This window comes from Sinorhizobium fredii, assembly GCF_002944405.1.
In the GTDB taxonomy this organism is placed as follows: domain Bacteria; phylum Pseudomonadota; class Alphaproteobacteria; order Rhizobiales; family Rhizobiaceae; genus Sinorhizobium; species Sinorhizobium fredii_C.
This window is the reverse complement of the sequence record NZ_CP024310.1, coordinates 1-909,691: the sequence shown is the minus strand read 5'-3', so window position 1 is coordinate 909,691 and position 909,691 is coordinate 1. Positions and strand designations below refer to the sequence as shown.

The 909,691-nt window shown below is 62.2% G+C and carries 818 protein-coding genes, 49 pseudogenes and 4 riboswitches (1 of these 871 cut by a window edge); of the genes and pseudogenes, 401 read left to right on the top strand and 466 right to left on the bottom strand.

The genetic code is table 11. From position 1 onward, the window contains the following. From NXT3_RS28030 to NXT3_RS28005, 6 genes are all read right to left on the bottom strand, one after another. Window positions 1-556 carry the 5' end (the start) of an ABC transporter ATP-binding protein gene (locus NXT3_RS28030; protein ID WP_104841106.1) on the bottom strand. Its footprint begins 596 nt before the window's first position, so the window shows 556 of its 1,152 coding nt (coding positions 1-556); its start codon is at window positions 554-556; the stop codon falls past the left edge of the window. Then, window positions 553-1,380 carry a carbohydrate ABC transporter permease gene (locus tag NXT3_RS28025; RefSeq protein ID WP_097524687.1) on the bottom strand — a complete coding sequence of 276 codons (828 nt, stop codon included), beginning with the start codon at window positions 1,378-1,380 and terminating at the stop codon, window positions 553-555. Before NXT3_RS28025 ends, NXT3_RS28030 begins: the two co-directional genes overlap by 4 nt. After that, window positions 1,377-2,279, bottom strand: coding sequence for a carbohydrate ABC transporter permease (locus tag NXT3_RS28020; protein WP_104841105.1), 903 nt, complete (start codon window positions 2,277-2,279; stop codon window positions 1,377-1,379). Before NXT3_RS28020 ends, NXT3_RS28025 begins: the two co-directional genes overlap by 4 nt. 126 nt (window positions 2,280-2,405) lie before the next feature. After that, window positions 2,406-3,641, bottom strand: coding sequence for an ABC transporter substrate-binding protein (locus tag NXT3_RS28015; protein WP_104841104.1), 1,236 nt, complete (start codon window positions 3,639-3,641; stop codon window positions 2,406-2,408). A gap of 63 nt (window positions 3,642-3,704) precedes the next feature. Then, the gene (locus NXT3_RS28010; protein ID WP_037425613.1) at window positions 3,705-4,607 is read right to left on the bottom strand and encodes a sugar phosphate isomerase/epimerase family protein; all 903 of its coding nucleotides are present in this window, start codon (window positions 4,605-4,607) and stop codon (window positions 3,705-3,707) included. 12 nt (window positions 4,608-4,619) lie between these two features. Next, entirely contained in the window at window positions 4,620-5,648 is a 1,029-nt protein-coding gene (locus NXT3_RS28005; protein WP_097538920.1) for a Gfo/Idh/MocA family protein, read from the bottom strand. Window positions 5,649-5,782: 134 nt separating this feature from the next. Between NXT3_RS28005 and NXT3_RS28000 the strand changes: the two genes are divergently transcribed. The 4 genes from NXT3_RS28000 to NXT3_RS27985 all read left to right on the top strand — a co-directional run bounded on the left by NXT3_RS28000 (window position 5,783) and on the right by NXT3_RS27985 (window position 10,144). After that, window positions 5,783-6,820: a LacI family DNA-binding transcriptional regulator gene (locus tag NXT3_RS28000; protein ID WP_097524691.1), complete on the top strand. Its 1,038-nt coding sequence runs from the start codon at window positions 5,783-5,785 to the stop codon at window positions 6,818-6,820. Between the two features lie 320 nt (window positions 6,821-7,140). Beyond that, window positions 7,141-7,443, top strand: coding sequence for a hypothetical protein (locus NXT3_RS27995; protein WP_037380159.1), 303 nt, complete (start codon window positions 7,141-7,143; stop codon window positions 7,441-7,443). Window positions 7,444-7,655: 212 nt separating this feature from the next. Further along, window positions 7,656-8,783 carry a site-2 protease family protein gene (locus NXT3_RS27990; RefSeq protein WP_037425621.1) on the top strand — a complete coding sequence of 376 codons (1,128 nt, stop codon included), beginning with the start codon at window positions 7,656-7,658 and terminating at the stop codon, window positions 8,781-8,783. 113 nt (window positions 8,784-8,896) lie between these two features. After that, window positions 8,897-10,144 (top strand): S41 family peptidase, encoded by a 1,248-nt coding sequence (locus tag NXT3_RS27985; RefSeq protein ID WP_104841103.1) that lies wholly within the window; start codon window positions 8,897-8,899, stop codon window positions 10,142-10,144. A gap of 15 nt (window positions 10,145-10,159) precedes the next feature. Here the strand turns inward: NXT3_RS27985 and NXT3_RS27980 are convergent, their stop codons facing one another. After that, window positions 10,160-11,158 (bottom strand): ABC transporter permease, encoded by a 999-nt coding sequence (locus tag NXT3_RS27980; protein ID WP_037425626.1) that lies wholly within the window; start codon window positions 11,156-11,158, stop codon window positions 10,160-10,162. Window positions 11,159-11,186: 28 nt separating this feature from the next. Then, a complete protein-coding gene (locus NXT3_RS27975) occupies window positions 11,187-11,963 on the bottom strand; it encodes an ATP-binding cassette domain-containing protein (RefSeq protein WP_050988372.1) in 777 nt (258 codons plus the stop codon). Window positions 11,964-12,170: 207 nt separating this feature from the next. On the opposite strand from NXT3_RS27975, the gene NXT3_RS27970 reads away from it, so the two are divergent. Together NXT3_RS27970 and NXT3_RS27965 are read left to right on the top strand one after the other, a co-directional pair. After that, entirely contained in the window at window positions 12,171-13,151 is a 981-nt protein-coding gene (locus NXT3_RS27970) for an NAD-dependent epimerase/dehydratase family protein (RefSeq protein WP_037425631.1), read from the top strand. A 47-nt stretch (window positions 13,152-13,198) separates the two neighbouring features. Continuing rightward, window positions 13,199-14,188, top strand: a complete 990-nt coding sequence (locus NXT3_RS27965; RefSeq protein ID WP_097524693.1) for a sugar-binding protein — start codon at window positions 13,199-13,201, stop codon at window positions 14,186-14,188. Window positions 14,189-14,239: 51 nt separating this feature from the next. Here NXT3_RS27965 and NXT3_RS27960 read toward each other — a convergent pair whose 3' ends face one another. Next, on the bottom strand, window positions 14,240-15,637 hold the full coding sequence (locus tag NXT3_RS27960; RefSeq protein ID WP_104841102.1) for an endo-1,3-1,4-beta-glycanase EglC: 1,398 nt from the start codon (window positions 15,635-15,637) through the stop codon (window positions 14,240-14,242). A 177-nt stretch (window positions 15,638-15,814) separates the two neighbouring features. Here NXT3_RS27960 and NXT3_RS27955 point away from each other — a divergent pair, with 177 nt between their 5' ends. Both NXT3_RS27955 and NXT3_RS27950 read left to right on the top strand, forming a co-directional pair. After that, window positions 15,815-18,556, top strand: coding sequence for a PAS domain S-box protein (locus tag NXT3_RS27955; RefSeq protein ID WP_104841101.1), 2,742 nt, complete (start codon window positions 15,815-15,817; stop codon window positions 18,554-18,556). After that, window positions 18,553-18,918, top strand: coding sequence for a response regulator (locus NXT3_RS27950; RefSeq protein WP_037425643.1), 366 nt, complete (start codon window positions 18,553-18,555; stop codon window positions 18,916-18,918). Before NXT3_RS27955 ends, NXT3_RS27950 begins: the two co-directional genes overlap by 4 nt. Here NXT3_RS27950 and NXT3_RS27945 read toward each other — a convergent pair. The 5 genes and pseudogenes from NXT3_RS27945 to NXT3_RS27925 form a co-directional block, all read right to left on the bottom strand. Next, window positions 18,893-19,648, bottom strand: a complete 756-nt coding sequence (locus NXT3_RS27945) for an ABC transporter ATP-binding protein (RefSeq protein WP_104841100.1) — start codon at window positions 19,646-19,648, stop codon at window positions 18,893-18,895. The two genes, NXT3_RS27950 and NXT3_RS27945, sit on opposite strands and share 26 nt — an antisense overlap. After that, window positions 19,645-20,496, bottom strand: coding sequence for an ABC transporter ATP-binding protein (locus tag NXT3_RS27940; RefSeq protein ID WP_104841099.1), 852 nt, complete (start codon window positions 20,494-20,496; stop codon window positions 19,645-19,647). The genes NXT3_RS27945 and NXT3_RS27940 overlap by 4 nt, the downstream gene beginning before the upstream one ends. Beyond that, entirely contained in the window at window positions 20,483-21,358 is an 876-nt protein-coding gene (locus NXT3_RS27935) for an ABC transporter permease (protein WP_423827908.1), read from the bottom strand. Before NXT3_RS27935 ends, NXT3_RS27940 begins: the two co-directional genes overlap by 14 nt. A 29-nt stretch (window positions 21,359-21,387) precedes the next feature. Next, complete coding sequence (locus NXT3_RS27930; RefSeq protein WP_104841098.1) at window positions 21,388-22,413, bottom strand: ABC transporter permease; 1,026 nt, start codon at window positions 22,411-22,413, stop codon at window positions 21,388-21,390. Window positions 22,414-22,434: 21 nt separating this feature from the next. Beyond that, window positions 22,435-24,023, bottom strand: a pseudogene (locus NXT3_RS27925) (ABC transporter substrate-binding protein). 137 nt (window positions 24,024-24,160) lie between these two features. Between NXT3_RS27925 and NXT3_RS27920 the strand changes: the two are divergent. The 5 genes from NXT3_RS27920 to NXT3_RS33040 all read left to right on the top strand — a co-directional run bounded on the left by NXT3_RS27920 (window position 24,161) and on the right by NXT3_RS33040 (window position 27,275). Beyond that, complete coding sequence (locus NXT3_RS27920; protein ID WP_037425660.1) at window positions 24,161-24,859, top strand: FadR/GntR family transcriptional regulator; 699 nt, start codon at window positions 24,161-24,163, stop codon at window positions 24,857-24,859. Between the two features lie 70 nt (window positions 24,860-24,929). Then, on the top strand, window positions 24,930-25,916 hold the full coding sequence (locus NXT3_RS27915; protein WP_104841097.1) for a mannonate dehydratase: 987 nt from the start codon (window positions 24,930-24,932) through the stop codon (window positions 25,914-25,916). A gap of 195 nt (window positions 25,917-26,111) precedes the next feature. Next, on the top strand, window positions 26,112-26,807 hold the full coding sequence (locus tag NXT3_RS27910) for a GntR family transcriptional regulator (protein ID WP_104841096.1): 696 nt from the start codon (window positions 26,112-26,114) through the stop codon (window positions 26,805-26,807). Window positions 26,808-26,940: 133 nt separating this feature from the next. After that, window positions 26,941-27,078, top strand: coding sequence for a hypothetical protein (locus tag NXT3_RS27905; RefSeq protein WP_086022811.1), 138 nt, complete (start codon window positions 26,941-26,943; stop codon window positions 27,076-27,078). Between the two features lie 74 nt (window positions 27,079-27,152). Next, on the top strand, window positions 27,153-27,275 hold the full coding sequence (locus NXT3_RS33040; protein ID WP_272938880.1) for a hypothetical protein: 123 nt from the start codon (window positions 27,153-27,155) through the stop codon (window positions 27,273-27,275). 54 nt (window positions 27,276-27,329) lie between these two features. Here NXT3_RS33040 and NXT3_RS27900 read toward each other — a convergent pair whose 3' ends face one another. From NXT3_RS27900 to NXT3_RS27830, 15 genes and pseudogenes are all read right to left on the bottom strand, one after another. Next, window positions 27,330-28,412: an ABC transporter ATP-binding protein gene (locus NXT3_RS27900; RefSeq protein WP_104841095.1), complete on the bottom strand. Its 1,083-nt coding sequence runs from the start codon at window positions 28,410-28,412 to the stop codon at window positions 27,330-27,332. Next, complete coding sequence (locus NXT3_RS27895) at window positions 28,409-29,209, bottom strand: ABC transporter permease (protein ID WP_104841094.1); 801 nt, start codon at window positions 29,207-29,209, stop codon at window positions 28,409-28,411. Before NXT3_RS27895 ends, NXT3_RS27900 begins: the two co-directional genes overlap by 4 nt. 1 nt (window position 29,210) lies before the next feature. Beyond that, window positions 29,211-30,086 (bottom strand): ABC transporter permease, encoded by an 876-nt coding sequence (locus NXT3_RS27890; protein WP_104841093.1) that lies wholly within the window; start codon window positions 30,084-30,086, stop codon window positions 29,211-29,213. 96 nt (window positions 30,087-30,182) lie between these two features. Then, window positions 30,183-31,193 (bottom strand): ABC transporter substrate-binding protein, encoded by a 1,011-nt coding sequence (locus NXT3_RS27885; RefSeq protein ID WP_104841092.1) that lies wholly within the window; start codon window positions 31,191-31,193, stop codon window positions 30,183-30,185. 37 nt (window positions 31,194-31,230) lie between these two features. Next, window positions 31,231-31,558, bottom strand: a pseudogene (locus tag NXT3_RS27880) (NIPSNAP family protein). A 5-nt stretch (window positions 31,559-31,563) separates the two neighbouring features. Beyond that, window positions 31,564-33,027, bottom strand: a complete 1,464-nt coding sequence (locus NXT3_RS27875) for an aldehyde dehydrogenase (protein ID WP_104841091.1) — start codon at window positions 33,025-33,027, stop codon at window positions 31,564-31,566. Window positions 33,028-33,032: 5 nt separating this feature from the next. Then, entirely contained in the window at window positions 33,033-34,073 is a 1,041-nt protein-coding gene (locus tag NXT3_RS27870; protein WP_097524707.1) for an LLM class flavin-dependent oxidoreductase, read from the bottom strand. Between the two features lie 3 nt (window positions 34,074-34,076). Beyond that, window positions 34,077-35,009, bottom strand: a complete 933-nt coding sequence (locus NXT3_RS27865; RefSeq protein ID WP_097524708.1) for a flavin reductase — start codon at window positions 35,007-35,009, stop codon at window positions 34,077-34,079. Continuing rightward, a complete protein-coding gene (locus tag NXT3_RS27860; RefSeq protein ID WP_097524737.1) occupies window positions 35,006-35,833 on the bottom strand; it encodes an alpha/beta fold hydrolase in 828 nt (275 codons plus the stop codon). The genes NXT3_RS27865 and NXT3_RS27860 overlap by 4 nt, the downstream gene beginning before the upstream one ends. 23 nt (window positions 35,834-35,856) lie before the next feature. Continuing rightward, entirely contained in the window at window positions 35,857-36,459 is a 603-nt protein-coding gene (locus NXT3_RS27855; RefSeq protein ID WP_037425688.1) for an amino acid synthesis family protein, read from the bottom strand. A gap of 168 nt (window positions 36,460-36,627) precedes the next feature. Continuing rightward, the gene (gene purU, locus NXT3_RS27850) at window positions 36,628-37,512 is read right to left on the bottom strand and encodes a formyltetrahydrofolate deformylase (protein WP_104841090.1); all 885 of its coding nucleotides are present in this window, start codon (window positions 37,510-37,512) and stop codon (window positions 36,628-36,630) included. 244 nt (window positions 37,513-37,756) lie between these two features. After that, window positions 37,757-38,578, bottom strand: a complete 822-nt coding sequence (locus NXT3_RS27845) for a 3-methyl-2-oxobutanoate hydroxymethyltransferase (RefSeq protein WP_104841089.1) — start codon at window positions 38,576-38,578, stop codon at window positions 37,757-37,759. A 46-nt stretch (window positions 38,579-38,624) separates the two neighbouring features. Further along, entirely contained in the window at window positions 38,625-39,851 is a 1,227-nt protein-coding gene (locus NXT3_RS27840; protein ID WP_104841088.1) for an NAD(P)/FAD-dependent oxidoreductase, read from the bottom strand. Between the two features lie 26 nt (window positions 39,852-39,877). Further along, the gene (locus tag NXT3_RS27835) at window positions 39,878-40,195 is read right to left on the bottom strand and encodes a MocE family 2Fe-2S type ferredoxin (protein WP_037419724.1); all 318 of its coding nucleotides are present in this window, start codon (window positions 40,193-40,195) and stop codon (window positions 39,878-39,880) included. A 50-nt stretch (window positions 40,196-40,245) separates the two neighbouring features. Beyond that, entirely contained in the window at window positions 40,246-41,337 is a 1,092-nt protein-coding gene (locus tag NXT3_RS27830; protein ID WP_104841087.1) for a fatty acid desaturase family protein, read from the bottom strand. A 156-nt stretch (window positions 41,338-41,493) separates the two neighbouring features. Here NXT3_RS27830 and NXT3_RS27825 point away from each other — a divergent pair, with 156 nt between their 5' ends. From NXT3_RS27825 to NXT3_RS27810, 4 genes are all read left to right on the top strand, one after another. Beyond that, window positions 41,494-42,525 (top strand): LacI family DNA-binding transcriptional regulator, encoded by a 1,032-nt coding sequence (locus NXT3_RS27825; RefSeq protein WP_104841086.1) that lies wholly within the window; start codon window positions 41,494-41,496, stop codon window positions 42,523-42,525. Window positions 42,526-42,674: 149 nt separating this feature from the next. Then, on the top strand, window positions 42,675-43,757 hold the full coding sequence (locus NXT3_RS27820; protein ID WP_104841085.1) for an ROK family protein: 1,083 nt from the start codon (window positions 42,675-42,677) through the stop codon (window positions 43,755-43,757). 96 nt (window positions 43,758-43,853) lie between these two features. Further along, window positions 43,854-43,997, top strand: coding sequence for a hypothetical protein (locus NXT3_RS27815; RefSeq protein WP_037419718.1), 144 nt, complete (start codon window positions 43,854-43,856; stop codon window positions 43,995-43,997). Window positions 43,998-44,211: 214 nt separating this feature from the next. Continuing rightward, window positions 44,212-45,504 carry an amidohydrolase family protein gene (locus NXT3_RS27810; RefSeq protein WP_104841084.1) on the top strand — a complete coding sequence of 431 codons (1,293 nt, stop codon included), beginning with the start codon at window positions 44,212-44,214 and terminating at the stop codon, window positions 45,502-45,504. 18 nt (window positions 45,505-45,522) lie between these two features. Here NXT3_RS27810 and pdxA read toward each other — a convergent pair whose 3' ends face one another. From pdxA to NXT3_RS27790, 4 genes are all read right to left on the bottom strand, one after another. Further along, window positions 45,523-46,509 carry a 4-hydroxythreonine-4-phosphate dehydrogenase PdxA gene (pdxA, locus tag NXT3_RS27805; RefSeq protein ID WP_097525954.1) on the bottom strand — a complete coding sequence of 329 codons (987 nt, stop codon included), beginning with the start codon at window positions 46,507-46,509 and terminating at the stop codon, window positions 45,523-45,525. 21 nt (window positions 46,510-46,530) lie between these two features. Next, window positions 46,531-47,664: an iron-containing alcohol dehydrogenase gene (locus NXT3_RS27800; protein WP_097525953.1), complete on the bottom strand. Its 1,134-nt coding sequence runs from the start codon at window positions 47,662-47,664 to the stop codon at window positions 46,531-46,533. 302 nt (window positions 47,665-47,966) lie between these two features. Further along, window positions 47,967-49,160, bottom strand: a complete 1,194-nt coding sequence (locus tag NXT3_RS27795) for a sialidase family protein (RefSeq protein ID WP_176536571.1) — start codon at window positions 49,158-49,160, stop codon at window positions 47,967-47,969. A 10-nt stretch (window positions 49,161-49,170) separates the two neighbouring features. Next, window positions 49,171-50,079, bottom strand: a complete 909-nt coding sequence (locus NXT3_RS27790) for a dihydrodipicolinate synthase family protein (protein WP_097525952.1) — start codon at window positions 50,077-50,079, stop codon at window positions 49,171-49,173. 325 nt (window positions 50,080-50,404) lie between these two features. Between NXT3_RS27790 and NXT3_RS27785 the strand changes: the two genes are divergently transcribed. The 7 genes from NXT3_RS27785 to NXT3_RS27755 all read left to right on the top strand — a co-directional run bounded on the left by NXT3_RS27785 (window position 50,405) and on the right by NXT3_RS27755 (window position 58,041). Continuing rightward, complete coding sequence (locus NXT3_RS27785) at window positions 50,405-52,054, top strand: ABC transporter substrate-binding protein (RefSeq protein WP_104841083.1); 1,650 nt, start codon at window positions 50,405-50,407, stop codon at window positions 52,052-52,054. 229 nt (window positions 52,055-52,283) lie between these two features. After that, window positions 52,284-53,240: an ABC transporter permease gene (locus NXT3_RS27780; RefSeq protein ID WP_104841417.1), complete on the top strand. Its 957-nt coding sequence runs from the start codon at window positions 52,284-52,286 to the stop codon at window positions 53,238-53,240. A 1-nt stretch (window position 53,241) separates the two neighbouring features. After that, entirely contained in the window at window positions 53,242-54,201 is a 960-nt protein-coding gene (locus tag NXT3_RS27775; protein ID WP_037419700.1) for an ABC transporter permease, read from the top strand. After that, window positions 54,198-55,205 (top strand): ABC transporter ATP-binding protein, encoded by a 1,008-nt coding sequence (locus NXT3_RS27770; protein WP_199773408.1) that lies wholly within the window; start codon window positions 54,198-54,200, stop codon window positions 55,203-55,205. The genes NXT3_RS27775 and NXT3_RS27770 overlap by 4 nt, the downstream gene beginning before the upstream one ends. Beyond that, window positions 55,205-56,188 (top strand): ABC transporter ATP-binding protein, encoded by a 984-nt coding sequence (locus tag NXT3_RS27765; RefSeq protein ID WP_104841082.1) that lies wholly within the window; start codon window positions 55,205-55,207, stop codon window positions 56,186-56,188. The genes NXT3_RS27770 and NXT3_RS27765 overlap by 1 nt, the downstream gene beginning before the upstream one ends. A gap of 1 nt (window position 56,189) precedes the next feature. After that, on the top strand, window positions 56,190-57,278 hold the full coding sequence (locus NXT3_RS27760; protein WP_104841081.1) for a four-carbon acid sugar kinase family protein: 1,089 nt from the start codon (window positions 56,190-56,192) through the stop codon (window positions 57,276-57,278). A 4-nt stretch (window positions 57,279-57,282) separates the two neighbouring features. After that, window positions 57,283-58,041 carry a FadR/GntR family transcriptional regulator gene (locus NXT3_RS27755; RefSeq protein WP_097538949.1) on the top strand — a complete coding sequence of 253 codons (759 nt, stop codon included), beginning with the start codon at window positions 57,283-57,285 and terminating at the stop codon, window positions 58,039-58,041. A gap of 149 nt (window positions 58,042-58,190) precedes the next feature. Here the strand turns inward: NXT3_RS27755 and NXT3_RS27750 are convergent, their stop codons facing one another. After that, entirely contained in the window at window positions 58,191-59,450 is a 1,260-nt protein-coding gene (locus NXT3_RS27750; protein ID WP_104841080.1) for an MFS transporter, read from the bottom strand. A 741-nt stretch (window positions 59,451-60,191) separates the two neighbouring features. Here NXT3_RS27750 and NXT3_RS27745 point away from each other — a divergent pair. Together NXT3_RS27745 and NXT3_RS27730 are read left to right on the top strand one after the other, a co-directional pair. Further along, a complete protein-coding gene (locus NXT3_RS27745) occupies window positions 60,192-62,189 on the top strand; it encodes a HAMP domain-containing methyl-accepting chemotaxis protein (RefSeq protein ID WP_104841079.1) in 1,998 nt (665 codons plus the stop codon). Window positions 62,190-63,434: 1,245 nt separating this feature from the next. Next, window positions 63,435-63,680, top strand: coding sequence for a DUF982 domain-containing protein (locus NXT3_RS27730; RefSeq protein WP_037419759.1), 246 nt, complete (start codon window positions 63,435-63,437; stop codon window positions 63,678-63,680). Window positions 63,681-63,831: 151 nt separating this feature from the next. Here NXT3_RS27730 and NXT3_RS27725 read toward each other — a convergent pair whose 3' ends face one another. Further along, window positions 63,832-64,089, bottom strand: a complete 258-nt coding sequence (locus tag NXT3_RS27725; protein WP_037419682.1) for a hypothetical protein — start codon at window positions 64,087-64,089, stop codon at window positions 63,832-63,834. A gap of 147 nt (window positions 64,090-64,236) precedes the next feature. Here NXT3_RS27725 and NXT3_RS27720 point away from each other — a divergent pair, with 147 nt between their 5' ends. After that, window positions 64,237-65,337, top strand: a complete 1,101-nt coding sequence (locus NXT3_RS27720) for an AI-2E family transporter (RefSeq protein WP_104841078.1) — start codon at window positions 64,237-64,239, stop codon at window positions 65,335-65,337. 5 nt (window positions 65,338-65,342) lie between these two features. Here NXT3_RS27720 and NXT3_RS27715 read toward each other — a convergent pair whose 3' ends face one another. Beyond that, complete coding sequence (locus NXT3_RS27715; RefSeq protein WP_104841415.1) at window positions 65,343-66,128, bottom strand: endonuclease/exonuclease/phosphatase family protein; 786 nt, start codon at window positions 66,126-66,128, stop codon at window positions 65,343-65,345. 139 nt (window positions 66,129-66,267) lie between these two features. Between NXT3_RS27715 and NXT3_RS27710 the strand changes: the two genes are divergently transcribed. After that, window positions 66,268-67,206, top strand: coding sequence for a lysylphosphatidylglycerol synthase domain-containing protein (locus NXT3_RS27710; protein ID WP_104841077.1), 939 nt, complete (start codon window positions 66,268-66,270; stop codon window positions 67,204-67,206). Here the strand turns inward: NXT3_RS27710 and NXT3_RS27705 are convergent. Then, window positions 67,104-68,723, bottom strand: coding sequence for a phospholipase D-like domain-containing protein (locus tag NXT3_RS27705; RefSeq protein WP_234828249.1), 1,620 nt, complete (start codon window positions 68,721-68,723; stop codon window positions 67,104-67,106). The two genes, NXT3_RS27710 and NXT3_RS27705, sit on opposite strands and share 103 nt — an antisense overlap. An 86-nt stretch (window positions 68,724-68,809) precedes the next feature. Between NXT3_RS27705 and NXT3_RS27700 the strand changes: the two genes are divergently transcribed. Beyond that, a complete protein-coding gene (locus NXT3_RS27700; protein WP_199773452.1) occupies window positions 68,810-71,425 on the top strand; it encodes a malto-oligosyltrehalose synthase in 2,616 nt (871 codons plus the stop codon). 15 nt (window positions 71,426-71,440) lie between these two features. On the opposite strand, the gene NXT3_RS33195 is transcribed toward NXT3_RS27700, so the two are convergent. The 3 genes from NXT3_RS33195 to NXT3_RS27690 form a co-directional block, all read right to left on the bottom strand. Continuing rightward, window positions 71,441-71,923 carry a carbon-nitrogen hydrolase family protein gene (locus NXT3_RS33195; RefSeq protein WP_337442189.1) on the bottom strand — a complete coding sequence of 161 codons (483 nt, stop codon included), beginning with the start codon at window positions 71,921-71,923 and terminating at the stop codon, window positions 71,441-71,443. Beyond that, window positions 71,923-72,225 (bottom strand): nitrilase-related carbon-nitrogen hydrolase, encoded by a 303-nt coding sequence (locus tag NXT3_RS33190; protein ID WP_337442188.1) that lies wholly within the window; start codon window positions 72,223-72,225, stop codon window positions 71,923-71,925. Before NXT3_RS33190 ends, NXT3_RS33195 begins: the two co-directional genes overlap by 1 nt. 65 nt (window positions 72,226-72,290) lie before the next feature. Beyond that, on the bottom strand, window positions 72,291-73,499 hold the full coding sequence (locus tag NXT3_RS27690; RefSeq protein WP_104841074.1) for an MFS transporter: 1,209 nt from the start codon (window positions 73,497-73,499) through the stop codon (window positions 72,291-72,293). 77 nt (window positions 73,500-73,576) lie between these two features. On the opposite strand from NXT3_RS27690, the gene NXT3_RS27685 reads away from it, so the two are divergent. Further along, window positions 73,577-74,557 carry an AraC family transcriptional regulator gene (locus tag NXT3_RS27685; RefSeq protein ID WP_104841073.1) on the top strand — a complete coding sequence of 327 codons (981 nt, stop codon included), beginning with the start codon at window positions 73,577-73,579 and terminating at the stop codon, window positions 74,555-74,557. A gap of 88 nt (window positions 74,558-74,645) precedes the next feature. Here the strand turns inward: NXT3_RS27685 and NXT3_RS27680 are convergent, their stop codons facing one another. From NXT3_RS27680 to NXT3_RS27590, 19 genes are all read right to left on the bottom strand, one after another. Then, the gene (locus NXT3_RS27680) at window positions 74,646-75,083 is read right to left on the bottom strand and encodes a D-erythrulose-4-phosphate isomerase (RefSeq protein ID WP_097525942.1); all 438 of its coding nucleotides are present in this window, start codon (window positions 75,081-75,083) and stop codon (window positions 74,646-74,648) included. Between the two features lie 38 nt (window positions 75,084-75,121). Continuing rightward, window positions 75,122-75,889 carry a triose-phosphate isomerase gene (locus NXT3_RS27675; RefSeq protein WP_104841072.1) on the bottom strand — a complete coding sequence of 256 codons (768 nt, stop codon included), beginning with the start codon at window positions 75,887-75,889 and terminating at the stop codon, window positions 75,122-75,124. Then, window positions 75,886-76,671: a DeoR/GlpR family DNA-binding transcription regulator gene (locus NXT3_RS27670; protein WP_097525986.1), complete on the bottom strand. Its 786-nt coding sequence runs from the start codon at window positions 76,669-76,671 to the stop codon at window positions 75,886-75,888. Before NXT3_RS27670 ends, NXT3_RS27675 begins: the two co-directional genes overlap by 4 nt. A 95-nt stretch (window positions 76,672-76,766) precedes the next feature. Continuing rightward, entirely contained in the window at window positions 76,767-77,711 is a 945-nt protein-coding gene (locus tag NXT3_RS27665) for a sugar phosphate isomerase/epimerase family protein (RefSeq protein WP_104841071.1), read from the bottom strand. 14 nt (window positions 77,712-77,725) lie between these two features. Next, window positions 77,726-78,571 (bottom strand): TIGR01459 family HAD-type hydrolase, encoded by an 846-nt coding sequence (locus NXT3_RS27660; RefSeq protein ID WP_097525939.1) that lies wholly within the window; start codon window positions 78,569-78,571, stop codon window positions 77,726-77,728. Continuing rightward, window positions 78,568-79,851, bottom strand: coding sequence for an FGGY-family carbohydrate kinase (locus NXT3_RS27655; RefSeq protein ID WP_104841070.1), 1,284 nt, complete (start codon window positions 79,849-79,851; stop codon window positions 78,568-78,570). Before NXT3_RS27655 ends, NXT3_RS27660 begins: the two co-directional genes overlap by 4 nt. Beyond that, window positions 79,848-80,903, bottom strand: coding sequence for a class II aldolase/adducin family protein (locus tag NXT3_RS27650; RefSeq protein ID WP_104841069.1), 1,056 nt, complete (start codon window positions 80,901-80,903; stop codon window positions 79,848-79,850). The genes NXT3_RS27655 and NXT3_RS27650 overlap by 4 nt, the downstream gene beginning before the upstream one ends. Before the next feature lie 14 nt (window positions 80,904-80,917). Then, window positions 80,918-82,429, bottom strand: a complete 1,512-nt coding sequence (locus NXT3_RS27645) for a glycerol-3-phosphate dehydrogenase (RefSeq protein ID WP_104841068.1) — start codon at window positions 82,427-82,429, stop codon at window positions 80,918-80,920. A 10-nt stretch (window positions 82,430-82,439) separates the two neighbouring features. Then, a complete protein-coding gene (locus NXT3_RS27640) occupies window positions 82,440-83,477 on the bottom strand; it encodes a 2-hydroxyacid dehydrogenase (protein ID WP_104841067.1) in 1,038 nt (345 codons plus the stop codon). Then, on the bottom strand, window positions 83,474-85,051 hold the full coding sequence (locus NXT3_RS27635) for an FGGY-family carbohydrate kinase (protein WP_104841066.1): 1,578 nt from the start codon (window positions 85,049-85,051) through the stop codon (window positions 83,474-83,476). Before NXT3_RS27635 ends, NXT3_RS27640 begins: the two co-directional genes overlap by 4 nt. Then, complete coding sequence (locus NXT3_RS27630) at window positions 85,051-86,175, bottom strand: ABC transporter ATP-binding protein (RefSeq protein WP_104841065.1); 1,125 nt, start codon at window positions 86,173-86,175, stop codon at window positions 85,051-85,053. The genes NXT3_RS27635 and NXT3_RS27630 overlap by 1 nt, the downstream gene beginning before the upstream one ends. After that, a complete protein-coding gene (locus NXT3_RS27625; RefSeq protein WP_104841064.1) occupies window positions 86,172-87,290 on the bottom strand; it encodes an ABC transporter ATP-binding protein in 1,119 nt (372 codons plus the stop codon). Before NXT3_RS27625 ends, NXT3_RS27630 begins: the two co-directional genes overlap by 4 nt. A 6-nt stretch (window positions 87,291-87,296) precedes the next feature. Then, on the bottom strand, window positions 87,297-88,154 hold the full coding sequence (locus NXT3_RS27620) for a carbohydrate ABC transporter permease (protein WP_097525931.1): 858 nt from the start codon (window positions 88,152-88,154) through the stop codon (window positions 87,297-87,299). Between the two features lie 10 nt (window positions 88,155-88,164). Further along, the gene (locus NXT3_RS27615; RefSeq protein WP_037419630.1) at window positions 88,165-89,088 is read right to left on the bottom strand and encodes a carbohydrate ABC transporter permease; all 924 of its coding nucleotides are present in this window, start codon (window positions 89,086-89,088) and stop codon (window positions 88,165-88,167) included. 134 nt (window positions 89,089-89,222) lie between these two features. Beyond that, entirely contained in the window at window positions 89,223-90,668 is a 1,446-nt protein-coding gene (locus NXT3_RS27610; protein ID WP_037419627.1) for an ABC transporter substrate-binding protein, read from the bottom strand. Between the two features lie 217 nt (window positions 90,669-90,885). Next, the gene (locus NXT3_RS27605) at window positions 90,886-91,845 is read right to left on the bottom strand and encodes a sugar-binding transcriptional regulator (RefSeq protein WP_037419752.1); all 960 of its coding nucleotides are present in this window, start codon (window positions 91,843-91,845) and stop codon (window positions 90,886-90,888) included. Between the two features lie 350 nt (window positions 91,846-92,195). Continuing rightward, window positions 92,196-93,164, bottom strand: a complete 969-nt coding sequence (locus NXT3_RS27600; RefSeq protein ID WP_104841063.1) for a DUF3618 domain-containing protein — start codon at window positions 93,162-93,164, stop codon at window positions 92,196-92,198. Next, the gene (locus tag NXT3_RS27595; protein WP_037380277.1) at window positions 93,161-93,580 is read right to left on the bottom strand and encodes a phage holin family protein; all 420 of its coding nucleotides are present in this window, start codon (window positions 93,578-93,580) and stop codon (window positions 93,161-93,163) included. The genes NXT3_RS27600 and NXT3_RS27595 overlap by 4 nt, the downstream gene beginning before the upstream one ends. Further along, window positions 93,573-94,181 carry a nutrient deprivation-induced protein gene (locus NXT3_RS27590; RefSeq protein WP_104841062.1) on the bottom strand — a complete coding sequence of 203 codons (609 nt, stop codon included), beginning with the start codon at window positions 94,179-94,181 and terminating at the stop codon, window positions 93,573-93,575. The genes NXT3_RS27595 and NXT3_RS27590 overlap by 8 nt, the downstream gene beginning before the upstream one ends. Before the next feature lie 236 nt (window positions 94,182-94,417). Between NXT3_RS27590 and NXT3_RS27585 the strand changes: the two genes are divergently transcribed. After that, entirely contained in the window at window positions 94,418-96,604 is a 2,187-nt protein-coding gene (locus NXT3_RS27585) for an amylo-alpha-1,6-glucosidase (RefSeq protein WP_097525929.1), read from the top strand. Window positions 96,605-96,675: 71 nt separating this feature from the next. Here the strand turns inward: NXT3_RS27585 and rpsU are convergent, their stop codons facing one another. The 8 genes and pseudogenes from rpsU to NXT3_RS27545 all read right to left on the bottom strand — a co-directional run bounded on the left by rpsU (window position 96,676) and on the right by NXT3_RS27545 (window position 102,263). Continuing rightward, window positions 96,676-96,912, bottom strand: coding sequence for a 30S ribosomal protein S21 (rpsU, locus tag NXT3_RS27580; RefSeq protein WP_014331582.1), 237 nt, complete (start codon window positions 96,910-96,912; stop codon window positions 96,676-96,678). A 120-nt stretch (window positions 96,913-97,032) separates the two neighbouring features. Further along, window positions 97,033-97,320, bottom strand: coding sequence for a hypothetical protein (locus NXT3_RS27575; protein ID WP_037419605.1), 288 nt, complete (start codon window positions 97,318-97,320; stop codon window positions 97,033-97,035). Window positions 97,321-97,485: 165 nt separating this feature from the next. Next, window positions 97,486-97,695 (bottom strand): cold-shock protein, encoded by a 210-nt coding sequence (locus NXT3_RS27570; protein ID WP_037419601.1) that lies wholly within the window; start codon window positions 97,693-97,695, stop codon window positions 97,486-97,488. Between the two features lie 262 nt (window positions 97,696-97,957). Further along, a complete protein-coding gene (locus NXT3_RS27560) occupies window positions 97,958-99,391 on the bottom strand; it encodes an FAD/NAD(P)-binding protein (RefSeq protein WP_104841414.1) in 1,434 nt (477 codons plus the stop codon). Window positions 99,392-99,637: 246 nt separating this feature from the next. Beyond that, a pseudogene (locus tag NXT3_RS33035) lies at window positions 99,638-99,697 on the bottom strand (hypothetical protein); the annotation flags it as partial. A gap of 8 nt (window positions 99,698-99,705) precedes the next feature. Beyond that, entirely contained in the window at window positions 99,706-99,963 is a 258-nt protein-coding gene (locus tag NXT3_RS27555) for an SDR family NAD(P)-dependent oxidoreductase (RefSeq protein WP_272939874.1), read from the bottom strand. 81 nt (window positions 99,964-100,044) lie between these two features. Then, window positions 100,045-100,893, bottom strand: a complete 849-nt coding sequence (kduI, locus tag NXT3_RS27550; RefSeq protein ID WP_104841061.1) for a 5-dehydro-4-deoxy-D-glucuronate isomerase — start codon at window positions 100,891-100,893, stop codon at window positions 100,045-100,047. Window positions 100,894-100,985: 92 nt separating this feature from the next. Continuing rightward, window positions 100,986-102,263 (bottom strand): ABC transporter substrate-binding protein, encoded by a 1,278-nt coding sequence (locus NXT3_RS27545; RefSeq protein WP_104841060.1) that lies wholly within the window; start codon window positions 102,261-102,263, stop codon window positions 100,986-100,988. Window positions 102,264-102,455: 192 nt separating this feature from the next. Here NXT3_RS27545 and NXT3_RS27540 point away from each other — a divergent pair, with 192 nt between their 5' ends. From NXT3_RS27540 to NXT3_RS27515, 6 genes are all read left to right on the top strand, one after another. Continuing rightward, on the top strand, window positions 102,456-104,978 hold the full coding sequence (locus tag NXT3_RS27540; protein WP_104841059.1) for a hypothetical protein: 2,523 nt from the start codon (window positions 102,456-102,458) through the stop codon (window positions 104,976-104,978). A 7-nt stretch (window positions 104,979-104,985) separates the two neighbouring features. Beyond that, on the top strand, window positions 104,986-106,086 hold the full coding sequence (locus NXT3_RS27535; RefSeq protein WP_104841058.1) for a beta-galactosidase BglB: 1,101 nt from the start codon (window positions 104,986-104,988) through the stop codon (window positions 106,084-106,086). Next, window positions 106,080-107,414, top strand: coding sequence for a polygalacturonase PglB (locus NXT3_RS27530; protein WP_104841057.1), 1,335 nt, complete (start codon window positions 106,080-106,082; stop codon window positions 107,412-107,414). The genes NXT3_RS27535 and NXT3_RS27530 overlap by 7 nt, the downstream gene beginning before the upstream one ends. A 103-nt stretch (window positions 107,415-107,517) precedes the next feature. Continuing rightward, entirely contained in the window at window positions 107,518-108,618 is a 1,101-nt protein-coding gene (locus NXT3_RS27525; protein ID WP_199773461.1) for an ABC transporter ATP-binding protein, read from the top strand. Window positions 108,619-108,620: 2 nt separating this feature from the next. Beyond that, complete coding sequence (locus NXT3_RS27520) at window positions 108,621-109,610, top strand: carbohydrate ABC transporter permease (protein WP_104841055.1); 990 nt, start codon at window positions 108,621-108,623, stop codon at window positions 109,608-109,610. Window positions 109,611-109,612: 2 nt separating this feature from the next. Beyond that, on the top strand, window positions 109,613-110,671 hold the full coding sequence (locus tag NXT3_RS27515; protein WP_037419584.1) for a carbohydrate ABC transporter permease: 1,059 nt from the start codon (window positions 109,613-109,615) through the stop codon (window positions 110,669-110,671). A 3-nt stretch (window positions 110,672-110,674) separates the two neighbouring features. Here NXT3_RS27515 and NXT3_RS27510 read toward each other — a convergent pair whose 3' ends face one another. Further along, a complete protein-coding gene (locus NXT3_RS27510; RefSeq protein ID WP_104841054.1) occupies window positions 110,675-111,724 on the bottom strand; it encodes a LacI family DNA-binding transcriptional regulator in 1,050 nt (349 codons plus the stop codon). Window positions 111,725-111,991: 267 nt separating this feature from the next. On the opposite strand from NXT3_RS27510, the gene NXT3_RS27505 reads away from it, so the two are divergent. Next, complete coding sequence (locus NXT3_RS27505) at window positions 111,992-112,198, top strand: hypothetical protein (RefSeq protein WP_104841413.1); 207 nt, start codon at window positions 111,992-111,994, stop codon at window positions 112,196-112,198. 9 nt (window positions 112,199-112,207) lie between these two features. On the opposite strand, the gene NXT3_RS27500 is transcribed toward NXT3_RS27505, so the two are convergent. The 3 genes from NXT3_RS27500 to NXT3_RS31860 form a co-directional block, all read right to left on the bottom strand. After that, a complete protein-coding gene (locus NXT3_RS27500) occupies window positions 112,208-114,202 on the bottom strand; it encodes a glycosyltransferase (protein ID WP_104841053.1) in 1,995 nt (664 codons plus the stop codon). Continuing rightward, window positions 114,184-115,416, bottom strand: a complete 1,233-nt coding sequence (locus NXT3_RS27495; protein WP_037419575.1) for an HlyD family secretion protein — start codon at window positions 115,414-115,416, stop codon at window positions 114,184-114,186. Before NXT3_RS27495 ends, NXT3_RS27500 begins: the two co-directional genes overlap by 19 nt. A 140-nt stretch (window positions 115,417-115,556) precedes the next feature. Next, a complete protein-coding gene (locus NXT3_RS31860) occupies window positions 115,557-115,778 on the bottom strand; it encodes a hypothetical protein (RefSeq protein ID WP_144353215.1) in 222 nt (73 codons plus the stop codon). A 50-nt stretch (window positions 115,779-115,828) separates the two neighbouring features. On the opposite strand from NXT3_RS31860, the gene NXT3_RS27490 reads away from it, so the two are divergent. From NXT3_RS27490 to NXT3_RS27465, 6 genes are all read left to right on the top strand, one after another. Next, complete coding sequence (locus tag NXT3_RS27490; RefSeq protein WP_037419571.1) at window positions 115,829-117,523, top strand: putative bifunctional diguanylate cyclase/phosphodiesterase; 1,695 nt, start codon at window positions 115,829-115,831, stop codon at window positions 117,521-117,523. 105 nt (window positions 117,524-117,628) lie between these two features. Further along, window positions 117,629-118,147 carry a hypothetical protein gene (locus NXT3_RS27485; protein ID WP_037419567.1) on the top strand — a complete coding sequence of 173 codons (519 nt, stop codon included), beginning with the start codon at window positions 117,629-117,631 and terminating at the stop codon, window positions 118,145-118,147. Continuing rightward, the gene (locus NXT3_RS27480) at window positions 118,144-119,322 is read left to right on the top strand and encodes a class I SAM-dependent methyltransferase (protein WP_097525917.1); all 1,179 of its coding nucleotides are present in this window, start codon (window positions 118,144-118,146) and stop codon (window positions 119,320-119,322) included. Before NXT3_RS27485 ends, NXT3_RS27480 begins: the two co-directional genes overlap by 4 nt. Beyond that, complete coding sequence (locus tag NXT3_RS27475) at window positions 119,319-121,673, top strand: SpoIIE family protein phosphatase (protein WP_104841052.1); 2,355 nt, start codon at window positions 119,319-119,321, stop codon at window positions 121,671-121,673. The genes NXT3_RS27480 and NXT3_RS27475 overlap by 4 nt, the downstream gene beginning before the upstream one ends. 4 nt (window positions 121,674-121,677) lie before the next feature. Continuing rightward, window positions 121,678-122,238, top strand: coding sequence for a slr1658 superfamily regulator (locus tag NXT3_RS27470; RefSeq protein ID WP_037419562.1), 561 nt, complete (start codon window positions 121,678-121,680; stop codon window positions 122,236-122,238). Between the two features lie 15 nt (window positions 122,239-122,253). Continuing rightward, window positions 122,254-122,592, top strand: a complete 339-nt coding sequence (locus NXT3_RS27465) for a slr1659 superfamily regulator (RefSeq protein WP_037419559.1) — start codon at window positions 122,254-122,256, stop codon at window positions 122,590-122,592. 55 nt (window positions 122,593-122,647) lie between these two features. Here NXT3_RS27465 and NXT3_RS27460 read toward each other — a convergent pair whose 3' ends face one another. Then, the gene (locus NXT3_RS27460) at window positions 122,648-123,805 is read right to left on the bottom strand and encodes a helix-turn-helix transcriptional regulator (RefSeq protein ID WP_037419556.1); all 1,158 of its coding nucleotides are present in this window, start codon (window positions 123,803-123,805) and stop codon (window positions 122,648-122,650) included. A gap of 335 nt (window positions 123,806-124,140) precedes the next feature. Between NXT3_RS27460 and NXT3_RS27455 the strand changes: the two genes are divergently transcribed. The 4 genes from NXT3_RS27455 (at window position 124,141) to NXT3_RS27440 (ending at window position 129,056) form a co-directional block, all read left to right on the top strand. Next, window positions 124,141-125,184 carry a UDP-glucuronic acid decarboxylase family protein gene (locus tag NXT3_RS27455; RefSeq protein ID WP_097525915.1) on the top strand — a complete coding sequence of 348 codons (1,044 nt, stop codon included), beginning with the start codon at window positions 124,141-124,143 and terminating at the stop codon, window positions 125,182-125,184. Next, the gene (gene galE, locus NXT3_RS27450) at window positions 125,184-126,170 is read left to right on the top strand and encodes a UDP-glucose 4-epimerase GalE (protein ID WP_037419550.1); all 987 of its coding nucleotides are present in this window, start codon (window positions 125,184-125,186) and stop codon (window positions 126,168-126,170) included. Before NXT3_RS27455 ends, galE (NXT3_RS27450) begins: the two co-directional genes overlap by 1 nt. Next, window positions 126,167-128,023 (top strand): glycosyltransferase family 2 protein, encoded by a 1,857-nt coding sequence (locus NXT3_RS27445; RefSeq protein WP_104841051.1) that lies wholly within the window; start codon window positions 126,167-126,169, stop codon window positions 128,021-128,023. Before galE (NXT3_RS27450) ends, NXT3_RS27445 begins: the two co-directional genes overlap by 4 nt. A gap of 91 nt (window positions 128,024-128,114) precedes the next feature. Next, window positions 128,115-129,056 carry a glycoside hydrolase family 26 protein gene (locus NXT3_RS27440; protein ID WP_097525983.1) on the top strand — a complete coding sequence of 314 codons (942 nt, stop codon included), beginning with the start codon at window positions 128,115-128,117 and terminating at the stop codon, window positions 129,054-129,056. A gap of 116 nt (window positions 129,057-129,172) precedes the next feature. Here NXT3_RS27440 and NXT3_RS27435 read toward each other — a convergent pair whose 3' ends face one another. The 9 genes from NXT3_RS27435 to NXT3_RS27395 form a co-directional block, all read right to left on the bottom strand. Continuing rightward, a complete protein-coding gene (locus NXT3_RS27435; RefSeq protein WP_037419544.1) occupies window positions 129,173-129,478 on the bottom strand; it encodes a hypothetical protein in 306 nt (101 codons plus the stop codon). 133 nt (window positions 129,479-129,611) lie between these two features. Then, window positions 129,612-130,049, bottom strand: a complete 438-nt coding sequence (arsC, locus tag NXT3_RS27430; protein WP_104841050.1) for an arsenate reductase (glutaredoxin) — start codon at window positions 130,047-130,049, stop codon at window positions 129,612-129,614. 141 nt (window positions 130,050-130,190) lie between these two features. Then, window positions 130,191-130,964, bottom strand: coding sequence for an intradiol ring-cleavage dioxygenase (locus tag NXT3_RS27425; protein ID WP_199773459.1), 774 nt, complete (start codon window positions 130,962-130,964; stop codon window positions 130,191-130,193). 121 nt (window positions 130,965-131,085) lie between these two features. Further along, the gene (locus NXT3_RS27420) at window positions 131,086-132,390 is read right to left on the bottom strand and encodes a Gfo/Idh/MocA family protein (RefSeq protein WP_104841048.1); all 1,305 of its coding nucleotides are present in this window, start codon (window positions 132,388-132,390) and stop codon (window positions 131,086-131,088) included. Between the two features lie 160 nt (window positions 132,391-132,550). Then, entirely contained in the window at window positions 132,551-133,375 is an 825-nt protein-coding gene (locus NXT3_RS27415; RefSeq protein ID WP_104841047.1) for a sugar phosphate isomerase/epimerase family protein, read from the bottom strand. 20 nt (window positions 133,376-133,395) lie between these two features. After that, a complete protein-coding gene (locus NXT3_RS27410; RefSeq protein ID WP_104841046.1) occupies window positions 133,396-134,811 on the bottom strand; it encodes an enolase C-terminal domain-like protein in 1,416 nt (471 codons plus the stop codon). Between the two features lie 7 nt (window positions 134,812-134,818). Beyond that, window positions 134,819-135,982, bottom strand: coding sequence for a dihydrodipicolinate synthase family protein (locus NXT3_RS27405; protein WP_097538989.1), 1,164 nt, complete (start codon window positions 135,980-135,982; stop codon window positions 134,819-134,821). Between the two features lie 3 nt (window positions 135,983-135,985). Further along, window positions 135,986-137,134 (bottom strand): Gfo/Idh/MocA family protein, encoded by a 1,149-nt coding sequence (locus NXT3_RS27400; protein ID WP_104841045.1) that lies wholly within the window; start codon window positions 137,132-137,134, stop codon window positions 135,986-135,988. A 124-nt stretch (window positions 137,135-137,258) separates the two neighbouring features. Continuing rightward, window positions 137,259-137,939, bottom strand: coding sequence for a TetR/AcrR family transcriptional regulator (locus NXT3_RS27395; protein WP_097525907.1), 681 nt, complete (start codon window positions 137,937-137,939; stop codon window positions 137,259-137,261). Between the two features lie 212 nt (window positions 137,940-138,151). On the opposite strand from NXT3_RS27395, the gene NXT3_RS27390 reads away from it, so the two are divergent. The 7 genes from NXT3_RS27390 to NXT3_RS27360 all read left to right on the top strand — a co-directional run bounded on the left by NXT3_RS27390 (window position 138,152) and on the right by NXT3_RS27360 (window position 146,392). Next, on the top strand, window positions 138,152-139,438 hold the full coding sequence (locus tag NXT3_RS27390) for an ABC transporter substrate-binding protein (protein ID WP_104841044.1): 1,287 nt from the start codon (window positions 138,152-138,154) through the stop codon (window positions 139,436-139,438). A 5-nt stretch (window positions 139,439-139,443) separates the two neighbouring features. Continuing rightward, window positions 139,444-140,400, top strand: a complete 957-nt coding sequence (locus NXT3_RS27385; protein ID WP_037419468.1) for a carbohydrate ABC transporter permease — start codon at window positions 139,444-139,446, stop codon at window positions 140,398-140,400. Then, window positions 140,393-141,280: a carbohydrate ABC transporter permease gene (locus NXT3_RS27380; RefSeq protein WP_037419463.1), complete on the top strand. Its 888-nt coding sequence runs from the start codon at window positions 140,393-140,395 to the stop codon at window positions 141,278-141,280. The genes NXT3_RS27385 and NXT3_RS27380 overlap by 8 nt, the downstream gene beginning before the upstream one ends. A 22-nt stretch (window positions 141,281-141,302) precedes the next feature. Further along, entirely contained in the window at window positions 141,303-142,319 is a 1,017-nt protein-coding gene (locus tag NXT3_RS27375; RefSeq protein WP_104841043.1) for a Gfo/Idh/MocA family protein, read from the top strand. A gap of 1 nt (window position 142,320) precedes the next feature. Then, on the top strand, window positions 142,321-143,394 hold the full coding sequence (locus NXT3_RS27370; RefSeq protein ID WP_037419457.1) for a Gfo/Idh/MocA family protein: 1,074 nt from the start codon (window positions 142,321-142,323) through the stop codon (window positions 143,392-143,394). A gap of 20 nt (window positions 143,395-143,414) precedes the next feature. Next, on the top strand, window positions 143,415-144,494 hold the full coding sequence (locus NXT3_RS27365; protein WP_104841042.1) for an ABC transporter ATP-binding protein: 1,080 nt from the start codon (window positions 143,415-143,417) through the stop codon (window positions 144,492-144,494). A gap of 125 nt (window positions 144,495-144,619) precedes the next feature. Next, window positions 144,620-146,392, top strand: coding sequence for an adenylate/guanylate cyclase domain-containing protein (locus NXT3_RS27360; RefSeq protein WP_097538997.1), 1,773 nt, complete (start codon window positions 144,620-144,622; stop codon window positions 146,390-146,392). A 133-nt stretch (window positions 146,393-146,525) separates the two neighbouring features. On the opposite strand, the gene NXT3_RS27355 is transcribed toward NXT3_RS27360, so the two are convergent. Further along, the gene (locus NXT3_RS27355) at window positions 146,526-147,425 is read right to left on the bottom strand and encodes a LysR family transcriptional regulator (RefSeq protein WP_104841041.1); all 900 of its coding nucleotides are present in this window, start codon (window positions 147,423-147,425) and stop codon (window positions 146,526-146,528) included. Between the two features lie 128 nt (window positions 147,426-147,553). Here NXT3_RS27355 and NXT3_RS27350 point away from each other — a divergent pair, with 128 nt between their 5' ends. From NXT3_RS27350 to NXT3_RS27335, 4 genes are all read left to right on the top strand, one after another. Further along, window positions 147,554-148,033 carry a carboxymuconolactone decarboxylase family protein gene (locus NXT3_RS27350; RefSeq protein WP_097525901.1) on the top strand — a complete coding sequence of 160 codons (480 nt, stop codon included), beginning with the start codon at window positions 147,554-147,556 and terminating at the stop codon, window positions 148,031-148,033. Window positions 148,034-148,098: 65 nt separating this feature from the next. Continuing rightward, a complete protein-coding gene (locus tag NXT3_RS27345; RefSeq protein WP_037419443.1) occupies window positions 148,099-148,851 on the top strand; it encodes an SDR family oxidoreductase in 753 nt (250 codons plus the stop codon). A 62-nt stretch (window positions 148,852-148,913) separates the two neighbouring features. Beyond that, on the top strand, window positions 148,914-149,336 hold the full coding sequence (locus NXT3_RS27340; protein ID WP_097525900.1) for a cupin domain-containing protein: 423 nt from the start codon (window positions 148,914-148,916) through the stop codon (window positions 149,334-149,336). A gap of 70 nt (window positions 149,337-149,406) precedes the next feature. Next, window positions 149,407-150,432, top strand: a complete 1,026-nt coding sequence (locus tag NXT3_RS27335) for a mechanosensitive ion channel family protein (RefSeq protein ID WP_037419437.1) — start codon at window positions 149,407-149,409, stop codon at window positions 150,430-150,432. On the opposite strand, the gene NXT3_RS27330 is transcribed toward NXT3_RS27335, so the two are convergent. Next, entirely contained in the window at window positions 150,415-150,903 is a 489-nt protein-coding gene (locus NXT3_RS27330) for an RrF2 family transcriptional regulator (RefSeq protein ID WP_037380395.1), read from the bottom strand. The two genes, NXT3_RS27335 and NXT3_RS27330, sit on opposite strands and share 18 nt — an antisense overlap. A 241-nt stretch (window positions 150,904-151,144) precedes the next feature. On the opposite strand from NXT3_RS27330, the gene NXT3_RS27325 reads away from it, so the two are divergent. From NXT3_RS27325 to NXT3_RS27310, 4 genes are all read left to right on the top strand, one after another. Continuing rightward, window positions 151,145-151,615, top strand: a complete 471-nt coding sequence (locus tag NXT3_RS27325; protein WP_037419431.1) for a cupin domain-containing protein — start codon at window positions 151,145-151,147, stop codon at window positions 151,613-151,615. A gap of 262 nt (window positions 151,616-151,877) precedes the next feature. Beyond that, window positions 151,878-153,827 (top strand): methyl-accepting chemotaxis protein, encoded by a 1,950-nt coding sequence (locus NXT3_RS27320; RefSeq protein ID WP_104841040.1) that lies wholly within the window; start codon window positions 151,878-151,880, stop codon window positions 153,825-153,827. Window positions 153,828-154,025: 198 nt separating this feature from the next. Further along, window positions 154,026-154,496 (top strand): carboxymuconolactone decarboxylase family protein, encoded by a 471-nt coding sequence (locus NXT3_RS27315; protein ID WP_097525899.1) that lies wholly within the window; start codon window positions 154,026-154,028, stop codon window positions 154,494-154,496. Then, on the top strand, window positions 154,496-155,353 hold the full coding sequence (locus NXT3_RS27310; protein ID WP_104841039.1) for a sigma-70 family RNA polymerase sigma factor: 858 nt from the start codon (window positions 154,496-154,498) through the stop codon (window positions 155,351-155,353). The genes NXT3_RS27315 and NXT3_RS27310 overlap by 1 nt, the downstream gene beginning before the upstream one ends. Window positions 155,354-155,433: 80 nt before the next feature. Here NXT3_RS27310 and NXT3_RS27305 read toward each other — a convergent pair whose 3' ends face one another. Beyond that, entirely contained in the window at window positions 155,434-155,685 is a 252-nt protein-coding gene (locus tag NXT3_RS27305; protein ID WP_037419419.1) for a helix-turn-helix domain-containing protein, read from the bottom strand. Window positions 155,686-156,253: 568 nt separating this feature from the next. Here NXT3_RS27305 and NXT3_RS27300 point away from each other — a divergent pair. Then, window positions 156,254-158,074 (top strand): ABC transporter ATP-binding protein/permease, encoded by a 1,821-nt coding sequence (locus NXT3_RS27300; protein ID WP_037419417.1) that lies wholly within the window; start codon window positions 156,254-156,256, stop codon window positions 158,072-158,074. Between the two features lie 12 nt (window positions 158,075-158,086). Here NXT3_RS27300 and queE read toward each other — a convergent pair whose 3' ends face one another. Genes queE through queC form a run of 3 tightly spaced genes read right to left on the bottom strand, consistent with a single transcriptional unit; the run spans window position 158,087 to window position 159,887 of the window. Next, entirely contained in the window at window positions 158,087-158,824 is a 738-nt protein-coding gene (gene queE, locus NXT3_RS27295) for a 7-carboxy-7-deazaguanine synthase QueE (protein WP_097525898.1), read from the bottom strand. After that, window positions 158,821-159,177 (bottom strand): 6-carboxytetrahydropterin synthase QueD, encoded by a 357-nt coding sequence (gene queD / locus NXT3_RS27290; protein WP_097525897.1) that lies wholly within the window; start codon window positions 159,175-159,177, stop codon window positions 158,821-158,823. Before queD ends, queE begins: the two co-directional genes overlap by 4 nt. After that, window positions 159,177-159,887, bottom strand: a complete 711-nt coding sequence (gene queC, locus NXT3_RS27285) for a 7-cyano-7-deazaguanine synthase QueC (RefSeq protein WP_097525896.1) — start codon at window positions 159,885-159,887, stop codon at window positions 159,177-159,179. Before queC ends, queD begins: the two co-directional genes overlap by 1 nt. A gap of 337 nt (window positions 159,888-160,224) precedes the next feature. Here queC and NXT3_RS27280 point away from each other — a divergent pair, with 337 nt between their 5' ends. Next, window positions 160,225-161,811 (top strand): ArnT family glycosyltransferase, encoded by a 1,587-nt coding sequence (locus NXT3_RS27280; RefSeq protein WP_104841038.1) that lies wholly within the window; start codon window positions 160,225-160,227, stop codon window positions 161,809-161,811. A 98-nt stretch (window positions 161,812-161,909) separates the two neighbouring features. Here the strand turns inward: NXT3_RS27280 and NXT3_RS27275 are convergent, their stop codons facing one another. After that, window positions 161,910-163,724: an ABC transporter ATP-binding protein gene (locus NXT3_RS27275; protein WP_104841037.1), complete on the bottom strand. Its 1,815-nt coding sequence runs from the start codon at window positions 163,722-163,724 to the stop codon at window positions 161,910-161,912. A gap of 501 nt (window positions 163,725-164,225) precedes the next feature. Here NXT3_RS27275 and galE (NXT3_RS27265) point away from each other — a divergent pair. Further along, on the top strand, window positions 164,226-165,206 hold the full coding sequence (gene galE, locus NXT3_RS27265) for a UDP-glucose 4-epimerase GalE (RefSeq protein WP_097525982.1): 981 nt from the start codon (window positions 164,226-164,228) through the stop codon (window positions 165,204-165,206). Window positions 165,207-165,228: 22 nt separating this feature from the next. Here the strand turns inward: galE (NXT3_RS27265) and NXT3_RS27260 are convergent, their stop codons facing one another. The 4 genes from NXT3_RS27260 to exoY are packed head-to-tail and all read right to left on the bottom strand — an operon-like array spanning window position 165,229 to window position 169,542. Further along, window positions 165,229-166,236 carry an acyltransferase family protein gene (locus NXT3_RS27260; protein ID WP_104841036.1) on the bottom strand — a complete coding sequence of 336 codons (1,008 nt, stop codon included), beginning with the start codon at window positions 166,234-166,236 and terminating at the stop codon, window positions 165,229-165,231. A gap of 20 nt (window positions 166,237-166,256) precedes the next feature. Continuing rightward, on the bottom strand, window positions 166,257-167,537 hold the full coding sequence (locus tag NXT3_RS27255) for an O-antigen ligase family protein (protein ID WP_104841412.1): 1,281 nt from the start codon (window positions 167,535-167,537) through the stop codon (window positions 166,257-166,259). A gap of 4 nt (window positions 167,538-167,541) precedes the next feature. After that, complete coding sequence (locus NXT3_RS27250) at window positions 167,542-168,807, bottom strand: polysaccharide biosynthesis/export family protein (protein WP_097525892.1); 1,266 nt, start codon at window positions 168,805-168,807, stop codon at window positions 167,542-167,544. A 54-nt stretch (window positions 168,808-168,861) separates the two neighbouring features. After that, window positions 168,862-169,542 (bottom strand): exopolysaccharide production protein ExoY, encoded by a 681-nt coding sequence (exoY, locus tag NXT3_RS27245; RefSeq protein WP_097525891.1) that lies wholly within the window; start codon window positions 169,540-169,542, stop codon window positions 168,862-168,864. 779 nt (window positions 169,543-170,321) lie between these two features. Here exoY and NXT3_RS27240 point away from each other — a divergent pair. From NXT3_RS27240 to NXT3_RS27185, 11 genes are all read left to right on the top strand, one after another. Continuing rightward, window positions 170,322-170,612, top strand: coding sequence for an exopolysaccharide production repressor ExoX (locus NXT3_RS27240; protein WP_097525890.1), 291 nt, complete (start codon window positions 170,322-170,324; stop codon window positions 170,610-170,612). A 217-nt stretch (window positions 170,613-170,829) separates the two neighbouring features. After that, entirely contained in the window at window positions 170,830-171,855 is a 1,026-nt protein-coding gene (locus tag NXT3_RS27235) for a glycosyltransferase family 2 protein (protein ID WP_097525889.1), read from the top strand. Between the two features lie 365 nt (window positions 171,856-172,220). Next, window positions 172,221-172,778: a thermonuclease family protein gene (locus NXT3_RS27230; protein ID WP_104841035.1), complete on the top strand. Its 558-nt coding sequence runs from the start codon at window positions 172,221-172,223 to the stop codon at window positions 172,776-172,778. A gap of 38 nt (window positions 172,779-172,816) precedes the next feature. Next, window positions 172,817-173,074 (top strand): hypothetical protein, encoded by a 258-nt coding sequence (locus NXT3_RS27225; RefSeq protein WP_104841034.1) that lies wholly within the window; start codon window positions 172,817-172,819, stop codon window positions 173,072-173,074. Window positions 173,075-173,860: 786 nt separating this feature from the next. Continuing rightward, window positions 173,861-174,655 (top strand): endo-1,3-1,4-beta-glycanase ExoK, encoded by a 795-nt coding sequence (locus NXT3_RS27215; RefSeq protein WP_104841033.1) that lies wholly within the window; start codon window positions 173,861-173,863, stop codon window positions 174,653-174,655. Window positions 174,656-174,764: 109 nt separating this feature from the next. Then, complete coding sequence (locus NXT3_RS27210; protein ID WP_097525887.1) at window positions 174,765-175,976, top strand: glycosyltransferase family protein; 1,212 nt, start codon at window positions 174,765-174,767, stop codon at window positions 175,974-175,976. Next, a complete protein-coding gene (locus NXT3_RS27205; RefSeq protein WP_097525886.1) occupies window positions 175,973-176,968 on the top strand; it encodes a glycosyltransferase family 2 protein in 996 nt (331 codons plus the stop codon). The genes NXT3_RS27210 and NXT3_RS27205 overlap by 4 nt, the downstream gene beginning before the upstream one ends. Continuing rightward, a complete protein-coding gene (locus NXT3_RS27200; protein ID WP_037419377.1) occupies window positions 176,965-177,891 on the top strand; it encodes a glycosyltransferase family 2 protein in 927 nt (308 codons plus the stop codon). Before NXT3_RS27205 ends, NXT3_RS27200 begins: the two co-directional genes overlap by 4 nt. Next, on the top strand, window positions 177,888-178,934 hold the full coding sequence (locus tag NXT3_RS27195) for a glycosyltransferase family 2 protein (protein WP_104841032.1): 1,047 nt from the start codon (window positions 177,888-177,890) through the stop codon (window positions 178,932-178,934). The genes NXT3_RS27200 and NXT3_RS27195 overlap by 4 nt, the downstream gene beginning before the upstream one ends. A 4-nt stretch (window positions 178,935-178,938) precedes the next feature. Further along, a complete protein-coding gene (locus NXT3_RS27190; RefSeq protein WP_097525884.1) occupies window positions 178,939-179,844 on the top strand; it encodes a UTP--glucose-1-phosphate uridylyltransferase in 906 nt (301 codons plus the stop codon). Between the two features lie 136 nt (window positions 179,845-179,980). Beyond that, window positions 179,981-182,344 (top strand): succinoglycan biosynthesis protein ExoP, encoded by a 2,364-nt coding sequence (locus NXT3_RS27185; protein WP_104841031.1) that lies wholly within the window; start codon window positions 179,981-179,983, stop codon window positions 182,342-182,344. 105 nt (window positions 182,345-182,449) lie between these two features. Here NXT3_RS27185 and thiD read toward each other — a convergent pair whose 3' ends face one another. Then, window positions 182,450-183,268 (bottom strand): bifunctional hydroxymethylpyrimidine kinase/phosphomethylpyrimidine kinase, encoded by an 819-nt coding sequence (gene thiD, locus NXT3_RS27180; RefSeq protein ID WP_423827867.1) that lies wholly within the window; start codon window positions 183,266-183,268, stop codon window positions 182,450-182,452. Window positions 183,269-183,325: 57 nt separating this feature from the next. After that, window positions 183,326-183,428: riboswitch (TPP riboswitch) on the bottom strand. 217 nt (window positions 183,429-183,645) lie between these two features. Here thiD and NXT3_RS27175 point away from each other — a divergent pair. After that, window positions 183,646-184,305 (top strand): peroxiredoxin, encoded by a 660-nt coding sequence (locus NXT3_RS27175; RefSeq protein WP_037419364.1) that lies wholly within the window; start codon window positions 183,646-183,648, stop codon window positions 184,303-184,305. 78 nt (window positions 184,306-184,383) lie between these two features. Here NXT3_RS27175 and NXT3_RS27170 read toward each other — a convergent pair whose 3' ends face one another. After that, window positions 184,384-185,391: a serine hydrolase domain-containing protein gene (locus NXT3_RS27170; RefSeq protein WP_097525882.1), complete on the bottom strand. Its 1,008-nt coding sequence runs from the start codon at window positions 185,389-185,391 to the stop codon at window positions 184,384-184,386. Between the two features lie 853 nt (window positions 185,392-186,244). Between NXT3_RS27170 and NXT3_RS27165 the strand changes: the two genes are divergently transcribed. Beyond that, on the top strand, window positions 186,245-187,222 hold the full coding sequence (locus tag NXT3_RS27165) for a helix-turn-helix transcriptional regulator (RefSeq protein ID WP_234819755.1): 978 nt from the start codon (window positions 186,245-186,247) through the stop codon (window positions 187,220-187,222). A 254-nt stretch (window positions 187,223-187,476) separates the two neighbouring features. On the opposite strand, the gene NXT3_RS27160 is transcribed toward NXT3_RS27165, so the two are convergent. Then, window positions 187,477-188,253, bottom strand: coding sequence for a response regulator transcription factor (locus NXT3_RS27160; RefSeq protein WP_037419359.1), 777 nt, complete (start codon window positions 188,251-188,253; stop codon window positions 187,477-187,479). A gap of 637 nt (window positions 188,254-188,890) precedes the next feature. Next, the gene (locus NXT3_RS27155; protein ID WP_097525879.1) at window positions 188,891-189,670 is read right to left on the bottom strand and encodes a response regulator transcription factor; all 780 of its coding nucleotides are present in this window, start codon (window positions 189,668-189,670) and stop codon (window positions 188,891-188,893) included. 809 nt (window positions 189,671-190,479) lie between these two features. Between NXT3_RS27155 and NXT3_RS27150 the strand changes: the two genes are divergently transcribed. The 3 genes from NXT3_RS27150 to NXT3_RS27140 all read left to right on the top strand — a co-directional run bounded on the left by NXT3_RS27150 (window position 190,480) and on the right by NXT3_RS27140 (window position 193,097). Next, window positions 190,480-191,322, top strand: coding sequence for a response regulator transcription factor (locus NXT3_RS27150; protein ID WP_097525878.1), 843 nt, complete (start codon window positions 190,480-190,482; stop codon window positions 191,320-191,322). A 415-nt stretch (window positions 191,323-191,737) separates the two neighbouring features. After that, window positions 191,738-192,706, top strand: coding sequence for an AraC family transcriptional regulator (locus tag NXT3_RS27145; protein WP_097525877.1), 969 nt, complete (start codon window positions 191,738-191,740; stop codon window positions 192,704-192,706). Window positions 192,707-192,797: 91 nt separating this feature from the next. Then, window positions 192,798-193,097, top strand: coding sequence for a hypothetical protein (locus NXT3_RS27140; protein WP_423828015.1), 300 nt, complete (start codon window positions 192,798-192,800; stop codon window positions 193,095-193,097). Window positions 193,098-193,132: 35 nt separating this feature from the next. On the opposite strand, the gene NXT3_RS27135 is transcribed toward NXT3_RS27140, so the two are convergent. From NXT3_RS27135 to NXT3_RS27110, 6 genes are all read right to left on the bottom strand, one after another. Beyond that, complete coding sequence (locus tag NXT3_RS27135) at window positions 193,133-194,209, bottom strand: ABC transporter ATP-binding protein (RefSeq protein WP_104841030.1); 1,077 nt, start codon at window positions 194,207-194,209, stop codon at window positions 193,133-193,135. Then, window positions 194,210-196,132: a glycoside hydrolase family 127 protein gene (locus NXT3_RS27130; RefSeq protein ID WP_097525874.1), complete on the bottom strand. Its 1,923-nt coding sequence runs from the start codon at window positions 196,130-196,132 to the stop codon at window positions 194,210-194,212. A 17-nt stretch (window positions 196,133-196,149) separates the two neighbouring features. Beyond that, on the bottom strand, window positions 196,150-197,013 hold the full coding sequence (locus tag NXT3_RS27125) for a carbohydrate ABC transporter permease (protein WP_037419342.1): 864 nt from the start codon (window positions 197,011-197,013) through the stop codon (window positions 196,150-196,152). After that, window positions 197,010-197,927, bottom strand: coding sequence for a carbohydrate ABC transporter permease (locus tag NXT3_RS27120; RefSeq protein ID WP_097525873.1), 918 nt, complete (start codon window positions 197,925-197,927; stop codon window positions 197,010-197,012). The genes NXT3_RS27125 and NXT3_RS27120 overlap by 4 nt, the downstream gene beginning before the upstream one ends. A gap of 65 nt (window positions 197,928-197,992) precedes the next feature. Next, on the bottom strand, window positions 197,993-199,228 hold the full coding sequence (locus NXT3_RS27115; RefSeq protein ID WP_097525872.1) for an ABC transporter substrate-binding protein: 1,236 nt from the start codon (window positions 199,226-199,228) through the stop codon (window positions 197,993-197,995). A gap of 97 nt (window positions 199,229-199,325) precedes the next feature. Further along, entirely contained in the window at window positions 199,326-200,345 is a 1,020-nt protein-coding gene (locus NXT3_RS27110; RefSeq protein WP_037419336.1) for a LacI family DNA-binding transcriptional regulator, read from the bottom strand. A 315-nt stretch (window positions 200,346-200,660) separates the two neighbouring features. Here NXT3_RS27110 and NXT3_RS27105 point away from each other — a divergent pair, with 315 nt between their 5' ends. Then, window positions 200,661-200,822: a Thivi_2564 family membrane protein gene (locus NXT3_RS27105; RefSeq protein ID WP_018237148.1), complete on the top strand. Its 162-nt coding sequence runs from the start codon at window positions 200,661-200,663 to the stop codon at window positions 200,820-200,822. A 550-nt stretch (window positions 200,823-201,372) separates the two neighbouring features. Here the strand turns inward: NXT3_RS27105 and NXT3_RS27095 are convergent. Together NXT3_RS27095 and NXT3_RS27090 are read right to left on the bottom strand one after the other, a co-directional pair. Then, window positions 201,373-201,717, bottom strand: a complete 345-nt coding sequence (locus tag NXT3_RS27095) for a hypothetical protein (RefSeq protein WP_037419330.1) — start codon at window positions 201,715-201,717, stop codon at window positions 201,373-201,375. A gap of 334 nt (window positions 201,718-202,051) precedes the next feature. Next, complete coding sequence (locus NXT3_RS27090) at window positions 202,052-203,149, bottom strand: DUF475 domain-containing protein (RefSeq protein WP_097525871.1); 1,098 nt, start codon at window positions 203,147-203,149, stop codon at window positions 202,052-202,054. A gap of 413 nt (window positions 203,150-203,562) precedes the next feature. Here NXT3_RS27090 and NXT3_RS27085 point away from each other — a divergent pair, with 413 nt between their 5' ends. The 6 genes from NXT3_RS27085 (at window position 203,563) to NXT3_RS27060 (ending at window position 206,676) form a co-directional block, all read left to right on the top strand. Then, window positions 203,563-203,814 carry a DUF982 domain-containing protein gene (locus NXT3_RS27085; protein ID WP_037419326.1) on the top strand — a complete coding sequence of 84 codons (252 nt, stop codon included), beginning with the start codon at window positions 203,563-203,565 and terminating at the stop codon, window positions 203,812-203,814. Window positions 203,815-203,889: 75 nt separating this feature from the next. After that, the gene (locus NXT3_RS27080) at window positions 203,890-204,180 is read left to right on the top strand and encodes a DUF982 domain-containing protein (RefSeq protein WP_037419324.1); all 291 of its coding nucleotides are present in this window, start codon (window positions 203,890-203,892) and stop codon (window positions 204,178-204,180) included. A gap of 187 nt (window positions 204,181-204,367) precedes the next feature. Next, entirely contained in the window at window positions 204,368-204,790 is a 423-nt protein-coding gene (locus NXT3_RS27075; protein WP_037419503.1) for a low affinity iron permease family protein, read from the top strand. A 141-nt stretch (window positions 204,791-204,931) separates the two neighbouring features. Continuing rightward, window positions 204,932-205,306 carry a hypothetical protein gene (locus tag NXT3_RS27070; protein ID WP_037419321.1) on the top strand — a complete coding sequence of 125 codons (375 nt, stop codon included), beginning with the start codon at window positions 204,932-204,934 and terminating at the stop codon, window positions 205,304-205,306. 2 nt (window positions 205,307-205,308) lie between these two features. After that, window positions 205,309-206,091: an SDR family oxidoreductase gene (locus NXT3_RS27065; protein WP_037419318.1), complete on the top strand. Its 783-nt coding sequence runs from the start codon at window positions 205,309-205,311 to the stop codon at window positions 206,089-206,091. A 276-nt stretch (window positions 206,092-206,367) separates the two neighbouring features. Continuing rightward, complete coding sequence (locus NXT3_RS27060; protein ID WP_097525870.1) at window positions 206,368-206,676, top strand: DUF6074 family protein; 309 nt, start codon at window positions 206,368-206,370, stop codon at window positions 206,674-206,676. Between the two features lie 21 nt (window positions 206,677-206,697). Here the strand turns inward: NXT3_RS27060 and NXT3_RS27055 are convergent, their stop codons facing one another. The 4 genes from NXT3_RS27055 to NXT3_RS27035 all read right to left on the bottom strand — a co-directional run bounded on the left by NXT3_RS27055 (window position 206,698) and on the right by NXT3_RS27035 (window position 208,358). Then, a complete protein-coding gene (locus NXT3_RS27055; RefSeq protein WP_037419312.1) occupies window positions 206,698-206,967 on the bottom strand; it encodes a DUF982 domain-containing protein in 270 nt (89 codons plus the stop codon). Next, a complete protein-coding gene (locus tag NXT3_RS27050; RefSeq protein ID WP_097525869.1) occupies window positions 206,955-207,452 on the bottom strand; it encodes a CBS domain-containing protein in 498 nt (165 codons plus the stop codon). Before NXT3_RS27050 ends, NXT3_RS27055 begins: the two co-directional genes overlap by 13 nt. 299 nt (window positions 207,453-207,751) lie before the next feature. Beyond that, on the bottom strand, window positions 207,752-208,018 hold the full coding sequence (locus tag NXT3_RS27040) for a hypothetical protein (protein ID WP_097525979.1): 267 nt from the start codon (window positions 208,016-208,018) through the stop codon (window positions 207,752-207,754). A 61-nt stretch (window positions 208,019-208,079) separates the two neighbouring features. Next, complete coding sequence (locus tag NXT3_RS27035; RefSeq protein ID WP_097525868.1) at window positions 208,080-208,358, bottom strand: DUF1236 domain-containing protein; 279 nt, start codon at window positions 208,356-208,358, stop codon at window positions 208,080-208,082. Window positions 208,359-208,651: 293 nt separating this feature from the next. Here NXT3_RS27035 and NXT3_RS27030 point away from each other — a divergent pair, with 293 nt between their 5' ends. After that, on the top strand, window positions 208,652-209,173 hold the full coding sequence (locus NXT3_RS27030) for a sigma-70 family RNA polymerase sigma factor (RefSeq protein WP_097525867.1): 522 nt from the start codon (window positions 208,652-208,654) through the stop codon (window positions 209,171-209,173). Between the two features lie 19 nt (window positions 209,174-209,192). On the opposite strand, the gene NXT3_RS27025 is transcribed toward NXT3_RS27030, so the two are convergent. From NXT3_RS27025 to NXT3_RS27010, 4 genes are all read right to left on the bottom strand, one after another. Continuing rightward, window positions 209,193-209,351, bottom strand: a complete 159-nt coding sequence (locus NXT3_RS27025) for a hypothetical protein (protein WP_097525866.1) — start codon at window positions 209,349-209,351, stop codon at window positions 209,193-209,195. Between the two features lie 201 nt (window positions 209,352-209,552). Further along, on the bottom strand, window positions 209,553-209,741 hold the full coding sequence (locus tag NXT3_RS27020) for a DUF3008 family protein (protein WP_037419299.1): 189 nt from the start codon (window positions 209,739-209,741) through the stop codon (window positions 209,553-209,555). A gap of 144 nt (window positions 209,742-209,885) precedes the next feature. Then, window positions 209,886-211,214, bottom strand: coding sequence for a hemolysin family protein (locus NXT3_RS27015; protein WP_037419297.1), 1,329 nt, complete (start codon window positions 211,212-211,214; stop codon window positions 209,886-209,888). 125 nt (window positions 211,215-211,339) lie between these two features. Continuing rightward, on the bottom strand, window positions 211,340-212,680 hold the full coding sequence (locus NXT3_RS27010; RefSeq protein WP_097525978.1) for an MFS transporter: 1,341 nt from the start codon (window positions 212,678-212,680) through the stop codon (window positions 211,340-211,342). 272 nt (window positions 212,681-212,952) lie between these two features. On the opposite strand from NXT3_RS27010, the gene cyoA reads away from it, so the two are divergent. The 5 genes from cyoA (at window position 212,953) to NXT3_RS26985 (ending at window position 218,156) form a co-directional block, all read left to right on the top strand. Then, window positions 212,953-214,113, top strand: coding sequence for a ubiquinol oxidase subunit II (gene cyoA, locus NXT3_RS27005; RefSeq protein ID WP_097525865.1), 1,161 nt, complete (start codon window positions 212,953-212,955; stop codon window positions 214,111-214,113). Between the two features lie 36 nt (window positions 214,114-214,149). Further along, window positions 214,150-216,153, top strand: a complete 2,004-nt coding sequence (gene cyoB / locus NXT3_RS27000) for a cytochrome o ubiquinol oxidase subunit I (RefSeq protein WP_104841029.1) — start codon at window positions 214,150-214,152, stop codon at window positions 216,151-216,153. Window positions 216,154-216,157: 4 nt separating this feature from the next. Then, window positions 216,158-216,787, top strand: coding sequence for a cytochrome o ubiquinol oxidase subunit III (gene cyoC, locus NXT3_RS26995; RefSeq protein WP_037419289.1), 630 nt, complete (start codon window positions 216,158-216,160; stop codon window positions 216,785-216,787). Further along, complete coding sequence (gene cyoD / locus NXT3_RS26990; protein WP_097539025.1) at window positions 216,784-217,185, top strand: cytochrome o ubiquinol oxidase subunit IV; 402 nt, start codon at window positions 216,784-216,786, stop codon at window positions 217,183-217,185. Before cyoC ends, cyoD begins: the two co-directional genes overlap by 4 nt. 209 nt (window positions 217,186-217,394) lie before the next feature. Beyond that, a complete protein-coding gene (locus NXT3_RS26985) occupies window positions 217,395-218,156 on the top strand; it encodes an SURF1 family protein (protein ID WP_104841028.1) in 762 nt (253 codons plus the stop codon). Between the two features lie 15 nt (window positions 218,157-218,171). Here NXT3_RS26985 and NXT3_RS26980 read toward each other — a convergent pair whose 3' ends face one another. The 4 genes from NXT3_RS26980 to NXT3_RS26965 form a co-directional block, all read right to left on the bottom strand. Next, window positions 218,172-218,870, bottom strand: a complete 699-nt coding sequence (locus NXT3_RS26980) for a class I SAM-dependent methyltransferase (RefSeq protein ID WP_104841027.1) — start codon at window positions 218,868-218,870, stop codon at window positions 218,172-218,174. Between the two features lie 150 nt (window positions 218,871-219,020). Then, window positions 219,021-219,551: a DUF992 domain-containing protein gene (locus NXT3_RS26975; protein WP_104841026.1), complete on the bottom strand. Its 531-nt coding sequence runs from the start codon at window positions 219,549-219,551 to the stop codon at window positions 219,021-219,023. 221 nt (window positions 219,552-219,772) lie between these two features. Beyond that, a complete protein-coding gene (locus NXT3_RS26970) occupies window positions 219,773-220,369 on the bottom strand; it encodes a DUF922 domain-containing Zn-dependent protease (RefSeq protein WP_097525860.1) in 597 nt (198 codons plus the stop codon). A 92-nt stretch (window positions 220,370-220,461) separates the two neighbouring features. After that, window positions 220,462-220,914 carry an Lrp/AsnC family transcriptional regulator gene (locus tag NXT3_RS26965; protein WP_097525859.1) on the bottom strand — a complete coding sequence of 151 codons (453 nt, stop codon included), beginning with the start codon at window positions 220,912-220,914 and terminating at the stop codon, window positions 220,462-220,464. A gap of 131 nt (window positions 220,915-221,045) precedes the next feature. Between NXT3_RS26965 and NXT3_RS26960 the strand changes: the two genes are divergently transcribed. Beyond that, the gene (locus NXT3_RS26960; RefSeq protein ID WP_104841025.1) at window positions 221,046-222,095 is read left to right on the top strand and encodes an ornithine cyclodeaminase; all 1,050 of its coding nucleotides are present in this window, start codon (window positions 221,046-221,048) and stop codon (window positions 222,093-222,095) included. Between the two features lie 41 nt (window positions 222,096-222,136). On the opposite strand, the gene NXT3_RS26955 is transcribed toward NXT3_RS26960, so the two are convergent. Continuing rightward, on the bottom strand, window positions 222,137-222,298 hold the full coding sequence (locus tag NXT3_RS26955) for a hypothetical protein (RefSeq protein ID WP_104841024.1): 162 nt from the start codon (window positions 222,296-222,298) through the stop codon (window positions 222,137-222,139). A gap of 228 nt (window positions 222,299-222,526) precedes the next feature. Between NXT3_RS26955 and NXT3_RS26950 the strand changes: the two genes are divergently transcribed. The 4 genes from NXT3_RS26950 (at window position 222,527) to NXT3_RS26935 (ending at window position 229,380) form a co-directional block, all read left to right on the top strand. Beyond that, complete coding sequence (locus NXT3_RS26950; protein WP_104841023.1) at window positions 222,527-224,065, top strand: M10 family metallopeptidase C-terminal domain-containing protein; 1,539 nt, start codon at window positions 222,527-222,529, stop codon at window positions 224,063-224,065. A gap of 344 nt (window positions 224,066-224,409) precedes the next feature. Continuing rightward, entirely contained in the window at window positions 224,410-225,018 is a 609-nt protein-coding gene (locus NXT3_RS26945) for a TetR/AcrR family transcriptional regulator (protein ID WP_104841022.1), read from the top strand. A 40-nt stretch (window positions 225,019-225,058) separates the two neighbouring features. After that, on the top strand, window positions 225,059-226,198 hold the full coding sequence (locus NXT3_RS26940) for an efflux RND transporter periplasmic adaptor subunit (protein WP_097525854.1): 1,140 nt from the start codon (window positions 225,059-225,061) through the stop codon (window positions 226,196-226,198). A gap of 29 nt (window positions 226,199-226,227) precedes the next feature. Continuing rightward, window positions 226,228-229,380, top strand: coding sequence for an efflux RND transporter permease subunit (locus NXT3_RS26935; RefSeq protein WP_104841021.1), 3,153 nt, complete (start codon window positions 226,228-226,230; stop codon window positions 229,378-229,380). A 137-nt stretch (window positions 229,381-229,517) separates the two neighbouring features. Here NXT3_RS26935 and NXT3_RS26930 read toward each other — a convergent pair whose 3' ends face one another. Next, window positions 229,518-229,958, bottom strand: a complete 441-nt coding sequence (locus NXT3_RS26930) for a helix-turn-helix domain-containing protein (RefSeq protein ID WP_097525853.1) — start codon at window positions 229,956-229,958, stop codon at window positions 229,518-229,520. 691 nt (window positions 229,959-230,649) lie between these two features. On the opposite strand from NXT3_RS26930, the gene NXT3_RS26925 reads away from it, so the two are divergent. The 4 genes from NXT3_RS26925 (at window position 230,650) to NXT3_RS26910 (ending at window position 234,324) form a co-directional block, all read left to right on the top strand. Further along, entirely contained in the window at window positions 230,650-231,669 is a 1,020-nt protein-coding gene (locus tag NXT3_RS26925) for a helix-turn-helix transcriptional regulator (protein WP_104841020.1), read from the top strand. Between the two features lie 192 nt (window positions 231,670-231,861). Next, a complete protein-coding gene (locus NXT3_RS26920; RefSeq protein ID WP_104841019.1) occupies window positions 231,862-233,217 on the top strand; it encodes a TadE/TadG family type IV pilus assembly protein in 1,356 nt (451 codons plus the stop codon). Next, window positions 233,214-233,744: a TadE/TadG family type IV pilus assembly protein gene (locus NXT3_RS26915; RefSeq protein ID WP_104841018.1), complete on the top strand. Its 531-nt coding sequence runs from the start codon at window positions 233,214-233,216 to the stop codon at window positions 233,742-233,744. The genes NXT3_RS26920 and NXT3_RS26915 overlap by 4 nt, the downstream gene beginning before the upstream one ends. Window positions 233,745-233,754: 10 nt before the next feature. Further along, window positions 233,755-234,324 (top strand): TadE/TadG family type IV pilus assembly protein, encoded by a 570-nt coding sequence (locus NXT3_RS26910; RefSeq protein ID WP_104841017.1) that lies wholly within the window; start codon window positions 233,755-233,757, stop codon window positions 234,322-234,324. A gap of 526 nt (window positions 234,325-234,850) precedes the next feature. Here NXT3_RS26910 and NXT3_RS26905 read toward each other — a convergent pair. From NXT3_RS26905 to NXT3_RS26850, 12 genes are all read right to left on the bottom strand, one after another. Beyond that, the gene (locus NXT3_RS26905; protein ID WP_104841016.1) at window positions 234,851-236,662 is read right to left on the bottom strand and encodes a methyl-accepting chemotaxis protein; all 1,812 of its coding nucleotides are present in this window, start codon (window positions 236,660-236,662) and stop codon (window positions 234,851-234,853) included. A gap of 312 nt (window positions 236,663-236,974) precedes the next feature. Then, entirely contained in the window at window positions 236,975-238,012 is a 1,038-nt protein-coding gene (locus NXT3_RS26900) for a capsular polysaccharide export protein, LipB/KpsS family (RefSeq protein WP_097525976.1), read from the bottom strand. A 117-nt stretch (window positions 238,013-238,129) separates the two neighbouring features. Further along, a complete protein-coding gene (locus NXT3_RS26895) occupies window positions 238,130-240,298 on the bottom strand; it encodes a glycoside hydrolase (protein ID WP_104841015.1) in 2,169 nt (722 codons plus the stop codon). Window positions 240,299-240,300: 2 nt separating this feature from the next. Further along, on the bottom strand, window positions 240,301-241,299 hold the full coding sequence (locus NXT3_RS26890) for a glycosyltransferase family 2 protein (protein ID WP_104841014.1): 999 nt from the start codon (window positions 241,297-241,299) through the stop codon (window positions 240,301-240,303). A 61-nt stretch (window positions 241,300-241,360) separates the two neighbouring features. Further along, complete coding sequence (locus NXT3_RS26885) at window positions 241,361-241,759, bottom strand: VanZ family protein (RefSeq protein ID WP_104841411.1); 399 nt, start codon at window positions 241,757-241,759, stop codon at window positions 241,361-241,363. A gap of 38 nt (window positions 241,760-241,797) precedes the next feature. Continuing rightward, entirely contained in the window at window positions 241,798-243,144 is a 1,347-nt protein-coding gene (locus NXT3_RS26880; protein WP_104841013.1) for a glycosyltransferase family 4 protein, read from the bottom strand. A gap of 124 nt (window positions 243,145-243,268) precedes the next feature. Next, window positions 243,269-244,498, bottom strand: coding sequence for a glycosyltransferase family 4 protein (locus NXT3_RS26875; RefSeq protein WP_104841410.1), 1,230 nt, complete (start codon window positions 244,496-244,498; stop codon window positions 243,269-243,271). A 24-nt stretch (window positions 244,499-244,522) separates the two neighbouring features. After that, a complete protein-coding gene (locus NXT3_RS26870) occupies window positions 244,523-245,278 on the bottom strand; it encodes a polysaccharide deacetylase family protein (protein WP_104841012.1) in 756 nt (251 codons plus the stop codon). Continuing rightward, window positions 245,271-246,602, bottom strand: a complete 1,332-nt coding sequence (locus tag NXT3_RS26865) for an O-antigen ligase family protein (RefSeq protein ID WP_097525845.1) — start codon at window positions 246,600-246,602, stop codon at window positions 245,271-245,273. The genes NXT3_RS26870 and NXT3_RS26865 overlap by 8 nt, the downstream gene beginning before the upstream one ends. An 11-nt stretch (window positions 246,603-246,613) precedes the next feature. Beyond that, a complete protein-coding gene (locus NXT3_RS26860) occupies window positions 246,614-248,209 on the bottom strand; it encodes a GumC family protein (RefSeq protein WP_104841011.1) in 1,596 nt (531 codons plus the stop codon). A 133-nt stretch (window positions 248,210-248,342) separates the two neighbouring features. After that, on the bottom strand, window positions 248,343-249,488 hold the full coding sequence (locus NXT3_RS26855; protein WP_095678066.1) for a GNAT family N-acetyltransferase: 1,146 nt from the start codon (window positions 249,486-249,488) through the stop codon (window positions 248,343-248,345). Further along, window positions 249,478-250,797 (bottom strand): lipopolysaccharide biosynthesis protein, encoded by a 1,320-nt coding sequence (locus NXT3_RS26850; protein WP_104841409.1) that lies wholly within the window; start codon window positions 250,795-250,797, stop codon window positions 249,478-249,480. The genes NXT3_RS26855 and NXT3_RS26850 overlap by 11 nt, the downstream gene beginning before the upstream one ends. 274 nt (window positions 250,798-251,071) lie before the next feature. Here NXT3_RS26850 and NXT3_RS26845 point away from each other — a divergent pair, with 274 nt between their 5' ends. Together NXT3_RS26845 and NXT3_RS26840 are read left to right on the top strand one after the other, a co-directional pair. Continuing rightward, window positions 251,072-251,716 (top strand): N5-glutamine methyltransferase family protein, encoded by a 645-nt coding sequence (locus NXT3_RS26845; protein WP_234819757.1) that lies wholly within the window; start codon window positions 251,072-251,074, stop codon window positions 251,714-251,716. Next, on the top strand, window positions 251,713-252,834 hold the full coding sequence (locus NXT3_RS26840; RefSeq protein ID WP_097539046.1) for a hypothetical protein: 1,122 nt from the start codon (window positions 251,713-251,715) through the stop codon (window positions 252,832-252,834). Before NXT3_RS26845 ends, NXT3_RS26840 begins: the two co-directional genes overlap by 4 nt. Before the next feature lie 16 nt (window positions 252,835-252,850). Here the strand turns inward: NXT3_RS26840 and minE are convergent, their stop codons facing one another. The 7 genes from minE to asnB form a co-directional block, all read right to left on the bottom strand. After that, window positions 252,851-253,111 (bottom strand): cell division topological specificity factor MinE, encoded by a 261-nt coding sequence (minE, locus tag NXT3_RS26835; protein ID WP_037419207.1) that lies wholly within the window; start codon window positions 253,109-253,111, stop codon window positions 252,851-252,853. Continuing rightward, window positions 253,108-253,923, bottom strand: a complete 816-nt coding sequence (gene minD, locus NXT3_RS26830) for a septum site-determining protein MinD (RefSeq protein WP_037419204.1) — start codon at window positions 253,921-253,923, stop codon at window positions 253,108-253,110. The genes minE and minD overlap by 4 nt, the downstream gene beginning before the upstream one ends. Before the next feature lie 33 nt (window positions 253,924-253,956). Further along, window positions 253,957-254,706: a septum site-determining protein MinC gene (minC, locus tag NXT3_RS26825; RefSeq protein WP_097539047.1), complete on the bottom strand. Its 750-nt coding sequence runs from the start codon at window positions 254,704-254,706 to the stop codon at window positions 253,957-253,959. Between the two features lie 281 nt (window positions 254,707-254,987). Next, window positions 254,988-255,995 (bottom strand): NAD(+) synthase, encoded by a 1,008-nt coding sequence (gene nadE, locus NXT3_RS26820; protein WP_037419198.1) that lies wholly within the window; start codon window positions 255,993-255,995, stop codon window positions 254,988-254,990. Continuing rightward, window positions 255,992-257,539: a class I adenylate-forming enzyme family protein gene (locus tag NXT3_RS26815; protein ID WP_037419195.1), complete on the bottom strand. Its 1,548-nt coding sequence runs from the start codon at window positions 257,537-257,539 to the stop codon at window positions 255,992-255,994. The genes nadE and NXT3_RS26815 overlap by 4 nt, the downstream gene beginning before the upstream one ends. Before the next feature lie 28 nt (window positions 257,540-257,567). Next, window positions 257,568-257,831, bottom strand: a complete 264-nt coding sequence (locus NXT3_RS26810; protein ID WP_097525837.1) for an acyl carrier protein — start codon at window positions 257,829-257,831, stop codon at window positions 257,568-257,570. Window positions 257,832-257,856: 25 nt separating this feature from the next. Continuing rightward, the gene (gene asnB / locus NXT3_RS26805) at window positions 257,857-259,794 is read right to left on the bottom strand and encodes an asparagine synthase (glutamine-hydrolyzing) (RefSeq protein ID WP_097525836.1); all 1,938 of its coding nucleotides are present in this window, start codon (window positions 259,792-259,794) and stop codon (window positions 257,857-257,859) included. A gap of 351 nt (window positions 259,795-260,145) precedes the next feature. Here asnB and NXT3_RS33030 point away from each other — a divergent pair, with 351 nt between their 5' ends. From NXT3_RS33030 to NXT3_RS26785, 4 genes are all read left to right on the top strand, one after another. Further along, window positions 260,146-260,268 carry a hypothetical protein gene (locus NXT3_RS33030; protein ID WP_083854035.1) on the top strand — a complete coding sequence of 41 codons (123 nt, stop codon included), beginning with the start codon at window positions 260,146-260,148 and terminating at the stop codon, window positions 260,266-260,268. Between the two features lie 381 nt (window positions 260,269-260,649). Then, window positions 260,650-260,829, top strand: coding sequence for a hypothetical protein (locus NXT3_RS26795; RefSeq protein ID WP_037419186.1), 180 nt, complete (start codon window positions 260,650-260,652; stop codon window positions 260,827-260,829). A gap of 102 nt (window positions 260,830-260,931) precedes the next feature. Further along, window positions 260,932-262,113 carry an efflux RND transporter periplasmic adaptor subunit gene (locus tag NXT3_RS26790; RefSeq protein ID WP_037419183.1) on the top strand — a complete coding sequence of 394 codons (1,182 nt, stop codon included), beginning with the start codon at window positions 260,932-260,934 and terminating at the stop codon, window positions 262,111-262,113. A gap of 116 nt (window positions 262,114-262,229) precedes the next feature. After that, window positions 262,230-265,343 (top strand): efflux RND transporter permease subunit, encoded by a 3,114-nt coding sequence (locus NXT3_RS26785; protein ID WP_104841010.1) that lies wholly within the window; start codon window positions 262,230-262,232, stop codon window positions 265,341-265,343. On the opposite strand, the gene uxuA is transcribed toward NXT3_RS26785, so the two are convergent. From uxuA to NXT3_RS26755, 6 genes are all read right to left on the bottom strand, one after another. Next, window positions 265,344-266,540, bottom strand: coding sequence for a mannonate dehydratase (gene uxuA, locus NXT3_RS26780; protein WP_037419177.1), 1,197 nt, complete (start codon window positions 266,538-266,540; stop codon window positions 265,344-265,346). 46 nt (window positions 266,541-266,586) lie between these two features. Next, on the bottom strand, window positions 266,587-267,678 hold the full coding sequence (locus NXT3_RS26775) for an L-idonate 5-dehydrogenase (RefSeq protein WP_423828014.1): 1,092 nt from the start codon (window positions 267,676-267,678) through the stop codon (window positions 266,587-266,589). Beyond that, window positions 267,645-269,051, bottom strand: coding sequence for a TRAP transporter large permease (locus NXT3_RS26770; protein ID WP_097525832.1), 1,407 nt, complete (start codon window positions 269,049-269,051; stop codon window positions 267,645-267,647). Before NXT3_RS26770 ends, NXT3_RS26775 begins: the two co-directional genes overlap by 34 nt. A gap of 3 nt (window positions 269,052-269,054) precedes the next feature. Then, on the bottom strand, window positions 269,055-269,627 hold the full coding sequence (locus NXT3_RS26765; protein WP_037419220.1) for a TRAP transporter small permease: 573 nt from the start codon (window positions 269,625-269,627) through the stop codon (window positions 269,055-269,057). A 65-nt stretch (window positions 269,628-269,692) separates the two neighbouring features. Further along, window positions 269,693-270,667: a sialic acid TRAP transporter substrate-binding protein SiaP gene (locus NXT3_RS26760; protein WP_097525831.1), complete on the bottom strand. Its 975-nt coding sequence runs from the start codon at window positions 270,665-270,667 to the stop codon at window positions 269,693-269,695. A gap of 36 nt (window positions 270,668-270,703) precedes the next feature. Continuing rightward, the gene (locus NXT3_RS26755; RefSeq protein WP_097525830.1) at window positions 270,704-271,447 is read right to left on the bottom strand and encodes a FadR/GntR family transcriptional regulator; all 744 of its coding nucleotides are present in this window, start codon (window positions 271,445-271,447) and stop codon (window positions 270,704-270,706) included. Between the two features lie 282 nt (window positions 271,448-271,729). Between NXT3_RS26755 and NXT3_RS26750 the strand changes: the two genes are divergently transcribed. From NXT3_RS26750 to NXT3_RS26735, 4 genes are all read left to right on the top strand, one after another. Continuing rightward, the gene (locus NXT3_RS26750; RefSeq protein ID WP_104841009.1) at window positions 271,730-272,140 is read left to right on the top strand and encodes a hypothetical protein; all 411 of its coding nucleotides are present in this window, start codon (window positions 271,730-271,732) and stop codon (window positions 272,138-272,140) included. Between the two features lie 147 nt (window positions 272,141-272,287). After that, on the top strand, window positions 272,288-272,755 hold the full coding sequence (locus NXT3_RS26745; RefSeq protein ID WP_104841008.1) for a VOC family protein: 468 nt from the start codon (window positions 272,288-272,290) through the stop codon (window positions 272,753-272,755). A 184-nt stretch (window positions 272,756-272,939) separates the two neighbouring features. Further along, the gene (locus tag NXT3_RS26740) at window positions 272,940-273,857 is read left to right on the top strand and encodes an aldo/keto reductase (protein WP_097525828.1); all 918 of its coding nucleotides are present in this window, start codon (window positions 272,940-272,942) and stop codon (window positions 273,855-273,857) included. Between the two features lie 34 nt (window positions 273,858-273,891). Then, on the top strand, window positions 273,892-274,548 hold the full coding sequence (locus NXT3_RS26735) for a DUF6064 family protein (RefSeq protein ID WP_097525827.1): 657 nt from the start codon (window positions 273,892-273,894) through the stop codon (window positions 274,546-274,548). 12 nt (window positions 274,549-274,560) lie between these two features. Here NXT3_RS26735 and NXT3_RS26730 read toward each other — a convergent pair whose 3' ends face one another. The 7 genes from NXT3_RS26730 to NXT3_RS26700 all read right to left on the bottom strand — a co-directional run bounded on the left by NXT3_RS26730 (window position 274,561) and on the right by NXT3_RS26700 (window position 281,676). Continuing rightward, window positions 274,561-275,460: a carbohydrate ABC transporter permease gene (locus NXT3_RS26730; protein ID WP_037419151.1), complete on the bottom strand. Its 900-nt coding sequence runs from the start codon at window positions 275,458-275,460 to the stop codon at window positions 274,561-274,563. Between the two features lie 10 nt (window positions 275,461-275,470). After that, on the bottom strand, window positions 275,471-276,403 hold the full coding sequence (locus tag NXT3_RS26725) for a carbohydrate ABC transporter permease (RefSeq protein ID WP_037419148.1): 933 nt from the start codon (window positions 276,401-276,403) through the stop codon (window positions 275,471-275,473). A gap of 98 nt (window positions 276,404-276,501) precedes the next feature. Beyond that, a complete protein-coding gene (locus NXT3_RS26720; RefSeq protein WP_097525974.1) occupies window positions 276,502-277,818 on the bottom strand; it encodes an ABC transporter substrate-binding protein in 1,317 nt (438 codons plus the stop codon). Between the two features lie 148 nt (window positions 277,819-277,966). Further along, window positions 277,967-279,034, bottom strand: a complete 1,068-nt coding sequence (locus tag NXT3_RS26715) for an ABC transporter ATP-binding protein (RefSeq protein WP_097525826.1) — start codon at window positions 279,032-279,034, stop codon at window positions 277,967-277,969. A 70-nt stretch (window positions 279,035-279,104) separates the two neighbouring features. Further along, the gene (locus tag NXT3_RS26710) at window positions 279,105-279,881 is read right to left on the bottom strand and encodes an SDR family oxidoreductase (RefSeq protein ID WP_097539063.1); all 777 of its coding nucleotides are present in this window, start codon (window positions 279,879-279,881) and stop codon (window positions 279,105-279,107) included. Window position 279,882: 1 nt separating this feature from the next. Further along, window positions 279,883-280,866, bottom strand: coding sequence for a D-erythronate dehydrogenase (gene denD / locus NXT3_RS26705; protein ID WP_037419141.1), 984 nt, complete (start codon window positions 280,864-280,866; stop codon window positions 279,883-279,885). Between the two features lie 33 nt (window positions 280,867-280,899). Then, the gene (locus tag NXT3_RS26700) at window positions 280,900-281,676 is read right to left on the bottom strand and encodes a FadR/GntR family transcriptional regulator (RefSeq protein WP_104841007.1); all 777 of its coding nucleotides are present in this window, start codon (window positions 281,674-281,676) and stop codon (window positions 280,900-280,902) included. 263 nt (window positions 281,677-281,939) lie between these two features. On the opposite strand from NXT3_RS26700, the gene NXT3_RS26695 reads away from it, so the two are divergent. Beyond that, the gene (locus tag NXT3_RS26695) at window positions 281,940-282,875 is read left to right on the top strand and encodes a DUF817 domain-containing protein (protein WP_234819751.1); all 936 of its coding nucleotides are present in this window, start codon (window positions 281,940-281,942) and stop codon (window positions 282,873-282,875) included. Between the two features lie 102 nt (window positions 282,876-282,977). Here the strand turns inward: NXT3_RS26695 and NXT3_RS26690 are convergent, their stop codons facing one another. Both NXT3_RS26690 and NXT3_RS26685 read right to left on the bottom strand, forming a co-directional pair. After that, entirely contained in the window at window positions 282,978-283,655 is a 678-nt protein-coding gene (locus NXT3_RS26690; RefSeq protein WP_097525824.1) for a 3-oxo-tetronate 4-phosphate decarboxylase, read from the bottom strand. A gap of 18 nt (window positions 283,656-283,673) precedes the next feature. Further along, on the bottom strand, window positions 283,674-284,675 hold the full coding sequence (locus NXT3_RS26685) for a LacI family DNA-binding transcriptional regulator (RefSeq protein WP_097525823.1): 1,002 nt from the start codon (window positions 284,673-284,675) through the stop codon (window positions 283,674-283,676). A gap of 223 nt (window positions 284,676-284,898) precedes the next feature. On the opposite strand from NXT3_RS26685, the gene NXT3_RS26680 reads away from it, so the two are divergent. From NXT3_RS26680 to otnK (NXT3_RS26665), 4 genes are all read left to right on the top strand, one after another. After that, complete coding sequence (locus NXT3_RS26680; protein WP_097539065.1) at window positions 284,899-286,215, top strand: MFS transporter; 1,317 nt, start codon at window positions 284,899-284,901, stop codon at window positions 286,213-286,215. A 69-nt stretch (window positions 286,216-286,284) separates the two neighbouring features. After that, window positions 286,285-287,214: an L-threonate dehydrogenase gene (ltnD, locus tag NXT3_RS26675; protein ID WP_097525821.1), complete on the top strand. Its 930-nt coding sequence runs from the start codon at window positions 286,285-286,287 to the stop codon at window positions 287,212-287,214. Between the two features lie 12 nt (window positions 287,215-287,226). Beyond that, a complete protein-coding gene (otnI, locus tag NXT3_RS26670; RefSeq protein WP_097539066.1) occupies window positions 287,227-288,003 on the top strand; it encodes a 2-oxo-tetronate isomerase in 777 nt (258 codons plus the stop codon). 3 nt (window positions 288,004-288,006) lie between these two features. After that, on the top strand, window positions 288,007-289,287 hold the full coding sequence (gene otnK / locus NXT3_RS26665) for a 3-oxo-tetronate kinase (protein ID WP_097525819.1): 1,281 nt from the start codon (window positions 288,007-288,009) through the stop codon (window positions 289,285-289,287). Between the two features lie 147 nt (window positions 289,288-289,434). Here otnK (NXT3_RS26665) and NXT3_RS26660 read toward each other — a convergent pair whose 3' ends face one another. The 6 genes from NXT3_RS26660 to gcl all read right to left on the bottom strand — a co-directional run bounded on the left by NXT3_RS26660 (window position 289,435) and on the right by gcl (window position 296,060). Next, complete coding sequence (locus tag NXT3_RS26660) at window positions 289,435-290,373, bottom strand: DUF930 domain-containing protein (RefSeq protein WP_097525818.1); 939 nt, start codon at window positions 290,371-290,373, stop codon at window positions 289,435-289,437. Between the two features lie 80 nt (window positions 290,374-290,453). After that, on the bottom strand, window positions 290,454-290,945 hold the full coding sequence (locus NXT3_RS26655) for an ureidoglycolate lyase (RefSeq protein ID WP_097525817.1): 492 nt from the start codon (window positions 290,943-290,945) through the stop codon (window positions 290,454-290,456). 41 nt (window positions 290,946-290,986) lie between these two features. Continuing rightward, window positions 290,987-292,255, bottom strand: a complete 1,269-nt coding sequence (locus tag NXT3_RS26650; protein ID WP_097525816.1) for a glycerate kinase type-2 family protein — start codon at window positions 292,253-292,255, stop codon at window positions 290,987-290,989. A 244-nt stretch (window positions 292,256-292,499) separates the two neighbouring features. Next, window positions 292,500-293,384, bottom strand: a complete 885-nt coding sequence (locus NXT3_RS26645) for a 2-hydroxy-3-oxopropionate reductase (protein ID WP_037419094.1) — start codon at window positions 293,382-293,384, stop codon at window positions 292,500-292,502. A gap of 6 nt (window positions 293,385-293,390) precedes the next feature. Continuing rightward, window positions 293,391-294,206 carry a hydroxypyruvate isomerase gene (gene hyi, locus NXT3_RS26640; RefSeq protein WP_097539069.1) on the bottom strand — a complete coding sequence of 272 codons (816 nt, stop codon included), beginning with the start codon at window positions 294,204-294,206 and terminating at the stop codon, window positions 293,391-293,393. 69 nt (window positions 294,207-294,275) lie between these two features. Next, window positions 294,276-296,060 carry a glyoxylate carboligase gene (gene gcl / locus NXT3_RS26635; RefSeq protein WP_104841006.1) on the bottom strand — a complete coding sequence of 595 codons (1,785 nt, stop codon included), beginning with the start codon at window positions 296,058-296,060 and terminating at the stop codon, window positions 294,276-294,278. Window positions 296,061-296,226: 166 nt separating this feature from the next. Here gcl and NXT3_RS26630 point away from each other — a divergent pair, with 166 nt between their 5' ends. The 13 genes from NXT3_RS26630 (at window position 296,227) to NXT3_RS32195 (ending at window position 310,316) form a co-directional block, all read left to right on the top strand. Further along, window positions 296,227-297,048: an IclR family transcriptional regulator gene (locus tag NXT3_RS26630; protein WP_097525814.1), complete on the top strand. Its 822-nt coding sequence runs from the start codon at window positions 296,227-296,229 to the stop codon at window positions 297,046-297,048. A 98-nt stretch (window positions 297,049-297,146) separates the two neighbouring features. Continuing rightward, window positions 297,147-297,983: a bifunctional allantoicase/(S)-ureidoglycine aminohydrolase gene (locus NXT3_RS26625; RefSeq protein WP_097525813.1), complete on the top strand. Its 837-nt coding sequence runs from the start codon at window positions 297,147-297,149 to the stop codon at window positions 297,981-297,983. Between the two features lie 85 nt (window positions 297,984-298,068). Further along, complete coding sequence (gene ligD, locus NXT3_RS26620) at window positions 298,069-300,531, top strand: DNA ligase D (protein ID WP_097539071.1); 2,463 nt, start codon at window positions 298,069-298,071, stop codon at window positions 300,529-300,531. Between the two features lie 25 nt (window positions 300,532-300,556). Beyond that, window positions 300,557-301,441 carry a non-homologous end joining protein Ku gene (locus tag NXT3_RS26615; RefSeq protein ID WP_097539072.1) on the top strand — a complete coding sequence of 295 codons (885 nt, stop codon included), beginning with the start codon at window positions 300,557-300,559 and terminating at the stop codon, window positions 301,439-301,441. Beyond that, window positions 301,441-302,529, top strand: a complete 1,089-nt coding sequence (locus tag NXT3_RS26610) for a tetratricopeptide repeat protein (protein ID WP_104841005.1) — start codon at window positions 301,441-301,443, stop codon at window positions 302,527-302,529. The genes NXT3_RS26615 and NXT3_RS26610 overlap by 1 nt, the downstream gene beginning before the upstream one ends. A 90-nt stretch (window positions 302,530-302,619) precedes the next feature. Next, window positions 302,620-303,258, top strand: a complete 639-nt coding sequence (locus NXT3_RS26605) for an alpha/beta hydrolase family protein (protein ID WP_104841004.1) — start codon at window positions 302,620-302,622, stop codon at window positions 303,256-303,258. 6 nt (window positions 303,259-303,264) lie between these two features. After that, window positions 303,265-304,038: an exodeoxyribonuclease III gene (xth, locus tag NXT3_RS26600; RefSeq protein WP_104841003.1), complete on the top strand. Its 774-nt coding sequence runs from the start codon at window positions 303,265-303,267 to the stop codon at window positions 304,036-304,038. Window positions 304,039-304,116: 78 nt separating this feature from the next. Then, entirely contained in the window at window positions 304,117-305,004 is an 888-nt protein-coding gene (locus tag NXT3_RS26595; RefSeq protein WP_097525808.1) for an NAD(P)-dependent oxidoreductase, read from the top strand. A gap of 252 nt (window positions 305,005-305,256) precedes the next feature. Next, complete coding sequence (locus tag NXT3_RS26590; RefSeq protein ID WP_104841002.1) at window positions 305,257-306,066, top strand: TIM barrel protein; 810 nt, start codon at window positions 305,257-305,259, stop codon at window positions 306,064-306,066. Between the two features lie 236 nt (window positions 306,067-306,302). Beyond that, window positions 306,303-307,232, top strand: coding sequence for a sugar ABC transporter substrate-binding protein (locus NXT3_RS26585; RefSeq protein ID WP_104841001.1), 930 nt, complete (start codon window positions 306,303-306,305; stop codon window positions 307,230-307,232). Between the two features lie 142 nt (window positions 307,233-307,374). After that, window positions 307,375-308,916 carry a sugar ABC transporter ATP-binding protein gene (locus NXT3_RS26580; RefSeq protein ID WP_104841407.1) on the top strand — a complete coding sequence of 514 codons (1,542 nt, stop codon included), beginning with the start codon at window positions 307,375-307,377 and terminating at the stop codon, window positions 308,914-308,916. A gap of 30 nt (window positions 308,917-308,946) precedes the next feature. Beyond that, complete coding sequence (locus NXT3_RS26575) at window positions 308,947-309,972, top strand: ABC transporter permease (RefSeq protein ID WP_104841000.1); 1,026 nt, start codon at window positions 308,947-308,949, stop codon at window positions 309,970-309,972. Window positions 309,973-310,172: 200 nt separating this feature from the next. Further along, a complete protein-coding gene (locus tag NXT3_RS32195) occupies window positions 310,173-310,316 on the top strand; it encodes a hypothetical protein (RefSeq protein ID WP_162843166.1) in 144 nt (47 codons plus the stop codon). 21 nt (window positions 310,317-310,337) lie between these two features. Here the strand turns inward: NXT3_RS32195 and NXT3_RS26570 are convergent, their stop codons facing one another. Both NXT3_RS26570 and NXT3_RS26565 read right to left on the bottom strand, forming a co-directional pair. Next, window positions 310,338-311,717, bottom strand: a complete 1,380-nt coding sequence (locus tag NXT3_RS26570; protein ID WP_097525804.1) for a sensor histidine kinase — start codon at window positions 311,715-311,717, stop codon at window positions 310,338-310,340. Then, the gene (locus tag NXT3_RS26565; RefSeq protein WP_097525803.1) at window positions 311,714-312,391 is read right to left on the bottom strand and encodes a response regulator transcription factor; all 678 of its coding nucleotides are present in this window, start codon (window positions 312,389-312,391) and stop codon (window positions 311,714-311,716) included. The genes NXT3_RS26570 and NXT3_RS26565 overlap by 4 nt, the downstream gene beginning before the upstream one ends. 78 nt (window positions 312,392-312,469) lie before the next feature. On the opposite strand from NXT3_RS26565, the gene NXT3_RS26560 reads away from it, so the two are divergent. The 5 genes from NXT3_RS26560 to NXT3_RS26540 all read left to right on the top strand — a co-directional run bounded on the left by NXT3_RS26560 (window position 312,470) and on the right by NXT3_RS26540 (window position 317,082). Beyond that, window positions 312,470-313,537, top strand: a complete 1,068-nt coding sequence (locus NXT3_RS26560; protein ID WP_097525802.1) for an ABC transporter substrate-binding protein — start codon at window positions 312,470-312,472, stop codon at window positions 313,535-313,537. 253 nt (window positions 313,538-313,790) lie between these two features. After that, a complete protein-coding gene (locus tag NXT3_RS26555; protein ID WP_037419110.1) occupies window positions 313,791-314,735 on the top strand; it encodes a Bug family tripartite tricarboxylate transporter substrate binding protein in 945 nt (314 codons plus the stop codon). Beyond that, window positions 314,732-315,223: a tripartite tricarboxylate transporter TctB family protein gene (locus tag NXT3_RS26550; protein WP_037383908.1), complete on the top strand. Its 492-nt coding sequence runs from the start codon at window positions 314,732-314,734 to the stop codon at window positions 315,221-315,223. Before NXT3_RS26555 ends, NXT3_RS26550 begins: the two co-directional genes overlap by 4 nt. Window positions 315,224-315,237: 14 nt before the next feature. After that, complete coding sequence (locus NXT3_RS26545) at window positions 315,238-316,755, top strand: tripartite tricarboxylate transporter permease (RefSeq protein WP_037383905.1); 1,518 nt, start codon at window positions 315,238-315,240, stop codon at window positions 316,753-316,755. Between the two features lie 162 nt (window positions 316,756-316,917). After that, a complete protein-coding gene (locus NXT3_RS26540; RefSeq protein WP_097525801.1) occupies window positions 316,918-317,082 on the top strand; it encodes a hypothetical protein in 165 nt (54 codons plus the stop codon). An 85-nt stretch (window positions 317,083-317,167) separates the two neighbouring features. Here the strand turns inward: NXT3_RS26540 and NXT3_RS26535 are convergent, their stop codons facing one another. Continuing rightward, window positions 317,168-320,776 (bottom strand): FecR domain-containing protein, encoded by a 3,609-nt coding sequence (locus NXT3_RS26535; protein WP_104840999.1) that lies wholly within the window; start codon window positions 320,774-320,776, stop codon window positions 317,168-317,170. 213 nt (window positions 320,777-320,989) lie between these two features. On the opposite strand from NXT3_RS26535, the gene NXT3_RS26530 reads away from it, so the two are divergent. Further along, window positions 320,990-321,769, top strand: coding sequence for a TIGR01458 family HAD-type hydrolase (locus NXT3_RS26530; RefSeq protein ID WP_104840998.1), 780 nt, complete (start codon window positions 320,990-320,992; stop codon window positions 321,767-321,769). A gap of 68 nt (window positions 321,770-321,837) precedes the next feature. Here the strand turns inward: NXT3_RS26530 and NXT3_RS26525 are convergent, their stop codons facing one another. Next, a complete protein-coding gene (locus tag NXT3_RS26525) occupies window positions 321,838-322,872 on the bottom strand; it encodes a glutamine synthetase beta-grasp domain-containing protein (RefSeq protein ID WP_037383900.1) in 1,035 nt (344 codons plus the stop codon). 508 nt (window positions 322,873-323,380) lie between these two features. Here NXT3_RS26525 and NXT3_RS26520 point away from each other — a divergent pair. Next, window positions 323,381-323,575 (top strand): DUF2735 domain-containing protein, encoded by a 195-nt coding sequence (locus NXT3_RS26520; RefSeq protein WP_104840997.1) that lies wholly within the window; start codon window positions 323,381-323,383, stop codon window positions 323,573-323,575. 14 nt (window positions 323,576-323,589) lie between these two features. Here the strand turns inward: NXT3_RS26520 and NXT3_RS26515 are convergent, their stop codons facing one another. The 9 genes from NXT3_RS26515 to NXT3_RS26475 form a co-directional block, all read right to left on the bottom strand. After that, complete coding sequence (locus tag NXT3_RS26515) at window positions 323,590-324,264, bottom strand: HAD family hydrolase (RefSeq protein WP_104840996.1); 675 nt, start codon at window positions 324,262-324,264, stop codon at window positions 323,590-323,592. Window positions 324,265-324,340: 76 nt separating this feature from the next. Continuing rightward, on the bottom strand, window positions 324,341-325,336 hold the full coding sequence (locus tag NXT3_RS26510; protein WP_104840995.1) for a ScyD/ScyE family protein: 996 nt from the start codon (window positions 325,334-325,336) through the stop codon (window positions 324,341-324,343). Beyond that, on the bottom strand, window positions 325,315-326,052 hold the full coding sequence (locus NXT3_RS26505) for a formylglycine-generating enzyme family protein (RefSeq protein ID WP_234828254.1): 738 nt from the start codon (window positions 326,050-326,052) through the stop codon (window positions 325,315-325,317). Before NXT3_RS26505 ends, NXT3_RS26510 begins: the two co-directional genes overlap by 22 nt. Before the next feature lie 64 nt (window positions 326,053-326,116). Further along, entirely contained in the window at window positions 326,117-327,178 is a 1,062-nt protein-coding gene (locus tag NXT3_RS26500) for an ABC transporter ATP-binding protein (protein WP_104840993.1), read from the bottom strand. A gap of 5 nt (window positions 327,179-327,183) precedes the next feature. After that, on the bottom strand, window positions 327,184-328,044 hold the full coding sequence (locus NXT3_RS26495) for a carbohydrate ABC transporter permease (protein WP_097525795.1): 861 nt from the start codon (window positions 328,042-328,044) through the stop codon (window positions 327,184-327,186). Between the two features lie 4 nt (window positions 328,045-328,048). Further along, window positions 328,049-328,963 (bottom strand): carbohydrate ABC transporter permease, encoded by a 915-nt coding sequence (locus NXT3_RS26490; RefSeq protein WP_097525794.1) that lies wholly within the window; start codon window positions 328,961-328,963, stop codon window positions 328,049-328,051. Between the two features lie 115 nt (window positions 328,964-329,078). Further along, entirely contained in the window at window positions 329,079-330,338 is a 1,260-nt protein-coding gene (locus NXT3_RS26485) for an ABC transporter substrate-binding protein (protein WP_097525793.1), read from the bottom strand. A 237-nt stretch (window positions 330,339-330,575) separates the two neighbouring features. Further along, a complete protein-coding gene (locus NXT3_RS26480; protein WP_104840992.1) occupies window positions 330,576-331,640 on the bottom strand; it encodes a glycosyltransferase family 2 protein in 1,065 nt (354 codons plus the stop codon). 340 nt (window positions 331,641-331,980) lie between these two features. Then, window positions 331,981-332,679: a GntR family transcriptional regulator gene (locus NXT3_RS26475; RefSeq protein WP_104840991.1), complete on the bottom strand. Its 699-nt coding sequence runs from the start codon at window positions 332,677-332,679 to the stop codon at window positions 331,981-331,983. 83 nt (window positions 332,680-332,762) lie between these two features. Between NXT3_RS26475 and NXT3_RS26470 the strand changes: the two genes are divergently transcribed. The 4 genes from NXT3_RS26470 to NXT3_RS26455 all read left to right on the top strand — a co-directional run bounded on the left by NXT3_RS26470 (window position 332,763) and on the right by NXT3_RS26455 (window position 337,577). Beyond that, entirely contained in the window at window positions 332,763-334,223 is a 1,461-nt protein-coding gene (locus NXT3_RS26470) for a mannitol dehydrogenase family protein (RefSeq protein WP_104840990.1), read from the top strand. Window positions 334,224-334,616: 393 nt separating this feature from the next. Continuing rightward, window positions 334,617-335,294, top strand: coding sequence for a L,D-transpeptidase (locus NXT3_RS26465; protein ID WP_104840989.1), 678 nt, complete (start codon window positions 334,617-334,619; stop codon window positions 335,292-335,294). Beyond that, window positions 335,291-335,845 carry an OmpA family protein gene (locus tag NXT3_RS26460; protein WP_097525790.1) on the top strand — a complete coding sequence of 185 codons (555 nt, stop codon included), beginning with the start codon at window positions 335,291-335,293 and terminating at the stop codon, window positions 335,843-335,845. The genes NXT3_RS26465 and NXT3_RS26460 overlap by 4 nt, the downstream gene beginning before the upstream one ends. Window positions 335,846-336,182: 337 nt before the next feature. Continuing rightward, window positions 336,183-337,577, top strand: a complete 1,395-nt coding sequence (locus NXT3_RS26455; protein ID WP_199773450.1) for a sulfite oxidase — start codon at window positions 336,183-336,185, stop codon at window positions 337,575-337,577. Window positions 337,578-337,607: 30 nt separating this feature from the next. Here the strand turns inward: NXT3_RS26455 and NXT3_RS26450 are convergent, their stop codons facing one another. From NXT3_RS26450 to NXT3_RS26440, 3 genes are all read right to left on the bottom strand, one after another. Continuing rightward, on the bottom strand, window positions 337,608-338,396 hold the full coding sequence (locus NXT3_RS26450) for an ATP-binding cassette domain-containing protein (RefSeq protein ID WP_037419001.1): 789 nt from the start codon (window positions 338,394-338,396) through the stop codon (window positions 337,608-337,610). Next, entirely contained in the window at window positions 338,389-340,644 is a 2,256-nt protein-coding gene (locus tag NXT3_RS26445) for an ABC transporter permease (RefSeq protein WP_104840988.1), read from the bottom strand. Before NXT3_RS26445 ends, NXT3_RS26450 begins: the two co-directional genes overlap by 8 nt. 243 nt (window positions 340,645-340,887) lie before the next feature. Continuing rightward, entirely contained in the window at window positions 340,888-341,970 is a 1,083-nt protein-coding gene (locus NXT3_RS26440; RefSeq protein WP_104840987.1) for a substrate-binding domain-containing protein, read from the bottom strand. Window positions 341,971-342,402: 432 nt separating this feature from the next. On the opposite strand from NXT3_RS26440, the gene NXT3_RS26435 reads away from it, so the two are divergent. Next, window positions 342,403-343,152 (top strand): carbonic anhydrase, encoded by a 750-nt coding sequence (locus tag NXT3_RS26435; protein ID WP_104840986.1) that lies wholly within the window; start codon window positions 342,403-342,405, stop codon window positions 343,150-343,152. 187 nt (window positions 343,153-343,339) lie between these two features. Next, window positions 343,340-344,089, top strand: a complete 750-nt coding sequence (locus tag NXT3_RS26430; RefSeq protein WP_104840985.1) for an SDR family oxidoreductase — start codon at window positions 343,340-343,342, stop codon at window positions 344,087-344,089. Window positions 344,090-344,350: 261 nt separating this feature from the next. On the opposite strand, the gene mmsB is transcribed toward NXT3_RS26430, so the two are convergent. The 4 genes from mmsB to NXT3_RS26410 all read right to left on the bottom strand — a co-directional run bounded on the left by mmsB (window position 344,351) and on the right by NXT3_RS26410 (window position 349,073). Further along, complete coding sequence (gene mmsB, locus NXT3_RS26425) at window positions 344,351-345,247, bottom strand: 3-hydroxyisobutyrate dehydrogenase (protein ID WP_037418965.1); 897 nt, start codon at window positions 345,245-345,247, stop codon at window positions 344,351-344,353. Window positions 345,248-345,304: 57 nt separating this feature from the next. After that, window positions 345,305-346,372: an enoyl-CoA hydratase/isomerase family protein gene (locus NXT3_RS26420; protein ID WP_104840984.1), complete on the bottom strand. Its 1,068-nt coding sequence runs from the start codon at window positions 346,370-346,372 to the stop codon at window positions 345,305-345,307. 12 nt (window positions 346,373-346,384) lie between these two features. Further along, on the bottom strand, window positions 346,385-347,527 hold the full coding sequence (locus NXT3_RS26415; RefSeq protein WP_179864747.1) for an isobutyryl-CoA dehydrogenase: 1,143 nt from the start codon (window positions 347,525-347,527) through the stop codon (window positions 346,385-346,387). 127 nt (window positions 347,528-347,654) lie between these two features. Continuing rightward, the gene (locus NXT3_RS26410; protein WP_097525783.1) at window positions 347,655-349,073 is read right to left on the bottom strand and encodes a helix-turn-helix domain-containing protein; all 1,419 of its coding nucleotides are present in this window, start codon (window positions 349,071-349,073) and stop codon (window positions 347,655-347,657) included. Window positions 349,074-349,313: 240 nt separating this feature from the next. On the opposite strand from NXT3_RS26410, the gene NXT3_RS26405 reads away from it, so the two are divergent. From NXT3_RS26405 to NXT3_RS26370, 8 genes are all read left to right on the top strand, one after another. Continuing rightward, the gene (locus NXT3_RS26405; RefSeq protein ID WP_097525782.1) at window positions 349,314-350,846 is read left to right on the top strand and encodes an acyl-CoA carboxylase subunit beta; all 1,533 of its coding nucleotides are present in this window, start codon (window positions 349,314-349,316) and stop codon (window positions 350,844-350,846) included. 8 nt (window positions 350,847-350,854) lie between these two features. After that, window positions 350,855-351,139: a hypothetical protein gene (locus tag NXT3_RS26400; RefSeq protein ID WP_037418984.1), complete on the top strand. Its 285-nt coding sequence runs from the start codon at window positions 350,855-350,857 to the stop codon at window positions 351,137-351,139. A 29-nt stretch (window positions 351,140-351,168) separates the two neighbouring features. Next, window positions 351,169-353,172, top strand: coding sequence for an acetyl-CoA carboxylase biotin carboxylase subunit (locus tag NXT3_RS26395; protein WP_179864746.1), 2,004 nt, complete (start codon window positions 351,169-351,171; stop codon window positions 353,170-353,172). 251 nt (window positions 353,173-353,423) lie between these two features. Beyond that, window positions 353,424-355,562 carry a methylmalonyl-CoA mutase gene (scpA, locus tag NXT3_RS26390; RefSeq protein WP_097525968.1) on the top strand — a complete coding sequence of 713 codons (2,139 nt, stop codon included), beginning with the start codon at window positions 353,424-353,426 and terminating at the stop codon, window positions 355,560-355,562. Window positions 355,563-355,733: 171 nt separating this feature from the next. Next, entirely contained in the window at window positions 355,734-356,525 is a 792-nt protein-coding gene (locus tag NXT3_RS26385; protein ID WP_097525780.1) for a citryl-CoA lyase, read from the top strand. A gap of 2 nt (window positions 356,526-356,527) precedes the next feature. Beyond that, window positions 356,528-357,835: a phenylacetate--CoA ligase family protein gene (locus tag NXT3_RS26380; protein WP_179864745.1), complete on the top strand. Its 1,308-nt coding sequence runs from the start codon at window positions 356,528-356,530 to the stop codon at window positions 357,833-357,835. Window positions 357,836-357,886: 51 nt separating this feature from the next. After that, complete coding sequence (locus NXT3_RS26375; protein ID WP_037418943.1) at window positions 357,887-358,477, top strand: VOC family protein; 591 nt, start codon at window positions 357,887-357,889, stop codon at window positions 358,475-358,477. Between the two features lie 22 nt (window positions 358,478-358,499). Then, the gene (locus NXT3_RS26370; protein WP_037418940.1) at window positions 358,500-359,186 is read left to right on the top strand and encodes a glutathione S-transferase family protein; all 687 of its coding nucleotides are present in this window, start codon (window positions 358,500-358,502) and stop codon (window positions 359,184-359,186) included. Between the two features lie 12 nt (window positions 359,187-359,198). On the opposite strand, the gene NXT3_RS26365 is transcribed toward NXT3_RS26370, so the two are convergent. Beyond that, window positions 359,199-359,825 (bottom strand): hypothetical protein, encoded by a 627-nt coding sequence (locus NXT3_RS26365; RefSeq protein ID WP_097525778.1) that lies wholly within the window; start codon window positions 359,823-359,825, stop codon window positions 359,199-359,201. Window positions 359,826-359,854: 29 nt separating this feature from the next. Beyond that, a complete protein-coding gene (locus NXT3_RS26360) occupies window positions 359,855-361,249 on the bottom strand; it encodes a selenium-binding family protein (RefSeq protein WP_097525777.1) in 1,395 nt (464 codons plus the stop codon). A 132-nt stretch (window positions 361,250-361,381) separates the two neighbouring features. Between NXT3_RS26360 and NXT3_RS26355 the strand changes: the two genes are divergently transcribed. Continuing rightward, window positions 361,382-361,693 carry a DUF1905 domain-containing protein gene (locus tag NXT3_RS26355; RefSeq protein ID WP_097525776.1) on the top strand — a complete coding sequence of 104 codons (312 nt, stop codon included), beginning with the start codon at window positions 361,382-361,384 and terminating at the stop codon, window positions 361,691-361,693. On the opposite strand, the gene phnF is transcribed toward NXT3_RS26355, so the two are convergent. After that, window positions 361,677-362,408, bottom strand: coding sequence for a phosphonate metabolism transcriptional regulator PhnF (gene phnF / locus NXT3_RS26350; RefSeq protein WP_179864744.1), 732 nt, complete (start codon window positions 362,406-362,408; stop codon window positions 361,677-361,679). The two genes, NXT3_RS26355 and phnF, sit on opposite strands and share 17 nt — an antisense overlap. Before the next feature lie 100 nt (window positions 362,409-362,508). Between phnF and phnG the strand changes: the two genes are divergently transcribed. From phnG to NXT3_RS26315, 7 genes are read left to right on the top strand one after another with little or no spacing between them, the layout of a single operon-like run. Then, complete coding sequence (gene phnG / locus NXT3_RS26345; RefSeq protein WP_104840983.1) at window positions 362,509-362,976, top strand: phosphonate C-P lyase system protein PhnG; 468 nt, start codon at window positions 362,509-362,511, stop codon at window positions 362,974-362,976. Then, window positions 362,976-363,584, top strand: coding sequence for a phosphonate C-P lyase system protein PhnH (gene phnH, locus NXT3_RS26340; RefSeq protein WP_104840982.1), 609 nt, complete (start codon window positions 362,976-362,978; stop codon window positions 363,582-363,584). The genes phnG and phnH overlap by 1 nt, the downstream gene beginning before the upstream one ends. Before the next feature lie 3 nt (window positions 363,585-363,587). Next, window positions 363,588-364,694, top strand: a complete 1,107-nt coding sequence (locus NXT3_RS26335) for a carbon-phosphorus lyase complex subunit (RefSeq protein WP_037418922.1) — start codon at window positions 363,588-363,590, stop codon at window positions 364,692-364,694. Then, window positions 364,691-365,584, top strand: coding sequence for an alpha-D-ribose 1-methylphosphonate 5-phosphate C-P-lyase PhnJ (locus NXT3_RS26330; RefSeq protein WP_097525772.1), 894 nt, complete (start codon window positions 364,691-364,693; stop codon window positions 365,582-365,584). The genes NXT3_RS26335 and NXT3_RS26330 overlap by 4 nt, the downstream gene beginning before the upstream one ends. Further along, complete coding sequence (gene phnK, locus NXT3_RS26325; RefSeq protein WP_104840981.1) at window positions 365,581-366,357, top strand: phosphonate C-P lyase system protein PhnK; 777 nt, start codon at window positions 365,581-365,583, stop codon at window positions 366,355-366,357. The genes NXT3_RS26330 and phnK overlap by 4 nt, the downstream gene beginning before the upstream one ends. Before the next feature lie 3 nt (window positions 366,358-366,360). Next, window positions 366,361-367,068 (top strand): phosphonate C-P lyase system protein PhnL, encoded by a 708-nt coding sequence (gene phnL, locus NXT3_RS26320; protein ID WP_097525771.1) that lies wholly within the window; start codon window positions 366,361-366,363, stop codon window positions 367,066-367,068. Next, window positions 367,065-367,679, top strand: coding sequence for a DapH/DapD/GlmU-related protein (locus NXT3_RS26315; RefSeq protein ID WP_104840980.1), 615 nt, complete (start codon window positions 367,065-367,067; stop codon window positions 367,677-367,679). The genes phnL and NXT3_RS26315 overlap by 4 nt, the downstream gene beginning before the upstream one ends. 156 nt (window positions 367,680-367,835) lie before the next feature. Here the strand turns inward: NXT3_RS26315 and NXT3_RS26310 are convergent, their stop codons facing one another. From NXT3_RS26310 to NXT3_RS26285, 6 genes are all read right to left on the bottom strand, one after another. Next, entirely contained in the window at window positions 367,836-369,554 is a 1,719-nt protein-coding gene (locus NXT3_RS26310; protein ID WP_104840979.1) for a dihydroxyacetone kinase family protein, read from the bottom strand. Window positions 369,555-369,558: 4 nt separating this feature from the next. Then, window positions 369,559-370,500: a sugar phosphate isomerase/epimerase family protein gene (locus NXT3_RS26305; RefSeq protein WP_104840978.1), complete on the bottom strand. Its 942-nt coding sequence runs from the start codon at window positions 370,498-370,500 to the stop codon at window positions 369,559-369,561. A 54-nt stretch (window positions 370,501-370,554) separates the two neighbouring features. Beyond that, window positions 370,555-372,090, bottom strand: a complete 1,536-nt coding sequence (locus NXT3_RS26300) for a tripartite tricarboxylate transporter permease (protein ID WP_104840977.1) — start codon at window positions 372,088-372,090, stop codon at window positions 370,555-370,557. A gap of 34 nt (window positions 372,091-372,124) precedes the next feature. Continuing rightward, entirely contained in the window at window positions 372,125-372,625 is a 501-nt protein-coding gene (locus NXT3_RS26295; RefSeq protein WP_037418912.1) for a tripartite tricarboxylate transporter TctB family protein, read from the bottom strand. A gap of 77 nt (window positions 372,626-372,702) precedes the next feature. Continuing rightward, complete coding sequence (locus NXT3_RS26290; RefSeq protein WP_037418894.1) at window positions 372,703-373,689, bottom strand: tripartite tricarboxylate transporter substrate binding protein; 987 nt, start codon at window positions 373,687-373,689, stop codon at window positions 372,703-372,705. A 74-nt stretch (window positions 373,690-373,763) separates the two neighbouring features. Beyond that, window positions 373,764-374,810 carry a 4-hydroxythreonine-4-phosphate dehydrogenase PdxA gene (locus tag NXT3_RS26285; RefSeq protein WP_097539213.1) on the bottom strand — a complete coding sequence of 349 codons (1,047 nt, stop codon included), beginning with the start codon at window positions 374,808-374,810 and terminating at the stop codon, window positions 373,764-373,766. 201 nt (window positions 374,811-375,011) lie between these two features. Here NXT3_RS26285 and NXT3_RS26280 point away from each other — a divergent pair, with 201 nt between their 5' ends. Further along, entirely contained in the window at window positions 375,012-375,698 is a 687-nt protein-coding gene (locus tag NXT3_RS26280) for a GntR family transcriptional regulator (RefSeq protein ID WP_097525765.1), read from the top strand. A gap of 62 nt (window positions 375,699-375,760) precedes the next feature. On the opposite strand, the gene NXT3_RS26275 is transcribed toward NXT3_RS26280, so the two are convergent. Further along, the gene (locus tag NXT3_RS26275; protein ID WP_097525764.1) at window positions 375,761-376,306 is read right to left on the bottom strand and encodes a Pycsar system effector family protein; all 546 of its coding nucleotides are present in this window, start codon (window positions 376,304-376,306) and stop codon (window positions 375,761-375,763) included. Window positions 376,307-376,436: 130 nt separating this feature from the next. Here NXT3_RS26275 and NXT3_RS26270 point away from each other — a divergent pair, with 130 nt between their 5' ends. The 3 genes from NXT3_RS26270 (at window position 376,437) to NXT3_RS26260 (ending at window position 383,222) form a co-directional block, all read left to right on the top strand. Beyond that, window positions 376,437-380,054 carry a FecR domain-containing protein gene (locus NXT3_RS26270; protein WP_104840976.1) on the top strand — a complete coding sequence of 1,206 codons (3,618 nt, stop codon included), beginning with the start codon at window positions 376,437-376,439 and terminating at the stop codon, window positions 380,052-380,054. Then, a complete protein-coding gene (locus NXT3_RS26265) occupies window positions 380,054-382,045 on the top strand; it encodes a CHASE2 domain-containing protein (RefSeq protein ID WP_104840975.1) in 1,992 nt (663 codons plus the stop codon). The genes NXT3_RS26270 and NXT3_RS26265 overlap by 1 nt, the downstream gene beginning before the upstream one ends. 730 nt (window positions 382,046-382,775) lie before the next feature. Beyond that, window positions 382,776-383,222, top strand: coding sequence for a hypothetical protein (locus NXT3_RS26260; protein WP_097525761.1), 447 nt, complete (start codon window positions 382,776-382,778; stop codon window positions 383,220-383,222). 75 nt (window positions 383,223-383,297) lie between these two features. Here NXT3_RS26260 and NXT3_RS26255 read toward each other — a convergent pair whose 3' ends face one another. The 5 genes from NXT3_RS26255 to pcaD all read right to left on the bottom strand — a co-directional run bounded on the left by NXT3_RS26255 (window position 383,298) and on the right by pcaD (window position 387,033). Then, window positions 383,298-384,353 (bottom strand): 3-carboxy-cis,cis-muconate cycloisomerase, encoded by a 1,056-nt coding sequence (locus NXT3_RS26255; RefSeq protein ID WP_104840974.1) that lies wholly within the window; start codon window positions 384,351-384,353, stop codon window positions 383,298-383,300. Between the two features lie 79 nt (window positions 384,354-384,432). Continuing rightward, window positions 384,433-385,047 carry a protocatechuate 3,4-dioxygenase subunit alpha gene (gene pcaG / locus NXT3_RS26250; protein ID WP_097525759.1) on the bottom strand — a complete coding sequence of 205 codons (615 nt, stop codon included), beginning with the start codon at window positions 385,045-385,047 and terminating at the stop codon, window positions 384,433-384,435. Window positions 385,048-385,058: 11 nt separating this feature from the next. After that, window positions 385,059-385,808 (bottom strand): protocatechuate 3,4-dioxygenase subunit beta, encoded by a 750-nt coding sequence (gene pcaH / locus NXT3_RS26245; protein WP_097525758.1) that lies wholly within the window; start codon window positions 385,806-385,808, stop codon window positions 385,059-385,061. Between the two features lie 2 nt (window positions 385,809-385,810). Continuing rightward, on the bottom strand, window positions 385,811-386,218 hold the full coding sequence (gene pcaC, locus NXT3_RS26240; RefSeq protein ID WP_097525757.1) for a 4-carboxymuconolactone decarboxylase: 408 nt from the start codon (window positions 386,216-386,218) through the stop codon (window positions 385,811-385,813). After that, on the bottom strand, window positions 386,215-387,033 hold the full coding sequence (pcaD, locus tag NXT3_RS26235) for a 3-oxoadipate enol-lactonase (RefSeq protein WP_097525756.1): 819 nt from the start codon (window positions 387,031-387,033) through the stop codon (window positions 386,215-386,217). The genes pcaC and pcaD overlap by 4 nt, the downstream gene beginning before the upstream one ends. Window positions 387,034-387,125: 92 nt before the next feature. Between pcaD and pcaQ the strand changes: the two genes are divergently transcribed. After that, entirely contained in the window at window positions 387,126-388,052 is a 927-nt protein-coding gene (pcaQ, locus tag NXT3_RS26230; protein ID WP_097525755.1) for a pca operon transcription factor PcaQ, read from the top strand. A 147-nt stretch (window positions 388,053-388,199) separates the two neighbouring features. Here pcaQ and NXT3_RS31855 read toward each other — a convergent pair whose 3' ends face one another. From NXT3_RS31855 to NXT3_RS26220, 3 genes are all read right to left on the bottom strand, one after another. Then, window positions 388,200-388,382, bottom strand: coding sequence for a hypothetical protein (locus NXT3_RS31855; protein ID WP_144353214.1), 183 nt, complete (start codon window positions 388,380-388,382; stop codon window positions 388,200-388,202). A 111-nt stretch (window positions 388,383-388,493) separates the two neighbouring features. After that, window positions 388,494-390,236, bottom strand: a complete 1,743-nt coding sequence (ggt, locus tag NXT3_RS26225; RefSeq protein ID WP_104840973.1) for a gamma-glutamyltransferase — start codon at window positions 390,234-390,236, stop codon at window positions 388,494-388,496. 82 nt (window positions 390,237-390,318) lie between these two features. Further along, complete coding sequence (locus NXT3_RS26220; RefSeq protein ID WP_037418822.1) at window positions 390,319-390,981, bottom strand: sulfite oxidase-like oxidoreductase; 663 nt, start codon at window positions 390,979-390,981, stop codon at window positions 390,319-390,321. Between the two features lie 432 nt (window positions 390,982-391,413). Here NXT3_RS26220 and NXT3_RS26215 point away from each other — a divergent pair, with 432 nt between their 5' ends. From NXT3_RS26215 to NXT3_RS26205, 3 genes are read left to right on the top strand one after another with little or no spacing between them, the layout of a single operon-like run. Next, complete coding sequence (locus NXT3_RS26215; RefSeq protein WP_037418819.1) at window positions 391,414-392,499, top strand: glycosyltransferase; 1,086 nt, start codon at window positions 391,414-391,416, stop codon at window positions 392,497-392,499. An 11-nt stretch (window positions 392,500-392,510) separates the two neighbouring features. Further along, window positions 392,511-393,692: a glycosyltransferase gene (locus tag NXT3_RS26210; RefSeq protein WP_104840972.1), complete on the top strand. Its 1,182-nt coding sequence runs from the start codon at window positions 392,511-392,513 to the stop codon at window positions 393,690-393,692. Beyond that, window positions 393,689-395,152, top strand: a complete 1,464-nt coding sequence (locus tag NXT3_RS26205; protein ID WP_104840971.1) for a lipopolysaccharide biosynthesis protein — start codon at window positions 393,689-393,691, stop codon at window positions 395,150-395,152. The genes NXT3_RS26210 and NXT3_RS26205 overlap by 4 nt, the downstream gene beginning before the upstream one ends. Here the strand turns inward: NXT3_RS26205 and NXT3_RS26200 are convergent. Continuing rightward, the gene (locus tag NXT3_RS26200; protein ID WP_104840970.1) at window positions 395,087-396,430 is read right to left on the bottom strand and encodes a polysaccharide pyruvyl transferase family protein; all 1,344 of its coding nucleotides are present in this window, start codon (window positions 396,428-396,430) and stop codon (window positions 395,087-395,089) included. The two genes, NXT3_RS26205 and NXT3_RS26200, sit on opposite strands and share 66 nt — an antisense overlap. Before the next feature lie 346 nt (window positions 396,431-396,776). On the opposite strand from NXT3_RS26200, the gene NXT3_RS26195 reads away from it, so the two are divergent. After that, entirely contained in the window at window positions 396,777-397,010 is a 234-nt protein-coding gene (locus tag NXT3_RS26195; RefSeq protein WP_141471713.1) for a hypothetical protein, read from the top strand. Between the two features lie 67 nt (window positions 397,011-397,077). On the opposite strand, the gene NXT3_RS26190 is transcribed toward NXT3_RS26195, so the two are convergent. After that, on the bottom strand, window positions 397,078-397,833 hold the full coding sequence (locus tag NXT3_RS26190; RefSeq protein ID WP_104840969.1) for an IclR family transcriptional regulator: 756 nt from the start codon (window positions 397,831-397,833) through the stop codon (window positions 397,078-397,080). Window positions 397,834-398,013: 180 nt separating this feature from the next. Here NXT3_RS26190 and NXT3_RS26185 point away from each other — a divergent pair, with 180 nt between their 5' ends. Genes NXT3_RS26185 through pcaF form a run of 3 tightly spaced genes read left to right on the top strand, consistent with a single transcriptional unit; the run spans window position 398,014 to window position 400,878 of the window. Beyond that, the gene (locus tag NXT3_RS26185; protein WP_037418804.1) at window positions 398,014-398,874 is read left to right on the top strand and encodes a CoA transferase subunit A; all 861 of its coding nucleotides are present in this window, start codon (window positions 398,014-398,016) and stop codon (window positions 398,872-398,874) included. 10 nt (window positions 398,875-398,884) lie between these two features. Then, window positions 398,885-399,676 carry a CoA-transferase subunit beta gene (locus NXT3_RS26180; protein ID WP_104840968.1) on the top strand — a complete coding sequence of 264 codons (792 nt, stop codon included), beginning with the start codon at window positions 398,885-398,887 and terminating at the stop codon, window positions 399,674-399,676. Continuing rightward, complete coding sequence (pcaF, locus tag NXT3_RS26175; RefSeq protein WP_037418798.1) at window positions 399,676-400,878, top strand: 3-oxoadipyl-CoA thiolase; 1,203 nt, start codon at window positions 399,676-399,678, stop codon at window positions 400,876-400,878. Before NXT3_RS26180 ends, pcaF begins: the two co-directional genes overlap by 1 nt. A gap of 237 nt (window positions 400,879-401,115) precedes the next feature. Here the strand turns inward: pcaF and NXT3_RS26170 are convergent, their stop codons facing one another. Then, window positions 401,116-401,400: an acylphosphatase gene (locus NXT3_RS26170; RefSeq protein ID WP_037418795.1), complete on the bottom strand. Its 285-nt coding sequence runs from the start codon at window positions 401,398-401,400 to the stop codon at window positions 401,116-401,118. A 455-nt stretch (window positions 401,401-401,855) separates the two neighbouring features. Here NXT3_RS26170 and NXT3_RS26160 point away from each other — a divergent pair, with 455 nt between their 5' ends. The 3 genes from NXT3_RS26160 to NXT3_RS26150 all read left to right on the top strand — a co-directional run bounded on the left by NXT3_RS26160 (window position 401,856) and on the right by NXT3_RS26150 (window position 403,454). Continuing rightward, window positions 401,856-402,536 carry an RNA polymerase sigma factor gene (locus tag NXT3_RS26160; RefSeq protein WP_104840966.1) on the top strand — a complete coding sequence of 227 codons (681 nt, stop codon included), beginning with the start codon at window positions 401,856-401,858 and terminating at the stop codon, window positions 402,534-402,536. 79 nt (window positions 402,537-402,615) lie between these two features. Next, window positions 402,616-403,140: a DUF4142 domain-containing protein gene (locus NXT3_RS26155; protein ID WP_097525746.1), complete on the top strand. Its 525-nt coding sequence runs from the start codon at window positions 402,616-402,618 to the stop codon at window positions 403,138-403,140. Beyond that, entirely contained in the window at window positions 403,137-403,454 is a 318-nt protein-coding gene (locus NXT3_RS26150) for a cupredoxin domain-containing protein (RefSeq protein WP_037418789.1), read from the top strand. Before NXT3_RS26155 ends, NXT3_RS26150 begins: the two co-directional genes overlap by 4 nt. Before the next feature lie 14 nt (window positions 403,455-403,468). Here the strand turns inward: NXT3_RS26150 and NXT3_RS26145 are convergent, their stop codons facing one another. From NXT3_RS26145 to NXT3_RS26125, 5 genes are all read right to left on the bottom strand, one after another. Continuing rightward, window positions 403,469-404,194: an amino acid ABC transporter ATP-binding protein gene (locus NXT3_RS26145; RefSeq protein WP_104840965.1), complete on the bottom strand. Its 726-nt coding sequence runs from the start codon at window positions 404,192-404,194 to the stop codon at window positions 403,469-403,471. Further along, the gene (locus tag NXT3_RS26140; RefSeq protein ID WP_037418782.1) at window positions 404,172-404,831 is read right to left on the bottom strand and encodes an amino acid ABC transporter permease; all 660 of its coding nucleotides are present in this window, start codon (window positions 404,829-404,831) and stop codon (window positions 404,172-404,174) included. The genes NXT3_RS26145 and NXT3_RS26140 overlap by 23 nt, the downstream gene beginning before the upstream one ends. Next, window positions 404,828-405,499: an amino acid ABC transporter permease gene (locus NXT3_RS26135; RefSeq protein ID WP_104840964.1), complete on the bottom strand. Its 672-nt coding sequence runs from the start codon at window positions 405,497-405,499 to the stop codon at window positions 404,828-404,830. Before NXT3_RS26135 ends, NXT3_RS26140 begins: the two co-directional genes overlap by 4 nt. A gap of 64 nt (window positions 405,500-405,563) precedes the next feature. Next, window positions 405,564-406,349, bottom strand: coding sequence for a transporter substrate-binding domain-containing protein (locus tag NXT3_RS26130; RefSeq protein ID WP_097539124.1), 786 nt, complete (start codon window positions 406,347-406,349; stop codon window positions 405,564-405,566). A gap of 4 nt (window positions 406,350-406,353) precedes the next feature. Further along, a complete protein-coding gene (locus tag NXT3_RS26125) occupies window positions 406,354-407,109 on the bottom strand; it encodes a GntR family transcriptional regulator (RefSeq protein WP_037418773.1) in 756 nt (251 codons plus the stop codon). 510 nt (window positions 407,110-407,619) lie between these two features. On the opposite strand from NXT3_RS26125, the gene NXT3_RS26120 reads away from it, so the two are divergent. The 10 genes and pseudogenes from NXT3_RS26120 (at window position 407,620) to NXT3_RS26075 (ending at window position 416,674) form a co-directional block, all read left to right on the top strand. Then, window positions 407,620-409,116: an NAD-dependent succinate-semialdehyde dehydrogenase gene (locus NXT3_RS26120; protein ID WP_104840963.1), complete on the top strand. Its 1,497-nt coding sequence runs from the start codon at window positions 407,620-407,622 to the stop codon at window positions 409,114-409,116. Between the two features lie 23 nt (window positions 409,117-409,139). After that, window positions 409,140-410,516, top strand: coding sequence for an aspartate aminotransferase family protein (locus NXT3_RS26115; RefSeq protein ID WP_104840962.1), 1,377 nt, complete (start codon window positions 409,140-409,142; stop codon window positions 410,514-410,516). A gap of 12 nt (window positions 410,517-410,528) precedes the next feature. After that, a complete protein-coding gene (locus tag NXT3_RS26110; protein ID WP_104840961.1) occupies window positions 410,529-411,602 on the top strand; it encodes an alcohol dehydrogenase family protein in 1,074 nt (357 codons plus the stop codon). A 132-nt stretch (window positions 411,603-411,734) separates the two neighbouring features. Next, window positions 411,735-413,294 carry a S8 family peptidase gene (locus NXT3_RS26105; protein ID WP_104840960.1) on the top strand — a complete coding sequence of 520 codons (1,560 nt, stop codon included), beginning with the start codon at window positions 411,735-411,737 and terminating at the stop codon, window positions 413,292-413,294. Continuing rightward, window positions 413,291-413,554 carry a hypothetical protein gene (locus tag NXT3_RS26100; protein WP_104840959.1) on the top strand — a complete coding sequence of 88 codons (264 nt, stop codon included), beginning with the start codon at window positions 413,291-413,293 and terminating at the stop codon, window positions 413,552-413,554. The genes NXT3_RS26105 and NXT3_RS26100 overlap by 4 nt, the downstream gene beginning before the upstream one ends. 102 nt (window positions 413,555-413,656) lie before the next feature. Then, window positions 413,657-414,964: a hypothetical protein gene (locus NXT3_RS26095; RefSeq protein ID WP_104840958.1), complete on the top strand. Its 1,308-nt coding sequence runs from the start codon at window positions 413,657-413,659 to the stop codon at window positions 414,962-414,964. Further along, entirely contained in the window at window positions 414,951-415,742 is a 792-nt protein-coding gene (locus NXT3_RS26090) for a COG3904 family protein (RefSeq protein WP_104840957.1), read from the top strand. Before NXT3_RS26095 ends, NXT3_RS26090 begins: the two co-directional genes overlap by 14 nt. 79 nt (window positions 415,743-415,821) lie before the next feature. Then, window positions 415,822-416,078 (top strand): annotated as a pseudogene (locus NXT3_RS26085) (type II toxin-antitoxin system ParD family antitoxin). Window positions 416,079-416,180: 102 nt separating this feature from the next. Further along, entirely contained in the window at window positions 416,181-416,363 is a 183-nt protein-coding gene (locus tag NXT3_RS26080; RefSeq protein WP_037418750.1) for a hypothetical protein, read from the top strand. Window positions 416,364-416,422: 59 nt separating this feature from the next. Further along, on the top strand, window positions 416,423-416,674 hold the full coding sequence (locus tag NXT3_RS26075) for a hypothetical protein (protein ID WP_104840956.1): 252 nt from the start codon (window positions 416,423-416,425) through the stop codon (window positions 416,672-416,674). A gap of 90 nt (window positions 416,675-416,764) precedes the next feature. Here NXT3_RS26075 and NXT3_RS26070 read toward each other — a convergent pair whose 3' ends face one another. The 3 genes from NXT3_RS26070 to NXT3_RS26060 form a co-directional block, all read right to left on the bottom strand. Continuing rightward, on the bottom strand, window positions 416,765-418,246 hold the full coding sequence (locus tag NXT3_RS26070) for a Do family serine endopeptidase (RefSeq protein ID WP_097525732.1): 1,482 nt from the start codon (window positions 418,244-418,246) through the stop codon (window positions 416,765-416,767). A 333-nt stretch (window positions 418,247-418,579) separates the two neighbouring features. Then, the gene (locus NXT3_RS26065) at window positions 418,580-419,014 is read right to left on the bottom strand and encodes an OsmC family protein (RefSeq protein WP_097525731.1); all 435 of its coding nucleotides are present in this window, start codon (window positions 419,012-419,014) and stop codon (window positions 418,580-418,582) included. Between the two features lie 151 nt (window positions 419,015-419,165). Continuing rightward, complete coding sequence (locus tag NXT3_RS26060; protein WP_104840955.1) at window positions 419,166-420,389, bottom strand: MFS transporter; 1,224 nt, start codon at window positions 420,387-420,389, stop codon at window positions 419,166-419,168. Between the two features lie 117 nt (window positions 420,390-420,506). Here NXT3_RS26060 and NXT3_RS26055 point away from each other — a divergent pair, with 117 nt between their 5' ends. After that, window positions 420,507-421,100, top strand: a complete 594-nt coding sequence (locus tag NXT3_RS26055; RefSeq protein ID WP_097525729.1) for a TetR/AcrR family transcriptional regulator — start codon at window positions 420,507-420,509, stop codon at window positions 421,098-421,100. 63 nt (window positions 421,101-421,163) lie between these two features. On the opposite strand, the gene NXT3_RS26050 is transcribed toward NXT3_RS26055, so the two are convergent. Then, complete coding sequence (locus NXT3_RS26050) at window positions 421,164-421,472, bottom strand: PilZ domain-containing protein (RefSeq protein ID WP_037418722.1); 309 nt, start codon at window positions 421,470-421,472, stop codon at window positions 421,164-421,166. Window positions 421,473-421,704: 232 nt separating this feature from the next. Next, window positions 421,705-422,778 (bottom strand): diguanylate cyclase domain-containing protein, encoded by a 1,074-nt coding sequence (locus NXT3_RS26045; protein ID WP_097525728.1) that lies wholly within the window; start codon window positions 422,776-422,778, stop codon window positions 421,705-421,707. Window positions 422,779-423,008: 230 nt separating this feature from the next. Between NXT3_RS26045 and NXT3_RS32190 the strand changes: the two genes are divergently transcribed. Next, window positions 423,009-423,296 (top strand): hypothetical protein, encoded by a 288-nt coding sequence (locus NXT3_RS32190; protein ID WP_162109105.1) that lies wholly within the window; start codon window positions 423,009-423,011, stop codon window positions 423,294-423,296. A gap of 99 nt (window positions 423,297-423,395) precedes the next feature. Here the strand turns inward: NXT3_RS32190 and NXT3_RS26035 are convergent, their stop codons facing one another. Then, window positions 423,396-423,752: a hypothetical protein gene (locus tag NXT3_RS26035; protein ID WP_083854014.1), complete on the bottom strand. Its 357-nt coding sequence runs from the start codon at window positions 423,750-423,752 to the stop codon at window positions 423,396-423,398. Window positions 423,753-423,985: 233 nt separating this feature from the next. Beyond that, complete coding sequence (locus NXT3_RS26030; protein WP_199773449.1) at window positions 423,986-426,106, bottom strand: aq_1923 C-terminal domain; 2,121 nt, start codon at window positions 426,104-426,106, stop codon at window positions 423,986-423,988. Window positions 426,107-426,431: 325 nt separating this feature from the next. Between NXT3_RS26030 and kdgD the strand changes: the two genes are divergently transcribed. Beyond that, window positions 426,432-427,337 carry a 5-dehydro-4-deoxyglucarate dehydratase gene (kdgD, locus tag NXT3_RS26025; protein ID WP_097525726.1) on the top strand — a complete coding sequence of 302 codons (906 nt, stop codon included), beginning with the start codon at window positions 426,432-426,434 and terminating at the stop codon, window positions 427,335-427,337. Window positions 427,338-427,412: 75 nt separating this feature from the next. On the opposite strand, the pseudogene NXT3_RS33415 reads toward kdgD, so the two are convergent. Next, window positions 427,413-427,893, bottom strand: a pseudogene (locus NXT3_RS33415) (hypothetical protein); the annotation flags it as partial. Between NXT3_RS33415 and NXT3_RS32185 the strand changes: the two are divergent. Beyond that, a complete protein-coding gene (locus NXT3_RS32185; RefSeq protein ID WP_199773467.1) occupies window positions 427,781-428,086 on the top strand; it encodes a hypothetical protein in 306 nt (101 codons plus the stop codon). The pseudogene NXT3_RS33415 and the gene NXT3_RS32185 overlap by 113 nt on opposite strands. Before the next feature lie 273 nt (window positions 428,087-428,359). Here NXT3_RS32185 and NXT3_RS32805 read toward each other — a convergent pair. After that, window positions 428,360-428,500 (bottom strand): annotated as a pseudogene (locus tag NXT3_RS32805) (recombinase family protein); the annotation flags it as partial. Window positions 428,501-428,568: 68 nt separating this feature from the next. Between NXT3_RS32805 and otsB the strand changes: the two are divergent. From otsB to NXT3_RS32800, 3 genes are all read left to right on the top strand, one after another. After that, entirely contained in the window at window positions 428,569-429,357 is a 789-nt protein-coding gene (otsB, locus tag NXT3_RS26010) for a trehalose-phosphatase (protein ID WP_104840954.1), read from the top strand. A 46-nt stretch (window positions 429,358-429,403) separates the two neighbouring features. Beyond that, the gene (otsA, locus tag NXT3_RS26005; RefSeq protein WP_104840953.1) at window positions 429,404-430,792 is read left to right on the top strand and encodes an alpha,alpha-trehalose-phosphate synthase (UDP-forming); all 1,389 of its coding nucleotides are present in this window, start codon (window positions 429,404-429,406) and stop codon (window positions 430,790-430,792) included. A 178-nt stretch (window positions 430,793-430,970) separates the two neighbouring features. Further along, a complete protein-coding gene (locus tag NXT3_RS32800; RefSeq protein ID WP_234828248.1) occupies window positions 430,971-431,432 on the top strand; it encodes a DUF2267 domain-containing protein in 462 nt (153 codons plus the stop codon). Here the strand turns inward: NXT3_RS32800 and NXT3_RS33410 are convergent. Beyond that, window positions 431,427-431,666 (bottom strand): annotated as a pseudogene (locus NXT3_RS33410) (PrpF domain-containing protein); the annotation flags it as partial. The gene NXT3_RS32800 and the pseudogene NXT3_RS33410 sit on opposite strands and share 6 nt — an antisense overlap. Window positions 431,667-431,692: 26 nt before the next feature. Here NXT3_RS33410 and NXT3_RS33405 point away from each other — a divergent pair. Next, a pseudogene (locus tag NXT3_RS33405) lies at window positions 431,693-431,920 on the top strand (nucleotidyl transferase AbiEii/AbiGii toxin family protein); the annotation flags it as partial. A 31-nt stretch (window positions 431,921-431,951) separates the two neighbouring features. Here the strand turns inward: NXT3_RS33405 and NXT3_RS25985 are convergent. Further along, window positions 431,952-432,128 carry a hypothetical protein gene (locus tag NXT3_RS25985; RefSeq protein WP_104840952.1) on the bottom strand — a complete coding sequence of 59 codons (177 nt, stop codon included), beginning with the start codon at window positions 432,126-432,128 and terminating at the stop codon, window positions 431,952-431,954. 429 nt (window positions 432,129-432,557) lie between these two features. Between NXT3_RS25985 and ligD (NXT3_RS25975) the strand changes: the two genes are divergently transcribed. Next, complete coding sequence (ligD, locus tag NXT3_RS25975; RefSeq protein ID WP_104840951.1) at window positions 432,558-433,601, top strand: non-homologous end-joining DNA ligase; 1,044 nt, start codon at window positions 432,558-432,560, stop codon at window positions 433,599-433,601. 36 nt (window positions 433,602-433,637) lie between these two features. Here the strand turns inward: ligD (NXT3_RS25975) and NXT3_RS25970 are convergent, their stop codons facing one another. The 4 genes and pseudogenes from NXT3_RS25970 to ligD (NXT3_RS25955) all read right to left on the bottom strand — a co-directional run bounded on the left by NXT3_RS25970 (window position 433,638) and on the right by ligD (NXT3_RS25955) (window position 438,116). Next, entirely contained in the window at window positions 433,638-433,850 is a 213-nt protein-coding gene (locus NXT3_RS25970; protein WP_037418696.1) for a DUF768 domain-containing protein, read from the bottom strand. A 208-nt stretch (window positions 433,851-434,058) separates the two neighbouring features. Beyond that, on the bottom strand, window positions 434,059-434,577 hold the full coding sequence (locus NXT3_RS25965; RefSeq protein ID WP_104840950.1) for a DUF4334 domain-containing protein: 519 nt from the start codon (window positions 434,575-434,577) through the stop codon (window positions 434,059-434,061). Further along, window positions 434,565-435,458 (bottom strand): hypothetical protein, encoded by an 894-nt coding sequence (locus tag NXT3_RS25960; protein WP_097525721.1) that lies wholly within the window; start codon window positions 435,456-435,458, stop codon window positions 434,565-434,567. Before NXT3_RS25960 ends, NXT3_RS25965 begins: the two co-directional genes overlap by 13 nt. 28 nt (window positions 435,459-435,486) lie before the next feature. Continuing rightward, window positions 435,487-438,116 (bottom strand): annotated as a pseudogene (gene ligD / locus NXT3_RS25955) (DNA ligase D). Between the two features lie 228 nt (window positions 438,117-438,344). Here ligD (NXT3_RS25955) and dinB (NXT3_RS25950) point away from each other — a divergent pair. After that, the gene (dinB, locus tag NXT3_RS25950) at window positions 438,345-439,442 is read left to right on the top strand and encodes a DNA polymerase IV (protein WP_104840949.1); all 1,098 of its coding nucleotides are present in this window, start codon (window positions 438,345-438,347) and stop codon (window positions 439,440-439,442) included. 290 nt (window positions 439,443-439,732) lie between these two features. Here dinB (NXT3_RS25950) and NXT3_RS25945 read toward each other — a convergent pair. Then, a pseudogene (locus tag NXT3_RS25945) lies at window positions 439,733-440,693 on the bottom strand (3'-5' exonuclease); the annotation flags it as partial. A 269-nt stretch (window positions 440,694-440,962) separates the two neighbouring features. Between NXT3_RS25945 and NXT3_RS25940 the strand changes: the two are divergent. After that, complete coding sequence (locus NXT3_RS25940; protein WP_097525718.1) at window positions 440,963-441,559, top strand: DJ-1/PfpI family protein; 597 nt, start codon at window positions 440,963-440,965, stop codon at window positions 441,557-441,559. A 62-nt stretch (window positions 441,560-441,621) separates the two neighbouring features. On the opposite strand, the gene NXT3_RS25935 is transcribed toward NXT3_RS25940, so the two are convergent. Genes NXT3_RS25935 through NXT3_RS25920 form a run of 4 tightly spaced genes read right to left on the bottom strand, consistent with a single transcriptional unit; the run spans window position 441,622 to window position 445,335 of the window. Continuing rightward, window positions 441,622-442,809, bottom strand: coding sequence for a M24 family metallopeptidase (locus NXT3_RS25935; RefSeq protein ID WP_104840948.1), 1,188 nt, complete (start codon window positions 442,807-442,809; stop codon window positions 441,622-441,624). 31 nt (window positions 442,810-442,840) lie between these two features. Then, window positions 442,841-443,254 (bottom strand): cupin domain-containing protein, encoded by a 414-nt coding sequence (locus NXT3_RS25930; protein WP_037418676.1) that lies wholly within the window; start codon window positions 443,252-443,254, stop codon window positions 442,841-442,843. A 30-nt stretch (window positions 443,255-443,284) separates the two neighbouring features. Then, the gene (locus NXT3_RS25925; protein WP_037418672.1) at window positions 443,285-444,127 is read right to left on the bottom strand and encodes a phosphoenolpyruvate hydrolase family protein; all 843 of its coding nucleotides are present in this window, start codon (window positions 444,125-444,127) and stop codon (window positions 443,285-443,287) included. 11 nt (window positions 444,128-444,138) lie between these two features. After that, window positions 444,139-445,335 carry a Tm-1-like ATP-binding domain-containing protein gene (locus NXT3_RS25920; RefSeq protein ID WP_104840947.1) on the bottom strand — a complete coding sequence of 399 codons (1,197 nt, stop codon included), beginning with the start codon at window positions 445,333-445,335 and terminating at the stop codon, window positions 444,139-444,141. A 101-nt stretch (window positions 445,336-445,436) separates the two neighbouring features. Between NXT3_RS25920 and NXT3_RS25915 the strand changes: the two genes are divergently transcribed. From NXT3_RS25915 to NXT3_RS25885, 7 genes are all read left to right on the top strand, one after another. Next, window positions 445,437-446,078 (top strand): TetR/AcrR family transcriptional regulator, encoded by a 642-nt coding sequence (locus tag NXT3_RS25915; RefSeq protein ID WP_037418667.1) that lies wholly within the window; start codon window positions 445,437-445,439, stop codon window positions 446,076-446,078. Window positions 446,079-446,402: 324 nt separating this feature from the next. Continuing rightward, window positions 446,403-447,710 (top strand): ABC transporter substrate-binding protein, encoded by a 1,308-nt coding sequence (locus NXT3_RS25910; RefSeq protein ID WP_104840946.1) that lies wholly within the window; start codon window positions 446,403-446,405, stop codon window positions 447,708-447,710. Between the two features lie 151 nt (window positions 447,711-447,861). Then, window positions 447,862-448,767 carry a carbohydrate ABC transporter permease gene (locus NXT3_RS25905; protein WP_104840945.1) on the top strand — a complete coding sequence of 302 codons (906 nt, stop codon included), beginning with the start codon at window positions 447,862-447,864 and terminating at the stop codon, window positions 448,765-448,767. Window position 448,768: 1 nt separating this feature from the next. Then, window positions 448,769-449,728, top strand: a complete 960-nt coding sequence (locus NXT3_RS25900) for a carbohydrate ABC transporter permease (protein ID WP_097539149.1) — start codon at window positions 448,769-448,771, stop codon at window positions 449,726-449,728. Continuing rightward, entirely contained in the window at window positions 449,725-449,928 is a 204-nt protein-coding gene (locus tag NXT3_RS25895; RefSeq protein WP_037418656.1) for a hypothetical protein, read from the top strand. The genes NXT3_RS25900 and NXT3_RS25895 overlap by 4 nt, the downstream gene beginning before the upstream one ends. Further along, on the top strand, window positions 449,925-451,034 hold the full coding sequence (locus NXT3_RS25890) for an ABC transporter ATP-binding protein (protein WP_097525708.1): 1,110 nt from the start codon (window positions 449,925-449,927) through the stop codon (window positions 451,032-451,034). The genes NXT3_RS25895 and NXT3_RS25890 overlap by 4 nt, the downstream gene beginning before the upstream one ends. Further along, window positions 451,034-452,110, top strand: a complete 1,077-nt coding sequence (locus NXT3_RS25885; protein ID WP_037418651.1) for an ABC transporter ATP-binding protein — start codon at window positions 451,034-451,036, stop codon at window positions 452,108-452,110. The genes NXT3_RS25890 and NXT3_RS25885 overlap by 1 nt, the downstream gene beginning before the upstream one ends. Window positions 452,111-452,228: 118 nt before the next feature. On the opposite strand, the gene NXT3_RS25880 is transcribed toward NXT3_RS25885, so the two are convergent. The 4 genes from NXT3_RS25880 to NXT3_RS25865 are packed head-to-tail and all read right to left on the bottom strand — an operon-like array spanning window position 452,229 to window position 456,036. Continuing rightward, window positions 452,229-453,203: an NAD(P)-dependent oxidoreductase gene (locus tag NXT3_RS25880; protein WP_104840944.1), complete on the bottom strand. Its 975-nt coding sequence runs from the start codon at window positions 453,201-453,203 to the stop codon at window positions 452,229-452,231. 25 nt (window positions 453,204-453,228) lie between these two features. Next, window positions 453,229-453,921, bottom strand: a complete 693-nt coding sequence (locus NXT3_RS25875; protein ID WP_037418645.1) for a FadR/GntR family transcriptional regulator — start codon at window positions 453,919-453,921, stop codon at window positions 453,229-453,231. A 2-nt stretch (window positions 453,922-453,923) separates the two neighbouring features. Then, a complete protein-coding gene (locus tag NXT3_RS25870; RefSeq protein ID WP_104840943.1) occupies window positions 453,924-455,093 on the bottom strand; it encodes a mandelate racemase/muconate lactonizing enzyme family protein in 1,170 nt (389 codons plus the stop codon). 55 nt (window positions 455,094-455,148) lie between these two features. Next, the gene (locus tag NXT3_RS25865; protein WP_037418639.1) at window positions 455,149-456,036 is read right to left on the bottom strand and encodes a sugar phosphate isomerase/epimerase family protein; all 888 of its coding nucleotides are present in this window, start codon (window positions 456,034-456,036) and stop codon (window positions 455,149-455,151) included. Between the two features lie 299 nt (window positions 456,037-456,335). Between NXT3_RS25865 and NXT3_RS25860 the strand changes: the two genes are divergently transcribed. After that, entirely contained in the window at window positions 456,336-457,187 is an 852-nt protein-coding gene (locus NXT3_RS25860) for a sugar phosphate isomerase/epimerase family protein (RefSeq protein ID WP_104840942.1), read from the top strand. A gap of 462 nt (window positions 457,188-457,649) precedes the next feature. Here NXT3_RS25860 and NXT3_RS25855 read toward each other — a convergent pair. After that, a pseudogene (locus NXT3_RS25855) lies at window positions 457,650-457,958 on the bottom strand (transposase zinc-binding domain-containing protein); the annotation flags it as partial. Between the two features lie 538 nt (window positions 457,959-458,496). On the opposite strand from NXT3_RS25855, the gene NXT3_RS25850 reads away from it, so the two are divergent. Continuing rightward, on the top strand, window positions 458,497-459,387 hold the full coding sequence (locus NXT3_RS25850; protein ID WP_104840941.1) for a transglutaminase domain-containing protein: 891 nt from the start codon (window positions 458,497-458,499) through the stop codon (window positions 459,385-459,387). Between the two features lie 964 nt (window positions 459,388-460,351). Next, window positions 460,352-460,837, top strand: coding sequence for a GNAT family N-acetyltransferase (locus tag NXT3_RS25845; protein WP_104840940.1), 486 nt, complete (start codon window positions 460,352-460,354; stop codon window positions 460,835-460,837). Window positions 460,838-461,003: 166 nt separating this feature from the next. On the opposite strand, the pseudogene NXT3_RS25840 reads toward NXT3_RS25845, so the two are convergent. After that, a pseudogene (locus NXT3_RS25840) lies at window positions 461,004-461,444 on the bottom strand (transposase); the annotation flags it as partial. A 359-nt stretch (window positions 461,445-461,803) separates the two neighbouring features. Between NXT3_RS25840 and NXT3_RS25835 the strand changes: the two are divergent. Genes NXT3_RS25835 through NXT3_RS25825 form a run of 3 tightly spaced genes read left to right on the top strand, consistent with a single transcriptional unit; the run spans window position 461,804 to window position 464,657 of the window. Further along, window positions 461,804-462,862, top strand: a complete 1,059-nt coding sequence (locus NXT3_RS25835; RefSeq protein ID WP_097525963.1) for an ABC transporter substrate-binding protein — start codon at window positions 461,804-461,806, stop codon at window positions 462,860-462,862. Continuing rightward, a complete protein-coding gene (locus tag NXT3_RS25830; RefSeq protein WP_097525700.1) occupies window positions 462,862-463,899 on the top strand; it encodes a FecCD family ABC transporter permease in 1,038 nt (345 codons plus the stop codon). The genes NXT3_RS25835 and NXT3_RS25830 overlap by 1 nt, the downstream gene beginning before the upstream one ends. After that, complete coding sequence (locus NXT3_RS25825; protein ID WP_097525699.1) at window positions 463,896-464,657, top strand: ABC transporter ATP-binding protein; 762 nt, start codon at window positions 463,896-463,898, stop codon at window positions 464,655-464,657. The genes NXT3_RS25830 and NXT3_RS25825 overlap by 4 nt, the downstream gene beginning before the upstream one ends. Window positions 464,658-465,213: 556 nt before the next feature. On the opposite strand, the gene NXT3_RS25815 is transcribed toward NXT3_RS25825, so the two are convergent. Then, the gene (locus NXT3_RS25815; RefSeq protein ID WP_097525698.1) at window positions 465,214-465,648 is read right to left on the bottom strand and encodes a VOC family protein; all 435 of its coding nucleotides are present in this window, start codon (window positions 465,646-465,648) and stop codon (window positions 465,214-465,216) included. A 338-nt stretch (window positions 465,649-465,986) separates the two neighbouring features. Here NXT3_RS25815 and NXT3_RS25810 point away from each other — a divergent pair, with 338 nt between their 5' ends. The 6 genes from NXT3_RS25810 to NXT3_RS25780 all read left to right on the top strand — a co-directional run bounded on the left by NXT3_RS25810 (window position 465,987) and on the right by NXT3_RS25780 (window position 471,409). Further along, window positions 465,987-466,733, top strand: coding sequence for an ABC transporter substrate-binding protein (locus NXT3_RS25810; protein WP_104840939.1), 747 nt, complete (start codon window positions 465,987-465,989; stop codon window positions 466,731-466,733). Window positions 466,734-466,754: 21 nt separating this feature from the next. Then, window positions 466,755-467,411, top strand: coding sequence for an amino acid ABC transporter permease (locus NXT3_RS25805; protein ID WP_097525962.1), 657 nt, complete (start codon window positions 466,755-466,757; stop codon window positions 467,409-467,411). 2 nt (window positions 467,412-467,413) lie between these two features. Then, window positions 467,414-468,136 (top strand): amino acid ABC transporter ATP-binding protein, encoded by a 723-nt coding sequence (locus tag NXT3_RS25800; protein ID WP_097525961.1) that lies wholly within the window; start codon window positions 467,414-467,416, stop codon window positions 468,134-468,136. Between the two features lie 16 nt (window positions 468,137-468,152). Continuing rightward, window positions 468,153-469,463, top strand: coding sequence for an NAD(P)/FAD-dependent oxidoreductase (locus NXT3_RS25795; protein ID WP_097525696.1), 1,311 nt, complete (start codon window positions 468,153-468,155; stop codon window positions 469,461-469,463). 286 nt (window positions 469,464-469,749) lie between these two features. Further along, the gene (locus NXT3_RS25785; RefSeq protein ID WP_104840938.1) at window positions 469,750-470,226 is read left to right on the top strand and encodes an Lrp/AsnC family transcriptional regulator; all 477 of its coding nucleotides are present in this window, start codon (window positions 469,750-469,752) and stop codon (window positions 470,224-470,226) included. A 277-nt stretch (window positions 470,227-470,503) separates the two neighbouring features. After that, entirely contained in the window at window positions 470,504-471,409 is a 906-nt protein-coding gene (locus NXT3_RS25780; protein WP_097525694.1) for a LysR family transcriptional regulator, read from the top strand. A gap of 27 nt (window positions 471,410-471,436) precedes the next feature. Here NXT3_RS25780 and NXT3_RS25775 read toward each other — a convergent pair whose 3' ends face one another. Genes NXT3_RS25775 through NXT3_RS25760 form a run of 4 tightly spaced genes read right to left on the bottom strand, consistent with a single transcriptional unit; the run spans window position 471,437 to window position 477,191 of the window. After that, window positions 471,437-472,810 carry an FAD/NAD(P)-dependent oxidoreductase gene (locus NXT3_RS25775; RefSeq protein ID WP_104840937.1) on the bottom strand — a complete coding sequence of 458 codons (1,374 nt, stop codon included), beginning with the start codon at window positions 472,808-472,810 and terminating at the stop codon, window positions 471,437-471,439. After that, on the bottom strand, window positions 472,798-473,115 hold the full coding sequence (locus NXT3_RS25770) for a (2Fe-2S)-binding protein (RefSeq protein ID WP_097525692.1): 318 nt from the start codon (window positions 473,113-473,115) through the stop codon (window positions 472,798-472,800). Before NXT3_RS25770 ends, NXT3_RS25775 begins: the two co-directional genes overlap by 13 nt. Next, complete coding sequence (locus tag NXT3_RS25765) at window positions 473,112-475,100, bottom strand: hydantoinase B/oxoprolinase family protein (protein ID WP_097525691.1); 1,989 nt, start codon at window positions 475,098-475,100, stop codon at window positions 473,112-473,114. Before NXT3_RS25765 ends, NXT3_RS25770 begins: the two co-directional genes overlap by 4 nt. A gap of 6 nt (window positions 475,101-475,106) precedes the next feature. Then, window positions 475,107-477,191: a hydantoinase/oxoprolinase family protein gene (locus NXT3_RS25760; protein WP_097525690.1), complete on the bottom strand. Its 2,085-nt coding sequence runs from the start codon at window positions 477,189-477,191 to the stop codon at window positions 475,107-475,109. Between the two features lie 214 nt (window positions 477,192-477,405). On the opposite strand from NXT3_RS25760, the gene NXT3_RS25755 reads away from it, so the two are divergent. The 7 genes from NXT3_RS25755 to NXT3_RS33400 all read left to right on the top strand — a co-directional run bounded on the left by NXT3_RS25755 (window position 477,406) and on the right by NXT3_RS33400 (window position 485,161). Then, a complete protein-coding gene (locus tag NXT3_RS25755; protein ID WP_097525689.1) occupies window positions 477,406-478,557 on the top strand; it encodes an NAD(P)/FAD-dependent oxidoreductase in 1,152 nt (383 codons plus the stop codon). Window positions 478,558-478,704: 147 nt separating this feature from the next. Then, a complete protein-coding gene (locus tag NXT3_RS25750) occupies window positions 478,705-480,315 on the top strand; it encodes an ABC transporter substrate-binding protein (RefSeq protein WP_104840936.1) in 1,611 nt (536 codons plus the stop codon). Window positions 480,316-480,398: 83 nt separating this feature from the next. Further along, on the top strand, window positions 480,399-480,617 hold the full coding sequence (locus NXT3_RS32795) for a hypothetical protein (RefSeq protein ID WP_202862282.1): 219 nt from the start codon (window positions 480,399-480,401) through the stop codon (window positions 480,615-480,617). 475 nt (window positions 480,618-481,092) lie between these two features. Beyond that, window positions 481,093-481,719, top strand: coding sequence for a LysE family translocator (locus NXT3_RS25740; protein ID WP_097525687.1), 627 nt, complete (start codon window positions 481,093-481,095; stop codon window positions 481,717-481,719). A 425-nt stretch (window positions 481,720-482,144) separates the two neighbouring features. Then, a complete protein-coding gene (locus NXT3_RS25735; RefSeq protein WP_097525686.1) occupies window positions 482,145-482,603 on the top strand; it encodes a (2Fe-2S)-binding protein in 459 nt (152 codons plus the stop codon). A gap of 14 nt (window positions 482,604-482,617) precedes the next feature. Next, complete coding sequence (locus NXT3_RS25730) at window positions 482,618-484,780, top strand: xanthine dehydrogenase family protein molybdopterin-binding subunit (protein ID WP_104840935.1); 2,163 nt, start codon at window positions 482,618-482,620, stop codon at window positions 484,778-484,780. Between the two features lie 6 nt (window positions 484,781-484,786). Then, complete coding sequence (locus tag NXT3_RS33400; protein WP_104840934.1) at window positions 484,787-485,161, top strand: c-type cytochrome; 375 nt, start codon at window positions 484,787-484,789, stop codon at window positions 485,159-485,161. A 26-nt stretch (window positions 485,162-485,187) separates the two neighbouring features. Here NXT3_RS33400 and NXT3_RS25720 read toward each other — a convergent pair whose 3' ends face one another. The 8 genes and pseudogenes from NXT3_RS25720 to NXT3_RS32790 form a co-directional block, all read right to left on the bottom strand. After that, window positions 485,188-486,132, bottom strand: coding sequence for a LysR family transcriptional regulator (locus tag NXT3_RS25720; protein WP_104840933.1), 945 nt, complete (start codon window positions 486,130-486,132; stop codon window positions 485,188-485,190). 262 nt (window positions 486,133-486,394) lie between these two features. Next, window positions 486,395-486,529: a hypothetical protein gene (locus NXT3_RS33025; RefSeq protein ID WP_272938895.1), complete on the bottom strand. Its 135-nt coding sequence runs from the start codon at window positions 486,527-486,529 to the stop codon at window positions 486,395-486,397. 44 nt (window positions 486,530-486,573) lie between these two features. Then, window positions 486,574-487,686, bottom strand: a complete 1,113-nt coding sequence (locus tag NXT3_RS25715) for a gluconeogenesis factor YvcK family protein (protein ID WP_097525682.1) — start codon at window positions 487,684-487,686, stop codon at window positions 486,574-486,576. A gap of 330 nt (window positions 487,687-488,016) precedes the next feature. After that, the gene (locus NXT3_RS25710) at window positions 488,017-488,811 is read right to left on the bottom strand and encodes an inositol monophosphatase family protein (protein WP_104840932.1); all 795 of its coding nucleotides are present in this window, start codon (window positions 488,809-488,811) and stop codon (window positions 488,017-488,019) included. Window positions 488,812-488,839: 28 nt separating this feature from the next. Continuing rightward, window positions 488,840-489,901, bottom strand: a pseudogene (locus NXT3_RS25705) (ABC transporter ATP-binding protein). Next, window positions 489,898-490,188 (bottom strand): annotated as a pseudogene (locus NXT3_RS25700) (iron ABC transporter permease); the annotation flags it as partial. The pseudogenes NXT3_RS25700 and NXT3_RS25705, both read right to left, overlap by 4 nt. Before the next feature lie 282 nt (window positions 490,189-490,470). After that, complete coding sequence (locus NXT3_RS25695) at window positions 490,471-491,352, bottom strand: AraC family transcriptional regulator (protein WP_104840931.1); 882 nt, start codon at window positions 491,350-491,352, stop codon at window positions 490,471-490,473. A 313-nt stretch (window positions 491,353-491,665) separates the two neighbouring features. Then, window positions 491,666-491,788 (bottom strand): annotated as a pseudogene (locus NXT3_RS32790) (oxidoreductase); the annotation flags it as partial. A gap of 842 nt (window positions 491,789-492,630) precedes the next feature. Here NXT3_RS32790 and NXT3_RS25680 point away from each other — a divergent pair. The 3 genes from NXT3_RS25680 (at window position 492,631) to NXT3_RS25670 (ending at window position 494,273) form a co-directional block, all read left to right on the top strand. Beyond that, window positions 492,631-492,903: a hypothetical protein gene (locus NXT3_RS25680; protein ID WP_037418625.1), complete on the top strand. Its 273-nt coding sequence runs from the start codon at window positions 492,631-492,633 to the stop codon at window positions 492,901-492,903. A 413-nt stretch (window positions 492,904-493,316) separates the two neighbouring features. Continuing rightward, window positions 493,317-493,631, top strand: coding sequence for a PepSY domain-containing protein (locus tag NXT3_RS25675; protein WP_104838772.1), 315 nt, complete (start codon window positions 493,317-493,319; stop codon window positions 493,629-493,631). A gap of 36 nt (window positions 493,632-493,667) precedes the next feature. Then, complete coding sequence (locus NXT3_RS25670) at window positions 493,668-494,273, top strand: general stress protein (RefSeq protein WP_104840930.1); 606 nt, start codon at window positions 493,668-493,670, stop codon at window positions 494,271-494,273. Window positions 494,274-494,983: 710 nt separating this feature from the next. Here the strand turns inward: NXT3_RS25670 and NXT3_RS32230 are convergent. From NXT3_RS32230 to NXT3_RS25655, 3 genes and pseudogenes are all read right to left on the bottom strand, one after another. Continuing rightward, window positions 494,984-495,119, bottom strand: a pseudogene (locus tag NXT3_RS32230) (hydrolase); the annotation flags it as partial. 156 nt (window positions 495,120-495,275) lie between these two features. Further along, window positions 495,276-496,001, bottom strand: coding sequence for a response regulator transcription factor (locus NXT3_RS25660; RefSeq protein WP_037424695.1), 726 nt, complete (start codon window positions 495,999-496,001; stop codon window positions 495,276-495,278). After that, window positions 495,998-497,266, bottom strand: coding sequence for a GAF domain-containing sensor histidine kinase (locus NXT3_RS25655; RefSeq protein WP_097527535.1), 1,269 nt, complete (start codon window positions 497,264-497,266; stop codon window positions 495,998-496,000). The genes NXT3_RS25660 and NXT3_RS25655 overlap by 4 nt, the downstream gene beginning before the upstream one ends. A 281-nt stretch (window positions 497,267-497,547) precedes the next feature. Here NXT3_RS25655 and NXT3_RS25650 point away from each other — a divergent pair, with 281 nt between their 5' ends. The 5 genes from NXT3_RS25650 (at window position 497,548) to NXT3_RS25630 (ending at window position 502,923) form a co-directional block, all read left to right on the top strand. Further along, the gene (locus NXT3_RS25650) at window positions 497,548-498,564 is read left to right on the top strand and encodes an ABC transporter substrate-binding protein (RefSeq protein WP_037424693.1); all 1,017 of its coding nucleotides are present in this window, start codon (window positions 497,548-497,550) and stop codon (window positions 498,562-498,564) included. Window positions 498,565-498,661: 97 nt separating this feature from the next. Beyond that, the gene (locus tag NXT3_RS25645) at window positions 498,662-500,104 is read left to right on the top strand and encodes an ATP-binding cassette domain-containing protein (protein ID WP_234819597.1); all 1,443 of its coding nucleotides are present in this window, start codon (window positions 498,662-498,664) and stop codon (window positions 500,102-500,104) included. Next, the gene (locus tag NXT3_RS25640; protein ID WP_037424689.1) at window positions 500,101-501,048 is read left to right on the top strand and encodes an ABC transporter permease; all 948 of its coding nucleotides are present in this window, start codon (window positions 500,101-500,103) and stop codon (window positions 501,046-501,048) included. Before NXT3_RS25645 ends, NXT3_RS25640 begins: the two co-directional genes overlap by 4 nt. Then, entirely contained in the window at window positions 501,045-501,995 is a 951-nt protein-coding gene (locus NXT3_RS25635) for an ABC transporter permease (RefSeq protein WP_037424687.1), read from the top strand. The genes NXT3_RS25640 and NXT3_RS25635 overlap by 4 nt, the downstream gene beginning before the upstream one ends. Before the next feature lie 16 nt (window positions 501,996-502,011). Then, window positions 502,012-502,923, top strand: coding sequence for an SMP-30/gluconolactonase/LRE family protein (locus NXT3_RS25630; protein WP_037424685.1), 912 nt, complete (start codon window positions 502,012-502,014; stop codon window positions 502,921-502,923). A gap of 151 nt (window positions 502,924-503,074) precedes the next feature. On the opposite strand, the gene NXT3_RS25625 is transcribed toward NXT3_RS25630, so the two are convergent. The 5 genes and pseudogenes from NXT3_RS25625 to NXT3_RS25600 form a co-directional block, all read right to left on the bottom strand. Continuing rightward, on the bottom strand, window positions 503,075-503,278 hold the full coding sequence (locus tag NXT3_RS25625) for a type 1 glutamine amidotransferase family protein (RefSeq protein WP_234828247.1): 204 nt from the start codon (window positions 503,276-503,278) through the stop codon (window positions 503,075-503,077). Beyond that, window positions 503,275-503,508, bottom strand: a pseudogene (locus tag NXT3_RS25620) (cysteine hydrolase); the annotation flags it as partial. The pseudogene NXT3_RS25620 and the gene NXT3_RS25625, both read right to left, overlap by 4 nt. A gap of 11 nt (window positions 503,509-503,519) precedes the next feature. Next, window positions 503,520-503,718 (bottom strand): annotated as a pseudogene (locus NXT3_RS32785) (DUF4334 domain-containing protein); the annotation flags it as partial. Window positions 503,719-504,143: 425 nt separating this feature from the next. After that, window positions 504,144-504,404, bottom strand: coding sequence for a hypothetical protein (locus tag NXT3_RS25605; protein WP_037424681.1), 261 nt, complete (start codon window positions 504,402-504,404; stop codon window positions 504,144-504,146). A 53-nt stretch (window positions 504,405-504,457) separates the two neighbouring features. Continuing rightward, window positions 504,458-505,032 (bottom strand): annotated as a pseudogene (locus NXT3_RS25600) (aconitase family protein); the annotation flags it as partial. Between the two features lie 9 nt (window positions 505,033-505,041). Between NXT3_RS25600 and NXT3_RS25595 the strand changes: the two are divergent. Continuing rightward, window positions 505,042-505,449: pseudogene (locus tag NXT3_RS25595) on the top strand (aconitase family protein); the annotation flags it as partial. Between the two features lie 651 nt (window positions 505,450-506,100). On the opposite strand, the gene NXT3_RS25590 reads toward NXT3_RS25595, so the two are convergent. The 3 genes from NXT3_RS25590 to NXT3_RS25570 all read right to left on the bottom strand — a co-directional run bounded on the left by NXT3_RS25590 (window position 506,101) and on the right by NXT3_RS25570 (window position 508,804). Continuing rightward, complete coding sequence (locus NXT3_RS25590) at window positions 506,101-506,985, bottom strand: GntR family transcriptional regulator (protein WP_104840929.1); 885 nt, start codon at window positions 506,983-506,985, stop codon at window positions 506,101-506,103. Window positions 506,986-507,544: 559 nt separating this feature from the next. Next, the gene (locus NXT3_RS25580; RefSeq protein WP_104840928.1) at window positions 507,545-508,048 is read right to left on the bottom strand and encodes a metallophosphoesterase family protein; all 504 of its coding nucleotides are present in this window, start codon (window positions 508,046-508,048) and stop codon (window positions 507,545-507,547) included. A 282-nt stretch (window positions 508,049-508,330) separates the two neighbouring features. Then, entirely contained in the window at window positions 508,331-508,804 is a 474-nt protein-coding gene (locus tag NXT3_RS25570) for an Lrp/AsnC family transcriptional regulator (protein ID WP_104840927.1), read from the bottom strand. 261 nt (window positions 508,805-509,065) lie between these two features. Here NXT3_RS25570 and NXT3_RS25565 point away from each other — a divergent pair, with 261 nt between their 5' ends. The 6 genes from NXT3_RS25565 to NXT3_RS25540 all read left to right on the top strand — a co-directional run bounded on the left by NXT3_RS25565 (window position 509,066) and on the right by NXT3_RS25540 (window position 514,574). Further along, window positions 509,066-509,842: an ABC transporter ATP-binding protein gene (locus tag NXT3_RS25565; RefSeq protein ID WP_104840926.1), complete on the top strand. Its 777-nt coding sequence runs from the start codon at window positions 509,066-509,068 to the stop codon at window positions 509,840-509,842. A gap of 38 nt (window positions 509,843-509,880) precedes the next feature. Beyond that, complete coding sequence (locus NXT3_RS25560; RefSeq protein WP_097527520.1) at window positions 509,881-510,648, top strand: transporter substrate-binding domain-containing protein; 768 nt, start codon at window positions 509,881-509,883, stop codon at window positions 510,646-510,648. Between the two features lie 70 nt (window positions 510,649-510,718). Further along, on the top strand, window positions 510,719-511,441 hold the full coding sequence (locus tag NXT3_RS25555; RefSeq protein WP_097527519.1) for an ABC transporter permease: 723 nt from the start codon (window positions 510,719-510,721) through the stop codon (window positions 511,439-511,441). Window positions 511,442-511,450: 9 nt separating this feature from the next. Next, window positions 511,451-512,140 carry an ABC transporter permease gene (locus tag NXT3_RS25550; protein WP_104840925.1) on the top strand — a complete coding sequence of 230 codons (690 nt, stop codon included), beginning with the start codon at window positions 511,451-511,453 and terminating at the stop codon, window positions 512,138-512,140. Window positions 512,141-512,278: 138 nt separating this feature from the next. Beyond that, window positions 512,279-513,553: a trans-sulfuration enzyme family protein gene (locus NXT3_RS25545; protein WP_097539936.1), complete on the top strand. Its 1,275-nt coding sequence runs from the start codon at window positions 512,279-512,281 to the stop codon at window positions 513,551-513,553. A 112-nt stretch (window positions 513,554-513,665) separates the two neighbouring features. Next, the gene (locus NXT3_RS25540) at window positions 513,666-514,574 is read left to right on the top strand and encodes a homocysteine S-methyltransferase family protein (RefSeq protein WP_097539937.1); all 909 of its coding nucleotides are present in this window, start codon (window positions 513,666-513,668) and stop codon (window positions 514,572-514,574) included. Between the two features lie 34 nt (window positions 514,575-514,608). Here the strand turns inward: NXT3_RS25540 and NXT3_RS25535 are convergent, their stop codons facing one another. After that, a complete protein-coding gene (locus NXT3_RS25535) occupies window positions 514,609-516,039 on the bottom strand; it encodes an MFS transporter (protein ID WP_097539938.1) in 1,431 nt (476 codons plus the stop codon). A gap of 122 nt (window positions 516,040-516,161) precedes the next feature. Between NXT3_RS25535 and NXT3_RS25530 the strand changes: the two genes are divergently transcribed. Next, the gene (locus NXT3_RS25530; protein WP_097527534.1) at window positions 516,162-517,109 is read left to right on the top strand and encodes a LysR family transcriptional regulator; all 948 of its coding nucleotides are present in this window, start codon (window positions 516,162-516,164) and stop codon (window positions 517,107-517,109) included. Between the two features lie 27 nt (window positions 517,110-517,136). Here the strand turns inward: NXT3_RS25530 and NXT3_RS25525 are convergent, their stop codons facing one another. Continuing rightward, entirely contained in the window at window positions 517,137-517,928 is a 792-nt protein-coding gene (locus NXT3_RS25525; RefSeq protein WP_097527515.1) for an EAL domain-containing protein, read from the bottom strand. A 67-nt stretch (window positions 517,929-517,995) separates the two neighbouring features. Next, window positions 517,996-518,331 (bottom strand): annotated as a pseudogene (locus tag NXT3_RS33180) (hypothetical protein); the annotation flags it as partial. A 989-nt stretch (window positions 518,332-519,320) separates the two neighbouring features. Between NXT3_RS33180 and NXT3_RS25515 the strand changes: the two are divergent. Together NXT3_RS25515 and NXT3_RS25510 are read left to right on the top strand one after the other, a co-directional pair. Then, window positions 519,321-520,763, top strand: coding sequence for a sensor histidine kinase (locus tag NXT3_RS25515; protein ID WP_097527513.1), 1,443 nt, complete (start codon window positions 519,321-519,323; stop codon window positions 520,761-520,763). Further along, on the top strand, window positions 520,760-521,413 hold the full coding sequence (locus NXT3_RS25510; protein ID WP_037424659.1) for a response regulator: 654 nt from the start codon (window positions 520,760-520,762) through the stop codon (window positions 521,411-521,413). Before NXT3_RS25515 ends, NXT3_RS25510 begins: the two co-directional genes overlap by 4 nt. Here the strand turns inward: NXT3_RS25510 and NXT3_RS25505 are convergent. Continuing rightward, complete coding sequence (locus tag NXT3_RS25505; protein ID WP_097527512.1) at window positions 521,403-521,867, bottom strand: hypothetical protein; 465 nt, start codon at window positions 521,865-521,867, stop codon at window positions 521,403-521,405. The two genes, NXT3_RS25510 and NXT3_RS25505, sit on opposite strands and share 11 nt — an antisense overlap. A gap of 1,105 nt (window positions 521,868-522,972) precedes the next feature. Between NXT3_RS25505 and NXT3_RS25495 the strand changes: the two genes are divergently transcribed. Next, entirely contained in the window at window positions 522,973-524,064 is a 1,092-nt protein-coding gene (locus NXT3_RS25495; protein WP_104840923.1) for an extracellular catalytic domain type 1 short-chain-length polyhydroxyalkanoate depolymerase, read from the top strand. A gap of 36 nt (window positions 524,065-524,100) precedes the next feature. On the opposite strand, the gene NXT3_RS25490 is transcribed toward NXT3_RS25495, so the two are convergent. After that, window positions 524,101-524,556, bottom strand: a complete 456-nt coding sequence (locus NXT3_RS25490) for an SRPBCC family protein (protein ID WP_037424655.1) — start codon at window positions 524,554-524,556, stop codon at window positions 524,101-524,103. 237 nt (window positions 524,557-524,793) lie between these two features. On the opposite strand from NXT3_RS25490, the gene NXT3_RS25485 reads away from it, so the two are divergent. After that, window positions 524,794-525,852, top strand: a complete 1,059-nt coding sequence (locus NXT3_RS25485) for an adenylate/guanylate cyclase domain-containing protein (RefSeq protein ID WP_104841403.1) — start codon at window positions 524,794-524,796, stop codon at window positions 525,850-525,852. A 108-nt stretch (window positions 525,853-525,960) separates the two neighbouring features. Here NXT3_RS25485 and NXT3_RS25480 read toward each other — a convergent pair whose 3' ends face one another. From NXT3_RS25480 to NXT3_RS25450, 7 genes are all read right to left on the bottom strand, one after another. Next, window positions 525,961-526,464 carry a cupin gene (locus tag NXT3_RS25480; RefSeq protein ID WP_104840922.1) on the bottom strand — a complete coding sequence of 168 codons (504 nt, stop codon included), beginning with the start codon at window positions 526,462-526,464 and terminating at the stop codon, window positions 525,961-525,963. Window positions 526,465-526,576: 112 nt separating this feature from the next. After that, entirely contained in the window at window positions 526,577-527,551 is a 975-nt protein-coding gene (locus NXT3_RS25475) for an AraC family transcriptional regulator (RefSeq protein ID WP_097527509.1), read from the bottom strand. Window positions 527,552-527,743: 192 nt separating this feature from the next. Next, the gene (locus tag NXT3_RS25470; protein WP_097539945.1) at window positions 527,744-528,769 is read right to left on the bottom strand and encodes a helix-turn-helix domain-containing protein; all 1,026 of its coding nucleotides are present in this window, start codon (window positions 528,767-528,769) and stop codon (window positions 527,744-527,746) included. 197 nt (window positions 528,770-528,966) lie between these two features. Continuing rightward, the gene (locus tag NXT3_RS25465; protein WP_104840921.1) at window positions 528,967-530,571 is read right to left on the bottom strand and encodes a DHA2 family efflux MFS transporter permease subunit; all 1,605 of its coding nucleotides are present in this window, start codon (window positions 530,569-530,571) and stop codon (window positions 528,967-528,969) included. Beyond that, entirely contained in the window at window positions 530,568-531,665 is a 1,098-nt protein-coding gene (locus NXT3_RS25460) for an HlyD family secretion protein (protein ID WP_104840920.1), read from the bottom strand. The genes NXT3_RS25465 and NXT3_RS25460 overlap by 4 nt, the downstream gene beginning before the upstream one ends. 88 nt (window positions 531,666-531,753) lie before the next feature. Then, window positions 531,754-532,167: a cupin domain-containing protein gene (locus NXT3_RS25455; RefSeq protein ID WP_104840919.1), complete on the bottom strand. Its 414-nt coding sequence runs from the start codon at window positions 532,165-532,167 to the stop codon at window positions 531,754-531,756. A 78-nt stretch (window positions 532,168-532,245) separates the two neighbouring features. Then, a complete protein-coding gene (locus NXT3_RS25450) occupies window positions 532,246-532,998 on the bottom strand; it encodes an SDR family oxidoreductase (RefSeq protein ID WP_104840918.1) in 753 nt (250 codons plus the stop codon). A 250-nt stretch (window positions 532,999-533,248) separates the two neighbouring features. On the opposite strand from NXT3_RS25450, the gene NXT3_RS25445 reads away from it, so the two are divergent. Further along, on the top strand, window positions 533,249-534,844 hold the full coding sequence (locus NXT3_RS25445) for a winged helix-turn-helix domain-containing tetratricopeptide repeat protein (protein WP_097540023.1): 1,596 nt from the start codon (window positions 533,249-533,251) through the stop codon (window positions 534,842-534,844). Window positions 534,845-534,895: 51 nt separating this feature from the next. On the opposite strand, the gene ribB is transcribed toward NXT3_RS25445, so the two are convergent. The 5 genes from ribB to NXT3_RS25420 all read right to left on the bottom strand — a co-directional run bounded on the left by ribB (window position 534,896) and on the right by NXT3_RS25420 (window position 540,207). Further along, window positions 534,896-535,525, bottom strand: coding sequence for a 3,4-dihydroxy-2-butanone-4-phosphate synthase (gene ribB / locus NXT3_RS25440; protein WP_104840917.1), 630 nt, complete (start codon window positions 535,523-535,525; stop codon window positions 534,896-534,898). Window positions 535,526-535,636: 111 nt separating this feature from the next. Next, window positions 535,637-535,783, bottom strand: a riboswitch (FMN riboswitch). A 60-nt stretch (window positions 535,784-535,843) separates the two neighbouring features. Further along, window positions 535,844-536,632: an SDR family oxidoreductase gene (locus NXT3_RS25435; RefSeq protein WP_104840916.1), complete on the bottom strand. Its 789-nt coding sequence runs from the start codon at window positions 536,630-536,632 to the stop codon at window positions 535,844-535,846. A 15-nt stretch (window positions 536,633-536,647) separates the two neighbouring features. Then, complete coding sequence (locus tag NXT3_RS25430) at window positions 536,648-538,135, bottom strand: sugar ABC transporter ATP-binding protein (protein WP_097539951.1); 1,488 nt, start codon at window positions 538,133-538,135, stop codon at window positions 536,648-536,650. A 28-nt stretch (window positions 538,136-538,163) separates the two neighbouring features. After that, window positions 538,164-539,102 carry a substrate-binding domain-containing protein gene (locus NXT3_RS25425; RefSeq protein WP_104840915.1) on the bottom strand — a complete coding sequence of 313 codons (939 nt, stop codon included), beginning with the start codon at window positions 539,100-539,102 and terminating at the stop codon, window positions 538,164-538,166. Window positions 539,103-539,232: 130 nt separating this feature from the next. Further along, window positions 539,233-540,207 (bottom strand): ABC transporter permease, encoded by a 975-nt coding sequence (locus tag NXT3_RS25420; protein ID WP_097527500.1) that lies wholly within the window; start codon window positions 540,205-540,207, stop codon window positions 539,233-539,235. Between the two features lie 197 nt (window positions 540,208-540,404). Between NXT3_RS25420 and NXT3_RS25415 the strand changes: the two genes are divergently transcribed. The 5 genes from NXT3_RS25415 (at window position 540,405) to NXT3_RS25395 (ending at window position 545,542) form a co-directional block, all read left to right on the top strand. Further along, window positions 540,405-541,214, top strand: coding sequence for a transketolase (locus tag NXT3_RS25415; RefSeq protein WP_104840914.1), 810 nt, complete (start codon window positions 540,405-540,407; stop codon window positions 541,212-541,214). After that, the gene (locus tag NXT3_RS25410) at window positions 541,214-542,182 is read left to right on the top strand and encodes a transketolase family protein (RefSeq protein WP_104840913.1); all 969 of its coding nucleotides are present in this window, start codon (window positions 541,214-541,216) and stop codon (window positions 542,180-542,182) included. Before NXT3_RS25415 ends, NXT3_RS25410 begins: the two co-directional genes overlap by 1 nt. A gap of 81 nt (window positions 542,183-542,263) precedes the next feature. After that, complete coding sequence (locus NXT3_RS25405; protein WP_104840912.1) at window positions 542,264-543,733, top strand: FGGY family carbohydrate kinase; 1,470 nt, start codon at window positions 542,264-542,266, stop codon at window positions 543,731-543,733. Between the two features lie 22 nt (window positions 543,734-543,755). Beyond that, complete coding sequence (locus tag NXT3_RS25400; protein WP_095678056.1) at window positions 543,756-544,706, top strand: sugar-binding transcriptional regulator; 951 nt, start codon at window positions 543,756-543,758, stop codon at window positions 544,704-544,706. A 50-nt stretch (window positions 544,707-544,756) separates the two neighbouring features. Next, window positions 544,757-545,542, top strand: a complete 786-nt coding sequence (locus tag NXT3_RS25395) for an SDR family oxidoreductase (protein ID WP_097539958.1) — start codon at window positions 544,757-544,759, stop codon at window positions 545,540-545,542. 120 nt (window positions 545,543-545,662) lie between these two features. Here the strand turns inward: NXT3_RS25395 and NXT3_RS25390 are convergent, their stop codons facing one another. The 5 genes and pseudogenes from NXT3_RS25390 to NXT3_RS25370 all read right to left on the bottom strand — a co-directional run. Continuing rightward, a complete protein-coding gene (locus tag NXT3_RS25390) occupies window positions 545,663-546,418 on the bottom strand; it encodes an SDR family NAD(P)-dependent oxidoreductase (RefSeq protein ID WP_234828246.1) in 756 nt (251 codons plus the stop codon). Between the two features lie 17 nt (window positions 546,419-546,435). Beyond that, a pseudogene (locus tag NXT3_RS25385) lies at window positions 546,436-547,184 on the bottom strand (SDR family NAD(P)-dependent oxidoreductase). A gap of 10 nt (window positions 547,185-547,194) precedes the next feature. Further along, window positions 547,195-548,229, bottom strand: a complete 1,035-nt coding sequence (locus NXT3_RS25380; protein WP_104841402.1) for a proline racemase family protein — start codon at window positions 548,227-548,229, stop codon at window positions 547,195-547,197. After that, a pseudogene (locus NXT3_RS25375) lies at window positions 548,229-549,690 on the bottom strand (aldehyde dehydrogenase family protein). The gene NXT3_RS25380 and the pseudogene NXT3_RS25375 overlap by 1 nt, the downstream one beginning before the upstream one ends. A 30-nt stretch (window positions 549,691-549,720) precedes the next feature. Beyond that, window positions 549,721-550,429 (bottom strand): annotated as a pseudogene (locus NXT3_RS25370) (NAD(P)/FAD-dependent oxidoreductase); the annotation flags it as partial. Here NXT3_RS25370 and NXT3_RS25365 point away from each other — a divergent pair. Further along, window positions 550,426-550,674 (top strand): annotated as a pseudogene (locus tag NXT3_RS25365) (LacI family transcriptional regulator); the annotation flags it as partial. The pseudogenes NXT3_RS25370 and NXT3_RS25365 overlap by 4 nt on opposite strands. Window positions 550,675-550,743: 69 nt before the next feature. On the opposite strand, the gene NXT3_RS25360 reads toward NXT3_RS25365, so the two are convergent. Next, window positions 550,744-551,538, bottom strand: a complete 795-nt coding sequence (locus tag NXT3_RS25360; RefSeq protein WP_097527478.1) for a TIM barrel protein — start codon at window positions 551,536-551,538, stop codon at window positions 550,744-550,746. Window positions 551,539-551,894: 356 nt separating this feature from the next. Here NXT3_RS25360 and NXT3_RS25350 point away from each other — a divergent pair, with 356 nt between their 5' ends. Beyond that, window positions 551,895-552,878, top strand: a complete 984-nt coding sequence (locus NXT3_RS25350; RefSeq protein ID WP_037424561.1) for a L,D-transpeptidase family protein — start codon at window positions 551,895-551,897, stop codon at window positions 552,876-552,878. Window positions 552,879-552,882: 4 nt separating this feature from the next. Here the strand turns inward: NXT3_RS25350 and NXT3_RS32780 are convergent. Together NXT3_RS32780 and NXT3_RS25340 are read right to left on the bottom strand one after the other, a co-directional pair. Continuing rightward, window positions 552,883-553,395: pseudogene (locus NXT3_RS32780) on the bottom strand (hypothetical protein); the annotation flags it as partial. A gap of 4 nt (window positions 553,396-553,399) precedes the next feature. Further along, window positions 553,400-554,497, bottom strand: coding sequence for a zinc-binding metallopeptidase family protein (locus NXT3_RS25340; protein ID WP_104840911.1), 1,098 nt, complete (start codon window positions 554,495-554,497; stop codon window positions 553,400-553,402). A gap of 653 nt (window positions 554,498-555,150) precedes the next feature. Between NXT3_RS25340 and NXT3_RS25330 the strand changes: the two are divergent. The 4 genes and pseudogenes from NXT3_RS25330 (at window position 555,151) to NXT3_RS25320 (ending at window position 557,571) form a co-directional block, all read left to right on the top strand. Then, window positions 555,151-555,973, top strand: a pseudogene (locus NXT3_RS25330) (ATP-binding protein). Between the two features lie 149 nt (window positions 555,974-556,122). Continuing rightward, window positions 556,123-556,380: a hypothetical protein gene (locus tag NXT3_RS32775; protein WP_202859980.1), complete on the top strand. Its 258-nt coding sequence runs from the start codon at window positions 556,123-556,125 to the stop codon at window positions 556,378-556,380. Window positions 556,381-556,513: 133 nt separating this feature from the next. Then, window positions 556,514-556,951 carry a hypothetical protein gene (locus tag NXT3_RS32770; RefSeq protein ID WP_202862274.1) on the top strand — a complete coding sequence of 146 codons (438 nt, stop codon included), beginning with the start codon at window positions 556,514-556,516 and terminating at the stop codon, window positions 556,949-556,951. A gap of 302 nt (window positions 556,952-557,253) precedes the next feature. Next, window positions 557,254-557,571: a DUF1476 domain-containing protein gene (locus tag NXT3_RS25320; RefSeq protein ID WP_037424553.1), complete on the top strand. Its 318-nt coding sequence runs from the start codon at window positions 557,254-557,256 to the stop codon at window positions 557,569-557,571. Between the two features lie 737 nt (window positions 557,572-558,308). Here NXT3_RS25320 and NXT3_RS25315 read toward each other — a convergent pair. The 3 genes from NXT3_RS25315 to NXT3_RS25300 all read right to left on the bottom strand — a co-directional run bounded on the left by NXT3_RS25315 (window position 558,309) and on the right by NXT3_RS25300 (window position 560,163). Further along, complete coding sequence (locus NXT3_RS25315; protein ID WP_037424549.1) at window positions 558,309-558,839, bottom strand: c-type cytochrome; 531 nt, start codon at window positions 558,837-558,839, stop codon at window positions 558,309-558,311. A 575-nt stretch (window positions 558,840-559,414) separates the two neighbouring features. Continuing rightward, entirely contained in the window at window positions 559,415-559,531 is a 117-nt protein-coding gene (locus tag NXT3_RS33020) for a DUF3606 domain-containing protein (RefSeq protein WP_083854275.1), read from the bottom strand. Between the two features lie 428 nt (window positions 559,532-559,959). Continuing rightward, the gene (locus NXT3_RS25300) at window positions 559,960-560,163 is read right to left on the bottom strand and encodes a DUF3606 domain-containing protein (protein ID WP_097527529.1); all 204 of its coding nucleotides are present in this window, start codon (window positions 560,161-560,163) and stop codon (window positions 559,960-559,962) included. Window positions 560,164-560,635: 472 nt separating this feature from the next. On the opposite strand from NXT3_RS25300, the gene NXT3_RS25295 reads away from it, so the two are divergent. Then, entirely contained in the window at window positions 560,636-561,010 is a 375-nt protein-coding gene (locus tag NXT3_RS25295) for a substrate-binding domain-containing protein (protein ID WP_234828245.1), read from the top strand. A gap of 83 nt (window positions 561,011-561,093) precedes the next feature. On the opposite strand, the gene NXT3_RS25290 is transcribed toward NXT3_RS25295, so the two are convergent. From NXT3_RS25290 to NXT3_RS25275, 4 genes are all read right to left on the bottom strand, one after another. Then, the gene (locus NXT3_RS25290) at window positions 561,094-561,705 is read right to left on the bottom strand and encodes a hypothetical protein (RefSeq protein WP_199773455.1); all 612 of its coding nucleotides are present in this window, start codon (window positions 561,703-561,705) and stop codon (window positions 561,094-561,096) included. 250 nt (window positions 561,706-561,955) lie between these two features. Further along, on the bottom strand, window positions 561,956-562,417 hold the full coding sequence (locus tag NXT3_RS25285) for a transposase (protein ID WP_104840910.1): 462 nt from the start codon (window positions 562,415-562,417) through the stop codon (window positions 561,956-561,958). Window positions 562,418-562,769: 352 nt separating this feature from the next. Next, window positions 562,770-563,372, bottom strand: coding sequence for a hypothetical protein (locus NXT3_RS25280; protein WP_083854269.1), 603 nt, complete (start codon window positions 563,370-563,372; stop codon window positions 562,770-562,772). Window positions 563,373-563,480: 108 nt separating this feature from the next. Beyond that, the gene (locus tag NXT3_RS25275) at window positions 563,481-564,458 is read right to left on the bottom strand and encodes a 3'-5' exonuclease (RefSeq protein ID WP_037424541.1); all 978 of its coding nucleotides are present in this window, start codon (window positions 564,456-564,458) and stop codon (window positions 563,481-563,483) included. Between the two features lie 232 nt (window positions 564,459-564,690). Here NXT3_RS25275 and NXT3_RS25270 point away from each other — a divergent pair. From NXT3_RS25270 to NXT3_RS25255, 3 genes and pseudogenes are all read left to right on the top strand, one after another. Beyond that, window positions 564,691-565,017, top strand: a pseudogene (locus tag NXT3_RS25270) (MucR family transcriptional regulator); the annotation flags it as partial. Window positions 565,018-565,266: 249 nt separating this feature from the next. Continuing rightward, window positions 565,267-565,473 (top strand): annotated as a pseudogene (locus NXT3_RS25265) (hypothetical protein); the annotation flags it as partial. A 643-nt stretch (window positions 565,474-566,116) separates the two neighbouring features. Continuing rightward, window positions 566,117-567,262, top strand: a complete 1,146-nt coding sequence (locus tag NXT3_RS25255) for an extracellular catalytic domain type 1 short-chain-length polyhydroxyalkanoate depolymerase (RefSeq protein ID WP_423828017.1) — start codon at window positions 566,117-566,119, stop codon at window positions 567,260-567,262. A gap of 723 nt (window positions 567,263-567,985) precedes the next feature. Here NXT3_RS25255 and NXT3_RS25250 read toward each other — a convergent pair. From NXT3_RS25250 to NXT3_RS33015, 3 genes and pseudogenes are all read right to left on the bottom strand, one after another. Then, window positions 567,986-568,621, bottom strand: a complete 636-nt coding sequence (locus tag NXT3_RS25250) for a DUF1326 domain-containing protein (protein ID WP_037424536.1) — start codon at window positions 568,619-568,621, stop codon at window positions 567,986-567,988. A gap of 185 nt (window positions 568,622-568,806) precedes the next feature. Beyond that, a pseudogene (locus NXT3_RS32755) lies at window positions 568,807-568,926 on the bottom strand (hypothetical protein); the annotation flags it as partial. 137 nt (window positions 568,927-569,063) lie between these two features. Continuing rightward, window positions 569,064-569,186 carry a hypothetical protein gene (locus NXT3_RS33015; RefSeq protein ID WP_104840909.1) on the bottom strand — a complete coding sequence of 41 codons (123 nt, stop codon included), beginning with the start codon at window positions 569,184-569,186 and terminating at the stop codon, window positions 569,064-569,066. Window positions 569,187-571,750: 2,564 nt separating this feature from the next. Here NXT3_RS33015 and NXT3_RS32750 point away from each other — a divergent pair. The 9 genes and pseudogenes from NXT3_RS32750 to NXT3_RS25195 form a co-directional block, all read left to right on the top strand. Then, window positions 571,751-572,113, top strand: a pseudogene (locus NXT3_RS32750) (IS3 family transposase); the annotation flags it as partial. 384 nt (window positions 572,114-572,497) lie between these two features. After that, window positions 572,498-574,267 carry an adenylate/guanylate cyclase domain-containing protein gene (locus NXT3_RS25230; protein WP_037424532.1) on the top strand — a complete coding sequence of 590 codons (1,770 nt, stop codon included), beginning with the start codon at window positions 572,498-572,500 and terminating at the stop codon, window positions 574,265-574,267. A gap of 558 nt (window positions 574,268-574,825) precedes the next feature. Further along, the gene (locus NXT3_RS25225) at window positions 574,826-575,257 is read left to right on the top strand and encodes a ParB N-terminal domain-containing protein (protein ID WP_104841399.1); all 432 of its coding nucleotides are present in this window, start codon (window positions 574,826-574,828) and stop codon (window positions 575,255-575,257) included. Further along, window positions 575,254-576,627, top strand: coding sequence for a Y4yA family PLP-dependent enzyme (locus tag NXT3_RS25220; RefSeq protein ID WP_097539967.1), 1,374 nt, complete (start codon window positions 575,254-575,256; stop codon window positions 576,625-576,627). The genes NXT3_RS25225 and NXT3_RS25220 overlap by 4 nt, the downstream gene beginning before the upstream one ends. After that, complete coding sequence (locus NXT3_RS25215; protein WP_104840908.1) at window positions 576,628-577,638, top strand: PLP-dependent cysteine synthase family protein; 1,011 nt, start codon at window positions 576,628-576,630, stop codon at window positions 577,636-577,638. After that, window positions 577,635-578,774 (top strand): NAD/NADP octopine/nopaline dehydrogenase family protein, encoded by a 1,140-nt coding sequence (locus NXT3_RS25210; RefSeq protein ID WP_097527307.1) that lies wholly within the window; start codon window positions 577,635-577,637, stop codon window positions 578,772-578,774. Before NXT3_RS25215 ends, NXT3_RS25210 begins: the two co-directional genes overlap by 4 nt. Next, window positions 578,774-580,660, top strand: coding sequence for an IucA/IucC family protein (locus NXT3_RS25205; protein ID WP_199773448.1), 1,887 nt, complete (start codon window positions 578,774-578,776; stop codon window positions 580,658-580,660). Before NXT3_RS25210 ends, NXT3_RS25205 begins: the two co-directional genes overlap by 1 nt. After that, complete coding sequence (locus tag NXT3_RS25200) at window positions 580,657-581,886, top strand: MFS transporter (RefSeq protein WP_104840906.1); 1,230 nt, start codon at window positions 580,657-580,659, stop codon at window positions 581,884-581,886. Before NXT3_RS25205 ends, NXT3_RS25200 begins: the two co-directional genes overlap by 4 nt. Continuing rightward, on the top strand, window positions 581,883-583,049 hold the full coding sequence (locus NXT3_RS25195; protein ID WP_104840905.1) for an ABC transporter substrate-binding protein: 1,167 nt from the start codon (window positions 581,883-581,885) through the stop codon (window positions 583,047-583,049). Before NXT3_RS25200 ends, NXT3_RS25195 begins: the two co-directional genes overlap by 4 nt. Window positions 583,050-583,538: 489 nt before the next feature. Here the strand turns inward: NXT3_RS25195 and NXT3_RS25190 are convergent, their stop codons facing one another. The 3 genes from NXT3_RS25190 to NXT3_RS25180 form a co-directional block, all read right to left on the bottom strand. Continuing rightward, on the bottom strand, window positions 583,539-585,668 hold the full coding sequence (locus NXT3_RS25190) for a TonB-dependent receptor (RefSeq protein WP_104840904.1): 2,130 nt from the start codon (window positions 585,666-585,668) through the stop codon (window positions 583,539-583,541). A 475-nt stretch (window positions 585,669-586,143) separates the two neighbouring features. Further along, window positions 586,144-586,464 (bottom strand): hypothetical protein, encoded by a 321-nt coding sequence (locus NXT3_RS25185; protein ID WP_104840903.1) that lies wholly within the window; start codon window positions 586,462-586,464, stop codon window positions 586,144-586,146. Between the two features lie 13 nt (window positions 586,465-586,477). Then, the gene (locus NXT3_RS25180; protein ID WP_158665424.1) at window positions 586,478-586,666 is read right to left on the bottom strand and encodes a hypothetical protein; all 189 of its coding nucleotides are present in this window, start codon (window positions 586,664-586,666) and stop codon (window positions 586,478-586,480) included. Between the two features lie 672 nt (window positions 586,667-587,338). Here NXT3_RS25180 and NXT3_RS32745 point away from each other — a divergent pair. Beyond that, complete coding sequence (locus NXT3_RS32745; protein ID WP_037424507.1) at window positions 587,339-587,554, top strand: hypothetical protein; 216 nt, start codon at window positions 587,339-587,341, stop codon at window positions 587,552-587,554. Here NXT3_RS32745 and NXT3_RS33175 read toward each other — a convergent pair. From NXT3_RS33175 to NXT3_RS25155, 3 genes and pseudogenes are all read right to left on the bottom strand, one after another. Beyond that, window positions 587,521-587,704, bottom strand: a pseudogene (locus NXT3_RS33175) (YciI family protein); the annotation flags it as partial. The gene NXT3_RS32745 and the pseudogene NXT3_RS33175 sit on opposite strands and share 34 nt — an antisense overlap. A gap of 17 nt (window positions 587,705-587,721) precedes the next feature. Continuing rightward, the gene (locus NXT3_RS25160) at window positions 587,722-588,015 is read right to left on the bottom strand and encodes a hypothetical protein (protein ID WP_234828243.1); all 294 of its coding nucleotides are present in this window, start codon (window positions 588,013-588,015) and stop codon (window positions 587,722-587,724) included. Window positions 588,016-588,059: 44 nt separating this feature from the next. Then, window positions 588,060-588,431: a DUF2188 domain-containing protein gene (locus NXT3_RS25155; RefSeq protein WP_097527312.1), complete on the bottom strand. Its 372-nt coding sequence runs from the start codon at window positions 588,429-588,431 to the stop codon at window positions 588,060-588,062. An 89-nt stretch (window positions 588,432-588,520) separates the two neighbouring features. On the opposite strand from NXT3_RS25155, the pseudogene NXT3_RS25150 reads away from it, so the two are divergent. Further along, window positions 588,521-588,769: pseudogene (locus NXT3_RS25150) on the top strand (hypothetical protein); the annotation flags it as partial. Window positions 588,770-589,094: 325 nt separating this feature from the next. Here NXT3_RS25150 and NXT3_RS25145 read toward each other — a convergent pair. Beyond that, complete coding sequence (locus NXT3_RS25145) at window positions 589,095-589,736, bottom strand: peroxiredoxin-like family protein (RefSeq protein ID WP_104840901.1); 642 nt, start codon at window positions 589,734-589,736, stop codon at window positions 589,095-589,097. Window positions 589,737-590,043: 307 nt separating this feature from the next. Here NXT3_RS25145 and NXT3_RS25140 point away from each other — a divergent pair, with 307 nt between their 5' ends. Then, entirely contained in the window at window positions 590,044-591,243 is a 1,200-nt protein-coding gene (locus NXT3_RS25140; protein WP_104839657.1) for an IS256 family transposase, read from the top strand. 93 nt (window positions 591,244-591,336) lie between these two features. On the opposite strand, the gene NXT3_RS25135 is transcribed toward NXT3_RS25140, so the two are convergent. Further along, on the bottom strand, window positions 591,337-591,549 hold the full coding sequence (locus NXT3_RS25135) for a hypothetical protein (protein WP_158665423.1): 213 nt from the start codon (window positions 591,547-591,549) through the stop codon (window positions 591,337-591,339). A 225-nt stretch (window positions 591,550-591,774) separates the two neighbouring features. Between NXT3_RS25135 and NXT3_RS25130 the strand changes: the two genes are divergently transcribed. After that, window positions 591,775-592,065, top strand: a complete 291-nt coding sequence (locus tag NXT3_RS25130) for a hypothetical protein (protein WP_104840899.1) — start codon at window positions 591,775-591,777, stop codon at window positions 592,063-592,065. 364 nt (window positions 592,066-592,429) lie between these two features. Here NXT3_RS25130 and NXT3_RS25125 read toward each other — a convergent pair whose 3' ends face one another. From NXT3_RS25125 to NXT3_RS25105, 5 genes and pseudogenes are all read right to left on the bottom strand, one after another. After that, window positions 592,430-593,026 (bottom strand): hypothetical protein, encoded by a 597-nt coding sequence (locus NXT3_RS25125; protein ID WP_104840898.1) that lies wholly within the window; start codon window positions 593,024-593,026, stop codon window positions 592,430-592,432. A 243-nt stretch (window positions 593,027-593,269) separates the two neighbouring features. Next, window positions 593,270-593,734 (bottom strand): transposase, encoded by a 465-nt coding sequence (locus NXT3_RS25120; protein ID WP_104840897.1) that lies wholly within the window; start codon window positions 593,732-593,734, stop codon window positions 593,270-593,272. Window positions 593,735-593,800: 66 nt separating this feature from the next. Beyond that, window positions 593,801-594,081: pseudogene (locus NXT3_RS32740) on the bottom strand (conjugal transfer protein TrbH); the annotation flags it as partial. Then, window positions 594,081-594,901: pseudogene (trbG, locus tag NXT3_RS25110) on the bottom strand (P-type conjugative transfer protein TrbG). The pseudogenes trbG and NXT3_RS32740, both read right to left, overlap by 1 nt. 16 nt (window positions 594,902-594,917) lie before the next feature. Beyond that, a pseudogene (locus NXT3_RS25105) lies at window positions 594,918-594,995 on the bottom strand (conjugal transfer protein TrbF); the annotation flags it as partial. Between the two features lie 190 nt (window positions 594,996-595,185). Here NXT3_RS25105 and NXT3_RS25100 point away from each other — a divergent pair. Both NXT3_RS25100 and NXT3_RS25095 read left to right on the top strand, forming a co-directional pair. Beyond that, entirely contained in the window at window positions 595,186-596,292 is a 1,107-nt protein-coding gene (locus NXT3_RS25100; RefSeq protein ID WP_234828242.1) for a DNA adenine methylase, read from the top strand. Further along, window positions 596,292-597,128 carry a DpnII family type II restriction endonuclease gene (locus NXT3_RS25095; RefSeq protein WP_104840896.1) on the top strand — a complete coding sequence of 279 codons (837 nt, stop codon included), beginning with the start codon at window positions 596,292-596,294 and terminating at the stop codon, window positions 597,126-597,128. The genes NXT3_RS25100 and NXT3_RS25095 overlap by 1 nt, the downstream gene beginning before the upstream one ends. A gap of 282 nt (window positions 597,129-597,410) precedes the next feature. Here NXT3_RS25095 and NXT3_RS33010 read toward each other — a convergent pair whose 3' ends face one another. Further along, on the bottom strand, window positions 597,411-597,545 hold the full coding sequence (locus NXT3_RS33010; protein WP_272939873.1) for a hypothetical protein: 135 nt from the start codon (window positions 597,543-597,545) through the stop codon (window positions 597,411-597,413). A gap of 216 nt (window positions 597,546-597,761) precedes the next feature. On the opposite strand from NXT3_RS33010, the pseudogene NXT3_RS25090 reads away from it, so the two are divergent. Beyond that, window positions 597,762-597,932: pseudogene (locus tag NXT3_RS25090) on the top strand (ISNCY family transposase); the annotation flags it as partial. A 213-nt stretch (window positions 597,933-598,145) separates the two neighbouring features. Here NXT3_RS25090 and NXT3_RS25085 read toward each other — a convergent pair. From NXT3_RS25085 to NXT3_RS25075, 3 genes are all read right to left on the bottom strand, one after another. Continuing rightward, complete coding sequence (locus tag NXT3_RS25085) at window positions 598,146-599,144, bottom strand: MBL fold metallo-hydrolase (RefSeq protein ID WP_104840895.1); 999 nt, start codon at window positions 599,142-599,144, stop codon at window positions 598,146-598,148. 280 nt (window positions 599,145-599,424) lie between these two features. Beyond that, on the bottom strand, window positions 599,425-601,290 hold the full coding sequence (locus NXT3_RS25080) for a TRAP transporter large permease (RefSeq protein ID WP_104840894.1): 1,866 nt from the start codon (window positions 601,288-601,290) through the stop codon (window positions 599,425-599,427). A gap of 9 nt (window positions 601,291-601,299) precedes the next feature. Continuing rightward, window positions 601,300-602,316, bottom strand: coding sequence for a TRAP transporter substrate-binding protein (locus NXT3_RS25075; protein ID WP_104840893.1), 1,017 nt, complete (start codon window positions 602,314-602,316; stop codon window positions 601,300-601,302). A gap of 397 nt (window positions 602,317-602,713) precedes the next feature. Here NXT3_RS25075 and NXT3_RS25070 point away from each other — a divergent pair, with 397 nt between their 5' ends. Together NXT3_RS25070 and NXT3_RS25065 are read left to right on the top strand one after the other, a co-directional pair. Continuing rightward, window positions 602,714-603,682 carry an NAD(P)-dependent oxidoreductase gene (locus NXT3_RS25070; RefSeq protein ID WP_104841397.1) on the top strand — a complete coding sequence of 323 codons (969 nt, stop codon included), beginning with the start codon at window positions 602,714-602,716 and terminating at the stop codon, window positions 603,680-603,682. After that, window positions 603,679-604,527, top strand: a complete 849-nt coding sequence (locus NXT3_RS25065; protein ID WP_104840892.1) for an alpha/beta fold hydrolase — start codon at window positions 603,679-603,681, stop codon at window positions 604,525-604,527. Before NXT3_RS25070 ends, NXT3_RS25065 begins: the two co-directional genes overlap by 4 nt. 71 nt (window positions 604,528-604,598) lie before the next feature. Here the strand turns inward: NXT3_RS25065 and NXT3_RS25060 are convergent, their stop codons facing one another. Next, a complete protein-coding gene (locus tag NXT3_RS25060) occupies window positions 604,599-605,528 on the bottom strand; it encodes a LysR substrate-binding domain-containing protein (protein WP_004130046.1) in 930 nt (309 codons plus the stop codon). Window positions 605,529-605,740: 212 nt separating this feature from the next. On the opposite strand from NXT3_RS25060, the gene NXT3_RS25055 reads away from it, so the two are divergent. The 5 genes from NXT3_RS25055 to NXT3_RS32175 all read left to right on the top strand — a co-directional run bounded on the left by NXT3_RS25055 (window position 605,741) and on the right by NXT3_RS32175 (window position 609,810). Then, window positions 605,741-606,592: a sugar phosphate isomerase/epimerase family protein gene (locus tag NXT3_RS25055; RefSeq protein ID WP_104840891.1), complete on the top strand. Its 852-nt coding sequence runs from the start codon at window positions 605,741-605,743 to the stop codon at window positions 606,590-606,592. 21 nt (window positions 606,593-606,613) lie between these two features. Next, window positions 606,614-607,606 carry a dihydroxyacetone kinase subunit DhaK gene (locus NXT3_RS25050; RefSeq protein WP_104840890.1) on the top strand — a complete coding sequence of 331 codons (993 nt, stop codon included), beginning with the start codon at window positions 606,614-606,616 and terminating at the stop codon, window positions 607,604-607,606. A 10-nt stretch (window positions 607,607-607,616) separates the two neighbouring features. Continuing rightward, on the top strand, window positions 607,617-608,258 hold the full coding sequence (gene dhaL, locus NXT3_RS25045; RefSeq protein ID WP_104840889.1) for a dihydroxyacetone kinase subunit DhaL: 642 nt from the start codon (window positions 607,617-607,619) through the stop codon (window positions 608,256-608,258). A gap of 157 nt (window positions 608,259-608,415) precedes the next feature. Further along, window positions 608,416-609,243, top strand: coding sequence for a phosphogluconate dehydrogenase C-terminal domain-containing protein (locus tag NXT3_RS25040; protein WP_104840888.1), 828 nt, complete (start codon window positions 608,416-608,418; stop codon window positions 609,241-609,243). 39 nt (window positions 609,244-609,282) lie between these two features. Next, window positions 609,283-609,810 carry a 3-keto-5-aminohexanoate cleavage protein gene (locus tag NXT3_RS32175; RefSeq protein ID WP_199773447.1) on the top strand — a complete coding sequence of 176 codons (528 nt, stop codon included), beginning with the start codon at window positions 609,283-609,285 and terminating at the stop codon, window positions 609,808-609,810. A 196-nt stretch (window positions 609,811-610,006) separates the two neighbouring features. Here NXT3_RS32175 and NXT3_RS25030 read toward each other — a convergent pair whose 3' ends face one another. The 9 genes and pseudogenes from NXT3_RS25030 to tkt form a co-directional block, all read right to left on the bottom strand. Beyond that, entirely contained in the window at window positions 610,007-612,451 is a 2,445-nt protein-coding gene (locus tag NXT3_RS25030) for a beta-glucosidase (protein ID WP_104840887.1), read from the bottom strand. A gap of 489 nt (window positions 612,452-612,940) precedes the next feature. After that, window positions 612,941-614,866: a methyl-accepting chemotaxis protein gene (locus NXT3_RS25025; RefSeq protein WP_234828241.1), complete on the bottom strand. Its 1,926-nt coding sequence runs from the start codon at window positions 614,864-614,866 to the stop codon at window positions 612,941-612,943. A gap of 374 nt (window positions 614,867-615,240) precedes the next feature. Next, window positions 615,241-615,369: pseudogene (locus tag NXT3_RS25020) on the bottom strand (NAD(P)(+) transhydrogenase (Re/Si-specific) subunit beta); the annotation flags it as partial. A 175-nt stretch (window positions 615,370-615,544) separates the two neighbouring features. Further along, a complete protein-coding gene (locus NXT3_RS25015; RefSeq protein WP_104840886.1) occupies window positions 615,545-616,018 on the bottom strand; it encodes a D-erythrulose-4-phosphate isomerase in 474 nt (157 codons plus the stop codon). A gap of 10 nt (window positions 616,019-616,028) precedes the next feature. Further along, a complete protein-coding gene (locus tag NXT3_RS25010; protein ID WP_104840885.1) occupies window positions 616,029-616,799 on the bottom strand; it encodes a triose-phosphate isomerase in 771 nt (256 codons plus the stop codon). Next, complete coding sequence (locus NXT3_RS25005) at window positions 616,796-617,569, bottom strand: DeoR/GlpR family DNA-binding transcription regulator (RefSeq protein ID WP_104840884.1); 774 nt, start codon at window positions 617,567-617,569, stop codon at window positions 616,796-616,798. Before NXT3_RS25005 ends, NXT3_RS25010 begins: the two co-directional genes overlap by 4 nt. A 28-nt stretch (window positions 617,570-617,597) precedes the next feature. Next, window positions 617,598-618,647, bottom strand: coding sequence for a class II fructose-bisphosphate aldolase (fba, locus tag NXT3_RS25000; protein WP_104840883.1), 1,050 nt, complete (start codon window positions 618,645-618,647; stop codon window positions 617,598-617,600). Between the two features lie 6 nt (window positions 618,648-618,653). Beyond that, the gene (locus NXT3_RS24995) at window positions 618,654-619,676 is read right to left on the bottom strand and encodes a class 1 fructose-bisphosphatase (RefSeq protein ID WP_104840882.1); all 1,023 of its coding nucleotides are present in this window, start codon (window positions 619,674-619,676) and stop codon (window positions 618,654-618,656) included. Beyond that, window positions 619,673-621,664, bottom strand: a complete 1,992-nt coding sequence (gene tkt, locus NXT3_RS24990) for a transketolase (RefSeq protein ID WP_104840881.1) — start codon at window positions 621,662-621,664, stop codon at window positions 619,673-619,675. Before tkt ends, NXT3_RS24995 begins: the two co-directional genes overlap by 4 nt. Window positions 621,665-621,850: 186 nt before the next feature. On the opposite strand from tkt, the gene NXT3_RS24985 reads away from it, so the two are divergent. Further along, window positions 621,851-622,831, top strand: a complete 981-nt coding sequence (locus tag NXT3_RS24985; protein ID WP_104840880.1) for an aldo/keto reductase — start codon at window positions 621,851-621,853, stop codon at window positions 622,829-622,831. A 178-nt stretch (window positions 622,832-623,009) separates the two neighbouring features. Here the strand turns inward: NXT3_RS24985 and NXT3_RS24980 are convergent, their stop codons facing one another. Then, window positions 623,010-624,023: an L-threonylcarbamoyladenylate synthase gene (locus NXT3_RS24980; RefSeq protein ID WP_104840879.1), complete on the bottom strand. Its 1,014-nt coding sequence runs from the start codon at window positions 624,021-624,023 to the stop codon at window positions 623,010-623,012. 115 nt (window positions 624,024-624,138) lie between these two features. On the opposite strand from NXT3_RS24980, the gene NXT3_RS24975 reads away from it, so the two are divergent. From NXT3_RS24975 to NXT3_RS24935, 8 genes and pseudogenes are all read left to right on the top strand, one after another. Then, the gene (locus NXT3_RS24975; protein WP_104840878.1) at window positions 624,139-625,668 is read left to right on the top strand and encodes a sugar ABC transporter ATP-binding protein; all 1,530 of its coding nucleotides are present in this window, start codon (window positions 624,139-624,141) and stop codon (window positions 625,666-625,668) included. A gap of 73 nt (window positions 625,669-625,741) precedes the next feature. After that, a complete protein-coding gene (locus NXT3_RS24970; protein WP_104840877.1) occupies window positions 625,742-626,728 on the top strand; it encodes an ABC transporter permease in 987 nt (328 codons plus the stop codon). Window positions 626,729-626,765: 37 nt separating this feature from the next. Beyond that, entirely contained in the window at window positions 626,766-627,749 is a 984-nt protein-coding gene (locus NXT3_RS24965; protein WP_104840876.1) for a substrate-binding domain-containing protein, read from the top strand. Then, a complete protein-coding gene (locus NXT3_RS24960; protein WP_234828240.1) occupies window positions 627,707-628,855 on the top strand; it encodes an aldo/keto reductase in 1,149 nt (382 codons plus the stop codon). Before NXT3_RS24965 ends, NXT3_RS24960 begins: the two co-directional genes overlap by 43 nt. 30 nt (window positions 628,856-628,885) lie before the next feature. Then, entirely contained in the window at window positions 628,886-629,926 is a 1,041-nt protein-coding gene (locus NXT3_RS24955) for an aldo/keto reductase (RefSeq protein WP_199773446.1), read from the top strand. Window positions 629,927-630,358: 432 nt separating this feature from the next. Continuing rightward, window positions 630,359-631,270 carry an N-acyl homoserine lactonase family protein gene (locus NXT3_RS24945; RefSeq protein WP_234828239.1) on the top strand — a complete coding sequence of 304 codons (912 nt, stop codon included), beginning with the start codon at window positions 630,359-630,361 and terminating at the stop codon, window positions 631,268-631,270. Window positions 631,271-631,303: 33 nt separating this feature from the next. Then, window positions 631,304-632,566 carry a 3-oxo-isoapionate-4-phosphate decarboxylase OiaX gene (gene oiaX, locus NXT3_RS24940; RefSeq protein WP_104840872.1) on the top strand — a complete coding sequence of 421 codons (1,263 nt, stop codon included), beginning with the start codon at window positions 631,304-631,306 and terminating at the stop codon, window positions 632,564-632,566. A 55-nt stretch (window positions 632,567-632,621) separates the two neighbouring features. Further along, a pseudogene (locus NXT3_RS24935) lies at window positions 632,622-633,580 on the top strand (glucose-6-phosphate isomerase); the annotation flags it as partial. Window positions 633,581-633,716: 136 nt separating this feature from the next. On the opposite strand, the gene NXT3_RS24930 reads toward NXT3_RS24935, so the two are convergent. Next, window positions 633,717-634,598: a beta-keto acid cleavage family enzyme gene (locus tag NXT3_RS24930; RefSeq protein WP_104840871.1), complete on the bottom strand. Its 882-nt coding sequence runs from the start codon at window positions 634,596-634,598 to the stop codon at window positions 633,717-633,719. After that, window positions 634,595-635,947: a four-carbon acid sugar kinase family protein gene (locus NXT3_RS24925; protein ID WP_104840870.1), complete on the bottom strand. Its 1,353-nt coding sequence runs from the start codon at window positions 635,945-635,947 to the stop codon at window positions 634,595-634,597. The genes NXT3_RS24930 and NXT3_RS24925 overlap by 4 nt, the downstream gene beginning before the upstream one ends. A 137-nt stretch (window positions 635,948-636,084) precedes the next feature. Here NXT3_RS24925 and NXT3_RS24920 point away from each other — a divergent pair, with 137 nt between their 5' ends. Beyond that, window positions 636,085-636,876, top strand: coding sequence for an SDR family NAD(P)-dependent oxidoreductase (locus NXT3_RS24920; protein WP_104840869.1), 792 nt, complete (start codon window positions 636,085-636,087; stop codon window positions 636,874-636,876). A 149-nt stretch (window positions 636,877-637,025) separates the two neighbouring features. Next, window positions 637,026-637,727, top strand: a complete 702-nt coding sequence (locus NXT3_RS24915) for a FadR/GntR family transcriptional regulator (RefSeq protein ID WP_104840868.1) — start codon at window positions 637,026-637,028, stop codon at window positions 637,725-637,727. A 116-nt stretch (window positions 637,728-637,843) separates the two neighbouring features. On the opposite strand, the gene NXT3_RS24910 is transcribed toward NXT3_RS24915, so the two are convergent. The 18 genes and pseudogenes from NXT3_RS24910 to NXT3_RS24820 all read right to left on the bottom strand — a co-directional run bounded on the left by NXT3_RS24910 (window position 637,844) and on the right by NXT3_RS24820 (window position 656,922). Beyond that, window positions 637,844-638,725: a beta-keto acid cleavage family enzyme gene (locus tag NXT3_RS24910; protein ID WP_104840867.1), complete on the bottom strand. Its 882-nt coding sequence runs from the start codon at window positions 638,723-638,725 to the stop codon at window positions 637,844-637,846. A gap of 173 nt (window positions 638,726-638,898) precedes the next feature. After that, window positions 638,899-639,813: a FadR/GntR family transcriptional regulator gene (locus NXT3_RS24905; RefSeq protein WP_234828238.1), complete on the bottom strand. Its 915-nt coding sequence runs from the start codon at window positions 639,811-639,813 to the stop codon at window positions 638,899-638,901. Between the two features lie 199 nt (window positions 639,814-640,012). Further along, window positions 640,013-641,020: an AraC family transcriptional regulator gene (locus NXT3_RS24900; RefSeq protein WP_104840866.1), complete on the bottom strand. Its 1,008-nt coding sequence runs from the start codon at window positions 641,018-641,020 to the stop codon at window positions 640,013-640,015. A 334-nt stretch (window positions 641,021-641,354) separates the two neighbouring features. Continuing rightward, window positions 641,355-641,668 (bottom strand): annotated as a pseudogene (locus tag NXT3_RS33395) (hydrolase); the annotation flags it as partial. Between the two features lie 178 nt (window positions 641,669-641,846). Continuing rightward, on the bottom strand, window positions 641,847-643,184 hold the full coding sequence (locus NXT3_RS24895; RefSeq protein ID WP_104840865.1) for a TRAP transporter large permease: 1,338 nt from the start codon (window positions 643,182-643,184) through the stop codon (window positions 641,847-641,849). Window positions 643,185-643,196: 12 nt separating this feature from the next. Then, a complete protein-coding gene (locus tag NXT3_RS24890; protein WP_104840864.1) occupies window positions 643,197-643,760 on the bottom strand; it encodes a TRAP transporter small permease subunit in 564 nt (187 codons plus the stop codon). A gap of 55 nt (window positions 643,761-643,815) precedes the next feature. Then, window positions 643,816-644,874 (bottom strand): TRAP transporter substrate-binding protein, encoded by a 1,059-nt coding sequence (locus NXT3_RS24885; RefSeq protein ID WP_199773445.1) that lies wholly within the window; start codon window positions 644,872-644,874, stop codon window positions 643,816-643,818. Between the two features lie 416 nt (window positions 644,875-645,290). Then, window positions 645,291-646,244 carry a LysR substrate-binding domain-containing protein gene (locus tag NXT3_RS24875; RefSeq protein ID WP_104840862.1) on the bottom strand — a complete coding sequence of 318 codons (954 nt, stop codon included), beginning with the start codon at window positions 646,242-646,244 and terminating at the stop codon, window positions 645,291-645,293. 46 nt (window positions 646,245-646,290) lie between these two features. Further along, window positions 646,291-647,907, bottom strand: a complete 1,617-nt coding sequence (locus NXT3_RS24870; protein ID WP_104841393.1) for a ribulokinase — start codon at window positions 647,905-647,907, stop codon at window positions 646,291-646,293. A 2-nt stretch (window positions 647,908-647,909) separates the two neighbouring features. Continuing rightward, entirely contained in the window at window positions 647,910-648,620 is a 711-nt protein-coding gene (gene araD, locus NXT3_RS24865; RefSeq protein ID WP_104840861.1) for an L-ribulose-5-phosphate 4-epimerase AraD, read from the bottom strand. A gap of 10 nt (window positions 648,621-648,630) precedes the next feature. Next, complete coding sequence (locus tag NXT3_RS24860; protein WP_104840860.1) at window positions 648,631-649,605, bottom strand: ABC transporter permease; 975 nt, start codon at window positions 649,603-649,605, stop codon at window positions 648,631-648,633. Further along, a complete protein-coding gene (locus NXT3_RS24855; protein WP_234828237.1) occupies window positions 649,598-651,139 on the bottom strand; it encodes a sugar ABC transporter ATP-binding protein in 1,542 nt (513 codons plus the stop codon). Before NXT3_RS24855 ends, NXT3_RS24860 begins: the two co-directional genes overlap by 8 nt. 42 nt (window positions 651,140-651,181) lie before the next feature. Further along, the gene (locus NXT3_RS24850) at window positions 651,182-652,258 is read right to left on the bottom strand and encodes a sugar ABC transporter substrate-binding protein (protein ID WP_199773444.1); all 1,077 of its coding nucleotides are present in this window, start codon (window positions 652,256-652,258) and stop codon (window positions 651,182-651,184) included. Between the two features lie 85 nt (window positions 652,259-652,343). Then, window positions 652,344-652,748, bottom strand: coding sequence for a cupin domain-containing protein (locus NXT3_RS24845; protein ID WP_104840858.1), 405 nt, complete (start codon window positions 652,746-652,748; stop codon window positions 652,344-652,346). Next, window positions 652,745-653,215 carry a cupin domain-containing protein gene (locus NXT3_RS24840; RefSeq protein ID WP_104840857.1) on the bottom strand — a complete coding sequence of 157 codons (471 nt, stop codon included), beginning with the start codon at window positions 653,213-653,215 and terminating at the stop codon, window positions 652,745-652,747. The genes NXT3_RS24845 and NXT3_RS24840 overlap by 4 nt, the downstream gene beginning before the upstream one ends. Before the next feature lie 10 nt (window positions 653,216-653,225). Next, a complete protein-coding gene (locus tag NXT3_RS24835) occupies window positions 653,226-654,728 on the bottom strand; it encodes an aminoacyl-histidine dipeptidase (protein ID WP_104840856.1) in 1,503 nt (500 codons plus the stop codon). A 586-nt stretch (window positions 654,729-655,314) separates the two neighbouring features. Next, window positions 655,315-656,166 carry an SDR family NAD(P)-dependent oxidoreductase gene (locus NXT3_RS24825; RefSeq protein WP_104840854.1) on the bottom strand — a complete coding sequence of 284 codons (852 nt, stop codon included), beginning with the start codon at window positions 656,164-656,166 and terminating at the stop codon, window positions 655,315-655,317. A 30-nt stretch (window positions 656,167-656,196) separates the two neighbouring features. Next, window positions 656,197-656,922 carry a haloacid dehalogenase type II gene (locus NXT3_RS24820; RefSeq protein WP_104840853.1) on the bottom strand — a complete coding sequence of 242 codons (726 nt, stop codon included), beginning with the start codon at window positions 656,920-656,922 and terminating at the stop codon, window positions 656,197-656,199. Between the two features lie 184 nt (window positions 656,923-657,106). Between NXT3_RS24820 and NXT3_RS24815 the strand changes: the two genes are divergently transcribed. From NXT3_RS24815 to otnC, 11 genes are all read left to right on the top strand, one after another. Beyond that, complete coding sequence (locus NXT3_RS24815; protein WP_104840852.1) at window positions 657,107-658,237, top strand: substrate-binding domain-containing protein; 1,131 nt, start codon at window positions 657,107-657,109, stop codon at window positions 658,235-658,237. A 74-nt stretch (window positions 658,238-658,311) separates the two neighbouring features. After that, window positions 658,312-659,910 carry a sugar ABC transporter ATP-binding protein gene (locus NXT3_RS24810; RefSeq protein ID WP_104840851.1) on the top strand — a complete coding sequence of 533 codons (1,599 nt, stop codon included), beginning with the start codon at window positions 658,312-658,314 and terminating at the stop codon, window positions 659,908-659,910. A 28-nt stretch (window positions 659,911-659,938) separates the two neighbouring features. Beyond that, window positions 659,939-660,880 carry an ABC transporter permease gene (locus NXT3_RS24805; RefSeq protein ID WP_199773443.1) on the top strand — a complete coding sequence of 314 codons (942 nt, stop codon included), beginning with the start codon at window positions 659,939-659,941 and terminating at the stop codon, window positions 660,878-660,880. A 31-nt stretch (window positions 660,881-660,911) separates the two neighbouring features. Continuing rightward, window positions 660,912-661,781 (top strand): NAD-dependent epimerase/dehydratase family protein, encoded by an 870-nt coding sequence (locus NXT3_RS24800; RefSeq protein ID WP_104840849.1) that lies wholly within the window; start codon window positions 660,912-660,914, stop codon window positions 661,779-661,781. Window positions 661,782-661,792: 11 nt separating this feature from the next. Then, complete coding sequence (locus tag NXT3_RS24795) at window positions 661,793-662,503, top strand: GntR family transcriptional regulator (protein WP_085026216.1); 711 nt, start codon at window positions 661,793-661,795, stop codon at window positions 662,501-662,503. Window positions 662,504-662,515: 12 nt separating this feature from the next. Next, on the top strand, window positions 662,516-663,631 hold the full coding sequence (locus NXT3_RS24790) for an isocitrate/isopropylmalate dehydrogenase family protein (protein ID WP_104840848.1): 1,116 nt from the start codon (window positions 662,516-662,518) through the stop codon (window positions 663,629-663,631). Beyond that, window positions 663,628-663,954 carry a putative quinol monooxygenase gene (locus NXT3_RS24785; protein ID WP_104840847.1) on the top strand — a complete coding sequence of 109 codons (327 nt, stop codon included), beginning with the start codon at window positions 663,628-663,630 and terminating at the stop codon, window positions 663,952-663,954. Before NXT3_RS24790 ends, NXT3_RS24785 begins: the two co-directional genes overlap by 4 nt. Further along, window positions 663,954-664,664 (top strand): haloacid dehalogenase type II, encoded by a 711-nt coding sequence (locus tag NXT3_RS24780; protein ID WP_104840846.1) that lies wholly within the window; start codon window positions 663,954-663,956, stop codon window positions 664,662-664,664. The genes NXT3_RS24785 and NXT3_RS24780 overlap by 1 nt, the downstream gene beginning before the upstream one ends. A gap of 13 nt (window positions 664,665-664,677) precedes the next feature. Beyond that, window positions 664,678-666,156: an aldehyde dehydrogenase gene (locus tag NXT3_RS24775; RefSeq protein WP_104840845.1), complete on the top strand. Its 1,479-nt coding sequence runs from the start codon at window positions 664,678-664,680 to the stop codon at window positions 666,154-666,156. A gap of 4 nt (window positions 666,157-666,160) precedes the next feature. Beyond that, window positions 666,161-667,435: a 3-oxo-tetronate kinase gene (gene otnK / locus NXT3_RS24770; protein ID WP_104840844.1), complete on the top strand. Its 1,275-nt coding sequence runs from the start codon at window positions 666,161-666,163 to the stop codon at window positions 667,433-667,435. Next, on the top strand, window positions 667,435-668,076 hold the full coding sequence (gene otnC, locus NXT3_RS24765; RefSeq protein ID WP_104840843.1) for a 3-oxo-tetronate 4-phosphate decarboxylase: 642 nt from the start codon (window positions 667,435-667,437) through the stop codon (window positions 668,074-668,076). The genes otnK (NXT3_RS24770) and otnC overlap by 1 nt, the downstream gene beginning before the upstream one ends. Before the next feature lie 793 nt (window positions 668,077-668,869). On the opposite strand, the gene NXT3_RS33005 is transcribed toward otnC, so the two are convergent. From NXT3_RS33005 to NXT3_RS24705, 11 genes are all read right to left on the bottom strand, one after another. Further along, complete coding sequence (locus NXT3_RS33005) at window positions 668,870-669,784, bottom strand: AraC family transcriptional regulator (RefSeq protein WP_272939872.1); 915 nt, start codon at window positions 669,782-669,784, stop codon at window positions 668,870-668,872. Window positions 669,785-670,029: 245 nt separating this feature from the next. Next, window positions 670,030-670,362, bottom strand: a complete 333-nt coding sequence (locus NXT3_RS33390) for a hypothetical protein (protein WP_423828013.1) — start codon at window positions 670,360-670,362, stop codon at window positions 670,030-670,032. A gap of 148 nt (window positions 670,363-670,510) precedes the next feature. Next, window positions 670,511-671,710 carry an IS256 family transposase gene (locus tag NXT3_RS24745; RefSeq protein ID WP_104839657.1) on the bottom strand — a complete coding sequence of 400 codons (1,200 nt, stop codon included), beginning with the start codon at window positions 671,708-671,710 and terminating at the stop codon, window positions 670,511-670,513. Window positions 671,711-672,274: 564 nt separating this feature from the next. Next, a complete protein-coding gene (locus NXT3_RS24740) occupies window positions 672,275-674,155 on the bottom strand; it encodes a methyl-accepting chemotaxis protein (RefSeq protein WP_104840841.1) in 1,881 nt (626 codons plus the stop codon). A 64-nt stretch (window positions 674,156-674,219) separates the two neighbouring features. Beyond that, the gene (locus NXT3_RS24735) at window positions 674,220-675,485 is read right to left on the bottom strand and encodes an NAD(P)/FAD-dependent oxidoreductase (protein WP_104840840.1); all 1,266 of its coding nucleotides are present in this window, start codon (window positions 675,483-675,485) and stop codon (window positions 674,220-674,222) included. 73 nt (window positions 675,486-675,558) lie between these two features. Then, window positions 675,559-675,870: a putative quinol monooxygenase gene (locus NXT3_RS24730; RefSeq protein ID WP_104840839.1), complete on the bottom strand. Its 312-nt coding sequence runs from the start codon at window positions 675,868-675,870 to the stop codon at window positions 675,559-675,561. A 10-nt stretch (window positions 675,871-675,880) separates the two neighbouring features. Beyond that, the gene (locus NXT3_RS24725) at window positions 675,881-676,978 is read right to left on the bottom strand and encodes an NAD(P)-dependent alcohol dehydrogenase (protein ID WP_104840838.1); all 1,098 of its coding nucleotides are present in this window, start codon (window positions 676,976-676,978) and stop codon (window positions 675,881-675,883) included. 67 nt (window positions 676,979-677,045) lie between these two features. Further along, entirely contained in the window at window positions 677,046-678,032 is a 987-nt protein-coding gene (locus NXT3_RS24720; protein WP_104840837.1) for an ABC transporter permease, read from the bottom strand. A gap of 17 nt (window positions 678,033-678,049) precedes the next feature. Further along, a complete protein-coding gene (locus NXT3_RS24715; RefSeq protein WP_104840836.1) occupies window positions 678,050-678,991 on the bottom strand; it encodes an ABC transporter permease in 942 nt (313 codons plus the stop codon). Window positions 678,992-679,002: 11 nt separating this feature from the next. Next, entirely contained in the window at window positions 679,003-680,532 is a 1,530-nt protein-coding gene (locus tag NXT3_RS24710; RefSeq protein ID WP_104840835.1) for a sugar ABC transporter ATP-binding protein, read from the bottom strand. 56 nt (window positions 680,533-680,588) lie between these two features. Beyond that, window positions 680,589-681,677 (bottom strand): substrate-binding domain-containing protein, encoded by a 1,089-nt coding sequence (locus NXT3_RS24705; RefSeq protein WP_104840834.1) that lies wholly within the window; start codon window positions 681,675-681,677, stop codon window positions 680,589-680,591. 267 nt (window positions 681,678-681,944) lie between these two features. On the opposite strand from NXT3_RS24705, the gene NXT3_RS24700 reads away from it, so the two are divergent. Beyond that, window positions 681,945-682,403 (top strand): histidine phosphatase family protein, encoded by a 459-nt coding sequence (locus tag NXT3_RS24700; RefSeq protein ID WP_234828235.1) that lies wholly within the window; start codon window positions 681,945-681,947, stop codon window positions 682,401-682,403. 68 nt (window positions 682,404-682,471) lie between these two features. Here the strand turns inward: NXT3_RS24700 and NXT3_RS24695 are convergent, their stop codons facing one another. Next, entirely contained in the window at window positions 682,472-683,581 is a 1,110-nt protein-coding gene (locus NXT3_RS24695) for an alcohol dehydrogenase catalytic domain-containing protein (protein WP_234828234.1), read from the bottom strand. Between the two features lie 293 nt (window positions 683,582-683,874). On the opposite strand from NXT3_RS24695, the gene NXT3_RS24690 reads away from it, so the two are divergent. The 4 genes from NXT3_RS24690 (at window position 683,875) to NXT3_RS24675 (ending at window position 688,103) form a co-directional block, all read left to right on the top strand. Continuing rightward, window positions 683,875-684,990, top strand: a complete 1,116-nt coding sequence (locus NXT3_RS24690; RefSeq protein ID WP_104840833.1) for an NAD(P)-dependent alcohol dehydrogenase — start codon at window positions 683,875-683,877, stop codon at window positions 684,988-684,990. 73 nt (window positions 684,991-685,063) lie between these two features. Next, entirely contained in the window at window positions 685,064-686,728 is a 1,665-nt protein-coding gene (locus tag NXT3_RS24685; RefSeq protein ID WP_104840832.1) for a GMC family oxidoreductase, read from the top strand. Between the two features lie 29 nt (window positions 686,729-686,757). Further along, on the top strand, window positions 686,758-687,207 hold the full coding sequence (locus tag NXT3_RS24680; RefSeq protein ID WP_158665422.1) for a hypothetical protein: 450 nt from the start codon (window positions 686,758-686,760) through the stop codon (window positions 687,205-687,207). Between the two features lie 20 nt (window positions 687,208-687,227). Beyond that, entirely contained in the window at window positions 687,228-688,103 is an 876-nt protein-coding gene (locus tag NXT3_RS24675) for an N-acyl homoserine lactonase family protein (protein WP_234828233.1), read from the top strand. 176 nt (window positions 688,104-688,279) lie between these two features. On the opposite strand, the gene NXT3_RS24670 is transcribed toward NXT3_RS24675, so the two are convergent. From NXT3_RS24670 to NXT3_RS24580, 19 genes are all read right to left on the bottom strand, one after another. Next, window positions 688,280-688,477 carry a hypothetical protein gene (locus NXT3_RS24670; RefSeq protein ID WP_104840829.1) on the bottom strand — a complete coding sequence of 66 codons (198 nt, stop codon included), beginning with the start codon at window positions 688,475-688,477 and terminating at the stop codon, window positions 688,280-688,282. 152 nt (window positions 688,478-688,629) lie between these two features. Next, window positions 688,630-690,117 carry an NAD-dependent succinate-semialdehyde dehydrogenase gene (locus tag NXT3_RS24665; RefSeq protein WP_104840828.1) on the bottom strand — a complete coding sequence of 496 codons (1,488 nt, stop codon included), beginning with the start codon at window positions 690,115-690,117 and terminating at the stop codon, window positions 688,630-688,632. 31 nt (window positions 690,118-690,148) lie between these two features. Beyond that, window positions 690,149-691,168 (bottom strand): ABC transporter permease, encoded by a 1,020-nt coding sequence (locus NXT3_RS24660; protein ID WP_104840827.1) that lies wholly within the window; start codon window positions 691,166-691,168, stop codon window positions 690,149-690,151. A gap of 12 nt (window positions 691,169-691,180) precedes the next feature. After that, a complete protein-coding gene (locus NXT3_RS24655; protein ID WP_199773442.1) occupies window positions 691,181-692,152 on the bottom strand; it encodes an ABC transporter permease in 972 nt (323 codons plus the stop codon). Next, complete coding sequence (locus NXT3_RS24650) at window positions 692,152-693,708, bottom strand: sugar ABC transporter ATP-binding protein (protein WP_104840825.1); 1,557 nt, start codon at window positions 693,706-693,708, stop codon at window positions 692,152-692,154. The genes NXT3_RS24655 and NXT3_RS24650 overlap by 1 nt, the downstream gene beginning before the upstream one ends. 89 nt (window positions 693,709-693,797) lie before the next feature. Further along, entirely contained in the window at window positions 693,798-694,964 is a 1,167-nt protein-coding gene (locus NXT3_RS24645) for an ABC transporter substrate-binding protein (protein ID WP_104840824.1), read from the bottom strand. 25 nt (window positions 694,965-694,989) lie between these two features. Continuing rightward, a complete protein-coding gene (locus NXT3_RS24640; protein WP_104840823.1) occupies window positions 694,990-695,886 on the bottom strand; it encodes an alpha/beta fold hydrolase in 897 nt (298 codons plus the stop codon). Further along, complete coding sequence (locus tag NXT3_RS24635) at window positions 695,883-696,266, bottom strand: hypothetical protein (RefSeq protein ID WP_104840822.1); 384 nt, start codon at window positions 696,264-696,266, stop codon at window positions 695,883-695,885. The genes NXT3_RS24640 and NXT3_RS24635 overlap by 4 nt, the downstream gene beginning before the upstream one ends. Window positions 696,267-696,342: 76 nt before the next feature. After that, window positions 696,343-696,771: a carboxymuconolactone decarboxylase family protein gene (locus NXT3_RS24630; RefSeq protein ID WP_199773441.1), complete on the bottom strand. Its 429-nt coding sequence runs from the start codon at window positions 696,769-696,771 to the stop codon at window positions 696,343-696,345. 94 nt (window positions 696,772-696,865) lie between these two features. Beyond that, on the bottom strand, window positions 696,866-697,753 hold the full coding sequence (locus NXT3_RS24625; RefSeq protein WP_234828232.1) for an NAD(P)-dependent oxidoreductase: 888 nt from the start codon (window positions 697,751-697,753) through the stop codon (window positions 696,866-696,868). Window positions 697,754-697,844: 91 nt separating this feature from the next. Beyond that, window positions 697,845-698,528: a GntR family transcriptional regulator gene (locus NXT3_RS24620; protein ID WP_375341864.1), complete on the bottom strand. Its 684-nt coding sequence runs from the start codon at window positions 698,526-698,528 to the stop codon at window positions 697,845-697,847. A gap of 293 nt (window positions 698,529-698,821) precedes the next feature. Next, window positions 698,822-700,102, bottom strand: coding sequence for a bifunctional 3,4-dihydroxy-2-butanone-4-phosphate synthase/GTP cyclohydrolase II (locus NXT3_RS24615; RefSeq protein WP_104840820.1), 1,281 nt, complete (start codon window positions 700,100-700,102; stop codon window positions 698,822-698,824). Continuing rightward, on the bottom strand, window positions 700,084-700,638 hold the full coding sequence (locus tag NXT3_RS24610; RefSeq protein WP_104840819.1) for an NADPH-dependent FMN reductase: 555 nt from the start codon (window positions 700,636-700,638) through the stop codon (window positions 700,084-700,086). The genes NXT3_RS24615 and NXT3_RS24610 overlap by 19 nt, the downstream gene beginning before the upstream one ends. Before the next feature lie 402 nt (window positions 700,639-701,040). Next, the gene (locus tag NXT3_RS24605; protein ID WP_234828251.1) at window positions 701,041-701,373 is read right to left on the bottom strand and encodes a GFA family protein; all 333 of its coding nucleotides are present in this window, start codon (window positions 701,371-701,373) and stop codon (window positions 701,041-701,043) included. Between the two features lie 22 nt (window positions 701,374-701,395). Further along, window positions 701,396-702,673, bottom strand: coding sequence for an LL-diaminopimelate aminotransferase (locus NXT3_RS24600; RefSeq protein ID WP_104840817.1), 1,278 nt, complete (start codon window positions 702,671-702,673; stop codon window positions 701,396-701,398). A gap of 73 nt (window positions 702,674-702,746) precedes the next feature. Further along, window positions 702,747-703,916, bottom strand: coding sequence for an ABC transporter substrate-binding protein (locus tag NXT3_RS24595; RefSeq protein ID WP_104840816.1), 1,170 nt, complete (start codon window positions 703,914-703,916; stop codon window positions 702,747-702,749). A gap of 127 nt (window positions 703,917-704,043) precedes the next feature. Beyond that, a complete protein-coding gene (locus tag NXT3_RS24590; protein WP_104840815.1) occupies window positions 704,044-705,165 on the bottom strand; it encodes an LLM class flavin-dependent oxidoreductase in 1,122 nt (373 codons plus the stop codon). Between the two features lie 60 nt (window positions 705,166-705,225). Beyond that, on the bottom strand, window positions 705,226-705,639 hold the full coding sequence (locus tag NXT3_RS24585) for a carboxymuconolactone decarboxylase family protein (protein ID WP_199773440.1): 414 nt from the start codon (window positions 705,637-705,639) through the stop codon (window positions 705,226-705,228). Between the two features lie 65 nt (window positions 705,640-705,704). Then, window positions 705,705-706,214 (bottom strand): flavin reductase family protein, encoded by a 510-nt coding sequence (locus tag NXT3_RS24580; protein WP_104840813.1) that lies wholly within the window; start codon window positions 706,212-706,214, stop codon window positions 705,705-705,707. Window positions 706,215-706,348: 134 nt separating this feature from the next. Between NXT3_RS24580 and NXT3_RS24575 the strand changes: the two genes are divergently transcribed. Then, window positions 706,349-707,116 (top strand): SDR family oxidoreductase, encoded by a 768-nt coding sequence (locus NXT3_RS24575; RefSeq protein WP_104840812.1) that lies wholly within the window; start codon window positions 706,349-706,351, stop codon window positions 707,114-707,116. A 33-nt stretch (window positions 707,117-707,149) separates the two neighbouring features. Here NXT3_RS24575 and NXT3_RS24570 read toward each other — a convergent pair whose 3' ends face one another. The 5 genes from NXT3_RS24570 to NXT3_RS24550 form a co-directional block, all read right to left on the bottom strand. Continuing rightward, window positions 707,150-708,379 carry an alpha/beta fold hydrolase gene (locus NXT3_RS24570; RefSeq protein WP_104840811.1) on the bottom strand — a complete coding sequence of 410 codons (1,230 nt, stop codon included), beginning with the start codon at window positions 708,377-708,379 and terminating at the stop codon, window positions 707,150-707,152. Window positions 708,380-708,509: 130 nt separating this feature from the next. Beyond that, entirely contained in the window at window positions 708,510-709,199 is a 690-nt protein-coding gene (locus NXT3_RS24565; protein WP_104840810.1) for a GntR family transcriptional regulator, read from the bottom strand. Between the two features lie 111 nt (window positions 709,200-709,310). Further along, window positions 709,311-710,087, bottom strand: coding sequence for an N-acyl homoserine lactonase family protein (locus NXT3_RS24560; RefSeq protein WP_104840809.1), 777 nt, complete (start codon window positions 710,085-710,087; stop codon window positions 709,311-709,313). Window positions 710,088-710,105: 18 nt separating this feature from the next. Further along, complete coding sequence (locus NXT3_RS24555) at window positions 710,106-711,233, bottom strand: zinc-dependent alcohol dehydrogenase family protein (RefSeq protein WP_104840808.1); 1,128 nt, start codon at window positions 711,231-711,233, stop codon at window positions 710,106-710,108. A 12-nt stretch (window positions 711,234-711,245) separates the two neighbouring features. After that, on the bottom strand, window positions 711,246-712,154 hold the full coding sequence (locus tag NXT3_RS24550) for an MBL fold metallo-hydrolase (protein ID WP_104840807.1): 909 nt from the start codon (window positions 712,152-712,154) through the stop codon (window positions 711,246-711,248). 153 nt (window positions 712,155-712,307) lie between these two features. Here NXT3_RS24550 and NXT3_RS31850 point away from each other — a divergent pair, with 153 nt between their 5' ends. After that, a complete protein-coding gene (locus NXT3_RS31850; RefSeq protein WP_210207164.1) occupies window positions 712,308-712,469 on the top strand; it encodes a hypothetical protein in 162 nt (53 codons plus the stop codon). Window positions 712,470-712,709: 240 nt separating this feature from the next. Further along, window positions 712,710-712,877 carry a hypothetical protein gene (locus tag NXT3_RS33385; protein ID WP_199773439.1) on the top strand — a complete coding sequence of 56 codons (168 nt, stop codon included), beginning with the start codon at window positions 712,710-712,712 and terminating at the stop codon, window positions 712,875-712,877. A 337-nt stretch (window positions 712,878-713,214) separates the two neighbouring features. On the opposite strand, the gene NXT3_RS24540 is transcribed toward NXT3_RS33385, so the two are convergent. Both NXT3_RS24540 and NXT3_RS32720 read right to left on the bottom strand, forming a co-directional pair. Further along, a complete protein-coding gene (locus NXT3_RS24540) occupies window positions 713,215-713,577 on the bottom strand; it encodes an adenylate kinase family protein (protein ID WP_234828230.1) in 363 nt (120 codons plus the stop codon). 459 nt (window positions 713,578-714,036) lie between these two features. Beyond that, window positions 714,037-714,711, bottom strand: a pseudogene (locus NXT3_RS32720) (MFS transporter); the annotation flags it as partial. Between the two features lie 360 nt (window positions 714,712-715,071). On the opposite strand from NXT3_RS32720, the gene NXT3_RS24515 reads away from it, so the two are divergent. The 7 genes from NXT3_RS24515 (at window position 715,072) to NXT3_RS24485 (ending at window position 722,197) form a co-directional block, all read left to right on the top strand. Further along, the gene (locus tag NXT3_RS24515) at window positions 715,072-715,809 is read left to right on the top strand and encodes a DeoR/GlpR family DNA-binding transcription regulator (RefSeq protein ID WP_234828229.1); all 738 of its coding nucleotides are present in this window, start codon (window positions 715,072-715,074) and stop codon (window positions 715,807-715,809) included. 421 nt (window positions 715,810-716,230) lie between these two features. Next, window positions 716,231-717,286, top strand: a complete 1,056-nt coding sequence (locus NXT3_RS24510; protein ID WP_104840801.1) for a Gfo/Idh/MocA family protein — start codon at window positions 716,231-716,233, stop codon at window positions 717,284-717,286. 5 nt (window positions 717,287-717,291) lie between these two features. Then, complete coding sequence (locus NXT3_RS24505; RefSeq protein WP_104840800.1) at window positions 717,292-718,287, top strand: carbohydrate kinase family protein; 996 nt, start codon at window positions 717,292-717,294, stop codon at window positions 718,285-718,287. Between the two features lie 141 nt (window positions 718,288-718,428). Next, window positions 718,429-719,259 carry a carbohydrate ABC transporter permease gene (locus tag NXT3_RS24500; protein WP_423828016.1) on the top strand — a complete coding sequence of 277 codons (831 nt, stop codon included), beginning with the start codon at window positions 718,429-718,431 and terminating at the stop codon, window positions 719,257-719,259. Then, on the top strand, window positions 719,259-720,101 hold the full coding sequence (locus NXT3_RS24495; protein WP_104840798.1) for a carbohydrate ABC transporter permease: 843 nt from the start codon (window positions 719,259-719,261) through the stop codon (window positions 720,099-720,101). Before NXT3_RS24500 ends, NXT3_RS24495 begins: the two co-directional genes overlap by 1 nt. 40 nt (window positions 720,102-720,141) lie before the next feature. Beyond that, window positions 720,142-721,206: an ABC transporter ATP-binding protein gene (locus tag NXT3_RS24490; protein WP_104840797.1), complete on the top strand. Its 1,065-nt coding sequence runs from the start codon at window positions 720,142-720,144 to the stop codon at window positions 721,204-721,206. A gap of 64 nt (window positions 721,207-721,270) precedes the next feature. Further along, window positions 721,271-722,197, top strand: coding sequence for a carbohydrate kinase family protein (locus NXT3_RS24485; RefSeq protein ID WP_104840796.1), 927 nt, complete (start codon window positions 721,271-721,273; stop codon window positions 722,195-722,197). Between the two features lie 20 nt (window positions 722,198-722,217). On the opposite strand, the gene NXT3_RS24480 is transcribed toward NXT3_RS24485, so the two are convergent. The 8 genes from NXT3_RS24480 to NXT3_RS24445 all read right to left on the bottom strand — a co-directional run bounded on the left by NXT3_RS24480 (window position 722,218) and on the right by NXT3_RS24445 (window position 730,752). Further along, window positions 722,218-722,775 carry a glucose-6-phosphate isomerase family protein gene (locus NXT3_RS24480; RefSeq protein WP_104840795.1) on the bottom strand — a complete coding sequence of 186 codons (558 nt, stop codon included), beginning with the start codon at window positions 722,773-722,775 and terminating at the stop codon, window positions 722,218-722,220. Window positions 722,776-722,936: 161 nt separating this feature from the next. Further along, window positions 722,937-723,941 (bottom strand): SIS domain-containing protein, encoded by a 1,005-nt coding sequence (locus NXT3_RS24475; RefSeq protein ID WP_104841388.1) that lies wholly within the window; start codon window positions 723,939-723,941, stop codon window positions 722,937-722,939. Window positions 723,942-724,128: 187 nt separating this feature from the next. Further along, window positions 724,129-725,334 (bottom strand): extracellular solute-binding protein, encoded by a 1,206-nt coding sequence (locus NXT3_RS24470; protein WP_104841387.1) that lies wholly within the window; start codon window positions 725,332-725,334, stop codon window positions 724,129-724,131. A 320-nt stretch (window positions 725,335-725,654) separates the two neighbouring features. Then, window positions 725,655-726,668, bottom strand: coding sequence for an ABC transporter ATP-binding protein (locus tag NXT3_RS24465; protein WP_104840794.1), 1,014 nt, complete (start codon window positions 726,666-726,668; stop codon window positions 725,655-725,657). 17 nt (window positions 726,669-726,685) lie between these two features. Then, window positions 726,686-727,525, bottom strand: coding sequence for a carbohydrate ABC transporter permease (locus tag NXT3_RS24460; RefSeq protein WP_104841386.1), 840 nt, complete (start codon window positions 727,523-727,525; stop codon window positions 726,686-726,688). Next, window positions 727,525-728,457 carry a carbohydrate ABC transporter permease gene (locus tag NXT3_RS24455; RefSeq protein ID WP_104840793.1) on the bottom strand — a complete coding sequence of 311 codons (933 nt, stop codon included), beginning with the start codon at window positions 728,455-728,457 and terminating at the stop codon, window positions 727,525-727,527. The genes NXT3_RS24460 and NXT3_RS24455 overlap by 1 nt, the downstream gene beginning before the upstream one ends. Window positions 728,458-728,550: 93 nt before the next feature. Continuing rightward, window positions 728,551-729,807: an ABC transporter substrate-binding protein gene (locus NXT3_RS24450; RefSeq protein ID WP_104841385.1), complete on the bottom strand. Its 1,257-nt coding sequence runs from the start codon at window positions 729,805-729,807 to the stop codon at window positions 728,551-728,553. A gap of 78 nt (window positions 729,808-729,885) precedes the next feature. Beyond that, window positions 729,886-730,752, bottom strand: coding sequence for a DeoR/GlpR family DNA-binding transcription regulator (locus NXT3_RS24445; protein WP_104840792.1), 867 nt, complete (start codon window positions 730,750-730,752; stop codon window positions 729,886-729,888). Window positions 730,753-730,924: 172 nt separating this feature from the next. On the opposite strand from NXT3_RS24445, the gene NXT3_RS24440 reads away from it, so the two are divergent. The 6 genes from NXT3_RS24440 (at window position 730,925) to traR (ending at window position 736,694) form a co-directional block, all read left to right on the top strand. Beyond that, complete coding sequence (locus tag NXT3_RS24440) at window positions 730,925-731,779, top strand: sugar phosphate isomerase/epimerase family protein (RefSeq protein WP_104840791.1); 855 nt, start codon at window positions 730,925-730,927, stop codon at window positions 731,777-731,779. Beyond that, complete coding sequence (locus NXT3_RS24435) at window positions 731,779-732,582, top strand: PIG-L deacetylase family protein (protein WP_104840790.1); 804 nt, start codon at window positions 731,779-731,781, stop codon at window positions 732,580-732,582. The genes NXT3_RS24440 and NXT3_RS24435 overlap by 1 nt, the downstream gene beginning before the upstream one ends. Window positions 732,583-732,593: 11 nt before the next feature. Then, window positions 732,594-733,706 (top strand): Gfo/Idh/MocA family protein, encoded by a 1,113-nt coding sequence (locus tag NXT3_RS24430; RefSeq protein ID WP_104841384.1) that lies wholly within the window; start codon window positions 732,594-732,596, stop codon window positions 733,704-733,706. 106 nt (window positions 733,707-733,812) lie between these two features. Then, window positions 733,813-734,613, top strand: a complete 801-nt coding sequence (locus NXT3_RS24425) for an alpha/beta fold hydrolase (protein ID WP_234828227.1) — start codon at window positions 733,813-733,815, stop codon at window positions 734,611-734,613. A 103-nt stretch (window positions 734,614-734,716) separates the two neighbouring features. Further along, a complete protein-coding gene (locus NXT3_RS24420) occupies window positions 734,717-735,538 on the top strand; it encodes a BtpA/SgcQ family protein (protein ID WP_104840789.1) in 822 nt (273 codons plus the stop codon). 451 nt (window positions 735,539-735,989) lie between these two features. Then, window positions 735,990-736,694, top strand: a complete 705-nt coding sequence (gene traR / locus NXT3_RS24410; RefSeq protein ID WP_104840787.1) for an autoinducer-binding transcriptional regulator TraR — start codon at window positions 735,990-735,992, stop codon at window positions 736,692-736,694. Window positions 736,695-736,696: 2 nt separating this feature from the next. Here traR and NXT3_RS24405 read toward each other — a convergent pair whose 3' ends face one another. From NXT3_RS24405 to traA, 5 genes are all read right to left on the bottom strand, one after another. Continuing rightward, window positions 736,697-737,005, bottom strand: a complete 309-nt coding sequence (locus NXT3_RS24405; RefSeq protein WP_104840786.1) for a transcriptional repressor TraM — start codon at window positions 737,003-737,005, stop codon at window positions 736,697-736,699. 318 nt (window positions 737,006-737,323) lie between these two features. Beyond that, window positions 737,324-737,959 carry a TraH family protein gene (locus tag NXT3_RS24400; RefSeq protein WP_104841382.1) on the bottom strand — a complete coding sequence of 212 codons (636 nt, stop codon included), beginning with the start codon at window positions 737,957-737,959 and terminating at the stop codon, window positions 737,324-737,326. A gap of 19 nt (window positions 737,960-737,978) precedes the next feature. After that, entirely contained in the window at window positions 737,979-739,253 is a 1,275-nt protein-coding gene (locus NXT3_RS24395) for a conjugal transfer protein TraB (RefSeq protein WP_234828226.1), read from the bottom strand. Next, window positions 739,222-739,752: a conjugative transfer signal peptidase TraF gene (gene traF, locus NXT3_RS24390; protein WP_104840784.1), complete on the bottom strand. Its 531-nt coding sequence runs from the start codon at window positions 739,750-739,752 to the stop codon at window positions 739,222-739,224. The genes NXT3_RS24395 and traF overlap by 32 nt, the downstream gene beginning before the upstream one ends. Continuing rightward, window positions 739,749-743,051, bottom strand: coding sequence for a Ti-type conjugative transfer relaxase TraA (traA, locus tag NXT3_RS24385; protein WP_104840783.1), 3,303 nt, complete (start codon window positions 743,049-743,051; stop codon window positions 739,749-739,751). The genes traF and traA overlap by 4 nt, the downstream gene beginning before the upstream one ends. Window positions 743,052-743,296: 245 nt before the next feature. Between traA and traC the strand changes: the two genes are divergently transcribed. From traC to traG, 3 genes are read left to right on the top strand one after another with little or no spacing between them, the layout of a single operon-like run. Next, window positions 743,297-743,596, top strand: a complete 300-nt coding sequence (gene traC / locus NXT3_RS24380; RefSeq protein ID WP_104840782.1) for a conjugal transfer protein TraC — start codon at window positions 743,297-743,299, stop codon at window positions 743,594-743,596. A 4-nt stretch (window positions 743,597-743,600) separates the two neighbouring features. After that, window positions 743,601-743,816 (top strand): type IV conjugative transfer system coupling protein TraD, encoded by a 216-nt coding sequence (gene traD, locus NXT3_RS24375; protein WP_199773438.1) that lies wholly within the window; start codon window positions 743,601-743,603, stop codon window positions 743,814-743,816. Then, on the top strand, window positions 743,803-745,731 hold the full coding sequence (gene traG / locus NXT3_RS24370) for a Ti-type conjugative transfer system protein TraG (protein ID WP_104840780.1): 1,929 nt from the start codon (window positions 743,803-743,805) through the stop codon (window positions 745,729-745,731). Before traD ends, traG begins: the two co-directional genes overlap by 14 nt. A gap of 9 nt (window positions 745,732-745,740) precedes the next feature. On the opposite strand, the gene NXT3_RS24365 is transcribed toward traG, so the two are convergent. After that, window positions 745,741-745,968, bottom strand: a complete 228-nt coding sequence (locus NXT3_RS24365) for a hypothetical protein (protein WP_104840779.1) — start codon at window positions 745,966-745,968, stop codon at window positions 745,741-745,743. Window positions 745,969-746,211: 243 nt separating this feature from the next. Between NXT3_RS24365 and NXT3_RS24360 the strand changes: the two genes are divergently transcribed. Further along, window positions 746,212-746,490 (top strand): HU family DNA-binding protein, encoded by a 279-nt coding sequence (locus tag NXT3_RS24360; RefSeq protein WP_104841381.1) that lies wholly within the window; start codon window positions 746,212-746,214, stop codon window positions 746,488-746,490. A 224-nt stretch (window positions 746,491-746,714) separates the two neighbouring features. Next, complete coding sequence (locus tag NXT3_RS24355; protein ID WP_104841380.1) at window positions 746,715-746,963, top strand: WGR domain-containing protein; 249 nt, start codon at window positions 746,715-746,717, stop codon at window positions 746,961-746,963. 473 nt (window positions 746,964-747,436) lie between these two features. Here NXT3_RS24355 and NXT3_RS32165 read toward each other — a convergent pair whose 3' ends face one another. The 3 genes from NXT3_RS32165 to NXT3_RS24340 all read right to left on the bottom strand — a co-directional run bounded on the left by NXT3_RS32165 (window position 747,437) and on the right by NXT3_RS24340 (window position 749,994). Beyond that, window positions 747,437-747,601 carry a hypothetical protein gene (locus tag NXT3_RS32165; RefSeq protein ID WP_199773437.1) on the bottom strand — a complete coding sequence of 55 codons (165 nt, stop codon included), beginning with the start codon at window positions 747,599-747,601 and terminating at the stop codon, window positions 747,437-747,439. A gap of 325 nt (window positions 747,602-747,926) precedes the next feature. Next, a complete protein-coding gene (locus NXT3_RS24350; protein WP_104841379.1) occupies window positions 747,927-748,238 on the bottom strand; it encodes a DUF736 domain-containing protein in 312 nt (103 codons plus the stop codon). A gap of 748 nt (window positions 748,239-748,986) precedes the next feature. After that, on the bottom strand, window positions 748,987-749,994 hold the full coding sequence (locus NXT3_RS24340) for a LacI family DNA-binding transcriptional regulator (RefSeq protein ID WP_158665419.1): 1,008 nt from the start codon (window positions 749,992-749,994) through the stop codon (window positions 748,987-748,989). 114 nt (window positions 749,995-750,108) lie between these two features. Between NXT3_RS24340 and NXT3_RS24335 the strand changes: the two genes are divergently transcribed. The 4 genes from NXT3_RS24335 (at window position 750,109) to NXT3_RS24320 (ending at window position 754,519) form a co-directional block, all read left to right on the top strand. Continuing rightward, window positions 750,109-751,113 carry a substrate-binding domain-containing protein gene (locus tag NXT3_RS24335; RefSeq protein WP_104840777.1) on the top strand — a complete coding sequence of 335 codons (1,005 nt, stop codon included), beginning with the start codon at window positions 750,109-750,111 and terminating at the stop codon, window positions 751,111-751,113. Between the two features lie 65 nt (window positions 751,114-751,178). Next, window positions 751,179-752,324: an ABC transporter permease gene (locus NXT3_RS24330; RefSeq protein WP_104840776.1), complete on the top strand. Its 1,146-nt coding sequence runs from the start codon at window positions 751,179-751,181 to the stop codon at window positions 752,322-752,324. Then, window positions 752,321-753,109, top strand: coding sequence for an ATP-binding cassette domain-containing protein (locus tag NXT3_RS24325; RefSeq protein WP_104840775.1), 789 nt, complete (start codon window positions 752,321-752,323; stop codon window positions 753,107-753,109). The genes NXT3_RS24330 and NXT3_RS24325 overlap by 4 nt, the downstream gene beginning before the upstream one ends. Window positions 753,110-753,151: 42 nt before the next feature. Continuing rightward, window positions 753,152-754,519 carry an amidohydrolase family protein gene (locus NXT3_RS24320; RefSeq protein WP_104840774.1) on the top strand — a complete coding sequence of 456 codons (1,368 nt, stop codon included), beginning with the start codon at window positions 753,152-753,154 and terminating at the stop codon, window positions 754,517-754,519. Between the two features lie 211 nt (window positions 754,520-754,730). On the opposite strand, the gene NXT3_RS24315 is transcribed toward NXT3_RS24320, so the two are convergent. The 11 genes and pseudogenes from NXT3_RS24315 to NXT3_RS24265 form a co-directional block, all read right to left on the bottom strand. Beyond that, window positions 754,731-755,519: a carbon-nitrogen hydrolase family protein gene (locus tag NXT3_RS24315; protein ID WP_104840773.1), complete on the bottom strand. Its 789-nt coding sequence runs from the start codon at window positions 755,517-755,519 to the stop codon at window positions 754,731-754,733. A 163-nt stretch (window positions 755,520-755,682) separates the two neighbouring features. After that, window positions 755,683-756,732, bottom strand: a complete 1,050-nt coding sequence (locus NXT3_RS24310) for a carbon-nitrogen hydrolase family protein (RefSeq protein WP_158665418.1) — start codon at window positions 756,730-756,732, stop codon at window positions 755,683-755,685. Between the two features lie 32 nt (window positions 756,733-756,764). Then, window positions 756,765-756,860, bottom strand: a pseudogene (locus tag NXT3_RS33170) (type II toxin-antitoxin system VapC family toxin); the annotation flags it as partial. Window positions 756,861-757,166: 306 nt separating this feature from the next. Beyond that, a pseudogene (locus NXT3_RS24300) lies at window positions 757,167-757,435 on the bottom strand (type II toxin-antitoxin system VapB family antitoxin). A gap of 101 nt (window positions 757,436-757,536) precedes the next feature. Beyond that, entirely contained in the window at window positions 757,537-758,463 is a 927-nt protein-coding gene (locus NXT3_RS24295; protein WP_104840771.1) for an ArdC family protein, read from the bottom strand. A gap of 315 nt (window positions 758,464-758,778) precedes the next feature. Beyond that, on the bottom strand, window positions 758,779-759,366 hold the full coding sequence (locus NXT3_RS24290; protein ID WP_104840770.1) for a hypothetical protein: 588 nt from the start codon (window positions 759,364-759,366) through the stop codon (window positions 758,779-758,781). Between the two features lie 380 nt (window positions 759,367-759,746). After that, entirely contained in the window at window positions 759,747-760,196 is a 450-nt protein-coding gene (locus NXT3_RS24285) for a hypothetical protein (RefSeq protein ID WP_104840769.1), read from the bottom strand. Continuing rightward, a complete protein-coding gene (locus tag NXT3_RS24280) occupies window positions 760,193-760,561 on the bottom strand; it encodes a hypothetical protein (protein WP_234828225.1) in 369 nt (122 codons plus the stop codon). The genes NXT3_RS24285 and NXT3_RS24280 overlap by 4 nt, the downstream gene beginning before the upstream one ends. Beyond that, complete coding sequence (locus tag NXT3_RS24275) at window positions 760,558-761,439, bottom strand: DUF7007 domain-containing protein (protein WP_104840768.1); 882 nt, start codon at window positions 761,437-761,439, stop codon at window positions 760,558-760,560. Before NXT3_RS24275 ends, NXT3_RS24280 begins: the two co-directional genes overlap by 4 nt. Beyond that, window positions 761,436-761,912: a UCP036055 family protein gene (locus NXT3_RS24270; RefSeq protein ID WP_104840767.1), complete on the bottom strand. Its 477-nt coding sequence runs from the start codon at window positions 761,910-761,912 to the stop codon at window positions 761,436-761,438. Before NXT3_RS24270 ends, NXT3_RS24275 begins: the two co-directional genes overlap by 4 nt. Window positions 761,913-762,005: 93 nt before the next feature. Then, complete coding sequence (locus NXT3_RS24265) at window positions 762,006-763,799, bottom strand: ParB N-terminal domain-containing protein (protein ID WP_104840766.1); 1,794 nt, start codon at window positions 763,797-763,799, stop codon at window positions 762,006-762,008. Window positions 763,800-764,303: 504 nt separating this feature from the next. On the opposite strand from NXT3_RS24265, the gene NXT3_RS24260 reads away from it, so the two are divergent. The 4 genes from NXT3_RS24260 to NXT3_RS24245 all read left to right on the top strand — a co-directional run bounded on the left by NXT3_RS24260 (window position 764,304) and on the right by NXT3_RS24245 (window position 767,247). Then, window positions 764,304-764,621, top strand: coding sequence for a hypothetical protein (locus tag NXT3_RS24260; protein ID WP_234828224.1), 318 nt, complete (start codon window positions 764,304-764,306; stop codon window positions 764,619-764,621). Next, window positions 764,611-764,922 carry a hypothetical protein gene (locus tag NXT3_RS24255; RefSeq protein WP_337442187.1) on the top strand — a complete coding sequence of 104 codons (312 nt, stop codon included), beginning with the start codon at window positions 764,611-764,613 and terminating at the stop codon, window positions 764,920-764,922. The genes NXT3_RS24260 and NXT3_RS24255 overlap by 11 nt, the downstream gene beginning before the upstream one ends. 374 nt (window positions 764,923-765,296) lie before the next feature. Further along, window positions 765,297-765,887 carry a helix-turn-helix transcriptional regulator gene (locus tag NXT3_RS32715; RefSeq protein ID WP_234828223.1) on the top strand — a complete coding sequence of 197 codons (591 nt, stop codon included), beginning with the start codon at window positions 765,297-765,299 and terminating at the stop codon, window positions 765,885-765,887. Further along, on the top strand, window positions 765,844-767,247 hold the full coding sequence (locus NXT3_RS24245) for a HipA domain-containing protein (protein ID WP_158665417.1): 1,404 nt from the start codon (window positions 765,844-765,846) through the stop codon (window positions 767,245-767,247). The genes NXT3_RS32715 and NXT3_RS24245 overlap by 44 nt, the downstream gene beginning before the upstream one ends. A 262-nt stretch (window positions 767,248-767,509) precedes the next feature. Here the strand turns inward: NXT3_RS24245 and NXT3_RS33000 are convergent, their stop codons facing one another. The 9 genes and pseudogenes from NXT3_RS33000 to NXT3_RS32995 form a co-directional block, all read right to left on the bottom strand. Beyond that, a complete protein-coding gene (locus tag NXT3_RS33000) occupies window positions 767,510-767,641 on the bottom strand; it encodes a hypothetical protein (protein ID WP_272939871.1) in 132 nt (43 codons plus the stop codon). A 26-nt stretch (window positions 767,642-767,667) separates the two neighbouring features. Then, a complete protein-coding gene (locus NXT3_RS32710) occupies window positions 767,668-767,925 on the bottom strand; it encodes a DUF5615 family PIN-like protein (protein WP_234828222.1) in 258 nt (85 codons plus the stop codon). Beyond that, a complete protein-coding gene (locus NXT3_RS24235) occupies window positions 767,922-768,572 on the bottom strand; it encodes a DUF433 domain-containing protein (RefSeq protein ID WP_104840764.1) in 651 nt (216 codons plus the stop codon). The genes NXT3_RS32710 and NXT3_RS24235 overlap by 4 nt, the downstream gene beginning before the upstream one ends. Window positions 768,573-768,705: 133 nt before the next feature. Then, window positions 768,706-773,813: pseudogene (locus tag NXT3_RS24230) on the bottom strand (Eco57I restriction-modification methylase domain-containing protein). 104 nt (window positions 773,814-773,917) lie between these two features. Beyond that, on the bottom strand, window positions 773,918-774,316 hold the full coding sequence (locus NXT3_RS24225) for a DUF3085 domain-containing protein (RefSeq protein WP_104840763.1): 399 nt from the start codon (window positions 774,314-774,316) through the stop codon (window positions 773,918-773,920). 10 nt (window positions 774,317-774,326) lie between these two features. Continuing rightward, entirely contained in the window at window positions 774,327-774,929 is a 603-nt protein-coding gene (locus NXT3_RS24220; protein WP_104840762.1) for a DUF1419 domain-containing protein, read from the bottom strand. 145 nt (window positions 774,930-775,074) lie between these two features. Then, window positions 775,075-776,034 carry a DUF3991 and toprim domain-containing protein gene (locus NXT3_RS24215; protein WP_104840761.1) on the bottom strand — a complete coding sequence of 320 codons (960 nt, stop codon included), beginning with the start codon at window positions 776,032-776,034 and terminating at the stop codon, window positions 775,075-775,077. Window positions 776,035-776,257: 223 nt separating this feature from the next. Further along, on the bottom strand, window positions 776,258-776,437 hold the full coding sequence (locus tag NXT3_RS24210) for a hypothetical protein (protein ID WP_104840760.1): 180 nt from the start codon (window positions 776,435-776,437) through the stop codon (window positions 776,258-776,260). Between the two features lie 280 nt (window positions 776,438-776,717). After that, window positions 776,718-776,849, bottom strand: a complete 132-nt coding sequence (locus tag NXT3_RS32995; protein ID WP_272939870.1) for a hypothetical protein — start codon at window positions 776,847-776,849, stop codon at window positions 776,718-776,720. Window positions 776,850-777,045: 196 nt separating this feature from the next. Between NXT3_RS32995 and NXT3_RS24205 the strand changes: the two genes are divergently transcribed. Both NXT3_RS24205 and NXT3_RS24200 read left to right on the top strand, forming a co-directional pair. After that, a complete protein-coding gene (locus NXT3_RS24205; protein ID WP_104840759.1) occupies window positions 777,046-777,516 on the top strand; it encodes a transposase in 471 nt (156 codons plus the stop codon). A gap of 69 nt (window positions 777,517-777,585) precedes the next feature. Continuing rightward, window positions 777,586-778,212 (top strand): hypothetical protein, encoded by a 627-nt coding sequence (locus NXT3_RS24200; RefSeq protein WP_104840758.1) that lies wholly within the window; start codon window positions 777,586-777,588, stop codon window positions 778,210-778,212. A gap of 183 nt (window positions 778,213-778,395) precedes the next feature. Here NXT3_RS24200 and NXT3_RS24195 read toward each other — a convergent pair whose 3' ends face one another. Then, complete coding sequence (locus NXT3_RS24195; RefSeq protein WP_104840757.1) at window positions 778,396-779,415, bottom strand: tetratricopeptide repeat protein; 1,020 nt, start codon at window positions 779,413-779,415, stop codon at window positions 778,396-778,398. Between the two features lie 449 nt (window positions 779,416-779,864). Between NXT3_RS24195 and NXT3_RS24190 the strand changes: the two genes are divergently transcribed. Continuing rightward, complete coding sequence (locus NXT3_RS24190) at window positions 779,865-782,348, top strand: sensor domain-containing protein (protein ID WP_104840756.1); 2,484 nt, start codon at window positions 779,865-779,867, stop codon at window positions 782,346-782,348. Window positions 782,349-782,739: 391 nt separating this feature from the next. Beyond that, on the top strand, window positions 782,740-782,898 hold the full coding sequence (locus tag NXT3_RS31845; RefSeq protein WP_158665416.1) for a hypothetical protein: 159 nt from the start codon (window positions 782,740-782,742) through the stop codon (window positions 782,896-782,898). A 63-nt stretch (window positions 782,899-782,961) separates the two neighbouring features. Here NXT3_RS31845 and NXT3_RS24180 read toward each other — a convergent pair whose 3' ends face one another. Both NXT3_RS24180 and NXT3_RS24175 read right to left on the bottom strand, forming a co-directional pair. Then, entirely contained in the window at window positions 782,962-783,651 is a 690-nt protein-coding gene (locus NXT3_RS24180) for a hypothetical protein (RefSeq protein ID WP_234828221.1), read from the bottom strand. A gap of 524 nt (window positions 783,652-784,175) precedes the next feature. Then, window positions 784,176-786,173 (bottom strand): DNA/RNA non-specific endonuclease, encoded by a 1,998-nt coding sequence (locus tag NXT3_RS24175; protein ID WP_104840753.1) that lies wholly within the window; start codon window positions 786,171-786,173, stop codon window positions 784,176-784,178. A gap of 408 nt (window positions 786,174-786,581) precedes the next feature. Between NXT3_RS24175 and NXT3_RS24170 the strand changes: the two are divergent. After that, window positions 786,582-788,250: pseudogene (locus tag NXT3_RS24170) on the top strand (ATP-binding protein). A gap of 505 nt (window positions 788,251-788,755) precedes the next feature. Here NXT3_RS24170 and NXT3_RS24165 read toward each other — a convergent pair. After that, window positions 788,756-788,971, bottom strand: a complete 216-nt coding sequence (locus NXT3_RS24165) for a hypothetical protein (protein ID WP_104840752.1) — start codon at window positions 788,969-788,971, stop codon at window positions 788,756-788,758. A 493-nt stretch (window positions 788,972-789,464) separates the two neighbouring features. On the opposite strand from NXT3_RS24165, the gene NXT3_RS24155 reads away from it, so the two are divergent. The 7 genes and pseudogenes from NXT3_RS24155 to dinB (NXT3_RS24130) all read left to right on the top strand — a co-directional run bounded on the left by NXT3_RS24155 (window position 789,465) and on the right by dinB (NXT3_RS24130) (window position 796,079). Further along, window positions 789,465-790,142 carry a hypothetical protein gene (locus NXT3_RS24155; RefSeq protein ID WP_104840750.1) on the top strand — a complete coding sequence of 226 codons (678 nt, stop codon included), beginning with the start codon at window positions 789,465-789,467 and terminating at the stop codon, window positions 790,140-790,142. Window positions 790,143-790,540: 398 nt separating this feature from the next. Continuing rightward, on the top strand, window positions 790,541-791,386 hold the full coding sequence (locus tag NXT3_RS24150) for a type IV toxin-antitoxin system AbiEi family antitoxin domain-containing protein (protein WP_104840749.1): 846 nt from the start codon (window positions 790,541-790,543) through the stop codon (window positions 791,384-791,386). Further along, window positions 791,376-792,326 (top strand): nucleotidyl transferase AbiEii/AbiGii toxin family protein, encoded by a 951-nt coding sequence (locus NXT3_RS24145; RefSeq protein ID WP_104840748.1) that lies wholly within the window; start codon window positions 791,376-791,378, stop codon window positions 792,324-792,326. The genes NXT3_RS24150 and NXT3_RS24145 overlap by 11 nt, the downstream gene beginning before the upstream one ends. Window positions 792,327-792,329: 3 nt before the next feature. Then, window positions 792,330-793,625 (top strand): HEPN/Toprim-associated domain-containing protein, encoded by a 1,296-nt coding sequence (locus tag NXT3_RS24140; RefSeq protein ID WP_104840747.1) that lies wholly within the window; start codon window positions 792,330-792,332, stop codon window positions 793,623-793,625. A gap of 212 nt (window positions 793,626-793,837) precedes the next feature. Next, complete coding sequence (locus NXT3_RS24135; protein WP_104840746.1) at window positions 793,838-794,224, top strand: hypothetical protein; 387 nt, start codon at window positions 793,838-793,840, stop codon at window positions 794,222-794,224. Further along, window positions 794,221-794,364, top strand: coding sequence for a hypothetical protein (locus NXT3_RS31840; protein ID WP_158665415.1), 144 nt, complete (start codon window positions 794,221-794,223; stop codon window positions 794,362-794,364). The genes NXT3_RS24135 and NXT3_RS31840 overlap by 4 nt, the downstream gene beginning before the upstream one ends. A 600-nt stretch (window positions 794,365-794,964) precedes the next feature. Continuing rightward, a pseudogene (gene dinB, locus NXT3_RS24130) lies at window positions 794,965-796,079 on the top strand (DNA polymerase IV). A gap of 9 nt (window positions 796,080-796,088) precedes the next feature. Here the strand turns inward: dinB (NXT3_RS24130) and NXT3_RS24125 are convergent. Genes NXT3_RS24125 through NXT3_RS24110 form a run of 4 tightly spaced genes read right to left on the bottom strand, consistent with a single transcriptional unit; the run spans window position 796,089 to window position 799,522 of the window. Continuing rightward, the gene (locus NXT3_RS24125; protein WP_104840745.1) at window positions 796,089-796,706 is read right to left on the bottom strand and encodes a PIN domain-containing protein; all 618 of its coding nucleotides are present in this window, start codon (window positions 796,704-796,706) and stop codon (window positions 796,089-796,091) included. Next, window positions 796,681-797,862: an ImmA/IrrE family metallo-endopeptidase gene (locus tag NXT3_RS24120; RefSeq protein ID WP_104840744.1), complete on the bottom strand. Its 1,182-nt coding sequence runs from the start codon at window positions 797,860-797,862 to the stop codon at window positions 796,681-796,683. The genes NXT3_RS24125 and NXT3_RS24120 overlap by 26 nt, the downstream gene beginning before the upstream one ends. Then, the gene (locus NXT3_RS24115) at window positions 797,859-799,244 is read right to left on the bottom strand and encodes a 7-cyano-7-deazaguanine synthase (protein WP_104840743.1); all 1,386 of its coding nucleotides are present in this window, start codon (window positions 799,242-799,244) and stop codon (window positions 797,859-797,861) included. The genes NXT3_RS24120 and NXT3_RS24115 overlap by 4 nt, the downstream gene beginning before the upstream one ends. Then, window positions 799,241-799,522 carry a hypothetical protein gene (locus NXT3_RS24110; protein ID WP_210207163.1) on the bottom strand — a complete coding sequence of 94 codons (282 nt, stop codon included), beginning with the start codon at window positions 799,520-799,522 and terminating at the stop codon, window positions 799,241-799,243. Before NXT3_RS24110 ends, NXT3_RS24115 begins: the two co-directional genes overlap by 4 nt. A gap of 364 nt (window positions 799,523-799,886) precedes the next feature. Here NXT3_RS24110 and NXT3_RS24105 point away from each other — a divergent pair, with 364 nt between their 5' ends. Continuing rightward, entirely contained in the window at window positions 799,887-800,501 is a 615-nt protein-coding gene (locus tag NXT3_RS24105) for a poly-gamma-glutamate hydrolase family protein (RefSeq protein WP_104840741.1), read from the top strand. Between the two features lie 40 nt (window positions 800,502-800,541). Here the strand turns inward: NXT3_RS24105 and NXT3_RS24100 are convergent, their stop codons facing one another. From NXT3_RS24100 to NXT3_RS24070, 7 genes are all read right to left on the bottom strand, one after another. Beyond that, the gene (locus NXT3_RS24100; protein WP_104840740.1) at window positions 800,542-802,167 is read right to left on the bottom strand and encodes a coiled-coil domain-containing protein; all 1,626 of its coding nucleotides are present in this window, start codon (window positions 802,165-802,167) and stop codon (window positions 800,542-800,544) included. 249 nt (window positions 802,168-802,416) lie between these two features. Then, window positions 802,417-805,677 carry a DEAD/DEAH box helicase gene (locus NXT3_RS24095; protein WP_104840739.1) on the bottom strand — a complete coding sequence of 1,087 codons (3,261 nt, stop codon included), beginning with the start codon at window positions 805,675-805,677 and terminating at the stop codon, window positions 802,417-802,419. Next, window positions 805,670-806,464: a hypothetical protein gene (locus tag NXT3_RS24090; protein ID WP_158665413.1), complete on the bottom strand. Its 795-nt coding sequence runs from the start codon at window positions 806,462-806,464 to the stop codon at window positions 805,670-805,672. Before NXT3_RS24090 ends, NXT3_RS24095 begins: the two co-directional genes overlap by 8 nt. 20 nt (window positions 806,465-806,484) lie before the next feature. After that, window positions 806,485-808,293: a DUF2326 domain-containing protein gene (locus NXT3_RS24085; protein ID WP_104840737.1), complete on the bottom strand. Its 1,809-nt coding sequence runs from the start codon at window positions 808,291-808,293 to the stop codon at window positions 806,485-806,487. A gap of 2 nt (window positions 808,294-808,295) precedes the next feature. Beyond that, window positions 808,296-808,544, bottom strand: coding sequence for an ABC-three component system middle component 8 (locus NXT3_RS24080; RefSeq protein WP_158665412.1), 249 nt, complete (start codon window positions 808,542-808,544; stop codon window positions 808,296-808,298). Then, on the bottom strand, window positions 808,522-809,646 hold the full coding sequence (locus tag NXT3_RS24075) for an ABC-three component system protein (protein ID WP_158665411.1): 1,125 nt from the start codon (window positions 809,644-809,646) through the stop codon (window positions 808,522-808,524). Before NXT3_RS24075 ends, NXT3_RS24080 begins: the two co-directional genes overlap by 23 nt. Continuing rightward, window positions 809,631-810,761 (bottom strand): RHE_PE00001 family protein, encoded by a 1,131-nt coding sequence (locus NXT3_RS24070; RefSeq protein WP_104840734.1) that lies wholly within the window; start codon window positions 810,759-810,761, stop codon window positions 809,631-809,633. Before NXT3_RS24070 ends, NXT3_RS24075 begins: the two co-directional genes overlap by 16 nt. A 199-nt stretch (window positions 810,762-810,960) precedes the next feature. Then, window positions 810,961-811,072: riboswitch (TPP riboswitch) on the top strand. A gap of 97 nt (window positions 811,073-811,169) precedes the next feature. Here NXT3_RS24070 and thiC point away from each other — a divergent pair. The 5 genes from thiC to NXT3_RS24045 are packed head-to-tail and all read left to right on the top strand — an operon-like array spanning window position 811,170 to window position 815,553. Further along, the gene (gene thiC, locus NXT3_RS24065; RefSeq protein WP_104841376.1) at window positions 811,170-813,002 is read left to right on the top strand and encodes a phosphomethylpyrimidine synthase ThiC; all 1,833 of its coding nucleotides are present in this window, start codon (window positions 811,170-811,172) and stop codon (window positions 813,000-813,002) included. A gap of 1 nt (window position 813,003) precedes the next feature. Beyond that, window positions 813,004-813,981 (top strand): glycine oxidase ThiO, encoded by a 978-nt coding sequence (gene thiO / locus NXT3_RS24060; RefSeq protein WP_104840733.1) that lies wholly within the window; start codon window positions 813,004-813,006, stop codon window positions 813,979-813,981. Continuing rightward, window positions 813,978-814,175 carry a sulfur carrier protein ThiS gene (gene thiS, locus NXT3_RS24055; RefSeq protein WP_037421613.1) on the top strand — a complete coding sequence of 66 codons (198 nt, stop codon included), beginning with the start codon at window positions 813,978-813,980 and terminating at the stop codon, window positions 814,173-814,175. The genes thiO and thiS overlap by 4 nt, the downstream gene beginning before the upstream one ends. A 2-nt stretch (window positions 814,176-814,177) precedes the next feature. Further along, entirely contained in the window at window positions 814,178-814,951 is a 774-nt protein-coding gene (locus NXT3_RS24050; protein ID WP_095678053.1) for a thiazole synthase, read from the top strand. Then, entirely contained in the window at window positions 814,948-815,553 is a 606-nt protein-coding gene (locus tag NXT3_RS24045) for a thiamine phosphate synthase (RefSeq protein WP_037421596.1), read from the top strand. The genes NXT3_RS24050 and NXT3_RS24045 overlap by 4 nt, the downstream gene beginning before the upstream one ends. A 41-nt stretch (window positions 815,554-815,594) precedes the next feature. Here the strand turns inward: NXT3_RS24045 and NXT3_RS24040 are convergent, their stop codons facing one another. From NXT3_RS24040 to NXT3_RS24030, 3 genes are all read right to left on the bottom strand, one after another. Then, window positions 815,595-816,077: a type II toxin-antitoxin system VapC family toxin gene (locus tag NXT3_RS24040; protein ID WP_097527007.1), complete on the bottom strand. Its 483-nt coding sequence runs from the start codon at window positions 816,075-816,077 to the stop codon at window positions 815,595-815,597. Continuing rightward, window positions 816,074-816,376 carry a type II toxin-antitoxin system Phd/YefM family antitoxin gene (locus NXT3_RS24035; RefSeq protein ID WP_037421593.1) on the bottom strand — a complete coding sequence of 101 codons (303 nt, stop codon included), beginning with the start codon at window positions 816,374-816,376 and terminating at the stop codon, window positions 816,074-816,076. The genes NXT3_RS24040 and NXT3_RS24035 overlap by 4 nt, the downstream gene beginning before the upstream one ends. Before the next feature lie 298 nt (window positions 816,377-816,674). Then, a complete protein-coding gene (locus NXT3_RS24030; RefSeq protein ID WP_037421591.1) occupies window positions 816,675-817,325 on the bottom strand; it encodes a GntR family transcriptional regulator in 651 nt (216 codons plus the stop codon). A 164-nt stretch (window positions 817,326-817,489) separates the two neighbouring features. Between NXT3_RS24030 and NXT3_RS24025 the strand changes: the two genes are divergently transcribed. The 5 genes from NXT3_RS24025 (at window position 817,490) to NXT3_RS24005 (ending at window position 823,090) form a co-directional block, all read left to right on the top strand. Then, complete coding sequence (locus NXT3_RS24025; RefSeq protein WP_097527006.1) at window positions 817,490-818,908, top strand: malonyl-CoA decarboxylase; 1,419 nt, start codon at window positions 817,490-817,492, stop codon at window positions 818,906-818,908. Further along, complete coding sequence (locus NXT3_RS24020) at window positions 818,905-820,419, top strand: malonate--CoA ligase (RefSeq protein ID WP_104840732.1); 1,515 nt, start codon at window positions 818,905-818,907, stop codon at window positions 820,417-820,419. The genes NXT3_RS24025 and NXT3_RS24020 overlap by 4 nt, the downstream gene beginning before the upstream one ends. Window positions 820,420-820,508: 89 nt before the next feature. Next, window positions 820,509-821,855 carry an SLC13 family permease gene (locus tag NXT3_RS24015; RefSeq protein ID WP_104840731.1) on the top strand — a complete coding sequence of 449 codons (1,347 nt, stop codon included), beginning with the start codon at window positions 820,509-820,511 and terminating at the stop codon, window positions 821,853-821,855. An 87-nt stretch (window positions 821,856-821,942) separates the two neighbouring features. Beyond that, complete coding sequence (locus NXT3_RS24010) at window positions 821,943-822,674, top strand: hypothetical protein (RefSeq protein ID WP_104840730.1); 732 nt, start codon at window positions 821,943-821,945, stop codon at window positions 822,672-822,674. A gap of 11 nt (window positions 822,675-822,685) precedes the next feature. After that, window positions 822,686-823,090, top strand: coding sequence for a GFA family protein (locus NXT3_RS24005; RefSeq protein WP_104840729.1), 405 nt, complete (start codon window positions 822,686-822,688; stop codon window positions 823,088-823,090). Window positions 823,091-823,388: 298 nt separating this feature from the next. Here the strand turns inward: NXT3_RS24005 and NXT3_RS24000 are convergent, their stop codons facing one another. The 7 genes from NXT3_RS24000 to NXT3_RS23970 all read right to left on the bottom strand — a co-directional run bounded on the left by NXT3_RS24000 (window position 823,389) and on the right by NXT3_RS23970 (window position 832,912). After that, on the bottom strand, window positions 823,389-823,574 hold the full coding sequence (locus NXT3_RS24000; RefSeq protein ID WP_097527002.1) for a hypothetical protein: 186 nt from the start codon (window positions 823,572-823,574) through the stop codon (window positions 823,389-823,391). A 149-nt stretch (window positions 823,575-823,723) separates the two neighbouring features. Beyond that, window positions 823,724-825,097 carry an alpha-glucosidase/alpha-galactosidase gene (locus NXT3_RS23995; protein WP_104840728.1) on the bottom strand — a complete coding sequence of 458 codons (1,374 nt, stop codon included), beginning with the start codon at window positions 825,095-825,097 and terminating at the stop codon, window positions 823,724-823,726. A gap of 22 nt (window positions 825,098-825,119) precedes the next feature. After that, entirely contained in the window at window positions 825,120-826,790 is a 1,671-nt protein-coding gene (locus NXT3_RS23990; protein WP_097527000.1) for an ABC transporter ATP-binding protein, read from the bottom strand. An 11-nt stretch (window positions 826,791-826,801) separates the two neighbouring features. Continuing rightward, window positions 826,802-827,929: an ABC transporter permease gene (locus NXT3_RS23985; protein ID WP_097526999.1), complete on the bottom strand. Its 1,128-nt coding sequence runs from the start codon at window positions 827,927-827,929 to the stop codon at window positions 826,802-826,804. Then, a complete protein-coding gene (locus NXT3_RS23980; protein ID WP_037421567.1) occupies window positions 827,926-828,939 on the bottom strand; it encodes an ABC transporter permease in 1,014 nt (337 codons plus the stop codon). The genes NXT3_RS23985 and NXT3_RS23980 overlap by 4 nt, the downstream gene beginning before the upstream one ends. Before the next feature lie 114 nt (window positions 828,940-829,053). Further along, window positions 829,054-831,135, bottom strand: a complete 2,082-nt coding sequence (locus tag NXT3_RS23975) for an ABC transporter substrate-binding protein (RefSeq protein ID WP_104840727.1) — start codon at window positions 831,133-831,135, stop codon at window positions 829,054-829,056. 304 nt (window positions 831,136-831,439) lie between these two features. Beyond that, complete coding sequence (locus NXT3_RS23970; RefSeq protein WP_104840726.1) at window positions 831,440-832,912, bottom strand: alpha-glucosidase/alpha-galactosidase; 1,473 nt, start codon at window positions 832,910-832,912, stop codon at window positions 831,440-831,442. Between the two features lie 196 nt (window positions 832,913-833,108). On the opposite strand from NXT3_RS23970, the gene NXT3_RS23965 reads away from it, so the two are divergent. Next, window positions 833,109-834,044 carry an AraC family transcriptional regulator gene (locus tag NXT3_RS23965; protein WP_104840725.1) on the top strand — a complete coding sequence of 312 codons (936 nt, stop codon included), beginning with the start codon at window positions 833,109-833,111 and terminating at the stop codon, window positions 834,042-834,044. A gap of 68 nt (window positions 834,045-834,112) precedes the next feature. Then, window positions 834,113-835,159 carry a LacI family DNA-binding transcriptional regulator gene (locus NXT3_RS23960; protein ID WP_097540326.1) on the top strand — a complete coding sequence of 349 codons (1,047 nt, stop codon included), beginning with the start codon at window positions 834,113-834,115 and terminating at the stop codon, window positions 835,157-835,159. On the opposite strand, the gene NXT3_RS23955 is transcribed toward NXT3_RS23960, so the two are convergent. Continuing rightward, entirely contained in the window at window positions 835,156-835,569 is a 414-nt protein-coding gene (locus NXT3_RS23955) for a type II toxin-antitoxin system VapC family toxin (RefSeq protein WP_104840724.1), read from the bottom strand. The two genes, NXT3_RS23960 and NXT3_RS23955, sit on opposite strands and share 4 nt — an antisense overlap. Further along, complete coding sequence (locus NXT3_RS23950; RefSeq protein ID WP_097540324.1) at window positions 835,566-835,814, bottom strand: plasmid stabilization protein; 249 nt, start codon at window positions 835,812-835,814, stop codon at window positions 835,566-835,568. Before NXT3_RS23950 ends, NXT3_RS23955 begins: the two co-directional genes overlap by 4 nt. Before the next feature lie 183 nt (window positions 835,815-835,997). On the opposite strand from NXT3_RS23950, the gene NXT3_RS23945 reads away from it, so the two are divergent. The 6 genes from NXT3_RS23945 to NXT3_RS23920 all read left to right on the top strand — a co-directional run bounded on the left by NXT3_RS23945 (window position 835,998) and on the right by NXT3_RS23920 (window position 843,842). Beyond that, entirely contained in the window at window positions 835,998-837,272 is a 1,275-nt protein-coding gene (locus tag NXT3_RS23945) for an ABC transporter substrate-binding protein (protein ID WP_104840723.1), read from the top strand. A gap of 197 nt (window positions 837,273-837,469) precedes the next feature. Continuing rightward, the gene (locus NXT3_RS23940) at window positions 837,470-838,369 is read left to right on the top strand and encodes a carbohydrate ABC transporter permease (RefSeq protein WP_037421549.1); all 900 of its coding nucleotides are present in this window, start codon (window positions 837,470-837,472) and stop codon (window positions 838,367-838,369) included. Next, on the top strand, window positions 838,366-839,187 hold the full coding sequence (locus NXT3_RS23935) for a carbohydrate ABC transporter permease (protein WP_037421546.1): 822 nt from the start codon (window positions 838,366-838,368) through the stop codon (window positions 839,185-839,187). Before NXT3_RS23940 ends, NXT3_RS23935 begins: the two co-directional genes overlap by 4 nt. Window positions 839,188-839,195: 8 nt before the next feature. Further along, on the top strand, window positions 839,196-841,460 hold the full coding sequence (locus NXT3_RS23930; RefSeq protein WP_104841375.1) for a glycoside hydrolase family 2 protein: 2,265 nt from the start codon (window positions 839,196-839,198) through the stop codon (window positions 841,458-841,460). After that, complete coding sequence (locus tag NXT3_RS23925; RefSeq protein WP_104840722.1) at window positions 841,457-842,530, top strand: ABC transporter ATP-binding protein; 1,074 nt, start codon at window positions 841,457-841,459, stop codon at window positions 842,528-842,530. The genes NXT3_RS23930 and NXT3_RS23925 overlap by 4 nt, the downstream gene beginning before the upstream one ends. Before the next feature lie 724 nt (window positions 842,531-843,254). Continuing rightward, window positions 843,255-843,842, top strand: coding sequence for a cysteine hydrolase family protein (locus NXT3_RS23920; RefSeq protein ID WP_104840721.1), 588 nt, complete (start codon window positions 843,255-843,257; stop codon window positions 843,840-843,842). Between the two features lie 288 nt (window positions 843,843-844,130). Here the strand turns inward: NXT3_RS23920 and NXT3_RS23910 are convergent, their stop codons facing one another. The 7 genes from NXT3_RS23910 to NXT3_RS23880 form a co-directional block, all read right to left on the bottom strand. Then, complete coding sequence (locus tag NXT3_RS23910; RefSeq protein WP_037421537.1) at window positions 844,131-844,898, bottom strand: 3-hydroxyacyl-CoA dehydrogenase; 768 nt, start codon at window positions 844,896-844,898, stop codon at window positions 844,131-844,133. Window positions 844,899-845,047: 149 nt separating this feature from the next. Next, window positions 845,048-846,292, bottom strand: a complete 1,245-nt coding sequence (locus tag NXT3_RS23905; protein ID WP_097526989.1) for a Gfo/Idh/MocA family protein — start codon at window positions 846,290-846,292, stop codon at window positions 845,048-845,050. 18 nt (window positions 846,293-846,310) lie between these two features. Further along, window positions 846,311-847,330 carry a LacI family DNA-binding transcriptional regulator gene (locus tag NXT3_RS23900; RefSeq protein ID WP_097526988.1) on the bottom strand — a complete coding sequence of 340 codons (1,020 nt, stop codon included), beginning with the start codon at window positions 847,328-847,330 and terminating at the stop codon, window positions 846,311-846,313. Beyond that, window positions 847,327-848,283 carry an ABC transporter permease gene (locus NXT3_RS23895; protein WP_097526987.1) on the bottom strand — a complete coding sequence of 319 codons (957 nt, stop codon included), beginning with the start codon at window positions 848,281-848,283 and terminating at the stop codon, window positions 847,327-847,329. The genes NXT3_RS23900 and NXT3_RS23895 overlap by 4 nt, the downstream gene beginning before the upstream one ends. Next, window positions 848,280-849,272, bottom strand: a complete 993-nt coding sequence (locus tag NXT3_RS23890; RefSeq protein ID WP_097526986.1) for an ABC transporter permease — start codon at window positions 849,270-849,272, stop codon at window positions 848,280-848,282. The genes NXT3_RS23895 and NXT3_RS23890 overlap by 4 nt, the downstream gene beginning before the upstream one ends. Beyond that, window positions 849,272-850,777 carry a sugar ABC transporter ATP-binding protein gene (locus tag NXT3_RS23885; RefSeq protein ID WP_097526985.1) on the bottom strand — a complete coding sequence of 502 codons (1,506 nt, stop codon included), beginning with the start codon at window positions 850,775-850,777 and terminating at the stop codon, window positions 849,272-849,274. The genes NXT3_RS23890 and NXT3_RS23885 overlap by 1 nt, the downstream gene beginning before the upstream one ends. A gap of 68 nt (window positions 850,778-850,845) precedes the next feature. Next, entirely contained in the window at window positions 850,846-851,871 is a 1,026-nt protein-coding gene (locus NXT3_RS23880) for an ABC transporter substrate-binding protein (protein ID WP_104840720.1), read from the bottom strand. Between the two features lie 27 nt (window positions 851,872-851,898). On the opposite strand from NXT3_RS23880, the gene NXT3_RS23875 reads away from it, so the two are divergent. Further along, on the top strand, window positions 851,899-852,198 hold the full coding sequence (locus NXT3_RS23875; RefSeq protein WP_097526983.1) for a hypothetical protein: 300 nt from the start codon (window positions 851,899-851,901) through the stop codon (window positions 852,196-852,198). A gap of 280 nt (window positions 852,199-852,478) precedes the next feature. Here NXT3_RS23875 and NXT3_RS23865 read toward each other — a convergent pair whose 3' ends face one another. From NXT3_RS23865 to NXT3_RS32160, 4 genes are read right to left on the bottom strand one after another with little or no spacing between them, the layout of a single operon-like run. Then, a complete protein-coding gene (locus tag NXT3_RS23865; protein ID WP_097526982.1) occupies window positions 852,479-852,934 on the bottom strand; it encodes a pseudoazurin in 456 nt (151 codons plus the stop codon). Further along, the gene (locus NXT3_RS23860) at window positions 852,931-853,734 is read right to left on the bottom strand and encodes an ABC transporter ATP-binding protein (protein WP_097526981.1); all 804 of its coding nucleotides are present in this window, start codon (window positions 853,732-853,734) and stop codon (window positions 852,931-852,933) included. The genes NXT3_RS23865 and NXT3_RS23860 overlap by 4 nt, the downstream gene beginning before the upstream one ends. After that, entirely contained in the window at window positions 853,731-854,759 is a 1,029-nt protein-coding gene (locus NXT3_RS23855) for a FecCD family ABC transporter permease (RefSeq protein WP_199773435.1), read from the bottom strand. The genes NXT3_RS23860 and NXT3_RS23855 overlap by 4 nt, the downstream gene beginning before the upstream one ends. Then, the gene (locus tag NXT3_RS32160) at window positions 854,756-855,730 is read right to left on the bottom strand and encodes an ABC transporter substrate-binding protein (RefSeq protein ID WP_234828250.1); all 975 of its coding nucleotides are present in this window, start codon (window positions 855,728-855,730) and stop codon (window positions 854,756-854,758) included. The genes NXT3_RS23855 and NXT3_RS32160 overlap by 4 nt, the downstream gene beginning before the upstream one ends. A gap of 243 nt (window positions 855,731-855,973) precedes the next feature. Next, window positions 855,974-856,205, bottom strand: a riboswitch (cobalamin riboswitch). Window positions 856,206-856,355: 150 nt separating this feature from the next. On the opposite strand from NXT3_RS32160, the gene NXT3_RS23845 reads away from it, so the two are divergent. Next, window positions 856,356-856,610 (top strand): hypothetical protein, encoded by a 255-nt coding sequence (locus NXT3_RS23845; RefSeq protein WP_037421504.1) that lies wholly within the window; start codon window positions 856,356-856,358, stop codon window positions 856,608-856,610. Between the two features lie 98 nt (window positions 856,611-856,708). On the opposite strand, the gene NXT3_RS31835 is transcribed toward NXT3_RS23845, so the two are convergent. Further along, complete coding sequence (locus NXT3_RS31835; protein WP_158255690.1) at window positions 856,709-856,846, bottom strand: hypothetical protein; 138 nt, start codon at window positions 856,844-856,846, stop codon at window positions 856,709-856,711. Window positions 856,847-857,120: 274 nt separating this feature from the next. Between NXT3_RS31835 and NXT3_RS23840 the strand changes: the two genes are divergently transcribed. Further along, window positions 857,121-857,993, top strand: coding sequence for an MBL fold metallo-hydrolase (locus NXT3_RS23840; RefSeq protein ID WP_104840717.1), 873 nt, complete (start codon window positions 857,121-857,123; stop codon window positions 857,991-857,993). A 54-nt stretch (window positions 857,994-858,047) separates the two neighbouring features. On the opposite strand, the gene NXT3_RS23835 is transcribed toward NXT3_RS23840, so the two are convergent. Both NXT3_RS23835 and NXT3_RS23830 read right to left on the bottom strand, forming a co-directional pair. Continuing rightward, window positions 858,048-859,121 (bottom strand): flavodoxin family protein, encoded by a 1,074-nt coding sequence (locus NXT3_RS23835; RefSeq protein WP_234828260.1) that lies wholly within the window; start codon window positions 859,119-859,121, stop codon window positions 858,048-858,050. Window positions 859,122-859,277: 156 nt separating this feature from the next. Further along, entirely contained in the window at window positions 859,278-860,354 is a 1,077-nt protein-coding gene (locus NXT3_RS23830; RefSeq protein WP_037421498.1) for a class I SAM-dependent methyltransferase, read from the bottom strand. A gap of 156 nt (window positions 860,355-860,510) precedes the next feature. Between NXT3_RS23830 and NXT3_RS23825 the strand changes: the two genes are divergently transcribed. The 3 genes from NXT3_RS23825 to NXT3_RS23815 all read left to right on the top strand — a co-directional run bounded on the left by NXT3_RS23825 (window position 860,511) and on the right by NXT3_RS23815 (window position 862,861). Further along, window positions 860,511-861,560 carry a GlxA family transcriptional regulator gene (locus NXT3_RS23825; protein WP_097526977.1) on the top strand — a complete coding sequence of 350 codons (1,050 nt, stop codon included), beginning with the start codon at window positions 860,511-860,513 and terminating at the stop codon, window positions 861,558-861,560. A 107-nt stretch (window positions 861,561-861,667) separates the two neighbouring features. Beyond that, window positions 861,668-862,240, top strand: a complete 573-nt coding sequence (locus NXT3_RS23820; protein ID WP_097527036.1) for a DinB family protein — start codon at window positions 861,668-861,670, stop codon at window positions 862,238-862,240. A 27-nt stretch (window positions 862,241-862,267) separates the two neighbouring features. Continuing rightward, window positions 862,268-862,861, top strand: coding sequence for a dienelactone hydrolase family protein (locus tag NXT3_RS23815; RefSeq protein WP_272939083.1), 594 nt, complete (start codon window positions 862,268-862,270; stop codon window positions 862,859-862,861). 185 nt (window positions 862,862-863,046) lie between these two features. Here the strand turns inward: NXT3_RS23815 and NXT3_RS23810 are convergent, their stop codons facing one another. The 3 genes from NXT3_RS23810 to NXT3_RS23800 all read right to left on the bottom strand — a co-directional run bounded on the left by NXT3_RS23810 (window position 863,047) and on the right by NXT3_RS23800 (window position 869,174). Continuing rightward, on the bottom strand, window positions 863,047-864,021 hold the full coding sequence (locus tag NXT3_RS23810) for an NAD-dependent epimerase/dehydratase family protein (protein ID WP_097526975.1): 975 nt from the start codon (window positions 864,019-864,021) through the stop codon (window positions 863,047-863,049). A gap of 7 nt (window positions 864,022-864,028) precedes the next feature. Continuing rightward, entirely contained in the window at window positions 864,029-865,240 is a 1,212-nt protein-coding gene (locus tag NXT3_RS23805; RefSeq protein ID WP_097526974.1) for a glycosyltransferase family 4 protein, read from the bottom strand. Between the two features lie 325 nt (window positions 865,241-865,565). After that, on the bottom strand, window positions 865,566-869,174 hold the full coding sequence (locus NXT3_RS23800) for a hydantoinase B/oxoprolinase family protein (RefSeq protein ID WP_104840715.1): 3,609 nt from the start codon (window positions 869,172-869,174) through the stop codon (window positions 865,566-865,568). A gap of 107 nt (window positions 869,175-869,281) precedes the next feature. On the opposite strand from NXT3_RS23800, the gene NXT3_RS23795 reads away from it, so the two are divergent. From NXT3_RS23795 to NXT3_RS23770, 6 genes are all read left to right on the top strand, one after another. Further along, window positions 869,282-869,854 (top strand): winged helix DNA-binding protein, encoded by a 573-nt coding sequence (locus NXT3_RS23795; protein WP_104840714.1) that lies wholly within the window; start codon window positions 869,282-869,284, stop codon window positions 869,852-869,854. A gap of 225 nt (window positions 869,855-870,079) precedes the next feature. Continuing rightward, the gene (locus tag NXT3_RS23790; protein ID WP_037421470.1) at window positions 870,080-870,502 is read left to right on the top strand and encodes a potassium channel family protein; all 423 of its coding nucleotides are present in this window, start codon (window positions 870,080-870,082) and stop codon (window positions 870,500-870,502) included. A gap of 151 nt (window positions 870,503-870,653) precedes the next feature. After that, window positions 870,654-871,445, top strand: coding sequence for a pseudouridine synthase (locus NXT3_RS23785; RefSeq protein ID WP_037421468.1), 792 nt, complete (start codon window positions 870,654-870,656; stop codon window positions 871,443-871,445). Window positions 871,446-871,650: 205 nt separating this feature from the next. Further along, window positions 871,651-872,628 (top strand): tripartite tricarboxylate transporter substrate-binding protein, encoded by a 978-nt coding sequence (locus NXT3_RS23780; RefSeq protein WP_097526970.1) that lies wholly within the window; start codon window positions 871,651-871,653, stop codon window positions 872,626-872,628. 235 nt (window positions 872,629-872,863) lie between these two features. Beyond that, window positions 872,864-873,325 (top strand): tripartite tricarboxylate transporter TctB family protein, encoded by a 462-nt coding sequence (locus NXT3_RS23775; protein WP_037381923.1) that lies wholly within the window; start codon window positions 872,864-872,866, stop codon window positions 873,323-873,325. Window positions 873,326-873,334: 9 nt separating this feature from the next. After that, window positions 873,335-874,840 (top strand): tripartite tricarboxylate transporter permease, encoded by a 1,506-nt coding sequence (locus tag NXT3_RS23770; RefSeq protein WP_037421464.1) that lies wholly within the window; start codon window positions 873,335-873,337, stop codon window positions 874,838-874,840. 118 nt (window positions 874,841-874,958) lie between these two features. Here the strand turns inward: NXT3_RS23770 and NXT3_RS23765 are convergent, their stop codons facing one another. The 3 genes from NXT3_RS23765 to NXT3_RS23755 all read right to left on the bottom strand — a co-directional run bounded on the left by NXT3_RS23765 (window position 874,959) and on the right by NXT3_RS23755 (window position 877,122). Beyond that, the gene (locus NXT3_RS23765) at window positions 874,959-875,432 is read right to left on the bottom strand and encodes a VOC family protein (RefSeq protein WP_037421463.1); all 474 of its coding nucleotides are present in this window, start codon (window positions 875,430-875,432) and stop codon (window positions 874,959-874,961) included. A gap of 122 nt (window positions 875,433-875,554) precedes the next feature. Continuing rightward, window positions 875,555-875,770 carry a hypothetical protein gene (locus NXT3_RS23760; RefSeq protein WP_097527035.1) on the bottom strand — a complete coding sequence of 72 codons (216 nt, stop codon included), beginning with the start codon at window positions 875,768-875,770 and terminating at the stop codon, window positions 875,555-875,557. 329 nt (window positions 875,771-876,099) lie between these two features. After that, window positions 876,100-877,122, bottom strand: coding sequence for a LacI family DNA-binding transcriptional regulator (locus tag NXT3_RS23755; protein WP_037421461.1), 1,023 nt, complete (start codon window positions 877,120-877,122; stop codon window positions 876,100-876,102). A gap of 165 nt (window positions 877,123-877,287) precedes the next feature. Between NXT3_RS23755 and NXT3_RS23750 the strand changes: the two genes are divergently transcribed. From NXT3_RS23750 to NXT3_RS23740, 3 genes are all read left to right on the top strand, one after another. Continuing rightward, window positions 877,288-878,814 carry a sugar ABC transporter ATP-binding protein gene (locus tag NXT3_RS23750; protein WP_037421458.1) on the top strand — a complete coding sequence of 509 codons (1,527 nt, stop codon included), beginning with the start codon at window positions 877,288-877,290 and terminating at the stop codon, window positions 878,812-878,814. Between the two features lie 69 nt (window positions 878,815-878,883). Continuing rightward, window positions 878,884-879,894 (top strand): ABC transporter permease, encoded by a 1,011-nt coding sequence (locus NXT3_RS23745; RefSeq protein WP_037421456.1) that lies wholly within the window; start codon window positions 878,884-878,886, stop codon window positions 879,892-879,894. Window positions 879,895-879,956: 62 nt separating this feature from the next. Then, entirely contained in the window at window positions 879,957-880,910 is a 954-nt protein-coding gene (locus NXT3_RS23740; protein WP_037421453.1) for a substrate-binding domain-containing protein, read from the top strand. Window positions 880,911-881,028: 118 nt separating this feature from the next. Here the strand turns inward: NXT3_RS23740 and NXT3_RS23735 are convergent, their stop codons facing one another. Beyond that, window positions 881,029-881,553, bottom strand: coding sequence for an Lrp/AsnC family transcriptional regulator (locus tag NXT3_RS23735; RefSeq protein WP_037421450.1), 525 nt, complete (start codon window positions 881,551-881,553; stop codon window positions 881,029-881,031). Window positions 881,554-881,601: 48 nt separating this feature from the next. On the opposite strand from NXT3_RS23735, the gene NXT3_RS23730 reads away from it, so the two are divergent. Further along, window positions 881,602-882,786 carry an MFS transporter gene (locus tag NXT3_RS23730; RefSeq protein ID WP_097539804.1) on the top strand — a complete coding sequence of 395 codons (1,185 nt, stop codon included), beginning with the start codon at window positions 881,602-881,604 and terminating at the stop codon, window positions 882,784-882,786. Here NXT3_RS23730 and NXT3_RS23725 read toward each other — a convergent pair. Continuing rightward, window positions 882,775-883,674 carry a LysR family transcriptional regulator ArgP gene (locus NXT3_RS23725; RefSeq protein ID WP_097526968.1) on the bottom strand — a complete coding sequence of 300 codons (900 nt, stop codon included), beginning with the start codon at window positions 883,672-883,674 and terminating at the stop codon, window positions 882,775-882,777. The two genes, NXT3_RS23730 and NXT3_RS23725, sit on opposite strands and share 12 nt — an antisense overlap. 101 nt (window positions 883,675-883,775) lie before the next feature. Between NXT3_RS23725 and NXT3_RS23720 the strand changes: the two genes are divergently transcribed. The 6 genes from NXT3_RS23720 (at window position 883,776) to NXT3_RS23695 (ending at window position 891,179) form a co-directional block, all read left to right on the top strand. Beyond that, on the top strand, window positions 883,776-884,384 hold the full coding sequence (locus NXT3_RS23720) for a LysE/ArgO family amino acid transporter (RefSeq protein ID WP_104840713.1): 609 nt from the start codon (window positions 883,776-883,778) through the stop codon (window positions 884,382-884,384). Between the two features lie 47 nt (window positions 884,385-884,431). Further along, window positions 884,432-885,064, top strand: coding sequence for a LysE family translocator (locus NXT3_RS23715; protein WP_097539806.1), 633 nt, complete (start codon window positions 884,432-884,434; stop codon window positions 885,062-885,064). A 14-nt stretch (window positions 885,065-885,078) separates the two neighbouring features. After that, window positions 885,079-885,969, top strand: a complete 891-nt coding sequence (locus NXT3_RS23710) for a dihydrodipicolinate synthase family protein (RefSeq protein ID WP_104840712.1) — start codon at window positions 885,079-885,081, stop codon at window positions 885,967-885,969. Window positions 885,970-886,151: 182 nt separating this feature from the next. Continuing rightward, complete coding sequence (locus NXT3_RS23705; RefSeq protein ID WP_097526964.1) at window positions 886,152-886,970, top strand: isocitrate lyase/PEP mutase family protein; 819 nt, start codon at window positions 886,152-886,154, stop codon at window positions 886,968-886,970. Between the two features lie 394 nt (window positions 886,971-887,364). Continuing rightward, window positions 887,365-890,769 (top strand): adenylate/guanylate cyclase domain-containing protein, encoded by a 3,405-nt coding sequence (locus tag NXT3_RS23700; protein WP_104840711.1) that lies wholly within the window; start codon window positions 887,365-887,367, stop codon window positions 890,767-890,769. Between the two features lie 23 nt (window positions 890,770-890,792). Continuing rightward, window positions 890,793-891,179, top strand: coding sequence for a YybH family protein (locus NXT3_RS23695; protein ID WP_104840710.1), 387 nt, complete (start codon window positions 890,793-890,795; stop codon window positions 891,177-891,179). Window positions 891,180-891,254: 75 nt separating this feature from the next. Here NXT3_RS23695 and NXT3_RS23690 read toward each other — a convergent pair whose 3' ends face one another. Beyond that, on the bottom strand, window positions 891,255-891,920 hold the full coding sequence (locus NXT3_RS23690; protein WP_104840709.1) for a TetR/AcrR family transcriptional regulator: 666 nt from the start codon (window positions 891,918-891,920) through the stop codon (window positions 891,255-891,257). 293 nt (window positions 891,921-892,213) lie between these two features. Between NXT3_RS23690 and NXT3_RS23685 the strand changes: the two are divergent. The 5 genes and pseudogenes from NXT3_RS23685 to NXT3_RS23660 all read left to right on the top strand — a co-directional run bounded on the left by NXT3_RS23685 (window position 892,214) and on the right by NXT3_RS23660 (window position 898,262). Continuing rightward, window positions 892,214-892,776 (top strand): annotated as a pseudogene (locus NXT3_RS23685) (TRAP transporter small permease). A gap of 10 nt (window positions 892,777-892,786) precedes the next feature. Beyond that, window positions 892,787-894,067, top strand: a complete 1,281-nt coding sequence (locus NXT3_RS23680) for a TRAP transporter large permease subunit (RefSeq protein WP_037421395.1) — start codon at window positions 892,787-892,789, stop codon at window positions 894,065-894,067. A 62-nt stretch (window positions 894,068-894,129) separates the two neighbouring features. Next, window positions 894,130-895,146, top strand: coding sequence for a TRAP transporter substrate-binding protein (locus tag NXT3_RS23675; RefSeq protein ID WP_104840708.1), 1,017 nt, complete (start codon window positions 894,130-894,132; stop codon window positions 895,144-895,146). 87 nt (window positions 895,147-895,233) lie between these two features. Continuing rightward, complete coding sequence (locus tag NXT3_RS23670; protein WP_097526957.1) at window positions 895,234-896,094, top strand: shikimate dehydrogenase; 861 nt, start codon at window positions 895,234-895,236, stop codon at window positions 896,092-896,094. Window positions 896,095-896,372: 278 nt separating this feature from the next. Then, window positions 896,373-898,262, top strand: a complete 1,890-nt coding sequence (locus tag NXT3_RS23660) for a bifunctional sugar phosphate isomerase/epimerase/4-hydroxyphenylpyruvate dioxygenase family protein (RefSeq protein WP_104840707.1) — start codon at window positions 896,373-896,375, stop codon at window positions 898,260-898,262. Window positions 898,263-898,387: 125 nt separating this feature from the next. Here the strand turns inward: NXT3_RS23660 and NXT3_RS23655 are convergent. Together NXT3_RS23655 and NXT3_RS23650 are read right to left on the bottom strand one after the other, a co-directional pair. Then, window positions 898,388-900,156: pseudogene (locus NXT3_RS23655) on the bottom strand (adenylate/guanylate cyclase domain-containing protein). Between the two features lie 391 nt (window positions 900,157-900,547). Continuing rightward, complete coding sequence (locus NXT3_RS23650) at window positions 900,548-901,705, bottom strand: ceramide glucosyltransferase (protein WP_199773433.1); 1,158 nt, start codon at window positions 901,703-901,705, stop codon at window positions 900,548-900,550. A 452-nt stretch (window positions 901,706-902,157) separates the two neighbouring features. Between NXT3_RS23650 and NXT3_RS23640 the strand changes: the two genes are divergently transcribed. Further along, a complete protein-coding gene (locus NXT3_RS23640; protein ID WP_104840705.1) occupies window positions 902,158-903,495 on the top strand; it encodes a mechanosensitive ion channel family protein in 1,338 nt (445 codons plus the stop codon). Here NXT3_RS23640 and NXT3_RS23635 read toward each other — a convergent pair. Further along, window positions 903,431-904,852 (bottom strand): aminotransferase-like domain-containing protein, encoded by a 1,422-nt coding sequence (locus tag NXT3_RS23635; protein WP_104840704.1) that lies wholly within the window; start codon window positions 904,850-904,852, stop codon window positions 903,431-903,433. The two genes, NXT3_RS23640 and NXT3_RS23635, sit on opposite strands and share 65 nt — an antisense overlap. Before the next feature lie 93 nt (window positions 904,853-904,945). Here NXT3_RS23635 and NXT3_RS23630 point away from each other — a divergent pair, with 93 nt between their 5' ends. Together NXT3_RS23630 and NXT3_RS23625 are read left to right on the top strand one after the other, a co-directional pair. Then, entirely contained in the window at window positions 904,946-905,809 is an 864-nt protein-coding gene (locus NXT3_RS23630; protein ID WP_097526953.1) for a DMT family transporter, read from the top strand. A 164-nt stretch (window positions 905,810-905,973) separates the two neighbouring features. Beyond that, complete coding sequence (locus NXT3_RS23625) at window positions 905,974-906,474, top strand: hypothetical protein (protein WP_097526952.1); 501 nt, start codon at window positions 905,974-905,976, stop codon at window positions 906,472-906,474. Between the two features lie 20 nt (window positions 906,475-906,494). Here NXT3_RS23625 and NXT3_RS23620 read toward each other — a convergent pair whose 3' ends face one another. Continuing rightward, window positions 906,495-907,637 carry an RHE_PE00001 family protein gene (locus tag NXT3_RS23620; protein ID WP_097526951.1) on the bottom strand — a complete coding sequence of 381 codons (1,143 nt, stop codon included), beginning with the start codon at window positions 907,635-907,637 and terminating at the stop codon, window positions 906,495-906,497. 468 nt (window positions 907,638-908,105) lie between these two features. Here NXT3_RS23620 and NXT3_RS23615 point away from each other — a divergent pair, with 468 nt between their 5' ends. Then, complete coding sequence (locus tag NXT3_RS23615) at window positions 908,106-908,942, top strand: hypothetical protein (RefSeq protein WP_037421364.1); 837 nt, start codon at window positions 908,106-908,108, stop codon at window positions 908,940-908,942. A gap of 76 nt (window positions 908,943-909,018) precedes the next feature. Then, window positions 909,019-909,427: pseudogene (locus NXT3_RS23610) on the top strand (VOC family protein). Window positions 909,428-909,691: the final 264 nt, after the last annotated feature.

Genomic DNA, 909,691 nt, shown 5'->3' with positions numbered 1-909,691 from the left:
CATGCAGCCGATCGTGCAGCGCCCGGATCTCCTTGCGCATGTGGACGCGAAGGGCTGCGTCGAGGTTCGAGAGCGGCTCGTCGAACAGGAAGGCCTTTGGATGGCGGATGATGGCGCGGCTCATCGCAACGCGCTGCCGCTGACCACCCGACAGCTCCCGCGGATAGCGCTTCATCAGGTGCGAAAGGCCCGTCGTCGCCGCCACCTCTTCAGCTGCCTTGCGGGCCTCCGCCTTTTTTACGCCGCGAATGCGCAGGCTATAGGTGAGGTTCTCCTCTACGGTCATGTGCGGGTAGAGCGCATAGGACTGGAAGACCATCGCGACGTCGCGCTTGCGCGGCGGAACGTCGTTCATCCGCTGGCCGGCGATCTTCATCTCGCCGGTCGAGATCTTCTCGAGGCCGGCGAGCGATCGCAGCAGGGTGGACTTGCCGCAGCCCGACGGGCCGACGAGGGCGACGAAGGTACCCTCCTCTATCGCAAGTTTGATGTCCTTCAGCGCATGAAAGGCACCATAATATTTGTTGACGCCGTTGAGCTCGATCTGGAGGGTCATTTGAGGGCTCCCGAAGTGAGGCCGGAAACGATGCGGCGCTGCAAGAGGACGAAGACGGCGAGGACAGGCGTCACATAGATCGTGGCATAAGCCATGATGTTGTTCCATTCATTGGTGTTCGGCCCCATGAACGAGTTGAGACCGACGCTCGCCGGCTGCAGTTCGACCGCCTGGATCATCGATTTCGAATAGACGAACTCGCCGAAGGCCTGCATGAAGATCAGAATGGCGCTAACAAGGATGCCGTTTCTTGCAAGCGGCAGCACGATGTTGAAGAACGCGCCGATGCGTGAATTGCCGTCGACCAGCGCCGCCTCCTCGAGTTCCATCGGCACACTCATGAAGGTAGCCCGTACGAGCACGACGAAGAACGGCATGCTCTTTGCGGCGATCGCCAGAATGACGGCAAGCCGCGGCGTGTCGAGCAGGCCGAATTGCGAGAAGCCAACGAAGATCGGCGTCACCATCAGCGAGGCCGGCAGCACCTGAAGCATCAGGATCAGGAACAGTCCGATGTCCACCCAGACATTGCGGTAGCGCGCCAGCACATAGGCGCAGCCGACGCCGAGCACCGCGATCAGCGAAACGGCGCCGAAGGCGATGACCAGCGAGTTCCACAGGTAGCGTCCCATATTGCGGCTTTGCCAGACGAACTCGTAGATGTTCCATTGGGGATCGCTCGGCAGGAATTTCGGCGGCGTTGCGAACATCGCCGAACCGGTTTTCAGCGCAGTGATATACATCCAATAGAGCGGGAAAAGGTAGATGGCCGCCAGAACGAGCGCGACGGCAAACATCAGCCGATTGCGGAAATCGTCGGTCATCCTCGGACCTCGTGGCGGGTGGAGCGCACATAAACAATGGAAGCGAGCATCACGAAGACGATCATGATCACCGAGATCGTCGCCCCCTTGGCAAAGTCGTATTGCCGGAATGAAAGGTCCCAAGCCCAATACTGCGTCACGTTGGACGAGTTGTTCGGCCCGCCCGAGGTAATGCCGGCGAAGAGGTCGAACTGCTGCAGAGTGAAGATCAGGCCGAGCGCGATGATTGCGCCGATCGTCGAACGCATCATCGGCAGGGTGATCGTGAAGAAGCGCTGCAATGCGTTCGCTCCATCGAGCTCGGCCGCCTCGAAAAGGTCCTTCGGTATGCCCGACAAACCGACCGAAAGAAGGATCATGTTGAAGGAGGTGCCGAGCCAGATATTGGCGATGATCACCGCCCAGAGCGAATAGTGCGGATCGGAGCGCCAGAAGATATTGCCTTCGATGATGCCTATCTCCCGCAGGAAGAAGTTGAGCACGCCGAAATCGCCGGAAAGGATCCAGTTCCAGATGGCGCCGACGACCAGACCGGGCATCACCCAGGAGACGAGAAAGAGGCCGCGCATCCAGGACGCTCCTGGAAAGTTCATCCAGAAGAACAGGGCGAGGGCGAAGCCGATGAGGAACTGGCCGGCGATCGAAGCGCTGACGAAAAGCGCGGTATTGACGAGGATGGGCCGGGTTTCGGGTTGCGAGAACAGGTCGACGTAATTCTTGAAGCCGACGAAAGGCCGGGCGAAGGTGCCCAGGCTAAACATGTCCACTTCCTGGAAGCTCATCAAGACGTTGTAGACGAGCGGCAGCCCGGACATGACGAACAGGAAGGCGAGCGGTAGCAGAACGAGGCCGATGTCGAAGCCTTTTCCGTCCGTGACGCTGGCTAGTATTTTCTTCATTGGCTATCCCCCATCCCCGGAGGCGATCTCGGCCGAAGCCGCAGATCGCCTCTCTCGGGAGGAAACTCGAGGCGGATGCAATGACCCGCCGACGAATGCGCCGCCCGCGGGAGCGGCGGACGCTAGTCAGCCCAGAACCGACTTAATCTTTTCGGCAGCCTGATCGAGCGCGTCCTTGGAACTCATCTGGCCGGTCAAGGCCGCCTGGATAGCGTCCTGGATAGCCTTGGAGATCTTCGGCCACTCCGGATGCGGACCGCGCGGCTTGGCGTATTTCAACTGTTCGAGGAATACCTTGAGCGCCGCGTCCTTGAGCGGTTCGCCGCCGGTCGGCGGAATAGCGATATCGGAGCGGGCCGGCAACTGCCCAAAATCCTTGAACATCCTATCATCCTGCGAAACGAAGTATTCCAACACCTTGAAAGCTTCTTCCGGATGCTTGGTGCTCGAGAAGATCGCCCAGTTGAAGTCACCCATGGCAGAGGAGCGCTCGGCGCCCACTTGCGGCACCGGCAGCAGTGCGACGCCCCAGTCGAACTTCGCCTCCTTGATCATGCGGTCAAGTTCCCATGGGCCGGAAATCGCCATCGCCGCATTGCCCGAGTTGAATGTGCCGGTCGAATCCCATTGGCCGCGCGTAAGCGTATCGGGAGAAGCGAGCTTCTCGTCGAGAATGGTCTTCCAGATCTCGAGCGCCTTCACCGCACCCTCGGAGTTGATGTTGTCGTAGCTGGTGCCGGCCATCTGCGCCCAGGGCAGAAACTGGAAGGTTCCCTCCTCGTTTGCCTTGGCGGAGAAGGCAAGGCCGTATACGTTCGCGGCCGGGTCGTTCAGCTTGCGCGCCGCCTCCACCAGTTCGTCCCAGGTCTGCGGCGGCTTGTTCGGATCAAGGCCTTTCGCCTTGAACATGTCCTTGTTGTAGTAAAGCGCGATCGTGTTGGTCGCCTTCGGAATGCCGTAATACTTGCCGTCCCAAGTCACCGAGGCGAGCGGTCCTGGAAAATAGTTCTCCGGCTTGACCACCGAGGATTTCGCGATCATGTCGGTGAGATCGAGAAAGGCGCCGCGCGAGGAGAAGAGCGCGTGTTCGGGATTATCGACCGCGATGATATCCGGCGCCTGTCCGGTTGAATAGGCGCGCATTGCCTCGCTGACCACGTCATCAAACTGGATCTGCCGATATTCGACTTTAATTCCCGTGTTGAGTTTGTTGAAATCTTTTATCAAGTTCGGCGCCGGCTGGATGTCCCTGTCGAGCGACCAGACGCTAATGGTCACATCTTCCGCACTTGCGGACAAGGCCGGCAAGGAAAGGCTGGCAAGGGCGAATGCGCCCAGCATTGCATATCTGCTGATACCCATGGTCTCCTCCTCTCAATCGTTGACCCGCGGCCGGCATCCTCCACGCCGGCCGTCGGGCATGCCTCAGGCAGGATCGGCGACGAAGTCACCTCCCCGGCAGGTCTTCAGGTAATTGAGCGCGTGCACCTGGCCGGTCATTTCCAACGCGTCGCGATAGACCGGATCGTGCCAGCCTTCGATATCGATCGAGCCGGACCAGCCGGCGAGCCTCAACTCGGAAATGATGTCGGTCCAGTTGCTGTCACCGAAGCCAGGCGTGCGCATGAAGACGAACTTCTCCTTGCCGAATATCCCGTGCTCGCGGATGACGTCCCAGCGGATCGTCGCGTCCTTGCCGTGCACGTGAAAAATCTTGTGTGCCCATTTGCGGATCTGCGGCAATGGCTCGATCAAGTAGACCATCTGGTGGCAGGGCTCCCATTCGAGCCCGATGTGGTCGTCCGGCGTCTCGTTGAAGATCAGTTCCCAGGCGTCGGGATTGTGTGCGATGTTCCAGTCGCCCGTCGCCCAGTTGCCGTCCATAGCGCAGTTCTCGAAGGCAATCTTGACGCCCCTGTCGGCGGCACGCGCTGCAAGCTCCCGCCAAACCTTCCGGTAACGCGGCAGGCTGTCGGTGAGCGGCCGGTTGCGAATGCGGCCGGTGAATCCGGCGACGCAGGTCGCCCCGAAATGGTGGGCATTGTCGATGCAGGCCTTCCAGCCTTGAAGCGTCTGCAGGTCGATGTCGGTCTCCTCGAGAGGATTGCCGAACATGCCAAGCGTCGAGATGGTGATGTCGCGATCGCCGATCGCCTCGCGGCAACGTTTGCCCAACTCGGCGAGATCCTGCCCGTTGGTCGTCTGCCAGAAGAACGGCTCGAAACTCTCGAAGCCGAGGTCAGCGATCTCGGCGATGCGCTTCGCCGCCTCGCCCTTGGTGGCGCTGACCATTGTGCCGATGCGAATGGACTTGGCTGGATTGCTCATCAAATGCCTCGCTCAGATTGTCACGCGCTGCCGGGTGCGGGCGCTCTCGATCGCCGCGAACACCATGGCAAGGCTGTTGATATTGTCGTCGCTCGCCGTTTCCGGCTTCTGCCCACTGCGGATAGATGCGACGAAATCGGCAATCACGCTGACATGCCCGTGCGTCTGCCGCGGGTCGGAGGGTTCCGGGATTTCGAGCGGCAGCGGTTCGCGTAGCAGGCCTTCGCCGCCCGCGACCGTATGGGCATGGAAGCTCTCGGCGCCATCCCAAAGCAGGGTGCCCCGCGTCCCGGTGATCCGCCAGGCGCTCTCCCAGCTCGTATTGGCGCCTTCGGCGCACCAGGAGCCGCGGTAGGTAAAGGTCACGTCATCCGAAAGTTCGAAGATCGCCGTCGCGGCCGCGCCGTGACGATACCAGGAGCCGCGCGGGTTCTCCTCATAGCAATAAACGGCAAGCGGCTTCTTGTCTGCGATGAAGCGGGCGGCGTCGAACGTGTGGATTGCCATGTCCAGAAGCAGCACGTGCTCCATTTCTTCCCGGAATCCGCCGAAATGGGCACCGATGAAGAAGTCGCAGTGGATGCCGGTGAGTTCTCCGAGTGCACCCTCGTCGACGAAACGGCGGATCCGGCGCACACCCGAGATGAAGCGGCGGTTCTGCACGACCGCATGCAGCTTCCCCGCCTCATCGGCGAGACGGATTAACTCCCGGCCGTCCGCCAGCGAAGCGGCCATCGGCTTCTCGCTCAGAACGTGGCAGCCATGCCGGAATCCGGCCGCGACCACGTCGCGACGCGCAGCCGGTACGACGATATCGAAGAGGATGTCCGGCTTCGTTTCAGCCAGCACCGCGTCGAGATCGGGTCCGATGACGACGTCCTGAAGATCGAACTCGGCGGCAAGCGCGGTGGCGACCTCCAGCTTGACGTCGACAAGCCCGACGAACCGGATCTCCGACCGGAGATCGGGGTTGGCGGCGATCGCCCTCACCCAGCCTCTGGCCATGGCTCCGCACCCGCATAGAACTGCGCGCAAGATCACGCTTCTCCTCCCGAACGATGACGATTTCGCCTTGTATCGGCCTCCGTAAACGTTTACGGAACTATGCGGAGTTTCCGAAACATGTCAATAGGGAATCGGGAACGGCAAGCGGCAGAGGAGGAAACACTCCGGCAATGAAGGGCATTCGGCGGCTTGCGCAGCATCTCGACATCTCGATTGGAACGGTTTCCCGAGCACTGAACGGTCGCCCGGATGTCAACGAGGAGACGCGCCGGCGGGTGCTGGCGGCGGCCAAGGAACTCGGCTATGTGCCGAACCAGTCGGGGCGAAGCCTGCGCCAGGGCACGACCAACATCATCGGTTTCATGATGCAGACCGGTACGGAGATCACCGGTCAAGGCGACACGTTCTTCATGAGCGTCTTCGACGGGGTGCAGGCGGTCTTCGCCAGGCACAAGCTCGATCTCGTCGCGCTGCTCTGCTCGTCGCAGGAGGACCCGGCGGATTATCTGCGCCGCGTGGTGACCCGCGGCTTTGCCGACGGGATGATCCTCTCGGCGACGCAACGGCACGATGCCCGTGTCGAGCTTCTGTCCGAGCGCAACATTCCCTTTGTCACCCTTGGCCGGACCCTGACGGATGCCGGCCAGCCCTGGCTCGATCTCGATTTCGAGGGCATGGCGCAGGCGTCCATCGACCGGCTGGTGGCGCGCGGCCATCGCCGCATCGCCGTCACGCGCCCGCATGACGACGTCAATCTCGGCTATGTCTTCGTCGAACGCTGCCGCGAGGCGCTGGCCGCCCACGGACTAACGCTTGACGAGGAATTGATCTTCCGGTCCACGCCCAATGAAGCGGGCGGATATGAGATCGGCCGCGAACTTCTCTCACTCGACGAGCGCCCGACCGCCATCGTGCTGATCAACGAGACGATCTCGATCGGTTTTTACCGGGCGCTTTCGGAGGCAGGCGTGAAGCCCGGACGCGATATCGCGGTCATCGGACGCTACAGCCCGCATGCGCAGTTCCTCTCACCCTCGCTCACCTGCTTTCGGCTATCGCTGCGCGATCTCGGCGTAGCCCTGGCCGAAACGCTGCTCTCGACCATGCCGGCCTTCCGCGAGCATTATCCGCATGGGACGGCGAGCAAGCTCTGGCCGATGGAGCTTGTCGAAGGCGCCAGCGACGCCCTCCATATCCAGCAGTCCTGAGTGGGCCGCAACCTGCCTCGTCACAATCAAGAGGTGGCTGCTGGCACCAATTGCAGCGCCAAGACGTGAATTCGCCGAATTTGAAATGTACGGCGCTGATGTGGATCAATTTGGATGATCCCACCGTTTGTAAGCACCAGCGAACGCCGTCGGGTCCGAACCAGTGGCTCTCGTTGGGGAATTGGCGACTGTCCTTGCCGATCGCAGTGTTTTTGCGGGGGCTCGATCCCGAGCCCATAAAAGCTATTCGATTCCAATGGTTAAAGCGGATTTCGAATGTAACGCGTTCTCTCGACATCCTGCTGGAGAAGGAGATCGCAATGCGCGGAATTTTCTTTTTGCTCGTCGGATTGTCTACGACCACCTTTGCTTACGCCCATGACGCGCCAAGCGGCTGGAAATATCCGAACTCCTGCTGTTCGAACTTCGACTGCCGTCACGTCAACCAGACGGCCGTAAGCGAACGACCCCAAGGCTACATCATCAACGCTACCGGCGAGGTCCTGCCCTATTCCGACAGAAGGGTCCGCATATCGCCGGACGGCGAATATCACTGGTGCTCGGCGGCGGGCGAAGACCGCGGAAGGACGATCTGTCTTTTTGTCCCGGCAAGAGCCTATTAGGGGCGTTCACGCGTCCGGGCGATGTCAGACGCAGATCGATCGCGATCAATCCCGATGACGCTTCGGCAGCCGCAGGGAACGAACCTGCCGGCCATTGATTGTACATTCGAGTTTGCGCCGCCGCCCGGTAGACGATCGAGGCGATGTCCAAGCCGCCGCCGGCAGCGTACACTCGGTCACGGTCTTACCCGTACGGCAGGAGCGCATCGCGCATGGCTTGGTCATTCAGGATTGGGACGATTGCCGGCACCGCGCTCCGCGTGCATGTGACCTTTGCGCTGCTGCTCGTCTGGATCTGGCTGATGCACTACCGGATCGGCGGTACACCGGCCGCGCTGGAAGGGATCGCCTTTGTCCTGGCTGTATTCGGCTGCGTCGTGCTGCACGAATTCGGGCACATTGCCGCGGCTCGCCATTTCGGCATCAAGACGCCGGATATTACCCTGCTTCCGATCGGCGGTGTCGCCCGGCTCGAGCGCATGCCGGAGGAGCCGGGGGCGGAATTCGTGATCGCGATCGCCGGCCCGCTCGTCAACGTGGCGATCGCCGGCGTCCTCATTCTTGTGCTCAGGACCTCGATCGGCCTGGAGCAGATCGCCGGGATCGAGGACCCGCATATGAGCTTTCTGGCGCGGCTCGCCGGGGTGAATGTGTTTCTGGTACTTTTCAACATGATCCCGGCCTTTCCGATGGATGGCGGCCGCGTCCTGCGCGCCGCGCTTGCCTCGCGCTTGAGCTGGCCGCGCGCCACCCAGATCGCCGCAATGATCGGCCAGGGCCTCGCCTTCGTCTTCGGTTTCGTCGGCCTGTTCTACAATCCGCTGCTGATCTTCATCGCAATCTTCGTCTATCTGGCAGCGACCGCGGAAGCGCAGAACGCCCAGATCCGCGAAGTTTCCGGCAGCGTTCTGGTGAGCGACGTAATGATTACCGAATTCGCGAAGCTTGACCGCACGGCGAGCATCGACGAGGCCATCGAAGCGCTGCTTGCGACGACGCAGCGCGAGTTCCCCGTGGTCGACGCCTCCGGGCATTTCGAGGGCCTGCTCACCCGGGACGATATGATCCGTACATTGAAGGAAAAGGGCGCGACAACGCCCGTCGTCCTGGCGATGCGCCGTGACGTGCCGAGAATCCACCATCGCAAGCGCCTCGACGAAAGCCTCCGCCTCATGCAGGAGGCGAGCTCCCCTGCCGTCGCGGTCGTGGACAGCATGGACCGCCTCGTCGGCCTGATGACCCACGAAACCATCGGCGAGATGATGATGGTACGCGCGGCCGCCGCCGGACGCTTTCGTTTCGGGCATTTGCGGCATCGCAATCCCGAGAGCCGAAGCTGAATTTCGCGGCGGCTACGGCCATTGGCTTCACGGAATGTTGTTGAGGGGAGTCTCGATCCGGCCGCGGCTTTGCGGATAGTGTTGGGCATCATGGGAAACATGGTTCCGCAACGATGAAGACCAGTCGCTCCCTGCCATTCGCGCTCCTGCTCTTGCTCGTGCCCTGCCACGGGTTCGCGCTGGATCTGCCCCGTTCCGGCCATGCGGTCTTCGATCGCGCCGTCGAGTTAGTCGTCGACAATTTTTATGACACATCCGCGCTTGATCGCTTCAGTGCCGCGGTCCGCCGCCAGGTCTCGGATGAGCGCGGCAGGCTGACCGCGAAGAGCTCGGAGGATCGCGTCGATGCGGCAGTCGACACCGTGCTTGCCAGCCTCGGCGTGTCGCATACCGGCCGCTTCACCGACGACACGATCGACTATTACGAACTGGCCGACATATTCCGCTTCGCCATCCGCAACGACATCAAACGCTTGTTTCCGCCGGACGGCGAAGTTCGTTATGCCGGAATCGGCATGGTTACGCGGGTGGAAGGCCGTCAGCGCTTCGTCAGCGATGTCTATGACGGGGCCCCCGCCGCCCGGGCAGGCATCAGGCTCGGCGACGAGATCCTCTCCGTGGACGGTCTGCCCTACCGCGAGATCGCTTCCTTCCGCGACAAAATCGGCCGAACCGTCGACGTCCGGCTGCGCCGGCACCGCGACGCACTGCCGATCACCGTCACGGTCGCCGTCGAGCGGCTGCAGCCGCTGCGCACGTTCGAAAAGGCGATCGAGAACAGCATAGCGGTGACCGAACGGGAGGGGCGGCGCATCGGCTATCTGCGGCTCTGGACGCTGTCGACCCGCGACGGCCTCGACATCGTCGCCCGTGAACTCGCCGGCGGTCGCCTCAAGAACGCCGACGGGGTTATTGTCGACCTGCGCGGTCGATGGGGCGGCGGCCCGCCGGACGCGGCGGACCTTTTCGTCGGCGGGGTGCCGACGTTCCGGCTGATTTCGCGGGACGGCAAGGACATGTTCGGAACCGTTCGCTGGCAGCGGCCGGTAGTGGCGATTATCGATCAGGGATCGAGAAGCGGCCTCGAACTCTTCGCGCATGCCCTGAAGGTGAATGGCATACCGCTCGTCGGCTCACGGACGGCCGGCGCCCTGCTCGCCGGACGCGCCTTTCTTCTTCCCGATGACAGCCTTCTGGAAGTGGCGGTCTCCGATGCGGTCATCGACGACACTCTTCGTTTGGAAGGCCGCGGCGTCGAACCGGACATAGCCGTGCCCTTCAGCCTGCCCTACGCGGCCGGGCGCGACCCGCAACACGACGCAGCCATAATGGAAATGCAGCGCATCCTCACCAAGGGCTGAGCGGCTCGACCGCCCTTACTCGCTCTGGCGGAAACTGCGAATGCGATCGAACAGAACGGCGAGCACCGTCGCGCCGCCGATGAAGGTTCCCTGCCAGAAGGCATTGATCCCAAGCAGGCCGAGGCTGTTGCGGATCACTTCGATCAGCGCCGCACCGATCAGCGCGCCTGAAGCGGTACCGACGCCGCCGGCCAGGTTGGCACCGCCGATGACCGCCGCGGCGATCACCTGGAGCTCCATGCCGGCGCCAATGTTGGTGGTGACGGCGCCGAGCCAGCCGGTCTGGATGATGCCGGCGACGCCCGCCGCGAGTGCCGAAATCATGTAGACGGCAACCTTGATGCGACGGACCGGGACGCCCGTCAGCGTCGCGGCGTGCTCGTTGCCGCCGATCGCGAAGACGTAGCGGCCGAACTTCGTCCAGCGCAGCACGAAGCCGGTGAGCAGCGCCAGTACGATCATGTAGATCACCGGATTGGCGATGCCAAAGAACCAGGCGCCGCCGCCAAGCGCCAGCAGAGTGTCGTGATCCGGACCGAACTGGAAGACGACGGTGTTGTTGGAGGCGACCATCGCCAGGCTGCGCGCGATCGACAACATGCCGAGCGTGATGACGAAGGGCGGAAAGCCGAGATAGGCGATCATCACGCCGTTGAAACCTCCGATCAACAGGGCCGTGCCGACCGAGGCGGCAATCCCCACTTCGATGCTATAGCCAGCATTCATGACCACCGCGAGCACCATGCTGCAGAGACAAAGGACAGATCCGACCGACAGGTCGATACCGCCAGTGATGATCACTAGCGTCATGCCCAGCGCAATGATCGCCACGAAGGTGAAATTGCGGGTGATGTTGTAGAGGTTCTTCGGGGTCGCGAAGGTATCCGTCGCGACCGACAGGAAAAGGCAGGCCAGAATGACGGCGATCAGCACCCAGAATGTCTGGCTGGACAGAACCGAGGTGATCCAGCCCTGCTGCCTCTGCCCAATCGCTCGATCCAAGGTAATTGCCATGACCGACCTTCGCTTTTCCTGAGCCCCACTATACCTGTTCGATCGCCCCGGTGATCAGGCCCGTGACCTCTTCGGGCGAGCTCGCCGCAATCGCCTTGTCGGCAACCTTCCGGCCGCGCCGCATGACGATGACGCGATCGGCGACGTCGAAGACGTCCGGCATGCGGTGGCTGATCAGCACCACGGCGATGCCGCGGTCGCGCAAATGGCGGATGAGATTCAGCACTTCCGCGACCTGGCGAACGGAGATCGCCGCCGTCGGTTCGTCCATCAGCACGATCTTGGCCTCCGATAGCATGGTGCGGGCGATCGCGACTGCCTGCCGCTGACCACCGGACATCTGCTTGACGAGATCGCGCGGGCGGGTTTCCGATTTGAGCTCCCTGAAGATCTCGCCGGCACGCCGGTACATGGATTTGTAATCGAGAATGCGCAACGGTCCGATACCGCGCCGCAACTCCCGACCGAGGAACACGTTCGCCGCCGCCGTGAGGTTATCGCAGAGCGCCAGGTCCTGGTGGACAATCTCGATACCATGCTTGCGCGCTTCGACGGGGCGATGCATGACGAGATCAGCCCCATTCATGCGCATAGTGCCATGGCTTGGCCGGAAATTTCCGGCGATCATTTTGACGAGCGTCGATTTGCCGGCGCCGTTATCGCCCATGAGGCCGACGACCTCGCCCGCCTGAAGCGCGAAGGAAACGTCGTTGACCGCCTGGATGGCGCCGAAATGCTTGGAAACATTGGCGAGTTCGAGAACCGCCACGTTAGCCTCCCGATAGCTGGCAGAAGCCGTGCTCACGCATACCTCGTCGGGACGAAGCCTGTATGACGCCGCTGCCGGGTCTCCTCCCCTGGGTGATGCGATCTCCATTTACGCAAATGCGCGGAACAGCGTCAATCAATCATCCTACAAATAAAGACGTATATGCGCGCGAACTCATATTGTATTACAAATATTCGTTGACGCGCGAGGCGCGCCGATATTAGCTATCAGCAGGAGGAGAGCATGCTGATCCTTGTCACCGGGGCAACGGGCAAGGTCGGACAGCACCTCATTGCTAGGCTGCTTGACGATCCGCGTTTTTCCAAGGCGCGCATCCGTGCGCTTTGTCACAACCGCCTGCATGCCGAGACTGACCGTGTCGAAGTGGTTCGCGGAACGATCGCCGAGCGCGATTTCGTCGCCCGCGCCCTTGCCGGGATAACGCATGTCATCCATCTCGCCACCTGCAAGGAGACCCCCGACAGCGTCATGGACGTGACGGTCAAGGGACTGTTCTGGCTGCTCGAGGAATTCCGCGCCAGGGACACCGCCCGGCAGTTCATCCTGATCGGCGGCGATGCAGGCGTCGGCCATTTCCATTACCGGCACAACGGCCCCATCACCGAGGCGACGCCGCATCGGGCCTATCCGGGCTGCTACGCCCTGTCGAAAGTCCTCGAGGAGGTGATGCTGGAGCAATACGGCATCCAATATGGCTTGAACGGCTGCTGCCTGCGCGCGCCCTGGATCATGGAGAAGGATGACTTCAAATACTCCCTCTCCTTCGGCGACGATGTTTTCGGCGGGCCGGTGTGGAAGGACCTCGTTCCCGAGGCCGATGCGAAGCGCTATGAAAAGGACGGCACGGTGCCGTTGCTGCTGGACGCCGACGGGCGACCGCTAAAGCGCAACTTCGTTCATGTCGATGATCTCGTCTCGGCGATACTGGCGGCGATCGATCATCCTTGCGCGGTCCGGCAGCTCTTCAACATCTCGATGGATCGACCGGTCGATTACGGCGAAGTTGCAACTTATCTCGCCCGCACGCGCGCTCTTGGCTTCGTCAATATCCGCAGCCGCTTCCATTCCAACTGGATGGACAACAGCAAGGCCAAATACCTGCTGGGCTGGCAACCCGCCTATGATCTCGAGAAGCTTATAGACTCTGCCTGGCAGTACGAACGCTCGGAGGAGGATCCGCGCGTCGTCTGGTATCCCGGCTGACTGGTGTCGCGGACACGAGGTGTCCGCGCGTTTCAAGGGAGGAAAGCATGAGGAAGGCATTATTGCTTGCCGCAGCCGTGCTGGCGCTCAGCGCCGGAACCGCTCTGGCCCAGAAGAAGCAGCTTGTCATTGTCGTGAAAGGCCTCGACAACCCGTTTTTCGAGGCGATCAACCAGGGCTGTCAGAAGTGGAACAAGGAAAATCCGGATTCGGAATATGAGTGCTTCTACACCGGCCCTGCCTCGACATCCGACGAGGCCGGAGAGGCGCAGATCGTCCAGGACATGCTGGGCAAGGCGGATACCGCGGCAATCGCCATCTCGCCCTCGAACGCCAAGCTCATTGCCCAGACGCTCAAGACCGCAAATCCGACAGTTCCGGTCATGACACTCGACGCGGATCTCGCGGCCGAGGATTCGGCCCTTCGCAAGACCTATCTCGGCACGGACAATTACCTGATGGGCTACCGTATCGGCGAGTACATCAAGAAGGGCAAGCCGAATGGCGGCAAGATCTGCACCATCGAAGGCAACCCCGGCGCAGACAATATCCTGCGCCGCGCCCAGGGCATGCGCGACGCGCTGACCGGCCAAAAAGGGCTGGCGGAGCTTAAGGGCGAAGGCGGCTGGACCGAAGTTGCCGGCTGCCCGGTCTTCACCAATGACGATGGCGCAAAGGGTGTGCAGGCGATGACGGATATCCTGGCCGCCAATCCCGACCTCGACGCCTTCGGCATCATGGGCGGGTGGCCGCTGTTCGGCGCGCCGCAGCCTTACCGCGACCTGTTCAAGCCTATGGCCGACAAGATCGCCAAGAACGAGTTCGTGATCGGCGCTGCCGACACGATTGGCGAGGAAGTGGCTATCGCGAAAGAAGGTCTGGTGACCGCCCTTGTCGGGCAGCGGCCCTTCGAGATGGGCTACAAGGCGCCGTCGGTGATGCTCGATCTCATCGCCGGCAAGCCGGTCGAGGATCCGGTCTTTACCGGTCTCGACGAATGCACCAAGGACACGGCGGATACCTGCATCCAGAAGTAACATCTGCAAGGGAGACCGGCCGCTTGCTGTCGGCCTCCCAAGCCTCCGTCGTTAGATCTGCCAGTCGGCGTCCAACTGATAGGCCCTGATATAGTCGATCTTCATCTGCGACCCATCGACGAGCCCATCGCTCGGCGCGCCGGCGATGCCCCCGACCGCCAGGTTGACGAGCATATACATCGGGTCGTGCATGTCCGACGGCGTGTCGGCGCGCGCGATCGCCGCATCATCGAAGTACCAGACGATCTCGTCCTCGGTCCAAAGCACCCCGTATTTGTGAAAGCCGCTGGCGTCAGCGACCTTCACTGCACTCGCTATGCTGGTCTGCGAGCCGGTCTCGTTCGAATGAACGGTGGCGATAACGGTATTCGGATCCTGGCCACGCATTTCGACGACGTCGAGTTCCGGTGGCCAGGAGCCATCGGCGGGCAGCAGCCAGAAGGCCGGCCAGACGCCCTGGTCGTCCGGCATATCGGCGCGGATTTCGAAATAGCCGTAGGTCTGGGCGAAGGACGAGTGTGTCGTGAGGATTCCGGACGTGTAATCATAGGCGTTGATTTCGGCTTGGAGAGCCTCCGACGCGGGCTTGGCAGTAATCGTCAGAATGCCGTTGTTGACAGAAAACGGATTGGCCGAAGCCGTCGGCTGATAGCTTGGGTTGATATACCATTGCAGTTCGCCGTTTCCGGTAAGCGTGCTGCCTTTCTCAGGCGCCCACCAGAATTTCGGATCCCAGACGCCGCTCGTGCCGCTTCGGAGCTGGAGCGTGGTGAACTCGTCCGAAAATGTCTGTGTCAGCACGGAGCGATCGAGGCTGAGCCTGAATTGATGCGCCTGCAACTGGTCGGCAGTGGTATTGGCGAACACCAGGCTCTCGCCATCTGCCAAAGCAATCCGCAGATTGGCCCCTTCCTGGCTCGCATTGGCGAGGACCTGCTGGAAGGAAGTAAACCCGTAGCCGTCCAAGCGAACAGTGTCGTCATAATTGAAGTCGGTGATGAGGTCGCTTCCGTTGCCTCGCGCAAACACGAAGGTGTCGGCCCCGCCCGCGCCGATCAGGACATCGTTGCCACCGTCGCCGTCGAGCGTCTGGCTTCCGGAGCCGCCCTTGATGATGTTGTCCGTATCGTTGCCGAAGGCGAACCGGCCGCTTCCGGTAACGGTCAGGTTCTCGAAATTTGCCGGCAGCGTATAGCTCATCCAGGTATTGATGGTATCGACACCCTCGCCTGCGGCCTCATAGGCCCGGTTGATCCCCGAATAGAGATAATAGATGTCGTCGCCCTTCCCGCCGATCATGGTGACGTTGACGGAACTGTCGCCCCACATGGAATCATTGCCGGCGGTGCCATAGAGTGTTGGCCCTGATCCGGTGGCGGAAAACCAGGCCGTCGAGCTTCCGCTGTAATAGAGCGGCTTGCCGACGGCATTTAGCACAGTTCTGCTCATCGTATATCTCCAGTTTTGAGTGACCTCCTCCTCCGCGAAAGCCCGAGGGGCTACACCCTCTCCGACGAACCTACCATCTGAGATGCGGTCGAGCACCCCTACCTCTTTTGGGGCGCCTCGGAACAAAGCTCCGATCAGCGGCGTTGTGCAGCGTTATGCGGCGTGCGGAGGGAACAGATGTGCAGTGCGGAGACTCTGCCCAAATTCGATTTGGGCGATCTGAGTGTGTTGGGGTCACCAGATTTTCGAGCGGCACTCGATGCGCTTGCCGTTGCCGTTTACATCACGGATGCAGACGGCTTCATCACCTATTGCAACCCGGCCGCAGCCAGCCTCGCGGGGCGCCAGCCGGTGCTCGGCCAGGACCGCTGGTGCATCAGTTGGAAGCTTCGTCACCCAGACGGCACGCCCTTGCCGCACGACGAATGCCCAATGGCGATGGCGCTGAAAGGGCGCCAGCCGATCCGCGGGCAGGAACTGGTGGCGGTTCGACCGGACGGTTCGACCGCATTGCTCCTCCCGCATCCCACGCCGATCTTCGACAAGTCCGGTGAACTTGCCGGCGCCGTCAATCTGCTCGTCGACATTACCGAACGCAAAAGCGCGGAGAAGGATTCGCGCTATCTGGCGGCGATTGTCGAATCCTCAGACGACGCCATTGTCGCCAAGGATTTGAACGGCATCATCACGAGTTGGAACAAGGGCGCCGAGCGGCTGTTCGGGTACCTGGCCGACGAGGTGGTGGGCAAGTCGATCACCATTCTCATGCCGCCCGGCTATGAAAACGAGGAGCCCAACATCCTCAGACGCATCCGTAGCGGCGAGCGGATCGATCACTACCAGACGATCCGTCGCCGCAAGGACGGCAGGCTGATCGATATATCGCTGACCGTCTCGCCGGTCCGAGACGCGTACGGCCGCATTATCGGTGCGTCCAAGATCGCCCGCGACATCACCGAACAAAGGCGGAGCGCCGCGGCGCTGGCCGCTCGCCTGCGCGAACAGGGCGCGCTTTACCGCCTGACCGAGCGGCTGCACCGGGCCCAGGACATCTCGGAGGTCTACGAGGCCGCGCTCGATGCCATCCAGGGCGCGCTCTGCTGCCATCGGGCCTCGATTCTGATTTTCGACAGTTCAGCAACCGACAGTTCCGCAAAGATGCACTTCGTCGCCTGGCGCGGGCTCTCGCCAGAATATCGGACCGCGGTGGACGGTCATTCTCCCTGGACCGGCGATGAGCGGGATCCGCAGCCAATCTTCCTCGAGGATGTTGCGCAAGCCGAGGCGGTTGCGACCCTTCGGCCGGTCATCGAGGCGGAAGGTATCCATGCGCTCGGCTTCATACCGCTCGTCGCCGACGGCAGGCTCGTCGGCAAGTTCATGACCTATTATGACCAGCCGCATGCTTTCACCGACAATGAGGTCGACGTCGCATTGACGATCGCCCGCCAGCTCGGCTTCAGCATCCAGCGCATGCGCGCCGACGAGGCGCGGCGTCTCGCCGAGGAGCAGCTGCGACGCAACGAGGCAAGTGAGAGGGCACGCGCAGCCGAGTTGATGGCCATCATGGAGGCGGTGCCGGCTTCGATCTGGATCGCGCGTGCGCCCGATTGCCGTGTCATCAGCGGCAACCGAGCCGCCTATGAGCTTCTCCGTCAAGCACCCGACAGCAACCTGTCGCTCTCGGCCCCGACGAGTGAGCGACCTGACAACTTCCGCGTCTTCTCGCTGGGAAAGATGCTGTCGCCCGAGGAGCTCCCGGTGCAGCGTGCGGCGCGCGGCGAGGTGGTGCCGAACTTCGAGGAAGAAATCCGCTTCGAGGACGGGACGTCCCGTTACCTCTTTGGCAACGCCACGCCGCTGCGCGACACCGTCGGCGAGGTGGTCGGCGCCGTGGCCGCATCGGTGGACATCACCGCGCGCAAGCAGGCCGAAGAAGCGCTGCAGGAGAGCGAACGACGGCTGCAGATCGCTCTCGGCGCCGGACGGATGGGCGCCTGGGAATGGAATATCGCCACCGGCAAGGTCATATGGTCGCCGGGCCTCGAGGCGCTACATCAGCTCGAACCGGGAACATTCGGCGGCACGTTTGAGGATTTCAAGCGCGACATCCATCCCGACGATCTCCTCCTTGTCGAGCTGGAAATCGCCAGGGCGATGGAGACGCGCGAGGATTATCACGTCGTCTACCGGATCAGGCTCCCCGACGGGAGGATCCGCTGGATGGAGGCGTTCGGGCAGTTCTCGCCTCAAGGTGCCGCAAAGCCAGGCAAGCTCGCCGGCGTTTGCATGGACATCACCGAGCGCAAGGAAGCCGAAGCCCAACGCAACCTTCTCGTCGCCGAGCTCAGCCACCGGGTCAAGAACACGCTTGCAATCGTAAGCTCGATCGCGCGCCAGTCCTTTTCGGTCAGCCCGGAGATGCACGAGGCGCATCGCTCGTTCGATGCCCGCATCAGGGCGCTCGCTCAAACCCATACGCGTCTGGCCGAAGCAAGCTGGTCGGGGGTCTCGCTGGAAACCGTGCTGTTGGACGAACTGGCCCCCTATCACGACGATGGCAGGAACAACGTGACGCTCTCCGGACCGCCGATGATGCTGCCGCCTAAGTACGCCCTGACGCTCGGCATGGCGGCCCACGAACTTGCCACCAACGCCGCGAAACATGGGGCGCTTTCGGTTAAAACCGGCGGCGTCGGCATCGAATGGTCCGCAGACCGGGAAACCGATCGGCTCCATATTCGCTGGAGCGAATCGGGCGGCCCGGCCGTCCTCGCCCCCAAGCGCAACGGTTTCGGCCGCTTGCTGCTGGAACGCGTCTTGGCCTCCGACCTCGGCGGCGAAGTCAAGCTCCAATTCGCGCCGCAAGGCCTGGTCTGCATGATCGACATTCCCTACCCTCGCGAACCCTCCCCATGACCGCCACGCAGCCATATCGGGTCTTCGTTGTCGAAGATGAATTTCTGGTGGCATTACAAATCGAGGACGATCTTATTGCGGCCGGCTATCTGGTGGTTGGGCCTTTCACCAGCCTCAGCACGTCGATCGCGGCCTCGCGCGCCGAGAGTTTCGACGTAGCGACGCTGGACCTGAACTTGCGCGGCGAGCTCGTCTACCCGCTCGTCGACGAACTGCTTGAACGCCAGGTGCCGGTCCTGCTGCTGACCGGCTATGCGCCATCGGATCTGCCGGAGCGGTTCCGTGCGCTGCCGCGCCTCAGCAAGCCATTCGACGGGACCGAGCTCGTTACCAGCATCAGGAGCCTTGTTCCGGCTGCATGAAGCTCGCGTCGAACAGCTCGCGCGCATAGGCATCATGGGCGACGCCGCGCTGCAGGTCGTTTTTCGTCAACTGGTCGACGAACGTTCCGTTCTTCATCACCAGAACCCGATCGCACATATGGGCAACGACGGCGAGATCATGGCTGACCAGCACGAATGTCAGGTTCCGCTCGTCGCGCTGGTCCGCCAAGAGGTTGAGGACCTCGGCCTGGATCGACACGTCAAGCGCCGATGTCGGCTCGTCGAGCAGCAGGATCGGCGGAGACAGGATCAGGGCGCGGGCGATCGCCACGCGCTGCCGCTGGCCGCCCGAGAGCTCATGCGGGAAACGGTTGGCGAAATCGGCGGGGAGGCCCACCTGCCGCAGAGCCCGCAGCACCCGCTCCCGATCGTCGCGATGGCCCATCGCTTTCACGGGTTCGGCCAGCGCCGTGCCGATCCGGTGGCGCGGGTGGAGCGAACCATACGGGTCCTGGAACACCATTTGCGCCAGCTTGAGCTCCTCGCGCCCTCGAAGCTTTCCGACTTCGCGCCCGTCGAACCAGATGCGCCCCGTCCAGCCGCCCTCGAGGCCCGCCAGCGAGCGTAACAGCGTGGACTTGCCGCAGCCGGACTCGCCGACGATGCCGAGCGTCTCGCCCCGCTCCACAGAAAAACTGACGTCGCGCACGACGTGGTGGCGGCTCTGGCCATGGCCGAAGGCCACATCGAGTTTCTCGACCCTGATCACGCCACCCTCCCGCCGATGTTTTCGAGCGCCTGACGGTCCATGACGGCAAGCCGCCGTACCGGATGGCGCGCGTCCGGCATCGCGGCGATGAGGGCCCGCGTATAGGGATGCTGCGCCTCGTCGAGGCTGGTCAGTTCCTCGACGATCCGACCGCGATACATGATGATGATCCTGTCGCAGAAGCTCGCCACCATCCGGATGTCGTGGCTGATGAGGATGAGACCGGAATTGTTCTCGCGCACCAGCTCGTCGAGCAGCAGCAGGACGTCCTTGCGGACGCTAACATCCAGGGCCGAGGTCGGTTCGTCGGCGATCACGAGTTTCGGCCGGGCGATCAGCATCATGGCGATCATCACGCGCTGTCCCATGCCGCCTGAGACCTGGTGTGGATATTGCCCCACCACGCGGTCCGGATCGCTGATCCGCACCCGGACCAGCATGTCGCGCGCGGCCTTGAGAGCGTCCTTGCCCTTGAGACCGAGATGCAGCCGGGCGGATTCGGCGATCTGCTTGCCGATCGACAGGACGGGGTTCAGCGAATAGCGCGGGTCCTGGATGATCAGCGCCATCTCCTGTCCCCGCAAGCGGTCCATCTGCCGCTCCGTCTTGCCAAGCAGCTCCTCGCCGCAGAAGGTCATGGTCTTCGCGGTGACACCGGCCTTCGGCGGCAGCAGCCGCATGATCGCCCGGCCGGTCGTCGACTTGCCGGAGCCGGATTCGCCGACGATACCGACGCGCTCGCGGCCGATGTCGAAGCTGATTTCGGTGACAGCGGCGACCGCGTCTCGGCCGAAGCGGACGTTCAGGTCGCGTATGGAGAGGATTGGCGAAGCGTCACGACCGGGCATGGCGTGGGTCCATGATGTCGCGGAGCGTATCTCCAACGATGTTGAAGGCGAGGCTGGTCAGGAGGATGGCAATCCCCGGCATCACCGCCACCCACCAGAAATCGAGCATGAACTTGCGGCCGCTCGAGATCATCGCGCCCCATTCCGGCGCCGGCGGCTGGGCGCCGAGGCCGAGGAAGCCGAGCGACGCGGCCGTCAGGATGATGCCGGCCATGTTGAGCGTCAGGCGGACGATGACCGAGGGGATGCACATCGGGGCGATGTAGAGGAAGAGGACGCGAAGCCGGCTCGCCCCGTAGAGCCGTGCGGCCGCCACATAGTCGGCATTGCGAACCACCAGCGCCTCAGCCCGGGCGAGCCGGGCGATCGGCGGCCAAGCAGTCAGTGAAATCGCGATGATCGCGGTCGACAGGCTGGCACCGAGCGCCGCCGCGAAGGCGAGCGCCAGGATCAGCGACGGGAAGGAAAGCACGATGTCGGTGGCGCGCATCAGGATCGCGTCGGTACGCCCGCCGAAGAAGCCGGAGACGACGCCGATGACGAGCCCGATAGGGCCGACGATGATCGAAACGAAGAAGATCGTCTGGATGGTGATGCGCGAACCATAGAGGAGTCGGCTGAAGATATCGCGCCCGAACTCGTCGGTCCCGGCGAGATGCGCAAGGCTTGGCGGCTGCAGCGCGTTCGACAGCGATTGGGCGGTGGGGTCATATGGGGCGATCAGCGGCGCGAAGGCGGCCACCAGCAGGAGCAGGCCGATGATCGCGAAGCCAGCCAGACCGAGCGGCTCCTCGGCAAGCTTGCCGGCCGCGCGGCGGAGCGCCGAAAGCATGCGCTCCGTGAGACCTGGCGACTGCAGCATTTCTGAAGCGGTCCGGATCGCGTCACTCATCATACCGCCTCCCGGGTCCGCGGATCGAGGATCGCATAGGCAATGTCCGCAACGAAGTTGAGCAGCATGAACACGAAGCCGACGATGATGGTTGCCGCGAGCACCGCATTCATGTCGCCGATCATCAGGGCGTTCGTCATGTATTGTCCGATGCCCGGCCAGGAAAAGACGATCTCGGTCACCACCGCTCCTTCGAGCAGATTGCCGTAGGAAATCGCAAGCACCGTGATCAACTGCACGGCGATGTTCGGCAGGACGTGATGGGTGACCGTGCGGGCCGGCCCCGCACCCTTGGCACGGGCCGCAATCACGTAGTCCTGGCTCAACTGTTCCAGGGTGAAGCTGCGCGTCATGCGGGTGATATAGGCCATGGCCATATAGGCGAGGATGGCGGCCGGCAGGATGATGTGCGACAGCGCGTTCCAGAAAATCTCGGTTTCTCCGGCAAGGAGGCTGTCGACGAGCAGCATGCCGGTCACCGGCTCGACCATGCCCTCATAGAAGACGTCGATCCGCCCCGGTCCGCCGACCCAGTCGAGCGCCGCATAGAAGATCACCAGCCCGACGATGCCAAACCAGAAGACCGGGATGGAGTGGCCGACCAGAGCCACGACGCGGGCGAACTTGTCGATGAAGCTGTCGCGGAACAGTGCGGCCGCGAGGCCCAGCGGAACGCCGACGACGGCCGATATGATGATCGCCAGCGTCGCCAGCTCGAAGGTTGCCGGGAAGGCCTGCAGCATGTCGCTGGCGACCGAGTTGCCGGTGAGGATGGCTTGGCCTAAATCGCCCCGGAACAGGCCCTGCAGATAGATGAAGAACTGCTGGTAGATCGGCAGGTCGAGGCCGAGCCGCGCCCGCATCGCCTCGTAGGCGGCCGGATCCGCCAGCTCGCCGACAATGGCGCCGACCGGATCGGCCGGCAGGACACGGCCGATGACGAAGGTGACCGAGAGCAGGATGAACAGGCTGATGACGAGATGGAGGACGCGCCGTGCCAGCTCGATTGCGGTGAGTTCCTTCATGGCCGTGTCCCGACGCCGCCCTTAGTCGGACGCCTTGGTGACGCCTTCGAGCCGCGTCAGCTGATTGGGATGACCGACATAGTCCTTGACGCGCGCATTGACGACGATCGGCTCGAAGCGTTCGAAAAGCGGCAGCACGGCGGGCTTCTGCTCGACGAATTCTTCCTGCATCTCGACATAGATCTCGCCCCGCTTCTTCGCGTCCGGCTCGAGCGAAGCCTTGGCGGTCAGCGCCGTCAGTTCCGGAATGTCCCAGGCCGAGCGCCAGACGAAGTTGCCAGCATTGTTCGCCTCCTTGGAATTGTCAGGATTGCTGGAGAACTGTTCCATGGAGCCGAGGACGTCGGCATGTAGGCGCCGGTCTGGGGGATGAGCAGGTCGAAATTGCGCGCCCGGTGATCGGCAATGATGTCCGAGCCGTTGCCCTGCTGGATGTCGACCTTGATCCCGACCTGGCCGAGCGAACCCTGGATGGCAGTCGCCAGGTCGATGCGCGGCGTCTGCGCGATGGTCTTCAGCGTCAGCGAAAAGCCGTTGGGATACCCCGCTTCCGCCAGCAGCGCCTTGGCCTTCGCCGCGTCGAAGTGCCAGTCCGGATTGGCAATGGCATACTCGTAATCCTCCGGCACCGGCACGTTGCGGACCCGGCCATAGGGGCCCATGATCGTCTGCTCGATGCCCTTGTAGTCGATGCTGTAGGCGATCGCCTCGCGCACCTTGGGATTGGCGAGATATTGGTTGCCGGCATTCATCGACAGAACATAGAAGCCGCCGGTCGGCACCCGCTGGACCTCGAAACCTTGCTGGTCCCCGAAGGTCTTCAGGTCCGCTGCGCTCAGCGCGCTGGCGATATCGATGTCGTTGCGCTCGAGCATCAGGCGCGCCACCTGGCTTTCCGGCACGTGCCGCACGATGACACGACGCATGTGCGGAGCGCCGCCGGCATACGCGTCGTTCGCCTCGATGATGACCATCTCGTTGGGCGTCCAGCGCTTCAGCGTGAAGGGGCCGGAGCCTGCCGAATTGGTGCGCAGCCAGGCATTGCCGTAGTCATTGTCCTGCACGTGCTTCTTGACCTCGACGCTGTCGACGACGCTCGCGACGCACATTGCCAGCCGGTAGAGCAGCAGCTCCGCCGTGGTTTCGCCGGAAAGGTCGACGCGCACCGTTTTCGGATCCACTGCCCTGACAAGCTTGTCGACATTGTCGGCCATATAACCGATGCGCTTGAAATTGGCAGCCGAGGCCTGATCGAGCTTGAGCAGCCGACCGAGCGAATAGACGACGTCGTCGGCGGTGACCGGATTGCCGGAGGCGAAGGTCGCTTCGCGCAGATGGAAGGTGATGCCCTTGTCATCGATCTCCCAGCTTTCGGCGAGCTGCGGCGCGATCTTGCGGTTTTCCGTCTTCACCAGCCGGTCGTAAAGATTGGACATGATCTCGATCGCCTTCGCCTCGGTCGCCTGTTGCGGATCGAGCGACAGAACCTGGGCGAGAGAGGTGCCAATGACCAATTGGTCGTCGGGAGTAGCGGCGTGTGCGCCGGGCGCAGAAAAGCTCAGAACGATTGCCGCGGCCCCTGCGATGAGGCCCTTCGAAAAATGCTTCATTGAAACTCCTCCCTGACCTATTATAGGAGACATATTACGTCGTCCGTATGTCATAGTATGAATTAGCGACATTCGGCGGCGTTGGCAAGAGCTTTCCGGGCGAGACCGTGAAAGCAACGGACTCTGATGAGGGATAAATGACGGGCGGACGACAGAGACTGGCGCAACAGGTAATCGACGAACTGCGCCGGCAGATCGAGGCCGGCAGGCTGAAGGAGGGTGACCAATTGCCGACCGAGCCGCAATTGGAGGCGAGCTTCGGCGTGAGCCGCACGGTGGTCCGCGAGGCGATCGCCGACCTGCGCGCCGCAGGCTACGTCCGCCCCATTCAGGGCAAGGGCGTCTTTGTCAGCGACCCGAAGGCAAGCCGGCGCTTCGCGCTCACTCCGGTCGAAATCAGGAGCATCCCGGAAACGCTCGAGCTCCTCGAGTTCCGGCTGGCCTGCGAGAGCGAAGCCGCGGCGATTGCCGCATATCGCAGGACCGCCGAGCAGGAAGCGGCGATTAGCGTCGCCAACAGAAAGATGGCGCAGCTGATCGAGGAGGGGAAGCCGACGGTCGAGGCCGATTTCGAGTTCCACATGGCCATCGCCGCGGCGACCAACAACCGCTTTTACCTCGATGTGATGCGCCAGTTCGGGCCGCGTGCCATTCCCCGCAGCCAGTTCACGACGTTGCCCGAGGCGGCCGACAAGGCCTATCTGCTCGGCGTCCAGGCGGAACATGCCGACATCCTCGCAGCCATTGCCGACCAGGATCCGGAACGCGCCAGGCAGGCGATGCGCAAGCACATCATCGCCAGCCAGCGCCGCTATCGCCGGCTCGCCGAGCAATAATCGCTCGACATCTCCGAATAATTCATATTATGTCATACGACATTGGATAAGTTCGGGAAGGAGCCTCTCCGTGTATGTAGGAACGCAGGTCGCGGCGCGCGACGACGAGGATTACCGGGTCTACGCCCAGCTTGGCGTCAAAAACATCTCCGCCGATCCGCCGGGCGATCCGGCAGGCTGGACGCTCGAGGATCTGGAACGGCATCGCGACCATGTCGAGAGTTTCGGCCTCGTACTCGACATGATCCAGCTTCCCCTGCCCTCGAAGCCGATCGAGAAAGCTTCCTTTCCGGATATCCTGCTGGCCGGCCCGGAACGCGATCGGCAGATCGATGCTGTCTGCCGGATGATCGAGAACTGCGCCCGCGCCGGCATTCCGGCGGCCAAGTACAATCTGAACCTGATCGGCATTCCCCGCAGCGAAATGGAACGCGGCCGCGGCGGTTCGATGAACGAGGCGTTTCGCTGGGATCGGATCGACCAGAACGCCGCGCCGGGCTTGGCCGGCGTTCTGTCGGAGGACGAGAACTGGGAGCGCATCGACTATTTCCTGGAACGCGTCGTGCCGGTTGCGACCAGCAATCGGGTACGCATCGCCTGCCATCCGCACGATCCCTATGCGCCGCCCGGCTATCGCGGCGCCACGCGCGTGTTGGGCACGGTCGAGGGGCTCAAGAAATTCGTGCAGATGCATGAGAGCCCCTATCACGGCCTGAACTTCTGCCAGGGCTCGATCGGCGAGATGCTCGACAATCCGCGCGAGGAGATCGACGAGATCATCCGCTGGTTCGGCACGCGCGGCAAGATCTTCAATCTGCACTTCCGCAACATCCGCGGCGGCAAGCTTTCCTTCATGGAAACCTTCCCCGACGAGGGCGACATGGACATGGTGCGCTCGCTGAAGATCTATCACGAGGTGGGATACCAATACATGGTGATGCCCGACCACGTGCCGACGATCAGCGGCCGCGACCCGACCGGCGTTGCCTTCGCCTTCTGCTATGGCTACATCACCGCGCTCATCGAGTCGCTTTCCACCGGGGCCGCCCAGGGTTAACTGCGGCATTTTCGTGACTATCCCTTCCGGCCGGCAGACAACTTTAGACGCAGCGCATGTCGACGCGTATCCTGCTGACAGACGCTTTCTCCAGTGATATTATGGTATCCCATAATATGCGGCTCGGACGTAACCGCCAGGACCGGATCGAGATCGCGCATTTGCCACAGGTGCTGGCGGAAAGGGAACGGCCCCATGAGCGCGTCTGAACAGCCGATGCGAGTGCTCCGTCCGGAGAAGACCCTTCGCGAGCTTGCCCTGGAAAAGATGCGCGACGCTATCGTCAATATGCACTTCAGGGCCGGCGAACGGCTTGTCGAACGCGATCTCTGCGACCAGCTCGGCGTCAGCCGGACGATCGTCCGCGAGGTGCTGCGGCACCTGGAATCCGAGGGCCTCGTCGCCATCCAACCGAACCGCGGCCCGATCGTCGCCGAGACAACCCCGGAGGAGGCCCGGCAGATCTACGAGATCCGCGGCGTGCTCGAAGGCATCGCCGCCAAGGCCTGCGCCACACAAAAGGACCCCGCGGTCGTGGCCGAGCTCGAGCGCATCCTTGCCCGCATCCGGGCCGCCTATGCCGCCAACGAGCTCGCGGCGGTTCTCAGCGCCACGACGGATTTCTACCGCACCCTGTTTGAGAATTCCGGCCGCCATGTCGCCTGGGGAATCGTCAATTCGATCACCGCGAGGATCAATCACCTGCGCTCCATGACGATCAAGACGCCCGACCGCGACACGCAGGGTCCGGCCCAGATGCAGAAGATCATCGACGCGATCAAGGCCGGCGACGGCGCGGCGGCCTATGAGGCGGCAAATGTGCATGTCAAGAATGCGGCGGCAATCGCCGAGGCGCTGCTCGCGGAACAGCAAGGCGCGAGGGCGGGGTAACAGTGCCGCCCGGAGCTGGCGCGAAAGTAAAAAAAGCCCCTCTCTTCAGACGAAATTAACCATGATGCGCACTGGTGGAATTCTTGGCCGCCGGCGCCCCGTTTTGCTCGCATTCCCGCGATCATGATGGGGGATGGATAAGGCAGGCATCGCATTCATGGCGCTGATACTCGTCCTCGTCTCTCTCGTGATGAGCATCCTTGCTGTCGACCGAGCGGAGTTGGAGACGCCGCCGGCCAGGGCGGCACTGGTTCCCACCAACTACCGGTGAGGCATCCTTCGCGCTGGAACAACGAGGTCTCCGGGTGAGTTGCTAGCCAATGCAACGATCCCCGGGAAACCTTCATGCGTCTCGTCCTGTTCGTAATCATCGCCTCGGTCATCAGCATACTTGCTTTCAAATATGCGGATAATTCCTTGGGCAATGCACCTGTCGCAGCAACAGCGGAAGAACTCTCTGAAGATTAGCAAAGCAGGCGCCAACCTAGGATTTATCACCGCTTTTCCGAACCTTACGCCGCTTCAGCAGAAGACGTGCGCCGTCGCCGGGTCGAAGCCGAGCCAGACGCTGTCGCCGCGGCTGAGGCTGGAAATCGCCTCGTGACCGAAGGGAAGGCGAACGGCCAGCGCGTCGCCCCTGGCGGTCTCGGTCGCGACATGGATGTTGTTGCCGAGAAAGGTGATGTCGCTGACCCTGACGGGCAGAGCCGTCGCGCCGCCCGGCGCCGATCGCATCAGGCGCAAGCGTTCCGGCCGCAGCATAAGCGCCGCCTTGCCGCCGGCAACCGGCTTGCCATGCACCGGTACGTTCGGGATAACTGTCGTGCCGGCGAGCGCGATCTCCGCTTTGCCGTTTGCCGCCGTCACCAGATCGCAGGGTAGGAAATCGCTGTCGCCGATGAACTCGGCGACGAAGCGGGTTGCCGGATTGGCGTAGAGTTCCGGTCCCGTGCCGATCTGGTCGATCACCCCCTTTGAAAACACGGCGATCCGATCGGAGAGCCTGAGCGCCTCTTCCTGGTCATGGGTGACATAGAGGATCGTCACTTCCGTCTGCTGGTGGATGCGGCGGATCTCGTGCTGGATCTCCTCGCGCAGTTTCTTATCGAGCGCCGAAAGCGGCTCGTCCATCAAGAGCAGCGGTGGGTCATAGGCGAGCGCCCGCGCCAGCGCGACGCGCTGCTGCTGGCCGCCGGACATCTGTGCCGGCTTGCGGTCCTCGAAGCCTTCGAGCCGCACGAGCTTCAGCATGTCGCGCACCTTGGCATCGATCTCGGCCTTCGGCAGCCGCCTGACCTTCAGCGGGAAGGCGATGTTCTCGCCGACGGTGAGATGCGGAAACAGCGTGTAGCGCTGGAACACCATGCCGATATTGCGCTTGTGCGACGGCGTCGACAGCAGCGTTTCCCCGTTCAGCACGATGTCGCCGCGGGTCGGATCCTCGAAGCCAGCAAGAATATAGAGCGTCGTGCTCTTTCCCGAGCCGGAGGGCCCGAGGAATGTCAGGAACTCCCCCTGCGCTACGTCGAGATTGACGTCCTGAACGGCGGTGACGGGTCCATATTCCTTGCGGATGCCGCGGATTTGCAGGAAGGGTTTGCTCATGACTTCAATCCTTTGCGAACGATGGCGACGAGCACCATCAACAGCACGGTGAGCAGGATGAGGAGGGTGGAGGCGGCGGCGACGACCGGCGTCAGATCCTGCCGCAACGTCGCCCAGACCTTGACGGGAAGCGTCTGCAGCGTGGGGCTCGCCATGAAGATCGCCACCACGACTTCGTCCCAGGAGGTGAGGAAGGAGAAGATCGCCGCCGAGAAGATGCCGTGGCTGATCGCCGGTAGCGTCACGCGGATCTTCGCCTCGAAGGGGGACGCGCCGCACAGCACGGCGGCGTCTTCGATCGACTTGTCGAAACCCTCGAGTGCACTGGTGATCGACAGAATCGAGAAGGGCAGCGCCAGCACCAGATGGGAAATGACGAAGCCGGTCAGCGTTCCATTGAGGCCGATCTGCAGGAAGAACGCGTAGAGCGCCACGGCGAGAACGACGACCGGCAGGATCATCGGCGTCAGGAATAGGGCTTTCAGCGCTTCGCGAAACATGAAGCGGCCGCGCGTCAGACCGAAAGAGGTGACGAGACCGAGCAGGACCGAAAGGACCGTGACGATGATGGCGATCTGGAAGCTCGTCCAGGCGGACTCCAGCCAGCGGGGATCGGCAAACAGTTCCTGATACCATTTCAGCGTCCAGCCGGGCGGCGGAAAGATCAGCCATTGCGACGAGCCGAAGGAGAGCGCCGCGATGAACAGGATGGGCAGGAGCAGGAAGGCGGCCGTCAGCAATGTGATGCCGAGGAGAACCAGCTTCCACCGGCCGAGTCGGTCGAAATTCAGGAGCATGTCAACGCCCTCCCATCCGGTCGGTGCCGAAGAAGCGTAGCTGAACGGCATAGAGCGCGAGCGTGACGACCAGCAGCACCAGGGCCGCTGCACCGCCCATGCCCCAATTGACCAGAGACTGAACGAACTGCGCGATGAGTTCGGCGAGCATCATGTTCGCCGTCCCGCCGAGCAGCGCCGGCGTGACGAAGTAGCCGAGCGACATCACGAAGGCCATCAGAGCGCCGGCCGCCATGCCGGGAATGGCGAGCGGCAGGAGAACCCGGACGAGGGCCTGCCAGCGATTGGCGCCGCAAAGCGCCGCCGCCTGCAAAACGGCCGGATCGATTTTCCGGATGACGCCATAGAGCGGCAGGATGATGAAGGGCAGCATGATATAGGTCATGCCGATCGTCACCCCCGTCAGGTTGTTGACGAGCGGCAGAGGCTTGTCGATCAGGCCCAGGCCGATCAGCAGCTTGTTGATGACGCCGGTGCGCTGCAGCAGCACCATCCAGGCATAGGTGCGTGCGAGGAGATTGGTCCACATCGACAAGAGCAGGATGGCGAAGACGACAGAAGCGAGGCGGCTCGGCATGATGGCCAGCGCCCAGGCGACGGGAAAGCCGATCAGCAGCGATACGAGCGTGACCAGGCCGGAAACGATGAAGGTATTTGCGAATATCCTGAGATAGGTGGAGGAGCCCAAGAGTTCGGCATAGTTACCGAGGCCCGGCACGGGCTCCGAGACGCTGCGCGCCAACAGGATGGCGACCGGCACGACGAAGAACAGGACCAGCAGGCCGAGCGCCGGCAAGGTCAGGTCGAAGTCGGTGAAGCGCAGGCGGTGTGCAGGGATCTTCGATCCTTCCGCCCTCGCGTCGGTACGCGACAACATGGCTGTGTCTCCCATTTCAGCTGCGCGAGGGACCTCCTCCTGCCCCTGCGCCGGATCGGCGGGGAGTACGGGCTGCGCACTCCCCGCCTCCTACATTTACTCTGCCTGCCAGGCGTACCAGCGCTCGCCGATTGCGTCGCGGTTCTCTGCCCAGTAGCTCATGTCGGCATTGACCTGGCTTGCCGTCTGCGCATCCGGCAATGTCTTCGCCAATTCCGGGTCCATCACCTTGGGAGAATCCAAGTTGATGGGCGCATAGCCGGTGGCCTTGGCGAGATCGGCTTGCGCCTGAGGCGAGGTAGCGAGCGCGATGAACTGCATCGCGGCTTCCTTGTTCTTTGCGCCCTTAGGCACGACGAGCGAGTCGGCGGCGGTAATGTTCTGCTCCCACGAGGTCTCGACATTGATGCCGCTCTGGGCGAGCGCCGTCATCCGGCCGTTCCAGAGACTGCCGAAGGGGGCCTCGGCGGAGGCGAGGAGCTGCTGCGACTGCGCACCGCCGGTCCACCAGATGATTTCCGGCTTGATCGTGTCGAGCTTCTTGAAGGCGCGGTCGAGATCGAGCGGATAGAGCTTGTCGGCCGGGACGCCGTCGGCGAGCAGCGCAGCCTCGATGACACCCGGGGCCGACCACTTGTAGAAGGCGCGCTTGCCGGGGAACTTCTCGATGTCGAAGAGATCGGCCCAGGTCTTCGGGCAGGCCTCGACCGCATCCTTGTTGCAGCCGATGACGAAGGAATAATAGAAGCTGCCGACCGAATAGTCGGTGACGAAGCGCGGGTCGAGCTTCGTCTTGTCGATCACCGAAAAGTCGAGCTTCTCGAGCAGCCCGTTCTTGCCGGCCTGCGCCGCATAGTCGCCCTCGACGTCGACGACATCCCAGGTCACCGAGCCTGCCTCGACCATCGCCTTCAGCTTGCCATAGTCCGTCGGCCCGTCCTGCAGGACGTTGATGCCGGTCTTTTCCGTGAATTTCTCTGCCCAGGCGATTTTCTGCGCGTCTTGCGTCGTGCCGCCCCAGCTGGAAATGACGAGATCGGCGGCCGTTGCCGGCATGGCCGTTGCGATGGTTGCGGCTGCAGCCGCCAAAGCGAGTATCTTCTTCATGTTCCCTTGCTCCGTGATCCGGTTTTGCTTGCTTGTTCTATGACACGCTGCCGCCCGTCGGCGAAAAGCGCGCCGCCTTCATGATCTTGTTCTCCGCGACTTCTATGAGGTCGCGTATCTTGGGGAGGAAAGCCCGCCAGGCCGGGTCTTCCATGAGTGCGCCCCGGCGCCTCTCGCGATCGTCGAGGCTCCGATAGGCCCAGATGTGCACGATCTCGTTGATCGGCCCGATCTCGGAGAAGAAATAGGCGACGATCTCGCCGAGATGCTTCTTCTGGATCGCGGATGCCCTCTTCCTCGACCACCTTCAGGTAGGCGGGGATGGCGCCGTTCTTCAGCCGATAGGTGCGGATTTCGTAGAACATCGCCGTCACCGCATCACGAAAGGATCGGGGATCGGCTCGTCCGAGGTCCTCAGCCACACCGTCTTCGTCCTCGTAAAGTCGAGCGCGGCCGCCATGCCGCCCTCGCGGCCGTGGCCGGAAAGCCCGAAACCGCCGAAGGGCGCGATCGGCGAAACCGCCCTGTAGGTATTGACCCAGACGATCCCGGCGCGGATCCCCTTCATCAGGCGGTGTGCACGGGTGAGGTCGCGGGTGAAGAGGCCGGCCGCGAGGCCGTAGCGGGTATTGTTGGCGAGTTCGAGCGCCTCCGCTTCCGTTTCGAAGGAAAGCACGGAAAGGACGGGACCGAAAAACTCCTCATCAAGTGACGGCGAAGCACTGCCGTCGCAATCGAGAATGGTCGGCCGGTAATAGTAGCCGGTGCCTTCGGGGGCCGTGCCGCCCGTGACCAGCTTGGCGCCGGCGGCAAGCGAGCGCTCGACCAGCGCCTCGATATGATCGCGCTGACGGCGGGTCGCGAGTGGCCCGACCTCGGTCGCCATGTCGAGAGGGCTGCCGATCCGGACCGCCTCGGCCTTTGCCTTGAGGATGTCGAGGAAGCGGTCCTTGACGCTTGTCTCGACGATCAATCGCGATCCGGCGACGCAGCTCTGGCCGGTCGCCGCGAAGATGCCGGCGACCTGGGCATTGGCCGCACTCTCAAGATCAGCATCGGCAAAGACGATGAAGGGCGACTTGCCGCCGAGCTCAAGCGAGGTCGAGGCGAGGTTCTCCGCCGAATTGCGTACCACATGACGCGCCGTCTCCGGCCCGCCGGTAAAGGCGATATGATCGACCTTCGGATGGCGGCTGAGCGCCGCACCGCAGGCGGGGCCGAAGCCGGTGATGATGTTGACGACGCCGGCCGGGAAGCCCGCCTCGTGGATGAGCCGGGCAAATTCAAGGACCGGCGCCGGCCCGTCTTCCGAGGCCTTCACTACCATGGTGCAGCCGGCCGCCAGCGCCGGGCCGATCTTCACCGCCGACAGGAACAGCTGGCTGTTCCACGGCACGACCATAGCGACGACGCCGATCGGTTCTCGGCGCAGCCAGACATCCATGTCCGGCTTGTCGATCGGCAGATAGGAACCCTCGATCTTGTCGGCGATCCCGGCGTAATAGCGATAATATTCCGCGACATAGGCAATCTGCGCCGAGGTCTCGTGGATGATCTTGCCCGTGTCCCGCGTCTCCAGTTCGGCCAGTTTCTGGGCATTCTCGGCGACGAGGTCGGCAAGCTTGTAAAGAAGCTTGCCTCGCTGGGTGGCGGTCAGCTTGGACCACGGTCCCGCGGAAAGGGCCCTATGGGCCGCCTCGACAGCGCGATTGACATCGGCTTCGCGCGCTTCCGGCATCTCCGCCCAGGCGGCACCCGTCGCCGGGTCGATGCTTTCGAAGCGGGCTTCGCCGTCTGCAAATTCGCCATCGATATAGCACTGGAAGCGCTGCATGTGCCCTACTCCGCAAATGCCGGCATGACATCGGCGATGAAGCGCTCAAGCGAGCCCTTCTTGCGCTCGAAGCTCATGCCGGTATCGATCCAGAAGGAATATTCGTCGTAACCCATCGCCTGATAGGTCTTCAGGCGGGCGATGACTTGATCGGCCGTGCCGACCGCGAGGTTCTTGCGCATCACCTCGGGCGAGATCAGCGCATTCTCAGCCATTTCCTCTTCGGAAATCGTCTTGATCAGCCCCTGCCGGATAGGCTTTTCGTTTTTGAACCAGGCGAAGAAATAGTTGTAGTAGACGCTCATCTCCCTGGCGGCCTGTTCGAGATCAGCCTCGTCCGTGCCGACATAGGCGTGCTGCAGCAGCATGATCTTCGGGCGCTTGATCTCCGGGTTCTGGGCGCAGGCCGCCTCGAAACGCTCCATCAGGCTGGCGATCTCGCCGTCGCCGTTCCAAAGCGGTGTGACCTGTACGTTGCAGCCATTGGCGACCGCGAATTCATGGCTGTTGGGATCGCGCGCCGCCACCCAGATCGGCGGATGCGGCGCCTGCATCGGCTTCGGCGCCGAGGTCGTCGACGGAAAGGTCCAGAATTCGCTCTCATGCGCGTAGTCGCCTTCCCACAGGCCCTTGATGGCGGGGATGAGCTCGCGCATCCGCTGGCCGGCGCCCCAGGCGTCCAATCCGGGGGCGAGCCGCTCGTATTCGAAACTATAGGCGCCGCGGGCAATGCCGATGTCGAGCCGACCGTCGCTGATGATGTCGGTCATCGCCGCTTCGCCGGCGAGCTTGATCGGGTGCCAGAACGGCGCGATCACAGTGCCGGTGCCGAGCCGGACATTTTTCGTGCGGCGGGCGAGATCGGCGAGGCTGAGGAAGGGATTGGGCGCGATCGTGAAGCTCATGCCATGGTGCTCACCGGTCCAGATCGCATGCATGCCGCCCTTGTCGGCGATTTCACAAAGCTGGATGAACTCGCGATAGAGGCTCTCGTCCGACTGTCCGGGATTGAGCCGCTCGAGATGCACGAAAAGCGAGAATTTCATGGATCAGGCCTTTCTGGCATAGGGGTGAACCTTGCCCTGTTTCTCATCCCCGACGTAAACGCCGAAGTTGCCGAGCGCGCTCTCGGCGGCAAAGCGCCTCAGGAGATCGGCCGTGGCGGAGTTGTCCATCGCGTCGAGCGGCAGGTCCGCAATCGGGACGAACCGCCCCGCCTTGGTGTCGCCGGGCTCGGCGGCGGCCCGATAGACGATGTGCTGGTGGCCGGTCGTCTTGTTGTCGTAGACCGAATAGAGAAATCCGACCTCGATCGCCAATTCCGTCGTGTTCGTCAGATGATCTTGCAGCGCCGCCAGCGGCTCACCGCCCTTGAGCTCCATCTGTGGCAGGCGCCAGTGGCCACCCGCCTCCGGGATCAAGAGGACGGCGCCGGCGCGCTCGACGACGGCGGCAATCAGCGGCACGCCCTCCGCGGCGGCCGACACCGCCTTGCCGGACAGACCCGGCGTGATGTAACTGCCGCGTGCGAAGCCGAGCCCGGCCATGACACCGTTCTCGAAGGCCTCGACGCGGCCGATCAGTATGGCGTGGTCGCCGGCGTCGACGATCTCGTTCGTCGAGCAGTCGAACCAGGCACTGACGCCGGCGAGAATCGGAGCGCCGTATGGCCCATGCCGCCATTCGACCGTCGCGAAACGATCCTCCACCGGTTTGGCGAAGGTGTTGGAAACGGTCATCTGCTTTTCCGACAGGACGTTGACGGCAAAGCCCTTGGCGCCCGTCATCGTCGCGAAATTGCGGGAGGTCTTGGCGATGCAGACGAGCAGCAGCGGCGGATCGATCGACACGGAAGCGAAGGAGTTGGCGGTAAAGCCGATGGGATTTCCAGAGGCGTCCTTCGCCGTGACCACCGTCACGCCGGTCATGAACGAACCGAAGGCGTCGCGCAGCGCGCGGGGGTCCAAAGAAGCTGTGTTCATGACCTCTCCCCTTCCCTTGAAAGCCAGTCTTCGAGGATTGCATTGACCGTGTCGGGCGCCGTCAGATTGACCATGTGGCGGTGCCCTTCAATAATTCGCGCCCAGCCGCACGGCGCAGCGGCGGCCATGGCGTGCGCCATTTCCGGCGTCGAGTTCGGATCCTCCGAGCCGGTCAGGAACAGGGCCGGGCAACGAACCTCGGGCCAGCGTGGGGCATAGACGGCATCGCCATGCGCGAAGGCGCTATAGGCCGTCGCATAGCCTTCAGGATCAACGGCCTGCAGCCAGCCTCGCGTCAGTTCGTAGACCGACGCGGTTCCACTATCCTCGCCGAACCAGCGTTTCAGCGGCCCGTCGACGTCGACGGCGCCCTTGCCGATCATCTGGGCCCGGGCGACGACTGCCGCCTTCGCATCGGCATCACGCAAGTATACGCCATTCAGAAGCGCCGCGCGGCGGATGCGCGTGCCAAAGGTTACGGCCGCGCCACCGGCGATCAGGGCGCCCATCGAATGGCCGGCGAGATTGACACACGCGAGTTTCAGGTCATCAAGAAAGACGCCCAGCCAGGCGACGAAATCCTCGAGCTTGGCGCCCGGAGCCAGCCTGTCGCTCTTGCCATGGCCCGGCATGTCGACGGCGATGACCCGGCACCGGCCAGACAAGGCGGCAACCTGCGGCGCCCAGGCCTCGAGCCGCATGCCTACCCCGTGGACGAGGACAAGCGGTTCGCCATGGCCGGTCTCCACATAGGCGGCGCCATGTGCGGTTCGCTCTCGCCCGGCACCCAGGCCAGCAAATTCCGTTCGCTCTGACTGAAGCATCGCCGCGGTCCAATAGAGAGGCGTCAAACGCCGGCCGGGTTGGCGACGTCCTGCCCGAGATCCTTCAGATCCTGATAGCGGTCGCCGATCCGGTGATGCGGACGTCCGCCGACCGAGGCGCCGAGCGCAACGACGATCTCGTTTGCCGCCGGGGCGTCGGCGATAGAAGTCTGGATGGTGAGATAATGGGAGCGGCGTCCTTCGTCGTTCTTGTCCATGAGGGGGATCATCAAGGGTGCGTTTGCCGGTCCGCGCGTATTGCAGAAGGCCAGATAGGATTTGGCCCCGACAGCCTGGCGGTAGTGATTGCCGAAGCGCAGCGTGTGGATCAGTGCCGAGGCATGCTCGACCTCGCCGTCGAGACCGACGATGGCCGACTTACCATAGGCCTCGACCGCCTCGCCCGAGCCGACGGCGTCGATGATCATCTTCGTCAGCAGCTCGCCGAGAACCGGGGCAGCGGCGTGGATCTCCGGCTTCAGGTTCTCGACGTAGCCCACACCCGCCCAGGGGTTCTTCACGACGGCGATGGCCGAATAGAGCTTCAGCGGCGCCGGCGCAGCCTTGCCGCCTTCGATCAGCGTCGTCTCCACCTGCAGCAGGGTCTTGCGGATTTCGATGGGCATCGCCGCCTCCTTGATATCTCTATTACATACTATGGTATGCCATAATACCGCGGAGTCAAGCGGCGTTTTCGGAAATGCGCAAAGCCGAAGCCATTCAGCAGCCTGGAACGAAAAACCCCGCTCGTTGCCGAGCGGGGTTGAGTCGGTTGGCGATACGTTTCCTTGCCGTCAGCCCATTCGCTCGGACGCATAGCTCCCAGGGCTCGGCGGAAACACCACGACGCGGTTGCCGTTGATGAAGGTGCGGTGATGGATATGGGCGTGCACGGCGCGCGCCAGCACCTGGCTCTCGACGTCACGGCCGATCGACACATAGTCCTCGGCCGACTGCGCATGGGTGATGCGGGCGATGTCCTGCTCGATGATCGGGCCCTCGTCGAGATCGGCGGTGACGTAGTGCGCCGTCGCGCCGATCAGCTTGACGCCGCGCTCATAGGCCTGCTTGTAGGGATTGGCGCCCTTGAAGGACGGCAGGAAGGAGTGGTGGATGTTGATAATCTTCCCCGACATCTTCTTGCAGAGCGCGTCGGACAGAACCTGCATGTAGCGGGCCAAAACGATCAGCTCGGCGCCGGTCTGCTCGACGATCTCCAGAAGCTGGGCTTCGGCCTTTGGCTTGTTCTCCTTCGTCACTTTGATGCAGTGGAAGGGAATATCGTGGTTGACGACCACCTTCTGGTAATCGAAGTGGTTGGAGACGACGCCGACGATGTCGATCGGCAGCGCGCCGATCTTCCAGCGGTAGAGCAGGTCGTTCAGGCAATGGCCGAAACGCGACACCATCAGCAGCACCTTGGTGCGTTCCGCCTGGTCATAGAGCGCCGTTTCCATGGCGAACTTTTCGGCGATTGGCTTCAACCCCTCCTCGAGTGCGGCACGGCCGACGCCCTCTTCCGAAATGAAGGAAATGCGCATGAAGAACAGGCCGGTTTCAAGATCGTCGAATTGCGAGCTGTCGATGATGTTGCAGCCCTGCTCGGCGAGATAGGCGGAAAGCGCCGCGACGATGCCGCGGGTGGATTTGCAGGTTACCGTCAAGACATAGCTGTTCATCATTTGTCCTTAGCTGTCGCATCATTGGGCGTTGCGCCCATTTGCTTCCCTACTGCATGTTCCTTAAATCGATCTCGATTCAAGGACAAAGACATGCAGCAAACTCAAGGTGCTAGCGACCTTTGCGCGTCTGATAACACGCGCGGTGCTGTAAACCGGAGCCAATTAAAGGATAATTCCTGCAGCAATTGAAAGTGCTGCAGCGACCTTTTGCGTCTGAAACGACGCAACGGCGCTGTCACGATCATCTTACGCGGAACGCCGCGTGCTCCTGCTTATCGATCTTGCCGAGGAATTCCTTCAACTCCGCCGGCTCGATACCGACCAGATGTGCCTTCTCCGGGTAGGCGCCGGAGCGGACATCCTCGGCATATTCTCGGAAGGCGGCGATACGCTCCCGCTGCAGCCGCTCGAATTCGGCGGCAAAGTTGCGATAGACCTTGGCATGGCGGGGATAATGGCCGCGGTTCTGCCCGAGCACGTCTTCGGCAAAGAGATACTGGGCATCGCATCCGGTGCCCGCTCCCATCGAAAGCATCAGCAGCGAGGTGCGCTCAGAAATCGCGGCCGCCACTTCTCCCGGCACAACCTCCATCTCGGCCGAAAAGGCGCCCGCCTCTTCGAGCGCCTTCACCTGGCGCCAGATCTCGAGCGCGCTCGCCGCCGTCTTGCCGACAGCGCGGAAGCCGCCGGTCCAGGTGGCCTTTGACGCGATCAGCCCGACATGGCCGCAGACCGGGATGCCTTCCTCGCGCAGCCGCTTGACCGTCGAAAGGCCGGCCGCACAATAAACGGCATCGCCGCCCGCCCGCATCGCCTGGAACGCGCCGCGCAGATAGTCTTCGGCGGTGACAAAGTCGCCATATTCGAGGCCGGGAAAGGCAAAGACCGTCGGCGCCGCCTCGCGGAATTCCGGTCCCAGCAGCGCCGGCGGAACGGATACGAGGTCGATGCCGGCCTTCTCGGCGGCTTCGGCCTCCTCCAGCGTCACGACGCGCAGCATGGTGAGTTGTCGCTTGCCCTTGATCGACAAGAGATCGGCAACGGTCGGGCGACGGTGTTTCATGGAAATCTCCGGTGAATGCTTGGAAGGGGGCGAACTGCAGCGGCCGTCAGGCCGCCAGCAGCGTCTTCAGCTTGGTTTCGGGCGAGGAAAGCGCCGCCGGGTCGGGCCTGCTGCCGGCGGCGATCAGCATTTCGGCGAGGCGAATGTCGCGGGCGACCGCGTTGCCTGGCCCGATGCCGCTTGCGGCAATCAGCCGGCCTTCGCCATCGAGATGAAAGAGAACGAAGCCGCCGTCCGTCAGATCGCGCCGTACTGTCGTCGCGGCGCCGTCGGCAAGGCCGGCGATCTGCAGGGTCAGCTCGTATTGATCCGACCAGAACCACGGCACGCTCGCGACAGGCTCGGCCAAACCCATGAGATTGGCCGCAGCGAGCGTCCCCTGATCCTGCGCGTTTCGCCAGGCTTCGAGGCGCACCCGCCGCCCGTCATAGTGCGACAGGGGAAAGGAACAGCAATCGCCGGCCGCATAGATGTCGGGGTCCGATGTCCGCAGCGTCTCATCGACCGCGATGCCGTTTTCGATCAGAATGCCGGCGGCTTCCGCAAGCTCGGTATTCGGGACCGCGCCAATGCCGACGACGATCAGGTCCGCGAGCCTGCTGGTGCCGTCGGCGAAGAGCACCCTTGCGCCGCCGTCATCCGCCTCGAGCGCGGCGATGCGCCCGCCGCATACGATCTCGACACCTTCCTGCCGATGTCGCTCGGCAACGACATCCGCGATTTCCTGCGGCACGCCGCGCGATAGGACGCGCGGCAGGCCCTCGATGAGCACGACGTCGGCGCCGAGCTTGCGGGCCGTCGCGGCAAGCTCGAGGCCTATGAAGCCGCCGCCGATGATGGCGAGCTTTCGGCCGGGTACCAGCGCCCTGCGGATCGCCAGAGCGTCGGCGTGCGTCCGGAGCATCCGGATGCGCTCGGCGTTTCCGCTCATGCCCGGAAGGGCGCGTGGCCGGGCGCCGGTCGCGAGCAGCAGCCGATCATAGTCGATCGCACGGCCGCCTTCGAGCCGCACAGCCTTTCGCCGTCGGTCGATCGCCTCGACCGCGACGCCCGTCACCACGGTGATGCGCGCCTCTTCGTAACGCTCGAGGCCGGCCACATATTTCGGCGGCTCGGCCCCGGCGAGCCCGTCCTTGGAAAGCGGCGGACGCTCATAGGGGAGATGCGGCTCGGCGCCGATCAGCGTGATTTCGCCTTCGAAACCCTTTTCCCTGAGAGCAAAGGCCGCCCTTGCCCCGCATTCGCCGGCGCCGACGATAACGATATGGCTCATGTTCTCCTCCCCTCGCCCCTGAAGCGTCAGGAAATCGCGATAAAGACGCTGCCGGCCTCGACCTTGACCGGATAGGTCGTGAGATTGACGCAGACGGGCGCGCCCTTGGCCTGGCCGGTCTTGTAGTTGAAGCGGCCGTTGTGCTTCGGACATTCGATGATGTCCTCCATCACCAGCCCGTCGGCGAGGTGGATCTGCTCATGCGTGCAGAGCCCATCGGTGGCAAAATATTCGTCATCGGGGCTGCGGTAGACGGCAAAGGTGCGCCCTTCATGGTCGAAACGAATGACGTCTTCCTCGTCGATTTCGTCGGCGGCACAGACCTCGACCCAGTTCGAGCTCATGGGGTTCCTCCATTCAGTCGTTTGTTCTGATTTGCGGGATCGCCTGCCGCTCACTCGGCGGCCTGGGCTTCCCGGTCGTTGTGGAATTCTTCGCGATAGGGCTTTGCCGTCGGCGGCAGTTCGCGCTTCAGGAAATAATCCTCGTTACGCAGCTGCCGGAGGAAGGCCGGGATCATTTCGCGATAGCCGTCGAAGATCGATGGGTTGGCCGCCGGCAGGTCGTGCTTGATCATCGCGTGCAGCCTCGGCAGCGCGTGATAGGGCACCATGGGGAACATGTGATGCTCCACATGGTAGTTCATGTTCCAGTAGATGAAGCGGCTCACCGGATTCATGTAGACGGTGCGGCTGTTCAGCCGGTGGTCGATGACATTGTCGGCAAGGCCGCCATGCTGCAGCAGGCCGGTCAGCACGTGGTGCCAGGCGCCGTAAAGCCGCGGCAGGCCGATCAGCATCAAGGGCAGTATCGAGCCGAGATAGACCGAGAGACCGGTGGTCGCCAGATAGATGGCAAGCCAGATGCGGGCGACGAGAATCGCCTTCGACCGTTCCATTTCCGGAATGAAGGTCTTTTCCGCTGCGCTGATCACGCCGAAAGCGTTGCGCAGCATGTCGATGACCGCATACCAGACATCGATGATGCCGAAGAAATTGAGGACGAGACGAATGAGATCCGGCGGCCGCATGACGGCGATTTCCGGGTCGCGGCCGACGATGACCGTGTCGGTGTGGTGGCGCGTGTGGCTCCATCGCCAGGTCACCGGATTGCGCATGATCATGAAGCAGGCGATCAAGTAGACGGCGTCGTTCATCCACATCGTCTTGAAGGCGGTGCCGTGGCCGCATTCGTGCCAGCGGCTGTCGGAGGCCGAGCCGTAAAGGACGCCATAGGCAAGGAAGAACGGCACGGCGAACCAGGTGCCCCAGAAATAGGTGCCGAGCCCACCGAGGACAGCCATGCTGCCGAGCCAGATCGCTGTGTCGCGAATGGCCGGACCATCCTCGCGCTTCATCAGCTCCTTCATCTGCTTGCGCGGAATTTCCGTATGGTACCACTCGGCCGCGGCGAGGCCGTTCGCCACCGCGGCTTGGGCATCGCGGCCCAGCAGGCTGTAATCTCGTTTCGTCGGACCTGTCGTCATCCCTGCCTCCCGAAGAGCGCTCCGGATTGCGCCTTCATCTGATGCGAGGAGAATAAGTTGACTTTTGACAGCTCTCAATGCAGCTATGATATATTCTATCAAAACACATCATAACTGTGGCCTCATTCATGAGGTAATGCTGTCAGGGAGGCGGAGATGAGCAGCAGGCCGACGATAGCGGATCTGGCGCGGGCCGCGGGGGTGAGTGTTGCGACGGTGGACCGGGTGCTGAACGGACGCCACCCGGTGCGCGAGGAGACGGCGCGGCGCGTCTACGACGCGGCAAAGGAAATCGGCTACCATGCGGTCGGGCTGCTGCGGCAGCGGGTTTTCGAGGACCTGCCGCAGTACCGTCTGGGTTTTCTCCTGCAGAAGCCGCAGCAAGCCTTCTATCAGGCGGTCGCTCGGGAAATGGAGAATGCGGCGCTGTCACTGACCAATGTCCGGGTCATCCCGCAGATCGACTTCGTCGCCAATTCGACGCCGGCGGGGATTACCGAGAAACTTAAGACAATGGCGGCACGCAATCAGGCAATCGCCTTCGTCGCCCCCGACTACCCGGCCGTCACTGCCGCGGTCGAGGAACTGAGAGAGCGCGGCATTCCGACCTTCTCACTGCTTTCCGATTTCGCGTCCGGCGTGCGCGAGGGCTATATCGGCCTGAACAACCAAAAGGTCGGGCGAACGGCCGCCTGGATGATCGCCAAGGCGGCCAAGCGACCTGGCAAGGTCGCCGCATTCATCGGCAGCCATCGCTTTCTCGGCCATGAACTGCGCGAGATCGCCTTCCGCTCCTATTTTCGCGAAAAGGCGCCGGAGTTCGAGGTGCTGGACACGATGGTCAACCTCGATACCGCCGAGATCACCCATGAGGCGACCCTCGACCTCCTGAAACGCCACCCGGACCTTCTCGGTTTCTACGTCTGCGGCGGCGGCATGGAGGGGGCGATCTCGGCGATCCGCGAGGAGAAGTTGGTCGGCAAGCTGCTCATCGTCGTCAACGAGCTGACACCGGAATCGCGCGGCGCCCTTGCCGACGAGGCGGTCATCATGGCGGTCGCCACACCGGTCCCGACGCTGGCGCGAGAGACGGTCAACCTGATGATCGGTGCGATCGACCGGGGTACCGCCGGCGTTCCAGGGCAGACCATCCTGCCCTTCGACATCTACACGCCGGAGAATATCTGACCGCTAGGTCTAGTTCTGCGCCGAGAGCCGAATTGCGTGCGGGCGCATCCGGAAACAGGTGAAGCAACGCGGGAACATCGCCCTGCCCCTCACGTTGTAAGTGACGCCGCCAGCGCACAACTGCAGGCGAGGCTTCATGAGGAGGTTGCGTGGGCAGATCCGTGAACGAAAAACGAAATGGGGCCCCGCTCATCCATGGTGCCGGCGATCTGCCGTCGGTCACGGTCGACGATTACAATCTGGGGCTTCGTTCCGGCGACGGTTTCTTAGGGGACAGGGCCAACAAATTTGCCTTTCAGGAAAAGCTCGATGCCTGGCGCAAGCGCGTGCGCAAGGGCGGTGAAGACCCGCTCGGCAACACCCCGACCGACGGCCTGTCGAAAAAGCAGATCGACGCATTCCTGCTCGGAGACGACAAGGAGGCGGCCGCCCTCGTCATGGGAGCGGTCGACGAATTTGCCGGCGAACTCTCCGGCGTGCTCGGGAAATTCCTGCAGCAGAAGAGCTGGAAGAATACCGAGCGCGTGGTGATCGGCGGCGGCTTCCGAGGGAGCGCCGTCGGTGAACTCACCATTGCCCGGGCAATGGTGCTGTTGAAGGCAGAAGGTCTGAAGATCGAGCTCGCGCCCATTGTCCACCATCCGGATGACGCGGGGCTCATCGGTGCCGCTCATCTCATGCCCGGCTGGATGCTCAAGGGCCACAGGGCCATACTTGCCATCGACATCGGCGGCACCAATGTGCGCGTGGGCATCGTCGAACTGCGCTTGAAGGAAGAGACCGACCTCTCGAAGGCCAGAGTCTGGAAATCGGACATCTGGCGGCATGCGAAGGACAAGCCCACCAGGAGCGCCACGATCGAACGCCTCATAGCGATGATCGACAAGCTCGTCGCTAAGGCGGACAAGGCCGGCCTCGCGCCGGCACCGGTGATCGGCGTCGCCTGCCCCGGCGCCATCAATGCCGATGGCTCGATCCTGCGCGGCGGTCAGAACCTGCCGGGCGGCAACTGGGAGAGCGAGCACTTCAACCTGCCCGTCGCGCTCAAGCGAGCCATTCCGCAAATCGGCGAGGAGGAAACCTTCGTCATCATGCACAACGACGCCGTTGTTCAGGGTCTCTCGCAGATACCCTTCATGCAGGACGTTTCCGACTGGGGAATTCTGACGATCGGCACCGGCCTCGGCAACGCCCACTTCAGCAACAAGGCTGATAACTGCGACCCGTCCTGAACCGCGCCAGCTCTGACGCCACAGCACGCAGCGGTTGCCTTTCCCGCCAGGTTTCCTAGCTACGGACATGTCAACGCTTTGAAGGAAACGCACTGAATGAGCCGGAATGGCCTCTATCTCATCATCACTCTTCTCGCCGTGGTCGCTGTCGGACTGGGCATCTACGTCTACCGCGAAGAAAACCAGCCAGGCATCGAGATCAAGATTGGCGAGCAGGGTATTTCGGTCGAGGAGAATTGACCTACCTGTGCCTCAAGCGGAGGTCTGGCGACCCCGTCCCCGCACGCAAGACATCGACCGTCCGATGCAGGCCAGCCTCGCTAAGCGCGACTTCGCAGCACCTCATCGCGCGTGGCCCCCTCGCCTACAATGATAGTGTAGTGCAAGCTATGATGCTGCCGCCGACTCGCCGCAGCTGGCGCTGGTGTTTCTCATCTTATCCGCTGGAGCCGCCATGTTCGACCTGATCATTCGTAACGCCAATCTGCCGGACGGGCGCTGCGGCATCGATATCGGCATCCAAGGCGAAAGGATCGCCGAGGTGGCGGCGAAGATCGAAGCGTCGGGCAAGGAGGAGATCGACGCGACCGGCCGGCTCGCCACGCCGCCCTTCGTCGATCCGCACTTTCACATGGACGCGACGCTGTCGCTCGGGCTGCCGCGGATGAACCGCTCCGGCACGCTGCTCGAGGGCATCGCGCTCTGGGGCGAACTGCGCCCCACTCTGACGCGCGAGGCACTGATCGAAAGGGCCCTGCGCTATTGCGACCTGGCGGTCTCGCAAGGGCTCCTCGCCATTCGCAGCCACGTGGACATCAGCGATCCGCGGCTGGTTACCGTCGAGGCGCTGCTCGAAGTCCGCGAAAGGATCGCGCCCTATATCGACCTGCAGCTCGTCGCCTTCCCGCAGGACGGCTACTACCGCTCGCCCGGCGCCGTCGACGCGTTGAACCGGGCGCTCGACATGGGCGTCGACATCGTCGGCGGCATTCCGCATTTCGAGCGCACCATGAGCGACGGGACGGCGTCGGTGGAAGCGCTGTGCCGGCTCGCCGCCGAGCGCGGAATGCCCGTCGACATGCATTGCGACGAGACCGATGATCCGATGTCGCGTCATATCGAAACGCTGGCAGCGCAGACGATCCGCTTCGGCCTGAAGGGCCGGGTGGCGGGATCGCACCTCACCTCGATGCATTCGATGGACAACTACTACGTTTCGAAACTCGTCCCGCTGATGGCGGAGGCCGAGATCAACGTCATTCCCAATCCGCTGATCAACATCATGCTGCAGGGCCGGCACGACACCTATCCGAAGCGTCGCGGCCTGACGCGCGTGCGCGAGCTGATGGAGGCCGGCCTCAACGTCTCCTTTGGCCACGATTGCGTCATGGACCCCTGGTACTCGATGGGCTCCGGCGACATGCTGGAGGTCGGGCATATGGCGATCCACGTCGCCCAGATGGCCGGGATTGACGACAAGCGGAAGATCTTCGACGCGCTGACCGTCAATTCGGCGAAGACGATGGGCCTCGAAGGCTATGGTCTCGACAAGGGCTGCAACGCCGACCTCGTCATTCTCCAGGCACGCGATACGCTGGAGGCCCTGCGGCTGAGGCCGAACCGGCTCGCCGTGATCCGTCGCGGCAAGGTCATCGCCCGCACGCCGCCACGGCTAAGTGAGCTGCATATCGAGGGACGACCTTCGGCCGTCGATGCCGCCAATTATGCGCCATGGTCCGGGGACTGACGTCTCCTGCGAGTGCCGCTACTGCGCGACCGCTCGCCTCGGCGAACTTGCCATCAGCCGCGCATAGGCGATCGCCGAAAGCATGTTGACGTGGTTCGCCTTGCCGGTGCCGGCGATGTCGAAAGCAGTTCCGTGATCGACGGAGACGCGGTCGATCGGCAACCCGAGCGAGACGTTCACCGCCGTATCGAAGGCGACGAGCTTGATCGGGATGTGTCCCTGGTCGTGATATTGCGCGATGACGAGGTCGAAGGCGCCGTTATAGGCGCGCGCGAAGACGGTATCGGCCGAGATCGGACCGGAAACGTCGATGCCCCTGGCCCTGGCCAGTTCGACGGCGGGCGCCAGGAAGCGGGTGTCCTCGTCGCCGAAGAGACCATTCTCGCCGCAGTGCGGGTTAAGGCCGGCGACGGCGATGCGCGGCTTCATACCAAGTCGCAGGAAATGATTGTGGCCGGCCTCGATCGTCGCCAGCACCCGCTCGACCGTCGCGCGCGCGATGGCGCCGCGCAGCGACACGTGAGTCGACACGTGGATGGTGTTGAGCCGCTCGGAAGCAAGCAGCATGAAGGAGCTTTTCGAGCCGGTGAGGTGCGCCAGAAGACCGGTGTGGCCGTCGAAATGATGGCCCGCGAGATTCATCGCCTCCTTGTTGATCGGCGCCGTCACGATGCAATCGGCCTCGCCCGCCGTCGCCATTTCAACGGCGCGGCGGATATAGCGCACCGAGGCCTCGCCGGCCGTGGCGTTCACCTTGCCGATCTCCGGCAAGGGCGCGTCGATCGGCACCTCCTCGACCAAAACGGCGCCGTCCGTCGGGTGCGACGCGAAGTCGACAGCCGCGGATGTGGCGCGATTCGCCCGTTCCAGCGCCTCGATATTGCCGACGACGATAAAGCTCGCGAGCTCCTTGCGTGGCAGCGAGGCGAGCGCCTTGACGATCACCTCCGGCCCCACGCCGGCCGGATCGCCGAGCGTGATTGCGACGCGGGTGTCCTTGCCCATGGTTTTCTCCCTGTGCCCCGCCTAGAAGGCCGCTTCATAGATTGTGAGAATGTCGGCGCGCGACAGGTCGCGCGGATTGTTGTCGAGCAGCCGCCGGATGGCGAAGGCATCGTCGGCCATCGTGCCGAGGTCGTTGGCAAGCACGCCGAGCTGCCTGAGCTTCATTTCGATGCCGAGCGCGGCGCAGAACCCATGCGCGGCATCGAAGACCGAGTCGACGCGCTCCGAGGCAGGCAGGCCGAGCGCCTCGAGCACCGCCCTCGTCTTGTCCGGCACGGCCGGCGTGTTGAAGGCGAGCACATGCGGGAAGATCAGCGCATTGGCGGCGCCATGGGCGACGTGCCAGCGCGTGCCGAGCGGATAGGCAAGCGCATGCCCGCCGGCCGTATTCACCGGGCCGAGGCAATAGCCGCCGTAAAGCGAGGCGAGCGACAGCCCGGCGCGGGCCTCCGCATCATTGCCGTCGCGGACGGCGCGGGCGAGATAGCGGCCGACAAGCCGCACGCCTTCGATCGCATAGATGTCGATGGCGGCATGGGCCTTGCGGTTGGTGAAGGCCTCGACGCAATGGGCGAGCGCATCCACGCCTGTTGCCGCGGTCACCTTCGGCGGCACTGTGAAGGTGAGCACCGGGTCGATGACGGCGATATCGGCGAGCATATGGATGCTTTCGACGGCGAGCTTGGCTGTCGTCTCCGGGTCGGTGACGAGAGCGCGAATTCCCGCCTCGCTGCCGGTTCCGGATGTGGTCGGCACCTGGGCAAGCGCGGCTTTGCGCGGGCCCGCGACCTTGCCGGCTCCGACGACTTCGGCAAGCCGCTGCGGCGAGCCGGCAAGAACCGCCGCAAGCTTGGCGAGGTCCATGGCGCTGCCGCCGCCGAAGCCGACGATCAGATCGGCCCTGGCATCCTCCGCTGCCGAGAGCACACGCTCGAGATCGCTCGTATCCGGCTCGGCCTTGACCTCGCCATAGACGGTCACCTCGCCAGCGAGCCCGAGAACTTCAGTCCGCGTTGCGTTGAAGGCATCGGAAATCACGAGGACACGGCGGTATCCCTTGCTGGCGGCCCATGTGCCGAGCCTTGCCGCCACACCGGTGCCGAATTCGATCAGGTCTGGTCTCACCATGGAAATGGGCGTTTCCAGATTGCTCATCCGCTCGATCCTCCCTGAACCCGGCGCCGCAAGTACGACAAGATGTAAAGTTGTTATCCTTTATGTCGCCCTATGGCAAGAGCCGTGACCGCTCTTTTGTCCGTGACATGTTCTTTGCTGCTTCACCGTGGCCGATGACGACGCCGGACGGTTACCACTATCGCTTTGTAACCAAACGCAATTCCTGTTCGCGCGCTGCGGCGTCCGCCAGCGCACAGCGATTGACCCTGGCAAGCCGGCGATGCGATGGCAGCAGCTCCACTTGTCAATTCTGGGCCGCGGCCGGTCAGCCGGACGCCAGTTCACCCGGCATTTTCGAGGAAGCCCGGCTCCAACCGGACGTATTTGATCGCCCGACGAAAGTAGGTGTAGGCGACGTGCAGCCGGCCCTCGGCGTCCTCAACGATCGACGGATAGGAGAATTCGCGATTGAGCGAATCCTTCGAGTTGTTGCTGAGGCAATAGCCATCGCCCGTGTCGAGATCGATGCGGCGCGGGAAGGTTCGGCCGCCGTCCGTCGAAAAAGCCAGGCTTAACGGCGCGCGCGGCACGCCCCAGACGGCCGGACGGGCGGAGACGACCTCATTGGCGGAAGCGCCCTCCTCGCCGCCGTCGATCTCGTCATAAAGCGAGTGCCGGCGCGCATCCGACATGGACGCATTGCTATGGTTGTAAACCATTGTAATGGCGCCGTTTTTTGTGCGAATGGCCTGGATCGACGAATTGTTGTTCGGCAGGTCGACCGCTTCCGGCGCCGTCCAGTTGAGCCCCGCATCGTCCGACTGGCTTCTGAGCACATGGGTCGCAAAACGGTTGCGATAGAAGGCGATCATCGTGGCACCGTCGGCCGGAACGATGTTCATGTGAACCGCGCCGATGCTGTCGGGCACGTCGGACATCGTCCAGCTCCTGCCCTCGTCGCGCGAAATCAGCACGGCGGCGCGATCGACGTCGCCGGTCCAGCGCCGGCCCGCTTTCCCGATGCAGCGAAACACCGGCAGAAGCCAGGCGCCGGCGTCATTGACGATGATCGGCTGGCGCACGAAGGTGCCGGGAATGTCGCAAAGCACTTCCGTCGGACCGAAAGACTTGCCGCGGTCATCGGAAATGCGCCGTTTGACCACCGCTCCATCCTGGTTGCCGGAGGTCTGCGAGGTAAAGAGCAGCCAGACGCGGCCGTCCGGCGCCGTGAAGATCAATGGATTCTGCTCGGACTTCGCCGGGTCGTCCGACATCTTTTCCGGATTGGACCAGCGGCGCTGGCCGGGCTCCAGCCGCGACATGTAAACCGAGATATCGCCCATGCCCTCCATCGTTCCGCCGAACCAGACGCAAGTCAGGGTGCCATCCGGCAGAAAGGCAAGATTGGCCGCGTGGTTCTGCACGCAAGGGGATGGAAGATAGGCGTCGCAGCGGCCGGGCTCGGCCGGGGTCGGCACGAGCTCGCCCGTCATCCGGGACGGAACCTCGTGCGGCTCCAGGGCGGAATAGGTCATCCGATCCTCCTCAGTCCAAAGCCGCGAATTTTTCGGCGAGATCGGCGCGCTCGCTGTCGTTCAGCGGCACGAGCGGCGCGCGCGTCTGGCGCCAGGCATCCTCCCCGCGCCTCAGGGCGACCATCGCCTTGATCGTCGGGATCTGCACATAGGAATTCGACAGAGTCCGATAGGCGTTGATGCGCGCCTGCGCCGCCTGGACCTCGGCCGCCTTTGCCGGATCCGAAACATGGTCGAAAATCAGCCGCAGGGAATCGGCGACGAGATTGGACGTAGCGGTGATGCAGCCCGCGCCTCCGACCTGCAGGAGCGGCAGAAGCAAGGGATCGGCGCCGGCCAGCACGGAAAAGCCCGGCAGCTCCGCCACCAGCGCCTGCATGTTGGCAAAGTCGCCGGCGGAATCCTTGATGCCGACGATGGTCTCGGGAAAGGCCGCCGCGAGCCGCTTGACCAGCGGGATCGAGAGCGGAATCCCGGAGACCTGCGGAATATGATAGAGGATCACCTTCAGCCGGTTGTCGGCGATCTTTTCAACGATTTGCGAATAGGCTGCGTAGAGCCCCTCGTCGCTGACGCCTTTGTAGTAGAAGGGCGGAAGCATCACGACCTTCGTCACCCCGAGCGAGAGCGCATGCTTCGTCAGCGCAACCGTTTCCGGTATGGCGGCAACCCCGGTGCCGGGCATCAGCCGGTCGGCGGCAATGCCGGTTCCGAGGGCGCTCTCCAGGATTGCCCTGCGCTCGTCCTGCGAAAACGAATTGGCCTCGCCGGTCGTGCCGAGGAGGGCGATTCCATGGCACCCCTCCGCCAGCAGCCTGCCGCAATGATCGGAAAAGAGCGCGAGGTCGGGATCGCCGCTGGCCTTAAGCGGCGTCGCAGCGGCGCAATAAACGCCGGTCACCACATGTCGTCCGTTCATCTGCGCCTCCTCCGCGGTCCCGCAAACGGTTGACGAACTTGTCAGATGCGGCCTTCCGGACCGCTTTTCGCCGCTTCCCGATGCGCTTCATCGCTCCTGTTTGGTTCAACATGACCCATGTTGTCAATATGAAAAACGGAGCGCCAATTTTCGCGCATCTGCAACCAATTGATTATACGTGATTTTTTCAACAACGCCGACCTCGCTGTTGAACGGACGTGCAATTTTAGTTGACATATTTACAATATGGTCCAGTGTAGGGCCAATCAGAGCACCATGATCCGGGGAGAGCGGAGGCGCTCGATTTCACGCACGGGAGGAAGAAATGACCAGACGGAATGACCTCGACTCCGCAACGGCGGGCATCTCGCGGCGGGAGGCGCTGAAGCTCGGTCTCGGCGCCACGGTGGCGCTGACGATCGCCGGCATGAACGCGCGCATCGTGATGGCCCAGGAAGGCCAGGTGCTGAAGGTGGCCAATCCGGCCTTCAACCAGGACTGGTCGCCGCTGCGCGGCGGCGGCGTCCCCTATCGCTGGAACTCCATCTGGTGGGCCTCGCCGATGTTCTTCGACAGCGAAGGCAAGATCAATCCTTATGTCTTCACGAGCTGGGAGTCCTCCGAGGGCGATAAGGTCTGGACCTTCAAGATTGATCCGAAGGCCACTTTCTCCGATGGCAGCAAGATCACCGCCGAGGACGTCAAGGGATCGTGGAACGTCTCGGCGATGCCGAACACCAAGAACCAGCGCGCCGACCAAGTGTTGAGCAAGGTCGCCGGCTATGCGGAGTTAAGCGGCGGCAGCGCCAAAGAGATTTCCGGCATCGCCACGCCGGACGAAGGCACCGTCGTCGTGACGCTGAGCGAGGCCGACCCGATCTTCTTCATGCGCCTTGCCAACCATATCGCGCCGATCACCAAGGCCGAGCAGTCGCGCGGTGAAGACGGCGAGGAGATCGCCGATTGGTACACACCGGACAGCGGCGCCGTCTATTCCGGTCCGTTCAAGTTGACGGCGATCGACATCGATGCCGGCACGCTCACCTTCGAGCCCAACGAGAATTTCTTCGGCCCGAAGCCGAAGCTGGCGCGAATCGAGATCGGCTCGATCGAGGACAACGTCACCGCGACGTCACTGTTGAAATCCGGCGAATTCAACGCCCATACGGAACTTGTCACCTCGACGATCATCCAGGACCTCGGAGCGGACTTCGCCTCCGGCCCAATCATCCCGACCAGCCAGCATTTCTGGTTCAACACGGCGCGCAAGCCGATGGACGATCCGAAGGTGCGCGAGGCGTTGATCCGCGCCGTCGATCGCGAAGGGCTGATGAAGGCCTCCTTCCCCGACGGTCCGCACAAGAAGACGGACCAGATCCTGAACTCCGTGCCGGGCGCCGACAATTCCGGCTTCGAGCCCTACCCTTACGATCCGGAAGGCGCCAAGAAGCTGCTTGCCGGGTCGAGCTATGGCGGACCGGAGAAGCTGCCGAAGCTTCTCTTCGTCGGTGTATCCGGCCCGGCGATTGAGGCGGCTGCGCAGTTCATCGCCGAACAATGGCGCCAGAATCTCGGTATTTCCGCCGTCGACATGAAGCCGCAGCAGGACGCCTATGCCGGCCCCGACCAGAATGCCGTACAGATCTTCCGCGACGACGTCGGCACCCGCGTGCCGGATGCCGTCTCCTACCTGCAGGGTTCCATCGCTTCGACCTCCTCGAATGCCCAGAACAAGCTCGGCGGCTATAAGAACGACAAGGTCGACAGCCTGCTGAAGGAAGCCTCAACGAAGGCGGCCGACGATCCGCAGCGCGTGGCGCTCGCCCAGGAGGCGCAAAAGGCCTTCCGCGACGACTGGACCTTCATCCCCTGGTATGCTCAGGCGATGTCGCGCTGGGCGACCGCCGAGGTCAAGGGCATCGACAAGAACCTCGACTGGCAGGTTGCCAAGCCCTGGGAGATTTCGGTCGGCTGATACGGCCGGCTGCTGTCGACCTTAAACAGGACGAGTCGCGCGAAGGCTTCCGGGCCTTCGCGCTCAAATAGGCGCATGGAACGCAAGCTTCGGCTTCCGTGGCGGTCCTGGCGCCCATAACGGCCGGCACGCCAGCGCCCTTTACGGACCCAGGGCGGCTCAGGCAAAGCATGACGCCCGGAGATCGCCATGGCGGGTTGGCCGGCACCATGCGGGAGGAATGAGCGACATGCTGCGTTACGTCGCGACACGATTTGCCATCTGGATACCATCGGTTCTCTTGGTGATGATGGCTGTCTATGCCCTCGCCTTTTACGGCGCCGGCGACCCGATCAAGCTGATCTTCCTGCGTGCGCCGGGAGACGTCGCCTATAATCCGGAACGCATCGAGGCGATCCGCGAAGGCGCCGGGCTCAACAAGCCCTTCATCGAGCAGTTCGGCTACTATGTTTGGAACCTGCTCCAGGGCGATTTCGGCAACTCGCTGAACTCCGGGCGCTCCGTCTGGGCGATGGTCAAGGCGGCCGCACCCGTCTCCTTCAAGCTGGCGCTCTGCTCGATCATTCTCACCGCGCTCATTGCCATTCCGCTCGGGATGATCGCGGCGCTCAACCAGAACCGCCGCCTCGACTACATCATCCTCGGCTCGGCGCTCTTCCTCTGGGCGATCCCGGCCTATGTCGCGGGGCCGCTCTTGATGGTCGCCCTTATCGTTCTTCTGCCGGGCGTCAACGTGCCCTACGGCTGGGGCGGTGTCTTCGACATCCGCATCCTCCTGCCGCTGGTCGTGCTGTCCTTCCAGCCGATCGCCCTCATCATTCGCCAGACGCGCGCCGCGGTGATCGAGGTGCTTTCCGAGGATTTCATCCGGACCGCCCGGGCGAAGGGCGTGCCCGAGATCGTCGTGGCGCTCAAGCATATCCTGCGGCCGGTGCTGACCCCGGTCGTCACCCAACTCGGCCTCATCATGATCACCATCGTCAATGGCGCGATCTTCGTGGAACTCGTCTTCGGCCTGCCGGGCCTCGGCCGGCTGACCGTCAAGGCGCTGACCAATTCCGACTATCCGGTGATCCTGGCGATCACCCTTATCGGCTCGTTCCTGGTGATGATCTCGAACCTCCTGGTCGACATCCTCTATCCGTTCCTCGATCCGCGCGCCGTCGATGCCAAGAGGAGCCGCTGACATGTCTAGCGTTCAAGCCCAGCCCGCCCCTCTTATGGATGAAGCGCCGGTCAGCCTGTGGCGCGATGCCTGGTACCGACTGAAGCGAAACCGCCTGGCGATCTTCGGCCTCGGCATCATCATCCTGCTCGCCTTCGTCGCGCTGTTCGGCCCCTATCTGACGCCTTACGACTTCCTCAGCCAGGATCTCGAGGCCCGCAACCAGGCGCCGTCCCTCGCCCACCTCTTCGGTACCGACGATCTCGGCCGCGACGTCTTCAGCCGCGTCGTTTACGGCACGCGGACCGCCTTTGTCGTCGCCGTCGTGGTGACGGCAATCGCGCTTGTCATCGGTACGGTTCTCGGCGCGGTCGCCGGCTTCTTCGGCAACCCCTTCGACCGGGTGATCATGTGGCTGACCGACATCACCATGTCGGTGCCGAACCTGCTTCTCGTCGTCGTCATCAACGCATCGCTGAAGACGCCGATCGCGCAATGGATGGAGGCGCGCTATCTCGAAACGCTGAATCCGTTCTACCGCGAGACGGTCTGGATCGATTTCCTGCTCGTCTTCGGCTCCATGGCGCTGATTTCCTGGCCCCCCTATGCGCGTCTGGTGCGAGCCCAGGTGCTATCCATCCGCAGCCGGCCCTATATCACCGCCGCCCAGGCGCTCGGCCTGTCGAACCGCATCATCCTAATGCGCTATGTGATACCGAACGCGCTCGGGCCGCTGATCGTTGCCGTCAGTGCCGGCCTCGGCACCGCGATGGTGCTCGAGAGCGCCTTCTCCTTCCTCGGCGTCGGCGTCAATCCGCCGACGCCCAGCTGGGGCAACATGATCTCGGACGGACTGCGCGTCTGGCAACACTACCCGCATCTGCTCGCCGCACCGGCGGCCGTCCTCGGCCTCGCATCCGTCGCCTTCTCCTTCCTCGGCGACGGCCTCAACGATGCCCTGAACCCGCGAGGTAGCAAATGATGAGCGCGAACACGGAATATCGCCTGCTCGACGTCAAGGGACTGACGGTCGAAATCGAAACGCGTAGCGGCCCCGCGGTCATCGTCGACGGCATCGACCTGCATGTCGACAAGGGCGAGACGCTCGGCGTCGTCGGCGAATCCGGCTGCGGCAAGAGCCTCACCATGCTGAGCCTGATGCGGCTTTTGCCCAACAAGATCCGCGTCGCCAAGGGCGAGGCGCATTTCGACGGCCACGACCTGCAGAAGATGTCGAATCGGGAGCTGAGAAAGGTGCGCGGCGGCGACATCGGCTTCGTCTTCCAGGATCCGATGACCTCGCTCAACCCGGTAATGCGGATCGGCGACCAGCTCGCCGAGCCGTTGATCTACCATCGCGGCATGAACAGGAAACAAGCCCGCGAACGTGCCATCGAGCTACTCCGCCTCGTCGGCATTCCGGGGCCCGAGGACCGCATTCAGGCTTATCCGCACGAACTCTCCGGCGGCATGCGCCAGCGCGTCATGATCGCCATCGGGCTTGCCTGCGAGCCGAAGCTGTTGATCGCCGACGAGCCGACAACGGCGCTCGACGTGACGATCCAGGCGCAGATCGTCGACCTGGTGAAGGGCTTGCGCGAAAAGCTCGGCATGTCGGTGGTCTGGATCACCCATGACCTGGCGCTGATCGCCGGCCTCGTCGACCGCGTTGTGGTGCTTTACGCCGGCACCGTCGTCGAGGATGCCCCGGTCGACGCGCTCTACGCCAATCCGCGCCACCCCTATACGCGCGGGCTGCTCGCCTCGATTCCGAAACTCTCCGATGCTCCGGCCTCGCGGCTGAACTCGATCGGCGGCACGCCGCCGGAACCGGGCCGCAGGCCTGAGGGCTGTCCCTTCGCGCCGCGCTGTCCGCTGGCGATGGACATCTGTCGCTCGCATGTGCCGAAGCTCGAGCCCGTTTCCGCTGCAGGAAGCCACCGCGCCGCCTGCTTCGCCGTCGAAAAAGCGCTGGAGGCCGCCTGATGGGTGCAGAACCGCTGCTGAAGATCGAAAACCTCATCAAGCACTTCCATGTGCGGCTCGGCGCCTTCGGCGAACGGGCGGCGACAGTGCACGCGCTCGACGATGTCAGCCTCGATATCGTCGAAGGCGAGACGCTCAGCCTCGTCGGCGAGTCCGGTTGCGGCAAGTCGACGACCGGCTTCACCATCCTGAACCTCCATCGGGCGACCTCCGGCAAGGTTCTCTACAAGGGCCAGAACCTGACGGCGCTTGACGAGAAGCGGATGCGGCCCTTCCGGCGCGACCTGCAGATCGTCTTCCAGGATCCCTATTCGACGCTCCACCCGCGTATGACCGTCGGCGAGGCGATCGGCGAACCCATCCTGTTCCACAAGCTCGCCAGCAAGGCGGAACTCGAAGCAAAGGTTGCGGCACTGCTCACCGATGTCGGCCTGCCGCCGCGCTTCGCCTCACGCTATCCGCACGAGCTTTCCGGCGGCCAACGCCAGCGTGTGGCAATTGCCCGGGCGCTCGCCTGCCAGCCGAAGTTCATCGTCTGCGACGAAGCGATCTCGGCTCTTGATGTCTCGATCCAGGCGCAGATCATCAATCTGCTGCTCGATCTGCAGGAGAAGTACCGCCTCACCTACCTGTTCATCGCCCACGACCTGGCGGTCGTACGCCACATCTCGACCCGCGTCGGCGTCATGTATCTCGGTCGGCTCGCCGAGCTTGCCAGCCGCGACGCGCTCTTCGAGACGCCATTGCATCCCTATACCAAGGCGCTGCTCTCGGCGGTGCCTGAAACCGATCCCGAACATGAGCGCAGCCGCAAGCGGCAGATCCTCGAAGGCGACGTGCCGAGCCCGCTTGCCCCGCCCTCCGGCTGCCGCTTCCACACCCGCTGCCCGATCGCCATGGAGGTCTGCCGCCGGGTGGTTCCGAAGTGGAAGGAGGCGCGGCCGGGGCATCTCGTCGCCTGCCACGCCGTAAACGGCGAATAGCATGACCCTCAAAGTCGCCATCATCGCCGATGATCTGACGGGCGCCCTCGATACCGGAACGCCCTTCGTCGATGCAGGCCTGAGCGTCGCCGTGGCGCTCGACGTCGAGGCAGTCGAGGCCACGATTGCGACGGGCGCGGAGGTCGTCGTGGTCAATACGGTGTCGCGCGCGCTCGATTCCCTCCGGGCTGCGGATCGCGTCAGGCGGGCCGCCGCCGCCCTGTGCCGAACCTCGCCCGTATTCGTGCTGAAGAAGATCGACTCGCGCCTCAAGGGCAATGTCGGGGCGGAGAGCGAAGCGCTGGCCTTTGCCGTCGGCCGCCGGCGCTTGGCTGTCGCTCCTGCCGTGCCCGACCAGGGACGCTACACCCGCGAAGCCCGTGTCGCCGGTTTCGGCGTCGGCGAACCGCTGCCGATCGAGCCGCTCTTTTCCGGCAGCGCCATCGACGTTCGGATCGCCGACGCGGCCTCAGACGAGGATCTCGACGCGCTAGTCGAAAGCCTCGACTGGTCGACCAGCATCGGCGTTGGAGCGCGCGGCCTCGGGCGTGCGCTTGCCCGGCGGCTCGCCCGGCCTTCGTCGCCGGCACCTTTCGCGCCGTCGCCGTGCACGCTCTTTGCTTTCGGTTCGCGTGATCCGATCACCGAGACGCAGATGGCGGTGCTGCTCGAAAGCGGTCACATCGCCAGTCACGTCGATGCACCGGCCGGCGAAGTGCCTGGTGAGCGCGGACCGGCGCGGCTGCCGGCACTGTTGAGATGCACCGGGACGTTGGCCGAGGCACCGGAGATTGTGGCGGAACGCTTCGCCGCAGGCGTTGCCCGTCTCGTCGCCGCCATGGCGCCCGACATGCTGATGATGGGCGGCGGTGATACGGCCTATGCTATCCTGCATACGCTGGGGGCTCGCGTGCTGTTGCCGAGGGGCGAGATTGAGGCGGGAATCCCCTGGTTCGAGACGGAGCGCCGGGGCGGCGGGAGGATGCGGTCAGCGATGAAGTCGGGGGGCTTCGGCAATGCGCAATCTCTGCTAAAGGTTCTGCGAGACGCGCCAGAATTACGGCATGCGGCCGATGAACAGGATGGGTAAGCGAATGGCGGAGAATGGCGGCCTTGGCCATGAGGCGGCAGCCGAAGCGAAAAGCGAACGCGGCAAATCGGTAAAGCTCGTCGATCGGGTCTTCAACCAGTTGCACGAGCGGATCCGCACCGGCAACTACGCACCGGATTCGAGGCTTCCGGGCGAGCATGAGCTCGCCTCGATGCTGGGCGTCTCCCGCCCCGTCGTGCGCGATGCGCTCGGGAGGCTGCGCGAGCAGGGCCTGATCTATTCGCGCCAGGGTGCGGGCACCTTCGTCAGCGCCCAGGTCTCGGCCGCCGCGCAGCTCGCCTATTCGCCGGTCAAGTCGATCGCCGACATTCAGCGCTGCTATGAATTCCGCCTGACGATCGAGCCCGCCGCCGCCTATTACGCCGCCCAGCGACGCGACGAGGCGGCGATCGCTCGGATCGCCGCGGCGCTTGCCGAACTGCGCGAAGCGACAAGCCATCAGTTGCACCGCACCGATGCCGATTTTCTCTTCCACAAGGCGGTCGCCGAAGCGGCCAACAACCACTACTACACCGCCTCGCTCGAGGCCCTGCGCGCCCATATCGCCGTCGGTATGCACCTTCATGGCCTTTCGCTGATGGGCCCGCGACCGGGCCTGGAACAGGTCTATGAAGAACATCGGCAGATCTACCGCGCCGTTCAGGAGGGCCACGCCGAAGAGGCCCGCGACCTGATGCGCAAGCACCTCGAAGGTTCGCGCGACCGGCTCTTCGAGGGCAAGGTCCTCGACCTTTCCTTCTAAATTCAGGGCTCCCAAAAGGGAACGAAAAAGCCCGGCACAGGAGTGCCGGGCAGGAAGCAGGGTTTTGGCAATCCCTGCGGGGAAGCGAGTGTATGGAGGCGGATGCCGTTCGGCGCGGTCAGTTCCTGCGATCGCGCCACCGTCGAAGCCTATCGCCCGTAGGCACCGACCGGCGCGCCCTCGTCGGCACGCCGCTTGAACTGGCGGATCGAGGCGTTCATCCAGACCATCGAGACGGCGACGATCACGAAGAGCAGCATGAAACAGCTTGACCAGAGGCCGGTCCAGTCCTTGAGGAAACCGAAGGCGACGGGCAGGATGAAGCCGCCAAGGCCGCCCATCATGCCGACGACGCCGCCGACAGCGCCGACATGCTCAGGATAATAGGCGGGAATGTGCTTGTAGACGGCCGCCTTGCCGAGGCTCATCACGAAGCCGAGCACGAAGGTAACGGCGACGAACACGACCGGGGTAATCTGGAACGCGCCGCCCTCGGGCACGGAGAGGATGAGCGTTGCGACGGCCGACACGGCGAACATCGCATACATGATCTTGCGCGCGCCGATCCTGTCGGAAAGAGCGCCGCCATACGCACGGAAAATGCTGCCGGGAATGGAGTAGGCCGCGGCGATCATGCCCGCCGTCTCGAGATTGAAACCGTAGACGCCGACGAGGTAACGCGGCAGCCACAGCGCTAGCGCGACGAAGCCGCCGAAGGCGAAGAAATAGTAGAGCGAGAAGCGCCAGACCTGAACGTTCCTGAGGGGCGCGAATTCGGCGAGGAAGCTCTTGCGCGGCTGGCTCACCTCGCGGCGGGCACGGAACTTCGGATCGTCGTCAGTCGTGAACCAGAAGACGATGGCCGTCAGCAACAACCCGGCCGCCCAGACCTGCGCGACCGTCTGCCAGCCATAGGCGACGAGAACGAACGGCGCCAGGAACTTGGTAACCGCCGCGCCGACATTGCCGGCACCGAAGATGCCAAGCGCCGTCCCCTGCTTTTCCGGCGGGAAGAAGGGGGAGACATAGGCGACACCGACGGCGAAGGAGCCGCCGGCAATGCCGACGCCGAGGCCGGCGAGCAGCATTTCAGGGAAGGTGGTGGCGTAGGCGAGGAGAAAGGTCGAAAGCGCGGCCGCCAGCATGGTGACCGTATAGACGAGCCGGCCGCCGTAGCGGTTGGTCCAGATGCCGAGCACGATGCGGATCAGCGAGCCTGTGAGGATCGGCATGCCGATCAGCAGGCCGAACTGCGCTTCGCTTAGTCCCAGTTCCTGCTTGATGCGCACGCCGATGATCGAAAAGATCGTCCACACGGCAAAACAGATGGTGAAAGCGGTCGTCGAGATCCACAGGGCGCGGCCCTGCTCCCCGGCAGTGATCTTCTGTGACTGGTGAACAGCGGACATAGCTTCTCCCGGCGCAAAGGCGCCATTCGATCGTTGATCCTGGAAATGCCCCGAACAACGCGCGTCGCTTCTCAGCGATCGCCGCTTCCATCCTGCTTAAGCAACCTTGCTCCTGGTGCGCGACATTGGGCACCGCCGGCGGTCAGCTCGGGCTCACCAGATGAAAAGCAAGAGACATGCCAACTGCAAACATTTGATATAAGCGCTGCAAAAGCAGTGGCTTGCTCGAAGAAGCTCTACCGTCTCGCTGGGCAGGTGACCAAAAATTAGCCTGCTGGGACGGGCCTGATGAAACAGTGGGCATATCCGATACGGCTAGATCTGCAACGAATACTTCCACGGGTAGACGACCACTTCTACGGAGAGGCCCGAGAGGCTCGCGCCGGAGATATTGAGCGGATGGATGCAGCCGGCGACGCTCGTTTCGTTCACGACTAAATGTAAAGAGTTGCTTTGTGGCGCGGCAGATGCATCTCCGATAGGAATCGGCTGACGGGCTACTCGTGAAACTAGCACAAACGGGGCGTTGAATATCCACAATGCGCAGCAATGGCGGCCGCTCGCCCACTGAATCAGCAATATAGTAACCTTTATAAGAGATTGTTCACTTCCGCTTCTGCATGCCATGGTTGTAGCACCCGGAGTATGTCGAAGAACACTGCCGTGCGAATGACTCGATCGGCTTTTCTCTACCGACAGGAACCATGACGACTTCCTAGATCTCATTTGACCGGAGGATCGATGAATCGGATTTCACTCAAAACCTCACTCGTCGGCGCTTTTGCCGTCTTGCTGTTGCTACTTGTCGGGCAAGGTCTGTTTGCCCTTTCCCTAGCTCGCAGCATTTACGGCGACGTGGAGACCCTCGCGACGCGCTGGGTGCCGAGCGTCGACATCACCAACAAGATCAACACTGCGATTTCCAACCTCCGCGGCTCGGAAAATCGGCATATCGTCAACCGCACCGAAGCCGGCATGAAGCGTGCCGACGACGCAATCGCCGCCGATCTCAAGAAACTGGAAGAGCGGATGAGAACCTATGACGGGCTGGTGTACGACCAGAAGGAGCGCGAGCTTTACACCGAGTTCAAGGATGTACTCGCCACCTATCTGAAGCAACATGACGAGCTGATCGCGATGTCGCGCGCCGGTAAGAAGGACGAGGCGGGGGATTTCCTGACAAGCGCCATGCGTCAAAGCTACAACGAACTGGACAAGCTGGCTGACGGGTTCCGCGACATCAACCTTGCGGGGGCGAAGCAGAGCTACGCGGACAGCTCGACCGACTTCACCAGCGCCCGCATCACGACTTTCATGCTGCTGGCGATCGCCTGTCTGGGCGCTCTCGGCGCCATGGCCTTAGCGATTGTCGGTATCTCGCGCCCGATCAATCGGACCACCGCGGTCATGCGCACCCTCGCGGGTGGCGATCTGTCGCTCGAAATCCCCTTTACCGACAGGGCGAACGAAATCGGCGCGATGGCGCGCGCCGTCGAGGTGTTCAAGCAGAACGGCCTCAAGGTGCGCGAATTGAACGCGCAAGAAGCCGCGCTGCAGGCGAAAAGCGCGGACCTTCAGTCGAGCATCGGAGAGGTGGTGACCGCGGCGGTTGCCGGCGATTTCACCCGGCGCATCACCAAGACCTATGACAATGCCGATCTCGACCGCTTCGCCACCCAGGTGAACGAACTGGTTACTTCCGTCGACCGCGGCGTTGCCGAGACCCGCCGGGTGATCTCGGCATTGGCGGAGGGTAACCTTACGGAAACCATGCGCGGCGAGTTCCAGGGCGCCTTCGGCGAGCTTCAGTCCAATGTCAATCAGACGATGGCGAACCTGCGCTCCGTGCTCGGCGAGGTCCGCGGGGCGATCGACACGATCAACGGCGGCGCCGGCGAGATGCGGATTGCCTCGGGCGACCTCTCGAAGCGCACCGAGCAGCAGGCCGCCTCGCTCGAAGAGACCTCCTCGGCGCTGGAGGAAATCACCGCCGCGGTGAAGAGCTCGACGGAGCGGGCGACGGAGGCCAGCCACATGGTCGACGAGGCCCGCAAGAGCACCGAGCAGTCGAGCGCTGTCGTCAAGGATGCGGTCTCGGCCATGGGCAGGATCGAAGCGGCCTCCGGCGAGATCGGCCAGATCATCAACGTCATCGACGAGATCGCCTTCCAGACGAACCTCTTGGCGCTCAATGCCGGCGTCGAGGCGGCACGGGCCGGCGAGGCCGGCAAGGGCTTCGCCGTCGTGGCGCAAGAGGTGCGCGAGCTGGCGCAGCGCTCCGCCAATGCGGCCAAGGACATCAAGGCGCTGATCTCGCGCTCGGGCAACGAGGTCGAGGCCGGGGTGAAGCTGGTGACCGCGACCGGCGCGGCACTCACCCTGATCGAGGGGCATGTGATCAAGGTCAACGAGCACGTCCATTCGATCGCGACCGCCGCCCGCGAGCAGTCGACCGGCCTGTCGGAGGTCTCGACCGCGGTCAACCAGATGGACCAGGTGACGCAGCAGAACGCGGCGATGGTCGAGGAATCGACGGCGGCGACGAACCGGCTCGCCGACGAGGCGGCAAACCTCGCCCGGCTGATCGCCCGCTTCCGGCTTGAGCCGGGCGCGGCACCGCGCCTCGCCGCAGCCGACAGCATGCCGGCGACGTCCCCCGCCCGGGCGCTCGGCCGCAAGCTCGCCGGCGCCTTCGGTGGACAAACCGCCGCTGCGACGGCCGATTGGCAGGAGTTCTGATCGCAAGCAGCCTCGACTTGTCGCAACATTCAGCTCCGCATCGTGGTAATGCCGCATGCGCAAAGGCCGCGTTTCGAGGTTGCGCAGCACCAGCCACGCCTCGAACGGCGACAGCTTGGCGCCGGTATAGGGAGAGATCTCGCGATTGATCGTGGCGTTACGATCAGCGGCGTTTTGATCTTACTGGCACCGGAACTGCTCTTCGCCGTGACCGTCTCGCCGTCCTTTTTCTCTTCTGTCCCCTGCCGCCGAGATCGTCAGCGGCTGCAGCGCCGTGGCGCCGAAACGCCTAAGGTCGGTGCCATGATCGTAAAGCGCGCCGTGGCGCCCCCTGCCGCAATGCAGCAAGATTGATATATTGTTCAATCAAACTGAGTTGCATGGCCCTATCACCGGCGTGTGCTTCTCCGGTTCGGACGCGCCGAGGTCGGTCTCGGTGGTCATGCGCAAGGAAATGGACGAGCGTGGGGCGCAGGACCGTCAATATTTCCTTGAGTGAAGAGTCAGTTTTTCCGAGAGTGACTTTCAAACCTCGAATGATAGCCGGCCGCTAGCGCCGCATCCAGGCGTGTCAGGGAACCCCGGCGACGCGATTTCGTTCTCCTATGATCAAGGGAGTAATGGATATGTTCGCCCGAAGAAATGAGCGCCTGGCGCCCGAGAAGCAGGCCTCAGCCACCTTCCCGGTCGCGGTCCTGCTGTTGCGCCATTTTCGTCTACCTGACGATCGGCGGCGGCTTTTTGGAGGACGGAGCAGACACGGTCGTCTATACGCCGCAGGTCGCCGACTCGGCGGGGCAGCGCTGATCGGCCTGACGCCCGCATTCGCGACTTGTGAGGAGGCGAGCGGTCCGCAGTCTTAATGTTGCCTCAGCCTCGTCAGCAGGAACAATCGTCACACCAGTGGACTGTCCGGACGTATCAAGGGAGTTCCGCCATGAAACCCGACCCCACCGGCCCCGGTCCCGGACCGGGCATCATCCCGCCAAATCCCGTCCCTCCGCTCGGCATCCCCGACCCGCCCACCAAAGAACCGCAACCCAAAAAGCTCCCCGAGGAAGAACCCGGCACTCCCGGACGCGAAACGGAAGAGCCTCCTCGTGCGACCGGGGGCCGAGCCGCCCACAGCAACAAGTGATCCATCATTGCCGCGTTCCCGCATCAATGATGCAAGCCAAGATGGAAAGCACGGGAACGAAAGGGTTCAGAGGCAGTTAGGTGGGCCAGAAGCCAAGGGACGCCGACATGTTCAAGTCATGGAACGAATGCGTCATCGTGGACTTGCCCGATCTCGACGGTGTCCAGATCGTCTGGAGCCCGGCCGAAGCGGCAAGGTTGCTTAGCGAACATTGGCCAGTCTCCCATGGCAACGCCTACAACGCCGCCCTCAATGCCTGCACCGACGCCATGCTCGGAACGGCCCCAGAGGATCAAGCGCGCCAAGCTTTTGTCGCTGCGGTCAAGGAAGCGAAAATCAAGATGATGCGGTGACGGTGTGTCACCAGCGTGTACTCTTCTCCCTCATTCCTGTGACGAGCACAAGAGATGAGGAGGGAGAAGCATCCCCGAGACCAAAGGTGCGCACGGTCACGTGCAGTGTCCGACGAAGGAATGCCGCGAATATCAATCCCTCCTCAGCACATCAGAGCTCGTCGTCCGTCACCTTCGGCGGAACGCGGCCCGTATGATGGACCGGATTGTCCTTTCCGGCTGCTTCGGTCGGCTTCTCGCGCCGCTCCGACGTTCCGCTCCTTGCCGGCGGTTCGTCGGCCTCCTCGCCGGCTGGGCGAGCTTGATCCGGCAAGGGCTTCGGATCCATATTCATCTCCTTCGGATCGGGCTTCCAGGTAGGAGACGGCATGGGTTGATTCTTGAGGGCTTCGTCCTTGGGATTGCTCATCGTCACGATCCTTTTCCAGCTCCAAGGATCGAACCCTCGGCTCGTCCGAAGGTTCCTTGACGTGGCCGGGCGTATCGGAGGTGGAACCTATCTTGTGACAAGTCTGTTCGGGTGGCTCCAGATTGTTCGCAAAGGAGCGATTTTCACGTGGCGAGGAACGTTTCGGCCGAGGCAGAACAGGAAGCTCCAGATCGATTGCTGACCGCGCGACGTTCGCGGTCATTGGTGATCCTGATCGCAATCGCAGCTGGAATCGTCGTTTGCTACCTGCTGGCCGTGCCTTTTCTGCCGGCGCTGACCTGGGCGCTGGTCCTCGCGATCATGTTCCACCCGCTCCACCGCCGGATCGCAAAGGACCTCCGCTACCCGGAAATCGCCGCTGCGGCGACGGTGGCGATTGCCGCCTTCATCGTCGCCGTGCCGCTCATGCTGATTGCCGAGCGGCTGGTCAACGAGGCAGCCAAGGGCGCCCAGATCATCGCGGAAGGGCTGAGGACGGGAAGCTGGCGCGACGCCATTGCCAGCTATCCGCGTATCGGGCTGGTTCTGCTGTGGATCGAGACCCAGCTCGACCTCGCTGGGCTTGCAGGCAACGCCGCGACCTTGCTCACCAATTTCAGCGCAATCCTGGTCCGCCGATCGGTGGTGCAGATTATCGACCTCGTGCTAACCTTCTATTTCCTTTTCTATTTCCTGCGCGACGGCCGCGAAGCCCTGGCCATGCTCAAGAACTTCTCTCCGCTGACATCCCCAGAGATGAACAGGCTGTTCCTGCGCGTCAGCGAAACGGTGCACGCGATCGTCTTCGGGACCTTCGCTGTCGCGCTGGTGCAGGGCACCTTGGGCGGCCTGATGTTCTGGCTGCTTGGTCTGCCGTCGCCGCTCCTCTGGGGTCTTGCAATGGGCCTGCTGGCGATGGTGCCGGTTCTCGGCGCCTTCATCATCTGGATTCCGGCCGCTCTGTCGCTTGCGCTGACCGGCGAATGGGGCAAGGCGCTGATCCTGACTGTCTGGGGCGCCGGCGTGGTGGCAACCGTCGACAACCTGCTCTATCCGATGTTCGTCGGGGAACGGCTGAAGCTGCACACTGTCGTGGCATTCATGAGCATGATCGGCGGCGTCATCGTCTTCGGACCGGCAGGGCTGGTGATCGGACCGGTGACTTTCACGGTGACTTTGCTGCTGCTCGATACATGGCGTGCCCACAACCGGGAACGCGACAGTTCATCGCCGCCTCCCCCACTCTAGATCCGTCACCGGCGTTGCGTCCCTTCCAGGCGATCGTCCGCCTCGGTCAGGCACCCTTTGGCAGTCGGCTCGATGTCTAATTCGACCAGGACCGGCAGATGATCGGAAGCAACCCGCGCAAGGACGCTGCTATGCACCTTGCAATCGCGGACACTTATCCCGTCGCCGACGAAGACATGGTCGATCCGCAGCAGCGGCAAGCGGGAGGGAAAGGTCGGGCGCGGCTTGCCATTCGATTGGACCTGTACGTCCTTGAGATGTGTCGCCAGCAGCCTGTAAGCGGCCGAGCGGGCGATGGCGTTGAGGTCGCCCGCAAGGATCACACGCGCGTCTCCCTGCCCTATGCCGCCGAGCCAGCCGGGACCGAGCAAAGCCGTCGCCTGGCGGACCCGCTCCGAACCGCGCAGCCCGAGATGGGTGACGATGACTTGAAGCTTGGCATGAGCGAGATCGATCTCCACCCAGAGCGCTCCGCGCGGCTCCCCGGTCGACGGCAGCACATCCGCCTTCACGAGCCGCATCGGCAGCGCCGTCAGCACCGCGTCGCCGTACCGCTCGTCCTTCAGGTGCAGAGCCGGATGAAAATGCGCGGCCATGTTGAGGTGGGTGGCGATCATATGCGCCTGGTCTGTGCCGCCGCTGCGGGCACGTCCGACGTCCACCTCCTGCAGGGCGATGATGTCGGGCCGGCATTCGCCGATCACCGCGGCTATGCGCGCCGGGTCGAGCCTTCGGTCGGTCCCGAAGCAGGCATGGACATTGTAGGTGAGGAAGCGAAGCGGTCGAGGCATGGTGCTTTTTCGGGCAGAGATCAAAGTGCTGCAGCGACCTTTGCGCGTTCGATAGGGCGGCGCGTCGCTGCAGGTCCTGCGTTCGGGAACACACGGGACCTGCATTTCGTTCCGGTGGACGCGCAAAGGAACGAGGCCGATGCCGAAGAAAATCATTGCCAGACTATTCATATTCGCCGCTATCGGCGTCGCCGCCTGGCTGATCTACCGAACGCTTCGTCAATACACGTTCGAGGAGATCGTCGGCTCCATCCTGCAGATCCCATTTGCACATCTGCTGGCGGGGATCGGCTTCGTCGTCCTCTCCTATCTCTGCCTGACGCTGTTCGACACGCTCGCGGTGCGCTATGTCGGCCACAAGCTTCCCTATCGTCAGGTGGCGCTTGCCTCCTTCACCAGCCTGTCGATCGGCCACAATGTCGGCGTGGCGGCCTTGAGCAGCGGCGCGGTCCGGTATCGGTTCTATTCGCGCTGGGGATTGAGTGTCGAGCAGATCGCCAAAATCATCCTCTTCTGCGGCGTCACCGTCGGCGTCGGCCTCCTGACCCTTGCCGGCCTTTGTTGTCTGATCATGCCGGAGAGCGCCGCGCCGATCATCGGCCTGTCGGAAGGCGGCGCCCGTCTTCTCGGCATCACCTGCCTTGCCGCCTCGGCTGGTTATATCGTGCTCGCCGGGTTCTTGCGCGGTTCGCTTCGCCTATTCCGATGGTCGTTCGAAATGCCGCCGCTGCGGATCGCCGCCGGCCAGGTCCTGGTCGGCACGGCCAACTTCCTCTGCGTCAGCGCCTGCCTGCATCAATTGGTGTTGGCGTTCGGAACTCCTGGCTTCTTCGAAACCGCGACGGCCTATGTCGGCGCCAACCTGACCGCTCTCGTCAGCCACGTTCCGGGCGGCATCGGTGTGCTCGAGGCAACGATCGCCTTCCTGCTCGGGCAGTCGGCGAGCATCGGCGCCCTCATCGCCTTCAGGGCGATCTATTTCTTCCTGCCGCTGCCGCTCGGCTTGATTTCGCTGTCGATCGCGGAAGTCCGCCGCTGGGATAATGCGAGAAGCCTGGAAAGCAAGGCGAAAAGCTGACCGATCCATCGCCGCAGCAGAGCGCCTGTGCGGCGGAAGGGCCTGAACGGCCGGCGCGGATCGACGATGTCGGTTGCCCAGACCAGCGCGGTCGCGCCGTGGCCTTCGATCCCGTCGAAGGTCCGCAGACCACGCCGGCGCGTGTTCAACCGATCGACGACGGCGACGAGGGAGCCTGTTTCCTGCAGCATGCTCTCGATCTTCGCCGGCTCGACGTCCAGATGCTCCGCCAGAAGCGCGTTGCGAAAGCCTGCGATCGCGGCGCTTTGCTCCTCGTTCGCCGCCTCCACCGCAACGTCGCACTCGGTATCGAACCCTTCCGAACGGTGGTTGAAATTCGACGACCCGACCCGAAGAAACCGCTCGTCGATAGCGACCACCTTGGAATGGATGATCACCTCCTGTTCGGAGCCGTCCGCCGCAGGGACGACGGGATAGGCGACCCGCAGCCTGCCGTAGCGATCCGTCCGCTTCAGCCGCCGGATAAGGCGGTCGCGATTGCCCCCCATCACCACCCTTTCGAGAAACCCGTGCGAACTGCGCGTCGTGATGACCACGATCTCGGGTCCGTCGGGCTCCTGCAGCCGCTCGCACAGAACCTTGCCGATCCGATGCGAGGCGAAATACTGGTTCTCGATATAGATGTGGCGCCGGGCACTGCGCAGAGCGTCGAGGGTGAGCCGCAGCGCTTCCTGCCGCCCACGCCTCTTGCCGAAGCCCGGCTCGGTGCGGGCGATCCCGATCCGGCAATTGGTCAGGAGAGGTTCGATGCCGGGCGGCCAGGCGACCGCCGACGAGCCTGGAGCGCCGATACCTTCGCCGACCGAAGACTTCCAGCGGGAGCGGCAGAGATCGCCGATCGCCCGGCTCGCCTCGCCCTCCAGCACCACCTGGATGTCATGGACCGGATCATAAGGATTTCCGTCCGGATCGCGGCGCAGGTCATTCTCGGCCAGGTGGTCCGGCGTGTCCCAGCGCCGGGCGGTCAGATCGATGCCGCCGACGAAAGCGATCCGGTCGTCGATGGAGACGAGTTTCTGGTGATGAGAACCGCGCAACGCGTGGTGGCTGGCGAAACGGAGCTCGACCTGCGGATGGGAAGCCCATTGCTGGCCGCGAAACAGTCGCAACGACTTTCCCGAATAGATCGGCCCCATCGCCCAGATCAAAATGCGGATCCTGAGATTCGGCTTTTGCGCGACCAGCGCCTCGAGCTTGGTGCCGAGCGCCTTTGCGTCCGGATCGTCCGGCCGCAGCTTGATGCGCGGATCGAAATCCCATCCGGTGATCCAGACCTGCTCTTCGGCCTGTTCGAGCACCCGATCGAGGCAGGCATAATAGGCCGCCCCGTCCACGAGGAAGGACACCCGCTCGGCCGGCGCGCTGCGCCAGATATTCTCGGCTTCTTTGATGATCGGTCGGCGTGCCCGGCGCAATCGGCTGGGCGGGGTGCCAGTGAAAACGGTCTTCCAGGCCAAGCTTCTTTTCCCGTGGGTGGCGACTGCAAAAAAATCCATTTCAACCGAGATTGTTCCCGCTACGCCCGCGGAACAAAGCTCGGCCGCAGCGTGTTGTGCCCGCATAGATGTCAAACCGACCTGCCATGCCCCTGCCCAAAGCGACTTACCGACTGCAATTTCGAAACGGCATGGACTTCGAAAAAGCCGCGGAGTTGATCCCGCATCTCGTCGATCTCGGCATTTCACACCTTTATGCCTCGCCGATTTTTTCCGCGGTCGGCGGCTCGACGCATGGCTATGACATAGTCGACTTCAACGAGATCGACCCGGCCTTGGGCGGTATCGACGGGTTACGCCGGCTCGTCGGAGAACTGAGAGCGCATGGACTCGGGATCATCCTCGATATCGTGCCGAACCACATGGCCGCGCATCTCGAGAACCGTTGGTGGCACAGCGTCGTCGAATGGGGACAGGCGAGTGCGTTCGCCGGCCATTTCGACATCGACTGGCGTGCGCCGCTCACACTTCCGTTTCTTGGCCGGCAGTTCGAAGAGGAACTGGCGGACGGCAGCATACGGCTGACATTCGATCATGACCGAAACTGCCTGGCCTTTGCCTATTACGACGCCCTCTACCCTCTCAACCCCGCCTCCTACCCGGCGGCCCTTGAAGGTTGCAACCTCGCTCTCGACAGGCTGATCGGCGTCGCCAAGAAAGCGGAAGCGAACAATGCCGTAGGCTTTCACTCCGAAGTGGCTTCTCTCCTTAAGACGCCCCCTGTTGCCGCCGCTCTCGACGCGCATCTTCAGCGGGTCTCCGCCGACAAGCCGTTGCTGCAGCGACTTCACGACATGCAAAGCTGGCGGCTGATGAGCTGGAAAGCGGCGCGGGACCACCTCAGCTATCGGAGGTTCTTCGAGATCGCCGGCCTCGTCGGCCTTCGCGTCGAAGATCCAGCGGTCTTCGAGGCCACCCACAGGCTTGTCCTCGGCCTTGTCGAGGAAGGATTGGTCGACGGACTGCGCGTCGATCACATTGACGGCCTTGCCGATCCGGAGGTTTATCTTCACAGGCTGCGGGAACGCGCCGGCGAGCACACCTATATCATCGTCGAGAAAATACTCGAGGCGAACGAGGTGCTGCCGGAGGAATGGCCGGTCGACGGCACCACGGGCTACGAGTTCATCTCGACACTTGCCGATCTGCTCTCCGACGAATCTTCCGGGCTTTGGAGAGAAGATCACCGATCCGCGACGGAGAGGGCCGTTACCGAAAGCAAGCTGCAGGTGCTGAGCCACAATTTCAACGCTGAAGTCCGAAGGCTCGCCGCATTGGCTGGGCGGGCGCGGGGCTATGACAACGCACCGGCCGGAAGCGAGCAAATCGCCGAGGCCATTCGCCATCTGATCGCAGCAATGCCGGTTTACCGCACCTATCTCAGCGACCGTGGCGCAAGCGAGCACGATCGGCGGATGCTCGACGGGATCGAGTCCCGGTCACGCGCTGCCGCACCGGAGGTCGGCGCCGAGATCGCGACGATCACGGCTTGCCTGAGGTCGAACGATGCCGAAACGGATCGACAGGCGGCGACCGAATTGCGGGCGCGCTTTCAGCAATTGAGCGGCGCGGTCATGGCCAAGGCGGTCGAAGATACGTTTTTCTACCGCCGCGGCGATTATCTCGCCGCCAATGAGGTGGGTGCTGCGCCCTCCTGGGCGCCGTGTGGCGTCCTCCGGTTCCACGAGGGGATGCGGGAACGGGGAAGCAGAAGCCCGGCCGGCCTGTCGACAACCGCGACCCACGACACGAAACGGGGCGAGGACGCTCGCGCCCGCCTCTACGTGATCAGCGAGGCACTGGAGCTCTGGGCGGCGGCAGTCCACCGCTGGCGCGACATGAACCGGGCTGGCCTCCAGCCTGGCGCCTTTGCCCCGGAAACCTCCGTCGAGCAGTTTCTCTATCAGAGCCTGCTCGGCGCCTGGCCGATCAAACCCCACGCTGACGAGAAGGATCTGCTTTCCCTGCGCGAGCGTATGGAAGACTTCGCCGTGAAGGCGCTGCGCGAGGCGAAGCTCCGGACGAGCTGGGATGCCCCGGACGAGCCCTATGAAGCGGCGGTCACCGGATTTCTTCGCGGCATCCTCGACTGGCAGAATCGAGCCTTTCTCGACGACTTCGAGAATACGACCGCGCCCTTCATCCGCGCCGGCCTGATCAACAGCCTCTCGCAAACGCTGGTGAAACTCACCGCGCCGGGCATTCCGGACATCTATCAGGGCAGCGAGCGCCTCGACCTCTCGCTGGTGGATCCGGACAACCGCCGCGGCTTCTCACCGCGGCCCTCGCTGCGCGACCTGCGGCGTCAGCCGACAGCCGGCGACTTCGAAGACTGCAAACAGTGGCTGATCAGGCTCTGCCTGAACCATCGCCAAGGCCGAGGCGCGGCGCTGCTGGCGGGCGGCGAATACCTCCCCTTGGATATCCAAGGCCCTGCCTCCCGACACGCCGCCGCATTCATGCGCCGCAGGGAGGATCAGCTTTCGGTCACCCTCGTCCCACGGCTCGTCTTCAGGCATCTTGGAGAGGGGCTGTCCGTTCGTTCCGACCTTTGGCGTGACACCTACCTGTTGTGGCCGGAGGAGTGCGAACCGAGGCGATTGCGAAACCTCGCAACGGGCGCGACCGTCGACTCGCAGCGACGCATTGTGATCTCGGAGGTTTTCCACGGTTTCCCGGTCGCGTTCCTTGTTCCGGAATGACCCGGGTGCTGCTCCTCAACGGACCCGCCGGAACCAGTCCTCTGTTTGCAAAACTCTGATCCGGTCCGGATCAAAATCCGCGAACACGAGTTCCGGCTGCGGTCCGCCCATGGAGAGGATCCTCCCCAGAGCATCGACCGCAAAGGACCGCCCGTCGTCCTTCGGCGCCGGATAGTTCGCTACCGCCACGCCGAGGACAGATTGAAACGCCAGCGCCCGCACGCCTGCGATCCGGACGTCCCCGACCGCGGGATCATCAACCAAGGGACAGCTGTTCGGAACGAGAATGACTTCGGCGCCGTCCCGCACGAGGTCTGACGTGACGTCGGGAAATTCTCGGTCCATGCAGATCATGATGCCGATCGTGACCTCTCCCGCCTCAGTCCTGAGCCGCGCCACGCTGGAAGTCTCGCCGGCGGCGCAGGCTTCTTCCGGAGCGTCGAAGAAGCAGACGTGCCGCTTGCGCTGGTGGAGGACAACCTCGCCTCGACTGTCGATCAGGACTGCGGCATTGAAAGGGGGCTGCCGCCCTCGAGAAAGGTCGCCACCATCGCCAGTCCGTGCCTGCGCGCCGCCTCCCGAAAGCCTTTCACAAAGGCGCCGTCGATCGGCACCGCCGCATCGATCCAGGCCTGCCGGGCGACCGGATCTTCAGGATCGAAGCGGCTGTAACCGTTCGAAAACCTCTCCGGGAAGACGATGATGTCGGCGCCTTCTGCGGCTGCCGACGCTGCGATCGCGTCGACATCCGCATCGTTCATTACCTGCGCCATTGCCGCGCGAAAGGACCTACCAGCCACGCAATACTCCCAAGGACCTTTGAAACTTAGGGGGCATCTAGGAATTGCTCCGGCGGAGTCAATGTTCACACCCCTATGCTGCGCCCGGAGGCCAGAACGAAGAGCGCGCTAGCGAGCGTTGCGGCGGCGCAATAACTGATGGCGCCGAGCGGTCCAAAGCCGTCGACGAAGAGGCCGCCTAGAACCGCGCCGCCGGCAATCGCCAACTGGAACGTGGCGACGATCAGTCCGCCGGTGCTTTCCGCGTGGTCCGGTGCCGCCCGGACCATCCATGTCTGGACCGCAACCGGCAGGGCTCCGAAGGCGAAGCCCCAGAGGGTGACGGTGCCCGCCGAAACAAGATCGTTCGCACCGAAGGCCACCAGCGCCAGCGCCGTCGCGGCGATGAGAAGCGTGCCGAGACTGACGGCGGCCGTGATGCTGCGCTCGATGACGAAGCCGCCGGCCAGATTGCCGAAGAAGCCGCCGACGCCGTAGGCGAGCAGGGTCAGCGAGATCGCTTCGCTGCCAAAGGCGGGTATCTTTTCCAAGAACGGCCGGACATAGGTGAAGCCGGCGAAATGACCCGAGACAGAGAGCAGGACGGTGATGATGCCGATGCTGATGCTCGGGCGGCGTAATAGATCGAACAGCAGCCTGATGCTCGGCACCGATTGCGGCGGCAGGCGCGGCACGCTTGTCATCTGCACCGCGAGCGTGACGACGCCGAGCACGGCAGCCACCAGGAAAGTGACGCGCCAGCCCCAAAGATCGCCAATATAGGCGCCGACGGGCGCTGCGCAGACGGTCGCGAGCGAGACGCCGGTGAAGATGATCAACATGGCGCGCGGCACGAGACGCGTCGGAACGAGGCGCAGCGCAATCGCCGCCATCATCGACCAGAAGCCGCCGAGCCCGATCCCGAGGATGACGCGGGCTGCAAGCAGCATGGTGAGGTTGGTGGCCATGGCGGCGAGCAAGCTGGAGAGGATCAGAGCAAGGGTAAAACCCCAGAGCACAAGCCGGCGGTCAAATCCGCGGGTGACGATCGCGATCGTCGGCGCGGCGATGGCGCCGACCACGGCGGTCGCCGTGACCGCCTGCCCTGCGGTACCGTCGCTGATAGCGAGATCGGCCGCCATCGGAGTCAGCACGCTTGCGGGAAGGAACTCCGCGGTGACGAGGCCGAACACGCCGAGCGCTAGCGAGATGACGCCGGCCCAGGCCGGCTCGCTGCGTTCTTCGATCTCAGTGGCCACAAGGGGAGCATCCATGCTTGTCGCTATGTCTGTCATCAAAGCAATCTCCAACGATCCGAGTTCTCGTTAGATAAGCCGTGACCTGCTGGATATTCCATGTTAGTAATTCCGGAATGCTTGATCGTTCGTCCAAATTTCCGACTGCAACCACCGATGACTCCCTAACCGAAATGCTCCGGGGCCTGCGCCTCGACGGCGTCGATTACGGGCGCTGCGAACTGGCGGCGCCCTGGGGAATTCGCTTCCTGGCCCAGGAGGCGGCGCGCTTTCACTTCATCTGCGGCACCTGCTGGCTGCGCGCTCCGGATGGCGAGTGGATCGAATTGAAACGCGGCGACGCCGTGCTGCTGCCACGCGGCATCGAGCATGCGCTGGCGAGCGCGCCGGGCGAGCCGCTGTCGCCGCTCGAGACCTATTCCGTCCGCGAGGTGTGCCACTGCGTCTACGACGTCTGGGGCGGGGGCAGGGGCGAGACGACGATCCTGTTCTGCGGCAGCCTGAAATTCAACCTCGACGCCATGCACCCCCTGTTGCGTCTGATGCCCGACGTGATGCGCATCGACGCGCTCACCGCCAGCGAGCCGGCGATCCCGCATCTGCTCGAGGCGATGGCGCGCGAGGTCGGCGCAAGCCGCGTCGGCTCGGGCGGCGTGCTGGCGCGCCTCGCCGACGTGCTCGCCGCTTTGATCATCCGGTCCTGGGTGGAGCACGGGTGCGGCGACACCAGCGGCTGGATGGCCGCGGTTCGGCATCCGGCGATCGGCCGGGTGATCGCCGCCATCCATCTCGATCCCGAAAAGAACTGGACGGTGGATACGCTCGCCCGCGTCATGGGCGCCTCGCGATCCGGCTTCGCCCAGCAGTTTCATTCCGTCGTTGGCGAGACGCCGGCGCGCTACCTGACGCAGGTGCGCATGCATCAGGCGCGCCAGTGGCTCAGCCGCGACCGCATGCGCATCTCCATCGTGGCTCGACGGCTGGGGTATGATTCGGAGGCGGCGTTCAGCCGCGCCTTCAAGCGCGTCATCGGCGCTCCGCCGAGCCACTACCGCGGCGCCGAGGAGCCCGGGATAGGTATTCGCAGCGAAAAGTAACTCCGCAACGAAAACACCCGGCATTGCTGCCGGGCGTCAACGCCGCACTTCCCGAGGGAGGATCACGGGGCGATGCGGAAACGGAGCTTTATTTGCCTGCATCCAGACGATCGATCGCCTGGACATTGCCGGCCGACGGACCTTGCGGATCGAACTCGGAGGCGAGCCAGGTATCGACGATCGATTTCGCGAGTTCCGGACCGATGACCCGCGCGCCCATGGTGATGATCTGGGCGTTGTTGGATTTCGCCGCTCGCTCGGCCGAATAGGTGTCGTGGGTGAGCGCCGCGCGGATACCGGGCACCTTGTTGGCCGAGATGCAGACGCCGATGCCGGTGCCGCAGATCAGGATGCCGCGATCGTTCTCGCCGGCCGTGATCGTCTTTGCCAGATGCTCCGAGAGTTCGGCGTAGAAGCCTGCCTGGCTCAGATCCTTGACCTCGACGTCGCTCCGGCCGGCGAGATGAGCGGCAATGACATCGAGCAACGGTTTGCCTGCACTATCTGCACCGATTGCGATTTTCATGGGGCTTCCTTTCCGCACTTGTTCCAAACCTTTGCCGGTCAGATCGCGCCGGCGACACGCTTCAGAATGTCGAGATAGCCGCCGACCTCCCAGGCGGAGCGGCCGATGAAGAGGCCGTCGATATGCGGTTGGGCGACCAGCTCCTTACAGTTTTCGGGATTGACGCTGCCGCCGTAGAGCACCGGCACCGCGGCGCCGAGCGCCGCCGCGGCCGCCTCAGCAATCCGGCGGTGGCGGGCGTCGGCATAGTCGGCGGTCGCCGGTATGCCGTTCACGCCGATCGCCCAGACGGGCTCGTAGGCGAGCAGGACCGGCGCCCTTCTGGCGTCGCCTTCGAGAAGCGCGAACGCCCCTTCCACCTGACGCTTCAAAACGGCATCGGCCTCGCCCGCCTCCCGTTCGGCAAGCGTTTCGCCGATGCAGATCAGCGGGACGAGACCATGGCTGACGGCCGCTGCCGTCTTCAGCCCGACGGTGCGATCGGTCTCGCCGAAATGTTCGCGGCGTTCGCTATGGCCGAGCTCGACGAGATCGAGCCCGCAATCCTTCAGCATCAAGGGAGAAATCTCGCCGGTCCAGGCGCCGGCATCGTCCCAATGCATGTTCTGGGCGCCGACCTTGACGCTCGTCTCCTTCAGCCTCTCCTTCACCTCGCGGACCGCCGTAAACGGTGGTATGACGAAGCGCTGGATGCGCGGGTCGCGCTCCGCATCGGCAGCCGCCAGGGCCTCGGCGAAGGCCGTCGCCTGCGACAGCGTCTTGTTCATCTTCCAGCTGGTGCCGACCCAGACCTGCGACTTGCTCATGCCTTCTCCGCTATTTTCTGATCACTGACAGCGATGAGCTTGATGCCGGCCTCGCCGAGGGTGGCGGCATGGTCCTTCGAAACCTCGCTGCCGGTCAGAACCGCATCGAAAACGTCGAGCCCGGTCAGGAAATGCAGGGCGGAGCGGCCGAACTTGCCGTGATCGACGAGCAGGTATTTGCGCGTCGCCGATTTCACCATCTGCCGCTTTGTCTGCACGACCTCCTGGTCCTGGTGGAACGCCGTGGCGCCCTCGATTGCCGAACTCGACAGGAAGGCGACGTCGGCTCTGAGCGATCGCAGTGCTTCCTCCGTGACGATGCCGAAGAAGCCGTTGAATTTCTTGCTGTACTGGCCACCGAGCGCGATCAGGTTGATGCCCGGTGCGCCCGATAGCTCGGCAATGACGCCGAGATTGTTGGTGATGACGGTGAGCGGACGAATGTCCTTGAGGCATGCGGCAATTGCACCGGCGGTGGAACTGTCGTCAATGATGATGCTCTGGCCCGGCTCGATCAGCGTCGCGGCATGTTCGGCAATCCGTCGCTTTTCCGCCGTGGCGATCTTTTCGCGATAGCGGAAGTCGCTCTCGAATTGCGGGCTCGACTGGATCGACGCGCCGCCGTGGACCTTGCGCAAGAGGCCGGCCTGCTCCAGGTCGTCGAGATCGCGATGCACGGTCATCTTGCTGACGCCGAAGCGAATGGAAAGGTCCTCGACCCAGGCCGTGCCCGCCTCCATCAGGACGTCCATGATCGCCTGTCGCCTGTCTTCCGGTTTCACTGCCATCATCCTCTCGGCGCCGCGGTCTTTCGCTACGCATCTCAACAGAGAGATAACATGATTATGTGATTTTTCAACTTGTTTGCGATATTTTGTTATGTTGATGTGTGATCTTTCTCATCATTCAGCCCGGTCTCGATATGAGGCTCCCAGTATTCCACGGACTCGCGGATCATCTGGACCACCTGGTGATCGGTGGGCTCGCGCTCGCGGAACGACAGTTCGAGGCAGATCTCGTTGTCCGTTCCCCCGCCCCTCCTCACCGCATCGAGCAGGCGCTCGGGCGTAATGCGGCCATCCTTGTTGTAAGCGGCGGTAAAGGGCCAATGGCCTCCCTTGTTCATCGACGACTGCTTGACGTGAATGATCGGCGATCGCCGCGGAAAGGCTTTCGCCCAGGCGTAGGGATCGATGTCGGCCGGGTTGTCGGACGTCACGTCGCCATGATCGATATCGACCATCATCTTCAACGGGATCGGCAACTCGGCCCGCGCGAGGCGACCGTCCAGTTCCCGGCACGCCGCGATCGTGTGGCCAAATTCGCGGCCGACCGACATCGGCTCCCAGAAGAGATAGGAGAGCCCCGCCGCCTTAGCGTGCTCGGCCACTTCGCGCCAGCAGTCGATGGCGACCACCATCAGCTCCTCGCGCCGCACCGGGTCGTCATAGTCCTTCAGCGTGAAGATCGCGAATTGCGTGCCGATGGCGGAGGCGCCGAGTTCCGCCGAGATATCGGCGAAGGTCTTGAACCAGTCGACATAATAGCGGCGCACATCCGGGTCGGGATGGCCGAAATGGTTGAGCCGCCCATAGGGTCCGGTCATGCCGGAGGTGATCTTCACGCCGGTGCGGGCAAGCGCCGCCTGGAACCGCCGGGTCACCTTGCTGATGGTCGCCGCCGGCCAGCTCGGATTGACGAATTCGTGGGTGAGCTGCACGTGGCCGATCCGGATCCGCTCGGCGATCGCGTCGATCAGATCGTCCGGCTCGGCAAAGCGGTTGACCAGGGGATTGGTGTTGAGCGACAGGGTGAAGGGCATGGCCGGGCTCCTGGCTACCAGAGAAATTTCGGCAGGAGGAAATCGGGCGTGGCGCCGTGTGCCGCGAACAGGCTGTGGCGCCCCTCCTCCGACTGCCGTTCGAGAATGCCGGTCGTGACCAGCACAGAGCCGAGCCCGGCGTTTGCGGCACCGGCAATGTCATGCTCGACGCTGTCACCGACCGCGCAGACCCGCGTGGGATCGGGCTTGCCGAGGAAATCGAGCGCGAAATCGTAGATGTCGCGGAACGGCTTGCCGATCCAGCGCACCCTACCGCCGAGTTCCTCATAGAGCTCAGCAATACGTCCGGCGCCGAAGGCATGCCCGGTCCGCGTCAGCATCACCTTATCCGGATTGGTGCAGAGGCAGGGGACACCGCGCTGCGCCGCGGGCCGAAGCAGATCCTCGTAATAGCCAAGCGGATGGACGTCGCCCTCGCTTGCCGCGAGCAGCACGATGTCGGCCTCCTCGCCGCTCTCCGTCCGAAGGAGATCCAGGCCATTCAGCGGCGACAGATCGCCGTCGCGGCTGATCAGCAGGCATTTGCGCATCCCTCCCGCTGGGGCTGCCTCTTCCCGCTTCAGCAGCTGCCAGGCAACCTCGCCCGAGGTCAGGAACCAGTCCCAGCTGCCCGGCTCGAAGCCGAGCGCTGCCAACCGGCGGTCGTTTTCCGCCGAGCGCTTGCCGGAATTCGAAAGGATGATGATGCGTTTGCCGGCCTGCCTGAGGCGGACAAGCGCCTCGGCGGAACCCGGATATGGCCCGCGCCCGTCTCTTAAGACGCCGAACTGGTCGATGAGGAAGGCATCATAGGCCTCGGCGATCACCGAGAGGCCGGGGATTGTCCGGACGGCACTCATAGCACCCCCGCTTGTTTTGCACCGGACAGTGCCAACCGCGCCGTGCCGGCGGCCGCTTCCTGGGAGCGCGGCGGCAGAAAGGGCACGCGGAGTTTGCGGGCGCGGATGGCCGTCCAGGCCCTGTTCCCGGCGCCGCCACCGACGCTGCGGACCGTCCGAAGCGGTGGGCTGCCGAGTGAGGCGAGCCGCTGATAGGCGAGGCTCTCGACGGCCGCGATCCCCTCGAAGATCGCCTTCAGGAACTCCGCGTCATCTGCCGGGCGCGGCGTCATGCGCGGCATCAGCGCGGGATCGGCGATCGGAAAGCGTTCGCCCGGTCTCGTCAACGGATAGAAATCCAGACCCGTCGCGGTTGCCGGATCGATCTCCGCCGAAAGTTCGCCGACCCGCTCGGCGCTGAAATGCGCGGCAAGCACCGCACCGCCGGTGTTGGAGGCACCGCCGGCAAGCCACATGTCGCCGATCCGGTGGCTGTAGAGTCCGAATTCCGGAGCGAACAGCGGGCGATCCGACAGCATCTTCACCGTCAGGGTCGTGCCCAGCGCGCTGACCCCATCGCCCGGCCCGTCGGCGCCGGTGGCGAGGAACGAGGCGCAGCCGTCCGTCGTGCCGGCGACGACGACCGTATCGCGCGGCAGGCCGAAGACGTCCGCCGCCGCCGGTGAAATCGTCGCGATGGGCGCTCCGGCCGGCTGGACGTCCGGCAGCAGCTCGACCCGCGCACCGGTCCGCGCCAACCAGTCCGGCCAGCACCGTTGGACGGGATCGTAGCCGGTCTTCAGCGCGTTGTTCTCGTCGGTGACGTCGTAGAGGCCGGTCAAATGCCCTGCGAGCCAGTCGGCCTGGTGGACCACGCGGAAGACACCGGGATACAATTGAAACGCCAGCAGCCTGGCGAGACCGGAGGTCGCGCCGTGCGCGGCGCTTTCCAGCGGCGCATGTGCGGCGATGCGGTCGACAATGGCCGGGTCGCCGACCGGATCATTGTACATCAGCGGCGCCGCAAGCGGCTCTCCGTCGGCCGCAACCGGCAACATCGTCCCGGACGTGCCGTCGATGCTGATTGCACGCACGCGCACCGGATCGATTGCCACAAGCGCCTCCAGAAGTGCGGCCTGTACCGCCTTCCACCAGCCGATCGGATCGCGATGGTCCTCGGAAAAGGCGCCGAGCTTGGCGGCGCCCGAGGAGGCGACGTTCCCGGCTTCGTCCATTGCCACGGCGCGGGCACCGGACGTGCCCATATCGATGCCGAGGACGAGCCCGTCTCCACCGCTCATTGCAGCACCTGGCCGGCGCGGTTCAGCTGCTGACGGTATTTTTCCGCATCCCAGCCGAGAAGCTCGGCATTCTCGGCATCCGTCAGGTAGCGCAGCCGCGCGCTCGCCGGAATGCGCGCCGCCACGTCGGAAAGGCAGCGGGCCATCGCAAGCGCCCCGGCGGTTATATCCTTGAGGACCAGCACCCCCTTGCCCGGAAAAAGGAGAACCGGCGGTAAAGGCTCTCGCGCTTCAAGAAAGCGCGCCTCGATCGCAAGAGCCGTATCCTCCGGCGCGGCGATCACCGAACCCTTGCCGAGAAAGATCACATGGTCGGGATAGAGGCTGCCGCCGGCGGCGATCCTGCAGCTTTCGAGATCAGTTGCGGCGTCATGCAGTCTTTCTTCCTCCGGAAGACGATAGGCGCTGTTGACGGCGAGGCGCGACAGCGCCGACAGGTCCGCGGGCGGAGCCTGGCGCACGAGGCCGGCAAACCGCTCGGAGACGTCGACGAGGAGAAGCGCCGCATCTTCGATCGTATCGCCGGCGACCGCCAGCCCGTGATTGCCGAACACCAGCACGGCCGTATCGGCATCGATCCGTTCGCCGATCGCTCTGGCGAGCGGCAGGCCGGGGCGGGCATAGGGAACGAAAGCATGGGGAATGCCGGCAAGCCTTTCGGCCGCGATGGCCGCCGCATTGGTCTGCACGGCGGCTGCGATCGTCGCCACGCAATGCACATGGATGACCACCTTCTGCGGCATCAGCGCGTGCACCGTGGTTTCGATCGACGGCCGGAGGCCGGATGGGTTGAGCTCCTCGATGACGAAGTCCTGGGCCCTCTCCGCCGCCGGATCGTCGCGCTCCAGTGCGTCGATCAGCGGATCGAGCGCGACCGGCACCATGATATCGCGCGCCCGGGCCTCGGCGAGCCAAAGTCCTGAAGCCTTGATCCAGAGGGTATCGCCCTCCTTGATCGAGGTATTGCCGCCGGCGCCCTGGACGAGCTCCGGATCGGCGCCGATCCGCGCCGACAGATCTAGAAGCGCTTCGAATTCGGAGCTTCGCAACATCGCCTGCCCCTTTCTCATGCGGCCGCCTGCTGACCCTTGAGCCAGCCGCCGAAGGCCCGCTTCTCGGCTTCGCTCATATGCAGGCCATGCTTGGTGCGACGCTCGAGCAGATCCTCCGCCGTCCGTGCCCATTCGGTTTCGATCAGGAAGCGGGCTTCGCGTTCGCGGAAGAGCCGGCTGAAGCCGGTGCCGAGCTCGTCGAGCGACGTTGCCCCGTCGATCAGTGCGTGGGTCCGCGTACCGTAAAGCCTGGCATAATGCTTCAAGAGATCGGCCGGCAGCCAGCGATAGCAGGCGCGCAGCTCTCCAAGGAATTGGTCGAAATCCGCATTCGCCATATCGCCGCCCGGCAGGTGGGCACCCGCGGTCCAGGCCGGACCGATTTTCGGAAAGAAAGATTTCAACCGCTCCAGCGCATGTTCGGAAAGCTTGCGGAAGGTGGTGATCTTGCCGCCGAAGACGGAAAGCAGCGGCGCCTCGCCGTTCGCCGCATCCAACTCGAAAATATAGTCGCGCGTCACCGCAGAAGGATTCTCGGCATTGTCGTCATAGAGCGGCCGGACCCCGGAGAAGCTCTGGATGATGTCTGCCTCGCTGAGCTGCTGCTTGAAATAGCGGTTCACCGATCTCATCAGATAGACGATTTCGTCGGCATCGGCGGCAACGTCCTCCGGCCGTCCCTCGTAGGGAATGTCGGTGGTACCGATCAGCGCCAGATCGTTCTGATAGGGATTGATGAAGATGACCCGTTTGTCGGGATTCTGGACGAGATAGGCCTGCCTCCCCTCCCAGAACTTCGGCACAACGATATGGCTGCCCTTGACGAGCCGGACGCTGCGGCGGGAGCTGAGCCCGGCGACCCGGCCGATCATGTCGTTGACCCAGGGGCCGGCGGTGTTGACGACGCAGCGCGCCCGCGCCTCCGTCCTCGCACCGGTCCCGGCATCAGTCATCTCGACCTGCCAGAGCTCGCCGCGGCGGCGGATGCTCGTGCAGGCGGTGCGGGTGAGGACTCGGGCGCCTCGCTGCTCCGCATCAAGGGCGCTCAGGACGACCAGCCGGGCGTCGTCCACCCAACAGTCGGAATATTCGAACGCCTTGCGATAGGACGTTTTGATCGGCGCGCCTTCCGGCGCCGTCCTGAGGTCGAGCGTCCGCGTGCCCGGCAGGCGCTCGCGGCCGCCGAGATGGTCGTAGAGAAACAGGCCGAGGCGGACAAGCCAAGCCGGTCGGTCGGCCGGGTTGTGCGGCAGCACGAAGCGCATCGGCCAGATGATGTGCGGCGCCGATCGGAGCAGCACCTCGCGCTCGATCAGTGCCTCGCGGACCAGCCGGAACTCGTAATATTCGAGATAGCGCAAGCCCCCATGAATGAGCTTTCCGGACCGCGAACTCGTGCCCTGGGCAAGATCGTCCTTCTCGCAGAGCAGCACGGAAAGGCCGCGGCCGGCTGCATCGCGGGCAATGCCCGCGCCGTTGATGCCGCCACCGATAACGAATAGGTCGTATGTCCCGGGCTCGCTCATCGCCCTCCCCTCAGCACGGATTGACCGGCGGCAGGCCGACGATGTAGCGGCGCACCTCCTCCGCCGCCATTTCGGCTGCATAGGTAACGGTCCGGACCGAGGCGCCGGCGATATGGGGCGTCAGAGTCACGTTCGGCAACTTCAAGAGCGGCCAGTCTTCCGGCACCGGCTCGACCGCGAATGTCTCCAGCATGGCGCTCGACAGGTGACCGCTGACGAGGTTTTCGTAAAGCGCCTCATAATCGCAGAGCGGGCCGCGCGCGGTGTTCACGAAGATCGCCGCCGGCTTCATCTTCGCGAAGGCCTCCGCATTCATCATGTTTCGCGTTTCGGCAGTGACGCGTGGATGCAGCGTCACCACGTCCGATTGCGCCAGCAGGTCGTCGAGGGAGACGTGCTCGACACCGGCGTTGCGGTCTTCGGCGCTGAGCTGCACATAGGGGTCGTGGACGATCACCTTGGTGCCGAAGGCGCGCAGCAGCCGGACGACCTTGGCACCGATATTGCCGTAGCCGACGACGCCGACGGTCAATTCCGAAAGCTCGCGGCCGGTGCGGTCGGCGCGGTAGAGATCGCCGCGCCATTCGCCCTTGCGCAACGCCTCGTGGCCCACCCGGATCAGCCGCGTCTCGGCGAGAATGGCGCCGATCGTGAACTCCGCGACGGCGCTCGCATTTCGTCCCGGCGTGTTGACGACCCGCACACCGGCATCGCGGGCGGCACTCATGTCGATATTGACCGGCCCGCCGCGGGAGACGGCGACGAGCTTCAGGTTCGGCAGCTCCGCAAGCATCGCCCGCGACAAGGGCGCAAGCTGCGTCACCAGGATTTCGGCGTCACCGACGAAACGGATGATCTCGGCGGGCTTGCCGAGATATTCCTTGAGCCCGTCCATGCCCTCGACCGCGTAGCCGTGCTCCATGGGCACATCCGGCCAAGGTTGTTCAACCGTGCGGATCTCATGCCCGTCGCCGCAGGCCTCCACGATCTTGTCGCGGAACACCTCCGGCAGCATGAACCGGTCGCCGATGATGGCAATCTTCTTCATTTCGGTTTGTCCTGTTGATCTCCCGAGCCGGCCGCGTGGGAGAGCGCGTGCCAGACGGGCCTGAGCGCAAGGCGCGATTGCCGGTAGGCGGGGAAAAGCGCGTCGTAGCGCCGGACCAGTTCGCCGTCGGCCGGCTCGGCGGGGCGCTGGTGCGGCCGCACCCAATCGGCCACGCAATCGGCCATCGAGGCGTAGATGCCGAGCGAAACGGCAGCGATCATCGCGACGCCCGCGGCGCCCGCCTCCTCGCGTTCGCTGGTCTGGATGCTGGCGCCGAGCGCACCGCCGAGGATGCGGCGCAAAGAGGCGCTGCGCGCCGCACCGCCGGTCAGCCGAATGCGTTCCGGCAGCGGCCCCATTTCGGCATAACAATCTCGGGCGGCAAGGGCGAGGCCGTCGAAGACGGCCCGCACCATGTCGCCGAAGCCATGGGTGCTCGACAGCCCGACGAAGGACGCCCGCGCCGAGGCGTCGACGAAGGGCCCGCGCTCGCCGGCCTCGGAAATATAGGGCTCGAAGAGAAGCGGCGTGCCCCTTGCCTCCTCAAGCCAGCCATCCACGTGGGCGAGCAACTCGCCCTTGGACTTTTCGACCCCCATACCCTTCAGCACACCCCCGGCGATCGAAAGGATCCAGTCGATGTTGAGCGTCGCCGCCATGTTCGACTGCATCTGCGTATAGGTGTTCGGGATCGGCATGCACATGGTGTAGCCGGTCAGGTCGCGGTTGAGCCGAACGTCGTCGGCGCTCTTCGCCAGCCGCATGTGCATGCCGGTCGAGCCGATGATCGAACAGCCTGCATCGGTTCCCGGATCATAAAGCCCTGCCCCGAGCGCCGTGCAGACCACGTCGACATAGCCGAGTACGACGGGCGTCCCGACCGGAAGGCCGGTGGCCGAGGCGGCAGCCTTAGAGAGCGGATGATGCGACGCCGCCCCGTCAACGATTTCCGGCAGCAGATGCGTAAGCCTCTCGAGACCGAGGAAGGAAATCACCGCGTCGCAATATTGCCGGGTACGGAAGTCCCCGTAGGTGAAGTTCGCCTCCGATGGATCGGTGGCGCGCCTTTTCGTGAGGTTGAAATAGAGCCAATCCTTGCAATGGAAGGCCGTGGCGGCTCCCTCCAGCATCTCCGGCGCGTTTTCCAGCATCCAGCGCAGTTGCGGCCCCTGCTGGCAGGCGGCAAGTCCCGAACCGGTATGCGCGAAACGCTCGACATCGCCGCTGTCGCCGCGCAGCCGCTCGACCGTTTCGCTGGCCCGCGCATCGAGCCAGAGCCAGCCCTTGCCGACCGGCTCACCGTCGCTGTCGATCAACCACGTGCCGTCTCCCTGACCGGTCACCGCGATCGCGGCAACGCGGCCAGGGAGGTTCTCGATCCTGGCCGAGAGCTCGACCAGGGTTTTCACGGTGTCCGCCCAAGTGCGGCGCAGGTCCTGCACGCTGCCGGTTCGCCCCACCGCCTCGTAGCTGTTCGGAACGGCCGCCATGGCGAGCTGCCGGCCGCCGAGGTCAAAGGCGACCGACTTGATGACCGACGTCCCCGCATCGATGCCGATCAGGATGTCGCGCATCAGGCGAGCTCCTCCCCATGCGAGATCGCCGCGCCGCTCTCGACGTCGAAGACATGCAGGCTCGCCGGCTCGAGGCGAATGCCGATCGGCTGGCCCACCTCGAGCCTTGCCCGATCGTGCTCCACCAGCACCAGCGTCCCGCCGGCCAAATCCGCGGCGATATGCGTCTGGTCGCCGAGCCACTGGTTGACGGCGACGCGGCCGGTGACGCCGTCGGCGCTGCGTTTCACCGCATAGGGCCTGACGCCGAGAACCACCCGCTGGCGCTTTCTCAGCGCATCGCGCACCGCATGGGAAAAATCGGAAGCGGCATATTCCAGCCGGATGCCGTCCTTGAGGCCGAAGGCCAGGCGGCTTTCGGAGGCGGTGACGCTCGCCTCGAAGACGTTCATCGGCGGCTCGCCGACGAAGGTGCCGGTAAAGAGATTGGCCGGCCGCTCCTTGATCCGCTGCGGCGTGTCGAACTGCTGCAGCACGCCGCCCTCCATGACGGCGATGCGGTCGGCAAGTGCATTTGCTTCGGTCTGGTCGTGGGTGACGAGAATGGCGGTCAGCCCGCGTTCCTTGATGTAGTGCTTGATGCGGCCGCGCAGCACGGCGCGCAATTGCGGCTCGAGCTGCCCCATCGGCTCGTCGAGCAGATGCAGGCTGGCGTCGCGGATCAGCGCCCGGCCGAGCGAGGCGCGCTGCTGCTGGCCGCCGGAGATCGAGCTTGGATAGCGGCCGAGTATGTCCTCGATCTCGAGCAGCCTGGCGATGCTGGCCACCTTCTCGTCGACGGTGCTCTGCGACAGCTTCGAGGCCTTGAGCGCGAAGGCAATGTTCTCCCGCACCGTCAGCGGCGGATAAAGCGAATAGCCTTCGAAGGCCATGGCCACGTTGCGGCGAACCGGCGGGAATGTCTGGATTTCGCGGCCGCCAAGCGAGATCTTGCCGCGAGACACCGCCTCGAAGCCGGCGATCATCCTGAGCGTCGAGGTCTTGCCGCAACCAGACGAGCCAAGGAGCGCGATGATCTCGCCCTTCCTGACATCCATGCTGAGTTTCTTCACGGCATGGACGCCGTAGTCGATCGGCCCGTAGAACTTGTCGACATCCTTCAGCAGGAGCGCAATGTCGGTCATGCCGCTTCTCCATTCCGCTTGGAGGCAGGCTCCGACGGCCGCATCAGCCGGCCGCTGCCTTTGTCGAACAGCAGGGTCGTCCGGCTGTTGACCGCAAGGTGCGCCGGCCCGGCCTGCGGGCCTGGTGTGCCCGCCGGGCGCGAAACGAGGATTTCCCGGCGGCGCGCCGTTAGCGTCAGGGTAACGGTTTTCTCGTTGAGCGGCGTTTCGGCCTCGACCGTGACGGGGATTGCCCCGGGCGCGGACGCCTCGGTGAAGGTGATGTTTTCCGGCCGGATGCCGAGAACGCAGGCCTTCCCGACGATTTCGGGCCCGAACCCCGGCAGCCTAAGGCGAACGCCGGACAGTTCGGCAAAGGCGCCGTCCGGCCCGCGCTGCGGCACGACGTCGAGCAGGTTGATCGTCGGGTCGCCGAACAGCCGGGCGATCTCGAGTTCCGCTGGCGTGTCGTAGATGTCGACCGGCGTGCCGATCTGGCGAAGCTGTCCCTCGAACATTACGGCGATCCGGTCGCCGAGCGCCATCGCCTCCTTATAGTCCTGGGTGACGTAGACGACGGTCGCACCCTGGGCGGCGAGAAGACGCGGCAGTTCCAGACGCATCTCGAAGCGCAGCTTGGCATCGACGTTGCGCAAGGGGTCGTCGAGCAGGAGCAGCGGCGGCGAGCCGACCAGCGCCCGGGCAAGCGCCGTGCGCTGCTTCTGCCCATTGGAAAGCGCCTTCGGATGGTGGCTGAGCACATGGTCGATCTTCAGGAGCTTTGCCACCTTCTCGACCCCGGCGGCGATCGCCTCCTTCGAGAACCTGCGGGCTGTCAGCGCGCTGGCGATATTGTCGAAGGCGCTCATATGCGGGAACAGGGCGAAATTCTGGAAGGCCATGCCGACGCCGCGATGCTCCGCATCGACGTCGGTCAGGTCGTCGCCACCGATCAGCACGCGGCCCTCGTCCGGATCGATCACGCCGGCAACGAGCCTCAGCAGCACCGTCTTGCCGGCGCCCGACGGGCCGAAGAGCACCAGCCGTTCGCCATCGGACACATCGAGCGACAGATCATCAAGGACTGTCTGGCCCTTGTACCTTTTGACGATGTTCTTCAACTGCAGTGTCGTCATCAGCGATTATCCCTTCACCGCACCGAGCGACAGGCCTTCGACGAGGTAGCGCTGGGCGTAGAGTGCGAGAGCGAGCGTCGGCGTGATTGACAGCACGATCGCCGCGGCGATCTGGCCGTATTGGATGCCTGAGGCCGTGACGAAGGCAAGCGCGCCGACCGTCACCGGCTGCTTGTCGGCCGAGGCCAGCACCAGCGCGAAGACGAAGTTGTTCCAGGCGAAGATGAAGGCGAGCAGGCCGGCCGCCGCAATGCCCGGCCCTGCCAGCGGCAGGGCGATCTTGCGGAAGGTCGAGAACCAGGAATGGCCGGCAATGCGATAGGCATATTCGACATCGGCCGAGATGTCCTCGAAATAGCCGCGCACGATCCACAGGATGAGCGGCAGGCAGATCAGCTGATACACCCAGATGAGGCCGAAATAGGTGTTCGCAAGGCCGAGCCACTGGAAATATTGGGTCAGCGGCAGCAGCACCAGCAGGGGCGGCGCGAAGCGGAAGGAGAGCAGCGTGAAGGCGATATCCTCCGAACCCCGGAACTTGTGCCGCGCGAAGGCGTAGGCGGCGGGGACGCCGAGGGCGAGCGCCACGGCGACGGATACGACCGACAAGAACACCGAGTTCCCAAGATTGCGCATGAAGGCGATGTCGAGCGTGCCGGCGGCGGTCTGCAGCTTTCCGGTGATCAGCGCCGCATAGTTGTCCAATGTCGGCGTGAAGACCACCGATGGCGGTATCCTGAGGATCGTCTCGTTTGTCTGGAAGGACATCAGGAAAATCCAGACGATCGGGAACATGAAGAAGACGACGACCAGCGTCAGGGCAACGCCGCGCAGGAGCCGTTCGAGCGGAGACATGGCTTCCATCTTGACCTCTCTACGCCTCGCCGCGGGCGCGCTCGCGCAGCCGGAGCCAGTTCTTGATGAAGACGTTCGACAGAATGTAGGTGATCGCCCACAGGATGATCAGCAGCGCGGCGGAACGGCCGACATTGGTCGACTGGAAGAAATTGAGATAGGCCTCGACCTGGAAGACGGTCAGCGTATCGCCCGGGCCGCCCTGCGTCATCGCATAGATGATGTCGAATTGCTGGATCGAGTCGAGCAGCCGGAAGAGTGTCGCCGTCAGGATGTAGGGCGTCAGCATCGGTAGGGTGATGCGGAAGAACACGAAGCTGCGCGGCACGCCGTCGAGGGCCGCCGCCTCGAAGGGCTGGGTCGGCAGGGAACGCAAGCCTGCAAGCAGCAAGATCATGATGAAGGGCGTGTAGACCCAGATGTCGACGAGCACGACCGTCAGGAGCGCCGTGTCTGGCGAGGAGGCCCAGCGGAAATTCTCGAGGCCGATCAGGCTGGCGAAGTAGCTGAGGATGCCGAAGCCCGGATTGGTCATCAGCTTCCACATCAGAGCCGCCAGCGCCGGCGCCGTCATCAGCGGCAAGAGCAGCATGATCGAGATGAAATTGTTGACGGTCGAGCGTCGCTGCAAAAGCAGGGCAATGCCGAGGCCAAGCAGCAGTTCGAGGACCACCGTGGTGCCGGCATAGACGAGCGAGACCCTGAGCGTATTCCAGAAGCCGGAATCGGTGAAGAAATTCAGGTAGTTCTCGCCCCAGTTGAACTGGCGCGCCCAGGGCTGGCTCAGCCGGTAGCGCTGGAAGGAATAGACCACCGCCGAGAAAAACGGGATCAGGATGCCGATGCAGACGAGAAGCGCCGGCAGGGAAAGCACATAGGGCAGAACCTTCTTGCTGATCCTGAAACCGCGGGGCGTTGCCCCGGATTGCGTCACTGAAGCCATGGCCAGCTCCGTTCAAATGCCATTTCGAAAGGCGATGAAGGGGCCGGCCGCGGCCGGCGCAGCCAGACCCCCTCCTCGTATGCGCATTCGTTGCGGTGTGCCGGGCCCGGCGTGCGGGCCGGCGCCGCCGGCGATCAGCCGAGTCCTGCTTCCGCGAGCTGGCGATTGATGCTCTCGGCGAGCTTGTCGAGCCCCTCGTCGACCGGCACTTCCTTCGCCACCATCTTCTGGAGCGTTGCCGCCCATTCGGTGGTGAGGTCGAAGAACAGGGGCTGGGCGGTGAAGTGGATCTTGGCGCCCGGCGCGGAAATGTCGTGCATCTCCACATAGCCCGGATAGCTCTTCTTCAGCCGCTCGCGGAAGATTTCGTCCTTCCAGACGGTCGCCCGCACCGGGTTGACGAAATCCATCTTCGTCGCGCCGAAGATCGCGTGCTCAAGTCCCGTCGCCCATTGCAGGAAGTACCAGGTCGCGTCCTTGTCCTTGGAGAAGTTGGACATCGACAGCGACCAGATCCAGATGTTCGGCGTCGGTGCGGAGGCGGCCGGATTGGCGGCAAACGGCGCATAGGCAAGCTTGCCAGCCATCTTGTTATCGCCGCCGTTCATGAAGTAGCCGAGGATGTCGGCGTCGTAGATCATCGCCGAGGCGCCGGCGCCGAGGTCGGTGCCGACCTGGTACCAGGTATAGGTCGACCAGTCCTTCGGGCCGCTCTCCTGGATCATCTGCACCCACTTGGCGTGGAAGGCCTTCGATTCCGGCGTGTTCATAGCGGCCGAAAGCTTGCCGTCGGCCGAGACGTTCAAATCCTTTTGGCCGAAGTTCGCATAGCCCGAAAGGAAGCCCGGATGGATCGTCGCCCAGGAGCGCGAGCCGCGTACGCCGATGCCGTAGACCCCGCCGCCGACGTCCTTGGTGAGCTTTGCGGCCGTCGTCAGTAGTTCATCGAGGTTCTTCGGAACGCCGACCCCGACCTTGTCGAACATCTCCTTGTTGTAGGAGAGGTTGTTCTGCTCGTAGCCCCAGGGAATGCACCATTGCTTGGCGTCTTCCGAACCGAGCGCGCCACCCGGCTGGCCGTTCCAGGCGCAGGACGCCTTGACGCCCGGCAGGAAATCATCCCAGCCATATTGGGGGTTGGTCTTCGTCGTATCCTTGATCCATTCGTTGAGATCGGTGATCCAGCCGGCCGGGCCGTAGGTCCAGGTCATGTAGGCGCCGGTCATGAAGGCGTCGTATTCCGACGAACTCGAGGACAGCGCCGCCGTCACCTTGTCGAAATAGACGTCCTCCGGGAAGACGTCGTAGGTGACTTCCATGCCCGTCAGATCCTTGAAGGTCTGCAGGTTGGCGATCATCGCATCGGCATAGGGATGCTTGTTCAAGAGCAGCTTCACCGACTTGCCGGAATGCGCCTTCCAGTCGAAATCGGCGGCAAGCGCCCGGGTCGACATCATGTTGAACAACGTGCCGGCGGTGCCTGCCGTCAGACCTGCCGCACCGAGGCCCTTCAGCATCCCGCGGCGGTCCACCTCGCCGCGCAGGAATGCGCTTATGAGGTCTTTCTCCTTCTCATACATCTGTTTTCTCCTCCGTTGCGGGTAAGAATGCTCCAACGAGCTGACCGGCTACCCGACCGGTACTGCCTCCCCGGCCGCGGTGGTTTCCTCCCCCTGCCGCGGCCTCGAATGTTTCTCCAGCGCCGTGCGTCCTTCTGGACGCTCAGAGGACGCTATAAGTCTTTGAACCTACGCATCGTGCTTTCCGAAAATCGGGTCCGATTTTCGGGCCGATGCGCTAGGCAGCGAGCGCCTGCGCCGTGCGCTCGTCGGTGATCAACCCATTCAAGAGCCCGCTTTCGAGCACCGCACGGATCGCGCGTGTCTTGATCCTGCCGCCGGCGACCGCCACGGTGCGGCGGTCCCGCAGGTCCTTGCGGCCGAGCGTGAAGGTGCGGTTGGAAAGCGTCGTCTCGATCGGCCGGCCCTTTGCGTCGAAGAAGTGGCCGAGCAGCTCGCCCGTGGCACCGCTTTTCTGAATGGCCTCGATTTCGCTCATCTCGATCATGCCGGTGGCAACCAGGGATGCCTCGCGCTCGGCCGTGCCGATGCCGACCATCAGGAGATCGGCCGATTTCGCCAGCTCGAAGACCTCGCGAACGCCGCGCTGGCTGAACAGCACGTCACGGTCCTCGACCGTGTTGGCGAAGAACGGCACCGGCATCACAAAGGCTTCGGCACCGGTACGCTCCGCCAGCCGATGGATCACGTCGTGCGGATTGGCTGAGAACTTGCGCGTCAGGCCGCCGAGCAGCGAGACGAAGCGCGTGTTGTTGCTGGGCGTGCGCGGCAGGTATTCGACGCACGCCGCAAGCGTTCGCCCGTGGCCGACGCCGATCAGCGCCGTCTCGCCCCGCTCGATCTCGCGCCTCAGGAACTGCGCGCCCGAAATGCCGAGCGCCTTCAGCGGCAGATCGTCGCTGTCGAAATCCGGAACGACCTCGCAATAGTCGAGGCCGTAGCGGCCGGAAAGCTTCTGTTCGAGCTCGACGCATTCGGAGACGTCGCCGTCGATATAGACCTTCACCAGGCCTTCCTGGTTGGCCCTCATGATCAGCCGGTGCGCCTTCAACGAGGTGAGGCCGAGGCGCTTGGCGACTTCCGCCTGGGTCAAGCCGCCGGCGTAGTGCAGCCAGGCCGCCCGCGTCGCCATGCTGGCTTCATCATCCCGAACCGCCAATCCCCCGATGATCGCCATCGCTTCCCGTCCGATGCTGCGCCGCGTGACTTTTTGCATTGCATGATATTTTTATCGCCTACTGAAAGAAATTTCACGTTCTGCAAAAAATGTCAACAACGGGGTGGTTGCAGCGGCTCTGTTATGACGATGACTGGAAGTGGACCGGCGTCCGAAGCGCAGTCGAAGGGCAAATGCGGCCCGCCGCCGGCCCCCGTGTGGCTGGGAGGATCAGACTATGAGGGGTGGGGTGGCGAGAACTTCGATGCCGGCGAGGCGAGCATGGTCAACGGGCGACAGCGGAAACTGTCGCCCGTCGATTGGAGCGGCTTATCGCGGCACTCGTCGATCGGGCCACCGCAGGCGAGCCGTCACTCCCGAAGCGTTTCGCGGACACGGTCCCTGGCGGCGTCGTGGGCTTCCAAGGCGGCATTGCTCGTTTTGTCCAACACCTCCTGTGCCGTGCCGATCGCCTCGCCAACTGCGGCATTTGCCTTCGCGGCGAGGTTGCTGCGCATTTCGTCCGCCGCCTCGCCCATGGCCTCGTCTTCGGCCTCCGTGTGCGGGAGCGTCGCGCCGATTGCCGCACCGACCGCAAAGGCGAGCGCGCCGCCGACCAGCGGCTGATCGCGGAAATGCTGGAGGATCGCGGCATTCAATCGCGCGCCCTGGTCTTCCAGCGACCTTCCCGCCGACTGCACGCTTCCCGCGAGCGACCGGCCGGTGTCCGCAAGGCTCTCGGACATGCGGCTCGCCGAAGCGCTCACCTGCCGCCAGGTTCTCGACGCCCAACCGGAGGCCTCGTCGAACAGGGCACCGGTCTCGTCCCTTATATCCTCGATCTGCTGGCCGGCTGCGTCGGCAAAACCGCGATAGATCTTGCCGCTCTGGTCGATGAAGTGGCCGGCGCGGCGCCCGGCGGCATCCGTCATCGCCCGGAAGCGATTGCCGCTTTCGTCCGCGAAGTGGCTGTAGCGCTCGCCGAAGCTCTCCTCGATCGGGCCGGTGCGTTTCACCGGGCCGGCCACGGTGGCGAGCGGATACTCGTCCGCGGTGTTATCCGGGTATTTCGGCGCGCGTGAGCCCGGATTGGCGAGGAGCCAGGCGAGGCTTACTCCCATCAATGCGACCGGAATGGGATTCGCCTTGAGCGCGGCGCCGAGATTGCCCATATATTCGGCGCCGCCGCTCGATTTGGCATATTCAAGCATCTCGTCCATCAGTTGGCCCGGCGACATCCGTTCCTGGATGGCGTGGAGCTTTTCCTCGATCCGCTGGCGATCGGCCTCGATCTCGCGCTGCAGTTCGGCAGCCGAGTGCGTGTGGGAATAGTCGTTCATTGCACTCTCTCCTTCACGACGTCCAGGTCGCGCTGCAGGGAGCTGGCCGTCTTATCGAACTTGAGGCTGTTGCCGCGCAAGTTCGAGAGACTGCGCGAAATCATCGCCCATGCGAGAAGCGCGACTACGACGCCTATGATGACGGCCGACAGGGCGTCGGCGTTCGGCTCGATCATGCCCCGCGCGATGAGAAAGGCGGCCAGTCCCTGGACGGCCGCGCTCAACAGCACGCCAATGGCACCGATGGCGAAGATCAGGCCGATTAGTAGCGTCTCCAGGCTGCCTATCGCCCGGTTGACATTCTCCGACGCCTCCGCCTTGGCGAGATCGATTTCCTTGCGGAAAAGTCCCGATATATCCGCCACCAGCCCGGTCATCAGTTCCGATAGGGGGCGGTCGTCCCGATGGTTAAGCATTGCGCCGATCCTCCGTAAAATTCCACCCGCCTTCACTTGGTCGGCTGCTTCCCGATGGCGTTGGCGAGGACGGTTGGGAAACGCTCCGCCTGCTGCGGCGATGAGCCGAGGCCGTCAGGAAACGGCTGGCGGCCAACCCGGCAATGGCCGCCATGCCCAGGAAGGCCAGCGGCTGCTTCCGGCCGAAATCCTCCGCCATGGCGGCAATTTCGCCGAGCTCGCGGCCCTCGATGTCGCGTGCCAAGTCTTGCAGCGAACTGCCCATCTGCTTGGCATAGCGGCCGAGCGCGCGTTGATCCGACTGTTCGAGTTCGCCGCCGACTTTCTCAAGCGCCGTCGCGATGCCGCCAAGCTGGCGCGCGGCCACATTCTTCTCGTCCTCCGCAGCGCGGCTGACGGCTTCCTTGGCTTCTTCCGTCCGCTCATCGGCAAATTGCCGAAGTTCGTCGAGGTCCTCGCGGACGGCTTGCTGCAGGGAACGGTCCATGCCGCCTTCGCCTTCCCTTGTTCCGGCTTCCGGCTGGTTGCCCGCACGGTCCGGCGTCGTTGCGGGGGAACCGGGCTGTTCCCCGAGGTTGCGTCCGCTCGTGTCATTGCTCATCTTGGCTCCTCCCGTCGTGGAACGCGACTGGTTATGTGATTCAAACGAGCCACTTGCAGCCTTGTTCCATGGAGGCGGGTGAGGTTGCCAAGCCGTGCCTCGTCAACGCCGGTTGGCTCCTGCGCAATTGTCCATCCGCTGCCCACTTATTTCCTCAAACTGGGAACAAAATCAGCAGGGTGTTGTTAACGGACATCTTCGCGGGGCGCCCCGCGGTGCGTGCCAAGGGAAGCGCCATGTCCCCTGAGAACGTCGACTCTCCGGTCACCGAGCCGCCCGAATATGCGGTTGCTGCAGCCACCTCCCTGCAGGAACGACGTCCGAACACCTTGAAGCACGGCGATACCTTCGCCGTCTTCGACCACAACGGCGACGCCTATTCGGGTTCCGGCAGCCCCGAAGGGTTGTTCCACCGCGACACACGGCATCTCTCCCATCTCGCCGTGACCATCAACGGCGCTCGACCCTTGCTCCTCTCCTCCACCTTGAGAGACGACAACGCGACGCTGACCTGCGACCTGACCAATCCTGACTTCCTGGACGAGAGCGGCGCACTGGCGCTTCCCCATGATTCGATCCATCTCAGGCGGTCCCGCTTTCTCTGGAACGGCACCTGCTATGAACGGATCCTGGTGCGCAATTTTCATGAGAGGCCGCATCAGATAGAAATCAGGCTGGCCTTTGCAGCCGATTTCGCGGATTTGTTCGAGGTGCGCGGCAAGCAGCGCAAAAAGCGCGGCCAGATGCATCCGCCGACGGCAAAGGCCAGCGAGGTGCATCTTTCCTATACCGGACTGGACGCTCAGAAGCGGACGACCCGGCTTGGCTTCGATCCGCCGCCCTCGCGCCTTTCTGCAACCGAAGCCGTTTTCGAGATCGGTCTTGCACCCGGTCAAAGCCGAACGCTTTTCCTTGAGGTCAATTGCCAGCGGGAGCCGGCGATCACCATCGGTCACAGGTCGTTCTTCTTTGCGCTCCGGGATGCGCGTCGTGCGTTGCGCACCTCTTCGGGGCGGGCGGCGGCGATCGTCAGTTCGAACGAGGTCTTCAACGAGGTCGTGCGCCGCAGCATATCCGACCTCTACATGCTCATCACCGAGACCAATGAAGGACCTTACCCCTATGCGGGGATCCCCTGGTTCAGCACGGTTTTCGGCCGCGACGCGATCATTGCCGCGATCGAAACCCTGTGGCTCGATCCGGAGATCGCCCGCGGCGTGCTTGCGCATCTCGCCGCCAACCAGGCGACCGATTTCGATCCCCTGTCGGATGCCGAACCCGGCAAGATCCTGCACGAGGTGCGCTTCGGCGAGATGGCCGAATTGCGGGAAGTTCCATTCCGCCGCTATTACGGCAGCGTCGACTCGACGCCGCTTTTCGTGATGCTGGCCGGGCAGTACTTGCAACGCACCGGCGACGTTTCGACGATCCGGACGATCTGGCCGAATATCGAGGCCGCGTTGAAATGGATCAGTGTCCACGGCGATCGCGACGGCGACGGCTTCGTCGAATACGGTCGCCGGACCGAGGAAGGGCTCGCCAACCAGGGCTGGAAGGACAGCCACGACTCCGTCTTCCACGCCGACGGTACGCTCGCCAGGGGGCCGATCGCCATCGCGGAAGTGCAGGCCTATGTCTATGGCGCCTGGGAGGCGGCATCGAGGATGCTCAGGGTTCTCGGCCACGAGGACCGGGCGGTCGAGTTCTCGCGCCGCGCCGATGACTTGCGGCATCGCTTCGACGCGATCTTCTTCGATGCGGAACTCGGCACCTATGTGCTGGCGCTTGACGGCGACAAGCAGCCCTGCCGGGTCCGCTCCTCAAATGCAGGGCATGCCCTGCTCACCGGACTTGCGATTCCCGAGCGAGCCGAAGTTGTCGCAAAGACGCTGATGTCGGGCGCCTCGTTTTCGGGCTGGGGGATACGAACCATCCCGGTCACCGAAAGCCGCTACAACCCGATGAGTTACCACAACGGTTCGGTATGGCCGCACGACAATGCCTTGATCGCGCTCGGTCTGGCGCGCTACGGCTTTCGTCTGCAGGCGGCGCGGATCTTCGAGGGACTGTTTGCAGCCTCGACCTATATCGATCTGCGGCGTCTACCGGAGCTCTTTTGCGGTTTTCCGCGCCAGCGCGCCCAGGGCCCGACCTTCTACCCGGTCGCCTGCATTCCCCAGGCCTGGGCGGCGGCAGCGCCGCTATCGCTGCTTCAGTCGTGCCTCGGAATAGAATTCTTTACGAAGCAGATGCAGATCACCTTCGATACGCCCTATTTGCCCGGCTTCATCGAGGAGCTCGAGATCCGGAACCTGCAAATCGGCTCCGGCTCCGTCGACGTGGCGGCAAACCACTCCGGCACCAGCGTCGTCATCGACGTGCTAGAGCGCCGCGGACATGTACGCGTCGTGACAGTCGCCTGACGGAAGGGCTGCGCGGGAGGGCAAATAGAGCGGACGCTCTCGCCCCTGCCCCGCACAGACATGAGACATGCTCAGCGCGTGCGCGCCACTCTTTTCGGCGAGGGCAGAAGGCCTTCGCGCTGCAGTTTCTTGCGCGCAAGCTTGCGGGTGCGGCGAACGGCCTCGGCCTTTTCGCGAGCACGTTTTTCGGAGGGCTTTTCATAGGCGCTGCGCATCTTCATTTCGCGGAAGACGCCTTCGCGTTGCATCTTCTTCTTGAGAACGCGGAGAGCCTGGTCGACGTTATTGTCTCTGACAAGTACCTGCAAAATACATCCTTTCCGTTTGATGAGTTGCTACATGGTTCCTTCGATCAGAACCAGAGCGCGGGAAATTCCGAGTGCTTCCTTGCGGGGGAATAAGAGGCGCGTGCGCGCTCCAGCCCTTATTCACTTGGCGGTCCTGATGCTCAACGGCTTAAGCCAAGGACTGCCACTGACCGTTGCCGCCGGGACGCGTTCACTGACCGGCAGGGCGCTTTCCGCAGGATCGATATCGTGTTCGAAAATTCGACGTTCAAAGGTCTCGGTCCCGAGCCGGACGCGATACTGTGCTTCTCCGTGTTCGGCGGCAGGCAGGATGCCGACGATACGGCAGGTCCTGTCGGCCGCCAACATCCGCATCAGGTCGGACTTCAGCACGACCGTATCGCCAACATTGTAGGTGTTCCGGCTCATGGCCATCTCCTTCGTCTGTGCCCTTTAGGTGGCACAAGCAAAAAAGGCCGGGCATTACCCCGACCTCCTCTTGAACGCCGCGCATCTTTTCAGACGCGCAACGGCGCCCTGTCATTCAAACGCTCCCTGCCAGTACATCCGTGGTCAGCGGAGGCGAATGACAATTTAAGCAGCTCGCAGATTGTCTGCCGAGCTCTTGCCGGACCTGTTGTCGCGGACGATGTCGTAGGTCACCTTCTGGCCCTCGGCCAGCGAGCGTAGCCCGGCCCGCTCGACGGCGGAGATATGGACGAACACGTCCGTGGAGCCGTCGTCGGGCTGGATGAAGCCAAAGCCCTTGGTGCTGTTAAACCACTTTACGGTGCCTGAACTCATAACGATTTCCTTTCATGGTAGAGATTACGGGCGAGTATTCACCCGATTTGATCGATATTTGAAAGGAAATCTGGCGAAGCGCATCAGCGCGTAGACAAAGGTCACAAGCAATGTTCGACGGGGTATATATAGATGCTGCTTCGAGATATGCAATGGCAAAACCAAATTTCACCGTGAAAGGCGTCTGCGCACGCCCGAAATTACGATCAAGCCGCTGTTTTTTAATCAAAATAATATTTTCTCCGAGTCGGTGGGAGAATTCTCATGCCGGAGACGGGGTGAAGCCGTTCGCTTCGTTCATCGTGAGCAGCGCCTGGATTTCTCGGGCGACGAAAACCGCATGCTCCGTCACCTGGGGAAGACCCATCAATTCGCCGAAGGTGCCGCGCGCCAGCGGTCCGGCGATGAAGAGGTTCGGCTGCACCCGGCCGTCCGCGCCAACGGCGCGAGAACGAAGATCGCATGCAATCCCGAGACCGGTTTCGCAAGGAGCGAGCACGCCGTCCCTCTCAAGTCCCGCCAGAAAGGGCTGAGACTTCAGGATCTCGCCATGGGCGGGGCCGGTGGTTACCACGATCGCATCGACGACGATCCGCCGCGGCGCGTCGCGGCCGCGCTGCCGGAGATTGACCCGGATCTCCCCGTCCTCGATCGCCGCCGATGCGATGGAGGCAGCAACAATTTCCAGTCGGCCTTCCTCGATCGCCTTGTCCAGAACGGTTTCGACCTGCGGCGCTATGCGAAACCGATGCACGTCCCAATAGGATCGCGCCAGCCGCGCAATGCGGCGGCGCTCGACGAGCGGCAAGGCCTGCCAGATCTGCTGGCCCTGCGCCCGCACCGCGTCGATGACCGGGTGCCAGCTCAGGCCCTGTTGCCGGGCGTCCCGCAGCGTTCGGCGAATACGGCGAAGAAGCTCCGATGCGCGGCTGGCCGGATCGGAGACGAAGTCGCCAAACGGTTCTTGCGCGATCGCCGGGTGGCCGCGAGACCGCAGGCCGCGCCGCGAAATGGAAACGATCGACCCGCCGTGGCCTCTCTCGGCAAGCGCGGCGACCACATCCGCCGCTGTCAGACCATTGCCGACGATCAGCACGCGATCTGCCGGCGCGATGCCGTCCAGCGCATCGGCGCGCGTTGAATCCGCAACCAGCTTGGGGGAAGACGAAAGCGGCAGCAGAGCCTTTGGCAGCGCCGGCGTCGGATGCGTGACGGCAAGAACGGCAATGCCGGCGACGAGTGCCTCCCCATCCTCCGCAAGGATCGTCCACTGGCCTGCAGATCGCTTCATTTCAAGTACGCGCTTGCGCCTGTGCTCGATCGCCCCGCTGGCGAGACAAGGGGCGAGTTCGGCCGCGACATAGTCGCCGAACACTGACCGCCGCGGATAGGCTATGCCGTCGGGACTATTGAAGCCCGGATCGGTCGCGACCGTATCGGCTCGGACAACATAGTCAGCGAAGCTTTCCGGCTCGTCCGGATAAAGGCTCATCTTGAAGGCCGGCACATTGATGCGATGCGCGGGCTCTGCCGTGTCATAGGCAAGGCCGGAGCCGAGCCTGGCGCGGCGTTCGAAGACGACGATCCGCGCCGCTCGCTCCACGCCCAGAGAGCGCGTGAGATGCAGCGCAACGGCGGCACCGCTGAAACCGCCTCCGATGATCGCGACGACCGGCAAAGGCTCGAGTGTCCGCATGCTGCACTCCCGCAAATAACGCCCGAGGGGCGGTCGGGGAACGGGTGGAACCGGCCGCAACGGAAATTGCACCGCCCGCGGCAATCCCAGCCGAAGCCTCGCATGGGACGCGATCGAAAGGAAGATGGGGCAGGCGGTCGCCGAAGAGGGGCAACTGGTGCCTTCCGAGCTAGCGGGCGAGCCAGCCGCCGTCGACGGCAAGCACTGGAAGGACAAGAGGGAGGCGATGTTGACGATGCGCCCCTTGACGCCGCGTTCGAGCATATGCCGGACGACCGCCTGGGAGAGCACGAAGCCACTCTTCAGATTGATGTTCAGAACGTCGTCCCAGTCCTCTTCGGTGAATTCGGTGAAGTCGGACCGCGAATCTGCCCGGCATTGTTGATCAGGATATCGACCGTTCGTCCGCCTTCGACAAGACTGGCAAACATCTCCGATATACCGCGCGGATTGCGCAGATCGTAGACGACCTCCTCAAACCGCAGACCCAGCGCCTCCACCTTACTCCGGGTCTCGGGCATCTCCTGCGATCCCAGCCCGATGACGTCGGTGCCGGCGGAAGCGAGCGCCACAGCGAGGCCCTGCCCCCAGGCAGTGTGCTCCGGTGACCAGTGCCCGCTTTCCGATGAGGTCGAAAGGGCCGGCGGCGGCGGTCATCGGATCTCCCCCATCGGCACGAAATCCATGTCCTTGAACGACTTGTTGTCGCCCGCCATGCTCCAGATGAAGGCGTAGGCCGAGGTGCCGGCGCCGCAGTGGACAGACCAGGGCGGCGAGACGACCACCTGTTCGTTTCTGACGATCAGGTGGCCGGTCGCTTCCGGCCGTCCCATGAGATGAATCACGAAGGCGTCCTGCGGCACCTCGAAATAGAGATAGGCCTCCATGCGCCGGTCATGCGTATGCGCCGGCATGGTGTTCCAGACGCTGCCCGGCTCGAGCCGCGTCATGCCCATCAGCAATTGGCAGCTCGGCACGACATCCGGATGAATATATTGGAAGAGCGTTCGCTTATTCGAGGTCTTGCCGTCGCCGAGATTGAGCTCAATCGCTTCCGACTTGCGGATAGGCCGGGCCGGAAAGGCGGCATGGGCGGGGGCGCTGTTGATATAGAACTTGGCGGGCGCCGAAGGATCGGCGCTTTCGAAAGAGACGTCTTGGGTCCCCATGCCGAGATAGAGCGCGTCCTGGAAGCCGATCTCGAAGACCGCTCCGTCCGCCCGGACGATCCCCGGACCGCCGATATTGATCAGCCCCAACTCGCGCCGCTCAAGCAGGAATTCGCCGCCGACGACGCGTGCCAAGTCCTCGCCGAAGCCGATCGCTTGCCTGTCCGGCATCACGCCGATGAGGAGCAGCCGGTCGTAATGGGTGTAGACCGCGGTCGCGCGCCCGGGCGTAAACAGTTCCTCGATCATGAAGTTCTGCCGCAACTCGCTCCCGGTCATGGCTTCCGACTGCGAGTAGTGAACCGCGTGGCGAACAGTTATCGACGACTGCATGAGGTTCCCCTTCGTTTTGCTTCGAGCGCGAGAGACGACGCGCCCACGGAGCGGGCACGCCGTCCAGCCTGGGAGGCTTATGGGAGTGGCGCTTACTGGGTGGCGCGCGCTTCGTTTATTTTGCGCACGTCGTCCTCCAGCACCTTGTAGGTCTCATCGAGCGACAATTCGCCGACGATCAGCTGGCTCATGCGTTGCACGATCTGCTGGTAGAGCGCCGATCCGCCCTTCTGGCGCTCGAAGTCGCGCGCCGCCTGCGGTACGTTCTTCTTGTTGTCGAGGAACACCGCCATGGCGGATTTGGCGTTCTCGCTCGAAAGCTTGTACTGCGGGTCCTTGATGTCGGCGCCGGTGAGGATCACGTAATTTTCGGCGATTTCCCGCTGGATCTTCTCGGAGCCGAGGAACTCGATGAACTCGGCCACCGCTTCCGGGTGCTTGGTGCGCTTGAAGCCGACGATCGCGGTGGCGCCGGGCATGGCGTAGCATCCGGCCTCGCCGCAAGGCGCATTGATCGCCGTCCAATCGAAGGCGTCGCCGATCTTGGTCTGGAACGGATTGACCATCCAGTTGCCGGCGAGATAGGTCACCACGTTGCCGTTGACGAACTCGTCACCCATGTTCTTGTACTGCGATCCGCCGGCCGCGCCCCACATTTCCTTGGGAAAGCTGCCGTTCTCGGTCCAGGAATAGACGTCGGCGATATATTTCTTGGCTGCTTCGTCCGGGAAGTTGAACTTGCCGTCCTTCACGTAGGTCGAACCGTAGGAGAAGGCGGCACCCGAGAAGCGGTGGCCGGAGCGGTCCATGGTGAAGGGAACCTGCACGCCCGTTGCCTTCGCGACCCGCGCCGAGGCTTCGACGATCTCCTTGAGCGTTGCCTTCGGCCCCGGCAGGGGCTCGCCGGCCTGCTCGAACAGCGTCTTGTTGACGAAGGGCAGGTTGAGCGTCTGCGACGCCACGTAGCCGTTGATGGAATTCGGCTCGTTGATGTTCGGCAGGCGCAGTTGTTCGAGGCTTGCGCCGTGAAGCTTGGCGTAAGCTTCCGGATCCTTCATGTAGGGGCGCATGTCCAGGTAATAGGGAGCGAGCTGCCAATCGGTGATCTTGGCGAGATCGGGGCCCTCACCGACCGCAAGCTGCACCGGCAACTGCTTGGCCACGGCGTCGTAGCCGGACGAGACGAAATTGACCTTCACATCCGGATGGGTGCTCTCGAATTCCCTGCTGAGCTCGGCCATGCGCTGGACGTAGCCCTGATCGTCATCGGTAAACAGGAATGTGATCGTCTTGGTTTCGGCCTGAGCCGAAGCCACGCCGACGAAGCCGGCGATTACAAAGGCGCTGACGCCCGATAAGAGTTTCGACATGCTCATCCTCCCTATGAAAATATTTTCATAATCGAACCGGAACTCCTCTGCCAAATTCGATTTTCACCTTTTTGCGACTTGACAGCGCAAAGGTCAAGCTGTTTCTTTGCCGGCATATCGCAGGCGGGACGTCCTAACTGGTCAGAACGCCACTGGTGAAAAAATTTTCATATGATCGACGGGAGGCGATCTATGAAGGAGAATTCCGCAACGCAAGCGCCGTCTCTCGACCCGACCTATGAGGTCCGAAAGGGCGAGACGATCACCGCCTGGATCGTCTCCGAGCTGATCAGCGATGGCTTCCCCGGGACCGCGGCGCCGGCGGAGGATCGCGTCAATTACCGCTTCATCAACGGTTTCGTCGATGTCGGCGACCTGCCCTGCCGCAAGGCTTTCTGGGCCGAGATGGTCGGCCGGACGATCGAACCGGAACGCGACTGGCCGGCAGCGCATCTGAACCTGCCGGGCTCGAACCGCCGCGTCGAATTCACCGGCTTCTGGCATGTGCCGACCCATGTCCGCCGGTGGCTGAAGGGCACGTTGCGGACCGATGCCCCGCGCCGGCTCCATCTGAGGCTCCGCACCTGCGGCGGCCTGCGCATCTGGGTGAACGGCGCGGAGCAGGTGCGCTTCGAACCGTTCCGGCGCAATGTCGAGAGCACGACCGACGTAACGCTCGACCTTCATCCGGGCGACAACGAAATCCTGCTTCACGCGGAGGATCTCGCCGAACGGGACACGATCTGGTTCTTCGAGCTCGAGCTTCTGGATGAGGCGCCGCTGACGGTCGTCCTGCCGGTTCCTCTCGACAGCGATGAGGTCAACCGCCTCGCCGCCCTTGTGCGCGACGTCCGGCCCAGCCGCGACGTCTTCGTCGGGTCGGCGCTCGAACTCGTCTTCGACGCCCCGTCCGGAACCGACCTTCCCCTCCTCGTCGAAGTCGTGAGCCATGGCCACGATCGAGCGATCCTGACGCGCGCTGCCACGACGCTCGGCGCAGCCGAGACGCGGCTCTCCATTCCCGAGACGCTCGGCATTCCCGATGGCTATCACAGCGTGCGGCTGACGATCGGATCCGGCGCCGGCACCGTCACCCGGGTCATCGATGCCGCCTTCCTCGGCCGGCTTTCGCCAGCCACACGGGCGGGCAGCATCACCGAGCGAAAGCGGGCGGCACTCGATTTCAGTGCCCGCCACGGGGCGGAACGCATCAGCCGGGCGCTTGCCATGGTCGCCTCCGGCAGCGACGACAGGACAACGATCGACCGCCTCATCGCGGTGACGCTGCAGTCGATCGACCGACGCGAGGATTGTTCCGACTTCGTCCTGGTGCCGCTGCTCTGGCTGGTCCGCGCCTACGGGGGGCACCTTGGACCTCAGACCGTCGAGAGAATCCGGGCATCGGTCCTCGCCTACCGCTACTGGGTGGACGAGCCCGGCAATGACGTGATGTGGTTCTGGAGCGAGAACCATGTGCTGTGCTTCCATACGAGCCAGTTGCTCGCCGGAGACTTCCTGCCGGACGCCGTCTTCGCGGCCTCGGGGCGGAGCGGACGTGAGCAGGCGGCGCTCGCCAAGGCACGCCTTCATCGCTGGTTCGACAGCGTCGAGGCGCATGGGCTCGCGGAATGGAACTCGGCGGCCTATTACCCGATCGACTTCATCGGCCTTTTGGCGCTCGAACATTGGGCCGAGCCGGAACTCGCCGGCCGCGCCCGGCGCCAGCTCGACCTGATCTTCGAGATGATCGCGCTGCATACTCTTGCCGGCGTGCCGGCGGGCTCGCAGGGCCGCGCCTACGACAAGGAACTGCGGGCCGGACCGCTGACCGAGCTCGCGCCTTTCGCCGCGGTCGCCTTCGGCGAGGGATGGCTGAACGGCGGCGTCGCGTCGCTGCCGATGTTCTGCTCATCCGCCTATGTCCCGCCGACCCGTCTCGACCGGCTGGCGCGGCTGGAGCCCGGCCGAGCCATCGAGGCCCGCTACGCGCAGGGGCTCGATGCCGGCAAGCTCGTTCTCTTCAAGAACGAGGCGGCGCAGCTATCGACGGTCGTCGACCACAAGACCGGCCAAAAGGGACACCAGCAGCACGTGATGGACATCCGCCTGGCGGGCCACCCGATGGCGCGGCTCTGGGTGAACCACCCGGGCGAGGACGATCCCTGGGGCACGCAGCGGCCCTCCTACTGGGCAGGCAGCGGTATTCTTCCGCGCGTCGCCCAGCACCGCGACCTGGCGCTGATGATCTTCGACACGGAGGATCATCGCAACGGCTGGACGCACGCCTATCTCGGACGGGACGGTTTCGATGAGATCCTCATCGAGGACAACTGGCTGATCGTCCGCTCGGGCGCCGGCTTCGCCGCTCTTTACGCCACCAACGGCCTCACCATGCTTACCAAGGGCGCCACGGCCGGGCGCGAGCTCCGCTCCGAGGGACGCCTCTGCGGCTGGATCGCCGCCATCGGCTGCGGCAGCGGCACTGATCTCGAGCGATTTCGCAAGCGCATTCACTTGACCGAGGTGAGCTTCGACGCCGATCGGCGCCTGCTTTCGGTCGCGCCTCCGGATCGGCCGGCGTTGCGGCTTTCCCATGACGGCGCCTTCTCGCTCGGCGGGAAGCCCCTGACCTTCGGCCACGCGCAGCCGCAGCCCGAGATCACCTTCGACAGTGCGGGTCCCGCCGGTCGGGCGGACCGTCTCTTCTATTCATGAGTGGACCATGCAGATGAAAAAGATCAACATCGAGCGATCGATGCTCAAGACGAAGATCGACAAGGTCGCCTCCGCCTTCAGCCGCCTGAAGGGCATCAAGGAAGGCCTCGTCGGCGCGGATCATGTCGGCGGCATCCAGTTCGACGAGTGGGACTGGGAGGTCGGCGTCGGTCTCTACGGCTTTCTGCGCCGCGCAATCGCCACCGATGATCGCAAGGCGATCGACGATCTCGTCGGCTGGTATGCCTGGCAGATCGAACGCGGCCTGCCGCCGCGCCAGATCAACAGTTCGGCGCCGATGCTGCCGCTGGTCATCCTGACCGAGCATGTCGATCGGCCAGATTTCCGCGCCCTCGTGGAGGACTGGGCCGACTGGCTGGTGCACAAGCTGCCCAAGACCGAGGACGGCGGTTTTCAGCACGTCGTCAAGGAACGGCTGAACGACGGCGAACTCTGGGACGACACGCTGTTCATGGCCTGCCTGTTCCTCGCCCGCGCCGGGGTGATCTGCGACCGCCGCGACTGGATCGACGAGGCGGTCTACCAGTTCATGGTTCACACCCGCTATCTCTCCGACCCGATCACCGGCCTCTGGTATCACGGCTGGACCTTCAACGGCCGGCACAACTTCGCCAAAGCCTTCTGGGCGCGCGGGAATGCCTGGATCACCGTGGCGATCCCCGAGCTTTTCGAGCTCGTGCCCTCGCTGAACCCCAGCGACAAGCGCTTCCTCTCAAACGTGCTCGCCAGCCAGGTCCGTGCGCTGAAGCGTCATCAACGTGACGACGGCATGTTCCATACGCTTGTCAACGACCCGACCTCGCCTGTCGAGACCTCCGCCACCGCCGGCATAGCCTATGGCATCCTGCGCGGCATCGAAGCCGGCATCCTGCGGCAGGAAGACCGCGTCCACGCCGATCGCGCCCTGATGGCGGTGCTCGGCCAGATCGACGCGGAAGGCGTCGTCCAGGGCGTCTCCGATGGAACGCCGATGGGCCACGACCTCGACTTCTACCGGCGCATCCCCAACCTGCCGACCCCCTACGGCCAGGCGTTGACCATGCTGCTCTTGATCGACGTGCTTCTCGAGGAGGATACCAAATCGTGACGCCGCAGCTGCTCAGCATCGACGCGACCGGCCGGGATGCGACCGCCGAGATCCAGACGGCAATCGATCAGGTCGCCGCTTGCGGCGGCGGCCGCGTGTCGCTGCTCGCCGGCGAGCACGTGGCGGGCGGGCTGCTCCTGAAGAGCGGCGTCGAACTGCATCTGGCGGAAGGCGTCCTGCTGCGGCCCATTCCTGACTACCACGCCTATCGCGATACGGCCGTTCGCGTCATCGCCGAAAAATCCGACAGGGGCATGATCGTCGCACGCAACGCCGAGAATGTGCGGATCACCGGTCCGGGAAGGATCGAGGCGGGCGGCGAGCATTTCATCACCGGCGACGACCCGGATGTCGGCACCTTCGTTCCGGCTGAGTTCCGGCCCCGCGTGGTGGTCTTCGAGGGATGCCGGGCCGTCTGCCTCGACGGGTTCCAGGTCACCGGCTCGCCGATGTGGACCCTGCACCTCGCCGATTGCGACGACGTCGTCATCCGCGCCGTCACGATCACCAACGACCGGCGGCTACCGAACACCGACGGCATCGTTCTCGACGCCTGCCGTCGCGTGCTGATCGAGGGTTGCATCATTTCCACCGCCGACGACGGCATCTGCCTGAAGACGAGTGCCGGGCCGGACGGCAAGGCGATCGGGACCTGCGAGGACGTGACGGTCCGCCGCTGCACCGTCTCTAGTCTGAGCTGCGCGCTCAAGCTCGGGACAGAGTCCTTCGGCGATTTCAGCGATATCGCCTTCGAGGACTGCACTGTCAGTAAGTCCAATCGCGGCCTCGGCCTGTTCTCGCGCGACGGCGGCCACATGCGAAACATCCGTTTTTCGCGGATCGAGGTCGATTGCCACGAAACCCTCGACGGTTTCTGGGGCTCGGGCGAAGCCCTGACGGTGACGGTGGTCGACCGGCGCCCGGAGCGCCGGGCCGGCACCGTCGAAAACCTTCTTGTGGAAGAGATCAGCGGCCGAATGGAGGGAGCGATCAACCTCGTTTCCACCTCCGACGCCGGCATCCGCAATGTCGAGCTCAACCGGATCACGCTTGCGCAGCAGCCCGGACGGCTCGGCACCGGCCTGCGCTACGACCTGCGGCCAACCTTTGCGGACATCGCTCCAAGTGCCGAGGCGGCGGGGCGGGCCAATGCCTGGACGCGCGGCGCCGACGGCCGGATCATCGGGCTCCTCGACTACCCGGGCGGCATGCCCGCGATCTTTCTAAAAGGCGTCGACGGGCTGGTCGCGGAGGACGTGGCGGTGAAGCGTCCTGTGCGTCTGCCGGAAGGCTGGAATGCACAGGATATCGTCGAAGAGACGAGATGACCGAGCGGGATGTCCGCATCCCGCTCGAATTTATCAGACTCGATCACATCCATGATTTCGGGGCGAAGCGACCCGAAGCATGGCGATCTACCGGGAGCAGGCGATGGGAGATCTCAAGCTTACGAACCTCAACAAGGCGTTCGGCACCGTTCACGTCCTGCACGACGTGAACCTTCAGATCGACGATGGCGAATTCGTCGTCTTCGTCGGCCCGTCGGGCTGCGGCAAGTCGACCCTGCTGCGCATCATCGCCGGTCTTGAGGACGTCACCTCCGGCGCGATCGCGATCGGCGGCCGCGATGTCGGGGCGCTCTCGCCGGCCGAACGGAAGATCGCCATGGTCTTCCAGTCCTACGCACTCTATCCGCATATGAGCGTGCGCAAGAATCTCGCCTTCGGCCTCGAGAACCTGAAGTTCAAACGGACCGAGATCGACGCGCGGATCGCCGAGGCGGCCCGCATGCTGGCGATCGAACCCTATCTCGAGCGCCGGCCGAAGCAGCTTTCGGGCGGGCAGCGCCAGCGCGTCGCGATTGGCCGGGCGATCGTCCGCGAACCGGACATCTTTCTCTTCGACGAGCCGCTCTCCAATCTCGATGCGGCGCTGCGCGTCCAGACGCGCGCCGAAATCACCAAGCTGCATCGCGACATGCAGACGACAATGATCTATGTCACCCACGACCAGGTCGAGGCGATGACCATGGCCGACAAGATCGTCGTGCTTCGGGCCGGACGCATCGAGCAGGTCGGATCACCGCTCGAGCTCTTCGATCATCCGCGCAATCTCTTCGTCGCCGGCTTCCTCGGCTCGCCGCGCATGAATATCTTGAAGGGCCGGATCGTGATCGGCGACGATCGCAGCGTCGCCATCGACGTCGGCTACCCGACCCTGCTCAAGAGCGATGTGGAGCCCGCCACCGTCACAGCTGGGCAGGATGTCCTTGCCGGTATCCGGCCGGCGCATTTCACCCTTTCCGACAGCGAAGGCCTGCCTTTCGAGGTGCAATATCACGAGAGCCTCGGCACGGAGACCTATGTCTACGGCAACCTCCAGGGACAGTCGGAGCAGGTCATCGTCCACCGGCCCGGCCACTTCGCCCCGCCGCAAGGTGCCGTTCTGAAGATCATGCCGCAGGATGGCCGCCTGCATGTCTTCGATCCGGCAAGCGAGCTCGCCCTCGGCCGCATCAGCGGGAGGGCCTGACCATGGCGAGAGCAGCAGGACTCGCCGACCGCGGGCTCGACCTCGTCATGGCGCTCTTCGAGGCACCGATCAACGCCGTCGAGCGCGTGACCGGCAAGGCGCGGATGCCCTATCTCTTCCTTGCGCCGAACCTGGTGCTCTTCGGAATCTTCACCTTTCTGCCGATCGCCATCGCCATCGGCTACGCCTTCACCGGCGGTGCCGATCTGCTGATCTCCAACCGGCCCTTCGTCGGCCTCGACAATTTCCGCAAGCTGCTGACCTGCGACAGCTATCTGGTGCCGGGAAGCTGCGAGGAATCGCTCTTCTGGACGGCGATCTGGAACACGCTCTGGTTCGTCGGCTTCAATGTCGCCGCAACGCTTCTGGTCGCCCTCGTCACGGCGCTGATCCTCAACCGGGCAATTGCGGCGCGTGGTTTCTTCCGGGCGATGTTCTTCTATCCGGTTCTCCTGTCGCCCGTGGTCATCGGGCTGATCTGGAAATGGTTCCTCGACCGCAACGGGCTGCTCAACGCCTTCCTGCAGATGCTCGGCGTGCCGCCGGAAATCTTTCTCCTCGACGTCGGCTGGTCGCGCTTCTTCGTTGTCGTCGTCTCGGTCTGGTTCCACATGGGCTTCTATACGCTGATCCTGCTCGCCGGCCTCCAGGCGATCCCCAAGGATCTCTATGAGGCAGCGGCAATCGACGCCGCCACGCCGTCGCGCACCCTTTTCCGCATCACGCTGCCGCTCCTCGGCCCGAACCTGCTCGTCGTGCTGATCCTGCTGATGATCCGTTCGGTGCAGATCTTCGACGAGGCCTGGGTGCTGACCAATGGCGGCGGCCCGGGCACGGCGAACACGTTCATCGTCCAGTACATCTACCAGATGGCGTTTGCCGGCGACCTGAGGCTCTACGGCCTTGCCTCGGCTGCCTCCGTCCTCATGGGGCTGGTGCTTCTGGTGCTCACCCTGGTGCAGTTGCGCCTCGGCAAGAAGGTGGAGTCCTGATCATGTCCGCCAATGTCAGTGCCATCGGCTTTTTCACCCGCACCCGGCGCGCCGGCCGAATCGACATTACCGACATTCTCTCCTGGCTGTGGCTGATCGGCGGGACGCTCGCCGTGCTCGTGCCGGTGCTCTGGGCGGGCATGTCGTCGCTCAAACCCGAGGCGGAAATCACTCGCTTTCCGCCGACACTGCTGCCGCGCGCCGCCGTGCAGGTGGAGGTTCAGGGGTTCGACAAGCCCTTGAGCCTCTGGAACGTCACGGTCGACGGCGAGGTCCGGGAAATGGCGATGGTCCGCCGCATCGGCCTCAAGGCGCAGATGGTCGATCCTGACAATCCGGGTGATCCCGTCAGCGTCGATACGAGGAGCATTTCACCGGTGCAGCGGCTGACGGTCGCGACAGAGAACTATACGGATCCGCTGACCCGCTTCAACTTCCTGACCTTCCTCAAGAATTCGGTCTTCGTCACCTTCGTCGCGACGCTCCTGACGCTGATCGTCAATGCACTCGCCGCCTTCGCGCTCTCGAAATATCGCTTCCGCGGCGACAAGGCGATCTTCGTGCTGATCATCTCGACGCTGATGATCCCGCTCACCGTGGTGATGGTGCCGGCCTATCTCGTCATCGTCGGCGTCGGCCTCGTCGACAATCTTTGGGGCGTCATCATCCCGACGGTCGCCTCGCCGACCGGGGTTTTCCTGCTCCGGCAATATATGCTGACTATTCCGGACGAGCTGATCGAGGCGGCGCGGGTCGATGCGGCAAGCGAGTTCCGAATCTTCTGGCGCATCGTCCTGCCGCTGACGGCCCCAGCGCTCGCGGTTCTGGCGATCTTCTCGGTGCTCTGGCGGTGGAACGACTTCCTCTGGCCCCTGATCGTCTTGAGCAGCCGCGAGAACTTCACCCTCCAGGTCGGGCTCAACGCCTTCCAGGGCGAGTTCTCGGTGCAATGGCACTATATCCTCGCCATGACCTTCCTGAGTCTCATACCTGTGACGCTGGTGTTCCTCTTCCTGCAGCGCTACATCACCACCGGCATCGCCGGAACCGGCATGAAGTAGGGACTATTTCGCCGATCTCGGGGGCGGCGCGATGCTGCCCCTCAGGATCAGCCGGCAACCGAGTTCGAGCCGATGCGCCGGGCGCAACGGATCGTTGGCGATCAATCTTTGCTCGAGCAGCGAAAGCGCCGCGGCGCCCAGGCGATCGGCCGGCATCTGGATGGTGCTGAGCGGCGGCGCGCTGAACTCGCCCGGCACGATGTCGTCGAAGCCGAGCACCGACATATCCTCCGGCACCCGGATACCGGCCCCGGCGAGCGCGTCCAGGCAGCCGAGCGCCAGGTTGTCGGCAGCGCAGAAGACCGCCGTGGCGCCCCTGAGTTTGCCATCCGCTTGCAGGAGAGCGCGGATCACCTGCTCGCCGTGGCGCGGCACATAGCTCTCGGCGACCACGACCATGTTCTCCGGGGCCGGCAGGCCGGCAACCAGATGCGCATCGACATAGCCGTCATAGCGCCGGCGGATCGTCGTGCGGCCCTGCCATGTCAGGTGCAGGATGCGGCGGTGGCCGAGCGAGAGCAGATGCTCGGTGCCGAGCCGCGCTCCGAACCGGTTTTCGACCGTGACGGTATCGACCAGCATCGACGGATCCTCGCCGTTGAGGATGACCATCGGCTTGGCAAGCGTCGAAAGCGCCCGGATGAGCTCCGGCCCGTCATCATTGAGCACCAGGATGCCGTCGACATTCTCCTCCTCCGCCGCGGTGCGCACCTCGGCGGGATCGAGGCGGGTGTTGGCGCTGACGAAGGGGACGATGCGGATTCCGCGCCGCTCGCATTCGCGCCGCACACCGTTGAGGATCGTCCAGCTCACCATGTTGAGGTCGCTCTGCGGCGCCGCGTCACTCGTCAGGGCGAGCAGGACGACACGCACTGTGGCGATCGTCGCCTTTTTTCGCCGGCTCTCGAGATAGCCGAGCTTGCGCGCGGATTCGAGCACCCGCTCGCGCACCTCGACGGTCAGCGGCGCCGTGCCGTTCAGCGCGTGCGAGGCCGTGCTGAGCGAGACCCCCGCCTCGCGCGCCACGTCCTTGAGATTGGTTTTCCGTTCCACGATCCGATCCCGTTCCGCTGCTGCAGCGCAATGCCCGGTCCAAGGCAGGCGGGCGAGCCGCCTGTGCATCCACTCAAACCATACCAGCGCGGCAATCCGCAAGCCTTAAGGCCTTGGCGCCAATGCGATGCGCAGCCCGATCCGCCAACGACGCCGATATGCTGCGACGCCCCTTCACGCGATGAAGCCGGACCAGCGCGAAACTTCCGAAGGGTTGACACGCCCACCCGCAAATGAGAACATAGCATGAACAAACCGGAGGCTTCCATGACCCATGCGGAAGAAGTCATCGAGCGCGCAATGGCGGCAGTCGCCGCGGTCCGCAGGCAGCGGGAGCGTGATCAGGAGCGGCGAAGACAGGCATTCGGACGTATCCAGCTCGGACTTCCGCTGCCCACGCTCAAGCACGGCCTGCAGCTTTCACTGGAACTGGACGAAGGGCGGCAGCGCCGTGGCACGGCGGCGGCGAGCTAGGTCCTGTGATTAAGCGGTGCGCGTTCGGCCGAAGGCGCGCAGCATCAGATTTACGGAAACTGCCACCTTGTCGATATCCGGAACCTCCTGGGAATAGTTGCCGGTATAGAGCTTGATGATCATCTTGTCGCGCTCGAAGCCACGCAGATCGAAGTGGAGATGCAGGTAATAGCGCCGCTGGTCACCGGAACGGCTGATGTCGCCGCGCCGCTGGGTCACCTGTTTGAGCTCCGCCTGAAGCGGCGCGAAACCTTCGAGGTTCAACGTAACGCGGGTCGACTTGAACCTTGTTTCGGTGGGAACCGCTACAACTGCCTTATCGAGCGAAAGGCTCACCAGGCGCCCGGCGCTGCCGTCGACATCCGCGGCTTCGTCGAGCTTGAAGGCCTGGAGAAGCCGGCGCGGCTTCTCGAAGCAGATCAGCGAGGCGATCACGAGGACGACGACGTTGAGGCCCGACCAGAGCGCCGCAATCGTCGAGAAGGACCCCTCGATATGTGCCGTCTCCGGAACGATGTTGATCAGTAGCCCTGCCGCCGTGACGACGATGAAGGCTGCGATCCAGGTAAAGGTATAGGCATCGAACTGGTTTTCCTCGTTGCCGCTGCCCTTCGGGGTCACCTTGAAAGGCTTGCCGAACGGCCGCACCAGACTCGAAAGCACCGTCGGCAGCATGCGAAAGGTGGCGAACGTGCCGACGGCGGTGGAGACCAGCGGCAGGTAGCGGGTCGGCGCCAGCCAGAGCATCAGCAGGAAATAGGCGGTCAGCAGCGGTATCTGGTTCGAAACGTAGTCGGCAACATCGGTGAAATAGAGCGGCAGGGCGCCGAACCAGAGATAGACGATCGGTACGAGAAGCACGGCGAAACGGACCAGATATTGCACCAGCCAGGACATCGGCAGGAACATGATGCGCTGGAAGAGCGAGAGGCCCGGCCCACGCAGGGGACCGTTATGCAGGTAGAGCGTCTGGATTCCGCCCTGGCACCAGCGTTCGCGCTGGACGAAGTAGCCGGTGAGGTTCTCAGCCGCGAGGCCCATCGACAGCCGTTCGTTGAGATAGCGGGTCTTGTAGCCCTTGTTGAGCATCGAAAGCGTCGTCAGCAGATCTTCGGTGATCGACTCGGTCGGGAAGCCGCCGATCATATCGACCGCCGTGCGGCGCGCGATCGAACAGGAACCACAGCAGAAACTCACGTCCCAGCCGTCCCGGCTCGGCGCGATCTCGTCGAAAAACAGTCGCTGTTCATCCGGCCATATATTTTCGAGACCGAGGTTCGATTGCACCGGATCGACGTTGAAGAAATGCTGCGGCGTCTGCACGATGCCGATGGTCTCGTCCAAAAAGAATGGCAATGTCCGCCGCAGAAAGCGGCGATAGGGGACGAAGTCCGCATCGAAGACGGCAATGAAGTCGCCGGAGCTGACCCGCAAGCCATTGTTCATGTTGCCGGCCTTGGCATGGGCGTTGTCGTTGCGCGTCACGTGAATGGCGCCCCGCCCTTCGCAAAAGGTCCTGAGCCAATCGCGCCGCCCGTCGTCGAGCACATAGACCGCGAGGTTGTCTTTCGGATAGTCAAGCGCCAGCGCACCGACGATCGTTCGTTCCAGCACGTCGAGCGGTTCGTTGTAGGTGGGAATGAAGATGTCGACGCTTGGCAGCTCGCTCTCCGGCCGCGCGAAGAACGGCCGCGCAAGCTCGTCCGCCTCGACGCTGCGGTCGATATAGCGGCTCATCAGGATGAGGAACAGCACGACCTCGGAAAAGGCGAGCAGCTCGACGATGAACACGAACCAGACCCAATAGAAATTGGCGCCGTCATTCGGATAGGGGAGAACCGTTTCGGTGAAACGCCAGATCATGTAGCGCAATGCCACGGCCGCGACGAACGCACAGGTAATCGCCCTCGCGCGGCTTTGATGACGCGACCAATTGGATGGCCCGAGCAGGAAGAAGGCGATGACCAACAAGGTCGGCGCGAGCGCTAGAAGAGATTGAACCACAGGCTTTCAAACCACCGCGTCAGACGGATGTTGCGTTTGGAGAACCGCACCTGCGCCGTGCGTCCCACCTGGCAAAAATTGGCAAAATCGGTGTTGAGCGCCGACGGCGTCAGCGCGACGCGGATCCGTGCACTGCGCTCTTCGGTTTCCGGCTCGTTGGCGGCAAGCGAGTCTTTTTCCACGACCGCGGAACTGCCCTTGACGGCCTGTACCTTGCCCTTGAAGACATCTCCGCGGCCGAACAACCGGACCTCCGCTTCGCGGCCGGGATAGATCTCGTCGTAGTCAACCTCCGGTACGAGAATATCGACGAACAATTCGCGGCAGTCGAGAATGCGCATCATCTCGTTGTTCAGAACGACGTTGGAACCGCTGACAACGTTCCTGCTCCAGACGACACCGCTGAACGGAGAAGGAACGGTTGCCGACTCAAGGCTTCGGACGCGCTTCTCCTCCTCAGTCATCTGCTGCGCCGCCTGACTTGCCCGCGTCTCATTCTCGGCAATGCGGGTGTCGAGATCGTTGATGCGAACGATCACCTCGTCCTGGCGCTGCCGTGAATAGGGCACGTCGTTCTGACCGTCTCCCAGGACAAAAATGCCCTGTCGGACTGCCTCGAGGCGTTGCTGCAGCAAATCGACAGTCAGGTTGCTGATCTCGACCTCACCTCCCGTTGCTGCGCCGGCGGCCTCGGCCGCCTCCACCATCTTGCGCGTGAATATCCCCTTCGACTCCAGCTCCTGGCGACGATCGAGGTCGACTTTCGCCACCACGTCCTGAGCACGCGATACCTCGACGCGCTTCTGCAGAATTTCGAGCTCCCGCTCCAGGCTGGCGATGGTCGCGCTCTGAAAGACACCCATCCGCTGGCCGAGTTCGTCTCGCAGCAGGGCGAGCGCGTCGCGCTCGCGACGCAGTGCCGTGACACGCTCGACCGCCGTGCCATGCTCGGCGCGAAGCGACGCAAGAATGGCGCGGTTGACGCGATCGTTGCGGATGACGGCGAGGGATTCGCCTTCCGTGACAGGCGTGCCGATCCTCGGCGGAGGCTTGGAAATCTCGCCATCGATGGGCGCATTGATGATCGCGAAGCGGGCGTTGACCGTGCCGTCCAGGCTGGTATAGCCGGTCAAGTCGGGGAGCAGCACGGCAATGGCGACCGCCAGGAGCAGAATGCCGACCGAAACACGCGTAACACGATGGTTCAGGATCACCTTGGCCGCCCTTACTCAATGCCCAGACCAGTTCCCACGCAGCCGGTACGCTCCATCGGTCGACTTAGGCGCACGTCGCCGGCACGATTTCGGCTGCTGTCACTCGTCAGCATTTAGCGTCATTCAGCGTTGAACAACCCTCAAAAATTGCAGGTTTTGGTAGTGAGAACATAAAAAAACCAATGTTTGGCCGCGCAAGCTCGACGTTTCCGACCGATGCCGCCGGCGCAAGCACCTTCAGAAAACGGTGGCTCGTCGAGCACGCGGCATTGACCAGGAAAATGACCGCGATAATTTCTGAACGAAGGGTTGCATCGAGTGACAGGATTGCGTTCGGTCAGGGCAATATCGTCGTCGGCCACCAGAGCGGCACCATTCACGCGAGTGCAGTGGAAAGGGAACGGAGGCCAGCATGCCTGACGCGGATGCGACGAAGTCTGCCTCATCTTCCGTCGAGAGCGACTTCCTAGCCCACACCGACGAGCTCATCTCCTTTTACGACGATAGCTTCCAGCTCCTCGATTGCTCGATGCCGCAACGGAACGCCTCCTCGGTCGACTCCCTGGTTGAGGCGACCCTGTGGCATGTCTATCCCGAGCTCCTGGCGCCGAGGCCTAAGGCCGCGGTCGATTTCGTCGTCACGAACGGTATTCCGCGCAGCGTCGAGATTACCGATGCCAAGGGCCGCGTCCACCGCACCCTGGTCGTCTTTCGTACCGATCGCGGCATTGGTGTCGTGGAAGCGAAAAGCGACTCCACCTGCCGCGAGACCTCCAGCCCGAGCGAAAGCGATCGCGCGCTGCTGCTCCACCAGGCAACCCACGATGTTCTGACCGGACTGCCCAACCGCCGGCAGTTCAGTGACCAATTGCGGGATGCCCTGCCGGTGCCAAGCGGCGCGAAACTGGCGCTCATGCAGATCGACCTCGACGACTTCAAACCGATCAACGACACGCTCGGGCACGGCGCCGGGGACACGGTCCTGAAGATGGCGGCGGAACGGATCAAGGGCGTGCTCGGAGATCGTGAGCGTGCCTATCGGCTGGCCGGCGATGAGTTCGCCGTCATCCAGTGGAAACTGGAGCAGCCGAGGGAGGCCGAGCGGCTCGCCGAGGCGATCGTCAACGCTTTCAGGGAGCCGTTCGCCGTCGACGGCATCAACCTGTTCGTTGGAGCGAGCGTCGGCATCGCGATCGCCCCGGCGGACGGAAACGAAATCGAACAGTTGATGAAGGCCGCCGACATCGCGCTCTATGCGGCGAAGAAAGATGGCCGCGGCCGGGCAAGGACATTCACGCGATCGATGCTGATCGTGCTCGAACAGCGCGAAATGCTGCGCCGCAGTCTGCGCACCGCCCTCCAGGAGGGGCAGTTCTTCATCGAATTCCAGCCCTTTGTGAAGCCGCGCGCCTCTGTCGTCGGCTTCGAGGCGCTGTTGCGGTGGCGTCATCCGCTGGTCGGCATCATCCCGCCGAGCGTCTTCATTCCGATGGCGGAAGCCGATGGGCTGATGAGCGAAATCGGCCAGTGGATGCTGGAGCAAGCCTGCCGGGCCGCGATGACCTGGCCGTCGCATTTCACGGTCGCGGTCAACTTGTCGCCGGCGGAATTCCTGCACGAGGGCCTTACCGATCGCGTCGCCCAGATCCTCGATCTGACGGGGATCCGCGCCGACCGCCTCGAACTGGAAATCACCGAATCGGTGCTGCTCGAACGCACCATCAACAATCTCGATACGCTCAACACCTTGAGCTTGCTCGGCGTTCAGATTTCACTCGATGACTTCGGCACCTACTACTCTTCGCTGAGCTATCTTAAAAACTTCCCCTTCGACACGATCAAGATCGACCAGTATTTCATCAAGGATCTTGAGCACGACGAGAAGAGCCAGACGATCGTCCGCTCGATTATCGCGCTGGCCCACGGCCTTGGCATGGATGTGACGGCCGAGGGCGTGGAGACGGAAGGCCAGGCCGCCTGGCTTCAGAAGGAGGGCTGCGACCGGCTGCAGGGCTATTTCCTCGGCTTCCCGCTCCCTGCAGCGGCTATCGGCGATTTCCTGCGCAAGTCGGGGGCGATCCCCCTGGCAGGCGCTCTCAGGACCTGACGGGGCTCGACGCAACCTGGAGTATTCTGGCGATCGACGCCCGTCCGTTATAGTCATGGGAGAGTGAGCGAATCAGGATTCGCTCATGCAGTCGGAGAAAGCAGCATGAACGCAGCCCACAGGCAGCCAACGGAAACGAAGTTCGAGCCCCTGCTTCAGTTCGAGATGGAGATGGGGACCTTCCTGTCCGATTGGCACCATTGCGATCAGTTGTCGACCTACATGGCACGGATGATCAGCCACAACCGTACCGACCCGCTGCGACATTCGAACTTCTTCTCCTCCGCGCTCAACGAACTCCTGGAAGTGTCGTTTCGCGGCGGCTCGCCGGAGGGCCGCATCGGCTGCGCCGTCTATCGGCAAGGCCCGAAGGAGCGTGTGAAACTCTCCTTTCCGTGCCCGCCGGGCCAGCGGCAGTTCTTCCGCGAGGCGGTCGCCAGAACTAACGGGAACGACGCATACGCCCGTTATCTGGACGCTCTTTCAACCGATCTCGCACCAAGCCGGGAGGTGGTGCTCCTGGACCTGGCGATCAATTTCGATGCCGAGATTCGTCTCGAGGAACAGGACCCGCCGTCGATTACCATCGTTGTGGATCTCCCCCTTGAAGGAATTGTCAGTTGAGTACGGCAATGCTCGCAGCGCCCTTCCAGGCAGAATTCGATGCCAACAGCCAGGAGTTCTCCTTTGCCGGCGTCGTCCGGCCGCGCTCGGTCGACGAGATTGCTCAAAGCATTTCGATGTTCAGGAACGCCATCGAAGAGGCCCGCGGCGTCCTTTACATCAATGTGAAGCGCCTCGCGCAGATGAACAATACGGCCTTCCACGCCTTTTCGCGCGTGGTTCTGGACGCCTGCCGCACGCGCTCGGACATCCGCTTCGTCGTCGTCACCTCGAGCGTCGTCGGCTGGACCGAACGGATGTTCCGCCATCTCGGCAAGATCGAGCCGCAGATCAGCGTCGAGGTCTATGATTCGAAATTCTATCCGGGCCAGGCCTTCGTCGAAGACACCAGCTTCATTCCGATCCTGCGCACGCAAACCAAGATGACGTGGCGCCACGAGCGCAAGATCCTGCCGCGGCACGGCATGCGCCCGGGGATCACCATGGCCGACATCTGCTGCGGCATCGGCGACTTCGCGGTGCTGGTGCGCAAGGAGTTCCAGCCGGCACGTATCGTGGCACTCGACCACTCGAAGGCAAGCCTCGCCTATGCCCGCGACGTGGCGTCGAATTTCGGCATCTCGGATATCGAATATTCCTATGGCGACGCGTCCGAAATGCTGCTCGAGGACAACCAGTTCGACCTGGTGACCTGTCGCCATTCGCTGCAGATCTTCAATCAACCGGACCTCCTGCTGAAGGAGCTCTACCGAATCTGCAAGCCGGGCGGACGCGTCTACATCACCAATGAGAAGAATTCGCACTGCCTCGGCGAACCGCGGGCGCAGAGCATCCAGTGGACCTATAACGAGGTCGCCAAGCTGTTCGCCCATTTCGAGATGGACGTGGAGCTCGGACCGAAGAGCCGCCGCTATCTCGCCGATGCCGGCTTCGACGACATTCTCGTCGAGTCCTTCATGGTCACCAACCAGGACGGCGACCCGCAGGACTTCGCCGACATCATCACCGCTTGGGAGAACGTCTATGCCGGCGAGATGGCCGTGAAGCGCGGCGATCCTCCGGAGTTCATCGAACGCTTCCGCCAGGGCTTCCGCGACCATATCTTTGCGGCCCTCCATCCCAAGGGCTACGCTGGCTGGCCGATCTGGGCAGCATCAGGGCGCAAGCCGCTATGAACCAGTTCAAAATCAGCCGCTTCGGTTTGCGTTCGTTCCGCGCCAAATTCATCCTCGTGGTCGGCGGCGCTGTGCTGTTCGACCTGCTCGTCACCGGGGGACTTGCGCTCTTCAACGTGCAGCGCCTGTCGCGCGATGCGACGACCGAGGTCGGCCAGGGCCTGGAGAAGGCCAATCAGGACTATATTCGTTCCTATGCGGAAACGACTGCCGCACGCGTCAACCTGCTTCTTAACCAGGTTCATTCCGACGTCGGCACGCTCGCCGGCGTGCTACAGGCGCAGATCGACCGCCCCGTCAGAAAGTCACAGATCGGCGAAGCGATGTCGCGCGGCGCCCCCGGCGCCGTGACCGTCACCTATGATGCGAAGGGCGGATGGGCGCAGAACCTGCCGGGGCCGCTATCGGTCGTCAGCGTCTGGGGATATCTGCTCGACGCCAACCACGTTCCCCTGCCTGAGGTGCAGACGGATATCGAAAACAGCGCCGTCCTCGACCTGGTCGCTCCGAGCCTATTGGCCAACGGTCAATCGAAGCTGCAGATGTATTATATCGGCCCGAAGGAGCGGCCGATCTTCCGCACGGCTCCCTATACGGAACAGGCCCAGACCTTTGACCGGCTGTATCCGGGCCATAACCAGGCCGAGTTCTGGCCGTTTTTCTTCCCGGGCCTCTACGAATCGTGGGAGCAATGGGCGCAGAATCCCGCATCGCGTCCGGTGAACAGCGACATCACCCAGACGGCGCCCTATACGGATGCGATCACCGGAAAGCTGATCGTCAGCTTCTTCCAGCCGCTGTGGTCGCGCGGTCGCGACCAGGTCGCGGGTGCCGCCGGCGCCGATATCACCCTCGACCAGTTGGCGGAGATCGTCGAGAGTGTCCGGGTCGCCGACAACGGCTTCGGCTTCCTCACCATGTCGGACGGCAATGTCGTCGCCATCAATCCGGTCGGCGAAAAGGTGATCGGCCTTCAGTCGTCGAGCGACACCAGCAGCCAGGGGGTGACCGGTCTCGATCGCTCGTTGCGCAACAGTGCGCAAGCCGCGATCGCCAAACTGCCGCTGAACCAGGATGGCTTGCTGCAGCACGTCCTGCTCGACGAGAACGGCGAGAAGGTGCCCTATCTCGTCGTCCTGAAACAGCTGCAGCCTACCAATCTCTGGTCTTCCGGCCCCGTCCGGCGCGAATCCATGCTGCTCGGCATTGTCGTGCCCGAGCGGGAGATCTACGCCTCGCTCTTCGCCGCGCAGGCCGGCATCACCGAAGCGACCAACCGGATCCTGATCTATCAAGTCCTGGCGCTGCTCGTGTCGCTGCTCTTCGTCACCTCGGCGGTGTTCGCCATATCGAAGCGCATCACCGGCGGCATCAGCGCGCTCGCCGACGCGGCCCGGCGCATCCAGACCAAGGACTATTCCGTCCGGGTCGATATTTCGACGCGCGACGAGGTCGGCGAAGCGGGTGCCGCCTTCAACCGCATGGCCGAGCAGATCAGCTACCACACCGAGAACCTGGAGCAGCTCGTCGAGGACCGGACGAAAGAAATCGAAGAGGCGAACCTGCAGATCTCGGCGCTGAATGAGCAATTGCGGAGCGAGAACGTGCGCCTGAGCGCCGAACTCGACGTCGCCCGCCGCATCCAGTTGATGGTGCTGCCGAGGGCTGGCGAGCTCGAGGAGATTTCCGGCCTGGAAATTGCCGCCTATATGCGCCCTGCCGACGAAGTGGGTGGCGACTACTACGATGTCCTGAGGGACGGAGAGCGGCTGAAGATCGGCATCGGCGACGTGACCGGCCACGGCCTGGAAAGCGGCGTGCTGATGCTGATGGTTCAATCAGTGGCGCGGGCTTTGCAGGAGGCCGGCGACATGGATCCGGCGCTATTCCTCAATCGGGTGAACCGCGCCCTCTACAAGAACATCGTCAGAACCAACGCCAACAAGCACCTCTCGCTTGCCTTCCTGGACTACGACGGCAAAAGCCTGATGCTGTCGGGCCAGCATGAGGAACTCATCGTGGTGCGCAACACCGGCAGCGTCGAGCGAATCGACACGCTCGATCTCGGCCTGCCGATCGGCCTCGAGCCCGATATTTCGCCCTTCGTGGCGACGCAGGAGATCGCCTTTTCACAGGGCGACATGATCATTCTTCACACCGATGGCGTGACCGAGGCCGAGGGACTGAACGGAGAGCTCTTCGGCATCGAGCGGCTTTGCGAGAGCGCGCGTTGCCGCCACGGCCAGAGCGCCGAGGACGTCAAAGCAGGGATTATCGAGGATCTGATGACGCATATCGGCGCACAGAAGATCCACGACGATATAACAGTCGTAGTGATGAGACACAGGTAAGCGGATGACGACCTTATATGGAATGGCAGACCTCGCCATCGGTACGGGCGAAAACGTGACAACGCTTCGCCTGTTCGAAGGCCCGCTCGACTTGAGCTGGAAGCACTGCGCTATGACCTCGGATTTCGTCGCCGAGTTCGTCGCCTTGCGCTATCGGACATCCCGCAACCTCTACAAGGAGGTGCGCCACAATGTCGGCTATCTGACGAACGAGCTCATCGAGAATGCGGTGAAGTTCCGGGCCTCGGGGGAAATCGTCGTCGAGGCTGCGGTGGCGTCCAATGCCTTTCGCGCCAAGGTCTCCAATTTTGTCGACAAGGACACGGCGCAGCGGTTTCAGCATCTGCTGTCCGAGATCACCACGGGAGATCCGGGCGAGCTTCTGATCAAACGGATTGAAGAGAATGCATCGGGAGATAGCCCGAGCGGCTCCGGACTTGGCCTTCTGACGCTCATGAGCGATTATGGCGCTCATTTCGCCTGGGTCTTCGGAACCGGCGAAAAGGGGAGCCGTATCCCGCTGGAGACCTATGCATCGATTACAGTCCCCGAACCCTCGAATTGATGGGCAACGAAAAACATGGAAATCAAGGAAGAAGAGTATCGCGTTTGGTCGGAGGGCAAGGACATATACTTCGACGGCACCATGCGGCTGCCGAGCACGGAGGCCTACGCCCCTATATATTCCTTGGTGATGAGCATTCTCGAAACCGAGCCGGACCGCCTGACGGTCGACGTCACCGGCTTGCAGTTTCTCAATTCGTCCGGCATCAACCTGCTTGCCAAGCTGACGATCGAGGCCCGCAAGCGGCCGAACATCCAGTTCACCGTGCGCGGGAGTTCGGAGTTTCCCTGGCAGTCGAAATCCCTGCCGAACCTCAAGAAATTGCACCCCGGCATTGACCTCCGGCTCGGCTGAAACCGGGCAGCACGATCGCATCACGCCCATTGGACCAGCCCGAACTCACATTCGATCAGGTGCCGAGCGCCTTCAGCCAATCGCCGATCGTCGATCCACGATGTCTCCCGGCCGGAACAGCTGGCGCGACTGGGCGTTCGGTCGCCGCGGCCTTTCTGATTTCCCGCGGGCTCACCCCGAATTCGTGGCTGAAGGCGCGGGTGAAATTGGCGGCGACGTCGAATCCGGCGGCCTCGGCAATCTCGGCGATCGGCCGGCTGTCGGCCGGATCGCTGAGTGCTGCATGCGCCTGCTGCAGCCGGCGCCTGCGGATATAGTTGAGAACGCCACCGCTCGCTTCGAAGAGCTGGTAGAGCCGGGTGCGCGAGACGCCGATCGCCCGGGCAATTGCATCCGGCGTAAGCTCGGCGGAGTGCAGGTTGAGATGAATATAGCGGTGGGCCCGCTCCATCATTCCCTTGTTGGTCTGCAACCCGCCGGCATCGGGTCTCGCCGACGAAGCGACGCAGGCGACGACCATGTCGTGCACCGTTTGGACGATCCGCGGTATCTCCTCCGCCGTCAAGCGATCGAGGCGCGGCTCGATGCCGTTGATGTAGTTGATCAACAGATCGGCGAGGTTGCCCGACAAGACCAGATTGTTGGTTTCGCCGAACACGGCGGCATCGTCGGCGAATAGCTCGTAGGGCATGAAGAGAAGAACGGATTCCGCCGCCGTCGCCCGGCCGCGGAACGGGTAGCCGAGCGAGCGGAACACCAGCCTGCCGGGCCCGTTCTCGGCAACGCGGCGGTCAACCTCCGTCCAGGTCATGCCGCTGCGAAGCAGTTCCACATACCAGTGGTCGATCGGGCTGGCGCGCAACATCGCCTGCGGGCGGAGGTAGCTGTGCCCCGGCGCGCGCTGTTGGACGATGAGCAGATTGCCGCAATGCCATGCGGTCTGTTCCGCGACAAACCCGTCCTCGGGCGGAATATTGTCCGGCAATCTGACCTCGACCAAGGGCGCCATGTGGGCTCGCCAGGCCTGAAACTGCTCGTCCGGTCGCAGGTTTCGAGTCGAGAAATGCAGAGGCGTCAATGCCGGCGACGCTGCGGAGCGCGACGCTTCAATGGGAGCGTCGCGCGGCCAACGGCGGCGTTCCGGCTGCGGCTGCGTTGCAGGCGCGACAGCTTCATCCTCTTCCGAGCCCGGCCCCGTGGGACGATCACGCATACAGACTCTCCCGCCCTCGAATGCAGGCGATTACACGTCTTGAGGGTAGTTACCTACACGGCCGCATCGTCGTATGGCGTCGTGCAGGGCCCACCCAGCACTTAGCAGAACCCAGTTCTACGCCATTTTTAGTAGAAATGCACGGCCCGATAACTATCGGGATTGCAGGATAATGACAATCGCCTCGAGCGGTTGTAATCATACATTCATAGTCATCGCTAAGTATTGAGTAAAAGCGGTGAAACCATATTGCTTGTATATAATTTAAATTACCAAATCATACTGTCCGAGTGAAATTATTATAAAGGTTAGTTTATTGGTTTTTGGGGACACGTATGGAATATTTTGAAAATGTAATCAGTGGAAATTCAGATAAATTTGACGAACAGGATAAAGTATTGCGTAGTCCGGCTATCCGGCGACGGATTCTGGTAACTGGCGGCGCAGGTTTCCTCGGGTCACATCTTTGCGAACTGCTTCTCGAGGCAGGGCACGAGGTAATCTGCGCCGACAATTTCTCGACCGGTTTGCGCCGGAACATCGAATCTCTGACGCGCTTCAACGGTTTCAGTCTCGTCGACCACGACATCATCGAGCCGATCGATGTTGAAGTCGACGAAATCTACAATCTTGCCTGCCCGGCCTCGCCGCCGCACTATCAGGCCGATCCCATCCATACGACGAAGACCTGCGTGCTCGGCAGCCTCAACATGCTCGAGCTTGCGGCCCGCAACGGCGCGCGCATCCTTCAGGCCTCGACATCGGAAGTCTATGGCGATCCGCAAGTTCACCCCCAGGTGGAGGGCTACTGGGGCAACGTCAATCCCTTCGGCCCGCGCTCCTGTTACGACGAAGGTAAGCGCTGCGCCGAAACCCTATTCTTTGACTTCCACAAAACCCGTCAGGTCGAGATCAAGGTGGTCCGCATCTTCAACACCTATGGTCCGCGGATGCGCCCGGATGACGGCCGCGTCGTGTCGAACTTCATCGTCCAGGCACTCAAGGGCGAAGACATAACGATCTTCGGCGATGGCTCGCAGACCCGCTCCTTCTGTTTCGTTGACGATCTCATCGACGGCTTCATTCGCATGATGGCCTCGCCGACATCGCTCACCGGTCCGATCAATTTCGGCAATCCCAGCGAATTCACGATCGCCGCGCTCGCCGAACAGGTGATCGAACTCACCGGCTCGCGGTCGAAGATCGTCCACCGACCCTTGCCGGTCGACGACCCCCGCCAACGACGGCCGGATATTTCGCTTGCCGAACGGGAACTCGGCTGGCGCCCCAAGGTGGAACTTGCAGCGGGCCTCGTTCACACGATCAGCCATTTCGATGCACTCCTCGCCCAGGCGAACGAACTCATGGAGGTTGCCTGATGGATATCCCCCGCATCCTCGTAACCGGCGGCGCCGGCTATATTGGCAGCCATACGGCGAAGCTGCTTCGGCTTGAGGGTTTCGAGCCCGTCACCTATGACAATCTGACGACCGGCAACCGCTCGTCGGTGCGCTGGGGACCGTTCATCGAGGGAGATATCCTCGACTCGGCCCATCTCATCGAGATCATCGAGCGCTATGCGCCCGATGCGGTGATCCATTTCGCCGCTTCCGCCTATGTCGGCGAATCTGTCGCCGATCCGGCGAAATACTACCACAACAATGTCTGCGGAACCTTGTCGCTGCTCGACGCCTGCCGGCGGACGGGGCTTGGCAACCTGATCTTCTCGTCGAGTTGCGCCACCTATGGCGTGCCGGCCGTGCTGCCGATCGACGAGGCGACGCCGCAGCGACCGATCAATCCCTATGGCCGGACGAAGCTTATCGCCGAGCACATGCTGTCGGACTACGCTGGCGCCTTTGGCCTCTCCTACGTGGCGCTGCGCTATTTCAACGCCTGCGGTGCCGATCCGGAAGGCGATCTCGGCGAGTGGCACGATCCGGAGACGCATCTCATACCGAGGGCGCTGATGGCGGCGGCCGGCCGAATCGGCCAGCTCGAGGTCTTCGGTGATGATTACGAGACGACCGACGGGACCTGCGTGCGCGACTACATCCACGTCGCCGACCTCGCCCGGGCGCATGTGCTCGCCTATCGGCATCTTGCCGGGGGCGGCAGGAGCCTCGCCGTCAATCTCGGATCCGGCCGCGGCTTCTCGGTCCGGGAAGTGCTGAGCGCGATCGGCGAGGTTACCGGAAAAAACGTGCCGGTGGCGATCCGTCCCCGTCGGGCCGGCGATCCGCCGGTTCTCTACGCCGATTCGAAGCTCGCCCGCGAAGTGCTGGGCTTCTCGCCGCGCTATTCCGACCTAAAGACCATTGTGCGGACCGCCGCCCCGTTCTTCGGACTCGAGGCGCGTCAATGACCCGCCACGTCAAGACTGGCGGCATGGCCGCTGAGGACACGGTCGACGAACCACTGCTCGTGCCAGTGCTGACCGGATATCGCCGGGCCGAATACCTTCTCGGGGCGGCGATGTGGCTTGCCGCGCTCGCCTATCTGTGGGCCTGGTGGCTGGAGCCGCGCCACCACTGGGACATCGTCGGGAGCCTCATGGCGACGGCGACCCTCGCCTGGATCACCCTTCTGCCGGGCTACTTCATCGCGATTTTCTATCGCGCGAGGAAGCCGAACGGCCGGCTGCGGCTGCCGGTCGAAAGCCGCGTCGCCATGGTCGTCACCAAAGCGCCCTCCGAACCCTTTGCCGTTGTGGCCGAGACTCTCAGGGCAATGCTTGCCCAGGATGTGCCGCACGACACCTGGCTTGCCGACGAGGACCCTTCGCCAGAAACACTCGACTGGTGCCGAAGGCAAGGCGTGTTCGTCTCGACTCGCAAGGACCGCGCCGACTACCACCGCACCGCCTGGCCGCGGCGCACGCGCTGCAAGGAAGGCAATCTCACATTTTTTTACGATCATTACGGCTACGGCCGCTACGACTTCGTCGCCCAGCTCGATGCCGACCATGTTCCGGAACCCGGCTACCTTTTCGAAATGTTGCGTCCCTTCGCCGACCCGAAAGTGGGCTACGTTTCGGCTCCGAGCATCTGCGACAGGAACGCCGCCGAAAGCTGGGCGGCGCGCGGCAGGCTCCATGCGGAGGCGAGCATGCACGGGGCGCTGCAGGCCGGCTATAATGGCGGCTTGGCGCCGCTCTGCATCGGCTCGCACTACGCCGTCCGCACCGCCGCCCTCAAGCAGATCGGCGGCCTCGGCCCCGAGCTTGCCGAAGACCATTCGACGACGCTGATGATGAATGCGGCCGGCTGGCGCGGCGTGCATGCGCTCGAGGCGATCGCCCACGGCGATGGGCCGCGCACCTTCGCCGATCTGGTCACCCAGGAGTTCCAGTGGTCGCGCAGCCTGGTCATGCTGCTCCTGCAGTATTCCCCGCGCCTCGTTGGCAAGCTGCCGCTGCGGCTCAAGTTCCAGTTCCTGTTCTCGCAGCTCTGGTATCCGCTCTTTGCGTTCTTCATGGCGCTTATGTTCGCGATGCCGGTCATCGCGCTTGCCCGCGGCGAAAGCCTCATCGCCGTCACCTACCCCGATTTCCTTGCGCATTTCGCACCGCTTTCGATCGCCCTGATCCTGATGGCCTATCGCTGGCGGGCAACCGAAACGTTCCGGCCCGTCGACGCGAAGATCCTGAGCTGGGAATGCATGCTCTTCCTCTTTGCCCGCTGGCCCTGGGCGCTGGCCGGCACGCTGGCTGCCGTTCGCGACTGGCTCACGGGATCCTTCGTCGATTTCCGCGTCACCCCGAAGGGAACGTCGGAAGTCGACCCGCTGCCCCTGCGTGTTCTCGCACCCTATGTCATCCTCTCGCTCGCGGCAGTCCTTCCGGTGCTGTGCATCGGGGATGTCGGCGAGGCCAAGGGTTTTTACCTTCTGGCGATCATGAATGCGGCTATCTACAGCCTGCTCCTGATCGTCATCGTCCTCCGCCATGGGCGGGAAAACAGGATCGCCGCGGCACCGCGCTTCTATCGTCCGGCAATGGCGGCTGGCCTCCTGTCGCTCGTCATCCTGCCTGGCATCGCAACCGCCGAGCACGGAAAGGACAGCCTCGAAGCGCTCTCCTGGGGATCCGATCACCTTCGCCTCTTCGAGGAACGCTACTCGGTGGCGGGTGCGGGCGGAGCGACCTCGCGCAAGACCGTGTTCCGACCTCGATGGATCTTTCTTCCGGAGGATCAGCCGCATGCGGAGGGCAGGTGATGACAGGACGAATTCGACTTCGCCGGTTCGCCGCGACCTCACAAGCCTCGTCGAACAGAACCATGAAACAAATCGCAGATGGAGCGACAGGATGAACACGACATCAAGGACAATCGGCTTCGCCCTTGCCAGCCTCATGCTCTCAGGGGCCGTGCTGGCGGCAAGCCCGCCCGGCAGTCGTGCCGGAAATGCAGCCGAAACAATAGACAAGCGGCCGATCCTCACCCAGGACTCGATCACCTTCGGTGCCTATGATCCGCATGGAGACTTCGCAGAGCAGTCGGCTTCCAGGATTGAGCACCTCTTCCTGCCCTGGGAAGACGTCGATCTCACCACCTTGAACATAGCCGATGAATACGCCCACGCGCGCGGACGTACGTTGATGATCACCATCGAGCCCTGGTCCTGGTCGCCCAAATGGCGCCTGTCGTCGCAGGGGCTGCTCAAAAGCATTCTCGGCGGGGAGCGAGACCAAAACATGGCTGCGGTCTGCTCAACGGCTGCCAAGCTGAAAAGCCCGCTCATCATCCGCTGGGGCCAGGAAATGGACGAGACAGACAACCAGTTCTCCTGGGCGCACTGGCAGGGCACGGAATTCGCCGCCGCCTTTCGCCGGATAGTCACGGTCTGCCGCGAGCATTTGAAAGATGCGAAGTTCATGTGGTCGCCCAAAGGCAACGAGGGACTCGAGGCCTTCTATCCCGGTGACGACGTCGTCGACGTCATCGGCCTCTCGGTCTTCGGCTATCAGAAATACGATCAGGACAAGACCGGCCGCGATCAGACCTTCGTCGAGCGACTGGCGCCGGGCTACGAGCGCGTCAAGACCTACGGCAAGCCGATCATCGTTGCCGAACTCGGCTATGAAGGCGATGCCTCCTATGTCAACGGCTGGGCCGAAAACGTGGCAAAGCGCCACGCCGAATTCCCCGCGCTCACCGCCGTCGTCTACTTCAACGATCGTGAAATCTATGACTGGCCGGACGGTTATGGCCGGCCGGACTGGCGCGTCGTTCGAGAGACATCCAATTGATAGAATCTGCATGTCCGCGTCTCACCGGAGACATGCAGTAGGAGTTGCGCATTCCCGAGCCGGCGCAAAATCCGGCTCCGCAGATGAGCCCACGGCCTCGGCGCGCAACTCCGCCCCTATCTCAAGAAGCAGCTTGACGTTCTGCCGAACCCGCTCGGCGTGCAGATATAGGGGGCGCGGCCGAGATAGGTGGTGCGCACAACCTTGGCCGCCCGCTGGGTTGCGATAACAGGCTTGATCCTGGCAGTCTTCTTGGCCGGCACGGCATAGCCGACCTCTTTCGTCAGCGAGGCGGTCTTGATGCTTTGGTCCGCAGTGGTCGAGCACCCAGTGAGCGTCGCGGCCAGAAGCACGGCGAGCGCGCAACGCACCAAGTTCCCGCTGCCGAATGACCCGGACGAAATCTTCCCTTGCACTTTCACGGCTCGCACTCCCCTCCGATCAGATGGGAGCACCGTACCGGCGAGGCTTTAAGTCGCCGTGCAGAAAATACTTACAACTTGAGCGATCCCGGCAAAACTGGCCAGAAAGCCCGCCGCGCGAGCAGCGCTCTTCTTATGGCTGGACGCGGCGGCCGCTCGCATCGACGACCACTTCGCCGTCCTCCTTCGCGAAGGCGCCCTGCTGCCCGCTGGGCAGGATATCCAGCACCGTCTCCGACGGGCGACACAGTTTTACCCCGAGCGGCGACACGACGATCGGCCTGTTAATCAGGATCGGATGCGCGAGCATCGCATCGAGAAGCTGATCGTCGGTCAGGTTCGTATTCGAAAGGCCGAGCTCGGCATAGGGTGTCCCCTTCTCGCGCAACAGTTCGCGCGTCGAAATCCCCATACGCGCAATCAGCTGCTGAAGTTCCGCACGGCTTGGCGGTGTCTTCAGATACTCGACCACCCGCGGTTCGATGCCGGCATTGCGGATCATCGCCAGCGTGTTGCGAGAGGTCCCGCAGGCCGGATTGTGGTAGATGACGATATCGACGGGATCATTCATTCGGGTTAGGCCTTCTCTCATGCAAGTCATGCAGCGGTTTTGGGACAACGACAGGGATAAGGCAAGGATCAAAAGCGTTCCAGTCGCCCGATCTCGCCGAGCTTGGCCAGCGGTCTTCGTTCAGCGGGTGAAGCAGCGGGATCAGGCCGCAATGCCGATCGTATAGCTTGCCTGCAACACGCCGGTATCGAGCTTCTCGAAATCGAAGATAAACCGAGTGGCATCGCCCGAGGCGAACACCGTATCGCCGCCGTTCATGGTGGCGCGCACCGGCCGCGCCGCATAGTCCGGATGCCCCTGATAGACGAGATCACTCAAGGCGTCGTCGAAGAGAAGCTGGCTGACGAGCAATTCGCGATCGCCAAGCAGAATGCGCAGGTGGATATGGACGGCGCGGCTCGGATACCAGCCGGGATAAACGGTGAGGAAGCTGACGACGCCATTGGCATCGCTGACCTGCCGGCCACGCAGGAATCCGGTGGCTCTGGCCTCGGCATCGTCGGCATTGCACATCGCCGCCGCCTCGCCGGAATAGACGCCGCGCGCATCCGCATGCCAGATCTCGACATCCGCTCCCTCGACCGGCTTGCAGATCGACGCCTCGACTAGGCGAAGGCTGATGCGGGTCGGCAATCCCGTCACGCCCTCGGTGACATCGCTGCGGATCGGCACGTCGTTTGTGTGGCAGGGGCCGAGCGTCTGGGCGAGCGTCGCGATGCATTGCGGCTCGGCCCGGAAGATCGGCTCCGGTAAGGCACCGGTGATCCCCGCCGTGCCGCCCCCGCGGAAGTCCGACGCCTTCCAATCAAAGCCCTGGAGGGAGATCGGCTCGCCGCTGCGGCTGCGGGCCATGAAGGCGATCCCGGCTCCCGCAACAATGGCGCCGCCGCCGAGAATGATCGTTCTTCGTTTCATCGGCATCGGAGCGCTCCATTTACGAGGTCGAGGTGCGAGCCGACCGTTAGCGTAATCCGGTTTCGGAGCGAAGTTACGCTTTTGTAATGACGAAACGAAGCGGAAGCTCTCCAGTCCGACGTTATCGGCGTCCGCCGGAGGCCGAGGATTGCGCCGCAAACCGCGCAACGGACCGCTTCTCGAAGAGATCCGGCATAAGATCGGCCAGCCGTACCTGTGTCCCGCTGCGCGAGCTTTCCAGCGCGGCGATACCGCAGAGAACCGATAGCGCCCCTGCCCGTGCACCGGCTCGTTGTCCGAGCGGGTCGGCGATGCCGGGCTTGAAGATCATGTTGCGCATGCGGTCGTCGCCGCCATAGTGGCCGCCCGAGGAATGCGGCACGTTGACCCGCTCGACGGGCGGCTGGCCCTTCGGGAAGTTGCGGACGAGCAGTATAACGTCCTCCGGCGGTGTCTCCCAGGGCTGGTCCTCGTATTGGCGAAGCTCGATCCGGCCCCTCGTTCCGTTAAAGGCTATGTGGTGGCCCTCGATCGGCTGGAAGGTGTTCAGCGAATAGGAGACATGGACGTCGTTGCCGTAGCGGATGTTTGCGACCATTGTGTCCGGAATGTCGATATCCTCGCGGAAGACGCAGCCGTCGCGGAAATAGCCGTCGATTTCCGACGGCTGCTCGTAGAGCGCGTCGAGGAACGGATCGGCACTGATATCCAGATAGAAGTCGCAGCTTGCCTTGTGCGGACAGAGCTTGCAGCGAGGGCCGCGGAACGGCCCCTTTCGGCCATACATCTGCAGTTCGGCAAAGGCGCTGACGGTGTCCGGCTCGCTGTCGAGATACCAGTTCAAAAGATCGAAGTGATGCGTCGCCTTGTGGACGAAGAGGCTGCCGGAGCGGTCCGTATAGGCATGCCAGCGGCGGAAATAGTCGGCCCCGTGGCGGGTGTCGAGATACCAATGGAAGTCGACCGAGGTGACGCGGCCAATTTCGCCAGCATTGATGAGTTCCTTGATGCGCGCCGCCGTCGGCGCAAAGCGGTAGTTGAAGGAGACATCCACACGCTGCCCGGTGCGCTTCTCCGCATCGAGAATGCGGCGGATTTTTTCGACCGTCGTCGCCATCGGCTTCTCGGTGATGACGTCGGCGCCGGATTCGAGCGCCTTGACGACGATGTCGTCATGGGTGTCGTCCGGGGTGCAGACGATCACCAGGTCCGGCCGCGTCTCAGTCAGCATCGCGTCGACGTCGCCATAGATCGGCGCATTGCTGGCGATCATCGTGCGGGCACGCTCCGCCCGCAGCGCATTGGTATCGGCTATGGCGACCAGATCGACGAACCCGCGCCAACCGGCGAGAAGGTCCTTGCCCCACATGGTGGTGCCGCGGTTGCCGGTGCCGACCAGCGCAAAACGGCGTTTGTCATCCATCATCTCTCACGCAATCCTGTCTGGAGTGGCACCGCGCGACCGGCGGCAGAAAGAACAACATGTAAATTTAGAATACATGTTAGCGGCCGATATCGGCGAAAGTCAACCGAGAAACCCGGACGTTCGCCTTCTACTTGTAAGATGCATATCCGAGTTCACCATCTCAGCAGCAGCTTCGGAAGCGTTCGACGCAGGTGGCGATCACCTCCTCGGCCGGGCGTTTCCACCAGTTGTCGGCGGAGAAGATCTCGACCTCCTGGGCTCCAAGGAAATCCGCCGCCTCGATCATGCCGCGGATTTCCTTGAGGTCGATGACGCCGTCGCCCATCATGCCGCGATCGGTGAGCATGTCCTTCGTCGGCACCAGCCAATCGCAGATGTGATGCGCGAGGATCGCCTTCATTCGGCCGGCCCGGGCGATCTGGTTGGCGAGATTGGGATCCCACCAGACATGGTAGACGTCGATCGCGACGCCGACGCCCGCGCCCAGCGTCTCGCAGATGTCGAGCGCCTGGCCGAGCGTGTTCACGCAGGCCCGGTCGGCCGCATACATCGGGTGGAGCGGCTCGATCGCCAGCGGCACGCCCGCGGCGCGCGCATGCGGCAGCACGGCGGCGATGCCCTCCTCGACCATCCGTCGCGCCCGATCGATGTCCTTCGATCCGTCGGGAAGGCCGCCGACGACGAGGACCAGGCAGTCCGCACCGAGCGCCGCCGCCTCGTCGATGGCGCGCCTGTTGTCGTCAAGCGCCTTCTCGCGGCCGGCGGCATCCGCCGCCGGAAAGAAGCCGCCGCGGCAGAGGCCGGTCAGCTTCAGCCCGTTGGAACGGACGATGCGGGCGGCCTCGTTAAGACCGATCGCCGCCACCTGGTCGCGCCAGGGCGCGATTGCCGTGATGCCGTGCTTCAGGCAGACATCCACAGCCTCGGCAAAGCCGCATTGCTGACGGATCGTCGCCAGATTGATGGAAAGACCCTCGACCTGCATGCTGTTCTCCTCCCGGTTTCTCAGCCTGTCATCGACGCCCAGTCCGGCTCGACCGAGGAGCCGAGGCCGGCCGCCCTCAAGACGGATGCGAAGGTGATTTCGCCGTTTCGGATGGCGAGACGCGCCCGTCGGGCGGCGCTTTCGTAAAGCTCGCCATGAGCGGCAAGATAGGCGCCCTGCTCCGCTGCCGGCGCTCGCCCCATGCCGTCGACATAGTGATGGCCGTTGCGCTCGATATGCCCGGCGCCTATCAGCGCTGCCAGCACGAGATCCTGTTGAAGGCCAAGACCGGCCTGCGTCGTCAGATCCTCGGCGGACATGAAGTAGCGGCTGTTGCCGGCATGGCCATTCCATTTCTCGACGCGGGCGCGATTGATCAGCGAGCGATAAAAGCCTTTGCAGGATTTTGACGAGATGCCGGCATAGCCAAGCTCGCGGGCCCGCAGAAAGGATCCGACATCGCCATCGGACTCGTCGATCTCGAGCGGCAGGCGCTCGGCGATCGCCGCGACCGGTTTCGACAGCGCCTCGGCGCGCGCGATCGGTTGCTCGAAGAACAGCACGGATGCCCGCAGCCTTTTCAGGCGGGGTTCCTTCTCGATCCGGTCGAGAAGGTCGGCGACCATTTCGCCGCGTTCGAACTGCTCGTTGCCGTCGAGCGTCACGCGATAATCTTCACCATTGTGATCGAGCACCGCGGCGATCGCGACGAGCCGCTCGCAATCTTCGGCGGGACGGCCGGAAACCTTGATCTTGAACCAGCGGTGGCCGTAGGCGGCGATCACCTCGTCGAGCGTCTGCGGCAGCCCGTCTTCGAGCCGCTGGCCGGGTTCCAGGTCGGCCGTACCCAAGGCGTCCGCAAGGCCGATCGTGTGGCGGACGGCCAGCGTCGGCGAAGGCGCCAGGCGCGACAGGAAGCGAGGCAAATCGAAACCGGCGAGATCGGGCGCGGTGGCGTCGGATATCCCGAGCAGATTGCGCGTGACTGCCTCTGCGGCGCTGACGCCGTTCATGCGGCACATTGCATCGATGATGGCGCGGTCTACAAGCGCCAGCCCATAGGAGGCGACCAACGCCGGCAGGCCGTGCCGCGCCGCATTTCGGTGATGGTCCGCCTCCGCGGCGGCATGCAAGCCGAATGCCGTATCAGCCTTCAGCGACCGCAACCCCCCAATCGCCAGGCGAAGCGACATGCGGAGCTGCTCGACATTCTCCCCGGGCGACAATTCCGGGTTCTTGTCGAACCATTTCGGCATCATCATCTCGGCCGACCAGCCGGCGCCCGAGCGGCCGCGTTCATCCTCGATCCGCACCCGAACGAAAACCTGCGGCGCGTTCTCGACACGCGCCGCGCCGAAGCGGAAGGGAAAACGGAAGTCGACCGGCCGCTCGAAGACTTCCGCTTCGACGAGCCTGATGCGAGGAACTTCGCTCATGCCCGCCTCAGTCAATGCCGTGAACGGCGAGTACGCGCTTCATGCGCGCGAGCGCCAGTTCCGGATCGGCGAGAGCGCCTGCCCTGTCCGCCAGCCGGAAGAGTTCGGCAAGATGGGCAAGCGAGCGGGCACTCTGCTGACCGCCGATCATCGCGAAGTGATCCTGCAAGCCGTTCAGATAGGCGAGGAACACGACCCCGGTCTTGTAGAAGCGCGTCGGCGCCTTGAAGATATGCCGAGACAGCGGCACGGTCGGCTCGAGCAGCTCGAAGAAGTCGCCGTTCCGGCCGTGGCCGAGAGCCTCCAGCGCGGCCGATGCCACCGGCGCGATCGCGTCGAAGATGCCGAGCAGCGCGTCGGAATGGCCCTGGTCGTCGCCGGCGATCAGTTCGGCATAGTTGAAGTCGTCGCCGGTATACATGCGCGCGCCCTTCGGCAGTTGCCGGCGCATGGCGATCTCCTTCTCCCTGGAAAGCAGCGAGATCTTGATGCCGTCGACCTTTTCCGCATGCGCCTCGATGACCTTGAGGCAGGTCTTCATCGCCTCCATGTGGTCCGCATTGCCCCAATAGCCTTGAAGCGCCGGGTCGAACATCTCGCCGAGCCAATGGATGATCACCGGCTGCTTCACCTGCGAGAGGACCCGGTCATAGACACGGACATAGTCGTCCGGGCTCCTGGCGGCCGCGGCGAGCGCACGGCTAGCCATCAGGATAATCCGCCCGCCTTCGGCTTCGATCGTCTCGATTTGGCTCTCATAGGCCTCGAGGATGTCGTCGATCGTCACCTCCGGGCCGGGCGTCAGATGGTCTGTGCCGGCACCGCAGGCAATAAGCGCACCTGGCCGACCGCGGGCTTCGGCAAGCGCCCGGCGGATGAGCTCGCGGGCCTCCGGCCAGCCAAGCCCCATGCCGCGCTGGGCGGTGTCCATCGCTTCGGCGACCCCGAGGCCGAGGTCCCAAAGCCGGTGGCGGAAGGCGAGCGTCCGCTCCCAATCGATTGCCGGATTGAGCCACGGATCGTTGTCGGCGAGCGGATCGGCGACGACATGTGCCGCCGCGAAGGCTACGCGCGGGAAGGCCGCCGCATCCCGCTTCCTGAGCGGAACCGGCCGGCCGCTGAGCTCGTAGCGGACGAGCCTGCCTTCGAGGGGAAGATCGATGCTCGCCATGGCTCAGAACTCCAGTTCCGGAACATCGAGCCAGCGGCGCTCTTCCCAGGACTTCAGCCCCAGCTCGGCAAGCTGCACGCCCTTGGCGCCGGCCTCGAGGCCGTAGGGCCAGGGCGCATCCTCGGCGACGTGACGCAGGAACATTTCCCATTGCGCCTTGAAGCCATTGTCGAAGATCTGCGTGTCCGGCACCTCGTCCCAGGTCTTGTAAAAATCGATGGTCTGCGGCTGGTCCGGGTTCCAAACCGGCTTCGGCGTGTTGACGCGGTGCTGGGTCCAGCACTTCGTCAGCCCGGCGACGGCCGAGCCATGCGTCCCGTCGACCTGGAAGGTAACGAGATCATCACGGCGGACGCGCACGGCCCAGGAGGAATTGATCTGCGCGATCACGCCGCCCTCGAGCTCGAAGGTGGCATAGGCCGCGTCGTCGGTATCGCAATCATAGGTCCGGCCCTGCTCGTCGACGCGGCGCGGAATATGGGTCGCCCCGAGGCAGGAGACGGCCTTGACCTCGCCGAAGAGATTGTCGAGCACATAACGCCAATGGCAGAGCATATCGAGAATGATGCCGCCGCCATCGTTCTTCCGGTAATTCCAGGAGGGCCGCTGGGCCGGCACGCCCCAGGCTCCCTCGAAAACCCAATAGCCGAACTCACCGCGCACCGAGAGAATCTTGCCGAAGAAGCCCGACTCCTTGAGCAGCGCCAGCTTGCGCAGGCCGGGCAGGAACAGTTTGTCCTGCACCACGCCATGCTTCAGACCAGAGGCCCGCGCCTTGCGGGCCAGTTTTACCGCCACCTTCAGGTCATCGGAGATTGGCTTCTCGCAATAGACATGCTTGCCTGCATCGAGCGCCCTGCTGATCAGTTCGGCGCGCATCAGCGTCGTGCCAGCATCGAAGAAGATCTGGTCGTTCGGATCGGCCAGGGCGTCGTCGAGGTCGGTCGTCCAGCGGGCGATGTTGTGGCGCTTTGCCAGTTGCTCCATCTTGTCGCGGTTGCGCCCGACGATGATCGGATCGATCTCCAGCCGCTCGCCGGATGTGAGCGCGATGCCGCCCTTATCGCGAATGGCCAGTATCGAGCGCACGAGGTGCTGGTTGTAGCCCATCCGGCCCGTGACACCGTGCAGAATTATCCCCAAACGTGGCATGCGGCTTCCCTCCCTGACAGGCCTCGTGGGAGTGGACCAGCCCTCCCAAAGCCAGTAACTAAACAGTTACTTTGTGGCAGAGAAAAATCCCACTTGTCAACATTAAAAACGACAGGACTGCAATTCAGCGGCGAATGGAGGCCAGAGTCACCTGGACGATGTGACGTCTCCAGTCCTCGAGATTGGCCTCCTCCATGAGGTCCCGGCCAAAAATCGTCGACAGCGTGTGCCGGTTGGAGAGATAGAAATAGCCGAGCGCGGCAATCGTCAGATAGACGTTCAACGGATCGGCATCGACGCGGAACAGACCCTTCGCCTTGCCGCGATCGAGCAGGTCGGCGAGCTTGTCGATGAAATGCGAATGCAGTTCCTTGAGTCGCGTCGACTGGCGCAGCCAGCGGGCACCGTGCAGGTTCTCGGTGCCGAGAAGGCTCAAAAACTCCGGGTGCTCCCGGAAGTATTTCCAGGTGAACATGGCAAGCTCCGCCACCCCCTGCTCCGGTGCCAAGTCGCTCAAGTTCAACGATCTTTCGGCCGTACGGATGCCGATATAGGCCTCTTCCAGAACGGCAAGGTAGAGCTGCTCCTTGTCGCCGAAATAGTGATAGAGCATGCGCTTGTTGGTGCCGGCCCGCTCGGCAATCGCATCGACCCGGGCGCCGCCGATGCCGTTCTCGGCGAACTCGACTGTCGCGGCGGCGAGGATCGAGGCGCGCGTGCGCTCCGGGTCGCGACTTCCGGCCCGCTCCGCCCGGCCGCCAACGCCTGCTTTTTTCGCTTTCCCTTCCGCCTGCACCTTGTCCATTCCGCCACCTCCGGCACCTCTTGCCAGCCGTGGCGATCGGTGCGACATTGTAAAAAAATATTACAAGATAATGATACCTTCGCACACAACTGCTTGACAGGCTCATCGCTTGTCCATAGTTTGTAACCAATTAGTTATTTGTTGCAAGAGGACGGCGTAACGAAACCAGGGAACGGAACGTTGTGGAGGCGTTCCTGAGGGAGGAGGAACCAATGACAATGCGCATGACCAGACGCAGCGTGCTCGCCGGAGGGGCGGCACTTCTTTCATATTCCATGCTGGCATCGAGTGCGCTTTCTCAGGAAGCGCGGCTGAGAATGCTGTGGTGGGGCTCGCAGGCCCGCGCCGACCGCACCAACAAGGTCAACCAGCTCTTTCAGGAACAGAACTCGGGCGTCGCCATTAACGGCGAGTTCCTCGGCTGGAGCGACTACTGGCCCCGGCTTGCGACCCAGGTCGCCGGCCGCAACGCGCCGGATATCATCCAGATGGACTATCGCTACATCGTCGAGTATGCCCGGCGCGGCGCGCTGGCGCCCCTCAACGATTATCTCGGCTCGGTGCTGAAAGTCGAGGATTTCGACAAGGTGCAGATCGAGGGCGGCAGCGTCGACGGCAAGCTCTACGGCATCAGCCTCGGCGCCAATTCGGCGGCGATGATGGTCAACACCGTCGCCTTCGAGGAAGCCGGCATCGATCTACCGACGCCGGCGACCACCTGGGACGATCTGGCAAGGATCGGCGCCGAGATCACCAAGGCCGGCAAGCGCAAGGGCTTCTACGGTATCGCCGACGGCAGCGGCGTTGAACCGCTCCTGGAAAACTGGCTGCGCCAGCGTGGGAAGGCGCTCTTCACGGCCGACGGCAAGATCGCCTATGACGCGAACGATGCCGCCGACTGGTTCGCCATGTGGGCGGCCATGCGCGAAGCCAAGGCCTGCGTGCCGCCGGATATCCAGGCGCTCGATCAGTATACCCCTGAGACGAGTCCGCTGTCGCTCGGCAAGGCTGCCGCCTCCTATGCCCATTCCAACCAGTTCGTCACCTATCAGGGCATCAACAAGGACAAGCTGGCGCTCAGCAACTTTCCCTTGATCGGCAACGATGCCAAAGGCGGCCACTACCGCAAGCCGTCGATGTTCTTCTCGGTCTCGGCCCAGACGAAGGACCCGGAGCTCGGCGCGAAGTATGTCAATTTCTTCGTCACCGACCCCAAGGCCGCCGAAATCCTCGGCGTCGAGCGTGGCGTACCGGAGTCGGCGGGCGTGCGTGAGAAGCTCGCGCCGACACTCGACGAGTTGGGACGCGCCATGCTCGACTACGTCTCCGGCCTCGGCGCACTTGCCGGCGACCTGCCACCGCCTCCGCCCAGCGGCGCCGGCGAGGCCGAGTTCGCCTTGCGTACCGTCGCCGAACAGGTGGGCTTCGGCCAGCTCGATGTGAAGCAGGGCGGCGAGACGCTGGTGAACGAGGTCACGCAGATCCTGTCGCGAGGGTAAGGGCTATGGCTGCCGTGCAGGATTCCGCCGTAGCCGTCGGTGCGGGCGCCAGGGGGCGCCCCGCCGGACAGGGCCGCTTCGCCGCCATCTGGACAAGACATGGTGCCGGCTACATGTTCCTGTTGCCGTGGCTCGTCGGCTTCTTCGGGCTGACGCTCGGGCCTGCCGTCGCCTCGCTCTATCTCTCCTTCACCAGTTTCGACCTGATCCGCTCTCCGGAGTGGGTCGGGACGGCCAATTACGTCCGCATCGCCACGGCCGATCCGAAGTTTGCGGCCTCGCTGAAGGTGACGTTCCTCTATGTGGTCTTGTCGGTCCCCTTCAAGCTGGCCTTCGCGCTTTTGGTCGCCATCCTTCTCGATCGCGGCGTCAAGGGCCTCACGGTCTATCGCGCCATCTTCTACCTGCCGTCGCTGCTCGGCGGCAGCGTGGCGATCGCCGTGCTCTGGCGGCAGCTCTTTGCCGGCGACGGCCTGATCAATAGTCTGCTCGCCCAGTTCGGCATCGAGGGCCCGAGCTGGATCTCGCATCCGGACTATTCGATCTGGACGCTCGTCGTCTTGAGCGTCTGGCAGTTCGGCTCGCCGATGATCATCTTCCTCGCCGGGCTGCGGCAGATCCCGACCGACATGTACGAGGCGGCAAGCCTCGACGGAGCGTCAAAGTTCCGGCAGTTCTACAAGATCACCCTGCCGCTGCTCACCCCGGTCATCTTCTTCAACGCGGTCGTGCAGACGATCGAGGCCTTCAAGGCCTTCACCCCCGCCTTCATCATCTCCGGCGGCACCGGCGGGCCGATCAACTCGACGCTGTTCTACACGCTCTATCTCTATCAGGAGGCCTTCGGGAACTTCCGCATGGGCTATGCCTCGGCGCTCGCCTGGATCCTCGTGCTGATCATCGGACTGTTCACGGCCTTCTCGTTCCTGACCTCTCGTTACTGGGTGCACTACGATGACTGACGCGACCATGAGCTCGATCACCGCACCCCCCCCGCCGACGGCCAATCGCCGCAGCCCCCTCGGTTCTGTTCTCATCCATGCCGGACTGATCGCCGCCTCCTTCGCCATGCTCTATCCGCTCTTGTGGATGGTCTCGGCATCGGTCCGGCCGGAGGACGAGATCTTCTCCTCGACGACGCTCTGGCCCTCGTCGGTGGATTTTGCCTCCTATGTCCGCGGCTGGTTCGGGCTCGACGTCAGCTTCGGACGGTTCACCTGGAATTCCGTGGTGATCGCAGTTCTGACGGTGATGGGCAATGTCATCGCCTGCTCGCTTGCGGCCTACGCCTTCGCGCGGCTGCGCTTTGCCGGCCGCAATTTCTGGTTCGCGATGATGCTCGGGACGATGATGATCCCCTATCACGTCACCCTCATCCCGCAATATGTGCTGTTCCTAGACCTCGGCTGGGTCAACACCATCCTGCCGCTGGTCGTGCCGAAGTTCCTGGCGAGCGACGCCTTCTTCATCTTCCTGATGGTGCAGTTCTTCCGCGGCATTCCGCGCGAGCTCGACGAGGCGGCGATGATGGACGGCTGCGGGCCGTGGCGCATCTACTGGAAGATCATGCTGCCGCTGTCGCTTCCCGTACTGGCGACGGCCGCGATCTTCTCCTTCATCTGGACCTGGGACGATTTCTTCGGGCCGCTGATCTATCTGAACGACATGAACACCTACACCATCCAGCTGGGCTTAAGAACCTTCGTCGATTCGAGCAGCACCTCCGACTGGGGCGGCCTCTTCGCCATGTCGACGCTGTCGCTGGTGCCTGTGTTCTTCTTCTTCCTGTTCTTCCAGCGCCTGCTGATCGAAGGCATCGCCACCACCGGCATGAAACGCTGACCGACGGAGTTCAAAGACCATCATGATCGAATTGCGTTTCGCCGCCTTCGGCCTCAACCACAATCATATCTACGGCCAGGTGAATTGCCTGCTGCGCGCCGGCGCCCGCCTCGTCGGCTTCCACGAGCCGGACGATGCGCTGGCGGCGGAATTTGCCGGCGTCTACAAGGATGCGCCGCGCATCGCGACGCTCCCCCAAATCCTCGAGGATGAAAGCATCGGCCTCATCACCACGGCGGCGGTCTCCGCCGAGCGGGCGGAACTGGCGATCCGCGCCATGCAGCACGGTAAGGACGTGCTGACCGACAAGCCGGGGATGACGAGCCTCGAGCAGCTCGCCAAGGTGCGCCGGGTCCAGGCGGAGACCGGACGGATCTACTCGATCCTCTATTCGGAGCATTTCGAAAGCCCGGCGACGGTCAAGGCCGGCGAGCTGGTCGCCGCCGGCGCCATCGGCGATGTCGTGCACCTCGTCGGCCTCGGACCGCACCGGCTGCGGCGCGATACGCGCCCGGACTGGTTCTTCCGCCGCTCAGAATATGGCGGCATCCTCACCGACATCGCCTCGCATCAGTGCGAGCAGTTCCTGTTCTTCACCGGCGCCGACGACGCGGCCATCCTTTCGGCGAGCGTCGACAACCGAAGCGTCCCCGACGAGCCCGAGCTGCAGGATACCGGCAACATTCATCTTTCGACCGCCGAGGCCACCGGCATGATCCATGTGAACTGGCTGACCCCGGACGGCATGCCGACTTGGGGCGACGGCCGGCTCTTCATCGTCGGCACGACCGGAACGATCGAGGTGCGCAAGACTGTCGACCTCGCCGGTCGCGAAGGCGGCAACCACCTCTTCCTCGCAGGTCGCTATGGTGTGGAGCACATCGACTGCTCGGCAGTCGAGCTTCCCTTCGGCCGCCAGCTGCTCGACGACATCCGCGACCGAACCGAAACCGCCATGCCGCAGCAACGCTGCTTCAAGGCCATGGAACTTGCGCTTCGCGCCCAGGCGATCGCCGAACAGAACCGGGAAAAGAACTGACATGAGCGTAAAGACAGTCGCCATCATCGGCTGCGGCATCGGCCGGTTGCACATGATCGAGGGTTACCTGCCGCATCCGGACAAGTTCCGCGTCCAGGCGATCTGCGATCTCAACGAAGAGCGCCTCAACGAATTCGGCAACGAATTCGGCATCGAGAGCCGCACCACCTCCTTCGAGGACGTGCTTGCCGATGAGACGATCGACATCGTCGACATCTGCACGCCGCCCGGCATCCATCTCGAGCAGGTGATCGCGGCGCTTGCCGCCGGCAAGCACGTCATCTGCGAGAAACCGCTGACCGGCTCGCTCGCCGGCGTCGACAAGATCATCGAAGCGGAAAAACGCGCCCGGGGCGTGCTGATGCCAATCTTCCAGTATCGCTATGGCGACGGCATCGAGAAGGCAAAGCGTATCATCGAGGCCGGGATTGCCGGCAAGCCCTATGTAGGTTCGGTCGAGACGTACTGGCTGCGCAAGCCTGAATATTATTCCGTCCCCTGGCGCGGCAAATGGGCGACCGAGCTCGGCGGCGTGCTGGTCACCCATGCGCTGCATTTGCATGACATGCTGCTGCATCTCCTCGGTCCGGTCTCCAAGGTGTTCGGCCGAGTCGCGACCCGCGTCAACGACATCGAGGTCGAGGATTGCGCCTCGGCGAGCCTGCTGATGCAGAACGGCGCCTTCGTGTCGCTGTCCTGCACGCTCGGGTCGCAGGAGCAGATCAGCCGGCTCAGGCTGCATTTCGAGAATGTCACCTTCGAGAGCAGCCATGAACCCTATACGCCGGGCAAGGATCCCTGGAAGATCATCGCGGCCAATGAGGCGGTCCAATCTCAGATAGACGAGGTGATCGGCAATTGGCAGCCGGTGTCGCCGCGCTTCACCACCCAGATGGCGCATTTCCACGCCCATTTGAACGGAGCGGCCCCGCTGCCGGTGACGACGAAGGATGCTCGGCGGGCGCTGGAACTGGTGACGGCGATCTACCAGTCGGCGGATACCGGGCGTGAGATTTCACTGCCGATCGGCCCGGACAGCCCGAAATACGCCGATTGGCGCGCCAATACGCGATAGGCGCAGGGGAGGAATTGGAAATGGCAACCAGCGTCGTTCTTCAGAAGGTCGAGAAACGCTATGGCGCGCTCGACGTGATCCACGGCATCGACCTCACCATCGATCCCGGCGAATTCGCCGTTTTCGTCGGTCCGTCCGGCTGTGGCAAGTCCACCTTGCTTCGGATGATCGCCGGGCTCGAGGAGATTTCCGGCGGCACGCTGATGCTCGACAACGACCGGATGAACGAGGTGGCGCCGGCCAAGCGCGGCATCGCCATGGTGTTCCAGTCCTATGCGCTCTACCCGCATATGTCGGTCTACAAGAATCTTGCCTTCGGCCTCGAAACGGCGGGCTACAGGAAGGCCGACATCGAGCCGAAGGTGCGCCGGGCCGCCGAGATCCTGCAGATCGAGAAGCTCCTCGACCGCAAGCCGAAGGCGCTATCGGGCGGCCAGCGCCAGCGCGTCGCCATCGGCCGGGCGATCGTGCGGGAACCGCGCATCTTCCTGTTCGACGAGCCGCTTTCCAACCTCGATGCGGAACTGCGCGTCCAGATGCGCGTCGAGATCTCCCGGCTCCACCGCGATCTCGGCAACACGATGATCTACGTGACCCACGACCAGGTGGAAGCGATGACCATGGCCGACAAGATCGTCGTCCTGAATTCCGGCCGCATCGAGCAGGTCGGCGCGCCGCTCGATCTCTACAACAACCCGGTCAACCGCTTCGTTGCCGGCTTCATCGGCAGCCCGAAAATGAATTTCCTCAAGGCGCGGATCGGCGGCGTCAGCGAAAACGAAACGGCAATCGAAGTCTGCGGCGGCACGATCCGCCTGCCGCGCCGCCTCAACGGCGCAACAGAAGGGCAGGAAGTCACTTTCGGCATCCGCCCCGAGCATCTCTCGGCCCGCGACAGCGGCATCGCGCTTGCGGCCGTCAATGTCGAGCTTGTCGAGAATCTCGGCGGCGAGACCATGCTCTACGGCATCACTCCCGACAGCCAGCAGCTGACCATCGCGCTCGAAGGTCAGCAAAAGGTGGAGCGCGGCGCCAATCTTTCGGTCTATTTCGATCCCGCCCGCTGTCACGTCTTCGGCCTGGACGGCAGGGCGATGTAGGCGACAACCAGGCAACTCGCGATCGGCTCTTCGCTGGGCACCTTAAGAAGGCGCTAATTCAAGGTAGCCGATCGCACCGGGCTGCGCTAGAATCGCCCCCCGAGCAGATCATCGGTGGCAACTCGATGAAACAGAGACTAGCCGCAATCCTGGCGGCCGATATGGCAGGCTATAGTCGGCTGATGGAAGCCGATGAAGCAGGAACGATCGCCCGCCTCAGGACGCACCGTATAGAATTGATCGACCCCGCCATCGCCAAGAACGAAGGCCGGATCATCAAAACGACGGGAGATGGCATGCTGGTCGAATTCCAGAGCGTGACCGACGCGGTGAAATGCGCCGTGGAAATCCAGCAGCGGATGAAGCGGCGCAATTCGGACGTGCCCCAGGATCGCCGGATCGAATTCAGGATCGGCATCAATCTCGGTGATATCATCTTCGACGACGACGACATCTTCGGCGATGGCGTGAACATCGCCGCCCGTATCGAACAGCTCGCCGATGTGGGTGGCATCTGCGTCACCGCTGCGGTGGCAACGCAGATTGCCGACCGCCTCGAAGTCTCTCTCGATGACCTGGGCGAGAAGACGCTGAAGAACATCACTCGTCCCGTGCATCTCTTTCGGATCGGCATCGAGGGCTCCGTCCTGCCGGCCCCGCCGGAAGAGAAGGATACGAAGCGAGCGGTCTCAAAGCCCGCGATCGTCGTGCTGCCCTTCGACAATATGAGCGGCGACCCCGAACAGGAGTTTTTCGCGGACGGTCTGACGGAGGACATCATCACCGAGCTGTCGCGCCGCCACGAGCTTTTCGTCATCTCCCGCAACTCGAGCTTCGTCTACAAGAACCAGCCTGTGAACGCGCGGGAGGTGGCCGAGAAGCTTGGAGCGCAATATCTGGTGGAAGGCAGCGTCCGCAAGATCGGCGACAGGGTGCGCGTGACGGTCCAGCTCATCGACGCGATCAACGATGCCCATGTCTGGGCCGACAAATACGACCGAAGACTGGACGACATATTCGCCATCCAGGATGAGGTGACGGCGGCAATAGCCGCGACGCTGCCCGGGCGTGTCGAGGCGGCCCAGCGAGATCAACTCGCCCGCACGAAGCCGGCGAACATGGCTGCCTATGAATGCGCGCTTACGGCCAAGGTGCTGCATCACCGCGGCACGATTGCGGATAATGAGCAGGCCCGAGCCCTGATAGACAGGGCACTCGAGCTCGACCCCGGCTATGCGCATGCCCATGCCTGGCGGGCCTGCATTCTCGGACAGGCCTGGGTTTACGGCTGGTGCGAGGACAAGGACGCGACCTGGACCGAAATCGTGGCCGAACTCGAACGCGCGCTGGCGCTTGACGACAACGACGCCGACGTGCACCGCATCCTCGCGGCGGTGAACGTCAACAACAACGCGTTGACGGCGGCCCGCTATCACCAGGAGCGCGCCCTTTCGCTCAACCCCAACTACGATCTGGTGGTGGTCCAGCAGGGCGAACTCTTGACCTGGCTCGGCCGACCGGAAGAAGGGGTCGAGTGGATCCGCAAGGCAATGCGGCTCAATCCCCATCATCCGGAACGGTTCTGGAGCCACCTCGGAAAGGCGTTTTTCGCGGCCCGGCAATATGGCGAAGCAATCGAGGCATTCATGCACCTTTCGGCAATGGACCACGTGCAGCACGCTTTCGTTGCCGCCTGCTACGGCTGGCTCGGCGACGACATTGCCGCGTCTGCGCATATGAAAAAGGTCCAGGCGCTCGCCCCCGACTTTGGCCTCGAATCCTTCCTCGCCACCTTGCACTACGCTCAGGAAGCCGACACGCAGCACATTCGCGAAGGGCTTGTCAAAGCGGGCGCGAACGATGGCCTGCCGACAGCGAACGACATCGCGGCGCAATAGAGCCCCGTCGAAGCCTGTCTCGAAGACCACGAAAACGTGGGTGTGGCGCGCCACTCCCACCGTTCATTTGGCCTGCCCCCTGCCGCGTCTTCGGCCTGGACGCAGCGATGGAGGCCCGCACTCACGCGGCGAATCAGGACACCATCAACGGATCTTGGCGGACGGCCTCGATCAGGAAGTCGAGGACGGTCCTGACGCGCAGCGGCATGTTGCGGCGCGATGGATAGACGACATTGATCGGCAGGCGAGTCGGTGGGAACTCCGGCATCACATTCACCAACCTGCCCGCCTCGATGTCCGGGCAAGCGAGGATATGGGAAAGCACCGCAAGGCCGCTGCCGGCCAGCGTCGCGCGATGGACGGCCACTGCATTGTTGGCGATCAACCGAGGTGCAATCCGTACGGCAATCTCGTCCGCCCCGTTGGAAAACGACCAGGTACGACCGTCGCCGGCCCGGCGGTAGCAGATGCATTCATGGGCGGTGAGATCGCCTGGCGATTGCGGTCCCGTTTGGCCTTCCAGGTAGGTGGGCGCTGCGACGAGGAAGGCAGTCGTCCAGCCGATCCGGCGGCACACCAGGCTGCTGTCCGTGACCGGCCCCAGGCGCACCTCGAGATCAATCCCTTCCCCGACCAGATCCGACGGCTCCTCTCGGAAGATCATTTCGACGGCGAGCCCGGGATGGCCGGCAATAAGGCTCGCGAGGCGGTCGCTCACATAAAGCCCGAGCGGCGCGGGTAGTGTGAGCCGTACCTTGCCAGAAGCCATCGTTCCATCGGCACCGGTGGTGTCGCCGAGCGCGTCCACCGCCTCGACCACCTTGAGCGCCATCGGAATGATCTGCTCGCCTTCGGCCGTCAGGGCGACTGCGCTTGTCGTGCGGTGCAGAAGGCGGGTGTTCAAATGCGCTTCCAGTGCCGATACCTGCCGGGAGACGGCCGGCTGCGTCAGATTAAGGTCGACCGCGGCTGCGGAAAACGAGCCAGTCTCGGCGACCCGGAGGAAGGTTCGCAGTGCGGATACGATGTCCATCCTCGTCCCCATACTTTCCCGCATAAGCCTTATGTCGGCAGCTTAGGGGGCGAGGGCTTTACTGTCCAGATATTACGGATATTCTCTATCCATAAGGATATCAGGTATCCTTGATTGAGGAGAGAACAATGACCCAGCGCCTGAACTACGCCCAGCAATCGCCGGAGCTTTTCAAGAAGCTTTCGGAACTCAGCATAACCCTGAAAGACAGCGTCATCGATCAGACGATCCGAGATCTCGTCAATATCCGCGCATCGCAGATCAACGGCTGCGGATTTTGCCTCGACATGCATGTGAAGGAAGCTAAAATTCACGGCGAAAGCGAGTTGCGTCTTTACCACATTGCAATCTGGCGCGAGTCGAACCTTTTCATCCCCCGCGAGCGCGCCGCACTTGCCTGGACCGAAGCCGTAACGAGGCTGCCCGAAGGCGGCATCCCCGACGAACTCTATGAGCGGGTGCGCGGCCAGCTTTCAGAGAAGGAAATCTCGGACCTGACGTTCTCGATCATGGTCATCAATGCATGGAATCGCGCCAGCATCTCCTTCAAGAACGTGCCCGGTTCCGCCGACAAGCTCTACGGTCTCGACAAGGCCGGCCTGAACTAACTCTGTGCCCTTCGCTGACCCGTCTAGCAACGCGGCGCGAATGCTGCCGCAACGGAGGTGTTTTTATGAAAATCGTCATCATAGGGGGAACCGGCCTCATCGGTTCGAAGACAGTCGAGCGCCTGCGCAAGCAGGGTCATGAGGTGATCGCCGCCTCTCCAAACACGGGCGTCAACACCATCACCGGCGAAGGACTTGCCGAAGCGCTTGCGGGCACCGACGTGGTGATCGACCTCGCAAACTCGCCGTCTTTCGAAGACGAGGCGGTGATGGAGTTCTTCGAGACGTCTAGCCGCAATCTGCTTGCGGCGGAAAAAGCGGCCGGGGTCAAGCACCACATCGCGCTTTCGGTTGTCGGTACGGAACGCCTGCAGGAGAGCGGCTATTTCCGCGCCAAGCTTGCTCAGGAACGGCTGATCAAGGGTTCAGGCGTTCCCTACACGATCGTTCACTCGACTCAGTTCATGGAGTTCCTCGGCGGTATCGCCCAGTCCGGCACCGTCGGCGACACGGTGCATCTGTCGCCAGCCTATGTGCAACCGATCGCCTCCGACGACGTCGCCGATGCCATGGCGGACGTTGCCCTTGCTCGGCCGGTCAACGGCACGATTGAGATTGCCGGCCCCGAGCGGTCGCGGCTGAGCGACCTCGTCGGTCGCTATCTCAAGGCAAGTGGCGACGCCCGTAAGGTCACGCCGGATCCCGAGGCACGCTACTTCGGAGCCCGGCTGGAGGACGGCTCGCTCGTTTCCGACAACAATCCGCGTCTTGGCCGGATCAATTTCGAACATTGGTTCGCAACCTCGGCACGGAAATGACCGGATGCCGGCGCGCAGTGCCCCCCCCGGGCGCACTGTCCAACCCATGCAGGAGCTTTGAGATGATGAAGTCGATCGTCGCCGCCGTGACAGCCACGGCAGTGATTTCCGGGTCTGCCGCGGCCCATGACACTCCCGCCGGCAAGGCCAACAAGGTTACGCTCGTCTATGAGCATCAACTGCCGAACGTTCCGGGCAAGAGCATCAGGGGCGTTCTGGTCGAATATGGTCCCGGCGGGTTTTCCGAAGCCCACACCCATCCGAGCTCCGCCTTCATCTACGCAACGGTTCTCGAAGGATCCATCCGCAGCCAGGTGAATGGCGGACCGGCCAAGGTCTACCAGGCAGGTGAGAGTTTTTCTGAGATGCCCGGCGACCGTCACGACGTGAGCGCAAACGGCAGCGAGACGAAGCCGGCCAAACTGCTGGCGGTCTTCGTCGTCGATACCGCTCAGAAGGAGTTGACCTTCCCGATCGAGAAATGACTTGAAGTGGGGCCGCATGCGGCGCATCCGGCCCGCTTTTGATCCGGACATCCTTGCAAGTGAGCCCGCCATGTTCGCCGATCCTCTTTCTCTGCCGTTCCTGCTGATCAATCTGCTTGGGATTGCCGGCATTGTCGTGTGGCATCTGCAGGGGCGCGGGCGTCCGACCGCGCGGTTGATCGTCCAGATTCTGTTTTTCACCGCCATGACCGCCACACTCGGCTTCAGCGGGATCCAGCCGCACCGGGTGGACGAGGCACATCTGAACGGGCTCGCTGCATTCCTGGCGACGTCTGCAAGAGTTCTCTGGTGGACGCATCTCGCCTGGGCGACCATCGGATTCGTGCGCATCTACATCGTGCTCGACCGCAGGCCGCGGGAAGCGCGCCTGTTTCAGGACCTGATCATCGGCATCGTCTATCTGGGTGTGGCACTGTCCATCATGGGCTTCGTCTTCGGTGCGCCGATCGGCACGCTGACGGCAACCTCCGGCGTAGTCGCCATTATCCTCGGCCTTGCCCTGCAGAATACGCTTGGCGACCTGTTCTCCGGCGTCGCACTGACGCTTGGCCGTCCCTTCGCCATCGGCGACTGGATACAGCTCGACGACGGAACCGAAGGGCGTGTCGTCGAAAACAATTGGCGTTCCACCCATCTGCTCACGCTCGCCAACAATGTCATCGTCCTGCCGAACAGCGCGCTGGCGAAGGTTGGATTGACCAACCTCAGCCGCCCGGACGAGACGCATCAGATCTTCGTGACCGTCCGTATCGCGGCAACGCATGTGCCGCACTTTGTCGAGGAGGTGCTGCGAACCGCGCTCGAAGACTGCCAGCGGATCGTCCAGGACCCGCCGCCCAGCGTCGGTCTCAAGGCAATCGACGCTGTGGCGATCGAAGCGGAGCTGCTGTTTCGCGTAGCTGGTCCGGCCAACCGAACGGCGGCGAGAAACGAAGTCATCGATCAGGTCGACCGTCACTGCAAGGAAAGTGGCCTCTCCTTCGCACTGCCGCCCCAGAGTTATCTCTACGCGCTCACTTCGCCGGACAAAGAACCGCAGGCCGTCATGGGTTCGCGCTCAACCGGCACGCTCTAGAACCCACTCGAAGCTTTTTTTCCAAAGCTCCGCCGGAACCTCCTTAGCCAAGGTGTCGATGAGATCCGACAGTTGCACACTTCGGAGCTTTTCGCGCCATGCTTCGTCTGCCTCCCACATCACACGCGCCACCGCGCAAGGGGCGCTTTCGCAATAGCCTTGCGGGCGGCACGGGTTGTTGGCGCGGATATTGTTGCAGACGAAGGTGCGTGCCTTGCCCTCCACCGCCTCGACGATATCAAGGAACGTCAGCTCGTCCGGTGTCCTGGCCAGACGGTAGCCGCCCGAAGGTCCGAGCGTCGTATGCACAAGCCCGGCCTGCGACAGGCTTTGCAGCGCCTTGGATAGGTATTCCTTCGGGACCCCATGGAATTCGGCAAGTGCCTTGGTCGACAGATAGCGGCCCTTGGGCAGGCCGGCGAGAATGGCGCAACAATGCAGTGCCCATTCCACTTGACTTTTCAGGATCATCGAAAATTACCGGGTCGATGCTGATCGACAGCTATTACGGATAATAGATATCCCTATTTGTCGTATCTGTAAACACAACGCCTGCCGCTTACTACAGGTTAGGCGACGGACTGGCGTATGCGCAAGGTTCCTCGATGATCGGGAACGCTTGCCCGGAGGGTGCCTGCGGGCTTACCCTCAAACGTTTCGCGAGCCCGCCCCGGCGCCCAGCCAGGGCGGCTGCGCCAGAGGGAGGTCCATCATGAAAATCGCATCGATATGTGCAGTCGGATTGCCCGTATTCTTCGGGATCGTCACCTTTGCCTCGGCAGAGGATGCGCACACAATGATCGCTCCCGGTGATGTCAAGTGGGCGCCGGCGCCAAAGATATTGCCCGCCGGAGCAGAAATTGCAGTCCTGTTCGGCGATCCCAGCAAGGAAGGCTTGTTCGCCCTTCGGCTGAAGGCCCCGTCCGGCTATGTGGTCGCACCGCACACGCATCCGGCGGACGAAGTGGTCACGGTCATATCAGGGACCATTAATCTGGGAATGGGCGAAACGGCCGATCGGAGTGCCGCCAAGGCATTGCCGGCAGGCAGTTTCTTCGCCTTGCCGCCCAACATGGCCCATTTTGCCTATTTCGATGAAGAGACCGTGGTGCAGATTACCACCAACGGTCCGTGGGGCATCAAGTATGTCAATCCGGCTGACGACCCGCAAAAATCGCAGTGAGCCGCCCGAGCGCTCGGAGACACTGCCCCGCCACTGCAGGCGGCGGGGCAAGACAGGGAGCTATCCGATTTCCGCATTCCTATCCAATTCGCGAGGGTTTCGCTGCCTTCTCGGTAAAGCTGTGAAGCTTCATTAATCTTCGCAACCTCTTGATGCGGAAACGTGGCGCCAATGCTGCCTCAGGCAGCCTCTCGCGACTCCTGCCGCTCGAATGATTTGAGGGGCCTCTCCAACCTCTCTCATTCGTGCTCAGGACAAGGCAATGAAAAATTGGTCGACTATTCTCAAGATGCTGGTCATCCTCGGCGCCTTCGGTTTGTTTTCGTTAGGCACCGGCTTCTACGCCTCAATACAGATCATGAAGATTGACGGCGGCTATTCGAATTTGCTCGTCGAGCAGGTTCGCGCAGCGCAAAACATGGCCTCGGCGGGCCGGGCCTTGCAGCGAGCCCGAGCAGCGATTGCCGACAGCATCATGCTGACCGATCCCAAGGCGGTCGAGCAAGCCAACTCCGAACTGGCCGGGGCCAAGCAGACTTTCTCGGAACTGATGGACGTCGCCGCGCAGGCAAGTCCCGAGAACAAACATATCCCGGAATTCAAGCAGGCTGGTCTGGACATCCTTGAAAAGCAGTGCGCACGAGCCCTCGATCAAGGATCGAAAACGACGAATGCAATGGAAACGATGTCGGCGGTCAAGACATTCGCGACCGAATGCCAACCCGGCTTTCCACAACTGGCCGAGCAAATCGTCACCGAGACACGGACTTTGGAGCAGGCCGCACTCAAGGCCAGCGACGACCTCACGATCGTTTCGACATCAACCAGCAACAATACGCTCCTGATCCTGTTCGGTGGGCTCGCCCTTGTTCTGACAGCCTCCTATTTTGCTGTAAATTCGTGGATCGTGAAACCGATCAACGCCCTTCGCGACCTGATGGCGGTTCTCGCCGGCGGCAATCTCGACGTTGACGTCGAGGGAACCGAGCGCCGCGACGAGATCGGCAAGATGGCCGCGGCCGTTCAGGTCTTCAAGGACAATGGCCTCAAGGCTCGCGAACTGGAGGGCCAGTCCGAGGAGATGCGGGCCACGGCCGAGCGCAACCGTCAGGCGGAGCAGGAGCGGACCGCTCGCGAGGCGGAGCAATTGCGTCTCGCGACGTCGACGCTTGGCGACGCATTGAAGCGGCTCGCCCATGGCGACCTCGCCTGCCGGATCAATGCAGCCTTCGCGGCCGAATACGAGCCCCTTCGCGCCGATTTCAACGCGACGGTCGATCAACTGAGCCGCACCATCAGTGCCGTCGCCGTCTCGGTGCACAGCATGGACAATGGCACGAGGGAGATTTCGTCGGGTGCGAACGATCTTTCCCAGCGCACCGAGCAGCAGGCCGCCTCGCTGGAAGAAACCGCCGCGGCCCTGGACCAGATCACAGCGAACGTCGGCAACTCGACCAAGCGTACCGAGGAAGCCCGCACCGTCGCCAGCCGGGCCAATCACTCGGCGGTTCATTCGGCCGAGGTCGTTTCCCAGGCAGAAGGGGCGATGAACAAAATCGAGGAGAGCTCGCAGCAGATCTCCAACATAATCGGGGTGATCGACGAGATCGCCTTCCAGACCAACCTCCTGGCGCTGAATGCCGGCGTCGAAGCCGCCCGCGCCGGCGAGGCCGGCAAGGGCTTCGCGGTCGTCGCCCAGGAAGTGCGGGAACTCGCCCAACGCTCGGCCCAAGCCGCCAAGGAGATCAAGGGCCTGATCCAGAACTCCTCCGCCGATGTCGGGAGCGGCGTCAAGCTGGTGCGCGACACGGGCGAGGCATTGAAAACGATCGGCGGCTTCATCGTAGAGATCAATGCCCATATGGAAGCAATCGCAATCTCGGCCAGGGAACAGTCGACCGGGCTTGCCGAAATCAACACCGCCGTCAACCAGATGGACCAGACGACGCAGCAGAATGCGGCGATGGTGGAGCAGTCCAGCGCCGCTGCCGTCTCGCTGGCGCAGGAAGCGTCGAAACTGCGCGACCTCGTCGGTCAGTTCCGGCTCGACGCCGCCGCCCAGCTCTCGGCTCCCGCGCAGACAGCCCGTGCAGCAACACCGGACAGCAAGCCGGTCGCGTCTCCTGCCCGCGCCCTCGGCCGGAAGATCGCCGGCGCCTTTGGCGGCAAGGCGACGGCCGCAGCCGCGGCGGAGGACTGGGAGGAGTTTTGACGGCTGGCCGACGGCCATATGCCGGAATAGACGCCCCTGTCGAACCAGTGCCAAAGGCCATGGGATCCGAGCGATCCCATGGCCTTAACGCTTTTCGACGTCTAAGGCCGTCAATGGGAGATAAAAAAGTCGGCGTCCATGTCACACTTGCAGGGTCCCGTCTCGTCATGATGTGGTAACCAACAAGAGGAAGCCATCATGACTGCCAAACTTGATCCTTTCGCCGCCGCCCCCGCCCTCATGAAGAACTGGATGAGCACCTCGCTCGCCGTCGCTTCGAGCCTCGAGGCCAGCCTGATCGAACTCGTCAAGATCCGCGCATCGCAGATCAATGCCTGCGCCAACTGCATCAACATGCATACGGCGGAAGCGCGCGCGAAGGGCGAGACCGAGCAGCGGATCTATCTGCTGTCGGCCTGGCGCGAGGCGCCGTGCTATACGGATCGCGAACGGGCCGCGCTCGGCTGGACCGAGGCGCTGACGCGGCTGTCGGAAGGACATGTGCATGAAAGCGCCTACCAGGCCCTGCAGGCTCACTTCACGGAGGAGGAGCAGGTGAAGCTCACGCTGATGGTCAATGTCATCAACGGCTGGAACCGCCTCGCGGTCGGCTTCGGCCTATGGGTCGATCCGGCCGCGGCAGCGGCCGCTGCCAAGGCGGTCGCCTGATGGCCGTCACCGGGCACGAAGATGCAGCGGCGGGTTTCGACCCGCTGCGTCCGAAGCTGATGCGCGTTGCCTATCGTATGCTGGGCTCCGTTGCCGATGCCGAGGACGTGCTGCAGGAGGCCTTCATCCGCTGGATGGGGGCCAACCGCGCCGCGGTCAGGGAGCCCGAGGCGTTCCTGCGTCGCACCGTGACGCGGCTGTGCCTCGATCAGCTGAAATCGGCCCGGCGCCAGCGCGAGACCTATGTGGGGCCCTGGCTCCCCGATCCTGTCGTGGAAGAGGAGGAAGAGGAGGACGTCACCTTGCCGCTGATGCTGGCGCTGGAGCGCCTCTCGCCGCTCGAGCGCGCCGCCTTTTTGCTGCATGACGTGTTCGGACTGGCTTTCGAGGAGGTCGCGACGACCATAGAGCGCGATCCGGCCGCCTGCCGGCAACTCGCCGCCCGCGCGCGCACCCATGTCCGCGAGGCGCGGCCGCGCTTTCGGGTCGAGAAGGAGCGCGGCCTCGAGCTGGCGAAGGCATTCTTCGACGCATCGCGCAGCGGCGACATGAAGGCGCTCGGCACCATGCTGGCGGCCGATGTCAGCCTCCATTCCGACGGCGGCGGCAAGCGGTCGGCGGCCATACGGCCGATCATCGGGTATGATGCGGTGATGAAGGTGCACGAATATCTGGCGGGATTGTTCCGCAAGAACGGCTCGAAACTCGTTCGCGCCGGCTTCGTCAATGGTCTGCCGGGCTTCGTCACGCTCGAAGCCGACGGCGAACTCCAGACGACCGCACTCGAAATCGAAAACGGAAGAGTCGCCGCGATCTATGTCGTGCGCAACCCCGACAAACTCCGGCACCTGCATTAGCCGGAGGCGATGAGCGATCTCAGAAGAATTGGGGAACGGAGGGCGACCCGGCCGACGCATCTCGCCGGCCGGTCGTTCAATCAGATTTCGCCGGGCAGGAAGTCCGAAATCGGCACCTGAAGGGCTATGGCGATTCGCTTCAGTTTTGCCGGACTATTATCCATGCCGCTTTCAATTTCGCTGATTTCAGCATTGGCGAGACCACAGGTGACGGCAAGATCTTCGATACTGTAGCCGACGGCCTCACGAGCGGCCCTGACGCGAGCGGCGATATCGCCGCCGACTATGGCAGAGGCGTGCTTGTGGCCAATGCTGGAGGGTGAAATGGACATAAATGTCTCCTTCTCTAGGCATTAAATTCTATGCGAATTCGCGGTTGAGTGCGGGTGACACGCGCCTTGGGACAAGCGGTAACGTTTTATGTCAATGTTGTAACATGAACAAGCCGAAATACGCCGCACCGCGACGATTGCGCTCGTAAGGCGATCACGGCAGCGGCCTTGCGCGTCCCCAATTGATATCAAAACCTGTTTCCATGAGGGCCGGTTGCCCGTACACTGGCGACATGGTTGTTACTGATTTGGCTGCATTTCAGCATTTACGGATATTCAGTCGTATACTTGCCTTTCCCGGGCTGCCGCCCGCCCCCGAATGCGGTCCTAGCAACGGCAGTCTCCGACCGTTCCGACTTTTACAGGACGAGCAATTGCCGCCGATCCTGGAGCGGGGCATCGACCTCGTTGATTCGGTATCGCCGCGAGCCTGCATCTCCTGCAGGACCGACCGAGATCGCAAAGACCCTGAACCGTCTGTTGATGCGTCGTGCTTGCCGATGAGCGCGGTGTACCGACCGTCGGGATAGGCCCGACAGGCTGTGCCCTTCGAAGGGAGGAACTGACGATGAAGAAACCGACCGGCAAGAAGACCGCGCCCCGATCGCCGGCCGCACCACCCGAGGGCAGCAGTATCTGGCAGCAGTTCGACATGATGCGGCGTGCCTTCGTCGCCTCGCCGCTTCTGAAGCCGATCCTGTGGCTGACCACTGGCAGCCTCGCTGTCATCATCGTCACCGCGATCGGTCAGATCATTCTCAACCGCTGGTACCGACCGTTCTTCGACTCGATCGAGCGGCGCGATCTCAACGCCTTTTTTTATCAGCTGCTGCTGTTCGTCGTCATCGCCGGCGTTCTCTTGATATTCAATGTCACCCAACAGTGGCTCAACCAGATGGTGCGGCTGAAACTGCGTGAAGGACTGACATTGGATCTGATCGGTCAGTGGATGCGGCCGCGCCGTGCCTTTCGACTCGCGAATGGCGGCGCGATTGGCGTCAATCCGGACCAGAGGATGCAGGAGGATGCCGGCCACCTGGCCGACCTTACCACCGATCTCGGCTTCGGCCTCGTGCAATCGTCGATCCTGCTCGCCTCCTTCGTGGGCGTACTCTGGTCGCTCTCAGCCGGATTCGCCTTCCAGATCGGCGACAGATCACTGGAGATCCCCGGCTATATGGTTTGGGCGGCGATCCTCTACGCCGGCTCCGCCTCCTGCGTGAGCTGGCTGGTCGCGCGGCCGCTCGTCGGCCTGAACGGCGAGCGCTATGCCCGAGAGGCGGATCTGCGATTCTCGATGATGCATGTCAACGAGCATATCGACGCCATATCGCTGGCGGGCGGTGAAGACGGAGAACGCAGACGTCTGGAACTCGATCTTTCCTCCGTGCTCGGGTCCGTGCGCAACATTTATCGCGCCCAGATCAATCTTGCCTGGGTGCAGGACGGCTATGGCTGGGTGACGGTCGTCGCACCGATCCTGATCGCCGCACCCGTCTATTTCGCGGGAAATATCAGCTTCGGCGGTCTAATGATGGCCGTCGGCGCCTTCAACCAGGTGCACTCTTCGCTCAAATGGTTCGTGGCCAATATCGGTGCGATCGCCGACTGGCGCGCGACACTGTTGCGGGTTGCCGCATTCCGGCGCGCGCTCATTGTGGCGGACACGCTGCACGACCGGGAAAAGCGGATAGAATTCGTCGAGAACGACAGAGCCAGCCTGACCTTCGACAATCTCGAAGTGGTTTCCCCGTCGGGCCGGACGAGGCTCGCCGAGCCCCATATCGAGATCGGCGCCGGACAGCGCGTCATCATCAGCGGCGATCCACGCGCCGGCAAGACATTGCTCTTCCGTGCCCTCGCCGGTCTCTGGCCCTGGGGCGGCGGACGCGTCGGTTTGCCCGTCGACGATTCCGTCGCCTTCATTCCACGCGCGCCCTATTTCCCGCGGGGTCGGTTGCGCAATGCGCTTGCCTATCCTCACTCCAACGGCTTTGCCGATTCGGAGATCGTCGCCGCGCTGACGAAAGTCGGCCTCGACCACCTGGCGACATCCCTCGACCAGGAAGCCCGGTGGGAGCGCGAGCTCAGCGACGACGACCAGCGCCTCCTGGCTTTTGCCCGGATACTCCTGCAACGGCCGCGCTGGGTGATCATTGATGAAGCACTGGAGACGATGGACAGCGACGCGCTGAAGCGCGCGCTATCGATCTTCGAAACCGACCTCAGGGAAACGGCGGTTATCAAGATCGGCCGCACGCCGCGCAATGGCGCGCTGTTTTCCCGCGTCATCCATCTCGTCAAGGATGCCGAAGGCCCGGCATTGAAGCCGGTGCGCTTCGCTGAGGGCGTGCCCGAGAAGGAATTGGCAACACAGGGCGCGCCTTGACGGCGACGCGCTTTAAACGCCGCGCCGGTTGCCCCAGATGAGCACATGCAGCTGCGGCAGCACGCGCACCTCGAACCATTTGTCGGCGGACACCCTGTCGACCAGCCAGCGCATCCTCTCCATCACGCCCTCGATGTCGATCGGCGCAACCTCGTCATCCGGAGGTGGCGGCGTGTGGTTGCCCGGCTGCAGATAGACCGGCAACTGCGGATGGCGCGCCGCCGCCGACCGCGCATAGGCATAGTCGACCTCGTCGAAGACGACGATCTTAAGGGCCGTCTGGGGCTTGCCCCTGGACGAGCGGAGACAGGCATCGAAGGCCTCCCAGTCCGTCTCCATGCCGCTCGAGGGCGGCTTCGGGCTCAAGACCAGCATGTCAAGATTGGCGAACCAGTCGCGGGCAACCGAACCCTGCGTCTCAAGGGCGAAACGATAGCCTTCCCGATGCCCCCGGTCGATCAGCGGCCCGAGCGGCTGGATCGCCGGATTGCCACCGGACAGCGAGACCATCACCGGCACGCCTCCGGAGAGCCGGGTGACCTCGCTCCAGACCTCCTCGACCGTCATTGCCCGCCACTCGTCGCGATAGGCGCTGTCGACGGCATGCAGGCTATCGCACCAGGAGCAGCGGTAGTCACATCCGCCGGTCCGGACGAACACCGTCGGGAGGCCAATCAGCGCGCCTTCGCCCTGAATGGTCGGGCCGAAGATCTCGCTGACGCGGATCTCGGCCGGTCGCGTGACGGTCATGGCCGGTATTCCGCCCAGGTCTTCTCCGTCTCGCTGACGCGCACGGCGCTTGTCTCCGGAAGCCACGCCTTGCACCACTCATAGAAATGCTGTGCCAGACACTCCGCCGTTACCCGGTCGTGCCCGAGCACGTCGTTCAGATGGCGGTGATCGAATGCCTCGTCGATATAGTGCTTGAGTGGCGCAAGCTCGTGATAGTCGCGCACGAAGCCGTGCTCGTTCAGCGTTTCGGCCGAAAGCTCCACTTCGACGACATAGTTGTGCCCGTGCAGCCTTGCGCATTGATGCTCGGGCGGCAGGCTCGTGAGCTGGTGCGAGGCGGAGAAGTGGAACTCCTTGGTGATGCGGAACATCAGCGAACCTCCGCGGCAGCGAAGGCGCGCGTCGCCGCGACCCAGAAATCCGGATCCTCGTATTCTGTGGCATCGGCGACGCCGGCGAGATGGAAGGCCTCGCGGCGCTCGACGCAGGTGCCGCAGCGCCCGCAATGGCGCGCGCCGCCCTTGTAGCAGGACCAGGTCTCGGCAAAGGGCGTGCCGTGCTTCGCGCCATCGGCGACGATATCGGCCTTCGAGACGTTGACATAAGGGGTATGGAGCGTGATGTCGGCATATCCCTCCAGCGCATGGTTCTGCATCGTCTGGAAGGCAGCGATGAAGCCTGGCCGACAATCGGGATAGATGAAGTGGTCGCCGCCGTGCACCGCGGCCGCGACCGCGTCGGCCTTGCGGGCAGCCGCAACGCCGAAGGCGATCGCCAGCATGATGGCGTTGCGGTTCGGCACGATCGTCGTCTTCATCGTTTCTTCCGCATAATGGCCGTCCGGCACGTCCACGTCGTCGGTCAGCGCCGAGCCGGTGAGATGGCGGCCGATCTCGCGAATGTCGATGATCTGGTGCGGCACGCCGAGGCGCCTGGCGCAGGCGGCGGCGAAGTCCAGTTCCTTGCGGTGCCGCTGGCCGTAGTCGAACGACAGGAGGCCGACGAGCTCATGTTCCGTCGCGATCTTGTGCGCAAGCGAAACGGAATCCAATCCGCCGGAGCAGATTACGATGGTTTTCATGACAGGTGTCCTTGTTTTGACCGGGTAGGCTGCGACCGGGGAGTTACCTGCCGGTTTTTTAGAGCCTTTTATGTCCAAATGAAAGGTCTCTGTCTGTGTGTGTGTGTGAAGCTCGATACCGCCTCAGCGAAATTCACTTCCACCATGAGCGCAGTGACACAAGGTCCAGGATCCGGCACCAGGGCAATTCGTTCTGCTGCTACCCTGGCGACAATCAGAGATTGCTTGGCTATAGTGTCCGCGACTGTGGACACCGAAGCTGCCGCTCCAAATCAGCGAGGCACGCAAATGTCCCTGTCGCATACAGAGTTTTGCATCGTTCGGCCGGTGAAGGTATATGTCGGGTTTCGGTCTCAGGCCCAGCAATGGCGTGGTTCTTGGCGCGATTCTGGTGCTGGCGGCCCTGTTCCGTTTGCACGACGTGCAGCAGCCACTGGTCGACGCCTTCAGTTGGCGCGAAGCCAGCACGGCGATGATGGCTGACAATTTCTTCCTGCGGAGCTGGAACATCTTCTTTCCGGAGGTGAGCTGGACGGGGCCGGGACCCGCCTACCAGGGTCGCGAGCTCCAGGTGATCTCCTATATCACCGCCATGCTTTATGCCGTGTTCGGTTGGGACGAAATGTTCGGGCGGCTCGTCGCCATCGCCTTCGGGGTCTGGGGCGTCTTCGCCCTGGACCGGCTGATCGAACGCATCTGGGGCGCTGCCCATGCCCATGCCGGCGCCTTTCTGCTGGCGATCATGCCAGGCGCCGTGATGATCGACCGCTCTTTCCTGCCCGATCCGGCGATGTTGTCGCTGGTGACAACCGGCGCCTGGCTCTATGTGGCCTATCTGCAGAACGACCGAATACCGCTGCTCCTCGCGGCCGGGCTGATCACCACCATCGGCGTACTTGCCAAGCTGCCGGGTATCGCAGCCGTCGTGCCGATGACCTATGCGACATTTCTCATCCTGCAGCGGCGAGGCAAGCTCAGTCTTCGCCGCATCCTGCAAATCCTACCTGTCTCGCTCATCGCCGGAGCGCTCATTCTCGTCTACTACCGCTGGGCCCACTATCTCGGCACCAACTATCCGCCCTATCACATCGCCGGCAGCGGTTATCTCTGGAGCGATGGGGTTGCCAAGTTCGTCAGCGAAGGGTTCTACATTCCCGCCACTTGGAAGATCGCCAGCAACTGGCTCTTCACCCTGCCCGTGATGATGCTTGCGGGCGTCGCACTCTTGGCCGCACCGCCGACGACACCTGAAACGGCACCCGGCCGCGCGGCCTGGTTCTTCCATGTCTGGCTCGCCGGCGCGGCGCTCGTCTATTTCTTCGCCGCGCGCGAGATCAAGACCAATCCCTGGAACTTTCACATCTTCAACGTGCCGATGGCCGCACTTGCCGGGCGCGGGCTGATCCTGTTGAGCAGTATAGGCGGCGAACGGCCAGGGGGTATTCGATCGCGCGCGCTGCGTTTGGCGGCGATCACAGCCGTCGTCATTGTCGGCGGCAGCATACCCGGGCTCACGCTGATGAAGACGCCCTATGCGGATTCCGGCCATAAGCTCGGCGAGCGGCTCAGCGAACTCAGCCAACCCGGCGAACTCGTCGTCACCGCTACCCCCACGATCGGCGATCCGGTGGCGATCTATTACAGCCGTCGCCGCGGCTGGGTTTTCCCGCCGGGCGGCGGCGAAAACGACTGGTCGATGCTGCTTGCGGATGAGGACGCGATCCCGACGCTGGAGGCGCTGCGCGCCCAGAACGCCACGTGGTTCGGGATCACCAAGAACGCGCGCGACATGCAGCGGCGCAAGCTCATCGAATACAACAAAGCGCTGATAGCCCACCTCGACAGGACCGCCGAACGCGTAGTCGACGACGATACGATGCTGATCTACCGCCTGGCGCCCCGGATCGACGCCGCGTCAAATTGATATGCTCTGGTTTCGAGCCGAACGGCAGCCGCGAGTTCGCGTTGTTGGCCGGGCAAGAAAATTTCCCTTGCCCGGCCGGCGGTTGCCGCAAGGCCCCCTCAGCCGTCGCTGAGCACGAGCCCCTTCGTCAGTTCCAGCGCCTGCCTTTCGAAGAGGCTCCGGTAAATGCCGCCCTTGAGGCGGATGAGGGTGTCGTGATCGCCCTCCTCGGCGATGCGGCCCCGATCGAAGACAAGCAGGCGGTCGAGCGCCCTGACGGTCGACAGCCGATGGGCGATCACCAGCGTCGTGCGGCCGGTCATCAGCCGTTCCATCGCCTTCTGGATCAGCACCTCGGATTCGGAATCGAGGCTCGACGTCGCTTCGTCGAGGATCAGGATCGGCGCATCCGCGAGGAACGCCCGGGCAATCGCGACTCGCTGGCGCTCGCCGCCGGACAGCTTGACGCCCCGCTCGCCGACCATCGTCGCGTAGCTCTTCGGCAGCCCGGAGATGAAGTCGTGCGCGCTCGCCAGACGCGCTGCCTCCTCGATCTCGTGCTGCGTCGCGCCGGGCCGCCCGTACGCGATGTTCTCGGCGAGCGAGCGGTGGAACAGGATCGGTTCCTGCTGGACGATGGCGATCTGCTGGCGGAGCGACGCCTGCATGCTGCCGGCGATGTCCTGGCCGTCGATCAGAACCTGGCCCGATTTCACGTCATGCAGCCGCTGGATCAACTTGACGAAGGTCGTCTTCCCCGACCCGGAATGTCCGACGAGGCCGACGCGCTCACCGGCGCGGATGGTGACCGAGAATCCGTCATAGAGCGGAGCCCGATGGGCGCCGTAATGAAAGGTCACGTTGCGGAACTCGATCTTGCCGTCGGCGATCTGAATCGGCCGCGCTCCCGGACGATCCTCAACACCGAGCGGCTGAGCATGAATGGCGACGAGTTCCTCCATGTCGTTGACCGAGCGCTGCAGGTGCCGGATATCCATGCCGATCTCCCGCAGATAGCCCTGCAGGATGAAGAAGGAGGTGAGCACGAAGGTGATGTCGCCGGCGCTCGCCTCGCCCTTCGCCCAGAGCAGCAAGGCAGACCCGATGATGGCTGCGCGGACCACCAGCAGCATCGCGCCTTGCGCCGTGCCGTTCAGCGTCGCACGCGACCAGGTACGCCGGGTGCGGTTCTCCCACTTCCGGAGCACCTTCGCCAGGCGGGCCTCCTCGCGCTTCTCCGCGCCGAAACTCTTGACGACGGCGTTGCAGCTCACCGCATCGGCGAGCGCACCGCCAAGACGCGTGTCCCAGCTGTTGGCAAGGCTCGCCATCGGCGCCACGTAGCCGAGCGACAGCAAGACCGTGACGGCTATGAAGAGGACGGACCCAAGCCCGACGATCGCGCCCATGATCGGCCAGTGCCAGGCCATCAGCGCCGTCGAGCCGATGAGCATCACGACCGAGGGAAACAGCGCGATGAGCAGCGTGTCGTTGAAGAGGTCCATCGCCCACATGCCACGCGTCACCTTGCGCACAGTCGAGCCGGCGAAGCTGTTGGCGTGCCATTCGCTGGAGAAGCGCTGAATGTGGTGGAACGCAGCGGCCGCGATGTCGGACATCATCCTCAGCGTCAGGCTGACGATGATCGTGATCGCGGCGTGCTTGAAGACGATGGCGCCGAGGGAAAGGGCCATCATGACCAAGAAGGCCGAGAGCGCGGCATTCCATGCGATCGCATCGCTCGCCGCACCCGAGACGGTCGCATCCACCAGACGGCCGGCATAGAGCGGCGTCAGGACATCGGCAAGCGTGGCAAGCAGCACTGTGCAAAGGATGCCGGCAAGCCGCACCGGCTGCTTCTTCCAGTGCGCCCAGGAAAAGCGAAAAACATTGCGGAAGGCACGATCGCGCGCCGCAAAACGAGTGAACGCCATAGGATTTGCCCGGTGGCAACGCACCGGCCCCGAGATCTGATCAGCAAGGGAATGCCGCCCGGAACGATTGCGCGTGCGGCATTGATGAAACGGCGCCGTCTCCGAAAAAGGAGGGGCCGGACGGTGCGGGATCCGTCGGCAATCAGGAAGCGCGGGCGCTCCCGGTCACGAGGTCAGGATCGTGGACCGTCCCTAAGGGAGAAGCAATAGGCTGTCATCGTAACCTCCCTGTTCTGATTGCCGGAAGACTGCTTATAGTTGAAGACACCGATCGAGCCAAGCGCAAATATTGTGCTCCGGCCAGGAGACAGCAAAGTGCTGCATGTCTGCCACAGTCACCTACTCCCTTCGCCGACGCCTGCGAAGCAAAGCGGCATTCGACGTTGTGTGGAGTGCCATCTTTTGCAGAACTTACATATTGTGTTGAAAAATCGCCGCTATTGGTTGCGAAAGCGAACGGCGCTCCATTCCGGTTTCTGAAAGTCATTCCTGAGGTTGCCCGTGCAGAACAACAATATCCTCGTCGTCGGCGGTGCCGGCTATATCGGCTCTCACACCTGCCTTCGACTGGCCGAAAAGGGCTATCACCCGGTCGTCTACGACAATCTTTCCAACGGCCACGAGGAATTCGTCCGCTGGGGCGTTTTGGAGAAGGGCGACATCCGCGATCGGCGGCGGCTCGACGAAGTGCTGGCCCGCCATCAGCCGCGGGCGGTGCTGCATTTCGCGGCGATGATCGAGGTCGGCGAATCGGTCAAGGATCCGGTCGCCTTCTACGACAATAATGTCATCGGAACGCTGACCCTCTTGTCGGCGACGCTTGCCGCCGGCATCGAGGCTTTCGTCTTCTCGTCCACCTGCGCCACTTACGGCCTGCCCGACAGCGTGCCGATGGACGAAACCCACAAGCAGGCTCCAATCAACCCCTATGGCCGGACCAAGTGGGTCTGCGAGCAGGCGCTCAAGGACTACGGCCTCTACAAGGGCCTGCGCTCCGTCATCCTGCGTTATTTCAACGCCGCTGGCGCCGATTTCGAGGGCCGCATCGGCGAATGGCACGAACCGGAGACGCATGCGATTCCGCTGGCGATCGACGCGGCGCTGGGTCGGCGCGAAGGCTTCAAGGTCTTCGGAACGGATTATGAGACGCGCGACGGCACCTGCGTGCGCGACTATATCCATGTTCTCGATCTTGCCGATGCGCATGTGCGCGCCGTCGATTACCTGCTCGAGGGCGGCGACAGCGTCGAGCTCAATCTGGGCACCGGCACGGGGACAACCGTCAAAGAGTTGCTCGGGGCAATCGAGAAGGTCTCCAGGCGGCCGTTCGATGTTAGCTATGTCGGCCGCCGCGAGGGCGACTCGACGACGCTCGTCGCCAACAACGACAAGGCACGGCAAGTGCTCGGCTGGGAGCCGCAATACGACCTGGCGGCAATCACCGAATCGGCCTGGAACTGGCATTCGCGCCGAAACGGCTGAGCAGGCCTGCAGGCTCGCCGGCCTATTGGGCGGTAGGCCCGGTAAGGGCGACGGCCGGCGCCGGCGCCCGTGCACGCTGCAGCAGCGGGCGCTCGACAAGGCCGTAGGCTGCGATACCGGCGACCGTCCCCGCCAGGATCGCCAGGCCCATCGAAATCGCCGACGGCATACCCAATAGGCCGCCGGCCTTGGCGACGACCGAGATCGCGAAGGTATGCCATAGATAGATCGAGTAGGAAGCATTGCCGAGCAGGTCCGGCAGGTTCAGCATCGGCATCCGTCCGCTTGCCTCGAGCGACAGCGCGCCAAGAACCAGGAGGACGGCGAGCGGCCCGGTCGTGCGCTCGTCGAAGGAAAGATGAAGGCCCCCGATCAGGGCAAAACCGCCGAGCGAGCAGGCGATCAATGAAGAACCGATTGCCGCCCCGGGAACCTTCCCGCGGAGCCAGAACTCGCCGAGGATCATGCCGGCGACGAATTCGAGGATGATCGGCCGCGTATAGGTCAGCCAGAGAGCATTTTCGCTGGGAGCAACCAACCCGACGGTGACCAGCGCCACGAAGAGGCCGGTAATCGCCGGGAGGCGCCAATGCCGCGGCAGCAGCAGGGAGGCCGCGAACACGACGTAGAAGAGCATCTCGAAATTCAGGGTCCAGCCCTGCACGAGCACCGGCCAAATCTCGCCACTGCTCGGCGAGCGGGCCGGAAAGAAAACCAGCGAGGCCAGAACGTGGTCGAGGGTCAGCACCAAAGTGGGAAACAAGCCGGCGAGCGCCCCGGTGATCATGACGGCCGTCGCAAACCAGTAGATCGGGACGATGCGGCGGAGGCGATCGGAGATGAATTTCGCGGGGGTCACCGGCCGCCGGTCGCTGATGACCCACATGATGAAGCCGCTGATGACAAAGAAGACGTCCACACCGGCCGCTCCGATCGTAAAATCGTGGCCGGTCTTTTCGGCGGCGTGAAAGATCACGACTGCGAGCGCCGCCGCCGCCCGAAGATACTGAATCGCCCGGATCGTCCCCATCGTCCCCTCTGACCGTGATGTCACATGCTGGGCCGCGGCCGATACGCCGGAGTGGGCCCGTCGCCCGGCCAAAGCCAGGTCACCGCCTGCCGGCGGCGGGCGACCGTCAATTTCCCTGCGGTGAAGTAAAGCAGGAAGGATCCGACATGGTACGGGTTCATGATGTCGATCTCGACGAAGGAGCGGATGAGAAGGAGCATGGCGATGCCGAACAGCACCATGGCCTCCGCGTCACGGTCCTCGGACAGCAGACGCTTCAATTGCCCGAATACCGCCGTGAGAAGCAGCATCGTCAACAGCATCAGGCCTACCAGTCCGGTTTCGACGGCGGCCTCGATATAGGTGTTGTGAAAGTGGAATCCGGAGCGGGCGGTAATGTAGAACTCTTCCCACAGACGCTCAGCCTCGGAAAATCCCTGCACCCAATAGGCCTGATAGCCGATGCCGAAGATCGGTGAAGCCTGCGCCGCTTCTATTCCTTGCTGCCACAGATAGGTGCGGCCGGTGAGCGTCGAATCCTTGCCGAATGCGCCCAGCACGAGATCGATGACACCGGCATAGATGAGTGCAACCGCGGCGACACCGCCGAAAACCGCCACGCCGATAAAGAGCCCTTTCCGGCTCGCGGGCCTGAGCGCCGTGATCGCTCGCATGGCGACACAAAGCCCGAGGATCGCGACAGTCGTCAGCACCGAGGTCGCCGATTGGGAGGCGAACAGCGAATAGGCGGCGATTGCGCCTGCGCCCCCGGCGGCGGCCCGCCAGACGCCTCGCTCGCCAAGAACGACGACGGCCATGAAGGCGAAGTAGATGCCGAGCGAGGCATAGAAGCCCAGCTGGTTCTTGGAAGCGAATGCGCCGACGAAGCTGTAGGTGCCGTCGAGCGGATCGTAATGGTGGACGCCGAAGAGCAGCGAATAGAGGAGCACGATGGCGACGCCCGCAATGGCGCCGCGGGTGAGCGTGCCGATGTCGATCACCCGCATGGCGATGAGCGCGCAAACGATGTGGCTCAGATACTGGATCCCGGCACGTGCCGTCACGCCGGGCGCGGCCGACCAGAACGTCGAGAGACAGGCAAGGATCACGAAGGCGAAGATCCAGACGAACCTGCCGTAATTGCCGAGGACCTTGCGGTAGTCGACGAGAACAAGCGGCAGCCACAGGCCGTAATAGGCGAGGATGGAAATCGGTCCGAAACGGGTCGAATAGGCAAAGACGAACAGCGAAAGGGCCACGGCCGCGGTGCCGTAGAGCCCATTCGCGTCAGGGTCGATGAGGCTCGCCTTGCGGATCCGCATGCATTCACCGCATCGCCACTGCGGCATTGACCTTGATCACGTCTCCGGGAAGCACCGGCGTCGTTTCGGTCGCCGCGATCTCCTTCGACTTTCCGTCCTGTTCACGAATGATCGAATAGGTGATGTTTGCAGCCTGCTCGTCCAGTTGTGCCGCCTCGGCCGATTGCATGAGCGCCTCGGTCATCAGATCGCGGCTGGTGCCGAGCTTCAGCGTCAGCGTGTCGAGTTCGGCTTCGGTATTTTGCAGTTCCTGGGCGAGTTGCGCATCCCAGTCGTTGCGCAGGTTGGATTCGTCCTGCGTTGCCTTGCTGACGTCCTGCTTGGCCTTCAGCGAGGTCGTATCGATGTCAAGAAGCTGCGACTGGACGTCCGCCACCCGCTGCTCGAGCGAGAGCTTGCGCTGGCTGAGCGCCAGGCCCTTTTCGGCAAGGCTGTCGACCTTGTCCAGGTCCTCGGTGGCGAGCTCCAGCTGACGCTGCTGCGTTTCGGATTTCTTCGCCAGCGAGTCGATCTCGCTCTGCAGCAGCGATTTGAGATCAGCCAGGGCGTCGAGCTGGCGTTCCTGCCGCTTGTCGCGCGACACCATCAGAGCCGTCTCGCTTTCGAGCAGCTTGTCGACACCGGGGACGTTCTTGAGCTCCTCCGGCAACGTGATCTTGTCGTGCTTGGCAATTTCCGCCTGAAGGCGGGCTCGGCGAATGAGCAGTCGGTTGCGCTCCGCCACCTGAACCGACGAATCGCCGTTCGCGGCGATATAGTCGCGTGCAAAGCGCTGGCCGGTCGGGCCCCGACGCAGTCCGCCGCCAAGGCTGATTGCCTTGAGCACGGTGAGATTGGGGGCATAGGGATATTCGCCTGGCGTCTCGACCTCGCCGTAGAGATAGACCGGACGGTATTGCGCCATCTCAACCGAGGCTGACGGCCGGTCGCGAAGCCCGAAGAGCTTTTGCATCTTGATGCCGATCTCTTCGGCGAGTTCCGTGGTCGTGCGGCCGGATGCAGGCAGATCGCCGACGAAAGGCAGCGACACCTTGCCGGAGGCGCCGACCGTGTATTCACCGCCGACAGCCGACCAATCCCGGACCGCGCCTTCGGCGGTCTGCCATTCGGCAACACGAATCCGCAACTTGTCCATGACGCCGAGGCGATAATCGTCCGCCCGAGCCATGCCCGCACCCGATAAGACAAGCGCCGCGCAGAGTGCGAGGCGGGCGAAATGGAAACGCTTGCGGGAGCCGGCTGGCACCCCTGGAACTCTGATCGATTGCATCTGGGATTTCCCGTTGCTTGACGTTGTGCTCAGCCGCGAGCCGACGCCAAGGTTTCAATAGCTGCCGCGGGAGAGGCAGACGGCGGGGATGGTCTTGAAGACGATGACGAGGTCGGCAATGAGCGACCAGTTCTGGACATAATGCGTATCGAAGGCCACCCGAGTGGCATAGGACACATCGTTGCGGCCGCTGATCTGCCAGAGCCCGGTCAGGCCGGGACGCGAGCGCAGATAGAACTCGGCAGCCGCGTCGTAGAGCTCCAGTTCGTCTTCGACGACCGGACGCGGACCCACGATGCTCATTTCACCACGAATGATGTTGATGAGCTGCGGCAGTTCGTCGAGGCTGAGCTTGCGAAGAATGCTTCCGACCACGGTAACGCGCGGATCGTCCTGCAGCTTGCGGGTGGTGCGCCATTCTTCGTAGGCGGCGGGATTCGCCTTCAGGTATTCCTGCAGGACCCGGTCGCCGTTTTCCATCATCGTGCGGAACTTGAGGCACTTGAAGGTCTGGCCGTTATGGCCGATGCGGCGATGACCGTAGAAAATGCTGCCGCCGTCCGAAAACTTCACCAACGCCATGACGAGCAGGAAAAGCGGGCTGAGGGCGATCAGTGCCAGAATGGCGATGAGAATGTCGAAGCTTCGCTTTGATATCCCGCCGATCGGCCGGATCGCACCGGTCTCCTGGGGAATAAAAAAAGCCGTACTGGCCGAGCGAGTCGCGGACTTCATAGAGGTGACTCCATTTACGTTGGCGATTGTCGGTCCCGAGGGACGGAGCGTCATCTAGCGCGAGTGTATGGTGAGAATTTGATTTTTGAAGGCGGAATGATGGCAACGCCAGCGGACGCCGACGCGAGGGTGTTTAGTGGGCGTGCCGGTCAGAGACTATTACGAAATTTTAAGTATACGGTTTGGAGTTCACCGCTAAAATAGTTGCGTTCGTCATCTCGCCCTTCAAACATCGGCGCGCATTCATTATTTGCGATGGCTAAAGTATTGTATTTGACGCAGCAATTTTTCACTAGCGGCTACCACGGCTTTCCGGCGGTAAGATTTTAAAAGTCGGACTTTTGAGGGTAATTTTTGCATCGCATCATTTTGTTGCGCTGCACATATTCTCGAGCCGAGGCCCTGTTGCCTGTAACAAAAGTTGATCGGAAAAAACGGCTGTTTCAGCGGCAAAAGACGCAGCAAACAGAACGAGTTCGCCTTTTCCCCTGTGAATTTAGGGGCCGCTCCAGCGAGTCAGCTTGACCCCCGCACTTCGCGGAAAAATAATCCCCTAAATCCGTCGAACCTATCGGTGATTGTACCGTTTAACCGTCGGACCCATTCGAATTGCTGAGTCTACCTAAAGATGACGGAAAGCTTTTACCGCTAGGAACTGTAGCGACAAAGTTGCGTTTTGCAGGTTGAAGAGAAAAGCGACCGCTAATATAGTGGGAAACAGGAGCGAGGGCGGGAGTGCAATGACGGTTCCACGAGCAAATCGGAAAGCGGGGTAGGCAATGTTCGCACCACGCTTCGTCATGAGCATGTTCGGCGCGCTAGCGGCGTTTGCCATCGCCACCTACTTTCTGACCGGTTCGCTCGCCTCGACGGCCATACAGACGCTGCTCTGTGCCGTTCTGATACAGGTCGGATACTTTCTCGCCGTGCTTTTCCTGGTGTGGAAGGAGGCGCGCGAGCGCCGAAAGTTATCCTCCGGCAAGCTGCCGGCCGATGCGACGAATGACGAAAAGCAGGCGAACAAGGTTCCGCTGCGCCGACTGAACCGTCCCGGTCACTTTAATTCCTGACCGCTTTCTCGGCCCTTCGCAGCTGCGAAAAAATCTTGCTCTTTGACGCGCTTGCGACACGATCGCCATGCATGGTGCTGCGTACCCCGCTCCAGGCCCCCCTGCCCTCCCGGTGCAGAGGGACCTGTAGCGCGTCGTATGCCCTCGAATTGGTGACTCGAAGGCAACGAGCAGGAGCCGCGAAACTAGACCCATCCGATGACCGCTGGAGGCCCGTATGACCGCAGCCGCGCCGACGAATGTCTGCATTATCATTGCCGCCAAGAACGCCGCCGAAACGATTGCCCGGGCTATCGACTCGGCGCTCGCAGAGCCGGAAGTCGCAGAAGTCGTCGTCGTCGACGACGGCTCGACCGATGAGACCGCAGCCGTGGCGCGCGCCGCCGACGACGGCTCCGGACGTTTGAACGTGGTCTGCTTCGAAGAGAACCGCGGGCCTGCCGCGGCTCGCAACCATGCGATTGCCGTTTCGAAATCCCCGTTCGTGGGTATATTGGACGCGGACGACTTCTTCTTCCCGGGGCGGATGCGCCAATTGCTTGCTCAGGACGGCTGGGATTTCATCGCCGACAATATCGCCTTCATCGACGCCGCTCGAGCGATGGGTGCTGCGCGCAGGATCGACCGCTTCGCGCCCAGCCCTCGCCTGATCGATTTCGTCGGCTTCGTCGAAGGCAATATTTCGCGCCGGGGTGTCCGGCGGGGCGAAATCGGTTTCCTGAAGCCATTGATGCGGCGCTCGTTCCTGGATCAATTCGACCTTCGCTACAACGAGACCCTGCGCCTCGGCGAGGATTTCGACCTCTATGCCAGGGCGCTAGCGCTCGGGGCGCGCTACAAGATCATCCATAGCTGCGGCTATGCGGCGGTGGTTCGCGGCGACTCCTTGAGCGGCAGCCACCGGACGATCGACTTGCGACGTCTCTATGAGGCCGATCGCGCCATCCTCGCCGAGGCCCGTCTGAGCACCGAAGCTGCCGCGGCGCTGCGGCGGCACGAGCACCATATTCGCGGCCGCTACGAGTTGCGGCATTTCCTCGACCTCAAGCGCAACGAAGGAATCGCGGCCGCATTTGCCTATGCGCTGACGCACCCCGGCGCCCTCCCGGCGATCGTCCGGGGAATCGCTGCCGACAAAACCGAACACCTGCGGCGCTCCCGGACGCCCGCACCGGTGGCGCTCGGCGGATCCGGCGATGTCCGCTACCTGCTCGAGGCCTTTGCGCTGGAGCGAGCGGAATAAACCAAAGCCCTCTGCCAGGCGGCCCGCCGACCCAGAGGGCCCTGTTGTATCATGGAAGCCAGCAGGAACGCTTTTCCCCGCGCAGCGTTACCCCGACATGGTCAACAACTACCGGGATAGCGAAATGAAAGGCATCGTTCTCTGGCTGATGGGTGTTCCCCTGATCGTCATCGTCCTGCTCTATATGTTCGTTTTTTGATCGCAAGCCTTGCGAGGCTGTGACGACTGCTGAAGGGGCTGGCGCCCCTTCAATGTCGAACGCGCAGTATCCACCGATCTCGAACTGGTTCCCCTAGTTTTTCAGGGATGCGAACCGCGAGCCGCTTGCGCTAGATTCAGCACCAGAACAGGGGCTGGATAGACGCATGATCGGCAGTCGGATCGCCGCAATAACCCTCGCCGAGCCGCGCGCCCGTTCGGCGTCGCCGTCCCCCCCAATGCGAATGATTCCCATCGTGCTTGTCCTGCTGGCCGCGCCGGGCGCGGCCGCGGCGGCTGGCCCGGTCGGCGGCGACGCCTCCGTGGTTGATGGCGATACGATCGAAATTGCGGGCGAGCGCATCCAGCTTTGCGGAGTGGATGCACCCGAGGATTGGCAGTTCTGCCTCGACGAGACGGGGGCAGACTATCATTGCGGCAAGGAAGCGGCGCTGGCCCTCAAGGCGTTTTTGTCGGCATCCCGCCCCACCCGCTGCACATTCGCCGGCCGTGACCGCTACGGCCGCTATATCGGCGCATGCTTCCGAGCGGACGGCAAGGACGTCAACCGGTGGCTGGTTGAATCCGGCCACGCCGTCAGCCGTGAAGAAAATCACGACAAAGGACTGTACGCCGCCGCACAGGAAATGGCACGATCACTTGGAGCCGGCATGTGGCGCGGGCAAGCCAGGGCAGAAGCCTCCAGCCACGTGGCGGAAGAGTAAGCCGAGGGGTTTCCTCGGCAGGTGTCAAGTGAGAGTCGATGATCGTCGAGTTTTGGATATTCTGCGCCATCGCGACCGCGGTCGTCGCTGCGGTCAGGGGCGGACATAGTCTTCTTTGGTTGATAATCGGCTGCGTACTGGGCCCCGTCGGCCCGGTGGTGGCGATCCTGAAGCCTTCGCTGAAATCGAATGAGCCGATCGTCGCGGCCGAGCGTCAGGCCGAACTTGACGAAATGAAGAGGCCGCTCCGGGGGAACGAGCGCGATACCATCTCGGCCAAGCCCAGGGACGATTAGTCCGTTCGCCTCAATTGCTGCATGTAATCGAGAGCGGCTCCCCTCATCGCGAAAAACCCGCCGATTGCGCGGCGGGCTTGCTTTGGTACTGAAAGCACTAAAGTATGGACACACTATTGTCTGGGGGGCCGCAATTTTCCAGTAACATTTTAGGGGTCGTCTGACATTGCAGGCCGCAGGCGGAACGGCGCCGGCCTCCGGCTCAACCGATCGAGATGCGAATCGGTTAGCCCGGCGCCGCAGCAACCCCCGGGGGTAAATCCCGCCTCATCCTTGCCGCATTTCCACTCGGCAATTTCCCCAAGCGCGGGATGGAGCCAAAAAAATTACGTCTCTCGTGCAAAATTCACAGCCGCACCGCACAACTCGCGATTGCCCCCAAATTTTGCAGGGCACAGTTTTCTCAACATGCGGGGAAACAGGGATTTAACCCGGATGGCCCTCTTGAGCCGATGTCGACCCGCTCGCGAAAACTTCGCCGCTTGGATGCGCTGCAGCATAGCCTCGTTCGATTTTCTGCTGCACTGCCATATTTTCTCTTTGCAAATGCCCTAGTTTGTTCGCCGTGAGCTTAAGTCTGCTTCGTTAAAACGGGCGCCACGAGGCGCCGCCCGATAGGAGTGACCGATATCGTGAGTATGGGCGCTTATGTCTCGACGCAGATTGACCTCGCGCGCGTTGCGCTGCTCCGGGGTGCTGCGCTTGCGCGCCTTCCCACAACCCTCAGTCGAGCCTCGCCCGGGCTCCCATGCCCCCACGCGACTCCGCAGCAAAGGCAGCAAGACAATGAAATCCGATCGCTACGGGCGCCTGTTGTGCCTCGCCCTTATCACCGCACTTCCGCTCGCCTGCAATATGAGCAGTGCCACAGCGCAGGACGGAGCCAAAGGCACGTCGTTCATCGATGACTTCGACAAGCTGGACAAAAAGGTCTGGTACGTCTCGGATGGCTGGGACAACGGCGCGCACCAGAACTGCACCTGGTCCAAGAAGCAGGTGAAGATCGTCAATGGAGTTCTCGAACTGGGTTTCGAAGAACGCAAGGAAGGCAAGCGTAATTTCGCCTGCGGCGAGATCCAGACGCGCAAGCGCTTCGGCTACGGCACCTACGAGGCAAGGATCAAGGCGGCGGACGGTTCCGGGCTGAATTCGGCCTTCTTCACCTATATCGGCCCGACCGACAAGAAGCCGCATGACGAGATCGATTTCGAGGTGCTCGGCAAGAACACCGCGAAGGTGCAGATCAACCAATATGTGGCGGCCAAAGGTGGCAACGAATTTCTGGCCGATGTGCCGGGCGGCGCTAACCAGGGCTTCAACGACTATGCCTTCGTCTGGGAGAAGGACCGGCTGCGCTACTACATCAACGGCGAGCTCGTTCATGAAGTCACCGATCCCGCCAAAATCCCGGCGAACGCCCAGAAGATTTTCTTCAGCCTGTGGGGAACGGACACGCTCAGCGATTGGATGGGCACCTTCTCCTACAAGGAGCCGACAAAGCTCCAGGTCGATCGGGTCGCCTTCACGGCCCCCGGCGACAAGTGCCAATTCCCCGAGTCGGTCGCCTGCCGACTGGACTGACCGCAATCTGAGCAACTGACCATTTTATGAGCAATTGCAACAACTTGTTGCGGTGCACAAAAAACTGAACTAAGCTCGGCCCGGGCTGAGCAGGGAAACGGATGTTTTCATGCTGCAGATACTCTATTTGGCACAGGATCTTGCCGACCCCGCGGTGCGGCGAAGAACGCTGACACTGGTCGCCGGCGGTGCCCATGTCACGCTGGCGGGCTTCCGCCGCGGCGGCAACCCGCTTGCAACCGTGAGCGGCGTCGAGCCGATCGAACTCGGAACGACGGCGGACGGGCGCTTCGCCCAGCGGCTCGGCGCCGTCGCCGCCGCCTGCCTGTCGCTGAAGGGCAGGCTCGGCCATCTTCGCAAGCCCGACCTCATCATCGCCCGCAATCTCGAAATGCTCGCCGTCGCCAAACGCGCCGTGACGCTCTTCGGCGGCGACGTTCCGATTGTCTATGAGTGCCTCGACATTCACCGGCTGATGCTGCGCAGGGACATGGTGGGGCGGGCGCTCCGCGCCGCCGAGGCCCGGCTCGGCCGAGACGCCCGCTCGCTGATCACCAGTTCGCCGGCCTTCATCGAGCACTACTTCCGCCCCCTTTCGGGCCTCGAGGCGCCGCCGATGCTGCTCGAGAACAAGGTGCTTGAAATCGATGGGAGCACGCTGCCGGCGGGCGTCCCAGCCCAATATCCCCAACCCGGTGCGCCCTGGAGGATCGGCTGGTTCGGAGCGCTTCGCTGCCGCAAGTCGCTCCACCTCCTCGCCGATTTTTCCCGCAGGATGGAAGGCCGCTTCGAAGTCGTTCTGCGCGGCAGGCCCGCCTATTCGGAATTCAGGGATTTTGACGGCTTCGTGCAGAACGAGCCGTTCATGCGGTTCGACGGCCCCTATCGAAACCCCGAGGACCTCGCCGAGATCTACGGCGCCGTCCACTTCACCTGGGCGATCGATTTCTTCGAGGAGGGCCAGAACTCCAACTGGCTACTGCCCAACCGGCTCTATGAAGGATGCCGCCACACCCGCGTTCCGATTGCGATGAAGGGTACGGAGACGGCCCGCTTTCTCGCCGTGCGCGGGATCGGTCTCGTCATTGAAGAAGCCGATGCCGACGCCCTCGCCGCGCTCCTGGGCTCGATGACGGCGGACAAGTTTTCCGAAGCCGCCGACCGGATCGGCCGGTGTCATCCCGCCACCTGGGTGTTCGACCGCGCGGATTGCGAGACGCTCGTGCGGCGGCTGGCAACGCTCACCCACGACGCAACGCAAACGATCATTCCGGCCGCTGCCCTTGCGGAAGCCCGTCACAACGAAAGTGGATTGCTATGACCGCGGAGAGCCCGGCGTCGACGTCTACCCTCATCGTCATCCCCTGCCTCAATGAGGCGCTGCATATCGAAGCGCTTGTCGCGAAGCTGCGTCCGTCGCTTGGCGTCCTCAACGCGAAGATCGTCATTGCCGACGGCGGCAGTGACGACGGCACGCGCGAGATCGCTCGCCGCCTCTCCGAAGAGGACCCGCGCGTCCTCTTCCTCGACAATCCGAAGCGAATCCAAAGCGCTGCCGTCAACCGCGCCGTCGCCGAACTCGGTTCGGGCTTCGACTACCTGATCCGCATCGACGCGCATGCGAGTTACCCGGACGATTATTGCGAGCGACTCGTCGAGGAAGCGCTCGCAACCGAAGCCGACTCTGTCGTCGTCGCCATGCAGACCGAGGGTTTCGGCACCTTCCAGAAGGCGACGGCCTATGCCCAGAACTCCAAGCTCGGCAATGGCGGCTCCAAGCACCGGACCGGTGCGGCCGGCCATTGGGCCGAGCACGGCCATCACGCCCTGATGCGCATTGCCGCCTTCACCGATGTCGGTGGCTATGACGAGACCTTCAGCCACAATGAAGATGCCGAACTGGATTTTCGCTTGGGCAAAGCCGGCTATCGCATCTGGATGACCGACAGGACCAGCATGGTCTACTATCCGCGCAATCGGATCGTGCCGCTGTTCAAGCAGTATTTCGGCTATGGCCGCGGCCGCGCCAAGAACATCCTCAAGCACCGCGCGATGCCCGGGCTCCGGCAGATGCTGCCACTTGGCGTCGCGCCCGTCGCCTTCGGCGCACTTCTTGCCATCATCAACTGGGCGGCGATCATCCCCTTCGGCGTCTGGGCAGCGGCGTGCCTCGGCTATGGCGTCTGGATGGCGGTCGGCCAGCGCAACCCCTACGGGCCGCTGGCGGCGCTCTCGGCCATGGTCATGCATCTCGCCTGGTCCGCCGGCTTCTGGCGCGAACTCCTCGATTTCCGGCGTCGGGTGGAGCAATGAGCGCGGCCCTTCATATCGACATCGGCGTCTGCACGTTCCGTCGGCCCGAACTCGCCGCGACGCTTCGGTCGCTTGCGGCGGTGACGCTGCCCGCGAGGGCGACGCTTCGCGTCATCGTCGCCGACAATGATTCCACGCCGAGCGCCCGGGCGCTCGTTGAGAGACTGCGGCCGGAAATGCCGTTCGAGGTCACCTATCTCCATTGCCCGGCATCGAACATCTCGATCGCCCGCAACGCCTGCCTCGACAACAGCACCGGCGACCTGCTCGCCTTCATCGACGATGACGAGACCGCCTCGAGCGACTGGCTGGTCAGCCTGCTGGAAGAGGCGCAGGCGAGCGGCGCGGACGCTGTCCTCGGCCCGGTCCGGGCCCACTACGCCCCGTCGGCGCCCGCCTGGATGCGCAAGGGCGACTTCCACTCCACTTTGCCGGTGTGGGTGAAGGGCGAAATCCGCACGGGCTATACCTGCAATGCGCTGCTCCGGATCAGGGCCCCGTCGCTCCATGGCCGCCGCTTCAAGCTCGCGCTCGGCCGCAGCGGAGGCGAGGACACGGATTTCTTCACTGGCATGCACCAGGCAGGAGGAACGATCGCCTTTGCTCAGGAGGCCTGGGTGCATGAGCCGGTGCCGGAAGGCCGGGCCTCGTTTGCTTGGCTCGCCAAACGGCGCTTCCGCTCCGGCCAAACCCACGGACGGCTGCTGACGGAAAAGGCGCGCGGTGCGGGCCAGCCGCTGAACCTTGCGCTCGCCGCCTCCAAGGCCGCCTTTTGCGGATGCGCCGCGGTTCTCTTTCTGCCGTTAGCCGTCCGGCGAAATCGCTATGCGCTGCGCGCCGTGCTGCATGCCGGCGTGATCAGCGGCCTCCTCGGTCACAAGGAGCTCGAGCAGTATGGAGCCGCCGAGGTGACCTCCCGATGACCGCGCCCGTCAACCCTCCCATGCACACAACCGTGAACGAATCCACGCCGGACGTCACCTTTGTCATCGCCGCCTATAATGCCGCCGACACGATCACCCGTGCGGTTGGTAGCGCCCTCGCTCAGGAAGGCGTCGCGGTCGAAGCGATCGTCGTCGACGATTGCTCCTCGGATGACACAGTTGCTCTTGTCACCGCGATCGACGACCCGAGGGTCCGGCTCGTTTCGCTTGAGCAAAATCGCGGCCCGGGCGGGGCCCGCAATGCCGGCTTCGCGGCGGCGCGCGGCCGCTGGATCGCCGTTCTCGATTCGGACGACACGGTACGCCCGGCAAGACTGGCGCGGATGATTGCGCGCGCCGAAGCGACAGGCGCGCAGTTGGTCGTCGACAATCTCGACGTGCTGTCGCTCGACGGAAGCAATGTCCGGATGTTCGAGGACGCCGAGCTCGAGGCCCTCCCCGAACTCACCCTGCCGGCCTTCATCGAGTCGAACGTGATTTTCCGCTCCGAGCACAATTACGGCTATATGAAACCGGTGTTCGAGCGCCGCTTCCTCGCCCAACATGGTCTCTTTTTCAACGAGTCGCTCAGGATTGGCGAGGATTACATCCTGCTCGCATCCGCACTGGCCTGCGGCGGCCGCTGCGCGGTCGAGCCCTCGGCCGGCTACACCTATCATATCCGCGAGGGCTCGATCTCGCGCGTGCTGAAACTCGAGCACATCGATGCGATGATGGCGGCCGACGAGGCATTCCTGCAGCGGTATGCGCTCGACCCGCTGTCGCGAAGGATGCAGCGCAAACGTGCGCGCGGCTTCCGCCAGGCGCGCTCGTTTCTTCTCCTGGTCGAGCAACTGAAATCGAGATCGTTGGCTGGCGCGCTGAAGACCGCGCTCGCCGACCCGATAGCGCTTCGGCATCTCCGGATGCCGATCGCCGCGCGATGGCGCCGCCTGGCGGCGCGGGCGCCGCAACCCGCCCCGATCACGGTGGCGGCTGAACGATCCCCGCTGGGCAATGATCCTCACACAAGCAAAGGATAACAAAATGGACCGCATCAGGACCGTCAGGAAAGCAGTGATCCCCGTTGCCGGGAACGGAACGAGGTTCCTTCCCGCGACAAAGGCCGTGCCGAAGGAAATGTTGACGATCGTCGACCGCCCGGTCGTCCAGTACGCCGTCGACGAGGCGCGCCAGGCCGGCATCGAGCACATCGTCTTCGTCACCAGCCGCAACAAGCAGGTGATCGAGGATCATTTCGACGACACGCCGGAACTCATCTCGTCGCTGACGCGCTCCGGCAAGAATGCGCAGATCTCCGAGCTCGAAGCTATGCTGCCGAAGGCCGGCTCCGTCAGCTTCACGCGCCAGCAGGCGCCGCTCGGCCTCGGCCACGCCGTCTGGTGCGCACGCGACCTGATCGGTGACGAGCCGTTCGCACTGCTGTTGCCGGACATGGTCTCCTTCGGCGCACGCGGCTGCATGGCAGGCCTCATGGATCTCTACCGCGAGGTCGGCGGCAATGTCGTCGCCGTCGAGCAATGCGCCCCCGAAGAGGCCTCGAAATACGGCATCGTCGGCAAGGGCGATACGGTGCGCCACGGTTTCTCGGTCACCGAGATGATCGAAAAGCCGCCGGCGGGGCGGGCGCCGTCCAACTACTATCTGAACGGCCGCTATATCCTGCAGCCGGAGATCTTCTCCATTCTCGCGCACCAGTCACGCGGGGCCGGCAACGAGATCCAGCTGACCGACGGCATGCTGAAGCTTTCGGCAGACCAGTCCTTCCATGCCCATCCCTATGAGGGCCGGACCTTCGACTGCGGTTCGAAGCAGGGCTTCATCGAAGCCAATGTCGCCTTCGCGCTTGCCCGCGCCGACATCGGCGACGTCGTGTTCGAATCCGTCCGCGAGATCGTCCTGTCTCACGAAAGCCGCATCCGCGCGGCATAAGCCCAAGCTCCCGGCGGCCGCGCGAGGCCGCCGGGAGCAGAGCGTCGCGTGTCCTGCAGGACGCGGGAGAAATCGCTGCAGCGCTTTGAAATACTGCATGTTTTTAAGGAAGCAGGCAGGAGGACCGGAGAAAAAGATGAACAGAACGGCCCCCATGAAACAGAGAAGTGTACCCTTGAGCATCGTGCCCCACGAGGAACAATCGGACGGCTTTATCGATCTCGACCGTCTGCTGGCCGTCGTAGTCCGCCGGGCAAGGCTCGTTGCAGCGTTCGTGGTGCTCTTCATCCTGCTCGGGGCCGCCTATCTGCTGTTCGCGACCCCCTATTACACCTCGCTGACGCAGATCCTCCTCGACGACAACCTGTCGAAATATGCCGAGGAAGAACCGGTGCCGACCAACAGCCAGATGCTCGACACGCAGATCGCCAGCGCGGTCGAGATCCTGAAGTCCGGGGAGCTGGCGCTGCGGGTGGTCGACAAGCTCAACCTTTCGGAGAACAATACCATCGTCAATCCGCCCCGTTCGCCTGCCGCCGTCGTCAAGGACTGGCTGAAGACGGCGACCGGCCTGTTCTCGGGCGGGCCGGGCGTTTCGGAGGAAGCGGCGCGCAATGGCCGCCGGCTGAAAGCCTCGGCAATCTTGCAGCAGTCGCTATATGTCGAACGCGTCGGCCGCAGTTCGGTGATTGCGCTTTCCTTCCGATCGAGCGATCAGCAGCTTGCCGCCGGTGTCGTCAGGACCTATGCTGAAGCCTATCTGACCGACCAGCTGAACGCCAATTTCGAAGCGACGGAACGGGCTTCGGTCTGGCTGCAGGAGCGGCTTGACGATCTGCGGCAGCGCTCGCAGGCGGCCGCCCTCGAGGTCGAGCAGTTCCGCAGCGAGAACGGCCTGACCGCGGCGCGCGGCGAACTGATGTCCGAACAGCAGCTCGCCGATCTCAACAGTCAGCTGATCGTCGCGCAGGCGGATACGGCCAGTGCCTCGGCGCGCTACGAACAGTTCAAGTCGATCATCGACCAGGGGCCGGAGGCCGCCGTCAACAATGCCACCATCTCCCCCAAGGAGGGTGACAATTCGGTGATCCGGGACCTGCGCACCCGCTATCTCGGCATCGGCAAGCGGGAGCAGGAGGTGGCGCAGAATTTCGGCGAGGACCATCCGCAGGCGGTTTCGCTTCGGGCCGAGAAGGAGGACATCGGCCGGCAGATCTATCAGGAACTGCAGCAGCTGACGGCAAGCTACAAGAACGAGTTCGAAGTCGCCCGCTCGCGCGAGGCCTCGCTGCGCAAGAGCATCGAGGGGATCGCCGGCAAGAATTCCGACGCCAGCAAGTCGCTGGTGCAGTTGCGCGTCCTCGAGCAGAAGGCCGCGGCGCTGAAGACGCTCTACGAATCCTATCTCGGCCGCTACGAACAGGCAACGCAGCAACAGTCCTTCCCGATCGCCAAGGCGCGCGTCATTTCCGAAGCCGGCGTCCCGACGGCGCCGTCGAGCCCGAAGAAGACCATGACCTTGGCGCTTTCGGCCGTGCTCGGCCTGATGTTCGGCGGCGCCTATGCCGCATTCCTCGAATTCCGCGAAAGAACCTTCCGGCTTGAAGGCGAGGTGCGCTCCATGCTCGGCCACCGATCGCTCGGCTACGTTCCGCTGATCGGCTCGCGGACGAAGAAAACGACGCAGCTCGTGCGTGCCCGTTTCGGATCGGACCGACAACCGCACGACCCTTCGGAGGGCGCCACGCCATTCCAACGCCTTTCGCGGATCGTGCTCGATGCGCCGCGCTCCGCCTTCGCGGAGACATTCCGGAATGCCAAGCTCGCCTGCGACCATATGCTGCCCGGAAACGAGAGCCGCGTCATCGCGATCGTCTCGGCCCTTCCGGACGAGGGCAAGTCGATCGTCGCGGCCAATTTCGCGGCGCTGCTGGCCTCGAGCGGCAAGCGGACACTGTTGATCGACGCCGACATCCGCAAGCCCGGTCTCACCCAGATGATCACGCCGGCTCCGCGCACGGGGCTGGTCGAGACGCTGACGGGAGAAGCGACCTGGCCCGCCGGCATCAAGGTGGATCAGCGTACAAAGCTTGCGATCCTGCCGGCCGGCGGCGGAGCGTCGGATCGCAGGCATCAGAGCAACGAACTGCTCGCCTCCCAGGCGATGGCGGGGCTCATCGAGAATGCCCGCAATTCCTTCGACTACGTCGTGGTCGATCTCGCCGCGCTTGCTCCCGTGGTCGACGCGAAGGCCTTCACGCCGCTCGCAGACGGCGTCCTCTTCGTGGTAGAATGGGGCCGCACGCCCTCGAGGCTCGTTCGGGACCTCTTGAATTCCGAGCCGCAGATCGATGCAAAGGTCCTGGGCGTGATCCTCAACAAGACCGACATGGACGAACTCGAGAAATACAGCGACTTCGGCGGTGCGGAGAAATATCGGCACCGCTACGGCAAGTACTATATCGAGGAAGGCGTCACGAGCCGGCACACGGCCGCCTGACCGCGAACTCCTGCGCGGTGCTATAGGCGGCCCTGAATGGGTTCGCCTATAGCTGCTGCAATTGCCGGTGGGCGTGGCGGCAATCCCGCCTAATATGAATCCGCCTCAGCGCCCCCACCATTCGTGGAAATGGTGGACCGGTCCCCGGCCCCCTCCGACCTTCAGCCGGTCGGCGGCGGAAATCGCCGCGTGCAGATAGGCCTTCGCGGCGCCCACCGCCTCGGCGAGCGGCTGTCCCTTGGCAAGACCGGCGGCGATGGCGGCCGAAAGCGTGCAGCCGGTCCCGTGATCGTTGCGTGTTTCGATGCGCCGCGCCGGGAAGCGGACGAGCCGATCGCCGTCGAAGAAGAGGTCGGTCGCGTCGCTGCCTCTCCGATGCCCTCCCTTGATCAACACCGAGCGGGCGCCCGACGTCATGAGGGCCTCGGCTTGGCGGGTCATCTCGGCGTCGTCCTCTGCAACCGGGCGGCCGGTGAGAAGTGCCGCCTCCGGCAGATTGGGTGTGACGACGATTGCCAAGGGTAGAAGCTCATGCGTGAGCGCGGCCATCGCATCCGGCTGCAACAACGGATCGCCGGAGGTTGCGACCATGACCGGGTCGACAACAGCGCGCCTCTCGAAGCGGCGCAAGCCTTCGGCGATGGCGATGATCGTTTCCCGGCGCGAGACCATACCGATCTTGATCGACTTCACGTCGAGATCGGAAAAAAGCGCGTCTATCTGCGCTGCGACAATCTCCGGCGAGACGTCCTCGACGGCGGTGACGCCCTTCGTATTCTGCGCGGTAATCGCCGTCACGACGCTGGCGCCGTAGACGCCGAGGGCCGAAAAAGTCTTGATATCCGCCTGGATACCGGCCCCGCCGCCCGAATCCGATCCGGCAATGGTGAGCGCGATCGGCGGCACGGGCGCATGAGGCTGCATTGGTCGATCTCCTGGTGAAAAATCACGGAGACCCAGGTGAAGGCGAAGACGTGGCGGAGGGTAGCCTCTTTCCGTTCCTACGCCGGCATGACCCGGATCAGGTTCAAGGGTCCGGCTCACCGCCGTCTCAGCGCCGCTCGGCGCTCCCCTCGGAATGCCGACATTCTATGCGGCAAGCATGCGGCAGTGTCAACGCTGCCACCTGCGAGCGACTGCTTGCGGACCCGCCATCTGCCGATGGAAGATTTTTCTCTGAAGCGGCAGAAACACGCTGCAGACGTTTCTCCTGCGCGTCGCGACGGCGCGTTTCGTCCTCGAAAACTCCGTTGATTGCGCTATTCTTGGGCCCATTCCCGTCGACCCGAAAGGAGCAAGCCATGAGCCTCCGCATCAACGACACCGCCCCCGATTTCACCGCCGAGACGACACAAGGCACCGTCAATTTCCATGAATGGATCGGCGATGGCTGGGCGGTGCTCTTCTCGCATCCGAAGAATTTCACGCCCGTCTGCACCACCGAACTCGGCGCCATGGCCGGGATCGAAGGCGAGTTTCGCAAGCGCGGCGTCAAGATCATCGGCATTTCGGTCGATCCCGTCGACAGCCACGCCAAGTGGAAGAACGACATCAAGGTCGCGACCGGCTTCGACGTCGAATATCCGCTGATCGGCGACCGGGATCTGAAGGTGGCCAAGCTCTACGACATGCTGCCCGCCGGCGTCGGCGACACGTCCGAGGGCCGCACGCCCGCCGACAACGCCACCGTGCGCTCGGTCTATGTCATCGGACCCGACAAGAAGATCAAGCTGATCCTCACCTATCCGATGACCACCGGCCGCAACTTCAACGAGATCCTGCGCGCCATCGATTCCATCCAGCTCACCGCCAAGCATCAGGTCGCAACGCCGGCAAACTGGAAGCAGGGCGAAGATGTCATCATCACGGCCGCAGTATCGAACGAGGACGCCATCCAGCGCTTCGGCTCCTTCGACACCGTTCTTCCCTATCTCAGGAAGACGAAGCAGCCGACGGCATGAGGCCCTGGGCAGCGCGTAACGACCAACAGCCGCGAAGGGCTCGTTTAGCCTTTCGCGGCTTCGATAGTCCTCCCCAACTCAATCCGCTTTCACTGCGCTGACGATTTCCGCCAGGACGCGATGCAACGCGTCGCGGTAGCCGTTGCGCGCCGACGGGCCGCTCTCCTCGGAGGTCATGACCACGGTGAGCTTCAGCGCCGGGACGATGTAGAGCATCTGGCCGCCATAGCCCCAGGCGAAATGGACCGTCTCGCCGCCGATCCGGCGGGTGAACCAGCCATAGCCATAGGCGTCGCCGGAGAAATAGGAGTTCGTGTGGGGCTGCCACGAAAGATCGATCCAGTCCGCCGGAACGATCTGCCGTCCGTCGGACGCCCGGCCGCCCTTGCGGTATAGTTCTCCGAAGGCAAGCAACGATCTTGCGCTCATCGCCATCTGATTACCGCCGAGATAAATGCCCTGGGGATCGCGTTCCCAGGCACCGATCCTGAAACCCTGAAGCGGACCGAGCCAATCGCGCGCGAGCGCGAGCGTCGACTTGCCGCCGGCCTTGGTGAGGATCGCCGAAAGCAGGTGCGTCGAGGCTGTCGAATAGAGCATCCGGCCGCCAGGCTCGTCGGCGAAAGGCTGCGAGAGCGCGAAGCGAACCCAATTGCGGCTCGATACCCAACGGCCGTAATTCGGCCCCGACAGCCGGCCAAGTCCGGCCTGCATGGAAAGCAGGTTGCCGATGGTGATATCATTGATCCGCGGATCCGCCGGCGAGGGCAGATCCTCCTTCAGCAGCGGTGCGATCTTCTGTTCAGGACCGTCCAGGAGGCCCTTGTCGATCGCGATCCCGACCAGGGCCGATATGATCGACTTCGACGCGGACTTGATATTGGTCGATTCGCCCGGAGAGTGGCCGCGATAGCCCTGCTCGGCGATTGTCTCACCGTCACGCGCGACTATGACGGTCTTCAGCGGCTTCAGCTCTTCCCGATCGGCAAGCCCCTTCACCAGATCGGGAACGGCAGGAGACTCCGCGGCTGCGCTGGAGGCAAGCGGCAGCAAGAGCAATAGAACGACGGCCAGAGATCTGATCATCGCCTCGACCTAGGGCGAACGGGCGCCGAAGTCATTACCTTCACCTAAAACTCACGACGAAGTGAATCCGTGCTCCGTCTCCCGCACCGGTCGTGGCAGTATTAAGGACGATCCATGACAAACCGGCGGATGAGCTACGGCACGTGGAAATTTCGATGCGGCCTAAGCCTCGTCGAACTTCTCGTGGCCTGACCCAGGATCCAGTATCCCGACGCCTTGATCCAGCGCGGCGGATAACCCCGCTCTTCGAGCATCTCTTAACATCCTGGAAGAGAGAACTCCCCCGTCCGATCTAGAACTTCCGATCTCAAGGGCGGCTGAAGATTACCGCGAATTAACTGTTCCCTGCGGAAGCGAGGACGGTAGGATTCCAGTCTTAGGAGCAGCATCGAACTTCAGGGGACTCTGCCACTTCGCGCGGCACTCCGCACAACATTTGAGCAGCAGTAGGAGGCGGCGGCGTCACTCGAAGGGAAGGAATCGGAAATTTCAATCTTCCTACTTGTAAGCCGCCGTCTTGTTGCATAAGCGCGCGCTAACAAAACCGGGAGGAGACGTCAGCGACTTTGCGTGGCTCGCACGCGTTGGCCCGTCTATTCGATCAAGTCGCTCGCGGGACTGCGGCGGGTGTCAGAGCAATGGACCCATAAGGTGCTAAAGCCCGTCGCGTTCAAACGTATTCACGCGGCGCGCTTTAGGTCTTTGTTTTTGTGCATGTCGTCATCCCAAAACCGCTGCACAGTTTTGGGCGACATGCATTAGAAACGCGGCCGGGCGCAACGGGAGGATGCGCCGGGTCGAGATGTCTTGATTTCTCATCGGGAAACTGACGATGCAAGGGCAAAGGCAGGGAATGAAACTCTCATATCTGGGCAGCGACGCCGAAGAGCTGTCCGAAGTTCTGACGCGCTGCATCGGGCCTGTCCGGGTGCAAAGGCCGCTGAAAACGGACCTCTCCTACAGCTATGAGTTCGCCGCCGCCGGACGGGTCGCCTTCAGCCGCGTGATTTCGCGGGGCACTCTTAGCATCGGACAGAAGGACGAGGTGCCTAAGCTGCTGATATTGCTTCCCCTGCACGGCTCCGCCTGCGTGAAGATAGGACGGAGCGAGAATCTGATTTCCAAGCCGGGCGAAGCTGCGATCCTCGACGGCAACAGACTGTCGGAACTGCAGATCGAGGGAAGCCGCAGCCACCTTTCCTTCGTCATAGACCAGGAAGATATTTTCCAGCGCCTCCGTGGCTCCCTGGAACGGCCGGTCTACGGCTCGCTCGACTTCACCCCCCAACTCGACCTCGCAGCCGGGGCCGGCCAGATCATCTTCAGGCTGTCGCAGATCATGGCCACCTGCCTCGGCGCGGACGGCGGGATGCGTGATATGCCCGAAACGCTTTCCCATCTCTCAGGAAGCATCGTCAACCTGCTTGTCGATACGGTGCCGCATCGGTTCTCCACCGCCTTGAATCAGGGCGAGTGGCTGCCGTCACCGAGGCACGTCAAGCGTGCAGTTGATTTCATGCACGCCAATCTCGACAGGCCGTTGTCGATGACCGAGATCGCGGAGGCGGCCGGCATCGGCGTTCGGTCCCTGCAGGAGGGCTTCAAGCGCTTCAAGGGCACGACGCCGATCAGCTACCTCGCCCAGCTTCGCCTGCAAGCGGTCCATCGGGATCTCTTGAAAGCCGGCCAAAGGGTTTCAGTGGCGGAAATCGCCCGCAAATGGGGCTTCAGGCATATGGGTCGCTTCGCGACCGAATATCGCAAATGCTACGGGTGCCCGCCTTCGGAATCGCTAAGGGGTCGGCCCCTTCACTTGGATTCGGGCGATTGAAAAATGCGCGGCGGCGCCGCACGGGCCACGACCGACTGCTGATGAGACAGAAAAACGCAGCCGCCAGACGCCGCCCAATACGCCACCGTCACGTACTGTGTTTAGGCGAGCGGCGCTTCCAGTTACTGCATTTTTCTACCGTCGAATCCGCGACGGCTCAGGGAAACATGCGGCAACGTCACCGCTCCACGGGCATAACGCAACAGGCATGGACCGGCTCGTGCGAGCCGATCCCCCTGTACAGGTCGGGACGATCAATGATAGCCCGCCTCGCCGGTAAAGAGATCATTCAGCTTGTATGCCACCTCGGTCCGGTTCGTCGCCTTCAGCTTCTTCATGATGTTGCGGATATGGACCTTCACGGTACTTTCGCGAAGGTTGAGCTCATAGGCGATAATCTTGTTCGCCTTGCCCTTGCGAAGCGCCTGGACGACCTCCGCTTGCCGAAGCGTGAACATGCCGGCCAGCGGCGGCGCCTCCGGCCTTTGGTTTTCGATCAAATGCCGGACCGCGAGGACGCTGCTCGCCGGCAGGAAGATTCCGCCCGCTATCGCCAATCCGATCGCTTCGATGCAGACCTCCACGCCAACGGAGGTAGGGATATATCCCCGTGCGCCGCATTCGAGCACCCGCAGGATCTGGGAGAGGTCGTCGATATCGGAGAGGACGACGATCGGCACCGGCCGGAACTCGGAGGCGAGTTTGGCGATTTCGGCGGCGACGTCGGCAACCTTGCGCGCGCCGATATTGAGGAGAACGGCCCCGATCGGCGGGCATTTGCTCTGCTTCGCCCTCCATTCATCGATGGAACCGAAGGCACCGACTTCCATGCCGAGCCCATGGGTGGTTAAGGTCCTCGCCAAGCATTCACGATCCAAAGCGCGGCTGTCGAGCAGAAGCAGGCAGCGTTTGTCGACCCCCTCCGCCTGCTGCATTTCCCCATCTCTCGCAAGCTGGGCGAGGCTGTTTGCACCGAGAGTCTCCTGCGCAAACGCCGGCATTTTCTCAAATCTCGAAATCAAGGTAGCCATTGCAAAATCCCCTTAAAAAAGATCTCTATAGATACAAGCGCCACAACCCCGAAGGTCCTGACCCGTAAAAGTTTCTGGAAATACTCAAAATACCACTTTCGAACTAATACTATCGGCGTCGCTCTTCAGGAGAAAAACTTAAACTCGACACTGCATCATCAAAAATAAACACGTAATACACAATAGTCTAGTAGAGCATCACCGAAAAAGGAAGAGAGCCCGCTAGAAGGCCGCGCCGTCGCCCACATATGGGCGATAATGATCTGCGGCTCTGTTGCCCGTCTCCTTCCGCCCGGTGGCGGCTGACGGGGTCGGGTACTTTCCGAGCGGATGACAAGCTTTCTCCTTTCCCGAATGAGCAGCGCCACAAGCCCAGGCTCCGCCCCCTACAGCGCCGTCTTATCAGACGCTGCATGTCTTTAGGGAGACATGCAGTAAGGCGAAGCATCGGATTAGGTGACGCCTGATCGCATTTGACAATTTCAGAAAAAGAGGGGATGGCTACCGCCTTCGACGGCTCACCGGTCTCCCCCATCCGCCTTTCGCAGTATTCACGGCGCAATTGGAAGCGGCAAGCGGCCGATGATGCGACCGCAGCGGACCGGCTTTCCGGCAGGCCCAGCCCTGCCGGAGGCGCTCAGGTCGTGGAGCGGAACTCCTTCAGCGCCGATGACTTCCGGTCCTGAAAGCTGCGATAACGAGCCGCCGCCTCGGTCCGGTTGTGAGCGCCCAGCTTGGTGATGATATTGTGCAGGTGGATTTTCACAGTATGTTCCGACAGGCGGATTTCAGCCGCGATGAGCTTGTTCTGCAGCCCGCGGGAAACCATCTCGAGAATCTGCAGTTCGCGGGCGGTCAGGTCGGCAACTCCCTCGACCTCGCTGCGCGCGTTCGTGGCGATCCCATTGTCGGACGGCAAGTGGTGAGCGCCTTTGCTGGCCTGGAAGATCAGTTCCGGCGGAAAATAGGCGCCGCCGCAGAGCATCAGCCGGATCACCGACAGCCATACGTCAAGTCTGACGTTCATGGGCAGCATGCCCCGGACGAGGGGCGACCTCAGAAGGTCGGCGAAGGACGTATTCTGGCCCTGTCTATGCGGTTCAATGACCGCCGTGAGGGCTTGAGGGTGCAGGTGCAAGAGTCGGGTAGCGGCTCCCTCGAGTGCCCTCATCAGGCCGATGTCGACAAGAATCAAGGCGACTGGATACAGGAAGGACCGGCATGCGGCATCGACGTCGTCGACCTGGTCGACGAGCACCCATGGAAATTCGCGTTCCATCGCCTCGATTAGCCGCTCCGAAACGCTTCCGACGCTCGATACGATCAGAATGACGCGGCGGGGCTCTGCCCGCCGTTTACCCTCCGCAAAGCCTGAGGCTCCAACTCTACCCTGATCAGCCACGTTCCGTAACGCCATACCCCTCACCCGCTCCATCGATCGGCAACTGCTGGTCGATCGAACCTGCGCAATTCACGTCGCTTACGCGAACTCTAGCTGAGGGCGCACCCAGTAGCGACGAAGCAAAAAGTGTGACCTATCCATTGAAAGTTTACTGGTCGGCGAAGCTTTGCCCTGCCCTGCTTCATCCAAATGAACGAGAGCAGTACCGCGACAGCATCCATCTAGTGAAGCCTTGAGAGCCCTCTGCGCGCGCTAGGGCAGCCGCATGACGAGGGCGCCAGCAAGCGTCGAAGCTAAGTGAGATCGCAGACGTTGATCCCCATTGTTCCGTTCCGTCTTGCACCGATATATTTGCTGAGGAATTGGCAACACTCGCGAAGTCCTGGGATGTCGTCCAAGAGCAGTGATGTATCGCTCGACGGACCCCAAGGATTGACCTCAAATCGATCTCGCAACGGAATAAGTCCGGAAGTGCCTTTCTCTAGCAGCTGCGGTTGCTCATGCACCGATCGCCACGGCATTTGGAACGCGAACTAGGTCAATTAAAAGAAGGGTTTGAGGATAGAGAAAGCTGCGCCAAAAGGCGTATGTTCTTTCCTCGCCATATGCTTCAAGTGTACACATTTTTCTGCACTGTTCAGACGCGAACAAATGACAGAGACTACGATAACGATATTGCCGATATATTTTTGATATTATCTCGCACTTTTTCAGAATCCTCAGATTCTTATAGTAATTAGTATTGTTTCGAGGCAAATGTGGTTAACGAAGTAAGCGCGTTTCGCAATAGCCCAGAAAACAGCTCCCTCGACCCCAACGAAAGTTTGACGAGCGGCGGAGGGGAACCGGCCGTAAGCTCTTCCGGCCCGATCGACCGCGGGGAGGCCCAGGCCAACGCTGCTCCCGACGACGCCGGTGAAACACCGCACGAGACGGAAACGGAAGCGCGCCTGCCGCAAGAGCGGCACCTTGTGGTCATCGACGGGCGGGTGCTCTGGCGCGACAGCCTTGCACGAAACATCGCCGCCGACCATCCCGGCAAGCCCATCCTCACATTCGAGTCCTCCGCCGAATGGAGACGGCAACGCGAGGAAACTGCGCCGCCGTCGGCCATCCTCTTGAACATCGCCGACAAGAAGATTGATGATCCGGCTATCGAACAGGACATCACGGCACTCGCATCAGAGGTCGCCCCGGTGCCGGTGATCGTCCTGTCCGACAGGGACGACCTGACCCAGATCGTAAAAGCGCTGAGATGTGGCGCAAAAGGCTATATTCCTTCCTCGGTAAGCGTCGATGTCTGCATCGAGGCTATCTCGCTTTCCCTGGCTGGCGGCATCTTCGTTCCCGCAAGCAGCGTGTTCGCGATGCGCCACCTGTTCGAAACGGAGGGCGCCGCCGAGCGACCGTTGGCCGGTCTGTTCACCGACCGCCAGGCGGAGGTGGTGGAGGCCCTGCGGCGTGGGAAGGCAAACAAGGTCATCGCCTACGAGCTCAACCTGCGGGAAAGCACGGTCAAGGTCCACGTCCGCAACATCATGAAGAAGATCAAGGCGGCCAACAGGACCGAGGTCGCCTACAAGATCAACGACCTGTTTCCGGATCACCCCTCACAGGAACCACGTGTGACGAGCGCGGACGATCGCGGCTCCGAGAAGCGCGAATGAGGCGACATCGCTTCTGCCGTCCTGCGATAAGGCCAAGGGTAGAGTGTTGTTGCAGTCAGGCAGAAATCACCCGACCTTCGGCGCCGAATCGACGCGGCAAGCACGTGGCGCAGAGCAAGTTCGATCGCAGGTAGATCGCCTTGCCGACCTCATGAAACGCAATATCCATAGCGCGCAACTTCTGTCCGTATGACGCCGAGATGTCTTGGCCGCGCGATATTTTTGTGGAGCTTTAGTCCGTCCGGAAGGACGAATAGCGCCGTGCGATTCTTCATTCGCGAGAATGGGATGGCGGGATAGCTTCGCACACCCCGGGAAGCGGAAAACAGGTGGCGCCGGCAGCTGCAGCCGGCGGCCTCTATTTTCGCTTTGCCTGTGGCCAGACCCGCCTCCGCTTGGGGAAGGTAACAGCGAAGTGGACAGGATCTCTATTGCAGCCACGTCATTTCGCGGCGTCGATCCGGATGAACTTGCAGCCGTCCTGTCCACGCCTGCTTCTCCAATCAAAGTCAACAGGCTGAGTGGTGAAGCACTTTCGTTTGACTGCGAGTTCTATTCCACCGGGGTTATATCCTTCGGCAGCTGCGCCTATGAAGGCGAAATGGAATGCAGGCGGCAGGCGCCGAGCGACAAGCTGCTGATCTTCCTGCCGACACGAGGAGCTGCCCTGTTCGAGCCCGGCGGCAGGGAAATCTGGTCGCGGCCGGGACACGGAACGATCGTCGATGGAGCGCGCAGTGAAGGCGTTCGGCTATATGGCCCGCGCCGGCACCTCACCTTGTTCATCGACCAGCGCAAGATTGCCAATCACCTGATCAGCATTCTGGAGCGGACCATCAGCGGCAATATCGAGTTCTACCCGCATATGGATCTCAGCGCCGGGCCGGGGCTGGCTTTGGCACAACTTGTCGAAACCACCTGCGAGGGGCTGCGGGGCGATGCCCCTTTGCGGCAATCGCCGCTGGCTCTCGCGTCGCTCGGCGATGCGGTGACCCATCTCATACTGGAAGCCGTTCCGCATCGCTACTCGGACCAGCTTGCCAGTACGGCGCCGCTGCCGGCGCCGAGGCATGTGAAATGGGCGATCGATTTCATGCATGCCCATATCGCGGAGCCGATTACCCTGGCGGATATCGCCGCGGCGGCGAAGGTCAGCGTCCGCACGCTGCAGCAGGGATTCCGGCAGTTCCGCATGACCACCCCCATGGCCTATCTGCACGAAATGCGGCTGACCGCCGCCCACCAGGATCTCATCAACACCCATGAGACCCATAGCGTCGCCGATATCGCCTTGAAATGGGGCTTCACCCATCTTGGCCGCTTCGCAGCCGACTACAAGAAGCGCTTCGGCGTCCTGCCTTCGCAAACGATGCGAGGCCGCTGAGGGCAGGCGGCAAAGGCAGGGCCGGCTCTGACGCAACGCCGCTACCAGCCGGTCGAGCCGCAGGAGAGCCGCCCGACAACAGCCTGTTACCATGGGAACGCCGAATTACGGCAGAGCTGTCGATAAAAGGAGCGGCGCAACTGGACGCGCCAGCATCCGAACGAAGAACCTGCCGATGACGCCTAAACGTTTTGCCGAATGTCTCGCCAGTTTGCGATGGACGACGATCGACCTGACATCCGCACTCCAATGCCAGCTCGCCTGGATCGAGGCGATGGAAAGCGGACAGGCCGAAATCCCGGAAGACCTGGCCTGCTGGCTGGAAAGCCTTGCGAAATTCCATGAGGCGGCGGGCATTCCAATCCGCTATCGCGACCTTGCGCAGTTTTGACGGGAGGTCTGCGGCTTCCGTCCGGTCCGCCAGGTTCAGGCAATCCGCGCGCCGCTCGCATCGAAATACCGCCTGCGCTCGCGCGGCGCTGTCAGCCATACTGTCGATCCCGACGGAATGTCGTCGCTCTCCCGCAACTCCACAACGACATTCTGTCCGTCGCCGAGCCTGCAATAGACATAGCGCGTGCCACCAAGATATTCGGTGAATTCCACGGTCGCCTGCACGGCATCCGGTCCGCTGGCGACGATCCTAATATGTTCGGGCCGCATGCCGAAGACGATCCTATCGCCGGGTCGAAGTCCATCCAGGCGCGCGTCCATCTCGCAGGCGGCGAGCCGCATCTTTCCCGGGCCTCGCCATTCCGCGTCGAGCAGGTTCATGCGCGGCGAGCCGATGAAGCCGGCGACGAAGATGTTGAGGGGATTCTCGTAGACATCGCGCGGCGCCCCCGTCTGCTCGATCCTGCCGTCCCGCAGGATGACGATCTGATCGGCAAGCGTCATCGCCTCGGTCTGATCATGCGTCACATAGATCATCGTGTTGCCGAGTTCGCGGTGCAGCCGCGCGATCTCCACACGCATCGAGACGCGCAGCTCGGCATCGAGATTAGAGAGCGGCTCGTCGAACAGGAAGACGTCCGGCTTACGCACGATCGCCCGGCCGATCGCCACGCGCTGGCGCTGGCCGCCCGACAATTGTCCCGGCCGCCGGTCGAGCAGATGGTCGATCTTGAGGATCCCGGCCGCTTGCCCGACGCGCCGCTCTATTTCGGTACGCTCGGTACGGGCCATCTTCAGTCCGAATGCGAGATTGTCTCGCACACTCATATGCGGATAAAGCGCATAGGACTGAAAGACCATGGCAATGCCGCGCTCGGACGGATCGAGATCCGTCACGTCGCGACCCTTGATGGCGATTTCCCCGTCGGTCACCTCCTCGAGCCCGGCGATCATCCGCAACAGCGTCGATTTCCCGCAACCCGACGGGCCGACGAAGACGACGAAGTCTCCGTCCCTGATCGTCAGATCAATACCATGGACGACCTGCAGCGCACCGAAGCTCTTGCGCACGTCGCTGAGTGCCACACCGATCCTATCTCGTTCGGTCATCTAGGCGCCACGCTTCTCGGCTTGCAGCCAGACGAGCATTTCGCCGGGCGCGCGGTTGTCCCAGAGGTGGTAAGGCACCAGGCGCAGATTTGCCTCGTGCCTGGTCGGCGGTGTGGCGCGATACAGCGCCTTGCCCCAGTCCGTCGGGTCCTCGCGCTCGACCGGTAACTCCACGGCGATCGCATCTTCGAGGTCTTTCATGATCGACGTCTTCGTTTCAGGAAGGTCCTTCGGCACGACGATGGCACTGAGATTGCCGCCATTGTCGATCTCCTCGGCGCAATAGACCAGTGGCCCGCGCATCAGCGCGACACGGCCGGCATCCTGCCGAACTTTCGGATTGGCGTATTGCGGCCGAAGGGTCAGCGGCAGGTCGAGCGAAACCTCGTCGCCATCGGTCCACGTCCGCTCGATGCGGGCATAGCCGTCCAGCATCACGGCATCGAGATCGATGCGGCCGCCATTGACCGAAAGGCCGGCGCCATCCGCCCATTCCGGAATGCGCAAAGACAAGGCGAATTGCCGCGGCTGCTTGAGTTCGAGCCGGATCGAGACCTTACCGTCCCAGGGATAATTGGTGACTTGCCGCAACGTGACGCCAGAGCCGCCCAGTTCCAGCCGCGCGGTACTTTCCCCATAGAGATGAACGGCGATCTCGTCGGCCGCGACGCCATACATATAGGCACCCACCGAGGCGACGAGCCGGGCGATATTGGGCGGGCAGCAGGGGCAATTGTGCCACTTCCAACGATGATGCTTGCCGGTGCTTTCCAGCGGATTGTCATAGAAGAAGGTCTTGCCGTCCAGTGAAAGACCGGTCAGCGCGCCGTTGTAGAGCGCCTGTTCCATGATGTCGGCGAAGCGCCGGTTCGGGCCGCGCCCTAGCATACGGCTTGCCCAGAAGACCAGCGCGACCGAGGCGCAGGTCTCGGCATAGGCCGTGTCGTTCGGCAGGTCGTAATAGTCGGTGAAGCCTTCGTTCTTCGCCGACGGGCCGATCCCGCCCGTTACATACATCTGCTTGGTCGTAAGATCGTCCCACAATGTCTCGAGTGCTGTTGTGAGCGTGTCGTCCTTGTACTCCGTGGCGAGATCGGCCATGCCGGAATACATATACATGGCGCGAACCGCATGGCCGACGACCTTCTTCTGCCGGCGCGCGGGCTCGTGGGACTGGCTGTATTCGTAGGTCTTTTGGATATAGTCCTTGGGCGAACGGCCGTCGCGGATCGCCTCCTCCGTGAAGAAGTGCGGCTCCTGGCCGCGCTCATCGATGAAGAACTTCGAAAGCTCGAGATACTTCTTCTCGCCGGTGACGCGCGCCAGCTTGACAAGCGCAAGCTCGACTTCCTGATGGCCGCAATAGCCGGCGATCTGCCCCTCGCCATGGCCGAATTTGCCGATCATGTAGTCGGCAAAGCGGCACATGATGTCGAGCAGCTTGCGCTTGCCGGTCGCCTGGAAATAGGCGACCGCCGCTTCGATGAGATGACCGGCACAATAGAGCTCGTGATGGTCGCGCAGGTTCGTCCAGCGCCGCTCCGGCTGCACGCGCTGGAACCAGGAATTCAGATAGCCGTCCTTGTCCTGCAGTCGCTCATACATGTCGATGATCTCATCGGCTCTGGCCTCCAGTTGCGGATTGGGCTTGCGGTAGAGCGAATAGGCAATGGTTTCGATCGACTTCGCCAGATCGCTGTCCCAGAACATCTGGGTCGTTCCGCCCCACGGCTGGATGGGGATGATGATCCCCGGTCCCGGGCGCCTCACGTCGAGCGCCTGCAACATCCCCGCCTCGACGCAACGGTCGAGCAGAATCTCGGCCGTGGCGTTGCAGACAGCGTCCTGCCACTTGCCCCAAAATCCCCCGACTTGCACATCCGGAACGGCCACGGGCCTGAACTGACGGTCCTTCTTGCTCATGATATCCCTTTCTCTCGTCATTTGACCGCGCCGGCCATCAGCCCGCGCATGTAGTAGCGTTGCAACAGCAGGAAGACGATGAGACACGGCACCACCATGACGGCAACGCCGGCCTGGACTGCACCCCAGTTGATCGCTCCGAGGCGACCGGCGCGGACGGCCGTCATCAGCACCGGTAGCGTATAATTGTCATTGCTGGAGAGCAGCACGAGGGCCGCGAAGAACTCGTTCCAGGCATTGAGAAAGGCAAAGATCGACACCGTCGCGACGCCGGGCATGACAAGCGGCAACAGCACCCGCACCAGCAGCTTCAGGTCGCGGGCGCCGTCGATGCGGGCCGCCTCCTCGATCTCTTTCGGCACCGCATCGAAGGCGTTGCGCATCATGAAGACCGAGAACGGCAGTTGCAGCGTCACATAGACGAGCATCAGGCCGAACAGCGAATTGTTGAGTCCGAGCCGCGCCAGGATGATGAAAAGCGGCGTCAGGATCGACTGGAACGGGATCATCAGCGTCGCGATGATCAGGACGAAAAGCGCATTCTTCAAAGGAAAGCGGTAGCGGGAGAAGCCATAGCCGGCAAGCACGCTGATCGCGACGGTCAAGACCACCGTTCCAAGCGACACCACCAGCGAGTTCATCGTGTGCTGCCAGACGCCAGAGCCGAAGCCGTCGAGGATGCGATAAGCATCGAAGCTGATACCCGACAGCGGCCATGGCGGCAGCGGCGGCAGACCGGATTCGCTGTTCGGCCGGAACGATGCCAGGAAGCCGATGCCGAAAGGAGCCAGGAAGAAGAACGCCGTACCGATGCCGATCCCGTGATAGGCGACCCGGTCGCGCAGCGCCTTGCGGGCGCGGATTTCCCGGCGCGTCCTCATGGCCTCTCATCCCCCACCTTGAGCAGCCAGAGCTGGAAAATGCTGATGGTGACGAGAATGGCGAGGAGCGCGATCGACAGCGCCGCGCCATAGCCGAGATTGAAGGACACGAAGGACTGGTTGAAGATGTAGTAGACGACCGAGATCATGCGGTTCTGCGGGCCGCCGCTGGTCATGATATAGAACTGGTCGAAGGCGAGGATGGAGCCGGTGACCGACAGGATCAGCGCCAGCGCCATGGTCCGACGCATCAGCGGCAGCGTCAGGTAACGGAAGCGCTGCCACCGCCTCGCGCCGTCGATACGGGCCGCCTCCGTCAGCTCCGCCGGAATCGCCTGCAGCCCGGTGAGCAGGATGATCATAGTGAAGCCGGCGATCTTCCAGACGACCATGACGATGATGGTCAGGAATGCCGTATCGAAATCGGCCAGCAGATTGATGCGGCCACCGGTTAACCCGAGCCGCTGAATGAGCGGGGCGAAGAGGCCGCTGTCGACATTGGCAAGCCACACCCACAGCAGCGAGGCCGAGGCGAGCCCGACGACGACCGGCAGGAAGATGATCGTTCGATAGGCGGAAACCAGCGGCCGCGGCTTCTCGACGAACATCGCCAGCGGAAAGGCGACGGCGAAGATCGCGATGGTGACGATGATCGTATAGTGCGCCGTAAAGCCGAGCGCCGCCATGAAGCGCGCGTCGCTCACCATGCGGACATAGTTGCCGAAACCGATCCAGGCCGGCTTCCCGAGCAGCGGCCACTTGTGCAGGCTCATCCAGACGGTGAAGACCACCGGCAGGACAAAGAACACTGTCACCAGCGCCATCGCGGGTGCGATGTAGAGGAGGCCGCGCCAGCCGGACCGCTTCCTCTTGCGGTGATGCAGCGACGGAAATGCGATGCCCGACATCGTCATGCGTGTTTCTTCGATCCAGGTGCGGGTGCTGGAAAGGCAAAATTGCCCTCCCAGCGGTACGGGACTTATTGTCCGGCGTCGATGATCGACTGCATCTCGGATTGCGCATTCGAGAAGGCGCCGTCGACGTCGTCGCCATAGATCGCCGCATTGATGAAGGTTGCCCACGGGCCGTTCGATGAGTTGATCAGGTCGTTGAACTGCAGCGTGTAGGGCGTCTTTGCGACTGCGATCGCCTCGATGCCGACCTTGAGGCGCGGATCGAGCCCTTCGAGAACCTCACCGGCAATATCGCCGCGGGTCGGCAGGCTGCCGTATTTCGCCATGATTTTCTGGCCCTCCATCGAATAGGTATATTCGAGGAATTTCTTGACCGCTTCCAGCTTCGGCGTGCCCTTGGTGACGACGAAGTTGTCGCCGCCGGCAAAGGAAGACGGCTTGCCGTCGACGCCCGGGATCAGCGTGACGCCGAAGTCGATCTCCGGATGCTGGGTGACCAGCGTGCCGATGGCGAAGGCACCGATGCTCTGCTGGCCGATCTTGCCGTTCGTGAAGGTCAGGAAATTGACGCCGTTGTCGCTGGCGGAACCGGCGGGGACCGTGTCCTTGGCGACGAGGTTGCGATAAATGTCGACGGCCTTGCGCATTTCAGGCGTGTCGAGTGTCGCCTTTTTGCTGTCGGTCGAGAGGATGTCGGCGCCCGCCCCCCAGACGAGCGGCGTGAAGGTGAAGATCATGCAGCCGCCGCAGCCGCCTCCGGAGAAGTAGAAGCCATAGGTGTCGCCGCCGAGCGCGCGGATCTTCTCGGCATTGGCGGTGATCTCCTCCCAGGTTTTCGGCGCCTTTTCCGGATCGAGGCCTGCCTTGCGGTAGAGCTCCTTGTTCCAGGCGAAGATCGAGGTCTCGACCGAAAGCGGAAGGCCGTAGATCTTGTTCTCATAGGTGCCGAGCTTGACATGCGACGGCGACAGCGAATTGAAATAAGGAAGCGATTTCGCCCATTCGCTGAGGTCCTCGAGCTGCCCGGCGGCCGCAAAAGCCGGCGTATAGATGAGGTCGAGCGACAGCGCATCCGGCGCCTCGCCGCCGGCGATGGCGGTGGCATATTTCTGCACAAGTTCGGAAAAGGGAACTTCGGTGAGTTCCACCTTGTCCTCACCGGCAGCATTATAGGCCTTGACGACCTCCTTGAAGGAGTCGCCGATACCAGAGCGCACCCACATGCTGATCGTTTCGGCGGAAGCAACGGAGAGCCCCAGCCCGTAGGCAAGCGTCGTTGCGGCAAGTAATCTCTTCAACACTTTTCATTCCTCCTCTTGACCGGAGTCGCCTCAATGCAGGCCCCCTCCTCCTCGCTCAGTCGCACTCGGCCGGCGAGGCCTAACCAGGCGCGCTCATTCAGTTGGTCTGGGCGCCACCACAGGATTGCCGGACGACCAGCTTGCAGGGCAGCTTGCGCAAGCCCGGCTCGGCCGGGCGTCCTTCGGCAAGTGCAAGCACCATCAACCCGGCCTCCCTGCCGAGTTCCTTCAAGTTCATGTCGATTGTCGTCAGCGGCGGTCGGGTCTGTTCGGCCAGGATTTCCCAATTGTCGAAGCCGATGACGGAAACCTCCTCCGGCACCCGGACGCCACGCTCCCGAAGCGCATCGATGACGCCGCGGGCGATCTGGTCGTTGCCGCAGAAGATGCCGTCCGGCAGCACGCCGCCGGCACCCCACAGATCGGCAATCGCCTGGTGCCCCCAACTCTCCGACCAGACGCCATAGCGCACCGAGCCAGCCTCGCCCGCCTCGTTTATGAAGGCGGAGGCGCGCTCGCGTACGGAAACGAAATCCTCGGGGCCGGTGATATGCACCAGCCTGCGGCGACCGAGCTTCTTGAGCCAGGCCGTGGCGAGCGTCGCCCCCTGCGCGTCGTCGGCCGTGAATGTGACACTTTCCGGCGCTCCGGCGGTGAAGGCATAGATAACGGGCACCGGCAGGCCAGCGAGATCGACCGGGAGAGACCTGTCGATCCGCTTGCCTGTCGCGATGATGCCGTCCACCTGCTTGTCCAGCATGGCGTCGACATGGACCTTGCCGAGGACCGGATCGTCCTCGATGGCGCAGAGGAAGACCGAGACGCCGTGATCGACCAACGCCTCCGAAACGCCGGCCATGACCGGCAGGGTGAAGCGGCCATAGGTGTCGTTGGTCAGAAGCCCGATGGTGAACGACCGGCTCGAGAGCAGCCCCCGCGCCAATGCGTTCGGCCGGAAGCCTATTTCAGCGGCCATCCGCTTGATCCGCGCCCGCGTCTCGGCGGCCATGCGGCCATTGTCGTTCAGCGCCTTCGACACCGTCGAGACACTGACCCCGGCCACCCGCGCCAGATCGTGAATGGTCACGCGTCCGCCTCTGGCCCGCTGCGTCGTCAAATCAGCCTCCGCCTTAGATATAAAGGTGAGAAAACCTTTTCGCACGACAGATGTCAAGGTGAGAAAACGTTTTCTCACTGCCGGCGTTTCTGGACATCTTCGAAGGTCGGAACGCAACACCAGCCGTGCCGCTTGGTCCGTTGCCGCCGACGTGCTCGAAAATATTCGCGCCACGGCCGATCGAGACGCGCGAATTGAGCGCCGATCCTCCCTTGCACGCAAAGCGGCATCTGCAATCTGGCGGCTCAGGTCTTTCCTTCCGCTTCGGCTCCCATAGGTAAAGATTTGTAAGCAACGCAACGGGAGCGGAAATACATGTCCTTACTGATCAGTGTGCTTGTGACCTTCCTCGTCGTCATCCTGGTGCTCTACCTCGTTAACCGGTTGCCGCTGGACGGACGAACCAAGCAAATCGTCCAGGTGATCGTGATTATCATCGGCGTCCTGTCGCTGCTGCGGTATCTCGCGGTTTTCTAATGCAGCCGCGCCAATTGGCAGCAATGCCGATGCAGCCGTTCGTCAACGGCTCTCGCGTCGGGGAAAACAGGCAGTCGGGTTGCGAATCACCCCGTTCAAGGGTGATTATGGGCCGTGTTCACTGATCTCTGATTGCATAGCAGACTGGCCGCTCCAATAATCGAGTCGAGACCATCAACCCAGGATGGGTCTCCAGTATCGGAGGAATTCTTCAATGAACAGAAACGTGATCATCGGTATCATAGTGGTCGCGATCGTCATCCTCGCGGTAATCTTTCTGATGCCGGGTGGCACCGAACAGACTGCCGAGACGCCCCCGGCACCGGCCCCGACAGAACCGGCTCCCGCACCCGCGGCACCCGAACCCGCTCCCGCGCCGGCACCCGAACCCGCACCGACGACGCCGGCACCGGCGACACCAGAACCGACGACCCCGGCGCCCACCACGCCCGCGCCCGCTACGCCGCAATAGCGCTTCGGGCTATCGCGTAGGGAAGACCTCGCGCCCCCCGCCGGGCGCGAGTGTCTGAGACTGTAGCTCAGCAGTCCATCAGTCCGTCAAGGCGTGGATGCCGAGCATGTGGACGGTTTCCACCGCCGCCCCGGCTTTCGTGGGCGCCTCTCTTTCGACAGGGTAGTCTTCGATGCTGCCGCCCCGTCCCCACCGCGCGGCAAGACTCATCAGTTCTTCCTGCTCCTTCCGGAGCCGATGCCAGGCGAGAATATCGTCGGCATGGGCGGCATTCAGCCGCGGATCGTAGAAGCGGGTGATTTCTTCGCCGGCATCCCTGCGGGCGGCCTCCAACCGCTGCTTCAACGCGCTCGCCTCGTCCTTCAATTGGAAATAGCGGCGCATGACGGCAATCAGCGCAAGATCGTTCGGGCTGGCGTTCAACAGCGTTCCTCCGCGTCGTTTCCTGATAACCAAGCCTCCGGGAAGCGCGCCCGGCGTGCTCGGCCTTCGCCCGAAACTGTGACCCTTTTCCGGCAAAGAAAGGCATGAAGCGAAATTTCGCGCACGGCACTTCGATGGATGGCGGAGGACATCCGCGTCGCTCCGGCTGACCCGAAATGAGGAGGCAGCGCCGGCTTGCTCCACCTTTCGGCCTGTGCTGTAGAAGGGGCGCGCTGCTGCCGCAAAATGGCTGCGGCGCTGCAGGCAATCAACCAAAACGGAACGGCCTGGCATGGGATTGCCGGGCCGTCCATCTCAAAGGTGGCGTTCGGAACTAGGCTCGAAGCCGCCCGTCCGGCTCGCCCGCCAAAGCCTCGCCTTGCGCCTGGCGTCTGTTGTGGCGAATCGACGACCAGAGCGAAAGGCCGATCAGGCCAGCGCCGCCAAGGCCGGTGATGACCTCGGGGATATGGATGAGGGTCTGGAAGTACATCACCACGGAGAGGATCAGGATCGCGTAGAAAGCGCCGTGTTCCAGATAGCGATATTCGCTGAGCGTTCCCTTTTCGACCAGCATCACCGTCATCGAGCGGACATACATGGCACCGATGCCGAGGCCGATGGCGATGATGAACAGGTTCTGCGTCAGGGCGAAGGCGCCGATGACGCCGTCAAAAGAGAAGCTCGCATCGAGCACTTCCAGATAGAGGAAGGCACCGAAGCCGCCGCGGGCGGCGGCGCTCATCGTCTGCTCCGTGGCATCCAGAAGGCCACCGACGATCTCGACGACGAGGAATGTCAGCAGGCCGTAGACCGCCGCATGCACGAAGGCGATCGCCTCTTCCCCCTCGAGCAAGGTCGAGAAACCGAGAATGAGGGCGAGCACGAAGGCGATCTCGATGCCCCTGATGGTCGCGAAGCGGGCCATCTTGCGCTCGATCCAGGCGATCCAGTGGACGTCCTTCTCATGGTCGAAGAAGTAGTTGAGGCCGACCATCATCAGGAACGTTCCGCCGAAAGCGGCGATCGGCAGATGCGCCTCATGCATGATGCGGGCATATTCCTCCGGCCGGGCCGCTGCGAGGATGACCGCGTCGATCGGCCCGATATTCGCCGCGATCACCACGATCAACAGCGGAAAGACGATGCGCATGCCGAAGACAGCGATGAGGATGCCCCAGGTGAGGAACCGCTGCTGCCAGACGGGTGTCATGTCCTTGAGCTTGTTGGCGTTGACGATGGCATTGTCGAAAGAGAGAGAGATTTCGAGAACAGCGAGGACGGCACAGACGAAGAAGACCGTCAGCATGCCGCTGAGCGTACCGGTCGATTGCCAACCGACCCAGGCGCCGAGAACCAGACCGGCGGCCGTGGTGAGAAAGGCCCACTTGAAATAGTTAAGTGCGGCCGACTGCGAGTGAGACTGTGTCATTGGCGACCCTCCCCTGCCCGCGACTTCGTCGCGTTTGCAACCGAGAGGTTGTTGGATAGAAAAGAACGCACGGCCGAACGGCCACATGCGTGGAGCATGAGTGGAGTTTTCATGGTAGCGTTATCCGCCGGCTGATTTGCTGGCGGTACCGACATCACGAGAGCGCCGTAATAACTCTCGCCAGAGGGGCCCGGCACCAATGTTCCTCCCGCGATCCGATGTCTGAGAGCGGGAGCGTTTCTTTACTTAGCGACATCGAGCTTGGCGTCAAGACGCAAGAGGCAGCAACCATCGGGTTCCCTGCGGCTTTCACACGCGCCGCTGTTGCGGCGACATCGCCGCCGCCAGGGAACCAAAGACCGGCTCCACCAGTTTGATTTCCATCGGCAAACCAGCGGGCGAGGCAAAGCGTCATGCACTGTTTCTGGTGGGACAAGACCGTCGAATTGGAGCTCGGCGGAACGGGTGGTTATCGGGCCGTGAAAAGTACGCGGGAGGCTGTCGAATGCCTGTCGTCGCGTTGGCCGCAAAACCACGGCCGGGCGCTGGCGGCCGCCAAGCGGACCTGCCTCCAAGCACTGGACGGCAAGATCGCGACCGAGAAAGCCCGCAAGGCCTTCATCAAGGCGGCGGAGGAAGCGCACATATCGATTCGCAGTCAATAGTGGCGCATATTCTGATGTAGTCGAAGCCCGCCTTCGCGAGAGCGCCGACACGCAGGAGGGGCGAAAGGAGCGGCCATGATCGAGATCCCCTGGGAAAAACCCGTCAGCCTGAACATGCTGGACGGCAAGTGCCGCACCGTCGTTGGGCCGCTCGACGCAATAAAGTGTCTGCAAAGCGAGTGGCCGGTCCGCCACGGCGCCTATTACGGCTGCGCGGTGCGCACCTGCAATGCGGCGCTGAAGCATCGCAAAAGACCGGAGGAAGCTCGCGCCGCTTTCCTCGCCGCTTCCCGCGAAGCCTTCCTGACGATCGCCGCGCGCGCCGGCGTGGACCTCGCCGGCGATCCACATCGGCGGCTGGAGTGACCTGACCCGTCTTCATCCGCACCTCAAGGCGTTGCCAGCTTCCGACGGCGACATCGACCTCCGGGAACTCTTTTTTGGTTTCGGGCATTTACCGCGAGCCGACGAGAAGCGGATTTCCGCTTTTGGATTGGCCGGCTGCGGCCGGGACAATTCCGTGATTATCGCAATGAAAGGAACGGTCTCTCGGATGGCGAACAACTTCAGCAGATTTTCAACAGCCGTCGCGGAATATTCCGGCAGGCCGGTCACCTTTGTGGTCGCGGTTGCAACGGTCGCGCTTTGGGGTCTCACCGGACCGCTTTTCGATTTCTCCGAGACATGGCAACTGATTATCAACACCGGGACGACGATCGTGACCTTTTTGATGGTCTTCGTTCTCCAGAATTCGCAGAATCGCGATGGCACGGCGCTCCAAGCGAAACTGGATGAGCTCATCCTGACGAGCGAGGCCGAGAACCGTTTCATCGGAATTGAAAAACTCGATGACGGGGAACTGAAGCGTCTTAGCGAACTCTTGAAGGAGCATGCGGCGAGCGAGGGCGATCAGGCGCTGCATCGGAAGATCACCAAGGCCGCCGACCGGAAGCCGAAGCGCGCCGGGATCCGATAGTCCGCGCCCTCGCCGGGTGGAACTAAAAACAACGCAGGGCCGTTTGCCTGCAGGCACAGAGGAAGCGCGAGTCAGAATTTGCCCGGTTGATGAGGTCTTCATCCCAACCCGGCTCGGAACCGCGACAAGGAGGATGAGCATATGCACGTTGTCGGCACACAGGTTATCCCGGAACAGGGGGGAAGGGCCGGTTTCACCGTTGAGTTCGTCGGAGAGGGCGGCGAGATCGTCTCCGTCTCCCTGCGCAACGACGCCGCCCGCAGCCTCAACCGCATGAATGCAGTGGAGCGCGCCAAAGAGGTGATGATGGAACTCGCCAACACCGCGACCGATGTCCTCGAGAATGGCGAAGGCCAAGCGGACCAGACGAACATGCGCCGCAGTGCGCGTCACAACAAGGATACCGACGAGATGGAACGGCAACTCGACGAGGGGCTCGAGGACAGCTTCCCGGCGAGCGACCCCGTTTCCGTGACGGTTTCAACGATTCCGACAGACCGCGCGAAAAAGCACTAGCCATGGGCGGCGTCTCCTCTGTCGCGCTCGTCACCGGCGCGGGATCCGGCATCGGCAGGGCCACGGCACGTGCGCTCGCCAGGAGAGGCACCAGGGTCGGCGTGCTCGGGCGCACACGGCCCGAGCTTGAGGATGTCGCCGGAGAAATCGGCACCGAGGGCGGACAGGCGCTGGTCCTCGAGGCAGACGTCTCCGAGGAAGCACCGATGCGCGAGGCGGTGGACAAGCTCGTGTCCGACTTCGGCGGGCTCGACATCGTCGTCGCGAATGCCGGCATCAACGGCGTCTGGGCGCCAATCGACGATCTCAAGCCCTTCGAATGGGACGAAACGATCGCCGTCAACCTGCGGGGCACCTTTCTCACTCTGCACACGACAGTCCCCCATCTGAAACGAAGCGGTGGTGGCGCCATCGTCGTCGTCTCGTCGATCAACGGTACGCGAACCTTTACCACACCGGGCGCAACGGCCTATACGGCCACCAAGGCTGCCCAGGTCGCCATGGTCCAGCAACTTGCACTCGAACTGGCGAGGCACCAGATCCGGGTCAACGCCGTCTGCCCGGGCGAGATCGACACCAGCATTGCCGAGAATACGAGCTTGCGCCACGAGCAGGAAACGGCGATCGCGGTCGAGTGGCCGGAGGGACAGGTTCCGATCACCGGCGGCAGGCCCGGGCGCAGCGAAGACGTCGCCGAACTCATCCGCTTCCTCGTCTCGGATGAGGCACGGCACATCACCGGCAGTCCCGTCTGGGTCGACGGCGGACAGGGGCTGCTGCGCTGACTGATCCCCGCTTCGGTGACGGAAAAAGCCCCGCCGGGTGGCGGGGCCCATTATTCGCATCAGCACTATGGAAAAGCGCGGATCCGTAAGGGGCTTGCGGAGAGGGAACTGTTCCGCGCATTCCGATTGGAAAAACCGGAACCGCTCCGATTTGTTCCCGGCGAGCGGAAATAATCTGTCCTCCTCGGCTGAGGGGCTGCCTTCGGGGACCGGACGAGGAAATCATTAACTATCTTGCCGATAGAGCTTCCCCTAAGGCGAGTGCAGGGTGATTCGATGGAAGCCGAAGTGAACGAGCGGACGAGCATGTTGAAGGCCGGCGGGATTGTCGCATTTCCTCTCGAGGCGCGTAGCGGGGACGTCGATCGTTGCGCCCGGGAACTTGACCGGGTACACGGAAACGCCGCTCTGCAATATTGGAAAATGGAATGCCGCAAGCTTGCGGATGAGCTTTCCCAGCTTGGCCTCAGGGAGGACGAAATCCGCGGCCAAGTGCTCGCCTTCCAGGCCGAAGTTCAGGCCGCCATAGCGCGCCGCTACGAGCCGCCTGCCGCCGGAAAGAACCGATCCGACAGCAGGACATGAGCAGTCGCCGATCCGGCGCTCTCACTCTGTCCAGCTATGGACGGTGAACCGGGCTTCCTCGGCCGCTTTGATGAAGGCGCCGCGAGCAATATCCGGCTCGTCCTGTCCGTCGATCACCCGATCGCAGGCGGCGAGCGCCTCGCTCCTCGCAGTCCCCTCTCCGTCCGCCAATGGCCAATGATTCTTTAGGCAAAGCAATGCGTCACGCGTGCTCTGAACCCGAAGCACGCGGTTCTCTCCTTCGAGTATCACCGCTTCGCTCCACAGGCGGTCCTGCGTCAGGCCGGGCATGGCGTCATTCCTTCAAGCTGCTGTCTTTCCGGTTCGTGGCGGGACATGCCGTCCAGCACGAGGCCGCCGAGTTCCGGGTTAACGCGAATGATGTCTGCGAGCGCGATGATGCCGGCGGCGTGACGCTTTTCGTCGACGACGACGAGCTGCCGAATCCTCAGATCGTGCATCTTCTGGGCCGCGAGCAGGATGCTGTCTCCTTCCTCGCAGGATTCGGCCGCCACCGTCATGAACTCGAACACGGCCGTCGATGTCGACAATCCCTGGGCGACGACCGAGATCAGGATGTCGCGATCGGTGACGATTCCGAGGATCGTACCCACCCCCGGAACTTCGACCGGCAATGCGCCCACTCCGGTCTCCTTCATCAGCCGGGCGACGGACTGCGCCGTATCGGTCGGTGAAACGGTGTAGACCTGGCGTGACATCACATCGCGGACGCGCGACGCCTTATCCATAAGGGCCTTTTCCTCAGGGCCGGCCATCTACAAGGCTCCTGCCATTGACGGAGGCCGGCACCGCGATTTCCTCATCCGGCGATTTCTTGAGCGGCAGGTCGACCTGATGCGGCACGGCCACTTGCGGTTGCCATGCGTTCCGTTGCGCCTTCTTGCTGTGATTTGGATTTTCCGGCGGCCGGGCAACCCTCGGACGCATTTTCTTCACTCGCTGTCGCACGATTCAATCCCTTCTGTTGACGTGGACCTCCGCGCAAACGCGCGGACTTTCGGTTAACGCGCCAACAGAGAGTGCGGTTCCCTACAAATTTTCTTGGCTTTGCTGTTTAACCGCGTCGCGGTGAATCCGGATCGAGCGCGGCGCGCATCGTGGCGGCCCGAAGAATGGCGGTGATCTCCTCCGTCATTGCATTTTGCCTCGCGAAGGCCTCCGAGGGGACGATTCCGGGATCTTCCTCATGATCCTGGACAACCCGGACCTCGTCGAGGACACGGTTGATCTCCGGCCAAACATCCTCGTGGCGCGCCAGCGCCGAAAGGATGGCAATTAGGATTTCCCGGTGGGCTGCCAGCTGAAATTCAATATCCTGCATGGTCGCCTCACAGACCAGAAGTGCGGCATGGAAGAAGTCCGCCATGCCGCAATTTGAATTATTACTGAACGACCTCCACGACCGCGCGGGTCTTGGGATTTATGACCACCCGCTTTTCGTTCACGATCGCATAGGCAAAGTCCGGCTGATCAGGAATGGTATGGATCTCCACCGTCTCCGGCAGGGGCTGTCCCACGACGATCTCCCCCTCAAAGGCCACGGATGGCGTCTTTTGCTCCATGACATAGGTCCTGACCTCACCTGGCAGCACGACAGTCGTTTGGGCAATCGCTGATGCCGGGAGGATCAGGGCGGCACAAATCAAGGCAAACTTCTTCATGATTTTCTCCTTTCTAGGACCCACCTAACCGAGTGCGACAGCATTTGGTTCCCGCAAACCGTTTGGCCCCTCCTGGCGAACATCTTTATCGTGCCAAGCAGAAATACTCGGATTCTGGCCCGACCTGGAGAGACGGGGGCGATCGATGCGAGCACCGGCGAATGAGCGATTTCGACGCTGCTCCCGTACCAAACGCCGCGAATTGTCCGGCTCTCCAGGAACCAAAACCGCAGACAGGCATTTTCCTTCGCGTCACCAAAAAAGTACTCAGGTCCAGAAGGGCGATATTTGATATGCCTGCCACCGCCGGTCACGCGTCGCAGCCCTCACCGCACATTGAAGAGCAGGTCGTGGACCTGATCCCGGCGTTGCGGGCCTTTGCGCGGACTTTTACGTCGGCGTCCTTCGAGGCCGACGATCTCGTCCAGGAAACGCTGCTTCGCGCCCTGCGCAGCATCGATCAGTTCGCACCGGGCACGAGCCTCAAATCTTGGCTGTTCACGATCATGCGCAATGCGTTCCGCACGCAGTACAAGATTCGCACGCGTGAAGGCCCGGGAAGCACGAACTGCGCGGAGTTGCCGATCCCAATGGCTCCTTCCCAGGAGTGGTCGGTGCTCAATGGCGAGCTGCGGACCGCCTTGGGGTGTCTTTCTCCCGAGCATCGCGAAGTGCTGGTGCTCGTTGCGGGTTTTGGCATGAGCTATAAAGAGGCAGCCGATATCTGCGACTGTGCGATCGGAACGATCAAGAGCCGACTAAGCCGCGCGCGCGATGAGTTGACCGTGCAGATGCACGGAAACCCCCTGAACTAGATAATGCACCCCCGGCCCGTCACTTCTTGCGGGCGTTGAGCGCCTCCTGCAACCGCTGTGCCAGTTCAAGCAGACGTTGCGGCACCGGTTCCTTTTCGATCTTGCCCAACAGAAATGCGATCCGCTCCTCGACGGCCATGTCTGCGTCTGCGTCCGTACGGGCCTTTGGTTCGCTCATTCGTCCGTCCTTCTTACCGGGGTGCCGAACCTAAAATATGGTCCCCGGTTCCTGGTGTAAATCACCAAAACGAAGCCGACACGAAAACCTTATCCCCTTGAATTGGAACAACTTTGCCGCAAGCGGCGCAGTCGGATCGTCACCGGCCGAAGGTTGACGGCGCCAGAAGTGTGGCGGCAGATCGGCCTCCAGGGTGCGCTCTCAGGACTTCGACACGTGTTCCTTCTTGCCCTTGCGCTTGGTCGACGCCATCTCCTCTAGCTCCTTTTCGCTCATGGAGTCGGCCATGCCCTTGGACGCCCCCTTGAGCTCGCTCTTTTTCATGTCGCCGCGCTTGGCGGCGAGCGCGGCACCGGCCGCCTTCTGCTGAGCCTTCGATTTTGCTGGCATTTCTCTTCCTCCGCTCACGCGAACCGAGAGGCCGCAGCCTGGCGATCACGCATCATTCGGCTCCGGGCCATCGGCCATGTCGAGGCCCTCGGAACCGGCGAGATCGGATTATGTTCCGCGAACTGCGCCGGATTGGAGAGGCTTTTATTGCGGCTCGGCGAGGCTCGTCGCCAGGATCTTGTCGATCCGTCTGCCGTCCATGTCGACGATCTCGAAGCGCCAGCCATCGAACTCGAAACATTCCCCGGCCTCGGGGAGATGCCCGAGGATGTGCAGCGCAAAGCCTGCGATCGTATGATAACCGCCGTCCTGCGGCCGGTCGCGCAGCTTCAGCCGGTCGAAGGCGTCATGGGCAGGCATCATTCCGTCGATGAGTAGGGACCCGTCCTCGCGTTCAATCACCGAGCGTTCCTCCGCCTCAAGATCCGGCAGTTCGCCGGCGATCGCCTCCAAGAGATCCGTCTGGGTGACGATGCCTTCGAGGCTTCCATATTCATCGACGATCGTCGCGAGACGGACGGGCGCCGACTTGAAGCGCTCGAGAACGCGGAAAACCGGGGTCGCCTCGTGGAGGATCAACGGTTCGCGCATGACGCCGAACGGGTTGACCGGCTTGCCGTCGAGCAATTGATCGAGCAGATCCTTCTTCAGCACCATGCCGATCGGCTCGTCGATATTGCCCCTGCCAATCAGCAATTGCTCATGCCGGCAGTCGCGGATCGTCCTGAGCACATCGGCCGGCGTATCGTCGGCATCGATCCAGTCGACGTCGACCCGTGGCGTCATGAAATCGGAAATCCGCCGATCGCCGATGCTGAAGATGCGCTGCACCAGCTCCTGCTGGGCGACATCCAGAAGCCCGGCCTCGTGGCTCTCCGCAACGATGAGCTTCAGCTCCGCCGGCGAGTGCAGCGAGGCCTCGCCTGCTCCCGTCCTCAAGCCGGCGAGACGCAGGACCATATTGCCGAGCCCGTTCAGCACCAGGATGGCCGGCCTGAGCAGAAACAGGAAAAGACCAAGCGGCCGGACGACTGCAAGCGCCGTACCCTCGCTGCGCTGCAGCGCCAGGCTCTTCGGCGCCAATTCTCCGAGCACGATATGGAGCGCGGTGATAATCACGAAGGAGATCACGGCGGCGACGGCGTGCGAACCGGCGATGGCCCAGAACTGCGGCAGGATCGACAGCAAGGGTTCGATAAGATGGGCGAGAGCCGGCTCGCCGATCCATCCGAGAGCGAGCGACGAGATGGTGATGCCGAGTTGCGTCGCGGCGAGATTGGCGTCCAGATTGTCGACGGCGCGGCGCAGCGCGCTCGCATTCATCCGGTTTTGCGTCACCAGTTCCGCAACGCGGCTACGCCGAACCGAGACCAGGGAGAATTCGGCCGCAACGAAAAAGCCGTTGGCAGCCACAAGCAGGAACACCGCCATGATTCCGAGAAAATCGAACAGGCTACTGTCAGGGGTGGGCATGTTCTCCTTTCAGGCCCTAGCGGGCCCAGCCGTTTCACCGAACGGGGAGTGTAGCACGCCGTTTCCAGCCGGCACGGCAGCTCTACCAGAATCTCGTAAGCCTGGATCGGACCGGGTGCTATCTGCTATTCGTTGTGGATCTCGAGCGTCTTGCTGAAGACCAGCGCGGCGATGGTGCAAAGGGCGCCCGAAAGCAGGTAGTAGCCAGCGAAAGCCAGACCGAAACGGCTGGTCAGACCCAGCGCCACCAGCGGCGCGAACCCCGCGCCGATCAGCCAGGACAGGTCGGAGGTGAGCGCGGCACCCGTGTAGCGATAGGCCCGGCCGAAGCGCGATGCGACGGCACCGGCAGCCTGGCCGAAAGACAGGCCCAGAAGGCTGAAGCCGATGATCACGAAAGCATTCCTGCCGGCGACGCCCGCCTCGAGCAGCATCGGCGCGACAAAGCTGAAGATCGCGATCAGCACGGCGCAGACGCCGAGGTGATAGCGCCGGCCGATGCGGTCGGCGACGAGACCCGAGGTGACGATGGCAAGAATGCCGCAGATGGCTCCTACGAACTGCACGATCAGGAACGAGCTCGCGCCGTGATCCGTGTAAATTTCCACCCAGCCGAGCGGAAAGACGGTGACGAGATGGAAGAGTGCGAAGCTCGCAAGCGGCACGAAGGCGCCGATAAGCACGTTGCGCCCATGTAATCGCAGCACTTCGGTGACCCGCCTTGCCTGCAGCTCGTGCTCCTCAAGCAGGGTGCCGAATTCCTTCGTCATCACCAGGCGCAGCCGCGTGAAGAGCGCCACGACATTGATCGCGAAGGCGACGAAGAACGGATAGCGCCATCCCCAGCTGAGGAAATCGGCCTCGGACAGGGACATCAGGAAATAGGCAAAGAGCGCACTCGCCAGCATGAAGCCGATCGGCGCGCCGAGCTGCGGGATCATTGCATACCAGCCGCGGTGATGCTGCGGCGCATTGAGCGCCAGCAGCGAGGCGAGCCCGTCCCAGGCGCCGCCGAGCGCAAATCCCTGCCCCAGCCTGCAGATCGCCAGCATGATTATCGCCCAGCCCCCGAGCGTTGCATAACCCGGCAGGAAGGCAATCGAAGCGGTCGAGCCGCCGAGAATGAAGAGAGCGATGGTCAGCTTGACGCCGCGGCCATAGGTCCGGTCGACGGCCATGAAGACAAGGGAGCCGACGGGACGGGCGACAAAGGCCAGCGCGAAAATGGCGAAGGAATAGAGCGTTGCGGTCAGCCGGTCGGGCGCGAACGGAAAGAAAAGCTGCGGGAAGACGACAACGGAGGCAATGCCGTAAACGAAGAAGTCGAAGAATTCGGCGGCCCGGCCGATGACGACGCCGATGGCGATATTGCCTGCCGATACGGGCCGGTCGTCGTGCATGCGCCGCGCGTCTCGCTCCATCGAGGAAGACGACGGGCCGAGGGACTGCTGCGTCACACTTCTCATAAACAAAGCCTCCCGCTGCTCGGCGCCGGTCTGACGCGCGCCTCTCAAGGCGATGTTGATCAAAGACCGGATCATATCAAGTCTTGAATTGCGAAATTGCGGCTTGCCGTAGTAAAAATCCGGGTCCTCCGGGACACGATCACCGGCAGCCGACATGCCTCGACTCTACGCCGCAATGCACAAGAATGCTGCGGTGCGACCAAAAACCTCATACCGTTTGACTCACTCCTACTTTAGTCGCAGGGCGGTCGTCATCAGAAAGGGCTCAGAAAATGTCAGCATTTCTGAAGTTTCCCCGCCGCTTCGCCCTCGTGCCGCCGCTGCTGCTGCTTGCGGGCTGTGATCTCGTGGTCATGGCGCCCTCCGGCGACATAGCGACGCAACAGCGCGATTTGATCGTGATTTCCACGGTCCTGATGCTGCTGATCATCGTGCCGGTCATCTTCCTGACGCTTCTCTTCGCCTGGCGATACCGCCGGTCGAACACCAATGCCACCTATGATCCGGAATGGCATCATTCGACCGCGCTCGAAGTGGTGATCTGGTCGGCACCGCTCGCCATCATCATCGCGCTCGGCGCCGTCACCTGGATCAGCACCCACAAGCTCGATCCATACCGGCCGCTCGACCGGCTCGACGCCGCGCGGCCGATCCCGGCAGACGCGAAGCCGCTCACAGTGGAGGTCGTCGCGCTCGATTGGAAATGGCTGTTCTTCTACCCGGACCAGGGCATAGCGACCCTCAACGAGCTCGCCGCACCGGTGGACGTGCCGATCAATTTCAAGATCACCGCATCCTCGGTGATGAACTCATTCTACATCCCCGCCCTGGCCGGCCAGATCTACGCCATGCCGGGCATGCAGACGAAGCTGCATGCAGTCATCAACAAGCCTGGCGAATACGACGGCTTCTCGGCCAATTTCAGCGGCGACGGCTTCTCGCACATGCGCTTCAAGTTCCACGGCGTTGACCGGCAGGGCTTCGACGCCTGGGTCGCCCGCGTAAAATCGCAAGGCACGGCGCTCAACCGCGATGCCTATCTGAAGCTTGAAAAGCCCAGCGAGCGGGAGCCGGTCCGTTATTTCGCCACGGTCGAGGCGGGCCTCTACGACGCGATCCTCAACATGTGCGTGACGGCCGGCAAGATGTGCATGCACGAGATGATGCACATCGACGCCATGGGCGGCGCGGGCAAGGAAAGTGTCGAGAACCGGGGGCGTCTTGAATACGACAACAGGCACGCCCTCGAAGAGGGCGCCGCGGCTGCGACCTTTCCGGCCACCGGAACACCAGCGCGCAGCCAGGCGGAACCGCAGGGTACCGGCGGCGCCAACGAACCGATGCAGCACGACATGCCGGGAATGGGAGGGCACGAGGGGCATTCGATGCCCGACGGGGGCGGCGATCCCGCACCGCCGCAACTCAACCACTAACTCTGGCCGCTTGCGCTAACATTGAACGGGTTTCCCATGTTCTCCGATCCAGATCTCCTGAAGTTCGTCTTTGGCCGGCTGACCCTCGAGGCGATCCCCTATCACGAGCCGATCCTCGTCGCGACATTCGCCGCCGTCGTCATCGGCGGCATCGCGCTCCTCGGCCTGATCACCTATTACCGGTTCTGGGGAACGCTCTGGCGCGATTGGCTGACCAGCGTCGACCACAAGAAGATCGGCATCATGTATGTCATCCTGGCGCTGGTGATGCTGCTGCGGGGCTTCGCCGACGCAATCATGATGCGCCTGCAGCAGGCGATCGCCTTCGGCGGCTCGGAGGGTTACCTGCCGCCGCATCACTACGACCAGATCTTCACCGCCCATGGCGTCATCATGATCTTCTTCATGGCGATGCCTTTCGTCACCGGACTCATGAACTTCGTCGTGCCGCTGCAGATCGGCGCACGCGACGTTTCCTTCCCGTTCCTCAACAATTTCAGCTTCTGGATGACGACCGCCGGCGCGATCATCATCATGCTGTCGCTCTTCGTCGGCGAGTTCGCGCGCACCGGCTGGCTCGCCTATCCACCGCTCTCGGGCGCCGACTACAGTCCCGGTGTCGGCGTCGACTATTACATATGGGGCCTGCAGGTGGCCGGCATCGGTACGACGCTCTCCGGCATCAACCTGATCGCCACCATCGTCAAGATGCGCGCCCCCGGCATGACGATGATGAAGATGCCGGTCTTCACCTGGACGTCGCTCTGCACCAACGTGCTGATCGTCGCGACCTTCCCGGTGCTGACCGCGACGCTCGCGCTGCTTACGCTCGACCGCTACGCCGGCACGAACTTCTTCACCAACGACCTCGGCGGCGATCCGATGATGTATGTGAACCTCATCTGGATCTGGGGCCACCCGGAGGTCTACATCCTCGTGCTGCCAGCCTTCGGCATCTTCTCGGAGGTCGTCGCCACCTTCTGCGGCAAGCGGCTCTTCGGCTACGCCTCGATGGTCTATGCGACGGTGGTCATTACCATCCTCTCCTATATCGTCTGGCTGCATCACTTCTTCACCATGGGCTCGGGCGCCAGCGTCAACGCCTTCTTCGGCATCACGACGATGATCATCTCGATCCCAACCGGCGCGAAGATGTTCAATTGGCTCTTCACCATGTATCGCGGTCGCATCCGCTACGAGGTGCCGATGCTGTGGACCGTCGGCTTCATGGTGACTTTCGTCATCGGCGGCATGACCGGCGTCCTGCTCGCCGTCCCGCCGGCCGATTTCGTGCTGCACAACTCGCTGTTCCTCATCGCCCACTTCCATAACGTCATCATCGGCGGCGTCGTCTTCGGGCTGATGGCCGGCGTCTACTACTGGTTCCCGAAGGCCTTCGGCTTCAGGCTCGATCCGTTCTGGGGCAAGATGTCCTTCTGGTTCTGGCTGAGTGGCTTCTACTTCGCCTTCATGCCGCTCTACGTGCTCGGCCTGATGGGGGTCACCCGCCGCGTCAGCCAGTTCGAGGACCCGTCGCTGCAGATCTGGTTCGTGATCGCTGCCTTCGGCGCCTTCCTGATCGCGCTCGGCATCCTGTCGCTCCTCGTCCAGTTCGTCGTCAGCTTCATCCGGCGCGAAGAACTGCGCGACACGACCGGCGACCCCTGGGATGCCCGCACCCTCGAATGGTCTACCGCCTCGCCGCCGCCGGACTACAACTTCGCCTTCACCCCCATCGTCCACGACCAGGATTCCTGGTGGGATATGAAGAAGCGCGGCCACAGCCGGCCGCTTGCCGGCTTCAAGCCGATCCATATGCCGAAGAACACCGGCACTGGCGTCATTCTTGGCGCGCTCAGCGTCGCCTTCGCCTTCGGCATGATCTGGTACATCTGGTGGCTCGCCGGCCTCTCCTTCGTCGCCATGGTCGCGGTCGCGATCGGCCACACCTTCAACTACGACCGCGATTTCTACATCCCGGCCGATGTCGTCACCGAAACCGAGGGCAAGCGCACCGAAATGCTTGCCAGCGAGGTGTAGGACCATGACCGAGTTTACCGACCACTCCGTACGCGAGGGCCAGGCGCCCACCTTCTATCTGAAGGAGGAGCATCATCCCGAAGGGAGCACGATGCTCGGCTTCTGGCTCTACCTGATGAGCGACTGCCTGATCTTCGCGGTGCTTTTCGCCACCCATGGCGTGCTCGGCCGCAACTATGCGGCCGGCCCCTCGCCTGCCGATCTTTTCGACCTGCCGCTCGTCGCCGTGAACACGTCGATGCTGCTCTTCTCCTCCATTACCTATGGCTTCGCCATGCTGGAGATGGAGAAGGCCAACAGGAACTCGACGCTTGCTTGGATGGCCGTCACCGCCCTCTTCGGCATCGCCTTCGTCGGGCTCGAACTCTACGAGTTCGCGCACATGATTCACGAGGGCGCCGGACCGCAGCGCAGTGCGTTCCTGTCTTCTTTCTTTACGCTCGTCGGCACGCACGGCCTGCACGTGACCTCCGGCATCGTCTGGATGTTCGTGCTGATGGCCCAGGTGGCGAAACACGGCCTGATCGCCGAAAACAAACGTCGCCTAATGTGCCTGTCGATGTTCTGGCACTTCCTCGACGTCGTGTGGATCGGCGTCTTCTCCTTCGTCTATCTGATGGGAGTTCTCGGATGAGCATGCACGCACCGTCGCACGAGGATGCATTTGAAGCCCATCATGGCCACAGCCACGGCCACGACGCCGGCCACGGCACTCTGAAAAGCTACATCACCGGCTTTGTCCTCTCCGTCATCCTGACCGCCATTCCCTTCTGGCTGGTGATGGCCGATGTCCTCGTCAGCCCGGTGTTGACGGCAGTCATCATCATGGCACTCGGCGCCGTCCAGATCGTCGTGCACATGATCTTCTTCCTGCACATGAACACGCGCTCGGAAGGCGGCTGGACTATGATGGCGCTGATCTTCACCATCGTGCTGGTCGCCATCACGCTCTCCGGTTCGCTTTGGGTCATGCATCATCTCGACGTGAACATGATGCCGATGAGCCCCGAGATGATGAGGAACATGCCGTAAGGCAGCGGACGTCCATCTTCTGCCTTGGTTGTCCTTTTTTCTCCTCGGGTTTAGCCCGAGGACTAGCCCTCTCCCCGCGCGCGGGGAGAGGGCCGAGACGGCGCTGCGAGTCTCCTTCGCCCGCTTGCGGGGAGAAGGAGACCGGCAGGCCGGATGAGCGATGAACCCCTTAGGTTAGTTCGTATCCCGAGCCGACACGGCGGCACTCCATGATCAATCCCAAGGACGACACCGCACCCAGCCGTCGCTCCCGGACATCGCTCATTGCGGTGAGCTCGCTCGGCCTCCTGCTGATTGCCGGCCTGCTGGCGCTCGGCACATGGCAGGTCGGACGGCTCTCCTGGAAGAGCGATCTCATTGCCCGTGTCGAACACCGTATCCACGCGGCGCCCGTACCCCCGCCTTCCCGAAGCGATTGGCCGAACGTCAGCCGGGCCCGCGACGAGTACCGGCGCGTACGGGTCCGGGGGCAGTTCCTCTACGACAAGGAGACGCTGGTCTATGCCGCAACCGAGCTCGGGGCCGGCTATTGGGTGATGACCCCGCTCGCGCTCGACGACGGCACGACGGTGCTCGTCAATCGCGGCTTCGTGCCGACCGACAAGCGCGAGGCTTCGTCGCGGATGCAGAGCCAAGTCGAGGTCGATGCGGAGGTGAGGGGCCTGATGCGCATGGATGAACCGAAGGGCTCGCTGCTGCGCTCGAACAGGCCTGAGGAGGAGCGCTGGTACTCCCGGGACGTCGGCGCGATCGCCGCGGCCCGCCGCCTTTCCGGTGTTGCGCCCTATTTCATCGACGCCGATGTCTCACCCAACCCCGGCGGCCTCCCCGTCGGCGGTCTGACACGTGTCGCCTTCCCCAACAATCACCTCGTCTACGCCATCACCTGGTTCTGCCTGGCTCTAATGAGCGCCGCGATGCTGATCCTCTTCTGGCGCTCGGCTGCAAGAGCCAACCGTGACGCGTCGTGAGCAAAGGCGCGCTCCTCACAATCGCTGAAGCAGGTAAAGAACATAGCCGTAGCTGTCGCCGGCCGCTTTGAAGACCTCGATCTCCTTCAATGTCTCCTGCGCGAAGGCCCTGACCGCGGCATCTTCATGACCGGCAAGCGCCGTTGCACGCGGCTCGAGCACTTCGTAGTAGTCGTCGATCCAGGCCGCCTGCGGCAGGGTGCGGGTCCCCAACACGCGGTAGCCCGCCTCTTCGGCGAGGCCGACGTTCTCGGTGGCCAGTTTCATGTCGGGATAGCCGGTACGGAAGAAGTCGCGCGCCGCGGCCGGCGGCACCTCGCTCAACCAGGCGAGTTCGCTGATGACGACGAAGCCGCCAGGACGCAGCGCCGCAGCCCACCGCGCAAGCGCCTTGGCAAAGCCGATATTGTAGGCGGTGCCCTCCGACCAGAGCAGGTCGATCGAAGAGAAAACGGCCGGTATGTCACCCATGTCCATGCAATGCGGCTGGATCAACGACGCAACGCCGGCCTCTTCGGCGCGTCGCCGCAATGCATCGAGGAACGGCTGGTGCGAGTCGACCGCGTGAATCGTCGGGCCGAGCGCCTTGGCCAGCACGAGCGTCTGCAGCCCCGCGCCGTAGCCTGCGTCGACGACGAGGCCAAGCCGGTCCTTCGGCAGGCTATGCAGGGCCCGCAGCGTGTCGGCGTCGCTGCCGGGCCCGAGCTTTGCCAACCCGCCGAAAAGGAGTTTAAGCGGATCGAGAGCAGCAGCCTTGCTTCACCCCGCGTCATGTTCGATCATCATGGTTTCAGTCGATACGACCCTAAACCATGATGATCGAATGGTCGCCGCAAGGCGACCGCGACGAAAGCTTGAGGCCGCTCAATTGACGGAGTTGAGGGTCATCGACGTGCCGGCGGCGGCGACGTTCAGCCCGAGCTGCCCGGTGACGCTGACGGTCTGGAGGTGAATCGAGCCGGACGTGCCGCCGACGAGCACATTAGCACCCACGCCGGCACCGACGGTTGCCTCGGCGGTCGCACCCTTGTAGAGGCCGCTCAGCGAGCCGTGGTGATAGCCGGCCGTCGGCGCGAAGACGGCCCAGAGCAGTCGGCTTCGCATGGTAAAGCCGATATCGACGCCGAGCTTGCGGATTTCGCCGGTATAGCGATCCTCGATCTCATCGCCGCCAAGCGAGCGGAAGACGCACTCGATCTCCTTCGACGATCCGAGAACATAGCCGGCGCCACCGCCGATATCGCATTCCAGATAACCGATCTTGACGCCGTCCTGCTCGTCCAGCGCCGGGGGTGGCGCGGGCTCTCGATAGGGAGCGAGGTCGGCTGCATGGGCGGCGAAGCCGACGAAAGACAGAGAAGCTGCGGAAAAGGCGGCGACAAGATTCCTGTGCATGCATGACTCCCTTCTCGGACCGGCGGAGAGGCTCGCCCTTCCGACACAAATTCAGCATTGGACAGCCCGCATCGCCACGAAAGGTGGACGACGCACGCGTGTAACGCCGCGGCACAGTTCAACTCCATTGAGACAATTCGGGGGCGTGTTTGTGGCCGTCACCAGCTTTTTGCGTGCATCTATTGCGGCTTACGGCGCGCTGCCCCGTGGCGGACGAGCCTCTATCCGCCGTTCACCAGATTGAGGATCAGCTGGTGAACCTTGCCGCCGTCGCTGAGTTCCGCGCGGTCGAAATCTCGGCTCTGCTGGCGCTGGGCGTTGGAGAGCGCCCCGAGCCGCTTGGTCATTTCCGACTTGATCTTGCGGCATTGCGGGTCGGCGGGAACGGTGAGCCCGACAGTTGCGGCCTCGATCTTCTTCACCATGTCCTTGATGAAATCGCCATGCACCAATTCGTGCTCATGGACGCCGTCGATGAAGGTTTCCCAGTGCTCCCGCGTGCCTGCCGGCAGGGGCTTGGAGGGTTTCGGCAGGGTATAGGTGATCGCAAGCTTCGGCAGCGCCGACACGAGAACGCAGGCATCGCCGTGAGCCTCGTATTTTCGCGACCAGGTCAGCTTGAAGCTCGTATGCGCGATGGCGCGCGTTGGCCCGAGCTTCGGACCGTGCTCGCCGATCGATGCATAGAGCTCCGGGCCGGATTGCCCGGTTATCGCGTAGTTCTTCACCGTCTCGACCGCCTGCCAGTCCGCGTTGGCTGGCGAGGACAATGATCCCAGACAGGCCAGCAGGAGAAAGGGCCGATTGCCTGTATTCACGCGATTATTCCCCACCCCGGACTTCCGTTGATTGCGGCCGGAACCTAATTGGCGGGCGCTCGGCTTTCAACTGCCGATATCGTAGGACCCGCTCAAACACTGCTCAGGAGAAGACTGGTTTCGCTGTTGGCGACGCCGTCGATCATCCGCACCTCGCGCAAGATGCGGTCGAATTCGGAAAGGTTCGCAGCGCGAATATTGGCGACCAGGTCCCAATTGCCGTTCGTCGTGTGCAGCTTATGGATTTCGGGAATGCCGCGCAGCTTGCGGATGACCTGGGTCGTCGATTTCCCGACGACCTCGATCATCATCACCGCCTGGACGGTGTTCAGGTCGTAGTCCTCGCGGACACGCACAGTAAACCCCATCAGAGTTCCCGTTTCCAGCAGCCGATCCAGTCGGTTCTGCACCGTTCCGCGCGCGACGCCGAGCGCATCGGACAGCTTGGAGAGCGAAGCCCGGCCATCGACGCGCAGGTGGGCGATGATCCGCCGGTCGAGATCATCCGGCGCGTATTTTGCGGTTGCTCTGTCTGTCGCTGTCATTGGATAAATTGCGCAATCGGGCCGGCAAAATTGCTCAGTGGGATGACGAAAATAGCACAGCTTTGCGCTTTCGACCAGCAGCGCCTGCCATTACTCTCTTGGGATAGCCCGCACATGCAGGAGGAACCGCGATGCTTTCACCGCTCCCGTCAGCCAGGGCGATGGTGCCCTTCGTCAGCGTCGAGAACATGATGCATCTCGTCCACCACCTGGGCATCGAGACCGTTCTGGCGGAGCTCACGGAGGCAATCGAGGCCGATTTCCGCCGATGGGAGAGCTTTGACAAGACGCCGCGCGTCGCCAGCCATTCGCGCGACGGCGTGATCGAGTTGATGCCGACCTCCGACGGCGCCGTCTACAGCTTCAAATATGTCAACGGCCATCCCAAGAACATCGCCGACGGGCTGCAGACCGTGACCGCCTTCGGGCTCCTTGCCGAAGTTTCGACCGGCTATCCGGTGCTGCTCACGGAAATGACGATGCTGACGGCGCTGAGAACCGCCGCGACCTCGGCGATGGCTGCGCGCCACCTGGCACCAAAGGGCGCGCGCACCATGGCGATGATCGGCAACGGCGCCCAGGCCGAGTTCCAGGCACTGGCGATGAAGGCCGTCTGCGGCATCGACACCGTCCGCCTTTACGACGTCGATCCTCGCGCAACCGAGAAGACGGCACGCAACCTGGCTGGCTCGGGCCTCGAGATCGTCTCCTGCACGACCGCCCAGACTGCGATCGAGGGGGCCGAGATCATAACCACCTGTACGGCCGACAAGCAGTTCGCAACGATCCTCACCGACAACATGGTGGGCGCCGGCGTCCATATCAATGCGATCGGCGGCGACTGCCCCGGCAAGACGGAACTGCACCGCGACATCCTGCTTCGCTCGGACGTCTTCGTGGAATATCCGCCGCAGACCCGCATCGAGGGCGAGATCCAGCAGATGGCAGCGGACTTCCCGGTGACCGAGCTCTGGAAGGTCGTGACGGGCGCCGCACCCGGCCGCCGCGATGCAAGGCAGATCACGCTGTTCGACAGCGTCGGCTTCGCCATCGAGGATTTTTCGGCGCTCCGCTACGTGCGCGACCGGCTGTCCGGCACGGGCTTCTATCAAAATCTCGACATGATCGCCGATCCGGACGATCCCCGCGACCTGTTCGGCATGCTGCTACGCGCGAAATAAGCGGACAAACGCAACGACAGCTGGCCTCGCCGCCTACTGCGCTACTGCTTCTTGAGCCGCGCCAGCGCTTCTGCCGCGTCCTTGACCAATGGATGGTCCGGATGGCGCCGGATGAAGCGCTCATAGGCTTCCACGGTATCCTCCGCCCTCACCGTCTCGAACTCCGCCCGGACGGCCGCCTCGTGATCCGGAGGCTTCTGCATGTCCACCCCGCTTGCTTTGGCCGTACCTGACGCTATAGGTGCAACACACAGCGCCGCTACAATCACGGCGGCAAGACACGACAGCAACCTGATGAACGGCACGTTTCTCTCCAATCTTATCGAGTTCGTTACAACAATCGTAGGCATTCGGAGCCTAACGTCGCCGGCACGATCTGCATTTTATGAGCGCGAGACAACGGCCCCGCGCTTTTCTGGTGGGAATTCAGCATGAGCGGTACCGGCAAAACCGGCAAGACCTTGAACACGACCGGCAACAGTTTGATCGACGGCGTGCTGTCGGGCTACGCATGGACCGGGCCGATCACCTATGCCTTCCCGGCATCGAAGAGCAGCTACAGCTATAGCGGCGAGAAGGACAATGGCTTTGCCGCGGTCTCGCAGGCGCAGATAGACGCCGCGCTGTTCGCGATGGAGCAAACCTTCGGCTCAACCGCCAATGACGGCTTCTCCGTCGAGGGCTTCACCAATGCCGACTTCACCTCCGGAAGCGCATCCAGCGCGACAATCCGGTTTGCGCAGTCGACCCTGCCCTCGACCGCCTGGGCGTATCTGCCGGGCGCCTATGCCGAAGCCGGCGACATCTGGTTTGGCAAGACCTATGCCGGCACCATCTACGACTACAGCAAGCCGGTTGCCGGAAACTATGCCTGGCACACGCTCATGCACGAACTCGGCCATGCGCTTGGCCTGAAGCACGGGCATGAACAAGAGGGAGCCTTCCAGCCTCTGCCTGCCCAGTACGATTCGATCGAATATTCGATCATGACCTATAGCGGCTATGTTGGAGCAGGCGAGGGTTACTATTACGAACAATACGGCGCGCCGCAAACGTTCATGATGGCTGACATTGCGGCGCTGCAGGAAATGTACGGCGCGGATTTCAGCACCAACAGCGGCAATACGGTCTACAAGTGGACGCCCAATAGCGGCGCGACGCTCGTGAATGGCGCAGTCGGCATTGCTCCCGGTGCCAATCGGATTTTCGCGACCATATGGGATGGCGGCGGCAACGACACCTACGATCTCTCGGCATATGCAACGGGCCTCAAGATCGACCTGCGTCCAGGCAAGGCCTCGACCTTCAGCATCGACCAGCTCGCCTGGCTCGGTGGCGGTTCCAACAGCGGCTTTGCCGCCGGCAACATCTTCAACGCGCTGCTCTATCACGGCGATACGCGCTCGCTGATCGAGAACGTCAAAGGAGGTTCGGCCGGCGACACCATCACCGGCAATCAGGCGGCCAACCGGCTGTGGGGCAACAGTGGCAATGACACACTGAGTGGCGACTCCGGCAACGATACACTTTACGGCGGCTCGGGCGCCGACAAGCTCTATGGTGGCAACGGCAATGATACTTTGTACGGCGAATCGAACAATGATGTGCTCTATGGCGGTGGCGGCGCCGACAAGCTAACCGGCGTGAGCGGCGCCGACACATTCCAGTTCAAGTCAGTGGCGGACAGCACCGTTGCCACGTCGGGCCGCGATACGATATACGACTTCCTGGCCTCGGCATCCGATCGGATCGATCTTTCCGCAATCGACGCCAACACAACCACCACTGGAAACCAGGCCTTCAGCTTCGTTGGAACCGCCGCTTTCAGCGGCAAGAAGGGCGAGTTGCGCTACGACCGCGCTGCCTCCGACACCTATATCTACGGCGACGTCAACGGCGACAAGAAGGCCGACTTCGCCATCCATCTCGACGATGCCGTGACGCTGCAGAAGGGCTACTTCGTCCTCTAGGGAGAAGGTAAGCCCCGCTCGCCAGCGAAACCCGCTTGCGCGGCCGAGCCCTTGTCTCGCGACGGCGGCGCACTGCCTCGCAAGCGACCTTGCCGGAGGAGCTGACGCTCCTCGGCGGCAATCGGTATTGCCAGTCCTCCGTTAAGAGCGACCATCCGCAGCGCCTCCCGTTTTATCCATCGTACGATTTTGTCTCCGCTCGCTCAGGCCAGATCACCGCAATCGTGCTTCTCCCCAGCCGTCCCTGCACAGCAAATCACGCGGCGCGCACGATTGACAAGTGTCGCCTGCCGGATTATGACTGACGAAATTCGAAAATCGTCACTCATCACGAATGCGAGCCCATGAACGACCCGGCAGAAAGCAGCATCGACACGACCAGGCAGGAAAACATCGCGCGCATTCTCGATGCCGCGGAGCGGCTTTTCCGGCATTACGGCTACACGAAGACGAATGTGGCCGACATTGCGCGCGACCTCGGCATGTCGCCGGCCAACATCTATCGTTTTTTCAGCTCCAAGACGGAGATCCATCAGGCGCTTTGCGCGCGCATGCTGGAGGCGAGCTATCAGCAGGCCTACGAAATTTCCCGCCTCCCCGTGAGTGCTACCGAGCGCCTGCGACGCTACGTGCTTGCACAGCACAAGATGACCGTTGAAACCATGCTCGATGAGCAGAAGGCCCACGAGATGGTCGTCGTGGCGATCGAACAGGAATGGCACGTCATCGAGAAACATCTCGACCGCATCGACAAGCTTCTCGCCGGCATCATCCGCGGCGGCATCGAGGCCGGCGAATTCGCCGAGCAGGACGCTGAGGTTGCCGCCCGATGCTTCGGCGCGAGCATCGTCACCCTCTGTCATCCGCAGATCGTCGCGCAATGTCTGGCGAAGGAGAACCGCCCGACACCCGACGAACTGGTCGAGTACGCCATCAAGGCGCTGAAGAAATAAGGCAGCCGCGCTGCCAGATACCGGATCAGGAGTCCGAACGATGTTTTCACCGAGAGCTTACAATCGGCCGCTCTTCGCCCATGTCCTGGCCCTAGCCGCGCTTGCCGCCATGCTCTCCGGTTGCTCGGAGGAGAAGGCGGAAACGAAGGAGACCATACGGCCGGTCAAGGTGGTCGAGATTGCCGCCACGGGCGAGGCTCGTCGGCTCGATTATTCCGGTACCGTGAAGGCGCGCACCGAGATGAATCTCGGCTTCCGGGTCGGCGGCAAGATCACCGAACGGCGCGTCAATGTCGGCGACCGGGTGAAGCCGGGCGACCTTCTCGCGCGCATCGATTCGACCGACTATGAACTTGCCGTGAGAAGCGCCGAGGCGACGCTCTTCGCCGCCGAAAAGCAGGTGCAGACGACGTCCCTGACGAAGGAGCGGGCCGAGCAGCTCTTCACCAGGTCTTTTTCCTCGAAAGCCGAGCTGGACCAGGCGGCTTTGCTCTATGATCAGGCGGTCTCCACGCGCGACGCGGCCGCCTCGAGCCTGAGCCAGGCGAAAAACCAGGTCACGTATGCGGATCTCAAGTCGGACCAGAACGGCATCGTGACGGCGATCAATGCTGATGTCGGCCAGGTCGTCGGCACCGGCACCCCGGTCGTGACCGTCGCCGTCGACGGCGAGAAGGAGATCGAGGTGGCGGTTCCGGAAATGGACATTGCCGAGTTCAAGCCGGGCAAAACGGTCGAAGCGCGCTTCTGGTCGAACGACAGGCTGACCCTTGACGGCCATGTGCGCGAAGTCTCGGGCAGCGCGGATCGGCAGTCCCGGACATTCTCGGTACGCGTGAGCCTGCCTAGCGATTCCCGTATTCTGCTCGGCATGACCGCGACCGTCGAGGCCGCGGCCGCCGGTTCAGAGAGCCTCGTCGCCATTCCCCTGAGCGCGCTTGCGCAGAAAGACGGAAAGGACATCGTCTGGGTGGTCGATCGCGGCGCCTCGACCGTGCATGCCCGCCCCGTCCGGCTCGTCGACTATGCCGGCGAACAGGTGCGCGTCGCCGAAGGGTTGCGGCCGGGCGATCTCGTCGTCGCCGCCGGCACGCAATTCATGGCCGAAGACCTGAAGGTCAAGCTGCCCCTCGCCGAGCAGCAATCGGCCCGCGCAGAAACGGGCGAAATCGTCCGCTAAGACCAATCAAGCAGAACGGAAACATGCCGATGCACGCCTCTACCGGGGACAAGAAACCGTTCAACCTGTCGCGCTGGGCGATCGGTCATCCGAGCATCGCGCGCTTCCTTTTCGGACTGATCATCATTACCGGCGTGCTCGGCCTCGTTCGCATGGGGCAGCGCGAAGATCCGGAATTCACCTTCCGCACCATGGTCGTGCAGGCCGTCTGGCCCGGCGCCTCGATGGAGGAGATGCAGGACCAGGTCGTCAACAAGATCGAACGCAAGCTGCAGGAGACGCCGCATCTCGATTTCGTCCGGTCCTACACCCGCGCCGGCAGCGCCGTCATCACCCTGCAGATCGAGGGCGACACCAACGCCGACGACGTTGCCGATGCCTTCTACCAGGTGCGCAAGAAGGTGGGCGATATCGCCAACGAGCTGCCGGACAGCGTCCTCGGCCCCTATTTCAACGACGAATTCGGCGATACGTTCATCACGCTCCACGCGATCAGCGGCGACGGCTACAGCTATCCCGAACTGAAGCGCTTCGCGACCGAGGGCCGCGACATGCTCTTGACCACACCGGGCGTCGAGAAGGTCGTCATCCTCGGCGACCAGCCGCAGAAGATCTACATCGATGTCTCCTCCAAGCTGCTCGCCGCCCGCGGGCTGACCCTCAATGACTTGCGCAACGCCGTCGCCGGACAGAACAATGTCGACCCCGCCGGCAGCGTCGAGACGGGCATCCGCTCGGTGCGCATTTCCGTCGACGGGGATGTGAAACGCGCCGAGGATATTCGTGAGCTGAGGCTGCGCGCCGGCAACGAGACGATCCGGCTTGGCGACATCGCCACCGTCACCTCCGGGCTCGAAGACCCCTATTCGCGCAAATTCCGCTTCAATGGCCACGACAGCGTCCAGATCGGCGTGGTGATGGCCAAGGGGCACAAGGTCACCGATGTCGGCAAGGCTGTCGAGGCGACCTATGAACGCTTCGGATCCTCCCTTCCCTACGGTGTAGCGGTCGAGCAGATCTCGAACCAGCCGGAGGTCGTGACCGAGGCGATCAGCGAATTCAGCCATGCGCTTGTCGAGGCGCTGATCATCGTGCTCGTCGTCTCGTTCCTGTCGATCGGCTGGCGTTCGGGCCTGGTAATCGCCGTCGCCATCCCGCTGGTGCTCGCCGCCACCTTCGCGATCATGTACGAGCTCGGCATCGACCTGCAGCGCATTTCGCTCGGGGCGTTGATCATCGCGCTCGGCCTGCTCGTCGACGACGCGATGATCGTCGTCGAACTGATGGAGCGGAAGCTCGAGGAGGGGCTCGTGAAGATCGAGGCGGCGAGCTTTGCCTATTCCTCCACCGCCTTCCCGATGCTGACGGGCACGCTGATCACCACGGCCGGCTTCATTCCCGTCGGCTTCGCGGAATCGACTGCGGGCGAATATGTTCGCTCACTCTTCTACGTCGTCGGCATCGCGCTCGTCGTCTCCTGGTTTGTAGCTGTCTATTTCACGCCCTGGCTCGGCTACATGATTCTGAAGCAGCGCCACCATGCGGGAACCCACCACGACGCCTTCGACACCCGTTTCTATCGGCGTCTCCGTGCAACCGTCGGCTGGGCCGTGCGCCATCGCGTCCTCGTGCTCGTCCTGACGCTCGCTACCTTCATGGGAAGCCTCTGGGCGTTCCAGTTCATTCCGAAGAACTTCTTCCCGCAGTCGTCGCGGCCGGAAATCCTGGTCGACCTCTGGCTGCCGGAGGGCACGAGCATCCAGGAAGTCGAAAGACAGGCCAAGGCGCTCGAGGCGCGCATGATGGACGACGAGGACAAGCGCTTCATCGCCACCTATATCGGCGAAGGCATACCGCGCTTCTTCCTGCCGCTCGACCAACAGCTGCGCAATTCCAACTTCGCGCAGCTCCTGGTTATGGCAAAGGACGAGCCTGCCCGCGAACGGCTGATCGTCAAATTGCGCTCGATCCTCGCCGACGACTTCCCCTCGATCCGCGCCAAGGTCGACCGTCTTTTCCTCGGTCCGCCGACCGGCTGGCCGGTGCAGATCCGGGTCATGGGGCCGGATCGCCAGGAAGTGCGGCGCATTGCCGATCAGGTGAAGGCGAAGTTTAACGAAAACCCGCTGCTCGGTGCGATCCATGACGACTGGCTGGAGCCCGTGCCGGCGATGAAGCTGGTGATCGATCAGGATCGCGCCCGCGCGCTGGGCGTCACCTCGCAGCGCATCCGCCAGATGCTGCAGGCGGCGATGTCCGGCGTGCCGCTCGACGATTTCCGAGACGGCGAAGAGACCGTCTCGATCGTGGCGCGCGAGCCGGACGGCAACCGCCAGCTGCTTTCGGCCGTCAATTCGGTCTATGTGCCGACGGATTTCGGCAGCTTCGTGCCCGTCTCCCAGTTGGCCAAGGTGGTTCCGGTCATGGAGCAGGGCATCGAATGGCGGCGCGACCGCCTGCCGACCATCACCGTGCGTGCAACGCTGCCGGACGGCATCCAGCCGAACGACGTGACCCTCAAGCTCTATAACGAACTTCAGGGCCTGCGCGACGGTCTCGCCCCGAGCTACAAGGTCGAGATCCAGGGCGGGGCGGAAGACAGCGCCGAGAGCCAGGCGTCGATCGCCGCCAAGGCGCCGATCATGCTGCTCGTCATCGTCGTCCTGCTGATGGCCCAACTCCAGCACTTCGGCAAGTCGATGCTGGTGCTCGCAACCGGGCCGCTCGGCATCATCGGTGCGGCTGCGGCGCTGCTCATCAGCGGCGCACCCTTCGGATTCGTCGCCATCCTCGGCGTCATTGCGCTGCTCGGCATCATCATCCGCAATTCGATCATCCTGATCGACCAGATCGACCAGGACATTGCGGCGGGCATGGAGCGCTTGGAGGCGATCATCGGCGCAGCGGTACGGCGTTTCCGGCCGATCGTGCTGACGGCGCTGACCGCAGTGCTCGCGCTGATCCCGATCTCGCGCGGCGTGTTCTGGGGACCGCTAGCCTACGCGATGATGGGCGGCATCCTGGTGGCGACGGTGCTGACGATCCTGGTGCTGCCGGCCGGCTATGCGCTGTTCTTCGGCAGGGAGCCCAAGGTAGGCGAGCCGGAAGGCGAAACCGCCGAGCCGCCCACGGAGGCGACTGAGGACCGCTCCGCCTATCCCGCACCGATCGCCGCAGAATGAACTGCGGGCTCATCCACGCCGCTGCGATCGGTATCGCGGCGGCAAGCCCCCGTCCAAAGGTGAGCCTAAACGGCTGGCTCGCGGGCACACGTGTTCGATCTCGCGCTGCGCTCAATAATGTCGTGACCGGGTGTGGCTTATTCCGCTGCTATCGGTGCCTCTTCCACCGTCGGCGCCAAGGCTTTGACGAGTGCCACGATCTTCCGCCGAACCTGCGGATCGCTGAGCCGGGCAAAGGCGCGATTAAGAGCTACGCCCTCCTCGGTCGCGAGAAACTGCAGCATCTCATCGCTGGAGGTCACCGCGGCGCCATTGTGCTCCAGACCGTTCGTGCTCTCCGGGCCGCCTTCGAAGAAATAGGACACCGGCACGCTCAGAACCTCGGCAGCCCGCTGAAGGCGGCTCGCCCCGACGCGGTTCAGGCCCTTTTCGTATTTCTGCACCTGCTGGAAACTGACGTCGAGCGCCTCGCCGAGCTTCGTTTGGCTCCAATCCAAAGCCAATCGGCGCAATCGGATGCGGTTGCCCACATGGATGTCGATTGCGCGGGGTTCTTTCTTGTTCGGTCTGGCCTGCATTCGTTCTCGTTCCCACCTTGTTGAGCGTCCTGCGTTCAATGACCCAAGCGCTATAGATTGCCCCGCAGGACACCACGCTCAGTAGAAGCCAGGGCCGGCGGGAGTAGTTTTCAACTTAAAATCACCACTTCCTTGAATATGTCGGACGGCTTACAAAAGACATACGGAAACAACTGCTCCAGTATCCGCATAGCGCAGGGCTTATCCCGATGGCGACGCTTTCCGTCTGCAACGATCCTTCGGGGGTGAACGTGACGCTCATCACGCGGAGCTCAATGTTCCTTGATTGCCGATTTGGAGTGAGGATGAACCGCCCCCGCGGCGGTCAACTGCGATGGGCGTCGCGTGCCGCGATTGGATCAATACCCACGCGCTGCCGGTCGCTTCATTCCGTCGCCCGCGCCCGCGATCAGTGGGCGAGCCCGTCCGCGCTTCGATTGTGCCCGCCACCTGTGAATCGCGATGCTCATCCGGCGCCCGCGCTCAATTTCTGCGAAATCCGGCTGCGTTTTTCGCTTTTTGGATAGACGTATACACATAATCGTTTACGCCATAGCTAATATACGGTCTATTTGTACGATAAATGCGGACACGGCGAGTACCCATCAAAGGGAGGTGGCGTGAAGCTGAGACCAAAAAATGTCATTCGAGGCGCCAAGCGGCACGGCGCCCCCGCTTTTTCGGACCCTAGATGAGGTACGTTCCTCATCGACCCGCCTTCCGCATCGTCAAAGCAGATGCCGACGAAATGTCGGAGCATTATGCAAGGACATTGTCGCCCGCGAAGGTTGAACCCTTGCAAGTCGGCGGGCGTATCTCGGTCGAGGATCGCCACTATTCTGCCGGGCCGTTCAGCATCTGGGCGGGCATGTGCCATTCGGGCATGAAAGTCACATTCTCGCGACCGTCCGATGCCTTTGTGCTCTACCTGCCGCATTCGAGCGCCATGGAGATCGATGTCGGCCGCAAACGCCTTCTATCGACACCCGGCACGGCCATGGTCGGCAATATGGCGCAGTTCGAAAAGCTGACGATTCACGAGAACCGCGGCCATATCGGCATCGCGTTTGAGAAATCAGCGATGGTCGGCCAGCTGAGCCAGCTCCTCGATGCCCCGGTTCTCGGAGATATCGACCTTTGCGCGACTCTGGAAACCGACTCGGCGGTCGGCTCCAGGCTCGCAGCTCTCGGAGGCCTGCTCTGGGATTGTTTCGACGGCGCAGACCGGGTGTCAACGACGGCGGCCACACATCTTTTCCAGGCAGCAATGGTCATGATCCTCGAATCGGTTCCTCACAACTACAGCGCGCGATTGCACAAACCAATGTCACCCGCCATGCCGCGAAATCTGAAACGGGCGATCGAATACATGGTTGCCAATATCGCCGAGCCCATGAGCGTCGCCGAAATCGCCCGGGAGGCCGGCACGAGCGTGCGTGCCCTGCAAACGGCCTTCCAGCAATTCAAGGATACAACGCCCTTGAATTTTCTGCGCCAGATGCGGCTTGAAGGTGTTCGCAAGACCCTTTCCGACAGTACCAATGCGCTCTCGATCGCGCAGGTGGCGCGCGCCTGGGGCTTCACCCATATGGGGCGGTTTTCCGCGGTCTACCATGACGCCTTCGGCCAGACACCGTCCGAAACGGCCAAGCTCCACAGCCGGCGCGGCGCCGGCGTGGCGTCGTCACGATCGACCGACAGCAACCGCTGACCGCCGAGCGGCTCCCGGCGAGCCCGCCCATCTCAGTCATCGGCCGGCGCCGTTCTGACCGCCCGCATTGTTTTCCTGCGCAATCCGGATAGCAGCGCGCCAATCGGCTAGCCCGAGACGACGCTAATTTACCCACGAATAATATTTCGAAAGCACGATCGGCCCGCGTGGTAACGGAGCTGGTCATTTAACATGCGTTTCGATTTCGGCTTATTCCGTCAGCTGATCACCGGCCGAATGGCAAACATTATCCGCGACAAGGGCGGCAATGTCGCGCTGACGGTCGCAATCTGCATGGTTCCCATGCTTCTCGCCGTCGGCGCCGGGCTCGACTATACGCGCGCCTACAACATTCAGAGCAGAATGCAATCCGACCTCGACGCGGCGCTGGTGGCCGCCATCAAGGAGATCGACGACTACGACGAGGACGCGATCGTCGACAAGATCAAGGAATGGTTCGACGCCCAGTCCGAGAAGCAGAACGCGACCTATGACCTGACGGACATCAAGGTCGACAAAACCGGTCACACGATAACCGCTTCGGCGAGTGGGACGGTGCCGACGACGGTGATGACGCTGGCGGACATCAAGACCGTTCCCGTCGGCGTCGTCAGCGCCATCGAGGGGCCGGCCACATCTCACCTCGAAGTCTACATTGTCATCGACAAGTCGCCGTCAATGCTGCTTGCGGCGACGAGCGAAGACCAGGCAATGCTGCGGGCCGACAAGAATATCAGCTGCGAGTTCGCCTGCCACGACACGAAGGATCCGGTAAAGAAGAACGGCTCCGTCATCGCATCGACCTACTACAACTACATTAAGAGCCTCGGTGTAAAGCTCCGAACAGACGTGGCGCTCGACGCCGTCGAAGAGGTGCTCGACATGGTCGACGCGGCAGACGAGGACCATGCGAGGATCAAGGTCGGGCTCTACAGTCTCGGCGAAACAATTGCCGAGGTTCTCGAGCCGACCTATTCGACCAGCACGGCGCGGAAGAAGCTGTCCGACGATAGCAGCGGGCTGACGAGCGCGACCTCTATGAACGCCACCTATTTCCAGACCGCCCTCAAAGCGTTGAAGAAAAAGGTCGGCACAGCCGGAGATGGCACGTCGGCGGCTTCGCCACTAAAGCTCGTTCTTTTGCTTACCGATGGCGTTCAGTCGAATCGCGATTGGGTTATCAAATGGAGCGGGAAATATTGGGGCCGAGTTACGCCGCTGAACCCGGACTGGTGCGACTACCTCAAAGACAACGACGCAACCATGGCCGTTCTCTACACGGAATATCTCGCGATCCCGGCAGACTGGGGCTACAACGCAACTCTCGCCAAATCGATGGGCAATAGTGATTGGACGTCAACATGGGGCGGCACGCCGCATAGCGGGGTGAGCAGCAGCACCACTCGGCACGACTATATCCCGATCGCGCTGCAGGACTGCGCCTCCTCGTCCGACCTCTTCATCTCCGCCGCCTCGGAAGACGAGATCACCGCCGGCCTTTCCACCCTTTTCAACCAATATCTGACCTCGGTACGCCTGACCCAATGACAAGCCGTTCGAAGATAACGCTTCTGCGCCGGCTGCTGCGCGACAGGTCGGGTGTCGCCGCCATCGAATTCGCGCTGCTCGCGCTGCCGCTGTTCACCATCATTTTCGGGATTCTCGAATGTGCGGCGATGTTCTTCATCGACACGGCCCTCGATGCGGCGGTTCACAAGGCCGCTCGCTTGATCAAGACCGGTCAGGCGACTGCAGAGAACATGACGCTCACCGGCTTCAAGACGGAGGTCTGCGGCAATCTGCTCTATGTGCTCGACTGCGAAGGCAAGCTGCTGGTCGCCGTCGACACGCTCACCGACACCTCCTCTTCTGGCGCGATGAAGGCGATCAACAGCAGCGGCGCCGTCGCGATCACCGAAGGCTTCGAAATCGGCAAGGGCAGTGACTACCTGATGGTCCAGGCTTTCCTTCCGTGGAAGCCGATCGTCAGTCTCTATTCGCTTTCGAGCTCCACGCTCGCGGACGGCAGCTATCTGATGGGCGCCGCCGTCCTGCTCCGCAACGAACCGTTCTGAGGATGCCCGCATGAGACCGATCGCCAAGAGAACAGTCGCCCTTCTGCGGCATTGCCTGCGGAACCGCGACGGAGCTTCCGCGATCGAATTCGCCTTCCTCTTTCCGATCCTGCTGCTGCTGCTCGCCGGACTGGTCGATCTCGGCCAAGGCCTGACGGTTCGAAGGAAGATCAATCAGATCGCTTCGACGAGCAGCGAGATCATCGCCATGCAAAGCAGTTGGACGGAGGCGAGCGTCGAATCGATCCTCGACGGCGTCAGCACCATCGTGCAACCCTACGAAACCGACGAACTTACGGTCCTCCTTTGCGTTCTCGACATCGACAGCAACGGCAAGGCGACCGTGAACTGGTCTGCCGCCTACGGCACGACAGCCCTCTCTTCAGGGCAGGACTCGCCCGTCGAGGTGCCAGAGGATTTGCGAATCGCGGACGTGCAACTGGTGGTGACTCGGGTCCAATATAAGCTAGATACGATCTTCTCCGGCCTTTTCGAGAGTTTCACGGGCGGCGGCTCTTACGAATACGACCAGCATTTCTTCATCCGACCGCGAAACGGCAACACGATCACCTACAGTTAACGGCCATGCGGGCCTCGTCGTAACGCCTCGACTTCCTGGAATAGTGCAACTGTTCCTGGCGCCGGCGGAAAAAATGCTAGTAATCGCTACAGGTCTTGAGGCCACAATACTGACACAGTCTGGACATGTTCTCGCCCAGCATTTGTCTCGGTGCAGTTATTTGCACGAAATAACATATATAACGAAAGATTACATCCTGTTGTTGATTGCCGACTATGCGCCTCGTGCAGTCGGCAGCCGCGCCGCGCTATTTTGCGTGAAGCGTATACCCTCTTCGCAATGCGGATATGGATATCACCTGGAAACGGTAGCCTAGCGCCGGCCGGTCCGCTTACACTCCTTCTCGTGGGTGCAGGGCAGCCTTGGGCATGATGCCCTGGGTATCGTGCCAGCGGCTTGGCTTGCCGCTGGCACGTGCCGCCTCCGGCGGCCAGTTTGCGAAGCCTCTCTTCCTTTTTTAAGCTTCGAACGTTCGCGCCGACTGTTTCAACGGTAACGATCTTCCCGGCGCGCAGCCCCAACGCGATCAGGCAACGCGGCGCAGCGGCCCGGCATTGGCCTTCACCTGAAACCGTCCGGCAATCCGGTCGAGATCAAGCACCTCCTCGCTGAGGGTGCGGCAGGCGGCATTCGTCTCTTCGACCATGGCTGCGTTTTGCTGCGTGACCTGGTCCATCTGCTGCAGAGCGGCATTGATGCCGTCGAGGGCGGAGGACTGCTCGTCGGCCGCGGTGACGATCGCGCCGATCAGGCCGCTTACCTGCTGCATATGTCCTTCGATGCCCGTCAGTGCCGAACCGGTCTGGTTGACGAGTTCGACACCGTCGGCAACCTCGCGGGCCGAAGTTTCGATCAGCTGCTTGATTTCCCTGGCGGCGGCGGCCGAGCGGCTGGCAAGTTCCCGCACCTCCTGCGCGACGACCGCAAATCCCTTGCCGGCTTCGCCGGCGCGGGCCGCCTCGACGCCAGCATTCAAGGCCAGCAGGTTTGTCTGGAAGGCGATCTCGTCGATGACATTGAGGATCTGCCGGATGCGCGACGAGGAGCCGGCGATCCGTTCCATGGCGGCGACCGCATCGCGGACGACGGCCGCAGAGCGTTCCGCGCCGTCCTTTGCCGTTCGCATCACCTGGCTTGCTTCCCTTGCGCGTTCCAGCGAGGTCCGCACCGTGGCGGTGATCTCGTCACAGGCGGCGGCGGTCTGCTCCAGCGACGCAGCCTGATGCTCGGTGCGCTTTGCCAGATCGTCGGTGGCACTGGCGATCTCCGACGAACCGGAGCGCAGCCGCCCGGTCGCCTGGAGCACGCCGGAAATCGCTTCGGCAAGCTGCGCGACGCTGCCGTTGAATTCGCTGCGGAGCCGGTCGAACTCCGGGGCGAAGCCGGCGTCGATCTGCGCCGTGAGATCGCCGGACGACAGGCGACCCAGTCCCCCGCTGAGCTGATCGATGACGGTGAGCCTGTCCTTTTCCTCCGCCGCCCGTTGCTCGCGGAGCGCCGTCTCTTGCTCGTCCCGGCGGCGGCGTTCCTCTTCGGCACGCTCTCTCATGCTGCGGCGCTCGATCGCCGCCTCGCGGAACACGGCGACCGATTTCGCTACCGCGCCGATCTCGTCCGCGCGATCCGAAAACGGCACCGCCCGGCTGTAATCGCCGCCGGCGAGCGTCTCCATATAGGACGACATCGCCGCCAGCGGCTGGACCGCACGGCGACGGAAATACCAGAGGCCGGCGGCAAGCAGCAGGACCGAGATCGCCGAACTTGCCGTTGCCGCCAAGGACAGGCGGTGCGTATCCACGGCTGCAACTGCTTCCTCGCCCGCCTGGAAGGCGACAGCCATCTGCACCAGTTCGTTCACGGCAACTTCGTGGTGGTGGAAGCTGTCCTTCAAGGCGCTCAGTGCCTGACCCGCGCCGGCAAGGTCGTTTGCCTGCAGCGCCGGCAGGAACCGCTTGCCCATCACCTGCCAGAAGAGGTCGGCCCTGGCGAGTACCTCGTCTTCCAGCTTCTTCATCAGCGCCTTCGGCGCTGATGAAGACTTCCAATAGACCCGCCGCTCGTCATAGGCGCGCTTCAGCGCGGCAAGCTTTTCCTGGTTTTTGGCGGCAAGCTCCCGGCTGGAGATCGCCTCCATTGCGAGCATGTAGGATTCCACCGTGTAGAGCGGCGGCGGAAGGATGTCGGCAACCAGATCCTTGCCGTAGACGATCTGGTCATAGACCGGCCCGTTCACCCTGAGCTTGTCGAAGGCGTATGTCTTGATGCCGATCGAGACCAACAGTCCGGCCGCAATGATTCCGCCGAACACAATCATTCCGCGTGCAATGTTGAGTTTCATATGTCTGCCCCTATATGCCTGCCCCTCAGGGGAACCCCTCGCAAAAAATGCAGAAATCAACGATCCTGTTGCCGTAAATTTTTGCGGCACGCGTGAAAAGTGTCTCGCAGCGCGAGAGTGCTCTCGGTGCAAAACTCTTCTGTCGCAGGAACAATATGCTTTACCCACAATAATTAGTTGCATTCCATGATTGCGGAATGGTTAAGAACGCAGCAGCGGCGGATTAAATCGAAACAAGCTTGCTCAAAACGGATACTGCCCGACGGTTCACGCCTGTCGGAGGCACCGGAGGTTGAGTGCACCGATTAGGCCTTAGAGCGACCTTTGCACGTCTAATGACACGCGGCGCTGTAGGAGGTCCATTGCGGCAAAAACATCCATGGGCCGCCAATCTGCCGGGTTGCGATAGCTTGGATAGAGCCCGAGGGCGGCAGCGGTGATTTGGTCGACCGTTGGCCTCGCCAGTGCACGGCGGGCCAAGGCGAATTCGGCCGCGGGGCTCACCCGATCCTGCGTCAACCCCCATCCGCCGTAAAAGGGCACTGCGTAGCAGCGCACCGGCAACCCCCTCAACAGCGCATCAAAGCCGACCTGGCTGGAAACGGTCCAGACCTCGTCGACGACATCGAGGATCGAGGCGACCGACACCTTGTCGCCGAGCAGGATGACGCCGGGAGTCCTGGATGCGCGTTCCGTGATGTAGCCCTTGCGATAGCCCGCCATCACGTCCGGATGGGTCCTGACGACGCATTGTGCGCCGCCCGTCAGCGCGTCGTCCAGCATGCGGTCGAACGAACGCCGGCTGCCGAGCGCGCGTGCCACCGAGACATCGCCGAAGACCTGGTCGACGAGGAGAATGCGCCGCCGGCTGCACGGCTCGATCGACGGTGGGCGATGCGGCAGGTTGTTGTATTTGGAGAGCCTGTATTCAACCATCCGCTCGCGGATGCGCCGGCCGAACCCGTCATGCCGGCCGCCCGCCGCCTCGGCAATCAGCAGCTCGAGCCGCGAAGCCCGGCCGCCGTCGACGGGCAGCGCCAGGTCGTCGGCAATGATCGAGACCGGTGCGTCTCCGTCCTTGCCCAAACCGACCGAACGCAGGAAGCCGTCCTCGAGGTGCCAGTGCGGCAGCCGCCGCGCGCGGGCGACCGCCATCGCTGTCCTTGCGGGGATACGCCCGCCCCAGGAGACGACGCCCTCGATCCCAGGCGACAGCGTCGAGGCGAGCGGCTGGCCACTGAAATAACGTCCGAGCCAGGGAAAGGCCTGACGTACGAAGAACGTCGCACCCAAACGGCTGCGTGGCTCCGGCCACCAGGTCTTGCCGCCGATCTCGGGCAAGCTGTCCATCGCTTCGAAACACTCCATGCATCCACGGCCGATGCGCATCGTTCGACCGCCTTCCGATCACGGACCAAAATCAGGTTGAGCCGGGAAATGCAATCGCTAACTCGGTGCGCGACGAACTCAGCCGTCCTCGAGCTCCAGAAGAAAATAAGTCGTCGGCCCATAGGGCGTATCGTTCGACAGGCGGAAGGCGACCGGACCCGCACCGCTGCGCACCGGCGGATAAACGGTGCCGTCCAGGCCGACCGGAGATATCCTCCATTTGGCCTTTCTCTCCAGCGCCAGATCGACATTGCCCTTGCGGATCAGCACAGGCAGGCTGCCGAAATCCTCGATGACTTTCTCCTCGCTGTCTCTGAAGATCATGCCGCTGTTCTGGGCGTCCGTCGCAAAGATCAGCAGCATGCGGCGGCTTTGCGCGAGCGAAGGCTGGCGATCGATCGCCGCAAGGGCGACGAGCCCGTCTCCATCCGCCTGCTCGATGCGGAGAATGCCGAGATCGATCGGCTCGCGCAGCGAGGAGAATGCCGCCGCCTCGGTTGCCGCCGTTGAGACCCGCAACTGCCCAATGCGGCGATCAAACCGGATCTGGCCGGTGTCGCTCTCATAGAGGCCCGCTTCCGTATCGGTCTGATTGTCGCGAGCCAGCGAGCCGCTGTCGCGAAGCGCCGTCAGTATTTCCTCTGCTCCCTCCGTCCGCGGCTGCGCGACACCGACACGGTCGTCGATGCTGTCGGCAGGAACGAGGCCGATGCCGCCGGTCAAGGCGAGCTCGGTGAGGCGCTCCGGCTCGCGCGCCTGCATATCCTCGCCAAGATCCTCCTCGCCGCGCACCGCAAACGGAATCGTGAGGCCGGAGGTCGCCACATCGCCGCGCCGGTAAAGAAGGGCCGCCAGCGTTTCGCCGGCCCGCGCCACCGGATCGAGCGCGATCGCATAGGGGAGCATCGCCCGCTTGTGCGGATAGGGCTCGCCATAGGCAAGCACGATCGGCCCATGGCCGTGCCGGCAAAGCACGTCCCAGCCCTGCAGCGACGCATAGGCCGGCATGACGAGGCCCGCCTCGTAGCGATAGCGGTTCCAGAACAGGTGGTCGTACTCGCTGACGATGAAGGGCTTTCCGATCCAGCGCGCCGCTGCGATCATCCTGAAGTAGTTGGCGCCGTCGGCAATGGAACTCACCTGCAGGAGGGCGCTGCCCGGTGCATAGCCTCCGACCCAGTCGTGATAGGTGTTCATGGTCACCGCTTCGAGATCGCGCCGGCTCAGCGCAGTCTGGACTGTGGGCCAATTGTTGTAGGTGCTGATCAGGCCCCTATAGCCGAGATCGCGCAGCATCTGGCTCATCCGGGTGGCCGATGCCCGCTCCAGTTCGGTGAAGAATGCCTGCAGATCACGGATGCGGGGGCTGTCGGCGTAGCGATCGGGCGGCAGCCTTACGGTGCCCGTCTCCAGCCGTTCGTCGTCGCCAAGCTCTCCCCAGGCCTGCGTGAGTTCGTCGGTCGAGGCGTAGCGCTTCGCGAGCCACCGGTTGAAGGGTGCAACAAGCGCCTCCTCGTAGGCGGGTGCGCCCGGGCGCTCATGCACGACGCTGTCGAACTCGATGCCGTTCTCGTTGGCGAGGATCACCACCGCCAGGGCATCGTCGCGAATGGGCGCGACGCCGGAATAGGGATTGACCCGCGCTAGGAACGTCTCCTGCAGCGTCTTCCAATGGGCGAAGGCCTCCTCATCCAAGTGCAGACGCAGCTTGAGATCGCCATTTGCCTCCCAACGGTCGTCATGACCGCCATAGGCTCCGCGCGGCGAAGAAAGCCCGTCGATGATCCAGTGGATGCCGTTTCGCTTCAGCGCCGCGAGCAGGTAGTGGATGCGGTCGAGGGTCTCCGGATCGAAGGCGAAATCCTTCTGCCGGCCGAACATCAGGCTCGCGTCGGTAAAATGCAGCCGGGCGATGTTGTAGCCGTGAAGCGCCAGCTGCCGCGCGTAGCGTTCCGCACCCTCGTGATCGGGAAAGCCGCCGGAGGCTGGGCTCCAGGCCAGCGAGGCGCAGAGCATCCGCAGCGGCTTTTCCGGAGATGCCGCATGCGCCAGCCGCCCGCCCTCCCCGGCGACGAGCCGGTGATCCGCGTCGATCACGCCGTTGGGCAGAAAGGTGGAAAAGTCGAGCGGACTGCCCTGTTGGACTTCCAGCGAAACGTCACGCACCGGCACCCATTGGTCGGAGGCATTCGCCGGCGGCGTGAAGCAGCCGAGGAAGATCGCCGCAGCAGTGAGCAGTAAACGCATCGTCAAGCCGGTTTCCCGAGGATTCTGCTCTCGATCGGGTCGCCCGGCTGTCGGCGGCTTCTGAGCATTCCGACGGGAAGCGCCGCCGCGTGGAAGAACCAGGCGACGACCGTGTAGAGTCCCATGCTTAGGCTGCGTTTCTTGACGCTTGCCAGGGCAACGACACTGGCGACCGTGGCGAGCACCGCAGCGATTGCGACGAGCTTGTCCGGCAAGAAGACGATCAGTGCAAGGCAGAACAGCCACCAAAGATGCACGAGCCCCCAAAGCCTGAGTTCCGGCAGTTCGCGCAGAAGCTGGAGGAAATAGGGTTTGCCGAGCGAAGCGCGCAGGAGCTCGCCGATACCGTAGAGATATTTGCTTTTCCAGCGGCGCACGAGCAGCCGGTAGGAGTTGACCGTGTGACCGAAGTGCTGGACGAAGCGCCGATCAAGCCGGTAAAGGCCCCAGCCGGCGCTTCTCAGCCGGATGCCGAGATCGAACTCCTCATAGCCGTGCAGGTTTCGGTCCGACAAGTAGCCGACATCCTCGATGGCGCTACGCCGATAGAGCCCGCCGCCATTCATCCGGTCGATCGGCCCCGTCCGGTTTTCCGGAGCGTTGCGTTTGACGCGCCGCGCAAATTCCAGGTTCGAGACGTGCATCTCCTCGACGTGTCCGGTCACGCCCGCGATCGCCGGGTGGTCTTCGAGGAAGCCGACGGCCTCGTCGAGAAAGTCCGCGTCCAGCAGCATGTCGCCGTCGATGAGGCAGATATAGTCGTGACGCGAATGCTGAAAGCCGAGCTGTGGGCCTATGCCGCAACTTGGACGCGCCGGCGGCGTGATCTGCGCAATGACTGTCGGATATCGGGCGGCGATCTCGATGGTGGAGTCAGACGATCCGCTGTCCGCGACAATGACTTCGCCGCCCTGGCGCTCAAGCGCTGTCAAGGCGCTCTCGATCGTCGCGGCGATGCGCTTTTCTTCATTCAAGGTCTTGATAATGACGGATATTGCCAAGATGGCCCCCAGGCAGGGTGCGCCGTGCTTTTGCTCGCCACACCCATGCGGTCTAAATGCACTAAGCGGAACTTTCTACCTGCGATGGTTTGAGTTTTGGTTTACTTCGCCAATCCCGCAATTGCCGTCCGCAGCGAGCGGCGTACCAGGCCGCACCGGCGCCGCATCCTCCGCCCGCCAGCTTGACCGCAAGATCCGTCACGCGCGCGTGGCGATCGGCCGATAGCATCTGCAGCAATTCAAAGCCGACAGCCGCTCCAAGCACCAGGCCAAGGACGAGGGCAATGCGCTGCGGATAGGCGGCGGCGAAGAGGAAGCCGATCAGCCCATAGGCACCGAACCGCTCGAGGTGGACCCACGTGCCGATATGCGGACGCATGGCGATCGGCGACAGCGTCGAAAAGGCGATCAGCGCCAAAAGGAACCACGCGAGGATCGCGGCCGCGCGCCTGAAATTCATGATCGCATTTCTGCGGCCGTCCCGGCGCATGGCGGAGGTCATCTTGCCAGCGCCCGATAAACCGAAAGGGTTTTCTGCGCGACGCTCGCCCAGCTATGGGTCGCTTCCACATGGGCAATCTGCGTTCGGACCGCATCGTCGGTCGGCGGATTTGCTATTTTTTTGGCGAGGGCGGCGGCAAGGGCGTCGGTATCGCCCAGCGGAAAATAATCGTCGGGAGCGAGGGCAAGTTCGCGGTTGGCGACGATGTCGCTGGCGAGCACCGGCAAGCCATGGGCCAACGCCTCCAGGAGGGCGATCGGCATGCCTTCGTGGCTCGAGGGGAGGACGAAAAGAGCCGCATTGGCGAAGAGTTCGGCCAGCCTGTGGCCAGACTGGAAGCCCGTCAGGACAACGCCGGGCACGCCTTCAGCCATCGCCCTCACCTTAGCCGCATAGGGCGTTTCGAACTCGGCGCTTCCCGCCAGGACGAGCTTGACGCCGGTACCGCCGAGACTCGCGAAGGCCCGGATGAGGTCGGTCTGGCGTTTTTCCGGAACGAGCCGTGCCGCAAGCAGAATGTAACGTCGGCGCGTCAGGCCGAACTCGTCGAGAATGCCCGTTCCGCCGCGCCACGGCGATATAGCGACGCCGTTCGGGACAAGGGCCACCGGAAGCCCGTAACGCTCGCCCATCGTCTCCACGATTTCCTTGGAAATGGCGATACGCCCATGCGCAAGCCGCATGCCCATGCGTTCCCCGAGCTTGAGCATGCGCTTGGCGAAGCTGCTCCATTTCTGCCGGTCGTAATCATAGCCGTGATGGGTGACCACCACCTTCAGGCCCAGGAGCCGCGCGAGGGGAACCAGCAATGCCGGGCCAATCGCATGAATATGCAGTACGTCCGGCCGGCGCAGTGCCGCAAAACAGACGCCGATAAAGGTGTGGACGATCGCCTCCAGCGCCATTGATCGCGGTGCCCAGAGTGGGAAGACGCGAATGCCGCTCCAGAAATAGGAAGCGGTCTTGGGGAGATATCGCCGCCGCCCGATGACATCGACGCACCAGCCAAGGGCCACCAGCCTGGTGGAGAGCATCTCGACATGCTTTTCCACGCCGCCCTGCACGTCGGGTATCCCACGCAGGCCAAGCATCATCACGCGCGGACGCGCGGCCGTCGTCTCAATGGACCGGTGAAAACCGTCAAGTTCGTCCCGGGACAGTGCGGTGCCTGAGCCGGAGAATGGCCCCTCGAGCAACGCGGCCGTCGCAAGTGCCGGCGCGTCGACGGCGAGCAGCTTTTCGGGAAGAGGCGCCTCGCCGCCGCGAGCGGTGTTGACCGGGGTCGCTGAACCCCTCGTCTGCTGCGGAGCATGATCCCGCGAGACTGCCGTCTGACTGCTCATGGTTGTCTTGCCCCGGAAGTTCCCTTTCGGCAGCTTTTACGTGCAGAACACTTTCGCCGGGCGTAAGAAGATCGCTAAAGTTTTACGAGACTGGCCGGAAATCGGTCGCCGGACCTTGCTCAGCCTATGCAGCACCGAGCGACGCGTAGAGGTCGAGGGTCCTCGTCCGATAGGCCGCGGCCGAGAATTCTCTGGAGATCCAGGATCGGCCCTCCGCGCCCATGCGTGCGCGTGCGTGAGGCGAAAGCGCCGCCATTTCGCTGAGCGCCCGTGCAAGGTCCTCTGGCTTTCCGGAGGCGGCAAGCAGCCCCGTCTCGCCTTCCCTGACCATCTCCGGAATCCCACCGATCGCCGCGCCGATGACCGGCCGCTGCAGCGCATAGGTCTCGAGAAGGCTGATCGGCGCATTCTCGTACCATTCGGAAGGAAGCACGAGGGCGCAAGATTGGCCGATGACCCGGTGCAGCTTCTCGCCTGAAAGATAGCCGGCGAATGTCACGTCTGCGCCGAGGTCGGCCGCCAGCTGGCGAAGGCTCGCCTCTTCCGGCCCGGTTCCGGCAACGATCAGCCGCTCTCCCGAAAGAGCTATCGCCCTGATCAGGGTCGCCAGTCCCTTTTCCGGCGCCAAGCGACCGGCGAAGACAAAATAGTCGGCCTCCTGCCAATCGGTCCGAAAGGTCGAAACATCGACGAAATTGGCTATGTGGACCATCTTTTCGCGCGGCCAGCCCCATTCGGCGAGCTTGTCCAGGTAAAAGCGGCTCGGTACGACGAGCCGATCCACCTTGTCGCGATAAAGGCCGAGCAGCCGGTGCAGCATCGTTTCCGCCAGCACCACGGCGCTCAACGGGACTGAGTCCTTGACGCAGCGATGGCGAAGCACGTTATAGATTTTCCCGCCGCGACAATCTTCGCAGACTTTGCCATGCCGCAGCATCTTGTAGGAGGGGCAGGCGAGCTTCAGATCGTGAACCGTCATGACCACCGGGATGCCGGCGGATTTCAATGTAGAGAAGATCGCCGGCGACAGATGGTGATAGACATTGTGGGCATGGGCGATCGCGGGGCGGCTCTGGCCGATCAGCCGGCGGATGTTGCGTTGGGCTTCGAGCGAATAGATGACGCTCGCCGCTTGAACCGCCTTGCGCAGCAGCCCCGTCTTCCGGCCGTATTCAATTTCGGAGACGAAATAGTCCGACCAGGGCGTTTGCTCGTTGAGATCGTGGCGCATGGCGAACGGTACGACGTCCCAGCCGAGCTCGCCGAACATCGCCATATGATCGAAGAACACCGCCTCGGCTCCACCGCGGCGGTAAAAGTAGTTGTTGATCGCCAGCAGACGCTTCCCGGCTATGCCATGCTCAGGCACCGCAGCCCCCTACCAATTGAACCGGTCGAGCACCTCATCGACCGGCAGCACGCGACAACCCTTTTCGACGGAATAGCGGACGAGACGATCGAAGGTCTCGGGCGTGCAGCCATGGGGCGTCGGCCACGGCGCGATGTCATGCGTGAAGAAGATGAGCCATCCGGGCTCACTGACGAGCGCGTCGATCCATCGGGTCAGGGTCTCGGCATGCTGCTCCGGCTGGCGGATTTCGACGGCCTTGAGCATCAGTGGATCCACGGATTCCCGGTTGATGGCCTCGCCGCCGGCGCGGCAGGAGCGATAGCGGCGGCGCAGCTCGGAGCGCGCCAGCGGCCAGGCGGCGTTATAGGGAAAGGCGAAGTTCCGCGCCGGCGAGGCGACCCCGACGCTCTTCAGATAGTCCGCATTGCGGTCGAGGTCGGCGGCGAGGCCGCCGGCGCTGCGAACCCTGAGATGCGCAAAGGTGTGGCAGCCGATCTCATGCCCGCGCGCGAGCAGCTCCGCGCATCCCTCCGGGGTGATAAGCGTCCGATGCTTTTCCACCCGCCCCCCCAGCCCGCCGGCGATATAGAAGGTGCCGCGCGCATCGTACCGCTCGAGAATCCGGGCTCCCTCGTAAAGGGCGCTGTCGGGCACGTCGTCGAAGGTGAAGGAGACGAGCGGTATGTCCGTTTTGATATCCCGCCGCGCCCCGGCGAGCCGCCAGATCGCCCGGTTGGCTAGCCGGTCGACGAGGCCGCCAATCTTTTCCTGAACATCACGCATGAGCAACGCGCTTTCCTTTTTCCGGGACGGCACCTTTCGCCAGCACGGCGCTCGATTGCAGGTGCAGTCCGTAGATGGCGAAGACGAAAGTGAACCAGACAAAGCTCCCGCCCTCGAAGAAGAGAGTTTCCAGACCGGCGTGGAAGATCGTGTAGAGCCAGATGCGGATGTAAAGCCGCGTCAGCGGCGCCTTCTCGCGCTCGGGCGCAATGCGAGAAATGTCGCGAAGCGGCAGCAGGATTAGCCAGACGAGCGTGAGCAGCAGCCCTGGGAAGCCGGTCGTCAGGGCAATGTCGAGATAGGAATTGTGGCCGTTTGCAGCGGCCACCGCCCAGGTCTCGACCGAGCCGCCACTGTAAACCAGCTCCTCCGTCTGCCAGAACGCCCTGAAGCCGTAACCCGTCAGCGGCCGCTCGGCGAGTGCCGAGAAAGCGAAGCGCCAGATGTCGGAGCGATTGGTGAATGTCGCGTCGATGCCAAGGCCAGTGATGAACTCTCCGAGCGGCCTGAAAACCGCCGAACCCACGGCGAATAGATTAAACAGGCCTACGCCGCCGATGACGATCAGCGCACGCAGCGGCCGCATCTTTTCGAACAGCCATCCGAGCATGAGGATTGCCGGCAGCATCGCCGTCGAGGTTTTCCCGCCGGTGTTGACGAGAAACAGGAACGACAGCGCGAAGATTGCTAGGCCCGTTATACGCGACCAGCTGCTCGCGACGAACAGCCCGAAGAAGGCGGCGAGCACCATCCCGGAGGCGGCGCTGTTCTTGTGCGGGAAGTGACCGCGCCAGAGCCCGGCATTCATCGGCTCGCGCAGTTCGGACGCCTGGTGGATGGCGAGCGTCGGCTTGAAGAGAATGCCGTAATAGGCGAATCCCAGCATGATCAGGCTGCCGATCCCCAGCATCTTGGCGAAGTGGCGCTCCGAGGCCGGCAGCAGCAGATAGATGCTGGCATTCACCGTCATGATCGTCGAGAGAACGATGCCCTTGATGCCGAGCATCGGATGCGCGGAGATCAGCGAGACGAGGAGGAACCAAAAGGAGAGGATGGCGAGAAGCAGGCGCGGCTGCAGGATGATGTCGCGCATCGGATGCAGCAGCCCGTAGCCGAGCATACCGGCGGAGAGCAGCAGTGCCAGGATCTGGTTCAGGCGGTTGGAGTTGCCGGCGGAAGGGTCGAGGATCGCCTCGCCCGTCAGGTCGACATAGGGCGTGATCGATACCCAAAGAAACAGAAACATCGCCATGAAGAGGAAGGCGCCGACGCGCGCCCTCGCAATGTCCGGCGCGCTGGTCTCCGCAAAGGCGGCGGTTGTCATTGGCCGGCTTCCTATCCGACCGCCGGGCGCTGACCGCGTAGATAACCCCAGAGGCCGAGCGCCAGCGCGAGTGCAACACCTGCGGCGAGACCGGCCAGGGCGCCGCCGATGAGCAGGATCGAGGTTCGCGGCGGCCAGCTACGCGAATTCGGCGGCATGGCGCGTGAAATGACGCGGATATTGGTCGTGTCGATCTGCTGGCGCTCGGTGATCTGCTGGGCGCGCGCCAGATGGGTTTCATAGATCGCCGCCTTGGTGCGCGCATCGCGCTCGAGGTCGCGGAGGTGGACCTGCGCATCGTTGTCGGTGAAGACATTCGATTGCTCGTCGTCGGCCTTTGTCCTCAGGGCACCGAGCGCCGAGCGTTCCCGGTCGAAATCCGCTTTGGCGCGCTCGGCTATGCGGCGCGCTTCCTGGTTTATGCCAGCCTCGAGCGTCGCGCGCTCGGAACGTGCCGCGGCAAGACGGGGGTGCCTTTCGCCGTAGGTGAGCTGCATCGAACCGATCTGCTGCTGCACGGCACTATATTGCTGGCGCAGGTTCGTCATGTCAGCGGACTCAAAGACCGAGGCTCTGGTCGTCTCTCCCTGCGCGATCGCGGCACTCATCTGCTTGTAGCGCGTCTCCGCCTGGATAAAGCGCTGCTGGGCCTCGAGAACCTGAGTATTGAGTTCGCTCGAGAGCTGGTTGCTGACGAGTTCGCCATTGGCCGACAGCAGGCCGTTCTCGCGCCGGAAATCCTCGACCTTCTTTTCTGCCTCGGTCACGTTGCGGCGCAACTCATCGAGCCGGGCATTGAGGTTCTGCGCCACCCGGCCGGCGCTTTCGGCCGCCGATTGGAAGAGTTCCGCTTCGAAGGCGTCAACTATTGCGTCGGAAAGGGTGACGGCCTTTTCCGGTTCCTCGCTCCAAACCTCGAGAACGACGACGAAGGAGCGTTCCTCGCGGCGTGCCTCGACCCTTTCCGACAGGGCGCGAATGGCCGTCAGCTCCTTGTCGGCCTTGCTGTCTCCCCGTGAGAACAAAGCCGTCAGCACCGCAAGTGGCGACGATTTGACGAACTCCGGATCGTTCGTCAGTTGCAGCTTGTCGATGACCCGCTTCAGAACATTTCGCGACGTGAGAATCCTGAGCTTGCTCTCGACCTCCAGCAGCTGCGCGTCGCGCTGCGGGTTGCTGGTAAAGACGTCATCGCTGACGACGTTGAGGTTGGAGGGGTCCACCACAAGGTCGGTATAGACGGTGTAGCGCGGTGTGGCGGTAACCGCATAGATGAAGGCAGCGGCGACGCAAAGAACAAGCGCAAGGACGATCCATCTCATCCCGTCGCGCAGCCAGAGGATGATGTCGTCTATGCCGACGCTGCCGAGCGTGGGAAGCTGCGGGAAGTAAGCGCCGACAGTCGGCGGACTGGGCCTTGCCGCCGGTATCGGCGGGGAAACATCCTGCGTTGCCGCCGGGGCGGAAATCTTGTGCTCCTCGGGCTCGACCGGCGCTTCCCTGTCAACGGCCGGAACAAGGTCCAGCAGCGAGCCGCCGGTTCCGCGCCGGGGACTGCGCGCCTCCAGGCGCAATCCTTGCTCTAAGGGCTCGCTCCGCCGATACATCCGTTTTTCCCCACGCATGCCCTTGAAGCCACCGAAGAGCACTGCCCTGCGTTGTAAGATCTGCTGCTAAGAATTAGGAGTGCAGAGTGAATATTCGGTTAAGACTTGCATGCGGCCGGTAACTTTCGCGGCCTCAGAAATCGGTCAGCAAACGGCTCCAGCTTTCCGACGCGAGGCCGCCGATATAGATGTCGCCGCTGAGCGCCGCTTCCTTGATGTCGGCGTGCCGGGTGACCATGCAGAAATAGCCCCGGTGGCGGAAGCACAACCACCGCTGGCGCGAAATCGCATTCATTAGGAACGGCTGCGCCATGCCGGTCGCAACCGCATAGCCTTCCGCGTCGAGGCTGCCGAACATTGCCGCGGTGACATCGGCTTCGCAGCCTTCGTCGCAGATCACGTTCAGCACACTGGCCATGCCTTTAGACCTTCCGAAGAACAGGAAAGCCCCGATCGTGCGGCCATCTTCGCGCAGCACTTTCCGGCACTGAAACGCGCCGAGATTCCTGTTCATCGATGCGACGTCGACGAGCCAATCGAACTCGGATTTCGACCAGGCGGGGCGAACCGAAAACCGCTCGAGCATCGGTGCGGCGCAACAGAGAAATTCATCGGGATTTGCCGTCTGCACCCGGCATCCCGGCGCCGCCGGAGGTACCGACGACGGGCCCCGACGGCGAATCGCGCCATCGATCAACCGCAGTGCGCCAACGACCAGAGGCGTCCTGAGAATCGGAATGCGCCGGCCGGCCAGAACGGCAGCCGCAGCGAGCGGCCGGAAGAAGCGCTGCCATTCGAGGCTCTGGATCGGCAGGATGACGCCCCCGCCGGCAACGCAGTGATCGGCGCTGACGGGAGAAGAACTGTCGGAAAAGCACAGATCCTGGCGAGCCGCGCGCACGCTGCGGGCAAGCCGCGCCGCGCCGGCCGCGCCGGCTTTGCCATCGACCATGAAGGCGCAGAGAAGGCGTGCCACCAGCCGGCGACCATTGGCATCGAATTCCATAGGCAGGGAAAGAATGGCGCTGTCGACGTCGCCGCTGCCATTGTCGTGCACGATGCTGCCCTGTTCGGAGGCATAGAACGGGCTTCCAAAGAAAACCGTCTCGATGTAGCGGCACAGGTCCTCGCCCGCCGCGCCCTCACGGTTGCGGAAGACCCTGTTGAACAATCGCGCGATCGTGGGGATATCGGTGCGCGTCATCGCCCGCGTGCCGGGGCACGGCGGTTCGGCGATGCTCGCCGGATGCGGCACAATCTTCCGCAACTCAACTCCCATGCGCTGGTCCCGCCTGAAATTCGCGAGTTGCCCGCTCCCGGTCGCGGCGTACGAGGCGCAGGAAAACGCTCCATGCAGCAACGACCATGGCGATCTCGATGACATAGAAGGAGACGAAGGTGCCGGTAGGCGGGGAGTACCAGCTCGCCGCCGCGGCGATCCCGGCCCCAACGATGCTTCCAAGTCCCATGACAGCGGCGCGGGCGGCGTGGTAGCCGGAGGCCCCGAGCGCCTCCACGGCCACCGACCAGACGGCGAGCGGTATGACGACCCATGCGAGGCCGCGCACGAAGCCGACGAGCGACACATAGTCGTGTCCGAAAAGGTAAGGCAGGACCGGAGCCAGCACGAAGACCGTCAGCGCCGCTGCCAGGCCGATGACCGATGCGGCGGCAAGGACGCGCAGCACCCGCTGCAAGGCGTGATGCAGTCCCGATGTCGTCATCCGCGCCGACCCCGGATAGATGAGACGGTTCAGCGCCTCAACTGACAGGAAGCTGCTCTCGAGCATCCGCCGTGCGACGCTATAACTCGAGACGATCTCGGCGGTGGTGACGAGGCTCAGGACGAGGAGGTCGGCATTCTGCCGCAGGGCACGCAGGATGAATGGAATGCTGAAATAAAGACCCTGCGGCAGTTCCTCCGGCACGATACGGTAGCGCGGTTTACCGAGCCCCTTGATCGCCCGGAGACAGGTGACGGCGACCAGAACATGGCAGACAAATTGCCAGACGGCCCAGGATGCCACCGTCGAAACGCCGAAGGCCAGGCAGGCGAGGGCCGCCGCCACGGTGCGCGCCGCGGCAAAGCCGACCACCACCTTGTTGGCGGAGGCGAAATCGGAATGGGCAATGAAGATCTGTTCTGCGAGAACGATGATCCGGACGAGCACGATGTTGGTAACGAGCATCAGCGCAATCACCAGGAAATTGGTGACCGCATCGGCCGACAGCGCAAAGAAGAACGGCAGCGTTACGGCGCCGGCAAGAACGAGGACTAGCCCGCTTGCGGCCGTGAGCAGAATGTTGTGGCCGAGCATCTCGGGATAGATCGCGCGATCCCGCGCGACGCGCCGCACGAGGGATTCCATCGCGCCCAGTCCGCAGAGATGGACAGCGATGCTGGCGACGGCGGTGATGGCGACGAAGACGCTGAACTCGTCGACGCCAAGAAAGCGGGCGAGGATCGCGAAGGTGACAAGTTGCGCCGCGGATCCGAGGACGAGGCTGCCGCCGGACGCCACATAGGACAGGATCATCGGCAGGAAGGGCTTGTAGCCACGCGATTCCGTTAAGCCTTCCGAAGACATCCGACCTGCCCTGTCGATCTTGCGCACTGGATTCAGCGTCGCAAAGGCCGTCCCTTGCCGCAATCCATCCGCCGGTTCCCAGCCGCAGACTAGAGAACAGAGATGATTGGGGGGTTAACATACGCCCATCAATTGTATTTTCAGCTTCCGTTTACCCGAATGCGCTAGTCTCCGCGGACCCGAAAAACATCCCGAAGGAGCGTTCGTGCTGAAGCGCGACTATCTTCCCGGCGCCGAGCTGGCGGACCGCCATTCGCCTCGACTCGTCCGCTTCATGGACATCGAACTCGAACTCGCCCCCGACGTGCTTGTGCCTCGGGAGGAGACGGAGTTGCTCGGGCGGAACGCCGTTGCGCGGCTTGCCGGCCCGACGGAACCGGTGACGGTCATCGACATGTGCTGCGGCTCCGGCAATCTCGCCCTCGGGATCGCCGCTGCCGTTCCGCTTGCGCGGGTCTGGGGGGCGGACCTGACCGACAGCACCGTCGCACTCGCGCGCCGCAATGCCGAGCGCCTGTCGCTTCAAGAGCGCGTGCTGATCCGCCAGGGTGACCTTTTTGCCGCGCTCGACGGAGCCGGCCTAGAAGGCCGGGTCGACATGATCGTCTGCAATCCGCCCTATATATCGACGTCGCGTCTCACCGGCGATAGCGCCCACCTCCTCGAGAGCGAGCCGCGCGAGGCCTTCGACGGCGGGCCCTACGGCATTTCCATCCACCAGCGGCTGATCCGCGAGGCCGCCGCCTTCCTGAAACCGGGCGGCTGGCTCCTCTTCGAGTTCGGCGAGGGGCAGGACCGGCAGGCCGCAGCCCTCATCGCCCGGGCCAAGGCCTATGAAGCCGTGAGCTTCGCCCACGATGCGCACGGCAAGGCGCGGGTCGCCATCGTGCGCAGGCTGAAGGAGGGACCGGCGCGATGAGCGACATTCGTCCGCTCACGACCGCCGACATTCCGGCCGTTGCCGGGCTCTTCCAAAGGATCTTCCGCCACAGCGACCAGGCTGCGCCGCCGGCGCTCGTCGACTATCTTCGCCACCTTTACCTGGAAGCGCCCGGGTATGATCCAGAGGTCGCGCCGCTCGTCCACGTCAATGACGGCGGCCGGATTTCCGGCTTCGTCGGCGTTAACGCGCTGCCGATGAGCTACAAGGACCGGCAGCTGCGCGCCGCCATCTGCGGCGCGCTGATGGTCGAGGGCCGCGAGAGCGACCCGATGGCCGGCGCCCGGCTCTTGAAGGCCTTTCTGGCCGGGCCGCAGGACCTCTCCTTCAGCGAGACGGCAAGCGAAACCTCGACGCAGATGTGGACGCGGCTGCGCGGCATCGTGCTGCCGCAATACAGCCTCGACTGGGTCCGCGTCCTTCGCCCGGCGAGCTTTGCGGTCGAGCTTCTCTCCGGCCGGATCGGGCCGGTTCGCGCGCTTCGCCCCCTGGCACGGGCCTTCGACGAGCGCTTTCGCGGAAAAATGGCTCGCGGCGATCTGCGTTGGTCGGCGGTTCCGAAGGAGGCCAGTGTTCCGGCGATGTTTCAGGTCGCCGACATCGATGCCGGGTCCTTTGCCGAACTTTTCGCACCGTTGATTGGGCACTTTGCCGTGCAGCCCGCCTGGACCGAAGGCCAGTTCAACCACATTCTGCGGAACGCAACGGAGAAGCCCGACTTCGGCGCGCCGCACTTCGCTGCCGTCAAGACGCGCACCGGCGCTCCGGTCGGGGCGTTCTTCTACCATATGAAGCCAGGCGGGACCGCCCGTGTCCTGCAGCTGCTCGCCATGCCCGGCCAGGCAGGTCCCGTCCTCGACTGCCTGATCGATCATGCCGCCGCCCGGGGCGCCGCGGCGCTGCGCGGTCGCACCCAACCGGCGCTTCTCGAAGCGATGATGGGTCGCCGCATCGGCTTCGTCCACGCGGCCTCGACCGTCGTCCATTCCCGCGACGAGGAACTCGTCGACGCCTTCCGCCACGCGCAGGGCTTCGTCAATGGCCTTGCCGGAGAGCATTGGAGCCGCCTGATCGGCGGCTCCTTCGACGGTTCGTAAAGATCGCGCCTCCGCTTCAGGCCGCGCGCACCGCGTTCAGCGGGATTTCGATGTCGACTTCCAGCGTCGAGACGTTTTCGCCGCGGTCCATCTTGACGGTGACCTTGTCGCCGTCCAGCTGCACATGCTTGGCGATGACGGCGAGGATCTCTTCGCGAAGTTTCGCCACGAGATCCGAGTGCCCGACCGAGGCGCGTTCATGCGCGAGCAGGACCTGCAGACGCTCGCGCGCCGTCGGCGCCGAGGTCTGTTTGCTGAAGAAACGGAATATGCTCATGCTGCCCTCCGTCCGAACAATTTACCAAGAAACCCGCGCTTCTCGCCCGGAATGATCATCGGCACCGTTTCGCCGGCAATCCGGCGAGCGGCGTCGAGATAGGCGAGCGCCGGAGCGCTTCGGCTGTCAGCCAGCGTAACCGGCGCGCCGAGGTTGGATGCCTTAAGGACGTCGGTGCTTTCGGGCACGATGCCGACCAGCGGGATCGACAGGATCTCGAGGACATCGTCGACCTTCAGCATGTCGCCGCGCTCGGCGCGGGCCTGGTCATAGCGCGTCAGCAGCAGGTGCTTTTCCACCCGCTCACCGCGCTCGGCCCGTTCGGTCTTGGCATCGAGAAGGCCGATGATGCGATCGGAGTCGCGCACCGACGAGACTTCCGGATTGGTGACGATGACGGCGATGTCGGCGTGCCGCATGGCAAGCGTCGCGCCGCGCTCGATCCCGGCCGGGCTGTCGCAGATGATCCAGTCGAAGTGCTTCTTGAGCTCGGCCATCACCTTCTCGACGCCCTCCGGCGTCAGGCTGTCCTTGTCGCGGGTCTGCGAGGCTGGCAACAGGAAGAGCGTGTCGAGGCGCTTGTCGCGGATCAGCGCCTGCGGCAGCTTGGCGTCGCCCTGGATGACGTTGACGAGGTCGTAGACGACCCTCCGCTCGGCGCCCATGACGAGGTCGAGATTGCGCAGGCCGACGTCGAAGTCGACGACAACCGTCTTTTCGTTCCTCTGCGCCAGCGCCGCGCCAAGCGCGGCGGTCGATGTCGTCTTGCCGACGCCACCCTTACCCGATGTAACAACGATTACTTTCGCCATCTTCCCGCTCCTGTATGCTGGCCGGTCATCGGCTCAGTTAAGTCTCTCTGCCATGATCGAATCGCCTTCCAGCCAGAGCTGAACCGCCTGTCCGCGAAGATTGGGTGCCATGTCTTCCGCCGTCTTGTAGACGCCATCGATTGCCAAGAGCTCCGCTTCGAGCCGGCGGCAGAAGATTCGCGCCGAGGCGTTGCCCACCGAACCGGCGAGCGCCCGACCCCTCAGCGTCCCGTAGACATGCACCGAGCCCCCGGCGATGATTTCCGCACCCGAGGCGACCGATCCGACCACGGTCACGTCGCCTTCCGGGAAGATCACCGACTGGCCGGAGCGCACCGGCTCGCGGATGACGATCGACGAGATCGCCCGCGCCGCCTGCGGCTCCACCTGGACGCTCGGCGCCACGGCCGTGGCCGGCGCCGCACCAGCCGATTCGGTACTCGACTCGGCCGGAATCTCGATATCCGGAGCCGGGCGACCGCCCTTCATCGCCGGCGGCATGCCGGGCTCGAAGAGCGACGGGCGGCCGCCTTCGATGCCCATGATCCGGACATTGCGCTTGCCGAGCTCGTCGATCAGTTTCTTGAGCTCGGCCCGGTCGATTTCGAGGTCGGCGACGTCGAGAACGACCGGCCGCCCCAGGAAGAACCCGGCGGAGCGCGAGGCCAAATCGTCGAGGCGGGTGAGCCAGGCATCGAGCGGCGGCTCCGGTGAAAGCACCAGTGCCAGGAACGAGCGGCCCTTGATGCGGATCGAGCGGGTGTCTGTTAGCACTTTGGTCATCTACGTTAATTTTTCGTTGCCTCAGATGTAGGCGAGTCACGGTTAACAAATGGTTAATTCCCCTAGCCTGCCCGGGGCTGGAGATTAGTTGAGACCGGACGAAAAATATCCCAGACATGCCGCTGAGCGGGCGATCGCGCGTCGATCGCCTTGCAGAACGTAAACTTTGAAATAGCAGCGCTAACTTGAAAAAATACGCATCGGCAGCGAACCGCCGGGGGAATGTCAGAGGGCCCGTTCAGAGAAGCTGCCGGGGCGAATAGGGCGCCCCGCGCGCCGCTTCACTCGCCGATTTCCGCAACGGGCTGCACGAGCTGCGGTCCGAGATGCAAAAAGCGAGTCGCCTTGCGCTTTGCGACAATGTCCGCCCAGACGCGCTCGACCTGCGCTGCGGAGAGATTTGCGGCGCGGCCGACCTCTTCGGCGGTGAGGCCGGTGTTGAGGCCGTAGAGGCAGAGATCCATCCGGTCGTAGGGCAGCGAGAAATAGAATTCTTCCTGCGTCTGTTCGAGCGAATAGGTGTCGGTGGTGGGCGGCCGGCGGCGGATTTCCTCCGGAACGCCGAGATGAGCGGCAAGCGCATAGACCTGCGACTTGTAGAGATGGGCGATCGGCTTGACGTCGGCCGCGCCGTCGCCGTTCTTCACAAAGAAGCCCTGGTCGTATTCGAGCCGGTTCGGGGTGCCGAGCACGGCGAAGTTCAGCCGGTCGGCGTGGTAATATTCTAGCTGCTTGCGGGTGCGCTGCTTCATGTTGGTGGCGGCGACGATGCCGAGATAGACGGAGGGCGGCATGCGCAGCTTCGTCCGCTTGCCCTCGGGGTCCTGAACCACCAGAGAGGAAATGTTGTAGCCTTCGCCTTCGAGCGCATTGGCGATGACTATTTTCGACGCCCAGCCCGGCCCGTAATCCGGCACGAGTTCCCGGATGAAGGCGTCGCGGCGCGCGTAGCAACCCATGGCAGCAAGCGTCGGCCCGATATCTTCGACGACCGCTTCGACGCCGAAGGTCTCGGCCACCAGCCGGCCGAGCCGGAGGCTTTCAGGATCGGAATCGTTTTCCGGCATGAACAGGCAGAAGACATTCTTGGCGCCGACGGCGCGTACGGCCAGCGCGACCGAAACACTCGAATCGATGCCTCCCGAAAGCCCGAGCACCAGCCCGCGCTTGCGCATGCCGCGCAATTGCGCGCGCAAGCCCGAGACGATGCGTTCGGTCTCCGTGGCGTCGTCGATCTTCAAGCTGTCGGCGGAGAAGACGAACGTCTCCTGATCGGGGCGGATGTTCATTCTGCTGCCTCCAATGTCTCGGCCGCCAGCCTGCGGCTCACCTTGCCCGTGTCCGTCTTCGGCAGCTCGGTGCGGAATTCGACGATCTTCGGCACCATGAAATCCTCGAGGTGACGGGCGCAGTGGCGGATGATGTCCTTCTCGGTGAGCGCCGCGTCGGAGCGGACGACGAGAGCGCCGATCGCAGCCCCGAGCACCGGGTCGGGCACGGCGATGACGACCGCCTCGGCGACCCCCGGATGGGCGTGCAAAACGGTCTCGACCTCCTTCGGCGCCACCTTCTCGCCGCGCGTCTTGATGATGTCGTCCTTGCGGCCGACGAAATAAAGGAAGCCCTCATCGTCGGTGCGGAAGAGGTCGCCCGTATAGAGCACCCTTTCCCACGGGTTCGGACCCGGGCGCAGCATGCGTTCGGTGGCTGCCTCGTTACGCCAGTAGCCTTGCATGACGTGGGGCCCGCGGATCACCAGTTCACCCGGAACGCCCGGCGGCGCGCGCTTGCCGTCGTCGTCGACCACGAAGGCTTCGGTGTTCGGAATCGCGATTCCGACCGAACCCGGCCGGCGATCGAGTTCGTCCGGCGGCAGATAGGTGCAGCGCTTGCACTCCGTCAGGCCGTACATTGAATAGAGCCGCGCCGACGGGAAAAGCTCGCGCAGGCGGGCGATGTGCGCCGGCGGCAAAGCTGCGGCGGTATTGGAGATATAGCGTAAGCTCGGCAGGAAGCCGGGCTCGAGGTCGCGCATCTGCAGGATCATCGCGGCCATCGTCGGAACCAGCGGGAAACCAGTGACGCCTTCGGCGCGAATTCGCTCGAAGATCGCCTGCGGGAAGGCGAAGGACTTTTCGAGGACGAGCGTGGCGCCGAGCCGGATCGTCATCAGCAGCTGATAGAGGCCATAGTCGAAGGCAAGCGGCAGGACGTTCAGGATGATGTCGTCCGGCGTGTTGCGCAAATAGGTGGTGATCGATTCCGACGCCGCATCGATATTGCGATGCGTCATCATCACGCCCTTGGGACGGCCGGTCGAACCGGACGTGTAGATCAGCATGGCAAGATCGACGTCGATGCCACCGTGAAGCACGCGCAAGGGCTCGGCCGTCAGGGACTCTTCGAAGGAGGCCGCGCCCTCGGGCGTGCTGCCGCCGGGCGCGGCGGTCGAGGCGACGAAAAGCGGCCTGGCGGCAGAAAACGCGCGCGCCTCAGTGACGACCGGCATCAGCTTCGCCTGCGTCAGGATCGCCGCCGCCTCGCAATCGGCGATGATATAGGCGAGCTTGTCGGCCTTGGTGGAGGCGTTGATCGGGCTGAATGTCGCGCCGGCCTTGAGGATCGCGAAGATCGCCACGGCCGCTTCCCAGCAATTGTCCATGAAGACCAGAACACGGTCGTTGGCGTTGACGCCGCTCGCTGCGAGCGCGGCGGCAAGCCGCGACGAAAGATCGTCCAGTTCCCTGTAGCTCAACCGCTTACGGTCGGTGACCAGCGCCGTCTTTGCCCCGTGCGCCGCGGCGTTCCTGGTGAGGAATTGCTCGAACCTCATCTTCGTAGTGCCCCCGCCCCGCCGCCGCTTACGCCGTGACCGGCACTGCTTTCACCTCGATGAAGGCCGCAATTCGCGCCAGCGAATCGAGGTTCGCCGGGACGATATCGGCGTCCGTCATCGCGATCCCGAACTGGTCCTCGATGAAGGCGACGAGCTCCAGGACGGCGGTCGAATCGACGACGTCGTTCTCGATCAGCGACGCGGTATCGCCGAGTTCGTAGGAGGTGTCGCCGAAGAGAAAATTATCGATGATGAAGGTCCTGACCTTCTCCTTGATCGTCTGCGTCATGTGGTTTCCTTTCACTGCTTTCGTTTCAGGCCGCTTCCGCCTTGCGGAAGCCGGTCCCCGTGAATGTCCGCAGCCACAGCTGCGTCGACAGGATGCCGACGAAGCCGGCGTTGTCGCGGAAGCCCGAGGCCGGGCGCGAGCGGCACTTTTCGTAGAGCTTCGCCACCGCCGCGGCATTGAACAGGCCGCCTTCGCTAATCGCTTCCGCGCTGAGGGCGCCGCGAACATAGTCGCGTGCGCCGGCGCCGGTGAAGGAGTGGCTGTCGGGCGCGCGGTAGGGCTGCTTCACCCGCCTGCCGATCGCAGGCGGCAGCAGATCCTTCGTCGCCTCGCGCAGGATGTGCTTTTCCGTCAGGCCTTTAAGTTTCATCTCCGGCGGCAGCGTCGCGGCGAATTCGACGAGCCGATGGTCCAGGAAGGGGAAGCGGCCCTCCACCCCGCGGGCCATTGCCATGCGGTCGCCCTGGCTGGAGAGGATGTAGCCGGGCAGCAGGAAGCGGCTTTCGAGATATTGCGCCTGGTGCAGCGGGTGCCATCGACCGAAATCCTGCGGCAGCCGGCCGACAAGCTCGGCAGCGGCGTCGTAGTCCCCCAATTGGCTGCGCAGGTCGGCGGAGAAGAACAGTTTCGTCGCGGCAGTTCCCTTAAAGCGCGGTCGATGCGAAAAGAGCGGATCGTCGAGCCGCTCGTCGCTGGCGCCGAAAAAGGCGGCGAGATATTCCGGCGACTGCTGCTTGAGGCCCGGCAGATAGGGATAGAGTTTGCGGAAGAGATGTGGCCGGATGCGCGAGCCTGGCTGGCGGCCGCAGAAACGACGCACCCGGGCTTCCTTGAAGATATCGTAGCCGGCAAATACCTCGTCGGCTCCTTCGCCGGTGAGCACGACCTTGAGGCCCGCCTCCCGCACCAGTCCGGACAATTGATAGAGCGGCGCCGGTGCCGTGCGGATGATCGGTCTTTCGGTGAAGCGGATGACCTCCGGAAAGACCCTGGCGATGTCGCCCTCGCGGCAGGCGATCGCATGGTGCTCGGTCCCGAGCGCCGCAGCCATTTCAAGCTGGAAGGCGCTTTCGTCATGCTCGGCGCTGTCGAAGGTGACGGAGAAGGTGCGAAGCCCCTGCGGCGTCATGCCGGCCGCTAGAGCCGCGACGATCGAGGAATCGAGCCCGCCGGAGAGATAGGCGCCGACCGGTACGTCGGCCCGCATGCGGATGCGGGTGGCGTCGGTCAAGAGCGCACGCAGGTCCTCGGCTGCGGTCCTTTGGTCCACCGGACCGGCTGGTTGATCCCGGTCCGGGTATTGAAGCTGCCAATAGGGCCTCGTCGTGACGCCACGCTCGTCGACGACCATCAGGTGGGCCGGTTCGAGCTCTAGGATATTGCGAAAAGGCGTGCGGGGCGCGATCGGCGCCCAGAGGGTGAATATCTGGTCGAGCGCGATCGGATCGATCTCCGCCGAGATGCCCGGCACCTTCAGGAGCGCCTTGACCTCGGAGGCGAAATAAAATGTGCCGGCATGCGCGGTGTAGAAGAGCGGGCGCACCCCCATGCGGTCGCGCGCCAGCATCATCCGGCGGCGGCGGGCATCCCAGATCGCGAAGGCGAAATCGCCATTGAGCAGCGAGACGCAGGCCTCGCCCATCTCCTCATAGAGGTGCAGGATGACCTCGGTGTCGCTCGAGGTGCGGAAACGGCGCCCCTTGGCGCGAAGCTCGTCCCTCAATTCCACATAGTTGAAGATTTCACCGTTGAAGGCGATCGTCAGTTCGCCGCTCGCATCCGACATCGGCTGCTGGCCGTCGCCGAGCCCGACGATGGAGAGCCGCACATGGCCGAGACCGACTTCGGGAGCGGTGAAAATGCCCTGCTCGTCCGGTCCCCGATGCGCGATCGCGGCCGTCATCGTTTCGAGAAGCGCCCTTCCATCCCGTATCGAGCCAAAATAGCCGCTAAAACCACACATCTGAGATTCACTCTGAAGCCCGCAATCTGAGCTGAGTGTATAGACGGAATGCCGAGAGCAAGCGTTAACCTGCGTAAGGTTTTTCCAATGATGGTAAATTATTCAAAAGGAGCTGTTCCGAAGGTAGAGGTAGCGAGAAGCTGCCGTAAGCAGACTATTGATCTGTTCAATCAGCAGTTTTCAGAATTTTTTATTAAACTTATACTTATCTGCGCTCAGACGGACTGTAAGCATTTGACGTTTGGCTTTCATCCTAAGGGCAGACGACTGAGGAAAACCCTCGGTTTCCGTTTTATTAACAAATTCGGTTCAATTTTCCGGGTCGAAGCGCAATATCGCTCGGAGCGCATGATGAGCTACGACTGGACCGGCGAACGCACGCGCCGCATGAAGATGATGAAATACGGCATCGGCATTGTGCTGACAATCGGCCTCATTCTCGCGGCCACGTCCTGGACCTTGCAGTCCATCTAACGACGGCACGTCCCGCCTCATCGGCGAGATTTCAGGGCCCCTACGGACATCTTTACCTCCCTGGCCGATGTAACCTGTAGCTCGAATTAACTAATCGCTAAACCTTGACGGGTGCCTGCTGCAGGAGTGGAATTGGTTCTGTGGCGTACTGCCTGAGGCCGCCGTTTCGCAGCCAGCTGCGCGGCGGCCTCTCCAGTTCGAGGGGCGATAGGTGGACCCCGCAGTATAACCGATCAGCAGCTGCGCGGTTCACCTATTTGATCGGGACCTGCGGCTAAGGTGCGCCTCCGGCGTCGTCAGCAATGATCGGCCGCATCCGAAGATGGCTGGGGAACCAAAATCGCGGCCTGCGTGTTTCAAGTCGCAGCGTGAGGAGATCATATGCAGCCGAGGTTTATGTCGACCGAAGTGTTCCTGCGTTTTGAAAAGGAATGGCAGCACCTGCGTCGCGCCGCTCAAAAGCTGGAGATCGAGGCCAATCGGCCCGATGAGCAAAATATCCAAGCCATGGCTGGCTCCGAACTCGCCGACCCCTGCGCAGGCCGGATTAAATCTTCGTAACCTATTGAAATAACACTGGACGCGCCCCCCGCTTCTTCTAGATGCTGGTGGCAAGATCGGCGGCCCCGGGCGGCCCCGATGCTCTTGCGAGGAGCGCGTCCTATGTCCAGCCGGGTCGTCATTGCTGCGATTGCTTTGGGCTCAATGCTTGCCGGCATTGCCATTGCGCCCCTTGTTACGAAGGTCCCCGGTTTGGCGTTGTTCGACGCGGCCGATGCCCACGCGGACGGTGTGGCCGGAAGAACCGACAAGGCTGCCCACGGCGCCTCTTCTCAGGCCACCGCAGTCCAGGTTACGCAAGTCGAGCAGCAAGACTTTCCCGTCGTCATCAGCACCTTCGCCAATGTGCAGGCGCCGGAGACCGTCGAAGTCAAGGCGCGCATATCGAGCCAGATCGTCGGCATTCACGTCAAGGACGGGCAGACGGTCAGGGCGGGCGACCTCCTGTTTTCGCTCGACGACCGCGCCCTGCAGGCCGACCTCAGCCGTGATGAAGCGATCTTGGCGAAGGACACGGCGCTGCTTGCCGACGCCGCGATCGAGCTCGACCGGGCGAGGACCTTGCGCGACGACAACACCGGCACGCAGCAGGCCTATGATAGCGCGCTCTCGGCACAGCAATCGGCCAAGGCCACGGTCGCGGCCGACCAGGCGGCGGTGGAAGCGGACAAGGTGTCGATCGACCTGACGCGCATTCGCGCCCCGATCGGCGGCCGCCTCGGTGCGGTTGAGGTCACGATCGGCGATCTCGTCGGCAACAGCACCTCGGGAACGAGCCTCGTCACCATTACCGCCATCGATCCGATCGAAGTCGCCTTTCATTTGCCCGAGAACCATCTGCAGGCCTTCAAGAACCGGCTTCTGTCAGGCGCCCCGCCTCGGGTCACGGCGCGGCTCAGCGGCACCCGCGAGGTCATCGGCACGGGCGTCCTGGATTTCATCGATTCCGCCGTCGATACGGCGACGGGGACGGTGCTGATGCGCGCCAAGTTCGACAATGCCGAAGAGAAGCTCTGGCCGGGCCAGTATGTCGACGTCGATATCGAGGAGACGACGCTTTCGAAGACGCCCGTCATTCCCGCCGTCGCCGTCCAGGCCGGCCAGAAAGGGGATTTCGTCTACCGGCTGAACGCCGACGACACTGTCGAACTCCGCCCGGTCGTCGTCGCCGCCAACAACGGACAGGACGCCGCGATCCGCTCGGGGCTCTCCGCCGGCGACCGGGTCGTGACCGAAGGTCAGTTGCATCTCAAGGCAGGCGACAAGGCACGCGTCGTCCAGTAGAGCGGGACGCCCAACGTTCGCGCCGCTCTATTCGTTTGTTTTTGCCGCATCTGTGCGGCTTCAGGTGATCCCAGCTGTCTGCAAATGCTCCAGCCGGCAAGTCATGGAAAAGGGTCATGTCGATTTGCGAATTCTGCATCCGCCGTCCCGTCGCAACGCTGCTGATGTCGCTGGCGCTCGTCTTTGCCGGTCTCTTCGCCTATGCGGCGCTGCCCGTTACGGCCCTGCCGCGGACCGACTTTCCGGTCATCAACGTCTCCGCGTCGCTGCCGGGCGCCTCGCCCGAGACGATGGCGACCTCGGTCGCAACCCCGCTCATCAAGCAATTCAACACCATCGCGGGGATCGACAGCGTATCGACGAACAATTCCCTCGGTGCGACCTCGATCTCCATCCAGTTCGCGCTCGACCGCGATATCGATGCAGCGGCGGCCGACGTCCAGGCGGCGATTACCCGTACGCTGCGGACGCTGCCGCAGGACATGCCCTCGCCGCCGAGCTTCCGCAAGGTCAATCCGGCCGACGCGCCGGTGCTGCTCCTTGCCCTGAAGAGCGATACGGTGCCGCTCACAAAGCTCGATGCCTTTGCCCAGCAGGTGATCTCGCCGTCGCTTTCGACTCTCGAGGGCGTGGCGGAAGTCTCGATTTTCGGTAGCCAGCAGTTCGCGGTACGCATCGAAATCGACCCAAACGCGCTTGCCGCGCGCGGCATTTCGCTCGCCGAGCTGCAGGCCGCCATCGCCGCGGCGAACGACAATTCGCCGCTCGGGACGGTGCAATCGACCGGGCGGCAGATGACGATCGTTGCCGACACGCAATTGCAGAATGCAGCCGGATTTTCCAAGCTGATCGTCAAGACGGCCGACGGCAAGGCGGTTCGGCTCGGCGACGTTACCAAGGTCATCGACTCCGTCGCCAACACCCAGACCGCAAGCTGGCATGACGGCTCGCGAGCGATCATCCTCGCCGTTCAGCGCCAGCCCGATGCCAATACGGTGGCCGTCGTCGACAAGGTCAAGGCGATGCTGCCGACGTTCCGCCAGTCCCTGCCGGCGGGAGCGTCTCTGGAGACGCTCAACGACCGCTCCGTCTCTGTCCGGGGTGCCGTCGACGACGTCGAATTCACACTGGGCCTGACGATCGGGCTGGTGATCCTGGTGATCTTCATCTTCGTGCGCCGCCTGTGGGCGACGCTCATTCCGGCGCTGGCCGTGCCGATCTCGATCATCGCCACATTCGCGGTAATGTATGCGCTGGGATTCTCGATCGACAACATTTCCCTGATGGCGCTGACGCTCTCGGTCGGCCTCGTCGTCGACGATGCCATCGTCATGCTGGAGAACATCGTCCGGCATATGGAGGAGACGGGACAGAACGCCTTTGAGGCGGCGATCGCCGCCTCAACGGAGATCGGTTTCACCATTATCGCGATCTCGCTCTCTCTGGTAGCGGTCTTCATTCCGGTCCTCTTGATGGGCGGCGTGATCGGCAAGATCTTCAACGAGTTCGCCATCGTCGTCACCATTTCGATCCTCGCCTCCGCATTCGTCTCCTTGACGCTGACGCCGATGCTGGCGGCGCGCCTCCCCGAAAAGTCCGCCGATCCGGACGACAGGCACGGGGTCGGCGCGCTGCTCGAGCGCGGATTCGATGCGCTGCTTCGCGGCTATGAGCGGCTGCTCACCCTGTGCCTCCGTGCGAAGTTCGCCGTCCTCCTCCTGTTCTTGGCGAGCATCGGCGTGACGGTCTATCAGGTCAGTGCCACACCGAAGGGCTTCTTCCCGCAGGAGGACATCGGCGAGCTTCAGGTGACGACGCAGGCACGGACGGATATTTCCTTCGCCGCCATGTCGGCGCTGCAGGCCAAGGTCGAAGACATCTTCGCGCGCTCGCCCTATGTCGCGCATGTGGCAAGCTCGATCGGCTCGGGCGGGGCAGGCTCCTTGGCCTTGAACTCCGGCAGGCTCTTCGTCGAATTGAAGCCGAAGACCGAACGACCGGCGCTGCCCGAGGTGCTTGCAAAATTGCGTCCGGCACTCGCCAACCTCGCTGGCATCAGGGCCTACATCTCGCCGGTGCAGAACCTCTCCGTCGGTGCGCGCAGCACCGCCAGCCAGTACCAGCTCGTCGTCCAGGGTCTCGACCAGGCGGCTATGAACCAGTGGGCGGACAAGCTGACGGAGGCGATGCGGGACGACCGGGCCTTCTTCACTGATGTCAGCACCGACCTCGAGAACAATGCCCCGGAGGCACGCCTCGTCGTCGACCGCGACAAGGCCGCGGCACTCGGCATTTCGACGGACGTGCTGCGCTCGACGCTCTATGGCGGCTTCGGCTCGGAACAGATCTCGACCATCTACACCTCCGGCGACAGCTACGAGGTGATCATGGAAGTCGATCCGGCAAAAAGCTGGTCCGCCGCCTCGCTTGCCGAACTGCAGGTGCCGGCCGCAAACAACAGGCTGGTGCCGCTCGGTGCCTTTGCCCGGGTCGACACGGTTCCTGGGCCGCTGACGGTCAACCAGCTCGGGCAGTTGCCGGCCGTGACGATCTCCTACAACCTGCCGACCGGCGTGGCTCTCGGCAACAGCGTCGAAGAGATCGGCCGCCTGAAGGCCGAGATCGGCATGCCGGCCGACGTCACGACCCGTTTCTACGGCACCGCCCAACTATTCCAGGATGCCGTGTCCAACCAAGCCTGGCTGATCCTCGGCGCGATCCTGACGATCTATATCGTGCTCGGAATTCTCTATGAGAGCGTCATCCACCCGCTGACGATCCTCTCCGGCCTGCCATCGGCGGCCTCCGGCGCGCTTGTCGCGATCAGCCTCGGCGGCTTCGACCTGTCGATCATCGCGGTCATCGGGCTGCTGATGCTGATTGGCATCGTCAAGAAGAATGCGATCATGATGATCGACGTGGCGCTCTCGCTGCAGCGCGACGGACTGCCGGCCGAAGAGGCGATCCACCGGGCGTGCCTGATGCGGTTCCGCCCGATCCTGATGACGTCGTTGGCCGCGCTCATGGGCACGCTGCCGATCGCGCTCGGCAGCGGCGCCAGCGCCGAATTGCGCCAGCCGCTCGGCGTTGCCGTCGTCGGCGGCCTGCTCGTCTCGCAGCCGCTGACGCTGTTCGTGACGCCGGTGATCTACCTCTACATGGAGGCTCTTGCCGCAGGTATCAAACGGCTGTTCGCCAGGCAGCCGCCGACCCAGACTGCCATTCCCTGATCATGACAGCCCATAGGTGGCGTGCGACAGGGCCCGTTCGATGCCGCGCAGTTCCGCGAGCCCCTTCAGCCGGCCGATCGCCGGGTAGCCCGGCTGGGCGCCGCGGGTGATGTCGTCGAGAATCTCCTGGCCGTGATCCGGCCGCATCGGGATCTGGTGATCCGCCCGTCCGGCGGCGCGACGGCGTTTCTCCTCGGTGAGCAGTTCGGCGATCACCGCCACCATGTCGGTGTGGCCTTCCAGATGCTCGTCCTCGTAGAAGGAGCACGGCGTCCGCTCCTCCTCCCGGCGAACATTGCGGAGATGAATGAAATGGATGCGCGGAGCGAACTGGCTCACCATCGCCGGCAAGTCGTTGGCGGCGCGAGCCCCGAGCGAGCCGGTGCAGAAGGTGACACCGTTCGCCGGGCTGTCAACCTCCTTGAGCATGAAGGCATAGTCCTCGGCGGTCGAGAGAATGCGCGGCAGGCCGAGCAGCGGCCACGGCGGATCGTCCGGATGGGCGCAGATATTGATGCCGACCCGCTCGGCGACCGGCGTCACTTCGGCAAGGAATTCGACGAGGTGGCGCTGCAGCTTGTCGCGGCCGATACCGGCATAGGTCTGCAAGTGCTCGCGAAGCTGAGGCAGGCTGTAGCCGTCGGCTGAGCCCGGAAGCCCCGCGCCGATGTTGCGGGAGAGGCCAAGCCGGCGCTCCTCGGTCATCGCGCGAAAGCGCCGTTCCGCCGCCTCGCGCGTCTCCGCGTCGTAGTCTTCGGCAGCCCCCGGCCGCTGTAGCAGATAGAGGTCGAAGGCAACGAAGTCGATCCGGTCAAAGCGCATGGCCTTGGCGCCGTGACGGGCGGTCCAGCGCAGATCGGTCCGCGTCCAATCGAGCACCGGCATGAAATTGTAGCAGACGGTCCGGATGCCTGCCGCCGAAAGGCGGCGCAGTGTCTCCTGCCAGTTGGCGAGATGATCGCGCCAGGGCCCCGTCTGCGTCTTGATGCTTTCGGATACCGGAACGCTCTCCACCACCTCCCATTCGAGGCCGCCGTTGCGAACCTCCTGCTGGCGCTTCTCGATCTCGCCCACCGGCCAGACATCCCCGGTCGGGATGTGATGCAGCGCGGTGACAATCCCTTGCGCGCCGGCCTGCGCCGCGTCCTGGACGCTCACCCGGTCCACCGGCCCGAACCAACGCCATGTATGTCGCATTTCCAACTCCTTCCGAGCGGTCTTCCGCCCGCTTCCCGTATTCAATTCAGACCATGAATGTCAGCTGCACCTTGCAGGCGGACGATCGGTCGCCGGCCTGTTCGAAGGCCTGCACCGCCTGATCGACCGGAAAGGCATGCGAGATGATTGGCCGAACATCGATCCTGCGCTCGGCGATGAGCGCGACGGCCCGGGCGAATTCATCGTCGAACCGCTGCGACCCGATCCACCGCAGCTCCTTGCCGACCAGCGCGTTGAGCGGCAGGGTGATGTCGCCGGTCACCCCGACCTGCACGATCAGCCCACGCGGCCTGACCGCAGCGATCGCGCCGCGCAGCGCCGGCTCGGCGGCCGAGCACTCGAAGACGACGTCGAACTGGCCCTTGTCGGTCTCGTACTCGGCCAGACCCGCCCGATCGCGACGAATGTTGACAACCCGCGTCGCGCCCATAGCTTCGGCCCGCGCGAGTGCCGGATCGGCGAGGTCGGTGACCACGATCGTTTCCGCCCCCGAATGACGGGCGGCCGCGGCGACAAGCGCACCGATCGGCCCGGCCCCGGTGACGAGCACCTGCTTGCCGGTGAGATCTCCGGCCTGCCCCACCGCGTGCAGGGAGACCGCCAGCGGCTCGGCACAGGCGGCTTCGCCGGGGCTGACTAGCCTGCCGGCCGGAAAACACTGGCCGGCAGGGACAATGAGCCAGTCGCGAAACATGCCCTGCGCGTGAGGCAAGCGCATGGCGCTGCCCATGAAATGCATATTCAGGCAATGGATCGCGAGTCCTTCGCGGCAGAAGCGGCAGGTGCCGCATGGCTTACTCGGGTTCACCGCCACCAGTTCGCCGACTGCAAGTCCTGAGATCCCTGCACCGCGCGCCGCGACATGGCCCGACGCCTCGTGCCCGGGAATGATCGGCTCCTGCACCCGGACGGGGCCGAAGCCGCCGTCCTGATAGTAGTGAAGGTCAGAACCGCAAATACCGCCGGCCGCCATCTTCAGGAGGACCTCGCCTTCGCCGGGCTCGGCAACCTCCGCCGTCTCCACCCGAATATCGCGCCGGCCATAAAGCCGGGCGGCTCGCGCATGGCGCACTCCTCCCGCCATCATCGGATCAGCCCGACCGCGCCCGGCAGCCATAGCGTAACCGCCGGGACGAAGGTGATCAGGATGAGCGCGATGAAGAGCGGCAGGAGCCAGGGCAAGATCGCCATTGTCGTCCGCTCGACCGAGAGCTTGGCCACCCGAGAGAGCACGAAGAGCACCATGCCGAGCGGCGGGTGAAGAAGGCCGATCATCAGGTTGAGGGTCATGATGAGGCCGAAATGCACCGGATCAATGCCAAATTGCGCCGTCAACGGCAAGAGGATCGGCACCAGGATGGTGATCGCCGCGATCGTATCCAGGAAGCAGCCGACGAACAGCATCAGGAGGTTCACGAGGATCAGGAACACCCACTTGTTGTCGGTGATCGTGAGGATCGCGCCCGAGAGCAGTTGGGCCGCCTGGCTGACCGTCAGGAGCCAGGCGAAGATCGAAGCCGCCGTGACGATGAACAGCACCGAAGCGGTCGTCTCGATAGTATCGAATGTCGCCCGCGCCAGCGTCGACATCGTCATCGTCCGGTAGCGGACCAGGCCCAGGAACAGCGACCAGAGGACAGCGGCGACCGCCGCTTCCGTGGGGGTGAACCAGCCCATCGTCATGCCGCCGATCAGGATCACCGGCGTCATCAGCGCCATGACTGCCGAGAAATCGAAATACCAGTCGAGCGCCAGAAGCACGAGAAGCGCCAGGCCGACGGCGACGTTCATCGACAAGCCCACCGACATCAGGAGATAGATGACGATCGGCACCGAAAGCACGACGAGCACTTCGACCGAAGCAGAAAGCAGCCGTCTGATCTCGAAGGGCGTGTCCGATCCCCAGCCGCGCCGATAGGCGAAAACCGCGACCGTCAGCATCATCAGCACCGTCATCACCACGCCCGGCACGATGCCGGCCATGAACAGAGCGCCGATCGAGACATTGGCCATCATGCCGTAGATGACGAAGGGGAGCGACGGCGGGAAAATGGGCCCGAGCGTCGCCGATGCGGCGGTAACACCGACGGCGGTTTCCACCGGATAGCCGTGATCCTTCATCGCCTTGATCTCGATCGTGCCGATGCCGGCGGCATCGGCGAGCGCCGTGCCGGACATGCCCGAAAAGATCACCGAGCCGATGATGTTGACCTGCGCCAGCCCGCCCTTCATCCAGCCCACGAGCGCGACGGCGAAGGAATAGATGCGGCCGGTGACGCCGGCGGAATTCATCAGGTTGCCGGCAAGGATGAAGAACGGCACCGCCAAGAGGGGAAAGCTCTCGACGCCGGCGATCATGCGCTGCGCTGCGATGATGTCGGGCGCGACGTTGTAGAAGACAAGATAGAGGACCGACGCCACGGCCATCGAGATGGCAACCGGGACGCCGACCACCATCAAGACCAGAAACGAACCGACGAGCAGGAGCATGGATCAGTCCTCGACCTTCTGGAATTCCTCGGGCTTCTCGAGAACCGAATAGCCGCGGCGTTGATTGGCGATGAACACCTGAACCGAGCGGACGAACATCATCACGAAGCCGGCCATGACGCTGTAGAAGACGATGTTGCGCGGCAGATCGACGGTCACCATGCGCTCATGGGCGACGATCGCCACATAGCGCCACATCAGCCAGCAGGCATAGGCAAAGAAACCGATGCGCACCAGATCGACGAAGATCGCCATCGCCCGCGCCAGCGGCCGCGGGAAATAGTGGTAGAGCACGTCGACCTGGATGTGGCGGGAGACGCGCACGCACATGACGGAGCCGAGAAACACCACGGCGATCAGGCAGTTTGTGGCGATCTCCTCCGTCCAGGCATAGGAATCGTTGAGGACGTAGCGCGTGAAAAACTGCAGGAACACGCATCCCGTCATTACCCAGAAGACGGCGAGCGTCACCCAGTCCTCGAAGGCATAGCTGGAAATATCCGCGGCGGGCGGAGCCTCGTCGAAGGAATGGGCGATTTCCTCCGGGGTCACTTGCAGATGGACTTCCTGTGACATGGCGATCATCCGACGTTTAAGAAACGGAATGTCGGCCCGCCATGCAGCGAGCCGACAAAGGCGGTTCACTTGACGGCGCGGATGGCCTCCCAGTCCTCCTTCTTGTAGCCGAAGTCCTCAAGCGCGACCTTTTCCATGACGGTCGACTCGAAATCGGCCTTGTCGACTTCGGCCACGTCGAGACCACGCTCCTTGAAGGTCGAGACGAGCGCCTTCTCACGCTCCTCGATGATCTTGGTGGCGCGCTCCGCAGCCTCCTGCATCACCTCGGTGAAAATCTGCTTGTCGGCATCGGAGAGCTGCGACCACAGGTTCTTCGAAACAACTGTGTTCAGATGATCGACGATATGGCCGGTCAGCACGATATGCTTCTGCACTTCGAAGAACTTCTTCGCTTCGATGGTCGTCAGCGGGTTCTCCTGGGCCTCGACCGTGCCATTCTGCAGAGCGAGATAGACCTCGGCGAAGGCGATCGGTGTCGTGTTGGCGCCGCAGGCGCGCGGCATGGCGAGATAAGCCGGGACGTCGGGGACGCGCATCTTCAACCCCTGCATGTCGGCGCATTTGGCGATCGGCTTGTTCGACGTGGTGTGGCGCGTACCGTAATAGGTGACGGCGGTGATGTGGTTGCCGGAGGCTTCCTCATAGCCCGCCGCCAGGCGCTTGAAGACGTCGCTTTTGGTATAGGCGATCAGATGGGCGGGGTCGCGGAACGTGTAGGGGAAATAGGTGACGCCGATCGGCGCATATTCGCGCGCCGCGAAGCTCGAGCCGGAAATAATGATATCGACCGTGCCGAGTTTCAGACCCTGGTTGATATCCGCTTCCTTGCCGAGTTGCGAGGCCGGGAAGACGTCGATCTTGTAGCGTCCCTCGGTGCGCTTGCCGATCTCCTCGGCCGCCCAGACGGATTCAGTGTGAAACGGCTCCGAGGTCTCGTAGACATGCGCCCATTTGAGCGCCGTCTGGGCCTGCGCTCCCAAGGCCGAACCCAGGATGGCCGCGGTTGCGCCGAGTAGCGTTAACAGTCTGACTTTCATCTTCTTACTCCTCCCAAAGTGAAGTCACTGCCTGCTTTACTGTCCTTCGGCACGCCTCCAGGCGGCCGGTATCGTGCTGTCGGACTGCTCCTCGACGAAGCTTGCCGACAGGCGAAGCTGAGATTGATCGAGATGGGCGCGCATCGCGGCCCGTGCGGCGGCCGGATCGCCAGCGGCGATCGCATCGCGAATGACCCGATGCTCCTCCATCGCCGCCCGCCAGGTGTCGGTGTTTTCGAAATAGCTGGCGAGCTTCTCGAAATAGGGCGTCATGCGCATGTCGTGGATACTGCCGACAAAGCGGTTGAGCGTCTGGTTGGCGATGATGCTCGAGACGATCACATGGAACTCGCGATCGATCGCCAGCGCCTCACGCCGGTCCTCGAGGGCGGCGGCCATGCGCGCCAGATTGTCGTCGAGGATTTCTATATGTTCGGGCCGGGCCAGCCGCGCCGCCTCCTCGGCGATCGCGCATTCGACGACCGCCCGGGCCCTCAGCAATTCGAATGGTCCTTCGAAATCTTCAGGCGGCACATCGGCCGCCGGCGCCTTGCGCGCCGTGACGTAGATGCCGGACCCCATGCGGATATCGATGAATCCTTCGACCTCGAGCACGATCAGGGCTTCGCGCACCGTCGGGCGCGAGACGCCCAGCTTCTGCGCGAGCTCCCGCTCGGCCGGAAGCCGCGAGCCCGGGGCCAATTCGCCCCGCTCGATCAGTCCTCGCATCTGGTCCGCCACCTGCCTGTACAGGCGGCGCGATTCCACGGCAGAGAACATCAATATCCTCGCACTGCAAACCCACGCGATCGCTCGCGGCTGGTGGCCAAGTGGTCATACCAATTCGCGTAGAATACGCAACGCCTTTCCGATGTCAACTGCTGTTCGAATTACCCGGCGCTGCGCCCGGGCCGGGCAGCCGCGATTGACCGTTTGCACGTCAAGCCGGCAATAGCCGGCCTCCGCTGCATGCCTGTCGCCTGCCGATCCAAGGAACTCCAACGGCCCGCCGCCGTTTCCTCTGGGGACCACTTGACGGTCCGGATATGGAGGATCAGCAAAATGGCACAAGAAAAACCAATCGGTTCGGCTGTCCCGCGCGGCGTCGTCGATACTAAGTCCGGCACGGTTGGCGTTCCGAACCAAAAGAGCATGGAGGAGGAAGTCCGCTGGCTTCGTGAGCAGGTCAACGCATTGAAAGACACCCTCACCGATCTCGGCGTTCCCTCGGGTCGGGCCGTGGCCAACACAGTCAGGGACACCGGCCGCAGGGCCGGAGAGATGGCGAGGGAGCATCCGGCCTGGACCGCCATTGCGCTCGTCGGCCTCGTCGGCCTGATCCTGGCAAGTACCAGCCGCCCATCCTGGTCCATGCGGCGCACTTCACGCGTAGAGGACGTCATTTCCGACATCGAGGATCGCCTGAGCGAATTGAAGGAGCGCTATTGGTCGAGCGGCTGGCGGCCCTGGTAGCAGGGCTCTCCACGCCCATTGACCGCGGAACCGGAGCTTGCCGGCGGAGGCAACGGGCGATCAGACGAAGATTCTTGCGCTCAGTCTGTCGGCTTCCGGCAAACCGGAACGTCCTTCGGCAATCGAACATCTCGAGGAGCTTATTCGATGGCCAAGATCGTCTCACATCTCTGGTTTGCCAAGGAAGCTCGCGACGTTTCGACAATCCCGAACTCCACCATTTCGGGCGAGACGGCCGTGCCGGCGGAGACCCCGAGCGGCCCTCCCGGCAGCGTCAAGGTGATCGAGTTCACGCTGGAGGACCAGAATTTCATCGCGCTCGAAGCCGGGCCGCTCGATCCCTTCAACCACGCCTTCTCGATCCTGGTCGAGTGCGACAGCCAGGATGAAATCGACCGCATCTGGGACGCTTTCCTCGCCAATGGCGGCGAAGCCGAACAATGCGGCTGGCTGAAGGACCGATGGGGCCTTTCCTGGCAGATCGCACCGCGCGTCCTGGGAGAGATGATGTCCAGTCCCGACCGCGACCGGGCCAAACGCGCAACCGAGGCCATGCTCGGCATGGTGAAGCTCGACATCGCCGCGCTCGAACGCGCCTTCAGCGGAAGCGCCTGAGCGTCGGCTCTCTGCACCGATCACGACTTCGTGGCTTCAGCGCTGTGGCAAGCGGGTTCATTATGCGCCCGATGCTACAGCGCCGCGTCTTATCAGCGCACCTTGAATGGCTGCATGCTTTTGTCCTCAAATCGGCTACGATCTAGGGCAGCATGCAGGAGTAGGCTTTGCGAAGGGGCGACCGATGAAGATCACTCGGCGCGCGACCATTCAGGGGCTTGGCATCGGCGCATTGCTGCCGTTCGCGCCGCGACTGGCGGTTGGCCAGCCGGCCGGCATTCTCACGAGGCCGATTCCGTCAAGCGGAGAACCGATCCCGGTGGTCGGTCTCGGCACCTGGATCACCTTCAATGTCGGCGACGACCCGGTGCTCATGGAGGAATGCGCCGCGGTGATGGCCGCCTTCTTCGAGGGCGGCGGCCGCATGATCGATTCCTCGCCGATGTACAGTTCCTCGCAGCCGACGATCGGTTACGGTCTCCGTAAGCTCGGCCATCCGGAGCGCCTGTTTTCCGCCGAGAAGGTGTGGATATCGGATGCGGGACAGGGAAGCGCGCAGATCGCGGCGTCGCGCGCCTATTGGGGCGTCGACAAGTTTGACCTCATGCAGGTGCACAATCTCGTCTCCTGGGAAGACCACCTGCCGGCTCTCCTTGAAATGAAGGCGGCAGGGCAGTTGCGCTATGTCGGCATCACGACATCGGAAGGGCGCAGACACCGCGAGATCGAGAAGGTCATGGCGAGCCAGCCAATCGACTTCGTCCAGGCGACCTACAATATCCTCGATCGCGAGCTCGAGCAGCGCATCCTGCCTCTTGCCCGGGAAAAAGGCCTCGCCGTCATTGCCAACCGGCCGTTCCGGGAGGGTAATTTGATCCGCCAGATCGAGGACGAGCCGCTGCCGGAATGGCTCGCAGAGACGGGCGCACGCAACTGGGCGCAGTTCCTCTTGAAATTCATCATCTCCCATCCGGCGGTCACCTGCGTCATCCCGGCGACCACCCGGATCGATCACGTGCGGGAAAACCTCGAGGCCGCAGGCGGCGTCCTGCCGGACGAGAAGCTGCGCCGGCGCATGATCGACTATGTGGAAGCGCTGTGAGCGGCCGCTCGGCTCCTGACGGGAAGCGTGGCTGATGTCCGAATGGGGGACCTACACGCTCGCCGACTTCCTGATGTTCTCGCCGCGCGTCTATTTCCGCCTCATCGAACGCTACAATCAGGAATTCTGGCCGCTTCAGCTTGTCTTCATCGCAGGCGCGCTCGCCCTGCTCGTTCCGGCAGCCCTGCAGGCGTCCCGCGCCCGGATTGCGGTTCTCCCGCTCTTCGCCCTGGCATGGGCCTTCTGCGCCTGGCAGTTCCTGTGGACGCGCTATGCCAGCATCAACTGGGCGATGTCCTATGCTGCCGCTGCCTTTTTTCTCCAGTCAGGATTGCTGGTTCTGGCCGCCCTCCTGCCGCGCTCGCCCACCAACTCAGGCGGCCTGCGTCATCACGGCGGCATCGCCCTCGCCGTTTGCGGCCTGCTCGCCTATCCCTTCATCGCCCTTGTCGCAGGCCGTCCGCCCGCCACGGCGGAAACCTTCGGGATGATGCCGGATCCGACGGTTGCAACGACCTTTGGCGCCATGCTGATGGTCGGGCAAAAGAAGCTGTGGCTGCTTCTGCCCATCCCGATCCTGTGGTGTCTCTATAGCGGGCTCACCCTTTGGGCCATGGAGGACCTGGGCGCCCTGGCGCCGTTTGCCGCGGTCCTCGCCATCCTTGTCTTCCTCGTTGCGGGCAAGCGATGATAGGTGAGACCGTCACTCCTTGACCGCGCCGGTCATCGACGAGACGTAATAGTCGACGAAGAACGAATAGAGGATGACCACCGGCAGCGAGCCGAACAGCGCGCCGGCCATCAGCGCGCCCCATTCGAACACGTCGCCGCGCACCAGTTCCGTCAGCACGCCGACCGGCACGGTCTTGTTCTCCGACGATTGGATGAATGTCAGCGCATAGATGAACTCGTTCCAGGACAGCGTGAAGGCGAAGATGCCGGCCGATATCAGGCCCGGCACGGCAAGCGGCAGGATGATCCTGACGAGGATCTGCCAGCGCGTCGCCCCGTCCACCAGCGCGCTTTCCTCGAGCTCGAAGGGGATCGAGCGGAAATAGCCCATCAGCAGCCAGGTGCAGAACGGGATGAGGAAGGTCGGATAGGTGAAGATCAGCGCCAGCTTGGAATCATAGATGCCGAACTTGAAGACGATGAAGGCGAGCGGAATAAACAGGATCGACGGCGGCACCAGATAGGCGAGGAAGATCATCAGCCCGACCGGCCGCGAGCCGGTGAAGCGCACCCGCTCGATCGCATAGGCCGCGAAGATCGACGCCGCCAGCGAAAGGATCGTCGAGCCGACGGCGACCAGCATCGTGTTCCATAGCCAGCCGGGATAGGAGGTCTCGAACAGCAGGTATTTGATGTGGTCGAGCGTCGGGCCGACGACCCAGAAGGGACTGTAATTGTTGTAGTCGGTGAGCTGTGAATTCGGTTTCACCGCCGTGATCGCCATCCAGTAGAACGGGAACAGCAGCACGAAGACGAAGACCGCCATCGGCAGGTAGAGAGTAACGATCCGGCGCGGCAGACGGTTGAGATAGCTCATCCCCTCGGCGGTATCGGTGAGGACCTCGTCCGGTATTCTCGTGGTCGTGTTCATCTTTTCCTCCTCAGTCCTGTCCGCCCTGCTGCCACTTGCGACGCTGCAGGCCGAAGAAGCTGAACATGATGGCGGCGAGCAGGAATGGCACCATGGCGACGGCGATCGCCGCGCCCTCGCCGAGCTGGCCGCCCGGAATGCCACGCTGGAAGGAGAGCGTCGCCATGAGATGGGTGGCGTTCACCGGCCCGCCCTTGGTCAGCACGTAGATGAGCTGGAAATCCGTAAAGGTGAAGAGCACCGAGAAGGTCATCACCACGGCGATGATCGGGGTCAGCATCGGCAGCGTAACGTAGCGGAAGCGCTGCCAGCTGGTGGCGCCATCGAGCGAGGCGGCCTCCTGCAGCGAGGCGGGGATTGTCTGCAGCCCGGCAAGCAGCGAGATCGCCACGAAGGGAATGCCGCGCCAGACATTGGCGGCGATGACCGAGGCGCGCGCATTGGTCGGATCGCCGAGGAAGTTGATCGGCCCGTCGATCAACCCGAGCTGCATCAGCGACCAGGAAATGATCGAGAACTGCGAATCGTAGATCCACCAGAAGGCGAGCGCCGAAAGCACCGTCGGCACCACCCAGGGAAGAAGGACGATGGCGCGGAAGAAGGATTTGAACGGCAGGTTTTCGTTGAGCAGCAGCGCCAGCCACAGGCCGAGCGCGAACTTGAGGATCGACGCCACGAAAGTATAGAGCAGCGTATTGAAGACCGAGAGCCAGAAGACCGAATCCCGTGCCAGGAACGCGTAGTTCTCTAGGCCGATGAAGATGCCATCGCGGCCGATGCGGGTGTCGGTGAAGCCGAGCCAGACGCCGAGCCCCAGCGGATAGGTGAGGAAGCAGATGAGAAAGACGGCGGCCGGCAACATGAACAGCAGGCCGAGCACATTGTTGTTCTGCATCAGCGAAGCCATGGCAGATGGCGCCTTTCCGGACGACGTGATGGACATCGAATTTCTCCGACCAGGAAATGGGTTCAGAAGCAGAGCCGGCGGCCTCGCCGCCGGCGTCATCGGTGGTCGCGGCGTCCGACAGCCGCCACGAGGGATCAGACGCGATAGTAGCGGTTCGCCCGTCGTTCGGCCTCGACAACGGCGTCCTCGGGCGTCATTTGGCCGGTCACTGCGGCTGCGAACATGTCGACCAGGACGTAATCCGCCATAACGCCTGCCGAGGCATAGCCGAGCGGACCGGCATAGCCGTTCGGCCGAAGGGTCTCGGAGGCCTTGGCATAGGGCGCATGGATCGGGTCGGAGGTCCAGACCGGGTTGTTGGCGAAGGCCTTCAGCGGCTGGCAGCAATAGGCACTCGAGCCCTGTATCCAGGCATTCATCTGGTCGGCCTCCATCATGAACTTGATATAGGCCTTGGCCGCTTCCGGATATTGGCTGTGGCTGAAGAGCAGGATCGAGCTCGTCTGGTGAAGCTCGACGCTCTGGCCGACCGGGCCGATCGGGAAGTTGGTGGTGCGGATATCCGCCGCCAGGTCGGCGAGCGCCGCGTCCTTCTTGGCAGCATAGTAGAGCGAGACGCCGTTCGCCGTCAGCGATACCTGGCCGGCGAGGAAGGCGCGGTTGTTGTTGATGTCGAGCCAGCTTTCCGTGCCCGGAATGAAGGTCTCGTAGAGCTGCTTGGCGTAGTTGATCGCCGCCAGCGTCTCGGGGCTGTTGATGGTGACCTTGCCGCCTTCGTCGACCATCTTGCCGCCGTGGCTCCAGAGCAGCCAGTGGGCGTAGTTGTTGCCGTCGCCGACCGCCTTACCGTGCGGGAAGCCGGCCGGCGTGCCCTTGGCCTTCATCGCCTTGCAGAGCTCGAGGAAGCCTGCCGTGTCCTTGGGGAATTCACTGAAGCCCGCCGCTTTCATATGACTGTCGCGGTAGCAGACGGCGTTGCCGATCGCCGTCAGCGGCATGGCGATGAACTTGTCGTCACGAGTCGCATAGCCCTTCACGCCGTCGTACCAGCCGCCATATTTGTTGCCGAGGTAATTGGCGAGTTCGGTGACGTCGACGAGCTTGTCCGGATATTGATGCGCATCGTCGAACCAGCACATCACCATGTCCGGGCCGGAGCCGACATTCGCGGCGACGGCCGCCTTCGGGCGAATGTCTTCCCAGCTTTCCTTGTCAATGCGGACCTCGACGCCGGTTGCCTCGGTGAACTTCTTGGTGTTGGCAAGCCAGGCGTCCTCGTCGCCCTTGACGAAGGGCGTCCACCTCAGAAGCCTGAGGCTTGCGCCTTCTTCCGGCTTGTAGCTCGGCTCGGCGGCTTGCGCGAAGGATGGGCGGATCCCGAGCGGCGAAAGCCCCGTTATACCGGCAATCGCCGCGGAACCTGCGAGAAAGTCACGTCTCTTTATCGGCATTTGGTACTCCTCCTTAAAACAGCGGGAGCATTTCTTCCGCCATTCGCCGTCCCGCTTGGCGAATGCGGCGACCCCGATGCCTGGCATTGCCTGGCATCACCCGCGCGGCATCGAGGAAGGCTCCTCCCCTTCCCCGTCCGCTCGGGCATCAGTCGAATAGTCGCCGTCCGGTTTCGGCGTCGAACAGGTGAACATGGGCGCCATCGATCGCCAGGCGGATCGTTTCGCCGGGCTTGGCAGTCACCCGCTCACGAAACACACAGGTCACCTCGTGGCCGCCGAGCCTGGCGATCATCTGAGTTTCGTAACCGGTCGGCTCGATCACCACGACCTCGGCCGGAAGACCGTTCGGGTCGAGCGACATGTATTCGGGCCTAAGGCCATAAACGAGATCGCGGCCGCGGGCGGCCGCAGCAGGCCGGGCGACGGGAAGCGCCGTGCCGTCGGCGGTCATGAAGGCCGTCGGGTCTTCGGAGTGAAGCCGGCCGCGAATCATGTTCATTGCCGGCGAACCGATGAAGCCGGCGACGAAGAGATTGGCCGGATGGTCGTAGAGCTCGAGCGGTGCGCCGATCTGCTCGACGATGCCGTCATGCATGACCACGATCTTGTCGGCCATGGTCATCGCCTCGATCTGGTCATGGGTGACATAGACCGTCGTCGTCTTCAGCCGCTGGTGCAATTCCTTGATCTCGGCGCGCATGGCGACGCGCAGCTTCGCGTCGAGGTTCGAGAGCGGTTCATCGAACAGGAACACCTGCGGATCGCGCACGATCGCCCGGCCCATGGCGACGCGCTGACGCTGGCCGCCGGAAAGCTGGCGCGGAAAGCGGTCGAGCAACTTCGAGAGGCCTAGAATATCCGCCGCCACGCCGACCCGCTTGTCGATCTCGGCCTTCGGCCTGCTTGCCAGCATCAGCGAGAAGGCCATGTTGTCGGCGACCGTCATGTGCGGATAGAGCGCGTAGTTCTGGAACACCATGGCGATGTCGCGATCTTTCGGCGGCAGCCGGTTGACGACGCGGTCGCCGATGCGGATTTCGCCGGCAGTGATGTTCTCGAGGCCCGCCAACATCCGGAGCAAGGTCGATTTTCCGCAGCCGGACGGGCCGACGAGAATGACGAATTCGCCGTCCTCGATCTCGATGTTGACGCCCTTGATGACCGGAAACTGCCCGAAGGATTTCCGGACATCGACAAAATCCACGCCTGCCATTCGCGTTCCTCCCAGAACTCATTCCTGGCTTCGCCACCATCCCTCCTCGTGGACGGGCGAAGGCTTTGATCTATCCGCGGCCGACCAGCGGCATCTTCGTCGCCATCACCGTCATCGTCAGCACGTTTGCCAAAAGCGGCAGGCTCGCCATGTAGACGACCGCATCGGCGACATGTTCAACGGGAATCGTCGGCTCCGCCGCGATCTCGCCATTGGCCTGCAACACGCCGCTGCTCATCTTCTGCGTCATGTCGGTTGCGGCATTGCCGATGTCGATCTGGCCGCAGGCGATGTCGAAGGGCCGCCCATCGAGCGCCGTCGACTTGGTAAGCCCGGTGATGGCGTGCTTCGTCGCTGTATAGGGCGCAGAATTGGGCCGGGGGGTCGTCGCCGAAATCGAGCCGTTGTTGATGATCCGGCCGCCGCGCGGCTCCTGCGCCTTCATCAGCCGGAAAGCCTGCTGGGTGCAGAGGAAGGCGCCGGTGAGGTTCGCGGCAAGAATTCCGCTCCATTGCGCGAACGTGACCTCTTCGAGCGGCAGCGGCGGCACGCTCGAACCGGCATTGTTGACGAGCAGGTCGAGCCGGCCGAACTCGGCCCGGATCGCGTCGAACAGTGCCGCAACCTGACCGGGGTCGCCGACATCGCAGGCGATTGCACGGACAACGCCGCCGCTTTCCGCGGCGATTTCGGCAGCCGCTTTCTCCAATACGTCCGGACGGCGTCCGGTGATAACGAGGCGATAGCCTTCGCCACTCAGCCGCCGGGCAATACCGAGGCCGATGCCGGACCCTCCGCCCGTCACCAGCGCAATCTTTCCCTCGCCCGATCTGTTGCCTTGTGCCATGTCAGATCTTCCCTCCGAGTTCATCCTCGACATGGATCCTGATGATCTCGTCGAAGCTGCTTTCGGCCGTGAAGCCCAGCTCGCGCGCGCGTCGCGCGTCGAAATTCGTCGGCCAGCCGGCGACGATCGCAGCGGTGACCGGATCCGGTTCGCGGCGGATGAGCCCCGCGGCCTTCGGGCCGGCAATGCGCTTCAGCGCCTCGATCTCCTCGCCGACCAGCGCCGACAATCCCGGCATGGTCAGGTTGCGCCGCGGCCCGATCCGGCTCGTATCGATTCGACCGGCATGGACGAAGAAACCGACCGCCGAGCGCGGGCTTGCGAACCAGTGCCGGACGCTTTCGTCGACCGGCAGAACGGCCTCCTGCCCGGCGAGCGGCTCGCGCAGGATGTTGGAGAAGAAGCCGGAGGCCGCCTTGTTCGGCTTGCCCGGCCGGACGCAGATGGTCGGCAGGCGGATGCCGATGCCGTCGAAGAGGCCGCGGCGCGAATAATCGGCAAGCAGCAATTCGCAGATCGCCTTCTGCGTGCCGTAGCTCGTCAGCGGTGTCGTGAAGAACTCGTCGCCGATCCTCTCCGGGAAGGGCCGGCCGAAGACGGCGATCGAGGAAGCAAAGATAACGCGCGGGACATAGCGCTCGCGCTGACCTTCGCTGCGGATCGCCTCGAAGAGCCCCCGCGTCCCGTCGAGATTGACGCGGTAGCCCTTGTCAAAATCCGCCTCCGCCTCGCCCGAAACGATCGCCGCGAGATGAAAGATAACGTCCGGCCGGGTCGCGACGAGCTGCCCGGCGCAGCCTTCCGTCGAGAGATCGAGCGCCAGCGCCGTCGAGATCGCGGAATAGGCCGCGGGGACCGGCGGCTCGATCACGTCGACCAGGGTCAGCCGGCCAATCTCATAGCCGAGGGCGTCCGGCTCCGCCGCGAGTTTCTCGACAAGTTTCCGGCCGATCATGCCGGCCGCACCGATGATCATGACATGCATTCGCGGCGAACCTCCTCGTTCGGCCACATCCGGTCACTCCGGATTGCGCGTACCCTTCTGTTTCTGTTTCCTGCCGTTTCCGTCGACGAGCAGTTCCTTCGTCGTCCGATAAATGTGCATGAGGTGCTGGTGAAAGGCCGCGACGACCGCTTCGCGGTCGTGCCGCCGCAGCGCCTCGAAGATTTCGCTGTGATCCTTGTAGCTGGCCTCGATCGCGCCCGGGCGCGACATGGCGCTGCGCCGGTAGTCCATCATGTAAGTATAAAGGTCCGTCACAAAATCCGAGAGCAGCGGATTGCCGCAGGCCCTGTAGATCGCCACGTGGAACTCGCGGTCGCAGATTAGGAAGCGCATCGCATCGTCGCCGCAGAGTTTTTGCGCCTCGAGCAGGGTTTCGAGCTTCTTCAGCGCCTCTTCGTCGATGTTTTCCGCGGCGTCGCCCACCACCTTCAGCTCGATATGCTGGCGGGCGGCATGGACGTCCTCGAGATCATAGCTGTCGATGGCGTTGGGGGAAGCGATCGTCACGGTGACGTCGCTGAGATCGACATCGGCGACGCGGCTGCGGCTTCCCTGGGAGACCTCGATGATGCCGCGGGCCGCGAGCGTTTGAATGGCACCGCGCACCGTCTCACGGCTGACATGTAGGACGTTGGCAAGTTCCCGCTCGCCCGGCAGTTCGTCACCCGGGCGGAGCATATTCGTCGCCACCAGCACCATCAGCTTGTCGGCAATCATCTCGCGCGCCGTGCGGCGGTCGAGGCTGCGCCCCACTTTCGGCATCTGCGTGAGTATCGGACTGCCAGTCATCGGCGCCACTCCTCGACTGATCCACTGGTTGGTCCACCGGATCAGTCATATGAATAGAGGCGGGAAGAGAGCGGCGGTCAAGGCCAGTTCGTTGCGGCGACGCATCAAAAGAATAGGTTGCTGTTGTGCAATGCGAAATTGAACAGGCGCCAGAGGGCCCCCGAGATGGGGTCTTTAGGAATAGGCGTCCGCTAGCCTCTTGGACACAAAAAAGCGCAAAACTCTCCTCATCGGTTGTAGCGTAGTTCCAGCAACTAGCACGCATGACAGATCAGCCCAAATTCGAACGCTTTGACGATCTCGGCCATGGTCCGACACCGTCCTTGGACGTAGCGCCCGCACGCCGCTTCACTTCGCTTGAGGCGCAGATAGATGCGGCCGCTCACCGAATCCTCGACGCCCTGCCCGCGCACGGCTTCGCAGGTGCCTTGGTTGAATTCACCGTCTTCGGGTTGAAGCAGGCATGGGCGTGCCTGTTCGGCGGACTGCTGCTCGCCCTGATCATCGCCTCTCATCAGTTCTGGCCCGAAGATGCTCTCCTGGCCCGCTATGACTTTCTCTTTCTGGCGGCGCTCGGCATCCAATTTGCAATGCTGGCAGCGAGGCTTGAAACCTCGTCCGAGGCGAAGGTCATTCTGATCTTCCACGTCGTCGGCACGGTCATGGAGGTCTTCAAGACCGCGGCAGGCTCATGGATGTATCCTGAGGAAAGCATCTTCCGGATCGGCGCGGTGCCGCTTTTCTCCGGTTTCATGTATGCGGCTGTCGGCTCCTATCTCGCCCGCATCAGCCGCATCTTCGACATGCGCTACACCCATTATCCGCCGGTCTGGTCGACCGCGCTTCTGGCAGTCGCGATCTATGTCAACTTCTTCAGCCACCACTTCACCATAGACGTTCGCTACGGGCTGTTCGCGGCGACTGCGATAATTTATCTGCGCACTGTGGTGCACTATCGCGTCTTCCGCTTTCGCCACCGCATGCCCTTGATGCTCGGCTTCCTGCTGGTGGCGCTGTTCATCTGGTTCGCAGAGAACATTGCCACATGGTCACGTGCGTGGATCTATCCGTCGCAATCGCACGGCTGGACGCCCGTATCCATCAACAAGCTCGGCGCCTGGTACCTGTTGATGATCATTTCCTTCGTGCTCGTCACGCTGGTACATCGGCCACGCAAACTGGACGAGACGCATCGATAAACCCGGGGGCTGCTCAGACGAGCATCGGCGCACTTGCTCGTAGGCGGCAATGGCAGTTTTCGTGTTTCCTACCGACATTCACCGACGTTGGCAGGCGCAAGCTCAGCCGTGGTCATGCCCTTCGTGATCATGGAGGGACGGAAGATCGAGACCGAAGGTCTTGGCGAGGTCGGTCACCTGGTCCGGGCTAAGATAACGCGGGTTGAGGTTGCGCAGCAGCAGATAGAGCTTCGCCGTCTCCTCAAGTTCCTCGGTGGCGAAGACCGCCGCTTCGAGGCTGTCGCCGGCGACGACCGGGCCGTGATTGGCGAGCAGCACGGAGGAATACTTGCCGGCAAGGCCGCGGATCGCGTCGGCGACCGCCGGATCGCCGGGACGGTAGTAGGGCACCAGCGCCGTTTCGCCGGCGCGCATGAGGTAGTAAGGGGTCATCGGCGGCAGCGCGGCGCGCGGATCGATCTCCGGCAGCATGGTGAGCGCAACCGCGTGGGTCGAATGGAGATGGACGATCGCGCGGGCGCTGCTGCGCGACTCGTAGAGGGCCGTATGGAGCGGTATCTCCTTCGTCGGCTTGTCGCCGGAGACGAGCCTACCCTCGGGATCGAGCCGCGAGATGCGGGCCGGGTCGAGAAAGCCGAGCGAGGCGTTGGTGGGCGTCACCAGCCAGCCGCCATCGTCGAGCCTCAGCGAGATATTGCCGGAGGAGCCAGGCGTCAGCCCGCGCTCGAACAGCGATCGCCCGTAACGGCAGATTTCCTCGCGCAGGCGGCTCTCGGACATGGGGCAGATCCTTTCAATTTAGGCGGTTGCGCCTTCGACCAGCTCGAAGCCGAGATCGACCACCTGGGGTGGCGCGTTGGCAACGACAAGCTCGGCCGCCAACTGCCCCGTCCGGACACGGGGCGTGCGAATGGTCGAGAGCGGCTGCGGCGTCACCCTTCCGATATCGAGGCCGTTATAGCCGAAGATCGCCAGTTGCGAAGGAATCGCGATGCCGCGCGCCAGGCAATGGAAGTAGCCGCCGAGCGCCATGTCGTCGTTCGAAAAATAGACGGCATCGAGATCGGCGTGCCGGGCGAGCAGCCGCTCCAGGCCCAGCCGTCCGCTCTCCACCGACGACGCACCCGAACAGATTTCCCGCCCGACCAGCGGCGTGCCGGAAGAGGCGAGCTTTTCGCAGAAGGCGGCGAAGCGCTTGCCGGCGCGGGTATCGCGTTCGAGGTCATGGCCGACATAGCCGATGCGGCGATAGCCCCGCTTCAGCAGGAATTCGGCACTGGCGCACCCCGCTGCACGATTGGAAAAGCCGACTGCCAGATCGACGGCCGTGCCGTCGACATCGAGCACTTCGGCCACCCGGCAGCCGCTGGCGCGCAGCATCTTCAGCGTCCCTTCCGAATGTTCGAAGCCAGCGAGCATCACTGCCGTCGGTCGCCAGGCGAGCATGGCGGCGACAAGCCCCTCCTCGCGCTGCGGATCGTAGTCGGTCACCGAAAAAACGGCCTGATGCCGGTTCGCCTCCAAGACGCCGCTTGCCCCGCGCAGCACGTCGGGGAAGACGATGTTGGAGAGCGACGGAATGACGAAGGCGACGAGCCGCGATCCGGCGGAAGCAAGCGTTCCGGCAATCCGGTTCGGCACATAGCCGAGCCGCTCGACGGCCTCCATCACGCGCTCCCTCGCCTTGCGCGAAAACGAACCCTCGTTTCTGAGGACGCGCGAAACCGTGCTTTCGCCTACGCCGGCGGCCGCGGCGACCTCGGCAAGCGTGACCGTGCTGTGCTTGAAATCGAAATCCACGTCCGACTCCACTCTCCCGCTGCGGCCGCCCCATCGCTCCTCATCGCTGACGGACCGCCTTGTCTTTTTCAGATACGCCATTTGTTTTGGCAGCGCTACCATTTTTAACTTGGCAGCGCTGCCAAATTGCGCTAGGGAAAAGTGGCAGCGCTGCCAATCCTTGGCGCCGTATCGTCGGATTGCCTAGGGGAGGCGCCGGCGAAACTACTGGAGGAGGAAAATCATGACCCTGGAAACCCAGGCGCCGATCGACGGCGCCTATGCAGCTCGATCGGTGGAGGACCGCGCCTATAGCAAGGTCTTTTGGCGCATCATCCCTTTCCTCATGCTCTGCTACGTGGTCGCCTATCTCGATCGCGTCAATGTCGGCTTCGCGAAACTGCAGATGTCGAGCGAGCTCGGCCTTTCGGAAGCGGCCTACGGCATCGGTGCCGGTATCTTCTTCATCGGCTATTTCCTGTTCGAGGTGCCGAGCAACGTCATCCTCAACAGGGTCGGCGCCCGGGTCTGGATCGCCCGCATCATGATCACCTGGGGCGTCATCTCCGCTGCCTTCATGTTCACCACCTCGGAAACCGTGTTCTACATCCTGCGCTTCCTGCTGGGTGTCGCCGAAGCAGGGTTTTTCCCTGGGATCATTCTCTACCTGACGACCTGGTATCCGGCGCATCGTCGCGCCAAAATCATCACCACCTTCATGTCGGCGATCCCGATATCCTCCATCTTCGGTAATCCCCTTTCCGGCCTGCTGATGGACAGTTTCCACGGAACGCACGGCCTTTCCGGCTGGCAGTGGATGTTCCTGATCGAGGCCATTCCTGCGGTCGTTTTCGGTGTCGCCACGTTCTTCTATCTCGATGACGCCATCGGCCACGCCAAGTGGCTGACGAAGGAAGAGAAGAAGGTGCTGAGCGCCAATATCGACGCCGAGAACCGGACCAAATTGTCGAGCCCACACAGCATCGCCGGCACGCTGACCGACCGCCGCGTCTGGCTGATGTGCCTCATCTATTTTTGCTTCGTGCTCGGACAATACGGCCTAAATTTCTGGATGCCGACGCTCGTCAAGGCTACCGGCGTCACCGGAAACCTGAACATCGGCCTGATATCCGCCATCCCCTATATCTGCACCTTCATCGCCATGCTGGCGCTCGGGCGCTCGTCCGACCGGTTGCGCGAACGGCGCTGGCACCTCGTCGTTCCGGCCCTCATCGCCGCCGGCGGGTTCGTCGCGGCGACGACGGCGACGAGCACCACGCTCGCGATCGTCTGCCTGTCGCTGGCTGCAGCCGGTGCCATCAGCTGCGCACCGCTTTTCTGGTCCCTGCCGACGGCATTTCTCGCCGGCACCGGAGCAGCGGCCGGCATCGCCTGGATCAACTCGGTCGGCAATCTCGCCGGTTTCCTCGGGCCATTCCTGGTCGGCTATCTCAAGGACTTCACCGGCAGCAACAGCGCCGGCATGTATCTCCTTGCCGCGGCGCTGGTCATCGGTTCGCTGGCTGTGCTGGCGGTTCCCGCAAAGACCGTGAACCGGTAAGCTCCAACCGCGCCGCCGGATTCGGTCCGGCGGTGCCCGCCTGCCACATCAGGGATGGAGAGTCTATTCATGTCATCGCATGCTGAAAGTCCCGAACGCGTCACCGCGGCGGTGATCGGTCTCGGATCGATGGGCTTCGGAATGGCCCAGTCCATGAAGCGCGCCGGCCTCGATGTCGTCGGCTACGACATTGCTGCGGCAGCGGTCGAGCGCTTCGCCGCCAAAGGCGGCCGCGGTGCGAATACGCTGCGCGAAACCGTGGCCGATGCCGATATTGTCGTTTCGGTGGTCGTGAATGCCGCCCAGACCGAGGCCGTCCTGTTCGGCGCAGACGGCATCGCCGCGGCCATGAAGCCCGGCGCGGTCTTCGTCTCGTCGGCGACCATGGATCCGGCAATTGCACGCCGCCTGGCGGAGCAGCTCGAAGCGCTCGGCTTGCACTATCTCGATGCGCCGATCTCCGGCGGCGCCGCCCGCGCCGCGAAGGGCGAGCTGACGATCATGGCGTCGGGCTCGCCGCAAGCCTTCGCTGCAGCCCGCCCCGCGCTCGACGCAATGGCCGCCAAGGTCTACGAGTTGGGAGACGCTGCGGGTACCGGCGCGGCCTTCAAGATGATCAACCAGCTTCTGGCCGGCGTGCATATCGCAGCCGCCTGCGAAGCCATCACCTTTGCCGCCAAGCAGGGCCTCGACCTCGACAAGGTCTACGAGGTGATCACCGCCTCGGCCGGCAATTCCTGGATGTTCGAGAACCGCGTCTCGCATGTGCTCGCCGGCGACTACACGCCGCTCAGCGCCATCGAGATCTTCGTCAAGGACCTCGGCATCGTCCAGGACATGGCGCGCGCCGAGCGCTACCCGGTGCCGCTGGTGGCGGCCGCCCTGCAAATGTATCTCGCCGCTTCCGGCGCCGGCATGGGGCGCGACGACGATTCCTCGCTTGCGCGGCTCTACGCCCAGCTTTCCGGCGCCAAGCTGCCCGGCATGGACAAGGGATAAAGGACGTTCGACATGCCCGTTTTCGCCGCCAATCTGACGATGATGTTCAACGAGTGGTCGTTCCTAGACCGCTTCGACGCCGCCGCGGAAGCGGGTTTTACTGCCGTCGAATATCTCTTCCCCTACGAGGCACCGCCGGAGGCGATCGCCGAACGGTTGACTCGCAACAAGCTTGAGCAGGCACTCTTCAACCTGCCGCCCGGCGACTGGGCGGCGGGCGAGCGCGGCATCGCCGCCCTTCTCGGCCGCTTCGAGGCGCTGAAAGTCGATGTCGAGCGCGCACTCGACTATGCGGCAGCGACGGGCGTCAAGCGGCTGCATCTGATGGCGGGTCTCGCAGATCCCTCCGACGAGGAGGCCGTAGCCTGCTATCAGCGTTCCGTGATCTACGCCGCCGAGCGCCTCGCTGAGAAAGATCTCGACCTGCTGCTCGAACCGATTAACGGCCGCAACATGCCCGGCTATTTCCTCAACGACTTCGGCGCCGCCGAACGGTTGATCACCGAGCTGAACCTCGCCAACCTGAAGCTCCAGTTCGACATCTACCATCGCCAGATCATCCATGGCGATGTCGCGATGGCGCTCCGACGTCTCATACCGATCACCGGCCACATCCAGATCGCCAGCGTGCCGTCGCGGCAGGAGCCGGACGGCGAAGAGCTGAACTACCCCTATCTCTTCGCCGAGATCGACCGGCTCGGCTACACCGGCTTCGTCGGCTGCGAATACACCCCGCGCGGCGGAACGCTCGACGGCCTTGCCTGGTTCAAACCCTTTGCACGGAGCTGACCAATGACAATCCTTTTGGGATCGATCGCCGACGACTACACGGGCGCCTCCGACCTCGCCAATACGTTGACGAAGAACGGCCTGCGCACGGTGCAGACGGTCGGCATTCCCGATCCGGCGCTCGCCCTGCCCGACGTCGACGCAGTGGTCGTCTCGCTGAAGATCCGCTCTGTTGCCGCCGACGAGGCTGTCGCTGCGGCAAGCAGGGCGGAACGGTGGCTGCGCGACCGCGGCGCCGCCCATGTTCTCTACAAGATCTGCTCGACCTTCGATTCCACCGATGAGGGCAATATCGGCCCGGTGACCGAGGCGCTGGCGAAAGCCGCGGGCGGCGGCATCGCGCTCGTCACCCCGGCCTTTCCGGAAACCGGCCGGACCGTCTATCTCGGCCATCTTTTCGTCAACGGACAGCCGCTCGACGAAAGCCCCCTCAAGGACCATCCGCTCAATCCGATGCATGACGCCAATCTGGTTCGCGTCATGGGCCGGCAGTCTCAGGGCAAGATCGGCCTCGTCGACCTGGCGACGATCATGGCCGGCCCCGCCGCCGTAACGGCCCGGCTCGATGCCCTGGGCGCGGAAGGAACTTCCGCCGCCCTTGCCGACGCGATCTCGGAGCGCGACCTCGAAACGCTCGGCGAGGTGGCGCTGCGGACGCCCGTATCGACCGGCGCCTCCGGCCTTGGGCTCGGCCTCGCCCGCGCCATCGTGCGCTCCGGTCGCGCTTCTTCGGCAGGCACAGCCACGACGGATGCCGTGCGCCCCGTCGGGGGACTTGCCGCCATTGTCGCCGGCAGCTGCTCGGCAGCAACGCTGCGGCAGCTCGAGATTGCCGAACGCTCCATGCCGGTGCTGCGGCTCGACACGGAGAAGCTGCTCAGAGGGTCCGATGAAATTTCCGCGGCGATCGCCTGGGCCGGCGAGCGGATTTCCGCAGGCCCGATTGTCATTGCCGCAAGCGCCTCGCCCGATGTGGTCTCACGCCTGCAAGCGCATTATGGGCGCGAAGCGTCCGGCCACGCGATCGAAACCGCAACTGCAACCGTCGCCAGCGAACTGGTGGCGCGCGGCGTCAAGCGCCTCGTCGTCGCCGGCGGCGAGACCTCCGGCGCAACGGTCGACAGGCTGGCCATCCCCGCCTTCCTGATGGGCCCCGAGATCGCTCCCGGCGTGCCGGTTCTTCGCACCGTCGGCAATGCCCAGGGCGACATGCTGCTGGCGCTGAAGTCCGGCAATTTCGGCGGCGACGACTTCTTCGCCACGGCGCTGGCGATGATGCGCTGAGGCCCGCAACCACCCGGCAGGCCTTCCTCGATCCTCATTCCTGTGCTCGTCACAGGAATCCTGTGTGTATGATCTGTGGTAGATGGGTGCGGGTGGAAGGAATCCGTCAAGCTCATTTCGCCATTATCTGAAAGACGCACCGCGCTCTCACTCCTTCGGCAGCTGGCGCGTGCTCCACTCGCCCCTGGGAATCGCCTTACCGATCGCAAAGCTGAAGGAGGCGACCGACGTCGTCTCCGAGTTGACCTCGCATTTGAAGTCGATCGTGTACCATTTTCCCCGGCTGCGGAAGGCGCCGCCGCTGGCATTGAGACCCGAAGCCGAAACCATACCGCCGATCGGTCCAAACGGGACAAGCATGTCCGGAAAGGCATCAGGTCTCTCTCGGCGCACCTGTTCGAGCGCCTCGATGGTGCAAAGCTGCACGATCCGCCTCTTCGGCGGCAGCCGTCCCATCGCCTGTTTGACGCGGGGGTCCGACAGGGCATCCTTGGAATAGATTTCCTTCGCCTCGACCAGATTGCTCGACTGGCGCTCGGAGGCGGTCTCTGCCGGCTTTTGCGCCGCATCCGCCTTCGCTTCTTCCGGCAGCGGCTTCTCGCTGAGAACAGGCGCTCCTTGACGCGCTGGAGCAGCCTCGTCCGACTTGTTTACCGCGTCCTTGGCTTCGACGCGCAACTCAGCCAATGCCGTTCTAGTTTCGGATGGCTTGTCGGCGTTGTCCTTCCTGGCAGAGGGAGCACTTGCCTGCTCAGCCGGTGTCTTGGGCCTCTCGATCCTGCTTGGCGCGGTGGGCGGCAATTGCGGCTGCGGCGGCTTTTCCTTGTCAACCTCAGACGAAGCGGATTCGAATACCTGTGGCTGCGCCCGGGATGACTGAGGCCTTGGCTGGTTCGATTTTTCCTGTGGCTTTTCCTCAGGCTTCGGCGGCGGAACAAGCTCGACATTGATGCTTTGCTCTTTTGCAGGCGGCGCATGCTCCGGCAGCCGAACGAGAAGCAGGAAGGCCAGCGCCAGATGCAGGGCGACCGAGGTCGGAATGCCCCACCCGGTTTCTCCCCACATTGTTCTGGCCGTCTGCAGCATTGCTCAATGGATCACGGACTCGATCGCCCGAACCTAAGAGCTTGATGGCCCCGCAACAAGGGCGCAGGCGACAATGTCCGTCACGCGTACTCGACCCGATAGGGCGTATCGAAGAAATGCTCCTCCAGATTGCAACCTTCGCCGCCGCGGTCGACGACGACGAAATCGGAGACGCCGTAGAGCGGCGTCAGAATGCCGTGCCAGACGTTGCGGGCGATGTTGACGCCCTGGCCGGACGCCGTCTCGAAAGCGATTGGTTCGCCCGGCCTGCCTCCCTCATCCGGAGCGACCACGACAAGAAAGGCGTTCTCCGTCAGCGGCACGAAGGCCTGGCTGCCAAGGGGGTGGCGCTCCACCATCCTGAGCGGCAGCGGAATCTCGTAAGGCTCGCCGCGCAGCAGGCTGATCAGGGCGCGCGCCTCCGGGCCGGTCGTCTCGACCGTTGCGAGATCGTGGTAGCGGATGCATTTGCCCGCATTGATGGGGAAGCTCTTTGCCTCGTCGACTTCGATCACGTCGCCGAAGGGGGCGAATTCGGCCCGCGACAGGGGCCGGATCGGCAGGGATTTCATCGCATTTCCTCCCGTTTGTTGTCGTTTGCTCCCGGCCGCGCTCATTGGATCAGCATCGCCCGAAAGTCGTTGATGTTGGTGCCGGTCGGCCCGGGCTTGAAGAGGTCGCCGAGCGCATCGAAGGCCGACCAGCTGTCGTTGCGCTGAAGCAACGCCGCCGCATCGATCCGCTGCTGAAACAGCCGGGCGATCGTCGTGGCGTCGGCGAAAGCGCCGGCATTGTCCTCCGAGCCATCGATCCCGTCGGTGTCGGCCGCCAGCGCCGAAATGCCGCCGACGCCGTCAATGCCGAGAGAGAGCGACAGCAGGAACTCGCTGTTGCGACCGCCTCGGCCGGCGCCTCTCACCGTCACGGTGGTTTCGCCGCCGGAGAGCAGGACAACCGGCTTTTCGAAGGGACGGCTGCGGGTCGCCACCTCGCGCGCAATCGCCGCATGCACCAGCCCGACATCACGGGCCTCGCCCTCGATCGAATCCGAAAGAATAATTGCCTCGACGCCTGAGGCACGCGCTTGGGTCACGGCCGCCTCCAACGAGACGCCGGCCGAGGCGATCAGCCGAACCTCGTTTCGGGCAAAACGCGGATCGTCAGGCCTTGGTGCATCCGCCGCTTCACCCGCCAGCCATGTGTGAACGCGTTCCGGCAGCGCCAAGCGGTAGCGCTCGATGATTTTCAACGCATCGGCACGCGTACTGTTGTCGGCGATCGTCGGACCGGAGGCCACCAATGCCGGATCGTCGCCGGGTATGTCGGAGACGACGAGCGATACGACCCGCGCGGGGTAAGCGGCAGCGGCCAGCCGCCCGCCCTTGATCACCGAGACGTGCTTGCGCACGGCATTCATCGCCCGGATCGGCGCGCCCGAAGCCAGCAAGGCGCGGTTGACGGCAATTTCGTCCTCGAGCGAGAGCCCTGGCGGCGGCAGCGGCAGCAGCGCCGAACCGCCGCCGCAGATCAGCGCCACGACGAGGTCGTCCTTCGTCAGGCCGCCGACCTCGGAAAGCAGTCGTTTCGAGGCCTGGAGCCCGCTTTCATCCGGCAAGGGGTGCGAGGCTTCGAGCACGTCGATGTGTCTGCAAGGAACACCGAAACCGTAGCGCGTTACGACGGCGCCGCTGAACGGCCCTTGCCACAGTGCCTCGAAGGCCTGCGCCATCTGTGCAGCACCCTTTCCGGCGCCAATGACCACGGTGCGGCCCCTAGGCCGTTGCGGCAGATTGGCCGCAAGAACGCGCGCCGGATCGGCGGCGGCGACCGCCGAAGCGAACAACGATTCCAGGAATTGACGCGGATCGGCGATGACGGCCATTTTTCCTCCTGTTCGCAAATGCCCGGGCGGCGGCTCCTCCTTCCGCCGCCCGGATGCATGATTGCCGCAGTGGATGGGGACGCCCGCCGGGCCGATCATGCGCGATTCTAAAGCATGGAGCGGGGTGCGGGCGGAAAACCGCACACACTTTCCTCATCCCGCTCCAGCGCAGCGCCCGAAATCGGCATCGATTTTCGGAAAGCACGATGCCTAGATTCAACGTGTTACAGCGCCGCGCTGTAGTTCAGGCGACCTCGTGGTTCGCCATGCGCTCAAGCGCCCGAACCAGACCCGAATGGTCGAGGCCGCTGTCGCCATTGGCGGCGCAGTTGTTGAAGAGCTCCTGCGTCGCCGCCGTGTTCGGCAGCGAGATGCCAAGGCTCTTCGCCCCCTGCAGCGCCAGGTTCAGATCCTTCTGGTGCAGCGAGATGCGGAAGCCCGGCTCGAAGGTCCGCTTAATCATCCGATCGCCGTGAACCTCGAGAATCCGCGAAGAGGCAAAGCCGCCCATCAACGCCTCGCGGACGCGGGCCGGGTCGGCGCCCGCCTTGGAGGCGAAGACCAGCGCCTCGGAAACCGCCTCGATTGTCAGCGCGACGATGATCTGGTTGGCAACCTTGGTGACCTGGCCGTCCCCGCAATCGCCGACGAGGGTGATGTTCTTGCCCATCAGCTTGAACAGCGGCAAGGCGCGCTCGAAGGAGTCCGGCGTGCCGCCGGCCATGATGCTGAGCGTAGCATTCTTGGCACCGACCTCACCGCCCGAAACCGGCGCGTCTATATATTCCGCCCCGGTTTCGCGGATCCGCCTGGCGAACTCCTTCGTCTCGATCGGCGAAATCGAGCTCATGTCGATGACCAGTTTGCCCTTGCCGAGGCCATAGGAAACGCCGTTCTCGCCGAAGAGAACATCCTTCACTTCCGGCGTGTCCGGCAGCATCAGGATGATCGTGTCGACGGTTTCGGCGAGCGCCTTCGGCGTTTCGGCGAACTGTAGGCCATGATCAAGCAGTTCCTGACGCGGCGGGATCGCGAATTTCGACGTGATGATGGTGTGGCCTGCATCCTGCAGGTGGCGCGCCATCGGCGTGCCCATGATGCCCAGTCCGATAAAGCCGATAGATGCCATTTTTGCTTAGCTCCTGATCTTGATGATGTCTGCGGATCGGTTGCGCTTGCGCTCGGCCCCGAGCCAGCCGAGCCCCTCCGTCGTGGTCGTGCGCGGCTTGTATTCGCAACCGATCCAGCCCTCGTAGCCGGCGGCTTCCAGCGCATCGAAAACGAAGGGGTAGTTAATCTCGCCGGTGCCCGGCTCGTTGCGGCCCGGATTGTCGGCGAGCTGGACATGCGCAATCCGGTCCGAATAGCGCTTATAGGTGCCGATCAGTTCGCCCTCGGTCCGCTGCTGGTGGTAAAGGTCGCACTGTATGAACAGGTTATCGCTGCCGACCTCCTCGATGATCGCGGCCGCCTGCCCAACCGTATTGAGATAAAAGCCGGGAATGTCGAAGCGGTTGATCGGTTCGATCAGCAGGCGGATGCCATGCTTGCCGAGTTCGCTCGCCGCGAGCCTCAGATTGGCAACAAGGGTCGTGCGCAGCACGCGGTCCGGCACTCCGTCCGGCGCGATGCCGACGAGGCAATTGACCTGCTTGCAATCGAGCGCCATCGCATAATCGATGGCGGTTGCGACACCCCTGCGGAATTCGTCGATCCGATCCGGCAGGATGGCGATGCCGCGTTCGCCGCGCGCCCAGTCGCCGGCGGGAAGGTTGTGAAGAACCTGCGTCAGTCCGTAGCGATCGAGAGCGCTGCGCAAGGCTATTTTCTCGAATTCATAGGGAAACAGATATTCCACGCCTTCGAAGCCAGCCTTGGCGGCAAGTGCGAAGCGGTCGAGGAACGGCGCCTCATTGAACAGCATGGTCAGGTTTGCCGCAAATCTCGGCATGCGGTTACTCCTCTGGAAGGGGAAGCAGGATGCGGCCGGAAGACCTCCCTCATCCTGCTGTTGATGGTTTCAATCGAGCAGGGCGGCGATTGCGGTCGGCGCGTCCTCGCCGCGTTCGGCAAGCTCCTCGAACTCGACGACCGCATTGATGTCGGCGCCCATGGCGATGTTGGTGACGCGCTCGAGGATGAATTCGATGACGACCGGCACCTGGTGTTCCTCCATCAGCGCCTGCGCCCGTTCGAAGGCATCGGCGAACTCATTGGGGTTCCTGACGCGGATCGCCTTGCAGCCGAGGCCTTCGGCGACGGCCACGTGATCGACGCCGTAACCCTTCTCGGCGTCGCCGTTGGCATTGATGTTGTCGAAGGCGAGGCTTACCTCGAAGTCCATGTCGAAGCCGCGCTGGGCCTGACGGATCAGGCCGAGATAGGAGTTGTTGACGACGACATGCAGGTAGGGGAGCTTGTGCTGCGCCCCGACCGCGAGTTCCTCGATCAGAAACTGGAAATCGTAGTCGCCCGAAAGCGCGACGATCGGGCGGTTTGGGTCCGCGGCGCGGACGCCGAGCGCTGCCGGCAGCGTCCAGCCGAGCGGACCCGCCTGACCGCAGTTGATCCAATTGCGCGGTCTGTAGACATGCAGGAACTGCGCCCCGGCGATCTGGCTCAAGCCGATGGTCGAGACGTAGCAGGTCTTACGGCCGAAGGCCTTGTTCATCTCCTCGTAGACGCGCTGGGGCTTCAGTGGCGTCTGGTCGTAATGGGTCTTGCGCAGCATGGTGCGCTTGCGTTCGCGGCATTCGGCCGCCCAGGCAGACCAGTCTCGCAACTTGCCGGCAGTCTTCCATTCGGTCGCAACGTCGAGGAAGAGTTTGAGGGCGGCGCCTGCATCCGAGACGATGCCGAAATCCGGCGCGAAGACGCGGCCGATCTGCGTCGGCTCGATATCGACATGGATAAACTTGCGTCCTTCCGTATAGATCGGGACGTTACCGGTGTGGCGGTTGGCCCAGCGGTTGCCAATGCCGAAGACGAAATCCGAGGCAAGCAGCGTCGCGTTGCCGTAGCGATGCGAGGTCTGCAGACCGCACATGCCGGCCATCAACGGGTGGTCGTCGGGGATCGCGCCCCAACCCATCAGCGTCGGGATGACCGGAACGCCGGTGATCTCGGCAAATTCGGTGAGGAGGTCCGACGCATCCGCATTGATGATGCCGCCGCCGGCGACGATCAGCGGCCGTTCCGCCGCGTTCAGCATGGCAAGCGCTTTTTCGGCCTGGACGCGCGTCGCGGCCGGCTTGTAGGGCGCGAGCGGCTCATAGGTCTCCGGATCGAACTCGATCTCGGCAAGCTGGACGTCGACCGGCAGGTCGATCAGAACCGGACCGGGACGGCCGGAGCGCATCAGATGGAACGCCTTCTGGAAGACGAAGGGAACGAGCGCCGGCTCCATGACCGTGACCGCCCACTTGGCGACGGGCGCCGCGATCTTGGCGATGTCGACTGCCTGGAAATCCTCCTTGTCGAGACGCGCCCGCGGCGCCTGTCCCGTGATGCAGAGGATCGGGATCGAATCGGCCGAGGCCGAGTAGAGGCCGGTAATCATGTCGGTGCCGGCCGGGCCGGACGTGCCAATGCAGACGCCGATATTGCCGTGCTTTGCCCGCGTGTAGCCCTCGGCCATGTGGGAGGCGCCTTCGACGTGACGGGCGAGAATATGGCGGATCGATCCGCGCGCTTTGAGCGCCGAATAGAGCGGATTGATCGCCGCCCCCGGGACCCCGAAGGCACAATCGATCCCCTCCTTTTCCAGAACATGAACCGCTGCATCGACAGCACGCATCTTGGCCATGGGAACTCCTCCTGTTGAGTGGGATGCTAACCCATATGCCGCGGCGATCAACAAATTTATGGAAATCATTCCCATCATGTGGAAATAAACATCTTCAACAAATATGAGAAAATCAGACGCAATCGCGATAGAGCATGATGATGAGAAGCGATTTGGAGTCGGACTGATGGAGTCGACAGTCAAAGGCAAGCGCGGGCGCAAGGCGGCAGAGAATGCCGCCCCCTCCTCCGTCCAGGTTCTGGACCGGAGCCTGTCGCTGCTTGCCATCGTCGCCGAGGGTGACGGCTCGACCCTGACTTCTCTCTCGGAGCGGACCGGCATGGCGCCCTCGACGGTGCACCGGCTGCTCAGTTCGCTTGCCAGTCACGGCATGGTGACGAACGACGGCGACACCGGCACCTGGACCGTCGGCGTCAAGGCCTTCGAGATCGGCAATGCTTTCCTGCGCTTCCGCAAGCTCGGCACGATCAGCCGGCCCTTCCTGAAGCAACTGATGGAGAAGAGCGGCGAGACGGCCAATATCGGCATCGAGGACGACGGCGACGTGGTTTTCATATCCCAGGTCGAGAGCCACGCGCCGATGCGCGCCTTCTTCCGCCCCGGCCGCCGCGGGCCGATCCATGCATCCGGTATCGGCAAGGCGATCCTCGCCACATGGTCGGACACCGAGATCGCCAAGGCACTTAACGGCAGAACGCTTGCGCACTTCACCGAGCGCACACTCGATACGCTCCCGGCGCTCCTCGCCGATATCACGGAGATCCGCTTTCGCGGCTGGTCGATCGACGACGAGGAGCATACGCTTGGCATGCGCTGCATCGCGGCGCCCGTCTTCAACGAATATGGCGAGGCGATCGGCGGCATCTCGATCTCCGGCCCCACGGTCCGCATCGACGACGCCAAGCTCACGATCATCGGGCCTGTCGTCCGCCGGACAGCCGACGCGTTGACGCACGCCATCGGCGGGCACAGACCGGAGGAGCGCTAGTAAAACCCCCTGGCCTGCCGACAAACGGCGCCACAGCGATTTACCACCGCCGGGATCGGCAGAGCCCGGCTCACCAGCCACCCCGATAGGCGAGAAAGATGAAGAGCAACTACTATTTCCCCGAAGGCGGGCATCCGCCGCAAACGAACCTGCTGACGGATCGGGCGGTGTTCACCGAAGCCTATGCGATCATTCCGAAGGGGGTGATGCGCGACATCGTCACCAGCTACCTGCCGCATTGGACGAATACCCGTCTGTGGGTCCTCTCGCGTCCTCTGTCAGGCTTCGCCGAAACATTCTCGCAATACATCATGGAGGTCGGGCCTTCTGGGGGAAGCGACCAACCTGAAAGCGATCCGCGCGCAGAAGCCGTGTTGTTCGTGGTCGACGGCGAGTTCCGGCTGACGATCGGCGGTGAGACCCACCGGATGCAGCCCGGCGGCTACGCCTTCATCCCGCCCGGCGCCGACTGGAGCCTCCACAATGACGGTTCCACGCCGGCCCGATTCCACTGGTTCCGCAAAGCCTACGAAAAGGTCGATGGAATCCCTCTCCCCGAACCGATCGTCACCAACGAACGTGAAATCACCCCGACGCCGATGCCCGATACGGACGGCCGCTGGGCGACGACCCGCTTCGTCGATCCGTCCGACATGCGCCACGACATGCATGTGACGATCGTCACTTTCGAGCCGGGCGGCGTCATTCCCTTCATGGAGACCCATGTGATGGAACACGGCCTCTACGTTCTCGAGGGCAAGGCGGTCTACCGCCTCAACGCCGATTGGGTCGAGGTCGAAGCCGGCGACTATATGTGGCTCAGGGCCTTCTGCCCGCAGGCCTGCTATGCCGGCGGTCCGGGCAAGTTCCGTTATCTGCTCTACAAGGACGTCAACCGCCATATGGCGCTCGGCACGCCGGGTCGGTGCGCTTGAGCTGAGCCACGCGAGCCGGGGCACTTCGTTGCGGCTCGCGTCAGCCGATATTGCGGGTTCGATGGATAAGCCATAGCTTGGTCGCATGGCGACGTCGAAGCTTGAGGCCTACCGCAAGAAGCGCGATTTTTCGAAGACGCCGGAGCCGGCCGGGCGCCCGGCCGGCGGCGGCAACCGTTTCGTCGTGCACAAGCATCATGCGACTGCAGACCATTACGATCTGAGGCTCGAAGTCGGCGGCGTGCTGAAGAGCTGGGCGGTCCCCAAGGGCCCCTCGCTCAACCCGGCCGACAAGCGCCTGGCGGTCGAGACCGAGGACCATCCGATTGACTATATCGACTTCGAAGGCGTCATTCCGGAGGGCCAATATGGCGCCGGGCCGATGATCGTCTGGGACACCGGTGTGTGGGCGCCGATGGACGATGTCGAGGAGAGCCTGCGCAAGGGCGCTTTCAAGTTTCGCCTGGCCGGCGAAAAGCTCAACGGCGGCTGGATGCTGACGCGGCTGAAGGCGAGGCCCGGCGAAGAGGACGATCGCAACTGGCTTCTCTTCAAGGAACGCGATCCGGCCGCCGATCCCTCCATCGATATTCTTGCCGCCCGGCCGGAAAGCGTCAAATCGGGGCGGCGGATCGAGGAGCTCGTTGAAAAGCCGACGCCAGCCGCCAAGACGGTGAAGCTCAAGCCGGGCGCTCTTCCCGGCGCGACGAAGGCACCGATGCCGACACGCATCGAACCGCAACTCGCAATGCCAACCGCCGCACCGCCGGACAGTGCCCCCGGGCGCGAGGTGTGGCTGCATGAGATCAAGTTCGATGGCTACCGCACGATGGCGCACTTATCCAGCGGCGAGGTGCGCCTCATCACCCGCGGCGGCCTCGACTGGACGCGACGCTACGGTGATCTGCCGGAGGCGTTTCGCCGGCTGTCGTGCCCCGAAGCCGTCATCGATGGCGAAATCGTCGTGCTCGACGAGGAGGGCATCAGCCGTTTTGCGCTCCTTCAGGAGGCGCTTTCCGCCGGCGCAGGCAACCGGCTGGTGTTCTATGCCTTCGATCTTCTGCATCTCGACGGCTGGAACCTCGCCGCTGTCCCGCTCGAGAAGCGCAAGGCTCTGCTCAAGCAGGTGCTCGCGGCGCAACTGTCGAGCCGCTCCGCCATCCAGTTGAGCGATCACGTCATCGGCGACGGGCGCGCCTTTTACCAGCAGGCCTCGGAACTGGGGCTCGAGGGTGTCATTTCCAAACGCGCCTCGGCGCCCTACCAGAGCGGCCGCTCCAAGACCTGGACCAAGACCAAGGCGCTGAAGGCGGAAGATTTCGTCATCGCCGGCTATACCATGTCGGAAGCCGCCGAAGGCCTTGCCGCGCTCGCGCTCGGCGAATGGGTCGACGGCGAACTGCAATATCGCGGCAAGGTCGGAACCGGCTTTGACGCCGAAACGCTGAAACAATTGCTGGCGCGGCTGGAGCCGCTGAGGGCAGGTGCGGCGAAGCTCGAGGGTGCTCCGAAGGAGATCATCTGGGTCCGACCGGTATTGAGGGCGCGCATTCACTACGGGAATCGAACAGCCGACAATATTCTGCGCCATGCGGTGTTCCGGGGCCTCCGTGACGTCGACCTCTCGACGCCAGTTTCACCGCGGCAAAAACGGCTGATCTCCGACGCGGACCTGGCCAGCATCTCGATCACCAATCCGACCCGGCGCCTGTTCGGCAAGTCCGGCCCGACCAAGCTCGACCTCGCCGTCTACTACGCCATGATCGGCGATTTCATGCTGCCGCACATCCTCGGCCGACCCGTCTCTCTGGTGCGCTGCCCGACGGGAAAAACGGCGGACTGCTTCTTTCAGCGCCACCCCTTCACCGGCATGCCGCCTTCGGTCGCGACCTTCCAAACCGCCAACTCGGACGGCGAAACCAGAACTTATCTTTCCGTCGAGGATGCGAAATCCTATCTGGCGCTGGCGCAGTTCGGCGTCGTCGAATTCCACAATTGGGGTACGACGCGCATGCTGCTCGACAAGCCCGATCGCATGGTCTTCGACCTCGACCCCGGCGAAGGTGTCGCCTGGCGGGTAGTGGTCGAAGCGGCCATTCACATCAAGGCCGAACTCGAGGCGGTCGGCCTCGTCCCCTTCGTCAAGACCTCGGGCGGCAACGGCCTCCATGTCGTCCTGCCGGTCAGACCGAAGTTTAACTGGAAGAAGTTCCACCAGGCGGCAAGCGCGATCGCCGCCCGCCTGGCGGCGACCGCGCCGGAGACCTTCACCACCACCATGGGCAAGGGCAATCGCGTAAGGCGCATCTTCATCGACTTCCACCGCAATGCGCGCAGCCATACCTGGGCCGCACCCTATTCGCTGCGCGCCCGTACCAACCTGCCGGCCTCGACGCCGCTCAGTTGGTCCGATCTCGAAGCTATCGACGCTCCGGGGGATTTGAACTATTCTTCGCTGCCAGGCCTTCTGGCCACATCCGGCGATCCCTGGGCCGACATCGGCGACTTCGCCAGGGAACTGCCGCCTCAGTCCGGGACGGAAAAGTAATCGTAGTGCCGCGTAGGAGACCACCATGGCACCCAGGGCAAGTTGGAAGGGATATCTCAGACTCAGTCTCGTGAGCTGCCCGGTTAGGCTTTATCCGGCCACCAGCAGCAGCGAACGCATTACATTCAATCAGTTGCACAAGGATACCCACAACCGGATCAACATGAAGCCGGTCGATCCGGAGCTTGGCCTTGTCGAACGATCCGACCTGGTGAAGGGCTACGAATACGAGGACAAGAAATACATCGTCATCGACGAGGCCGACCTCGACAGCGTCAGGATCGAATCGAACCACACGATGAACATCGAGGCCTTCGTCGAGGAAGGCTCCGTCGACGTGATCTACCAGGATGCGCCCTATTATCTGGCGCCGGACGGGGCGATGGCCGAGGAGACCTTCATCGTCCTGCGGGAGGCCCTGCGGCGGAGCGGCAAGCTCGCCATCGCCCGCCTGGTACTCTCGAGCCGTGAACGAGTGATCACTATCGGCCCACGCGAGACCGGCATGTTCGTCTGCACGCTCAGGAACCCGAACGAGGTGCGCGGCACGGCCGAATATTTCGGCAACATTCCGGTCGGCAGTCCCGACCCGGAAATGCTGCAGCTCGCCGAGGCGCTCATCCAGCAAAAGACCACGACCTTCGATCCGAAGAACTACGAGGATCGCTACGAGATCGCGCTGATGCAGATGATCCGCGAAAAATTGAAGGGCCATAAGCCGATCATCGCGGCGCCGCCTGACCGCGGCAACGTCATCAACCTGATGGATGCATTGAAGGCGAGCCTGTCGCAGACGAAGCCGCCGGCCAAAAGCAAGAGCAAAACCGAGCCGACTGCCAAGCCCGCAGCGAAGAGCGCTGCCGCCAAACCCGCCGCGGCAAAGAAGACGACCACACAGAAGAAGGCCTGATGGCGGTCGCCGGCAAGACATTCGGCATCGTCGGGCCGCTCGCCGCTTATCCGCGGCGGCTAATCGCACGGGAGGTCGAACGCCAGGGCGGACATCTGCGACGCGGCGTCACCCGGCAAACTACCCATGTGGTCTTCGGCCGCGGCTTACTCCTGAAGGCAACCGATGCGGACATCGAGGCGCGTTTCGAACGGGAGGCCGTCTTCGGACGGCGCCTGCTCAGCGAAAACGGCTTCCTTCGGCTCCTGGGCCTCGCGACCGCGCCGGAAACGTCAGCGCTGCCGCGGCAATCGCTGATCGACCAAGCGAAGATCACGCCTCGCCTCTTCGACCTGCTGTCGCTGTTCGACGCCTTCGAACACGACAGCGAACCCTACTCATTCCGCGACGTGATCCTCGCCCGCAAGTATGCCGGACTGATCTCAAGCGGCGCTGGCTGGGGGACGATCGCGCGCTCCGTCCAGCGATCCAGCCATGTCGCTTCGCTGACGGCGCTGTCGCTCCATCACGAAGGCCCGCGGACGATCTATGCCCGGCGGGCCGAGGGCCTGAGCGAACTCGATGGGCAGTTACTGCTCGACCTCGGCGCCGTCGAGGAGGCGGAACTCGAGGAGCTCTTCGCGCAAGCCGAGGAGGCCGAGCAAGAAGGCGAATATGACGAAGCAGCCTCCATCTATCAGCGTTACCTCGCCATCGACCGTACCGACTCCGTCGCCGCCTTCAACCGCGCCAACTGCCTTCGGGCTGCCGGCCGCGAACTGGATGCCGCGCATGACTACGCCCGGGCGCTTAAGCTCGACCCCTCCTTTGCCGAGGCATGGTTCAACCTCGCCGGGCTCATGGGCGAGCGCGGCCGCATCGACACCGCCCGCAGATACCTTCAAAAGGCGATCGACGTCGGCGGCAATTACGCTGATGCGATCTTCAACCTGGCTAAGCTCGAATTCGATGCCGGCGATCTCGGCGAGGCACGCCGTTGGTGGAAGCGTTATCTCGAACTCGACAGGGATTCCGAATGGGCGCGAACCGCCGAGCGCGGCGTGCAGTTCGTGAACCTTCACCTTCTCCCGACGGCGCCCAGCGCCTGAACAGGTGCGGCCTGTGGCGCTTTGGATCGCCGCATGATCTTATCCTGAGATCGCCTGATAAACGGAATCATCCAGAGGACGGCTGCCTGAATGGTCGGAAAGTTCCTGTTCGACGGACCGGAGGACGCGTCGGTCACCATTCTTCTTGCCCACGGCGCCGGCGCGCCGATGGATTCGGCCTCGATGAGCGCCACGGCCAGGGCGCTCGCGGAGGCAGGATTCCGCGTCGTCCGGTTCGAATTCGGCTATATGGCGGCGCGGCGCACCGGCGAGCGCAAGCCCCCGCCCCGCGCCGAAACCCTCAATCCGGAATATCGCGCCGCGGTCGCCGAACTCCGCGCGAAGGGCCCGCTTATCATCGGCGGCAAGTCGATGGGCGGACGCGTCGCCAGCATGGTCGCCGACGAGCTTCATGCCGGCGGTAAAGTCGCGGGGCTCATCTGCCTCGGCTATCCTTTCCACCCGCCGGCCAAACCCGAGCAGCTCCGCACCAGGCATCTCGCCGGACTCCAGACGCCGACGCTGATCTGCCAGGGAACCCGCGACGAGTTCGGCACGCGCGAAGAGGTTCGGGGCTATACGCTGTCCGACCAGATCGAAGTTCTCTGGCTGGAGGACGGCGACCATGACCTGAAACCGCGCAAGAGCATCTCCGGCTTCTCCGCGGCCGATCATCTGAAAACGCTCGCTGACGCTGTCACGCGCTGGGCCGGCGACTTGGTCCGCTGAGCCCGCATGAAGATTGCCACCTTCAACATCAACGGCGTCAACAAGCGGCTGGACAACCTGCTGGCTTGGCTCGCAGCGGCCGAGCCGGATGTCGTCTGCCTGCAGGAGCTCAAGGCAACGGACGGGCAGTTTCCCAAGCAGGCGATCGAGGCCGCAGGCTATGGCGCCGTCTGGCGAGGCCAATCGGCTTGGAACGGCGTGGCAATCCTTGCCCGCGACGGCGAACCGGTCCTGACACGCACGGACCTGCCCGGCGACCCATCCGACACGCAGAGCCGGTATATCGAGGCGGCCGTGAACGGCATCCTGATCGCCTCGCTCTACGCCCCGAACGGCAATCCGCAGCCGGGCCCGAAATTCGACTACAAGCTCGCCTGGCACCAGCGCCTCGCCAGCCACGCCGCCGACCTGTTCGAGACCGGCCTGCCGGTCGTGCTTGCCGGCGACTACAATGTCGTCCCGGAACCGCGCGACATATATCCGACCCGCTCCTACGACGACAACGCCCTCATCCAGCCGCAAAGCCGCTCCACCTTCCGGCAATTGCTCGAGCAGGGGTGGCTCGATGCGCTGCGCAAGATCTGCCCGGACGAGCAGCTTTTCACCTTCTGGGACTATCGCCGCAATCGTTGGCAGCGAAACGCCGGGCTGCGGCTCGATCACATCCTGCTCAGTCGAAAACTCAGGCGCCGGCTGACCGGCGCCGGCATCGACCGGGACGTGCGCGCGTGGGAAAATGCCAGCGACCACGCGCCGGTGTGGGTCACCTTGAGAGATTAGCAGGCGGAGCGGCCAGAATTTCGGTCTGGCGATCCCGCGCCAATCGTGCACCATGGCGTCAGCACCATGGAGGCGAACATGACAAAGGCGAATGTGGGTTTCATCGGGCTCGGGCTGATGGGCCAGGGCATGGCCGCCAACATCCTGAAAAAGGGCTGGCCGCTCTCGGTCATGGCGCACCGCAACCGCGCGCCGGTCGAGACGCTCGTTGCAGAAGGCGCGAAGGAGGTGAGGACGCCGCGCGAGATGGCGGAGCACTGCGAAGTCATCGTGCTCTGTGTGACCGGCTCGCCTGAAGTGCTGGCCGTCGTCGAAGGCGCGGACGGCATTGCCGCCGCCGGGAGGCCGCTGACGATCGTCGATTGCTCGACCTCCGATCCTTCGGTGACGACGAAGCTCGCTGCGGACCTGGCCCCGAGGCGCATTACGCTCGTCGATGCGCCGCTGAGCCGCACCCCGGCGGACGCCGCCGCCGGCACGCTCGATATCATGGTCGGCGGGGCGGACGAAGACGTGCGTCGCGTCTGGCCGGTGCTTGAGTGCTTTGCGGGCCGCATCATTCACACCGGCCCGACGGGGACCGGCCACACGATGAAGCTGCTCAACAACTTCCTGTCGATGGGCTATGCGGCGCTCTATTCCGAAGCGCTAATGCTCGGGCGAAAGGCCGGCCTCGAGCCGGAGATCTTCGACAGCGTGATCCGCGGCGGCCGCATGGATTGCCCCTTCTACCAGACCTTCTTCCGCTGGGTGCTGGAGCGCGACCCGAATGCCCACAAGTTCGCCATCCGCAACGGCTTCAAGGACATGAGCTATCTCGCCGCCTTCGCCAATGCCGCCGGCGTCGCCAATCCGATCGGCGCGGCCGTCAGGAACGCCTTCGCCCAGGCAGTCGGGGCCGGGCGGGGCGAGGACTATGTGCCGATGCTCTCGGATTTCGTTGCCGAGGCCAACGGGGTCAAGTGAACCCACGCGGGCGGAATTTGCCTGGTTCGATCTAGGCTTGACTGTCGAATCCTGAAACCGATCGCCGGCGCATCGCTCCGGCGCTTTGACAGATTCCTCTCATCGCCGCGGCGCAATCTTGCAGGAATGCAATGCCGCTGCACGACTAGGACTTTGACTGAACGCGTCTTCACGGTGAATGTGGTCGCCGAAATGGAACAAACGTTCCGAACAACGGCGACAGCCATTCCAAACATTCCTGGAGGACATCCATTGACCGCCCTTCCCTTCGCCCTCAACCATATGGCCGCTCCGGCGCTCCCGCTCGATGCCTTTTTCGCGCTGGCGAGATCGCTCGGAGTCTCGGCGGTGGAAATTCGCAACGACCTTTCCGGCAATGCCATTCTCGACGGCACGACGCCCTCTAAGGTGAAGGCGCTTGCGGAAAGAGACGGACTGACGATCATTTCGATCAACGCCCTGCAGCGCTTCAACGAATGGAACGAGGCACGGGAGGCGGAGGCGCGCGAGCTCATTTCCTATGCGCGCGATTGCGGCGCCGAGGCTCTGGTGCTGGTGCCTGTCAATGACGGCAGCGGCCAGGAGGACGGCGAGCGCCAGGCCAACCTTCGCAGGGCTTTGCGAGCCCTGAAGCCGCTGCTCGATGCGGCCGGCGTCATCGGCCTTGTCGAGCCGCTCGGCTTCGAAATCTGCTCGCTGCGATCCAAGACCGAGGCCGCCGAGGCGATTTGGGAAATCGGCGGCGAGACCTTCCGGCTCGTCCACGATACCTTCCACCATCACCTCGCCGGCGAGGACGCTTTCTTCCCGGAACTGACCGGCCTCGTCCACATTTCCGGTGTCAGCGACGAGGCTGTTGCGGTCTCCGAAATGCGCGACCCGCACAGGATTCTGGTCGACGCTGCAGACCGGCTGGACAATGCGGCACAGATCCGTCGGCTTCGCGCCGAAGGCTACGAAGGTCCCTTCTCGTTCGAGCCCTTCGCGCCTTCCGTCCATGCCTTGAGCGAGCCGGCCACTGCCGTTCGTAAGAGCATGGATTACCTGCAATCCCGCGCCTGATCGCTTGACGGGAGAGAGGGCGCGGAAATTGGCCCGGGCGCCGCAAGATGCACTTGACGGCGTCCGGATAAAATGGAATACATATTCCGTCTTAGCGAACCACTGGTTTGTTTGTTCCGTTTTCATCAGAAGCGCAACGGGAGTGTTGCTTCTGACAGGAGATGAGCTCGATCAACGAGAATCGAGTTTCCGGCAAGAAAAGGTGTGGCCGGCACCAAAGTGGAGGAGAAGTAGACATGAAGAAATTCATTCTTGGCACTGCGATGGCTGTCATGCTGTCGACGGCTGCGCACGCGGAGACGATCGGCGTCTCGATGGCGCTGTTCGACGACAACTTCCTGACGGTTCTGCGCAACGGCATGCAGGACTATGCCAAGACGCTGAACGGCGTCGAGCTGCAGATCGAAGACGCGCAGAACGACGTCGCCAAGCAGCAGAGCCAGATCCAGAACTTCATCGCTGCCGGCGTCGACGCGATCATCGTCAACCCGGTCGACACGGATGCAACCGCCGCCATGTCGAAGATCGCCGCAGACGCCGGCATTCCGCTCGTCTACGTCAACCGCGAGCCGGTGAACATCGATTCGCTCCCGGAAAAGCAGGCCTTCGTCGCATCGAACGAAGTCGAATCCGGCACGCTGGAGACGCAGGAAGTCTGCAAAATGCTCGGTGGCAAGGGCAAGGCCGTCGTCATGATGGGCGAACTCTCCAACCAGGCCGCCCGCATGCGCACCAAGGACATCCACGACGTTCTCGCCACCGACGCCTGCAAGGGGATCGAGATCGTCGAAGAGCAGACCGCCAACTGGTCGCGCACCCAGGGCGCCGACCTGATGACCAACTGGCTTTCCGCCGGCGTTGAGTTCGATGCCGTGATTGCCAATAACGACGAAATGGCGATCGGTGCCATCCAGGCGTTGAAAGCTGCCGGCCGGTCGATGGACTCGGTCGTGATCGGCGGCGTCGACGCCACCCAGGACGCGCTCGCCGCCATGGCTGCCGGCGACCTCGACGTGACCGTATTCCAGAACGCCGCCGGCCAGGGCCAGGGCTCGGTCGATGCCGCGCTCAAGCTCGCCAAGGGCGAACCGGTCGAGAAGAAGGTCTACATCCCCTTCGAGCTCGTCACCAAGGAAAACCTAGCCAAGTACCAGGCCAAGAACTGATCGTTCGTCGTGGGAGCGCGGCTTCAGCCGCGCTCCCACTCTAAGCGAGTCCAGCCTGAAGCCCGCTTGGGCCTAAGAGAGGGCTGTTCCGCCCGCCGCGTGGACGTTCCGGCCGGGGCCGGAGGATCGGGAGGCAATGACCATGACGCTCAGTCCCACAACGATGGCAGCCGTGCGCGCCAGCGGTGCCGTACCCAATGCCGAATATCTCCTGGCCGCCGAAGGCGTGCGCAAGGAATTCCCGGGCGTCGTCGCGCTCGACGGCGTTCAGTTCAAGCTGAAGCGCGGCACCGTGCACGCGCTGATGGGCGAGAACGGTGCCGGCAAGTCGACGCTGATGAAGATCCTCGCCGGCATCTATCACCCAGACCGCGGCGAGGTGAAGCTCCGCGGCGCCGACGTCCAGCTGAAATCGCCGCTCGACGCGCTCGAAAACGGCATCGCCATGATCCATCAGGAACTGAACCTGATGCCGTTCATGACGGTCGCCGAGAACATCTGGATCCGCCGCGAGCCGAAGAACCGCTTCGGCTTCGTCGACCACGGCGAGATGCGCCGCATAACCGCCAAGCTCTTCGAGCGGCTGAAGATCGACATCGATCCGGAAATCGAAGTCCGCCACTTGTCGGTCGCCAACCGGCAGATGGTCGAGATCGCCAAGGCGGTCTCCTACGAATCCGACGTCTTGATCATGGACGAGCCGACCTCCGCACTCACCGAACGCGAGGTGGCGCATCTTTTCGAAATCATCCGGGATCTCCGCTCGCAAGGCATCGGCATCGTCTACATCACCCACAAGATGAACGAGCTGTTCGAGATCGCCGATGAATTCTCGGTTTTCCGCGACGGCAAATATATCGGCACGCACGCCTCCAGCCAGGTCACCCGTGACGACATCATCCGCATGATGGTCGGCCGCGAGATCACCCAGATGTTCCCGAAGGAAGAGGTGCCGATCGGCGACGTCGTGCTGTCGGTCAAGAACCTGACGCTCAACGGCGTCTTCCACGAAGTCTCCTTCGACGTGCGCGCCGGCGAAATCCTCGGCGTTGCCGGCCTTGTCGGCTCGGGCCGATCGAATGTCGCCGAGACGTTGTTCGGCGTCACCCCGGCAAGCTCGGGCACGATTTCGATCGACGGCAAGGACGTGGTGATTGACAACCCAAATACGGCGATCAAGAACCGCATGGCGTTCCTGACCGAGGACCGCAAGGACACCGGCTGCCTACTGATCCTCGACATTCTCGAGAACATGCAGATCGCCGTGCTGCAGGACAAGTTCGTCAAGCGCGGCTTCGTCTCCGAGAAGGACGTCACCGCCGCCTGCGAGGAGATGAGCCGCAAGCTGCGCGTCAAGACGCCGAACCTGCAGGAGCGCATCGAAAACCTCTCGGGCGGCAACCAGCAGAAGGTGCTGATCGGCCGCTGGTTGCTGACCAATCCGCATATTCTGATCCTGGACGAGCCGACCCGCGGCATCGACGTCGGCGCCAAGGCCGAGATTCACCGCCTGGTGACCGAACTCGCCCGCAACGGTGTCGCCGTCATCATGATCTCGTCGGAAATGCCCGAGGTGCTCGGCATGAGCGACCGGATCATGGTCATGCATGAGGGCCGAGTCACCGGCTTCCTCGACAGGGCAGAAGCCACCCAAATCAAGGTCATGGAACTTGCCGCGCGCTAGCGCGGATGCCGACCGCAGGGAGGAAAGACAATGGAAACCAATATCGCTGCACAGGGCGCGGGTTCGCCGATTGCCGGGTCGAGACGGCGCCTGCCGCCCGAGTTCAACATCTTCCTGGTGCTGATCGGCATCGCGCTCGTCTATGAAGTTCTCGGCTGGCTTCTCGTCGGCCAGAGCTTCCTGATGAACCCGCAGCGCCTGACGATCATGATCCTCCAGGTATCGGTAATCGGCATCATCGCCGTCGGCGTGACGCAGGTCATCATCACCGGCGGCATCGACCTTTCTTCAGGTTCCGTGGTCGGCATGACGGCAATGATTTCGGCGAGCGTCGCGCAAGCCTCCACCTGGCCGCGAGCGCTCTATCCCTCGCTGACCGACCTGCCGGCCATCGTGCCGATCGGGCTTGGTGTCGGCATCGGCCTCTTCGCCGGCTATATCAACGGGCAATTGATCGCCAAGACCAAGATCCCGCCCTTTATCGCCACCCTCGGCATGATGGTGTCAGCGCGAGGCATCTCCAAGTGGTACACGAAGGGCCAGCCGGTCTCCGGACTTACCGAGCAGTTCAATTTCATCGGCACGGGCATCTGGCCGGTCATCGTCTTCCTCGTGGTCGCGCTGATCTTCCATATTGCGCTCCGCTACACCCGCTACGGCAAGTTCACCTATGCGATCGGCGCCAACGTCCAGGCCGCACGCGTCTCCGGCATTAATGTCGAAGCGCATCTGATCAAGGTCTACGCCATCGCCGGCATGCTGGCCGGCCTTGCGGGCGTCGTCACCGCAGCCCGGGCCCAGACCGCCCAGGCCGGCATGGGCGTCATGTACGAACTCGACGCGATCGCCGCGACGGTCATCGGCGGCACGTCGCTGACCGGCGGCGTCGGCCGCATCACCGGCACCGTTATCGGCACGATCATCCTCGGCGTCATGACCTCCGGCTTCACCTTTCTGCGGGTCGACGCGTACTACCAGGAGATCGTCAAGGGCGTGATCATCGTTGCCGCCGTGGTCGTCGACGTCTATCGCCAGAAAGGCCGGAAAAAGACGTAAAGAAACTGCCTCCCAGTGCAGCCGCTCGCCGGGATGAAGAAATTCATCCCGGCATTTTTGTTGTCTGCTACGCGGATCTATCGATATTCTTGCTACTCGACATATGCTTCCCTTGCAAAGCAGCTCGGTAGACTCTGCCGTGGCCATCGGCTCGTCGATAGACTATATGAACGGCATTCCAAACCTATCGGAGATTTGTCATGTCATCGCAGCGCAAGCCTGCGAACCAGGTTCAATCGCGTTTCGCTCGCCAGCTCTGGAACGAGCTGCTGCGGGTTCAAACCCGCGACGCCGCATCTCTTCTCGAAGCCCGCGACCGCGAGGAAAGCGAAGAGCGCTCGTAACGGCTTCGCGGCTGCGGCTCTTCACCCTGCCGGAAAAGTCACGACCACCTTCAGACCGCGACCGCCCTCGCCGTCCTCGAGGCGCATCGTTCCGGCATAAAGCGTGGCGATTTCCTCGACGATCGGCAGGCCGAGCCCGGTGCCGGGCGCCTCATTGCCGCCGCGCCGGAAGCGCTTCAGCACCGCCTCGCGCAGCTCCGGCCTGATACCCGGCCCGTTGTCTTCCACCTCAAGCGCAATCTCGTCATCCGACCTTGAGACGCGCACCGTCACCTCCGCCCCGCGCCCGGCATAGAGCAGCGCATTGCCGATGAGGTTCTTCAGGAGCTCTCCGACAAGCAGCGGTTCGGCGCGGATCCAATGCTCCCCCTCGCCGGCAAAACCGAGATCGATGCCCACCTCGCCGGCCGCCGGCACGTGCTCGGCGGTGACGCTGCGTGCCAGCCGAGCAAGTTCGATCCGCTCCGATCCGCGCGCCTCCTCCTTGGCCGCCGCATCGATCTTCGCCATCAGCAGCAACTGCGCCAGGATGCGCTCGGCGTTCGCAACCGCCTCGTCCGCCTTCGCGGCGGCCGAGAGAGCCTCGTTGACGGTCGCCGCCCGGCGGGCGAGCGCCAGCTGTGTGCGGATAATCGCGAGCGGTGTGCGCAACTGATGGCTGGCATTGCCGGTGAAATGGCGAAGCGCATCGAGCGCCGACTGCAGCCGCACCATGAAGGAATTGACCGTGTCGACCAGTCCCTGCACCTCGCTCGGCACACGCTCGCCGATCGGATGGAGATCGTCTGGACTGCGCTCGGCGATCGCGTCGCCGAGCCGGTAGAGCGGCCGTAAGGAAAAGGTCACCGCCACCCAGACGATCAGGGCGGCACCGGCGATCATCAAGCCGAGGCGGAGCGCCGAGTGCAGCAGGATCGTCTGCGTCAGCTGGCGTCTCGCAATCGTCGTCTCGGCGACGGTGACGACGAAGGGAACGGAATTGACGCCGGTGGAGGCGGAGCGGCGAAGCACCGCCAGCCGTATGGGCTCGCCGCGGAAGACCGCATCGGCAAAGCTCGTCGACTGGCCGGCGGCCTCGGGAAGCGACGGCAGCGTCTGGTAGCCGGTGATGAACTCCCCCGGAGGGCCATCCACCCGGTAAAAGACGCGGTCCTGCGCGGCCGAGGTCAGCATTTCCAGCGCCACATAGGGTATGTCGACCTGAAGCGTGCCGTCCTCGGCGACGACCACACGCTCGGCGATCGCCAGCGCCGAGCCTGCGAGCACGCGGTCCGAAACGACATTCGCCGTCTTGACCGCTTCCCGATAGGTATCCATCAAGGCGATGACCCCGATCACCGCGGTCGAGATCAGCAGCCAGCCGAGCAGCCTTCTTCTCAGCGAATAGACGGCCGTCCTCATTCGGGGCCCGTTGCCTTGTCGAGGTAGTAACCGATGCCGCGGGCCGTGCGCACCGTCAGCCCGTAGGGCGCCAGGCGCTTGCGCAGCCGGCTGACATATTGCTCGATCGCATTGGGGCTGAGATCGTCATCGAGGCCGGTCAGCGACTGAACGATCGCGTCCTTGGCGACCACCTTGCCGGCGCGCATGAAGAGAAGCTCGAGCAGCCCGAGCTCGCGCGCCGGAATCTCGATCGGCACGCCGCCGGCGGAAAAACTGCGGGCGTTCAGATCCAGCGAGACATTGCCGTAGCTGACGATCGAGCTGCGCAGGCCGGCCTGACGGCGGAGCAGGACCCGCACGCGCGCCTCGAACTCGCCGATGTCGAAAGGCTTGATCAGGTAGTCGTCAGCGCCAAGATCGAGGCCCTTGATCCTTTCTTCGGGCGAGCCGCGGGCCGTCAGGATCAGGACGGCCGCCCGGTTCTGCCGGGCCCGCATGGCGCGCAGCACGTCGAGCCCGTCCATCTCCGGCAGGTTCAGGTCCAGGATCACCAGATCGAAGCTCTCGGCGGCGGCGACGGCATGCGCCGAGGCGCCGTCGTTCACCACGTCGACGGCATAGCCGCTGCCGCGCAAAAGCGCCGAGAGACCCTCTGCCAGGGCCTGATTGTCTTCAACAAGCAAGATACGCAAATCGTCACTCTCCCCCGCTTCACCTTATCGGCCGCGACCTTGCTTGTGAACGGCGTGCGGGTGAGGCATTGTGAAATTATGCAGTTCTTGATTTCCTTCGCTTTTTGGTTGTTTTTCGTCGGGTTCGCCTGCGCCGCGCCGGTGCTCTTCCCGGCCTTTTCCGGCGATGCGGCGGCGCCCGTTCTCGTCGTCTATTCCTCGCTCGACGAGCCGCTGGCGCGCCCGATGATCGTCGGCTTCCAGAAGGCCAATCCGGATGTCGCGGTCCGCTACGAGGACATGCTGACCGGCGAGATCTACGACCGGATCGTCAAGGAGACCGATGCCGGCCAGAGGACGGCCGATTTCGCCTTCTCCTCCGCGATGGACCTGCAGGTGAAGCTCAGCAATGACGGTTATGCCCAGCGCAGCGACCTGCCGATGAGCGGCCGCTGGCCGGCCTGGGCGAACTGGCGCAACACGGCCTATGCGCTAACCTTCGAGCCGGCCGTGTTCGTCTATCACAAACCGAGTTTTTCAAAAGAAAAGCCGCCGGCGACGCGCGCCGAATTCGTCGACTATCTGAAGCGTCAGGGAAGCGAGATCTTCGGCCGGATCGGCACCTATGATATCGAGCGATCCGGCGTCGGCTTCCTGTTCATGGCGCGCGACCAGGAACAGTTCGGCGACATCTGGAGCGTCATCCAGGCAATGGGTGCTGCGGGCGTCAAGCTCTATTCGACCAGCCAGGCGATCCTCGAGCGGGTGGCGGACGGGCGCTTCGTGCTCGGCTACAATATCCTCGGCTCCTATGCCGCCGACTGGGCCTCCAGGCATCCGGATGTCGGCATCGTGCTGCCGAAGGACTATACCGTGGTGATGTCGCGAATCGGCCTGGTTCCGCAGGCCGCCGCCTCTCCAGATCTCGGCCGCCGCTATCTCGAATTCTTCATGTCGAAGGAAGGTCAGACGATCATGGCGCGCGAGCTTGAGATCCCGGCCGTGAGTCCCGAGGTCGCCGGCGAGAACACCGCCAACACCATGCAGGAAATGCTCGGCGGCCAGTTGAAGCCGGTGCCGGTCAGTCCGGGACTCATGGTCTATCTCGACCAAGTCAAACGCGCCCGGCTGATCGCCCGCTGGAACGAGGTGCTCAGACTCCAGTGAATATTCTTCCTCCAGTGATATTTGTGGAGCCGAAACAAACCGTTTACGAGCCAGCCGGTTGATGTCAGGTTAATGTCAGCTTTCTATGTTGGTTTAGGGCCGCTGGCGACCCGTGGAGGCGGAATGCCAGCAGCGCATCGGGAGGAAATTGCCAATCCGGTCGGAGGCTGCCGCTTTCAAGGTCAGCCGCCCGTTTCTCCCGTTCGCGACAACGATCAACGCGCGGACGAACCGCGCCTACGGAGGACCGACCTTGAAACACTTCTTCCTCGCATCCATTCTCGCCGGCGCGCTGGCGCTTCCGGCCTATGCCGCCGACTACACGATCATCGCGCCGGCCAATCCCGGCGGCGGCTGGGATCAGACCGCCCGTTCGCTGCAGACCGTCATGCAGCAGGAAGGCATCTCCGGCAATGTCCAGGTGCAGAACGTACCCGGCGCCGGCGGCACGATCGGCCTCGCCCAGTTCGCCAGCCAGCAGAAGGGCAACCCGAACGCGCTGCTCGTCGGCGGTTATGTCATGGTCGGCGCCATCCTCACCAACAACTCGCCGGTCACCCTCAAGGACGTCACGCCGATCGCTCGCCTGACGGGCGAATACGAGGCGATCGTCGTTCCGGCCGCTTCCGAGATCAAGACGATGGCTGATCTCGTCGAAGCCCTGAAGAAGGATCCGGGCGCCGTATCCTGGGGCGGCGGCTCGGCCGGCGGTACCGACCACATCGCCGTAGGCCTCATCGCCAAGGCGGCCGGCGTCGATCCGACCAAGATCAACTACATCGCCTATTCCGGCGGTGGCGAGGCGCTTGCCGCGATCCTCGGCAGCCAGGTGACGGCCGGCATCTCCGGCTATGGTGAATTCGAGTCGCAGGTCAAGGCCGGCACGCTCCGCCTCCTCGCGGTGACGAGCGCCGAGCGCATCCCCGGCATCGATGCCCCGACGCTGAAGGAATCCGGCCTCGACGTCGTCGTCGAGAACTGGCGCATGGTCGCCGCCGCTCCGGGCCTCACCGACGAGCAGAAGGCTGCCGTCTCCGCCGATATCGAGAAGCTCGCCAAGTCCGCCGGCTGGCAGGAAGTGCTGAAGACCAAGGGCTGGCAGGACACCTATCTCGCCGGCGACGCCTTCAACGAGCAGCTCGCCAAGGACGTCGCGGCCACGGAAGCCGTCCTCAAGGACATCGGACTGGTCAAATGAGCAGGGGAGATAGTCCTTCCGTCGAAACGCGCCGCCCTGATCGGGCGGCGCTGATCATCGCCGTAGTGCTGGCTGCCATTGCCGGCGTGATCTTCTGGGACGTTTCCCGGCTTACCGGGCTTGCCGGCTACTCGCAGGTCGGCCCGACCACGGTGCCTTATGCGATCGCCTGCTGTCTGATCGTGCTTGCCATCTGGACGGCCGTCGAGGGTTTCAGGGGCGACTTTGCCGAGCGTGAACCGCAGCAGTTCGGACCGGTCGCCTGGGTCGTCGGCGGGCTTGCGGCGCAGATGCTGCTGCTCAACACGCTCGGCTTTTCGATTGCCACCGGCATCCTCTTCGCCATGACGGCGCGCGGCTTCGGGAAACGGCAACTTTGGCTGACAATTCCCTTCGGCATCGTCGCCAGTTTCCTCGTCTGGACGATTTTCGCCAAAGTCCTGCAATTGTCGCTGCCGGCAGGACCGCTTGAACGCCTGCTCTTCTAGAAAGGCCGACAATTATGGGTACTCTTGACTTCCTTTTGCAGGGGCTGCTGGTTGCTGCGCAACCGATGAACCTGCTCTACGCGCTGATCGGCGTCACCCTCGGCACGGCCGTCGGCGTGCTGCCGGGCATCGGCCCGGCGCTCACCGTCGCGCTCCTTTTGCCGGTGACCTATCAGCTCGACCCCGGCGGCTCGCTGATCATGTTCGCCGGCATCTATTACGGCGGCATGTATGGTGGCTCGACGACGTCCATCCTGCTGAACACGCCCGGCGAGAGCTCCTCGATCGTCACCGCGCTCGAAGGTAACAAGATGGCGCGCGCCGGCCGCGGCGGCCCCGCTCTGGCAACGGCAGCGATCGGCTCCTTCGTCGCCGGCCTTATCGCGACCCTCGGGCTCGCCTTCGTCGCCCCCTATATCGTCAAGCTGGCCCTCGTCTTCGGGCCGCGCGAATATTTCGCGCTGATGGTGCTCGCCTTCGTGACCGTCTCCTCCGCCTTCGGCGACTCGACGCTGCGCGGCCTTACCTCGCTCTTCGTTGGCCTGACGCTTGCCTGCATCGGCATCGACCAGCTGACCGGCCAGGCGCGGCTTTCCTTCGGCGTCCCGGACCTGCTCGACGGCATCGAGGTGACGACGCTTGCGGTCGCCATGTTCGCGATCGGCGAGACGCTCTACATCGCCGCCCAGGGCGACAAGGGTCCCGACAAGGTCGAGGCGGTGCGCGGTTCGGTCTGGATGAGCGCCTCGGATTGGGCGCGCTCCTGGAAGGCGTGGCTGCGCGGCACCTTCATCGGCTTCCCGATCGGCGCGATGCCGGCCGGCGGCGCCGAAATCGGCACCTTCCTCTCCTATGCGACCGAAAAGCGGCTGAGCAAGCATCCGGAAGAATTCGGCAATGGCGCGATCGAGGGCGTCGCCGGCCCGGAGGCCGCCAACAACGCCTCGGCAGCCGGTACGCTCGTGCCGCTGCTGACGCTCGGCCTGCCGACGTCGGCAACGGCGGCGATCATGTTGGCCGGCTTCCAGCAATATGGCCTGCAGCCGGGGCCGTTGCTGTTCGCCACCAACCCGCAGCTCGTCTGGGGCCTGATCGCCAGCCTGCTGATCGCCAACTTCATGCTGCTCGTCCTGAACCTGCCCCTGGTCGGCCTCTGGGTGAAGCTGCTGACGATCCCGAAACCCTGGCTCTATGCCGGCATCCTGCTGTTCGCGACGCTCGGCACCATCGGCGCCAACCCCTCGGTGTTCGAACTCGGCATGCTCCTCGCCTTTGGCCTGCTCGGCTACGTCATGCGCGTCTTCGGCTATCCGATCGCGCCTGTCGTCGTCGGCCTGATCCTCGGGCCGCTCGCCGAACAGCAGCTGCGCCGGGCGCTGTCGATCAGCCAAGGTGACGTGACCGTGCTCTTCACCTCGCCGATCGCCGCTGTCCTGCTGGTGATTGCGGCGCTGGCCTTCATCGTGCCGCTGATCCTCAGAGCCCGCGGCCGCGGCGAGGTACTCGCCCAGCTTGCTGCCAGCGAAGATTGATCGCTTTCGCCTCCCAAGGCGCTTTGGCGCGGGCCCGGTTGGCAGACCGCCAGCCGGGCCTGCTTGCGTTGCATGGCTGGGGTGAGGATTTGTGCATTGCAAAAAAGCCCGACGGGCCCCATCTTTTGCTCATCGAATTGAGAAAGAAAGTGAGCAAAGACAATGACTAGCAAGAACCGCATGGGCTTCATCGGTCGCGCCTTCGCCGTCCTCGGCGCAGCGACCGCCGCAGCCGCGGCAGTCGAAGGTCACCGCCGCCCGAACGCCCGCGACCTCCACACCCTCGGCATCAACCCGGCCAGCTTCCCGGACACCCGCCGCGGCTGATGACGCGGCGTCATTAATACGATCAGCGTCCCCACCCGCTGAGGGAATGGCGAATTCGCGATAACGGCATACAGGTTACTGGGCACTAAAATCGAGCCCGGATGGTAGCACGGATAGTTCGGCCGGATGAGGGGAGCCCGTCAGCCATATCTATTTCCGCGTCGAAAACATTCAGCACCTGCGCTCCGATCTCCAGGTGCCCACTTTCCGATTTCCAAGCGATTGCCGCGTCGGTCGTCGTGTAGGCTGCCACTTCCGGGGCCACGGGGCTGCCATCCTCGTCGTAGTACTGCGAGCCGACTCGAGGACCGACAAGTGTTTCTGCGATAGTCACAGTCACGCGTGAGGGGTGGACATAGGTCAGGCCGAGCTGGGCGACGTAATCTGGAATGAGCGGCACCTTGAAGTCGGAATTCCAGAAGGGCGTGGTGTCTTTGCTGTCGTTCAGCGTCAACGCTACGAAAACACCGAGGCCGTGGCCGACCCAGTAATTGGCACTGAAATTCAGGCGATCAATCTCACCATCCGACGTAACAAAGGTCGTCAGCAGGTCCTCGGGCTCAAGCGTGAGGCCGTTGAAGCGCTGATGCTGGTATTCGACGGCCGTGAAGAAGCGCTCGTTCCACTCCGCGTCCCAGCGCACGGCTGCTGTGCGGCTCTGCCCACTTGAATACAATGGCAGCTGAAGCGGAGCCAAGCCAACCGTCGTCACAGGTGATAGCGTGTGGTTGGTAAGGAACTGGGTGTCCTGCCTATAATAGGTCCGAAGCCATTGGCCCTCGCTGGGGGACCACGCGATGCCTACGCGCGGGTCGACCGGCCCCCAAACCCCGCTTTCGCCGTCGAACCGAGTGACGTACGCCCCGCCCTGGAACTGAAAATCCTCGGATACCTCCAGCATGCCGTCGACATAGACGCGGGTCGCGTTGCTCTCTCCGGAAAACTCCCCTAGATCGTCAACAATACCCGAGCTCAATTCGGTCGCTGTCTGAGAGATCCAGAACTGAGAGTTCGCCGCTTCCGCCCCGTAGCGAACGGCAAGGAGGCCGATACCGAATAGATGACTTATACCGTAGGTAACGTCGTCATCTTCGTTCCTTTCGTTGATTCTGTAGATTATCTCCTGGTTGCCTACAAATTCTCTCGTCCGGAACTGCCGCCGAGTGTCGACATCGCTCGCTACAGCAAAGGCTTGGATGACGTTGCGGTCCGAGATCGTATGGCTCCATGCGCCCCCGATCGTATTGTCGCGAGCTGCGACCTCGTTGAATGGCGCCGGGTTCCAGATTTGACCGGGATAACCGGCCTCCTGTCGGATATTATTTCCAAACAGGAAGACACTGTCGGCGAGCGTGGGCCGGATCCCGAGTTGGAAGAGGGCGCCATCGAAATCCTCGGCATCATTGTCGCGCTCGAACTCCGGACGCGATATTTCACCCTGTATGTAGTAGCCCAAGGGAATGCCACGGTAGCTCGTGCCCTGTAGAAGGACATCACGCCTCCAGCCCGGACCCGCACCGCTGTCGAGAAGCCCGGCCCCGATCGCGCCTTCAACGAAGCTTCGCCGTTCGAGCGAATTGCGCTTACCCTCTGAAGCGACTGCCAGCGGATCAAAAAGAAGGCCTTGCATCTGCAAGGAAGTGGACGTTGCACCGAATGGGAACCGATCCAGGCCAGAAAGCGGTTCTCCCACGAAAGGGCTGAGCTGTCCGCTTACCGCCTGATCGATGTAGCTCGTTGATTTGAACGGATCAAAGGAGCGATCTGCATAGTACTGTCCCCATTCGGTCAGTCCAATATTGTCCAGCGTGACGCCAAGAAAAGCAGAGGCCTGCCGGTTTACGTCATAGCCCGAATAGTAACCTCCACGCGCTTGCCGGCGGCGAAGCGCCTCACGTGCCTCAACGATCGCATCCTCGGCTCGATATTCGTCGAGAGCGATGGCCGAGCGGATCAACGGAATTGACGGATTGTCGGGTTCAAACCTGTCCGCGTTGTCGAGTGCCTGGGCGGTCGCCTCCTTCGCTCCGAGCTGGTAGCTCGCGAGCGCCAGACCGATGAGGCTGTCACCATAGGTCGGATTGCTGGCAGAGGCCTCGAGAAGCGTCTTCTCGCCTTCCTCGGTTTTGCCGATCCGCAAGAGGTAGCGGCCCTTGGCCGCGAGAACTGCATAGGAATGAGGATCCAGCGTCTCCGCCTTGTCGATCTCCGCCTTTGCCGCTGCGATCTGATCGTTGTCCATCAGGAAGCGCGCATAATTGGCGTGCAGGACGGCATTTTCGGGGTTTAAGTCAATGGCGCGGCGATAGGCGGCATCGGCCTCCACCATCGCGTTGCGATCGCTCTGAACATTACCGAGCTCGTTCCAAACGGCGTCGTCGCCTGGCGCAATCTGCGCGGCGCGCTTCAGGTCGCTTAGCGCGCCATCAAGATCGCTGGAAACGGAAGCGCGGAAGCGTGCCTTCATCAAGAGATAGGCCGGTTCGTCGGGGTCGATTGCGCCTGCGCGGGCAAGTGCTTCCCTCACTTCGTCACGACGATCGAGCTCGAAGGCGAGGTTCGCACGCATGACCGGTAGCCGTGCATCGTCGCGGAAGCGCTGCTCGGCCGCTCTCAAAACCTCAATCCCTTCGGCTGGCCCGAGCGTATGGGACGTCGCTTCGGCAATCGTTGGATCGTCGGCAAACGCGCCGACTGCTGGTGGCGGCGCTTCCCCATCGGGGTTCTCCAAGGCTGCGGCGAACCAGCGACCGTAAATCGCAGATGCTCTGCGATTGCGCGGCAGCGCCGGCAAGGCGGCGGCGAACAGCCGGTTCGCATCACCATAGCGTTGCTCCAGTCCGGCGATCATCGCCTCGACTAGGTTGGCACGCGCCTCCAACTGGGCCGGCAAGGGCCGCATCAGTCCAACTAGAGCCTCTCTGGCAGCTGCCCGGCCGTCATGCGATAGCGAGGCCTCGGCAAGTGAGACCCAATCCTCGCTGCTCCGTCGAGCAGGAGGAATGGCCAGAACGCGCGCCCGCTCGGCACGAGTCTGGCGGCCGCTCATCCCGCTTGTCGGCAAACCTGCGAAGACGCCACGCAGCTCCGAATAGAGAAGTACCTGTTCGCGCTCCTTGAGATTGACGAGGACATATTTGCGGGGCGCTTGTCCGATTGCCGCAAACGCGCCCTCCCCCTGATTTACGACGACCGATCCTTGCGCGTTCTTGAGTTCGACGCTTCCCTCAAGCACCGAGAGAGTGGTAGCGCCGTTCTCACCTATGCTAAGCGTCCAATCCGTCCCGCGGATCGCGGCGGCAGCTGAGGGTGTGTCGACTGTGAGGCCGCTGCCCCCACGCTTGGCTCGCGCCCACACGGTCCCGGACTTGAGTTCAAGTTCGCTGTCGGAGCCCTGACCGATTTTCTTGACGAGAAGCGTCGTATTGCGCCCCATACGCATCTGCGTGTCATCGGAGAACAACAGAGCAAGGCTACCGGCGGCGTTCGTGCGCAGTATGTCGCCCGCAAGAAGGTCCTGACTGACCTCCACGCTGCGCCAGCCTTCGATGTCGATGAAGCTAATTTCCTCACCGGACTTGCGGGAAATGACGGAACCCTCGGCAGACGCCGCGCGCGGCAATAGCTCGGCCGCAGTTGGCAGCCCGCTTGCCAGCAACACAAGTGCTGCAACCGCTAGTCTCAGTTTGTGCATTGATGAAGTGTCTGATGAATCCCCGCCGCTAAAATGCTGGGAGATTGGGACGAATGTCAATGTCTCGGTGAGTTGAGGCTCGGAGAAACACAACCAATTTCAAGCGGAAGCAGTCGTCCGGCTGTCACGGCAACTTTCTGGAGCACCGGGACCGTCGCTGGCGGCAAAGCCACCAGAGCTTGACCCGCAGCGCACCCATGTCATCCTCATCGGATGATCAGCGCTGTGCTCCTGGATCTTGCCGGCGTCATCTATGATGGCGAAGAGGCCGTGCCTGGCGCCGCCGAGGCCGTCGCCCGGCTGCGCGCGGCCGGGCTCCCCATTCGCTTCGTCAGCAACACGACCCGCTCGAGCAAGCCGGCGATCCTTGCCCGGCTCGCAAAACTTGGACTTCCGGTAACGGGCAGCGAGCTCTTCACGCCGGCCGAGGCTGCCTGCGACTGGCTTCGCAGGCACGAGCGTGCCGTCCATCTTCTCGTCCATCCCGAGCTAACGTCCGAATTCCGGGACCTACCGGTGAACGGCCGCATGGCTGTCGTTGTCGGCGATGCCGGCGACGCCTTTGACTATGTGGCCCTCAATGCGGCCTTCCGGCAACTGATCGACGGCGCCGAATTGGTGGCGCTCGCGCCGAACCGCTCCTTCCGGGACGCCGACGGCAGGTTGAGCCTCGATGCTGGCCCATTCGTTACCGCGCTGGAATTCGCCAGCCAGAAGCATGCCATCGTCCTCGGCAAGCCAGCACCCGGCTTTTTCCACGCAGCCCTTGCCACCATACCCTGCGCGGCGACGCAAGCGGTGATGGTCGGGGACGATGCGGAAACAGACGTCGCCGGTGCATTGAGCGCCGGTCTCGCTCACGCGCTGCTCGTGCGTACGGGAAAATATCGCGAGGGCGACGAGACGCGCTTCGCGCCGGCGCCGAGCGCCACGGTGCCCGACGTTGCGGCGGCGGTGGACTGGATCCTTGCGAGGCGCGGCGGAACCGAATGAATCTATCATAGCCGAACGAAAAAAAGCGCCGACCGAGGTCGGCGCCCAAGGTCTTGGGAGTCTTACGCTTAAGCTACTTTCGAGACTTGCGCCGGAACGGACGCAATCGTCTTCAGCACGCGCGAAGCGATCTGGTAGGGGTCGCCTTGGGAGTTCGGGCGGCGATCTTCGAGATAGCCCTTGTAGCCGTTGTTAACGAAGCTGTGCGGAACCCGGATCGACGCGCCGCGGTCGGCAACGCCGTAGCTGAACTTGTTCCACGGCGCCGTCTCATGCTTGCCGGTGAGGCGCAAGTGGTTGTCCGGGCCGTAGACCTCGATGTGTTCCATCAGGTTCTTCTCGAAGGCGGCCATCAGCGCCTCGAAATAGTCCTTGCCGCCAACTTCGCGCATGTAGGCGGTCGAGAAGTTGCAGTGCATGCCCGAGCCGTTCCAATCGGTGTCGCCAAGCGGCTTGCAGTGGTACTCGACGTCGATGCCGTATTTTTCCGTCAGGCGCTGCAGCAGGTAACGAGCCATCCAGACTTCGTCGGCAGCCTTCTTGGAGCCCTTGCCGAAGACCTGGAATTCCCACTGGCCCTTGGCCACTTCGGCGTTGATGCCTTCATGGTTGATGCCGGCGGCCAGGCAGATGTCGAGGTGTTCTTCGACGATCTGGCGCGCGATGTTGCCGACGTTCTTGTAGCCGACGCCGGTGTAGTACGGGCCCTGCGGTGCCGGGTAGCCCTGCTCCGGGAAGCCGAGCGGACGGCCGTCCTTGTAGAAGAAGTATTCCTGCTCGAAACCGAACCAGGCGCCTTCGTCGTCGAGGATGGTGGCGCGGTTGTTCGACGGATGCGGCGTCTTGCCGTCCGGCATCATGACCTCGCACATGACCAGCACGCCATTGGTGCGGACCGGATCCGGGTAGACGGCGACCGGCTTCAGCACGCAATCGGAGCTGCGGCCTTCGGCCTGGTTCGTCGAGCTGCCGTCGAAACCCCAGAGCGGCAGTTGCTCGAGCGTCGGGAACGCGTCGAATTCCTTGATCTGCGTCTTGCCGCGGAGATTTGGTACGGGCGTGTAGCCATCGAGCCAGATGTACTCGAGCTTATACTTGGTCATTAGCGAATCTCTCTAACGTGGTGCTGCGAGGTTTGAGCAATTCCTGGCGCGGCCTTGCACGAAAAACGTGCCAGACCACTAGGGATCGACTCCCTTCAAGCATCAAGCGTGCCAACTCGGTGGTGGGTGCGAATCTTTTTTTGACCCGCAGGGGACTCAAACTGGATTCCAAGTGGCTGCCGGTCAGGGTCGCGGCGAACGGCAAATCGACCCCCGAGGCGCTGACTTCGTTTCACCCCCTTGATTTTGCTGGATATCCCGCGCCTCTCCTGCACTTGACGTTCAAGTGTCCGCCATGAGCGGCGAAGGAGCACCTGCTCCAAAATGCGTCAGTTGCGCGCAGCTGCCTAAAAAATCGCATTGAATACGCTCCCTCAAGCGCAATGAGGGCGCGTGCTTGCGATTCCGGCATTCAATTGAACGATTTTTCGGCAATTCGCGTAAATGATGTGCAATTTCTGCCGCGGCGTACTATCTTTTCTCGACAGGACTCACCGGAGACCAGAGCATGGCCACGAGTTTCCACGGCAAGAGTGCGACGATCTATCAGTTCCCGACACGCATCTCGCGCAAGGCCGAAGATCGTCGTTCCGAAGCACAGCGCCAAGCGGATCTCACTTCGTCGGACGTGTGCGCGGCTGCCATTGACGGCTGCTGGTACCACGAGGAAGCGGTTCGCGAGGAAACGACCACCAAACACTGAGCTCCAGGCGTCGATCACCGACGCCCGCCGACCTCGTCGATATGCATGAGCATGTCGGCGGGATCCTCATAGATGCGGAACGCGCCGGCGTGCCGCAACTCTTCAAGCCCATAGCCGCCGCTCAATAGCCCGACGCCCAAGGCGCGGCAGCGAACCGCCGCCAGCATGTCCCAGATGCTGTCGCCGACGACGACCGCCGTCTCGATCGGGGCGCTGAGCCGCTCGGCGGCCGCAACGAAGAGATCCGGATCGGGCTTGGCGTATTTGACCAGGTCCCGGGTCACAACCGGCACGACGGCCGGGTCGACGCCGAGAGCAGCGAGATTGACGGCAGCCGTCTCCATCCGGCCGCTGGTGGCGATCGCCCAGGGAATCTTTGTGTCAGTGAGCCATTGCAAAAGAGAGCGCGCGCCCGGCAGCGGCCGGATGCGATCCGCCTGCCGCTTGTAAGCCTCGGCATGGCGTTGTCGCAGACGCGCCACCCGTTCCGGGCTGATCTCCACGCCCGTCTCGCGCAGCAGTTGGTTGGTGAAGAGGCCGCCGCTCATGCCGATCTTGCGGTGGATGCGCCAGACCGAGAGGTCGATGTCCTCGCCCTCGAGCGCTTCCTTCCAGGCAAGCACATGTTGGTAGACGCTGTCGACGAGCGTGCCGTCGAGATCGAACAGGAAGGCCGGTTCAATGCGCATGTCTTCTCTCCTGCTTTCCTGTGGTGCCGCTGGAGATATGGAGCAGCATCGGGGGAAGAACAGGGCTGTCGGCGCGCTACTGACGCGCCAGAACGTGCAGGTTGCCGGCAAGATCGGAAACGATAACTTGCCGCTCGTCCAAGACGAGCACCGAGACCGGCCGTGTCAAGCCGTCGAAGATGGTGCTTCTGCTCTTCGTTTCAGCATCCATCCTCAGCAGTCGGCCGCTGCCATTTGCGAAGCCTTGCTTCTGATCGTAGGTCCCGTGTTCGAGCACGAGCATGCCTCCGTCACCCGCAAAGGCAATCGCCACCGGCGCGTTCAGTCCGTCGGCCTCGAGGCGCGGTTCGGAGGCGCCCACGGTGGGGATCGAAACGACCTTCCCTGCCCCGGCAAGGAAGGGAAAGCCGCCGAAGAGCGCGACATAGAGGCGCCCTCTGTGAAGCGTTATGCCGGTCGGTACGGCATCGACCTCGTAGCCGCTGCCCGCCGCGAATTCCGTCGGCGAAAGGCTCTGCAAGGCTCCTGCCGCCTGAGGCAATCGGCGGAAACTGATAAGCGTCCTCCTTCGACCATCGCGTCTTACATGCTCGACGCTGTTGCGCGCCGCGTCGACGACGTAGAAGCCTTGGTCGACGGCGACGAAATCGAACGGGTTCCAGAAATCATTGCTGATGATCCGCGTCTTGCCTGCGTCATCGACCGCGACCAGGCTGTGATCGAGCGGGTTCTGATCGGCGTTGGTCGGCGTCCATCCCTGGGCCACGATGAACTCGCCACCGACACGAACGGCACGATAGGGCCCCGTCGGGTCGCCTACCACGTCGGGGCCATGGGGAAAGACGGGACCGAAGGCGACAAGGTACCCGTTCGCATCGCGGCGATAAAGGCGGCCCTTCGCAAGATCGGTGACGAGCAACGTATCGCCGTCGCGCGCAAGACCGGCAAAGGCGGCGCCGGGGACATGAACCGTCGCGAAGCGGTAGCCCGCTGCCGCCACGGGCTCGGCACCCGCGCTATGTGCCAGAAGCAGGACCCCGGCAGCGATGATCAGGGCGAGGAGCGGACGCATCGGAAGCCGCCATTAGCTGCGAAACGGAAGTCGGGATCATAGGCGAGCCGGTAAGTGGTTGTCAGGTGGCGTGCGTCGCTGTTCCAGGATCCGCCACGAAGCACGCGATGGCGACCCTCGGCGGTAGTCGATACGCCTACGTAAGGCGCATAAACGTCGCTCGTCCATTCCCAGACATTGCCGACGAGGTTGAGCACGCCTTCCCGGCTGGCGCCCGCGGCGAAGGACTCTGCCGGCGCCGTCATCGGATAGCCATCCCTTTCATCACCGGAGCAGCAGACATCGGCACCGACATTGGCCCGCGCCTCGTCGCGAGGCCCCTCCTGCCAGGGAAAGGCATCACCTTCCACGCCCCGCGCCGCTCTCTCATATTGTTGCTCCGACGGCAGAGCGAGGCCGTAGTGGCGGCAGAAGGCAATCGCATCGCCCCAGCTGACGCCGACGACCGGCCGATCGGGAAGTCCCAGGAGCGGGTGATCGGCATAAAAGGCGCGACGGTGGCCGCTCGCCGCCACGAAGGCTTCATATTGCCGGTTGGTGATCTCGGTGCGGTTGATCGCGAATGGCCGTCCCTGCACCACGCGCCGCGGGCGTTCGTTGTCAGGGCCGTCGTCGCGGCCGAAGACGAAGGGACCAGCCGAAACCGCGATGAGCGGATTGCCGGCGATAGGCCCGGCCCCGGTCGCGAGCGCTGCGGATGCCGTGAGGAGAGCGATTGCCGCGGTTCCCGCAAGGCGAAGGCGACGTATCGCGGCACCTCCCTTACAATGTCCTATGAGTCTAGAAATCGACACGTCGCTCCGTCTCCGCATCGAACAGGAACATCCGGTCCGTCTCGATCCTGGCGCCGACCCGCTGGTCGATCTGGCCGGCGAAGTTTTTGTCGGCGCGCACGGTCATGAGCCGGCCGCCGAGTTGCAGGCTGACAAGCGTGTTTTCGCCGGTGAGTTCCACCGAATAGATCGGCGCTACCAGGTTTGCACCAGGGTCTTCCGGGTTCACCACATGGACATCCTCCGGACGCACCCCGAGCACGGCGCGCGGAATGCTGACGTTTCCAGCACCCCCTACCCGGAGACCCGCACTGGCAAACACGCCGTCCTTCACCTCGCCGGAGATGAGGTTCATCGCCGGCGAGCCGATGAAGCCGGCGACGAAGAGCGTGCGCGGGTCGTTATAGATGTCCCGCGGCGTTCCGAGCTGCTCGATGACGCCGCGGTTCATCACCGCGACGCGTTGGGCGAGCGTCATCGCCTCGATCTGGTCGTGGGTCACGTAGATCGTCGTCACCTGCAGCTCGTGCTGCAGGTGTTTCAGCTCGGCGCGCATCTGGGTGCGGAGCTTCGCATCGAGGTTCGACAGCGGCTCGTCCATGAGGAAGACGCGCGGCGTGCGCACGATGGCGCGGGCGAGCGCCACGCGCTGGCGCTGGCCGCCCGATAGCTCCTTGGGCAGTCGCTTGAGCATCGTATCGAGCTCGACCCGCCGCGCCACCTCGCCGATGCGGCGCTTATATTCCTCCGGCGGCACTTTGCGGATCTTCAACGGATAGCCGATATTGTCCTCGACGGAGAGATGAGGATAGAGCGCATAGGACTGGAAGACCATCGCGACGTCGCGATATTTCGGCAGCACGTCGTTGATCCGGTCCGAGTTGATGTAGATATCCCCGGTTGTCGCCTCCTCGAGGCCCGCGACCATCCGCATCGTCGTCGTCTTGCCGCAGCCCGAGGGTCCGAGCAGCACGAGAAATTCCTTGTCGCGGATCTCGAGGTTGAAATCGTGGACGGCGACGAACTCGCCGAACTTCTTTGTGACATTGTCGAACCGGACGGAGGCCACAGGTCTCAACCCTTGACGGCGCCGAGGGAAAGTCCCCGGACGAGGTGCTTCTGGACGACGAAGGCGAAGATGACGATCGGTACGCAGGCCATGAAGCCCGCGGCGCTGATCTCGCCCCAATAGGTGCTGTACTGCGTCACCCGGCCGGCAATGCCGATCGGCAGCGTCTGTGATTGCTCTGTCAGCGTGATGACGAGTGACAGCAGGAACTCGTTCCACGAGATGATCAGGCAGAAGATAGCAGTCGCCGCAAGTCCGGGCCGGGCGAGCGGCAGGGCGACATGCAGGAAGGCGCCCCAGCGCGTGTCGCCGTCGACGATCGCCGCTTCCTCCAGCTCGACCGGAAGATCCTGGAAATAGCTCTTCATCATCCAGGTCGCAAACGGCAGGTTGAAGGCGGTATAGGCGATGACGAGTGCCGACTTGGTGTTGAGCATGTCGAAATAGTTGAAGAACAGGTAGAGCGGAATGATGCTGACGATCGGCGGCATCATGCGCGTCGAAAGTATCCAGAAGGAAATCTGCTTGCGCCACTGCCAGGGATAGCTGAACCGCGCCAGCGCATAGCCGGCCATGGTGCCAAAGGTCACCGAAATCACGGTCGTGCCTATCGCGACGAGGAAGCTGTTCAGGGCATAGCGCAGGAAGGGGCGTTGGACGAAAGCTTCGTCATAGTGCTTCAGGGTCGGGTTGCGCGGCACCCATTCCGGCGGCACGGCGAAGATGTCGATGTCGAACTTGAAGGAGTTCGCTGCGATCCAGTAGACCGGAAACAGCGTCAGGATTAGCGCGACGAGAATCGCCAGATAGGCCGACAGGCGAAGAAGCATCTCCCGGGTGCGGCTGCGTGTTCTGATCGTCGCCATCCTCTCACTCCGCCAGCCGCATGCGCTTCATGAACCAGGTGCTGAGCACGATAGTGACGAACAGCACGAAGAGCGACATCGCCGCCGCGTAGCCGGGGTCGGCGAAGCGGTAGGCGACCTGGTAGATGTAGAGACTCAGGACCTTGGTGCGGTCTGCCGGGCCGCCCCCCGTCAGGATGAAGACGAGGTCGAAAAGGCGCAGCGCATCCATGACGCGCAGGAGCAGCGCAATGGCGATGACCGGCTTGAGGAACGGCAACGTCAGATCCCAGAACTGCCGCCAGGACGAGGCGCCGTCGAGCGCGGCCGCCTCATAGGGTTCAACCGGCAGGCTTGCGAGCCCCGCCAGCATCAGAAGAAAGATGAACGGCGTCCATTGCCAGACATCCGCGACGATGATCGAGAACATGGCGAGGTTTACGTCGCCGGCCCAGGCCTGAACGGGCAGGCCGAGCAGGAACATGACCTCGTTCAGAACGCCGAACTGCGGCTCGTAGATGAGCTTCCAGGTGATCGCGACCGCGATCGGCGGCAGCATCATCGGGATCATCAGCACCGTTTTCAAGAAGCTGAGCCGGCGGATGAATCTATCGAGAAGGAGAGCGAGCCCGAGGCCGAGAAGGAATTCGAGCGTCACGGCAACAATGGTGAACACTGCGGTGTTGCGGAGCGCCACGTGAAACTGCGGATCGGAAATGAGCCGCGCGAAATTGCCGATGCCGACGAATTCCCAGGGGAGGTCGGGATTGGGGCTGATCCGGTGGACCGCCGCATAGAACATGTAGACGCTCGGAAAGATCGTCAGGGCCAGCAGGATGAGCACCGTCGGCGCGAGCATCAGGTAGCGCAGATGGCGCTCCGTCCATTGCTCCAGCGGCCCTCTCCGTCGAACCGACGCGCTTTTGCCGGTTTGCAACATCGGTCCCTCCGCAGACCTTCTCCCTGCATACCTCGACACCGGCCGCCGCAGCGGTTCTTTTTGCGGCCGCGAGAGCGGGACCGGCGCGAGGCCCCGCTCGATGCAGGCAAACCACCTATTTGAGGCCGGTGATCTGCTCGACCGCCGCCTGCGAGTTCTTCAGCGCCTCCTCCGGCGTGATCGTGCCGGCGACGGCCTTCGAAAGCTCGATGCCGAAGGCATTCTCGATCTCCGGCCATTTCGGGTGGCGCGGCCGCGGCGTCGAGGCCTGGATCGCCTCCATCAGCACCGGGTAATGGCGGAACTTCTCCTGCTTGGTGAGTTCCGGATCGGTGAAGACCGAGGTGCGAACCGGCGGATTGCCGCGTTCGGCGGAGATCTTGATCTGCTCGGCCGTGGTCGCCCACATCATGAAGTCGAAGGCCTCCTGCTTGTTCTTGGACGCCGCCATGATGCCCATCGTCCAGTGGCCGATCTCCGAGCTGCCCGGTTTGGTGCCGGCTGGGATCGGGCTAAAGGAGATCTTGCCGACCATCTTCGACTGGCTCGGGTCCTCGAAGGTCGCTACCCAGTTGGGCCAGTTGATCGACGAGGCGGCAGTGCCGGCCGCAAGGGCCGTGCCGACCTCGTTGGCGTTATAACTCTCAACGCCCTTCGGCGAGACGTCGCGCAGCGCCATGAACATCTTCATGGCGGCGGCGCCCTCGGGCGTGTCGATCGTCACCTTGGTGCGATCCGCATTGAACATGTCGGCACCGTAGGACCAGAAGATCGGCATGAAGTCGGCAACGACGGGATTACCCTGGCCGCCGCGGAAGACATAGCCGAAATAGCGGCCGCCGCCCTGCTCGGTCAGCGCCTTCGCAGCCTTCAGCACATCGTCCCAGGTCTTCGGGGCTTCGACGCCCGCTTCCTTGAATTTGGCGGCGTCATAGAAGAACATCTGGGCGTTGCCCACATAAGGCAGGCACACATAGGGCCCTGAATTATAGGGATTGCGGCAGATCGCCAGCGACTTCGAAAGGAAGTCACTGTCCGGCCCCTCCACCCCGGCGCCCTTGAAATAGGACGTCAAATCTTCGAGATGGCCGTTCTCGGCGAAGAACGGGATCCACGGATCGTCCATCAGGACGATGTCGAAAACGCCGGACTTGGTTGCCCCGGCATTGGCACCCTGTTCGAACACATTGGCATAGGGCGCCTGCACCGTCTCAACCTTCGTATTCTTCATTTTCGCGTAGTCGGCGGCTGCGGCTCTGAGGCCGTCACCCTCGCTGCCGGAAGGCACGAGGATCGTGATGTCGGCCCAGGCTGACGCGCTGATCGCGAGTGCCGATGCCGTGACGGCGAAGGCCAGACAGAATTTGCGCACCATTGAACACCTCCCAATCCGAGCTCTTGACGAGTCCTCCTCATGGAGGTCCCGCCCGATCGGCTGGCGGAGAGGCTGATGCAACGTGCATGAGCTCGGGCAGGCCCGGCGTCATCGGGCTTCTCCACAAGCCGACGTTGCTCCCAGCGCAATCTACCACATTGCGCTCGATTAAGAGAGGGTTGTATTAGCTACTGCTTTTGTTGCAGAGCCAGCCTGCGCTCCGCGCTGGGGACCGAACTATCCCATCACATAGCGAATGGTTTTCGACAACCGGGTGAGAAAAGCGGGCCTCGAAGAGGCGACAAGCTTCCAGGAGAGCACCGCCTGTGCCATGCGTCGCGGCAGGAGCCCGACCGACAGGAACCAGGCCGCCAGCATGGCGCGGCGGCGGAGCGAGACATTCATTTCCATGCTGGCGGCGGCACCGGCCGCGGCAAGCGAAAGCCGCGAATCCTCCGCCACCGGATGGCGCCGATGGTCCACGCAGAGCGACGCCAGACGTTCCTCGATGTGCGTCGGATCGCGCAGATTGGCGTCCGGCGGGACTTCCAGGCCAACCTCCTCGGCCTGGTGCGAAAGAGCATGCAAGCGGTGAAAGTCGTGCTGGACGCGCCACCGGGCCCTCTGGCCCAGCTTCTCGGCGAAGACCGAATGATTGCTTCCATGCATGCGGTAGGCACCAAGGCAGGTATCGATCGACCCGACCTTGCCGTGAAGGGGTGCCAACGTGACCAGGTAGCCGTCCGCACCCTGGCGGAATTCCTGTTCCGGTACCGGCATGATGTTGTCGAGCGCGGACCGGGTGAAGGCCAGTCCGCTGGTCACCGTGGTCTGGTAGCGGGCCCGGCGCAAGAGTTGCGGGGTGACGTCGCCGGAATCGAAGGGCACTTCGGGCGGCGGAAAAACGTCCTGGACGCGCTGCCGCTCGTCGACGATGTGCAGGCGGAACTGCATTTGCACCACGTCGCCATCAAATTGGCCGATGATTTCCGAGACGGCGTTCGGGTAGAGATAGTCGTCCGCATCGAGGAACAGAACGATCGCCCCGCGACTTGCCGCAAAGCCCGTGTTGAACGCTGCGGCGTGACCGCCGTTCGCCTCTCTCAAGCATGCCTTGATGCGGGGGCCGTAAGAAGCGATGACCTCGGCGGAATTGTCGGTGGACGCGTCATCGACGACGATCACCTCCACCTCGCCGTAGTCTTGGCCGAGCGCGCTCTCGATCGCGTGCCGCAGGAAACGGGCATAGTTGTAATTGGCGATGATGATGGAGACTGGAAGACGGTCTTGGATGGAATGCATCGCATAAACCTCGCAGATCTGCTTTGGTTGCGGCGAACCTTCTCATTCGGGTCCTTGGGGAAATGCCCGCTCCGGGAGAGCGCACCCTTATCGGCGCGACGGAGCCCTCGGCGTATTGGGCCAACGGGCGGCGAAGATCGTTCTCTATCCGGTTCCGAGGGTCTCCAGTTTTGTGGCATTTGCATGACCCGTAAAGCGCGTCGCGTTCAAACACATTCACGCGGCGCGCTTCAGGTCCTTGTTTTTGTGCATGTCGTCATCTCCAAAAACGCTGCACACTTTTGGGTGACATGCATTACGGCGCCGTGCGTCTCTGCCAGTCCTCCGGGCCCTCAAGATCCTATGCAAAATAGTCCGGATGGTGCTGCCGAAGGGCCGTGACGTCGGGAATAACGGCGCCGAGGTGAAGCATCATCGCCTCGCAGGCCCTTTTGACGTCCTGCGCCGCGATCGCGTCGCGGATTGCCGTATGTTCCTCCATGACCGTCGCCATGCGACCAGGGACAGGCAATGTCAGCCGGCGGGCGCGATCGATCTGCAGCTTGACCGTTTTGATGAGAGTCCAGATGCCGGGATAGCCGGCGATTGCGGAAATCGCCTCGTGAAAAGCCTCGTCCTCTGCGTAGAAGAGTGAAGCGTCGTTGAGCGTTGCATGAGCCCGCTGGCGGGCAATAATCGCATCGAGGCGTGCAACATCCTCCGCAGCGGCGACCTGCGCCGCACGCTCGACGGTCGTGCGCTCCAAGGATTTGCGTATGATCACCGCCTCGGGGATGGCCGACAGCGGAATGCGCGAGACGAAGGTGCCTGATTGCGGGAAAATCTCGACGAGGCCTGCTTCGGCAAGCCGCAGGAGCGCCTCGCGCACCGGCGTCCGGCTGACGCCGAATTCCTCGGCAAGGACCTTTTCCTGCAGCGGCATTCCCGGCGGCAAGTCAAGCGACAGGATTGCAGCATGGAGCTGCTGGTAAATAGCAGCCGCCGTCGTCACCCGGCGCAGCCTTATGCCGCTCGTCCGATCTGAAGGTTGATGCCGCAAGACCCGTGCCGCCGTGTTTGACAGTGTTTGTAATACTAGTATATCAATTTCCGTGCACTGCCAATCGACGCGGGAGGAAGGCCATGCGGCTTTCAAGAATGACGCTCGACCGTCTGCCGGAAACCGTGAAGAAGCCGGGCTACGATCCGGCAAATATTTCCGTAGGCATCGTCCATCTCGGCATCGGCGCCTTTCACCGAGCGCACCAGGCGGCCTTTACCGACGCCATCATGGCGGAGGATCCTTCCTGGGGCATCTCTGGCGTCTCGCTCCGCAGCCCCGATACGCGGGACGCCCTTGAGCCTCAGGACGGGCTTTACACGCTCAGGATACAGGACGGCGAAGGCGAGCGGCTGCAGGTCGTCGGCAGCGTCGTCGAGCTACTCTGCGCACCGGAGGATCCGGAAGCCGTTCTCCGCCGGATGGCCGGTCCCGACACCCGGATCGTTTCGCTGACGATCACCGAGAAGGGCTATTGCCACAACCCCGCGACCGGGACGCTGGACGAAGCCCACCCCGATGTCGTCCACGATCTTGCAAATTCGCAGCGGCCACGCTCCGCAATCGGCTTCATCGTCGAGGCGCTTGCCAGACGGGAGGCGGCCGGCATTGCTCCGTTCACCCTGCTTTGCTGCGACAACCTTCCGTCCAACGGCCATGTGCTGAAACGCGTGGTCACACGCTTTGCGGAACTCCGCGATCCGGTCCTTGCGGCTCTCGCGCGCCGTCTCTCCTGCCCTTCCACCATGGTCGACCGGATTGTGCCGGCCACCACGGACAGCGATCGGGAGGCCATCGCGACGGCGCTGGGGCTCGAGGACGCCTGGCCGATCATGACCGAACCCTTCCAGCAATGGGTGATCGAGGACGACTTTCCGCTCGGCCGTCCGGCTTGGGAGAAGGCGGGCGCCGTCTTCGTCGACGATGTCGCCGTGTTCGAGATGATGAAGCTCCGGCTGCTCAACGGCAGCCATTCGACCCTTGCCTATCTCGGCTATCTGGCGGGCGCCGAAACGGTGGCCGAGGCCATGGCCCTTCCCGGGATGGAGGTGCTCATCGAGGGCTTGATGCGCGAAGAAGCGACGCCGACCTTGCCGCCGCTCCCCGGATTCGACCTCTCCGCCTATCGCGCCGACCTCCTCCGGCGGTTCCGTAATCCACGGCTCCGGCACCGGACCTGGCAGATCGCCATGGACGGCTCGCAGAAACTGCCGCAACGGCTGCTCGGCACCATCCGCGACCGCCTGCAGGCCGGAGCCGGCTACGAGCGCCTGGCGCTCGGCGTCGCTGCCTGGATGCGCTACGCGCGTGGCCTCGACGAACATGGCCGGGAGATCGACGTCCGAGACCCGCATGCCGCCCGGATTGCCGCACTCGTCCGCGACATAGTCGAGCCTGAGCAGATCGTCGACGCCTATCTGACGATGCGGGATGTGTTCGATGCGGATCTCGCCGGGAGTGTTCCGTTCCGCCTTGCCCTTGTCAAGGCTTTGACGAGGCTCTTCGTAGAGGGCTCGGCGGCAACGCTGCGCGCCCATGCGTGAGTCGATACGCCCCTCATCGGCTGCTGCACCTTCTCCCTGACAGACAGAGGGAACGGATGATACCGCACTCTCCGTCCAGCCTATATATGGTAACAGAGTGAACCTGATACATGGTTGCGAAGTGTAGTCGTCGACCTTCATCTCTCGCCGAGTCGTCGTGAAGATCGCACTCGCCCGACACGGCAAGAGGCGCTCGGCGCGGCGCAAATGAGGCAATCCGCGCCATAGGTTCGCGAACATGGAGGCGCGCGAGGGTTGGGCGGGAGCGCATCGGAACCCACGAGAGACCAAAACGCCGTTCTACTTGGAAATCCGGCGAAGGTTTATGTTGTGGCAGGTGAAAAATCTGATTTACTGCCACTTCGCTACTTGGCTTTACGGGGGATATTGCCGATGGGGTGGACGCGCAGGGATATTGTGCTTGGCGGTTTAGCGTCATTTGGCACCGTGGCGGTGCAGAAACCCACATTGGCAGCGGCGACTTCCTATTTTTCCGGCACCGCCGTCGACGATGGTGTGACATTCCGAAGCACCAACTTTGCCAAGATCGACAAGAAGTGGCGCCGCCAGGTTGTCAGATATTTCAGCAGCGAGCCGATTGGCACCGTCGTTGTCGATACAAGGCACCATTTTCTCTACCTGATCATGGAGAACAAGACTGCCATTCGCTATGGCGTCGGTGTCGGCCGAGAGGGCTTCGAATGGTATGGTCGCGCCACGATCGACCGGAAATCGCACTGGCCACGCTGGACGCCGCCGCCGGAAATGCGTGAGCGCCACCCCGAACTGCCTGAATCGGTCGAGGGAGGTTCGCCAAAGAACCCGCTCGGCCCGCGCGCCATGTACCTGCTTCGCGATGGGGTCGATACCGGCTATCGTTTGCACGGTACGCTGGAGCCGGGCAGCATCGGCAAGGATGCCTCCAGCGGCTGCATCCGCATGTTCAACGAAGACGCAATCGATCTTTATCAGCGTTGCCCCATCGGCACCGCGGTGCAAGTCCTGCCGCATATTGCCGACCAGGCTGAAAGTGCCGCCGCTCAGGTCAGCCAAGCAAGCCCGGTCGAATGAGGAATATCACCTTGATGTCTGCTTTGACCGGATATACGAGGCTGCTTGTTGGCGTGGCCATGCTGCTGACGCTCGCCGCCTGCAACACGACTGAAATCGCGGCGTTGGAAGAGCCGACTGCGTCACCGATGATCGGACAGACCAATGATCCGGCGCCCGGCTTCGAGAATGTCGTGACCGGCAGCGAAGAGGACTTCATCCTGAATGTCGGCCGACGGACCTACTTCACGGAGGACTCGGCCACGCTCGACTCCGTCGCCATGGCAACGTTGGACAAGCAGGCGATCTGGCTCAACAGCAATCCGCGTTGGCTGGTCAAGCTGCAGGGATTTGCAGACGATTCCGGGTCCGGGGCAAATATGGCAACGCTGTCGCAGAGACGCGCCGACGCGGCGATGGCCTATCTCGTCTCGAAGGGCGTAGATGCCAACCGCATGTGGGCCAAGGGTTACGGCAACGAGCGCGAGGTCCGTGACTGCACGGACCGCTCCTGCAAGGTGCAGAACCGGCGCGTCGTCTCCAACTTGCGCACCGAGCGCGACTCCCTCTGATCCAGGATGACTTGCGGATAGGTCCGTCCTGCGTCCAGTCAAGACAGCAGACGACTCGGCCCGTCGGGAGAGATCGCGAAGACGGATCCCTGCCCGCCGGGCCGATGAGGTCGGCCGCATCGGCCACCGTCCGAGAGTAGGCGTTCAACAGCTCGACATCCGGTGCGCGACTGAATGGAATTATCGATATAGCCCGTGACCGGCGTGGAACTGCGTGCCCCGGCTGCGGACAGGCTTCCTCCAAAAGGAGCTTTTCAGCGATACCCGGCGAAAGCGAAGATGCCGCATGATATATTGCCGCGAATGCTCGTCCTTGCCGAAAGGCGTGGGGGTCCCGATGCCTCTGTTCATTGTGCGACATCAGCACTCGCCCGAAGCCTGCCCCGCGCGCGATCCGGCCATGGGCGGGATGTTGCTGAACCATCTGAGCAGGCCAAGCGCCGCGCGCCACGGGGTCGTTATCAAGGGCGAGGCCGTCGTTCGCGGTGCACACACGCTGTTCTTCATCGCCGAAGCGGCGGATGAGGCCGCCCTCCAGGCGTTCTTAACGCCGTTCCGGCAAGTCGGCGAGGTGGAAGTGATGGCCGCGTCGACCTGCGCGGAGGTAGTCGCGAGTGGCGGCTGCGATGCGCCCCCGGCAGACATTTCGGCGGCGCTGCTCGCTCCGGCCGACGCTTGCCAGGAAGCCATCGAGGCGGGACTTCTCGTCCACCGGGCCTACCCGTTGAACGGCGAGACGTCGGTGCCGGACCTCGCCGGCGGGGCCGTCATGCCCAACGGTCGGTTCTACCTGCGCAACCATTTCGATATCCCGCACCTCGATGGCGAGCGCTACCGCCTCTCGGTCGGCGGGTTGGTCGAAAAACCCCTGAGCCTGAGCATGCGGGACCTTCGCAATCTTCATGCCGAGAGCCTTGTGGTCACCCTCGAATGTGCCGGTAACGGCCGCAGCCTGTTCGATCCGGCGGTGCCCGGCGAGGCCTGGGGCATGGGCGCCGTCAGCACCGCCGAATGGACCGGCGTGCCCCTGGTCGAGGTGGTCGAACGGGCCGGGCTGCAACCCGGCGCAACGCAACTCACCTTCCGCGGCGCCGACGGCGGGCTCGTCGAGGGTCACGATGCGCCGATCAGTTTCGAGCGGGGCCTTACCGTCGACCAGATCCGCGAAGCGGGCGCGCTGCTCGCCTACGAGATGAACGGCGAGCCGCTGCCGCCGCCGCACGGCTACCCGTTGCGGCTGGTCGTGCCCGGCTGGTACGCTGTGGCGTCCGTGAAATGGCTGACCGAGATCATCGTCACCGACAAGCCCTGCGAGGCACACTATCAGGTGGAAAAGTACTGGTACGAGTGGATACGCAACGGCCACGACGAGCGCGCGCCGGTGACGCTGATGAATGTGAGGGCGCTGATCGCAACGCCCGCTCAAGGCGAGAGCCTGCCGCGTGGCGAGACGGCGATCCGCGGTGTCGCATGGTCGGGCGCCGGCAGCATAGCGAGGGTCGACGTCAGCCTGGACGGTGGGCCGTGGCGCGAGGCGCGGCTCGTCGGCGAACGGCGGCGCTCCGCGTGGCAATGGTGGGAACTGATCACCCGCCTCGACGAGACGGGGCCGCTCATCGTGCGGGCGCGCGCCACCGACATGGCGGGCCGGACCCAGCCTGAGCACGCCGAGTGGAACCGCCTGGGCTACGGCAACAACTCGATCCACTGCGTGACCGCACAATTGATCTGAAGCCTGGAGCGGTTTCCGTTGTGGTCCATGCTATGACCGGCGGTCTCTTGCCTGGTCTGCCGTCAGCGCCGTGTCCTGGGTGCCGGACACGATGATCTCCAGCACCTCGTGCTCGTCAGTGTTCCTGATAAAGCGGTCGCCGACATATTCGCCGCGCTTCAGCACCATGACGCGATCGCCGACGGCGAAGATGTCGATGAGCCGGTGCGAGATGATGATCTGGGCAACGCCTTGCCTCTTCAGTTCGAGCATGGTTTCGAGCAGCCGCTCAGTCGCCATCACCGACAGATTGGCGGTCGGTTCGTCGAGGATCACTACCCGCGGCTCGAAGGAGATGGCGCGGGCGATCGCCACGGATTGCTGACGACCGCCCGAGAGGCTTTCGACCTTCTGGTAGACCGAGTTGACGTCGACCTTGAGCCGCTTCAGAACGCGATCGGCTTCCGCATACATCGCCCGCCGGTCGACGAAGGGACCTTTCAGCGGCCACCGGCCGAGAAAGATGTTCTGGCCGACATCCATATTTCCGCAGAGCGCGAAGTCCTGGTAGATCATCTCGATGCCGGCGTCGCGGCTCTCGTGCGGGCTCCTGAACTGCACCGGCTGACCGGCAACGAGGATTTCGCCGGCATCGCGCTGATAGGCCCCGGTGAGGATTTTCATCAACGTCGACTTGCCGGCCGAGTTGTCGCCGACGAGGCCGAGAATTTCTCCGGGATAGAGGACGAGATCGACCTTGCGAAGCGCCTGTACGGCCCCGAAGGCCTTTTCGATGCCGCGCATCTCGACGATCGGCCGGGGCGATTGCGTATCAACCATGACTGCCCGCTCCTGTTGGCGCTCGCCTCGCGAAGCGCGCCCGCAGCGTTCCGAGAATGTTGGCCTGACGCACCCATATGTCGATCAGCACCGCGACGATCAGGATGACGCCGATGAAGACGTTGATCCAGTGCTGCGGCATCGTAAAGCCCTGGACGTTCAGCTGCAGCAGCGCCCGAATCAGCGTGATGACGGCCGCCCCGGCGAGCGCGCCGATCATCGTCCCGTGGCCGCCGAAGATCGACCCGCCGCCGATGATCACCGAAGCGATGGCGTCGAGCTCGCGGAACTGCCCGGCGACCGGATTGAAGCTGCGGAAATAGGCGACGTTGATCAGCCCGGCCATGGTCGCGCAGAGCGCAGCCAGCATCAACGAGAGGAAGCGTATGCGGTTGGTGTTGATGCCGGCGTAGGCGGCGGCCCGCTGATTGCCGCCGGTCGCGCAGACCTTCAGGCCAAACGGTGTATAGGCGAGCACGATGCCGGCGACGATGGAGACGAGGAACATCCAGACGGTCTGGACGCTGACGACCTCCGCGACGGTCCGGATGATGCCCGGTTGCAGCGAGACGCCGAAGTAGAGGAGCACGTCGCTAACCTTGCGGCCGATCAGATTGTAGGCCTCCGTCCAGCCGGTCAATTGCTGCCCAGCGACGAACCAGGCGGCGAGACCACGGGCGATGTAGAACATGCCAAGCGTGGCGATGAAGGAGGGCAATTTGAGACCGACGGTCAAGGTGGCGTTGACGAGCCCGGCGGCCATGCCGGCGACGAGCCCCATGGCGATCGCCGTCATTGGATCGGCGCCGAGCACCTTCAGGAAATAGGCGGCCGTACTGCCGGCAAGGGCGAGGACCGCGCCGACCGAGAGGTCGATGTCCCCGGCGGCGATCACATAGGTGAGCCCGATGGTGATCAGCGCCAGCTCCGTATAATTGAGCAGGATGGCGAATGTGTTGGAGAGATTCCACCAATAGTCGGGCCGGAGCGCCAGCCCCGTCAGCCACAAGACAGCTGCAAGTATGATGGCGAGCGCATCGCGACGCGCCAGGAACTTGCCGAACCCGATCGCCGACAGCGCCATGTCCGCCGCCATCGCTCCCTTGGTCTGTACGCCTTCGAGCGCGACGCCGCCAATCTCCATGGCCGCGGGCGGCGGCCGTCGGCGCAGCCAGGCCCAGAAGCGGGCAAGCACCTGGCGGCGAATGAGATAGGGTTCGATGAGCACGGCGGCGACGAGTAGCAGGCCGAGAAAGACCAGCACCGCGCCCGCTGGCAGCGTATAGCGGGCGCTGACCGCAATGCTTTCGCCGTCGATGACAACGGTACGGGTGATCGGCCAGCCTTCGCGTAGCACCTTGTCGATGAGCACGACGAGGGCCGCGCCGAGGCAGGAGCCGACGACCCGGCCGCGGCCGCCGAGGATCGAGGCGCCGCCGATGATCACCGAGGCGATCACGGTCAGTTCCCAGCTGACGCCATAGAGCGGCGTGACGCCCTTGTCCTGCGCGGCCGCCAACAGAGCGGCGACGGTCGCCGAGAGCGACGAGATCAGATAGGCGCGAATCCGCACCCAATTCGCCGGGATACCGGCATAGACGGCAGCCTGTTCGTTGCCGCCGGTGGCGAAGGTCTCGTATCCCCACCGCGTTTTGCCAAGCACGATCGCCCCCACCGTTGCGGCGATGGCGAAGATGGCGATCTGGTTGTTGAAGCCAAAACCATTCGTCTCGCCCAGATGAAAGAAAGTCGGATATTCCCTCGCCTTGCCCGAATAGTAAATCGCCTGGCCATGCGTCAGCGCCAGCACGAAGCCGCGGCCGATGAACAGCATCGTCAGCGTGGCGATGAAGGCCGGGACTTTGAGGAGTGTGACGAGCACGCCGTTGAGAAGGCCGATCGCGGCGCCAAGGAGCAGGCAGAGGACGATGGCCGCGACGATGCCGAGATCGAGAAAGCTCGACGCGAAGAGCCTCGCGAAGACGACGGCGATCAGCCCGTAGATCGAGCCGACGGAGAGGTCGAGATCCTTGTTGACGATGACGAAGGTCATCCCGACGGCGATGATCCCGACGCGGGAGGTGTCGCGAAGAAGCGCATGGAGGCCCTCGGTCGAACCGAAAAATGCGGGGTTGACGGCCGCTCCGGCAAGATAGAGCAGTGCGATGAAGATCAGCAGCCCACCCTCCCAGCTACCCGCGAGTTGGAAGGGTGCGCGGCCGAGCGATGTCGTTGCGGTCGGTATCATGGCGGCTTCTTCCGCGTGCTCCTCGCATGCGGGTCAGGCCGCCGCAACCGAGGGTCCCCAAGGGGGGAGATCGACTCGCGGCGAGTCAGCCGCACAAACGGCACGGTGCGGCATGGACGGCCCTCTGATGGCGGCACCGGGCGTGCCTCAGGCGTTCTCACCCCTTGTGGGGGAGATGGCCGGCAGGTGAGAGGGGGGTGCAGCGCCGCCATCATCCGCTCTTCATCGCGCCGGACTTCGCGCTCAGTTCTCGAATCGCTTGCCGACCTTGGCGACATTCTCCTTCGTCACGAGCTGGGCGCGCGTGTCGAGATTGGCGGCCGAGATGCCGCGGTCGATCTGCAGATAGAGCTGCATGACCGGCCAGAAGCCCTGGAGGAAGGGCTGCTGGCCGAGCGAGCCGGTCAGGTTGCCGGCGGCGATGCCTTCCTGCTGTGCCGGGCCGAGGTCGAAGCCGAAGGCGCAAAACTTGCTCGTCCAGCCCATCTGCTCCACCGCCTTGACGAGCGGCGGCGTGAAGACGTTGTTGGCTGTGAAGGCGCCGACGACGTCGCCGCGGGATTCGAAGAGCGTCACCAGTGCATTGACCGGATCGTTCGGGTTCGTGTCGATGCCGACATTCTCCGGCCCGGCATCGACCTTGAAGGCCTCGAGCTTGCCGGCGTCCTTCAGCGTCTTGACGATCGCGTTGAAGGCGGCGGTGACGCGGTTGTTCACCTCGATATTGCCCATGGCGGTCGATGACGGCAGCAGGATCGAGCCGCTGGTCTTGCCGCTGTCGAGCACGCATTTGGCAAGCGCCTCGCCGCCGATCGCCGCCGCCGAGGCATCCTGGCCGGTGTGGCTGATGCCGCTGCGGTTGAGGAGCGTTCCATCGAACGAATTGGTGGTGGCGACCGGAATGCCGGCCGCCTCGGCCGCCTTGACGATGTCGTTATAGGCGCCGACCTGCGGCGTCGTCATAATAATGCCGTCGATTTTCGGATCACGGACGATCTGATTAAGAATCTCGATTTCGCGGGCCGGGTCGTCCACCGGCGATTCGGAGCCGAGCAGCAGGATATCGGCGCCGATCATGTTGCCGGCCACCTTTGCACCGACATAGACCGGATCGAAAAAGCCGTTGCCGGCCGTGTGCGTGACGATCGCAAAGGTCAGACGACCGTCCGCGGAATGGAAGTTCTTAGTTTCCGGTGCTTCCTTGGCGGCGTCATCGAAATTGTAGCCGCCGACGGCCTTTTCCACGCTGCCCGATTGCGCGAATGCAGACGTGACGCCAACTGATAACGCCGCGGCCGAGACCGCGGAGAGCAAAACTCGCCTCATGGCTTTCCTCCCTTGGATCACGCCTCGGGCCGGTCTTCGCAACCGAAGCCTGCGTGATCATTTCCCAGTGGCTAGAGCGGGATACAGGTGGAAAACCGCGTACATTTTGCCCCTTCCCCCTCCATGTGTCAGCGGGCGAAAGCGGTTCGGGCGCGGTTTGCGAGAGGCGCGTCGAAGGCTCCCTCCCATCCGCCTATTTTCTGCGCAGTTGGAGCACAAGTAAATGGCGAACTTTTCGAAGAGTGTCGGCCTGGGCGGCCGCCGGCGGAATGCCAGATCCTCCTCCCCGAACAGGCGAATCCCGCAGGCGATATCCGTTTCGCGCAGCCATTTTGAGCTGCGGCGTTTCGGACAGTTGTTGGACAGGTTTGCAAGCACAACATCCCGTCCCCGCGGGCGCATCCGCTCGCGAATATTCGAAAGGGAATAAGAATGGAAAGGCGTGAATTCCTCCGGGGCCTGGCCTTGCTTGCCGCTTGCCCGCTCTGCGTCAAGACGGCCTACGCCGCCGAAGGCGTACATTGGGGCTATGAAGGCGAAGAGGGCCCGGAGCATTGGGGCTCCCTGGGCAAGGAGAACAGTGCCTGCTCGGCCGGCTCGCAGCAATCGCCGATCGACATCACGGGCGCGATCAAGGCCGATATCCCGGACCTCGCGACCGACTGGAAGAGCGGCGGCACGATCCTCAACAACGGCCATACGATCCAGGTGAAGGCGGCCGGCGGCACGCTCAAGCGCGGCGACAAGACCTACGAACTGGTGCAGTACCACTTCCACGCGCCGAGCGAGCATCTCGTCGACGGCAAGGGCTTCCCGATGGAAGTGCATTTCGTCCACAAGCACGCCGAGACCGGCGAACTCGGTGTCCTAGGCGTGTTCATGGTTCCCGGCGCCCGCAACGAGACCTTCGCCAGCGTCGCCGCCAAATTCCCGCAGAAGGCCGGCGAAGAGGTAGCGCTCGACGCCGTCGACCCGAAGGGCTTACTGCCCACCTCGCTCAAATACTGGGCCTATGAGGGATCGCTCACCACCCCGCCCTGCAGCGAGATCGTCGACTGGATGGTGGCGATGGAACCGATCGAGGTCGATTCGGCCGACATCAAGAAGTTCACGGCGCTCTACTCGATGAACGCGCGGCCGGCGGTTGCCGGCAACCGCCGCTATGTTCTGGGCTCCAGCTGATTGGTGCTTTCGGCAGCGTTTGCTTCTCCTGAGGGCTGACACATCCGGCAAGGCCATCGCCTTGCCGGATGTGTGTCGCGACGCGTTCACGGCAACACTTGCGTAAAGAACCCTTCGCTGCAAATGTCCCTCGGGACGAAGGAGCCACCCCATGGATCGATGGCTCCACGAGCGACGAGGGCAAGCGATGTTCGATCTCACCGGCAAGACAGCGCTTGTCACAGGCGGCGGCCGCGGGCTCGGGCTGGAAATGGCGAAAGCGCTGGCAAGGGCGGGCGCCTGGACGGTGATCAACGGCCGCAGCCGGCAAAACCTCGAAGAGGTGTGCGAGCGGCTTGCCAGCGAAGGCATTGCGATCGGTATCGCGCCAGGCGATATCACGCGCGATGTCGGACCCATCCTCGCCCAGGCGATCGCCAAGACCGGCCAGCTTGATATCCTCATTCATGCGGTCGGCGAGCGCGACAGGCGCGGCACCGAGGCAATGGAGCCGGAGGACTTTGCGCAGCTCCTGAACACCGACCTCACTGCGGCCTACGCCGTCGCAAGAGCAGCCCTTCCGCTCCTCAAGCGTTCCACGGCCGGCCGGCTGATCTTCGTCACCTCGATCGCCGCCTTTGCCGCCCGCGCCGGCGACCCGGCCTATACGGCGGCAAAGGGCGGGCTTTCGGCGCTCACCCGATCACTTGCGGTCGAGCACGGTCCCGACAATCTCACCGTCAATGCGATCGCGCCGGGCTGGTTCTCGACCGAGACCAATGCCCATCTCGCCGCCGATCCGGCGCTTCAGGCCTTTGTCGAAGTGCGCATTCCGTTGAAACGCTGGGGCCGGCCGGAAGAAATTGCGCCCGCCGCCGTCTTCCTCGCCTCGCCCGCAGCAAGCTTCGTCAACGGCATCACGCTGACGGTCGACGGCGGCATGACGGTGCAGATGTAAAGCCGGCGAAGCGACAGCGACCTCGACTGGATCCACTGGGGAATCTCCCCGCGAAGTAAAGCTCTGAGTCGAGGGCGATACCCCTCTGCCCTGCCGGGCATCTCCCCCAAAAGGGTGGAGATCGGCAAGGATCTGCGCTTTCGCCCGTCGGCCACTCCGCAGATTGGGCAAGGGCTTAAAGTGCCGCCTCTCTCCACGCTAATGCCCGGCAGTGCAGAGGGGGCAACAGCCACCTGTGTGCTCCTAAATGCGTGAGCATTACTACCCGCTCTTCGCCTCCTCCGTCCCACGCAACATGCGGATCAGCCCCGAGAAATCCTCGGCCCCATGGCCGAGCTTCTCGAACAGGCTGTAGAGCTGCGCCGCCTGGGCGCCCAACGGCGTCGTCGCGCCGCTCGCGCTCGCCGCCTGCTGGGCCAGCATCAGGTCTTTCAGCATCAGGCTCGCCATGAAGCCGGGCTTATAGTCGTTGTTGGCCGGCGAGGCCGGCACGGGTCCGGGCACCGGGCAATAGCTGGTCAGGGACCAGCACTGGCCGGAGGAGGTGGAGGCGACGTCGAAGAGCGCCTGGTGCGACAGGCCGAGCCGCTCGGCGAGCACGAAGGCTTCGCAGACCGCCGCCATCGAGACGCCGAGGATCATGTTGTTGCAGATCTTGGCGGCCTGGCCGGCACCGGCATCGCCGCAATGGACGATCTTCTTGCCCATCGCTTCGAGAAGGTGCTTGCCGCGGGAAAAGGCCCCGTCGCTGCCGCCGACCATGAACGTCAGCGTTCCGGCGGCCGCACCGGCGGTGCCGCCGGAAACCGGCGCATCGAGCGATGGGCAACCGGCCTTGTCGGCAAAACCGTGGACCTTGCGGGCGCTTTCGACGTCGATCGTCGAACTGTCGATGATCAGCGTGCCCGGATCGACGAAGCCGAGCAGCTCGTCCCAGACATAGATGACATGCGATCCGGCCGGCAGCATGGTGATGACGCATTCGGTTTCGCGCACCGCCTGGGAGATCGATCCGCCCACGGAAACGCCCGACTTGGCGGCCGCGTTGCGCGAGGCCTCCGACAGGTCGAAGCCGGTGACGGCGTGTCCCGCCTTCACCAGGTTGGCGGCCATCGGGCCGCCCATATTGCCAAGCCCGATAAAGGCGATCTTGGTCATCTTGTCTCTCCTCCTCCTCAACTCACGTCCCATGGCCCAGCGATTGGCGCGGCCGCGTCAGCCACCGGCAAAAAGCGGCGCGCCGTTAAAGTTCCCGAAGCGCGCAAGCATCTGCGGCGTGGCCTCCTTGAGCCCGACCGACCACTTCGGATTGCGGTCCTTGTCGATCACCGCGGCGCGCACGCCTTCGTAGAAATCCGGGTTCGACAGCATGGCGACACAGCCCGCATATTCCCGCTCGAGGCAGTCGTTCAGCGTCACGCTCTCGCGGCCGGCCCGCAGCAGCGAAAGGGTGAGTTTCAGGCTGATCGCCGAGCGCGTCTTCAGGAGGGCAAGCGTCTCGCGGGCGAAGTCCGAACCGTCCTTTTCCAGTGCCGCCAAGATTTCCTCGACCGTGTCAAAGGCGAAGCAGCGGTCGATGAGGGCAATGTGCGCGAGCAGCGCCGAGGCTGGCGCCTCGCTTGACACGGCGCGGATCGCGGCCGAAACATCCTCGGCAGTGGCGGACGGCGAAAGCCCGACGAGAGAGCCAATCAGCTGATCGAGCTTCTCCGACGAAACGAAACTGTCGGCAAGCCGCGCGTAGATCGCCGCCGCAGCCCCAACGTCGCGGCCGGTGAGACCGAGATAGGTGCCGAATTCGCCCGGCGCCCGCGGCAGGAGCCATGTCGCCCCGACATCGGTGAAATAGCCGATGCCGGTCTCGGGCATGGCGAAGCGCGTTTTCTCGGTGACGATGCGGTGGCTGCCATGGGAGGAGATGCCGACCCCGCCGCCCATGACGATGCCGTCCATGATGGCGACATAGGGCTTGCCATAGGCGGCAATGCGGCTGTTGACGATGAACTCCTCGCGCCAGAATTGCGCTCCCTCCTGCGGGCGTTCGCGGCCGCTCTCGTAGATCATGCGGATATCGCCGCCAGCACAAAGCCCGCGCTCGCCCTCGCCAGTGACGAGAACGGCGGCGATGGCCGGATCATCCTCGAATTCGGTGAGCGCCGCGTCGATCGCCCGAATCATCGCCAGGTTGAGGCTGTTCAGCGCGCGCGGCCGGTTGAGCCGGAGCCTGCCGATCGCGCCTTGACGTTCGACGATGACCTCCGGTTGAGCGGTCTGCATCTCCATGAAGTGTCCTTCCTATTTCCGTCCCATGACGGCGCGCGACACGATCAGCCGCATGATCTCGTTCGTTCCTTCGAGTATCTGGTGCACCCTTAGGTCCCTGACAATCTTCTCGACGCCGTAATCGGCGAGATAGCCGTAGCCGCCGTGCAGCTGCAGCGCTTCGTTGGCGACAGCAAAGCAGCGATCCGTGACGAAACGTTTGGCCATGGCGCAGAGCTTGGTCGCCTCCGGGTCACCCGAATCGAGGGCCGAGGCCGCACGCCAGAGGAAGGTGCGGGCGATTTCCAGATCGGTCGCCATGTCGGCGAGGCGAAACTGCAGCGCCTGGAATTCGCCGATCGCTCTTCCGAAGGCGCGGCGCTCCTGGACATAGGCGAGCGCCTTGTCGAAGGCGGCCTGTGCACCTCCGAGCGAGGCGGCGGCGATGTTGAGGCGACCGCCATCGAGCCCTGCCATGGCGATCCTGAAGCCCTGGCCCTCGGCGCCCAGGCGGTTCTCGGCCGGAACGCGGACGTTGTCGAGCATCACCGCCCGCGTCGGCTGGGCGTGCCAGCCCATCTTCTTCTCGTTGGCGCCAAAGGTCAGACCGGGCGTCTCCTTGTCGACGACGAAGGCGGAAATGCCCTTCGGCCCCTCTTCGCCGGTGCGCGCCATGACGATGTAGAAGCCGGATTCGCCGGCCCCGGAAATGAACTGCTTCTGCCCGGTGAGCAGGTAGGCGTCGCCGTCACGCACGGCCTTGGTCTTCAGCGCCGCCGCGTCCGAGCCGGAACCGGGCTCGGTCAGGCAATAGCTCGCCAGGATTTCCATGGTGAGCAGCCGCGGCAGCAGCCGCTGACGCTGCTCCTCGGTCCCGTAGCGATCAATCATGCCGGCGCACATATTGTGGATCGATACGAAGGAGGCGATCGCCGGGCAGCCGGTCGCCAGCGCCTCAATGATCATCGCGGCGTCGAGGCGCGTGAGCCCCGTGCCGCCGACGTCGTCGCGGACATAGATGCCCGCCATGCCGAGGGCGGCGGCGGCGCGCAGCGTCTCCACCGGAAAATGCTTCTGCTGGTCCCAGTCGATCGCGTGGGGCGCGAGCTCGTCGCAGGCGAAATCGAGCGCCATCGCGCGGATGGCTTCCTGCTCCTCCGACAGGCGAAAATCCATATGCATGTCCTCCCTGACCGGCATATTGACGATATGGCGCTGTAGTTACATCAAATCTCGCACAGGCACAGACGCAAATTCTCACAGCATCTGTTCAAAATCGAACAGACCTGCGAGACGAGGCAGATCAGCTCTCACTCAAACGATACGGCAGAGAGCCGCGCATGTCATGGTCAACGATCAACTTGCGCTTCAGCGGAGGGACGGCGCGGCTCGCGCATTTGGTGCGGTCGCAGATGCGGCAGGAGATGCCGATCGGATCGAAGGCGGCACGGTTGCCGAGATCGAGGTCGTCCGCATAGACGAAGGCGTCGGCATAGGAGATCTCGCAGCCGAGCGCCAGCGCATAGCGCGGATGGGCGGCGCGGTAGCCGCCGCCGCCCTTGGTGATCTGGGTGGCGAGACACAGGTAGCGCACGCCGTCGGGCGTCTCGGCGAGCTGGCGGATGATCCGGCCGGGCGCCTCGAAGGCCTGATGGACGTTCCAGAGCGGGCAGGCCGCACCGAAACGGGCGAATTGCAGCTTGGCGGCGCTGTGGCGCTTGGTGATGTTGCCGGCCCGGTCGATGCGGGCGAAGAAGATCGGAATGCCCTTCTGGCCCGGCCGCTGCAAGGTCGACAGCCGGTGGCAGACCTGTTCCAGCGAGGCGCCGAACCGGGCGGCGATGAGTTCGATATCATGGCGCAGCTCGCGCGCCGCCTTGAGGAATGTCTGGTAGGGCAGGATCAGCGCGCCTGCGAAATAATTCTGCAGGCCGATGCGACAGATTTCATGGGCCTCCTCGGTGCGGAAGCCGGCGCTTCCCGCCACCCGATCGATCTCCTCGCGGGCGTGAAGCTGGGCGATCTGCAGCGCCAGCTGGAAGTCGCGCGTCGGCGGCGGGGCGTAGGGATTCAAGGTCAGAATACGGGCGCGCGGATCGAAGCGGCGGATCGCCTCGTCGCCGGCGGCGCCCCGCACGACGCGCACGCCGTGCCGCTGTTCGAGATAGCTTGTGAGCGCGGCGTGACTGTCGCCCTCTCCCAGGCGGAGTTCGCCCGCCAGGCGCTCGGCCAGAGTGTCGATCTCGTGGATGTAGTTGTCGACGAAATGGAAGAAGTCGCGCACTTCCTCGTAGGGGGTGGTCTCGACGAAGGAAGCGTTGCGGCCGATCGTGTCGTCGATGCTGGCGAGCTGTTCGCTGTTGCGGCGATAGGCCTGGTGGCACTTGATCAGCGCATGCGCTAGTCCCGGCGCGTTCTGGCTGATCAGCTTGAGTTCCTGGAGGCTCGGCGCATAGGTCTCGAACAGCGGGTCGCTGAGCGCTTCCGTAAGCGCCGATAGCAGCCGGTCACCCTCGCCGGTGGAGAGTTCGGCGATATCGATCTGGAATTTCTCCGCCAGCGCCAGGAGCACCGCCGCCGAGACCGGGCGCTGATTGTTCTCGATCTGGTTGAGGTAGCTCGTCGAGATGCCGATCCGCTCGGCGAACTGGCCCTGGGTGGCGCGGTTTGCTTCCCTGACTTCCCTGACCTTGCGGCCGATATAGAGCTTGCCGATCGCCATTTCGCAACTTCGCAATTTGCGGTTTACAAGTTTCTATATTCCACCTTTGCACATCATCGGCCGTTTTACCATCCGACCTTCGGCGCTATTGCCATCCTGCAGCGCCGCGCGTCCGATCAGACGCGTAAGCGTCGCCATAGCACTTTTGAATTGCTGCATGTTTCTTTAAATCCGCTAGGATTTGAGTTGATATGCAGGAGCGAAGCCTCTGCACAATCAGCAAAAAACAGGAGGAGAGCGATGCGCGCCATACTTGAACAGGTCGAGGCCCGGCGGGCCGAGGCACGCGCCGGCGGCGGCGAGAAGCGCATTGCCGCTCAGCACGGCAAGGGCAAGCTGACGGCGCGCGAGCGCATCGACGTGCTGCTCGACGAAGACTCCTTCGAAGAGTACGACATGTATGTGACGCATCGTTGCGTCGATTTCGGCATGGCCAACCAGAAGGTCGCCGGCGACGGCGTCGTCACCGGCTGGGGCACGATCAACGGCCGCCAGGTCTATGTGTTTTCCCAGGACTTCACCGTGCTCGGCGGCTCGCTCTCCGAGACCCACGCCCAGAAGATCTGCAAGGTCATGGACATGGCGGCTCGCAACGGCGCCCCGGTGATCGGTCTCAACGACAGCGGCGGCGCCCGCATCCAGGAAGGCGTCTCCTCGCTCGCCGGCTATGCCGAGGTGTTCCGCCGAAATGCCGAGGTCTCCGGCGTCGTCCCGCAGATCTCGGTGATCATGGGGCCCTGCGCCGGCGGCGCCGTCTATTCGCCGGCGATGACCGACTTCATCTTCATGGTGCGCGACTCATCCTACATGTTCGTGACCGGGCCGGATGTGGTGAAGACGGTGACGAACGAGATCGTCACGGCGGAGGAACTCGGCGGTGCCCGTACCCACACGACCAAATCCTCGGTCGCCGACGGCGCCTATGAGAACGACATCGAGGCGCTCGAACAGGTACGGCTGCTGTTCGATTTCCTGCCATTGAACAACCGCGAGAAGCCGCCGGTGCGGCCCTTCCATGACGACCCTGCACGCCTCGAGATGCGGCTCGACAGCCTCATTCCGGAAAGCGCCGCCAAGCCCTACGACATGAAGGAGCTGATCCTCGCCGTTGCCGACGAGGGTGACTTCTTCGAGCTGCAGGCGGATTTCGCCCGCAACATCATCACCGGCTTCATCCGCCTGGAAGGCCAGACAGTCGGTGTCGTCGCCAACCAGCCGATGGTGCTCGCCGGCTGCCTCGACATCGATTCCTCGCGGAAAGCCGCGCGCTTCGTGCGCTTCTGCGACGCCTTCTCGATCCCGATCCTGACGCTCGTCGACGTGCCCGGCTTCTTGCCCGGCACCGCCCAGGAATATGGCGGCGTCATCAAGCACGGCGCCAAGCTCCTGTTCGCCTACAGCCAGGCGACGGTGCCGATGGTGACGCTGATCACTCGCAAGGCCTATGGCGGCGCCTATGACGTCATGGCCTCGAAGCATATCGGCGCCGACGTCAACTATGCCTGGCCGACGGCCGAGATCGCCGTGATGGGCGCCAAGGGCGCGACCGAGATCCTCTATCGCTCCGAACTCGGCGATTCGGAGAAGATCGCGGCGCGCACGAAGGAGTACGAGGAGCGCTTCGCCAATCCCTTTGTCGCCGCAGAGCGCGGCTTTATCGACGAGGTGATCATGCCGCACTCCTCGCGCCGCCGCATCGCCCGCGCCTTCGCCTCGCTTCGCAACAAGCAGGTGGAGACCCGCTGGCGCAAGCACGATACGATTCCGCTTTGATGGACACCATGGGGCAGAAACTGCAGGTTCGGATGACGCCCAACGCCGCCGGCCGCGGTCACCGCCGCTTGCTGCGGCATCTGGCGATGAGCACCCTCTCCGGGCTCGTCGCCGGGGCGGTCGCTGTCGGCACGCTGATGATGCTCGACATCGGCTCGATCGGCACGCTGGTGGCGCGCTCCACCGACCCGTTGCTTGCCGCAGCGACGGTGCTTGCGCCCTTCGCCCTTGTCGGCGCCGCCGCGGGTGCCGCGATCGGCTTGCTGCCCTATTTCAGAAAATTCAGGCGATGACGCGACCGAAAGAGTTCAAAGGGAAACGGATGTTCAAGAAAATCCTCATCGCCAATCGCGGCGAAATCGCCTGCCGCGTCATCAAGACCGCCAGGAAGCTCGGGATTGCGACCGTCGCCGTCTATTCCGACGCCGACCGCGACGCCATGCATGTGCGCCTGGCGGACGAGGCCGTCCATATCGGCCCGTCCCCGTCGAGCCAGTCCTACATCGTCATCGACAAGATCCTTGAGGCGATCCGCAAGACCGGTGCCGACGCCGTCCATCCAGGCTACGGCTTCCTGTCCGAAAACGCCGCCTTCGCCGAGGCGTTGGAAAAGGAGGGCGTCGCCTTCATCGGCCCGCCGGTCAAGGCGATCGAGGCGATGGGCGACAAGATCACCTCGAAGAAGATCGCGGCCAAGGCCGGCGTTTCCACCGTTCCCGGCCATATGGGCCTGATCGAGGACGCCGACGAGGCGGCGCGGATTGCTTCGTCGATCGGCTTTCCGGTGATGATCAAGGCCTCGGCCGGCGGCGGCGGCAAGGGGATGCGCATTGCCTGGAACGAGCGCGAGGCGCGCGAAGGCTTCCAGTCGTCGAAGAACGAGGCGAAAAGCTCGTTTGGCGACGACCGCATCTTCATCGAGAAATTCGTGACCGAACCGCGCCACATCGAGATCCAGGTGCTCGGCGACAAGCACGGCAACACGCTCTATCTCGGCGAGCGGGAATGCTCGATCCAGCGGCGGAACCAGAAGGTCATCGAGGAGGCCCCCTCGCCATTCCTTGACGAAACGACCCGCCGTGCCATGGGCGAGCAGGCGGTGGCGCTCGCCAGGGCCGTCGGCTATCACTCGGCCGGCACGGTCGAATTCATCGTCGACGGCGAGCGCAACTTCTATTTCCTCGAGATGAACACCCGCCTGCAGGTCGAGCATCCGGTGACGGAGCTCGTCACCGGCCTCGATCTCGTCGAGCAGATGATCCGCGTCGCCGCCGGCGAGAAGCTCGCCTTCGGCCAAGGCGACGTGAAGCTCGAAGGCTGGGCGATCGAGAGCCGGCTCTATGCCGAGGACCCCTATCGCAACTTCCTGCCCTCGATCGGCCGGCTGACGCGCTACCGGCCGCCGGCAGAGGGCCGGCAGGACGATGGCACGGTCATCCGCAACGACACCGGCGTCTTCGAGGGCGGCGAGATCTCGATGTACTACGACCCTATGATCGCCAAGCTCTGCACCTGGGGGCCGGATCGTGCAGCGTCAGTCGCGGCGATGGCGGAGGCGCTCGACGCCTTCGAGGTCGAAGGCATCGGCCACAACCTGCCGTTCCTTTCCGCCGTGATGCAGCAGGACCGCTTCCGCGAGGGACGGCTGACGACCGCCTATATCGCCGAGGAATTCGCCGATGGCTTCCACGGCGTCGTGCCGGACGAGGCATCGGCGATGAAACTCGCCGCCATCGCCGTCACCATCAATCAGGCGCTGCAGGAGCGCGCCAGCCGGGTTTCCGGGACGATCGGCAACCCCCGCCGGGTCGTCGGCCATGAGTGGATGGTGAACCTTGCCGAGCGCGAATTCCAGGCGACTGCGGATCTTTCGGCCGACGGCGGCTACATCCGTTTCGCCGATGGACCGGCCATTTCGGTCGCCAGCGACTGGCTTCCCGGCCGCACGCTCGCCACCTTCGAGCTCGACAATCGGCCGATCAATGTGAAGGTCGACCTCGCCGGCACCGGCTTAAGACTGCGCTGGCGCGGCATCGATGTCGTCGCCCGGGTCAGAAGCCCGCGCGTCGCCGAACTCGCCCGGCTGATGCCGAAGAAGCCGCCGCCGGACACCTCGAAGATGCTGCTCTGCCCGATGCCCGGCGTCGTCACCTCGATTGCAGTGAAGGCCGGCGATGCGGTCGAGGCCGGCCAATCGCTCGCCGTCGTCGAGGCGATGAAGATGGAAAACATCCTGCGGGCCGAAAAGCGCGCGACGGTGAAGCGCGTTGCGATCGCCGCCGGCGCTAGCCTGGCGGTGGATGAGCTGATCATGGAGTTCGAGTGATGGGGATCGTCGCGACGTGGGTACAGGTACCCCCTCTGCCCTGCCGGGCATCTCCCCCTCAAGGGGGGGAGATCGGCAAGACGCGAGCTCGCCACTCACCTCTTCGATGGCCTTAACTGCGCATCACCAGTTGGAGTGGCGCGCAACGGTCCCTCCTCTATCTTCCCCCTTGAGGGGGAGATGCCCGGCAGGGCAGAGGGGGGGGGTGTCCTCAAATGCGGCGAAATACGCATATGCACGGAGTGGCGTCGATGCCTGACAAAAACCTCAAAGACTGGGAAGCCCTCGCCGAGAAGGAGCTGAAGGCCTCCCCCGAAAGCCTCACTTGGCATACGCCGGAGGGCATCGAGGTCAAACCGCTCTACACGCGCGACGACCTCGCGGACATCGGCGTGCTCGACTCGCTCCCAGGCTTCGAGCCCTTCCTGCGCGGCCCGCGTGCCACCATGTATGCCGGCCGCCCCTGGACGATCCGGCAATATGCCGGCTTCTCCACGGCGGAAGCCTCGAACGCCTTCTATCGCAAGGCGCTTGCCGCCGGCCAGCAGGGCGTCTCGGTCGCCTTCGACCTCGCCACCCATCGTGGCTATGACAGCGACCACCCCCGCGTCGTCGGCGACGTCGGCAAGGCGGGGGTGGCAATCGACTCGGTCGAGGACATGAAGATCCTGTTCGACGGCATCCCGCTCGAGAAAATCTCAGTCTCGATGACCATGAACGGCGCGGTGATCCCGATCCTCGCCTCCTTCATCGTTGCCGGCGAGGAACAGGGCGTGTCGCGTGAGAACCTCTCCGGGACCATCCAGAACGACATTCTCAAGGAGTTCATGGTTCGCAACACTTACATCTACCCGCCGGAACCCTCGATGCGGATCGTCGCCGACATCATCGAATATACGGCGAAGGAGATGCCGAAATTCAACTCGATCTCGATCTCCGGCTATCATATGCAGGAGGCCGGCGCGACGCTGGTGCAGGAGCTTGCCTTCACGCTGGCCGACGGGCGCGAATATGTGCGCGCGGCTCTCGCGAAGGGGCTGAACGTCGACGACTTCGCCGGCCGGCTCTCCTTCTTCTTCGCGATCGGTATGAACTTCTTCATGGAGGCCGCGAAGCTGCGCGCCGCGCGCCTTCTCTGGACGCGGATCATGAAGGAGTTCGAGCCGACGAAGGCATCTTCGCTGATGCTCCGGACCCATTGCCAGACCTCCGGCGTCTCGCTCGCCGAGCAGGATCCCTATAACAACATCATCCGCACGGCCTTCGAGGCGATGTCGGCCGTGCTTGGCGGCACGCAGTCGCTGCATACCAATTCCTTCGACGAGGCGATTGCGCTGCCGACCGAGTTTTCCGCCCGTATCGCCCGCAACACGCAACTGATCCTGCAGCACGAGACGGGCGTGACGAAAGTCGTCGACCCGCTCGCCGGCTCCTACTACGTCGAGAGTCTCACGAACGAGCTTGCCGAAAAGGCCTGGGCGCTGATCGAGGAAGTGGAAGCGCTCGGCGGCATGACCAAGGCGGTCAATGCGGGCCTGCCGAAGCGGCTGATCGAAGAGGCGGCAACCCGCCGCCAGGCGGCGGTCGACCGGGGCGACGAGGTCATCGTCGGCGTCAACAAATATCGACTCGAGAACGAAGAACCAATCGACATTCTCCAGATCGACAACGCCGCCGTCCGGACGGCCCAGATCAAACGGATCGAGGAAACCAGGCGGCGCCGCGACTCGCAGAAGGTGAAGCAGATGCTGGAAACGCTGGCCGAAGTGGCAAGAAGCGGCAAGGGCAATCTGCTTGGCGCTGCGGTCGAGGCGGCACGGGCGCGCGCCACCGTCGGCGAAATCTCCGACGCGATGCGGCAGGCCTTCGGCGACCATGCAGCCATTCCCGAGGTCGTCACCGACATCTACGGCAAGGCCTATGAGGGCGACCCGGAGCTCGGCGTGCTGTCCGGACGGCTCGGGGAGGTCACAAAACGGCTTGGTCATAAGCCGAAGATCATGGTCGCCAAGCTCGGCCAGGACGGCCACGACCGCGGCGCCAAGGTGATCGCCTCGGCCTTCGGCGACATCGGCTTCGATGTCGTCGCCGGCCCCTTGTTCCAGACGCCGGACGAGGCGGCCGAACTGGCGCTTGCCGAGGAGGTCACCGTCGTCGGCGTTTCCTCGCTCGCCGCCGGCCACAGGACGCTGATGCCGCAACTCGCCGAAGCGCTGAAGAAGCGCGGCGGAAAGGACATCATCGTCGTCTGCGGCGGCGTCATCCCGCGACAGGACTATCAGTATCTGATTGAGAACGGCGTCTCCGCCGTCTTCGGGCCAGGCACGCATGTGCTCGATGCGGCGCGCGCGGTGCTCGACCTGATCGAAGGCAAGCGGCGCAACGTCTGAAGACCATCGGCAAGGATGCCATTCCGAGGATGGCTCGCGAGGCGAGCCGTCCTTTGCACGCGCCGAGCGCGCAACGTGCGCCGCTTTACCTCGGCTTTTTTTGAACTACTATCATCGCTGTAGCGCGCCCCGCGGACAACAGCGTCCGCAGACACCGCCAGAGGGAACCGCATGCAGATCGGCAAACCTCACGAGGCGATCACCCGCATTTGCCAGGCAAGTGCGGACAGCGTTGAGGTGCGCGGCCGCGATCTCTGCCGCGATCTCATGGGACGGCTGAGCTTTACCGAGTATTTCTACCTGCTGCTGACCGGGCGGGAGCCGACGGATAACCAGCGCTACTTTCTCGACCTGCTGCTCATTGGCATCGCCGAGCACGGCATGATGCCGACGGTACAGGCGGCGCGCATGACGCTCGCCGCCGACCCGGATTCCCTACAGGGCGCCTTGGCGGCGGGTCTTCTCGGCTGCGGCCCTGTGCTGGTCGGAACAGCGGAGCGATGCGGCAAGTTTCTGGCCGAGGCGCAGGCCCGGGTCGCAGCCGGCGAGGAGGCGAAGCTGGTCGCCGTCGCAATGCTGCAGGACGTCCGTAGGGCCGGCGGAAAGCTGCCGGGATTCGGCCACCCGGTGCATCGCCCGACCGATCCCCGCGCCGAACGGATCCTCGAACTCGCGGACGCGCGCGGCGTCAGCGGACCGCATGTCCGCATGGCGCGAAACTTCCGCGCCGCTGCGGCCGAGGCCTGGGGCAAGCCCCTGGTGATGAACGTTTCCATGCCGATCGCCGCCGTGCTTCTCGATCTCGATTTTCCGGTTGCGATGATCAAGGCGGTGCCGCTGCTGGCCCGCGCCGGCGGCCTGCTTGCCCATCTCGCCGAGGAGCAGCAACGCCCGATCGGTTTCACCTTGGCAGCGCATGCGGAAGCGGCTGTCACCTACCAGAACGACAAGGGCGACGGCTGATCATGTTCGAGCCCGATGTCGAGACGCTGCCCTGGCGCGACCAGATCCGGTTGGATGACGCGCTCTACCGAAAGCAGATCGCATACCTGCTGGCGCGTTCGCGTTTTTATCAGCGCAAGCTCGGCGAGGCGGGTTTCGACACAGCCGAAATGATCGGCGGGCTCGATGCGATCGCCGATCTGCCGCTGACCGAGAAGAGCGATATCCGGGCGAGTTGCAGTGACGCAGAGCCGATGGGTGCGCATGTCGCCGCACCTATGGACCAGATTGTCCGCATCTATTCCACCAGCGGGACGACCGGGACGCCGAGCTATATTCCGCTGACGGCGCAGGATCTTGACAATTGGGTGACGGCGTCGGCGCGCAGCTATTCCGCCTCGGGGATCAGGCAAGGCGAGGCGATCGTTTCGACCTACAACGCCGGACCCTTCGCTGCTGGCGCCGCACTCGGCGCCTTCGACCGGCTAGGCATGTGCCACATCCCGGTCGGCACCGGCAACACCGAACGCCTGATGGCCGCCATTCGCCTTTTAAGGCCCTCGGCGGCGGTGATGACGCCGTCCTACGCGGCCCACCTTTGCGAATGGGCCGCCGACCGCGGCTTCGATCTCAAAGGCTCCAGCGTCCGCCGGTTACTCGTCGCCGGCGAACCGGGGGGCGGCGAACCTAAATTTAGGGCGCGCCTTGAGGAGGCCTGGGGCGCAAAGGTCACCGAGGCCATGGGCATCGGTGACATCGGCGTGTCGCTGTGGGGCGAATGCGAGGAACAATGCGGTATGCATCTCGGTGCCCGCGGCTTCGTCCACGCCGAGCTGATCGATCCCGATTCGGCAGCGCCGATAGCCCTTGCCGACGGCGCGAAAGGCGAGCTGGTGCTCACCCATCTTCGCCATCAGGCGGCACCGATGCTGAGGTTCCGCACGCGTGACCATGTGGAGATGTGGACGTCTCCCTGCCGCTGCGGACGGACGGCGCCGCGGCTGCGCTGCATCGGCCGGACAGACGACCTTTTGATCGTCCGCGGCGTCAACGTGTTTCCCTCGGCTATCCGCGACGTCGTGAACGAATTTGCCCCGGCCGTCAGCGGCGCCATCCTGATAACACCGGTGGCCGCGGGTGCCCGGCAGCAGCCGCCCTTGCCGGTTTCGGTGGAACTCGCCAGGGACAGCGAAGGCATCGCGAATCTGGCCGAGAGGATCCAGAAGCGTATTCGTGAGGTGCTCGTCGTTTCAACAAGAATAAAAATGGTGCCCTGGGGCACTCTCCAGCGCAGCGAATACAAGTCGAAACTGGTGCATCAAACGGCATGAGGAAAGCGGCTTTCCGCGCTCACCCGCGGAAGAAGATTAGGGAGGACGGCAATGCGGAAGCTTCAATCGCAGGGGGTCCATCACATAACGCTGGTCGGAGCCGACCGGCAGACGTCGATCGACTTCTGGGAGGGCATTCTCGGCATGCCCTTCATCTTCGAGCAGCCGAATCTCGACCGGGCCTCGGAAAGCCATCTCTATTTCGATCCCGGCGACGGGCGGCTGATCACCGTCTTCACCGACGAGACCCGCAAGCCCGATCCGAAACGGACGTCGACGGATATCGGCTGCGTGCATCACATCGCCTTCGCCGTCTCGCGGGCGACATTCCAGCAGGCGGTCGAGCGCCTCGATGAGCGCAACATCCGCCACAGCGGCGTCAAGGATCGCGGCTTCATGGACTCGATCTATTTCGAAGACCCGCTCGGCCTCCTGGTCGAGCTCGCCTCCTACCGCTTCGAGCCGCCGGCCGGCCACACCCATGCCGACGTGCTGATGGAGGCGCACAACATCCGGCTGGCGCGCGGCGACTACGCCATCGCCGAGGTGCATCTCGCCGATGCGATCGAGGCACTGATCGAAAGTGTACGGCCGACGCTCTCGGCTGACCGCGCGCCGAAGGACCCATATGGATCAATTTAGGGAAGCAGAGGGAGGAAGGCAGATGGCAACGATAAAGCTCAACGTGATCAAGCCCAGCGTCAACAACATGACGGTGCGCGTGTTTCTAAGGGCGGCAAATCTCGATTTTGCCGAGCATGACGTCTACGGACAAACCCGCTCCGCCGAATATCTGGCTCGCGCCCCGTCGCATCTGACGCCGATGATCGAAACGGCGGACCTGCCCAGGGGCGCGCTCTGGGAAAGCTGCGCGATCATGCAGTATCTCTGCAACAAGCATGGACTCGATCGGTTCTATCCGAAGGACCCGGAAGCGCGCGCAATGATCGATAGCGCCATGTTCTACCTGATCGGCACCTTCTATCCTTATCTGGCCCGCGCCACCTACCCGGCTCTCAATTTCCCGCAATATCCGGGCGAAGTCGGCTTCAGCGAGGCGGATGCGGAAACCAAGGAGCGGGCCCGCCAGGCCGCCGCTGAGGCGCTTGCCGAACCGCTCGAGGTCTTCCGCCTTTTCTACATAGGCGACAAGCCGTTCATCGGCGGCGACAGCCCGTCGATCGCGGATATCAGGCTTGCCGCGACACTCGAATTCCTAGCGGCGATCGACTATTCCCTGCCGGACTGGGCCAAGACCTATGTCGCGGCCATGGAGACGTCGCTTGGCGACGCCTATAACGAGCCGGCCGCCGATGTCCGCGGCTACATCGATTATGTGAAGTCGTTGTAGGCAGAATGCGCTTTACCAGACGAGGAGGATGATGCCGGTTGCGCCGAGTGCGGCGATCCAGAGCCGATCGAAATTGATCCATGCGGATCGCAATCCGGCAAGGCCAAGCCAGGTAAAGACCATCAGGGCAATCGCGGCGATCACCGCGAGCATCGCGCCGGTATGGACGGCAATTGCAGCAAGGGAAACCGAGAGCGAGTCGGTGGTGCCGGCCACCCCCGCCTGATCGGAAAGGCAGAGGCTAAGCACCGCGGGCACGAGCATCAGTCCGGCGCCATGGCTCGTGGCCATCAGGAAGGACCAGGCCGCAAGCCCCGCCATGCCGGCTTGCATGCCGACCCTGACGCGATGACGGTGTCCGTAGATGGCAAGATAGCCGGTAAGGCCCAGGATGAAGACGGCGGTAACGAGCTGCAGGCCGCGCAGGTCCATGACCGCCCCGAAGGCGACCATCGCGGCGAGCACGGTCCCAATGGAAACGGCATGCCCGAGGGCGATCGGGACAAGCGAGAGCCAGACGGTGCGGGCGCTTTGCCGATGCAGCCCGAGCGCCACGGCGAAAAGCCAGCCCATCGCCGGATTGGCGCCGTGAAAGGCGCCGAGACCGGCAAGCGAGAGCCAGGGCCAGAAATCCATTATCCGCTCCGGCGAGCATCGTTCTGCTCACTTCAAGAATAGCAATAGGAATCCGACGAACAGTCGCCACCCTCGAGCCGAACCTGATGCGGCCGGTGGCCCTTCGGCCAGTCGACGAAGAATTTTCCGTCGAAGGAAATCCCGCCATTGTCGCCGACATCGAGCTTCACCATCCAGCCGTCGAGACCCTCCGGATAGAATTGCGGGTCGATGGCGCCATAAAGCGAATTGGTGAAGTAGACCCGCTTGCCGTCGCGGCTGATCTCCACCATCTGCGGCCCGCCGTTCAAGCGGCCATTCGATGCCTTCGGATGCGTCGCGCGCGCGACGATTCCGCCGATCCGCACCCGTCCGGCCTCCTTCGGCGCAAGCGGATCAGAAACGTCGTATTGGATCATGTCTCCGGTGCCCCAGCAGGAGACGTAGAGGAAGCGATCATCCATCGAGAGGTCGATATCGGTGACGAGCGGCGGCACGGCCTGGAAGCCCTTGAGCAAGGGCGGCAAGAGGTCCGGATCGGCCGGCTCTGCGGGTATCTCGATCACCTTCTTCACCGCCCACTGGTTGCCTTCGCGATACCAGGTCCAGATCGATGCGGAGAGGTCCTTAAGGCTGATGACGCAGCCGACGAAACCATGGGCCTTGGTCGGATCATGGGCCGGGCGCAATTCGAAGACGAGCTGATGTTCCTCGCCGAAGTCGATCTCCTGCAGGTGCTTGCGCGTATGCAGATCCCAGAAATGCAGCCGGCGGCCATACTGGGAGCCGAGCAGCACTTCCGGAACGAGGCCGTTTTCGAACGTATCGGGCGTTCCCCATTCGCTGGTGATCATCGTGTCGTGGCCGAGATGCCACCAGAAGTCATAGGCGAGCTTCTGCGGGCCGCGGTCCATTTCCCATTGGCCGAGCACGTCGAAACTGTCGTGGTCGAGCAGGAAGATGCCGCCTGGCGCCTTGCCGTCACGGTCGGCGAGCGCGTTGACGTAGATGCCCTCCGGTCCGCAATGGATCGTGTGCAGCCGCGAATAGTTGGCCCGTTCGGCGACTTCCTCGGGCTCGATGACGCGGACGATCTCAGGCTTGCGTGGATCGGGCTTCGTGTCGATGATATGCAGCCGCGATGATCTCAAGCCGGGCACGACGAGGTAGCGGCGCTCGACATGCGGATGCGGCGCATTGGGGCACAAGCAGGATGAGCAGGCGTTCCAGCCGAAATGGTGAAGCTCGTCGCCGACATTCGGCATGTCGACCTGCCCGACGATCTGAGAATAGCTTGCGGATGCCGGGTCGAGGTCGACGACGGCGATTGCGTCCGGCCGCTGCCGGTCCGGGTCGAAGGCCGCCACATAGGCAAGCGTCTCTTTCGGCGCCTTGGCGGCCATGCGTGGGGATGGATAGAAGGAAGGATCGGGTCGCCACGTCGCCATTTCGTTTCTCCCCCAGAGAAGACAATGCGTGGATCCTGATGCAAGCTTAGGTGATGCGGCAAAAACGCGTCGGAAATGCGGCGTTTTGGCCTTATTTAACGGAATGGCGGCAAGCGAGAGTAACTGAGACAGATGGGCGAATTCGAATTCGACGGCGAGCTCTGGCTCTATCCCGGCAAGGGCGGCTGGCACTTCGTCACCCTGCCAGCGGAGATTGCACGGCAGATCAAGTTCCTGGCCGAACGGGGAAAACGCGGCTGGGGTAGCGAGGCTGTGATCGCACGCACGGGCAAGACGGATTGGACCACGTCGATCTTCCCCGACAAGGCCTCGGGTTCGTTCCTGCTGCCGGTGAAGGCGGAGGTTCGGCAGCGAGAAAAACTGGCTGCCGGTCAAACGATGCGCATCAAGCTGTCGTTGGACGGCGCTAAGTCTCGACCCTGAGCTTCATCCGGTCGGCTGCAAAACGCGTCCGCGAGTATTCGACCGGCCGGCCTTCGAGGTCGGCATTGACCGATTGGGCCTCTAGCACGATCGCCCCGGGTGAAAGCTGGAGCAGCGTCAGCTCCTCCGCTTCCGCATGTCGCGCGACGATCTCGGTGGAAGCGCGGACATAATCGTAGACGCCCTGGGCGGCGAAGGCCTTGGTCACGGAGCCGAGACGGGCATATTCCTCCGCCATCCGCGGAAAGCGGTCGGCGGGAAAATAGCTGAGCGACGTGGAGAGCGGCCGGCCGTCGCCACTGCTGACGGTGTGGAGCTCGACGAGCAGCGCACTCGGAGCAAGACCTAGTGCCGTGGCAATCTCGCCGCTCGCCGGCACTTGGCCGTGCGCCAGCAGCCGGGTGCCGATTTCCCTCACCTGTCGGCCGAGCCCCTGCGAGAAGCGGGTACGCCGCGAGATCGGATAGGTGACCCGCTCCTTGCGCTCGATCAGCGTGCCGCGCCCCTGCACGGCGCGCACCAGTCCTTCGTCGGCAAGGGCCGCCAGCGCGCTGCGGACCGTATGGCGGTTGACGCCGAAGTCGTGCGCCAGCGCCGTCTCGGGCGGCACCATTCCGGTCGTGTCGTAGTCGCCATTGCTGATCGCCAGCCGTATGCGGTCGGCAATCTGCCGCCAGAGCGCCACACCGGTCTGCCGCTCGACCGTTTTTTTCACTGCCGTTTTTGCCACCGTCACAAGCCTGTCATTTCCGACCGTTAGAGAATGGTATAGGATGTATAGTTGTCTAGATCAATAGACATTTGGGATGAAGCAAATGGACGCGAAGCAGAGATTTGAAGCCCCAGAGGCGTGGGATCGCAAGGAAGGCATGCGGCTTCTGGCCCGCGCCACCCTTGCGGAACTGACGGCCGCCTGGGAAGCCATAGCCGACAAGCCGGACGTGGCGCCGGTCCGCGGTCCGGAGACCGGACTCGTCATGGTGCGCGGCCGCATCGGCGGCGGCGGCGATCCTTTCAACCTGGGCGAGGCGACAGTGTCACGTGCCACCGTCCGGCTCTCGACCGGCGAGGTCGGCCACGGGCAGATGCTCGGCACCGACAAGGAGCGCGCCCGCTACGCGGCGATCTTCGACGCCCTTTTCCAGCACGATGCGCACCGTCGGGCGGTCGAAGCGCTGCACCGGCTGATCGCCGCCCGCCTCGATAGGCAAGACCAGCGGAAAGCCGAGGAGACGGCGGCGACCCGCGTCGATTTCTTCACCATGGTCCGGGGAGAGGATTGATGGGCACGCAGTCGCAGATCTATGCCGGCGCGTTCGCCGATCCCGTCTTCGCGGCGCAATCCGTGTTCCGCACCCTGATGGACAGTTTTGCCCGCCCGGGCACCATCGGCCGGCTCTCGGCTCAATCGGCACCACGCTCGCCTCTTGGTAACGCCAGCGGCGCCGTGGCACTGACGCTCTGCGATCACGACACCCCCGTCTGGCTCTCACCGGCGCTCGCCAAATCTTCGGTGCCGCAATGGATCGCCTTCCATACCGGCGCCGCCCTGACCGAAGCCAAGGACGAGGCGCGTTTCGCCTTCGTCGAGAAGGGGGCCGCGGTGCCGGGCTTCGATCAGTTCGCCCTCGGCACCCAGGAATATCCCGACCGCTCGACGACGCTGGTGGTCGAGATCGAGGCACTGACCGGCGGTGAGGCGCTCGTCGCTCGCGGGCCGGGCATCAAAACTGAGATCGGCGTCGCACCGAAGGGCCTGCCGGACGTCTTTCTCGACTTCTGGGCGGCCAACTGGGCGGTCTTCCCGCGCGGCATCGATCTGGTGCTGACGTCGGGCGACGCGGTGCTCTGCCTGCCGCGCACGACGAAGCTCTCGGCGAAGGAGTTCTGATCCATGTATGTTGCCGTGAAGGGCGGGGAAGCCGCCATCGCCAATGCGCATCGCCTGCTTGCCGACCGCCGGCGCGGCGACCGCTCGCTGCCCTCGATCACCATCGAGCAGGTGGTCGAGCAGCTCGGTCTGGCCGTCGATCGCGTCATGGCCGAGGCCTCGCTTTACGACCGCTCGCTCGCCGCACTTGCCGTGCGCCAAGCGCGCGGCGACATGATAGAGGCGATCTTCATCCTGCGCGCCTATCGCACCACGCTCCCCCGCTTCGGCTATTCCGAGCCGATCGACACTGCCGGAATGCTGGTCGAACGGCGCGTGTCCGCCACCTACAAGGACCTGCCCGGCGGTCAGCTTCTCGGCCCCACTTTCGACTACACCCACCGCCTGCTCGACCCGTCGCTCATCGGCGACGAACCGGTCGCGGCGCCGGCGATGAAGTCATCGGGCGAACAGGTCATGCGCGTCTCGGACATTCTCGACGGCGAGGGCCTGATCGAAGTCGACGGCCAGATGCCCGATGGTCATGTGGCGGGCGACCTGACGCGAGAGCCGATGGAATTCCCGATGGCCCGCGACCTGCGCCTGCAGGCCCTTGCCCGCGGCGACGAAGGCTTTCTCTTGGCGCTCGCCTATTCCACCCAGCGCGGCTACGGCCGCACCCATCCCTTCGTCGGCGAGGTCCGGATCGGCGAGGTGGAGGTCGAGCTTGATCTGCCGGAGCTCGGCTTCGCCGTCTCGCTCGGCACCATCCGCGTAACCGAATGCCAGATGGTCAACCAGTTCAAGGGCTCGGCCAAACAGCCGCCGCAATTCACCCGTGGCTACGGTCTCGTTTTCGGCCAGAGCGAACGGAAGGCCATGTCGATGTCGCTCGTCGACCGGGCGCTCCGGACCGACGAGTTCAGTGAGGACATCGTCGCCCCGGCCCAGGACCAGGAATTCGTCATCTCGCATGCCGACAACGTCCAGGCGACCGGCTTCGTCGAGCATCTGAAGCTGCCGCACTACGTCGATTTCCAGGCCGAGCTCGACCTGGTGCGGCGCATGCGCCGCGACTACAAGGCCGCCCACGCCGGCCAAGCGGACGGCATGAAGGAGGCCGCCGAATGAACGACCTTGCCACCTACAATTTCGCCTATCTCGACGAACAGACGAAGCGGATGATCCGGCGGGCGATTCTCAAGGCGATCGCCATTCCCGGCTACCAGGTGCCCTTCGCCTCCCGCGAAATGCCGATGCCCTATGGCTGGGGCACCGGCGGCGTGCAGGTCACCGCCTCAATCCTTGGCCCCGATGACGTTTTGAAGGTCATCGACCAGGGCGCCGACGACACCACCAATGCCGTCTCGATCCGCGCCTTCTTCCAGAAGGTCGCTAACATCGCCGTCACCACCAAGACGACGGATGCGACGATCATCCAAACGCGCCACCGCATTCCCGAGGAGCCGCTTCGAGAAGGCCAGACGCTCGTCTACCAGGTGCCGATCCCGGAACCGTTGCGCTTCCTGGAGCCACGCGAGACCGAGACGCGCAAGATGCATGCGCTCGAAGAATACGGCCTCATGCATGTGAAGCTCTACGAGGACATCGCCCGCAACGGCCACATCGCCACGACCTATGCCTATCCGGTCAAGGTCGAGGGCCGCTACGTCATGGACCCCTCGCCGACGCCGAAATTCGACAATCCGAAGATGCACATGTCGGAGGCGCTGCAGCTCTTCGGCGCCGGCCGCGAGAAACGCATCTATGCGGTGCCGCCCTTCACCGAGGTCGTCAGCCTCGATTTCGAGGACCACCCTTTCGAGATCCAGAAATTCGACAAGCCCTGCGCGCTCTGCGGTGCGGAGAACGTCTATCTTGACGAGGTGGTGCTCGACGACAAGGGTGGGCGCATGTTCGTCTGCTCCGACACCGACCATTGCGAGGAGCGGCAAGCGAATGGGCATGCCGGCGCCATGCTCGGTCGCCCCCAGAACGAACGCAAGGAGCCCGCAGAATGAGCGCCCTGCCGCTTCTCAAGGTCAAGGACGTCTCGAAGTTCTACGGAAGCCGTATCGGCTGCCGCAATGTCTCCTTCGAGCTCTATCCCGGCGAGGTGCTCGCCGTCGTCGGCGAGTCCGGTTCTGGCAAGACGACGCTGCTTTCCTGCCTCTCGACTCGGCTAATGCCGAGCTCCGGCATCATCGAATACCACATGCGCTACGGCCAGTACCGCGATCTGGCCCATATGGGCGAGGCCGAGCGGCGCTTCCTGATGCGCACCGATTGGGGTTTCGTGCACCAGAACCCTGCCGATGGGCTGAGGATGACGGTTTCGGCCGGCGCCAATGTCGGCGAGCGGCTGATGGCGGTCGGCGACCGGCACTACGGCAATATCCGCGCCAGCGCCAGCGACTGGCTACGGCGCGTCGAGATCGGCGAGGACCGGATCGACGACCAGCCGCGCGCCTTTTCCGGCGGCATGCGCCAGCGCCTGCAGATCGCCCGCAATCTAGTCACCTCGCCCCGCCTCGTCTTCATGGACGAGCCAACCGGCGGCCTCGACGTCTCGGTTCAGGCGCGCCTCCTCGATCTGGTGCGCGGCCTCGTCCACGACCTCGGGCTGGCCGCGATCATCGTCACCCACGACCTCGCGGTGGCCCGCCTCCTCTCGCACCGGATGATGGTGATGAAGGACGGCACGGTCATCGAACAGGGGCTGACCGACCGCGTGCTCGACGACCCGCGCGAGCCCTATACGCAGCTTCTCGTCTCTTCGATCCTGCAGGTGTGATCCATGGCTACTCCCCTAGTCGTTTCAGAAGTCGCCAAGAGCTTCACCATGCACCTGCGCGACGGCGTACGCCTGCCGGTCGTCGCCAACGTCTCCTTCTCGGTGAAGACCGGCGAATGCGTCGTGCTCGGCGGCCCTTCCGGCGTCGGCAAGAGCTCGATCCTCAAGATGCTCTACGGCAATTACGGCGTCGACGGTGGCCAGATCCTGATGGAGCATGACGGCCGGCTCGTGAACCTCGCGGATGCCGAACCGCGCACCGTGCTCGAAGTGCGCCGCACCACGCTCGGCTATGTCAGCCAGTTCCTGCGCGTCGTGCCGCGCGTCTCCGCCCTCGACATCGTCGCCGAACCTTTGCAGGCGCGCGGGGGTGCGGCCGCCGAGGCGAGGGAGCGCGCTGCAGAACTGCTTTCGAAGCTCAACCTGCCTCAGGAGCTGTGGGCTCTACCACCCGCCACTTTCTCCGGCGGCGAGCAGCAGCGCGTCAACATCGCCCGCGGCTTCATCACCGATCACAAAATCCTGCTGCTCGACGAGCCAACGGCCTCGCTCGATGCGAAGAACCGCGCCGTTGTGGTCGAGATGATCGCCGAGAAGAAGGCGCAAGGCACGGCGCTGGTCGGCATCTTCCACGACGCCGAAGTCCGCGACGCGGTCGCCGACCGCATCATCGACGTCTCCGAATTCTCGCCGAGGAAGCACGCCGCATGAGCCATAAGCTTGGTCTCGAACCCTTCATCCATCGGACCGCCAGCGTCACAAATTCGAAGCTTGGGTGCTACACGGAGATCCAGGAGCGTTCGCGTCTCGACGAGGTCGAGTTCGGCGACTATTCCTACGTCATGCAGGACGGCTCTATCTGGTGCGCGACGGTCGGCAAGTTCGTCAACATCGCCGCCGCCGTGCGCATCAATGCCACCAACCACCCGACCTGGCGGGCGACGCTGCATCATTTCACCTATCGCGCGCCGATGTACTGGGACGACGCCGAGCCGGATCACGACCTCTTCGCCTGGCGCCGGCAGAACCGGGTGACGATCGGCCACGACGTCTGGATCGGCCATGGCGCCACGATCCTGCCAGGCGTCAAGGTCGGCAACGGCGCCGTCATCGGCGCCGGCGCCGTCGTCTCGAAAGACGTTGCGCCCTACACGATCGTCGGCGGCGTCCCCGCCAAGCTGATCCGCCAGCGCTTCACCGCCGAGATCGGCGAGGCCATGGACCGCCTCGCCTGGTGGGATTGGGACCACGCCAAGCTGCGCCGGGCGTTGGATGATTTTCGCGAACTGACGGCGGATGAGTTTCTGGTGCGGTACGGATGATGCAGACCCCCCTCATCCGGCCTGCCGCCACCTTCTCCCCGCAATCGGGGCAAAGGGGACTCGCGGTACCGCTCTGCTAAGTCCCCTCGCCCCGCCTGCGAGGAGAGGGTTAGGGTGAGGGGCAAATCCGCCGTCCGGTGCGCGAGGCGATCGAAATCATACGTCGCCAACGCCTCCCAAGAACTCACCCGTAACCCTCGCCACCAGCGCCAGCGAGGTCGCGCCGGCATCCGGATGACCTATGCTCTTCTCCGCCAGCGGCCGCGCCCGCCCGAGCTTTGGCGTCAGGCTGGATGTTCCCTCGGCCGCGTCCTGCGCGGCCTTTGCCGCCGCCTTCCAGGCCTCGACGAGAGGCTTGCCGGCTGCAGCTTCCCTTTCTAGCCTGTCGACGAAAGGCACAAGCGCGTCGACAAGCGTCTTGTCGCCGACGCGGGCGCGACCGAGCCGGGTGACGCCGTCGAGAGCGAGACGCGCACCCTTGACGACCGCCGCTTCGCCGATCTTCTCGTCATCGCAGAAGGCATTGCTCCAGGACCTGAGCGCCAGCCCCCAGATCGCGCCGGACGTGCCGCCGGCGCGGTCCGCCCAGGCGTCGCCCGCGGCAGCCAGCACGCTCGCCGCGCCGGCGCCCGCCGCAACCGCTGCATTGGCAGCATCTAGCGCGGCGGCCGAGCCGCGCCGCATGCCCTGGCCATGGTCGCCGTCGCCGGCAATGGCGTCGATCCGGCCGAGTTCGTCTTCCGCCGCCTTCAGCGCTTCAGCGACACTGCCGATCAGCCGGGCGATACACCTGCCGCTCTCCTTCGAAGCTTCCGAGGCGGCGCCGAACGACTGCGGCCCTTCCGCATCGACGATGTCGTCCGTCGCAGGTTCGGCAGCGATGATCGTGCCCTTGCGCAGCACTGGCGCATCTGCGGGCGCGCGCCACAGCACTTCCAGCTCCTCGTCGAGCCAGAGAAGCGTCAGCGAGCAGCCCTGCATGTCGAGGCTGGTGACGAATTCGCCGCATTCCGGGTCGACGATTTCCAGCCCCGCCCCCGCCAGTTCCTTGGCAATCGCCGTCCACAACACGAAGAGCTCCTCGTACTTGGTCGAACCGAGGCCGTTCAGCACCGCGGCGACCTTGCGGGTGCCGGCCGGCCGCTCGGCCAGCAGCTTCCCGATCAGCAATTTCGCGAGGTCGCTGGCGGAGGAGATCGTCTCCTCGCTGATGCCGGGCTCGCCGTGAATGCCGAGGCCAAGCGCCATCTGTCCCTTAGGGACGGTGAAGAGCGGTCCGGCGGCGCCCGGCAGGGTGCAGCCGCCGAAGGCGACGCCGAACGACACGGTCCGTTCATTGGCAAGGCGCGCCAGCCGTTCCACCTCGTCGAGCGATTTTCCCGCCTCGGCGGCGGCGCCGGCGATCTTGAAGACGACGAGGTCGCCAGCAATGCCGCGGCGCTTGGCCGGCGTTTCCACCGAAGCGCTCGCCACGTCGTCGGTCACCGGCACGAAGCGCACGTCGATGCCTTCAGCGTGCAGGCGCTCGGCCGCAACCCCGAAGTTCAACACGTCGCCGGCATAGTTGCCGAAGCCGAGCAGCACCCCGCCGCCCTGGTTCGCATGGCGGCAGACCCGGGCGACGGCGGCCGTCGACGGGGAGGCGAAAACGTCGCCGGCAACCGCCGCATCCGCGAGGCCCGGACCGACATAGCCGGCAAAGGCCGGATAGTGGCCGGAGCCGCCGCCGATCACCACGGCCACCTTGCCCTTAGGCACTTTGGTGGAGCGCACCACGCCGCCCTTCACCAGGCGGACATTACGGGCATAGATCGCTGCGAAACCGGCAAGCGCAGTCGTGGCAAAATCTTCCGGAGCGTCAAAGATCGTCGTCATCGCTTTAATGTCCCTGTTCGCGAGGCAGGATGCGCCTCAGATAATCGCGGTTGGCGGCGCTGACGGAAAGCCCGTCGCCGCCATAATGCTCGCAGAGGAAGGGGCTTTCGAAGCCGTGCGCCAGGGCCATGCGGATCGCCGAGCGGTAATTGATGACGCCGAATTCGAGCGGGGCCGGATGGGTGACGATGAGCCCCGAAGCCGCATCCTCCGTGCGGTTGTAGTTCTTGACGTGCCAATATTTAGCAAAGGGCGCAACCTTTGCCATCATCTCCTGCCAATGCTCGACCGGCCGATGCAGGCGGATGAGGTTGCCGAGATCGGCGTTGATGCCGACATTTTGGAGCCCGACCTCCTCGACGAAGCGCACCGAACTGTCGGCCGTGCCGAGATAGGTGTCCTCGTACATTTCCAAGGACACCTCGACGCCGAGCTCTTCCGCATGCCGGCCGAGCTCGCGGACCCGCGAAACCGCCGTCTTCCACGTCGCCGCGTCGTCCGGGTTGTTCAGTCCATCGACGGTCCAGAACCACAGCACTTGTCTCTGCGCCTCCGTCAGCGGACCGAAGAAGCCGAAGGAAACAGAGCCCGCGCCGACTGCCGCCGCAGTCTCGATGACCCGGTGTCCATAGGCGAGATATTCCTCGCCATGCTCGGGATCGATCAGGCTGCGCCGCGAGGTCGAGATCGCCGGGATCGCGAGGCCGAGGGATTGAGTCAAACCGACGAATTCTTCCAGCCGATCACGCGACAGATCCGCGAGCCGGATCCAGCTGTCGGTCGGGTCGAGCTCGGTAAAGCCGGCGTCGACCACATCGTGAAGCGTTGCGGCCCATTCCTCCACCGACTGCTCCTGCACGGATCGGCCGTCCGGCAAAATGTTTGGGTACTGGATCATCGCGGCCGCGATCGGCCAGTTGTCACGGTTCCATTTGCGTGGCGCCATGGCGAACTCCTCGAGATTGGAGAGATTTGATCAGGTGTTTCTGCGGCGGCCCATTCAGGCTGCCGCGTTGCCGTCGCCATGCGGAGCGACGTCGTGCCGGCGCTTGCGCAGGCTGCCTATCAGCCAGAAGGCAAGCGGGGAAAGAAGCAGCACCAGGCCGAGCGCCATCAGCGCGGAAACGAGCCCGTTCGACCAGAAAATGTTGAGGCTGCCGCCGGACATCAGCATCGATTGGCGGAATGCATCCTCGGCCTTGTCGCCAAGCACCATGGCGAGAACCAGCGGCGCCAGCGGATAATCGAGCTTCTTGAAAACGTAGCCGAGCAGGCCGAAACCAATAACCAGGAAAATGTCGGAGACGGAATTTGCGACCTGATAGGCCCCCGAGAAGATCACCGCGACGATGATCGGACCGATGATCGAGAAGGGCACGCGCAGGATCGAAGCGTAGAGCGGCACGGTCGCGATCACCAGGAACACGGCGACGACATTGCCGAGATACATCGAGGCGATCAGGCCCCAGACGAAATCCGGCCGGTCGGTGAAGAGCATCGGACCGGGCGTCAGGCCCCATATCATCAGGCCGCCCATCATCACCGCGGCGGTCGCCGAACCGGGCACGCCAAGCGCCAGCATCGGCAGCAGCGCCGAGGTGCCGGCCGAATGGTCGGCGGTTTCCGGCGCCACGACGCCGCGCGGATCGCCCTTGCCGAACAGGGACTTGTCGCGTGCCGAGCGGCGGGCGATGCCATAGCTCATGAAGGACGCGGCGGTCGGGCCGGCCGGCGTGATGCCCATCCAGATGCCAATGATCGTCGAGCGGGCGACGGTCAGCCAGTAGCGCGGGATCTCGATCAGCGTGCGGCCGATCTCGGCGAGCTTGACGCGCGCCTTGATGCCTTCGAAGCGCAGGCCTTCCTCGGTCGTCAGCAGCAGTTCGCCGATGCCGAAGAGGCCCATGACGGCGATCAAGAAGCTCACGCCTTTTATGAGTTCGGGAATGTCGAAGGTCAGCCGCAGATTGCCGGAGATCGTGTCCATGCCGATCGAGGCGAGCGCGAAGCCGAGCATCATCGAAACGAGGGTCTTGAAGGGCGACTGCGCGCCCATCGAGATGAAGCTCGCAAAGGCGAGGAAATAAACTGCGAAATATTCGGGCGACGAAAACCGGAGGGCGAAATTCGCGACCCAGCCGGAAAGCAGCGTGATCATCACGACGCCGGCCAGCGCCCCGAGGCCGGCCGAGACGAAGGCGAGCGTCAGCGCCCGGCTTGCCTGTCCGGCCTTGGCCATCGGATAGCCGTCGAAGGTGGTGGCGACGGAGGAGGGTTCGCCCGGGATGTTGAAGAGGATCGACGTCGTCGAGCCGCCGAAGAGCGCGCCCCAATACATGCAGGAGAGCAGGATGATCGCCGAGATCGGTTCCATTGAGAAGGTGAGCGGCAAGAGCAGCGACACGCCGTTCGGTGCCCCGAGCCCCGGCAGCACGCCGACAAGAATGCCGAGCGTCACGCCCACCATCATCAACAGAATGTGGTTCCAGCTCAGGATGTGGCCGAAGCCGTCGATCAGAAGACCGATATTTTCCATGTCATTCCTCCCGCAGGCAATGCATTCGCCCGGGTCAATAGATCCCGAACCAGGCCTCGACCGGTCCCTTCAGCAGCGGAACCTGGAAGCCGATTTCGAAGACGACGAAGAAGACGAGCGAGACGCCGAGCCCTGCCGGCAGGGCGATCCACCATCTGTAGCGCCCTTGGAAGAGCATCGTCGCGGCGATATAGAGAGCCGTCCCGACATAGAGCCCGAGCCAGGCGGAAACGGCGCCGAAGGCAACGAGCGGCAGCAGGAAGGAAGCAACAACCTTGGCGCGCCCGGCATCGAGGAAGATCTCTCCGGTGCCGCGGTGCTTGAGGAACGCGTGGGCGATATTGACGAGGCTGCCGAAGACGATGAGAAGGCCGATATAGAAGGGGAAATAGCCCGCATCCGGCCCCATCTCGGTCCAGCCGGCGCCGATATCGAGCGAACCGTAGCAGACGGCGGCGCCAAAGGCGGCGGTCAGCGCCGCGACGCCAAGCTCGACCGCGAAGCGGGAGACCCCATTCGCACTGTTCTCACTCATGACCGTAACCTTTCGAAAGCGGTGGCAGGCGCCGAAAGCGCCGGAGAGCATGTCCGCTCCCGGCGCCCGCCTGAGTCTTAGTTGGCAAGCCAGCCTTCGCGCTTCAGCACTTCGCTGACGGCGGCGCCGTCCACCTCGACCGCGGACTTGAGTTCGTCACCGCTCAGATAGACGGGCGACTGCGACGTATCGGCGAGATACTTCGCCCATTCCGGCGTCTCGGAAACCTTGCGCATCACATCCGCATAGAACTGCACGACATCCGGCTCGACGCCGCCCGGCAGCCAGACGGTGCGCGGCATGGAATAGTTGTCGATCGGAATGCCGGCCTCCTTGCAGGTCGGGATATCGCCCCAGCCCTTGTCGCCGGCGACCTTCGTGTCGCTCGAAAGCTTCACGCTCTTGAAGACGCAGAGCGGCTTCACCATGCCGGCCTGCCACTGGCCGAGATTCTCGCTCGGATTGTTGACATTGGCGTCGATATGCTCGCCGGCAAGCTGCACCGCCGCCTCGCCGCCGCTCTTGAACGGGATGTAGTTGATCTTGGCGCCGGTCGCGTCGTTGATCATCGAGGTCAGGATCTGGTCGACGTCCTTCGACTGGCTGCCACCGATCTTTAAGCCGCCCTCCTTCGCCTTCGCGACGAAATCTGCGGCAGTGGCATAATCCGCCTTGCCGTTGACCCAGAGGACGAATTCATCGGATGCAAGAGCTGCGACCGGCGTCAGGTCCTCGGCCTTGTAGGGCACCTTGGCGCGAACGGGCAGCAGATAGGCGTTGTTGGTGCCGAAGGCGAGCTTGTGGGCGTCGCCCTTGTAGCCGGCCGTGTAGACGAAGCCCTCCGCTCCGCCGGCGCTGCCCTTGTTGGTGACGACCACCGGCGACTTCATCAGTTCGTATTTGGCGATGATCGCCTGAATCGTGCGCGCGAAAATGTCTGTGCCGCCGCCGGGACCGGCGGTGACGACGAATTCCACCGGGCGGTTCGGCTCGAAGGCCGCGGCCGGCGCGGCCACGCCGAGCGCGGCGGCGATCATGCATGCGATAGAAACGGATTTCTTCATGTCTTGTCCTCCCGTTGAGTTGGATCCGGCGCAAGACCTCCCCTGGCGCCGGTATGTCTTGAAAGCGTGCGAATTCAGGCGGCGGCGGAGAGCCCCCGGTTTTTCTTCGCCATGCGCGCCGCAAGCAGGATCGCTTCGCGGCTGGCGCCGACATCGGCGATGCCCTTGCCGGCAATGTCGTAGGCCGTGCCATGCGCCGGCGTGCAGAGCGGGAAAGGCAGGCCGCCCATCATCGTCACGCCCTTGTCGAAGCCCATCAGCTTCATGGCGATCTGGCCCTGGTCGTGATACATGGTCAGCACCGCGTGGAAGCCTTCCTTCAGCGCCCGCACGAACACCGTGTCGGCCGGAAACGGCCCCTCGACGTTGAAGCCGAGCGCCTTCGCCTTCGCGACGGCCGGCTCGATGATGTCGATCTCCTCCATGCCGAAGCTGCCGCCGTCGCCGGCATGCGGGTTCAGCCCCGCGACCGCGATCCGCGCCTCGTCATGGCCGGCGTTCGTGAGGCAGGCCCGGGTGAGCTCGAGTTCGGCAACAATTCCTTCCACCGAAAGGCTTCGCGCCACGTCCTTGAGTGGAATGTGCGAGGTGACGCGGGCGTTCCATACTTTTTCAAGCACATTGAACTCGCGGACCTTGCCGGTGAAGGAAAGCACGTCGGCGACGAAGCGTATCTCGTCGTCATAGCCCGGATAGGCAAAGCGCATTGCCTTCTTGTTGAAGGGCGTGAAGCAGACCGCGTCGGCCTTGCCGGCATGCGCCAGCTCCAGCGCCGCGCGAAAATTCCGGGTGGCGAAGGTGCCGCCGGCAAGCGTCGCCTGGCCGCGCACCACATCGGCCGGATCGAGATGCCTGAGATCGACGAAGACGTGACGCGCGGTGCCGGCCCGGTCGAGCGTCTCGAGCGAGGCCGCTTCGAGATCGAGCGTTACGCCGGCCACCTTGACGCCTTCGTCAAGAATGCGGCGATCACCGATGGCAATGACATGCGCCGCTTCTCGGACATCCCCGAGCGCCAGCAGCCGCGCCGTGAGTTCCGGACTGATCCCTGCCGGGTCGCCCATGGCAAGGGCGATGACAGGCCGGCTATCCACCGCTTCGGCCGCTCCGTTGCTCGTCATTCGATGCTCCTCCGTTTTCATGCCTTGGCCCCCGTCATACGTCATCCAATATTCTGCATCAAGTCTTTTGTATTCTGTATGCAGCATTTTTTGTTGACGATGGCGGGGCCTGTCTCCATGCTTGAATGAGGCGCAGCTGATTCAATCGGGGCGACCAAGAGAACTTACGACCGGTCACCGGTCGCAGCGCAGAACGGGAAAATGAACGAAATCACATCATTGGAGCGGCGGCCCGAAGGCGGCCCGGGGCCGATCCGGCGCACTGCGCTGCACGACACGCTGGTCAGCCATCTTCGCGACATGATCATCGAGGGGGATCTGCCGCCCGGCACCCGGCTGCACGAAGGTCAGCTCGGCGAACAACTCGGCGTGTCGCGCACGCCGCTGCGCGAAGCGATCAAATATCTGGCGAGCGAGGGCCTGGTCGAGCTCGTGCCGAGCCGCGGCGCCGTCGTCAAGCGCTTCAGCGCCAAGGACGTCAAGGACATGCTGACCGTCTTGCAGTCGCTCGAGGAGCTTGCCGGCCGACTTGCCTGCGAAGCCGCAAGCGACGCGGAGATTGCGGAAATCAGGGCGCTGCACGACGAAATGGTCGCCCGCTACAAGGCAGGCGACCGGCTGCAATATTACAAGCTCAACCAGCAGATCCACACGGCGATCGCTCAGCTTTCCGGCAACGCGGCGCTCGCCGACATGCACGCCATGCTGCAGACGCGGCTGAAGCGCATCCGCTTCATCGGCCACGAAGGCCCGGAAAAATGGGCTGCCGCCGTCGCCGAGCACGAGGAGATGATCGCGACGCTCGAGGCCCGCGACAAGGGCAAGCTATCGGAGGTGCTGGGGCGGCACCTAACGAAGGCCTGGGAGCGGGTGCGCGACTCGGTGTAGGCGCGGCGAGGTAGCGCCTGCCGCTTTCTCCGTGGCGGAAGTCAGTGACGGCTCAGCCAGGTTCAGGGGATTGCCAGCAGGCAGACATAGGCGAGTACCGTGATCAGCAGGCCGCGGAAAGCGGCGATGACGAAGCGATATTTGCTGCAGGCAATCGCCGAAAGCACGTCGGCGTTGTCCACATACTGCCGAAACAGATAGGTCGAATCACCACGGCCTGCCGCATCGATGAACTCGTCGCGGTGGGCGCGCCACGCACCCCAGAAGAGCGTCGTGGACGTGGCGCCCTTTCTCGGCAGGACAACGAGAATGGCGGCAAGCAACGAGAATATCGAGGCCAGCGCCATGGCAGCCGAGAGTATCATCGGCAGCATCTCCCCTTCCGTATATCGCTGCCAAGTAAACACGCTCCGCCCTTCTTCGGACGAGACCAAGAAGGCAAACATGAAGGTAAAGATATAGGCCGCCTTCTGATCGGACATCTTGATCTGATCGGAGAAGACATCATTGATCTTCTGGATGTGATCGTAATAGGCGGCCGGCGCGATCTCCCGGCCCTCTCCTTCACTTGAGGCTTCGAGCTTGTACAGATTTCCCCCGAGATCCATGTGTGTCCCCTTGCTCCTTGTCTCCTCTTTATTACACCGGGCCGGTAACAATATATGCCCAAAACTGGGCGCTTGACTTTTCCAGCCCGAAAATCCACTGGATTCCGTGTAACGAGGGGCAGTTGCAGGAATGCGGCGAAGAAGAACGGGGGCATTGCTGACCGCAATGGCGCTCTTTGCGCCATCGCTCGCGTTTGCCGAGCCGGTGCCGCGGCATCAGCCCGCGGCAGGATCGGTTATTGCCCGCAAGTCCGGCGAGGAGGTGCGCTTCGTCGATGTATCTAATTGGCGGTTCGTCGACCTCGCCCAAGACCTGATTGCCGGCGACGTGCTACGCACCAACGCCACCGGCGCGCTCGCCGTGCTCTTTCGCGACCACACGCAGATCCGGCTCGGACGGAACACTGCCTTGCGGGTCAAGCAGATCGGCGGAGGCAATACGAACCTCGAACTTCAATCCGGGTCGATCTGGGCTCGCGCCGAACGCGGCGGCGAAGGCCTGGTCATCGACACGCCCGCCGCGGCCGCCGCCATCCGCGGCACCGACTGGACGATGACTGTCGGCGGCGACGGCAAGACGTCGCTCACCGTCCTCGAAGGTGTCGTCGAGCTCAAGAACGCCTATGGCAGCGTGAGGGTGAAGCAGGGCGAAGGTGCCGTCGCCGCAATCGGCAGCGCGCCCGCCAAGATCGTCATCGTCACGCCGAAGGACCGCGAGCAGATGCTGTTCCATCTGTCGCTTCGAAATGCCTTCGCCTGGATGCCCGCGACACCGCTCAGTGTTCCGGAGATGCGTCGGGAACGCGCGCGGATCGAGACGCAGCCCAATGCCTCCCGATCCGCCGAGGATTGGCTCGGCCTTGCCGAGATCTATCTAGCCCTCAACGGCCGTCAGAAGGCTCAGGCGGTACTCTCGGAGGCAGACAGGCATGGCCTGACCGGCTCTCAGCTCGCGCGCGCCAAACTCATCCGGGCGCTGATCGCCGGCTCCGCAAATCAATATCGGGAGGCAGCACGGCTATTCGCGGAAGCCGAACGGGGGCTCGACCCGAGCCGCCGGACCATAGCAGCCTACGGGGGATATTTTGCCCGCGGTCTTGCGGACCCCGATCGTGTAGAGACACCCCCACGCGCCGCGGCGGGCCGTTATGCTGGAATGGCGCAGGCCTGGACCGCTGGTTTCCGGGAAGACATCCCCGCAGCCATCGCGGTGATCAAGAAGGCCGAGCGGAGATACCCCGACGACCCGACCTTGCCGGCGGCCCGCGCCCAGCTCGCCCTCTTGCTCGACGATAGAGACGAACTTCGCGATGGCGTCGAACGCGCACTTTCGATCGATCCGGACGATCCGACCGCGCTCGAGGCCCGCGCCCATTACCGCTACCACATCGAAAACGATCTCGAAGGCGCATTTGCCGATCTCAACAAGGCATTGAAGACGGCCCCGGGTTCATCCTCCATCTGGAATTCGTTGGGGCTCCTCCAGGGTGAGCGCGGCGACAACCGCGCCGCCGACGTCGCATTCAAGGAAGCGATCGCGCTGGACCCTCTCGATCCCGTCGCTCATGCAAACCTCGCCATCCAATACATGGATGAGATGCGGATGGCCGAAGCGAAACGCGAAATCGACACTGCGCTCTCCGTGGACCCCTCGTTCGACGTGGCGCTTGTAGCGCGCGGGCGCTATCACCTGCAGAACGGCGAGGTCGATAAGGCGGTCGAAGACCTGCTCGCCGGCTCGACGGCCAATCCCGCCTATTCCAACGCCCAGCTCCTGCTTGCGGCCGCCCATTATGAAAAGCACGACCGGGTTCCGGCCGGACAGGCGCTCGACAATGCCGATAGGCTGGATCCGAACGATCCCGTCGTGGCGACGGTCCGAACCGCTATCGCCATCGACGCCTATGACGCAGACGCCGCCATCCGCAACGCCCAGGAAGCGATGCGCCGCACCCGGGCGCGCGGCGGCGACACAGCGGCGCTCGGCGCCAACCAGGAGGCCGGCTCGACGCTCAACGACGCCTTCCGCCTGCAAGGCCTCGACGCCTGGGGCCAATATTACGGCGATGCCGTGTTCGACCCGTTCACCGGCGCGAGCTACGTCGACCAGGCGGTGCGCGGCAGCGTCAATCCATTCTTCAACAACTACGACTTCGCCGCCAACGCAATCACCAACACGACCAACACCACCAGCTTCTCCGCTCTCTTGCAGGGGCTGCTGATCGAGCCGCACATGCTCGCTAGCCGCGAGCGAACCGTCAACTTGCTGCGCTCGCCTTTCTTTGAAGCAGAACTCGGCGGCGGATTCATCGCCAACAAGGATCACACCGGGCGGGTGGGAGAAGCGGCTGTCCGCGGATTTACGGCGTCTCCATTCCCGATCACCGTCTTCGGTACATTCGAGTGGGAAGAGCCGCGGGACACGATCGAATCTGCAGGACTGCCCATCGATCGCGAACGGCGGATCATCGGCGGCAGCGGCTATCTCACGGCCAGCCCAACTCCCGACGACCGTTTTGTCGCCTTCGCAAACTACGCGGATGTCGATGAATCCCGGGAAGTTCTGCCTACACCGCCGGACCTAGGTTTCGGAGACGACTCTTCCGCGCTTATTTCCGGTCTCGCCTGGAGTCACACATTCGGCTACCGCAATGTCGGGAACGCTGCTCTGTTTTTCAAAGAAGTTCGAACCGGTGATAGCCTGACTGCTGTGGATGCCACAGGCACCGAAACGAATCTCGATCTGGACACCAAAGAGCGAAGTTATATTGCTGCCTTGAGTCACACCTACGGGGAAGGAGACCTGACGTGGCGCTACGGCGCAGAGGGTGGGAAAGTGCGGTCTGACAGCCGGACGCATTTCAGCTTCACCGCGTCGCCGCCGTTTCCTTCAGCAACAATAACCGACTATGAATCGTCCGTGCAAACAGTGGCCAAAGCCTATGTCGACGGCCTGTACGAGATCACCCCCGATCTCAAGGTCGAAGGTGCGCTGTTCGCTCGCTATATCGAGGACGTCAACGACAACGACATCCGGATCGAACCGAAACTCGGCATCGCCTGGGCGCCGGGCGAAGGTCATTGGCTGCGCGCAGCCGTTCAGCGCGAAGGTTACAATTTCGGCGCAGCCACGCTGGCCCCCGTTGGCATTGTCGCGCTGCAACCCAATCAGTTCCTGATTGGCACTTCCGGCTATGCCGACACGCTGGCCCTCCGATGGGACGCCGAATGGAACGACTGGCTCTTCACGGCAGTCGACTACCAGCACCAGGAAATCCGCAACGGGTCCATTGCTTTCCCGTTCACCACTGTCGGCGGCCCGTTCGACTTTAATTTTGACAAGGGCAGAGTGGACCGCGTTGCGTTGACCGCCAATGTGGCGCTTGGCCACGGGCTCGGCCTCTCGGCGACCGCGGCCCGCATCGAAAGCGAGAATCTGTCGGCTGGCAGCAGCGGCGATCTGCCCTTGCTGCCTGAAAGTTCCGGCCAGGTGGCGCTGACCTGGGTCAACACCGCCAACGTTAAGACGACCGTGGCTGCCAATTATGTCGGCGAGCGTACGACAGACCTTGGCGCGACCCTCGACGACTTCTGGACCCTCGACGCATCTCTCCTATGGGAGCCTTTCGACAAGCGGATCGAGGTCGAACTCGCCGGCTTCAACCTGCTCGACGAGGAGTTCGAGCTCAGCGACGGCCTGCCCGGCTGGGGCCCCACGGTCAAGGGTACGGTGAAAGTGCGGTTCTGATGAACGCCCCGCGTCCAGCGCCCACCCGTCAGCGCGTGTCCTCGGCAATCGATCGCATTCGCCTTTCCCCGCGGCGAGCAAAGCTTGCCATCTTGACCGCCTTCGTCGCTGCCCTCGTCTCGCTCGCCTCGCTGACCGGGTCCTGGTCGCTCGCAGATCTCAGAGCCTATGACTACCTCTCGATCATCGGCCGCCCCGCGCTTCCGGAGGACAGCCCCATCATCGTCGCGATCGACGAGCCGTCGATGGCTGAGATCGGCAGCCAATGGCCGTGGCCTCGCGCGCTGCACGCCCGGCTGATCGAGGCGCTGAGAAAGGCCGGCGCACGGGCGATCGCGCTCGACGTCATCTTTGCCGAGTCGGCCGCCGATCCGCGAAACGACGCGGCGCTCGCCGCAGTCCTGGGTCCCGACGTGGTGCTGGCCGGCGACCAGACGCTGATCCAGACGCCGCAAGCCGAACAATTCGTCCGCACCGAACCCCTCGCCCGCTTTACGGACAGAGGCGCGAAGGTCGGCATCGCCTCGGTCAATCTCAGCGGCGACGGTACGCTCAGGCAAATCCCTCCCTATCCGGACGGCTTCGCGGTGACGCTCGCGACGGTCGCCGGAATGACCTCGGAGCCGCCGCGGGGTGAGACCCTGATCCAGACCTTCGGCCCGGCGCGCACCTATCCGACCGTTTCCTATTACCAGGCGCTCGATCCGGAAAATTTCCTGCCGGAAGGCACGTTCCGCAACCGCGTCGTCATCGTCGGCCTGAGCTTGCAAAACGCCCCGTCGATCGCCGAGGGCGGCGTCGATGCCTTCGCCACCTCCGACACGGTGTTTTCGCGCGGCCTCGTCGCCGGCGCGGAGATCCAGGCGACTATCTACGACAATCTCGTTCACCGGCTCGCCATCAAAATGGCGGGCACGCCCGTTTCCATGCCGGCAATCCTCGTCGCCGCGCTGGCCGCAGCGCTTGTCGTCTTGAAATTGACCAGTTGGAGGACGTTCGGCTACGGCGCCTTCGCGCTCGCGCTGATCGTTCTCGCAAGCTACGGCCTGATGCGCTTCGGCCATGTCTTCGTCTCACCGCTCGGCCCCGCCCTCGCCTTCCTCGGCGTTGCCGTCGGCCAGGCGGGCATCGACTATGCCGAGGAGCGCCGCCGCCGCCGCGAGATCACCCGCGCCTTCTCGCAGTATCTCTCGCCGGCGCTCGTCGAACGGCTGGCGCAGGACCCGTCGCAACTGAAGCTCGGTGGCGAAAGACGGACGCTGACGATCCTCTTCTGCGACGTTCGCGGCTTCACGACGATCGCGGAAGACATGAAGGACGACCCGGAGGGGCTGACGACGCTCGTCAACCGGCTGCTGACGCCGCTCTCGGAAGCGGTGCTGAATCAGGGCGGCACGATCGACAAATATATCGGCGACTGCCTGATGGCCTTCTGGAATGCGCCGCTCGACGATCCCGACCACGCCCTTCACGCCGTCGCTGCGGCCCGCGACATGCTAGCCGCGCTCACCCGCATCAATGCCGAGCTCGATGCCGAGGCGGTCGCGGCCGGGCGGCAGCCGAAGACGCTGCGCATCGGCATCGGCATCAATACCGGCGAATGCGTCGTCGGCAACATGGGCTCCGCCCGCCGCTTCGACTATTCGGCGCTGGGCGATGCGGTCAACCTCGCCTCGCGCCTCGAAGGCGCCTCGAAGGACTACGGCATCCCGCTTCTGCTTGGCGAACGGACAGCCGCACTCGCCGCCGCCAGTTTCCCGGTGGTCGAGATCGACCGCATCACCGTCAAGGGACGGAACACGGTCTCGCCGGTCTTCACGCTGGCCGAGGATGCCTCCGAGGCAGCACTCGGCCGACATCTCGCCTATATCGAAGCGAAGTACCGCGACCCCGGCGGCATCGACGCGGCTGAGTTCGACGCGCTCAAATCGGCGCTGCCCTCGCTCGAGCGCTATTACGAACGCGAACGCGAGCGGCTCCGCTCCGCCTAGAGCATCCTGCTTTCAAGTGGAACCACCGAAAGCAGAAAAGATGCTCTAGATTCAAAGTGCTATAGCGTCCTTTGCGCGTTCGAATGAACGCGCGGCGCTCTAGAGGCGGAATCCAATCCGATTGGAACGGCGTGATACCCCGCTCTGCCCTGCCGGGCCATCTCCCCCACAAGGGGGGAGATCGGCCAAAACGAATGTCCCGCCCATCGAATATCCATGCATGGAAATTTGCAGGTGCCTTGATTTCGGCAAACGTAGGATGGCGTGGGGCAGAACGCCGTTTCCAGCCAATCTCCCCCTTGTGGGGGAGATGCCGGGGAGGGCAGAGGGGGTGTCTGCGACCGCAGCAACGATTCAACCGGATCGGCGTTTGCTCTAAGAATTTTGGCCGGCGGGCAACGCCTTGAACGGACGGCACGCCTGAAATATTACAGATAGTTCATGAACGCCGGTCGGCACCATAGTTACTGGGGGGACATCGACCTACAGAACATTTATTCCCTTAATAGTTTCTCGCCATTTTACGCTGCACCCGTCCGGAATTGGACAAAACTATGTCAAAGAATGCTAGCAGAACTTTATTTATTGTTAATGTGACTTACGCCGTCTCCTGGCCTATTCCTTTACTCGAGGCTGAATACTGCCGGCGATCGAAAGGGTCGCGACACGACGGTATGAGACAGCCCCGGTCGGAAGCGCTCCGCTTCCTCAAGTTCAAGGAGACGCAAAGATGCGCTCGCTCATCAAGACATCCGCAATCGCCGCCCTCACTCTCTCGCTCGCCATAGGCGGCGCCTTCGCTGCCGGGCGGCAGGAAGGTCCAAACTCAACCGGTCCCGAGAACGGCGACTATTACCGGGGCATATTCGGCAACGACGACGTAGCCCCGCCCGCCTCGGACGCCCGGCCGATGACCTCCGCCATCGTCGTTCAGCAGCCGCGGCTTGCCGCGATCCTCCACGAACTTCGCGCCGCCAATCATCGCATGGATGCGGAGCGCGCCTCCGGCAAGCTGAGTTCCGTCGCCTTCAACAGGCTGCGCCGCGAGGAGAGCAACATCCGCGCCGACGCAACCGAGGTGGCGGCGATGCATAACGGCAGGATACCGGGCCCGTCCTATGCCCAATTGCAGAAGGACGTCCGCCGGCTCGACTGGCAAATTGCCCGGTCGGCGTGACCGTCCGACACCGCTCAAGTCTCGCCACTAGTAGCCGGGCCGCTTCGCAGGAAGCGGCCCGGACCTTTTTGACAATCAGGCGGCGCCGAGGCGCTTGATATTGCCGGCAAGTTCCGCGGCAAGCCTCAGTGCGGCCGCGGTCGCGCCGACGATCTGCGGCAGGAGCAGCCATTCGAGCGTCCAGGCGGAACCGGAACGCTCCTGCTCATGCACCATCGCCTGGTGGATGCCCGAGATTTGCGTGGCATTGAAGCGCGCCAGCGTCACCAGCACTTCGGCGGCGACCGGGTTCTGCTTGTGCGACATGGCAGAGGACGAGCCGCCGCCGGCCAGCACGATCTCGTCGCCCGTTTGCGCCATCAGGGCGATGTCCTGGCCGAACTTGCCGAGACTGCCGGTGATCAGCGAAAGAAGGTGGGCGAAATCGGCGATCGCAGCGCGCTGGCTGTGCCATTGCGGACAGTCGATCAGCGCCAGTTCCTCCGCCAGCGTCGCGCGGACCGCATCCGCCTTGTCCTTGAGTTTGTCGAGCGTGCCGGCGGCACCGCCGAATTGCACGGCGAACAGGTCGATATCCATCGCGTCGAGCCGGTCCTGGTGGTCGAGCAGCGGCTCGATCCAGCTCCGCATCCGGTCCGTTACGGTGATTGGAATGGCCGCCTGCATGCGGGTGCGGCCCATCAGCGGACGCTCGCCCCATTGCTGGACGCCCTCCTCCAGTATCGTGACAATCTCGCCGAGACGGCCGGAGAAGAGCTCGCCGATCGCCTTCAGGCGTAGCATCAGGCTGGTGTCGACGACATCCTGGCTGGTGGCGCCATAGTGCACATATTCCGCTGTCTCTTCGCCGACGGCGCGCCGCAATTGACGGACCAGCTCCGGCACGGCGACGCCGTCGGTAGCCATTCCGCGCCGCAAGGCCGCAACATCCGGGGAGAAGGCGCGGCATGCCTCGGTTATCCGGTCGGCGGCCGCATGCGGGACCACTCCGTGCTGCGCTTCGGCCCGCGCCAGAGCCGCCTCGAAGGCGAGCATGGCGCGGATATCCGCGGCCGCGGAAAACTCAGCCGCTACCGCTTCGTCACCAAGCAGGCCGGACAGATAGGGGTGATCAAAGGCCGAGTAGGTCATTCCACGTCTCCTGGATCTGGCTTCCCCTGAACCAGGGGAGCCGACAAGCGCGCGGCAACGCGGGATGAGTCGCCAATGATCAGATATCCAGGAAGACCGTCTCCTTCTCCCCCTGGAGATGAATGTCGAAAACATAATTAGGCGCCTGGCCGCCGGCGACAAGCGTTTCAGCGCGATGGCGATGCTCGATCCGCTGAAGCAGCGGATCCTCGGCGTTCGCCGCCGCCTCGTCCGGGAAATACATCCGCGTGTGCAGCCCGATATTGATGCCGCGCGCCACGATCCAGACGCTCATGTGCGGCGCCATCAGGCGGCCGTCCCTGAACGGGACGCGGCCGGGCTTGACGGTCTCGAAAATGAAGGTGCCGTCCTCGGCGCTCGTCGGAGAGCGGCCCCAGCCGGTGAAATTTGGGTCGGCGGCGCCGCGCAGTTCCGAAGGAGAATTGTAGAGGCCCGCGGCATCCGCCTGCCAGATTTCGATCAGCGCGTCCTTGAGCGGCGCGCCGGCGCCGTCGATTACCCGCCCGGTCACGGCGATGCGTTGCCCAAGCGTCTTGTCATTGACCATTACCGATCCAAGGTCGCTTTCGAACACACCGGAAATGCCGCCGAAATTGGGCGTGAGGCCGATGTGGACGTAAGGCCCGGCCGTTTGCGAGGCGGTTTCCTTCAGGTAGCCCAGATTCTGAACCATCGTTCCCTCCCTCAATTGCCTTCCGGCCGGTTCTCGAAGAACGTCGAGCGGCGACCGCGCAGCACGATGTCGAATTTATAGGCCCGTGCATCCATCGGGATGGTATTCGCCCAATCGAGCGGCGCGATCAATTGCTCGATCGCCCGCCGGTCGGGGATTGTGCCGACGATCGGACATTTCCAGATCATCGGATCGCCTTCAAAGTACATCTGGGTGATCAGCCGCTGGGCAAAGCCGTGGCCGAAGACCGAAAAATGGATATGGGCCGGACGCCAGTCGTTGACGCCGTTCGGCCAGGGATAGGCTCCCGGCCTGATTGTGCGGAAGCAATAATAGCCGTTCTCGTCGGTGATCGCCCGGCCGCAGCCGCCGAAATTCGGGTCGAGGGGCGCAAGATAGCTTTCCTTCTTGTGCCGGTAGCGCCCGCCAGCATTGGCCTGCCAGAACTCGAGCAGCGCGCCGGGCACCGCCCGGCCGCGCTCGTCCAGCACCCGCCCATGCACGATGATCCGCTCGCCGATGGCGCTTTCGCCGGGTTTGGCGAAGTTGTGGATCAGGTCGTTGTCGAGTTCGCCGAGCATCGAATGGCCGAAGACCGGACCCGTGATCTCGGAGATCGTATTGTCCAGCGAAAGCAGTGGCTTGCGCGGCGACCGCAGCACCGAGGTTTTGTAGCCGGGGGCGAAGGCCGGCGGGTGCCAATCCCGGTCGCGCTGGAAGAAAGCGCCGGTTTCCGGCCTGCGATTTTCTGTCTCGGACATCGTCACTCCCCCCTCGCCCTTGCGGCATCCATCTCGGCGAACACCCGCTTGGCGATCTTGATGGCGTGGTTGGCGGCCGGGACGCCCGCATAGATCGCCACATGCAGCAGCGCCTCGCGGATGTCCTCGCGGGTCGCCCCGGTATTGGCCGTGGCGCGGACATGCATCGCCACCTCCTCGTCCTGGCCGAGCGCGGCGAGCAGCGCGATGGTGACGATCGACCGCTCGCGCTTGGTCAGGGCCGGGCGCGACCAGACATGGCCCCAGGCCGCCTCGGTGATCAGGTCCTGGAACGGCTGGTCGAATTCCGTCGTCGCCGATTGGGCGCGGTCGACATGGCTGTCGCCGAGAACGGCGCGGCGCGTCGCCATGCCCTGGCGATAACGGTCGGAGGCGGAGCTGTCGATCATCGGGCTTTACTCATCGGATTGTCTCCAGGCAGGGAGATGAAAAAGTCACGGAGCGTCGCGGCCAGCGCCTCCGGCTGCTCGACGCAGGGTATATGCCCGGCGTCGCGGATCACCTCGAAGCGCGCCCCGGGGATGAGCCCGGCCGTCGAGCGCACCAGATCGGGCGGCGTCGAACCGTCCTGATCGCCGACGACGCAGAGCACGGGCACGGAAATCTTTCCGGCCGCTTCGGTGTAGTCGGCATCTCGGATTGCCGCGCAGGTGCCGACGTATCCCGGCGCCGGCTGGCGGATCAGCATGTTGCGGTAACAGGCAAAGGAGACGTTTTCAGGCCGGCGGAAGGCCGGCGTGAACCAGCGCTCGAGCACCGCGTCGGCGACCGCCTCGATGCCATGCGCCTCGATCGCCGCGATGCGGGCGTCCCACATCTCGGTCGTGCCGATCTTGTGCGCCGTATCGGCAAGCACGAGCGCCCGCACCAGATCCGGCCGGCGCTGGTAGAGCGATTGCGCGATCAGGCCGCCGACCGAGAGACCGCAGATGATGGCGCGCTTGACTTGGAGGCGGTCGAGCAGACCCGCAAGGTCGGTCGCATGATCCTCGATCGCATAGGGCACCTGGCCGATATCCGAGAGGCCATGGCCGCGCTTGTCGTAGAGGACGACGGCGAACGCATCAGAGAGGCGCGGCACGAGGTCGTCCCAGATGCGAAAATCCGTGCCGAGCGAATTGATGAAGACGAGGACCGGCTTCTCGGCAACGGCGCCGACCAACCGATAGTGGATGGCAATGTCGTTAATACGGGTGAATTGCACGATAAGTCTCCTCCCCACCAAATTGGCGATTTCATCTGGTTAGGTAAAATGATATTTTGCGCCGATCCATTAACTCCTGAGTTATATTTCCGATGATCGACGCGCGCATCAAGTTTCGCCATCTGCAGACTTTTGTCGAGGTCGCGCGCCAGAAGAGCGTCGTGAAGGCCGCCGATCTCTTGAACGTCACGCAGCCGGCGGTCACCAAGACGATCCGCGAGCTGGAGGAGGTGCTGGGCGTCTCGGTTTTCGAGCGCGACGGGCGCGGCATCAAGATCACCCGCTACGGCGAGGTCTTCCTGCGCCATGCCGGCGCGGCGCTGACGGCGCTTCGGCAGGGCCTCGATTCCGTCTCGCAGGAGCGCTCCGGCGACGGACCGCCGATCCGCGTGGGGGCGCTGCCGACGGTATCGACGCGCATCATGCCGCGGGCGATCGCGCTCTTTCTCGAGGAGAAGACCAACGCCCGGCTCAAGATCGTCACCGGCGAGAATGCGGTGCTCCTGGAGCAGCTCCGCGTCGGCGATCTCGACCTCGTCGTCGGCCGGCTCGCCGCGCCCGACCGGATGACCGGTTTCTCCTTCGAGCATCTTTATTCCGAGCAGGTGGTCTTCGCCGTGCGCGCTGGCCATCCGCTGCTTTCCGGCAAGCAGTCGGTCTTCGCGCATCTCGGCGACTATCCGGTGCTGATGCCGACCCGTGCCTCGATCATCCGGCCGTTCGTCGAGCGCTTCCTGATCGCCAACGGCATTGCCGGCCTGCCGAACCAGATCGAAACCGTCTCCGATTCCTTCGGCCGCGCCTTCGTTCGTTCGAGCGACGCCATCTGGATCATTTCGAACGGCGTCGTCGCCACCGACATCGACGACGGGCTGCTGACGGCGCTGCCGATCGACACCAGCGAGACGAAGGGACCGGTGGGCCTCACCATGCGCACCGACGCGATCCCGTCGCTGCCGCTGTCGATCCTGATGCAGACGATCCGCGAGGCCGCCGAGGCGGTGGCCCCGAGGATGTAACGCACTATGGGGCACCACAATCAACGGTGCTTCTCGCAATCTCCAGTCCCTCACTCAGAGAAATGTCTGGTGATTTGGTGCGTCGGACGTTTGGCCTCTCGTCTACTGCACTTAGTCGGGCCTCAATCGCGGGATCCTCGTCTTCCGTCATACGATAAACCGCGACTTTTGCACCGCGCCTGCCGCGGCGGTTCGATTGCGCTTGGAAAAGCGGAATGCCTTGCATTTGAACTTGTTGTTCTCGCCAGGATCCATCTTGTCAATCGCGCTTAGGAACAAGCCGTTATCGCGAGGTGGCGCCCTTGTTCCTCGAATCTTTTGGTCACTCATGATTTCTCTCGTGGCGAAGCGCTCCCGCGAAACACGGAGGGAGCCGCGGGTCGTCTTCCCGTTGTGGCGAGCATGGCGGCCAGAGGGGTTCAGCCCCAATGAGAGCAGGCCCTAATACCCCCTCGCCGCGCCGGCGCCGATGCGGCTGTCGGCGGCGCCGTTGTAGCGCGCGCCGCCGCCAGCGGCGATCTCGGCGAGACTCTCGCCGCCGACGAGTATGCCGGTCGCCTGGCCCCAGATGGTCCAATTCTTGTCGATCTCGACGTCATGGCCCATCGCCGAGAGCAGCTTCAGCGTGTCGGGCGAAAGCGCGTAGGGCTCCATGAACACCTTGTCGGGCAGCCATTGGTGATGAAGGCGCGGCGCGTCGACCGCCTCCTGGATGTTCATGCCGTGGTCGATGACATTGAGGATCGCCTCGAGCGTGATGGTGATGATCCGTGCGCCGCCGGGGCTGCCGATCACCATGAAGGGCTTGCCATCCTTGGAGATGATCGTCGGACTCATCGAGGAGAGCGGCGTCTTGCCGGGAGCGATGGCGTTCGCCTCGCCCTGCACGAGACCGTAGAGATTCGGCGCGCCGGGCTTGGCGGTGAAGTCGTCCATCTCGTTGTTGAGCAGGATGCCGGTTCCGGGCGCGACGACGCCTGCGCCGAACGAGCCGTTCAGCGTATAGGTGACGGCAACCGCATTGCCCTCGACGTCGATGATCGAATAGTGGGTCGTCTCCTTGCTCTCGCCGAAGCCCTCGGGCATCAACGCCTCTGAGGTACCGGCCCTGAACGGATCGATCTTGTCGCGGATTTCCTTCGCATAGGCCTTGTCGGTCAGCTTGGCGACCGGGTTTTCGACGAAGTCCGGATCACCGAGCGCGGTGTTGCGATCGACATAGGCATGGCGCATCGCCTCGATCATCGCATGCACCGTCTCGGCCGAGCCGTAGCCGAGATAGGAGAGCGGATAGCCTTCGAGGATGTTGAGGATTTCGCAGATGATCACGCCGCCCGAGGATGGCGGCGGCGAGGAGACGATGTCGTAGCCGCGGTAGTTGCACTTCACCGGCTCGAGCTCGCGCACTTGATATTGCTCGAAATCCTTCTTGGCGAGGATGCCGCCCTTTTCCGCGCTCGCCTTGACGATCGCGTCGGCGATCGCACCCTTGTAGAAGGCGTCCGGCCCTTTCTCGGCAATGCTTGTAAGCGAAGTAGCAAGATCAGCCTGGATGAGCTTGTCGCCCATCTCGAACGGTTTTCCCGCTTTCAGAAAGATCGCCGCGGCTGCCGGATCCTTGGCCAGCCTTTCGGTCCTGCCGTCGAAAGTATCGACATCGCCCTGCTCGAGCTGAAAACCTTCGCGCGCCAGCGTAATCGCCGGCTCGATCAGCTCCTTCAGCGGCCGCGTGCCGTAGCGGCTGCGGGCGAATTCGAAGCCGGCCACCGGACCCGGCACGCCGACGGCAAGATAGCCGTCGGTGCTCAGGCCTTTGACAAGCTCGCCCTTGTCATCCTGGTACATGGTCTTGGTGGCGGCGAGCGGCGCGCGCTCGCGGAAATCCAGAAACGTCGTCCTGCCGTCCTTGAAGCGGATCGTCATGAAGCCGCCGCCGCCGATATTGCCGGCGGTCGGATAGACGACGGCGAGCGCATAGCCGACGGCGACCGCCGCATCGACGGCATTGCCGCCCTTCTTCAGGACCTCGACGCCGATGTCGGAGGCAAGATGCTGGGCGGTCACTACCATGCCGTGCTCGGCCTTGACGGGCTCGGGCGAGGCGGCGCCAGCCATCTGCGGCAAGGCCGTACTGCATGCGATGAACAAGGCGAAGGACAGGCTCGTCAAGGCGGAATTGCGCATGCTCTCCTCCTGGGCGGAATTCGCTTCTCGAACCGTGGACTGTAGCATCAAGGATAAAGACGGATAGTCGGGGATTCTCGCCTCAATCGCCGGAATAGCGCTCCTCGCGCCAGGGATCGCCGCGCATATGATAGCCGTTCTTCTCCCAGAAGCCGGCTGTGTCGCGGCTGCGAAAATCGATGCGCGACAGCCATTTGGCGCTTTTCCAGAGATAGAGATGCGGAACGACGAGACGCATCGGCCCGCCATGCGGGCGCGTGATCGGCGCGCCTTGCCAGGTCGTCGCAAGAATAGCATCTTCGGCGGCGAAATCGGCGAGCGGCAGGTTGGTTGAATAGCCGTCGAAGCTCGTCAGCATTACATACTCCGCCTCCGGCTTGGGCATCACCCGGTCTAACAGGTCGCGCGTCGCGACACCCTGCCAGCGATTGTCGTAGCGCGACCACGTCGTCACGCAATGGATGTCGGAGAGACTCTCGCTTTGAGGCATCGACTGGAAGTCCGCCCAGTCGAGCGAAACCGGATTTTCCACCGCACCCGTCACGTCGAGTCGCCAGTTTTCCAGCGCGATGTGCGGCTGCTGCCCAAGGTCCAGGACGGGCCATTCCTTGACGAGATGCTGACCGGGCGGGAGGCGATCGGCCCCGGGTCGAGCAATCCGGCCAGTCAGGAACTTGCCGTCCGCCGCCCAGCGCCGCTTGGTGGATGTCAACTTCGTCTCCGGTACCGGTTCGTCGTCCACCATGATTCACCCGTCTCGTTTTGGTCTTGGAAACTGATTTGAGGCCCGGACAGCCGGCGCGTCAAGCGAGCGGATCCGACCAAAACAAGGCGTACGTCTTTCGGACTAGCCCAGAAGGATGAGGCTCAGTTGACTATCAGAACGCGCCATGACAGTCTTTGTTGCAGTGCAGCAATGCTGCGCGCTTTCACACGGTCACCCTGCTCGGTGGAGGATCACACTCTTGCGGCTGGATGAACACGGATTCGGGCTGCCTCTTCCGGTCTGCCCAGCCGCTTGGGCCAGCCTCATGCGCTCTAAATCGCAGGTTGCGCCGGCCCATGGACGGCCGACCCAACAATTGCCGTCATTCTGGAGTTGATGCGTTCACCCTCACCCGATCGGGTGACGCGCCAATCGGTTACGACGAAACGTCTCTATGAAGGAGAACAGCGTATGAAGGTTCTGTTTGCCGGCGGAAACGGTTACTATCCCGAATTCAGCGGCGGCGTTCAGTCGAGCACCCACCACCTGGTTCAGCAATTGCGCGAGCGCGGCCATGAGGCCGGCGTGCTCGCCGCGTTGTTCGGCGACGGCATGTTTGGCTTCAAGCAGCGCGTCAAGCTTAAGTTGTCCGGCGAACGCGGCGTCATGGACAGCTTTCCCGGCTATCCGGTCGTGCGTGCCTGGCACCCCTGGGAAGCGGCGGCCTTTGCGGTGAAGAAGCTGCAGCCCGACGTCGCCGTTGTGCAGTGCCACAAATCCGTGCCCATCGGCAAGGCGCTGCAGGCGCACAACGTCCCGCTGGTGATCTATCTTAGAAACGTCGAGTTCCACGAGCTCGCCGGCGATCTGCGCGAACTGACCTCCGCCTATTACATCGCCAATTCGGAATTCACCGCCCGGGCCTATAAGCAGAAATTCGGCATCGATTCGGTGGTTATTCCGCCGACGATCAATCCCGAAACCTACACGACCCGCACGACCGGCGAATATGTGACCTTCATCAATCCCTATAAGGAGAAGGGCTTCGAGCTGGCGGTCCGAATCGCCGAGCACTGCCCGGACATTCCCTTCCTGTTCGTCGAAAGCTGGAAGCTTTCCGATGATCATCGGGCGGAAATCGAGAAGATCATCGCGCCCCTGAAGAATGTCCGGCTAGAAAGCCGCACCAGCGACATGAAGACCGTCTATGGCCGGACGAAAATCCTGCTTGCGCCGAGCAAGTGGGAAGAGGCCTGGGGACGGGTTGCGTCCGAGGCCCATTGCAGCGGCATTCCGGTGGTCGGATCGCGGCGCGGCGGCTTGCCGGAGGCGATCGGCGAAGGCGGCATCGTGCTCGACTATGACGCGCCGCTCGAGGATTGGACCGGCGCCATCCGCAGGCTCTGGAGCGACGACAAAGAATATCAGCGCCTGTCGCAGGCCGCATCCGCCTTCGCCAAGCGGCCGCTGATGCAGCCAGACAGGCAATTCGCGGCCTTCCTGGAACTGCTCGAACGCGCCGCCGCGAGCCGCCCTGCCCAGCTCAAGGCCTCCTGAGACCGCCCGGCATGCGCGTCGGATTCGTCGTCGGTCAGTTTCCGATGCTTTCGGAAACGTTTGTCATCGGCCAAATGGCCGGCCTGTTGCGGCGCGGCTTTCAGGTCGAGGTCGTCTGCAACGGTATTTCGGATTACAATTTTGCGGATCGCCGGCAGGAGCCGCTTGCGACGCTCTTGGCTCGCACGCGCGACTGGTGGGGTGCGGCGTCGCGCCTCCGTCCGGCCATCGGGCGACTGCCGCCGAAGCTCCGCGACAAGGCCTCCACCGCGCTCGACATGTCCTCGGTCGCCCGATTGAACGCATGCGACGTGATCGTCGCCCATTTCGGCCACAACGGCGCCCGCGCCGCGCGGCTTAAGAAATGGAAGCGGCTAACGCCGCCGATCGTGACGATTTTCCACGGTTATGACGTCGGCGTTCCTCTCAAGGAGCGGGGCCTCGGCCGCTATGACGACCTGTTTCAGCACGGCGCGCTCAACCTGACGGTAAACGACTATTTTCGCCGCGTGCTGATCGAGGCGGGGGCGCCGGAGGCCAAGGTCGCCGTCCACCATATGGGCATCGACCTCAAGAAGATCCCCTATGAATGGAAATCCTGGTGCGGCGCGACGGTGCAATTGATTTCGGTCTGCCGGCTGGCCGAGAAGAAGGGCATCGAATTCGCGCTCCGGGCGCTCGGCAGGCTGCGCAGCACCGCCCCCGCACTCGACTGGCGCTATACGATCATCGGCGATGGTCCGCTGCGGCCGGAACTCGAGGCGCTCGCCGCCGAACTCGGAATTGCCAGCCAGGTTTCCTTCCTCGGCAGTCTCCCCCATCAGGACGTCAAGCAATGGCTGCGGCGATCGCATGCCTTCGTGCTGCCGAGCGTCACCGCCGAAAACGGCGATGTCGAGGGGATACCGGTGGCACTGATGGAGGCGATGGCGGCCGGGCTGACGGTGGTCAGCTCCACCCATTCGGGTATCCCCGAACTGATCGAGGACGGGAAGACCGGCTTTCTCGCCGCCGAAAGGGATGTCGAGACGCTGGCGGACCGGCTGCGCTTCATCGCCGAGCACCCGGACGAATGCGAGATCATTGCCCGGGACGCCCGCAGGAAGGTCGAAGCCGAGTTCGACATGCAGGCGCTCGACGATGATTTTGCGCGGATTCTCAGCCGGTTCCCCCAAACGAGGCTTGTCGCTTGAACAAGGAAAACCTTCAGTTCGGCCGCGTCGCCCTTCGCGGCGGGTTGGTGACGGGCGGCGCTCAAATTCTGCGCATGGTCATCCAGTTCGTCTCAGTCGTGGTGCTCGCCCGGCTGCTGGCGCCGGAGGATTTCGGTCTCGTCGCTTCCGTGAGCCCGATTGTCGCCTTCGTCGGGCTGTTCCAGAATCTCGGCCTGCAGCAGGCCGTCATCCAGCGCAAGGAGATCGGCGAGAAAGAGCTCAACCAGGTCTTCTGGATCAGCACCCTAGTCGGCCTTCTCTGCACCCTGGTGGTCGTTGCCCTTTCCCCCGCCATTGCCGCCTTTTATGGCGACCAGCGGATGACGGCGATCGCGATTGCCGCGGCGCTGCCGCTGCTGCTCGGCAGCCTCGCGGCCCTGCCGCTCGCCTTGATGAACCGGCATTTGAAGTTCGGGCAACTGGCGCTCAACGATGTCTACGCGGCGGTCGTCGGCCTCCTCGTCACCGCCGCTGCGGCCTATTTCGGCATGGGCTACTGGTCGCTGGTGATCGGCCCGGCGGCCTCGGCCGCCGTGGCACTTCTCGCCGCGTGGGGGGCGACACGATGGATGCCCGCCCGGCCGGCCTTCCGGATCGACCGTGAGATCATCTCCTTCGGCGCCAATCTCACCGGCTTCAACCTCGTCAATTTCTTCTCGCGCAATCTCGACAACATCCTGATCGGCAAGTTCTCCGGACCGGTCGAGCTCGGCTATTACGACCGCGCCTACAAGCTTCTGCTCTTTCCGCTGCAAAACATCACCCAGCCCCTGTCGCGGGTGATGATCCCGCTGATGAGCCGTATCCAGGAGGACAAGCCGCAGTTCCGCGACATCTATATGCGGACCAACTGGCTGCTGGCGGCAGTGACCATGCCGGGCATTGCGGCGCTGACCTGCGCCGCCGAGCCGACCGTCAGCCTCCTCTTCGGTGCGCAATGGCTGCCGGTCGCGCCGATCTTCGCCTGGCTCGGGGTCGCCAGCCTGATGCAGCCGGTTTCGAGCACCACCGGCTGGATCTTCATCTGCCAGGGCGAGACGAAGACGATGTTCCGCTGGGGGATCTATTCGTCGCTGACGACGGTGCTTTCTTTCGTCGTCGGTCTGCAATGGGGTGCGATCGGGGTGGCAGCCGCCTATGCGATCAGCGGCTACCTTCTGCGGGTCCCGGTGCTTGCCTGGCTCTTGCAGCGGGTCGGGCCTGTCTCGGCGCGGGATTTCCTTTACGTCCAGGGCCTCTTCGTTCTTTCGGCGCTTATCGCCTGGTTCGGCTACCGGCTGCTGCCGACAGCCCTGACCGGTTCCTCGAACGTCGTCGCGCTGGCTCTGGCGATCTGCCTCAACTACGGGCTGGCGCTGCTCTTCGCGCTTGCCCTACGCGCGCCGCGCCAAGTCCTCTTCGAGATCCTGGCGAAGGGCCTGAACGCCGTTCGCCGATGAACCTGCCACCAGCGGGCGGATGAGGTCCGCCGCCGACATCGCCGAGGCGTTCTCCTCGAGTACTGCCTTGAGGCTGACCGCGCGATAGCGGTCGAGGTCGCCGGCGAAGCGGTCGAGCTTGCCGAGTGCCTCCTCCGGGGTCACCGTGTCGATATCGAGCAGGACATCCTCGACGCCAATCCGCTTGGCGACTTCCTTGGTCTTGAACTCGTAGGCGATCGGCAGCACCGGGGTGCCGACGCAAAGCGACATGATCATCATGTGCATGCGCGTCGCCACGACGAAATCGAACTCCCTGGCGGTCGCCATCAGCTGTTCCGGCGTGTGGAACGCCGCGTCGACCGTGACGTGCTCGGCAATCTCGGGCGCGAGGCCGGAGACGATCAGCTTCGCCGTCTTCGAATCGTCATGGGCATATTCCGGCACGCCCTGGCAGGTCGAAATGAAAGTGACTTGCTTGCCGTGGTCGCGCACGAGCCTCGTCGCGATCTCGCGGATCGACTGGATATAGCGGTCCATGCCGCCGCCACCGCCCTGCACGTAGTGCCAGTGCCGCACGGATATGCCGACGCGGCCGGTCGGTGCCGGTCGGCCGATCGTCAAGAGCGCCTTGACCCGCTCCACGTCGGCGAGCGCAAAGACGGAATCGGCCACCACATGGCACTTCGACGGATCGTCGACGAGATCGAGGATGTGATCGCGCGAACGGACGTCGCGCAACAGGATCAGCGGGCTGCGGTTGAAAACCGGCGGCAGGTTGCGGCGGTTATAGGGCTTGGAAAAGGGGCCGAGCGACTGGGTGAAGAAGATCGTCTTCTTGCCGAGCATCTCGGCAAGCTTGAACTGGTTGATGCGCCGTTCGAGCGAATAGTTTTCGACGAGATAGGTGCCGCCGGTGGTGATCACCATATCGGCATCCTTGTAGAGCGCGAGGCTCTTGCGGTCCGCATCGCTGAAGAAACGCCGGTCGAGATAGTTGCCGCTGCCGAGATGGCGCAGCGCCTGAAACACCGCCTGGTTATAGACCTGCTTCAAGGCATTCTTGACGGTGTTGTCGTCGTATTTGTACTTGAAGATCGATTCCGACGGCAGCTTCCTGAGCTCGATGTCTGGATATTGCTCCTTCGGATAAAGCCGCGCCGCCACTTCCGGCTGGCTGTCGAACACCAGGAATTCCAGGTCCTCGTCCGTCACCGATTTCAGGATGTGCCTGATCGCCAGAAGAATGGCCGCGTCGCCGGTGTTCAAGCAGACGGTATTCTCGACTACAACTTTCATGGTCCGTCATCCCCGTGTGTAAAGCCGGCAGACATGGGAGAAATGTCGCCGACTTGCCGCTTGCAAGAGGTGTCGTCCGCATCCCACGGACAACCCGCAATAGCGTTCTGTCGCGAAGTTTTGGTGAATTCATGGCCGCGCGGGGGATTTTTGCCGCACTGCAGCATCGACGCAAATGATTGACGATGAGGCGGCATCGGAGCGCACATTTCGCCGGCAATACAGGGACTTTGGTCCGGCTCCGGGAGGCGCTTCCGCCGCCAAGGTCTGATCCGCTGCGACGTCGTTTGCCGTGTGGTTCGTTCCACACGTATAGCGGCGGTCCATTCGATGGGGATCTTCAGTCATGGCAGCGTTCGACGGCAGTTGGAAAGATCGTATGTCCGATTCCACTTGGAACGTGCTATCCAGTCCTCTCTCGATCGGGATCTATATTGCGGCCGCCATGCTGATTGCTGCCTTTGTCAGCGCAACGACCGGTGTTCCGCCCTACATCCTGGTAGCAGCGGCGGTTGTGCTGGTGTTATTCGTCGACCCGCCGAAAAGAATGGAAAGACTTAGAAAGCAACGCCGTCGATGATGGCCGCTCGCCTCTGGCCAAACGGTAGGCATACCGGTCCCACTAAATGGACGCGACGCGATGCGATCTATTGCACCAGCGGCCGGAGTGCCGACTGCGTCTCCTTGAGCAGAGGCAAATACCGTTCCGCGAGTTCAGCCACCGCCACATGGGCGGCAGGCGCGCCGATATTGAGCGCGGCGACCACCTGCCCACGCGCGTTCATCAGCGGAACCGCGATCGAACACAGCCCGAGCTCCAGTTCCTGATCGATGATCGCATAGCCCTGCTCGCGAACCCTGCGGAGCTCCGCCATCAATTCCTCCGGATCAGTTTTCGTGCGCGGCGTGTTGGCTTTGAGTTCCGTGCGCGCCAGGATTTCGCGTGCCTCGCTCTCAGGGAGGGCAGCAAGCAGCACCCTTCCCATCGAGGCGCAATAGGCGGGCAGCCGTGAGCCGGGCATCAGGTTGATCGACATTACCCGGCGCTGCGAGGCGCGGGCGATGTAGACCACCTCGGTGCCGTCGAGGACGGAGGCCGAGGCGCTCTGCCCCGCCTTTTCCGCGAGCTGGTCGAGATGAGGCTGGACGATCGCCGGCAGCGGCGTCGCCGAGAGATAGGCGTGGCCGAGCCTTAGGACCCTCGGCGTGAGACTAAAGAATTTGCCGTCGTAATCGGCATAGCCGAGTTCCGATAGCGTCAGCAGCGAGCGCCGGACCGTGGCGCGGTCGAGGCCGGTGAGCTTCGATGCCTCGGCGATCGACAGTCGCGGCTGCGTCTCGCCGAAGGCCTCGATCACCTTCAAGCCGCGCGCAAAACCGCTGACGAAATCCGTTTCCCGCATAATTCTTCCCTCATTCAGATCAGCCGTAGTTTGTGCGATATGCGAACAAATGTCAAATATCGCACAAAATATTTGACGGTTGGCGGAAAGAGGCGCTTATTCCCCGGCAGTCGCCGCTGCCGGGCAACGGAGCTTGCCACTCGCAAGGTATTGCCGGCCGGCTAAGAGAGGAGGAGTTGCATGGCTCGCATAATGTCGCTCGCCGAGGCGGTGGCGGAGAATGTCCGCGACGGTGATACCGTCGCCATGGAGGGATTCACACACTTGATCCCCTATGCCGCCGGGCACGAGGTGATCCGCCAGGGTAGAAAGGATCTGTTCCTCGTCCGCATGACGCCGGACATTCTTTATGACCAGCTCATCGGTGTCGGTGCCGCGCGGGGCATGAAGTTCTCCTGGGGCGGCAATCCGGGCGTCGGCTCGCTGCACCGATTCCGCGATGCGGTCGAGAACCAATGGCCGCGGCCACTCGAGATCGAGGAGCACTCGCATGCGGCGATGGCGAACGCCTATGAGGCGGGCGCCGCAAACCTGCCCTTCGCCATGCTGCGCGGCTATATCGGCGCCGACCTGCCGAAGGTGAACCCGAACATCAAAAGCGTGACCTGCCCCTTCACCGGCGAAGTTCTGGCTGCAGTGCCGGCGATCCGGCCGGACGTGACGATCATCCACGCGCAGCGCGCGGACCGCAAAGGCAACGTCCTGCTCGAAGGCATCGTCGGCGTCCAGAAGGAGGCGGTGCTTGCCGCCAGGCGCTCGATCGTCACCGTCGAGGAGATCGTCGACGAACTCTCGCCGCCCTCTCCCAATTCCGTCGTACTGCCGACCTGGGCGGTGACGGCCGTCACCCATGTGCCGGGCGGCGCCTTCCCCTCCTACGCGCATGGCTACTATCCGCGGTCGAATGCCTTTTACATACGCTGGGACGAGATCGCACGAGACCGGGAGACGTTCACGGCCTGGATTAAGGAAAACGTGCTCGACGCTCGGCCCGAAGACTACGCCCGCCATGCCGCGAAGACTGCGGCCAAGGTCGCTTGAGGAGGCAAGGATGACGGATTTCACCCCCACTGAAATGATGACCATCGCCGCGGCGCGCGAACTTTCCAACGACGACGTCTGCTTCGTCGGCATCGGGGCGCCTTCGGCCGCCTGCAACGTCGCCCGGCTGACGCATGCGCCGGGCATCACGCTGATCTACGAGAGCGGCACCGTCGGCACAAAGCCGGACGTGCTGCCGCTGTCGATCGGCGACGGCGAGCTCTGCGATACCGCGCTCTTCACCGTCTCGGTTTCGGAAATGTTCCGCTATTGGCTACAGGGTGGCCGCATCACGACCGGCTTCCTCGGCGGTGCGCAGATCGACCGCTTCGCCAATCTCAACACCACCGTCGTCGGCCCCTACGACCACCCAAAGGTCCGCCTGCCGGGCGGCGGCGGCGCGCCGGAGATCGCCTCCAATTGCGGCCGCATCTTCATCACCATGGCGCTTTCGAAGCGCGGCTTCGTCGAGAAGCTCCCCTTCGTCACCTCGATGGGCCATGGCGAGGGCGGCAACACCCGCGAAAAACTCGGCCTGAAGACCAAGGGGCCAACGCGCGTCATCACTGATCTGTGCATCCTCGAGCCGGATTCGGAGACGAAGGAACTGACCGTCGTCTCGATCCATCCGGGCGTCAGCCGCGAGCGGATCGTCGAGAATTGCGCCTGGCCGATTAAATTCGCCGAGACCGTTATCGAAACCCCTGCGCCGACCGAGACGGAGCTCTCGGTGCTGCGCGACATCAACGCCCGCACCAAGAAGGCCCATGAGGGCACCGGGCCGGGCAAGGAGGCCGCCTGATGCGCGACACTTATATCTGCGATTACATTCGCACCCCGATCGGCCGCTTCGGCGGTTCGCTCTCCTCTGTGCGCCCCGACGACCTCGGCGCCATCCCGCTGAAGGCGCTTGCCGAGCGCAATGCTTCGGTCGACTGGGAGGCGGTCGATGACGTGATCTTCGGCTGCGCCAACCAGGCGGGCGAAGACAACCGCAATGTCGCGCGCATGTCGTCGCTTCTCGCCGGACTGCCGGTCGCCGTCCCCGGCACGACGATCAACCGGCTCTGCGGCTCCGGCATGGATGCGGTGATCGCAGCCGCCCGCGCCATCAAGGCCGGCGAGGCCGAACTGATGATCGCCGGCGGCGTCGAATCCATGTCGCGGGCGCCGTTCGTCCTGCCAAAGGCCGACAGCGCATTTTCGCGTCACGCCGAAATCCACGACACGACCATCGGCTGGCGCTTCGTCAACCCGCTGATGAAGGCGCAATACGGCGTCGATTCGATGCCGGAGACCGGCGAGAACGTTGCCGAAGATTTTAAAATCTCGCGCGAGGACCAGGACGCCTTTGCCGTGCGCAGCCAGGCAAAGGCTGCGGCCGCCCAGGCGAACGGCCGGCTCACCCGGGAGATCGTCGCCGTCACCATACCTCAGAAGAAGGGCGAGCCGCTCGTCGTCGACAGGGACGAGCATCCGCGCGCCACGACGATCGAAACGCTTGCCAAGCTGAAGGCGCCGTTCCGCGCCGGCGGCTCCGTCACCGCCGGCAATGCCTCCGGCGTCAATGACGGCGCGGCGGCACTGATCATCGCCTCAGAGGCGGCGGCAAGAAAACACGGCCTGAAGCCCATCGCCCGCATTCTCGGCGGCGCCACGGCCGGCGTGCCGCCACGCATCATGGGCATCGGTCCTTTGCCCGCCTCGCAGAAGCTGATGGCGCGGCTCGGCATGACGCAGGACCAGTTCGACGTCATCGAACTCAACGAGGCCTTCGCCAGCCAGGGGCTTGCCGTGCTGCGTGAACTCGGAATCGCCGACGACGACCCGCGCGTCAACCGCAACGGCGGCGCGATCGCGCTCGGCCACCCCCTCGGCATGTCGGGCGCCCGCATCACCGGCACCGCGGCGCTGGAGCTCGCCGAAACGGGCGGACGCTATTCGCTCTCCACCATGTGCATCGGCGTCGGCCAGGGCATCGCGGTAGCGCTGGAACGGGTTTAGCACTTTAGCGCCCTCCGCTTTCACCCTCCCCAACCCCTCCCCACAAAGGGGGGGGCTTTTCTGGCCGCAATGTCGCGCCACTTTTCCCAGTCAGTGCAAGGCTCGATAGACTGAACTGACAGCTTCTGGGGCAAAGGTCGAGATAGGCGGAGCGGGCGCGCCGCGGTAAGCCCCTCCCACCTGTGGGGAGGGGACTTGCCCACGGCCTCCCTCTGCCCCAACCCAAGGTCATCGCAGCTAGCGGGTAATGCGAAACCCCGCCGGCGCTTCAGTGGAAGATGCATCCTCGCTCGCAACGCTGGCGACGGCGGCACCCGGGGGTCCCTTCCAGAACCGACCGAGCATCGTGTCGACCGCCGGACCAGTACCAGCGATCAGGGCGGTCACCGAACCGTCGCTTTCGTTGCGCACCCAGCCGGCAAGTCCGAGGCGTTCGGCCTCGTCGCGCGTCCAGACACGGAAGCACACCCCTTGCACCCTGCCGGTGATCCGCACCAAAGCCGCCTTGCGTTCGTCCGCCATGGCCGCCTCCTCGTTCGTTCTGTCCGAATCTGGCGCAGCTTGCCCCGAAGGCAAGCTGCTGAAACGGATCGCCTGCCGCTTGCCCTATCGGCGTCGCAGTTACAGATCATTTTTTACCGGTCAGACAAAATAATTTGCATTTTGGGCTTGCAATTGCTGCGATGCAACATTATTGTATGACTTATCGATAGAGCATTCCTCCTCCCAGCTCTATTGAGGGATCGGCGACCCTCCTCCTCCCAGTTGCCGATCAGGATCGAAAGCCCGGCGCACCTCCTCCCGCGCCGGGCTTTCTCTTTTTGATCGCCCTTTCCACACAGCATGTTCGAAGACGGCCCGCGCGGCGATGCTCGAATTGGGGCATCGCCGCGCTATATTCGGTGATGCCGCCATTTGGGAACGTTTCGCGCGATGCGGCATCCAATGCGCAACAACATGACCATGGGGAGCCGATCATGCCCAGCGTTGAGATCCGCCATCGCCTGAAAAGCCCGCCCAGTGCGGAGGATATCGAAAGCTTTCGCGCCGTCATGCAGGCGCATAACCGCAAGCTCTATCGGATCGCGCGGAGCATCGTTCGCAACAACAATGACGCGGAAGACGTGCTGCAGGAGGCCTATGTACGCGCCTTCACGCATTTTGCCGAATTCCGCGGCGACGCCGCAATCACCACCTGGCTTGCCCGCATCGTCATCAACGAGGCGCTCGGCCGACTGCGCAAGAGCCGGCGCCAGATGGCGCTCGTCGAGAGCATGCGGCAATCGCATCAGGCGGAGATCATCGCCTTCCCGCTGAACACAAACACGAGCGACCCGGAAAAGACCATGGCCCAGCGAGAGATTCTCGACCTTGTCGAACGGCTGACGGATCACCTTCCGGACGCCTACCGGACCGTTTTCGTGCTACGCGTCATCGAAGGCCTCAACAACGAGGAAACTGCCGCCCTGCTCGGGCTCCGCCCCGAGACCGTCCGCACGCGGCTGCATCGGGCGCGCCAGCTGCTGAAGCAGCAACTAGAAAAGCAGATTGGCCCAGTCCTGCTCGATGCCTTCCCCTTCGCCGGGAAACGCTGCGAGCGCCTGACCGAGGCCGTCCTCGCCCGCATCTCCGGCCAAACGATAGAAGCCGACGAATAAGCGGGAACGTTTCGCCCGCCGAAGCATCCAAAGCGCGTCAACGAAAACGCCTTTTGATCTTCGAGGAAAGGAACATCCCATGACCATCCGACTGACGACCGCGGCAGCGGCAATCGCGCTCATCTTCGCCGCCAACGGCGCGCTCGGCGCCGACAAGCCGACCGATCCGCAGATCGCCCATATCGCCTATACGGCCGGCGTGCTCGACATCGAAGCGGCGAAACAGGCGATCGCCACCTCCAAGAACAAGGCCGTCGTCGAATTCGCCGAGACGATGGTGCGCGACCACGAGGCGGTGAACAGCCAAGCCCTCGACCTCGTCAAGAAATTGAACGTCACGCCGGAAGACAACGACACCAGCAAGGCACTGTCGCAGGCGGCCGAAGCGAAGCGCCAGGAACTGGCAAAGCTGACGGGCGCCGAGTTCGACAAGGCCTATGTCGAGCACGAGGTCGCCTACCACAAGCAGGTCAATGGCGCGCTCGAAACAATGCTGATTCCGGCGGCCCAGAACGGCGAGCTCAAGAGCCTGCTCGAAACCGGGCTGAAGCTCTTCCAGGGTCATCAGCAGCACGCCGAACATGTCGCGACGGAGCTGAAATGAGTGCGGTGCGAGTGCGAGCGGCCCTTTTAACTCTGTTGCTGGGAGCGACCGCCGCTCCTTCGCAGGCAGAAACCATAAAGGTGATGATCGACCGTCTCGTCTACGTGCCGACGGAAATCGAGGCGAAGCCTGGCGACGAGATCGAGTGGATCAACAAGGATGCGCTCGTCCACACCGCCACGGTGAAGGGCGGCGCCGACGTGCTCATTCCGGCAAAGCGATCGGGCCGGCTCCTGCTAAAGGAGTCAGGCAGTTTCGACTATATCTGCCGCTACCACCCGAACATGAAGGGCCGCATCACCGTGCGGCCCTGATCCGCGGCGGCTCCTCAGTGGGCCCCGAGGAACTGCTTTAACTCCGGCGTCCGCGGATTGGCAAAAACCTCCTCCGGCCGACCGATCTCGTGGACGCGGCCCTGATGCATGAAGACGACCCGCGAACAGACGTCGCGGGCGAACTTCATCTCATGGGTGACCATCAGCAGCGTCATGCCTTCGGCGGCAAGCTCGCGCACCACCGCCAGCACCTCCGCCACCAATTCCGGATCGAGCGCCGAGGTGATCTCGTCGCAGAGCAATGCGATCGGCTGCATCGCAAGCGCGCGAGCGATCGCGACACGCTGCTGCTGGCCGCCGGAGAGCTCGTCCGGATAGGCGTCGAATTTCTGGCTGAGGCCGACCCGCTCCAACATCTTGCGAGCCATCGCCTCCGCCTCCGGCTTCGGCGTCTTCTTCACGACCATCTGCGACAGCATGACATTGCCGCCGACCGTCAGATGCGGAAAGAGGTTAAACTGCTGGAAAATCATCCCGACCTTCAGCCGCAGCGCCTTCAGATGCGCCTCGTCGTCGAGAAGCTGGGTGCCGGCGACCGAGATCGATCCGTCGCTGATCGTCTCGAGCCCGTTGATGCAGCGCAACAGCGTCGACTTGCCCGATCCGCTCTTGCCGATGATGGCGATCACCTCGCCCGGCGCGACATCGAGATCGATGCCCTTCAGCACCTCGTTGTCACCGAAGCTCTTGCGGACGTCAGTGATTTCGATGAGCGACATTGAGCTTCCTTTCGAGGATCTGGCTGCTCTTGGACAGGGGCCAGCAGAGCGCGAAATAAATGAGCGCCACGAGACCGTAGACGGTGAAGGGCTGGAAGGTGGCATTGGTGACGACGGTGCCGGCCTTCGACAGTTCCACGAAGCCGATGATTGAGGTCAGGGCCGTTCCCTTGATCACCTGCACCGAGAATCCGACGGTCGGCGGCACGGCGATCCGCATCGCCTGCGGCAGGATGACGTAGCGCATCTGCTGCAGCCGGCCCATGCCGAGGCTGGCCGAGGCCTCCCATTGTCCCTTGGCGATCGCCTCGACGCAGCCGCGCCAGATCTCGCCGAGGAAAGCGGCGCTCCAAAGGATCAGCGCGACGCCCGCCGCCAGCCAGGCCGGCACGTCGATACCGAACAGGCCGAGCCCGAAGAAGGCGATGAAGAGCTGCATCAGGAGCGGCGTCCCCTGGAACAGCTCGATATAGTATTTCGCCACCGCCCGCGCCCACTTGCGCCGGCTGATCCGCAGGAAGAGCAGCAACAGCCCGACCATGCCGCCGCCGACGAAGGAGACGAGCGAGAGCAGGAGCGTCCAGCGGGTGGCAAGCAACAGGTTGCGCAGGATGTCCCAGATGGTGAACTCGATCATCTGGCCGCCCTCCTCGGGAAGATGAGCCAGCCGACCATGCCGAGGACCTGGCGGAGCAGGATGGCTAGCAGCAGGTAGACGGCGGTCGAGACGAAATAGGCCTCGAAAGCGCGGAAGGTGCGCGACTGGATGAAGTTGGCGGCGAAGGTCAGGTCCTCGGCGGCGATTTGCGAGACGACGGCGGAGCCGAGCATGACGATCACGACCTGTGACGACAGCGCCGGCCAGATGCGCTGAAGCGACGGGATGAGCACCACATACCGGAAGGTCTCGAAGGGGGTCATGGCAAGGCTGGCGCCCGCCTCGAACTGGCCCTTCGGCGTCGCCTGGATGCCGGCCCGAATGATTTCTGAGCTATAGGCGCCGAGATTGACGACCATGGCGATATTTGCCGCCTGCAGTTCGCTGAGCTGCAGCCCCAGTGACGGCAGGCCGAAGAAGATGAAGAAGAGCTGGATCAGGAACGGCGTGTTGCGGATCAGCTCCACATAGGCGGCGACCACCGGCTTCAGCCACAGGGGTCCGAGCGCCCGCACCCAGGCGCAGACGATGCCGAGCGAAATGCCCGCGACGGCGCCGACGGCGATCAGTTGGATCGTGATTGCGATCCCCTTTACGATCTGCGGGTAGTATTCGAAGAGCCAGCCGAATTCGAAGTGATAGTTCAAGGCGCACCCCTGTTTGCAAACGGCGGTGACGCCACCCCGCTCGCGCGGAGTGGCTTGGGGGTAATCAGAGTTCGGCCGGCAGGTCGGCGCCGAGCCACTTCTGCGCAATGGCGTTCAGGCTGCCGTCGGTCTTGGCGGCGGCGATGATGCCGTTGACCTTTTCGAGCAGCGCCGGCTGTTCCTTGGAAAGGCCGATATAGCAGGGCGAGTTCTTGATCAGAAATTTGAGTTCCGGGCGCTTCGGCGGGTTCTTGGCAAGGATCGCCGCGGCGACGACGTTGCCGGTCGCGACAGCCTCGACCTGGCCCGAAAGGAAGGCCGAAATCGTGCCGTTATTGTCCTCGTAACGCTTGATGACGGTATCGGACGGCGCGACCTTGGTCAGTTCCAGATCCTCGACGGCGCCGCGGGTGACGCCGATGGTCTTGCCGGCAAGCTCTTCTGGCTTCGTGGCGGCAAAATCGGCCGGGGCGAAGACGCCGTTATAGAAAGGCGCGTACGCCGCCGTGAAGTCGATGACCTTTTCGCGGTCCGGGTTCTTGCCGAGGCTCGAAATGACGAGATCGACCTTGTTGGTCTGCAGATAGGGGATGCGGTTGGCGCTGGTCACCGGCACCAGCTCGACCTTCACGCCGAGTTTCTCGGCAATCAGATTGGCCATGTCGATATCGTAGCCGACCGGCGCCATGTCCGGGCCGACGCTGCCGAAGGGCGGAAAATCCTGCGGCACGGCGACGCGGATCGTGCCGCGGGCGGTGATGTCGCCGAGTGCATCGGCCTGCGCCATGGAGCCGAAGCCGATCGCGGCGACCATTGCCGCCATGGCGACGAAAACTCTTCTTGAAAGCATTGGGTCATTCTCCTCTGTTGATGTCATGGTTTGGCTTTTCGGGGTGTGCATTTGACGACGCGGCCGCATTCTGCGGCGGCAGCGAAAGGGAGTGCCGAAGATCGGCGAGCGGATCGGGGCGACGAGTGAGGTCGAGCCCCGTTTCCACCTCGTCCAGATGCTCGACGGAGAGCTCCGCCGCCTTGGAAAAATTCCCCTCCTCCATCGCCGCGACGATGCGGCAATGGCCGAGATGCGACTGCATGGCGTGGAAATCGGATTGATAGAGCAAGGAGATCAGGATGGTGCGCGCCGTCAGGTCCCGCAGGATCTCGACAAGGATAGTATTGCCGGCAAGTTCGGCGATGCGGATGTGGAAGTCGCCCATGAGGCAGGTGAGACGCTGCCGGTCGCCGGCGGCAATTGCCAGCTTTTCCTCGGCCAGATGCGCACGAAGCTTGTCGCGGCCGCTTTGCGTCAGCGCCTCCATGCTGCGCAGCAGCCCCGCCTCGATGACCCGCCGCGCCGCATAGACCATCATCGCCTCCTCGGCCGAGGGTTCGACGACGAACCAGCCGCGCCGCGGGCTGACCTTGACGATGCCGCGCTGCTCGAGCCGCATCATCGCTTCGCGCACCCTGGTGCGGGAAACACTGAAAAGGCTCGCGACCTCGCTCTCACCGAGCCGCGTTCCGGGGCGAATGCGGGCCGAAAGAATACCGGAGACGATGGCTTCGCCTATCTCGTTTTGATCGTTCTGTTGTGGCGACAAATCTTGCATACAAGACAGGCTTGCAAGCCTTGTGCCAAGAGCGTCACGTGTTCTTTATCAATGGCTTGCGTAGCTGCCGCTGGTCTCAATGGCGATCAAAATCGCCACGTGCTCATTTTTTCATCAAAGCTTTGGTGTTCTCGATAGTGCCGCGAAAGCTAGCGGCGCGTTCGGTGCCTATGGGAGTTCCGACTGGGTCAGCTTCATGAAAGGAGCGGCTACCGCGAGTCGTCTCCCCGCAAGCAAACCCTAGGGAGATTTCGGCTGGAGGATGGACCTGCCCCAAAATGCAACTTGCGAACGCCGAAGCCATAAGTTTAGCAGTTGATGCGGAGCCCAATCTCCCCCTTATGAGGAAGATGTCCGGCAGGGCAGAGGGGGTGCCTCGGTCGCTGGGGTTAGACAGTCTCTCTCGCGGGGGACGCTCCTTTGGCCAAAGTCTCTATCGGAGAGCGGGGGAATGGACAATCTCTCGCGCTAACGGTGTCAATCTCTTCGTAACGACGAGGAGATTTGCACATGACCGCAATTTTTGCGCGCACCGCCTTCCACGAAGCCTTGAAACACCTGAGCGACCGGCAGTTGCTGCGGGAGCTCGCCTATGTCGGCGGGCGCTGGGTGGCCGCGCGCAACGGAAAGTGCCTCGAAGTGAGCGATCCCGCGAGTGGTGCCGCTCTCGCCTTCGTCGCTTCCTTGGATGCGACGCAGGCCTCCGAAGCGGTCGATGCGGCGGAGAAGGCGTCCAAGTCGTGGCGCGACATGCTCCCGCAGCAACGCGCCACGATCCTGCGCAGGTGGCACGAACTGATGCTCGCGGCCCGCGAAGACCTGGCCCTGTTGATGACGCTCGAGCAGGGCAAGCCGCTTGCCGAGTCGCGCGGCGAGATCGACTACGCCGCTTCCTTCCTCGAGTGGTATGCCGAGGAGGGCAAGCGTCTCAATGCCGAAAGCGTGACGAGCCATCTCGCCAGCGCCGAGATGATCGTCCGCCGTGAGGCACTCGGTGTCGTCGGCATCGTCACGCCCTGGAACTTTCCTTCCGCCATGATCACCCGCAAGGCGGCTGCAGCGCTCGCGGCCGGCTGCACCGTCGTGGCGCATCCCTCTTCCGAGACCCCGCTTTCCGCTCTTGCCCTCGCCGAACTCGGCGAACGCGCCGGCCTGCCCGCCGGTGTCTTCAACGTCGTCACCGGCAATGCGGCGACCGTTGTCGGGCGCCTGTGCGAAGACGCACGCGTCCGTGCCGTGAGCTTCACCGGCTCGACCGAGATCGGCCGGCTGATCGCGGGCCAATGCGCGCCGACGATGAAGCGACTGGTGATGGAGCTCGGCGGTCATGCGCCGCTGATCGTCTTTGCCGATGCGAATGTGGAGAAGGCGGCGGATATCGCCATCGCCGCGAAGTTCGCGACCTCAGGACAGGACTGCCTTGCCGCCAACCGCCTCTATGTCGAGCGGCCGATCCTCAAAGCCTTCCAGGAGGCTTTCGCCGCCCGCATGGCGCGCCTGAAGGTCGGAGCCGGGCTCGAGCCGGGCGCCGAGATCGGCCCGCTGATGCATGAGCGCGCCGTCGCCAAGGTCGAGGAGCAGGTCGCCGACGCGCTAAGACGCGGCGCCGGGCTTGCCGCCGGCGGCAAGCGCCACCCGGCGGGGCCGCTGTTCTTCGAACCGACGCTGCTCACCAATGTGCCGGACGAGGCGCTGATCATGCGCGAGGAAACCTTCGGCCCGGTCGCCGCCGTCACCGCCTTCGATAGCGAGGACGAGGTGACCGCCCGGGCGAACGACACGGAATACGGCCTCGTCGCCTATGTCGTCACCGAAAACGGCGCCCGCCAGATGCGGCTCGCCCGCGCGCTCGAATACGGCATGGTGGCGATCAACCGAGTGAAGATCACCGGCGGGCCGATCCCCTTCGGCGGTTGGAAACAGTCCGGTCTTGGCCGCGAGGGCTCTCGCCACGGGATAGAGGCCTTCACCGAGCTCAAATATCTCTGCATCGACACCGCCGCCTGATCGGATTGACGAAAGGAACGACCATGCTCGAAAGAAGCAACGAACTCAGCGCCTGGGACCGCGACCATTTCTTCCATCCCTCGACCCACATGGGAACGCATGCGCGCGGCGAGAGCCCGACGCGCGTCATCGGTGGCGGCGAAGGAGTTTACATCACCGATATCGGCGGCAAGCGCAGCCTCGACGCCTTCGCCGGACTTTATTGCGTCAATGTCGGCTACGGCCGCCAGAAGATCGCCGAGGCGATCGCGAGCCAAGCAAAGAACCTCGCCTATTACCACGCCTATGTCGGCCACGGCACGGAAGCGTCGATAAGGCTTTCGAAGATGATCATCGATCGCGCGCCGGAAGGCATGAGCCGCGTCTATTTTGGCCTCTCGGGTTCGGATGCCAACGAAACCAACATCAAGCTGATCTGGTACTACAACAACATTCTCGGCCGGACCGAGAAGAAGAAGATCATCTCGCGCTGGCGCGGCTATCACGGCTCGGGTGTGATGACCGGCTCTCTGACCGGTCTGCATCTCTTCCACAATGCCTTCGACCTGCCGCGTGCGCCGATCCTGCACACCGAGGCGCCCTACTACTTCCGCCGCCCCGACCGTTCGATGAGCGAGGAGCAGTTCTCGGACTATTGCGCCGAGAAGCTCGAGGAGATGATCCTCGCCGAAGGGCCCGACACGGTCGCTGCCTTCATCGGCGAACCGATTCTCGGCACCGGCGGCATCGTGCCGCCGCCGAAGGGCTATTGGGAGAAGATTCAGGCGGTGCTTGAGAAATACGACATCCTGCTCGTTGCCGACGAGGTCGTGACCGGTTTCGGCCGTCTCGGCACCATGTTCGGCTCCGACCATTACGGCATCAAGCCGGACCTGATCACCATCGCCAAGGGCCTGACCTCCGCCTATGCGCCGCTTTCCGGCACGATCGTCTCCGACAAGGTCTGGCAGGTGCTGGTGAAGGGCTCGGACGAGCTCGGCGCCATCGGCCATGGCTGGACCTATTCGGCGCATCCGATTTGCGCGGCCGCCGGCATCGCCAATCTTGAACTGATCGACGAGCTCGGCATCGTCGAAAATGCCGGCTCGACGGGCGCCTATTTCCGCGCCGAGCTGCAGAAGGCGGTCGGCGACCATCGCCATGTCGGTGAGGTGCGCGGCGATGGGTTGATGGCGGCGATCGAATTTGTGGAGGACCGCGACGACCGCAAGTTCTTCGATCCGGCCCGCAAGATCGGCCCGCAAGTCGCGGCAGCGCTCCTCGAGCGTGGCGTCATCGGCCGCGCCATGCCACAGGGCGACATTCTCGGCTTTGCCCCGCCGCTCTGCCTGACGCGCGAGGAGGCCGACATCGTCGTCAAGGCGGCGGCCGACGCGATCCAGTCCGTGCTCGGCCGCTGAAGGAGAAGGCCCATGATGCATTCCGTTCCGAAGACCATGGCGGCAGTGCTGCTCACCGGCCACGGCGGGTTGGACAAGCTCGTTTATAGCCGGGACGTCCCAGTCCCGGCTCCAGCTCCTGGAGAGGTGCTGATCAAGGTCAGGGCCTGCGGCATGAACAACACCGACGTCTGGGTGCGCGAGGGCGCCTATGGCACCGAGGACGATCCCGGCGCCGTCTCCACCTGGAGGCGGCACGGCAACACGCTCACCTTCCCGCGCATCCAGGGCACCGACACGGTCGGGCATATCGTCGCCGTCGGCGAGGGCGTCGACAAGGTCAGCATTGGCCAACGCGTCATGGTCGATTTCTCGATCTACAACCGCGACGACGATAGTCTGGCCGACATCGACTATATGGGCCACGGCCGTGACGGCGGCTATGCCGAGTACATGGCGCTGCCGGCCGAGAACGCTCATGTGGTGGCAACCGACCTGACGGATGTCGAACTCGCCACCTTCTGCTGCGCCTATCTGACCGGCGAACGCATGCTGGAACGGGCGCGGCTTGCGGCCGGCGAACGCGTCCTGGTCACCGGCGCCTCCGGCGGCGTCGGCTCGGCGATCATCCAGCTCGCCCGCGCCCGCGGCGCCGTTCCGATCGCGGTTGCCGGTCCGGGCAAGGAAGCCGCCATGCTCGACATCGGCGCCGAGGCGGTCGTCACCCGCGGCAGGGGCGATCTCTTCGAAGCCGTCAACGAAGCCGTGCACGGCGCGCCGATCGACGTCGTCGCGGATCTCGTCGGCGGTCCCCTCTTCAACGATCTGTTGAAAATCCTGCGTCCGGAGGGCCGCTACACGACGGCGGGCGCGATCGCCGGTCCGGTCGTCCAGCTTGATCTGAGAACCATGTATCTGAAGCAACTGGAGCTGCACGGTTCGAGCCAGGGCAGCCGCGCCGATTTCCGGAGGCTAGTCGGCTACATAGAAGAGAAGAAGATCCGCCCTCTTGTCGGCGGCGTCTATCCGCTGTCGGAATTTCATCGGGCGCAGAGGGACTTCATGGCGAAGAAATTCGTCGGCAAGCTGGTGGTCGTTCCGGATTGACGGACACCTGCCGGTCGACCCACGCCCAGATATTGCCTGTCAGGTCCCGCGCCACACTTCCGGTGCCGTTGAAATCCACCCTGCATTGCGTCAAAAATAGGCGGCGCCATCCTAAGTAAGTGCGAGGCAATGATGGGACCATTGTTCAGGAACGCCGGGCTCCCGGCCTACCATGAAGCAATGCTGTTCGTCCGCATGAAGCCTCAGCCGCGCCAGCCAAGCTTCGAAGCGACCTTCGAGGCGGCACGCGCATCATTCGGCAGCGGGCTTCAGGCCTTGTCCTTTTACGAGCGAGCGGGACTGGTGAAACGCGTTACGCCCGTATCACGGGAGTCTCCCCATTACGCCAGCCGGATGCTGGTGCGGCCAAGCCGTGACGGCAGCGCCAAGCCGGAACTGCTCGGGGTACCCGAAAACGAGGGGGACGGGTGGTCGGCACCTGCCCTGAACCTGAACGCCGCCATCGATTTGCGAACACCGGGCGGGGCCGCCAGCCTGGTCGAGTTGGTGAGTGACGTCGACTTGCGGCAACTTCAGTTGGCGCTCGCGGGAGATCCGACCGTTGCATCCGTGGCGCGGGTGCCGCTGCGCTATCTGGTGGCAAAATCGCCGCGAAAACCCGCTCGGCGCGCCTCCAAGGCAGCTCAACCCGGGGCTCGCGGGCGCATTGCGACGGAACCGCCGCCTGCCCATACGATGTGGAATCTCCGCAAAGTCCGATGGGACGAGGCCCGCAATCTAAGCGGCTTCGACGACGCAAGCAGGATCAAGGTCGCAGTGCTCGATACCGGTATCGACGCGGATCACCCGGACCTTAAAGACCAGATTGGTGGATATGTATACGAGCACCCCGATCTTCCGGCGGCGAGCTCGGCCCAGGATCTGGTCGGCCACGGCACGCATGTGGCAGGGACGATCGCGGCAACCATCAACAACGATCTCGGGATCAACGGAATATCGCGAGCCCAGATCCACGCCTGGAAGATTTTCGACGATCGCCCCGACCTGCTGACCTATCCTGACGGCACGGCGGAGTTCGCCTATTTCGTCGACCCGGTGATGTATCTGCGGGCGCTGCTCGACTGCGCCGATGCCGGCATTGACGTCGTCAACCTCTCGATCGGCGGCGGCGGCGCGCCCGACCCGACGGAGAGTGCAGCCTTCGAGGCGCTGCTTGCCAATGGAACGACCGTCGTTGCTGCAATGGGGAACGAACGGCGCGACGGTAGTCCGATCTCCTATCCTGCGGCGATACCGGGCGTCATCGCCGTGGGCGCAACAAATCTTCAGGACCGGATCACCAGCTTTTCCAATCGCGGCAACCACATAACGATCACGGCCCCCGGCGACGCGATCTGGTCGACGCTGCCGACCTATCCCGGCCAAATGCGTTGGAGAGCGGAGCGAGGACCCGACGGGCGCTGGAGGCAGGGAAAGCCGGACATACGCGAGACGGACTATGATGCATGGCCCGGAACATCGATGGCGTCTCCGCATGTTGCTGCCGCCGCGGCGCTCTTTATCGCGAACGGCGGCGCGAGGGATCCCGCAGTGATCCGCGGCGCCCTGGCTTCGAGCGCCGACAAGGTGCCGGCCATGAGCGGCCAAGACTTCACGCCCGATTTCGGCTATGGTCGTCTGAACTTGGAGCAGCTCATTGGCAGCATAGGCACCAGGGATTTCGGGCAATGACTGACATCATGTTCACGATCCGCGCCGGCGTTAGCGTCGAAGAGCGCGAACGCCTGTTGATCAGGATTCAAGCCATTCCGGGTGTCGAGCTGGCGGCCCCCGTCAAACGCGACAGCCGCAGCGAGGCCTTGCGGCGGATTCATTTCGCTCGTTTGAGAAGACATTCCGAAGCGACCGACTGCTTGTCGGCCATCCGAGACATGCCGGAGGTGGAGGACGCGAACATACCGGCCCGGCGAGGTGGCGCCAACGGAGCGTAAGGTCCCGCTCCCGTTACGCCATTGGTGGTAGGCGGCGGTCTTTATTCCGCCCGCTTCTTCATTCTCTGTTAAGGAATACATTCCTTCGCGGAGATCTTGCCCATGGCAGTCGGCGCATCCCAACGTTTGCACGACGGCGTCGTGGCTGTCGAAACCATGACGCGCTTTGCGCTTGCGGTGCTGGCGCTCGCCTCCGGCGTCTATACCTATCTCGGCGTGCGCAGCATTCTCGACGGCTCGGCGACCGCTGTCTTCTTCGCGGCGATGATCTATTCGGCTTCGGTGTCCGTCGGAATCTACGCCTTCTGGACCTATATGGCCCGCTTCTATCCGCATGTGATCACCCATACGGGCCGGGCCGCGATGCTTGGCGTCATGGCTTTGGGCGCGGCCATGATCATCGCCATGTCGAGCTGGCTCAATGCGGCGGCACTGGCCGGATCGGCCGCGCTCGAACAGCATCTGGCGCAAACGGTGGAGGACTATACGGCCGACCTCGACCAGGCGCACCAGAACGCCCTTGCCGCCCAGAGCCTGCTGCCCGACATCCAGCGTGCCTCCGAACGCTTCGCCCAGCTTGCCGCCTCGGAGCGGCAGACGGGCGCGCTCACCGGCACGACGGGCTCGGGAAGCGTCGTGCAGCTTCTGTCGCAAATGTCGGCGCAGATGAAGGAACTCGAAAACGGCATCAACGCCTCGCGCGAACAGGTGACGACGCTGTTCAACGAGGGGCAGAAGCGGCTCGAGACGATGCGCATGCTAGTCTCCGCGCCGGGCGCGATCGAACCGCGTGCCGACCAGTTCTCCTCGGAAGTGGTGGCACTCACAGGCGTCATAGCCTCGCTGGGCCAGACCTCGATCGCGCCGTCGATCCGCCGCGCGGCTGACGACCTGTCGCTCGGCTTCATCGCCCCGGTGGCCGATGGCGGCGACGCCGATCTCGTCAACCGTCAGGACCAGGTGATGGAGACGGTGCGGGTTTCGGTGGCGGCGCAGTCCAAGGTGCTCTCCGAGGCGGCCGACGAAATCCTCGCCCGGGCGCCGGTGGCGGAGCGGCGCTTCGTCCCGCTCTCCTCCGCCGAAGCCGTGTTGCGCTATGCGGCCGATTTCATTCCGGCCTGGGCCGGAGCGATTTCCATCGACCTCTTGCCGGGCGTGCTGGTGTTCATTCTCGCTGCCGTGCACGGGGCGATCCGCAAACAGGAGGAGAAGCTGCCCTTTGCCGAGCGCATCACGGCGGCCGAACTTCTGCAGGCGCTGGACGTGCAGCGAGCGGTAACCGCGAACGGCGCCAATCTCGGGGAGATGGTCACGCAAGCGGAGCTCGAAGGGAAAGCGGAGGAGCTGAACAACATCACCAATCTCGACCAGAGAACGCGTACAAAGGATCGGTCGCATGAGGATCGATGACACTTTCAAGGCGCTGATGCGCCTCGACGACGGCGTGCTGATGCGCGGCGCTTTCTACGCACTGCTCTCGGCTGCGGCAATCTTTCTGCTGATCGACGTGCGCGACCTTACGGCGATGAATGCCGAGCTGCCGGCCTTCGATCCGTTCCATGAGAACCGGCCCATCCTGCCGCCGGCGCTGACCGAAGGCGGGCCGACTCCGCACGTACAGCCCGCAAGCCCGGAGGACGTGCTGCGACGACCGATGACATTCGAACTCGCATCCGCCGGCGTCCTGCTCGCCGAGGGCACGATTGATCCCGGCGCAAGCGGACGTTTCGCCGAGGAGATTGCGGTGCGCGGCGAATATGTAAAGACCGTAGCGCTCAATTCTCCCGGCGGTTCGGTGGACGACGCCTTGGCGATTTCGAGCCTGATCCGCGAAAGGAAGCTTGGGACCAGGGTGGCGTCGAGAGCGCTCTGCGCCTCCTCCTGTCCCATCATCTTTGCTGGCGGCGTCAGCCGCATCGCCGACAAGGATGCCATCGTCGGCGTGCACCAGGTCTTCAATGGCGGCAGCGGCCGGCAAACGGCGGATGAAGCGATGTCTGCGGCACAATCCACCACGGCCCGGGTGACCCGCCATCTCGACACGATGGGGATCGGCGCCGGCCTTTGGATCACCGCGCTCGAAACCCCGCCGGACCGGCTCTACTATCTGACATCCGCGGAAATGGCCAAGTTCAAGCTGACATCGCAGCCGCTCGCCACCGCCAGGAAGAAGGACGGGGCAGGATAACCTGCCTTTTCCCGAGGGAATTCGGATTTGACAAAGTTTTGCCAAAGAGCGTCATCCTGGCCGTAGTATGGAGACTGACATGGCCACGATGAACGTATCTTTGCCCGACGCCATGAAGGACTGGGTGGAAGTACAAACGCGGACTGGCCGCTATGCGAACGCCAGTGACGATGTGCGCGATCTCATCCGTAGGGATCAAGAGCGGAATGACAAGATGGCCGCCATGCAGCGCTTAGTCGATGACGGGCTGAAAAGCGGCGCAGGAAATTGCTCACACAGGACGAGCTTTTCTCGGCGGCGCTAGCGCGGGCTGAAATTCCGCGCGACCCTAAGTAATTTCGCTTGGTCGCCGACCAGTGCTTCCCGTGTCATTCCGAGGAAAGCAAGGTCAGGAACCATCGTCTCCCACGGTCGTTGTCTCTTCGAAAGGAGACCGCCATGCCGAAGCAAGATCCTATACCCGCACCTGCCGAAACGCCGAGAGAGCCGCAAGGAATCCCCGGCCGGCCGGATCGCGGCCTTGAGAAGTCCCCCGATCCGCCGGTCAAGAAGCCGGAGGACACCAAAGACCCGACCGACCCGGCGCTTCTGCCGATCGGCGACCCGGCCGGAATGGCCTAGCTGATGCCGCCGATCCGATTGCGGGAGATATAGATGCCTCCTTGAGAGGAGAGATCCGCATGCTGATCCGACGGTTGCCTGAAAAGCCGGTGCCGGGCGCAATCATCGTCAAGCTCTACCGCTACCGCGACGAGATCAGGGGTTATGTACGTCAGGCCGTCGACCCGTCGAAGGACGACGTCATCTTCCCAGGCGAGGAAATGGAGCCGGAAGCCGCCTTCCGGCTTGCAAGGACCCATAGCGAGGGTGAGGCGCCGATCTATGTGGAGCTTGTCGAGGACGTTCAATGGGATCCCAGCTGGGCACATTGATAAGCTAACCTGACCCGTTGACGTGAGAGACGAGTATGCTCGTCTCCCCACTCCCGATCCTATCCGGCAAAGCCTTCGCCACCTGCTTCGTCATGCGTGGGCGAGCGGCAAGGCGACGAAGCGCGTCACGCCGCCCGACTGGATGCGGAGCAGCGCGGCGACTTTGCCTTCCTTGCGGAGCGACACGAGATCGCGGCGGAAGTCGCTTGCGTTCGAAACCGCCTTGCCGCCGACGTCGAGAATGACGTCGCCCGCCTCAAGCCCATGTTGCGCCGCCGCTCCCTTCGGATCGATGGCGACGACGACCATGCCTTTTTCCGAGGCACTGACCACCTTGCTTGCCGGCGCAAGCAGCAGCCCGAAGTCCTGTTCGCTGCTAGGGGCAGCACCGCCGCCGCTTGCCGCCTCCACCGGCGCCGGGCGGTCCTCCGGCATTGTGGCGAGTGTCAAGGTGACGTCCTTTGCCGCGCCATCGCGAAGGATGCTCACCGTGACGGAGGTGCCCGGAGCCATCGCGCCCACTTTCTGAGCCAGTTCACGCGGGTCATTGATCGTCGCCCCACCGACCGCCATGATGAGATCGCCGGACCGGATACCAGCCCTGCCGGCCGGACCGGCCGGATCCGCCTCGTCGACGAGCGCGCCCTTAGCCTCCTTCAGGCCGAGGCCTTCGGCGATATCGGGAGTGACCTGCTGCTCCTTGATGCCGAGCCAGCCGCGCGTCACATGGCCCTTGTCCTTCAACTCGGCGATGACGGCTTTTGCCGTGTCGGCCGGGATGTCGAAGCCGATGCCGACTGAGCCGCCGGAGGGCGAGAAGATCGCCGTGTTGACGCCGATCACATCGCCGTTGACGTCGAAGGCCGGCCCGCCGGAATTGCCCCGATTGATCGGCGCATCGATCTGGATGAAGTCGTCATAGGGACCGGCGCCGATGTCGCGGCCTTCGGCCGAAACGATCCCGGCGGTAACCGTGCCGCCGAGGCCATAGGGATTGCCGATCGCGATCACCCAGTTGCCGACACGCGGCCGCTGATCGGCAAAGCGCACATGCGGGAGATCGCGGCCGTCGACCTTGATCAAGGCAAGGTCGGTCTTCGGATCGGTGCCGACGACTTTCGCCTCGTAGCTGCGGCCGTCGCTGGTCATCACCTCGAGGGAATGGGCATGGTCGACGACGTGATTGTTGGTCACCGCATAGCCGTCGGCGGAGATGAAGAAGCCCGAGCCCTCGCCCATGAGGGGACCCTGCCCGTCATCGGGATCGGCAGTGCCATCGTCATCCTGCGCTGCGGCCTGTTGCTGCGCCGCGTCGATCTCGACGCGCACCGAGATGACCGCCGGCTTCACCTGGGCGACGATGTCGGCAAAGTCGCCGGGCTCCGCCGCCGATGGCCGCTGCACGGCATTCGGAGCCGCCCGCACGGTCGAGCTCTGGTTGTGCGTTGCGTGCATGGCAACAGGTTCCGCGACGAGAGCGGCGAGGCTGAGCGCGGAAACGGAGGACAGAGCCGCCAGCACGGCGGTCAAGCGGCCCGCGCGCGAGCCCTTTTGTTCTGAAGAGTTGGCCATGGCGTGTCTCCTTCTAAAATCCGGAGGTTTGATACGCGGCGAGGGTGGATTTACATCAGCTTTCCCAGAACAAATACTGGTCTTCCGGCCGATCCACCGCGCCGTCGCCACCAGATAACGCCACGACAAAAGTCAAAATGTGATATTCGCCTCATTCTTCAGATTAAATTTCATTCATGAAATTATGTTCATCTGCACGCGAATGGCAAATGCCAAGTCGCAGCTGAGATAAACAGTTGTTCCCGAAGAATATCTTTGGAGATTTTAGGAAATGGTCCTGGGGACTCCGGTCCGGGCTGCAGGGCTCGGACCCGACCGGCCAGGCCCTGCACATCACTCCGGCGAGGCGGCAGCAGTATCGACGATCTCGAAGTCGTGGGTGATCGTGGCCGTCTTGGCAAGCATTGCCGATGCGGAGCAGTATTTCTCGATCGACAGCGCAATGGCGCGTTCGACCTTGTTTTCCGCAAGCCCGCGCCCCTTGACCACGAAATGCATGTGGATGCGGGTAAACACGCGCGGATCCTGGTCCGCCCGCTCGGCGCTGAGCTCGACGATACAATCCTCGACCGGCTGGCGGCCCTTTTCGAGAATATGGACGACGTCGAAGGCCGAGCATCCGCCGGTGCCGATCAGCACCAGTTCCATCGGGCTCGGCCCGGGCGTGCTCCCTTCCTGCCCAAAAGCCGTGCCGAGCACGACATTGTGGCCGCTGCCGGACTGGCCGACGAAGGTCCGCCCTTCGACCCATTTGATGCGCGCCTTCATGATCGCCTCCCGTCGCAATATGTCGCTCTTCGTCCGACGTTGATAACCTGAATGATCGCACAAGAACATGCCGCGCCGAGGAGAGCGAGGCATGTTCCCACCAAATTCGCCATCCTACGGAGCAGTATGGCGTGCTACGCCTGCGCCCTGGCTACTCGGCCGGTTGGGCAAGCGGACCTACGGCGCATTCCGCCGTGGTTCCGGCCAAACTCCGCTGACCGAGACCGATGATAGCCACGGTCGCCGCGCTTGCGACAACGGACACCCAGAAGCCGTTCTCAGCCCCGAAACTGTCGACCACCCAGCCTGCGACGAAGGCACCGAGCGCCATGCCGATACCGATGCCGGTCGTCACCCACGTCACCCCTTCCGTCAGCATCGAGGCGGGTACGCGGCGCTCGATCAGGCCGAAGGCCGTGATGAAGGTCGGCGAAATGGCGATGCCGCTGACAAAGACGGCGAGCGCCAGGAGGGGGACAGTGCCGGCCATCAGCAGAGGCCAGGAGGTGACGGCAAGGGCGCTCACGGCGATCAGGAGCTGTCGGTGCAACGGCATCGTTGGGTTGAGGGCGCCGAGGATCAGGCCGAGCACGAAGGACCCGATTGCATAGACGCCGATGACGACGGTTGCCCAATTCGGCTGGCCGAGTTCCTTGGTGATTGCAACGGCGCTCACTTCCGCCGTCGCGAAGGTGGAGCCTACGAATACGAGGGCGAGCGTGATGATCTGAACGGCACGCAGGCGGATCGCCGAGCCTTGCGATGCTTTGACATCCGTACGGCGCAGCCTCGGTTCGGTCGAGCGCTGCATGATGAATGCCAGCGTTCCGAGAGCGAGGAAAATCGTGCTCGCCAGCATGCCCGCCTCGGGGAAGAGAGCGACCCCCAATCCGACCGAGAGCGACGCTCCGGCGATATAGACGAGCTCGTCTGCCGATGATTCAAAGGCAAAAGCGGTGTTCAACTCGGGCCGGTCACGGAAGATCTCGGTCCAACGGGCGCGCAGCAATGCCGGCATGCTGGGCATGGCGGCGGCTAGGAAGGCCGAGACGAAGAGCGCCCAATCGGGCCAATTCTGATTGGCCGCCGCAATGAGGGCGAGGAAGGCAAAGATCGAAATCGTCGTGGTCGGGATGACGACGGCTGTCTGGCCGTAGCGATCCACCATCCGGGAAATATGGGGAGAGATCAGCGCGTTGGTCAGCGCGAAAGTGGCCGACACCGCGCCCGCCAACCAGTATTCTCCGTGCGTCTGCGACAGCATCGCGACGATGCCGATCGGCGCCATGGCGATCGGCAGGCGGGCGAGGAAGCCGGCGGCTGAAAAGCCTTTGGCTCCCGGCGCTCTGAATATCTCTGCATAAGGATTGGACATGAGACGTTCCTTGTAAGGACCCGGTTCACCACTTACATACGTGGCGTACGTCCTTAATTAGTTGCATACGCATCGTATGTCAAATAAAATACGAGACGTATGTAAATAGGAGAGCGCATGCGCAGACCGCGCCACGACATGATTGCCGAAACCCGGGCGAAGCTGATTGCGGCCGCCCGACAGGCCTTTGGGACGGTCGGATATGCCGAGGCCTCCATGGACGATTTCACCGCCGGGGCGGGGCTGACGCGAGGCGCCCTCTATCACCATTTCGGCGACAAGAAGGGGCTGCTGCAAGCCGTCATCGAGGAAATCGACGCCGAGATGACCGCCCGGCTGAATAGCATCTCGGCTGCCGCGCCGAGCCGCTGGCAGGGGTTCATGGACGAGTGTGTCGCGTATATCCAGATGGCGCTCGAGCCGGAAATCCAACGCATCATGTTCCGCGACGGACCGGCGGTCCTCGGAGACATCTCGCAATGGCCAAGCAACAACGGCTGCATCGCCGCTCTCAGCGAAAGCCTGCGCCAACTCAAGGCAGAGGGCGCCATCATCAACATCGACGAGGAGGTGGCGGCACGCCTGATCAATGGCGCCAGCAGCCATGCGGCCCTGTGGATCGCGAATTCCGATGCGCCCGAGGAAACATCTCAAAGAGCTGTGGACGGCTTCCGGGCGCTGCTCGAGGGGCTACGGGTGACTAGGCCGTGAGCGGACCGGCGGCAGTGCCACGCGACCTCTGCGCGTCTGCTAAGATGCGGCACCGGCAGGCGCTCAGCCCTGGAAGAACTTGTAGTATGAGGCGATCTGGGCGGCCGTGTTGGATGAGAGCTTGAGCTTGATGCCGATGCGGTCTCCCCGGCTCCACCGGACAATGCCGGTCAGGAGACCAAGCTCTTGGCTGCGGATCGTAACCTCCTGTCCGGTGCGCGCGCCGATGTCGAAAAAGAGCTGAAAGCATATCCCCTCTTCGGAAAGATCCTTGACGACCCCGTTGCTCGATCCTGTCTTGCAGCTGACGTTTCCGGTTATCTGGGTCTGCGTTCTCGCAGAAACACGCTGAACACTGTCCTTGTACGGCATAGCTTCCTCGCGACGTTGTCTTGACTGTTTATCTGTACCTGAAAAACATGAATCAACTTATAATTACAGCAAGGTACTGTATACGTTGGATAGCATCATCCTATACAACACCAGGAATTTGTCAGTATATACTTCCGTCTACGTCCACTCCTGGCTCGGAGACGTCCCGCTACCCTCGCCAATCCTCTCGCCCTCGGCGCTTTTGCAATATAGCGGCAACATAGCCTGCTGGTCAGCGGCGATAGAGCATCCAATCCTTGCGGGCGCTGGTGCCGCCCGTTGAAAAGAAAACGACCTTCTCGCCTGTCGTGTCTGTGGCAGCCTGCAGCGCTTTTTCCGCCTGCCCCACAAGTTCCGCGGCCGTGCTTGCATCATAGGTGGTGCTGCAGCCGAACCGGGCGACGACGGCAGGCATCTTCGCCTGGCGGCTGTCGAAGGCCGCAAGGCAGCTCTTTCGAAGCTGGTCAGCCATCTTCTGGATCTCCGCCTCCGCCGTCGTCCAAACGAGCATGCCGATCTGCGGCCGCTCCAGCCAGGCGGCAAAGTCGGTCGCCTGGACGGCCCGCGTTACGGCAAGGCCGAGGCGCTCCAGAATGGCTTCCTTGATCTTGATGAGTTCCTTGGCTTCGAACGGGTCGAGGACCAGCAGGTTACAGAGAAGAAGCGACACGCCATCAGGACAGGTTTCGCCGCCATAGAGTTCAGCCAGCCTCTTGTTGAAGCCGCGCCGGTTGGCGAGATTGGTGACGAGGTGCGTGAACTTTGTCCGCTCGAACGCCTCCACGTCGCCGGTAATCGCCGCGACGGACGATAACTGGTCCGATACGCGCTCGAGAATCTGCGTGCTCGCCGAGTGCTGCACTTCCGTCATCTGGCGGATCGCCCGAAGCTGCGACCGGATCGTGTTCATGTCGCGCGGATCGGCCGAGGATATCTTGCCGGTCGCCTGGCCAAGCATGCTGGTGTAGTTGGACAGCGAGTTCTGACCAGACAGCAGCGACTCCTTCAGCGTCGTCAATTCGCCCTGCAGGCGATTTGCGGACTGGTCATGGATCGACGTGCCGAAGTGATGCGGCAGGTAGGTTCGTGCCAGCGCATCGAGCTCCTCTTCTGAGATCGGCTTTGCAAGCCGCGCAAATTTTTCGCGAAGTTCCGGGTTGTTGCCGCTGACGATCTCGTACATGAGCTCGTAGTTCACCGGAGATGCGTCGATCTCCAGGCGGTTCAGGGTCGCAAATACATTGTAGAAAAGTTCCTTGCGATTTTGTAGTGCAAGCTGTTTGGACGAACTCACAATTGCCATCATGCAGCGCCTTTCAAAGAAAACGTCGCAGGCGATGCGGCCGTGACGACGTCGAATAGTGAGGCGTGAGGTCAGGACCTTAGAATTTGCGGCGGCAGAATTGTCGTGTCCGACCTCGCATGCATGCGGTTGTATTTGGCGCCAGTGCACCCGGTCGGACAACTCACAGTAATATTAGCCGATTAAGAATCCGTGAAAGACAGCCCCTCTCGGAGTCTCCTGTCGAGCGTGTTATGGGCGGCTTGCATGATGTCCAGGTCATACAGGTGACCGATGGCCGCGAGTTCGCCCATCAGATCGCCTATGACCAAATCGACGCGCCGAGGCGTTTCCTGCTCATCGCCCATGATGAGCGCCTCGAGCTGATCAAAGGACCCGCCGAGGGCGCGGTAGAGTTCCAGGGACGTAAGCAGGAGTATTCTCTGGCGCTCTTCGAGATCACTCAGCGAGTCTTCTCCAAAGGCAGCCATCAGCCGAACAGCTTTGTTTTGAAATTCGCTCATCAAAATCAACTCGGGTAGAAATCGACAATACCCGCACGAATAACTCCGAAAGTTGAACGCTGATTTAATTTCAGCCAGTCCAGTTCTTGGCTCTGGTGCAGCTGATGCAGGACCTCGTCAAACGGTGTCCGGTGGCGCGAAGAAGCAGTTTAAGTCGTCTTCGGTCGGATGAAGACAGATGTGATAGTCGCCGTCTCCTGACGGGATTTCATCTCCATAGGGGATGAAGAACCAGTGGCTTCTGGTGGCGAGGGGGTGGTCTCCAGGACGGAGCGTGACGGAGAATCCGCGTCTGCCCTTGCTTACATCGGAAGCCGGTATGGCGGCGCAGTCTCCTCCGAGATCGTTGGCCTTGCAACAGGCCGGAGGATAGGCCCAGCCGCCGCCCGCCTGATGGGCGTCGCTCGGCAAGACAAGAACCACCGATAAAAGAGCAATGGCGATGACCGGCACTGATACTGACGTGAAAGGCATCGACGCCGCCCCTTCCACGAAGCTGCTCGGCCTACAGCGGCGAGCATGGGCAGGAATTTCCATAAGCAATGCCTAATTTACCACTCTTTCAGCCTTTAGGCAGCCATGCATTTCCGAGCACGCTCTCCAAGTGGGGCTCCAGGGCACTGCGGCCCGAGGAGCGGCGCTTCTTATCGGGAACTATGCGCCTTGACCTGCGGGCCCTGCGCGGCGGCGGGGCCCGAAGAGGCGGCCTATTGCGCGGCCGCCTCGAGCTCGACCTTGTCGAGAAGAAGCAGCGGGTTCTCGGAAGCCGCGACGAGATCGAACGCGCCAACGCCGTTTTCGGCCTTGGACCTGACCGTCAGGCTGAAGATCCCGGGCTTGGCGATGAAGCGCGACAGCGCGTCGACGGTGCCCTTGAGCTTCGGCTGGTCGGCAGCGAACTGCTGCAACACCGCCGCTGCCATCATCGTGAACATGCCGCGCGCCTGGTCCTCTGTCATCCCGTTTTGCCCGGCATAAAATTTGATGCCTTTGGCCATGCCGCCCTTGTCCTCGAGCTTGAGCTTCACTTCCCGCGCCGTGAGGCCGAAGAGCGCCACCTGGGCCATGGCCGGATTGCCAGAGAAGAAGTCCTTGGTGAAGCCCCCCATCAGGCCGGAAAGGGAGAGGCTGCCCACATCCTTGCCGCTGACCGAAATGTCTTCGATCACCAGCGCCTGATTGGGCTCATCCCAGGCCGCTTGTATGTTCGAGGAGAGGACCAGTTCTTCGAAACCCAATTCGCGGAGTTCCGCTAAGGTCTCGTCCTTCGCGTCCTCCGAGAGCGGCACGCTCAGATCCTCGTAGCTGACGCGGACATTGGTCGGAATGCCGTTATAGGGCTTGGTGAGCGCTAGCTCATAATTCTTCAGCGTGAAGCGGATGCGTTCGAGAACGGCGGCGGCAGGCTTATTCGTCTGCTGATCCGCCCCGTCGGCCTGCTCCGTATCAGGCACGAGCCCCTCTTCGGCAAGCGCGTCCGGGTCATCGGTTTCGGCGTAGCCTTCCGCATCGGCGTTGTCCGTGCTCGTCTCGGGGTTGGGCAGGTCGACGTCAATTCCTGCGACGCGGAACGTGCCGAACTCCGGCAAGAGCGTGGTGAAGGGGAAGGTATTGAGCTGTTGCTCGTCCAGCGCAGCCATCTTCTGCAGCGCTTTGAGCGTCGAATCCCACGAAAAGCCGGTAATGCTCGCTTCGGAGAACTTGACGTAGTCGCCGCCCTCGCCCATCGACAGGCCGTTAAGCGCCGCATCGAACGTCCGGCCGTCGAGCCGGACTGCCAGGCAATCGATTGCAAGCTTGATTCTCTCGCCCTTGGTTTCGGCGTTCTCTGCCGGCGCGTCGATCTTGAGTCCGAGCATCTCCATGTCGCCCTTGCCGACCACGTCGGCCAGCGACAGGAGCCGGGCAAAGAAGGCTCGCCGCTCCTCCGGAGCAACCTCATCGGGCTTTGAGACCGATGACAACTTCTCCAGCAATTCAAGAAGCGGCTCGGCCGGCATGCGCATGCTGAACCCGTTGCTGCGCATTTCGTCATAGGCGAAACGCGTCTGGCTGTTCGAGAAGGCGATGGCCTTGACCGAAAGGGGACCGTAGAGCGGCTTCGCCTCCTTGTCCTCTGGCCCCGCCTTTTCCGTATAGAGGCGCGCCATATAGGCCGCGTCGAAGTCCTGTCCCGCCATTGCACCGATCGAACCGGTCATGCGCTCCTGCTTCGTACCTCCAAGCCCGTCGGGGATTTCCATGGCAAATTCAAAGCTGGCGCCGTCGGCTAAGTAGCGCGCGACCCGGCCATCTGCGATGTCGGCGAGGGCCACGTTCCTGTAGACCGTCTTCTGCTCGCTGCCGGCAATCGCCTGGCTGACGGTGACCTCGGGCGCCGAAACGCGTCTCACCGCAAGGCCTTCGATGCGCCTCGACAGCGGGGCAGTGCTTTTCCCGCTGACGAGTTCGGCCAGCAATCCAGGATCGAGATTGGCGTCCTCGACGCTTGCATGCGGCACGGAGATCTTGCCCGTTGACGACTGGACGCTGAGGTCGCTTACCTCGAGCATCCCGTTCAGGAAGAGGATCTTGGGTCGTCCGTCGATCGCCGTGACACGGACATTCACGCCGTTGGTGAGCGGCAGCGTCACGTCGCGCAGATGAATGCGTCCCAGGAGATCCACATCGACGGAGGCCGCCGTGCCGCCGCGCGCTGCGACCAGTTCGTTGACCTTCCTCTCGAGCGCGATCTTGCCGCCGATTGCACCCGCCGCAACGATCGCGACAATCGCAACCGCCGCCCAAAGCGCCCTCCGGCGGCCGGTTTCCTTCCCTGCCTGCTCCACGGTTCTTCGTCCTTTCCCGACGCAATCTGATCGACTCCGCTGAGTAGACAGCCGGCGATGGCTCCGCAAGTTTTGCGGTAGTTATATTCACCAGTTTCTTCTATCGGCTGCAGCATTTCGCGCCCCGGAAATACATATTATGACTTTCGCAAAAAGTCCCTTCAGCGACCGATATGAAAGACCGCCGCTCTGGATTCGACGCTATATCCTGCGCCGTCGGGTACGGGCGGGGCGCCGATCGACGGTTAGGGTTGGGCGGTTGACTCCCTCTCGATGTCATCATATGACTGCCAATGACATAATATCAATTCATGGAGAAGGTCCTTTGTCGCCAGATGAGATCAAGTCTCGCATCGCTTCGGGGCTATTGTCGTTTCCAGTCACCCACTTCCGAGAAGACTTCAGCCTCAATCTCGAAAGCTATCGCGGCCACGTCGAGTGGCTTGCCGGCTTCGGCGCGGCGGCCCTCTTCGCCGCCGGCGGCACCGGCGAGTTCTTTTCCCTCTCGCCGGAAGAAGTCGGCGATGTCACACGCGCGGCGAAGGAGGCCTCGGGAAACGTGCCGATCATTACCGGCTGCGGCTACGGCACGGCGCTTGCCAGGGAGACGGCCCGCCGTGCCGAAGCGGCGGGAGCCGACGGCCTTCTGCTGCTGCCCCACTATCTCATGGAAGCGCCGCAGGAGGGTATCTACCGGCATGTGAAGGCGGTCTGCGAATCGACCGGGCTGGGGGTGATCATCTACAACCGGGCGAACTCGGTGGCCAATGCCGAAACCGTCGCCCGTCTCGCCGAGGCATGCCCCAATCTCATCGGCTTTAAGGACGGCACCGGCAAGGTCGATCTCGTCCGCCACGTTACCGCCAAGCTCGGCAATCGGCTCTGCTATATCGGCGGCATGCCGACGCACGAGCTCTTTGCCGAAGGCTTCAACGGCGTCGGGGTGACGACCTATTCCTCGGCCGTTTTCAACTTCGTGCCCAAACTGGCACAGCGCTTCTACAAGGCCATGCGTGCCGGCGATCGCGCGACGATGGAAGAGATCCTGCACAGCTTCTTCTTCCCCTTCGCGGCCTTGCGCGACCGCGAGCAGGGCTATCCGGTATCGATCATCAAGGCGGGCGTCGAACTCATCGGCCGGACACCGGGCCCGGTGCGTCCGCCGCTAACCGATCTGAAGCCGAAGGAAAAGGAACTGCTCTGGACGCTGATCGAAAGGGCTGCAGCGTAGAAGCCACGGGTCCCCCGCAGCCGGCGACATGCACCGCCGGCGTGTCCCGCCCGACTTCGTTCGGGTGGGCAACCGTCACTGAAGCGAAGTTTTCGCAGACTTTGCGTTACCGGGCGATCTCAGCACTTCATCGAGGATGAAAGGCAGGAGACCGCCGGCCTTGAGCGTCCGGAGTTCGACATTGGTTTCTACCGCCGCGTCTGCCCCGAACGAGAAACTGCTGCCGTCTTTCCTCAAGATCGTCACCGGCACCGGGCAGCGCGGAGAAATCGTCGCCGGATCCGCCGCAACTTCGACAACGTCTCCCAGCTGGAGCTTCAGCCGGTCGGGACAGAACTCCGCGGGCAACCGCAACGGCAGGATGCCCATGCCGATCAGGTTGAGTCGCGCGGACTTGAAGCCTGCGCCAGGGCTCGTCGATCTCGGCGCCGGTCGGCCAAAGCATGGAGAGGGTGATCTTCCGGCCGTCGGCGGTCGTTCCGATCGGATCGGTCAGAATATCGAGCTTCACCGTACCGGCGCGCGCGAAGGCGACGACCAGCGGCGGAGAGGCAAGAGCGGCTATATCGAATACGCGGTTCATCAACTTCACCGCGCGGAGAGCTCAGCGCGTGCCGGGCCCGCGCACCGGCCATCGCGAAGGGGTATTGCGCACCGACAAGATTATGCAGGTGACAGCTAAAAGCAGCAAGGCGTCCGCCATGTTCACCGTCGAAACATCGATCACCGTGGGCAAAATGGACACATAAATAGGACGGACTTTGGATTGCCCAGCGTAATGAGAATGCCGGACATGAACGCGCTCCGGCCGCTTTGTCGTGGGATTGGCGCGCCAGAACTGCACGGCAAGCCAGCTTAGGTAGGCAACCCCGGCCCACTTGATAACGATCAATAGGTCGTAAACGTTTCAGCGATGCAAGCAAGGCCAGCGAGCGCCGCTGCCAGATAGATGATGTCGCCTATCACCATGCGGGCCGTCATCCAGCCGGCCAGGCGATATCCGGAGCGCAATGACTGCTAACAGCCTCGACCTTCTTCAGGTCTAGAGGCTGACGGCAGAGCCCTTGTGCGCTTGCAGCGACAATGCCGTCCTTCGAGGTCAGTCGTCGGTCAAATTGGGCGATTGCGCCAAAGACAAGGAAAACGAGCTCGCCGGCAGTCGCAAGTATCGCCGGTCATTGATGAAAGTTGGGGTTGGCCGGCAATAGCGATCTGAGGTAGACATAGCGTCATGTCATGCCAGACGCAGCTTCTCAGCGCCTCGGAGGCCGCCTTAGGGGAGGACTTTCTCTCCGCTCTCTCGACGGATCTGGACAACTGGGCTCTGTTCCTCGATATCGATGGCACTTTGCTGGACCTCGCCGCAACGCCGGATGCCGTGATCGTTCCGCCTTCGCTGCCAGCGAATCTGGATGCCTTGTCAAGAAAACTCGGCGGTGCCTTGGCGCTCGTGACCGGTCGCGCTCTTGATTATGTCGACCAGCTTTTCTCACAGTCCCATTTTCCCGTCGCCGGGCTTCACGGTGCCGAGCGTCGCGATCCGGACGGCTTCGTACATAAGGCCGCAGCGACGGCGGAGTTCGAGCGGCTGAAGGCCGATCTTGTCGCCGAGACTGCCAACTGGGCGGGAGTTCTAATCGAGGACAAGGGAGCGGCAGTCGCGGCCCATTACCGGCTGGAGCCGGCCAGAAAACTCGAAGTTGAACTGCTGATGGAGCGGGCGTTGATCCGGGCAGGGCCAAACTGGACGATCCAGCACGGCAAGATGGTAATCGAGATCCGTCCGGCCCGCGCCGATAAGGGCCACGCGGTCGCGGCGTTTCTCGGGCAGCGAGCCTTCGCCGGCAGACGCGCGCTGGCGATCGGGGATGATGTGACAGACGAAGCGATGTTTCGAACGGCCAATCGGCTCGGCGGCTATTCGATCCGCATCGGATCGCATTTGCCCGCAAGCGAAGCCCTTGGCTCCATTCGCTCTGCCAATACCCTGCGCGACATCATCGCCGAATTGGCCTCCTAAAATATTTAAGCACCTGACATATTTTCATGCATGAAAGGAATCCGGCATGAGCCGTCTCGTCATTGTGTCCAATCGCGTGCCCGTTCCGGACAAAGGCGGCATTGCCCCGGCGGGCGGGCTGGCGGTCGCGCTGAAAGCCGCCCTCGAAGAGCAAGGCGGCATATGGATGGGCTGGTCGGGAAAATCGGGCGGCGAGCAAGAGCCGGAGCCGCTTGCGCAACTGCAGGAGGGCAATATCAACTATGCTCTGACGGATCTGACCGACACCGATGTCGAGGAATACTACCACGGCTTCGCCAACCGGGTTCTTTGGCCGATCTGCCACTACCGGCTTGATCTTGCCGAATATGGCCGCAAGGAAATGGCCGGATATTTCCGCGTCAACCGCTTCTTCGCACGGCGGTTGGCGCCCCTTGTCAAACCCGATGACGTCATCTGGGTGCACGACTATCACTTGATCCCTCTGGCAGCGGAACTGCGGCAGATGGGCCTGAAGAACCGCATCGGTTTCTTCCTTCACATCCCCTGGCCGCCCGCGGACGTGCTCTTCACCATGCCTGTTCACGAGGAGATCATGCGTGGCCTGTCGCACTATGATGTCGTCGGCTTTCAGACCGATCATGACCTTGAGAACTTCGCCGGCTGTCTTAGGCGGGAAGGCAGTGGCGACGAACTTGGCGGAGGCCGCTTCACTGCCTATGGCCGCTTATTCAAGGGCGGCACTTATGCAATCGGCATCGAGACCGCGGCCTTTGCCGAGTTGGCCGAAAAGGCATCGACCAACAAGACCGTCAGGAAAGCGCGTGAAAGCATCGAACACCGCAGCCTGATCATCGGTGTCGATCGCCTCGATTATTCCAAGGGGATCACGCAGCGCATCGACGCGTTTGAGCAGTTCATCCTGGCCAATCCGGCACAGCAGGGTCGTGTCACCTATCTACAGATCACGCCGAAGTCCCGCTCCGAAGTTCCCGAGTATGAAGCCATGCAGCGTACTGTTGCCGAACAGGCCGGCAGGGTGAACGGTGCTCTCGGCGCCGTTGATTGGGTGCCCATACGCTATATCAACCGCTCGGTGGGCCGGCATATTCTGGCCGGACTTTACCGGCTTGGCAAAGTCGGGCTGGTGACGCCCCTTCGGGACGGGATGAACCTCGTTGCCAAGGAATATGTGGCCGCGCAGGATCTCGACGATCCTGGCGTCCTTGTACTTTCGCGTTTCGCCGGAGCTGCCCGCGAGCTAAGGGGAGCGTTGCTCGTCAACCCATACGACATAGAGGGCACCGCCAACGCCATCGCGCGCGCGCTCAGCATGCCGCTAGAAGAGCGGAAGGAGCGCTGGAAGACGATGATGGATCACCTGCTGGAGCACGACGTCTCGCGCTGGTGCCGGGATTTTCTCAATGATCTGACCACCCTGGATCAGTCCGGTTGAGGCTCCTTTGCCAAACACCATCGTTGCGCCCCATGGTGTCAGGTGGATCCGGCGACCGGCTATGTGATCTCGCCCGTGCATACCGCGGCAGTCCACCTGAAGCGGCGGAAGATAGCGGCCGGAACGTCGATGCTATTCTTGTGGTTCGGCGATCATCACATGAAAGCAGGAGGGGACCATGAGCGCTTCCGGCGTTGCCGTCTTCGATAAGACGCTTCAGATCACCAATGTCCGGCTCTATGAAATCATGGAACATCAGGGGCCGGACCGTCAGCGTGCATGGCATATCTTGAGTGCCGTTCTTCACAGCGTGCGCGATCGCCTGCCCGCCGACCTTGCAGCCCGTCTTTCGGCACAGTTGCCGTCACTGGTACGGGGTGCCTATTACGATCAATGCGAGCCTTCCAAACGGCCGGCGCACCAGCGTCGGGTCGAGAATGTGGCGGCGATGGCCTTGTTGTGGGCGGGCAGAGCTCAGCTGCAAATACGAAGTCACACGTGGGCTGAAGAAGGGCCTCGGTTTGGGCATGTAGGTCACCTGCGAGGAGAACAGGGCAGGGCGTCGGAGCGTTTCAACTATGCAGGCATGGTGGAGACGACCCATCGACACACCTCGCGCGATCAGATCAATCTGTGTTGAAGCGATTTTTTGCCCATCCGCCACACGATGATTTCGAGGCGTACTGACGAAAGCGATTTTCGGTAAGGCCGGCGTACGTGAAGCCGCCTCTGCCGGATCTACACAGAGTCCGAGTTTGAAAGCGACCGCGCCGCGGACCGCCTCCAGTCGAGCAAGGACGGCGGCATTGCCATCGATTTCCGGCTTGAGTTCCGTGCCGCTGAGCCCGACATCCGCTGCTCGCACGAACGCCATCACCATCGCTGCATCGATTATGCTGGTTTCGATCGGCCCTGGCGGCCGACCGGTCACCGATCGACTATGCGGCCGCCGTCAATGGCAATCTGGTTCTGACACCGTCCGAAGATGGTCTCCGCGCGCTCAGTGAGGACTCCGCAAAAATGGTCGATGACGGCCTTCTGCTTGGAGATTCTGAATAGATTGATCAACTGATCGAGCGATGCGCGCTCATTCAGGAGCGCGCGAACAAGCACGGCACGACAAAGTAGCCGATGGCCAGCCGAGAGGCTTCACCTGGGCTCAATGCTTGCGATCGCCTTTGTCACCCTGGCCCGGTTTGGTTTCATGTTTGGCATCGTGCCGGGCGTCGGCCGCCAGCGACCGCGAGACGTCGTCGCTCTCCTTGAACTTGCCCTCCTTGTCGCGACGGACATAGCGTTTGTCGGTTCCGGTATCGATCAGTTCGCGCTTGCTCACGACGAGACTCCCTTGCGGTTGTTCCTCCAAGAAAACGCGCGTGGCCCCGAAAAGATGCACCGAATCGGGACTCTAGTGGGACTCGCAAAACGAGCACGCGATCGCAGCCAAGTTGAAAAATGATTCGTTTCGACTCGGAACGATTCGCCGCTGATTCGCTTGAATCGCTTGAGTTGCGTCGGGATTATCAGGGTCATGGTTGGTCCAAGAGCGAATTGGAAAGGCTATATCAAGTTCGGAGAAGTGACCTGTCCGGTGGCGCTTTATACGGCCGCATGCGCGCCTGCTGGAGATAATCGCGGCCGAGAAGAAGGCGTCGAAGCCGCAGAAGGGCAAGAGCAAGGTGGCACCTTCGTCGTCGCCGAGCAATGTCGTCGACATCATGGACGCTTTGCGAAAGTCAGTCGCGACTGAGAAACGGGTGACCAAATGAGCCGTCGTGCCAAACCTTTGCTGCAGGACGATTCCGTCGCTAAGTCCAAACCGGCCCGGCCGCGCAATCCGGCACAACCCAATCTTCCGTTCGACCCGATGCCCGAGCGCATCGAGCCCTGCCTGGCGCTCCTGAAGCCGGTCCCGCCGAAAGGCCCGGATTGGGTGTTCGAGGTGAAGTGGGACGGCTATCGCCTGGCAATCCATATCGAGCCGAAAGGTGTCAGGATCATCACTCGCGGCGGCCACGACTGGACGCATCGTTTCCCGGCAATCGCCGAGGCCGCCAGCAAGCTCGGTGTCGGGACCGCCATCCTCGATGGCGAGGCCGTCGTGCTCGATGAGGAAGGACGGTCCGATTTCGGGGCGCTGCAGCGCTCGCTCGGCGGACGCGGCGGCAAGCGTTCATCGACGGAGTCGGTGTGTTTTGCTTTCGACCTTCTCTATTTCGATGGCCACGACCTGACAGGAACAGAACTCTCCGTGCGCCGGCATCTGCTCGAAGACTTTCTTGACGGCTCCGCCGGCGCGATCCAGTTGTCCGAGGAAGTGTTCGGGGATGGCGCCGCACTTCTCGAGAAGGCTTGCTCCATGGGCCTCGAGGGCATCATCGCCAAGCATCGGGATCGGCCCTATCGCTCCGGTCGCACCGGCGACTGGTTGAAGATCAAATGCGTCCAGAGCGAAAGCTTCATGATCGTCGGCTACGAGCAGTCGCTGACTGCCCGCGGCGGGCTTGGCAGCCTTTTTCTCGCCGGCCGCAAAGGTCATGACTGGGTTTATGTCGGCTCGGTCGGAACCGGGTTTAATACGAAGGACGCAGCATACCTGCGCGCCACTCTCGACAGGCTCAAGACCAAACGGCCGGCGGTGCCGCTCAAGGGCAAGAACCTGATCTTCGCGCAGCCGACCTTGATCGCGGAGATCGAGTTTCGCGGCTGGACCCATGACGGGAGCCTGCGCCACGCATCCTACAAGGGCCTTCGCGAGGTTCAGGACAATGCCGCGGTGTTTGACATGAGCGAACGGGCGACCCTCTGAAAGGCGGGGGTCGCGAGCCGCGCCGCGCATGACTCGCTACCAGAGCTCCTCCTCGACCGCCTCTTTGATAGCGCCGACGATATAATTGACGAGCCCGCCGCCGGCCGCTTCCACCAGCATGTCGCGACTGATGCCCTCCTTCTCCGCATCAGCGAGAAGATCCTCGACGAGCCTCGACGCGTCGCTCTGCTGCGTGCCGCTGTCGATATGCTCCGATTTCCAGCGTTCAAGGAATTGTTCAGGCTTCATAGCTTGGACCTCCTGACGAAGCGAACCCTTACGGAGGAAAATGGTTCTACGTATGACGTCATCGAGATTTGAAAAGCGGACCGATGAAAGAACAGGGCGCTCGACCCTTTCGGGGAGCGCCCTGTCGGACCCGGACGACCGCGCGGTAGAACAGTTGCTCGCAAAAGCGGTCATCGATTCGGGTGGTGAGCGACCGGCTGCCCGCATTTCAAGGTCCGTCGACGCGCTGGAGTTCGAAGAAGTAGATCCGATCGTCACCATTGATCGTCATCGCGCCAATGATCCTGTCCACATCTATCCGTCGGAAATGATCGACAATGGGTTGATGGTCATAGACCAAGGCCGCGCTCTCGACGCCGCCAAACACCATCGTCTTCAAGGAGGCGACCGGGGCCCTCGCCCGCAGCCGGCGCTGGAGATAGGAAAACAGGTTGCTTGCCACGCGCATTCTGCCGACCTCGTGAAAACGTAACGCCAGCCGAAGCGGGATCCATTTCGGATCAATCGCGACCAGTCGCCGGTCTCCCGATCGAAACAGCAAGGCATCGGCGCGCATGTCCGGCGTGAACCGTTTGCCGAACCAGCCGAGATTTTCGAGCACACCGTCGAATGGATGCCCCGTCGGGATGCCGTGTCCTTTCCAAAGCCCGGCCAGTTCGCGCGTCTCGACGGGAGGCAGGCTCCGGAAGACCTCAAGCGCGGTTTGCTGATTTTTCACCGGGAGCATTCCTTCTTGTCGTTGCGCTCTCTGGCCCGTCGCCTTGATTTGGCGTTGCGCCGCGCCACGCGCAGTTCCTCCAGATCAGGCATCCACCAACCCCGTTCGAGCTCGCGCTCGTTCGGCGGCGTTCGTGCGGGCCAGGTCGTCACCAGTTCTTCGAGCGAGCCCGATCGCCACGACGTCCACACATATTCCTCGCCATCTTCGGCGGGGAAGTAGAACGTGCTGATCGTCGCCGGGTCGGCCAGCTCGCCGTCAGTGCCGATGAAGAAAACGACGCCGACATGCGTGCCGACGGCGCGGTCAAAGGGCGGAGCATAATCGGCAGGAACGGGATAGCGTTTCCGACGGCGCTCCTTCATCCTCGCCTTGGATGCCTCGTCTTCTTGCGTTCCCTTGATCGTTTCGCGCCGTGCCTGCCGTGCTTCCGGCTCACTGCGCTCCGCCGCCGCCTCGATCGTGGGCCATCGCTTCCGGAGTTCATTGAACGAGCGGTAAGGGACGGTCCATAGCCGGCGATCGGCGTCCCAGCGTGCATACGGAATTTCCCGGATCTCGTTGACGACCGTCCGTGAATAGGGCGTCTGGATCTGTAACGTGGCGGTCGTCGCCTCGAGATAGCGGCTTTCGATCGGATCGAAGGCGAACGCGTCCCTGCCCTTCTCATCAGCGAATCTATCGGCCTCCGCCTCCATCTCGGCCAGCCAGCGGCTGATGCGCTTTTCGGCGGTGCGGCCCGGAACGAACCAGGCATTCAGCCTGTCGCTCCAGCGCGCCCGCGGGAACGCCTCCCGAAACCGTGCCACCGTTATTCGGTCATGCGGCAGGTCGGTCGTCGCACCCACACGGGCGGGCCTGGAAGGCTGGTCTTTCGTTTCTTCATCCATCGGTCATGACCCGGGCGGCACCAAGTGCTCACGCGGCCCGTCTGGATTTTCCAAGGCGCTTGATCGCCTGTTCGAGCGGCCGCTCGCCATCACAATAGTCCTGCCAGGCAGTGGTTTTCGCAAGCAGCGCAGGCACGGTGCGAACGGTAAAGCGCTTCGGGTCGAGATCGGACTTCACCTGTGTCCAGTTGAGCGGCATCGAGACAGTGGCGCCGGGCCGCGCGCGCGGCGACAGCGGCGCCACGGCGGTCGCCATGCGATCGTTGCGGAGATAGTCGAGAAAGATCCTCCCACTCCTGAGGCTCTTGCTCATCTTGATGAGATAAAGATCGGGATTATCGCGCGCCATTTGCTCGCAAACGTCATGCGCGAAACCCTTGGCCTCCGTCCACGACAGAGGCTTGCGCTTATTCACAGTGAATGGCGTGACGACATGCAATCCCTTGCCGCCTGTGGTTTTGCAGAAGCTGACGAGGCCGAGCGCGTCGAGGCGAACGCGCATCTCGCGCGCGTCACAGCAGCAAACGGGACGTCGGGACCAGGATCGAGATCGAACACCAGACGACCAGGCACTTCCGGCTTGCCGGGCTCGCAGTTCCACGGATGCAATTCGATACCGCCGATCTGGGCGATCGCCGCGAGCCCCTCGATCCGGTCGATCTGAAGGTAGGGCTTCTTGTCGCCGAAGACTTTCACCAGCTCGAGCAGGTTGGACGTGCCGGGCATCGCATGTCGCTGAAAAAATTGCTCGCCGCCAATGCCGTCCGGCGCCCGAATGATCGAGCAGGGCCTGCCCCTGATATGCTCGATGAGCCAGGTGCCGACAGCTTCATGATAGCGGGCAAGGTCCTCCTTTGTGACCGGTTCGCCATCGCCGGCGTCCGGCCAGAGCGCCTTGTCGGGACTGGAGATGAGGACGCCCATCACCTCTGCCTTCGCGCCTTTGCGGCGGACAGCCCTCGTCTTTGCGCTCGGCGCCGGCTCGGGTGTGTCTGTCTTGGTGGGTGTTGCCGGCCGTTCGGTCTCGACCTCCGCGGCTGGCTTGTCTTCGCGCAGACCCTTGAAGGCTGCCTGACGAACTAGGCCGTCGCCCGTCCAGTCGGCGAACTCGATCTCGGCAACGAGCTCCGGTTTCAGCCAGGTGACTTCCTTCTCCTTTTTCGGCGCACCGATCCCGGTGAAGGGTGACTTCGATGTTTCCAACGCCTTCAGCTTGGGGACGAACCGCTCGACCTTCGCGGCGCCGAAGCCCGTGCCGACCCGGCCGACGTAGACGAAGTGATCGCCGCGGTGAACGCCGACCAGAAGAGATCGAAACTTGCCGTTGGTCCTGGCATAGCCACCGATCACCACCTCATGACCAGCCCGGCATTTCGACTTTGCCCAGGTATCGGTGCGGCCCGACTGATAGGGCGCATCCATCTGCTTGGAGACGATACCTTCGAGCGACAGCTTGCAGGCGGAGCGCAGCACCGCGTCACCGCCGGATTCGAAGTGTTCGACGTAGCGGATATGCGGATCGTCGCTCCCGGCAGCGAGGAAGTCTTCGAGCCGCTTCTTCCGCTCGATCAATCGCATCGACCTCAAGTCCTCGCCGCCAGCGAAGAGCAGGTCGAAGGCGAAGTAGACAAGGTTAGCGGTCTTGCCTTCCGAGAGCGCGGCCTGGAGTGCTGCGAAATCGGGTGCACCATTGTCGTCCAGGGCGCAGATTTCGCCATCGATGATGCAATCGGGCAATTCGGATGCAGCATCGGCGATCTCTGGATATTTCGCGGTCCAGTCGAGACCCTTGCGCGTCTTCAGCGTCACCTTGCCCTGGGCGACGCGCATCTGGATCCGATAACCGTCGAATTTGATCTCATGCAGCCAGTCGTCGCCGGCCGGCGGCCGCGCAAGCGTCTCGCAGAGCTGCGGCGCGACGAAGCCCGGCAGGTCGACTGTCGTGGAAGTCGCGATATTCTTGCGCGATCTCTTCTTGCGCTCGTCAGCCGCCAGACCGTGCTTGCTGTCCCAGACGGCATCCGCTTCTACATCCGCATTCGCCATCATGAACGGTCGTGGCTTGCGGCCCTTGCCTTCCGCGATCTGCTCCATGCTGCGGCCGGAGGCGACGGAAGTCGCGTTCTCCTCGAGGATCGCCGCGCCGTTCTCCTCAACCGAATGTTCGTCACGATGCTTGATCAGCAGCCAGTTGGTCCGTTTGCCGCCATCGCGATCGTTGCGCATCCGAACTAGGACGAAGCTGCCATGCAGCCGCTTGCCAACAAGCGTGAACTTGAAGTCGCCCTTCCTCAGGGCCTCTTCAGGTGACTTCCTACCCTCCGGCTCCCAGTAGCCGCGATCCCATAGCATGACCGTGCCGCCGCCATATTGACCCTTGGGGATCGTGCCTTCGAAGTCGCCGTAGTCGAGCGGGTGATCCTCGACCTCGACAGCGAGCCGCTTGTCACTAGGATCGAGCGATGGCCCCCTGGTCACTGCCCAGGATTTGAACACGCCGTCGAGCTCGAGCCTGAGGTCATAGTGAAGCCGCGTGGCGTCGTGCTTCTGGATCACGAAGCGGCGGCGGTTCGATGGCTTGACCTGCGCCTTACCGCTCGGTTCGCTGGTCTTCTTGAAATCGCGTTTGGCGCGGTATTTCGAAAGATTGTCAGCCATTGGTTTCGCGGACCCTTCCAGGCGTACGAGGAGCGGCGCCGGCGTCTGCCTCCCGATCGTCGATGTTCACAGATGACAACGCGGCCGGCGGTCCGTAGTTTCGCGGGGCGCGCGTGGGTCAGGTCGATCGAACAGTTGATATCGCGGTAAAGGCTGGTATGTTCCCTTTTTGTTTCGGCGCAGATCCTCCGGTAATGCGCCGATCCCCTCGCCATCGCTGAAGCCGTCATGAACGACATAAGCCCCACCCCCATTCGCAAAATCGTCCATGTGGACATGGATGCTTTTTATGCGTCGGTCGAGCAGCGCGATAACCCCGATTTACGCGGAAAGCCTATAGCCGTCGGAGGCTCCGCCGCGCGTGGCGTGGTCGCTGCGGCGAGCTACGAGGCGCGCGCCTATGGCGTTCATTCGGCAATGCCGTCGGTCACCGCCAAGCGAAAGTGCCCGGACCTGATTTTCGTGCCGCCGCGCTTCGACGTCTACAAGGCGGTGTCCCAGCAGATACGGGAGATCTTTGCGGAATACACGCCGATGATCGAGCCGCTATCGCTTGACGAGGCTTATCTTGATGTTACCGAGAACCTGAAAGGCATGGACATCGCCACCGAGATCGCGCTGGAGATCCGTGCCAAGATCAAGGCCGTCACCGGCCTCAACGCGTCGGCCGGCATCTCCTACAACAAGTTCCTCGCCAAGATGGCAAGCGACCTCAACAAACCCAACGGCCAGGCAGTGATCACGCCGAAGAACGGACCGGCCTTCGTCGAGGCCCTCCCCGTCAAGAAATTCCATGGGGTCGGGCCGGCGACTGCGGAGCGCATGCGGAAATATGGCATCGAGACCGGACTCGATCTCAAGGAGAAGACGCTTGAATTCCTGGTGGAGCATTTCGGGAAGTCGGGTCCGTATTTCTATGGCATCGCCCGCGGCATCGATGAGCGCCAGGTGAAGCCCAACCGGATCCGCAAGTCCGTGGGCGCGGAGGATACCTTCGTCGAGGACATCAATGATCTCGATCTGGCGACCGCGGAACTGAAACCGCTCGCAGAGAAGGTCTGGCGCTATTGCGAGGCGCAAGGCATCAGCGGCAAGACGGTCACCGTGAAAATCAAATACTCGGACTTCACCTTGGCGACGCGGAGCCGGACCGGGTCAGTAGCGTTTGCGGGCATTCCTGAAATCCTTGCTGCGGCGTCGGACCTCTTGGCAACCGTCTATCCATTCAAGCGACCTGTGAGGCTGCTCGGTGTCGCGCTTTCAACGCTGACGGCCTCCGAAATCAGTGATGCGCAATCACAGTCCCAACTTGACCTCGGACTCTGACGGGCATCGCCCCGAAATAAAAAAGCCTGCCGCGGGAGGAGGTGCGGCAGGCTTTCCTAAAAGAACCGAACAGCGACTTGGGAGGAGGAGTGCCGCTGTTCCAACAGACGTCCTACTGGGAGGAGGAGTGGGCCGTCTGAAATTCGAAGCGTTGCGGGAGGAGGAGCATCGCTTCGGTGAAAATGATCATACTGCGACAAGCGCCGTCCGCCAGAGTTTATGCTGCACTGGAGGTATGCATCAGCCGCAACAGTCTTTGGGACACATGCGTTACAGCCATCAGGCCCTAACCGATCGAAAGCAGTGAGGTACTTGGTTGGTGGGTCTGCCTCAGGGTATCGATAGATTTCGGACCTGAGATACCGCAGTTCGCCTTCCAGTTCCGGTTCATTGACCTCGATCCACCAGGATTTCGGGCGCCCGTCGCTCCCGTCCGACCACCGGTAACCGCGGGCCTTGAGGTGATCCTTCATGTCGAAGGGGCTGTTCTCGGCAAAAATGCGCACCCGTGAGCGCTGACTTGTGCTGTAGAGCTCCGCAAATGCTGTCGTGGAGTGGGAAGCTGTTTCCCGAGCGAGTGCTTCCAGCGGAGCAAAGCAGTCGTCGACCGCTCCATGGCCATCATGAAAGAAGCGAGCCTGGCCAAGCAGTTAGCCGAGTTTCGCTCCCTCGAATCCACGTGAGGACCAGTCGATCTCGGAGTTGGAACAGGCCTATGCCTTGCCTGAAAAAGTCGACGAAAAAGCATCGCAAAACGGGCGGTCAAACCCGCGTTATGAGCGATGACCAGGTCGGCGGGGTCGATTAGCGTTCCCAATGCCCTCATGTCGATGAGCTGTCCGGCCACCATCTCATCGGTGATGCCTGTCAGCCTGGTGATTTCGCCAGGAATGGAAATGCTCGGCTGCCGCAAACCACCATAGAGGCCAGTGACGTCGCCGATGTTGCCACGCTCGTCAAACGTGAAGGCAATTGCCCCTATTTCGATGATCTCATCCTTGCGATGGTTGAGCCGGGTTGTTTCGGTGTCGAGGATGACGCCCTTCAGCGGAAATTCAGGCCGAACGCTTGTGATGACCGGGCGGGGTTCGAGTTCCTCAGAATGCGATACCGCCCTGTAGAGACCAAATGGGCTGCCATTGCCTCTTCAACCGCTGCCGGCGGTGTGGATCGCTTATGATGCAGCGCCCGCGCAGCCTTCTCGGGTCGAGCGACAACATCGTCGGAAAACATATCGATTTGTGCAGTCATTCTTGCAGTCTTGAGCGCCGAAAGGTACGGACGTCTCACGCACGCGCACTCAAGTCATGTTCAGCTCGACAGCGCCGAATCCAATCCAGCCCTCTAGATCGGAAACGCATAGGACTCTTCTGATGTCTCCATGATATACGCAGAGGGCAAAGAAGCCCGGAGGGAGGGGTCCCCGATAGCTGGAGAGAAGCGGTTAACGCCGCTCTGAAACAAGAGACCAACCCATCCAGTCGAATGAGAAGTTCGTCCGCGGTAGAGGAGGAGAAAACATGCCAGGCAAGAAAATTCTCATGCTTACCGGTGATTTCACCGAAGAATACGAAATCTTCGTCTTCCAGCAGGCCATGGAGGCCGTCGGTCATACCGTCCATATCGTCTGCCCGGACAAGAAGGCCGGCGACATCCTGCGCACGTCCCTGCACGACTTCGAAGGCGACCAGACCTACACCGAGAAACTCGGCCATAATGTCGTCATTAACAAAACATTCGCGGAAGCAGAAACTCAACTCGACGAGTATCACGCCGTTTACTGCGCCGGCGGCCGTGGTCCGGAATACATCCGCACAGACAAACGCGTGCAGGCGATCGTGCGGCACTTCCACGAAAAGCAGAAGCCGATCTTTACGATCTGCCACGGCGTGCAAATTCTGATTGCCGTCGACGGTGTCGTGCGCGGCAGGAAGGTCGGCGCTCTCGGCGCCTGCGAGCCGGAAGTTACGCTGGCCGGCGGCACCTATATCGACCTCTCCCCCACCGAAGCCTATGTCGACGGCACGATGGTATCGGCAAAGGGCTGGACGGCCCTTGCTGCTTTCATGCGGGAGTGCCTTAAGGTTCTCGGCACCGAAATCTACCACAATAAATAAGACTGCGAGCCCGGCACACGATAGTGCCGGGCTTCGTCTTGCCGCGGGAGGTTGCCCGCCCGCTATGCCGCCCCGTGATTCCAGCCGCGCCCTCTGTTGCCGAACATCTCGTATCCGTCACTCGTGACGGCGAGCGTATCCTCGAGCTTGATGAAACCGCGCTTCGGGTGAAGCATCGTCGTCTCGACGGAAATGACCATGCCTGCCTCCAGAGGCCGATCCGCGTCCACGCCTTCATAGGCGACCGGGTGGTTGGTCATCAGGAAGGGTGCTTCGTGGCTGATGAGACCCATGCCGTGGCAGAAGAAGTCGGTAAAAGAGGCCGAAGGCAAGCTTTTCAAAACCGCTTCGGCCGCAGCGATCATCTCGCGGCCGAAAGCGCCGGCCCTGATCCTGGCGAAGGCCGCCTGCTGGATCGCCTCCACTTCAGCCAGCAGGTCCTCAAGCTCTGAATCGGGCTCGCCGAGAACGCCCATGCGGCAAAGGTCACCGATATAGCCGTGATAGTTGCCACCGGAATCGATTGAAAGCACCTCGCCCTTCGCCCACGCCTGCGGCGAGGCGGCGCGGTTGTGACTGGCGCCGAGGGTCAGCAGGCAATATTCGAAGTGGAGCCCGCGATTGGTCTCCTCCCGCCTGAGGCGTTCGATGATCTCGCCCTTCGTGGATCCCTCCCGTGCCGCCGCGATGGTAGCGAGCATGGAATCGGTTATCAGTTCGGAGGCAAGCTTGAGTTTTTGAAGCTCCTGCGGTGCCTTGATTGCGCGTAGTCGCTCCAGCGTATACGTCGCATCCACGAAGCGCGCTTCTTCTAGGCGAGAAGCCAACAGGTCCCGCGCATCGGAAGGCAGGAACGGCGGCTCGATGCCGATGCGAGCACCCGCCTTGCCGATCTTCTCCAGGTGCTCGACGGCAAGTTCTGCCGCATCGAGCGTGCCCCAGGTCGCCGTAAGCACGTTGGGTGTCCAGAAGGGCTTGTTCTGGTGTTCTCCCCCTTCCATGCGGTTGCCAACATAGGCTGAGTGGTCGGGTGAGCCCTTCTCATAAACGACGATCGGCAGATAACGGCTGTGGCCGATCGCATCCATTGCGGCGAAGAAGATGAACTTGTAGCCACCGAGCAGGTACTGCGTATTGTGCTTGGAGGTGGCGAGCAGCACGTCGATGCCCGCCTCCTCCATAAGCCTGTCGAGTTTAGCCGCATCGAAAGGCGGTTCCACCGCCCGCGCTTCGCTTGGACTGATGTTCACGGTTTTCTCCTAAAAGCCGTTGCCGCGCGCCTCAGGCACCAGCCGGGATTAATCGGAAATCCGGCAGGCCGCGAAGCGCACGCTCGGGGCCGGCCGGCGAATAGACGACAAACAGTTGCATCGGCCCGGGTCCCGTGTTCTTCGTCGAGTGGAACCGGCTTTCCGGTACATAGACCGTGCAACCCGGCCCGACCTTCTGCGTCACCGGATTGCCGTTCTCGTCCTCCACCATTTGTTCGCCCTCGCCCGAGATGACGAAGATGATCTCCTCAGAGCCGGGATGATTGTGACGCGCATGCCCCTCACCGCTCGGCAAGTCCACCACACCACCCGAGAAGCGCTCGGCCCCGTTCACCTCCGGCGCGACCGTCAGTGCGAGGCGGCCCCAGTCGAAGCCGAAGCTGTCGACATCCTTCGGATAGAGAAAATATTTGTCCTTCGCCATGCCGCGGCCTCCTCCCGCATCTTGCTCGCTTCAGACCACCGTACTGATGGCAAGCGCCTTGAAGTCTTCCGTCTGCTTGCGGATCGCCACCTCGGCCGGCAGGCGTTCCATGGAACTTGCGCCATAAAAGCCATTGCAGGCTGGGCAACGATCCAGGATGTAGCGTGCATCCTCCGGCATCGAAATCGGTCCCCCGTGGCAAAGCACGATGACGTCCTTCCGTACCGAACGTGCGGCCGCCGCTATCGCGTCGATTTCGCTCACGCAGTCGTCGAGCGACACCGCGGACGTGGCGCCGATCGCGCCTCCCGTAGTAACGCCCATATGAGCGACGATGATGTCTGCACCGGCCTTGGTCATCGCAATCGCTTCTTCCTCGTTGAAGACATAGGGCGTCGTCAGCAGGTCGAGCCGGTGGGCTTCGGCGATCATGTCCACCTCGAGACCGTAGCCCATGCCGGTCTCCTCGAAGCTCTGCCGGATCCGCCCGTCGAAGAGGCCAATGGTCGGGAAATTCTGTACGCCGGAAAAGCCCATAGCTTTTAGGTTCGCGAGAAACTGCGGCATGAACACGAATGGGTCGGTGCCATTTACGCCGGCGAGTACCGGTGTCGCCTTCACGACCGGCAGCACCTCCAGGGCCATATCCTTGACGATCTCATTGGCGTTTCCATAGGCGAGCAGACCGGCCGCCGAACCGCGGCCCGCCATGCGGTAACGGCCGGAGTTATAGATGATGATGAGGTCGATGCCGCCCGCCTCCTCGGCCTTTGCCGAAATCCCTGTGCCGGCCCCGCCGCCGATGATCGGCTTGCCGGCGGCGATCATGCCGTGGAACTTTTCAAGAATGGTCTTGCGGGGGATTACTGGCATCGGCGTCTCTTTCAGGGGTTGGCGATGTCTCGGTAGGCGGCGACTGCGGCCTCGGCGAACTGCGGATCGTTGATGTGGAGCGGAAGCCATTCGATGCGGCGCGCGTCGGTTGTTTCGACGGTGGTTTCCAGTGCCTCGAAAAGCGCCGCATCCGCCGCAGGATCGAAGAAGGCGCCGCCCTCAATATCGAGCGCCGACACCCCTCTCTCCGGGATCAGGAACCGGAGTGGGCCCTTGCAGAGGTTCAGCTTTGCGCCAATCCACCTTCCGATCGCGGCGCACTCCTCCGCCGTTGTGCGCATGAGCGTGACGTTGGGGTTGTGGCGGTAGAAGATCCGGCCGGCATAACGCTTCGGCACCGTGTCGGGTGCCCAGAAATTCACCATATCCAATGCTCCGACCGAACCGACATAGGGCAATTCGGTGCGCGCAATTGCGCCGAAACGATCCTCCGTCGCCGGCAGCACGCCACCGAAGAGAAGATCGCAGACCTCCGTGGTGGTGATGTCGAGCACACCCGAAAGAAGACCGCTGTCTGCAAGCTTCTCCATCGCGCGTCCGCCGGTGCCAGTGGCGTGAAAGACAACACAGTCATGGTCGGCCTTCAGTCGTTCGACCATGGCAGTCACACAGGGCGTCGTCACACCGAACATGGTAAGGCCGAGAGCTGGCTTCGAGGCCGTTTCCTTCGCTGGCCGGTTAGCCATGGCGGTAATCGCTTCGGCCGCGTTGTGCAGGATCGTGCGGCTCACACGGTTGAGCCCAGCCATATCGGTAATCGACGGCATCATGATGATGTCAGAGACGTCGACATAAGGTGCCACGTTGCCGGAAGCGAGCGTCGAAACCATGACCTTCGGCAGCCCGAGCGGCAACCTGCGCATGCCGGCAGCAATGATCGACGTCCCGCCGCCGCCACCGATCCCCACCACGCCGGCGACGTCGCCCCGCGTGGGAAGAAAACGCGCGAACGCCTCGCTCATCGCGGCGACCGCGGTCCCGCGGTCGTCGCCCGAAAGCACCGCGGCGGGACCGTCCGGATGCACGGACGCCACGGTTTCGGCGGAGATATCGACCGCAATCGTGGGACGACGCGTGCCGACATCGACCAGAACAGGCCGCCCGCCCGCCGCCTCGATGCAGGAAGCAAGATAACCGAGCTCCTCCCCCTTCGTATCGGCCGTGCCGACGACGTAGATTTGCTTCATCTCTCCTCCCCGGCGGCCCTGGCCCTCCCTAGCACTTGCCGCCTCATGCCGGCCGGTTCGCCGGCTCTTGCAAATTTATGAGATGCGCGTATCATAAAGACATGGATATCTCACGTCAACAGAGTGAATCCCCCTTGCGCAGCGAGCGCGGTCCCCGGGCCCGCACACGCAAACTCATGCTGGAGACCGCGACGCGGCTGATGCAGTCCGGCATCACGCCCTCGGTGAGCGAGGTCGCGGAAGCCGCCGAAGTTTCGCGCGCCACCGCGTATCGTTATTTTCCGAGCCAGGCGGCGCTGGTTCATGCGGTGGTGGACGAGGCGCTCGGCCCGATCCTCGACTGGCGCTCCGAAGCGCCCGATGCGCGCACTCGCATTGCCGATCTTCTCGCGACCGCCATGCCGCGCATCGACGAGTTCGAGGCAACCTTCAAGGCGGCACTGAAGCTTACGCTTGACCAATGGGCGCAGCGCCAGGCCGGCACGCTTGGTAACGAACCGCAGCTGACGCGCGGCCACCGCGTCGAACTCCTGCGACAGGTCACCGCCCCTCTCGAGGGCAAGGTGTCCTCCGAAGCCCGCGAGCACCTCGCTCAGGCGCTCTCGCTGGTGTTCGGTGTCGAGGTGCTGGTCGTGCTGAAGGACATCTGGGGGCTCTCAGCCGAACGCGCGCAAGCCGTTGCCGAATGGGCGGCGGCGGCCTTGGTCGAGGCGGCGATTCAGGAGGCGCAAACCGCGGCATGACACCGCGCACTCTCCCAGCAACTGGTTTAACCAATTTAGCTTATACACATGTATGGCTGCTGATGGAGAAGATGGGTAAATTGAACTGCTGGCAGGCATGGCAGGCTGCGCACCATCGAATTGAGATCTAGACAACGAGACAGGGACCTTGACGCTCGCTAGCTTTGGTAATACCAGATGGTGCTGCGGCCCGTTAGGCGTGAAATCTGGCACGACGCACGTTGGGTCGAGGAGGACCCCGCCCGCAGAAGCGCCAATCAGGAGGATTTGACAGACGGACCGCCGCGGGAAGGCGGCGGCGTGTACAAAAGGGGAGGAAGTATCATGCGCAAGACAGTGGCCGGCTTGTTGGCCGGTATCAGTTTAATGTTTGCCAGCGGGACATCCGCGCAATCGCAAGAACTGACGATTTTCTGGGCCGAATGGGATCCGGCCAATTATCTCCAGGAGCTCGTCAACGAATACGAGGCCGAGACGGGCGTGAAGGTCACGGTCGAAACGACCCCTTGGGCGGATTTCCAGACGAAGGCGTTCACCGAATTCAACGCCAAGGGCTCGGCCTATGACATGGTCGTCGGCGACTCGCAGTGGATCGGCGCCGCATCGGAGGCCGGCCACTACGTCGACCTCACCGAGTTCTTCAATAAGCACAAGCTGAACGAGGTGATGGCTCCTGCCACGGTGAAGTACTACTCGGAGTATCCTGCGAACTCCAGCAAGTACTGGTCGATTCCGGCTGAGGGCGACGCGGTCGGTTGGTCCTATCGCAAGGACTGGTTCGAAGACCCGAAGGAGATGGAAGCCTTCAAGGCGAAGTATGGCTATGACCTCGCCCCGCCGAAGGATTGGAAGCAGTTGCGCGACATCGCCGAGTTCTTCCATCGTCCGGACCAGAAGCGCTACGGCATCGCGATCTACACCGACAACTCCTATGACGGTCTCGTAATGGGCGTAGAGAACGCCATCTTCTCTTTCGGCGGAGAACTCGGCGACTACAGCACCTACAAGGTCGACGGGATCATCAACTCGGAAAAGAACGTCAAGGCTCTGGAAACCTACCGCGAGCTTTACGGCTTCACCCCTCCTGGCTGGGCCAAGTCCTTCTTCGTCGAGAACAACCAGGCGATCACCGAAAACCTGGCAGCGATGAGCATGAACTACTTCGCCTTCTTCCCGGCGCTGGTCAATGAAGCATCGAACCCGAACGCGAAGGTCACCGGCTTCTTCGCCAACCCGGCCGGCCCGAATGGCGACCAGTATGCCGCGCTCGGCGGCCAGGGCATTTCCATCGTCTCCTATTCCGAAAACAAGGAAGAGGCGATGAAATTCCTCGAGTGGTTCATCAAGGACGAGACGCAGAAGCGCTGGGCCGAACTCGGCGGTTACACGGCAAGCGCCAAGGTGCTGGAGTCGGAAGAGTTCCAAAACGCGACGCCCTATAACAAGGCCTTCTATGAGACCATGTTCAAGGTGAAGGACTTCTGGGCAACGCCCGAATATGCCGAGCTGCTGATCCAGATGAATCAACGCATCTATCCTTATGTGACGGCGGGCCAGGGCACGGCAAAGGAGGCGCTCGACGCTCTCGCCAAGGACTGGAACGCGACCTTCAAAAAGTACGGCCGCCACTAACGGGTAAGACATCGCGGGAGGGGCCTGGCTCCCTCCCGCTTCTTCAACTTGGCACCGAACGATACTCGCGCGGACGCGGCGTCGCGCTCCTGAAATGCGCAACAGAATGGCGCAAGTGCGCCCGGCGCTGGGCTCTCGGAGGAGGAGCACATTGGCCACCGTGGTTATGACATCGCTGGATTCGAAGTCGCGCGCGGCTTCGCGGGGCTTGAGCGACATCAAGATTCGCAATCTCTTCATCATTCCGACGATCCTGTTCCTGATCGTCTTCAACATCTTCCCGTTGATCTACTCTCTCGGCTACTCTTTCACCGACTTTCGTGCTTCGACGAACGCTCCGGCCGCCTTCGTCGGCCTGCAGAACTACCGGGAACTGCTGAACGACCCATTCATCTGGGCGAACTTCGCCATTACGGCGAAATACGTGATCGTGTCGGTTACCGGTCAGGTTGTCGTCGGTTTCGGCACGGCGATGCTGCTCAACCGCGAGATTCCGTTCAAGGGTCTGATCACAACACTGCTTCTGCTGCCGATGATGCTGTCAATGGCGGTGGTCGGGCTCTTCTGGAAGCTGCTCTATGATCCATCCTTCGGCATCATCAACTACGCGCTCGGCCTCGGCTCTTTCGAATGGCTGGCGAATCCCGACATGGCACTCTACGCCGTCGCCATCACCGACATCTGGATGTGGTCCCCCTTCGTGATGCTGCTCTCGCTCGCCGGTCTCTCGGCCGTGCCGAGGCACCTTTACGAGGCGGCGGCGATTGATCGGGCGGGACCGTTCTACACCTTCTTCCACATTACCCTGCCGCTCGTGGCACCGATCCTCATGATCGCGGTCATCTTCCGCACGATGGAGGCGTTCAAGACTTTCGACCTCGCCTATATCCTCACGAGCCAGCCGACCACGGAAGTGATCTCGATTCGCCTCTACAAGATGGCGTTTCAGGAATGGCAGACCGGCCGGTCCTGCGCGCTCGCCTACATAGTGCTGATCATGGTGCTCGCGATCACCAACATTTATGTCAAGTATCTCAATAGGGTGAAGGAGCGCTGAGATGGCGGCCGTCCAAACTCGCTCCGAGCGCGCGCTAAATCGGCTGGCGATTGCCGCCGTACTTGTCATCACGCTGCTCTTCCTCGCCCCGATCTACTGGATCACGTCTACTGCCTTCAAACCGCGCAACCTCGCGACGACGATCCCGCCGACGGTCATTTTCGAGCCGGAGATCTCGCCCTTCGTCAAGCTCTTCACCAAGCGCTCTCAACTGCGTGCAGCACCGGAGCCAGAAGACTATGCCGTCGCACCATGGTGGGAACGGCTGGTCTTCGACGGGGGTGAAAAGGTGGTGCGCTCGGGGCGCGGAGAGGTGCAGCTATCCGGTTACCCCAACCGCTTCATGAATTCGCTGATCGTCGCGATCACCTCAACGGTGCTCGCCGTCAGCATGGGTACCTTCACAGCTTACGGTTTCTCGCGGTTCAAGATGAAGGGCGAAGCGGACCTGTTGTTCTTCATCTTATCGACACGCATGCTGCCGCCCGTGGTCGTGGCAATCCCAATGTTCCTGATGTACCGGGCTGTCGGGCTGAACGACACCCATTGGGGTCTCATCATCCTCTACACCGCTTTCAATCTCTCCTTCTCGGTCTGGCTGATGAAAGGCTTCATCGACGAGATTCCGAAGGAGTATGAGGAAGCGGCGCTCGTCGACGGCTACACGCGTCTGCAAGCGTTTTTTAAGATCGTGCTGCCTGAGGCTGCCACAGGCATCGCCGCGACCGCCGTCTTTTGCTTCATCACAGCGTGGAACGAGTATGCTTTCGCGCTGATCATGACGAACCGGCGCGCGCAAACGGCACCGCCCTTCATCCCGAGCCAGGTCGGCTCTGGCCTTCCGGATTGGACCGTCATTGCCGCAGGTACCTTCTTGTTTCTGCTACCGGTCGCCATCTTCACTTTCCTGCTCAGGAACCATCTCCTGCGCGGCATGAGTTTCGGAGCGATCCGCAAATGACCTTTCGTGCCATAAACCGGAAGTATCTTGAGCCAGGCTCACAGTTCCTGATGATATTAGGCATTATCGCGCTGTGCCAGCCATGGAACCTGTTCCTCCATCGCTACGGGCTGACAATGACGTTAGTCGGGCTGATTGCCTTCATGATCACGTCCAAGATCCCGCCGGAACAGAAAACTGACGAGAGCAGGAATCCATGACGCAGATTGAATTGCGCGGCATCGAAAAGCACTTTGGTGCCGTTCAGGTCATCAAGAACCTCAATCTCGCCATAGCCGATAACGAATTCATCGTTCTACTCGGCCAGTCCGGCTGCGGCAAGACGACGACACTGCGCGCGATCGCCGGGCTCGAAACGGTCGATGAAGGCGACATCCTCATCGACGGTCGGCCGGTGCAGCACTTGAAGGCATCGCACCGGGACATCGCCTTTGTGTTCCAGTCCTTCTCGCTCTACCCACACATGACGGTGTTCGAGAATATCGCGTTCCCGCTCCGCGCCACGCGCGGCAACCCTGCGGATATCGAGCGCGAGGTCCGGGCGGTTGCAAAAACACTGCAGATCACCCACCTGCTCGCAAAAAGGCCCTCCGCTCTTTCAGGCGGCGACATGCAGCGCGTGGCGATCGGCCGAGCACTCGTTCGGCGTCCCAAGGCGATGCTCATGGATGAGCCGATCGGCGCGCTTGACGCAAAGCTCCGCGAAGAGATGCGCGCCGAAATCAAGCGGCTCCATATCAAACAGGGCTCGACCACGATCTACGTCACGCATGACCAGGTCGAAGCCATGTCACTCGCCGATCGTATTGTTGTCATGCACGAAGGAGTCTTGCAGCAAGTCGGCACCCCCCATGAGGTTTACGCTCGTCCGGCCAACATGTTTGTCGCGCAATTCGTCGGGAGTCCGGTCATGAACATGGCTGAGGTGACGATTTCCGCGGATGCGGGGCATGCACGCGTCCAGGTCGGAGGTGCTTCAACCGCCTTCGATCTTCCCTCCAGTCTCACGGCCCAACTCGCTGCCGCCGGGGTCAAAAACGGCAATATCACCCTCGGCGTGCGACCTGAAGGGGTTCTCGTCTCACGGGAAGCACGCGAGGGCTTCGTGCCCGTGGAGGCCCATATCATCGAACCGCTAGGCTCGCATGACATCGTAGACCTGCAGGTTGGTGCCCAGATGCTGCGGGCAAGGACGAAAAGCGGCTTCGTAGCCAGGCCAGGCGAGGCCGTCTGGGCCCGAATTAATCCCACCCAGGCGCATTTCTTTGACAGCACGACCGGCACATCTTTTGGGATCAGGCTCTGATGGCGCACATTGAACTCAAAGGCATCACCAAGACGTTCGGAGGCCATACCGCCCTGAAGGATCTCAGTTTCGAAATTGCCGACGGAGAGTTTTTCGTGCTGCTCGGCGAGACGGGCGCCGGCAAGACGACGACCCTCAGGCTGATTGCCGGGCTTGAAAAGCCGACGGGCGGACAGATCTTCATCGACGGCGAGGATGTCGCCGACTGGGGCGCCGCCGAACGCGACGTGGCGCTTGTGCTGCAGCAGTATTCGCTTTACCCCCGCTACACGGTCCGCGAGAACCTCGAATTCCCGCTCAAGTCCCGCATCCGGTGTGTCGAACCGGCCGAAATCAAGGAGCGTGTCGCCCGCGTCGCAAAGACTCTCCGCATTGAGCATCTGCTCGACCGCAAGACGGATCGCCTGTCGGGTGGCGAAATGCAGCGCGTTTCCATCGGGCGGGCGATCGTGCGCAAGCCGCGCGTCTTTCTGATGGACGAGCCCCTCTCCGCCCTCGATGCCAAACTTCGCGAGGCGCTCCGCACCGAGCTCAAGAACCTCCAGATGAATCTCGGGGCAACCTTTCTCTTCGTGACCCACGATCAGATCGAAGCCATGTCGATGGGCGACAAGATCGGCGTACTCAACAACGGCCATCTCGTTCAGACCGGCACGCCGCAGGAGATCTATCGCAATCCGGTCAACACTTTCGTTGCACGCGCCGTTGGCTCGCCGCCGATGAACCTGATCTCCGGCAGGCTTGCGGGCAATGAGGCCATCGCGGACCAAGGCTACCGATTGCCTTTTGACGCGGCGCTCGACACCGCGGTTGACGGACGGCCCCTCACCTTCGGCATCCGCCCCGAGGATCTCTTCCTCGAAAGCGGCGCCCCCGGCGAGGCCCGCGTGCATGACGTCGAAAATCATGGGGTCGAGAAGATCGTCACTCTTCGCACAGGCAACCACTTCTTGCATGCGACGGTGCCTGCTCAGACCGACCTCGAGATCGAGGAGCCTGTTCGCTTCTCCTGGGATCCGGAAAAGGTCGTGCTCTTCGACGGGGGAAGCGGGATGAGCCTGCGCCACGCCCGTTGACCCGTCATCGGCGACACCGGGATCGGCTCCATCCTGCTCGTGGCTCCCGCCCATTTGCCCGTCATTCACGCGACCATGGAATGCGTGTCCCATCTGGAACGGGCGTAGTCCCATTGCCTTACGCCGGAAACCGTCGCCTATAGTGTTCGACGACCTCAGGATTGCGGAGGCTGACAGGCAACTCGCCTTTCAAAATGCGGATCGCTTCGGCCGCAGCGCCTGTTCCCATGCGCATCATGCTTTCGTCAGTGATGCCGGCGAGGTGAGGCGTCACGATCACATTGTCCAGCCGGAAGTAAGGATGCTCGAGCGGCAGGGGCTGAGCAGAGAACACGTCAAGGGCAGCGCCGCCGATGCGGCCCAACTCCAGCGCCTCAATCAATGCTGCGTCATCCACGACCGGACCGCGCGCCACGTTGACGAGGATCGCACCCGGCTTCATGCCCGCAATCCGCTCGCGGCTCAAAAGCCCCGTCGTCTCGGGCGTGAGCGGGCAACAGAGAACGACGATGTCCGACGTCGAAACCAGATCGTCGACCGAAAGAAACCGCACACCGCCAGGCAGGCTTTCGGGCGAGCGGCTGTTGGCGACGATCTCCAGGCCAAACCCGTGTTTCGCGACCCGGAAGACCGCCTTTCCCACGCTGCCCATGCCGATGATGCCCATGGTACGGCCGGCGAGGTCAAGTGCTCTGTCCGCGTGGACTCGCCCGGCACCCCACCCCCTGCTTCTGAGATCTCGGTCCAGGGGACGGAACCGGCGCAGCAACGCCAGCGTCACCATGAAGACATGCTCCGCCACAGTCGGCGCATTGACGGCCGGCACGTTGGCGATAAGCACACCGGCCGACGTGGCCGCGTCATAGGGTATCATGTCAAGCCCCGCGCCGTGCCGGACTGCCGCGCGCAGGGCCGCTGTCTCTTCGAAGAAGGCGGGCGGAATCGGCGCGCGCACGATGACGATCGCCGCACCCTCGCCTTCACGCAGCAGCGTCTCGGGATCGGGAGCGGACGCGACGCGAAGATCGGCCGCCGCCTTCAGCATGGCCTCGGCGTCGCGGTGCAGGGGATGGGTCGAGAAAATGAAACTCATCGGCCTCCTCATTACCGATCGGGGACTATTCCGCGGCTGTCGCTGGTCCGCCGATGAGGCCCTTCCAGTAGCTTTCCGCGCCCTGTAGATGCGCATTCATCAAAGCCTGGGCGAGATTGCCGTCGCGTGCGAGCAGCGCCTCGTAGATACGGATATGTTCTTGATGCGAGCGGCGGCTGCGGGCGATATCTGCAAAGTAGATGGGAAGTCGCTGTTCGCCCATTGTGTAGTAAACGCTGCAGACACGGTGAAACACGCTGTTCTTCGTCGCCCGAACGATCTCCAAGTGAAAATCCCGGTCCTCGCGCGCGAGGCCCTCGCCTGCAGCGATCTTCGCCTCGGAGGCGGCGAGAATCTCGCGCAGGCGTATGTAGTTCTCCTCCGTCGCTCGCGCGCAGGCGAGTTCCGCCGCCTTGATCTCGTGGATCTTGCGGAGCTCCACCGTCTCGTAGATCACGATCGGGTCCAGTGGCACGCCGGCACGCGCAAAGAGTGCGATCGCCTCGACGCTCGCCTCCGTTGTCGTCAGGTAGATGCCCGACTTCGCCCGGCGCTCCACGATGCGCATGGCTTCCAGGATTGCCAAAGCCTCCCGAAGCTGCCCGCGGCTGACGGCGAAGTGCTCGGCGAGCTCTCGCTCCGATGGCGTTCGCCCGTTGCTGCTCGAACTCGTGAATAGATGGGCAGCTAGATCGGATAGCAGATTGTTTTCTTTCATGGTTACAGTCTTAGCGCGTAAGTCTCCAGGACGCGCTCGTTGATCGTAAATCCCAAACCGGGTTTATCAGGAATCTCTATCATACCGTCCCTCACAACCACAGTCTCCTCGACGAGATCGTGGATCATCGGGTTCGCGCCAACGGAATATTCGATGACAAAGCTTGCCGGAGAGGCAGCGCAGATGTGTAGGCCCGAGAAGAAGCAAGGGGCACCGGCCCACAAATGGGGGGCAAAACGGAGATTGAAGGCACTGGCGATCACACCAATGCGCATTGCCTCCGTGATGCCGCCGCAGAATGCCGGGTCGGGCTGGAAGATATCAGCCGCGCGCAGCATCGCCAGATCGCGGAAGGCGAAACGGGTGGCCTCGCTCTCGCCCGCCGCGATCGGCACCCCTGAAGCAGCGCGCACTTCCGCCATTCCGGCCTTGTCATCCGCGATCACCGGCTCCTCGAACCAAGCGAGGTCGCAATCCTGGACGAGTTGGATGAAGCGTTTCGCGTCGGCAACCGTATAGGTGCCATGCGCATCGACCATGATATCCACGGAGGGGCCCAGCGCCTTGCGGGCAGCACGCACACGGGCGGCCGAGACATGCGGCGCGCGGTCCATTGCGCCGACCCTCATCTTGACCGCCTTGAAACCGCCATTGGCGATGTAGGACTGCAGCTGGCCGCCGATCTTTTCGGCGTTCTCCCAGCCGCCGGATGCATAGGCAGGCAACCGGCTCGCCTTGCGCCCGCCGAGAAGCTTCCACACCGGCACGCCCAGCGACTTGCCGAGAATGTCCCACAATGCGATGTCGACGGCACTGATCGCGGCAATGGAGAGGCCCCGGCGCGAGAGTTCCGGCATCGCATGCCCCGACATCGCCGCTGTTTCGTGACGCACCCCGTTATAAAGCATCTCCCAGGTAGCGGAGATGTCGGCGGCGTCGCGGCCGACGAGCCGCGGGCCCACCTCATGGTTGAGCATGTGCACCAGCGTGCCGTAAGTACCGGCGCTGCCTGCAGCATTCTTGCCTTCACCCCACCCTACGATTCCGTCATCTGTTTCTATGCGCAGGATCGCCGCGTCGAAGGTTGTCAGGCGTCCGAAATCGCTGCGGTGCTGCCGGCTCGCTTCGATCGGTATGCGAACCCACCAGGCTTGGACCGTCTTGATACGCATTTCAAACTCCCCAACCTCGCGGCGCGCCGGCCGCAGGGCATGCTCGGACCGGGCCTCACTTGATCAGCGGCAGGATGGTCTCGGCGGTAATCCGCATCTGGTCATCGTAGAACCTCTCTGTCAGCAGGCTCGATCCGTGGTCCTGGATGAACTTCAGCTGCTCCGGCGGGATATCGACCGGATTGCGTTCGACCATGTCGGGATATTTCGCCGCCGGTGTGCGGTCGACCGGCGCCACGAACTCATTGGTGAGCGCGCCGTCGTAACCGATCTCCTTCAGAGTTGCGACGATCTTCGGCCAGTCGAGATGGCCAAGACCTGCCGCAAAGCGGTTGTTATCAGCCACATGGAAATCGAAAAGCCGGTTCCCGGCGAGCCTGATCGCCTCATACATGTCCTCTTCTTCGATGTTGAGGTGAAAGGCATCGAGGCAAACGCCGCAATCGGGATCGACCGCCTCGGCCAGCGCAAGCGCTTGGGCTGCACGGTTGAAGAGATAAGTCTCGAACCGGTTGAGCGGCTCGATTGCCAAGCGGACGCCCTTCTTTTGGGCATGGGCGAAGCATTCCTTCGTCGCATCCACGACCCACTTCCATTCGTCCTCCTGGGTGCCATCTGGAACGACCTTGCCGACGGTCGCCGGTACGAGGGTGACAATTTGGCCCTCGAGTTCGCTCACCATCGTTATGACGCTCTTCACGTAGTCCACCGACTTTGCGCGCTGGCCCTCGTCCTTGGCTGCGAGGTTACGCTCGCCGAGCGTCAGCGTCACCGCACCCCAGCAGCGAATGCCGTGTTCCTTGAGCAGCGCGCGAGTGTCGTTGACGTCGTACTGGGCCGGCTCGCCTGAAATCTCGATGCTCTCGTAGCCGTATTTCTTGATGCGCTTCAGCGTGACGGCGAGAGGCTCCGCCCGCATCCAGTTGTGCGTCGAAAGGTGCATAAACGTCCTCCCAAATTGTCGTTGCCCCCGCACCGACGGGGGACCTTTTCCTTGCGGTCCGCCCTATCTGGTTTGGCCAATTTCTCCCCGTAAGAAGCTCTATCGCAATTTAACGTCACCCGCAAGCGATCCACAAAGCCCCGCCTCGCGCCGTTTTTCCTTATTTCTTCGGATTCCTGGGGTCTTTGTCGATCGCCGTCTCCTGGATATCAACTGTCGGCTTGACCAAGTCTGCACTTTTGGTATGACCAGACTGCTACGGGAGACGCACGAACACTGGCGAAAATCTGGAGGGGACGATGAAGGTCGGCATGTGCATGTTTCTCTGGACGACGAGCGTCGGGCGGAAACATGAGGCGCTACTCCGCGACATCAAGGCGACGGGATTCGACGGCGTCGAGATTCCAATCTTCGACGGCACGCCCGACGACTACCGTCGGCTCGGCGCCCTGCTGGATAGGATAGGGCTGGAGCGCACGGCCGTCTCCGCCATGAGCAACCCTTCCATGAACCTGATCTCGCCTGATCCGGCGACGCGCAGGCGCGGCATCACCTACATGCAATGGGCCATCGACTGCGCGGCCGCCCTCGGCGCTGACACGTTAAGCGGCCCGCTACATTCCACGCTCGGCCAGTTCTCCGGCACAGGGCCGACCGCCGCGGAGCTAAAGCGGTCGGTTTCCTCGCAGCGCACGGTCGGGGACCATGCTGCCAAACGCGGCATCACCGTAGCGCTCGAGGCGCTGAACCGCTTCGAATGTTATCTCGTCAATACGATGGACGACCTGGCCGACCATATCGATGCAATTGGGCACCCCAACATTCGTGCCATGTACGACACTTTTCACAGCAATATCGAGGAAGCTGATCCCATCGGAGCCTTTACCCGCAACAAGGACCATATCGTACACGTCCATATTTCGGAGAACGACCGTGGCGTGCCGGGCCGCGGGAACATCCCATGGTCCGAGACTTTCAAGGCGATACGCGCGAGCGGCTATGACGGCTGGCTGACGATCGAGGCTTTCGGTCGTGCATTAAAGGACCTTGCGGCCGCAACGAAGGTCTGGCGCGATTTCTCCGAGACGCCCGAAGCGGTCTATCGCGATGGATATCGTCACATTCGCAACGGATGGCGGGCAGCGGCATGACGGGCGCCCTGCCGATGGAAGAAATCATAGAGGCTCTAGTCGGAATGGCCCTGCGCGGCATCTTCCCGCATGAGATCAGGAACGGCGAAAGGAGACATTCGGGCGAATTCAGCTGAGCCGCCACTTACCACAGCAAAGCCGCTGTCCGGTCGCTTCGCATCCCTGAAGGTTTTTCGATGCGGGCCGGAGTTTGACGTCTGCCGCTGGCGTTGGCGGCCCGCGTTGACAAACCTTGGGAGGGAGAAGCCGCGGAGGCTGGGTGGGACCTAGGGGGAAAGCAAGGGGCCGCGGCGTGTGTTGTGGACTTCGGCGCTGACGTCAGAAGCAAAAGGGCGGGGCATGGCTCTCTCAGAGTGAGCGGGATCGCCTCAGCGCCTGGCGGATCATCTTGTTTGCCCGTTTCCGCTCCAAGCAGAGCGCGGATCTTTGCGACATTGGTCTTGCGCCCCCCGCTGGGCGCTCGGCCCGCAGGGCGAAAACCACGTGGAAATACTCGACCGGCAGAAGGTCTTCGGCACGGGCCAACCAGTCCCGCGCCGCGGGTGCTTGGCACTTCGGGCAGTGGCGGTTCTTGCAGGAATTATAGGCGATGTGGTTATGCCCGCACTTGGTGCAAGCAGCCACATGCCCGCCGAGCGCCTCGGTTCGGCAGGCTTCGATCGCCGCCATGACCTTGAGCTGGGTCAGGCTGACATGCCCGGCATTGGCTCGCCGCCACGCAGGACCATAGGCTCGGAAGATGTCAGCGACCTCCAGCTTTTGCCGGGACACCCCGGCGCGCGCTTCATTCCAGCCGACGCCTCAGGGTCAGATCCCCCATAAGTCGCCACCCGGTCGTTATTTGGAGACAGGGCGAAGGTCCGTTCCATCGGCATGCTGGTCATTCTGGCACCGAAGCTCCTATGGCGACAATCCACCCGTCTTCGACGGTGTTGAACGCGAAGAGTCGACCAACAGCAGTCGTACGGCCAGACCCCGATCAGCGGCCACAATCGGCCCTGAGGAGACCTTGCTGTCTTCAAGGTTGAATGACCGCTTCGCGCCCTATATCGGTCATCGGGGCCGCAGTGGCTTCTTTCCGAAAGCAGACGTCACTCACTCTGGCCCCCGAGGGCCATTACGGCGCGCGTAATGCATCCTTGAGATCGATACACAGCAATCCGGCAAGCCTCACATCGCTGACGCCGATCGAGACGGCCAATGGCCAGCCGCGCCGACCCGCGAATGCGACCTGAGCCCACCGATTGACAATTTTTGAAAATTTGCCCTTCTTGTCGTGTCTCAAATCCTCAACTGGAAAGGGACGACAATGCGCAGAACCTTTTATGCTTCTCAAAGCATCTATTCGGAACCCGGCCCGTATCGCGAAACGTTGATGGGCGGTGGTGGCGAACCGAACCTGATCGCCGGGTGGATTAGCTCATTCATGCAGCATCCTTGCGGGTTTGAATCCAAAATACGAGGCTTCAAACCTCAACAAATAGCCGATCTGGAGCTTCGCTCCGTGGCCGAAATTCTGTCGGTCGCCGTGGAACGCAAGCTGCTTGAAAGCGATGCCGCGCAGCCTAAGGTGGGCGGCGTATGCCGGGATTTTGCCATGATGGTGGTGAGTAGTTTTCGGGAGCGCGGCACCCCGGCTCGCCTTCGTGTCGGGTTTGCGGACTATCTGGTGCCTGACCATTGGGAAGATCATTGGCTTTGCGAATGGCACGACGGCAGGCGTTGGAAACGGCTTGATGTGGAGTTTGAGGCTATCGGGGGAGTTTCTTTCGACACCCTGGATGTGCCGAGCGAGCGGTTCATTACAGCAAGCGAGGCATGGTTTCGGATCATGGGCGATCCGGAGTTGGCCTCGCGATTTGGCGTATCGAGCCTCAACCTTGCGGGGGAGTGGTTCGTCGCGGGAAGCCTGCTGCGAGAAGTGGCAGCCCTGCGTAAGCTAGAGCTGAAACCATGGGACTACTGGGGTCTCTCGAAGGACCTCTCCCCCAATTCAACCGAGTTGTCTTCCCAGGCGAGAGCAACATTAGACCATCTCGCTTCACGGCTCAGGACCGCTGCTGTTGATGGGGATGACGAGCCGGAAACTATCGCCGACTGGCCTTTGCCAGACGAGGTTATCAGCTTCCCTCGCGGCGAACCTATGACTGTTAGGTTGCATAACTCCCAAATTCGCGACAGTAACTTTTGGGCCCTTTAGGCTATGCCAGTCGTAGCAGGTAGCCGGATGTCCGCAGCAGGTATGCGGTTCGTCACCCAAGGCAACTAGCCTTAGCGTTCGTGGAAGTGTCTCGCGCGCGTATTCTGTGACATCCTAACTGACGTAAGGCCGTTATGCATCGCGGCCTTTCTTGATAAAGCGCTTTGCTAACGCCCACGCCAAGATGCTTCGGGGGCAGAAACAATTCAGCAAGGATCCCCATGACCTCTGCACCAGCCTCAATCATCGTAATGGTCCAACGCTAACCATTTCCTCATCACCGGCCTTCGCGGTCATCATAGCTAGGCATCACTAGCGGCCAACATTTGGCAGGCTTGCGTTGTTCACTTCAGCGCTCATCCATCACCGAAGCTCACGGCAACCACACCTCGTGATCAAAATCGAAAAATGTAACCCATGTCTCCGGTGGGTGATGTCACCTATCTCTCAGGCCGGGCACAGAACAGCTTTCCGAAGGGCAGCTATTCGATAGACAAGGCTTTTAGCCGCCGTTCCGCTGCCGGCCGCCAACCCGACGTTAGAATATTCGATTGGCAATAGTCGTTCGTGGCGCTTGTTTCGCATTCCTCGAAAGGCAACGTAAGGCAGAGAACAGCCGGTCACTCAGGCCGGGCCGAACTCTATGTCAGCCATCAATCAACACACCATCGACATCAAAGAAGACTTCACTTGACCTCCATTCGGCCGCGCCTGTTAGAATTCCCGATGCTCACCTTAGCCTACCCTGGCAGCGAACTCGTCTTCAAGCGGGGTCATAATCGACCAGCATGTTGACGTTGCGCTTAAACCCCAGCATCGCGGACGCTTCCCTTCGGAGGGCCACGAGAAATTGCAGCGCCTTACGATCACTACCCGTTGAAGTACATCAGCCATGAAGTAAGCTGCAACTCAAAATTTTTATCCGCGCTCGGCCCATTCCAGCAACCGAAGCTCACGAGGACGCATGCCCCAATCACAGTCGCAGCCGTACGCAATCTCGGACTTGCGTGATCAGCCGGTCTTCTGCCCTACGATTGCAGATCGTATCTGGCGGGCTTGGTGGCAAGGCGCCGGCCATCCGCTCGAACATGTAGCCGACCACATGCAGGAATTGCTGGACGAAGGAGCACTGCCTTTCGGGCTTGTTGCCCACGAGGGCGCGACATATCTCGGATCGGCCCTGATCATCTTCTGCGACCTGGAGGAGCGTCCGCAATACGCTCCATGGGTGGCGGCCGTATGGGTCGATGCCGACCACCGGCGTCGGGGTATTGGCAGGGCCCTTGTCCGCCGCGCAGCAGAAGCGACGTTCGACCTGGGCCATGATGTTGCCTATCTATCCGCTTTGCCGGAAAAGCGCTCATTCTATGAGGCATTCGGCTGGCGTCCCGTGGAAGAAGATGTCGGCCCGCATGGGCTCACCGTCCTCACCTTTTCGCGGGGCTTCTAGCTTGGTCAAAGCCATCTTCCGCTCCCCGCCCCTGAGGAGACCTTGCTGTCTTCAAGGTTAAATGACCGCTTCGCGCGGATATCGTTGAAAAACTCGAAGTTTGAGTCTCCGCGAAGGGGAAGAAGGCTCTGACCCGGCGCGCGTGAAGGCTCCAAGCCTCAGGCCGTTATGCAGTCATGGCGGCTGGGAGGCGCGAAGGCCTAAGCTTTGCCAGCCTTCTGAGGTTTTGTGCGGTGGCTGCGAGCAGGAATTCATCGCGTGCACCACATGGACCGCGCAGTCTCAACCTGGCCATCCGCAGGATGCGCTTGAGGTGAGCGAAGAGCATCTCGACCTTCTTGCGACGATGCCGCGAACGCTCGTAATCGGGCGTGCCGGCAATGGCTCTGGCGACATCACAGGCATCCTCATTGAGATCACGGGGTACCTTGCGAGCAACTGCATTCGGGCAGCAGCGCTGTTTGAGTTCGCAAGCGTCGCAGTCCTTCTTGCTGGCCCGATAGAGCCTGGTGCCCGCACTGGTGATGCCGGATCGGGGTGTCGCGTAGGTACGGCGGAACTGAACCAGCTCCTTGCCCGCCGGGCAGATGTAGCGATCGCGTTTCGACCCATTGCAGAAATTCAGCAGGTTACAATTCAACGCCTGCTCGCGTAGCCAGAAGCCGACTTTCACGGCCGACGAACCCGTCAGTGACAGCGGCCGGCGATGGCGGACAGCCATCGTCGGTATCGTCCGCCCGAGCCGCCTCAATGGTGGGATTGAGCGAAAAGAGTTTGTCTGAAGGGCTAGATGGTCGATCCCCTTCCCACGGTTCATGGGGTGGTCCTCTTGCCGCGTTATGCGCGTCGGCCATAAGCGGCTGAGCCAGAGGATTCTGCTTATATGATCTCGAAAGCAGAACTTAATTGCGAACGTCAATTCGTGGCGAAAACATGATTGTTGAAGTCTTGTTTCTCAAGGTCTGTATGGATATAGGGCCCCAAGGCAAAAAACTCGCTGGAAACACCATGAAGTCACTTTTGATTGCTTCCTGTATACTCGCCCCGCTCGCCCTATCGGCAAAGACCGCGGCTGCGGCCCCGACGCAGTACCCCCTAACAATCGAGAACTGCGGTGCACAGGTCACCTTTGAGAAGGCGCCAGAACGCGCGATCGGCCTCGGCCAGAACAGCGCGGAAATCATGCTGCTGCTCGGTCTCCAGGACAAGATGGCCGGCACCGCCTTCTGGCCGAGTAAGGTGCTGCCTCAGCTCGCCGGGGCCAATGAGAAGGTGAAACTCCTGACGGTCGAGTTTCCCACCTTCGAATCGATCCTTGCAGAAGATCCGGACTTCGTAGCCGCGGCCTTGCCGAGCCTTCTCGGGCCGGACAGCAAGGTGGCAAAGCGCGAGGACTTCGAGAAAGTTGGCGTGCCGACCTATCTTTCGCCCAGCACCTGCCTCAGCACGATCAGCAGCAAGGACGTCTACGGCAGCCGCGACCGCCTCTGGAACATGGACCTTCTCTACAAGGAGATCGACGAGCTTGCACGCATCTTCAACGTTGCCGAGCGAGGGGATGATGTGATCGCCGATCTCAAGACGCGCGAAGCGGCGCTCCGCTCCACCGTCTCGGCGGACGGCAAGAAGCTATCCTATGTCTTCTGGTTCTCTAGTCAGTCCCCGTCCGCAGACGCCTATCTTGGAGGAAAAAATAGTTCTTCCGGCTTCATCGCCAGCCTGTTGGGTGGTGTGAATGCTGTCTCGGCGGAAGCCGAATGGCCAACGCTCGGCTGGGAAAGCATTATCGCCGCCAATCCGGACGTCATCGTCGTCGCCAGCCTCGACCGTAACCGCTGGGAGCTCGACAAGCCGGAGGCCAAAATCAAGTTCCTGACGACCGACCCGGCCGCCAGCCAGATGCCGGCTGTCAAAAACAACGCGATCGTCGTCATGGACGGCCAAGCCATGAACCCGACCGTCCGTACGATCTACGGCGCCGAACAGGTTGCGGAACAGCTGAAGGCCCGCGGTCTGCTGAAGTGATGTCGCACGCTGGCAACATCCGACAATACCTGGTGTTCTGCGCCGCCTTGGCGCTGTCGCTTGCGGCAGTGCTGTTTGTCGTGGCGATCAGCGTCGGGATCGGCGACCTGCCGATCCCCATCACGACAACGTTTTTCGCGATCACGAACAAGCTCGGCTGGACTGCGGCGGAGCTCACCCGCATCCATGAGACCGTGATCTGGGACTACCGCCTCAGCCGTGCACTCGTCGCAGCCTTCTGCGGCGCAGGGCTTGCGCTGTCGGGCGCGATCATGCAGTCGCTGCTGCGCAATCCGCTCGCCGAACCTTATGTACTCGGTATCTCGGCCGGCGCATCGACTGGCGCCGTCGGAATTGTCATTCTGGGGCTCGGCTCGGGGGTTGTGTCGCTGTCGGCCGGCGCCTTTGCGGGCGCCTTCGCCGCCTTCCTTTTCGTCGCCCTCCTCTCGAACGGGACACGTGGCGGCGCTGACCGCACGATTCTTGCAGGAGTTGCCGCCTCCCAGCTTTTCAACGCCACGACCTCTTACGTCGTGACTACGGCAGGTAACGCCCAGCAGGCGCGCGACGTCATGTTCTGGCTTCTGGGAAGCTTCGGTGGGGTGCGCTGGCCCGAATTCATGCTCGTCTCAGTCGTGGTGGGGCTCGGCCTACTCGCCTGTCTTGCCTATGCCCGCGTGCTCGACGCATTTGCCTTTGGCGACGAGTCTGCAGCGGCGCTCGGCGTCAGTGTCGGCCGGGCGCGCATCACGCTCTTCTGTATTACCGCCCTGCTCACCGCCACGATTGTCAGCATGGTCGGATCCGTTGGCTTTGTCGGCTTGGTAATGCCGCATGCGGCCCGCTTCCTCGTCGGACCGCTGCACATCAGGCTGCTTCCGGCCTGCGCGATCGGCGGGGCGATCTTCATGGTGCTCGCCGACATCGCCTCGCGCGTGCTGATCCCGCAGCAGGTGCTGCCGATCGGCGTCGTCACGGCCCTCGTCGGCGTACCGTTCTTTTCCGTCATCCTCTACCGCTTCCAGCGTGCGTCATGAGTATCAGGGCCGAAAACATCACCTGGAAGATCGGTTCGAAGACCGTGCTGGACGGGGTGTCGTTCGAGGCACAACCGGGTGAGATGCTCGGCCTGCTCGGCCCGAACGGTTCCGGCAAGACCTCCCTGCTGCGTCTGCTGGCGGGCCTTAAACAGCCGCAATCAGGACGGATCAGCCTCGAGCGGCAGGACATCAAGGCCATCCCCCGGCGCATGATGGCGCAGCGCGTCGCCTTCGTGGAACAGCATGCGACGACCAACGCAAATCTCACGGTCGTGGATGTGGTCAAGCTCGGCCGCTTTCCGCACCGCTCAATGTTTTCCGGCTGGACGGGCGCCGACGAAGAGGCCGTAGAGGAGGCGCTGCTACGCTCCGGCATGGCGGGAAAGCGTAACGAGCGGTGGCAGAGCTTGTCGGGGGGCGAAAAGCAGCGCGCCCATATCGCAAGGGCCCTGGCGCAAAGTCCTAAGGAGCTCATTCTCGACGAGCCGACGAACCATCTCGATATCCAGCACCAGATCGGTCTCCTTGGCCTCGTCGCCAGTCTTCCGATCACAAGCGTCATAGCCCTGCACGACCTCAACCATGCCGCGATGTTCTGCGATAGGCTAATCGTGCTCCAGCAGGGAAAAGTCGTCGCGGCGGGCGCTCCAAAAGACGTTCTGACCGAGGACCTGCTCCGGTCCGTATTCTGCATCAAAGCGCGCGTAGAGCCTTCGGACTGTCATGATGGACCACACATACAATTTCTCCGATAGCGGCGAAGCCTCAAGAGCTGTTCCGTGGCGAAGAGAGCGCTGATGAGCGCATGTGGACTGTGCACAAACGCGCGCTTTCGGCCCCGACCATTTGCCGATCACCGGCCAAGTGAGATCCCCTGGCGGCGGAGTTGATCGGGATTTCGAGATGGAGCGGTCGACGGCCGGATAATCAGCGGCCATTCCTCTTACATCGGCATGTGCAAAGCCAAAGCCCGGCCACTAGCATGGAAAGCACCGTGATCGGCACTCCAGCTTTGGCGTGCTTGCGAGATGTCAGGTGAATGCCTGCGCCGACGTGCGTCCAGCAACGATCAGATTAGCGAGGCTACCGACGAAGCAGTTCCGGGCCAGCGTCGTAAGGATGGCGGGCCCATTAATGTGTCTTCCGGAATCCCATGCCAGACTTTCAAGATCATCACGACAGCAGCAACCTTGCCGATCGTATTGCTCCGCTTATTTATCGAGACCGGACCCGAACTACGAATATCGCTCCGTGACGGCGTTCGGGTCCCGCTGCCGGACGAGCGCGAAATCGAGATTGTCGTGCGACCGATCACTCACCTCGACCTTCGGGCGGCTGATTGGCCGGGTTCCACACGACCTCCCACAGATGCCCGTCCGGATCAGTGAAGTATCCGGCATATCCACCGTAGAATGTCTTTCCTGCAGGTTTCACGATCCGCGCGCCGGCACCGGCTGCCTCATCCATGACCTCGTCCACTTCGCTTCGGCGGGAGACATTATGGCCTATCGAGAACGAAGTCGCGCTGGTTGGTGTCTTCGACAAGCCGCTGTCATGCGCCAAGTCATCCTGCGCCCAAATTGCCAGTTTCATGTCACTCGCGAGATCGAAAAATGCCACGGCGCCATGTTCGAATTCCCTGCCAACGATCCCTTGCGTGGACAGTTTCAGACCATCGCGATAAAACGCGAGCGACCGTTCAAGGTCGGCGACGCCAAGCGTCAGGACAGATATTCGTGCCTGCATTGTCATTCCTCCGTCCGATTGAAGTAAGTCAATGTCGAGGCATTAACTCACTGCCAGCCTAGTGTTGGAAGCAGATTTTCCTCGGGCTCGGAATGGCCAGTTCTTTCACCGGTCGGCGACAAGCCACAAGACCCCTCAAGCCGGTTATCTCGTCATTTGCCTGAGACGCATCGGGCCGCGGATTTATTGCGTAACGGGTGGAACATGCGGCTTACCGGTCTCATAAGCTCGCCTTATGGGCTCGGCAGGAATCCGTATTGTTCCGAATTGACAGGGACTCATATCCTGCATTGGCCGGCTCAGAAGGCCGGGGACAAGTTCAACGGAAGGGGAATGGGATGATCAATTTTCGAACTGCTCTTGCTGTGCTCGCCATGACGGCCGCGGCCGCCGCCGCCCAGGCGCAGACCGTCTACAAGGTCGGCTCGACGCCGACAGGTACCCCCTTCACATTCCTCGATGCCAAGACCAACACCATTCAGGGTCTGATGGTCGACGTGATCGAGGAGATCGGCAAGGATGCTGGGTTCAAGGTCGAAATCCAGCCGATGCAGTTTTCCGCCCTGATCGCAGCGCTGTCGTCCGGCAAGATCGACATTATCTCAGCCGCCATGTACGGCTCGCCGGAGCGGGCCAAGGTCGTCGACTTCAGCGATGACGTCTACGCTTACGGCGAAGGGCTTGTGGTTCCGGCTGGTGATACCAAGGAATATGGCGGCTTCGACGACCTCAAGGGCAAGAGGGTCGGCGGTCAGATCGGCACGCGCTATATCGACGCCCTCAAGGCTTCCGGCGCTCCAGCCGAGGTTGGCGCCTATGACGGCCTGCCCGATATCCTGCGCGACGTCTCCAATTCGCGGATCGACGCCGGCATCGGCGACTATCCTATCCTGGCCTACAACCTCGCCCAGGGCCGCTTTCCGCAGCTGCGCCTCGTCAACTCCTACAAGCCGTCGGTGGTGGGGCCGATCAACATCGCCGTTGAGCAGGGTAACGTCGAGCTTCTGGCGAAGATAAACGCCAGCCTCGCCAGGATGAAAGAGGACGGGCGCTTCGATGCGATCCTGAAGAAGTGGGGCCTCTAGGCCCCCCTAGTGGATCGAACCATGACTCATTTCCTCAGCCAGGTTCCAACCTTCCTTCCGGTTCTGATGCAGGGCGCCTACTTAACAGTACTGGTGACGCTCGGCGCTTTTGTGCTCGCGACCGTGCTCGGCCTGACACTCGCTTTCATGCGGGTGAGCGGTATTGCCCCGCTCGCCTGGACGGCACGCACGATGATCGTCGTCGTGCGCGGCATCCCCGGCATGGTGACGCTGTTCTACATCTATTTCGTGATGCCGGATCTGGGCTTGTCTCTGACAGCCCTCCAGGCGGCGGTCATTGGCCTCGGCATCGCCTACTCGCCCTATATGGCGGAGCTCTTCCGCGCCGGGATCGAGGCGATCGACCGGGGGCAGACGGAGGCCGCGCTGTCGATCGGCATGGGCTGGAGTTTGCTGATGCGGCGCGTCATCCTGCCTCAGGCGATCCGCGTCGCGCTGCCGCCCTATGGCAGTACTATGGTCATGCTGCTCAAGGATTCGTCATTGGCTTCGACCATCACGGTCGCGGAGCTGTCACTGCAGGGCAAGCTTCTCGCTTCCTCGACCTTCGAGAACACGACGATCTTCACCCTCGTGGCGCTGACTTATCTCGCCATGAGCCTGCCACTCACGGCCCTCAACGGCTGGCTCGAACGACGGATGGGACAAGGCCGATGAGCATCATCGAACTGCGCAACGTCCGCAAGGCGTTCGGCACGCACGAAGTCATCCACGACGTCTCGTTCTCGGTAAAGAAGGGCGAAGTCGTCTGCATCATCGGCCCCTCCGGCTCCGGCAAGTCGACGCTACTGCGCTGCATCAACGGTCTCGAGACCTATCAAGGCGGCGAGATCATTGTGCATGGAGAACGGGTAGACACGGCCCGGCGCAGCATCCGTCAGGTGCGCAGCCGCGTCGCCATGGTATTCCAGCGCTTCAACCTGTTCCCCCACCGCACGGCGCTGGAGAATGTCGCCGAGGGCCCGACCTACGTGAAGAGGGAGCCGCGTGAGGAGGTCCTTGCTCGTTCGCGCGACCTGCTGACGCGCGTCGGCCTCGCCCCTAAGATGAACGCCTATCCGAGCCAGATGTCCGGCGGACAGCAGCAGCGTGTCGCGATCGCCCGTGCGCTTGGCATGAAGCCTGACGCGATCCTCTTCGACGAGCCAACATCGGCGCTCGACCCGGAACTCGTCGGCGAAGTGCTCTCGGTAATGCGCACCCTCGCCGACGAGGGCATGACCATGGTGGTCGTCACCCACGAGATGGGCTTCGCACGCGATGTCGCCGACCGCGTCCTGTTCCTCGATGAAGGAGTCCTGGTCGAAGAGGGGCCACCCTCGGAGCTGCTCACCCGGCCCAGGAACATGCGCACCCAGGACTTCCTGCGGCGCATCCTGTAGTCATAAAGATACGCGCATGGCTCATCTGACTGGTCCATTCTTTAGCGACGACGCGGTCGAGAGCCCTTATTGGTGGGAAGTTGCCAAGCCAATCACGGAGGACCGGACCGAGCTTCCGACAAGGAGCGAGGTTGCGATCGTCGGCGCGGGTTTCACCGGGCTCAATGCCGCACTCACGCTGGCGCGGGCCGGCAAAGAGGTCACCGTTCTGGATGCGGAGGCGCCGGGCTGGGGTGCCTCCTCCCGCAACGGCGGCATGTTGGGGCCGGGCTGGGCCACCTTCGATGCGGCGATGGCCTACGGTGCCGAAAAGGCCCGCTCCATCGTCGCGGAAAGCTTCCTCGCGCTCCAGCACGTCAAGGACATCGTCGCCCGCGAGGCCATCGCCTGCGATCTCGCGGTGGTCGGCTATTTCCGCGGTGCGATGACGCCGCGCCTCTACGATGCCATGGGTCGCAATCTCGACCGTATCCGCAAGGCAATGCCCTGCGATGCCTATCTCGTGCCCCGCGCGGAGCAGCAAGGCGAGATCGGCACAGACCTCTATCATGGCGGCCTCGCCATGCCCGGCTATGCGGGGCTGCATCCCGCGCGCTACGTCACGGGCCTGGCAGACGCGGCGCGGCGCGCCGGCGTCCGCATCTTCGGCGGGGCGAGGGTGTCGGCCATCGAGACCCAGGCCGGAGGATTCAGACTGTCCGTCGGCCGGGAGCGGATCGCCACAAGGCAGCTCCTCGTCGCCACCAACGGCTACACTGGTTCGCTCTTGCCTTTTCTGCAACGGCGGATCATCCCGATACGCAGCGCGATGATCGCGACCGAGCCGCTGCCAACCGCGGTAATGGACCGTCTCATCCCGAAACGGCGTATGCTGGCAGGAAGCCAGCGCGTCGTCACCTATTTCCGCCCCTCTCCCGACGGTACCCGCATCCTCTTCGGCGGACGAGTGCTCAAGCTGGCGGGCAACAACGTCGCGGCGGCCAACGCTGGCCATCTGCGCAAGCAGATGCTTCAGGTCTTCCCGGAACTGCGCGGGGGGAAGATCGCCCACTACTGGCACGGCCAAACCGGCTTCACCTTCGACAAGTTGCCGCATCTCGGCGAGCACGAGGGCATCTTCTATGCTTGCGGCTACAACGGCACCGGTATTGCCCGCGCGAGCTGGTTTGGCCACAAGATAGCGCAGCGCATGCTCGGCGAGGCTGAACATGCGAGCGCTTATGCCGACCTGCCGTTCCGCACAAGACCGCTTTACCGCGGCAGGCCCTGGTTCCTGCCGCTGGCAGTCGTCTTCTATGAGATACTGGATCGCTGGGACCAGCGCTGAGGCTGTTGCGGTGGGCCGCTCCAAACCTCGCTGCCCTGCGATCGCCGCGTCCTATTCGCTCGAGGACGGTTACGGCAACCCGCGGCTTATCGCTCCGGCCTTCGCACGCGCGATCCGAAGCTCACAAGCATGGTCAACTGATAGCGATACAGCGAATGAATTAGCTTGCGCTTTGCTTGTAAGCCTCTAAGCATCTATGTCTCCGCGCTTCCGAGTGGGGGTCAGCTGTGGAGGAAGCCGGGAGGCACTAACTTTGCTTGTCAGCACCCGCCCTGGGAGAGCGCCCATGAAACTGGACCGGATCGATATCAAGATCCTCTACGAACTACAGAAGAACGGGCGGATCACCAATGTCGAGCTCGCCGAGTTGGTCCATCTTTCGCCGAGCCCCTGCCTTATGCGGGTCAAGAAGCTGCAGGAAGAGGGTTACATCCAAGGATACTCCGCGCAGGTCAATATAGGCAAGCTCGGACAGACACTGACGGTCTTTACCGAGATTACCTTGAAGAACCACCGGCAGATTGATTTTGCCCGCTTCATCGCTGTAGTCGAAAAACTTGACCAAGTGGTCGAATGCCACCTCGTCTCGGGCGGTTATGACTATCTCGTTAAATTCATCACCGCTGGCATCGGCGAATATCAGCTCATCATGGAGCGCCTGACCGATATGGACATCGGCATCGACAAATACTTCAGCTACGTCGTGCTGAAGTCACCAGTCATCAAAGCGCACATGCCGCTGACCAGCCTGTTTCGCGTTTGAATTTCTTCTGCAGTGTCAGCGCGAGATCCTATCTCGCGGCTACCTTGGGACGCATCCCGCCCGGTAGGCATTAAAGCCGACAATACCCTTGACCAATTGTAAAATGGTGTTGTTTGCCTTTCAGGCAAGCTCTAGCCCAGTTGGCGTATCAAACCTTGCCCCACCTAACGACGCGACACTGATCTAGCCACTTGGTTGATAACGAAGTTCTCTGACAGTATGCAAAACGAAGAAGATGTGTGGCTCGACTTATCGTCGATCGTGAAGGTTTGGACAAATGCAGGCCCGTCAGCTCGAAGTTTTTTGTATGCTCATGCGGTGCGGGACAGTGACGAGCGCGGCCTCGATGCTCAACATCTCGCAACCTGCTCTCAGCCAAATCCTCCTCCACGCCGAAGACCAGCTCGGTTTCAAGCTTTTCAGCCGCATCCGAGGCAAACTCGTGCCGACAAGGGAGGCCGAGGAGCTCTATCCAGAATGTGAGCGGATTTTTGCCGAGCTTGGTGCGCTTCGAAGGCGGACAACGGATATGCGATTTGGTCGCACCGGTCTTATCCGGGTCGCTGCTTCGGCACCACCCGCCATGTCGATCGTTCCGAAGGCACTTCTCGCGTTCCGTGCCGCGCATCCCGATGTGGTGGTGCGATCGCTGATCGCACCACTCACAAACATCGTCGACATGATCCAGAACGGCGATGCACCGCTAGGTGTCGTGATGAACGACGGAGCGAGGCCGGGTATCGAGGTGGAAACGCTCGGCCATGCCGTTCTGGTCTGTATCGTGCCGGAAAACCACCGGCTGTCGGAGAGCGCTGAGATCGGCTTCGCCGATCTGCAGAACGAGACGCTGATTTCCTATCGTGCCGGGACGCTTCCTGGGCGCCTTCTTCTAAGCGCTGCGGCCGCCGAAAAGCAGATGTTCAATCCCGCTATCGAGATCGATATATCGATCACAGCTCTCCCCTTCGTCCGAGATGGCTTCGGCGTTGCTATCGTTGATGGACTGCTTCCATGGGAACAGTTTCCCGGCCTGGTGCGCCGGCCCTTGAAGCAGCGCACCACCGTTCCGATTGCGCTGCTGACCAGCAAGGACCGGCCCCTGACAGGTAGCCACAGCGACATGCGCGACAATCTTCGCGATGCCTGTGCCGCCGTGCTGAATGCAGACGGCCACAAGACCTGAGTGCTATTTTTGGCATCGACCGCCGCGTCAGGCGTCCCGTATCCACGCCGCGACCGGCAAGGGGCGCGCGGGCGCTTGATCGCGCAAACGCCCCGCCTCGGCGGAATCGATCGCTGCGGATTCGGCAATGATTTCTGCGGCCGCAAGCTGGCAACAGCGTCCCTGGCACCGGCCCATGCCCACCCGGGCAAGCGATTTCACGCGATTGGCGTCTGCCCCTCCCAGTGTGACGCCCTCCCTCAGTTGCGCTGCGGTCACACCCTCACACCGACATACTATCGTTTCATCGTCGAGGTGCCGGATCATCTGCGCCGGCCAGGGAAAGGCCCGCGTCATGGCCCGCGCGAAACGCTCGTAGCGGGCCAAACGGCGAAGATCGCCCGCGCTGTCCGCTCGGGTCAATCCCATGTCCGAAAGGCAGGCGTTTGCCGCGAGGCGACCGGCCAATTCGGCCCCGTCGGCTCCAAGGATGCGAAGGCCGTCCCCAGCAAGGTATACGCTGTCGCCCGCACGCCCCATGCGGTCGGCGCGCGGTAGCCATTGCGCCCAATCGCGATCGTGATCGAACTGGCAACCTGCCAAGGCGGCAAGCTGTGTCTCGGCCCGAAGGTGCCAGCCTAAGCCGACCATGTCGCAGGCGGTTCTGTGAAATTTGCCGCCCGCGTCGCGCCACCGAAGACCGACCGGGCCGCTGTCATCCGAATCGATGCCGGCGACGGTAACCCCGGCATGATAGAGCCGACCGAGCCTTGCTCGCATTGTCAGTCCGCGCAAGACGAGCCCCGGCCGGCTCATCATCCCCGGGAGGCCGGCAAGTTGATTTCGTATTCCGGACGTATCGAGAACGGCAGCCACGCCCGCGCCGGCCCTGAGGAGCTGGTAGGCCACAAGCGTCAGAAGGGGGCCGGACCCCACAAGGACGATGTTCCTGCCGAGCGCCACGCCCTGAGCCTTCAGCGCGATCTGGGTCGCACCAAGACTATAGACACCGGGCGCTTGCCAGCCGGGAATGGGCGCCACGCGGTCCATCGCCCCCGTCGCGAGGATCAGCCGGTCGTAGCCGATTTCACGGCGACCCATCGGCGTGAGCACATAAAGTACCCGTCCGGCACAGGAGAGAACGGAGCTCTGCGCTAGGAATTCGAGCTCATCGGAGGCGACCATGCTATCGAAAACACCGTGAAGGCCGACCGCCTTCCTTGCCTCGGACCCGTAGAGCTCCGCGGGCTTGCGCACGAAGCCCTCCGTGGGACGGCGATAGATCTGGCCACCGGCCCGAACGCCTTCATCGATCACGACAGGCCGTAAGCCTGCCGCAACCAGCGTCTCCGCTGCCCGGATGCCAGCAGGACCGGCGCCAACGATGACGACGCGTTCGTTAAGTCCCGTCACGACAGCCATCCTTCAGGCTCCGACGTCATCAGCCGCATTCCTTCGGTCAGAAGGGTGGAGCAAGCCCGGAGACGCGCACCATCCTCCTGCCAGAGCCAGCAATCCTGACAGGCACCCATGAGACAGAACCCGGCCCGCTTCTCCGGACCGAATTCCGATTGCCTGACTGCCTCCTTGACGGAGAGAACGGCCGTTAGGACCGTATCGCCCGCCAGAGCCTCGCAGTCGACTCCGTCGAGGCGGAAGCCGATGCGCGGCCTTCCCTGCTCGGCGAGCCGGACAAGCCGCCCGCCACCCTGTCGCGCCGAGATCATTCGGCCGCCTCTTTCACGATGGCCACGGGCTCAGGCATTTCCCTGAATCGCGCCCTCACATCGGAGAAAGCTGCCGCCACGCCGTCGGGTCCGGAGCGGCCGCCCATGCGGCGGAAAATTTCCGTCTTCGTGAAAAAACGCCAATGGATGGGAAGGCCCGCCAGTATCTCGGTCAACAGATCGTAGGCGGCGCGCGTCCACTGCGCTTCATAGTCGTCGCGCTCGGGACCATAATGGAACTGACTTATCGGCTGACGCATCTTCTTCCTGAGCGCCTGCGTCGCCGCTTCGTCGGCCACACCATCCTGAATCACGACGCCATAGTCCCGTTCGGCCGCCTCCTGCGAGACATAGCCGCGCGCCACATCCTGGACGACGCGCCAGACTTCCCGCTCGAGCGGATCACCTCGACCACCACCACCGGCAGAGCGGATTTCGAGCACGTCGCCGGGCTGCAGGATCGCCGTATCGATATTGCCGAGCCGGCGATAGTCGTCACGCCCCGGGTTGACCACCATGTCGGAAAGCCCTGCGGCCCGACCGCCGAGAAAGCCCCAGGGGCGAAAGACGCTGCGATCACGGTTGCGCGCCGTGATGCGGCTGCCGGGTGAAAAGACGCGGAACGCCATTTCGGTCGCGAGTCCGCCGCGCCAGCGCCCCGCCCCGCCGCTATCCCTTGCAAGGCCATACTTGACGAATTCGATCGGGACTTCGGTCTCGGTGATCTCGATCGGCGTGTTCTTCAGATAGGCCGCGTCGGCACCGGATCCATTCGTGCCGTCGCGATGCGGCATGCCGCCTCCGCCGCCCACAACCGGATTGACGGCGGCGATCACGGTCCGTCCGGTCCGTTCGTCCGTCGTCATCACGTTCACGATGCAATTGTTGCCGGCCGGCGCTGCCGGCAGCTTGTCCGGCACTGCCTGGCAGAAGGCGCCGAAGACGACCGAGCGTAGACGCGCGCATGTCAGCGAGCGCATGCCAACGGCGGCGGGGGAGACCGGATTGAGGACGCTGCCCTTCGGCGCGATGCAGGTAAAGGGTCGTGTCAGCCCGGTGTTGAGCAGGATCTTCGGATTGAGCGTGTAGAGAACGTAATAGACGCCGACGAGCAAAATCGTGTGCCGGGGATCGCCGCCGGACGGCACGTTGAGCGACGAACCAAGCTGTGGATCCGAGCCGGTGAAATCGAGGATCGCCTCGTCACCCTTTATCGTCAGGGTGAGTTTCAGTCGGCATGGATTGGCTTCGACAGAGTCCTCGTCGGCATAATCCACGAATTCCCAGGTGCCATCGGGCATCGAGCGGAGCAACGCGCGAGCCTGGGCCTCGGCATGGTCGAGCAGCCTTTCGGTCCCGGCGAGGAAGGCCTCCTTGCCGAACTTGTCGACCATCGCGAGGATCTTGCGCTCGCCGGTATTGAGAGCGCCGACCAGCGCCTTGATGTCACCGATATTAAGGTCGGGCTTCCGGACATTGGTCGTGATGATCTTGAGGATGTCCTCGTCAAAGACGCCCTCGTTCACCAGCTTCATCGGCGGGAAGCGAATGCCCTCCTGGTGGATTTCGGTAAGCGCCCGCGACAGCGATGCCGGGACGGCCCCCCCCATATCGGTGTTGTGGATGTGTCCGCCTGTCCAGGCGATGATCTCGCCGTCGTGGAAGACGGGCTTCCAGAGATGGGTATCGGGCGCATGGGTCGCCACGAAGCATGAATAGGGATCGTTGGTGAAGGCGACATCGCCCGGCTTGTAGCCATCGACCATGTCGATCGCGCGGGTATAGGTAAGGCCCGGATACCAGGTCGCGCCTAGCCCCATCGGGATGCCGAACGTATCGCCACGATGGTTGATCAGCATGACAGTAAAGTCTTCGGTCTCCTTGACGAAGGCCGAATGGGCGGTCCTTTGAAGGGTGTAGGCCATGTTCTCGGCCGCCGCTCGGGTGTGGTTGGCGAACACCTGAAGGTTCATAGGGTCGAACATGGACGGTTACTCCGGAAAGGTCAGTTGCAGGTTGAGGTGCCTGTCGACTTTGACCTCAGTGCCTGGGGGTATAGCAAACGTCGTGTCTTCCTGCGCCACGATGGCCGGACCCGAAAAGTGCCCGCCCGGACGAAGACGATCGCGCCGGTAGAGCCCGATGTCCGCGATGGCCTTGCCTATGAAGACTGGAATGTGCCTCTCCGGCTTCATCTCCGCTTCTTCGACCTGAGCCTCGACCGCAAGCTCCAGCATCGGTCCGGCACCGATCGCGGCAAGGCGCAGGTTGACGATTTCGATTTCGCCGTCCGCATCGTGGAAGTCATAAAGCCTTGCATGCATTGCGTGGAATGCCTGTTCGATGGCGTCGATATCCCCCTCTTCAAGCCAGCTAGCCAGGATGGGCACTTCGATCTCGAAGCTCTGCCCGACGTAACGCATGTCGGCGGCCAGATTGAGCGTCGCCGATCCGACATGCCCCTGCTTGGCCAGCCAGCTCCGTCCCTCGACCGACAGGTAATCGAGCGAACCTTGCAGGAGCGGCAGGGCGTCGCGCGTGAGTTCTGTAAAGACGGTCCGGATGAAATCGCCGCGCAGATCAGCCACCAGACCACCAAGCGCGGAAACGACGCCCGGCCGCGGCGGGCCGATGACTTTCGCCATTCGGAACTCCCGGGCAAGGAAAGCGCCGAGCATCGGACCTCCGCCGCCGAAGGGCATCAGGGTGAACTCTCTGAGATCGACGCCCGCACGCGAGGCGAGCTTTTCCACCTCGACAAACATTTCGGAGATCGCCACGTCGAGGATTGCCTGGGCCGCCTGCTCGGGCGTTCGGCCGATCTGTTCGGCGAGCGACGCAACGGCAGCCCTAGCGAGCGAAACGTCGATCTGCAGCTGTCCATAGGCCATCTGACTATGCCCCAGCCAACCGCAGACCGCCATGGCGTCTGTGACGGTCGCATGTTGGCCTCCCCGCCCGTAACAGGCGGGCCCGGGCGTCGATCCGGCCGATTCCGGCCCGACGCGCAGCACGCCATGGGCATCGACACTGGCGATCGAGCCGCCGCCGATCCCGATGGAGCTGACGGAAACCGATGGGATGTGCAGCGGGAATTCGCCGATCAACTCGCCCGTACCGAATTGGGGTTCGCCGTCGATGATGAGCGCAAAGTCGGCGGACGTCCCGCCGATGTCCAGTGTCAGGATATGTCTTTCTCCCGCGCGGCGGGCAAGCCAGGCGGCGCCGATCACGCCGGAAGCCGTTCCCGACAGAAGCATCTGAACGCAGGAGCGCTTGCCCTCGGCCGCATCCATCACGCCGCCGTTTGACTTGGTCAGCAGTGCCGGCGCCGTCACGCCGCGCGAGGCGAGCTTGTGTTCAAGCGCAGTCAGGTAGCCCGCCACGCGCGGATGGACATAACCGTTGAGAATGGCCGTCGTGGTTCGCTCATACTCACGGATGACCGGCCAGACCTCCGAGGAGGTGAAGACGAAGAGCTCGGGCGCAACCCTCTCAATTTCCGCTCGGACGGCCTCTTCCTGGGCGTCGTTGCGCCAGGAATGGAGAAGGGAAACGATCACACCCGCCGCGCCCTTGGACTTGGCACGGGCGGCAGCGCGAGCGACGGCCGAAAGATCCGGCGCCAGCGCCTCGGTTCCATCCGCCCGCAGACGGGCGGGAATTCCGAAGATCATGTCACGCGCGATCAATTGATCCGGACGTGAGCAGAAAAGTGAATACACGTCGGGCATGCGGAGCCGTGCGAGTTCCAGCACATCTTCGAAACCGGCATTCGTAAGGAGGGCGAGCGACACGCCCCGCCGTTGGATCACCGTATTGATGCCCACGGTCGTGCCGTGCACGAACCGACTTATCGCAGCAGGGTCGAGCTCCTCGCGATCGGCGAGGAGGGAGAGCCCGGTCATCAATTCCGCGCCAGGATCGTCCGGCGTCGTGAGAACCTTGAGGGACGCGACGCGCCCGCTTTGCGTTTCTAGTGCACAGAAGTCGATAAACGTTCCACCGATATCGACGCCAATCTTCCAGTCTTGCTGTTTGCGCTCATGCTCTTTGAGCGCCGCCTCACGTCCCATGTCGTATCCTCTCATTAAATTGACACAAGGCTGGCACGGATGCGGCTGTGAGGTCCAAGAGCGAAAAAACCGCCCCCCATAAGGTTTGCTTATACCCCTGGACGGCGGCGATCCCATAGGCCGGACTTATGGGAATGCGTCGAACTCGACTTTGACCCCGGCCCTTAAATCGTGAAGGCTCGGCTACTGACAAGCGCAGGACTGGACAGATCGAATGGATGCAATTGTTCTGGGCGGTGGGCTCATGGGAGCCGCGTCGACATTTTTTCTGGCCCGGCGCGGCATCCGGGTGACCCTGATCGAGCGCAACCGAGTCGGAACGGGTGCGACGATCGCTTCCTTCGGGAACATCCGCCGCAGCGGCCGCTACCTTCCGCAGCTTCCCCTCGCCTATCGTTCTCTGCAACTGTGGGGACAGGCGGCGAGTCTGCTCGGCCGCGATGTCGAATTCCGCGCGACGGGTCACCTGCGCTTCGCATTCACGGAAAAAGCCGTGAACGAAATGCGGACATTCGCAAAGGCCGCGAAGCCCTGGGGCCTGGATCTCGAAGAACTGGAGCCGAAAGACTTCAAGTCGCGCTTCCCCGGCCTCGGGAGCAGGGCCGTCGCGGCATCCTTCTCCCCCCAGGATGGCAGCGCAAATCCCCGCCTTGTTGCTCCTGCCTTTGCCGAAGCGGCTCGCCGCCTCGGTGTCACGATCGTGGAGGAGGCCGGCGTCGGCGCCATTACGAAGACAGCTTCCGGCTTCGAAGTCACGACGTCGAAAGGTCGCCACGCGGCGCAGGTCCTGCTCAATGCGGCCGGCGCGTGGGGCGCCAGGATCGCCGCACAGTTCGGCGAAAGCGTCCCCATCGCCGCCAAGGGTCCGCAGATGGGGGTGACCGAACCGCTACCCCATCGCATCTCTCCCGTCGTGGGCGTCTGGGGGCACGACCATGGCGGCGGCTATCTGCGACAGGTGGAGCGCGGCAACATCGTCTTTGGCGGCGGCGCGGAGCGCACGGACGTTTCGCTGGAGGCCGGTCATGCCAAGGCTGACCCGGCCCGCCTGCCGGGGCAGCTCCTGTCCCTGTTGCCGATCCTTCCGGCGCTCGCGAATCTTACCGTGATACGCACCTGGTCGGGCTGCGAGGGCTATGTCGGCGATGGTCTACCGGTGATGAGCCCATCGGCCACAACGCCGGGGCTTTTTCACGCTTTTGGCTTCTCCGGCCATGGGTTTCAGCTCGGACCGGGCGTCGGAGACGTCATGGCGGAGATGATCGCCACAGGAAAAACCGACACACCGCTGAACGATTTCCGGATCGAACGATTTGCCGGCGCCGAAGCTCGGGCCGGCGATCGCACACAGAGCATGGAGCAATAGGATGAGGCGATGAGTGAGTGTTTCTATGTTTTGCGCGTTGCCGGCTCTTCCGGTGCTACCGGCGCCGCACTCAACTGACTTCAACACCGGATTGGGGAAAGCCCGCTGGCAGACGGGCACCCCGCCAACAACAGAAAGGGGAACGACATGAACGACAAGATCACCAATTGGACCCGCTCCGACGACGCCATGGTCGAAAACGCCATTCGTCGCGGCGCGACCCGCCGCGAACTGCTGCAGCTGCTGCTCGCGGGCGGTGTGGCGATGTCGGCAGGCAGCCTCGTGCTCGGCCGAGCCGGTAACGCGGTTGCGGCAACACCGGTCTCCGGCGGCGCGCTCAAGGCGGCCGGTTGGTCTTCTTCGACCGCCGATACGCTCGATCCGGCGAAGGCCTCGCTTTCAACTGATTACGTCCGCTGCTGCTCCTTCTACAACCGCCTCACCTTCCTCGACAGAAGCGGCACGCCGCAGATGGAACTCGCCGAGGCGATCGAGTCCAAGGATGCCCAGACCTGGACGATCAAGCTGAAGAGCGGCATCACCTTCCACGACGGCAAGCCGCTGACGGCCGAAGACGTGATCTTCTCGCTAAAGCGCCATCTCGATCCATCCGTCGGCTCGAAGGTCGCGAAGATCGCGGCCCAGATGACCGGCTTCAAGGCGGTCGACAAGCAGACCGTCGAGATTACCCTTGCCGACGCGAATGCCGACCTGCCGACCATCTTGTCGCTGCACCACTTCATGATCGTCGCCGACGGCACCACCGACTTCTCCAAGGGGAACGGCACCGGCGCCTTCGTGCGAGAAGTCTTCGAGCCGGGCGTGCGCTCGGTCGCCGTCAAGAACAAGAACTACTGGAAGTCCGGCCCGCACGTCGATTCCTTCGAGTATTTCGCGATCAGCGACGACAGCTCACGCGTCAATGCACTGCTCTCCGGCGACATCCACCTGGCCGCCAACATCAATCCGCGCTCCATGCGCCTTGTCGAGAGCCAGGGCGACGGCTTCGTGTTGTCGAAGACCACCTCCGGCAACTACACGAACCTCAACATGCGCCTGGACATGGAGCCCGGCAGCAAGCGTGACTTCGTCGAGGGCATGAAGTACCTCGTCAACCGCGAGCAAATCGTCAAGTCGGCGCTCCGCGGCCTCGGCGAACTCGGCAACGACCAGCCGGTCTCGCCGGCCAACTTCTATCATAATGCCGACCTGAAGCCGCGGGCCTTCGATCCCGAGAAGGCGAGGTTCCACTTCGAGAAGGCGGGCGTTCTCGGGCAATCGATTCCGGTGATCGCCTCGGAGGCAGCAACCTCATCGATCGACATGGCGATGATCATCCAGGCCTCCGCCGCCGAGATCGGCCTGAAGCTCGATGTCGAGCGCGTGCCCTCTGACGGCTATTGGGACAATTACTGGCTCAAGGCGCCGGTTCATTTCGGCAACATCAATCCGCGCCCGACGCCGGACATCCTGTTCTCGCTGCTCTACACGTCGGAAGCACCCTGGAACGAAAGCCAGTTTAAGTCGGAAAAATTCGATAAGATGCTGATCGAGGCACGCGGCTCGCTCGACGAGCAGAAGCGCAAGGCGATCTATAACGAGATGCAGGTGATGGTCGCCAACGAAGCCGGCACTATCATCCCGGCCTATATCTCCAACGTCGATGCGAGCACCGCCAAGCTCAAGGGGCTGGAACCCAACCCGCTCGGCGGCCAGATGGGCTATGCCTTTGCGGAATATGTCTGGCTCGAGGCCTGATGAAGCGAAAAGGGGCTGGGGCTGCAGCCGCGCCGCCGCAGCCCGACCCTAACGATTTTAGCTTTATGCGAAAGGGAGCACGCGTGAACAACCGGCTCTTCCCTTGTCGCGAGCAGATTGCTCATTGCCTTGATCACGCTGGTGATCTTCGCCGTATTTTTCGGCGGGCGGCGCGTCTTGCCGCGAGATCGGCGGCCCGATACAAACCGGATGATGTTGAAGTGCTTGCCTTGCAAACAGCCCTGGAAAGCGCCGGGGCCGTCTTCATCCTTGACACGGCGGGGGCATCGGCGTGCGGCTGAAATTCTCAAAATCTGTCGCTAAAGGTATCGACATACTTGAGAATGAAGGCGGTATCGTTGCACCTGACCGGGTACCGTAGGTGCTCGTCCAAGCGGAGGATCAAGATAGCTCAAGGCTCTTGAGACGAGTGGACAGCGCCGCCTGCAATCATAGAAGCCTACAGGGGACTGCGATTAAATCATACTTTACCGAGCGAGATGAATAAGCATTGAGCCACATTGTCGAGGCTCCTCAAGCCCTGTCTAGGGCCTTTTTTCGAGGGCACATCGTTGCCTTCCAAGCTAACGGCGCGGGAGCAGCCATCCGAGATAGAGAAAGTCGAGGCTGCCATGAAGCTGATCGGGGCCAGAACACATCCAAGCGGCAAAACAGCTCGGCCCTGGGCGCTCCACCATTCATCAGGAAATGTGAAGCAGACACACTGTTCAATGTTTGAGAACTTGCTATTCCGCTGAACTCATGTGAAGGGGAGACATGTTATCGCTCGAGACACTCCTCACCTTCGTAGGTGCTGCCACTCTCCTGGCTTGGGTGCCGGGTCCCGATAATCTCTTTGTGCTGACCCAATCCGCTCTCTCTGGCAGGGCCGTAGGAATATACGTCACGCTTGGTCTCTGCGCTGGCCTAATCGTTCACACCGTAGCTGTCTCGCTCGGAGTAGCGGCGATTTTCCAAACCTCTCAGACAGCTTTCGATGCCCTCAAGATTGTAGGCGCGATCTATTTGCTCTACCTTTCCTACAAGGCCTTCACCTCGAAGCCCGATGAACCGGAGGGCATCAAAGGGCGAGCTAAGCCCGCTTGGCAGATGTTCGCCCGCGGCGTTATGATGAACGTCACCAATCCTAAGGTGGCGATTTTCTTCCTTGCTTTCCTACCGCAATTCACCGCGCCAGAGCGAGGTAGCGTTGTCCTCCAGATGCTGGCGCTCGGAGGTGTGTTCATCGTTTGCGCGTTCGCTTCCTTTGCGCTCATTTCCGTTCTCTCCGGGTCCCTCAGCAGCTGGCTACGGCGATCTTCAAAAAGTCGACTGTGGCTCGACCGCGCGGCTGGCGTGGTATTCGTGGGGATAGCGGTCAAAATTGCCACGTCAAATCGGTAGCGTCGCCTCTGGAATCCCAACTCTAAAATCGCCGCTGTCACCGGAAACCGAGGGTTCCTGCGACCTTTTCTAAGTGGCCCAATCGGATCACCCATGCTCCGCGCCCCCGCGGCGTTCCAGCTTCGATGGACCGAATGGTTGGCAAGCACGCCAACTCTCCCGCGCAGGGACCCAGAAATAGCGGCGGTCGTTTCTGATAACAAACGCACCTGCACGGGTTCGAGCCTGTCTCCACTGCAGCTTCTCTTCCAGGAGAGGTCCCCACAAAATTGGTGAATGCAAATTTCGCTGCCTCGTCGACGTTCGGGCATCCCAACGGATTGTTCAGCGTAGCTATACATTCAGTAAAGTGATTGAACGTTTATTTTGGCCAATAAGTTTATAATCTTCGCAGAGCGCTCGAGGTCAAAACCCGGAGTAGACGAATGACATTTTCGCTCCAAGTCAACGGCCGCAGTTACACTGCTGATGTAGACGGCGACACCCCGCTCCTTTGGGTGATTCGCGACGTGCTTGGTATGACAGGTACCAAGTTCGGGTGTGGACAAGCACTTTGTGGAGCCTGCACCGTCCACGTCGATGGCGTGGCCGCTCGTTCTTGCGTCACTTCCATAGAAAGCGTCGGAGAAAGCCAGGTCACGACGATCGAAGCCTTACATACTGTCGCGCATGGGAAGGCACTGCAGGATGCGTGGACCGAGCTTGAAGTCCCCCAATGCGGTTACTGTCAGTCAGGGCAGTTGATGTCTGCCGCAGCATTACTCAACGAAACCCCGAAGCCCACCGACGACGACATCGACAACGCAATGTCAGGCAACGTCTGTCGCTGCGGAACGTATCAGCGCGTCCGCGCCGCCATCAAGCGTGCAAGTGCAAGCGCCTAACGGGAGACAAGATCATGTCAAACAGTGCTCCCGGTCCAGAGTTGAACCGCCGCCTTTTCCTGAAAGCGACCGCTGCGGCTGGAGGTGGTCTCATCGTCAATCTCGCTGTCGGCCCCGGTTTCTCTGCCAATGCCGCCGCGGATTTTGCTCCCAATGCTTTCATTCGCATTGACCGGAACGGCCTTGTTACGTTGGTCATGCCGCAAGTGGAAATGGGCCAGGGCATCTACACCGCCCAAGCAATGCTGCTCGCTGAAGAGCTGGAAATTGCACTTGATGATGTAAAGCTCGAGCATGCGCCCCTTAACGAGGCCCTGTACGCCCATCCAATGCTCGGGCGTCAGATGACGGGTGGTTCCACGTCAATACGCGCTTTCTGGACGCCCTTGCGTAGGGCCGGTGCGATGGCCCGTACCCTGCTCATTCGGGCCGCAGCAAAGGAGTGGGATGTCGATCCCGCAACCACGCGCGCCGAGGATGGCTTTGTTCTCAACGAGAACGGCACGAAGAAGCTAGCCTATGGCGTGTTGGTCGACATTGCTGCGTCGCTTCCTGCTCCTGATCCGGAAGATGTTGTGCTCAAGTCTCCGGAGCATTTCAAGCTCCTGGGTAGGTCCGCAAAGCGGTTGGATACGCCAGGCAAGGTCAACGGGTCGCTCAAGTATGGCATCGACGCATTTCCTGTTGGCACCAAGATCGCAGCGATCGCAATCGCGCCGGTTCTTGGCGGGAAGCCGAAGTCGGCCAATGAGCAGGCCGCACTCGCGATCAAGGGCGTTCGCCAGGTCGTGCTGACGGACAGCGCCGTGGCGGTCGTCGCGGATCATACCGGGGCGGCCAAGAAGGGGCTCGAGGCGGCGGCTATTGAGTGGGACGACGGTCCTAATGCACACGTGTCAAGCGCCGAAATCGTACGACATCTGGACCAGGAATCAGTAAAGCCAGGCGCCATAGCACGCAGCGAAGGCGACGTGGAGAAGGCGCTGGCGAGCGCAGCGCAGCGGATCGATGCCGTTTATCAATTGCCTTTCCTTTCCCACGCCGCGATGGAGCCGATGAACTGCACGGTGCACGTGCGCAAAGATGCTTGCGAACTTTGGGTCGGAACCCAGAACCTCTCCGCAGCCAAGCTCGCGGCCGCGGCAGTTACCGGACTGCCGCCGGAGAAGATCACCATCAACAATCACATCGTCGGCGGCGGTTTTGGCCGCCGCCTCGAAGTCGACGGGATCATCCACGCCGTCAAGGTCGCGATGCAGGTCGACGGCCCGGTCAAGGTGATCTGGAGCCGCGAGGAAGATATTCAGCACGGATACTACCGCCCCTACTACTACGATCGAATGTCAGGGGGGATTGATGAGCAGGGAAACCCCGTCGCGTGGAGGCACCGTATCTCCGGATCTTCGATTTTTGCACGCATCGCACCAGCCGCAATGAAGAACGGTGTGGATCCCGATGGCGTCGAGGGGGCGGTCCATCCACCATACAGGCTTCCGGCAATACAGGTCGAGTTCAACCAGGTCGAGCCACAAGGTGTGCTCACCAGTTGGTGGCGCGGTGTCGGGCCCGCCCACAACGTCTTTATGGTCGAGAGCTTCATCGATGAACTGGCCGCTGCAGCGAAAGTCGATCCGGTCGGATACCGCACGCGACTTTTGACGGATAATCCTCGTGCGTTGAAGGTGCTGGAACTGGCAGCAGAGAAGGCGGAGTGGGGCAAGCCGCTCCCCGCCAGGCAGGGCAGGGGTGTCGCCGTGCAGTTCGCATTCGGCACTTATCTCGCAATGATTGCCGACGCCACTGTCGGCGGCGACGGCGCGGTCAGGGTTACACGTATCGTCACGGCTGTAGACTGCGGATTGACAGTAAATCCCGATACGATTGCGGCCCAAATGGAAGGCGGCGCCTTGTACGGCCTCACGGCTGCTCTTTATGGCGCGATTACCCTCAAGGACGGCCGCGTCGAGCAAAGCAATTTTGACAATTACCTGCCGCTTCGCATCGATGAGGCACCCCACGTTGAAACCCATATTGTCCCGAGTGCCGAGCCGCCAGGAGGAATAGGTGAAGCGGCGACCGCAGCTGTGTTTCCAGCCGTCACCAACGCGATCTTTTCGGCAACTGGGAAACGTGTGCGAACGCTACCGGTCAATACCGATTACCTGAGGAAGGCCTAGAGCACGATGCAGATCCTGCCTATCCTTACCATAACGCCGCTCGTGCTTGTCATCTCTTCCGCCTCCGTGTTTGCAGAGGGAGACGCCATTCGCGGCAAACAGCTCTTCAATCGATGTGCAGCATGCCACTCGATCGAGGGCCAAAACAGGTCCGGACCGACTTTGAATGGCGTGTTCGGGCGGAAAGCCGGAGCGATAGAGAGCTACCGTTATTCCACGGCCATCCTGAATTCGAACATAATCTGGACCGACGACACGCTCGATGCATACTTGTCTGGTCCAGCCAGGATGTTGCAGGGCACGCGCATGACCTTAACCGTTGTGAGACCTGACGATCGGGCGGACATTATCACGTATCTCAAAACGCTTGCTTACCCATAAGACCGCCTCGCCGCGCAGAACTTACATCATTTGGGCTTGTGGGCAGTTGAGCTGCCGCTGGCTAAGGCCAATGAGCGCCTCAGTTGGGAACAGGTCTCTATGAACGCACGCAGCTTTGGCTGGTTTTGCGTTGTCCTGGTGAAGTACAGAAAGAGACCATCGCTGCCTGGTGAATAGTCGAGCAGGACCGGTTCAAGCTGGCCGTTTGTAAGCTCTCTTGATGCGTGAAATGTCGACGAATAGATCAGGCCCAAGCCTTGCGATGCAATTTTCCGCATAAGCTCCCCGTCATTCACCGTCAGAGGGCCGTTCGGCTCTATGCGGACATTTTGTCCGTCCTCGAGGAATTCCCACCGATAGATGTCGCCCTTCTCCGGCCGGCGAAACCGGACGCATTGATGTTTCGTAAGATCGCCCGGCACCCGAGGGCGCCCATTTTCCCTGAAGTAGTCAGGTGATCCGAAGACCGCCCATTTGAAGGGCGGCGAAAGCCGCACCGCTATCATCTCCTTGGCGATATATGATCCGATGAGGATGCCCGCATCGTAACCGTCGGCGATAAAGTCACCATGCGTGTTGCTTACAGTTATATCGACCTTCACGTTCGGCCAGGCTTCGCGAAAAGCCGGTAGTATCGGCTCTATGACATGGGGCAACGCAAGGCGCTCGACAATAAGTTTTAAGGTGCCGGACGGTTCGTTTGAATGCTGGAGCGTCTCCCCCAGGCTCGTCTCGATGAGTTGCGCTGCAGGGGCAATTTTCGCAAGCAGGGTCTCCCCTGCCTCCGTCAATGATATCCGCCGTGTCGTGCGGTGGAAGAGCGGGGCTCCAAGACGCCGCTCAAGCTTCTGCAGCGCTTGGCTGATCGCGCCCGGCGTCACTTCAAGGTCAAGCGCAGCTTTTCGGACGCTCTGCCGCTTTGCAATAGCCAAAAACTCGGACAAACCATCGAATGTGTTTTGGCGGCCCATTTCATTCCTTTTCAAAGCACTTCGTCTTTACGACAGGTTCTGTTTAATACTGTGGGATAACGATGTAAATTTGAACCATACGTCCTGCCGTTCCGGTCGCGTTGCTCTGAGGAAGAAACTGGGCATCGTTGAACACTTCTCCGGCCTGAGCATGCTAATGGCAAGCTTCCGGGGACAGCCACCGCCGAGTGCTTTCCCTTTGCCTGAGATGGGTGGAGAAGGGATCGTCTGCTTTTGCCTGAAAAGGCACAGTCGCCGACATTCATCGGCTTGAAGGTCCGCTACCATAGGCTTTCAGAAATACCCGCACCGCCTCCTTGGCATAGCGACGCGTATCCGCGTCGCTATGCAGGTTCACCGGCTCGCTGAGCGCCCGCTTCGGCGTCCTGCTGGTCATGTTCCTCGGGTCCTCATCTTGTCGACCATGTAACGATGCCTGTTTTATCCGCCGACGAGGTCGAGCAACACGCTTGCAACGGCCTCGCCGTCATGCTGGCCCCGGGTCCAGGCGTCCTCATACTCGCCCGTGATCACCTTGTATTGATCGGATGAGTTCATCGCATGCGAGAGATAGGGGAACAACCCGACGGTCTTCTCAAATGGAAAGAAAACGCGGTTGGCCATGACATGCGTCAAGAGGGGGCGGCAGGACGTTTGCTCTTTGTGCCATTGGTCGGAAACGGCATTCAGGAGATCGCCCAGTGTCCTATCCGTTGTCTCTTTGCATTGCAGGATATTCCCGATCCAGACACGGGGGCAGTCCACATGCGAAAGGGCCTTGGCGATTCCTGCGATTTGCAGGTGCGGTAGTAAACTCGTGTAAAAGCTACCCGGTCCAAAGGCGACGAGGTCTGCGTTGGCGAGGGCTTCGAGCACCACTGGATTTGCCCGCGGTTGCGCCCCAGATTTTGTCGAGAGTTGCACATCGGCAATGCCTATCTTCGCATCTTCGTCAGCGAGCCTGGTGATCGCATCCTGACGCTCAATTATCTTGCCGTCTTTGAGCGTAGCGCTGAGCACCAGGTCGCTGTCCAAAGACGAGGTCCAGACGTCGCCCACGATGCTGCAGAGTTTGCGAAACACAAAAACGGCCGTGTTTACGTCGCCGTTGTGCGCTAAGCATGCGCCCGCGAGAATGAAGTTGCCGATACTTCCATTTCTAAAGTCAAAATCCCTTCCGACCGTGGAGGCGAATGTCTTTAGATAATTGAGAATAGCGCCTCTCAACCCGGGTTCCACACGCTCGAGAAGCGGATGCCTGCCCTCCGAATAGTAGAGGAATTCCGATAACGCACCTTCCTGGCCAAGATTGCTTGAGAGGCGAGCGTTGCAGATCTTTACGACGTCTCCCGCGCGGCCTTCGCCGTGCGCCATCGTCATTAGCGCCTGGCGCAGATCCCCCACGGCTAGGAGTCCAATCCTCTCACGAATCACCTTGGAGCTTCCGCCGCTATCCCAGGCGGGTACAATGCGGGTCACGTGAGCCTTACCGCAGAGCGCAATGTTGATGGCACGACAGGCGCTGCCACCGGAAAACAGGACTATGTGTTTCACGCAATGCTCCGGCGAATGTTCCGCGCTTCAGTTGTTGGAACCGTCGCGTTCCATCCAGGGACCCGACGGTTCCCGCTGCCTATTAGAGCCGCTGTAAGGCGCCCACCGCAAGAGGCGCGCTTCTCGCATGCGCCGAGCGCCCCGATCGGTGCACCACGCGATCTCTTGCGCAGAAGGGAGCATCCCGCGATGAGGAACGGCTAACCTCTACCAACTGGAGTCATCCAGGCCTTTTTCCGGGGTGGACGACCGCTCCGCAGGGTGATCGGGGTTTGATTTTGTCACCTGATCCGTGAGGTGGCTGGTAACCGTTCGAGCGACAGGCGTACTTCAGCCATGAAGCGCCAGCAGATCGGCATAGACACTCAGATTGCTGGCGAGCACCGGATTACCTTCCAGCAACGATTCGCGCTCGGTTGGAAAGGACAGGTAGGCGCCGCCGGCTTCTTTGACGAGGCACAAACCGGCCATGCAGTCCCAGGCGCGGGTGTGGGGCTCGTAGTAGCCGACGAGTCGCCCCGCCGCGACATAGGCGAGCATCAGTGCTCCTGAGCCATTGCGGATGAAATTGCCGCCCATGCCGAGGAGCGCGGCAATAACCTGGCCGACTCGCTCTGGTGCGACATAGCTGTTGCAACTAACTCCGATGATGGCGTTCTGGATCGTACGAGACGGATCAAGGCTCAATTTGCTCCCGTTGAGGCTCGCGCCTCTACCGGCAGCCGAAGCATAGACTTCGCCATCGCAGGGCACATGGATCACCCCGATGACCGGTATGCCGTCATGCAACACCGCGATCGACACGCACCAGGTCGACATGCCGTTGACGAAGGGTGCAGTGCCGTCAATCGGGTCGACAATCCAGGTATAGCCGGATTCGCCCTCTGCATGACCGGATTCCTCTCCGAGGAAGCCATCTTCAGGAAGCTCCGCGGCAACGCGATTCCGGATCATCGTCTCGACATCGCGGTCAGCTATCGAAACGACATCCTGCGGATCGCGCTTGGTCTCGATCACCAGCGTCTCACGCTTGTTGAAGTAGTCGAGCGCGAGCGCTCCCGCTTCCTCGGCGATTGATTGCGCCAGTGCAAAGCGCCGATCAAGCCCCGCTTCATCCATGCTCATGCTATTTTTCCTTCCGAATGGGAGAAGTTTACGCAGTGATCAGCGCAACGCCACGGTTTTTGAAGCCGAGCGTGACATCGGCGTAGGGCGAAAAGCCACGATCGACGGCATGGTCGACGATGAACAAGGACCCGACATCGGTTTCCACCTCGTATTCGATATGATCGCCGAGATAGGCCGAATGCAACACGCGCCCCTTGATGCCCGTCCCGTTCTGGGCGTCCAGCGTGATTGCGCCCGGCCGTATGGCGAGCTTGGCTGCGCCTGGCTTTGCGTTGCGTCCCTGCAGGCGGTGTTCGAGACCGCCGACTCGCACGATCGTCTGTTCGCCGTCGGTACCGACAATCTCGCAGGCAACGACATTCGCCTCGCCCATGAAATCGGCGATGAACGGCGAGGCCGGGGCTTCGTAAAGCTGACGCGGCGTACCGGATTGACTGATCTCTCCATCCTTCATCACGATGATCCGGTCGGACACGGCGAGTGCCTCGTCCTGGTCATGCGTGACATAGACGGCGGTGAAGCCGAGCCGCTGCTGCAATTCGCGGATGTCGGTCCTGACCTTGCGACGCAGCCGCGCATCGAGATTGGAGAGCGGTTCGTCGAGGAGTAGCACCTGCGGTTCAAGAACCAGCGCGCGGGCAACCGCCACGCGTTGCTGCTGACCGCCGAAAAGCTCGGCTGGCAGGCGCTCGCCCATGCCGGCAAGGCCGACGAGCTTCAGGCCGTCATCCGCTTTCAATCGCGCCTGCCTCTTCCTCAGGCCGGAGGACTCAAGACCATAGGCGACGTTGTCGAGCGCGCTCATGTGCGGGAAGAGCGCGTAGGACTGGAAGACCATCGAGACGTCGCGGGCATTGGCCGGCAGCATCGTCACGTCCTTGCCGCCGATCAGGATGCGACCCTAGGTCGGGTGTTCGAGGCCGGCGAGCATGCGCAGCGTCGTGGTCTTGCCGCAGCCCGAGGGGCCTAGCAGGGTCACCAGCGTGCCGGGCTCGATGATGAGCGACAGATCGGGAATGGCGGTGAAGGTGCCGAAGCTCTTGCGGACGTTCTCGAAAACGACGGAGCCGGGTTTGACGATGGTCATGCGGTTTTCTCCTGACCGACGGAAATGGGTGAAGCTTGAGAGAGGCCGGCGACGCGGTTTTCGCGGCGCAGCCGCCGCTCGCCGACGAGAAACTGGAAGCCGGTGATGACGATGATCATCACGACGATCAGCATGGAGGAATAGGCGATCGCCACGCCGTATTCGCCGTTCTCGACGAGGCCGACGATGTAGGACGTCGCCATGTTGTACTCGGCGCTGACGAGGAAGATGACGGCGCTGATCGAGGTAATTGCGCGTACGAAGGAATAGACGAGCGCGGCGACGACATCCCTGTCGCGCCTATCCCAGAGGCACAACGTAAGCCGGGCGCGCGGTGACCGCTTTCGGCGCGTGGCCGTTGTCGCCGCCTAGCTGGCTGGGTGACCACATTCCACCCTGCAAGTTTCGATGGCAACCGGAAAGATCGACCCACTGCGGATATGGGGCCACGGCTCCCAACAGCCCACGCAATACAAGCCGGACCGCTGGATAGGTAAGGTGCGGCTCGTGACGCAAAGCGGCATGTCGACTTCCGGCTATCGGAAGGGACGAGCCGCCGTCTAGGATCACTATTTCAATGGCAGGAACAGTTCCGCTACCGTTTCATTCTCCGGCACTTCCGGGAAGAAGCTGAGCCTTTGGCAGTAGATCGGGAAATCTCGCGCCTCTTCCCCGCTTGCCGGCAGCCAGTCGCGATAGAGGTAGAGCACCGCCGGCTCCAGATTGTCGGTATTGCCGACGACACGCAAGACTGCGCAACGTCCCCCTGGGATCACGCCGACCTTGATCTGCTCGTCGTTTGGATCGATCGGCTGGTCGGTCCCGGCACATAAATCCACGCTATAATCGGCGGGCGACGCAGGACGCCGCTCGGAACGCCAGACGTTGAAGGTCGGGCTTGTCTTGGGCTGAAGGCCAGCGGTCTTGCGCCAGGCGATGAACCGCTGGATAGTGGCGGCGAGCGTCGCTGGGTCGCCCCGATGCTCCATGATCGCCACCGGCGTCGGGGCCACATCGCGGATCGTCACGTCCTCAGTCGTAAAAGTCTTCTGCATGAGCTTGCTCCTTGCGTTGTCGAGAGGCCCGAGGGCCGCAAGCCACGGCTCCCACTCGGGAGATTTCCGAAACGACGAAGGCGATTGCCCGAACCGTTGCCGAAAAACGCGGGCGAAGGCGTCCGGTGCGTCGTAACCGGCATCCATCGCTATGTCTGTGACGCTTTGGGCGTCCCTGTATGCCAGTTGATATGAAGCGCGCTTCATCCGAGCGAGTTGGACATAGCGATGCACAGACAGTCCGAAGGTCGCCATGAACTGCCGGTGGAAATGATATTTCGAGAAGGCCGCGACATAACTCATGGTTTCCAGGTCGAGTTCGTCGTTCAGATGCTGGTCTATATGGTCTAGCACCCGCTGCATCCGGGCATGGTAGTTGCCTAGCGCTATCTTCATCGACCTGTCCTCCATGGCCATACCAATTAGACGACCGCGCTATGCTGCGCTCGGTTTGGCACGAAAAGGAGGATCACGAACGGACGCTTGCGGGCAACCTCAGTTTCAAGATGAAAGCCGGCCTGCGACGTCGGCAGTCGACAAGATCACTACCGCCGAGAGCTATCCTCGTGGCGCTGCCGAAGCCGCCTGTCCGGAAACCGGCCAAGTCGGCAAAATGTGCAGGTGTATAGAATGACCGCAATTGGGGAGCGAAGCGGACTTTGCAAAAGAGTTTGTCGCGACTATCCGGACTTCCAGAGTTCGACCACGCTTATGCAGGCAGGCCATTGAACGTGCGCAGAATTCTGTCGAGCAGCCTCTCCGACATAAAACGCCGCAGCGAGCGCACCTGGCTCGACTGCTTGCCCGCCGAATAGCGCAGCTTCGGCTTTTGGCATTGGCGGCCTGTTTTTCGTCAGTCGCCAGTTGGAATTGCTTCGGCGGGCCGGGATCGTGAACCGCGAGATCACGGCCTTTGTCGCCCAAGGACGCGCCTGCGACGAGTAACGGCAATGAACGCCACAGAGAGGAGGGTAGTGCATATCGGAAGCCAGTGGAGGGACTTCGCTCTGGACGCCGATAATGATAATCGTCTCTGCCGGACATCACGACATCCTTTTACAAGGCGAGTCGGACAAGAACTTGAGGTCCCAGAGTTGCCCAGAAGGGACTTAAAGGCGCTGCTCTCGGACTCTCAAAGGGGTCATCGCGGTAGCGACGGCTACCGGTGCTCGCCCCCGCGAACCGTTACAGCGTCAGACCGCCGCTGGGCTGCTGAAGACAGCGGGCTTGATCGACGTCGACGTTCTCTAAATCTCGCTAGCCGCTCGGGCGGGTCGACGAATATCACCAGCAAAAACGCCGCGGCCATGAATATGTACGCCGGAATACCCGTTTTGGCGCTCGCAAGAAAAGCAATCCAGATCGCAACCGCCATATACACGCCGATCGTGAAGGGGCTCGAAATTGCGCGCCAAGCGGTTTCTAAAACGCGTTGTTTCCATCCGGTGTTTGATGCCATAGCGGAAGACCCGATAGACCCGAGTTGATCGACAGCCGTCGTTCGCGGCCTTGCTCCTGACAGTATCTGGAACAAGCAGCAACACTCGCAATGGGCGCAGGACCTTTGCCCCTGGGAGTCGGACTAAGGTCCTATGGATGTGAGTTGGCAGACTGATTTAGAAACCAACTCAACACATGAGCGTTGACCCGGCACCTGGCGCAAGGAAACTGAACATGAAAATCGCGACCATGTTAGCCGCCGCCGGCATAGCATTGACCGCCTGTGCGGGGACCGCACTGGCCGATCCTTGGAAAGATGAGAGCGGTCATGGCCGCTGGCGTTGGCGCGGCTATTATGACGAACCCCGATACGAGCGGAGAGCCTACAAGGAAGAGTATCGTCGCGGCCGCTGCAAGATCGAGCGCAAGTGGGACGACGACGGGTACAAGGAAGAAATCAAGTGCAAAGGCCGCGCGCGGCCGATCTACGGTTATTACCACTATTAAGCCGTGCCGCAGAGTACTTGGAAAAGAGAGCGGTATCCTCTGCCCCCTCGGAGAGATGCTGCTCTATTTTGGCGACGTCAGTAGCGGTCACACCCCAGGGGGCCGGCGTCACTAATTTTTGCCTGCAATCTGATTTATGCGACCCTTCAAGCTCCCAGACCCGGGAAGCAGCTCGCGAGCTGATCCTTACGGGTCGCTGGGAGACGTGACGCCCGCCTTTACCCAACTGCCAAACCACCCCCGTGCCTACTACCAGGCTGACGATCGACGGCGCGTGAAGGCGCTCAACCCCACCTGAAATCCGCACCTGCTCACGGCCGTGCTCTGATTGTGAACGAGCAATCCGGAACCAATCTCCGGTCCACGAGTTCTTTGCGCGGGGATCAATTCAGGTCTTCGGAAGAGGTAAACACATGAAAAATCTGACTTTTGCTGCGGCAGCGCTGCTGAGCGCTGTGGCCACGGCAGCGTTTGCGCAAACGACTCCGTCTTCGGAGGGCAATACGCCGGCGATCGCGACTCCCGACACGCAGAACCCGGCGGCGCCGGTTGAAGGCGCCAACAGCTTTACCGAAGCTCAGGCGAAGGAGCGGATCGAACAAGCCGGGTACACCGGCGTCAATGGCTTGAAGCTAGACGATAAAGGTGTGTGGCAGGCAACTGCCATGAAGGACGGCAAATCAGTGGCCGTCGCCCTCGATTATCAGGGCAACGTCACAGCTCAGTAATCGCCCGAAACGTGCTTTACCAAAAGGAGAACGATAATGCGAACCGTAACAGGGCTATTTGACGACTACGAAGATGCCCGCGACGCCGTCAGCGACCTCGAAGCCGCCGGCGTGCCGTCAGATGATATCAGCATCGTTGCAAACAATGCTGATGACCGCTACTCGACCGAAGGCTCGGACGCAGCCGAAGGCGCGGGAACTGGTGCCGGCCTCGGCGCCGTAGGAGGCGGGGTGGTCGGTCTGCTTACGGGACTTGGCTTGATGGCCATTCCCGGCGTTGGCCCTGTCGTCGCGGCAGGATGGCTGGCGTCTACCGCGGCCGGGGCGGCAGCCGGGGCTGTTGCTGGAGGCGCCGCCGGAGGGTTGATCGGTGCATTGACGGATTCCGGCGTCGATGAGGAAGACGCCCATGTCTATGCCGAGGGCGTTCGCCGCGGCGGCACCTTGGTGACCGCAAAAGTCGATGACAGTCTTGCCCTCAAAGCAGAGGCCATCCTGCAGCAACGCAATCGCGTCGACCCTGCCGCCCGCAGGAGCATTTACGCGGGGGAAGGATGGACGCGGTTTGACGACAGTGCCGACCCGTATACTTTGGAGCAGGTTCGGCGCGAGCGCGAACGCTATCGCAGTATGATGCCATAGGCACCTGCCTCAGCAGGCACTCGCCTCGCAAAGCCCCTGCTCATCACGCAGGGGCGCTTGTGATTCAGCAACGGCGTCGAACTTTCACGGAGGTAGCGCTGCGTCCACAGTGTACATCCTCGCAATCAAGCCGTGCACAGGGCTCATGACGAACGGCTCCCCTCGACCCTCCTGCGACTATGGGGAACGGGAAATCGACCGACAGCAGCCGCCTGGAGGAGAGGAGTACTCTGCTGACTAGACGCCATAGGCGGTGGAACCCACCACTCCCAACGGCCCAACGGTCTGCACGTCGAATTCAGGCCCACAAATGACCTGCCTTTCATTCGGACTGTGAGTCAGCAGCTGAGGTGATCGAGTGGAGCGCTCGTGCATGCGATGTCGGTTGGCAAACTCGCACCCCACTAAACTGCCTGCTATTGTAGTTGGACCAGCATCCATCCGGGTGAGCTTAGTGCTGTTTAGATCGAGGTCGGTAATTGTCAGGGATCGTGTGGGTCTGCCTCCTATCCGCCGCGCTCATCGTTCGTCGCCATCGCATTGAACTTCGGCTCTCCACCCGATCCGGACATCGACATCCGGCACAGGAATGGCTCGGTTCGGCCCAAACGAGACATCGAGCCTCGCAACCAGCGAATGGGGGTGACGAGTATGGAGAGGCGATGCACAGTTCGCATCGCCTCGTCAAGGTCTCGTCATCCCCTCTCAGATCAGCCTGCGTTGCTCGGCACGCGCGTGTTGAGCAGTTGCTGCTCCCCGCTGCCGCCAAAGTGCTGGATGAGAATCTCGGTCAGCTCCTCGACATGCTCGGTGCGCGCACAATCGCGTCCATTCGCCAGCGATGCTTGGGGCTCGGCTCGGTACGCCAATCCCCGTTTGCTTTCAGACGGCCGCCGCTCACACCACGGTCATAACGTCTAGCGGCACTGCACTACGTCTTGCTTCGATGGTCTTGCCCAGATTCGGAATTGGCGGTGAGTTGGATCCCTTCTCGTCTTCGGTTCACTTCTGTTCCTGCAGCCATTCCTGAAGCTCGGCTTCGGCTTTTTCCAGGGCGCTGTAGTTCAGCAGTTTCCGAAGGAAAGCGACTGTCACGGCGCGGGCGCGCAGGTTAAATTGGCTGTCAGAATGTTCCTCGGCAACGGCCTGGTAGACGTCGAGCTTGTCGTAGAGCTGCTGCAAACGGTTCTGGACGCTGCGCAGAGACAGGTTGCGGCGCTTGGCAATCGTCCGGTCCGTCAGACCGAGTGCGATGTCGACGAGGATCTCGTATTCCGAATCGCTGAAGCTGTTCGCGTGGCCGATGCTTCTTTGCTGCAAACCGCGCACCTCGCGGTCGATCACGCACTGGCTCTCCACGAAAATTGAGCGAAGCGCCAGCTTCAGCCGCTCGTCGGAGGCGGATTTCAGCACATAGCCATAGGCCGCCCCGTCCGGAACGATACGCGACACGCCACGGACATAGGCCTCGTCGGAGTAGTTCGACCAGAAGAGGATGCGCGTCTCCGGGCGCTCTTTCCAGATGGTGCGTGCCGCCTCGATACCGTTGCGGGTCTGCATCTGCAGGTCCATGACGATGTGCGCCGACTTGTGATCGCGCGCGAGCTGCTCGCCGGCGACGCCGTTCTCCGCCTCGATGACGGTGTCGCATTCGGGCAGGGCGGCACAGACCGCCTCATGCAGGTACGAACGGTGAAGCGGATCGTCCTCCACGATCAGTACCTTCATCGCTGATCCTCCTTGATGGCTATTTGCGGCTGGGGCTCGAGGTCCGCACGGCGCTCTCCGCGCGGCAGCAGGACTGTGACCGTCGTGCCGCGGTTCTTGTCTCCCAGTCCAATCGCGAATTTCGCGGAAATGAGCCGTGCCCGCGTCTTCATATTGTCGATACCGCCACCGATGCGTCCGCGGGCTCTGGCCAAACCACGCCCGTCGTCCGAAATCTCAATGGCGAGCTCGCCGGCCTCGAGCCGAAGCCCGACGATGATTGCCGTGGGCTGGGCGTGGCGGACGGCATTGTTGATCGCCTCCTGCGCAATTCTGAAAAGCGCGACGCTGACCGTCTGCTCGAGGCCGTCTAGAGCGCCCCCGCTCTCGTCGACGAGAGCCCACTCGATCGGCATCCCACTGTCGCGTACTGACTGGTCGAGGTGGTTTTCGATCGCCTGGGCAAGACCGAAGAGCTGCAAAACGGACGGCTTTGCCTGCTCGATGATCTGCCGCAGATCCTGCATGCAATGATGGAGACTGCGGGAAACGGGTTCCAGTGCCTCGCTGCTCAGCTCCGAGCCGCGGGCCAGGCGGTCGATGCGGCGCGACAGCCGCGTAAGGTCGGCAAGCGTCTGGTCGTGAAGGTCCATGCCGATGCGCTGGCGCTCCTGTTCGAGCGCCTCGGTCAGCTTCAACGCGCCCTGCCGCAAACCCTCCTCGCGCGCACGCGCCTCCGCCTCGACGATGGCGGATTGCTGGGCCTGTTCGGCGGCCCTCAGCGCGAAGAAATAGGGTGCCAGCAGGTCGGCGATGATCCTCGCCCGGCCGACGTCCTCCATCGTGTATAGGCCGGGGTTCTGAGAGGAGCAGCTGAGCGCGGCTATGATCTTGCCCTGCACCTTCATCGGTACGTGCAGACGACTGCGCAGCGATTGTTCGATGATCGGCCGCTTGAAGGCGCCCTCGAAGTGGAAACGCGCATCGTTGATAGCATCATCCGTCAGCAGGTAATCGACCTCGCCCCAGAGAAGGGAACGGATCGGGCTGTTGACGACCGGCGCCGAGGCGGCATCACCCCAGGCGGTGTCCATGCCGGTCTCGTAGGCGGTGTGATAGTTACCGTCGACCATCAGGATGCAGACGTCGAGATGATCGTGGGGGATGATATGCGCCACTTCCGCAGCGACGGCGCGGATCGCCGAGCGGAAGTCGAGCTGGCCGGCAAGCAGCCGGGATATGCCAAGATAGTGATCGACCAATGCGGCCGGCGCCAGAAGCGGCATGTCCGCAGTTCCTCCCGCGATCGCGCCCGTCCCTTCGGGCGCTGCGACCGCCAGCTCCATTAAGCGCTCGACAGGGCGTCCTCGTCTTGCACGAACACGCAGCCTGTAATGCAAAAGTCCGCAAACGCATTGCCGCATACGATCTATACAGGCGGCAAATTCTCCCTCATCCTGCCATTACTGAGAGGAGGAAGCTCAGTGCAAGTCCTATTTGCAGACGACCGCATAGAGAGCGGCCGATGAGGCGATCCGGTCGAAGCCGGGTCCAGAGGGAGGAAAACATGACATTTCGCAAGATGCTTCTGGCATCAGCGGTCGTCCTGTGCGCCGCAATGCCGAATTCCGCGTTGGCCGACACTTCCGGCAAGAAGATTGCGCTTTCCAACAATTATGCCGGCAACTCCTGGCGGCAGGCGATGCTCACGAGCTGGGACAAGGTGACGGGAGAGGCCGTCAAGGCTGGCGTGGTTGCTGCTGCCGATGCCTTCACAACGGCGGAAAACCAGGCGACCGAGCAGGCCGCGCAGATTCAGAACATGATCCTGCAGGGCTATGACGCGATCGTCCTCAACGCCGCCTCGCCGACGGCGCTCAACGGCGCGGTCAAGGAAGCATGCGATGCAGGCATCATCGTCGTCTCGTTCGACGGCGTGGTGAGCGAGCCTTGCGCCTGGCGGATCGCCGTCAATTTCAAGGAAATGGGTCGCAGCGAAGTCGAATATCTGTCGAAGAAGCTGCCCGAGGGCGGGAACCTCCTGGAGATCCGCGGCCTTGCCGGCGTTTTCGTCGACGATGAGATCTCGGCGGGCATCCACGAGGGCGTCAAGCAGTTCCCGCAGTTCAAGATCGTCGGGTCCGTCCATGGCGACTGGGCGCAGGATGTCGCCCAGAAGGCCGTGGCGGGTATCCTGCCGAGCCTTCCCGAGATCGCCGGCGTCGTGACCCAGGGCGGCGACGGCTACGGCGCCGCCCAGGCGTTCGCGGCTGCCAACCGGCCGACGCCGATCATCATCATGGGAAACCGCGAGGACGAGCTGAAGTGGTGGAAGGAACAGAAGGATGCCAGCGGCTATGAGACCATGTCTGTCTCGATCGCGCCCGGCGTCTCGACGCTCGCATTCTGGGTCGCCCAGCAGATCCTCGACGGCAAGGAAGTCAAGAAGGACCTCGTCGTGCCCTTCCTGCGCATCGACCAGGACAATCTGGAAGAGAACCTCGCCAATACCCAGGCAGGCGGTGTTGCCAATGTCGAATATTCGCAGGCTGATGCGATCAAGGTGATCGAATCCGCGGAATGATGTTCTTCCATATGTCGCGCGGTTCTCTCGGGACCGCGCGGCAGACCCCGTGCCAAACGATCCCCAGTACAACAGATAGCGGCAAATGACGGGCAGAATGTCGAAGGCGATAATCGAGGTTGCCGACGCCAAGGTGAGTTTCGGAGCGGTCAGGGCGCTCGACGGCGTGACGCTCGCCATCCGGCCGGGGGAATGCGTGGGTCTCGTCGGCCATAACGGCGCCGGCAAATCGACGATCGTCAGCGTCATCAATGGCGGTCTGACGCCGCAGCAGGGCAACATTTCAGGCGACGGCGAGCTTCTTCAGCGCTACGGCATCAACGCGGCCAGAGCGCGCGGCATACGCTGCGTCTTCCAGGAGCTTTCGCTCTGCCCGAACCTCACCGTGGTCGAAAATACCCGCGTCCTGCACCGCCATCTTGGAGGCCTCGGCTGGCGCAGGCGGGCAAGGCTCGTGATTGAGCGAAGCCTCGATGCCATATTTCCCGGACACGGCATCGAACGCGACAGGATGGTCGGGGATCTCTCCATCGCCGAACGGCAGATGGTCGAGATCGCCATGGCTTTCTCCGATACCGGCATTGCGCCCCGGCTCATCATCCTGGACGAGCCGACGTCCTCGCTCGACGCGAGCCTCGCGGAGCAGATGCTCGCCCATGTCCGGCGGTTCGTCGCGAGCGGCGGTTCGGTCATTCTGATTTCCCATATCCTCCACGAGATCCTCGCCACGGCGAACCGGATCGCGGTCATGAAGGACGGGCGCATCGTCGCCGAACGGCCTGGCGATGCCTGGACCGAGCACGGCCTCGTCGAGGCCATGGGAAGCGTCGTCAAGGGCGAAGCGCATCGCCGCACGCTGCGAGACCTTGCCCATGAGCCCGTGGTAATCGCGCGGACCGGTCGCGGCCTGCGCCTTGAGGCCAGACGCGGCGAGATCGTCGGGCTCGCCGGTCTCGCCGGACACGGCCAGACGGGAATGCTGATGAAACTTCATGCAGCGAGCACCGCCGACTGGCTGCCGCGCCGCGAGCCTGCGGTGACCTTCGTCGCGGGGGATCGCCGCCTGAATGGCGTCTTCGAACTCTGGAGCATCCTGAAAAACTTCTCCATCGCCACGCTTCACGATCTGGCCCTGCGCGGCGTCGTCAACGCCGAGGCGGAGGCCGAGCGTGCCGGAGAGTGGAAGCGCCGCATCGATATCCGCACGCCGGACTTGGCCAACCCCATGCTGTCGCTTTCGGGCGGTAACCAGCAGAAGGTGCTATTCGCCAGGTCGCTCGCGACCAGGGCGCCGGTGGTGCTGATGGATGATCCAATGCGCGGCGTCGACGTCGGCACGAAGCAGGAGGTATACGAGATCATCCGGCAGGAGGCTCAGCGCGGCCGCACCTTCGTCTGGTATTCGACCGAGATGGAGGAGGTCTGCCTCTGCGATCGTGTCTATGTCTTCCGCGAAGGAGAGATCGTTGCGGAACTCGCCGGCGACGCCGTGAGCGAGGAGAACATCCTTGCCACGTCCTTCAAGCGGGAGGCAGCATGAGGCTGAGGCTTTCGACCGATGCGATCCGGCTCGCCATTCCCGCCCTTTCGCTCACCGTGCTTCTTGCAGCCGTCTTCTGGCTGCAGCCTCGGGCGATGAGCTATATCGGCCTCAACCTGCTCTTCAATCTCGCGGTTCCGATCGCGCTCGCGACGATCGCCCAGATGATCATCATGTCGGTGAACGACCTCGACCTCGCGATGGGCACCTTCGTCAGCTTTGTCGGCTGCGTGACGGCGACCTTCCTGCGTGACGAGCCGCTTGTCGGGATTCTGATCCTTGCCGGCGGCGTTGCCGTCTATGCCATGCTCGGCGTCGTCATTCACCTCCGTGGCCTGCCGTCGATCGTGGTTTCGCTCGGCATGAGCTTCGTCTGGGCGGGGCTTGCCGTGCTTCTCCTGCCGGCGCCCGGCGGACAAGCGCCGGAATGGGTCCGAAGCCTGATGACGATGAAGCCTCCGATCGCTCCGATGGCGATCGTCGCCAGCATCGTCATTGCCGTCGTCGCGCATCTGATCGTGACGCGCTCCTCGCTCGGCGTGCTCATCCGCGGCATCGGCGGCAACCAGCGCTCGGTGGAGCGGGCGGGCTGGTCAGTTCTGGCCGCCCGCGCTGCGGCCTACGGGCTTGCCGGCATGTTCGCGGTGCTCGCCGGCATCGCGCTCGTCGGGCTCACCACATCGGCCGACGCAAACATAGCGCTCAGATACACGCTGCTCTCGATCGCCGGCGTGATCCTCGGCGGCGGCGAATTCATTGGCGGGCGCGTCTCGCCCATCGGCGCGGTGATCGGCGCTCTGACGCTGACGCTTGCCGGTTCGTTCCTGTCTTTTCTGCGCATCTCGCCCGACTGGCAGATCGGCGCGCAGGGCGCGATCCTGATCATCGTGCTCGCCTTGCGCCTGCTGCTCAACCGTCTCGAATATCAGGAGAAGCGGCGATGAGGGTCGTCGACCGTCTTTCGCGGGCGCCTTGGATCTGGTCGTGGTTCGCCGCCTTCCTGGTCTGGTTCGCGACGATCATGGTGACGGGCGGCGCAAGCATGCTCGACCTCTCCCAGGCGGCGCTGACCTTCGCCGCCTTCTCGATCATCGTCGGCATCGGCCAGATGTTCGTCATCACGCTCGGTCCCGGCAACATCGACCTGTCGATTCCCGCCACCATGACGCTCGCGGGCACCGTGGCGCTGAAGCTTATGGAAGTGGACAACGCCATGATCCTGCCGGGGCTGATAACCGCAACCCTGATCGGCATCGGTGTCGGCCTCGCGAACTACGCGCTCATCAAGGCGTTGCGCATCCCGCCGATCATCGCGACGCTGTCGATGAGCTTCATCATCCAGTCAGCGGCCATCTGGACCAATCGCGGCCTGCGCATCAAACCGCCGAGCTTCCTGGCCGAATTCACGACATCGGCCACGCTCGGCGTGCCCAACGTTTCCCTCGTGGCGCTGGTGATTTCCCTCGCCGCGTGGTTCCTGCTCGAAAAGACCGTTTACGGGCGCTGGATCTCCGCGATCGGCCAGAGCATGCCGGCGGCACGCATGGCGGGCGTTCCGGTCGACGGCACACGCTTCGTCACCTACGTGCTCTCGGCCGTTCTTGCCTCGCTCGCGGGCTACCTCCTCGCCTGCTTCTCGGGGGGCGCGGCTCTCAACATGGGCACGGAATATCTTCTGATGTCGATCGCCGTCGTCGTTCTCGGCGGCACCGCGGTCGCCGGCGGCGATTCCAACGTGCCGGGAATCTGGGGTGCCTCGCTCTTCATGTTTCTGGTGGTCTCCATGCTCAACACCTACGGCCTCGGCGCCGGCATCCGCCTGATCATGACCGGGCTTATCATCATCAGCGTCATCATGCTCGCAGGCGGCCGACAGCCGGGCATGCGTTAGTTCGGGGACGGACCACATGGGAAGGGAACAAATCTACGAGATCGACGATCCGCGCTTCGCCCATCTGATCGTCGGCAGCGCCCGTCTCGATGACCTTTATTCCGGCTGCCGCTGGTCGGAGGGGCCGGTCTGGTTCAGCGATGCCAACCAGCTCGTCTGGAGCGACATCCCGAACCAGCGGATGCTGCGCTGGACGCCGGAAGGCGGAGTCTCTGTCTTTCGGCAGCCGTCGAATTTCGCAAATGGCCACACCCGAGACCGGCAGGGACGCCTGATTTCCTGCGAGCACGGAACGCGCCGCGTCACCCGGACCGAGATCGACGGCTCGATCACGACGCTCGCCGAAAGCTTTGGCGGTCGGCGGCTCAATTCGCCGAACGACGTGGTGGTGCGATCGGACGGCACAATCTGGTTCACCGACCCGACCTACGGCATCCTTTCCGACTATGAGGGCTATCGGGCGGAGCCGGAACAGGAGAGCCGCAATGTCTACCGGCTGGACCCGGAAAACGGCGAGCTTGCCGCGGTCGCCACCGACTTCAACCAGCCGAACGGCCTCGCCTTCTCGCCCGACGAGAGCATCCTCTATGTCGCCGACTCCGGCGCAAGCCATGACGACGCCCTGCCGCGGCATATTCGCGCCTTCGATGTTTTGGACGGACAGCTCGCCAACGGCCGAGTCTTCGCAACGATCGACAAGGGCATCCCCGACGGCATCCGCACGGACACGGGAGGAAATCTCTGGTCGAGCGCCGGCGACGGTGTGCATTGCTTCGCACCGGACGGCGTGCGCATCGGCAAGATTCTCGTGCCGCAAACTGTTGCCAACCTCACCTTCGGCGGTCCCCGCCGGAACCGCCTCTTCATCGCTGCGACGACGTCGCTCTACGCAATCTATGTGACCGCGACGGGCGCGCAGGTACCGTGAGAAGGGGAAGTTCATGGTAGCGGATGATTTCAACCAGAACGGCGGCAACGACGCCGGCACAGAGGGGCTGGCCATGGCGGGTTGATAAGCCGCGCAAGTCCTCCCGTTCCTCGCCAGCAATTCGGATACTGCCGGCGACGTGACCAACAACTTATTTTGATCTGAGCCCGATCGAGGTCGCCTGCCTGGCTGTCGAGGCGATGTAGTGACGGTCGAACCGGAGCCTTTGCTGTTCGAGATTGGTGTAGCGCAGCACTTCGAGCGGCCCGGCGATATCGATCAGCAGCGCCTCCAGCGGCACCAGCGTGAATACCGGAATGACCTGCGGTTCCTCTGCCGGGCCAGACCTGCTCATGCAGCTAGCGCCCTGCTACCCAGCGCTTCCTCAACGGTCGCGATACGGGCGAAGCGGCCGGCGAGCACCAGTTCCGTGCGTTTACGAATTGCCGCGGCATCGAAGGTCTCACCCGAGGCATGCGTCATCGGGAATGTCAGCGTCGCTTCAGAGACAAAATCGACATCCCAGCCGAGATCGGAGGCATCTCGCGTGGTGGTCTAGCAGCACTGCTCGGTGCGCAAGCTGCTCGGCAAGGCGATCATCGATACGGGTGGTGAGCGATAAATGATGACCGGCTGCCCGCATTTCGAGGTCCGTCGACGCGCTGGAATTCGAAGAAGTAGATCCGGTCGACATTCCTGATGGTCATCGCTCCAATGATTCTTTCCGCATTGATCCGCCGGAAAATGGTCGACGATCGGCTGGTGGTTATAGACTATGGCCGTGCTCTCGATGCCGCTAGCTCATCCAGCGAAGTAATGTAGATCTGGCGAACGCCGGCCTTCATGCCGAATCGGACCGTCGTGGGTGTTGATTTGCACTGAGAAGCGGGTCGGCGTCCTTCTTTTGATTGCCACTGGCAGCCCTTCCCCAGGCATTTCCCACCTACCATTCAGCCGCCGCCCGTCTTCGGATAAGGGAACCACCCATTCTCTTAGGCAAACGCGTGAAATCTCGTCGGCCATCTTCCCTGAAGTCGCTGGTTTAGATCGGGCGCGTTGATCTCATTCTCCGCATTCACACTGTCGAAAATCACCTTATTCAACGCGGAAATGTCACTGCCAAACGTCTCGCGGACCTCCTGCCTCCGAAGTATGGGTGATCGAATGACTTGCGTGTGAGGGGCGTCCTCGCGCGCAATCATTCTCTCGCGCACAGGATCTTAGCGCTTGAGAATGCCGGCATATTTGTTCCTATCCAGCTTCTCTTGGTCGACTTCCAGATCGTCATCGTCGACAGCGGCGCCTGCGTCTTCACGGCCGGCAAACAGCTGTTCATCCTCATCGATTGGAGAAGGCGCAACACGCGCGATCTGCTGCAAATCATCCTCGCTCACGCCAGCAACTCGCCTTTCATGGAGATCCAATCGCCGGCGCAGCTCATCGAGGGAAGAAATGTAGACCTGGCGCACCCCTGCCTTCATCGCGAATCGGACCTCGTGGGCATTCTGCGGCCTTCGCACGGCAGAGAAATCAACTTCATCGCCCGGAGCGTCGCGCCGGCGGGGATACGGCCCTGCGGCCGCGCCGGTCCGGCAAGGCTGACCTCGACCGTGGATAGTTCGAGTTCGACGGTGGCGGTGTAGCGCGGGTCGATATGCGGATCGAACCACAGGCCGGTGCGCTTCGCGTGGGCCTTGACGAAGGCGACGTGGTCGCGCGAGCGTCCCGTCATTTCGAGGTATTTGAGCGTCTCGGCGTCGATCGGGAAGTAACCGCTGTTGCCGCCGAACTCCGGCGTCATATTGGCAACGACGGCACGGTCTCCGGCGGTCAGCGTCGACACACCGGGACCGAAGAATTCGACATAGCGGTCCTGCAGGTCGAGCTTGCGCAGCATTTCGGTGACGGTGAGCGCCAGATCGGTCGCCATCACGCCGCTCTGCAATGCTCCGGTGAGTTTCACCCCGACGACCTCCGGGACGCGGAGCGTCACCGGTATGCCGAAGAATACGCTCTCCGCCTCGAGCCCGCAGACGCCCCAGGCAAGCACGCCGATGTCGTTGATCATCGGCTATGGCTGTCGGTGCCGATCAGCGTGTCGGGCATCGCATGGCCTAGCTCCATACCGGAACGAGCGAGCAGGAAATCCCGTTTCTCCCCAATCGAGTCCTCATGCACGACACCACCTGTGGCCCGGCGCTGGTCGACATTGCCGGCATGCGCTCGGCGCTGGCGGAAGCCGGCGGCGATCCCGCTCTTCTCAATCCCGTCGTACCGGTGGACGTCTCGACGGATCATTCGGTGGGCGTCGATTTCTTCGCACAGGCAGGCTCGCTCGAAAGGAACATGGCGCGCGAGTTCGAGCGCAACGCCGAGCGCTATCGCTTCATGATATGGGCGACAAACACGCTGAGCGGCTTTAGCGTGTACCCGCCCGGTACCGGGATCATGCACACGCTCAATCTCGAGAGGCTCGCCAGCACCGCGACCGGCAAGCGCATCGAAGGCGCGCTCTTGGAATCGCCTCCTTCGCCCTCGCGGCGTTGTCACCTCCGGTGCGCAGCGCGTTCTCCAGAAGAATTCGATGTGTATAGGGCAGGCGCTGCAACGCCTCGCCTGCCTCCGCAGGGAGGTCCACGATCGCATAGTCAACCCGGTCAACGCCGAGATGTTAGCTTTGTCTCGGACATTGATTGTCTACCGCTTCGAGAACGTGGGGCCTCTTAAGGTCTTGGCCCGAATTACATATTGCGATTATAAAATGCAATATGCACGCGCATCGAAAGAAGCACGAACGTCCACCTCTTGCAGCGGCGCCGACATGTTGGCAGGCGGTTCGGAACATACCCGCGAAGAATTCCGTTCATTGCTCATGAAAGGAGTGAATCATGAATCAGATAATCTACCTAGTCGGACTGGTTGTGGTCGTACTCGCCATCTTGGCGTTCTTTGGCTTGGGCTAATAAGCAGGCTCACACCCAATCGGCCAACCGATTGCCGGCACCGGGCGCAGTCCGCCGATCATGGAAGCCAGAATAGCCTTCGAGGAAAATAAGCCTTCTGCCTGCTTCCTCAATTCCTGGCCGATTTAAGGAAGCATGCAGCCGCTTTTGAAGTCGCTACGGCTTTGCGCGTCTTCAAGCGCGCACCGCTGTAGAACAGTTCCGCCACACGTTCTTAGACCTGCGGCGTCTTGATCCGGATCGCACCCATGATGTGCGTGTAGAGAAAGGCCGCCGCCTCTGTCCGGCGACCGGTCTCGATGAGGTCGAGAATGTGCAGGTGCTCGCTCGTCTGCCGGGGCAGCCGGCTCCGGTCGATGTTAATCTGGTACTCGATCAGGCGGCGCAGCCGGTTGACGCGCTTGATTGCATCGAGGAAGAAATCGTTCTGTGAGCAGGCGACGAGCATTTCGTGAAACTCGTTGTTCGCCTTGACGATCTCGGCGCGCGACCAGGTCTCGTAGCCGCCTTCTCCCAAGGCGGTCTGCACGGAGCGCGCCTTCCTGAATTCTTCCTCGTTCGGGCGGAACGTGGGCAAGAGCATCGCCTGCTGCTCGATTACCGCGCGGAAGACGTAGCCCTCCTCGTAGCTCTTGCGCGATGTCAGTGTCTCGCGGAAGGCCCAGCCGTTGCCCGGCAGGCGTTCGATCCAGCCCTCTTCGGCGATCCGGTGGAGCGACTTCAACAGCCGGCTGCGGGCGACGTCGTAGAGGCGCATCAGCTCGTTCTCGCTGACGCGCTCCTCGAGCTTGCCGGCAAGGCGGTCCTCGGCGATGCGGAAATAGAGCGGATCCTCCTCCTCGCGCCGAGGCTCGCCCACGGGTTTCCCTGTCTCGACCTTGGCCGCGTCGATCGTCAGGAAATAGCCGCGGTTCGGTTCCGCCCGCACGATTCCCATCGTCTCGAGCTTCTTCAAGGCGGCATTGACCGGCGCGCGGGAGACGCGAAACGCATCGGCGAGCATTTGACAGGGCAGATGCTCGCCGGCGCGCATCTCGTTCGTCTTCACGAATTCGAGGATGCTTGCCGTGATCTGCGGGGATACGCTTTGTCTTGCCATGGGTCGTCGTAGGGTTCGGTCGCTAGCGCGTTCAACGTCGATTTATGCACTCGCCAACGCGTTTACAAACGACCTGGACGCTCTTGGCCTCACCCGTCGCCATCATCGCCTCTTGCAGCGAGCGCGCCGCCGAATCCCGCCGCCCGCGCCGGCCGGCGCCGTGATGGTCAGTTCGAGGTCGCTGGCAGCCGAAATGGCCGGATAGAAGGCAGTGCCGCCAAGGCAGCCAGGCAAAGCGCAGTTTTCAGAAGATGACGCATGCGATTGCTCCTCCTGGATGGAAAACGAACGGCGAGCCTACTGGCCGTTGCGAGACAACATGCATTAAATAATTATAAAATGAAATAGCGGAGAAAAACGAGTCAGGGAGGAAATTGCCTCGGGCAAGCTTTGGCAAACCTAGCCGGATAAGTGGCGGGGCGGATCTCCGCCTATTTCCGGATGCTGCGCGTCGAGCGCGGCGTCACGCTCGTCGAAGGTGTCTACGAGTAACGATGCGCGCCTATCGCCCTCGCAGGGCGACGTCGCCCACGGCGCGCTCGCCTGACATTCACAAGCGCTATGCCTTCACGCGCAGCCGAGGGAGAAGATCGGGCAGGCTGACCGGGCGCAGGTCTCTGGCATCGACGCCCACATCGAACTGCCGCGGCAGCAGCGGTTTCAAACGGCCGTGGGAATGGCCGTGCAGGTTGACCGATCGCTTTCCCATCTGATTCCAGGTCCGAAACGGATAGTGGCAGAGAATGAGCAAGTGCCCGTCGACGGTGAGTTCCGCATAATGCTGGATGCTCTGCCAGCCGCTGGCTTCGACCGTCGCCAGCGAATCGTTGTTGCCGACGATCAGGTGCTTCCTGCCGTTCAGCCGCGTAAGCAAATCTTCAGCAAAGCCCTTTTGCTTCGATGCGAAGTCGCCGAGGTGCCAGATCTCGTCCTCCGGCGAGACGGTGTCGTTCCAGTTGGCAATCAGCGCAGCGTCGTGGTCCGCCAGGCTGGAGAAGGGCCGGCGATCGATGTTGAGCACCCGCGGCTCGCCGAAATGCGTGTCACTCGTGAAATAGATCATCTAGGCAGCTTTCCGGTTAAAGCGTTGCTGCGATCGGAGGCACCCCCCTCTGCCCTGCCGGGCATCTCCCCCACAAGGAGGGAGGTTGGCTGGAAACGCCGATCTGCCCCAACCCCAGCATGCGTATGCCGAAGTCAACGCACCTGCAAAGTCCATGCATCGATATTCGATGGGCGGGACATTGCCTCTTGCCGATCTCCCCCCGTGTGGGGGAGATGCCCGGCAGGGCAGAGGGGGTACACACCCCTTCTCCCGATTTTCGGCGCTCCACTCTGATCGGCCCTAGTCGGAAGTCACGGGAACGAACATCCCGAGCTTCACATCCTTCAGCACGACATTCGTGTGAATTCGCTTAATCTGAGGATTCTGCGACATGATCTGCGCGGTGATCTCGTCATATTGGGTGACGTCCTGGGCGGTGATGATCGCCACGAGATCCACCGACCCGGTCACGTAATAGACCTGCTGGATGTGATCCTGCTTGTCGACCCAGGTGCGGAATTTCGCGAGCGCATCGTAGTTCTCACGCTCGATCTCCATGCCGGCGATGAAGGTCATCGGATTTCCGGCGACCTTGCGGTCGACGAGGGCGATCTCGGCGGAAATGATGCCGTCCTCGCGCATCCTTCTGAGGCGGCGTTGAACGGCAGACGCCGACAGGCCGATGATGTCGCCGATCGCCTCGGCCTTGAGCTGACAGTCGCGCTGCACGATCTCGAGGATCTTCCGATCGAATTGATCCACTGGCTCCGTCATGGTTTCCTCGTGTTGGTGATTTGCCGCAGCTAATATCTCAGGCAGCTTTGTCGTGAGCACGCTTTCCGCTTCCGAAGCTTTCACCTGCGCACGAACGCACTATCTCTCAAAAAATCAAGGACAGAAAGCGCGGTAAGTCCGCATCTTTTAGCGTGTTCTGCGGAAAATCCGCGTCACTGCGGCAAATGTGCGGCAAAACCGCAACGCGTGGCCATATTATCGCGAACCAAATAACCATAAAAACCGCCAGGAACGACAGGAATGATGCGAAGCGCCGCCGCCTTGCTGGTGGAAGACGTCCATAAGAGCTATGGGCAGCACGAGGTGCTGAAGGGCGTATCGGTATCGGCGCAAAAAGGCGACGTCATTTCGCTGATCGGATCCTCGGGCTCGGGGAAGAGCACCTTTCTCCGCTGCATCAACTTTCTCGAGATCCCCGACCGCGGCCGTTTCATCTTCGGCGGCGAAGAGGTTCTGATGAAGCCGGGCCGCGAAGGGCGCGCCCATCCCGCCAATTGGCGGCAAATCGAACGGATCCGCACCGGCCTCGGCATGGTGTTCCAGAGCTTCAACCTTTGGGCCCATAGGACCGTGCTCAAAAATGTCATCGAGGCCCCAATTCATGTGCTGCGGCAGAACCGCAGGGAATCGACTGAACGGGCCGAGGCTCTTCTGTCCAAGGTGGGGCTTTACGACAAACGGCACGCCTATCCGGCGTTCCTGTCGGGCGGCCAGCAGCAGCGCGCCGCGATCGCCCGCGCGCTCTGCGTCGACCCGGCGGTGATGCTGTTCGACGAGCCCACCTCGGCACTCGATCCCGAGCTTGTCGGCGAGGTGCTGAAGGTCATCCGCGACTTGGCGGAAGAAGGGCGGACCATGCTTCTCGTCACGCACGAGATGAAATTCGCCCACGACGTCTCCAGCCACGTGATGTTCCTCGATGGGGGGCGCGTCGAGGAACAGGGGCCGCCCGCCCAGGTCTTCGGTGCGCCGCTCAGCGCCCGCTGCCGCGAATTCACCGGCAGTCTCGGCCATTGATCCGTTTCCATTCCGACGAAAACAGAAGGGGTAGTCGAATGAAGTTGATGTCCATCCTGATGGCCGGCGTGGCCTTCGCACTTGCAGGTGCGGCCAATGCGGAAGTGCGCTTCGGCATCATGAACGAAGCCTACCCACCCTTCTTCACGAAGGACCCGTCCGGCAAATGGATCGGTTGGGAAATCGAGCTGATGGACGCGGTCTGCGCCGAGATGAAGGAGACCTGCTCCATCGTGGACATGTCCTGGGACGGCCTGATCCCGGGTCTCGAGGCGAAGAAGTTCGACGTCATCTGGTCGTCGATGTCGATCACCCACGAGCGCAAGAAGACGATCGACTTCACCGACAAATATTACAACACCCCGAGCAAGCTGATCGGCGCCAAGGACGGCAAGTTAGGAGCAGCGCCTGACGACGTCGCCGACAAGACGATCGGCATCCAGGTCTCGACGATCCAGTCCGAATATTACAAGAAGTATTTCGCCGACAAGGCAGCGGAACAGACCTATGCGACGCTCGACGAAGCCTTCCAGGACCTGGCTGCCGGGCGGATCGACTATGTCTTCGGCGATGCCATTCCGCTGGCAGAGTTCCTGAAGTCGGACTTCGGCAAGGACTGCTGCGAGGACAAGGGCAACGTCAAGGACGACCCGGCTATCCTCGGAACGGGTATCGGCGGCGGGCTGCGCAAGGACGACACGGCACTGCGCGACAAGCTTAACGCGGCGATCGCCGCCGTCAGGGCGAGCGGCAAATATGCCGAAATCTCCAAGAAGTACTTCGACTTCGATCCCTATGGCGAATGACCGGAAGGGCGATCGGCGCCTGAAGGCGCCGATCGCCCTTTGCCTATGAACTCGATCAGATAGGCCCCGGATGTCGTCCAGCCAATCGCTCCTGGAATTGCTCTCCCCTTATCCGCCCGGCTGGGGAGGCGTGCTGCTTGCAGGCGCGCTCTCCACCGTGCTGATTTCGCTTGGCGCCTATCTCGTCGGCATCGCCATCGGCCTCGTCGGTGCCATCGGCAAGCTGAAGGGCAATCGCCCGGTTCGCTTCGTCCTCGATCTCTATACGACGGCCGTCCGCGCCATCCCGGAACTGATCCTGATCATCGGCCTCTATTATGCGGGAACCGACGGGCTGAACCGCATCCTCTCCGCACTCGGGCTTCCGGCGGTGGAGATCAACGGCTTCGTTGCCGCCGTCGCGGTGCTGGGCATTGTCCAGGGCGCCTATATGACCGAAGTGTTTCGCGGGGCGATCCTCGCCATTCCGGTCGGGCAGATCGAAGCGGCGGCCGCCTTCGGCATGCGGCCGCGGCTGCGCTTCCGCCGCATCGTGCTGCCGGCCCTGATGCCGAATGCGCTGCCGGGTCTAGCCAATCTCTGGATGTCGGTCACCAAGGACAGCGCGTTGATTGCCGTCGTCGGCTATCAGGAACTGGCGCTCGCGACCCGTATCGCCGCCGGCAACACCAAGCACTACTTCCTGTTCTTCCTCGCCTCCGCCGCCCTCTACCTCGCGATAACGCTCATCTCTAACGTCGCGTTCGCGGCGCTCGAGAGCCGCCTCCGGCGCGGCCAGCCGACGACCGCATAGGAGGGGCACGTGGATTTCTCGTGGATCTTTTCCTATTGGCCGCTGCTTGCCGCAGGCGCGGTCCAGACCGTCCTCCTGCTCGTGATTTCGGTCGGCTTCGGCTTCATTCTGGCGATCGGTCTCGCGCTCGCGCAGGTGATCGGCCCGCGCTGGCTCAAGCTCTTCGCTCGCGGCTACTGCACCTGCCTGCGCGGCACGCCGCTGCTGATTCAGCTGTGGCTGCTCTATTACGGCGTCGGCTCGCTGCTGCCGATGATCCCCGGCCTGCGTGCGAGCCTTCTCTGGCCGCTCCTGCGCGAAGGTTTCTTCTTTGCGGCGGTGAGCTTCACCCTCAATTATGCGGCCTATGAGGCCGAGGTGCTGCGCGGCGCGCTGCTTGCCGTTCCCAAGGGTGAACTCGAGGCCGGCCGATCCTTCGGCATGTCGTCCTCGACCCTGCTCAGGCGGATCTGGCTGCCGCGCGCCATCCGCATCGCCTTGCCGACAATCGCCGGCGAAGTCGTGCTGCAATTGAAGGCAACGCCTCTCGCTTTCACCGTGACGGTAATGGACCTCTATGCGGTGGCCTACAAGGTGAGGCAGGACACGCTGCTGGTCTACGAGCCGCTGATGGTCGTGACCGTCTTCTATGTCTGCCTGACGCTTATCATCACCCGCGCCTTCAAGGTCGTCGAAGCGCAAGTGCCGGTACGGCGCTAGCGCGATGACTGCTTCGTCGATTTGGCGGCGCCCGAGGTCCTCATCGCGCCTTTTCTCGGCGGATCGGCAGCCGCTGAGCGGCCAAAAACACTCGGAGAACACTAGAGTCGCCGTCGAACGCATCTCGAAAGGTCCTCCATGTCCCTGAATCGATCGAGCACCAAGGCCGTAACGGATCGCCGAAGCCAAGCGAGAGCCCGGCCGCATTCCGACAATCGCCCGCTGCATTGGGAGACCCTGGCGCTCGACGGCGGCTTGGTCATCGATCCGACGACGAAGGCGATCGCCCCCAATATCTCGATGTCGGTCAACAATCTGCTTGCCCCGGGCGATGGCGCCTTTTCGGCCGACGGCGTCGAGGATCTGACGGCGCTGCCATATCTCTATGCGCGCTGGACCAATCCCACCGTGCGGCAGCTCGAGCAGCGCATGGCAGCACTCGAAGGCGCCGACGACGCGCTCGCGGCCGCGACCGGTCTCGCAGCGATCGCCGCCATGTTCCTGACCTGTCTCAAGGCCGGCGATCACCTGATCATCAGCGATGTCTGCTACGCAGGCGCCAGCGAGCTGGCCCGCCGGATCCTGCCCGACTACGGCATCGAGGTGACCGCGGTGAACATGTCGCGGCTGGATGCGGTTGCCGCGGCCTTCCGGCCCAACACACGGCTCGTGCATTGCGAAAGCCCCTGCAACCCAATCCTGCGATTGACCGATCTTTCCGCCGTGGCGGCACTCGCCCACCAGCGCGATGCACTCGTTTCGGTCGATTCCACGCTGGCCACGCCGGTCGCGACAAGGCCGCTCGCCTTGGGCGTCGACCTCGTGATCCACTCGCTCACGAAGTTCATCAACGGCCATGGCGACGCGCTCGGCGGGATCGTCTGCGGCCGCAAGCAGATTGTCGAGAAAATCCGCTCGCGCGCCGGCGTCTATCTCGGCGCTTCGCTCTCGGCCCACAGTGCCTGGCTCATTATGCGCGGCATCGACACGCTCTTTCCGAGGATGCGGGCAGTATCGGATTCGGCGCTGCGGCTTGCCCGCTTTCTTGACGGCCATCCGGGCGTCAAATCGGTCACCTATCCCGGATTGGACACGCATCCCCAGCACGCGCTGGCGCGGCGCCAGATGAATGCCTTCGGCGGCATCCTCACATTCCAGACGGACGACGCGCAGAAAATGGCGGCCCAACTCGCCGACCGGTTGCGGGTGGTGCACTACGCCTTCTCGGTCGGCCACCAGCGCAGCATCGTCGTGCTTCTCGATACCAACGAGATGATGAAGTCGACCTATGGGCTCAAAGGAGCGCCGCTCGACGATTACCGCGCCTTTGCCGGCGACGGCGTGTTCCGCCTGTCGGTCGGCCTGGAGTCCGTCGAGGACATCATCGACGACCTCGATCAGGCGCTCCGATGAAGACCCGCAACAAAATCCCGACCGAACACCCGAGCGCCCGGGACCGGCTGACGGCATTTGCGCCGTCGGCGGCCCTCCGGCGCTGAACCAGCAAAGTTGGAGTCGATCATCAATGAACCACATACGTATTCTCGACGGCGGCATGAGCCGGGAGCTGATCCGGCTCGGCGCCGAACTCAGGCAGCCGGAATGGTCCGCGCTGGCCTTGATGGAAACGCCGGAGATCGTCGGGCGTGTCCATAGGGAATTCATCGACGCCGGCGCCGATGTGATCACCACCAACAGCTATTCGCTGGTGCCGTTCCACATCGGCGAGGAGCGTTTCCGCTCCGAAGGACGCACGCTGATCGAATTGGCCGGAAAACTCGCCAGGGATGCGGCCGACGAGAGGACCGATCGCAAGGTCATCGTCGCTGGCTCATTGCCGCCGATCTTCGGCTCCTACGAGCCCGAGCGCTTCGACCCCTCGCGCGTGCAGGACTATCTGAAGGTCCTCGTCGAGGGATTGGCGCCCTATGTCGATGTCTGGCTCGGCGAAACGCTGAGCTTGATCGCCGAAGGCGATGCGGTGCGCGCCGCAGTTGCGGCGACCGGCAAGCCGTTCTGGATCTCGTTCACCCTGGCCGACGATGCAGGAGCTCCGGAGGGCGACGAGCCGAGGCTCCGATCCGGGGAACCCGTGGCCGCGGCCGCCGCCTGGGCGGCCGGCTCTGGTGCCGAGGCGCTCCTGTTCAACTGCAGCCATCCGGAAGTCATGGCGCGCGCCGTCACTGTCGCGGCTCAAACGTTTAGGGAAAGGCAGGCGGTTATCGGCATTGGCGTCTATGCCAACGCCTTCGAGGCGGAAGAGACGGAGGGCGCTGCCAATGAGACGCTTCACCACACCCGCGCCGACCTGACCGCCGACCGCTATTCACGCTTTGCCTGTGATTGGGTCGAGGCCGGCGCCTCCATCGTCGGCGGCTGCTGCGGCATCGGCGCTCGCCACATCCACAACCTGGCACGCTGCTTGAGGGGCTAAGCGGCAAGGGCCGGGACGGCTACCCGCCCCCGGCTCACTGCGCCTCTTGGGATTTTGACCTCACCACAACAGCGCGGCTTGCCGCTGCGACGGCGATCGCGATGACCACCAGAACCGTGGCGACGGCGAAAGTGGCGCGCATGCCGGTGGCGGTGGCGGCCGCAGTCTCCCTCGCCGCGGCGAAGGAGAAGACCGCTCCCATCATCGATGCGCCGGTGATCAGCCCGAAATTGCGCGAGAGGTTCAAGAGCCCCGAGACGGTGCCCCGCTGCTCGGGCCGCGCGTCCTTCATCACAGCGGTATTGTTTGCCGCCTGGAACAGCGCGTAGCCGCCGGTGAGAATGACGAGCGGCATGACATAGCCGGCGACGCCGAGCGCTTCCGGAACGAGCGAGAGTGCGAGGCAACCGGCCGTCATGGCGCCAAGACCGGCGGCGGCCATGCGCCACACGCCGAAGCGATCGACGAGCCGCCCCGCCGGAATGCCCGTCAGCGCCGAGACGACCGGTCCGACCGACATCACCAGGCCGACGAGCGCCGCATCAAGCCCCAGACCGCGCGACAGGTAAAACGGCCCCACCACCAGCGTCGCCATCATCACCGTAGCGACCAACATGCTCGTGGCAAGTCCCGAGCGAAACGACGGCTGATGCAGCATCGCGAAATCGACCAAGGGTGACCCCGTCCGAAATTCCACTAATAGAAAGACACACATGCCGAAGACGGCCGCCAGCAGCAGAACCAGGTTGGTCGCCCCGAAGCTGCCGCGCCCGATGGTCATGGCGAGCGCGTAGGCGCCGAGGGTGAAGACGAGGATCAGCGTACCGGCGAGGTCGAAGCCGGGCCGGCACGCCCTTGATGCCGGACGATCCGTCGGCAGTGCGTGGCAGGCAAGAAGCAAAGCCAACAGGCCGATCGGCACCGTGACCAGGAAGATCGCCCGCCAGCCGAAGCCGGCGATCAACGCGCCGCCCAGGGAGGGGCCGAGCGCCGTCCCGATCGCCGACATCGTGCCGAGCAGCCCCATGGCGCTGCCAATCCTTTCCTTCGGGACGACCTCGCCGACCAGGGCCAGGGCAAGCGCCATCATGGCTGCGGCGCCCAACCCCTGCAGGGCTCTCGCCGCGACGAGCCAGGAAAGATGCGGCGCGGCGCCGCACAGGCCGGATGCGATCGTGAACAGGGCGATACCGGCGAGCAGCAGTTTGCGGCGGCCGACGATGTCGCCGAACCGACCGACGCTGATGATCAGCGTGGTGATGACCAACAGATAGGCGAGGACGACCCACTGCACCTCTTGAAACGAGGCGGAGAAGGCGTGGGTCAGGGTGGGCAAGCCAACATTGGCGATGCTCACGCCCAAGGAGGCCAGCAGCATGGAAAGGGAAAGGCTGGTCAGTGTCCAGCGGGCCGAGATCGGCTGCTCCATGCCAGCAGCAACCGTGTCATACGGGTATTTTGTCATCGTCGTTCCTCTCATCGGCGTCGCTCGAGAGGTAAACCGTTGCCGGAGATGGCGGAAGACGCACCATTTGCATTGCATTCATGCATCTGACGCTAGTATCAATTCATGCTATCGTCACCCGCATGTCGCATCCGGACCTCAATCTTCTCGTCACCCTCGATGTGCTGCTTGCCGAAGGAAGCGTCGCCGGCGCTGCCCGAAGGTTGCGGCTGAGCCCCTCCGCCATGAGCCGGCAGCTTGCGCGCTTGCGCGCTACGACCGGCGATCCGCTGTTAGTGCGGGCCGGCCGCGGCCTCGTCCTGACACCCCGCGCGCTCGAATTGCGTGAGCGCGTCGGCCACCTGGTCGAGGAGGCGGAGGCGGCGCTGAGGCCTGCCGACCGTTTGGATCTCGGCCGGCTCGTGCGGACCTTCACGCTTCGCACGAGCGACGGCTTCGTCGAGAATTTCGGGCCGGCCCTGATCTCCAAGGCCGGCGCCGAGGCACCGGGCGTGCGGCTGCGCTTCGTCCCGAAACTCGACAAGGACAGCACGCCGCTACGGGATGGCAGTGTCGACCTGGAGACCGGCGTCGTAGGCGGGAGCCAGAGCCCGGAGATCCGCACGCAGGCCTTGTTCCAGGATCGCTTCGTCGGCGTCGTGCGTGTCGGACACGCGCTCTGCCAGGGCGAGATCACGCCCGCCCGCTATGCCGCCGGGCAGCACGTGCTCGTCGCCCGCCACCGTAGAGATAACGGGCCGATCGATGCCGCTCTGGAGGCGCTCGGTCTCGAACGGGAGATTACCGCAACCGTTGGCGGTTTTTCTCCCGCGCTGGCGCTGGCGAAAAACTCCGACATGATTGCCACCGTCCCCGAGCGCCACACCGGCAACCTTCGTGACGATCTGTTCAGTTTTCCCATTCCGATCCCCATTCCGGAGATCACCGTGTCGATGCTTTGGCATCCACGCCTCGAGGCAGACCCGGGGCATCGTTGGTTGCGGGCGTGCGTCCGGGCAATTTGCGCGAAGCGGCCGACGGACTCGCGGTCGGAAAAGAAGATCGCAAATGTCGCAGGTACCGCCTGCTAATCGAATGTGCTCTCGATCGCTACGGTGCTACGAGCACTGCGGCAGATGCGGCTGGAGCGAGGCTGGGCGAAATCTTCGCTTGAATGCTCGTGCGCTGCGCGAATAGACGGGCGGCAGAGTCGGCTCCGAAAGGAGAAACCCCTGCACATGTGTCGCTCCGGCGCACCTGGCGGCCTCAAGCTGATCGTATGTTTCGATGCCTTCGACAACCACAATCGATGCCGCAAAGGAGGCCAGAGCGACCAGGTCACGCAGGATCGGCGCGGCATCACCCAGGCGGTGCTGCGCAAAACATGCGTCGATTTTCACGAGATCGACCGGGATGGTCGACAGCGCATTGCCGGTCCCGAACCTGTCTATCGCAATTCTATAGCCCATCGCGCGGGCGCTGCCGAGCAAGTTCGCGGCGAAGGGCGTTTTCAGAGGCTGCGTTACCTCAAGAACCATGCGGGTCGCCAAGGCGCTGTGCCGCGAGAGGAGGTCGTGCAACACCATGCAGCTTCGCTCATCGGCTATGATCTCGGCCGAGAGGTCGCAGCCGAGCACGTCCGACGGATGGCAAGCGAGCCATTCAAACGCCAGGTCGAGGAGATCGAGCCCGAAAGCCAGAGCGATCTGCGACGCTCCGGGGAAAGCGGAGAACTCTCCGCGGGTTCTGACCGTACCGTCCGGCTCCACGAATCTCGCGAGGCATTTCGAATAGAGGACCTCGCCTGGATCAGCGACGGCGTTTATCTGTTGCAGGGAAAACCCGATCCGTCCGTGCTGCATCGCCCGCACAGCACCGCAAGTTGCGTCGTCGCGTGTCTGCAAATTCATGGATCAAGCCGCCCCAAACGGATTGCGGACGGATGCCGGCTGCTGCCGGCACCGTCCGAACTCAGGTTTACTCCGCAACACCCAGGTCGTCAGCTGTTTCCGGCAGCGTTTCACGTATCTCGTCGATCTTGCCGAACTCCGGTCCGACGCCGAGTATCTCTTTAGCCTCGGCGAGATCGTCGTCGGTTACGACGCCATCCTTGCTGAAACTCTCGAGTGCCTCGCGAAGCGCTTCGTCGCTCAAGGCCGGATCGGTCGCGATGGCGTCGGAACCGTTCTCAGCCTCGAACTCCGCATAGGCAATCGCATAGTCGGAGATCGCGGCCATCCGCGGGTCGTTGGAGTTGAGATAGGCGTGATAATTCCGGTTCAGCGAACTGAACCCCGAACCGCGCACGGCGCTCTCAAGTTCCTCATCCGGGTCCAACGGATCCGTGTCCGAAAGGTCTGAACTATCCGAGGCGTCCGACGTGTCCAATGTATCCGACGTGTCAGGCAGCGTTTCGCGTATCTGGTCGATCTTGCCGGTTGCTGGCCCGACGCCGAGTATCTCCTTGACCTCGAGAAGGTCGTCGTCGGTCACGACGCCGTCCTTATCGAAGCTTTCGAGTGCTTCGCGGAGCGCCTCGTCGCTCAGGGCAGGATCGGTGGGGATGGCGTCGATGCCGTTCTCAGCTTCGAACTCGGCATAGGCAATCGCATAAGCCGAGATCGCTGCCATGCGTGGATCGTTGGAGTTGAGATAGGCGTGATAGTTCCGGTTCAGAGAACTGAACCCCGAGCCAAGCTTTACCTTTTCAGGTTCAACCGTCTTCGGCTTGCCCGCCGCGACGTGTCCAGACTTCACTGGCTTGGCTGCCTTGATCGTCTTCTTCGACTTGGTCCCGCGCGAAAAGAGCGACTTCAGAGTCTTGTCGCCATGGCTCTTGCCAGACCGCGCTTTGTCCTGCTTGCCACTGCCGGAATGCGACTTGCTCTGGCCGCCGCCATGACCGCCTCCGTTGCCGCCGCCATTGCCACCGCCGTTTCCGCCGCCATTGCCGCCGCCATTGCCGCCCTTGGCAAAAGCAACACCCGAGGCGCCGAAGGTCACGGTTGCAAGAGGAGCGACCGCGATCGCCAGGGCAAGGACGCTCCTTCCGATTGTCTTGGAAATAGCCATAGCCGGCCTCCTTGGTTTCACTTGCCTCATGCTTGGAGGCGTCAGATTTCTTACCAAGGCGACGGTAGCTTGAGCGGGGTCGCGCCACCATGGCTGTCGGACTATTGCGCTGGCTTCTCGGACCTAGGTCTGACAGAACGGGCCACAAAAGGTCCGAGCCACCAGCGCAAACGTGGCGTGCCATTGACCCGCCTATAGGAGACGGTAGTTATATCGGCATCAATCGAACGATGTGCCGCCAACGAATCGAGCGGACAGGCCCGAGATTTGTCGTGCGCGCCAAAGACCTGATCACAAGATGGAACGCCCAGCCCCTGGCGAAGCAGTTCCTGATGGCCGGCGGGATCGTCGCCGCCACGGCAATGATCGTGGTGGGCGCGTTCGTCACGAGCCTTATCGAGGACGCCGTCACCCGAAACTCGGCGGCGACGACAGCGCTCTACGTCGACAGCGTGATTGCGCCTCTGCTGCCGGACATGCAGACGACAGAAGTTCTCGACGATACCGTTTCGCGTGCGCTCGACGAGACACTTGGCCAGGGCGCGCTCGGTGGCCGTTTGCTGGCGTTTCGACTTTGGCGGGCGGACGGCACCATCCTCTACGCGAATGAAGAGAGCATGGTCGGAAAACGGTTCGAGCTAAGTCCTGAACTGAAGGCGGCATTCGACGGCGACGTCGTGGCTCAGTTCACGCCGGTAGACGATCTCGATGGCGAGACCGAGCGCGCAGCAAACAAGCCGCTTCTCGAAATCTACAATCCCGTGCTGCAGCCCTGGTCGGGACAGGTGGTCGCCGTCTCCGAGTTTCATGAGATTGCCAATGATTTCGAGCTCAGCCTGGGCCGGGCCAGAATCCAGACGTGGCTGGCCGTTGCGGGCTTTACGCTTGCATTCTTCATCATGCTTTCGGCAATCGTGATGCGCGGCAGCAGGACGATCGACAAGCAGCGCCTCGCCCTCAAGCAGCGCGTCGAGGAACTTTCCGCACTGCTTGAGCAGAATGAGATGCTGCGCGGGCGCTTGCAGCAGGCGTCGCAGCGGGCCACGGCTCTCAACGAACAGATGCTGCGCCGGATCGGTGCGGACCTGCATGATGGCCCCGCTCAACTGCTGGCCTATGCCTCGCTGAGGGTAGATAGCGAGGCGTTGATGAGCACGGCGACCCCGACAGACAAGCGCGAACGCGAGGTCGCCGCCATCAAGGCAAGTCTCGACGAGGCGATGCGTGAGATCCGAACCATATGCAACGGGCTGGTCCTGCCGCAGATCGAAACGGCGAGCCTGCGAGAGATACTCGAGCGCTGTGTCCACGCCCACCGGCAGCGAACCGGCTCGGCTGTGGATTTGTCGCTGTCCCGTCCGCCGGATCACCTTTCCCCCTCGGCGAAGATATGCATATACCGTTTTGTGCAGGAGGCGTTGAACAATGCCTACCGACACGGCGGAGGCGTTGGGCAGCGTGTCGTGCAGAGCATGGACGGCAACAGGGTGCGGATCGAGGTAGCCGATGGCGGGCCCGGTTTCGATCCCGACAAAGTGAGGCCGACGAGCCTCGGGCTTGCCGGTCTGAGAGAGCGGATAGAAAGTCTCGGCGGAACATTTGAACTGAACGGCGCCGCTCCGGGCACGGTTGTCCGGATGTCGCTCGGCATCGAGGAGGTGGGGCAGCTATGACGACTGCGATTCGCGTTGCGGTGATCGACGATCACCCTCTGTTCAGAGAGGGGGTGACGAGGAGTCTATCGGAGCTCGAAGGCTTCGAAATTGTAGCCGAAGGCGGCTCGCGCGACGATGCGCTGAGAATTGCCGAGAACCTGGCGCCCGACGTGATGCTGCTCGATATCTCGATGCCCGGGAGCGGACTCGAGGCGGTGCCGCTTATTCTTCAGATCGCTCCGGCGCAGAAGATCGTCATGCTCACCGTTTCGGAGGCAGGCGACGACGTCAAGGCCGCCCTGCAGGGCGGCGCCAAGGGCTATATCCTCAAGGGGATCGGATCGAGAGCGCTGGCGGATGTCATCCGCGCCGTCGCCTCCGGCGAAAGCTACGTGGCTCCGACACTGTCGGCCAAACTCCTGTCCAACAGCGCACCCCCCTCGGCAAGCAAGTTCGACCTGATCCACGACCTGACCACTCGGGAGCGAGAGGTTCTCAATCTCGTCGCATCAGGAATGAGCAACAAGCAGGTCGCTCGCAAGCTCAATCTGCACGAGAAGACGATCAAGCACCACATGACGCAGATCATGGCAAAGCTAGACGTCGCCAACCGGACCGAGGCGGCGATGGTGCTGCGCGACGCCCTCGACCGCCCGCTCAGTCAATAAGGGATAGCAGCCGCTTCTGGTCAGCCGACGTCGCGCGCCGGTTCACAATGGTGCGCCCGCGGCCGTCTTTCATGATGTAGCGGCCGTTTTTGATTTCTTCGCTTATTCCTTCGACATGGCGAATTTTCAAGATCGAGCCGAAGGTTCCGACCGCCGCACCTTTTACCCTCGCTCCGCTGGAACTGCTGCTCGAACTGCTGCTGTTCGAACCGCCCTTTCCATTGCCGTTACCGCCGCCATTGCCGTTGCCGCCGCCATTGCCGCCACCATTGCCATTGCCGCCGCCATTGCCACCATTCTTGGCGAGGGCGGATTGAAGCGAGAGTTCGAGCGCGGAGTCGGACAGGGTTGCCTTGTAAGGCAGGCCTGCGAAGACGAAGCCGATCGTCACGGTGCACAGGACCGCCACGAACTTTCGTCCGCTGGTCTTGGCATTGCTGCTAAGAAAAATCATTGGCGCACCATTCGCCTGGCAGTGGCTATCAGCATGACGAGCAAAGGCCGGCTTATTGGAGTCGAGCCGATCCGGCGATCTTCGTGCTCGCCTTTCTCGCAATACCTTGCCCACGGCGCAAATCAATCGTCAACCCGCGGCTTGCCTTAACGAGTGTTCTTGGACCTTTCTCACGTCGCGTCTGGACATTCGCCCAGCCCACTTCCGACCAAGGTCTGAAAGAGATCGGCTTGGCCATCGGGCCGCAGCGACAAAGAGAGCCCGCCGGATGGAACCGGCGAGCTCGACCCCCGCGCAGGAAGGGACGGCGCTGCGCGAAGATTTGCGTCAAGAACAGCACTTTCGCCTATAAGTTCCTTTTCTCCTCAGCACTCAGACCTATGCGCGTGCCGATCAGACCAAGGGCCGATGCGCCGTGCGGCGGAAGTCCAGGTCACGACAGGGCCCCACTCGTTATGGCGCCTTGTCCGCGCTTTCGACCATTGTGACGGCATCAGGTGGATAGACACGGGTTTGCTGGCGGGGCTCCGTGAGCAAATCCCCGACGAACAGATAGGCGCTCAACACAGCGATCATCGCAAGCATCAATGCGACGGGTATTCCGCTGCGGGCTTCTCGTTCCGGATAGGCCGATATTCTGTATCGCATCGCGCATCTCCATTCGTGTGGGACGCGAGGTAAAATCCCCGCCGCGTCAGACCGGCCGGCATTGCCGCTAGCCTTCACGCTCGTGCCAGCCGAGCCGGCACTACCTCAACGGCAGCTATGCGGTTCCATGGTCTTTCGTTCCACTGAAACGTCCTCCTTAGACCTTTGTCATTGGAGACTGGTCCGAAAGACGGGGGCAGATATCCGACCAAGGTCTAGTCAGGAACTGACATCGTCGTTCGTCCGATTACTTCGAGAGCACTGACCAGCGGCTCAGAGCCACAAGCCAACTCGTCGTTCCTCCGAAAAGGAGCCGCCGCCGATCGGTGCCCTTGCCGCTCCGGAGATCTTGAAGGACCTATCACGGATATTTCATTGTGCAGTGCAGCAACTAATTCCGCTAGGCGACGTTATGGCTTGGTGGCGCCCCGGCTGCTGACGCAGGAGATATCCATTCATGAGAACAGTACCCGACACGCTTGCAAGGATCACGCGGCTCAAGTCAGGCAAAGCCGAGCCTGCTCAACTCCGCAACAGGCTTTTCGCGCTTACGAATTTCGGTTCTAACCCCGGAGCACTGAAGGCCAAGTGCTATCTGCCGAAAAGGCTCGCGAAGAAGCCGGCGCTTGTCGTCGTCCTGCACGGCTGCACGCAGATCCCGGCCGACTACGACGCCGGCTCGGGCTGGTCGAAAATGGCCGAGGAGCATGGCTTCGCGCTTCTCTACCCGCAGCAAGTGCGCGACAACAATGGCAATCTCTGTTTCAACTGGTTCCTCCTCGACGACATCGGCCGCGATAAGGGCGAGGCACTCTCCATCCGCCAAATGATCGGAACGATGGTCTCGAGGCACAAGCTTGCCAGCGAAAGGATATACGTCACCGGGCTTTCCGCCGGGGGCGCAATGGCGAATGTTCTGCTCGCAACCTATCCGGACGTCTTTGCCGGCGGGGCGATCATTGCCGGCCTTCCCTATGGAACCGCGTCTACGGTCTCGGGGGCATTCGAGCGGATGCGCGGGCACGGCATTCCGAAGAGCCGGGAGCTGCGCGCCGGCCTTCGCGCCGCCTCCCTCCACAGCGGACCCTGGCCGACGCTTTCCGTGTGGCACGGAACCGGGGACAGCACCGTTGCCGAAGCGAATGCGCGGGCGATCGTCGAACAATGGCGCGGCGTTCACGACGTCGCTTCGGCGCTGGCCGTCACCGAAGCCGTGGACGGCCAGACGCGGAAGGTCTGGAGGGACGCCGACGGACGCGACCGCATCGCGCTCTACACCATCCGCGACATGGGACATGGGCTGCCGCTCGACGTGGCGAACGGCTACGGGAAGAGCGGTCCCTATATGCTCGACGTCGGCATCTCTTCCACCGCACACATTGCCCAATCCTGGGGGCTGACGCGAAAACCCGCGACGGTCCGGCGGCGCAAATCGGTGGCCAAGGCGCCTCCCGACCGCCTCGTGCCTGAGGATCGCTCGTCGTCACCGGACGACAAGATCCGGAAAGTCATCGATTATGCGCTTCGCGCGGCCGGCTTGAAGCGATAGCCGGCATCCACCGCACGCGGCGGCAAAACTCTAAAATCAGTCGCTACCCGTGCGGCCGTGCCAAGGATCAGGGCCTGGATTGCGCCCGGCTGCGGCCGCGGCCAGCCGGTCGAGATAGTGGGCCCAGCCTTCCGCATGGCCGGCGCATTGCTCGGCACTGGGCAGGCCCGAATGGGTCAGGCGCAGCAGCGTTCCGTCCGGCTGTTCGATCAGGTCGATCTCCACCAGGCTCGATCCCGGCGGCACGACCTCGCTGCCCTCCCAGCCGAAGCTGTAGGCGAGCCGGTGCACCGGCACGACCTCGCGGAAGGATCCGCGGGCAAAGCGGGCCCCGGTGACGTTGACCAGATAAAGCCCCTCCGGCTGCGGCTCGATCTCCGCCTCGGTGCCCATCCAGCGCAGGATCTTCTCGGGGTCGGTCAGCAGCGCGAAGACCGCCGCGGGCGGCGCGGCAATATGCGTCTCACGGCGGACGACGAGGGACTCTTGCATCGGTCTCCCCCATGGTTGCCCCCTTGCGGCGACGGATCGGCAGGCGGGATCGGGACCGTTCCAATGATAGCCCCTCGGCGCCGGATGCGAAACCACCAATACGCCCCGCGCGAGCAGACCCGCCCGAGACGAGTGTAAGTATCGATCTGCAAGTGATTTCTTTCCACCAATTTCGCTTCGAGAGGTCACGCGCAGACGCGGATGACAGGCCGCCTCTCCTGGCGCTATGCTTCCCGCATGGACCTGCCCGCACCCCTCGGCTGGCTGCTGGACGAGGCCGGCGCCTCGCCCGGCCCCGACCGTTTCCTCGCAGAGCTCGGCAGCCGGCTCCTGGCCGAACGTCTTCCCTTGGCCGGCGGCGCCCTGACGCTCGCGGTGCCGCATCCGATCATCGCCCGCCGCACCTGGCTGTGGCGCGCGGAGACGGGGGCGGTGATCGAATCTTTAGGCTTCGCCGGCGGCCCGCCGAGCCATGCCGAGCGCGACTGGCTGGCCGGACTCGGTCCGGTTCTGGAGGACACGGTCGGAGCGGCGCCCGACAAACCGGTGCTCGCCTGGGCCGGGATACGCGGCTTCGACCCGGCCGAGGCGAGCCGGCTGCGCCAGGCGGCCCGCTTTGCCGCGGCGCCACTGGCAGCGCTTGCCGAGCGGGCTGCGCTGTCGGCGCTGCTCGAGGCCTATCTCGGCCGCCGCAGTGCCGCACGGGTCCGGGCCGGCGCACTGACCCGCGGCACCGGCGAGACCATCCGCGCCGTAATGCTCTATGCGGATCTGCGCAATTTCACCGCGCTCTCCGAGGCAACCCCGCCCGCCGAGATGATCGCGTCGCTCGACGCCTGGTTCGACCGCGTCGCCGGGGCGATCCACGCCTTCGGTGGCGAGGTGTTGAAGTTCATCGGCGATGGCCTGCTGGCGATCTTCCCTGTGACCGGTTCGGCAGCCGAGGCCTGCGAGGCCGCCCTTCGCGCCGTCGTCGCCGCCCGCGCCGGCATGGCGCATCTTGACGCCGCGCGCCAGGCCCAGGGGCTGCCGCCGCTCCCCTTCGGTACGGCACTGCATTTCGGCGACGTCCTCTGGGGCAATATCGGCGCCGTCGACCGGCTGGATTTCACCGCTATCGGCCCCGCCGTCAACCTCGTCAGCCGCCTCGAGGGCCTCTGCCGCCCGCTCGGCCGCTCGGTCCTGATCTCCGGCGCCGTCGCCGAGGAAACCTCAAGCCCGCTGCTGCCACTCGGCGACCACGAGCTCCGCGGCATCGCCGCGCCCTGCGCCGTGTTTACGCTGGCGGAGGGGTGATCGGGGACGTCGTCCGTCGCCCTCCCCGCCACCGGTGGCGCACCGAGGCACGGCAGCGCGAGCGTCGAACGCGCAGTTCGTAGCGAAGACGTCGCCCCAATCCGCAGCCTAGGCCTCTTTCCAAAGACGCGTCAGGGGCCCGTCGGCGCCATGGAGCGGGTCGGTTGCGGGGAGCGGCAGGTTGGCGATCGTTTGCAGGGCGCTCGTGCTGGCGGCCCGCGTCTGGATATCGGCCGTCTGCCCGGGCGGATAGCCGCCGACGACGAGGAAAGCGTCGCTCGACCCGAGGTTCCTGTGACCCGTCCCCGCCGGTAGGACGAGACAGTCGCCTGCACCCACCTTCAGCACCACGCCGTCCGGACCGCCGATCAACAGCTTCGCATTGCCTCCGGCGATGCCGAGGACTTCATGTGCGCCGATATGATAATGCTGATAGGAAAAGACGCCGTTGCGCCACAGCCCCTGCCAACCGGCCGCGGCAAAGCGCCGCTCGAACGCCGCCGCATCGCTCTCCGCGGCGGACAGAGCCTGACGATAAAGAAGCACCGGCAGCCTGGGGTGGTTCGGCACCCATTCGCTCGGCTGGAATTTCATGCATTCGGGTTCGCGCATCTCCGGCTCCGCCCATTAGATGTCGTTCCCATTATTTATAGGACCTGATTCGACGAATTCGAGCGATCGCCGGCAATTGGGCGCGAGGGGTGCAGCCGTCCCGGCCGGCCGCTCAACAGGAGCGGAGTGTCTGGGATGGAAGCTCTCCGAAACGGTTGCGGTAATCGGTCGCCAGACGCCCCATATGCGTAAAGCCCCATTTGAGCGCTATGTCGGCGACGCTTTGCCCCGGCCAGGCCTGGGTCAGCTCTTCGCGAAGCGCCTTCAACCGCAGATCCTGGAGGTAGCTCATCGGGGTGGTCATTTTGAATTGGCGAAACCCCTGCTGGAGGGTACGCGAACTGACCCCGCAGGCGGCGGCGACCTCTACCAGGGTAATCGGCCTCGACAGGTTGGCCATCATGAAATCGACCGCCTTCTTCACATGCCGCGGGACCGGCGAAACCGCGCGGCGCATTCTTTCCGAGAAGCGGTGAGGCACCGTGTCGAGGAGCAGCTGGATCAAGGCCTCACTTAAGTTTGTCAGCGCGAGGGGCGACCTGCGCAACGGTGCATCGCCAGTAAGGCCCGCTCTCAGCGTCTCGGCCATGCTGGCAATTGCTGTTCCCGGTCCCGACAACAGGTCGAGTTCCGGCGAGAACTCCAGGGCTCCGGAAACCGGCATTTCGACAATGTCGCAGAGCTGGCGCAACAGCGCAGCTCGATCGATAGCGACGAACATGTGCTCGCGAGCGCTCAGGGATTGAGCAGCAATGCGGCGGTCGCCTTCTATGACTGCGCCCCGGCCCGGCGATGTGCAAAAGGCCTGCCTTCCCATGCGAAGATCTACACCGCCACGAAGCGGCACGATCAGCACCAGCTGACCGTCGGCCTCGCTCTCGAAGAGGATCCGCCCATCGATATGCGTGCAGCCGATCGATAAAATGCCGGCATTCGCCCAGGCGCAATTGTAGTAGATGCTTTCCCTGCCAAGCGGCCGGACGACGACACTGGAGACCCAACTCGTCAGCGTTGCTGCAAGGCGGTCCGGGTCGCGCCCTTCGAACGACACCCAGTCCGGACGCGTCGCCGAATCCCCCAATGCCATCGATACTCTTCTCCTTGCTTACATTCTATGAGCAGAATTCCGCGGGTGGCGCCGTCACGCTGAAAGGTATGCCATAATACATCGCAGCGGCGGCACAGCATCATACAATGGACCTTGTAATGCAACAGGCTGCATTCGATGCACCGAGTTGCAGGTGTCCCGCGGCAGATACTTTCACGCCGAACGCCGCATTCACCGCAGGACGTCCGCGCCCGTGAAAACAGAACCGCCGACGCGCCGCCTTGTATCGGAGGGGTTTTCTCCATAGGTCGCCCTGTAGACCGCGGAAAACCGCCCGAAATGAAAGAAGCCCCATTTCAGGCAGATCGCTCTCAGGGTCTGATTGTTCTCGGGATCGAGGAGGTCCTGGCGTGCCGAGCGCAGGCGAAGCCTGAGGAGATAGGCGGCGGGCGTCGTATCCCGGAAGGCGCGGAAGCCGGTTTCCAGAGCTCGGACGGAAACGCCGGCAGCTTCGGCAACCATAGGCATGGTGATCGGCTGATTGATATTGGCTTGCATGAACTCGATCGCCCGGCGGACATGGCGCGGGGCGATCAGGCACGGCTTCTTGTCCAGCAAGTGCGATAGCCGGTGGGGGACCAGGCGCACCACCACGTCGGCAAGCGCCTGCGTCAAGTGCGCCATAGCGATTGGCGACTGCAGCAAGGGACCGCCGTTGCGTATGCCGCCCATGATCGTTTCTGCAAGATTGCCGATCAACTGGCCGGCCGGCGTGGACAAGCTCACCTGCGGCAGCAGGTTCAGGGATCCGTCGAAGGGCGCCTCGAAGGTCTGACCCAATGTCTGAAGGACAACGGACCAGTTGATCAGGAGCTCGTCTACGACATTGTCTTCCCCGTGCATGATGACGCTGTTGGGTTCGAAATTGTTGTAGAGGAGCAACTCTCCTCGCCCCGCCTCCGCCGTCCGCGGCCCGTAGGTCACGCCCATTCCGCCGTTTCGAGGCAGGACGATCGACAGATACTCCGCCGTATCGGCGGTCGGCTCGATGTGGAACTGGAAATCGCTTTGATGATAGCCGGTGATCAATACTGCACTGTCGCAGGCCGAAAGGTCGATCCCCCAACGGAAACTCTGGGCCTGGCTGATCGGCTCCGCTGCGAAGGTGCCGAAAGCGCCGCCGAGCGTTTCGATCATGCTGTCGAATGACGAACCGCGAAACTGAAACGATGCCTGTGCAGCGCTGTTATCCGACATGCGACCCCGGTTGCATCCCTCAAAGCCGCCACGACAGACCCAGCGGAAGGGTGCCCGTCACGTCCTCGCCGGCGTCCTCCCGCAGACAGCGGGGATTTCCCTCCTGGTGTCGCATGCTTCCCCTACCGTCGGAAGCCGTGGCGCGAAACTGCCCAAAGCATAGGGCCGGCAAAATCGATGCGCAACAGTGTCAGGCGCTACGACGCCTTCGCCTTCAGCAGCCGGGCAGAGCGCGCTTTCGCGTACCTGGAGAGTCCGATCTTGATGCCGACCAGCACCGGGGCGGCGACGACGAACAGCAGTGCGACCGCATTGAAGGCCGTGTCAAAGGCAATCACGCTGGACTGACCTGTCACGGTCCGGCCGAGAAGGCTGGTTGCCGCTCGGCTGGCGGCGGCTGCGTCCATCCCCTTTGCTGAAAGCATAGCCGCCGTGGTCGCCAGCCGCTCGATCACCGCGGGCTTGCCGGCAGTGACATTGGCGCCGAGGACGGCGAGATTGGCGACGAGGTTATGGTCGATCAGCGTCTGGAGCGCTGCGACCCCCGCGAGCCCGCCGAGCTGGCGGCCTGTATTGAAGAGACCGATCCCGGAGGCGAGATTTCGGCTGTTGAGGTTGCCGAAGGCGATCAGCGTGATCGACAGGAACAGGAAGCCAAGGCCGAGGCCACGCAGCAGGATCGCCGCCATCATGTCGTCGGCACCGCTCTCGCTGGTCGAACCGGAGAGCATCCACATCGCGACCATGATCATCAGGATGCCGAACGGCACCGTGGCGAAGGGCGGAACGCGGCGTACCTGGAAGAGAAAGGCGGCGAGGAGCAGGGCGGCGATGAACAGCCCGCCGCTCGGCAACAGGAGCAGGCCGGCGTCCGTAGGCCTGAATGCGAGGACCGATACGGCAAAGGACGGAATCAGGAACGCGCTGCCGAACAGGGCGGCGCCGGCGACGAAACTGACGATGAAGGCGAAGGTAAAATCCTCCGATCCGAACAGGGTGAAATCGATGAGGCCCCGGCCTTTGGCCAGAACCTGCTGGCCGAGAAATGCCAGCAGCGTGGCTGTGCCGATCACCGTCAGCCACAGGATGCGCGGCTCCTCGAACCAGTCCCATCGGCTGCCCTGGCTGAAGACGTAGGTGAAGCAGAAAAGCGCGACCGAGATCAGCGCGAAGCCGATCCAATCGAACGGACGGTGCACGATCTCGGGCGTTGTCGGCGGGTTCGCGATCAACAGCAGCCCGACAGCCGCGAGCGCCACCGGAACGACGCTGAAGAAGATCCATGTCCAGGATTGGCTATCGATCAACCACCCCTGAAGGGCAGGCGCGATTGTCGCGGGGGCGACGACGGCCCCCATCGCGAATAGGGCCTGCAGGATCGGCTGGCGGGATCGCGGATAGGCGAAAAAGATGATCGCCTGGCCGGCGACAAGCAGAGTGCCACCGGAAAGGCCCTGGAGGATGCGGAGGGCGACCATCAGGTCAAGGCGATCCGTCATGGCGGCAATGCCGCAAGCCATGCCCATGACCAGGGTTGCGCCGATCACCAGGTTCAGCGGACGAATACGGTTCATCAGCCAGGGGGCGGCCAGGAATCCGATAAGCTTGAGCGTGGTATAACCGATGTCCAGCCAGGCGAACTCGTCCGGCGTCGCATGGGTGTCGCCAATGATATCGCCGCGTCCTAGCGACAGGACGGTGCTGGCGATCGCTTCGGTCAGAGTGGCAAGCACGATGCCGGCAATAAGAATGGTTCCGGCCGTGGATCTGTCGCGGCTCGTGGCCGTAAATACCGTGGTCATGAGCCGCCTCCCGGCGCGATTTCTACGCGCGCGGACAGGCCGGGCACGATGCGGCCGGGCGAGGGATTGTTGGCAAGCCGGATCTTCACCGGAACGCGCTGGACGACGCGAACGAAGTTGCCTGTCGCATTGTCCGCGGGAAGCAGGCTGAAGGCAGAGCCGCTGCCCGGCGCAAAGCTGTCCACCACGCCGTCAAGCGCCCCGTTCGGATAGCCGTCGATGGTGATGCGGGCGCGCTGGCCGGGCCGGATATGTTCGAGCTGGGTTTCCTTGAAATTGGCCACGACCCACACGTCGTTGACCGGAACGATCTCGAGCAGGGAAGCGCCGGGCGCGACAAGCCGACCGACGCGGACCTGGCGGTTGCCGATGACGCCCGCGACCGGCGCCCGTACGATGGTGCTGTCGAGATCGATCTGGGCGAGGTCGCGCGCCGCCTCCGCCTGCGCGACGGCAGCAACGGCCGCTTCGCGCTGAGCGGCAAGGACGGCGATGCGGTGCTGCTGCGCCTCTACCGTCGCAGCGGCGGCCGAGACGTTCGCTTCGGCTCTGGTGCGTGCCGCATCGCTTTCATCGACATGGGCCTGGCTGACGGTGTTGCTGCGGATGAGTTCGCGGCGGCGATCATAGGCCTTGGTCGCCAGATCGAGCTCGGCCGCGGCCGACCGGCTCTGGGCCTCGGCCTGGCGGATGAGCGCATGCTGAAGCTCTGTCTCGGCATCGACATTGATGAGGCGAGCCTCGGCAGCTTCGACATTGGCGACGGCCTGTTGAAGCCGTGCACGGTAGTCCCGATCGTCGATCCGGAACAGGACGTCACCCGCTCGGACGGTCTGGTTGTCCTGAACCGCCACGGCCGTGACGTAACCCGCAACCTTCGGCGCGAGCGACGTCACGTCGCCGCGGACATAGGCATTGTCGGTCGACGCTGCGCCGCCCGAACTGGCCCAGGCCCAACCGCCGGCCATGACGGCGACGGCGCCGACGCACAGAGCCAAGCCGGCGATCTTCTTCTTTTTGGATTGCGCCACGACGACATTTTTCGCAGGGCTCCTGCCGGTGACGATGGCGATCTTGTCCTCGAGCGTATCCATTTTCTCAGTTCCTGTTGGATGCCGATGACCCGGGAAGCAGCCCTGGCGGCGATCGCCTCCCGGGACTGCGGGCATCGAGCGACGTTGGTTATTGTCCGATGGGCGTGGTCAGCTCCGTTTCGGCGGTATCGACGACAAACACCGCCAGCAGCCGTGCAGGCTCCGTATCGCTGGCATTCGCGCTTACCTGGTGATGCGAGCCCGGTTCTTCGTAGAAGTTCTCGCCGGCTCTGTAGACCTTTTCCGGCGAGCCGTTGACGCTGCTGCGGATCGCGCCCTCAAGCACGGTTGCATAGATGAAGGCGGATTTCGGATGGGTGTGGGCCGGCGACGCGCCGCCCGGCCCGTATTCGACGAGAACGCCCTTCATGCTCTTGCCGGGGACGTTGGGAAGCGCGTGGTCGAAGACGACGGTTACCTTGCCCGCCGGGCTGTCGGCGGCCGAAGCTGCGGTGATCGAAAGCGCTGCGAAGGCAGCGGCCGAGAGAAATCGTGCAAGCATGGCATTTCTCCTTCGAGGATAACTGTCAAAAGGTCAGGGCCGAGCGGGCCGCATTCGTCTTGGCGGCCCGCCGGAGGTTCAGTGGGCGGCTTGCCGGGCGAGCCAATCCTCGAACCGGATTGCGCCGATGCGTGCATTGCTGCCGGGGGTCAGCGATTGATCGTCGAGGACGGAGCCGAAGTAGCGCGCGTGCACGTCCGGTACGACCTTGCGCGCGTCCCTGGTTGCCTTGAGGAAGCGCCTGACCCCCTCGTCGAGCGGGATCGCCTCCGGACCGGCCACTTCAACGGTGCCCTTGACCGGCGGCGCAAGCGCGACATCGGTGAGCGCCGCCGCGACATCGTCGGAGGCCATGGGCTGGAACAGCGCCGGCGACAGGCGAATCTCGTCACCGACCGTGCCCGCCTGGGCAATGCCGCCGACGAACTCGAAGAACTGCGTGGCGCGCAGGATGGTGTAGGGAATGCCGGACGCCTTGATGAGGTTTTCCTGCGCGACCTTCGCCCGGAAATAGCCGTTGTCGGGAAGCCGTTCGCTGCCGACGATCGAGAGGGCCACATGGTGGCGGACGCCGGCGGCAGCTTCCGCGGCCAGGAGGTTGCGGCCTGACGTCTCGAAGAATTCGAGGACTGCCTTGTCTTCCCAAACCGGCGCGTTGGCGACGTCGACGACGATCTCCGCCCCGTCCAGCGCTTCGGCCAGGCCCTCGCGGGTGATGGTGTTGACGCCGGTGTTGGGGGCGGCTGCGAGCACCTCATGGCCGCGCTCCGTCAAGTTCTTCACGAGTTTCGATCCGATGAGGCCGGTGCCTCCGATGACGACGATCTTCATGGCTCTCTCCGTTTCTGCCGACCGCATCTTTGCCGTCGATCCGGGGGGGAGAGTGCCTGCAAGCTTGCCGGGAGTCCTTGCCGCGGGCTTGAATTGACCTTGAGGAAAGCTTGGTTATCCGTCCAAGCGGGTTGTCGGTCATCTTGCGGCAGAGGTGCGAGCGCGTTACGGCGAGCCGTGCTATCAATGGACAGAAGTGTCGCCGCTGCTCCGGCTGGCAAGCCGAGCCGCTCGGTCGAGGGATGCCGACGTGCAATTCGTGTTTGGAGACTACGTGCTCGACCCCGAGCGCCGGGAGCTTACCCTGCGCTCGGAAGTGGTGACCGTCGGGCCGCAGGTCTTCGACCTGCTGCTGCATCTCGTCAGGAACCGCGACCGCGTCGTCAGCAAGGACGATCTGCTTCAGGCGGTATGGAGCGGCCGGATCGTCTCGGAATCGACGATCACCAGCCACATCAACGCGGTGCGCAAGGCAATCGGCGACAACGGTGAAGAGCAGCGCCTGGTCCGCACCGTCGCCCGCAAGGGCTTCCGCTTCATAGGGGTGATCGAGACCGGCGAGATCGCAAAACCGAGCCACCCCGACGGACCGGGCATCGTCGGACACTCGCCAAGCGAAACGGGGGAGCCTCCTTCCGCGCTCGTCCTCCCGGACAAGCCCTCGATCACCGTCCTGCCCTTCCAGAATCTCAGCGGCGACCCGGAGCAGGACTATTTCGCCGACGGCGTGGTGGAGGACATCATAGCCGCCCTGTCGCGCATCCGCTGGCTGTTCGTCATCGCGCGCAATTCGAGCTTCACCTACAAGGGCCGGACGGTGGATACGAGAGACGTCGGCGAAGAGCTTGGCGTGCGCTACGTGCTCGAAGGCAGCGTGCGCAAATCCGGCAACAAGGTGCGCATCACCGGGCAGCTCATCGACGCCACGAGCGGGACGCATCTCTGGGCGGAGCGCTTCGAAGGCACGCTCGACGACATCTTCGAATTGCAGGATCAGATAGCCGAAAGCGTCGTCGGGGCGATCGCGCCGCAGCTCGAACGGGCGGAGATCGAGCGCGCCAAGCGCAAGCCGACGGAAAGCCTGGACGCCTATGACTATTACCTGCGCGGCATGGCGAAGCTGCACAGCGGAACCCGGGAGGCCATCGAGGCGGCGCTACCCTTGTTCTACAAGGCGGCCGAGCTTGATGCGGAATTCGCGTCCGCCTACAGCATGGCCGCCTGGTGCCATTTCTGGCGAAAGTTGAACGGTTGGATGATCGATCCTCCGGGCGAGATCGCCGAGGGCGCCCGCCTAGCGCGGCTCGCCGTCCAACTCGGCCGCGACGATGCGGTGGCGTTGACGAGAGGCGGACATGCGCTCGCCCATCTCACCGGCGACCTCGACGGCGGTATCGCGCTCATCGACCGGGCCGTCCTGCTCAATCCCAATCTCGCTCCCGCCTGGTATCTCGGCGGTGCGCTCCGCGCGCTTCGCGGCGAAACGGACGCTGCAACAGAACACTTGACGCATGCCGTTCGCCTCAGTCCGCTGGATCCGGAAATGTTCCGCATGCAGGTCGGCATGGCGCTGGCAAATTTCTTCGCCGGGCGCTTCGATCCCGCCTCGGCCTGGGCAGAAAAGGCGCTCGGGAACCTGCCCAGCTTGCTTCCGGCAGCCGCCCTGGCGGCGGCAAGCCATGCGCTCGCCGGGCGCATCGACGAAGCAGGGCATGCGATGCAGCGCCTGCGCACGCTCGATCCGTCCTTGCGCCTCTCCAACCTCAAGGACTGGCTCCCGATCCATCGACCCGAAGATCTGGCGCGGTTCGCGGATGGGCTGCGGCTGGCCGGTCTGCCCGAGTGAGCTCGACGAGCCGAAGCGAATGGCCGCCTGTTTTCAGGCAGCCTGATGAGGTTACGCGGCCCGTGCCGCGCCGGCCGGCTGCTCGACGAATGCGATCAGGTCTCTGATGGTGATCAGCGGAAGCCGGTGCGTTTCAGCGAACACCACGAGCTCCGGAAGCCGGGCCATCGTTCCGTCGTCATTGGCAACTTCGCAAATGACACCCGATGCGGACTTGCCGGCAAGGCGTGCCAGTTCCACCGCCGCCTCCGTGTGTCCGGGCCGTCCGCGCACGCCGTTCGGATGCGCCCGCAGGGGGAAGACATGCCCCGGCCGGGCGAAGTCCGCCGGACGCGCGTCGGGATCCATCAGCGCCTGGACGGTCGCGGCGCGATCGGCTGCGGAAATGCCGGTGGTGGTCGCGGGCAGGTAATCGACGGAGACCGTGAATGCGGTCTTATGGAGCTCGGTGTTCTGCGGAACCATGAGCGGGATATCGAGCGCATCGAGACGCTCTCCTTCCATCGCGACGCAGATCAGCCCGCGGGCGTGCTTCATCATGAAAGCGATCGTTTCGGGCGTCACCGCGTCCGAGGCGACGATGATGTCGCCCTCATTCTCCCGGTCCTCGTCGTCAACGACGACGACCATGCCGCCCAGCGCCAGGGCCACGACTGCGTCTTCAATTTTCGAGATTGCCATTCCATTGCCTTTCAAGGGTAGCCAGCTTCGGCATCAAACTGCGGCGTTTCGGCCGCTATTCATCCCTTGGGCGAACAAGTCCGCGCCGCTCGACAAGGAGCGGTTTGCTGACATTGTCCTCTTCCATCCGGACTGTAACCGTCGGCCCCGGCCTCTCACCGGGTCTGCTGACCTTCCGCATCGGCGGGAGCGCTCGCGGGCTCCCGGATCGCTCCGGATACCGCCGGTGGGGATTTTCACCCCGCCCTGAGAACAAGCGTAGATAAGGAATTTCACCGGCAAAAAGCAAGAGGCCAGCTCAGGCTGGCCCCGTGATATTTACCAGCAGCAGAAGCCGCCATCGACCAGGAGGTCGACGCCGGTCACGAAGCTTGCCGCATTCGAAAGAAGGAAGACGGCAGGCCCGACCATCTCGTCCACCGTCGCCATGCGCTGCATCGGGGTCTGCTCCTCGAACAGCTTGGTCTGATGCACCATTTCCGGCCGGGTGTTCATCGGTGTGGCCGTGTAGCCGGGACTGATCGTGTTGACGCGGACGCCGCGGCCCACCCATTCCATCGCCATCGACTTCGTCATATGAATGACGCCGGCCTTCGAGGCATTGTAGTGGCACTGGCTGAGGCCGCGGTTGACGATCACGCCGGACATCGAGGCGATGTTGACGATCGAGCCGCGGCCGTTCTTCAGCATGGCGCGGGCTTCCGCCTGGCAGGACAGGAAAACGCCCTTCAGGTTGATGTCCATCATCGTCTGGAATTGGCTTTCCTCCATCTCCTCGGCCGGATTGGCATTGGCGATGCCGGCCGCGTTCACGGCAAGGGCAAGCGGGCCGAGTTCCGCTTCGGTGCGGGCGACCGCCTCGTTGAGCGCCGCGCCATTGGTCACGTCGGCGGCGATGCGGATGCTGCGGCGCCCGGTGCCGGCGATGAATTCCGCGGTCTTCGCCAGTCCATCGTCGGTGCGGCGATCGAGCAGCGCAACGTCGGCGCCGCACTGCGCCAGCCCCATGGCGATGCGTTGCCCGATGCCGCTGCCCGCCCCCGTCACGAAGGCGACGTTGCCGGAGAGATCGAACAGTTTCGGCGCGTTGAGCGTGATTTCAGACATGAATTTCTTCCTTGTTCAAATCGTCGCGAGTTCCATGACCGAGACGTCGTTTGCGTCCTCGCGATCAAGGATGCCGGTCTGTCTGCCCTGGGCCATGACCATGATCCGGTTGGAGACGCCGAGCACCTCCTCGAGATCGGAACTGACCACGATCACCGCGACCCCCTGGCGGGCGAGATCCATGATGAGGTCGTAGATCGACGAGCGGGCGCCGACGTCGATGCCGCGCGTCGGTTCGTCGAGCACAACGACCTGCGGCTTTCGCGCCAGCCACTTGGCGAGCACCACCTTCTGCTGGTTGCCGCCGGAAAGCTCGCCGGCGTTCTGGTGGCCGCGGCCTTTCACGCCGAACCTCCTGATGCACTCGTCGGCGAACTGTTGCAGACGCCGGGAGGAAACCCAGCCGTTGCGGGCAATTGCGCCGAGATTGGCATAGCCGATGTTCTCCGCGATCGAATGATCGAGCACGACACCTTGGAGCTTGCGGTCCTCCGGCACGAGAACCATCCCGCTGCGAATCGCGTCGATTGGCGAGCGCGGCGTGACGGCATTGCCATTCAACAGAATCTCGCCACCGGAAATCGGATCGGCGCCGGTGATGGCGCGCACGAGTTCGGTGCGGCCGGCGCCCATCAGGCCGGCGATGCCGAAGACCTCGCCCTTCCGGACTGAAAAGCTGATATTGCGGAATGCATTCGTCGGCGAGGTGAGATCGCGGACCTCAAGCGTCACCTCTTCCCGAGGCGCTGGCAGGGCCGGGAACATGCGCTCGAGCGAGCGCCCGACCATGGCCTCGACGATGGTGCGGATCGGCACGTCGCCGCTGTCGAATTCCTTGACCTTGGCGCCATCGCGCATGACGACGACGCGGTCGGCGATCTGGCGGATTTCCTCGAGACGGTGCGAGATGTAGATGATGCCCACCCCGTCCGCCTTCAGCCGTTCGATCTGCTGGAAGAGGAGTTGGGTTTCCTCGCCGCCGAGCGCCGCGGTCGGCTCGTCCAGGATCAGCAGGCGGGCATTGAGCGTCAGCGCCTTGGCGATTTCGATGAGCTGCTGCTTGCCGGTCGAGAGCCCTTCGACGAGGCGGTCGGGCGATATGTCTAGACCCAGCCGCTTGAGGCCGCTGCGCGCCCGTTCCTCCATCGCCCTGCGGTCGACCCGGCCCGCCTTCATCGGATAGCGACCGACAAAGACATTCTCGGCGATCGAGAGCTTCGGGAGCAGTTTCAGCTCCTGATGGATCATGCCGACCCCCTCGTCCATCGCGGCACGGGGATTGGCGGGCGCATAGACTGCCCCAAGCCAGGTCATTTCCCCGGCGGACGGCTGCACGGTGCCGGAAATGATGTTCGACAGGGTCGATTTCCCGGCACCGTTTTCGCCAAGCAGCGCCACGACCTCACCCGGATAGATGTCGAGGTCGACACCGTGCAGGACCCTGATCGGTCCGTAGGACTTCTGGATCCCACGGAGCGAGAGGATGGGAGACTGGGTGGTCATGGCGCTGCCTTTCGGGCATCGAGACAATTTATGGATGGCTCTTCACGAACTCCGGAGCATTCTCGCAGGTCGTCAGCACGGCATTCGGAGTCTGGCGCTCTTCGACCTTCTGGCCGGCGGCCACGGCAAGTGCCGATTCAACCGCGAGGACGCCCATCTTCTGGGTGCTCTGCGTCGCCGTGGCGACGAACGGCCCCTTGCACTTGGCGAGATATTCGAGCGCCGAAAAGTCGCCGTCATAGCCGCCGATGATCACCTTGTCAGAGAGGTTGGCAACGTCTACGGCTTTCGCCGCACCCATCGCCAGACCGTCCGCCTGGCCGAAGATGATCTTGAGGTCAGGGTTTGCCTGCAGCATGTTCTGGGCGATCGAGAAGCCTTCGTCCGCGGACCACATGTTGCTCCATTGCTGGGCGACGAGTTCCACGCCCGGAGCCTCGTCGATGGCGCGCTTGCAGCCCGTGAAGCGATCGACTTCCGGCGTCGTGCCCTTCTGGCCATGGATGATCGCCATCTTGCCCGAGCCGCCGGCCTTTTCGATGATGTGCTTGCAGACGGCATAGGCGGATTCGACGCTTTCGCCGGCGATGAAGGTATCGCCCGGCGCGCCATCCGGAACACGGTCGACGTTGATCACCGGAATGCCGGCTTCACGGGCAAGGCGGGTCGGCACGGCGGCCGCGGCTGCACCGGCCGGAATATAGATGAACGCGTTGATGTCCTGCGTCATAAGGTCCTGGACCTGGTTGACCTGGGTGGCGGTATCGTTCTTCGCGTCGACCACCACGACGTCGATACCCTTTTCCTTCGCGTATTTTTCGACGCCGAGCTTGATCTGGTTGAAGAAGTCCGCCTGAAGGTTCGGCACGGCGAGGCCGATCTTCTTGACTTCCGCGGCCGATGCACCGAGCGGGGACATCAGGACCGCAGCGGTGGTTGCCGCCAGCAGCAGGTTGGACAGTTTCATGGGGTTCTCCTCCGAGTTGCTCTGTGGATTTCCTGACTTCACAGGATTCCACCTCCCTTTTGCCGGCCCGCACCATTGCTGACCGTTTTCGCTTCCCCGCAGGCATTTCCGCAAGCGGGGTGAACAGTGGCTATTTCCGCTTGCGATAAGTCTCGGCGGTGACGGCCAGCACGATGACGCCGCCGATGATCACCTGCTGCATGAACGGCGATACGCTCAGCAGGTTGAGGCCGTTGCGCAGGATTCCGATGATCAGCACGCCGATTATGGTGCCGCCGATGCCGCCCGTTCCGCCGGAGAGCGACGTGCCGCCGATGACGACTGCCGCAATGGCGTCGAGCTCGTAGGAGACACCGGACGAGGGCTGGACCGAGTCGAGCCGCGCCGCCAGCACCATGCCCGACAATCCCGCCAGGAAGCTGCAGACCACATAGACAAGCACGGTCGCCCGCTGGACGTTGATGCCGGCAAGCCGCGCCACCTCTGCGTTGCCGCCGATGGCGTAGAGGACGCGCCCGCCATGGCGATAGCGCTGGTAAAGGAGGCCGACGACGAAGACCACCAGCATGACCGCGACCGTCAATGTCAGGAAGCCGCCGAAGCGCACGATGGCCATGATGTTGAACCAAGTCGGAAAACCGATGATCTGCTGGCCGTCGGTGATCATGTTGGCCAGGCCGCGGGCGATCGACATCATGGCAAGCGTCGCGATGAATGCCGGCACGTTGAAGCGCGTTATGAGAAGCCCGGCGATCAGGCCGTTCAGCGAGGCGACCAGCAGGGCGAGCGGAATGGCGATCCACATCGGCACGCCGGCAACGACGTTCAGATAGCCAAGCACCATCATTGCCAGCGCCATGACAGAACCGACGGCGAGGTCGATGCCGCCGATCAGGATGACCATCGTCATGCCGACGGCCATGATGCCGAGCACCGTGATCTGATCGAGCACGTTCAGGAAGTTCCTGATCGAAAGGAACTTGTCGCTGGCGAAGGTGAGAAACAGGCACAGGACGATGAGGCCGATCAGCGGACCTGTGGCCCCTCGCATCGACGCAAAAATCCCGCCCGCGAACCCTTGCCGCTCCGTCGCTGTCGCAAGCATGGCGCCCTCCTCTCGCTACCCGGCTTCCTCACGTGTATCTAGGCATAATTATTCATTGCTGTGTGTAAATTCGTACATGATCGGTCTGCGTCCTGTCAACCTCGTTCTGCATAGCTTTTCCTGCGTCTGGCCCTTGACATGCGGGGGTAGCGTGCAATTATATATATGATTGTATATTTATTCAGCGCGAGGAATACATGCAGCCGAACGATCTCGACCGCATCGCTCGACAGATCCGACTTCGCGATCTGCAGGCGGTTTTCGAAGCTGGCGCCGGCCATATCGGCGGGGAAATGTCCGCTATCGACATTCTGACGGCGCTCTATTTCCGCGTGCTGCGCGTCTGGCCCGACCAGCCGAAGCATCCGGGCCGCGACCGTTTCGTGCTGTCCAAAGGCCATGTGGCGCTCGCCCTCTATGTGACGCTCGCCAAGCGCGGCTTCCTGCCCGAAGAAGAGATCGGCACCTTCCTGAAGTCGCATTCACGGCTGAACGGGCACCCGAACTGCACCAAGGTCCCGGGCGTCGAGACCAATACCGGGCCGCTCGGCCACGGCCTGCCGGTCGCCGTCGGCATGGCCAAGGCCGCCAAGCTGACCGGCGCCGAGTATCACACCTATGTCCTGACCGGCGATGGCGAGATGCAGGAGGGATCGAACTGGGAGGCGATCGCCGCCGCGGCGCAGTTCGGCCTCGACAATCTGACGCTGATCATCGACCACAACCGCTTCCAGCAGGGCGCCACGCTGAAGGAGACCAACAATCTCGCCCCCTTCCCCGCCAAGCTCGAAGCCTTCAGCTGGGACGTCACCGAGATCAACGGCAACGCCATGGACGAAATCGTTCCGGCACTGGAGCGCCGCGGCAACCGGCCGCACGCAATCGTCGCCCATACCAACAAGGGCCACGGCATTTCCTTCATGCAGGACAAGGTCGACTGGCACCATAAGGTGCCGAATGCCGAGCAATATCGGGTCGCCCTGGCCGAGCTTTCGGAGACCCTGTGATGAAAGACGTGATCACCTCTCCCAAACTGCACGATTGCCGTGACGCCTTCGTTGCGGTGCTGGAGCGCCTCGGCGCGGACAACCCCAAGCTCGTGGCGGTCTGCAACGACTCCGTCGGCTCGTCGAAGCTCAACGGGTTCAAGTCCAAATGGCCGGAACGGCTGGTCAATGTCGGCATTGCCGAGCAGAACATGGTGGGCGTGGGCGCCGGTCTTGCCAATGGCGGTCTGCTGCCCTTCGTCTGCGGCGCCTCCTGCTTCCTGACCGGCCGGTCGCTGGAGCAAATCAAGGCCGACATCGCCTATTCCAACGCCAATGTGAAGCTCATCGGCATTTCCTCCGGCATGGCCTATGGCGAGCTTGGGCCCACGCACCATTCGATCGAGGACTTCGCCTGGACGCGGGTGCTGCCCAACTTGCCGGTGATTGCGCCCTGTGACTCGATCGAAACCGCCGCGGCGGTGGAATGGGCGGCCCATTACAAGGGGCCGGTGTTCCTTCGCCTGTCGCGCGTCGGGGTTCCGGACCTGCTGCCGGCCGGACACAGATTTGAGCTTGGAAAGGCCAACCTGCTGCGTGACGGCGACGCCATCACGCTGATCGCCAACGGCACGCTGACCCACCGCATGCTGAAGGCGGCCGACCTCCTCGCCGAACGGGGGATCGAGGCCCGGGTGCTGAACATGGCGACGGTCCGCCCGATCGACGTCGAGGCCGTGGTGGCCGCCGCCCGCGAAACCGGGGCGATCCTGACCGCGGAAGAGCATTCCACCTTCGGGGGCCTCGGCTCGGCCATCGCCGAAGTCGTCGTGGCCGAAGCTCCCGTGCCGATGAGGATCCTCGGCGTTCCGGGCATCTTCGCCCCGACCGGCTCGGCCGAGTTCCTGCTCGACGAATTCGGCATGTCGCCTGCCGCCATCACTGAGGCGGCCATCGCTTTGATTGCACGGAAGTCTTCCCGCGTTTGATACTGCGCGTCTAGAGTCCGTGCCGGGCGCGGCAAACCCTCCCCATCGCCGCGCCCCCAATTCACGCCTGCCGGAGTTGCCATGACGACCGCCATCCTCGCCATCGACCAGGGCACCACGAATTCCAAGGCCGTGCTTGTCTCCACGGCCGGCGAAATCCTGTCGCGCGGCTCGTCTCTGGTCGGCATCGAACATCCGCAGCCCGGCTGGGTGGAGCAGAGCCCAATGCGCATCTGGGAATCGGTCAAGGAGGCGATTGCCGCCTGCCTGCAGACCGGTCCTGACGTCGACATCCTCGGTATCGCGATTTCCAACCAGCGCGAGTCCGTCACCATCTGGGATGCAGCAACGGGCAGGCCGCTCGGGCCGGTGGTGAGCTGGCAGTGCCGCCGCAGCGCACCGGCCTGCGCCGAATTGGTCGCAGCCGGCCACGCGCCCCGCGTGCAGGCGCTCACCGGCCTGCCCATCGACCCGATGTTCCCCGGCCCGAAGATGAAGTGGCTGCTGGACCGCGTGTCTGCAGGACACGAAGTGCGGCTCGGGACGATCGACGCCTGGCTGATCCATTGCTTCACCGATGGCGCGGTCCATGCCTGCGACGCTTCGAATGCCGCCCGCAGTCAGCTTTACGACCTCAACCGGCAGGCCTGGAGCGACGAGCTCTGCGAACTGTTCGGCGTGCCGAAATCCGCCTTGCCCGAAGTGCGAGACAGCGCGTCGCGCTTCGGCGTGACCCAAAACGTGCCGGGCCTCAGGGACGGCATCCCGATCGCCGCGGCGATCGGCGACAGCCATGCGGCGCTCTTCGGACACGGCGCCTTCAATCCCGGCGACGGCAAGGTGACCTTCGGAACCGGCTCGTCCGTGATGACGACGCTGCCCCGCTTCATCGCGCCCGAGCAGGGCATCACGACGACGATCGCCTGGTCGATCGACGGCCAGCCGACCTATGCCTTCGAGGGCAATATTCTCGTCTCAGCCGCAGCGCTGCCGTGGATGGTCGAGATGCTCGGCCTGCCCGACGTTCAGGCCCTGACCGACCTTGCCGCAACCGCCGAGCCACGCGGACCCGGCTTCGTGCCGGCCTTTGTAGGCCTCGGCGCGCCCTACTGGCAGTCCGATGCGCGGGCGCTGTTTTCCGGCATTACCTTCAACACCACACGCGCCCAGATGGCCCGCGCAGTGACCGATTCGATGGCCTTTCAGGTCCATGACGTCTTCAAGGCCATGTCAGCGCAGTCGCCGACACCGCTCGGCCGCCTCTATGCGGATGGTGGGCCGAGCAAGAACACCTTTTTGATGCAGTGCGTCGCCGACACGCTGAACCACGCCGTCACCCAATGCGACGCGCCGGAGGCCTCCGCCCTCGGCGCCGCCTATCTGGCGGGGCTTTCGCTGGGCGTCTGGCCCGATCTTGCCGCCATTACCGCCCTGCCACGTGGCGGTGATCCCATCTCGCCGCGTGTTTCCGACGCCACAGATCGCCTCCGGGTTTGGCAGGACGCAATCTACCGCTCGACCGTTCCGGGCCCTTCCACTATGAGTGAATAAAAATTCACGCCTGGAGGATTCCATGGGACGGCTCAACGAGCTGCGACTGATCGCCCGAGTTGCTCAGATGTATCATATCGAAGGCAAGCGGCAGGCAGAGATCGCCGAGGTCATGCGCATGTCGCAGGCGACCGTGTCGCGCATGCTGAAGCGGGCCGAGCAGGAAGACATCGTCCGGACCACGGTTATTCCGCCGCCGGGCACCTTCGCCGATCTCGAAACCGCGCTGCGCGACCGCTACGGCCTGACGGAGGCGATCGTCATCGACTGTTCCGAGGACAGGGACGGCGCGATCATGGCGCGCATCGGCGAGGCGGCCGCCCATTTCTTCGAGGTCACCCTGCAGCAGGACGAGATCATCGGCGTCTCGAGCTGGAGCCAGACGATCCTGCGCATGGTGGACAACATCCACCCGCTCAAGACCGCCAAGGCCAAATACATCGTGCAGATCCTTGGTGGCATGGGGGACGCGTCGGTCCAAACCCACGCCACGCAGCTGACGGCGCGCCTCGCGCGGCTCACCGGCGGCGAGCCGCGGCTGCTTCTCGTCCAGGGCATCACCTCGTCGCGCGAGGCAAAGCTCGTCATGCTCGCCGATCCGGTCGTGCGCGAGACGATGGACCTCTTCGGCCGCCTCAGCCTGGCGATCGTCGGCATCGGTGCGGTGGAGCCGTCCGAGCTCCTCGCCCGCTCCGGTAACACCTTCTCCCGCCAGGAAATGGCGATGCTGCACGAGGCCGGCGCCGTCGGCGAGATCTCCTACCGGTTCTACGACAGGGAGGGAAAGCCGGTCGAAACGCCGCTCAATGACCGCGTCATCGGCATTTCGCTTGAAGACCTCAGGAAAGCCGACCGCGTCATGGCGCTGGCAGGCGGAGAATCGAAAACGCAGGCCATCGCCGGCGCCCTAAAACTCGGCGTCATCGATGTGCTTGTAACCGACAAGTTCACTGCGGCTCGGCTCACGGCCTGATCCTATCCGAGATCAGCCTTTGGCAGCTCGCGCATTATGGAGGAAAGACCATGAGACGTTTTGCGGGCCAGACGGTTTTCGTCACCGGAGGCAACAAGGGGATCGGCCGCGGCATCGCCAAGCGCTTTGCCGATGAGGGGGCCAAAATCGCCATCGCCGCGATCGAGAAGGACATGGCCGTGGCCGCCGAGGCGCTCGCCGAGGAAACCGGCGCAGAGGTGATCGGCATCGTACTGGACGTGACCGACGCCCGCGCCGTCCAGGACGCCTACGCGGCGGCCGAAGCGAAGCTCGGCGCCATTTCCGTATCGGTGCAGAATGCGGGCGTCATCACCATCGCCAAGGTCGAGGACCTGACCGAACGCGAATGGGACCTGAACCTCGACGTAAACACCAAGGGCGTCTTCCTGTGCTGCCAGGAGGCGATCCGCCGCTTCCGCGCCAGCGGCACCAAGGGTCGCCTGATCAACACAGCCTCCGGCCAGGCGCGGCAGGGCTTCATCTACACCCCGCATTACGCCGCCTCGAAATTCGGCGTCGTCGGCCTGACGCAGAGCCTTGCCAAGGAACTCGCCCGCGAAGGCATTACCGTGAACGCCATCTGCCCCGGCATCATCCACACGGAGATGTGGGACTACAATGACAGGGTCTGGGGCCAGATGCTCGGCGAATACGGCCCGGGCGAACTCATGGCCGAATGGGTCGAGGGCATTCCCATGGGCCGGGCGGGAACGCCTGCCGAAGTCGGCGCCCTCGTTGCCTTCCTGGCTTCTGAGGATGCGGCTTACATCACCGGACAGACGATCAACGTCGACGGCGGATTGATCATGTCGTGATGGTTGGCTTGGAGAAGCCCATTTGGCATCAGCGGCCGCCGCGTGATCTCGCTCGGCGACCCCTCTACCTGTCCGTTTTACCGAATGTTGTGTCGGGTGACTCCACCTAAATGCACAATGCTAAGCGACCGCCTGTGCACCGGTGATCTCGACGAGCGAACCGCACATGAAGGCGGCTTCGTCGGAGGCAAGGAAGGCGACAGGGCGGCGACCTCCTTCGGCTTTCCGATCCGGCCGAAGGGAACAAGCTTGTCGAGATCGGCGATCGTCCGTCCCGACCGCTTCACCCCCCGCCTCCAGCATCGGCGTATGGATTTCGCCGGGGCAGACGGCGTTGACGCGTATCTTGTGTGGCGCGTAGTCGCGGGCGAGGTTCTGGGTGAAGGCGGCGACCGCAGCCTTGGAGGTGTTATAGGCGATGTGGTTCGGCGCCGGATGGAGACCCCATTGCGAGGCGGTGTTGACGATGACGCCGCCGCCCGCCTCGATCATGTGCGGGATCGCAGCGCGGCAAAGATAGAACATTGAATCGAGATTGACCGCGAAGCTCGCGTGCCATTCGTCGTCGCTCAGCGACAGGAGGTTGCCCCGCCGGTTGATTCCTGCATTGTTGACGAGAATGTCGATGCGCTTCTTCTGGTCAAATGCTTCGGCAATCAGAGCGCAGCACGGTTCCCGCTGAGAAATGTCGGCGGCGATCGCAATGGCAGAACCCCCGGCTGTCACGATCTCGGCCGCAACGGCGCCTGCCGCGTCGCCGTTCACGTCTGAGATGACGACCAGCGCCCCCTCCTCCGCGAGCCGCCGCGCTATGCCCGAACCGATGCCGCGGCCTCCGCCGGTAACGACCGCAACCTGGCCTTCGAATCTTTGCATCTCTCGCTCCTCAAGTCCTATCGAATGTAACTGCCGCCATTGACGTCGAGCGTCGCGCCGTTCAGCGACCGCTGCGACGGCCTGAGCGCGAAGGCGACGAGTTCGGCGATTTCGGCGGCCTCAGCCATCTCGCCGATCGGTATGTCGGCGACGGCGGCCTGCTTGCCAAACTTCGCGATGAAGTCCTCGGCCATCTCCGTCCGCACCCAGTCGGGCGCGATCGCCAGCGCCACGACGCCGTCGGCACCGAAGCTGCGGGCGATCGATTTCGTGAGATTGACGAGCGCCGCCTTCGTTGCGCCCTAGGGCATGGCATCGGCCGCATAGCCGCGCTGGCCGGCGCGGCTCGCCATGTTGACGATCCGGCCGCCGCCCTGCGCCTTGAAATGCGTAAGCGCCTGCTTGCAGAGATCGGCGGCGGCGAAGAAGTTCACCTGAAACTCCTTCTGCCAGGCTTGCCGCCACGCGTCGGGCTCGGCGTCGATCGTAATCTCGGTGCGGATCCCGGCATTGTTGACGAGCGCATGGATACGGCCCGCCGCTTCTTCTGCCCGGCGCCAGAGGTCGAATGCCCCATAGGCCGCTGAACGATCCACCCCTCGCCGGAAATACGCGCCAGCAGCGCTTCCGCTCCCGCTCGGTCGCGGCCGTAGTGGATGATCGAACGGGCGCCCTCTTCCGCCAGGCGCTCGACGATGGCCGCGCCGATGCCGCCGGAAGCGCCGGTGACGAGGACGGTCTGGCCCGATAGGGACTGGATGGACATTGTAGCCTCCTCAACCGAGCTGATCGACCTGCGGACCCCAGCTGTCGGAGAGCGCAAAGCCGCTCCTGAATGGATCCTCGTCCGAAATGCGGAGCTGTTCGCGGCCGTAGATCCAGCCGCGTCCGGTGATCCGCGGCAGCACGGCGGGACGTCCGCCGACCTCGGTGATCCCGATTGCTTCCGCCACGAACTCGCCGCCGATGATGGACCGTGAAGTCCGCCGCTCCCCCACCGCGACCTCGCCGCGCGCGTAAAGTGTCGCAAGGTTCGCCGAACTGCCGGTGCCGCAGGGGGAGCGATCGACGCGGCCCGGCTTCAGCGTCGTGCAGGTGCGCACCGCACCGTCCGGCTCGCGCCCGCGAAACATCACATAGGCAATCTCGTCGACGCCGGTGAGCGTCGGATGCTTCAACGCCACCTGCTCGGAGATCAGCGATTTCAGCTCGATCCCCGCTTCGGCGAGATAGCGCGCATTGGCCGGCGCAATCGCGCTTCCGACCTGATCGACATCGACGATCGCGTAATAGACGCCGCCGAAGGCGATATCGACGTTGATGCGGCCCCAGCGCGGCGCCTCGATCTCCCGATCCAGCGCCTCGGCGAAACTCGGCACGTTATCAAGGCTGACCGACAGGCAGCGACCTTCGCGGCAGGTGGCGCGGGCGACGATCAGCCCGACGGGCGTGTCGAGGCGGACGATCGTTTCCGGCTCCCGCATCGCGACCTGCCCGCTTTCAAGCAGGGCGGTGACGACGCAGATGCAGTTGCTGCCGGACATCGGATGGGCGCGGTCCGCCTGCAGCACGATGAAGCCCGCATCCGCATCGGGCCGCGTCGGTGTGACGAGCAGGTTGACCGACATGGCGACGCTGGCGCGCGGTTCGAAGGTGACGAATCGGCGAAGGCTCTCGTCGACCCGGTTGATGTGGTTCATCTTGTCGAGCAGGGTCGCGCCGGGAATTTCCGGCGCGCCGCCGACAATCACCTTGCCGATCTCGCCCTGGCAATGGACCTCGAGCAAATCAAGCGAGCGATCCCAGGCCATCATTTGATGTACCAGCCCCACTTCTCGCCGGCGGCAAAGCGGGTGATCTGCTTCGTCTCAAGATAGTTTTCAAGACCCCAGCGGCCGAGTTCGCGACCGATGCCCGACTCCTTGTAGCCGCCCCAGGGCGCCTCGGTGAAGGTCGGTTGCGAGCAGTTGATCCAGACGATGCCGGCACGGAAGGCGCTCGCGACGCGCTCGGCGCGGACGTCATCCTTCGACCGCGGCGAGACCGAAGCGGGAATCATTGGCAAGCTCGATCGCTTCCTCTTCGGTCGCGAACGGCTTAATGCAGACGACCGGCCCAAAAATCTCCTCACGCCAGGCGTCGCTCTCCAGCGGCACGTCGGTCAGCACCGTCGGCTCGAGATAATAGCCCGTGTCGCAACCTTCCGGCCGCTTGCCGCCGCAGGCGACCATCGCACCGGCGGCCTTCGCCGCCTCGATCGCCGCGACGACCTGCTCGTGCTGGCGCTTGGAGACCAGCGGCCCGAGCAGCACGCCGTCCTCGATACCGTCGCCGATCTTCTGCGTTTCCTCGACAAGCCGCGCCAGCAGCTGATCGTAAATGCCCTCCTGCACGAGGACGCGCGACGTCGCGGAGCAGACCTGCCCTTGGTTCCAGAAGATGCCGAACATGATCCATTCGACCGCCTCGTCGATATCGGCATCGTCGAAGACCACGAAGGGCGACTTGCCGCCGAGTTCGAGGCTGACGCGCTTGATGTCGCGGGCGGCGGCCGCCATGATCTTCCAACCGACCGGCCCGGAGCCGGTAAAGGCAAGCTTGTCGACTTGCCTGTGGTCGATGATCGCCTGTCCGGCGATCGAGCCGGAGCCGGTGACGATGTTGAGGACGCCCGGCGGCAGCCCGACTTCGTCGGCGATCGCGGCCAGTTCGAGCGCCGTCAGCGAGGTGACCTCCGCCGGCTTCAGCACCACCGTGCAGCCGGCGGCAAGCGCTGGCGCGACCTTCCAGGCGGCCATCAGCAGCGGGTAGTTCCAGGGAATGATCGCGCCGGCGACGCCGATCGGCTCCTTGACCGCCTTGGAGGTGAACCGGGCGTCGGAAAGCGCGATCGGCTCCTCCGGATTGTTGTCGAGCTGTTCGGCGAGCCCGGCATAGAAGTCGAAGCAGCCGGCCGCGTCGGCGATATCCCAATCGGCTTCGGGAAACGGCTTGCCGTTGTCGATCACCTCGAGCCGGGGAATTTCCGCCTGCCGGGTGCGGATGCCCGCGACGATGGCGCGCAGGTATTTTGCCCTTTGTGCGCCCGAAAGCTTCGGCCAGCCGTCCTGGTCGAAGGCGCGGCGAGCCGCCTTCACCGCGAGATCAACGTCTTCCGCCGTTGCCGCGGCGATCTGGTGGATCACTTCCTCCGTCGCCGGGTTGACGACGTCGAACGTCCTGCCGTTCGCGGCGGCCGTCCATTTTCCATCGATATAGAGTTCGCTGCGCATTGTTCGCTCCATTGTTTCCCGCGCTCGCCGTCAGAACCGGTCGACGCGGTATGGTTTGAGATCGATCGGCGGCTCAGGGCCCGTCACGAGATCGGCGATCAGCCGTCCGGTCGTCGCCGCATAAGTGAGGCCCAGATGCCCGTGGCCGGTGGCGTAGAAGGTGCCTCGGTGTTTCGCGGAAGGACCGATGATCGGCACCGTATCAGGAAGCGCCGGCCGGTGGCCCATCCATTCCGTCGCCTTCTCGGCCCGCAGATCCGGCAGCGCCTCGCGCGCGCTTGACCAGCACTTTCGCCCTCCGGTAGTCGGGCGCCGCCTCGAGACCGGCCATCTCAACCGTGCCGCCAACGCGAATGCCGCCGGCCGTCGGCGTCACCATGAAGGCGCGCGCCGGCCAGATGATCGAATGGCGCATCGAGAATCCCGGCGCCATGATCTGGGTGTGGTAGCCACGCTCGGTCTCGAGCGGGACCGGTTCGCCGAGAAGCCGCGCCAGCTTGCCGGTATAGGCGCCGGCTGCGAGCACGACTCGAGAGGCAGAAACCGAACGGCCATCCTTCAGGCGGACGGCTTTGACGCGATCACCACTATCGAAGCCGACGACCTCGCCCTGCTCGATCCTGCCTCCGAGGGCGAGAAACTTTTCGCGCAGTTTCAGGAGGAGCTTGTAGGGGTCGCGGATCGAGCGGTTGTCGGGAAACAGCACCGCCTTCCCAATCTTTGTCGTTAATGCTGGTTCTGCGCGCGCTGCGCGAAGCCCCGGAGGAAAAGCGAAGCAAGGTCAGGATTGTCTGCCGCGACATCGGCCCCGAGACCCGCAAGGGATTGACCGAGGGTCTCATCACCGCCGCTCTCTGCCATCCGCTTGAGCGGACCTCGGACGAATTGATTGCGACCATGGTCGACTCGCTGGAACAGCGCAACAGCACGACGATCCTGCAGCGCGTCGTTCCGTTCGAGATTATCACGCCGGAGAGCGTATAGCCTGAACTCGATCCGGAACCGCCCCTGTCAGCGGACGATGAGCCTCTTCGCCGCCAGGGTAATAAACAGTCAGATCGTGAATGCGGCGCGAAATGCGTCCAGCGCGGCTTCGGGATCGCCAGCGGCCCAGGCTTCCATGCCAATCGGGCCGGAATAGCCCATGGCATTCAGCGCCTTGGCGATACCGTTCCAGTTGACCTCACCGGTGCCGGGTTCGCAGCGGCCGGGGACATCAGCCACCTGGATCTCGCCGATCCAAGGCAGACACTTGCGGCAGAGTTCGATTAGGTTCCCTTCGCCAATCTGGGCATGGTAGAGATCGAGATTTAGGCGGAGCCGCGGATGATTGACGCTTGAGACCAGCGCCAGCGTCTCTTCGGCGCGCCCGAAGGGCACGCCCGGATGGTCGACCGGCAGGTTGAGGTTCTCGAGCGTGAAGATGGCCCCCTCTTCTTCCGCCATATCCACGATATGGCAGAGCGTGTCACGGGCCCTCAGCCACATCGCGCCGGTGACGACTTCGATCGGCTGGACAGGCAGGCCTCCGTCTCCCAAACCTGTACCATGCAGGTTGAGCCGCTGAACGCCAAGCCGCTTTCCAACCTGCGCGGTCTCGCGCGCCGTTCTGAGGAGTTCTGCTGCACCGTCGTCGTCCGTCAGACGGCCCGTCAGATAGCCGTTCATGATCGTGAAGGTCGCGCCGGTCGCTTCCAGCTTATTGAGATCGTGCTCCGGCCAGTTCCAGAGGCCAACACCGAAACCCATTTCTTTCAGGCGCGAGGCGCGCCACTCGATCGGCTTGTCGCGCCAGAGCATTTCCGCGCAGGCCGCCAGCGGGAAGGGAGAGGTCTTGGATGCACTCATTGGTCGTATCCGTTGACGATGATGGCAGTCCGGAAGAGTGGCTATGACGCCGACTTGTGCAAGCCAGCAGAACGGTCCGAGAAAGCCTCTCAGGCGATGTTATCCGCGACCGCGGTCAAAGCAAATATTTATTCCGTCAAATTTGAAATGGAACGCTCGTTCCATATCCTATGTGCCCCGCCGCTCAAGCACCCGCGGCTCATCCTGGAGGCACGCTGCCGTAGGCCGGGAAGCAAGAGGAGCCGGGCCGAAGGGCATGGCGCGGAGTTCGAGTGGGGGTGCGGTCACCTCGCTCTGCCTCTTTCACCAAATCTGCGGAAGCAGCCGCCGGAACAAGTTCGGTGGTCGTACATTTGATGGTCATGAAAAAAATCGCCTTGTTCGCAGCATCCCTCACATTGGCGCTCTGCGCCTCCGCCAGCGCCCAGGAACTCCAGCCCGACGCCATCAACAAGGCGTCGATCGACTCCATTCCGCCGGAGCGACCGCCCGAAGCCCCGCCTCGACCGCAACCGGCCATCATTCGTCTCCAGGTCCTTCTGGATCGCGCCGGTTCGTCGCCTGGAGTGGTCGACGGCTATTACGGCGAGAACGTCGCAAAAGCGATTGCCGGATTCGAGGCCCTGCAAGGTCTTCCCGTCGACGGAAAGCTGGACCCTAGGGTCATCGAAAAGCTTCCGACCGATAAGCCGGTCATCGAGCCCTATGTCATCTCCGATGACGATGCCAAGGACCTCGTTGAGAGCATTCCCGAAGACTATGCCGAGCAGGCCAGGATGGAGCACCTCGGCTATACGAGCGTCGCGGAAAGGCTGTCCGAACGCTTTCACATGGATATCGACCTCCTGAAGGCGCTAAATCCGGGCACCGCGTTTGCCGCAGGCGAAACGGTGTCGGTGGCCATTCCCGGTGCCGCGATGGAAGGCAAGGTCAAACGCATCGAGGCGCGCCGGCAAGCGGGGCAAGTCCTGGCATTCGCCGAGGACGGCTCGCTGCTGGCCGTATACCCCGCCACCATCGGCAGCGAAGAATCGCCTTCGCCCTCCGGCACCCACAAGGTCAAGGGGGTCGCTCGCATGCCCCCCTACGAATACAACCCCAAGATCAATTTCCAGCAGGGCAACAACAATAAGGCTCTGACGCTGCCCAAAGGCCCGAATGGCCCCGTCGGAAGCGTCTGGATCGACCTGACGGAGCCGACCTACGGGATCCACGGCACGCCGGAACCATCGCTGATCGACAAGGCGGGGTCGCACGGATGCATCCGCCTGACGAACTGGGACGCCGAGGAATTGGCGGAGATGGTCAAGCCGGGGGTCATCGTCGAGTTCACCGACTGAACTCTCAAATGCTTCCAGACAGTCTCACATGCATTTCGATCCCTTCGCCAGCGACCAGGTCTTGCAAATGGAAAATGCACCTATGTCTGACATTTGGATGTGCCGGGGTGGAACGGCCCGCTCTGACAAAGACAAGTGCTGAACCGTGGTCATTGCTCGAACGCCACAAAGAAGGCACCGTTTTCCCATCATCGGTCTGGACTAAGTTCGTAGAGGATAATTCCCTCACGAAGGATGTCGACGAAGAAGTAGTGCCCGTCCCCCAGACCTTGCCGACCGAGGCGGCGACGTCCTTGGAGATGAGGTCGGCGGCCCAGCCGTTCATCGATCCATAGTCGGTCGCATAAGCGACGAGATCGGCTGGAAGCACCATGCCGTCCTTCAGCACGACCGCATCTTCGGTGAGGTGGCTGACATCGGATCCGGATTTCAGTTTGATGCCCACCGTCGACTACGATATCGCAGGCCCGGAGCCGCGACGCAGATATTTCATGAACAGGCTGGAGGCGTCGGCCCCATTTTCATCCAGCTAGCGACGTCCGACGAAGACTGCCTTGCCGTGCCGCTTTGATCAGCCTGTTTATGAAATCCAGCTTCTCAATCACGGGCGGCGCCAGGACAAAGGGATAGATGTCGCGTTGTCCCATCGAGCGCTGAAACGTGTTCAACGCCAAGCTGATCGGAACCCAGGCTTCGACCAACTGCTGGGCGCTCTCGGCGCGGTATGGGTCGAACTTTACCTCGGCGTCGAGATCGCGATGCCGGAAGGGCTCGACCGAAAGACCGAAAGCGCGTGCCGATTCCAGCGTATCGACGATATGGAAGAAGTGCGCCCAGCATTCCGCAAAATCCTCGGCCGGATGGCAGCTCGCGTAAGCCGAGATGAAGCGCTGCCGCCAATCGACAAAGCTACCTTCGCCGTGGTGCTTCTGAAGGGCGGAGTCGTAGTCTTCCCGTTCGTCGCCAAACAGCTGCCGCGCTTCGGCAAGCATGTCGGTGCCTGCGACAAGCTGCTGAAAGAAGAAGTGACCGATCTCATGCCTGAAGTGGCCGAGCAGTGTGCGGTAAGGCTCTCCCATCGACACGCGAACCGTCTCCCGCACCGCATCGTCCGCCTCAGCGGCGCGAATGCTGATGAGGCCATCCTCGTGTCCGGTCATGGCCGGGACCGAATGACCAAGATCGTCGATCGCGTCTTCCAGGAAGTCGAAGACAAGACCCCCGTGGGGGTCGCTGCCCCGATCGGGACAGGGAATGTCAAAACGCAGGATGGAGTAAAAGAGATGACGTTGGGCGGCTCCGATCTTGTGGAATCGCTCGCGGCCTTGCGCCGTGCCCGTGCTTGGGATGATGCGGTTGTAGCGGGCGGGGATAGCCAGCGGGTTTGGATCATCAGCATTTACAAGCCAGTTGCTACCGTCAATCGGCGCGTTGGCGCAAAACTTCCAAAGCCGGTCTGGGCGCGACGGGATCCGCCAAAGACCTTCGCCAGCGTTGGTGAGGGTATGCAGCGTCAGGGTGTCCGCTACGAATCCAACCGGTGCGTTGTTCGCGCCGACGCTGAAATGGTTGTCGAAATAAAGCGGCAATCCGCTCACATCGCATTGATAAAGACGCATGCAAACCCCCGTTGGTGCAGCGAAACGCGCGAGGCAGGGAAAAGATGCTTCGGCTGCTTTGCCATGAACGCATTTCTGGCATTCAAAGAATGTGGCCGGCCTGCGTCGAGGTCGTAAGAGCGGGGGTGGCCTGCCAGCCTACTGGCGAAGTCGCTCCAGTGGATACATTATGCGATCTTCTGAGCACAGAATGAGAATTCCCAATACAAAAGCTCATAAAAGTACCGCCGCTGTCAACCCCAAGGCCGACCTTGGCCCGCTGGGCCATGAGTGGAGGCCCTCGCCGCAGCCGCCCTTCCGAACCTCGCGCCGGTTACCCAACTGAGACGATTGGGAAGCGGCAACAAGCCGTCCAGTCCGGGAGGTCGACTCCTATCCCTCGCCTTGAGGAGAATCGAACCGCGGACCCCATGATGCTCGCTCTGAAATCACTGCAGCCTTAATGTTTGAAGCAGTTTTCGCGGTGCCATCGGAGGAGTGCGGCTTTCGAATGCCCGATGCGGTGATCACCGTCGAAGCATAGCCTCCCAGCGTTCACGGCCGCCGTCCACTGACGGCAGCGTCGTTCTTCAGGGCGCTGGCGACAGAGTCTCTCATCGATCGCTGGCCTTCTATGACGCCGTCGGCAAAGCCATGGCACGGGAGAATCGCTCATGAGTGCCGCCCTCGATACCGCATCCTCAATGATCGATCGCATTCTCCACGATCTCGTCGGCCTCAAGATGCCCCGCGCGCTCGAGGCTCTCGATCATGTTGTTCACCGCCTCGAACTCTCCGCATCTGAAGCGATCGACATCCTGCTCTCCGAGGAGCTGACCTTGCGCGAGAATAGCCGTTATCAAGACCGCGCTGCGGATGGGACGGCTTGCGACGATTAAGACGCTGGCCGGCTTCGACTTCTCCTTCTAGCCCTCGCTCGACAAGGATCGGATCTTCACCCTCGCACAGCTCGGCTTCATCGAGCGGTGTGAGGCTGTCCATTTCCTCGGCCCACCGGGAACGGGCAAAAGCCACTTGGCTACCGCTCTCGACGGCGAGGCGGTCAAGGCCAGAAAGAGCGTCTACTTCACGACGCTTGCCGATCTGGTCGCCACGCTCTCACTAGCCGAACGAAAAGATAGACTGCAGGAGCGCATCCGCTTCCCCTGCAGGCCAAGCCTGCTGATCGTCGACGAAATCGGCTATCTGCCAGTCATCGCCGCGGCGCAATGATCCTCACATATCACGGCTTTGCCGAATGCGGCGATGTCTTCGGTGACCCCGTCGTCACCACTGCGCTGCTCGACAGGCTTCTGCACCATGCCGTCGTCGTGCAAATCGAGGGTTCAAGCTATCGATTGCGTCCGCACGCCGAGCTCATGCCGGAGCATTTCCGCTCGAAGGCGCTGATCACGCCGCCAGCCTTCAGTCCGCCGCCGAAACCAAGGGCATCCGCCGAAAAATGGCCATCTCACCATGACGACCCCGTCGGTATAAATGGCGAATTTTACTTCCGCACTTTTTGGGGAAATCTGCGGCGGCGTTGACACGAAGTGACTATTCCTCTGGGAAGAGTAGAATACAGCCCGACCGCATCGCCCTTGGGCAGCGCATCGGCGCTGCATACCTAACCAAGGAGGCGCGATATGGGAACGACTGCACCGAGCATAGCCATCCGCGCGCTGGCCGAAACCGATCTGCCGGAAGCCGAAAGAATTTTCCTGCTGGCGTTTGGCACCTTCTTGGGAGCACCTGAACCTGCGTCGTTCTGGTCCGACCGCGACTACGTACGTGGCCGCTGGCAGGCGCCCCATGTCACTGCCTTCGCCGCTGAGGTGGAGGTGAACTGGTGGGCTCCAACTTCGCAACCTGCTGGGGCAACGTCGGCTTCTTCGGACCGTTGACGATCCGCCCCAACCTTTGGGACCGAGGCATCGGCCCGCGGCTCATCGAGGCCGTCACGGCGAGCTTCGATGCATCGGGCACGCGGCATGCAGGCCTGTTCACCTTCGCCGAGAGCGCCAAGCACGTGGGACTGTGTACCAAAAGTACGGCTACTGGGCGCGTTTCCTCACGGCCATCATGTCGGCGCCGGTCCGTCACAACCAGACCGAGCCGGTGCTCTGGTCGCGGTATTCCGATCTGACAGAGGAGCAGAGACTGGAATGCCTGAAGTCTTGCCGTGACCTGACCGGCGCCCTTTACGACGGGCTCGACCTGGGCGCGGAGATCCAGGCCGTAGAGGCGCAGGAGCTTGGGGAGACGGTCCTGGTCGGCGATATGGCGGGTACGGGCTTGGATGGTTTTGCCGTGTGCCACCATGGGCCACGCAGCGAAGCAGGCGACGGTGTTTACTTCATCAAGTTCGGCGCTGTGCGCCCAGGATCGGCGGCTGGGGAGACCTTCGATAGCTTGCTGCATGCCTGCGAGGCGCTTTCCGTAGCAGAGGGGATGCCCAAGCTGCTGGCGGGGTGAACATGGCCCGCCATGAGGCGTACCGGCACTTGGTCGGGAGTGGCTTTCGAACTGAAATCCAAGGGGTCACAATGCACAGGCCCAATGAGCCGGGTTACAGTCGCGCCGACGCCTTCGTGCTCGACGACTGGCGCTAGGACTTCGCTGTCGCCCCACCCGGATTGCCGTGAGCTTGCGTCCACCGGCTGACATAATCAGGACTTGCGAGCATCGTCCAACCGCGCCATGCTCGGTTTGGAGGAACCCGTGATCTGGCGGATATCGGGCACGTCGGAAATCATACCGGAACTGGAGGCTAAGCCGTGAGCATAAGAGATCGTCAGGAAGGTTTCGAAAAGAAGTTCGCGATGGACGAGGAAACCAAGTTCAAGGCCATGGCCCGTCGCAATAAGCTGCTCGGCCTCTGGGCCGCCGAAAAGCTTGGCAAGACCGGTACGGATGCTGGCGCCTATGCGCAGGACGTGGTTCAGGCAGACTTCGAAGAGGCCGGGGACGATGATGTGTTCCGAAAGGTGAGAACCGATTTCGATGCGGCCGGCGTAATCCTCTCAGATACTCAGATTCGCAGCATCATGGATGAGCTGCTAGCGGCTGCAGTCGAGCAGATCAAAAACAACTGAGCACCGCTTAACCGCTTAACCCGACAGAAATGCCCCTGGCCAAAGCAGCAGCGCAGTTCCGATCGATTCTTTATGCTTTCGCGATGATTCGAGCACAGAACGGGAACGTTTTACGTTACTGCCGCCGCAAGCCTTGGGGCGGTAGCGCCGCTCTCGACAACGCAAACCCTCAAAAGGCGGAGTCGTGGTTGGCCGCTTTGCCCCCATGCCAGGCATAGAGCTCGTAACCATAACGCCCATGTCGGTCTTACGCCGCGTTCCCGATCGCCTTTGCGGACTAAATGAACTCGACCATTTCCCGTCGGGCAGCCATGGCTGCATCCAAGTTCAATTTGTGACAGCGCTCGTAAAGTCAGTGTCTCTCCCGACATGGAAACAGGCAGCGGGACGAAGTCTTCGAGTTTGAGACCCGAGTATTCGGTCACTTCTTCGCTTGCTAGAGCCGGGGCCGACAGTTCGGCCACCATATACCGCAGTTTCTTAAAGTAGGCGAGGTTGCGTCCAACGACAGCAGTCGAAATTCTGAATGGTAACCGCGCGAACGATGTTGTGATCGATCTGCAGGTGGCGGCGGGTCGCGCCGGCGACCTTCCACCGGAGGAAATAAGGGCCCTATCGACGCGGCCGACGTCATCAGAACGTTGAGGGTTGCGCTTGATGGGAAGGACTAAAGGCGTTTACCTGCCGATGCCTGACAAAAAGAGGCATACCGCCTCGCGAATGGATCAAGAGCGAAGCTATTTTGGCGCTGCGGCTGCAGTTTCGCCAGGTGGCAAGATCCTGAACATAAAGGTTGACACCTTTTCCCCTGGCTTGAACGGTCCTGGCACCTGATGGCTCACCGGCTTTAAGCTTTGAAGGAACGCTGCAATTGCAGTGGCATCCTCTTCGGTTAAATGCGCAAATGCGTGCCACGGCATGATTGGCGCTAGAACGCGGCCATCGGGCCGTTGACCGGTTTGGATCGCAGTCACTATCTGCTCCCTAGTCCAACTGCCGATGCCGGTCTCCTTATCAGGCGTGATGTTGCGACCGATGAAGACGCCCTCGCCGGGGATTTCAAAACCTACGTCGGAACCGCCGAGAAAACGTGAGCTGTCCGGTTTTCCGAAGAAATAGCCCGGTGTGTGGCAGTCGTTGCAGCCGCCAATTGTCACGAGATATTCCCCCCGCGCAATCTCGGTGCCGTCGGCAGCAACTGCCGTGAACGGCTGTAGCCCCAAAGCACAGGTGGCGAAAAATGCGAATCCAATGCTTAACTGAAACATGCTTACCTCCCCTGAGGCTCGCTGCTGAAGTAAACTGAATACCATAACGGAGTTGCTGTATATATTAGCCACTTTGAATTATCGGAAACTGATCGATTCGCGACAGTTTCCGTCATGATCGGCCGCTAAGAGATACCGATCTCGCCGTTGACCACGGATAAACCGGCAATGGGCTGCAGGTGTTGCTGCTCTCAGCCATCGGAGGTTTGCTCTCCGGGATTGCGGTCCTCACGCCGATCGAGAAAGCAAACGAGGCGGTCATTCACGCTCTAAGTTCACTCGGTGTGGCTGACGAGCATGGTCATAGGCGTGTGGAAGCTCATCGGAATTATCCACCAAGCCGAGGAGTTGCAGACCGCGGTAGACCAGCTCGCCTCTTCTTCTTCCGCTCCGAGCAAAGGCACCCAGCACAAAGATCCGTCATGACCTGCTCTCTCCGGCGCAACCACAACGTGGCGGAACAAAGAGGCAGCCTGATGATTTATAATGGTGCCGCACCCCTCAGCGGCACAGGTCCCCAACCTGTTAAGAGTGCCCGTCCTGTCCCCCGGTGCGGGCACTCGCTTGTTGCGGGTCTATTTTTTGCCGAGGTATTCCATCACCTTTTCCCGCCTAGGCCCGACGGCGCGGATCGCCTCCCGCGCCCTTTGTCGCGTCGAGAAAAAAGAGCCCGCGTGGACGGTGCGCGGCAGAGCATCAGCCGCTCAGCTGATCGACGTGACGCCGGCACTTATCTGCCTTCCGGAGGCGGTGGCAGAACAAGCGAGGCCCAAGCTTTTCGCAAGAGCCTCGCTCTAAATCGATTCTGAAACGATTAGGTGTTCGAACGCAAACGCACGATCTAGGACCATTTCTAGCTCGGTCGATAGCCCAAAAGTATTAGCCCGGTAGTTTCGAGGAGCCGCCCCTATCACCTGCAAGGGGGTTGGGACGCGCTCGATCAGATCCGCAAAGGTGACGTCGTCCGAGCGCTGGTCCCAGAACGCCGATTCATCATCGGATGAAACGCGCTTGCAACGCTGGCGCAAACGCCACGCGGTGACCAAAGAAAAGCGCCCGCTTGTTCGGCGGGCGACTGAGCACCGACTATTCATGAAGGAAAGCATGGCCAGCTTATCTCTCATTTGCCGCTTGAGCGAGTCACAAATGGGTCTTTAGAGAGATAGCCCATCACCATCTGGCGGAAGGGTCCCACTTCACGGATGGCCGTGAGCACTTCTTCCCGGGCCTTGTTCGTGGCCTTCATGAGATAGGCAATTTCGTGCTCTTGCGTTGAGACAAACTCGCTGTCTCGCCCCCTCTTCTTTAGATCGTCTGCCGTTATAGCGCCGAACCTGATCAATCGCTGGCTAGGCTCATTGGCTGCAAATGGTCAAGAGCGCTCGGGGACAAGTCCTAACAGAGACAGAGCTGCAGAGAGGCGACCACCTGCAGCTCCAATCGCGACGCTTCCAACTTTACCTGGCTCTCGCCCGTTCCATCCAAGGGAACCGCTTCGAACGTCGCTACGCCTTCTAAAATAATATTGTGCGGAAGCGCGATCAAGGCTTACTTCTGTTTTTGGAACCATGCGAGAGACAAGCCGTTATCCGCGGTCGCTTACACGCAACGACTTCTTCGCCAAGAATGTGGCGGCGCCTCGTCGCCTCCCAAGCGGCGCCGCCACCATTCGATGGCGATGTGCCTGTTCAGATCCGGCTGTTTTGCGTTTCTGGGGAAACGTTCAATGCCGCGATGGCTGCTGCTGCCCCGGGGGTCAATCGAAGCGTCGCTGGGGTTGAGGTCGAGGGCACTACGTGACCACCAGCGAGGTCGATCCCATCGCTCTCGCCCGCCAGATTGAGCAGGACGGCAGCGGGGCAGACGGCGCAGTGATCATCGCGCGCGAGCACCCGGCGATCAATCGAGCGATACGAAAGCTTCGGTCGATCAATATCCCTGTCGTTTGCCTGACGACGGATCTGCCCAGTTCCCGCCGCAGTGTCTATATCGGCAACGATCAATATGCCGCCGGCAGCGTCGCAGCGCTGCTGATCGGCAACGCCTTGCCGAAGGAGCGAAACAATATGTTGATCGTCATGAGCGTGCCCTTCCGCTGCCAACAAGAGCGTGAAATGGGTTTCCGCAGCTCCGTTCCGACTTTCCCTATCTCAAGATCGAGGAGCGCGTGATCTCGGACGATCTCCCGGAACCGTTATCGGCGAAAGTCGCGCCTCAGCGGATTTCTTCGCAAAGACGCTATGGTTCGACCGCGCTAGTCGGCATCGAATCGCTCAAGCATCTTCATGAGCCGAAGGTTCTGTGCACGAAGCTGATCAGCCAGCAACCTCTTGAGCCGTTTGTTGTCTGCGTCAAGGGCGGCAAGCTCGTCGAGAGAGATCGGATTGTCAGCAGCCTCGGTCCGCGCCTTCAGATCCTGGTGCTCACCCGTCGAATTGCGTGCGATCGTCTGAGCGGGGGCACGCTTGACGTGTTCACGCGCGGTGCTCGGTGGCGCCGGCCGAGTCTTCAAGACGGTATCACTTTTCTGAACATACGCGACAGCCTTGGCGGCCAGACGGTCGGCCTCAGACCGCTTCGGCGTTTCAAGCCCTTCACTGCCGGTCGATGGTGTCGCTGCTCGAGCAATTTCGACAGGGTCTGCGGTTTCTCCCGCAGACCCATTGATCGGATCAGAGCGCAGTGCTTCACCCGAGTCAGATGTTCCGGGTGCTTCATGGGCAGTGAACAAATGTGGGGCTTTCTGTTGAACTTCGCGGGCCAAAGCCTTTAAATCTGTATCTCCCCAGATCGAGTTCGTCCGCGCCGCTGGCTGTCGTCGCCCCGATTTAAATTCAACAACGAAGCTTCGTGGCGGCGTCTTCATCTACTTTCAATCCCAAGCAAATTGTGAGAGCAACGCCGATCGGCGCCATTGCATTCCTGCTGGCGCACCAATACAGCCCTTCCCCGCGCGCTTCAACTCATCGCCAACGCGAAGCTGGCGTGCATTCACCTGGAACGAGCGGGCGGACAGCAGGGACTTTAGTTGCCGCCTCAATCTCAACTGTGGGCAAACTCAAGCATCCGGCGTAACACGGCGGCGCAAAAAACGTCGCCCTGCTTCCCGGTCCCGGTTACTTCAGACCGAGCCTCTTGCGCAGCTCGGCATTTTCCGCTCGCAACTTTTCCGCCAGTCGTTTGCGGAGCCTCTGGTTTTCCTCTTCGAGCTGGACAAGATCTGCCAACTCATCGCCGGCCGGACCGGGCTTGGTGCCCTTCGTGAGCTTTTGCTCCGCGGGCTTGGCAGCACCTTTCCACTGATAGTAGGTCTGCTCCGATATGCCGGCGCTCTTAATAGCGTCCTTAAGCGTGCTGCCCCCGACGACTTGGGTCTCGATCAGCTTGAGCTTGTCGTTTCGCTCTTCTTCGCTATACCTCCTGCGTTTAGCAGCCGACGCCTTTGATGTAGCTTGCACCGGTTCGGCAGCCGCTCTCGGGCCTCGTGCCGTCCTCTGCTTCTTAGCCGTTGGTGCTTTCCCTTCTCCGTCCGTCGCTATAGTCGCAGCAACTTGTCCTGTGTTGCTCTCGTCAGCCATCAACAATTCCTCCTTTAGTCATTGCCTGTTTTCTGCTGAGTGCACGACAGAGTCAACACGACCATTAGCATCCTGCTTTACGGATAGTTGATGTCGAGCTTGCCTGAAGCGTGAAGATGGCCGGCGCGTGAAAGCGAAGGCGCCAAGAGTATTGTCGCTGCGCCTCAGGACAGCCCAGCGACAATACTTCAGCCCAGATCGTCGCGAAGCCTTGCTTGATAAGCCATGATCAGCTTTGCGACGAGGTCGCGTGCTTAGCAGGCTCTCGAACTCATTCAATCGGATGGCGGGGAGCGTTTTGCCGTCGAGCAAGGATGCCGCAAGTGCGCACCTGTCGGCAGCGTCGCCAAGCTCACGAACTTTCAAATCGCTCGAGCATCTTTTTAAGCTGAGCGTTTTGCAGATGAAGCCTTCGGGCGAGTTGGATTCTCAGCGTTTTGATTTCTTCGTCGAGTATTGCCACGTCACGGAAGAACAAATCCCGTGAAGACGGTGGTTGCACCCTTCGACGGTCCGTTTCGGCGGCAGCGCTCTGCACAGCCACGTGAGCTTTGGCTCTCTTCCCGCGCTCTCCACGCTTGTTTCGCGGTTTTCTTAGCGACTTTGTATTCCTGCTTTTCGGCAGCAACGATCTCGCTTCTGCACCCGAATTGTGAGCTTCAAGGCGCGCAGGTGTTTGAGCCTCTTCAGCATCGATCGGCGAGGTTAGTGCCGGCGCGACATCGTCATCGCCTTTCGCCTGATCCGATGCGACCGGCCCTTGATCAATAGAGACCTCCTCACCGTGAGCAGGTGGGCTGGCAGAAACCGTCGAATTGAGCGGAATTGCAGACGTATGATCCACTTCGCTCTCAATCGCTTTGGGATCGGTGTCATTCCCAATCGGACTCTGTTGCGCTTTCGCCGAGGGTCGCCGCGACGTCAATTGGGCAAAAAATTTCCACGGTGCTTTCATAGTGTTCCAACCTCGAGCAAGCCGGACTGGGGTACGCCGCTGGCGTCATGATGAAGTTCGGCTTCAACAACAACCGGCGTCCGAGCCTGCGCGGCAAAGCCATCCCCATCAAGCCTTATATCGATCAAACGCCGTCAGTCTTTTGATCGGTGGGTCGGCCTCTTCCCACCGGTAGATCTCCGACCTCAGGAAAGCGAGCTCCGCGGCGAGCTCCTCCTCATTGATTTCGGTCCACCAGGATTTCGGACGGCCGTCACTGCCATCCGACCAGCGGTATCCCCGAGCCTTCAGATGATTTTTCATGTCGAAGGGGCTGTGCTCGGCGAAGATGCGCACGCGCGAGCGTTGGCTTGTCTCGAGCAGTTCCGCAAAAGCGCTTGGCTCCGTTACCCCGCCGGCGCCGGCGAGCACCTCGAACAGAGCAAAACAATCGTCGACGGCCCGATGACCGTCGTGGAAGTATCCGCTCTGCCCAATCAGATAGCCGAGCTTGGTACCCTCAAAACCGCGCGTCGCCCAATCGACTTCCTTGACGGAACAGGCCCATGCCTTGCCGGCGAACATGCTGGAGAATGCCTCGCAGAACGGCCGATCGAATCCGGCATTGTGGGCGATCACGAGATCGGCCGGGTCGACCAGGGCTCCAAGCAGCCCGACATCGATCATCTGCCCTGCAACCATCTTGTCGGAAATCCCTGTGAGGCGGGTGATTTCAGGGGGGATCGGGACACTCGGCTGCCGCAGGCCGCCGTAGACACCGGTGACGTCGCCGATATGGCCCTCGTCGTTAAAGGTGAAGGCAACTGCGCCTATTTCGATGATCTCGTCCTTGCTGTGGTCAAGACCCGTTGTCTCGGTGTCAATGATTACTCCATGGCGAGGAAATCCCGGTCGCGGCTTATCGGCGATCTGGCGGGCAACAAGTTTACGCAGCACGCGATAGCTGCCGCTCTTCTCAAGGTGCCGGGCCATGCTCTCGGCATCGAGGTGCCTCGGCTCGCGCAGCTTCAAGCGCGGCCGCAGCTTCACAACGACATCGTCGCCTGGCTCAAGCGGCGAGGGAAACATATCTAGCTGAGATGCCATCGGCTCCAGTGTCCTCGGGCTTAGGCGCACAAGTAAAGTGCAGATCATGCGTCAGGATAGAAACCGAGTTGGAGTCTGGCAATGCTAAGGAGGTCACTGAACGGGACACGCAAGCCAAAATGCCCCGAAATCTGCCGAAAAGCACCCCCACCCTCCGGCACCCCCTTCGTTCCGGCCGAAATACCTGCACGTTGAGCGAACCGGTCTGAGCGGCAGGAAAACAAAGGAGGCGATGTTGAGCGAATCACGTCCGAGCAACGAGGAGCGGAAGCTGGAGCTGACAAGCCGGATCGTCGCGGCCTATCTCAGTCGCAATGTCGTTCCTGCCGGCGATCTTACCTATCTTATCCAGCAGACGTATTCCTCGCTGAGCGGCACGTCTCCGCGACGTCAGACAGAGCCGGCCGTTGAGCAGCGCCCTGCCGTGGCGATCAAGAAGTCGGTGACAGCCGATTTCATCATCTGCCTTGAGGATGGCGAAAAGTACAAATCTCTGACACGCCACCTGATGGCAAGGTACGGCCTCACTCCGGAGCAATATCGTGAGAAGTGGGGGCTCCCGGCCGACTACCCCATGATTGCTCCAATCTATGCTCGACAATGCTCCGAGCTTGCACGCGTGTACGCAGGCAACTTCGGCACCAGAGCGAGAGCGAGCACCTGCGGCTCGTCAGAAAATCGAACTGATGTCCCGACATCCTGGATCGCGATGAGAGATCGCCGGCTTCTCCTACATTGCTCGCGACTCGATGGCCGCCGCGCTCGGGAAAAGCAGCCTCTCGCTCAGCGAAATGCAGTATCGGATCAAGAAGGACTCTATTTCGTTCGGTTCGACGGCAACGAGGTGACGTTACCCCTGGAGCTCGTGACCGTTGGCGAGATGCTGGATACTACCGAAGAAGAGTACAAGCTCTGGCGGTTCTTCGACACGATCGAGGAACGAGACACTTGGATCGAATGGCTGGACGCGCCGTCAAAGCCGCGGGTAATCTCGCGTGTGAAGCCGACCAATTAAGCAAGACGAAGATCATCAAACCAATGTAGGTCATCTCCGGACCACCTGATCGAGCCGATAGCCCTTGGCTGCCCATTCGTTCAGACCATAGGCTGGCGAGCTAGGCGGCTGACGCAATTATAAGGGTTGGAGCTTTTTGGCGACCGTCTATCCATTCAAGCGGCCGGTGCGGCTGCTCGGCGTCACGCTTTCAACACTGACGGCCTCCGAAATCGGCGATGCACAAGTACGGTTCCAACTTAATCTCCGACTCTGACGGGCCATCGCCCCGAAATAAAAAAGCCTGCCGCGGGAGGAGGTGCGGCAGGCCTTCCCAAAAGAACCGAACAGCGACTTGGGAGGAGGAGTGCCGCTGTTCCAACAGACGTCCTACTAGGAGGAGGAGTGGGCCGTCTGAAATTCGAAGCGTTGCGGGAGGAGGAGCATCGCTTCGATGAAAATGATCATACTGCGACAAGCGCCGTCCGCCAGCGTCTATGTTGCCGTGCAGCTATGCACGCGTCGCAACAATCCGTAGAACACGTGGGCATTCCTGCCCCTGGGTTTATTGGCGGCTCCGCCGCTCCAATTTGCAGCGCCTGGAATGCCAAAGAAAAATATGCACGTGCGAATTAATCTGAGAATCCCATTGTGCGGCGCAGCAATCGCCCCCACATCAACAGTTCAGGCCCGATCGGCGGCCAAGGAAACGGTATTGCTCGAGAAACCTCCCCAAAATCACCGGCTGGTCGAAATCGCCGGGTTTGGCTCCAATCCCGGATCATTGAAGGCGTGGCTGTATCTGCCTTCCATCATGGCCCCCGGCACCCCGCTTGTCGTTGCGCTGCATGGCTGCACACAGACGGCAGCGGGCTACGCAGCGGGTTCCGGCTGGTCACAGCTCGCGGAGCGGCGCGGATTTGCGGTGCTCTATCCCGAGCAACAGCGATCGAACAATGGCAATCTCTGCTTCAACTGGTTCGAGCGCGGCGACATCAGGCGGGATGCGGGAGAGGCATTGTCCATCCGGCAGATGATCGGCCATCTCGTCCAGTCGCAGGGCATCGATCCCAGGCGCACCTTTGTCACAGGCCTTTCAGCAGGCGGTGCGATGGCGAATGTTATGCTGTCGACCTATCCTGAGATATTTGCGGGCGGCGCAATCATCAGCGGGCTACCCTATGGGGTGGCCGGCACGGTCGCGGAGGCGTTCGAGCGTATGCAAGGCCGCAATCCGCCAACTGTCTCCAGGCTCCAATCCATTCTCGAGAGCGCATCAAGCCACCGCGGGCCCTGGCCTTCGGTTTCGATCTGGCACGGCACGCATGACCAGACGGTCCGACCCAGGAATGCCGACCAGATCGCGAAGCAATGGAGTGGTGTTCACGCCCTCGCTACCGAGGCGACTCGGAGCGAGTTGGTGCACGGCCATAACCGCAAAGTTTGGCTAGACGCGGAAGGCAGGCAGGTCGTCGAGACCTACTTTGTCAAAGGCATGGGCCACGGCGTACCTCTGGCGACCAACAGCGATGTTCCGATCGGGAGAGCCGGTCCGCATATGCTTGAGGCTGGGATTTCCTCAACCGTGCGTATCGCACGTTCATGGGGTCTTGCCACCGCGGCAGACGTCGAGGAGGCTGAGTCAGCCGGCAATCATGTCCGCGGGCAAGAAACCGATGTGGCGTCATCCCCGATAGAAAGGGCATTGCGCTTCGCTCGGTCGCGATCGAATGCCGCTGACACCGCTTCGGACGGCAAGATCGCCAAGGTCATAAACGACGCGCTCCGAGCGGCGGGTCTGATGCGGTAGCTAGGCGATTATCACCGTAAGGAGCATGATGAACTTGTTGCGAACACAATCTACCTCTATATGTCTGCCCATCGGCCTTGCTGGTGAGCGTCTGAGGATGTTCGCGTGGCCGCAAGTCGCTAGAGACTTTTGACCACGGATGTACTGGCACTGGAATCGAAGCGATGTGAGGAAGGTCGGGTTTGCCCGGCCTTTTTTGTTGCTGCCGTTCTGCTGCAAGACGGGAGATACCATTTCGGACAGTCCTGCTCGGCCGAATGGACAAGATCCGCTGCGACCCGTCAAAAGCGGACCGCGAGAGTGTTTATCCGCCCCAAGTCTCGAAAACGCCACGCAACGGTCCTGTTGCGCGCGGCTATCCTCGGATGACCGGTCTATAGTATGGAGAGTTCGGGACGCTTGCGCTTCGGAGATCACGGCCTCATGGCCGAGCTGGCGCCCCTCGGCCGAGATCGCGGCGAGGCGGATAATCCAGTCATCACCGCTCCCCGTGATGATCCGTACCCTCCCCGGCCGACGTGAACAGCTAGTCGGTATCCGTATCATTCCACCTCGAAGGCCACATTGCGGTCCTTTGGATGGGGTGGTCGACGAGCATTGCCACGCCGGCTCGATTCGCGCCGGGGGCCGACCCGGCGTTTTTTCAAGGTCGCTCTAGCCATGGCGCATTCAAGCTCGACGAGAAGGGCGATCCGATTTCGGTGTGTTGCAGCGTGCGCTTGCTCACTCTTCAATGATGCCGTATGGCCCGTAGGCGGCGCGCCAAAGTGCGCCGTAGCGCTTCTGCCGCCCCATTGCGATTTCGCCGTTGGCATTAAACGTACCGCTTGCGATCTCCGCCTCGCGGAACTCGAAGCCTTCCGGCAGGATGATGCGCGCGCGATGGGGGGCGCCGGTCACAGGATTCCTGATCGGCTCGAGTTCGAGTTCGAGATGGCCGTCTATGCGAAAACCGCCGGTGCGTTTCTCTATGTCGCTGTGAAACTCGATTGGGGCGAAAATCGGCTCGAGCTCTTGGGAGATGGTGGAGCCATAAATATTGAAGACGGTTGTCGGCTCCTGTTCCTTGCCGCCGAGTATGGTGAACAGGGCATCGATCTGCGCCTGGTTCGCATTGGCATCGAAAAACCCGCGTACGACGCCGCCGCCCTCATGCACGGGACCAGGCCAGCGATAGACGGCAGCAACCTTCAGCCCATCCAGCCGCAGATCGCCGAACCATCCCTCCTCGATAAGCATGCATTCCAGGCCTTCGCACAGGCCCTCAGTCGGCTTGCCGTTGAATTCGCACGGGCAGCCGTAATCGCAACTGCACGATGCGATCTTGGGACCCTTAATCGCCCAATCAACATAGGCCATGGCAACATTCCCGATTTTTCCAGTAAAGGCAGAATGTATCAGACACTGCTTCGACCGGCCAGGAACCCGTGACTGTCCAGCGGATCGCTGAAGCCTTGCAAGCCGCCGGACTGTTGCCCGATGACGGTGGCACCGCCAACTCGAAGCTCCATCGCGCAACAGACGCGGTGCAGCAGTGCTTGGCCCTAAACTGGCGGCCAAAACCATAGGATCAAAGGCACGCCCAGCACGAGCACAATGAACGAGAGCGGCAGCCCCAACCTCAAACAGTCGCCGAAGCGATAACCGCCCGGACCCAGCACCAATGCCAGGTCTCCCATTTTACTCGCCAGAAGAAGTAATGTCGGGACAACTGTCCAGGTTCACTCAGCGGCGCGGCACCCCCGAAAGTCCGTCCAGACTTTTGGAGCTTCGTAGTGCAGATGCGCGCATGATCAGACGATTACAGGATGCGTCCGAACAGGACGGAATAAACAATCACTGCAATCGCCAGAGTAAAGGCAAGCGATACGAACAGGTGCGTGAAATCGTAGGTATAGAAGCGGGCGGGAATGAGATTTTTCATTGCCATTTCCTAAGTTTCGTTTGTCGGAATACCAAAGCGCCGCGTCCGCTGCACTTCAAGACAATGAGCGACTGCAACTCGTGCTGACCCTGCCAAAGAGGTCCGCTGGAACTTGGACATCGCTCATAATGGTTGCTACGAGGTCGTCGCGTTGAGGTTGATTATCGGGATCGTTGCAGGCCCGTGCTCGGACCAGGAGCCAATGGCAATTCTCGCACATCTATATTTAAAGGACGCGAATTCTATTATCCATAAAACCTGCTTTCATGCTTTTGCTTCATCAGAGGCATAAACCAAGCTCACCGCTCCGCATATTCAAAGCGCAGGCCGCCGATTGCGTTTTGCTGCAATGCGGCGGTTGTAGCAAGTGGCGCCAAACGGGCCGGTTTAATCTCACGCGACGAAGCGACAGAACAGGAGGGCAGCATGTTTGCCCGGACGACGCATCCCGGCCGAGAACAAATACCGAATGCGGCTGGTAGCGATCAATCCTGATGAGCTTGAACGCCTGACGGCAGTCGATCGCAAGGAAGCCGCGACCTTCCCGTCCCTTTCACCATAAGGCAACACCCGATGCGCCATCATCTATTCCGGATCGGGCTGTCGGCGCGACTTGAAGATCGCGTAAATATTTCCCCTCGCGGCAGAAACCTATCAGATCACCGCCAAATTCCCTCTGAGTGACAATTCGCCTCAGTTGCGCAACGAAGATAACTTGGAGCCGCTTGACGGTTGACGTCCAATAACTGATCAGCCTCCAGCTGTCGCGCAGGCGCCTGCGGGGAGGAGAGCTGCAGCTGCATATTCTCAATAACTCAACCTAGCCGTGATCCTACACCTGTGGAACAACACCAGCACGGCTGCCCTCCCAGGGCACACCGCGCGGGTGAAGTATGACACGTCGCCGGCGACAGCGGTCTGAGTGGTAGCATGGCCCGCGCCTTAGGGCATGAACCGGATTGACTTCGTCAGCATGGACGCAAAGCAATAGCGATTGGGCCAGGGCGATCTGGTCCCCGCGTACTTGCCTCAACAACCTGCCCGATTTAGCGTGCCCTGCAAATCGAGTTGCAACAGCCTAATCGCACCTTCGCGGCGGCAAAATGATTTCAACAGTGTACGACCCTCTCAGGCCGGCTACGACACAGGTCGTGCCCGTCAAGGTAGCGGAGTCGAAGGCGAAGAAGAGGATTGCACGAGGAAGACTCGGTTTCCGCGTTGAAAGTCGTTAAAGTCGGATGGCTATTCTCCAGATCAACGCTGGCCGTTACCGGATGTTTCCCATACCCCTGAAATTTTTCTGGACCGGATCCGATAAGTGGTGGAAGATGCTTGTTTCAGGTGCCCCTGATTACGAGATCGAGAATTCAATCTTCGTCCAATTGCATTGGTGACAAAGCCCGCGTTTTGGCGGGCTTTGCTTTATAACCGGATCTCGGATCAGCGAAAGCTTTTTTCGATGCGGGACGCCTCTGGAACCGCTACAATTTTTCATGTATCCTTGCCTAATGAGCGGCTGGTGACACGGCGCCGCTGGCGTTAGCCTAATTTGAATGGAGGCTGCGTCGTGTATCCCCTTAATGACTTTCACTCTCCTCCGCTGACCTTAACTTGCTTCAAGGCATCCTAATTGAGGAACTTGATGCAAGACACATCGACAATGACAGCGAAGAGGCGAATGACCTTGCCAGAAGGCTCATAGTGCTCTTCCAATCGGGAGTCAGACGGGCTGATGTTCTTCATGAGATGATCAGGGTCGGGTGAAAAACGCGGAAGTCCACAAGGACGTCCATGAGGGTTCTGCGCGTCACGTTCTCGTCACGATCGGCGCCTAACGCGCACCACGGATGTATTGGCAATGACTGCAGGAAGGTCGGTTCGCCGGCGTTCTTGCGTCTCCTGTCCGACACGAACTTATTTAAGGAACATTCTCTCAGTCGTGGTGTTTTTCCTCTTTAGGAACGGCGACATGAAGAAGCCCCATAGGGACGTGGCGACGCATATCCGGCAGGTGATAGCAACCGATTACAACGTCGCTTTTCTCCGATCACTTCCGGTGTTCAGAGTCAGACCCGAACTTCCAAAGAATATAAGAGTTCTCCTCAAGCGGTTGCATTATGTGGAGAACGCAGGGAAATGACCGTCCCTTATGTAGCTCGCAGCCCGCATTTGACCTGATGTGGTGGACGGCCTCCGCTCCCGGCATCGCAATGTGCCAAAGTGTGGCTGTCGAAAGTCACATGAGGAAGAGCCGTCCTATGGAGCAGGTTAGCACAATCGGTTTGGATATCGCCAAGCATGTCTTTCAGGTGCATGGCGTAAACGCAGTGAGCGCGGTGTGAACGTTGTCGCTGTTGCCTTGGCGAACAAGATAAGCCGGATCGGCTGGGAGTTGATGGCGACGGGCAGGCGATTTGAGGCCAGCGTGGCCCAAATGAGCATTCGCGATGGATACAGAAGTCGGTGAGATGCTGATGGTGACGAACGGTCGAGGGATCGGACAAACCCGCTCAGTGGGTGCCGCTTAGAAGCGCGTTGACCTGTTTGGGATCCGATCTGCGGACCGGCGCTTCGGTTATCGGCGGCTGATTTTCCTACTCAAGCCGGAGGGAGAGCCGTCCGGGGTCAAGCGCATCTATCGGCTGTATCGGAAGGGCCTTCTGTTCGCAAGCGTTCGCCTGCGGCAGACGCTTTCGCGTGCTCAACATCCTCGATGGCAGCAATCCCCGACACTTCGATCTCGGGGCGTCGCGTCGCGCGGGAACTGATGGTGCGCGGCGCGCGGCAAGCCTGGCATGATCGTCTCTGACCATGGCACGGAGTTCACCTCGGACGCGATCCTCGCCTGGTCGAAGGAACACAAGATAGAGTGGCACTACATCGTGCCGGGAAAAGCCGATGCAGAACGGCTTGTCGAATCCTGCAACGTGCTCGTTCCGACGAGCAAGACGACCGACAAGTCTTCCACCCTTTGAAACCTACACGAACGAGCAGAATCGACCCCTTGCGGAACTTCGTTCGCTCTCGGCCGAAATCACGCCCATGGCCACGAGCTGCCTTTCGGCGTCACAGGGAGGAATGTCCGACGGTTGCCACGGCAGCCATTGCCCAGGAACGACTTCGGCCGTGTTCAATGCCACGGGCACAGGACAACCGCTCCTCCCGATCGGTTCTCGACATTGTGAGCATTCACGATTTCTGCGTACATATGCCGAGCATTGATCTCACCCAAAGTCGCTCTGAACCGAACGCCGAAAATCTCCTCTTCCCGGTGCCTTCCTGTTATTATGGAGACGAGGAGATGGTCCCCTGTGAGCGAGAACCGCAAGCTAGCCGCGATCCTGGCCGCGGACGTGGTCGGCTACAGCCGCCTCGCTGGCGCGGATGAAGACCGTACTTTGGCTAGGTTGCGGGCGCTGCGCAGCGATTTAATTGATCCGACCGTCGCCGTTCACAACGGGCGCGTGATCAAGCGCACAGGAGATGGGGCGCTGGTCGAGTTCCGCAGTGTAGTGGACGCCGTGCGCTGCGCCATCGAGGTGCAGAACGGCATGTTCGAGCGTAATGCCGGCGTGCCACAGGACCGCCGCATCGAGTTTCGGATCGGTATTCATCTGGGCGACGTAGTGGAGGAAAGCGACGGCGACCTGATGGGCGACGGCGTCAACATCGCTTCGCGCCTTGAGGGCGTCGCTGCTCCAGGGGGCATCTGCCTGTCCGAGGATGCCTATCGCCAGGTCAAGACCAGACTCGACCTTTCGGTCAGCGATCTCGGCAACACCCAGCTCAAGAACATCGTAGAGCCGATCCGGGTCTATTCGCTCCGAGTCGGAACCGCGGCTCACGCGAAGACAGTGGCTCCCGAACTCATGGCGGCTTTACCTCCGACAGCGCCCCCGCCGAAGTTCTCGATCGCCGTGTTGCCCTTCGCCAACATGAGTGGTGATGCCGAGCAGGAGTATTTCGCCGACGGTATCTCCGAAGATATCATCACGGCTCTCTCAAAGCTGTCGCAACTGTTCGTGATCGCTCGCAATTCGTCCTTCACCTTCAAGGGAAGAAACGTGAACGTTCAGGAGGTGGGCCGGAATCTCAACGTGCGCTACGTGCTGGAAGGCAGCGTCCGGAAATCCGGCAATAAGGTACGGATCACCGCACAGCTTATCGACGCAACCACGGGCGGACATCTGTGGGCGGATCGTTTTGATCGCGACCTGACAGACATCTTCGCCGTTCAGGACGACGTGACGCAGCAAATTGTCGGCGCGCTCGCGCTCAACCTGACGGAGGGCGACCAGCAGCGGCTCGTGACCGAGCACACCGACAACCTGGAAGCGTACGACTGTTTCCTGCGTGGCCGAGAGCAGCTGTGGCGGTTCACGAGAGAGCAAAACACCCAGAGTCGGGAACTGTTGCAGCGCGCCATCGAACTGGACCCGAAATTCGCTCCCGCCTACGCATTCCTCGCCTTCGCAAACATGCTGGATTACGGAAACCAGTGGGGCCCGTCGTCATCGACATCAATGCAACAAGCGGAAGTGTTTGCAACACGGGCAGTGGCGCTCGACGATCGATATCCTTACGCGCATTGGGCGCTGGGCATCGTCGAATTGTATTCGCGACGGCACGACGTCGCTATCGGCGCGGCCAAACGCTTGATCGCCCTCGCTCCAAATCTTGCCGAGGGGTACGAAAATCTCGGCTACGCACTGCATTATTCCGGCAGATCTGCGGAGGCACTCGGGTGTTTCGAGCAGGCAATAGCCTTGAACCCATACTATCCCGACGTATACCTCCATTTCCAGGCACAAGCGATGTTCCAGTTGCACAGGTACAAAGAGGCAATTGACATCCTGAAGCGGCGACTTGTCCGTAACCCTGGCACCGACGTCTCGCGCGTGCTCCTGGCGGCGAGCTGCGGCCATCTCGGCCGCTTCGAAGAAGCCCGCCACGAGTGGCAGGAAGTGTTCCGCGTTAACCCTGACTATTCTCTGGAACATCGCCGCAAAGTATTGCCCTACAAAAATCCCGCCGACTTCGAGTTAGTCGTGGACGGGCTTCGCAAGGCCGGCCTGGTGTGATTAGGTGTAATTGCATGCCAGGCGAATTTCCGGTCCTGCACCTTCTGCAGCCATTCGTTCAACGCTGGGCTATGACCCGTGCTGCCCACTCCTTGCTCGTTCCCACGGATGCGACGAACAGCGGCAGTCCACCCATCACGAGCGATCGGCTGCTGGCAGATGCGGCCGCCGCTTCGGTGGGAGTTTCTATCCCTCGCCTTGAGGGGAATCGAGCCGCAGAGCCGTAAACTCACTCGATCGGAACAGTCGGCCGGTGAAATCGCGCTCGTCCTATCACGTGCTGCCTCACAGACGCCACCTGAGTTCAACAAATGTTTTGCGACACCGGCAAAACTTTTCGCATCACACCCTTCCCATGGCTTGTTTCCAATTTGGCAGAAATGCAGTCGCGACTCGAAGAAACAGTAACGTTGTTGCGCCCCTACAGGCCACTTCAAGCAATCGGTCATTGAAGGCGCTATTGACGACACAATCGTAGCTGGCTATAGCGACGACCTATATCTTGAGTCATTGACTCAAGATTATGCGATGCAAAAGAGCGAGCGCGAGGCCGGACGAATGAAATATTGCCTTCTCTCCCCAGCACGATTGATTCCAACAGAGGAGGTGAGTCTCGACAGGGTCGATATACTGCAGGCCAAAATCCTGCAGGCGGGCTCATGGACCGCGCCGATAACAGCCGAGAAAAATGCCTTGTTCGTGATGGACGGCCATCATCGGTTGACGGTTGCGCACCGCCTCAGGCTCACCACTGTTCCTGTGGTCCTTCTCGACTACGATTCAGTTCGCTTGGAGAGTTGGCGCGCCGGTGAAACGATCACTCCCGCGGAAATCTTCGCGATGGCCCGCAGCGGCCGCAAGTTTCCCTATAAAACGACCCGGCACATTTTCACCGAGGGATTGCCCAGGTGCGATGTGCCGCTGCAGCTTTTGTTCAGGCCCACTTCGTCCGAAATGGTGCCGGCCCGTGCCGCGGGGGCACTGTCATGACGCTGCAATGCCACGAAACCGCATTTGGCCTTCCACCGATTTTGCGATCGGCAGCTGCGGACCTTCTCACTCGTCACGGCGCTCTTCTTCTCGAGTGGGTTCACCGTTACGGCTCGCCGCTGAACCTGATCTGGCCGGACGCGTTGCAGGAGAATCTTGCCGCCCTCGATGGCGTGCTGACGGCGCGCCGTGTTGAGCATGCGATCTATTACGGTGCGAAGGTCAACAAATCGCCCGGGCTCATGCGGGCAGCGCTTAGAGCCCGCGCGGGGCTCGACGTCTCCAGCCTTTACGAACTGCGCGATGCGCGCCGGCTGGGGGCCGATGGTGCAAGGGTGGTCGCGACCGGGCCGGCGAAGACGCAAGCGTTTCATCAGGACCTGCTCGATTGCAGGGCATTGATCTCGGTCGATTCTCCGGAAGAACTGGAGGACCTGATCGCATTGCTGCCGGCAGATGCCGGACCGCAGCCGATCCTGTTGCGCCTGCAGCCGCGAGATCAGAAAAAGAGCCGCTTCGGCATGCCGGCCGAGGCCGTCATTCATTGCCTCACTCGACTTACGGGCGAGAGCAGGTTGCGCTTCGACGGGCTGCATTTCCATCTCAGCGGCTATCGCTGGGAGACCCGTCTCACGGCGTTGGAAGAAGCGACCGGGCTCATCGCCAAAGCGAGGCAAATGGGATTCTCCCCGCGCATGATCGATATCGGCGGCGGCCTGCCCATCCAATACGTCGATGAGGCCAAATACCAGGCGCATCTCGCGGCCCAGACTCCCGAGGACTACCGCACCGGGACCGTGCCTAGCTCCTTCTATCCCTATGGCGGCGCTCTTTCGGCGGCCGACTGGTTGCGCGAGCTGTTGCAGGCAAAAATGAGCAAGAGTCCGAGCGTCGCCGGCTATCTCAAGCACGAGGGGCTGACCTTGGCGATGGAGCCCGGGCGCGCCCTGGCGGATCAGGCGGCCATCAGCGTCTTCCGGATCTTGCGGGTGAAGGCGCTGGGTCCGGATACGCATGTCATCTTCCTCGAGGGCAGCAGCTTCAGCGCCTGCGAAACCTGGTTCGCCTCCGAGTTCCTGATCGACCCCATTCTCGTGACTGCCACCAGGGCGGCCGTTCAATCGGCGCCGGTCCGCGCCTATCTGGCCGGCCATAGCTGCCTTGACGAGGACGTCATCAGCAACCGGTGGCTGACCTTCCCGACCGCGCCAAAGGCAGGCGACCTGCTCGTCTACGCCAACACCGCCGGCTATCAGATGGATCTCCTCGAAAACGAGTTCCATCGCCATCCCATGCCCGCCCGCTTCTGCGTCACCGAAGACGCGGAAGGGCGGCCCAATCTCGTACCCGACACAATTGGAGAGGTTTAGATGCTGCACACGACCGTAACGCAATTGATCGGCCAGACGCCGCTGATGTCGATCGACGTACCGGAGCGCAACGCCACTTTGGTGCTGAAGATCGAGAAGAACAATCCAGGCGGTTCAATGAAGGACCGCATGGCGCGCAGCATGGTGGTTGCGGCGCTTCAGGACGGACGCCTCGCCCCCGGGGGCACGATCGTCGAATCCTCTTCCGGAAACACTGGTACCGGTCTGGCACTGGCGGCGCTGGAATTCGGGCTGCGTTTCATCGCCGTGGTGGACCACCATGCGGCGCCCGACAAGATCCGCATGATGCGGGCGCTCGGCGCCGAGATCCGCTATGTCGAAGGCGACTTCCGCGAGGACGAGGTCGCCGTCGTCGAGCGCCAGCGGCTGGCCGCGCAACTCGGCGCGCAGCTTCCCGGCGCGTTGTTCATGAACCAGTCCGACAACCCGGCAAATCCTGATGGCTATGCCGGCCTCGTCGATGAGTTGCTGGAGCAGCTCCCGGACGGGATCGACGCCTTTGTCGGCTGCGTCGGAACCGGCGGCTCTATGACCGGCATTTCGCAGCGCCTCAAGCGCCACAATCCGGCCGTGCGCACGGTCGCGGTCGAGCCGGCCGGGTCGATCGTCTTCGGCAAGCCGGGACATCCCTACTTCCAATCGGGCACCGGCACCCCCGCAGGCGACGAGGTCGGCAAGGTGCTCGACTATTCGTGCATCGACGAGGGCGTCCAGGTGACCGACACGCAAGCCTTCGAGACGGCGCGTTACATCGCCCGGCGCAAGGGGCTGCTCGTCGGCGGCTCGACCGGCGGCGCCATCTACAAGGCGCTTGAATTCATTGTAGCAGGCAAGCTGACCGGCACGGTCGTGACCACGGTGGCGGATGGCGGCGAGAAATATCTCGGCACGATTTTCGACGACGAGTGGATGGCCAAGCGCCGCCTGCTCGACCCTGCCATCGCAGACCAGATGGACGGCTGGCTCGCTGGAAGGGCGCGTGCCGCATGAAGGTGACGATTTGCGGTGCGGGCCGCACTGGACATTTGAATGCCGTCCTCTTCAAGCAGCGCCCCGGCATCGAGGTTTCCGTGCTGACGAATTCGTCGGAAGTCGCGGAAACCTGGGCAGGCGGTGACGGGCCGTGGCATGCGCAAACGCCGGACGATCAGATCCTGACCGGCCGGCCGGACCATGTCGGCACCGATCCCCGCACGGCGCTCGAAGGTGCCGACATGGTGATGATAACCCAGCCGGCGCAGGCGCGGCCGGCACTCCTATCGCAGATTGCGCCGCACCTGCCGCGCGACAGAAACGTCTATGCCGGGGCGATCCCCGGTTTCTGCGGCTTCGACTGGCTTGCGGCACGGGCATTTGAGGGACGCGACAATGTCGTCATCTGGGGCATGAAGGACGTGCCGCACACGGCCTTCGATCTCCTCCCCGGGCAACGGGTACGCATGGGCGGCGGCAAGGCCGAGCTCTTTGCCGCACTGCATCGCCGCGAAAGCGCGGAAAGCGCCGCGGCGCTCGGGGCGATGCTCAATCGCCTCTATGACGCGCCCGTCACCATGCTCGAGGATTATCTCGAGATCACCCTGACCCCCGGCAATCCCTTGATGCATCCGGCGGTGCTCTACGCCCTTATCGGGCCCGGGGCTCCGTTCGAGGACAGGCCCTTCGACGAGCCGATCTGCTGGTGGAGCGACTGCCCCCTCGCGGGTGCCGAGCTGCTCGAGGCACTGGACGCGGAAAACCAGGCGATCCGGCGGGCGAGCGAGGCACGCCTCGGCATCGACCTCAGCTCGGTGAAGCCGCTTCGACAGGAGCTGATCGAGGCCTATGGCGAGCAGATCGAGGACGACAGCACCATGTACTCGCTCCTGCGCACCAACCGCGCCTATGCGGGAATCCACGCGCCGCTCGTCCCCAATCCTGATGGCCCGGGTCTCGTCATCGATCGCGAAAGCCGCGCCTTTCACGAGGACATTGCCTTCGGGCAGGCGCTGCTCGTGTCGATGGCGGCACGGCTCGGCGTTGCCGCGCCGACGATCGCCAAGACCTACAACTGGGCGCGCGATTACCACGGCCAATTGGCCGCGGGCGCGCCGGACTATGTTCCGACAGATTGGCCGGAGGCTCAATGATGGACGAGAGAACTTTTTTCGCGGCAGATGCCGTTGCGAGTGACGGACGCGCGCTTTTGTCGAAGGCATCGCGAAACGCGATCAATCGGCTGGTGCGCTGCCTCTTCGCCGAACGCCTGCTCGATCCCGACGCGCTGATGTGGGCGCGCGACGGCCGCCAGGCCTGGTTTCCCCTCTGGGCCTCACGGCGCGTGCTGCATTTCACCGACCTGCACCTGGCACCGGCCGGAACGCTGCAGAACCGCGGAAAGGTCGAGGTGCTGGACGGTATCGGTGGTCGCCGGAAAATTGACGGTCCATCGGCCCTGATGAGGGAGGTCGAACCCTCCCTCGCAATTACGCCTGCTCCCGATGGACTCGAGCATCTGATGTGCGACGTCGACAACAGTATGCAGAACGACATTCTCGCCCGCCGCACCCGCGAAAGCTGGAGTGCGACGTTACGCCGGCAGATCGCCGAAGCCGGCGCGCCCGGCTTCCTCGCCTATCTCCAGGAAAGCCTGCCGACGCATCTGGCGGCGATTACCCTTGACCAATGGGGCGCGCTTGAGGGCCATCCCTTCTACCCGACCTGGAAGGCAAAGCCGGGCCTGGCGCCGGAGGACGTTGCGGCGTTATCGCCCGAATTCGGCGCGCGGGTGCCCCTCGTAATCGCGGCGCTCCGAAACGACTGGGCCTATGTCGAGAAGATGCCGCATGTCGGCAGCTATTCAGAATGGTTTGCAGGGAACTTCCCGGACCTCTGGCGCGATTGGGCGGAGGACCTGAGGGCGCGCGGCAAATCGCCCGAGGACTGGATTCCCCTCCCCGTCCATGGCTGGCATCTCGAGAATTTCGTGCGCCGCGAATTCGCGGCCGAGATCGAGCACGGCGTGCTCGACCCGGAGGGCCCCGAGGTCGTCACGCTGCCGTCGATGTCGTTCCGCACGATGCTGCCGGAGACCGCGGCGCCGAGACCCTTTGTCAAACTGCCGGTGGCGATTTGGATGACGAGCGAACAGCGCACGCTGCAGGGGAAATCGATCCATATGGGGCCGCGCCTCAGCACGTTGATTTCCGACATCCTGTCGAAAGAGGATGATCTGGGGCGCGAGTTGGAGATCTTCACCGAGGAGCTGGGCGCGATCCTGCACCATCCCGAGACCGGCGACGAGCATCCCGGCCGCTTCCTTTCGGTGGTCTACCGCAACACCGATCCCTTGACCCGCGAAGACGGCATGCTGCCGGTGACCGTCGCAGCCCTGCTGACGGCAAGTCCGCTCGACGGCCGGCCGCTCATTTGCGAGCTCATTGCCAGGAACCGCAGCGCGAGCGAGGCGGCCGTCGCGGCGTTCTTCCGCGCCTATGCGCGCACGGTCGTCCGCCCGACACTCGCGATGTATCTTCTCTACGGCATTGCCTTCGAGGCACATCAGCAGAACAGCACGATCATTTTCGACGATCGCGGCATGCCGCGGAAGCTGTTGATCCGCGACTTCGGCGACGGCCGCAGTTTCGCGCCGCTCTTCAGGGAGCGCGGTTACGATCTGAAGCCGTTCAGCCGCAAGGGCATTTTGCCGACCACGTTCGACGACGACATCAGTCTCGTCAGATCCTTCGTCATCGACGCGTGCTTCGTCTGCCATCTTCACGAGATCGCCCTTTGCCTCACTGAGCAGTATTCGCTTGTCGGCGACACCCTGTGGCGCATCCTACGGGAAGAGACGGAAGCGGCGTTCGAGGCGCTGAAGCCCCGCATGCTGTCGGATGCGTTCTGGATCGAGGAGCGCGACGCTTTCCTCGAACGGCCCTGGCCGACGCGCTCGGTGCTGCGGATGCATCTGGAGCGCTATCGCGATTACCGGGTCGAACATCACTTGCCAAATCCGCTGGTGAGCGCGAAATGACCGGGACAGTCGCCGTCCTGCGCGGCTTCGGACCGGTCTTCGCGCTTCTCTTTGGCCTGCAGTTCATTTCCATGGGCGCCATGGAAATGAGCGGTCCCTTCTGGCCGATCCAGATCATGGCGTTGAGCCCGTCCGAGAGCGCGTTCGCGCTTTCCGGAATCGGCATCTATGTCTGCCCCATGCTCGGCGTCTCGCTGACGAGCGCCTTTTGGGGACGTATGGGCGATCGCTACGGCAATCGGTTGATGATGGTGCGGGCCCTTGCGGGCCTGGCGATCACGCAACTGCTTGTCGCCTTTGCCCAGGACGTCTGGACCATTCTGGCGCTGCGCTTTCTGCAAGGGGCCTGCGCCGGGTATATCGCCCCTGCTCAGGCCTATGGCGTGCAGGTGACCGGCGGACGCGATCGCGCTGGCCTCTTCGCCTGGCTCCAGGTGGCAACCAATGTCGGCTCCCTCGGCGGCGCCTTCCTCGGCGGCCTCATCCTCGATGCCTTGCCTTTCGCCGCCGTCAATCTCACCGCCGGCGTGATCTGCGCGCTCTGCGCCGCTGTCGCCTGGGCAAGCCTGCCGGTTCCGCCACAAGGAGCCGGCGGCACGGGCCCGGCCAGGGCGAGGAAGGTTTTTCCCGCACCAGCGACCGGCATATCGGTCACCGGGCTTCTCGTGCTCATGGGACTGCTGCTCGCGAGCCGGATGGTCCTGCAGGTGCCGTTCGCTCTCTACATGTCGGAGGTCTATGGCGCCCAGCATTGGATCACGGGGTTGAGCTACGGGCTACTTGCATTTGGCTTTGTGGTCGGCGCCCCGGTGTGGGCGCGGATGTTCGAAGGACGAGCGCCGACCTTAGTACTCGGGTGGAGCGTGCTGATCGCCGCCGGCTGCCTCGTGGTCACCGGCCTTGCCGGATCGACCCGCGATATGGGCCTTTTCGCTGCGCTCTATCTTGCCTGGGGCGCGCTTCTGGGGGGAACGACGCCAGTTCTTCTGTCACTCGTTTCGACTGCGACGCGCAGTGAGCGGCAGGGATCGGTCCTCGGGCTCGCGCAAACCTGCCAGCAGGGTGCTTCAGTTGTTGGGATCATCACCGGCGTCGTCGCAACCCAGTGCTTTGGGCTTGAAGTGGCATTCCCGCTCGTTGCAAGCCTTTACGGCCTGTCTTTCTTGATGGCGCTCGCCCTGTGGCTCAAATCGCGCCGGCTCTTCAGTAAAGGAGAAATATCGTGAGGAGAATTTATTCGGCGCTCCAAGCCGTGATCGCCGTTCTGGCCCTGTGGGTTCCGGCCGCGGCCCTTGTGCAGAAGCCGGCCGCGGCGGACAGGCAAACGCCGATCACCGTCACCGACATTGCCGGCCGCGAGGTGACGGTAAATGAACCGGTCAAGCGCATCCTCCTTGGCGAGGGGCGACAGCTCTATCTGATCGCCTCGCTCGAGCCACAAGATCCGCTCGCCCGCATCGTCGCCTGGCGCAACGACTTGATCGAGGCCGATCCGGCGACCTACGCACAATATCTAGAGGCCTTTCCCAAGCTCGCCAAGCTGCCGGCCTTCCCCGGGCAGGAGAATGGGCTGCTCGACATCGAGTCGACCATTGTCCAAAAGCCTGACGTCGTCCTTCTCAATCTCGAGGCCATGCGCGCCAACGAGGACGCGAAATATATCGAGAAGCTGGCAGAGCTGAATATCCCCGTCCTTTATATCGACTTCCGCCACTTTCCGCTCAAGAACACGGAACCGACCATCCGGCTCCTCGGAAAAATCATGGGGCGCGAGGCTCGTGCGGAGGAGATTATCGAATTTCGCCACCAGGCCATGGCGCGCGTCACCGACGTCATCGACCGGGTGAAACCGCGACGTCCCAAGGTCTTTATCGAGCGGATCGGCGGTTATGCCGACGATTGCTGCCTTTCCTTCGGCGCGGAAAACTTCGGCAAGTATGTCGAGCTTGCCGGCGGCCACAATATCGGCAGCGACATTCTCCCCACCACCTTTGGTCAGCTCAACCCGGAGCAGGTGATCGTCGCCAACCCCGAGCATGTGGTCGTCACCAGCGCCGACTGGCAGGCCTATGTGCCCGGCGGCCACTGGATCCCACTTGGCCCCGGCGCCGATCCACAGGAGACGCACAGGAAGCTTGAGTGGTTCACGACCCGCGATGCCTATACCGGGATCGCCGCGCAGAAAACGCGCAACTTCCACGGCATCTGGCACCAGTTCTATAACAGCCCCTATGAGTTCATTGCTGTCCAGCAGTTCGCGAAGTGGTTCCATCCCGACCTCTTTACCGATCTCGATCCGGACGCGACATTTGCGGAATATCACCGCCGCTTCCTGCCCATCTCTTACAAGCCGGGCTATACCGTAAGCCTGGTGGGCAGCGCGGATTGAACGATCCGGTGGAGCGGTTGTCCTGATGGCGACGCCCCGACCAACTCGGGGCCATTTCCGTTCGGTTGTTACCATTGCGGATTTGATCGGAGGGCGACGCTCTTCCGGAAAGGGCGTGATACCCTCTCGGCGCTGCCGGGCATCTCCCCCTTGTGGGCCCAGGAGGGGAGATCGGCTAGTCTTAATCTAGAGACAGGGCATTGCCCGACTGCAAGGACTTAAGTGCTGAAATCACTATCGGTTTAGTCCAGCCGGAAGCCGGTAGCGGTGCATTCCGGTTTGGCGGTCTACTCGCTTGTGGGGAGATGCCAGGCAGGACGGACAGGGGGCCGCGAGCGCCCCGCGGATACGCGATACCCACGCGCCGCCCACCAGACCGAGTTTCCTCCAAGATCAAAATGCTCCGGTGTTCCCACCGGAGCTTTTGCTTTACGCATCCAAAAATGTGCAGGCTCGACACTCCATCGACGGAGGCTCGTCGCCGCCACATCAGAAATCGGTCGTCATCGACACCTTCACGGTCAGCGGCGTACCTTGCGATATCGTCCCGAAGCTTGCAACGCCGGACCAGTAGTCGAGGTCGAAGACGTTCTCGACGTCGGCACGGAAGGTGACCGGCCTCTCGTTGATCTCGGTCAGGTAGCGCGCGCCGAGGTCAAGCCGCGTCCAGGAGGGGATTTCCATGCTGTTTGCCCTGTCGGCAAATTGCTCGTCCGTGTGGATGACATTGCCGGCGAGCGTCAGGCCGGGCAAGAGGGGCGTATCCCACTCCGCGCCCAGGTTGACCTGCAGCGAAGGAACGCCGATCGGGGTATTGCCTCGCTCGGTGTCGACACTCGTTTTTGTGATCTCGCCATGAATGAAGGTCACGCCACCGAGCACTCGGATCTCGGGGGTCACCTCGCCGAACACGTTCAACTCCACGCCGCGGTTGCGCTGCTCGCCGCCTTCGACGAAGACGTTGTCGCGGACGACGCCGAAGGGCTTCTCGATCTGGAAAGCGCTGACGGTCACCGCAACCCGGCCAAGGTCGACTTTGGTGCCGATTTCGTACTGCCTGGATCGGTAGGGTGCAAGGGTTTCGCCTACGTTGCTGGACCCAGTTGGCGCGGTGTCGCCGACGCTCAGGCCCTCGACGTAATTGGCGTAAAACGCGACATTCTCCCACGGCTTAACGACAATGCCCGCGAGCGGCGTCAATGCACTCTCATCGGAAGACGAGGAAACCACACCGGTCGTGGTGTTGTAATTTTCAGTGTCGATGTGCTGCCAGCGTCCACCTACGGTTAATTGCAAGCGCTCGTCGAGCATCGACATCGTGTCGGAAAGCGCGAAACCGTAGAAGACGTTTTCCGAGAGCCTTGGCACATGTGTCGGTTGCGGCACATCCTGCTCGGGCCGCGGAAGGGGATTGAAGAGATTGGTGGGCTGAAACGTTCCCGAGTTGGAGCCGCGAGCAAGGCGCTGCTGAAGACCGCTGACCTGGAATGTGACCGAGTGGTTGATAGCGGTCGTCTCGAACTCGCCGCGTACGCCCGTTTCGGCAGTCAGCCGGTCGACATCGAAAATGAAATTTTCCGGCATGACTCTGACGTCACCGGCGGCGCTGGTAATTCTCGGCGTGCCGAAGAGCCGCTCGACGCGCGAATTTCCACCGCCGACGGCTGCGAACACGGTGACGGCGTCGCTCACGTCATATTCGACGCGGCCCAGCCAGGATAGATCGTCCGTCTTCGCCCATTCCCACGGTTCCTGGACGTTAGACCTGCCGTCCGGCGCGTCGGGGACTTCAAAGCTGCCTTCGAGGATGAATGGCCGCAGCGGAGCGTCGATGTCCTGCCGCTGACCGATGATGTCCAATGTCGCCCTGAGGTTTTCGCCTTCGTAATCGAGTGCGAGGGCGCCGACCGCGACGTCAAGAGACTGGTTGTCGATCGCTGTGTCGCCGCCATGATAGCTGCCGTTGAAGCGAACGCCGAACTCCCGCTGGTCGCCGAACCGGCGGCTGACGTCCAAATGGCCGCCGCCGTACACATCGGAAGCATAGTCGGTCGTCACTCGGGTCAGGTCGACATCGGACGCGCGCTTTGGCACGATGTTGATGGTGCCGCCGACGCTGCTGTTCGGCGAGACTCCATAGAGGAGTGCCGTCGGTCCCTTCAGGACCTCGACCCGTTCGATATAATCCGTAAACAGGCGGTAGGTCGGGGCAACACCGTACACGCCATCGAAGGCGACTTCGCCGAAGTTCCCCTCGTTTAGTGGGAAGCCCCTGATATAGAAGGAATCCAACATGCCGCCCGATGCGTGCGTGCTTCTCACCGAGGAGTCGTTGGCCAGGACATCGGCCACGGTCTTCGCGCCCTGGTTTTCAATCGTCCCCGCCGTGTAGCTGGTGATGTTGAACGGCGTGTCCATGAAATCCCGGTTGCCAAGCAATCCGACGCGGCCGCCGCGTGCGACCTGCTCCCCAGCATAGTCTTCTGGCAAAGTGCCGATCGTTGAGGTCGTGGCCCCCGCCTTCACTTCGAGGCGCTCCAGCGCCGTCGCATCTTGCGCCAAGGCGGCGCGACTCACTGTCGCCAGCAAAACGGTCAGCAGTCCAACACGCAATTCCATTCAAAGCCCCCTGTAACACATTGACCAAAAACATTTGGGTCGCCCCGGAAGGAGCTGGATGCCGTTGGTTCGAGGGGGTGCTAATTAACATGACTATATTTGTCAAGATATATGCCAGAAGCGGGATGAAAAACCGTCCAAAGCTGAATTTCTTGCTCAGACGCCGCTTGGTATGACGTTCCCGTTGATCCACTATGCGACCTTCAACGACGAGCCTGTTGCTCAGGCTGTATTAAGCACGTCCTCCGAAGGCGAGCGCATTGGTCGGCGCCCAGCGTATGCGCCTCGAGCGACGCTCGGTTCTCGAGAGTAGGTGACCGACGATGTTCACAGCGAAGGCGTCCCGAGCCCGCCCTGAACGATCGTGAGGTTGATCGGAGAGACCTGCAGATCCCGCGCGTCGCCTTGCACGAAGCGGCCGTCGCGGGCAAGAATAGCGCGCGCCAGCAGCCGGACAAACCGCTCGGGCTCGAAATTACATAGGCGTCAGGAACCAGAGGCCGCCCTGATAGTTCGGCGGCAGCTTCGGCTCGAGTTCCCGGACCCCATCTGCCGTCACCCGGTCCACGCGGGTGACGCTTCCTCCACCTCCCGCGCCCGGTTCGCTCCGGCCTCGTGCGTGCCCGATCAGCGCCCGCGGCCGGTCGGCGAGCGTCGAGACGACGATGCGAGGCGCCCTCGCCAGTTCGTCACGCGACGAGGCGCAGGCGAAGTTGATGCGGACCGCGTGCTCGACCGGCTGCCGGTCGCAGGCGAAGGCGCTCGCCGGCATGACGGCGGCGCCTTGGGCGTTCAAGGTCGCGGTGAAATCATCCGAGCCCCCAGGGTGCCGGCAGCCGCAGCCAGATGAACATGCAGCGCGGATCGGAGGCGAAACTGTGGCCGCTAAGCAGGGCCGCCGCGAGCGCATTGCGAGCGCGAAGCTCCGTGAGTTGCGCCTTCAGGATCGAGTTGGCCGTGCCATCCTCCAGAAAGCGGATCGCAACCAAGAGCGGCACCTGTGCCGGCATCCAAGAGGCGCTGCGGATCGCCTCGGCCGTCACCAGCGCCAGGCCGAGCGGGCATGTGAGCGATCGACGGTGAATGGCTCCCGGCTCTCACCTGAAATATACGACGCCCTGCTTACCACCATCCCCACTTTGACGATCGTGGCGACCCATCCTTGTTGGCGCAGGTTTGGCGCGAGAGCGAGCGGTATCGCCTTATAATGCGCCAGGCCACCTCGTCCTTAGGGATCACGCCAAGCAAGCGCGATCGTCAGCATCAGTTGCTGGCTCCTCTACTTTCGGCTTTTCCCACCGACGCACTTTGGACACGTAGTATAAACACTGAGCATCAAATTTGTTCAAAAGTAATACTTGAAAATTGACTCGACCAGAAAGTGGTTCTCTGGTTCTATCTTGGCGGTACTGTTTCCGAGTAGCAGGGGCGTAGCAATGGCTTACGACTGGGATGGAAAGCGCACACGTCGGCTCCAAATGCTCAGGCTCATGGGAGCTCTAGCTATCCCGGCCGTGCTATTCGGCTCCGCCATTGCGGCACTGGAGTGGACCGATACGAATGGCCCGGCCGTAACGACGGCTCTCATTCGATAGATTTTCAGCACAGCCTTTCGAAACAGGAAACGCACAAGGCTCTTCCGTCGCACGGCGGAGGAAAGGGGGGAAACGATGAATTCAGCGCAAACCTTGAGCTTCGATCCAATTGGGCCTGACGAATTCGAGAAGATCGGAAGGGCCTTCAAGGACGAGCTGCAAAGGCGCGCTTTGTCACGCAAGTCTGACGAAGCTGAAGCGCTCGCCGCAAAGCTCATCAACGCCTCGCCGATCACGAATCCAGAGCGTCGAGAACGTGATAAGCGCGCATCGTCGCGACTTTCCGCATGAGCGATAATCGCCGCCGACGGCGGGCTGGAGCGAGCCGACGCAGAGGAACACGCCATCGGTGAAGCCTCGCGCGATCCAGTCGTTATGCACCGCCATGAATTCCGGTGCGGCGCTGCGGTTATCTACAAATCTCAGGAAAGTGACGAACATCGGTGCTCCTTGATCATTTAGGTTGCGCGAGGTCCGGCAGGGAGGCCAGCCAGCGTTCGATCCTGGCCACCTCGTTGCGGATGAATGCCTCGTCCTTGAAGGCTGTCGTCATCACCGCCAACCCCCTGCGACCAGGCCAGAAGATGCAGCGCCAGCATCTCCGCCCGCTCAACGGCACCAAGCTCGCGGATCTGTCCGGCGAGCCAGTCGCGGAACAGGCAGAAGATTTCGGCCGCGCGGACCTTCGCCTTCGGCCTGCCTTTCCTCTCGATCGTGCCCGCGAAGAGCTTGCTCGGTTCAACTTCCGTCATTCCGCCCACAGCAGCGACGGGCATAGGCGGCGAGGCGAGCGGCTCTAGAGTCGACCGCGTTGGGTAAGACGAAGGAGATAGCCTATCGCGAAGGCAGTACCAGCGAGCAGCAAAGCAGTGCCAAATATGCTCCGATGCTCTCGAATCCGGCGTTCTGCCGCGTGCCGAACGTCCGGTGTATCGACGACTTCGGTAAGCGGGCGATCGAAACCGGACGCGACTTGTTCATGCCAGCGACCGGCGGAGTCTTGGAATTCAATGTTCTCCGTCGAACCGGGAAGCTCATGGTGTCGCGCAGCAATTTCGGCGGCGGCAAGTGCATCGGCGTGGGTGGGAAAGGTCTCAGAGAAGACATCGTCAACTTTGTACGCCCAAGCCCCGTCATGCTCTACTATCTCATACTGCACCTTTGGCATGGCGCTGCTCCCGTTAGATAAAGCAGAAACATCCGATATCGATCTTAGTTCCGAGCAGTCTTATTAGGGCAGTGGTAGGAGCCATTTGGCGATCAAATACCCCGGCCACGGCAGGAGTTGACCTTACCTCTTGGTCAAATGGCGACCAGTTCGGTGCAGAAGGCTGGCGCGCCTCTGATTTCTCGCCCGGCCGCATCATCGGATACGCGGAGCCGGAATTGAAGTGCTGGATGCCGATGCCCTCGGCTAATCTTAATCGCACCTCGATGCCCTCATCCTGGGAAGGCAAGAGCTCGAAGGGTCGGGGACTAACCTGCTTCGCAATGCTGCGAAGATGACGAGAGCTGTGGTCGGTCAGAACAGCGTCGAAATCTAGGAGCTATGGCAAATACGGCTTCTCGCGCGCATTACTGTCATTCAGCCCGCTCTCCATCCACGACGATGATGGAGGCGAATTCTCGACCCCTTGCTGCCCTGCGGACGCGCGGCACCCCGTCTTGGTCGATCCAGATCACCTTGCAACGAGCGGACCTCGTCGCCCACCTCGATCTTGACTCAGCCATTTCGACCTAAGGCCTGCGCCTGTACTTATGCGCCGAGCCGGCAAACGGTTCCATTCAGACGATCAGTGCCGACCGCACCAGCGGATAGCATCGGCAGGGCTTATTGATGTGCGACTTCGGAGGCTGCCAACACCAATTCCTCGCGATTTGGTGGCTCAAAGGTGTGGAGCCCGGGCTCCAGAACTTCAATGAAGCTCCAGCGTACGATGCCCTCACGATCGATCAGGAACTGACCCACGAGCTGGGCCCGACCGGCCATCATTTGCTGATCAGCCTCGGTGATCTCATATCCTTCCTTCTTGTTCAGAAACGCATTCATGGCCATGACGTCCATCTGCTCCGGCAACTCGCCGGGCAAATGGAACCTTATTGCCGTGAGGTCGTCCACCTCGACTTCCTGCAATCCGAAAGCTCGGTGCGAGGCCCTTACCGGGTCGGACGCAGCAAGAAGATCGGGCACAGGATGGTAATGAAAATACACTCGTGCGCGCTCCACGGGCGTATTGACGACCGCGAGGCATTTGACGCCTTTCTGACGCAGCGCCGGCTTGAGCTGTGCCATCGCCGCGACATGGCGACGGCAGAACGGACAATGCAGACCGCGAAACAAGCCGATCAGCACGGGGCTACGGCCACGAAAGTCATCGAGCGCGATCTTGCCTTCGCGCGAGATCGCATCGAGCACAACATTTGGGGCTGGGTCGCCCGGCTGCAGCGGGCGGCCGGGACTGTTCTTGGACATAACAACCTCCGCGGCCGTAACCGGTCAAGAAAGGCACTCCATCATATCACGACACACGGATCATGCGGGAAATTCACATGATATTGCTAATCTCCAGCCCTGCCACTGTACGGTGCATACCGCCGGCGCGCAGCGCCGAGCGCTCTGGAGGGTCGTGTCCCTACAGGTGGTGTAGCTCGGCGGTAGCGAAGCCGCTCGCGAGCGCGCCCTCAACAGCGCCGTAGTGAGCGGGCGGCGAAGCGGTGGTCATCGATGTTCTTCGGTAGGGTCGGGTTGCTGACACCAACCTGATTCGAAGGAACCACCGATGACCGACAACATGATGAACCTGCGTGCGCTCGTGGAGAAGTCCCCCGACGCCGATCTTTTGCGCGAGATGATCGGCTTTGCCGCCGAGCGGCTGATGGAGCTGGAGGTGGGCGCTGCCACCGGTGCCGGCTATGGCGAGAAGAACCCGCTGCGGACGGCCCAGCGCAACGGCTACCGCGAGCGGGATTGGGAGACGCGCGCCGGAACCGTCGAGCTGCGCATTCCGAAGCTCAGGAAGGGCTCTTACTTTCCGGGCTTCCTGGAGCCGCGGCGCATGGCCGAGAAGGCGCTGACGGCGGTCATTCAAGAGGCCTATGTGCAGGGAATCTCGACCCGCTCGGTCGACGATCTGGTCAAGGCCATGGGTATGAGCGGCATCTCCAAGAGCCAGGTCAGCCGGCTGTGCGAGGAGATCGACGGCAAGGTCAAGGCCTTCCTCGAGCGGCCGATCGAGGGCGACTGGCCATATCTGTGGATCGATGCCACCTACCTGAAGGTCCGCCGCGGCGGCCGCATCGTCTCCGTTGCCGTGATCATCGCCGTTGGTGTCAACAGCGACGGTCGCCGCGAGGTGCTGGGCATGGAGGTCGGCACCTCCGAAGCCGAGCCGATCTGGACGGAGTTCCTACGCAAGCTGACCCGCCGTGGCCTCAGAGGCGTCAAGCTGGTTGTCTCCGACGCCCACGAAGGCCTGAAGGTCGCCGTCACTAAGGTGCTCAACGCAACCTGGCAGCGCTGCCGGGTCCACTTCATGCGCAACGTTCTTGCCCACGCCGGCAAGAGCGGTCGGCGTGTCGTCTCCGCCTTCATCGCCACCGCCTTCGCCCAGGAGACGCCGGAAGCCGCAAGCGCCCAATGGCGCGCCGTCGCCGACCAGATCCGGCCGAAGGTGCCCAAGCTCGCCGCCATCATGGATGATGCCGAAGAAGACGTTCTCGCCTACATGACCTTCCCGAAGGAGCACCGCGCCAAGCTGCACAGCACCAACCCGATCGAGCGCCTCAACGGCGAAATCAAGCGCAGGACCGAGGTCGTCGGCATCTTCCCCAATGATGACGCCATCGTCCGCCTCGTCGGCGCGATCCTGCTCGAGCAGAACGACGAATGGGCTGTCCAACGCGCCAGATACATGACGCTAGAAACCATCAGCCAGATGAGCGATGATCCGCTCATCAGCCTGCCAGCCGTGGCGCGCTGATCATCCCGGCCCATGCCGGAGAACGCGGCGACCAAAGCCGCCACCTACACCACTCCCTGGGACATGATCCTCTGGAGAGGAATGAGCGGCTTCTCAGGGGCGGGCATCGCGAATCGCGAGGATAGCTCCAGCCCCCAGCTTCTTCTCGTCGACGGGCTTGCTCAACAGCGCGGCCACGCTGAGGGCTCCGGTGAGATGACTTCGTGGGTAGGAGAACGAAATATCCCGCATCCTGCCAAACAGATCGGCTTTCGATTCAACGTCGACATTGTCATGTTCGACACAATGCGACAACACTGTCTCCATGGCGAGCGTAACCTTCATGCAGCGCGAAAAACAAGGTGATCTCAGCCGGACTGTCGCTCTATACCTTCAGCCGCGATGCCTCGGAAATTGTGACGCTCCGATTGACGGAAGGGCTCTATCCGGCGCATTCGGCGATGGTCAGACACCGACGAAACAGAGCAAATGACAATACCCAAACTGCTCGGCTGATGATTCGAACGCTCCGCAATGTGCACTGGAAGACCCATGACCAACACGACCGAATTCATCTCCGAATTGATCCGCGCCGCAAACGAGACCGACAAATTGACGGTCCACGAGATCAGCCGGCTTCTTGACCGCTCGATCGACACAATCCGCGACATGCGCGAACGGAGCGGCATTGCCGGCAGTCACCGTTCGAGGGACGTGCTGATCGATCTGAGGGTGGCGTCCGAGCGAGCGAGCGGTCTGTCTTTGGAAGAGATTCGTGATGCCCTTATCGATGCAGCCGATGTGATCAGGACGTTGAAGATTGAATTCGATGGGGAAGAATGACCGGCCCCGAGCCTCGGCACTGGACGAGTGCTCCGCATACAGCACATTTGAGAGGTTTCAACGTTCTTCAACCGTATGGCGAAGGTTCGCATGTGTTCATTTTATGTTTGGCGAACACAAAGCTAAGATTTGTCAATGGGAACGACGGCAGGGAAATGCCTCTCCGCCAGTTGCGGCAGGAGAGGCTTTATGCGCCCGAGCGTTCGACTTCACGAGGCAAGTTCACATTGGACCTTGTGATCGCGAATGCAAGCGCTGCGTCAGAGCGTCTGGCTTTTTCCACAAGCCAGCAAGGCCAACAGCCCACCGACCTCGAACCGCCGGAAAGGCGCTTCGGAAGTCCTGCTACCTCGCCTGTTTGCCGCTATGCAGCGCTAAACCGGGCAAGCATCGTCTTGAGTTGAACGTTCTGGACGCGAAGCTGTTCGGCCAGTAGGCTCTTCAGTCGCTTGTTTTCTGCCTCGAGAGCAGCAAGCTCGTCGAGCGAGATGGGATGTTCGATCGCTGCGCTTTGGGCTCGCGCATCGTCTTTCGTATCCTTCGCGCTCTTCTTCCGAACGGGGATACGCCTGGCGGACTGACGGGCGGTGCTCCGTAGCGCCCGAGGCGGGAGGGGGTTGCCGCCCTGCCCTTGACCACCTGCCTTTACCGCCTGACGCTCAGCCTCAGGCTGAATCGGGAGCTCAAACCCTGATCCAGTGGACGACACTGACGCCTCTCGAGCGACTCTTTTTTCGCCGACATGCTCGCTGGCGGAGACTGCATCGATCGCATCGGCCGCTGCTCTGGAGCTGGGCTCTCCTGGCGCTTCCTCAGAATTGAACAGATGTGGCGCCTTCTGTTCAACCTCGCGGGCTAAAGCCTTGAAATCCGTGTCGCCCCAGATCGAGTCTGGCCGCGCTGTCGACCGCCGTCTTCCCGATTTGAATTCGACAACGAAGCTGCGCTGCGGCATTTTCATATAAATCGTTCCCAAGGATATTTAAACGCCGAACGCCGTTCAGGGTCGCTACTTCCTGCCGATACAGTTCCTCGGGGCGCGCTTCAACCGCTAGGCGCGGCAAAAGGCAAGCCTAATTGCGCCGTCTTCGCAGGCTCGCCTCTCCCGTAGGCGCCCCAACGGTGCCCACCCAAGCGACTGTCCGCGTCAGGCACCGCCGGTCCGTCGGCCGCTGAGACCGGGTCGACTAGTTTCAGATCCTGCTCAATCCAGCCCCAGCTTCTTGCGCAAATCGGCGTTTTCCGAACGCAGCTTCTCGGCCAGCAGTTTGCGGAGCCTTTGGTTCTCCTGTTCGAGTTGAACGAGGTCCGCAAATTCATCGCCGTCCGGAGCAGACGTGGTGCCCTGCACAGTCTTTTGCTCCACGGGCTCTGCGGCCCGTTTCCACTGATAGTAGGTTTGCTCCGATATACCGGCGCTCTTGATGGCGTCCTTAAGGGTGCTCTTGCCTTCACTGATCTCGGTTTCGATGAGCTTAAGCTTCTCGGCTCTTTCTTGAGCGCCATACCTCCGGGACTTGGCCGCCGACGCCTTCGATTTGTCTTGAGCCGGCTCCGCAGCCGCCTTCCTGCGCTGCGGCGACCGCGGCTTTTTAGTCACGCGTGGGTTTGCTTCGGCAGTCGTTTCAACCGCCGCCGTCATCGCTCCGGTGTTACTCTCGTCAGACATTCCAGTTCCCCATTTGTTATTGCCTGTTTTCCGACTGCTTGCGGCGGAAAGTCAAGAGGACCATCAGACGGCATAACCCCAGCCTTTGAGCACCGCATCTAGCGCCAATTCGAAAGGAGAGGCATTGGGCTTGAGGGCCACCGTCGCCTAGCCCGGCCCGAACTGCTCGGCCACACGACTGAAACCATATCGCCGGCGATCGCGCTTGCCGCCGGTCCGGAAATCTCGGGCGGCGCGTCGCTGGCAATGAGGCCGTCGGTTCCGGCGGTCTGGCATCCGGAAAGGAAGGCGGCAATGAGGCCGGCGGTTGCGAGCCGGCGGATCGGGTGCAGGCGAAAAGTGCTCATCACCGCCCTCCCCACTTGATCGTCACCTTCTCCTGCTTCCAGTCGAGCCGGAGACCAGAACTGCTCTGTCGACGTTGTAGTCGACGATCATCATGTCATTCTTCATGCGGTAATTGACGATCCGGTTCTGGCCGCCGGAAACGACGAACAGAACCGGTGCGTTCTGGCCGGAAGTCCGGCGCGGGAACTGGATGTAGGTCTTCTGGCCGTCGCTATAGACCCGTGTGGGCCGCCATCCGGCTCGACCGGAGACGGAGTAGGAAAGCTCAGTTGCTCGGCCGGCACATTGGCGCCAGGAATGGTGCTAGCCTCGAGTCTGGCATTGATGTCGGCAAGCTTGGCCGACACGTCCTCAGGGTACTCGAAGCCGACGCGCGCCATATATTGGGTCGGATGGGATTTGAGCTGAATATGATACGTGCGCCGCGACGTCGTCACGACCATCGAGGTGACCAGTCCCGGCTCGCATGGTTTGACGATCAGATGGATCGCCTGTCCTCCGGCCGCACCCGACGTCGCCGGCTCGACTTTCCAGCGGACCGTATCGCCGACCAGCACGTCCCGCACTGTCGCAAACCTGCAGCGGCGAGCAGACGACAGAGGGCTGCACCTCGCCGTAGAGAAAGACCACCTTGCCGTCGTCGCCCAGGGTGACCAGGCCGCGGGCCCCGCGCCAATCACCCGAGATGTTGATGCCCTTTCTCTCGTTGGCGGAGACATCGTCACCCCGCGCAATTGATGTGAAAGCGCCTGCAGCGATCAAGGCGCATGCCAAGGTCAGGATAAGTCTGGCGTGGCCAGTGCGTATGGTCCTATTCATGTGGTGGCCATGCCTTTCAAAGCTGTGCAGTCCAGTCGAAATCCCTAAGATAAAGACCGATCGGGTTAAGGCGGATGACGCCCTCGAAGACGGGAGCCCTTCTTCGTCGCCACGGCAATCTCCGCCGTCTGCGGCCAGCCCCCAAGGTTGATTCAGGGCCGCATTCAACAGCGTGACAGCATTACGATTCCTTTGATCGAGCGCCTCAGATCCGCTACACGTGATTTGCTCCGACCGACTGGGCGATTCGCAGCCGGAGATCCTATCAACGAGGTCGATCAATAATGAACGGAATGCTCAAAGTGAAAATGGCGTCCAACGTCGTGCCGCTTCGAGCACCTGCCCCCGTCGAACCGCAACCGACGATTCCTGCCCGCGCGACGCGTTACCCTGATCTGCGTTACATGGGCTCCAAGTCACGGCTGCTGCCTTGGATTTTCGAAACATTAAATACGATAGACTTTGACAGCGTACTTGATCCGTTTTCTGGGACTGGATGCGTCGGTTATCTTTTCAAGTCCATGGATCGGCGCATTGTCGCTTCGGACTTCATGAACTTTTCGAGCCTCGTCGCGCGTGCCACGATCGCGAATAACAAGGTTCATCTCGATGGAAAGGCGATCCGGCAATTGATTGACGGCACGCCGCCGGCCCATAATTTCATAGAAAAGAATTTCAACGGCGTCTTCTATAAGCAGGAAGACCTGAAGTTTCTCGACAGGGTTTCAGGAAACATCCGCCAGCTGCAGGACCCGTATGAACAGGCGCTGGCTTTTGCCGCATTGTTCCGGTCTTGCCTAAAGCGCCAGCCACGAGGTGTCTTTACTATTTCTGGCGACCTGTCGCATTACGATGATGGGCGCCGCGATCTCCGGCTCTCCATTGAAGAGCACTTTCTCGAGCAGATCGAAGTGTACAACGCTGCTGTTTTCGACAACGGCCGCAAGAACCGGGCGCTTCGCTCGGACATTTTCCAGCTACCTAACGAGAGGGTTGATCTTGTGTATCTTGACCCTCCGTATGTGCCGAGGTCGGACGATAATTGCTACACGAAGCGGTATCACTTCTTGGAAGGGCTCTCCTGCTACTGGCAGGGACTGCCGATCGACGAGAACACCAAAGTCAAGAAAATAGCCAAGCGGTACACGCCATTCAGCTATCGAAGAGAGGCGGTCGAAGCCTTTGACCGCATGTTCGCCCGTTTCTCAAGAAGCAAAATCGCCCTTTCCTACAGCTCGAACGGCTTCCCGGATCTTCAGCAGCTGGTGGAATTAATGGGCAAACATAAAAAAACCGTGGCAGTTTTCGAAAAGCCGCATCGCTACCATTTCGGCACCCACAACAATGTCCAACGCGCCTCGGTCACTGAATACTTGATCGTGGGGCAGTGATGCAGTCGAAGGATCAAACTCTTGATCAAGTCGTGGAAAGCCTCAGTCCGCTTGCTGTCGATTGGATGGACGACAAAGCCGCCGAAGCCATCGCGGCTTTGACGGAACTGCCGAAGAAGCAAGCATACGGCCGCGCAGACATAGAAGCACTTCTGGACGAGGATTTCGAAAGAGGCTTGCTGTGCTGCCGGCTGTTTCTTGCTCTGTCGAAAGACAGCATGGAAGCAGAACTGACGCGTATTCTAGGAAAGGGCGGGATCGGCGTTAAGCGCTACAAGTCCGACCGGGGCGCGTTCGTCACGGCGCTGGAAAGCCTTCAGCTTCGCGAGGCCATGGCAACCACCATCAACTACGAGCCGGTTTGGAGCGACATTCTTGTCGAACGCCTCCGATCCGGCCGTGGCTCTGCCATCCAGGGGCAGAGGCGCGGACGTGGCCTCGAAGATTTCGCAGAGGCGATGGTGAAAGAAGTGTTCGGGGACAACTATGAGACCCGCTGCACGTTCAATGGCGCTGACAACAAGACAGCGAAATGCGATGTCGCTGTACCGGATAGAAATCGACCTCGTATCGTAATAGAAGTAAAGGGATATGGCGCGACCGGCTCAAAGATGACCGACATCATCGGCGACCTCGATGCTATTATCGACGCCATGCGGCGCGATACCTACCTGCTTTTCGTCACCGATGGAATGACTTGGAAAAACCGATTGTCAGATCTGAAGAAGATCGTTGATCGGCAAAATCAGGGAAAGATTACACGGATTTACACGACAAAAATGCGTGATGAACTTCTGCAGGATCTGAAAGACCTCAAAACGATCATTGGGTTGTAACGGCTCCTTAATCCCCCGTGCTTGATGGGAGCAGGACTGCCTGCAAGTCCGCAATCCGGTAGGTGACGGTATTGCAATCGCCATTACAGTTTCGTGACAGTGGCGCTTCCCTCTTGGATCGTCTCGCTGATGGCGCGAAACCTTACAAGGTCGCCGCCGTCGCCCTGGAAAAGCTTGCTGAACAATCTGGGCGCTTCTCGTCAAGGGCGGTACCTACGAGATGCCGGCGACGAAATTTTACCCGGGCATAGAAACAGGAGGTTCCGGCATGTTGTCGCCGGATCAAGCGGCAAGGTGCCGAATGCGTGATGAACCAATGGGCGAAATCCCGATGCCGATCAGACCGCTTCCCCAGTGCGCCACCTTCGCGCCAACCTCCTGCTCCTTCAGCACCGCAATGATCTGCTCCTTCTTCATGCGTCCGTCCTTCAATAGGCCGGACTCTAATCGCCGCTGGATGAAAGTTCAGTTGGTCAATCGGCATCGCGGATCACATCGTGGCCAGCGGTCATGGCCGCGCTAACTAGGCCGGACATATGACTGCACCGCCAGACGGGGATTCGCGCAGTAAGACACCTTGCTAACCGGGCCGTTACACATATGGGGAAGATTTAGACGGCACATTCGGGGGAGTATTGTTCCGGTATCCGCATGCGCTGGATGGGGCATTCGCTGCCCTACCGCGTGTTCGACAAGGACCAGCGGGTGACCCATGCGGCGATCACCGAGAACAAGCGGCTTTCCGATGTGCTGGCCTATATCATAGAGCGCGAGGTCCAGCGGCCGACGCCGGGATCTAAAGCCCAACGGTGCCCCTCACCCGCCAGCGCCAGCGGAGATGCTGAGTGTAGCATTTCTAACTAGCTGGCGGCCCCGCATCTCTAATCAGCTTTGACATCGATAAGCGACTGAAATACAGGGAAAAAGTCGATCTTGAGCTGTGATAATTTCGTTCGGCCGGCTGTCCGGTGGAAGCGTAGCGAGAAGGCACTGGCGCTCGCGCCTTTCTGTATCGCCTCATTCCAAAAGGCTAAGATGAAGTTGCTCAGGAAAATACTCAAAACCCTCTCCCGCTATGCCAACATGGCCGTAGCCCGGCCATGGGAAGTGATAGGACATGAAGGGAATTCTGTTGGAGGCCAACATTTTCAGAATGCGCACACGGGACTGAGCCGACAGTTTGGGATCGGTATCAAAGGCGAATTCCATCAAAGGCTTCTCGAAAAGTAGCACGGGATGATGAGTGAGGTCGCCGCCATAGCACATTGTTTTCCCTGCCGATTCTATTATAAAGCAACTATGGCCTAGTGTGTGGCCGGGAGCGCTAATGGCGTGAATACCCGGAAGAAACTCTCGTTCGTCATTGAAAAAAACGATGCGATCTCGCACGGGTTTGAGGTTGTGGATCGCCGCTTTAACAAGACCGTCGAGCTCGCCTCCAAGTTTTTTCTCGTCGGTCCAGAATTCGTAATCGGTTTGACTGATGTAAACTTGGGCGTTTGGAAACGTTGGTTTTCCATCGTCGCCCCAGATTCCGCCGACGTGGTCCCAATGAGCATGCGAACAGACAACAGCGTCAATATCTTCTAGTGCGATGTTCGCGGCGGCCAGGCAAGATTTGAGGCGGCCAGTTGTCGGGCCAAATTGCTTGAGCGATCCCATCCCTGTGTCGAACAGGATAAGCTTGCCAGAGATGTTCACGACGGGTGCGTTCTGAGCGAGAACGACTTGGTTTATTGGCAAGAAGCTGTGGGTTAGCATCGATCGTATCTCGTCGGCAGGGACGCCGAGGAAGCTTTGTGTCGGATCGCCGAGCGGAAGTGGGCCGTCTGATACGACGGTTACCTGAGCGTCCCCAATCGCAAATCGATAGAAGTCCGGACCTTGTGCCGCGGGAACAGAGCTCGCCTCGGCGGGAGGCATTATGCCGGTCGCACCTAACACGGCTCCACCAAAAGCAGATCCTCCTGCCAACAGTATATTGCGGCGATCGATCTCGAAACGTCCACTACCCATTTCACTCCTCCCAGTTGCAAAAGCGTGTTTGCAGTGCAAGCGCGGATGTACAACGCGCATCCTATTATAAATTTCGGCTTTGACTGCTTCGGCAAGGTATCAAGTAGCAAGTCTAGGACAAATGAATTGCACGCCCATTTCTATGAACATTGCTCAACAGATGAGCTGACTGATCGAGGAGCAGTAATGCATCGGCGAACAGTTGTTGGCTTCCACTAAGGCGAGCGCAATAGTGCGACGAACTGGCCAACCTATCTGCCGGCCAGCGTACCGGCCCAAGTCACAGGAAGCCGATCGAGATCCAGGGCACCGCCGCAACGATCGCAAGCCCGAGAAGCAGGGCGATCATGTAACCCCACAGCGGCTTCATACCTTCCGACGGGTTCACACGGCCGATCGCACACGCGGCATAATATCCGACGCCAAACGGCGGGAGGAAGAGGCCCACTCCCATGGCGAGAATGACGACGATTGAATAGTGCACGTCGTGGATCCCCAATCCCTTGGCGATCGGGAAAACCAGGGGTGCGAACAGAACCACCGCAGGGATTCCTTCCAGGACGCTACCCAGGACGATAAACGCGACGATCGACACGATCATAAAGATCGGCGCTCCTCCGGGAAGACCCGCCATCGTCTGAACCAGACCACGCGAAAAACCCGACTGGGTCAGGCACCAAGCTACAGCCGTTGCCGCCGCGATGATGAAAAGGATGGCTCCGGACAACGCCGCCGTTTCCACCAGCATCGGCCCGACCCGCTTCCAGTCGAAACGACGGTAAATGAGGAGACCTGTCACCAGCGAGTATGCAATGCCGATCGTTGAGACTTCCGTGGCGGTAGCAACGCCTTCGACGACCGCTGTCCGGATGATAAATGGCAGTGCCAAGGCCGGAAGCGCAATGAGAAACGCGCGGAAGATTTCCCTGGCTGGCGGTCGCCGGAAGACCGACATGTCCTCGTTGCGGTAACGCCACCAGACGACAACGCAAAGCATCAATCCGCATACGAATGCTGGCAAAAGGCCGCCTATGAACAGCGCAGAGATCGACACGCTCGTAACCGAACCGATGGTGATCAATACGAGACTCGGCGGGATCGTCTCCGTCTGCGCACCCGTTGCTGCAAGCAGAGCCACGAGATCGCCGGGCTTTGATCCTCTCGCCTTCATCTCCGGGAACAATGCCGGGGCGACAGCAGCCATGTCGGCGGTCTTCGAACCGGATATTCCTGATACCAGATACATCGCCGCTACGAGCACGTAGCACAGGCCGCCTTTGACATGCCCGAGCAAGGACGCCAGGAAGTTCAGCATAGCTTTCGCCATGCCCGTGATCTCCATCAGCATACCGAGGAGGACGAACAGCGGGACGGCGAGCAGGAGAAGATGCGACATTCCCTCATCGAGGCGACCCGCGATTACGCTCATCGGACGGCTGGTACCCAGAGCCACATAACTGATAGCAGCGAGAGCGAACACGAAAGCGATCGGAACGCCGCTCAGTACTCCCAGTCCAATGAAGACAACGAAGAAAAGCACGAGGTTCCAGTTGCCCATCGCCATGATCAATGGCTTTGCCGCGATCGCCAGCCCTACAAGGCATGCGGCTACCAGTACCCCGATCAGGAAATCGCTCAGCTTGATGCGCTGGAGGGCATTGGTCACTCCAAGGATAAGCATCAGGCCAAGTCCAATCGGAAGACCAAACGAACGCCAGGCGACTGAAACTTCCATCGCGGGAGTGACGACCGGAACTTCATGAAGAGCGTAGGTTGCCGCCTTGGGCAAAAGAAGCACACAGACCGCTAGGCAAAAAACGAGTGCAGCCACGTCCAGTATTGCCCTTACAGGCGGCGGCATCGCGTCCGCGATAACGCCCATTCTCATGTGCTGTCCGCGGTGAAAAGCGAGGACCGCGCCCATCATCGATAGCCATAGGAATAGCATGGACGCGAGCTCGTCCGACCAGATGAGCGGCTCGCCCCATGCATAGCGGGCGAAGACGCCCGCGGACAACACGAATACCTCGACGACAACGAGCGCAGCGGCAATCAATTCGATCAGGCGCACGAGGCCTGTTTCAAGTCTTGCCAGGACTGGCCAAGTGCCGACCAAAGGGGGGCTGACATTTTCAGAAGTAGCCATGTCAGCGCCTCAGATCAATTTGCCCGAGGTAGACTCCAGCAAAGCCCAGGCGTCTTCGCCAAAACGCTCCTTCCAATCCGAGTAGAACGATGAAGCTTGGAGCGTCGCCCGGAACTGGGATATGTCGACGTCGAGAAATTCAAGACCTTTGCTCGTCAACTCTGCTTGAAGTTCGGAGTTCAGCTTTTCGACATCGGCGCGTTGCGTGAGGGCCGAGCGATTGATCTCGGTGACGACAATTTCACGCAATTCCTCAGGCAGCACCTCGAAGTTGTCACGATTGGCGAGAAACCAGAAGCCGTCCCACATATGATTGGTCCGGGAAAGGTACTTTTGAACCTCGTACATCTTGGCAAAGTAAATTCCGGCCAGCGGGTTCTCGAGACCGTCTGCGACGCGGGTCTGAAGTGCGGAATATGTTTCGCCCCATGGAATTGATGTCGGTGCAGCCCCGAGAGACTTGAAAAGCGAGGTCCAGAGCGGCGCAGGGGGGACGCGGATCTTGAAGCCCTTAAGGTCTTGGGGGGACTTGATCGGTTTCCCGAGCGAGGTGGTCTGCCGGAAGCCGTTGTCCCACATCTTCTCGAACGCGATCAGGTTCACCTTCTCAAAGGCCGTCCGGATACTCCCTCCGAGCTCACCATCCACCGACTTCCAGACCTGAGCGTAGTCGGAATAGGCAAATCCCACGCCGGTGATAGCCGCCGCCGGGACGAGTGTCGCTGCGATAAGGCCTGTCTGCGCCAGGAAGTCCAAGCCACCTGATCGGAGCTGGCTTAGCATATCCGCGTCGGTGCCAAGTTGGCTCGCGGGAAAAACCTGAATGCTGACGCGGCCGTCTGTTTGCTCGCTGATCTTGTGGGAAGCCTCGGTCATCCGGGTGTTGAGCGGATGGTCAACGGGCATGATGTTGGCAAATTTAAACGAGAACTCAGGCGAACTCGCACGCAGGATGCGCGGTGCCGCAAGCGTGGCGGTTATCGCCAAGGAACTCGTAATAAGGGTACGTCGATTCATCGTGATCATTGGTTCCTCCTCTAACCATGTTGATCTCTGTTTGTGTTTTTAGGGACTTTCAGCGCAGGCGCTCTCCTCGGAAGCGGTACTCAGTATCTTGCTGGCCACTCAAACCTTGGAGTGGTGTCCCTTGGAAGCGAAAGCCTCTCCACTCCACCGCTGGACGCAAAATAGGCGCTTGCGCCAAACCTTCGCAAATGAATTACCTCCGGCCATTGGTGAGTTCAGCTCAGGCAAGTCCGGCGCAATGTGCAATGCTGACAAAGCTTTCCAGGAGGACGCGCCCCGCCACATGAATTCAGGTCACATGTTCTGTGTGCAAACTCTTTTGATGTGGAGGAAGCCGCCATGTTAACCGCTTTGTATGGGAGCATGGCGCTCCCTTTGGAATGTGCCGGCCTATGAAGTGCCAGTATTACGGAGGAGACCGGAAGTGCATCAAGTCCTAGAACCAAAGCCAAGCCTGGCAGACAATCCCGGAAAACCCACTATCGGTTTTATCGGTCTCGGTTCGATGGGATTGCCGATGGCGTCGCACCTCTTGAGGAGCGGCTGCAGGGTCAAGGGTTTTGACATCTCCGAGAGTGCTCGGAGAAGCTTCACCGACGGTGGCGGGACCGCGCACTCGGACGCTACTGAAGCGGCCAGCGACACTGACGTTTTGATGTTGATGGTCGTCAACATCGATCAAGCGCAGCAAGCCCTCTTCGAAAGAGGCGCTCTGGCAAATTCGGCCAAGGGCAGCGTCGTCATCTTGATGTCAACGTGCCCTCCCGGCGACGTCGAACAGCTCGCCGAGGCCGTTACTGCTCGGGGTCATCGGTTTCTAGATGCGCCTGTCTCCGGCGGCGTCGCCGGAGCGCGCGACGCTTCGCTCTCCATCATGGTGGCTGGCGACAAGGAAACGTATGAGATAAACCGCGATCTTTTCGATGTGCTCGGTTCCAAGATATATTATCTCGGAGAGCGGCCCGGCCAAGCGTCGGTTGCCAAGGCGGTCAATCAGTTACTATGCGGCGTACACTTGGCGGCGGCCGCTGAGGCACTGTCGCTCGCCGAAAGGGCTGGCCTTAACACATCGACGGTACTCGAGATCGTGTCCGGCTCAGCGGCTTCCAGCTGGATGCTCAACGATCGTGGCCAGCGTATGCTTCTAAAAGAGCCTGAGGTGACGAGTGCTGTAGACATCTTTGTAAAAGATCTCGGCATAGTGCTTGCCGCTGGCTCCTCTGCCAAGGCCGCACTACCGCTCGCCTCCGTTGCGCATCAGTTTTTCCTTGCCGCGTCTGGGCAGGGCTCCGGCTCGGCAGATGACAGTCAGGTCATTCGCGCGTATCGGGGAATGACCGCCGGCCAGAAGGAGGGAAACAAATGAGTGCCGAGATCAAAAGCAATTACGCGCGACTGTCCGGCATCACCATGCACTACCTGACCGCAGGATCCGGCGAGCCGCTGGTTCTCCTTCACGGGGTGCCGCAGAGTTCGCACGAATGGCGGCACGTGATCCCCTTCCTCGCGGACAAGTACGCGATCATCGCGCCGGACCTGCGGGGCCTCGGCGACACTTCCCGGCCCGCCGATGGGTACGACAAGAAAACGATTGCCGAGGACGTGTGGGAGCTTCTTTCTGAACATCTGAAGATCGATCGCTTCAATCTTGTGGGACACGACTGGGGCGGCCCGGTGGCGTTTGCCCTGGCCGCGCAGCACCGGGGGGCTGTTAGCAAGCTCGCGATCCTGGACGTTACCATTCCTGGCGATGGAGCGGACATGTCGCAAGGCGGCCGCCGTTGGCACCACCCTTTCTTCAGGACGCCGGATTTGCCGGAAGCGATGTTCGGCGGTCGCGAGCATATCTATCTGGAATGGTTGTTTGACAATTACGGCAGCCGGGCAAACGTGCTATCTCAGGAAGACAAGAATGAGTATTTCCGTACCTACCTGAAACCGGGTGGGTTGCGCACACTTCTCGCCTATTATCGCGGCTTTCCCACTGACGTCAAAGACAACGAGTTATTCCTCGAGAGGGATGGCAAGCTCGAAATGCCGGTCCTCGCCCTGGGCGGAGACAGTGGTTTTGGCCGCGGCATGGAGACGATGGAATCAATGCAGCGGGTGGCAAGTGACGTTCGAGGCGGATTGATCCCGGGCTCGGGTCACTGGGTTGCGGAAGAAGCTCCCGAATTCATAGCGAACGAACTCGGGAAATTCTTCGGCTAAACCACTGCCTGACGTCGGGGATGCGCGTCTGATCCACCAGTCGCGCATCACCGACCCTGATTGCGCATAACTCACCTCCCGCCGACGTCGATCTCACTCGCAGAAACCGCGTCGCCAGCCAGGGTCTCTTCGATCCAACGTTTGAACAGAGCGATCTTTGGCGTTCTTGCCCTGGACCGTAAGTACACGAGACTATGGCAATTGATGCTGGGGCCTTCCAGGCCAAACGGCGCAACGAGCCTCCCGCTTTTCAGATCTTGCCGGACGAGTATGAGGCTTTCCAGGCAAACGCCAAGTCCATCCGCGGCCGCATTGATGGACATGAAAGATCTATCGAAACGCAGTCCCCGATCCATGTTGAGCCTCACACCGTGGTCGTCGGCCCAATCCTGCCAGCGATAGAGGTTCACTTCGGAGTGGATGAGCGGAAATCTGGCGAGATCCTGCGGTGAGCGTATTCCGTTTGCGCCCTCGACCAACGATGGGGCGCACAGGACCACTATTGGCTCGGGCGGGAAGGGCTCGACGGCGATGCCAACCTCCACGGGCTGCGTTCCGTAGCGGATGTCTATATCGACGTTGCCGGTCCTGAGCTCGGCCGGGTCACCAGAGGCGTGCAGTCGAAGATCGATCTCCGGATAGCGGGCGCTGAACCGAGCCAAGCGAGGCATGAGCCACTGCGAAGCGAGACTGACAACCGAATGGATGTTCAGAATGTCACTTTTGCCTTTCTTCGTGAAATTGCGTGTGGCGCTCTCGATCCTTCGGAATGAGGCGCTGATTTCTTCGGCATAAGCCCTACCCGCATCGGTAAGCATAATGGAACGCCCCGAGCGATGGAATAATGCAATTCCGAGCTCCGAATCGAGCGCGGCCATTTGATGGCTCACGGCCGAAGGGCTGATACTCAGTTCCTCGGCGGCTTTTCCAAAAGATCCAAGACGTGCGACAGCTTCCAATACCTGCAGCGATCGCAGCGAAGGAAACTCCAACGCGCTCATCACCCTCCTCCCGTTTATACGTGCCTCGTCACGTTTGCCACAGAAGAGGACCGCCACCCCTTATATTCTATGAGAAAATTTAACGCAAATGTTGTCGTGGCTGAGCTGCGTTCACGAATTGCGGGATGGAATTCGCTTGTCCGCATAAGCCTTATTCAACATTTTTCCCTTCGGGACGGCCCCCGCGTCGTTCTTCGCGAAGGGAGGAAAGTATGACTGAACGGGTGATCTCCGTGTCCGGAGCTCCGTACGATGGACATAGCAGAGAGGCTGCACTGGAGAGTGCGGCAATCGTGGGGTTCACTCATTTTGAGCCGGCCTTTATCGTAGGATATACAGAACCCTTCGACGAGACCGCCTTCACACCCTCAGAGATGAACAGTTGGCGCAGCGCGCTTAAAGCTTCGGGACTCTCGTGCCATGCAATGTCGTCGCACATTGACCTCGGTTTCGAGGATTCGGTTGAAGTGTTCACGGGCCGTATGGCGTTCGCGGCAGCTATCGGAGCCAAGCTTATTGCGACCAATGCCGCCGCTCGACAAAGAGAGGCAACATTCCGTCGCAACATCGAGATCATACTGAGAAGAGCAGAAGCCTTCGATATCGTCGTCGGCCTGGAAAACCCGGGAGACGGAAGCGATAGCCTGATCAATACCGCGCGGGACGGCATTTGCCTTGTTGGGGAATTCGCATCGCCCTTTCTAAGGCTAAATTACGACGCTGCAAACACGGCGTCACATAGACCGGACCTGGACGATCCTGCAGGTGATGCGATCCTGGCGCTTCCGGGCTCGGCGCACGCCCATATCAAGGACGTCCGGGAAACCGATGAAGGCTGGTTCTTCTCGGATATCGGCGACGGGAAGGTCGGGTGCGAGCGTCTCCTGGCTGCGATCGCAAAGCTCGATGGCTTCCCCGTCAGCATCGAACTTCCCTTGAGACTGCATCGCAATCGGCAGGCGCAGCCCCTTCGCCGCCAAGATCCCGTGCCGTTGCCAACGATTGAAGACGCGCTGGCTAGATCGCTCAAAGTCGTCCGGCAAGCGCTGAACGACAATCAATGACCGTGTCTGGAGGAGGACGCAGTGCAACGCTTTGTAAACAACCGTGACGAGGTCGTGGAAGATACCGTCAAGGGCTTTGTGAAGGCACACCGAGATATTGTGCGCCTTGCCGAAAATCCACGCGTGGTGACGGCGATCGAGAGGCCCAAGCAGGGAAAAGTTGGCGTCGTAACTGGAGGCGGCTCCGGACACGAGCCCGCCTTTATTGGCTATACCGGCCGCAATATGCTCGATGCCGTCGCCATCGGTGAACTGTTCTCGTCGCCAACGGCCAAGAGCTTTCATGATGCCATACGCGAAGCCAATGGTGGCAACGGCGTCGTTGTCCTCTACGGAAATTATGCTGGAGACAACATGAACGTGAAGATGGCGATGAAACTCGCCGCGAAGGACGGCATTGAGGTTGCCACGGTAGTCGCAAACGACGACGTGTGCTCCGCCCCCGCCGAGGAGCGGGAGAAGCGCCGAGGCGTTGCCGGAGAAATCTTCATGTGGAAGGTCGGTGGAGCGAAAGCGTCGATTGGCGCTAGCCTACACGAGGTTCGTGACGCAGCTCAAAAGGCTATCGACAATTGCCGGTCGGTCGGTGTCGGATTAGGACCCTGCACTCTTCCGGCGGTCGGGCATCCGAACTTCCAGATCAAGCCTGGCACCATTGAAGTCGGTATCGGCCATCACGGCGAACCAGGCGTGCGCGTGGAGGCGCTCAAGAGCGCATCCGAAGTCGCTAAGGATATGTGCCAGATCGTGCTGGATGACCATGATCTCGGCTCCGGGACGGAAGTCGCCGTGCTGGTATCCGGCCTTGGCGCGACGCCGCTGAACGAACTTTACATTCTCTTCGACACAGTCGAGGAGGAGATTTCCCGCCGTGGCCTGAGTATCCACAAAGCGTATGTTGGCAACTACTTCACGTCTCTTGAGATGGTTGGAGCGACTTTGACCGTGATGGCGCTCGATGCCGAACTCAAGGCGCTGCTGGACGTCGAGGTCCGCTGCGCGACAGCACTTTAAGGAGGGAACAATGCAAACATTGAAAAACGCGGCAGCCGGCGACATCGTTCTCTCCATGGCGGGCGCGATTATCGATAACGGTGCCTACCTCAGCGAGATCGACGGCAAGATCGGCGACGGCGACCACGGAATTAATATGGCGAAGGGCTTCGGCCTGGTGGCCGATCGGATACGCGGCAAGGAGCTCTCGCTCGCAGAAGCGCTTGAGACCGTCGGAACAGTGCTGATGACCGAGATCGGCGGATCGATGGGTCCGCTTTACGGCGTTATGTTCACGGAATTTGCCGGGCAGATCCTTGACGTGGAACGGATCAACAACAAGACGTTCAGCCGCATGCTGCATGCTGGCTTGACGGGTATTCAGGCGATCGGTTCGGCCAAAGTCGGCGACAAGACGTTGCTCGACACGTTGGTGCCAGCTATCGAGGCTTTTGACGAAGCGACATCGGAAGGCAGATCCTTCGGTGAAGCGTTGGAACTCCTCGTGGCGGCAGCGGAGGCCGGCCGCGATTCGACAGTGAACCTGATTGCGCGCATCGGACGAGCCAGCCGGCTCGGCGAAAGATCATTTGGCGTCCTGGATGCTGGTGCGACGTCTTGCGCCCTCATCCTTAAGGAGTTGTCTCAGGGAACCCGTGAGAGGCTTCAGTAGTCTCACGGGTTCACCGATCCAGAGTGCCGTTCCGTTCTTGACGTAGAGCGGCATCCGTCGACGTAATCTCCGCATTCAGGAAAACAACGCGTCGGTAATTGACTGATCAGAACTTTAGGCGGTAAGGTATAACCTCATACCACCGAGGAGGGAGTTTATGACTTCGGTTGCGCTGTTCGGGGCTGGTGGGAAAATGGGACGCCGCCTGACGAAAAATCTCAAGGGCTCGCGGTTCGACGTTCGCCACGTCGAAGTGAGCGCCGGCGGCAAGGCTCACCTAGAGAGAGAGCTTGGCATCGGCACCGTTGATGTCGATCAGGCACTCGACAGCGTCGACGTGGTCATATTGGCCGTCCCGGACACGGCGATAGGCAAAGTGGCATCGAGCATTGAGGCGAAACTCCGGCCGGGCACGATGGTGATCGCGCTCGACGCCGCGGCGCCGGCGGCCGGACACCTCCCGGACCGTCCGGACCTCACGTACTTCGTCACTCATCCATGCCACCCTCCGATCTTCAACGACGAGACGGACCCGCACGCGAAGCGCGATTTCTTCGGAGGGGTGGCGGCCAAGCAGCACATAGTCTCCGCGCTGATGCAAGGCCCCGAAGAGCATTATGCTCTTGGGGAAGAGGTGGCCAAAGTGATCTGGGCACCTGTCATGCGATCGCACCGGGTCACGGTTGAACAAATCGCCTTGCTCGAACCCGGCCTGTCGGAAACGGTCTGCGCCTCGCTCCTTGTCGTCATGCGCAAGGCCATGGACGAATGCGTCGCCCGGGGAGTTCCGAAGGAGGCGGCTCGGGATTTCCTGCTCGGCCACCTGAACGTCCTAGGCGCGGTGATTTTCGAGGAAACGCATGGCGTCTTCTCAGACGCGTGCAACAAGGCGATCGAATTCGGCATCCCTGCTCTGATGAAGGACGACTGGAAGAAAGTATTCGAGCCCAAGGAAATCGCGGACAGCATCCGGCGCATCACCTGACGACTTCCTTTTTCGTTCGAAGTCGGAGCCGCGGGATCTATGAGCGCAACCATCATAGAGGTCGCTTTGAACGGACCATGGACCCGTAAGCGCCAGCCCAAGATTCCAGTGGCCGCGGATGAAATCGCCTCGGAGGCAATTGCGTGCAGCAAGGCTGGAGCGTCGCTAGTCCACTTCCATGCCTATGATGTCACCACCGGCGACCAGACAACCGATGTAGCAGTTATCGAGGAAATCATCGCTGGCGTCCGCGACGAGGTCGGCGTCCGGCTCTATCGCGCCATTGCCGGGGCCATTCGGCTGACTCTGGATCGCGGCGCTACGAGCATTTCGCTGCTCCACGCCGATTCTGATTGGGTTGGTCGACCTTGGATCCACAATTGCCAGTCGAGTTTCCGCCAAGATGGCGGACGGTTTCGCGTTGGGAGGACACGTCCGAGAGGGTCAGATTTCGAACGCGGCTCGGAAAGAGGAACCCTCCCCTTAGTGGAGACGACGGCGAAGGCGATCGAAGCTGCCGGGGGAAGAGTGGCTTCAACAGCGGCGGCGCGAAGTATCCTCGCCTAGTCTAATGATCAAAGCATTTTATCTTTCTTGGGAGGAGATAGTGAAGGCATCACACATGCAACCAGATTCGCGGTGATCGGCTGGATTATGCGGCGCATGCCGGCATCCGATGTCTCGACCCGCCGAATTAGCGGATCTCTCCATCCGTTAACATCGATAGTTTGCCGCAGGCCCCGCCGGGGCTGCTCGCGCTTCGTCAGCATGGCATGGTGGCGGACGCCTGAGTGACGGTGGCGGCCAAGCGAATGTCGCCTGCCGAGAAACCGGCCATAACCGTGAACTCGCCACTCTCGATCCGCCAACAGCGCTCTGCGGTATCGAAGAAGGCAAAGGCCCGGGCGTCCAGCGTGAATGTCACCGGCCGACTCTCGCCTCGTTCCAAGGCGACTTTGGCGAATGCCTTCAACTCCTTGACGGGACGGGGCAACGACGCCTCGATATCACCCACATAGATTTGCACCACGGTCGCCCCCGCACGCTCGCCGGTATTGGTCAACTTCAGCGCCACTGTCACTGATCCGGCATCGTCTGGCGTGCCGACCGTCAGATTGGCAATCGCAAAACTCGTATACCCCAGCCCGTGTCCAAACGGGAACAGCGGCTTAGTGCCAGTGCGGTCATAGTGACGATAGCCGACGAAAACGCCCTCGTCGTAGCGCACATGGCCGTCCTTGCCGGGGTAGACTTCGGGATCGTCGGACTGGGTCGGATTATCCAGCCAACGCGCGGGGAAGGACTGCGCCAGCCGGCCCGAGGGTTCGGCCGTGCCCAGCAGCACGTCGGCGATGGCATTGCCGGCCTCCTGTCCGGGATACCAGCATTGCAGCACGGCGCGCGCCCTGGACAACCAAGGCATTTCCACCGGTCCGCCCGTCTGCAGCACGACGACCGTATTCGGATTGGCAGCGATCACTGCCTCTACCAGCCGGTCCTGCAAGCCCGGAAGCGCGATGTCGCGAAGGTCCGACCCCTCGGTATCCCAGTCGCTCGTCCGCCCGACGAAGACGACCGCCCGGTCCGCCTTTGCCGCCACGGCCGCTGCTTCGGAAATCTCCGCTTCGGCCGAAACCTTGCCAATGCCCACGCGAATGGCGGCGATGTAGAGGTTGACATGGTCGTGCCGCACATATTCGGCTACGATCTCGTACGTACGACCAGCCTCGAACGTGATCTCACCCACGACCTCCTCGCAACCCTCTTCGAAGAACGTGGTGCCGCGGATCCAGCAGGTCCAGGCATCGACCACCAGTTCGCCGTCCACATAGACCCGCCCGAGTCCGGCCGAAGTCAGCCCGACGCGATGAATCCCGTCTTCAGCTGCGGTGAACCGTGTGCGCATCCGAGCCGAGAAGTGATGCGGGTCGACCAGGCCGTCCGCAACCGGCGGCAGCCAGACGCCGAGGCTCGACGGCTCTTCGACCACCTTCACCGGGTCACCGAAAAGCTCGCGCCCCTGGAAGAATTCGAATGTGGTGGGATTTTCGATCAGCGGCTCGAACCGGTGGTTGGTGCATCCCTGGGCGTAGTGCAGGTTCGCTTCGCCAATCGCACGAGCCAATCCCTGCCAGGGGCTGACGGTGTAGTGGGGATTGAGCTGTGCCGAGCCGCCGCCCATGATCTGCGCGGCCTTGGCGTTGGGCCCGATCACCGCGACAGTTCCTTGCTGCGGCAGCGGCAAAATCCCGTCGTTCTGCAGCAGCACCGCGCTTTCGGCCCCCGCTCGCCGGATCAGAGCCCGATGTTCCGGACGGTCGTCGGCGCGCTCCGTGAGTTCACGGTGATCGTCGATGGCACCCGTGCGCACCATGAGCGTTAGAATGTTCTGCACGCGGTCTCGAATGGTGTCGACACTCACCTCGCCGGATTCGATGGCTGCCAACAGTTTGTCGCCGCGGTCGCGGCTCGGGCCGGGCATCTCCAGATCCAGCCCCGCATTTACCGTCGGCGCCGTCGAGCGCGAGCCGAACCAATCCGACATGACCACGCCGTCAAAGCCCCAATCGCCGCGCAGTACCTCCGACAGGAGCCAGTGGTTCTCGGCCGTATAGGTGCCATTCAGCTTGTTGTACGACGACATCACCGCCCACGTCTTCGCGCGCTTCACCGCGGCCTCGAATGGCACCAGATACACTTCGCGCAGGGTGCGCTCCTCGATGTCCGAGGAAATGGTCGTCCGCTCTATTTCGGATTCGTTGCCGACAAAATGCTTGACCGTGGCACTGACCTTCTTGGCCTGCATACCTTCGATGAAGCCCACGGCAAGTTCAGCCGTCAGCACAGGATCCTCGGAATAGCATTCGAAGTTCCGCCCATTGGTGACGCTGCGTTGGATGTTTATGGTGGGGGCCAGTGAAACATGGGCTCCCTTGGACTGAACCTCTTCCGCAAGCGCCTCCCCCACCGCTCGCATCAGGGCAGGGTTCCAAGTCGCGCCCAAGGCGATACCGACCGGAAACGCCGCTGCTGACACGCCGCCGATCAGTGAACCCGCACCGCGCGCGCCGTTTGGACCGTCGGTGAGTCGCAATGTGCCGATCCCGAGCCGTTGGATGCATGGAAGAGACCAGAACGAGTCCCCTGAAAGTAGGGAGACTTGCTCGGCCAAGGTCATCTCGTCGAGGAGTGTCTTGACGTCTATCATCTTCTTTTCCTTCTCGTTACTTCAGGCAGCTACGCCGTCTGCCGAGCGCACGATCGCCAACAATGGACTGGGCTGCTCCTCGCGCTGTCCCCCACCAATCGTGGTTTCCTTCAGCACCGACAACCGAACCGAAATTCGCGATCACTGCTCACGACGCAGGCTCGTGAATGCCTTAAGCCAGAAGAGCACCTCGTAGGCGGAGGTGCCATCGGGCCTGCACGGTGGTAACTCGCCAAGCCGTCTCCTGCTACGCTGATGGCGCGACAGAATTGCAGAACCTGCGACGCATGATTCTTTAGCTTCTTGTGCCCGAGCATGACCCTTTGACGGTATGGACGCGGTCTGCGGCCAGCAGATCTTTTCGTAGAGGGTTTGGTCGGGTGATACATGATTTCAGCATTCAGATCATTGAACGTCACTAGTCCATTCTGGCGGAGATTCTCAGTGGCAGGTCACGCTTTGAACTGAAAACCTGCTTTGCAAGATCGACTACGATGCTACGGCCACAGAGAACGCTGGCTCTTCTACGCGCTTGGTGTTTGCTGGCCCGTCGTCCACCTGGAACCTGGACAACATCTCGAAAAGCGAGGCTGCCTCCTTCGCGAGACTGTGGACGGCAGCGGTCGACTCTTCCACCATTGCTGCATTTTGTTGTGTCGCTGATTCAATTTTTTCTACCGAGAAATTGATGTCCTTGAGCCCGTCTGCTTGAACGCGAGAAACTTGAGCAATGGCGTCGACGTTTTGATTAACACTCTGCACCTGAACAACGATTTGTGCCAAGGCATTGCCGGCTTGGTGCACGCGTTGAACCCCATCATTTATATGTAGGTTAGAAACTTCAACCAAGGACTGGATTTCTTTGGCGGCCGCCGCAGACCTTTGTGCCAGGTCTCTGACCTCCTGGGCCACCACCGCAAACCCACGGCCAGTCTCACCAGCGCGAGCCGCCTCAATGCCTGCGTTTAAGGCCAGGAGGTTTGTCTGAGACGCGATCTCATCGATAACGCCGATGATATTGCCTATTTCAACCGAAGACGCCCGAATGTTCGTCATAGCCTCAACAGCATCGCGCATTATCGTGCCTGACCGCTCGACATTCTCTTTGGTTTCATCGACCAGGACCCCTGCTTCGTGTGCTCTATGGCTAGCGTCCACGACCTGCCTTGTCATATCTGCGAGCACCGACGCCGTCCGCTCAACAACTAAAGCTTGCTGCTCCGTCCTCGTCGCGAGTTCGCTCGAGGAAGTACGGATTTCCTCAGCACCTGCAGCAATCGCCTGCGCATTATAGTTCACCTCGGACATCGCATCACGAAGCTGGTTGATCGCTGCATTGAAGTCCAATCTGAGCGGCTCAAGAGCTTCCGTGAAAGGCCGGTTGAGCTGAACGCAAAGGTTGCCTTTCGACAATTCTTTCAAAGCATCGGCAACTTGCTCAACGGCTGAACTAGTCTGTTCGGCAGCCCGCTTGCGCTCTTCCCCGTCCTTCTCTAAACGCTGCCGCTCAGCATCCTGTCGATGATGTTCGGCAATCGCATCGCGCTCAGCTTTCTCTATAATATGGGTCTTGAGGCTGGATATCTGCCTAGCTAACTGGCCGATTTCATCCCTCCGTTGCTCAATTACTCGGTCAATCTGCATGTCGCCGGCAATCATTTGACGAACTGACTGCTGCAACTTCGCCAGAGGCGCTATGATTGAGCGGGTAGTGAGCGCTGCCGCAAATACTCCGAACAAAGCAGCCACACCTAGCGCAGTGAGGGTCAGGGATTTAAACTCGTCAGAAGCCGCTTTGACTTTGCCGCCTACGCCCTGGTTCAATGCCTGCTCGTAGTCGATCAATTTGTTCAGAGCACCAATCCATGCCGTCAACTTGGGTCGTAATTTATTTAAGAGAAGTGGCTTTGCCTGGTCTTTTCTTCCGTCAAGTGTCAGCTTGATAACTTCGGCGATCAGTGGCTCCGCTTCATTCTGAAATGCGGACAGCCCATCAACAAGACGACGCTCAGCGGCAGTGCTGAAGTCATCGGAGTTTACGGCCTTCTGCAACTCCGCGGAGTTCGAGGCATAGGACGCCCGCAGCTTTTTCATCATCGCGATTGTCGTCGCTTGATCTGTATTTGAGTCGGTCAAAACGACGTCCCGCAAGGCCATTGCTCGATCACGCACCGTTCCGAGCATATCAATGCCGTTCCGGTATTTTTGGCTGTTACTCCCATTTATGAGGCTGAGCTTTGCGTTGATTTCATTCACCTGCCTGATTGACGAAAGAGACAGAATTCCCATCGCGAACAACAGCATCCCGAAAGCGATCGACAAACGTATCGCCACGCCAAATTTCCGAATATCTCGCATCATTCCTCCGCCAGCTTGATGTAAACTTTGAACGAGGTGATTTAGCGTCCAGTCCATCTCTGGCTGTCGACGCTTATGAGGAAAACGTGCTGCGCCATGCAGCTTTATCAAAGTGCTGATAGTAGGTATAACCTTATACCTTTAATATGAGTTAAAATGGTCCAACTCAGATATTGCCGATGGCGAACTCCGGACACTTCTGTTGATCAGCAGTGTCCGACAGGTTCGGATTGGCATATCGACGAGCTTGCAAGGTCCTGAGGTCCGACATGTCGATTTACCCCTAAAGGCCTCCTGAACTGGGAAGGCCTCAATACGGCAGGATAAAAGACCCCGCAGGCAAAGGCCTGCGGGGCAAAACGCTCTGTGTGAGACCGGAGGGAGAGCCGGTTCTCATTCGTGTCGCTCACGTGCACAGAGCGTGGGGAACTTTAGTCTATCAATCTCAGCAGCTTTTCGGGCGAGGTCTTGGCATCGCCATAGAGCATTCGGGTGTTGTCCTTGTAGAACAGCGGATTTTCGATGCCCGAGTAACCAGTGCCTTGGCCTCGCTTCGACAACGCCCAACTTTAATTGGACCGCAGATTCAGGGGTCACCGCTACTCTCGCCTTCCTGTTGATGCCGTTCTCTTAAAGCCCCGACGATCACTGCCACCTCCCTACGTTTATATCTCTGTTACCTGCTCGACGGCTCGAGTTGGATGAATGCATGTGCTCACCCCGAGTTGATCTCAACTAACTGCTCGAACTCGGCACGCCCGGATGATACTTGCTGTCTAGGTCGTTGATCGCCCTGACATTGCCCGCAGACTGGCCGCCTTCGTCGAACGTCTTGCCCAGAAACGTGTCTGCGATCGACTTAGCGTGCTCCGGTCCGATAACACGGGCACCCATGGTGATGATCTGCGCGTTGTTCGAAAGGGCAGCACGCTCGGCGGAATAGGTGTCGTGTGTCAGGGCCGCACGGATGCCCGGAACCTTGTTCGCTGCGATACAGACGCTGATTCCGGTTCCGCAAACGAGAATGGCCTTGTCGTATGTGCCGTCGAGCACGCCGGAGGCGACGCGCTCCGACAGATTGGCGTAAAAGGGATCGGGACCCGCCTCGGTTCGGGAGACTTCGTAGACGTCAAAGCGATCTTTCAGGTGTTCGGCCAAAAGCTTGGCGAGACCTTCGCCTGCGCTGTCTCCTGCAATGGCAACCTTCATGTGTTTCTCCTCAGAGTTTGGCGGCGCATTTCGCAAGGATGTCGAGGTACCCCTCGACGCTCCATGCCGAACGGCCGATGAACAGCCCGTCGACGTGCGGGCTCGAAATCAGCTCTTCGCAGTTCTGCGGATTGACCGACCCGCCGTAGAGGCAGGGGATCTTTCGACCGACCACCTCTTCGGCGACGGCGATAATTTCCGCCTGACGCGCATCGGCGTACTCGGCGGTTGCCGGGATGCCCTTCTCGCCGATGGCCCAGACGGGCTCATAGGCAAGGAGGACCTCGGCCTCTTTCTGCCCAGCGGTCAATGTCGAGAGCGCGCCGCGCACCTGGGCAGCCAGGATTTCCGGTGCGTTACCGCTGTCGCGGTCTCTCAGCGTCTCACCTATGCAGATCAGCGGAATAAGACCGTGCCGGACGGCGGCTTCGGTCTTCAAGCCCACCGTTTCGTCGGTCTCCCCGAAGTGTTCACGCCGCTCCGAGTGGCCGAGTTCGACCAGATCGATATTGCAGTCCTTCAGCATCAGCGGTGAGACTTCGCCCGTCCACGCGCCCTGGTCGGCCCAGTGCATGTTCTGCGCGCCGACCTTGACGGAGGTTTGGGCGAGCATCGCCTTGACCTCGCGAAGGACGGTGAAAGCGGGAATGACGAAGCGCTGGATGCGCCGATCACGCGTCGCGTCTGCGTCCTTGAGGCTCCGCACAAAATGCTCGGCCTCGGAAAGCGTCTTGTTCATCTTCCAGCTGGTGCCAATCCAGAAGCGCGATTTGCCGGTCATGTCGGATCCGTCGATGCAATGGTGAGCTTGATGCCCGCCCGTTCAAATTCGTCCAGGGCAGCAGCACCAGGCGCGCGATCGGTGATGACCGCGTCGAACTCAGCTACGTCTGCCAGGACGTTCAAGGCGGTGTGGCCGAACCGCTGATGGTTGACCAAGAGGCAGGCCCTGACCGACGACGAAATCATCGCGCGCTTCGCACGCACGACATTGTCGTCCATGTGATAGGCGATCCTGCCGCTCATGGCGGGGGTTGAAATGAAGGCGATGTCCGCCCTCAGCCGCGAAAGCGCATCCTCGGTGACGATGCCGAGATAAGCGTTGAATTTTGCCGAATACATGCCGCCGAGTCCGATCAGCGTGATGCCGGCCTCGCTTTTCAGCCGTTCCATGATCTCCGCGTTGTTGGTGATCAGGGTGAGCGGCCGCTTCTGCGGCAGCATCGCGCCGAGCACGGCTGCCATCGAGCCGTCGTTGACCATTACCGTCATACCCGGCTCGACCAGCTTCAAAGCGGCCTGCGCCATCGCGATCTTGGCCGCGTTGTCTTGGCGCGCGCGAATTCGGAAGTCGCTTTCGAACCGCGTTCCGGCGTCGATCGTTGCACCGCCGCGGACCTTGCGCAGGACGCCTTCCTGCTCGAGATCGTCGAGATCACGATGGATCGTCATCTTAGACACCGCAAAATGATCGGCAAGCTCGTCGAGATCGACGGTCTTGTTCTCGACCAGCATCTCGATGATTTGCTGCCTGCGCTCATCCCGCTTCATCAACGTCTCCGTTCTAAATCGCCTCGACCTATAGCGAACCTGCCCGGTACCGCTTCGCCATTTCTGCGAGGGGGATGACGTTGATCGAGCTCGCGCGTCCGGCCGTTCCGAAGGCCTCAAATCTTTCGCGACAGAGCTTCGAAAGCGCCGTCATTGCAGGCTTCAAGTATTTGCGAGGGTCGAATTCCGTCGGGTCTTCGGCAAGCACTCTGCGTACCTGCCCTGTCATGGCCATGCGGCAGTCCGTGTCGATGTTGACCTTTCGAACGCCGTGCCGGATGCCTCGCTGAATTTCCTCGAGCGGCACGCCCCAAGTTGGCTTCATCCTTCCGCCGAAGGTGTTGAAGATCTCCTGCAGCTCCTCCGGCACGCTCGAAGAACCGTGCATGACAAGATGCGTATTCGGCAGCTTCCGGTGGATCGCCTCGATAACATCCATCGCGAGAACCTCTCCGTCCGGGCGACGCGAGAACTTGTAGGCTCCATGGCTGGTGCCCATTGCGACGGCGAGCGCGTCCACCTTGGTCTCCTTGACGAATTTGAAGGCCTCGTCGGGATCGGTCAGAAGCTGATGCAGATCGAGCTTGCCTTCGACACCGTGACCGTCTTCGGCTTCGCCGATGCCGGTCTCGAGCGAGCCCAGAACCCCAAGCTCCCCTTCCACCGAAACCCCAGCCCAATGGGCTGTTTCGCAGACGCTTTTCGTGACATTTACGTTGTAGTCCCAGTCCGCCGGCGTCTTCCCGTCAGCGCGGATCGATCCGTCCATCATCACCGAAGTGAAACCGTGTTGAATTGCGGTGACGCAGGTGCTCGGTTCGTTTCCGTGGTCAAGATGGACGCAAACGGGAATATGCGGATAGATCTCTGTCACCGCATCCATCATGTGCTTGAGCATGATGTCGTTGACATATGCCCGCGCGCCGCGGCTCGCCTGCAGAATGACAGGCGAATCCGTGTCATCGGCCGCCTCCATAATGGCGAGCGCCTGCTCCATGTTGTTGATGTTGAACGCCGGCACGCCGTACCCTTGTTCGGCGGCGTCGTCCAGCAGTTGGCGGAGGGTGATCCTGGCCATGAAGTCTCACTCGCTGGTTGGATTGGAATTGAGATAGCTCGCGATTAGATCGACCTCGGTCGCCGAACCGAAGACGAGCGGTGTGCGGCAATGGTGGGAGGTCGGGACCTTATCCAGGATGGCCGAAGTGCCGTCCGTCGCCCGCCCTCCGGCCTGTTCCATCAGGAACGCGATCGGGTTTGCCTCGTACACCAGGCGTAGTCGTCCATTTTGGTACCCTGGTCGCTTGTCGGCGGCGTAGAAGAAAACACCGCCCCTGAGCAGGATTCGGTGGAGTTCGCCGACTGCCGATCCCAGCCAGCGCATGTTGAAGTCGCGGCCGCGCGGTCCCTCCCTGCCCGCCAGGCAGTCCTGAACATACAGGCTGAGACCAGATTGAAGGTGGCGGTGAACCGAAGCGTTGAAAGCAAGTTCCGACGTGTCCGGCGGTACTTGGACTTGCCTTCTCACAATCAAGAACTCGCCCGTCTGCGGATGCATAGTCGCAAGCAGCATGCCGTCTCCGACGGAGAAGCCGAGGTCGACCGTGTTGCCGAAGGAGACATACCCGGCGGCGACCTGCCGCCTGCCAGAGGTTAAGAACGGGTCTTCAGCTTCGGTGAGTGGAATGATCGAGAACAGCGTGCCCACCGGGGCGCCCAGACCAACGTTGCCCGAACCATCGATCGGATCGATAGCCACACCGAACCCCGAACCCTTGAACACAACAGGCTCGTCAGCCTCTTCGGAGAGGACCCATCCGGCCCCTGCCCGTTCCAGAACCTCGACGAATAGCGCGTGCGAAGCAACGTCGATGGCCTTTTGCGCGTCCCCGTCGGAATTGGATCCGACAAGTCGCGCCGGATCGCCTTCCAGCGAACCGGTCGCGATACGCTCCGACAGCAGACATGCTGCGTCCAAGACCCCGTTGATAAGCGCCGTCACGCGCTGACGCGACCGGTCCTCACCCGCCCATGTCGAGAGGTACTCATCGACCGACCCGTGCTGAAAGGAGGCCTCGTCGCTGGCGAGAGTTGCGGGAGTGCTCATTCGTCGCCCCTCACCCTTGCAACGGCTCGCGCGACTATCGAGTCACGGGTAATCCCGAACATTTCATACAACGTCTCCGCCGGCGCCGACGCGCCAAAGCCGGACATCCCAATCACGTCGTCTTCGCTGTCCACATACCTGGTCCAGCCGAACTTCGAGAGCGCTTCCACTGCGATGCGGGGCGCGTCTCCCAGCACCGCGTGCCGGTAGTCCTTGGCCTGCTTTTCGAAGAGGTCCCAGCTCGGCATCGAGACGACAGCGGCTGGAATGTTTCTCCTTTCGAGCTCTTCGGCGGCCTGGACCGCAAGCGCGACCTCCGTTCCAGTCGCGATGAGCGTGACGGCACGTTCCGTACTGGCCTCCCGCAGCACGTAGGCGCCTCGTGCGCAGCGATTGGTGCCATCACGCTCCGAGCGAAGCTGAGGAACATTCTGCCGTGAGAGCGCCAGAACGGACGGCGTGTTCTTGCTGGTTATCGCCAAGTCCCAGCATTCCAGCGTTTCGATCGTGTCCGCGGGCCGGAACACATGCAAGTTTGGCATGGCCCTGAGGCTGGCGAGATGCTCGACCGGCTGGTGGGTCGGGCCATCTTCGCCAAGACCGATTGAATCATGCGTCATCACGAAGATGGAGTGCGCGCCCATCAGGGCCGCCACACGAATGGCGTTGCGGCAATAGTCCGAGAATACGAGGAACGTGCCGCCATACGGTATGAAGCCGCCGTGAACCGCCATGCCATTCATCGCGGCGGCCATGGCGAACTCCCGCACGCCATAGCTGACATAGCGCCCGCTTGCAGCGGCGGTGAAATCGCTGTCGACGGCCGGCACACGCGTCAAGTTCGAGTGGGTAAGGTCCGCCGAGCCGCCGATCATTTCTGGAAGCAACTCCGTCAGCGCCTCCAGGGCGATCTGGCTTGCCTTGCGCGTGGCCACCGATTGCGGCTTATCAAGCAGCTTCGCCTTGGCGGCGTTCACCGCCTCCGCGTAGTGCGGCGGCAATGATCCCGCGGTGCGACGCTCGAACTCGCTTTTGACGTCGGGTTCCGCTGCTTCGAGCCGCGCTTGCCACTCTCTGCGGGACTTCGCGCCCTTGGCGCCGATTGCGCGCCATGTGTCCAGGATCGGCGTCGGAATGTCGAAAGGATCTGCCGTCCAGCCGTAGGCCGTCTTTGTCGCGGCGGCTTCGCTCGCGCCCAGCGGCGCGCCGTGCACCGAGCTCTTTCCCGCCTTTGACGGAGACCCGAATCCAATGATGGTTTTCAGAGCGATGAGGGACGGTCGCGATGCTTCCGATTTCGCGTTGGAGATCGCCGCGTCGATCGCGTCAGCGTCATGGCCATCTACGCGTTGCGTGTGCCATCCGTATGCACCGAACCTCGCTAGCACATCTTCCGAAAACGCAATCGCAGTCGAACCGTCGATCGTGATGGAGTTGTCGTCGTAGAGGACGATCAGCTTGCCGAGTCGAAGATGGCCCGCCAGCGAGGCAGCTTCCTGGCCGACGCCTTCCATGAGGCATCCGTCACCGCAGAAGACATAGGTGTGGTGATCGACGAGCGCAGTGCCGAATTCCGCGCTCAGGCGCCGCTCCGCGATAGCCATACCGACGGCGGAGGCAATGCCCTGCCCCAGCGGCCCCGTCGTCGTCTCGACGCCGGCGGTGTGGCCGTATTCCGGGTGGCCCGGCGTTTTCGAGCCCAACTGGCGGAAATTGCGAATCTCCGCGAGGGTCATCTCCTTGTAACCGGTCAGATAGAGAAGGCTGTATAGCAGCATCGAGCCATGGCCGTTCGACAGAACAAACCGGTCGCGATCCGGCCAGCCGGGTTCGCTCGCATCGAAATTGAGGTGCTTGCCAAAGAGAACGGCCGCCGCGTCGGCCATACCCATCGGCATGCCGGGGTGGCCGGAATTTGCCGCCTCAACGCCGTCGATTGATAGGACGCGGATAGCGTTTGCGAGATCGCGGACCGAAACTGCTGTCAACTGTTCCTCCTTCTTTAATTGTCTCTAATGTGACGCGTTTCTCCGAAAATCACAACACAGAAATACCAAAGTCACATAAAATTTGTGATTTTGATGCAATCGGTAACACTTCGCGAAATTTTTAATGACGACGAGCCATGCCCTCTGCTAGTTATGATCATACCTCATACCTTAAGGAGTGAAAACATGGAATATGTTCGCTTGGGAGCGACCGGACTCAAGGTCTCGCGTTTGGCCTTGGGTTGTATGAGCTTTGGAGAACCTGAAAGGGGCAATCACCAGTGGACGCTTGCCGAAGCCGAGGCGCGCCCGCTTTTCCACCAGGCGCTGGATGCCGGGATCAATTTCCTCGACACGGCGAACGTTTATTCCGACGGCACCAGCGAGGAGATCGTCGGCAAGCTGTTGAAGGAACACGGCCGGCGTGACGAAATCGTTTTGGCGACCAAGGTTTTTGGGCGGATGAACGCCAGTCCAAACGGCGCCGGCCTGTCACGCAAAGCGATCCTGTCTGAGGTCGACAACAGTCTCCGTCGCCTGGGAACGGACTACATCGATCTGTACCAGACGCATTTTTGGGACAGCGAAACGCCCATCGAGGAGACGCTCGAGGCGCTCAATGACATCGTGAAGGCGGGGAAAGTTCGCTACATCGGCGCGAGCAACATGTACGCGTGGCAGTTCGCAACGGCGATCCAGATCTCCAAGCGCAAGAACTGGGCGGCGTTCGCATCAATGCAGCTTCATCTCAATCTCATCTATCGCGAGGAGGAGCGCGAGATGCTGCCGCTGTGCCGCGCCGAAGGCATCGGCGTGATGACGTTCAGCCCGCTCGCACGCGGTATTCTCACGAAGGGAAGCGGATCCCAGTCCAAACGAGCGGAAACGGACAACGTCACCGGCAGGTTCTACGAGAAGGCTGCTGCCGCAGATCGGCTGGTCGTGGACGAAGTTGCCAAGATTGCTGCGGAACGCGGCCTGCCTCAAGCGCAAATAGCCTTGGCGTGGGTGCTGCAGAAGCAGGGTGTGACCTGCCCCATCATCGGAGCCACCAAGCCCAGCCATCTGCAGGATGCGGTGGGATCGCTGGCCGTCAAATTGACAGACGACGAAATCCAGCGGCTTGAAGCTCCCTACGTACCCCACGATGTGGTCGGCCTGATGTGACGACGTTTTCGCCGTCGGACGCTGTGACCGCAGTCTGAAGTTCAAGACGCCTGGCAACTGGCGCCCGTCTGCGACCCGTCGGTTTGCCTTCATGCCGGATGACGTGCGTCACCTCAAGAACCCGCCCGGTAGCAAGGCGCCGCGGAACAATTCGTGGCCGCCTTGCCCAAACTTCGAATCACCTGGCTTCTTCATTTCGAAGGGCTGCCTGCTCGCGTTCGCCTGGTGTCAGGGTTCGCGGCGCCGCAGCTCGCCGGAGTCGGTCGTTGATCGCCAGCCCCAAGCCCTGGTCCGGTATGGGAACGATTGCTATGGATTCCGCGCCGGCATCGTCGGCCTCTTTGAGCGTCGCATACAATTTTGCCGCAAGCTCCTCGAGATCGCCCTTCGGACTTAGGTTGAAAACGCGTGCGCAGACCCCTTCGCCTGGGACGATGGCATCGCCGAACTTGAGGAGCGTCTCGCCCGGCCCGACGCGCGTGGCGTTCAGCCTGACCATCGCGCGCGGAGCATAATGCGACGTCAGCATTCCCGGTGCGAGTACTTTGCCGGAGAGGTTTGGGACGCTGACTTGAAGATCTGCAGCATGCTCGACGAGCTCGATCGGGAGGCCGCCAGGACGAAGCAACTCGATGCCATTGCCGCAGACCCTCAGGATAGTGGATTCGACGCCGATCTTCGTCGGCCCGCCATCGAGGATCAACGGCACTCCATCGCCGAATTCACTCTCGACGTGCGCGGCTGTCGTCGCGCTCACCCTTCCCGAGATATTGGCGCTCGGGGCGGCCAGCGGCCTTCGATAGGACCTGATCAAGCCATTGCTGAATCCCGTGGGAATTCTAATGGCGACGGTAGTCAGGCTGGCCGTGGTCACGGATGGAAGCGTACCGGGGTTCAAGTTGAGCACCAAGGTCATCGGCCCCGGCCAGAACCTTTCTGCAAGACGGAGACTGACCGGATCCAGGCTCGCGTATTCGCTGACCATCTCGAGATCGGAGCAGTGGCAGATAAGCGGGTTGAAGCCCGGTCGACGCTTGATGTCGAAAATTTTTGATACCGCGGCTTCATTCGTGGCGTCGGCGGCCAAGCCGTAAACGGTCTCGGTCGGCAACGCGATCACAGCGCCCCGCTCGAGCGCCTCGACAGCTGAAGCAATCCCCATCGCGGGATCGGCTGCGACATCAATGATCATTGAAAAACCCCTTCCGTCTCGCTGTTCGAATAACGGGAAAAAAACCACTTGTCAAAATAGGTATGACCTTATACCTTCTCTCTTGGCTAATGGGAGTTGGCCTTTGGGAGGTTTCATGACGACGGGAAGTGTCACATTCGACACCGCGCAACACTCGACGACCTCAAACGGTCTACTGCTCGAGGCGGATGGCGTTGCGAAAGCGTTTCATGGCGTTCCGGCGCTGCGCAATGGGCACCTGAAGCTTCGTCCGGGAACCGTTCACGCCCTGTGCGGCGGAAACGGGGCTGGGAAGTCCACCTTCCTGAACATAGTCATGGGTCTTCTGCGCAGGGACGAGGGCAGCATCAAGATCAAGGGTGAAGTTGTCGATTTCCGCTCCGCGAGCGAGGCGCTCGATCACGGCATCGCGATCATCACCCAGGAGCTTTCTCCGGTGCTGGAAATGACGGTGGCCGAGAACATCTATCTCGGAAGGGAGCCCAAACGTCTTGGGGCTTTCATCGATTTCGCCGCATTGGAGACGCAGGCGCAGAAGCTCCTGGACGATATCGGCTTCCCGATCCGCGCCAACGCCCGCATGTCAAACCTCAGCCTGGCTGAAACCCAGTTGGTCGAGATCGCCAAGGCGCTGAGCTTCGATGCGGATATCGTCATCATGGACGAGCCTACTTCGGCGATCGGCGAGCACGAAGCCCACATCCTGTTCGCTGCGATCGACCGTCTGAAGCATCGTGGCTCGGGCATTATCTACGTTTCGCACAAGCTCTCGGAAATCTTCGAAATTGCTGACGAGTTTACGGTTTTCCGCGACGGCAACTACATCGTAAGCGGCTCTATGAAGGACACCACCCGCAAGGAGCTTGTCACTCATATCGTCGGGCGCGAGGTCAAGGTCGTCGAGAAAGAGCGCCCGAACGCGGGAGCTCCCATCTTGCTTGAGGTTCGGAACCTGTCCCGCGAAAGCGAATTCAAGGACATTTCGATCTCCGTCGCCGCCGGCGAAGTTTTCGGAATCTATGGCCTTCTCGGCTCCGGCCGGACCGAGTTCCTGGAGGCGGTCTATGGGATGGAAACGCCGACATCCGGCGAGGTGATGCTTGCAGGAAAGCCGGTTCCGCGCGGCAAGCCGCGTGAATCGATCAAGTTGGGCATGGCGATGGTGTCCGAGGACCGCAAGGACAGCGGCTTGGTCCTGTCGTCTTCGATCGCCCATAACATCACGCTTTCCGCCCTTTCCCTGATGGCGGTCAGCGGCTTCGTGAAGCAGCAGAAGGAACGCGAAGTCGTCGAGGAGATGATCCGCTCCCAGCGGATCAAGACCAGCTCTTCCGAGCTTGCGGTCGAGAATCTCAGCGGCGGAAACCAGCAAAAGGTCGTCTTCGCGCGATGCCTGACAACCAATCCCCGACTTCTGATCTGCGACGAGCCCACCCGCGGCATCGACGAAGGCTCCAAGCAGGAGATCTACGCCTTCCTGCGGGACTTCGCCGCCAAGGGTCACGGTGTTCTCGTCGTGTCGTCCGAGGCTCCGGAGATCCTGCAGGTTAGCGACAGGATTGCGATTTTCAAGGCAGGAACGTTGGTCGACGTGATCGACGGCCATGGCGCCACCCAGCAAATGATCATGGAGCTCGCAAGTTGAGAAGCCTGCGCTCCCCTCAGGTTCGGCAAGCATAACTGCTGCCGGTGTCGCGACCGTATTCAGGACGAGTCAAATGAACGCTAACATCACTAAAATCGCCACCGGCACTCCGTCGGAGCGCAGGAAAGCCGAGGTCACCAAGGACTTCATAAAGTCGTTCAGCATCATTCTGGTGTTTCTCGCAATCTGCGTGCTTTTCACCTCGTTGAACCAGTACTTCCTCACTTGGAACAACTGGCTCAACCTTCTTCGTCAGTCGAGCATCAACGGCATTCTCGCCATCGGGGTGACGTTCGTCATCCTGACAAAGGGCATCGACCTGTCGGTCGGATCGGTCATGGCACTCGCCGGAATGCTGGCAGCCAACCTGGTGACAACCGGGAACGAGAACTTGGTGATCTGGAGTATTCTTGCAGCGCTCGGTACCGGAGCCGTCGTCGGCCTCGCGAACGGAGTTCTCATCGCCCGGATCAACGTGCCGCCCTTTGTCGCGACGCTCGGGATGCTGAGTATGGCCAGGGGCCTCACTCTGATCTATTCCGACGGAAGGCCGATCGCTAACCTTACCGCTTCCCTGCGGTGGATCGGCAGCGGAACAGTCCTCGGCCTCCCGGTTCCCGTCCTCATCTTCTTCGCCGTGTTCCTGATTGGCTGGCTCACGCTCTCGAGGACGACTTTTGGACGCTACGTCTACGCCGTCGGCGGCAATGAAAAAGCGGCCCGGACCAGCGGTATCTCGACCCGTACCATCATCGCCGCCACCTACGTGATCTGCGGTCTGCTCGCCGGGCTTGCCGGACTTGTGCTGACGGCCCGCACGACAGCGGCACTGCCGCAGGCGGGCATCGGCTACGAGCTCGACGCCATCGCAGCAGTCGTGATCGGCGGCACGAGCCTCTCCGGCGGACGCGGCTCGCTCGTCGGGACCCTCTTCGGCGCACTGATCATCGGCACCATCAACAACGGGATGGATCTGATGGGCGTGTCGTCATATTACCAGCAACTATTGAAAGGAGCCATTATAGTCTTAGCCGTGATCGCAGACCAAATACGCAAGTAACAGTTGTCAATAGCAACAAGAACAATCGGAGGAGAATATGATTAACAGACGTACATTCATTGCCGCGATCGCAGCCTCGACGATGCTGCTGAGTGCGAGCCTCGCCGCAGCCCAGGAAAAGATCCGTATTGCTGCGCTTTCTTTCGGCGAGGCGGGCGAATACATGAAGGCCTGGTCCACGGAGATCCAGAACCACCCTGCCGTCAAGGAGGGCAAGGTCGAGATCACGGTTTTTGATGGCAAATACGATCCGCTGATCCAGGCCAACCAGATCGATACCGCGCTGACCCAGCAGTTCAATGCGATCATCATGGCCCCGTTCGATCTCGAGGCTTCGGCCCCGGCCATCGACAAGGCGGCCGAGGCAAAGGTTCCGGTGATCGTCTCCGCGCTCAAAACCTCGTCGAAAAACTATACCGCGTCGATTATCGTCGACGACCGCGAAGGCGGCAGGATCATCGCCGAGGAAATGGCGAAGCGCCTCCCGAGCGGCGGCAATCTGGTCCTGATGGAAGGGCCTATCGGCCAGTCGGCCCAGATTGAACGTCGCGCCGGCGTCGACGCCGGGCTCGAAGCGCATTCGAACCTCAAGATGATCGCCGACAAGAGCGGCAACTGGAGCCGCGCCGAGGGCCAGGCTCTCATGGAGAACTGGCTCTCCGCCTATCCCGGCCAGATCAATGGCGTGCTCGCCGAGAACGACGAGATGGCGCTCGGCGCCATTGAAGCCATGAAGGCAGCCAATGTTGATCTCAGCAAGGTTCCGGTCATTGCGATCGACGGCATCCCGGACGCAAAACGCGCCGTCGAGAACGGCGAAATGGCGGTCACCCTTTACAAGTATGCCAGGGCGGAAGGGCAAGGCGCAGTAGATCTTGCTTTGCGTCAGGTAATCGGCGCGGATTACAAGCCGCAGTCGGAGGTATGGAAGGACCTGATGGAGTGGAAGGAGGGCACACAGAAGGACTACGTCGTTCCGTGGCTGATCTTGGACAAAGAAAACGTCAAAAAGTACATGTGATTATTATGGGCGAGCCCGCATCCAGCGGGCTCGCCACTCTCAGATCAAGGTGGAATATGACTGTGCTAGAGAAGAGAAAGATCGGTAACACCGGGGTCGAACTGACTTCACTGGGTCTTGGTACCTCGCCATTGGGCGGTTGCGGGGTGAGCGTCCCCTTCACCAATTTCGAAGCGGTGGTCATGAAGGCCTACGAGCTGGGCGTGCGGTATTTTGATACGGCGCCGCTCTATGGCCTCGGCAAATCTGAGCACAGTCTGGGTCATGTGCTGCGCGTGAACGGCGTCCTCGGCGACGTGGTCATCAGCACGAAAGCGGGACGTATCCTCAAGCCAGCGAGCCGCGCGAAGCGGGCGGAGAGCCTCTACGGCATCAACTGGATCGACCCGCTGCCTTACGTCGACGAATACGACTACACCTACGACGGGATCATGCGTTCATTCGAGGACAGCCAGCAGCGCATGGGCGTTGATGGCGTCGATATTCTCTATCTTCACGATGTCAGCGGCGTCTGGCATCGCGACAGCTACGACCTATACCTCTCGCAGCTCCGCCAGAGCGGCTATCGGGCCTGCGATGAGCTTCGCAGCAGCGGAGCAGTGAAGGCGATAGGGCTCGGCGTCAACGAGACCGCGTCCGTTCTACAAGTCGCAGCCGAATTTGATCTTGATTGCTCGTTGGTCGCGGGCCGCTACACTCTGCTCAACCATCAGCCTCTTGAAGACTTTTTCCCCGAGGCTCAGCGCCGCGGGATCGCAATCATCGCAGGCGGCGTCTACAATTCCGGCGTCCTGGCAGAGGGGAGCAAAGGTGCGGCTGCGGTCCGAACGTACGACTATCAGACAGCCAGCCCCGAAATCCTGAAGCGCGTTGAAGCTCTCGAGGCAGTCTGCGGCGAATTTGGCATTTCGCTTGCGACCGCGGCGACGCATTTCGTCTACTCGCACCCGGCCGTCACTGCGGTGGTCCAAGGCGCCCTTAGCACCGCCCATGTGGAGGCGAACGTCAAGGCGATTTCCGAGACGATCCCGCCAGGGTTCTGGTCCGCGCTCAAGGCAAAGGGCCTCATCCCGGAAGCGGCTCCGATCATCGCATCGCCCGCCTGAAAGCTTCGTAGTCAAGAAAGGAACATTGTGATGTCGGACCTGACACAGCGCCCGCTCGGTAAATCGAATGTGCGGGTAACCTCACTGGGGCTTGGAACGGTTCCCATTTCGGGCTTCAACGCGGACGTATCATACGACGAGTTCGAGCAGACGATTCTGTCGGGTTACGCTGCCGGCATTCGATACTTCGACTGCGCCCCGATGTACGGCTTCGGGAAGTCCGAGCATTTTCTGGGCCATGCCCTGAGAGTGAACAAGCTGCGAGACGACGTCGTCGTTAGCACCAAGGTTGGCCGTGTACTAAAGCCCGCCAGCCGCACGAAAAAGCTCGACACGGTCTATGGAATCGAGTGGATCGATCCCCTGCCCTTCCTGGACACATACGACTACACCTACGACGGAATCATGAGGTCGTTCGAGGACAGCCAGCAGCGTCTTGGTCTCGACTACATCGATGTCCTACTCGTCCATGATGTCGGGCGCGCCTGGCACGGCGATCAAAGCGAATTCTACTGGGATCAGTTGCGAGCGTCAGGGTACAAGGCGCTGGACGAGCTGCGGTCCACCGGCTGCGTCTCGGCGGTCGGCCTCGGAGTCAATGAAACGGATTCCGTCGTCGGCGTCTCCCGGGAGTTCCCTATCGACTGCGCCCTAGTGGCCGGACGCTACACATTGCTCAACCACGAACCCCTGCACTCGGCCTTCGATGAGCTTTTGTCGAGAAATGTTTCAATCATAGCAGGCGGCATCTTCAATTCGGGTATTTTGGCCAGCGGAACCGCTGGCGCAACGGCGACATACGACTACGGGAAGGTCCCGGCCGCCGTCCTCGACCGCGTCAAATCGATCGAAGCGGTGTGCGAGGAATACCGGGTGAGCCTGCCGGCTGCCGCCATGCAGTTCGTATATGCCCACCCGGCCGTGGCCACACTTGTCATGGGAGCGAAAAGCAGTGCTGAAGTCAATCAGAACGCGGCGGCGATCAATGAGCGCATTCCGCCCGCATTCTGGACCGCCCTGCAATCCGCTGGTCTGCTGCCCGCAACTGCGCCACTCCCTGCGGTGGCGTGACGGTTGTGGGTTATCGGCGGGACCTCATTCCGTTCTCCTGCAACGAAGTCGCAAACGCTGTTGAATTGCAGGAGCAGCGGTCAGAACTGGAGACCCTGGTCAGGGCTTACGGGGAGGTGCTCGCACTGTTTTCCTTCATGCACCTAGGCTTGAGAGAGCCCGGCATGAACCTACTCTTCGCCCAGCTGTCGTGCCGTGCCGCCGATATGTTGGATTCGGTGGGACAGGGGGGCGACAGAAGGAGGCGCTTGGCGGCAACTGAACATGTAACTCGGCATCTTTGCCGGGTCCGCTCTGACCTTTTACAGGCCCAGAGAGCGTTCGAGGCACCGCTACGAAGACAGGGTGCCGAGCTCTTGAAGTTGCTGTCGAGAGCTTCGTTGGAATTGAAAAGGGCATCTGCGCTATTGGGCACCATGACATTCGACGCGAGTGGATGTTGCGCAGGGCCGATGTTGGCAAACGTGGAGGAAAGACATGGGAGCACATTCCGTTTGGGTGCTTGAGTATGCCCGGAGCCCTGTTCACCCGGTGAGCGGAGTTTATTACGGCGCCCATAACCAGGGAACGATGAATCTGCCATTCGCATACATCCTGATAAGGACGGCCGACGCCGTCACGTTGGTGGACGTCGGCCACGATGCGAACGATTTCGGGGGAGAAATAGCGAACTCGATCGGAGTAACCGGATGGACGTCGCCCGACATCGTCCTGGGCGAATGTGGCGTCCGGTCTGAAGACGTAACTCACATCTTCATTACGCACGCCCATTTCGATCACATCGGCGGCCTGAAGTTCTTTCCCAATGCAAAGATCTTCATCCAGAAGAAGGAGCTCGAATCCTGGATGTGGATCCTTGCCAAAGGTCGCCGGTTTCGATCGCTGCTGGCCGGGCTGAACCCCGCCGATATACTTTATCTTACCCAGGCGAATATCGAGGGCAGACTGGAACTTGTCGAAGGACCGCGGGAAGATGTGCTTCCGGGCATTCACCTGTATCCCGCCCACGACACTCATACCGCAGGCTCCCAATATGTGGTGGTGCAAAACGGAGGCGGCGATGACAGGCTGGTGTTGTCCGGAGACGTCGTCTACACCCACCGAAACCTCACCGGCGACGATCAACTCGATCCCTGTTTCGTTCCCCCAGGGCTTGCGAACGGCAGCCAGACGAAGCTGATCGAGGCAGCCGAAGAGATGCTGGGCATCGTCGGAAATGACGAGCGGCGGATCATTCCGGTGCATGAGGAAAAATTGGCTGAAATCTATCCGTCGCGCTTGAGCGATCACGGACTGCGGATAGTCGAGATCTGCGTCGCGGACGGAGAGCAATCGAGGGTTTGATCCTTCTGCTTTGATTACGACAGTGAGCACGACATGAATAGAGACGACTGCGTCGTCATGACGTATCTGATCGAATGCGACGGCGATCCTCGCTCGTTTGCAAGCAAGATCGCCAGCGACCAGTCGACGGGCACGTTCGTCGACCTCCCGGGGGAGACGCCGGAGCTGAAGGCGCGGGTCGCCGCCCGCGTGCTTGACGTCCGTGAGCTCCCCCCGATCTCCGTGCCTTCGATCCCGCAAAACGCGCCGGGACCTTCCTATCGGCGGGCGGAAGCCGACATCGCCTTTCCGCTTGAAGCGGTCGGAGACGATCTTGCCGCCTTGATGACGATCACGATCGGCGGAGTCTTCTCGATCCGAGGCTTCACCGGCATACGTGTCTTGCGCATGCAATTGCCGGATGCGTTCGGCGCCTCCTACCCGGGGCCGCAGTTCGGCATAGCGGGGACGCGGCGGCTGACAGGCGTCATCGATCGCCCTCTGATCGGCACGATCATCAAGCCGGCGCTTGGCCTGCGTCCCAACGAAACGGCCGAGATGGTGAGCGAGCTTATCGCCTCGGGCGTTGATTTCATCAAGGATGACGAGAAACTCTGCGGTCCGCCGTATTCGCCGCTCGAGGAGCGGGTGAGAGCGATCATGCCTCTTATCAAGGACCATGAGCAACGGACCGGCAAGAAGGTAATGTATGCCTTCAACATCTCCCATGTCGATCCCGACGTCATGATGAGAAACCATGACGTCGTCGCCGATGCCGGCGGAAACGCGGCCGTGATCAACATAAACTCTATCGGGCAAGGCGCTTTCCTGTTCTTGAGGAAGCGCTCAAGGCTGGCGCTGCATGCCCACCGTAATGGATGGGACATTCTCACCCGCCACCCCGGCCTGGGGATGAACTTCTCTGTTTACCAGCAGTATTGGCGGCTGCTCGGCGTCGACCAATTTCAGATCAACGGCATAGGAACCAAGTATTGGGAGCCCGACGATTCGTTCGTCCAGTCTTTCCACGACCTCGTAGCCCCTTTCGCGACCGGAGGAGAGAAGCCCATGCCGGTCGTTTGCTCGGGTCAATGGGGTGGACAAGCGCCGGAGACATATCGTCGAACCGGAAGGACGCTCGATCTCCTGTACCTCTGCGGCGGTGGCGTCGTCAGTCATCCAGGAGGTCCAGGTGCGGGCGTCAAAGCCGTTCGACAAGCATGGGAAGCCGCGCGAGAGGGTATTGACTTGGATTCGTACGCGCAGAGCCATCCCGAGCTCAAACAGGCATTGGCCAAATTCGGCAACCGCCATTGAAGCTTCCCTCGCGGGATATGACAGCTTTTAGCTCGCGCCACGCATCGGAATCATCATGAAGACCATCGTCGAACAGCTCAAGTCCGCGGTTTCGGCCACCAATGCAGCCGACATCCGGGCCGCATTCGCGGCCGATCCGAAGCGCTTTTCGCGCTTCAGCACGAGGTTCGGCGATCTGCTCCTCGACTATTCGAAATGCGCCGTCAACGACCGGATCCTCGATGGTCTCGAGGCGCTGGCGAAGGTCGCAAATGTAGAGGAAAAGCGGGACGCGATGTTCAGTGGCGACATCATCAACATCACCGAGGAGCGCGCCGTCCTGCATACGGCGCTCAGGAACCGCTCGAACCGGCCGATCCTCGTCGGCGGCAAGGACGTCATGCCGGACGTCAATGCCGTGCTCGAGGCGATGGGCGCCTTTGCCGACGACGTCCGCTCCGGCACCCTGAAGGGCGCCACGGCAAGAAGATCACCGACGTCGTCAATATCGGCATCGGCGGCTCCGACCTCGGCCCGGTGATGGCGACGCTGGCGCTCGCCCCCTTCCATGACGGGCCGCGGCTGCACTTCGTTTCCAATGTCGACGGCGCCCACATCGCCGATACGCTGAAGCTGCTCGACCCGGAGACCTCGCTCTTCATCGTCGCCTCGAAAACCTTCACGACGATCGAGACGATGACCAATGCCGCCACCGCCCGCGCCTCTATCGCCGGCAAGCTCGGCGAGGCGGCGGTCGGCCACCATTTCGCGGCCGTCTCGACGGCGCTCGACAAGGTCGCCGCCTTCGGCATCGACGCCGCCCGCGTCTTCGGCTTCTGGGATTGGGTCGGCGGCCGCTATTCGATCTGGTCGGCGATCGGCCTGCCGCTGATGATTGCCGTGGGAAGTGAGAATTTCGGCCGCTTCCTCGACGGCGGCCATGCAATCGACGAGCATTTCCGCACCGCGCCGCTGCGCGAAAACATCCCGATGCTGCTCGGTCTCATCGGCTTCTATCACCGCAACGTGCTCGGCTAACAGGTCGCAGCCCACCGTACCGAATCTCTTGCAAACATGAGACGACGCATGACTTCGTCGTCGCGAGACTGGGCAGTCGCGCCTGGGCATGGGGATAGCTTCCATGCCCAGACACAATGGTGCGACGCTAGCCTCAGGAACTCAGTTCAAGCATCGCGCGGACCTCGTCCGGAGTTGCCGGTTCCCGCCCTGCCGCGCGGATGACACGAACAGTTTCCCGGATCAGCACTTCGTTCGGGGGGTAGTCGAGTTCCGGATAGGGGTAGTCGCCAATTCCCATGGCAAGATGGCCGCCGCGCCTGGCAATCGCATCGGCGAGCGCGAGGAGGTTGCCACCCAAAACGTTCGCCGTCCATTCGATGCGCCGGTCCGCAGGCAGGAACGTCAAGTGGGCATCTAGGCCCTGGATCGTGCCGGGATGACCGGTGATGGTTTTACCATCCGTCATGTGGAAGAGCATGTACCCCGGCTCGTCGATTAGTCCAATGTCCATCAGCATGAGCGCGCGTCGCGTAAAACCGACAGACCAACTGACCATCTTGGGCTTGACGCCCGCTCGCTTTAGCTCGCGAGCATAGTGGATGAGCGAGTCGGTGGTGTTGGCGTAGACACGATCAACAAAGGATACCTCTCCGCTGCCCCGGTCGTAGCTCTCCAGATTCGCGCTGCCGGTGTCGATCGGCGCGATATCCGGCTTGGTTGCCGGATCCGCCGCGAGCCGAACGACGTTGTCTATCCTTTTGCGAGCGTCGGCGTCATTCGAGATGAAGCCCAGTGTCGGGAGGATGAGAATGTCCGATTTCGCCCTCACCTTGCGGATGATCTCGTCGTAGGCTTCGAACGTGTTCAACGGTTGACCGTCTACGGTTCGCGCGTGGAAGTGCAGGATCGACGCGCCTTCTTCACGCACCCTGGCTGCGGTCTCCGCAATCTCGTCGGATGTCCAAGGAACGTTCCTATTGTGGTCGCGCATCGCATACTCGTTGATACGCGCCTCCAGGATAAGCTTCTTCATCTTAAAGCCTCCTCGTGCTGCTTCTCGGTGCCGTGAAGCACGCGCATAAAATAATCGTCGTCGCCGACCTGACCTCCTTTGAGGAGAACCTCGAGGCCGTCCAATCCCCCACCCATCAGCTCGCAAAGATGACCGTGCTGAACCCGATCGAAGACCTTGATGGTCAGCGACTCCGCCGCGCTCTGCCGCACCGCGTAGCTAGAACTGTCGCCGCCGGCCAGGACAACACGCTGGACGCCCGTCTCCTTTCTGGCCGCGATCATGAGATTGGCATAGGCTTCGCCAATGAGCTGGGGCGGAATGTCCTCGAACCTGTCGCGGTCCATCGCGTGGCCACGTGCGGTGTAGACGATCGTCGGCTGCTCATTGGCGAGATGGGCCATGATCTGCGGTTTGACGACTTCGATTTTGTGAGCGACCGCCCTACTGTCGGTAAGCTCGAGCGGATTAAGTTCGAGCGTCGCCCACCCCGCCTGAACCGCAGCGTCGATCTGGCGGCCCGTCTGAATGGCGCAGCTGCCCGACAGCACCAGCAGGTTCGACGCGGGTGCGATGGCTGTGCCGACGTCGAGAAGATCGAGCGGATTCTTCTGTTTCGCCAGTTGCTTGCCGAGCGCCTGAGCAAGACCCTGGGCCGCTATCGCGAAAACCGGCCGGCTTTTGTGGTGCTCCCATAGCGCGCTGGCAATATTCTCGAGATCGCGATTGTCCACGCCATCGAAAACAACGCCCTTCCCGTCGGAAAGAAAATTTTCGAGGCGTTCCGACAGTGTCGCTTCGTTCCGGATCTCCGGCAGGAATATATTGGCGAAATCGAGCGAGCACAGGTCGGCCAGGTGCCGCCGGAGATCAGATTCCTTCATGGGAGTACGCGGATGGTTCGACATGCTCGGATGCCGATCCAGTCGCACGATCTCGGAACCGAACTTCGCATAGTGGTTGCCAAACGCCGTGTAACGGCCGAAGTCGGGCGTTGCAGCCAGGACAACCAGGTCGTATTCGCCTCCGCCCCCCGCGAGCTGTTCCGCGGCGAACCCGAAGTTGCCGACCCGCGGGGCTGAATCGAAGGTCGAGCAGATCTTGTACTGCAGGAACGTGCAGCCTAACGACTGGAGCGCTTTGAAGGCGGGAAATACTTCGGCTGTGATCTGCGAGTTGTCCAGTGCGCGCGCCGTTCCCGCAAATCCCACGACATCCAGGTCGCAAGCTGCTTCCGCCAGCGCCTCCTGCGAAGGAACCCGCAGATACAGTCTGGTTCGCAACCCGTTTCGGTGAAACTGCGCAAGGTTTTCCGACGAGCCGGTGAAATCGTCGCCGTAAAAGCCAACGAGCGGCCTTTTCCCTTCCATGAATCTTCCTCCCGGCGGCCCTTCCGCATGTCCGCGCATCCACAACCTCTTGACAGCAGTAATAAGGAAGCATCATATCATGGTCAAGATCATACATCATACCTTTATCGCAACCGGAACTTTTTGGGAGGTCATCAATGCGATTGAACGGGAAAACAGCCGTTGTGACGGGCGCCGCCCGCGGCATCGGCAGGGCCATCGCCGTTGCTTTTGCCCGCGAAGGGGCTGAAGTCGTGGTCTGCGACCGGGACGAAGGAGCGGCCAAGCTCACTGCAGAGGAAATCGGTTCCGCTGCGCTGGCGGTTCGTGCGGATATCTCCGTCGATGAAGACGTGAGCGGTCTGGTCGATCAAGCGCTTGCGCGCTTCGGCAAGATCGACATCTTGGTGAACAATGCCGGGATTGGCGCGACAACCCTGTTTTTGGAAAGTTCGAGGGAAGAGTTCGAGCGCGTCGTTCGCATCAATCTCACGGGCACGTTCCTGGTGTCGCAGGCAGTCGCGCGAACAATGGCTGAACGCAAGAGCGGCTCGATCGTGAACATCGCTTCGCTCTCTGGACAAAAGGGCGGGGTCGGCCGGTCCGCTTACGGCGCGTCAAAGGCTGGCGTCGAGCTGCTCAACAAGGTCATGGCCGTTGAACTAGCCGACCACGGCATCAATGTAAACGCAATCGCTCCCGGACCGATTCTGACGGAAGTTTCGCGTACCATGCACACCATCGAGACCAGGGAAGCCTATCACCGTCTGGTTCCACAGCGTCGCTATGGCGAGCCGGAGGAGATTGCCGATGCTGCTGTCTTTCTCGCTAGCGAGGAAGCGCGTTACATCACGGGGCATACTCTGAATGTCGATGGCGGCTTCCTAGCCGCAGGACTGTTGTTCCCGTTTGATCCCAAGACATCGAAAAAGCTCGGCGACGAAAGGTGATACCTCGCGAGCCGGACAGGGCGTCTTGCCGCAGGTGTTCTTCTGCCGTTTGACATTTGTTTTACGAGTATCCGGCCGGGGTGGTATAAGGTCTCACGACCACCCCGACTCTGCGGGGGGTGCAGATTGGATGCTGAAAGGGAAACTGTGTGTTGAATGGTCAGAAGAAACCGCAGACGCGGGTTGAGTTCGCGTTGGACTACATTACCAAGGAGATCGCCAGCGGCAATCTAAGAGCCGGCGACAAGCTTCCAAACGAAAAGGACCTGGCCGAGCAGCTGGGAATTAGTCGTACTCCTATTCGCGAAGCGATGAAGACGCTCGCCGTCGCCGGCTTGATCGATATTCGGCACGGCCACGGAAGCTATGTTCGCGAGGAAAAGGGCGCTCCCGCGCTGCCCCTCAATCTGTTCCAGTTGTATCTTCAGGATTCGACGCCCGAGATGCTGATGGAACTGAGGGACATCTTCGACCGCAATTGCTCGGAGCTCGCCGCGCAGCGCCGCACCGACGAAGATCTCGCGAGGATGCGTGAATGCATCGACAGGCTCAAGGCGCTGACGGAGCAGCCCGACGCGTCGCTGGATGACATGTTGCAGGCTGATCTGGATTTTCATAGAGCTATCTATGAGGCCACCGGAAACAAACTCATTATGACGGTAGCCGAGTTCGTCTTGAACATGGTCGCCCCATGGGTCCGAAAATCGCTTGATGTCAGCGGCCGCGTGAGAGCGGTCGATCTCCATGAACAGATCTACGATGCCATTCTCAAGCGGGAGATAGGCCCGCAGAACCGCATGAGCGTCGACGCGAACATGAAGCACTTCATGCAGTCGCTCGATCAAGAATAAGAGTGGGCGCCGTTCACTGAATTCGCGGTCTGCTTGGCCTCGGGACATTTGGCAGGCTTGTGGTGGCGGCACTTGCGAGCGACAGCTGCAGCCGTAGAACGGCGGCTGCGGGAGCCTTACTGCAACCCAAGCATCTCCCGCGCTTCATCCGGGACGGCAATTTCGCGGCCCATGGCCCGCGCGAGATTTGCGATGTGCCAGACAACATCCCCGTTGTTGGGGGTGCCCAGCTCCGGCCAGCCATAGTCGCCGAGGCCGACGGAGACATGGCCGCCCATTTCTATAGCTGCCGCTGCCGGGGCGGTGATGTTGCCGATTTTGTTGCAGACACTCCATTCGAGCGGCTGCGCCGGCAGGAAATCGAGGTGAGCAAGCAATCCCTTGACGGTCCCAGGATGGCCTCCGAGGATGCCCTGATCCGTCAGCTCGAACATCAAGTACGCAGGATCAGCGACGAGACCCATCTCTCTCAGGGCCACGAAGGTTCGCGTGAAGGCCACCGTCCAGCTCACAAACTGCGGCTTCACACCGAGCTCTGGCAGCCTTTTGGCAAACAACTTCAAGGTCGCGACGTCGTTTCGATAGGTCATCGTGTCGGAAAGGAAATTCCGGGCTTCTGGATCAAAACGGTCGATATTCGTACTGCCGGTGTCGATCGGAGCGATGTCGGGGCGCGTGGCCGGATCCTTGGCTAGCACCTCGATATGAGCAAGGCGGCTTTCCCAACCTTCCTTCGTGATCTGGCCCAGCGTCGGATAGATCAGGCAATCACACGCATCTCGGATCGCTCTGATCGCTTTCGCATAGTCTTCTGCGCCGTGGGCCGGCGCACCCTCCGCGTCTCTCGCATGAAAATGAACGATGCTCGCGCCCGCCTCCCGCGCTTTCGCGGCTTCCAATGCAATCTCTTCCGCTGTGAAAGGCACGTTCGGATTCGCGCTGCGCGGCATGTACTCGTTCAAGCGCGCTTCGATGATCAGTTTTCGCTTCGCTGACATCTTTCTTACCCGACCTCCTTTTCGGCCGCACTACTCTTGAGCCGACGGATAGACTCGTGCGAAAGCAGGCCGTCTGCAGCGGCGAATGAACAGCCGCCTTGCACTTAACCATTCGCGGCCAATACCCTTGTCGCCTTGGATCCGGGAGTTACGGGTATTTTGTAGGCGTATTTTTATCCCGCTTTTGAAGTTGCCGTGTCCAGCGATTGCTTGAAGTGCTGCATGTTGGCTTCGACGCTCAAGCGGTTTGTCTGGCCGACCGTGCGATCGCGTATCGAGCCATACATCTGTTCGTGCAGCTCGACGGCGCGGACGCGCCCGCTTACATCCAGCGATTTCTTCACCCAGGGCGCAACCATGTTCAGAACGAACTCGGCAATGGTCACGATCAGTATGTTGCCGCAGGCCTCGTAGATAGCACGGTGAAAATCGAGGTCGGCCTTCAACATGTCGTCCAAGGAAGCGTCTGGCTGGGCCGTTAGTGCCTTCAGACGATCGATGCATTCCCGCATCTTCGCCAGATCGTCCTGCGTTCGCCGTTGTGCTGCGATTTCGGTGCAATTGCGGTCGAAGATATCCCGAAGCTCCATCAGCATTTCGGGGGTGGAATCCTGAAGGTAGAGCTGAAAGAGGGTGAGCGGCGTCGAGGGCAGGCCCGGCCCTTCTCGCACATAGCTTCCGTGACCGTGCCGAATGTCTATGAGGCCCGCCACCGAAAGGGTCTTCATAGCCTCGCGAATTGGGGTACGGCTTATGCCTAACTGCTCGGCCAGCTCCTTCTCGTTTGGAAGCTTGTCGCCGGCCTTCAATTTGCCCCGGGCAATCTCCCCGGTGATGTAGTCCAAGGCAAGCTCGAGGCGAGTCTGAGTCTTCTTCGGCTCGTCCAACACTCTCATTCCTTCCCAATCTTTCTCGTCAGCCCGTGATATCAGTGGTATTACGTTATACCATCGGGCAAGATACTGGAACCGGAAGTCGTACAGTGAGCAAACAAACGCGACAGAGTTGGCGAGCCGGTCCGAATTTTTTTCATCCACGAGCTTCACGTCTTGCCTGAAGGGGCAGCAGCCTGGCGGCACCGTCGGCATTCAGCGTATCCCCGGTCGGCAGCGGCTGCGCCTCTGACTGGAAGACGGCTGCTCCCCGCATGGCGTTTCGGCGCCGGTGTGGTACGTTTCGCGCGTTCCTGTGTATGCTTGTTTCGGAATACCTCCGCCAGGATGGAATCGCGCGCTACATCTGGACGGGGGCTCTTCCCATTTGCCCTATGCGGTTTTACTGCGGACCTCAGATCTGACCCGGTGGTCGGATGCGAAAACTCGACGACTGCAAAGTCTGTGAAGGTGCTTGCCCGAAGCGCTTTCGGTATTCAGCGGCGAAGCGGCCGGAATGAGGGAAGCCCCATCTAAGAGCGATGTCGCACACCGTTTGCGAGGGCTTAGCCTGCAAGAGTTCTTGGTGAACGGCGTCAAGCCTCAGATACTGCAGATAAGACGTCGGAGTTGTCAGTTTGAAACGTCGGAAGCCTTGTTGAAGGCTTCGTATTCCGGATCCCGATGCCAGCGCGATCTCTTGAATGGTCAGGGGTTTTGAAAGATTCGCTCTCATAAAATCAACCGCGCGCTTTACGTGACGAGGCATGGGCGACGTCGGCCGATTTAATTCCGATGTATGACGGTGTGGCAAGCTCTCCAGCATCAGTTCAACCAGACCGTTGGTGAAGCTGGCACGAGCGACCGGCGCATTGCGCAACGCCGCGCTTGCGGCCAGACCCGAGTGGAGCGCCGCGGCCGTCTGAGCAATCGTCAGGCCAGGTCCAGCCGTTAAGTCGATCTCCGGAAAGAAATCAAATCCTCCCGACACCGGCGCATCAAGCATGTCCATCAAACGCCTGGAGAGCGTCGCCAGGTCGACGACTATGACGAGATGTTCCATTGGGCCAGACAAGGTGAGGCTCTTGGTCTGCTGGCAGGCGACTATTGCGCCTTGCCTGGGCGATGTCACGACCCTTGCGCCGTTTACATTGATTGCGGCGAAACCATATCGTGGGAGGAAAATCAGGTATTTTTCATTTGCACTCTCGTGCTCGAAAACAGCGCTTCCTTCGTAGCGACAGAGAGCCAAACCTAAATGATCAACAGCCGCGTACTCACACTTGAACTGGATCCCAGATTGTGTGGTAGGCTTTACAGTAACTCTCGATTTAGAGCCGGAAAGGATCGAGGAGATTTCAGCCGGATCGGTGCAATCTACGACGAAGTAGCCTTCTTTATCAGCAAGATCCCCACGACGCATTTGAGGCTCCATCTAACCAAGCTCGCAACGCAAATCCGCCCCGGTGGGGAGGCTTTTCTCCGATCCTCGCTGATGAACCAGCCCGAATGAATTGGAAGAAGCTTTCACAGCTCCACAAGCACCCCGTCCTAGCTGGCAGCTGCCGTCTCCCTTGGCATCAAACCAATACGGCCCTCGCTGCCTGGCCACGTAGAGCTGACTTCAGCAGAATGAATGGTACAACGTCATACCTATTTTACCAGTGCTTTTTTCTGCTGCTGCTGCGATATTTGGCGCGAAAGCAATTCGATACTCCCGCCCGGTGTCCCTCTCAGCTATCCGCGACAATCTGCAGTTATCCATCCATGTCGTCGCAGAGCACGTCAGGACTTAGATCGGAGGGGCTTTTTCGGTGCTTGTCGGTACCGCGCGTGGCTCCCCCCAGCGAAGGCGAAGACCCCGCATGCCCGCCGACTTCCCGGCTTCGATGCCGCCGGACTGTCTTACCAATCCTTCGGCTGATAGCCCTATACTCGGCTAGCACGCAGGAGGAGCTCGGGCGCCAGATTTAATCATGGTGGCGGAGAAGTTTGTGGGCTCGAAAACGTCGATCAGCGCGATGATGGTCAGCGATTGGCGGATGCGTTTCGGCTGGCTCGACAAGGCGACGCGACACTCGCACTGGACCCTCGATAGCCTTGAGGATTCCAGCAGCAGGCTACTCACAATTTAACGATCGGCGGCGCGCCAAAGATACCGCTTCGTCGACGGCGCTTAGCGACGCTGCTGTCGCGAACTCACCCCGGCGCCGACCCGGCCGGGGTGAAGCAATGGTAGCTCGCTGGGTTTACTTGAGGACGGACGGAAGCCAAAGCACTAGTGACGGCCACATCAGCAGGGCGATCAAGAACACTATCTGGATCACCATGAACTGCCCCATCCCCCTGTAGATCGATTTCAGGCTCCACTGGGGAACGACGTTCTTCAAGAAATATGCCGACATCGCCACCGGCGGACTTAGATATGCGGTCTGGAGATTAACCGCGACAAGTACACCGAACCAAAGCAGGAGTTCCGGCTTCGTCAGTCCCAAGTCGAGCTTGAGGACGATCGGCGTGAAGATCGGGAGAAACACCAGAACAATGGCGGGCCACTCAAAGGGCCAACCAAGAGCGAATATGATCGCCATAATAATAACTAGCTTCCACATGTCGGAGACAGGAATGCTCGTAACGACCTCCGTGATGATCGCCGCTCCACCTAGTTGGGTGAAGACAGCGCCGAATACATTCGACGCTACCGCGAGGAGGAGAACCATGCTCGAGGTAACTACCGTGGCCACTGCGGCATTCTTCAGCGTCCAAAAACTAAGCTTGCCGTAAGCGAGCGCCAAGATTGTTGCCCCCACTGCTCCGCAAGACGCGGCCTCCGTAGGGGTGGCCAATCCCGATAGAATGGAGCCGAGAGTTGCAACGATGAGCAGGCATAGCGGTAGAACGCCGACAGCAAACTCGCGTGCGATCTCGATTACGCTCCCGACCCGCTCCTCGATTGGCAGAGGCGGACCAACGCTAGGATTTACATAGCTTCGCGCGACACAGTAGGTCGCATAGCACACAGCCAGCATGAAGCCGGGTGCCATCGCGGCTCCATACAGCTGGTTCACGGGCACTCCGAGCGTCGGTCCCATTACAACGAGCATCACGCTTGGGGGAATGAGGATCCCGAGCGTGCCACCGGCTGCGATAGCACCCGCTGACAACTTCTCATCATACCCCGCCTTTATCATCATCGGCCCGGCCATGATGCCGAGGACGGTCACCGCGGCTCCGACGATTCCCGTGGCCATTGCGAAGATCGTCGCGGTGAGAAGCACGGCAAGAAACAGCGACCCGTTCAAGGGAGCCATGATCTGCCGCATGGAGCCGAACAATCGGTTCATCAGGCCCGCCTGCTCGGTCATGTAACCCATGAATATGAAGAGTGGGACTGCCGGGAGAATGTCGTCCTTCATCGTCCCGAAAATCTGTAGATAGGCGAGGCTGAAGGTTATGCTCACACCGATCCCGATCGAGCCGAAGACAAGTGCGATAAAGAGAAGCGTGAACGCGATCGGAAAGCCGACGAAAATAAAAGCGAGCATGCCGCCGAGCATGGCAATGCTGAGAATGTCATTGAAGCTCATCGTCTTGACCTTTCAGATCTCGATCTTTTCGTGGGTCTCGAAAGCCCGCCCGGTGGTCACCGCGAACAGTGACTTGAGTAGTTCCGAAATTCCCTGGAAAAAGAGAAGAACCGCGGTCAGTGGGATGACGCCTCGCAGCGGCCAGATAGCTGGCATCCATAGACTCAGGGTGGATTTCTCGTTGATTTCGTATGAGTAAAGGAAGTCGTCCAGCGATATATGGAAGATGATGGCCATCACCGGGAGAAACAGGGCGACATAGCAGACGGCGTCGATCGCGCCCTTCTTTCTATCGCTGAAGCTATCCCAGAATATATCGGTCCTCACATGTGCACCCTTCAGCAGGGCGTATGACGACCCGAGCATGAATATCGCGCCGTATGACATCACCGTCGCGTCAGCTGCCCAGATCGTCGGAGACGAAAATACATAGCGCGAGACGACTTCCACGGTGTTGGATAGAACCAACGGGATAGTGAGGACAGCGACGAGAAGTACGAACTTTTCGGTGAAGCCATCGATGATCTTGATCGCCCGGAGCGCGGCGGGCGGGAATGGGGGTGCAGGTTTGCTCACGAATTATCTCCAGGCAATCGAGAAGAAGGCGCGGCTAAGCCGCGCCTTGTAAATCCTACTTAGCTTCGGGCCAGTAATGGTCCGCACCGAGGTTGTAGGGAGCCTGGATTAGCCGCTTTGCGGGGACGACTTTCGACGCGTAGTCGCGTTGGGAGTCATATACCTTCTTGAAGAAGGCGTTGTTCTCGCTTTCCTTCTTCGCGATTTCGTCCCAAGAGGCGAGAATGTTCTGTAGAACGTCGTCGGGGGTACGGTGAACGGTCACGCCGTCTTCGTTGCGCATCTTGTCAAGCGCATCGGCGTCGAGCTTGCCCTTCCGGATATGCGACCTCAGGGTCGCTTCGCTTGCGGCAGCCTGCATGATGGCCTGGAGATCGGGAGCCAGCGAGTTCCAGACGTCACCGTTCACTAGGAAATCGACGATCGTCGCGGGATTGTGTGTCGACATTGGATAGAAATGTTTCCAGATCGTCTGGAACCCGATGCCCATGTCTTCGGCCGGGCCGACGAATTCAGCGCATTCAATGACACCCCGCTCACCTGCCGGGACGATCTCGCCGCCTGGCATGTTCACCGTAGACATACCCGAAGAGGCGAAGACTTCAGCTGTCACGCCAGTCTGGCGGCATTTGCGGCCTTTAAGGTCCGCCCAACTCTCAACCGGTCGTGCAAACCATCCGAGCGCCTGGTTTGCGCTCGTGACGGACGGGATTACTTCGATGTTGGTCTTCAGCTCTACGCGATAATAGTCGCGGTAAAGCTCAATACCGCCTCCCTCGTAAAGCCAACCGACGTAGTCGAGGATGTCCATGCCGAACGGCCCCCCGGCAGCGTCGCCGAAGAGTGTTCCTGCCCGATGTTTGCCGACCCAGTAAGCGACAGTGGAATGGCCGCCATCGATCACGTTTTTGTTGACCGCGTCCAGCACCTCGAACGCGGGGACGATCGTGCCTGCGGGCATGAATTCGATTTTCAGCCGACCGCCCGAGAGTTCTTCGACGCGCTTCGCCCACGTTTCCGCGGACGTGTAAATCGTGCTGGACGCCGGATATGCCGATTGAAAGCGAAGCGTTCTGGTCTCGGCCTGAGCCGACGTGGTCATTGCGACGATCAACGCGGCAATGCCACCGCAAATGAGCGATCTAATTCTCATATAATCCTCCTCTAGCGCTCCTTCCGCCCTCCTCGGCTTCTTAGAGCTCGCATGGTATGACCTCATACCATGCTAGACAAACAGGTAGCCTCACGGCTGTCAAGAACTTCATTGAGAGGAGCCGGCGAAGGGCCTGGCGCAGACGCACTCGTCCCCGTGGATTCCCTCGACGATCCGAATATGGTGGGCCAACATGGCTTCGCTCCGGAACGGTACAGCCCGGCACAATTGAGCGAAATCAACCGGAATGCAGATGATTGTGGACCAGCTCGAGGGTAGAAGCGCCCTGCCGCACAAGCTCATCATAAGAAACAGCGCGGCGCGGCCGAAAACTGCCAGCTAGAACGTGAGCGTGGCGATACGCGAAGATTCTGATGTCATAGCCCGAAGGGACGCTCTTGGTGACGATCACCCACTGCTCGTGAACCCATCTCGAGAGCCGCGGCGTCCTCAAGCCAGGCGCTCTCCAGCCACTGCTTGAAGGCGCTCACCTTTTGCGACCTCAGCCGCGACCTGACATAAGTGAGCGTGTGGCAACGCAGATTGGGTCCGGTCATTCCGAACGGAAGGACGAGGTTCCCCCTCTCGACGTCGCGCTGCAGCAACCGATAGCTTTCCAAGCAGACGCCGCGACCTTCGACCGCTGTGGCGATCGACATGAACGCGTCGCGGAAACGCGATCCCCGGTTCAGATCGATCTCGAGACCGTGATCCTTCGCCCATTGACGCCAGCTATAGAGGGTTTGCTCCGACTTGATGAGCGTATGGCCGACGAGGTCCGAAGGCCGCCGTATCGGCCTCTCCCCGTTCGCGACCTCGGGAGCGCACGCGACCACGATCGTCTCGAGGGGAAACTCCTCGGTCGCGATGGAGCCGAGACGGGGCACGCTGCCGTAGCAAATGTCGACGTCCACGGAACCGTCGCTCAGTTTGGTTGGCTCCGATGAGGAAATCAGCCGGATTTCGAGCAAGGGATGGAGCGACTCGAATTGCGGAAGTCGGGGCATCAGCCATAGCGACGCGAGGCTCGGAGCGCAGCCGACGCTCAGGACGTCGACGCTGTTGCGCCTGGACACTTCGTCGGTGGCGCGCTCGATCATCGACAGCGCTTCGGACAAGTCACGGTGATACCGTGCGCCGATCTCGGTAAGGGTGACGTTCCGCCCGATGCGGTGAAAGAGCTTTTCTCCGAGGTCCCCTTCCATCAGCCTGATCTGGTGGCTGACGGCCGACGGCGTCAGCTGCAGCTGGGCCGCGGCCTCCAGGAAAGAACCCCTCGTCCCCGCCACGACGAAGGACTGGATGGCCCGGATGGACGGAATCGACGTCATAACGCCTCGGACCCCTGAAAGCGGGCCTTGCGGAAACGCGGCCGGTTCATAGCGAAGCAACCTTCCGAGGCACGCGGTGGCCGACGTCGGAGCGTACGGCCTCTCCAGCCGCGATGCGCTTGATGTCTCCGAGAACCTGAGAGAAATCGCCCAGGCTCGACGTGCCGAAGCCCATGTAGACCTGCTTGTAGAGCTGGTAGAGCATCTCATACCGAGAACGCGTCGACGGATCGGGGTCGTATTTCTTGAGACCCACGCACATCGCGGCTTGGGCGGCCTCTATGGTGGCGTGGTCCTTCGACGCGAGGCTAGCGAAGATGCCCGACCCAAGGCCGGTGGGAAGGCCGTCAGGGACTAGGATCGGCTTCCCCAGGACGTTCGCATAGATCTGATTGAGCACGGGGTTCTTCTGGGGGACGCCGCCGCCATTGATCACTCTGTTCACCGGAACGCCATGCTGTTCCATACGCTCCAATATGATCCGCGTGTGGAACGCCGTTCCCTCGATCGCCGCATAAAGCTCGTCCTGCGCGGTGTGGCCCAGGTGCCAGCCAATGGTCATGCCGCCGAGATCGGAACGCACCAGCACGGTTCGATCCCCGTTGTCCCACGAGAAGCGCATCAGCCCTGTCTTGCCGCCCTCAATCGTCTCCAGGCCTTCGGACAGTTTCGACACCGTGGTGGAGGCCCGGCGGGCGATCGCGTCGAAAATGTCGCCGGTCGCCGAGAGACCCGCCTCGACCCCCACGAGATCCGGATGGGCACTCCCCGGCACAACGCCGCAGACACCCGGAATCAACTTGACGCGCTCGCTCACTGCGATGATGCATGTGGACGTGCCGATGACGTTGACCACATCGCCCAGTCGGCAACCCGCTCCGATCGCGTCCCAGTGCGCGTCGAAGGCGCCCACCGGGACCGGGATGCCCTCCTGCAAGTCGAGCTTCGCGGCCCACTCGGAGCTGAGACCCCCAGCAACCCTGGCGGAGGTCTGGTACGTGCCTCCGATTTTCTCCCTGACGCCATCGAAGAGCGGATCAACACGCGAGAGGAAAGCTTGCGAGGGCAAACCGCCCCACTTCGGGTTCCACATCCACTTGTGCCCCATCGCGCAGACGCTGCGGACGACCGCGGAGCTGTCGGTCACCCCAGTGAGCACTGCCGCCGCCATGTCGCAATGCTCGAGCGCGGTGCCGAAACGGCCCCGGAGCTTTGGATTGTGCCGGAGCCAATGAAGGAGCTTGGCGAAACCCCACTCGTGGGAATAGGTGCCGCCACACCACTCAATGGCTTCGAGATGGGTCTCGTGCGCCATGGCGGTGATCTCCTCCGCCTCCGACTTCGCCCGGTGGTCGCACCAGAGGTAATAGTCGCTCAAAGGATTGAGGTTCCTGTCGACCGGGATCACGGAAGAACCTGTCGTATCCACTGCTATGGCTCGCACGGCCTTTGGATCAACGCCGCAGTCCTTGATCGCCCGCTCCATGGCGAGCACGAGGCCATCCATGTGGTCGGAATGCGCCTGTGTCGCCAGATCGGGGTCGGACCGCGTTCGTCGAAGAGGGTATTCGGCTATCGCCGTGCCAAGCGGCCCGGTCAGAGTGTCCGCCAAGGTCACCCGAACGCTCAAAGTTCCGAAATCAACACCAGCTACTATCGACATCCTCATACCTGTTTTGATCGCTCGGTCTGGCCGTATGTCGCCGAGCTGCCGTGCTTTCGTTGAAAGTGCCGATCGAGCAGAGCCGCCGAAATCTCGGGGCTTTCCAAGCTGATCTGGCGCGAATGGAACGCGATCTTGGCCACCGCCTCGAGCATCTCGGCGTTATGGACCGCGTCGGCCGCGTCCTTGCCCCAGCAGAAGGGGCCATGGTCGTTGACGAGAGCGGCAGGAATCGACAGCGGGTCGCGGTTCCCGAGCGCCTCGGCAATCACCCTGCCAGTGTTTCGCACGTAGTCGTCTCGGATTTCGCTGTCGGTCAGCTGACGCGTCACCGGGATGGTTCCGTTGAAGTAGTCGGCGTGAGTCGTGCCCATCACCGGGATCGGCTGACCGGACTGCGCCCAAGCTGTCGCGAAAAATGAGTGCGTATGGACTACCGCGCCAATCGTCGGGAAGCTCTTGTAGAGTTCGATGTGCGTGTCGAGGTCGCTTGACGGGCGCAAGTCGCTCTCTAAGACGCGGCCGTCCAGATCGGTGATGACGATGTCGCCCGTGTTCATGGCTTTGTACGAGACGCCGCTGGGTTTGATCGCGACCACACCGTTCACTCGGTCGATGGCGCTGACGTTGCCGAACGTGGAGATAACGAGGCCGCTCTGATAGAGTTGGAAATTCGCGTCCAGGACGGCTTTGCGCAGTGCTGAGTGCTTCACGGTCGCTCCCTCACGTCTTGCGGCTGCGGTTGAAGCGGTCGGCGGCGACGGCGACAAGAATGATGGTGCCGATGACGACCTGGTGCCAGAACGTGTTCACATTGAGCAGATTGAGCCCGTTGCGAACCACCGCCATAAGCACCGCGCCTACCACGGTTCCGAACAGCGTCGCCCTGCCGCCCGACAGACCGGTTCCACCGATCACCACCGCGGCGATGACGTCTAGCTCGTAGCCCTGCCCGGCTTCCGGCATCGCGGACTCTAGTCGCGAGGTCAGCATGATCCCGGCGAAAGCGGACAACACTCCTGCCAACACATAGACCGCGATCTTGACCTTGTCGGTCGGGATACCGACGAGACGGGCGGCGTCGGGATTGCTACCGATGGACAGCACGAAGCGGCCGAAACGGGTGTAGTAGAGAAGATAGAAGGCGACTGCGAACGCGATGGTGGTCAGGACCACCGGAACCGGTACGGCGGCCAAATAACCCTGGCCGATCATTCGGAACGCCGGATCGGATGCGCCAGTGATCGGTATGCCTTGCGTGTAGACCATCACGACGCCGCGGCTGACCACCATGATGGCCATCGTCGCTATGAAGTCCGTGATGCCGACCTTCGTGATAAGAAGGCCGTTGATGACTCCTATGAACGCGCCCAGAGCGAGACCCGCGAGGCAGGCGACGGGCACCGGACATCCGAGAACCAGGAGGTTCGCGGTAACGAGCCCGGTAAGCGCAAGCGTGGAGCCGACCGACAGGTCGATGCCGCGCATCCCGATGACGAACGTCGCGCCGAACGCGATGACGGCGATTGGCACCGCCTGCCTCAAAACGTCCGTCAGGTTCCCGACCGTGAAGAATCGCGGGGCCGCGAAGCCAAGTGCGATGAGCAACACGACGAATGCGATATAGACACCCGCGTTGCCGCTGGCGAGGCCAAATTTGAAGCCGTGCCGTGGACGCGTGACTGCAACTTCAGCCATTGATTCCTCCCACTGGATGAATGCTTTCCGGGGGCCTAACCGAATGGAGCGCCAACGTCTCTTCCGTGGACGAGGCGGCATCGACCACCGTTGTGATTTTGCCTTCGAACATCACCGCGACGCGGTGGCAAAGGCCGAGCAACTCGGCATTGTCGGCCGACACCACGATGACGGTGCATCCGTCCTGGGCGGCGGCCTGCACCAAGGCATAGACCTCGGATTTGGCGCGGACGTCGACGCCACGCGTCGGCTCCTCGAGCAGGAGTACCTTGGGCTGGGTGAGCAGCCAACGAGCCAGCATGACCTTCTGTTGGTTGCCACCGCTCAGCGAGCTGATCTCCGCCTGCGGCCCGTCGCACTTCACGCCGAGCTTCGAGATGTAACTTCGCGCGACTTCCTTCTCCTTGGAGGGCCGCAGGGTGATCTTCCCGAGGACACCCAAGTTGGCGATCGATAGATTCCATCCGACCGAATGCTCGGGGAAGATGCCCTCGACCTTCCGTTCGGCGGGCAGAAATGCGAACCGCTCTCTGATGGCGTCGGTGATGTCCGTCAGCTGGACATCCTTGCCGTCGACCTTAACGGTGCCGCGTTCATAAGCCCGCTGGCCGAATAGGGCTCGGAGAAGCGCGCTCTTGCCCGAGCCCTCCAGGCCGGCGATCCCAAAAATCTCTCCCTTCGTAAGCGAGAAGGAGATGTCGTCGAAAGCTCCCGCTCTCGACAGGCCGCGCACTTCCAGCGAGGGATCGGACCTCGATGGGACGCGGGGAGGAAACTGTTTGGAAAGGGCACCGCCGATCATGGCGGCGACGACTTTGTCGACGTCAAGGTCGGCGACCGGAAGGTCGGCCGCCGTGCGGCCGTCGCGGAGCACCATGACGCGGCTGCAGATCCCGAGCAGTTCCTTGATCCGGTGCGAAACGTAGATGATGGCCTTTCCGGCAGCCTTCAGACGCTTGATGATAGCGAAAAGCTGTTTGCGTTCGACCTCCTCGAGCGCCTCGGTCGGCTCGTCCATGATGATGATGTCGGCGTTGCTGTTCAGCGCCTTGGCGATCTCGATCATCTGGCGGTCGGAAAGGCTCAGTTCCCGGACCGGGCGGTCGATCGCGACCTCCACGCCAAGCTCTTCGGAAAGAAGGCGGCTCGCTTCGCTGCGCATCTGCCCGTGGCTCAGCGGGGCGAGCGAAAAGCCGCTGCGCCGCAACTCGCGTCCCGCGAAAATGTTCTCGACGGCGTCGAAGTCCGGGAAGAGGCTGAGTTCCTGGTAGATGATCGCGATGCCGGCGTCGGCTCCGGCCTTCGGGCTGTCGAGCTCGACTTCCTTTCCGCGGACGGTGATCGTGCCGCCGTCGCGTGAATAAGCGCCCGCGAGGATTTTCATCAACGTGGATTTGCCAGCGCCGTTTTCACCGACCAAGCCCAAGACTTCACCGCCGTTGAGCGCCAGGTCGATTCCCTGCAGAGCGACCATGTTGCCGAAGCGCTTGCCTATGCCCTTCATTTCGAGAAGCGGACTGTTGGCCAATTGCATCTCCTCCGGGTACGCGGCCCTCCGGAGAGGGCCGCAACGTCCTCACATCTTCTGCTGGGGGACGTAGTCGTAGTCGGTCTGGTCGAACGTCTTGATGTTCTTGGCGTCGTAGACCTTGGGGGCGACAAAGATTTTCTTCGGAAGGGGATTTCCCTTCATCAGGAACTCGTCGACGGCGCGCACGATGTTGCGGCCCTCTTCCTTGGCTCCGGTGTCGACCGTCGCGGAGAAGTCGCCCGTCAAGATGGCGGCGTTCGCCTCCTTCATGTTCTCATAGCCAACGATGGCGACCTTCCCGTTCAGACCCTTGGCCTTGAGAGCCTGCAGCCCACCAAGAGCCATTTCGTCATAGAGCGCGACGAGGACTTCGATGTCCGGGTTCGCGGTGAACATGTTCTCGGTCACCGAGAGACCTTGTGCGCGGACCCAGCCGGCCGGCTGCTGAGCGACGATCTTGAAGTTCGGATGCTTTGAGATGATCTCGTCGAAGCCCTTCATACGCTGGCTGGTGTGCGGACCCGGCAGGCCTTCGAGGATGCCGATCTTGACCTCCTTGTCGCCATAGGTGTCCACGAGCCACTGGGCCTGCGCGCGGCCGCCGTCCGACTGATCGTAGCCGATGTCGCTGACGTAATACGGGTTGTCCGCGACCGGAGAGTTGAACAGAAAGACCGGAATGCCGGCTTCCGTGGCGCGACGGATCGACGGCAACAGAGCGCCTTCGTTGTAGAGAGCGACCGCGATCGCGTCGACGCCGTCGTTGATCCAGGCTTCCATGGCCCGGATCTGATCGTCGGTGGCCGACTGGCTGCTCGGGGCCTGGACGAGAAGTTCGATGGCTTCCGCGCCGCCGCGCTTGTCGATCTCTTCCTTCACACCAGCCAGGACGCGCTGATAGTAGGTGTCCATCGCCGTTGGCAGGAAGCCGAGCTTGAGAGGACGGTTGTCCTTCTTTAGGGGCTTCATCTCTTGCCCGGTCTGCTCTATGTCCTTGTCCATCAGAATGCCGGGAAACACGGCGTTGTAGTCCGGCTCAGCGGCGAGCGCGGGCTGGAAGCCGACAGAAGCGGCGAACGCGACCGCTGCGCAGAGCAATGTACGTCGTTTGAAAGTCGTCACGAGGTCCTCCCTTGTTGTGACAAGACACACTCCTCCCTTCCCCGGGGTCGCCCCGGGGAGGAATTTTTCGAAGTTGGTCGAGGGCTCAGAGGCCAGGCGCTATGGTGAAGACCATGCGGATGGGATTAGAGCCGTAGTTCAGGCACTGGTAGCTGACGCCCGCGGGTAGGAAGAACACCTCCCCGTCCCGGATGTGGAAAGTCTCGTCGCCGTCCGCGACATAAAAAGTTGCCGGGCCCCTTAACACGTAGAAGACAGCGTCGCCGTCGTGACTGTTGGGCTCGCTCGCCCTGGGACCGACGCCGCCGACAGGGATGACGATCTCGCCGACATGCATGTAGTCGTTGGAGACGCAGAGCTCGATGAGTACCGGGTGGTCCTGGCCGAAGATCAGGTTCAACCTGTCTTCCTTCGCGACTTTCACAAGGTCGCCCTTGGAACGCGCCTCAGCGCCGTCGACGGGGTGCTTGCCGACTTTCTCAAGGCTCATTCGGAGACCCTCCGTTCGGATTTGAAGAGACGCGTCGCGCCGAAATATCCCGTCGGCGGCCCCTTGTCGTCCCAGATGCGCGGCGCGATGCAGAACAGGATCACGGCCGCCTTGTCGGTGAAGTTGTAACCGCGGTGCGGAACGCCCATGGGGATCAGGATCGACTCCCCGGGGCCCATACGCTCAGTGTGGCCCGTCTCCGGATTGAGAAGGTGCACTTCGCCCTCGAGCACGTAGTAGACCTCGTCCCCGGCGTGGATGTCGGCGGGATCGAAATTGCTGCCCGGAGCCAGCTGGTAGATGCCTGTGGTCATCTTGTCCGTGCTGGCCAGCAGGTAGTTCAGGTCGCTCGAATACGGCTTGTTGCCCGTATAGATAAACATCTTGAACTTGTCCGCCGTCAGGTGGTGCGGCTTCTTTTCCCTTGGCGGGAACGGGAAGTTGCCGAAGTATGCGGGTATGGTCATCGGGAGAGCCTCAGGTCCTCAGTTCCGAAAGGAGCGCCTTGAGCAGACGCCAAGTGGAGTCGACGGTGGTGTGGTTCAGACGCTCGCGAGTGGTGTGGACGTCGAAGGCCTCCGGTCCGATCGACAGCATGTCGATGTCCGGCACCTTCTTGCGGAAAAGGCCGAGCTCGAGGCTCGAGTGCGAGACCTCCACGTGCGGCTGCTCGCCAAATTCCTTCTCGTATGCGGAGCGGCCGGCATTCAGCATCCGGGAGTTCGGATTGTAGGGCCATTCCGGGCAATCGGCGAAAGTCTCGACGGTCGCGTCGTTGCCAACCACTTCGGCGAGCTCGCGGATTTTGTCGACGATGTTGTAGCGGCGTGAGCTGACGGCGCTCGGCACCGTGGACACGATCTCGACGCGATCTTCGTCGTTTGAGATCAGCGCCACGGTGTTCGAGCTCTCAACCAGGTTGTCGACGACAAGGCTCCGGCTCTGGACGCCGTTCGGCAGAAGGTTCAAAGCGGAAACCATCGCCTTCGCGACAGGAGGCGCGAACACCGAGCGTGCGTCGCTGTCGGTTTCTGTCAGGGTGACTTTCAGACCCGGGTCGCTCACGCAGTACTCCGCTGCGATCGCCCTGCCTTCGGCCTCGATGGCAGCCTTCAACGTGTCGAACCGCGACGGATCGAACGAGATCACAGCTTCTGCTTCGCCGGGGATGACATAGCGGTTCACGCCGCCCTTCACACCGATCAGGCCGATGTCGGTTTCCTTAGACGCCAAGCGGAGAAGACGGCCGAGGAGCACGACCGCGTTGCCACGCTCAAGATGGATGTCAAACTCGGAGTGACCGCTGCTAAGTCCGGAGATGCGGAGCAGCGCCGCCTTCTGCCCGGCCGCTCGGTCAGTCCACTTGAGCGGAATCTGGAACTTGGCGGAAATGTCGCCCGCGCATCCGGCGAACAGCGACTTAGGATCATGCCAATTCATGTCGAGCAGGCGCTTACCAGTCAGCTTGGAACCATCGAAATGCTGGGCACCGCCCTTCCCGACCTCTTCCTGCACCGTCAGGACGACCTCGAGCGGCGGATGCGGGATGTCATCGGAGGCGAGCAGCGACATTGCGAGCGCCACGCCCACTGTGTTGTCCGCGCCGAGGGTCGTTCCGGTTCCGTGGATGAAGTCGCCGTCGATGCGCAGCTTGATCCCCTCTCTCTGGAAATCGTGCTCGAAGCCCTCGTCGCTCTCGCAAACGATGTCGGTATGTCCGTGGAGGATCAGGGTCGGCGCGTTCTCGTAGCCGGGCGTGCCGGGCTTCTTGATGAGCAGGTTCCAAATGTCGTCCTGATAGACTTCGAGGCCCCTGGCGCGAGCGAAGGCTGCGATGTGATCGCTGACCTGCTTCTCATTGTAGGACCCTCGCGGGATCGCGCTCAGCTCTTCGAAGAAGCCGAAGAAGATGGCAGGCTCCAGCCCAGCCAACACGGAATTACTTTGATGATGCGACACTGTATTGGCAAATACGCTCATATGCTCCTCCCATCATGTAAACAGGCAATACGTCCTCGTTCGCGGAAGCCAGTCCACGACAACAAGACTTAGATGTAGTGCTATTTCCTCTATATCCGCCTAGGGGAAACTCCTTCGCGACCCTTGGCACGATGAAACATCTTACCTTTCGCTCGAAATTTCAAACGCATTATTTGTGGAAATAGGTGAGAAAAATTCATCTGAAACTGTCACTGTATGCGGTAGTGCATACCTTGGCGGACTTCGCGCTTGCATTCTGCGGGGGTTGCGAGAGCACGGTCTTGCGGCAGGGAGCTCGAGAAAACGGCACACGCCTTTAATTTACTTAGACGTCCGCCAGTGGCGAGGGGGCGGTCTGGTGGTGCAGCTCGAATTGCGATCTGGTCTCGTCGTCCCACGCCAAGTCCAAGGCGGCCACGGCGTCATCGAGATGCGAAGCCTTCGTCACGCTTATGATGGGTGACGCGGCGTCCGGTTTGACTAGAACCCACAACCGATACCAATCGCGCCGTAGCCGATCGAAACGCTCGGACCCTTGGTGCACGCTCGTGACCGTCGCCTTGTCGGACTCCTCCGTCTTCCGATCTCAATCACTCCGCAGCCAGCGGGCGAACTCTTCCTTGTAGTCGGGGTGCCAGCGCGAGAGCGCGGGCCTGTTGCGCACCATGTCTTCCGCCGCCCAACGGATGCGTTTGGCGTCCAGGGCCGCAGTGACCGCGTTGTCGGGGCAGATGATGTAGAAGTCGCCGTTGCGGAAGCGCTCCAGGAAGAGCTCGATCACCTGCTCCGCGGTCCATGGTTCTTCCGGCTTACTGCCCGGGGCGAAGTCCGAACCCGGGAAATTCATCGGCGTCCATGTATAGCCGGGTACCAGAAGATTCGCCGAGACGCGCCCGTTCGTCGCCTTGCGAAGCTCGTGGGAGAGCTGCTCGGTGAGTACTTTGATACCCGCCTTGCTGACCGAGTAGGCCGCGTTGCCAGGAGGTGTAGTAATTCCTTCCTTCGACCCAAGGTTCACGACTGCCGAGGGAAGCGATTGCTCGATCATGCCCGGCACGAAAAGATGCTGCGCGGTCACCACGGCGAAGAAGTTGACTTCGAGCTGCCGCCTCCAGAGCGCCGGATCGTCCCACGGCCCCGCACCCTTCGTGATCCCCGCATTGTTGACCAGAAGGGCGACGTCTTCAAGACGGTCCCGCGTCTCATCCCTGAGCCGCTGCAGGTCCGAGGGGTTCGAAACGTCGCCTACGACGACCACGTGGCCGACACTCAAGGTTGATGCGAAGGCCTTCAAGGCGTCTTCGTCGCTGTCGAAGAGCGCCAGGCGCATCCCCTCAGCGGCGAGCCGGCGCGCCATCGCGGCCCCGAGCCCCTTTGCCGCACCCGTTATGACGGCGACCCGTCCGGGCGCGATGATCTTGTTGGCTGTATCGTTCATCGATGATCCTTCCGTTCTTGCGTTGTTCGCTCAGCAGCCGAGCGCGTCGGCGATCGCGACCAGGTCATTGCCGACGACATCCCAGTCGCTATCCGCGTGCAAGTCGGTTTTCTGACCTGGTCCGTGTTCCGTGGCCCGCGTGATGAAGACTGTTTTCAGCCCCGCGCGCCGGGCGGCGGCGAGGTCGTAATTGTGGGCCGCCACCATCGCCACCTGCCCCGGCTCAAGACCCGCCTTGAGTGCCGAACCGATGTAAGTCGCGGTCTGGGGCTTGTAGGTCCGCGTCACTTCAGCTCCAAGAATCATGTCCCACGGCAGCCCGGCGAACCGGGCCAGGTTTGTCATGCCGCCGATGTGGCCGTTGGAGATCGGCGCAAGCTTGTATTTCGACTTCAGTCTCGTCAGACCTTCGACTGAGTCCGGCCAGGGATCGAGCCGGTCCCAAGCCTTGTTGACTTCCTCAAGCTCCTCCATCGGGATCGCCGCGACGTCGGCCCCGACCTGCGCGAGGACCGCGATGAGGTTCTCGAGGTTCAACTCGTTCAAAGGCAGCCACGGCCGCTTTCCCGACCTCACAGCTTCCATGGCTGGCTCGTAAAGCGAACGCCAGCGGTCAGCGAACTCCGCGGGGGGAGCCGCTATGTGGCGCGCTTCGAGAAAAGGTGCGACCGCTCGCGCGACACCCGACCTCCAGTCGACCAATGTGCCGAAGACGTCGAAGCCCAACAGTTTCACTTCGCTGAAATCTCGCTCCATCGCTTTAAACCCTCGTTCGTCGCTATCCTGCTTACGTATCCGGAAAATTGAACGATGACCGCCGTTCACCACCCCGCCAAAACGCCCTCCAAATAAATCTCGTTGACATCGACAAACAATACACTAACGTATGCGTTATCGAATGCAAAGTCACGCATTTCGATTTCGCTCCCGGGAGGTTGATATGAGCATTGAAACTTCAATGTCGATTCGCAGTCTTATGATGGCCGCCGCTGTCGCGCTGAGCGCGTCTTTCGCGCCGAACGCCTACGCGATCGACGTCACCCAGCAGATCAAGGAAATCGAGAATAGTCCCGCGGATGGCCCGAACGGCGAGAAGGCGGTCCTCGCGAGCGACCTCAAGCTGATGCCCGAAGAGATCGAGCAGATCAAGGCCAAGAACGCGACGGCCGCGATCGTCATGCACTATACGGCGTCGGATTGGGCCAAAGCCCAGATGGCTGGCCAGAAGAAGGCTCTCGACGAACTCGGCATCAAGATCATCGCGACCACCGACGCCGGCTACAAGGCCGAACAGCAGGTGGCCGACATCGAGAGCGTGATGGCGCTCAAACCCGACATCATCATCTCTGTCCCCGCGGAGCAGTCTGCGACGGCCGCGGCCTACAAGAAAGCCGCCGCCGCGGGCATCAAGATCGTGTTCCTCGACCAGGCGGCCGCCGGAATGAAGCCGGGTGCCGACTATGTGAGTCTCGTGTCCTCCGACAACCGGGGCATGGGCAAGGTCGCGGCGCTCCTCATGGCCAAAGCCCTCAACGGCAAGGGTGAGATCGGCCTGATCCCGCACGCTTCCGACCTGTTCGCGACCAAAGAGCGCGTGGTGGGCTTCAAGGAAGCAATCGCTGCGTTCCCCGACATCAAGGTGGTGGACGAAAGCGGCGTCGGCGGCCCCGACTTCGCTGGCGAATCCGAGCGCATCGCCTCCGCGATGCTGACGGCCCATCCCACCCTCAACGGCCTCTGGGCTGTGTGGGACGTCCCGACCGAGGGCGTGCTCGCCGCGGCGCGCGCTGCCGGAGCATCCACCGATCTTGTGATCACCACCTGCGACCTCGGCGTCAACATCTCGCTCGACATGGCCAAGGACGGCTACGTCAAGGGGACGGGTTCGCAGCGGCCGTTCGGCGCGGGCTATGCGGAAGGCATTCTGGCGGGCTACGCCCTGCTTGGGAAGGAAGCGCCTCCCTATGTCGTACTCCCCGCGCTCGCCGTGACGCGCGACAATCTCATCGACGCTTGGCCCCAATCGAACGGCGACCAGGCTCCCGACATCCTCGTGAAGGCGATGAACTGATCCGAAAGAAGTGGACGGCTGTTCGGCCGTCCACTTTGAGAGGCGAGCCCATGACACAGCCCATGACACAGCCCATGACACAGCCCATGCACGCGCCGAGCGCGGCCCCGCGAGATGTCGCCGCGGTCAAGATGACCGACATCAAGAAATCCTACGGCGGCGTCCACGCGCTCAGGGGTGTGAGCCTGACGATTCGCCCGGGCACCATCCACGCCCTGATTGGCGAAAATGGCGCGGGCAAATCCACGCTGCTCAAAATCTTGCAGGGCGTGGTGACGCCCACGGAAGGTTCAATCGAGGTCTTCGGCGAGCATCTGACGGCAGTCTCCCCGGAGAACTCCCGTAGGCTCGGAATCGAGATGATCTTCCAGGACCTGAGCCTCATCCCCACGCTGACCATCGCGCAGAACATCTTCCTGAACCGCGAACCCCGCCGCATGACCCTGTTGGTCGATGAGCGGCGGGAAGTCGAGCACGCGGCCAAGATCATCGGCGAACTGAACCTGAACATCGATCCGAGGACGCGCGTCTCGGAGTTGAGCCCCGCGCAGGCGCAGCTAACCGAGATCGCGAAAGCCATCTCCCAGAAGGCGCGCGTCCTCATCCTCGACGAGCCGACGTCGGCATTGAGCGCGCAGGAAGTCGACATCCTTTTCAAGATGCTGCGCAAACTGACGGCGGACGGCACTGCGATCGTCTACGTCTCCCACCGCATGACCGAGATCATGACGATTGCGGACGAGATTACCATCCTGCGCGACGGGCAGAACGTCACGTCCGGCAACATCGCGGAATTCACGCTCGATACCATCGTCCAGAACATGGTCGGTAAGCGGGTGACGGGGTTCGAGTACAAACCCCACGAGATCGACCGCGGCACGCAGCCCGCGCTCAAGGTGCGTTCCCTCTCGGGCAAGCACGGCAAGCCGAATGACGTCTCATTCGATCTCTACAGGGGCGAGGTTCTCGGTATCGCCGGGCTGATGGGGGCCGGACGGACCGAACTGGCGCGGGTGCTGTTCGGCGTCGATGCCAAGGCCGACGGCACGGTCGAACTCGACGGCAAGGCTCTCGAGTTCCGGTCGCCCGCCGAAGCCATCGAAGCCGGTATCGTGCTCGTGCCGGAAAGCCGTCATGACCAGGGTCTTGTCATCGAACATACCGTCGGACACAACCTCGGCCTTCCGCAATTGGCCCAACTCGCCAGCGGTCCGTTCCTCAATCGCCGGAGGGAGCGTGATCTCACCTCGGAATTGATCTCGCGGTTGCGCATCAAGACACCGGACGCCGATAACAAGGTCCGTAACCTTTCGGGCGGAAACCAACAGAAGATCGTCATCGCCAAGTGGCTTGCGACCGACCCATCCGTCGTTATCCTCGACGAGCCGACTGCGGGCGTAGACATCGGCTCCAAGGCGGAGATCGTCGAGTTGATCAGGAGCATCGCGAGCAGCGGAAAGTCCGTGATCGTGATCTCGTCGGAGCCCGCCGAGCTGTTGGCGACCAGCGACCGGATACTGGTGCTCAGCAACGGTTGCCTCGCCCGGGAGATCAGCCGATCGGAAATCGACGCCTGGGCAACCACGGAGGGCGACGAATCGCAGTCGAGCATGATCCGCGTGGAACTCGGCCTCCAGGTCGCCATCCAGAAAGCTAGTCAAAATGTCCACTGAAACAACCATCGTGAAAGCGGAGCCGGTCATGGCCACTTCATCGAAGCCCTGGTACGGCAACTGGCGCGACTACGTCGTCTATATCGGCTTCGTGGTGATTTTCATTGTCTTCGCCATCCTGCTCCATGACCGCGGGTTCCTGTCTCCGAACAACCTGCTGAACGTCCTGCGCCAGACGGCGATCATCGCTATCATGGCGATGGCCATGTCCTTCGTGCTCTCGGCGGGTGAAATCGATCTTTCGGTCGGCGCGATCGCGGGCCTCACCTCGGTGGTCGCGGGCATGGTCCTGATGCAATATGGCCTTGTGTTCGGCATCGTCGCGGGACTCTGCCTCGGTCTTGTCGTTGGAGCCATCAACGGAGCGCTGACGGCGTACCTCAACATACCCTCGTTCCTGGTCACGCTCGGTATGATGGGCATTGCCAGAGGTGTCGGCATGTGGGTGAGCGGTACCTCCCCCGTCCCCGTCATCGACGACACCTTCATCTACGCTTTTGGCTCCGGGAACATCGGACTCATCCCGGTCCTCGTGATCTGGGTCGCCGTTCTCGGCACCATCGCGCATCTCGCGATCCGCAAGACCCCGTTCGGTCGCAAGGTCATGGCGGCGGGCGGCAATCCGGTCGCCGCACTTTACAGCGGCGTCAATGTGAAGCGCGTGAAGTTTCAGGTGCTGATGATCACGGGCGTGGCTGCGGCCATCGCTGGGATGCTCTACGCTGGCCGACTGCAGTCCGGCCGCTTCCAGCTCGGAGAAGGCGATGAGCTGTCGGTGATCGCGGCCGTCGTGCTGGGCGGCACCAGCCTCTTCGGAGGAAGGGGGACGGTCGTCGGCTCGATCGTGGGCGCGCTCCTCATCGGGATCATCAACAACGGACTCATCCTCGGAGGCCTGGAATACAGCCAGCAGCTGATCGCCCGCGGGATGCTTATCATACTCGCCGTCGCCATCGGGCGCGGACGTTGAGATTTAAAGTTAATTTGCAAGGAGAATGCACATGAGAGTTCTTGTCACTGGAGGCAGCGGCAAATTGGGGCGCGCTACGATAAAGGACCTTCTCGAAAATGGACATGACGTTATCAATGCCGATACTGTCGAGCCTAAGGACGCCCTCTGCCCGTTCGTGAAGGTCGATTTCGAGGATATGAAGGCGACGCTTGAAGCGACCACTGGCTACGATTGGGATCACAACCGCAAGACCGAAGCCGTAGTTCATCTCGCGGCGATCCCGATGCCTGGCCGGGTGCCACCGGCAGACGTCTTCAGGATCAACACAATGTCGACCTACAACGTCTTCGAGTCGTGCAGACTTCTCGGCATCAAGAACGTGGTCTGGGCCTCAAGCGAGACCCTGCTTGGCATCCCATACACCATCAAGCCGGATTATTTCCCCGCCGACGAGGAATACGAGTCCCGCCCCGAGACCTCATACTCGCTCTCGAAACACCTGGGCGAGGAGATGGCGAAGCAATATTGCCGTTGGGACAGGGATCTCAAGATCGTCTGCCTGCGCTTCTCGAACGTGATGGACGAAAGCGAGTATGCTGCCTTCCCTGACTTCGAGAACGATCCCGGCAGCCGCCGCTTCAACCTGTGGACCTACATCGACGCCCGCGATGGCGCACAGGCGATCCGCAGATCATTGGAATGGGAGGGCAAGGGGGCCGAGGTGTTCATCATCGCCAACGAAGACGGGGTGATGACCACTCCCAACAAGACCCTGGTCGAGCGCTTCTATCCCGGCGTGCCGTTCAAGCGGGAGATCGGCCCGAACGAGACGTTGCTTTCTATTGAAAAAGCGAAATCTGTGCTGGGTTACAAACCGGAGCACGGCTGGCGTCGGTACGTCAGCTCGATGCGGTACTGAGGGGGGACGAGATGGCCGCTGAGAAGGCGATTGAAGTGAGCGAAGGGATCAAGGACGAGGTGGCAGCCAAGACGATGACTGCTACGGCCCATCTGAAAATCCGTCAGCTGATCCTGGATAACAAATGGCCGCCGGGGTACCAGGCGACCGAGCAGGAGGTGGCGTCCACGTTGGGAATGAGCCGCACCCCGGTCCGGGAGGCTTTGATGCGCCTCCAGCAGGACGGCCTGGTCTCTGTCGTCCCCCGGCACGGCATGCGTGTGCTGCCCGTCTCGCCGTCGGACATGAAGGAAATCTACGACATCCTGACGTCCCTCGAAAGCACCGCGGCCGAGCTGGCCGCGGCGCGCCACCTGACCGAGGAACAGCTCAAGGGCTTGGAGCGCGCGACGGCCGACATGGACAAGGCGCTCGAACGCGACGATCTCGACAGGTGGGCGCAAGCGGACGCCCGGTTCCACGAGCAACTGCTGGAGCTCAGCGGCAACAAGATGCTCAAGTCGGTGGTGCTCAACTTCATCGACCGCGCGCATCGCGTCCGGATGCTGACCCTCAAGATGCGGCCTAAACCCGTGAACTCCACGCGCGACCACGCGGAGCTCGTCAACGCCATACGAGCCGGCGACGTCGAGAAGGCGGGCACCATTCATCGCGAGCACAGACAGCGCGCTGGCCGCGAGCTCCTGGACCTCCTCGAGCGCCTCGGCCTCAACCATCTCTGATTGGATCGAAAAATGACTATGAAGAATGACACGCTAACGATCGCCGTGCTTCCGGGCGACGGCATCGGCCGGGAGGTCATGCCCGCATGCCTGGAGCTTGTGAACGCCGCCACGACAATGGCGGGCGCTCCCGCCCTCGCGTTCGAAACCCACAATGCGGGTGCGCAGTACTATGCCGAAAGCGGCGACGCTCTGCCCGCCTCGACGCTCGAGGCCTGCCGAAGGTCAGACGCGATTCTGTTCGGGGCGATGGGCTGGCCCGACATCCGCTTCCCCGATGGCACGGAAATCATTCCGCAGCTCGACCTGCGCATGGAGCTTGGTCTCTTCGCGGGCGTTCGGCCAATTCGCTGGTTTCCCGGATTGCCCCGGGTCCTGACCGATCCCCGGGCCGAACAGATCGACTTCGTATTGGTGCGCGAGCAGACCGAAGGGTTGTTCTATGCCCGCGGGCGCGGGGAAATCCGGAATGACGAAGAAGCCTACGACACCATGCAGATCACGCGGTCGGGAACGGCGCGCGTGACCGAGTTCGCCTTCGACATCGCGCGGCAGCGCAAGCGCCGCGGCAAGCCGGGCAACGTCACCTGCGTCGACAAGGCGAACGTTTTCCAGTCGATGGCTTTCTTCCGCAAGGTGTTCGACGAAGTGGCCGACCGCCATCCAGGTCTCACGAAGGATCATGCCTATGTCGACGCGTTGGCGCTCAACATGGTCAAGAAGCCCTGGACCTTCGATGTCCTCGTCACCGAGAACATGTTCGGCGACATCCTCTCCGATCTCGCCGCGGGACTGATCGGGGGCATGGGCATGGCACCTTCGGCCGACATCGGTGACAAACACGGCCTGTTCCAGCCCGCCCATGGCACCGCCCCTGACATTGCGGGCAAGGGCTGCGCGAACCCCAGCGCCATGTTCCTTTCGGCCGCGATGATGCTCGATTGGCTGGCGGCGAAGTTCGGCCAACCGACGCTTGCGGACGCTGCTCGCCTCATGGAAGGCGCGGTGGAGCACACGCTCTCGACCAAGCTGGCCATCCCCATGGAGTACGGCGGCAACGCGAACTGCGCCGAGATGACCCGATCGGTCATCTCCTCGCTCTCCGCGGCCCGGAAGGAGGTCGCATGACCAGCCCGCAGACCGATGGCTATGTCGTCGTGGTGGAATTCCTCGTTCGCGGGGGTTTCCTGAACCAATTCCGCGACGCGATGATGGAGAATGCTACGACGTCCCTGCGCGACGAGCCTGGCTGCTCAGTGTTTGACGTCTGCCAGAACCCCGAACAGCCCGAACGCATCCATCTATACGAGGTTTACGGGAGCCGAGCGGATTTCGACTTCCATCTCAAGTCGGCGCACTTTCTTAGCTTCAGCGAAGCCAGCCAACCATGGGTGCTTGAGAAGAAGGTCCAGACCTTTGAGCGCATCGCGGCGCCGAACGGGGGAAATTGATGGCGGACGGTATCAAAGCGATCGTCTTCGACACGTTCGGCACCGTCGTCGACTGGCGTGGCTCTATCATTTCGGACCTCACGTCTTGGGGCGTGGAGCAAGGTCTGAACGTCGACTGGGCCGATGTGGTCGACCGCTGGCGCGACCGCTATAATCCGCAGAAAGCCCGGGTGCGCTCGGGAGAGCTGCCTTGGACGAACCTCGACGAGCTACACTTCGACGCGTTGAAGTCTGTGTTCGACGGGATGGGCCTGCCGCTTCTCGATGAGGCGCGGATGATGCACATCAACAAGGTCTGGCATCGACTGAACGGCTGGCCGGACGCTTCTCGTGGGCTTCACCGCCTCAAGACGAAGTTCATCATCGGCCCGCTGTCGAACGCGAACGTCGCCATCCTGGTGAACATGGCCAAGCATGCGGACCTCCCGTGGGACAACGTGTTTTCGTGCGAGCTTTTCCGACACTACAAGCCCGACCCCGAAACCTATCTCGGGGTTTGCAAACTGCTCTACCTCGAACCGTCCGCGGTGATGATGTGCGCCGCCCACAATTACGACCTCGCGGCCGCGCGCGCGCTTGGCCTCAGGACCGCCTTCATCGCCCGCCCCAACGAATACGGACCGGGCCAGACCACGGACCTCAAGGCCGAGCAAGATTGGGACTACGCCGCCGACGACCTCGAAGACTTGGCGCGCCGGCTTGGCTGCTAGAAGGAAAATGCAAATGCAAACCTACAAGATGTTGATCGACGGCCAATGGGTCGACGCGGCGCTCGGCGAGACGTTCGAGACCCGCAATCCCTATACTGGGGAGGTCTGGGCAGCCATACCCAAGGGAACGAAGGAAGACGCTGAACGGGCGGTCGAGGCGGCGCATAAGGCTTTCACCAGCGGGCCTTGGCCCAAGCTCACCGCGACCGACCGCGGCCACCTCCTCCGCCGCCTTGGCGACTTGATCGCGGAGAACGCCGAGCGCCTCGCCCGCATCGAGGTGACGGACAACGGCAAACTCATCAACGAGATGCTGTTCCAGCTCAAGTATATCCCGCAGTGGTACTATTACTTCGGCGGCTTGGCGGACAAGATAGAGGGCGCGGTCATCCCGATCGACAAGCCCGAGACCTTCAACTACACCCGCAACGAGCCGCTGGGCGTCTGTGTCGGCATCACGCCCTGGAACTCCCCTCTCCTGCTTCTGTCCTACAAGTTGGCTCCCGCTCTCACGGCGGGAAACACCTTCGTCGCGAAACCGTCGGAGTTCACCTCGGCCTCAACGCTGGAATTTGCCAAGCTCGTTGAGCAGGCCGGCTTCCCCCCGGGCGTCTTCAACGTCGTCACGGGCTTCGGGGCCGACCTGGGCGAGACGCTGACGGCCCATAAACACGTCGCGAAGATCGCGTTCACCGGAAGCGAAGGCACGGGGCGCAAGATCGGAGAGTTGGCCGCCCGGAACTTCAAGAAGGTCACGCTCGAGCTGGGCGGAAAGAGCCCGCACATCGTCTTCGCGGACGCCGAAATAGACAACGCCGTCAACGGCGTCATTTCGGGCATCTTCGCCGCCACGGGCCAGACCTGCATCGCGGGCTCGCGCCTCCTTGTCGAACGCAAAATCCATGATCAGTTTCTCGAGAGGGTCATAGCGCTCGCCAAAACGGCCCGGATGGGCGATCCGCTCTCGACCTCGACGCAGGTCGGTCCGGTTACGACGCCCCCCCAACTCGAGAAAATCCTGGGCTACATCGACATCGCCAAGGGCGAAGGCGCGGAGTGCCTCCTGGGCGGCGGACGCCCGTCCAATCCCGAGCTCGGCAATGGCTGGTTCGTGGAGCCCACTATTTTCGCCGGCGTCCGGAATTCCATGCGTATCGCGCAGGAGGAAGTCTTCGGTCCGGTCCTCGCCGTTATTCCGTTCGACACCGAAGAAGAGGCGATCCAAATCGCGAACGACACGAATTACGGTTTGGCCGCCGGCTTTTGGACTCAGGACATGCGCCGCATGCTGCGGGTCTCGGCTGCCATCCAGGCGGGCACGGTTTGGGTCAACACCTACCGGACCATCAGCTACATGTCACCGCTCGGTGGCTACAAACACTCGGGCATCGGCCGGGAGAACGGCATGGCGTCCATTCAGAACTACCTGCAGACCAAGAGCGTCATGATCTCCACAGCCGAGAGTGTCGCCAACCCGTTCATCATGAGGTGATGGGATGAAGAAGGATCGTAAGCTGCTGATCGGCTGCGTGGCAGACGACTTTACCGGAGCGACCGACGTCGCGGGCATTTTCGCCAAGAGCGGAATGAAGACCACGGTGCTCATCGACGTTCCCAATGAAGAACTTGAAGTCGATGCCGACGCGATCGTGGTGGCTCTCAAGACGAGGACCATCGATCCATCCGACGCCGTCGCGCAATCCATCGCGGCCTTGCGCTGGCTTCAACATCGGGGAGCGGCGAAGTTCTACTTCAAATACTGCTCCACATTCGACTCCACCGAACGGGGCAACATCGGTCCGGTACTGGACGCGATGCTCGCCGAGCTGGGGGGCGACTTGACAACCGCGTGCCCTGCGTTCCCGGCGAACGCCCGCACCATTTACAAGAGCAACCTCTTCGTCGGCGACATCCCGCTCAGCGAATCCGGCATGAAGAACCATCCGCTCACTCCGATGACGGATTCGAATCTGGTGCGGGTTCTCGCGCCGCAGACGTCGCACAAAGTCGCTGGGTGTTATCACGAGACCGTCAAGCAAGGCGTCGACGCGGTGCGTGCCTGGGTGTCGAAGGCGCGCGCGGACGGGTACGGGGTCGCGGTTCTCGACGCCATGGACGACGCCGACCTTGAGGTCATCGCCGCCGCGTTCGACGACGCGCCCCTCCTCACAGGCGCTTCCGGTCTCGCATATGGACTTGCGAGGACGATGGTCGGAGGTGGTGCGGCGACGGCGCGGGAGCTGGCACCCTCAGCCCTGCAGGGAGGCTCCCGCGCCGTGATCTCCGGAAGTTGCTCTGCCGCGACCAACGGCCAGGTGGAGAAGATGCTGCAGGACCATGAGGGCTTTCGCATCGACGTCGAGCAACTCGCCAGGGGCCAAGACGTCGTCAAGGAAGCGCTCGATTGGGCCAAGGACCGACTTGGCCAAAAGCCCGTCCTATTCTACGCCACCGCAGCGCCCGACCAGGTGAAGGCGAACCAGGCGAAATTCGGGGTGGCTGAGACAGGGACCATGGTCGAAGGTGCACTGTCCAACATCGCCAAGGAACTCGTCGACAGGGGGGTCTCCGAGCTGATCGTCGCGGGTGGCGAAACGTCGGGTGCCGTCGTGAAATCCCTTGGGATCAACCAACTGGACATTGGAAACGAGATCGCACCCGGAGTCCCCTGGGTCAGCTCACCGACGGCGCCCGGCCGGATTTCGCTTGCGCTGAAGTCAGGGAACTTCGGCGCGCCCGACTTCTTCGTCCACGCCTGGGACAAACTCTGATGGCTACACTGTCCGAGGAAACCAGGACCCGCGACGACATCGTGCGGGCCGGACAATCCATTTTCGACCGCGGCCTGACATCCGGTTCGACCGGCAACATAAGCGTGAAGATGTCGGATGGACGGATGTTGATGACGCCCACGAATGCTTCGCTCGGAAGCCTCGTGCCTGAGCGACTTTCGCTCTTCTCCGCGGAGGGCGTTCACCTCGGCGGGGACAAGCCCACCAAGGAGGCCTTCCTTCACCGCTGCATGTATTGCGCACGGCCGCACGGCAAGGCCGTTGTCCACCTCCACTCAACATACTCGGTGGCGGTCAGCATCCTGAAAGACATCGATGAAAAGGATGCGCTGCCTCCCCTGACCGCCTACTACGTGATGCGGGTCGGCACCCTGCCATTGGTGCCCTACTTCCGTCCCGGAGACGAGAAGCTGGCCGCGGCGGTACAGGAGGCCGCCGCGACAAGCAACGCCGTCCTCATGGCGAATCACGGACCTGTCGTGGCTGGGAGGTCGCTTGAGGAGGCGCAGTACGCGACTGAGGAGCTGGAGGAAACCGCGAAACTGTTCCTGACGCTTCAAGGCCGGGAACTGAGACCATTGACTCCGGCTCAGCGCGAAGAACTCGCCAAGTCCATTTAGACACTTGGGCGTTGAGGGCGCCTCATCGGTGTTTGAGGACATTTTCATTTTGGGAAGGGGGCGCACGCCTGTAGGGTCCGGATTTATCGAAACTGATTTCCTGACTCCCGGGTCCCACGTCAAAGCTCGCCATGACCGACAGCCCAACACGGCACCCCATCCGGCGCGCCGCCGCTTGTGCCAGCGGCGCCAGAAGCGGCTGAAGCCAGTCCATGAACACCTCATGCCACCCCACCGTGACGCGCCCCCTTCATCGGAGCGCGCAGCATCAATCCATCTTGGAAAACAATGCGTTCACCTCCCAAAGTAGTGCTAGGTCCTGAGTTCTTAAGCCGCCTACTTAAAAAGTAAGCTATGGAATTGCTGAGTATTGAATTCGCCACCAATCCGGAACCTGCCTATGAGGTGGAGCACTTGGAAGGGTATGACTTGTGGCCGTGAACTCTTCTACCATTGCGGCATTTTGCTAGGTAAACTGATCAATTTGGTAATGGCGGCGATTACCTCGTTAATGCTCACCGATTATTCCTGTGGAGAAGCTGCAATTTCGGACACAATCGCATTTATTTCAGCACTCTGGCCACGATGCGAGCCTGAGCCTTGCCTGTATCGGCAACCAGAGTAACGCCTTTTGCCTACCTGCTGTTCGGAGGTTTCAATATTCCTTTGATGTCCTTAGCGGCACTGGCGGACCGCTCCGCCAATTCCCGCACACATCGCTACCCAGCGAGAGGTATGCTCGCTTGATCCTCCGTCACCATTCGCACGGCACGGGCGCAGACTTTGGGAGGATTTATTCGTCGTCTTGTGACGAGTTGGGTCTCCGGCAAACCCCGCGCCGTTCATTGGCCGTCTCGGATGGTAGCTGTCCAAAACGCCTCTTGTAGTCAGAAGCAAAACGCCCAAGGTGAGCAAAACCCCACTTTCTGGCTATCTCGGTAACACTGGACTGTTCACCTGTCTGGAGCAGATCCTCATGAACGGCCGACATCCGGAGATCGCGCAAATATAACATGGGCGTGGTGTTGCGGAATTGCTTAAAGCCTTGTTGCAGCGCTCGTGCACTCACCTTCGATGCGGAGGCAATATCGTTTAACGAAATTGGGGCGGACATGTGCTCTTCCATGAACTCGATCGCCCATTTGACATGCTTAGGTGTGGGTGCTGGACCTGGTCTCGAAAGCTCGTCACTATATTGATGCGAACAGTTTTCGATAAGGAGATACCCTAGTGTCTCACACAGGGAATTGAGACTTATCGGCGATTTCTGCAGCCAGCAATCGTTTGACAGACCGCGGTACACTTCCATGGCAATGTTCATGAATCCACTGCCGGCTCCCTCCGTCAGATTGACGTAAGGTTGAAAGTGCATGTCGCCGCTTATTGTTCTGTCAAGCAGAAAGGCCAATTGCTTCCGAATGAATTGGCGATCTACGATAAGCGCCAAGTGATGACGAGAGCCATTGAATTGCATACTGCTGGAGGTACGTTCCCCTTCCAACAAGGTGCCGTGACCAGGAACTGATACAATGCTCTCGCGAAAGCAGCTAAACCGTGCACTCCCACTAATGGGCAAAAAAAGGTGTACTTTGTCGCTTGTTCCATCCCTCGAGATTGACAATTTTCCATCGTATTTTGAGATAGCCACCGCGAATTTATCTGTCGATATAAAGCTGCAATCAAACGCCAGCGGGCTTCGCTCCTCCACAATTACTGCACACGACCCTTGACATAAACTTTGCGGCGTCGAAATAAATGAGGAAAGATAATCCGGATCTGTTCCCCGTATAGTATTTTCTCTTCCATTCCTCCGAGTGACGGAGGTGCTTCCAAAGCGAGGGCATCAAGGCGCGAATGTGACATGCTCAGCCTCACATTGTGACAAGAGGATCCAGCCCAATATTCCGAAATACCTTGTAGTCGGATCACTCGCCAGGTCCCTGCGTTCCATCATCACCAGGCCGCCTTGTAGATAGAGAGGGCGTCCGCCTCGGTCACCTCCCGGGGATTGTTCAAGAGCAACTGTGTCTGCTTCATCGCATGGCGGGCCATTCCGGCCAGGTGCTCTTCGCCGATGCCCACATCCCGCAGCCGGGGTTGCAACCCGGGCATAAAGGCGTGGTGCGACAGAGCCAAGACGACGATGAACAGCAGCGGCAAACAGGTGAAATCGACAGCAAAGCTAATGTGCTCGGCAATAAAGCCGATCAGCGCCGGCGCAACGAGGCATGCCGGAGTAGCCCATCGTGGTGGCGACCGCAAGACCGAGGCCAACACCCCGAGCATTGCCACCGTCTGCTGCTCCGCGACCTCAAAAAAGTTGCCGCCGGGACCTGTGTGGCGGCACCCAGGTGCTGCCTTCGCGGATCATGTCCCAGGGAGTGGTGTAGGTGGCGGCTTTGGTCGCCGCGTTCTCCGGCATGGGCCGGGATGATCAGCGCGCCACGGCTGGCAGGCTGATGAGCGGATCATCGCTCATCTGGCTGATGGTTTCTAGCGTCATGTATCTGGCGCGTTGGACAGCCCATTCGTCGTTCTGCTCGAGCAGGATCGCGCCGACGAGGCGGACGATGGCGTCATCATTGGGGAAGATGCCGACGACCTCGGTCCTGCGCTTGATTTCGCCGTTGAGGCGCTCGATCGGGTTGGTGCTGTGCAGCTTGGCGCGGTGCTCCTTCGGGAAGGTCATGTAGGCGAGAACGTCTTCTTCGGCATCATCCATGATGGCGGCGAGCTTGGGCACCTTCGGCCGGATCTGGTCGGCGACGGCGCGCCATTGGGCGCTTGCGGCTTCCGGCGTCTCCTGGGCGAAGGCGGTGGCGATGAAGGCGGAGACGACACGCCGACCGCTCTTGCCGGCGTGGGCAAGAACGTTGCGCATGAAGTGGACCCGGCAGCGCTGCCAGGTTGCGTTGAGCACCTTAGTGACGGCGACCTTCAGGCCTTCGTGGGCGTCGGAGACAACCAGCTTGACGCCTCTGAGGCCACGGCGGGTCAGCTTGCGTAGGAACTCCGTCCAGATCGGCTCGGCTTCGGAGGTGCCGACCTCCATGCCCAGCACCTCGCGGCGACCGTCGCTGTTGACACCAACGGCGATGATCACGGCAACGGAGACGATGCGGCCGCCGCGGCGGACCTTCAGGTAGGTGGCATCGATCCACAGATATGGCCAGTCGCCCTCGATCGGCCGCTCGAGGAAGGCCTTGACCTTGCCGTCGATCTCCTCGCACAGCCGGCTGACCTGGCTCTTGGAGATGCCGCTCATACCCATGGCCTTGACCAGATCGTCGACCGAGCGGGTCGAGATTCCCTGCACATAGGCCTCTTGAATGACCGCCGTCAGCGCCTTCTCGGCCATGCGCCGCGGCTCCAGGAAGCCCGGAAAGTAAGAGCCCTTCCTGAGCTTCGGAATGCGCAGCTCGACGGTTCCGGCGCGCGTCTCCCAATCCCGCTCGCGGTAGCCGTTGCGCTGGGCCGTCCGCAGCGGGTTCTTCTCGCCATAGCCGGCACCGGTGGCAGCGCCCACCTCCAGCTCCATCAGCCGCTCGGCGGCAAAGCCGATCATCTCGCGCAAAAGATCGGCGTCGGGGGACTTCTCCACGAGCGCACGCAGGTTCATCATGTTGTCGGTCATCGGTGGTTCCTTCGAATCAGGTTGGTGTCAGCAACCCGACCCTACCGAAGAACATCGATGACCACCGCTTCGCCGCCCGCTCACTACGGCGCTGTTGAGGGCGCGCTCGCGAGCGGCTTCGCTACCGCCGAGCTACACCACCTGTAGGGACACGACCCCTTCGGGCAGACGGGAACTTTGAGCGATCACGACGACCATCCTCTCGCCGCTATGGTTCGAAGCGGCTTGGTTGGTTTTTGATTGAGAAACCAAAAACTCTAGGGACAAACGGTCATATTGCAGTTGCCTCATAGGCGTCCCTTACCTGCCGGATGGACGCGACATAAGCCTTTGTATGGCCGAGTCCGGCTTCTCGAGGAGATGCTCGGAGAAAAAAGGACTGCCGCGGGGGACCTGTCCAGCGGCAGCCAAGGCGCCTCGGGAGGAGGCTGGGGAAACTCTCCTATTTGGTGATCGTATTGTTGCGTTGTAACATTTAAGGTAACGCGGTTTATAGAACCGGTGATTTTGTGAAGCGCTGATCGCCGAGGATGAGGCTTAGTCGCTTCCTCCGGCCCCGACAACCTACGCTCCCATCACGCGCGATCTATCCAACACGACAACCTCCGCGCTCGCTACGTCGTAAGATGCCGGAGGATTGTCTTCCTCGGGCACGGTTTGATGAATCTTGAACTGCTGTAAGAGACCGGTAAGTTCTTCCGCCTGAGACGCTAACATGCTGCCAGCAGCCGCGGATTGCTCTGCCATCGCCGCGTTTTTCTGAGTTTCCTGATCGATTAAAGCGACGGTAGTATTGATGTTTGCCAAGGTCATGGATTGCTCTTGGGCCGACCCGGCAATCGCTGCAACATGCCGATCGATCTCGGCGACCCCAACTATAATCTGGTCTAAGCTCCTCCCAGTCTCATCTACGAGAGTGACACCTTTTTCCACCTGTGCGCTTGCACTTGAAATCAGTTGCTTGATTTCCCTGGCAGCTGTCGCGGATCTTTGCGCCAATTCTCTGACCTCTTGAGCCACCACTGCGAAGCCTCGACCCGCCTCGCCGGCGCGGGAGGCTTCAACTCCCGCGTTCAAGGCAAGGAGGTTCGTCTGGAAGGCGATCTCATCAATGACCCCAATGATAGTCGTGATCTGGGCCGAAGATCTTTCGATGTTGCGCATTGCCTCGACCGCAGACCGAACGACGACACCAGACGCCTCCGCACCCGCCTTCGCTTGTGCGACCAAGACTTTCGCGTCAGCAGCGCGAATGGCGCTGTCACGAATGGCGGACGTGACCTGTCCGACCGCTGTTGCGGTTTCCTGTAGCGACGCCGCTTGCCGCTCCGTTCTGCTGGACAAGTCATGGGACGCCGAACGGATTTCTTCGCAGCTGCTATCGATCAGACGGGCGTTTTGATTCACTGACAACAGCGCCGCAAGGAGTTTCTCGACCGAAGCATTGTAGTCGAAGCGAAGTGCATCCAGATCCATTCTGAAAGGTATCTCGATCCTGTGGATCAGGTCCCCGTCCGAAAGCCGCTGAAGCGCCGAGCCAAGTGTGCTTACAGCTAGCTTCGCCGCACCCGCATCGGCCGCGTCACGCACCTCGCGGGTTTGCCGGTCTCTTTCCGCTGCGTCGCGCACTACCTCGCTTTCGTATTCGAGTTGTGCTCGCTCAATAGCGTTCCTCCGGAAAACGGACACCGCTCGTGCCATGCTTCCCAACTCGTCCCGCCGCTCCTCGCCCGAAACTTCGTCGTCCGTGTTGCCATCCGCCAGTGACATCATTCGATCCCTCAGGCGAACAAGCGGCAACGTCACGTACCGGGAGGCGATGAAGATCGACACCGCCAGTAATACAGCAAACAGGCCTGTGATGATGACCAGCGAATACAGGCTTGTTTTGTCGGCGCCGTTCGCCAATTGCTGGCTCTTGAGATCGATCGCGTTTGTGAAATTATCAGTCCAGTCACGAATACCAAGAACCTGATCCGCTATCATCGGGTCCGCCTGACGCAGCAGCGCATTGGCGTTTTCGGTGTCTCCTTTAAGTGCCAGTTGGACCGCTTTGTTGGTCAGCTCGAGAATGCCATTTGCGGCAGAGATGAATTTATCGATGCTCTCCTTATGATCGGGAACCAACCGCTTGACAGCTCGAAGTTCCGAAAGCAGCTTCGCCTTGTTGTTCTCATAGTAGAGAGCGAATTTCTTGATGCTCGGATCCTTGGTGTCATAGGACATGACTTGATACGCGTTGTAACTCAGCGCAGTAAGACGTTGGCTCGCCCGCGCCATCTGAATAGCCGCTGCCTCGTCCTCAGCAATGAAACTGACATAGCTCTGGGAAGCGGTCCGATAATTGAGCGACACAAACGTCAGCCCGGCGATACCGATCGCACAGATCGGCGCCACCAGCAGAAGCATTTTAAGTTTGATGCTGACATTTGCAAGAAACGACATAGTAAAGCCCCCTGTATGTCGTTGATAAATGAAGACGCGATAGGCGCCGCGCAGCCTGTTGCCGTTAGACTTCGTCTTTGAGTGTCTCTTTTTGCGTGATAAGGCGCGCCGAGTGATGTCCAGACATGAAGACCCAGAGCCAACTGAGTGCGACGGCCATTCGGCTGCGCGTGCCGATCAGGAAGTAAATGTGGGCCAAGCCCCATATCCACCAAGCGAGAGAACCCTTCAGTTGAAGTTTCCCGAAGTGGATGACAGCCGAACTCGGGCCAATCGTCGCCAGGTTGCCGAGGTGTCTGTAGCGGAACGGCGCGGGTGCTGGTTTTTGTAGACGCCGCGCCTTTATGACCGCGGCAACGTACTTCCCCTGTTGCTTCGCTGCGGGCGCGATGCCCGGTACTGGATTGCCGTCGTCGGTTTTTACGGAAGCGGTGTCGCCCACGATGAAGACTTCCGGGTGCCCCGAAACGGTCAAGTCTGGTTCGACGAGCGCCCTTCCCGCGCGATCCTTCTCTGCCCCAACCCATTCGGCGGCCTTGGACGCCTGAACGCCTGCTGCCCAAATGACCGTCCGGCTTGGAACGAACTCGTCTCCGATCGTCACGCCTTCTTCATCGCATGCGGTCACCGGGCGGCCGGTACAGACTTCAACACCCATCTTCGTTAACGACTTGGCGGCATAATCCGACAGCGCGGGCGGAAAGACCGGAAGAACTCGCGGCCCAGCCTCGATCAACAGAATGCGGGCCGACGATGTGTCAATGCTTCGAAACTCCTCCACAAGAGTTCTATGAGCGAGCTGGGCAATGATGCCCGCCATCTCTACGCCAGTCGGCCCGGCACCGATGATGCTAAAGGTCAGAAGGGCCTTCCTGCGCTCGGGGTCAGCCTCCAATTCGGCTTTCTCAAAGGCTAGAAGGAGGCGTCTCCGTATCGTCGTCGCATCCTCGAGCGCCTTCAGGCCGGGCGCAAAGGGCTCCCACTCGTCACGCCCAAAGTATGCGTGGCGCGCTCCCGTGGCCAGAACGAGAGTGTCGTATGGCACCGAAGGCCCGCCCTTTAGCAATACCGTGCGTTGCTCTGTGTCGATCCCGACGACTTCGCCGAGCAGCGTAGAGATGTCCTTTCGTTCGCGGAACAGGGTCCTTATCGGCCAAGCGATTTCCGATGTCGCAAGCACCGTTGTCGCGACTTGGTACAGCAGCGGTTGAAACAGGTGATGGTTGCGCCGATCAATGATCGTGATGGAAGTTTCGGGACACTTGAGGTCCCTGGCGAGTTGGAGACCCGCGAAGCCTCCGCCTACGACCACTACGCGATGTTGCGCCATTTTCACTCCACGAGAATGGCCGGGGTGCGTCTCACCCCAAGCGCCGTTTGAACGAGCCACGAACGAGTGTCCGTCAGTCGCTTACTCGGCTATTCACAATGATAGACGGGGGACTGACGAGCAGTGGCAGGAGCGGTTCCAGAACGCGGACCACGTTGGGATGCTTGCCGTGCCGGGCCACCGCCTCCTCGTTCGCCCAGCCATCAAGGATGTAGAACGTGTTGGGCTCGTCCGAGCGCTGGTAGAGGTCGTAATAAAGGCACCCTGACTCTTCACGCGCCGGTCCGATGAATTCCAGGAGGAGTTCCTTCACGCGTCCCCTGTTCAGTGTTGTGGTCTTGAATTCGACGATGAGGTGCTGTTCCGCGGATTTCGTGGATGACATCGACTGGCTCCTAGTTGAACACGATGACCGGCTTGATAACGCGACCCGCCTCGGCATCCGCGATAGCCTCGTTGATCTTCTCGAACGGATACTTCGTGATCAGCTTCTGAAATGGAAACAGGCCTACCTGATTGAGCTGAACCATCTGCGGGATAAACAATTGCGGGATTTGGTCGCCAAGGATTGCGCCCTGAATTTTGCGGTTGAAGACCATGAGATCGAGCGGAATTGGGATGTCCTTGCCGAGCGCATCCAGGCCGAGCAGAACGACATGTCCGCCGGGCCGCGTGCATTTGATGGAACTTAGGATAACTGGAATGATACCGACGGCCTCAACGGCGAAGTCAGCGCCACCGCCGGTCAGCGCGTGAATCTGTTCCACCACATCGGCGTCCTTGCCGTTGACGGCGTGCGTCGCGCCCAGCTCCTTGGCCATCTCGAGACGCTGTGGGTTCAGATCGACGACTATGATCTTGCTGCATTGACGCACTCTGGCGGCCATGATTGCCGCCATACCAACGGCCCCCGCACCGAAGATAGCAATCGTAGAGCCGATCTCCGGTTTCATGGCGTTTATGACAGTGCCCGCCCCGGTTGCCATGCCGCAGCCCAGTGGGGCTGCATTTGTCAGGTCGAATCCCTCCGAGGGGAGTAGAGCGGCGTTGTTCTCTGTCGCCAGAATGTGGGTCGCGAAGGAAGACTGCCCTACGAAATTGCTGCCCACCTCGTCACATACGATGGCTCTCTTCCCGTTTGCCCGCAGACCCGTCAAGTTGTACTGCGTGTAGTTCTGGCAGTTCATGGGATGCGATCGTCGGCAATCTGGGCAGAATCCGCATGAACTCTGACTGAGGGCGACAGCGTCGCCTACTTTCAATCCCTGCACATCCGGCCCGGTTGCCTCGACAATCCCGACGCCTTCGTGTCCCGGAATGACGGGAGCCGCGGGGCCGAAGATGCCGTCTCTCAGGAGCAAATCGGTGTGGCAAATACCGGTTGCGACAGTGCGGACAAGGATCTCGTTCCCCTCAGGATCAGCCAGTTCCAAGTCCCGGAACTCCAGTGGAGCCTTCGGCTTCACGGCAACAGCCGCAGTGATCTTGACCATTTCTTCTCTCCTGCTTTGTCTAGCGAAGGCGCGGGAATGAAACCAATCGACAACTCGGTGCGCGGGCTCAGATGCGGCCTGCGCGAGCTCCGTAGATGATCGCAGCCAGCGCGATGATCAGGCCCTGAGCAATGAGCTTTCCTGGTTCCTGGATGCCGAAAACAGTCAGCATTGCGAACAGGAAGCTGAAGGCGACCACCGCGACAAACGGACCAGCAACGCCGCCACGATCGACGCCGAACGTGACGCCGCCAAGGATCGTTGCGGCCAATGCGTTCATGAAGGTGTCGAAACCTGGCTTTATTGTGCCGACGGCCAAGGCGGATATCTGAACAAGTGCGGCTATCCCAGTCAGGAATCCAGCCGTCACATGCGAGACGAATATCGTTCGGGCAAGCGGAATGCCCGTTGTCTCGGCGGCGCGAGGGTTATCACCTACTGCACGGAAGTAGCGACCGATGATCAAGAAGCGGAAAGCGATGGCTACAAGGACCGAGGTCGCGACCCAGATGATGACGGAATACGACAGTCCGTACACGTTGCCGTTCGTCAGCACGCGCAACCATGTTGGCGTAGAACCCGGCGCCCTGCCCGCACTCATATACTGAATGATACCAATCAGCATTGCCGAGACACTTAGCGTTGAGATTACTGCGGACGCGCGGACATAGGCAACAAGGACACCATTGATGATACCGACCAGCAAGCCGACAATGATAGGCATCGCCACTGTCAGGAGGGGCGGATAGCTGTTCAACAGGCCCGAACTCGCGAGGTAAATCGCGAAAGCGAATACACCGCTGACCGAGAGGTCGATCGACCGAACTCTCATCACCAGAGACTGGGCCAGCACCGCGATGCCAAGTGGGGCGGACTGCTTTAGGATCACAAACCAATAGTTCGGGTTGATAAGGGTCGCGCTCACGGCAGGCGCTACGGCGATGAGGATGGAAAGCACATAATAAGCCGGAGGCAAGCCGCTGATCCAGGAAACAACGCGCTTGCCGTTAAACGAGGCGGATGGCGCACCCGGCTTGGAATTAACGGTGGTCATCGAGGTGTCCCTCTTTTTCAAAGTCCGATTGTTTTGCGTCGCTGCGATACAACGAGCACGAGGAGCAGCCCGCCCTTAGCCACCGATTGCAGGAAGGCGGACACATTCGCGAGGTTCATTACGTTGTTGATGAGACCCAAGATCGCGGCTCCTACGACCGTACCGAAGACGCTTCCGATGCCGCCGGCGAGGTGAACGCCGCCGAGTGCGACCGCCGTAACCGACTCGATCCCGAAAGTGGCTCCGCCCTTGGGATCGCCCGACGCGAGCCGCCCAGTCAGGAACATCCCTGCGGCGCAGGCGAAGAGGGCCGACAGGACATAGGCGTTGATGATCGTCCGTTCCACCGGCACGCCGTTCATACGGGCGTTGAATTCATTGCCACCGGCGGCGAAAAGATAGAGCCCAAACGGTCGGCGATAGAGGATCCAGGCAGCGACGAGCGAAGCAACGATGAGCCAAACCAAAGTGTTCGGCACCGGGCCAATCGAGCCCGCCACGGACGTCGAAAGCCAATCCGGCACCCTACCCCCAGGAATCGGAAGTATGATTAGGGCAAGACCCTGGCCAATTCCCATAGTCGCGAGAGTCATGATGATCGGGTGGACGTTCAGGCGTGCGACGCCGTAGCCGTTGACCAAGCCGAACGCAGTTGCAACCGCGATGCAGAGTAGGATTCGCATAAAGGCGGGCATGTCCAGGGTCATTATCGCAGTCGTCATGCTGATGATCGAGCCTACCGAAACGTCAAGACCACCGGTCAGAATCACGAACGTCTGGCCCAGCGCCGAGATGACAAGCGTGGTCGACTGCGCAAGCAGGTTCGAGAGGTTTTCGCCCGCGAGAAAGCCGGGCAGGAAGATAATTGATGCGACGACCATCAGGAGGAGCGTCCCAATCGAAAGCCGGATCGCACCTGCCCGATATGGAACCCTAAGGTAACTTGCGACGGTAATCATAAAACTCCTCCTCAATGAACCGCAGCGCGCTGATCATGCGTGGAATGAGAACCCAACGCTGTACCAAGAATACTTTCTTCGGTGGCTCCCGCCGCTGGCGTCTGGCCCACGATCTTCCTGTCGTGAACGATCAGAATGTTGTCACAGAGGCCGATGAGTTCGGCGAGTTCACGGGAGGAGACGATCACAGCTCCGCCGCTCTCGCTGAAGTCACGGAGCAGGCGATAGATCTCAGCCTTCGCGCCGACGTCGACGCCGCGTGTCGGCTCCTCGATCACAAGAATGTCTACGCCTGAGAGAAGCCAGCGCCCGAGCAGGACCTTTTGCTGGTTTCCGCCGGAGAGCTTTCCAACGGGTGCGTCCGGGTCGGCTGCAGCCACGTGCAGCGACTTGATGATTTCGCGGACGCGCGAAACGGATCTCCACGCGACACTAGCCATGCGCCGGTTTAGTTGCTTGCCCAGCGCGATGTTGTCGTAAATTGGCAGACGGAGAAACAGACCTTCCTGTTTACGGTCTTCAGGTATGAAGCCGATGCCTGCGGAGATGGCGTTGGAGAAGCCGGAAGAGACGTCTACAGCACGCATGGATGCGTCGGCAATGCTCCGTCGGACAGAGATGGATTTCGCTGACTCCACGCCGACTAACGCTCTCATAATTTCGCGTTGTCCTTGCCCCTCAAGCCCAGCAAGCCCGAGGATTTCTCCTCTTTTTACGGAGAACTGAACCTCCGGCCCTTCGGCGTCGAGGCGAAGTTTGGAAACCTCCAGCATATGGTCACCCATTTCACCGGCTCGCGACGGGAAAAAGTTCTGTAGCTCGCGACCGACCATCGTCGCGACAAGGGAATGCAGGTTGAAGTCTTCCGCCCTCGCGGTCTTGACCCACGCTCCGTCCTTCATGACTGTGATCTTGTCACAGAGTTCGAAAACTTCGTTCATCCTATGTGAGATGTAGACAACGGCCTTACCCGCACCCTTCAGGTCCCGGATCACTTTGAACAGGTGTTCGACGTCAGCCGAGTTCAACGCTGCCGTCGGCTCGTCGAAGATGAAGACATCCGCATTCGATGTGAGACCTTTCGCGATTTCGACAGCCTGTTGCTGAGCGACCGTCAGCGTGTCGACGATTGCCGTTGGGTCGAGCTGGGGGAACACGTCTGATAGCAGACGGCGTGACCTGTCGATTACCTCCGCCCTGTCGATGGAGCCGTCGGCACGCCGTGGCTCGTGACCGAGGAACATGTTCTCAGCGACGGTTAGATTGGGTACGAGAGTAAATTCTTGGAATACTGTCGATACCCCGGCGAGACGTGCTTCCTTGGGAGCGCGAAATCTGACCTCCTGACCTCGAAGCCGAACGGTTCCAGAGGTGGGCTGATAAACGCCTGACAGAATTCGCATCAGCGTAGATTTACCCGCGCCATTCTCGCCCATCAGAGCGTGCACCGAGCCGGACTCCAGCGAGAAGCGAACGTCGGATAGGACCTTCGTGGCGCCAAACGACTTATTGATGCCGACCATTTCGACAAGCATGCTCATGAGAACTTCCGTATGTGTTTGAGTTGCGGGCGCGGAAAACCCGCGCCCGGCTTGCTTCAGGCCCTGAAGTACTCAAGGAGCTTCTCGTCCGGCATTTCCGTAGGAGCCCAATACGCGTCGGTGAGATCTGCCCTGTAGAACTGGGAGAGCGTCTCGTCGGTGATTGGCTTGGGACGATTCGTCCAGTTGCGATTGATCGGCCTTCCCTCGAGAAGCGCGAACGCGGCGCGCAGCGCGGCTGTGGAAAGTGCCGGCGGGCAAATCGGTCCAATCGACGATAGCTTTTCGTCGTTCCAACGACGCATCCAACCATTGAGGGCTTCGCCGGTGATCGGTGGGATCGTTGACGCACCGGCTTCCTGAAGAGCATCCAGAACGCCGAGCGACATATTCGCGCCATCGGTCCAAACGCCTGCGACGTCAGGGTCGGAGAGATAGAGATTTTCCGCGATCTTCTTGGAATCTTCGTAGGACCAGCTGCCGTGCTGCGTCGAAGTGATCTCGAGACCGGACTTGCTGAAGACTTCCATGGCGCCGTTGTAGCGGTCGGCATCGATTGGATGGCCGGCAACGCCGCGCAGGACCCAAACTTTGCCCTTGTTACCGAGCTTGTCGACGAGGAACTGGGCCATAACGCGCCCGAAGTAGAAGTCGTCGCCCTGCACCTGAACAGTGAAATCGTCGGTATCGACGCGGCCGAGGTAGACCACGGTTGGTATGCCCGCTGCCTTGGCCTTCTTGATACCCTCTACGGCCGAACCCGTGGTTAGCGGAGCGATGACAATCGCGTCCACTTTCTGCGCGATGAGGTCTTCGATATCGGCCACCTGCTTTGATGGGTTCAAGTCCGCACTGCGGAACTGGTAATCGGTGACGCGGTCCTTATTGCGTGTGATTTCGAATTCCGCTTCGAAGGCAGTCTGGTAGGTGTGGGTCGACCCTGCGAGACCATAATGACTGTGGCCAATTTTCCAGGGACCAGGCTTCGCGAATTCGCCCGCCTCAACGATCGGGTTATCGCCCTCGGAGGGCCAAGTGTCGGGAAGGATGTGGATATCGTTCGCGGCGCGAAGAATGTTCGGCACCCCGAACGTGCCGGCGGCGAGCAAAGCACTGCCCGCCTGTAGGAATGTGCGTCTTTTCATAAAAGCTCCTCCTCTACCGCCCTGGGCGGCCAATTTTGTCTGCTAGCGCGAGAGCCGCCTGTCTCCAGCTGTTGCCGGACGCTCCTCAGCACGGCAGTTGCATCCTTATAAATCTTCAGACAATCTGTCAATAAGCTCGGTCAGAAACTAATGAATGTGGGCCATGAAAGTTCCTATCAGATTGATATGTCTTCTACTTTTCAATGATCTGCCAACAAGTGAGACAATAAGACAATCATGTAACTTGCGGAACGCGAAGGCACTTAATTGTCATCAACCTTCGTCATCGTCCGCCATAGGCAAAGCGAGGGGAATGAGCGGAACGAATTCACGGGTTGGAAGGACGCGCCACTTTCATTGAAAGGGCGCTACGAAAGTCGTCAGGCTAGCGAAAGACTCGCGGCAATCGGTTCGTTTTCGACGCGGCGTTCTGTAATCCTACGCGAAACGCAAGGCGACCGCTTGGAGCTGTCTCAGACCGAGGCATTGAACGAGCGAGATTACGGCGAGCTGACAGGGATGAACAAGGATGAGGCGCGAAAACGTTGGGTTTGCGGCGCTCCTTTAGCACCCGGCCACCCGGTGGCATCCGCGACACCAGCGCACGAGCTTTGTACCGTTCTTACTTTGCGAGGTCATTCCGTTGCTGCTGAGGGGGCAAACGGTAATACTTGTAGCTCACGGGAACTCGATGAGGGCAGTTCGTTCGCACTGGAAACGTCCTGACTCTTACCGACAAGTTCGTTCTGACCGAAGACGAATGATGCCGCGGCCGGACCACCTCGCCGTCAGCCTCAATCGAAGTCCGTGATGACCACGTAGCCGCTCGTTTTAAAGCTATCCATGTCATGTAGAACCGATTCGACGTCACCGAGCGAAACCGTTCGACTGACCAGTGAAGTCGGGTTGAGTTTCCTCGATGCGACGAGGCTGAGGAGGTCGTCGTACTCGCTCTGGGGGTTGCCGAGACTGCCGCGAATTTCAAGCTCTTTTAGCACGATCATATCCATCGGAACCGCCACGACGCCTTTCTCCTCCTGGGATGTTAGACCAACCTGGGACAGGCGGCCGCCTTTGCGTAGCGAATGGAGAGCGCCGTGTACCGTCGCGACGCTACCGAGCGCATCGACCGCAAGGTCGACCCCGGCGTCTCGTTCGGTGTTTCTCCTAACTGCTCCGCCGGCCTGCTCAGAAGAAAGACCCTTAGCATTGACGACGGCATGCGCGCCGATTTCCTTTGCCTTCGCGAGCTTTGCATCATCGACATCGACAGCGATGACACGTCCGCCGAGCGATGCTGCGATTTCGATCGCGGCCTGCCCGACGCCACCACACCCAAAAACGGCGACACTCTCTCCACCGCGCAGGGCGCCTCGGCTCTGGATCGCACGCCACGCAGTCATGTAGCGGCAACCAAGCGCCGCAGCAGTAAGTTCGTCCACCCCCTCCGGAAGCGGTACGCAGTTCAGGTTCGCGTTGGGCGCGCGCATGTACTGCGCCCAACCGCCTGATCCTGGGATGAGATGCGGGACAGCCGCGTTGTCGCAGATGTTCTGTTCCCCGCGAGAGCAATGGTGGCAGTGCCCGCACGCCAGATTGAACGGCACCGTGACGCGTTGCCCTGGGCGGACGGACTTGACGTTTGATCCGACGGCTTCGACAACGCCGCCGATCTCATGCCCGAGAACGGCTCCGGGCTGAAGTTTCATGCCGACCCATTCCCAGTCGCCGTTCCACAAATGCCAGTCACTGCGGCAAATACCCGACGCGACGACCCTAACGAGAGCGTCATCTGGCTCCAGTTCCGGAACCCTTACCTCCGCAACCGCGATTCGTCCCCTTACCCCCTCAATCTGCGCGGCTTTCATTGAGCGACTAGACCACGCTTTCGGCGCTTCGAACATTCCGGCCTCCTCCTGACATTTGCAGGTGACGTTGCTTTCCCGACTGGGAAATGGGTAGTGGTCGTCTGTCAATCTGTCAATATTATACCTTGCCGCTGGCGAGCCGGGGAACCAGACCGCTCGTAAGATGTGGACCAGCTACCGTAACCACGGCGTTCTCTCGACACAAAGATGAAAAAGGGCTCTGGCAGCATAGATCTCGGCAGGGCACTTCCAAAAATTATTGACTGATTGTCTGATGATGCGTAGTTTCGCGCACTATTGCGCTGAGGCGCACTGGAGGAGCTCATTCTATGAAGCAAGCGTATGCTGCAATTTCGAGAGAGAAGGCGAAGGCTCTCGTCTTGGAGTGCATTGGGATTGATGAACCGCGGGCGGACGAAATCCTAGTACGAATCGTCGCCTCCGGCGTCTGCCATACGGACATGGTCGTCCGAGATCAGGGATACGACGTACCGCAACCGGTCGTCCTCGGACATGAAGGCTCCGGCGTCGTCGAGGCGATCGGGAGCGAAGTCACGGGACTCGTTCCCGGTGACCACGTAGCCCTTAGCTACGCCTACTGCGGCAAGTGCGAAAAGTGTCTTACCGGCACGCCCTATTATTGCGAGGATTTCTTCGGAAGAAACTTCCGCGGCACTCGTCCCGACGGCACCTGCCCCATCCACGATTCCCATGGCAAGCAGATCAGCGGTTGCTTTTTCGAACAGTCCTCGTTCGCAACATACGCCATCGCCAGCGAGCGTAACGCGGTCAAGGTTCCCAAGGACGTCCCCCTCGAGCTTATCGGCCCGCTCGGTTGCGGACTCCAGACCGGCGCGGGCGCGGTCTTAAACTGCCTCAAGCCGAAGCCCGGGTCCTCAATCGCGATCTTCGGTGCAGGAGCGGTCGGGATGGCGGCAGTCATGGCCTCCAGGATCGCAGGGTGCACGACCGTTATCGTCGTCGATCTCAACGATGAGCGTCTCGAGCTTGCCCTTGAACTCGGCGCGACACATACAATCAACGCCCGCAAGGAAGACAGTGTCAAGGCCATCAAGGAACTAGCTCCGGCCGGCGTGGACTTCAGCCTGGAATGCACGAGCTCGCCTAAGGTTTTCCGGCAGGCCGTCGATTGCCTCGGCACGCCGGGAACTTGCGGACTCGTCGGCTCTTCCGCGCTCGGCACCGAAGGCACCATCGACATCGGCAACTTCCTGTTTGGCCGCACCCTCGTCGGGATCGTCGAAGGACAAAGCATTCCGTCTGAATTCGTTCCCCGCCTGATTGAGTACTGGCAGCAAGGTCGATTCCCGTTCGACAAGCTCGTCCAGTTTTACGATCTCGACGACATCAACGAGGCGATGGCCGACTCAGAAAGCGGGAAGATAATTAAGCCAATCCTGCGCATGAACCATAGGGCTTCATAGTCACGTCCGAGACATACAGGGGCCGCGACGACGCTTGCGGCACCATGGGACAGCATTTGCATTCGGAGGAGAGATGGCAAACGCGCAGGCTGAAGGAGAGACGTTCGATTACGTCGTAGTCGGAGGCGGAACTTCCGGGTGTGTCGTTACGAATCGATTGAGCGACGCAGGTTTCAAAGTCTGTCTTCTGGAAGCGGGTCCAAAGGACAACAATCCAATGATTCATGTCCCCGCCGGGTATATCAAGAACATCTACAGCAAAAAACTCACCTGGAACTTCATGTCCGAACCGAATCCGGGCACGAACAACAGGAGTTTTTCCCTGCCACAGGGACGAGTACTTGGCGGATCAAGCTCGATCAACGGTCTTAATTACGTCCGGGGGCAGGCCGTAGACTACGACAACTGGGCCGCTGAAGGAAATCCTGGATGGAGCTATAAGGAAATCCTGCACTACTTCAAACGATCGGAGCGTCGTATCGGTAATGCCGATGAACGCTATCGCGGACGCGACGGTGAGTTGCCGATCACCGATTTGGACTGGCACCATCCCGTCAGCGAGGCCTTGATCGATGCGGCAATAGAGTTGGGAATTCCCCGGAATCCGGACTATAACGGCGCTAGCCAGGATGGCGCAGGATATTTTCAGCGGACGATCTACAAAGGATTCAGGCACAGCTCCGCCAGAGCCTTCCTTCGCAGGGCAATGAAGCGTGGCAACGTGGACGTCCGCACGAATAGCCAAGCCACCTCCATACTCTTTGAGGGCACAAAGGCTGTTGGCGTCGCATATATCACGGGAGGACCAGGCGGAGCTCGACGCGAACTCCGCGCGACGCGAGAGGTAATCCTCACCGCAGGCGCGCTCAATACGCCCAAGCTTCTCCAACTGTCGGGGATCGGACCAGCGGACGTTCTGCGGCGCGCCGGGGTCAAGGTTTTCCATGAGCTCTGGGGCGTGGGCAACAACCTCCGCGATCACTACGCCGTTCGCATGGTTGCCCGCGTAAAAGGCTCAACGACCATCAACGATTTAGCCTACGGCCCTGCCCTGCTTGGCCAGATCGCTCGCTGGGCTTTCGGGAAGCCGAGCATACTTGCGGTCAGCCCGTCACTTGTTCACATCTTCTGGAAGTCCGATCCTTCGTTGCCCAGGCCAGATCTTGAGTTCGCGTGCGCGCCGGCAAGCTTCCGCGAAGGCGTAGTCGGGTTGCTGGACACGCATCCTGGCCTGACGCTCGGCGTCTGGCAGGAGCGCCCTGAGAGCCTCGGGTTCGCCCATATCAAGTCGTCGAACGTCTTCGAGCCTCCGGCGATCCAGCCCAACTATCTCACGCACAAGACAGATCAAATGGCACTGCTTGGCGGCATGCGGCTAGCGCGACAGTTGTTCCGGACCAACGCTCTCAGCAGATATATGGATGCTGAGACGTCTCCGACGCCAAATCTCGAGAGCGACGACGAGCTCCTCGACTTTGCGCGCCAGAAGGGCACGACTGTCTACCACATGATCGGCACCACCCGGATGGGGCCGCGCTCCACCCCCGGGACTGTGGTTGACTCACAGCTGCGGGTACATGGGCTGTCCGGCCTTCGGATCGCAGATGCTTCCATCATGCCTTTGATGCCGTCTGCCAACACCAACGCCACGACGCTGATGATCGCGGAGAAGGCGGCTGATCTTATCTTGGGGCGGCGCGCCGCGCCGCTCGAAACCCGGGAGGAACATGCCGCATGAGGAGCGTGGCCGTATCCCAGACGAACTCGATGCGCGTCGTCGAGGTGCTGGACGACGCAACATCGGCCTATACTATTTCAGCCCAGGTGTGCTTCGAAAATTTCCATGGTGCGGCCAACCGACTGGCCGGGCTGCTGGTCCTTCTCGCCATCGCGAGGTCCCGCCATGTGCTTGACGCGGAGGTCCATGCCGCCGCAGCCGGGCTCATAAAGGCGGGAAATGAGGAGTTCCGCGCACTACGGTCCACACCTCGCAGCCAGCATTTTCACGGGCATCTCGCCAACGCCGGGAAACTCCTGCGGGTCGCGATGGAGGATATAGACCGCACGCTGGCAGGCTTGGCATCCGCCCGTGATCCGCTCGCGCCTCTACAGGCAGCGTGGTCGGAATTAAGAAAGGCGTCGAAATGCCTACCGGGGTTTGTGCTGGTGGACTTACAGCATTCGTGCTGCGCGCTTCATAAAACCGTTATCAGTTGAATCAGGATTGGGAGGAGACCTTGCCTGACTACTCAATATGGATGCTTGAGTTCGCGTGGGTACCGGACGCACCTACCAGCTCTCTCGTCTACGGTCGACACAACATGGGGAATGAAAAGCTTCCTTACTGCTACACCCTTCTGAAGGGTCACGGGAAGACAATCCTGGTGGACTGTGGCGTGAACTATGCATCCCATGGCCGCGAGTTCCTGGAGCGCTTCAACGTTCAGAACTGGTTCTCGCCAAAGGAAGTGCTCGCTGAGGTCGGCTGTACTCCCGAGCAGATCGACCACGTTATCCTGACGCATGCGCATTTCGACCACATGGGCGGTTTGGAACTTTTCCCCAACGCGACCTTCCACATCCAGCAGGAAGAACTCGCGGCTTGGGTTTCGATTATGGCGCTCGACCGCCGCTTCCGATGGCTGCTCACCGCCACTGATACGGGCGACATGCTCTACGCTGTCCAACTCGCCCGCGAGGGACGAATGCGCGGCATTGACGGCAATGTCGACAACATTTTACCCGGCATCGACGTCAGGATCGCGCGGGACACTCATACCGCAGGATCGCAATATGTGGTCATCCGCAACGACGGGAAATCTGACAGCGACGACGTCTTCGTGTACCCGGGCGACCTACTCTATCGCCATGACAATCTGCACGGTGGGATCGCCGGTGACCCGATGTATCTTCCGGTCGGCCTTGCCTTTGGCAGTCAAACGAAGCTCATTTTTGCGACGCACGAGATCATGAAGTGCGCCGACTTCGACATCCGTCGAGTTCTCATACCACATGAGCCCGCGATGACGAAGATGTATCCGAGCCGCACGACCAAGAACGGACACTACCTGATCGAGGTGGCCCTTGCCGAGGGGCAGCAATCGTACGTGTAACGCTCCCAAGGCGTGGTCGGGCGGGGATGGCGCGTAGTGCATGGCCTTCTCGCCCGACTATTTCTCTAACGGCCATCTAACGATGCTATTCCCTGCCCCGCTGGCGCCCGGAGCGGTTCCACGCCAGTGAGGAATCCTGCAAAGCTGCCGCGTCTCCCCAGACGGGATATTTAGGCTCATTCGTCGTCAGCGATCTTCACGCGCGATGCATTTACCCGACCGAAGCCATTGGCGCCTTCGATGCTTGCACGAGCGGTGAGATCGACACTATCGGCTTTTTCTTGGGTGAAGTCGTCAAAGTTGTAGAATGCCGAGAAATCGCGATCGCTCCCGGTGACTTTCTTGAAGTGTTCGGCCGATGCTTGTTCTGTCATGTGGAACCTCATTGAAGAGCGGTTCAGCTCCAGGACCTGTCCAAGAGATTAGAAAAAGGTGGCATCCGCAGCTGTGTTTTGGGAGATCGCCTATTCACCTGATTGCGAGCTCTCACAGGGAGGCACGCCTTCGACGCACCTCCTCGACTTGCTCAAGCGCTCATGCCGCCGAGGCAGACGTATTTCATGGACAAGAAGTCTTCCATGCCATACTTCGAGCCCTCGCGACCGAAACCCGACTGCTTTACGCCACCGAACGGAGCCACTTCGGTCGAGATTAGGCCCGTATTGACGCCGACCATGCCGTACTCAAGCGCCTCGGTGACCTTCCAGACGTTACGAAGGTCGTTCGCATAGAAATAGGCGGCAAGACCAAACTCGGTATCATTGGCGAGCTCAATGACTTCATCGGCGGTCTCGAACTTAAAGACCGGTGCCAGCGGCGCGAAGGTTTCCTCGCGGGCGACCTTCATATCCTTCGTCGCTCCAGACAGAAGGGTCGGCTGGACAAAGGTCCCACCGTTCTCATGTCTTTTGCCGCCGACAACGACGGATGCTCCGTGGTCAACCGCGTCCTCGATATGGTTGTAAAGCTTCGTCACCGCCTCGTCATTGATCAACGGGCCGATCGTCGCTCCATCTTCAAATCCGTCTGAGACTTTAAGCCCGGCGACGCGGCTGGCAAGCTTTTCGACGAACTTGTCGTAGATGCCGCTCTGAACATACAGACGATTCGCGCAGACGCATGTTTGCCCGGCGTTGCGGAATTTGGATAGCATCGCTCCTTCCACCGCTTCGTCGAGGTCCGCGTCGTCGAAGACAATGAAAGGAGCGTTGCCGCCGAGTTCGAGACTCAGCTTCATGATCTTCTGTGCTCCCTGCGCCATCAAGATGCGTCCGACTTCCGTCGAACCGGTAAACGTAAGCTTCTTAACGATTGGGTTCGAGCAGACTTCCTCCCCAAACATCCTCGCGTTTCTTGTCGGGATCACGCTGAATAGACCGGAAGGAACTCCCGCACGTTCGGCCAGGATTGCAAGCGCGACAGCCGAAAGCGGAGTTTCCGCGGCGGGCTTGAATACGATGGCGCAGCCGGAAGCGAGAGCCGGCGCGACCTTGCGGGCGACCATCGCTGATGGAAAGTTCCAGGGCGCAATAGCGGCGACGACACCGACTGGCTGTTTCAGGACGAGAAGACGCTTATCGGCATGGTGTCCCGGTATCGTGTCACCGTAGACGCGTTTCGCCTCTTCACCGAACCATTCGATGTAAGATGCGCCGTAAGCGACCTCGCCGCGAGCTTCGGCAAGCGGCTTGCCCATCTCAGACGTTAGGATCACGGCAAGGTCTTCAGCGTTCTCCACAACGGCTTCATAAAACTTCCGCATGATCCCGGCCCGCTCCTTCCCGGAGCGGTTTGCCCACTTTTTCTGTGCCTCCTTCGCGACGGCAATGGCAACACGCACGTCCTCCAGGCCGGCGCTGGGAAGAGATGCAAGGATGTCGAGAGTGGAGGGATTCTGCACCTCGATCCGCTCACCGCCTGCTCCCTGCCGTTGCCAGACGCCTCCCACGAGCATTTCTTCACGTACGAGAGAGGCATCTTTTAGACGGTTGCGCAGAGTGTTGGAGACGGCCATCAGTGTTCCTTTCGAATGCCTATGTGAGATTTCAGATCTGGTTTCGGATGTGGGGCGATCGGGCATAGATCGCGACCATCGGCACGATCAGCAGACCGACGACGGCCTGCTGCGCAGGGAAACTGAGGCCCAGTCCCACGAGAAGGGACGTCAACACGGTAAGCACGAGTACGCCGAGAACGGTGGCGCCGTAACCGCCTGCCCCACCAAGCAGTGATGTTCCACCAATTACGACCGCAGCGACGGTGGTGAACAGATACGGATCGCCGACCCCGACGAACCCGCCGCCCGAAAAACCGAGGAGTAGCATGCCTGTGATCGCGGACATCGCACCGCTGACGCTATGGATAACCGTCCAAACCTTGAACTCGGAGATTCCAAGGCGCGCGGCGGCAGTCCGACTTCCTCCGATGGCGTAGATGCTACGACCAAACCAAGTATTGTACATGACCCAACCCAGCGCGATGGCGACGACAGCCCAGATGATGATGACAGGGGGAATCGGCAGACCAAAGAATGTCCCGTTGAATGCTGAAATGTTGCGCAGCCATCCGGGGACGGGCGCGAACACTGTCCCGCCGAACTGCGAGCCGAGCGACGTGTAGATCTGTACCGCGCCAACCGCGGCGAAGCCGACTCCGAGCGACATGATCAGTGCCTGGCCTTGGAGCTTGAAACTCAGAGCGCCATTCCCAGCGCCGATGAGGGCGCCCAGCAACACCACCAAAAGCATGGCTACAGGAGCCGGCAGTCCTGCCACCATTAGGCTTGGTAGAAGGATGTTGGCACCCCCGATGATGTACGGGATCGAAAGATCGAGCGCGCCCACTAGAGCGCACAGCGTCTGTCCGACAGACGCGAGTCCGAGGAACGCAGCCAGGAGAAGTATCGAGCGCGCGTTCTGCGACGAGACGAAGCCGGGGACCAGCAGTGCACCAAGCAGCAGAAGACAGGCAAGAAGCGCGAAGCCGATCGAGATGCTCTTGTGCGTACCGATTGGATTTGAGCGCTGTGCTGAGACGATCTCAGAAGTCATGACCTTGGTAACCATTTCCTTATTCCCTCAAGCGGCGGAGCGGCGGCTGATGACGAAGACATTCACGAGGAGCGATCCGACGAGGATCAGACCAAAGGCCATCTGAGTGACGAACCCGGAAACCGTGCCAAAGTTGAATGTGGAGAGGACATACGAGATCATGAACATATTGATCGCGCCAAGCGTTGAACCGAGCGCCCCGCCCCGACCGCCGGAAAGGCTCGCTCCGCCAAGGACGAGAGCGGTGACCGCCTGTAGCGTGTAAGTACTGCCTTGTGTCGGGTCGCCGGAGGAAATCAGAGCCGTGTAGCTCAGAGCTGCCAAACCTGCGAAGACGCCGCCGATAACGTGGGCAATGATGCGCACCAGGTCGACCTGAACACCGCTCGTGTAGGCCATGCGTTCATCGGCACCTGTCATGCACAGGTTCCGATAGAACATTGTGCGTCTTATGACCACCCAGAGCGCGTAGGCTACGATCAGGAGCGCCAGCACAGGCGACATGACGCTCGTGCCTGCACCCCACGACATCATCCAGTCTGGCGCAACGCCACCAGGACGAGACATTACCATCAAATTGACGCCGGACAGGACGAGGAAGCCTGATAGTGTCACAATGATCGGGGCCACGCGCACGTAGATGATGATTAGTGCCTGCAGCAATTGGAACGCCGCACCGAGAACGACTGCCCAGCAAATTACAACGACGGGATTGGTGATCCCATTGCCGACGAGCCAAGTTATCACGGTGACGTTGATAAAGCCCATCAACGGACCGACAGAGAGGTCCACTGCTCCCCTGCCCGCCATCACGATTGGTGTAATCGCAAGCGCAGTGAGAATTAGGGGCGAAGCGACCAGGATTGCGCCCGCCAGACCGTTGGTGGTGAACAAGCTAGGCCCGCGGATCGCCACAGCGACCAGCAGGACTAGGAAAAGTGCCGCAGGAACAAAGAGCGATCGATCCTGCGTGACTTGTCGAATTGCGTTGCCGGACATTATGCGGTCCTTTCCACTTCGAACTCAACGGAGGCGTTTTTAGACTTTCCGAACATCGCCGCGAGGATGGGCTCTTCGGCGATATCGTCACCAGCAAGCGACCGGAAGAGCTTGCCGGCGAAGAAGACGTCGACGCGGTCGGCGAAGCCGAGAAACTCCTCGATCTCACTGGAAAGATAGATGACGCTTCCGCCCTTGTCGGCGAAGGAGCGCAGCTCGCGGTAAAGGTCTCGTTTGGTTCCGAGGTCGACACCGCGTGCCGGATCATTGAGGACAATGACTTGGGGATCGTTCGCAAATGCCCGTCCAATCAGCACCTTTTGCTGATTGCCTCCAGAAAGGGACGTTATCTTATTAGAGGGGCTGCCGATCTTGATGCGCAGGCGATCAACTTCCCGCTTGAACATCGGCTTAAGCGATTGTTTTTTGATAACGCCAAGCGGTCCTAGGTTCTTCCTGTAGACGCCGATCGCCAAGTTCTCGAAGATGCTCTGCTGCGGGAAGATGCCTTCCCGCTTTCGATCTCCAGACACGTAAGAAATGCCAAACTTGGTCGCCTCATCGAGAGTAGTTATCGAGGTCATTTTGCCTGTGTCGGCAGATCGGACTTGGACATCGCCTCCGAAAGGCTGAAGGATTCCCGCGACAGCGCGCACGAACGCATCCTGCCCCTGTCCGTCAAGACCCGCCACGCCGACGATTGCTCCCCTCGGGAGGTCGAAGTCGAAGGGAGCCGCCGCCCTGTGAGCGGCGAGGTTTCGCACCGACAGGATCGCCGGTGCTACTTCGCGGTCCTTTTTAGATGCGTACTCTGTCGCCTCACTCGCCCGCCGGTCGGCTGGGGTCATCATCGCCAACAGGTTCTCTTCGGTGATCTCATGCTTTTCCAGCACCCCAACGGTGACCCCGTCCCGAAGGATAGTCGCGCGATCGGCGATGCGGACGAGCTCAGCGATGCGGTGAGTGACGATCAGCACCGTCGCTCCACCCGCTCGCAGACGGTCGATTTCTTCGTGAAGGCGGATCGTAGAATCGAGGTCAAGAGCCGCAGAGGATTCATCGAGGATCAGAACCTTCGGTTTTCGAAGGATAGCGCGCGCAATTACGATCCATTGCTTGACGCTCAATGGCAGGCTGCCGACAATCTGCTCGATATCGACTGGTTTGCCGACAAGGCGCGTTAGAATATTCTGCGCCTCAAGCTTCCGATCGCCCTTGTTCTTCTCGGGCCTAAAGATACCATCGCGTCCAACATAGAGGTTGTCGAAGACACTGGCTTCTTCAGCCACCAGGACTTCCTGGAATATCGTGGCGAGGCCGACGCGTTTCGCGTCGATTGGCGATGCAACGCGCTCCCCGAGAATTGCTACCTTACCGGCGTCGGGATGCAGCACGCCAGACATGATTTTTGCCATGGTGCTCTTGCCGCTACCGTTCTCACCGACGATCGCGTGGACCTCGCCGGCCCGGGCCTCGAAGTCGCACTTCTTCAACGCCCTCGTCTCTCCGAATGCCTTGGCGACCTCGACCATTTTGATAGTGATTTCATTGTTCATTGCAGAACCTCCACCCGCAAGCTCCGCCGCCGGCGGTCACTCCTCATTGTCATCCGGCCGGCAATCTTATTCGCCGGGCGGCTTGAGGTTTAGTTGGCCACGGGCTTCCAAGGGTCGGCTGGTCGCTCGAAATACTTGTCCGCTACGGCAGCCGGGAACCATCCGTCAGCCTTTGGCTCGATGAAGTCCGTCGAGTTAAGGTCGCAATCTTCGGGGATAGCTGCACGCACCTCGTCGATCGTGAATGGCAGAACCGGTCGCAGGAAGGACTGCACTTTAGGCCCCTGTCCCTGAAGCGTGCGGAGCATGATCTCCCACATCTGCTGCATCTCGCGGCGCGGCGGCCAGATGTGAAAGCCTGCATCGATCCACTCGGGGTTCTTCCGCCAATAGCACGCGGCCGAAGCTTCGCCGCCGAGCGTGATTGGTACCATCGAGCGTCCCGACTGCAGCATAGCGTTGAGAACGCCGTTTTCCTGTGCGCCTTGCGTGAGGATACCATCGATTTGGGTCGGGTTCGTCGCCAGGAACTTCTGAACTTCAACCTGAGCGACCTGGTCGGTCCACTTTCCAGCCACTTCGCCCACGATGTTGATGTCTGGATACTTGGCAAGGGCCTCCTTGGCAGCCTTGTCGAAGCTGTCAGATGAGGCGAAGCCGGGAATACCGGAAACGAGAAGAACGTTGCCCTTCTTTCCAATCTTCTCGGCAAGCCAAGTTGCCATTTCGCCGCCACCCTGTGCGTGGTTTGCAGCGCCGTTTATAGCGTACGGCGAGGTCACGTAACCGGAGAAGGAGAAGACCGGAACACCCGCTTTGTAGGCATATTCGATGGTCTGGTTGAGCGCCGTGACGTTCGAGCAGCAAATGATGATAGCGTCGACACCGTCATCCACCATCTGGCGCATCTGCTGGATCTGCACTGAATCCTTGAGATCGGACTGCGTGACCACGACCTCCGAAACAAGGCCTGCTTGCTTCGAGCGGGGAAGAAGTTCGTTCATCACAGCATCGAGGGCGGCCGCGCGCCAGGTGTTCCCTGCGTAGCTGCTCGCGTAACCGATCTTCCACGGCGGACCTTTCTTGGGCTTAAAGTCCTTGTAGGCGCTCGGGCCAAGCGGAATCTGCGGATCGACGATCTCGTAGATTTTCTTTTCGGTTTCGGGCAACTGGTCGACGCCGTCAGCGTAGGCCGCGCTCGCCAGGGCGCTGACGGAAACCAGCGCCCCAAGAATCGTTTTAGAAATCTTTTTCATTGACATGCTCCTCCCAAAACCGCTTTCAGGCGACCTTCGCCGGCGACGCGGATGACTGCTGGATCTCCTCGAGGATCGGCAGCAGGTATTTTCGGAACTCCGTGTAGTCCTCGGTGACCGGGAAGTGCCCAAGTTTTTCCATCGTCCAGAACTTGGAACCCTTGACGAGGTCAGCGGCGATTTTGGTGTCGGCTGGCGATGTGTTGGGATCGTATTCGCCGGTAAGGAAGTAGAGCATGCACTTCGACGTATCGATCCTGCTTGCTTCTTCCTGCGAAACGTTGTGATCGTAATAGTAGTAATAGAGATCGCCCGCGAAGATACCGGGACCGCCGCAGCTGTACTCCCACTGGATTTCCCGGACATTTGCCTCCGGCGAATAAGGTGAGATGTTCAGCATCATCGCCGCGCCGATGGAGGTGCGGTTGACATTGGGATTGTCGAACTCTTTGCGAATACCCGCCATACCTACGTCGACATACTCTGCGGCGGAACGCAAGGCGCCTTCGACCGAGATCGTCGCTCGGAAATTGTCCGGGTAGTTCGACGCCAGGTCGATGGCGAGGTGGCCACCCATCGAGCTGCCCATGTAAACAGGACGATCGAGACCCAGCGCTTTTGAGAACACAAGCTGGAAGTCCATCATGAACTTCTTCGTCATGTTGTATTCCTTCTCCCACCAGCGAACGCCGTAAGGGGGGAGCGATTTGCCGTGATAGGGCAGGTCAAAAGCAATTACCCGGAAATTCTTCGTCACCTCCTCATCGCACAGCAAATGTCGGTACTGACGTCCATCAGAACCGGCCGTGTGGCCGACGAGGAGCGGGATACCTTGCCCTGCTTCTTCGTAGTAGACGCGGTATTCGATGTCTTCGATCGTCAGATAGATGTAACGGCCGGTGATGGGATCGTGCTTGGTCATGCTGCTACTCCTTCCGGACGGGCGTTGCGCATCAGGGTCGTCATGCGGTTGAGAGCTGGCAGATACGCGAAGGTTTCGTTGTTGTTGCTGAGATAGAGGCCGTGCTTGATGTTCGACGACTGCAGGCACTGGTAGAACGGAAGTGGTTTGTGCTGGAGCAGAGCTTCCCACTGTTCGGCCGTGCCGCGGATGACGATTGTGCACTTGTCGTCTTCGTATTCCGCTTCTTCAATCTTCAGCAGCTTGCCGTCATCGAAATGAAGGGCGACGCTGCGGGTCGGAAAGTCGCATTTGATGATGCCGTTGAGATAGCGGGTTTCGCGCTTGAACTCGAAGTCCTCCAGCGCAAGTTTCTTGAACTTGTCGAGATCTATAGCCATCTTCGGCTCCTCCCTGGTTAATCGGTGCGGTCAATCCGCGCCTACGGTGCTGCCGGCACTTCTTAGGACGGCAAATTCAGATGCCCATCTCGTTGAAAACGTCTTGGGCATGCCGGAAACTGTCGATCCCTGCGGGGACCCCGACATAGATCGCGACCTGTAGGAAAATCTCCTGGATCTCTTCTTTCGTGAGGCCGTTGTTGATCGCACCCCGAACGTGTCCCCTGAGTTCGTGAGGACGGTTGAGAACCGAGATCATGCCCAGGTTGAGAATCGACCGAGAACGCCTGTCGAGGCCTGGCCGGTTCCAGATGTTGTCCCAGCAGTACTCAGTCACAAGTTGCTGCATAGGCCAGGTGAAGTCGGTCGCTTTCCCAAGAGCGGCGTCGACATACTCGTCACCCATAACTTCACGACGGGTCGCGAGGCCGTGGGCGAATTGCTCAGACGGCACTGGCCGATCCGTACCGCTGGTCCTGACTGTCGCTGTTTCCAAAACGGTCATTCAACAAAGCTCCCTAGCTTTTCGTTTCCATACTTTTTACAGATTATCAGACAATCTGTCAATTTGATTGTGGGTTTTCATCGCCGCAGCGGGTCTACGCGTGGTCCGTCACGTACTGGATGATGCGGGTGTGATCCTCCGCGGGACCGAGCTCCTTCTGCGCCGCGTCCCAAGCATCAGCGGTGCTTGCAAGAGCTTCCAGGCGCAGGCCGAGCGTCGTAGCGAGGTCGGCAGCGATACGGATATCTTTCGCCATCAGTCCAAGCGCGAAACCGGAGCCGAATGTTTCGGACAGGATGAACTGCTTCATCTTCACCTCCGTCGCATTGTTTTTGCCCGACGAGGAATTCAGAATGTCCACGATCGTATTAGGCTCTAAGCCGAACGAACGGCCGAGAACCACGGCCTCTATTGCCGCGAGTACCCCTGCGCCAGAAACGAAGTTATTGATTGCCTTCATAGCATGGCCCGATCCGACCGGACCCGTCTTAAACACCTGCGATCCGATCGCCTTGAGGAACGGCTCCGCCTCTTCTATGTCGGTTTCGACGCCGCCCGCCATGATGGTCAGAGTCCCCGAAACGGCGCGTTTGACGCCGCCGGATACTGGCGCGTCCACCAGCCTAAACCCTCGCGCAGCGAGTTCAACCCCGAGTTCACGAGTGTCGTTCGGCGCAGAAGAGCTCATGTCGATGACAAGAGCACCTGGCTTCAGGCCGTCGCAGGCATTTCCGGTCAGGAGGGCACCCCGGACGATCTTGCCGTTGGGAAGCATGGTAATGACGTAATCGGCGCCTTTCATGGCGTCTGAAATCGTCTCCGCGGCTCGGCCGCCTGCTTTTGCAAGTTCCTGCCGCGCATCCTGCGAGAGATCGAATCCGAGGACTTCAAAACCCGCCGAGATGAGGTGTTGGGCCATAGGCTGACCCATCGCGCCGAGACCGATGAAGGCCACGCGCGCTGCCTTGACTGTCGTTGACAATTCTTCCTCCGACTTCAGACAGGCATCAAAACGCCTGCTCTTCTTCTGAGTGAAGTAAACGGATTATCAGACAATCTGTCAATCTTAATTTTCAAGATTCGTGAGCGGCGTTCTTCCGGAGATATTCCAAAGCTACCTTCGCAGCTTGATCGATGTGGTGCTTGCAGGCAGCCGCAGCCAGCGGACCGTTGCGATTCTTGATGGCTTCCGCGATTTCTTTGATCTCTTCAATGCTGTGAGCAAGGCGGCCCGGCTGTGTCATCGAGGTCATGCGCAGCAAGTTGATCCGGTTGTGGAGAGATGTGAGCAGTTGCCTGACGAACACATTCTTGCTGCCGTCCATCAAGCAATTGTAAAAAGCGTTCTTCGCGTCGATTAATCGGCTTCCTACGTCGCTTGCAGCGGCGGCCTCGAACTCGACTACCGCAGCCTGAAGTGTTGCAATATCTGCCGCCGTGCCGTTTTCCGCAAATTGCTGCCCGGCGAAACCCTCGAGCAGCGCGCGCACCGTATACAGTTGCGCAGCTTCCTCATAGGTGATCGTGCTCACGACCGGTCCCTTGTGAGGGAAACTGGTGATGATACCTTCGGCCTCCAGCTGACGCAGAGCCTCACGAACTGAAGTCCTTCCGACGCCGAGCATCTCACAGAGCTCGCGCTCGACAAGGCGCTGCCCGGGTTTGAAACGGCCTTTTGCAATCGCCTGTCGCAGGGTATCTTCGACCTTGACGCGCAAGGTCGCATTCTGTCTCGCAATCTGTAGATCTGACTCCATCACCATCACCAAATAAAGGCTATATGCCATGCCACCGTTCGGCTACATATGGCGGCTTTCGGACAAGATATCAATGCGGATTGTCTGAGAGCTGATAATCGGCTGGCCGGTCTGACTCGAGCCCGCGTGTCTACCCGGTTGATTCAACTCCGCTGGATTTTTCACGCATCCCGCATGTCGCGAGATCCAATGGCAGCCGTCTGCTCCGGCGAGAGTACGTCCGCTAAAAACTAGGTCTCCAGTTCTCATCGCTGGCTAGAGACGGACGGCATCCCCGTACTCTGGTGGCCCGGCTAACCAAGTGGCCCCGAAAAGACCTGCGAACTCCACATTGAAACAATGTTGTCGCTACCAGCCTGTTCAGCTGGTATGTCGTGGTCGAGAAGGTGACCCAACCGATCTCGCTTAGTCCGAAGATAACTGACATTGGATGCACTGGACGTGGCGATTAAACTTTGTCTGGATGATACATTCACGCCTGCGCTTCGAAGCGCCTGGATTTTTGCCGGGTTGTTTGTGAGAAGACGAACCGTGTTAATGCCTAGGTCGCGGATCATTTGCGCCGCTGCGTCATAGTCCCGAGAATCGGACGCAAAGCCGAGCCTGTGATTTGCTTCGAGAGTATCGGAACCGTGATCCTGCAGGCGATACGCTGCGATCTTGTTTCCAAGCCCGATACCACGGCCTTCCTGGCCGCGCATGTAGATCACGCAACCGGCACCCGCCAACTGAACCGCCCGTAGAGCCATTTCGAGTTGCTGCCCACAATCGCACCGCAAAGAGCGGAATGCTTCACCCGTCAGACATTCCGAATGCACGCGAACCAGGACATTCTCCCTCTCGGTGAGATCCCCAAGGACTAGAGCAATGTGTTCAATTCCGGTCGCAGCGTGGCGATAAGCGATCGCATCGAATTCGCCAAAGCGGGTCGGCATCCGAGACTGCGCGTATCGCTTGACCTGTGCACCGCGGCTCCGGCAGTGCTCAACCAGGGAATCAATCGTTATGATATGAAGACCATGTTCGCTCGCGAAACTCTCGAGTTCGGGCAGCCGCGACATGGTTCCGTCGTCATTGGCAATTTCACAGATGACGCCAGCCGGTGCAAGACCCGCTAGGCGTGCAAGATCCACGGCAGCCTCGGTATGGCCCGGACGGCCCAGGACGCCAAGGCGGTTTGCGCGCAAAGGAAAGATGTGGCCTGGTCGCGAAAGGTCTTCTGGGCGCGTGGCGGGATCAACGAGTGAAGTTATGGTCGCGGCGCGGTCTTCGGCGGAGATACCTGTGGTGGTGCCGCGTTTGTAGTCGACCGAGACCGTAAATGCCGTCTGCATCGAATCCGAGTTCCGCGTCACCATCAGCGGGATCTCGAGGTCGTCGAGGCGTTCGGCCGCAAGAGGCGCGCAGATCAACCCTCTCGCGTACCGCATCATGAAAGCAACATGCTCAGCTGTTGTTTTTTCAGCGGCAACGACTATGTCGCCCTCGTTTTCGCGGTTTTCATCATCGACCACGATGACCATCTTGCCCGCCGCGATCGCCTGGATAGCATCATCTATGCTGGAAAAGGCCATTGGTAACCTCCTGCACGCCAGGCGCTAACGGCCCGGCGTGCGTTATCGAACGTGTCATCCACGGCCGCGCGCAGGTTCTCGGAGAGCACTGCATTATCAAAGTCTTCGTCGAGGGCAAATATGAACTTACCGTCAATCTGCGCATCGAAAAAATCGAATAAGGCCCGCATCGAGACCTCCACCAGCGGCCCGTGAGCCGGAGCTTTCCCCGTCGCGAAAGCTATAATATGGCGGCCCTTAAGCGCCTTCATGTCGATGAGATCGAAAAAGTGCTTCAGCAAGCCGGTATAGGATGCCTTGTAGACAGGGCTACCGACGATGAGAAGGTCGCTGGTCGCAACATCTTCAAGGGCGGCTTTAACATTCTCAGCGGCATCGGAAGGCCAGATTGTCGCCCCAAGGTGCGGATGAAGGTCGACAAGATCCCAGCAGTTCACAACGTCTCCACATGATCGAGCTCGGCCGACCACGTAGTCCGCGACAGCCCGAGTTTTCGATGGACGCGTTAAATTCCCTGTTATCGCAACAATTTTCATTTTTGGAGCCCACTTCTACGCAGCAATAAAATTATCAGACAATCCTACAATTCACAACGGCTAAAATAGTCTTGAAGCTGGAACCGCACTCTACACGCATTAAATTCTGGATGGTCTTGAATGCCGTTTTCAGAGACGTCACAGCGAAACTCTGACTGGGTTACGCCTCCAGAGCTCGATGTGAATGGCTCGTCATTCAGCCCCAGCCGGCGTCGGGCTCCCTTCAGGTGCGCGCCGACACCCACGAGCTTTACGAAGTCCCCATTGCACAAGCCGTCCTGCGCGCGAAAGCTTCTCCGAAAACTGGGGCGGAAAAGAAAGATGTCTTGCCGCTCGTTCTGAAGCACGCAACCGATCACGATCTCCACCTCAGTTCCGAACCGATAGGATAATCCAGGTCGCTTACGGGAACTCGGGTGAGCTTGGTTTCGACGGATCATGCCCCAACCAGGCTTTCGCATGGGAGACCCACACGTTTGACATCGGCACGTTGCCAGGATCAGTGTCAAAGGTGCCAGCTCTAAGGACTTTGAGCTCTGGGCTAGCCGGCCGCTCCGCATAAACATGTGAGCCGCATGTTGAACAAAACCATCGTAGCTTTCCAGGCGTCGATTCGAAACTCTTGAGCATGTCTTGACCTGTCAGGATCTTGAAGTGCTCGCTTTTCACCTTTGCAGCGGTATTATGGTCAGCGGCGTGTGACTTTCGACATGTTTGGCAGAAGCAATTCCACATCGGTCCGTCGATTTCCTGAACCTCATATGTAACGCCCTTGCATTGACATGATCCCAAGATCGGCATCGGGTGTCCTTTCACTGTTAATTGCGTTGAGATCGTCTTTTTCATGCGCGAGGCCCAGCCAGCGTTTCATATTGCGCGCCGCCTGGCGGATGCGGTGCTCGTTTTCGACGAGCGCCAGCCGCACATAGTCGTCGCCCTGCTCGCCGAAGCCGATGCCCGGAGCGACCGCGACATCCGCCTTCTCGACGAGCAGCTTGGAAAATTCCAGCGAGCCGAGATGGCGAAACTTCTCCGGGATCTTCGCCCAGGCGAACATCGTCGCCGGCGGCGGCGGCACCTCGAAGCCGGCCTTGCCGAAGCTGTCGACCATCACGTCACGGCGGCGCTTGTAGATGTTGCGGACCTCGGCGATGTCGCTGCCGTCGCCGTTCAGCGCCTGCGTCGCGGCCACCTGGATCGGCGTGAAGGCGCCGTAATCGAGATAGGACTTGACCCGCGTCAGCGCCGCGATCAGCCGCTCGTTGCCGACCGCGAAGCCCATGCGCCAGCCGGGCATCGAAAAGGTCTTCGACATCGAGGTGAATTCGACCGTCACGTCGATCGCGCCCGGCACTTCCAGAACTGAGGGCGGCGGCACGTCGTCGAAATAGATTTCCGAATAGGCGAGGTCCGACAGCACGATGATGTCGTGCTTCTTCGCAAATGCGATGACGTCCTTGTAGAAATCGAGCGTCGCGACCTGGGCCGTCGGGTTGGACGGATAATTGAGGATCAGCGCCAGAGGCTTCGGGATCGAGTGCTTCACGGCCCGCTCGAGCGGCGGGAAGAAGCTCTCGTCCGGCTCCACCGAGATCGAGCGGATGACGCCGCCGGCCATCAGGAAGCCGAAAGCGTGGATCGGATAGGTGGGGTTAGGACACAGGACCACGTCGCCCGGCGCGGTGATCGCCTGCGCCATGTTGGCAAAGCCTTCCTTCGAGCCGAGTGTCGCGACGACCTGGGTCTCGGGATTGAGCTTGACACCGAAACGGCGGGCATAATAGGCCGCCTGGGCGCGACGCAGCCCCGGAATACCCTTGGACGAGGAATAGCGATGGGTGCGCGGGTCCTGCACCACCTCGCAGAGCTTGTCGACGATCGACTGGGGAGTGGGAAGGTCGGGATTGCCCATGCCGAGGTCGACGATGTCAGCACCGGCGGCTCGCGCGCTTGCTTTCAAACGGTTGACCTGTTCGAAAACATAAGGTGGTAGACGTTGGATTCTGTGAAAGTCCGGCACACTGTTTCCAGCCATGTCTAGTTTCCTTCCGCGCCGGTTGTTGCAACCGACGCGGAAGGCCGGGAGGTCTCCAGCAGGAGAAACCTGGTTACTTCTTCGGCCTCCAAGCCAACGGATCTTCAGGGCGTTCGAAGTACTTTGCGGCGACGTCTGCGGGCCACCAGCCGTTATCCTTCGGCTCAATCCAATCGGTTGAGTTTGGATCGCAATCGTCCGTCAGTACCCCTTTCACATCATCGATCGTGTAAGGAAGAGCAGGGCGAAGAATGGACTGAATTTTCGGTCCCTGGCCTTCTAGCGTCCGCATCATTACATCCCACACGAGGCGGGCATCAGAGCGCGGCGGCCAGAAATGGAAGCTCTTGCTGATAAAGTCGGGATTTTTCCGCCAATAGCAGGCGGCGGAAGCTTCGCCACCAAGCACGATAGGCATCATATCGCGACCGGATTGCTGTACGGCGTTAAGGACACCGTTCTCAGACGCGGACTGAACAAGGATGCCGTCAATCTTAGCAGGATTCGTGGCAAGAAACTTCTGAACCTCGACCTGGGCAACCTGATCGGTCCACTTCCCTGCTACATTCCCTACAATGCTGATATCATGGAACTGTTCGAAGGCCTTTTTCGCGCCAATGTCGAAGCTGTCCGATGACGCGAAACCGGGAATACCGGACACCATCAGGATGTTGCCCTTTTCGCCAATTTCCTTGGCAAGCCACTCAGCAGCCTTGTAGCCACCGTCCGTGTTGTTCTCGGTGGCGTTAATCGCATATGGGGATGTGACATAACCCGACACTGAAAAGACCGGGACGCCTTGGGAATGGGCATACTCGATGGTTTTGTTGAGGGCGGTGATGTTCGAGCAGCAAATGATGATCGCATCAACACCATCGTCAACCATCTGCCGCATCTGCTGGATTTGGACAGCGTCCTTGAGGTCAGACTGCGTGACGATAAGCTCGGAGACTAGGCCTGCCTCCTTGTATTTCGGCAGCAATACGTTCGTGAATTCGTCCAGGATGTTCGCACGCCAGGTGTTACCGGCATATGTGGACGCATAGCCAATTTTCCACGGCGGTGGACGCTTCGCGACAAAATCCTTCCATACCGTTCCCCCAAGCGGAATTGCAGGATCAATATTCTCGTAGAGCGCCTTCTGGTCGGGCGGCAGCGAATCGAGCCCGTCAGCCCTCGCCACTCCGTTCATTTGATAAAGACTCGACAGCGCAAAAAGCGCTGCAACGACTTTCTTCAGCATTATAGGGCCTCCTCCCCCTTTGTGGTCCGCTCAAACCGCCGACCCTTTTGGTCGCCAGCCGCGGAAGTCTTGCCGGAACTCCGGCGGAGCTCGTGGCGGGACGGCAGTCGCCATCCCGCAGACGTGTTCACTTGCGCAGGCCGGCCTGCTTGAGCAGCGGCATGACCCGCTCATTGAAGAAGGGAAGCTCCTCATTGTAGTCGACCATCGTCAGCAAGGCGCCGTTGACACCTGTGTTGCTGAGAGCCACGAGCTTGTCGGCAACTTGTTCTGGATTGCCGACGATCGGGTATCCACCCCAACCGGCGATGAAGCGCTCCTTGAATTTTTGATACATTTCGGCGGAGTGGTTCTGAGACTGCACCTGGAGGACTTCGCAGATGTTCTCGCACGCCTCCCAGTCACCCTTCTGATTAACGTAGTAGTCGTAATATTCCTTCGCTTCCTGTTCCGTTTCGCGAACGACGACAGGGCAGGCCGTAAACGTACCGAGATCACGGTCGTACTCAGTGCGCGCCAGGTCCTTCACCTTTTTGACCCAGGCGGCACCGGATTCCATGTCTTGCATGAAGCCGAAGTTGAAATCGCAGAACTTGGCGGTGAAGTGCATTCCCTTGCCAGAGGCGCCGGCGCAGATCAGAAGCGGTCGACCCGCCTTATTGTAAGGCTTGGGCTCACTGAAGGCGTCCCTGACTTTGAGGAATTCACCTTCGAAGGTGACGCCATTCCGTTTCCAGAGAGTTTCAACGATCTCCATCCATTCGGTGGCGTATTCATAGCGTGTGTCGTGTTCCATCATCGGAACACCGAACATCTCCATTTCGGGAGTGAACCAGCCGGTAACGAGATTGAGGCCGTAACGCCCCTTCGAGATGTGGTCGATTGTTGTCGCCATCTTGGTTGCGACGATCGGGTTCAGGGTCGGAATGTGCGTCGTTGAAAAGAACTGGAGCTTCGTGGTGACCGCAGCGAGAGCGGCTGCCCAGGTGAACGTATCCATGTTCACGCCATTGAAGTTCGAGAGACCGCCAAAACCACGCCAGCGCGCAATCGGCACCATGCACTCCCAACCGGCAGCCTCGAGCTTCTTGGCAATGTCAACATTGTGGTCGAAAGTGGGCTCAAACGTCGTCTCGGCGAGCGTGATAGCGCAAGCATTCGAGCAGTTGGTTCCGAACACTCCAAGCTTGAGCTTGTTGTCATTAAACATTGGGTTTCCCGCAGAGCGGAAATCTTCTTGTGCAGTCACTTGGTTCCTCCTCCGGCTGGCACCATATGGTGCTCAGCCGCGCATAAAAGACTTGGATAATCAGATGCCCATTTCTTCGAAGACTTCCGCCGCCACGCGGAAGCTGTCGATTGCCGCAGGAACACCGCAGTAGATAGAAACCTGGAGGAAAATCTCCCGGATCTCTTCTTTGGTAAGACCGTTGTTGATCGCCCCGCGAACATGCAGCTTCAGCTCATGGGGACGATTGAGTGCCGAGATCATTCCTAGATTAAGAATGCTGCGCTGCTTGCGCTCCAGCCCGGGCCGGTTCCAAATTTCGTCCCAGCAGTATTCCGTAACAAGGGCCTGCATCGGCCAATTGAAGTCGGTTGCCTTGCTGACCGACGCATCGACATAGGCGCCTCCCAGAACTTCGCGCCTGGTCTTTAGCCCACGCTCAAAGCGTTCACTGATTTCACGTCCATTCACTCTTGCGGTTGCTGTGTTGCTCACCCTTTATCTCCTTGTCGCCCGTTGGGCTCTCCATGAGTGGTTTGATTGGTCGTCAAGGCGACCTGTTATGCCGCCGGTCCGCTGATGGACGACGACCTGACGAGTTGGCCGTTCTCGTAGAGAAGCGGTGCGATCGACTCGATGAACCGTGCTTCGAGGACTTCTCCGAGCACAACATCATGGGTTCCAACGTGAACAACATCCTTTAGCTGACAGACAAACGCGGCCTGCGCATCGGACAGGACCGGCATACCGTCGAGAGACAGCCACTCGCCGTGGTGGAAGCGCTCTTCACCCTTCAGCTTTCCACTGAACAGCGGCACAAGGCCCGCATGTGAAAGGTGCAACATGTTGACGGCGAATTTTCCAGAAGCCTTCAAAGGCTGGCTTATCGAAGCAGACTGGTTGATGCAGACGAGAACAGTCGGTGGCTCGGCCGTAACCGACTGAACTGCGGTCGCAGCCATACCGTGACGAACGCCGCCAAGCTCGGTCGTGATCAAGCAAATGGTTGATGTGAACCGGCGCATAGCCGCCTTGAATGCCGACTGCGCGTCGGTGCTGGTATCGGCCATATCATCCCCCCGCGGTCGAACTCAGTAGAGCCGAATAAACAGATTAGCAGACAATCTGTCAACCAGTTTATCGTGATTGACAGATTGTCTGCAAAACTGTTCTCTCACGTCATCGAAATAAGAGGAGAGCCGCGATGGATTTGAATCAAAAAGTTTGCATCGTCACAGGGGGAGGTAGCGGAATAGGCCGAGCAACGGCGCTCCTCTTCGCGAACCACGGCGCCTACGTAGCCGTCGCTGATGTCAACGAAAACGCAGCGCATAGGGTGGCGGGCGAGATCGGTCCAAATGCCTTCGGTATTCGCGTCGACGTTTCTTCGGCTCAGGACGTGGAGAGCATGGTTCAGAAGACTGTCGGGAGGTGGAGTCGGATCGACGTGCTCGTCAACAATGCCGGCTTCGGAACGACCGGTAATGTCGTGACTATCACTGAGGAAACTTGGGACCGAATCATGTCAGTCAACGTCAAAGGTATCTTCCTTTGCGCCAAGTATGTTATTCCTGTGATGCGTCGGAATGGTGGAGGTTCCATCGTTAACACGACTTCCTACACAGCGACCTCAGCGATCGCGGACAGGACGGCCTACGTCGCGTCAAAAGGGGCGATATCTTCGCTAACGCGGGCGATGGCCTTGGATCACGCGAAAGAAGGGATCCGTGTTAACGCGGTCGCCCCTGGTACGATCGACTCGCCTTATTTCACAAAGATCTTCGCCGAATCGGAAGACCCGGTGAAACTTCGTAGCGATTTCAACGCACGCGCCGCTATGGATCGAATGGGAACACCTGAAGAGATCGCTGAAGCAATGCTCTTTCTTGCCTCCGATCGCTCCACTTTCGCGACCGGAAGCATCTTGACTGTCGACGGTGGTTCTTCGATCGGAAACCACTTGGTGAAGTGAACGGAGGGGCGGCATTTTCATGCCGCCCCTTTTTTAGGCATTGTCTTCGACGAACCGAATAGCGTCTTCCAAAAAGCTACGGAAATAATCGGGATTTTCGCACATTGGGAAATGCCCGAGGCCGTCCATGACGACATGACGGCTCCCGGGAATAAGATCCGCGAGCTTTTCTCCGTCTGCAGGCGTCGCAGAGTAATCATATGTTCCGGAAAGGAGAACGGTCGGCGTTCGCTTGGCGTCGATCTTCGGACCGACGACGGCCCCATCAAATTCGTCGCTGTAGAAGGAAAGATCGCCTGGATAAACCCCTGGGGCACCCTGCGAGTAGATCCAACTGGCACGGCGTCGCTCAGCTTGAGGGCTGAGTGGACTCATAATTCCGCGGACATAGGCTGAGTTGTGAAGCGACCCATGAACATTGACGTTGTGCTGAAAAGGATTGCGACGCCCCTTTGACCTGAAAGGTGGTTCTATGGCGATCACTCCCAGCAACCGTTCCGGCCGCTCCGCGGCTAGTACCATGCTCATCGCAGCCCCCATCGATCCTCCGATGACAACTGCTCTGTCCCCGACAATTTGGTCAAGTATCGCTGTGCACCAGGACAGATAGAGTTCCTTCGTGAGCTGATAGGGCGAGCCATCCCAACTCAACGGTGGCATCGAGCGTCCATGAAATGGTAGATCAACTGCAATCATTCGGTTCGAGCGAGCGAGCCCGGTGTCGGAAAGTTGTGGCAGAAACTGGCGGCTGTCTGCCCCAGCCGTATGGAGGAAGAGGATCGGCGTCCCTGCTCCAGCTTCCTCGTAGTAGATGTCGTGCTCCACGCCACCGATGTTTACCTGTTTATATCGTCCGGTCACCTGTTCGATGTTTCGATCGACCTTTGCGACAACGATCGGCGGAGACGCCACAACGATTTCGAACAGTCGTTCTATAGCCGGGCGGGCTTGAGCGATTGCTACAGGAGAACCGGATAGTGTGAATTCGGGGTTGGCTAGTTGAAAGGCAGTGAACGAGTGAAAGGTTGCGGGCGGCGGCACCTGCATCACCTTTTCCCAGGCTTCCTCTGCGGCCCTCAGATTAACCTCAGCATCTCCGACCGCCCTATCGAACGCAACCAGTCCGTTCTCTACAGCAAGCGTCGACGCTCCTGATCCAACATGAAACGAGATTCGTGTCGTCAGACCTGGAGTCAGTCGCGGCAATTCCGGATCATCAATCGCAAGGGCTATGCGTTTATTTAGCTCGGCATGGGCGCCCATAGGTCCTCCCTAAGAAAATGACGTTGCCGGGAGGCCATCCTGCTCGCGCTTCACCCTCCCAAGGAAACGTAAGCAGATTGGCAGACAATCTGTCAATCTCAACCGGTCGAACATGCCGGTTTATGTCGATTTACTCTGGGGTTTCGACTGGGTTCTTGCTCAGGTAGTCCAAGGCCACTTTAGCCGCGGTTTCGATATGCTGCTTGCAAAGCGCAGCGGCCTTTTCGCCATCACGCTGCTGAATAGCGGCAGCGATTCCTCTTATCTCGGAAACGCTGTGTTGCAGACGACCGGGCTGGGTCATCGACGTCAGCCGCAACAGTGTGACACGGTTGTGCAGCGATGTTAGCATTTGCTTGACGAACACGTTCTTACTGCCGGTCATCAAGCAATCGTAGAAGGCGGTCTTCGCTTCAATGATTCGCGTTGAGGAACCGCGATCAGCAGCAGCCGCAAATTCTTCGACGGTGTTGAGCAGAGCAGCGATATCTTCGTCCGAACCTTTTTCGGCGAACTCCTGTCCGGCGAAGCTCTCGAGTAGCGCCCGCACTCTATAGAGCTGTACGGCCTCGTCGTAGCTGATGGTGCTGACGACCGGGCCGCGATGTGGATAGCTGGTTATAAGCCCTTCGGCCTCCAGCTGGCGCAAGGCTTCTCGAATTGAGGTTCGGCCGACCCCGATAAGTTCGCACAGCTCTCGCTCCACCAGCCGCTGCCCGGGCTGGAAACGGCCGCTTGAAATTGCCTGCCGGAGCTTATCCTCGACCTGGATCCGCAAGGAGGCGTTCTTACGCGCAATCTGAAGGTCCATCGTTCCCATTCACATTCAAACCCAAAGCCACAGGTTCAATGTATACCGCGCGTTCGTTTCGTAGGACAACCCGATTGTCTGCGAAACAGCGAAAAATCTGAACGGTTGGGCGGATGGCCGTTAGAGAAGGACCCTAGCGAATGGGAGGTCCGTCGCCAAAGCCGAAAATCTGTCGAGTACCACAGGGTCGTGCCCTGGAATGATGAGGCCATTCCGCCCCGCGAGAATGCGAAGTTTGTTATATGCTTCCATTACCTCTGCGTAGTCGGCAAATAAAGGAAACGCGTTATCGTTCGTAAGGTAGCTTTGAAAATGAAGCGCGTCCGAGGCGATGACGAGCAAGGCGTCGCCTGCCGTCAGGGTGACAACCTGCAGCCCCTTCGAGTGCCCGCCCACCAAGTGTAACTTGCATCCCGGAGCGATTTCGGCTTCACCGTCATGGAAGCAAACCCTTGACTGGAAAACGAGCCGAACCGCGTCGACGACCCCTTCTGCGGCAAAGGGCCGACGCATTCGCTCATGGCACATACATCGCCCCGTGCCATAAGCCATTTCCCGGTCCTGGATATGAAAAGTAGCTTTGGGGAAGGCTGGAAGGTTTCCTGCATGATCGTAATGCAGGTGCGTCACGACGACATCTGTAATATCGCTGTGTTCGATGCCAAGGCGGCTCAGAGCTGCGACCGGATGGATCAACAGAGTCCGTCCTCTGGCTGCCCCCTCCTCGGCGTTAAAACCGGTGTCAACGAGGATGAGGCGGTTTGGAAGGCGGATTAGCCACACGAAATAATCGATGCGTGATGCAGCTTCGTGAAGGTCATTGATCTCAAGCGCCAGATCACTCACTGGCCGTTGCGCGGTGCCATAATGGATGGCCAGTGCTTTCCACTCGTGCAAGAGAAGTCTCCCCCAATATCAGCTCATAACGACGAGGTGTCGATTGATCTCGGCTCGATCGAGGCGGTCAAACGCTTCGTTAATCTCGTCAAGGGGACCGGTGCTCGACAGCAATTTGACAACTGGCAGCTTCCCTTTGAGATACATTTCGATATACCGGGGTATGTCGCGCGATGGCACGCACGAGCCCATATAGCTCCCCTTGATCGTTCTCTCTTCTCCGACCAACGGCAAAGGCGAGATCTCGAAACGGGAATTGACATTGGCCAGTCCTGCGGTTGCGGTCATCCCGCCCCGCCGGGTAATCTCATATGCGAGTTCGAACGCCTTTTTGGATCCAGCCATCTCGATTGCGTAATCTACCCCACCGCTCGTCGCGCTTTTTACCTGAGCCACAATGTCTGGCGAGCTCGCCAGAAAGGTTTTGGTCGCCCCCAGCTCCTTGGCAAGGTCAAGCTTGGCTTGGACGAGGTCGATCGCAATGATATTGCCAGCTCCACTCGCGACGGCGCCGAGGATCGCCGAAAGGCCGACACCGCCGAGGCCGATTACCGCGACACTTTGGCCTGGGCGGACATCGCAGGTGTTCATCACCGCTCCAACGCCAGTCAAAACCGCGCAACCGAAAAGCGCGGCTTCTGCCAAGTCAATATCCTTGGTCACTTTGACAACCGAGTTCGCCGACACAACAGAATACTCGGAAAAGGCAGAGACTCCACTGTGATGGTTAATTTCGTATCCTTTCAGACGGATATGCTTGCTGCCCGACAGAAGCGTCCCCGCAGCATTGGCCTCATAACCCGGTTCGCAGAGGCTTGCCCGGCCTTCAACGCAGAATGAACAATGACCGCAGACCGGTAAAAATGACATGACCACGTGGTCACCAACATCGACGTTCTCCACGCCCGGCCCGGTTGCTTCGACGACGCCAGATGCCTCATGGCCGAGAGCGACTGGAAGAGGACGCGGTCTGTCGCCATTGATTGCGGATAGGTCGGAGTGGCAGACCCCGGCAGCCTTGATCTTGACTAGGACCTCCATAGGGCCAGGCGGCGTTAGTTCCACAAGCTCGATTTTGAGGGGTTTCGAATCGGAGTAGGGCTTCGGCAGACCCGACTCCCTGAGGATTGCCGAACGCGTTTGCATGTCTGATTCCTATCAATTTGCAAGCAACTGCATTGGAGCCGGGATGTAGCGGAATCCGTCTCCATTCCGCACCACGTGACCAGCACCCGGCCATGCGAAGTGATAGGACATCACCGCAATTCGATCTTTCGCAAGCATGTCCAGCACGCGCGTACGAGATATCGCTGACAACTTCGGGTCCGTATCATATTTGAATTCCATCATCGGCCGCTCCATCAATAGGATATGATGATGTGTAAGATCGCCGAGGAAGCAGAGGCGATCGTTTCCGGATTGAATCATAAAGCAGTGATGGCCGAGCGTGTGGCCGGGGGCGGAAATCGCCTGGATACCGGGCAAGAACTCCTCCCCATCCTTGAAAAAGAAGGTGCGGTCCTTGTGCGGGAGCAGGTTTCTCCGGGCATTTTCGATCTGAAAGTGAAAAGAAGAGTCGATCGACGACCCATCCGTCCAGTCTGTGAAGTCTCGCTCACTGATGAATATCTCGGCGTTTGGGAAATTAAGATTGCCACTCGCATCGCAGAGCCCGCCAATATGATCGATATGAGCGTGCGACAGAACTACGGCATCGATCTCCGTCGGATCTCGGCCCGCTTCCTCAAGGCTGGTTAAGAGTCGACCCGTGGTAGGGCCAAAAACCTTGGAGGAACCCATCCCGGTATCGAACAAAATTGTCCTCCCATTTATTTCAACAAGCGGCACGTTCTGCTCAAGCACGACATTGTTCGTCGGCAGAAAATTGCGTTCTAGCATTCCGCTGACCGTGCTTTCGTCTACGCCTAAAAAGTTCGTTCCTGGGTCGCCTAGCGCTAGCGGCCCGTCGGACAGGATAGTGATTTTTCCGTCGCCGAATCCAAATGGATAAAAGTAGGGAAGCTTCGCTTGGTGATGTTTGTTAAGAGACACCGATTTTCCTCCCATCGTGTTCCTCTACAACTTCTTGGCAGATTGTATGATAATCTGTCAATCGCTGTTGGTGGTTTCACGTTTCATAAAAGGGCACACACTGCGGCGTTGAAGCTCCGAGCTACCGGGCGGAACAACGCCAACTATCTCGGAAGAAAGTCATTGTGGTTGAAGCAGGCGGCCGGTGTGAAGGCGTTGGCAAGGCGCTTGCTGAGCCGTGCCAACAACCTGGAAGGCTATCGCGATCTCGTGATCCTCGATCTGCGCCAAGCTGCGGTCAACGGCCAAGCTGCGGTCAACGGCCAATCGCGAGTCCACAGGCAGCCGTAGACAAGCTCGTTTTCCTTCCCATCAATTTGGCAAGGCGCGAAGCAGGTCTGGATGGCTTTGCCGACGGCGTCATAAAAGACCAGCGAACGTTATCAGAGGCGTACGGATAGTTCACGGACGACTACGCCTTGGCCTGCGTGCTGTTGGGAGGTTACAATAGTCCTTTGATGTCCTTAGCGGCACTGGCGAACCGCTCCGCCAATTCCGGACCTCTTTGCCAAGCAGCCCACCTTGGCGGTTATGGAACACATCGCTGCCCAGCAGCGGCTCAAGCACGCGTCTGACGACATGCCCGAAATGCACGGGACGCCGCGCCAGGTGGTCGACGTTCACATGGACGAAAAAGTCCTCGGCCGCCACGGTCTCTTCGTCGTTTCGAAAGAGTCCGATTTCATACCGGACGGATGAATTTCCGAGTCTGGCAACACGGATGTCAGCGGTGACCATGTCCGGGAAGGTCATTTCCGCGTCGCTGCGCGTCCATGTCTCCTCCACCCTGCTCAATTGGCCGTCACGCGTGCGGTCGGCCCCCAACGCCGCTTGATGCAACATTGTTGAAGGCAGGGTTTGTCCTCGACCGAGCTTCCCCTTCTCGGACCTCGGCCGACGCAACAAGGACAACTGGAGCTTCGTCGACGAGAGATGCGCAGACGTGGCGCAGGATGTCAGACTTCAGTCACCAGGACAAAAGCCCGGAGCCATCCTAAGGGATGAATACAAGAAGCCATCGCAAACATATACGCGCTCAGGGTTGCCGCTGATGGGGCCTTGGGTTTAGCTCCAAGAAATCCCGGATCTGAGTTGCAACGCGTTCGATGTCTTCCGCTGCATCAACCCGACGAAGTAGTGCTTTTTGCTCATAAAATGGCGACAACGCCGCCGTCGCGCGCACAAACTCTCCCACTCGTTTCTTCAGGACCTCCGGGCTGTCATCCGAACGCGGCGGCGCGCCTGTGGCGCGCGACTCTTCGGCTCTTTTGGCAATCCGCTCTTCAAGGAGGCTTAGAGGAACATCGAACAGGATGACGCGATCGAGTGGCACCTGCATGCTCTGGAGCAGCTGCTCCAGCTTCGCGCAGATCTTCTTGCGCGATGCGAACGCCTTCAAGGACTGCGCGGCTGGCCGCGTCGGGCTCGAACGCGCGCTTGTCGACGACCGGCTTGACCTCATCACGCGACGAGGCAAGCTCGCGTGCCACGACTTCGGCAACCTGTGCGTATCGACCGCTGAATGTTTTTTCGATTTTTTTTCGACTCCGGCTTTCTGGAGACAATCGCAAGCTCCGCGCCGGCGGGCAGTTCATAGCCCGCGAGAGCCTTGGCCGCCTCCCGTTTCATGATGTCTTTAGGTTTTCCGCGCGTGTTCTGGTGACACGCTTTGGTGAATTGGAGAGCGCTTTTTGTGCCATCGTGCTCACCTTCGATGCCTGTGAATATAGGCGCCTACCCAACCTTGTTAACCAAAGCAACCATGACAACCGTGAAGCATATTCCAATTCGCGTCAGCGTCGCCACCGACGCTGTGTTCCACAGCATTACGCAGCCACAGGAGGGAACGGAGCGAACTCTATTGTCGGCGTCCGGCGTCCCGGCCGCGATCCGCATAAACGACGTAGTGCGACAGAGCCAAGACGACGATGAATAGCAACGGGAGCCAGGCGAAGGCCATGGAAAAACCGGTGCGCCCCAGCTATGAAGCCGATCAGCGCCGGCGCCACGAGCATACCGGAGTAGCCCAGCGTGGTGGCGACGCGAGACCGACGCCCGGGCCAACACCCGGATTATTGCCACCGGCCGAGAAGGCAATCGGCGCCATGTTCGAAATGCCGAAGCCGGCCACGGCAAAGCCGAGGATCGCGACCGTGGCACTCGGTGCTAGACCCGCGATGAGGAAACCGATGATGGCCATGAGGGCTGAGATGCGGAGCGTCTTCACGGCGCCGAAGAGGTCGCGTACATGATCGCCGGCGAATCGCATCGCCGCCATCGTCGCCCGGCAAAGGCCAGGCCCGAGAACTCGGCGGGCGCACCGAGCTCGCTTCTCGGATAGAGCGCACCCCAGTCGAGCACCTCCCCTTCCGGTATCGTTGCAAAGGGCGCGATCGCGCCGACCAACCAGGGCAGCATGGTGGCGGGCAATCTCAACTTGTCGCCGGCCGCGGCTATGGGCGGCCTGTCGTTAATGAAGCGGGATCACGAGGATCAAGAGGCGGACGGCGGTAACCGCGATCGCGTGGCTGAGATCTATTGATATTTTCACAGACGTGACGGTATGAAGCTCGGCTCCATGAGTCGGAATCGAATTCGGCTCTGCGTTGGTTGCGCGGGCTCGCAACCAACGATTCCTGCAATTGGTCGAATGCGACGTGCCCAAACAGCATGCTAGTCGCCCTCAGGCCTGAGCGGCGTCTCACCTTGACCCGGCACGGGAAGTACCCGAGCGGCGACGGCCCATCTCCTCAATGGAACGGCCGTGATCGCATTGTGGCAGCCATTGCGCGCTTGACGGCGTGCCATTATGGACAAATGCTGCTGGATACACGAAAACGTGCAAAAGGATTCGAAGAGAGCCCCTATGACTAACGCTTCCGAGAGGCGCCGCATGATGGTCGAGCGCGCACGCAAGACCGGCTATGTGCCCTCTAAGGTGATCGAGGATGAATTTGGCGTCGACAGCTCGACGATCAGACGCGATCTCGCCCGGTTGGAAGCAGATGGACTGGTCCTTCGCACACAGGGAGGTTTCCTTCCGGCCGAGAGCAAGGGAAGCTTCGACTATCCCTATGAGCCGCGGCGGCAGTTTCGGTCATCGGCCAAGAGCCATCTTGGTGAGTACGCAGCGAGCTTGATCAAGGATGGCCAGACCGTTCTTGTCGACAGCGGCTCAACCACGTGGCATGTGGCCAATAGCCTCAAATCGAAGCAGAACCTGACCGTCATCACGAATGATCTCCAGATTGCTCTGCTGCTCTCGGACAGCAGCAACATCAACCTGCATGTCACGGGTGGCGTTCAGGTCAATACAGTTTACACGCTGGTCGGTCCAAACACCGTCGACTACATCAGCAAGATTCACGTTGATATTGCCTTCATCGGAGCGGAGGCGGTGGATGTGGAACTTGGTGTAAGCAACGTCAATGTCATCGAAGTTCCGGTGAAACAGGCGATGATCCGGGCAGCCGACTGCGCAGTCCTGGTCGCCGACAGTTCCAAGTTGGGGAAAAGATCCTTCGCAAGGGTCTGCGGCATCGAAGAACTCTCGCAAATTATCACTGATAGCCGCGTCACGCCAGAACAGCGAAGGGCATTTGGCAAGAAACTGAAGATCGTCGAGGTCTAACTGGCGTTAGATTTCAACCCATATACGGGTCGACGTTCACTCTCCCCACCCACTCTGCGACCAACGGTCAGAATTCCATCCTACGCGAGGGCGCCGCTAGTTACGCCATCTTCCGTCGAGGGTGTCGACACCTGGAGCGTCCGTGATTCTTCGCCCCGTGGATCGCGATGTCCGCGGATCGGACCGGCGCGTCATCTTCAAGGGAACTCTCGCCTGCCGGACGTAAGACTTGGACCTTTTGAGCCTTGCATCCGCCGCCCTCGTAATCTTTTCGCGCCTGATCTCGCTTGCTGATGCCCATCTGCCGGCTTCCTGCCTTCGGAAAAACTGCACACTATCGTGCATTTCCCACTTGACTGCACGATATCGCGCATGCTTCATAGTCCCGGACAAGTTCGATCAATCGTTCCGGAGAGACGAAGTGACAAAAGAGAAGCTGAAACTCGGCGTGATCGGCTGCGGGCGTATCGCCCAGGCGGCGCATTTTCCGGCCGTTCAGAAGGCCAGGAACGTGGAGCTGGCGGCGGTGTTCGATCCAAGTGGGTTGCTGGCCAAGGGCGCGGGCTTGCGGCTCGGTGTTCCGGCTTACACCGACCAGCAGGAGTTTCTAAACGCCGACATCGACGCGGTGCTGATTGCCATTCCGGACCGCTTCCACGTGCCGGTATCAATCGCCGCACTTCAGGCGGGCAGGCATGTGCTTGTCGAAAAGCCGGTCGCCGTGACCGCTGCGGAAGCGAAGACGCTGATCGAGGTTCTGGGCAAGACGGGGCTCCAATTGCAGGTCGGCAGCATGAAGCGGTTTGATCCCGGCATTGCGCGGGCGCAGCAGGTTATCGCCGAGGGCGGGATTGGCCGCATCCTGAGTGCGCGCTGCTGGTATCGGGTCATGTCCGAACTGCGTCCACCGATCGAAGCCACGCTGTTTCCTGCGATGCTTGTCGACCAGGACGTTCGCAACCGGGAAACGGCGCTCAAGGCGGCTAACCGCAAGACCCACCTTCTGGCGACCCATGGCATCCATACGTTCGACCTGATGCGCTTCCTGCTCGGCGAGCTCACGGTGTCGGCCGCGACCATGGCCGTTGACGGCGTTGATCACTCCTGGCACGGCATCGCGACCACGGATGCCGGCGCCGCCGCCTCTTTCGAGATTACCGCCAGCGTTCATGCCGAATGGACCGAGGGCTTCCAGATCTACGGCAGCAAGGGGCATATCAGCGCCGAGATACCTTTCCCATTCTCCCGGGCGGCAAGCCGCGTGCGCATCTTCCGTTCCGAACAATCCAGCTATGAGGAGCCGATCTACGGCGACACCGACGCCTACAAGCTGCAAGTCGAGGCCTTCGCTGCGGCAATTCTTGAGGGAAGCGCCGTCGAGCCCAACGCGCGCGATGGTCTCAAGGCGCTGGAGATCGTCGAAACGGTCAACGCGCTCACGGCTCGCGAAGAGCCTGATCAGCGGAAAAGCGCGTAAAAGTGATGCGAGACCAGTCAAGAACGGTGGCGGTGATCGGCAACGTCCAGGCTGACCTCGTGCTGCGGCCAGTAGCGGCCTTGCCTCCGCCGGGCGAGGAAAGGTTCGTCGACGATGTCAGCTTTCGGCCGGGCGGTAGCGGGGGTGTCACCGGGATGGTGCTGGCGGCCGCCGGAGCTCCGGTTCGCCTGTTCGGCACGCTCGGTCGAGATCCGATCGGCGCGGTCATCCGCTCGATGCTTGCGGAGGTTGGCGTTGAGACCTCCGACATCCGCGAGGTCGAGCTGCCGACGAGTATCACGGTCGCGCTCGAGGCTGCCGAGCGGGAGCGCTCCTTCCTGACCTCACGCGGACACATGGAGGCCTTTTCGAAATACGATTTGGCCGACGAGGCGCTCACGGCTGAAATTACGCTGCTGACCGGCTTTTTCACGACACCGGCCTTACAGGCCGACATTGCCGGGCTCGCCAGCCGGGCTCGCCGAAATGGCAGTATCGTCCTTTTCGATCCCGGCTCGGACCAGTTTGGCTGGTCCGATGCGGTGCGCGAGATGCTGTGCTCGATTCTCGAGGAATGCGACTGCTTCCTGCCCAACGAGGCGGAGCTTCTCGCTTTGACGGGCTGCACCGACGTGGGCGATGCATTGGCAAGGCTAAGGCGCCGCTTCGATGGCTGCATCGTCGTCAAAACCGGGGCAAAGGGCTGCCTTGTCGCCGACACGGGCGGCGGCACGCCTGCCGCAATCCGCCCTGACCCCGTGGAGGCGCCTGACACGACGGGCGCTGGCGACAGCTTCAATGCGGGGCTGGCCCTGGGCCTTTCCCGCGGGCTCGATTGGGTCGCATCGGCGCATCTGGCGACCGCCCTTGCTTCAGAAGTGCTCAGGCAGCCTGCCGCGCGCCGCTACCTTACACCCCGTGACCTGGCGAGGCTTGATCTGGCGCGTGGGGGCAGGTCAGCGCCGCTGGAAATCGAGGGTGTAAGACGCGGACTGCAATAGCGGTCCGCCCTCCCGGGGGGATGGCGCGGCCCTGCTGCGCCATCCCTTCGAGCCTTTATCCGTTTGAACTTTGTTTAGGGTGGACCGAACTTGAATACCGCCTGGATTCCCCGCCAAGCATGGCTGTTGGCCCTGCCGCTCATGATTGTGATGGCGGCTGTGATCGGTTACCCCTTGGTCGATACCATCCGGCTGTCGCTGACGGACGCCCGGCTGATCGGCAGCACCGGCAATTTCGTCGGTCTCGACAACTTCGCCAAGCTTCTGTCGCGCTCCGATTTTCTCCACGCCTTGACGACAACAGCGATCTTCACCGTCGTCTCGGTCAGCGCCGAGATCGTGCTCGGGGTGCTCACGGCACTGTTGCTGCAGCAGCACTTTGTCGGCCGGACATTTTTGCGCGCCGTGATGATCTTGCCCTGGGCACTGCCGACAGTGGTCAACGCCATGTTGTGGCGGCTGATCTACAATCCTGAATACGGCGCGCTCAACGCAGCTCTGACGCAGCTTGGCATCCTCGACAGCTACCAGTCGTGGCTGGGCCAGCCGGACTCGGCGATCTGGGCGATCATCGTCGCCGACGTCTGGAAGAACTTCTCGCTCGTCGCGCTGATCTCGCTCGCAGCACTCCAGGCGGTCCCTCGCGATATTCAGGCAGCCGCGCTGATCGACGGCGCCGGCGTCATCAGGCGCTTCCGCTACGTCACCCTGCCCTATCTCGCCGGGCCATTGATGGTCGCCGTCGTTCTCAGAACAATCGAAGCTTTCAAGGTCTTCGACATCGTCTGGGTGCTGACCCGAGGCGGACCGGCGAACGCCACCCGCACGCTGTCGCTCCTGGTCTATCAGGAAGCATTCGCCTTCCAGCGGGCCGGCTCAGGCGCGTCGCTGGCCCTGATCGTCACGCTGATCATCACCATGCTTGCCGTGTTCTACGCCCGCCTTGTGCGGCGCACCGAGGAGATGAAGTAATGGAGCGGCGATCGACCCTAGCCACCGTCCTGACCTACCTCGCGGCCAACGTCGTCTTTCTGATCGTCGTTGCGCCGTTTATCTGGCTGGTCATCATGAGCATCTCGCCCGCAGAGGCTCTATCGCAGAAGCCGCTTCGGTGGTGGCCCTCCGAGGTGGACTTCTCCAACTACCATCAGCTGCTCGACTATACCGGCGGCAAGGGACGCGATTTCCTCTCGGCGCTGTTCAACAGCATTCGCGCCTCCGGCGCCGCGACGCTGCTGGCGCTCATCGTCGCCGTTCCTGCCGCATGGGTGGTGTCGCGGGTACGGTCCATGGGGTGGTCGCTCAGCGTGGTGGTGTTGCTCTATATGCTGCCGCCCGTGGCTTTAGCCGTCCCTCTCTATATGGTGCTCGCCCGCCTCGGAATGCTCAATTCGGTTCTGGGGCTTGCCGCGATCTATCTCGCGATCCTGGCGCCATTCACCACCTGGCTGATCAAGTCCGGCTTCGATGCGCTGCCGGGAGAAATCGAGAGCGCCGCCTCGATGGATGGGGCCAGGCTTGATCAGATGCTGAGGCTGATCAGCATTCCGCTGATCGCGCCGATCATCTCAACGGCGGCCATCTTCGCGCTCTTGCTCGCCTGGGACGAGTTCTTTTACGCCCTTCTCTTCACGTCAGGCGTCCAGGCAAAGACCGTCACGGTTGCGATCGCAGAAATTTCCGGTGGGAGAGAGACAAATTATGGGGCCATCGCCGCAGCCGGCGTCATCGCTGCCCTTCCGCCGGTCTTCATCGGTCTCGTCCTGCAAAAGGCACTGATCTCCGGGCTCACCCAGGGCGGAGTGAAGGGATGAGCCCAAACGCCTACAGCCACAATCCGCTTCGGGAGGATCAATGGGAGCTCTAACGATTAGCCAGATCAAGAAGGAGTACGGAACCCTACAGGTTCTCAAGGGCGTTGACATCGCTCTTGACGATGGTGGGTTCCTGGTGCTGCTCGGATCTTCCGGATGCGGAAAGTCGACGCTGCTCAGCATCATCGCCGGGCTAGCCGAGCCGACCTCGGGCGACGTGCGACTGGATGACAAATCCATCGTCGGCGTCCATCCCAAGGATCGCGACATCGCCATGGTGTTCCAGTCCTACGCCCTTTACCCAAACCTGTCTGTGGCCCGTAACATCGCGTTCCCCCTGGAAATGCGCAACGTGCCACGCGCCGACCGGGAAAAGGCAGTGGCGGAAGTGGCAAAGTTGCTTCGCATCGAGAGTTTGCTCGAGCGCAAGCCCGCTCAACTCTCCGGCGGCCAGCGTCAGCGCGTGGCCATCGGTCGGGCACTGGTGCGCAAACCAAAGCTCTTCCTGTTCGATGAACCGCTCTCCAATCTCGATGCGCGGCTGAGATCCGAGATGCGCCACGAGATCAAGCGACTGCACGGTATCCTCGGAACGACGATCGTCTATGTGACGCACGACCAGGTCGAGGCCATGACGTTGGCCACCCAACTTGTCTTGATGCATAACGGACAGGTGGAACAGCAGGGAACGCCCTCACAGATCTACGACCAGCCAAGAACGATGCGTGTCGCCGACTTTGTCGGTTCGCCGCCAATGAACTTCATTGCGGGGAAGGTCTTGAACGGCCGATTTCGGGGCGATACCTGCCCGATCGAATTCGACTTCAGGGGATCGGCTGGATCTTCGGAGATTGTGATCGGCGTCCGGCCGGAGGCAATCGGTGTCGGCGCAAACGGCTCGGCCTCCGGCATTGAGATCGAAGCCAATGTCAATCTCGTCGAGCTGACCGGTCCAGAGCAACTTATCTCGACACGCGTCGGGGGGCAGGACCTGATCCTGACGGCGCCCGCGAGCATTGACGTCAAGCCAGGGCAGATGGTCCGGCTCAGCATCGCGCCCCAAGGACTGCATTTCTTCGAGGCTTCGCAAGGGCTGCGACTGTAGTTCCGAGCAGAGCTTGGTCATTGGTCTCCCCGGCAATCCTGCCAGAAGAAGCGGACGTCTTTCCATGCTGAAAACAATTTCTGTCATCGGCAATGTCGCGGCCGATATCGTGTCGAGAGCGGTCGACGAATGGCCGGCGCCAGGCGCGGAAATGCTGGTCGATTCCATCTGTTTCCGTGCGGGCGGGGCCGCTGGAACAACGGCGGCTGTCCTGGCTTCGATGGGTGCAGCTGTTCAGCTGCATGCCACGATCGGTGACGATGTTGTCGGCCGCGCGGTGAGAGCAGGCCTCGCGGAAGCCGGCGTCGATCTCTCGTTGCTTAAAGTCGTGCCGGAATTGCCAACGACGATTTCACTTGCATTCGAGTCGGATGCCAAGGATCGAAGCTTCATTGCGGCACGCGGCCATCTGGAGCATTTTGCGTTCGAGGATATCGCCCATTCGGCCTACCAGTCAGATCTCGTGCTTCTGACCGGCTACTTTACCACGCCGGCGCTTCAGAAGAGCACGCTGCGTCAGCTCAGACTGATCAAGGCGTCAGGCGCGCTCAGCTTCTTCGATCCCGGTTCCGATCAGTTCGGCTGGTCTGAAGCCGTCCTGGCAGATCTGAGATCTTACCTGGCGATCGTCGACTGTTTCATTCCCAACGCTCAGGAACTTGTCGCCATCAGCGGGTGCAGCAATGTCGACGACGCATTGGAGCATGTCGGTAAACTCTGCGGCGGTTGGCTGATTGCCAAGCTCGGCAAGGAGGGATGTGCGGGCGTCGGTCCCGGCGGGGAATATTTCCGTCATGCGACGGAGCCTGTTGCCTGCGCCGACACAACCGGCGCCGGCGACAGTTTCAACGCCGGGCTTTTGTACGGGCTATCGAAGGGGATGGGGTGGTCGGATGCAGCAAGGCTGGGCAGCCGGGTTGCAACGGCCGTACTCAGGAAGCCGAAGGAAGCGCGGATTCTCTCCCCGCAGGAGGCGCTCGACCTGGTGTGACGACGCTATCGGGCGTGACGTCAAGCGAGCGGGTCGATTATCTCGGGGCTTGCGGCGCCCGCGATAACGTGTCTCAGCATCCCTTTTTCGAGGATCTCGCCGTAGTCGTTGCCAGCCTCGATGTTGCACACCCAGACAAAGACGAGGGGATCGGTGCCAACATTGATTGAGCGGTGCGCCCAATCTGGGGGAATAAGCGATGAGGTGCCCGGCCGCATCTCCATGGTCTCAATCTGGCGGTCTCGCGATTGCAGGAGAAGCAATCCCTCGCCAGCCTGAGTGTAATACACCTCCCCCATGTCGCGCCTCTTGTGGAAATGACCGCGGGTCATGAAATATTCGCGCCCGACCTGGCCCGGCTCGATGGTTGTCGTGCCGAACCATAAGTCGCATCCCTCTCTCTTGAAGGCCCGGACCTGATAAACGAGGATATTTTGATCTTCGGCAAGCATCCGGTCGACGGCTTGCCTGTCGGAAAAGACGTCTCTGAGATCAGCGAGGCGCTTTTCGTAGTGCTCGACCATCGGCGCAATCGCCCCAGTCGCAGCATCGATCGCGACATTTTCCGGGTACGTCATCTCGGTTCCTATCTGCTCTCCCCGTGTCGCCCGTTCGCTGTCGCGCGACTAACCGTCCGGTCCAAAGGCCGCGCCGTTTGCTGGCGCTCCAAGGCGCTTGTTCCTCGTGCAGTACGCTCTGGCTCATGCTGCGGGATGGCGCGACGACGGTGCAATATGCCCTACTCGACGCGTGTGACCTTGGCGATATGCATCGGCGTGCCGACATTCGCCACGTGCCGGCTGCCAAATTCCAGCATGAAGCGTTGGAGAACCGGCAGGAGAAAGAAGATCGCCGCCATATCCGAGCTCCTGGGCAGGCGGATGTTGATGGCATCACCGATCGGCTCCCCGCCTGAACAGTCGAACACGATAACAGGCGAATTGCACTTGCGAACCGCCGCCGTCAGACCGGCAAAACGTTCTCCGCCGGTTTCCGAGGATCGAAGCAGAATGACGCCGCGATCGGGTCCAAGCATTTCAAGCGGTCCATGCCGCATCTGGCCGCCTTCGATCGAGAAGGAGGGCAGCCTTGCAAGTTCGGCGATCCCGAGCGCCAGTCCTTCAGCCAGACCGCGCATCCTGCGGCCGCAGGTGATCACGGCAGAGACCTTGGAGAAATGCGCCAACGCCTCGTCAGGCGAGACCGGGTGCGACTTGGATAAGGCGGCAAGCGCCTGCACGGGGTCGGCGCCGAGCGCCTCCAGAATGGCGAGGTGCTGGGCAAATGCGATGGTAAAGCTGCGCGTGGCCGCGACCGCAATCTCGGTGCCGCCGCATCCGATCACAGAGGGAACGCTTGTTGCCAGGGTCGAGCCCGCTTCCATCGTCATGCCGAAGCAATCGTCCCGTTCAGCGGCCTCGCTCAGCCAGCGGACGGCTTCGGCACTTTCGCCCGATTGCGAGGTCGCAATGACGGTTTTTCCCTTCAACGGCCGCGCCGTGTCGAGCTGCTCCGAGAACGTCTGCGCCACCGCATCAATGCCGAAAGTCCGGTAGATCGGCTCGACGGTTCGGCCGACACAGTGCGAGCCGCCCATCCCGAGCAGCACCAACTGGCCGGTCGTCCGGAGCGAGGATGCAATCTCCGCCGCGCCCGCTCTTGCCGCCTCGTAGGAGGCAAGGGCATCACCTTGTTGACGGGCCATCTCGGATTCAATGGCCTCGCGCCCGCTCGGTTGGTTCATGATCGTGTCCTTATGGAGATGCTGGACGCCGGCTGATCGGATGAGCACGGCAAATTTTCCAGGAATTTGGGCGCTCTGGCGACGGCAGGGTCACAGGAGTGCTTCGACTGTGGTCGCACGGAGACGAGCCGACGGTTGCCGCATTGCATGGCTGACGGGCCGCCTTGTCGGCGGCCCGCCAGCCCCTTCAGGGCTGGAAGGAGCTCGCAGCCTCAACCAGCGCCTGGTCCGCAGAGGCCTGATCGAAGAGTGTTCGTTGAATGGCCACCTGCAGAAGCAGCGACAATTCCTGATATTTCACCACCGCCGGTCGCGGATACATCAGGGGCAGGCCGACCTTGGCAGCGGCGACCATTTCCTGCTGGCCTTCGATCACGGCCGGGTCATCGTAAGAACTTGCCCAGATCGGCAGGCTCAGCTTGGCATATTTGTTCTGGGTCGCCTGCGACGTCAGGAAAGTGATGTACTTCCAGGCTTCTTCCGGATGCTTGCTCGATTTGGTGATGCCAAGGCCCATGGAGCCATTGACTGCAGATGCCTGGGTGATGCCATCGACACCTGGAGCGGCAACGACGCCGACCTTGCCAGCGACCTTGCTCTGCTTCGGGTCATTGGCGAGATTGAACATGTAGGTCCAGTTGAGCGCGAAAGCGGCTTCGCCGTCCTGGAAGACACGGCGTACGTCCTCCTCGAGATATTCGCGCGAGTTCGGGTTGGTCGTGCCGTCCTTGATCGAGGCCGCCATATAGTCGAGCGCCTTCAGTCCGCCCTCGCTCTGGAATGCCGAGTTGCCCTTGTCATCGAGGAACTTGCCGCCGAAGGCCGAAAGCAGCGTGCCATAGTCGCAGATGACTGCTTCCGCCTGCGCCCAGCTCCAGACGACCGGATGCTCGACGATCTTCTTCTCCTTGATGACCTTGGCCTGGTTCATGAGTTCTGCCCAGGTCTTGGGCGGCGCATCGAAGCCTGCCTTCGCCAGCATCTCCTTGTTGTAGAACAGGTACTTGGTGTCGAGCACCCACGGCATGCCATAGCGTCGGCCCTTGTACTCCACGGTGGTCCAGGCGCCGGGAAGCACCCCTGCATTCATCTCAGGGGTGATGCGATCGGTGACGTCGACCAGAACCTCATTCTGGGCGAATTCGGCGGGCCAGATCACGTCGAACAGGACCGCGTCATAACCGTCACCGGAGCCTTGCGCGAGAACGATCTTGTCGTGGAGCCCTTCATAGGGAACGAATTCCAGGTCGACCGCGATGCCCGGATTCTGCTTCTGGAAATCGTCGGTCATCTCCCGGACGGATTGCTCATTGTAAGCCGCCTGCGCGATAAAGACGGCTTTGAGCTTCACATCGGCCGCGGAAACTTGGGCGGTCGTGATGCCGGTCAGCATCAGGGCCCAGGCGAATAGTCGTTTCATCGGATTGCTCCCCAGTTATCCAGCCGTGAGCAGGAGTGACCGGCCCACCGACTTGCGTTTTCAACCGCTTCATAAAATATGCACACGTTCGTGCAGTCAAGACCAATATGCACACTATCGCGCATTCGTCTGATCGGCAAATAAGACTGAGAACTTAGCGGTGTGTAAGCAGTGCTGCTGGCGTGCACCGACTCCCGGCGCGGCGGCGCCGCTTGACCTGGGCAGTCTTCTACAACTTTTTTTGCACGATATCGCGCACTTCGTTTGGCGGACTCGAGCCCGACCAACGCTGACTAGCTGAAGCGCCTGGCCTGCTCGTCGAACCGGTGGACACGATCCGGCCTCATCTCGAGACGGAGGAAGTCACCCGCCCTTGCTTCGACATCACCGGACACGCGCGCAACAATCAGGCCGATATCGGCAACCTCGATGTAAACGTTGGTATCGGCCCCGAGGTGTTCGACGTGGCTGACGGCGCCTTGGAGCGGGCCGTCATTGGTCGTGATTGCCAGGTGCTCGGGCCTTATGCCGACAAGGCGCACGTCGCGCATTCCAACCTTCGAACCGGGAAAGAGGTTCATTTGCGGCGAACCGATGAAGCGGGCGACAAAGGTGTTCGCCGGATGCCGGTAGAGTTCCATGGGCGATCCGATCTGCTCGATCCTGCCCTTGTTCATGACCACGATCTTATCGGCGAGCGTCATGGCCTCGATCTGGTCGTGTGTCACATAGATCATCGTCTTGCCCGTGTCCCTGTGGAGACGGGCGATTTCCAGCCTTGTGTTGACGCGCAGCGCAGCATCCAGATTGGACAGCGGTTCGTCGAGAAGAAACAAGTGCGGCTCTCGCACCAGCGCCCGGCCGATGGCCACCCGCTGGCGCTGACCACCCGATAGTTCCGACGGGCGCCGGTGCAGGAGCTCATCGAGCGCAAGCATCTTTGCCGCCTTCCCGACCTGAGCCTCGATGAACGATGCGGGCTTCCTGGCCTGTTTCAAACCGAGCGAAAGATTGCCCCTGACATCAAGGTGCGGGTAGAGCGCATAGGATTGAAACACCATAGCAATGTCGCGCCTCGAAGGCTCGACGTCGTTGACCCGACGGCCAGCAATGGTGATGTCGCCGGCGCAGGCGTGTTCAAGCCCGGCGATGATGCGTAGCAGCGTTGACTTGCCGCAACCGGATGGGCCGACGAAAACGACGAACTCGCCGCTCCTGATGTCGAGGTTGATGTCATCGAGCGCGTGGAAGTCACCGAAGCTCTTGTGCAGTCCCTTGATCTGCAGGGCAAGTTCTGATGCGGTCATGGCGATACCTTTGTGCCCTATTTGACGGCGCCGGCGGTCAGGCCGCGCACGAGCTGGCGAGAGAAGAGAAGATAGAGGATGAGGACCGGAACGATTGCGAGCGTCAAAGCAGCCAACACCGCATTCCAGTCGGTGACGAACTGGCCGATGAAGACCTGTGCACCGAGCGTGATCGTCTTAGTCTGTTCGGCTGGTGCAAGGATGAGCGGAAACCAGAGGTCGTTCCAGATGGGGATCATCGTGAACACGGCCACTGTCGCGATTGCCGGCCGCACCAGCGGCAGGACGAGTGTGAAGAAGATCTTGTATTCCGACAAACCGTCGATGCGCCCTGCGTCCTTCAGATCCGCCGAGATCTGCCGCATGAACTCGGTGAGGATGAAGACCGAAAGCGGCAGCCCTTGGGCGGTGTAGACGAGAACGAGGGCGACGAGATTGTTCACGAGCCCGGCACTGACCACCAGCTGCAGGATGGCAACCGTACCGAGGCGGATCGGGATCATGATGCCGAGCGCGACATAAAGAGCAATCAGCGCATTGCCGCGGAACCGATACTCGGAAAGGGCAAAGGCTGCCATCGCGCCGAACAGCAGAATGAGGGCAAGTGATACTCCGGTCACCGTCGCCGAATTGATGAAGTAGGAGATGAAATCCCCGCGCGCGGAAATCGTCTCGAAGCCGATCAGCGAGAAGCTCTTGGGCGTCGGCGGCATCAGCGGTTCACTGAAGATCGCAGCCCTGCTTTTGAAGGCGTTGATGACGATGAGGGCGACGGGAAACAGGGCAATCAGCGTGTAGCCGCCGAGCGCAGCATGGGCACCGATCCCGCGCACGAGATCTGAACGAGACCTAAACATCATAGTTGGTACCTCTGCAGACGGCGCTGCACGAAGAAGAGATAGGTGCAGACCCCGAACAGGATGAGCAGGAACATCATCGACGCGATCGTTGCCCCCATATAGGTGTCCCCCAACTGCAGCTGGAAGCCGAAGAAGGTGCGGTAGAGGAACGTGCCGAGCAGATCGGTGGAATAGTTCGGGCCGGCCTGCGCCCCTTGGGCGACATAGACCAGGTCGAACGCATTGAAGTTGCCAACGAAGGTCAGGATGGAGGCAATGCCGATGGTTGGCAGGATCAGCGGCAGCTTGATCTTGAAGAACTGGCTCCATCCCGTGACGCCGTCGCATTCGGCCGCCTCCAGCACCTCGTCCGGGATGGACAGAAGCGCGGCATAGATGAGGATCATCGGCATGCCGACGAACTGCCAGACCGAAACGAGAGAGAGCGCGATGAGGGCGCTGTCCTCGCGACCGAGCCAAGGCGCAAAAAGCCCGCCGAGCCCGATCGCCTTCATGATGGAGGGCGCAACACCCCATAGCGGAGACAGGATGAGCTTCCAGACAAAACCGACGATGACGAAGGAAAGAATGGTCGGCACGAAGATTGCCGTGCGATAAAACCGCACCAGTCTCAGCTTCGGGTTGGCCAAAAGCGCCGCCAAGGCAATCCCGATCGGGTTTTGCAGCAGCATGTGGATGACGAAGAACACCAGGTTGTTTGACAGCGCGTTCCAGAAGCTGGTCGCCCAGGTCGGGTCGAGCAGAAGCTTGCTGAAATTGTCGAAACCGACGAAGGCAAGCGTGTCGTCGACGTGGTTATAGAGGGACTGCTTGAGGGTCGAAGCCAGCGGGATAACCATCAAGGCGCTATAGATGGACAGTGCCGGCGCCAGAAACACCGCTATGTGCCACCGCGGCGACGGCGGACGGTCGGACTTTGCTGAAGACATGGATTCCACGTGCTCCGTGGCGAAGATAGGTCAATGGGCCGAGCCGAGGCGTCGGGCGTCTATGCGCCCGCCACCTCGTCCAGTTCGCGAGTGCTATTTCGCAGGCTTGTACCAGCTTGCGAGGCCATCCTGCAGGCGCTTGGCGGCAGCCTCCGGGGTCTCCACGCCATTGATGACGTTGGCGGACGCGTTCCAGGTTTCGTTTTCGAGATTGGGCGTGCCGCGCGAGAGGATCGCGTAGGTGGAGCGGATCGTCGACTGGCAATCATTGCGCCAGGAGAGAAACGTCTTGGCAAGCTCATTGTCGAGTTTGACCGGATGCTTGGAAAGCGCAAAGAAGCCTGGCAGCGCGTTGGAATAGAGCGTCGCGAACTCCTGCGAGGCCACCCAGGTCAGGAAAGTGCGGGCGGCCTCGGCGTTTTTAGAGGCGGCATTCAGCCCAAGGCCGATGTCGGGATGATCGGAGATGTAGCAGGTGTCGCCAGCGGAAGCGACGGGCGGCGGGAAGGCGCCGAGCTTGAACTGCGCCTGCTGGGTGAACAGGCCGATTTCCCAGGAGCCGGCCGGAAAGATAGCGGCGCGGCCGAGCGTGAACAGGTTCTGGCTGTCAGGATAGGTCTGGGCTTTGAAGCCATCGCCAAGATAATCGCTCCAGCGATTGAGAACGCGATACGGTTCCATCCAGCCTGCGTCGCTGAGCGTCTGCTTGCCAGCGACGAGCGCAAGCCGGCCCTCTTCACCCTTCCAGTAGGTCGGACCGATGTTCTGGTAGCCCATCGTGGCTGCTTCCCATTGATCAACGGTGCCCAGCGCCATTGGCACGGATTGCCCGTCGGTCTTTATCGCCTCGAGGAGCTTGAAGAACTCCTCATTCGTCTTCGGCGCGGCAAGTCCCAGTTGGCCAAAGATATCTGCGTTATAGATAAAGCCGTGGATGACGGAGGCCATCGGAACACAGAACGTCGTCTTGCCGTCGTCGGTCGTCCATGCGGCCTTCGCGACGGGCGAGAAGTCGTCGATCCCTGGAAGATCGTTCAAGGAGACGAGTTGCCGCTTGTCATAGAGCGCAAGCGATGCGTCGAATGGGCGGCAGGTGATGAGGTCGCCGGCCGAGCCGGCGTCAAGCTTCGCATTCAGCGCGGCATTATATTCGGTCGGCGCGGTCGGCGAAAAGCGCACTGTAATCCCCGGGTGCGCCTTTTCGAACGCGGGAATGATCTTGTCCTGCCAGATCGCGATGTCGTCGGTACGCCAGCTTTCGATCGTCAGCGTCACGTTCTGCGCGCGCGCGCCGCCGATAGAGAAGGTCGTCGCAGCAAGGCACGTTGCTGCCAATAAGAGTCTTATCATTCCCGTTCCCCTTTTGTGGTTGATTGTGGAAGATATGATGCCGACCAGCTGGGCCGGCTGATGCCTCATTCCCTCCCGTCAGCGGCGCTCATCCCCCGCAATGACGAGCTCTACCTGCGCTTCCTTCAAGGCACGGGCGAGAGCCGGTGGTGGCGCCGCGTCGGTGACCAGAACGTCAAGCATCTCCAGCCCGCCAAGGCGGACCGTCGAGGTCTTGCCAAACTTGCTGCTATCGACGAGGGCGATCACCTGGTTCGATTGGGCGACGAAGGCCTGCTTGACCTCGGTGTCTTCGATCGAGAAGTCATAGAGGCCGGTCTCGTCGAGCGCCGACAGGCCGAGGAATGTCTTGTCGAACCGATAGTTCGCAAGCTCGCGGATGGCGCGCCCGCCGGTGATCGACATTTCGAGCGGCCGGACCTGCCCGGTCGGCACAAAAACCGAGACCAGGCTGTCGGCCAGCGTCATGGCGACACGCAGGCTGTTTGTCGCCGCGCGCAGATTGGGAAAGCCGACAATCTCCTTTGCCAGCATCAGCGTCGTGGTGCCGACATCGAGCCCGATCATTTCGTGCTGGCGGATCAGGCGAGCAGCGGCGGCGACGATCCTTCGCTTTTCCTCCTGGTTCCTGACCTGACGATCCCGAAACGGCTGCTCGGCCCCCAACGGTGCAGCCTCCGGAAGGATCGCCCCGCCATGGGCGCGTTCCAGGCTGCCGTCTTTCTCCAGGGCCTTGAGGTCGCGTCGGATGGTCATCTCCGAGACACCGAAATGCGCCGCCATCTCTGCGACGGTGATGAAGTCACGCGATTTGACCATTGCCAGCAACGCCCTCTGGCGCGCCGTCTGCAACTGCCGGCCGGCAGTGTTCGGGGATGCGCCCTGATCCTGCGCTTCAGTCTCGACCATGTTTTCACCGTGTTCGTTCATGTTCGCTATTGTCATATAATGTTCGATTGTGTTAGACGTTGTCAAGTGGTCGTTCGGCCGCACTTGAAAACCGCTGAGAGCTTCGTGGCGACCAAGACGCCATTAGACGAAGACTCGCCAGGCAAACATTGGAAATCGAAGCCCGACCACCGCGCCTTCACGGCGACAATTGCGGGCTCTGCTTTGAATGGACCGAAACTTGATCCAGCTCGGCATCTTCGCCAAAACCTTCGATCGCAAGACAAGCGCCAAGCTCGCTGACGCCATCGCGCTGTCGGGCTACGAGTGCACCCAATTCAACATGGCAAGCATTGGGCTTGATTCGCTGCCCTTGAGCCTCGACCATGCCCAGCTCGAGACCGCGAAGCGTGACTTCGACGCGAGCAAGGTGGCCATTCCAGTTGTCTCTGGCACCTACAACATGATTGCCCCGGACCCGCAGGAGGTCGAACAGGGAAGGCATGGTTTTCGCGTGCTCGCCGAGGCAAGCAAAGCGCTTGGCTACCGGACGATCACGCTTTGCACCGGCACCCGCCATGCTCAGGACAAGTGGAAATTCCATCCCGACAATGCCGGCGAGGAGGCCTGGAGTTCTTTTCGCGCCGAGCTCGACCGGCTGATCGAAATTGCCGAAGCACATGATGTCATGCTCGGTGTCGAGCCCGAGCCATCGAACGTCATTTCTTCGCCAAAGGCCGCGCGCCGGCTGCTGGACGAGGTCGGCAGCGACCGCGTCAAGATCGTGTTCGACCCGTTCAATCTGGTGGAATGGAGCAATCACGAGCATGCGTCCGATACGCTGCTGCGCGCCTTCGAACTCCTGGCGGAATCGACCACGATCATTCATGCCCAGGATATGCGTCGCGACGGCAAGCCCGCCGCGCCTGGCACCGGGTTCATCGACTTCGCATACCTCTTCAACCTCTTCCTGAGAGGAGGCTTCTCCGGACCGATCATCGCCCACGGGTTCGGGGAAAACGAGGCTGCCTCCACCGCCAACTTCCTGCGGGGTCTCCTTCCGGCAAAGGGGCCGGCACGCTGATGTCTACCGCAGGCTCGCGCCACCTCTTCCTCTCGCCACATCTCGATGACGCGCCGTTCAGTTGCGCAGGACTGATCAGGAAGCTGGCGAGCGCCGGTGGCGACGTCGTGGTCTCGACCTTCGTCACCGCCGATGCGACCGGCTCGCTCACTCCGCTTGCCGGCCGCTTCCACAGCGTCTGGAACCGCGGCGACCGTCCCTATGCGATCCGTCGCGAGGAGGACATTCGGGTAGCCGAATTCCTCGGTGCGCGTTGCCGTCATGAGGGCGTCCTCGATGCCATCTACCGCAAGGATGAAGGTGGCGAGCCGATCTATCGTGACATTCCGGAGCTGTTTGCCGGATTGAAACAGGCAGATCAGGCGCACGTCACGGCAATTGCCCGCAAGCTTGATGAAATCATCGCCGAGGAGCGGCCCGACGTCGTCTATGCCCCGGTCGGCATCGGCCGACATGCAGATCATCTCTGCGTGGTGGCGGCGGCCAAGGAGATTTGTCTCGGCCGTCTGCCCCTGCGGCTTTACGAAGAGTTTCCCTATCTGCTCGGGGAATTTCCGGCGGAGCACCCGATCACGGTCGAGCTCGGGTTGAAACTCTCCGGCTGGGAGGGGGCCACGTCCGAAGTCGTTGATGTCGACCTTGCTGCCCGTGTCGACGCCGCCCGCCTCTATTCAAGCCAGATCCCGGAAATCTTTGGCAGCGACGCGGGATTGGTCGAGGCGATGCGGCGGCATGCGCAGCAATACCAAGCGAAATCCGGGAGGGAGAGATTATGGACCCCGACAACACCGACCGCACACTGAAGGACGCGACCATGCAGCAGGAGCGCAACGACAAGGCCGCTCCGCTCCGGGTCCTGGCCGTCGGGCTGGGGCACATGGGCATCTCGCACGCCGAGGCGATCACCCGCATCGACGGTTTTGAGCTCGTCGGCGTCTGCAGCCGTTCCATTCTCAGCATGGAATTGCCGCCCGCACTCTCCTCCGTCGACCGGTTCGACGACTACGATGCGGCACTGAAGGCGCTTGCGCCCGACGCTGTCATCATCAGCACCTATCCTGACACGCATGCCGATTTCGCGATCAAGGCGATGCGGGCCGGCGCGCATGTCTTCGTTGAAAAACCGATGGCACGCAGCGTCGAAGAGGCCGAACGCATGCTCGCGGTCGCCAGGCAAACCCAGCGCACCCTCTATATCGGCTACATCCTCAGGGTTCACCCTTCCTGGCGAGAGCTCATCCGCCGCGGCAAAGAGCTCGGCAAACCGCTCGTCATGCGGATGAACATCAATCAACAGTCGATCGGTGATGCCTGGACCTGGCACAAGAACCTGATGAGGTCCCTCCCCCCGGTCGTGGACTGCGGCGTCCACTATATCGACGTGATGTGCGAACTGACCGGCGCAAGACCAGTTCGCGTCCACGGCATCGGCGCGCGCCTTACCGACGAAATCGCCGAAGACCAGTACAATTATGGCCAGTTGCAGGTGACCTTCGATGACGGCTCGATCGGCTGGTACGAGGTTGGCTGGGGCCCGATGATGAGTGAGGTCGCCTATTTCGTGAAGGATGTAGTCGGGCCGAAAGGCGCCGTCAGTATCACGATGAGCGAAAAGGGCGACGCTGCCGCCGAGGGCGCATCGACGACGGCGTCATCGGACATCTTGAACCACGTCAAGACCAGCGCGCTCAGGATCCACCATTCAGAGCTCAATCCGGACAACTCGCTGAAGCATGCCGACGAGATCATCCGGATGGCCGATGAGCCTGATCATGACGCGCTGTGCGAACTGGAGCAGCGCGCCTTTCTGGACGCCATCCGCGCCGGCGCGGTCGACACGCCAGATCTCGCGGCCGCGGTGGACAGCCTCCGCGTCGTGCTCGCGGCGGATCAGAGCATCCGAACGCGCCGCCACATCGACCTCTAGCAGCGGCTGAGAAAGGTGATCCGGTTTGAAAAACAATAGGCATATCCAGTCCACGACAGGCGGCGCGCGCCTCAATGTTGTTAGGCGCGGCAATCATGGGCTTCCAGTGCTGTTTCAGCACGGCCTCGGCGGAGATGCACAGCAGGTGACGCGCATCTTCCCACGGGAGGCGGGCTTCGATCTGACGACGATCGAATGCGCCGGTCATGGCGCGTCTTCGTGCCCGCGGCCTCCGGCTTTTTCGCTTGAGTTGTTCTACGCGGATGTCACTGCTTTCTCGACCGAGCACTTCCCGCTTGGCTTTGTTGCCGGGGGAATTTCGATGGGGGCGGCGCTGGCGTTGGCTCTTGCGATCCGCAACCCGAGCTCGGTCCGGGGGCTCATCCTGGTTCGGCCGGCCTGGTTCATCAGCAGGTCGCCGGCAAATCTCGAGCCTATTCGTTACGTAGGTGGGCTGCTGCAGCAATATCCTCGGCAGCAAGCTTTGGACGTCTTCGTCGCAAGTGAACTTGCCGCCCGGATCAGAGAATCGAGTCCGGACAACTACGCCACATTGATCGACTACCTCGGTGACCACCAACCCGAATGGGTCGGAAAACTGCTGACCGACATCGCCGCCGACGGGTTTGAGTTTTCGGTCGCGCAACTCGAAAGCATCAACGTCCCAACCCTCGTCATCGGCGTCGAGGCAGATGATATTCATCCTCTCGCACTCGCCGGGCAGCTCCATCGCTCCATACCCGGCTCGCGGTTTGAGAGAGCTCCGCGGAAAGACGACGCGGGCGCCGCTCCCAATTACTTCGACCGGACAGCCGAGCTTATTGCAGGCTTTCTCTCCGGCATCGCAGCGCAAGAGCCAGACGTGCGCGCACGCCCTGTCCACGGGAGCGGCGAACACTCTACCTGATGCCGACCAACCCGCCACGGCACTACGGAGGGCAGAGCCGGTCCGCTGGCGCCGTGAGACCTATGATCAACAATTAGCCTGACAGCACGAAAGGGATAGACCGATGCAATGGCTCAAAGAAACCTTCAACGTTGACAAGCCCATCATTGCGATGTGCCATTTCCAGGCGCTTCCTGGCGACCCGGCCTATGACACGGCCGGCGGCATGAAAAAAGTCATCGAGAAGGCTCTCGCCGACCTCACCCATCTTCAGGACGGTGGCGTCGACGCCGTTATGTTCTCCAATGAATTCAGCCTTCCCTACTTGACGAAGGTGCGCCCGGAAACGACAGCGGCCATGGCCCGTGTTATCGGCGAGTTGATGCCCTCGATCAAAATTCCATTCGGCGTCAACGTGCTTTGGGATCCGATCGCCTCGATCGATCTCGCCGCGGCAACCGGAGCCGTGTTCATCCGCGAAATCATTAGCGGCGTCTATGCCAGCGACTTCGGCCTCTGGAATACGAATGTCGGTGAGACGGTCCGCCACAAGATGCGTCTCACCCCGAACTTGAGGCTGCTCTACAACATCGTACCGGAAGCCGCCTCCTATCTTGGAAATCGCAACATCATCGATATCGCGCGCTCCACTGTCTTCAACAATCGCCCCGACGCGCTTTGTGTCTCCGGCCTGACCGCCGGCGCGGAAACAGACACGCAGATCCTATCCAGCGTCAAAAAAGCCGTTCCTGACACCGTGGTACTCTGCAACACCGGCTGCCGGCTCGAGAACGTCGAACGCCAGCTCTCCGTCTCCGACGGCGCGGTGGTGGGGTCGACCTTCAAGATCGATGGCGTGTTCGAGAACGCCGTCGATCCTGCTCGCGTGAAAGCCTTTATGGACAAGGTCAAGGCGATTCGAAACGGCACCTCGAAGGCCGCATAAGGTTTCCTCGTGACCGACCTAATCAACTGCACATCGCGGGAAATTGGGTCGGTCCAGTCCGCTCATTCTGACGTTGAGTGTGCAACTGAAGTATGAAGATCGATACGAGCCATGCCAAAGATAGCGCCGCGCCGCATGGGCAACCGCGTCTATCACTTCGCTTGTCGAACAGACATCTCGATTGAAAGGTGAGACGAGATCGCGAGGCTCCGTCAGCTGTTCACGCTGATCCATCTCATGGTCTCGCAAATGCTGCCCGCAGGGGTCGATTGAAATGCAAAGGCCAACCAGTTTCGCAATCGCAATTTTCGCTCTCCGGCCAGCTGCGACAGGACACTGTCCCAACGGTTGGTGACGGGACCGCCATCGAGAGCCGGCAAGCCCATTGTGAGGGCCTGCATGGCTTCCGGCGACCATTCCGGAGCGGCCCGAATTTAAAGGAGAGAATAGAATGCGACAGTGGCTGGACAAGCTCACCGATCTCGCCGCCATACCTGGCGATGAGCGGATCATCAAACATGGACTTGCGAATTTCACCGAGGAGTTTGGCTTTGTCGGCTATGCCTATGTCAACATGCTCTCAAGCCGTGCCCATGTCGTTTCAAATTATGGGCCGGAGTGGCAAGCCCATTATGCCGAGCAGCATTATTTCGAGATCGACCCTGTCGTTCGCCGCGCGAGAGCCCTGAAAGGGGCCTTTACATGGAGCGGTGAGGCGGAGAAGTCTGAGCTGTCGAAGGAGGAGCGCTCCTTCTATGCCCATGCGGCCGATTTCGGCATTCGTTCCGGCGTGACCATCCCGATCAGGGCGGCACATGGCACGCTGGCGATGTTCACGCTGGCCTCGGGAAAGCCGGAGAGCGAAATGAAGCACGGGTTGGACCCGTTGGCTGCCGCCGCCGCGGTCGGGCAACTGCATGCGCGCATCAGCTTTACCGATCTGGCGCCGACCCTGCCGCAGCCGGACTTCTTCGATTCCGTGATGGCCGACTATTTGTACTGGATCTCCGAAGGCAAGACGAAACGGGAAGTGGCTGGCATTCACAACGTCTCCTATGACAACGTGCGGTCCAAGATTCGCGAAGCGCGAAAGCACATCAAGACCGGGAATACCACGCACCTGGTCTCGACCGCCATTCGCATGGGACTGATCTGAGATCAGTCCCCCGGTACCTTCGGAATATAACCGAGGATGTTGATCAGCGTGTTCGTTGCGTACATCTGGGCGTGCATGTCGATGCAGGCCCTGATGTAGTCGAGATGCTGCTCGCTGCCGACCATTTCCGGGATCTTGTCTTCTTCGGGCAATGCCTTGAAGTGTTGATCGGCCTTCTTGACCAGGATGCGGTGGGTTCGGATGGCTTCCACGGTCAGAAGCTCCAGCTGGGGCTGGGGAAGCCCCTTCGTGAGCCCGTACAGGGCGCGGATTTCGGGTTTCGCTTGCAAGACGGCTGTTTCCAGTCCCATTTCAGTCTCCCGGCTTGTCTGCGGTGCGCCCCCGCAAACGTTAATCCCTGATCCCAAGCCGGGGGTTGGAAAACTGTACTCGGACAGTCCTGCGACCTTTAGCACCGGAGCGCCTGGACATGCGTCACAGGCCCCCGGCCAAAGGCAGAGGATTCTGATGTCGCAACGGTCGACATCAACCGCCGAGTAGAGGTTTCCACACCCCGGGGCGGCGCGTACCGCCCTACCCGCCCTTATAGAGGGCGAAATCAATTTTTGCCAGTGCAAACAGGCGGATAATTGCCTTTGGCGTGGTGCAAATCTGCACTCGCTCCACGTTCATTTCGCACCGATGCCGGAAAGGTCGATGCGGATACCGGCCTTGTTCGGATCATCGTGCGCGGCATCTTCGGCGGGCTCGCTCGCCTCACTTTGCACTTTGGCATCTGGCTCCTCTGTTTTCTCGACGTCATCGTTCGCCGGCGCGTCAGCATCGGAGGTGTTAATCTCGTCCTTGCCGGAATCCGGCGTTCGGAACACCGCCTCTCCCTCGAAATATCCCGATTGCCAGGCGATGACCGCGTCCTCGAACACCTGGCGCTCAGCCTCCTCGCCGGTCGGGTTGCCATACCACTTCAAGACGATCCGGTAGACCTTGGCGAAGAGCGCCGTGCCCATGCGGAGATTGGCGCAGGCATCCACAAGATCGGGCTTCAATTCGCCGGCTTCGAGCACGCCGAGGCCTGCCGGATATTGGGTGATGCCGACACGCACGACATTGCGGCCGATATTCTGGCGGATCAGGCCCATCGCCGCTTCCGGCGTTGCGGGTTTCGGGGCGAGAACGACACGCTTTCCCGAGCGCACCGTGACGGTCAACGGGTCATCGGATCCAGCAGCAGTGACAAATCTCTCGACGATTGCCGGTTTGAGCCCGGGATCGGCGCATTCCGTGATCAGTGCCACATCGACCATCATGTCTTCTCCCTATCTCTCAGGTATTGAATGCGGTGACCAGCGGCAGGCCGAACAGTCTGGCCCAGGCGATGGTACTCGCCCGCTGGATGGCGACGATCGAGGTGCCCGTGGTCCACCAGCCATTGCCTGTGGCGACGATAATGTCGGGTGAACTCAGCATCGACTGCAGGAAAGGCCAGACAATGAGCTGCTCGTAGCAGATCAGCGGCGCGATCCTGATACCGCCGATTTCGACGACCGAATTGCCAAAGATGTGCGCCTTGGCGCCGCCCTCGCCCGTCCAGGTTTTCCAGGGCTGCCACATCGAGACGGGAACCGGCATGCGCTCGCGATAGAGGATTTGCGACCGCTCGGCCGAGATCGCGACCAGCACGTTGTCATATCCTCGACTGTCGAGAACGGCGGCGCCGGCAATGACGGTAATATCGTAGCCGCGCAAAGCCTCTTGCCACAGGCGCTCGACGGTCGGCGTCCAGAAGCCGAGCGCGCTTTCGGGAAGCACGATGACGCGGATATCGTCGCCGGCGTTTTGGAGCACTGTGGCAATCAGGACTCGGTGGCGTTCCAATGATGTGTCGCGGCCCAGGCTTTTGCCCATTTCGAGGTCGACGCCTTTCCATCCCTCCGGTAGGCTCGGTCCTGTCCAGGTCGCGGCGGACCAGACCCAAAAGCTCATCAAGGCGACGGCAGCTGCCGGCCAGAAGCGCGATGTCAGCATCGCCAGGCCGGCAGCAGTCGCCAGCAAGCCCCACCATCCCCATCCCGGAAACAGCACGCCTGCCGCGGTGATCGGCTGCGCCCAGCCGGTGATGCCGAAAGGCGGCAGCGCCATGACAATGGCCGCCAACAGATATCGCACCGCGCGTGCCCAATCCGCACCGAACCTGCCCTCACGCGCTTCTTCGGGTCGCGCGCTGCCCAGTCGTCCCCTCTCCGGTCGCCCTTTACCCAGTCGCCCCCATGCCGAACGATTTGACCAGGCCGCCGCATGGACAACGACAAACCCGGCCGAGGCGGCGAGCCAGAGCAATAACCCAGGCCAGAGATCGGCGGCATAGAAATTCGCAACCCCTTGCGGCAGACCGCGTGAGGCGGCGAGGAAATACCCCGCCGAGACCATGGCTGCGACCAGACGCGACGGCGACAGCGCCCACAGCGCCGGGAAGATCATCGCAATCGGAAGAGCGAGCACATGACCGCTCCAGCCGACAGCGCCGACGACGATCGCCAGCGCGACGAGAAGAGCGGCGCGTGCGCGCTCACGGATCGATGGTGAAGACCGGGCGGGCAAGCCCGAGCAATCCGGTTTCGGGGATCGGTCCAAAATATCGGGAATCATAGGAGCTCTTGAAATGAGAGTGCAGATAGAGGTATCCCGGCGGCACGATGCCGCCGGCAAACGATTTGAGCGGTCGCCCGGCGCCATCGATCTTGCGCAGGCGCGAGGAAGGCAGAAGCCTGCCGTCGATCCGGACATCCTCATCGATCTCGACATTCTGACCGGGCAGCGCTGCGATAGCCTTGATCAACGGAGCGACACCCCCCGGGCAGAGGCCGCGGACGAGGTAGGAGCGCCGGCGCGCTTCCTCGAACAGCGGCGTCACCGGCGGGCAGACGAAGACCAGATTGCCGACCGCGATTGCTCGGCTCGGTGCCTCGATCCGCCAGAGCCCGAGCGGTTCGCTCGGCGTCAGGTTGAGGCGAAATCCGCCGAGAAACGCCGCGGCCGAAAGCAGCCCCACCAACATCGCCGAGGCGCCGAGCACCGTGATTGCCTGCCGCCGCGTCATTGTTTCAGGGTCGGGGTCTGGCGTTGGGTAAGGCGCAGATCCTCGACCTGTTTCAGCGTCGCCGCGGTGCGCTCATGCGCGGCCAGCTGTTGCGCCGTGCGCATCACCGGCCAGGCCTCCTTGAGGCTTTCCTTTTCCTGTGGCTTGAGCCCGGCGGCGAGTTTTTCGAAGAGCTGTCCTTCGGCATTACGCGCCGCGTTCGACAGCAGCACGCGCTCGCCGAAGCGTTCGGCGACGGCCGTGTTGAAGCCGTCGATCTCGAGCTTGGTCTCGCGGTCGCTGAGTGCAAATCCGAGGGCCGCCGGAAGGTCGTTGCGGTCGATCGCATCGCGCACCCGCTCGAGCACGACGCGCGCCGCCGGCGACAGCGCCGGGATGTCGATCGACACGCGCTTCCGCAGACTCTGTTCCTCAGCCTCCAGCCGCTCCCGCGCCGTCTCGCGCATCTTCAGATATTGCTCGATGTCGCGTTTCAGGGCGGGCACGTTGAGCTCGGCGACGCGACGCGCTTCGCGGTCCGCCTTGTTCGCCAAAAGGCCGGTCTTGCCCTTCAGCGCACCGAGCGACGCCGGCTCATCGACAAGTTTCTGAAGCTCATGTTTCGCTGTTTCGCGGTCAGCGAGAACGGCATCGAAATTCATCGCCCGGAAGGCGGTTTCCGGATCGGCGAAGACATAGCGGAAGCGGGTCGAGACCTCCTCCCACTGGGCGCGCAGCGCCGGATCGTCGCCGAGCTTTTTGTCGACGCTGTCACCCACGGAGAATGCGAATTGCTTGACGCCGGCGACCATCGGTGGGAGCTCCTTCTTCGGTTGCTGGATGGGAGATTGGAAAAGTCCAAGCTGCTCGCCCGCGGCCCGCAGGCGGGACACCAGATGAGCCAGCTTCTGTTTCTGGCGCAGCGTCCAGTCGAGCCGGTCGCGGACGAGCGTGCGGGCGACCTGGACGAGATGCAGTCCACGGTTTTCGGCGAAGGAGAGCGCCTGGCGGTAGAGCGTGGCGCGCTCGTAATCGAGCGTCGTTTCCTTGGCATTCTTCCGCGACAGGACCTTCTCGAGCCCACCATTGATGGCGAAGGAGCGCTTGCCGTAGTAGACCTGCAGATCCTCGCGGTGGCGGGTCATGGCGACATAGGTCAGGTGACGGTCGAGCGACAGTGACGCCAGCACCTTGACCCGGTCGACGGTGGCGCCCTGGGACTTGTGGATCGTCGTCGCATAGCCGTGATCAAGATTGTTGTAGAACCGCTGTTCGACTGTCACCTGCCGGCGTTGATCGCCCTCGCCGACCACGGCGACGATCCGGTTGGGCGCTGCCTCGACGACGCGGCCGAGCATGCCGTTCTTGACGCCGAGCGATCCCTCGTTCTTCAGAAAGACGATCTGGTCGCCGGCATCGAAGCGACGATTACCGTCGTCGGTGCGGAAGGCATGCCCCTCACCGAGAACGCCGCGCTCGACCAGTTTTGCCCGCGCCATCTCGTCCAAGCGACGCACGTCGCGGCGCAGGTGGGCCAGCATCAGCGTCGTCTTGGTCTGATCGTAATCGCGGTTCCAGTCGGCGATCAGTTGTTCGACGGCTTCAGCCTTCAGCATCGAGCCATGCAGCCGGTCATGCGCCCGATAGCAGGTAAGTGCGGCTCCGACATGCCCGCGCGCCAGATCGAGCGAGGCAGCCCGCATCCAGTCCTCGCGCTGGCGGTAGATCGTCTCCAGTTCCGCATAGCCAATCCGGTCGGCAATCGCCCGGAAGGCGGCACCCGCCTCGATCGGCTGCAGTTGATCGGGATCGCCGACCAGGACGAGTTTGGCCCCTGCCCTCACCACGGCCTCGACGAAGCCAGCCATCTGCTTTGAGGCGACCATACCGGCCTCGTCGATGACGAAGACGGTCTTGGGATCGAGAGTGCCCTGCCCGCGCTTCCAGCGCAGCTCCCAGGAGGCGAGCGTCCGGCTCTCGATACCAGCTTCCTTCTCCAGACCCTCGGCCGCCTTGCCGGCGAGCGCGCCACCGACGACGCGGTAGCCAGCGAGTTCCCAGGCTTCCCGCGCCGCCTTCATCATCGTCGTCTTGCCCGCGCCGGCGCGGCCGACGATCGCGGCGATCCGGGCCGGACCGGCGACATGTTCGATTGCAGTTTTCTGCTCGACCGACAGCCGCGCATGGCGGGCGAAGACGGCGCCGAGAACGTTGTCATCGACACCGTGTGTCTCCCGGCCCGCGAGCCAAATGGCACGATTGGCCATCTCGGCTTCGAGCCGGATCAACGCCCGTGTCGTGTAGCGCGCCGGCACCTTCTCTCCGGTCGCAAAGTCGATCGTGTCGCGCTGCAGCCGCAGCACCTCGGCGTGCTGGAGAATACGCGCCATCAACTGCTGAAAGGTGGCGGGATCGTCGACATAGCGGTGCAGCACCTTGGCGACGTCGCGGGTGTCGAAGACGCTTTTCTCCCGCGTGATCAGGTCGAGCACGACCGCCGGGTTTCGAAGGATACGGCGGGTGTTCTCGGCGCGGCACTTGTCGTTAAGGGAAAGCCGCTCGAGCTCGGGCCGGACGCCTTCTCTCTCCGCCTTGCGCTCGATCGCCTTGGCGCCAACGCCGAGGTGAATCGTCGGTTCGAGCGCGATGCCCTGCTTCTCGTAGGAGCGGCCATCGACGCGCAGCGAAATCCCGTTCAGCGCCAGATGATGGTTCTGCCGCTCGAACCAGCCGTCGCGCAGGTGATTGAAATCATCCGTCGAGCCGGCCCAGAGCTCATAGACGATTTTGCCGGACTTGGTCTTGAGCGCCTGGCCGTCCTCGCCTGTGACCGCGACCTTCTTCGGCCCGAAACCCTTCTCCGTCAGCGGCCGCAATGTGGTCATCAGGTGGATATGCGGATTACCCGGATTGTCGTGATAGACCCAGTCGGCGACCATGCCCTTGGACAGCACGTGCTTCTCGACGAAATCGCGCACCAGCGCGATGTTCTGCTCCGGCGTCAGCTCCAGCGGCAGGGCGATGGTCAGGTCCCTGGCGAGCTGAGCGTCGGCGCGCTTCTCGAAGGCCTCGACCCGGTTCCAGAAGGCTTCCGACGCACCGGAGATTGAACGATCGGCAATCAGCTGCCGCGCCCATGCAGGCGCATCCGCCGGCAGCGAAAACTCCTCGTGCAGGAGCCCTTCTTTCCGCGTGTAGTCGATGGTGCGAGCTTCGCGCTCGTAGTCCATCCGGGCGCAATGGCGATAGGCCGCCGACAGCACGGCGCTGCGGCCGGAGCCGCGGCTGACGATGCTGGCGGAGAAATGGGCGATGGCCACGGCGGTAAAACTCCCGGGTTAAACCTTGGTCAGTCCAAGAGCGGGCCCCGCCAGGGCTGCAACGCAACACGTCGCCACAGCGACGTATAATTGCGCCCTTGGATCCGCTCTTATCAAGCGGCGGGATGATGTCGCAAAGTGTCGGCTTTGCCGACGTGCAAATTTGCACCTTTCCTTGGGTAGCCATTCAGAGGAGTCTCGGCGTCGCAGAACGAACGCCAAGACGACCAGGAGATGCGACCGGAATGAAGAAGCCGTCATCGAAGATCAGGGAAGAAATAGCGAGGCTGCAGGAACAGCTCAAGCAAGCGGAGACCCGCGAGGCGGAGCGCATCGGCAGGGTGGCGCTGAAAGCCGGTCTCGGCGATATCGAGGTCGAAGAAGCTGAGCTCCAGGCGGCCTTCGAGGAGATGGCCAAGCGGTTTCGCGGCGGCAAGGGACAGGCGACCGGAAGGAAGGATGGCGGCGGCGGCGGAAAGCTTGACCAACCATCGCCCGCGACGTTCGCGGCTGGCGCGGATGCGGGCGGCACTGGCGAGGCTTGAGCGCATGGCGAGGACGATGACGAATGACGCGCGCAAGAAGGATACGCGAGAAAAAATCGAGCTCGGCGGTCTGATCGTCAAGGCCGGCCTGCGCTACGAGAAACGGGCGCTGCTGCTCGGCCTGCTAATCGATGCCGGCCGACGCATCAAGGGCGACGACAAGGAGCGGACGCGGCTCACCGCAATCGGAGCGGAGGCCTTCGGCCATGACGGTGAATAGGATTTTGCTCACCGTCATTCCGGCCGCTTTGATGGTCGCCGCTGCGATCGTCATGCCGGGCATCGAGCATTGGCTGGCGGCCTTCGGAACGACGCCGCAGGCGAAACTGATGCTGGGACGGATCGCGCTTGCGCTTCCCTATGTTACTGCCGCCGCAATCGGCGTGATCGTCCTGTTCGCGGCCAACGGCTCGGTCAACATACGGAGGACCGGCTGGGGCACGCTCGCCGGCTGCGGGGCGGTGATCGTCATCGCGATCACGCGCGAAACAATCCGCCTCGCGCGCATGGCGGGCAGCGTGCCAGTGGGCCAATCGCTGCTCACCTATGCCGATCCGGCAACCGCGGTCGGCGCATCCGCCGCGCTGCTTGCCGGTGTCTTCGCACTCCGGGTCGGGCTGAAGGGAAACGCCGCCTTCGCCACGCGACCGCCGCGTCGCATTCACGGGTCACGGGCGATCCATGGCGAGGCCGACTGGATGAAGATGGCAGACGCCACGAAACTGTTTCCGGAGAGCGGCGGCATCGTCGTCGGCGAGCGCTACCGGGTCGACAGGGACAGCATCGCGGCAATGCCGTTTCGCGCCGACGACCCGCAAAGCTGGGGAGCCGGCGGCAAGTCGCCGCTGCTCTGCTTCGACGGTTCCTTCGGCTCGTCGCACGGCATCGTCTTTGCCGGCTCCGGTGGCTTCAAGACCACCTCGGTGACGGTTCCGACCGCACTCAAATGGGGCGGAAGTCTCGTCGTCGTCGACCCGTCGAGCGAGGTGGCGCCGATGGTCGTCGATCATCGCCGCAAGGCCGGCCGCAAGGTAATCGTGCTCGATCCGGCGACGCCGGCGGTCGGCTTCAACGCGCTCGACTGGATCGGCCGGTTCGGCGGCACCAAGGAAGAGGACATTGTCGCCGTCGCCACCTGGATCATGACCGACAATGCCCGCACCGCCTCGGCGCGCGATGACTTCTTCCGGGCTTCCGCCATGCAGCTTCTGACCGCGCTGATCTCCGACGTCTGCCTGTCGGGGCACACGGACGAGAAGGACCAGACGCTGCGCCGCGTTCGGGCCAATCTCTCCGAGCCGGAGCCGAAGCTGCGCGAACGCCTGACCCGCATCTACGAAGGCTCGGAATCCGACTTCGTGAAGGAGAATGTCGCCGTCTTCGTCAACATGACGCCGGAGACGTTTTCCGGCGTCTATGCCAATGCGGTGAAGGAAACCCACTGGCTCTCCTACCCGAACTATGCGGCACTGGTGTCGGGTGACAGTTTTTCGACGGACGATCTCGCCGACGGCGACACGGACGTCTTCATCGCGCTCGATCTAAAGGTGCTGGAAGCCCACCCCGGACTGGCGCGGGTGGTGATCGGCTCCTTCCTCAATGCGATTTACAACCGCAACGGCGACGTGAAGGGGCGCACGCTTTTCTTGCTGGACGAGGTCGCTCGTCTCGGCTACCTGCGCATCCTCGAAACGGCGCGCGACGCCGGCCGAAAATACGGCATCACGCTCACCATGATCTTCCAGTCGATCGGCCAGATGCGCGAGGCCTATGGCGGCCGTGACGCGACGAGCAAATGGTTCGAATCCGCGTCGTGGATCTCGTTTGCCGCGATCAACGATCCCGATACGGCCGACTACATTTCCAAGCGCTGCGGCGACACCACGGTCGAAGTGGATCAGACGAACCGTTCGACGGGCATGAAGGGATCGTCGCGGTCACGATCGAAGCAGTTGAGCCGCCGACCGCTGATCATGCCGCACGAGGTGCTGCGCATGCGCGCCGACGAGCAGATCGTCTTCACCGCGGGCAATCCGCCGCTTCGGTGCGGGCGCGCGATCTGGTTCCGGCGCGCCGACATGAAGGCCTGCGTCAAGCCAAACGCGTTCTTCCGTGACAGCGTCGAAAAGCAGTGAAGGCCGGTATCAGGTTACGTCCGCAGATGTCTCATCGAGCAGCCCGTCATAGACTTCCATGAGCGCGTTGGTGATCGCTTGGCCGAGTGCATTGCCGGCAACCCGGACATCATCCTCCGTGCCGTCGCGCGCGGCTCGCGCAAGCTCGAAACCCTGCTCGCCAACGATCTGCTTGGCGACCTCGATTGCCCAGAGGCCGAAGTCGCCGCGGGTTCCAATCTGTATGGTGTCTTCCATGATCAACCCTCGAATGTCGTTCGGGGCGGCATACAGTCTTGCTGCGCTGGATACCAGTGCGGACGCCGCGCCTTTCCCCGGGGTGCATGGGCCCCAATTTGGAAGGCGACAGCTACCGGAAGGGGGATTTACCTCAGCAAACTGTGGACACGCCTGCGGTTGCGCGGTTTGCGCACCCGCGGAGGCGTGACAATCCGTAAATCCAGTGGAATGTTTTCTGCGCACAAAAACGAGGGGACAAACATGACCACCACAAATGAAATTGCCGACAAGATTGCCAACGACCACGGTCTGACCAAGGCGCAAGGCAAGACGATCGTTGAGGCCGTCTTCGCCGCCATTACCGCCGCAGCAACATCAGGCGCCGAGACATCCATCCCGGCTTTCGGGAAATTTAAAGTGAAAACAACGCCGGAGCGCGATGCCCGCAATCCGGCGACCGGTGCGACGATCAAGGTGGCGGCCGCGAAGAAGTTGACCTTCCAGCCGGCCAAGGCGCTCAAGGACGCAATGAACAAGTAAGCTCGGAGCGAGCGGCACGTTCGACTGGTTTTCGATCGGCGGCTGTGGTCATCGCGAGCGCGGCCGTCGATGTGAGCTCGACGGTCGCATCGCTCGGAAAGAGCCCGCACGCCGGAGGCGTCCGATCTTTGACGCCCGTATTCATCACAAGGATGAATCGATGGTGGGGCACCGATTCATAAGACTCGTTGGACGCTGACGCCGAAATCTCCGATTCTGGCTGCATGATCTCGCAGCCCTATCAGCTCTACGTGGAACGGACGGACACCTCGAGGAACATGGCGCGCTACTATGCCATGGCGATTGAGCCGAACCTCTTCGGCGACGTCTGCCTGCTGCGCAGATGGGGCAGGATCGGCGCCAAGGGACAGATGAAGGTGCAACGGTTCGGATGCGAGACGGAGGCGGTCGAACTGTTTCTCGATCTCCTGCGACAGAAGCGCAAGCGCGGCTATCGTCCGCGGCCACGATGACCGCATGAAAGGGCCCGCCGAAGCGGGCCCATATACGCTTCATCGGCGCCGGTTCCAGCCGGTCTCAAAAGATGCCTCGATCTCGATGAAGAACGGGATCTTGATGGCGAGCTTCAGGCCGAGCTTTCCTTTGCGAAAGAAGTGACAGATCACCTTGCACAGCGTGCTTGAGCGAGGCGTTGCATCGTACTCTCCTTCGAATTGGGGTCATCGCGGGATGGCCTTGCAGATCGGAGTGGAAGGATGCACCCGACCGGGCCGGAACGGATGTGGAGGACCTGCCCGCCGCCAGAGTTTTGGATCGCGAGGAGCCGCTTGAGCGGCGGGGAAAATTCTGGCGCGGGCAGGTTGCGTCGTGACGAAAGGGCTGCAGCATCCTGATGCAGATGACCGCATTGTCGGAGGACGTGGAGCGCAATGCGTCGCTCGCCATCCCGGTGCCGCGGACTGCCGCGAGCTGGCGGTATGCCGCCTTAGAAGGGCGGCTCGGGATCAAGCTCGCCGTCCAGCTCCGCCAGCGCGATGATCAGCTCGCCCTGGGCGAGTTGCAACTCCGCTTCGATCTGGCGGCGTTCGGCGGCATCTGTTGCCTGGCCAAGTTCACGGCGCAGTTCTTCGATGTTCTGCTCCATCGTCATCGTCGTCATCTCCTTTAGTTCGTGAAAGACGACGACGCGCGGCGGGAGGAGATGACGGCGTCAAGGATCGCGCCAGCGACCGCCGGAGGCGGCGAGCGGGGGAGCCGATTGCGTGGCCCTCGTCCCTGCAGGGCGCGGGCCACGAAATTGGGGGGTAACCGCTCGTGCTTGAAGCCGGCATTTCCGCCCGGCACACTTGCGCGATCTGAGCAGACAATTCCGGTTCCGCATGGCACCAGAAAAGCCGGCAGCGGGTTCGAAGCCCGCTTCCGGCTTTTATTCTCGGTCGATTGGCCCCGCCTTGCGGCGGGGCCTTTTCCGGCTCTCAGTCCCGGTTGGGGCGCGACCAGATCAGCTGGTAGCCGTCCTCGCCCTCGACTTCCGTCAGCGTTGCGTAGATCGGCGCCGGGAAGCTCGGGTCGTCGAGCTTGATCGAGAGGTAGTCACGATCGGTCTCGGTGGATCGCTTCTGCCAGGCGGCGCCGAGCTCGACATTCCCCGCGTAGATGCGAAAGTGCGGGCCCTTGTCGGAGGGGTTTTCGATGCGGGCGATGCGGGCCTTGACGTTGAGGGCGAGCGTGCGGATCGAACCGTTGAAGCCGTTTTCGGAAGAGGTGAAGGTGCCGATGGTTGCCATGATGAAGTTCCTTTCGCTTGGTTCTCGGGCCGCGCCCATCGCGGCCTCGATGGCTGTCGCAAGGATTGGTGACGATCGGACCGCACCCGGCCGGGGTCCCATTGCGCCCGTGCAATGGGGGTGGCTTTTTGGGCCGGAACAGCGTGGAGGGCGGCGAGGAGGAACTTTGTTGTTGCGCGAGGAATGGGCGCGTCAGCGACCAGGGGAAGAAAGTTGCGGATCGCCGTTGCGGGAGGACGATCGAGGCGAAGCCGCTCTCCGATCAGACATGCCTCATCGAGCCGCGAAGGACGTGGCCACGGACGACGATAGAGGAACTGGTGCCGGCAACCCCGCCTCCTTCGCCGCCGTCCCGGAACAGTGCCTGAGCAGACCCCTCGCCTCTCCACGGCGTGGCTTGGATTTCGACGCGACGAACCCATCCGACCGGGCAGTTGCGTCACCCAGCCAAGGCAAAAATGTCGTGGTCGCGATTCGTCGCCTGGAGGATCTATGTGTCAGCAGACAATGCCGTATACCGTCGAAATCAACAATCCCGCAAGCTCAAGCCGATCGGCCGAAAAACCTCGATCTGGGGCGGGCTGGACCTCACAACCGATCAAACGCGCTGACGGACCATGACAGCTCCTAGGCCGCCGCTCTTTCGCCGGCGCACTAGGCTGGAGGCCGTGGAGAAAGCTGATGGCGTGCCGGATGCCTGAAGCTCTCGAAGTGCGGCATCTGATGCGGGCGTTGCAGAAGTCTCACGTCAGCAATTTTCGCGCAGATAGATGCGAAATTCGGTTGGGCCGATCTGCCCTTCATAGCGGCCGTAATGGGCGAGGAATTTCTGTACGGCAACCCGCGCTTCCGAGGCGCGATCCTGGTCGATCACCGCGTCGATCAGACCCTGCTTGAGCAGGCCGCGATTTTCGTCGGTCAACTCGTGACTGATGAAGATCACGTGCTGCATGCCCGTGCTTTGCAGGATTTCCGCGATTTCCCTGCTGCCCACCGGCATGTTGTAAATGCCGGCGATGTTTCTGTTTTCTGCAAGCGCGCTCTTCACGAGCAGTTCGGTCGAATCCCGGTCATCTCGGCTCTCGATCAGCTTTGCCAACGAGCAATTGGGGAACCGGTCGCGCAGAACTGAGCGAAACCCCATCTCTCGCTGTTCATGGCAATGGAACGACTGCAGGCCGGTGATCAGCAATATCTGGCCGCCGGTTTTGCCGAGAAACCGTCCCATCAATTCACCGGCCACTCTGCCTTCGGCCCGCGGATCGACACCGATGTAGTCGACGCCGGCAATGTCGGGGATATCAGAAACGAGCGTGAAGATTGGCAATGCCACCGAAAGCTTCTGGAGCAGTTCCCGAACCTGCGGATGCTCGAAGACATCGATGAGAAGGCCATCGCAGGCGCGTGCGGCGGTTTCGACGCTCTGCAGCACGTCGCGGTAGGTCAATCGCTCATAGAAATAAAACACGAGCTGGACATTCAGGTAGCTGTAATCGGAAGCGCATTGTTTGAGGGCCTCGACCATGGCTTTGTAGAAGGGGTTGCTGCGGTTCTGCAGGATGACGCCGAGCCTCAGGATGCGGGTCGGCCTGAGGTTCAGAGCCCGATCGAGTCGAAGCTCGCGCGCGCATTCGAGCACCCGATGTTCGGTTTCGGCTTTCACATTGCCGCGGCCGTTGATCACACGATCGACGGTCCCGATGCTGACGCCCGCCGCCGCAGCGACATCCGCAAGCGACGCCTTCCTTCCCACCATATCTGAGCCTCCTGATGGTTTCCCAACATTATAGATGTTTCTAGCGGGATGCCAACAGTCTAACATCAGGGCGTTATAGAAGCCACCAAGTGGCCCACCAGAGGATGGAACAACATGGATATTGATACTTACACCGCTCCCTCGAATAGACGGCGCTCGCTTCTTGGCCGGCTGTCGATCCTGATTGTCGGCTTGGCCTGCGCAACCGCAGTCGCATCGGCCGAAGAGCAGCGCTTGAAGATCGTTCACGTTGGCGTTGCGGCGCCAACCGGCTTCTTCGCCTATCTCAACAAGGGGGCGGAAGATGCGGCGCGCGAGCTGGGCGTGGAATTCACTTACGTCTTTCCCAGCAACTCAACGCTGCCGGCTCAAGTTGAAACGATCACCGCAGCCATGGCATCCGGGGCGGACGGGATCATCATCAACGGCATTGGCGACGACAAGGCCTACTATGACGTGATCGAGCAGGGCAAAGCCCAAGGCATAGCCTTCGGCAGCGCGCTCGGTCCGCAGGCCGGCAAGGGAACGGAGCTGCGCGATCCGAACGACCCCTTCCTCTTCCACGTGGGCGCCGACGAATATGCCGGCGGGGTCCTGATCGCCAAAAAGCTCCTGGAAACCATCAAGTCTGGTCATGTCGTCGTCGGCAATCCTCAGCCGGGCGACAGCGCGACATGTCAGCCGCGCGCGGCCGGCGTTGTCGACACGCTGAAGGCGGCGAACATCTCGGCCGAAGTGCAGGAACTCACCCTCGACCCGGGCCAGATTGCCGAAACGATGGCCAACTATCTGCGCGCCCACTCGGACACCAAGGCGATGGTCTCGGCCTGCTCGCCGATCGCTCCCTATCTGGAGGCGAAGGAGCGGGCCGAGCGGTCTGATCTTGCGCTCGCGGGCTGGGATCTGGATGAAACGGGTGTTGCGGCGATCAAGGCCGGCAAGCTCAATTTCACCATCGACCAGCAGCAATACTGGCGCGGCTACATGCCCGTCCTGTTGATGGCGCATTACCTAAAATACGGGCTCGTTCCGGCGAACGCGTTCCTGACCGGTCCTGCGATCGTCGACCAATCCAACATCGAAAAAGTCGCTCCCCTGGTTTCCAAGGGTTACCGGTAATTCGGTCGGAGGTCTCGGCCTCGAGCTGACGCCGAGACCTCGTCCATCTTTGGATTGGATGCAAGATGTCTCAGAAACACCTGTCTAGCCGTTCCAGGGAAGCCGCAGAGCATGCGCGCGAACTCCTGTTGCGGCCCGAGTTCACCGCGGTGGGCGCCGCGATCGTCGTTGTTGCCGTCTTCGGCTTCATGACGCCGTTGTTTTGGACGATCCCGACGCTCGCCTCGATCAGCAGCGTCGCGGCCGAATTGGGCATCGTCAGCATCGGCATGACGATCCTGTTGATCGCCGGCCATTTCGACCTGTCGGTCGGCGCGATCCTCGGATTGGCCTCCTTCTTCGTCGTCACCCTGATGAACGACTTCGGCCTGCCGCCGGTTTTGGCCATTGTCCTTGCCGTCGTCGGCGCGACCCTGCTCGGTCTGGTCAACGGCCTTCTCCAGACCCGCACCGGCATTCATTCGTTCATCATCACGCTCGGCACGTCTCTCGTCTACCGCGGCATGCTGCTCGCCTTTACCGGCGGCTTCCCCATGGCCGTCGATATGCCGCGCGGCGTTTCCAACATCATCGCCGGACCGATGCTTTACGGCGGCATGAGAATGTCCCTTGTCTGGTTCGTTCTGATCACCGCACTCGCGACCGTCCTGTTGCTCAGAACGCGCCTCGGCAACTGGATCCAGGCCGTCGGTCAAAACCCGAAGGCTGCCCATAACCTCGGGGTCAACGTCTCCCGCACGACCGTGATTGCCTTCATGTTGTCCGGCGGACTTGCCGGTATCGTTGGTGTCATGCAGGTCGCACGCTTCGCCAGCGTCGACGCCATGCGTGGAACCGGTATCGAGCTCCAGGCCGTTGCGGTGTCCGTGATCGGCGGAACGCTGCTTTCGGGCGGTTACGGCTCGGCGATCGGCGCGATGATGGGCGCCATCGTGCTCGCCACTATCCAGACGGGTCTCGTCCTCGTCTCCGCACCGGGCTTTCTCTACACGACGATCATGGGCGTGATCGTGGTGGGCGCCGTTCTCGTCAACAACTGGTTCAGCAGCCTGATCTCGCGCATCGCACCGATGACCGGCGAGGACACTGAAGGCGATTCCGCACAGCGCGTCTCGGCGGTTCCGGATGGCAAGGGACCACATCAAGCACGAGAAGAGGGCGCGACCGTCTTACGGGGCGCCTTGTCGGTGAAGCGGGAGGTGCAGCGATGATGACGCTATATCAGCCAAATGGCGCCGCCCAAGCGCTTGAAGAGACGACGCCGGTTCTCGAAGCCGTCAACATCGCCAAATATTTCGGAGCGACGACGGCGCTCTCCGACGTGTCCCTGAAGGCCTGGGCCGGCAAGGTGACGGTGTTGCTCGGCGATAACGGTGCTGGCAAGTCGACACTGATCAAGATCCTCTCAGGGGTTTATCGTCCTGATGCCGGCGAACTGTTCTTCAAGGGGAAGAAAGTGACCCTCAGCGGCCCTGACGAAGCCAGAGCGCTCGGCATTGCCACCTGTTACCAGGACTTGGCCGTCTGCGATTTGCTGTCGGTCACCCGCAACATCGTTCTGGGGCAGGAGCCGACGAAGGGTTTCTGGAAGTTTCGCATCTATGATGCGAAGGCCGCGGACCGTCTGGCACGGGAGGCGCTGAGCGGGCTTGGGGTCAGGCTGAGAGGCAATCTTCGCTCTCGCGCCGCAACCCTTTCCGGCGGCCAGAAACAGTCGCTGGCGATCGCCCGGGCAATGTATTTCGGTTCGTCCTGCCTCATTCTCGACGAGCCGACCGCAGCGCTCGCAGTCCGGCAGGCGACGCGCGTCATCGAGCACATCGACCGTGCCCGGCAGATGGGAAACGCCGTCATTCTGATCACCCATAACTTCAACCACGCGCTGGAGATTGCCGATCACCTGGTGGTGTTCGCACGAGGGCGCGTCATCGGCTCGTTCGAAAGAGGCGAGGCGACAATGCAGATGCTGACCGAGTTGGTATCTCGGGAAGCCTGACGGCTTCCCGACCATCTCCGTCGGTTCCAAAGGACATTTTTCATGCACACTGAACTTGAACAGTTCATCGCGTCGAGCACGCTTTGCGACACGCACGAACACACCGAGTGTGAGCGGTTCTATCGCGACTCCCGGCATGACGTGCTGACGCATCTGTTCGATAATTATGTCGTGTTCGACCTTCACTCCGCCGGCGCAAGCCAGCAGAGTCTCGACGCGCTGATCAATCCAGGCGATCCTGACGTCGCGCGGCGGTTTCGCGACATCCAACCCTACTGGGACAAGATCCACTTTACCGGCTACGCGGAGGGCGTGAAGCTGGCGGCCAAACGGCTCTTCGGGATCGATGCGTTGACCCCGGAGGCGCTTGCGGCGGCTCAGGAAAGCTGTGGGTTCAAGGGTAACGACAACGAGCGGCTCACGCTTCTCAAGGACATTGCCAACCTCGATCATGTTCAGATCGACACGAATACCAGGCCGTTTCCGCCGGAAATGCTGGGCCAGGACTTCTTCCTCTACGATCTCAACATGTTCGATTTCTGCGCCGGCCGGCCGGACTTCGATCTTCTGGAACGTCAGCTCGGCAAAGACGTGACCTCGCTCAAGGACCTGGGCGCCGCAATTGAAGTGCTGTTCGATATCAGTGCTCGCTATGCCGTCGCGGTGAAATCGCAGCACGCCTACGTCAGAACGCTGAAATGGACACCGCGAAGCGCATCAGATGCGGCAATTTCATTCGATGCGGTGCGCCGGCTTGGCACAGCGGCGGCGGAAGCCGATCGCCTGTGCCTGGGAGACTGGTGCATGTCCCGCGTTGCCCAAATGTGCGCACGCCATGATCTGCCGTTCAAGATGCATACCGGCTACTTCACCAAGAACAACTTCATGCCGACCGACAACCTGCGGGCCGGCAACATGGACCTGTTCCTGAAGATGCACCCGGATACCCGGTTCGTGCTGATGCATATCGCCTATCCGCATTCGGACGAACTGATCGCGCTCGCCAAACACTATACGAATGTTTCCATCGACATGTGCTGGGCCTGGAGCATCAACCCCCTGCATGCCAGCGACTTCGTTCGTCGCTACCTGCATGCCGCTCCGAAGAACAAGCTGTTCGTCTTCGGTGGCGACACGCTGCTTCCGACGTCCTCAGTCGGCTATGCGATGCAGTTTCGAAAGTGGTTCGGCAAGACGCTCGGCCGTGAAGTGGACGACGGATCGCTGTCCGAGGCTGAAGCGATCCGTCTGGCAGAATTCTTCATGATGGCAAATCCCTATGACTACTACGACCTGACGGGAAAAAAGGAGGTCCTGCGCACGGGTGATGCCGAGAGCGTCACGAAGCTCGGCCACCAGGGAGCGTTCAGCGCTCCGCCGAAGAGCATTCGCGACAGCGGCAGAGCCTGACGTTGCCACCTGGACCCGCGCTTGCACGCGACACCGCATGCCGAGCGTGGGACACAAGTGCGGAAAAAGGGAACCGCTGAGGCCGTCATAGCATTGCTCCAGCGCTTATAGCCCAAACCCAACCAGGCGCGCGTTGCGGCATCTGCCGGAAACGACCAAGCACCGGTGATGGCGGCTAACAGGTGCCCGCCCGCCAGCGTGTGTTGGCGATCTATCGAGCGCGGCGGAACCACTCCTGTTGCTGAAGGGCTCTGATCACTTGGAGATCGAAGTGGGCGATGACAAGTTCCTGCTGTGTCCCACCCATGACGAGTAGCTTGCCCAACGGGTCGACAGCGAAAGACCGTCCGTCATCTTTCGGCAGCGGGTAGTTGGCGACGGCGGCGCCGACCACCGATTGGAAGGCAAGTGCGCGCATCCCCGCCACCCGCACGTCCCCAACCGTTGGATCGTCCAATAGCCGGCAGCTGTTCGGCACCAAAATGATTTCTGCCCCGGCGCGCACAAGATCTGTCGGAGCGTCGGGGAATTCCCGATCCATGCAGATCAGTATTCCGACCGCGACGCGTCCAGCCTCGGTTTCCAGCTTCGCGACACTCGAGCTTTCGCCGGCGGCACAAGCCTCTTCAGGAACGTCAAAGAAGCAGATATGGCGCTTGCGCTGGTGCAGGACGATCTCACCAGTGCGGTCGATCAGGACGGCGGAATTGAAGGGCTTGTCGGGGCCGCGCTCGAGGAAGGTGGCGACGACCGCCAGCCTGTTGCTGCGTGCAGCCTTCGTGAACCGCTCGACATAGGCACCATCGATTGGAACTGCCGCCTCGATCCAGGCCAGGCGAGATTCTTCCCTCTCGCGGTCGAACCGGCTGTATCCGTTGGAAAACATCTCCGGAAAGACGATGATGTCGGCGCCCGATTCTGCGGCCGTTGCGCAGATCGCGTCGATTTCGACATCGTTCATGACCTGCGCCATCGCAACAATCAGGGGCTTGGCTGCCATTCACTTTCTCCTGGTAATGACTTCGTTGTTTTAGCCGGCGCGACTGGCAATCTCGCACTAATTCTTCTCTGTGAGAAAAAATGGCCCGGCGTGAGCTACACAATCACGACCGGGCCGAGGGGCCGCCACGGGAGGAGGAGGATTGGCGGTCGAAAAATTGGCGTCAGTTGATGAGCGAAAGCGGATCGGCCTCGGCTTCCACGATGCTCTCCGTGAGGATGCCATAGGTGTCGGGTCGCCGGTGCCGTCCTCCCCAGATGGCGTTCTTGCGATAGGTGCGCAGCTCTTCCAGATCGACGTCGAAAGTGAAGATGCCTTCGTCGGGTCCGCCTTCGACCAACAAGGTTTCGCGATATTGGGACTGCCTGTTGTCGTCGGTTGCCCTGGCATCGGCGTTTGAAAACGCCACTGCCGATATTCCGATTGATCTGCCGTTTCCGTGGCCGGCGGAACTGGGATAATTGGCCATCGCCAGGACGATTTTGTTCTCGAAGGCGCGGGCCTTCATTTGACCCAGACGGTGGTCGTCGAAATGGCAGGCGTTGGGTACAAGGACGATCTCGGCTCCCTTGAGCGCCAAAATACGCGCGGACTCTGGAAATTCACGGTCGTAGCATATCATCGCGCCGACGCTCACAGGACCCGACTTCGTATGAAGCGGCGCAACGCAGAAGTCGTCTCCCGGTGCGCACTCTCTTTCGAGACCATGCAGGCAGGTATGCACCTTGGCATATTTGAGGGCGATGTCGCCGCGCATGTCGGCCAAGGCAAACGTATTCCTCGGTCCGCGATCCGAGGCTTCCAGGAAGGAAAACCCGATCGCGACACCCAACTCCTTTGCCAACTCGCAAAAGCCGCGAACAAAATCGCTATCCCAGGCAATCGAAGACTCGCGCCACGTTTCGAGGCTTTCTGGCGAGCCAGGATCGAAGAACCGGTAGCCGTGGCTCCAGATTTCCGGCAGCAGGCAGATATCGGCGCCGAGTTTCTGCGCCCGCCTGCAGGCCTCCGCCCCGATGTCAAAGGATTCCCCTGACGTCTCACCCGGGTGCAGTTGCAGGAGCGCAATTCGAATGCTTTTCAAAAGATCTACTCCAACCAAGTTGAACCACGCTAGGATAGGTGATGGTTTCAGACAACCAACGTCTATTTTGTGAGGATTCCAACATTCGGTGGACGCGAACGTGCGGGAAGCTAACGGGGGGCGTCGCAAGCGTCGGGCGGACCCACCGCGACGGCACCATATCAGGGAACGGTCTGCGCATCCGTCTGCCTGAACTCATCGGCGGTCGCCAGTATCGGCACGTCAGAATATTTTGCGCAGGCATAGTGGAGGCAGTCGCCAAGCTTGAGACCGCGGCGGCCTGAGCGGTAGCGATGCGCAGCGGCAAAGCGAGACGCGTCGTTTCACTCGCGGGCGGCAGATCGCGAATTTCGATACCTCGTCCATTGAGGAACTCGATGACGTGGGCTCAACGTCCGCGACGGCGAGAGCGTACTTCTCGGGGCGAGCAAGTCCGAGAACCGACTCAGGCACCGCGACTGGCGACGTGAACGCGTCCTTCGCAGTCGGATGGCATCGGAGACGCGCTCCGCCTCCGGCTCGTCGGAGAGGAGCGCGATGATGACGCATGGCATCGACGAACATCAGCTTTCCAACAGTTCGTCGAAAGCCTCACGCGAGAGCGGCTCTTTTGCCGGGGGGCAAGCTTCACCCCGTATTTCTCGCGAAGCCGGGCTGCCGTTTGGCGCGGTGTCTCGGTTTTCCGTCGACGCTCGATCGCCTCCTTCATGGCGATGATGATCGCGTCGGTGATACTGACGCCGGCAAGCTGCGCAAACTTCCGCGTCAGCGCGTCTGCCTCGGGATTGTTGACGTTGACGCCATGGGACCTCCATGTAGACAGAACGTGCATCTATCTACACGCGCAAGATATCACGGCAATGGCAGAGAAAAGGGGCTCCGCCGTTCACCCGTCCGCACGAAACACAGCATGGGTGGGTGGAGCCTTAAGCGTCAGGCGGCTTCCTGCCCGCTCTCTGTGTTGGGCTGGAGGTCGTGGAGGTAGGTCACCGCGCGCTGCGCATGGGCGGCTGCGGCAAAAATCGCCTTTCGGTCATTCTGAAGCACAGTGAGCCAGGACTGAATGTAACTTGCATGGTCCGGTCTCGGCTCCAGTTCCGGAACGATACCGAGGTCGGCGCAAATCATAGCTGAGCCGATCTCCACCAGCATTTCTTCGAACGCCCTCTCGCTGCGATCCTTGTGATAGCGGCTCAAATCTCTGTTCAGCCGATCAGCACCGGCCGTCCAATGCAGGGTCTCATGGGCTCTAATCGCGACAAAAGAAGCCATGTCCTTGAAGAGTTCCGGCCGAGGGAGCTGGATATGGTCCGAAACGGGAGAGTAATAGGCCTTGTCGCCGCCATAGCGTACGACGGCGCCTGTGTTGTCGAAAAAGCGGTCGGCGTGTTCGATCCGTGCGACGGGATCGGCGACGGGCTCCGGACGGCCATAATAGTGGTCGGGCAGACCGTCTATCTGGTCGCAACTGAACACCGTGTACGTCTTGAGGAACGGAATGTCGCGCTCGACCTCGCCGCCGCTCGCGTCTTTTTCGGTTTTCGTGAAGCGGCTGGCATAAACGACGGTTGCGCCGCTCTCGCCCTTGCGGACATGGGCGCCGAGTTCGTTGGCCTGACGAAGCGTCATCCAGGTCGGAGACGAGAAGCCGCGTGCAGTGCTTTCCGACCAGAGCAGCAGCACATTTAGTCCCGTGTATGGAAGGCCATTGTGGCGCAGCGGCCGGGTGATCCGGCCCGACATGTTGCCGGCCTTCCATGGCTGCACCCAGGGACGAACGCCCTTTTCGAGCTGGGCGACGATCTTTTCCGTGATCCGCGCATAGATGTCGGTGCGCGCGCTGTTTTCCTTGGCTTTCATGATCTAAAACTCCTTCTGAGGGCCGCGCCCATCGCGGCCCGTCACGGAGGTCCGGCGTCCGGGGTGGATCGGCCCGCGCATCCCAAGGGGACCGGAACGAAGAGGAGGACGGCGCAGCCGTTGCGCGAATCGACCAACCCGGCAGGACCACCGCCCCGGACGGGTCCGCGAGCGGCATCGTTCTTCGCTTTTCCTTTCTCCCTCTTCCTGCGGCGGAGCCCCGCCGACTGGACGACACGCGAGTAGCCGCCTCCGGAGGAGACGGCGTCGCACGATGTTGGAATGTGAGCGGGGCCAAAGCCCCGCCTGGGGCGATCAGCCGAGCGCCGCCATCTGGGCCTCGGCCGCCTTGCGGTCGAGCGACGCGCCCGGGTTTTCGACCGGGCGGTCGAAGGGCTTCCAGGCCTCGCCGACGATCTGTTCATAAGCGGCGACGGCGCCTTCGGCTGCCATTCTGAGGGAATGGGCCTGGATACCCATGTCGGCGGCGAACTCACGCTTGCGCTGGGCGGCGCTGTCATAGCCGACCGGACCGTCGAGGTCCTCGTCGCGGGCGTCATTGGCGGCCTTGGCGGTGGCGTCACGGGCCTCGGTGACGGCGCGGGAGTAGAACTGGCCGGCACCATGCGCGGATCCGACATAGGCGCCGACGATGCGCTGCAGATGGATCTGCATGGCGCGTTCACCGAGGCCTTCGGACAGGCTGTCGGCCGTTTCGACGATCAGCCGTTCATGCAGGTCGCGGATACCGTCGCCGTCGACCAAAGCGGTTCCGAAACTTTCGGCAATCGCCATTGCTTGGGTGGCATCGGGGCAAGTGAGCCGGACCATGTCGATGGTGGCGCCCTTTCGCAGCGGGACGACTCGAGCGGACTGACGGGATTTGTTTGCGGGCTTGGCCATGGATTCATCCTTTCCGAGGTTTCTCCGAAGCGGGTCCGGCCCTTGGCCGGTCTGCCCTTCGGTGCGGTCAAACCGAACCGGCGGAAGACGGGCGTTTCAGGGTCCGGCCTCGACTGGCCGAGCGAAGCAGGGATTGCGGGCGAGCAGGTCATCCTGACCTCGCGAAGAACGCGGCCCTGCTTTGCCGAGGACGGCGTGGTCCGGCCGCCGCGCGGCGCGGAACGCGGCCTTGAAACGGACGGTCGCCGGTTCAGACCGCAGCAAAAACCGAAGGGCGAGCCGACCAAGGGCATGCACCGGCCATGGCAACCGGAAGGGGATCTCTCGCGGCCAAACCGCGAACCGTCTTGCCGCCGGACACGCACTGCTCTACTGCGGCATCAGCTGGTCGACCGGTCGGGCCGAGGCTCCGGGTCCGCCTTCCTGGCGGCCTGCGTTTTCGGCAGGCGATAGGATTGCAGCCAGGTCGGACCATGCGAGTTGCGTAAGCCGCGCAACGTGCCGGTGTCGTCATGGGGAGGACCGCCCATCCAGACGTGGTTCAGCACGCTTTTCCAGCGCCGGCCGTGTTTGGCGGCATAGGCCTGGAGCGCCTGCTCCTGCTCCGCGGTCAGGGGCGGCAGCCTTTGCCGGTTCGGGAGCGTCGCGGCGCCCTCACCTGCTTCGACCGGCGCGGTCTCCTTCTCGGCGATCAGCCGCTTGAGCTCCGCCACGCCGGCCTGGAGGCACTCGGCGCCGTCGAGATGATGGAACTGCATCCAGAAGGCGGTTCGTTGCTCGACCGAGGAGCCGATCCCGGCCCTTCGCTCCAGTTCGCCGATCGTGATCATCGACGTTGCCCTCCTGTTGCGGCGCGGCCTCCGCCCATCGCCGGATCCCGTTGCAGATGATGGCGGGCCCGAAGAGCGGCAATTGCCGCATCCTGCCGCGCGAGTTTCCGGGTGAGCGCGTCGACTTCCGGCTGGCGCTCGGCGGTGAGCGCCGCGAGATTGGCGCGGTAGCGTTCGAGGAAAGCACCCGGCGCCATGGCCCTGCCGCGGCGATAGCCAGGCTGACGCTGGCCAAGCTCGGGAATAATCGCGGTCATCTTGCGGGTGATCTGCCGGTCGATCAGATCGAGCTGATGCTGCGTCTGTCGTCGCGCCGCTTCCATACGCGCGAGCTGCGCGGTGCGTTTTTGCGGGTCGCACATCATCCGGCCCTCCCGCGCCAAGTGGCGAAGCTGGACGGACCGTTATAGGCGGCATGTTTCGTCTCATCGATGACGAAGCCGAACCGGCCGGCCATATAGTCGTCGCTCCGCACCAGGAAGCGGCGCTCTTCAGCCCGCGCATCGCGCGCGCCGCCGATGGTGGCGATCACCTCGGTCATGCCGGCATGATGGTCGGACCTGAGTGCGGCGATGACGATCCAGTCTTCGGCATGCTGCCGCTGAAATTCCCGGCCGTCCTTCTCGTGCGATGCTCCGGGCGCGAGCCTGCGGTCGTGGATCGCCTCCCAGGCTTCCGGCCAGGAGTCGCGGACGGTTCTGTCGGCGATCTTCCGCTCATAACGCGTGAACAGCTGGGGAAAGGTGAGCGCCACGATCGCCCATGCGGCGTCCTCCTCGTAGAAGCCGTCGTCGATGCGAAGCAGCGGGTGGGCAGCGGCGTTGCGCGCGGCCGAGAGCTCGAAGCCGCCGTGGCTGGCTGTCGTATGAGAAACAATCCCGTCCACATAGATGGTGGCGCCCTGCGATGGCCCCCATGGTGTGCTGCAGCTGACCCCGGCGGTCTGTCGCGCGAGCGCGTGAAGCTCGCGGCAATGTTCGGCCTGCTCGATCATGCGGACCCGGAACGCCGCCTCATCCTCGACCGAACCATGGTGCGAATAGAAATCGTCCCGATTAAGGTGCTCGAGCGGCCGCGAAACGCGCCAGGCACTGGCGAGGAAATGCTGCCCGTCCCGCGCCGACACCATGGCGAAGACCAAATCGCCTACACGCGCAAGCGGCATGCCGTCGGCGCTTCGGCCGAACTCCACCGCTGAACCGTCAGGGGTGGAGAGATCTTTCGAGAGAGAGCCCCCAGTCATGCCGCGGCCCTCCCCTCGACATGGTCGGCGGCCACCTCGTCGGCGCTCACGTCCTCCAGGACAGCATCGGGATAGCCATGGCGCAGGAGCCATTCCTCGGCGGCCGGCCGGTTGGAGGCGAGATGGACGAGTTCGGCACTCGACCCGGCGCGGTCGAATATCCGGACCGTACCCGGCGCCGGTCGCTCCACGACCTTGAAGGCCAGCTCGCTGTCGAGCGAGAAGGTGCGGTAGACGCGGATCGCAATTATGCCGCCCCCGCCGAAATCACCCTCATGCAGGGTGAAGTCCGGCGCGAGGCTGATATTGCCGAGGCCGCGCCTGTCCTGCTTGCGGATCAGCCGGCCCTGGCTGTTGCGTGTCTTCCAGGCCGCCAGCTTTTGTCTGAAGCGCTCGGGCGGCCGCGGTGTGCCGTCGGACCAGGCGACGATGGCGCCGATCGGCGCGAGATCATAGATGAGGGATGCAGACATGAAGGCCTCCGTGGCGTTCTGCGATGGTGGAAACGAAACCGCCGCCGGAGCGGCCGGCGGCGGAGATGCATTCGGAAGAGAAGGATGGAGTGGCTATTCCGCCGCGATGCCGTAAGCGGTTTCGTCCGCATCGGCGTCGACATCCGCCGTGCCGACATCGGCGAGATCACCGTCGGCCGGATTGGGCAGTTCGTCGTCGTTGCCCGTGTCGGGCAACTCTTGGACGTTGGATCCGTCCTCCGGCCCGTCGCCGTGAGCGGCGCTCTCCGCCTCGTCCGCATCCAAGTCGTCGCCCTGGCGGATGAGATCGAGCACCTCCTGGCCGTCAGGCGAAAAGAGCGCAGACGGATGGACGAAGGTGTTGTCCGCCGCGAACTGCTCAACGAGTGCCGCGCGGGTTTCGCGCACGCGCGCCCTGGGCTGCACACCGGCCTCCTTGGCGGCCGCCTCCAGCGCCTGGCGCGACAGGCACAGGAGAAAGTCCTCGGTTCCCATGTTGGCGAGGTAACCGTCCGCACCGATCGCCGCGCCGGCGATGCGCGAGACGACGCCGCTGTTCGACATGCCGCGCCGGCATGAGAGCACGTCGATCAGCATCGAACGGGCAACGACCCGCACGGTCTCCATCTCGAAGGACAGGCTGCCGTCCTCCCTGACGAGGCGGGCGGCGTGGCGCCTGAACCGCTTCGGCCCGAACACGTGGTCGTTCGCACCGGAGTCTACGCGGACATTCTGGCCGGCGAAGGCGAGCACCAGCAGTGCCATAAGGATATCATCCTCGATCGGCGCGCGGGCCAGCGCCTCGTGCAGCGCATCGGTGCGGAAGTCGCCGATCATGTCCTGGCCCTTCTGGGTCACATCCGGACGGGACTTGGTAGCAGCGTCGTCATTATCGCCCGCGGCATCACCGCCAGCGCCGTTGCTGCCATCGCCGGATCCAGCCTGCCCCTTGGCGGCCTTCGGCTCCGGCATCCGGTAATGCACGCTCTGCACCTTTCCGTCGCGGTCGAGATAGAGGCCGGTATGGTCGCCCTTGCCGGGCTTGCCGTAGATGCGCTCCGCCTTCTTCGGCAGTTCCGGCTGGCCCCAATTGTTGACCTCGACGATCGCGCCCTTTTTCGGCAGGTTGCTGGTCATCCATTCCTGCTGGGCGCCGAGGAACGCCTCGACATTGGTGGTATAGCGATTGTCCTCGTCTGCGGGGCCGAACAGGTCTTCGGCCCATTCGATGCCATAGGCTTCCCTGAGATCGTCGCCGAAGCTCGCGTCGCGGGCATACATGCGGGTCTTGGAAAGCGCAGTGGCGATCTGCCACCAAGCGGCGGTGTCGCCCTTCTTCGGCTTCTGGGCCTTCCAGACCTCCTTCTGCTCCTCGACAGAAGCGGCGGCGATGGTTCTCAGCTGCTGCTCGTTCGGCATGTCGCCCTTGGCCATCTGGTCGAGCATGGCCGGCAGCACATTGGCGAGCAGGCGCAGCTTGCGGATCTGGCGCACAGGCAGCGCCAGCGCCAGCGCGATCGCCTCCTCGGTCCAGCCGAGGGCGACCAGCCGCTCGATCGCCCGCCACTGATCGACGGGATTGAGCTGCTCATGCGCTAGCGTTTCGGCGAGCGACCGCATGGCGCCGCCGTCGTCGGCCCGGTCGGTCACCAGTACCGCGATCTCCTCGAGGCCTGCGGCGATCGCTTGGCGCACCCGCCGGTGGCCGGCATCGATTACATAGCCGTTGCCGCCATCGGCTTGCGGTGCCACGACCGGCGGCTGCACGATGCCGACCGCCCGGATTGTAGCGAGCAGCAGCGCATCGGCCTGCGGCGAGGATTTCGAGCGCCGCGCCTTGTCGGGATTTTCCTTGAGCGCGCGCGGATCGACAAACTTCAGTTCCATCGGAATGTTCCTTCCAGGTTTGGGGACGCGGGCATCTCGCCCTTCCCTCTCCGTCTTCTTTCCGAAGACACCCCTCGGACCGCAGGGCGGGGCGACCGGCGCAACGGCGCCCGAGCGGCCCTGCCGCGAAGCCCAAGCGGGGCTTAAGCCCTGCGCGGGCGAGTGGCCGGGTTGCGCAGAGCGCGGTTGAGCGCAAGCGTCGGCGGGAGAACCGATCTGCGACCAGGTTCTTCCTTTCCCTTCCTGTCCCTTTCCATTTCTTGCTGACACTCCCGGGCAAAACCCGGCGGCTTTTCACGCAAGGCGGTTGCCAATGCCGTCCGTCCGATGGCAAAAGAACGCGGACCGATTGCATCGGCGTCCGTCCAACTTGCGCGAGGATTGTATGGTGGCCGCCGACGGCGGCTTCGGAAGGAGTTGGCGAACGTGTCTGAGGAAGGCGGTCGCGATGGCTCCGCGACAGCGTCCGCGGCGCTGCGTCGGGGCCAGTTCGAGCAAGCGTACATGACCATGACGATGAACCAGATCCTGGCCAATCCGCTCGAAGGGGAAACGCCAGCAGCCCGCCTCAAGCAGATCGCTCTGATGACGGTGATCCGCAAGCTCCATGGCGATGGAGAACCGATCACCTTGACGCGTCTCGTCGAAATCACCGGCCTTACCAGGACCGGCATCCGCCAGACCGTCGGCCCTCTCGTGCAAAGAGGCCAGATGGGGAAAAACGCCATGGGGCGCGGTATGGCCTGGCAGTTCGACCTCTCCCCGACCTTCCTTCATACCCTCGCTCTGATCACAGGGAGCCCGATCGACAATGAACAATGAAGTCGAACAGCTGTCGCACACGCTGGCCTGGACCTGCGGCATGATCGCGCAAAGCGGACCCGAAGATCGGCAGCGCATCGCAATCGCCTATGGCGAAGCACAGGCGCTTGTCGCCGGCATCCCGCTCGATCATGGCGATGCCCAGCCGCGGATCGTCGCCTGCTTTGCGCACTCCGACACATATCGCGCCGCCGACGACATCGCCTGCGTCGGTTGGATCCTGACCGCCATCCAGGAGCGGGTGAACGAACGCGACCTTCCGACTGGCGCATGCTCCGCAAGGTGGTCAGACAGGCCGTAAAACAGCTGCCGCTCTCGACGCCAACCATGCATTGACGAGCACGGCGGATAACAGCTGTTCTCACTTGAGCGCTGCCCCAAACTGCCTGCGGCATAAGCCGGTCACCGCAGTTTCGATCGCCGCTTCCCGCCTCTTCAGTTTGGATCACCCACAGCGCGGCGACGCTCGATATCGGCCGCGATCGCCTAGAGTGGAAAGTGCTGAACTGAAGTCGCGCCGGGCTGCTCCCGAACGGGAGCAAAAGCAGCAAAACAGCCCGGTAAGAGCATTGTGCTACCGCTCGGGATCAGCAGGTCTGCTATGTGCTCCTGTGCGGGAATACAGAGCCTTGAATTTACGATGAAGCTGGACTATGTTCCCGTACAGGAGCAGATATGACCGATCGAGACGACAAAACCTCATCCCCGAAGAAGGCGACCGATGTCGCCAGGATGCTCGCGCAATCGCCTTTCTCCGACACTTTGAGGGAGCAGATCGGCAAGGCGGACCTTGTCGCGGGTACGAAAGCGCTTCGCGATATTTCCGCCATGTCCAAAAGCTTGACGGACACGCTGAAGAACATCGACATTCCATCCGTCAGGGTCGCAACGGAGACGCTGAAGGCCGCAACCTCTGTCAAGCTTCCAGAGCTCAAGATGCAAAGCTCGAATATCGGTGCGCAACAGCTGGGGTTTCCCAAGCCTCTTTCCCACTTGCCCGGTGAGCAGCATTCCGAAAGGACGAAGGCGAGGACTGAGGGGAAACGGCGTGAAGCAACGGAGATTGTCTCGCCCGGTGACCTCGGATCTATCGTCCGAACCGCGAGGGAAGCGCGCAAGCTCTCGCAGCAGGAGTTCGCCGATCTCGCCGGTGTCGGGCGACGATTCATATCCGAACTCGAGAATGGCAAGGCGACACTAGAGTTCCAAAGGGTTCTCAAGGTTGCGCACGCCGCCGGTATTTCAATATTCGCGCAGCCACGATAACCGCATGGATATTATCGCGCTCGATGTCAGGCTTGACGGGTTTGCTGGCCCCATTGGCAACCTCGTAAGGGATGAGGATGGCGCCCTGGCCTTTGCCTACGCCGCTGCATATCTTGACAATCCCGATGCCCTCCCGCTTTCGCTGTCGTTTCCGCTCGGGGACGGAGCCTTCGACGACAGCAGGGCCCGCCCCTTTTTCGATAACCTGCTTCAGGAGCGCGACGGCGTCCTGCAGCGCGTCATGGATCGCGAGGGCTTGGCCCGCAGCGATGTGGCAGGCCTTCTCTTTTATCTCGGGAAGGATTGTGCAGGCGCAATCTCGGTCCTGCCGCTTGGTGCCCCAGCCGCAAAGGTGCCTGGCGACTACGACACCGATTACACCAGAATCGATGGTGATCGACTGAACGTCATCATTGCCTCGCTGCACAGACGTCAGCGCCTACCCGAGGGCACGGAAGATCCGTCGCCGCTCGCCGGCGTTCAAAGCAAGATCGCGATCACGGTTCTTCCTGACGGGAGCTATGCCGAACCCATTGCCGGCTCGGGCGCCCCCACCACGCACATCATAAAGGTGCCTGACCAGGAGCATCTGCAAGACCCCAAGCTCGAATTCGAAACGCTTCGGCTCTCGCGAGAACTCGGTTTTGAAACCGCTGAGGCGACTGTCGTCAATTTCGGCGGCATCGATGCCCTGTTGATCGAACGGTTCGACCGGCGGCTGAACGCCGACAGCATGATCGTCAGGGTCCATCAGGAGGACTTCGCCCAGGCGCTTGGCCTTCCTCCGTCCCTGAAATACGAACGTCACGGCCGGGAGGGCCGTCGCTTCGATGCTCATGCCATCAACCGAATACTCGATGCGACCGCCGATCCCGCAGCGGAAAAGCAACGGTTCATTGCCGCAGTCCTGTTCGATCTCATGACGGGCAACGTCGATGCCCATGCCAAGAACTTTGCCCTCCTCTATGATAGTGGAGGCAGTATCCGCGTCTCGCCTCGCTACGACCTGATGCCCACGCGGCTCGATCCCAATCTGACCGATCTCTTCGCCTTCAGCATTGGCGAAGCAACAAAGTTGACCGATCTCGAGCTGGCAGATTTCGCGGCCTTTTTGGATGCATTGGGGATTGGCTCACCCCGCGCGCAAGCTCGTCTCACGACAAGTCTCACGGAAAGAATATCAGTGGGGCTAGCGGCCGAGCTGCCCAGGCTTGATCGTATCGGTCTCAAGCGCTTCGCCGACCTGATTGCACACAATATCGATGAGCTTTTGACCGCATTCGACATGGAGGTACCTGAGGGGATCAAGGCGCGAGACGCCTATATCGAGCGCGGTGGGGGATGGCTGCTCGGCTCCTGATAGCTGAAGGTCCCAACGCAATCGGCAAAAAAAGAGGGCCAGCGGAAAACCGCGGCCCTTATAGGTGTGAAGGTAATTTAAACCTCCAGAGGGGAACAGCCGATGCGGCGGCAATGGGAGGAGAAGACCGCGAAATGCATCAGCTGCGTGCAGGATGCCCGTTTTTTGACCGAAGGCAAATCACTTATTGTGCAATGCAGCCATGCGTATGCTGCACTGCATTCAAATGCAGCGGCCGAAGTGCCCTTGCCAAGAGCACACATCATTCGGCCGGCAGCAGGTAGCGGAAGATATGGATGTCTTCCTCACCCATCGTGACCTCGAGCACCTGATTGACGAGATCGGGATCCGCCTGAAGCTCGGTGAGGGCCTCTTCGAACAGCTCCAGCTGCATCGCCAGATCCATCGTGGAGGGCCCGTTCAGACACACGAGCCCGGCATGGATCGCGACATCCGCATATTGGCCTTTCGAACCGGGGTCGGCTTCCGGCCCCCGAAAAAATCTACCGAGTTCTTGGTGACGAAGGTCCAGTCGCCATCTAGGATGAGCGGCTTGAGCTCCCAGTCTTTCCAGCCGCTTTTGCCAAGCCACACGATATGGGTCGATTGAGCGTAGCCCGCGGCTTGTGCCAACTGGACAAGCCGCGGGCTCAGGCATTCGTCTACGAGTAACTTCATGCCGGCCGCCTGCGCCTCGCAACTCGGCGATCTCTGATGATCCTGGCGCCGGCGGGCAGTTCCTGCAACGGCTTGGGCCGGCCGCGCAGCGGATTGGCTTCGGCATAGACCTTCGCAAGGGCAATGCGCCTTTCGTCAAGCGCCGGAAATGCCTCCAGCAGTTCTTCGACGGAATGACCGGCGGCGAGGGATGCGGCAATATCGTATACCGGAATTCTCGTTCCGCTGATAATCGGTGTGCCACCCAGAATATCCGGTGAGGACGTAACCATGTTCCGAGCGGCCTCGAGCTCGGCAAGGCTATCGACCGTCTTTCTGAAGAACGGTGCCAGGTCGATAGTCAGGAAATCGTGGTGCAAAGTCCAGTCTTTCGCAATCAGCGCCTCGGGCGCCAGTGTCTTCCATGCGCTGAGCCGGGGTTCTGCCCACCTGATCGCACTGATGCGCTCCTCTGATGTCAGGCGCGTGGCACTCTCATAATAGAAGGAAATCAGTGAACATGCCGTCACCCAGACCCGACGGCCGTTTTCGGCTGACGAAAACGCCGCGGGCAGAATTCCTTCGTCGATCACTCTATTGACGTCGCGTGGGGAGACACGCGCGACGACAGCCGCCTCTGCGGTCTTCAACATCTCGCTGGAGATCATGATGCGCTACTAATTCTTCCGATGTATCGGAATATATATTGCATAGGTGATAATTTCAACGGCGGGGAGCCTCAAGGGCCCGCAGGAAAATGCGGGACACAGCATCTCGCTTGTCCGGCCGAACACTCGAAAATCAGGCGACCTTGCGTTCGTCGGCGCGGTCGACATTGTCAGCGAGCGCTTTCTCGACTTCCGCGAGTTGCTGGCGTTTCTCGGCAAGTTCATCAGCGACGGCAAAAGATCCGCCCAGCCGTGATTGGTAGGAGGCGAGCCGTCGTCGGGATTCCTCCCGCCGCTGACGAAACCGCTCCTGCTCGGCTTCGAAGCCGTCTAGCGCATGTTCGAGCCGGGAGATGGCGCCGAGCGGCGTGACGGTGACGGCGAGATCGATCTCGTGATCGACGCCGGTCCGCCGCAGCATCGTCTGGTAGCGATAGCCATCCTTGCCGAACCGCTCGCCCTCATAAACGAGATCGAATCCGCCGATGGAGGCGACATGAACCTCTCCCTGCTGCTGGAGCTGCACGAGGGTGAGGATTTCCGTCATCAGCGCCCGACCCGCCGCTTTGCGTTCGTAAAGCAGCTCCCCGTTGACCGTCATCGCAAACGCCTCGCCCGTCGTCGGCACGAGACGCTCGATGTCATTGCCGATCTCGTCGATGCGACGGGTGGCGTGCTCGATGTCGCGCTCGGCATCGCGGATCTGGCGGCGGATGGCGAACTGGTCGTCCTCGTGGGCGGCGCGCAGGCGCTCGAGCCGGGCAATGTCGGCTTCGAGCCCCGCCTTCTGCATCAGGCGCTGATCGCCGGACGCGATCGCCTTCGCCATCGCGAACTGGTTCGCTTGGCCCTCGCCGAGATCTTCGAGCCGGCGGATCGAGGTGTCGCCGGAAAGGGCCGCGGCAATGAAGCGCGCCTTACGCTCGTTGTTCTGCCATAGGGTGGCGTCGAGCGAACCCTCAGTGGCATAGGCGAAGATGTCGACTTCGTCGTGCTGGTTGCCCTGCCGCACGATGCGGCCTTCACGCTGTTCGATCTGCGATGGCAGCCAGGGTACGTCGAGGTGATGCAGCGCCTTCAGCCGTAGTTGCGCATTCACACCGGTGCCCATCGTGTCGGAGGAGCCGATCAGGAAGCGGATTTTTCCCGCGCGCACGTCGCCGAACAGCCGCCGCTTGGCCTCGGCTTTCTTGTAATCCTGCATGAAGGCGATTTCAGAGGCCGGCACGCCGAGGCGGACAAGCTCGTCGCGGATCCAGCGATAGGCGGAGAAGCCCCTGTTCTTCTCCACGCTGATCGTGCCGAGATCGGAAAAGATCATCTGCGCCGCACCGGGGAGATCGAATGGCTTGCCGTCCGGGCGGACATAGGTGTGTTCGGCTGTCTCCCTCCATATCCTCAGCGCGTTGGCGATCAGCTATTGAGCTTGTTGTCCGGCTCGTTGTCGTTGTCGACATCGACCAGGCGCAGGTCGATTGCCGCGTGTCGCCCATCGGTAACGACCGAAAGCAAAATGTCGTCGCCGGGCTCCGGCGGCCGGTCGCGCTCCTCGATCGCCTTGATGCGGGCATCGAGCACTGTCTGGTATCGTTTGAACGCCGCCGTTGGTTTCGAGGTGACGATCTGGCGCTTGCCCGTCGAGATCTCAGGCACCTTCACATAGCGGCGCAGGTCCTCGGGCATCACCACGTCCGCAAACGAGCGGAACATGGCGATCAGTTCGGGAACATTGACGAAGCTCGCAAAGCGCGACACCGGCTTGTATTTGCCTGACGGCTGCAGCTCGAGTTCCGTCGTCGTGTCGCCGAAGGTCGAGGCCCAGGCGTCGAACTCGTGCAGGCCCCGCTCCATCAACGCGGCATGGTCCATCAGCCGCTGGACGGTGAACATCTCGCCGATCGTGTTTGTAACAGGGGTACCAGAGGCGAGCACCAGCGCCCGACCCGGGTTCTTCGTCTCAATGAGCCGAGACTTCACATAGAGATCCCAGGCGCGTTGCGAGCCGTTCGGATCGACGCCCTTTAAGGTCGACATGTTGGTGGCGAAGGACAGTTTTCGGAATAGGTGTGCCTCGTCGACGATGATCTGGTCGACGCCGAGCTCGGCAATAGTGAAAAGATCGTCCTTGCGGGTCGCGAGCGCTTCCATCCGCTCCTTGAGACCCTCCTTCAGCCGTTCGAGGCGCTTCAACGACACGCGGTCGTCACTCTCGATCTTGGTGAGCAGCGTCTCGTAGAGCTCGAGCTCGTCATGGATCATCTGTTGTTCGAAGGCCGAGGGGATGCCGATAAACCGGAACGCGGAATGCGTGATGATGATCGCATCCCAGGTCGCGGTCGCTGCGCGCGACAGGAACCGCTGGCGCTTGTCTTTCGAAAAGTTGATCTCGTCGGCGACCAGGATGCGGGCATTCGGATAAAGCGCCAGAAACTCTCTTGCGGCCTGCGCCAGGCAATGGCCGGGAACGACGAGCATCGCCTTCGCGATCAGCCCGAGACGACGCTGCTCCATAACGCTTGCTGCTATGGTCATCGTCTTGCCGGCGCCGACCGCATGCGCCAGATAGGTCGTGCCGGAGGCGATGATCCGCCAGATGCCGCGCTTCTGGTGCGGATAGAGGGTGAAGGCCGCCGATGCCCCCGGCAGCTTCAGATGCGCGCCGTCGAATTTTCGCGGAGCGATATTGTTGAAGCGGTCGTTATAGACTCGGGCGAGCCGGTCGGTGCGATCGGGATTGGACCAGACCCAGCTCTGGAAGGCGGTCTTGATTTTCGTAAGCTTTTCCTTCGCCGCTTCGGTGTCGACGACATTGAGCACCCGGCGCTCGCTGTCGCCGTCCTTGATCGTATCGAAGATCTGCGGCACGCGGCTGTTGAGCGCATCGGCGAGCAGTTCGCCGGCGTGACGGCGATCGGTGCCCCATTCCGATGTGCCGGCCGCCATCCATCCCAATGCCCGCGCCTCGACCGTCCAGGAGGCGAGCTCCGGCATGTGGTGGATGCGGATCTCGGCGCCCATCGTCTCGTGCACGAAGGCGACAACATCGGACGCCGGAATCCACGGCGCCCCGAGACGTGCAGTGATTTCCGAGGGGCGAAGGTCAGCGGGCTGCACCGCGGTCAGCGCCCGGACATTGCGCTGGAAATCCGCGTCAAGTGCGGCGGCGGCTTCCGCCACCTTCAGCTTGTCGCGGACATGGCCGGAGAGATAGGCGTCCGCCGTCTGCCAGGCGCCGTCGGCGGGGTCCTGGAAGATCGCCTCGCCGAGTTCCGCGATCACCGCGCCCGTGTCGCGATGGAGGAGTTCGGCAATATGCCCGAGATCGACATGGCCGCGTTCGTTGAGGACGACGGCCAGCGCATCAGCGGCGGAGGTGATGTCAGGTGCGGCCGGCGGCGCGATCACCCGCTCGGAGAAGATCGGACCGGGTTTGGCGGTATCGGTTTCGAGATCGTAGTCCTCGATCGAGGCGACCAGCCAGCAATCCGGGTCGTCGAGGAAGGGCTGGAGGTTCGGGCGGCGATGGGTTTCGCGCACCTCGCCGGTCTCCGGGTCCTCGGTGATCGAGACCCTGGTGTGATTGATCGGTCCGAAGTCGCGCACGAAGCTCGACCAGGCGATGCGTAAGCGCACCTGCGCCTCCTTCCAGGGCCGGTCGAGTTCCTGGGCCTTCAGCACTGCGCGCACGGCGTCGCGGATCGGGATCAGCTTGGCGATGATGCGGACATGCTTTTCCGACAGGCATTCGCCTGATCGGCCTTCGCCGCTGCGCCCCGTGCGCACTCTCACCGCGACCGGCTCGCCGTCGATGACCTGCATCAGGCCGCGGGCCTTGTCGTAGAGAAAACTGCCCTCGCGCAGACGGCGGTCGTTGGGCAGATCGGCGACGCGATCGCCGTCTTCCTCCAGGTCGAGATCGATCTGGCTCGGCTCGCCGTCGTAGAGGGCTTCCGGAAGAAGACGGATCGCGGCATCGAGCGCCGCCTCCAGCTTCACACCGTCGTGGGGCCGGCAGGTGTAGGTCTCACCGAACGGGCTGGAGCCGAGGTCATGGGTGCCGAGCACGAAATCCGGGTGGCGGGCAAACCAGCGGTTCACACGGATGGCGCCGTCGTCGGTCGTCGCGGCACGCACCTCTTCCAGGTCGAGCCAGGAGAGATCGCCTGTCGGCTCGCCGATCTTGCGCTTGCGGAAGAACAGGATGTCGACGACGACGTCCGTGCCGGCGTCGCGGCGAAAGCTGCCTTCGGGCAGCCGGATCGCGGCGATCAGGTCGGCCGACTTGGCGATATGCGCACGCGCCGTGTTCTCGGTCTTTTCCAGGGTGCCATGCGAGGTGACGAAGGCGGCAAGCCCGCCGGGCTTCAACAGGTCGATCGACCGGGCGATGAAATAATCATGCAGCCGCAAGGACAGCGACCGGTAGGTGCGGTCGGATCGCACGGTGCGATCGGAGAAGGGCGGATTCCCGATCGCGAGATCGAAACTCGCCGGCAGTTCGGTGCGAGCGAAGTCGCCGGTAATGATCCTCGCCCGTGGCTGCAGCAACCGGGCAATGCGGGCGGTGACCGGATCGAGCTCGAAGCCGGTGACGTGCGAAACGGCACGGAGGCGCTCCGGCATCAGTGCTGGAAACAGCCCTGTGCCGATGCCCGGCTCGAGCACGCGGCCGCCGCGCCAGCCGAGGCGCGTGAGCCCTGCCCAGATCGCCCGGACGATGAACTCCGGCGTGAAGTGCGCATATTGGGTTGAGCGCGCAAGCGAACGTAGATCCCCTTCGCCGACTGCATCCTCCAGCTCCGAGCCGATCGCCTCCCAGCCATCGCGAAACGTCGCCTCGCCTGGCCGTCGGAATACACCATTGGCAAGATCCGAGGCGCCGAAACCGGTGAAGCGGATCAGCCGCCTCTGTTCCTCGCGCGTCGCAGGGCGTTCCTCGGCTTCGATCTCGGCGGCAAGCCGGATCGCCGCAATATTGTCGCGGGCGCGGTCCTTCCAGCCGCGGGCGAGACCGCGGTTCTCCTCGAGATGGAAATTGAGGCCATGGGCCTGTCGCTCTCTTGCGGGTGAACGCGCAGGCCTTGCGGGCTGGATGGCCGGCGCTGGCGTTGTCGGATCGGGATCGTGGTCCTCGGGTCCTGGATCGAAGCTGCCGGCGAAGGCGGTGACGCCGAGGCTTAAGCCCGATGACAGCGCCGTGTTCCCGAAAAGGTCGATTGCGAAGGGATCGTCATGCGACATGCGAAGGTCTCCTGTGTTGAAGGCGCGCCCCGTCTCTCCCGCCGGGAAAATGGCGGGCGGACCGATCGCGAAATTGGTGGGAAGGGCGGCCCTGCGGCCGATGGTCAGCGGTGGATCAGGGTGAGCGACATCGATGTGTCGTCCATGATGATCTTGAGATGCGTGGCATCGGGTGATGCGGCCATCAGCATTTCCAGCTCGGTCGCGTCGATGAACTCGACGCCGTCGTCGCCCCCGAAATATTGCCGCTTGTAGTGCCAGTAATCCGGGTTGGTCTTCGGGTCGCACTCCTCGGCATGGACGACGAGCGGCTTCTCTCCGTCGGCGAGCTTGCCGGAGGACATGATGTAGACGCCTTCGTCACCGACCAGCCAAAGCCCGGCCGTCGCCAGCCGCTGCGGCGAGATCCCCTGATACGGCACCCGAAACCCGCCATGGGCGGCGGCATCGGATCGCCCGCGGGCAACGACGGCGCGAATATCGGCGATTGCAAAGGTGAACATGGCTCCGCCCTCACGCCGCGATGCTGTCGGGAAGGACGCGCAACTGCACCGGCAGCTTGGCGGCGATCTCCGACCGCGTGAGTTCGTCCAGAAGCTTCAGGAACGTGCCTTCCACGCCGCCATAGAGCATCACGGTGCGCCGGCCGCGCATCGCTTCCGGCCAGCGTTCGCCGGCATAGCCGCGATAGTCGTCATGGGTGCTCGACCAGATATGCTCGAGACGCTCCTCGCGGGTCATCGCCCGAACGGGGCGGGTTTCGCGCTCGAGGATTGCCGCGCGCATGCGCTCCGTGGAGCCCTTGTCGGCGAGATCGCAATAAGTGTGGAAATAGCGCGTCCGGCCATCGATCCTGAGCGTGAAGAAGACGCTGGTAATCGAGTCGGTCAGGAATTCGCGCGTGGCGAACATTTCGCCGCGCATGAAGTACGGCGGCAGGACCTCGAACATGTAGTCGTGCTCGGCTTCGCCAATCTCGAACCATTCGCCGCGGTAGAGCGCGCTGTCGTCGCACTGCCAGCGGTTCGGTCGCTGAGCGTGGCGGTCGAACAGGCGGAACATCTGCCGGCGGTCGGCGATGCCCTCAAAGATTTTGCGGATAGGGGAGAGGGTCATGAGCGGGCTCCTTTCAGGCCTCGTCCGGACGGAAGTGCGGCCGATCCCTCTGGATCGCCGTCTACTCTTCAGCCCTTCTGGACCCCTCCACCGCGGCCGCCTCTCCGTCCGACCGGGTCAAGGGCCGGCAAGGCCGGGCGAAGCTTCACCCTTGACGCGGTCGGCGGGCATGCGGCAGGCCTTCTCTTGCCTCCCTTCTTTCTCTATCTTTCCTCACCTTTTGCCTGAGCGCATCGTTCCAGTCATCCGCCGTCGGCTTCAGCCGGAACCAGTCGCAACCGGTCTTCTCGGCAATGCTCTGCAAACGCCCCGCAAAGGCCTCGCCCTGGGCGTTCGCGTCGGTGGCGGCAACGAGCAGCACGCCGGGCCGCGCCGCGAGCGCCTTTACCTTTGCCTCGGTTGCCGTCGACCAGCCCCCGCCGGTGCTGAGATAGAGGCTGCCATCGCGCAAGCCCTCAAGCGCGGCAAGACTCATGGCGTCGATTGCCGCCTCGGTGACACAGAGCCGCAAGGCATTGGCAGGTCCGAGCCGGAACAGCCGCTTCGATCCGCCGGTGGAAAAACCGCGCCAATCGGGACCGCGCTCCTCCCAGCCGGTGACACGGCCCGCCTCGTCGACATGCGCCGCCCACATGCTGCCGCAGGGCCCTTCGCGCAGCCGGTCCTGGCGGATGGCGTCGCGAATGATAGCGTCCGGAAGGCTGCGGGTGTCGCGCAGATAGCGCCAAGTTGCAGATGAGGGCCACGGTTTGCGACGGATTTGCCAGCGGTCGCCGACATCAGGAACGGGTTTGCTCGACCGCGACGGTCTGCTCCACACCGGCTTTAGCGGCTCGTAGCCGACGAGAGCCGCGACCCCTGTCGTCGCCTCGACGAAGCCGACGCCGTGCAGATACGCCATCAGCGAGAATATATCGCCCTTGGCGTCGGAGAGGGGGTCGAACCAGCCCCTGCCCGCGTGGATCACGATGACGATTGCGGCGCCGCGCCGGTACTTGACCGCCCGTCGCGTGCTCTCCTTGAGGTCGATCGCGTAGCCGGCATCCTCCAGCGCCGCCGCGCAGGTCACAAGCTCGCGCAGGTCATCCAGTTCATCCTGTTTCATCTCTTTTTTCGCGCGCCGCAGGCGCCGCCTTTCTTTTGAGCTTTCCTTCCCGCACAAGGCGGGCCCGTCCTCAGGGCCGCCCGCGAAGAGCAAAGGAGGCAAGGGCGCGGCTGGCAACGTGCCGTTTTGCACCTGGCGCCCGCCGTCCCCCGCCAGCCGGGGCGAAGCTTCCCTTGCCGCCTGCCGCTCGCAAGCGGCATCTCCAAAAAGGGAAAAGGCCGGCTCAATGAGCCGGTCCGAACTGGTGGGGATCGTACTCGGCGATGGTGTCGACTTCGCCGTCTTCGAGTTCGTCGGACGGGAGGACGCCGAACTCGTCGCCGGAGCGAAACAGCGTGACGGGGACCATCAGGGTGCGGGCGAGTTGAAAAGCGTGGTTTTGTGCAAGGACAAGATCAGACATTGAAGGCTCCGTCTTCGGAGGGCCGATCCCGCTCGATGGCTCCTTCGAAGGGCCGGGGCCCGGTCGCGATCACCGCGAAGGCGTCAGCCGAAAGCGGCGGCACGCTTCGCGTAGCCGACCCCGCGCGGGTTGATCGTGGAAGATCCGGAACCGGACCAGGACGCCATCACAAGAGAGCGGGACTGGACTGCGGTCGGATGGGCCGCGCCTTCATCCGGATGAAGCCCGCCGAACCCCGCCCTCTGGCCCGCCCCTGATGAAAACGGATTCAGCCGTCGCCTCAGGCGCGACCGCGCTTCGCCCTGACGCTCCGCCGGAGCTCATCGTCGGCGATCGCCGCCACCGTCGAATAGTCCATTTCAGCCCGCGGGCTGATCCGCGCCACCTCGGTCGCGACCTTCGCCGAGTGCACGAACTCGCTCGCCTCCAGCGACAAAATTGCCGATTGTCGATGAGTTTGCGTGGCTCGTCCTGATGATCGCACCGCCGCCCAACGACGGCACGCTGCTGGCAAAGCCGCAGACAACGTTCGTGCGGAATCCGCGTCGGTTCATGTTGACTCGCCGCTTCAACCGATTGAAAAGAGGTTTCCAACCCGGAGCTTACCGATGGCGAACGAACAGACCCTCGAACAGCCACTTCCCTCAACTGCGGCCGAAACGGAAGGCGCCGCACCGGCTGCTGCCCCGAAGCGACCATCAACGGCGAACAGGAAGGCCGGAACCGGTCATTCAAAAGCCGGAAAAGCAGAGCCGGCTACCGGCAAGGCGAAGAAGCGGGGCTATTCCGACAACGAACGGGCCGAAAAGCTCGCAGCTATTGAAGCGCGCACCTCGGGCGGCGAAACGCTGAAGGCGGCGATCAAGGGAGCGGGCATTTCCGAGCAGACCTATTACCAGTGGAAACGCGCCGGCGCCCCGGTCGAGGAACCAAAGGCCAAAGCCGAAGCGAACGCCGGCCTTGAAACGCTGGCGGACCTGGTTGCGCTCGAGGAAGAAAACCAGCGGCTACGCATCCGGCTGGCGGAAAAGCTGCGCGCGGAAAATGTCGAGCTTCGCAAGCGGCTTGGTCTGGACTGAACCGACCCTACCACGGCGTCCGCGTTGCAAAAGCGCGTGGGCTCGCTTATGTCTCCGGCAGATCCCGCAATGTCGGGCAGCCAAATCCAACTTCTTCGGATATCCGTTTGCATGAGAGAACGACGAAACTTCGTTGTCGAATTCAAGTCGAACCGGCGTCAGGCAAAACCACGAAACACGTCCATCTGGGGTGACGCCGACCTCAAGGCGATCGCTCGGGAAGTGGAAGTGGATCTGCCGCACGCCGGCGGAGGCGCCGAAACCAAATCGGTAACGCAAGAGCCTCCGCTTGTCGCAGTCGAGCCGGCTGCCGAAATAACTGAGCGAGCTGACAAGCCGAACGAGCAATCGCCTGCGGCGGCTTCCAGCGATCCAGCGGCATCGGAGTCGCCGATGCCGATGACCGATGCGGCTCAACTACCGGCAGAGGCCGATGACGTGGCGGTGGCAGTGTCCGCAGTTGACGAGGCAGACCGCTCGACCCCGATGCGGCGCTCCACTGCTTCGAAAAGAACAAAGCCTGCGAGGACGTCGTGGCCAAATTCCCGTCCTGCCGAGGAAGCGCCGCAAACGGGTCCGGATGAGCTGGAAGCGCTGGAGGCAGAAAACCGGCGCCTGAAGGCATTGTGGCGGACCAGCCTTCAAGCTGAAAATGCGCAGCTCAGAGAGATGCTGGCGCGCTTCGCGCCGGCATAGGTCCTGAGAAACACTCGCCGACGACATTGACCGAACATTCGGAGACCACTCGTTCACCGGTCCTTTACGTGTTCCATGCGATCTGGGGTGCGCGCGAGAAGTTTTGCGTTCGCGCCGACCTTGCATTTCATCTCGGTGACCGCCTCCGCAGCGGTAAGCGCCGCCGCACTCTCGCCCGAGCCTTCACAGCCATGATCGCGTTTGCGGATAGAGCCATGGCGGCCCCGATCGACCATGGCGGTCTGTGCGTTGGACCACGATTTCCGCCGACAACCGGCCGTCGATAGCGGCGAGCGCCGCTTCTTCGCGGTCGAGCAGCATCCCGCGCCGATTGACGTCGTGCTCCCAGAGCAGAGCTTCCAGCCAGTCGAACACGGCCGCGCGTTCCGCCATGACCTTCGGGTGCACATGCAGCCAGCGCAGGAACGGGATCGCTCCCTCCGTCTTGCGCCACAGATCACCGCACTGCTCGACATAATCATGCGCGACCTCCGGCTCGGCGAGGTTTGAGGAGTGCCAGATCGCCAGCGGCATCGGATCCGGGTTTCCGCTCAAGATTTCGGCGACATAGCCATTCGCCACGAACCCGGGGCGCAGGCTGGTGGCGGCGGCAACCGGATTGCCTGCCTGGAAGTGGAGCAGCCCCAGTTCGTAGTGATAGGGCGGGTATTGATCGGCCTCTTCGATGAAGACGCGCGAGGCCTTCGTCGTCTTGCCGGCCCGCAGATATTCCGACCCGATCAGGAAGCGGATGCCCTGATTGTCGTTCGGGTTCCATGCCAGCATCTTCTCCATCAACGTCAGCGCCTCTTTGCGCTGTCCAAGCTTAAGGCGACAAAGCATGGCGCCATGGGCCGCCCGCAGGAACGGCCGGTTCTCGAGAAAACCCCACTCGATCCGGCCCGCGAAGCTCGCTGGGATGGCGTTCTCGCCCAATTGCAGCCCTTGCAGGCAGGCGTCCAGCGCAGCCTTCGGCTTTCCCTGTTCCAGGAGGGCGTAACCGAGATGAGCATGACCATCGATGAACTGCGGCTGACGCTGAACGATGCCTCGCAAGGCCGAAAGATACCTGACCTCAGTGAGACTGCCGCTCTCGCGTCGATCGAGCGCGGCGTCGAGTTCGTCGACGATCGGACTAGGTGCGTCGCCGTGACGGAAGATGCCGTCTTCACCTACGATCTCGAGTGTAATGGGTGCGTCCATTTGCGCGCCCCTCCCCTCTGCAATGATTTTCCAGCGATTGCGACCCGGTGGCGTAACCCAGACGAATCGCAAGTCAGGATTCGGAGCGACGATAAGCCGTCGGGGATCGATTTTCGATCCATGTGCCTTGCGTCGCGCAAATAATGGCACCAGATCTTCGCCCGCCTTTCTGTCCGGGCTCTGGCGGTCGCTGCACACACTCACCAACACGGCGAGCTCATTGGTTCAACGACGCCGCCGCGGCACCTGCGTCGGGTCCGGCCCCCGAGAAAATGCTTGATCCCTCGGGTTGGCCGTGGTTCCAAATGGCACAATCGCTCACCTTTTGTTCACAATTGCTACCACAGAGTGTTGACTACGCGCCAACGGGTGGAAACGGTTCAGAGCTGCCGGGCGGCCGCGGAGCCACCCTCGCCAATTTCTTCTCAATATGGACCGTTCAAAGCGCCATGGAAAACACGCAACGCAGCGTATGGGAACAGTTTACGCAGTTCGATTACGCACTCGAGGTCATTTTCGATGCCGTCGCTCAACCAATCATCGTGAAGGACGAACATTCGCGTTTCCGCTTCCTCAACATTGCCGCCTGTGCCCTGCTCGGGAGAGCGCGTCGCGATCTGATCGGACGCACAGATCGCGACATCCTACCGGCGCAGGAGGCCGATCGCATTCGTGCGATGGACCGCCAGGTTCTTGAGACCGGGGAAGAATTCTCGTTTGAGGAAGACATCACGGTAGCAGACGGGACTGTCAAAAGCCTTGTGACACAGAAGCGTCGTGTCGAACTCGCCAGTGGCGGCTCAAAGGAGAGGCTGCTGGTGGTGACGATCCTGGATGTGACTGCATGTCGCAAGGCGGAGGCGGAGCTCCGCGCCAGTGAAGAGCATTATCGATCCTTGATCGAGCTCCATCCTCAGGTCCCATGGACTGCCGATCCGTCCGGAGAGGTTCTCGAACTAGGCCCGCGCTGGAAAGAGATCACCGGATTCGAAGCCGCCCTCGGCTCCGAGCGCGAAAAGGCGATACACCCCGACGATCTTGAGAACGTGCAGCGGCTGTGGTCGAGATCGCTTTCAACGGGGGACCCATTGGACGTCGAATTTCGGCTGGCGAGCGCCGAGGGAGGCCACCGTTGGTTTCGCAGTCGTGCGGCTGCACGAAAGGCGGGGGACGGTACGATCGTCCGGTGGTACGGGCTCCTGGAAGATGTCGATGATCGCCGAAGAGCCTTGGAGGCCGCAAAGGAGAGCGAGGCCCGTTTCCGGGCAATCGCGGACGACGCGCCGGTGATGATCTGGGTGACCGCTGAAAGCGGCGCTGCCACTTACCACAGTCGTCTTTGGCTCGAAACGACCGGCCAGACCAGCGAGCAAGCTCGAGGTCTTGGATGGGCCGATGCAGTTCACCCGGAGAACCGCCAAAAGGTTGAGGCTGGGTTCGAGGCGGCGATGCGCGACAGAAAACCCGTCCGGGTGGAATATCGTCTCCGGCGTGCCGACGGCAGCTGGGCTTGGGTCATCGATCTCGGGCAGCCACGCTTTGCCTCCGACGGGCGGCTTCTCGGCTATGTCGGCATTGCGCTCGACATCACCGAACTCCGCAAGGCGGAACAAGAGCGAATGCTGGCGCAGAAGCAAATTCACCACATGGCGCGACACGATGCCTTGACGGGATTGCCGAATTGGCAGTCCCTCCGCGAGGAGTTCGCGCGCATATCGGACAAGCTCGTGCCGGACACGAAGATCGCAATTCTCTGCCTGGATCTCGAAGGCTTCAAGGCGGTCAATGACGCCTATGGTCGAGCCAGCGGCGACCTGCTGCTGCGCCGTGTCGCCGATCGACTGCGAAATTGCGTCAGGCAGTCCGACATCCTCTGCCGCCTCGGCGGAGACGATTTCGTCGTCTTGCGCACCGGCATCAAGAGCAATGACGAAGCGCGCAACCTTGCTCGGCAGCTCATCGATGTCGTTGAAGTCCCGTATGAGCTCGCAGGATCGCATGTCGATCTCGGGGTCATTGTCGGGCTTGCGGCTGCTCCGAAGGGTGACCAGGCGATAGACGAGCTTATCCAGGCTGCCGATATTGCACTTGATCAGGCCAAAGCCGGCGGCCGCGGCACATATGTAGAGTATGAGCCGGGAATGGACACGCATCTCCAGGCAAAACAGCAGATGAAGGTTTTGCTTCGGCGCGCGCTGGCAAATAGTGAGCTTGACGTCCACTACCAGCCGCTGGTCAACCTCCACACGGGCCGGATCACCACCTGTGAGGCGCTGGTCCGATGGTCGCATCCAGAACGAGGCCAGATCTCTCCGGCAGAGTTCATACCGGTCGCCGAGGAAGCTGGCCTGATTGGCTCGCTTGGCGAATGGGTCCTTCGCCAGGCCTGCATCGAGGCAGCCAAATGGCCACGCCATATCGGTGTGGCGGTCAACCTTTCCCCTCTGCAATTCAGGGACCGCCGACTTGCTGCGACTGTTTGCGACATCTTGAAGGAGACGGGCCTGAATGCCTCGCGTCTACAGCTCGAAGTCACCGAGTCGGTATTGCTCGATGAATGCGACGGCAATCTTCAGATCCTCAAGGAGATCCGCGAGCTCGGAGTTAAAGTTGCGATCGACGATTTCGGAACGGGGTACTCCTCTCTCAGTTACCTGAGAACCTTCCGCTTCGACAAAATCAAGGTCGATCGCAGCTTCGTTTCCGACTTGCCGGCGGGGAAGGAATCGCTAGCGATCCTCAGGGCGGTTGCCGGAATTGGACGCACGCTGGGAATCACGACAACCGTCGAAGGCGTCGAGGCTCCAGACCAGCTCACGATTATCAAGGCCGAAGGCTTCGACGAGGCACAAGGTTACCTCTTCGCACGTCCCCTACCCGCTGCACAGTTACGGGAGCTTATGCTGTCCTGGCGTGAGAAGTGTTCGCCGTAGCAAGTTGCCGCTCCGCTGCCAGCGGTGCCCGATCTCATCCGTCATTGACAGTCTCTGAGATCGAAAAGCCTCCACTGCTGCAAGACAACAGGGAGGCTTCGCACCCGAGCGTTCGAATTCACGAGGCCGGTCGACACTAGAAAACCTCGGGTGCACTGCAACAGCAATCTCGCTTGCGGCAGGCAAGCGACCGATGAAGAGGCCTCGTCGGCAACCCAACTTATCCACAGCGTACCGCAGGGTTGCCGGCATGCATCCTGAGACTGATCAGAGACTGGCGATCCCGAGCCACCAGCCTAGATATTCTATTTGGCGCCGCATCGGCGTCGTCAGAGGGGATAGGATGAATTCCGGGCAACCCTTGAGTTTCGATCCACTTGGATCCGACGCGTTGGACATGATCGAAAGAGCGCTCCACGCCGAGCTGCAAAGGCGCACTGTGTCAACCAAGTCACAAGAAACTGAAGCGCTCGCCGCGAAGCTGATTGCTGCCTATCAGGCCGGGGTTCGTGATGACTTCGGCTTGAGTATTGTCGCGGGGCTGTCTTGACCGGCGCGCTCGGCGACGAAAGCCCTTCATCTCCGGCGCGAAGTGTAAAAAACCCAAATCGCTTCAGCGCGGACCAGACGCCATCGCGACCTTGTCCCTGTCTCGCAGCACGAACAGAGCGATCAGAAAAGCCTGGGCCAACGCCAGACCGTAGGCCGCCAGAATAACGGCGCACGGCACGGCAAAATTAAGCTGCGGTGCGGCGCCGAGCACCACGGGCACGCTCCAGGAAACCGCGGAGACAACACCGCACCAGATCAGCGCGACCTTCGTCCTCGGTTTCAGTCCCGCCAGCAGGTGCGTGCCAATCCGGCGTTTAAGGAACGGCAGGACGAGCCGGTGAATGGCAAGGCCGTTGATTGACAGGATCGCAACGATGGTGACCTTGGCCCAGATTTTTGGGTTCATCAGCTTTTCCGGCTCACTCACCTGATAGAGCAGGAGCAAGCCGGCGCCGGAGATCCACAGCAACAGGAGACCCAGGGCCACGAAACGGCTGACCCACTCGATGTTGCCGACAAGCTCTACGGTCATGGTCATGCGGCGATAGCGCGCGACGAGCAGATCGAGAAACACGGCTCCGCCAAATCCGATGACGAGGCCGGCGAAATGGACGAGTCTCAGGAACGTCCGAACATAGGATAGGGTTTGCGGCTGCAGCACCGGCGTGAAAGACAACAAAGACTCCAGTCCGTTCATTCCACCTACTCCCAAAGGCGCGCACGAACACACACGCGCCTCGAAGGAGGGCATGCCAATTGCGCATCACTGACTTCTCATTGAAAACTAAAGCCGAACGCCGTCTGAGTGATTCCGCCGGCGCCGAGCTTCTTCTATTTAAAGGTGAACATGCTAGTCAAGTATGAAAAATAGCTAATTAAGAGATGCCCCAGCTATCGTCTCTGCGGCTGGCTAAGCAACACCTCGAGCGCGTTGTCCGCAGATGCGCCATAGCAGATCTCCCCCGCTTGCCCGATGCGCCTGCGCGATGAACATGGCAAGCGTTGCTCTCCCATCCTCACGGCTCCTGATGCGAGACTGTCCGACTTTCGCGGGCAGGCTTGCTACTGTTATGACCGTTCCAGGCCATACAGAGAAGGTCGGATGAAAAGCTCGTCCCTCCCGAACAGGCCCGTTGCTGAAAGCTCCGCGTGGAGTCCAGGGGGACAGATCCTCGGCAGCGATCAAGGGGCCGGCCGCGCAACTGGCGACCCTTGACTGAGCGAGGCGACCGCGAACGCTTGGAACAAACTTGGATGAATGGCGGCTTCGCACGATCAGCGCCGTGGATGCTGAATATCCGCCACGGTCCGCAATGCTCGGCCAGTCGACGGTCCGGAATAGACGTCGGCTATGAGAACATCGTCCGCAAAAACGATACCGGTGTCTTCGATAATTTTTGCCACCGGCACCTGGAAATTCTGACCAGGCTTCGTGCTGTTCGGACCGACAGGCAGGCGCTCGAACGGAATGTTGAGCGCATAGTCCCGTTGGCTGACCATGTAGCCGCTGGTATAGAGCCTCTTGTTCTTGTCGGTGACCGCAATGACCTTCCAGAAAAACTGCGGGATCAGAATCCCCCTGTGCTCTTCATCGTCCGAGCGGAAGAGCGGACCGGAGAAGACGGAGGCCTGCACATCCTCATCGTCGGTGTTGTAGAGCAGAAAATTCTCCAGCCCCTGCCACAGATCGGCGCCCTGATTGAAGCCCCAATATTGAGGCGAGCAATTGGTCCACTGGAACGTGTCGTCATTTGCCTGTTTGGCGACGCGGATCTCTCCCCAAACCGGATCGAGGCGGCGCACCAGGTGACCGCGGTCGAAATAGTTCTTGGATGGGACAGGCTCGTTGCCATAGAGCTCGTCGCCGTTCTGCAGTTCCTCTGGCACGCGCGGGTCATAGAACCAAACATCATCCCCCCGCTCGAGATTCGTCCAGCGGGCGCCGTCGATATTCACGGCCGTGTAAAAGGCCATCTTGCGTTTGGGGTCGGCGTTCAGGACGACAGAAAAATGCTGATAGCGCAAAACGTCATCGTTTGCACCGGCGACCTTCGCGGGCGAACCATGCCGCAGCGCATTGGCCCCAAGCGTCGGCAGCGGGATTTCGACTGGCAGGAAGTTTGACAGGTATCCATCGCGTCCGTCAAAATAATTGGCCGGGTGGGTATGGCGCGTCGGCCGGCGTCTGGCCTCGGCAGCTACAAGCCGTAAGGCCGGTGCGGCAGCCATGAGCGGTGGACCGATGATGCTCTCTCCTGGCACTGTCCCGGCAAACGGCTTCACCCCGGTGGCATCAGCGATAAGATCATCGACCAGAGCCGAGCGCGCGAAGCCGGGAACTGCTGTCTGCTGGTGAACGTCAGCGATGAGCTTGGAAATGCGAACGCCTTCGTTCGCGAGCCACTTCACTTTTTCAACGGGCAGATTAATGGCGATGTGGGCCAGAGCGGTTGTCTTGTCGGTCAGCGCCCAGTGTTCCTCGCCGTCGATCATCCTGCGGTCGGGAACACCGGCGTGATGCAGGCAAACCACCTGCCATGCGTCGGTGAACACGGCCGCGCCGGAAGATCCATTGGCGGTGTCGGACGAGTACCAGAGGAAGTTGTCGCGTTCCGGATCCACGTCGTCACCATATTTGACGAACTTGTTTTCCCGGAGCGAGATGCGCTTGGTCTTGGCATCGGGATGTTGAATGATCGTCGCGTACTGGCCGACCTCCGTCTTGCCGGTGCGCGCATCGAGACGAAGAAACCCGAAGTCTGAGATCGGTGTGGCGCCATCCTCGCTGCTTTCGGCGATCGCAACGATCGTGTAGTCGAGCGCCTCCTTTGGGCTGGTTACGAAACCGTCTTGCGGAGCAAGCCGGAAGCGGGTCGTGCGCTTCAGCCGCCCTTCGGCATCGAGTTCATAGCCGAACTCGACCGTTGCCTTGAGAGCGTCTTCAGGCGAAGCGATGACGTGGCTGTTGGTCAACAGCAGCCGCGGTCCGATCAGAAACCCCGTTCCCCAATCGCTGCCGTCGCCCACAGGTGCGGCAACATTGATCCTGCAGACGGCGCGGGCTGCCATGAGACCGCGTTCGAGATAGTTGATTTCGACAAGATCGTTTTCGCCGATAAGGGACTCGAAGACGTCGAAGTTCACCCCGGCCCCGGCCCTGGCGCGGTGGACGACTTGCTCGATCAACCGCATGGGATCGACCTCAGGGGTCGCCTCGCGCCCCGCGACGATCTCATCGACCAGTTGTTCGTCAGCGAATTTTGAAATTTCCATTGCCAGCTCCTTCCAACTCTGGCGAGAGACTACGGCACGGAAACAACAACGGCGTGACGAACCCGACTGGTATTGAAGCACAACAGGGAGGCGCTCGAGCGCGTTTCGACGGCAGAAGCCATCTCAAGTTGTTCATCTGATGTCATAGCGGGCGAGCCGATCGATCGACCCGTAGTGCGCGGGCAGCCCAAGGGGCGGTTATGCCGCTGGTGAGGAGGCCATCCGATCTTTTGCACGAATGAACAGGATGCGTGGATGATCCCTGATTCTGCTTGATTCCTGACGTTCAGTAATGGCCGGCGGACAATGTGTTCGGAGGAATGGATTTGTAACGCCTCAGACATCCGCTATAACGTTGCGCGCCGCCTGTACTTTCCCATCAACACTACGGACATCCACGATCTGAGTATGACAATCGACCAAATCGCCCTCTCTGGTTTACTCGGGCAGCTCATATCAGATTGGGAAAATGAGGTTATAGAGTTCAAGCGTGGGAAGGATGGCTTTTCAAGCAGCGACCTTGGCAAGTATGTATCGGCGCTAGGGAACGAGGCAAATCTCCGCGGGAAAGAGCGGGCTGGCTTGTATTCGGCGTCGACAACAAAACGCGCTCGGTCGTCGGCACCACGTACAAAGAGATTCCTGAGCATCTGCAATCCGATAAGATGCAGGTGCTGAATGGTACTGGCAGCATCACCTTTCGTGATATTCATGTGCTCCAGCATGATGATGGACGGGTCGTCCTTTTCGAGATTCCCGCGGCTCCCAGTGGTATCCCGATCGCGTGGAACGGCCACCACTATGGAAGAGCGGGCGAGAGTTTGGTAGCGCTCGGTCAGGACAAGCTCGATGAGATCCGGTCGCAAACGCTAGCTGGAGACTGGACCGCGCAAGTCGTTGATGGAGCCACAATCGGGGATCTCGATCAACAAGCACTTAAGGTGGCTCGCGAGCGTTTCGTCGCCAAGCATTCTAACCGAATCTTACCCGAGGACGTAGCGGGCTGGAGCGATACTGCTTTCTTGGATCGGCCAAGGTCACACAAGCAGGCAAGATTACACGTGCAGCCCTGCTGCTGCTCGGCAGGGCCGATTCCGCCTGGAGGCTCAATCCCAATCCCGCAGAAATCACATGGAAGCTCGAGGGCGAAGAGCGCGCATATGAGCATTTCGGTCCGCCTTTCTTGCTAACCTCCTCTCAGGTATTCGCGCGTATTCGAAACATTCAGCTGCGCATGCTTCCGGAAAATGAACTGCTTGCGCATGAAGTGGCGAAGTACGACCAAAAGGTAGTTCTGGAGGCCTTGCACAATTGCATCGCTCACCAGGACTACACCCGCTCTGCCCGGATCGTAGTCATAGAGCGTCCGGACAGACTGATCTTGGAGAATGAGGGCGGCTTCTTTGAGGGCAAGCCGGAAGATTACGTGCTGCATGAGCGGGTTCCACGGCGCTACCGCAACCCGTTTCTCGCGCAAGCCATGACTGAACTGAACATGATCGACCACATGGGCTTTGGGATACAGGATTTCTACCGCCGCCAACGCCAGCGATTTTTCCCGCTTCCCGATTATGAACTTGGCGAACCCCACATGGTGCGACTGATCATCCACGGACGGGTAGTCGATCCGGCATATAGTCGTCTTCTCGTGCAGAACACCGGCCTTCCCCTCGCTGACGTCTTGGCATTGGACCGGGTGCAAAAACGACTGCCGATTACTGAGGATGCTGCGCGCTACCTTCGGCGCAATCACCTGATCGAGGGCCGTAAGCCAAATTATCACGTCTCGGCCGCCATCGCCAAAGCTACCTCGAATAAGGCTGACTACATTCTCACTCGCGCTCAGGACGATGAGTTCTACGCAAAGCAAATTTTCGATTATCTGGAGAAATTTGGGCAAGCCGATCGCGCCGAAATCGACACTCTGTTGACCGGCAAGCTGAGTGATGCGCTTACGAATGAGCAGAAGGAGCGTAAGGTCGGCAATCTGCTCACCAAACTTAGGCGCCAAAACCTCATTCTTAATGAGGGATCACGAAGCAAACCAATTTGGAAGCTTGCAGAAAGAAGCCGGTGAACAAGTAAGAGAAAATCCTTCTAGAACAATGGTTTGCCGTTTCTGCAAGATCCTCTGGAAATTTTCAATGCAGAAAGGATGCAGAAAGAGGGTTTCACAAATTTGAAAATTCAGGGCGGCCGTGGCCGATGGCCGGCCCCATAGACCTACCGAGTTCATATTTCGGATGGACCCAGGGCTGCCGGCCCGGGTCGAGCTCCGGAGGGCTCACTGTACCGGCATTGAGCGCCTTGAAGGGATTTGAACTTCCGACCCTTATTTCCGAAAGCCATGACATTGATTTCATTTAAATTCCCGGCCGACCGTCCGCCGCCATTTGAACTTTGGTTGCTTTTCAATAGCTCTGTCTATCGGTCGCCCCTTATCCTCAACGTCAAGGTATCAGATAGCCGCAGCAACTCGTGACTCCCGGGGCCGTGTGCCCTCTTTATTCTGCCGGACAGCAGAATTACGTGGATGGCGGCAACAGAGAGATGGGGCGCTGGACCGAAAGCCTTTGGCTCAGCTACCAGCGCAGATGTCTTCGGCTACTGTGGCGATGAGCCGGCCGGCGATCGTAGGAGTCAAACTGGTGGATGATGTCGAGGTCGGCGTCGGCGTCGATCTCTTCGCTCGGTAGGATGCCGAACTGGTCGCCGGACCGGAAAAGCGTGACCGGAACCATGAGGGTGCGGGCAAGAGCGAAAGCGTGCGATTGAGCGAGTGCAAGATCCTGTGCCATTTGAGAAATCTCCGTGCGGAGCGGGCCGATCCCGCTCGATGGCTTCTCGAAGGACCGGGGACGGTCGCGATCACCGCTGAGGCGAAGCCCAGCGGCCGCAACTCGCCAGCGGACCCTCAACGGGTTAATCGACGGAGATCCGGACCTAGTCCAGAACGCTATCGAGAGCGGGATGGTTTTTTCTTCGGTGGGGCCAACAGGTGTTTCCGGGCACAGTTCGTTCACCTGCGTCATAGTTGCAGTTTCCTGCTTCCTTCCGCCACTCGCCATGCGGGTGTTCAACGGCCGCCGGCGGCTTCCTGATAGGCAATGGCTTTGACGACCGCGAAGTGCATCTCGGCACGCGGTTCAGTGCGGACGACTTCGCTGGCAACCTTGGGTGATGAACCTATCGTGCCAATCTTCGCGGCAGCAAGAAAATCACTAATTCCTCTGCATTCGACCGGGCCAGGGTGCTATAAATATAGCAACTGGTCTTTCAGAGGAGATCTCCATGGACGCAGCCGGGTTGGCAGCGGCAAAGCAGTCGCTTGAGGTTTTGAAGTCCACCCCAATGTGGGTGCTCCTTGGGCTGTGTGCAATTCTTGCCTTTATCTGGTGGTCGCCGCAGTTCTCCCAGCAACTGCCCCCGTCGCTCCTGCCTGCGCTGCCTCTGACGCTTTTCGTCACTGCGACGCTTGCTATCTTCAAGCTGGCGAGCATCGTCATCACGACCTGGCTAAGCCACCGTAGCGTTGCCGAGGCACGCGACCTCGCTCGTTTTGAGAACCTGTATCGGCCACTGATCACGTTGTTTCTTACGCGCCACGTTGTGACTTCCACGGGAGTTGGGACCCCTCGTCTACGGCATCGACTTTCGAATGCGTGGATGGAACTCGGTGCCTATAGGAGTCGCTGGATGGGTCTGAAGCGGGCATGCCGCGCGCTGTTCGACCGGCAGGTCTCGATGAGCGCCGAGGTCGAATTCGGCGGAGATTTTCCGCTGTCCCAGATCCTCGATCTGGTTCGGGATAATTCAAGTCACGCCAGCTTCGAGCTGATCCGGTTGGTGAATCGAGCCGATCGGTCGCGCTATGAGGAGCCTGATTTCTCGCTCCTGACCGACGAAGAACTTGCGCTGTTTACGCACATCGACAGCGAGCATCGCCGTCTGTCCTCCAAGTTCAAGTGACCCAGGAATCCGATTGGACACCTTTGCGGGTTTGGGCTCCGGTACGAGGATTGTCGGCGGCTGGACGAGCCCAGATTGGCTGACGTTATCGGAAGTCCCGTGTGCCTTCACTTTGGTCTCGTGGATATGGCTAATAAGGATCGACCAGGTTGCGCGCCTTCGGTAGACCGAGCCGAATCAGCTTAGCCTGATGATTTAGGCCGAGCGGTCCGCGCCAGAGATGGCTGACCGTATGATGACGATCCGGTAGGGCTTCAGCTCTTCCCAACAACCCGCTCCGCAGGGAACGCCCACCGCTCCTTTGAGAGCAACGCGTGTGGTCAATTGTGAATTGACAAATTGACGAGTTCGTAAAGTTATGGTCGCGCAAGCTTTGATTTCATGCCACAATGTCAAACATGAGTGGACAATCAGAGACAAAGCTAAAGCAGCTCCTCCAGCAAGTTCCCCCTGGCTTCCTGGTGGACTCGGGGTGGATGACTCGTCATGCCATCTCGCGGCAATCCGTCTCAGGCTATCTCAAACAGGGCTGGCTCGAGCCGGTCATGTCGGGCGTGTACCGCCGCCCGTTTTCCTCGGATACCAATCCAGAAGCCGTCGGAGGCTGGAAAATACCCCTGCTCTCGGCCGTCTGGCTCATGCGACATAAATTTCATGTCGGCGGGGCGAGTTCGCTCTCCCTGCGGGGACATGCCCATTACCTGTCGTTTGGTGGCGAATTCACCCTCTACCTCTACGGATCCGATATCCCAGCTTGGCTATCGAAGCTGCGAACGGACGCCGATGTGAAGACTAGGAGCAACGTCCTGTTCGGCGAAGGAACGACCGGAGTCGAAAACGCAGATTTCGACCTTTCCAACGACGAGGATCCGGAGCTCACGCAAAGCCCATGGCGCTGGCCGATGCCGATGTCCTCGCCCGAACGCGCGATTCTCGAAATGCTCGACGAGGTCCCGAGGGGCGAAAGCTTCCACAAGGTCGACGTGGCGTTCGAAAGCCTCGCCAACCTGCGCCCGAGATTGCTGACGACGCTCCTCACCCTATGCCGGAGCATAAAAACCAAACGCCTCTTCTTCGTGTTTGCCGACAAGCATAATCATGCTTGGCGCCGGCACATCGACATCTCGTCCATCGATCTCGGCAAGGGCGACCGGGCTCTAACACCGGGCGGCCGGCTGCACCCCATCTACCGCATCACAATCCCGACCGACTTGATGCCAAAGGAGACCCCGCATGGCCCGTGACCAATACATGCGTCAGGTCGACCTTCTGGTGCGGACCCTTCCTTTCATCGCCCGCCACGAGGCGTTCGCACTAAAGGGCGGGACCGCGATCAACCTCTTCTATCGCGACATGCCGCGGCTCTCGGTCGATATCGACCTGACCTATCTGCCGATCGAGGACCGTGAATCGACGCTAAAAAATATCGACACCACACTGGAGCACATCCGCGAAGACTTGATGCGCAACCTGCGTGGTGTGAACGTCCAGAGAATCGCCGGCGGCGGTAACAACGACACCCGCGTCCTCGTCCGACAGGGAAATGCCGAAATCAAGATCGAGACCTCCCCGGTCGCGAGGGGCACCGTCCATCCTCCGGAACGACGCCGAGTAAGCGAGAGCGTAGAGGAGGCGTTCGGTTTCGCCGAGATGCAGGTCGTCTCGTTCGAGGACCTGTTCGGCGGAAAACTGCATGCGGCGGTGGACCGACAGCATCCGCGCGATCTGTTCGACGTGAAGCTGCTCTATGAAAACGAAGGGCTGACCGACGCACTGTTCCGGACATTCCTGATCTATGTCGCCAGCTCCGGCCGCCCGCCGCACGAGCTGGTCAGGCCTTCGCTCGCAGATCTCGACGAAGCCTTCGTAAAGGAGTTCGAGGGGATGACGATCGAGCCCGTCAGCCTTGACGATCTGAAAGCAGCCAGGGCCCAGATGACGGCGGACATCGTGGCAAAGCTAGACGAGAGGGCAATGCGCTTCTTGCTGTCACTCCACGATGGCGAACCAGATTTCGCCGCAATCGGCCTACCACAGGCGGCGGAGCTGCCGGCCGTCCGCTGGAAGCTTCTAAATCTCCGGAAGTTGAAGGAGCAAAACCCCACGAAACACGCCGAGCAGCGGCATGAGATCGAAGACATCGTGTCAAAGACACACAGAGACTCTGGAGGGGGCAACATCTGATCTATGGGTACTTCGATTGAACTGAAGGTGAGTAGCGTCTCCCTCGACTATGCCAAGAACAATATGGGTAGCGATTACGGCTACCTTTTTCAGAGCCAGGATTTGGCGCGTCGGCCGTGCGACGGCATAGACTACGACTACTATGCCGCCCATCCTGAGGAAGAAGACGAGCTCGCGGAGAGCGAGCTTTCGTTCGTTCGCCCGCTGTCGCGTGTCGTTCCGAGGTTGGAGATCCTTGGCCATACCTTGGCGACCGCCAGGTCGGAGTATGAGGCACTCGCGTCCGAGTCGGCTGGCATTTTCGAGATGGTGTCGGACGGACAGCAGCCGGAGTACCTGACTTTCGAGGAATTTTGCGCTCTCGCCAACCTCTTCCCCCTGACGAGCCTTGCTGAAGGTTATGTCGAATATGAAACCGAAGGCCGCGACACCATTTCGCAAGGACGCTTTGCAGATCATGCCGAGCGATTTGCCCGTGTCCCCTGGGCCGAGAACTCCGACCTGTATTGGTCCGAGGCGAGCTATCTGTCGTCAAAAGTCTGCATCCTCAGCGCCGCTTCGATGCTCTTGATCTTTGCCCAGGACCCGCGGAATGCTGAGGCTGAGGTGATATGGCAGTTCGGCAATATCGTGAATGCCGGTTGGGTCGAGCGGGAGGCCTTTATCGCCGGCGCAGATCGGGAACAGACGATCCTGGTCGCGACCGAAGGCGCGTCTGATGCTCGTATCCTCCGCCGCGCGCTCGACCTCCTTCGGCCTGACGTTGCGGATTTCTTCCGCTTTATCGACGGCGACGAACGGCACAACTTCTGGGGCACCGGCAATCTGGTCCGGTTCGCTGAGGGGCTGGTTCGGATCGACATCCAGAATCAGGTGCTTTTCCTTCTCGACAATGATGCAGAAGGGGTTGATGCGTACCGGAAACTCAAAGAATTGAAGATGCCCGCGAACATGCGCAGCATGGTATTGCCCGATGTAGAAGAACTGCGGAGCTTTCCGGCACTAGGGCCTGAGGGACTTAGCAACAGCGATATCAACGGCCGCGCCGCTGCGATCGAATGCTACCTCGACCTTAATTTACCTGACTATCCGTCGGCACAGGTGATCTGGAGCAACTTCAAACGAGAGATAGGATTGTGGCACGGCGCTCTGGAACACAAAGAATCCTATGACCGCCATTTTATGAAACAGGACGCCAAGGCGTTGGCGTCTGGCCAATACGACTTGTCCAAGCTCAACCGAGTGTTGGAAGCATTAGTCGCTGAGGCGTCGCTGTTGAGCGCGGCAGCGCCATACTAAGCTCGAAGGCTCGTGCCATGGGGCCGGACTCGGGCTACGCCGGCAGCAATTTCGAACGTTCAAGCCGATTGGGTCTGAAGGGGATGAGCTAGAGCAACCGGCGGCAGGCTTTGGCAAAGGGATCTATGAGGCTTTCCGGAGTCGAATTCGCTGGATGAAGCACATTGTCCTGTCTGGCCATAAAGCTCAGATCAACGCTGAGAGTATCACGTATGCTATTGCGCTCGGAGGAGTTCAGGAAGTTCCTCGTCACGATGCGGCCGGATGCTTTGCCGGACCTTATGGCGATCAAGCTCCGACTTCGCTTCGACTTCTCTGACAAGGTTCTGCGAGACCTGATAGCTGACAGTGGCAGCAGGCTCTATCAGGAGATCGAACGCAACCAGAATCTCGCGGATAAAGGTGGCTATGCGGTTCCGGAAGCGAATGTCCTATTGTGGTTTCTCTTCGGTGACGCCAAGGTCGCCACAAACTCGGTGCCTGGAAGCCTGTTGGCGATGCGGTCAATAACACGATCCGCTCCGGAAAAAACAGCGGCTATGCCGCCTATCTCAACGACCGCGCCGACAGCTTCGATGACGAGCGATGGCCAGATATGACCTTTGTCGGTATCCGGTACTTCGACATCATGGTAAATGAGGCCATGCGTCAGGGTGTGCCCTATTATATGTGGCTGTTCTATCTGCCGCTTTTCGTTGCCGAATTGGAAGAGATTTACGACACCTCGGCCAGAACATAGACACGATCGCCGAATTTCCCACCCGCAATGCCCGGCTGATATACGAAATCTTCGATGTCTTGGGCAATTGGGTGCGCAATGTAACGCATCTCGACAAGGCGTCTCCACACGCCATGATCTCGAACGCCGGAGAGTTCTCCTCAGGCGTTATCCCAGCGGATGCTGCCGTAGCCCTCGGCAATGCAATGGTAACCGCCGCGCTGTCCGACCGGATTGGCGATACCTTTGCGAGTTATCTTCATGACTGTGTGTTGTCCGATATCTCCTCTCTCACGCGAGGGATTGGAGGGGCAAACGTGCGCTATGCTGATCCGAACAATCATCGCAGGCGGCAATCGCCATCCGCGCCCCCTATATGGCGAGCGCCTCAAGACCTTCGTTGCAATGGCTGACCACGTTCTGCGCGGCTCCGTCAAGGACTACACTGACGCGGTTGAGGCCGCATTCCTGGACCCAAGGGGGCGCAGATGAGCGGCCTATAGCGACGTCCGCACCCTGGCGTCGGGATCATACATCCGCAGAACAGCATAAGCTCATTGCGATTTACAGCCGACGTGATATGTTCTTGTTTTGTTCCATTGTGTTCGTGGGGGCAGCAAAATGAGTCCATCAGCCCAGATCCGAAAAATCATTCATGTGGATATGGATGCGTTTTACGCTTCGGTGGAGCAGCGTGATAATTCAGAGCTTCGCGGCAGGCCAGTGGCGGTCGGCGGTGTAGGCGCCCGAGGTGTTCTGACAACAGCGAGCTACGAAGCGCGCGTCTTTGGGATCCACTCCGCGATGCCGTCAGTTACGGCGGCGCGGAAGTGTCCGGACCTGATTTTCGTAAAACCGCGCTTCGACGTTTACCGCGCCGTCTCACAGCAAATCCATGAGATTTTCGCCGAGTACACGACGTGTTGATCGAACCTTTGTCGCTCGACGAGGCCTACCTCGACGTGACCGAAAATTTAAAGGGCATGCCGATCGCGACCGATATCGCCTTGGAAATCCGGGCGAGGATCAAAGCAGCGACCGGCCTCAACGCCTCGGCCGGCATCTCCTACAACAAGTTTCTCGCGAAGATGGCGTCTGACCTTAACAAGCCGAACGGCCAGGCCGTGATCACGCCGAAGAACGGGCCGGCCTTCGTTGAGGGGTTAGCAGTCAAAAACTTCCACGGCGTCGGTCCAGCCACTGCTGAAAAGATGCATCGGCTTGGCATCGAAACAGGGGCGGATCTAAAGGCGAAGTCGATGTTGTTCCTGACGCAGCATTTCGGGAAGTCCGGTCCCTATTTCTACGGCATCGCCCGCGGTATCGACGAACGTCAGGTTCGCTCCGATCGAGTCCGCAAGTCGGTCGGCGCAGAAGGCACCTTCGTCCAGGACATCAACGATCTCGACCTCGCGATAGGGGAGCTGAGGCCGCTCGCGGAAACGGTCTGGGGCTATTGCAAGTCCAAAGGCATTGGGGCGAAGACGGTCATCGTGAAGATCAAATATTCGGATTTCACACAAGCAACCCGGAGCAAAACAAGCGCCCTGCCCTTCATTAGTGGAGACGATGTTCTCGAAGCCGCGTGGGAATTGCTCGCCTCGGTCTATCCATTCAAGCGATCCGTGCGCCTGCTTGGCGTAACACTTTCATCGCTAATGAACGAGCAAGATAGCGCTTCTCAGCAGGAGCAGCTTGACTTCGGTCGCCAACTGAGATCACCGGGCTCGCCGTGAGCCCCCTGCTCAAACCGTCAAAAGACGACGGACACCGGTCGGGACGCTTCGGCACTCATGGAGCCTGGCGCCGAGCAGATCGACCAGCAGGGAATGATGCCTATCTGGAACAGACATTCTCGCTCCCGTAAGAGCATTGAACACCGCATCTGCCATCCGATCCCGACCGATGGCGCTCTCGACTGAAGGCGCAAGCAATAGGTCGGTGGTTGAAAAGAGCCTCAGGCCCGGAAACCGTCCGGCCGAGATCCGAATTGCTTTCTTTTCATCCACAACTGCCGCCGTGTTCGTTGCGGCTGCGATCGCCAAGGTGGCCGCCTCGCCATCGTCGAGCGTCTCTTCCGCCGAACCGCTGACCAAGGTCTCAAATAGCCTCTCAGCCTCATCATCGAAGGATAGGTACTTCAACAGTCCCTGTTCAGAGAGACGCTCCGCCATTTCACCGTCGTCACGGCCACTCTTGCGATCGAAGCCGAGCTCGGCTTTCACGACATCGCTCGAGAGAAGGATCACCCGATGAGAACGGATAATCTCGGCGGCGCATCCAGACGCGTTTAGGTTGATGATGACGCTCGCATCAACGACGAACGAGACATCGATATCATCCGAGAATGGAGGTTGCCGCATTGGCCTCGCTCTCATCGATATCAAAATCGTTCAGGATACCACGGACCTCGACCCGGTCGAGGTTCAACAACCGAGCTATTTGCCCTTCGCTCAAAATCCCCCGCTTGGAGGCCTGATAGGCCATCAACGCAGTCCGCACCGAAACTGGGCGTGAGGCCTCCTGTCGCGCAATATCGATACGAGGCCTTCCGAGGACTTGGTCTGCCTGTTCGTCCGTGATTCCACCGTTCGCCTCAAACCAATCCCAGGTTCCTCTCTTAGTCAGGCCAAGCTCCTCAAGCCGCCGGACCATGGCCTCACGGGACACATTGAAGAGGTGAGCGAGGACGATGACGTGTCGGCGCGTCAGGCTGGTTGCGCCGGCCGTCACCTCGGCAAAGCGCTGACGCACTGCCTGCGCAGGCGTCAGAAAGCTGCGGCCGAAGGCGTTCGCGTATTTCTCCTCTCGTGAGCTTTCCAGCTCATCAATCTCATTGACTTCGATGTCCATCCTGGTCGAAACGAGGTGGCCAAGTTCATGCGCGGCGGTTTGCGTTCGCCGATCGAGCGGATGATTGGCGTTTAGGAGAATGCAGGCGCCGACAGTTTCGTCGTAGGCAAACAGGCCAGAGATCTTCGCTCCGAGTTTACGGACAAACACCCGCACGCCCATTTGCAGCTCAAGAACGGAGACAATGTCAGCAATCGGAGCGAGACCAAGGCCGAGCCAGTTGCGCAGTTCCAAGGCATGCTGTTCGGCTTGCTCACGGACGTCTCCTGGAAGGATGCGACGCTCAGGTGGAAGATTGCGCAGGTGGTCGATGCCAAGGAGGTTCTCAAGCTCGACATCGGCGCGAACCAATTTGGCCATGAGCTCCGCTGCTTCCGTGACCGGAGCCTCTTCATGTTGCGCTAGCTTGCGGAACTTCGGTGCAAGCTCGACATGGACGGACTCTTTTCGCAAAAGAGCGTTTGCAGACGTCCCATATAGAATCGCGAGTTGCTGGATTTCGCCGATACGCACCCGACGTTGTCCCTTCTCCATAGCGACAAGGGTCGTGCGGGCAACACCAATGGCCTCAGCGGCCTCAGCTTGAGTTTTCGCCGCGTTTTCTCGCGCGATTCTCAGCCGCTCGCCGAGATCTCCTGGGTCAAGTTGGTGGCTAGACTCGCTCATCGCGACCAAGCCAACCACTTGGAGACAAAAGAGTTGGGGCCAAGATCACTCATAAATGCCATCCATTCCATTTCATGCTGACTGAGCAGGTCAGCGAGTTTCCGCTCAATGTCTTCGTGCGTCGCTCCGAGCGCCTCCGCAAGCAGCCAGGAGTAGCGAGCCAAGCGTTTGCGATGCAGCGCTGAAGACCTTAATTCGGCGAGATGATCAAGGTGCAAGGCCCCTGCAATTGCATATTGTCTCATCGCGGGGGTTATCTTGTTGAAGCTCCGCGCAGCACCGTCCTCAAATTCGAAGGCGTGGAGATCTTCCCAGACGTATGCCTCAGGCCGCTCCTCGAGCCCGGCCGCGTGAACGCTGAGACGCCGCAACATGCACGCCGCACATATTCCACAATGGCGTCGCTTCCGATCGACCGAGACCTGTCTGTTCTGCTGCCAGCATGACCACGTGGCCGACCATTCGCCGGCATGAGCCGGCATTGCGGCGAAATCGCGCAGAGTTTGGCCCTTTGTGTACCAAAGGCGAGGCAGTCGAAAAGTGACTTGCTGTCCGAAGATCGCAAACAGAAGCTGCTGCATCCGGCCAAGGAACAAGGGATTGTTGCGGTAGTCTTCGTAACCGTGACTGGTCTGAACCAAAGAAGGGCCGAGCGCTCCTTGACCGCTTTCAGGCATGACAACATCGTCCGTTCCGACGAGGTAAGCAGCGATGCCGCTCAACAAGGAGAACTTGAAGCCTCGCGTTCGTGCTGACGATTCCTTGAACGGCTGCGGGCCACGCTTCACCTCATAGGGCACGGCCATGAAGGGCACCTTGCGGCTTCCTTTTTTTGGCCGATCGCTTGCATCCGATCCCACCCGCATGCGGATGAGTTTGTCGGACCCGTTGTCGAGCATCGCGGTGACTGCCCTGGAATCCATCCCCTTGCTGAAGGGCACGATGGTTTTGGATCCGTCGAACCAGTCGAACAGCCGGGATTGCCCATCAATCTCGTCGGCAACCTCACGGCGGGCGTAAAACGTTAGATCCCATTCGTCGCCGGTCAGGAATTTCAAAGCAGACACCAACGCTGCTGCCACCTCCGGTGAATTCCAGAGCGTGACGTCATGAACAGGCAGCATGATCTGGAATTGCCGCGTCCATCCCCAGGCCGGACGCTGGAGGCTGCGGTCGCAGAATTCGACAGCGGCAGCGATCACAAGACAATCGTAGACGCGGGCATCCCAGTTGCGATTGCGGTACCGGTTGAGATCTTTCATTTTGAACTTGATCTGTTTGCCGATCTCGACCGCAGTCCAGCCCTCGACGGCAGGCGCCTTCGGTTCGAGCACTGCAATGCGGCCGATAGGCCGTTCGCCTTGCAAAACGTTCACGCTCATAGTGGAGGCCCCTCATCTAGACCATCATGAACCGGTGCGCGGCGCGAAATAGTGACATCGGAGACGCCGGCCAGCGACCGCGCGATGCGGGAAAAGCAATCGCTCGTCTCGATAGCTTCGCTCATCCGCCTACGAATTTTGATGTCTTGGTTGCGGGTTCCCTTGTCGCGAAAGTGCTCTTCCGTGGTTCGCGCATTGTTGACCGAACGCTCCAGAAGCGCGGTTTCTGCTGCGTCAAGAAATGCCGCCTTCCCCGTCAAACCTTGAGCGACAGACATCATCGAACATTCGATGAGGCTCGCACCAAGCGGATTGAGACACGGGATCATCCCGCATCACACGGAGTTGTCCGATTTGCCCATCCGGGAGCCGTGACAGGAGATCCGTCCCCTCCAAAACCGCAAGAACACGTCTCGTGAGAGAGGTCGGGAGCTCGGCGCGGCAATCGCCGAGAAGTGCAGGCTCGAGCACCTCTTGAATGGCCGATCGATCAAACGCATCTTTTGAGGCACGCTTGGCCACCTCCCTCCAACGGGGACGAAGTGGCAGGCTTTTGTGAGGGCCATCGCTCATTCGAATCTCCTAATGTCAGATAGGTTGATATTTTTGCTCTGACATGTCAAGTTCTCTTCTGAGACGAAAATGCAGGCCACCGCAACCGGAGGATTCGCATGTTATTCGAGTTTTGAAGAGCTAAAGGCCCGGGAAGCCGTTAGCGCTTATCGAGTGAAAGTCGTCGATCGGGGCAGCGCCGCCTGCATCATCGCGCCGCACGGCGGCAAAATCGAACCGGGAACATCGGAGCTAACTCAAAGCGTGGCCGGCGAGGATCTCAGCTATTATGTCTTCGAGTGGATCAAGCGAGATGGCAATGCAGACCTTCACATCACCTCGTCAAGATTTGATGAGCCAAAGGGTGATGCTCTTGTCCGAAATTGCGACTTCGCCATCGCTTTGCATGGATGCCGAGGAGCGGAAGAGATCGTCTATATCGGCGGGCGTCATCAGGCCCTTGCGTCGCGGATACAGGCGCAGCTCGCGAAGATGGGGTTCACATTCGCGACGCACCCAAACCCGGAACTTCAGGGTGTTAGCCGGGACAATATCTGCAATCGCGGGCGGCTGGGAATGGGCGTCCAGCTCGAGATTTCACGTGGCCTAAGAGATCCTATCGCCCGTGAACGGCAGGAGTCTAAGGCTTCAACCGTCACTGATTTCGCGGTGGCAATCCGGCAGGCAATCGGTGAGATGCTGTAGTACAACTGATGCAAATCTCAATTTCCTGAGCAAGCGGATCTCACCCCCCTTGGTCATCCTCAAAGTCATTGTGCGTGAAAATCATCTGAGGGAAGCGCTCAAATAGCTCGGCGTCACCGTATTCGGCGCTCAAGTAGCGAACGTTGCTCTCGATCAAATCTGGTTGCCCATGATCGAGCGGTCTCGGATAAAGCCGCACCAGAAGTGAAATAGGTATACGAACCTTTCCGGAATGTTCGAAAGCCCGGAGCCGATCAGCAAATGCTGCCTGTCGCATATCAGCGACCTGCGCCCTCGCACCCTCCATATAACTGACATAGATGATCCCGAACTCACCCGGTGGAATCTGGAGTGACGCTTTCGCAAAAAGATTGGCCGGAGCCCAGGATCGTCGCGTCAACGCTACCTCGGAGTCATTTCGCCATAGCAAGGCAAGGGGTTCGAGTGCTTCGTCAATAAAAGGTTCGCCTCTGGTATCGATCGAGCAGCAGATCCCGTCCCAAGCCGGGAGATCGCTGTCCCAATCGAACAAGAACTTCAGCATGTTCGGGCTATATATCCGCGTTGAATCGGGAAGCGAGATCCTCCGCGGGGAAGGTCGGAACGAGACATTGCCCCAAGGATACGTCAGTCGGCGAGCGGGGTTGGGAAGGAGGCGTTGACTGACCAAGCGGCGAACTATTTCCTCAGCATCGATTGCTCCTGCTTCTGTCGTCAGCTCGACGTGAAAAGTCCCGTAGAGCCCATGTCGGCGCGCGGCGACCCGCAGCAACAAGAACAGTCGCCGCATAATTGCCTCTTCCGCTGCCTCGTATTTTGATAGCGACTCCTGCTTCTTACACTCGATCACGAGCGGATATGGATCATGGCACCGGATGTCGGGAGATTTCTCAAATGTAGCCGGTATAAACTCGACCGCGCGCCCGATCTCGGCGCAGCCAGCCGCAGTGAGCAGTTCAAAAAAAGTGGCGTCAACCTGTCGGCTAGGGCCCTTCCAAAGGTGGTCCAAGCGCTCGTTTCGTTCTCCGCCGACATGCTTCAGGTTCGGGCCCTGGATTGCAAATCTCGTCAGTGCTGGGACAAGAAATGATCCCGCGAATTGGTCGTAAAAGGGCCTGTCCTCCAGGAAATCTTCAGCGACGTAGATCGCCTGCCGCAGGCGGTGGAGCGGATGTGCCTCGCTTTCCGGCCGAAGCCCTTTTGTGAGAGAAAGATATCCGTCGGCCCCCGCAAGCGAATTGATCTGGCTGGCATATCTCGGCTCTTCCTCAAGCCAACCTCGCGGGAGCAGGCTCTTTACCCGCTCGACGGCATCGCCGAGGTAGTCCTCGATCCACGCCGTGGGGCCGACTTCGCTCTTGGTCAAGGATTCGCGCGCCAGCCGGTTTTCGACACGGCCGCTTCGCCTCTTTTCTCGCGCAAGCTCATCGAGGTCATCCTGTGACAAGCCAGTAACCTCGGGGATGAGAGCTACGAACCGACTAAACTCTTCGTGAAGGTCTGTAGCTTCGGCTTGAATCTGGTCGAGCGCCGCCTTTGTAGCCGATGTCGGTTCCTTAAGATACGCGTTGCGCGCCTTTGCAAGACTGGAAAGGACAGGATCGAGCTTCGCTTTCGCAGCCTGGAGCTTGTCAAGCAAATCCTCAATTGCTTCGTTAATTGACATCACTATTCACTCAATTTCATCAAATTGACGGTTGGTGTGGTCAAGCGTCGAATGCAAAGGCATGCTTGGCCTGTCACGCAATCGATATCAATACCGTTGCAGCTCTCGATCGGCGCGGAATGAGCAGTGGTGCGGTGTAGGCCAATTGCAGCAAAGTCCCCTCGGACATCTAGGAACGGGTTGTTGTCCAGAGCGCCTCTGGGCGACGCAACTTTGGCGCCTGATGGCCGGCGTGAAGCCCTCAATTTCTTATGTCTGTATTGGCGGGAAGATATGTGGAAGGCCCCCGAACGCGAGATGCGCGTCGATCGACCGCAGGATGGTCTGAAAGTCCGCACCTATCTGATCCTGTCGATTGGGAAAGCGATCTGCATATGAGCGGTGGATGATGACACGAGAACGAATCGACGTGGACCGATGTGCGAATGCTACTTTGTCCGGCGAATCGAGACCTTTGCGCACCGCCACCGACAGTACCTCTAATGCCGCTGGATTGGCGGTCTCCTTCCCAGCCTCCTGGAGAGCGTTCTGGACCAGAGCAGTCAGCGCGCCAGCGATCATGTAGAAGCGCCGATTCATCAGCTTCAGCACGAAATCGCGCGAGCGTTTGCAGGTCTTGATCCTTGGCTGGGCGACACCAAGCGCCTCCTCGATTGACGCGAACGGCGCGCCCGTCAACCAGGCGCGCAGAGCTGGCTTGAGCAACGCGATCTCGGCGTCGGTGCTGTCGCCTCCGGTCTTCTTGCCTCGGGTGACAGCTTTTACCGTCTCGACATCACCGCCGAACAGCAGTGCATAGCTTGCGCGATCCGCGATCAGAAAATCGACCAGCCAGTCGCACCAACCGAGGATCGTGGTCGGCAGCGCATCGATCTCGGCCGCGATCTTCAAGGCGAGCGCAGTCAGGGGCTCGAGTTGCATGCCGCTGAAGGCTGCAATCTTCACAGTCGAGGCTTCGGCAGCCTGGGCGTCGGCGTCAAGCGCGACTTTCAACGACACGAGCTTGACGTCAAACGCTGCCGCAGCACCCGCCTTTCGAGCCTGGAAGGCTGCGAAGGATCGGTTCATCATTTCGAGGGGGCGATCAGGATCCGCTTCCTCGCTCTCTCCGGCCCTCAGCCGGCTGAGGAAATAGCGAACCTCTGGGCTGTTGACATCACCGAGCTGGATCCGGTCGAGCAGCGTCGTCAGCGGATCGTCAATCATGACGCACTGGTCGTTGGCAGGCAGGACCTTCGCCAGCATAGCGAATGCTTCACCCGTTGGTATCCAGTTTGCGTCGAACGATACCGGCGGCTCTGGAATCATCAAAACAGTGCCGTTTGCGAGATGGCCGGCGCGGCCCGCCCGGCCGGCGGCATTGAGAATCTCGTGACCTTTGAGGGGCTCGCGCCCGTCTTCATCGTGGCGCATTGTTCCAGCTAGGATCGCAACCTCGGCAGGGAGGTTCATCCCTTGGGCAAGCGTCGGCGTAGCGACGATCACACTGGCGCCGTCACGCTTGCGGAACAGCGACTCGGCCAGACGTCGCTCAATGGAAATCATATCGCCATTATGGGGCAAAGCTGGCGCGGCTGGGTCGATCAATGAATGTTGCGCCCCGCCAAATTCAGCAATGATCTCCTGCCATAGGGCGTTCTCAAGTTCAGTCAGCGCGCCAACCGCAGGGATCCCAGCTTTGATCTTTCTCGCGGTCGATGGGGCATGATCAGCCTGGTTAACGAACATGATGGTCTTGAGACCGGCCCGTGCCGCACTCGCGGCAAAGGAGGCGCCGACCGTGTTGGAATTTGGCGTCGCACCGGTGACGCCGTAACTGAGTGGCACGGTGCCATCGGAGAGTCGGATGATCCGGCGATCTTGTGGTGCGTTCCTCGCCCATGCGCTGTGCAGCCCGAACAAGGCAAAAGGTGTCAGATCAAGCGGCGGCTTATTAATCTGTTGGCCGTATCGTTCCGCGATTTTGGCGGCACGGACAGTGCCGTGAGCCCAGTCGAGTTGATTCTTGGAATAGATCGCTACGCCGCGCGCCTGGCGACTAGGCTTCCACGGATCGAGAAAGTTGACGCAACGCCGTCCGGAAAGCTGTGCGAGCCAGTCGGCCACATCGGAAGCGTTCTGCAACATTGCCGAAAGGAGCAGAAAGTCGGCCTGCGGGGCACGTCGAAGCGCATGAAGCAGGCACAACATGGCATCAACGCTGCGAGCGCCGCCACCCGCTGGGCTCAATAGGTGACATTCGTCGAAAACGATGAGGCCGAGCTCCGCAACATCGGTGTCAGCGAAACTGAGCATTGCGAGAAGACGCTCGGGTGTCATCACCTCGATCGAACCGAGTTCTGGACCTGATATGAGGGCGACAAGGTCGCCATCTGCTGAAACTTGGTAGTTGGCAAGACTCTTCGGGAAACTGTTGGAAAGATCATCGCGGAGCTGGTCGACCAATGCGAGTGTCGGCACAAGGAAAATCACCTTGCGACCAGCGCTAAGCGTTGCAGCAATCTTTAGTTCAGAAAGAGTCGTCTTTCCAGCTCCGGTTGGAAGCACCAGCACAGCGGATGTTCCGGCATCAAGAAAGCCTGTCGCCGCTGCCTGCCGGTGGTTGCGCCATAGAGTGGGCTTAGTGACAGCACGGTGGCGGAGCCAGCGCCTCCAGGCGGGTTCTGCCGCACCTGCTGGCGTTGGGAGATTTGCTATGCCTGCCCCTTCGAGTCCATCCGCGACGTGGCGCAGCAAGCGCGCGAGGTGCCGAGGGCCGGCATATGCCGAGACCAACCTGGCGCTGGCCGCGGCCGGGGTGAAGTCGGCAATCGCCAATTGAGTAACACGATCGAACAACGCCTGCGGCGTCTCACGTAGCGGGTACGCTAGCGCTGGCGGCGGCTGATCGAGCAGACGCGCTACGAGTTGGACAAGCCCCGCCCAGCAAAGACCGTAAAGCCCCTGGGTCGCCTGTTCGGTCAGATCGCCGTCAGGAGATGGTTGTAGCCGTACAAGGCGCTCGGCGCGCTCGAGGATTGAGGTAAACCGCTCCAGTGCCAAATCCTGGATGCTTTCAAGCAGGGCACCCCGATGAATATCGCCAAGACGACCTACGCCAAGGCCGTACGCGGCTTCACGGGCATCCGGACTCTGTTCAGCAATCAGGAACAGCAAGGGTGCGGCGATGCGCGGATGGATAGCGCCCGCGCTTAGGAAGGCTTCGCGATCGGTGGCAACGGGTATGACACGACCAAGGATCTGATATGCGGTTCCGGCGACGAAAGCGGCGGCGCGGCGGGTCTCACCATCGATAGTGTCGTCGACCTGCGCCTCATAGACTGCCGCGATCCGGGCGAGGCGCTCGATCTGCGTGAGGTAGTCGGGCGCCTCTGCGAGCTGCGCGGCTCGCAAGCGAAGACCTGCGAGCTCGGCATAGATACCTGTGAGTTCTTGGGGCAAGGTTTGCGGATCGACACCGCGAAGCGGCGGCGCCGAGCGTATTAGCGCGGCGGTTTCAGCGTCAAACATCAAAAGCCTCAATCTTTGCCCAGACAAGGGCGGCGAAGCCGGCAAACCAATCTCGGACGTCATCGAGCGGCATTGTGTTGCCGTTGCGTGTGGCGACTTCTCCCCCGATCGCGTCATAGCCCGTAAAAAGCGCAAGCCGCTCGGCAGCACCAAAACCGCTCGGCGCTACTGTTAGGGATGCCTGGAAAGAGAGCGGTCGGGCACGGATCAAATCGTCGTAAGCGGCGTTGCGCTCTTCGCGAGTCAAACCGAGCTCTGTCAAGAGCGTGATGGCGGCCTGCGCCAGTTGGTTGTCGCGTTCGCCTGAGACATATTCACGGAAAGCTTGAAGAACGTCTCCAGAGAACAGTTTCCGCCAGTTGGTAGTGCATTTATATTCGTAGACGGTGGCCTGACTGAGTGTACGCGTCACCGGATCGATCGACACTTTAACGCAGTCGGTACCTTGGTTGGTTGCCTTCAAATGGGGATCGGAGATTGCTTCGTAAGGCGTTGCGACAAGTTTCGCGGCGACCCAGCTTATGATTTCAAAGAGCAAGCCATCACGGTGCCAGATCTTGGGATCGGTCTGAGGATGAAGCTCGGCCTGCAGCTTGTTCTTAAGCGTCGCGGTGATGATTGGTGGATCACCTGCGGGGCGCGAGCCATCAAGAATCATCGCCGCATGGAGGGCACGGCCAATCAGAATCTGCGCGCACACCTCGGCTAGCGCATCAACGTCAGCAATCGTCCAAACCGAGCCCATGCATTGCGGCAACACCGCTGTAGGCACTACCGTTAATGTCATCTTCCCCCCGGTTTTAAAATCTAGAACTCTGCCATCTTGAACAGCCGCCCACCTGGACCATTATCATCGAGCCGCAAGACGATTTCATCATCTGCGAATGCCACAACACGGCCTTTGTCGTTACGTGGAAGGTCGGATGCGATGACGGTCATGATGTACTGCAGCTTCTTCCTGGAAACCTGATCGCGAACGACATCCAAGAAAGCCAGCTTTTTCCGATCGTCGAGGGCTTCCATCATCCCGTCGTGATATACGAAATGGAAGAACGGGATATCCTCGTAAACTCGAAGCAGGGCGAGATCGAAGAGGGCGCAGATAAGCTTCTTATAGCTCGTGCCTTCACCTTGGCTTGACGCCACACCCTTCTGGCCAGCCAGACCCAAGCTGATTTTGTAATCCAGATTGTTGTTAGAATTGACCTGAAAGAAGAAGATGCCTTCGTGGTTTAGGACCTTCTGGCAGTATTCGTTGAAAACGCGGGTGAAGCGCTCGTAGATGACTGTCGGCTTCGCAAGCATCGCTTTGATCTCGTCGACAACCTTGCCCCGATCCCTCTCCGCCCCTCTAACCTGACGCGCTGTGTCGGCGACAGCCTCAAGCTTCTTGCGCTGTTCCTCCAAGTAGACGAGTTGCGCACGCTGCTGGGCAACGTCCTTCTGAAGAGCTTTGAATTTATCGAATGTATCGGTCGAGCGGAGAACCTTCAGGCGTTGGACCCGTTGCGCGTCCAGCTCTGCCTTTCGCCCCTCGGCTGACGACAATACCGCCTCCAGCTCTTTTCGACGCTTGCGAAGAGCGGCATTCCGTTCCTGAGTGACCTTCTTTTTGAATTCCACCAATTCCCCGTACTGCTTTTTAAGCTGGGAAGGGAAATGAAGCTGCGCCTCATTGAAAATCGCCTCGACCTCGCCCAAGTCGAATTTGTCCTTGTGGCTGAGCGAAGTGTCGATCTGGCCGATATCGTACCGTGCGTCGTAAATCTGCTGATTCAGCTCAGCGATCTTGTTCTCGATTGTCTCGACGAGCTCTCGCATCAACCGGCGTTCTTCATCATCGAACCTGAAGGCGTCAAGCTGCGCCTCGAGGTCCTCGACGTGCTGGTGGAGGACACCGAGCTCGGCCGTGAGCTTCGGAAGGTCCTCTTCCTTGAATTGCACCTCGGCCTGCTGCGCGCTCTGTTTTTCATGGAGCTTCTGAATGAGCTCGTCGAGTTCGTACTTGCGGACTATCGGCTTCTGGTCAAAACCGAAGAGGTGCGCAACGAACGGCTTCCAATACAGGTCGCGGCCGGCCTGAAACTTCTGCAACTGCAGCTCATCAGTCCAATCACCCTGCGCGCGCAAGAAATAAGTGATCGCTTTGCGATAGTCGTATGGCTTCAGCGTGCGCAGGTCTAGCCACGCATCTAGCAACTTAATGGCTTCATCTATCGGCAGATCCGGGTGGTCCCAGGCATCGTCAGCGGCATCACTGAAATCCGCGTCTGGATTTTCATGTCTCGATAGCGCAACTCGGGTCGGGGTTGCGACACTTCTCTTGATCGTCGCATAGCCACCGCTGTTAAGGGCGATTTCCAGATAAAAGACGAAGTCTCCAAACCGATCCCGATGCCGGTACAGGAAGTTATCCTGCCGCCAGCCCTTCAGCATGATGAAATCGATCAGATGCAAAAGGGTGGTCTTACCGAGATTGTGCGAATCCTTCTTTTGATCTTTCGGGTGCTTGACCTCGCCAAGCACCACGTTGAGGTGATTGGCATCAACCCCGTGATTGAAGACGATGGGAGAAAGGATATCCGGGAAGTTCGAATACAGCCGACTGAGTTGCATAATCAGTCCGCCTTGTATTCGAGCGTATCATTTTTGAGATGATACTCTGCCCGCCCAAGCAGAAAAAGCAGATCGAGCGCCGGCATAAACGAAAGCTCACCATCCGGACCGACCCGGCGGATCACGTAGGAACGCAATTTCTCAAACTCGCAGACGCCGCGCTTTTGCAGTTCCCGCAGAATTAAAGAAAAAACCCGCAACAGCGAGGTATCGAGATTCAGGTGCTTCTTAGGCGTCAGCATGGACGACATCGGCGCTCCTTTCTACCTGCTTGATCCCGATATCGCAGTTAAAATACATATAGTGCAGCAAGATCGATATCAGCCGCCGCTTTCCCCTGAGAACGTCGCGCTTCTGCTGGATCTGCTCGTACATAAACAGGAAGATGTCATCGAACGCTCCAAACTGGGTGCGTTTTGTGATGATCTTCTGTTTCAACTCATCCGCCGCGTCGTGGTAAAGCGCGGCAAATTCCTGGTTACGCGGGTTCAACAAAAACTGTGCAACACGCTCGAAGTGTGGCATAGATTGAGCGACAATCACCTGCTGATAATAATCATCAGAGACGCCGTTTAATTTGTTTTTCAACGGCATTTTGAGCTTTTCGAAATCGAAGGCGCTCTGAAATGCGCTTTCCCCGTCATCTTTCGTATAGGCGCTCAGCGCGCCGATTACCTCGACCAGGTCGTCGGGATCAAAGCGGAACGGCGATGGATCAAGCCGGTTAGGCAACGTTTCCCGGATATCGGCAAAGTCATCCAATGCAATATGAAGTCGGTCCACACCGATAATGTGCGCCGACGAAACGCCGAAGGCCAGCAGATCCTTCATGTACTTTTCGTCGGCGCCACCAGAATATTTCCGATTGGTGAAGACAAGGTAGTGGTCACAAATGCCCTCGCCGTGCAATCGCTCGATCTTGGGGTGCTCCTTGCCGAGAAGCGTTGCAAAGTCGGGGTCCGAGCATGACCTATTTGGCGCACTTGTGTGTTTCGCCTGCAAGACGACGTGCCCTGACAACGGGGAAGCCGGACTCGGAAACGCGCTGGCGGTACCGTTGAATTTACCATCTCGCCCGCCATCCCGTCCGCGGGCGAATGGAGTGACACCTTCTCCGAGCCAACGCACGCAAATGCGGACGACAAGTTTCTCGAACTCGTCTTCGTTCAGTTCGTGCAGTCTATAATCGCGTGGCAGCATGGAGATAGGAATGCAAACAAAAGTTGAAGATAATTCTAACGGTATCGGACTATCTAAGGCCATTCGTCTTTGCAACGACTGAGCGAAGCCGATGCCGCTAATTCGACCGAACCATCGTGTTTCTTCTCCGCTTAGCATTAGATCACTCCCCATGCCCGAAACCTCCCCCTCCCCGTCATCTCTCTGAGGCCGAGCTCCAAAACGATCCGCCGCGCCGCCTGCGGCGTAACCTCGAGTGTCTTCGCTACCATCCCGGCCGACACCAACGGTTTTGCCATAACGAGCTCGACCAGCTCCGGCAATTTTGAGGATGTCCGCCGCCCCTCAAGCTTTCGGTCCATCATGGTTTTCGCCAGCGTCAGCCGGTCATGCTCTTGCAAGCCAATCTCGGCTGCCGCAAGCAGTGCCTCGGCGATGGCGAGCAACCGAGTTTCGCGATGACGATGCCGGCGCCGATCGACGGGGATGGTTTTCAGGCCGAGATTGATTGCGGCCAGATGCGCGCCCGACGTTATGCCGGCCTGACGCATGATCGAGGCGCAAAACAGCCGGCCGAGCCAAGGGGCGTGCTGAAGCACGGAAAGCTCGTTCCAGGCATCGAGAGCAACAATGGCCTGCAGTATCGCCGGCAGGTCTTCGGCCTGGCGCAGTACGCCGCGCCATTCGTCGAGCCGGGCATCCTCGTCCCAGTCGAGATCGTAGATCATCGGATCTTTATCCTGAGCACTGGCACGGCCGGGCCGTGTGGCACTCTTGATCGCAGCCTCCGACCGGGCGAGCAACGCGTCGATAGCAGCATAGTCGACACCCGGAAGATTTTCCGGATCATCACCATCGTCCCCCTCCCCTTTCGCTTCGTTCGCGGCCGGAGGCAGAATGGTACCGACCGGCTCCGCCGCCTCAGCACCGATCGAGTTGATGTCCGACGTCTGTCGCAAGGTTCGGATACCCTCTGCGGACAACGCCCACCCGGGCAACTGTGCCCCAATGCGCCGGCGGGTTTTTAAAACGTCGCGGGCGATTGTCAGTTCGTGGGTCGGGGTGCGGGTGTCGCGAAAAGCGTCGTGGAGGACGAGGTCTTCGAGATGCACGAGTTCGCCGTCGATCCACAGCGAAGCGCAGGCGTCGGCGAAATTTTGTCGCTCGATCCACCCGCTTCCGACCGGCGAGCGGACGACGCGCTCGTCCAGCCGCGTGAGCGCGACACCGGCGTCGAAAGCCGGCCGCATCAGGTCACTCATGCTGATTTTCGAGATGTCGTAAGCCATTGATTTTATGGTAAACAATTTGCTAAAGGAACTCTATCGAAATATTACGGTTCCTCACATGGTATGATCGCCAGTTGAGCCGATAACCATCGATAAGTATCAAGTATCGATAGTGCGACGGAATGCCCGCACGTCGCACTCGGTTCCTAACCTCCTCTAAACAGTCTTGACGCCGCGGCGATAACAGTGACTATTGGCGTCCATTCACCAGGGGGGTCCCGGCAAGGGGCTGAGATACTGCTAGAGCGCGCAGTGACCCGTTGAACCTGATCCAGTTCATACTGGCGTAGGGACGGTGCAGACGCTTGATGCCAGGATTCCGTATTCCCGCGATCCATCGGCGATGCGTCTTTTCATCCTTCCGGCTTCAGAACTGGGTCTCCAACGCGAAAACTTTGGAGCCTCATGATGAATGTTTTCAAGCCTCTCGCAGCACCCTCGGTCACCCAGGGACCGCTTCCGGCCTCCCGCAAGGTCTACAAGCCGGGCGAGATCCATGCCGGCATCCGCGTGCCGATGCGGGAGATCGCGCTGCATCCGACCTCCGGCGAGCCGCCGGTCACCGTCTATGATGCCTCCGGCCCCTATACCCTCGAGGGCGCCGATATCCATATCGACGAGGGCCTGCCGCGGCTGCGCCGCGACTGGATTCTGGCGCGCGGCGATGTCGAAAGCTATGAGGGCCGTACCGTCAAGGCGGAGGACAACGGCTTTGCATCTGGCGAGCGGCTGACGCCGGAATTCCCCGTCCGCCACCGGCCGCTGAGGGCCAAGCCCGGTCAGGCGATCACCCAGCTTGCCTATGCGCGGGCCGGCATCATCACGCCGGAAATGGAGTTCATCGCCATACGCGAAAACCTCGGCCGCAAGGCCGCCAAGGAGGCGCTCGCCCGCGACGGCGAGAGTTTCGGCGCCGCGGTTCCCGATTTTGTCACCCCGGATTTCGTCCGCCAGGAGGTCGCCAGCGGCCGGGCGATCATCCCCGCCAACATCAACCATCCAGAATCGGAACCGATGATCATCGGCCGCAATTTCCTGGTAAAAATCAACGCCAATATCGGCAACTCCGCCGTCACCTCGTCTATGGCAGAAGAGGTCGAGAAGATGGTCTGGGCAACCCGCTGGGGCGCCGATACGGTCATGGACCTTTCGACCGGCCGCAACATCCACAACATCCGCGAATGGATCATCCGCAATTCGCCGGTACCGATCGGCACGGTGCCGCTCTATCAGGCGCTGGAGAAGGTCGGCGGCATCGCCGAGGATCTCAGTTGGGAGGTCTTCCGCGACACGCTGATCGAGCAGGCCGAGCAGGGTGTCGACTATTTCACCATCCATGCCGGCGTGCGGCTGCACTATATCCCGCTCACCGTCGATCGCGTCACCGGCATCGTCTCGCGCGGCGGCTCGATCATGGCCAAGTGGTGCCTGCACCACCACCGCGAAAGCTTCCTCTACGAGCATTTCGACGAGATCTGCGACATCTGCCGCGCCTATGACGTCTCCTTCTCGCTCGGCGACGGCCTGCGTCCCGGCTCGATCGCCGACGCCAATGACGCGGCGCAGTTCGCGGAACTCGAAACGCTCGGTGAGCTGACGAAGATCGCCTGGGCGAAGGATTGCCAAGTGATGATCGAGGGCCCCGGCCACGTGCCGATGCACAAGATCAAGGAGAACATGGACAAGCAGCTCAAAACCTGCGGCGAGGCCCCCTTCTATACGCTCGGGCCGCTGACGACCGACATCGCGCCCGGCTACGACCACATCACCTCAGGCATCGGCGCGGCGATGATTGGCTGGTTCGGCACCGCCATGCTCTGCTACGTCACGCCGAAGGAGCATTTGGGCCTGCCGGACCGCAACGACGTCAAGGTCGGCGTCATCACCTACAAGATCGCCGCGCACGCCGCCGACCTTGCCAAGGGCCATCCGGCCGCCCGCATCCGCGACGACGCGCTGTCGCGAGCCCGTTTCGAATTCCGCTGGGAAGATCAGTTCAACCTGTCGCTCGATCCGGAAACCGCCCGCAATTTCCACGACGAAACCTTGCCGAAGGAGGCACACAAGGTCGCGCATTTCTGCTCCATGTGCGGCCCGAAATTCTGCTCGATGCGGATTTCCCACGACATCCGCGCCGAGGCGCAGAAGGAGGGGCTCGAGGCCATGGCGGCGAAGTATCGCGAGGGCGGCGACCTCTACATGCCGGTCGGCGAAGGCGCAGCCACGACCGCCGGAGAATGAGATGCACGTGTTGATCAAGGGGGCTGGCGTCGCCGGCCTCACGGCCGCCCATGAACTCGTTGCGCGCGGCGCGGCGGTCATGGTCGCGGAACGAACACATGGCTTTGCGACTGCCGCCTCGTGGTACGCCGGCGGCATGCTCGCCCCCTGGTGCGAGCGGGAAAGCGCCGAGGAGGCCGTTCTTATCCGCGGCGCCGCTGCCGCCGGCTGGTGGGAGGCCGCGCTACCCGCCGGTTCGGTCCATCGCAACGGCACGCTGGTCGTCGCCCCACTGCGCGACGCGGCCGAACTCAGGCGCTTCGCCTCGCGCACCTCCGGCTACCGCTGGATCGGCGCGGAAGAAATCGTAGCGCTGGAGCCGGCGCTCGCCGGGCGGTTTCGCGAGGCGCTGTTCTTTCCTGAGGAAGCGCATCTCGATCCGCGCCGCGCACTTTCAGCTCTCAGACAGGGGCTCGAAGCGCAAGGCGTGGTTTTCAGCGGCGGCGGGATCGAGGAAAGCCGCTTCGACCTGACCATCGACTGCACCGGCGCCGCAAGAATCGGCGAGTTCAAGGGACTGCGCGGCGTTCGCGGCGAAATGCTCTACCTCCAGACCGACGAGGTCAGCCTTTCCCGTCCGGTGCGCCTGCTGCATCCGCGCATTCCGCTCTATATCGTGCCGCGCGGCGGCGGGCTCTTCATGTGCGGGGCGACGATGATCGAAAGCGACGACGACGGCCCGATCACCGCCCGCTCGCTGATGGAGCTCCTGAACGCCGCCTATACGCTGCACCCGGCCCTTGCCGAGGCCCGCCTGGTCGAGACCGGCACCGGCGTGCGACCCGCCTTTGCCGACAACCTGCCGCGCGTCACCCGGCAGAACAACGCCATCACCGTCAACGGCCTCTACCGCCACGGCTTCCTGCTGTCGCCGGCGCTCGCTGAGGAGGTGGCTGCGCTGGCGCTTGGCGCAGAATTGAAGAGAGGAAATGCCCGATGAAGCTGACCATCAACGGCGAGGAGCACGAGCTCCCGGCCGCCACTTTGGCCGAAGCGCTGGCGCTCCTCGAATACGAGGACGACTGGCTCGCGACCGCGGTCAATGGCGAGCTCGTCCACAGGGCCGACCGAGCAAATCACCATCTCAGGGACCGCGACCGGATCGAGGTCCTGTCGCCGATGCAGGGAGGCTGATCATGCCGCAATTCTATGGAACCGAACTGCGCTCGCGGCTGCTGCTCGGCACGGCGCGTTATCCTTCGCCGGCCAGTCTTGCCGAGGCGGTGCGGCGGTCGGGCACCGATATCGTCACGGTCTCGCTTCGCCGCGAGACCGCCGGCGGGCGCTCCGGCGGCGCCTTTTTCGAACTGGTCCGCGAGCTCGGCGTCCGCGTCCTGCCGAACACCGCGGGCTGCCATTCCGTCTCGGAGGCGGTGCTGACCGCGAAGATGGCGCGCGAGGTGTTTTCGACCGACTGGATCAAGCTCGAAGTCATCGGCCACCACGATACGCTGCAGCCGGACGTCTTCGGTCTCGTCGAGGCGGCGCGTATCCTCACCGGCGAGGGGTTCGAGGTGTTCCCCTACACGACCGACGATCTGGTCGTTGCCGAACGGCTGCTCGAGGCCGGCTGCAAGGTGCTGATGCCCTGGTGCGCGCCGATCGGCAGCGCCATGGGTCCGCAGAACCTGCAGGGCTTACGCGCCATGCGCGCCGAATTTCCCGACGTGCCGCTGATCGTCGACGCCGGCATCGGCCGACCCTCGCATGCGGCAACCGTGATGGAACTCGGCTACGACGCGGTGCTCCTCAACACCGCGGTCGCCGGCGCCGCCGACCCGGCTGCCATGGCCGAGGCTTTCGCCAAGGCGATCGAGGCCGGGCATATGGCCTTTCACGCCGGACTGCTGGAGCCGCGCGACATGGCCGTTCCCTCCACCCCCGTCATCGGAAAGGCGGTTTTCTCGTGAAGCTCGACCCGTTCTATCTCATCGTCGACAGCGCCCAATGGATCGAACGGTTGGTCCCGCTCGGCGTCAGGCTGGTGCAGCTCAGGATCAAGGAGCGGAGCGACGAAAACCTTCGCGGCGAGATCCGAAGGGCCAAGGCAATCTGCGCGGTGCATCGGTGCCAGTTGATCGTCAACGATTACTGGCAGTTGGCAATCGAGGAAGGCTGCGACTTCGTCCATCTCGGCCAGGAGGATCTCGCCGATGCCGATCTCGGCGCGATCCGCGCCGCAGGGCTGAAGCTCGGGGTGAGCACCCATGACGAGGCGGAGCTCGAAACGGCGCTTGCCGCCGAACCGGACTATGTGGCGCTCGGGCCGATCTACCCGACGATCCTCAAGAAGATGAAGTGGACGCCGCAGGGGCTGACGCGGCTTTCCGCCTGGCGTGAGCGCGTCCGCTCCCTGCCGCTCGTCGCCATCGGCGGGCTCAATCCGGATCGGATCGACGGCGTCTTTGCCCATGGCGCCGACAGCGCCGCCGTCGTTACCGACATCACGCTCAACGCCGACCCGGAAACGAGGACGAAGGAATGGATCCGCAGAACGGCAGCATGGCGTTAGCTACCCGACCTCAAGGGGCCGGTCTCCAATGAGCCCGGCTCCTATTTCTGTCGCGGACGCTTAGCGCCGCGCGGGCTCAGCGGGAATTTCTCCGCATCGTCATTCCACGGATCGAAGATCATTGCGCCGGATGGCCGAGCGTCCTTCACATTGCGCGTGACAAAATAGAGGTCGTGTTCGATCGCCGTCGCTGCGAGCATCGTGTCTATCACTGGCGGGGCGTGACCGCTGTCGCGTTTCACTTCCCCAGAAATACGTCCCCATTGCCGCACGATGACGTCGTCAAGCGAGAGGACCCGCCAGCCAAAACGCTCGGCGAGCGCGTCGCGCGCCGCCATGTAGCGCGGCCGGTCGGCATGGTCCTCCGGAAGGTTGTGAATGCCCTTGTCGTACTCGGCCAGTGTCAGGACGCTGATATAGAAGGCTTCCTCATGCTGATCGGCTGCCCACGTCTTTACCGCACGCGCACCCTTCGGATTGATCAGTGCGGCCACGACATTTGTGTCGAGCAACCAACCCTTCAAAGCTCGATATCCCGGCCGCGATCCATCTCGCGTTCAAGATCGAGCCCGCCGAGATGAAGACTTTCCATGAACTCGACGAACGGTGCTCGCGGTTTCTCGGGGATGAGCCGATCGAACTCCTCGGCGGACATAATTACAACCGCATCCCTGCCCCGCACTGTCACGCGCTGCGGCCCGTCCTCGCGCGCGTGCCGTACCACTTCGCTGAAGCGCGCCTTCGCGTCCTCGAGCTTCCACCATCCGGCAGCGTTTTGTCCGCGCGCTTTTTTCAACTTGGTCAGTTCCGCATTCTTGCGCATCGTCGATCACCTAGTCAGATAGTCAGATATGTAGCACGTCTCTCACAGATTTTCCAGATTGCGGCGGCGGCGCCGTCAGGAGCAATCGACGCCAGTTCCTTTCCGGGCTGCGGCCCTGCCACTGCATGTCTCCCTAAATCGACCTCGATTTAAGGACAAAGACGTGCAGCAAGTCAAAGTGCTCCAGCGACCTCCTGATAAGACGCGCGGCGCTGTAGGCGGCCGGCGGTGCGCGCAATGGCTTCGCCGACCTCCACTTCGTTGCGACCCCATGACGATCAGCCGGACACCATTCCGCTTATCTGGTCGCCATGCTGGCCACCAGATCGCTGAACCTCTCGCCTTGGATGCCGACATGGGATCGCAGCAGCCGGCGGGCCTCCTCACCGTCGCCGGCGAAGATCGCGTCGACGATGCCGCAATGTTCCGAGAAGGATGTTGTGAGGCGATTGCGCACCCGCAGCTGCAGGCGGCGATAGGGGCGTAGCCGCCGATGCAATCGCGCACATTGCTCCTCGAGGAACTCGCTGCGGCTCGCCGCATAGATCGCCTTATGGAATTCCTCGTTGTCGTAATAGTAGGCGTCGCTGTCGCCGGCCTTGGCGGAGAGCTCGCAGCGCCCGTGGGCGGCGGTGATCGCCTGACGCGCGGCTTCGTCGAGGCGGCGGGCGGCGAGCGATCCGGCCAGGCCCTCGAGCTCGGCCATGACCTCGAACATTTCGTAGATGCGGTGCGGCCCCGGATCGATGACGACGGCACCCCTGCGCGGACGAATTTCGATGAGGCCGATCGCATTCAGCTGCATCAGCGCCTCGCGAACCGGCGTCCTCGATACGCCGAAGCGGCTGGCAAGAACCGTTTCATCCAGCCGTTCCCCCGGGCCGAACTCGTTGGAAAGGATGGCATTTTCAATTTCGTCCCGGAGCCACCGGCCAACATTCTCGGACATTTGCTCTGCCTCAATAATGCAAAATCGTTCTTCTTGTATACACGATGGTTGACGACGCACACCTAACGTGGCACATTATATACTATACAGCCGGCTTAAAAAAATGAGAACGCCGGTAGAATAGCCGAGGCGATTGGCCGCCCATTCAGCAGGAGGAGAGTGGCATGCCCGGAACCTCTTTTTTCAGCGATATGCTGCAGGGCATCACGGAGCGCGGCCGCAAGCTGCTGTTTGCCGCCTCACGCAGCACGGACGCCGTCGAAGCAGATCTCGAGACGCTTTGTGAAATGCTGCTGTCGAGCCGCGGCGAAGCCTCTGGCATGGCCATTGCCGCCGAAATCCTCGGTCGCTGGAGCAAGCTCGACGAGGCCGGCGTCGAGCAGTTCCTGCAGATGCTGTCTGAAAAATTCGGCGCCGATATGGAGAAGCTCGACAAGGCTGTCGAGAGGTACCGCAGCGAGAAGAGCCCCGCCGCGATCATAGCGCTCCACAAGGCGGCGGAACCCCGCCGCCAGGAACTGCTGCGCAGGTTGAATCATGCGCCGAGCGGCACGGCCAAGCTCGTCCGGATGCGCCATCAGCTGCTCGCCTCCACCGATCGGTCGGACGAATATCGCGCCCTCGATGCCGATTTCACCCATCTGTTCGGCTCCTGGTTCAATCGTGGCTTCCTGACGCTGCGTCCGATCGACTGGTCGACGCCGGCGCACATCCTGGAAAAAATCATAAAATACGAGGCGGTGCACGAGATCGCCGGCTGGGAGGAACTGCGCCGGCGCCTGGCGCCTGCCGACCGGCGCTGCTTCGCCTTCTTCCACCCGCGGCTCACCGACGAGCCGCTCGTCTTCGTCGAGGTGGCGCTGACCCGATCCGTGCCGAGCGCCATCAGGGACGTGCTCGACGAGAGCCGGGAGCAGATCGATCCCGACCAGGCGACGACCGCGGTCTTCTATTCGATCTCCAACTGCCAGGAGGGGCTCCGCGGCATCTCCTTCGGCAACTTCCTCATCAAGCAGGTCGTCGAGGACCTGCGCAGGGACCTGCCCGGCCTGAAGAATTTCGTCACGCTTTCGCCGGTTCCGGGCTTTGCCCGCTGGCTTGCCAAGGCGCGCACATCGAAAGCCGAGCCGCTGTTTTCCGACGAAGACCGCAAGGTTCTGGCGCTCCTCGACGACCCGGCCTGGGCCGGCGACGAGAGCGCAGCAAGCGAAGTGGAGCGCCTGCTTTTGCCGCTCGCCGCCCATTATTTCCTAATCGAGCGCACGCCGGAGGGCCGGCCGGTCGATCCAGTCGCCCGCTTCCATCTCGGCAACGGCGCCCGCCTGGAGCGGCTGAACTTCCTCGGCGACCGCTCGGCCAAGGCCATGCGCCAGGCGCACGGGCTGATGGTCAACTACCTCTACAAGCTCGAGGATATCGAGGCGAACCACGAGGCCCTGGCACAGCGAGGCGATGTCACCGCCTCGCCGGCCGTCAAGAGCCTGCTCAGCCGAACCGGCGAAAGCCGCCGCGGCGGCAAGGGCGAAATTTCACGACCGTTCGCGCAAGTCATGAACGGCAAGACTGGAGGAGGGCGCACGTGAGCAACCATCTGTTTGACGCCATTCGGGCAGCCGCTTCCGGCGATGCGCCGTTCATCCGGATCAACGGCGGCCGGACCTGGACCTATGGCGACGCGCTGGCGTCTTCGGGCCGCATCGCCAGCGCGATTGACACGCTCGGCATCCGCCCGGGCGACCGGGTCGCCGTCCAGGTCGAAAAGAGCGCCGAAGCGCTGATCCTCTATCTCGCCTGCCTGCGCAGCGGCGCGGTCTACCTGCCGCTCAACACCGCCTATACGCTCGCCGAGCTCGACTATTTCATCGGCGACGCCAAACCGCGGCTGGTGGTCGTTTCCCCGGCGGCGCGGGAAAGCGTCGGAAAAATCGCCGAGCCGTATGGTGCCATCGTCGAAACGCTCGGCACCGACGGCACGGGCTCGCTTCTCGACCTCGCCCACGACGAGCCGTCCGACTTCGTCGATGCATCCTGCGCGGCCGATGACCTGGCTGCGATCCTCTACACCTCGGGAACGACGGGCCGGTCCAAGGGTGCGATGCTCACCCACAGAAACCTGCTCTCGAATGCCATGAGCTTGCGCGACTGCTGGCGCGTCACCGCCGGCGATCGGCTGATCCATGCGCTGCCGCTCTTCCATACGCACGGGCTGTTCGTCGCCACGAACGTCACACTGCTCGCCGGCTCCTCGATGTTCCTGCTGCCGAAGTTCGATCCGGACGAGGTGCTCTCGCTGATGCCTCAGGCGACGCTGCTGATGGGCGTGCCGACCTTCTACGTGCGCCTCCTACAGAGCCCGCGGCTCGACCGGCAGGCGGTTGCCGACATGCGGCTCTTCATTTCCGGCTCCGCGCCGCTCCTCGCCGAGACTCATGTCGAGTTCAGGAAACGCACCGGCCACGCGATCCTCGAGCGTTACGGAATGACCGAGACCAACATGAACACCTCGAACCCCTATGACGGCGAACGGATCGCCGGAACCGTCGGCTTCCCGCTGCCGGGCGTGACGGTGCGCGTCACCGATACCACCACCGGCGCCGCCCTGCCGGCGGAGGAAACCGGCATGATCGAGATCAAGGGTCCGAACGTCTTCAAGGGCTATTGGCGGATGCCGGAAAAGACCGCTGCGGAATTCACCGCCGACGGGTTCTTCATCAGCGGCGACCTCGGCAAGATCGACAGGCGCGGCTATGTCCACATCGTCGGCCGCAACAAGGATCTGGTGATTTCGGGCGGCTACAACATCTACCCGAAGGAGGTGGAAGGCGAGATCGACCAGCTCGAAGGCGTCGCCGAAAGCGCCGTGATCGGCGTCCCGCATCCCGATTTCGGCGAGGGCGTCACCGCCATCGTCGTGCGCAAGCCCGAGGCGGCGCTCGACGAAAGCGCCATCCTCGGCGCGCTCAAGGACCGGCTGGCGCGCTATAAGCAGCCGAAACGCATCATCTTCGCCGACGACCTGCCGCGCAACACGATGGGCAAGGTCCAGAAGAACCTTCTGCGGCAGCAATACGCCGACTTATACGCTAGGACGTGACCGCGCTCTCTGGGAGGAAGGCGCACGGACATCATCTCAATCTCGAAAACGACAGCTACGGCGCTCAAGGCGCCGGAGGGAGGGGAACCATGGGCATCGAAATCTTATCCATTCTGCTATTGGTCGGCATGTTCGTCATCGCGACCATCCAGCCGATCAACATGGGCGCGCTGGCCTTCGGCTGCACCTTCTTGCTCGGATCGCTGATCATCGGCATGAAGGCCAATGACATCTTCGCCGGCTTCCCGAGCGACCTGTTCCTGACCCTGGTCGCCGTCACCTATCTCTTCGCCATCGCCCAGATCAACGGCACCATCGACTGGCTCGTCGAATGCGCCGTGCGGCTGGTGCGCGGGCATGTGGCCTGGATTCCCTGGGTAATGTTCCTGGTCGCCGCGGTGATCACCGGTTTCGGTGCGCTCGGACCGGCAGCCGTTGCCATCCTGGCGCCGGTCGCGCTGAGCTTCGCCGTGCAATACCGCATCCACCCGGCGATGATGGGGCTTATGGTCATCCATGGCGCGCAGGCCGGCGGCTTCTCGCCGATCAGCGTCTATGGCGGCATCACCAACCAAATCGTCGTCAAGGCCGGCCTACCCTTCGCGCCGACATCCCTGTTCCTCTCCAGCTTCTTCTTCAACCTGGCGATCGCCGTGCTGGTCTTCTTCGTCTTCGGCGGTGCGCGGGTGATGAAACAGAAAGCGGCGATGTCCGGTCCGTTGCCCGAACTCCACCCCGAAGGCGTGTCCGCGTCGATCCGGGGCCATGGCGGCACGCCGGCCAAGCCGATAAGGCAGCACATCTACGGCACCGAGGCCGACACCGCTGCGACGTTGCGCCAGACCCCGGAAATGATCGCTACGCTGATCGGCCTGACGGCGCTCGGCGTCGGCGCACTGGTCTTCAAGTTCAATGTCGGCCTGGTGGCGATCACCGTAGCCGTCGTGCTGGCGCTCATCTCGCCGAAGACCCAGAAGGCGGCGATCGACAAGGTGAGCTGGTCGACCGTGCTGCTGATCACCGGCATCATCACCTATGTCGGCGTCATGGAGAAGGCCGGGACGATCGACTATGTCGCCAGTGGCATTTCGAGCCTGGGAATGCCGCTCCTGGTGGCGCTGCTCCTCTGCTTTACCGGTGCGATCGTTTCGGCCTTCGCCTCCTCGACCGCATTGCTCGGCGCCATCATTCCGCTCGCCGTGCCGTTCCTGCTGCAGGGCCAGATCAGCGCCGTCGGCGTCGTCGCAGCGATCGCCATTTCGACGACGATCGTCGATACCAGCCCGTTTTCGACCAACGGCGCCCTCGTCGTCGCCAATGCGCCGGACGAGAAGCGCGAGCACGTGCTGCGGCAACTGCTCATCTACAGCGCGCTGATCGCCATCATCGGGCCGATCGTCGCCTGGCTGGTCTTCGTCGTGCCTGGCCTGGTCTGAGCGCCGGCGGCGGCATCTCCTTCCCGCAGTCATGCGGAACATTCGCTGTTGGCGCTGGTTTGCCTCCCTGCGACAGGAGGAGATCCCATGACCGACTTTGGCAGCGACGATCGATTGGTCCCTCACGACGGACCGCAGCAAACCAGCACGATTACGGCCTTCTTCGACAATCGGCGCGACGCGGAAGCGGCCGTGGAAAGGCTGCAGCAGGCGGAACTCGGCGCCCTCTCGATCCAGCTCGTCCTCGGCAGAGGCGAAGGAAGCGCCGATGTGGAACCGGCCGGCATCTGGTCGGCGCTCGAGAACTATCTCTTCCCCCAGGAGGACCGCGAGATCTATGCCGAGGGTCTCAGCCGCGGCGGCTATCTGGTGACGGTGAGCGGCATCGACGACCGGAGCTACGAAGCCGTCCGCGACATTCTCGACGACGAAGGCACGATCGATCTCGACGAGCGCGCCGACCTCTGGAGAAGCGAGGGCTGGAGCGGCTGGCAGCGCGATGTGCCGAGCACGCCGGCGACCGGCTACACGGAAGACACTTTCGACGCACCCCGGCCGGCGACGGCGAAAAGAGACCACGCCCGAAGCTCCGGGACCATTCGGACCTATCGGACGGAGAGCGCTTCCACATCGACGGTGAGCGATCACGACAGCCCGGCGGCCGCCATGCACGAACCAGGGCCGCGCTCGGCCGATGCCGGCTCCTGGTCTCAGCCCGAACGCGACACTCCCGGCAGCCTTCGCCAGGACCAGGACGGGCAGAGCCAAAGCCAGCAGCTCGGCTCCGGCTGGTCGCAAAGCCAGAAGAGCGGAAGCTGAGGGCTCGAACCATGCCGAAGGAAGAAATGCTGACTGGCGGCTGCCTCTGCGGCAAGCGGCGCTATGCCTTCAAGGGCCCGCCCTCGCATATCGGATATTGCCATTGCTCCATGTGCCGCCGGGCGACCGGCGGTCCATCCGCCGTGCTGGTACGAGCCCACGATGCTGAAGTCGAATGGAGCACCCCGCCGGCAGTCTACCGTTCATCGCCGATCGCAGTGAGAGGCTTCTGCCCGGATTGCGGCAGTCCCCTGTTCCTGAAATACGACGGCCGTGCGAGCGTCCATTTCACCCTCGGTTCCTTCGATCGCCCGGAGGAGCTTGCCCCGAGCGGGCACTACGGCATTGAGAGCCGGCTTGCCTGGGACGACAGCGGCCGCGGCTTGCCGGGCGAAGAAACCAAGCAGCGGTTTTAAGCGAGGCCTATCTGGTGAATCGTTTTGCTGCGATCAGGAGCCCCCCCCTCTGCCCTGCCGGGCATCTCCCCCACAAGGGTGGAGATCGGCAGGTGGCAATGTCCCGCCCCCTCACATATCCAACGCCTGGACTAACGCGTGCCTCGGTTCCGGCATGCAGAGGTTGAACGTGGGGCAGAGCGGCGTTTCCAGCCGATCTCCACCCTTGTTGGGAGATGCCCGGCAGGGCAGAGGGGGTATCACACCCGTTCTCCCGAGTTTCGACGCTCCAATCTGAGCGGATTGCTCTCTACCGAGGTCAGGTCTTGGCGCTCGAATTCGGATTGTGCTTGTCCTTTTCGGTGACGGGACCTTTCGAGGCCTTGGAGCCGCCACCCCACTCCTGCGTCTTGCGGGCCTGATCCCCGCCCGTCTTGCCAGGCTGGCTTTTCTTGGCGGTGCCGCTTTCTCCCTTGTTCTTCGGGCGATCCGGTTTCTTTTCCATTCGGGGCTCCATCCATTGTCTCTGGTATTCGCCCCGAACCGTCGAGCGGCCGATCGGTTCCGGCGTTGCCGGACTTGCCACACGCGAAGAAAAGCCCCGGAACGCCGGGCGTTCCGGGGCCATCTGGTCGCCTGACCGGGAGAAAGAAATCAGGCGGCCGCTACTTTTTTCGGAATGCGCGCCCATTCCGGGATCCAGTCGCGATGGGCGACGAGCAGATCGTCGACGAGTGACCAGATCTGGTCGAGGTCGAGCTCGGCCGCCGTATGCGGATCCATCATCGCCGCATGGTAGAGATGTTCACGGTTCTCGGTGATGAGCGCCTGGACAGTCAGCTCCTGGACGTTGATGTTGGTGCGGATCAACGCGGTGAGCTGCGGCGCCAGCGCGCCGATATAGGTCGGCTGGATGCCGGAGGCGTCCACCAGGCACGGCACCTCCGCGGCGCAGTTCTCCGGCAGCGAGGTGATGCAGCCGTTGTTCCTGAGGTTGCCGTAGATCACCGAAGGCTCGCCGGTCCAGACCGAGTTCATTATCGACGAGGCGTATTCGTGGCTTTCGGCCACCTCGATCGTCTCGGCCTCCTTGAAGGCGGCAGCCTGGCCTTTCCAGCGCTCGATCTGCTCGATGCAGCGCTTCGGATATTCGTCGAGCGGAATGCCGAATTTCTCAATGAGGTCGGGGCGGCCGTCCTTGATGAAATAGGGCGTGTATTCGGCGAAGTGCTCCGAGCTCTCGGTGACGAAATAGCCGAGCCGGGTCAGCATCTCGTAGCGCACCTTGTTGGGGCAGCGCGGGTTCCAATGGCTGGGTTTCGGGAAACGGCCTTCGCGATAGCCGCGGATCAGCTCCGGATAGAGGTCGCGATAGCTGCCGTCCTTCTGGCGATGCTCGAACTTGAGATAAAACGCCATGTGGTTGATGCCGGCGGCACGATAGCGGATTTCGTCCAGCGGAATGTCCAGGTCGCGGGCAAGCTCGAACGCCGTTCCCTGCACTGAATGGCAGAGGCCGACCTGCTTGATCGTCGGGTATTTTTCGGCGATCGCCCAGGTGTTGATCGCCATCGGGTTGACATATTGCAAGAGGATCGCCTCCGGGCAGACGGCAAGCATGTCCTCGCAGATCTTCCACAGATGCGGCACGGTTCGAAGCCCGCGCATGATGCCGCCGACGCCGAGCGTGTCGGCGATCGTCTGGCGCAGCCCGTATTTCTTCGGCACCTCGAAATCGGTGACCGTGCAGGGCTCGTAGCCGCCGATCTGGAAGGCGACGACGACGAAATCGGCCCCTTCGAGCGCCTTCAGCTGGTTGGAATAGGTTTCGATCTTCGCCTTGACGCCGAGGGTGCGCACCAGCTTGCCGGCCACGATCTCGCTTTCGGCAAGGCGTTCCGGATTCAAATCCATCAGCCCGATGGTCGCGGCAGAAAGCGCCGGCCGCTGCAATACGTCGCCGATGATGTTCTTCATGAAGACGGTCGAGCCGGCGCCGATGAAGGTGATCTTGGGTTGTCTGGTCATGGAAAGCCTCTGTTCTTGAAAGTCACGCGGCCACTTCGAAGGCGGCTCTGACGAGCCGCTCCGTATAGGCAGTCTTGGGATTGGAAAGAATTTCGTTCACCGGCCCCTCCTCGACGATCTTGCCGTGCTGCATGACCACCACCCGGTGGCAGAGCGCGCGCACGACCTTCAGGTCGTGGGAGATGAAGAGATAGCTCAAGCCCCGCTCGTCCTGCAGCTTGCGCAGGAGCTCGATGATCTGGGCCTGCACCGAGAGGTCGAGAGCAGAAGTCGGTTCGTCAAGCAGGATGAATTCCGGCTCGAGCGCGATCGCCCGGGCAATCGCGATGCGCTGGCGCTGGCCGCCGGAAAATTCGTGCGGGAAGCGCGACAGGATGTTGGGGGGCATGCCGGCGCTGACGAGCGCGTCCTGGACACGCGCAAGCCTATCCCTGCGATTCTCGCCGAGGCCGTTGACGATGAGTCCTTCCTCGATGATCTGGCCGATCGACATGCGCGGATTGAGCGAGGCGAAGGGGTCCTGGAAGACGATCTGGATGCGCGAACGCAGCGGCCGCATGCCCTTGCGGTTCTTGCCGTGGATCGGCTGACCGTCGAAATAGATCTCGCCGCCGTCGGTGTTGATCAGCCGGATCAGCGCCTGGCCAAAGGTCGTCTTGCCGGAGCCCGACTCCCCGACGAGGCCGAGCGTCTCGTGCCGTCGCAAATTGAGGCTGAGGCTGTCGACCGCGACCAGCTCCTTCAGCTCCGGCTTGAAGAAGCCGCCCTTCTTCAGCATGAAGGAGACTCGAACGTTCCGCCCGTCGAGCATGATCGGCGCATTGTCCGGCAGCGGCTTGGCCGATCCCGTCGGCTCCGAGGCAAGCAGCCGCCGCGTATAGGCATGCTGCGGGTTGGCGAAGAGCGCCTCCGTGGTGTTGTGCTCCTTCACCTCGCCGAGCTGCATCACATAGACATAGTCGGAGAATTGCCTGACCACCGTCAGATCGTGGGTGATGAGGATCACCGCCATGCCGAGTTCCTGCTGCAGCTTGCGGATCAGGTTGAGGATCTGCGCCTGCACGGTAACGTCGAGCGCCGTCGTCGGCTCGTCGGCGATCAAGACATCCGGATCGTTGGCAAGCGCCATGGCGATCATCACGCGCTGGCGCTGGCCGCCGGAAAGCTGGTGCGGATACTGGTTGAGCCGCGCCTCCGGGTCGGGGATCTGCACGTGGCGCAGCAGTTCGAGCGCCCGCTCGGCGGCGGCGCGGCGGCTCATGCGGCGATGCGCCCGGATCGCTTCGATGATCTGGCTGCCGATCGTATAGACCGGGTTTAGCGAGCTCATCGGCTCCTGGAAGATCATCGAGATGCGGTCGCCGCGCAGCGCCCGGCGCTGCCGCTTCGAGAATTTCAGCACGTCCTTGCCGTCATAGTCGATGCGCGAATGCGAGGCGATCGTGGCGCGCTTGGAAAGAAGCCCCATGATGGTGCGCGCCGTCACCGACTTGCCCGAACCGGATTCCCCGACGATCGCCACCGTCTCGCCTCGATAGAGCTGGAAGGAGACGTCCTTCACCGCCTCGACCGTGCCGTTCTCGACCTTGAAGGTGACGGCCACCTTGCGGGCATCGATGACCGGCCGCGCGTCCTTGGTATGGCGGTCGCGCCGTTCTTCCGGTGCCGGCACAATGGTTTCGACTGTTGCCATCGGCGTGCTCCTCAATAGGGGTCGATTGCGTCGCGCAGGCCGTCGCCGAGCGCATTAAAGGCGAAGACGGTGACGAGCACGAAGGCGACGGGCGAGAGGATCCACGGATAGGAGCCGATCGCCGAGTAGTTCGCCGTGTCCTGCAGCATCAGCCCCCAGGAAATGAGCGGCGGCTTGACCGCAAAGCCGAGGAAGCCGAGAAAGGACTCGAGCAGCACCACCTGCGGAATGGCGAGCGTCACGGCGACGATCACATGGCTCATCACGTTCGGGAAAATGTGCTGGAAGATGATCCGCCGGTCGGTTGCGCCGATGGCGATCGCCGCCCGCACATAGTCGATCCGTGCCAGAGCCAGCGTCTTGCCGCGCACCTCGCGCGACATCTGCGCCCAGCCGAGCGCCGACATGACGATAATGACGAAGGCGAGGAAGACATTGGTCGGTGCCGTCACCGGGATCAGCGAGGCGAGCGCCAGATAGAGCGGCAGTTGCGGGAAGGCTAGCACCAGCTCGACGAAGCGCTGCACCCAGGCATCGAAACGCCCGCCGAAATAGCCCGACACCATGCCGACCGTGGTGCCGACCACGGTGACGATCGAGACCACCGTCAGCGCGATGATCAGCGAAATGCGCGAGCCGTAGAGGATGCGCGACAGCACGTCGCGGCCGAACTTGTCGGTGCCAAGCAGATGCACCGGCGTGCCGTCGACGGCGCCGAAGAGATGGCGCTCGGCCGGAATCAGCCCGAAGAGCCTGTAGGGGGCGCCCTTCACAAAGAAGCCGAGGAGCTGCGGATTGTCGTAGTCGGGACCGATCATCGGCTGAAAGGTGATCGGGTCGAGCTCTTCCCCCTCCCGAAGTGGATAGCTCCTCGGCGGGAAAACGAAGTTGCCGTCCTTGTCGCGGAAGCTGATCGCCTGCGGCGGCGCGAAGGCGACCCCGGTCGCCTTCGGATCGACCGGCGACAGGAAATCGGCAAAGATCGCCATGAGGACCAGCAGGCTGACGAGGATCAGGCCGAGCAGGCCGGTCCAGGAGCGCTTCAGCCGCCGCCAGACGAGGGCGGTATAGCTCTCGTGGTGATGCTTTTCCTCCGGGTGCATGGCGACCGGTACGGTGCTGTGGGCTTCGATGGTCATGCGTAGGCCCCTCCTCCCATGCGCACGCGCGGATCGAGCGCGGCGAGCAGCATGTCGGCGATGATGTTGCCGACGATCAGCGTTGCCGAGAGCACCAGCATGAAGGTCGCGGTAACATAGACGTCGCCCACCCACATGGAGCCGACGATCGCCGGCCCGACGGTCGGCAGCGCGAAGATGATCGCCGTCTCGATCTCGCCGGTCAGCATGTAGGGAAGCACGACGCCCTGATACATGATGAGCGGATGCAGCGCGTTCGGAACGGCGTGCCGCATGACGACGGCGCCTTCGCTCAGGCCTTTCGCGCGGGCCGTCTCGACATATTGCGCGTTCAGCGTGTCGAGCAGGTTGCCGCGCATGACGCGCATGTTGTAGGCGAGCCCGCCGAAGGTGGCGATCGCCACGACCGGCCAGACATGCTTCACCAGGTCGACGAACTTGTCCCAGGACCAGGGCGCGCCGCCATAGCGGGCCGAATGGAAGCTGTTGATCTCGCTCACATTGAAATGGAAGACGAGGATATAGACGATGATCAGCGCCATTAGGAAGCGCGGCACCGTCATGCCGAGGAAGGAGACGGTCGAAAGCAGGCTGTCGACCCATGAATATTGCCTCGTCGCGGCGAGAATGCCGAAGCCGATGCCGATCACCGACGCAAGAATGTGGCAGACGAGCGCCAGCGCTAGCGTGCGCGGCAGGCGCTCGCCGACGACGTCGGCAACCGGCTTGTTGTAGTAGAGGCTGTGGCCGAAATCGCCGCGCGTCACGATACCGGTCACCCAGTTGACGTATTGGAGCGGCAGCGGCTTATCGAGGCCGTGCTCCTTGCGATAGGCCTGCGCCTGGGCGTCGGCTTCTTCGAAGGAGGCGCCGCCCTGGTTGATCAGCTGCGAGCGGATATAGTCGCTATAGTCGCCGGGTGGCGCCTGGATGATGGCGAAGGTCACCACGCTCAGGACGAACAGCACCGGAATGGCAGAGGCGACGCGGACCAGCAGAAATCTGAACATGGCCGTTTCCTTCTGTCGGTTTTCCATTGGCGGTGCCGGCACGGCCGGCCACGCCAGGGAGTGAAGGGCTATCCTCCCGGCCCATAAGGTCAGGGCCGGGAGAGACGATCACGTTCAGTTGCTCGGGCCGCTTTCGCCGGGCTTGCCGGGAAGCTGCTCGGCATAGAGCTCGTAGTCGCCCTGCTTGTCGGCCGGTACGAAGACCCGCTCGCGGATGATCGTGTCCTCGGCCCAGTTGAACATGAAGATCGGCGCGCCAGGAGGAATGTTCGAGAACCGCTTGTTGATGATCAGCGCCCCCGGATATTCGGTGAGCCCGACGGTATCGACATTCTCCGTCGAGACCTTCTGGAACTGCTTCATCAGATCGGCGCGCGCCTCGTTGTCGTTGCTCGCGATGAACTTGTTGACGATGTCGACGAGTTCCTGCTCGTAGGGCATCAGGTCGACCTTGCCGCTTTCCGGCGCGCGGTGGTGCCAGCTGGTGCGCGGGCCGGTCGGAGCGAGCTGCGTCGTGTTCTGCACGACGGAGGTCAGCTCCTGGTCGTTGCGGCGGATCAGCCAGTCGAATTTGCCCGCATACTGTGTCGCGTCACGCTTGGTGCCGTCGACCGAGTTCAGGACCACCTTGAGCCCGAGCTGCTCCATCTGGCCGATCAGGCCTTCCGCAAGGTTGCGGTCGGTGCCGTAGTCGGAGTTGACGAGCATCACGATCTGCACGTCGGCGCCGCCGGCGGTGCCTTCAGGGAAGTTGACGAAGCCGTTACCGTCCGTGTCCTTGAGACCGACCTTTTCGAGGAGCGCCTTGGCGCCTTCGAGGTCGAAAGGATAGTAAATGGTCGAGTTCCGGTCATAGAAGCTCGTGCCGGAGGAAAGCCCGCCCGGATAGATCGCCGTGAAGGGGCCCTTCACCAGCGCTTCGCCGAGCTTCTTGCGATCAACCGCCATGGTGACGGCCTTGCGGAAATCCAGGTTACGGTTGAGTTCGCGGACCGCCTGGGCACGTTCGTCCGGTTCTCCCCAGCCATTGGCCGAGTAGTTCATGCGCAGATTGTAGCCGATGACACGGGGGCCGAAGGCGAGCCGAGCCGGTGCCTTTTCATCTGCGGCGCGCTTCAGCGATTCGACGAAGTTTTCCGGCTGCTCTAGGTTGGAGAAATCGCCGGATCCAGCGATCGCCTGCACGTCGCGGTCGGCCCAGGTCGACAGCTTGTAGTGCACTTCGTTGAGATAGGGTAGCTGGTTGCCGGCCTCGTCGACCTTCCAATAGTAGGGATTTCGGCGCAGCACGATGATGTCGTCCGGCCGGTAGGCGACCGGGACCCAGGCGCCCATCACCGGAATGTTCATATATTCCGGCGGGAAGCCGTTCTTGTACTGGTCGTAGGTCGTGCCGGCATATTTCGGATGCTTCGTCTTCAGGATATGCGACGGGCCGGGGCAGAAGGTGCCATAGGCCATGGCGTAGAGATGCTGGCGCGGGAAGGCATCCTTGAAGGTCCATTCGACCGTGTACTGGTCGATTTTCTTGAGCGTCGTTCCTTCGCCGAAGGTCTCGGGCGTCGCGCCGTTCAGCGGCGATACATTCGGATCGACGACATTGTCATCCCAGTAGAACATCACGTCGTCGGCGTCAAAGGGATCGCCGTCCGACCATTTCGCACCTTCGATCAGGTGCATGGTAAGCTTGTGGCCATCCTCAGACCACTCCCAGCTTCTGGCGAGGTTCGGCAGCGGCTCGACGTCGCTGGCTTCCACCTGGTAAAGCGGCGCGGTGCGCGTCAGGCATTCCGACATGCCGATGTCGATGCCGCCCCAGCCCTGGGTCTGGCCGGCGCTGTAGTTCCAGCCCTCGGGACGGCCGCCGATGACGTGGCGCATGACGTCGCCATAGACGCCCGTGCCGTCCGGCATGTTGCCGGCCTTGAAGACCATCGGCTCCTTCGGCAGGCGCTCGGCGACGGGCGGCAGCTTGCCGGTCTTGACGAATTTCTCGGTTACCCATTCCGGCTCTTTGTATTCGGGCAAAGCCTTGAACTCGAGAATGGAGTCGCGCGCCACATAGGTAATCTTGCCCTGCGCCGGCACGGGCGGCTGCTCGGGCACCACGGTCGGTTCGGATGCGATGGCCTGCACGGCGAAGGCGGATATGCCGATCAACAGGCTTGCCGTTGTTGTCAGTCGATGCGTTTTCATTGCCTCAGGTTCTCCCTCCTGTGTTCGCCACGCCGGGACGGGTGGCGCTCCTCCTTGGCCACGTGCACCGCGTCTCCTCACGCGGATGTGCTCGGGGCGTTATTTCAATAGGGCCGCTGGTTACCGGTTTCGGTCCGGGATCGCCCCTCATCCGGCCTGCCGGCCACCTTCTCCCCGCAGGCGGGGCGAAGGAGAGTCGCGGCGCCGGATCAGGTCCCCCTCTCCTCGCCTAGGAGAGGGTTAGGGTGAGGGGCGTCCACAAGCCAGAGATGGCCGCTGTCACCATCATTCAAGTCTCCGACGCCTACCCGGCGGCGCGCAGCTTCGCGGCTTCCTTCTCGGCGCGGATTTCCTCGATGGAGCGCACCTCGCGCCGGGCGGCACCCGTCCACTCGCGGGTCTTCACCGTCGACCGGGCAAGCCGATCCTTTGCCGCCTCGACGGCATGGGCGTATTGAGGCAGCCACTCAGCCTGGGCGACGACCATTTCGTCGACCATCTGCCAGACCTCCTCCGGCGTGCAGATCGCGCCGACCAGCGGGTCGTGCAGCACCGCCAGCTTCAGAAGATCGATGTCGCCGGTGATCGCCGCATGGACGGACATGCGCTGGACATTGATCGACGAGATGCAGGTGGCGGCACAGGCCTCGGGCAGCGTGATGCCGGACACCATGTTAATGCCGAAACGATCGACGAAGCCAGGAGATTCGATGATCGCATCGGCAGGCAGATTGGTAATCACGCCGTTGTTCTTGACGTTGAAATGGCCGCGATAGACACGACCCGTCTCGAGCGCTTCCAGGATATGGCTTGCATGTTCGTTCGAGCGCTTGACCGTATCGAGCGGCTTGCCTGCCTCCTCGAGGAAGCGGGGATATTCGGTCTCGAACCAGTTGCGGGTCTCGGTCGAATAGCGAAGATAGCCGCCGGTCTCGCCGTGGATCCAGTCCGACATGTCGATCCATCTGGTGATCTCGTCCGGACGCTTGCGGTACCAGGGCAGGTATTCGGAGAGATGGCCGTTGCTTTCCGTCGAATAGACGCCGAAGCGCTTCAACACGTCGATCCTGAGCTTTTCCTGCTTGGAGAAGACCGGATGCGCCTCGAAGGCGGCGACGAGCTCGTCCTTGCCGATCTTGCGGCCGTTCAAACGAACGTCGATGAACCAGGTCTGGTGATTGATGCCGGAGCAGACATAGTCGAGTTCGCCCTCCTTGGCGCCGAGGATTTCGGTAATCTGCTCGGCGCCGTGCTGGACGCCGTGGCAGAGGCCGACGGTATCGACCTTGCCGTATTCGATCGCCGCCCAGGTGTTCATCGCCATCGGGTTGGCATAGTTCAGAAACTTGGCGCCCGGCTCGGCCACCTCGCGGATGTCCTTGCAGAAGTCGAGGATCACCGGAATGTTGCGCTGGCCGTAGAGGATGCCGCCGGCACAGATCGTGTCGCCGACGCATTGGTCGACGCCGTATTTCAGAGGAATGCGGATATCGTCCGCATAGGCCTCGAGCCCGCCGACCCGGACGCAGCTGATGATGTAGCGGGCGCCTTCCAGCGCCTTGCGACGATCGGTGGTTGCGGTGACCCTCGTCGGCAGTCGGTTCGCTTCGACGATCCGGTCGAGGATCGTCTTGATCATGCCGAGGTTGTGCTCGCTCAGATCCGTCAAGGCGAACTCGACGTCGCGGAGCTCCGGCACGGACAGGATGTCGGTGAAAAGCTTCTTGGTGAAACCGACGCTGCCGGCTCCGATAATGGCGATCTTGAAGCTGCCCATTTTCGTTTATGCCTCCTCGCAATGGCGATCTTCGCGCAATAAGGGTAAAATCAATTCATCGAATTGATTCAACCGCGATCAGCGGGCCGTCCTCACCGAAAACCCTTCTTCGAACGCCGGTTGCCCTGGCGTCTTGCGCGATCTGTGGCCATTATGTGTATAATCCGAAGCGCGACTAGAGAGGGATTGTGCTTTCATGGGTAATTCTGTGCTGCAGCAGTTGATCGTCCGGGGGCCGGTGATGCGGACCGTTTCGCTGCCGCGGGGAAGGCAGAGCCTGCACACCATGCCGACGAGCACCGGCTACGAGACCAGGACCGACGGCAGCTACGACTGGGATGGCCGAAAGCGTGGCCAGACGCCGTTCACGGTGCTGCAGCACACGATCGGCGGCGCCGGAAACTTGCGCTACGAAAACCGCACCTATCGCGTGCGGGAGGGCGAAACGCTGCTCCTGCTGGTGCCGCACAATCACCGCTACTGGCTGGAGGACGGGGGGCGTTGGGAATTCTTCTGGATCTCGATGAACGGCGAGGAGGCATTGCGCATCCATCGTTCCATCCTAACGGTCACCGGGCCGGTCCTGAAGCTGCAGCCGGAGACCATCGAGCACCTCGCCGACTGCAGCCTGCGCCTGATCACCGGCGGCGAGACACCCGGCCGCGCCTCGGCGATCGCCTATGAGGCGGCAATGGCGCTCTATGACGACGTGTTCGGCTCGCATCCGGTCTTCAGCGAGGAATACCGGACGATGCATCACGTCATCGATCACATCATGGCGAACCTCGAAAAGCCGCTGCCAGTAGAGGAACTCGCCCGCGTCTCCGGCTTGAGCCGCGCCCATTTCTCGCGCGTCTTCGCGGCAAGCGAAGGCATGCCGCCCGCCGAATTCGTGCTGCAGAAGCGGCTGCAAAGGGCAGTGAAGCTGCTGACCAAGACCGCCGACCTGCCGGTCAAGGAGGTGGCCATCCTCTCCGGCTTCGACGACCCCAATTACTTCGCCAAGGTCTTCCGGCGCGTCTTCGGCGCGAGCCCGACCGAGTTCCGCACCACCGGCATGTATGCGAGCGTGCCCGCCAAAACCCAGAAGACAAGTGGGCAGGTGACGACGCTCGCTGCTGCTTGCGATTGAAATCTCCGCGATAAAATTTTACTAAACAAGATGTGCAAAGACGCGGCTGACTGGCGGGACGTAATAGAATGGTGACAATCAAGGAAATCGCGGCGGCCGTTGGCGTGTCGTCGGCGACCGTGTCGCGGGTCCTGAACTACGATCCGACCTTGTCGATCTCCACCCGGAAACGACAGGCGATCATCGAAACCGCCGAAGCGCTGAACTATGCGACGCCGCGCAACCGCAGCCGGGCAGCCGCTCAAGGCTTCGGCGTCGGGTTGAAGATTGCGCTCGTGCATTTCCTCGAACCGGCCCAGGAACTGGCCGACCCCTATTATGTCGGCGTGCGGCTCGGCATCGAGAGCCGCTGCCAGGCCCTTAAAAGCGAGATCGTCAAGATCGTCCACACGGGAAGCCCTCCGGAAGCGGCGATCCTTGAGGCGGCCTCCGGCGTTGTTGCCGTCGGCCACTACTATGGCGAGGCGCTCGAATGGCTGCGCCGCCACAGCCGCCATCTCGTCTTTGCCGACTACGCGCCGGCGGGCGACACCGACGACAGCGTCCTGAGCGACGTCGCGATGTCCATGACCCGGCTGCTCGGCGCGGTGCACGCCATGGGCTATCGCCGGATCGGTTTCATCGGCTGGATCGACGCGTTTCACGAGCCTGAGAACATTTATTCTGAGCGTCGCTGCCGCACCTATATCGAGTGGATGACCAAAGCCGGGCTCTACGATCCGGATCTGTGCCTCGTCGAACGGATGACACCCGACAGCGGCTATGGGCTCGCCAGGGCGATGCTATCGAACCCCAACCCGCCGAAGGTGCTGATCACCTGCAACGACAACATGGCGCTCGGCGCCTACCGAGCCATTCACGAGATGGGCCTGAGAATCCCCGAGGATGTGGCGGTCGCGAGTTTCAACGATATTCCGGTGGCGCAGTTCCTCGGGCCGCCGCTGACCACCGTCAAGATTCCGGCCGAACTGATCGGCGAAACCGCCGTCGACCTGCTCCTCGAGCGGCTGTCCGGACGTGAGGTCGCCAAGAAGGTGGTCCTCGGCACCGAGATCGTCTGGCGCGGCAGCACGCCGGCGCCGGTCGAGGCCCGGATGGCGGTCGGCGCGCTCTAAAAGTCCCAGGGGGAAATCAGATCCAGTCCGGTCGTCGCAAAATTCGCGAGATTGCGCGTCACCAAGCGGCCGCCATTCACCCTGGCGATAGCGGCGATCAACCCGTCAGGCGCGGACATAACGCGACCTTGCCTCGACGCCGTACCCATGATCTCGCCGTAGGCCATTGCCGCCTCCTCCGTCAGGCCGAATATCCGGTCGGCGAAGCGCTGCCGCCAGTCGGCGAGGCCTTGCTGCAGGCGCTCAGCGCGTTGATCCGGCATTATCTTTTGAATGCCGCAGGCGATTTCGGCGATCGTCACGGTCGGGAGAGCCAACTCCGCATCGTAGCGGACGAGCCAGGCGATCACCGCCTCGGAGGGGGTTTTGCGCAGCGTTTCCGAGATGACGTTTGTGTCTACGAGGATCAAAGCTCGAGACCCGTGTGAGGCTTGCGCCCGTCCTTGATCACGGCCTCGAGGTCGAGGTCTCTACCGTAGTTCTTGGACAAGCGCGCATAGAAGGCACCTGCAGGCTCTCGGCCCGCCTCTCTGATTTCATATAATTCGAGAGCACGCTCGACAATGTCGGCGATCGAGCGGTTTTCTCGGCGTGCGAGGCGGTGCGCCAGATCACGCGCCTTTGCACTGCGTACCGAAAGCTGCGGAGCGGCCATCGCACCTCCCATCAAGATGGCAGGTGCTGCCTTGGTGTCTTAGACAAGCACCTCTTAGGCACTTCAAATCTTCGAAGTAAATATTTACTGAAAATCTTGCATCGCTCTCGATTTTAGGAAATACTCCGCCTCCGGAGACAGGGAGGAACTGTCTCGGGGAACGAACCTTGAGGGAGGAAATTCATGGATATTTTCGCGCGCGGCCATCTGTCGCGGATCGCCGCTCTTGCGCTCGCAAGCGCCAGCTTGCTCGCGGTCACCGCCGCCGAGGCGAAGGAAATCACCATCTGGTGCTGGGATCCGAACTTCAACGTCGCGATCATGAAGGAAGCCGGCGCTCGCTATACCAAGACGCATCCGGACGTCACCTTCAACGTCGTCGATTTCGCCAAGACCGACGTCGAGCAGAAGCTACAGACCGGCCTTGCCTCCGGCACCGCCGCCGCCTTGCCAGACATTGTGCTGATCGAGGACTACGGCGCGCAGAAATACCTGCAATCCTTCCCCGGCGCCTTTGCGGCCCTCTCCGGCACCGTCGACTATTCCGGTTTCGCTCCCTACAAGGTGGAGGCGATGACCGTCGACGGCCAGGTCTACGGCATGCCCTTCGATTCGGGCGTCACCGGCCTCTATTACCGCAAGGACTATCTCGAGCAGGCCGGTTTCAAGCCGGAAGATATGCAGAACATCACCTGGGATCGGTTCATCGAGATCGGCAAGGAAATCGAGGCGAAGACCGGCAAGAAGATGATGGGTCTCGACCCGAACGATGCCGGTCTCGTCCGGATCATCACGCAATCGGCCGGCCAATGGTATTTCGACAAGGAAGGCAAGCCGAACATCACCGGCAACGCGGCGCTTAAGGCGGCGCTCGAGACGGTCGGCAAGATCATGTCGGCCAATATCTACAAGCCGGCGAACGGCTGGTCCGACTGGGTCGGCACCTTCACCTCGGGCGACGTCGCCACCGTCGTCACCGGGGTGTGGATCACCGGCACTGTCAAGGCGCAGCCGGACCAGGCTGGCAAATGGGGCGTCGCTCCGATCCCGGCCCTGTCGATCGAGGGCGCGACGCATGCCTCGAACCTCGGCGGATCGAGCTGGTACGTGCTCGAAAGCTCCGCGGAAAAGGCCGAGGCGATCGATTTCCTCAACGAAATCTACGGCAAGGACATCGATTTCTACCAGAAGATCCTCCAGGACCGCGGCGCCGTCGGCTCGCTGCTCGCAGCCCGTAGCGGCCCGGCCTACGAGGCGGCCGATCCCTTCTTCGGCGGCGAGAAGGTCTGGCAGAACTTTTCCGATTGGCTCGCCAAGGTGCCGTCGGTGAACTACGGCGTCTTCACCAACGAGGCGGATCTCGCCGTCACGGCGCAGCTGCCGGCGCTGACCCAGGGCATGCCGGTAGACGAAGCACTGAAGGCGATCGACGCCGAAGTCGCCGGGCACATCCAGTAGCCGGGAAAGCGAGCAGGGGGCATACAGCGCCGTGCGTCTTATCAGACGCACAAAGGACGCTGTAGCTCTTTGAATTGCTTCATGTTTTATCCTTACATCGGCACGATTGAAGGAAACATGCAGGGCCTGCCGCTCTACAGTAGGCCGTGGCGGCTTAAGCCACGGCCAGTGATTCCCTGTTAATCATGAGGTTGACGATGGCTCTCGCCCGCCGCGGCGGCATCGGCCGATATTACGACGTCAATGGCTGGCTCTTCGTCGCGCCGGCGCTCGGGCTGATCGGCCTGTTCATGGTCTATCCGATCTTCTGGTCGCTCTGGATGTCCTTCCAGGCCGGCCGCGGCATGATGATGAAGTTCGCAGGCTTCGCCAACATCATCCGTCTGTGGAACGATCCGGTCTTCATCAAGGCGCTGACCAACACGATGACCTATTTCATCGTGCAGGTGCCGATCATGATCATGCTCGCTCTGATCCTGGCGTCGATCCTCAACAATCCGCGGCTCGTCGGCCGGGCGTTCTTCCGCACCGCCATTTTCCTGCCCTGCGTCACCTCGCTGGTCGCTTATGCGGTGCTCTTCAAGGGCATGTTCGCGCTCGACGGCATCGTCAATTCGACGCTTCAGGCGCTTGGAATCATCGCCTCGCCCATTCCGTGGCAGACGCATCCCTTCTGGGCGAAGGCGCTCGTCATCATTGCCATCACCTGGCGCTGGACCGGCTACAACATGATCTTCTATCTCGCGGCGCTGCAGAACATCGACAGGTCGATCTACGAGGTCGCCCGCATCGACGGCGTTCCGGCCTGGGCGCGTTTCACCCACATCACCATCCCGCTCTTGAAGCCGGTCATCCTGTTCACCACGGTGATCTCGACGATCGGCACGCTGCAGCTCTTCGACGAGGTCTATAACCTCACCGAAGGCAAGGGCGGCCCGTCGAATGCGACGCTTACCCTGTCGCTCTACATCTACAACCTGACCTTCCGCTTCATGCCGAATTTCGGCTATGCGGCGACGGTTTCCTACGTCATCGTCGTTTTCGTCGCCATCCTCGCCTTCCTGCAGTTCTTCCTGGCAAGGGAGCGCGACAAATGAGAGCGAGTCCCGCCAACATCGCCTCGGCCGTCCTGACCTATGGCTTCGTCGGGCTGATGGCCTTCCTTTCCGTCTTTCCCTTCATCTGGATGGCGCTCGGCGCCACCAATTCCTCGATCGACATCATCAAGGGCAAGCTCGCGCCGGGTGAGGCGCTGGCGACCAACATCGCCAACTTCTTCACCCTGGTGAACGTGCCGCTGGTCTTCTGGAATTCGGCGAAGGTGACCATCTTCGCGACCGTGCTCACGCTGGCCGTCTCGTCGCTTGCCGGCTACGGCTTCGAGATCTTCCGCTCGCGTCACCGCGAGCGCCTCTATCGGGCCATGCTGCTGACGCTGATGATCCCGTTTGCGGCGCTGATGATCCCGCTCTTCATCATGATGGGCAAGATGGGCCTCATCAACACCCACATCGCCGTCGTGCTGCCGACGATCGGCTCGGCCTTCATCGTCTTCTATTTCCGTCAGAGCACCAAGGCCTTCCCCTCGGAGCTGCGCGACGCGGCGAAAGTCGACGGCCTGAAGGAATGGCAGATCTTCTTCTATATCTATGTGCCGGTGATGCGCTCGACCTATGCGGCCGCCTTCATCATCGTCTTCATGACCGCCTGGAACAACTATCTCTGGCCGCTGATCGTCCTGCAGTCGAACGAGACGAAGACAATCACGCTGGTGATCTCGTCGCTCGCCTCCGCCTATTACCCCGACTACGGCGTAGTCATGGTCGGCACGATTCTTGCGACGCTACCCACCCTCGCCGTCTTCTTCTTCATGCAACGCCAGTTCGTCCAGGGCATGCTGGGCTCAATCAAATAGGAATCATGATGCGCTCCGTCACCTCATTCAACGATTTATGGGTCTTTTTCGAAGGCTTCAATGCCGCCGATGCCGGCAAGCTCAAGGCGGGCGAGCCCGTCAGCCTGCCGCACAACGCCGTCGAGCTGCCGTTCAACTATTTCGACGAGACCTGCTATCAGCGCGCCTTCACCTATCAGAAGATGCTTGCCTGGAGCCCGGAATTCCAAGGCCGCGAGGTTTCGATCGTCTTCGACGCGGCGATGGCCGATGCGGTCGTCTATCTGAACGGCGAGGAGATCATCGCCCACAAGGACGGCTATACGCCCTTCGAAGCGCGGCTGACCGGCAGGCTCCGCAAGGGCGACAACCTGATCACCGTCAAGATCGACGGCAGCGAGAACCCGGAAATCCCGCCCTTCGGCGGGCGGATCGATTATCTCACCTATGCCGGCATCTATCGCGACACATGGCTGAAGCTCACCGACCCGGTCGCGATCGGCAATATCAAGATCGAAACCGGCGACGTGCTCTCCGACGCGAAGTCCGTCACCATCCGCTGCGATCTCGCCAATCCGCAAGGCCTCGCCTTCGCCGGTACCGTGACGGCGCTCCTGAGGGATGCCAATGGCGAGCTTCTGGCCGAAGCCATCGGCGAGACCCGGGGCGAGAGCGTCACGCTGGAAATGACCGGACTCAAGGGCCTGTCGCTCTGGGACATCGACCATCCGGTGCTCTACCAGGCTGAAGTGCAGCTCAGGACCGATCACGGCCGCGACCTCGTCGCCTCGCATTTCGGCTTCCGCACCGCCGAGTTCACGGTCGAGGGCTTCCGGCTGAACGGCCGGCCGCTGAAGATCCGCGGCCTCAACCGCCACCAGGCCTTCCCCTATGTCGGCTATGCCATGGGGCGCACGGCGCAGGAACGCGACGCGGAACTCCTTAAGCACAAGCTTCACTGCAATCTCGTCCGCACCTCGCATTATCCGCAGTCGAAATGGTTCCTCGACCATTGCGACCGCATCGGCCTGCTCGTCTTCGAGGAAATTCCCGGCTGGCAGCATATCGGCGGCGAGGAATGGAAACAGGAGTCGATCCGGAACGTTCGCCGTATGATCGAGCGCGACTGGAACCACCCGTCGATCGTCATCTGGGGTGTCAGGATCAACGAGTCGCAGGATTCGCATGATTTTTACGTCGAGACGAACCGCCTCGCCCGCGAGCTCGACCCGACCCGGCAAACCGGCGGCGTGCGCTACATCACCGACAGCGAGTTTTTGGAAGACGTATACACGATGAACGACTTCATCCTCGGCAACGAGGAACTGCCCGGCTCGAACCGGCCGCGCACACCGCTGCGCCCGCAGCAGGAATGCACCGGGCTTTCGCGCAAGGTGCCTTATCTCATCACCGAGTTCGGCGGCCACATGTACCCGACGAAGATCTACGACCAGGAGCAGCGGCAGGCCGAGCATGTCCGCCGACATCTCGAGGTGCTGAACGCGGCGCACGGCGATCCGAGCATTTCCGGCGCGATCGGCTGGTGCATGTTCGACTACAACACCCACAAGGATTTCGGCTCCGGCGACCGGATCTGCTATCACGGCGTCATGGACATGTTCCGCGAGCCGAAATTCGCCGCTTACGTTTACGCGAGCCAGTGCGACCCTTCGGAAGAAGTGGTGATGAAGCCGGTCACCTTTTGGGCCCGCGGCGAGCGCAATATCGGAGGCGTGCTGCCCTTGATCGTGCTCACCAACTGCGACGAGATCGAACTGAAGTATGGCTCGCTTACCAAGCGCGTCGGCCCAGACCGCGAGACCTTCCCGCATTTGCCGCATGCGCCCGTGGTCATCGACCATCGCCACTTCACCAAGGACGAGCTCGGCGTCTGGGGCATGAAGTGGGAAAGCGCCGAGTTCACCGGCTTTATCGGCGGCAAGGCTGTTGCCCATCTGCAAATGGTCGCCGATCCGCTGCCGACGACGCTGGCAATCGAGGCCGACAGCAAAACGATCCGGGCCGAGGGGCGCGACAGCGTGCGCGTCATCGTCCGCGCCCTCGACCAGGTCGGCAACATCCTCCCCTTCCTCAATGACGCGATCGACATCGAGGTCAAGGGGCCGGCGCGGCTTCTCGGGCCGGGCAAAGTGATCTTCCAGGGCGGCTCGACCGGCTTCTGGCTGGAATCGACGGGAGCTGCCGGCGACATATCGGTAAGCGTGAGCTCTTCGCGCCTCGGTACCGCCAAGCTGGAGCTCGCCGCCACGCCCGAAGGAGCGCAGCGCGCATGAGTGAACTTCAACTCAGCAACGTCCGCAAGTCCTATGGCGGCCTGGAAGTCATCAAGGGCGTCGATCTCGACATCAAGTCCGGCGAGTTCGTCGTCTTCGTCGGCCCGTCCGGCTGCGGCAAGTCGACCCTGCTCCGGATGATCGCCGGTCTCGAGGAAATCACCTCCGGCGACCTGACGATCGACGACATGCTGATGAACGATGTCGATCCGTCTAAGCGCGGCATTGCCATGGTGTTCCAGTCCTATGCGCTCTATCCGCATATGACCGTCCGCGAGAACATGGGCTTTGCCCTGCGCTTCGCCGGCGTCTCCAAGGTCGAGCTCGAAAAGCGGGTGATGGAGGCGGCAAACATCCTCGAGCTCGGGCCGCTGCTCGAGCGCAAGCCGAAGCAGCTTTCCGGCGGCCAGCGCCAGCGCGTGGCGATCGGCCGGGCGATCGTCCGCCACCCGAAGATCTTCCTGTTCGACGAACCGCTGTCGAATCTCGACGCGGAGCTGCGCGTCCACATGCGCATCGAGATCGCGCGGCTGCACAAGCAGCTCGCCGCCACGATCATCTATGTGACGCATGACCAGGTCGAGGCGATGACGCTCGCCGACAAGATCGTCGTCATGCGCGCCGGCGTCGTCGAGCAGGTCGGCTCGCCGCTCGACCTCTACGACGATCCCGCCAACCTCTTCGTCGCCGGCTTCATCGGCTCGCCGAAGATGAATTTCCTGAAGGGGGTGATCGAGACTGACGATGGCGAAATCTATGCGCGGCTGCCGGATTATGCCGACACGAAAGTTCCGGTCGCTCTCACGCGCGTGGCGCCCGGAACGCCCGTGACGGTCGGCATCCGTCCCGAACACTTCAAGGAGCAGGGCTCGGCAAGCCTCGACCTGGCGATCGACATGCTGGAGCATCTCGGCGGCGAGACCTTTGCCTATGCCCGCCACGGCAATGGCGAGCTCGTGGTGATCGAAACAAAGAACGGCCGCGGCCTCAAATCCGGAGACCGCATCGCCGCCCGCTTCGATCCGGCCTGCGCCCTGGTGTTCGACGAAAATGGCAAGCGGTTGAGATAGTGGTTTTGGGGGAGCGCTACTCCTCTCCGCTCGCCGACGCCGGCCCGGCGCCTTGCCCGACATCCGCAAATGGGTACCCGGCCGGGGGGTCGGTTACCTTAATTACCTTGCGCTACTGCTCCTCCATGCGAGTCACCAACGGGGATCAGAATGGTAGAGGCAGTTTCGGCGGGGACGACAAGCGCGATCTCGACGTCCAGCACAAGCAGCACCGTCTTGGAGCTCAAGGCCCAACTGGCGGCCAAGCAGGACGAGTTCGCGCGCGAAAACCGACGATGAGAAGTCGAAGATCAATTCCGAGCTTGCCAAGCTGAAAGCTGCGCTCGCGAAGGCCGAAGCCAAAGACGACGGCAGAGGCGGCACGGACAGCACCCCCGCGACCAATGCAGGCGAATGTGTCGGTGACGGCGGCAGATCGCGCCGCACCGGAAAGCGAGCTCACCAGCGCCGCGAGTATGTGTTGATGGGGCTCGCCCAGGGCGTGACCGCCGATGAGGGCGAGAACAGCGAGAATGGTCAGCCCTCACGGTCGGCGCTTTCGCGGAGACCGAAAACGACGACGGCAAATAGCGCAGTCAAGCTTCGATGACGAAGCTGCTGTATCGGCGCCATCAGCCGACCGCCAAGCAACGGATCTCCAAACTCTTGTGGAACTGCACTTCACTCTTCGAGTTCTTAAGCACATCGCTCGGTGCCTGCCGTCAGAAGGAGCGCGGAGAACGACATGAACCAGGAGAAATGGGTCCACCTGTGCATAGACGTGCAGCGGATGTTCGCCGAGAACACCCCTTGGCACGTGGCGTGGATGCCCAAGGTGTTCGACCAGGTCGTCGAGGTTGCCGCTCGTTTTCCGGAGCGCACGATTTTCACGCGGTTCGTGCCGCCACCCGCCCCGGAGCAGATGCCCGGCATGTGGCGGGCCTATTACGAAAAATGGCCGATGATGACGACCACCCAACTGGACCCAGAACTCGTGGATCTGGTTCCGGACCTGAAGAGATTGGTCCCGCCCGGACGCATCTTCGACAAGGCCACCTATTCCCCCTGGACAAGCGGCCGGCTGCATCGCGCCCTCACTGATCAGGACATCGGGACGCTGGTCGTGACGGGAGGAGAGACGGACATCTGCGTCCTCGCCGCGACCCTCGGAGCCGTCGATCTCGGCTACAAGGTCGTTCTGCTGAAGGACGCGGTGTGCAGTACCACCGATGAAACGCACGATGCATCGCTCGAACTTCTGGGCAACCGCTTCTCGGTTCAAGTGAAGGTCGTGAACACCGAAGAATGGTTGTCGTCGGGCGGCGAAGTCTAGCTATCGGACTATGCCAAGTCGGGGGCGAAACGAGGAGGCTGCACCTCCGTTCCTTCTGCAGCATCTTCCGACTAAACTGCAGTCATTGATGATAGGAGCGATCCGTGGCCAGCATGACGATACGCAATCTCGATGACGCGTTGATGCAAGGTTTAAGCTTCGCGCGGCGGCACATGGGCGGTCCATGGAGGATGAGGCTTGCGACATCCTCGCGCTACGCTGTCGACCGTTGAAGAGCGTCCGCGGAGCCGATCTGGCGACCCGTAACCTCGGCGACTTCACCGTGACCTACCGCGCCCCCATCCTCAGCGCCCCGTCGAGGCGGATGACCTCGCCGTTCAGCATGTCGTTCTCGCAGATATGCCGCACCAGTGACGCATATTCGCCCGGCCGGCCGAGGCGCGGCGGGAAGGGCACGCTCTTGCCGAGCGAGTCCTGCACCTCCTGCGGCATGCCGGCCATCATTGGCGTTTCGAAGATCCCGGGCGCGATCGAGACGACGCGGATGCCGGAACGGGCGAGTTCCCGGGCGATCGGCAGCGTCATCGCCACGACGCCGCCCTTCGATGCCGCGTAAGCCGCCTGGCCGATCTGCCCGTCGAAAGCGGCAACCGAAGCGGTATTGACGATCACGCCGCGGCCGCCTTCGAGATCCGGCTCTTCCCTCGCGATCGCCGCGGCGGCAAGCCGGATCATGTTGAACGTGCCGATGAGATTGATGCTTATCGCGCGGGCGAAACTGTCGAGCCGGTGCGGCCCGTCGCGGCCGAGCACCTTTTCACCGGGCGCGATGCCGGCGCAGTTGATGAGCCCGTGCACATGCCCGAAGCCGTCGAGCGCCGCCTGCACCGCGGCGGCGCCGTCCGTCTCGCTCGTCACGTCGGTGCGCACGAAGCAGGCGCGGTCACCAAGTTCCGCGGCGATCGCGGCGCCTGCCTCCTCATTGACGTCGGCAATAACCACCTGAGCGCCTTCGGCAACGAACATCCGCGCCACCGCCGCCCCAAGTCCGGAGCCGCCGCCGGTGACCAGGAAAACCTTGTCGAGGATCAGCATGGCCGCGCTCCGCCCCCTCGGTTAGCCGAGTTTGTCTGCATCCTCTTATCCTCCCGTCGCTTTGGCTGGTCATTCTCCGCCGGCCGAATCCTCTGCAGGGACTATAGCCAGACGCACCAGCGCAGGCGACCCCGAATGGGAGGATGCCTTTATGCCCCCGTGCGCGCCACCAGCGGCACGTAATTCTCAAGCTCCGGCGCCGGGAAATGCAGGGTCGCGCCGATTTCGGCCGAGCGGTAGAGCCCCATCAGGATCTCGACGACTGCAAGGCCGTCCTCGAAGGTTTCAAGCGGCTGGACGCCCTTGCGGAAACACTCGACCATGTGCCGGTTCTCGTCCGTATAGCCATAGACGCCGGCTTCATCCTCGAGCACCGGCATCAGCCCCTGTTCGGCGTTCTGCTTCTCGACAAGGTCCTCGCCCTCGGAGCCTTGGACCGCCCGCGACAGGAAGATCTTCAGCCCCGTGCCGAGCGAATTGTATTCCAGCGCATATTCGGGGCCAAGCAGCTCAAGCTGGATGCGTAATCCGGCGCCGACGTAGGCCCAGGAGGTTGTCGCCTCGATCATCAGCTCATTGCCCGCCTCGTCCTCGAGCCTCACGGTCGCCCGGGCGAAGTCCTCCGAGGGGCGGTTGCGGTAATCGACCTCGCTCCCGTATCGCTGCCGCAGCTGATCGGCATAGTTCGGTCGGGTCCATTTCAGGTTCGCGACGGTTCCGTTGACCGACTTCACTGTGAGGGAATTGCGCGGCGCGCCCGGCGCCGTCAGCAGATGGCGCGCCACCTCGACACTGTGGCACATCATGTCGGACAGCACGCCGCCGCCCTGCTTGTCGCCCTGCCAGAACCATGGCTCGTGCGGGCCCGAATGCTCTTCGGCGGCGCGCGCCAAATAGGGTCGGCCCGTTGTCGAAGCGGCGCGGCGCCAGATGATCTCCTTGCCGCGCAGCACCGGGGTGCAGAACACCTGGTTTTCGAGATAGCCGTGGTTAAGGCCGGCGTCCTCGGCGAGACGCAGCATCTCGCGGGCCTCGGCGACGGTGCGCGCCAGCGGCTTCTCGCAGGCGACCGCGAAGACGCGGCTGCGGCCCGCCTTAATCTCCGCGTGAAGCGCCCGCATCACCTCGAGCCGCGTATAGTTGGGCGAGAGGATCCAAATTGCATCGACATCCTCGGCCGAGAGGAGATGGTCGAGGCTCCCATGGGTGCGGCAGCTGCCGAGCTCCAGCGCCCTGACCTCCTCGGCGAAGCGCTCGCGGTTTTCGGCCTTGCGGCTGTAGACGCCGGTCACCTCCACATGGCGCACGCCGAGGAGCGATTGCAGATGGAAGCGGGCAATGAAGCCGGTTCCGACAAAGCCGACGCGCAGGGTCTCTTTCGGTAGTGTGGTCATTCTTCCCTCCCCAAATCGCTATGCGTGCGGCGGTGCCGTGCTGCCTCTGATATTGAGCGCCGTCGGCAGCACGATCGGTTCGCCGCCGTCGAGGCTACCGCCCGAAAGGATGCTGAGCAAAAGGCCCATCGCCGTGCGGCCGATCTCGGCACGCGGCTGTCCGACGGTCGTCAGCGGCGGATAGAAGGCCTTGCTCAGATAGAGATCGTCGAAACCGACGACCGAGACCTCGCCGGGCACGTCGCGCCCCATCCGCCTCAGTTCGTGGGCGGCGCCATAGGCCATTTCGTCATTGGCGACGAAGAGCGCCGTGGGCGGCTCCGGCAGGGCAAAAAGTGAGCGGCAGCAGTCCTGGCCGCTTTCGAGCAGAAAGTTGCCGCGCACCTCGTAGCCGTCCGGGATCGCGAGGCCGGCTTCGCGCATGGCAAGCCGGTAGCCCTCGCGGCGGTAGAGGCTCATCGGCTCGGGAACCGGCCCGCTGATATGGGCGATCCGCCGGTGCCCGAGGGAAATCAGATGCTCGACCGCCTCGCGCGCGGCCCCGACATTGTCGACCTGCACATGCGGCAGTCCCGAACCCTCGATCATTTCCAGCGCTACCACCACCGGCAGGTGGCTCCAGCTGCCCGTGCGATTTCCGCCCGGCGGCGGCAGCTTGCCGGTCATCAGGATCATGCCATCGGCATGGCCGTCGCGCAGCATGTCGAAATATTCGATCTCGCGCACCGGATCGTTCTCAGTATTGCCCATCAGCACTGCATAGCCGGCTTCGCGCGCCGTTGCCTCGACGCCTTTCAGGATGTCGAGATAGAAAGGGTTGCCGACGTCGCGCACGACAAGCAGCACCGCCATCGATTTGCGGGTCCTCAAATTGCGGGCGGTGACATTGGGGCGATAGTTGAGCTCGCGTGCCAGATCATGGATGCGCTGACGGGTCTTCGCCGTCACCAGCGCCGAGTCGGAAAGCGCGCGCGAGACCGTGGCGACCGACACTCCGGCCTTCTCGGCAATGTCCTTGATCTTCGGCCGGTCCCTCATACGCGCATCGCCCGGCCCCGGCCATAGAACATCATGAGGAGAAGAAGCGTCGCCCCGAACACCATCTGCCGGCCGGATTCGTCGATGTTCACGGTGGTGAGAATTCCCTGCAGGATGACGAGCAGGAAGGCGCCGGCCATGGTGCCGGTATAGCCGCCCTTGCCGCCGGCAAGCGAAGTGCCGCCGAAGACGACGGCGATGATCGAGGTCAGCGTGTATTGCTCGCCCACATTGGCGAAGGACGAGCCGGAATAGCCGAGCAGGCATAGCCCGGCGACGGCCGCGAACATGCCGGAAATCATGAAGAGCGCAACGCGCATCAGCCTCACTGGGACGCCGGCCATATAGGCCGCGTGCTCGTTGGAGCCGATCGCATAGATGCGATGGCCGAAGACGGTGCGGTTGAGCATGAAGGCCATTAGGATGCCGATCGCCACCCACAACCAGATGATCCCAGGCACACTGAGAAAAAGCGGCTGGGTGACGAAGCGCGACAGAGCGGGTGCGGCCTGACCGGAGGGAATGCCCATGCGGATGACGACGAGGAGACCCTGTAAAACGCCGAGCATTCCGAGGGTCATCACCAGCGGCGGGATGCGCAGCAGCGTGATGCCGAGGCCGTTCAGCAGCCCGAAGAAGGCGCCGGCCACCAGGCAGGCGGCGATCGCCGGTAGGATGCCGATATCGGCACCGTCCATTACGTTGCCGGCGATGATCGCCGACAGCGATACGACGCCGCCGACCGAGAGATCGATGCCCTCGCGCCCGCCGAGGATGACGACATTCTGGCCGGCCGCGACGATGCCGAGCAGCGAGGCGACGATCAGGAGCCGCAGGATCTGCGCCCCGCTGGCAAAGCCCGGAGACAAAAGTTCGCCGAGATAGAGGAGCAGGACGATCAGCGCGAGCGCGACGACGATTGGCCGGCGGAGGAAAGACATCACCCTGCTCATGGCCGCGACCTCCGTCCGGCAAGCACGCCGGCCATCAGGACGATGAGGATCGCCAGGCCCTGGACGAAATTCTGCCACTCCGAAGGCGTGCCCATGAAGAAGACCACCGAACTGATGAGGCCGATCGTCAGCGCGCCGAGGAGCGAGCCGACCACGGTCCCCCATCCGCCAGAAAGGGCGCTGCCACCGAGCACCACCGCGGCGACGCTGAAAAGCGTCATCTTGCCGCCGACCAACGGATCGCCGCTTGCCGTGTCGCCGGTGATGCAGAAGGCGGCAAGGGCGGAGAACAGGCCGCAGAGCAGATAGCCGCGGATCCGGATAGCCACCACCGGCAGTCCGGTCTGGTAGGCCGCCTGCCGGTCGTCGCCGACGGCGAGCAATTGCGTCGCAAGGCGCGTGCGGCTCAACACCGCAAGCAGCACGACCAGGCCCACGAGGATATAGAAGACGAAGGGCAGCCCGAGCAGCAGGCCGCCATAGGTGCGCCAGAAGATCGTCGGCGCCGGCGTGCCGGCGACCGGCAGGATGTAGAGCGCCAGGCCGGTAAAGAAGATGCTGGTCGCGAAGGTGGCGACGATCGCCTGGAGCCGCAGCGCCGCGACGACGAGCCCGTTGACAAGGCCGCAGGCAAGCCCCAGCAAGAGACCGATGGCAAGCGCCAGCAGCACCGCGCCGGCGCCTCCCCCCCAGCGCTCCATTAAAACGACGATCGCGACATTGACGAGCGACAGGATCGAGCCGGCGGAAAGATCGATGTCGCCGGCATAGACCACATAGGTCTGGGCGATCGCCAGCAGGATCAGCGCCATATAGGTGCTCAAAAGCCCGGTCAGTGAGCGGTAGCTGAGGCTGTTCGGCGAAAAGACGCCGTTCAAGGCAAGCAGCACCAGGACGATGGCGAGCGCCGGCAGGAAAGGATAGCGCTCGAGCAGTCTGCGCAGGCCGCCGGCGCGCCGATATGTCGAGCTGGTTGCGATCTCTGCCATCAGGCGGCCTCGTAAGCGGCTTGATAGAGGTTGTAGCGGGTGCGCTCCGGACCGGTGAGTTCCCGGCTGACCGAGCCGCCGTTGAAGACCAGGATGCGGTTGGCATTGCCGAGCAGCTCGGCATCCTCCGAGGAATAGAGGAGGATGCCGAGCCCCTCGGCCGCCAGTTGGCGGATCAGCGCGAAGAGATCGGCCTTGGCCGAGAGGTCGATGCCCTTGGTCGGATCGTCGAGCAGGAGCACGACCGGCCGGTCGATCAGCCAGCGGGCGATGATCACCTTCTGCTGATTGCCGCCGGAGAGCGAATTGATCGGATGGAAGAGGCTGGCAAATTTCGTATGCATGCTTTCGAGCGCCGGCGCGACCCGCTCGCTGAGCTTCGATGGCCTGGCGATCATCAGCCGGTCGCGCAGATAATGGATGGGCGTGACGTTTTCGATGATCGGCCGGCCACTGATGACGCCGTCGCGGCCGCGATCGCCGGAAACATAGGCGCAGCCGCGCCGGATGGCGTCGCGAGGACTTGCCGCATCGAAGCGGTCGCCGCCGATCAGGATTTCGCCCGACGAAATCGAGCCAGCGCCGAAGATCGCCCGGAGCAGCGCCGACTGGCCCTGGCCGTGCAGGCCGCCAAAGCCGAGGATTTCGCCGCGCGCCACTTCGAAGCTGATATTTCGGAAGCCGGCGCCGGAAAGATTGCGGACCGTGAGGGCCGCCCCGTCCTTGGCGTCGACGGCGGCCGGGGCCGAGGACTGCGAGGCCGGCATGTCGCCGGCGCCCCCGACCATGAGGCGGATAACCGTACCCGCATCGGTTTCATTGAGGTTGAGCGTGGTGATCGTCTCGCCGTCGCGGATGATCGTCACCCGGTCGCCGATCGCCTTGATTTCGTCCATGCGGTGCGAGATGAAGATGATGCCGCGGCCGCGCCGCTTCAGGTCGCGCAGGATTTCGAAGAAGCGCTCGACCTGGGCGCGGTCGAGCGCCGAGGTCGGCTCGTCGAAGATGACGAGCGGCGCCTCGCTGGCGAGCGCCTTCATGATCTCGACGAGCTGGCGCTGGTCGGGGCGAAGGTTGCCGACCAGCGCATCGGCGGAAAAGCCATCGCCGGAGACGCCGTCGAAGAGCGCTATGTAGCGCGCCGCCCGCTCTTTCAGCGCCGACCGATCGACGAAGAGCCCGGCCATGGCCGGCATCGCGGCAAGGCAGATATTCTCCTCGACGCTGCGGTGGGCGGCGAGGCTGAGCTCCTGATAGAAGATGCCGATCCCCTGCGCCCGGGCCGAACGCGGGCCGGTGATCGTCACCGGCGTGTCGTCGATCAGGATCCGGCCCTCGTCCGGCCGCACACTGCCGGCGATGATCTTGCAGAGCGTGCTCTTGCCCGAGCCGTTCGAACCCATCAGCACATGGACCTCGCCGGCCAGGACTTCGAGGTCGCCGCGGCGGAGCGCCAAGGTCGCGCCGTAAGCCTTGCTCACGCCGTTCAGTTTCAATTTCGACATGGACTGCGTCCGTTCCGATCCGGTGGTCGAGCACGGGCCAACAGAGCCCGCGCCTGACGTCGAAAGGCTTACTTGAAGAGCGCTTCCGCCTCTTCGATCGTCAGCGAGCTCGTATAGGAATAGTAGCCGGGCTTGCCTTCGAGCTGCTTTGCCGCCTCCTCGACATTCTTCGAGTCGATGAACGGGATCGGCAGATAGAGGGCGTTGCCGTATTGGCCGGCCTTGGCCGGTTCCTTCAGCTCCTTGCCCTGCAGCATCAGGACCGCCACATTCAGCGCGCTCGCCATGACGCCGGGCGGGTTGACGGTGGCGCCGGAGTTTAGCTTCTCCTTGATCCAGAGGTCTATGAAGTCCTTGCGGATCTCGCCGGTCGCGGCAATCTGGTCTTTTTTGCCGGCATCCATGATCGACTTCCAAGCGCCGGCCGCCATGCCGTCCTGCACCACCACGCCGTTGATGTCCGGATAGGTGGCGAGAATGTTCTGCATCGCCTGCTGACCCTGGGCCTGGTCCCAGTTGGCGTTCACTTCGTTGACGATCTGGATATCCGGAAACTCCTTGAAGACCGACTTATAGCCGGCGACGCGCATCTCGTTGGCGGGATGCCCGGCAACGCCGTTGATTGCCACCACCTTGCCCTTGCCGTCGAGCGTCTCGGCGAGCCACTTGGCGCCGGCGGCACCCCAGGCGGTTTGGTCGATGCCGACATAGATCGCATCGGGCGAGGAGACTTCCGCGTCCGTCGCGATCACCAGGATGCCGGCCTCCTTCACCTGCGCGAAGATCGGATCGAAGGCCGTCGGGCTGTTCGGATTGACGATGATGGCATTGACGCCTTCGGCGATGAAGTTGCGAATATGGGCGATCTGCCCGGGCACGTCGACATTGGCGCTCTGCACCAAAACCTCGACGTCGACCCCCTTGTCCTTCCATTTCGCCGCGGCTTCCTTGGCCTCGTCGATCATCTGGGTGCGCCACTCGCTGCCGACCCAGCCGTTCGAAAGACCGATCTTGAAGGTTTCCGCATTGACCGCCGATGCGGAGACAACGAGGGATGCAACCGTGCCGAGCGCAAAAGCAATGAACTTCCTCATGAGATCCTCCCAAATCGTGCGAGCGTTATGAAGCCAGAAAATGTAATCGATTTCAATGGCGAGTATAAAGTTGAATCGCGACAGCCGCCGCAGGCGTCAGTGCCCGGGCGCTACGTGAATTTCCGCCGTTTCCTCAACACGACGCCGATTAGCTATCTGCGCCAGGTAGGCATGAGGGCACCCGCCGCAAAATCATCGAGCGGAGCCATCGGCGACGGTCGCCGAAATCGCACAACGCTGGGCTTCGTGCATCTCGGCCGGTTTTTCCAGGAGTACCGCGCCGCCTTCGCGTCTCGCCATTGTGCGATCTGGCCCCGCCCGGTGTGAGCGCAATGGCATTCCGCAAGGCAATGGCTTCAGGTTGAACTAAAAGCCGATCGGAGTGCCGCCCCCTCTGCCCTGCCGAGCATCTCCCCGCAAGGGGGAGATCGGGAAGCGGCGGCGCCTTTCTCGACACTCGGTGTTTTCGGAATTCGCAAGCTTTGATTGGGGCGGGGCTTCGCTTCTGTCCAATCTCCCTCCTTGTGGGGGAGATGCCCGGCAGGGCAGAGGGGGTGCCGTCGTCAGTCAATTCGATCCTGTTCCAGCGACCGGGTTGCCCCGACCGCTATTTCCCCGCCAGCTCTGCCTCGGCCTGGGCGAAGAGCGCCTCGAAGCGCGGCATCGCCCGGGCAGGAGCCTCGATCGCACGATAATTCTGCGGAAGCTCGACGTCTCCGACCTTGATCAGCATCACCATGCCCATGCCGTAGTGCGGCGAGCATTTGATGCCGTAGAATCCCGGCCGATCGAAGGTGACGACGATCTCCTCGTTGATCTTGCCCTTGAAGCCCGGATGGCCGTCCGGGAGCATGCCGTCGATCGTCGCGGCATTGTGGCTTTTGTTGGCGGCGATGTACTTGACGCTGTCGGCGGGCTGCAGCGCCAGGAAATCCGGTTCGAAGACCATCGAAACCTTTTCGCCGCGGTTCAGCATCTTGACCTCGCCGGTCTCGGCGCTGGCCATGGCCGGCATCGAGATCACGATCAGGGCGAAGAGCAGGCGCCTGGTAAGATTGATCATGAAATCCTCTTCAGCATCGGCTTTCCGGCGGCCGGTAACCCGGGCGCGCGGTAACGGATATGACAGCGGCCCTCGCTTTGGTGCTCGACGTCGACGTCGACACCGAAGACGGTGCGGATCCGCTCTTCGGTGAGGACCTCGTACGGGCGTCCCAAGGCGGCGATGCGGCCGCCGCTCATCAGCGCGATCCGGTCGCAGAACGTGGCGGCATGGTTGAGATCGTGCAGTGCCGCGACCGCCGTCAGCTGCTGCTGGCGCACCAGGTGCAGGAGACTGATCTGATGGCCGACGTCGAGATGGTTGGTCGGCTCGTCGAGGAGGAGGATTTGCGGCTGCTGTGCCAGCGCCCGGGCGATGTGCAGGCGCTGCCGCTCGCCGCCCGACAGCGTGTGCCACATCCGCGCGGCGAGCTGCGCCATGCCGACATTACGGATCGCCTCGTCGACGATGGCGTCATCCATGGCCGACCACGGCGTGAGCGGCCCGAGATGCGGCGTGCGGCCGAGTTCCACCGCCTGGCGCGCCGAGATGCGCTCGCCGGTTTCGGCCTGCTGCTCGACCAGCGCGATGCGCTTGGCGATCTGCTTCCGGCTCAGCCTGTCGACGCTCTCTCCGTCGAGCAGAACGTGACCGGACCGCGGCCGCCGCAGGCCGGCAAGCAGCGACATCAGGCTGGTCTTGCCGGAACCGTTCGGACCGACGATGCCGAGAAACTCACCGGCGGCGACGTCGAGCGAGACGTCCTCGAGGATCGAGGCGCCGCCGGCCGACCATGAGACGTTGCAAGCCGAAAGCGTCATCGAACCGTCCTGCGCTGGCTGAGGATGGCAGCGAAGGCGGGCGCGCCGACCAGCGCGGTGACGACGCCGATCGGCAGCACCTGCCCGGGAATGATGATGCGCGACACGATGTCGGCGGCGATCATGAACACCGCTCCCACCAAGGCGGAGACCGGCAGCAGCAATCCGTGCCGGACGCCGACGATCATACGGGCGATATGGGGGATGACGAGGCCGACGAAGCCGATCGACCCGACCATGCTGACCATGGTCGCCGTCATCATCGCCGATACGCCGATCAGCACGGCATAGACCCGGCGCACCGGGATGCCGAGCGAGGCGGCGGATTCGGAGCCGAAGGTGAATGCGTCGAGGGCGCGTGCGTGCCAGAGACAGACAATGAGGCCGACCAGGGCAACAGGCACTGCGAGCCAGACATCCGGCCAGCGGACGCCGGAGAGATTGCCGAGCAGCCGGAACATGATTGCCCGCGCCTGTTCCGCATTCGCCGCCTTGGTGACGATCAAGGAAGTGAGCGCGTTGAAGAGCTGCGAGCCGGCGACGCCGGCCAGAACGATCGCGCCATGACCCCTGCCCGCCCGCACCGCCAGCAGGCTGACGAGCCCGAAGGCAAGTAGCGCCCCGCCGAAGGCGCCGACCGGCAGCGTCAACAGCCCGGCGCCGATGCCGAGGACGGCGACGCCGACAGCGCCGGTCGATGCGCCCGCGGAGATGCCGAGGATATAGGGGTCGGCCAGCGGATTGCGCAGCAGCGACTGCAGCACGACGCCGGAAAGCGCCAGCGCCGCACCGCAGCTGGCAGCAGCGATGGCGCGGCTCACCCGGTAGTTCCAGATGATGCCCTCGTCGAGCGCATCGACGCCGTAGCCGGCATCCCACAGGCGGTTGGCGACCGTCTTGGCCACCACGCTCATGGGTATGGCCGTCTCGCCGATCGCCGCACCCAGCCAGAGCGCGACGAACAGCACGACGAGCGCCAGCAGGCTGGCGCTCGTCCGGGACAGGGATGGTGCGCTGCCGATCACTTGTTCAGGCCGGATTTCTCGACGGCATCGGCAAGCACCTCGATGCCCTCGATGGTCCGGATCGTCGGGTTCATCGCCTGGGCGTCCATCTCGACCACATGGCCGTCCTTCACCGCAGGCATCAGGCTCGAGACCGGATCGGACTCGAGGAACTTGTGCTTGACGGCGACGTCGTCGGCGGGGAAACGACGGCGCTGCATCTTGCCCGCGACGATCAGCGTCGGGCCGGACTTGGCGATGGTTTCCCACCCCACCGTCGGCCATTCCTCTTCGCTGTCGATGACATTCCTGATGCCGAGCGAGCGCATGATGTAACCCGGCGCGCCATTCTTGCCGGCGACATAGGGATCGATGTCGAGCTCGGCGCTCGAGAACCAGAACACTGCGGAAAGCTTGCCGTCCGCCGAAGCGATCTTCTTCTTCGCCGCTTCCTCACGCGTCTTCAGTTCGGCAACCAGCGTCTCGCCGCGCTCCTGGACGTTGAAGATCTGCGCGAGTTCGGTGATTTCCTGATAGATCAGGTCCATCGTGAACACCGAATGGCGAACGCCGTCGCCGCCGCCGGTATTGTCCTTGCCGATGCAATCGGCCGGCGACGTATAGACCGGTATTCCGAGCTCCTCGAACTGCTCCGGCTTGGCGACGATGCCCTCCGGGCCGACATGCCACTGGAACTGCGCGGTCACAAGATCCGGCTTCTTGGCGACGACGCTTTCGAAGCTCGGATCGTTGTCGGCGAGCCGTTCGACCTTGGCATTCACCTCCTCGTAGCCCTTGATGACCGGCCCGATCCAAACGGCGGTGCCGACCATCCGATCCTGGAGGCCGAGCAGGTAAAGGATTTCGGTGCTGCTCTGGCCGATCGAGACGGCCCGTTCGGGCGCCTTCTGAAACGTGACCTGACGGCCGCAATTGGTGAGCATCAGCGGATAGCTGGTTTCGGCGGCTTTCGCCTCCATGCCGATAGCCATAAGAACGGCGGCTGCGCACAGGATGCCGTGTTTCGATTTCGCAAACAGGATTTTCATAAGCCTATTTCCCGGATTCGATGAAACGGCCGAAAGGATGCGGCCGGTCGCGGCGCGAACGGACGGAGTCAGCCCGCCTGCCGACAGTTCGGCGGCGTCGCGGAACGGGAAAGACCAGAGGCAAGGCGCGGGTCGGCGCAAGGAGAGGTCATGCTGTGTCCTGTTCCGGGCATCCCCGCCCGTGATTGGAGTGAACGCATGACGGCAGGTCTCCTGGCTTGCGGATATCTGCCGTCCACCTGCCTTCCCGCGACAATTTCGCAGTGGCATGACGCTTCTCGCGTCACGAGGATGGGCGGCAATCCGCTTACAGTTGCGGGGGCAGCCACGGTCTTGGTCCCTGTTGGGTCGTCCGCACCGTGTTCCCTATTAATCCCCTTCGCTTCATCGTAGGGGAACCGTCGCTGGCTTCCTTAATTCGTTGATCATGACTGGTCAAGGCCAGTGCTGCCTACCAACATTTCGGCGATGCCTCCACACAGTGCGGACCCCGATGCCGAGGCCGCCGCTCCCTGGGCCGCCACAATCAGGTATAATCCCGAGCGATTTCAGGTCGGGAGGAAGGACGATGTCGATCGACGCGGAACTGCAAAAAGTCGAGGCCGGATACGCGATCGAATACCTGCAGGAGCATCCGGAAGCAGGCCTCTGCTGCGAGGAACGGCGCTGCTGGATTACGCCGAACGCTAACGAGACCGATCGGCAGGCGCTGCTTCTCGATGCGGCCGAGGCCGAGCGGCTCAAGGACGACCCTCGCCTGCGGCTCGTCTCGGGTATAGCCCATGCGGGCCGGTCTCTCTGGGTGGTTCGCAGGATGACCTGACGATCCGCAGAAGACGATCAATCGCCTTGCGCGGGCCCCTGCGCAATGCCGTTGACGATCAGGCGGATGCAGCTGCGCATGAAGCCCGGCCATTCCGGTCAGCCCGGCCATTCGGGTCCCTGGCCGGTCTCGAGCGCCGCGGCGCCGAAGATCAGGTCCATGAAGATGCGCGCGGTGGGCAGCGGCTCGCCGATGTCGAGCAGTCCCCTCGCCCGGCCCTCTTCCAGCCATCGCAAACTCCTGCTGGCTGCGGTTCGCCTGCCGACAACAGCCGGCCGATCCCGAAAGACGCAGGAATGTAGGGATTTGTTAATGAATTGGCAAAAATACAACCTTTCAATGATTTATGGCACCACAACGAATCGCGAGTTTCCTAATTCCGGCCGCGCAGGGCTAGAGCCAAATCATGCGCAAACCGATGTGAGCGGCGGTCAGGATGTGATAGTTCTGCGCTGCCGAGCCGCCGACCGCCGCGGCAGAGATTGAAGCCAATTTGCTCGAGAGCCTCGCATGCCAGACATGACCTCGACACTGAGAATCCTTGAACCGCATCACGGCGTCTTTGCCTACTACGACGGCCGCATCGAGGGGCGGAGACTTCATGGCGCGGAGCCGAATTGGCTCGATGACGGTGCCTACGGCTTGGGGGTCGCCTCCTATGCGGTCTTTAATGCAGGCGAGGCGATCGTCTACGACACGCATATCTCGCTTGCCCATGCGCAAGCCATCAGGCGCCATCTCGAGGGGCTCGGCGCAAGGACCATCCGGGTCGTCCTCAGCCATTGGCACAATGACCATGTCGCCGGCAATGCGGTCTTTGCCGATTGCGAAATCATCGCGCTGAAGCTGACCGCCCATCTGCTTCATGCCAATCGCGATCAACTCGCCACACGCGTCCCGCCCATCAGCCCGCTCGTCATGCCCAATCGTCTCTTTGAAACGAGGCTGGACCTTGAGGTCGGAAGTCGCCGGGTCGAGCTCCACCATTTCGACATCCACAGCGCCGACGGGACCATCCTCTGGTTGCCGGACGAGAAAATTCTTCTGGCCGGCGATACGCTCGAAGACACCGTCACCTATGTTTCCGAAGCGGAGAACACCGAGAAACACATTCGCGAGCTCGCGCGCCTGGCGACCTGGCCGATCAATCGCATCCTGCCGAACCACGGCGATCCGGATCGGATCGCGGCAGGCGGATATGAAGCGTGGCTCATCGACGCCAACCGGTGCTACCTCGAGCAGTTGATGCAGGCGGTCAAACAGGGCCGAGCCGCATCCCTCAAGGACTTTATCGCCGAGGACCTGGCAACGGGGGCCGTCTCGTATTTCGAGCCCTATGAGGCCGTGCATCGGAAGAACATCGCCGCCCTCTCCGCGCTATGAGCTTGTCCACCGCCTCGACCGTGGTTTACGGGCATCGCTTGCCGTGAGCTTCGATCACTTCTGGCGTGGCTGCGAGAGCTCCTTGCCGGCAGAGACCCACTGTCCGTTTCGCTTGAGCATCACTGCCTCCAAGAGAGTCCGCGCCGCGTTGCGGACCTCTTCCTGCACCGCCTCGTCGGCATCGAGCTCCGCATGGCTCAGCGCATAGGGCTTCCAATAGCCGATATAGCGATCCAGTTCCGCCAAGGCGCCAGCCGGTTCGAGATGCATGTAGCAGAGCCAGTCCGACAGGCTGCGCCGAACGTTCTCGACCCCTTCCACGTCTCCATGCACGATGACGGAAAAGAGCCGCCCGGCAAGATGCCGCGGATAGCTCCAGCCCTCGAGTTCGAGTGCCTTGGCAAGTGCAGCATCCTTGCCCTTCGTCAAGGTCGGATCGGCATTGCCGCCATCGGCGCAGACGAGCCGGTCCATCATCAGCTTGATCGGGGAGCTCACCTGATACCAGTTGACCGGCGTGACGATCATGATGCCATGCGCCTCGACCCACATCGGATAGATCTCGTTCATCCAGTCGTCGACCTGGCCGAGCGAATAGTTGGGGTAGCAGGAACACGGCCAATGGCACAGAGCCGGCGAGGTGGAAAAGCAGGCCTTGCACGGATGAATCACGCGACCATATTCGGAAGCGAGGCGATGCAGTTCGAGAACGGTCGTCTTCACCCCGTCCGTTCGGTCCAACGCGTCCTGCGCGATCCGCGTCAGTCTATAGGACTTCGACATCTCGCCCGGACAGGTGTGCTCGCTGCGCGACGAGCCGCTGATCAACAGGATACGCGCCGGCCCGTCCGGGTCGTCGTGGCGCATCTGCGCCGCATGTATCGCATCGCGCGCGGCGAGCCAATCGACCGACAGTTCGTAGTTCGGATCCTTGAAGGCGGCTCCGGCCTTGCGGGTACGCGGCGCCTTTCGCTGATGCTCGTGGGCATCCCATGCCGCGGCAGCGATCCTGTCCAGTTCCGGGCGAAGCGCGTCGAAGGCCTTGTCCTGGAACCGGTTGAGAAAGCGGCGGCGAAATTCGCTCTCCATGAGCCTCGGGCTTGGCGTGCCCTTGCGCGGCTCAATCATCGTCGGTTTTGTCTCAGGGCTTTTCGTCATGGCGCACGTCCAGCTGCGGTTCGTTCTCTTTATACCTGCAATCTGTAATCGAGCTCGGCAACGATTGTTTCGGGCAGTAAGGTACTGCCCGGATATTCAGGTTGATGGATCACGGAGCACGCCGCTCTAGAGACGCGCCTCAAGGATCAGGTTGAACGGCGTTTCCAGCGCGCGCCTGAAGCGGCTGAAGCCGGCCTTGCGGAACACGTCCTCAAGGCGCGCTTCGCCGGCCTGGGCGCCGAGCACCAGGCGGCCGCCGTCGGCGATCGCATGGGCGCAGCAGATCGTCGTCGAGGCGGCATAGTAGATTCGCGCCACCGGCGAGACATTGTCCTCGACCCGGTCCTTGGCGAAGGGCTCGACCAGCATCACGGTGCCGCCCGGTGCGATGGCTTTCGCGGCATGCGAGGCCGCGGCGACCGGATCGCCCATATCGTGCAGGCAATCAAAGAAGCAGATGAGATCGTAGCCGGTAGCCGGGTAATCGTCGGCGCAGGCGGTCGCAAAGCTTGTCCGCTCGGCAACGCCTGCCAACGCCGCGATCTTCCAGGCCTCCGCCACCGAATCCAGGTGGTTGTCGAAACCGCGGAACTCGGAGGCCGGGAACGCCTCGGCCATCAGCACCGTCGAGTGGCCGTGGCCGCAGCCAACATCGGCGACGCGTGCGCCGGCTTTGAGCTTCTCGACGACGCCGTCGAGCGCCGGCAGCCATTCGGAAACCAGGCTCGCCTTGTAGGCATTGCGGTAGAAGGCCGCGACCCCGCAGAAGAGCTTCCCGTCATGGTCGCCCCAGGCAATGCCCCTGCCGGTTCGGAAGGCCTCGAGCGCCTTCTCCTCGTCCGTCCACATGGACGCTGGCACCGCCCAGGCGTTCGGGATGAAGTAGGGACTGTCCTCGTCGGCCAGCACAAGCGCCTGCTCCGGCGCCAGCTCATAGGTATCACTCACCGCATGATAGCCGACATAGCCGCCGGCAAGCTGCGAGCCCAGCCATTCGCGCACATAGCGCTCGGCGCAGCCGGCGCGGCCCGCGAGCTCCCGCGAGGTGAGCGGGCCGGCTTCCGCCATCGCCTTGTATAGGCCGAGCCGGTGGCCGAGACTCACCATCACGCCGCCATAGCCAGCCGAGAGGTCGCCGATCGCGCGGGCGACGAACGCGTCGAGCTTGGCGGCGTCCACGCTTCCTTTCCGGGTCTGTTGCATATTCGTCTCTCCTCCATGGGCGCCGATGAATTTCGGCGATGGTCGAGGATCGCAGCAATCGCGGTTGAGCGGCAGAGCCGATCGGTCCACAATCGGGCCGTTTGCGCCACAGGCCGTCTGTTTGCGCGTCGTCGTTAACCAACCGGGGAATTCGAGATGCCAGGCCAGAGAGCCGAGACCGGCACGCAGCCCATCCACGTCAGCCTCGTCGCCATCCCCGAGGCGGTGGTCTCGACGCTGACCGGCATCTTTGACGTTATGAACGCCTTCGCTGTGATGGCGCCGCTCGGCCATGCACCGCTCGACCCGCCGCCCTTCCGGGTCGAGATCGTCGGACTGGAGCAGGGACCGCTGCAGCTCGCCAGCCACGTGCCGATTTCCGTCCAGCGCAGCGTCGCCTCGCTCGTGGCGACTGATATCGTCATTGTCCCCTCGGTCCTGCTCGGACCGGAAGGCTGGAAAAAGGGCCTGCACACAGAGCTGGTCGACTGGCTCCAGGCGATGCACCGGCGCGGCGCGCTTCTCTGCTCCGCCTGCTCCGGCATCTTTCTGCTCGCCGAAACCGGGCTCTTCGACGGCGTCGACGCAACGGTGCATTTCGGCTACGCACGCGCCTTCGAGTCTGCCTTTCCCAGGGTGCCGATTCGGCCCGAACAGGTGCTGGTCGTCTCCGGCAAACGCGAGGAACTGATCAGCTCGGGCGCCTCGATGACCTGGCACGATCTGGTACTCTATCTGATCGCCCGCCATGCCGGCGCGACCGCAGCGCAGGCCGTTGCGCGGCTCTTCGCGCTGCAATGGCACCAAGACGGGCTCGCCCCCTATATGACCTTCGAGGGACGCAAGGACCATCACGATCTCGCCATCAGCGCCGCGCAGGATTGGCTTGCCACGCATTTCCCGGTCGCCAATCCGCTGGAAGAGATGATCCGCCTCACCGGGCTGAGCGAGCGCACCTTCAAGCGCAGGTTCACCGGCGCGACGGGCTTGAGCCCGATCTCCTATGTGCAGCGGCTGAGGATCGAGGAAGCCAAGCGCCGGCTCGAGCGGACGGAGGCCCCGGTCGACGAGATCAGCTGGCAGGTGGGCTATGAGGAACCGGCCTTCTTCCGCCGTCTTTTCAAGCGGCTGACGGGGGTGACGCCGGGAAGCTATCGCCGCCGCTTCAAGATCCCGGAATTCGCGCAGCCGCGCCGGGAGAGCTGAGGCGCATCGGACTCCTGAGCTTGCATGAAGCCCTTGCCCGCATCTTCTCGTTGACCTCGACCGCAGCAGCCGCCACAAAAGTGTCGACGCATGAAAACGAGGCAATCATGGACAGAACGACCTTCTCACCGGATCTCGTCTGCCGGCCCTATCGCCAGCTGGCCCGCAATGCGCGCCTTGCCAATGCGCGCCTCGACCGCGCCTGCATGGCACTGCAGCCCGGCGAATGGGAGGCGGCGCGGACCTCCTTCTTTCCTTCGCTGAAGGAAACCATGGTGCACCTCCTGAATGCCGATCGCTACTATATCGACACGCTGCGGGGCGATCTGGCGGGCCCGCCGAACCCGCCCGGCAGCCGCGCCACCCCCGCCGAATTCGCGGCCGAGCGGGCGGAGGTCGACGACTGGCTGGTCGATTTCTGCGAGACGCTGACCCTCGAGGTACTGTCGCGGAAGATAAGTATCCCTTGGCCGGACCGGACGCTGACCGAGACCGTCGCCGACACCCTGCTGCACGTCTTCCTGCACGGCCAGCACCATCGCGGCCAAATCCATTCGATGCTCTCCGGCACCAGCGTTCCGCCGCCGCAGATCGACGAATTCATCCTGGCGGACAATGCTGAAGCGCGGGTGGAGGACCTCGCCGCGCTGGACTGGAGCGAGACCCTACTGATGCGATAGGCTGACCGCCCGGTTTGCTGCACCGACATTGCCACCAGCACGAGAGATATGAGAATGGCGACCGTAATCCTCTTCCATTCTGCCTACGGTCTGCGCCCGCTCGAGCGCGATGCTGCCGAGCGCCTGGCCGCGGCCGGTCACCAGGTGGTAACGCCGGATCTTTACGATGGCCGCGTTGCCGGCTCGATCGGCGAGGCTGTCGCCCTGAGGGACGGGATCGGCTGGCGAACGCTTTTCGAGCGAGCCGAACGGGCAGTCGCCGACCTGCCGGCAACGGCAGTGCTCGGCGGATTTTCTATGGGCGCAGCCGTCGCCGCAACCCTCTGGGCAAAGCGTCCCAAAACCGCCGGACTGCTCTTCCTGCACAGCATCGCCGAACTCCCCGCCAATGCCCGAACCGGCGTGCCTTTGCAGCTGCACCTTGCCGATCCGGACCCCTTCGAGCCGGCCGAGGAGGTTGCTGCCTGGAGGGCTGCCGCGGCAGAAACGCCGATCGCCCTCGAAATCTTCACCTATCCCGGTGCCGGCCATATCTACACCGACCCCACCCTCGCTGACCACGACGCCGTGGCCGCAAGACTAACATGGGATCGTGTCGAGCGTTTCCTCGCCCGCTTGTAGGATCGCGATCAACGCGAGTGCCCTTTGGGCCAGAGAGATGGCAGATACTGCCAATGACTGCGTCCGGCCTGAAGCTGTCGTACTTTGCGCCAGAGGCAGCAAGATCCGGCAAGGTCATTCCGAGCTGAGTCATGTTTACAATACGTTCGATCGCAGCAGGATGTTGATCGGCTCTTATCCTGCCCCTATCGGTGGGTCGCCCGCGCACGGAGAACGTCCAGCGAACGCCTGATTCCGTCTTTAAGGCTAACTTGCGGCGCGAGCCCGAAGTGCCGTTGAAGCTCGGTGTCCCCGCACCGGAAAAACACCCCTTCGGGACGACTGGTTGTTCCGACGATTTTCGGCGACCAGCCGAGCTCTTCGCTTATCAGACCAGCGAGTTCGATGAATGACGTCGCACAGCCGGTTGAAACGTTTAGGCTCCTTCCTGTCGGCAGCAGGTCCATTGTGCGCCAGACAAAGTCGACGCAATCGGAGATGTGAATGAAGTCACGGCGCTGACGGCCGCTGCCCCAGACGGTCACCTCGGCTGCTCCCCGTTGCTTGACGAGCCTCCGGCAAATTGCCGGAAACGGATAGGCAAGGTCCTGATCTTCGCCGTAGCCGCTGAAAGGCCGGTACGCGATGGCGCGGCCGCCATAGCGCTCGACATATAGCTTCATGAGATACTCGCCGGTCAGCTTGGTCCAGCCATAACTCAAATCAGGAACGCCAAGCGAGCGTTCGAACGAAATCATGTCTTCCGAGAGCGGCGTCTGCATTTCCTCGGTCTGAAACGCCACGGGATAGGCTGCGCTGGAGCTGAAATAGACAACATTGCCGGGCTTGTGCTCGCTCGCCCATCGCCACAGCGCAGCATCGACCGCCAGATCTTCGACGACCAGAAGCGTTTCATTCTCGAGCGTCATTCGCCCGCCGACGAGAGCCGCAAGATGAAAGACGTAGTCGAAGTGTTCGCAGGAAGTTTCGAAGTAGGATCTACAATCCTCCTCGATAAAGACGAAGTTCACGCTCGGACGCCTCCAACGAAGCGGGTGCTTTGCGCCTGTTCCTGGCTTCAACGAATCAACACAGACGACATCCAGCCCCTCCGCAAGAAGCCGATCACAAAGATGCCGTCCGACGAAGCCGCATCCGCCTGTCACAAGTGCTCGTGCCATGGTCCTCCTAGACTAACTGAAGAGCAGATTCGCCCCTATAAATGCCAATTAACTGACGTTCCCACTCTTTGCGACTTGGAGCGACTTTCTTGCCGAAGGCCCGTGCACCTTCGGCCAGCTTTCTCACAAGACTATCGCTCTTGATTTTAACCAGAGCCTCGGCGAGCGAGCCCGCATCTCCGCTCTCGAAGATGAGGCCCGCGCCATTGCTTTCGATCTCCTCGGCAATCAACGCGTTGCTGCTTACGATCACGGGAATTCCACTCATCAATGCCTCGGCCGCCACCAGGCCGTATGGCTCCGGCATTCGCGACGGCATGACGAATGCGCGCGCCTGGGCGGCCGTTTCGGATACCATTTCGTCATCGAGCCAGCCCGGCACCCAGCAATGGGGAAGGGCCTTCTGCATTTCGGCGAGCAAAGGGCCGCGGCCGATCAGGGTTGCTGCCTGGCCCGTCATTCGCAAAGCCTCACCAAGGGTGCGGACGCCTTTCTCCCAGGTCATCCGTCCGAGGAAGACGATGCGCTCTCTGCGCCACGGCTCCGTCGACAGCCGCGTCAAAGGTTCCGTGGGCGTACGCAATGTGGTGAAATGCCGGAGAGGACCCGACTTCAGGTAGGTTTCCATGCCTTCGTGCGCCAGCACTACTTCGACGCGTTCCCAGAATGCGTCGCCAGCGCCTGATTGGACGAGGCTTCGGCGAAAGCGCCAGAGCTTATGGAAATAGTTTCGCTTGTCACAATTGGTTAAGAGACAATCGAGGGACATCGGCTTTAGATTACAGATCGCGCCGCTCCTGAAATTCAGGCGTCCGCCGTTCGGGCAATTCAGAAAATAGTCATGCGCCGTGATGATGACCCTCGCCTTGCTCGCCGCGAGAGCATGGAAGATGGACGGCGACAATATCTGGTTCCATCCATGGACGTGGACAACAGTCTCTTCCTGGCTTTCGGACAACAATGCTGAAAGCATTTCATAGGCACGTTTGTTGAAATGCTTGTCGAATATATCGGCGATGCTGTGTCCGTCTCTCAACGGTCTTTCGCCCAACGCGATCGTGCGCACGGCAACGTCCAGTTCCTTCACACCGACGCCGTCATCCCCGACAAAAAACGTGCAGTCGATGCCGGCATTTCGGCATGCTTGCAGGCACTGGACTGCGACCTTTGTTGCGCCGCCGCGCACGACCGATACGTCATTTATGACTATAAGGCGCATATCCCAGGACCATCGCAAATGGTACGCGCGCCCGGCACGGGCGCATACTTTTAGCTCATAAGCTAGACTTCCCGCCGCTCAATGAGGCGCCATTTTGGGGTCGATTGCAATTCAGCCTTTTTCACTATCGGGTGGTGTCAAATTCATTAAGTCGCCGTGACGGACGAGGAATCCCCGACTTTGATCAGGGCTCAACTGAGCCATTTACGGTGGCACTCGCCCATGCCCGCGGAGGGAGCGACCGCGGCCACTGACGGAGCGGGTCGTGCGGCTGCTGTTGACGCAAAGTGGTAAGTTGCCGGTGGTGCTGTCCGAACCCGCAACTTCACGCCTTCCCGTAGCCGCCTCCCGTCGGCGTCACCACCGTGAAGGCCTCGCCCGGCTCGAGCACCGTATGCGCCGAGCCGGCGAATTCCTCGATCCGGCCGTCATTGCGGCGGACATAGTTGCGGCCGAGTTCGCCGGGTTCTCCGCCCTTCAGCCCGAAGGGACGGATTCGCCGGTGGCCGGAAAGGATGGCGAAATCCAGCCGCTCCCGGGCACGGATCGTTCGCTGCGTGCCATCGCCGGCCGACCACTTGCCGCGGCCGCCGGAGCCCTTGCGGATATGGAAATCCTCGAGCACCACCGGAAAGCGCGTCTCGAGGATCTCCGGATCGGTAAGCCGCGAATTGGTCATATGGGTGTGGACGGCGTCGGCACCGTTGTATCCGGGACCGGCCGGCGCGCCGGAGCAGATCGTCTCGTAATACTGGTAGCTGGCATTGCCGAAGGTCAGATTGTTCATCGTCCCTTGCGCCGCCGCCTGCGCCTCGACGGCGCCGAACAGGCAATTGGTGACCGCCTGGCTGACCTCGACATTGCCGGCGACGACGGCCGCCGGATAGCGCGGCGAAAGCATCGTGCCCTCCGGGATGACGATGCGGATCGGCCTCAGGCAGCCGGCATTCATCGGGATATCCGCCTCGACCAGCACCCGGAAGACGTAAAGCACCGCCGCACGCGTCACCGGCTCCGGCGCGTTGAAATTGTCGGCGCGCTGCTCGGAAGTGCCGGTGAAGTCGACCGTCGCCTCACGCCTCTCGCGGTCGACGGTGATCTTCGCGACGATCCGGCAGCCCTGGTCCATCTCGTAGGAGAATTCGCCCTCGCTCAACTGGTCGAGGACGCGGCGGACGCTTTCGGCAGCATTGTCCTGTACATGGCCCATATAGGCCTCGACAACCTCTTCGCCGAACTGGGCGATCATCTTCTTGAGTTCCGCCACGCCCTTCTCGTTGGCGGCGACCTGCGCCTTCAGATCGTTGACGTTCTGCAGGATGTTGCGCACCGGATAGCGCGCGCCGGTGAGCAGCCTTTCCAGTTCCGCTTCTGAGAAGCGGCCCCGGTCGATCAGCTTGAAATTGTCGATATAGACGCCCTCCTCCTCGATATTGGCGGCGAGCGGCGACATCGAGCCCGGCGAGATGCCGCCGATGTCGGCGTGGTGGCCGCGGCTTGCCACCCAGAAGCGGGTCGCCCGGCCCTCATTGTCGAAGACCGGCGTGCAGACCGTCAGGTCCGGCAGATGCGTGCCGCCGTTATAGGGGGCGTTGATCAGGAACACGTCGCCCGGATGGGTGACCGGGTTTTCGCGGATCGCGGTGGCGACGGACGCATCCATCGAGCCAAGATGCACCGGCATGTGCGGCGCATTGGCGACGAGATTGCCTCTGTTGTCGAAGACCGCGCAGGAGAAATCGAGACGCTCCTTGATGTTCACCGAATAGGCGGTGTTCTGCAGCGTTACGCCCATCTGCTCGGCGATCGACATGAAGAGGTTGTTGAAGATTTCCAGCATCACCGGATCGGCCCTGGTGCCGATCGCCGTTCGCGCCGGCAGCGGCTTGATGCGCGTGAGCACGATATGGTCCCTGGCGGTCAGTTTCGCCTGCCAGCCGTCCTCGACGACGATCGTCTGGTTCGCCTCGATGACGATCGCCGGGCCGGTCAGCGTCTCGCCGGGCTTGATTTCCGAGCGCAGCGCCACCGGCGCGTCGTGGAACTGGCCTTGCGAATAGAAACGGGTTTGTCGGCTAACGACCGCCTCGCCTGAAGCTGTCGCCAGACCGTCCGTTTCCATCTGCACCGCCCCGCCGCCGACCGTCTCGACCTCGGCGGCATCGATCACCAGCGGCTTGTTCTCGGCGATGAAGCCGAAGCGGCGCCTATGCAGCGTCTCGAATCCGGCGCGCAGACGGGCCGCATCGTCAATCTCGGGAAAGCGCGCCTCGACGGCGAGCACCGTGTCGGTCCCGGCATAGCGGATATGGGCGCGAAGATGCGTGCGAATGCGGTCGCGGCCAATCCCTTGCGCGTCGAGTTCCGCCAGGCATTCGACCTGCAGGTCCGCACCGAGCCCGGCGAGCGCCTGCGGCCCGACATCGTCGAGCGCGACGCCAAGCGCCTTCTGCCGCGTCGCGCGGATATCGGCGAGGCCCATGCCGTAGGCGGAAAGCAGGCCCGACATCGGATGCAGCAGGATGCTCGTCATGCCGAGCGCATCTGCGACGAGGCAGGCGTGCTGGCCGGCCGCGCCGCCGAAGCAGTTCAGCGCGTAGCGCGTCACGTCGTAACCGCGCTGCACGGAAATCTTCTTGATCGCCTCGACCATGTTGGCAACCGCAATGCGGATGAAGCCGTCGGCGACGTCTTGCGGGGTGCGGCCGTCGCCGATCTCGGCCGCAAGCGCCGCGAACCGGGCCCGCACCGTTTCGACGTCGAGCGGCAGGTTCTGATCCGGCCCGAAAATCGCCGGGAAAAATTCCGGCATCAGCTTGCCGAGCATGACATTGGCGTCGGTGACGGCGAGCGGCCCGCCGTTGCGGTAGCAGGCCGGGCCCGGATTGGCGCCGGCCGAACCCGGCCCGACGCGGAAGCGCTCGCCGTCAAAATGGAGGATCGAGCCGCCGCCGGCCGCGACCGTATGGATCAACAGCATCGGCGCCCGGACGCGCACACCCGCGACTTCCCTCTCGAAGGCGCGTTCGTATTCGCCGTCGAAATGGGCGACGTCGGTCGAGGTGCCGCCCATATCGAAGCCGATGACGCGGTCGAAGCCCGCCGCCTCGCCGGTCCTCGCAAGTCCTACGACGCCTCCCGCCGGCCCGGAAAGGATCGCGTCCTTGCCCTGGAACATGTCCGCGGCGGTGAGCCCGCCGGACGACATCATGAACATCAGCCGGGCGCCCGCCCGGGCAACGTCCAGTTCTTCCGAAACCTGTGCCACATAGCGGCCGAGCACCGGCGAGAGGTAGGCGTCGATGACCGTCGTGTCGCCGCGGCCGACATATTTGACGAGCGGTGAGACCTCGTGGCTTGCAGAAACCTGCGCAAAGCCGGTCTCGCGGGCAAGCCGCGCGACGGCCGCCTCATGCTCGGGAAAGCGGTAGGCATGCATGAAGACGATGGCGACCGATCGGTAGCCGCTCGCCTTCAGCGCTTCCAGCGCCCGCCGCGCTTCCGTTTCGTCGAGCCCCTTTTCAATCGTCCCGTCGGCGAGCACGCGTTCGTCGAGCTCGACGACCTCCGAATAGAGCGCCTCCGGCTTGATGATTTCGGTAGCGAAGATTTTCTTGCGCTCCTGGTAGCCGATCCGCAGCGCATCGCGAAAGCCGCGCGTGGTGATCAGCGCCAGCCGCTCCCCCTTGCGCTCCAGCAGCGCATTGGTGGCGACGGTGGTGCCCATCCTCACCTCGCCGATCAGTCCGGCCGGCACCGGCTCGCCGGCGGCAAGGCCGAGGTGCAGGCGGATGCCGTGGACGGCGGCGTCGCGATAGGCGCCGGGATTTTCCGAAAGCACCTTCAGCGCATGCAGCCTGCCTTCCGGGTCGCGGCCGATCACATCGGTAAAGGTGCCGCCGCGATCCACCCAGAAGTCCCACGTTGCAGCCATCGTCGTCTCTCCACGCTGAAATGCCAGTTCCGCTTGGCTCCAACAAAAGCATTTTATTGACAATTTGTCGATAAAATGTTGTCGTCGCGCAGATCAGGAGTGTGCCGATGACCAAGAAGCGGGAGCGCGAAAAGCGGGCCGGAGCCCTTCCGCCCGACCATCCGGAATCCGTCTCCGCCATCGGCCCGATCGTGTCGTCGGCTCACCTTGCCGAAGGCGGTTCGCCCGGGCTTTCCGAAGTGGAATACGGCCTGATCCTCGCCTCGCATGCCTTCCAGCGCTGGATGGTGCGCTGCATGGCCGCCGCCGGCGTTCCTGGCCTCTCGGCGATGGAAATCATGATCCTGCATACGATCCGGCATCGCGACCGGGGCAAGAAGCTCGCCGACATCTGCCTCGTCCTCGACATCGAGGACACCCATGTGGCGACCTATGCGATCCGCAAGCTCGAGGGTGCCGGCCTTGTGACGACCGGCCGGCAAGGCAAGGAGAAGATGATCCGCATCACCGAGAAGGGCGCCGAGGCCTGTGCCCGCTATGCCCAGATCCGCGAGCGCCTGCTCGTCGCCTCGACCGCCAGAGCCCGTCCGCCGGAGGAGACCCTCTCGGAGATCGCCACCGTGCTGCGCTTCCTCTCCGGCGCCTACGAGCAATCGGCCCGCGCCGCGACAACGCTGTGAAGGGCAATCATGCTGATATTCCGCGGTGAAGGAAAGAGCCGCGACGGCCATGGCCCGATGCCTGGGCACGCATCACGCCGCCTCTGGCAAAGTTGCAACCGAAGCAGGCGATGGTGGCAAGCGCCTTCGATGGTCACGGGGCAACAATCGCTGTAGCACTTTAATTCGCTGCATGTTTCTATCCCTAGATCGGCTCCGATCCAACGAAGCTGCGAGGGGGCATCAGTGATTTTCCGGCTGGTCATCGCCTGTGGTTTGATCGCGTCGACGGTGGCCATTCAGGCGTTTTTCATGTCTGCCGGGCTGCACGCCTTCCGGTCGTTGGAGAAGCACCGGACCTATATCCTTCACCGCTATCCGACCCTCGTCACCGTGGCGTGGGTCATTTACCTGATCATTCCGATCGTAATCGATGTCTGCCTCTGGGCCGCTTTCTATTATCTTGCGCAGACGCTTCCGAGCATCGAAGAGGCGCTCTACTTCTCAACCGTCACCTTCACGACGGTCGGCTACGGCGACATCGTGCTCGGCAAGGACTGGCGTCAGGTCGCCACCTTCGAGGCGATCAATGGCTGGATCATCTTTGGCTGGGCCACGGCTCTGATGATGGCGGTGATCCAGCGCCTCTATTTTCGCCCAGATCACTGATCGGTTTCGGGCCGCAAGCGATCGATGAAATGGCGCGATTGCCTCGCCGCCGGATCTCTCAGCCGATAGGGGCGGCAAGCCAGAGATTTCACTCTGGCCCCGTGGCGCCGACTGTGCCACAGGAACCGATACAACAGCCGCGGAGATTGACGTGAAGCAGCGCCGCCCCTTGCGAGGCAGGAAAACGGCCGGGATCAAAGCCGACGGCGAACACGCCGGCAAGCGCGTCACCCTTGCCCGGGCGCTTTCCAAGGTCGGCTACTGCTCGCGCAGCCAGGCCGAGAAGCTGATCGCCGAGGGCCGCGTCAGCGTCGGCGGCAGGAAGACGACCGACCTTGCGCATTGGGTGGATATCGATAAGGACAGGATCGCCGTCGACGGAACGGCGATCGCGGCCGAGGCGAAGATTTATCTGATGCTGAACAAGCCGCGCGGCCTCGTCACAACGCGCGACGATCCCCAGGGGCGGCCGACGGTGTTCGATTGCCTCGGCGAGGTCGATGCGCGCTTCCTCTCGCCGGTCGGCCGACTCGACAAGGCGAGCGAGGGGCTGCTGCTCTTCACCAACGACACGGTGCTGGCGCAGCGCCTTCTCGATCCCGCCACCCATCTCGGCAAGATCTACCACGTCCAGGTCCGCGGCCTCTTCGATGAGGCCTCGATGCAGGCGATGCTCGGCGGCGTGAGCGAGGGCGGCGAGTTTTTGACGGCAACGCATGTCCGGGGCTTGAGGAGCGGCGACAGGAACTCCTGGATCGAGGTCGAACTGCAGGAGGGCCGCAACCGCCAGATCCGCCGCATGCTGGACGCGCTCGGCTTCGAATGCCTGCGGCTCATCCGCGTCGCAATCGGCGAGATCAATCTCGGCGACCTGCCGAAGGGGCGAAGCCGGCTGCTGACGGACGCGGAGGTCCAGTATCTGAGACGACGCACGGGCGGTTGAACTGTGCCGATGGGTGGGAATCCACCCATCACGGAACGGCTTTGTTTCCAATTCCACCCATCACCCGGCGACTGGCACGACAAATGCGCGAAACCGCCGCGCTAGGCGGTTGTCTGTGCTAAAATCCCGTTTGTTAATGGCTGCAACCAGGACCGGCGGGAGGAACCGTGCCGGCTGGTGGACAAAGTCATCCGGGAGGAAAAAGATGAAAATATTGAACGCGCTTCTTGGCGCCGTCGCCGCCGTTTCCCTGTTTGCCGCTTCGGCCAGCGCCCAAACCTATCCGGAGCGCACGATCACCATGGTGGTGCCCTTCTCGGCCGGGGGCCCGACCGATACGGTTGCCCGTCTCGTCGCCGAGTCCATGTCGAAGGACCTCGGTCAGCAGATCATCGTCGAGAATGTCGGCGGCGCCGGCGGCACGCTCGGTGCGGGCCGCGTCGCCCAGGCCGATCCGGACGGCTATACGGTCCTGCTTCACCATATCGGCATGGCAACCAGCGCGACGCTCTATCGCAAGCTTGCCTATGACACGCTGAACGCCTTCGAATATGTCGGCCTCGTCACCGAAGTACCGATGACCATCGTCGCCCGCAAGGATTTCGAGCCGACCGATCTCAAGGGGCTGATCGAATACGCCAAGGCCAACAAGGACACGGTGACGGTCGCCAATGCCGGCATCGGCGCCGCCTCGCATCTCTGCGGCATGATGTTCATGGACGCGATCGACACCCAGCTGACCACCGTCCCCTATAAGGGCACCGGCCCGGCGATGACCGATCTGCTCGGCGGCCAGGTCGACATAATGTGCGACCAGACGACCAACACCACCAAGCAGATCCAGGGCGGCACGATCAAGGCCTATGCCGTCACTTCGCCGAAGCGCCTGAAGATCTTCCCCGAGCTGCCGACGGCTGAAGAAGCCGGTCTTGCCGGCTTCCAGGTCGGCATCTGGCACGGCATCTATGCGCCGAAGGGAACCCCTGCCGAGGTGACGGACCGGCTGTCGAAGTCGCTGCAGAAGGCGCTCAAGGACGAGAACGTCGCGGCCCGCTTCGGCGAACTCGGCACCGAACCGTCGAGCGAGGCGGACGCCACCCCGGCGGCGCTGAAGGCCAAGCTTGAAAGCGAGATCGCCCGCTGGAAGCCGGTGATCGAGGCCGCCGGCCAGTACGCCGACTAATCGGCTCCCGCGAGCCGCCGCCGATCCTGTTCTCCGATTAGAGCGGTACGGCGACGGCATCGCCTCCGGCCGGCCGTGCTGTGGGGCAACGGCTGGCCGGAGAAATCGGCGGGCTTCCGGAAAAGTTGACAGCCGTCAACTTGCGGGGGACGCTGAGCACAGCCGGACAAGAAGCGAGGACATCGCCAAGATCAGGACGTCCGCGGCCGCGTCCGAACGAGAACATGGGGACAAGATGAAAGCCATCTCCTTCGATACCACCAACGCGCTGTGCGGGAGTATCCTGACGGCCGTCGGTCTTTTTTTCGCCTGGCAGTCCTTCGGGCTCGAGCTCGGCACCGCCTTCCGCATGGGCCCGGGCTATTTTCCGCTGCTGCTTTCCGTCGTCCTGACGCTGCTCGGCGTCATCATCCTGGTGCAGTCGGCCCGGGTGAACCACGAGCCTATGGGACCGATCGCCATCCGCGGCATGCTCTTCATCCTGCCGGCGCCGATCTTCTTCGGCCTGACGGTCCGCGGACTGGGCTTCGTGCCCGCCGTCTTCCTGACGGCGCTGATCGCCTGTTTCGCCTCGCATCGGATGAAGCCGCTCTGGGCGGTGGCGGTCTCGCTGGGGCTCGCGATCTTCTCGGTCGCCGTCTTCAGCTACGGCCTCAACCTGCCGTTCGAGCGTTTCGGCCCCTGGGTCCGGTTCTAGGAGGCGACGATGGATCTCTTCAGCAACCTTGCCCTCGGCTTCGCCACCGCCGCCTCGCCGGCAAACCTTCTCTTCTGCCTGATAGGCGTCCTGCTCGGCACGCTGATCGGCGTGCTGCCCGGGATCGGCGCCACGGCGACGATCGCCATGCTGCTGCCGATCACCTTCCAGCTTGAGCCGGTCTCGTCGCTGATCATGCTCGCCGGCATCTATTACGGCGCCCAATATGGCGGCTCGACGACGGCGATCCTCATCAACATGCCGGGCGAATCCTCCTCCGCCGTCACCGCCATCGACGGCTACCAGATGGCCCGCAACGGCCGCGCCGGAACGGCGCTGGCGATCGCCGCGCTCGGCTCCTTCTTCGCCGGCACCGTATCGACCTTCCTCGTCGCCCTCTTCGCGCCGCCCTTGACCGAGATCGCGCTCGAGTTCGGCGCCGCCGAATATTTCTCGCTGATGATCGTCGGTCTCGTCTCCTCCGTTGCGCTGGCGCACGGCTCCGTCGTCAAGGCACTCGCCATGGTGGCGCTCGGCCTGCTTTTGGGTCTTGTGGGCACCGACATCTATACCGGTACGCCGCGCTTCACCCTCGGCATCCGCGAATATGCCGACGGCCTCAACTTCGTGGCGCTGGCGGTCGGCGTCTTCGGCATCGCCGAGATCCTGCGCAACCTCGAAAGCGAGAAGACCCGCGAAGTGCTGATGGCACGGGTTAGCGAGCTCCTGCCAACGAAAGAGGATTTCAAGCGGATGTTCGCGCCGGTGATCCGCGGCACGGCGATCGGCTCGGCGCTCGGCGTGCTGCCGGGCGGCGGCGCCATCCTCGCCGCCTTCGCCTCCTATACGGTGGAAAAGCGGCTCTCCGACCGGCCGGAGGAATTCGGCCGCGGCGCGATTGCCGGCGTCGCCGGGCCGGAAAGCGCCAACAATGCCGGTGCGCAGACCTCGTTCATCCCGCTGCTCACCCTCGGCATTCCGGCGAACCCGGTGATGGCGCTGATGATCGGCGCGATGATCATCCAGGGCATCGTGCCCGGCCCGAACGTGGCGACGGAGCAGCCGGCGCTCTTTTGGGGCATCATCGCCTCGATGTGGATCGGCAACCTGATGCTCGTCGTGCTCAACCTGCCGTTGATCGGACTCTGGGTAAAGCTCCTGAAGATCCCCTATTTCGTGCTCTTCCCGATCATCATGGCCTTCTGCTCGATCGGGGTCTACAGCGTCAACTCCAACGTCTTCGACCTCTATGCCGTCGCGTTCTTCGGCCTCATCGGCTACCTGCTCTTGAAGCTGCGCTGCGAGCCGGCGCCGCTGCTGCTTGGCTTCGTGCTCGGGCCGCTGCTCGAGGAGAACCTGAGGCGCGCGATGATTCTCTCGCGCGGCGACCCGACCACCTTCGTCACTCGGCCGATCAGCGCCGGCCTCTTGCTGATGGCCGCAATCGTGCTCGTCGTCGTCTTCCTGCCCGCGGTCAAGGCGAAGCGCGAGGAGGTTTTCGTCGAGGAGGATTGAGAAGGGTTTAGCTTTGCGGCCCCGCGGCCCCGCGCCTCTCCAAGCGCGGGGCCGCTTTGCATAGAGCCATCGGCGAGCGGCGAACCGGCACCCGTGCCGGCAATACACCCGGTGAGCGTCAGCCGCGCCGGGCCGCCTCGATCGCGGCGACGTCGATCTTCCCCATCGTCATCATCGCCTCGAAGGCGCGCTTTGCCTCGCCGCCGCCGGCCGACAGCGCGTCGGTCAATACGCGCGGGGTGATTTGCCAGGAGATCCCCCACTTGTCCTTGCACCAGCCGCAGGCGCTCTCCTGGCCGCCATTGCCGACAATGGCGTTCCAGTAGCGGTCGGTCTCCTCCTGATCGTCGGTGGCGATCTGGAACGAGAAGGCTTCGTTGTGCTTGAAGGTCGGGCCTCCGTTGAGGCCGAGACAAGGAATGCCCGCGACCGTGAATTCGACCGTCAACACGTCGCCCTCCTTGCCGGACGGGAAGTCACTGGGTGCACGTTGCACGGCCCCCACGCTGCTGTCGGGAAAGACCTCCGCGTAGAAGCGAGCGGCAGCCTCGGCGTCCTTGTCGTACCAGAGGCAAATCGTGTTCTTCTCCATTGCCAGTTCCTTTCGCTTTGAAAGCGTTCGACGCGTTCCCTCTGCGAAATAAGGAGGCAACCGTTTTTCTCCACCCCGGAATGTTCGTCCGCTGGAGCGCGGGTTCGTAATTCCTTCGAGCCTCACCAGTTGCCGGGATCGGCCGTGTGATCGACAGCGGCGAACTCATCGGCCCCTGCCCGGTCGAGCGTCAGATCCCTTGCATTCCTCGCCTCGTCCGTGACTGAATATTGCAGAGGTGCCGGCCCCCTGGCCAGTTCCTGATACATGAGCAAGGCGGCCTCCTCGGCGGTGTCGGCCTCGAACTCCTTCATGACGACGACTGTGAACTTGTGCATAGGCTTGACCTCGTCCGTGCCAAATTCCAATGCCCCGCGCTCGGGATGTCCGATGATGCACGCCCCTGGTCACGGCAGCAAGTTATATGAATACATCGCACCTGCCTTCGGGCACGATGTCGCCCCCCCAAAAGGCGCTCTGCACCGTGGTACGGGGCGTCGCCTGCTGGGCCTTCGGGTAGCCGTTGACGATCGCCACGAGCTGCGGAACGCTCGAATCCCAAAGACTTCGAATTTGGCCTGGAAAGTCCTCAATCCGCTCCGGAGTGCGCGGACACGCGCACGCCCAGCAGCTTTCGCAGACACAGGCATCTTCATTCTTCCACTCTCTATCGCCGGGCCGGGGGTGGCCCGACGGAATTGCGCACTACAAGGTCTGGCCTCAGCAGGATTTCAGTTTCGGAGGCAGCTCGGTCCGAGAGCATGTCGAGCAACAATACCATCGCCTGTTTTCCGATCGCGGTGCGTGGTTGGCGGATTGTGGTCAGCGACGGCGTCATGAAACTTGCTTGTGGGACGTCGTCGAAGCCGGTGACCGAAAAGTGGTCCGGAATATCGTAGCCGCGAGCCTTGAGGCCGATCGAAACGCCGAGCGCCGTCTGGTCGTTGACGCACATGAAGGCCGTCGGCAGGTCATCGCGCATGAAGAACTGTTCCAGCGCCAATCTACCGCTTTCGACTGTGCCATCGCCGTCGAGGACCAGTTGGCGGTTCAGCGGGATGCCGGCCGCGGCAAGTCCGGCCTCGTATCCCGACCGGCGCCGGCGATAGGCAAGACGCGTGTTGGAGTCGCCGATGAACGCGATGCGGCGATGGCCTTCGGAAATGAGCAAATCAACGGCCTTTCGTGCCCCTTCGACGTCATCAACTCCGACATAGGGGATGCCTCCGTTGAAGACGGGTTCGAAAACGCCGACGCTCGGCGGTAGACTATCGGTCGCGGCCTGATGGCCGAAGGGAAGGATGCCGGTAAACAGGATCAGACCTGCGGCTTGGTAGGAATTGAAGAACTTCAGATACTCCAATCCACGCTGCGCATCGTTTTGAGTATGGCCGATCAGCACGCCGTAGCCGTGCGCGCGAGCTTCGTTTTCGAGGCCAACCAGAATGCTGGAGAAATTCGGGTCGCCGATATCGGGTGCGACCACAAGGATCATGTTTGATCGCCCCAGCCTCAGGCTGCGCGCCATGGCGTTGGTCGTGTAGCCGGTAATCGCGATCGCCTGATTGACCTTGAGCCGCGTTGATTTGGCAACCTTTTCCGGCATGTGAATGGCCCTTGAAACCGTCGCGATCGACACTTCGGCGATCCGTGCGACGTCTTCAATGGTTGCGGGCGGGGAATTGGACACTCGATTGGGCCTCGGACTTTGTTGCGAGACACTACACAGACTTGCCCGAGGGTCAAACGCACAGGGCAAGAAAATTGTCGATCATGCTCGATGTAAACCTTTACATCGGTCAGTGTAAAGGTTTACATCTGCGCAACGGGCGGTGGAGGCCGCAGGGAGGGGAATATGACCACGGAGGTTGACGGCGGTGCTCCCGTCGTGCTGTCCGCGCGCCGCATCAGCAAGTCGTTCAGCGGCGTGCAGGTGCTGTTCAGCGTCGATTTTGAGCTGCGCCAGGGCGAGATCCATGCGCTCATGGGGGAGAATGGCGCCGGCAAGTCCACGCTCGTCAAGATTCTCTCCGGCTTCGAACAGCCGACTTCGGGCGAGATCCTGCTGGACGGCAGGTCGGTGAAGCTTCCTCCCAATGGCGCTGCCGAAGCGCTCGGCATCGTTATCATCCACCAGGAGTTTAATCTCGCCGAACACCTAACCGTCACCGAGAGCCTGTTTCTCGGCCGCGAGGTAACGCGTTTCGGTGTGCTCGACCGCAGGTTCATGCGCGCGGAGACGCGCCGTGTGCTCGAACTCCTCGGCTCGCAGGTCGACGAGAACGCGATGATCGGCTCCCTTTCTATTGCAGAAAAGCAAATGGTCGAGATCGCCAAGGCCATCAGCCGCGACGCCCGTGTCGTCTTCATGGACGAGCCGACCGCAGTGCTGTCGCGTGAGGAGACGAACTTCCTGTTCCGGCTGGTGCGCAAACTGCGCGACAAGGGAACGAGTTTCGTCTTCGTATCGCACAAGCTCGATGAAGTCATGGAACTCACCGACCGCGTGACGGTGTTGCGCGACGGCCAGTGGATCAAGACGGCGCCGACCTCCATTCTCGATGGCGAGGCGATTGCGCAACTGATGGTTGGCCGAGAACTGTCGAGCCTCTATCCGGCCAAGACCGAACCCGACGTCGACGAGGAGGTCGTGCTTCGGGTCGATTCGATATCAACAGGCTATGTCCGAGATGCCAGCTTTGAGGTCCGTCGCGGCGAGATTCTCGGCTTTTCCGGGCTGATCGGCTCTGGTCGCACCGAATTGATGGAGGCGGTCGTCGGGCTTCGCTCGCGCGCTGCGGGCGAGGTCCTGGTTCGTGGCCAGCCAGTGCCGTCGGGCGACGTGCATGCGGCCAACAAGGCCGGGCTAGCCTATATGACCAAGGATCGGAAGGCCAAGGGTCTGTTGCTCAACGCCGGCATGATGGCGAACCTGACGCTGCAGTCGCTCGGCCGCCATGCTCGCCTGGGTTATCTCGACCCGGGAAGCGAGCAGGCGGCTCTCGTCAAGGCGCGCCGCCGCTTCGATATCCGTGTCAGGGATGACAGCGTCGTCGTCGGTCGCATGTCCGGCGGCAACCAGCAAAAATTGCTGCTCGCCAAGGTCATGGAGACCGACCCGGGCATCATCATCATCGACGAGCCGACTCGCGGCATCGATGTCGGCACCAAGCAGCAGATCTATCACTTCATCTCGGCGCTGGCCCGGGACGGTCGCTCGATCATCGTCGTCTCGTCCGAGATGCCCGAGATCATCGGCCTCTGCAGTCGCGTGGCGGTCATGCGCGAGGGCCATATCGCCGGCATTCTCGAGGGAGACGAGATCTCTGAGCAGGAGATCATGCGCTATGCGGCCGGCCTGAAGAAGAAGACGGCGGCTTGAGTCGCGTGGGTTGCGCCGGCGCCGACAACAAAGAGATTCCCGATAGGTGGGATGGAGGTTCGATTGGATATGAGCGTGAACCAGGAACGCAGCCAGGAGGCGATCCGCCGACGCAGCTGGCGTGACATAGATCTGAGAGCCGTGGCGCCATTCGTTGCCCTGGCCTTGCTGCTGCTGGTGGGCGCGCTGGTCAATCCCAACTTCATCAGCATCAACAACCTCGCCAATGTCGCCACCCGAAGCGCCTTCATCGCCATCATCGCAGTCGGCGCGACCTTCGTGATTTCGTCGGGGGATCTGGACCTCTCCGTCGGGGCCATGGTCGCCTTCATCGCCAGCCTGATGATCCTGTTCATGAATTCCGGTGTCGTCGCCGACCCCGTGCTCATGTTGCTGGCAGCGATCCTGTTCACCATAGCTGCCGGCGCGCTCTGCGGTCTCACCAACGGGCTGATTACCACGGTGGGCAAGATCGAGCCCTTCATCGCCACGCTCGGCACCATGGGTATCTATCGCGGATTGACGACCTGGCTTTCGCAGGGCGGAGCGATCACCCTCAAGGAGCCGCAACTCCAGGAGATGTACCGTCCCGCCTATTTCGGCACGATCCTCGGCGTGCCGGTTCCGATCGTCGTGATCCTCGCCGTGACCGCAGTTGCCGCCTTCATCCTCTATCGCACCCGTTACGGGCGGCACGTCGTTGCCGTCGGCTCCAATCGCGATGTCGCGCGATATTCCGGCATCTCCGTCAACCGCGTCCGCACCGTCGCTTTCGTAATCCAGGGCCTATGCGTGGCCGCAGCCGTGCTGCTTTATGTGCCGCGCCTTGGCTCGACCTCGGCGACGACGGGCATTCTCTGGGAGCTGCAGGCGATCACCGCCGTCGTCGTCGGCGGCACGGCGCTCAAGGGCGGCGCGGGCCGCGTGTGGGGCACCATCTGCGGAGCGTTCATCCTCGAACTGGTCGGCAACATCATGCTGCTGTCCAACTTCATCAGCGAATACCTGATCGGTGCCATTCAGGGTGCGATCATCATTATTGCGATGCTCGTACAGCGCTCGCTGGTACGCAAACCGTGAGACGGCCGGGTCCACAGGTCTCCCGGCCTGCAATAGACTGACCTGTTTTTGGGAGGAAGTTAATGCGCAAGAAGCTATTCGGCCTTACCCTCGCAGCCATGACAGCGCTGGCTGGCGTGACGCACGCTCAGGAGGAAAAGAAAGTGACGGTGGGCGTGTCTATCCCGGCGGCCGACCATGGCTGGACGGCCGGCGTGGTCTTCCATGCCGAGCGCGTCGCCAAGCTCCTGATGGAGCACAATCCGGGCCTGAACGTGATCGTCAAGACATCGCCCGATCCGGCAAGCCAGGCCAACGCCGTGCAGGATCTAGAGACACAGGGCATCGATGCGCTTGTTATCCTGCCCACCGATCCAGATCCGCTGGTCAACGCCATCAAGGAGGTGAAGGGCAAGGGTACTTTCGTCGCGCTTGTCGACCGCGCGCCAAGCGTCAACGACAATTCGGTGCGTGATCTCTATGTCGCGGGCAACAACCCCGCCCTCGGCCAGGTCGCCGGCGAATACATCAAGACAACGACGCCGGAGGCCGAAGTCGTCGTCATCCGCGGCCTTCCGATCCCGATCGACCAGCAGCGACAGGACGGTTTCGACAAGGGCATCGAAGGCTCAAACGTCAAGGTTCTCGACCGCCAGTACGGCAATTGGAACCGTGACGATGCCTTCAAGGTCATGCAGGACTACCTAACCAAATACCCGAAGATCGACGTCGTCTGGTGCCAGGACGACGACATGGCCGTCGGCGTACTGCAGGCCATCGAGCAGGCAAAGCGAACCGACATCCAGTACATCGTCGCCGGCGCCGGCTCAAAGGAAATGATCAAGAAGGTCATGGACGGCGACAAAATGGTCCCCGTCGACGTGCTCTATCCGCCGGCAATGATCGGCACCGCCCTCGAAATGACCGTCGCCAATTTCTACGGCCAGGTTCCGGTCCGCGGCGTCTACACGATTGACGCGACGCTGGTGACCAAGGACAACGCGAAGGACTTCTACTTCCCGGACTCGCCGTTCTGATCCGGAGCTGTGGCAAGGGCGGCCCGCGTTTGGCGCGGGCCACCGTCTTCTCGGGCTCATGGCCGATCCGAGCTTTGACCTGGCACGGGCCTCAGCGTGCGCGACGCGGAGGCGGCCGTCAGCTCTTCACCACGGCCGGCCATTCGCTCGTCGTGCCGGGCTGCACCGGCCGCTCCAGATAGGTCGACAACACGACATAGCTCCGCGTCGCCTTGACGCCGGGTGTGTCGTAAAGGCGCGCCAGCAGGCCTTCGAGCGCATGGGTGCTTTCGGTTCTCACCTTGAGCAGCATGCAGGTGTCGCCTGCGACCGAGTGGATCTCCTCCACCTCCGGATATTCCTCGATCGCCAGCAGCGCCTGAGTCTTGCCCCAGCCGGTCGTATCCACATGGACGAAGGCGAGCAGCGTCTTGCCGACGGCCTCGGGATCGATCAGCGCCGCCACGCGCCGGATCGCCCCGGAACGCCGAAGGCGCTTCACACGCTCATGCGCGGCCGGCGGCGAAAGCCCGACGCGGTCGCCGAGCTCGGCGTAGCTCGTCGTCGCGTCCTCGACCAGCACGCCTAATAGTTTTCGGTCCATTGCATCGAGGTCGCGCTCCGGCAGGCGCTTCCGCCGAACGTCGTCTGTATTTTGATCCATTCCGCTATTTCTCCTTGATGCCGAACTTCGTTCTGAGATTATGCGGGAATGACGAACATCGATCAATCCGCTTCCTCATCCGCCGACCGGGCTCGCATTCCGCCCTTTGCCCTGCTGCTGACCGCCTCGATCGGCGTCATCGGCTCCAATTCGCTGGCGCTCGGGCCGATCGCGCCGGAGGTGTCGCTAAGCCTCGGCACCGGCGTGCCAGCGGTGATGACGGCTTCCGCCGCTTTCGGACTCGGCACCGCGGCGAGCGCCGTCTTCCTCGGCCGCCTCATCGATCGGCACGGCCCGCGCCGCATGCTCGCGGCAGCGCTGCTACTTTTGGCCGGCGGACTTGCCACAAGCGCCGCCGCGCCGGCGTTGCCGCTGTTGGTCGCAGCCCAGCTCGTCGTCGGGATTGCCGCGGGCATTGCGCTTCCCGCCATCTATACGCTGGCCTCGGTGATCGCCCCGGCCGGGCGCGAGAGCGAGACGATCGGCCTGGTGCTGACCGGCTGGACGCTGAGCATGGTGGCCGGGGTGCCGCTGTCGGCGGCGATCGCCGATTTCGCCGGCTGGCGGGCGGTCTATCTCGTCGTCGCCGGAGCAGCGCTGACGGCCTGCGCCGGCGTTCGGCGCGCGGCGGTGCGGGAAGGACCCGCCGGAAGGACGACCTCGCCGCTAGCGGCGCTCGGCGTGCCCGGCGCGGCCTCGCTTCTTGTCGCCTGCGCGGCCTTCATGGCGGCTTTCTATGGGGTCTATGCCTATATCGGCGACCATTTGCATGGCGCCCTCGGCCTGCCCGTCAGCTCCAACGGCCTCCTTGCGGCCTCCTACGGCTTAGGCTTCGGTGGCGCGGCCTTCCTCGACCGTCTGATCGATCGCTTCGGTGCGGCGAGGCTGCTGCCGCTAATTTTTCTCGCGGTCGCCGGCGTCTATGTCGCGATGTCGGCAGCAAGCGGCTCCTATCCGGCGCTGCTCGCCGTCGTCTTTCTCTGGGGGCTCGCCAACCATTTCGGGCTGAACGTCCTCATCGTGCGGCTGACGGCGCTCGATCCCGCCCGACGCGGTGCGATCTTGGGGCTGAACAGCGGCGTCACCTATCTCGCCCTCTTTGCCGGCACGCTCGGCTTCGGCGCCGCCTATGCCGGGACGGATTTTTACGTTCTGCCGCTGGCCGCGGCGGGGCTGATGCTGGCCGCCGCAGTCTCGGCAGCCCGCGCGCCGCGCCACTCCTCAATGCAGTAGGCTGTGCTTGGCGACCAGAGTGACCTCGCGCGTGAGCTCGGTCAGCCGGTCGGCGGCAAGGCGGTTGATCTGCCAGTACAAGGGAACGTCCAACGGCGTGCCGGGGATCAGCTCGACCAGTCGGCCGGACTCCAGATGGTCGCGCGCAAGCTGTATCGGATTCATCGCCCAGCCCATGCCCGCAAGACTCGCCTCGAGGAAGCCTTGCGTCGACGGCAGCCAGTGGGTCGGATAGGTCAGCTCTTCCCCGAGCGCCTGGCGGATCCACCGGCTTTGCAGCCTGTCCTTCTGATTGAACGTAAGGGCCGGCGCACTGGTTATCGCTTCCGGCGTGACGCCCTCAGTAAAGTGCCGGGCAACGAAGTCGGGGCTCGCCGTCGCATGATAGCGGAGCGTGCCGAGAGACACACGCCGGCACCCTTGGATCGGCTTTTCCAGACTGGTGACGGCGGCAATCACTCGCCCCTTTTGCAGCCATTCGGCGGTATGGTCCTCGTCGTCGAGGGCGATGTTCAGCAGGTAGGGCGAGCGCTTGGCGAAGTTCGAGACCGCCGCGACGAACCAGGTTCCGAGGCTGTCGGCGCTTGTCGCAATGTTCAGTGTCACCCTTTGCCGCCGTTCGCCCGGACCGACGAGGGCAGGCAGGTGCGCGAGCAACTCGCCTTCGAGCATGCCGACATTCTCCATATGACGGCAGAGCCATTCTCCCTTCTCCGTCGCGGTGCAGGGATTTCCCCTGGCGATCAGGACGACGCCGAGCCGTTCCTCGAGCTGCTTCACCCGCTGGGAGACGGCCGAGGGCGTCACGTTGAGGACGCCGGCGGCCTTTTCGAAGCTGCCCGTCTGGACGACGGCCGTGACGGCACGGAGAGCGGAATAATCGAGCATGGCTTAGTTTTACTTAATTGAAGTTAGCAACATTAACTAGCCTGAATTCTTCCGTCGCGATACCGGAAACGCTCATCTCGTTTCTGGAGCGCTTCGCAGGTATGAATTTTTCGGTTTATGTCACAGGCCTGATGATGGGGCTCAGCCTGATTGTGGCGATCGGCGCGCAGAATGCCTTTGTGCTGCGCCAGGGGCTGCGCAACGAGCACGTGTTCGCCGTCTGCCTTGCCTGCGCCCTGTCCGATACCTTGCTGATCGTCCTGGGGGTGACCAGCTTCCGGCAGATTGCCACGCTTCTGCCTTGGCTCGATCCGGCCATGCGCTATGGCGGGGCGGCGTTCCTGATCTGGTACGGCGCCAAGAATCTCTATTCCGCCCTGCGGTCGTCCGGAGCCTTGGCGGCCGGAGAGGAGAGAGCGTCGAGCTTTCGGCAGACCGTTCTGACATGCCTGGCGCTCACCTGGCTCAATCCGCATGTCTATCTCGACACGGTCGTGTTGCTCGGCACGATCTCGACCCGATTTCCGAGTGGCGAGCTTTCGTTCACGACAGGCGCCGTCACCGCCTCCTTCCTGTTCTTCTTTTCGCTCGGCTATGGCGCCACATGGCTGCGACCGATCTTCTCAAACCCGCTGTCCTGGCGAATCCTGGAAACGCTCATTGCTTTTACAATGTGGATGATCGCCTCTAAACTCTTGACCGGAATGTGATTCCGCCGCGCCTCGCAGATTTCCTCGGCTCATAAGGTCCCAAAAGCTTGTCCACCTCCGTCCACCAGCTTCTGCTTGTCTACGCCGCCTATGTGATCGCCGCCGCCAGTCCGGGCCCCAGCAACATGCAGATCATGGGCGTTGCGATGAATAACGGCAGACGGGCAGCACTCCTCCTGGCAGCCGGCGTCGTCAGCGGATCGATCTTCTGGGGCATGATGGCCGCCACCGGCATCTCGGCCCTGCTGACCCGCTACGCCGAAGCCCTGATCGTACTCAAAATCTTCGGCGGCCTCTATCTCCTCTATCTCGCCTTCAAGGCTGCAAGGGCGGCTCTATCTTCCGGCGACAAGGCGGTACAGCCGTCGGGCGGTGATGCCCTCTGCGGATCGGCTCTCTATCGGCGGGGATTGCTGATGCATCTCACCAATCCGAAATCCGTGCTCGCATGGATCGCCTTGGTGACGCTCGGTCTCGGACCGGAAACGTCGTGGCACAGGCTCGGCGCGATCCTCGGCGGCTGCGCGGCTCTGAGCGTCACCATCTTTTGCGGCTATGCCGTTGTATTTTCGACCGCGCCGATGGTGCGCCTCTATCGCCGCGCGCGGCGCTGGATCGAAGGTCTGTTGGCCGTGTTTTTCGGCGTGGCCGGCCTGCGGCTGTTGCTGTCTCGCGCTTGAAGAGGAAAACGATCGTGACGCTCTTCACCGGCCTTTCGGCCTTTTCCATGACCCCGACCGATGCTGCCGGCAATGTCGACACGGGCGCACTTGCGCGTTTGCTCGAGCGTATTCATCTCGCCGGGGTCGACTCGATCGGGCTGCTTGGCAGCACGGGCGGCTACGCCTTTCTCTCACGTGGCGAGCGGCGACGCGCCGTCGAGGCGGCGATGGATTGCGTCGGCGGAAAGACGCCTGTCATCGTCGGCGTCGGGGCGCTTCGAACCGACGAGGCGCAGGCATTGGCGCGGGATGCCAGGTCCGCCGGCGCTGACGGCTTGCTGCTGGCGCCCATGTCCTATACGCCGCTCTTCGAAGAAGAGGTCTACCGGCACTTCGCCGCTGTCGCCGATGCGGGGCAATTGCCGCTCTGCATCTACAACAATCCGGGCACCACGAAATTCACCTTCAGCGACGCGTTGATTGCGCGGCTCTCGAAGGTCGCGCACATCGCGGCGGTGAAGATGCCATTGCCGCAGGACGACGCCTTCGAGGGCGAAATGGCGCGCCTTCGCGGCGAAACACCGCGAGGTTTCTCGATCGGCTACAGTGGCGATTGGGGAGCGGCGGCGGCGCTGCTGGCAGGCTGCGACGCCTGGTACAGCGTGATCGCCGGCCTCTTGCCCTCGGAAGCCTTGGCGCTTACCCGGGCCGCGCAAGCCAGCGATGTTGCCGAGGTCGAGCGGCTCGACCAGGCATTTCAACCCTTGTGGAGCCTGTTCAAGGCGTTCGGCAGCTTCCGCGTCATGTACGCGATCGCGGAAGCGCTCGGCCTTTGCCGGGCCGACCCGCCGTGCCCGATTTTGCCATTGCCGCAATCCGAAACGGCAGGAGTGAAGAACGCCCTTGATCGCGTGCTTGGCTGACCGGCCGGCTCCCGCCAGAGCCGCGATGCCAGCCGCATCAGGCCGCCGGCAGGGCTCCGGCAGGGCGAAAGTCCGCTCATCAGGCAGGTGATGCTCGATCCGATCCCCTACGCGCATCTTTGTTCTTTATTTGTTCCAGCCGGTGTGCAATGCTCGTTCCGGGATATCCGACGAGGTCGCAAATGGACGACAAGCGCGCATTGTTTCGGAAGTTGCATGAGGGCCCCGAAGCCTTCATCATTCCCAATCCCTGGGACATCGGCACCGCCAGAATCCTGGCGGCCATGGGTTTCCCAGCTCTTGCCACGACCAGCGCCGGCATGGCGTTCTCGCTCGGCTTGCCAGAGGGTTCCGCCTCGCGCGAACAGACGCTTGCCCACTGCGGGGCGATCGTCGATGCGACGCCACTGCCGGTTTCGGCCGATCTCGAAAAAGGCTTCGGAGACGATCCCAAGAGTGCTGCGGAGACCGTCGCGGCGGCGGCCGGCATCGGCTTGGCCGGCTGTTCCCTCGAAGACCACACGGGAGATCGGAGCCGTCCGATCTTCGACTTCGCTCTGGCGGTCGAGCGGATCGAGGCGGCCGCCGAGGCCTCTCGGTCCCTTCCTCACGATTTCGTTCTGACGGCTCGGTGCGAGAATTTCCTCTGGGGACGCGCCGATCTCGACGACACGATCAGGCGGCTGCAAGCTTTCGAGCGGGCCGGGGCCGATGTGCTCTACGCGCCCGGCCTGGCCGACCTCAATTCGATCCGAGCTGTGTGCGATGCCCTCACGAAGCCGGTCAACGTCGTGATGGGCATGCCGGGGGCAACGTTCAGCCTGGCGGATCTGGCCGAGGCCGGAGCGAAGCGCATCAGTGTCGGTTCCGCCCTGGCGCGCCTTGCTTACGGTGCAATGGTGGACGCTGCGCGGGAGATGCGGTCGCAGGGGACCTTCCGGTTCTCGGAGAAAGCCATGGGCTTTGCGGAACTGGAGGGATTATTCCGCGCATCATCATAGACGAGATCAGCCTCTCGCGGATGGAAGCTCGCCCTGCGCGCCAGCTAGCAGCGCCACCGTCTGCTGGCGGATCGCCCCGCCGGCACCTGAACGGTGCTCGCGCGCGAAACATGCAAGCGCACCGGATGTCATGCGGCACTGTGCCTTGCCTGCCGCAACGGTGCATCGCGCGTGCGCCGTCACGACCCGCCGGCGCAGTTGGGCAGGCACGGTCGGCCGAGGTATTTCCGATTGGGCAGGCATTCTGCCCATAAATTCCCCGACCTTTCGGTCCTGCTCAACCACCCCGGGAGGGCTCAAGCGGCAGCGCCGTCGCCGCACCGGGAATCGTGATAACCCAAGGCCGGTGTGATAAACTCGTTCCTCCCGGAAGGAGTGGTCGAGGAGAGGCCATATGAATATTGCAACTTGGCTCAAGAGCTTGGGCCTGGAGCAGTATGTTCCGGCCTTCGACGACAACGCAATTGATGCCGATATCCTACCCCGCCTGACGGCCGATGACTTGAAAGAAATCGGCGTAGGCGCGCTGGGCCACCGCAAGCGCATCCTCGAGGCGATAGCCGAGTTGCAAGGACAGCCTGAGACGGCGTCGAGGAAGCCAGATTCGGTCTCACCAATTCCAATGTCGCCGTCGGTAGAACAGCGCGGCGAACCTGGACGCCCGCGCGAGGCAGAACGGCGGCAACTGACGGTCATGTTTGTGGATCTCGTCGGTTCTACCGCGCTTGCCACGCGGCTTGACCCGGAGGACATGCGCGACCTCCTGAGGCAGTTCCAGAATACCACGGCTGGCGAAGTCCTTCGCTTCGCGGGATACGTCGCGAAACTCATGGGCGACGGCGTGTTGGCCTATTTCGGTTGGCCGCAGGCACACGAAGACGAAGCGGAACGCGCCGTTCGTGCGGCGCTTGCGGTCGTCAGTGCCGTGAATGGTCTGCCCGTCAAGGACGGTCAGCAACTCTCGGTCCGGATCGGAATCGCCACCGGGGTGGTGGTTGTTGGTGACCTCATCGGCATCGGGTCAGCACAGGAGAACGCAGTTGTCGGAGAGACTCCCAATCTTGCCGCGCGCCTCCAGGCAATTGCCGAGCCTGGAACGGTCGTCATTTCCGAGCTTACCTACCGCCTTATCGGAAATATGTTCGAGATAACCAGCATTCGGCCACAGAAGCTAGCAGGGTTCGACACCCCCGTCAGCGCATTCAAAGTGATTGGAGAGGGTGGCGCGGAGAGTCGGTTCGACGCGCTTCATGCAAACGAATCTGCGCCGCTTGCCGGGCGCGACCACGATATCGCCTTGCTGCTCGATCGGTGGCGGCTGGCGGCGTCCGGTGAAGGACAAGTGGTCGAACTGTTCGGCGAGGCCGGTATTGGCAAGTCCCGTATTCTGCAGGAATTGCGGGAGCACATGAAAGACGAGCCACATACGCGACTGCGATACTACTGCTCGCCCTATCACGTGGAAAGCGCCCTCTATCCTGTCGCGGATCAGCTGCTCCGAGCTGGAGGCATAAGGCGGACCGACCCTCCCGAGCGTCAGCTTGACTTGCTTGAGCAACTCCTCGCCGGTTCGACCAGGCACCCAAACGACGCCATACCGCTGATCGCGGCATTGCTGTCCATCCCCACCGAGGGGCGCTACCCTAAGATCGACCTTATGGCGCAGAAGCAAAAGACGCGCACGTTCGAGGTGCTGTTCGAGCAACTAGAGGCCCTTGCACGCAGCCAACCAGTGCTGATGCTGCTTGAAGACGCGCATTTCCTGGATCCGACATCGGCCGAGCTATTTGACCAGATCGCAGGTCGGATTCAGCGACTACCTGTAATGCTGATTGCAACATCGCGACCGGAAGGCGCGGCCCGCTGGAGCGGTCTTCCGCACGCGACGTTCTTGACGCTGAACCGGCTCAGCCGTGCCCAAGCGGCCTCTATCATTGCAGCGATGACCGGCGGCAAACAGCTACCGGCCGAAGTGCTGGACCAGATACTCTCGAAGACCGAAGGCGTTCCGCTGTTCGTGGAAGAATTGACCAAGGTCGTCCTGGAATCGGGCCTGCTTGAAGTACGAGATGGCGAGCTGGTTCTGGCTGGCCCGTTACCGCCGCTCGCGGTTCCCGCGACGTTGCACGACTCGCTGATGGCCCGCCTCGATCGCTTGGATTCCATAAGAGACGTGGCGCAAGTCGGGGCGGTGATCGGACGCGAGTTCACGCACGAGCTGCTGGCGGCAGCAACGGGCCTGCCCGAATTGGAGCTTGAGCGCGCAACGAGCCAGCTAGTAGCAGCCGGCCTTGTTTTCCGCCGCGGCAGTGACGGTCAAGCAACCTATGCCTTCAAGCATGCACTGGTCCAGGATGCCGCGTACAGCAGTTTGCTGCACAGCCGTCGTCAGCAGCTGCACGCCCGGATCGCTTTGATACTCGAGGAACGCTTCCCCGAAATCGTGACGACAGAGCCCGAACTGCTTGCGCACCACTTTGGTCAAGCGGGCCTTTTGGACAGGGCTGTCGAGTACAATGAACTCGCTGGTCGCCGGGCGCTTTCACGCTCCGCTTTGACGGAAGCGCGTACGCGTTTCGACAACGCCCTTAGCGGGCTTTCGGCGATACCTCCGTCCGAAGAGCGTTCGCGCCGAGAACTTTCAATCCAACTGGCGCTCGGCAGCACGCATGTTGCTGCGCACGGCTTCGCCGCGCCTCCCACAGCAGATGCCTATGGTCGAGCGCGCCAGCTTTGTGAAGAGCTGGGCGAGACGCGTCTGCTCTTCCCGGTGCTTTACGGACTATGCCTCTACCACCTCTATGCCGCCGAACTGGCGGAAGCACGCAGTGCGGCCAACCGGCTGCTTGAATTGGCGGAACCGAGCAATGATCGCGGACTTTCCTTCTTTGCTCACCGGGCCGCCGGCGTCAGCTCATTGCCTGCCGGTGAGTTCGTCGGCGCCCGGGCACATCTGGAGAAGGCTCTTGCACTTTACAATCCTCGAGAGCACCGATCGCCGGCATTTGTCTACGCCTTTGATCCGCGCGTGGTGTGCCTGGATTATCTCGCCCGCACATTGCTGCCACTCGGCTTTCCCGATCAGGCATTGGCAGCAAACGACGAAGCGCTTGCTGAGGCGCATCGTGTGGGTCATCGCAACAGCCTCGCCCTGCCACTGTTCTTTGGCGGAGTCATCCGCCAGATTCTCGGCGACCACCAAGGCGTCCAGGAGCGGTGCTCGGAACTGACCCGCATTGCCACGGAAGCCGGATTCCGCTTCTGGCTTGCCGGTGCCACAATGCTGAACGCTTGGACAATCGCCGACGCAGGCGATTTCGATCGTGGACGCCTCGAACTCCAACGAGGTCTTGCTGAATGGCGCGATACCGGCGCAGAGTACATGGTTCCCTATTTCATCGCTCTTCAGGCGCAGGTCGAACTGAGAGCGGGCGACCCGGGTGCTGCACTCGTTTTGCTCGAAACAGCCGAGGCAAGGATGGAACGTACCAAGGAGCGTTGGTTTGCGGCCGAGATACTTCGCCTCCACGGGGAGGTGCTGCTGCAACTTGGAGAGGACAAAGCCAGAAATTCCGAGGATCTCCTTGTGGAGGCAATGGCGACGGCACGGGCACAGCGCGCGCGCTTCTGGGAACTGCGTGCGGCGCTCAGTCTCGTGCGGGCCGGCCTTCCCGCGCCAGGCGCTTGCGAGCGGCTCGCACTGATTTATTCCGGATTTACCGAGGGCCTGACGTTGCCTGACCTGCAAGCCGCACATGCGCTCACGGCAACAGCTGAAGGGCTTCGGGCGGCCAACTGATTGATCCGGCCAGGGAGGACGCGATGACACAATCATCTGAAAATATCCGCGGCGAAATTCAGCGGGCAAACGATGAATGGAATTCCGCCTTCAACAGCGGCAATGCTGACGCGGTAGCCGCACTCTATGCGCCGGATGCGGTAGTTTTACCGTCTACGCACGCAGTCATCAGGGGAGCGAGCGCAATCGAAGACTTCTGGAATGGGTTGATCTCGGCTGGAGTGAAGGCCCATCGAATCGAGATGGTCGATGCCCAGTCTGGCGGCGACATCGCCTATGCAATAGGGAAGTGGTCGGCAAGTGCTCCCGGCGAAGGCAGTGAAGCGCAGCGCTACGAGGGGACTGTCGTTACGGTCTTCCGACGCCAAGGTGACGGATCCTGGAAGGCTTGTCTCCACACTTGGAATTGAGCCTGCGCCGCGGCTGGGTGGGAGTCCGGACCTGATTTAAGGGCGAAATCGCTGCCGGCCGGCACGCGCGTCCAGTCATGGATGGGCCGCCCCGACCCCCTCCCCGCCCTTCAGATAGCTCACTACTGCGTCGGCGATCATCGTGCGGTGCCGGCCGATCGTCTCCGGCTCGGAGAGGTCGCGGCGGAAGATCGTGCCGAACGTGTAGCGGTTGGAGACGCGGAAAAAGCAGAAGGCGCTGATCAGCATGTGGATGTCGATCGGATCGGCCGTGCGGCTGAAGGTGCCGTCGGCAAGGCCGCGCTGAACGATGGCATCGATGGTCTGGATCACCGAGACGTTCAGCTCGCGGATCGCTTCCGAACGCAGCATGTGGACGGCATGGTGGATGTTCTCGATGCTGACCAGGCGGACGAAGTCGGGATTGGCCTCGTCGTGGTCAAAGGTGGTGGCGATCAGGGTGCGCAGCGCCTGTTCGGGCGGCAGGTTGGCGAGTTCCAGATCGGCCTCGAGCGTGCGGATCTTTCGGTAGGAGCGCTCCAGCACGGCGAGATAGAGCGCTTCCTTGCTGCCGAAATAATAATAAATCATCCGCTTCGAGGTGCGGGTCCGCTCGGCGATCTGATCCACCCGGGCGCCTGCCAGGCCGTGAGTGGAAAACTCCTCGGTCGCTACCTCGAGAATGTTTTCCTGGGTTCTCGCCGGATCGTTCTTCCTGCCGTTCATCTGCCGTTCGGCCATTGTCGCGCGTCGCCCCCATCTTCCACGAGCCCTTGTTCCGTTGACCTTATTGCCCGCTTCTCCAGATCGAGCCGGAGGCCCCTCTCCCAAGCGATGCATCAAGACATATTCTACCTTGCCGCTTCGTTTCAATAGCAAGCCACTTGACATCCGAACTAGTTAGTACATTTTAACGGAAGAGGGCCGAACCCGCGGAGGAGCGCGGGGTTCTGGCGGCCGGAACCCTCCGGCATTGGGAGACAAGCTCGCGCAAGCGCGTCCGCCAGGGCTCGCCTGTCGCCTGGGAGGAGCGCATGACCCGCATCATCGATTTCTATTTCTTCGCGCTGAAGGTGACGATCGCCCTGCTGCTCGCCGGCATGGTCGTGCTAGTCTTCGGCAATGTCGTTCTGCGCTATGCCTTGAACCAGGGAATCACGGTTTCAGAGGAGCTGTCGCGCATCTTCTTCGTCTGGCTGACCTTCCTTGGCGCCGTCGTCGCCATGCGCGAGCATGGCCATCTCGGCGTCGATACACTCATCAAGCGGCTGCCGCCGCTCGGCGCGAAGATCGCCGTGCTCATCGGCCATGCGCTGATGCTCTATGCCACCTGGCTGATGATCAGCGGCAGCTGGGCGCAGACGCTGATCAATCTTCATGTCGGCGCGCCGGCCACCGGCCTTTCCATGGGCTTCTTCTATGGCGCCGGTCTTGCCTTCGGCATTCCCGCCTTCCTGATCCTCCTTTCCGACGCCTTCGCCATCGCCACCGGCCGTATCGACATAGCGACCGTCGAACTCGTGCGCGACAGCGAGGACGAGTGATCCTCGACGATCTGCCAGAGCCCGCGCTCGGGCCGGTCTCCGCGAAGCACTGAGGAGGCGAGCATGACCGTATCTATCTTTATCGGCGCTCTGCTCGGTCCGATGGCGCTCGGCGTGCCCATCGCCTTCGCCCTGGTCCTCAGCGGCGTAGCGCTGATGCTCTATCTCGGCCTCTTCGACGCGCAGATCGTCGCGCAGAACGTTCTGAACGGCGCCGATAGCTTTCCGCTGATGGCGGTGCCTTTCTTCCTGCTTGCCGGCGAGGTGATGAACACCGGCGGCCTTTCGCGCCGCATCATCGCGCTGGCGATGGCGATGGTCGGCCATATCCGCGGCGGTCTCGGCTTCGTGGCGATCTTCGCCGCCTGCATCCTTTCGAGCCTCTCGGGCTCGGCGGTTGCCGATGCGGCGGCGCTCGGCGCGCTGCTGCTGCCGATGATGCTGAAGAGCGGCCATGACGCGGCGCGCGCCGGCGGCCTGCTTGCGTCGGCCTCGATCATCGGCCCGATCATTCCGCCGTCGATCGGCTTTATCCTCTACGGCGTCGTCGGCGGCGTCTCGATCACCAAGCTGTTCCTCGCCGGCATCTTTCCCGGCCTGATGATCGCCGCCGCACTCTGCATCACCTGGTTTCTCGTCGCCCGCAAGGAACAGTTCGAGCTGCCGCCGCGGGAGACGGGCGCGGTGCGCCTCAAGGCGTTGGCCGACAGCATCTGGGCGCTCATGCTGCCGGTGATCATCATCGTCGGGCTGAAATTCGGCGTCTTCACGCCGACGGAAGCGGGCGTCGTCGCCGCCGTCTATTCGCTCTTCGTCGCCATGGTCGTCTATCGCGAGCTGCCGCCGGCCCAGCTCTTCCACGTCTTCGTCTCGGCCGCCAAGATCACCGCCGTCGTCATGTTCCTGGTCGCCTGCGCCGCGGTCTCCGCCTGGCTGATCACCGTCGCCGACGTGCCCGGCGCGCTTGCCGCCCTGGTCGAGCCCCTGATGGACAACCAGACGGCGCTGCTCATCGCCATCATGGCGCTGATCGTCGTCGTCGGCACCGCCATGGACATGACGCCGACCATCCTGGTGATGACGCCGGTGCTGATGCCGATCATCAAGCAGGCGGGCATCGACCCGGTCTATTTCGGCGTGCTGTTCATCATCAACAACTCGATCGGCCTGATCACGCCGCCGGTCGGCACCGTGCTCAACGTCATCTGCGGCGTCTCGAAGCTGTCGATGGAAGAGTTGATGAAGGGCGTGATGCCCTTCCTGATCGCCGAGCTGATCGTCCTGTTCCTGCTCGTTCTGTTCCCCGAACTGGTAACCGTGCCGGTCTCCTGGTTCGGGCACTGACACAGATTTTTACGCATTCAACACGGCCGGTGGGAGTACCGGTCCAACCCTGGGAGGAAAACATGTTAAACAGACTGACCAAACTGGCGCTGGGCCTCACCCTGCCGCTCGCCTTGATGGCTGCCGGGCCGACCAACGCGGAGATCGGCGAACACACGCTGAAATTCGCCTCGGCCAACAACAAGGGTCACCCGCAGGTGACCGGCATGGAGAAATTCGCCGAGCTGGTGAAGGAAAAGAGCGGCGGCAAGATCGAGGTCAAGCTCTTCCCGGGCGGCACGCTCGGCGGCGACGTGCAGACGATCTCGGCGCTGCAGGGCGGCGTGGTCGAAATGACGGTGCTGAACGCCGGCATCCTCGCCAACAACGTCAAGCAGTTCGGCGCCGTCGACCTGCCCTTCCTCTTCAACAGCGGCGAGGAAGCCGACAAGGTGATGGACGGCCCTTTCGGCGAGAGCCTGATGAAGCTGCTGCCCGATACCGGCCTCGTCGGGCTCGGCTATTGGGAGCTCGGCTTCCGCAACTTGACCAACAACCGCCATCCGGTGACCAAGCTCGAGGACATCAAGGGCCTGAAGATCCGCACCATCCAGTCGCCGATCCCGCTCGAGCTCTTCAACACGCTCGGCGCCAATGCCGTGCCGCTCCCCTACACCGAACTCTATACGGCGCTCGAGACCGGCACGGTCGACGGCCAGGAGAACCCGGCGGCCAACATCCTCAACGCCAAGTTCTACGAGGTGCAGAAGTACATGACGCTGACGCGTCACCAGTACAACCCGCAGATCGTGCTCGTCAGCAAGAAGTTCTGGGATGGGCTGAACGACGAGGAAAAGGCCGTGCTTCAAGCGGCCGCCACCGAGGCGCGCGACTTCCAGCGCAAGGTTTCGCGCGAGAAGGATGCCGAGGCGCTCGCGGAAATCAAGAAGACCGGCATGGAGGTGAGCGAACTCAGCCCCGAGGAAACGCAGAAGCTGCGCGATGCCGTCAAGCCGGTGATCGAGAAGTTCAAGGCCGAGATCGGCAGTGAGACGGTCGAGGCGCTGTTCAAGGAGATCGGCGCCGCACGCGGCCAGTAGCGGCCGGCCAATCGTCCGGTCCGCCCGATCCCAAGCGGCGGACCGGAAGACCCTCGCGACGGGACGGATAAAGTGAGAGCGGAAAGCATGACCGAGACGCTTGTAAGACCCTTGAAGGCCGGCCTGATCGGCGCCGGCATCCAGGCCTCGCTGACCCCGGCGATGCACATGGCCGAGGGTGCCGCCCAGGGGCTCAGCTATCACTACGAGCTGATCGACCTGCAGGCGCTCGGCGCCACGGAGGACGACCTGCCGCGTCTCATCGCCGAAGCGGAAGCCCGCGGGCTTGCCGGCCTCAACATCACCCATCCCTGCAAGCAGGCGGTGATCGTCCATCTCGACGAGCTCGCCCCCGACGCCCGCCGGCTCGGCGCCGTCAACACCGTGGTGCTCAAGGGCGGCCGGCGCTATGGCCACAACACCGACTGGTGGGGCTTTGCCGAGGCATTCCGGCGCGGCCTCCCCGACGCGGACCTCTCCTCCGCCGTCCAGCTCGGCGCCGGCGGCGCTGGCGTCGCGACGGCCTATGCGGCGCTGTCGCTCGGCTTGCGGCAGCTTACCGTCTTCGACCGCGAGCCGGAACGGGCCGAAGCACTCGCCGACATGCTCTCGCCGCTCTTCCCCGAGGCGGAGATCGCGGCAGGCGCCGATCTCGCCGCGGCGATGGCCGAGGCGGCCGGGCTGATCCATGCGACGCCGACCGGCATGGCGAAATATCCGGGGCTGCCGCTCGATGCTGCGCTGCTTGAGTCCGGCCACTGGGTCGCCGAGATCGTCTATTTCCCGCTGGAAACGGCGCTGCTGAAGGAAGCCAGGCGCCGCGGCTGCCGCACGCTCGACGGCGGCGGCATGGCCGTGTTCCAGGCCGTCGGCGCCTTCCGGCTGTTCACCGGGCTTGAGCCGGATGCGGCGCGGATGCTCGAGCATTTCCGGGCGATGACGGGGTGAGGGTTTCGAGGGCTGTGGCGCGAGGAGCATCTACTGAACTGCCGGGCGACACCCCCCTCTGCCCTGCCGGGCATCTCCCCCGCAAGGGTGGAGATGGGCAGGAGGCACCGCCGTCGGCCACGGCAACGCGGCAAGGAGGTTGGCGCCGTCGATGAGAGGAGCGGGGCGCCTGCATCTAGTCGATCTCCCCCTTGCGGGGGAGATGCCCGGCAGGGCACAGGGGGGTGTCGCCCGCCTCCCATTTTTGGCATTTCGATTCTAACCGCGAGGACAGGACGATGAAGACCTCGATAGCGACAGTTTCCTTAAGCGGCGACCTCAGCGACAAGCTGCGCGCCATCGCCAAGGCCGGCTTCGACGGCGTCGAGATTTTCGAGAACGACTTCCTCGCCTTCGACGAGAGCCCGCGCGAGGTCGGCCGGATGGTGCGCGACTTCGGCCTGGAGATCAGCCTGTTCCAGCCCTTCCGCGACTTCGAGGGCATGCCGGAACCGCTCAGAACCCGCACCTTCGACCGCGCCGAGCGCAAGTTCGACCTGATGCAGGAGCTCGGCACCGACCTCGTGCTCGTCTGCTCCAACGTCTCGCCGGCCGCACTCGGCGGCATCGACCGAGCCGCGGCCGATTTCCGCGAGCTTGGCGAGCGCGCCGCCAGACGCGGTTTGCGCGTCGGCTACGAGGCGCTCGCCTGGGGCCGCCACATCCATGATCACCGCGACGCCTGGGAGATCGTCCGGCGGGCCGATCATCCGAATATCGGGCTGATCCTCGACAGCTTCCACACCCTGTCGCGCAAGATCGAGGTTAATTCGATCCGCTCGATTCCCAAGGAAAAGATCTTCATCGTCCAGCTTGCCGATGCGCCGCTGATCGACATGGATCTTCTCTACTGGAGCCGGCACTTCCGCAACATGCCCGGCGAAGGCGACCTGCCGGTGACCGAGTTTACCCGCGCGGTGGCGGCGACCGGCTATGACGGCTATCTGTCGCTGGAAATCTTCAACGACCAGTTTCGCGGCGGCAATGCCAATGCGATCGCCGTCGACGGCTACCGCTCGCTGATCTATCTCGGCGACCAGGTGAAGCGCGCCGAGCCGGATATCGGGCTGCCGGTCCCGGACATGCCGCCGCGCGTCGACGTGAAGGGCGTCGCCTTCGTCGAGTTCACCGCTTCCGAAGAGGAGGCGGGCGAGCTCGAAGCGCTGATCCGCACATTCGGCTTCCGGAAGGCGGCGCGGCACCGGACGAAACAGGTGCTGGTCTACCGCCAGGGCGCCGTCAACCTGGTGATCAACACCGAGCGCGAGGGTTTTGCCAACGCCTCCTATCTGGTGCACGGCACCTCGGCCTATGCCTTCGGCCTTTCGGTCGACGATGCCGCGGCGACCGCCGAACGCGCCCGCGCCCTCGGCGCCGAGCCCTTCGAGCAGGCCGTCGGGCCGGGCGAGCTCAAGGTGCCGGCGATCCGCGGCGTCGGCGGCGGCCTGATCTATTTCCTCGACGACAAATCCGAGCTCGCGAAAATCTGGGAGATCGAATTCGAGCCGGTGACCGACGGCGCCCCGGCGGCGCCGGCCGGCCTCACCGTGATCGACCACGTCGCCCAGACCGTCAAATACGAGGAATTGCTGACCTGGCTACTGTTCTACACCTCGTTGCTCGACACCAAGAAGACGCCGATGGTCGACATCATCGATCCGGCCGGGATCGTCCGCAGCCAAGTGGTCGAAAACAACGCCGGCACGCTGCGCCTGACGCTGAACGGCGCCGAGAACCGCAACACGCTCGCCGGCCGCTTCATCGCCGAAACCTTCGGCTCCGGCGTCCAGCACCTCGCCTTCGCCACCGACGACATCTTCGCGACTGCTCAGGCCCTGCGCGCCAACGGCTTCAAGTCCCTGCCGATCTCGCCCAACTACTATGACGACGTCGAGGCCCGCTTCGGCCTCGATGCCGAGTTGGTCGAGCGGCTGAAGGCCGAAAACATCCTCTACGACCGCGACGACCACGGCGAGTTCTTCCAGCTCTACAGCCCCACCTATGGCGAAGGCTTCTTCTTCGAAATCATCGAACGGAGGGGTTATCGCGGCTACGGTGCGGCAAATGCGATCTTCAGGATTGCGGCGCTGAAGAAGTATTTGAGGCCTGAGGGGTTGCCGAAGGATTGAGGGGATGGGGGATTTTTGGGTTGGCCATTGCGGCCTCTCTCCCCTTTGCGCCAGCACCGGTCATTGCTCCTCCTTGAGCGAGTGGCTGCAGAAGGTGCAAGACCGGACACTCGCCCGGCCTGAAATTACACCAGGCCGGCCTTGCGAAGCCCGTCCACGACTAGCTCGAAATCGTCGGGGTTCTTGTAGGGCAACACTTTGCGACGGTATTCGAGGGAGTAGTCGGGATTGACCCGGAACACCTCCTGCCAAGCCGCGCGGGCATCGTCGAAACGGCCCAGATGGCCGTAGCTCGCTGCCAGGAGCGCGCGCGAGACATCGGTAACGGGATTGCGGGTCAGCCGCTCTTTTAGCAAGCCAACCGCCTGTTCGTACCTTCCCAGGTGAAACGACGCCAAGGCTTGGAAGTGCAATAGCACATCCGGAAAATATGGGTTCAAGACCTTCGCCCGATCGAAATGCTTGAGTGCCTCGTCGGCCCTGGCCGAGTAATTCAGTGCCTCGCCCAGGCTGACGTGCCCTTCAGCGAAGTTCGGATTGAGGACTATCGCACGCTGGGCCTCGCTGATGGCCACGTCGTGCCGTCGCGAATACAATTCGACGATGCTCAGCGCCCAGTGCGCCCTGGGATCGCGATCATCCAGCGCCACCGCCCGCGTCGCAAGCTCTTCCGCTTGCTCGCGCGAATTCGGCGGTGACGGGCTCCATCCATTCAAATAGTCGAGTACGTGGGTGAGGGCCAGGAACGCGTGGGCCGCGGCGAAATTCGAGTCCAGTTTGATTGCACGTTGCAAAAGGTCCCGGGCGGCGACGTTCGTCTCCTTCGTCAGCCGGTGCCACAGCTCTCGGCCACGCAGGAAATAGTCATACGCCTCAATGTTGCCGGTGTGCTCGGGCGCCAGCCGCTGCCGGTCGCCCTCCGTCAGGTTGATCGCTAGTGCGCCAACGATCTGCTGCGTGACGTCGTCCTGCACGGCGAATATGTCGGTGAGGTCGCGATCGAAGCGCTCCGCCCACAGATGTCCGCTCGAGGCTGCGTCGATAAGCTGCGCCGTGATGCGCACCCTGTTTCCGATTTGCGGACGCTGCCTTCCAGCACGTAGCGTACGCCGAGGTTTCTGCCGACCTCCTGCACGTGAACGTTCTTGCCCTTGAACGTGAACGACGAATTGCGGGCGATGACGAAGAGCTGCGGCAGCTTTGAGAGAGATGTGATGATGTCTTCGGAGATTCCGTCGGCGAAATATTCCTGCTCGGCATCACCGCTCATGTTGGCGAAGGGCAGCACGGCGATCGACAGTTTCGGCGGCAGTTCCGTCGTCGGCCGGCTTGTCACCGGCTGTGAGGTCGCGGTTGCCTTTGCCTCGGTGGTGCCGACACGCAGCGAATACACCCGGATCGGCTCGGCGATGTTCTTGAGCTGCGTGTTGCCGAGATCGCTGACTGAGAGGTCAAGCCGCGCCTTGACCTGGCGATAGGCATCCTCGGATAGGCAGATGGCCCCTGGCGCAGCGACGCCCTCCAGACGCGAGGCGATGTTGACGCCGTCGCCCATCAGGTCGCCGTCGCTTTCCTCGACCACGTCGCCGAGATGAATTCCGATCCGGAACTCGATGCGGCGGTCCTGCGGCACGCCGGCATTGCGCTCGACCATACCGTTCTGCACCTCAATGGCGCAGCGCACGGCGTCTACTACACTGCGGAACTCGACCAGCGCCCCATCGCCTGTGCGCTTGATCACGCGTCCGTTGTGGACGGCGATGGTCGGATCGATCAGGTCGCTGCGCAGCGCCCGCAACCTGGCCAAAGTACGGTCTTCGTCTGCGCCGGCCAGCCGGCTGTACCCGACCACGTCGGCAGCCAGGATCGCCGCTAGCTTGCGGTTCTCGCTCACAGGGCCATCTCCTCGTCTCCACAATAACAGGAAGACACAGGGAAGAGGAAATTTTCGGGGTCCCGTTCAGAGCGACTTTGGGTGAGATCATCGCTCGCCATTTGTTCGCCGGCAATCGTGAATGCTCACAATGTCGAGCACTCGCAACCCGGTGCCAATGGCGCAGACGTCCTGCCTGGGCAATGACTGTCCTGGCAACTTTCGGACATTCGACACCGTGACGCCGAAAGTCGGCTCAGGGCCGCAAGCTGCCGCTGCTTTCCGGCAAAGCTCCGCAGCAACCGTTCAGCCTCGCAATGCGCGACATTGAAAAAAGAACGGACCGGGAATTGCACGCGCTCTGCGCCCGAATGAGCATATTTCCCGGGCGTTTCTGACCAGCGCCAGCTCCCTACGACGTACTCACCACCAGCGGCAGCTCACCCGTTTCCAGCCGCGACTCCTGCGAGCCGATCGACATTCTGTTGCCGCGCCAGTCGGCGCTGCCGGCGAACCAGCTGCGGACCCAGATGACCGGCAGCAGCAGGTCGCGGGTGAGCATGGCGACGAGCGACCAGCGGGAGAGATGCCAGTTCTTCCAATGGACGAGCAAAATTTCCGGCAGGTAGGCGGCAATTGCGACAAGAGCCGCGACGGCGAGCACGCTGTGACCCGCAGCGATGGCGACGAGCGTCGACAGCAGGAGCGGCGGCACGACGCCGGCCAGAATCTCCAGGCCGAAGAACTGGGGAAAGGTGACGCGCCGCAGCCGCGCCCAGCGACACTGCCGCGCCCAAACCTCGCGGAACGTCCGCGTGCCGAGCGGCTGGTCGAACGGCGCGGAAACGAGGTGCACCTTCAGGCCGAGGCTTCTCACCAGTTTCGTCGCGGCCGCATCCTCGGCGATCTCCGCCGCCAGAGCCTGGATGCCGCCGTTGGCATCCAGCATGCTCTTGCGCCAGAGCATGCTTTTGCCCTGCGCAAAGCCGAAGCCGAGGGCTTCGCCGGCATATTGCCAGCGGGCCTGATGGGCGTTGAGGAAGGCGCATTCGACCTCCGCCCAGAATCCATTCGGACGCGACCCGAGCGGCGTTGAGCAGACGAGCCCGGACTCGCGTCCCCACGCTGCCATCAGCCGAATAAGGTAATCGGCCGGCATCAGCACGTTCGAGTCGGCGAGCACCACCCATTCATGCGCGGCCGCATTCCAGCCCTTTACGCAGTTGTTGAGCTTCGGATTGGCGCTGATCCGGTCGTCGCCGATGAGGATCGCCGCGGGAATGCCCGGGTGGCGCCGGCGCGCGGCCTCGATCAGCGGAATCAACGGATCCTTGGCATCGGCGACGCAGAAGATGACTTCGTATTCCGGCCAATCCAGGCGAAACGCGCTTTCAAGCGTTTCCCGGGAAAATTCTTCGATTCCGCAGAGCGGGATGACGAGGGAGACCGGCGGTCGATAGGTCGTCCGCGGCTGCGGGCCGAGACGTGGCCAGATCCGCCAGCCCGCTATCATCAGGCTCAACAGATTGATGGCTAGGAAGGCACCGGCGACGAACAAGATGAGCATCATTTACCCGGGCAACGAACCGCGATTCCGACGAAGTTGAGTTCCGGATAAACATCATCGCAAGATGACAGGCGGATGACAGTTGGGCGCTCTCGGGGCCGTGGCTGAAGCACCCCCCTCTGGCCTGCCGGCCATCTCCCCCACAAGGAGGGAGATCATTTGCGGCCGGCCCCTCGCTCCGACCTTGCCGCTTCTGTAAGCGGAACGCTTCGGTCGAGGTGCAAAGCGTGCCACATCCAATCTCCCCCCTTGTGGGGGGAGATGGCCGGCAGGCTAGAGGGGGTGGCCATCCGCATTCGAGCCCTTGCTGCGTGGGACGAATTGAACAAATTCCCTGCCCGGTTAATTATATGTCTGCGCAGTGCGCCTTTTCAGGGCGCCCGACGGCCGCCGCTTGTTCCATGCCCTGTCCTCGTACAGGAACAGGCAGCACAAGAATTGCGAAGACAGAGACGATGGATTTCGTCGAGACCATCAATGCCACCGCGGCGTGGCTCGAGCGGTTTGTGCTCAACGAATGGACGCTCTATCAGTGCGCCGTGATCGTCGTCGGCTATTTCGCTTGCGGCCTCGCCGCTAAGCGCCTGGAGCCGGCGCTCGAAGCCCGCGCCCGGATGATCAGGGGAAATCCGGACCTGCTGCGCGTCATCATCGCCTTCATGCGGCGGCTCAAATGGCTGTTCCTGATCGTCTGGCTGTGGATCGCCGACGTCGTGCTGTCGCGCTACGGCTGGCCGTCCTACCGCTGGCTGGTGGGGACGGTGCTGACGCTGGTCGCCGCCTGGTTCATCATCGCCGTCTTGACCCGCATCATCCGCAACCAGACGCTGGCGCGCGTCGTCGCCGTCCTCGGCTGGCTCTACTTCGCGCTTTACGCGCTCGGGCTGGATCGCCCGGTGCTGACGGCGCTCGACAATGCCGCCGTCAATCTCGGTGCCGTTCGCCTTTCGCTGCTGCTCGTACTGAAGGCGATCGTGCTCTCCGCCGCAATGATCTGGCTCGCCGTTCTCACCGGCAACATGTCGTCGAATTGGATCCAGAAATCCGCCGACCTGACGCCGTCGCTGAAGGTGCTGATCAGCAAGCTGATCAAGATCGGGCTCATCGTCCTTGCCGGCACGATCGCGCTGTCGGCGACCGGCATTGATCTGACGGCGCTCACCGTCTTTTCGGGCGCCGTCGGCGTCGGCATCGGCTTCGGCCTGCAGAAGGTGGTGTCGAACTTCATCTCCGGGATCATCATCCTGCTCGACAAGTCGATCAAGCCGGGCGACACAATCACGCTTGGGGAAACCTTCGGCTCGATCCGCGACCTGCGCTCCCGCTTCGTCTCCGTCATCACCCGCGACGGCAAGGAGTACCTGATCCCGAACGAGGACTTCATCTCCAAGCAGGTGGTGAACTGGTCGTTTTCCAGCGACTATGTCCGCATCGACGTGACCTTCGAAACGTCGCCGAAGAGCGATCCGCACGAGGTCGCCCGGCTTGCGATCGAAACCGCCAAGAGCGTTCCGCGGGTCGCCAGCGTCTATGCCGAGCCGGTCTGCTGGATGACCGGTTTCGGCGGCTCGTCGCTTACCTTCAAGCTCAGATTCTGGATTTCCGATCCGGCGAACGGGCTCACGAACATCCGCGGCCAGGTGTTCATGGCGCTCTGGGACGCCTTCCAGGCAGCCGGCATTGCGACGCCTGACCCGCGCGAGATCATCATGAAGACGCCGGTCGATATCACCGGCGCAGAAGAGCCGACAGCTCGCGAAACAGCCGCTCGTCCTCGGACTGTGCCACGTTGAAGCGCAGAAAATTGCCGGCCGTCTGCGCCTGGCTGAAGACATTGCCGGGGGCGAGCACGATGTTTCTGGCAAGCGCCCTTCTGGCGACGTCCGCGGCGTCGACGCCGTCCGGCAGCCGGCACCAGACGAACATGCCCGCCTGCGGCTCGATCCAGGGCTCAATGCCGATCGCCCGGAGCTTTCCGATCGTCTCGGCCATTGCCCGCGACAATCGCTGCCGCACCGTCTCCATATGCTTGCGATAGCTGCCGTCCTTCAACAGCGTCAGCACCAGCTCGGCGGAAAATCCGGGACCGCCGAAACCGGTGGCGATCTTCAGGTCGGCGAGCGGCTCGATCCATTGGCGGGGCGCGACGATGAAGCCGCAGCGCACCGCCGCCGACAGCGACTTCGAAAAGCTGCCGATATGCACCACCCGCTCGAGCCCGTCGAAGGCGGCAAGCCGCGGCGCCGGCGCCTCTTCGAAATCGGCAAAAATGTCGTCCTCGACGATCGTCAGCCCCGCCTGGTCGGCGAGCTTCAAGAGGCGGTGGGCGATAAGCGGCGAGAGCGTCGCGCCGGTCGGATTGTGGAGGGCGGAATTGGTGATGTAGAGTCGCGGCCGGTGTTCTTCGAGCGCAGCGGCAAAGCGCTCGATGTCCGGCCCGGCCGGCGTATAGGGAATGCCGACGATTTTTGCCTGATGCGCCCGGAGCAGCGCATGAAAGTTGAAGTAGCACGGATCGTCGACGAGCACGGTTTCGCCCGGCTCGACGAGGAAGCGGCAGAGGAGGTCAATCGCCTGGGTGCCGGACTCCGTCAGCATGATCTGCTCCGGCGAGGCTTCGATGCCGTGCTGCGCCAGACGGCGGGCAAGGAGCGCGCGGAGCGGCAAGAGCCCGAACGGCGGGCCGTAGTCGACGAGCGTCGAGGCACTTGCCCGCGCGACCGACCGCAAAGCCCGGCGCAGCCCCTCTTCCGGCATCCATTCGGCCGGCAGCCAGCCGCAGCCGGGCTTCAACACATTGCCGTCCGCCTCGAGCGCCTGCCGCGAGATCCACAGGGGATCGACCTCGCGCTCCACCCGCGGGCCGAGTTCGGCAAGCGACAAGGGGGCTAGCGGCGCGGCGACGAAGAAACCGGAGCCCGGCCGCGATCGGATCAGCCCCTCGGCCGCCAGCCGCTCATAGGCCTCGACCACGGTCGACTTGGAAACTTTCAAGCTCGTCGCGAAGGCACGGATCGACGGCAGCCGGGCGCCGGGTGTCAGGCTGCGCCCGGCAATTCGGTTCCTGATCGTCGCCATCACTCTTTCGATCAGCGTCTCGCCGTCGGCGTCGACAGTCTGCGGCCTCATCCGTACCGGTTCCTCATGCATGACAGTTTTGCAGAACTGTACTCCACCGTCTCTGGAAGAGCCAGCCGCCTCAACCGATAGAGATGGCGCCGATAGGGGTGAAGGGAGCATGGCATGGACAGGATCACGAGCGGCTGGATGAACGGCATGGCCGGCGTATTGATTTTCTCGGGCTCGCTGCCGGCGACGCGGATCGCGGTGATGGACTTCGATCCGGTCTTCTTGACCGTGGCCCGCGCGACGATCGCCGGGCTGCTCGCCTTCGGCCTGCTCGTCGCCTTCCGCGAAAGGCGACCCGAGCGCGGCGATCTGCTGCCGCTGGGCATCGTCTCGCTCGGCGTCGTCGTCGGCTTCCCGCTGCTGACGGCGCTGGCGCTCCGGCACGTGACCTCCGCCCACTCGATCGTGTTCGTCGGGCTGCTGCCGCTCGCCACCGCGATCTTCGGCGTGCTGCGCGGCGGCGAGCGGCCGCGTCCGGCCTTCTGGCTGTTTTCCGGGCTCGGCAGCGCCATCGTCGTCGGCTTTGCGTTGCGCCAGGGGTTTTCCGCCTCGCCGCTCGGCGACCTGCTGATGCTTGCCGCCATTCTCGCCTGCGGCCTCGGCTATGCCGAAGGGGCGAAGCTGTCACGCAAGCTCGGCGGCTGGCAGGTCATTTCCTGGGCGCTTGTGCTGTCGTTGCCCGTGATGGTCGGGCTGGCGCTCGCCACCATGCCGGCAGACTTCGGGAACTTGCGCGCCGCCTCCTGGCTCGGCCTCGGCTATGTCTCCGTCTTCTCAATGCTGGTCGGCTTCATCTTCTGGTATCGCGGCCTCGCCCAGGGCGGCATCGTCGCCGTCGGCCAGTTGCAATTGCTGCAGCCCTTCTTCGGGCTCGCCTTGGCGGCGACCCTGCTCGGCGAGACGGTGAGCTGGACGATGCTTGCCGCCACACTGGCGATCGTCGCCTGTGTTGCCGGCGCGAAGAAGTTCGCGAGCTAGCCGCGGTTGCGGGCGCGCCGCCCCGACCATCTCCCTAAAGCTGTGTCCCTGCCCGAGGGTGGTCGATGTTAGTATCGGCACAAGGGGAACTTCCAGGCGGGCGGTGCGTTGGGGCAGATGGCAAAACGCGTCCGGCCTCGGACGATTGGGGGAGGCACTCACCGGTGAACAGGCATCTTCTCGTCGCAGCCATGCTGTCGCTTCTTGCGGGCACGGTTCAGGCCGATGAATCGGCCTTTCTCGGGTCGCTGGAGGGGCAATGGACCGGGGGCGGCATGGTCAGGGTTCGCGTCGACAGGACGCCGATCAACGTCTCCTGCAACTTCGATTCGCAAGCGAGCGAGGCCGCGCTGTCGATGCGGGGCACCTGTCGCGGCCTGATCGTCGTCTCGCGCTCGATCGGCGCCGACCTTCAGTTTACAGGTGTCAACTACAGCGGCACCTATGTCGGGCCGAGCGGCCGCAAATCAACGCTCACCGGCAAGCGCCGCGGCAGCGCCATCAACCTCACTATCCATTGGGCGCGGGAGGTGAACGGCGACCGCCGCGCCAACCTGACGCTGCAGAAGGTGGGCGAGAACGGCATGAAGCTCGTGACCGTCGACGTCGATCCGCGATCCGGCAATCGGGTGGTCACCAGCGAAATCAATCTGCAGCGAAAGTAGCCGGCGCTTTACGCGAGGCGTCAGATCACGCCCCAGCCGCGATAGCGTCCCCTGCCGGTGATCTCGCGCACTCCGAGCTCGCGCACCAGATTGAGCGCGCCGCGCTGGGTGACGCCGAGATGCCGGGCGATCATCGCCGTCGAGACGACCGGCCGGGAAAGGACGAGATCGATCAGCCCGGGGAGGTTGCTGTTGGAGCGCCTGTCCTTGATCCGCATCTCCATCTGCGTCCTGGCGAGCGACAGCCGGTCGAGCTCCTTGAGGCCGAGATCGGCCGTCATCGCCATAGCCTCGAGAAAGGCATTGAGGCGCGTCAGCCGGTCCTTCGACCGGCGCCGCTCGTGGCGGATCGTCTTCAGCCCGGTGTTGAAGGCAAGCACGTGCGAGGCGACCTTGCCGCGCGAGCGAAGATAGGCGCCGACGAGCAGCGCGCCGAGCCAATGCTGGCGGCGCAGCGGCTCGATCCTTTCCCAGGCGTCGAAGAGCACCGCGGCGCCGAGGCAGGCGGGCAAGGGGTCGGCGGCGGCGAGGATCTTCCGCCACGCATCGAGCCGCGCCGTCTCGTCCCAATCCTCATCGAAGAGCAGGCCGAGCTGGCCTCGAGGCTCAGCCGCCCGCTGCGGGGACAATGCGGGACCGCCTTCGGCTAGGCTGCCGGAGTGAAATTCGAGGAGCCGCTGCGACCGGGCAATGGCCGCGTCGAGCTCGGCGAATTCGCCGGCGAGCGGGTTGTCGTCGGCATCGTCCGCCGCTTCCGATGCCCCGTCGGGGCTCGGCCGGGCATCCCGTGCGATTGCTTCATTCGCGGCGGCAGCGCCCTGGTCTCCCCTCAGCGCATTCATCCCCGGCAAGGTCAACGCCCAGCCGGGCTCGGCCAGTTCCAGGCGGCGCCGGGCCCGCAACACGCCATGGGCGATCGTCAATTCGTGAGAAGGCGCTCGCGCATCCATGTGCGAATCGTGTAATACGAGATCCTCGACATGGACGAGTTCGCCTGCTACCCAGAGAGCCGCCGCCGCGTCGAAGAACTGTCCGCGTTCGCGAAACCCCTCGGCAATGGCATGGCGGGCGGCGCGTTCATCGAGCCGGGCAAGCCCGTCCTCCGCGGCGATCAGGCCCGGAAGCAGCGCTGGATGAAGCGGATCGGGTGTTTCATATCTCATTAAAAAGACGTAGCCTTTTGCTGAAACGGAAGCTAACACGAGTTTTTGTTCCGTCACAGGGTGAGGCAACGTTGCCCACTGGAATTTTGCCGGTCGGCACCGCCAGCTAGCCAGACGACTAATCACCGGCCACGCGGCGGCAAACACCGGCCGCCGATCGAGTTGACAGCTGTCAACAGCATCCGACTCGGATCAAGGCAAACCTGTTCCGACGTGAGACGCGGCGCACCGCCAAGGCATTCTTTGCAGGTCCCGGCCCTTCTCCTAAAGTTGACAGCTGTCAACTCCGTGCCCGGCCGGTGTCGGCGGCATGCCCCTGCCCCGGTCCCTCGTTCGGACTTGCGTCGCCAACTGTCGGCCTCAAGCCCGCATCTTGCCAGTGGTCGACAATTCCTGCTTTAAGACGCGCGGGGCAAGTTCCAGCGGTACGCATTTTCCGCAGGCACAGACACGAAAGAAGCGGCATTCATGACAAGCGTTCTGGCAGCAAGCGGCGGCGTCAAGCAGGTGATCTGCATCAGTTGGGGCACCAAATACGGCCCTCCCTTCATCAACCGGCTCTATGCCATGGTGGCGCGCAACATCACCCCGCCCTTCACCTTCACCTGCTTCACCGACAGCCGCGACAACCTGCGGCCGGAAATTCTCTGCGAAGACCTGCCGCCGCTCGATGTCGAGATGCCGAAGAACACCAAAGGCATCTGGCCGAAGGCGCGTCTCTGGGGACCGAAGCTCGGCAGCCTCAAAGGGCCGGTGCTGTTCCTTGACCTCGACGTGGTGATCGTCGGCTCGCTCGACAGCTTCTTCGAGGTCGGCGGACCGGATGACGTCGTCCTGGCAGTCAACCAGACGACGCCTTTCGAACGGCTCGGCCAGACGTCGGTGTTCCGCTTCCCGGTCGGCAAGCTCGTGCCGTTGCAGGAGAAATTCCGGGCCGATCCGCAAGGGGTGGCGGACGAATATCGGTTCGAACAGCGCTTCGTGACGCGCAACGCCCCAGGCGGGGCAAAATTCTTCCCGCGCCGGCATGTCCTGCATTTCCGCCAGGATTGCCGCTGGCCGTTTCCGCTGAACTATTATCTCGCCCCGCGCCTTCCCGCCGACGCCCGGATCGTCCTCTTCCCGCGCGGGCTGTTGCCGCAGCACGCGATCGACGGCCAGTTCGGCTACAAGGGCCGCGCCTCCACGCCGCTCGGCCACGTCTGTGGTCTGTTTTCTCCCGAGCGAAGGGAAAGAAACCCGTTCCGCTATCTGCGCCACTATATTCGACCGACCCAGTGGGTGGCCGAACACTGGCGCGAGTGATTGCCGGGCGGAGTTGACAGCTGTCAACAGGGTTTGAAGTTCGGCGCTGCTTGACCATAGCGAGAAGGAAAGCGATGTGCCGCTCAATAGGCTGGTTATCTATGCCAAAGATGTCGAAGAAACAGCCCGCTTTTACGAGAAGCACTTTGGCTTCGAGGTAAGCCGTCGGCTTGGCGACCGAATCGTAGAACTGTGCTCCCGGGACGGCGGCGCAAATCTCCTGCTGCATCCGGCAGCAAAAGGGCAGCGCGGCGGTCGATCGGCTATCAAGCTCGTCTTCGACGCGGAGAATGTCGAGGCCTTCTGCCGGCGATCCGCGGCATTGGGACTTGAGTTCGGCCCCATACACCAAGCTGACGGCTATCAATTCGCCAATGCCAAAGACCCCGACGAAAACTTCGATCTCGGTCTCACGTCGCGCCTTCCGCAAGACGGATCGAAAACACGTCCACGTGTATCGACAGGCGGCCGACTCCGAGGGGTGAGTGACCAACGTGAATCCAAGTAGCGGAAACGATTGGCGAGTTAGCTTCCGTGTGGCGAGTAGCGAAGCTTTTCTGTCAATGCGTTACGATAACCGCAATTTCGTTAAGAACAGGTTGTCGGATCACCAACGACGATTCCGGTTGCGCGGAGGCTCCGACACCTGCAACGGCAAAACAATGCCGTCAGGGCACCGCGCACGAAGTGGCGCGGCTTCCCAAGTCTTCCAAACAACGAGCTTGCCTGTCCTGTCCTCTCATCCGGCG

Excerpts from the sequence above, each read along its gene's own strand:
- NXT3_RS28025 (WP_097524687.1), bottom strand. The coding sequence starts at position 1,380 with ATGACCGACGATTTCCGCAATCGGCTGATGTTTGCCGTCGCGCTCGTT.
- NXT3_RS28020 (WP_104841105.1), bottom strand. The coding sequence starts at position 2,279 with ATGAAGAAAATACTAGCCAGCGTCACGGACGGAAAAGGCTTCGACATC.
- NXT3_RS28015 (WP_104841104.1), bottom strand. The coding sequence starts at position 3,641 with ATGGGTATCAGCAGATATGCAATGCTGGGCGCATTCGCCCTTGCCAGC.
- NXT3_RS28010 (WP_037425613.1), bottom strand. The coding sequence starts at position 4,607 with ATGAGCAATCCAGCCAAGTCCATTCGCATCGGCACAATGGTCAGCGCC.
- NXT3_RS28000 (WP_097524691.1), top strand. The coding sequence starts at position 5,783 with ATGAAGGGCATTCGGCGGCTTGCGCAGCATCTCGACATCTCGATTGGA.
- NXT3_RS27995 (WP_037380159.1), top strand. The coding sequence starts at position 7,141 with ATGCGCGGAATTTTCTTTTTGCTCGTCGGATTGTCTACGACCACCTTT.
- NXT3_RS27990 (WP_037425621.1), top strand. The coding sequence starts at position 7,656 with ATGGCTTGGTCATTCAGGATTGGGACGATTGCCGGCACCGCGCTCCGC.
- NXT3_RS27985 (WP_104841103.1), top strand. The coding sequence starts at position 8,897 with ATGAAGACCAGTCGCTCCCTGCCATTCGCGCTCCTGCTCTTGCTCGTG.
- NXT3_RS27980 (WP_037425626.1), bottom strand. The coding sequence starts at position 11,158 with ATGGCAATTACCTTGGATCGAGCGATTGGGCAGAGGCAGCAGGGCTGG.
- NXT3_RS27970 (WP_037425631.1), top strand. The coding sequence starts at position 12,171 with ATGCTGATCCTTGTCACCGGGGCAACGGGCAAGGTCGGACAGCACCTC.
- NXT3_RS27965 (WP_097524693.1), top strand. The coding sequence starts at position 13,199 with ATGAGGAAGGCATTATTGCTTGCCGCAGCCGTGCTGGCGCTCAGCGCC.
- NXT3_RS27960 (WP_104841102.1), bottom strand. The coding sequence starts at position 15,637 with ATGAGCAGAACTGTGCTAAATGCCGTCGGCAAGCCGCTCTATTACAGC.
- NXT3_RS27955 (WP_104841101.1), top strand. The coding sequence starts at position 15,815 with ATGTGCAGTGCGGAGACTCTGCCCAAATTCGATTTGGGCGATCTGAGT.
- NXT3_RS27950 (WP_037425643.1), top strand. The coding sequence starts at position 18,553 with ATGACCGCCACGCAGCCATATCGGGTCTTCGTTGTCGAAGATGAATTT.
- NXT3_RS27940 (WP_104841099.1), bottom strand. The coding sequence starts at position 20,496 with ATGCCCGGTCGTGACGCTTCGCCAATCCTCTCCATACGCGACCTGAAC.
- NXT3_RS27935 (WP_423827908.1), bottom strand. The coding sequence starts at position 21,358 with ATGCTGCAGTCGCCAGGTCTCACGGAGCGCATGCTTTCGGCGCTCCGC.
- NXT3_RS27930 (WP_104841098.1), bottom strand. The coding sequence starts at position 22,413 with ATGAAGGAACTCACCGCAATCGAGCTGGCACGGCGCGTCCTCCATCTC.
- NXT3_RS27920 (WP_037425660.1), top strand. The coding sequence starts at position 24,161 with ATGACGGGCGGACGACAGAGACTGGCGCAACAGGTAATCGACGAACTG.
- NXT3_RS27910 (WP_104841096.1), top strand. The coding sequence starts at position 26,112 with ATGAGCGCGTCTGAACAGCCGATGCGAGTGCTCCGTCCGGAGAAGACC.
- NXT3_RS27905 (WP_086022811.1), top strand. The coding sequence starts at position 26,941 with ATGGATAAGGCAGGCATCGCATTCATGGCGCTGATACTCGTCCTCGTC.
- NXT3_RS33040 (WP_272938880.1), top strand. The coding sequence starts at position 27,153 with ATGCGTCTCGTCCTGTTCGTAATCATCGCCTCGGTCATCAGCATACTT.
- NXT3_RS27900 (WP_104841095.1), bottom strand. The coding sequence starts at position 28,412 with ATGAGCAAACCCTTCCTGCAAATCCGCGGCATCCGCAAGGAATATGGA.
- NXT3_RS27895 (WP_104841094.1), bottom strand. The coding sequence starts at position 29,209 with ATGCTCCTGAATTTCGACCGACTCGGCCGGTGGAAGCTGGTTCTCCTC.
- NXT3_RS27890 (WP_104841093.1), bottom strand. The coding sequence starts at position 30,086 with ATGTTGTCGCGTACCGACGCGAGGGCGGAAGGATCGAAGATCCCTGCA.
- NXT3_RS27885 (WP_104841092.1), bottom strand. The coding sequence starts at position 31,193 with ATGAAGAAGATACTCGCTTTGGCGGCTGCAGCCGCAACCATCGCAACG.
- NXT3_RS27875 (WP_104841091.1), bottom strand. The coding sequence starts at position 33,027 with ATGCAGCGCTTCCAGTGCTATATCGATGGCGAATTTGCAGACGGCGAA.
- NXT3_RS27870 (WP_097524707.1), bottom strand. The coding sequence starts at position 34,073 with ATGAAATTCTCGCTTTTCGTGCATCTCGAGCGGCTCAATCCCGGACAG.
- NXT3_RS27865 (WP_097524708.1), bottom strand. The coding sequence starts at position 35,009 with ATGAACACAGCTTCTTTGGACCCCCGCGCGCTGCGCGACGCCTTCGGT.
- NXT3_RS27860 (WP_097524737.1), bottom strand. The coding sequence starts at position 35,833 with ATGCTTCAGTCAGAGCGAACGGAATTTGCTGGCCTGGGTGCCGGGCGA.
- NXT3_RS27855 (WP_037425688.1), bottom strand. The coding sequence starts at position 36,459 with ATGCCCATCGAAATCCGCAAGACCCTGCTGCAGGTGGAGACGACGCTG.
- purU (WP_104841090.1), bottom strand. The coding sequence starts at position 37,512 with ATGAACAGCTATGTCTTGACGGTAACCTGCAAATCCACCCGCGGCATC.
- NXT3_RS27845 (WP_104841089.1), bottom strand. The coding sequence starts at position 38,578 with ATGAAACACCGTCGCCCGACCGTTGCCGATCTCTTGTCGATCAAGGGC.
- NXT3_RS27840 (WP_104841088.1), bottom strand. The coding sequence starts at position 39,851 with ATGAGCCATATCGTTATCGTCGGCGCCGGCGAATGCGGGGCAAGGGCG.
- NXT3_RS27835 (WP_037419724.1), bottom strand. The coding sequence starts at position 40,195 with ATGAGCTCGAACTGGGTCGAGGTCTGTGCCGCCGACGAAATCGACGAG.
- NXT3_RS27830 (WP_104841087.1), bottom strand. The coding sequence starts at position 41,337 with ATGACGACAGGTCCGACGAAACGAGATTACAGCCTGCTGGGCCGCGAT.
- NXT3_RS27825 (WP_104841086.1), top strand. The coding sequence starts at position 41,494 with ATGAGCAGCAGGCCGACGATAGCGGATCTGGCGCGGGCCGCGGGGGTG.
- NXT3_RS27815 (WP_037419718.1), top strand. The coding sequence starts at position 43,854 with ATGAGCCGGAATGGCCTCTATCTCATCATCACTCTTCTCGCCGTGGTC.
- NXT3_RS27810 (WP_104841084.1), top strand. The coding sequence starts at position 44,212 with ATGTTCGACCTGATCATTCGTAACGCCAATCTGCCGGACGGGCGCTGC.
- pdxA (WP_097525954.1), bottom strand. The coding sequence starts at position 46,509 with ATGGGCAAGGACACCCGCGTCGCAATCACGCTCGGCGATCCGGCCGGC.
- NXT3_RS27800 (WP_097525953.1), bottom strand. The coding sequence starts at position 47,664 with ATGAGCAATCTGGAAACGCCCATTTCCATGGTGAGACCAGACCTGATC.
- NXT3_RS27795 (WP_176536571.1), bottom strand. The coding sequence starts at position 49,160 with ATGACCTATTCCGCCCTGGAGCCGCACGAGGTTCCGTCCCGGATGACG.
- NXT3_RS27790 (WP_097525952.1), bottom strand. The coding sequence starts at position 50,079 with ATGAACGGACGACATGTGGTGACCGGCGTTTATTGCGCCGCTGCGACG.
- NXT3_RS27785 (WP_104841083.1), top strand. The coding sequence starts at position 50,405 with ATGACCAGACGGAATGACCTCGACTCCGCAACGGCGGGCATCTCGCGG.
- NXT3_RS27780 (WP_104841417.1), top strand. The coding sequence starts at position 52,284 with ATGCTGCGTTACGTCGCGACACGATTTGCCATCTGGATACCATCGGTT.
- NXT3_RS27775 (WP_037419700.1), top strand. The coding sequence starts at position 53,242 with ATGTCTAGCGTTCAAGCCCAGCCCGCCCCTCTTATGGATGAAGCGCCG.
- NXT3_RS27770 (WP_199773408.1), top strand. The coding sequence starts at position 54,198 with ATGATGAGCGCGAACACGGAATATCGCCTGCTCGACGTCAAGGGACTG.
- NXT3_RS27765 (WP_104841082.1), top strand. The coding sequence starts at position 55,205 with ATGGGTGCAGAACCGCTGCTGAAGATCGAAAACCTCATCAAGCACTTC.
- NXT3_RS27760 (WP_104841081.1), top strand. The coding sequence starts at position 56,190 with ATGACCCTCAAAGTCGCCATCATCGCCGATGATCTGACGGGCGCCCTC.
- NXT3_RS27755 (WP_097538949.1), top strand. The coding sequence starts at position 57,283 with ATGGCGGAGAATGGCGGCCTTGGCCATGAGGCGGCAGCCGAAGCGAAA.
- NXT3_RS27750 (WP_104841080.1), bottom strand. The coding sequence starts at position 59,450 with ATGTCCGCTGTTCACCAGTCACAGAAGATCACTGCCGGGGAGCAGGGC.
- NXT3_RS27745 (WP_104841079.1), top strand. The coding sequence starts at position 60,192 with ATGAATCGGATTTCACTCAAAACCTCACTCGTCGGCGCTTTTGCCGTC.
- NXT3_RS27730 (WP_037419759.1), top strand. The coding sequence starts at position 63,435 with ATGTTCAAGTCATGGAACGAATGCGTCATCGTGGACTTGCCCGATCTC.
- NXT3_RS27725 (WP_037419682.1), bottom strand. The coding sequence starts at position 64,089 with ATGAGCAATCCCAAGGACGAAGCCCTCAAGAATCAACCCATGCCGTCT.
- NXT3_RS27715 (WP_104841415.1), bottom strand. The coding sequence starts at position 66,128 with ATGCCTCGACCGCTTCGCTTCCTCACCTACAATGTCCATGCCTGCTTC.
- NXT3_RS27710 (WP_104841077.1), top strand. The coding sequence starts at position 66,268 with ATGCCGAAGAAAATCATTGCCAGACTATTCATATTCGCCGCTATCGGC.
- NXT3_RS27705 (WP_234828249.1), bottom strand. The coding sequence starts at position 68,723 with ATGGATTTTTTTGCAGTCGCCACCCACGGGAAAAGAAGCTTGGCCTGG.
- NXT3_RS27700 (WP_199773452.1), top strand. The coding sequence starts at position 68,810 with ATGCCCCTGCCCAAAGCGACTTACCGACTGCAATTTCGAAACGGCATG.
- NXT3_RS27690 (WP_104841074.1), bottom strand. The coding sequence starts at position 73,499 with ATGACAGACATAGCGACAAGCATGGATGCTCCCCTTGTGGCCACTGAG.
- NXT3_RS27685 (WP_104841073.1), top strand. The coding sequence starts at position 73,577 with ATGCTTGATCGTTCGTCCAAATTTCCGACTGCAACCACCGATGACTCC.
- NXT3_RS27680 (WP_097525942.1), bottom strand. The coding sequence starts at position 75,083 with ATGAAAATCGCAATCGGTGCAGATAGTGCAGGCAAACCGTTGCTCGAT.
- NXT3_RS27675 (WP_104841072.1), bottom strand. The coding sequence starts at position 75,889 with ATGAGCAAGTCGCAGGTCTGGGTCGGCACCAGCTGGAAGATGAACAAG.
- NXT3_RS27665 (WP_104841071.1), bottom strand. The coding sequence starts at position 77,711 with ATGCCCTTCACCCTGTCGCTCAACACCAATCCCCTGGTCAACCGCTTT.
- NXT3_RS27660 (WP_097525939.1), bottom strand. The coding sequence starts at position 78,571 with ATGAGTGCCGTCCGGACAATCCCCGGCCTCTCGGTGATCGCCGAGGCC.
- NXT3_RS27655 (WP_104841070.1), bottom strand. The coding sequence starts at position 79,851 with ATGAGCGGTGGAGACGGGCTCGTCCTCGGCATCGATATGGGCACGTCC.
- NXT3_RS27650 (WP_104841069.1), bottom strand. The coding sequence starts at position 80,903 with ATGTTGCGAAGCTCCGAATTCGAAGCGCTTCTAGATCTGTCGGCGCGG.
- NXT3_RS27645 (WP_104841068.1), bottom strand. The coding sequence starts at position 82,429 with ATGAGCGAGCCCGGGACATACGACCTATTCGTTATCGGTGGCGGCATC.
- NXT3_RS27640 (WP_104841067.1), bottom strand. The coding sequence starts at position 83,477 with ATGAAGAAGATTGCCATCATCGGCGACCGGTTCATGCTGCCGGAGGTG.
- NXT3_RS27635 (WP_104841066.1), bottom strand. The coding sequence starts at position 85,051 with ATGCGCGACATCCTGATCGGCATCGATGCGGGGACGTCGGTCATCAAG.
- NXT3_RS27630 (WP_104841065.1), bottom strand. The coding sequence starts at position 86,175 with ATGACCGACATTGCGCTCCTGCTGAAGGATGTCGACAAGTTCTACGGG.
- NXT3_RS27625 (WP_104841064.1), bottom strand. The coding sequence starts at position 87,290 with ATGACGACACTGCAGTTGAAGAACATCGTCAAAAGGTACAAGGGCCAG.
- NXT3_RS27620 (WP_097525931.1), bottom strand. The coding sequence starts at position 88,154 with ATGGAAGCCATGTCTCCGCTCGAACGGCTCCTGCGCGGCGTTGCCCTG.
- NXT3_RS27615 (WP_037419630.1), bottom strand. The coding sequence starts at position 89,088 with ATGGCTTCAGTGACGCAATCCGGGGCAACGCCCCGCGGTTTCAGGATC.
- NXT3_RS27610 (WP_037419627.1), bottom strand. The coding sequence starts at position 90,668 with ATGTATGAGAAGGAGAAAGACCTCATAAGCGCATTCCTGCGCGGCGAG.
- NXT3_RS27605 (WP_037419752.1), bottom strand. The coding sequence starts at position 91,845 with ATGGCGATCATCGGGGGATTGGCGGTTCGGGATGATGAAGCCAGCATG.
- NXT3_RS27600 (WP_104841063.1), bottom strand. The coding sequence starts at position 93,164 with ATGAACGACTATTCCCACACGCACTCGGCTGCCGAACTGCAGCGCGAG.
- NXT3_RS27595 (WP_037380277.1), bottom strand. The coding sequence starts at position 93,580 with ATGCTTAACCATCGGGACGACCGCCCCCTATCGGAACTGATGACCGGG.
- NXT3_RS27590 (WP_104841062.1), bottom strand. The coding sequence starts at position 94,181 with ATGAGCAATGACACGAGCGGACGCAACCTCGGGGAACAGCCCGGTTCC.
- NXT3_RS27585 (WP_097525929.1), top strand. The coding sequence starts at position 94,418 with ATGTCCCCTGAGAACGTCGACTCTCCGGTCACCGAGCCGCCCGAATAT.
- NXT3_RS27575 (WP_037419605.1), bottom strand. The coding sequence starts at position 97,320 with ATGAGCCGGAACACCTACAATGTTGGCGATACGGTCGTGCTGAAGTCC.
- NXT3_RS27570 (WP_037419601.1), bottom strand. The coding sequence starts at position 97,695 with ATGAGTTCAGGCACCGTAAAGTGGTTTAACAGCACCAAGGGCTTTGGC.
- NXT3_RS27560 (WP_104841414.1), bottom strand. The coding sequence starts at position 99,391 with ATGCGGACACTCGAGCCTTTGCCGGTCGTCGCGATCATCGGAGGCGGT.
- kduI (WP_104841061.1), bottom strand. The coding sequence starts at position 100,893 with ATGCAGTCGTCGATAACTGTTCGCCACGCGGTTCACTACTCGCAGTCG.
- NXT3_RS27545 (WP_104841060.1), bottom strand. The coding sequence starts at position 102,263 with ATGTCGAAACTCTTATCGGGCGTCAGCGCCTTTGTAATCGCCGGCTTC.
- NXT3_RS27540 (WP_104841059.1), top strand. The coding sequence starts at position 102,456 with ATGAAGGAGAATTCCGCAACGCAAGCGCCGTCTCTCGACCCGACCTAT.
- NXT3_RS27535 (WP_104841058.1), top strand. The coding sequence starts at position 104,986 with ATGCAGATGAAAAAGATCAACATCGAGCGATCGATGCTCAAGACGAAG.
- NXT3_RS27525 (WP_199773461.1), top strand. The coding sequence starts at position 107,518 with ATGGGAGATCTCAAGCTTACGAACCTCAACAAGGCGTTCGGCACCGTT.
- NXT3_RS27520 (WP_104841055.1), top strand. The coding sequence starts at position 108,621 with ATGGCGAGAGCAGCAGGACTCGCCGACCGCGGGCTCGACCTCGTCATG.
- NXT3_RS27515 (WP_037419584.1), top strand. The coding sequence starts at position 109,613 with ATGTCCGCCAATGTCAGTGCCATCGGCTTTTTCACCCGCACCCGGCGC.
- NXT3_RS27505 (WP_104841413.1), top strand. The coding sequence starts at position 111,992 with ATGACCCATGCGGAAGAAGTCATCGAGCGCGCAATGGCGGCAGTCGCC.
- NXT3_RS27490 (WP_037419571.1), top strand. The coding sequence starts at position 115,829 with ATGCCTGACGCGGATGCGACGAAGTCTGCCTCATCTTCCGTCGAGAGC.
- NXT3_RS27485 (WP_037419567.1), top strand. The coding sequence starts at position 117,629 with ATGAACGCAGCCCACAGGCAGCCAACGGAAACGAAGTTCGAGCCCCTG.
- NXT3_RS27475 (WP_104841052.1), top strand. The coding sequence starts at position 119,319 with ATGAACCAGTTCAAAATCAGCCGCTTCGGTTTGCGTTCGTTCCGCGCC.
- NXT3_RS27470 (WP_037419562.1), top strand. The coding sequence starts at position 121,678 with ATGACGACCTTATATGGAATGGCAGACCTCGCCATCGGTACGGGCGAA.
- NXT3_RS27465 (WP_037419559.1), top strand. The coding sequence starts at position 122,254 with ATGGAAATCAAGGAAGAAGAGTATCGCGTTTGGTCGGAGGGCAAGGAC.
- NXT3_RS27460 (WP_037419556.1), bottom strand. The coding sequence starts at position 123,805 with ATGCGTGATCGTCCCACGGGGCCGGGCTCGGAAGAGGATGAAGCTGTC.
- NXT3_RS27455 (WP_097525915.1), top strand. The coding sequence starts at position 124,141 with ATGGAATATTTTGAAAATGTAATCAGTGGAAATTCAGATAAATTTGAC.
- galE (WP_037419550.1), top strand. The coding sequence starts at position 125,184 with ATGGATATCCCCCGCATCCTCGTAACCGGCGGCGCCGGCTATATTGGC.
- NXT3_RS27445 (WP_104841051.1), top strand. The coding sequence starts at position 126,167 with ATGACCCGCCACGTCAAGACTGGCGGCATGGCCGCTGAGGACACGGTC.
- NXT3_RS27440 (WP_097525983.1), top strand. The coding sequence starts at position 128,115 with ATGAACACGACATCAAGGACAATCGGCTTCGCCCTTGCCAGCCTCATG.
- arsC (WP_104841050.1), bottom strand. The coding sequence starts at position 130,049 with ATGAATGATCCCGTCGATATCGTCATCTACCACAATCCGGCCTGCGGG.
- NXT3_RS27425 (WP_199773459.1), bottom strand. The coding sequence starts at position 130,964 with ATGAAACGAAGAACGATCATTCTCGGCGGCGGCGCCATTGTTGCGGGA.
- NXT3_RS27420 (WP_104841048.1), bottom strand. The coding sequence starts at position 132,390 with ATGATGGATGACAAACGCCGTTTTGCGCTGGTCGGCACCGGCAACCGC.
- NXT3_RS27415 (WP_104841047.1), bottom strand. The coding sequence starts at position 133,375 with ATGCAGGTCGAGGGTCTTTCCATCAATCTGGCGACGATCCGTCAGCAA.
- NXT3_RS27410 (WP_104841046.1), bottom strand. The coding sequence starts at position 134,811 with ATGAGCGAAGTTCCTCGCATCAGGCTCGTCGAAGCGGAAGTCTTCGAG.
- NXT3_RS27405 (WP_097538989.1), bottom strand. The coding sequence starts at position 135,982 with ATGGCGAGCATCGATCTTCCCCTCGAAGGCAGGCTCGTCCGCTACGAG.
- NXT3_RS27400 (WP_104841045.1), bottom strand. The coding sequence starts at position 137,134 with ATGCCACGTTTGGGGATAATTCTGCACGGTGTCACGGGCCGGATGGGC.
- NXT3_RS27395 (WP_097525907.1), bottom strand. The coding sequence starts at position 137,939 with ATGGACAAGGTGCAGGCGGAAGGGAAAGCGAAAAAAGCAGGCGTTGGC.
- NXT3_RS27390 (WP_104841044.1), top strand. The coding sequence starts at position 138,152 with ATGACAATGCGCATGACCAGACGCAGCGTGCTCGCCGGAGGGGCGGCA.
- NXT3_RS27385 (WP_037419468.1), top strand. The coding sequence starts at position 139,444 with ATGGCTGCCGTGCAGGATTCCGCCGTAGCCGTCGGTGCGGGCGCCAGG.
- NXT3_RS27380 (WP_037419463.1), top strand. The coding sequence starts at position 140,393 with ATGACTGACGCGACCATGAGCTCGATCACCGCACCCCCCCCGCCGACG.
- NXT3_RS27375 (WP_104841043.1), top strand. The coding sequence starts at position 141,303 with ATGATCGAATTGCGTTTCGCCGCCTTCGGCCTCAACCACAATCATATC.
- NXT3_RS27370 (WP_037419457.1), top strand. The coding sequence starts at position 142,321 with ATGAGCGTAAAGACAGTCGCCATCATCGGCTGCGGCATCGGCCGGTTG.
- NXT3_RS27365 (WP_104841042.1), top strand. The coding sequence starts at position 143,415 with ATGGCAACCAGCGTCGTTCTTCAGAAGGTCGAGAAACGCTATGGCGCG.
- NXT3_RS27360 (WP_097538997.1), top strand. The coding sequence starts at position 144,620 with ATGAAACAGAGACTAGCCGCAATCCTGGCGGCCGATATGGCAGGCTAT.
- NXT3_RS27355 (WP_104841041.1), bottom strand. The coding sequence starts at position 147,425 with ATGGACATCGTATCCGCACTGCGAACCTTCCTCCGGGTCGCCGAGACT.
- NXT3_RS27350 (WP_097525901.1), top strand. The coding sequence starts at position 147,554 with ATGACCCAGCGCCTGAACTACGCCCAGCAATCGCCGGAGCTTTTCAAG.
- NXT3_RS27345 (WP_037419443.1), top strand. The coding sequence starts at position 148,099 with ATGAAAATCGTCATCATAGGGGGAACCGGCCTCATCGGTTCGAAGACA.
- NXT3_RS27340 (WP_097525900.1), top strand. The coding sequence starts at position 148,914 with ATGATGAAGTCGATCGTCGCCGCCGTGACAGCCACGGCAGTGATTTCC.
- NXT3_RS27335 (WP_037419437.1), top strand. The coding sequence starts at position 149,407 with ATGTTCGCCGATCCTCTTTCTCTGCCGTTCCTGCTGATCAATCTGCTT.
- NXT3_RS27330 (WP_037380395.1), bottom strand. The coding sequence starts at position 150,903 with ATGATCCTGAAAAGTCAAGTGGAATGGGCACTGCATTGTTGCGCCATT.
- NXT3_RS27325 (WP_037419431.1), top strand. The coding sequence starts at position 151,145 with ATGAAAATCGCATCGATATGTGCAGTCGGATTGCCCGTATTCTTCGGG.
- NXT3_RS27320 (WP_104841040.1), top strand. The coding sequence starts at position 151,878 with ATGAAAAATTGGTCGACTATTCTCAAGATGCTGGTCATCCTCGGCGCC.
- NXT3_RS27315 (WP_097525899.1), top strand. The coding sequence starts at position 154,026 with ATGACTGCCAAACTTGATCCTTTCGCCGCCGCCCCCGCCCTCATGAAG.
- NXT3_RS27310 (WP_104841039.1), top strand. The coding sequence starts at position 154,496 with ATGGCCGTCACCGGGCACGAAGATGCAGCGGCGGGTTTCGACCCGCTG.
- NXT3_RS27305 (WP_037419419.1), bottom strand. The coding sequence starts at position 155,685 with ATGTCCATTTCACCCTCCAGCATTGGCCACAAGCACGCCTCTGCCATA.
- NXT3_RS27300 (WP_037419417.1), top strand. The coding sequence starts at position 156,254 with ATGAAGAAACCGACCGGCAAGAAGACCGCGCCCCGATCGCCGGCCGCA.
- queE (WP_097525898.1), bottom strand. The coding sequence starts at position 158,824 with ATGACCGTCACGCGACCGGCCGAGATCCGCGTCAGCGAGATCTTCGGC.
- queD (WP_097525897.1), bottom strand. The coding sequence starts at position 159,177 with ATGTTCCGCATCACCAAGGAGTTCCACTTCTCCGCCTCGCACCAGCTC.
- queC (WP_097525896.1), bottom strand. The coding sequence starts at position 159,887 with ATGAAAACCATCGTAATCTGCTCCGGCGGATTGGATTCCGTTTCGCTT.
- NXT3_RS27280 (WP_104841038.1), top strand. The coding sequence starts at position 160,225 with ATGTCGGGTTTCGGTCTCAGGCCCAGCAATGGCGTGGTTCTTGGCGCG.
- NXT3_RS27275 (WP_104841037.1), bottom strand. The coding sequence starts at position 163,724 with ATGGCGTTCACTCGTTTTGCGGCGCGCGATCGTGCCTTCCGCAATGTT.
- NXT3_RS27260 (WP_104841036.1), bottom strand. The coding sequence starts at position 166,236 with ATGGGGACGATCCGGGCGATTCAGTATCTTCGGGCGGCGGCGGCGCTC.
- NXT3_RS27255 (WP_104841412.1), bottom strand. The coding sequence starts at position 167,537 with ATGCGGATCCGCAAGGCGAGCCTCATCGACCCTGACGCGAATGGGCTC.
- NXT3_RS27250 (WP_097525892.1), bottom strand. The coding sequence starts at position 168,807 with ATGCAATCGATCAGAGTTCCAGGGGTGCCAGCCGGCTCCCGCAAGCGT.
- exoY (WP_097525891.1), bottom strand. The coding sequence starts at position 169,542 with ATGAAGTCCGCGACTCGCTCGGCCAGTACGGCTTTTTTTATTCCCCAG.
- NXT3_RS27240 (WP_097525890.1), top strand. The coding sequence starts at position 170,322 with ATGTTCGCACCACGCTTCGTCATGAGCATGTTCGGCGCGCTAGCGGCG.
- NXT3_RS27235 (WP_097525889.1), top strand. The coding sequence starts at position 170,830 with ATGACCGCAGCCGCGCCGACGAATGTCTGCATTATCATTGCCGCCAAG.
- NXT3_RS27230 (WP_104841035.1), top strand. The coding sequence starts at position 172,221 with ATGATCGGCAGTCGGATCGCCGCAATAACCCTCGCCGAGCCGCGCGCC.
- NXT3_RS27225 (WP_104841034.1), top strand. The coding sequence starts at position 172,817 with ATGATCGTCGAGTTTTGGATATTCTGCGCCATCGCGACCGCGGTCGTC.
- NXT3_RS27215 (WP_104841033.1), top strand. The coding sequence starts at position 173,861 with ATGAAATCCGATCGCTACGGGCGCCTGTTGTGCCTCGCCCTTATCACC.
- NXT3_RS27210 (WP_097525887.1), top strand. The coding sequence starts at position 174,765 with ATGCTGCAGATACTCTATTTGGCACAGGATCTTGCCGACCCCGCGGTG.
- NXT3_RS27205 (WP_097525886.1), top strand. The coding sequence starts at position 175,973 with ATGACCGCGGAGAGCCCGGCGTCGACGTCTACCCTCATCGTCATCCCC.
- NXT3_RS27200 (WP_037419377.1), top strand. The coding sequence starts at position 176,965 with ATGAGCGCGGCCCTTCATATCGACATCGGCGTCTGCACGTTCCGTCGG.
- NXT3_RS27195 (WP_104841032.1), top strand. The coding sequence starts at position 177,888 with ATGACCGCGCCCGTCAACCCTCCCATGCACACAACCGTGAACGAATCC.
- NXT3_RS27190 (WP_097525884.1), top strand. The coding sequence starts at position 178,939 with ATGGACCGCATCAGGACCGTCAGGAAAGCAGTGATCCCCGTTGCCGGG.
- NXT3_RS27185 (WP_104841031.1), top strand. The coding sequence starts at position 179,981 with ATGAACAGAACGGCCCCCATGAAACAGAGAAGTGTACCCTTGAGCATC.
- thiD (WP_423827867.1), bottom strand. The coding sequence starts at position 183,268 with ATGCAGCCTCATGCGCCCGTGCCGCCGATCGCGCTCACCATTGCCGGA.
- NXT3_RS27175 (WP_037419364.1), top strand. The coding sequence starts at position 183,646 with ATGAGCCTCCGCATCAACGACACCGCCCCCGATTTCACCGCCGAGACG.
- NXT3_RS27170 (WP_097525882.1), bottom strand. The coding sequence starts at position 185,391 with ATGATCAGATCTCTGGCCGTCGTTCTATTGCTCTTGCTGCCGCTTGCC.
- NXT3_RS27165 (WP_234819755.1), top strand. The coding sequence starts at position 186,245 with ATGAAACTCTCATATCTGGGCAGCGACGCCGAAGAGCTGTCCGAAGTT.
- NXT3_RS27160 (WP_037419359.1), bottom strand. The coding sequence starts at position 188,253 with ATGGCTACCTTGATTTCGAGATTTGAGAAAATGCCGGCGTTTGCGCAG.
- NXT3_RS27155 (WP_097525879.1), bottom strand. The coding sequence starts at position 189,670 with ATGGCGTTACGGAACGTGGCTGATCAGGGTAGAGTTGGAGCCTCAGGC.
- NXT3_RS27140 (WP_423828015.1), top strand. The coding sequence starts at position 192,798 with ATGGGAACGCCGAATTACGGCAGAGCTGTCGATAAAAGGAGCGGCGCA.
- NXT3_RS27135 (WP_104841030.1), bottom strand. The coding sequence starts at position 194,209 with ATGACCGAACGAGATAGGATCGGTGTGGCACTCAGCGACGTGCGCAAG.
- NXT3_RS27130 (WP_097525874.1), bottom strand. The coding sequence starts at position 196,132 with ATGAGCAAGAAGGACCGTCAGTTCAGGCCCGTGGCCGTTCCGGATGTG.
- NXT3_RS27125 (WP_037419342.1), bottom strand. The coding sequence starts at position 197,013 with ATGAGGACGCGCCGGGAAATCCGCGCCCGCAAGGCGCTGCGCGACCGG.
- NXT3_RS27120 (WP_097525873.1), bottom strand. The coding sequence starts at position 197,927 with ATGACGATGTCGGGCATCGCATTTCCGTCGCTGCATCACCGCAAGAGG.
- NXT3_RS27105 (WP_018237148.1), top strand. The coding sequence starts at position 200,661 with ATGTCCTTACTGATCAGTGTGCTTGTGACCTTCCTCGTCGTCATCCTG.
- NXT3_RS27090 (WP_097525871.1), bottom strand. The coding sequence starts at position 203,149 with ATGACACAGTCTCACTCGCAGTCGGCCGCACTTAACTATTTCAAGTGG.
- NXT3_RS27085 (WP_037419326.1), top strand. The coding sequence starts at position 203,563 with ATGCACTGTTTCTGGTGGGACAAGACCGTCGAATTGGAGCTCGGCGGA.
- NXT3_RS27080 (WP_037419324.1), top strand. The coding sequence starts at position 203,890 with ATGATCGAGATCCCCTGGGAAAAACCCGTCAGCCTGAACATGCTGGAC.
- NXT3_RS27075 (WP_037419503.1), top strand. The coding sequence starts at position 204,368 with ATGGCGAACAACTTCAGCAGATTTTCAACAGCCGTCGCGGAATATTCC.
- NXT3_RS27070 (WP_037419321.1), top strand. The coding sequence starts at position 204,932 with ATGCACGTTGTCGGCACACAGGTTATCCCGGAACAGGGGGGAAGGGCC.
- NXT3_RS27065 (WP_037419318.1), top strand. The coding sequence starts at position 205,309 with ATGGGCGGCGTCTCCTCTGTCGCGCTCGTCACCGGCGCGGGATCCGGC.
- NXT3_RS27060 (WP_097525870.1), top strand. The coding sequence starts at position 206,368 with ATGGAAGCCGAAGTGAACGAGCGGACGAGCATGTTGAAGGCCGGCGGG.
- NXT3_RS27055 (WP_037419312.1), bottom strand. The coding sequence starts at position 206,967 with ATGCCCGGCCTGACGCAGGACCGCCTGTGGAGCGAAGCGGTGATACTC.
- NXT3_RS27050 (WP_097525869.1), bottom strand. The coding sequence starts at position 207,452 with ATGGCCGGCCCTGAGGAAAAGGCCCTTATGGATAAGGCGTCGCGCGTC.
- NXT3_RS27040 (WP_097525979.1), bottom strand. The coding sequence starts at position 208,018 with ATGCAGGATATTGAATTTCAGCTGGCAGCCCACCGGGAAATCCTAATT.
- NXT3_RS27035 (WP_097525868.1), bottom strand. The coding sequence starts at position 208,358 with ATGAAGAAGTTTGCCTTGATTTGTGCCGCCCTGATCCTCCCGGCATCA.
- NXT3_RS27030 (WP_097525867.1), top strand. The coding sequence starts at position 208,652 with ATGCCTGCCACCGCCGGTCACGCGTCGCAGCCCTCACCGCACATTGAA.
- NXT3_RS27025 (WP_097525866.1), bottom strand. The coding sequence starts at position 209,351 with ATGAGCGAACCAAAGGCCCGTACGGACGCAGACGCAGACATGGCCGTC.
- NXT3_RS27020 (WP_037419299.1), bottom strand. The coding sequence starts at position 209,741 with ATGCCAGCAAAATCGAAGGCTCAGCAGAAGGCGGCCGGTGCCGCGCTC.
- NXT3_RS27015 (WP_037419297.1), bottom strand. The coding sequence starts at position 211,214 with ATGCCCACCCCTGACAGTAGCCTGTTCGATTTTCTCGGAATCATGGCG.
- NXT3_RS27010 (WP_097525978.1), bottom strand. The coding sequence starts at position 212,680 with ATGAGAAGTGTGACGCAGCAGTCCCTCGGCCCGTCGTCTTCCTCGATG.
- cyoA (WP_097525865.1), top strand. The coding sequence starts at position 212,953 with ATGTCAGCATTTCTGAAGTTTCCCCGCCGCTTCGCCCTCGTGCCGCCG.
- cyoB (WP_104841029.1), top strand. The coding sequence starts at position 214,150 with ATGTTCTCCGATCCAGATCTCCTGAAGTTCGTCTTTGGCCGGCTGACC.
- cyoC (WP_037419289.1), top strand. The coding sequence starts at position 216,158 with ATGACCGAGTTTACCGACCACTCCGTACGCGAGGGCCAGGCGCCCACC.
- cyoD (WP_097539025.1), top strand. The coding sequence starts at position 216,784 with ATGAGCATGCACGCACCGTCGCACGAGGATGCATTTGAAGCCCATCAT.
- NXT3_RS26985 (WP_104841028.1), top strand. The coding sequence starts at position 217,395 with ATGATCAATCCCAAGGACGACACCGCACCCAGCCGTCGCTCCCGGACA.
- NXT3_RS26975 (WP_104841026.1), bottom strand. The coding sequence starts at position 219,551 with ATGCACAGGAATCTTGTCGCCGCCTTTTCCGCAGCTTCTCTGTCTTTC.
- NXT3_RS26965 (WP_097525859.1), bottom strand. The coding sequence starts at position 220,914 with ATGACAGCGACAGACAGAGCAACCGCAAAATACGCGCCGGATGATCTC.
- NXT3_RS26960 (WP_104841025.1), top strand. The coding sequence starts at position 221,046 with ATGCTTTCACCGCTCCCGTCAGCCAGGGCGATGGTGCCCTTCGTCAGC.
- NXT3_RS26955 (WP_104841024.1), bottom strand. The coding sequence starts at position 222,298 with ATGCAGAAGCCTCCGGATCACGAGGCGGCCGTCCGGGCGGAGTTCGAG.
- NXT3_RS26950 (WP_104841023.1), top strand. The coding sequence starts at position 222,527 with ATGAGCGGTACCGGCAAAACCGGCAAGACCTTGAACACGACCGGCAAC.
- NXT3_RS26945 (WP_104841022.1), top strand. The coding sequence starts at position 224,410 with ATGAACGACCCGGCAGAAAGCAGCATCGACACGACCAGGCAGGAAAAC.
- NXT3_RS26940 (WP_097525854.1), top strand. The coding sequence starts at position 225,059 with ATGTTTTCACCGAGAGCTTACAATCGGCCGCTCTTCGCCCATGTCCTG.
- NXT3_RS26935 (WP_104841021.1), top strand. The coding sequence starts at position 226,228 with ATGCACGCCTCTACCGGGGACAAGAAACCGTTCAACCTGTCGCGCTGG.
- NXT3_RS26930 (WP_097525853.1), bottom strand. The coding sequence starts at position 229,958 with ATGCAGGCCAGACCGAACAAGAAAGAACCCCGCGCAATCGACATCCAT.
- NXT3_RS26925 (WP_104841020.1), top strand. The coding sequence starts at position 230,650 with ATGAGGTACGTTCCTCATCGACCCGCCTTCCGCATCGTCAAAGCAGAT.
- NXT3_RS26920 (WP_104841019.1), top strand. The coding sequence starts at position 231,862 with ATGCGTTTCGATTTCGGCTTATTCCGTCAGCTGATCACCGGCCGAATG.
- NXT3_RS26915 (WP_104841018.1), top strand. The coding sequence starts at position 233,214 with ATGACAAGCCGTTCGAAGATAACGCTTCTGCGCCGGCTGCTGCGCGAC.
- NXT3_RS26910 (WP_104841017.1), top strand. The coding sequence starts at position 233,755 with ATGAGACCGATCGCCAAGAGAACAGTCGCCCTTCTGCGGCATTGCCTG.
- NXT3_RS26905 (WP_104841016.1), bottom strand. The coding sequence starts at position 236,662 with ATGAAACTCAACATTGCACGCGGAATGATTGTGTTCGGCGGAATCATT.
- NXT3_RS26900 (WP_097525976.1), bottom strand. The coding sequence starts at position 238,012 with ATGGACAGCTTGCCCGAGATCGGCGGCAAGACCTGGTGGCCGGAGCCA.
- NXT3_RS26895 (WP_104841015.1), bottom strand. The coding sequence starts at position 240,298 with ATGCGTTTACTGCTCACTGCTGCGGCGATCTTCCTCGGCTGCTTCACG.
- NXT3_RS26885 (WP_104841411.1), bottom strand. The coding sequence starts at position 241,759 with ATGAATTTCAGGCGCGCGGCCGCGATCCTCGCGTGGTTCCTTTTGGCG.
- NXT3_RS26880 (WP_104841013.1), bottom strand. The coding sequence starts at position 243,144 with ATGAGCAGTCAGACGGCAGTCTCGCGGGATCATGCTCCGCAGCAGACG.
- NXT3_RS26870 (WP_104841012.1), bottom strand. The coding sequence starts at position 245,278 with ATGCGTGATGTTCAGGAAAAGATTGGCGGCCTCGTCGACCGGCTAGCC.
- NXT3_RS26865 (WP_097525845.1), bottom strand. The coding sequence starts at position 246,602 with ATGACAACCGCCGCCTTTGCGGAGACCAGCGCGCCGGACATTGCGAGG.
- NXT3_RS26860 (WP_104841011.1), bottom strand. The coding sequence starts at position 248,209 with ATGTATCGGCGGAGCGAGCCCTTAGAGCAAGGATTGCGCCTGGAGGCG.
- NXT3_RS26855 (WP_095678066.1), bottom strand. The coding sequence starts at position 249,488 with ATGGGAGTTGAGTTGCGGAAGATTGTGCCGCATCCGGCGAGCATCGCC.
- NXT3_RS26850 (WP_104841409.1), bottom strand. The coding sequence starts at position 250,797 with ATGTCTTCGGAAGGCTTAACGGAATCGCGTGGCTACAAGCCCTTCCTG.
- NXT3_RS26845 (WP_234819757.1), top strand. The coding sequence starts at position 251,072 with ATGGACATCGAACTCGAACTCGCCCCCGACGTGCTTGTGCCTCGGGAG.
- NXT3_RS26840 (WP_097539046.1), top strand. The coding sequence starts at position 251,713 with ATGAGCGACATTCGTCCGCTCACGACCGCCGACATTCCGGCCGTTGCC.
- minE (WP_037419207.1), bottom strand. The coding sequence starts at position 253,111 with ATGAGCATATTCCGTTTCTTCAGCAAACAGACCTCGGCGCCGACGGCG.
- minD (WP_037419204.1), bottom strand. The coding sequence starts at position 253,923 with ATGGCGAAAGTAATCGTTGTTACATCGGGTAAGGGTGGCGTCGGCAAG.
- minC (WP_097539047.1), bottom strand. The coding sequence starts at position 254,706 with ATGACCAAAGTGCTAACAGACACCCGCTCGATCCGCATCAAGGGCCGC.
- nadE (WP_037419198.1), bottom strand. The coding sequence starts at position 255,995 with ATGAACATCCGCCCCGATCAGGAGACGTTCGTCTTCTCCGCCGACAGC.
- NXT3_RS26815 (WP_037419195.1), bottom strand. The coding sequence starts at position 257,539 with ATGAGGTTCGAGCAATTCCTCACCAGGAACGCCGCGGCGCACGGGGCA.
- NXT3_RS26810 (WP_097525837.1), bottom strand. The coding sequence starts at position 257,831 with ATGACGCAGACGATCAAGGAGAAGGTCAGGACCTTCATCATCGATAAT.
- asnB (WP_097525836.1), bottom strand. The coding sequence starts at position 259,794 with ATGTGTGGTTTTAGCGGCTATTTTGGCTCGATACGGGATGGAAGGGCG.
- NXT3_RS33030 (WP_083854035.1), top strand. The coding sequence starts at position 260,146 with ATGAGCTACGACTGGACCGGCGAACGCACGCGCCGCATGAAGATGATG.
- NXT3_RS26795 (WP_037419186.1), top strand. The coding sequence starts at position 260,650 with ATGCAGCCGAGGTTTATGTCGACCGAAGTGTTCCTGCGTTTTGAAAAG.
- NXT3_RS26790 (WP_037419183.1), top strand. The coding sequence starts at position 260,932 with ATGTCCAGCCGGGTCGTCATTGCTGCGATTGCTTTGGGCTCAATGCTT.
- NXT3_RS26785 (WP_104841010.1), top strand. The coding sequence starts at position 262,230 with ATGTCGATTTGCGAATTCTGCATCCGCCGTCCCGTCGCAACGCTGCTG.
- uxuA (WP_037419177.1), bottom strand. The coding sequence starts at position 266,540 with ATGCGACATACATGGCGTTGGTTCGGGCCGGTGGACCGGGTGAGCGTC.
- NXT3_RS26775 (WP_423828014.1), bottom strand. The coding sequence starts at position 267,678 with ATGGCTGCCGGGCGCGGTCGGGCTGATCCGATGATGGCGGGAGGAGTG.
- NXT3_RS26770 (WP_097525832.1), bottom strand. The coding sequence starts at position 269,051 with ATGCTCCTGCTCGTCGGTTCGTTTCTGGTCTTGATGGTGGTCGGCGTC.
- NXT3_RS26765 (WP_037419220.1), bottom strand. The coding sequence starts at position 269,627 with ATGTCACAGGAAGTCCATCTGCAAGTGACCCCGGAGGAAATCGCCCAT.
- NXT3_RS26760 (WP_097525831.1), bottom strand. The coding sequence starts at position 270,667 with ATGAAAGTCAGACTGTTAACGCTACTCGGCGCAACCGCGGCCATCCTG.
- NXT3_RS26755 (WP_097525830.1), bottom strand. The coding sequence starts at position 271,447 with ATGTTCTCTGCCGTGGAATCGCGCCGCCTGTACAGGCAGGTGGCGGAC.
- NXT3_RS26750 (WP_104841009.1), top strand. The coding sequence starts at position 271,730 with ATGGCACAAGAAAAACCAATCGGTTCGGCTGTCCCGCGCGGCGTCGTC.
- NXT3_RS26745 (WP_104841008.1), top strand. The coding sequence starts at position 272,288 with ATGGCCAAGATCGTCTCACATCTCTGGTTTGCCAAGGAAGCTCGCGAC.
- NXT3_RS26740 (WP_097525828.1), top strand. The coding sequence starts at position 272,940 with ATGAAGATCACTCGGCGCGCGACCATTCAGGGGCTTGGCATCGGCGCA.
- NXT3_RS26735 (WP_097525827.1), top strand. The coding sequence starts at position 273,892 with ATGTCCGAATGGGGGACCTACACGCTCGCCGACTTCCTGATGTTCTCG.
- NXT3_RS26730 (WP_037419151.1), bottom strand. The coding sequence starts at position 275,460 with ATGAACACGACCACGAGAATACCGGACGAGGTCCTCACCGATACCGCC.
- NXT3_RS26725 (WP_037419148.1), bottom strand. The coding sequence starts at position 276,403 with ATGTCCATCACGTCGTCCGGAAAGGCGCCATCTGCCATGGCTTCGCTG.
- NXT3_RS26720 (WP_097525974.1), bottom strand. The coding sequence starts at position 277,818 with ATGCCGATAAAGAGACGTGACTTTCTCGCAGGTTCCGCGGCGATTGCC.
- NXT3_RS26715 (WP_097525826.1), bottom strand. The coding sequence starts at position 279,034 with ATGGCAGGCGTGGATTTTGTCGATGTCCGGAAATCCTTCGGGCAGTTT.
- NXT3_RS26710 (WP_097539063.1), bottom strand. The coding sequence starts at position 279,881 with ATGGCACAAGGCAACAGATCGGGCGAGGGAAAGATTGCGCTGGTGACG.
- denD (WP_037419141.1), bottom strand. The coding sequence starts at position 280,866 with ATGCATGTCATGATCATCGGTGCGGCCGGCATGATCGGCCGGAAACTT.
- NXT3_RS26700 (WP_104841007.1), bottom strand. The coding sequence starts at position 281,676 with ATGACTGGCAGTCCGATACTCACGCAGATGCCGAAAGTGGGGCGCAGC.
- NXT3_RS26695 (WP_234819751.1), top strand. The coding sequence starts at position 281,940 with ATGACAGATCAGCCCAAATTCGAACGCTTTGACGATCTCGGCCATGGT.
- NXT3_RS26690 (WP_097525824.1), bottom strand. The coding sequence starts at position 283,655 with ATGTCCGAGAGCCGCCTGCGCGAGGAAATCTGCCGTTACGGGCGATCG.
- NXT3_RS26680 (WP_097539065.1), top strand. The coding sequence starts at position 284,899 with ATGACCCTGGAAACCCAGGCGCCGATCGACGGCGCCTATGCAGCTCGA.
- ltnD (WP_097525821.1), top strand. The coding sequence starts at position 286,285 with ATGTCATCGCATGCTGAAAGTCCCGAACGCGTCACCGCGGCGGTGATC.
- otnI (WP_097539066.1), top strand. The coding sequence starts at position 287,227 with ATGCCCGTTTTCGCCGCCAATCTGACGATGATGTTCAACGAGTGGTCG.
- otnK (WP_097525819.1), top strand. The coding sequence starts at position 288,007 with ATGACAATCCTTTTGGGATCGATCGCCGACGACTACACGGGCGCCTCC.
- NXT3_RS26660 (WP_097525818.1), bottom strand. The coding sequence starts at position 290,373 with ATGCTGCAGACGGCCAGAACAATGTGGGGAGAAACCGGGTGGGGCATT.
- NXT3_RS26655 (WP_097525817.1), bottom strand. The coding sequence starts at position 290,945 with ATGAAATCCCTGCCGATCCGGCCCCTGTCGCGGGCCGAATTCGCCCCC.
- NXT3_RS26650 (WP_097525816.1), bottom strand. The coding sequence starts at position 292,255 with ATGGCCGTCATCGCCGATCCGCGTCAATTCCTGGAATCGTTGTTCGCT.
- NXT3_RS26645 (WP_037419094.1), bottom strand. The coding sequence starts at position 293,384 with ATGGCATCTATCGGCTTTATCGGACTGGGCATCATGGGCACGCCGATG.
- hyi (WP_097539069.1), bottom strand. The coding sequence starts at position 294,206 with ATGCCGAGATTTGCGGCAAACCTGACCATGCTGTTCAATGAGGCGCCG.
- gcl (WP_104841006.1), bottom strand. The coding sequence starts at position 296,060 with ATGGCCAAGATGCGTGCTGTCGATGCAGCGGTTCATGTTCTGGAAAAG.
- NXT3_RS26630 (WP_097525814.1), top strand. The coding sequence starts at position 296,227 with ATGGAGTCGACAGTCAAAGGCAAGCGCGGGCGCAAGGCGGCAGAGAAT.
- NXT3_RS26625 (WP_097525813.1), top strand. The coding sequence starts at position 297,147 with ATGAAGAGCAACTACTATTTCCCCGAAGGCGGGCATCCGCCGCAAACG.
- ligD (WP_097539071.1), top strand. The coding sequence starts at position 298,069 with ATGGCGACGTCGAAGCTTGAGGCCTACCGCAAGAAGCGCGATTTTTCG.
- NXT3_RS26615 (WP_097539072.1), top strand. The coding sequence starts at position 300,557 with ATGGCACCCAGGGCAAGTTGGAAGGGATATCTCAGACTCAGTCTCGTG.
- NXT3_RS26610 (WP_104841005.1), top strand. The coding sequence starts at position 301,441 with ATGGCGGTCGCCGGCAAGACATTCGGCATCGTCGGGCCGCTCGCCGCT.
- NXT3_RS26605 (WP_104841004.1), top strand. The coding sequence starts at position 302,620 with ATGGTCGGAAAGTTCCTGTTCGACGGACCGGAGGACGCGTCGGTCACC.
- xth (WP_104841003.1), top strand. The coding sequence starts at position 303,265 with ATGAAGATTGCCACCTTCAACATCAACGGCGTCAACAAGCGGCTGGAC.
- NXT3_RS26595 (WP_097525808.1), top strand. The coding sequence starts at position 304,117 with ATGACAAAGGCGAATGTGGGTTTCATCGGGCTCGGGCTGATGGGCCAG.
- NXT3_RS26585 (WP_104841001.1), top strand. The coding sequence starts at position 306,303 with ATGAAGAAATTCATTCTTGGCACTGCGATGGCTGTCATGCTGTCGACG.
- NXT3_RS26580 (WP_104841407.1), top strand. The coding sequence starts at position 307,375 with ATGACGCTCAGTCCCACAACGATGGCAGCCGTGCGCGCCAGCGGTGCC.
- NXT3_RS26575 (WP_104841000.1), top strand. The coding sequence starts at position 308,947 with ATGGAAACCAATATCGCTGCACAGGGCGCGGGTTCGCCGATTGCCGGG.
- NXT3_RS32195 (WP_162843166.1), top strand. The coding sequence starts at position 310,173 with ATGTCATCGCAGCGCAAGCCTGCGAACCAGGTTCAATCGCGTTTCGCT.
- NXT3_RS26570 (WP_097525804.1), bottom strand. The coding sequence starts at position 311,717 with ATGAGGACGGCCGTCTATTCGCTGAGAAGAAGGCTGCTCGGCTGGCTG.
- NXT3_RS26560 (WP_097525802.1), top strand. The coding sequence starts at position 312,470 with ATGCAGTTCTTGATTTCCTTCGCTTTTTGGTTGTTTTTCGTCGGGTTC.
- NXT3_RS26550 (WP_037383908.1), top strand. The coding sequence starts at position 314,732 with ATGAGCAGGGGAGATAGTCCTTCCGTCGAAACGCGCCGCCCTGATCGG.
- NXT3_RS26545 (WP_037383905.1), top strand. The coding sequence starts at position 315,238 with ATGGGTACTCTTGACTTCCTTTTGCAGGGGCTGCTGGTTGCTGCGCAA.
- NXT3_RS26540 (WP_097525801.1), top strand. The coding sequence starts at position 316,918 with ATGACTAGCAAGAACCGCATGGGCTTCATCGGTCGCGCCTTCGCCGTC.
- NXT3_RS26535 (WP_104840999.1), bottom strand. The coding sequence starts at position 320,776 with ATGCACAAACTGAGACTAGCGGTTGCAGCACTTGTGTTGCTGGCAAGC.
- NXT3_RS26530 (WP_104840998.1), top strand. The coding sequence starts at position 320,990 with ATGATCAGCGCTGTGCTCCTGGATCTTGCCGGCGTCATCTATGATGGC.
- NXT3_RS26525 (WP_037383900.1), bottom strand. The coding sequence starts at position 322,872 with ATGACCAAGTATAAGCTCGAGTACATCTGGCTCGATGGCTACACGCCC.
- NXT3_RS26520 (WP_104840997.1), top strand. The coding sequence starts at position 323,381 with ATGGCCACGAGTTTCCACGGCAAGAGTGCGACGATCTATCAGTTCCCG.
- NXT3_RS26515 (WP_104840996.1), bottom strand. The coding sequence starts at position 324,264 with ATGCGCATTGAACCGGCCTTCCTGTTCGATCTCGACGGCACGCTCGTC.
- NXT3_RS26510 (WP_104840995.1), bottom strand. The coding sequence starts at position 325,336 with ATGCGTCCGCTCCTCGCCCTGATCATCGCTGCCGGGGTCCTGCTTCTG.
- NXT3_RS26495 (WP_097525795.1), bottom strand. The coding sequence starts at position 328,044 with ATGGCGACGATCAGAACACGCAGCCGCACCCGGGAGATGCTTCTTCGC.
- NXT3_RS26490 (WP_097525794.1), bottom strand. The coding sequence starts at position 328,963 with ATGTTGCAAACCGGCAAAAGCGCGTCGGTTCGACGGAGAGGGCCGCTG.
- NXT3_RS26485 (WP_097525793.1), bottom strand. The coding sequence starts at position 330,338 with ATGGTGCGCAAATTCTGTCTGGCCTTCGCCGTCACGGCATCGGCACTC.
- NXT3_RS26480 (WP_104840992.1), bottom strand. The coding sequence starts at position 331,640 with ATGCATTCCATCCAAGACCGTCTTCCAGTCTCCATCATCATCGCCAAT.
- NXT3_RS26470 (WP_104840990.1), top strand. The coding sequence starts at position 332,763 with ATGCGGCTTTCAAGAATGACGCTCGACCGTCTGCCGGAAACCGTGAAG.
- NXT3_RS26465 (WP_104840989.1), top strand. The coding sequence starts at position 334,617 with ATGGGGTGGACGCGCAGGGATATTGTGCTTGGCGGTTTAGCGTCATTT.
- NXT3_RS26460 (WP_097525790.1), top strand. The coding sequence starts at position 335,291 with ATGAGGAATATCACCTTGATGTCTGCTTTGACCGGATATACGAGGCTG.
- NXT3_RS26455 (WP_199773450.1), top strand. The coding sequence starts at position 336,183 with ATGCCTCTGTTCATTGTGCGACATCAGCACTCGCCCGAAGCCTGCCCC.
- NXT3_RS26450 (WP_037419001.1), bottom strand. The coding sequence starts at position 338,396 with ATGGTTGATACGCAATCGCCCCGGCCGATCGTCGAGATGCGCGGCATC.
- NXT3_RS26445 (WP_104840988.1), bottom strand. The coding sequence starts at position 340,644 with ATGATACCGACCGCAACGACATCGCTCGGCCGCGCACCCTTCCAACTC.
- NXT3_RS26440 (WP_104840987.1), bottom strand. The coding sequence starts at position 341,970 with ATGAGGCGAGTTTTGCTCTCCGCGGTCTCGGCCGCGGCGTTATCAGTT.
- NXT3_RS26435 (WP_104840986.1), top strand. The coding sequence starts at position 342,403 with ATGGAAAGGCGTGAATTCCTCCGGGGCCTGGCCTTGCTTGCCGCTTGC.
- NXT3_RS26430 (WP_104840985.1), top strand. The coding sequence starts at position 343,340 with ATGTTCGATCTCACCGGCAAGACAGCGCTTGTCACAGGCGGCGGCCGC.
- mmsB (WP_037418965.1), bottom strand. The coding sequence starts at position 345,247 with ATGACCAAGATCGCCTTTATCGGGCTTGGCAATATGGGCGGCCCGATG.
- NXT3_RS26420 (WP_104840984.1), bottom strand. The coding sequence starts at position 346,372 with ATGGAGATGCAGACCGCTCAACCGGAGGTCATCGTCGAACGTCAAGGC.
- NXT3_RS26415 (WP_179864747.1), bottom strand. The coding sequence starts at position 347,527 with ATGGATTTTCGCCTGTCGGAGGAGCAGGAAGCCATCCGCGCGATGGCG.
- NXT3_RS26410 (WP_097525783.1), bottom strand. The coding sequence starts at position 349,073 with ATGGCGATCGGCAAGCTCTATATCGGCCGCAAGGTCAGGGAAGTCAGG.
- NXT3_RS26405 (WP_097525782.1), top strand. The coding sequence starts at position 349,314 with ATGCGCGCCATACTTGAACAGGTCGAGGCCCGGCGGGCCGAGGCACGC.
- NXT3_RS26400 (WP_037418984.1), top strand. The coding sequence starts at position 350,855 with ATGGGGCAGAAACTGCAGGTTCGGATGACGCCCAACGCCGCCGGCCGC.
- NXT3_RS26395 (WP_179864746.1), top strand. The coding sequence starts at position 351,169 with ATGTTCAAGAAAATCCTCATCGCCAATCGCGGCGAAATCGCCTGCCGC.
- scpA (WP_097525968.1), top strand. The coding sequence starts at position 353,424 with ATGCCTGACAAAAACCTCAAAGACTGGGAAGCCCTCGCCGAGAAGGAG.
- NXT3_RS26385 (WP_097525780.1), top strand. The coding sequence starts at position 355,734 with ATGCAGATCGGCAAACCTCACGAGGCGATCACCCGCATTTGCCAGGCA.
- NXT3_RS26380 (WP_179864745.1), top strand. The coding sequence starts at position 356,528 with ATGTTCGAGCCCGATGTCGAGACGCTGCCCTGGCGCGACCAGATCCGG.
- NXT3_RS26375 (WP_037418943.1), top strand. The coding sequence starts at position 357,887 with ATGCGGAAGCTTCAATCGCAGGGGGTCCATCACATAACGCTGGTCGGA.
- NXT3_RS26370 (WP_037418940.1), top strand. The coding sequence starts at position 358,500 with ATGGCAACGATAAAGCTCAACGTGATCAAGCCCAGCGTCAACAACATG.
- NXT3_RS26360 (WP_097525777.1), bottom strand. The coding sequence starts at position 361,249 with ATGGCGACGTGGCGACCCGATCCTTCCTTCTATCCATCCCCACGCATG.
- NXT3_RS26355 (WP_097525776.1), top strand. The coding sequence starts at position 361,382 with ATGGGCGAATTCGAATTCGACGGCGAGCTCTGGCTCTATCCCGGCAAG.
- phnG (WP_104840983.1), top strand. The coding sequence starts at position 362,509 with ATGGACGCGAAGCAGAGATTTGAAGCCCCAGAGGCGTGGGATCGCAAG.
- phnH (WP_104840982.1), top strand. The coding sequence starts at position 362,976 with ATGGGCACGCAGTCGCAGATCTATGCCGGCGCGTTCGCCGATCCCGTC.
- NXT3_RS26335 (WP_037418922.1), top strand. The coding sequence starts at position 363,588 with ATGTATGTTGCCGTGAAGGGCGGGGAAGCCGCCATCGCCAATGCGCAT.
- NXT3_RS26330 (WP_097525772.1), top strand. The coding sequence starts at position 364,691 with ATGAACGACCTTGCCACCTACAATTTCGCCTATCTCGACGAACAGACG.
- phnK (WP_104840981.1), top strand. The coding sequence starts at position 365,581 with ATGAGCGCCCTGCCGCTTCTCAAGGTCAAGGACGTCTCGAAGTTCTAC.
- phnL (WP_097525771.1), top strand. The coding sequence starts at position 366,361 with ATGGCTACTCCCCTAGTCGTTTCAGAAGTCGCCAAGAGCTTCACCATG.
- NXT3_RS26315 (WP_104840980.1), top strand. The coding sequence starts at position 367,065 with ATGAGCCATAAGCTTGGTCTCGAACCCTTCATCCATCGGACCGCCAGC.
- NXT3_RS26310 (WP_104840979.1), bottom strand. The coding sequence starts at position 369,554 with ATGACGACGATCTTTGACGCTCCGGAAGATTTTGCCACGACTGCGCTT.
- NXT3_RS26305 (WP_104840978.1), bottom strand. The coding sequence starts at position 370,500 with ATGGCGCCACGCAAATGGAACCGTGACAACTGGCCGATCGCGGCCGCG.
- NXT3_RS26300 (WP_104840977.1), bottom strand. The coding sequence starts at position 372,090 with ATGGAAAATATCGGTCTTCTGATCGACGGCTTCGGCCACATCCTGAGC.
- NXT3_RS26295 (WP_037418912.1), bottom strand. The coding sequence starts at position 372,625 with ATGAGTGAGAACAGTGCGAATGGGGTCTCCCGCTTCGCGGTCGAGCTT.
- NXT3_RS26290 (WP_037418894.1), bottom strand. The coding sequence starts at position 373,689 with ATGAAGAAATCCGTTTCTATCGCATGCATGATCGCCGCCGCGCTCGGC.
- NXT3_RS26285 (WP_097539213.1), bottom strand. The coding sequence starts at position 374,810 with ATGACGAGCAACGGAGCGGCCGAAGCGGTGGATAGCCGGCCTGTCATC.
- NXT3_RS26280 (WP_097525765.1), top strand. The coding sequence starts at position 375,012 with ATGAACGAAATCACATCATTGGAGCGGCGGCCCGAAGGCGGCCCGGGG.
- NXT3_RS26275 (WP_097525764.1), bottom strand. The coding sequence starts at position 376,306 with ATGGATCTCGGGGGAAATCTGTACAAGCTCGAAGCCTCAAGTGAAGGA.
- NXT3_RS26270 (WP_104840976.1), top strand. The coding sequence starts at position 376,437 with ATGCGGCGAAGAAGAACGGGGGCATTGCTGACCGCAATGGCGCTCTTT.
- NXT3_RS26265 (WP_104840975.1), top strand. The coding sequence starts at position 380,054 with ATGAACGCCCCGCGTCCAGCGCCCACCCGTCAGCGCGTGTCCTCGGCA.
- NXT3_RS26260 (WP_097525761.1), top strand. The coding sequence starts at position 382,776 with ATGCGCTCGCTCATCAAGACATCCGCAATCGCCGCCCTCACTCTCTCG.
- NXT3_RS26255 (WP_104840974.1), bottom strand. The coding sequence starts at position 384,353 with ATGACCTACTCGGCCTTTGATCACCCCTATCTGTCCGGCCTGCTTGGT.
- pcaG (WP_097525759.1), bottom strand. The coding sequence starts at position 385,047 with ATGGTTCAGAATCTGGGCTACCTGAAGGAAACCGCCTCGCAAACGGCC.
- pcaH (WP_097525758.1), bottom strand. The coding sequence starts at position 385,808 with ATGTCCGAGACAGAAAATCGCAGGCCGGAAACCGGCGCTTTCTTCCAG.
- pcaC (WP_097525757.1), bottom strand. The coding sequence starts at position 386,218 with ATGATCGACAGCTCCGCCTCCGACCGTTATCGCCAGGGCATGGCGACG.
- pcaQ (WP_097525755.1), top strand. The coding sequence starts at position 387,126 with ATGATCGACGCGCGCATCAAGTTTCGCCATCTGCAGACTTTTGTCGAG.
- NXT3_RS31855 (WP_144353214.1), bottom strand. The coding sequence starts at position 388,382 with ATGAGTGACCAAAAGATTCGAGGAACAAGGGCGCCACCTCGCGATAAC.
- ggt (WP_104840973.1), bottom strand. The coding sequence starts at position 390,236 with ATGCGCAATTCCGCCTTGACGAGCCTGTCCTTCGCCTTGTTCATCGCA.
- NXT3_RS26220 (WP_037418822.1), bottom strand. The coding sequence starts at position 390,981 with ATGGTGGACGACGAACCGGTACCGGAGACGAAGTTGACATCCACCAAG.
- NXT3_RS26215 (WP_037418819.1), top strand. The coding sequence starts at position 391,414 with ATGAAGGTTCTGTTTGCCGGCGGAAACGGTTACTATCCCGAATTCAGC.
- NXT3_RS26210 (WP_104840972.1), top strand. The coding sequence starts at position 392,511 with ATGCGCGTCGGATTCGTCGTCGGTCAGTTTCCGATGCTTTCGGAAACG.
- NXT3_RS26200 (WP_104840970.1), bottom strand. The coding sequence starts at position 396,430 with ATGAAAGTTGTAGTCGAGAATACCGTCTGCTTGAACACCGGCGACGCG.
- NXT3_RS26195 (WP_141471713.1), top strand. The coding sequence starts at position 396,777 with ATGGCAGCGTTCGACGGCAGTTGGAAAGATCGTATGTCCGATTCCACT.
- NXT3_RS26190 (WP_104840969.1), bottom strand. The coding sequence starts at position 397,833 with ATGCGGGAAACGGATTTCGTCAGCGGTTTTGCGCGCGGCTTGAAGGTG.
- NXT3_RS26185 (WP_037418804.1), top strand. The coding sequence starts at position 398,014 with ATGGCTCGCATAATGTCGCTCGCCGAGGCGGTGGCGGAGAATGTCCGC.
- NXT3_RS26180 (WP_104840968.1), top strand. The coding sequence starts at position 398,885 with ATGACGGATTTCACCCCCACTGAAATGATGACCATCGCCGCGGCGCGC.
- pcaF (WP_037418798.1), top strand. The coding sequence starts at position 399,676 with ATGCGCGACACTTATATCTGCGATTACATTCGCACCCCGATCGGCCGC.
- NXT3_RS26170 (WP_037418795.1), bottom strand. The coding sequence starts at position 401,400 with ATGGCGGACGAACGCAAGGCGGCTTTGGTGCGGATCACCGGCAGGGTG.
- NXT3_RS26160 (WP_104840966.1), top strand. The coding sequence starts at position 401,856 with ATGCCCAGCGTTGAGATCCGCCATCGCCTGAAAAGCCCGCCCAGTGCG.
- NXT3_RS26155 (WP_097525746.1), top strand. The coding sequence starts at position 402,616 with ATGACCATCCGACTGACGACCGCGGCAGCGGCAATCGCGCTCATCTTC.
- NXT3_RS26150 (WP_037418789.1), top strand. The coding sequence starts at position 403,137 with ATGAGTGCGGTGCGAGTGCGAGCGGCCCTTTTAACTCTGTTGCTGGGA.
- NXT3_RS26145 (WP_104840965.1), bottom strand. The coding sequence starts at position 404,194 with ATGTCGCTCATCGAAATCACTGACGTCCGCAAGAGCTTCGGTGACAAC.
- NXT3_RS26140 (WP_037418782.1), bottom strand. The coding sequence starts at position 404,831 with ATGATCGAGTTCACCATCTGGGACATCCTGCGCAACCTGTTGCTTGCC.
- NXT3_RS26130 (WP_097539124.1), bottom strand. The coding sequence starts at position 406,349 with ATGCTTTCAAGAAGAGTTTTCGTCGCCATGGCGGCAATGGTCGCCGCG.
- NXT3_RS26125 (WP_037418773.1), bottom strand. The coding sequence starts at position 407,109 with ATGCAAGATTTGTCGCCACAACAGAACGATCAAAACGAGATAGGCGAA.
- NXT3_RS26120 (WP_104840963.1), top strand. The coding sequence starts at position 407,620 with ATGACCGCAATTTTTGCGCGCACCGCCTTCCACGAAGCCTTGAAACAC.
- NXT3_RS26115 (WP_104840962.1), top strand. The coding sequence starts at position 409,140 with ATGCTCGAAAGAAGCAACGAACTCAGCGCCTGGGACCGCGACCATTTC.
- NXT3_RS26110 (WP_104840961.1), top strand. The coding sequence starts at position 410,529 with ATGATGCATTCCGTTCCGAAGACCATGGCGGCAGTGCTGCTCACCGGC.
- NXT3_RS26105 (WP_104840960.1), top strand. The coding sequence starts at position 411,735 with ATGGGACCATTGTTCAGGAACGCCGGGCTCCCGGCCTACCATGAAGCA.
- NXT3_RS26100 (WP_104840959.1), top strand. The coding sequence starts at position 413,291 with ATGACTGACATCATGTTCACGATCCGCGCCGGCGTTAGCGTCGAAGAG.
- NXT3_RS26095 (WP_104840958.1), top strand. The coding sequence starts at position 413,657 with ATGGCAGTCGGCGCATCCCAACGTTTGCACGACGGCGTCGTGGCTGTC.
- NXT3_RS26090 (WP_104840957.1), top strand. The coding sequence starts at position 414,951 with ATGAGGATCGATGACACTTTCAAGGCGCTGATGCGCCTCGACGACGGC.
- NXT3_RS26080 (WP_037418750.1), top strand. The coding sequence starts at position 416,181 with ATGCCGAAGCAAGATCCTATACCCGCACCTGCCGAAACGCCGAGAGAG.
- NXT3_RS26075 (WP_104840956.1), top strand. The coding sequence starts at position 416,423 with ATGCTGATCCGACGGTTGCCTGAAAAGCCGGTGCCGGGCGCAATCATC.
- NXT3_RS26070 (WP_097525732.1), bottom strand. The coding sequence starts at position 418,246 with ATGGCCAACTCTTCAGAACAAAAGGGCTCGCGCGCGGGCCGCTTGACC.
- NXT3_RS26065 (WP_097525731.1), bottom strand. The coding sequence starts at position 419,014 with ATGAAGGCGCGCATCAAATGGGTCGAAGGGCGGACCTTCGTCGGCCAG.
- NXT3_RS26060 (WP_104840955.1), bottom strand. The coding sequence starts at position 420,389 with ATGTCCAATCCTTATGCAGAGATATTCAGAGCGCCGGGAGCCAAAGGC.
- NXT3_RS26055 (WP_097525729.1), top strand. The coding sequence starts at position 420,507 with ATGCGCAGACCGCGCCACGACATGATTGCCGAAACCCGGGCGAAGCTG.
- NXT3_RS26050 (WP_037418722.1), bottom strand. The coding sequence starts at position 421,472 with ATGCCGTACAAGGACAGTGTTCAGCGTGTTTCTGCGAGAACGCAGACC.
- NXT3_RS26045 (WP_097525728.1), bottom strand. The coding sequence starts at position 422,778 with ATGATGGCAATTGTGAGTTCGTCCAAACAGCTTGCACTACAAAATCGC.
- NXT3_RS32190 (WP_162109105.1), top strand. The coding sequence starts at position 423,009 with ATGGGCGGCTTGCATGATGTCCAGGTCATACAGGTGACCGATGGCCGC.
- NXT3_RS26035 (WP_083854014.1), bottom strand. The coding sequence starts at position 423,752 with ATGCCTTTCACGTCAGTATCAGTGCCGGTCATCGCCATTGCTCTTTTA.
- NXT3_RS32185 (WP_199773467.1), top strand. The coding sequence starts at position 427,781 with ATGGAGAGGGTGATCTTCCGGCCGTCGGCGGTCGTTCCGATCGGATCG.
- otsB (WP_104840954.1), top strand. The coding sequence starts at position 428,569 with ATGTCATGCCAGACGCAGCTTCTCAGCGCCTCGGAGGCCGCCTTAGGG.
- otsA (WP_104840953.1), top strand. The coding sequence starts at position 429,404 with ATGAGCCGTCTCGTCATTGTGTCCAATCGCGTGCCCGTTCCGGACAAA.
- NXT3_RS32800 (WP_234828248.1), top strand. The coding sequence starts at position 430,971 with ATGAGCGCTTCCGGCGTTGCCGTCTTCGATAAGACGCTTCAGATCACC.
- ligD (WP_104840951.1), top strand. The coding sequence starts at position 432,558 with ATGAGCCGTCGTGCCAAACCTTTGCTGCAGGACGATTCCGTCGCTAAG.
- NXT3_RS25970 (WP_037418696.1), bottom strand. The coding sequence starts at position 433,850 with ATGAAGCCTGAACAATTCCTTGAACGCTGGAAATCGGAGCATATCGAC.
- NXT3_RS25965 (WP_104840950.1), bottom strand. The coding sequence starts at position 434,577 with ATGCTCCCGGTGAAAAATCAGCAAACCGCGCTTGAGGTCTTCCGGAGC.
- NXT3_RS25960 (WP_097525721.1), bottom strand. The coding sequence starts at position 435,458 with ATGGATGAAGAAACGAAAGACCAGCCTTCCAGGCCCGCCCGTGTGGGT.
- dinB (WP_104840949.1), top strand. The coding sequence starts at position 438,345 with ATGAACGACATAAGCCCCACCCCCATTCGCAAAATCGTCCATGTGGAC.
- NXT3_RS25940 (WP_097525718.1), top strand. The coding sequence starts at position 440,963 with ATGCCAGGCAAGAAAATTCTCATGCTTACCGGTGATTTCACCGAAGAA.
- NXT3_RS25930 (WP_037418676.1), bottom strand. The coding sequence starts at position 443,254 with ATGGCGAAGGACAAATATTTTCTCTATCCGAAGGATGTCGACAGCTTC.
- NXT3_RS25925 (WP_037418672.1), bottom strand. The coding sequence starts at position 444,127 with ATGCCAGTAATCCCCCGCAAGACCATTCTTGAAAAGTTCCACGGCATG.
- NXT3_RS25920 (WP_104840947.1), bottom strand. The coding sequence starts at position 445,335 with ATGAAGCAAATCTACGTCGTCGGCACGGCCGATACGAAGGGGGAGGAG.
- NXT3_RS25915 (WP_037418667.1), top strand. The coding sequence starts at position 445,437 with ATGGATATCTCACGTCAACAGAGTGAATCCCCCTTGCGCAGCGAGCGC.
- NXT3_RS25910 (WP_104840946.1), top strand. The coding sequence starts at position 446,403 with ATGCGCAAGACAGTGGCCGGCTTGTTGGCCGGTATCAGTTTAATGTTT.
- NXT3_RS25900 (WP_097539149.1), top strand. The coding sequence starts at position 448,769 with ATGGCGGCCGTCCAAACTCGCTCCGAGCGCGCGCTAAATCGGCTGGCG.
- NXT3_RS25895 (WP_037418656.1), top strand. The coding sequence starts at position 449,725 with ATGACCTTTCGTGCCATAAACCGGAAGTATCTTGAGCCAGGCTCACAG.
- NXT3_RS25890 (WP_097525708.1), top strand. The coding sequence starts at position 449,925 with ATGACGCAGATTGAATTGCGCGGCATCGAAAAGCACTTTGGTGCCGTT.
- NXT3_RS25885 (WP_037418651.1), top strand. The coding sequence starts at position 451,034 with ATGGCGCACATTGAACTCAAAGGCATCACCAAGACGTTCGGAGGCCAT.
- NXT3_RS25880 (WP_104840944.1), bottom strand. The coding sequence starts at position 453,203 with ATGAGTTTCATTTTCTCGACCCATCCCCTGCACCGCGACGCCGAGGCC.
- NXT3_RS25875 (WP_037418645.1), bottom strand. The coding sequence starts at position 453,921 with ATGAAAGAAAACAATCTGCTATCCGATCTAGCTGCCCATCTATTCACG.
- NXT3_RS25870 (WP_104840943.1), bottom strand. The coding sequence starts at position 455,093 with ATGCGTATCAAGACGGTCCAAGCCTGGTGGGTTCGCATACCGATCGAA.
- NXT3_RS25865 (WP_037418639.1), bottom strand. The coding sequence starts at position 456,036 with ATGCACCTTTCGACGCACAACTGGATGCGGGCGGAGCCTCTCGCCGTC.
- NXT3_RS25860 (WP_104840942.1), top strand. The coding sequence starts at position 456,336 with ATGAAGGTCGGCATGTGCATGTTTCTCTGGACGACGAGCGTCGGGCGG.
- NXT3_RS25850 (WP_104840941.1), top strand. The coding sequence starts at position 458,497 with ATGCGCAGAACCTTTTATGCTTCTCAAAGCATCTATTCGGAACCCGGC.
- NXT3_RS25845 (WP_104840940.1), top strand. The coding sequence starts at position 460,352 with ATGCCCCAATCACAGTCGCAGCCGTACGCAATCTCGGACTTGCGTGAT.
- NXT3_RS25835 (WP_097525963.1), top strand. The coding sequence starts at position 461,804 with ATGGATATAGGGCCCCAAGGCAAAAAACTCGCTGGAAACACCATGAAG.
- NXT3_RS25830 (WP_097525700.1), top strand. The coding sequence starts at position 462,862 with ATGTCGCACGCTGGCAACATCCGACAATACCTGGTGTTCTGCGCCGCC.
- NXT3_RS25825 (WP_097525699.1), top strand. The coding sequence starts at position 463,896 with ATGAGTATCAGGGCCGAAAACATCACCTGGAAGATCGGTTCGAAGACC.
- NXT3_RS25815 (WP_097525698.1), bottom strand. The coding sequence starts at position 465,648 with ATGCAGGCACGAATATCTGTCCTGACGCTTGGCGTCGCCGACCTTGAA.
- NXT3_RS25810 (WP_104840939.1), top strand. The coding sequence starts at position 465,987 with ATGATCAATTTTCGAACTGCTCTTGCTGTGCTCGCCATGACGGCCGCG.
- NXT3_RS25805 (WP_097525962.1), top strand. The coding sequence starts at position 466,755 with ATGACTCATTTCCTCAGCCAGGTTCCAACCTTCCTTCCGGTTCTGATG.
- NXT3_RS25795 (WP_097525696.1), top strand. The coding sequence starts at position 468,153 with ATGGCTCATCTGACTGGTCCATTCTTTAGCGACGACGCGGTCGAGAGC.
- NXT3_RS25785 (WP_104840938.1), top strand. The coding sequence starts at position 469,750 with ATGAAACTGGACCGGATCGATATCAAGATCCTCTACGAACTACAGAAG.
- NXT3_RS25780 (WP_097525694.1), top strand. The coding sequence starts at position 470,504 with ATGCAGGCCCGTCAGCTCGAAGTTTTTTGTATGCTCATGCGGTGCGGG.
- NXT3_RS25775 (WP_104840937.1), bottom strand. The coding sequence starts at position 472,810 with ATGGCTGTCGTGACGGGACTTAACGAACGCGTCGTCATCGTTGGCGCC.
- NXT3_RS25770 (WP_097525692.1), bottom strand. The coding sequence starts at position 473,115 with ATGATCTCGGCGCGACAGGGTGGCGGGCGGCTTGTCCGGCTCGCCGAG.
- NXT3_RS25765 (WP_097525691.1), bottom strand. The coding sequence starts at position 475,100 with ATGTTCGACCCTATGAACCTTCAGGTGTTCGCCAACCACACCCGAGCG.
- NXT3_RS25760 (WP_097525690.1), bottom strand. The coding sequence starts at position 477,191 with ATGGGACGTGAGGCGGCGCTCAAAGAGCATGAGCGCAAACAGCAAGAC.
- NXT3_RS25755 (WP_097525689.1), top strand. The coding sequence starts at position 477,406 with ATGGATGCAATTGTTCTGGGCGGTGGGCTCATGGGAGCCGCGTCGACA.
- NXT3_RS25750 (WP_104840936.1), top strand. The coding sequence starts at position 478,705 with ATGAACGACAAGATCACCAATTGGACCCGCTCCGACGACGCCATGGTC.
- NXT3_RS25740 (WP_097525687.1), top strand. The coding sequence starts at position 481,093 with ATGTTATCGCTCGAGACACTCCTCACCTTCGTAGGTGCTGCCACTCTC.
- NXT3_RS25735 (WP_097525686.1), top strand. The coding sequence starts at position 482,145 with ATGACATTTTCGCTCCAAGTCAACGGCCGCAGTTACACTGCTGATGTA.
- NXT3_RS25730 (WP_104840935.1), top strand. The coding sequence starts at position 482,618 with ATGTCAAACAGTGCTCCCGGTCCAGAGTTGAACCGCCGCCTTTTCCTG.
- NXT3_RS33400 (WP_104840934.1), top strand. The coding sequence starts at position 484,787 with ATGCAGATCCTGCCTATCCTTACCATAACGCCGCTCGTGCTTGTCATC.
- NXT3_RS25720 (WP_104840933.1), bottom strand. The coding sequence starts at position 486,132 with ATGGGCCGCCAAAACACATTCGATGGTTTGTCCGAGTTTTTGGCTATT.
- NXT3_RS33025 (WP_272938895.1), bottom strand. The coding sequence starts at position 486,529 with ATGACCAGCAGGACGCCGAAGCGGGCGCTCAGCGAGCCGGTGAACCTG.
- NXT3_RS25710 (WP_104840932.1), bottom strand. The coding sequence starts at position 488,811 with ATGAGCATGGATGAAGCGGGGCTTGATCGGCGCTTTGCACTGGCGCAA.
- NXT3_RS25695 (WP_104840931.1), bottom strand. The coding sequence starts at position 491,352 with ATGAAGATAGCGCTAGGCAACTACCATGCCCGGATGCAGCGGGTGCTA.
- NXT3_RS25680 (WP_037418625.1), top strand. The coding sequence starts at position 492,631 with ATGAAAATCGCGACCATGTTAGCCGCCGCCGGCATAGCATTGACCGCC.
- NXT3_RS25675 (WP_104838772.1), top strand. The coding sequence starts at position 493,317 with ATGAAAAATCTGACTTTTGCTGCGGCAGCGCTGCTGAGCGCTGTGGCC.
- NXT3_RS25670 (WP_104840930.1), top strand. The coding sequence starts at position 493,668 with ATGCGAACCGTAACAGGGCTATTTGACGACTACGAAGATGCCCGCGAC.
- NXT3_RS25660 (WP_037424695.1), bottom strand. The coding sequence starts at position 496,001 with ATGAAGGTACTGATCGTGGAGGACGATCCGCTTCACCGTTCGTACCTG.
- NXT3_RS25655 (WP_097527535.1), bottom strand. The coding sequence starts at position 497,266 with ATGCCGCTTCTGGCGCCGGCCGCATTGGTCGATCACTATCTTGGCATA.
- NXT3_RS25650 (WP_037424693.1), top strand. The coding sequence starts at position 497,548 with ATGACATTTCGCAAGATGCTTCTGGCATCAGCGGTCGTCCTGTGCGCC.
- NXT3_RS25645 (WP_234819597.1), top strand. The coding sequence starts at position 498,662 with ATGTCGAAGGCGATAATCGAGGTTGCCGACGCCAAGGTGAGTTTCGGA.
- NXT3_RS25640 (WP_037424689.1), top strand. The coding sequence starts at position 500,101 with ATGAGGCTGAGGCTTTCGACCGATGCGATCCGGCTCGCCATTCCCGCC.
- NXT3_RS25635 (WP_037424687.1), top strand. The coding sequence starts at position 501,045 with ATGAGGGTCGTCGACCGTCTTTCGCGGGCGCCTTGGATCTGGTCGTGG.
- NXT3_RS25630 (WP_037424685.1), top strand. The coding sequence starts at position 502,012 with ATGGGAAGGGAACAAATCTACGAGATCGACGATCCGCGCTTCGCCCAT.
- NXT3_RS25625 (WP_234828247.1), bottom strand. The coding sequence starts at position 503,278 with ATGAGCAGGTCTGGCCCGGCAGAGGAACCGCAGGTCATTCCGGTATTC.
- NXT3_RS25605 (WP_037424681.1), bottom strand. The coding sequence starts at position 504,404 with ATGAAGGCAGGGGTGCGCCAGGTCTACATTTCTTCCCTCGATGAGCTG.
- NXT3_RS25590 (WP_104840929.1), bottom strand. The coding sequence starts at position 506,985 with ATGGCAAGACAAAGCGTATCCCCGCAGATCACGGCAAGCATCCTCGAA.
- NXT3_RS25580 (WP_104840928.1), bottom strand. The coding sequence starts at position 508,048 with ATGATCTATTTCACGAGTGACACGCATTTCGGCGAGCCGCGGGTGCTC.
- NXT3_RS25570 (WP_104840927.1), bottom strand. The coding sequence starts at position 508,804 with ATGACGGAGCCAGTGGATCAATTCGATCGGAAGATCCTCGAGATCGTG.
- NXT3_RS25565 (WP_104840926.1), top strand. The coding sequence starts at position 509,066 with ATGATGCGAAGCGCCGCCGCCTTGCTGGTGGAAGACGTCCATAAGAGC.
- NXT3_RS25560 (WP_097527520.1), top strand. The coding sequence starts at position 509,881 with ATGAAGTTGATGTCCATCCTGATGGCCGGCGTGGCCTTCGCACTTGCA.
- NXT3_RS25555 (WP_097527519.1), top strand. The coding sequence starts at position 510,719 with ATGTCGTCCAGCCAATCGCTCCTGGAATTGCTCTCCCCTTATCCGCCC.
- NXT3_RS25545 (WP_097539936.1), top strand. The coding sequence starts at position 512,279 with ATGTCCCTGAATCGATCGAGCACCAAGGCCGTAACGGATCGCCGAAGC.
- NXT3_RS25540 (WP_097539937.1), top strand. The coding sequence starts at position 513,666 with ATGAACCACATACGTATTCTCGACGGCGGCATGAGCCGGGAGCTGATC.
- NXT3_RS25535 (WP_097539938.1), bottom strand. The coding sequence starts at position 516,039 with ATGACAAAATACCCGTATGACACGGTTGCTGCTGGCATGGAGCAGCCG.
- NXT3_RS25530 (WP_097527534.1), top strand. The coding sequence starts at position 516,162 with ATGTCGCATCCGGACCTCAATCTTCTCGTCACCCTCGATGTGCTGCTT.
- NXT3_RS25525 (WP_097527515.1), bottom strand. The coding sequence starts at position 517,928 with ATGAATTTGCAGACACGCGACGACGCAACTTGCGGTGCTGTGCGGGCG.
- NXT3_RS25515 (WP_097527513.1), top strand. The coding sequence starts at position 519,321 with ATGTGCCGCCAACGAATCGAGCGGACAGGCCCGAGATTTGTCGTGCGC.
- NXT3_RS25510 (WP_037424659.1), top strand. The coding sequence starts at position 520,760 with ATGACGACTGCGATTCGCGTTGCGGTGATCGACGATCACCCTCTGTTC.
- NXT3_RS25505 (WP_097527512.1), bottom strand. The coding sequence starts at position 521,867 with ATGATTTTTCTTAGCAGCAATGCCAAGACCAGCGGACGAAAGTTCGTG.
- NXT3_RS25495 (WP_104840923.1), top strand. The coding sequence starts at position 522,973 with ATGAGAACAGTACCCGACACGCTTGCAAGGATCACGCGGCTCAAGTCA.
- NXT3_RS25490 (WP_037424655.1), bottom strand. The coding sequence starts at position 524,556 with ATGCAAGAGTCCCTCGTCGTCCGCCGTGAGACGCATATTGCCGCGCCG.
- NXT3_RS25485 (WP_104841403.1), top strand. The coding sequence starts at position 524,794 with ATGGACCTGCCCGCACCCCTCGGCTGGCTGCTGGACGAGGCCGGCGCC.
- NXT3_RS25480 (WP_104840922.1), bottom strand. The coding sequence starts at position 526,464 with ATGCGCGAACCCGAATGCATGAAATTCCAGCCGAGCGAATGGGTGCCG.
- NXT3_RS25475 (WP_097527509.1), bottom strand. The coding sequence starts at position 527,551 with ATGGCATTGGGGGATTCGGCGACGCGTCCGGACTGGGTGTCGTTCGAA.
- NXT3_RS25470 (WP_097539945.1), bottom strand. The coding sequence starts at position 528,769 with ATGTCGGATAACAGCGCTGCACAGGCATCGTTTCAGTTTCGCGGTTCG.
- NXT3_RS25465 (WP_104840921.1), bottom strand. The coding sequence starts at position 530,571 with ATGACCACGGTATTTACGGCCACGAGCCGCGACAGATCCACGGCCGGA.
- NXT3_RS25460 (WP_104840920.1), bottom strand. The coding sequence starts at position 531,665 with ATGGATACGCTCGAGGACAAGATCGCCATCGTCACCGGCAGGAGCCCT.
- NXT3_RS25455 (WP_104840919.1), bottom strand. The coding sequence starts at position 532,167 with ATGCTTGCACGATTTCTCTCGGCCGCTGCCTTCGCAGCGCTTTCGATC.
- NXT3_RS25450 (WP_104840918.1), bottom strand. The coding sequence starts at position 532,998 with ATGAAGATCGTCGTCATCGGAGGCACCGGCCTCATCGGATCGAAACTC.
- ribB (WP_104840917.1), bottom strand. The coding sequence starts at position 535,525 with ATGGCAATCTCGAAAATTGAAGACGCAGTCGTGGCCCTGGCGCTGGGC.
- NXT3_RS25435 (WP_104840916.1), bottom strand. The coding sequence starts at position 536,632 with ATGTCTGAAATCACGCTCAACGCGCCGAAACTGTTCGATCTCTCCGGC.
- NXT3_RS25430 (WP_097539951.1), bottom strand. The coding sequence starts at position 538,135 with ATGACCACCCAGTCTCCCATCCTCTCGCTCCGTGGGATCCAGAAGTCC.
- NXT3_RS25425 (WP_104840915.1), bottom strand. The coding sequence starts at position 539,102 with ATGAAACTGTCCAACCTGCTGCTGGCGGCAACCACCGCTGCGGTCCTG.
- NXT3_RS25420 (WP_097527500.1), bottom strand. The coding sequence starts at position 540,207 with ATGCTTGCGACAGCGACGGAGCGGCAAGGGTTCGCGGGCGGGATTTTT.
- NXT3_RS25415 (WP_104840914.1), top strand. The coding sequence starts at position 540,405 with ATGCAGCCGAACGATCTCGACCGCATCGCTCGACAGATCCGACTTCGC.
- NXT3_RS25410 (WP_104840913.1), top strand. The coding sequence starts at position 541,214 with ATGAAAGACGTGATCACCTCTCCCAAACTGCACGATTGCCGTGACGCC.
- NXT3_RS25405 (WP_104840912.1), top strand. The coding sequence starts at position 542,264 with ATGACGACCGCCATCCTCGCCATCGACCAGGGCACCACGAATTCCAAG.
- NXT3_RS25400 (WP_095678056.1), top strand. The coding sequence starts at position 543,756 with ATGGGACGGCTCAACGAGCTGCGACTGATCGCCCGAGTTGCTCAGATG.
- NXT3_RS25395 (WP_097539958.1), top strand. The coding sequence starts at position 544,757 with ATGAGACGTTTTGCGGGCCAGACGGTTTTCGTCACCGGAGGCAACAAG.
- NXT3_RS25390 (WP_234828246.1), bottom strand. The coding sequence starts at position 546,418 with ATGCAAAGATTCGAAGGCCAGGTTGCGGTCGTTACCGGCGGAGGCCGC.
- NXT3_RS25380 (WP_104841402.1), bottom strand. The coding sequence starts at position 548,229 with ATGGCCTGGGATCGCTCGCTTGATTTGCTCGAGGTCCATTGCCAGGGC.
- NXT3_RS25360 (WP_097527478.1), bottom strand. The coding sequence starts at position 551,538 with ATGAGTGCATCCAAGACCTCTCCCTTCCCGCTGGCGGCCTGCGCGGAA.
- NXT3_RS25350 (WP_037424561.1), top strand. The coding sequence starts at position 551,895 with ATGGTCATGAAAAAAATCGCCTTGTTCGCAGCATCCCTCACATTGGCG.
- NXT3_RS25340 (WP_104840911.1), bottom strand. The coding sequence starts at position 554,497 with ATGCGTCTTTATCAATGCGATGTGAGCGGATTGCCGCTTTATTTCGAC.
- NXT3_RS32775 (WP_202859980.1), top strand. The coding sequence starts at position 556,123 with ATGGGAACGACTGCACCGAGCATAGCCATCCGCGCGCTGGCCGAAACC.
- NXT3_RS25315 (WP_037424549.1), bottom strand. The coding sequence starts at position 558,839 with ATGTTTCAGTTAAGCATTGGATTCGCATTTTTCGCCACCTGTGCTTTG.
- NXT3_RS25290 (WP_199773455.1), bottom strand. The coding sequence starts at position 561,705 with ATGAAGACGCCGCCACGAAGCTTCGTTGTTGAATTTAAATCGGGGCGA.
- NXT3_RS25285 (WP_104840910.1), bottom strand. The coding sequence starts at position 562,417 with ATGGCTGACGAGAGCAACACAGGACAAGTTGCTGCGACTATAGCGACG.
- NXT3_RS25280 (WP_083854269.1), bottom strand. The coding sequence starts at position 563,372 with ATGAAAGCACCGTGGAAATTTTTTGCCCAATTGACGTCGCGGCGACCC.
- NXT3_RS25275 (WP_037424541.1), bottom strand. The coding sequence starts at position 564,458 with ATGGCATCTCAGCTAGATATGTTTCCCTCGCCGCTTGAGCCAGGCGAC.
- NXT3_RS25250 (WP_037424536.1), bottom strand. The coding sequence starts at position 568,621 with ATGGCCTATGTTGATTGGGCGATTAAGGGTCCCAAGATCGCATCGTGC.
- NXT3_RS33015 (WP_104840909.1), bottom strand. The coding sequence starts at position 569,186 with ATGAAAAATCTCATTCCCGCCCGCTTCTATACCTACGATTTCACGCAC.
- NXT3_RS25225 (WP_104841399.1), top strand. The coding sequence starts at position 574,826 with ATGAAATATTGCCTTCTCTCCCCAGCACGATTGATTCCAACAGAGGAG.
- NXT3_RS25220 (WP_097539967.1), top strand. The coding sequence starts at position 575,254 with ATGACGCTGCAATGCCACGAAACCGCATTTGGCCTTCCACCGATTTTG.
- NXT3_RS25215 (WP_104840908.1), top strand. The coding sequence starts at position 576,628 with ATGCTGCACACGACCGTAACGCAATTGATCGGCCAGACGCCGCTGATG.
- NXT3_RS25210 (WP_097527307.1), top strand. The coding sequence starts at position 577,635 with ATGAAGGTGACGATTTGCGGTGCGGGCCGCACTGGACATTTGAATGCC.
- NXT3_RS25205 (WP_199773448.1), top strand. The coding sequence starts at position 578,774 with ATGGACGAGAGAACTTTTTTCGCGGCAGATGCCGTTGCGAGTGACGGA.
- NXT3_RS25200 (WP_104840906.1), top strand. The coding sequence starts at position 580,657 with ATGACCGGGACAGTCGCCGTCCTGCGCGGCTTCGGACCGGTCTTCGCG.
- NXT3_RS25190 (WP_104840904.1), bottom strand. The coding sequence starts at position 585,668 with ATGGAATTGCGTGTTGGACTGCTGACCGTTTTGCTGGCGACAGTGAGT.
- NXT3_RS32745 (WP_037424507.1), top strand. The coding sequence starts at position 587,339 with ATGAATTCAGCGCAAACCTTGAGCTTCGATCCAATTGGGCCTGACGAA.
- NXT3_RS25160 (WP_234828243.1), bottom strand. The coding sequence starts at position 588,015 with ATGACGGAAGTTGAACCGAGCAAGCTCTTCGCGGGCACGATCGAGAGG.
- NXT3_RS25155 (WP_097527312.1), bottom strand. The coding sequence starts at position 588,431 with ATGCCAAAGGTGCAGTATGAGATAGTAGAGCATGACGGGGCTTGGGCG.
- NXT3_RS25145 (WP_104840901.1), bottom strand. The coding sequence starts at position 589,736 with ATGTCCAAGAACAGTCCCGGCCGCCCGCTGCAGCCGGGCGACCCAGCC.
- NXT3_RS25140 (WP_104839657.1), top strand. The coding sequence starts at position 590,044 with ATGACCGACAACATGATGAACCTGCGTGCGCTCGTGGAGAAGTCCCCC.
- NXT3_RS25135 (WP_158665423.1), bottom strand. The coding sequence starts at position 591,549 with ATGGAGACAGTGTTGTCGCATTGTGTCGAACATGACAATGTCGACGTT.
- NXT3_RS25130 (WP_104840899.1), top strand. The coding sequence starts at position 591,775 with ATGACCAACACGACCGAATTCATCTCCGAATTGATCCGCGCCGCAAAC.
- NXT3_RS25125 (WP_104840898.1), bottom strand. The coding sequence starts at position 593,026 with ATGAAAATGCCGCAGCGCAGCTTCGTTGTCGAATTCAAATCGGGAAGA.
- NXT3_RS25120 (WP_104840897.1), bottom strand. The coding sequence starts at position 593,734 with ATGTCTGACGAGAGTAACACCGGAGCGATGACGGCGGCGGTTGAAACG.
- NXT3_RS25100 (WP_234828242.1), top strand. The coding sequence starts at position 595,186 with ATGAACGGAATGCTCAAAGTGAAAATGGCGTCCAACGTCGTGCCGCTT.
- NXT3_RS25095 (WP_104840896.1), top strand. The coding sequence starts at position 596,292 with ATGCAGTCGAAGGATCAAACTCTTGATCAAGTCGTGGAAAGCCTCAGT.
- NXT3_RS33010 (WP_272939873.1), bottom strand. The coding sequence starts at position 597,545 with ATGAAGAAGGAGCAGATCATTGCGGTGCTGAAGGAGCAGGAGGTTGGC.
- NXT3_RS25085 (WP_104840895.1), bottom strand. The coding sequence starts at position 599,144 with ATGGGTAGTGGACGTTTCGAGATCGATCGCCGCAATATACTGTTGGCA.
- NXT3_RS25080 (WP_104840894.1), bottom strand. The coding sequence starts at position 601,290 with ATGGCTACTTCTGAAAATGTCAGCCCCCCTTTGGTCGGCACTTGGCCA.
- NXT3_RS25075 (WP_104840893.1), bottom strand. The coding sequence starts at position 602,316 with ATGATCACGATGAATCGACGTACCCTTATTACGAGTTCCTTGGCGATA.
- NXT3_RS25065 (WP_104840892.1), top strand. The coding sequence starts at position 603,679 with ATGAGTGCCGAGATCAAAAGCAATTACGCGCGACTGTCCGGCATCACC.
- NXT3_RS25060 (WP_004130046.1), bottom strand. The coding sequence starts at position 605,528 with ATGAGCGCGTTGGAGTTTCCTTCGCTGCGATCGCTGCAGGTATTGGAA.
- NXT3_RS25055 (WP_104840891.1), top strand. The coding sequence starts at position 605,741 with ATGACTGAACGGGTGATCTCCGTGTCCGGAGCTCCGTACGATGGACAT.
- dhaL (WP_104840889.1), top strand. The coding sequence starts at position 607,617 with ATGCAAACATTGAAAAACGCGGCAGCCGGCGACATCGTTCTCTCCATG.
- NXT3_RS25040 (WP_104840888.1), top strand. The coding sequence starts at position 608,416 with ATGACTTCGGTTGCGCTGTTCGGGGCTGGTGGGAAAATGGGACGCCGC.
- NXT3_RS32175 (WP_199773447.1), top strand. The coding sequence starts at position 609,283 with ATGAGCGCAACCATCATAGAGGTCGCTTTGAACGGACCATGGACCCGT.
- NXT3_RS25030 (WP_104840887.1), bottom strand. The coding sequence starts at position 612,451 with ATGATAGACGTCAAGACACTCCTCGACGAGATGACCTTGGCCGAGCAA.
- NXT3_RS25025 (WP_234828241.1), bottom strand. The coding sequence starts at position 614,866 with ATGGACTGGACGCTAAATCACCTCGTTCAAAGTTTACATCAAGCTGGC.
- NXT3_RS25015 (WP_104840886.1), bottom strand. The coding sequence starts at position 616,018 with ATGAAGGTTGCCATTGCAGGAGACAGCGCAGGCGAAGGTCTCGCCAAG.
- NXT3_RS25010 (WP_104840885.1), bottom strand. The coding sequence starts at position 616,799 with ATGACCGGCAAATCGCGCTTCTGGATTGGCACCAGCTGGAAGATGAAC.
- NXT3_RS25005 (WP_104840884.1), bottom strand. The coding sequence starts at position 617,569 with ATGAAGCGGGATGAGCGCAGGCAGCAAATCATCGAGATGCTGGTCGAG.
- fba (WP_104840883.1), bottom strand. The coding sequence starts at position 618,647 with ATGGCCAGGATCACCCTCCGCCAACTGCTGGACGACGCCGCCGAACAA.
- NXT3_RS24995 (WP_104840882.1), bottom strand. The coding sequence starts at position 619,676 with ATGAGCACTCCCGCAACTCTCGCCAGCGACGAGGCCTCCTTTCAGCAC.
- NXT3_RS24985 (WP_104840880.1), top strand. The coding sequence starts at position 621,851 with ATGGAATATGTTCGCTTGGGAGCGACCGGACTCAAGGTCTCGCGTTTG.
- NXT3_RS24980 (WP_104840879.1), bottom strand. The coding sequence starts at position 624,023 with ATGATCATTGATGTCGCAGCCGATCCCGCGATGGGGATTGCTTCAGCT.
- NXT3_RS24975 (WP_104840878.1), top strand. The coding sequence starts at position 624,139 with ATGACGACGGGAAGTGTCACATTCGACACCGCGCAACACTCGACGACC.
- NXT3_RS24970 (WP_104840877.1), top strand. The coding sequence starts at position 625,742 with ATGAACGCTAACATCACTAAAATCGCCACCGGCACTCCGTCGGAGCGC.
- NXT3_RS24965 (WP_104840876.1), top strand. The coding sequence starts at position 626,766 with ATGATTAACAGACGTACATTCATTGCCGCGATCGCAGCCTCGACGATG.
- NXT3_RS24955 (WP_199773446.1), top strand. The coding sequence starts at position 628,886 with ATGTCGGACCTGACACAGCGCCCGCTCGGTAAATCGAATGTGCGGGTA.
- oiaX (WP_104840872.1), top strand. The coding sequence starts at position 631,304 with ATGAATAGAGACGACTGCGTCGTCATGACGTATCTGATCGAATGCGAC.
- NXT3_RS24930 (WP_104840871.1), bottom strand. The coding sequence starts at position 634,598 with ATGAAGAAGCTTATCCTGGAGGCGCGTATCAACGAGTATGCGATGCGC.
- NXT3_RS24925 (WP_104840870.1), bottom strand. The coding sequence starts at position 635,947 with ATGGAAGGGAAAAGGCCGCTCGTTGGCTTTTACGGCGACGATTTCACC.
- NXT3_RS24920 (WP_104840869.1), top strand. The coding sequence starts at position 636,085 with ATGCGATTGAACGGGAAAACAGCCGTTGTGACGGGCGCCGCCCGCGGC.
- NXT3_RS24910 (WP_104840867.1), bottom strand. The coding sequence starts at position 638,725 with ATGTCAGCGAAGCGAAAACTGATCATCGAAGCGCGCTTGAACGAGTAC.
- NXT3_RS24905 (WP_234828238.1), bottom strand. The coding sequence starts at position 639,813 with ATGCCGACGGTGCCGCCAGGCTGCTGCCCCTTCAGGCAAGACGTGAAG.
- NXT3_RS24900 (WP_104840866.1), bottom strand. The coding sequence starts at position 641,020 with ATGCGTCGTGGGGATCTTGCTGATAAAGAAGGCTACTTCGTCGTAGAT.
- NXT3_RS24895 (WP_104840865.1), bottom strand. The coding sequence starts at position 643,184 with ATGAGCTTCAATGACATTCTCAGCATTGCCATGCTCGGCGGCATGCTC.
- NXT3_RS24875 (WP_104840862.1), bottom strand. The coding sequence starts at position 646,244 with ATGACGTCGATTCCGTCCATCCGGGCCATCCAGTCCTTCGTCGTGGCG.
- NXT3_RS24870 (WP_104841393.1), bottom strand. The coding sequence starts at position 647,907 with ATGTCGATAGTAGCTGGTGTTGATTTCGGAACTTTGAGCGTTCGGGTG.
- NXT3_RS24860 (WP_104840860.1), bottom strand. The coding sequence starts at position 649,605 with ATGGCTGAAGTTGCAGTCACGCGTCCACGGCACGGCTTCAAATTTGGC.
- NXT3_RS24855 (WP_234828237.1), bottom strand. The coding sequence starts at position 651,139 with ATGCAATTGGCCAACAGTCCGCTTCTCGAAATGAAGGGCATAGGCAAG.
- NXT3_RS24845 (WP_104840858.1), bottom strand. The coding sequence starts at position 652,748 with ATGAGCCTTGAGAAAGTCGGCAAGCACCCCGTCGACGGCGCTGAGGCG.
- NXT3_RS24840 (WP_104840857.1), bottom strand. The coding sequence starts at position 653,215 with ATGACCATACCCGCATACTTCGGCAACTTCCCGTTCCCGCCAAGGGAA.
- NXT3_RS24835 (WP_104840856.1), bottom strand. The coding sequence starts at position 654,728 with ATGAGCGTATTTGCCAATACAGTGTCGCATCATCAAAGTAATTCCGTG.
- NXT3_RS24825 (WP_104840854.1), bottom strand. The coding sequence starts at position 656,166 with ATGAACGATACAGCCAACAAGATCATCGCGCCCGGACGGGTCGCCGTC.
- NXT3_RS24820 (WP_104840853.1), bottom strand. The coding sequence starts at position 656,922 with ATGGAGCGAGATTTCAGCGAAGTGAAACTGTTGGGCTTCGACGTCTTC.
- NXT3_RS24815 (WP_104840852.1), top strand. The coding sequence starts at position 657,107 with ATGAGCATTGAAACTTCAATGTCGATTCGCAGTCTTATGATGGCCGCC.
- NXT3_RS24810 (WP_104840851.1), top strand. The coding sequence starts at position 658,312 with ATGACACAGCCCATGCACGCGCCGAGCGCGGCCCCGCGAGATGTCGCC.
- NXT3_RS24805 (WP_199773443.1), top strand. The coding sequence starts at position 659,939 with ATGGCCACTTCATCGAAGCCCTGGTACGGCAACTGGCGCGACTACGTC.
- NXT3_RS24800 (WP_104840849.1), top strand. The coding sequence starts at position 660,912 with ATGAGAGTTCTTGTCACTGGAGGCAGCGGCAAATTGGGGCGCGCTACG.
- NXT3_RS24795 (WP_085026216.1), top strand. The coding sequence starts at position 661,793 with ATGGCCGCTGAGAAGGCGATTGAAGTGAGCGAAGGGATCAAGGACGAG.
- NXT3_RS24790 (WP_104840848.1), top strand. The coding sequence starts at position 662,516 with ATGACTATGAAGAATGACACGCTAACGATCGCCGTGCTTCCGGGCGAC.
- NXT3_RS24785 (WP_104840847.1), top strand. The coding sequence starts at position 663,628 with ATGACCAGCCCGCAGACCGATGGCTATGTCGTCGTGGTGGAATTCCTC.
- NXT3_RS24780 (WP_104840846.1), top strand. The coding sequence starts at position 663,954 with ATGGCGGACGGTATCAAAGCGATCGTCTTCGACACGTTCGGCACCGTC.
- NXT3_RS24775 (WP_104840845.1), top strand. The coding sequence starts at position 664,678 with ATGCAAACCTACAAGATGTTGATCGACGGCCAATGGGTCGACGCGGCG.
- otnK (WP_104840844.1), top strand. The coding sequence starts at position 666,161 with ATGAAGAAGGATCGTAAGCTGCTGATCGGCTGCGTGGCAGACGACTTT.
- otnC (WP_104840843.1), top strand. The coding sequence starts at position 667,435 with ATGGCTACACTGTCCGAGGAAACCAGGACCCGCGACGACATCGTGCGG.
- NXT3_RS33390 (WP_423828013.1), bottom strand. The coding sequence starts at position 670,362 with ATGCTCGGGGTGTTGGCCTCGGTCTTGCGGTCGCCACCACGATGGGCT.
- NXT3_RS24745 (WP_104839657.1), bottom strand. The coding sequence starts at position 671,710 with ATGACCGACAACATGATGAACCTGCGTGCGCTCGTGGAGAAGTCCCCC.
- NXT3_RS24740 (WP_104840841.1), bottom strand. The coding sequence starts at position 674,155 with ATGTCGTTTCTTGCAAATGTCAGCATCAAACTTAAAATGCTTCTGCTG.
- NXT3_RS24735 (WP_104840840.1), bottom strand. The coding sequence starts at position 675,485 with ATGGCGCAACATCGCGTAGTGGTCGTAGGCGGAGGCTTCGCGGGTCTC.
- NXT3_RS24730 (WP_104840839.1), bottom strand. The coding sequence starts at position 675,870 with ATGTCATCCACGAAATCCGCGGAACAGCACCTCATCGTCGAATTCAAG.
- NXT3_RS24725 (WP_104840838.1), bottom strand. The coding sequence starts at position 676,978 with ATGGTCAAGATCACTGCGGCTGTTGCCGTGAAGCCGAAGGCTCCACTG.
- NXT3_RS24720 (WP_104840837.1), bottom strand. The coding sequence starts at position 678,032 with ATGACCACCGTTAATTCCAAGCCGGGTGCGCCATCCGCCTCGTTTAAC.
- NXT3_RS24715 (WP_104840836.1), bottom strand. The coding sequence starts at position 678,991 with ATGATTACCGTCGCAAGTTACCTTAGGGTTCCATATCGGGCAGGTGCG.
- NXT3_RS24710 (WP_104840835.1), bottom strand. The coding sequence starts at position 680,532 with ATGAGCATGCTTGTCGAAATGGTCGGCATCAATAAGTCGTTTGGCGCC.
- NXT3_RS24705 (WP_104840834.1), bottom strand. The coding sequence starts at position 681,677 with ATGAAAAGACGCACATTCCTACAGGCGGGCAGTGCTTTGCTCGCCGCC.
- NXT3_RS24695 (WP_234828234.1), bottom strand. The coding sequence starts at position 683,581 with ATGTTCGAAGCGCCGAAAGCGTGGTCTAGTCGCTCAATGAAAGCCGCG.
- NXT3_RS24690 (WP_104840833.1), top strand. The coding sequence starts at position 683,875 with ATGAAGCAAGCGTATGCTGCAATTTCGAGAGAGAAGGCGAAGGCTCTC.
- NXT3_RS24685 (WP_104840832.1), top strand. The coding sequence starts at position 685,064 with ATGGCAAACGCGCAGGCTGAAGGAGAGACGTTCGATTACGTCGTAGTC.
- NXT3_RS24680 (WP_158665422.1), top strand. The coding sequence starts at position 686,758 with ATGCGCGTCGTCGAGGTGCTGGACGACGCAACATCGGCCTATACTATT.
- NXT3_RS24670 (WP_104840829.1), bottom strand. The coding sequence starts at position 688,477 with ATGACAGAACAAGCATCGGCCGAACACTTCAAGAAAGTCACCGGGAGC.
- NXT3_RS24665 (WP_104840828.1), bottom strand. The coding sequence starts at position 690,117 with ATGGCCGTCTCCAACACTCTGCGCAACCGTCTAAAAGATGCCTCTCTC.
- NXT3_RS24660 (WP_104840827.1), bottom strand. The coding sequence starts at position 691,168 with ATGGTTACCAAGGTCATGACTTCTGAGATCGTCTCAGCACAGCGCTCA.
- NXT3_RS24655 (WP_199773442.1), bottom strand. The coding sequence starts at position 692,152 with ATGTCCGGCAACGCAATTCGACAAGTCACGCAGGATCGATCGCTCTTT.
- NXT3_RS24650 (WP_104840825.1), bottom strand. The coding sequence starts at position 693,708 with ATGAACAATGAAATCACTATCAAAATGGTCGAGGTCGCCAAGGCATTC.
- NXT3_RS24645 (WP_104840824.1), bottom strand. The coding sequence starts at position 694,964 with ATGAAAAAGATTTCTAAAACGATTCTTGGGGCGCTGGTTTCCGTCAGC.
- NXT3_RS24640 (WP_104840823.1), bottom strand. The coding sequence starts at position 695,886 with ATGACCAAGCACGATCCCATCACCGGCCGTTACATCTATCTGACGATC.
- NXT3_RS24635 (WP_104840822.1), bottom strand. The coding sequence starts at position 696,266 with ATGGCTATAGATCTCGACAAGTTCAAGAAACTTGCGCTGGAGGACTTC.
- NXT3_RS24630 (WP_199773441.1), bottom strand. The coding sequence starts at position 696,771 with ATGACCGTTTTGGAAACAGCGACAGTCAGGACCAGCGGTACGGATCGG.
- NXT3_RS24620 (WP_375341864.1), bottom strand. The coding sequence starts at position 698,528 with ATGGAGTCAGATCTACAGATTGCGAGACAGAATGCGACCTTGCGCGTC.
- NXT3_RS24615 (WP_104840820.1), bottom strand. The coding sequence starts at position 700,102 with ATGGCCTTTTCCAGCATAGATGATGCTATCCAGGCGATCGCGGCGGGC.
- NXT3_RS24610 (WP_104840819.1), bottom strand. The coding sequence starts at position 700,638 with ATGAAAATTGTTGCGATAACAGGGAATTTAACGCGTCCATCGAAAACT.
- NXT3_RS24605 (WP_234828251.1), bottom strand. The coding sequence starts at position 701,373 with ATGTGGAATTGCTTCTGCCAAACATGTCGAAAGTCACACGCCGCTGAC.
- NXT3_RS24600 (WP_104840817.1), bottom strand. The coding sequence starts at position 702,673 with ATGGCTGGAAACAGTGTGCCGGACTTTCACAGAATCCAACGTCTACCA.
- NXT3_RS24595 (WP_104840816.1), bottom strand. The coding sequence starts at position 703,916 with ATGCTGAAGAAAGTCGTTGCAGCGCTTTTTGCGCTGTCGAGTCTTTAT.
- NXT3_RS24580 (WP_104840813.1), bottom strand. The coding sequence starts at position 706,214 with ATGGCCGATACCAGCACCGACGCGCAGTCGGCATTCAAGGCGGCTATG.
- NXT3_RS24575 (WP_104840812.1), top strand. The coding sequence starts at position 706,349 with ATGGATTTGAATCAAAAAGTTTGCATCGTCACAGGGGGAGGTAGCGGA.
- NXT3_RS24570 (WP_104840811.1), bottom strand. The coding sequence starts at position 708,379 with ATGGGCGCCCATGCCGAGCTAAATAAACGCATAGCCCTTGCGATTGAT.
- NXT3_RS24565 (WP_104840810.1), bottom strand. The coding sequence starts at position 709,199 with ATGGGAACGATGGACCTTCAGATTGCGCGTAAGAACGCCTCCTTGCGG.
- NXT3_RS24555 (WP_104840808.1), bottom strand. The coding sequence starts at position 711,233 with ATGCAAACGCGTTCGGCAATCCTCAGGGAGTCGGGTCTGCCGAAGCCC.
- NXT3_RS24550 (WP_104840807.1), bottom strand. The coding sequence starts at position 712,154 with ATGGGAGGAAAATCGGTGTCTCTTAACAAACATCACCAAGCGAAGCTT.
- NXT3_RS33385 (WP_199773439.1), top strand. The coding sequence starts at position 712,710 with ATGGAACACATCGCTGCCCAGCAGCGGCTCAAGCACGCGTCTGACGAC.
- NXT3_RS24515 (WP_234828229.1), top strand. The coding sequence starts at position 715,072 with ATGATGGTCGAGCGCGCACGCAAGACCGGCTATGTGCCCTCTAAGGTG.
- NXT3_RS24505 (WP_104840800.1), top strand. The coding sequence starts at position 717,292 with ATGCGAGACCAGTCAAGAACGGTGGCGGTGATCGGCAACGTCCAGGCT.
- NXT3_RS24500 (WP_423828016.1), top strand. The coding sequence starts at position 718,429 with ATGATTGTGATGGCGGCTGTGATCGGTTACCCCTTGGTCGATACCATC.
- NXT3_RS24495 (WP_104840798.1), top strand. The coding sequence starts at position 719,259 with ATGGAGCGGCGATCGACCCTAGCCACCGTCCTGACCTACCTCGCGGCC.
- NXT3_RS24490 (WP_104840797.1), top strand. The coding sequence starts at position 720,142 with ATGGGAGCTCTAACGATTAGCCAGATCAAGAAGGAGTACGGAACCCTA.
- NXT3_RS24485 (WP_104840796.1), top strand. The coding sequence starts at position 721,271 with ATGCTGAAAACAATTTCTGTCATCGGCAATGTCGCGGCCGATATCGTG.
- NXT3_RS24480 (WP_104840795.1), bottom strand. The coding sequence starts at position 722,775 with ATGACGTACCCGGAAAATGTCGCGATCGATGCTGCGACTGGGGCGATT.
- NXT3_RS24475 (WP_104841388.1), bottom strand. The coding sequence starts at position 723,941 with ATGAACCAACCGAGCGGGCGCGAGGCCATTGAATCCGAGATGGCCCGT.
- NXT3_RS24470 (WP_104841387.1), bottom strand. The coding sequence starts at position 725,334 with ATGCTGACCGGCATCACGACCGCCCAAGTTTCCGCGGCCGATGTGAAG.
- NXT3_RS24465 (WP_104840794.1), bottom strand. The coding sequence starts at position 726,668 with ATGACCGCATCAGAACTTGCCCTGCAGATCAAGGGACTGCACAAGAGC.
- NXT3_RS24460 (WP_104841386.1), bottom strand. The coding sequence starts at position 727,525 with ATGTTTAGGTCTCGTTCAGATCTCGTGCGCGGGATCGGTGCCCATGCT.
- NXT3_RS24455 (WP_104840793.1), bottom strand. The coding sequence starts at position 728,457 with ATGTCTTCAGCAAAGTCCGACCGTCCGCCGTCGCCGCGGTGGCACATA.
- NXT3_RS24450 (WP_104841385.1), bottom strand. The coding sequence starts at position 729,807 with ATGATAAGACTCTTATTGGCAGCAACGTGCCTTGCTGCGACGACCTTC.
- NXT3_RS24445 (WP_104840792.1), bottom strand. The coding sequence starts at position 730,752 with ATGACAATAGCGAACATGAACGAACACGGTGAAAACATGGTCGAGACT.
- NXT3_RS24440 (WP_104840791.1), top strand. The coding sequence starts at position 730,925 with ATGGACCGAAACTTGATCCAGCTCGGCATCTTCGCCAAAACCTTCGAT.
- NXT3_RS24435 (WP_104840790.1), top strand. The coding sequence starts at position 731,779 with ATGTCTACCGCAGGCTCGCGCCACCTCTTCCTCTCGCCACATCTCGAT.
- NXT3_RS24430 (WP_104841384.1), top strand. The coding sequence starts at position 732,594 with ATGCAGCAGGAGCGCAACGACAAGGCCGCTCCGCTCCGGGTCCTGGCC.
- NXT3_RS24420 (WP_104840789.1), top strand. The coding sequence starts at position 734,717 with ATGCAATGGCTCAAAGAAACCTTCAACGTTGACAAGCCCATCATTGCG.
- traR (WP_104840787.1), top strand. The coding sequence starts at position 735,990 with ATGCGACAGTGGCTGGACAAGCTCACCGATCTCGCCGCCATACCTGGC.
- NXT3_RS24405 (WP_104840786.1), bottom strand. The coding sequence starts at position 737,005 with ATGGGACTGGAAACAGCCGTCTTGCAAGCGAAACCCGAAATCCGCGCC.
- NXT3_RS24400 (WP_104841382.1), bottom strand. The coding sequence starts at position 737,959 with ATGGTCGATGTGGCACTGATCACGGAATGCGCCGATCCCGGGCTCAAA.
- traF (WP_104840784.1), bottom strand. The coding sequence starts at position 739,752 with ATGACGCGGCGGCAGGCAATCACGGTGCTCGGCGCCTCGGCGATGTTG.
- traC (WP_104840782.1), top strand. The coding sequence starts at position 743,297 with ATGAAGAAGCCGTCATCGAAGATCAGGGAAGAAATAGCGAGGCTGCAG.
- traD (WP_199773438.1), top strand. The coding sequence starts at position 743,601 with ATGGCGAGGACGATGACGAATGACGCGCGCAAGAAGGATACGCGAGAA.
- traG (WP_104840780.1), top strand. The coding sequence starts at position 743,803 with ATGACGGTGAATAGGATTTTGCTCACCGTCATTCCGGCCGCTTTGATG.
- NXT3_RS24365 (WP_104840779.1), bottom strand. The coding sequence starts at position 745,968 with ATGGAAGACACCATACAGATTGGAACCCGCGGCGACTTCGGCCTCTGG.
- NXT3_RS24360 (WP_104841381.1), top strand. The coding sequence starts at position 746,212 with ATGACCACCACAAATGAAATTGCCGACAAGATTGCCAACGACCACGGT.
- NXT3_RS24355 (WP_104841380.1), top strand. The coding sequence starts at position 746,715 with ATGATCTCGCAGCCCTATCAGCTCTACGTGGAACGGACGGACACCTCG.
- NXT3_RS32165 (WP_199773437.1), bottom strand. The coding sequence starts at position 747,601 with ATGACGATGGAGCAGAACATCGAAGAACTGCGCCGTGAACTTGGCCAG.
- NXT3_RS24350 (WP_104841379.1), bottom strand. The coding sequence starts at position 748,238 with ATGGCAACCATCGGCACCTTCACCTCTTCCGAAAACGGCTTCAACGGT.
- NXT3_RS24340 (WP_158665419.1), bottom strand. The coding sequence starts at position 749,994 with ATGGTGGGAAGGAAGGCGTCGCTTGCGGATGTCGCTGCGGCGGCGGGC.
- NXT3_RS24335 (WP_104840777.1), top strand. The coding sequence starts at position 750,109 with ATGGATATTGATACTTACACCGCTCCCTCGAATAGACGGCGCTCGCTT.
- NXT3_RS24330 (WP_104840776.1), top strand. The coding sequence starts at position 751,179 with ATGTCTCAGAAACACCTGTCTAGCCGTTCCAGGGAAGCCGCAGAGCAT.
- NXT3_RS24325 (WP_104840775.1), top strand. The coding sequence starts at position 752,321 with ATGATGACGCTATATCAGCCAAATGGCGCCGCCCAAGCGCTTGAAGAG.
- NXT3_RS24320 (WP_104840774.1), top strand. The coding sequence starts at position 753,152 with ATGCACACTGAACTTGAACAGTTCATCGCGTCGAGCACGCTTTGCGAC.
- NXT3_RS24315 (WP_104840773.1), bottom strand. The coding sequence starts at position 755,519 with ATGGCAGCCAAGCCCCTGATTGTTGCGATGGCGCAGGTCATGAACGAT.
- NXT3_RS24295 (WP_104840771.1), bottom strand. The coding sequence starts at position 758,463 with ATGAAAGCCAAGGAAAACAGCGCGCGCACCGACATCTATGCGCGGATC.
- NXT3_RS24290 (WP_104840770.1), bottom strand. The coding sequence starts at position 759,366 with ATGGCCAAGCCCGCAAACAAATCCCGTCAGTCCGCTCGAGTCGTCCCG.
- NXT3_RS24285 (WP_104840769.1), bottom strand. The coding sequence starts at position 760,196 with ATGATCACGATCGGCGAACTGGAGCGAAGGGCCGGGATCGGCTCCTCG.
- NXT3_RS24280 (WP_234828225.1), bottom strand. The coding sequence starts at position 760,561 with ATGATGTGCGACCCGCAAAAACGCACCGCGCAGCTCGCGCGTATGGAA.
- NXT3_RS24275 (WP_104840768.1), bottom strand. The coding sequence starts at position 761,439 with ATGACTGGGGGCTCTCTCTCGAAAGATCTCTCCACCCCTGACGGTTCA.
- NXT3_RS24270 (WP_104840767.1), bottom strand. The coding sequence starts at position 761,912 with ATGTCTGCATCCCTCATCTATGATCTCGCGCCGATCGGCGCCATCGTC.
- NXT3_RS24265 (WP_104840766.1), bottom strand. The coding sequence starts at position 763,799 with ATGGAACTGAAGTTTGTCGATCCGCGCGCGCTCAAGGAAAATCCCGAC.
- NXT3_RS24260 (WP_234828224.1), top strand. The coding sequence starts at position 764,304 with ATGACCATGACGATGAACCAGATCCTGGCCAATCCGCTCGAAGGGGAA.
- NXT3_RS24255 (WP_337442187.1), top strand. The coding sequence starts at position 764,611 with ATGAACAATGAAGTCGAACAGCTGTCGCACACGCTGGCCTGGACCTGC.
- NXT3_RS32715 (WP_234828223.1), top strand. The coding sequence starts at position 765,297 with ATGACCGATCGAGACGACAAAACCTCATCCCCGAAGAAGGCGACCGAT.
- NXT3_RS33000 (WP_272939871.1), bottom strand. The coding sequence starts at position 767,641 with ATGCAGCTGGAGCTGTTCGAAGAGGCCCTCACCGAGCTTCAGGCGGAT.
- NXT3_RS32710 (WP_234828222.1), bottom strand. The coding sequence starts at position 767,925 with ATGAAGTTACTCGTAGACGAATGCCTGAGCCCGCGGCTTGTCCAGTTG.
- NXT3_RS24235 (WP_104840764.1), bottom strand. The coding sequence starts at position 768,572 with ATGATCTCCAGCGAGATGTTGAAGACCGCAGAGGCGGCTGTCGTCGCG.
- NXT3_RS24225 (WP_104840763.1), bottom strand. The coding sequence starts at position 774,316 with ATGTTCACCTTTGCAATCGCCGATATTCGCGCCGTCGTTGCCCGCGGG.
- NXT3_RS24220 (WP_104840762.1), bottom strand. The coding sequence starts at position 774,929 with ATGACCCTCTCCCCTATCCGCAAAATCTTTGAGGGCATCGCCGACCGC.
- NXT3_RS24215 (WP_104840761.1), bottom strand. The coding sequence starts at position 776,034 with ATGAAACAGGATGAACTGGATGACCTGCGCGAGCTTGTGACCTGCGCG.
- NXT3_RS24210 (WP_104840760.1), bottom strand. The coding sequence starts at position 776,437 with ATGTCTGATCTTGTCCTTGCACAAAACCACGCTTTTCAACTCGCCCGC.
- NXT3_RS24205 (WP_104840759.1), top strand. The coding sequence starts at position 777,046 with ATGGCGAACGAACAGACCCTCGAACAGCCACTTCCCTCAACTGCGGCC.
- NXT3_RS24200 (WP_104840758.1), top strand. The coding sequence starts at position 777,586 with ATGTCGGGCAGCCAAATCCAACTTCTTCGGATATCCGTTTGCATGAGA.
- NXT3_RS24195 (WP_104840757.1), bottom strand. The coding sequence starts at position 779,415 with ATGGACGCACCCATTACACTCGAGATCGTAGGTGAAGACGGCATCTTC.
- NXT3_RS24190 (WP_104840756.1), top strand. The coding sequence starts at position 779,865 with ATGGAAAACACGCAACGCAGCGTATGGGAACAGTTTACGCAGTTCGAT.
- NXT3_RS24180 (WP_234828221.1), bottom strand. The coding sequence starts at position 783,651 with ATGCCCTCCTTCGAGGCGCGTGTGTGTTCGTGCGCGCCTTTGGGAGTA.
- NXT3_RS24175 (WP_104840753.1), bottom strand. The coding sequence starts at position 786,173 with ATGGAAATTTCAAAATTCGCTGACGAACAACTGGTCGATGAGATCGTC.
- NXT3_RS24165 (WP_104840752.1), bottom strand. The coding sequence starts at position 788,971 with ATGGCACAGGATCTTGCACTCGCTCAATCGCACGCTTTCGCTCTTGCC.
- NXT3_RS24155 (WP_104840750.1), top strand. The coding sequence starts at position 789,465 with ATGGACGCAGCCGGGTTGGCAGCGGCAAAGCAGTCGCTTGAGGTTTTG.
- NXT3_RS24150 (WP_104840749.1), top strand. The coding sequence starts at position 790,541 with ATGAGTGGACAATCAGAGACAAAGCTAAAGCAGCTCCTCCAGCAAGTT.
- NXT3_RS24145 (WP_104840748.1), top strand. The coding sequence starts at position 791,376 with ATGGCCCGTGACCAATACATGCGTCAGGTCGACCTTCTGGTGCGGACC.
- NXT3_RS24140 (WP_104840747.1), top strand. The coding sequence starts at position 792,330 with ATGGGTACTTCGATTGAACTGAAGGTGAGTAGCGTCTCCCTCGACTAT.
- NXT3_RS24135 (WP_104840746.1), top strand. The coding sequence starts at position 793,838 with ATGCTATTGCGCTCGGAGGAGTTCAGGAAGTTCCTCGTCACGATGCGG.
- NXT3_RS31840 (WP_158665415.1), top strand. The coding sequence starts at position 794,221 with ATGACCTTTGTCGGTATCCGGTACTTCGACATCATGGTAAATGAGGCC.
- NXT3_RS24125 (WP_104840745.1), bottom strand. The coding sequence starts at position 796,706 with ATGCGGCAACCTCCATTCTCGGATGATATCGATGTCTCGTTCGTCGTT.
- NXT3_RS24120 (WP_104840744.1), bottom strand. The coding sequence starts at position 797,862 with ATGAGCGAGTCTAGCCACCAACTTGACCCAGGAGATCTCGGCGAGCGG.
- NXT3_RS24115 (WP_104840743.1), bottom strand. The coding sequence starts at position 799,244 with ATGAGCGTGAACGTTTTGCAAGGCGAACGGCCTATCGGCCGCATTGCA.
- NXT3_RS24110 (WP_210207163.1), bottom strand. The coding sequence starts at position 799,522 with ATGTCTGTCGCTCAAGGTTTGACGGGGAAGGCGGCATTTCTTGACGCA.
- NXT3_RS24105 (WP_104840741.1), top strand. The coding sequence starts at position 799,887 with ATGCAGGCCACCGCAACCGGAGGATTCGCATGTTATTCGAGTTTTGAA.
- NXT3_RS24100 (WP_104840740.1), bottom strand. The coding sequence starts at position 802,167 with ATGTCAATTAACGAAGCAATTGAGGATTTGCTTGACAAGCTCCAGGCT.
- NXT3_RS24095 (WP_104840739.1), bottom strand. The coding sequence starts at position 805,677 with ATGTTTGACGCTGAAACCGCCGCGCTAATACGCTCGGCGCCGCCGCTT.
- NXT3_RS24090 (WP_158665413.1), bottom strand. The coding sequence starts at position 806,464 with ATGACATTAACGGTAGTGCCTACAGCGGTGTTGCCGCAATGCATGGGC.
- NXT3_RS24085 (WP_104840737.1), bottom strand. The coding sequence starts at position 808,293 with ATGCAACTCAGTCGGCTGTATTCGAACTTCCCGGATATCCTTTCTCCC.
- NXT3_RS24080 (WP_158665412.1), bottom strand. The coding sequence starts at position 808,544 with ATGTCGTCCATGCTGACGCCTAAGAAGCACCTGAATCTCGATACCTCG.
- NXT3_RS24075 (WP_158665411.1), bottom strand. The coding sequence starts at position 809,646 with ATGGGGAGTGATCTAATGCTAAGCGGAGAAGAAACACGATGGTTCGGT.
- NXT3_RS24070 (WP_104840734.1), bottom strand. The coding sequence starts at position 810,761 with ATGGCTTACGACATCTCGAAAATCAGCATGAGTGACCTGATGCGGCCG.
- thiC (WP_104841376.1), top strand. The coding sequence starts at position 811,170 with ATGAATGTTTTCAAGCCTCTCGCAGCACCCTCGGTCACCCAGGGACCG.
- thiO (WP_104840733.1), top strand. The coding sequence starts at position 813,004 with ATGCACGTGTTGATCAAGGGGGCTGGCGTCGCCGGCCTCACGGCCGCC.
- thiS (WP_037421613.1), top strand. The coding sequence starts at position 813,978 with ATGAAGCTGACCATCAACGGCGAGGAGCACGAGCTCCCGGCCGCCACT.
- NXT3_RS24050 (WP_095678053.1), top strand. The coding sequence starts at position 814,178 with ATGCCGCAATTCTATGGAACCGAACTGCGCTCGCGGCTGCTGCTCGGC.
- NXT3_RS24035 (WP_037421593.1), bottom strand. The coding sequence starts at position 816,376 with ATGCGCAAGAATGCGGAACTGACCAAGTTGAAAAAAGCGCGCGGACAA.
- NXT3_RS24030 (WP_037421591.1), bottom strand. The coding sequence starts at position 817,325 with ATGTCCGAGAATGTTGGCCGGTGGCTCCGGGACGAAATTGAAAATGCC.
- NXT3_RS24025 (WP_097527006.1), top strand. The coding sequence starts at position 817,490 with ATGCCCGGAACCTCTTTTTTCAGCGATATGCTGCAGGGCATCACGGAG.
- NXT3_RS24015 (WP_104840731.1), top strand. The coding sequence starts at position 820,509 with ATGGGCATCGAAATCTTATCCATTCTGCTATTGGTCGGCATGTTCGTC.
- NXT3_RS24010 (WP_104840730.1), top strand. The coding sequence starts at position 821,943 with ATGACCGACTTTGGCAGCGACGATCGATTGGTCCCTCACGACGGACCG.
- NXT3_RS24005 (WP_104840729.1), top strand. The coding sequence starts at position 822,686 with ATGCCGAAGGAAGAAATGCTGACTGGCGGCTGCCTCTGCGGCAAGCGG.
- NXT3_RS24000 (WP_097527002.1), bottom strand. The coding sequence starts at position 823,574 with ATGGAAAAGAAACCGGATCGCCCGAAGAACAAGGGAGAAAGCGGCACC.
- NXT3_RS23995 (WP_104840728.1), bottom strand. The coding sequence starts at position 825,097 with ATGACCAGACAACCCAAGATCACCTTCATCGGCGCCGGCTCGACCGTC.
- NXT3_RS23990 (WP_097527000.1), bottom strand. The coding sequence starts at position 826,790 with ATGGCAACAGTCGAAACCATTGTGCCGGCACCGGAAGAACGGCGCGAC.
- NXT3_RS23985 (WP_097526999.1), bottom strand. The coding sequence starts at position 827,929 with ATGACCATCGAAGCCCACAGCACCGTACCGGTCGCCATGCACCCGGAG.
- NXT3_RS23980 (WP_037421567.1), bottom strand. The coding sequence starts at position 828,939 with ATGTTCAGATTTCTGCTGGTCCGCGTCGCCTCTGCCATTCCGGTGCTG.
- NXT3_RS23975 (WP_104840727.1), bottom strand. The coding sequence starts at position 831,135 with ATGAAAACGCATCGACTGACAACAACGGCAAGCCTGTTGATCGGCATA.
- NXT3_RS23970 (WP_104840726.1), bottom strand. The coding sequence starts at position 832,912 with ATGGGCAGCTTCAAGATCGCCATTATCGGAGCCGGCAGCGTCGGTTTC.
- NXT3_RS23965 (WP_104840725.1), top strand. The coding sequence starts at position 833,109 with ATGGGTAATTCTGTGCTGCAGCAGTTGATCGTCCGGGGGCCGGTGATG.
- NXT3_RS23960 (WP_097540326.1), top strand. The coding sequence starts at position 834,113 with ATGGTGACAATCAAGGAAATCGCGGCGGCCGTTGGCGTGTCGTCGGCG.
- NXT3_RS23950 (WP_097540324.1), bottom strand. The coding sequence starts at position 835,814 with ATGGCCGCTCCGCAGCTTTCGGTACGCAGTGCAAAGGCGCGTGATCTG.
- NXT3_RS23945 (WP_104840723.1), top strand. The coding sequence starts at position 835,998 with ATGGATATTTTCGCGCGCGGCCATCTGTCGCGGATCGCCGCTCTTGCG.
- NXT3_RS23940 (WP_037421549.1), top strand. The coding sequence starts at position 837,470 with ATGGCTCTCGCCCGCCGCGGCGGCATCGGCCGATATTACGACGTCAAT.
- NXT3_RS23935 (WP_037421546.1), top strand. The coding sequence starts at position 838,366 with ATGAGAGCGAGTCCCGCCAACATCGCCTCGGCCGTCCTGACCTATGGC.
- NXT3_RS23930 (WP_104841375.1), top strand. The coding sequence starts at position 839,196 with ATGCGCTCCGTCACCTCATTCAACGATTTATGGGTCTTTTTCGAAGGC.
- NXT3_RS23925 (WP_104840722.1), top strand. The coding sequence starts at position 841,457 with ATGAGTGAACTTCAACTCAGCAACGTCCGCAAGTCCTATGGCGGCCTG.
- NXT3_RS23920 (WP_104840721.1), top strand. The coding sequence starts at position 843,255 with ATGAACCAGGAGAAATGGGTCCACCTGTGCATAGACGTGCAGCGGATG.
- NXT3_RS23910 (WP_037421537.1), bottom strand. The coding sequence starts at position 844,898 with ATGCTGATCCTCGACAAGGTTTTCCTGGTCACCGGCGGCGGCTCCGGA.
- NXT3_RS23905 (WP_097526989.1), bottom strand. The coding sequence starts at position 846,292 with ATGACCACACTACCGAAAGAGACCCTGCGCGTCGGCTTTGTCGGAACC.
- NXT3_RS23900 (WP_097526988.1), bottom strand. The coding sequence starts at position 847,330 with ATGAGGGACCGGCCGAAGATCAAGGACATTGCCGAGAAGGCCGGAGTG.
- NXT3_RS23895 (WP_097526987.1), bottom strand. The coding sequence starts at position 848,283 with ATGAGCAGGGTGATGTCTTTCCTCCGCCGGCCAATCGTCGTCGCGCTC.
- NXT3_RS23890 (WP_097526986.1), bottom strand. The coding sequence starts at position 849,272 with ATGGCAGAGATCGCAACCAGCTCGACATATCGGCGCGCCGGCGGCCTG.
- NXT3_RS23885 (WP_097526985.1), bottom strand. The coding sequence starts at position 850,777 with ATGTCGAAATTGAAACTGAACGGCGTGAGCAAGGCTTACGGCGCGACC.
- NXT3_RS23880 (WP_104840720.1), bottom strand. The coding sequence starts at position 851,871 with ATGAGGAAGTTCATTGCTTTTGCGCTCGGCACGGTTGCATCCCTCGTT.
- NXT3_RS23875 (WP_097526983.1), top strand. The coding sequence starts at position 851,899 with ATGAAGCCAGAAAATGTAATCGATTTCAATGGCGAGTATAAAGTTGAA.
- NXT3_RS23865 (WP_097526982.1), bottom strand. The coding sequence starts at position 852,934 with ATGATCAATCTTACCAGGCGCCTGCTCTTCGCCCTGATCGTGATCTCG.
- NXT3_RS23860 (WP_097526981.1), bottom strand. The coding sequence starts at position 853,734 with ATGACGCTTTCGGCTTGCAACGTCTCATGGTCGGCCGGCGGCGCCTCG.
- NXT3_RS32160 (WP_234828250.1), bottom strand. The coding sequence starts at position 855,730 with ATGGCTATCGGCATGGAGGCGAAAGCCGCCGAAACCAGCTATCCGCTG.
- NXT3_RS23845 (WP_037421504.1), top strand. The coding sequence starts at position 856,356 with ATGTCGATCGACGCGGAACTGCAAAAAGTCGAGGCCGGATACGCGATC.
- NXT3_RS23840 (WP_104840717.1), top strand. The coding sequence starts at position 857,121 with ATGCCAGACATGACCTCGACACTGAGAATCCTTGAACCGCATCACGGC.
- NXT3_RS23835 (WP_234828260.1), bottom strand. The coding sequence starts at position 859,121 with ATGATTGAGCCGCGCAAGGGCACGCCAAGCCCGAGGCTCATGGAGAGC.
- NXT3_RS23830 (WP_037421498.1), bottom strand. The coding sequence starts at position 860,354 with ATGCAACAGACCCGGAAAGGAAGCGTGGACGCCGCCAAGCTCGACGCG.
- NXT3_RS23825 (WP_097526977.1), top strand. The coding sequence starts at position 860,511 with ATGCCAGGCCAGAGAGCCGAGACCGGCACGCAGCCCATCCACGTCAGC.
- NXT3_RS23820 (WP_097527036.1), top strand. The coding sequence starts at position 861,668 with ATGGACAGAACGACCTTCTCACCGGATCTCGTCTGCCGGCCCTATCGC.
- NXT3_RS23810 (WP_097526975.1), bottom strand. The coding sequence starts at position 864,021 with ATGGCACGAGCACTTGTGACAGGCGGATGCGGCTTCGTCGGACGGCAT.
- NXT3_RS23805 (WP_097526974.1), bottom strand. The coding sequence starts at position 865,240 with ATGCGCCTTATAGTCATAAATGACGTATCGGTCGTGCGCGGCGGCGCA.
- NXT3_RS23800 (WP_104840715.1), bottom strand. The coding sequence starts at position 869,174 with ATGGCTGCAACGTGGGACTTCTGGGTGGATCGCGGCGGCACCTTTACC.
- NXT3_RS23795 (WP_104840714.1), top strand. The coding sequence starts at position 869,282 with ATGACCAAGAAGCGGGAGCGCGAAAAGCGGGCCGGAGCCCTTCCGCCC.
- NXT3_RS23780 (WP_097526970.1), top strand. The coding sequence starts at position 871,651 with ATGAAAATATTGAACGCGCTTCTTGGCGCCGTCGCCGCCGTTTCCCTG.
- NXT3_RS23775 (WP_037381923.1), top strand. The coding sequence starts at position 872,864 with ATGAAAGCCATCTCCTTCGATACCACCAACGCGCTGTGCGGGAGTATC.
- NXT3_RS23770 (WP_037421464.1), top strand. The coding sequence starts at position 873,335 with ATGGATCTCTTCAGCAACCTTGCCCTCGGCTTCGCCACCGCCGCCTCG.
- NXT3_RS23765 (WP_037421463.1), bottom strand. The coding sequence starts at position 875,432 with ATGGAGAAGAACACGATTTGCCTCTGGTACGACAAGGACGCCGAGGCT.
- NXT3_RS23760 (WP_097527035.1), bottom strand. The coding sequence starts at position 875,770 with ATGCACAAGTTCACAGTCGTCGTCATGAAGGAGTTCGAGGCCGACACC.
- NXT3_RS23750 (WP_037421458.1), top strand. The coding sequence starts at position 877,288 with ATGACCACGGAGGTTGACGGCGGTGCTCCCGTCGTGCTGTCCGCGCGC.
- NXT3_RS23745 (WP_037421456.1), top strand. The coding sequence starts at position 878,884 with ATGAGCGTGAACCAGGAACGCAGCCAGGAGGCGATCCGCCGACGCAGC.
- NXT3_RS23740 (WP_037421453.1), top strand. The coding sequence starts at position 879,957 with ATGCGCAAGAAGCTATTCGGCCTTACCCTCGCAGCCATGACAGCGCTG.
- NXT3_RS23735 (WP_037421450.1), bottom strand. The coding sequence starts at position 881,553 with ATGGATCAAAATACAGACGACGTTCGGCGGAAGCGCCTGCCGGAGCGC.
- NXT3_RS23730 (WP_097539804.1), top strand. The coding sequence starts at position 881,602 with ATGACGAACATCGATCAATCCGCTTCCTCATCCGCCGACCGGGCTCGC.
- NXT3_RS23725 (WP_097526968.1), bottom strand. The coding sequence starts at position 883,674 with ATGCTCGATTATTCCGCTCTCCGTGCCGTCACGGCCGTCGTCCAGACG.
- NXT3_RS23720 (WP_104840713.1), top strand. The coding sequence starts at position 883,776 with ATGAATTTTTCGGTTTATGTCACAGGCCTGATGATGGGGCTCAGCCTG.
- NXT3_RS23705 (WP_097526964.1), top strand. The coding sequence starts at position 886,152 with ATGGACGACAAGCGCGCATTGTTTCGGAAGTTGCATGAGGGCCCCGAA.
- NXT3_RS23700 (WP_104840711.1), top strand. The coding sequence starts at position 887,365 with ATGAATATTGCAACTTGGCTCAAGAGCTTGGGCCTGGAGCAGTATGTT.
- NXT3_RS23695 (WP_104840710.1), top strand. The coding sequence starts at position 890,793 with ATGACACAATCATCTGAAAATATCCGCGGCGAAATTCAGCGGGCAAAC.
- NXT3_RS23690 (WP_104840709.1), bottom strand. The coding sequence starts at position 891,920 with ATGGCCGAACGGCAGATGAACGGCAGGAAGAACGATCCGGCGAGAACC.
- NXT3_RS23680 (WP_037421395.1), top strand. The coding sequence starts at position 892,787 with ATGACCGTATCTATCTTTATCGGCGCTCTGCTCGGTCCGATGGCGCTC.
- NXT3_RS23675 (WP_104840708.1), top strand. The coding sequence starts at position 894,130 with ATGTTAAACAGACTGACCAAACTGGCGCTGGGCCTCACCCTGCCGCTC.
- NXT3_RS23670 (WP_097526957.1), top strand. The coding sequence starts at position 895,234 with ATGACCGAGACGCTTGTAAGACCCTTGAAGGCCGGCCTGATCGGCGCC.
- NXT3_RS23660 (WP_104840707.1), top strand. The coding sequence starts at position 896,373 with ATGAAGACCTCGATAGCGACAGTTTCCTTAAGCGGCGACCTCAGCGAC.
- NXT3_RS23650 (WP_199773433.1), bottom strand. The coding sequence starts at position 901,705 with ATGATGCTCATCTTGTTCGTCGCCGGTGCCTTCCTAGCCATCAATCTG.
- NXT3_RS23640 (WP_104840705.1), top strand. The coding sequence starts at position 902,158 with ATGGATTTCGTCGAGACCATCAATGCCACCGCGGCGTGGCTCGAGCGG.
- NXT3_RS23635 (WP_104840704.1), bottom strand. The coding sequence starts at position 904,852 with ATGCATGAGGAACCGGTACGGATGAGGCCGCAGACTGTCGACGCCGAC.
- NXT3_RS23630 (WP_097526953.1), top strand. The coding sequence starts at position 904,946 with ATGGACAGGATCACGAGCGGCTGGATGAACGGCATGGCCGGCGTATTG.
- NXT3_RS23620 (WP_097526951.1), bottom strand. The coding sequence starts at position 907,637 with ATGAGATATGAAACACCCGATCCGCTTCATCCAGCGCTGCTTCCGGGC.
- NXT3_RS23615 (WP_037421364.1), top strand. The coding sequence starts at position 908,106 with ATGACAAGCGTTCTGGCAGCAAGCGGCGGCGTCAAGCAGGTGATCTGC.